We start from the raw sequence: 753,658 nt of genomic DNA on the forward strand, positions 1-753,658 counted from the left end.
TGAGGGTATGGGTGAATTTGAAACCATCCACCTCTTCTATGAGCAGTTCTTCGGCTACGTGGCAAAGAATGACCCTCTATATATTAATAAGGTGATACACACGGCCGACCTCAAAGGAGAATATCTGTGGATGCTCGATGAAGGGCATTGCTTCAGAGATCAATTGGTGAAATTCTGCCAATTGAAAGAGGCTAAGCAAAGTCAGAAAGCCTATTCCTTAGGCAGTATAGAGACATTCATGCGCATTGTGGAAAACGGGAAAGGCATCACTTTCATTCCAGAATTGGCCATTTTTCAGTTGGCCGACAGTCAGAAAGAACTCGTCCGCCCCTTTGCCATCCCTATTCCTACACGTGATATCGTCATCATCAACAACAAGAATTTCGTGCGCCACACCATCCGCCAGCTGCTTATCGACTCCATCCAGAAAGCTGTTCCGGCCGACATGTTGAAACTGAAACAAATTCAACAACGCGTATAGCAGATTGCAAACTCTAAGTTTACAAAATAAGATAGCTGTCAGTATTTTTGCCGACAGCTATTATTTTATCCTAATAAATGAGGATAATTTTCAGAATTGTTTACATGATATGCAGACATATTTGTTAAATTTGCATCATAAATAAACCGACAATCTATGAAGCGACTGACCTATACCAATCTGAAAACCGGATGGAAATCGTTTGTCAACAGACTATCCTATAGACAGAAGATCATCATAACGACTTTATGCGGCATCACGTTCGGCTTGGTGGTTTTATTCATGTATCTTCTTCGCATGCACACCTACATTGTGGGGGATGACCCTGCAGCCTGCATCAACTGCCATATCATGTCGCCCTATTATGCCACATGGTCGCACTCTTCACATGGCCGTGATGTCACCTGCAACGACTGCCATGTGCCCAACAACAACATCGCTTCACACTATTTTTTCAAGGGTATGGACGGCATGAAGCACGTGGCCTACTTCGTCACTCACAGCGAACGTCAGGCTATTGAGGCCGAAGACGCTTCAGCAGAAGTCATCATGGACAATTGCATCCGCTGCCACAAACAACTCAATCAGGAATTCGTGAAGACTGGACGCATTGACTACATGATGGCCAAGCGCGGGGAGGGAAAGGCCTGCTGGGACTGTCACCGCAACGTGCCTCACATGGGAATGAACTCGCTTTCATCCACTCCGGGAGCTGAATTTGTTGAGCCTATGCCACCCGATCCCGTACCCGCTTGGCTGCAAAGAGCCTTGGGCCACAAGCCTTATGAGGGGCCGAAGCAAGGAAAATAAACATTCCTCAAACCGCATTATCCACAAGATTATCCGAATAAACTATAAAACCAAATAACTATGGCAAAACAACTTAAGAAATGGCAAGGTTGGCTGCTCTTCGGAGGAGCAATGGTTGTTGTTTTCGTCTTGGGCCTTCTCTGCTCTTCGCTTTTGGAAAGAAGAGCTGAAGTTGCCAGCATCTTCAACAATCGCCGTACGCCGATGACCGACTCTATCGTAGCACAGAATGAGAAATTTGCAGAGGACTTTCCACGTGAATACCAGTCATGGGCGATGACCGAAGATACCACTTTCGAGAGCAAATACAATGGGTCACAGGAGAAAAGCATTCTGGAGAAATGTCCTGAAATCGTTGTCATATGGGACGGTTACGCCTTCTCAAGAGACTACAATACCCCACGTGGGCACCGCCATTGCATTGAAGACCTGCGCAAAATCCTGCGCACGGGTTCTCCGGGCGTTGATGGTCAGAAGGATCTTCAACCCGGAACATGCTGGACTTGCAAGGGGCCTGACGTGCCACGGCTGATGCGTGAGAAGGGAACGAACGCATTCTATGCTGCAAAATGGAGCGACTGGGGAGGCGAAGTGATGAACACCGTGGGCTGCTCTGACTGCCATGATGCCCGGACAATGGATCTCAAACCTGCACGTCCGGCCCTCTATGAGGCTTGGGCACGCGTAGGAAAGGATGTCAAGAAAGCCAGTCACCAGGAAATGAGAAGCTTAGTCTGTGCACAATGTCACACCGAGTACTACTTCGAAAAGGAGAACGGCAACTATCTGCACTTCCCACAAGAGAAGGGACTTACCTGTGAAGCAGCCGAAGAATACTATGACAGTATCGGCTTCTATGACTATATTCACCCACTCTCTCATGCTAAAATTCTGAAAGCACAGCACCCGGGTTACGAAATGTTCAAGCAGGGCATCCACGGTCAACGCAATGTTTCCTGTGCTGATTGCCACATGCCTTACATTTCAGAAGGCGGTGTGAAATACACCGACCACCACATCATGAGTCCGCTTGCACACATCGACCGCACCTGCCAGACCTGTCACAGACAGGATGCAGAAACCCTCCGTCAGAATGTCTATGAGCGTCAGCAGAAGGTATATGACTTTGCCCTTAAGGTCAACAAAGAATTGGCCAACGCGCACATCTATGCCAAGTTTGCCTGGGACAAGGGTGCTACAGAGGCCGAAATGAAACAATGCTTGAGTGACATCCGCAAGAGTCAGTGGCGTTGGGACTATTCTTTGGCCAGCCACGGTGCAGCTTTCCACGCTCCACAAGAGGTGATGCGCCTCCTCGCCAATTCGATGATGTATGCCAAGGATGCCCAATTGCAGGCTACACGTGTGGCAGCAAAGCATGGCTTCACGGGCCAGATACCTCTCCCCGACATCTCAACGCGCGAGAAAGCAGCTAAATATGTAGGTCTTGACATGAAGACCCTGCATGCACAGAAGCAGGATTTCCTCAATACTGTCGTTCCAAAATGGATTGAAACGGCACGCAAGAACAAGCGCTTCATAACCAAACCCATGTAATGACAGACAATCAATAACACTTGAAAGGAGCATCGGAGAAACCACTTTCGATGCCCCTTTCTTCATGAACAACTATGTGGAATAAACCTTGGAACATGAAAGAAGGAACGGCTATCGTTGCAGGATTGCTGTTGGTCGGATTGCTTCTTCAATTCTCGATGGGGCCGTTAGACTGGGCCTTATTCCTCTGGCCGGCCAACGGAATAACGCTCATCGTACTTATCATTGCCCTTCTTATCTTTTATCTTCTCCGCCGACGCGTCTACTTCTTCAGCTTCATGACCACGATGCAGGCAGCAATTCCCGCTATTGCTGCGGCTGCATTGCTGACACTCGTCATGGGAGTGGCCCGACAGGTTCCTGCCGACAAACCTGCAGCCGACCTCATAGGATTGAGCAAGATGCTGAATTTCTGGCCGTTCATCCTTGTTTATTTCTGGATGACAATGCTCGTCGGAGAAATCACAATCAAACAGACTGCCCGCTTTTCATGGCGCAGACTGCCCGTCATCACAAGCCATTTAGGTCTTTTCATCGCTCTTACGTGTGCCACGTTAGGCAGTGCAGACATGCAGAGACTCAAGATGTATTGTGAAAAAGGACAACCCGAATGGCGTGGATTAGATGCCTACAACAACGTGCATGAGTTGCCGATAGCCATTCAGCTCAACCGTTTCACAATCGATGAATACCCACCCAAGCTGATGGTTATTGACAAAATGGGACGCCCCATACCCTACAAGAAACCGGAAGTGCTGCTCATCGACGATCACTTCAAGCAGGGTTCCATAGCCGGTTGGCACATTCAGGTGGACAAGAAGATTGAAGACGCTGTGCCCGCACTGTTGGCCGGCATGATCAAGAACATGCCCAAGCAGATGCAAGGCATGCTGCACATGGACTCACTCGGCATGGCCATGAAGAAAGGAGGCTACATCAAGAGCAGCATGGCAGGTTCGGCCTGTGCCATTTCCATTACGGCAACAAAAGGCAACGCAATGAAAAAAGGCTGGGTAACCTGCGGAAGCTATCAGTTTCCATTGGAGACCTTGAAGCTCGACAATGGCAAAGCACTCGTCATGGCAAGCCGTGAACCGAAGCGCTATGCCTCGGATGTGAACATCTATACCCAAGACGGAAAGAACATAATGACCGAAATCGAAGTCAACAAGCCCTATAGCATTAATGGCTGGAAAATCTATCAGCTCAGCTACAACGAGCAGATGGGCAAATGGAGCAATGTCAGTGTGTTTGAACTTGTGCGCGACCCGTGGCTCCATGCCGTCTATGTGGGTATCTATCTGTTAATCATCGGTGCAGTGGGAATGTTTCTCACAGCCGGCAAGAAAAAGGAGAAATAAACCATGACTTGGAGTTATTTTATCATTTTCGCTATCATCTCGGTCATCTGCTGGGCTGTCGGAGCCGTGGCATCATGGAAAGGAAAGAAGACCATGGCCTATACACTGACAGGTATCGGATTAGCCGTTTTCTTCACCTATATATTATGTATGTGGATAAATCTGGAGCGTCCGCCACTCCGCACCATGGGAGAGACACGGCTGTGGTATAGCTTTTTCCTGCCATTGGCAGGCCTCATCGTCTACAGCCGCTGGCATTATAAATGGATACTCCCATTCAGCTGCCTGTTGGCTACGGTGTTTGTAGGCATCAATATCCTCAAACCGGAAATCCATTCCAAGACCTTGATGCCCGCATTGCAGAGTCCTTGGTTCGCCCCTCACGTCATTGTCTACATGATGTCCTATGCCTTGCTCGGGGCAGCCATGGTAATGGCCGTTTATCTGCTGTTCGTCAAGAAGAGCGATGCCACCGAAGAAGAACTCGACATCACTGACAACCTCGTCTATGTAGGCCTGTCGTTCGTCACACTCGGTATGCTCATGGGGGCACTCTGGGCCAAGGATGCCTGGGGACACTACTGGGCCTGGGACCCGAAAGAGACCTGGGCAGCCATTACTTGGTTAGCTTATTTAGTCTATATCCACTATCGTCAGTACCGACCTTCACGCCCGAAGCCGGCCCTCATCATGCTCATCGTGTGCTTCTTCCTGCTGCAAATGTGCTGGTGGGGCATCAACTACTTGCCTTCAGCGCAGGGAGTCAGCGTGCATACCTATAACATGGATTGAGAAAACCGCCTTTTCCCCACGCAGACAAAGGCTTTTACTTTCACAGTACTGTAAAAGAATTGCTATGCCATCAGACCTTGCTGATATTTTGACAATATCCGCAAGGTCTGATGATTTTATAGGAACCAACAGAAGAATACCTTTTCCACTGCCAGCATCTACCCCACAACAGGTTTTCAATCCGCGTCAGATTACACCACAATCTGCATCAAATGGCAGGCTCATTTGCATCAGATTACACGCTGAAATGATACAAAACAGAACCCCGACAGACTGAAAAAATAACCTTTTCTCATAACATCCTGAACCACAGTTCATTTCCACCGGCAATGCTTCTCAAACAAGAATGATTTTGAATTTTCCTTTCAAAATACTTGCAAATGGGGGTCGAAATTTTGTATCTTTGTAGGTGGATAACAAATTAATAATCTTTTTCTCATGGAAAATCAACGTATGCAAAAGGGCAACATGGCTGCCCGTAACAACCGTGCCATGCAGAGTTCAGAAGTCTTTATACGTCTTGACATTTCGATGCTCAACTCTTACGACATGATGCTCGTAAGAGAAAAATATGGCATCGAGGGTTGGGGAGTTGTGGTGTTCATCATGAAATATCTCATCGAACGCCGCACAGACTGTCGTGCCCCACTCTATGCTGTGAACGAAATCGCCCGCATCTGTCACAAAAGAAAAAACAGTGTGCTGCAGCTTATCATGGAGTTTCCTTCACTCTTTGAAATTGAAGCCAACGGAAAGATATTTTTTAGTCCGTATTTACTGCAGTTTTTCGGCAATTCTTCTGCAAATGAAAAGCAAATAAATCACAGTTTAGATAAATTAACAAATGAGACACTTGATAATCAAGAAGTTAGCTTTCCTAAGAACAAGAACAAAGAACAAGAACAAATAACGACGAAAGAGAAAAAGAGAGAAAAGACCTCCCCCAGCCCCTCCCAAGGAGGGGAGTGCGACGCCGACGGGAGGAAGTTGAGGAGAGAGGAAAGTATAACGGCCATGCATTCGGCAATATCTTGTGTCACGAAACAACGGAAGACACAGAAAACGGAAGTGCGGCATCGGACCGAACAAACGGCAGCTGCCCCACCCACGCAGGCTGAAATGGGCGTGACACGCGAGCTGTTGAGCCAACTTTATCAGGACAACGAATACATGACAAGTCTCGAACGCATTGCCAATCTTGCCGTGCGGACGAACTTTGCCGTGCGCCGTAACCTGCTCTTCTGGTTCCAATACTACTGCCAATCACATGCCAAGCGAGTGAAAGACATTGCTGATGCCAAGGACTACTTAGCCAATCTGATGCGACTGGGAAGCAATACGCGTGCTCATTTCATGGCGTATCAGAACCGCATCTATGAGAGAAACTACCAAATGAAAATGCAATCACAGCGAAACGAGCAACAAAATGCAGGCAGGATAAATGCAGGCTGCTGTCAATCATAAAAAGAAAATGAAAGCAGCCTAATGTTGTTTTGGGCATATTCACTGTGAAGAAAAAAAGAAACAAAACGCTTGTAACTTGGTCAAATATATTCTATCTTTGCAAAACGACAATGATTTTCTTAACTGCACTAAGCCACATGAAACATCAAGGGAAATGCTCTGACGCGTTATCGCAGAAAGTAATGAGAAAAAACACAACGCGGGATATGGCCGCTTTACTGTTGGCACTGCTTGTTATTCTATTGGCGAGCGGATGCAACACATCGGGGGCTAAAAAGCAACAAGAAGCATCAAAAGACACGACAGCTACAGCAAAGAAAGATCTCTTGCGGTTGTATGACAAGCAAATCAGAGCCTATTATCTTAACTTGACAGAAATATCAGACGGCGGTATCCTATCCATGTCGAACAAAGCACAAGTGGAATATACCGACATTGCAGTTGAACTGATTGATGAAGCCATACGAAGGAAGGGCTATAAACCCGTGGATAACGAGACTGCCCGAAAAGCCATCATGAAATATTTCGGTGTGGATGTAACGCAAAGCAATGACATTCAAGTGACGAGAGACTTCAGAACGTATATCTTCAAGAACGGTAACGCAGCAGAACGTGCCAAACAAGAGAAAGCAATGAACAAGCATAGCTTCGAAGAACAAGGCTATTTCTGGAACAGACTCATCTATGTGCCAAATTATAACTACATTGCAACTTCCCCCACTATAGACATGGCGGTAAACATCAAGGGACTGCCTGATGAAACCATAGATGAAAGTGACAGAAAGACGATAAGGCATGGGAAACTCTATTTCAACTTCAATGACAGCATATTCTTCAACGAAAACAATTTTATCTTTCATGACAGCAAAGCAGCTTTTTCTTGGCTGAAGAAGAATGATACAGAGTTTCTTATCTATCTGTTGCGTGACTACGGATATGACAAGAACGAAGAAATCAACAAGTTGGTGATGGCCGACATGCTGAAAGGATATACGCCTGTAGGTGAGCCTTGGATGCTCGACAACACTGTTGCCTGCAAGAAAAAGACGAAGCATCCGAAAGTGGAAATCAGAGAAGGACTGCTGAAAAGCATTCTGAAACAGCCTGCAACAGAAGAAAACAAGGTGTGGGAAATTCTCTTCAATGACTATATCGACTATCTGCTGAATGAAGAAGAGCAGAAACTCCCCATGTGGATGACTGAATTCACAAAGAAAGAACGCTATAAAGTTGCAGCCTATTTGTGCTATTATCTCTATAAAATCAGCAAGAAAAATGGCTACGCAGACACCTCTCTTCTCGGGCATGCACTCTATTACAATAATGCATTCTACAAGTATATTGTTGACCAGCATTATTTTAATCTTCCTGGTTTTGAAGCACTATGCTACAAAGTATATGATGATTATGACATTGATGTAAAAATAAGAACACACCAAGACGAATGAAAAAAAGAAGCATTATCAAATACGTTTTACTTGCATTGCTATCCTTAAGTTCTGCAAGTGGCTGTAACAAGCAACATAAAAAGACAGATGGGGCGAAAGCCAACGATACCAAAGTTCATACAGAAAAGGATTTGTTGAAAGTATATGAGAAGCAAATCAGAGCCTATTATGAAGAACTTTCAGACGTGGGTATGGATGGTATTGAGGTCATGCCATGCAAAAGTCAAGTTGAATATACAGACATCGCCATTGAACTCATCTATGAAGTACTGAAGAGAACGGGCTTCAGAACGGTTGACAACGAGACAGCCCGAAAAGCAATCCTGAAATACTACGGTGTAGACATTTCTCAAAACAACACAACCTTAGCAGAACAAGGTTTTCTTACTTATATCTTTAAGAATGGAAAACCTACCGAACGAAAAAGGCAAAACATTGCAATGAATTCTGCTTTCTATGAGAAACCAAGCTATTTCTGGAATAAAATCATTTATGTTCCAAATTATAACTACATTTTTCCCCACCCTACTATTAATGAAGTTGTAGATATTAAAGGACTACCCGATATCTTCGAAGAAGACTATGATGTGAGATTGTTTAAGACGGGAAAGCTCTATTATGACCTAAGTCGCAAAGAATCATATTATGAAAATGAATTTATTTTTCATGATAACAAGAAAGCATTTGCATGGCTGAAAAACCATGAATGGGGATTTCTTACTAACCTATTACAAAAATATGGCTATGACAAAAATGAGGAGATTAATAGGTTGCTGCTTAACTGGATGATAATGGAATACGCCACTGTGGCGAAATCACACATCCTTAATGAGACCTTCGCTATCAAGAAAAAGACAAAATGGCCACATGTAGAAATCAGAGAAGGACTGCTGAAAAGCATTCTGAAGCTACCTGCAAAAACAGAAAACATCAAAATAAGTTCACTCATGAATACCTATATCAAGTATATGTTGCATGAGGACGGAGAAGATATACCTGATTGGGCAAAAGAATTTAATAGGGAAGAACGCTATAAAGTTGCAGCATACTTGTGTTATTATCAATATAGATTTTGCAAAAAGTTTGGCGTAGAAGAGACAGAACTTCTTGGACAAGCTCTCTATAATGACACAGCATTCAGAGACTATATAGCTGATGAAAACTATTTCAATCTGCAAGGATTTCAAGAACTCTGCAATAAAGTTTATGAAGAAGTTGATACCAGTGAGAAACTCAAAAAAGCTTATCATGAATAAAAAGACATCACTCTTACTTGCCTTTCTGTTCTTAATATTAGCATTAGGACACAGCCAAACAGCAGTGAAGAGTCAGGATCATTATAGTTTGGCGATAGCAGCGATAAAAACAAACAAGCTTTCGGAACTTGACGCACAGCTCAAACACATCAGCAATCTCGACTCTCTGATAGAGAGGGGTGAGGATATATCGTACACCTTGCTTGGCTATGCATGTCTTTACAATAACAAAGCGGCCATACAAAAGCTCATTGCACGAAAGGCCAGTATCAACGATGCCTATTCTGATGAGATTTATATCTACGATGCACTCAACATGGCTATCGACAAAGGGGATTATGCCTTGGCAAAATATTTCATCTCTTTGGGTGCAAAAGTAAACCAGCCCTACAACGAAGAGGGACTGTGCCCACTGGCCTTAAGCTGCATGAAGAATAATTATCCCATAGCCAACCTGCTGCTGAACCACGGGGCTAAAGCTGACGGAGTTGGTGATCTTGGTGGAGCCTATATCACCTACCCACTCATCATTGCCGTGGAAAAACGAAACAAAGCCATTGTACAACTGCTGTTGAAACATGGGGCAAAAAAGAATGTGAAAGATTCGGAAGGTTTCACACCACTTTCATTGGCACGAAAATTAGGATATACAGAAATCATAAGACTCCTGGAGAACAAAAACAAATAAAAGGCAGAAATCGTCCAAAACAAAAGAACATAAGGTGCAAAAACAGTATTTTCCATTCGCATTTTGAACGAGAGAAGAATAAAAAGGAATTTATTTCAACATTTATTAAAATTTTAACACTGAATTCAAACAACATTGGTAAAATTTAACTAAATTTGCATCATCTAAAGTATTAACTGGGTTTATCCCCTCAAATTATTCATTAAATTTCAGTTAACAGTCATGCAAAAAAAATTGCATTTATTATTGGCGCTGATGTTGTTCTTTGCAACATCCCTCATGGCGCAAGTAACAACATCAGGCATTAACGGTAAGGTTGTCGCTGCCGGAGAAACAATTATCGGAGCTACAGTGACAGCTGTTCACGTTCCTTCAGGAACAACCTACAATGCTGTTACCAACACCAATGGTCGTTACACCATTCAAGGTATGCGTGTAGGAGGCCCTTACACCATTACGATCTCCTACATCGGATTTAAAGATGAGGTAAAGAAAAACATCAGCCTCACCCTCGGTGAAAGCTCTGTTATCAATGCAGATCTGAAAGAAGACGAGCATACACTTGGCGAAGTCATTGTTTCGGGTGTGGCAGGAAAGGGCGGCATGGGTGCTGCTTCAAACTTCAATCAAAGACAGATTGACAATGCACCCTCCATTGACCGTAACATCTATGATGTTGCAAAGCTGTCTCCGTTGGTGAATACTTCCAAAATCGGCGGTATTTCTATTGCGGGATCAAACAACCGTTTCAACTCTTTCCAGATTGACGGTATGGTCAGCAACGATGTGTTTGGTTTGGCAAGCTCGGGCACAAACGGTGGTCAGACGGGCACCAACCCTATCTCCATGGATGCCATTGAGCAGATACAGATTGTTGCTTCACCTTTTGATGTGAGACAGGGCGGCTTTACCGGTGGTGGTATTAACGCCATTACAAAGTCCGGTACAAATAAATTCCACGCGTCAGCCTATACCTATTATACCGATGAAAACCTTTATGGTCGTTGGAACCAGAAGTTGGATAAGAGCGAAAAATTAGGCAAACAGTCTACCAAGACCATTGGTGGTTCTGTGTCAGGTGCATTTGTAAAAGATAAGTTGTTCTTCTTCACAAACGTTGAATACAAGAAGAATTCCTATCCAAGTTCTATCTATCCGGGCTATGCCTCTGATTATATCACTGAAGCAGAAGCAAAGCAGATTGCTGACGCTTACTACAAATACACCGGCGTGAGAGAGACATACGGCAGAAGGGACCTGAATTCCCGTTCTGTTTCTGCTTTGACCCGTTTGGACTGGAACATTGATGATTACAACAAATTCACCTTCCGTTATCAGTTAAACGACTCTTACAAGGAAGTCTTCGGCGTGAATTCCAAGACCTATATGTTCAACAAGAGTGGTTACACCATGAATAACCGCACGAACTCTTTCGTTGCAGAATTGAACTCACGCATTGGCGATGCTCTTTACAATGAGGCACGTATCGGTGCATCTTTCGTACGTGATAACCGCGGTATAGACTATTCTGCACCTAACGTAACCATTGACGGTCTTGGTCATAAGGGTGGTATGAGAGCCTACATCGGAACAGAATACTCTTCAGGTGCAAACTACCTCAATCAAGACATCTACACTATTGAAGACAACCTGAGTTGGACTTTGGGCAACCATAATATCACTTTCGGTACACACAATGAGTTCTATCACTTGCAGAACCTGTTTATTCAGGCCAACACCGGTGCATATTACTATAATTCTTTGGCCGACTTCTTAAACGATAAAGCATGGAAATTCGCCTATAACTATTCTGATGTAGCGCTGACGGGCACCACCAAGTGGTCTGGAGTCGTAGAAGCTGCACAGTGGGCATTCTATGTTCAGGACAAATGGGACATCAACAACAACCTGAACCTTACCTATGGTCTGCGTCTGGACATTCCAATGAGTATGAACCATCCTACAAGTAACCCCGACTTCAACAGCAGTGCTTACGCTACCAACAATAATGTAGCCGTGGGCGATGTGCCATCTACCAAGATCATGTGGTCGCCACGTGTAGGTTTCCGTTGGTATACCAACGACAGTCACAGCATATTGTTCCGTGGAGGTGTAGGTCTGTTTACAGGTCGTGTGCCTTTTGTTTGGTTGTCTAACGCATGGAACAACACCGGTGTAGAGATGAAGGGAACAACCATTCAGACTGCAGGAAGCGTTCCTTCGTTGCAGCATTATGGCACAGATGCATACGCTGCAGCAATGTCTGCACCCGGAGGTGCATCCAAACCAACTATCAACACCATCAGCAAGAGCTTCAAGTATCCGCAGGTGTTCCGTGCAAACTTGGCTATGGAGACTATGCTTCCCGGCGATATCAAGATGACTCTTGAAGGTCTTTACTCAAAAACGCTGAACAATGTATGGTTTGATAACCTTGCATTGAAATCTGATGGAACAACCTATGCCGTTGATCCAACAGTACCTTCTTCTGCAACTCCTCACTTTAAGGCTAATGCCGGAGACTATTATGCTATTATCAATCTGAGAAATACCAATAAGGGTTACAGCTACAGTGCAAGCGCTACACTTGAAAAGAACTTTGCATGGGGTCTCGACTTGATGGCAAGCTACACCTTCGGTCACTCTTATTCTGTAAACGATGGCACGTCTTCTGTTGCATATTCTAACTGGAAATACAACTATTGTGTTGACCCAACCAACAGAAATGAGATTGCAAAATCAATGTTTGATATTCCTCATCGCGTGCTGGCAGTAGCTTCTTACACTACTCCGAAGTATGGAAACGGCCACTTTGCAACTAATATTTCTCTTACTTACAATGGCAATTCCGGGCAGCACTACAGCTTGACAATGAAAGAGGAAGCCGACTTCAACGGAGATTCTCAAAAAGGTAACACCCTACTCTATGTTCCTACAGAAGATGAACTTGCTAAGATGAACTTCAAAACTCCTGCTGACAGAGAAGCATTCGGCAATTGGATCAACAGCCATGACTTTGCCAAGAAGAACAGAGGAAAGTATTCTAAGCGCAATGCAGCAACTGCTCCATGGGAGAACCGCTTCAACCTACACTTTGCAGAAAGCTTCTTCTATCTGAAAGAACGTGGAAGCAAGGTCGAGCTGACTTTCGACATAGAGAACTTCGCCAATCTGCTGAACCACAATTGGGGTACAAGTTACGAATCAGCTTACAGTGAAACAATTCTCAAAGTGGAGAAACTGACCAAGTCGGGCAATGATTATGTTCCAACTTATTCATTCCTTGGCTATGGCCCAAGCAAGAGCGACATCTTCAGCCGCTGGCATATGCAGCTTGGTCTTCGCGTGACATTCTAAATCATCTTCTACAGACTGATTTACATATAAAAACAAGGTAATCTCTTCGGGGATTACCTTTTTTTTATTAACTTTGCCCAAATCAAACAACACATAGAACATGATTATTGATTTCAAAGATATAGCTGAAGTGAGGATTAACGGCTTCAAGGGCGGACAAGGCGAACTCGACACGCGCAACTTTGCCGACGAAAAGGTAAAAATAATGAAGAGTATTCTCAAGCCTGGAGCCAGCAGTGGCCTCCACACCCATGAGGGGAACTGCGAAGTGATGTATATCCTCAAGGGCGAACTCACGTATCATTACGACGGTAAGACAGAGGTGGCGCACGCAGGACAGGTGCATTATTGTCCGATGAACCACAATCATTATTTTGAAAATCTCACCACTGAAGATGCAGAATACTTGGCCATTGTCCCTGAACATCATTAATTCCTGACCACATGAGCATTGTTATTGGTATAGATGTAGGCATCAGTACAACGAAAATCGTAGGTGTCAACGAGCAAGGAGTGGTGACAAATCCCTTCCGCATCAAGGCCACCGACCCCATCACCTCACTTTATGGAGCCTTTGGGAAGTATCTTCACGACAATAAAATCAAACTCGAAGAGGTCGAGCAGATTATGCTTACAGGCGTTGGTTCGGCCTATATCGATGAAGACATCTACGGACGTCCAACGGGCAAGGCACAGGAGTTTATTGCCGATGGATTAGGTGCACGCTATGAAAGCAAACTCAAACGCATGATTGTTGTCAGCATGGGAACAGGCACAAGTCTTGTCAAATGCGATGGCAACGACATACGCCATATCGGTGGTATAGGCATTGGAGGAGGGACACTTCAAGGCCTTAGCCGTATCATGCTCAAGACGGATGACATCAGACAGGTGGCGAGTTTGGCCATGAATGGCGACATTTCGAAAATCAATCTGCTCATCGGTGACATCAGTGCCAAACCGCTTCCGGGACTTCCCATGAATGCCACGGCAAGTCTTTTCAGCAATGCCAAGACCAATGCCACACGCGAAGATATCGCTATCGGACTCATCCATATGGTGCTTCAAGCCGTAGGTTCAAGTACAATTCTCAGCAGCTTGGAAAGCGGCATCAAGGACTTTGTGCTCATTGGCAACCTCACTCTGCTGCCTCAATGCAAGGATGTTTTCCCCGCAATGGAGAAACTTTACGGCGTCCATTTCCGCATTCCGAAATACAGCGAGTTCTGTACAGCTATCGGGGCTGCCCTATCCTACATCCAAGAACGATAGCACATGCTCTGCAATCCTATCTACCTGACATGAGAATGAATAAGAAACTTCTTTTTTCCCTGCTTTTTCTTTGTACGCTCTTACACGCTCTCCAGGCCCAGCCCAAACGCGAAGTGAGGGCCGTCTGGCTGACAACTATCGGCGGACTTGACTGGCCACACAACTATTCCCAGCACAAGTTGTCAATGGAAAAGCAAAAACAGGAACTTCGAAATATCCTCAACAAACTCCAGAAGGCAGGCATCAACACCGTGCTTTTGCAGACACGCATCCGTGGAACGGTCATCTATCCGTCTGACTATGAGCCTTGGGACGGTTGCTTGAGTGGCTTTCCCGGTACCTCACCGGGCTACGATGCACTTCAGTTTGCCATTGAGGAATGCCACAAACGAGGCATGGAACTCCATGCCTGGGTAGTCACTATTCCCGTAGGAAAGTGGAATACTTTGGGCTGCAAACGCCTGCGACAACGCTTTCCCAACCTTATCGTGAAGATTGGAGAAGACGGATATATGAACCCCGAAAAGTCACAAACAGGTGACTATCTCTCACAGATTTGCCGGGAAATCACCGAACGCTACGACATCGACGGTATCCACTTAGACTATATCCGCTATCCTGAAACATGGAAAATCAAGGTCAGCGGTGACCAAGGACGAGCCTATATCACGGGCATTGTGACAAAGATTCATGATGCCGTGAAGTCTGTAAAGCCGTGGGTGAAGATGAGTTGTTCACCCATTGGAAAAGCTGATGATCTGGCAAGATACTGGAGTCATGGCTGGAATGCACGCACCAAAGTGTTGCAGGATGCCCAGAACTGGCTGCGCGACGGACTGATGGATGAACTCTTCCCCATGATGTATTTCAAGGACAACAACTTCTACCCGTTTGCCATAGACTGGCAGGAACAGTCGCAAGGAAAAATCATTGTGCCCGGTCTCGGCATCTATTTCATGTCGCCACGTGAAAAGAATTGGAGCCTCATGGATATCACCCGCGAAATGCATGTCACGCGCTCTTTAGGCATGGGACACGCCTTTTTCCGAAGCAAGTTCTTCACCGATAACCTCAAAGGTATCTATGATGCTGTCCTCAACGACATTGACAGGCAACCCGCACTCGTGCCTGCAATGACATGGGCCAACGCCACAAAACCACAGAAGCCGACCCTTCTTGCTGTGAAGAACGACCGCATTGAATGGCGGAAATGCAACGGACTCACCTATAATATATACAGCAGCCACACGTGGCCTGTTGACATTTCAAAGGCCGAAAACCTGATGCTTGGCCGCCAGGAAATTGGTTGTCTCACCATTCCCGATGATCCTTCGCATTATTATGCCATTACTGCCATGGACAGATATGGTAACGAAAGCGAAGAAGTGCAATGCCAGAACCGAACCAAAGAGAGCCACAACAAACTCATTCCCAATGACGGCAAGCGCGCCATTCTGCCCGAGTGGACCCGTGAAAACGATGGTCTCATCATGCTCAGCGACCTGCATGGCAACCTCATCCGACGCTTGCCACACCGTGAAAACACGGTGAACATCGAGCAGGTGGCCAATGGTTTCTACCAATTGCGAAGCCTCAACGAAAAAGGCATAAGCCACAGGTTGGGATATATCATGGTGAAAAGATTTTAGCCAAAACATTTGGTCGGTCAGCAAAAACAGATTAACTTTGCAATAGTGGAATAACGCTTTATCGCATTATCAATAAGAAAACATATTGGGGGTTGTGTCGGTTTGATCGGGATACTCATCAAATAAATTCGAAAACCGAGGAAGCTTCTCTTGTTAATGGCGGGCCACATAAACTTCAACGAAGCTAAGCCTTCAGGCCGGTGGATTACAAAGACGGAGAGCTCTCAACTATTGAAATGCTCGGAGTTTCATCACATCATCGAGCAACCCCTTTTTCTTCTTTTCATTAAAAGTATAAAATTCAAACCTATGTTCAGTGGTATCGTTGAAGAAATGGCTACACTTGTAGCGATGACGAAAGATAAAGAAAACATTGACTTCACGCTGAAATGCTCGTTCACAGACGAACTGAAGATTGACCAGAGCATCGCTCACAACGGTGTCTGCCTCACAGTGGTAAGCATGGAGAACGACACCTACACGGTGACGGCGATGAAAGAGACCCTCGACCGCTCCAATCTCGGCCTGCTTCAAATAGGCGATAAGATCAACATCGAACGTTCAATGCTCATGAACGGACGCCTCGACGGACACATCGTGCAAGGCCATGTAGACCGGACTGCCAAATGCATTGGCATGCGTGATGCCGACGGAAGCACCTATTTCACCTTTGAATATCCACTTGATAAGGCCATGGCCAAGAAGGGATACTTCACGGTTGACAAGGGTTCGGTTACGGTAAACGGAGTTTCTCTCACGGTCTGTGAGCCTACAGAAAACACATTTACGGTGGCCATTATCCCCTATACGCGTGCCAACACCAATTTCCATGACATTCAGGTAGGCAGTGTTGTCAACATAGAGTTCGACATTCTCGGAAAGTATATCGCACGGTTGCAGACCCTGTAAGTAGGCCCAAGGAGTGCTCCTCCTATCCTGTCTATTCATCCGATAAGCTCCATCAGGTTTCATCTTCTTTCTGAAAGCGAAACCTGCCGGCAAAGAAAGCATTCTGATTTGCGTCAGTTTACCGTGTAAGATGACGCAGATTACCACGTATTCTGACGCAGATTGCAGTGTCACTTGAGGCAGATTGCAGTATCACTTGACGCAAATGGCATGATGAAATGCCTTGAATGGTGAACACAGAGGCCGCCTCTAAGGGTGCAACGGGCAATGGGAAACTAAATAATGTTAATAATATAGCCTGTCCGTAAACTTTTTATCCGCAAATAAGTCTATACGTATATGAATTTTTGTAATCAGAAATAAAATTGAGACTGAATATGGATATGAATTTGAGACATCTTGTCATCGCAGCTGCATGCGTGGCACTCCCTGTACAACTCTCAGCAAAAAGCTGGACATTGAAAGCCTGTATTGACTATGCAATGCAGAATAACATCACGCTTCAGAAAAACCGTTTGACGAAAGTGTCAGCCACAGAAGATATCAAGGAGAGCCAGGCTGCCCTCCTGCCCTCGCTTTCTTTCTCCACTTCGCAGAATGTTTCCTACAATCCCTGGCCTCAATCCAACAGCTCTATTGTTGCAGGAAACCGCGTGCAGAGCAGTGTCGACAAAGCATATTACAATGGCAGTTATTCGCTCAGCACAAACTGGACGGTGTGGAACGGTAACCGCAACCACAATCAAGTGAAGCTGAACAAATATGCCGAACAGCAGGCCGACCTCACCGTTGCAACCTATGCCAACTCACTGACCGAACAGATTTCACAGCTCTTCGTACAGATTTTATACTCTGATGAGGCTATCAAGGTGAACCGGGAAAGCCTTGCCACAAGCACGAAAAACGAGGAACGGGGCAAGGAAATGTTCAATGTCGGCAAGATGAGCAAGGCTGATTTGGCACAACTTACCGCACAACGGGCACAAGACGAGTATGCCGTTGTGCAGGCAGAAAGCAATCTGAAAGAATACAAACGCCAACTGAAACAGCTGCTTCAACTGACAAATGGTGAGGACTTTGATGTCACTGTGCCCGAGACCACCGATGAAATGGCCTTGGAACAGATACCTACACTCAACAGCGTTTACGACCAGGCAGTGGCTATGCGCCCTGAAATCAAGAATGCAGAATTAGGTGTTGAAAGCAGCGAACTCAACATCAAGATAGCCAAGGCACTGCGCTTGCCCACCGTGGGCGTGTCTGCAGGCGTGAGCACCAATACCACCTCAATGAACAAGAGCGGTTGGGACAGGCAGATGAAAAACAACTTCACATTAGGCGGAGGCATTAATATCAGTGTGCCACTCTTTGACAACCGACAGGCTAAGACAGCCGTCACCAAAGCCCAGATACAGCGACAGAACTATCTGCTCGACTTGAAAGACAAACAGACGGCACTCTACTCCGCCATTGAGAACTATTGGTTGCAGGCCAACAACAATCAAAGCATGTTCAAAAGTGCAAGGATAAGCACTGAAAGTGCTAAGGAAAGCTATAATCTGCTGAGTGAACAGTTCAGACTTGGACTGAAGAATATCGTCGAATTAATGAACGGAAAGGATCAATTACTGAAAGCAGAGCAGAACGAACTGCAAAGCAAATATCTGGCAATCCTCAACATCAACATGCTCAAGTTTTATGAAAAAGGAAGCATAAAATAGGAAAAAGCCATCGCATAAAGCCCCTTGTTTCATCAAATATCCAATATTTCAGACGGCTTCTCTACAAAGGTAGCAGCACCATGCGCAATGAGAAACTGTCTGCTTCGGAAGCCCCACAACACACTGATACAGGGCATTCCACTGTTCTTGGCAGTCATAATATCGACATCACTGTCACCGATATAGACAGCTGTTTCGCGGTCTGCACCTAACTGTCTCAAGGCTTCATTCACCGTGTCGGGAGCCGGTTTCTTGCGGATATTCTCGCGTTCGCCGATGGCTACACTAATCTTTTTGCCAAAGAAATGAGCCACAAGCTCCTGCGTTGCCGCATAGAATTTGTTGCTGACCACGGCAACATGCTTCCCTGAAGCAATCAACTTCTGAAGCATTTCCTCAACACCTGCATAGGGATGCGTATGATCAAGGTTGTGAATCATATAATGTTGGCGGAAATCCTGATAGGTTTTATCAAATAAAGGATTAGCAAGACCATTGGGAACTGCGCGTTCCATAAGCTTTTTCACACCGTTACCGACAAACATCCTCACTTCTTCGAGCGTACGTTCGGGCATACCATTCGCACGAAGTGCATAGTTACAGCTCAGTTCAAGATCGGTAAGTGAATCCAAAAGTGTACCGTCTAAATCGAAAATATATGTCTGATATGTCATAATCCCAAATAAAATCACAATTCTCTAACATGTGCAAAAACATTGCAAACGAGCGCAAGGAAAAGTTCTTTTCAAATTGCCGAGTGCAGCTATGTTTTATGCAAAAACATTGCAAACGAGCGCAAGGAAAAGTTCTTTTCGAATTGCCGAGTGCAGCTATGTTTTATGCAAAGGTAAGAAAAAAAAGCCATTCCTCTACCTTAGATAAAAAAAATGGTGTAACTTTGTGCACGATTTTTCAATATAAGATGATGAATAAAAATTTCAAGAAAAAGTACTTCATTCCCGCCCTTGGCTGTATTGTAGTCATTGTGGGAGTGGTTTATTATTATTTCTTCTCTGCTTTCTCAACGAAGCACGAGACTGAATATGTCTACATTGATAATGACGACAACATTGACTCTGTATATAGCAAATTGGAGCCTTTTGCATCAAAACACGGCATGTGTACCTTCAAAACATTGGCCCGCCACTTTGATTACGAGAAGAAAATCAAGACAGGTCGCTATGCTATCAACAGCAGTGACGGTGCATTAAAAGTCTTCAGACACATGAGAAACGGTCTCCAGACACCGGTGAACCTGACTATTCCAAGTGTCAGAACCATGAGTAAGCTGGCTGACGAGGTATCTAAGCGGCTCATGATTGACAGCACAGAACTCTACAAGGCACTCACTGACGAGGCAACTTGCCGTAAGTATGGCTATGACACAGCCACTATTGCCTGCATGTTCATACCGAACACCTACGACATCTATTGGAACATATCAATTAATAAGTTCTTGGAACGTATGCAGAAAGAGAGCAAGAAGTTCTGGAATATCGAGCGTATGCAGAAGGCCAAGCAGTTAAATCTCACCCCCAACCAGGTCATCACGTTAGCCAGCATCATTGATGAAGAGACGGCTAACAACGCTGAAAAGCCCATGATTGCCGGCATGTATTACAACCGACTCATGCTCCGCAATGCTGAATATCCACAGGGAATGCCACTGCAAGCCGACCCAACCATTAAGTTTGCATGGAAGCGTTTCGAACTCAAGCGCATTTACAATAATCTGCTACATATCCAAAGTCCCTACAACACTTACAAGCATCCGGGACTTCCTCCAGGGCCTATTCGCATTCCATCGGTTGCAGGTATTGATGCCGTTCTCAATCGCGTGCATCATGACTATCTGTACATGTGTGCCAAAGAAGACTTCAGTGGCACACACAACTTCGCCCGCACGTATGACGAACACATGAAGAATGCTGAAAAATATTCAAAGGCTTTAAACAAAAAAGGTATCAAATAACTTAACAATTAAAGGACAAAAAACATAAAACAAAATGCCGCTTTCTTCACAGAGAGCGGCATTATTCTCAATAGGTATTAGCTTTTTTAAGGTAAAAAGATTGTATTCAGGATAACGTTTACAAAGGTAAGACGTTTTTACTTTACATGCAAATGTTTTTTTATGTTTATAAACATGTTTTCAGTTATTCCTGATATGATTTGGTAAATGGAAAAGAATCATGAAAGTACACCATATCTGATACAACCCAACAGTCACAAGAAAAAATACGTTTTTCCTTTGCTTTTCCAGCCGTTTCCATTACCTTTGCAATATAAAATAAATAATGTATATACATGATGACAATTAAAGAAGAAAACAACGAAGAGAAGAAAAGCATTAGCTTCGTAGAGCAACTGGTTGAGGAAGACCTTGCAAAAGGCAAGAACGGAGGTCGAATTCAGACCCGTTTTCCGCCAGAACCTAACGGCTATCTTCACATCGGACATGCAAAGGCGATATGCATGGACTTCGGTGTTGCAGAGAAATACAATGGTATCTGCAACCTTCGCTTTGACGATACAAACCCAAGCAAAGAAAACAATGAGTATGTTGAGAACATTCTCAACGATATCAAATGGCTTGGTTTCAAATGGGGTGAACTCTACTATGCCTCTGATTATTTTGAAAAACTGTGGGATTTTGCCATTTGGATGATTAAGAAAGGACACGCATATGTGGACCAACAGACGAGTGAAGAAATCGCTTCACAGAAAGGAACGCCTACAACCCCCGGCACACCAAGCCCATATCGTGATCGCCCAATTGAGGAAAGTCTCGCTCTGTTCAATCAGATGAACACGGCAGAGGCCGTTGAAGGCAGTATGGTTTTGCGTGCAAAGCTCGATATGGCCAATCCGAACATGCACTTCCGTGACCCTATCATGTATCGAATTATACATACTCCACACCATCGTACGGGTACAAAATGGCACTGTTATCCAATGTATGACTTCGCACATGGCCAGAGTGACTACTTCGAAGGCGTCACACATTCTATCTGTACCTTAGAGTTTGTGCCTCATCGTCCGCTATATGACAAGTTCATCGACTTTTTGAAAGAAATGGATGGAACTGCAGATAACCTGCAAGACAACCGTCCCCGCCAGATAGAGTTCAACCGCCTGAACCTCACCTACACCGTGATGAGCAAGCGTAAACTGCATTCTTTGGTCGACGAACACCTTGTAAATGGTTGGGATGACCCACGTATGCCGACACTCTGCGGTATGCGTCGCCGTGGCTACAGCCCTGAAAGTGTACGTATGTTCATTGACTCTATCGGATATACCAAGTTTGATGCCCTCAACGATATGGCTCTCTTGGAGGCCAGTGTGCGTGAAGACTTGAACAAAAAGGCCACACGTGTCAGTGCAGTTCTCGACCCTGTGAAACTCGTTATCACCAATTATCCCGATGGAAAGACCGAGGAAATGGATGCTATCAACAATCCAGAAGACGAACAAAGTGGAAGCCACAAGATTACGTTCTCTAAGAACCTATGGATTGAGCGGGCTGACTTTATGGAGGATGCACCAAAGAAATTCTTCCGTATGACACCGGGAAAGGAAGTCCGTTTGAAGAATGCCTACATCATCATGTGCACCGGTTGTACGAAAGATGCAGCAGGAAATATCACTGAAATTCAAGCTGAATACGACCCCAACAGCAAGACAGGCATGGAGGGAGCTAACCGTAAAGTGAAGGGCACTCTGCACTGGGTATCGGTTGACCATTGCCATAAGGCAGAAGTTCGCGAGTATGATCGTCTTTTCAACGTAGAGAATCCATCGGCCGACGAGCGTGATTTCCGTGAGCTGCTCAACCCGAAAAGCTTGAAAACATATACCAACTGCTACGTTGAAGACTATGCCGCAAGCCGACAACCGGGCGAATATCTGCAGTTCCAGCGTACCGGTTACTTCATGGCCGACCTTGATTCTACTGCAGAACACCTCATATTCAACAAGACCGTTGGACTGAAAGATACCTGGGCAAAGCAGAATAATAAGAATTAAGCAGGCTGAACAGAATATACAAGAACATTGAATAATCAAGATCATTTAGACAGCAAGGCTTTCCAAAAGGCTTTACTGCAATATGAAGAAGCACGCAGGTCAGGAGAAGAAATCTATCTTGACTCGGATGTACTTACGAGTATTGCAGAATACTATGACCGCAATCAACGGACTGCCGAGGCTATCGAAACGATTGATTATGCCATCCGTCTGTTTCCCGGTTCAGTGTTGCCACTCGTTTTCAGAGCACGAATGGCCTGGATGATTGAAGACAACATCGAGAGTGCCAAGCAGTATCTTGCATGCGTTACAGACAAAGATTGTTTAGAATATTACTACACTACAGCTGAAATCAAGATTACGGAAGGACTGTCAGATGAAGCCAATCAGTATCTGTATGACCATATTTCAGATGTGGAAGACGATGAACTCGACAGTTATTTCATTGAAGTGGCCATTCTGTTTGCCGATTATGATGAATTTGAATTAGCCAACCAATGGATTGAACGATGTGAAGACGACACAGACCCTGACTATTGGGAAACTATGGGACGGATAGAAATGGGACTTGGACACTTGGAAGAAAGTGAGCGTATCTTTACAGATTTGATTGATAAAGACCCTTTCTGTGAAGCCCACTGGAACCATCTGGCCGCCACACAACTGTTGGAAAATAAGTTCATTGAGAGCATTTCGAGTAGCGGATACTCCTTAGCTATCAATCCAAACGATGCTGAAGCCCTGCTCAACAAGGGTAATGGACTCTTTGCCTTGGGACAGAATGAAGAGGCACTGAAATGCTTTGAGAAGTTCGCTGCACTCTGTCCGAAAGAGGTCAACGGCGAAATGATGAAAGGAATGGTATTGGCCGAGATGAAGAAAAACGACGAAGCTCTTTTCCACCTCTACAAAGCCGAGTCACTTTGTCAGAAGAATGACCATTTCCGTCTGCAGATTTATGAACAGATAGCCTATATCCTTTCCAAGCAAGATAAGCTTGATGAAGCTTTGGCCTATGTTGACAAATGCGAAGGCCTACCGCTAAACGAGCCGTTTGAACTGTCACTTCTTCGTGGACATCTGTATCTCGAACATCAAGAAACGGGCAAGGCTGCTAAGATTTTCCACGAGGCTTTGGTCAAAAGTAAAAACACTCCAGAGATGTATTTGAAGATAGCAGTGTCGTTTCTGGATAATGGTTATGCCGACTCTGCCTACGAAATTCTCAAGAATATGTCGGGAGTGACAACGCGAACACAACTGCCCGTCTATCCCTATCTTGCCGTCTGCTGCCTCGAATTAGGTTATCAACAGGAATATGAAGAAGCCGTAAAGAAAGCAGTATGCTACACTCCGGCAGAGGCAAAATTGGTTTTGGGACCTTATTTCCCTGATGAAATGGAGCCTGAAGACTACTATCATTATCTTATCAACAACAAAAACAATTTCTCATGAATTGGTTATCAACACTATTAGGAAACCTCAACTATGGTACGATTTTCCTACTAATGTTACTTGAAAGTACAGTTATCCCAGTCCCTTCTGAATTCGTTGTTTCGCCAGCAGCCTATCATGCAGCAGGCGGAAACTTAGATATCTGGCTCGTTATCCTGTTTTCTACACTTGGAGCAGACTGCGGAGCAACCATCAACTACCTTGCCGGCCACTTCTTAGGTCGCCCGATTATCTATCGCTTTGCCAATAGTAAATGGGGCAAGATGTGTCTGCTCAATCAGCATAAAGTCGAGAAAAGCGAGAAATATTTCTATGACCATGGTATGGTAGCGACCATTACCGGCCGCCTGATTCCTGGCATACGCCACCTTATTTCCATTCCTGCAGGATTAGCAAAAATGAAATATTGGCAATTCCTTCTCTACACAACAATCGGTGCCGGAGCATGGAACTGCATCCTTGCAGCTCTCGGTTGGTATCTGCATTCTGCTGTACCGGAAGATCAACTCAACGATAAAATCATGGAATATGGCGATTATATCAAGTTCTTCATCATGGTTGCAGTCGCCATTGCCTTCGTCTATTTCCTCTTTAAATGGTATTTCAATCGCAGAAGACAGCAGGGGTTGGATGAAGAAAAGTAAAAAGATAAAAGAATAAGAAAGTGAAAACAGACAGAAAGCCATTCCTTTTTACTTTCTTATCTCTTTACTTTCATCCTTTCTCTTTCGGTATAAACTAAAAAAGACAACCTCAAATTGAGATTGTCTTCACGTCGGGGCGACAGGATTCGAACCTGCGGCCGCCTGGTCCCAAACCAGGAGCGCTACCGGGCTGCGCTACACCCCGCTGCATCAAGAATAAGAAATTAAAAGTCGGGGCGACAGGATTCGAACCTGCGGCCGCCTGGTCCCAAACCAGGAGCGCTACCGGGCTGCGCTACACCCCGCTTTATAAGCTTCTCTCTTTTGCGAGTGCAAAGGTAGCAGTTTTATTTCACGTAGCCAAATAAAATATATACTTTTTCAAATTTCCTTCATCAAAAAAGGGTTGCAACAGCATGCAACCCTTCTATATTCTATTGTAAAAAACAAGGTTTTACTTGATGATTCCCTGTTCAACAAAGATTTTCTTCAATGCCTGAACACCACGCTCCACCTCTTCCTTCGTATGACTTGCCATTAAAGCAAAGCGCACTAAAGTGTCTTGCGGAGCACATGCAGGAGGAATAACAGGGTTGATGAAGACACCGGCATCAAAGGCCAACTTCGTTACAAGGAATGTCTTTTCAACATCATGCACGTACAACGGAATGATAGGACTTTCGGTTTCGCCAATCTCAAAGCCTTCTTCACGGAAGCGATTCAAAGCATACTTGGTCACTTCCCACAGGTGCTCAATGCGCTCGGGCTCCTCCTGGATGATATGAAGTGCCTCCATAGCTGCTGCTGTTGCTGCCGGAGTGTTTGACGCACTGAATATATAGGTACGGCAAGTGTGGCGCAGGAAGTTGATGGTATCCTTGTCGCTGGCAATAAAACCACCGATAGAAGCCAGACTCTTTGAGAAAGTTCCCATAATCAAATCAATCTCGTCAGTCAGTCCGAAATGGTCACAAACACCACGCCCCTGCTTTCCAAAGACACCTAAACCATGGGCTTCGTCTACCATGACAGAGCAATTGTACTTATGTTTCAGTTCTACTATTTCCGGCAACTTAGCCAAATCACCCTCCATAGAGAACACACCGTCAACGACAATCAGCTTGATTGCCTCGTGGGGAAGACCTTTCAGCACACGCTCCAAATCTTCCATATCGTTGTGCTTATAGTGAAGCTGGCGGGCAAAAGAAAGGCGACGACCGTCAACAATACTTGCATGGTCACGATCATCGCAGATAATATAGTCACCCTTACCTACCACCTGGGCCAATACTCCCTGATTAACAGAGAAACCAGTAGAGAAACAAAGCGTGTCATCCTTGTGCATGAATTCGGCAAGTTCTTTCTCTAACTGCACGTGAATATCAAGAGTACCATTCAGGAAACGACTTCCTGCGCAACCCGAACCATACTTGTCAAGGGCTTTCTTGGCTGCTTCTATCACACGCTTGTCACCAGTAAGGCCGGTATAGGCGTTTGAACCAAACATCAATACCTTATGACCAGCCATATCAACTTCTGTACCCTGCTTACTGGTTATAGCGCGGAAATATGGGTACACACCAGCCTTCATGTACTTCTGAGGCTCACGATAATTCTTGTATCTTTCTTGTAATTGTCCCATTCTATTGGTGTAGAAAAACTGTTTTAAAACTAATTGGCTGCAAAGATACAAAAAAACACCAACATATTATACACTTTTTAAAAGAAATATGCTATTTATGTAAATTATGAGCTTCGGCAGATTGTTCTATAAGACAAATTATTATCTTTGCATAAGATATAGCTGCACTCGGTTTTATCAAAGCACTGCATTCTGCTATTTGAAAGTTTTTTTCATGCTATGCGAATGCTTTTCTCAGTTAAAGAAAAACAGCAGATGGAGAAAAAAAAGATTATTTTCATTATGAACCCCATTTCGGGAACGGCCAGCAAAGCCGGAATTCCCAAACTGATTGAACGCTATCTTGACCACGAAGCTTTCGACTATGAAATCAAACTCACTGAATATGCGGGACATGCCAGCGTGATTGCCACTGAAGCTAAGGACAACCATGTCGACATTGTCGTTGCTGTGGGCGGTGACGGAACGGTCAACGAGGTGGCACGCGCTATCGTTCATTCACAGACTGCCTTGGGCATTATCCCCTGTGGTTCGGGGAATGGGCTTGCCCGTCATTTGCTGTTACCCCTCAACATGGCTAAGGCAATCAAGATTATCAACGCCTGCGAAATTCATCAACTCGATTACGGCATCATTAATGAGCACCCGTTTTTCTGCACCTGTGGCATGGGCTTTGACGCTTTCGTCAGTCATAAGTTTGCCGAAGCAGGCAAGCGCGGCCCTATCACCTACGTAGAAAACGTATTGAAAGAGGGCCTGAAATACAAGCCTGAAACCTATGAAATCCGTGATGAAAGCGGCACCACACGACTCAAAGCCTTTCTCATTTCGTGTGCCAATGCCTCACAATATGGCAACAATGCCTATATTGCACCGCAGGCTTCCATGAGCGACGGACTCATGGATATCATCGTCATGCAGCCTTTTGATGCCTTTGAAGCACCGCAGATCAGTATCGACATGTTCAACAAGACACTCGACAAGAACTCTAAAATCAAGACTTTCCGCTGCAAACACCTACACATCCACCGCAATAAACCGGGCTATATCCACTACGATGGCGACCCCGTAATGACCGGTGAAGACATTGAAGTGGAATTGAAAGAGAAGGGCATCAACATCATCGTGAACCCCCATGGCGACAAACGACTGCGTAGACCAAACGCAATTCAGAATGCTGCAGCCGACCTTTTCAATGAATTCAACAGCCTTCGCAAAGATATCAACCGCCAGAGCAGGCACATATTGGCAATCAACAAGAAAATACAAAGGAGATTGAATCTCTAAGAAAACGCAATAAAATCAACCATTCTTCCCTGACTTTCCTATGCGAAAAACATGATATCATGGGCAAATTATAAGTTTCAACAAGGCTTTCTGAATGACGAAACAGAACTAACGGGACTCTTATTTGTAAATTATTATAACCAAAAAAGACACCTTTCAAAACTCCACAAATAGAAAATGAAAGAGTGCTTTTCAGGATGCAACAAAGCGTTTTGACCGATATCAGTCCTCCGCTTCAATCTCCCGATGCTGTAACTTGACGCAAAAGACCTTGCAATCTGATGCAGATTACCGTGCTTAATGACGCAAAACACAGTGTAAAACAAGGCAAATCAGAGGGTAAAATGACATGAAACAGCACCGTTTTCTGTGCCTTTTTCTGAACTGAAATCATTCGAGAAGTACAACACCTTGTATGTCAGAGCGTTACAAACCCGTTCAAAACTCGCGTATTTGAAACGAGAAAACTTTTCGTCGGGAATATTGAAATCTAAGACGATGTTTTGTTAAATAAATTACAATATCATTTTCAAGAGGCTACAAATAAAAATCTTCTGTCAGACATTGATACCATTCCGAACGCTCCCCTTGCTGCATCAGACAGACGGTTTCCTCTTCGCGCTCAGCACAATATGCCTGCTGAAACTCCAAGAGATAACGCTTCACAGGCTTCCGCTCCACCGTTTTCACCCCACAGACACGCGACAGAGAAAAGCCCGTGAGCGTAGCTTCAGCCACAAACTGCGACTGACAGTCGGCAGGAATAATGGCCGAAAAGCATCCCAAAGGAGTCAGCAACCGCTTCACTCCGGCAAAAAGCATGCGATAAGACAACGTGGCAGTATGGCGTGCCATGCTGCGAGCGGCATCGGGATTTGGCAGAGAATTAACGAAAAAAGGAGGATTGCTGACAATGCAGTCAAACCGTTCGGCACTTTCAAACTCCTGCAATGAGGTCTGTTCCACCTGCACCTGATGTGCAAACAGACTGGCTGAAACGTTTTCTTTGGCCTGTCGGCAGGCTTCTTCTGCTATGTCGATAGCCGTTATCTTGGCTTCGGGAAAGCGCTGGGCCAGCATCAATGCAATCACCCCCGTACCTGTTCCGATGTCAAGAACACGGTTTCCACCACGCGCCCACGCCCCCAACAGCACGCCATCGGTGCCTACTTTCATGCCACACTGGTCTTGATTGACGGCAAACTTCTTGAATTTGAAGACACTGTTACTCATATTCCTACCCTCTTTAACGTAGAAATTGACCGTTTATTTTATACATTTTACGGATTTACACATTATTAAAAGCATTTTATGCTGACGTTTGCCAAGTTTCTGATTAAAAAAGCGTATCTTTGCACACCATTAGTTTTCAAGTAGCAAAATGAACAACAAAAATACATCAATACAAATGATTGCCGACTACGAAGGCGACATTTCGAATCTCCTCAACACGAATGTTTTGGGCGAGGTTCCTATTCTTACCACTCGCAATCTGGTGGTTTTCCCCGGCGTTGTCTCCCCTATTCTTGTGGGCAGAGAAGCCAGCGTGAAACTCATCAAGCATCTTGACAAGCATCCGGATACCATATTCTGCATCTTCTGTCAGCGCGACTCCAATGTTGATAATCCCGTTTTCAACGACCTCTACACTACCGGTGTATATGCCAAAGTGGTCAAAGTGATTGAGATGCCCGGGCCGGGAAACAACCTCACGGCTATCGTTCAGGGACTCGGCCGCTGCATGTTGGAGAGTCTTACGAAGATGAAACCCTTCTTTGCCGGTATCGTTTCACCAAATCCCGAGCAGCTCCCGAGCGAAAAAGAAAAGGAGTTTATCACTGTTTGCGAAACGGTGAAGAAGAGCGCCAAAGAGTATATCGGACTCAATGAAGACATGCCCGACGAGGCACAGTTTGCTTTGTCGAGCATTCAAAATAAAGTGGTCACAATCAACTATGTGTGCAGCACGCTGCCGTTCAGCATCAAAGACAAGATGAAACTGCTTGAAATTGATGATACAGAAAAACGGGCTTACAGTCTGCTTAAAATACTTGACCGCGAAACTCAACTGCTGAAACTCAAGCAGGAGATACGTCAGAAGACACGAATGGACCTTGATGAGCAGCAGCGCGAATACTTCCTGCAACAGCAAATCAAGAATATCAAGGAAGAACTCGGCCATGGTGACGGTTCACCTGAACATCGTGAGCTTTTGGAGAAGGCCAAGGATAAGAAATGGAATGAAGAAGTTGCGACGGCATTCTACAAGGAACTCGACAAGTTGGAGCTTTACAATCCGCAGAGTCCTGAATACAGTGTGCAGCTCAACTACCTGCAGAACATGGTCAACCTGCCTTGGGGGGTCTATACGAAAGACGATCTCAACCTGAAGAAAGCAGAGCGAGTGCTCAACCATGACCACTACGGTATGGAGAAAGTAAAGGAGAGAATTCTCGAATATATCTCTGTACTGAAACTGCGTGGCGACTTGAAATCACCCATTCTTTGCCTCTACGGGCCTCCCGGTGTGGGCAAGACTTCATTGGGAAAGAGCATTGCCGAGGCCATGAACCGCAAATATGTGCGCATGTCATTGGGCGGACTTCACGACGAATCTGAAATCCGCGGACACCGCAGAACCTATATCGGTGCAATGCCGGGACGCATCATCAAGAACATTCAAAAGGCCGGTTCGAGCAATCCGGTCTTCATTCTTGACGAAATAGATAAAGTCACTCAGAACACTATCAACGGTGACCCTTCATCGGCATTATTAGAGGTGCTCGACCCCGAACAGAACAATGCGTTCCACGACAACTATCTTGATGTTGACTATGACTTGTCGAAAGTGCTCTTCATTGCTACGGCCAATGACCTCAACACCATTCCCCGCCCACTGCTCGACCGCATGGAAGTCATCGAAGTGAGCGGTTATATCACGGAGGAGAAGATTGAGATTGCCAAGCGGCATCTTGTCCCTCGTGAGCTTGAGAACAACGGACTTGCGAACAACGAACCGAAGATAAAGTTCAACAAGGCCGCACTTGAAAAGATTATCGAACAGTACACACGCGAAAGCGGCGTGCGCCAATTGGAGAAACAAATCAATAAAGCCCTGCGCAAATTAGCCTATCAGAAAGCGGTCAAGGGCGAGATTGAAAATTCAGACATCACAGCAGACAAGATAGAAAGCCTGCTTGGAAAGGCTCCTTTCTATCGCGATATCTATCAAGGAAACGGCTATGCCGGTGTGGTTACAGGGTTGGCATGGACCAGTGTAGGCGGAGAAATCCTCTTTATTGAGACCTCCCTCAACCAAGGTAAGGGCAACAAGCTCACATTGACAGGCAACTTAGGCGACGTAATGAAAGAGTCGGCCATGATTGCACTGCAATATGTCAAGGCACATGTAGACAAATTGGGCATTGACTATCGCGTTTTCGACAATTGGAACATCCATATCCACGTGCCCGAAGGAGCCACTCCGAAAGACGGCCCGTCGGCCGGTATCACGATTGCAACATCGATAGCCTCAGCACTTACGCAGCGCAAAGTGCGCAAGAACACGGCCATGACGGGCGAGATTACCCTGCGTGGCAAGGTGCTTCCTGTCGGCGGTATCAAGGAAAAGATATTGGCAGCCAAGCGTGCCGGCATTACAGACATCGTGATGTGTAAGGAAAACATGAAGGACATTGAGGAAATTCCAGAGAAATACCGCACGAATGTGGAGTTCCACTATGTAGAGAACATTCAGCAGGTGTGGGATTTCGCCCTTACAGACAAGTTGGTTGACAACGCTGTTACACTCACAATACCTGAAGAAAAAGAGGAAAAGAAATGACATTTGAAGTTCAGCATACCGACAACGCCAGTGATGCAAGGACGGGCATCATCACGACAGACCACGGACAAATCAAGACTCCAATCTTCATGCCCGTGGGAACGGCAGGAACAGTAAAGGGAGTTCATTTCAGCGAACTACGCGAACAGGTGAATGCCCAGATTATTCTTGGCAACACATATCATTTGTATTTGCGTCCCGGACTTGACATATTGCGCCAAGCCGGAGGTCTTCATGGCTTCAATGGATGGGAACGTCCCATCCTGACGGATAGCGGAGGATTTCAGGTTTTCTCACTGACGGGCATTCGAAAGCTTACAGAAGAGGGCTGCACTTTCCAGTCACATATCGACGGAAGCAAGCATATCTTCACTCCGGAAAACGTGATGGACACGGAAAGGATTATCGGTGCGGACATCATGATGGCTTTCGATGAGTGTCCACCCGGCAAGAGTGACTATCAATATGCCAAGAAAAGTCTCAGTATGACACAGCGTTGGCTCGACCGATGCATCAAGCGTTTCAATGAGACCAAGCCTCTCTATGGCTACAACCAGAGTCTTTTCCCTATCGTGCAAGGCTGCACTTACAAGGATCTACGACAGGAAGCAGCCAAGTTTGTCGCAGACAAAGGGGCGGATGGAAACGCTATCGGCGGTCTAGCTGTAGGCGAACCGACAGAAGTGATGTATGAGATGATTGAGGTTGTCAATGAAATTCTGCCGAAAGACAGGCCTCGTTACCTCATGGGGGTAGGCACTCCGCAGAACATTCTCGAAGCTATCGAACGCGGTGTAGATATGTTTGACTGTGTGATGCCTACGCGAAACGGACGCAATGCATTGCTCTTTACCTATAATGGTACGATGAACATGCGCAACAAGAAATGGGAAAACGACTTTACACCGATTGCTCCGGAGGGCTGTGATGTTGACAGAGTCTACACCAAAGCTTATCTTCACCACCTCTTCAAGGCCAAGGAACTGTTGGCCATGCAGATTGGAAGCATTCACAACTTGGCTTTCTACCTGCGCTTAGTGACTGATGCACGGCAGCATATTGAGCAGGGCGACTTCGTCACATGGAAGAAGTCGGTCATAGATCAGCTCGGGCAACGTTTATAAAATCAAGATGACTGAATTCAGTAAGATAAGGAAACACACCAAATGGTATCGCGTGTTGCGCTGGATGAGCAAACATCCGGCCTGGCTGCACCGTTTGTTTCTCTGGCTTGAGGCCCATACTCTTTGGCTGCAACGCATGGCGAAACGGATTGGCAGGAACTTGTCGTGGCTCCGTTTCATCAATCCTTTCCGCTACATCAAACGCTTGGATTGGTATATTATCAAGAAGTTCATAGGAACTTATATCTATTCCATTGCACTGATTATCAGCATATCAATTGTTGTTGACATCAATGAGAACTTGGCAAAATTCAGCGAATACCATGCGCCATTGAAAGCCATTGTGTTCGACTACTACATGAACTTCATCCCTTATTTTGCCAATCTGTTCAGTCCGCTTTTCGTGTTCATCGCCGTGATTTTCTTCACCTCGAAGTTAGCCGGGAACAGTGAGATTATAGCAATGTTGGCCGCAGGTGTCTCATTCAAACGGCTGATGCGCCCCTATATGATTACATGTATTCTGATTTCAGCCGTGTCATTCTATCTCAGCGGTTACGTGATTCCGCACAGCAATGTCATACGCCAAGACTTCGAATCTCTGTATAAGAACAACAAGAAAAACACGGCAGCCGACAATGTCATGCTGCAGGTTGGGAGTGGTGTTATCGCCTATATCCAGCAGTATGACAATAACACCAAACGAGGTTATGGCTTCTCTTTGGACAAGTTTCAAGACAAGAAACTCGTAAGCCACATGACTGCAACGGAGATACAATACGACACGATCAGTGACTCCAAGTATCATTGGACAGCATTGAACTACAAGATCAGGAAGTTCAACGGCTATCGGGAACAGATTGAAAACGGGGAGAAAAAGGACACAACCATCATGATGGAACCAACCGACCTCGTGTATTCCAAAGGCCAACAGGAGACTTTCACAAACCCCGAACTGAGTGATTATATCTCCAAACAAATCGACAGAGGATCAAGCAATGTGGTACAGTATCAGGTGGAATACCACAAGCGAATAGCAGCCAGTTTCGCATCCTTTATCCTGACCATCATCGGTCTTTCGCTCTCCGCCAAAAAGAGAAAAGGCGGCATGGGCTTGTATCTGGGCATCGGTCTGGCCCTGAGTTTCGGGTATATTATGTTGCAGACCGTATCATCAACGTTTGCTATCAATGCCAATCTTCCACCTGTTATTGCCGCATGGATACCAAACTTCATCTTCGCCGTTGTAGCTTATTTCTGCTACAGACAGGCGCCAAATTAAATGATTATGTATTTTGACGAATTAGAATTAAACGACAATGTCCTTGATGCACTCTATGATATGCGCTTCGAAAAGTGCACACCGGTGCAGGAAAACTGTATTCCCGAAATCCTCAAAGGCAATGATGTCCTGGGGGTAGCACAGACAGGAACCGGCAAAACGGCAGCCTATCTGCTCCCTATTCTGAGCAAACTTGACGACGGAGGGTATCCCGACAACGCCATTAACTGCCTCATCATGAGCCCTACACGAGAGTTAGCCCAGCAGATAGACCAGGCCATGCAAGGCTTCGGCTACTATCTCAATGGCGTGAGCAGTGTAGCCGTTTATGGTGGAAATGACGGCAACCGATATGATCAAGAGCTGAAAAGTCTGCAATTAGGAGCCGATGTTGTCATCGCTACTCCAGGCCGTCTTATCTCACATATCAGCTTGGGCAACGTGGATTTGAGCAAGGTTTCGTTCTTCATTCTCGATGAAGCCGACCGTATGCTCGACATGGGTTTCTCTGATGACATCATTAAGATTGCCAAGAAACTTCCACAGACTTGCCAGACCATTATGTTCTCTGCAACGATGCCCGATAAGATTGAAGACCTTGCAAAGACATTGCTCAAGAACCCGAAAGTCATTAAACTCGCTGTCAGTAAACCCGCAGAAAAGATTAAGCAAAGTGCCTATGTATGCTATGAAACGCAGAAGATGGGCATCATTAAAGACATCTTCAAGAATGGCGATCTCGAGCGTGTCATCATCTTCTGTGGCAGTAAGCTGAAAGTGAAACAGGTTGCAGGGGCTCTTCAACGCAAGCATATCAACTGCGGTGAAATGCACTCCGACCTTGACCAAGCTACCCGCGACGACGTCATGTTCAAGTTCAAGAGCGGTCAATTCGACGTGCTTGTAGCTACAGACATCGTGGCCAGAGGAATTGATATCGACGATATCGCCATGGTCATCAACTATGATGTGCCCCACGATGCCGAAGATTATGTGCATCGCATCGGCCGTACTGCACGTGCAGCGCGCGAAGGATCAGCCATCACTTTCGTCTCCGAAGACGACATTTATTACTTCCAACAGATTGAAAAATTCCTTGAAAAAGAAGTTGAGAAGACGCCACTGCCGGTTGGATTGGGCGACGGGCCAGAGTATAAGTCAGCAGGAAAGCCGAAGCGTGGCAGTTCTGCCAAGAGCCGACGCCGCGACAACCGAGACCGCACTTCGCATAAGGACAAGAAGCAGCAGAACCGCCGTCAGCGCAACAATAATGCTGAAATGCAGTCCAACGGCACTGAAACAAACAAGGAACAGCGCAACAGCAAAGAGCGCAATCCACAAAACAACAGGAACCAGCGGGGCAACAGAAATGCCGATACCCGTGGTGACAAGCGCAACAACGAGCCACGCAACGGTAGGCCTAACGAGTCGAGAAATACAGCAAAACCGCGTAATGGTGAACAGCAACAACGCAAAAAGCGTCGCGGAAATGTGGAAGGTAACTACAAGAAACGCAACAATCCACAGACTGAAAAGCGCCAGAACCGCTCACAAAGCAACCCAACTGTCACACAGAAAGCAAAGCCGGAAAGCGGCATCAAGAAGTTCTTGAAGAAGATTTTCAGAATGAAATAAGTTGCGCCAGGCAACATACTATGCAAGAGGGAAACCGTACAGGCTTCCCTCTTTTTTATTTAATACAAACCATATCAACCCTATAGTAGCGCTGCCACCTCATCTTTCTTGTCATCAACTAACTATTTCACACTATTCACAACAAAAAACTTTCTTTTTGTTTGCATTTCAAATAGAATTCTATAACTTTGCAATCACAAAATAGAGAAAGTTATTCGAGCAAACTATAAAAAGGAAAAAGATTATGAAAGCAACAGAAGTTGTAGAAAAACTGAAGGTCAGATTTCCTAACGAACCTGAATATATTCAGGCTGTCAGTCAGGTACTTGGCACGATTGAAGGAGAGTACAACAAGCATCCCGAATTTGAAAAAGCGAACCTTATCGAGCGAATTTGCATTCCCGACCGCCTCATTGAGTTCCGCGTTACATGGGTAGACGACAAAGGAAATGTGCAGACCAACATGGGATATCGCATCCAACACAACAACGCTATCGGCCCATACAAAGGCGGATTGCGCTTTCATCGCTCTGTAAACCTCTCTATTTTGAAGTTCCTTGCCTTTGAACAAACGTTCAAAAATTCATTGACAACCCTGCCGATGGGCGGTGCAAAAGGTGGTTCCGACTTCTCTCCTCGTGGCAAAAGTAATGCTGAAGTCATGCGCTTCTGCCAAGCTTTCATGAACGAACTCTATCGCCATATCGGGCCGAACGAGGATGTTCCGGCCGGTGATATCGGTGTAGGTGGCCGCGAGGTAGGCTATCTCTTTGGCCAATATAAAAAGCTAACCCACCAATTCTCAGGCATTCTTACCGGCAAAGGACAGGAGTTTGGCGGTTCGTTGATACGTCCTGAAGCAACAGGATATGGCAACGTTTATTTCTTGGAGAATATGCTCAAGACCCGCAATATCGACCTGAAAGGCAAGACAGTCCTCGTGTCGGGAGCCGGCAATGTAGCACAATATACCATTGAAAAGCTGCTGCAATTGGGTGCAAAACCCGTCACCTGCTCCGATTCCGACGGCTATATCTATGATCCGGATGGCATTGATGAGGAGAAACTTGCCTATATCATGGAACTTAAAAATGTTGAAAGAGGACGTATCAGGGAATATGCCGAGAAATACGGAGTCAAATATTCTGAGGGGAAACCTTGGTTCGAAAAGGCCGACATTGCAACGCCATGTGCCACACAGAACGAAATCAACGAGGAGGCTGCCAAGGCGCTTGTTGCCAATGGAGTGATAGCCATCAGCGAAGGTGCAAACATGCCAACCACCCCCGAAGCTACCAAAGTGTTCCAAGACGCGAAGATACTTTATTGTCCGGGAAAGGCTTCCAACGCAGGCGGTGTAGCTGTTTCAGGCCTTGAGATGAGCCAGAATTCAGAACGGTTGAAGTGGTCACGTGAGGAAGTTGATGCCAAGCTCCACGCCATTATGGACGATATTCACGCCAATTGTGTGAAATATGGCACCGAAGCTGACGGCTATATCAACTACGTCAAAGGTGCAAACATCGCCGGTTTCCTAAAGGTTGCCAAGGCAATGATGGCGCAAGGAATCGTCTGAACGCAACATCTTGCTGCAAAACAAAATAAAAAAGGGGAAGAAACCATCACGGCTTCTCCCCTTTTCTGTTTGTCTATTATACAGAAAGAAAGCACTAAGGCCTTCCGTTTTTCAGTCTTTTAATGATTTCGCAACAGCCTCTTCAACCTCCTTCATATCAGCAGTAGGCTCAAAACGTGCTATCACTTTACCTTTTCTATTGATAAGGAATTTCGTGAAATTCCACTTGATATCCGGCTTCGAAGCATACATAGGATCGCTCTTCTTGAGCATTTTATCCATGAATTCTGCTTTCTTTCCAAAGCCGAAACCCACGAAACCCGCCTCTCGCTTCAAATAAGAATAGAGCGGACTTTCATGGGGACCATTCACCTCAATCTTGGCAAACTGAGGAAAATGAACATCAAAATTCGCCGTACAGAACTGATGTATCTCTGCCGCACTGCCAGGTGCCTGCTGTCCAAATTGATTGCAAGGGAAATCCAAAATGCAGAAACCCTCTGCCTCATATTTCTGATACAGAGCCTCAAGTTCCTTATACTGGGGCGTGAAACCGCATTTCGTTGCCGTGTTGACAATCAACAATACCTTACCTTTCCACTGCTCCAAAGCCATCTCTTTACCATTTTCATCGGCCACCTTAAAGCCGTAAACATCGCTCTGTGCTGATGCTGTCAAGGCAACAAAAGCCAAGAATACTACGAGAAATCTTTTCATCTTTTTACCTATTTTTTAGTTTTAGAAGTTGTAAAATCATCTTTTGTATGGTCTTTCAACCTGTTGATTACCTCATCAAGAAGTGGCACCAATCGGAACACTTCTTCTTTCTTCAGTCCGCAATCAGCGAAATGTTCAAGCATACAGGCAGGCACTTTAGCAGCCTCTTTCTCCATGGCTTTCCCTTCTTTGGTCAACGAAACGATGCGCTGTCGCGTATCAACGATGCCTTTTGTACGGATGACCAATCCCATTTTCTCCATGCGCTGAATGAGCGGCGTCACCGTGTTGGTCTCCAAAAGCAGCTTATGTGCAATGTCATTAACCGGCTGATTGTCGGCCTCCCAAAGCACCATCAGCACCAAATACTGCGGATATGTAATCCCCAGTTTGTCGAGAAACGGCTTATACGTCTGCGTTACGAGCCTGCTTGCCGAATAGAGTCGAAAGCAAATCTGACTACTTAATTTCAATTGTTCAAATGCCATAATACGCTATTCTGAATGATTATATTTTATTCCTTGTTCACATTTAATACACCGAAAAGTATCACATCAACAGCCACATATCGCCTGTTGTCTCTGAATTTCTTACGTGTCAGCCTGTTACATATATCGTCTTCGATGCGAAGATACGTAAAAAAGTCAAGCAAACAAATAAAAGCAATCACATTTAAGCCTTATTAACTCTCATCGTAAGCGATAGAACAACATTTAATTTTAAGTAAGACAACCCCGTAAAAAATGTTGAAACAGAGGATAAAAACAACACAGAAACATGCTTGAATAACGAAAAACATTGTAACTTTGCAGCCTTAGCAGCATTTAATTCCATAGGATATGAAAAAGACCACATGGCATAAACATCATAAATGGCTGGGCATTCTGCTCAGCTTCTTCCTGCTCATGTTTTGTCTTTCAGGGCTTGTGCTCAACCATCCTGCCCTATTCAGCGACATCAACATCAGCAGATCGTATCTTCCCGAAAGCTATCAATACAGCCAATGGAACCGTGGACTTCTTCGCGGCACCGTGAAATGGCACGACAAAGTGCTCCTTTATGGAAACGCAGGAATATGGCAAACCGACAGCACAGCCAAGTCATTCAATGTTTTCAATCAAGGAATGCCGAGCGGAGCCGACTTCAGAAACGTGCGTGGAATGGCCTTTATACCTTCTGGAAGACTCTTTGCTGCAGGACAATACGGACTATACGAACTTATAGGAAACCGCTGGGAAAGCATCAATCTGCCCATCGGCAATCACGAAAAACTAAGTGATATCACAACAAGAGGCGACTCTTTGCTCATCACCGGGCGTTCTTTCGTCTATCTCAGCACCCCACCTTACCGCCAGTTTCAACGCATCATGCTCCGCCCTGCAAGCAACAATGACGGCAAAGTGTCGCTTTTCCGCACCGTATGGCTACTGCATAGTGGCGAACTGTTTGGCATCTTCGGTGTGCTTTTTGTAGACTTCATAGCCCTCATTCTCATTTTTCTTGTTCTCACAGGCATTATCTATTGGGTGCATCCCAAGTGGGGGAAGAAGATTCATCTGTATCAGAAAGCAGGCTCATGGCACAATCACATCGGACGGATAAGCATTGTTTTCACCGTGTTTCTCTGTGTCACAGGGTGGCTTTTGCGCCCTCCTGCATTGCTTGCCATCGCTTCGGGAAGGGTGCCGGCCCTGCCATTTTCGGTGATGGACAGCAACAACAGCTGGAACGACCAACTGCGTTCGCTGCGGTATGATGCAGCACAAGGCGACTGGCTTCTTTACAGTTCCAACGGTTTCTTCACGCTTAAAGACCTGCAGGCCACGCCCCACCCCATTACACATCAACCTCCTGTGAGCGTCATGGGCATCAATGTTGAGACACAAGATGAAAATGGTTACTGGCTGATTGGCTCGTTCAGTGGCATGTATATATGGGACCGCACTACGGATATCATTGCAGATTACTTCACACATGGCCCTGCCCAAGCCCCCAAAGGCATACCTGTCAGCGACCATGCCATTGCGGGTTACAGCAATGATTTCGGCAAATATGAGTATGTAGTCGACTATAACACAGGCTGCAAGAGCATTAAAATGCCCGTAACCATGCAGAAGCTGCCCATGTCGTTGCGCAACCTTAGCCTTGAAATCCACACAGGACGCATCTATACCTTCCTCGGAATAGGCAATGTTCTCTATATTTTCATCATCGGACTTGCCATACTATGGTGCCTCTGGAGCGGTTGGAAAATACGCTGTCAGCGTCGGGAAAAGAAAAAAGAAACAGCATGACAAAGAGTTGTTTTGTAAGAATTAATTGCAGAAAAAAGTGCCTCTGATTTCTGTGCAAATAGAAATCAAGAAACGATTATCCAGCGATTATTGTCACAAATAGCAGAGACGGAAACCTTTTTTCGGCCTACTTCGAAGACAAAATCAGGCAAATCAGCTTGGAATATGCACCAAATTGCATGCTGTTTTGACTCAGATTAAAGGGTGATTTGAGTCACTTCACACGCTAATCTGACGCAAGTCACCATCTGTTTTGCAGCAGAACAGCGTTCAAAATAAGGCTAACAGCTCCAACACTCTGTATATCAAGCGATTGCTTCAAAGGCTCAAAACTCGCGTATTTCCAACGAAATGATTTTCTTTTCCAAATACGTTAATCTCTGAAAGGCTTTTGTAAAGAATAATCATCAAACGGAGATGCCGTGAAAAGTAAAGCACCACGAAGGAGCATCAGTGTCTTCTACAAACAAAAGAACCGCTGCAAAGACTCGGTCCTGCAGCGGTTATATTTCTTCAAATCAAGCGGAAGATGAGGGATTCAAACCCCCGATACGCGGAAAGCGTATACCGGATTTCGAGTCCAGCGCATTCGGTCACTCTGCCAATCTTCCTGAATTGCAATGCAAAAGTAATGAAAAAAGATGAAAGAAACTCATGAAGAAAAGACTGAAAACACGGATTTAACAGACATTATACATTCATCATTCAAATGAAAGCTTGTTGAGTCGGCTCCTCAATTGCTCGGCCTCACGCTTACGGATGCGCAAGGTGATGCTGCAAGTGTTATCAAACTGCTGGTCAACCACCTGCGGCTGCATTTCTTTCACAATGCGCATGACATCATTCATCATAGGATATGTGAAGTCATATTTAATGGTTTCTTCCACTTGTCTCACTTCGATTGTGGCATTGGCAATGGCATCTACAGCAGCCGTTCGATAAGCAACAATCAGTCCGCCTGTGCCTAAATTCACGCCTCCGTAATAGCGGACAACCACAATAAGAATATCAGTCAGCCCCGCACTGTTGATTTGTCCGAGGATAGGTTTACCCGCAGTAGAACTCGGTTCGCCATCATCATTGGCACGAAATGCCTTTTGTTCCAGGCCAAGCATGTAAGCATAGCAGCAATGTCGGGCGTCATAATACTGCTTGCGATAGGCAGAAACAATGCTTTTCACCTCTTCTACCGTTTCAACATGATGCGCAAAAGCGAGGAACTTACTCCGCTTCTCGGTGTAATATCCCTCGCCTACGCTGTTTTCTGAAATTGTGTGATATTGGTCTTCCACTCTTTATTCCAATTTGTTGATTACTAATCCACTGCGCAACTTAGGCTCAAACCAAGTTGCCTTGGGTGGCATAATCTTACCACTGTCGGCAATATCCATAATCTGCTGCATGCTGACAGGATACAAGGCCAAAGCCATTTGCATCTCACCGCTGTCCACTCGGCGACGCAATTCCTGCAAACCACGCAATCCTCCAACGAAATCTATGCGCTTGTCTGACCGTAAATCCTTGATGCCAAGCAGTTCATCGAGGATTAATCTGCTGGAGATGTCTACATCTAAAACGCCGATAGGATCATTATTATTGTATGTCCCGGCCTTTGCCTTCAAACTATACCACTGCTTGTCAAGGTAAAGTGAGAACTCGTGTAGCTCTTGAGGACGATAGTCTTCATGGCCTTTCAAGGTGACGATGAAGTTCTTTTCGAGTGCATGCAGAAAGGCTTCGGCCGACATTCCATTGAGATCTTTCACCACACGGTTATAGTCTAATACCGTCAACTGACTGGTCTGAAAGCATACCGCCATAAAGTAATTATAAGCTTCACAGCCTGTATGGTTCGGATTTTGCTGTGCTTTCTCTGCTCCGACAAGTGCAGCAGCAGCAGAACGATGGTGTCCGTCGGCGATATAAAGATTGGGCATACGGTTAAATTCAGCTGTAATGGTGGCGATATCAGCATCATCACTGACCACCCAGAACTGATGATGAAAGCCGTCAATGGGTGCTATGAAGTCGTATTCGGGCTTGGTCTGCGCGTAACGGCAAAGCAGTTTGTCGAGCACTTCATTGTCCGGATAGGCCAGAAAGACCGGTTCCATGTTGGCATTGCAGGCACGGACATGCTTCATTCTGTCTTCTTCTTTCTCGCGACGAGTCAGTTCATGCTTCTTGATTACACCCGACATATAGTCTGAAACGCTTGCCCCGACAACCAACCCATATTGAGTTTTACCGTTCATAGACTGTGCATAGATGTAATATTGCTCCTTTTCGTCCTGCATAAGCCAGCCTTTCTGCTGGAATTCTGCAAATTGTTCGGCAGCACTTCCATAGACCCGAGGGTCGTGTTCGTCAGTACCTACAGGGAAATTGATTTCAGGTCGGGTGATATGATAAAGGCTTTTCTCATTGGTTCCGGCTTCCTTGCGTGCTTCTTCAGAACTTAAGACATCGTAAGGACGACTTTCTACGAACTCAACGAGCGCCTGAGGAGGACGCAATCCCTTGAAAGGTTTGATTTTTACCATAGTAAACAGATATTGGAAATAGGGTTAAACAAAATGTCCCAAGCCTTTTGTCATACAACAAAAGACCTGGGAAGATATGGTCAATTCTTTGCTTTATTTGTTCACTTGATACTTTGTGCAACCGTCAGCAAAGTAGGCATTGATCTGCTTTGCAGCTGCTATACCGGCATTAATGTTAGCTTCGGCAGTCTGTGCACCCATTTTCTTGGGCGTAGAGAAATAGCGACCTTCAAGCTTCTTGAATGCAGCATCGGCGTCAGGCATGATATCCGTGACGTATTTCAGGTCGGTTCTGTCGGCCAACAACTTTAACAATTCGTCTTCATTAATCACTTCCTTGCGGGCTGTATTGATGAGAACACCGCCTTTCGGCAACTTATTGACCAACTGATAGCCAATGCTTTTAAGTGTCTCGGGCGTTGCAGGAATATGCAAACTCACGATATCGCAGCTCTCAAAGAGTTCATCCTGACTCTTACAAGCATGCACACCGGCAGCCTCAATGACATCAGCCGGACAGAAAGCATCATAGGCATAGACCTCCATTCCGAAGCCTTTGGCCACGCGAGCAACATTGCGTCCCACATTACCGAAAGCCAGAATGCCAAGGCGCTTGCCTTTCAATTCCGTGCCAGACTTGCCATTATAGAAGTTGCGTACAGCCATTACGAGCATTCCAAACACCAATTCGGCAACAGCATTAGAGTTCTGGCCGGGTGTGTTCTCTGCCACTACATGATGCGAAGTGGCTGCTTTCAAGTCGATATTATCGTAACCTGCACCCGCACGGACAACAATCTGCAACTTCTCTGCAGCGTCAAGAACCTCTGCGTCAACCTTATCTGAACGGATAATCATGGCATCTGCGTCTTTCACGGCATGGAGAAGCTGAGCTTTCTCCGTATATTTTTCGAGCAGAACCAACTCATGTCCTGCACTTTCCACTTCTTTCTTAATGCCTTCAACAGCTGCAGCTGCAAAAGGTTTTTCGGTTGCAACCAATACTTTCATAGTCATTTGATTTAGTATGTCATAGGGCGGAAACGACATCCGCCCTACAAGTAAGATTTCAATTAATGCTGTGCTTCAAAGTCTCTCATTGTCTGTATGAGTGCATTTACACCCTCCATGGTCTGCGCATTATAGCAACTTGCACGGAAACCACCCACAGAACGATGTCCCTTGATGCCTACCATGCCACGCTCTGTAGCGAAGTCAAGGAATGGTTTTTCAAGCGCTTCATAGCCTTCGTTCATGACAAAACAAATGTTCATCACAGAGCGTGAAGCCTCTTCAACCGTGCCCTTGAAGAGCTTGTTGCGGTCAATTTCGGTATAAAGTGCTTCAGCACGCTCATGAGCACGCTTGTCGGCAGCCTCTACTCCACCATGTTTCTTCAGCCAACGCAGGTTCTCAAGCATTGAATAGACAGGTACAACGGGAGGAGTATTAAACATAGATCCCTTTTCAACATGTGTGCGGTAATCTATCATTGTGGGGAGTTCACGCGGGGCTTTTCCCAAGGCCTCGTCTTTCAAGATGATGACGGTCACACCGGCCATGGCTATGTTTTTCTGTGCACCTGCATAGATAGCGTTATACTTGGAAACGTCAACCGGACGACTCATTATATCCGAACTCATGTCGGCAATCAAAGGAACTTTGACATCAAAGTCCTTGCGATACTCGGTACCATAAATCGTATTGTTCGAGCAAATGTGCAGATAGTCAACGTCAGACGGTACATTTGACTCGAAATTCTTAGGATAGAACGTGTAATTGGAAGCGGCAGAAGAAGCCACCTCTACAACCTCTCCGAAGAGTTTCGCCTCTTTCATGGCTTTCTTTGCCCATACACCAGAATTCACATAAGCAGCCTTCTTGATGAGGAAGTTAGCCGGTATCTGCATGAACTGCAACGATGCTCCACCCCCTAAGAAGATGACAGAATATCCGTCAGGAATGCTCAACAAGTCCTTGAAAAGGGCTACACATTCATCTACAACAGGCTGAAAATCCTTTGCACGGTGACTGATTTCCATCAGTGAAAGACCGCTTCCGTTGAAATCAAGGAGTTGTTTTGCGGTGTTTTCTACTACTTCGCGGGGAAGCATTGAGGGGCCTGCATTAAAGTTATACTTCTTCATCTGATTAAAATTTTAAGTTCTGTTAATGCGTGATATCATTAGTTTTACAAATGCGAATGTACGCCTTTATTTTCAAAAAAGCAAATTATTTCTCATTATTTTACAGCTACTCTGCCGAATTCAACTATTTTATTAAGAAGTAATTACCTTTTGCTAAAATAACCATTGCGCAGACCTCATCTTCCATAGCACATCACTTCAAGCTGCAAGATGAGTCATCTTACACTGTAAAGTGACGCAACTCAGGCGCTGAAACAAGGCACTTTACACGGCAAAATGCGTCATTTCAGAAGTACACATGCAACAAGTTGGCTATCAACGACTTTCAAGTCATCCTACAACAGCATTTCACAATATCAGCGAACCTCCTCAACCACGGTTCTGATACCTTTGATCTTCTCGCCTTTCGTAAGCCGTAACACCTGTTTAGCCTTATCTCTTGCAACGGCAGCATAGGCGTAACGGTCGTTCACATCAATACGGCCTATCTCATCAGCACGCAGGCCTCCCTTCTTACAGAGAAAGCCGACGATATCTGCCTTGCTCACTTTGTCTTTCTTTCCCTTACCGATATAAAGTGTAATATTCCTTGGAAGTGCCGGGCAAAGCGGGGCATCCGAGACGGCATAATCTTCAACTTCGGCATCCACATAGGCTGGTATCTGCTCCTGACTATTCAGGATGAAGAAAGCCCTTCCCTGCTTGTCCCAACGCGCAGTGCGCCCAACACGGTGGATATAGCCGTCTTCACTCTCCGGAATATGATAGTGGACGATATTGTCTATATCGGGAATATCAAGGCCACGCGATGCGAGATCTGTGCTGACCAAGATATTGGCACTGCCGTTCGAGAAGCAATAAAGAGCGGCTTCACGCTGTTTCTGCTCCATGCCTCCATGGAAGAAACTCACACTGAAACCTGCTTCTATCAGGAAATTTGCCGTCCGTTCGACGGAATCACGATAGTTCAAGAAGACGATTGTGCTCTGTCCGCCAAATGAAAGCAACAGTTGTTGCAGCGTTTCGAGTTTGTCTTTCGTCGGACTTTCCACCTTATATATATGCACACGGTCAGGCACCTGCTCTGCCTCGGGTAGGAAATTGAGCACCTTGAAACAGCTGTTGACTATCTTCTGGTCGCCAAGTTCCTCTGCAGGAGTGGCCGAAAGAAGTATGCTTCTGACCTCTTTAGGCACCTTACTCATCAGTGCCTGCATCTCATCATGAAAGCCCATTTCAAGACATTTGTCGAATTCGTCGAGGATAAGAAAGCGGATATCCGATGCAAGGAGATTGCCCTTGTCAAGATGATCGTTGAGTCGGCCGGGCGTTGCAAATACAATCTGTGGCTTCACTTCACGCAAACGGCGATGCTCATCCATTGCAGCACGGCCACCATAGCATGCCATTCCACGCAGACCGGAACCCATATCCTTCAGCACTGTGGCCGACTGTAGGGCCAATTCACGACCTGGAACCACGACAACAGCCTGCACTTCATCGGATTGGGCATCGAGCAACTGTGTCAGAGGCAATAGATAAGACAGGGTCTTTCCAGAGCCGGTAGGCGACAAGACAATCATATTGTCCTTTCCATTCAACATGGCTTCCATGGCCGCCTGCTGCATTTCATTGAGCAGAATGCCTAACTTATGGATTATATTTTCTATCTTCATATCAACTTATCTATTTCATCAAACTGCTTGCCCATATTTAAATTCAGATATATTGTATATAGAGGCAATGCCCATTTATCCTTCTGGTCAGGTGCCATGGCACGATATTTCTCTAAATAAGGCATGGCTTTTCTATACAGTTCAAGTATCTGATTATACTTTTTTGAGCCAGACTGTGTCTTCTTATCCAATTCGACAGCCTGATCAAACAAAGCCAAGCCAGCATTCAGATAGGCATCAGCAAGCGTATCATTCTCGGCTATCAGCGCCTTACTGATAGCAAAACTCTGCTTATAACGCCCCATTGTCAACAGCAAAGAGCTTTTGGCATAACGGAAAAGTGTATTGACCGAGTCTGTCTGCAGTGCCTCATCACACGACTTCATAGCCTCATCGTAAGCACCGATATGGCTGTAATAATCTATCAGTCGCGGGAAAAAGAAGGGGAATTTGGGGTATTTAGAGAAGCCGTCCTTTAGCGTCTGCACATAACGTGCCGTGTCTTTCTCCAATTTATAAGTCTCGGAGAGATACTGTAACATGTAAGGCAGATGCACAGAGTCCTTTAATGCCTGGTAAGTATGACGCAAAGTGAGCTGCGGTTTCTCCAATTTATAGCCACAATAGCTGGCCCAATAAGCGGCTTCGGGCAATCGCTTGTCACGCTCTGCATATTGATAGCGGGCAAACATTGGCTTTACAGCACTGTTGATATAAGTATCGAAGAAATCATAGGCACGTGAGAAATCGTGCTTTTTCATAAAGAACACGCCACCATTGAACAAGTTGGGGCGGTATATGTTCAGCAGTTCTGCACTACGGTCACGATATTTCAGCTTCACCTTTCCACGTGCATCAGGAAGCCTGTCGAGCGAATCAAGGCCTTCGAGCGTATCAAACATGCGCTTTCCCACAAGGAAAAGAGCCGTTGTGTCATATTTTTCTTTCAGATAAAGCTTTTCATTTCCTTGATCATATTGTTTGCGCTGAGACTCGAAAAGCAACAGCCATACCTTTTCATTACCGCGAGATGACGAGTCATTGAGCAAGTCGGTCATCAGATTTTCGGCCTTATCGAGATTCTTTCCGCTCTTGATATAGTCTTTGACTTGGGTCATCGTCTTCTTCTGTCCCCATGCTATGAGCGGTAAACAGATGAACACACAAATAAGAATTTTCTTCATTTCGTTTGTAATCCTAAAACTTTATCTACCTCATCGAGTATTTTTTTCCATTCTACAATCTGCTGTTTTTCATCGAGCACTGACGCTTGAAGCAGCCAAGTCCGTGCTGTTTGATAGAGTTCCTTTATCCGGTTTACGTCTTTTTTAGCTAATCTTCTCCGCTCACTCTCAAGACTGTCACGCAATTCTTCGGCTTTGGAAACATAGCAAATTCCAACATCATAGACCGCCTGTACATAGGTACTGTCTAATGTCACGGCCCGCTTGAAACTCATAATCGCATCATCCCATTTCCGTTCCTGTATCTCAATCTCACCTTTCAAGGCCCATGCACGCTTGTTGTCACGATGCTTCAATATCTCATCTGCAGCAAATTCAGACAATTGCTGCTGCCTATCTTTCAAACCGGCATAGTAATCTATCAGCATCTTGAAATACACATCATTGGATGGCGCCATGTCGTGAAGTGCTGTCAGTGCAGTGATATATTTGGCAGAATCCACATCCGTATAGAGATGAGTCTTCATGCAATTGATCTTGATTTCGGCAGCATCTTTAGCGTAATTGGCATCTTTCAAAGCCACATCAGCATAGCGCTCAGCTTCTGCGAAATTCTCTTTTCCATAAGAAAGCAGGCTTACATAATAAGCAACAAAGCCTCTGTTATTGTCTTTATCATGGAAAAGAGGACTGTCTACGCAATCAAGATAGAGCTTGAATATCTGCATTGCCTCGTCATTCTTGCGCAACCCATACTGATACATGCCTGCATCAACCAACACAGGGAGGTAAGCTGACAGCCGCTTGTGATTGGAATTGCGGTAACGGGGATTGCTTCTGCCTTTCTTATCTGCCGCTGCATCAAAGTGATCGCATATCACCGCATCTTTCATCAACTGTACAATTGCCTTGTAATAGGCTACCGTATCAGACTGAACAGAGGGCAGATTACCTAATTGCCTGTCTATACCTGCATTCAATTTCTTTGCTGTGTTTCGGGCATCCTGCCCTATACATGGCAACGAAACAACCATGCTGAAAACGAGATAAGATAAGATAAGATAACGCTTCATAAAGGAGAAGAAAGAAAAAAGGATAGTGTCATGGTCTAAACCACACACTATCCCCCTTATTAAAGAATATTATTTATTCAGACCTTCCATCTCTTTGGTACGGCTGTCTGCAGCACCATAGAGGCTATAGTAAACGGCATAGAGCGGATAACTCCAGTTAGCCTTTTCTCTGTTAGGGTCGAGGCTGCGTGCCTGCTCAAGGTAGCCTTCGCTCTCTTTGTAGAGTTTTTGTTGGTCAGCCTTGCTTACTCCGTCTTTAGCAGCCTGCGCATTAAGACAGAAACCAAGGTAAGTGAGAACGATAACATTCTTTCCATCCTTTGCAACTGACTTCTTGAAGCAGTCTACTGCCTCTTCTGGCTTGTTGGAATTCATATAGATCTGTCCTTTAAGTGCCCATGCCAAAGCATTCGTCGGGTCAGCAGCCAACTTGTCACTCAACACTTTATCCTGTTCAGCGGTCATCTTCAGACCACCGTACATGGTTACCAAATTAGAGAAAATCTGCTCGTTATTGGTATCCTTTGCATAGAGATCTTTCAACTTGTTGACATACTGAACAGAATCTTCCTTGGTCTTCAAGCCCTGCTGCATAATGTAAAGCTTCAAGTTCAAAGCATCTTTATAAGCAGCAGTATCCTTCATTGCCACGTCAACATACTTGTTGGCGAGGTCCATATTCTTTGCCTGGAAAGCGTAAACACCGGCTACACGAGCCACTTCACCTAAGTAAGTATCGGGATTTTTACTCTTATCAATGCTGTTAAACAAAGGATTAACGGCACTCTCCACATACATACCGAAGAACTTCAAGGCTTCAGCCTGATTGTTCTGCTGGCCTGCAGCTTGACCGGCATTAATCAGATTGGGACGTAAACCATAAAGACGATTGGCATTATTGCTCTCAAACTTAGGCTTTACCTTTCCCTTTTCGTTTGGCTTCTGATCGTACTCGTTGCAAAGCATGGCGTCATTAATGGCATCATAGACAGCTTTGTTGAAACCCAAGGTATCATAAGCTGCTTCCTTTCCCTGTCCAAACTGCTTAGCCATCTGATTGGAAGTAATGGTAGCCTGCTCCTTAGAAACCTTCTCCATAGAAAGGTCTACAAGCTTATTATAAGCCTTAGCCTTCTCTGCATCATTGGCAAGTTGGTTCAGATTAGCCTTCATCAATTCCTGTGCTTCAGCATAGGTCTTTGCCTTGAGTATGGCTTTCAAAGGCTCACTGTCACCGGCAAAAGCTGCTGATGTGGTTAGCAACATCACAGCTGCAATCATTAATTTTTTCATATTCTATTCATTATTAAAAGGTTTATTATTCTTCCTTGTTGTCGTCTTCAAAGTCAACGAGCGGTGCATCTTCCGCACTTTCGCTTGCTTCAGCCTGGGTATCTTTCTTGATTTCTTCTGACTTGTTGGCCCATTGTGCACGACTTTCTTCTTCAACTGTGGCCTCAAGTTCTGAACTCATCACCTTACAGACACTGGCAATGACATCATTCTTCTTGGCCAGATTAATGAGACGGACTCCCTGTGTGGCGCGTCCCATGACGCGAACATCAGCAACAGCAAGGCGAATTACAATGCCACTCTTGTTGATAATCATCAAGTCGTTTTCATCGGTAACGTTCTTAATGCTGACAAGTCGACCTGTCTTCTCGGTTATCGCCAGTGTCTTGACACCCTTACCGCCACGGTTTGTGACACGATAGTCTTCAACCTGGCTACGCTTTCCATAGCCCTGCTCACTCACTACCATTACTGTTTCGGTCTCAGCTTCATTGACTGTCACCATGCCTACAACCTCATCGTCGCCACCATCAAGGCGCATACCACGTACACCAGTTGCTGTTCGGCCCATCGTACGAATGGTATTTTCATTGAATCTCACTGCACGACCATTGCGGTTTGCCATGATCAGCTCATTCCGTCCATTGGTCAAACGAACATCAACAACTTCGTCTCCGTCAGCTATATTAATAGCAATGACACCGTTAGCACGCGGACGACTATAGGCTTCAAGACTTGTTTTCTTCACGGTTCCGTTCTTGGTAGCGAAGATAACATAGTGGCTATTATTGAATGTTTCATCAGTCAATGTTGTCAAACGAAGGATAGCATTGATGGCATCATCGCTTTCAATATTGAGCATATTCTGTATAGCACGACCCTTACTGTTGCGGTCTCCCTCAGGAATTTCAAAGCACTTCAACCAGTAGCAGCGTCCCTTCTTCGTGAAGAAGAGCATCGTCTGATGCATGGTTGCAGGATAAATGAACTCTGTAAAGTCCTGTTCGCGATGACGGGCACCCTTTGCTCCCACTCCACCGCGAGCCTGTTCGTGGAACTCACTCAGCGGAGTGCGCTTAATATATCCCATGTGGCTCACGGTAATCACTACCGGATCGTTTGGATAGAAGTCTTCCGGATTGAACTCTTCGCTTGAGTATTTGATTTCCGTACGACGCTCGTCGCCATATTTATCCTTTACTTCATTCAGTTCATCCTTCATCACCTTCTTACACAATTCGGGGTCATCAAGTATCTGTTGGAAGTAAGCTATCTGGCGTTCAAGCTCTTCATACTCTGCATGCAACTGGTCCATGCGCAGACCTGTCAACTGACTCAAGCGCATATCAACAATGGCCTTGCTCTGCAATTCGTCAAGATTAAAACGTTCTTCCAGATTACGCTGTGCGTCAGCCGGAGTCTTGCTGGCACGGATAATGTGCACAACTTCATCGATATTATCGCAGGCTATAATCAGTCCTTCAAGGATATGAGCACGCTCCTGAGCCTTCTTCAAATCATATTTCGTACGACGAATAGTCACATCATGACGATGCTCCACGAAATACTTCACGCATTCTTTCAGACTCAACAGGCGTGGGCGACCCTTTACAAGGGCAATACAGTTCACAGAGAATGAGCTCTGCAAAGCGGTCATCTTGAAGAGTTTGTTCAGAATAACATTGGCATTGGCATCGCGTTTCACATCAATCACGATGCGCATTCCCTGTCGACCCGACTCATCATTAGCATTGCTGATACCGTCAATCCTACCCTCTTTCACGAGATCGGCTATGTTTTCAATCAGCAACTGCTTATTAACGCCATAAGGAATCTCGGTCACAACAATCTTATCATGGCTTTCATCACTTTCGATTTCGGCTTTGGCACGCATCACAATACGGCCACGTCCGGTCTCATAAGCCTGGCGAACACCCTGTATACCATATATATATGCACCGGTCGGGAAGTCAGGTGCCTTGATATACTGCATCAATCCATCAAGTTCAATATCGGGATTATCAATGTAAGCACAGCAACCATCAATCACCTCTCTAAGGTTGTGAGTCGGTATATTGGTAGCCATACCCACGGCAATACCGTTTCCACCATTGACCAGAAGATTAGGAATCTTCGTCGGCATGACACTCGGTTCAATGAGCGTATCATCGAAGTTGTTGGCCATGTCTACGGTATCCTTCTCCAAGTCGTCCATAACGTGCTCACCCATCTTGCTGAGTCGGCACTCCGTGTAACGCATGGCAGCAGGCGAGTCACCGTCAATAGAGCCGAAGTTACCCTGTCCGTCGACCAGCGTATAGCGCATATTCCAGTCTTGTCCCATGCGAACAAGGGCACCATAGACCGAAGAGTCACCATGCGGGTGATACTTACCGAGCACCTCACCTACTACGCGGGCACACTTCTTATAAGGTTTGTCACTGGTATTGCCGATACCCAGCATACCGTAAAGAATACGACGATGAACAGGTTTGAAACCGTCTCTGACATCCGGAAGCGCACGAGCTACAATCACCGACATAGAATAGTCGATGTAAGAAGACTTCATTTCTTCCTCAATGTTGATTTTCAAAATTCTGTCATTGTCAATTGTCTGATTTTCGTCCATTGATACTATTGATTGTTATTATTTTGCAATTAACTATAAACTACAAAGAAGAGAAAAAACGTCCTAAAGGCCGTTTATTTTCGTTCTAAGCGATTTTCTGGTCTTTTTCAAGGGTGCTAATTTACTACTTTTTTTTGATATAAAAGCCGTCATAGGCCTTAAAATCGCCAAATTTACGATTTATTTACCAACAAAGAGCCACATGTTGGCCCTCCATTCAAGGATACTCCCAGCATTCTCATCTGTCTCTTGCATCATAACCGATGTCCCGAATGCTCCCATTTCGTAATGTTCATACCCAGGGAAAAGTGCCTCACGGAAAGCCGGAAAACAGAAGAAAGGACTTTGCTAAAATGAAATCTACGAACAAAATCAAGGAGATTGGCCGACAAGATAAGTCAAAACACATTGCAATATGACGCATTTCAGCGTATGAAATGACGCAGATGACAACGTCAAATGACGCAAATGGCAACGCAAAATGGACCAGATTGCAGCGTAAGATAAGGCAGATTGCATAACTGAACAGAAGAGACCCGCCGCGCAGAAAGCACAAAACATTCCCTTTTGAACGCCAAGCTGCCCACTTGAAAGAAGGAAAATACAAGAGAACAACCTGTCGTTTGAAACGAAAGATGACGTGTTAGTAAAAAATAAAGAGTCGGGCGTTTGTACAGAACACCCGACTCTTTGTAACAGATATCATAAGGATATAAAATCCTTTATGGGCAAGGAACTTCCTTTATCCATTCTATTTTGCCTTCTCCGCCTTTTACAGCTGTATGCCCATGTCCCGTATAGTCTTTACAATTATCCGACATGTCATCCAGCTTCCAATAACCTTCCAACCCTTTACTGTCTACTTCAACAAAGCAGCGATGCAAGGGATTGCGTAGTTCTGCCGCAGTTAATGCCCTTGTCCAAAGACGTGCTTCGCTGACGGAACCTTTCAGGAAGAAACCGTCTTGCACGCCTGGTGCAGCACCAATATAGAAGTTTTCAGTGAATGAAACTTTCTTTTTATACTCGGCTTCTGCAAACAAGATACCATCAATATAGAGCAGCAGTTTGTTGTTGGAGAATACTCCTGCGACATGATACCACTCGTTCTTTGCCAACGTGAAGCCCAACTTACCGGCATAAACACTCCATTGTTTAACACCGAACATAAATACCGGAACATTACCGGCTCCGCCCACACGGTCTGGAGTACCGTCAACAAAGAGCCAAGCACTTTTCTCTATATTCTCACTTTCAGGGAAGCCGATGATGCCCATGAGGTTTCCACCATAGTATTTCGGGAATTCCCACATGCTCACACGTGCCTCAATGGTAAACGCATCAAGGTTTTGGAATTTGCTGACATCATTGTCTTTGAAATTCACTTTGAAATAGTTCTCACCGTTGAACTTAGGCACATTCATCAATAGTGTCCTGTTGATAACAACGTAAAGCACATCACTTCCCGGCAGGACAGGATATCTCTTGGCATTGCTCACCAAGCGAATGGGCACAAGATAGTTTACTCCTTTTTTCAAAGCTTCAATGTCTTTTACGACTAACTTAACCGCTTCTGAACGATAATTACCATTTACAATCTTGACATGAGTGTCGGAAAGCTCACAAACTCCATTAGGCAATGATTGGTAATCTTCACCATGAGCACTGTTATAACTTGCCACCAAAGCATTTTCAACGAGCAACTCTCCCTCTATATCAGACTTAGCTATCAATGCACTTGAAATCGTAATACCCAGTGCATCACCTGTCTTTTTAGCTGAAAAGTTCGTTGTCGGCGTATTCTCTGCCGCTGTTATATAAATGGAGTCTACAGAAACATCTTCGTTACAAGCCGAGAACATTCCTATACTCAGAACCATTAACAGTATTATTGGATTAAATATGGTTTTCATTTCTATCAAAGTAAAATATTAATAAGTCTTCATTTCTTTCCACTTCCGGCAGGATTCATGATCTGAATTGCCTGTCGTGCATAGAAGTAATTATTAGGTGGAACAGGTTTATTCAAATGATTTCCTTCGGCATAAGCAAATTGCAAAACATATGCCCCACAGCCAGCAGTTCCTTTATCTACGGCAAAATGTGCCATTCCCCATAAGCTGGGAATTTCTTCACCCTTATATTGATAGCTCACACCACCATGCCCAAAAGCGTTACCAACCTGACTGGTCCATTCACAGAATATCCTCTTTTCATTAGGAAAACCCTTGCCGTAGTCCTGTGATTTACCCTCCAATCTATAATTCAAGGAATACTCACTACCGGCATTATAAGCCTGACCGATAAAATAATCGAAGCGATCGGCATAATCTTTGTCAAGCCATTGACCGTCTACTACTAATAATTTATGTTTGCCATTGACCTGATATTCTTTATCACATTTAGGCCCCATGTACTTACTCATTACATCAATAAATGTACGCATCATCTCTGTAGTGTAGGCATCTCCTCCAAACCAAGGTTCATAATCCAAGTCGAAGCCATCCAATCCCCAAGTAAAAATGGAATCAACTAAATTCTTAGCATACACTTTCATTGAATCCAGATTGTTCGTTCCCTCACCGGAAGTACTGAAATAGTGTTCAGGCCACATCGTAAGCAACACTTTTGTTCCCCGATGTTCCTGCAAGAACTTCACGTCGCTTCTGTTCTGTTCGTTGTTAACGTATCCCGTAAAGAAGGAAACAATGTCAAGACTATCGGGAATACCTCTCAATCGCGTTTGCATTGATGACGTTGCCGGACTGTAATTCATCCATGCAAAGAATATCTTATGGTCTGAATTCTTATATTTTATCAAATCTGCTTCCTGCTGGGGTGTTAAGGAATGAAATTGGGTTTGAGGCAATGAAACAGGATCGGCCTCAGTCCAACTGCTGCAACCAACAACTATAACAGTGATTAATAAGCAGAGTGCTGTTATAAAACAATTTCTTTTCATCTCCGTATCTTTTATTGTATTAATATTCATAAGGTTTATTCGTTCTCTTATCCCACCAGAGTTTTGTTCCTCCATTATCTGCTCCATTCAACTGTTGAAGTGCTTCTGGATACAGCTTGGGGTAATCTGATTTGATGTTGGTGGGATAAGGAAGTCTTGCAATTTGTTTTTGTGTATTGATATGACCTCCACTATAATTGATACTATTGGGAATTACTTGCGGACAGCCTGTCCGACGGAACTCACTCCATGCCTCTTGTCCGTCAGGATATAAAGCCAACCACTTTTGAGTGATAATCTTTTCAAGTAAAGCTTCTTCATCATCAGCAGCGTCTTCCCAACTGACAGATACCTGCCCTGCAGCATCATAGCTATATTCAGCATTCTTCACATCAACATAGGGTTCTGGCATTGATGTTCCTTGAATATACTCAGTAGCATCACCGGCTTTAGCATTATTGGCTCCAATGGGTTGTGCAAACGCAGTGCGTATTCCATCCTCATAGAATGATTGAGCACTCTTTCCTCCTACATCCCATTTGCGAAGAGCAGCTTCGGCACATAAGAAGTAAACTTCAGCTGCAGTCATCAGCTGAATGGGAGTACTTGCCGATACATTCAATAAAGAAAACACCTTGTATTCATTACCCTCAAAAGCTATACCGTTTCTCACACCATTGTAATCGGTTCCTCCGGAAACTTCTGATGTCAAGAACCACAGTTTCATTCTGGGGTCTTTATAACCTTTCAAGTAAGATTCCATCGTAGCACCCAATCGTGTATCATTATAGGTATGACTAATCATATAGAGCGGATTTACAGTAGAAGACCCATCCACTTGAATCAATGCATTATCTTCATTAGATGTAAAAACACCAGCCTTGATAGCCTCTTCGCCCTTTGACTTCGCTTTTTCGGGATTGGCATAAACTATACGAATAGCAAGACGTAACTTTAATGAATTAGCAAACTTAATCCATTTATTAAAGTCACCTGCATATACTTTATCATAAGCAGCCAATGGCTTTGCCCCTGGATTTGCTTTTATATAATCATTCAAAATTGCAGTAGCTTCATCAAGTTCATTGAAAAAAATATCATAAATTTCATCCTGTGGTGTAAAGGGAACATCAGAAGCTGGTACAAAATTCTTATAAGGGATAGGCCCATACATATCTGTTATTCGATGCATTCCATAAACCTTCAATATCTGCCCGACAGCAAAAGATGCCGGACTTATATCTTTTTTCTTAAACAGATTATACCAAGGGTTCATGTAGTTTTGGTACGCCACTGTATAAGCAGTCTTACACCAATCAGGGGTCATGTTGTAAGTAGTGTTGTTACGTCCATTGTTTTCAAACATGTTTGAAGCACCTTGATGCCCTGAATAAATATCTCCCGCAAGGCTATACATCTTTTGGTAATTGTTTACATCCACGTTCTGATCCTTGACAATACAAGGAAACATCTGATACTGCATTTGTGTAATCAACGAACCAAGTCCCAGATTATCATATCCTAATTCTTCTTGTGTAGCAGCATTGGGATCCGTATTTGTGTCAAAAAAGCTATCTGTACAAGAAGTAATCAACAAGAGAGCAAGCAACAAAAGAATGCCCTTCATCTTGAAACAATTATTTTTAATTGAACTTTTCATCATATAATTTTTAAAAGGTTATAATGAAAATCTTACATTAAATCCAAAGCTTCTGAGACTTGGCATCAAGAAATAATCAATACCTTGATAATAAGTTCCAACAGAAGATGTCAGCTGTGGATCGAAAGGAGCTTTGTTATAAATCATCCACAAATTACGTGCTGTTATTGATAATGTAAAATCCTTAATGATATTATAGAACAGAGGTTTATCAAATTTATAGGATAAAGAGGCTTCTCTTAAACGAATATTCGTGGCACTATAAACATAGTTTGAAAGAACGCCGGAGCCACCTCCTACCTGCTTATAATAGGTTTCAGCATCCATTAACACTCCGTTTACATCTACTCCCCCGCGGTCTCTTGCTTTTGCACTCTGTTTAGATGCGCCAAAAGAATCAAGGATTGCCTGTGTTGAAGAAACAACCTTACCTCCTATTCGAGCATCGAAAAGAAATGAAAGCGTAAAGCGTTTATACTTTAATGTATTATTAAAACCCATACAGAAATCAGGATTGGTATTTCCTGCATGAATTAAATTCTCATTGTCCGTCAACATCTGTTGTGTATTAGGATTAACATAAGTATAACCATTTCCATCTTTCATGAACGAATTTACATAAATGTCTCCTATAGAACCGCCCTCATTGATATAATTACGGAAAGAAGAAAGACCACCCATATCAAAATGATTGATGTTCATAAGCTTTCCTGTAAGTGGGTTAGGGATATTACGTACCAGTTCAACAATTTTGTTCTTATTGTAAGTAAAAGTAAGCATCGGAGAATAATTGAATTCACCAAAGGAGAGATCAGCATCCAAAGAGGCCTCTATTCCATAATTGTTTACTTTTCCTGCATTCACGTAAAAATATCTATATCCACTATTCTCGGGTGCTCTGAATTTAAAGAGTTGATCGTAAGTATTGGCATTATAATAAGTAATGTCAAAGCCTATCTTATTGTTGAGGAAACGTGAATTCAATCCTATTTCAAACGATTTTGTTTTTTCAAACTTTAAGTTGTTAATAGGTAAATCAGGATTAATATTTACTCCCCCACCCGGACTAATTGGATAAGAAGGTATTGTGATACCCGCTAAATACAAAGGAACATTACCAACAGTAGCATATGAGAGACGAAGCTTAGAGAAAGTAAGAATACTCTTAGGAACTTTCACGAATTCTGTGATAATGAATGAGAGTCCTACAGAAGGATAAAAGAAACTTTTACTTTGGGTGTTTGCTAAAAGAGAAGTCCACTCATTACGTCCCGTAAAATCCAAAAAGATCTTCCTACGCCAATCCACAGAAACACTGGTAAACAGAGCCTGGGACTTCATCGCTTTTCCCTCCTGGTATTGAGGTTCGGGTGTCAAGTTGTTAAGACTAAACTTATTGGGGACTGTAGCCAGAGGTGCACCGAATTCTAATTTATTGGAATTTGCCGTATAGTTGAAACTCATATTCTTAAAACTTCCACCGGCATTCACGACAAAGCCCCAGTCTGAAACATTCTTTTGAAAACTTGCAATGATATCACCATAATCTTGCACGCTTTTGTCTGTTGCCAAAAGATAAGAGCCTTTAGTTGAACCCGAAGTCAACAAAGGTAAAGTAGAAGCATAGTTTTTGATTTCATTTATTTTTGTATTCCGGTCTGTTCTGAAACGGGCAGTAATATTCAACCATTTAGTGAAAGTATATTTCAGGCTTCCTCCCAGAATAATCCGTTCATCATGGTTGACATTAAAGTTTCTATTGGTAATCCAATAGGGGTTTTGCAAGCTTCTCTTCTGATCGCCATAAGGCCAGAACTGAGTAGCAAATCCTCTATTGGGATTATAGCGTTCATATGATTTATACTTATTAAAATTATCACCACGTGGAAATAGATAAAGAGGAACTATAGGGTTATAATATTCTCCTTGTGACAACATATTCTGAGCCTTTTTGTCTACATACATAAACATTGCACCCAAAGTAAGTTTGTCTGTAATATTATATTGTCCGTTATATGAGACATTATAACGATCCATTTTATTATTATGAATAATACCACGAGCGTTATAAGCTGCCAAAGAAATATAACTCTTGTTCTTCTGATTACCAAATTGTAGTCCTAAACTATTAGAATAACTCGTTCCCGTATTGAAGAAATCTGATACATTATATTTTGCCGGATCTTTCAATTTAGGCCCCCAACTGGCAAACTCTCCTGTACGACTACCATATGTATTTTGTAATTCAGGCAAAACAAAAGGATGATAGAAATCAGAATAATGAGAGAAGGAGATACGGGGCTTTCCATCTTTCATGCCTCCCTGTTTAGAAGTCAGCATAACAACTCCATTGGCTGCCTGACCTCCATATAATGCTGCAGCGGAAGGGCCGGTCAATACTGTAACCTCAGCAATATCTTCCATATTGATACTCGAAATACCATCACCTTCATCAACACCACCATATCGTCCATTCGAGCTTGATGCACGTTTCGGGAACAAATCGGGCAGAGGAATACCATCAAGTACATACAAGGCATTATTGTTTCCATCTGGATTAACAGACTTATCACCACGCATCACAACCTTGGTAGAGCCTCCTATGCCTGAAGCTCCTTGACTAACAGTAACACCGGCAATCTTTCCAGACAGCGCATTGGGAACACTCGCCTCTTTCACTGCAAGCAATTGACTGGCTTTCAACTTCTGCACATTATAGCTCAAAGCCTTATCCGAACGCTTGATACCTAAAGCTGTGACAACCACTTCATTCAGATTTCTGCCTTTCTCTCTCATTTTCACATCAATGGTGCTATGATTATTTGCCGTAACCGTATGATTGGAATAGCCGACATACGTGAATTCCAAAACTGATTTCTCACTGACTCCGGCAATTGAATAACATCCATTAATATCTGTAATTACGGCATTCCCCGTAGCTTTATCACGAATACTGACACCAATAAGAGGCTCACCTTGCTCATCAATGACCTTTCCCGATATCGTACGTGGCCCTTTCTGTGGATGCTCCTCTTTCACTTTTTCCTGTTTCACCTTATTATAAGTAAGATAAATCACATTACCAGAGATACGATAACTCAATCCTGTATCTCTGAAAAGCTTGTCGAGCAGCGTATTGATAGAGACGTCTTTCACATTGGCTGCATTGACCATGACCTCTTTCAATGCGTCATTGTAAAAGAAACGATAGCTCGATTGAGAGGTTATCTTTTCTAAAACAACTTCCAATTTCGCACGACCCGAACTTAAATTCAACTGTGCATATCCCCCTTGAAAGAAGAAGCAAAGGAAACATGTAAGCAGAATTACCCTACAACAAACAGGAATTCTTTCATTCTTTTTTTTCATGTTAGATTTAGTAAAAATTAGACATTGACCCCACCCTAAGGGCAGAATGTTCTTAGTTATTATTCATATAGACAACAATTAAGGTTATAAGACTACGTATCCTTTTATAGCTTTTTCTTCAAATATAGCTGAAAAACAGAATGCAACGAAGCAAACCACCTGTCATCGTGCGTAGAGTTCCACCTTTCCTTTCTTTATTTTATAACTGAAAGGAATAGAATAAGCAAGATCTCTCAACATCGAATCTATTGTCTCCGTATGCCTGATTGCCCCCGAATAAGTGGAATTATCTTTCAGAGTAGGATGAATTTGCACTTTCGTTTGATAGAGTTGTTCTATGATTGTTGCAATCTCATGAATATGAATATTACGGAAAGGAATCAAATGACTGTGCCAAACCGTCTCCAAAGGAATAGGAGTTTCCTCTACTTCCATACTGTTCGTTGATGTATTGAACACGACTTTTTGTTTCGGTCGAAGGGTTATGCTGCCTTCATCATGATTACCCTCTACCCTCACTTTTCCCTCAATGAGAGTCACCTCTTCAGTATGGTGTTTCCTGTCATCCGTGTTGAAATTAAATACCGTTCCAAGCACTTTTGTAGTAAGATGAGTGCTTTTCACAACAAACGGGTGGACAGTATCTTTAGCAACTACAAAATAACCTTCTCCTTTCAAGACCACTTTCCGCTGATTATCACCAAATATCTTGGGGTAAGTCAAAGTCGTGTTTTCATTCAACCACACTTTACTTCCATCTGGAAGAACAACTTGTTTCACCTCTTTTGCAACCGTTCTCACCTCTATCTGCCCAACAGTTATGCGAGAAAAATAAACAGCTGTCACAGAAAGGAATATCAACAAGGCAGCTGCTGCATAATAAAGAAAGCGCTTTTGACAGAAGAAAGTACGCTTTCTCTCCTCATGAATTCTGCGAAAGACATTCATCTCTACCTTTTGCTGCACCTGCTTAGCGGTAAAGCGTGAAGCCTTTCCTGTCTTATAAGCATCAACCTGATCGAACAACCAGAGTGCATGCTCTTCACTTGAATTTATCCACTCATATAACTGTTCGATTTCTTTTTGTGAACAACGACCAAGTATATAGTTCTTTATAATTCTGTCATTTATCTCTTTCATCACGTTTTACACCTTTTATATATAATACAATTCAAACCGCAAAAAGACTTACTTGAAACAAAAGAATAACAAAAAGGAGGTCAGATAACCAAGTCGCACACGCAGGTATTTAAGAGCTTTGTAAATCTGAACTTCAACCGTGCGAACAGATATATTCATCATCTCTGCAATTTCTTTATTACTGATACCATGCACATAACCCATGATGAAAATCTGCCTTCTCTTGTCTGGCAATTCCTCAATTGCCTCTTCTATCTGGCGTCCCAGCTCCATGTTTTCAACATATTTTGCCGTCGTATTATGAGCCGGATTATAGTATTCCAATCTCTTCTTCTCAATACACAAGTATTCCTTTGAATACTTATGGATGACACTTCGATGCTTAAGCACATTCAATGCGCGTGTATAAACAGCACGAAAAAGAAAGGCATGGATATGCTTTTCCTCGGTAATCTGCTCTCGTCTGCGCCACAATTCAACAAAAACATCCTGCACTACGTCTTCAACATCATCATCATGCAGGATCTTGGCAGCATAGAGTGCCACGGCAGGATATTGTAGTCTGAAGACTATTCGGAATTCATTAAGTGTCATATCAGCATAGATTTATTCACATTATTTTGTTCATTGCCACAAAAATACAATTATTTTTTCAATTTATATGACATTTCTGAATAAGAATATCACTAAAAACAGCTGCCTGACTTGCAGGAACTCTCTACATAGCGCTCATAGAGAGAGAATGATAAACTATAAAGGAGGCAAAGCATAAATGTAAATTTTATATCACAAAAAAGTATACCTCAGAAAGTAGGCAAATAGAAAATGAAAAACAGAAAAAATGGAATTTACAGACAAAATCAAGGAGATTTTCCCACCATCTCAGTTGAATAACCGCATAACATGACCTACTTCAGCGCACAGAATGAGGCAGATGGCATGACAAAACAATAGAAACAAGCGTCTGTAAAAGCACAAAACACGCACTTACTGATGCACAAAACACGCTGCAAAAGAAAAGAAATTACACGATTTTGTTTATTAAATCATGCAACCAACTCATTGACAACAACTTACGGAACAAGCCGCAAAACTCGCGAATTTGAAGCAAACCACAAGGTCGATTGGCTACACGCGAGATATAAAGCGCCTTTTGTAAGATTAATTCAGAATTAATAAATAGAGGTAAATACCATTGCCCGGCAACAGAAAATCGCTAATTTCAAGCTGCAAAACCCCAATATTCAACACTCATCTACATAGTAACGTTGCATCAACCCCACTAAAGGACTCTTGTCAATACCATTGACCTCATAGCCGAAGTCATGGCACACCTCGGTCAGAAGTTCAGCAAATCCATAGGCAACACTGCCGACAAAGCCGATGGGAAGGCGGCTATGATAAGGCTCAATGTTACGTAAAATGAAATCAGAGAAATTGTCCTTGACCAACTTCTTCAGGCATTCTTCCTCCAAATGACGGCTGACAAACAAAGCCACGGAAGCCAAATAACGGTTGGCAAGCGGCTCACGATAAACCCGACGGATAACATCTGCATAGCTCTGCCCTGTTTCTTCTAAATATAAATCGCGCAGACTTGCAGGCAGACTCCCCTTGAAAATGCCATTCAAGAAACGTTCTCCAAGTACGGCTCCACTGCCTTCATCACCAAGAATATAGCCCAAAGGAGGCGTATTCTGCACAATGTGTTGTCCGTCGTAAAGGCAGCTGTTGGCCCCTGTTCCAAGTATGCAGGCGATGCCTTCCTCGTGACCACAGACCGCACGGGCAGCTGCCAACAGGTCGCCGGCAACCTCAATGCTGTCGGTGGACAATTGAAAACTATCGGCCAACAGAGTCGTCATCGTTGGTATAAGGTCTGCCGTGCAACCGCTTCCATAGAAAGAAAGCTGAATATCGGATAGTGACTTGCCGTCTGATAAAGGAAAAAGCTCCGTGCAAAGCACCTGCCGGATTTCTGCCGGTTGCTGATGACAAGGGTTGATACCCTGCGTTTTCCAAGAGCCGACTATCTGTCCTTTATCTGTCAAGACCCAATCAGTTTTCGTGCTTCCACTGTCTGCTATCAATCTCATGCTCTATCTCTTTTACCGCACAAAAGTAGGAATAAAAAAGCAAAAGCAGGCGTAGGAAAATGATAAATATTTCAAAATTATGGCAACAGTGACGCATTGAGTCTATTCTTTTTATTATTTTTGTAAACCAAAAAAAGTTATAAGAAGTCATGAACAAAAGGGCCATACTACTCATATTATTCACCTTATTAACGCTTTTCCAGGCGCATGCAGTGCTAAAAGAGCAGGACTTAGAGAGCACATTGTCGATTTTGCGCACCGAACTCACTAATTATCACGCAGAACTCGAACGTCAGTCGGGTTATATGAAAAGTCAACAGGCGGCCATCAGAGACAAGCTGTTCAGCATCATGGGACAAAGTAATCAGAACGCACTGATGCTTTATTCGCAGAAACCTGAATATGTGTTTGACATGGCCTATGCCTGCCATGAGGCCACAGAACAATATGATGATTTCAAGAAAAACGTGCAACCTTTTCGACTTCTCATTGAAAAGAACAAGGCAGAAATTGCCCGTTATGACTATTTAATCAACTCTTTGAGCACCATGAATGTCTCGACCTTGAGCAAGAAAGCACAAACAGATAAAAGCGTTTGTCTGACTTTTGCCGTGAACATTCGACACACACTCAACGACAACAGCAATCAGTTTAAAGACTACATCAATTACTATCAGGAAATTGAACAACAGCTGAAAGCACTCAATGACTATGCCAACAAGCGTTATAAGAATATTCAAAGTGGCATATTCAACAATGCCGGTGAGAACTATTTCAATATTCTTACCAAGTTTCGTACAAACTATCAGGAGACAAAAGAGGACATCACGACAAAATACTTTGAGGATTCCAACGCAGAATCACAGTGGGATGCAAGTTATATCATCGGTCTGTTTATCCTTATTATCTTTTATGCTGTCATTGCCGGACTCATCAACCTATTGGTTATCCGCTTCTTAATTCCGAAGCGTTTCCGCACACCAGCCTTTATCAGTCGACGCACCTGTATCACCATGACGACCTCAGTCGTATCCTTAGCTCTGCTCTTAGGAGTGATACGCATGATTTTCTTCGGTCAGAATTTCATTATCATGGCCTGTGGACTCCTTGTGGGCTACACGTGGTTGTTGGGGGTAATTCTCATCTCGTTACTGCTGCGTCTGAGTGGCGAACAGATTAAAAGCGGGTTCCGCATCTATCTTCCACTGATGGCAATGGGGTTCATTGTGATTGCATTCCGCATTGTCCTCGTTCCTAACAGCTTGATACATATCGCCCTCTGTCCTGTGCTTCTTGTTTGCACAATATGGCAGTGGATAGCGATTAGACATAACAATAAGAATGTTCCGAAAAGTGATGTCACCTATACTTACATCTCCCTGACGGTCTTTCTCATCTCATTTGTCTGCGCATGGATGGGCTACACACTGCTCAGTGTGCAGCTGTTGATATGGTGGATCATGCAGCTGACTTGTGTTCTGACCATTACCTGTCTGCGCGGATGGCTGAAAAAACTGGCTGAGAAACGCGAATACGAGAAAAAAGATATCACGCAGACATGGTTCTTCTATGCCATATATCAAGTGGTTCTACCTATACTTTCCGTTGCATCTTTCCTGCTTGCACTCTATTGGGCAGCCGATGTGTTCAATCTGAGCGATAAGATTTGGGACATTTACAGGGAGAAATATATCAACACAAAATGGTTTGCAGCAAATATTCTGTCGATAGCAGAGGTCGTTGCCCTATACTTTATTTTCGCTTATCTCAACCGTACAATAAAAGCATTCCTGAAGATTCACTTCGAGAACTCTGATCTCAGTACGGCTGCAAGCCGTAACATCATGGCCAAGAACGTTGTGCAGGTGGCTGTGTGGGGCACGTGGTTGATTATATCCTTGGCCATGTTCCATATCGACAACACATGGCTTGTTGTCGTTTCAGGTGGCTTCTCCACGGGTGTCGGATTTGCCATGAAAGACATTCTGGAGAATATCTATTATGGCATTTCTCTCATGGCAGGACGTGTGAAGATCGGCGATTACATCGTTTGTGAAGGCACACGTGGGCGCGTGAGTTCTATCAATTACACTTCTACAATCGTTGAAGCCACAGACGGTTCTATCATTGCATTTCAAAATAGTCAGCTGTTTACCAAGAGCTATAAGAACATGACTAAAAATCATGGTTACGAGCTTGATATCTTGGAAGTTGGCGTGGCTTATGGCAGCGATATCAAACAAGTGAAGCAACTTCTTTACGATGCCATAACAGCATTGAAGATTACGGCTAAGAAGCGAGAAGTAAAGATTGTTCTGAAGGAATTCGGCGATAATGCCATTACTTTGAAGATACTTGTTTGGGTTTCTGTCATGACACAATATGTTGACGACGGCCGAATCATGGAATGTGTTTATGACACTTTGAATGCCAACAACATTGAGATCCCATTCCCGCAACGCGACATTCATATCATTCATGCAACTCCCGAACAGATGGAGACAGCTGCAAATGGAGGTGCCATATAGTATGAAAAGGAATAACTTCCCTTTATAAATATAAGGGGAATGTTTGTTATTTATCCCCTTTTTACGTACCTTTGCAAGACAAGCTAAAAAGAAAACGATATGCAACCCATATTTATCGCAGGTCCCTGTGTCATAGAATCGGCAACTTTACTGAACACTGTTGCCCATGAATTAGTAAGAATAAACCGCAAATACGGTATCAATATTATCTTCAAAGCATCGTTCGACAAAGCTAACCGCACGTCAATCCACTCTTTCCGTGGCCCGGGATTGGATAAAGGTTTGCAAATGCTTGCAGACATAAAAGCCGAATATGGCCTGCAAATACTAACTGACATCCATGAAAGCTATCAGGCTGAAGCAGCAGGAGAGGTGTGCGATGTGCTTCAGATACCGGCGTTTCTGTGTCGTCAGACCGATTTATTAGTTGCAGCAGCAAAGACAGGAAAAACAATAAATATCAAGAAAGCACAGTTCTTAAGCGGTGCAGACATGCGTTATCCTGTAGAGAAAGCTATGGAAAGCGGAGCCAAAGAAGTGTGGCTTACAGAACGTGGAAACAGCTTTGGTTACAACAACTTAGTGGTTGATTTTCGCAATATTCCAGATATGAAAGAGATTGTTCCGACGGTAATCATGGACTGCACGCACAGTGTGCAACGCCCTGGTGCAGGCAATGGAAAGACCTCCGGTGACCGAAGATTTGTTCCTTCAATGGCTTTAGCAGCGAAAGCTTTCGGGGCAACCGGATATTTCTTTGAGGTTCATCCCAATCCTGACAAAGGACTTAGTGACGGCCCGAACATGCTGGAACTTGACAAACTGGAACAATTAATAGGACAATTATTGTAGGCAAATGAACAATATTGACATTGAAAACAGGCTAAAGAACGTATGTGAATGGGGGGCACAAGCACTGAAAGAAGAGGCACAAGCCATTCTGGAACTTATCCCCCAATTAGATGACAACTTCACGAAAGCCGTTGAGATGATGGCACATTGTCATGGAAAAATTATTGTCACAGGCGTAGGAAAGAGTGGAAACGTGGGTGCAAAGATTGCAGCAACGCTTGCTTCGACAGGTACTCCGGCCTTTTTTATCAACCCTTTAGACGTGTATCATGGCGATTTAGGTGTAATGACTTCAGATGATGTTGTGTTGGCATTGAGCAACTCCGGGCAGACCGATGAACTGCTTCGTTTCATTCCGATGGTGCTCCACATGAACATACCCATCATCTCCATGACCGGCAATCCCAACTCCTTGCTGGCCAAATACAGCAATGCACATATAAAAGTTTATGTCAAGAAAGAAGCCTGTCCGCTCAATCTTGCGCCTACAAGCAGCACAACCGCGGCACTCGCCATGGGCGATGCATTGGCTATTGCACTGATGCAAGTGCGTGATTTCCGCCCACAAGACTTCGCACAATTTCATCCGGGAGGAGAGTTGGGCAAGCGACTGTTGACCACAGCTGCTGATGTTATGCGCACCAACGACTTGCCTGTCATTCCGCAAGAAATGCATTTAGGTGAGGCTATCATATGCGTCAGCAAGGGTCAGTTAGGCCTCGGAGTGTCGCTTGGAGCAGACAACAAGGTCATAGGATTAATCACAGATGGCGATATCCGACGAGCTATGGAACGCTGGCAAGCTGAATTCTTTGACCACACGGTAAGCGATATCATGACGAAAACACCTAAACTGGTGTTGCCTACAACCAAGATTACGGAGATACAACGCATCATGCACAACCATAAAATACATACGGTGCTGGTCGTTGATGAAGAGAAACATCTGCTGGGTGTTGTCGATCACTACGCTTGTATGGTGTAAATTAAGATTTGAGAGAATTGAAACTACTGCTGTTTTTTATAACGATGTTCATAGGCTGCACACCTGACTGTGCCGCCCAGACCGCAGACTCTTTAATTGCTGAAGATCTTCGTGATCATGGTGTTACGTTCACGACGAACAACGCAGTGACACTACTGATGACCGGACAAGAGAAGTTCGACGACATGTTCAAAGCCATCAGGCAGGCAAGGAAGAGTGTTCATTTGGAATATTTCAATTTCCGTAATGATTCCATTGCAAACCTCCTGTTTCATATCTTAGAGCAGAAAGCACAGGAAGGAATTGAAGTCCGTGCCCTCTTTGATGCTTTCGGCAACGCTTCGAACAACCGTCCTCTGAAAGCGCATCACCTCGATGAAATCCGCAAATCGGGCGTGGAAATCTATAAATTCGACCCGATTACATTTCCTTGGATCAATCATGTCTTTTCACGAGACCACAGGAAAATCGTTGTCATAGACGGCAAGACAGCCTATACAGGAGGCATGAACGTGGCAGACTATTACATCAAAGGGACTGAGGTTGTAGGTGAATGGCACGACATGCACTGCCGTATTGAAGGCGATGCCGTTAATACCTTGCAGGCTATCTTTCTCAACATGTGGAACAAAGTGTCCGGACAGAAAGTGCATGGCGAACAATATTTCCGTGGTATTCATAATGCCAACTACATTCAAGGACTAAAGAAAGACACGTGCAAAACAGCCTGTCATAAAACGGTCGGCATCATCAACCGCGAACCGGGAACAAGCAATGCCATCATTCGGCAGTTTTATCTGTCGGCCATCAACCGCGCAAAAGACAGTATAAAGATTATCAATCCCTACTTTACGCTTAATCATAAGCTGAAGAAAGCACTGAAAAAGGCTGCTCAGAGAGGAGTCAAGGTAGAAATCATGCTCAGCACAAAGAGCGATATTCCATTGACCCCCGACTGTGGTTTCTACAATGCGCACAAACTGATGAAAGCCGGTTGCCACATTTGGATGTACACTCCGGGCTTTCACCACACCAAGATTATCATGGTTGACGGACGAGTCTGTACGGTCGGAAGCGCCAATCTCAACGCGCGAAGCCTCAGTTGGGACTACGAAGAAAACGCCGTCATCCTCGACAAATGCACAACACAGCAGTTGGACAACCTTTTTGACAGTGAGAAAAAAGACTGCTTCTATCTCACAGAAAAGACATGGAAAGCCTGGCGTACACCATGGCAGCGTGCCCGGGGGTGGTTCAGTCATCTGCTTGCCCCTTTCCTATAAATATCTGTCAAATAACAAATTTCGATATGGAAGAGAACATAAAACACAGCATACCACCGCACCCTGTGGAAAGACATAAGGCAGGCAGACCGAAATTGGCTATCATCGACAATAACATCCTGGCCATGGTCGGCTTGAAAACCATACTGCAAAACGTCATGCCAATTGCCGACATAGAAACCTTCTGCACCTTCAACGAACTTGAAGCAGCCAATCCAAACCAGTTCATGCACTATTTCGTAGCTATCAAATTCGTACTTGAAAATCGTAATTTCTTTCTCAACTATAAGCAGAAGACCATCGTACTGACGACGTCAACCAATCCAAACGCACAGCTCTCCGACTTCAAAAGCCTTTGCATCAACACCTCTGAAGAGCTTTTGGTGAAGTCATTACTGCAACTCGAGCAATACGGACATGCCGGCGGGAAAAATCTTCCCGACATGCCAAGAGCACTGAAAGCCAAGCTGCTCAGCGACAGAGAAATCGAAGTGCTGTCGCTGATTGCACAAGGATATATCAATAAGGAAATCGGCAATCAACTCAATATCGGCCTTACAACGGTAATCAGTCATCGCAAGAACATCGTGGAAAAGCTTGGCATGAAAAGCGTCAGTGCCCTCACCATCTATGCAGTCATGCATGGATATGTAGACATCAACAAGATATAAAAAACTAAACAACAACGGTTATATAATAGAAAAAGGATGCACCATGGTGCATCCTTTTTCTTTATCTCGTTTCAAAGAATTACTTTGCATAGGCAATCGAACGCGTCTCACGAATGACGGTAATCTTCACCTGGCCTGGATAAGTCATCTCATTCTGGATTTTTGTGGCAATCTCGTCACTCAGTCTGATACTCTCTTCATCGGTCATCTTGTCGGCACCGACAATCACACGAAGCTCGCGGCCAGCCTGAATAGCATAGGTTTTTGTTACTCCCGGATAACTCATTGCAATGGCTTCAAGATCGTTCAGACGCTTGATATAGGCCTCAACAATCTCGCGACGGGCACCCGGACGGGCACCGGAAATAGCATCACAGACCTGGACTATCGGTGCAAGCAAAGTCGTCATTTCCTCTTCATCGTGGTGGGCTGCTATAGCATTGCATATATCCGGTTTCTCCTTATACTTCTCTGCAATCTTTGCACCATACAGAGCGTGAGGCAATTCACTTTCTTCATCCGGCACTTTCCCTATGTCGTGAAGCAATCCTGCACGCTTTGCTTTCTTAGGGTTCAAACCAAGTTCACTGGCCATTACCGCACAAAGATTTGCGGTTTCACGAGCATGTTGCAACAAGTTCTGACCGTAACTTGAACGATATTTCATCTTACCGATGATGCGAATCAATTCGGGATGCAGGCCATGGATACCCAAATCAATAGCTGTGCGCTTACCCGTTTCAATGACTTCATTGTCGAGTTGCTTCTTCACTTTAGCCACAACTTCCTCAATACGCGCAGGATGAATACGACCGTCGGCCACAAGTTGATGCAGGGCCAAACGGCATACCTCGCGACGAATTGGATCGAATGCACTGATAACAATTGCCTCGGGAGTGTCATCAACAACAATTTCTACGCCGGTAGCTGCCTCTAAAGCACGGATATTCCGACCTTCACGACCGATAATTCTACCCTTGACTTCATCGTTATCAATATGGAAAACGCTGACCGAATTCTCAATGGCTGTCTCCGTCGCTACACGCTGAATGGTCTGGATAACGATTTTCTTTGCCTGCTGATTGGCATTCAGTTTTGCATCGTCCATAATCTCATTGACATAGCTTGCAGCATCGAGTCTGGCCTGATCTTTCAGACTTTCAATGAGTCGGTTCTTAGCTTCTTCGGCACTGAGTCCCGAGAGTTCCTCAAGCTTAGCTTGCTCCTGCTTCTGCATTTTCTCTAATTCCTGCTGCTTTACAGACAGGAGTTTTTTCTCATTATCAATACGTTGCTGACTTTGATCAACCTCCATCTTGCGGCGTCCTAATTCTTCCTGACGCTGATTTAAAGAGATTTCACGTTGCTTCAAGCGGTTTTCACTCTGCTGTATCTTTTGATTTCGCTGCTGAACTTCCTTTTCGAGTTCACTCTTCTTATTAAGGAATTTCTCCTTCACCTCCAAGAGTTTCTTTTCCTTAACAACGTCCGCTTCCTTGTTAGCGGCCTCAATCATCTCATTGTATTTTCCCTTAATGACATAACGGAAAACAGCATATCCAATTGCGCAACCGGCCAACAGAGCAACGCAGGCAATTATAATAGTCACTACATTCATTATACTTTAGATTTAAATAATATTCCCGTTCAACTATTTCAACGCTTCTTCAATTTCAGAAGTCAACTGTCCGAGAATATTCTTAAAAGGCTCCGTATCATTACGCAAGGCCTCGCGCTCATAGCGTAAAGCTATATCTATGAGAGCCATATACAGCAATTCCTTATCGCTCTTGCGGCCTTTGAACACGCCTGCGTAATTATTAACGGTTGTCGTAATAAGCTTTGCAGCATCACGATACAGCTTCTCGTCCTCACGAACAATGTTCACCGGCAACTCTGTATCATAGACATGCAGTCTTATATGCAACTTATCCTTATTCTCTTCTGCCATCGCTTCTGTTATCTTTCACTCAGTAGCGTTATACATTTATTCACGTCTCTGATCAAGCGTTGCAGTCGTTTCTGGGCGCTTTCCACGTCACCATCAGTCACTTCCAACATCTTGGCCATCTTGAGACTATTGTAATCATTCTGCGCCTGAGCAAGCTTTGCATTAAGCGTTTTGATTTGTTCTTCCCGCTCGTCTACCATGGCATAAAGTTCAGCATTCTCCTTCTTCAGTTCCTTGTACTGAAGAAGCATCTGCCTTACGCGGGTAGAAAACTGGTTGAGAGCATGCTCAGTTGCATCCATAAATTCACAATTTGGTTACAAATTTACTTGATTTAATTGATATATCCAAATTTTAACTCAACATTTTACAGCATCTATATACAACATGATTACCCCCTGATTTCCAAGTAAGAACAATGGAGTTTCCCGGGAATCACATAGATATGGAACAAGAAAACGGCCTTGACCAACATCAAGACCGCCACGAACTTCATTTCTTTTTCACGTCTGCATCTGACGGACGTGGCTCTTTTTTAGCCAACATCACGACTTGGAAGACAAAGTCAGTAATCCATTTCAGGCTGAAACCCAAACGCTTGTCATACTGTCTTACAGCCATCACAGCCTTGATAACGCCAGGATCGCTGTAGTCATTCTTCGTAAACAAGTCTGAAACAGTCTTCTCCGTCATCGTATAAAGTGCTTTCTTCATGAACGAAGGCAGGCGGAGCTTAAACTTCATGAGGTTGCCGACAAGCATCATCAAATCTTGTGAAAAGCCCTGGAACTGTATCATATAAGGCTGCACATCCTGCAACTTCCGACAGTTTTTACGTATGCTCTGATCTATTTCCTTAAAGAAATTATCGTCCATTCCGTAGATTTCTTTCATCATCTTCCGACAATGATTCTTCTCTCCAAGTCCTAATTTGTTGTTCAATGTAGGCACATGAAGTGTCGCCTTGAACGTGCGCAAATCAGGTAACATGCCTAAATTGTTGATACCAAGATTAGCTGCTAACGATGCTTCGAAATACACGCGTATCAGCGTCATGAAGTCTTCCATACCGCCAACCTTAGCTTCAGTTTCCTTCTTTCCTAAGAGTTTAGAAAAAAATCCCATACTATCTATTCTGTCAATAATTTTAATGTAAGTTATAAAATGCTTTGCAAAGATACAATATTCCAAGCAATAAACCTAATTTTTCACACAAGAATATTTCTACACTAAACGCGACATATCTCTCTACAAAACAAAGAAAGAACGCCATTATACCTGCGCACGAATTATATGTTAATTTTTATCATCAATCTTTACAATTCAGATTACTTTTCCTGTAAATTTGAAACAGAGCCCCTCCTCACTCCAAACACACCCCACTTTTTAGCAATTCACAACGCATTGACAATCAATTTATTACAAAAATCAATAAAAATCAGAATGTTAAATCACGCTAAAAAGCACTGTGTTTTACATTGAATTACCCTATAACTCACATCATATCAGCGGATATTCTGACGCAAACAGCCACGCAGTTTGAGTCAAGTGACAGTGCATGATGACCAGAGTTGCATTGCAAAAAGCCTGAAATTGGAAAACAAGCTCTATTTTCCTGATTTTCTTTTCCTCTTTGGTCGTACATCGAAGTGTTAAAAACAAGCAACAATATTTACAAAGAAGAAGAAACAACAGACAAGAACTTTCCACTTCATGAAAGGCTTGTAAAGAAACATGATAAAACGAAGACAGTGTACAGAGTTGCTGAAAAGGCACGAAACGCCAAGTCGACAGCGACAGAACAGCACAATTCATGGAGAATATGAAGCAAGTGAAACTCAATAGACATGAATTTCCATACAGAACAACCCCATTCAACAGAGAGAAGCATGCCTTATTGAATAAAAAACTGTTTCAAAGTTTCCGAATTGCATTATTTTTTGTTATCTTTGCACAATCGCATATAACAACAACAAACAAAAACGTATATTTTAATAAAATAAGTACACGATGAGCCTAAACCTTAGTAGGAACGAATTCGTGCGTCGGTTGGTTACATTCAACGATTTCATGATTATCAACATCATTCTCGTTTGTTTTATCCTGCTGCTTCCCAATGATGTCCCCGACTATTTCCATAGTGCGACAAAGATAACCGTGTTCACTGCCAATGCAGCTATGGGGGTTGCACAATACTTCTTCAATACAATCGTGCACTATCGCAAGATTGAATTCGACAGGATTATACTCAGAGTGTCGCAATTAGTGACGACACATGTAATTCTCACTTACGCCTTTCTGAGTTTTCTCTGCCCACGCGAAAACTTCTTCCACATATCGGTACTCTATGCTTTCACGAGCTTTGCACTCATCATGCTCAGTCGTTTTGCCGAACGAGGAATACTGAATTATCTGCGACAGACTGGTCACAACTCACGCAAAGTGCTGTTTGTGGGGCATGACCGCTCGCTTGCCGAGCTTTACAAGACAATGACAGGAGACCCTACCATGGGCTATTCTGTACGTGGATATTATGCCAACAAAGAGATTGAAAACTGTCCGAAATCCTTTCGATATTTAGGTTCACTCAAAGACTTCGGCACTAAAATGGAACAAGAAGACAGGGCATTTGCCGAGGAGATATTCTGCAGTCTGAGTCATGACTACAATGATTTCATTGCACAGATTATGAAATTCTGCGATGCCAATGTCATCCGCTTCTACTATCTCCCGCGTACATTTGGAACCTATCGGCTACGCTTGAAACCTGAATTCATGGGCGACACACTGCTATATACAAACCACATTGAGCCACTTGCAATCATGAGCAATCGGCTCATCAAACGGTCTTTCGACATCGTGGTATCAGCAATTGCATGCCTTTGCCTGCTCCCGCTCATCCCTATCATTACCATCATTATTAAGCTCCAAAGTCCGGGGCCGACGTTCTTTGTGCAAGAACGCACAGGGTTTGAAGGGAAATCATTCAAATGTTACAAGTTTCGAAGTATGCATGTCAACAAGAATGCCGACACAGAACAAGCTACCAAGAACGATCCACGCAAGTTTGCTTTCGGCAATTTCATGCGGAAAACCAATATTGATGAACTGCCACAATTCTGGAATGTGCTGAAAGGTGACATGAGTATTGTCGGGCCCCGACCTCACATGTTGCATCATACTGAAATCTACAGTGACTTGATAGACAAATATATGGTACGTCATTTCTGTAAGCCGGGCATCACCGGTTGGGCACAGGTTACAGGCTACCGAGGGGAAACCCGAGAGCTATGGCAGATGCAAGAGCGCGTGGAACACGATATCTGGTATATCGAACACTGGACTTTCCGGCTTGATATTTATATCATTTTCAAGACAGCCTACAGCATTATCGTACCCGACAAGCACGCTTATTGACAAAGAACAGAGTTATAAACTAAATAGAAACGAACATGAAAGGGATTGTTTTAGCCGGTGGTTCTGGCACCCGTCTCTACCCCATTACAAAGGGTATCAGCAAGCAATTGCTACCTATCTTTGACAAACCGATGATATATTATCCGGTATCCGTACTGATGCTTGCCGGCATCAAGGATATCCTGATTATCTCTACTCCATTTGATTTGCCGGGCTTTAAGCGCTTATTAGGCGACGGACACGAACTTGGCGTGCACTTTGAATATGCAGAACAGCCCTCTCCTGATGGTCTGGCACAGGCTTTTATCATTGGAGAGAAGTTCATCGGAGATGATGCTGTGTGCCTTGTTTTGGGCGATAACATCTTTTATGGAGCCGGCTTCACAGGACTACTCAAAGAGAGTGTTGCCGATGCAGAACAGAGACAGCAGGCCAGTGTCTTCGGATATTATGTCAATGATCCGCAACGTTACGGCGTCGCAGAATTTGATAAAGCAGGAAACTGCTTGAGCATTGAAGAGAAACCAGAGCATCCGAGGAGTAATTATGCCGTTGTTGGCTTGTATTTCTATCCCAACAACGTCATTGAAATCGCCAAGAACATCAAGCCGAGTGCACGCGGCGAGTTGGAAATCACTACCGTAAACCAAAAGTATCTGGAGCTGAAGAAACTCAAAGTAAAGTCTCTTCAACGTGGTTTCGCATGGCTTGACACCGGCACGCATGACAGTCTTTCTGAAGCAAGTACATTCATTGAAGTGATTGAAAAACGTCAAGGTCTGAAGATTGCATGCCTCGAAGAGATTGCATACCGACAAGGCTGGATCAGCGAAGAACAATTGATTGACAACGCAAAACCCATGTTGAAAAACGGTTATGGGCAATATCTCATGGAGATTGTAGAAAATAAAAGAGTTTAGAACTAATATTTATAAAAATCTAAATATAACTGACATCATATACAGTTAATTGTTGATTTATGGACAATAACAAAATAACAACAGCTGAAGAAAATCAGCAACAAGAGGTAAAACGCCTATTCAATTTCCGGGCAATATATACTTCACTCATATTGAATTGGACATGGTTCGTTGTCTCTATCCTTGTCTGTCTTGCAGGTGCTTATATCTATCTGAGATATTCAACTCCCGTATATCAGGCTTACGCAAAACTTCTCATTAAAGACGAACAGAGTTCACGCAGAGGCAACAGCATACAGAATTCCAATAACCTTGGAATGATTTCAAACTCCAACGGCATTGATAATGAAATGGAAATCCTGACTTCTCACAGCCTGGCACAAAGTGCTGTGAGAGACTTGAAGCTGTATGTGAGCTACAGCATAGAGGGTAAGTTTAAGAATATATTATTGTATAAAAACGAGCCTCTCAAGGTGGATTTTGATCCGATTAACTTAGAGAAAATCAATAATCCGTTTGAGATGCTGCTCACATTCGACAACGGTAAATATCATCTTACAGGTACTTATTATGTCCCAATTGACGACATTCACGCCAAAGGGCCTTACTATATTGACAAGACTTTCAGTAAGTTTCCTATTGCAATCTATACGAGAGCGGGCATCTTGACAATTACGGAGAACCTTGCACCCGATGCCATGAAAATGACACCTGGCATGAAAGTGCACATCGTTCTCAACTCTCCGAATAATGCAGCCTATCAATATCAAGGAGCACTGTCTGTCAATCAAACTTCAAGGTCAACAACTATTGCGCAGTTGACAATAACAGATATCAATCAACAGCGGGCTGTTGACTACCTGAAACAACTGTCCATTTGCTATAACCGACAGGCCAATGAAGATAAGAATCAAGTGGCAATCCGTACGGAGAAGTTTATTAACTCACGCTTGGAGAAGATCAATTCAGAGTTAGGACTGACAGAAGGGCAGCTTGAGAACTTCAAGAAGCGAAATAATATGGTCGAATTGAAGATGAATGCAAGTAGTGCTTTCGACAATCAGACACAGTTCAGCCAACGCCTGACCGATGCAAACACACAGATTGTACTGCTTGATGAAATTGCAGCCTATCAGAACAAGGTGGCCAATCGCTATGAACCCATTCCTGAAAACATAGGCCTGTCAGACCAAAGTACCAGTTCTTTGATCAATAAATACAACGAGATTTCATTGGAGAGAAAACGCCTTCTGCGCAGTGCAAGTGAGAAAAGTCCAATCATTCAGCCTCTGACCTCGCAACTTGATGACCTTAACAACAGCATACGTCGGGCTACAACACAAGCCCGAAAAGGTTTGGAAATCCAACGTAATGCCATTATGAGCCAGTTCAACAAATATAGTGGACAGGTTGGAGAAACACCTGAACAAGAGCGAATTCTCACTCAGATCGGAAGACAACAGGAGGTGAAATCAGGCCTGTATCTCATGCTGTTACAGAAGAGAGAAGAGAATTCTATTTCGCTTGCAGCTACAGCTGACAAAGGAAAACTCATTGATGAACCTGAATTCGGAGGCAAAGTCAGCCCGAATAATTCCATGATTTATCTCATTGCGCTCATTATCGGCCTCTCCATTCCTGCCCTTATCATCATCATTGCCGAGTTCTTCCACTACAAGATTGAGGGCAGAAACGATGTGGTTCAACTGACAAAGCTGCCTATTTTGGGTGACGTTCCGATTGCAAGTGACCAAGCAAAGACCAAAGCAGACATCGTTGTTCATGAGAATAAGAACAACTTAATGGAAGAAATCTTCCGTGGAATGAGAACCAACCTGCAGTTTATGCTCAAGGAAAATGAGAAGGTTATTGCATTCACTTCTACCACTTCAGGTGAAGGAAAGACGTTTACAGCCGCAAACTTAGCTGTCAGTTTTGCACTTTTAGGCAAGAAGGTTATCCTCGTTGGTCTTGATATCCGAAAACCTCGTTTGGCCGAATTGTTCGAAATTAAAGACCATCATCATGGCATAACAACATTGTTAGTACATGAGCATCCAACACGCGAGGAAATTCTTTCACAAGTATTACCCTCTGGTATCAATAACCGATTAGACCTGCTGATGGCAGGACCTATTCCTCCCAATCCTTCAGAATTGCTGGCAAGAAAGAGTCTTGACTATATCATTGATGAACTAAAAGAAACTTATGATTATATCATCATTGATACTGCACCGATTGGTCTGGTAACAGATACACTGCAACTTTCACGTGTTATAGATGCCACCGTATACCTCTGCCGTGCTGACTATACTACGAAAGATAGTTTCATGTTGATTAACAGTTTGTCTGCTGAAAAGAAACTTCCCAATATATCTATTGTCATCAATGGTCTGGATATGACGAAGAAGAAATATGGCTATTACTATGGATATGGCCGCTATGCACACTATGGACGATACGCAAAATATGGCTATGGTTCATATCATAGCGACTCATATATGGGAAAATCGTATAATTCTTATAGCAACTATGGAAGCTACAGCAAGAGAGATGGTGCATATAGAGGTAAGAACGACAAATCAATCAAACAATAATGAAAATCGCAGTCGATTTTGATGGCACTATTGTAACCCATGAATATCCAGCTATTGGCGAAGAGATTCCTTTTGCAACAGAAACTCTTCGCCAACTCACAGCAGAGGGGCATCAACTCATTCTATGGAGTGTAAGAGAGGGAGAAACATTAGATGAAGCTGTAGAATGGTGCAGGCAACGGGGTGTTGAATTCTGGGCTGTAAACAGAGACTACCCTGAAGAGACCGTTGAAAACAACAACCACTATTCCAGAAAGCTGAAAGTTGATTTATTTATCGACGACAGAAATGTCGGAGGATTACCCGACTGGGGGCAAATCTATCGAATGATTCATAATCACATAAGCCTCTATCATCTTCTCAAAGAGCAATTCGCACAAGGACTTCCACAACATTCTTACAAGAAAAAACATTGGTGGCAGTTCTGAAATAAAAATAAAAAAAGAGTTTTGTACAGCATCATTTGGATAGCTGTACAAGCTTTTCTTCTTTTTTATTCTGGCGTAAATTCATCTTGAAAGGGCTTTGCATTTGCTTTAAATCCCTTACCAGCTTCCTCTGCTTCTGAGATATCAAAAATGAGCTCTTCACTTTGCCCACTCGCATCCGCACTACTTGAATGAGGACCGGAAGCAGATAATAAAGAGGAACTAAATGCTAAACTATGGACCGAAACTACAGGCCGTAAGTATGTTTTATTCATGGATTAATAAATTGATTAAGTTAAAATCAGGCGTTTCATGGCATAATATATTTTTTTAGGAATACCATAAAATAACATGGCAAGGTTCTCCCTACGTGATAAAACAAAAAACTTTAAATAATGGCGCAACTTCACTAAGAAGGCCTCTGCATAATATCCTATCCCTGAACGAACACTGTTTTTCCTCCCGTGCATACCGAAATTACCCCGTTTGAATACAACCTCCAAAATTGCATGTTCATAAGAACGCGCGCGCTTCGTGAGCTCAAACGGATATTCAGAAACAGGCAAGCCCAAGACATCTACACACACAGCTCCGAAAGCATGAAATGCCCTATAGAAAGCGAGCTGCTTAAGCCAATAAGTCAACTGCGCTTTCCCTTCATCACTATTCAACACGTCTCGATATTGATGCAACATCAGAGCCATGTCACAAATCTGCCGCAATCCAACACCAAGTTCGATGAAATGATGATATAAATGCAAAAAAGTGAAAATGACATTCTCAACAGGAGACAAGGTCGGTACAAGCACATCGCCAACCTTTATCATATAGGGAGCGCTGTGGCTCACCATCTCGTCAAAACAACGCTGCACCCTTGGTGATATGAAACTAAGCAGACAGAAATGCAACTCGAAAAGAATTCCCTTATATTCGAACCCAATATGCTGCGCCCTATCGTCCTCGTCATCATCATGAAACGTTACGTTCCAGGCTTCACCGATAAGCTTCCGTGCTTTCTCAAAGTTCGTTTCGTCACAATAGAAATCAATGTCGCCGGCCTGTCTCATTAAAGGCTGTGGATAAAACTGAGCTAACAGTTGCCCCTTTACAACTATGAAATCTATAGAATGCGCCCGCAAGAGACAACAAAGTTCAGCCAAGACCGCATTAACCTTAAGATTCAGACTTCTGATTTTATTCTGATAAACGAATGCATTGATTGCATCTGACTTTGCAAGACGTATTTGATAACGCTCTTCTGACAACGCCTGGACGAATAAACCAACCACGGTCTGCCGCTTTGCCTCATGCATCAAATGCTGAAAACAATCCGTAGGCATCAGTCCACCCTTCAGGTCTTCCCCCCAAAGAGCGGCCCGAACCACCGTCAAAAGTGCATGTTCATTTGTCATAACAACCAAGTAAACTTATTCAATTCCAGCATCACTCATGTCTTTCCTCCACGTGAACATCAAGGGCTGAATACACAGAATTCTTTGAAACAAACTCCGGAACGATTTCCTTCATCTTGCTCACAATCTTCATTTCATCATAGGATTTTGCAAGCTCTACTAAAGCATCGATTTCCTTACTGACCTGTTCAAAGTCGTATTCCTTTACCTTTGCTATCCTGATCTTTTCATGGAAACTTGGTAAAGTGTTCTCCGTGTTGCTCAAGACTTCTTCATAAAGCTTCTCACCAGGCCTCAATCCCGTATAGACAATCTTCACATCCTTAGCTCCACTCAACTGTATCATGCGGTGTGCCAAATCTGCAATCTTAACAGGCTCACCCATGTCGAATACGAAAATCTGTCCACCTCTGCCGTGGGTTCCTGCTTCAAGCACGAGCTTGCAAGCCTCCGGAATCAGCATAAAGAAGCGAATAATCTTCGGATCTGTTACTGTTACCGGACCACCTGCCTTAATCTGTTTCTCAAACAGTGGGATAACAGAACCTGTCGACCCCAAAACATTGCCGAAACGTGTCGTGACAAACTGTGTCGGAGGAATGCCCTTACAACCATTAGCCTCGTAATCTCTGACGAGTTTTTCATTCAAAGCCTGTGTGTAAATCTCGCAGATACGCTTTGAACATCCCATTACATTCGTTGGATTTACAGCCTTATCCGTACTTATCATGACGAACTTCTTCACGCCGTATTTCACACTTAGGTCTGCGATAACCTTCGTTCCATAGACATTGTTCTGAATACTTTCACTCGGATTATCCTCCATCATGGGCACATGTTTATAAGCTGCTGCATGGAAAACATAGTCTGGACGAAACTCATCAAACAATCGTTCCATGCGTGCCTGCTTAGTGATGCTCGAGAGAACAATCTTACATTCCACGCCCTGAAACTTGTTCATCATCATCAATTTGATATCATGTTGCGGTGTCTCTGCCTGATCAATCAGCATCATTGCAGCAGGCTTGAACGAAGCTATCTGGCGCACCATCTCACTTCCAATGCTACCGGCCGACCCCGTTATAAGGATTTTCTTATCCTTCAACATGTCACCAACAGATTTCATGTTAACGTTGATTTCATTACGAGGAAGCAGATCGTTGATACTCACCGGCTGCAGATCATGCACATCTGTCTTACCGTCCCATTCCTTCGTTTCAGGCAGCATTAAAATCTTTATGCCCGCATCTATCAGCAAATCCTGCAGAAACGCATCCTTACGGAAACGCTCATTCTGCAACGGGGAAACAAGAACAGTAGATATACCTTCCTTTTCTATCACCGAACGAAGCCCCTCGCCTACTTGATAAACATGTTCCCCCATGAGCAAACGCGACTTATATCCCGGATTATGACTGATAAAACCTTTCAGCAAATAGCGTGTAGGTTTCTCGCTCCGAATGTTCTTTGCCAAGGCAACACCACCATCTCTGACACCATAAATCAGCGTTTTGGCCGCCCCCTCATTGGCAAACGAAACATCATATATTGATTTGATAACAATACGAGCAGCCCACATTGCCATTGTTGCCAACAGATACATGGCCACAAGCTGACGCCCCTGAAGACGTACAAACTCAAGATCCCAACTGTAAACCACGTAGTGCATTATCTCTGCTACTATCAAAGAAACGCCCATAGCATAGCCCACCCGCTTCAAATCAACAAAACTTGAATAGCGAATAATACCCGAATAGGTATGGAATATCTTAAAACCTATGAGGTTGAAACACATGTAGGTGAATATTGTTTTGGTCAACAAAGCAATATTGCCTAACGTGACGGCACCACGGTAATAAAGCCAGAAAACAAGAATACCTGACAGATAACAAATCAAGATATCCATTGCCAATATCGCCCAATAGGGCAATGACCTCTTGGAAAAATACCAATTCGTAATCTTATTGAAAAACTTCATATACGAAATATCAATTAGTTTAACAGCAAACAGAATCCTTTATCGTGTGGATTATTCTGGCCACATCTTCATCTGTAACCATAGGGCCACTCGGCAAACAAAGTCCGCAATGGAACAATTCTTCACTGACACCATTGAGATATGCCGGTGCATCCTGGTAGACAGGTTGCCTGTGCATGGGTTTCCATAACGGTCGACTTTCAATGCCGGCCCTATCAAGATAGAGCCTCATTGCCTCCACATTGGCGTTTGGTTCACAATCCGTATGTGCCGTTGAAGCCTGATGAACAACGCCAGCAGCACCCCCTACGGCCCCTTTTACGATTGTTTTGTAGGCGTTCTCCTGCCCTTTCACCTTCAAATCGGGGGCTATCGTTATCGTATTCAGCCAGAAATTACTGTCTGTGCGCTCATCGGGATTATCATGAAAATCTATGCCTTCAACTTCCTTGAAAGCCTCTCTGTAAAGCTGGGCAATATGCTGATGATGACGGATATGCTCGTCTATAACCGTCATCTGCCCACACCCAATGCCCGCACAGATATTACTCATGCGATAGTTATAACCGATTTCCGTATGCTGATAGTAAGGATATGACTCACGTGCCTGCGTTGCAAAATACATCACCCGATTGTAACTTTCGCCGTCAGGACATACCAATGCACCTCCACCTGAAGTCGTAATCATCTTATTCCCATTGAAACTAAGCACACCATAACGGCCAAATGTGCCGACCATCTGACGGTCATAACGCGAGCCAAATCCTTCGGCTGCATCTTCTACAACAGGGATATCATAACGTTCGGCAACGGATAAAATCTCATCAATCTTAGCCGGCATGCCATATAAATAGACAGGAACAATAGCCTTAGGTTTACGTCCCGTCTTTGCAATTCTGTCTTTGATAGCCTCTTCAAGAAGTTCAGGAGACATGTTCCAAGTATCGCTTTCAGAATCCACAAACACCGGTTTAGCCCCTAAATATGTAATGGGATGCGAGGAAGCACAGAATGTAAACGTCTGCACAATGACCTCATCCCCTGCCTTTACACCGCAGGCTATCAATGCCAAATGCACAGCTGCCGTGCCGGATGAAAGCGCCACAATGCGCTTCTGCTGCCCCATAAAACTCTCTAAATCTTTCTCAAAACCATTTACGTTTGGACCAAGTGGTACCACCCAATTGGTGTCGAAAGCTTCCTGAATGAACTTCATTTCTTGGCCACTCATATGAGCCAAACATAAAAAAATGCGTTTTTGTGTCATATATTTAACAATGTTTATCATCAAAAAAGAAACTACACATAATCTCTTTTCTTATCCAAAATCCTGCAATTCTATTTTTATCTTATTCTCTCCGCCAAGCCATGACAATGCAACCTATCTGAAACTGCCACCTATGTGCATGTTTCTAAAAGAAATAATCTCCCTTTCATTGCATCGTCATAAAGCGTTAATCCTTTCATTATGTATGATTTTACAAAGTTAAGTTTTTTTAATGTAAAAGACAAATTTACACATAAGTTTCTGATATATAGCGTCTGTTTTTGTCATAATTATAAAGGAATCTCCCCTACAAAGAACAGAAAAGCTTCTATGAAAGCTAAACAGAACGTGCTTCATTATACGCTTATGAACAAACCAACACCGCTGGAAACGACCCTCATTTTGTAAACATTATCACCCTGTTTTTAACTTTTCTACACATCGACAAATAGAAAAAAGAAAAGCAAAAAATGAACATAATATCGCAATCTCAAACTGACTGACTTGAAACTCCATGCACAATGTACTGTAACTTGACTCAAACCACACTGCTTTTTGAGTCAAATCACACGCTAATCTGATGCAAATCGCAGTGTCATTTGATGCAAATCGCAGTGTCATTTGATGCAGATTGCAATGTTTTTCAACGTAATTTCACCTCACATTTCGGCTTAAGTTCAGCAATCATCTGATTACCAAAGTATTACAACATCAAGAAAAACAGCACGTATTTGGAACGAAGGCGACTTCCATTTCAAATACGCGAGTTATGAGAAAGCAATTGTAAATATCCTTGAAATATATTAACACATTATCCGCTTACGAGGATAACACAAATTACGACAGTCCTTATCAGATAGCATTTCTGCGTCAGAGAGTTTCGTTTTCCAATCATCAAGAGATGCGAAAAGGCGCAGTCTACTACCTCACTGCGACTTTCTTTCCTCCTCTTATATAGATACCTTTCGGCAGCTTCTTTAGAGAGGAACCCACATAACGCCCCTCCAAAGTGTAAATGCGCTCTGTTCTTTGGCCCAAAAGAGATACGGAAGGCAAGCTCAAAGGAATGTTGCTCAAACGCAAAGCGCCGGCCTTGAGAGGTGCTTTGCAAGAGAGATACCACCTGAAAGCATCCAATCTTATCTTCTCTTTGCCTTTCGGCTGAAAGAGTTTCTTGTCACCAAAGAGATAATCTCCTTTGAAAAAAGATCTTTTATCAGAATGATATACCCCATGAAAAGTTACTCCGGACACCGTACGCTCTAAAGAAACATCTTTCTTAAAATAAATCTTGCAGAGTCCAAAATCATGGATATCATCTTCAACATCATCTAATTTACCACAAAGAAGATAGGGCGTATGGGCTTTAAGCGAAGCTTCAACCTTGGTAAAATGGAGCTTTCCATCGGTGAATTCCGAAGGAATGTAGGCTACAGCACCCTGCCCAAACACCTTCTTATAATCGGGCACATCGAATGGAAGGATTAATGTGTTGAAGCAATCCGACTTGAAATGGCGTTTCAAACGCACATAGGCTGTTGCATCAATGCAATACAATTGAAGCGTATCAGACAACAACAATCGGGTGTTCTCTATGTGGTAAAATTCTACCCGAGCATATTTGGCTGCATTTTTATCTAAAACATAACGCATCTTTTCCCTGTCATAACCCAATACTTTCCCTCCAATGGAGACATTCAAGACACCATTCTCTTTCGCAAAAGTCACACGATTACCCTTATTGATAAGGTAATTGGCTTTCAAAAGCTGAGGAAAATCCGAATCATAACAAAGAAAGCGATGAGATTCATCGGCATGTTCTGCTGTGAGATTTCTTATACACCATTCGCCCTCTTGTTTCTCGAAACGCAACAGATCACAATAAGGTAAGACCTCACGAAACGAAGAATGTTCCTTATTTTTTCCTTCTAAGAAAGAGGAATAAAAGAAAAATGCACCCATTTGTTGATAATGAGAGCCATAGAACTGATGCCCCACACGCCCTGCCATGACATATAATCCGCCATCGACAAGTTCACTTTCATCGGTCAGTAATGTCCCTATAGGCTCTGAAGAAGCTTGTCCCCAAGAGTAAAATGGGAAGAGGGACATCAAAAGAAATAATAAAAGATTGTGTTTCATGTTATGGTATTTTAGACAAAAACTAAAGGCCTTCGCAACACCAACGCGTCACTTTAATCATAATGGCCATGCCCGGCACCTCCTTCAACAGATAGTATTTCTTATTAGAACGTACCAATCGCCCGGTAAGTCCTTTCAACGGCCCATGCTTCACGAGTACCCTGTCGCCTTTTTTCAAATGGGCCTGTTCCTCACTGAGATACTTTCGCATCGTGAGTTCAGGATTACACATGGCCCGAAACTCAAACATCTGTACGGCAGGAATCTCATAATAGCTTTTGTTTTCACGGCTCTTTGTGACCACACTCATCTTGAATGTCGATGCCAAGACATATTTGCGGATTTCCTGTTCGTCCCTATCTTTCTTCAGAAAGATAAGATTACGCACGACAGGACGCAACACCCGCTTGACCTTATGGTTCTCATCTTCGATATCAACATACTCTTCAGGGATGAAAGTTTCAAGTCCTTTTTCATTGAAATAAGCCGCTACCGCTTTCTGCCGAACAGTGAAAAGCTTGATTGCATACCATGGAGTATGATCGCTCATAGCCGTTTCGGGCTTCATTTCTTTATTCGAAAGTTCTGTCGCTGTCACTTTTTCGTCCATCGTATGCAATCAGATTTAAGAGGATTAGAATTCACTTGTGAAGTGGAAACGAATGTTCTTGAAGTCTTGCTGGGCCATAGAAAGTACATAACCACTGTCAGCAAGGAACACATCGCGCCCCTCTGTATCCTTGGCCATATACTGATATTTACGCTTCTTGAAGTTGTCTAATTCGGTTTCATCATCGGCTTCCACCCAACAGGCCTTATGCAAATGCACAGGTTCCCAGCGACATTTGGCATTATATTCATGCTCCAAACGATACTGGATGACTTCAAACTGCAACTGACCGACAGTGCCTACAATCTTACGACCATTGAACTGATTGACAAACAACTGGGCTACGCCCTCGTCCATCAACTGTTCAAGCCCTTTCTGGAACTGCTTGCTCTTCATCGGATCATCATTTTCAATATATTTGAACAATAACGGAGAGAAGCTTGGAAGACCGCGGAAATGCAACTGTTCACCTTCAGTCAACGTGTCGCCTATCTTGAAAATCCCATTATCCGGAAGTCCGACAATATCGCCAGGATAGGCTTCATCAACCGTACTCTTACGTTGAGCCATGAACTGAGTAGGCGAAGAGAAACGGACTATCTTACCCTGACGCACATGCAGATAGGGCTGGTTGCGGACAAACTTGCCCGAACAGACCTTACAGAATGCAATACAACTGCGGTGATTGGGGTCGATATTGGCAGTAATCTTGAAAATAAAACCAGTGAATTTAGGTTCTGTAGGCTCAACCATTCGCTCTTCGGCCTTAGTTGGTTTAGGGCTTGGAGCAATATCAACGAAACAATTCAATAGTTCTTGTACACCGAAATTATTGAGTGCCGAACCAAAAAATACGGGAGCAACCTCAGCACTACGATAGGTTTCCTTATCGAATTCAGGATATACACCGTCTACCAATTCAAGGTCATCACGCAGCTGTTGTGCCTCACGTTCACCCACTTTTTCATCCAACTCGGCAGAAGCTATGTCTACAGCTGCCTTTTCTGTCACACGCTGTTTATTCGGTGTGAAGAGATTAAGCTGCTGTTCATAGATGTTATATACACCTTTGAAACGCTGTCCTTGACCTATTGGCCAGGATAACGGACGCACTTTTATCTGTAATTCTTCTTCAAGTTCATCAAGCAAATCAAACGGATCACGCCCTTCACGATCCATTTTGTTGATGAAAATAATAACAGGTGTATTGCGCATGCGACACACTTCCATCAATTTTCTGGTTTGCGCCTCTACACCTTTTGCACCATCCACGACAATGATTGCAGAGTCTACAGCTGTCAATGTGCGGTAAGTATCCTCGGCAAAATCCTGGTGTCCTGGAGTATCAAGAATGTTCACTTTGTAAGGTTCGCCTGTTTCTCCATCAGGAAGATAATCAAATTCCATGACAGAAGTAGACACAGAGATACCGCGTTGCTTCTCAATATCCATCCAGTCTGACGTGGCTGTCTTTCGGATTTTATTGTTCTTAACAGCCCCCGCCACCTGTATCTGCCCACCGAAGAGCAGGAATTTTTCTGTCAACGTAGTCTTACCGGCATCCGGATGAGAGATAATGGCGAAGGTTCGCCTTCTTTGTATTTCGTTCATATCAATTATTCTGAATTGTAGAGCAGCAGCCAGAATAGACTATAATCAATGTAATGCTGCCATGCACTTTTTCAAACTGTCGGTCCAATATGGTATTTTGATACCAAAGGTCTCCTTAATTTTCGTCTTGTCAAGTACCGAATAAGCAGGACGTGTGACTGGGCTGGGAAATTCATCACTATGACATGGCAGAATATCACAATTTGTATGACCCGCCAAACGAGTTATTTCTTTCGTAAAATCAAACCAAGAACAAACACCTTCGTTGCTGAAATGATAGATTCCCTCATTGCCATCGAACTTACGGTTTTCTATGATATCTAAAATAACATCAGCCAAGTCGCCCGCATAAGTAGGAGTTCCACACTGGTCGAAAACCACTTTTAATTGAGGTTTTACAGCTGTCAAACTTAACATGGTCTTGACAAAATTCTTTCCAAACTCAGAGTAAAGCCAGGCTGTTCTGATGATGATATGCTTCACACCTGTAGCTTGTATCTTCTGCTCGCCATGCAATTTGGTCAGCCCATAGACACCTGTCGGAGTGCCTTTCTGGTCTTCCTTGCACGGCGTATTATAGGGGTCGCCTCCAAAAACATAATCTGTACTGATATGAACTAACAAGCCGTCTACTTCTTTCATAGCCTTGGCGAGGTTCTCTGGAGCTGTTGCATTCAGTGTCTCAACAATCTCACCGGCGGTCTCTGCAGCATCTACGTTAGACCAAGCAGCACAGTTGATGATACACTTCACATCAAACTGCTTGACCATCTCTTGAATAGCATTGAGGTTTGTAATGTCTAACTTTTGATAACCTTCACAGACATCGGTGAAGATATAATGGTCGTGACTTGCTTTTGCAACCAATTGTATCTTGTTTCCCAACTGTCCGTTTGCACCCGTTACTAAAATATTCATACGCTTGACAATCTATATCATAAATTCGCAAGGCCTATTCCTCGCCGAAATCCAAGCCCTCGGTTTCGTCCTTTATATAATAATCACTCAAAAGACCGATAAAAGTTGTAATCTCCTTAATGGCATGTTCTGTGTCAGGAGAAATTTCCTTTTGCTGCATTCTCAACATCATAATGCCATAAAGTGCATCAAGACAGGTTTCTATCTCACTTATATTCTTGTCTCCCTTGTTGCGCAATTCAACGACGAAAGGCAACACCTTATAATATTCAGCATTATAAATAGGAAACTTATTGCTTTGTAAAAGGCGATTATGAAGGTCGACCATATCGCGGACAACAATAGCATTGATATTCAAATGCCCCACTTCGCGTTTACCTTCTTCATTCATCATACGAATTAAGTTGCCAAACCAATCGGCCTCTTCCTCCTTTTGTTCATCGGTATAATCCGTAAACTTACTGATATAAGCCTTTCGGATTAATGGAAGAGAACATCCCATCGCACGAATGACATCCTCCATCTGCCACATATAAAGCAGATATTCTGCAATAGATTTCTTTCTTAATTCTTTCGCTATGAACATATTGAAAAAATGCTATTTGTTGTTTTAAGAAGCCTACTTCAACGAAGCAAGTTCCGGGAGATGATACAAATTAAAGATCGTTCCGATAAGAGCTATCAATGAGAAAATAATGACTATGCTTCCTATTACCTTGTTAATAATGACTATTCCATTGTCATCAAACTTGGTTCGAATCTTGTCTACCAACCATGTCAGACCATACCACCAGAGCAATGCACCAAACAAAACACTCACATAACCTATGCACATTTCTACCTTATGGTCGGGAATTACAAAAGCAAACAGGGCAAAAAGCATCATGAAATAAGGCACTATCAGCAGATTACTAAATGTCACAGCAAAAGCAGTCAATGCATTATGCCATAAAGATCCACGGCCATTTCCACTACTCTTGTGTGCATTCTGCATGGGATTACTCCGATAACTGTAAATTCCAAACAGCAATATAAGCACACCACCGAATATCTGAAGATAGAACTTTGTATTGGGATTTTTGACAAAATCAATAACAAAGCTCATCCCTACGCCTGTTAATACAGCATATATCAAATCACTAAATGCCGCACCAACTCCAGTAACAAAGCCAAACCAACGACCTTTCTTAAGAGTACGGTTAATGCAAAGAATACCTACAGGCCCCATTGGAGCAGACGCAAGTACTCCTATTAAGATACCCTTGAATATGAGTTCCAGGATGTTTATCTGAAAAGGAAGTGCCACATTCATAACAGGGTACAAAGTTAAATAAAAAAAAGCAGATTGCAAAAGGCAATCTGCTTAAATATTAAAAAATTACAATTCCCAACCAACAGCACTGGCACCAAGCACTGCCGCACTCGATCCTTCAAGACCGCTGATAAGGAATTTCGCCTTATTCTTGAACACTGCTAAAACATGCTTATTATAGCTTTCAAGCAATGGTTTCATCAATAAATTACCGGCTTTTGTCAGTCCTCCAAAGAAAATGAAAGCTTCAGGACTTGAGAAAGCGGCAAAGTTTGCACAAGCTTCTCCAAGCATTTCGCCAGTAAACTCATACACACGATTGGCTAAAGCATCACCTTTTTCAGCAGCGATACTGACATCCAAGGAAGTAATATCATCGGCATTCATATCACGGAGCAATGAAGGCTCATCGCTTTTCGACAGGAATTCACGTGCCGTACGAGCTACACCTGTTGCTGAACAATAGGCTTCCAAGCAACCATTACGGCCACATCCACAAGAACGTCCATCTGTTGGACGCATGATTACATGCCCTAATTCACCGGCAAAACCATCACAACCGTAGACCATCTGACCATTGATAACAATTCCAGAGCCTACACCTGTACCCAAAGTGATAACGATAAAGTTCTTCATGCCACGTGCTACACCGTAAGTCATCTCACCAATTGCTGCTGCATTCGCATCATTAGTCAGCCCAACAGGAATTCCACCAAGGCGTTTACTGAACATATCTGCCAAAGGGACAATACCATTGCGTCCCCAAGAAAGATTTGGAGCAAATTCAATTGTGCCCGTATAATAATTGCCATTAGGGGCACCTATCCCCATCGCTTTAATGGTATCAATACCGCCAACCTGGTCAATAATGACTTTCAATGCCTCAACCGAAGCATCAACATAATCCTCGACATTATCATAACCTTGCGTTTTGATAGCAGTTGTAGCTTTAATTTCACCGCGTGAGTCAACAATTCCGAACACAGAATTGGTACCACCCAGGTCAAGACCTATTACATACGGTTTGATTGTTTCGTTTGCGTTCATGTTCTTCTTATTATATTGTTTATTATCTATTGTTAGCAGGTAAACTCTAAGCAAAGATATTATATTTCTTCGATTATTGCAAATTTTTCGATAAAAAACATTATTCAGAACTGAAGTCTGCCACAAGATGACGATACATGCTATACATACGAGTGCGCGACACATAGCCTTTCAAATGGCCATTCACATCTACTACCGGCAGATAATTACAATTAGCTTTCTCAAATTTATGCATCACATCAATCATCTTATCTTCCTTAACAAGAGTCGCAGGAACCGGAGTCATGATATCTTTCACCGTAAAGCGATTATACAATTCAGACCTGAACATGATGTGACGAATCTTGGTTATATCAATTTCTCCAAGTAAAATTCCGGCATTGTCAAGCACAGGAAGGAAACTCGTATGACTCTTGCTTATGGCATTTATCAACTTTCCAAGTGGCATATCCGGGGCTACAGAAGTAAACTGACGGTCGATAATACTATCTAAACTCATCAATGTAAGGATAGCTTGATCGGTATGATGTGTCAGCAACTTTCCCTCACGAGCCAATCGCATGCCATAAATACTATGCTGTTCGAAGATGTTAATGGTCAGATAAGCACTGATGCAAACTATCATCAGTGGGATAAACAGCTGATAACCTGCAGTAAGTTCCGCTATCAGGAATATCCCCGTAAGGGGTGCTTGCATCACTCCTGCCATCACTCCTGCCATACCCATGAGTGCAAAGTTCTTTTCGGGGGCATACACTCCAATCTGATAGATGTTCCATACACGGGCAAAGAAGAAACCTGAAAAACCTCCGATAAAAAGTGAAGGGGCAAAAGTTCCACCACAACCACCAGCCCCATTGGTTGCCGAAGTCGCGAAAACCTTTGTCAAGACCACTAATCCCACATACACAACCAGCAGATTACTGTGCCCATAGAACATTGAACCATTCATCACCTGCTCCCAATCGGCGATAGTTCTTCCGTTTAGAAAGACATTGACCATGCTATATCCCTCACCATAAAGCGAAGGAAAGAAGAATATCAACACACTAAGCATCAAGCCACCCACTATAAGTTTCAAATAAGGATGACGCTTCATGCCTGCAAACATATTTTCACATGCTGTCATTGTACGCATGAAATAAAGGCCGACAAACCCGCAGAAAATCCCTAATACAATATAGGGTGGAACACGCTGAATATCCCAAGCGCTATCCATATGATAGGTAAAGAGAGCTTCACTGCCTACAAAGATATAACTAAAGCATGTTGCCGTGACACTGGCAATCAATATTGGAAGCAATGATGCCATAGTCAAATCGAGCATCAATACTTCAAGTGTGAACACCAGACCCGCTATCGGAGCCTTGAAAATACCCGCAATGGCAGCAGAGGCACCACATCCAACCAACAGCATTGCAGTACGGGCATCCATTTTAAAAAGCTTAGCAAGGTTGCTTCCTATGGCAGAACCCGTGAGCACAATAGGTGCTTCAGCTCCCACCGAGCCGCCAAAACCAATGGTAATGCTGGATGCAATGACCGACGACCAACAGTTATGCGCCTTCAAGCGCGACCGTTTTGTGGCAATGGCATAAAGCACTCGTGTGATACCATGCGAGATATTGTCCTTGACAACATACTTTACAAACAGGGAGGTAAGATAGATACCTACAATAGGGAAAAGCAAGTAAAGCCAGTTAAAGGTCGTAGTATCGAAACCCGCTGTAAGCAGTTGCTGTATTTCTTTGATGATACTATGCAGCACAAAGCCCGCCACCGAAGCGAAGAAACCTATGACAAATGCAAGAATGAGCGTCATCTGTCGGTCTGACAGATGCTCCATTCTCCATTTTCTTAATTCTGAAATCTTCAAATCTACTGTATCTTTGGGGTGGAAAACTACTTCCTAATCACTGTCACCTCACCATTACGCCCCAGCTTGATGATAGAACTCGGCGTGTGAGGTTTATGTTCCTGTCGGCGACTCCAACATACATAATCAACAGCATTCAATATTTCTTCACTGATATCCTCATAGTTTGCAGCCGCCGGCTCACCACTAACGTTGGCACTTGTACTGACAATCGGTTTCTGAAAACGATAGCAAAGTTCCTTGCTGAAAGGTTCCGACGTGATGCGCATGGCTAAACTTCCGTCTTCAGCCACTAAGTTTTCAGCCACGTTCACGGCATCATCAAGAATCACAGTCGTAGGCTTTATGGCAGCGTCCAACAATTCCCAAGCCACATTGGGCACATTCCTGAAACAGCGTTGCAGGCGCGCATCCGAGTCAACAAGACAGATCAAAGCTTTCGAATCATCGCGTTTCTTAATAGCGTAAACTTTGGCCACAGCCTCCTTATTGGTAGCATCACAACCAATTCCCCACACAGTATCCGTCGGATAAAGTATCACACCACCTTTCCTCATACATTCAACTGCATTCCTGATATCTTCTTCTCTTGTCATATCCCAAGTGATTTTCTATCTGCAAAAATAATATTTCTTTTTATCTTCTCCTAAAAACAGCGACCTACTTTGTCAGCATTCGAAAGCTTTTACCACGCATACCATTCAAGAAATCGCGTGCATTCATGCGCTTCTTTCCTGCCATCTGCAACTCCAACACCTCCAACCAAGCATCGCCACACATCACATAAAGATGTCCTTTTTCAATCTTTATGCTCCCCGTTTCCCCGCTTCCTGTGGCTGAAGTCTTTGCAGTCTTGAAGATTTTAAGCACACTTTGCCGACCATTCTCTTCTAAATGCGTCCAAGTTCCTGGGTAAGGACTCAGTCCCCGCACGAAATCATAGACACGTTTTGCAGGCAAAGTCCAATCAATCTGACAAGTTTCCTTGAAGATTTTAGGAGCAATTTTCAGTTCATCCTCACTGAATTGTGAGAAATCTCCCTGCGAAATACTGTCGACATTCCCATTGTTCTTAAGCATCTTGTCGATAGTTTCAATGGCAATCTCAGCTCCCAAGTGCATCAACCCATCATAAACATATTCCACATCTGCCTCATCGGGAATGGCAAAATGCTTCTGCATGATAATCTTTCCTGTATCGATATCCTTGTCAAGAAAGAAAGTTGTAACGCCCGTCTCGGTCTCTCCATTGATAATCGCCCAGTTAATCGGTGCTGCACCACGGTATTGTGGCAACAGCGCGGCATGCACATTGAAGGTTCCAAAGCGTGGCATTGCCCACACAATCTCGGGTAAAATGCGGAAAGCCACCACCACCTGCAGGTCTGCTTCATAGCTGCGCAGCTCCTCAACAAATGCAGGATCTTTCATCTTTACAGGCTGCAACACGGGTATTCCCTGTGCCACAGCATACTGCTTCACCTGCGAAGGCTGCAATTGTTCCTGGTGTCTGCCAACCGGTTTGTCGGGTTGTGTAACCACAGCCACAACATTATATCCACCTTCTACAAGTCGCCGAAGAGATGCCACGGCAAACTCGGGGGTACCCATAAAGACTATTCTGAGCTCTTCCTTTTTCATTTCAAAAGATGTTTATACCGCAAAAGTAATAAAATTCTTCTGATAAACCATGCTATTGGGCGTTGATTTTTGGAGTTCAGAAACAAGCTTTTCAGGATATTCGAACGCAAAACTTCAACTGTAAAGACAGAAAAAGACCTTTGAACTTTATGACTATCAACCCTTTTCAAACGGGTTATATCATAAAACTCAAAGGTCTCAATCTATTCAGCTCATGAAGCGCGAACCGCTAAGTCCAAGCTTCCATGAAGTATATAAGCTTAACCAATCTCGATCTTGCGCTGCACTTTCTGCTCGTTCTTTACGACTTTCGGCAACTCTATTTCAAGCACACCATTCAGCACCTTGGCACTGATCTTCTCGCGATCTACATCTTCCGGCAGAATATAACTTTGCTGATAGTTGGAATAAGAGAACTCTCTACGAAGATAATGCTCCTTCTTATTCTCTTCCTTATGCTCCAACTTGTTCTCAATGGCAATCTCAAGATTACCGTCATCATCAATGTTCACGCGGCAGAACTCTTTCTTTATTCCCGGCACTGCAACTTCCATCACATAGGCATTCTCGGTGTCTTTGACGTTAACTGCAGGCGCAGTAGAATTCATTCTTGACAAAGCTGAATCGCTAAACAAATCATTAAATGCATTGTCCAACCAATTGTTACTTGTACGCATTACTGGAAACAACATATTAAATACCTCCTATTATATTTTAATTCTACATTTTTATCTTTGACCTCTCAGCCTTTCAGCTTTGAAATCCACTATCTAAAATGCAACTAACATGCCACGGCACAAACCATGACAGAATGGCTTAATTGTGAATTTATTTAATCGTTTTGCTGACAATATGCGCAAGATTGGCAGAATATATTAATATTTTTAAGGATTCCACTGTGTTGTCATCGCCTCACTTCGGCTATGAACCGTTTGAGAAGGTTGACGTCTTTCATGCCCGGCGCTGTTTCAAACCGCCTGTTTACCTCAATGCCAATGCACATCGGATGCTGAAACTTGCGCACCCGCTCTGCATCTTCCAACCCTATATTCCCATTCAACAAGAACGGCAGTTTGCCCGCATAGGTGTTGAGCAACGACCAATCAAACTTATTCTCTTCACTGTCATTATCCTCGCATTTGGCTGTAAAACGCAGCAAATCAGCATGCCCTTCGTAAGCCTTGCATTGCTCCAAATCAGCTGCAGAAGCCACACTTATCGTCTTGATAATCTTTATTCCCGCCCTGATATCAGGGTCGACACTCCGCCGAAGATTATCAATCATCACCGGACTTTCCGCTCCATCCAACTGCACATCGTCGAGATTATAGTTATAAATGCGTGTGATGATATTCTGTGGCATGTCATCCGAGAAGACACCCACACGCTTTATACGGTTCATATCATCGGTTTCCGTGAGCGTTCCGCATTGTTTCTGATAGCGATCTCTGCTGTAATCAGGAATAATTCCGGCCATACTCGAAATCATCTGCACATAGCGTGGCGAGTCGGTACAGAACACAAAGCCTATCATATCAATGTCTAAAGCCAGCAACTGCCTGATGTTTTCTTCATCACGCACCCCACAAACCTTTATCAGAAATCGTTTTTTATCACTCATATCGCATGGGGTTTGAGTTCATGAACAAATGCTTTCAAAGCCAATCCAGGGTCGTTCTGCCTCATCAGGCATTCACCTATCAGCACACCTTGATAGCCGACAGCATGCAACCTATCCGCAGTTTCGGCATCACAAATACCACCTCCACTCACCTTGCAAGTCTCACGTGGCAGCTTTTCAGCTAATCTGAAACTGGTTTCGACATCAGTAATCCATGTAGAAAGGTCGCGGTTACTGACACCCAAAACGTCTGGTTCAAGCGCTGCATAGTCTAAACTGCACTCATTGTGCACCGTCAACATCACTTCCAATCCCAACTGATGAGCCAATGCCAACAGGCGTCTGCACTCATCTTTCGACAGACCCTCCGCAATCAGAAGCACGGCAGAAGCTCCGCAAAAGCGTGCTTGAAGGAGCTGATAATCGTCAACAATGAAGTTACTATATAATATAGGTAGACTCACCCCGACAGCCCTTGCCTCCTGCACAAACTCATCGTAGCCTGCGAAATAGTCGATATCGGTCAATATGCTCAAGGCCGTAGCCCCATTCTTTTCATAATCCAACGGCACCGTTGAGGCCTTGGCATGCTCATTAATCCAACCTTTACCGGGCGACTTGCGCTTGAACTCAGCAACAACACCTATCTTGGAAGCTTGCAAAGCAGCCCGAAAACTATTGGGGAGCAAGCCATTCTTCTCCTCTTCATCTATCTTCTGGGCCACCAGAGCATAAAGCTGGCGCGGCGAAACAAACTGCTTGCGCTGGTCGGTCTCCATATGCTTGTGGGCGATAATTTCCTCTAATATATTCATTTTTCAATTTGTTTTATCTGAAATTCCTTGCAAAAGACACCACCTCCTGACAGCAGGAGTATCTTACAGACTGTGGCATCGTGAACCCTCGGCATTCTTTTTATCATGCCAGAGACAGCATATCACGGGGTAAACACCACCTATCAAATACGTTTACAAATATACATTGTTTTTTCATATCTGCCGACAAATTCAAGAAGAAAATAGGCATAAAATCAAAACCCGACAGAGTTCAACCGATTTTTCCCGCCATTATAAAGCAAGAGAAGTACGGATATACCGACCATTTGAGATTTCCTTGCAGCGTATCAAAAAAAAGAAAAACAAGGCATACATGAAGCTTTTACCACCCCATTGATGTCAATATATTTCATATAAGATTTGGAATCGCCTTCAAAAAACATTATCTTTGTGTCGGGGAGAGCAGCAAACAGTTCTCCCCTTTTCTGTATCTAATCCCTTCATCTCTTGGAAAATGCAGACAAACTCATATCAAATCATCTTGCAAAACCTATCGAATCACGGCCTAATCTGCGTCAGAACACCACGTAACTCAATAGAGAACACCTGACGATTTGATGCAAACAAGAAGCTGAAAGAATTGACATTGGCTTACAGTCAAAATCATATTGTAAAGTTATCTGAGTTTTTCCTTAAATAAACTTAATGGATTTCCTCATGTAAGAACAGTTCCTTTCATCCTCCCCTAAAGTCCTTTCTTGTAACAATCAGCACTGTCAGCCCATCATGGAAGACTCCACACAGCTGCAATTCTGCAAGGCAAAACAATTCAATCTGTTTTTTCAATCTCTGCACAATATAACCACATGTAAAACGTTTTTAGAGTAAAAGAACCATAATTAGAATGCCTATGAAGTATTTTACTCAAAAAGAAACCTTGCCATCTGAAAAGACCTTGCAGATTATCCGACAGATAGCCTACACCTATCGGGTGATTAAAGTGAACGGAAAAAACGAGGTATTCTGTCTGAACTAAGCTCTAAAAACACTCACAGATGAAAACATTAGTATCGCCATCACTGTTGGCAGCCGACTTTCTTCACCTGAAAGACGAAATCGAAATGATTAACAACAGCCAGGCAGATTGGCTGCATATGGACATCATGGATGGCGTATTCGTGCCCAACATCTCTTTCGGTTTTCCCGTTCTTGAGGCTGTAAGCAAGGTGTGTAAAAAGCCTTTGGATGTGCATTTCATGATTGTGCATCCCGAACAATACATTGAACAGACTGCCAAACTCGGTGCCATGATGATGAATGTGCACTATGAAACCTGTACGCATCTGCACCGAACCGTACAGCAAATCCATGCTGCCGGCATGAAAGCGGGTGTCACCTTGAACCCTTCAACGCCTGTAAGCATGCTCGAAGATATTATCTATGATGTCGACATGGTATTGCTGATGAGTGTCAATCCGGGCTTTGGCGGACAGAAATTCATCGAGAACACCATTCGCAAAGTGAAGCGTCTGCGCAAGATGATTGACGATGCAGGAACGCATACGCTTATCGAAATTGACGGTGGAGTGCAAGGCGAAACAGCGCCACGATTGGTGAAAGCCGGCGCAGATGTACTTGTCAGTGGAAGCTATGTGTTCAAAAGTGCTGACCCTCATGCGACCATTGAGGCCTTGAAAAAATTGGAATAAGCTTCTATAAGCATCTGTTTCAACAAACAAGAACCCTCATGCAGGCCTGCCACCAACAGCTAAACCATCTGCAAAGTGATTTGGTTGTCTCTCACCATCCTGCGGAGATTGAGGATAGCATAGCGCATGCGACCGAGACTTGTGTTGATACTTACATTGGTCATTTCAGCGATTTCCTTGAATGAAAGCTGCTGATAGAACCGCATATATACGACTTCACGCTGTGTTTCCGGCAGGAAATTCATCAGTTTTCTGACATCTTCCAGCACCTGTGTGTTGACATATTCACTTTCTATGTCAAGCGAAACGAAGTCTTTGGAACCGATGTTCGAAAGGTCGTTATCAGAGGATGTATCAACAATCTTCTGCACTTTCACCCCCCGATAATGGTCCATGATGACGTTATGAGCAATGCGCATGACCCAAGCTCCAAACTTTCCACTCGGTGAATACTTACCTTGTTGCAGCTTGGTAATGACTTTTACGAACGTCTCTTGAAAGAGATCATCAGCGATTTCGCGGTTATGAACGACAAATAGGATATAGGAAAACAACTTGGACTGATGGCGTAATAACAGTTCATCAAACGCCCGATTATCGCCATTGACATAGTCTACGGCCAACTTCTCATCAGTCATTACATTCAGATTCTTCATTCCTTAAAACTTTAATTCTGAGTAAAATTGTTCCTATAGGCGTCGTATTTATGATGTTTCAAAATTATTTTATCCTCATGTAGACCACGCAAATACAAACTGAGAAAAGTCAACTTTTCTCATCGTTCAATGTGGCTTACACGCTGCAAAGATAGATGAAATTTCATTTACTGCCAAATATTTCGAACAAAAAAAGAGGTTGGAGCAGGAAGCTTCCAACCTCGAGGGCGATTTAGAAAAGCTCTAAATCATCAAAAAATATGTGACAAATATAACCCTTATGAATGAGAAAAGCAAATTTTTCATAAGGAAAAATCATTTTTTTAACATCTTAAGTGCATCCCAAAAGACAGAACATCCATCACACAATGAGTTTATGCCCAACACATCAAGCCACAAAATACGCCTTAACCAGCTTATAATCAATATATTATCTCCATAATAAACCTTTCTGTCTCTCACTTTCCCGAACGATAGAAAAATACATTTCAGCCCATGACTCCTTTCAACTGATAATGCCAGACAATCCCCTTCAAAAGAGAGAAAAAAACATAATAAAACATTAAAACAAAGCCATAAAGGAACAAAATGTTTATTCCGACAAAACAAAATGCAATATTTTTTTAGGTATATTATTGCAATCTATAAAATTATTTATTAATTTTGTCAGTGCAAATTATACTAATCTAATAAAACAAAAAAAGTATGCTTATCCAATTGAAACCAATTCGCATTGCGTTTATTGGAGTCCTATTGCTATTTGTAGGAAATCTATCTGCGCAGACAATCAAGGGAAACGTGAGCGACAAGTCCGGCGAACCTGTTATCGGAGCGACGGTGATGGAGACTGGAAGTCAGGGAAATGGCGTTATCACTGACCTTGATGGAAACTTTGTTCTCAATATGAAAGGGAACATGAAGAAGATTACCGTGTCTTATGTGGGCATGAAAACTCAGACACTTGGTGTTGCAGGAAAGAACACTGTCAACGTCGTTCTCGAAGACGAAGCAACAAGTTTGAACGATGTTGTCGTTATCGGCTATGGCTCAGTAAAGCGCAAAGACATCACCGGTTCGGTGTCGACAGTCAGTAATGAGGCCCTTGCAGCCGTACCGGTTGCCTCTGCTTCCGAGGCTTTGACCGGCAAGTTAGCCGGTGTTCAGGTAACAACATCAGAGGGATCTCCTGATGCAACGGTGAAAATTCGCGTGCGCGGAGGTGGCTCTATCACGCAAAGTAACGACCCACTGTTTATTGTTGACGGCTTCCCTGTTGATGACATCAGCAACATTCCGGCTACGGATATCGAAGATATTACCGTGCTGAAAGATGCTTCTTCAACTGCAATTTATGGTAGCCGAGGTGCAAATGGTGTTATTCTTGTCACGACCAAAAACGGTAAATCAGGTAAAGTCAACGTGAGTTATAACACGTATTACAGCTGGAAGAAACTTGCCAAGAAGATGAATGTGCTCTCTCCTGCTGACTATGCAAAATGGCAATATGAGCTTGCCTTGCTCAAGAACGACAACAATCCAAACAAAATCAACTCCTATACAGACTATTTTGGAAACTACAGAGACATTGACCTATATAATAATGTGAAAGGAAATGACTGGCAAGACATGACCTATGGTCGTATCGGTCATACCTATAACCACAATCTCAGCGTTACAGGTGGCAATGAAAACATAAAGTATTCATTCAGTTATGCACACATTAACGACAAGGCAATCATGGTAGGTTCGAGCTTTAAGCGTGATAACTTCAGTCTGAAGCTCAATACAAAACCTTCTAAAACAACGACTTTTGACCTGCAAGCCCGCTTTAGTGACACTGATATTCGTGGTGGCGGTGCAAATGATTCACAGGGGAAATTCGATACTGACAAGCGCTTGAAAGATGCCGTTATCTATCCTGTTATCCCATTGCGAGGCCTTGATGAGGCCAACACTTCATTCGATGACAGCGACATGAACATCTATGATCCGCTCACTTCTGCAGCTGATAACGATAGGAAAAAACAGAATAAGAACCTGAATATGGCTGGTTCTTTCGGTTGGGAGATTATCAAGCATCTCACATTAAAGACCGAATTCGGCTATGATTATTATACATTGTACGACAAACGCTTCTTTGGTTTGACCTCTTATCAGGCTCGCAACTATGCTGATCAGGCTTTTGCCAATCATCCATTAATCAGTCTTGACAATGATGTTCGCGAAAGGTTCCGCAACACCAACACGATTAACTATGACTTCAAAAGCCTTTTCAAAACGAAAGACCACAGTCTTAACATGTTGCTTGGACATGAATATATCATCACAAAAGAACATGAAAATATCAATCAGGTTGTAGGATTTCCGAAGACTTATGACGCTGCTACAGCATGGCGTTTGTCTTCACAAGGAACAGCATCTGCAACAAGTGACTTCTATTATCCTGACGACAAGCTGCTCTCTTTCTTTACCCGTGCCAACTATAGCTATAAAGATAAGTATCTGGCCAGTGCCACATTCCGCGCTGACGCCTCCTCAAAGTTCTCGAAAGGAAACCGTTGGGGCTACTTCCCCTCAGCTGCTTTAGCATGGCGAATCACAAGTGAGAAGTTCATGAACGGTACGAGAAAGTGGCTCGATGACCTTAAATTGCGTTTCAGTTTGGGTACAGCGGGCAACAATAATATCGCTTCGGGACAGCTCATTCAGGAATATATGCCCTATGAAGCTACCGCTCCACAACGTACTTGGGTGAATGGTTTCACCAACCCATTGAGACCATCCAACTACATGGCTAACCCTGATTTGAAATGGGAGACCACAATCACTCGCAACATCGGATTGGACTGGACACTGTTCAATGGCAAGCTGAATGGAAGCTTTGAGTTCTATAAAAACACCACAAAAGACTTGCTGATAGCTTTCCCTGTGTCAGGAACCGGCTACGAATACCAGTATAGAAACCTTGGAAAGACTCAGAATGTAGGCTTTGAAACAACGTTCACCTGGCACGTCATCAATAAGAAGAACTGGGGTATTGACTTAAGTGGAAACATCAATTTCAACAAGAATAAGATTAAACAACTCGGCATTAACGACTTCTATCAAGAGACACGTTGGGCGTCAAGTGAAATTGATCCCGAGTACATTGTAGCTGTTGGAGGTCATGTCGGAGAGATTATTGGCTATCAGAATGCAGGTAGATATGAGGTTTCCGACTTCAAAGGATATGATGCTTCGACTGAAAAATGGATATTGAAAGACGGTGTTGACGATGCAAGTGCTATCGTTGGCAAACTTCGTCCGGGTTCTTTGAAGCTGAAAGACTTAGACGGTGACCATAAAATTACCCCTAACGACAAGACCAAGATCGGTGATGTGACTCCAACTTGCTTTGGCGGTTTCAACATCAACGTACGCGCCTACAACTTCGATTTGGGTGCACAGTTCAACTATTCTATCGGCAATCAAGAATACAATGCCAACAAGATTGAATACACAACGACTGGAAAATACATCTACCGCAACATGATTGACGTCATGGCTGAGGGCAAACGATGGACTAATCTCGACCCAGAAACAGGTTTGTTGTGCAATGATCCCGTGCGTTTGGCAAAGCTCAATGAGAACACAACCATGTGGTCTCCCTACATGAGTAAGATGGTGTTGACCGACTGGGCCATTGAAGATGCATCGTTCCTGCGCCTCAACACACTCACCTTGGGTTACACCTTGCCAAACCACTTGACTCGCCGTGTCGGTATAAACAGCCTCCGTCTATATTGCACAGGCTACAATCTGTTCACGATTACAGGCTATTCCGGCTTCGATCCAGAGTCTGATACGGTCAAGAAGAACGCCCTCACGCCTAATGTTGACTATTCAGCATACCCCAAGAGTCGTTCATTTGTCATCGGTATGAATCTTAATTTCTAAACGAATTCTTATGAAAAAATATATCAACTATACATTATTGTCGGCCCTCATTGCTGGCATGACACTGACTTCTTGTGATATAGATGCGCCCACGCAATCGTCACTTGACGAGTCAACTACCTTTTCAACATACTCTCTGGCAGAGGCCGAAATCATGTCGGTAAACGTTTCTTTCGGTGAAACCAATTCCTATCGTGGTCGCTTTCTGCCCTATTATGGTTTGAACAGTGATGTGGAAGTAGGCAGTGGAACCTATCCTTCAAAGACCAATGCTACCAACGAGAAGCAGGCTTTATGGAACTATGACACGCCGGCAAACAACCCACAAATGAATACCGACAATAACGCTTATGCCAAGTTCTACGAAGGAATTGAGCGTGCAAACCTTGCTATTGTCGGCATCAGAAAATATGGAAACATAGAGAAGAACCCTGATATGGCGCAACTCTTAGGCGAAGCTTTGACCCTAAGAGCAGTTATCTATACAGACTTAACGAAGGCTTGGGGCGATGTTCCGGCACGTTTTACGCCCAACAACAACGATAACATCTACCTGCCACGCACCAACCGTGACTCTATCTACAAGGTTCTTTTAAATGATTTGAAAGAGGCCGAAAGCTATTGCTACTGGCCAAATCAAAGTTCAATTACCAAGACGACAGAGCGCGTCAGCAAGAGTTTTGTAAAGGCTTTGCGTGCCCGTATAGCGCTTTATGCAGGTGGCTATGGACTGCGTGGTGACGGTTTCAGACTTTCAAAAGACCCGGAACTTGCTCCCGAAAAGATGTATGAAATTGCACGACAGGAATGTGAAGACATCATCAATGCCAAGAAAAACGAACTTGGTTCATTCAAAGAGAACTTCACAAAACTCTGTCAAGACAACGTAACGGCAGGCGGAGAGAGTCTTTGGGAGATACCTTTCTCCTCGGGACGAGGCCGTGTTCTCTACACTTTGGGCGTCAAACACAATACCAAAGACCAATATACAGGCCAGGCACAAGGTGGCGTAAACGGGCCTACTCCTACCCTTTACTACGACTATGACACTGAAGACGTGCGCCGAGACATCACTTGCGTACCCTACGAATGGAGCAAAGAGCTTGACAGTAAGGGGAACGCAGCCGTGCAGTTGAGGGCTATCAACAAATGGTGTTTCGGCAAGTTGCGCTATGAATGGATGAGCCGTATTGTCACATCTACCAATGACGATGGCGTCAACTGGCAATACATGCGCCTTGCCGACGTCTATCTGATGGCAGCAGAAGCCGAGAACGCACTTGGTAATACCGCGAAGGCATGGACCTATATGGAGCCAATCTTGACGCGTGCCTTGCCTGCAGCTAAGGTTGCTGCCCTCAAAACAAAGTACACTGCAAGTAAAGAAGCCTTCTTTGAAGGCATCGTGGAGCAGCGTGCTTTGGAGTTTGCAGGAGAGTCATTGCGCAAGGCTGACCTCATCAGATGGGGTATCATCGACAGCAAGATGGCTGAAGAAGTAGGAAAACTCAATGCCCTTGCCAACCGCACCGGACGTTATGCAGGCCTGCCCGACAAGGTATATATCAATGCCACTACCGATGCCAAGAACATCAAAATCTATGGACTCAACAAGGGAGAAGACGACAACACCAAGATACAGGAACTGAAAAATGCCGGTTGGACATCGAAGAACTGGTTCACAGACAACAAGACCGGGCTCAACATCCTTACTGAAGACTACATTCAGGGCCTTTATGTTGTCAAGCCAAGTACCCACTGTCTGTGGCCTATCTGGGAGACATTCATCAACAAGAGCAATGGAGTGCTCAACAATAATGGTATCTACGGACAATTGTCTGACTAATAAAACGCAATAAAATGAAAACAAATCATATTATCACCACATGTTTGTTGGGCCTTTCCTTAGGCCTGACATCCTGTGACAGTCCTATGGAGGAAATCAAGGATATCATTTTCGACAGAGTTTTCTCTCCTATCGGACTCGAAGCAAAAAACATCGGAGAAAGTAATGCAACGCTGAATTGGACAGCCTCATCAGGCGTGAAAAGCTATCAGGTTGAAGTCTATGCTGACGACAGTCTCACGTTTACAGGCAGCCCCATACTCACAATAAAGGTAAACAATCCGACGCTCGAACTGAAGAACCTTGTGTATGATACGAAATATTCTGCACGCGTAATGGCGCTCGACACCGCTGATGTTTCGCGCAATTCCAAATGGAGCGAGGTTTATTTCCGCACCAATGCGCAGCAGCTTCTTACAGCCTTTTCGCTCGAAGACATTGGCGACAAGGACATCGTTGCACATTGGCCTGCAGGCGAAGATGCTGACAATATCATCGTCTTCAAAAAGACCACGGGAGAGAAAGTCACAGCATACGCGCTGACAGAAAATGATAAAACCAACGGCCGTGCACATGTCACAGGACTGCAACCTGAAACAGAATACACGCTCAAACTGTATCGCAACGGCAAGGAACGCGGTTCAAAGAGCTTTAAAACTATCGTTGATCTCTCGGGCGCAACTATCGTTCGCTCTTCTGACAACTTCAGTGAAATGCTGGAAAATGCCACAGCCCATCAGATTTTTGCACTCTACAACGGCACCTACAAGATTAGTGCAGGAGCAGGAGAAGACGGTGCCGGCGCTGCGGTTATCAACAAAGACATCACTATCAAGGGCATCTATCCAACCTCAAAGCCCAAAATACAGGGGCGTTTTCAAATGGAAGACGGTGCCGGACTGACGCTGACTAACGTGATTGTTGACGGAACAAAGAACGCCACCAACGACCAATTCTTCAACTATAAGACAGCAACAACCTACAAAGCACTCGACATTAACAACTGCGAATTCTATGGCGCTGTGAGCGGAGGAACGGTCATGAAGGGTTTCTACTATGTCAACGTAGCTGCTACAATCGAGGCTGTCAACATTCGAAATTCATATATTCACGACATCACCTGCGATGGAGGAGATATGTTCGACTGTCGAAAAGGCTACATCAAGACCTTGAATATCAACAACAACATCATCTACAACTGTGCCAAGGAGCGCGACTTCGTGCGCTATGATGATGCTGCAAAGAGTTTCAACAATCCCGTTCCGGAGATTAATATCACCAATAACACGATTGATAACTGCATGAATGGTGCGAACGGCAAACGCATTCTCTACGTGAGATTTAACGGTAAGAAAGCAGGCCAGCACATCAAAATGGCCAACAACCTCATCACAAACACGCAGGCAGTGTACACCAATCAGGCCACGACTTCCACGCCCGAGTATAGCAACAACTACTATTTCAACTGCACGAATGCCAATATCTTTGCGCCAAGCGACAGTGGAAACAGTCTCTACTGGAATGGAGATACGAGTGGCAGGAACGGCAGTGACCCGAAGTATAAAGCCCCTTCAAAAGGCGATTTCACTATCGGCAACGAGGAAGTAAGTAAGCTGAAAGTAGGTGCTACACGCTGATTTATTTCATAACGATATACATGTCAATCCGAAAAGGTGGCTCATTGAAGAGTCACCTTTTTTCATATCAACAAACCAAAGATTGCAAAGCAGATTTCAACACACGGCAAACAAGCTTCTAACTTGCGTCAGATGAGCGCATGATTTGACGCAGATTACAGTGTATTTTGACGCAAAACACACGCTCATCTGACGCAAATCAGAAAGCAACTCTTATCCGATTGATTTCCAACTTCTTACAGCATAGAATTTCAGTATGCAGGACTCACCTTATAAAACTGTATAGGTCATACGGCTATCCCAAAGAAACCGTCAGCAAAAATCAAACTGAATAATGCGGAGGTTATCTGCACAGACAGGCCGATTAACTTTGAAAAACGCCATGAAGACATTGGACTAAGGCCCAATAAAGACGTCAGCACATAGATAACAGATATTGGTGTCCGACAATATAAAAAAGGGATAAGCCTTTCAGCCTATCCCTTTTTCGTATCATGATAATAGAGGAAGCGATTTACTACTTATCTTCTTTCGCCTCTTCTGCCTTTTTTCCACTCTTCTGAACAGGCTTTTTCGCAACAGAAGTCTTCTTGACAGCAGGTTTCTTTGCCGTTGTCTTAGCCTTGCTCTCCTTCTTATTGGCATTCTCAATCTTTTCGATTTTAGCTAACAGACGAACGATTTCCTTATCCTTCATGGCTAATTCATCGCCTTGATTCTTGATGGTTGTCAGCAGACTTTCAAGCTCATCATTGTCGATTTCCGTAGGATAAAGGTTGTTTACACGGGTGATGAAGTCGCCCAGAATATTCATATAGTTGGTGAAAGCATCGAAAGGACTGCTGTAAATACCACGGTCAACGCCCACGTGTGAAGGCTTCGTAGTCATGAACCTGAAGTTGTTGCTGGCCTGAAGATAGTCCCAATCCTGATTAATCCGTGCATCGTTGGCTATACGAACACGGTCGGCAACGCTATAAAGCTTATTGAAAGCCTCGCGCTGCATAGGATTTCCAAGCCACGTACTGACGTCGCGTTCCTCATCTACCCAACTCAAAGTATCGGGCACATTCAAGCGGTCAACGGGCTTAAACTTATCGCATATCTCGGTCGGAGTAGAGAAAGTGATGTCCTTTTTCTTTGCACAGGCCGGTAAAGCCTTGATAAATTCAAGGATATTACTTGATAGTGGCTGTGCAATTCCCAATGCAGAGAGTTCCATAAAGATATTAATGACCTTCTCTTGCTCGGGGAATGAAGCAATTTCGTCAATATAGTTGTCTGCAAAGAGCGGATAACCAGACCAACTGCTGTTGTTGAAACGCAGTGAAATATCATCGCTCAAACGGATGTCGCGCAGTAATAATTTCAGGTTAGGAGCCAATGCACAACTATAAACATAATGCGGAGACTTCCAGCCTAAGACATGCTTTGCCCCTTCTGTGAGCATTCCTTTGAAGCCCATCTGAGCCACTTGAAGGCCGATGTCATCGCTATAGATGAGTGAAGAGTTGCGGAGTACCTTCGGAGATTGACCGAAATATTCCTTTATCTTGGCACACTGGCGCTTCACTTCGGCTGCAAAACACTCCTCATTGACAAGTGATGAAAGGCCGTGTGAATAGGGTTCAGCCAAGAACTCCACACATCCTGTTTCATTAAGTTCCTGCAATTTCTCAAGCACTTGGGGTGCATGCACCTCCAATTGCTCCATACCGACACCACTAAGTGAAAAGGCAACCTTGAAATAATCGCCGTTATCCTTGATCATTTCAAGCAGAGTGTTGAGTGCCGGCATGTAAGAACGTTCGGCAATATCCGTGATACTGTTCTCGTTCTCATAGTCATCATAATAGTAATGATCAGTTCCGATATCGAAGAAACGATAGCGTCTCAGATGAATAATATGATGTATTTCGAAATATAGGCAAATTGTTTTCATATTCTTTTTCTTTGATGATTATTTGGTCAAATGTTTATTATCAAGGATTATTTCCAACCAAGTGTACGCTCGTAAAGTTCGCGGATCCATACTCCTACCTTATCCCACGTAATCTGGTCAACCTCTTTTTTACCCTCAACAGAGAGATAATCGAAGAGACTTTCATTACGGCAGATGCTGTAGATAGCGTCGGCAAGTGCATGAATATCCCAATAATCCACCTTTATGCAATTGGTCAATATCTCGGCACAACCACTCTGTTTAGAGATTATCGAAGGCGTGCCGCACTGCATGGCCTCAAGTGGCGAAATGCCGAAAGGCTCACTCACCGAAGGCATCACATAGACATCGGAGTCCTTCAGGCATTCATATACCTCCTTTCCACGCATGAAACCGGGGAAATGGAAACGGTCGGCAATGCCACGTTCAGCCGCAAGATATATCATCTGATCCATCATATCACCCGATCCTGCCATGCAGAAACGAACATTACGTGTGCGGTGTAATACCATGTTGGCAGCCTCGACAAAATACTCCGGGCCTTTCTGCATCGTCAGACGACCAAGGAAGGTTACGACTTTCTCTTTGCCCTTATGGTCCGGGCGAGGGATATCTTGCCATTCTTTCTGTAACGGATAGACAGCATTATGCACCGTAAAGACCTTGCGAGGATCTTGATGATACTGATTGATAACTGTCTGACGAGTGAGTTCACTGACGCACATAATGCAGTCAGCATAATCCATTCCGTTCTTCTCTATACCGTAAACCGTAGGATTTACCTTGCCTCGACTGCGGTCGAAATCAGTGGCATGCACATGAATGCACAATGGTTTTCCACTCACTTGCTTGGCATGTATGCCCGCAGGATAAGTCAACCAATCATGTGCATGGATAATATCGAAATCGAGAGTTCGAGCTACAACGCCTGCAATTACAGAATAGTTGTTAATCTCCTCATGCAGATTTGAAGGATAACCACCGGCAAACTCCATGCAACCGAGGTCGTTCACATGCATGTAATTGAAATCCCCATAGATGTGATCACGCAGTTGATAATAGAGTTCGGGAGACATAATATTTCCCACTCTGCCTTTCACATAGTCATAATTCACATCACGCCAAGCTATTGGCACACAGTTCATGGCAAGGATATTTGCAGCCGTACGGTCTTCATCTCCAAAGGGTTTAGGCAGGCAAAGCGTAATATCCATATCACCTTGTGCATGCAATCCCTCTGTAATTCCATAGTTGGCTGTAGCCAAACCACCATAAACATGAGGAGGATACTCCCATCCAAACATCAAAACTTTCATTTCTTTCCCTCCTCTGAATTAAAGTTATAACGTTCCAAAAGTTCGAGTGTACGTAGTATTTCCGCTACATTCATGGCGAAAGAGATTGCTCCGCGCCCATTGAACGGTGGATTTCCATCAAAGAGTTCGGGGATTGTTCCAATGCAATGCTGGAACATCTGATCTTCATAACCTACCATCTGACGTTCAACAAAGCTTTGCCGTGTACGCTTATAAAGCTTCAGACAGGCCTCCATGTAAAAGCCTCCGAGCCATGGCCAAGCCGTTCCTTGGTGGTAAGCATAGTCGCGCTGAGCCTGTGGACCGGTATACATTGGATTGTAACCTCCGCTTTTTGGAGAGAGCGAACGCAAGCCTTTCGGCGTCAGAAGCTCACGTGTACAGACATCAAGTACGCTCTTCTTCTGCGCTTGAGTCAGTGGAGAATAGTCAAGAGCCACGGCAAAAATCATGTTAGGACGCACGCTCCAGTCTTGTGGTCCGCCATTGACATAATCAAACAGATAGCCGTATTCGTTGAAGAACACCTTGCTAAACGACTCTTCACACTTCGCTGCAAGCTGTTCGAGATGAGCTGCATAAGTCTTATTACCGGCTGATAAAGCCATCGAAGAACAGAACTTCAAAGCGTTATACCACAGCGCATTAAACTCTACAATATATCCCGTACGGGCAATAATAGGCTTTCCGTTAGCACAGGAATTCATCCAAGTGACAGCCTTTCCCCGTCCGTCGGTATAGAGAAGTCCATTCTCTTTCACTTCCAAATTAGGGTGCTGGCCAGTTTCTATGAACTGAAGAATGGTCTTTGTCAGCTTTCTATAGCGCTTCAAGCACGCCTCAAGACCAACATCCTTGGCATATTGCTGCAGACACCAAATAACCCAAAGCAATACATCGGGTTGTTCTATTTCTGCAATTTTCACAGTCAGTGGCTTACCTTCCATGAATTCCATGAGTCCCCGTTCAGCCGTTTTGAGGACGAGTTCAAAGTATTCCCGCTCTTCAATGGATAACGTCAAGCCAGGCAAGGCTATGAACATGTCGCGCGCACGGCATTTGAACCATGGATAACCGGCAAGGATATAACGGTCGTCATTCTTCTCATGAATATGGAATTGATGGGCTGCATTGACCAAACAATGAAAGAAGTTGTCGCGTGGGGTGCGTTCTTCTGCTTCTTTTTCAAACAGTTTTTTCAATGTTGAAGACTTGATTTCTGACGTTGATGCAGCGAAAACAATACTCTCCCCTTTCTTGATATTCATTTCAAAATAGCCGGGAACATAGAGGTCTTCGTTTGAAGCATAGCCGCGTTCCTGCTCTTTCGGATATTCAATTCCACGATACCAATCTGGCTGGAAGATAAATTCATTACGCTTGCTCAACTGCATATAAAGCTCGGGATAACTCGAATACATGCATGTTTTAATTCCATTGTCTACCAATTGATAGTCACGATTGGCAATAGAATTCTCATGAGTAAACTCTCTCACGCTACGAAAAGCCAAGAAAGGACGCAGCCGTAATGTCGTAGCAGAATGCGCATCAACGAGCGTATAGCGGATAAGAATGCGGTCTTCATAGTGCTGAAACACTACTTCCCGCTTCAGAACAACGCCTCCAACACGGTAGACGGTTGTCGGAACCTTGATACAATCAAACTCACGGATATACTTATGACCGTTGGGACTGTAGTTATTACCTTGGTATTTGTGCAGACCAAGGTTGAATTCTGCACCATGCTGAACAACTGTAACATCCAAAGAAGACAGCAAAACATGGTTTTCATCGTCAAGTTCCGGTACGGGAACCACCAACAAACCATGATACTTCCGGGTGTTACAATCTACAATTGTAGAACAAGAGTAGGCACCGGAACGATTCGTTCGAAGCAACTCGCGTTGCAACGACTCTTCTAAATTCGTCATTAATGCCTTTTCAAATTTTAGATAGCTCATAGTTATGTACTAAGGTTTATAATTATTCTATGTGTTTTGGTAAGTGGTAAGACTCAATGTCTTTACTTGTCTTCAAAGTTAATTAAATTCATCAAGAACACCAATAAAATAATAGTCTTTTTTAAAGGAAAATGTTTCTGTTTCTGCAAATAGCATATTTTTGTCAAGAAAAGACAATGAATTCAAAAGAATTTTATTAAATTTGTAGCGCTAATAATTAAGATTGTACTTTACAGAAGGACGATGATGCTAAATCAAGATAACACCAAGAACGAGGTTGTCAAGGCTCTTATATATCTATGGGGACCACTTCCTGTAAACCAACAGAAGACATTTCTGGACAACATGCATATCAGAAAGTTTGCAAAAGGCCAGATAATCTATAGAGATATTGACGAACCCAACCGCATGAAACTGCTTATCTATGGCAAAGTGAAAGTGTTCAAAATGGGCATTGGGGGGCGCAATCAGATTATACGTGTAGTCAAACCGATGCAATTTTTCGGTTTCAGAGCCTACTTTGCAGAAGAGCCTTATATGACCTCGGCTATGGCTTTGGAGGATTCCACCATTGCTTATGTAGATATGGAGGTCATTGTCAGACTGATGAAAGACAATTTCAACATCAATCTTTTCTTTCTCAAAAACTTATCAAAAGAATTGGGACATATCGCCGATCGTATCGTTAACCTTACACAGAAGCACATCCGAGCACGATTAGCTGAAGCATTAATACTACTGAAAGATAACTATGGATTAGAAGAAGATGGTTACACGCTGAGCATATATCTTAGCCGAGAGGACTTGGCAAGCCTTTCAAATATGACGACAAGCAATGCAATCCGCACCCTTTCTGCCTTTGCCAACGAAAAACTCATCGCCATTGACGGACGTAAAATCAAACTCCTTAACAGCGAAGAACTCAAGAAAATCAATAAAATGGGATGAGAATAAGTCCGTGGAATAACCATCTAAGAGAAGTTAAACAAGACATAGGAAACAGCATTTAGACTATGCTCTTCAAAAGATTTCAACCTATCAACGCCAACACTTCCTTGATTTTCTCCTCCATGGGCAACAAAGCATCAACCCAATGGATTACAGAACCACGGCGTTCCATACCTCTAAACCAAGTCATCTGGCGCTTGGCAAACTGATGAATAGCTATCTCAAGACCACGAAACATGTCTTCATAACTTGTCTTCCCCATGAGATATTCTGTGACAAATTTATATTCCAAGCCATAGTAGATGAGATTTTCTGCGGGAATACCCCTGTCAAGCAATCCTTTAACTTCAGCTACCATACCATTTTCAAGACGCATCTTCAGCCGTTCACTAATCTTGGCACGCCTTGCATCGCGGTCAATATCCACCCCTATAATCACAGAATCAATCGAAGGGAACACACGATTTTCCATGGGATGTTCAAGGTTGTAACTTTCTATTTCAATAGCACGGACGGCACGTTGGCAAGAGTCAACATCTGTCTTATTATGCATCTTGCTCCCACTCTGTGACTTCAATTCTGCCAATATTTCTGTCAGTTCACCAAGTGATTTGCCTGCAAGTTTATCACGTAAAGCTTGATTTTGAGGCACCGGTGAAAGATGATATCCCTTGAGAACCGACTCAATATAGAGTCCGGTTCCACCACAGAGAATCGGCTGTTTGCCACGCGCTACAATATCAGTATACGCGCTAAAGAAATCCTCCTGATAGCGAAAAAGATTATATTTGGTGCCTGGTTCACAGATATCTATCAGATGATAAGGTATTTCCCGCCCATGAACCATATAATCATCTAAGTCTTTTCCTGTGCCAATAGTCATGCCGCGATACACCTGTCGGCTGTCGGCACTGATGATTTCTGCATCAAGTTGATAGGCCAAATGAGCTGCAAGGTCAGTTTTCCCGGAAGCCGTCGGGCCAAGAATTGTAATCAATGGCCGAACCCGTTCACATGTATTGTCATGACATTCATTCTTCATGCGGACAAAGTTAATAAAAAAAATCCCTGCCAGCAAACTGATAGGGATTATATTTTATCCGTCTGTTACCCTCCTCTCCGGAAAGAACAGCAGATGAATTTCAAGCGAGTATTACTTCAATTCAGCGAAGTACTTGATTGTACGAACCATCTGAGAAGTATAAGAGTTCTCGTTGTCATACCAAGAAACAACCTGTACCTGATAGGTATCATCGTCAATCTTGCTTACCATTGTCTGTGTAGCATCGAACAAAGAGCCGAAACGCATACCGATGATATCAGAAGAAACAATCTGATCCTCATTGTAACCGAAGCTCTCTGTAGCTGCAGACTTCATTGCTGCATTGATACCTTCAACCGTAACATCCTTGCCCTTAACAACAGCAACGAGGATTGTTGTAGAACCGGTTGGAGTTGGAACACGCTGTGCAGAACCGATCAACTTACCGTTCAACTCAGGAATTACAAGACCGATAGCTTTAGCTGCACCTGTTGAGTTAGGAACAATATTGCATGCACCTGCACGAGAACGACGAAGATCACCCTTACGCTGAGGACCATCAAGAATCATCTGATCACCTGTGTAAGCGTGAATGGTTGACATGATACCACTCTGGATAGGAGCATATGCATTCAAAGCTGCAGCCATAGGAGCCAAGCAGTTGGTGGTGCATGATGCTGCAGAGATAACAGTATCAGCTGCAGTCAGAGTCTTGTGGTTTGTATTGAATACGATTGTAGGCAGATCGTTACCGGCCGGAGCAGAGATAACAACTTTCTTTGCGCCTGCTTTCAAGTGAGCAGAAGCCTTTTCCTTAGATGTATAGAAACCTGTGCACTCGAGAACAACGTCTACTTTATTAGCAGCCCATGGGCAGTTAGCAGCGTCTTTCTCAGCAGAGATTTTGATTTCCTTACCATCAACAATGATAGAATCTTCTGTTGCCTCTACAGTGTGCTTGCCCTCACCGAACTTGCCGGCGAAGCCACCCTGAGCGGTATCATACTTCAACAGATGAGCAAGCATCTTAGGACTTGTCAAGTCGTTGATAGCAACAACCTCATAACCTTCTGCCTCAAACATCTGACGGAATGCGAGACGACCAATACGGCCAAAGCCGTTAATAGCTACATTTACCATTTTAATTTAATTTTTTTATAAAGGTTTATAAAACAATATTTTTTATCTTTTATTTCGTAACATTTCGTCTGTTACGATTGCAAAGATACAATATTTTTTTTATTTTTGCAGGCGCAAGTTATATTAAATATATTAAAAATATGGACTACTTTTAGCATATGGCAACGTGATTGGAGATTACAGCAATTATTGTAAACCCGATATGACAAAAGCACACCATACGTTTTACGAAGTAAGGCATACATTATTAATATTATAAATATGGGTAAATTTATTCAAGAATTCAAAGAGTTTGCCGTCAAAGGCAATGCAGTCGATATGGCTGTCGGTGTTATCATCGGCGGTGCTTTCGGCAAAATCGTTTCCTCTATCGTTGATGATATCATCATGCCACCGATAGGTTGGCTCATCGGCGGTGTGAAATTCAGTGATCTGAAAATAGAACTTCCGGCTGTAAAGCTCCCTGGTATTGAAGAAATGCAAAGCGTTTCCATCAACTATGGCAACTTCCTGCAGACCGTTTTAGACTTCCTCATCATTGCTTTCTGCGTGTTCTTGCTCGTGAAAGGCATTAACAAACTTGCAAAGAAGAAAGCCGAAGAGCCTGCAGCTCCTGCCCCAGAACCAGAGCCGACAGCCGAAGAGAAGTTGCTTACTGAAATCCGCGACCTGCTGAAAAACAAGTAGACATATACTGATTTCACTAAACATAAGAAAGTCTGGAGCCGTCAGAAGCTTCAGACTTTTATTTCATTGCACCCCCCTTCTATTACAGAACAGATGGCATCAGAACCGTAATCTTTCTACTCTTCAGCCTTGTTCGCCCGCTTTTGCTCGGCAAAAGAGTTGCGTTCCCAAAACACACCATCGGCATATCCCTGAATAGTTTTATCCATATCTGCCTGCAGAAGACGCTTAGCCGCCCACAAACAATATTCCTCATTGATTTCAACACCACAGAATTTCCGGTTAAGTTTTCTTGCCACGACAGCCAATGTGCCACTGCCCAGAAATGGATCAAAAACCCTGTCTCCGCTTTTTGACGAAGCAAGCAACAGCTTGGCATAGAGTTTTTCTGGCTTTTGAGTGGGATGTTCTGTATTCTCCGGCATCGACCAAAACGGCACACTGATATCATCCCAGAAATTCGACGGACAGGTAAACCGATACTTTCCATCCTCCGACTGCTCCCAATCTTTAGGCTGTCCCTCTATCCGATAAGGCGCTCTTACCCTGCGCTTAACCTTCACTGCATCAATATTGAAATAATAATCTTTGGGATTTTTCACGGCAAACCAAATGTCTTCCATGCCGTTTTTCCAATTCATCCGTGCTCCTCTCCCCTTTTCCCGCTGCCATGTAATACGATTTATAACCGTCAACCGCTCTTCAATGACACGCTGCATCGAAGCACTGCACTTCCAATCGCCACACATATAAAGTGACCCATCAGATCGCAGTTTATCGCAAACCTGCCCAAACCAACTACGCAGATAGTCCTCATAACCAGCCGACTTCATAGCAGAGAAACGGTTACCATTGAAATCTTTATCCAGATTATATGGCGGATCAATCACGATAAGATTGAAATATTCATCCGGAATAAGCCCCAGACAATCCAGCAAGTCGCCATGAACTATCACATCATCAAAAAGTCCCGACTTCAGATCTTCAATGCTGTTCACCTTTGATTGCAGCAACATGCGTTCACCGCCCGATATCGTCAGCGTCTTATTCCTACCTGCCTTACTCTTTTTTATTACTGTCATTCCAACGTTACTAAAGCCATTTGAAACTTCCACATGCAACATCTTCATCCATGACACACGTGCATTTCATGTAGCAAAAATAAGAATTTATCTCGAATTATGCAAATGAAGAGAGGGACATATTGTAAATTTATAATACTGTTTTTTACCCCTTTCAGAGCAGACCAAATAGAAATGAAAAACGCATTAAAAAGAGAAAAACAGGCATCATCTTGCAAAAAGAAGAGCTATTTCAGCCAGACAATTTGCTGAAATAAGTCAAATCAGCCCCTCACTACTGTCATTTCATCGTGCAATCTGCATCATCTTGTTGCTTAATATAAGTCAAAATGCAGTGTAATTCTATATGAGATGACTTGATTTTTCATTATTTCTTGCAGCGCAATCTTTATCATTTCACGTAACCAACTGATAGCCAGCATCTTGCTTAAAGCGCTCAAAACGGGCGTATTCACAGCCAAGAGATTTTGTTTTTCAAATACGCGAGCTATGCAAAGGCAATTGTAAAAGATTTTAAAGGTAAAGAAGTTAAAAGGAAAAAGCATAAAAAAGAAAGAAAAAGAAAGCAGGAAGAGAGAAGTAACATGCAGGTACACACATTGCATCACACACCCTCTTCTTGCTTCTTAACCTTTTTATCTTTTTAGTTTTCCTTTATTCCCACTCGATTGTCGAAGGTGGTTTTGAGGATATATCATAGCAGACGCGGTTGACACCCTTTACCTTTCGAATGATTTCATTAGACACTTCGGCCATGAAATCATAAGGAAGATGTGCCCAGTCTGCCGTCATTGCATCCATCGAAGTCACTGCACGGAGGGCAACAGGATGCTCATATGTACGCTCATCTCCCATCACTCCAACCGAGCGAATGGTTGAAAGCAACACTGTTCCTGCCTGCCATACATGGTCATAGAGCGGGCTTCCGTCAGGCATCTTGTAGTTGTGCATCTTCTCAATATAGATGTCATCAGCATCTTGAAGAATACGAACCTTCTCGCGAGTGATGTCGCCAAGAATGCGAACTGCCAAGCCCGGGCCGGGGAACGGATGACGTTTGATGAGACGTTCAGGCATACCCAATTCATAACCCACACGACGAACTTCGTCCTTGAAAAGCCACTGCAGCGGTTCACAAAGCTTTAACTTCATCTCTTTGGGCAGTCCACCTACATTGTGATGACTCTTGATCACCATGCCCGTAATACTCAAACTCTCAATACGGTCAGGGTAGATTGTGCCTTGAGCCAACCATTTTGCATCGGTAATCTTCTTGGCTTCAGCATTGAACACCTCTACAAAATCACGGCCGATAATCTTGCGTTTCTGTTCAGGATCAGTCACTCCGTCAAGGTCTTTGAAGAACTTTTCACTGGCATCAACGCCTACAACGTTGAGTCCTAAACCCTGATAAGCCTCCATGACCTTGGTAAATTCGTTCTTGCGAAGCATGCCATGGTCGACGAAAATACAGGTAAGATTATTTCCTATGGCTTTATTGAGCAGGGTTGCACACACAGAAGAGTCGACACCTCCCGACAAACCGAGGATTACGCGGTCGTTACCCAACTGCTTTTTCAGGTCTGCAACGGTGCTTTCCACGAATGAAGCCGGGCTCCATTCCTGCTTGCTTCCACAGATGTCCACCACGAAATTGCGCAACAACTGCATGCCTTGCAGGGAATGATATACCTCCGGATGGAACTGAACACACCACACACGCTCTGCTTCATTGGCAAAAGCGGCATACTTTACATCGGAGGTTGAGCCTGTAACCTTAAAGCCTTCAGGGATTGCAGTGATAGTATCGCCATGGCTCATCCATACCTGTGAGCCTTTTTCAAAACCTTTGAAGACAGCGCAATCGGTATCAATGGTCTCAAGATTTGTACGACCATATTCGCGCGTTCCCGTCTGTTCGACCTTTCCCCCGTTAGCATAAGAAATAAACTGAGCACCATAGCAGATACCCAGAACAGGGTATTTACCAATGAACTGGCCAAGATCTACCTTGAAAGCTTCCTTGTCATGAACCGAATAAGGGCTGCCACTCAAGATGACACCAATGATATTTGGGTCGTCTTTGGGAAACTTGTTATAAGGCAGAATTTCGCAGAAGGTGTCCAATTCACGCACACGACGGCCGATAAGCTGTGTGGTCTGTGAACCGAAGTCAAGAATAATTATCTTCTGTTGCATAGTAAATTGATATAATTAGTATTACTTTTTGTCATTGTTTCAGACGCTCGGCGAAGGCTTCCGCCTGTTCAAGCGTGTCGAGTTTACCTACATCCATTAATTCAAGATCACTCTTCACATAGCCTTTAATGGCCACCTTGTCGCAGTTCTGTAAATAGAAATCCATGATTGGGAAACGGTCAGGATAAGCATCCATCAAAGGAAAAAGCTGCGGAGAAAACGAGTGAATGCCTGAAAAAGCATACATATGGAATTGCTTTTGCAGGTCATCTACCGATGCCTCCTGCACCTCTTGATAAGGGCTTTTCACCTCACCTGTTTCGATATTTACCCATCCCACAAGTCGCATTTCATGATTAAAAAGCAGATAACGCTTGGTCTTTCGCCAACTGACGAGCAACACCGCACCTGCCTCTTCCTGAGGAATGCCACATGAAGCGCACATCAACTTACGGTCTGATTTGTAGAATTTCCGAAGGTCAACATTACTCAATATGTCGACATTATGGATTAAGATAGGCTCATTAAGCTTAAAAAGAGAACGGGCAAACTTAATGCCTCCACCCGTCTCAAGCAGTCCGGCAGTTTCATCACTGATGCAAATATCAAGCTGAAAGTTATTGTTTTCTTTCAAATAATCCGTTATCTGATTGGCAAAGTGATGCACATTGATGACTATTCTCTTAAAACCTGCATCCTTCAGTCTAAGGATAACGCGCTTCAACAGAGGCTCTCCTCCCACTCTTACCAAAGCCTTTGGTATGCTGTCAGTAAGCGGTTTCAGGCGTGTCCCCATGCCTGCGGCGAAAATCATTGCTTGCATCATTCAGAATTTTAATGCCTACAAATTTAATTGTTTTCTATGAATTGGCAAAATTAATCTATGCTGTTAACGTCTCATTTCCGTGCTTCAAGCACCTGTTCTATGCCCTGTTCACGATGCCGGATGCGCACTTCAATGCCAAACTTGTCATGAATATGCTCTGCAAGATGCTGTGCACTGTAAACCGAACGATGCTGTCCGCCCGTACAACCAAAAGAAAACATCAGATTGGTAAAGCCACGTTGCATGTAACGGGCAACGTGATGATCGGCCAGTTTGTAGACACTTTCAAGGAAAGTGAGTATCTCTCCGTCGTCTTCGAGAAAGCGAATAACGGGTTCATCCAAGCCCGTTAACTTCTTGTAAGGTTCATATCGCCCAGGATTATATGTACTGCGGCAGTCGAAAACATAGCCACCACCATTGCCCGATGGGTCTTCTGGAATGCCCTTACGATAGGAAAAGCTATTCACCCTGACTACCAAAGGGCCGCTACCATCATATTTTGAGAACGTAGCAGGGCCGTCTTGAGGATGCGCTTCATATACTTTACTGTCGCTGGTTTTATAGCCATCAGAACGTGACACGGCCGATTTCTCAATCTGTGCAAACTGAGGAAGCTCAGTCAAACGGCGCAACATATTCATCATATAGGGGTAAGGAAAGAGTTCAGAATTCATCTTTAAGAGTTCCCGCAGATTATCCATTGCGGGCGGAATTGAGTCGAGGAAATGCCTCTTACGCTCAAAATAACCGCGAAACCCATATGCTCCAAGCACCTGAAGCAAGCGAAACAGCACGAAAAGACTAAGTCGACTCACAAAATGACGCACACTTGGAACCTCGGTATATTGCTTCAAAGCATCGTAGTATTCATAGACCAACTTGCGGCGAAGCTTAAAGGAATACTTGGCAGAAGCCTGCCAAAGGAACGATGCAAGGTCATAGTAGAAAGGTCCTTTACGGCCACCTTGGAAATCAATGAAGTAGGGGTTGCCCTCATTATCAAGCATAATGTTGCGGGCTTGGAAGTCACGATAGAGAAAACTATCCCCCACTTCAGCTGCCAAGTCCTTGGCAAACATATGGAAATTGGCTTCAAGTTTCAGCTCATGGAAATCGAGTCCGGTGGCTTTCAAGAAGCAATATTTGAAATAATTAAGGTCGAACAGCACACTTTCCTCATTAAACTCGGGCTGCGGATAGCAGTTATTCCAATCAAGACCACGGGCACCCCGTATCTGGAAATTAGGCAAAGCACGGATTGTTCTTATGAGCAGCTGCTGTTCATTTTGATTGTAACGTCCACCTGCTTCACGTCCTCCCTGAATGGCATCAAACAGAGATGTATGTCCCAAATCAGTCTGCAGATAACGTAACTCGTCTTCACTCACGGCCAGAACATGAGGAACCGGAAGCTGACGCAGCATGAAATGGCGGTCAAGATAAATGAAAGCATGATTTTCATCTCGGCTCGTTCCCACCACTCCAATAACGCTTTCGCCATCATTTCCAATGAAACGATAGTATTGTCTGTTGCTTCCTGCACCCGGCATCTTCTCTATAGTAGCAGGCTTCTCACCTTTATACTGCACGTAAAGTGCGGTTAGTTTTTCCATGATTATTTGAATCTGTCCTTGTTCTTACGGTTATCTTCCCATTGTGCAAGCAATGCATCGATGAGCAGAAGTATCATCATGATGCCTAATGACATAAAGAATGACTTCGTGATATAAAGCAACAAAATGGCTACAAAGGCCAACAATGCCACGCGTTTCCAATCAATTTTCACTTTCATATTGCAAAGATAGGAATAAAGAAATAAACCTCAAAGCGAATAAACAAAAAATCGGATGTCATCACGACAACCGATTTTCAAAAACAAACTACTTAAAAACTAATCTACTAAAACAAATCAAAAAATATCTTTCTCGGATTTAACATCCAATACTTTTATATCTCTGTTTGATGCAAAGATAGGCAAAATCCGAATAGGTTCAAAGATATAAATCGTTTTTTTTATTTTTATTAACCCTGTAATCTATATTCAGTGACATTTTACCTACGAACGGAATAAAAAACCGGTTCACTCTATCATAGAGTGAACCGGTTATATTTTGGGGATTGTTCTCTAACAAACAACCATGCGGTTGAATGTTCAGAACAATCAGATATCATTTACATCATACCGCCCATACCAGGCTGTGGTGCCGGCATTGCTGCTGACTGAGGCTCCGGTTTTTCTGTAATCAAGCACTCTGTTGTCAGGAACAAGCCTGCAATAGAGGCTGCATTCTCAAGTGCAACACGTGCAACTTTCGCCGGATCAATGATACCTGCTTTGCGCAGATCCTCATACTCATCAGTGCGAGCATCGTATCCGAAGTCACCTTCACCCTCAAGAACCTTGTTAACAACTACAGAACCTTCACCGCCTGCATTGGCAACAATCTGACGAAGTGGCTCTTCAATGGCACGCTCTACAATCTTGATACCAGTCTGCTCATCGGCATTTTCTCCCTTAAGATCTTTCAAGGCTTCGAGTGCACGGACATAAGTTGTACCGCCACCTGCTACAACACCTTCTTCCATGGCTGCACGAGTAGCACACAAAGCATCGTCAACACGATCTTTCTTTTCTTTCATCTCAACTTCAGAGTTGGCACCAACATAGAGCACTGCAACGCCACCGGCCAACTTAGCCAGACGTTCCTGCAACTTCTCTTTGTCGTAAGAACTCTTCGTATTAGCAATCTCGTTCTTGATCTGAGCCACGCGATCTTTGATGCTTTCCTTGGCACCTGCACCGTCAACAATCGTTGTGTTATCCTTTGAAACCGTAACTTTCTTGGCAGAACCACACATTTCAAGCGTAGCCTGTTCAAGCTTCAAGCCCTTATCTTCACTGATAACAACACCACCTGTCAACACGGCAATGTCTTCCAACATGGCTTTACGACGGTCGCCAAAGCCAGGAGCCTTGACAGCACAGATCTTCAAACCACCACGCAAACGGTTTACAACCAATGTCGTAAGTGCTTCAGAATCCACGTCTTCTGCTATCACCAACAATGGGCGACCGCTTTCAGCTGCGGGCTGAAGTATAGGCAAGAAGTCTTTAAGATTACTGATTTTCTTATCATAGATAAGGATATATGGATTATCCATCACACACTCCATCTTGTCGGCATCAGTTACGAAATAACCACTCAGATAACCGCGGTCAAACTGCATACCCTCAACAACACCGATATTGGTATCACGGGTTTTGCTTTCTTCGATAGTGATAACACCGTCCTTTGAAACCTTACGCATAGCATCAGCAAGCAGCTTTCCTATTTCAGGATCATTGTTGGCAGAAACCGTTGCAACCTGTTCTATCTTGTCATAGTTGTCACCAACCAGCTCTGCATGCTCCTTTATATAGTCTACAACAGCCTTAACAGCCTTGTCAATACCGCGTTTCAAATCCATAGGATTAGCTCCTGCAGTCACATTCTTCAATCCTTCCGTAGCGATTGCCTGCGTAAGTATCGTTGCAGTTGTCGTTCCATCACCGGCATCATCGCCTGTCTTGCTGGCTACACTCTTTACAAGTTGTGCGCCAGTGTTCTCGAAATGATCCTCAAGTTCCACTTCCTTGGCTACGGTAACACCGTCTTTGGTAATCTGAGGAGCACCGAATTTCTTTTCAATAACAACGTTACGGCCTTTAGGACCAAGTGTAACTTTCACTGCATTTGCCAACTGATCAACGCCTCTCTTCAAGAGTTCGCGTGCATCTACATCATATTTTATCTCTTTTGCCATAATGAATTATTTCTTAAAAAATTATTTTTTGACTTTTGAACTTCATGATTTGAGGACTTAACCCACTACTGCCAGCACATCACTCTGGCGCATAATCAGATATTTCTCACCCTCATATTCGAGTTCTGTTCCTGCATACTTGCCATAGAGAACAACGTCGTTCTCTTTCAGAACCATAGCCTCATCTTTCGTACCCTGGCCTACGGCAATGACTTTTCCACGTTGAGGTTTCTCCTTTGCTGTGTCAGGAATAATGATACCACCTACTTTTTCTTCTGCTTGTGCAGGTAAAACCAGCACTCTGTCTGCTAATGGTTTAATGTTCATAATGATTATATATTTAATGTTTCACTTTCTTTTTGACACCTGCCTATATGCCAAAAATGTGCCAACATGATATATATGACAATTTTGGCAGTGCTATATGCCATATCTGGCAGCAAGAGAAAATGAGCTGATGAAAGCTCAATCACCCTGATCGGACTTTAGTTTTGCAGAGATAAACTCTGCCATTTTCGCTGCTCCTTCAGCCGTGGGATGAATGCCATCGGCCTGCATCAAGTCACCATATGGGGCAAAGGCTGTGTGCAAGTCAATGACCTTGCAATGCCGTTTGCGTGCAACGCTGCGGATAACAGGCACAATGGCATTCACAATCACAGAGTCGTTGATATTCCAAGTGGGTTTGAATGCAGGGATTGGCGTTGCCAAATACACCGCAGGACGAGCCGGGAGAGCTTGCAAAGTATCTACCATTGCCAACAAATCAGCCTCGAAGTCCGCACCAAAGCGCCAATTTTCGGGCTTAGAATCATTGGTTCCAAGCTTCAACACGACAATATCGGGATTGAAAGCCTGCGCATCCCGCCATGCCAACTCGTTGACATAAGGCCAATCTCCACGGCGAAGCATCGTGCGAGAACTGACACCAAAGTTTCTCACAGTATAGCGCTTGCCAAGCAGTTTCTGCAACACTGCCGGATAACCATTGGCATCTGCCATGTAAATGCCATACCCATCAGTGATGCTGTTGCCTATACAAGCCACACGAACAGATTGCGGAGTGGCCGAAGCCTGATGAAGATTGAGCCATGAACTCAAATCACCCAACAATTGCAGACGACAGGGAGAAGCCGATGAACTCCCGAAATCGTGCCCACCTTTGGGATAGACAAAGAGTGCACAGGCATTGCCGTTACGATGCATGGCTGCATAGTAGGCTATACCATTCAACAAAGGATTGACCGCTTTGTCATCATTGGTAAGGAACAGAACTGCTTCAGAAGTGAGATGAGGCCTCACATATCGGTCGGCAGAGAAATGCTCATTTGTTTCCTTTCCAACCACCTTTGCCGCATTTCCTCCATGGGATGGCTGAATTGCTGCATTCATGGCATTGGGAGAAATGACAGGATTGAGCAGCAAAGTAAAGTCAGGGCGCACGGCAAATGCCGATTGTGTGGAAACGACAGAAGCGGCATATCCACCCATGCCCCAACCCATTATACCCACATCATAGGGGTTAATGTGCCAGACAGCAGCACTGTCACGCACCATTTTCACGGCCTTTTCTGCATCAACAACAAGTTGAGAACGTGCAGCGTCAGGCAGACTGTACTTCACGACAAAGAATGAAATGCCACGCTGAACAAAAAAACTTGCCCAATCTTTAGCCTTGATTTCCTGCACATTCTGTGTGTCAACATCGTCCCACAAAGCCACAACAGCACGTCCCGAAGGCTGTTCAGGGAAGAAAGCCACGAGTGTTGAAGACGAACTTTCGGGAAGAGTTATCTCCTTCTTACATACATCATGTTGTGCATGCAGCGGTATAACGAACCACAACAACATTAAATTCAGCAGGTGTTTTACGATGATTTTCATTGTTCAATGCGATTAGAATATCCCTCACAAAGGTAATTGTTTTTATCCGAATAAAATGAAACTGCAGCATAAAAAGCCAACGACTTATTGGAAAAAGGTATTCCTTTCATAGACGAACAGCGCTAAACCACCTTACCGACATACATGGCACAAAGACTCAACAAAAGTCTCCGCAACTGTAAACTTCTTTCAACTCAGATTTGCATTCGCCTCGAAAATTCATTATCTTTGCATCGGGGAACGCAGAAAGGTGCGTTCCCCTTTTTTGTGCTTACCGCCAAACGGCATTGCAACATGGCTTGAATTGGAGTTTAATCTGCCTCATATCACGTTGTAACTTGCATCAAATCACCGCATAAGATGCCACAGATTACAAGTTGTTTTGACGCAAATCACATCGCTTCCCAGACGATATGAACAAGTAAGGAGATTGCCCATAGCAGACGACTCCGCCTGTCTTGTAAAATGATTTGATTATTTTGTTAAATAATCATAACGCACCTTTCTGTCTTTCTCCATTTGACAAGTAAGAGCAAGTGCCTGCCTCTGTGGAGTCATGAAAAGGCCGAAAGCACGTAAAAAATGTCAGTGTAATTCAATAAATATAAATTAATTTTCCTATCTTTGCATCTACATATATAATAATGTGTCGCTACGAGCAGGCTGAAACCATTCTTGAAGCAAGCCAATGCGATGCAGATAAACTTCATTTTACAACTATTCATCTGATTAAGGTAGACGTATGAAAGACTTTTTCAAGAATGTATTCGCCACCATGTTGGGGCTTTTTCTCTTCGGTATCGTCATGAGTTTCATGGGGTTCATGTGTCTTATAGGCATCATTGCATCCTCTTCATCAACCACAAAGATTGAAGACAACTCGGTATTGGTGCTGAAACTCGATGGCAGCATGACCGAACAGGAAGAAGAAAACATGATGAACAGCCTGCAAGGGATATCATCATTGAGTTTCGAAGGCACGATGAAAGCCATTAAGAAAGCGAAAGACGATGACAAAGTGGCAGGTATCTATCTTGAAGCCGGACAGTTTGGGGCTGATCTTGCACAAGCAGAAGAAATAGAGAAAGCATTGCTTGACTTCCGAAAATCGGGCAAATGGATTATTGCCTACGGTGAGAACTACAGCACACTGGGCTATTATTTAGCCTCGACTGCCAACAAAATATACCTGAATAAAGACGGTATGATTGAATGGTCGGGTATTGGAGGCGAGAAAGTATATTATAAGAATTTGCTCGCAAAAGTAGGTATAAAGTTCGTCACTACAAAGGTGGGGAAATACAAGAGTGCTGTAGAACAGCTGACAGCCGACAACATCAGTGATGCCGACCGCGAGCAGACTCAACGCTATCTTGACGGCTGGTGGAACACCATTCTCGCGACTGTAGCCAAGAACAGAAGCCTCAACAAAGACAGTCTCAACGCTTATGCTGACCGCGTTATCACGCTGGAGGCTCCTGAAAACATGCAGAAATATAAGTTGGTTGATGGACTTATCTACAACGACCAGATAGCAGACATCGTCAGAAAACAATTAGGAATAGACAAGGAAGATGATATCAATAAACTCACAGTTGACGACATCAACGCCGACGATACACCTGTAACGGGAGAGCATATTGCCGTCTACTATGCCTACGGAGACATTGTCGACAAGGCGTCTCCACAAAGTCTTTTCCAGGACGATCGCCAGATTGTAGGCAACGACATGTGCAGAGATCTGGAGGATTTGGCTAAAGATGACGACGTGAAAGCCGTGGTTATCAGAGTTAACTCGGGGGGTGGTTCAGCCTATGCATCCGAACAAATCTGGCATCAAATCAGCGAATTGAAGAAAGTAAAGCCCGTAGTTGTGTCAATGAGTGGTGCAGCTGCCTCCGGCGGATACTATCTCAGCAGCAATGCCAACTGGATAGTTGCAGACCCAACGACCATTACCGGCAGCATCGGTATCTTTGGATTGTTCCTTGACAGAAGTGAACTCTACACGAAGAAATTAGGCATTAACTATGCAGAAGTGAAGACTAACCGCAATTCTGTGTTTGGAGCTTCGGGCCATCCTTTCACTCCGGAGCAGCTTTCATTGCTTCAGAATAATGTGAACCGAGGCTACATGCTTTTCAAAAAGCGCGTGGCAGAAGGCCGTAAGATGACTATGGAGCAGGTGGAAAACATCGCACAAGGTCGCGTTTGGTTAGGGCAAGACGCTATCAAACTGAAGCTTGTCGACCAGCTTGGCGGGTTGGATGATGCCATTGTGAAAGCGGCCAAATTAGCTAAGATGAATGACTATGAAACCGCTTCCTACCCATCTCCGTTGAGCACATGGGAGCAGTTGTTAGGCAGTTATGTAGGCGGTGATGACTTGCTCAACGGTAAGATGCAGGCTTACTTGGGCGAGTTCTATGAGCCATTCAAAATCATCAACGATGCCAAACACATGGATAAAGTGCAGGCACGCATGCCTTATATCATCAAAATAAAATAGGGATGAGGACAGAAGGAGACTTCATACACATCAACGAATGGCTGCTGCCACTGAGCTGGTTTTATGGACTTGGCGTAGGAATTCGCAATCAGTTGTTCAACATCGGATTGCTGAAACAACACGACTATGACATTCCTATCATCTCCGTGGGGAACATCACAGTAGGCGGTTCGGGTAAGACTCCGCATGTGGAATACTTGATTCGCTTGCTGAAAGATAAGGTTAAAGTGGCTGTTCTGTCACGGGGCTACAAGCGAAAGAGCCATGGCTATGTGCTGGCCGACAACGAGTCGACAGTGCAGGACATAGGAGATGAGCCTTATCAGATGAAGAAAAAATTTGCCGATGTGCACATTGCAGTTGACAAGAAGCGTGTAAATGGCATTGAACGCCTCACGGGTGATGCCCAAACAAACGACACCGACGTTATTCTTCTGGATGATGCTTTCCAGCACCGCTATGTGAAACCGGGCATCAACATCCTGCTTGTAGACTATCACCGACTGATTATCTATGATAAACTTCTGCCTGCCGGCAGACTCCGTGAACAGCAGTCGGGTAAGAACCGCGCAGATATTGTCATCGTTACAAAATGCCCTAAAGACCTTAAACCGATGGAGTTTCGCGTCCTTACCAAGGCCATGAACCTCTATCCCTATCAGAGTTTATTCTTTACAACGATAGAATACGACAAACTCAAGCCCCTCTTTGCAAAAGAAAAGCCTCTGCTTGACAAGTGCGAACTGGCCGACAAACACATTATGTTGCTTACAGGTATCGCCTCACCCAAGCAGATGATTGTTGACATGAAACCTCATGTGAAAGAGATTACGCCACTGACATTCGCCGATCATCACCGGTTTAAGAATAAAGATATAGTGAACATCAACGATACTTTTCATGCCATTGAGGGTGAAAAGATTATCGTGACAACAGAGAAAGATGCTACTCGACTCGAACAAATCGAGGGACTGAGTGAGGATGTAAGGCAAAATCTCTATGTGCTTCCTATCAAGGTGAAGTTCATGCTTAATCAAGAAGAAGAATTTAACAATAAAATCATAGACTATGTACGAAAGAATTCAAGAAACAGCATCCTGGTTAAAGGAAAGGATGACCACAAGTCCAAAGACAGCCATTATCCTGGGAACGGGCCTCGGACAATTAGCTTCAGAGATAACAGATAGCTACGAATTCCCTTATAGTGAGATACCTAATTTCCCGGTATCGACGGTTGAAGGACATGCCGGAAAACTGATTTTCGGAAAACTTGGAGGCAAGGATATCATGGCCATGGAAGGTCGTTTCCATTTCTATGAAGGCTATAACATGAAGGAAGTGACTTTCCCAGAGCGCGTAATGTATGAATTGGGAATTGAGACTTTGTTTGTCAGCAATGCTTCAGGTGGTATGAACCCCGACTTCAAAATCGGTGATCTGATGATTATCACTGACCACATCAACCTCTTCCCGGAACATCCTTTGCGTGGCAAGAACTTTCCTACAGGGCCACGTTTTCCCGACATGCATGAGGCCTACAACCATGAACTGATTGAGCTGGCTGACGAGATTGGCAAAGAAAAAGGAATTCGATTGATGCACGGTGTCTATATGGGTGTGCAGGGACCGACATTCGAAACGCCGGCAGAATATCGCATGTATCACCACATGGGAGCAGATGCAGTCGGCATGAGCACTGTTCCAGAGGTGATTGTAGCTTGTCACTGCGGTATTAAGGTGTTTGGCATCAGCATTATTACTGACCTCGGTGGCTTCGACGTTCCTGTTGAAGTGAGCCATGAGGAAGTACAGAAAGCTGCCAATGAAGCCCAGCCTAAGATGACAGAAATCATGCGTGAGATGATTCGTCGCTCGTAAAACAAAACATAAGAGAATGACAGAAATCTCAAAACTTGGTGAGTTTGGCCTCATTGACCGACTCACCAAAGATATTCAGATTAAAAATACAAGCACCCAATATGGTGTGGGCGATGACTGTGCTGTGCTCAGCTATCCCAATTCCGAAGTACTTATCACTTCGGACATGCTGATGGAAGGTATTCATTTCGACCTCACCTACACCGACATGCACACGCTGGGGTATAAGGCTGCAATGGTCAACATCAGCGACATATTCGCCATGAATGGAACGCCACGCCAATTAATTGTCAGCATTGCTTTGGGCAAACGGTTTACGGTAGAAGACCTTGATGCTTTCTATATGGGAATGCGTGAAGCCTGCAGCAAATGGGACATTGACATCGTTGGTGGCGATACCACATCTTCCAGAACGGGCTTAGCTATCAGTATAACCTGTGTAGGTGAGGCTCCGAAAGAATTGATTACCTATCGTAATGGTGCGAAGGAAACAGATCTTATTTGTGTCAGTGGTGACCTTGGTGCAGCATATATGGGATTGCAAATTCTTGAACGAGAGAAAGCTGTCTACTATTCACAAATTGACGACTATAATAAAAAGGTACGCGAGGCACAGGCTCATAAAGATGAAGCTAAACTTAAAGCGTTGCGTGAACAGCGTCAAACTGTGGAGGAATTCCAGCCTGACTTTGCCGGGAAAGAATACTTGCTTGACCGTCAGTTAAAACCCGAAGCAAGGGGAGATATCATCGAAAAGCTGCGCGAAGCCAATATCAAACCTACTGCCATGATGGATATTTCAGATGGATTGAGCAGTGAACTGATGCACATCTGCAAACAAAGCCAATGTGGTTGCCGTGTCTATGAGAAAGAAATCCCTATTGACTATCAGACGGCTGTCACTGCAGAACAATTCAACATGAACCTCACTACCTGCGCACTCAACGGAGGAGAAGACTACGAACTGCTTTTCACGGTTCCTATCGGAGACCATGAGAAGATTAAGAACATAGGAGGTATTCGGCAGATAGGCTATATTACAAAGGAAAATCTCGGTTGCATGCTCGTCACACGTGACAACAACGAGTTTGAACTTCAGGCACAAGGTTGGAATCCACTGCGCGATGAAAAGTAAATAACAACGGCTTGGATATAAAGAAAATACAATGATTTTATGGGTAATGATCCCTCATGTAGTTATGTTAATAAATATAAACTGCAAGTATTTTCTTTATATCCACTGCTTGTTTTCGATAAATATTTCCTACCTTTGCACGCGCAAATAAGCGACATGGTGCCATAGCTCAGTTGGTAGAGCAAAGGACTGAAAATCCTTGTGTCCCCGGTTCGATTCCTGGTGGTACCACATATTAAGCAGTCAGAAATGACTGCTTTCATTGTTTTTACACCCCTTATATAACATAACAGGAGAGCAAAGAACAACTATCCTTACTCTCCTATCCCCGAAGATAACCATGGTTCATTAGCCAACAGCTTATCTTTTATTCACTATATTGAGCTTCAAATTTGTTCTCCGGCATACTCCATTCGTTTCCCTAAGACCGTACAGACAATCATCTGAATATCTTTTATGAATGAATAATGATGAAGATAATAGCGGTTAAGCCGAACTTTATCGGGATAAATCACATTGTCATTATATTCTTGCACTGTTGTAATACCAATTGGAAGTCCGCTTCTCCCTTTTTGTAATGCTTCATCAACAGCTTCCAAAATATCCTCTTCATTGCGATATTTCAAACTGGCAGGGCCTGTAATACCTGGGCGTAAGAGCAGAACCTCACGGTCTTCACCCTGCAATTGGTCTGCATAGCCCGGCACATCTGGCCGTGGACCAACAAAACTCATATCGCCCTTCAACACATTCCACAATTCAGGTAACTCATCAAGTTTATATCTCCGGAGTTTTTCTCCTAATGGTGTAATTCGACTTTGCTCTTGAGAAGCAATAGAAGTTGCTTCAGAATTGCGACTTGCAACAGATGCTTCAGCTTTCACAGTCATTGTCCTGAACTTATAAACCGTGAAAATCCTACCATAACGGCCAACGCGTTGCTGACAGAATAATATAGGCCCAGGCATCTTCCATTTGATAAGTAAGGCCACTATCAATAGAACTGGACTAAGAATGATTAGCCCGACAAGAGATACAACCTTATCAAAAACAATTTTAAGCATCATGATTTCGGTAGATATTCCACTAAATAATCGCCGTTACGTAGTACTTTTATTATTCTAATATCATTAACAGCTTGGGCAGATTTCATGCTGGCAACATTATTTGGAGCAATAGAACCAAACATACGCAGATGTAGATGTCGAGCCATCTTCGTGGCCTCTATTCCCATTAAGCGATTAATTCCCTGCCAACGATGTGCATAATCGGTCATATATCCACGATAACATTTCCCCCAAAAGAAACAACGCAGAAAGAAATATCCTATGATTTCCCCATTATCATCAATGACAAGATATGCTAAAAAGGCCTTATTCCTTACCAAGGAATGCAAAGTTTTCACATCAAAGGCATGAGGACGAAAATAAATAAATGCATCTTCGGGCTGTCGTTTGAAGAATTGAGCCAATGCTTCTATGCGCTCTACAGTCAATGGTACAATGTTTCCCGCTATCACTACTGGTAATTTATGAGCATATCGCAGCACGAAAAGCCATGCATTGACAAGCTCAAATATTGTCCATATCCATGAACAATGTGCACGCAAAAAATGGGCAAGATTATATAACATGATGAGAGAGGAATATATTCAAATATTAAATGACAGTATCTTGTTCTACTTTATTAGCATCATTAAACTTCTTTTCTGCTTTTAATTTCTCATCTTATTTCAACTCTTGATACATCTTTATCAGTTCTTTCCATACATCTTTCTGCTCATATTTTGCTTGCACAATCTCTCTTGCATTACATCCCATTCTCAGACCTTCTTCCTTATGCTCCAGCATCCACTTCATCGTCATATACAAGGCATCTGCATCATGTGGCTGGATAATCTTTCCATTCAAACCATCTTTGATAATTTCATTGCAACCATTGATATTGGTTACGATACTTGGTAATTCCATACAACCGGCCTGCAAGGGCACATTCGGAAATCCCTCCCTATAGCTGGGGAAAACCAGACAGTCTGCTTGTAACATATAGGGACGCACATCATTCTGCCAGCCCACAAAAGTCACTTGAGAAGAGTTCATCAGATAATCTTTATCCGAAACGGCAATAGGGTCTCCTTCCTCAAAAGAGCCGACAAGCAATAAGCGAGCCTCGGGAAGCCGCTTCATAGCCGACACAAGTTCTGCTATTCCCTTATCCCGTACGATGCGGCCAACAAATATAAAAGTATAACTCTCATGTGGTATGCTTTCCTCCTTCTTGAAAAACTCGGTGTCAACTCCATTTATATTTCCATTGTATATCACCCGTAATGGCTTATGAGTAATACCATCAGCCTGCAAACAATGAAGTACGCCATGCCCTTCGGGAATTACGTTTGTTGCACATAAACATGTAACTCGTTCCATCATCTTAAGAACAGAGCGCAATACCCCGGATGCACCTTGATAGCGTAACCCTGTAACCGTGTAGATGCGATGAGGGACTCGTGCAAAGTATGCAGCAATCATAGACAGCAAACTACCTTTGGGAGTATTGGCATGCACGCACCAAGGTTTTTCTTTACGGAACAACCTGTATAGAAACCACAAAGCTCTTATATCTTTTATTAAGCTTATCGGCCTTTCTAAAGGAGCATCAATAACCCGTATTCCCTCACGCTTCCCGACTTCCTCTAATACGCCTGTATCTTTTGTAACTCCAACAACTTCAAAATATTGATTTAAGTATTTCAGCTGACCTTTCAGCAGACCATCTAAAGAGATATCTGCTGTTGTTACTCTAAATAACTTTTTTCTACAGGTATTTTCCAATGTTCTTGTATGTTATAAAAATCATAATATACCGACAACACGCTTATACATTCTTTCGTAAGCCATTATCATCTTGTCAATATCAAATTGTTCTGCCCTCTCATAACAGGCATCTGCTACTTGCTGATAATATTGGCTATCCATACTTAAATGTTCAATCTCGGCAGCTAACCCATGAGCATCCCCGTGTTCAAAAAGAATACCATAGTCTTCTGTCACTTCTCTTAAACCATTCACCTTACTTGCGATGAAAGGCTTATGTGCACTCATACCTTCAATATTCGACAATGATAATCCTTCCCAATGGCTCGACATCACAATCATATCCGCAGTTCTGAGCACATTCGGTATGTCCGTACGCAGGCCCAGAAATCTCACTCTGTCACTAACACCAAGTGTATCAGCCAAATGCTTTACAATATTTTGGCGTACGCCAATACCTGCAAACCATACTTCAAACTCATTCCTATCCAATAAACTCAAAGCCTTAACGACAGTATCTTGATCCTTTGCCTCTCTAAACCCTGCAACCATCAAAATCGCCTTTCTATGCTCTTTCAAAGACAACAATTCTGCATCGGGAGTTGCCTCACTGATACTCTTTACATCTATACCATTATTAATCGTAGAGATACGATGATATCGATCGGAAGATTTATCTAACCATCTCCCCCCGATATATTCCCGTAACTTCTTTTCTGCAACTTTACTGATACAGGCCACATGAGCATATTGTCCATACATCCAACTTTCTATAGGAGCATACCACTTCCAATCGCGTTTGCGATTGGAAGTGGTATGCTCGGTGGAGACAAGCTCCACCGAGCATAACACTTTAGCAACAGCAGCGAAAAGCTGTGGGGAAGAATTATGTGTATGAACGATATCATATCTTCGCATTATCTTTATCAAATTCAAGATATATAAAGGATTATAAACTCCACGCCCCAATGCATATATCTTTGTCTGTGGACTCTCTCGCCTTAACCTTTGCATCAATGGAGTTTCCACACCATTAAAGACACATAAATCCACGATATGCCCTAAGGACTGCAATCTTGGAATCATATTAACGATCAACACCTCTGCTCCTCCCGTTTCTAAAGACGTAACGACTTGCAGTATTCTCATCATGAACAGTTTCTATAAATTACGCGAATTCGGTTTAAGTATCTATCTTTCTACTTCCAAGGGGTTGGAAAGCTGTTTTTTCAGTTTTTCACTCATCCGAGGCCTCGGACGGTCATTTTTTCACCTCCGTCGCCCCATCGAAACTTAACAAACTTTCGAACCGAATCCACGTATAAATCAGACAAAGCCTAAATCCAATAGTCTGCACTATTGTTTAGAAATGAAACGTTGATAAAGCCGTCTCCACCTAAATCTCATAAAATTTCGGAGTCGGAAATAGAAACCAATACTCCGTTTCAACCAGAAAATATTGGTTCGTAACAAAACAACATAAACCCAAGGCAACCGGAAACCAGCCTGCTCAGCATCATCGCATATCCGTTTCACAAATGGATGTTTCATTGTTAATGAGTAAGTGTCGGACACGGCAACTTCGTTAAGACCATTGAGACGTGACAGAAGAATATCATTCATGTATTCAGACAGAAAAGGTTTAGGAATGGAGGCTATCCGATACTTGTCAAAAAGCGCCTCATAATCCAGACTGGCCGAAGACGTGTGGGTAATGCTGTCCTGCCTGAGACGATAAGTGTACACATCAGCATTGACAAAATGGGGCAAGCGATTAATCCGAAAAGCCACTTTAATATTCAGCAACATATCTTCCCCTTTATAACATTCGCGAGGCACATCAAACACAGCATCTTCAAACAAACTCTTACGGTATAATTTACCCCAAACTGATATAGGCCAATTACCTCCCGTGATACTCTGTTGTCTGAAGGCATGCAATGAGTTCACTGGGGCGGCACATACCCCCCCACCGCAAGCACCAATAACCATGTCGGTGTACTCCGCAGCTGCATGAAGCGTTTTCAAGGAGTCCTTTGGCAGCATATCATCAGAGTCCAGAAACATCATCCATTCACCGGCAGCATGTTTCCAACCTTCCCGACGGGCAGCAATCAGTCCTTGATTTTCTTGGTGGAACACTTTAATCTGGGCATACTTCTTTGCCCATTCATCACAAATTTGGGCAGACTCGTCGGTACTCCCATCGTCAATGACTATAACCTCAAAATCTTGGTATAACTGGTTTATGACACTGTTAAAACAATCTGCCAAGTAAGAAGCTGTATTATAAACTGGAATTAATATAGAAATCATAACTTTATTTTTATAAAAAATACTTCCTCTTCCAAAACCGATAAAGTAGATAGCCCGGAATGATATTCAAGAGAACGAGTACATGATATCTGCAACAAAGTATTTCCCTCATAGTCTGCTTTCCAAATAAAGAATAGACTATATATAGCAGAGCCTCTTTCACACGTATCTTAACAGAAAACTCCCTTGACATTGTCATCAATGAACCATAAGCCATCAGATGAGGACACTTAAATCGCAAAATCCTCCCCACATCAGACAGTCCTCCAACAAGATACTCTGTGATGTAGATGATCTTATTAACAAAGAACATATCGTATTGCTTTGCCAACCAAATCCATGCAACCGACTCGGAGATAAACTTTTCCCCCTCTACTTCCGGATATTGGAAGCCACGCAATTTCTCTGTGACCCACACTTCGGCCTTATCTCCATCCACTCCCTTATTATAACGCTCGGTGATGAAATTACTTAAAAACCGATCAGCAGAATAGGCATCTCCTATTCGGGAATATTCCGAATAACCACGGAGATAGCCTATACCACAAAGTTTATCACGATTGATAAGCCGACTCCAATCCATACTGATCGTCTCTATGGCATCGTCTGTCAATACATCATCGGAATCGACAATGAAGAGTAGTTCGGTATCAACCTCCCTAAAGGCAATATTCAAGGCAGAATGCTTACCGCCATTCTCTTTCTTTATGTATCGGATCTGAATACCATTCGCTATGTCTCGTTGCTCACGAATAAGATTCACTATAAGTTGCTCTGTGCCGTCCGTACTTCCATCGTCAATGCAAAGCCACTTGAAATCTTTGGATGTTTGACCGCACAAGCTCTGAAATAATCTATGCAGCTTGTCAGCCCGATTATAAGTAGGAGTAACAACTGTGATTGTCTTATTTTCCATCTTTCAAGTTCATTCTTAATCTTGGCAATACACTTTTGGAAATAATCCCATTAAATACCCAACAAGCCAATTTATAGAAAACAAAATACTTGATAGTCAGATTCATGAGTATACTCATGACCTTTCCTTTCAGTCCATGACCAACCGGCATTATCGGATAAAACCTGTATTGTCGAGCTCTTTTTGAAACTTCACAAAACATATGATAGTCATATTGGGCTGACAACATCCTACTGTAACCAAACATTTTTTTCCCATTCAAAGCCTTATAAACTGATGTCCGAACTTTGTTATCAACCGTCAGCTCTTCTGCAAGCATACAGATATCATGATAAGAAAGCAGATAATCATCGACGCATCTTCTGGTATGAAAAATATCACGCTTTGTCGTGGCACTGTCGTCATGAACGACATAGCGATAGAGATCCGTAGAGACTGCGGCTATTCTCGGGTTATGCAGGAACACATTCGCAACAAACAACTGATCTTCGCCGACAATATAATGATCATGAAATCGAATACCGTTCGTTCGTAGGAATTCTCTCCTGTAGAAACACAACCAACAGAATGATACAAACCCATACTTCAAAATATACTCATGCCCACTTCCGTTAAACACAAGTTCTGAAGACAATTTCTTTTTAGGCCAGAAGTCATAACTACTACCATATTGTATAACATCAAATGAATCAGGAGAACAGACCGCTTCAAAAGCAGCCTTTAATCCATTATCCAACAGATAATCATCGGCATCCACTAAAACAATCCATTCGCCAGTGGCATGCACAATACCATTATTCCTTGCAGCACATACCCCTTGATTGTCTTGATAAAGTAATTTAATATTCGAATAGTTATCTACATACTCCTGACAGATTTCTGATGAAGAGTCTGTGCTGCCATCATTCACTAACAAAATTTCAACATTATCTATTTCTTGTCGAAGTAGAGATTCTATACACTTACGGAGATACTTTTCTACATTGTATACAGGAACAATTATACTGAATTTCGGTATTTCTATTTTCATTTATAAGGATTGAAAATAAGTTTTCATTCATCAGTTGAAAGAACAAACTTGGGTAAACTGAGATATTTTTTGCTCTTAACAAAATTACGCGCAGCGATATTTCCTTTTATATGGGCCACCAAAAACCGTGGTGAAAATCGCAAGACAGAATAAAGAGACCGTACCCCACAACTCAATACAAACCGATAGCCATAAGCCCATTTGTCTTTTATCCTATCCATTCCCGTATTCCTTGGCAAATCATAGACACAACGATACCACGTCAGATATTGTGCCATAGCCCGATAATAAATCTTGTCATAAGTCTTCTGACTTGCCTTGTTGCTATTCGCATCTAAATGAAGCACCCCAGAGTCATACCACATCAAGAGTTTATAACCATTCTCTATTATCTTTTGATACATCAGCTGATCTTCACCAAAGGTACCGGCAGGGAACTGATCAATCCATGCCTCTTGCTCATAATGAATAGCTTTCCACACCGATGTTTTCATAAACACAGCAGTTCCGGCAGCACTCTCGGTTGGATAAATAGCCCCCTTTTCAGGTTTACCATTGAAAGAGAACGCTCCGGAGCGCTGTATACGGATTGCCCAACCATCATTCTTTCGCTCTCTAACAGTATTTGAGACATAAGCGCCTATTTTAGAGACCAAACTCAAATCCTGCGAGGGGAAAGTATCTGGAGCAATTCCGTCGGCATTGTGTTCCACTAACGCTTGATACATCTTTTCTACAGCATCCTTTGGGAAATATACATCATCATCAATAATCAATACGTACTCCTCTTCAACCATATTGGCTGCGGCTCGTTGATGTACCAATCCTTTAGGAGTATCAATATATTCCTCTATACCGACTTGCTCCTTAGGACGCTCAAATCCATGAGCAAGATGCACATAGATATGGCTCGGCTTTATGGTTTGTGTATGAAGCGATTCTAACTCTTGAATAAACTTGTCGCCTGCTTTCCCAACGGTGCGAATAGCAACACTATAATAGAATGTATCTTTTTCCATAATTAACGTGGAATATAGATATCAAAAGGTTTACGATAAAACTTATCTTCATCATAATGATCGTCATACTCAAAAATTTCATATATAATATCTCCCTGCCGATGTCCATTTGTAAGGAACGTTTTATATGGAGAGATTAAAATGCCCCAATTAAACACAAAACGCAAATAAAGTATCGTTGCTACAATATAAACAGTCTTAACATATTGATCAAAACCATCACTTTTCGTAGACAAGAAAGAAAGAAGATAGATAATCCCCATGATATAATACCAACTTTGCCGCCCAGCATTGGATGATTGAATAAACGCAAACAAAATAAAACAGAACATCAGAGAAGCATTTAGATATACGATATTTTCCCTGTCCTCTGGTATCTTATCATATCTATTAAAAATGAGATACATCATTGTTACAACCTCAAAAACATAATCATAACGGAAACCGGGGTGGTCATCTGCATAACTCATGGAACGTGAACTATCCGCAGCATTGCCATAAAGATTATACAAAGACATAGGTAGACCAGTTGCACCTATGACCAATAATACAGCAAGCACTATTACAATAGTCGTCTTACTCCATTTTCTCTGTGGCATAAAATAGAATATAAGAAAGATAACGGCAGAGTTATGAAACTCATAGGCAATGAACCAAACAATCAAAAACTTCAGTAAGTCACGCTTTATAACATAACGATAGCCCAGCCAAGTGCAGCTGGCAGCCATTGCCTGACGTAAATATGTGAATGTAAAGAAGAACCATAATCCCATAAACAGTAAAACAGAAATAGGATACTCCATGAACATTCTGCGAAAAGAGAAAAATAAGAGAATATAGATAAAAAGCGTAGTAAGAAGAATAAATATATACCGATTAGGTGTTATATAAGCAACAAGAGAATTCCATATTACATAAGACATCTCACTTTGATACCCCATAATAGGGCTTTCTAAATTTATAAAAGGCCCACCATTACGAATCAAATCGGCATTTCTATCAAACAATTCTCCATAAATGTATCGATCATAGCCCCCCAACATATCGCCTAAACCAACAATTAGAGCTAAAACCGTTAGGATAGATATCAGTTCTATACGATTTATTTGTTTATGATTAGCATACGAACGAAAACAAATAACAGATACTATTATATATAAGAAAATGAATAACATTTTTATTATTTTATATCTAATGGTTAATATTGATTACCAAACAAAAGGAAGTCTAAAGGTTTGCTTCTTTTTAATATTTGTATAAGTACATAACATAAAAACACAGAGATAAAGCCTACAAACGGTACTATAATGAAATCAAGCTCCCAATCCATAAAAAAAATATTATTGATATGAATTCTTCCTGTAAGCAACTTTTCCAAAACAATTACTTGCAATCCATAAATTCCCAAGGTATATGTACCTATTTCGGCTAAGTTATTGATAAGCCAAGTCTGTTCTTTCAACCACTTACACACATAATAAGTACAACCAATCAGCGACAAAGAACCGGACAAGCCCGTGATATATTGCCGTGGAAGCTGCAAAGGATGATGAAAGAGCACTTCATAAGTAAGCACTTGTGGAACTATATGATCGCATAATAAAACAAATATAAGCAAAGAACTTATTGTCACTATCAAGCGATATCTTTCATAGGCTTTGGAATATGACCTGAGGAAAAATCCTGTCCAAAAGAATATCAACATCCAGTTAAACTGCAGGAAATATCCATGAGGAAACAATAATGCAAAAACTATTGAACCGATTGCGGTTACCAAATCATTCTTTCCTATACGCTTTGCAATATAAGTAAAGACAAAACAGCAAAACAATGTTTTCAGAAACCACATCCCACCGATCAATTCCGACTTTACTATTATCGAAAGATTAGGAACCTTCATAAAATAACAGACAAATATAGTCAATAAAGTGATAGAAGCGGCAGGAACTAATAGTTGAATGGTCTTTTGTTTCAGAAAGACCAAGAATGTTTTCTGAAACGAATTCAAAGAGAAATACCCACACAGCAACATAAACAACGGCATGTGAAAAGAATATATCCAACGATTTAGAATTGAGGGAGAATCCATAGTTGCCAATCTATAAGAATGCCCAATGCATACCATCCAAATAGCAAGAAACTTAACCGTATCGAGATAAACAACTCGTTTGGATTTTCCTTTAACCATTCTTAAAGCTTTATTTCCTCGTAAGGAGCATTGTTCAACATGGCAGCCCGACGTGGGAAACCACTTCTGAACAACCGTTTATCTGTCATTTGATGCACCTTCTTCGCATAACTCAACATAAAATAGTCTATAAAAGATTTCATATAAGCATCTTGACTCGCGTCAAAGGTGAAGCCCATGTGGACAACCATACCGGGAATAACATAGACATAATCAAGCACAGAAAGTCGGTCTAAGAACGTCTTACTGTCACTGGTCACCAAGACATGCTCATCAGGATATTTCGAATGCAGCTTCTTAACGCCTTTTATACATTTAAGAATATAAGCCTCTCTCTCCCGCTCCGGCAAGATTTCTCCGCCTTCCTTAAAATCTCCCAGCAACTGTCTGAACCGAAAAGTCAATGAGATATATTGCTTTTTCCCTCCCAACTGGCCAAGATGATAATCAATATGCCTTTGCAGTTGTTCAGAAGGTTGAAAGAGTTCGTTGAATAAAACACTGAATTTCTTATCCGCAATTGCCATGTTTGAGTAGATATGGATTTGCTGATAAGGCTTTCTCAAATAGTAACGAAGAATGGTTCTTTGTGCAAATAGTTGCAAACAATTACGAAGATTATGATGATAAGTCAGAAGCGTGCAAGGATAAACCTCCTCCGTATTCCAACAGATATCTTTCTCATCAATCTGCCAATCATACAGATTAGGCACTAAATAATCCTGCAAATGCAATGGTTCAAAGACTATCTTAAAAGGCAGATTCCGGCGTTTACATTCTGCATAAACAGAGGTAATACCTCTGAGACGATCAGACAATCCACCGGAGAATGTCGTTTCCGGCTGCACCATGTAAATGATAGTTTTTCTGTCTTTGGCTTTTCTTTTTCCCGTTTTCTTACGATGATACAAAGGCAGAAGCAATTGACGCCTGCACATATAATTATGACGTAATATTGGGGTAAAATATAAAAGAGGCAGAAAAAAATTGAATATCTTCTCTAACATTAATCTTACTGTTTAACAAAATCTATCAAATCCATCCATATAATTACATATAGTAAATTATATATGATAAGTTCTTAAAAATATTTACAATCTCTTTCACAAAACTCGCACATTTCAAATAAGACGCTACCTCGCCCTAAATAAGTGCTGTTTTCCACGAGTTCGCAACTCATTGATTATTAAAACATTAGAAAAATCACATGAAAACATGGCATAAAATCACGTAAAAAAGCACTGCAATCTGCATTGAGTTACGAGGCAATCTCTATGATTTTATCACACATTCTGACTCAATTGGCCCTGTCATCAACATCAAGTTACGGCATATAATGCCTCAAAATCTGTGGATGTCACAGCCAAATCGTAAAATCATTCCTCATTTTTCATCTTTTATATTCTATAAGGCTGCATTCTAAAATGTTAAAATTCGGATAATAATACTTACAAAACCGACACGTTAAAGCAATCTTAAAGGTCGTTTTGTATCTTGAAAATGAAGCTGTTCTATGGTTTAGATGCGACTTATAATCATCTGTAAACCTCAGAGAGACAAACCAAAGTCTCTACTTAAATATTCGATATAGCTTGACCAACAGAAGATAAATCTTCTCATGATTGGCAAACATCAAGAACAAATCAGCTTTCCTACGCCCTGTTTTCCCAACCGGATAAACCCCTTTCTCTCTGAATATCTTGATGTCGTTTTTTATCTCCTCCATGGCATAATCAATCGGGAAGAGACTATAGAGATAGCCGGCTGCAGAGAAATTCATCCATTGTTCATAGGCTCTGCTATAGGATTGGTCACGATGACTATCTATAAACCTCTTGAAATTACAAATGGTTTCTCGGGAGTCGGCCACATTCCTTCTTGTATGTTCTGCATGCGCTTCTCGCATCACGGAATTTTCATTGTCATCGCAATAGACATATGCCTGCAGCGTAATCTGCTTGATATTTCCCAATAATGGATAGACCTGCATCAGGAAAAACCAGTCTTCTTGAGAATATCTTTGGGGGTCAAAACGGATATGAGCGTCTTCAATGACACTCCGTCTTATTATCTTCGTCCAAAGATAACCATTGATATATCCTTTTTGTATATATTCGGTGGCACTCCCTTCAAAAGGCGTAAACACACCGCCATTATATGAAACGCTCAACAAATCTATCGTGCTGTTCAGCTCCGAAAAAATGTGCCGAAGAGCGCCTTCGGCAATATAATCATCCGAATCGACAAACCAGATGAACTCTCCGCAAGCCTTATCTAAAAGATAATTCCGGGCTGCCCCCACACCTTCGTTATGCTTAGAAAACACCCTGATGTCATTCCACTTCTCAGCAAATTCATTGGCACATTGCAATGTAGTGTCTGTGGAACCATCATCTACAATGACGATTTCAATATCATCCTCTACTTGACTTAATATTGAATTCAGACATCGGGGAAGCCAACGTTCTACGTTGTAAGCAGGGATTAATATCGAAAGTTTTTTCATGCAACTACAGACTTTATTACACTTATCATCAATAAAGATTTTAATTCTTCCTTGAATTCCTTACGAACTTACCAATTGATTATAAAGTTCAATCCACTCAGTAGCAATATTTTCAAGCTTAAACCTTTGGGATAACTCTAATGAACGTCGTCCCATTTCCTGTCGTAAAGACTTATCAGCCATTAACTGCATGACACGATTAGCCATGGCATCAATATTACCAACTGGGCTGACTAAAAATCCATTTCCTCCATGCTCAACAATCTCACTCGGTCCACTGGGACAATCAAATGAAACGATTGGCAAGCCACATGCGCTTGCTTCTATGAGAACCAAGGGGAAGCCCTCGGAGCGAGAGCTCATCAAATAGATTGAATGTTTCTGATATTCTTTCACAATATCGTTTGTAATGCCTTTCAAGTTTATAATATTAGCTAATCCTTTTTCCTGGATTTTTGCTTGTAACTCTGACCTCAATGCTCCTTCACCAAATATGTCTAATTGCCAATCAGGGAATTTTTGATGCACTCTTTCCCATACATCTATGAGATAATCAAAGCCTTTTTGTATGTTAAGACGACCTACGGCAATGGCTCGCTTATTTTCACATGTAGTTGCTTGCTCACATGTAATTGTAGAAGGATTATAAATATATATTGTCTTGGGAAGCCATCTCCTCCATTTATTACAATCGGCTTTATTTAACACAACTACCTTATCATAATGACTTGCTACATAGATGCGCCCAAACTTCTGATACTGGATTGCAAGAAAACGTCTTATAGAATTCTTTATGCCTTTCTTCCAAATCTTAGACATATCATAAGAGAAATGGAACTCATATATTTTCTTACTGCCATCTTTAATCTTATACAGATAATGAGATTCTATACCTCCCGTAGCAACAGTAATATCATACCTGTTCGCTAACAAAATCTTTTGCAGTCCATCCTTATAAGGAATATTGTCGGATATATCAATTCTATGAATACGCTTATCCAACTTAAAATAATCAGGTCTGCCTCCCTGTCCTTTGGTAATAAAAGTTATATCGAAATAATTACAAAGAAAGTTTGCCCGTACCGTAAAGACTCTTTCCATGCCTGCGGAATTCCATAAACCATTTATAATGTATGCGATTTTCACAAGAAATATATTTTTAAAAAACTCTAAAGTATGTTATGTACACCAACTGAGCATAAAAACAGAATTCAAATTAAGAGGTTTATATGCTCTCTACACTCATCTATTAAAGTTCCTTCAATAACTACAAGTTAAATGATATTTAAGGATTAATCTCTCATGGGACTACTCATGAACCTACCAATTGATTATAAAGTTCAATCCACTCGGCTGCGATATTTTCAAGCTTAAACCTTTGGGATAACTCTAATGAACGTCGTCCCATTTCTTGCCGTAAAGACTTATCAGCCATTAACTGCATGACACGATTAGCCATGGCATCAATATTACCAACAGGACTGACTAAAAATCCATTTCCTCCATGCTCAACAATCTCACTCGGCCCACTGGGGCAATCAAATGAAACGATTGGCAAGCCACATGAACTTGCTTCTATGAGAACCAAGGGGAACCCCTCAGAGCGAGAACTCATCAAATAGATTGAATGTTTCTGATATTCTTTCACAATATCGTTTGTAACACCTTTTATGTTTATAATATTAGCTAATCCTTTTACCTGGATCTTTGCTTGTAACTCTGACCTCAATGCTCCTTCACCAAATATATCCAATTGCCAATCAGGGAATTTTTGATGCACTCTTTCCCATACATCTATAAGATAATCAAAACCTTTTTCATAGCTTAGACGTCCTACAGCGATTGCTGACTTAACTTCACATATTGAAGTTTCATGACAAATTATTGTTGACGGATTATATATATATAAGACTTTCGATATCCATTTTCTCCACTTCTTCCAATCTGTCTTCGTCAAAACAATTACTTGATCATAATGACTCGCAAAATATATACGCCTAAACTTTTGAACTTCAGCCCATATCTTTCTTTTTATAGGATTCATGATACTGCGCATCCACACATTGGATATATCATAGGAAAAGTGGAATTCAAAAATCTTCTTACTGTTATCTTTTATTTTATACAGAAAAAAAAAATCTTCACCACCAGTGGATACGGTAATATCGTATTGATTCTCTAACAAACATTTTTCCAACCCATTAAAATAGGGTATTTTATCATCTATATCAATCCTATGAATACGCTTTTCTAAAGGGAAATAATCAGGTCTATGTCCTTGTCCTCTCGTAATGAAAGTTATATCAAAATATTTACAAAGGAAATTTGCCCGTACCGTAAAAACCCGTTCCATACCTGCAGGATTCCATAGCCCATTTATAATATATGCTATCTTCACCATCTGTTATGGAATTTAATGAGAAAATCAAACCATCGATAAGAAAATAACAATTTAGCCACCCTGTCCATTTTTTTTGATCTTGTTCTTCCATGTATTGGGATTAAGCCTAATTCTTTTGTCTTTTGTGAAATCTGTATTATAGAAGAAAAAGCAATATGATTTCTCAACTTCATCAACTGTAAAAACACAGAAACTACCAATGAATTTGATAATTGACAGAAATATTCTACCAAAGCTGGAGACAAAGTATACTTATTTTTCAAATGTTTATAGCTATGTGCTATAACCAAATCCGAAAGGATTGATTTACACTTCTTATCATCATCCATCAGTCTATCTGTAGATATAGGATTCCAATAATACGTATAGGTGACTATATTAGTAAATTCTATTTCTGTGGCTATAGCAAAACTTCTTAAATTCATTTCAATATCTTCATGAATTATATTTGGTAAAAAGCTGATAGAATTCTTCTTTAAGAATTTTGCTAAATAAAATTTAGACCATACAGATGCCGGAAGATAGTTATCTAATAGTAATTTTTCTCCTATATATTTTTCTCCTATAGCATATTTATATTTTGGTTGACATATACTTTCTCCATTACAATTCATAGCAGTATTACGACTTACCAAGATCTCAGGAGAATGGCCCATTAGAATATTACAAATATCTTTCAAAACATTGGGATGAAAATAATCATCTATATCTACAAAGGTTATATACTTCCCTTTTGCTATACTCATTCCAAAGTTTCGTGCAGTACCTTGTCCACTATTAGGTTGATCTAATACAATAATATGACTATACTCCCGAGAGAGAGCATTACAAATATCTAATGATTTATCTTGTGATCCATCATTTATCAATATAATTTCATATAGTTCTTTACTTAATTCCTGTGATAGAATGGACTTAATACATCTCAAAATATATTTCTCTCCATTAAAAACAGGAATAATGATAGAGAGGAATAGGGATTCTACTTTTATTAAGCTTTCCATGAGTAACCTCTCTTTATTATTTTAGCAGGTACACCTCCTATAAGACAATGTTCCTCACTAAATTTACCTGTAACTAAAGTTCCTTGAGCAACAACACACTCAGAAGCCACTTCAGTATTCTTTGCAACAATAATATTTGTTGTTAGCCACACATGCCGCCCTATCACAATAGTTCCTTCCAGAGGGCGCTCCGCTCCACTGTCAAAAGTGTAATGTCCATCTGAAGTGTTTAACATGATGTTCCATCCCCACATATTATTATCTCCAACCTTAATCGAAGAAGTACACCTAATGAAACAATCCCCATTGCAAAAGAAATTACATCCTAACTCAACATTACCATTATCAATGATTAAACGGCTTCCTTTTGCCAAGGTTGTCAACCCTGAAATAATCAATTTTCCAGTTTCTGATATACTTAAAATCGATTGACAATTAGACTGCCCTATTGTACCATTAAATCCTATGATGAGACGTGCAGTATCATTCTTCAAGACTATTCCACCTCTATGTATCTTTTTTACCCTTACACAAGGATGTATCAAGACAGGTCTCCTTACAGCTACCAGAAAGGGGAAAATCCGAAAACAAAATATTAAAGAGTATATATTATAGAATACTAACTGAAAGATATTCATAGAAAAGAAAAAAAGCTATTCATAACTCCGACGTATCAATATTTTTCTTGCTTATCAAAACTTCACACTTAGATATTAGACAAGATAACATGCTACCATTAATGTAAACTAATAATCTTTTATATTCAGTGTTGGAAGTCTCTACATATGCAGTTTTATTTCTGCATATGTAACTTTTTCAAAATGTAATTTTTACAAACAGTCTTTGTGGTAATATCCAAAATATACTTATAAGAGACTAAGCACGTATAAATAGTACAAACCAACAGAGTAATAAATAATTTTACCCAAGCATTAACAGGACACAATGCTATTCCCCATGCTACGATCCCTGTAGATAAGCATAAAGCCATTATTGGCAGTATTGAAGAAAAAACAAACTTATAAACTTCAAATTCTTCCAAATTCTTCTTCAAAACAAAAAGATAAACTATTGTTGAAATTGGCGATAATAAAAGATTTATAGCATAGGTAAGAATATAGGAATCCGTAAATCTCAGAACCAAATAGAAAATCCCAATAAAAGCAATATACATGATTCCTAAGATAATATTAAGTTTCTTAATATGTCCTGTTGCTGAAATTCCAAAACTAAGGAAAGGATTGAACCCATTAAAAATATTGGTTAGTAGCAGGACTTGACATATTTCAACTGCTCCCTTAGGAACATTATCCAGCCACAGATTCATCAATAAATCAAGGTTAAAATAAACAGGAACAATACTTAACAGGGACACAATGACCATAAATTTAGTTCCTACCTGTATTAAATAATTAAAACGGGAATAATTCCCCACCGCATACTCTTTTATAATTTGAGGACGAAAAGCTATTGTTATATTTCCTGTAAAAGCAGATAGAATTCCTTGAACCTGACCAGCTATTCCCGCAGCTGCATTCAATAATGTTCCAAAAAAACGATTTAAAAGCACATTCAGACCTTGTTGCATAAAAGTATTAGTAACACTACCAAACATACTCCAGAAAGAAAAGGCCATCATCTGCTTGAACAACTTCTTCTTAAAAGTTAGAAGAAGAGTGCACTCTTCAAAATTTTTCTTACAGTAATACCGATAATAAAGCAAAAATGCAATAGATAATACAACATAGAGTACACTATATAAAATTAAATGATCAATAATAGTAGTTATAAGAACGACAAAGGCAATTCCTAATTTTAGGATAGCATTGAGAATTTGCAAATAGGCAAAAGTTCCCATCTTCTCATGAGAATTTATGGAAGCATCATAAGGGATCTGCGTTATACTTAATGCCGTACTTACAACTGCAGACTGAAAGACCCAATTAGCAGCCACCATGCGGTCTAAAGGAATAACAAGCTGTGTATTAACAAACCACACCCCCAAAATTTCCGCTATCAGTAGAAAAACTATAGCCAGAATAAGATGGATATAATAAGCTGTGGAGAATGCTGTCTGAAGGACAATAGGGGTATCTTTTCCTAAAGAATATGTCAAAAAACGAGAGGTTGCATTTCCTAATGACCCAGTCAGAACATTAATCATTACAATTACACCGCCAACAACGTTATAAATGCCATAATCAGATACACCTAATGCCTTTAATACTATTCGGGAACTATAAAAGCTAATTGCTAATGTAAAAAACATGCGAACATATAACATAGTCGCATTCTTAGCAATCAATTTGTTACCTGACATTTCTTGTGACATTCTTATATGCCTTATTTACTGCAAGTGAAGATACCCTTAAAAGTGTCCATACACGTATTTCCTTATAAGATTACTTTGCTTTAATAGCTTCCCTGAATATATGCATAAGAGAGAGATACCAGAGGCAAATACAACCAACATAATACTTTCGATCAATATATTCCCTGTACTCTTAAACCACAAAGCAAGTCCACGAAGGTTGATGATAAGGAAGAAAAAATAGTGCAGAACATAAACATCCAAAGAATTTTTCCCTATAAATGCCAAAACTTTCTCCATATAAGAATCATCATTTTCTCTCTTTTTGAACACATATAAAATAACAATAAGAATAAGTATTATCAGTATCTGAATGAAATGCTTGAATACACTTTCGTGAAACATAACATATACCGGGATAAATGATAATAAAGCAATCGTAAATAACCAATTATTATTCACCAACCATTCCATCCAATTATATTTCCTGGCAAAATACCCGAGTATGAAAAAAGGATAATTTGCCCGACACAATCCCAAACTTAATAAATCCACAGAATTTGAAGGCAGATGTTTAACTGCTATAGATAAAATAAAGTAGACTACAAATGGAATAATAAATTCAAACCATTTATTCTTAGCTGATTTCTGCAAAGTAAGCAAACAATAGAACATTGCAAGCACCATCAAATACCAATAACCATTCTTAAACTCATTAATAAGAGCACTTTCTATTGTCCCGTTGCTCACATAGGTATATATCCCACCAAAGAACAAGAAAGGAAGTAAGAAACTATAACACTTCTTAGCTAATTTCTTACAATTTGGGAGAGTATGGATTACAAAACCTGACAAGAACATGAACAAAGGCATGTGAAACATGCTCACAAAAGCCAAATTGATATCCTGTACAGCAATATCCCAAGTGTCATACATCGTGAAACATACGATATGTCCCAATACGACACATAGCATCGCAAAGCCTTTTAATCGGTCAATATATTCGAAATGTAATGTCATACTTCAATTATATGAATCTAAAAGAAAAATTATGTGTCTCTCTATGTTCTGCATCAGGAATAGTTTTCCAGTCACCATACATGGTTTTCAAATATTCATCTACATTATTAGGTGCTGGAAAAAATTTTCCCTCGAACTTTATCTCTGACAATGGAAATATAATTCTCCGCTTCCATTTCCAATACCAAAACATACCATTAGCATAAAAGAAAGAATCTTTTGAAGGAAATGTCATTAGCCGAGCTATTGGTAGGATAATTTTAGAAAAGACGAAAAAAGCAATTGGAACATTCCAACGAATATACTTTGTCAATCGACCTTCAAATAAGGGGGCATTAATAAGGTATGCAAAATAGTGACGACACAATCTCCATATCAGCTTATTACCCCTGTCATCTATCAGAAAAATATCAATCTGCAATCCTTTGTATTTGAAATTGTTTAATCGATTACCTCCTCCGGAGCATTCTGTCTTTAAATCACGTAATACTCCCCACGTTCCATAATAATGCTCATCGGTTTCATGACATTGCAAAACAAAATCTTCACTTAGATTATTATGTAACATTATATCTTTAAACCTGATATAATCATCCCGCAACATACAGACATCTAAATCATCATCCCAAGGGATAAAACCACCATGACGCATTGCCCCCAGCAATGTACCGCTATCTATCCAATAAGTAATACCATTATCCTTACATACACTATCAAGAAATGACAGCATCTCCAACATCCGACATTGTGCCCTACGTAAAATAGAGCCCTGAGGATTATATTGTGCCCGCAATTGTGATTGAATCTCGTTAGAAACCATTATCTTTAATTATATTTTATTCATGTTCATAGCATATGGTGTCTAACAAATAGTACTTAAAATCATCTAAATTATAATCTTTACGAGAATAAAAGGCTTGAATAAAATATCATTTATCCTCTGCCGGATTTTCAAATTTCAAATCAAAAAATCAGGCTCCTATCAAGGTATAGGAACGATAGACTTTTTCATATTCTTAATCATTGAAATTTATTCTTATCTACTATTTCTTCTACACTTGGAATATCTTCATCACACACTCCACAATCGGAGCCATGTCATAATATTTATATTCAGCAAGACGTCCACCGAAGATAACTTTCTCCTCTTTTGAGGCCAATGCACGATACTGTTGCGCAAGGCGGTTATTTTTGTCGTCATTCACAGGATAATAAGGTTCCATACCATCTTGCCACTCTGTTGAATATTCACGAGAAATCACTGTCTTTGGATTGTCATAGACAGCTTGGCCAAATAATGCAAAATGTTTATGTTCGATAATGCGCGTATATGGGACAGCAGCTTCTGTGAAATTTACAACCGCATTTCCCTGATAATTCGGCATATCAAGTATTTCTTGCTCGAAACGCACTGTGCGATAATCCAACTTTCCAAGTTGATAACCGAAGTATTCATCAATCTTACCTGTAAAAACAAGCTGTCTGCATTGAACATCAAAGTTTGAATTTCTAACCTTATGAAATCCCGAAACATGATTGTAGCTATGCTCACAATCAAAGAAATCAACGTCAGTCATCGTATCAACGCCACAGAGCAAAGCTTCAATCAATCTATTGTATCCGCCAATAGGGATGCCTTGATACTTATCATTGAAATAATTATTATCAAAGACAAATCTAACAGGCAACCGATTAATGATAAATGCAGGAAGCTCGGTACATTTCCGGCCCCATTGTTTCTCAGTATAACCTTTGATCAATCGCTCATAGATATCTTTTCCTATCAGTGTAAGCGCTTGTTCTTCAAGATTACGCGGTTCGCCAACACCTTCAGCTTTCATCTTCGCAATCGCTTCAGCACGCTGTTCTTCTAATTTGGTTCGAGCCGCAGCCGGTGTAGTCACCCCCCACATCTGATAAAAAGTATTCATGTTAAAAGGAAGATTATAAAGCTTCCCTTGGTAATCAGCAACGGGAGAATTTGTGTAACGATTAAATTCTACAAATGAATTTACGAAATTCCACACTTGTTTCGAATTCGTATGGAATATATGCGCACCATATTTGTGCACATCTATTCCCTCAACAGTCTCACAATATAGATTTCCCCCAAGGTGATTTCGTTTATCAATGACCAAACATCGCTTGCCCTGCTGACGGGCAAAGTGGGCAAATGTTGAACCGAAAAGTCCGGCTCCTACAATAAGATAATCGTAAACAGACTCCATTACTAATCCAAATAAACCTGCACTGAAATCATACAACTTTTCCTCCTCCTTCAACAAAAATATCAAGGAGAAAATACGATACTCATGCAGTTATCCGCATCTGACTGATAATTTAATACCAAAAGTCCGCAGTAGCTACTATAGTGAATACAAACACCATAAGCATGAATCGTAAGTTGACAGATTATGCGTAATTTAGTCTACAAAGATAAACTTTTATTATGAATACGACAAATTTATCCATAAGAAAACGAAATATTGACGAAAACAGACAATACAAACAAAGTTTAACAAGCTATTAAAAAGCAAACGCACACAATACTGTTTCATTCTCAAACGACCTCATACACCAAAGACACAAGCTTCTGTAAGCTCCAACTGTCGTTTCATAAAGCAGCACCCATATATTCAAAGAAATCGTTCAAATCAAGTGGGAAATATTTGTATATGTCAGGAAAAAATGCGAATATTGCAACTGAAAACGGACAACGGACACTCGTCCGCTCTCCAACAGCATTATCAACAGAAAGAAATATCTTTGGGAAATGGAACAGACAGAATTTCATCATAAACTGCAAATTCAATTGAGATTTACCGATGCCGATCAGTTCGGACACATCAACAACACGGCCTATTTCCAATATTATGATACGGCAAAGATTGACTATGTGCGCAAAGTGTGCAACATTCCCAAAGGCAATCATGCCATTTTTGCAGTTCATGTAGAAGCCGACTTCCTTGCCCAGGTGCACAGTACCGACCGAGTTGAGGTGCAAACCGCCATTACCGAGATTGGGACAAAGAGTTTCACGCTTATCCAACGCCTTGTAGACATCGACACACAAGAAGTGAAATGCATCGGTCGCACTGTCATGGTAGCCTTTGATCTTGAGCGGAACGAGTCTATTCCCATGCTGCCCGAATGGATTGATGCCATTTGCAAGTTCGAGGGGCGCGATGTTAGGAGAAAGCCTTGAATGGGGCAAGCTATCCGGAAATTAAGATATTTTACAGATTTTCCACGCATCATTTGTGAGAGCCGCAAATAATGCTTAACTTTGCGAAATCATTCATTATCTGAATGAATATGCCGGAGGCAAAGACTTATACAAGGTATGACCGTCGGGCAAGAAAACAGAATACAAATGCTCTGTAAACGAACAAAAAAGCAGCATGGGCAGATAGTGGAGACATGCACATGCTTGTATAACAATAGTCTCCAACAACATTAAACACATGGACAACGAACAACTCAACGAGCAAAATTTCACACCGCAACAGGAAGCTCAAATCGAAAATGAAGTAAAAACCGCATGCCAGGAAACCACACCTCCCATGCCTAAACCCAACAACAACCTTGCACTTGCCATCTTCACAACCGTGTGTTGCTGCCTTCCTTTTGGCATTGTTGCCATTATCAAGGCCAGCAAAGTCGACAGCCTCTATGCAACAGGACATTATCAGGAAGCAATCGCTGAAGCTGAAACTGCCAAGAAATACAGCACTTACGGTATTGTCTTTGGCTTTATTATTGGGGCCATTTATACTATTCTGCAATTCTTCTTGGCTTACTCTAAAATGCACTGATTGTGAGTAAGATAAAAATTGGGGCAGTCATCTCTGCGGTGGCTGTCGCAATCTTCGCTCTATACTTCGCCAATCCTTCATCTTATCAGCTTTGGCCCAAATGCCCTTTCAAACTTCTTACCGGGCTTGATTGCCCTTCATGTGGCATACAACGCTTTTTCCATGCCTTTCTGCATGGAGACTTTTTGCATGCCATCGCCTACAATTATTATCTGATTTACGCCCTGCCCTATGCACTTTCGTTCCTCGTAGCGATGGCCCTACCGCAAGGAAAATATAAAAACAGTCTGAAAAAAATCATTGAAAGCAAACCTGCCGTATGGCTTTATGTCATTACGTTCTTTGCATGGCTGATTGTCAGAAACCTCTATCACATTTGAAACATGGAACAAAATCAAGCAGAACAACTCATTTGCATCTACGCTAATCGCCTGCCCCTGATGTCACTTGATAGCATCAAAAACCAACTGACACAAATGGACTACAGCCATGCCAGCTTGTTTATGTCACAGCTGAAAGACCCAACCATCAGTATCATTCTTTCGATTCTCACAGGTCATTTAGGTATAGACCGCCTCTACGTTGGTGATATTGGCTTGGGCATTCTGAAGCTCTTCACCTGCGGAGGATTGGGCGTTTGGTGGCTGATTGACATTTTCATCATCATGGACAGAACTAAAGCGGTCAATCTCCAAACCTTTTTAAACCACAAATAAAAGGGATGAAAAGCTCCTGTCACTCCTAAAAGAGAAAGAAAAGGCAAACCGCTTTATCGAGATTTCTCTGCCTTTTCTTTTCTGAAGTGAGGCTTACAAGCCACATGCTTAAAGCCCACCGACAACGAAATATCCTTTTATCATTTTTCCGTTACAGGATAGCTTTCTATTCCACCTTTTAGATTAACCACCTTAAATCCCATTCCCACAAGAATATTTGCCGCCGTCATACTGCGTCTTCCAGAACGACAATAAACATATGCCGGCTTTGAATTATCCAGCATTTTCCCTGCTTTTTCCTTGAAATCGGGTTGCAGGACATCGATATTCACCGCATAAAGAATATGCCGGGTAGCATATTCGCCGGCCGTACGCACATCAACAAGCTGCACACTGTCTTTCGTAATTGCCGATTGAAAGGCCTTTGCGTCCACACTTGTGATATTCTCATTCTGGGCACATGCAGTCAATGCCGAACCCAACAAAGCGCCTAAAAACATTTTAATCTTATTCATTTCTATATTCAATTATTCATAAATTAATCCCTTTACTCTACCGCCAGCCCCTCAAGTTTCAATGCCATTGGAAACACAACTTCGTTTTCAAGTGCAATATGTTCGTCAAGTCCTTGGCGAAACTGCTTCAGAAGTTGCATCGCTTCAACGTAATCTTCATCTGCACCTTCGGGAGCTTTATAATTATCGGTCAATTCAGCGATACGATTATGCCGGTCGAGTTCATCACTGTGATCAGCCATCATCACGCCTATCGGCCCTTGAATTGTGCCGCAATGGAATGGTGTAACCGTTTGTCCGATACTGTGTGCACTGAACATCTCAAGGATATAAGGATAGAGCACACGCTCTTCTTTCATGCAATGTGTATCCAAATCGTAAAGCGAATTGCGAAAATGATCCGTCACTTTCAACAGATTTGGATTGTCTTCCCGGTGTGCCTCAGCCACTTCTATCAGCTTATTGAGGATAACAGGCCCTTGTTCGCGCGTCCCCCGATGATGCACTTTCAACACATAGTCAACCAGTAAATCAAGTGGCCACTGCTCAAATGGATAAATAGAATTCATTGTTTTGTACCTTTATTTATTATGGATGCAAAGGTAAATAAATCCCCAACAAAATGAAGTAACAATTGTGTCCGAAAACCGGTTAATAATGGTTAAGGTATGTTTTATAACATATATATGTCACATTTCAAAGTAATTCATTCTTTCATCAAATTAAAAATCGTTACCTTTGGCAAAAACAATGGAGGACACTAATATGAAAAAGATAACCGCAGAGAATTTTGATGAGCTTTATGTCGACAAGATTGAGTTGGCAGAAATCGACAAATTTGTATGCAACGAGATGAGCCGACAGATTCATCGCTATATTAAAGGCATGTCAGGTTCAAAGACTATCATGCTTAAATTCGAGGAATCACTGTCGAAATTAAGTATTCCGGAGAAAGAAAAAGCTATTGCCCGCTATATTGATTTGAACCGAAAAGCCATCAGCGGACTTGATTGGAAGATGGTCATCACGCGTGCAGCTGCCAACTATTGCGACACCTACAGCTACTGGCATCGAATGATTAACAATCCCCGAAAGATTGTAGCTTACCTGCAACGCATCAAGAAGAAATACATCAAATTCCATGAAGTGTTTGAGGAAAACGGGAAGTTTGGCATCAAAGACCATGAAGGAAACATCCTCGTTCACCCGCTTTACGATTTTCTCCGCACGCCCTACGTCTATGTCGATGACCTCTGCATGATGCCTGTCATCGCAGAGAAGAATGGGAAAATGGGGCTTATTCTGCCCGATGGAAAAGACACCATAATTGCCGAATTCATTTATGATGACATGCAATTGCGCAGTGAACCGCCTTACTTCGAGGCCATTCAAGGGAAAAAACATACGCTGATTGACAGATATGGAAAGAAAAGATAAAAGCCAACAAGCCTTCTGCGCCCTCTCCATTTGGAGCGGGCGCAATTGTTTTTCTCAGCTTCATATGCCATAAAAAGCCTTTGCCTGCTCCTCTATTTTGTAAGAATAAACTACAAATAAAACAGTACTGATTTTCGGAGCAAATAGAAATGAAAAGTAAAAATATAAGACATTTTTCTATCATTTCACACATATAAAATCACCATATCCCTCACTTGAACTTGCAACATGAGTCATTTCAGACTGCCAAATGATGCATTTCACCCCCTAAAAGTACATATAAAATCTGAAAAACGGAAAAATGAAGCGATAGCGTTATTAATCAAAGACTTAAAAGGGCTTTGGAAAGCAGCGTAAAGCCAACCGTGTACGGTCTTTATGCCAAACAGTGACAGCGTTCCGTCTCCTATTCGTAACCCCTGCAAGGGGGATGATAGACAGGTGGAAAATCAAGGAAATTCGCTCTGAAATAGGCTGTTAGGCTGAAAATTTCCATCCGTCGGTTTCTTATTCCTCGTTCCCCTCGATTTGCTTAGTGGACAACCGCTCCACAGTAAATAATTTTGCAAACGAAAGGAATAAAAGCAATGAGAAGTACATTTTCAGTCATCTTCTATTTGAAGAAAGACAAGGTAAAGAAAGACGGTACGTCACCCATCATGGGGCGCATCACCGTGGACGGTACGCAAGCGCAGTTCAGCTGCAAGCTCTCCATCAAGCCGAATCTCTGGGGCATCAAGGGTGGTCGTGCGGTTGGCAAGAGTGTAACGGCACGGGAAACCAACCGGATGCTCGACAAACTCCGTGTAGGTATCACAAGGCATTATCAGGAAATCATGGAGCGCGACAGCTTTGTCACGGCTGAGAAAGTCAGGAATGCTTTCCTTGGTTTGGAATATCGCTGCCAGACACTCATAAAGATTTATGGCCACTTCATAGAAGATTATGCCAAGAAAGTCGACTGCGGCATGAAGGCAAAAAGCACGTTGACGAAATACCATGCCGTATACAGTCACTTAAAGGACTTCCTGCAATTACGCTATCATGTGAGTGACATCGCCCTAAAAGAAATTCAACCAACATTCATCACCGATTTTGAGACTTACCTGCTTGCAGAAAAACACCTGCATTGCAATTCTGTCTGGGTATATTCCTGTCCCGTCCGCATGCTGCTGCACAGGGCGGTAGAAAACGGCTGGCTGATGCGTTATCCATTCCCTGACTGCAGTGTGCCGAAAGAGGAAACAGAAAAAGGATTCCTTACCAAAGAAGAACTCGGACTGCTTATCAACGCCCCGAAGATGAACTTCAAGCGGACATTCATCCGCGATCTGTTCCTTTTCTGCGCTTTCACGGGATTGGCTTACATAGACCTGAAGAACCTTCGGGAGGAAAATATCGTGTCCAACCCGCTCGACGGCAGTGTATGGATACACACCCATCGACAAAAGACCGGTGTGGAAACAAACGTCCGCCTGCTTGACATTCCCCTTCAAATCATGAAGAAATACAAAGGCCTGTGCGAAGACGGGCGTGTCTTTCCCGTTCCGTCCTATAATTCCTGCAAAATGATACTACGTACCGTCATGAAGAAATGCTGCATCCGCAAACACATTACTTGGCACATGGCGCGCCATACGATGGCAACGGTAGTATGCCTTTCCAACGGCATGCCTATCGAGTCTGTCAGCAGCGTATTGGGGCACAAATGTATCTCCAGCACACAGATATACGCCAAGATTACCAATGAGAAATTGAACAAGGAAATGAATGTGCTCTCGGAGAAACTTGCCGACATCGGTGAATTCGTCACCTCGGAGACTTTTGCGTAATGGTACGAAAAATAAAAATGCCTTTATTATGACAACATCCAAACAATATATACCCGTTGGCGGAATTAAAATGTAGCTATAATGATATATAAAAAGTTGCACATATCGTTGATTTTTAGTAACTTAGTGAAGTAAAACCATTAAGTACAAATCCTCGTATGTGCAACTTATACACAAAATTCGTCAAAATCCTTGAGATATGCAAGCAATTCTCTCACAACCTTGTCAATGAGCAGGGAAATATACCCCGTCGTGGTCCCATGCCAAAATTTTCAGATTTGGAGGTCGTTGCCTTGTCCTTGACAGCGGAATCAGAGAGCATTGATAGTGAAAAATGGCTTTTTGATTATAAGCTTCAGGAGTACAAAGACAAAATACCTAACCTCATATCTCGCAGGCAATTCAACGACCGTAGAAAGAATACCGCAGGATTATGCGAAGACATACGAAAGAGAATCGCTGCCCAAATGGACGGTGGGGAAACTCAATTCTTCGTAGATTCCAAGCCGATAGCCGTATGCAGGGTTGCCAGAGGGAAGCGTTGCAAGATGGGGCGAATGGGAGATTTCTCACAAGCACCGGATTTCGGCTTCTGTGCATCTCAAAATATGTATTACTTTGGCTATAAACTCAATGCACTCTGTGGGTTAAGTGGGGTGATACCTATGACTTGTCAAAGGCCAGCGTGCATGACCTCAATTATATGAAAGATGTCAAGCTGGTCTATCATGACTGTAACATCTATGGCGACAAGGGATATATAGGGGCTGATGTTCAACTCGATCTTTTCCAAACGGCTCACATTAGATTGGAATGTCCATATAGGCTGAACCAAAAGAATTGGAAACCAAAATTAATCCCTTTTGCCAAAGCCAGAAAAAGGATTGAAACTCTCTTCTCACAACTCACAGATCAATTTTTGGTTATCAGGAATTATGCGAAAATAACAAATGGTCTGTTTGCCCGAATAATCGGGAAAATTAGTGCGCTGACCATATTACAATATGTCAACTTTATTAATAACAAACCCATCGGAAGAATTAAATACGCACTAAATTAATTCCGCCAACGGGTAAGTAATTAATAACTTAAAAACTATCCTTGAATAATCGGAGACTATTTTCGCTTTTGTGCGATAGTCTCCGATTGACTTTTAATTCATACTCCTGTCTGAGAAGGCAGCCTATATCATTATTTCAAGAAACCAGACCAAGCATAGACTAAATACATCTCAAAAGCAGCAAAACGCGGGTACTTCAATGACAATTCCTCACTCTTTGATTTAAGCACTACAAAAAATGACAGAGTTGATTGGCTATACAAAAAAATACTGCATCTTTGATTCCGATAAAGAATGGGGGCTACGCCTGATAGCCAAATACATATACCATTTCACTAACAACTAATACCTATTTAATATTTATATATAGCATCAAGAAATTATTAACTACATAAAACAAAAATAGAATCATCATGAAAGATAATCAAATTCTCCAAGCCTATGAGATTGCAAAAGAACGCTATGCTGCCATTGGTATAGATACCGACAAAGCAATCAGCTTATTAGAACGTATTCCTATCTCGCTCCATTGTTGGCAAGCAGACGACGTGATGGGCTTCGAACGCAATACGGCGCTCACCGGCGGAATCCAAACAACCGGGAATTATCCCGGCAGAGCAAGGAATATAGATGAGGTACGCCAAGACATAGCTTATGTTCAAACTCTTTTGGCTGGTAACCATCGCTTGAATTTACATGAAACATATGGAGATTTTGGCGGAACGTTTGTTGATCGCGACCAAGTAGAGGCAAAGCACTTCCAAAGTTGGATAGACTGGGCAAAGGAGCATAAGCTGAAATTGGATTTCAACTCAACAAGTTTCTCTCATCCGAAGAGTGGAAACCTGACACTATCTAATCCAGATAAGGAGACTAGAGACTTTTGGATAGAACATACAAAACGTTGTCGCCATATAGCAGACTACATGGGGAAAGAGCAAAACAGCCCTTGTATAATGAATATCTGGGTACACGACGGTAGCAAAGACCTAACCGTCAACCGTAAGTATTATCGCGATATCCTAGCTCAATCGCTCGATGACATCTTGGAGGAAATGCTTCCAAACATGAAGACTTGTGTCGAAGCAAAATTGTTTGGTATAGGACTGGAGAGCTATACGGTTGGTTCGCATGATTTTTATGCGGGCTACTGCGCTAGTCGCAAGGTAATCTACACATTGGATACAGGTCATTACGAACAAACAGAAAATGTATCAGATATGGTTGCATCCTTGCTACTCTATGTTCCCGAACTCATGCTCCATGTGAGTAGACCGGTACGCTGGGACAGCGATCACGTTACGATTATGAATGACCAGACCTTAGACCTTTTCAAAGAAATCGTAAGAGCGGATGCACTAAACAGAGCATACGTGGGACTAGACTATTTTGATGCAAGTATCAATCGTATCGGAGCCTACATCATAGGCACTCGCGCTACTCAGAAGTGTATTCTCCAAGCCTTGCTCGAACCGATTGCCAAATTACGCGACTATGAAAGCAAGGAACAATATTTCCAACGTCTGGCATTACTGGAAGAGGCTAAAAGTCTTCCTTTTGGTGCTGTCTACGACTATTTCAATTATAAGAACAATGTCCCTGTAGGCGAAGATTTCATTCCGCAAATTGAAGAATACGAAAGGAAAGTTCTTTCTCAGCGTTAATACATGAGAAATAAACTTTGAAGCGAACCTTTTATCGTCACACTACTTATGGATATAAATATAATTATAGGACTATTCATTATAGCAATTGGCTCTTTTTGCCAATCAAGCTGTTATGTCCCCATCAATAAGATAAAAGAATGGTCATGGGAAAGCTATTGGCTGGTTCAAGGTTTTTTTGCATGGTTGGTCTTCCCATTTTTAGGAACAATTGCCGCAATCCCCGAAGGAAACAGCATTTCCGAGCTCCTATTGCAAACCGACACATTCCATCTCTTGATGACAATCCTTTTCGGAGTATTGTGGGGAGTGGGCGGATTAACATTCGGTCTATCTATGCGCTATTTAGGAGTGGCTCTCGGACAGAGTATCTCGCTAGGTACCTGTGCTGCTTTAGGAACCATCATGGGACCTGTCATTCTCAACACCTTTTATCCAGAATTGAATCCGATGAAACAGCTTACCGGGGCAGTCATGATTGGAGTTCTTGTCACGCTCATCGGCATAGCCATTATTGGTATTGCAGGAGCTATGCGAGCAGCAACCCTCGCTCCAGAGACATCGAAGGCCAACAAAAAGGGAAACAGTTTCTACAAAGGTATCATCATTGCTTTGCTATGCGGCTTTATGAGTGGTTGTTTTAATGTAGGACTAACTTTTGGTCAAAATATTCACTTTACTGCAACGCCGGCGCTATTCCACACATTACCCGCCACCTTTCTGGTAACTTTGGGCGGATTCTTCACCAACGCAGTCTATTGTCTGTACCAAAACAATAAAAACCATACGTGGGGAGACTATGCCAAAGGCAACACATGGGGTAATAACCTTGTATTTTACATCTTGGCCGGTGGGCTGTGGTATAGCCAGTTTTTCGGGCTCTCGCTAGGCAAGAACTTTCTTCTGTCCTCGCCGGCACTTCTCACCCTTTCTTTCTGTATTCTGATGGCACAGAATGTCGTCTTTTCGAATATATGGGGAATCATCTTACAAGAGTGGAAGGGATGCTCGAAGAAAGTTATTGCAATCCTCATACTCGGCGTTATTATACTAATGATAAGTCCTTTTATTCCACAACTAATATGAAAAAAATCTTAATTGACTTTAGTCCGTAGAAGCACTATAAAGGCTACTATAATGGAAAATTAAATACAGAAACATTAAGAATAAGCAGAATTTATAGGCCATAAATCAAAAAGAACATGTTTGCTTATTATGATTTAGCCTATTTTTGTAGTACGAACATTAATATTTTTAGCTAAACCATCAAGGGAAGACAATCATTTAAAAATTAGTTTTTTAACTTTTGACCGTGAATTTACTTTAAAAATAGCATGAAAGATGAAAACCAAAATTCATTATTTTACTGGTGGACTTTCTGATTCTTATTGGAGCCGACCATCCTTTAGACTCTCAGGACTCATTTTATTATTGGGTTCGAGTTTGTTGGTGCCTATAACAGCAGGTGCTACAAAGAGCAGTATGCCAATGGCAGTAGAACAACAGACGAAGAAGATTACAGGTACCGTTACCGACAACAGCGGAGAGCCAATCATTGGTGCCACTGTTGCAGTCAAAGGTACCAAGAATGCCGCTGTAACTGACGTTGATGGACATTTTACTCTTTCCGGAGTAACTAACAATGCAGTACTTCGTATTTCCTATATCGGATATAGCGACCAAGAGATTGGCATCGGCAAACAAAGTACTATAAGCATTGTGCTATCGCAAGACACCAAGGCACTGGACGAAGTAGTGGTAGTAGCTTATGGTGCACAAAAGAAGACGACGCTTACAGGTGCTGTTGCCGCTATCGGAACACGAGAATTGAAGCAGAGCCCCGCTGCCAATCTAGCCGTGACGCTAACCGGTCGTCTTCCGGGTTTGATTGCCATCCAACGTAGCGGTGAGCCCGGTCGCGATGTAACCAATCTTTACATGCGTGGTCGCGGAACCATCAATGGGCAAAACCCTCTGATTTTGGTCGATGGTGTGGAGCGTGATATTACCTCGCTCGACCCCAATGAAGTAGACAATGTATCTATCTTGAAAGATGCTTCTTCTACAGCTCTCTTCGGTGTGCGTGGTGCTAACGGCGTTATCCTCGTCACCACCAAACGCGGTACGAGCGAAATTCCCGACATTAGTCTTACCGCAGAAACAGGTTGGCAGACGTTCACCCGTTGGCCGTCGCAAATAGACTCTTACGACTGGGCACTTCTGAAGAATCAGGCTTGGCACAATGACCATCCTAATCCCGGAGTGACCGACGCACCTCCCTATTCCGCCTATGCATTGGAACGTTATCGTCTTGGTGACCAGCCGAACATTTATAGTAATCATCACTGGGTAGACGAATTAACTAACAAGTGGGTGCCTCAGACACGCTACAATCTCACGCTGAATGGTAAAGGGGCTAATGTCAATTACTTTGTAAACGTGGGATACCTGCATCAGGGTGGTCAATTTAAACTTGACAAATCAGAGAAGCCCAGCTATGATGCTAAAAAGTTTATGGACCGATACAACTTCCGTGCAAATATCGACGTAGCTCTCAATGCCCGCAAGACATTGAAAGCATTCCTGAATGCAGCTGGTACGTTTGAAACGGTCAACGGTCCTAACGAGGAAACACTGACTCTTTTGACAAACCTGTTGGGTAAGTGGCCTAACATTCAAGCAGGACCTACCACGCCCGATGGCGAGGTGCTTCTCGGAGGTAGCTCTTATCAGTACAGTCCATGGGCACAAATTAACCGTTCCGGTTACAGAAAAGAGACACGCAGTTCTGTAAATGCTACTTTCGGTATGTCTTACGACCTTGGTTTCCTCTTGAAAGGACTATCTACCAAGCTTACAGCTTCGTACGACACCCAGTCTATCAATTATCTCGTTGGTAAGAAAGGATACCAGTACTGGGAGTCTGTGGTTGATCCGAACCGAAAAAATCCTGACGGTAGCGATTACATAGAATATCACCGTATTCGTACCGACTTCGACAACACCCCTCTTTCTACCAGCAAGTCGGCTACATTTGCTTCTTTCTATGACTTACAATGGCAGATTAACTTCAATCGAACTTTCAACGAGAAGCATACTGTAACAGCTTTGTTACTGGCTCAGAAACAGTCACAAATTAAGGCTTCGGATGTATTACCATTCAATGTGCAAGGTTTGGCAACACGTTTAACCTATGCTTACGACGACAAGTATATAGCAGAGTTCAATGCCGGCTACAATGGTTCGGAACAGTTTGCGCCGAAAAACAGATATGGCTTCTTTCCATCTGCTTCTGCTGCATGGAACATTTCGCGTGAGAAGTTCTTCGAAAAGTGGACTAATGTGGTTGACAAGATGAAGCTACGCGTATCTTATGGTCTTGTTGGTAATGACAAAATTGGCAATACGCGATTCCTCTATCTCGACAATGTAACAAGAAGTTATGGTGGCTATTCACCCTCTTTGTCAAACAACAATACTATTCAAGAGCTGTTCTTTGGTAACCCGAACCTAAAATGGGAGACCGCAAAAAAACTGAACGTAGGTTTCGAACTGGGTCTCTGGAAGTACTTCAACCTCTCGTTCGATATATTCTCAGAGCGTCGTGACAATATTCTGATTACAAAGAACTCCACTCCATCAATTATTGGTGTGGCACAGTCTACAATTGCTCCTTTCAACCTCGGGCGCGTAAAGAATCGTGGCTATGAATTGGAAATGTCATTTAATAAACCCATCACCAAAGATTTGCTCATAATGGCCAAAGCAAACCTCAACTACAACGACAACGAGGTGGTATATATGGATGAGCTGAAATTTGATGAAACTTATGCATATCCTTACCATCAGACAGGTTATAGCATTGGCCAACAATGGGGTATGATAGCAGAAGGCTTCTTCAAAGACCAAGACGAGATCAACGCTTACGCAAAGTACGAAGGCCAACAACCACGCCCCGGCGACTTGAAGTATAAGGATGTCAATGGTGATAATATTATCAACCAAAAAGACTTGTCTCCTATCGGATATTCGGATGTACCTAAATACACTGCAGGTCTAGCACTTAGCATAACCTATAAGAACTTTGATATTTCGGCACTGTTCCAAGGTGCATTTAATGTATCGGGTGCAGTGGGGTCACCCGGCCCTTACGAATGGTACGACTTCCGTGAATTCCACAAGAAAGCATGGACTGCAGAGCGCGCAGCTGCAGGCGAGGAGATTCTTTTCCCAGCCTTGGCTTTGGCACAGTCGCCCAGTGAAATATACAACAGCACCTTCTTTAATATGGATCGTTCGTACATCCGTCTGAAAAACCTAGAAATAGGATATACCTTGCCTAAGAATTGGTCAAGAGCCATTAATGCCAAGGTGGTTCGCTTATATGTCAATGGCTACAACCTAGCGACATGGGACAAGATGAAATTTAAGGATTGGGATCCTGAGGTTATGGACAATAGTACTTACCCTCTACTTAAAGTATGGAATATCGGTGTAAACGTAACCTTCTAAAACTTATAATTATGAAATACAAGTCATTTAAAATATCTTTGGCCCTTGCAAGTGGCCTACTGCTTCTGAGCGGTTGTGGAGATGCATTAGATATTACGCCGGATGGACGTATGACCCAAACCGATGTATTCAACAATATAGATTACACCGAGTCGTACGTGAACTCAATGTATGAAGGCATCCGTAAATATGGCGTCAATTACCATTATTTTACATTCCTTGCAGCCTACGAGGATGACGGTACAGACAGTCAGGTACCTACCGATTCATGGCAACAGTTGCAATATTGGAACCAAGGTAGCTGTACCTCTTCCACCAATCGTCCTTTTAGTCAGGGGAAAACTGGATTGCGTTATACCGATAGGGACTTCTGGGAAACAGCCTATGGGGGTATTCGAAAAACTAACATCTTTTTGGCAAATGCCAATGAGAAAAACATACCTGAAGTTGCTAAGCTAGGACGGTATCGCGCAGAGGCAAAAGTGTTGCGTGCACACTACTACTTCGACTTGATGAAGAATTACGGCGGTGTGCCACTCTTCGATACCGATATTACACTAAAACAAGACTTCACAGACGTGAAGCGTGCAACTTATCAGCAATGTACCGACTTTGTAGTAAAAGATTGCGATGATGCTATCGCTGAGCCCAACCTGCCATTCCGTACGACAGAAGAAGGCGAACGTGGCCGTATGACAAAAGCTATAGCCCACTTCATCAAAGCTTCAGTATTGCTCTTCAATGCCAGCCCCTTATGGAATCCGGAAGGCGATCAGGCCAAATGGACTAGAGCGGCAAAAGCTTGCAAAGAGGCTGTAGACGCCCTAGAGGCAAATGGCTACGAACTATTTCCCGACTACGAGACCTACTTTATTACCCGCCCAGACAAGGCACAGATGCCGGCTGATAAGGAGACGATTTTGGAGGCTATCGATTCTTGGGGGTATGGTAACCAAACCTATAGAGCATTCGGTGTCATTATGTTTTTGATGAACGAGATTCCGACTTTCCCATCAGAAAAGTGCGGATTGTGCCCATCGCAGGAATTGGTAGATACATACGAGATGGCAAATGGGGAAGTTCCTATTGAAGGCTATAAAGACGAACGTCATACGCAGCCTATCATCAATCCAGCAGCAGGCTATGACGACCAAAATCCGTACGTGAACCGCGACCCGCGCTTCTATGCATCCATTTGGTACAATGGTGCACACTTCGGCGAAGTGAAAGGTGAAGACGTATATATAGAGTCATATGTAGGCGGTGCACACGGTATGGCCGGTATTAAACAACGTAGTCCGACAGGTTACTACCTGCGCAAATATGTCGATAAAACGATGCGTGTGGCAGGTGCCAGTAAGACGCTATACCGTATCTATCGTTTTGGCGAACTTTATCTCTCATTAGCAGAGGCAGAGAATGAAGCGAATGGACCAACAGCAATAGCATACGCTGCAGTCAACAAGGTACGCCATCGCGCAGGCATGCCTGACCTACCAACAGGTTTGAGCAAAGGGGAGTTTCGTGAGCGCATCAGACGTGAACGCCGTGTAGAACTAGCTCTAGAAGAAAATCGATTCTACGATATACGTCGTTGGAAAATTCTTCCCGAAGTATCTAAATTTAAAACAGGTATGCGCTGGGTGAAAGATGACGCCGGCAACCTCAAGCAAACACGCGTAGTGGCTGTAGATTGTCAACCCACAGCAGATGAGAAGTATTATCTGCTTCCTATCCCTCTGAGCGAAATTCTTCGTATGCCGAATGTGGAACAAAATCCTAAGTGGTAAATATAATAATTTCAACAAGTGTCTGTAGAGCCCTAAGCTCTATGGACACCGTTGTTTAAAAATTAATGTATTATGAGAAAATTAACATTTATTTTAGGACTGGTACTATCAGTACTTACTGCATGTGGTAGTAGTGATCCGGAAGCCCCGAAACCTAAGCCTGATACTCCAAAGGAAGAGCCTAAAGGAGAGGAGGAATTACCACCTACCGTACGTGGCTTTATGGTAGGGTCACTGCAATACACTGACAAAAATACTATTGAAGCAGCAAAGTCATGGGGAGCCAACGTGATACGTCTACAACTTAACCCTGTAAATTATGCTGCAAAACAAGGGTCTACATACGACTTGCAGCTTAGCAGTTACATCAGCATGCTTAAGCAACGGCTCAGCGAAGCGAAAGCAGTCGGTATGAAAGTCATCCTAGACTTACATGAAGCCCCCTGCTATATTAAAGGTAAAGTACCAACAGGCGATGATGCTGCCAAAATCGACTTTTGGAAAGACCCAGCGACAAGGACTGCTTTTGTCTCATTTTGGGATCGCGTGGCTAAAGAGCTGAAGGATTCTTACTATGACGATATCGTATGGGGATACGACCTTTTTAATGAACCCAGTATAGGCTGGACACGTATTCCGCCGGAATGGAAGAGTATCGCCACAGAATGTGTCAATGCTATCCGCAAATACGATAAGGACGTTTGGATTGTCTATGAACCCGTTATAGAAATCAATGAATTCCCCAAAGTTACTCCATTGGATGATAAGCGTGTGGTTTACAGTATTCATTTCTACAGGCCTGGTGGATTCACCCATCAAGGTGTGCTTGATGGAATTCATGGTTCTAAGGATATGACGCGAGAAGAAGCTTTAGCAAAGCTCAATATCAAATATCCCGGCTATGCTCCCGATATTTATGCTGTTCCCATCAAATACAATTATTGCGATTTAGACAGTGTGAAAAGAGCCATGAAACCGTTTGACGATTTCATAGAAAAATATAAGGTTCCGGCTCTTATCGGTGAGTTTAGTGTTATCTGTTGGGCACCTGTCGAAAGTGCTGTAGCATGGCTACAAGACGTGATCAATATCTTTGAGCAGAAACACTACTCATGGTGCTATCATGCTTTCCGTGAATGGCAAGGCTGGAGTCTTGAACAACCGGAGGGTTTAGAGGCATTTTGGTTTTCTCGCGACCCAATACCGCCAGCATCTCCAATAGAGACGAAGCGTGCTCGTGTCATAAAGAATGCTTTACTGAAAAACAAGCAATAACTCATTAGTTGTCAAGTTAGAATATATATTCGTTTTTGAACTTATATAGATGTTAGGTAAAGGTTAGATTAGATTGAGAGAATGTTTGTAACTCTTTTGTTCAAGACATTAGTTTTGCAAACATTCTTCTTTTATCTTGGCAATTCAACTCCGCTTAAACAGTCTATCCACAGAAATCCATCATAAAATACTATGAAAAACTATTACTCATTCAAAACAAAAAATATGAAAACAGTCTATACAACCATTATATCGCTCCTATTCCTGCCTGCTTCGATACTAGCTCAGCAGGCACCTAAACTCAATACAAACAATATTGATGAAGTGTTGAAAGCGATGACACTTAGAGAGAAGGCTATGCTGCTCGTAGGCAATGCAAATAATTTTGAGAGTTCTTCGGCAGTTGTCGGAGGCTCAGCAACATTAGTACCCGGAGCTGCAGGCAATACTACTGCCATACCACGACTCGGCATTCCCGAAACGATTCTGACCGATGGACCTGCCGGTGTCCGCATTGATGTAAACCGCCAAGGTTCACAAAAGAAATACTATGCTACAGGTTTTCCCGTAGGCTCCTGTCTCGCATCGACATGGAATACAGCACTGGTTAAACAAGTGGGGCAAGCCATCGGAGAAGAGACACGCGATTATCGCTGTGACGTCATTCTGGGTCCAGGTATGAATCTGCATCGCAACCCACTATGCGGGCGAAACTTTGAATATTTCAGCGAGGACCCTTTACTCACAGGAAAGATTGCCGCTGCGTATGTTCAAGGTGTTCAAGGCGTAGGAACAGGAGTCAGTATCAAACATTTTGCAGCCAATTCTCAGGAGACTAATCGTAGCAGAGTAGATGAGCGTGTGAGCCAGCGTGCATTACGCGAGCTTTATCTTCGTGGGTTTGAGATTGCCATACGCGAAAGTAATCCATGGACAGTGATGAGTGCTTACAATCGTATCAATGGTACATTTGCACAAGGTAATTATGACCTTTTAACCAAGATACTCGGACAAGATTGGGGCTTTAACGGTATCGTCATGACCGACTGGATAGGTCGCCGTGAGGGATTGTCTGTGGCATCGCAAGTACATGCCGGCAATGACCTGTTCGAACCCGGTGAGGTAGAACAAGTGATTGATATTGAAGCTGCTGTAAAAGCCGGAAAGCTGGATATTAAAGATGTAGACAGAAATGTACGCCGCATGCTCGAATATATCGTCAAGACTTCAAGCTTCCGCCGCTATGCAGCCACTAACGAACCAGATCTTGTAGCTCATGCTGCAATTACACGTCAAACAGCATCAGAAGGAATGGTCCTACTCAAGAATACAGCTTCTACACTACCCTTCCACAACGTAAAGACGGTAGCACTATATGGCGTAGGCTCTTACCATTTCTTATCGGGCGGTGTAGGTTCGGGATGTGTGCATACACCTTATATTATAGACTTGGTAACAGGGCTAAAAAATGCAGGCATTAGCAGTACAGCCAACCTAACAAGAATGTATCAGAAGTACATAGACTTTGCTAAGATTAAGCGAGAGGCAGATCGTGACCCTGCATGCTGGTTTGAGAAGCCAGAGATGGGCGATCAGAAACTGCCAGAGTTAGCAATATCCCAACGCCAAATAGAGGCAGAAGCAGATTCTTCAGATATTGCTATCATTACACTTACACGCCAAGCAGGAGAAGGAATAGATCGCAGTATTGAAAAAGAATTCAATATATCTCCCATTGAAAAAGATATGATAGAGCAGGTATGCGCAGCCTACCATCGTATTGGCAAACGTGTGATAGTGGTCATCAATTCTGGTAGTGTCATTGAGACTGCAAGCTGGAATGCCCTTCCCGATGCTATTCTTGTGGCATGGCAACCCGGAGAGGAAGGAGGCAACTCAATAGCAGATATTCTCACTGGCAAAGTATGCCCATCGGGAAAACTTACAATGACGTGGCCTATTTTTGCCACAGACCATCCATCAACAGCCAATTTCCCACAGGATGATAATATGACTGTTTACCACTATGTCACCTTTAAAGATTGGACTAGCAAGGGAGGAGGAATGTCCACTCGAGACTATACGAACCATGCAGAAGATATATGGGTAGGATATCGCTATTTCGATAGTTTCAAACGCCAAGTGGCCTATCCATTCGGATATGGTCTGTCTTACACAAGTTTTGAATACGGACAGCCTCGTGTACGCCGTCAAGGCGACAAGATAGAAGTAACTCTGTCTGTTAAGAACACAGGAAAAAATAGCGGCAAGGAAATTGTACAACTCTATGTTGCAGCCCCCAAAGGTACGATGGCAAAACCGGAAAAAGAGTTGAAAGCATTTGCCAAGACCCGATTACTACAAGCCGGCGAAAGCGAGAATATTACCATGAGTATGCAGGTACGAGATCTGGCTAGTTTTGATGAAGCCGGCAGTCAGTGGCTTGTTGATGCAGGTACATACCGATTAATGGTAGGTTCTAACATCAACGACATTCGTGGTACAGCAACGCTATCACTACCTCGCTATACCGAAACGGTTTCACAGGCTCTCGCTCCTCAGCATCCTATTCATAAGATTGTGAAGTAGAGCATTTCTCAACGGGATTGGAAACTGTATACCAACAGCCCTTTTTACCATATTATAAAGTTGTTATATCAAAAATTTACGTTGAGAATGGAAAATACCATTTATCTTTGTACCACAAACCTAGATAATTTTTCCTAATATCAAATAACTAAAAATAAACAAACAGATATGAGAAAGAACCTATTAACCGCATGCCTATTGATGTTGAGTATGACGACCTTTGCTCAGAAATTCACCATTCCAGTCTTCCCCGACTCACAGAGCGAAATAGATTCTAATATGGGTATGTTTAATAGCCAGTTGGACTGGATTATCCAAAATCAAAAGAAAGAGAATATCCCTATGGTATTACACGTGGGAGATGTCGTTAATTTCGATAATCTCACCCACTGGGATAAGGCTAGCCAAGGATTTGCTCGTCTGGATAGTGCTCATATTGATTACGCCATTACATTAGGTAACCATGATAATGAGGCTGTACAAGAATATAATGGGTCTGCCGCACCCGGCGACACGCATACAAATGTACGTAAGACATCTAAGTTTAACTCTTATTTCCCAACCTATAGATTCCGTGCACAGCGAGGTACATATGAACCCGGCAAGAGCGATAACGCTTATTATACATTCCGTACTGGCAACACCTATTGGTTGGTAGTGACATTGGAGTTTTGTCCTCGTCCGGAAATGGTAGAGTGGGCAAACAAGATTGTCAAAAAGTATCACGAGCATAATGTTATTATTCTTACACACTATTACCTCAATGGGAAGGGTGAGATCGTGAAAAACAATGCAGGTTATGGCGATTCAAGTCCACAGTATATCTTCGATAACTTGGTTAAATTACATCCTAATATCAAATTTGTTATTAGCGGACACGTAGGTTTCTCGTCATTCAAGGTAGATGAGGGTGTGAATCACAACAAAATATACCAGATGTTGCAGAATTACCAAAATGTAGAATATGGTGGTGGCTATCTGCGCCTGATGCGTTTCGACCTTGACAAAGGTACTGTAGATTGCGAATTGTACTCTCCCTACTTCAAGAAGTCTAAACCGGAGAATACCCATTATAAGATAGAAGGTTTCACCACAATTAAACCAAAACTCTAAGTATGAACGGTATGAGAACTATCAACAAGAGTATGAAAGCAGGACTTCTGTTCTGCTTTTTTTTTCCATATGCAGCCACAGCAGGTAATTATGAGAAAATAAAACTGGCAATACAAGACAAGCAACAGCCTATAGAGCATGTAACTTTCATGGGGTATATAGGCAATAGGTTTAGACAATCATACGAAAACCGCGTCTTGGCACAAAGTGTAGATAAATTAGTCGAACCATTCTGTCATCACAACGAGACACACCTATGGCAAAGCGAGTTTTGGGGTAAATGGATGAATTCTGCCGTGTTGGCCTACCAATACCGCCCATCCAACGCTATGATTTCGCGTATACAAGAGGCTGTAGACAAGCTTATTAAGACCCAAGACAGCCGTGGTTACATAGGTAACTACACCGACGAGACACACTTGCAGGAATGGGATATCTGGGGACGCAAGTATTGTATTCTGGGCTTACTTGATGCCTATGGGGTAACTCATGACAAGAAGGCTCTTAATGCCGCGTGCCGTGAAGCCGACTATCTCATAAACGAATTGCATCATAGCAAATCTACCATCGTTGAGTTAGGAAATCAACATGGCATGGCAGCTTCATCTGTACTCAAACCCATTTGCTATCTTTATCGCTATACAGGTAATAAGCGTTACTTCGATTTTGCTAAAGAGATTATAAGCCTTTGGGAGAGCGCCACAGGACCAAAGCTTATTTCCAAAGCCGGTATTGATGTAGCTAGTCGATTCCCGAAGCCCACTGCAGCGAAATGGTATAGCTGGGAACAAGGTGCCAAAGCCTATGAAATGATGTCATGCTACGAGGGACTGCTTGAAATGTATCGACTTACGGGCAATACGGAATATCTATCTGCTGTAGAACAAGTGTGGCAGAATATCTACGATACAGAGATTAATATTACCGGTTCTGGCGCATCGATGGAGTCATGGTTTGGTGGTAAGCACTTACAGTATATGCCTATTCGCCACTTCCAAGAGACTTGTGTCACGGCAACATGGATTAAGTTAAGCCGTCAGCTCCTGCTTCTCACTGGTAACACAAAATATGCAGACGCAGTTGAAATATCATTCTATAATGCATTACTTGGGGCAATGCGTACCGATGCCAGTGATTGGGCTAAATACACTCCGCTTTCAGGTCAACGTTTACCCGGTTCTGAGCAATGCGGCATGGGCTTGAATTGTTGTAATGCAAGTGGTCCACGCGGTCTCTTTGTAATACCCCAAACCGCAGTTCTTACTTCTGCCAAAGGAGTTGATGTCAATCTCTATATTGCAGGAGACTATAAACTGACGACTCCCCGACATCAGCAAATGGTTTTAAAACTAGAAGGAGAATATCCTAAAAATAATAAGATGTCTTTCCTACTTTCACTCAAAAAGGCTGAGAACATAACGATAAGGCTTCGTATTCCTGAATGGAGTACAGCCACAAAAGTAATTGTTAATGATGTTGCAGTAGAGCATGTACAAGCAGGGAAGTATCTGGAACTCTCTCGTACATGGCATCATGGCGACAGAATAAGTATTGAGTTTGATATGCCCGGTATTGTACATCGTTTAGGTCAACACCCGGAATATGTGGCAATTACCCGCGGCCCCATCGTCTTGGCTCGCGACCAACGGCTTACCGGTCCCGGCCTAGAGGCTTTCTTAACACCAGTCGTAGATGACAAACAGCAGATATTGCTCGAAGCCACAAATACACAGAATACCGATATTTGGATGTCGTTTATGGCAAAATTCCAACCAGAAGCATATACAGAAGATGGTGCTCCGGCTATCCTTGTAGGACTCTGTGACTATGCCTCAGCCGGTAATTCTTCACAAAAAGATGATTACCCATTTTTTAAAGTTTGGATGCCACAGTTATTTAACCCTGCAATTTTACAATAAGGAATATAAGACGAGATTTCCCTCTTCTTTTTCCAACATATCAATAGAGAATAAGGGGGAAAGGAATCTGTATTAATCTCGCAACTATCTTTGTAACAATATGAAATGAAATATAAAAAAAAGATATATATACTACTTTGCTTATGGTTCTCTTCTGTACCAACAATAGCACAGGTTACAGCACAACAGAAACTTGAAGTCGTCCGAAATATTATTAGAAGGTTTTCTCATCGTGATGACATAAATCTAAGGCTTATTCCCCGCAAGCAAGGGCAGTTAGAGACTTTCAACCAGCAGGTCTCAAATGGAAAGTTAACCATATCTGCCAATAGTCCTATTGCACTTTGTCACGGATATTACGATTGGATTAGACAAAATGAGTATGGCATCATGAGCTGGACTGGAAATCGGTGTAATATTCCAACAAAGATTGACGGTAGTAAGACTCGCTCTGTTACATCTCCTTTTCAGTATCACTATTATTTCAATGCTGTGACTTTTGGTTATACGATGCCGTATTGGGATTGGAACCGATGGGAACAAGAAATAGACTGGATGGCCTTTCATGGCATTGACATACCTTTGGCGCTTACTGCCAATGAAGCCATTCTTGCAAGAGTGTTTAAGAAAATAGGGCTTTCAGACGAAGTAATTGGTCGTTTCTTTACAGGCCCGGCTCATCTTCCTTGGCTTCGTATGGGGAATATTTATGGTATTGACGGACCACTATCAAATCAATGGCATCAAGACCAAATAGCCCTACAGCACAAAATACTGGATAGAATGCGTAAATTAGATATGCATCCTATATGCCCCGGCTTTGCCGGTTTTGTTCCAGAGGCTTTAAAAGAACTTTACCCAACTGCAGACATTCAATATACTACATGGGAAAAGGCTTTCCATAATTATATCCTCTCACCTGCAGACCCTTTATTTCATAAAATTGGTGTAATGTTCATTCAGGAATGGGAAAAAGAATTTGGAAGATGCGACTTCTATTTAATTGATAGTTTCAACGAGATGGACATTCCATTTCCTCCAAAGGATGATCCCAAACGTTACGAGTTTATGGCTGATTTTGGGAAAAAAGTCTATCAATGCATCAAGGAAGCCAATCCTTCCGCTACTTGGGTTATGCAAGGTTGGATGTTTGGTTACCAGCCGGAAATCTGGGATTACAAGACGCTGAATGCCTTGGTATCTCAAGTACCAGATAATAAGATGATTATGCTAGACTTGGCTGTCGATTATAATAAGTTTTTATGGAAAACGCCTTTCAACTGGGACTTCTACAAAGGCTTCTGCGGCAAACAATGGATCTATAGCGTCATACCTAACATGGGGGGGAAGTCGGCTCTTACAGGTGCGCTTGACTTCTATGCCAAAGGTCATTTAGAGGCTTTGAATTCTCAAAACCGCGGTAAACTTATTGGTTTCGGATTTGCACCGGAAGGTATTGAGAACAATGAAGTAGTATATGAGCTTCTCTGTGATGCCGGGTGGGCGAAACAAGGAGTTGAGCTTCGGCCTTGGCTGCGCAATTATACATACAGTCGTTATGGTTGTTACCCTATAGGCATGGAGCAATATTGGAACGAAATGCTTCAGTCGGTATATGGCTCTTTCAAGAGTCATCCCCGCTTCAACTGGCAATTCCGCCCCGGAAAAGAAAAATATGGAAGTGTAGACTTAGACAACCACTTCTATCATGCCGTAGAAATAATGGCTGGGATGCTGTCTCAGATGAAAGGGAATAAACTCTTTGAAGCAGATTTTAAAGAGATGGCAGCTAACTATTTAGGTGGTAAAGTCGAGATTCTTGTGCGGCAGATTGATAAAGCATACGAAAGCCAAGACACTATCAATGCGAATCAGTTGGAAACAAGATTCTATAGGTTGATGACCGGTATGGATCTCGTTTTACAAGGGCATCCCACGAAGGACATGCAGAAATGGATAGACTATGCGCGTGCTCGCGGTGTAAGCTACAATAAGGCAGATTGCTATGAGAGTAATGCGCGTCGCATTGTGACTGTATGGGGACCTCCCATCGATGATTACTCTGCTCGTATTTGGGCCGGACTCATTCGCGACTACTATTTACCTCGTTGGAAGCACTATTTCAATCAAAAGCGTAGTGGCAAACCATTCGACTTTTCCACTTGGGAATTAGATTTTGTCGAGAATCAAAAAGGATTAAGTCAGCCTGCACTTACCAAAGACAAAATAAGTCTAGCTGTTCAGCTTATTCAAGATGCTAAAAATATTGTAGAATAATAACAAAAAAGAAATATGAGAAATAAAGCACTCTTGCTTACTATAGCATTGCTGTTGGGAAACTATGCCATAGCTCAAGTTCATACTTATTTGGATCGTACGAAGAATATAGAAGAGCGTGTAGAGGATGCACTTAGTCGTATGACTTTGACCGAAAAACTTAAAGTCATCCATGCGCAATCCAAGTTTAGTTCGGCAGGCGTTCCACGCCTAGGGTTTCCAGACTTTTGGACATCTGACGGTCCTCATGGCATTCGTACCAATACACTATGGGATGAGTGGACCGACGCCAACCAGACAAACGATTCCTGTGTGGCCTTCCCTGCACTTACCTGTTTGGCCGCAACATGGAATCCGGAAGTGGCCTATCTTTTTGGCAAGAGCCTTGGAGAGGAAGCACGTTATCGAGGAAAGGATATGGTCTTAGGCCCCGGCGTTAACATTTATCGCACTCCCCTCAATGGCCGTAATTTCGAATACATGGGCGAGGACCCTTATTTAGCTGGACAGATGGCAGTTCCGTATATTCAGGGTATACAAAGCAATGGAGTGGCTGCCTGTGTGAAACATTATCCACTCAATCAGGACGAAAATAACCGTATTGAAGAAAACATCATTGTTGACGACCGTGCCTTGCACGAAATCTATCTTGCCCCCTTCAAAGAAGCAGTGATAAAGGGACACGTCTGGGGTATCATGGGGGCATATCCGAGCTACAAAGACCAATCGTGTACTTACAACGCATATCTCACCAATAAGGTATTAAAAGGCGACTGGGGGTATGACGGCGTGGTGTTGAGCGATTGGGGAGCTACACATGAAACAGAGGGAGCCGTAAGGCATGGTCTTGACATAGAGTTCGGTACATGGACTGATGGAAAGAAATACGGCGATAGCAAACATTATAACCGTTATTATCTTGCTGATGCCTACCGCAAAGGCTTGGAAGAGGGACGCTATACGATGGAAAGCCTTGATAATAAGGTACGCCGGGTGCTCCGACTATTCTATCGCACCACCATGACCTATCGCGAACCCGGTTCATTGACCAGCGATGAGCATTTTGCTGTAGCACGCCGTATAGGCGAAGAGGGAGTAGTGCTCCTTAAAAACGAGCGCCAAATACTCCCTTTGCAATTAAAACCGGGCAAACGCATTCTCGTCATCGGTGAGAACGCCATTAAGATGATGACGGCGGGTGGCGGTTCGTCGTCAATACGTACCAAGCACGAAATTGTGCCACTTGATGCACTGCGTAGATATACTGACAAGGCGAGGGTGCAGCTCGACTTTGCCCGTGGCTATGTGGGCGATACCGTCACCATGTTTAACGGAGCCAGCGTGGGGCAGGATATTCGAGACAGCCGAACGCCACAGCAACTTATGGACGAGGCTGTGACCAAGGCACATGGAGCTGATTATATACTAATTTTCGGCGGTCTCAATAAGAGTGAATATCAAGATTGCGAGGGTTACGACCGTAAGAATTATAGTATGCCTTATCAGCAAGACCAACTCGTAGAAGCCTTGGCCAAGGTTAACAAGAACATTGTGTTTGTTAATATCTCTGGCAATACGGTGGCTATGCCATGGGTAGAGCGTGTATCCGGTATCATACAAGCTTGGTATCAAGGCAGTGAAGCCGGTAATGTGATAGCCTCCATCCTTGTCGGCGAAACCAATCCTTCGGGCAAGTTGCCTTATACGTGGACTGTCAGACTTAACGATGTCCCAGCCCATGCGCTTGGAACCTATCCGGGTACATGGCGTGCCGACCACAAAGTTATTGACGTGGAATACAAGGAGGGCATCTTTGTGGGATACCGCTGGGCTGACAAGCACCATGTACGTCCGCTTTTCGCCTTTGGGCACGGCTTAAGCTATACGGCATTCAAACTATCAGAAGCAAAAGCAGATAAATCTGCAATGACGCCAAGCGATAGCATTACCTTTACCATCACGGTGCAAAATATCGGTCAACGTGCCGGTTCCGAGGTTGTGCAACTATATATAAAAGATAAAGAGGCCAGCCTGCTCCGACCGGTGAAAGAACTGAAAGGTTTCCGGAAAGTTTTCCTACAACCGGGGGCAAGCAGAAACGTGAGTATCACCATTGGCAAAGATGCACTAAGTTTTTACGATGACCGTCAACAGCAGTGGGTGGCAGAGCCCGGACATTTTGAGGCGCTGATAGGAACGGCATCCGACAAAATTGCATCTCATGTAAAATTCACATTGCTAAAATAAAACAAATACGGCATGAAATACTTTCTCAAACGTTATTCAATCCTTAGTTCCATTCTTCTGTTCTCGACTTTGAGCATGGTGGCCATGCAGAGTCCGAAGTGGCTGGAACGCGCTGTGTTTTATCAGATCTACCCATCATCCTATATGGACAGCGATGGCAACGGTATTGGCGATTTGCAGGGTATCATCTCAAAACTCGACTATATACAGTCTGTAGGGTTCAATGCCATCTGGCTTAATCCGGTATTCGAATCGGGATGGTTTGACGGTGGCTACGACATCATCGACTTTTATAAGATAGACCCGCGGTTCGGAACCAATACCGATATGGTGATGCTCATCAAGGAAGCCCACCGGCGTGGCATCAAGATCTGTCTAGACTTGGTAGCCGGGCACACCAGCAATAAGTGTAAATGGTTTCAGGAGTCGGCAGCAGGTGATGCCAACTCTCGCTACAGCGACTATTACATCTGGACTGACTCTGTGAGCGATGCCGAGAAGCGGGACATCGAGCTGCGCAAGAAAGAGGGAGAGAATCTCTTTGGGGCACGCGGCAACTTCGTGGAGGCGAATGCGCCGCGAGGCAAGTATTATCAGAAGAATTTCTTCGAATGCCAGCCGGCCCTCAACTACGGATTCGCCCATCCAGACGCCTCTCATCCGTGGGAGCAAACGCCGGATGCCCCGGGACCGCAGGCTGTCAAGCGCGAACTGCTCAACATCATGGCCTTCTGGCTGGGCAAGGGTGTAGATGGATTCCGGGTAGACATGGCGGCATCGCTCATCAAAAACGACCCCGACGGTTCGGCGGTGCGCAAGCTGTGGAAAGAAATCAATCATTGGAAAGACAGCAACTACCCCAACTCGGTGCTCATTTCAGAGTGGTCGGATCCGATGCAGGCCATCCCTGCCGGATTCAACATCGACTTCATGATACACTTCGGCGTGAAGGCCTACATCCCCATGTTCTTTGCTAAAGGCACCCCGTGGGGCGATTGGGATACGCACGAGTGCTGCTATTTCGATAGGCAAGGCAAGGGCACGCTGTTCCCTTTCATCAAAAACTACACCGAGGCCTACGAGGCGACCAAACATCAGGGCTACATCGCCCTGCCATCGGCCAATCACGATTTCCAACGCCCCAACATCGGTACGCGCAACACGCCCGATCAACTGAAAGTGCTGATAACCTTCCTGCTCACCATGCCGGGCGTTCCATTCATCTATTATGGCGATGAAATCGCCATGAAATACCAGCTCTATCTACCCAGCAAGGAAGGCAGTGGGATACGTTCGGGGAGTCGCACGCCGATGCAATGGACCAAAGGTAAGAACGCAGGATTCTCCGACTGCGATTCCCGACAACTCTATCTCCCCGTCGATACCGAGGAGGGAAAACTTACAGTGGAAGCTCAAGAGGCCGACACGACATCGTTGCTCCACTATGTGCGACGGCTCATCCGACTCCGCCAGTCGGCAGACGCCATCGGCAATACCGGCGACTGGCTGCTGGTAAGCGATGCCAAACAGCCCTACCCTATGGTCTACAAACGCTCCAAGGGAGGCTCTGTCTACTATGTAGCCATCAATCCATCCAGTCGGTCGGTCACCGCCGCCATTCCGTTGTCGAAGTCCGGCAGAGTAACTCAGGTATTGCAGACTGGTCACATCCGATGCCACACCTCAGCTGCCACGCTGCAACTGAAAATGAAAGGCATCAGCGCTGTGGTGTTGAGCGAACAATAATTGCCTACCGTCGAACACTTCGATGGTGACGAACAACATCACGATTTATCTAAACAATTACCATCTTATGGCAAAAAAATATCGTTTCATACTCCTTTTACTCATTCTTACCCTTGTACAGGCACGTGCAACGGCATCCGCGACTGCTAAACCAGCCTATTGGATTGCCGTACCACAAACGTCGGCTCACGACTATGGCGTCTACTATTTCCGAAAGAACTTGAACCTGACGCAGCTACCGGCAGCCATGCGCGTAGAGGTAAGCGGCGACAATCGCTACGAGCTATACGTCAACGGGCAGCTGGCTTCGGCCGGCCCAGCCAAAGGTGATTTACATCACTGGCACTACGAAACAGTAGATTTAAAACCCTATCTGAAGCCGGGTAACAATGTTGTGGCAGCCATGATCATCAACGAAGGTGAAAAACGAGCACTCTCGCTATATACCCATCGTACAGCCTTCTATTTACATGCGCTTGACGCCATAGGAGCAGAGCTCAACACCGATCCATCATGGCTGTGCATACAAGACCGTGGCTATCAACCACTCAATACCAAAGTAGCCGCCTTTATGGCTGTAGGTCCCTGCGACATTCTCAATATGCATCAGCATATAGCTCATTGGTGCGATACCACATGCGACCTGTCGAAATGGCGTCCCGCACAAGTACTCGCCCTCCCCGCCTATGCCGACCGCTCTTATATCTATGGTTATCCATCTGTCTGGCAATTGATGCCCTCCACCATTCTACAGATGGAGCGGCGTATGGAGCGCATGGCAAAAGTACGACAATCTACCTTGAAACTACCCAAAACATTCCTCAACGCTCCAACATCCATTACTATTCCTGCCCACACCAAAGCTACCATCCTCATAGACAACAAGCAAGAAACCAATGCCTACGTACATCTCGCATTCGGATACGGTCGAGACGCAGAAATGTCGCTTACCTACAGCGAATGCCTGTGGGACGATACGAAGGGAACCAAGTCTAACCGCAATGTGGTAAACGGCAAGCTGATGCGCGGTGTCAAAGATAGTATCATTAGCAACGGTAAAGAACGGCAAATCTATCGTACACTCTCGTGGCGTACATATCGCTACGTGCAACTGACCATTAACACGCACGATGCCCCTCTCACTCTGTACGACCTTTATGGTATCTTCACCGGCTACCCCCTACAATTGGCATCTACATTCGAATGCCAAGACAAAGAACTCGAACGCATTCTTCAAACAGGATGGCATACGGCACGCCTATGTGCTTGGGAAACCTACATGGACTGCCCCTACTATGAACAACTGCAATATCTTGGCGACTCACGTATCCAAGCTCTTATCACCCTGTTCAACTCGCGCGACGACCGACTGGTCAAAAGCTTCCTAGACATGGCCGACTGGTCGCGCCGTCCAGAAGGTTTCACCATGAGCCAATACCCCTCTACCATGGAGCAAAATATCCCCACCTACTCGCTCATCTATATCCTCTCGTTGCACGATTATATGCGCTACGGGAGCGATCTCGACTTTGTCCGTGGTAAACTTTCGGGTGTAAGACAGATTCTGGATTATTTTAAGACATGGCAGTTGCCCGACGGTCGGCTCAAAGAAACACCTGGATGGAACTTCATAGACTGGGTAGCCGCGTGGGGAGACCCGGGCGAAGGGCCAAAAGGTTCGGAAGGTGCTACAGCCACAGCCGACCTATTCCTACTCTTGGCCTATCAAGCCGCTGCCGACTTGGAAAGCCAACTCGGCATGCCCGCCATGGCCAAGCTGTACGAGACTGCGGCACAACGTCTTGCTATCTCCATCCGTTCAAGCTATTGGAATACAACGCGAGGGCTGTTTGCAGACGACTCTAACCATCGCCATTTCTCGCAACATACCAACGCACTGGCCATTCTCGCCAAAATAACAAAAACCGACGAAATCACGGCCATCGCACATCAGCTATTAGAGGATAAGAGTTTGGCTCCATGCTCTGTCTACTTCAGCTTCTATCTCAACTCAGCTCTCCACGCAGCGAATCTTGGGGACAATTATCTCCAATGGCTCGATATTTACCGCGAAAACATCAAACAGGGACTCACCACATGGGCCGAAACTTCCGACCTCGCCCATACACGCTCCGACTGCCATGCATGGGGTGCCGCCCCCAATATTGAGGTATATCGCATCATGCTCGGTATTGAAAGCACTTCGCCGGGTTTTGCCAGCGTGCGAATAGCTCCCCATCCGGGCAACTGCAAACAATTGTCGGGCAGTATTCCGCATCCTCAAGGCAATATTCGTGTAAACTATCGACTTTCCGGCCAAACACTGAAAGCCGTGATAGAACTTCCTGAGCACGTAAGTGGCGAATTCGTATGGCGCGGCAAAATCTATCCGCTACATGGCGGCCGAAACGAAAACAACTATGAATAATATTACCTTTTAATACACCAACGGTCTTTTGAACTCCTCATCAGCGTTCAAAAGACCGTTTTCTTTTACACAAATCGCAGATTAATTTCGTTTTTTCTTGTATTATAAAAATATTTAGCTAAATTCGTATCATCATTAGAAACCTAAACAGAACGAAATGCAAGAAAGTAAATATCTGATAGCCAACTTTCGTGATACACAGTGGGGACTGACGGTTTCTACGGTTGGCTACGAACATATCATTCCGGGAGAGGATTATCCTACTCACGGGCATGCAGACGGCTATTACTTCAAAGTAGAACGAGGACGCATTCTCAACGAATATCAGTTATTATACATCACAGCCGGCGAGGGCGTGTTCAAGTCTTCGTCGGTAGAGGAGCGAAGAATTAAGGCCGGCGACTTCTTCTTGCTGTTCCCCGGAGAATGGCATACATACCATCCCTCCAAAAACATCGGATGGCAAAGCTACTGGATAGGATTCAAAGGCGAGAATATGGATGCACGCGTAAAAAACGGCTTCCTCTCCCCTACCAAGCCCGTCTATCACGTGGGCTACATGGACCGTCTGGAAGATTTGTATCACTATGCGCTCGACACGGCTCAAGAAGAAGCCGTTCACACGCAAAGGACACTGGCCGGCGTGGTCAATTTGCTCATCGGCATGATGTATAGCTTGGAGCGCAACATAGAACTCGGCAAGAACCAAGAGCATGTCAACATGGTCAACCGAGCCCGCAAGCGCATCAGAGAAGCGCTGGAAGAAAATCTCACCATACAGCAGATAGCGACAGACATGGGCGTGAGCTATAGTAATTTCCGTAAACTGTTCAAAGAGTTTACAGGCGTCTCCCCCGCCCTCTACCAGCAAGAACTGCGCCTGCAACGAGCCAAGGAACTACTTTCTACGACAAATTTGAGCGTCAAACAGATTGCCTACAAACTATGTTTTGACTCTCCGGATTACTTCTCTGCAAAATTTAAAGCAAAAATAAATCTGAGACCTAGTGAGTTTAGAGAGCAGACGAAATAACCAAAGTTCTGTACGTTGTCAAACAAAAGTGCACAACTGGGATCTCAATTAAGTTTGGGGTTTTAGTTATAATTATTAATAAAAAAACCGTTGGCGGAATTAAAATGTAGCTATAATGATATATAAAAAGTTGCACATATCGTTGATTTTTAGTAACTTAGTGAAGTAAAAACCATTAAGTACAAATCCTCGTATGTGCAACTTATACACAAAATTCGTCAAAATCCTTGAGATATGCAAGCAATTCTCTCACAACCTTGTCAATGAGCAGGGAAATATACCCCGTCGTGGTCCCATGCCAAAATTTTCAGATTTGGAGGTCGTTGCCTTGTCCTTGACAGCGGAATCAGAGAGCATTGATAGTGAAAAATGGCTTTTTGATTATAAGCTTCAGGAGTACAAAGACAAAATACCTAACCTCATATCTCGCAGGCAATTCAACGACCGTAGAAAGAATACCGCAGGATTATGCGAAGACATACGAAAGAGAATCGCTGCCCAAATGGACGGTGGGGAAACTCAATTCTTCGTAGATTCCAAGCCGATAGCCGTATGCAGGGTTGCCAGAGGGAAGCGTTGCAAGATGGGGCGAATGGGAGATTTCTCACAAGCACCGGATTTCGGCTTCTGTGCATCTCAAAATATGTATTACTTTGGCTATAAACTCAATGCACTCTGTGGGTTAAGTGGGGTGATACCTATGACTTGTCAAAGGCCAGCGTGCATGACCTCAATTATATGAAAGATGTCAAGCTGGTCTATCATGACTGTAACATCTATGGCGACAAGGGATATATAGGGGCTGATGTTCAACTCGATCTTTTCCAAACGGCTCACATTAGATTGGAATGTCCATATAGGCTGAACCAAAAGAATTGGAAACCAAAATTAATCCCTTTTGCCAAAGCCAGAAAAAGGATTGAAACTCTCTCCTCACAACTCACAGATCAATTTTTGGTTATCAGGAATTATACGAAAATAACAAATGGTCTGTTTGCCCGAATAATCGGGAAAATTAGTGTGCTGACCATATTACAATATGTCAACTTTATTAATAACAAACCCATCGGAAGAATTAAATACGCACTAAATTAATTCCGCCAACGGGTTATAACTTTATTTATCTATGATTAAAACAATTGCACTTACAGCAATGCTTGCCGGCTACATCGGACTGCAAGCACAAAACCAAAAACCGGTTTATCTGAACCCGAAAGCGCCCATTGAAGAACGGGTGAAAGATGCGTTGAGCCGAATGACGCTCCGCGAAAAAATTGCCGTTATTCATGCACAGGGTAAGTTTTCGTCGCCCGGTGTTCCCCGCTTGGGCATTCGACAGCTGAACATGGACGACGGACCGCACGGCGTACGCGCCGAAAACGATTGGAACAGATGGGGCGAAGCGGGCTGGACCAACGACTCTATCGTAGCCTTTCCGTCGCTCACTTGTCTCACAGCAACTTGGAATACCGACCTCAGCGCGCTCTATGGCAATGCCGTAAGCGAAGAGTTTGCCTTTCGCGATAAGCATATCATGCTAGGTCCTGGTACCACAATAGCCCGTACACCACTGAACGGGCGCAGCTTTGAATATATGGGAGAAGACCCTTATCTGGCCGGAGAGATGGTGGTTCCTTATATCCGCAGCGCCCAACAAAACGGTGTGGCCTGCTGTCTGAAACACTTCTTTCTGAACAACCAGGAAACTGACCGCTTTAAAGTGAATGTTAATGTGAGCAAGCGCGCCGTGAATGAAATCTATCTTCCGGCCTTTAAAAAGGCGGTTCAGCGCGGTGGAGTATGGACGATGATGGCCTCGTACAACAAGTGGCTCGGTGTACACTGCTGTCAGCACGACTCGTTGCTCAACGGTATTTTGAAACGACAATGGGTCTTTGACGGAGTTGTTATCAGCGACTGGGGGGGCGTAAACGACACGTGGCAGGCGGCAACAGGCGGACTTGACATTGAGATGGGTTCGTTTACCGACGGTAAGTTGAAAGAGTCGGAGTTTACATACAACGACTATTATTTGGCGCGCCCGTTCGAACAGTTGCTCAAAGCCGGAAAAATTCCCATGAGCGTGCTCGACGATAAGGTATCGCGCGTGCTACGCACGATATTCCGCACAGCTATGAACCCCAACCGCATCATCGGCAACCAATGTTCTGAAGCCCACTACGACGCCTGTCGGCAAATAGCCGAAGAGGGCATCGTGTTGCTCAAAAATACCCGAAACCTGCTACCGCTCGACACAAAGAAATACGGCAAAATTCTTGTTGTGGGTGAAAATGCCACTCGCTCGCTCACCAAAGGCGGCGGTTCGTCTGAGCTCAAAACTCTTTACGACATCTCGCCACTCGAAGGTTTGAAGGCGCTTTATGGCGATAAAATTGATTATGCGCAGGGATACGAGTCGGGTGGAGCACATTACGACAAGATAGACACCATCCCTGTTGCCGTGCAAACACAACTGAGAAAAGAGGCCTTGGAGAAAGCACGCAAAGCCGACATCATCTTGTATATCGGCGGATTGAACAAGAATCACTTGCAAGATTGTGAAAACGGAGACCGCGAAGACTACAACCTATCGTTCGGACAGAACGAGTTGATTGCCGGATTGGCCGCGCTCAAGAAACCGGTTGTGGTGATAACCTTTGGCGGAAACCCTTACGCCACACCTTGGATTGATAACGTCGGCGCATTGGTTCACTGCTGGTATCTCGGTTCCGAGTCGGGAACAGCCTTAGCCAATGTACTCTCGGGCAAAGTCAATCCCAGCGGAAAACTTCCCATAACATTCGCCGTTAAACAAAACGACTATCCCTGCTTTGCTTACGGAGCGGAAGGATTTCCCGGCGTTAACTACGAGGAATATTACCGCGAGGGCATCTTTGTAGGCTATCGCCACTTTGACACGCGCGGTATCAAAGCTCGCTTTCCTTTTGGTTACGGACAAAGTTATACCACCTTTAAATACGGACGGCCTACCCTTTCATCGCGCACCATCGCACCCAACGGACACCTCACACTCACTGTTGCTGTAACCAACACAGGAAAAAGAGCAGGCAAAGAGATTGTGCAGCTGTACATCGGCGACGACAAAGCCAGCGTAGAACGCCCGCGAAAAGAACTGAAAGGCTTTAGAAAAATTGCACTGATGCCGGGCGAAACCCGCACGGTAACATTCGATATTACCACCGAAGACCTGCAATTCTTTTCAGAGAAAGAGCACCGTTGGGTAGCCGAACCCGGCACTTTCAAAGCCTATGTATGCGCTTCGTCTGAGGATGTACGCGGTACGGCTGCTTTCGAACTGCGCTAAACCTTATCGAATAACAAAATAATCATCAAACAATGAATCAAACAACCTACATCCGCTTCATCAAGAAGCAACTTTTTACACTTCTGTTTTGCCTGCTGGCCGCTACGACGGCGCAAGCACAAAACACCGTACGCAAAATACAAGTTCCGCTCGGCAACGAGGGCGCACAGCTTTTTGGCTACCTGCCCGAGAAGCCTACGGGACGCGCAGTTATCTGTTGTCCGGGCGGAGCCTACGAAAGTTTGGCCATCGACCACGAAGGTCATCAATGGTCGGCCTTCTTCAACCCACGCGGCATTGCCTTCTTTGTGCTTAAATACCGCATGCCGCGCACCAATCATATCATTCCGCTGACCGATGCCGAAGCTGCCATGCGTCTTGTGAGAGATAGTGCCGCAGCATGGCACATCAATCCCGCCGATGTCGGCATCATGGGCTTTTCGGCCGGCGGACACGTGGCCAGCACCCTCTCAACCCATGCATCGGCTGCCACACGACCCAACTTCGCCATTTTGTTCTACCCCGTTATCACGATGAAACAACCCGGAACTCATCTCGGTTCGCGCCATCACCTTCTGGGCGATAAGCCCGACCGTAAGTTGATAGAACGTTATTGCAACGAGCTGCAGGTACGCAGCGGCGAAACACCGACAACCATTCTTTTTCTTACCGCCGACGACGATGTGGTGCCACCCATAGAAAACGGTGTGGCTTACTATTGCGCCATGCAACGCGCCGGTAATGCCTGCACGCTACACATTTACCCCATCGGCGGGCACGGCTTCGGCTATCTGTCCTCGTGGCGTTATCACAACAACGCTCTTTACGAACTTAACGACTGGCTTACCCGTCTACCTGCTCCCACGCGTTGAAGAATATTACAGCCCGCGCACGAGTTGGTAAGATAATAAAAGATGTGAGTTCTGCTGCTTGTTGAACTCACATCTTTTGCGTATAAGGATAAAAAGATAATTGTAGCAAACGGCTGATAAAACGACAGAGCCGTCCGGTCACCATTTTAGGCATTCCAACACTCCGAACGTGCAATCTGGTCACCATTTTAGATATCCCGACACTTGCAATGCTCAAAATAATTTATTACAAGTGTTTCGATTAAAAATGTCGCCACATCCCAAAAGGATGCGGCGACATTTCTGTATGCCCCTCCACCCGGCAAAAAGATTGGTGGAAATGGGAAAAAAGCGCAACCCGCTAATGCTCAATCGATAGCTCTACAGGACCCAGTAAGCCCGATGGCAATAGGGGCGAATCGGCCTTATAAAAGGGGAAACCCGTGTAGGTGTAACGCTTGGGATTATTGGGCTGGCAATCACCGATAAGCCGATTGGCCCAAAGGTTTATCACCTCTACCTCAATGCGGTTATCACCCTTCTGCAGCGCGTCGGTAATGTCGACGGTGTAAGGGGTCTTCCACAGTATGCGCTGCCGCCTGTCATTAACGATAACCTGCGCCATGCAGCCTACCTTACCCAGATTTAAAACATAGCGAGCTGCTTTGAGGGGGGAGGACGGAAGTAGGAAACGATTGCGATAAACGGCGCGGCCCGAATAGTATTTGATATCGGGGTCAGACTGTTCGGTGTACGATTGCAGGCGAGGCATAACAAGGGTTTTCTCGGTCGGCATATTATCGCGGAAAGTTACCTGCCAATTGGTTTCGATTTGACACACGGGTGTTATACGACGAGCGGGCAACTGCTGTTCGGCCGGTTGCGCCTTTCCCTGAAATACCACGAAAACGGCATCGTTGGGCACCATATCAAGATAAATAGTGGTTGCATCGCGACCCACACGGTAAGAAAGCTCTTCGGTCTGCCCCGTTTCGGGATGCCAGAGAAGGGGTTTCATACCTGCCGTGCGACAGGTAACGGTAAGCGAGCGCGACCGGTCGGTGCGGTTGTTGAGCCAGTAAACCTCGGCGTTGTCGGTGGTGCGATGCACATATCGCCAATGCGCAGCGGCTCCTTCGGCTCCATTGCCTTCGCTCACCACAACATCGGGAAGTATTCCGTTAGCCTTCAATACAGTGGCGGCCGAGGCATAGTTGTAAACGTTGGGGCGACCCGAATAAAACACCTCGCGCACCAGTCGGGCAAACTCAAGGCTATCTCCCGTTAACGAGGGCATCAGCTCGGGCACCTGTCCACAGATAAGAGCTCCTTCACGGGCCAATCGGGCAAAAGTTCGCAATACGGGAAGCGACATCTTGCGGGCATTCTTATCCAGCACCAGCAGACGATACTGCATTCCGCTGGGAGCGGTGAGGCGACCATTGCGAAAGGTGATAATCCGGGTGAGGGCGTCGGCATTGATGTAATCGAAATTGTAACCTACGGGTATATCGGGATGAACGTGAGCAAAGAGACCGGTGATATTGTTGTCTTCACCGTAATAATACAAGATGTCGGCCACGCTACGTCCCTGTTGCATCATATAACTGCTGCGCGCCAGATAGTCGGTCCACGGCTTAGCCCATTCGGCCCACGTGTCGTGGCGGTTAAACCAAGGTCCGTACATCATCAGTCCCAATCCGGGTCGCTTGTCGTCTACCGGTTGATGAGCGCATTCCTGAATAAAGAAACGATTCACGCCGTTAGCTATTTCGAGGTCGGCAACCGGTTTCAGATTGCCCGGATAAAATACGTAAGCACCGGAGTAGAGCCCATTGGCGGTCATCGATTCGGCAGCAACAATGGGTTTTCCGTAAAGATGAGCCACAGACGCCGACTCACGAATGTCGCTTTCAGACATTGACGTAGTAGCGGCATCGGTGGGCTGATACCACATGGCAGCCATCGGAATGTCTCCTTTGCTCTTGGCTTCCATACCGTCGGCAAGGTAAAGCCGCCCGTTCTCGTGCGTTTCATAATAGGTACTCATCCCCCAAGCAGCCAATATGCTGTCTACTTGAGCATACAGGTTTTCGGTAATCAGTTCGCCAATAGTCTTCCGCCAATCCCAAAGAAAGCGTTCACTGCGGTCTGCACTATCAATAAGTTGTCCGGTAAGAACGGGCAACCACTTTACCAAACTATATCCACGCCGACGCTCAAACTCTTGTTCCATCTTCGGCGTCCACGTTTCCCAGCCCGATTCGTAGCTGTCAATAAGCATCGATCGCAAACCATTCTTTCCCAACATCTGTTTTGAAGCATCGTCGTAGGTCGAGAGATAATAATTGAGATAATCGTGCACAGCCTGCGCATCCAGCTTGTCTACCTCCAATCCCGTAGCCTCGGGCGATGCAGGATGATTTTTCTTACCTGTCAGCGAATACCCGAACCGATAGATACGCCAATTTCCTTTGGGCACTTTCCATACCAGTCGCCCGGTCGAGTCTACTTTATCGGTGAGCACAACCACCTCATTGAACGCAGTAGCAGACGCATCGGCAGGCGTGGGATAAAGCTCCAAATCGGGTGGTGTTGCAAAACCTGCCTTTTCTTCAGCATGGTTCACACGGTCAATGGTGTAAAGCTGAAGCTCCGCTACCTCTGTAACTTTCTTTTGGGGAACATTGTCAAAACGAATGCGAAAATACTTCGCCCGCGTGGGCGGAATGGTTATTGTTTGTTGCGAAGCACCTCCGCTGGGGATATCACACACCTTACGGAAAACGATACCGTCATCGCCAGCCTCTAAATGCTTGTTAACATCGGCAGGCGCAGAGGCCCATTCGTTACGAAACCGACCGTCTACAACACTTATTGCCCGAATGGTTTGTGGCTTACTAAAGGCATACTGTATCCACGTATAACCATTTTTTTCGTCGCGCGGAAGCTGCACGGCAGTAGTTAGGTCGCCATCGGTAAGCGTGCGTAACGAAACTTCTCCGCCCAGCGTTGTTGCAGTAGCTCCAAGTGAAACCATAGAGCGGTCTATCGGCAAACATTTCACAGCCACAACGGCAATATCTTTATAATAGGTCACCTCGTTACCACTGACAAAAGGTGCATGTACCGATGAGTTGAAATTCTGAAAATAACCCGTTGCTGTATAAGGTGGTGGCAGCATTCCACGATAGGTTATTCCCCCTTTCACATCCAGCTCTCGCCACACCAATTTCTTCATCGCCTGTTCAGGCGTAACCCACGGGCCACCGGTAGAACTCCAACCGGGCGAACTGGCCACAGCCATCTCCATTCCCAATGAGTCGGCCAAATGAACGGCATAAGAAAAGGCGTCTTTCCATTCGGGAGACATATATTCAAGTCGTTTTTCAACAATCTGCGGCGTTTCCAATCCAGCATCGAAATGATGAAATCCACCGATGCCGATACGGTGCATCCACATCAAATCCTTATAGATGCCGTCTTTGGTAATATTTCCATTCATCCAATGCCACCAAAGATGCGGCCGTGCCACTGCCGGCGGATTGACAAACGATCGATAGAGTGACGTTTCCTGTGCCTGCGCATTCTGTGTGGCGAAGAATAGGCACACCGTTAAAAACATTTTAAGTAAATAGTTCCTAAGAAATTTTTTTGACATTTTTATAGATTTATGAGCGTAGCAAATAATGCGTATGAGTTATTGAATTAAAGAAGAACCGACGACACGTGCCGACATTCAAGACACCTTATATATATAAGAAGTATCCATACGCCGGAGGTCCGACGCATGGATATGCTTCATTGTTATTCCCATCCGGGATTTTGTTTCACTAAGGGCATACGTATGATTTCTTTCAACTGAATGGGTAATAAGTAACTAAAGTTTCCCACCCTAATAAATAGATAGGAAAATAACAGTTTGTCGAATTTTCTTTGTAAATTAGTAATCGCTAAAGAACTGATTTTAAAGACAAGACAACAAAACTGTTATGGAAGCAAAAATAGAGAAAATAAGCGAGTTATCCAAACTTTTGAGTGTTAAAAACCGAATGAGTGATGATTTGTTTCATCTTTTTGGCAAGTTTGGCATCGGTCACCTGTTATCTCGTCTGTCATTGGAGAAACAGGACGGAGTTTCCGCTTCGGAGCTGATCCTTTCTCTTTGCCTCTTCCGCATTGTTGGTAAGAGCATCCACAGTATATGCAAGCATAAGATATATGAGCTTTCAAATCATGGCAAGAACTGTTTCTATCGCATGATGATTCGCCCGCAGATGGATTGGAGACGCTTGATGAACCACTTTGCCCTGCGTTATATGTGCCTATTGCGTAAGTATGGCGAAGCTCCTCTATCCGACACCACGACATGTTTCATCATAGATGACACTGTGCTTGAGAAGAGTGGCGTGAGAATGGAGGGTATCAGTCGTGTTTTCGATCATGCAAAAGGCAGATGCGTATTGGGCTACAAACTGCTACTTTGTGCCTTCTTTGACGGCAAGACAACCTTACCCTTTGACTTTTCACTGCATCAAGAAAAGGGGAAGCAAGGCGACTGCGGGCTGACAAGACAGCAACGCAGAAAGGCATATCATACCAAGAGGAATGATGGTTGCCCTGATTTTAAGCGCTTTCAAGAGTGTAAGATGTCCAAGATGGAAGTCGCCATGGACATGCTTCGCCGTGGATGGAAGATGGGGTTGCATGCGAAGTATGTGATTACCGATAGCTGGTTCACTTGCGAGCAACTTATGGCGTGTGTCAGAAGCATAGGTAAAGGTGCAATGCACTTTGTCGGACTTGCAAAAATGGGAAAGACGAAATACGCTGTATCAGGCAGGAAGAAAAATGCTGCAGAACTCATTGCCGCCTATGAACGCGAACGAGGAAGGAGCTGTCGTAAGTATAAATGTCGATATATTCAGCTCAACGGCAACTTAGGAGATATACCAGTTAGAATCTTCCTCATCAAGTATGGTAGAAACTCCGCATGGAACGTCCTGCTCACCACGGATACTACGATGTCTTTCGTAAAAGCCTTTGAAGTGTATCAGATACGATGGAACATAGAGGTGATGAACAAGGAGACTAAGCAGTATCTCGGATTAGGAGGTTATCAAGGTTGCGACTTCAATGGTCAGATAGCCGATGCAACGCTGTGTTACCTTACATATACCGTCATGGCCTTGGAAAAGAGGTTCACAGAATATCAAACCATGGGGGAACTCTTTTCGGATATGGAGAGCGATCTCATGGCACTCACGTTATGGAAGCGAGTGCTTGCCTGTATCGAACGCATTCTTCGTGTTTTAGGAGAAACACTTGGGTTTGTACGTTGTCAAATAAAAGTGCACAACTGCAAATATAGTTATTTACTCTGATATTTCATTGTTTTTGGATAGAAAATTCTTTTGTTGATTGAATTTTGCTTTATTATTTCTCTTATCTTTTTGATTTTCTCCCCTTGCCCTAAATATACGTCTCTAGGTGTAAGATTATCCAACGATTCATGAAATCTGCTCTCATTATAGTATTTCACCCACCCATCGATAGCATTTTCCAATTCAGAGGGGCAGAAATAATGATTTAGCTTAATTACATTTTTCATTGATCTGTGATATCGTTCTATCTTTCCTTGCGTCTGCGGATGCAAGGGCTTGCCATGAATATGCTTGATATTATATACCTTACCGAGATACTCCTTGAGCGAGGAAGCAATATAGCATGGCCCATTGTCCGATAGTAAGCAAGGAGGATTCTGAAGTGTAACCCCAGCCTTTTCAACTACCTTGTCTATTGTTCTGGATACATCTTCAGAGGTCATATTCGAGCATAGCTCCCAATGGATGATATACCTGCTGTAGTCATCGATTACCCTAGAGAGATAATACCAGCCCCAACCCTTGACTTTGAAATAGGTAAAATCGGTCTGCCACATCTCATTGGGGAATTTAGTCTTATGATGGAACTCATCGGCCGCAAGGACGAAATCATGCTCCATACGTTCCAATAGACCTCTTTCATGCAGAATACGATAAAAGCTTGATTCTGAAACGAATATCTGACTTTCTTCCAATAAAAGGACGGACAATTCCCTGGGGGTGAGCTCAGGATGCTCTAAAGAAAGTTCGACCACTATTTGTCGAATTTTGTCGGGGATTCGGTTCCATGTCGTCTGCCTCCTATAAGGCGTTTCTCTAAGAGCATTCACTCCCCCTGTGGCATATTTCTGATACCAGTTATAAAAAGTACGCCTTGGAATACCTAAGCGTTTGAGGGCCTGAACAATACTTAACTCTGAACGCTTTACTGACAGAACTATAGTCTCTTTCTCTTCCGCACTATAACGTATATACAATTCATGCATAGGGCTTATTCGATGAGTTTCAAGCTTTTTTTACAACGTCATATCTCACTACCAAATCGGCAAGGGCTTCCTTTAAGCGAATATTTTCCTGACGAAGTTCCTTCACCTCATCACTTGTTGCTTCACGGACGATGTCACCATCAAGGCGAGCTTTACCAGCCTCAATGAATTCCTTATTCCATTTGTAATAAGTACTATCGGATATGCCATACTTACGGCAGAGCTCTGCGATGCTCTGTTCGCCACGGATTCCTTCCATCACAATCAATACCTTTTGTTCTGAAGTGAAAATTCGTTTCGTGTTACGACGAATATCCTTTAACAAGGATTCTGATGTTCTCTGCTGAGAACCTGCTGAAAGATTCTTTTTTGTTGTCATTGTGCAAATATACTTTTTTATTAATATAATTCATACTAAAACCCCAAACTTAATTGAGGTCCCAGTTGTGCACTTTTATTTGACAACGTACAATCATAGACATACATCGAATACCCCTTTTCTATTTGCTGCTTGATGAACGAGTTGACCACGGCATAGGACTTTCCACTGCCCGGTGTACCCAGCACGATGGTGGCACGGAACGGGTTCACCACATTGATCCACCCATTGTTCCATTTCTTCTTGTAGTAGAAGCGGGTGGGCAGATTGACGGAATATTCATTCTCCATATACCGCGTTTCCTGCATAAAACTCTCGTTCTCGGTGTTGAATACATCGTCCATCAGGTTGTGCTTCAACAGCCGGCTCATCCACAATCCTGCCATCAGCAGACAGGCATACCCCGCAGAAATCGTAACGACATAAAGCCCCACATTGATGGTAAAAGGCAACGGCAGATGGAGCAGCCATCCATTGAGAAAGAACAGCACACCGCCCATGCCGAGTGCGACATATATCTTCCTCCATGTTATCTTCTCACCCTTCACGCCTTTCGTACCTAAACACGAAAGCCCCAAGAGCACCACGGCAAAGAGTTTTGTATAAAGCATGGAGGAGAAGAGCCCTGCCGTTCGCTGGAAGTTCATCAGGATGCGGTCTACCACGCCGATGCCGATCCCCCACGTGCGGATGGCTCCGTAACCATACCAATACACGTGGATAACCACCAAGATAATACTCACGGCACGCAGAAAATCCATGATTTTCGCCAGTGCCCTTAAATCGTCTTCCTGTTGCATAGTTATTTTCTTTGTTGATTGTTTTTTATTGTGTTGCTGCTTACATCGTTCGTCCCTTACCCTTACGCTTCTTGCGGCGTTTCATCTTTCGGATAAAATCTTCCTCTTCGACGTTTACAGCCTGCCCGGAAGGATTGAAAAGTCCGAGACCGAAGGAAGGATTTTCATTGTCATCTTGCGTGACGAACTCTTTCTGTACCGTCTCTTCGGAATGAAGAACAAACGGTATCGGCTTTTCTTCGGCGTAGGGCAGCGTGAAGTGTTCTTGCAGGGCATTGGCGGAGAGGTCCTTACCCATACGCGAGCCATTGAGCACACAACCCGTGCGATGGTCAATGAAGGTGACTCCGTAGATACGCCCCTCGTCGGTAAGGCGCAGCACCGTGTCGATACCCTTGCCTTTGAGCAGACTAACAAATTTGTCCTTGTGATAAGTCTCTCCGAGTGCTTGGAACACTGCCCGCTTGGTGGGTTCGGTGAATTTCTTTTCGGCTATCTGTTTCTTCGATAAAGAAAAACGTTTCTCGATGGCGGCATAGCCTGCGGACTTGCCGAAGAGCGATGCCTTTGAAAGGATTGCCCACCTTGTTGCCTTTATCGTCCGTTGCCGAATAGACCAACCCGTGATACTCCCGTTCTCCGACTTTTCCCCATGTCTCTTCCACGTGGATGTTGTAGAATGAAAGTAGGGCGCGGTATTCACCCATCGTCTGAAAACGGTAACGGGTAGCGACGGAAAGAAGTACGCTTGCGATTTGTTTCTTAACATCACCTTTACCAATGTCAACCTTGTGTGCAGCCTCATGTATCTTGTCCCGTTTACGTTCGGCAGGAAGTAATTGGTATTTCTCTTCGAGCATCCGGGTGATACGCTTACTGCGATGAAAGTTGAAAGCGTTATCGAGACACTTACCATCGGTATCTACACGCATGGAAACGATGTGCAGGTGATGGCGGTCGATGTCCTCGTGTTTGACTACCATGTAAGGCTGACTGCCGTAACCCATCTCTTCCATATATTCACGGGCGATATTTTCCATCTCGGTGTCCGTGAGTCGGTCTTCGGGATGCGGATTGAGCGAAACGTGTAATACGGGCTTTTCTGTCCGGATTCCTTTGGGCAAGAGTCTGTCGAAATCCTTAAAAGTTCGTGCAAGGTCGATCTTTCCCGTGCAGGCATCGAACACTCCGTTCACGGCAAGGAGTTTTCCTTCACCCGCATTTACCTTCTGCGCGTTGTAGGCAAGTACGCCGTAGAGCGAGCTGCCGATGTTTATCTTTGCGACCATTGCTGCTCGAAGGTTTGGGTGAGACGGATGATTTGCTGCGTGATGAGCACCAATTCCTGCGTGCATTTCTCCAATTTATAGAGCAATGCCATTGCCTTTTTCTCGGAAAAGTGTACGCGCAGTTCCTTGACGACTTGGTTGTAGTTGTTGCCCACGGCGCGGTATTGCGCGTGAAAAGACGAAAGCTTGGTGTAATAATCGAACAACGTCTTGTCTGTTTTTATCACACGGAAAGGCTGTGAGAAGAACTGCTGTTTGATAAAAACGGAACGCGCAGCTGCACCGGACTCATCGAACATTGCAAGGAAACGTATATGTTCCTCCGCATTAAAACGGACGGTGTAGCGGTACACTGCCGGATCATTCTTGGGATTTCTCCCCGTTTTCTTTTTGTTTTCTGTCATTTTAATATGGATTTAGTGATGATGCGACTTAGACTGCCGTCGTATGTTCTTTACCGTCAGGTATTCTTCTTGGGCTTCCGACTTCGGAGGTAAAGCCCGCCCCCTGCCAAGGGCAAGGCTTTTCAGGGATGCTCGAATCGTTTCGAGCGGCTGAAAAGATACCTTGCTGTGTCTTTGAGGACACAAACATCCGCCTTCGGACGGATGAGGGAGTTACCTTCAGAAGCCGTCAGGGAGAACACCGACCGACAGAGCTCGTCGCTCGGGTGCAAAATTAGGCAGAATATCCACCCGAAAACCCGCAGGAACGACGCCACAAGCTGCCACAACGACGCCACAAGCTGCCACGTGGCTGAAAAACGATACAAGTACCGACATTTTGTTGTTTATTTGCACCGACAAACCAAAAGACGTCAGTCAATCTGCCGGTTGGTTGAGAGAGACTCATGCCCCAATGGCCATTGGTTGGTTGCAACCGAAACTTGGTTGTCCGTTTCTCCGGCAGTATCTCTGCAAGGAGAATAGGCGGTCACAACCGACGGACGGCGAGAATGTGGTTGGAACGTCAAGCGGAAGAAACCGACAAACCGACAAACAAATGTATCAATATATGTATCACCCATAAAACCAAGAAGACAATGGACAAACAAAAAGACAAACCACTGTATGTTGCTTTCTCCACCCAGAAAGGCGGAGCAGGCAAGACGACGCTCACGGTGCTCATGGCGAGCTACCTGCATTACGTAAAGGGATATGACGTCGCCGTCATCGACTGCGACTTACCCCAGTACAGTATCCATGACATGCGCAAACGCGACATGGACACCATCATGAAGGACGACTATTACAAGGTACAGGCGTATGACCTGCTCAGACAGCTGGGCAAAAAATACTATCCCGTCGTCTGCAGCCGCGCCGAGGACGCCATCACCTCCGCAGAAAGCCTTTGCAGAGGCGGGAAGATGCCGGACGTCATCTTCTTCGACCTGCCCGGCACCATCAACAATGCCGAGATCGTCAATACCGTATCTCGGATGAACTATATCTTCACGCCCATCATCGCCGACCGCGTGGTGATGGAAAGCTCCATCAAGTTCGCCACCGTCATCAACGAGCAGATGGTCGTAACGGGCAAATCCGCCATCAAGGGGATTTACCTGATATGGAACATGGTGGACGGGCGCGAAAAGACGGAGCTCTACGGAGCTTATGAAAAGGTGTGCGCGGAGTTCGCCCTGCCCATCCTTTCCACCCGCCTTCCCGACAGCAAGCGGTTCCGCAAGGAGATGGCATCCGAGCGTAAGGCGGTGTTCCGCTCCACGACATTCCCCACGGACAAGAGCCTGCTGCGGGGAAGCAATGTGGACAGGCTCGCAGACGAAATACTTGACATTATAAACCTCAAAAGATAAAGACAATGGCAAAGAAAACAAGAGTGGAAGACATCGACAGCAATTTCATCATCAACTCGTTCCGTCGGGACGACATGAGTATCCCACCCGAAGCGAGGACGAACGGAGTGGAATGTGAAAAATCGGAAGAGTCGGAAGATGAGGCGCCTATGGAAAAAGAAGCAGGCAAGGAAGAAGAACAGAAGACGGAGGAAATGCCGGCACGCCGCAGACGGTCGAAAGACAGGGAGCAGGAATACCTTGCCGCCTTTCACAAGGAAGTGGACATCCCTGCCCGTATCGGCAAGACCGTGTACATCCGCAAGGAGTACCACGAACGGATACAACGTATCCTGCGCATCATCGCCAAGGACGAGGTGTCACTGTTCAGCTATATAGACAATGTGCTGACCTACCACTTCGAGCATTTCGGCGAAGAAATCAAAAAGTTATATGAAAACAACAGTTCAATATTCTAAAAACAAAAGACAATGGAAAAGAAAGACAACCTCTCCCTTTACAGGGAAACATTCTTGAAGAAGACGCATTACACAGCAAGAGACGGCAAACAGGTGTACATTCCGGTCGTCTATCATGAGAAGATGCTCAAAATCGTACAGCTTATATGCAGCAACAGGGTTAACATCTCGGATTTGCTGTGCAACATGCTCGAAGAACATTTCAGAACGCACGGAGAAGAACTCAAAGCCCTCTATGAGGAAGCCCTGCTTAAGAACATGGAGCTATGACGACCTTTCTCATCATTGCCCTACTGGCATACAATGCTTGGCTGGCCTATCACCTTTTGAGTCGGCCGTCTGCCTCCAAAGGGCAAACGGCTTCACAGGAAGAAACCAAAAAGAAGCGCGAAGCGCAGGACGAGGCTGCCGATATCGTGGGTAAGAGCCGTTTCAAAATGGAGGCCTCCGTACCCGCACAACAGGAAAGGACGACGCCACTCGCTGCCACTACGGCGCCACAAGCTGCCACGCAGGAAAAAACGGAGGCGGTAGACATCGAAGACACTATCTTTGCCGACGAAACGGATGAGAAGCCTTCCCTGCAAATTCCCGCCGACCGCCTCGACGAAGCCTTTACCGACATCAGGATAAATGACGTTGCAGACGGAAACGAAGACGCAGAGGACCCAACACACCTGCGGCAAGGGGCACGAGCTTCGAGGACATCGGCAGGGCGGTGAAGTCCGTGAGAAAGCCCGAAGCGGACGAAGCAGAAAAGCTCCACGCCGGCAAGACTTTCAAGGACATCGCCGAGACGGAACTCTTTCAAAAACTCACCGATAGCTTCGCCGGCCTCTCCGACAGGGTCAACGAGGTCATCGACCTCTATACCGCCCATGTCGCACAGGCAAAACCGCTCGTCCTGCCCACGCGCATCGAAGACTTCGATATCCGCGATTTTGTATAACCCGTTAACAAGAAACGACAATAAAAGAAAAGGACTACGGATAGGGCACACCTGCTGCCACTATATCCACAAGAAAGTTAAGTAAGACAATTTCAATTCAACCCCGACGGGCGGTGTATGACCGTTTTTCATGTACGCCCGTCACCAAACAACGCTTTATGAACAACAAGCAAAAACTATTTCTCTCGCATTCTGTGTTGGGACTGACCATTTCAAAGCAGAATGCGACAAACTCTTTTCTTGCTTCTCTGCGCAACTCCTTGTACAATGTTTTCAGTTGCGAATGATTGCCGTTGATGTAGGTTTCATACATATACTCGAAGATGTCGTCCACTTTGTAGTATCGGCATTGCTGGCTGGGCGTCTTACTGTGTCTTATTTTCATCTTGATTTATGTTTATAGGGTGAATATCCAAAGAATAAGGGCGAGAATACTTACGAGGGTGAGCACGTAGAGGACTATTGCCCAAAGGGTGCGGAGAATGCCTGCGACGATTTCCGCAAGTGAACCGACAACCACACCGACCGCCCAAAAGACGATGCTTAGAATGCTTGTGAGCAGCAGGCGAAGAATTGTGCGCAAGGCTTGGCGAATGTTGATTGACTTTTCCATTTTTCTAAGGGTTTTAATGTTTAATGCGGATCCAAGAGCTTGAGGGAGTTGAGTTTCACTGCTTATCTGTCTCTCGTTTATCCGATATTTTTTAATGCATCTTCCTGTCGCATCGGTCGTTTTCGTTTCAGGTGCCCCACAAAGGTAGGGATGAGCAAATGCAAGGTTTTTGAGGGAAAATACTACCCGGAGCAAAACGTAGTGGAGCGCAGGCGTGGAGATTTTCTCCAAAACCGAAGGTACCGACCTTGCTGCAGCGTAGCATCCCGGAATTACCTTTGCGCCTGAACGGGGACGACCAACGGATGCGATACGGTGAAGACCGCATCGAAATGGAGGTAAACGGAAAAGAGACAGATTCGGATAAAAAAGTAAAAAATCTGATTGCATGCCATACAATCAGATAGTAAAAAGCGTAATGAAGCGGGCATGTAAAAGCCACCTATAGAAGACAAAGACGGAAGAGGAAAGGTATGAAGTCTGCCTTTCGGGCTTGCTGCGATGGGCAGGCGTGTACTTTTCCTACGGCTTTGTCAGACAAGTCGGAGGTGTCGGAGATAGACGGGTGAGGAATTTGTCACCACCTGAATAGCTCCGACTTCTCCGACGACAAACAATGCGGCTTTTACAACTACTTCCAAGAAAAGAAAAATACCGAAAGGGAACAGCTCTGAAAAATTGTCTTGCTGAAATCCATACCTTAGAAAGTATGGCCGATACACAGAAATGTGGCAGAAAGCAGATTTGCCGAAGCTCTTTCGACAGACTGCTCCCTGCCTCTTTTCGTCGGCCATACCAAAGGTAGGAATAGGTTATGCCGATAGCGAAGTTTGCGAAGAAAGAGGTCATAACTTGTTTCTGCCGAAGATGATGAGAATTTCAGCAAGACAATTAAACCATCAAAATGACAACAGAAAAGTCTGTCCGGACAAGAAAAAACAAATGTTTTCTTTGGGTGTACAGCATATTTTATTTATCTTTGCACCAATAACAAGAGCTGTTTGAAACGACAGCAAATCAAGGAAGTTCAGGGAATTTGAGTAGTAACCAAATCGCGACCCTTTTCCTTTTTTCAATTTTATAAGTACTTATAATCAAAGAGTTATAAAGAACCGACTCTTTTACAGCCCAAAACAATGCAAATCACGAGGTAATCTCACGTTATTTTGCAGCATTTCTCCATATCAAATGATGACAACACTCGCCTAAGAATACATAATAACCTGATTGTCAAGGCTTTGATTAAACCACTCAAAAATCGCGTATTTGAAGCCAGGGAGGTTTTTATTCAGAATGAAGGCACTCCTGAAAGGCCTTTTGTCAAATAAAGCGTCTGAATTTCATCACAGTTCAAGAAGCCTTAAACAACATCCATGCAAGCCTTTTTCTAACTCTTCTTGTCCTGCCTTTCGTGCATTCTGAACATTGAATTTTCCATGCCATTGATACCAATATGGCAAATCATAAAGCAACAGACCATGGGGAGCTCACCGCATAAACCGAAAACAGACCTTGCGAATATCTCTGCGATATGCACAAGGTCTGCTTCTGTTTTATTTCTCTTAGTTTCATGAGAAAAATCAAAAGATGAGACATTCTCTTTGCCTTCATCCTTGAGCCTCTTGTCGGATTCGAACCAACGACCCCGAGATTACAAATCACGTGCTCTGGCCAACTGAGCTAAAGAGGCGGGGTGGGCAAGCTATCCTTATCGCGTCGCTACAACCAAGTACCCTTGCTACGTTCCCATCCTGGGGGATTCCGAGGGAGCTGACCGTAAGGGACTTGCCCATGTTTGCCTTTGAAAGCGGGTGCAAAAGTAGTTATTTAATTTGTAAAAGCAAAAAGAAAGATTGGTTATCTCTATTCTTTTAACGTCTGTTTACAAATCAACCACCGTTATTCCGGCACCTCCAAACTGCACATGTTCATCTGCATAATGCTCTACATTGGGCACAGTGGCAAGATATTGCCGAATGAGATTGCGCAGAATTCCATTGCCTTTTCCATGCAGAATGCGCACACGACTCATGCCAACCAGAATGGCATCATCAATGAAATACTGCACTGCATTCAAGGCTTCATCGCCTCTCATGCCACGAACATCAAGATCTTGATGGAAATTCTTCTTATGGTCATCAATCGTATCGCGTGTTGCACGGCTTACTTGATAGGCTGTTTCGTTGCTCCGTGAAGGTTCTTCGTTGCTTGGTGTCACCGACTCCAAACGATGAAGCCGCATCTTCGAACGCATATCTCCAAAGACAACCGTACACATCTGGCCATCAATCGACTCAATGACACCCGTGGACTTCAATCCCCTGATGCGCACAGTATCACCCACAGCCAAGGTCTTTTCCGCCTTATCGACAGAGAGTTTTGCTGTAAACTCCGTCTGCTTTTGAGGCTGCAAGGCCTTTTCAGCCTTCTCCTGTTTGCGCTTTTCCCTGCGCTCCTTGCGTTGACGAAGCTGCTCAACTTTCTTTTCAAAGTCATCATCCGACAGCAATCCATGGGCTTTCTTGCCTCCGAACGGCTGCTCATCTTTTACTACCTGTTCAAATTGATGAAGCTCTTCACGTATCTTCTTCGTAGCTTCTTTTTCGGCTTGGCGCTCACGAATTTCACGAATGGCATTCTCTATGCGGCGGTTACTCTCACGAAGCAGCTCCGAAGCATCGGCTTTTGCTTTCGCAACTATCTCGCGACGCTGTTGTTGAAGCTCCTTGATTTCCTGCTCATAGCGGGCAATCGTCTTCTCCATATCCTTTTCACGCTGATGAATAGTCTGGCGTTTTCCCTCCCAATAGCGCTTATCACGCACAATGTCCTGAAGATACTTGTCGCTCTGAATGTAGTCACTGCCCACGATTTCCGAAGCTTCAGCAATGACGTCTTCGGGCAATCCTATTTTCCTCGCAATCTCAATGGCAAACGAACTTCCCGGTCTTCCTATGGCCAATTGAAAGAGAGCACGCATCTCATGGCGGTCGTAGAGCATGGCACCATTGGCTACTCCAGGATGCGTATCGGCGAAATGCTTCAGGTTTTGATAGTGGGTCGTGATGACTCCCCACGCACCTTTACTGCAGAATTTATCCAAGACACTCTCTGCAATGGCACCTCCAATCTGAGGTTCCGTACCTGTTCCAAACTCATCTATCAGTATTAAAGTGCGGTCATTAGCCTGCTTCATCATGTTTTTCATGTTGAGCAGATGCGAAGAATAAGTTGAGAGGTCGTTCTCCAAGCTTTGTTCGTCGCCGATATCAATCATCACATCGTTGAATATTCCACAGGTGGAACGCTCACTGACAGGCACAGGGACACCGCATTGCAACATATATTGCAACAGTCCGACTGTCTTCAGACACACTGATTTACCTCCTGCATTAGGGCCGGAAATCATCAGGATATGCTTCTCTGGCGTCAATGTGATACCTAAAGGAACAATCTTTCCACCACGAGAAGCCAATTGTTTTTCAAGCAAAGGGTGGCGAGCTTCTATCCAATCTATGTGGGGAGTGGCTTTCAGCTGAGGAGATATAGCACGTAAGTTTTTACCCAACTGCACCTTAGCCTGCAGGAAATCCATGACACCTAAGAAGTGGAAAGAGTCGAGAATCTCACGGACATTCGGACGAACATGCTGTGTAAGCGCCGTTAAAATGCGGATCATCTCCTGCCGTTCCTCGCTTTCAAGCTCACGGATATGATTGTTGGCCTCCACAACTTCTGTCGGTTCGACAAACACAGTGCGCCCCGTTGCACTCTCATCATGCACAATTCCATTGATACGACGCTTCAATCCTGGTGCTACAGGGATAACCAAACGACCATCACGCACGGCAGGCGTGACATCTTTATCAACAATTCCTTCAGCCTGGGCAGCCCGAAGAATACCATGGAGTGTACGTGAGACCGAGCCCTCGGCACGCACTAATTCGCGCCGAATGCGTTGTAACTCCGGCGAAGCAGTATCACGCATATGACCAAACTTATCAATTATCTGGTCAATACGCTGCACAAGATGGGGGAAAGTGGCTATACCATCAGCCAAAAGAAAGAGTGCCTGCCCTACTCTTTGCTCTGGATTGTCGGGATGAAGTATCTGTACAATCCGATGAATTGTGTCAAGAGAGCGACGAAGATCAAAGAACTCATCCTCCTCCAAATGTGTATTGGCTATGCGTGCACGGCTGACACTCTCGCGCACATCATAAATGTTACTCAATGGAAAATCTGGATTTGCTTCAAGAAGCAGGCGCAGTTCGTCGGTCTGTGCATGCCACTCGTTCACGGTCTCTGCATCAGATGAAAAGGTCATCTCATCAACCTGGCTCTTTCCCAAGGACGAAAGGCAACGTTCACGTAACATGGAACGGACTTCTGTAAATCCAATCTTCAGCTCAAAATTTTCAGGATATATCATAACGCTTTTTATCAGTTGCAAAGGTAATAAAAAACTAAAAATAAGACAAAAAGTAAAGATGATATGTATATATATGGTAGAAAAACCTTATCTTTGCATTGTTTATAAACGTAATTTCAGTTGATGATTGATTTTAATGCCATTACTCAGACAAAGGCATTTGCTCGACAGGACGGCGTGTTCTTGAGTATGTTATGGATTGTAACCTTTGCATTGGTGATTTATGCGCCTCAGACAGACCTCGGCGGATTGCTTGTTTTCTCCACCCCTCTCTTTGTAGCGTGGCGAATGATTAAGTTCCGCAACTATGCGCTTGACGGCGTTATGAGTTATCGTAAGGCCCTTGTCTACTGCATTTACACATTCTTTTACGCCTCTCTCCTATTTGGAGCAGCTATCTTTATCTATTTCAGGTTCTTCGATAACGGCCGCTTTCTTGGTATAATGAATACTGCCGTGCTTCAGATGATGCCTCTTTACAAAGAGAATGGTATCAGTACACAAGGGCTGACCGATGGCTTGACGCTTCTTGAAGCCCTTACTCCCATGGAGTTATCATTTCTGATTATCGTCTATGGAACACTGATAGGTTGGTTCAGTTCTATCTTTATTGCGTTCTTTGCCAAACTCAAACGTTGAATTATTTATTTAGAACAAATGGATATAACAGTTGTTATCCCTCTCTATAATGAGGAAGAATCGTTGCCCGAACTCCATGCGTGGATTAAGCGTGTGATGGAAAGTTATCAGTTCAGTTACGAGATTATTTTCATCAATGATGGCAGTACAGACCATTCATGGAACGTAATTGAGGACTTAGCCGGCAAAAATCCGAATGTAAAAGGCATCAAATTCCGTCGCAACTACGGTAAGAGTCCGGCCCTCTATTGTGGATTTGCCGAAGCTGAAGGTGACGTTGTCATCACGATGGATGCTGATCTTCAAGACTCACCGGATGAAATTCCAGAACTCTATCGCATGATCATGGAAGAAGACTACGATCTTGTTTCGGGCTATAAGCAGAAGCGATACGACCCATTGTCAAAGACATTGCCCACTAAACTCTTCAATGCCACGGCACGAAAGATCAGTGGTATTCATAATCTTCACGACTTTAATTGTGGACTGAAAGCCTATAAAAAGGCCGTCGTAAAGAACATTGAAGTCTATGGAGAGATGCATCGTTACATTCCATACCTTGCAAAAAATGCTGGCTTCGACCGTATCACAGAGAAAGTAGTGCAACATCAAGCACGCAAATACGGTAAGAGTAAGTTTGGTTTGAACCGCTTCTTCAACGGCTATTTGGATTTGATTACACTATGGTTTCTGAGTAACTTCGGCAAGAAACCGATGCATGTATTCGGCTTCTTAGGCAGTGTGATGTTCTTTATTGGTTTCATTGCGATTATCTGCATCGGTGCAGATAAGGCTTATGCGTTGTTCTATCACATTCCACAACGGCTCATCACCGACTCTCCTTATTTCTTTATTGCGCTGACAATGATGCTTTTAGGCAGTCAGTTTTTCTTGGCCGGCTTCATCGGAGACCTTATCAGCCGACAGAGTCCAAGCAGAAATGATTACCAGATTGAAAAGAAAATCTAACATAACAACTTTGAAGTAATGGAAAAGAACAAATATAGCCAAAAGAAAAGTCTCATGCTCTTAGTGGCCGGAGCACTTCTTATTGCCGGTTGTTCTACGATAGACTGTCCGCTCAACAATCGCGTATACAGTAAATATAAGTTGGCCGGTGATGTGAAAACGCTTAATAGTAAGATGACAATCACAGCCAACCTACACAATGGGAACGACTCCGTCATTATCAACCAAGCAGAGAAAACCGATAGTTTTGAACTGCCCATGAGCTACAGTATGCCCATAGATACTTTCTATCTTGATATTAAAGGGAGTGCACAAAGCTACAGAGATACGATTGCTGTAACGAAGACCGACATGCCACATTTCGAGTCTGTAGACTGCAGTCCGGCTATATTCCACAAAGTAACGGCAATCAATTACACACAACATACTATCGACTCGATTGTCATTAACCAACCAAACGTAACCAACAATGTTACAAAGAGCACTTTCCTTATCTATTTCAAGAGCGCTGATTTTTAGTCTGTTGCTCATGCTCCCAGTATCCGTTGGTGCACAGCAGAAAAAGAAAATCATTGCGGTTGAACAAGACACAATAGCCTTGTTCCGTGGCATTGCAGTGTCTACCGACTTGGTTGGCCCCGCGCAATTGGCTTTTGGCAGTTACGGACAGTATCAGGCTGCAGTACGACTGAACTTGAAAGATAAGTGGTTTCCTATTTTTGAATTCGGTTATGGCAAGGCCGATGCCAAAGATATCACGACGAAGTTGGCTTTCAAAACGAATGCACCATATGGTCGTGTCGGTATGGATTGGAACTTAAATAAGAACAAGCACGACATCTATCGCATTTATGGCGGACTGCGATACGCCTATACTTCATTCAAATATGATGTAGACGGCCGTGGTATTACTGACCCCGTTTGGCGTAACCAGATAGATATTAACGCACATAATCAGCAAGCAAGCTACCATTGGTTAGAGTTCGCATTCTCTATTGACGCAAAAATATGGGGACCATTGCGAATGGGTTGGAGCGTACGCTACAAGCGAAGACTCTATCACACCCATGCAGATATAGGCGAGCCATGGTATGTTCCCGGATTTGGTCGCAGCGGAAACAGTCGCTTAGGCGGTGAGTTCAACATCATTATGGAATTATGAGAAAGGGAAAGAAAATATATATTCAAGCAGCATTCCTGTTATTTTTGGTCGTTGGTACTATCCTAATTATTCGCCAACAGCAGGATATGCCTTACCAACACAATGAAGGCTTTATCTTCGGTACGGTGTATCACGCTACTTACCAGTATGACAAAGATCTCAACAAAGAGATTGTTACCGAGCTAAATAAGGTAGACGAAGAGTTCTCCATGTTCAACAAGCGGTCTATGGTGACTGCTTTCAATCAAGGTCGACAGATAGAAGCCAGCAAGATGTTCATGGAAGTATTGACTCTTTCACAAGCAATCAATAAAGAGACTGACGGTGCTTTTGATATCACTGTAGCTCCTTTGGTGAATGCCTGGGGCTTTGGCTTCAAACATCAGCAGCTTCCCAATCGGCAACAGGTTGATAGTTTGCGTGCTTTAATGGGCATGCAATATATCAAGGTGGAGCATACAGGGGAAAAGAATATCGTTAAAACCGATCACAGAGGCTTGATGCTCGACTTCAGTGCCATTGCAAAAGGCTATGGAAGTGATGCGGTTGCTGCCGTGATGAGACGTCATGACATCAAGAACTACATGATAGAAATTGGTGGAGAAATTGTAACCAGTGGTATAAGTGAGAAGCGCTTGCCATGGAAAATAGGCGTTACCAAACCAAGTGATGACAGTCTTAGCACCAATCAAAACCTACAAACGGTACTGAATGTTACCGACAGAGCAATGGCTACAAGTGGGAATTACCGAAATTTCTATTATAAGAATGGCAAGAAACTTGCCCACACCATTGATCCACGTACAGGCTATCCCGTACAGCACAGCCTGTTATCAGCAACCGTTCTTGCCCACAGTTGCGCCGAAGCCGATGGCTATGCCACTGCTTTCATGGTACTTGGCATAGAGAAATCCAAGGCTGTTTTGGATAAACATCCCGAGCTGTTGGCCTACTTTATCTATGCTGATAAAGACGGGAGAACAAAAGTTTGGTATTCGCCTTCTTTGGAGAAAACGCTTGTAAAATAACAAACAATGGAGAACGACCTGCAATTATACAGTCAATTATTAAGTCTGCCACTGTTCCAAGGACTTGGCAAAGCAGACTTAGAAGAGGTCGTGACCCACACAAAATTAGGCTTTCACAAATTTGAAACCGGCCAGATTATAGTCTGTGAGAATGACATCTGCAACCAGCTTCATTTTCTTTTGAACGGTCAAATAGAAGTAACAACAGTGTCTGCCGGGCACAGTTATCAGATTACAGAGTCCATTATGGCTCCTGAACTATTACAACCCGAGCGTCTGTTTGGTCTGACACAACATTTCTCCAAGACGTTTAAAGCTTTGTCTACCTGCAACATTCTGACTGTTGAGAAAGATGAAGTCATACGGTTAAGTGACAAGTTTCTGATTTTCAGGATTAATCTTCTGAACATCCTTTCCACCTATGCTCAAAAGAATGAACGTATGTTGCTTCGACAACATTCCAACTCTCTTGAAAGTCGCATTATCCGCTTTTTTGCCGACCGTTGTTTACGGCCTGCAGGACGAAAGACCATAAAAATAAAGATGACACAGTTGGCATTAGAACTCAATGACAGTCGACGTGATGTATCGAAAGCATTGAATCATCTGAAACTAAAAGGCATTTTAACACTCAGACGCAATTTTATTGTCATTGAAAAAATTGAAGATGCCTTACAACAAACCCGATTATAAAACAAAAGTTAGTATGAATGAAATAAAAGAGAAAGAAAGAAAGAATCCATTCTTTATAGATTATGGTATGCCACACTACACCGTACCTTTCGATAAAATACAGACTTCCGACTATGAAGAAGCTTTCATGGAAGGTATACGTCGCGACGATGAAGAAATTGACAAGATTGTCAACGACCCAGAAGAGCCGACGTTTGAGAACACAATAGCCCGTGTTGATTTAGAAAACGGCGAGCATTATTATGACCTACTCGACCGCGTTTCAAACGTATTCTCGTGCATGCTGAGTGCCGAAACCAATGATGCACTTGACGCTTTGGCCCAGAAAATGAGTCCTATTCTCACTAAACACGCCAATGATGTCAGCCTCAACAAGAAACTTTTTGAACGCATCAAACAGGTATATGACCATCCCAATCGCGAGTTAACCCCCGAAGAGCAGATGTTGCTCAACAAGAGTTACGATGGCTTTGTCAGGAGTGGAGCACTTTTGAACGAAGCCGGTAAGGAGCAACTCCGCAAGATTACCGAGGAAACAAGCATATTGGCATTGCAATTCTCACAAAACTTACTGAAGGAAACCAAGGCCTATGAACTGCATATTACCGATGAGAAGCTACTTAAAGGACTTCCCGATACAGCCAAGGAAGCAGCCGCACAGACTGCAAAAGAGAAAGAAAAAGAGGGTTGGATATTCACTCTTGACTTCCCAAGCTATACTCCTTTCATGACATACGCTACGCAACGCGAGCTGCGCAAGCAGATGTACATGGCTAAAAACACAGAATGTACACACGACAACAACGAGAATAACCTCGAAATATGCAAGCGACTGATTAATCTCCGCCGTGAGATGGCACAGCTGTTAGGCTTCGAAAACTATGCCGACTACGTTTTGAAACATCGCATGGCAAGCGATACAGCCCACGTGTATCAGCTGCTTAACGACCTCATTGATGCCTATAAACCGACGGCTCTCAATGAAGTGAAAGACATTGAGAACTTGGCTCACAAGTTAGAAGGCGATGATTTTGAAGTAATGCCATGGGACTTCGGTTACTATTCGCATAAACTCCAAATGGAGAAATATAATCTTGATGCCGAAATGCTACGTCCCTACTTTGAGCTTTCAAATGTTATCAAAGGTGTTTTTGGCCTTGCCACCCGTCTCTATGGCATCACTTTCAAACCCAACGACAATATTCCTGTCTATCACCCTGACGTAAAAGCGTATGAGGTTTTCGACAAAGACGGCAGTTTTCTTGCTGTTCTCTATGCTGATTTCCACCCTCGCAAAGGTAAGCAAGACGGTGCGTGGATGACTGAATTCAAAGGGCAATGGATTGATCATAAAGGCAACAACAGTCGTCCTCATGTCAGTTTGGTGATGAATTTCACTAAACCTACAGCCGAAAAGCCTGCACTTTTAACTCTCGGGGAGGTTGAAACGTTCCTTCATGAGTTTGGTCATTCCCTCCATGGAATGTTTGCCAACACCCGTTTCGAAAGTCTCAGCGGTACCAATGTATGGTGGGATTTCGTAGAACTTCCGTCACAATTCATGGAAAACTATTCGGTAGAGAAGGACTTCCTCCGCACCTTTGCTTTCCATTATCAAACGGGAGAGCCTATCCCCGACGACCTCATCGAGCGCATAGTCAAAAGCCGTAACTTCATGACCGCTTATGCCTGCTTGCGCCAAGTGAGTTTCGGACTCCTCGATATGGCCTACTATACCCAAAAGAAACCCTTCAACGAAGACATTATTTCCTTTGAAAAGAAGGCATGGGAAAAGGCTATGCTCAACAAGCAATTACCTGATACATGCATGACCGTACAATTCAGTCACATCATGGCAGGAGGCTACGCTGCCGGTTATTACAGCTATAAATGGGCTGAAGTACTTGATGCTGATGCATTCAGTGTATTCAAGAAAAATGGTATTTTCGACCGAAATACAGCCCAAAGTTTCAGGGATAACATCCTCTCAAAAGGCGGCACAGAGCATCCCATGACACTCTATAAACGCTTTCGCGGGCAGGAACCGACAATTAAAGCCCTGTTAGAAAGAAATGGAATCAAATAAAACACATCACAATATGACCGCTGAAGAAAAACAGCAACAATTAGACAACCGCTATCTTCGTATGGCACGGATCTGGGCAGAGAACTCTTATTGCCTGCGTCGGCAGGTGGGAGCCTTGGTCGTGAAAGACAAAATGATTATCAGCGACGGCTACAATGGAACTCCGAGTGGCTTTGACAATGTCTGCGAGGATGCCAACCAAGCAACTTTTCCCTATGTTCTGCACGCCGAAGCCAATGCAATCACGAAGTTGGCTCGCAGCAGTAACAACAGTGACGGCAGTACGCTTTACGTGACAGCTTCACCATGTATCGAATGTGCAAAGCTCATCATACAGGCTGGTATCAGGCGTGTTGTATATGCAGAGAAATACCGTTTGGAGGACGGTATTCATCTTTTACGCAAAGCAGGAATAGAAGTGATTTACATGGAACAAAAGAATAACTATGGAACAGAAGAAAAATAATCGGTGGATGCCACTCATTATGGCCCTCTGTGTCATTGTGGGTATCTTCATTGGAACCTTTTATGCCAACCATTTCTCGGGCAACCGACTCAACATTATCAATTCTGGCAGCAACCGACTCAATAATCTCTTGCACATCATTGATGATCAGTATGTCGACAAAGTGAATATTGATTCGCTCGTAGACAATGCCATTCCGCAGATACTAAGCGAGCTTGACCCTCACTCTGTCTATATCAATGCCAAGGATGTACAGGCAGCCAACGACGACTTGAAAGGCTCTTTCTCGGGTGTGGGCATTGAATTCACCATCCGACAAGATACCATCCACGTGCAGAATGTCATCAAGAATGGGCCTGCCGACCGTGCCGGCATCTTGGCTGGTGACAAGATTGTGAGTGTTGACGGCAAGCCATTCGTGGGCAAAACCGTTACCAATGAAGAGGCCATGCGCCGCTTGAAAGGGCCTAAAGACACGAAAGTGAAGATTGGAGTAAAGCGTTATGGGCAGAAAGCCATTAAATATTTCACGGTAACACGTGGTGAAATACCGACGAAGAGTATTTCGGCAACCTATATGCTTGACGATAAAACAGGCTATATCCGCATCAAGAACTTCGGCGAAACAACCTATCCCGAACTGCTCATTGCATTGGCCAAACTCTCTCAAGAGCGTTTCAGCAACTTAGTCATAGACCTTCGCGACAACACAGGTGGCTACTTGAACAGTGCCGTGCAGATAGCCAATGAGTTTCTTTCGAAGCATAAACTCATCGTCTACACCCAAGGGAGAAAGAGTCCCCGACAGGATTATTTATCAGACGGACGCGGCAGTTATCAGAACATTCCACTCGTTGTGCTCATCAATGAGGGTTCTGCTTCGGCGGCAGAGATATTTGCCGGTGCCATGCAAGACAACGACCGAGCCACGATTATCGGTCGACGTTCGTTTGGAAAAGGCTTGGTACAGCAGCAGATTGGTTTCCCCGACGGCAGTATGATCCGTCTGACGGTAGCCCGATACTACACTCCTTCCGGGCGTTGTATACAGAAACCATACACTAAGGGAGAGGATCCTCAGTATCAACAAGACCTCATGTCACGCTATCAGCACGGTGAGTTCTTCTCGTCAGACAGTATCAAACACACCGGCCCTGCATATCATACGGGCATCGGACGCGTCGTCTATGGCGGTGGCGGTATCACCCCCGACATCTTCGTTCCAGAAGACACTTTGAATATCACCTCTTATTATAAGCAGGCTGCCATGAGCGGACTGATACTCCAGTTTGCCTACACCTACACCGATGACAACCGCATCAAGCTCAACAACTTCAAGGAAATGATGCAGCTTAGTGACTATCTTGCCAAACAGAACATGGTAGATAAGTTTGCCACCTATGCCGACCGTCATGGTCTGAAGCGTCGCAATCTGATGTTACAAAAGAGTCATAAACTCCTCAACCGCTACATCAACAGCCGTATTATCTACAACATGCTTGACGAAGAGGCCTGGAATGAATACATCAACCAAGACGACCCTGTCATCTCAACAGCGCTACGCGTGTTCAGAAACAATGCGGCTTTTCCTAAAAAACCAGAGAAAAAAAGCGCCAAAGGAAAGGTAGCCATAGTGCAAGGCTACAATCATTTCAGCCTGCAACGCCATTTCATCGCCCATGCTTAAAAGCGAACTGCGACAGCAAATGAAAGTCCTCAAGCGACAGTTCACCAGTAACCAACTGCGTGAACAGTCGCTTGCACTCGTCAACAAAGTGCTCAATCACCCACGTGTCAACGCTGCAAAGACCATTCTTCTTTACTATTCAATGGCCGACGAGGTTGATACACACAACTTGGTTGACCTGCTTCGCGAGCAAGGAAAAACGGTTTTGCTGCCCGTAACATTAGCGCACGAACTTGAAATCCGACGCTATGAAGGGCCAAAGAGTCTGCAAGAAGGCAAGGCTTTCCATATCATGGAACCCACAGGAGCTGTTTTCACACAACTTCACACCATTGACCTCGTGATTGTTCCCGGTATGGGTTTCGACTCACAAGGCAACCGATTGGGGCGTGGGAAAGGCTATTATGATCGTTTTCTGAGGCTCGTTCCCCAGGCTTATAAGCTTGGTCTGTGTTTCGATTTCCAAAAAGTAGCGTCTGTTCCAACCGAAGATACAGACGTAAGAATGGACGAAATCATTTGAAATCTTACTTGGTAAAATTCATATCCCTATGAAGAAAAACATCATCATCATCTTTCTCTTAGCCTGCTTATCAACAGCAATGAGTGCACAAGAAGAAAAGGGAAACTTTTACATTCAACCCAAAGTAGGCTTCAACATGGCTAAGTTCGTCGGCAGCGGACTTGTCTACAAGCCCAAATGGAAAGTGGGTTACGAGGTAGGAGCCGAGGCCGAATGGTTTGTTTCCAACCACAATTCACTCTCTTTCGGATTGGAATATCGCCAGATTGGTTGCACCTTCGATTACAAAGAGACTGCCAGTGACTACAATTTCGAGAGGACAAGCGAATTGGAACGCCTCAACATGAACTACATTGCACTGCCCATCATGTATAACTTCTATATAAAACCCCACCTTGCTCTCAAGATAGGAGTAGAAGTCAGCGGTCTGCTTTCGGCCAAACTGCATGAACATGATTATGGGAGAATGGCTGATCCGCTCCCCGGGCACAATGGATACAGTCCAGATGATGATGTGTCTAAGTACGTTTGGCACGACTATAACGTTCATCAGACCATTGAGAAGAAAAACGATTTCAAGCGGGCTTGCCTTGCCATACCTATCGGTATCAGCTACGACTACAAGCAGTTTGTGATGACAGGCATCGTGCATATCGACCTCAACCGCCTCTATACGTATGACAAAATATACATTCCCGGCGGTGGAATGTCTGACAAACATGGCCTGCGCAACTTATACATTGGCATCACGGCAGGCTATAAATTCAAGCTCTGAAGCAAACAGAAAAGTCTGAATATCGGCTGATATGGGGTATCAACTGCGACATATAGGGATTGTTCGCCAAGCATTTAGGGATTTCCCCTCGCCCTTAAAGCCTAACAATTCCTATTTTTGTAGAAAATATAACTGCACTCGACAAATTATGAATTCATTCACTTTGCACTCGTTTGCAATATCTTTGTAAAACATAAAATCATTAGACTATGAAACGAAAACTACAGATTTTAGCATTGATGTTCACACTCTTACTGACGGCTTTCAGCATGGAGGCTACGGCAAAAGACAAGCGAACCGTTGAACGAGGAATGACAAAACAGGAAGTGATGAGCATTCTCGGCACCCCGAAAGCCTCAAGTTTTAACCAGACAGGAACACGTTGGGAATACATCAAAAGCAAGTTGTTGGATCCCTACGATGTATATGTGCGCATCGAATTTGACAACCGCGACCGCGTTGTCAACTATCAGGAGACCATTATCCCAAGGCAAATGGACAATCAAAACAACACGATCATCGGCAACCCTACTGATGAATTCCGCCGTCCCTACCCCGGTTTCTACGATGATTGTCTAAGTGAAAACGAGTTTACTATACTCTACGACCGAATGAACAAAGCAAACTTCGACGACAACAGAATGGCACTCCTTGAAGTGGCCTGCTTGAGAAGTCTTTTCACTTGCCGTCAAAGTGCGCAATTATTGAAGTTGTTTTCATTCAGCGATGGCAAGTTGAAAGCTCTCCGTTTCATGGCCCGACAGATTGTAGATCCACAGAATGCCTACGTCATCTATCAGAGTTTCACTTTCGACAGCGATAAAGATAAGGCGGCAAGAATTATGCATGAGATGCAGATGCGATAAAGAATGATGCATGATGAAAGCCTGATGAATTTTCAAGTCCCCAGAAACAATTTCAAAACTCAAAATCAACTGGCAATCAACTACTTACAAATAGCATTCTGATTTGCGTCAAGTTAGCGTGTAATCTGCATCAAATCATCATGCCATCTGCGTCAAGTTACGCGCTGACTTGACGCAAATCAGAAACTAAAGTAATGCACATTGAAAAACGATATCATTCACACTGCTTTTTCATCTCAAAAACACAGCCTTGCTTTTCCCAACAAAACGCAAATGAAAACCATATGAAATGTCTGACAGAAACGTAGGGAAAGAAAGGCGAGACACAAGCTCATCGCCTGTTGGTCAATAGAACTTGATGTCGCTGATGATGAAGCTTCCCACCTGACTGTTAAGCCGTTGCACCAACTTTTGACGCATCATGCTGAGATCCTGGCGTAAAGCGGGATTGAGTATCTTTATAAACAGCGTCTGATTCTTAATGAACTTATCACCTGTATAACGGGCTACCGTGGGACCAACCACCGCATCCCATGACTCAATCAACCGCTTCTGCAGGAGCGGAGTCTCAAATCCTTCCTTGCGAAGTACGGTCTGAAGGATATCAGCCAATGATTTTACGTCGCGCTTGAACATCAGTCTTTCAATTCAATTTCACCCTTGTTGACCGAGAAAAGCCTGTAATCGAAGTCGCCATTAGCAAGAATTCGGTCAAGATGATCACGGTTGGTGTCGGTAATAAAGATTTGTCCGAACCCCTCTCCCCCCACAAGTTGCACAATCTGTTCAACGCGGTCGGCATCAAGTTTGTCGAAGATATCGTCGAGAAGCAGCAGCGGAGTACTGTTCGAAGTATGGCGAAGGAAATCGAATTGTGCCAGTTTCAAGGCCAAAGCATAAGTCTTGTGCTGTCCCTGACTGCCCTCTCTCTTCATCTGATAACCATCAAGAAGCATCTCAAGATCATCACGATGCACGCCATGAAGTGAGTAGCCCACTGCCCTGTCTTTATAGCGGTCGCGCTGTATGATATCGAGCAGTGAGCCGCGCTGTCCATGCGAAACATAATTCAAGGAAACCGTTTCATGGTCACCGGAAATATGACTGTAGATGTTCTGAAACACCGGAACAAGTCGCTTAACGAAAGTATCACGCTTCTGATAGATAACTTCTCCGTTCGTCGCCATTTGCTCTTCCCATATCTCAAGCAGTGCTTTGTCGGGCTCATCCTCCATTTTCAACAACGCATTACGCTGCTGCAAAGCCTTGTTATAGGCTGAAAGAGCCTCAATATAAGCATGGTCATACTGGGAAATCACAAGGTCGAGAAGGCGTCTGCGCTCCTCACTTCCTCCCTCAATCAAAACAGAATCCGAGGGCGAAGCAAACACAAGCGGTATCAAACCGATGTGCTGTGACAGTCGGCGATACTCCTTTTTGTTGCGCTTGAAGTGTTTCTTTGTGCCACGCTTCATACCGCAATAGATCTGCTCTTCCTCTCCTTCATCCGTTGTATAGTTGCCTTCAAGCACCAGGAAATCCTGATTATGCATGATTACTTGCGAGTCAATGGGATTGAAAGCACTGCGACAAAACGAGAGATAATGCACTGCATCAAGCACGTTTGTCTTGCCAACTCCATTGCTTCCTATAAAGCAGTTGAGTTTCGGAGACAATGAAATTGTTGCCTCACGGATATTCTTATAATTGAGGATTGAAAGTCTATTGAGTATCATAATCTTGCTTGCAAAGTTACCGTTTAATAGCTGAAAAACGAAAAAAAGAATGAATAAATTTCAATATGTGAGAATATTTACGTAATTTTGCGACGGTCTATGCCTCCCTATAAAAGGGAAGAAACACCGCAATTTGAGAAATAAATAAAAACAACAAATAACAATGGCAAACAAAAATGAACAGGGAGTGCTCGACAATGAGACTCTCATCAAGTCGGAAGCTTTCTTTGATAAGAATAAGAAAGCTATCATCATTGCTGTCTTAGCAATTATCATTATTGTAGTAGGTGGCTTCCTTTACAAGGCTTATGTGGCTGAACCACGCGAAGAAAAGGCCAGCACTGAACTTGCAAAAGGCCAGGAATACTTCAATGCTGAACAGTTTGACAAGGCTCTTAACGGTGATGGTGCAGGCTTTACCGGCTTATTAAACATCATCAACAACTATGGAAGTACTGATGCTGCCAATTTAGCGAACCTCTATACCGGCCTCTGTTATGCCAACTTAAATAAATGGAACGAAGCTGTGAAGTATCTTGATGAATACTCTCCTGCTGATGATGCCATGGTAAGTCCGGCTGCCGTAGCAGCTCTCGGCAATGCCTATGCACATGTTAATCAGTTGGACAAGGCTGTCGACAACCTCAAGAAAGCAGCTGACATGGCTGACAGTGAGGGCAGAGACGGCGTCAACAACTCGCTTTCTCCTACTTTCCGCCTCCAAGCTGCAATCCTTTTGGAGAGCCAAGGAAAGAAAGATGATGCACTGAAAATATATCAGGACATCAAGAAGAAGTACGTAAACTCTGCGCTTGTTCAGAGCCAGGAGATTGACAAGTACATTGAAAGAGCATCAAGATAACATGGCAACTGAATTACATCATCTGTCTGATTACGATGTCAACACGGTGCCTGATGCAAGCAACATGTGTTTCGGTATCGTGGTGGCCGAATGGAATCCGGAGATTACTGATGCCTTGCTTGACGGTGCAATGACAACACTGAAGAAGCACGGGACACTCCCGGAGAACATCCATGTGAAGACAGTTCCGGGAAGTTTTGAACTTATCTACGGTGCACATCAAATGGTGTTGCATGGTGGTTATGATGCAGTCATTATCTTAGGAAGTGTTATTCGTGGTGAAACTCCACATTTCGACTATATCTGTCAAGGTGTAACCGAAGGCATTGCACGCCTGAATGCCACGCAGGAAATCCCTGTTATCTATGGTCTTCTGACCACCAACGACCTGCAACAAGCACAGGATCGCAGTGGCGGAAGACTGGGAAACAAAGGCGATGAATGTGCTGTTGTCGCAATAAAAATGGCTAAGTTCTAAGCAATAAGATGAAACTGCACCAATTGTTACAAGCTTATGAGTTCGATGAACTCATGCCGGTAATCAACGAAATGTTTCCCGGTACGGCCAAATATCGTGCACCTTTGAAGGTCGCTTACGACATCATGGTCGGTATGCGCCCTGTTTCTTCGAGCAAAAGTATTCGCTATAAGCTCATCAAAGGCAAGGGAGAAGAACAGTATATGGGGGCCGAAGATGCCAATTTTAATGGCACTTGGGAAGTTATTCTCGGCAAAGAAGTTTCTCGCGAGAAAGGAGTTGACCTCAGTGATGTAGAGATTTTAGCCAACTGTTTAGTCAACATGTGTTTCATCAGCAAGTATCCTCGCCCGTTTGAGGAAGCACACAAGGCGCTCTTGAAAGAATAAAACGAACATTATCTACATAGAAAAAGAGATGAAAGTCGATGCTTTCATCTCTTTTTTTGCTGTTATACCCCACTCAACGGACTATAAAACATCAGAACAAATCTAAAACCTTATAGCTTAAGAAACAGAAAGACAGCATCCGCTCTTGGGCAAAATGCTGTCTTTCAACTATCTTTCGGGCATCCAAAAAGCCCGACTGTTCATTGCTTAGTCCTGGCGACGGCCATACTGTTCATCAAGATTGAACAGAGAACTATCACCCATTCGCTTAATACGGTCTACGATTCCGCTTGCTGTAGCCTCTTCATCTACCTGCTCACGAACAAACTGCCAGAGGAAATCCTGTGTTGCATTATCTCCCTCTTTCTGTGCTTGAGCGAGCAAGTTATTAATGCTTTCACTGATCTTACACTCGTGGGCATAAGCATCTTCGAATGCATTGAGGGGACTTTCCCATGTTTTCTTCACGGCTTCAATAGTGTTCACCTCAGCCGTTCCACCACGTTTAATGATGAAACTTGCCATTTGATAGGCGTGATCCATTTCCTCTGCACTCTGCTTTTTCATCCAAGTAGAGAAGCCATTATAGCCTTCTTTCTCGAAATAGAAAGACATTGAAAGATACAAGTTGGCTGAATAAATCTCGCAGACAATCTGATTGTTGAGTGCTTTCTCAAGTGAATTTGAAATCATAATCTATATTTTTAAATGTTATCTGATGAGACAAAGATACATAAAAAACAGGTATCTTATGCTCAACAAACCATTTCTTAGCTTTTTTTATCTATTCACTACGCTCTTTATTCCTACATTCCTTCTTTCTCTGCAAGGTCGACTTCCGAAGCCTCATCACTTCCTGTGTCAAGCTGAGTGTCCTTGGATATGGTTATTCTACCCTGACGTGACACCTTCATCAGCAATGGGATATACTCATCACTCATTTTATCCGGAGAGCCAACACTTGCTGCAAACAAGAGATTATTGCCCTCGGCACGGTCAAGAACAATGCCTACGAGAGCACCGTTTGCATAGGTTTTCCCTACGTAGGAACTGAAATCAGACTTCGTAAACGTACGGTTGAAGAACTCGCTACCGTCAGCGCGCAGAATACGTACAGTAATCCGGTTGTCATAATACTTAGTATCGCCATCGGCTATAACCGGTAATGAAGGGTCAGCCACACGCTTTGTCTCAACCGTGTAGACTGTTCCTAACCATTCAACCTTACGGCTTTGTGCATAATCACCGGTCTTCATAATCTGGCGATGCGCTGCAGCTACGGGCTTTTTAGTAATGATAATGCCCGTATTCTTCTTCTCCTTGCAACTCGTCAAGATAAGCACGGCAACGCAAAACAACAATAAACTATAATATTTTTTCATCTCTTTCATTTTTCATTATGATGCAAAGATAGTGTAATTCTGCCAAATAACAAAGGGAAATAAATGTTTTACAAACTTATCACTACAAATAAATAAACCATGAAAAAATGCTGGAAAAATGAATATGGTGCATTTTTTTATTATCTTTGCAGTATCTAAACTCCAACTGATTAATGAAAAATAAACAGTTCATCTATACTCTCCTGCTACTCCTATTCATGCTTTCAGGCTGCAAAAAAGGTAAGCAGGAACAGACGCAAAAGGCCATTGATACCATTCCAATGCTTATCAATGAAGTGCAAAAGTGCTCCAAACTGTACACTGTAGAATACAGACTTCACAAGATTATCACCCATAATGACCAGAAAACTATTGAAGGGAAGCTCTTCAATCAGGATATCAATATCGACATTCCTATGACAAAACGCAGGGTAGCCATACCGATGGATGCCACTGTGAAAAGCTATATTGACTTCTCAACCTTTAGTGAAAAGAACGTCAGACGCAACGGAAAGAAGATTGAAATCACGCTTCCTGACCCGCGTGTCACGTTGACAAGCACGAAGATTGACCATGAACAAGTGAGGAAGTTCGTCAACTTCACACGCTCCGACTTTACAGATGCTGAACTTTCTGACTTCGAACGCCAGGGACGTGAACAGATATTGAAAGCTGTTCCACAAACAGATATCCTTGAAAATGCCCGCATCAGTGCCACAAGGATCCTCGTTCCATTACTTCAACAGTTGGGATTTGCCGAGCAAGATATTACCATTCATTTCAGAAACGACCTGCACAGCAGTGATATCCCGACACTGATTGACAAAACATTTGAGCATGGAAAATAAGAAACAAAATACATTTTGGCACATCATCTTCAGTCGGCTGTCTGCCAAAGCCATTCTAATGATAACGCTTATCGTGGTTCTGCTGATAACGATAACCATTGCCATACGCTGGATAACAAACGGAACAAGTCTGCATATCAAGCAAAACAAACAGATAGACCTTACTCCGACACTGATCAAAAGCATTGAAGAAATCGGCGAATGGGAGTTTCTACAGCTGACCGATGAGGAACTCATAGACACCGTGAAGCATGGTTTCTTCGGCGACAGTGAGCTTGCACGCATCTATTATGGCACCTTGAGATTAGGCATCAACCTGCATCAAGCGCCTCCTGGCTGGATAGTTCAAGACAAAGATACACTCAGATTGTCACTTCCTCCCATTCAACTGCTCGACCAGGACTTCATTGATGAAGCACGCACTAAAGCTTTCTTTGAGAGTGGAAAGTGGACAGAAGCCGACCGCAAACAGCTTTATGAACGTGCATACAGCCGCATGAAACAACGCAGCTTAACGCCTGCAAACATAGCAATCGCACAGGCTAATGCCCGACAACAGATAGAAAACATGATGAAAAGCATGGGCTTCAAGAATGTAAAGACTGGCTTTGAAACAGACAACAAATAACAAACAAAAGGCCCGATAACATCACGCTATCGGGCCTTCTCTCACTAAATCAACAAAATTAACTGTCTCATTTACGGGCAATTTGTAATCAAATAATTAATCTACCCAAACACAAAAAAACTTCAAAATTACCAAAACACTTAAAACCTAAATATATATGTAACCTATTGAAAACCATGTTTAATTGCTCTTGCCGATATCACTACCGACTTGAAAAGCCGTCATTCATGAAACGACAGCACGTCTGAACGACAATACAAAGATAAAACTAATCTCGCCTGTTCATTCTATATTCCTGCTTTTCTTTGACAAATCAGTGAGCAAACGTTTGCACAAAACAGCATGAGAAGACTGAAACAAAGAAATTACAATCGATGAACAACACCATATTTTGTAAATAATATCACCCTGTTTTTAACACTTCCGAGTGAGGCCTTCTATGAAAAAGCAGGGGAAGAAAACAGCAGTTATTCCGCAATCTTGGGAGAGTAAGCACATAATTCGAGGCACTAAGCGTTGTGATTTGACGCAAAACACGCTGCTATTTGCATCAAATGACGCACTCAGATGAGGCAGATAACGAGGTAATTCGACTGGAATTGCATCATTTTTTCACATGATTTTGCTTCCTTTTCTGGCTTAAAATCCGTAACCATTTGATAGACAACAGCTTACAAATCAGCTAAAAACAGATGTTATTCGGAGCGAGGAAAGCTTTCATTTCAAATACGCGAGTATAGCGAAGGCATTTGTAAATATACTTGAAAAGAATTAACATATAATCCGTTTCCCAAGCAACGGCCCTGTACGCCAATGCCACCAATACTATCTTCTCTATGATACAGTCTTCTTAAATGCCATACCTGCACGGCTGTCTACACCGGAAAAGTAAAACACAAACAGCTTGATAAGCTACTATCTACAGCTTACAGACCGCAAAAGGGGAAAGCCTTTTCTGACTTTCCCCATATAAAAATCATAAATCTTCAAAGCAAACAGAGTGCTGCTCCGAACGAGATGAAGAGATGAAAAAACGGCTTTCTGCATGAAAGGAACATGAAAGTATCTCCTCAAATCGTTCTGCAAACAAACTATTTCTTACTTTCCAACAAGACCGTATCTGATTTCAAATCAATGCCACGCGCCTTGAGTTGCACCTTGCCTTCATGCGCATTCATCTTCACAACAACCATACATCGGCCAAAGAATGCCTTTCGTTTCGTATCCTTGAAACGCTCCATAGAGGTCTGACAGCCATTATCTACGCCGACAATCTCACCATTTCCTTCTGTTTCGAAATAGAGCTGATGCTCTGCCCAAGGGCAACGCCGACCGTCCTTATCAACAACTTCTGCCTCAACAAAAGCCAAACCGCCGGGTTTACAGATGCTATGTTCAACTGTCAAACGAATGCGATCGGGTGCTCCTGCCGTATGGATTTCTTCCTCACGCACGGCTTTTCCATGCTCATAAGCAACGACTTTCACACTCCCCAGCTCATAGTTTACGCGCCATTTCACATGAAATTCATTTGGTTTCTTTTGTTTCAGGCCCTGACTTTTGCCATTAACGAACAATTCAACAGCATCGGCATGATTGAAATAACACCACATATCAATCTGCTGTCCGGGTAACCAGTTCCAATGAGGAAACAGATGTAGCACCGGTTTCTGCGTCCACTCGCTCTGATACATGTAGTAGATATCCTTCGGAAATCCAGCAAGATCAATGATACCAAAATAGCTGCTGCGGGCCGGGAAGCCATAAGGTGTAGGCTCACCAAGGTAATCCCATCCCGTCCATACAAACTGTCCGCTCACGAAATGATTGTTCTTAACCACATTCCAAGTGCTTTCGTGCGTGCTACTCCATGAAGCGTGCATGTTATCATAGGCACTACACATGAAAGTTGGATTGGAGTAAGGAAGCCACCACTCCTCCGGTGCTTTATAGACAGAGTCACTTGGCATCATATAAAAACCTCTTGTCTGGAGTGCAGAAACAGATTCTGTCATGATAAAAGGCTTGCCGGGAAAGTTCTTGGGCACATCTTTTATATTCTTTATATGGTAGTTATAGCCTATCAGGTCTAAGGCATTGCTCTTGAAGAGAAGGTTTTCGGGCGACGGTTCATTGCAACCTGCCGTCACAGGACGTGTCGGATCAAGTTGCTTGATGATGTCAACCAAGCGTTTTGTCAGTTGCGAATTGACATTCATCTTGCCATCATCAGTGCTGTTTGGAGTAATGGCATGTCCTGCATTGAGAATGAGATTAGCCTCTTCGGGCGACAATTGATCAGCGTCGGCAGAGTCCCATTGCTCCAACACTTCATTGCCAATGCTCCATATCATGATACTCGGGTGATTGCGGTCACGCTTCACCAAGTCGGAAAGGTCGCGCTCAAACCACTGGTCAAAATAGCGGGAATAATCGTATTTTGTTTTCTTTCGATGCCACATGTCAAAGCTTTCATCCATCACAATGAAGCCCATGGAGTCGCAAAGTTCAAGAAGTTCGGGAGCAGGAGGGTTATGTGAGCAGCGAATGGCATTGCACCCCATGTCTTTCAACAGTCTTAATTGGCGATAGATAGCGTCACGATGCACAGCAGCTCCTAAGCAACCAAGGTCATGGTGATTGCAAACGCCATTTATTTTCAGGTTCTTTCCATTCAGCCAGAAGCCTGTTTGAGCATCGAAATGAAACGAACGAAAACCAAACGGCGTATCATAGCGATCGAGAACTCTACCACCTTGCACGATTTCCGTACGCAAAACGTAACGATAAGGACGTTCTATTGACCATAGTTCCGGCTTATCTACCTGCATATTCTCCTCGAAAACAGCAGGCTTATTGGGGTTAACCGTCAGCTTACGTAGCACTGTTGACACGACCTTCTGTGCTGAATTGAGCACGGTATTGCACACAGTTACAGTTTCAGAACGGCTGCCTTGATTGTCAATTTTAATCTCGGCACAGACCTTTCCGTCTGTTGTTGCCCTGACAAACGTACCCCAATGTGCCACATGCAGCGCATTGGCCGTCACTAAATAAACGTGACGATAGATGCCACTTCCACTATACCAACGGCAATTCGGCTGCTCACTGTTGTCCACTCTGACTGCCATCACATTGTCTTTTGCCTTGAGATACGGTGTAAGTTCATAGCGATAACTGATGAAACCATAGGGACGTGTGCCCAATAAATGCCCGTTCAAATAGACAGAAGCATTCATATACACGCCGTCGAAATCAATAAAATAATGTTTATTCCGGTCATATGAAGGCACATCGAAATGCTTTCGATACCACGCAATGCCTCCGGGCAATGCGCCACCTGTGGCTCCTGACGGATTAGTTGCTTGGAAATCGCCCTCAATAGACCAGTCATGAGGAAGCGACAAGCGTCTCCAAGCGTTGTCATTAAAGTTAGGCGACGACATCGTTACCGAGTCCTGTAACGCAAAAAGCCAGTGATTGTCAAACAGTTTACGGTCAGCAGCAGAGGCTGTGACCGTAAAAGACAATGCAACAAATAAGAAAATAGATTTCAGTTTCATTTATTTCAATTTAATTTTCAGTTTCTTTCCCGTGTAGTTTACAATTCGGCCATCTGCTTCATCAATATTCAATGCATCCACTTTCAAGTCAGGATGGCGATAGACTACCTTGAAACGACGCACTTCCAACATGCCTTCAAAGCTGCCACTCCGCTCTCCTATCGTGAGTGTCTGCGTTTTGTCGTCATATAAGAAAGGAATGGTTGCATACTTTCCCTGTTCATAATTATAGTTTGTTCCTTCATCTTCATAGAGTGTAAAACGTCCATTGTGACCACGATATACATATAATGTTATAAGTTCGGCCGACTTTTCATCACTCCATTCCATTGCCGGGCCAAATGGAATAATAGCACCTTCGGGTACAAAAACAGGAATTTTATCATATGGTGCAGCAGCAATAATGGTCTGTCCCCCTGCATAATGCCGGTTGGTATACAAGTCATACCATCCTCTCTGCTTCGGTAAATAAACCTCACGTGTGCGTGCTTGATATGTTCCTACAGGGCAAGCCATGAATGAAGAGCCAAACATCCACTGGTCTTTAATATCATAAACGCGCATATCTCCGTTAAAGTCCATTACCAAGGGGCGCAACATCGTGTAGTCATTGAAATGGACAGCCCCTGCCATACTGTAGAGATAAGGCATCATGCGATAGCGTAATCGGTCGTAGGCAATAATGGTTTGATAGGCAGGATGCTGCTCGGGAGCAATGTTCCAGACTTCTCTCAATGGCCATTGTCCATGTGCGCGATAGATAGGAATAAAGCAACCAAACTGGTTCCAGCGTGTTTGCAACTCACGCCATTCCTTTAGATCTGCATTCTCTTCACCCGTTTTATCAAAAATCTGCTGTGCAGTTACATAACGATTCTCCACACAAAAGCCTCCTTGATCCATACCCCAGAACGGTAATCCACTGATACTGTAGTTCATGCCGGCAGTCATCTGTGCCCGCATGTCCTCCCATCTTGTGGCTATATCTCCACTCCACGTTGCTGTACTGTAACGCTGTTCGCCGGCAAAACCACTGCGAGTCAGCAAGAAGACTCGCTGATTGGGGTTCACACTTCGCTGTCCGTTATAGATTGCATCGGCATTAACAATGGAATAAGCATTAAAGAATTCAGTACTGGTTCCTAATGCTGTTGGGCCACAAAGTGCCTTCCGATACCACATAGGAGTACAGTCGCGGACATTCGGTTCGCTTGCATCCATCCACCAAGCATCTATTCCAAACTTATATTTACTATAGAGATTATCATTCATCTGACGCCAAAACATCTTACGCGCTCCGTCACTATAAGCATCATAGAACGAGCCCATATAATTCAACCAATCATAGATAGAGTCCTTTACTGCCTGATGATAAATCCATCCATGACGATCCAATTCCTTATAATTCTTAACAGAACAGTAGAACTTCGGCCACACAGAAATCATAAACCTGCCGTGAAGTGCGTGCACACTGTCAAGCATTTGCTGTGGGTTGGGGTATCGGGTTGCATCAAAAGTATGGTCACCCCACGAGTCTATCTTCCAGTAGTTCCAGTCTTGAACGATGTTGTCAATCGGTATATGTCGCTTGCGAAACTCACTCAATGTGGCTTCTATTTCCCCACTGTTCCTATAGCGTTCACGACTCTGCCAAAAGCCTAAAGCCCACTTGGGATATACTTGTGCCTTTCCTGTCAATGTGCGATAGCCTGATATAACCTCATCAATTGTGTTGCCTGCAATGAAATAATAGTCCATATCGCGAGCCATCTCACTCCATATGCTGAGTTTTCCCTGCTCCTTTTCACTGCGAGGTGAGGCCGCACGGAGACCACAATAACTCACATCCCCATCGGGATACCAATCGATAAGCAGTTTCACTTTACGACCTTTTTTCATAGGGAAAGCAAACTTATAACTATTGGGATTCCACGCTGTTCGCCACCGTTCGGGTACAACTTCCTTTCCATCAAGATACACTTTCATGTAACCGGCATAATAAAGAATAAAGCGATAGAGATTATCTACAGGCGATTCAAGATATCCTTCATAGGTAACATGAGCGCCATTAAGCTTAAAACCAGACGGGAGATTGGCTACTCCAAGGTCAGTTCCAGCCATCGGACGGGCCAATTCAGGCAAAGCGAACTCATAATATATACTGTCTTCCTTACGAACAAGACGCTTCCCGTCTTTTTCCACATAGGTTCCTGTGAGCGAACCTCTGTTTCCTTCTTTATCATATAAAGTGAAAGCACGATTAAGTTGCAGGTAACCTGCTGGGTTACCAAAGCGACAATAGCTGTAACTATCCCACAAAACACCATAGTTCCTATTGCTGACAACGAACGGAATACTTACCTTTGTGTTATATTGGAAAAGGTCTTCGTTCTTGCCTTTCATATTGAGTTCCTCCGCCTGATGCTGTCCCAAACCGTAGAAAGCCTCATCATCAGGACTGTCAAACAAAGCATGCCAACTGACACCTTGAAGCTGTTCAGCTGTCAAATGGCTGTCTGCCCCAATCTCACGAGAGGGAACTGTATAAGGACCAAAGGTCTTTCCACCTTCTTTACTTTCTGACAATAACAGCTTTCCTTCAGGAGAATAAAATGCCACATGCCCAGTCTTGGCATCTACAACGGCTTTCAAAAGGCGTGTCGACACGACAACATTACCAGCCTGTGCCGTCACTTTAAAAGTCGGCACGGCTGTTTGTGGAACGATGATCAGGCTTTGTTTAGGTACAAAAGCAGTGCCATTGGTAGCCTGCACACGGATAATTTTGTCACCAACCACCTGTAGACGCAGCATCTTTGCACCCTGCAAAGAAGGATTTTTCACAGGAATCGTGATGTAATTTCCATTACGCATAAAGTCGGCAGCGGTCATTACACTGCTGCACAAAGCAAGAAATGCAATCAGAAAGGTCTTTACGGATTTCATGTCATTATTCATTATGTTTCTTATGCAAAGATAAAATAAATAACGAGTAGACTGCTATTCTGTTTGTTTTCATCGTATGTGCATAACCCATATGCCATATGCCATTATGTTTCCAAAAGCCGTATAGAATGTTATCTATTTGCCGTAACGCTGCTTATACTGTGAAGGAGTGACACCATACATATCTGCAAAGTACCGAGAGAAATAGCGAGGATTATTAAATCCTACTTGATAAGCGATTTCACTTACACTCCGCTGACTCTGACGAAGCAACACTTCTGCATGCCGCAAACGTATGTTTCGGATAAATTCTGACGGAGTCAATCCCGTCACTGACAGCAGACGCTTATAGAGTTGCACGCGAGACATACCCAAAGAAGCACTCAATGTCTCCACACTAATATCGGTATTGTCCAGATTATCCTCTACATAAGTCGTTGCATTCCTTACCATTTCCTCATCCATGGAAGTGATTTCCACCTGCTTAATCTTTGGTTCGATGAGATTATTCTTAGGCCCATGATGCCATTTTATCAAGTTACTGATACGCAAATCCAAAAGATCCATACTGAAAGGTTTCGTGATATAGTCATCAGCTCCAAGCTCCAAGCTCTCCATTCGATGTGCTTCTGCCACACGAGCTGTCAGCATAATAAATGGTATATCACAAGTATTTCTATTCTCCTTCAATGCTCTACAAAGCGCATTCCCATCCATTTCAGGCATCATGACATCGCTCAGAATAACGTCAGGTCTATGCTCTTCCACACGCATTAAGGCCTCTTTGCCATCATGTGCCACACGAACATGGAATTTATGAGATAACACTTCAGCCATGAACTCCAGAAAATCTTCAGAATCATCTACGATGAGAAGCTCGTATTTCTGCCCGTTTTCAGCTTTACAAGAGGCTGACACAGGAGTGTTTTCTGCAGCAGGCTGCATGTCAACAACCGACGATGCCGCTTGCCGTTCTACCTGTTGCATGGTGTCAGGGCAATGTTTCAACAATGGTACTTCCACATGATTACAAATCGGGATAAGGCATATGAAGACCGTTCCACCACCAGGATTGTCAGAAACAGATATCGTTCCACCGTGCATTTCAACAAACTTCTTCACAAGACTCAGCCCAATACCGCTTCCGCTCGCTGCGATTTCATCCGTATGAGGAGCCTGGTAGAAACGTTCAAAAACATGTTTCTTCGCCTCATCATCTATGCCGCTTCCCGTATCGCTGACTTTAATCTCAAGCTGTCTTTCCCCATCTTGTCCATTTCCATGCTGCGAAACAACGCGCAAGGAAACATCAATGCGTCCGCCATTAGGGGTGAACTTATAGGCATTCGAAAGCAGATTGTCCATTATCTTACGGAGTTTATCATCGTCAAAAGACATCATCAACGAGTTTATCGAAGCATAGAAAGTCAAGGATATGCGTGGTCCCATCAACTGTTGGAACGTATTACAGATTTCATGAATAAACGCAACGATATCTCCTGTCACCAATTTCATTTGCTGACAATCCTCATCTATCTTTCTGAAATCAAGCAGTTGATTCACCAACCCCAACAGACGCGTGGCATTACGGGAAATCAATTGCAACTTCGTTCGCTTCGTCTCATCTTTCTCCTGACTTATCAAAACAGACAAAGGAGACAGTATCAAAGACAAAGGTGTACGCAGTTCATGACTGATGTTTGCAAAGAAATCAAGCTTCATCTTATCAAGATGCCGCGCCTGTTCAGCTTCACGCGTCACTTGTGCCAACCTTAATTTATCATTGGAACGCTTGATAAGTGCCCGGTTTACATAGTAGAACAACACCACAAGCAGCACGACATAGCATATCATTGCCCATGCTGACAGATAGAAAGGTGGGCGGACATAGATTTTCAAACGACTTACTTCACGACTCTGTGTACCGTCGGCATTGACCACTTTCACCTCAAGTGTGTAGCTGCCTGACGACAGATTGGTAAACGTTACGGCCGATTGACCGTCGGCGGTCTGTAGCCATTTATCATCAAAACCCTTCAAACGATAAAGAAATCGGCTTCTGTTTGGAATGCTTACTATATTGGAAGACAGCTGAATGGTAAATGCATTCTCATCATGGTTCAACCTTAACTCTCCCCCATCATGCAACTCTTCTTTCAGGATAACATGTCCGTTGTAGTCATCACCCACCCTGACCGGTTGGTTAAAGACAAGGAGTCCGGAGAACAGTGCCTTTGAAGATAAAACAAGCTTCAAATCAGGTTGCGGAGTGAGAATATTGATGCCGTCTTGTCCCCCGACAACAATCGCTCCATTCCTGCACAACAGAATAGCGCGACTGTTGAACTGCCTGCGCTGCAAACCATCAACATCTGAATAGTCGGTTATAAAGAAATTCCACCGTCCATCATCCTTTCTGACAGTCAGATGTGACACTCCTTGATCGGTCGTCACCCACATAGCATGCGACAAATCCTCAACAACAGCATAGGCAGCTCCTGCCTTTCTGTCACCAAACAAAGGTACATTTACGATGCTGTCGGTCTGTGGATTATAGACCGAAAGACCCGAAGAACCTGCATTCCACACCAAACCCCGCGAGTCAACAAACACCTGATTGACCGATGAAACCGATAACAACTTACCTGAATGCGGCCTGACAAACTTCTTCACCTTATGCGTACGCACATCCAAGAGCGAATATTCCTGTGCATGACCCATGATGATATTCCCCGCCAAGTCAAAGGATAACGAAGATATAAAGTCTGAAAGTATCTGTGAATTATGAATGTTATAAGTCGTGAAATGCCCTGTCTGTGGGTTCAACAACTGCAATCCACCACCCAAAGTCGCAATGACTATATTGCCGTTTTCCTCGGTTTTCAAGGCCCAGACGTTGTCATTGGCCAGTCCCTCCTTCCGTTCTGAAGCCCTGTAAGCCTTGAATTGGCCTCCTTTATAGAATGTCAATCCTCCGTTGAAAGCACCAAACCACAGTGAGCCATCCTTTCCAATCGTGCTGCTCACGACTACATCGCTCCCCAAACCTGTTTGGTTTGAACGAAAAGAATGAGTTATTCCTGTAGCAGGATTGTAGACAATGATACCTTTATCATTCGTGCCACACCAAAGATTTCCACGTTGATCTTCAACGACAGAACAAATATCTCCCAGTGCAATCAGCCTGAAACGGGAATTGTTCGGTGAGCAATATGCTGCACCATTCTTGTATGATCCGAGCCAAAGTCCACCCAAGTTATCAAAGCAGATGCTCATGATTGTATTGTCAGGGAGGCTTTCCGGCTGATTACTGTCATATTGGTAGACCGTCAGATGATGGTCTGTTGGATCAAGATTGAGTAGGCCATCATGGTCTGTTGCAAGCCATAAACGCCCATATTTATCGTTCTTCAGACATTTGACAATAATGTTTTTCACTCGCAATTGATAGCCTTGAGAAGTCAGAAAAACATCGACAGAGTCATACCAATGATGTTCAGCAGCACTCCATACAGTCGTTTTTCCCGCATAAGTCAGCCACAGATTACAAGCGTTGTCTATAAAGATTGAATAGTCGAGAAACTTACTTTTGTTCTTCTTCTTCAAGTCTTTATTCACCCAGCAGACCCGATGTTTCCTACCATCGGCCTTGACAAGCGTTCCATTATCAAAGACAAGAACTGCGCAACCATTGTCTTCGGCAACATCAGTAACGACAGTTTCCCTTATCACATTCCGCCCTTTACCCTGTTGAGAGAAAAGAAACGCCGTGCCTTTACGCACATCGTAGTAGTAGATGCCTTGTTTCCTGACTGCCAGCCACATGTTTTTCTGTCGGTCAATCTTTACGAAATAAGGCACTCCTTTCATTCCTCTTGCACGCATCCATGAACTGAGTTGCGTATCAAAATCACCCTTATCACGGTTAAATCTGCAATATCCTGCTGACGTTTTTAACCAAAGATTAGTTTCAATATCCTCTTGAATGTCATTGACAACATCGTTAAGCAATGCGCTTTTATCCCCGGTCTTAGAGAAGAAATTGCTGAAACGGAAACCATCAAAGCGGTCAAGTCCCGATTGAGTTCCCAACCATATATAGCCTTTGGAGTCCTTAAAAACACTATTTACCTGATTATTTGAAAGGCCATCATGAATGCCCAAGCGGTAAAATGTCAATGAACTGTGCGCAGGTAAGGCCTGGCACAACGACAGTTTCAATAACAGGAAAATAAACAGCAACAGTCGTTTCATGTAATGAAGAATAGATTAAGACAGATACAAAATTAACATTTTATCATTTCATCAACAAACTTTCAGCCGTCTTTTTCTATGAGAAAGCCTATAAATCCGTATTCAAAAAACAGACAACAAAGCAGAAACAAACCGTAAAGTCAAATCATCTCATCAGCGAGAAGCCATTTCTTTATAATGTCATTTCTGTAAACATTACTGACAATTTTTAACATCTCAAGACGCTGCCAAATAGAAAATAAAAGATACAAAAATAGTAAGTTTTTGCTGATTTCAAAGCCCTTAGCGCGTAACTCCATTCATCATACAGTGTAACTTGACGCAGATTACCGCGCTATTCAAGTCAGAATGTACGATGAAATGAGGCAAGTTACATGGCTTCTTGACGCAAATCGCATCGATTTTCCATGTGATTTGGCTCTGCAATTTGGCTTGATTTACATAACATCCTGGCTGTCAGCATATTACAAGTCGCTAAAAAACAGCACCTATTTGGAGCGAAGCTGCTGTTCTGTTCCAATGCGTAAATCTGACAACGACTATTGTAAAGTTACTTGAAGAAAATTAACATACAATTCGCTTCTTTATGTCTTACGCCATCGAGGGATGAGAAACAGCTGCAGAAATAAGTCTGCAAAGTGCTCTATCTCTATGTTTTGAGCATTGCGGACAACCGTTTCCAATTATCAGAATATCATGAAAAATCTTCCAATCAGTGTCACGTTATAGACAGACGTGACACCGCTTGGAAGACCAACTCACAGGAATGCTTTCACTGTTACAGCATGGCTGTCTTCCCAAACATGACGGAAGACCGCACTTTTCCTTATATCCTACGGCCTATCTTGCAGCAGCAACACCCTCGGCTATCCCCTCCATAGCGGGCTTGTTCCATACCGTTTGACGGGCTCTGTCGATGATCGACATGTTAGGATGACTGCAGACATTGATATCCCAGGCAAAAGGAACGATCCCACGTTGGCCTGCATATTGGAAAACTGTCTTATACCATGATTTCAAAGTGGCATTGAAAACCGTTTCATTCTTCTGCCAGTTAGCCCCACATTCACCTATAATGACAGGAATATTACGGTCGACAAAGGTTGTCTTCAGTTTGTCGAACTCCACCTTCACACTGTTCGTATCAGTCCAATTCTCAACAGAACCACTTGTAAAGTCCCAAGGATCATAGTAATGAACCTCAACCATCAGGCGGTCACTCTTCGTATCATTGGGCATATGAAGATAGCTGCAAGTAGAATTAATGTTTGTAGCCGGCCCCTGAACTACCAATACTCGCGAGGCATTATTGCCTCCCGTGGCGCGGACAGCATCTACAAATGCCTGATTATAACGCTGTAGAATGGGCGTAAGTTCTTGGTGATGACCATTGAACAGCTTGTAGTTTTGGAACGGTTCATTAAGTCCTGCGAAGAGCACATGCTCGTCGTAATCCTTAAAGGCGAGGGAGATGTTGGTCCAAAGTGCCTTCAACTGCTTCATCTTTGCAGTGACCGTAGCTTCGTCTACCACTTGAAAATGGTCACGGGAACTGCTGAAACCGTCGACTTCAAGCCAACCGCCGTCCCAATGGTCATTGATAATCACATAGAGACCATCGGCAATACAATAGTTGACTACTTCTTTTACGCGCGCCATCCAAGCCTCGTCAATGGTCATTTTGACTTGATCTGTGAGATGACCCATTACCCATGCAATCGGAAGACGCACGCTCTTGAAACCTTGTTTCTTGACTTCGTCAATGACTTTCTGTGATGTCTTTGTGCTTTGCCAAGCCATTTCACTCGCCAGTCCACCCTTATTCGTGAAGTTATTCGCAGCATCACCGGCCTCAAGAGTATTGCCCAAATTCCATCCCGGATACATCAATGCAGCCAATTCTGTGGCAGATTTCGACATATCACCAAGCTGGGTACCGGCAGATTGCTTCACGGTTACCGCTTCGGTCAGGCTCACATCACCCTTTGAAAGCGTGAAACAGATGGTCGTCGTGCGCGCTGTTCCGAAGTTCTTACCCACAATGAAGCGATGCTTATAATCCTTCATATTGGCCCGCGTGCCTTCAATTGCGCTTATCCATTCGGCTGCAATCGCCACAGTATAAGGATAGTTGGCTTGCAAGGCCACTTCTATCTCACCGCCATTTGCCCCGATATCCAACGTCTTTGCCGACTTGATGACCAATCCTTCGGTTGACATCTGGGTCACATCGACATGCTTTGACTCGCCACCTACACTGACTGAGATTGCAGCCTTACGGTCATTGAAGGCTGTGTTAGGCTCAATGGCAACCTGAAATTTATAGACTGTCTTCGAAGTTGACGCCAATGGCGTAATCTTCAGCCATGTTTCAGACGATGAAAGCACAGGTTTTTCGGCACCACGCACATAGAGCACGGCCTCACCTCCAGACTTTGCAAACTGCAATTCGGTCTTCGACACAGTAAAAGTTGTATTCACAGAAGGGGTATTCTCTTCTTTCGTGCAAGATGCCAAAGCCAACATGGTGAAAGTCAGCAACAGCAATAACAACAGATTTATTCTTTTCATAATCTTCATTTTTATACTATCGGCTCCCTTCTTCAGGGATTTTTGCTCATCATTATCATTACAGATATGCTTCTGATGAACCTCTTTCAATGGTCTTAGTCTATTTAATTCTTGTCAAATTCAATACTGATAATGTTGACTTTCAGTTTAGAAACATCAATAAGGTCTTTGCCCAAGTCTTTGATATCGACACAAAACACCTTGGCACCTTCAGCAGCCGTGGCAGTCTCCATCCACACCTTATAGGTTCCATCGCCTATAACTTTGGCATCATATTTATCTCCCGACAGACTGCTCCAATGGTTTACACTCCACGAACCATCGGCATATTCTATGCCGGCAATATGACTTGCTGCGGCCGAAGGCTTCAGGTTACCGCTAATTCCTGTAAGTTTGAGGGTCACGACCATATTCTTTGAGAACTTGATTTGATTAGGATTTACGGCCGGAGCATTCTTAGTTGCACCATATTCATTATAGATTTCTATCCTTATACGACCGTTTCCTTCGAGGTCACCGACAACAAGTTTGTCGGAAAGTGGCGTTAAAGATGTGCTCTTGCGTACTGAACGAATGGCCAACCCAAGGCTGCGCTTGGAGAGACCACTGGCAGATGAACCAGCAGAAAGCTTCAAAGTATGACTGTAGTCTTTGACAATTGAATAGTTATTTCCTGTCCAATAAAGACCTTCCACGCCTGCCCCGTTCACCACGGCACCCTTACGATAACCTGTATAAGGTAAGAATATGCTGTTTCCATTAGCCGCCTGGAAGCGAACTCCTTTCACTCCACCCACTGTTTCTTCTTTCTGAGTGGTCTTACTGATAAGTTCTGCCACCTGTTCCTGTGTCGGCATGAATGAAGCTACAGGCGAATTGCCATCAATATCAGCCGACATTACAATGTCTTCTGCCGTTCCTGAGATATCTTTTATCACCGAATAATCAAGAAGATATTCGCTTTGCATAAGTCCGGTAAGGTCTCCATAGGCTGTAAGAACACCTGTTTCCTGCTCCTTTTCAGCTCCGATGTTGCACTTTGCCCACAATACTGACAAGCCCAAATCCACATATTCCATTACTTGCTTGGCTGTTGTGAAACTCTTGGTCTCACCATATACAAAGCCGTCGCCTAAGCGGAAATAGGGTATATAATAATAGGTCTTGCCGGGAATAAGGCCAGATAAATGTACGGAAACACTTTGACGGGCAGACAAGACCGGACAATCAACGCCACTCTGCACACCTTCTTGGGTAGCAGAAAGTTTGAAACCACAATGCATTTCGGTCTGTCCTTCAATCAAGATACCGTCAAGTCCCTGCATTGCAGCTGTGAGCGTAGCCTGCGTCGGGGTGATATCTGTTGCCTTACCTGTCGTCATCTTGGCATCTGTTGCAACAAAGCTTTTCACATCACCATAGGTAGTAAGCTTCCCGGCTAAAGTCACATAAGTAGCATAATAGTAGGTTTTTCCCTTGGTAAGTCCTTGCAGATTAGTCGTTACAACCCCAAGAGAATCCACGCTTCCTGCCACTTTACTGCCTGCTGTTGTAGGGTCAGGAGTCGTTCCATAAACAGTCCCCACACTATAAAATGCTGCATTCATTCGGGAAAGGTCAGACACATGTCCTGTCGTTACGGCAGAAATGGCGGTCACTGTTGCACTTCCCGTCTCGACTTTCTCAATCACATCACCTGTTGCTACGGTATAATCGTCATCGTTACTGCATGAAGGAAAGACGAACAACGAAGCCAACAGCATGAAGCTTACAATATATCTTATTTTCATAATTCTTATGTTTTATTTGTCAAAATCAATTGTCTTAGGTCATTAAGGCTCCATAACATTGGCCCCACTATCATAAGTTACATGGACTTTTACGGTCACTGAAGTTGAGAATTTATAGTGTACGCGGTCGTTCTTTGTGCTTCCCCAAGGATTGACAAGATAGCGGCGGACCGTAGAATGGTCATTATCTGCCGTGCCTCGGTCAATAGTTGCATCATCAAAAGGAATGGCATGGCCATCAACCTTGACACTGATAATCTTCACATCACAGTTATGATGGTCTTTATATAGTTTCGGGATATCCAGATAAACGCCATAGGTATCCGCTTGTGAACCATTCAATGTAAATGTATAATCACCGTCTGCCGTGATAAATACGGGGTTACTTGCCATAGCATTATAGCCGGAATCGAAGATATAAAGCGTGCCTGTATAACGCTTTATAGCTGCCGCGCCAGCCGTTTGTGCCACCCAATGATAGCCTTGATATTGGAAAAGCTGGCCTTGATCATCAATACAAGCCTTGCCTAACCACAGATCTTTCAATGTACCTGAATAGTTATCAGCAGATACAGAAAGGACTCTCAGGGTGTTGTCTGCATTTGTTGACATATTGAAATCTGCTGCTAAAGGTGTATTCCCCAAGCCATTAGAGAATGTAATGACACCCTCGTCAGTCAGCGAATAGGTTCCTTTCACCTGTGAACCATCAGGTGCTGTATATATATAGGTACGCGTATCAGCACTCTTCCCATAGTAAATAACAAGCTTTGCATCCTCTATTCCACGGGCAGGAGAAAGCTTTAAACCTTTCTTTGTGCCGTCAAGATTGCAATAATCAAATGCAACTCCCTCGTCACTCTTTGCCAATTTATAGGTAATCTCCCTATTGGTTGAATTCTCTATTAAGCTTCTCCAGCCCTCCATCAATGTGGGCTTCACACTTGTTTTGGTTGTATTGGTGTTGGGTTTCCAATGATCCCAATAGTCCTGAGAAACGAAATTATAACATAATTTACAAGGCCCTTCGCTGGAATTGTCACGTAAAGCAGCTATCTGCAAACGGTCATTATCCAACCCAAAAAGCGAAAGATTGGCACTCCAGTTGGTTACAACGCCATCGTGTTCTGAATTGTGTAACAATTTAGCATCACTGAAAGTTATCGTATGATTTTCAGTATCAAGCATATAAGTTCCTTTCATTGTCTTCCCCGACTCTGCATCATATACAGTGACATGAGCACCATCTTTCAGGTCGAATTCCATGTAGCCATGATCCATAGCCTTCATAACCCAGCCGTTTCCTGCTATATCTGGTGTCCAATTCCAGCTGTCTCCACCAATCTTCTGGCCCAACATTACGCTGTTCCAATTATCAGCTACGCCCCAGAAACCTAAGGGACCAGCCCATAAGTCGGTATGTTTGGTGACAGTATTGGCATCAATATCGAGTTTCCAACGCTTGGATTGACCTACTCCTCCGCTGATTTTCTCCCACAAAGGATCATTGACAAAGCCCGCAAAGAAATCGTTTACAGTGAACTCTGAATAGGGACCCCACACGAAACCTCCACGTGTTTCAGCACCCATTCTCACTTTATAGGTACCACTGAAAGGTATTTTCAACGTTACCTCATTACTCTGATAACGACCTTGAGGCGTATCCATTGTAACGGAGTAACTGCTGGGCAACAGACTCTTAACAATGATGATATTCGGATTAGACACATCATGTTTTACCTCATAAGCAATGCCTTCCACAAGGTCATCAGGTGATAACTCCTTTTCACCCAAGCTGAATGAATCCGGCGAACAGCCTGACACGAAAAGCATCATGACCAAGATTACCAGTAAATATATAGATTGTTTTGTTTTCATAATCTTCTTTCTATAATGTTTAATCTATGGAATGCTTATCAAATTACCACCCCGTATTTTGCTTTAACACACCATTACTCAACGTTATCTGTGTCAGAGGTATCTGGCAGAAGCCTCGTTTCTTGATAATACTTTGTGCATCTATATTGACTTTCTCTTTTACACCGCCACTCAACAACACGGTATTCTGCTCTGAAATCTGACTTGCTGCAGCTTGTAGTCCCTGACGAAGTTCATCCCAATATCTGACACCTTCGAAGGCAAACTCTTTCTGGCGCTCTTTCCATATGTTTTCTTTTGTGGCTGAAAGAACGACATAATTACCGCTAAGTGAGCTATCCGGCTGTGTATATGCACGCTTACGAACTTGATTAAAATACTGTTGTGCATTACTACTTCCCAATTCTGCTGCCATCAAAAGCACGTCAGCATACCGCAAAAGCACCCAGTCTTGATACTGAGAAATCATAAAATCACCGGCCATATCGCCTTGCAGATAAGATACCAACGATGTAGAGCCATCGCTATTCGTCATGTTTTTACTCAGTGGAGAATACTTTTTAATGGCATATCCGGTGTATTCACGCTGGTCTGCAATGTATTTTTTCTCGTAATTCTCCAACTGCTGACAGTCTATAATGGAAGCCTGACGGCGCGAATCTCCAACACCATAGATTGCTACTTGCTTGGGATTGACAGTCAAAGCGCCCCATCCTTGCCCATAACGATTGTAAACATTGGCTCCCGTTCGCATGCCAAGCATCGCTATGAAGCGGTTCCCATCATCATTACCATTATAATCTGCCGTGTAATTGAACTTCATTGAAAGGATTGTTTCCTTGTTTCCTACACCAGCATACGATGACTTATCCACCCAATGATCAAGGTAGTTACCGGTCTTATCATCAGAAGATGCGGGCCAAAGGTCTTTGAACTGTGCAACTAAACCATACTCTCCACTCTGTATAACCTCTTCACAATAGGCCAGAGCCTTTGCCTTTGTCAATCCTCCAGGCATGGTCTTACCCTCATTATTGTTATAAAAACCATCGTAAAACAGATAGACCCGAGCCAACATTCCCATTGCTGCATAGCGTGTGATGTGTCCATCATTCTTGGCAGCTTCAGCCTTTGGATAGGCATCTGCAGGGATATTCTCTGCTGCAAAGGTAAGATCTTTCACAATAAGTGAATAGACTGAGTCCGGATCAGCTTGTGGAATATTATCTTTGGAAGCATGTTTGAAAAGAGGAATACGCTCCCATAAACGCACCATATCAAAATAACAGAGTCCACGGATAGCATGTGTTTCTCCAAGATATGCAGCACGTGCCCGGTCGTCATCCCATGAAATACCTTCTGCCTTGTCTATAAACTCATTGCAACGGAATACAGCTGCATAATAAAGAGTCCACAGAGTATTATGCATATCCGTATAGGAAGGAGCCTGATTCATATCAAAACGATCTATCACCTGAGTGTTACGACCGTCTGTATTGCCTGTACCACCAAAGCACTCATCACTCATTGTCTCGGTAAGTTGATAGAGTGTAAAGTCCGGGCCGCTTGAAACTGTTCGCTGCCAACCATCATAACAACCGTAGAGAGAACGTAATCCATCCTCTTGACTCTTATAGAAATTAGACGAATTACTCTCTGTCTTTGATGTCACATCCAACCAACTGTCACCGCATGAAGATAGACTTCCCATGCCGAGCAGGGTCAAAATAACCATCATGATATTATTTGTTTTCATACATTATATTCTTTATTGATTAGAACTTAAGGTTTACTCCCACTAAAACTGTGCGCGGACGAGGATAATACCCAAGGTCTACACCTGAAGCCCAACTATTGACTCCGTATCCAATCTCTGGGTCCATACCATTATATTTGGTGAAAGTAAGAGCATTCTGAACTTGGAAATATAGACGAGCTTGAGAGAGAAACTTAGCCTTGAGCAGCTTAACGAAATCATAACCTAGGGTAATATTACTGATACGCAGGAAGCTTCCATCATGAATAAACAAATCAGAGAACTGCCAGTTGATATTGGTTTCCGTCACACGAGGATATCTGTTACTTGTTCCTTCGCCTGTCCAACGATCCAAAACTTCCGTGGTATAGTTCGCTGTCTTTGCCCCTACATTGCGATAAGTCTGTACAATATCATTGCCAACCATACCATTTGCCGTCACATTGAAATCGAAACTCTTATAATCAAAGCCCAAAGAGAAGCCATAAGTAAAGTCAGGCATTCCGTTACCAAGGTTCACTTTATCAGCATCATTGATGACTCCGTTGTGGTCAATATCGTAATATTTCACATCACCGGGCTGCACATCACTCTGCAAAACGCCATTACCTGCGGCTATCCAATCGTTGATATCCTGCTGACTTTGAAAGACTCCAGCCGTCTTATAACCCCAGAAATACCCTATGGGATGTCCATTGCTGGCACGATAGAATTCGGTTGAATTGTCATAAAGTTGTCCGTTACCATCTGTTCCATGGATAATTCCATCCTCAGTAGGAATATTTCCCACTTCATTATGGTTATAGGCACCATTCAAGTTAACATAATAGTGGAAGTCCTTTCCTATGTGATCTGTCCATGAAAGTCCCAATTCCACACCGGTATTCTTGACGTCTCCACCATTAATATAAGGTGCCCCAGTCCCTGCAGTAGCCAAGATTGGCGCTACAACCAGCCAGTCTTTCGTCGTTTTATAATACCAATCAAAGTTTATATTCAAGCGTCCGTTGACAGCACGAGTGTCAAAACCAAAGTCAATCTGTTCTGAAGTCTCCCACCTCACCTTTTCATTTGCCAGCCTACTCTCATAAGCTCCATAGAAAGGTGCCTGCGCTGCAGCCCCATACTGATTGCCAAACAAGTAATAAACTCCATTAGTTTTGATGGGCGATACAAACATCAAATCACCTATATTCTGATTACCTACCTGTCCCCAGCTAGCACGAAGCTTGAAATAATCCAACAGATGAGAGACCGGTTTCCAGAACTTTTCATTAGAAACTAACCAACCTGCACTCACAGAAGGGAAGTAACCCCAACGGTTTCCCTTTGCAAATTTACTGGAAGCATCGGCACGAAGCGTTGCATTGAACATGTAAGTTTCTTTCCTGTTCCAACCAATACGACCGAAATATGAGAACATACGCTGCTTCAAAGAGGGCGCACCACCAGCTCCAAGCCCTTCTTCGGGGGTTGAAGCTGTTCCATTACTGACATAAGCATGACTCCAATCATGAAATCCCCCCTTTAATTTGCCTTGACTTGCAGACAGTCCTACACCGAAGAACTGATAGGCTTCAGTTCCCAAAAGGGCATTAAAGGAATGTTCTTTTAGTTTCCAATTATAGCTCAACGTGTTCGTCCAAGTCAGTTGTTGATTATGACCGGCATTCTGACTGACACGTGTCTGATTGATATTCCGCGAGTAATCGCTGAATTCATAGAGTGGAGTGAAACTGCGATAGTCTGAACTATAGTATTCATATCCCAGCACTGTGCGAAACCGTAAATCCTTAATCAACTCGGCATCAGCATAAACATTGGCACTGAAACGAGCTGCATTGTTCTCATTATTGGTGTTGGTCATCATCAGACCATAGGGATTTCCCATTCCCTGAACATCTTGCCAATCCATAAACTTAGTGTTCAAGTAAGGACTCTTATAATTGTTCTTACCATACACCGGGACTAAAGGTGACATGCCAAAAGCACCTCTCAAGGTGTTGTTATAGGCACTGCCGACAGACACTCCGCGTCTCTTCGTATAGATAAAGCTCACCTGTTCACCGACTTTCAGCCAAGGTTTAACCGACCAATCCGAATTGACACGAAAGTTATAGCGCTCGTAATTGCTGACCTCTCTGCCTCCGACGATACCCTCTTGGTTCATATATCCCAAGGTCATCGCATAGTTCCCCGACTTGCTTCCGCCTGTCACACCTATATTATATGAGCCTGTCTGCGCATTCTTCTTAAACATCTGACCCACCCAGTCAGTGTCAACAAAGCTGCCATCCTCATTGTAAATACTCTTAAAAGCAGTCCAGTCATAGGGCAGTTTGCCCGAATTCACAGCCTGTTCGTCAAGAATTGTCATATATTCTTTGGCATTCAGCATCTTTATGGAACGCGGTTTGTTCTGCCAACCGACATAACCATCGAAGCTAACTACAGTTCTTCCCTCCTTACCGCTCTTCGTTGTGATGAACACAACGCCATTAGCTGACTGCGAACCATAGATTGCAGCCGAAGCAGCATCTTTCAAAACATCTATGCTTTCAATATCAGCGGGGTTCAATGAAGCTACATCTCCACGGATACCATCAATGATATAGAGAGGGTCACTGCCATTGATTGTACCCATACCTCGTATATTTACCTTCAATCCCGAACCTGGTTGACCACTCTGGGAAATGATAGTCATACCCGGAGTCTGACCCTGCAAGGCCTGCAACGGATTGGAAGTATTCAGTTTGGCAATGTCATCTCCTTTCACATTGATATTGGCTCCGGTGACAAGTTTCTTTTTCTGAACACCATAACCGATAACAACAACATCATTCAGGGAATTGGATTCTTCATCCAACTTAATGACCATCGAATTACCATCAACTTTAACATGCTTCGTAACAAAACCAATATAACTGACGATAAGCATCTGTCCTTCATTGGCTTCGATAGAGAAAACACCATCAAGGTCGGTCACGGTGCCACCCTGTTTCCCTTGCACTACAACGGTTGCCCCCATTAAAGGCTCATTGTCTGAAGCCGACAACACCTTTCCCGTGACCGTCTTAGCACAGAGACTTGTTGCTGACAGCAGCATGACTACTGCCACAACAACCTTGCAAAAGAAATTTTTGCTCCATATAAGAGACGATTTCCTCATAACTATTTTGTTTTTAGGTTAAATATTATTAGATTATACTTACAACATCTATTGGTATTAAGATTTATCTTTTGCAAAGATAATTAAAACATAACGGAACGTTAATTCCTTATGTTTTCAACATGAACACCAATAGTTATAGGGTGTGTATAAAATGTTTCTGTAAATGGTATGATTTGTTTCTAAGCAGTTGAGGGAAGCCGTTATTTCTCAGAACTTTCCCTGATTTTCAGTATCATAGGGATGATTTCCCTATAGATGTGCTGGTCGCCACCTATATGTCGCAACAGCAGTTCACAGCTTTTGAAGCCTTGTTCGTGTGCCTGATCCATAATCGCACTAAGCTTTGGGGTGACAAAAGCTGCCGAGTCACCATCGGTGAAGCCTATGATTGCAACATCATCGGGTATGCGCAAACCACACGCTTTGATTGCATCGAAGGCGGCATAGGTGATGATATCATTGAAAGCAAGAATGGCATCAGGACGTTTCTCGCTTTGAAGCAACTGCAAAGTAGCCTGCCGTGCCTCGTCAAAATCAATTTTCCCACACAACACCAAATCACGGTCTATGGGCAAACGATGGTCGCGCAAGGCCTCAAGATAACCGTGCTTGCGCCGCTTCACCATGTCAAGGTGGTTTGGCCCACCAATGAAGGCAATGCGTCGGGCACCTCTTGCAATGAGATGAGATGTAGCTTCCTGGGCTGCCTCATCACCGTTGGCAACCACCTGAGAGAACTTTTCGGGCAGACAGGTACGGGCGAAAAACACGACAGGGATGCCCATTTCGTGGAGTTGGAGATAGTGCTGATAGTCCACCGTGTCTTGCGCCAGACAAGCTATGATGCCCTCCACATGCATAGAAATGAAGCTTTCAATGGCTTTTTCTTCACGCAGATGACTTTCGTGACTGTTGGCACTGATGACCGAATAACCATTTCGCGAGGCATAATCCTCTATGCCGTCAAGCACCGAAGCATAGTAATGGGTGACGAGATTAGGCACAATCACACCTATCACACGTGGTGCTTCCCTGCGCAAGCTCTGTGCAAAAGGATTGGGACGATAGTTCATCTGCTTGGCCAAAGCCTGCACCTTGGCTTTCATTTCATCCCCAACCTCATGACTGCCCCGCAAGGCTCGCGACACCGTGGCCATGCTTACACCCAACACTTCGGCCAGATCTTTCAAGGATGTCCTACGCTGTTTCATGCTAAAAACTTATGCTTCTTTGTTTAACTTCATAGCTATTCAGTGACTACAAAGATACAAATAAAAGTAAAACAGCAGAAAGAGATGAGTGAAAAAAAGACAAAAAGCAAGATAAACCCTTTCCCGTTGACTTCTCAATATGTAAAGAAAGATTGCTAAAAAAACAGGTCTTGAAAATCGAGCAAATAGAAATGAAAGCGTTGAATGAAAGCCATTTTAAGACATGAAGAATGGAAAAACGAGCCGAAATTCATCACATTGTCTCACGATTTGCGTCATATTACCACGCTATATAGGTCAGAACACAGTGCCGTTTGAGGCAAAACAAGAGGTGTTTCAAGTCATTTCAGCACCTGATATGACGCAAAATGCAACTAAAATTCACGTTATTTCATCTCGCTTTTTCTATGATTTCATCTATCCGTTTGATAGTCAAAGCATTAGCAAACAGGCTCAAAACTCGCGTATTTCCAAACAGAAAACTCCGCGTTCAGAATAACTCAAGCATTTGAAAGCTTTTGTAAAATAAAATCAGAAGACGCCAATCACAGATACATATGCAGAGAAAGACTCCGGAAAATCAAATGTAATACTCTGCAGAATCGACCAAACCGGCTCGCAAGGCATATTTTGTGGCTTCATGAATAGTGTTGACACCAAGCTTACGAAAGATGTTCTTGCGATGTGTATTCACCGTATGGAAGCTCGAAAACCGCTTTTCTGCAATCTCACGCGTAGTCATTCCAAGGGCTATATCCTTCAGTATTTCGTTTTCTGTAGGTGTAAGTTTGGCGCGATCTGACGCAGTTTCCATCGGCACAAGCAACATTTCGGCCATTCGTTGACAGATAAAACGGCGCCCACGAACGGCATAATCAAGCGCTTCGCGTATCTCCTGAAGGCTGCATTCCTTTAGCAAGATACTGAAACGCGGTGAAGTTGCTATGAGCACCCGCACGAAATCAACGCTCAAATCCTCGCAGAAGAGCAGCCATCTTGCTTCAGCGAAGCGCTCACTCAGTATGGAAAGCTCGGCAGCATCATTGATATCAAACAGTGTATAGTCGAGAACTATCACCCGATTGCCGTCATTCTGCAATGCCAGAAGCAGTTCGCTCTTGTCTTCGACATACTTCGTGGTCACGCCATTGAAATCACTAAGAACATACATCAAGCCTGCCCGAGTGATGTCTTGCTTATCAGCTAAAAGAATTTCCATACCTTATTGATTTTCATACAAAGTTAAATAAAACGGCAGAATGCAAGAAACATGAAGCTAAGAAGCTGATAACCGACAGTCCTTTTCATGTGGGAACCAACATTTTCAGCAGTTCAGAACGTCACGCGAAGCATGAACCTGACACCATTTTTCTTGGCTGTCGGGAGAGTATTATAATTACAACGGTGCACATACTCCACGTGAAGAATCTTGAAAATGTTATGAAGTCCGGCCACAACTTCCACATAAGGGCGCTTCGGATCCATTACATAACTGCCTTCGGGGAAGCTCCATAACACAGGATCGCCTGCATTTGCCAGCAACGTTGGATTGTTCTTGTCGGTCAGTTTGCCCAAAAGTGTCTTCACTCCGATATACTCACGCCATTTAAGTTTCTTCAACAGAGGTATCCTGTTGAGGAGTTTTCCATTCAAATCCCAGCTCACATCAAGGCTCGCATAGCGGTCGTTAAGGAATTCCATGTTGTTAATCATGTTGAAAGTCTCCTCTTGTACGATGTAACTCAAGTTAGCTGCGGGCATAATCAGCAGTGGGAAAGGTACCTTGTTCCATTGAGCGCCAGCCTTTACATGGGCATCTATCTTGCCCCATGAGTTCATCCAGAAGCGCTTATAGATAGCAGCCTCGGTGAAATTATACTTATAATCGCCACCAAGGAACTTGACTCCCATCGAATGTCCGAAGGTAAACACGGGCGCATCAAGGTTGACCGGAATACGACGTTGCTTCGTGTTGATATATGTTCTGCCCGGAGCGAGTTGGAAATTCACGCTCAGTTCGGTTGTTCGCAAAGTCTTCACAGGGAACAGGAGTGCCCCCATTGGCTCGTCTTCCTCGGTCTTCACGCCAATGACTGAACGCAATCCCCACTCCGACTCCCATTCAAACTGAAGCTGCTGACGGTTATAGAGCATCATCTTATCAACCTTCGACCACTTGAAAGCAGTGAAAACATTGTCCTTATCTGTACGCATAAACTTGTCGGAAGGCGACATGATATCATAGGTTGAGGTGAAAGTCAGCGTGCGTTTCGGGAACTCTCGCGGCAGATAGTCTTTCTTGTTGAAAGAGTAAGTCACCTCACCTTTATAATAATTGCGATGACTCTTCCAGCCATGAGCATAGTAACCGGAGAAGAACCAATGCTTGTTGAGGTTGGCAGTTGTCTGTGCACTGACGCGTGTTCGCAGCCCATCGATGAAGTTAGAGGTAAGCATGGTGTTGATTGGGCCTATATCTACCTTGCTGGGATGGTTCAGATCGCCCGTTTCAACAAAGTTTTCTATCAGTGCTTTTGCCCCGAATATGATGTATTTGAAGCCTTTCAACTGCTCTATTCTGTGAATGAAAGCCTGCATTTCTCCCTCACTCTTAGTGAGTTCCACCGTGCGATATTGGTTCCAGAAGGCTTCATCGCGCATCATTGCATTGGCTTCCCGCCGTGTAGAAGCCTTGCCTTTGAAGAGTTGTTTGGGCAGTTCGTCAAAGGCATAATCGCTTAATCGCGTCGTACGTACAATGAGTGCTTTCGACATGAAGTCAGTAACTTTCAGCTCTGCCACCATGTCATCAACACTCAAAGCCCATTCGCCATTCGGCAATTTGGTGTATTCCTGCGTCAGTTTCAGGTTTTCAACAAAGTTAACATCACTTCGCTGAGGTATTGAGAAGTCGCATCTTTTCAAATGAAGTGTGGAGTCTGCCAGAATATATAGTTCTCCTCGGAAGCCAAAGTCCTGCTGGTTGTTGGGCAAGAACTGCAGATGATAGCAGAGATCATGGTCTACATAGACCGTATCTTCAATGTAGAAACGATAGAACGAAATGGCATCCTTGCCGATAGGACTGGTAAACGGGTACTGAAGCAGACGCACCTGATCATCGTAAAGGTCGACATCTGTGAAGACATCTTTCATGACCGTATTGAGAATATCACCCGTTTCAAACAACTGGTTGATGCCGTTGGTCTGTTGTCCCAATATGATATCCTTCTCGGTTTTGGGGTTCTTGCGATACAGATGCTGGGTAACGGTTTCATCAACCGACAGGGGGAGTATCAGTTTATGATTGTAAGGACTGGTTTCTATCTGGTCGATGAGCCATTGTTTATTGGCAAAAAAGCCGCTATCTATATCGACAGGCTGAATGTCATTGACTGCCATTGTAATCTTCTGATACTTGTTATACTGATAAAAAGCATGATTGTTCAAGTCTGTTTTCTTCTTAGCTGCAATCACACGTCTCATCAATTCGACCGCAGGATTATCCTTTCTGCTATATCTGTTGCGCTTACTCTTTACAACAACTCCTTTCAATGTGCGCGTGTCAGACTTCAACTTAACGTTCAAGAAGGCTGTCGAGCCTGGCTTTATGGTGTATTCCTTGCTCTGATAACCTACTGCACTGATGGTCAATATCCACCCCTCATGACGGTCAATCGTAAACTTTCCACTTGCATCTCCACTCACTGCAATGTGGTGTCCCTTGTAGGTTGCACTCGGATATGATATGGTATCACCGGTCTGGGCATCAATTACGATACCTTGTATCTGTGCTGTTGCCGACAAAGATGCCGTCAAAAGCAACAAAAGACCTAATATATATTTCCTGAAAATCATATATCTCTCTACCTAAATTATAATGTTATACCTATAAAAGTTGGGCGATATCCGTGATAATCCTATTGGGTATCTGCTCGTCATACTGCTGTTCTGTCCAACCTTCTCCCCTGAACCACACCGTTTGGCAACCAATCTCATGGGCCGGTTCGATATCTTTATGGAAACTATCTCCAACGACAACGACTTCCTCTGGACGTAATCCGAGCCGCTCTACACCTAATCTATAAATTCTTGGATCAGGCTTTCTGATACCGACAACAGCACTTTCGACAATGTCACTGAACAGATGAGCAAGTCTGAATTCTTTCAAAACGACGCCTACATTGCCGTAGAAATTGCTCACAAGCACCATAGGATAATGCTCATGTAAACGTTCTAACACATCGCGACTGTGTGTGGTTGTTGCAACCACTCGGGCATAAACATCTTGCAAAACCGCCTGTTGAAGACGACAGGATGTTGTCTCATCAACATCCAATCCTGCTTGCCGGCTGAGATATTCAAACTCCAAACGCAGCTTCACTTCAAGCGTTTTGTGAAACGTATCATCGGGCTTTATGAGCGAAGTTCTGCCCAAAGTGCGTTCTCCATAGACATAGGCTTCACGGAAATGAGCTTCATTTACGGGCACTTGCTGACGCTCATAAGCATGCCAAAGCACTTTTCCCCAATGCTGACCGGCAGTGTCAAGCGTTGCACCATAATCGAAGATATATCCTTTTATCATTGCTTTTAATTGTCTTGAAGAGTAATTTCTACGTGTAAAACCTATGCTATTTCCTTGCCAAGTGACTCACAAAGCTGCTCATGTGTGCGGTGCATGTGAACATACATGGCACTCATGACGATGATTTCAAATAGCGGATAGAGCCAAGCATGGTCACTTAAGCAGGCAATATAACAGACAATGGCCCGCAAGTTGAATGTCAAGAGGTTGGTATATTTCATCAATGGGCGCGAACCTGCAAGGAAATGCTGACGCAATTCCTCGTCTTTTGCACTTTCATTCCATTTTTTGAAGAACTTCTGGAAAGCCGGAGTACGCTTCTCCTGACTGTGACAATACTTTGCATAATTGGAGTAAAAGAGTCGGTCCCAGAATGCACCTTGCTCAGGAAGTGCCTTCAATGTTTCGATTTGCTTTTGATAACTGTCAAGTTCACTGCCCTCTTTTCCCTTTAAAAAGAACAGATGTATCTGCCTATAATAATCCGCCAAAGAACTTTGGGGAGAATGACAAAGGAAGCCTGCAACGCTGCAAAGTATCCAACTTCCTATGCCCCAATTGACATCTGTGTAAGGAATTTGCTGATGATAAAGGCGCATTGCAATGGCACAGTAAATGAAAACAAACCATACATCACCTGAAAACTCATCGAGCATTCGGCCTATCAGCGTTTTCTTTCCAGCGAGACGAGCCATCTGTCCATCAGTAGAATCACAGAAATTGGCCAGCATCAACAATATCACTCCTATGAGATTATGCGTCAAATCGGTGTAGTAAAACATGCAACCTGCCGCCGCTCCTAAGATAATTGATAATATAGTAATGACATTGGGATGTATATTCAGCTTGTTCCATAACAGTGCAAACACCAGTCCTATGGGGCGAGTGAAGTGCACATCCAACCATTCTTCCGTATCATCCGACTTGAAAGAAGCTCGTAACAACTCTTTGAAACTACTCATAAATGTTTGTTTATTTTGTTCTTAATACGTTTAACAATGGCCTCAGATGCCTCATCCCGACAGCGGGAAAAGCTCGGCCAGTCGTTGAAATCAATGATATAGAAAGCTCCCGAGGCCGTAATGATTGCATCACCACCATAAACTTCCACTCCCGTGAGCATCGCAATGGCCTCTGCCGTAGCCTGCAATACTGCAACATCAAAGCCATAATGCTGTGCCTTACCATTCATATCTTCGTCTCCGAACTTGGATATTCCGTCGTCATTAGGATAGAAATAGCGAAAGAAACCACCCTGAACAGCATAGAACTTCACTAAATCACCCGGCACATGTGCCTGAACAATCCAGTTGGTTATGCCCCGAAGAACAAATGAAGCCTGCTGTTCGGCCAGTTCTGCACGGTCTTTACAATAGACCACATCACCTTTATGCTGCGCTGACATGTCACCTCTTTTGAGCCAATAGCCGTCACTTCCTTCTGAATTGGGCACTGGAATACCCTGCTCCCGCAAAGCAACATCAAGCAAACTACGTTCGCATCGTTCAACCCCGTAGGCCGAATTGATAACCAACGCGCCATTATCTTCCTTTGCTTTCAGCAGTTCAAGCGTTCGCTTATGCCGCGCCATTGACACATATACATCGGCATCTTCTGCTGCAGAAAACCGTGTTTCATCAATCATTCTGACCGATGTGCCAAGACCGTCCATGACTTGTTGCAGTATAATTCGGTCTTTTTCTATCGAGTTCGGCGAGAAGATTGCATCACGCCTTATTGCTAACAACTTCATTTCAAGAATGCTTCTGCCTTCAATATATCGTCAGCATGATCCACATCCATTATCTTAGAGAAGCGGTAAGCCTTAAGTTTTCGGCCATCACGAATAAGTCCACGTTGGAAGTTTCGCATGCGACTCTCACCTCGTTTCATACAATTATCGAGCGTTTCAAAGGCAGAAGGCATCAAACCATAAATGCCCCCGGAGATAAATTTGCATTTTCTTTCGCGGTCATCATCCAAGAACCCCGTGATATTCATGGCCTCATCAGTATCTACATAGAGTGGTTTTTCATCATCAATGAAGTCAGTAACCCCCATCAAACCCTCGCATCCACAGGCCAACTGCTGTCTGAATGCACGCACATAGGCTGCAAATTCATCCTCCTTGAATATCGTATCCACCGTCGTCATCACGAAAGGAGCCGGCTTCATGACCTTACTTAACTCGTAGAAACTATGCATTGAGCTTGGTGTTGTCTTCACTATGAAGTTCAAAGGGACTGGTCTTCCAACAAGACCATCCTCTTCCAAATCAAGCAAATGACGACTTACTTCCGTGGTCAAAGCATTACATATCACTGAAATCTGCTCTGCTTCATTGTCCATGAAAATACGTATCAGACGGTCTATCAACCGTTCATCTCTGACTTTCACTAACGGTTTAGGGGGCTTTATGCCCTCTTGTGCCAGACGAGAACCCTCTCCTGCCGCTATAATTGCATAATTCATTCAAATCAATTTGTTGTACTAATATGCCACAAAATTACGCAATATATATGAAAAGTAGAAAACTTTTAATTACTATTTTGTTTTATAAACAGATGAAGAGTCTATGAAAACCAACGAAAACAAGCAGGATTTCATCAAGCTTTACAATAAGGGAACGAAGCATGGCTTTGTCAAATCATTCCGCTTGAAGATATACATGAGCAAAGTTTCCAGACCATTTGAGATTGCAATCCCTTTCTTTTCATCTTGCAATCACAATTTAGCAAACAGCTATTGTGAGACTCATGAAAAAGTCTTACCTTTGCAACGAAAATCCAATAAAAAACATATTAAATCATTAAATATCACACTTATGGACACAAGTATGCTCATTTATCCTCTTTTAGTGTTTGTCATCGGATTTGCAGCCATGATATACATGAAGACAAAGGGACGCAACACAAAAGGTAATTATGTAGTGGCCGGACGCCAATACATAAAGAAGTTCTACCCAAATCTCGATGTTCAGCAATATGAAATCGTAGAAGGCAAGATTACTTACAGTATTACAGCTGTGCACATCCCCGTGCTCATCGCCTATAACCCAAGTGAGCTTTATTTGTTTCCCGTAGTCCGTAACATGACAGGTACGAAGCTCAACACCCCCGAAGGCTTAGAAGAACACAACGAACATATACCCGTCTTAAGTATTCAACAAATTGGAATAACAGAAAAGGGAGATAAAATGGCTTTCGTTGTCAGGGGAAAAGAAACCGTAATTAATTTCAGTAAGCGCAACTCTTTCAATGAAGATCAGAGTGAAGAAGTCAGTAACTTCTTGACAACGATGGCTCAAGCAGCCGACAACTAATAGGTCTTTGAATTTCAAAGATTGAGGTTTGAATTTTAAGATAGCCTTTCATCTACAAGCCATATCCTAAAGTTCAAACCCCAATCTTCAAAGTTTAATGTTTAATGTGCTTGCGAACAAGCTCTGAAACAGTCTTTCCATCCGCAGCATTCCATTTGGCTTTCACTTCTTTTATCACGTTCCCCATCTGCTTCTGCTCTATACCATCAGGATAGGAAGCAACGATGAAAGCCTCTATTTCTTCGTCTTTCGGAGCTGCAGGAAGCAGCGCTTCAAGTATCAAGTATTCGTTTCTTTCATTCTCGGCAAGGTCATTCCGGCCCGCATCAGCATACACTTTTTCAGACTCTTTGCGCTCTTTCACCATCTTACGGATAATCTGAATCTCGGCTGCATCATCTAAAGTCTTGGCGTCTTTTGCAGTATTGAATTTCAGAAACTCACTTTTCAAAAGGCGATAGACAGCAGCCTTTTCTTTCTCACCCGACTTCATCGAAGTCATAATCATCTTGTTGATTTCCTCGTTATACATGGTCGTTTATATTTAATTTGAAACTTCAGTTCATTTCCAACACCTGCAAAGATAGAAAATAATCAGCGAAAATGACCTCTAACGACTGCTAAGATAGTTAAAAAGACATTTTATCTGATGTTGACATTATACTGTTCTTTCGGCCTGTCATCATTGTTATCGTCATATTTAATCCAATGTCTGCACGTGCCTTTCAGCACAACATTGCCTGTTCCGTCAACGGATGTAGTGACCGTTCCGCAGTCCTTCACCCTCGCACGGATATCACCTGTGCCATCAATCGACAACTTCACGTCGGGCACTTTGACCATCGACAGCTTGATATCGCCCGTGCCATCGAGTGACGCATTGACCGACATTGCCTCGAGATAACCAATGCGAAGGTCGCCCGTTCCGTCTACAAAGCCCTTGAAATGATCGCAGACCAAAGTGTCAATCTGTATATCCCCAACGCCGTCGATTGTGGCCGATAAGTAGTCAGTATCAATCTTCTTGGCCTTGAAATCAGATACACCTTCCACCTTAAGTTCTGTCAAATCAGGGCCACTTACATAGACATCCACACCACTCCGCTTGTTTCCAAACAGGCTGAAATCATCTTTTTCCTCCATTTCGATAATGAGTTTGTCGCCCTTAAAGCTTACCCGCATGTGTTCAACCTCGGCTTTTGGACCCACAAGACGAATGCTCATCGAGTCTGATTGCGTATAGATAATATCACCAACCAAGTCGGCATCAATCTTCGAAAAATATTGAGCCTTGAGCACACGTGTTACTCGTGGCCCGTTAGGTTTACCCATCATGGCACGCATATCACCCGAACTTACATGACAAGAAGACAAAAACAAAAGCCCAATGGCCCAGAACAAAAACAAAGAGATACGTTTCATAAGCATTTTTCTAATTATTATTCCTGCCATTTAGACGCAGCACATGCGTGAAAAGTTGCAGGAGAAAACAAAATAAGATAAAATTACTTCAAACATCAGAAAATACAAAGAAAAAGCCGTAACTTTGTTTCCCAACAGACAATAAGCAACATGAAAGCCATTACTACAATGATTACGGCAGCGCTCAATGAGCGCTCTTCAGCAGAGAAACGTGAGATTTTCCCCCGCTTTTTCAAAACCGGGAAGGGTGAATATGGCGAGGGTGACAAGTTCATGGGCGTCACTGTGCCCAATGTGAGAGCCGTTGCGAAGTTGCATAAAGACATCACACACGATGAAATCAAAACCTTGCTGACGAGCGAATGGCATGAGGTGAGACTCTGTGCACTCCTCATCATGGTGGAGAAATGCCGGAAAGCAGATGACAACGAGCAGCAGAAACTCTTCAATCTCTACCTCTCACAAACCCGGCATATCAACAACTGGGACCTTGTAGACCTATCCGCCTGGCGCATTGTAGGGGTATATTTGCTTGACAAATCACGCGAAATCCTCTATAAGCTCGCACAAAGCAGCCTGTTATGGGACAACCGCATCGCTATCGTCTCTACCTTCGCATTCATCCGTGAAGGTCAACTTGAAGACACCTATGCCCTCTGCGACATCATGATGCAACATCCCCACGACCTCATGCACAAGGCATGTGGCTGGATGCTTCGCGAAGCGGGAAAGCGCAATCCGCAACGCCTTTACGACTATGTAGCCCAGCATCGCCACGAAATGCCGCGCATCATGCTCCGCTATGCCATAGAGAAGTTCTCACCCGAAGAGCGTAAAGCCCTGATGAAACCATAGAAAGAGCGAGGTAAAAGCAGTTAATGTTTTTTAAGAAAAAACTCAAAAATACTGACAACTTCAATCTGAATGTTTTTCAACAAAATTCAGTTGACCATCCAACTCGCGTCATTACAGCACACAATCTCTGTCGAAACACCTTGCCATCTGCGTCAGATCATCACGCAATTTGACGCATATTGCAAGGCCGTTTCATGTGATTTTACAGGCTTTCTAAAGCTTTTCACGGCATCGCATCATACATATAACGAAAAAAGGGAAAGCCCATGAAGACTTTCCCCGACACAAAGATAATCAATTTCAGATGCGAATGCAAATCTAATACGAAAGTAATTTACAAACAGAGCAATCCAACTCACAATGCTTCCACAAGGAAACAGATGTTGATTTGATTATATCTCACGGAGCATTGGAAAGCTGTTTGAACCATACGGACAGAACCGTTGCCCGATAACTGCCACACGAACAGTCGGCCTTCATCGGGAAAAACACCTCCCAACTGCATTTGATTGTTTTTTAAGAATATCACTTAAAAACTTCAACTTTACTTTTGTCTTCTTCAGTTTTTTACTATCTTTGCACATAATATATATTGAGACAAAGAATGAGATGAGTAATTTGGAACTGACTCATGTTCTGACACAGACCGTAAGCGAGCTTTCGAAGCCCGACTCTTTCAAGGGTTTGTGCCATCATCATCGTGACGGTTATCCGTTACCTTCGGGCAAGGCGCTCGAAGAAATCATCGATTTGTCGCGCGCTATCATCTTTCCTGGCTATTATGGAAAGTCGAATATCAACACACAGACCATTAAGTATCACATCGGAGTCAATGCCGAACGCTTGCAAAAGCTGCTTTTCGAACAGATTTTGGCAGGCCTCTGCTTCGTTGACATGTGTGAAGAGCCCGACTATGATAAGTTCATGGAGCGTAGAAAACAGGCCGAGACAATTTCTATTCAGCTTATTTCAAGACTGCCGGTCATACGCAAACTGCTCGCCACAGACGTAGAAGCAGCCTACAACGGAGACCCCGCAGCCGACAGTTTTGCCGAGATCATTTCGTGTTATCCCGTCATCAAAGCCATGACCAACTATCGCATTGCCCATGAACTTCATGAGATGCAGGTGCCGCTGATACCGCGAATGATGACAGAAATGGCCCATTCTGAGACAGGTATTGATATTCACCCGGGTGCACAGATTGGTGAATATTTCACGATAGATCATGGTACAGGTGTCGTCATTGGCGCCACCTGCATCATCGGCAAGCATGTAAAGCTCTATCAAGGTGTCACGTTGGGAGCCAAGAGTTTCCCACTCGACAAAGACGGAAAGCCTATAAAAGGCATTCCACGTCACCCCATATTGGAGGATAATGTGGTGGTCTATTCCAACGCAACCGTGCTGGGTCGCATCACGATAGGCAAGAGTTGTGTCATCGGAGCGAATACATGGGTGATGGAAGACATGCGTCCCAAGACCAAGAAATACAAGAAAATCAAGAAAGATATAATAGATATTCAATACAACAATGGAACAGGAATTTGAACTCATAGCCAAGACTTTCATGGGACTTGAACCCGTTTTGGCTCAGGAGCTCACCCAGTTGGGTGCCAACAATGTACAGACAGGCCGTCGAATGGTGTCGTTTACAGGTGATAAGGAGATGCTGTATCGGGCCAATTTCCAATTGCATACGGCCATCAGAATCCTCAAACCGATAGCTCACTTCAAGGCTCGCTCGGCAGAAGATATGTACGATGAGGTCAAAAAAATAGACTGGAGCCAATATATAGAGAAAGGAAAAACCTTCAGTGTAGACTCTGTTGTCTACTCCGAAGAGTTTCGCAACTCACGCTTTGTCACCTATAAAGTGAAGGATGCCATTGTTGACCAATTTCGCGAAAAGACCGGAACAAGGCCGAATATCAGTGTCAGCAATCCCGACATTCGCCTCAACATACACATTGCCGAGGACGATGCTACGCTGAGTCTTGACTCAAGCGGTGAGAGTCTTCACCGTCGCGGATACCGTCAGGAAAGTGTAGAAGCCCCGCTGAACGAGGTTCTTGCAGCCGGAATGATACTCATGAGTGGCTGGAAAGGCAATACAGATTTCATCGATCCTATGTGTGGTTCGGGGACGCTTCTCATTGAGGCAGCCCTCATTGCCCGTAATATCAGCCCGGGAGTATTCAGGAAAGAGTTTGCATTTGAAAAGTGGCCGGACTTTGATCAGGAGCTTTTTGACAGCATATATAATGATGATTCCCAGGAGAAAGAGTTCACACACCGTATCTACGGCTATGATGTTGACATGAAAGCTGTCAATACTGCACGTCTGAATGTCAAGGCAGCAGGACTCTCACAGATAGTAACTATGGAACAACAAGACTTCAAGGATTTCAAGAAACCTGCCGAAAAGAGCATTATCATCACAAATCCTCCCTATGGAGAACGCATCTCTACGTCCAACCTTTTAGGCACTTATAAGATGATTGGTGAACGCTTAAAGCATGAATTCGGAGGCAATGAGGCTTGGATTTTGAGCTATCGTGAAGAATGTTTCGACCAGATAGGTCTGAAGCCAAGCATCAAGATACCACTCTATAATGGCAGTTTGGAATGTGAATTCCGCAAGTATTCGCTTTTTGAAGGCAAGATGAAAGAGTTTCGTGCAGAGGGAGGTATCGTGAAGACTGCTGCTGAAAAGAAGGAAATGGCACAGAAACACCGCTTCAAGAAGAACCGAGAATTCACCAAACGACTCGATGAAGAGAGCAGCAATGAAGAGGGAGATATCCGCAGTTTCACTTTCCATAAGCATGAGATTGAAGGCTTTGACAACTGCAAAAAGCGTGGTGTGAGAGAGCGTGATAATGGTCGTGACAACGACAAAAAGCGTGAGAAACGCAACAATCGCTTTGGTGGACGCGATGAAAGAAAGGGTGGAAAGCGCTTTGATAAAGGCGGGAAACGCAGCGGTTTCAGTAAGGGAAGATCCCATTTTGACGAAGAGGATTAAACAATGAGAAAGTTTTTCATACTGATATTGACGATGGTTGCGGCATTAACAGTTCATGCACAGGGGTTAAAGCCTTTGACTTTAGAGGATTTGAACTTTGGAGGCACGAACTATCACAACATGATACCCAAGTCACGTTACACCACTTGGTGGGGCGATGAGCTTGTGCATCTTGACGTAGAAGCGTGCTATCTTGTCAACAAGGCAACGGGAAAAGAAAGCAAACTGTTTTCGCTTGCAGAACTTAACAAGTGGAGTGGCATGATGCTTCGTCATCTCTACAACATCAAATTCCCTGAAACAAGGAAATCACTTGTTTGGCTCAATGACGGCAAACAGCGCATATTGTTCGATTGGAAGAGCAGGAAAGCACTGTGGAAAGGTAATATCAGTATGGCAAAAGGTGCGCAGGCACAAGATTTCAACAGTGTTTCCAAGGCTTTGGCTTATGTGAAAGACAATCAACTTCACGTGGTCGATGCGCATGGAAACGACCATCAGCTGACCACGGACGGTAGCCGTGAAATCGTTTATGGACAGAGTGTGCATCGCAACGAGTTTGGAATTACGGGCGGACTCTTCTGGAACAACGACGGAACTCAGCTGGCATTCTATCGCATGGACCAAAGTATGGTGAGTGATTATCCGCAGGTTAACATTCCCGAACTCGATTGGAAACCGGCCGAAGGCCAAAGCCGTATCGCGACACTTGAGCCAGATAAATATCCCATGGCAGGCGAAAAGAGCCATAAAGTGACCGTCGGCATCTACAATCTTGCCACAGAAAAGGTTACTTATCTTGCTGTAGGAGACCCTACCGACCGTTATTTTACGAATATCAGCTGGGCACCTGACAACAAAACGCTTTACATGTTTGAACTCAACCGCGACCAGAATGACTGCCGATTGATGAGCTATGACACCACAACCGGCAATCCGATTGCAGAGATTTATCATGAAACTGACGCAAAATATGTAGAACCTCAACATCCTATTACATTCCTTCCATGGGACAACAACAAGTTTATTCTCTGGAGTCAAAAGGACGGGTACATGCATCTCTACTTATATAATAAGGAGGGAAAAGAGGTTTCTCAGCTCACAAAAGGAAAGTGGGTTGTGATGGAACTCTTAGGTTTTGACACTAAAAACAAACGGATTTTCATTGAAGGAAATGCGTGCAGTCCCATTCAGAAGAATATATTTGCAATTGATTTAGCAACGGGTAAGCAGGCTTTAATTGATATAAATGGTAAAGGTTGGCATTCAGGAAGCTTGAGTGTAAGTGGTAAATACATCGTTGATAACTATCAGACGCCCGATATTCCCCGCGACATTACTATCGTGAATACCACAAATGGAAAGTCAACAAGCTATTTCAAAGCGGCCAATCCATGGCAAGGATACACGGTTCCTACCTATGAATGTGGCTCAATTAAGGCAGCTGACGGCACAACTAACCTTTACTACCGAATGGTTAAGCCTGTAAATTTCAATCCAAATAAGAAATATCCCACCATTGTTTATGTCTATGGAGGCCCTCATGCCCATAATGTTGATGCACGTTGGCATTATTGCAGTCGCGGTTGGGAAACCTACATGGCCGAGAAAGGCTATCTGCTTTTCATTCTTGACAACCGTGGAAGCGAGAACAGAGGCAAGGAATTTGAACAAGCAACCTATCGACATTTGGGCGAAGAGGAAATGAAAGACCAGATGGAAGGCGTTAAATTTCTCAAGACTTTGCCTTATGTGGATGCACAACGCTTAGGAATACACGGTTGGAGTTTCGGCGGTTTCATGACCATTAACCTAATGACTACCTACCCGGATGTATTCAAAGTGGGTGTAGCGGGTGGCCCGGTAATCGATTGGAAATGGTATGAAGTGATGTATGGAGAGCGCTATATGGACACACCGCAAGCCAATCCGGAGGGTTATGCGGCTTGTAGTCTGCTGCCAAAAGCCAAGAACTTGAAAGGGAAATTAGAGATTATCATCGGTCTCAACGACCCTGTTGTTGTTCCACAGCATGCATTCTCTTTCTTGAAAGCCTGCATTGCAGCCGGTACCCAGCCTGATTTCTTCGTCTATCCCGGTGAGCCTCACAACATGAGAGGACATCAGAGCGTGCATCTGCACGAACGTATCAGTCAGTATTTCTTTGATTATTTAAAATAAATTCCTATCATGAAACTGTTGTTGTTAGGTGGAGGCGGCCGCGAACACGCCTTGGCATGGAAGATTGCACAGAGCAAAAAGTGTGACAAGTTGTTTATTGCGCCAGGCAATGCCGGCACAACTGACTGCGGTGAAAACGTCAATATCAAGGCTGATGACTTTGAAAAATTAAAAGAATTTGCTGTAGAGAAAGCTATCGACATGGTGGTTGTCGGTCCCGAAGATCCATTGGTAAAAGGAATCTACGACAGCTTTAAACATGATAAACGGACTCAACACATCCCCGTGATTGGCCCATCCAAGGCCGGCGCCATACTTGAAGGAAGCAAAGACTTCGCTAAAGGTTTCATGCAACGCCACCATATTCCAACTGCAAAGTATCAGACTTTTGATGGTACAACGCTTGCAGAAGGGCTTCAATTCCTTGAGACCTTACAGCCCCCTTACGTGTTGAAAGCTGATGGGCTCTGTGCAGGAAAGGGCGTATTGATACTTCCAACACTCGAAGAAGCAAAGAAAGAGCTACGTGAAATGCTTGCAGGCATGTTTGGGAATGCCAGTGCACAGGTGGTCATTGAAGAGTTCTTGAGCGGTATTGAATGCAGTGTTTTCGTGCTTACCGACGGTAAAAACTATAAGATTTTGCCTGAAGCTAAGGATTACAAACGCATTGGAGAGCACGACACGGGCCTCAATACGGGCGGTATGGGCAGCGTTTCACCCGTTCCATTTGCCACAAAAGAGTGGATGAAGAAAGTGGAAGACCGCATCATTCGCCCAACTGTTGAAGGTCTTGCTGACGAGGGAATAGATTATAAAGGCTTCATCTTCTTCGGGCTTATCAACGTTGCCGGCGAACCCATGGTTATCGAATACAACTGCCGTATGGGTGATCCAGAGACAGAAAGCGTAATGCTTCGCTTGAAGAGTGATATCGTAGACCTGTTTGAAGGCATTGCTCATGGCGATCTTGACAAGCGGGAAATAGAGTTCGATGAACGTGCAGCAGTCTGTGTGATGCTTGTCAGTGGTGGCTATCCCGAGGCATACAAGAAAGGCTATCCTATCACTGGGCTTGACAAGGTGGACGGAAGTATCGTCTTCCACAGTGGAACAGCCTGCAAAGATGGCCGCATCGTGACCAACGGCGGACGCGTTATTGCCGTTTCATCCTATGGAAAAGACAAGGAAGAAGCCCTGCAAAAGAGTTTCAAGGAAGCACAGAAAATTCAGTTTACTGATAAATATTTCAGAAAAGATATAGGCAAAGACCTCTAAATGACAAGGAAAAGAAGACAGGAAAGAATAGCAACAAGCAGGCTGACACTGCCTTTGACAGCCCTTTATGGCGCTGTTGTTGCATTGCTTGCAGGCGCCGTTCAGCAAGGATTATGGGTGCAGGCGGCCTGTCTTTTCATTGCCACAGAAACGATAGCCATGCTCAACAACCACTATTCGCTTACCAGAGTGTATAGTCGGATGCTGTCATGTACCTACTTGATGCTGTCATCTGCGGTTTGTTTCCGTGGCACAAATACGAACGAAAGCATTGTAACCCTATGCTTCATTGCTTTCTATTTCATCATTTTCCAAGCCTATCAAAACCGCAGGGGAGCAGGCCCTGTGTTCTATGCCTTTGCTATGATTGGTATTGCCAGCATCTTCTTCGTCAAAATTCTCTATTTTGTTCCTTTCCTTTGGATTGCTCTTGCTGCCTACATTTTGGCTTTCAGTCTCCGCACCTTCACAGCATCCATTCTCGGATTGCTGTTCCCCTACTGGTTCGTGGCAGGCTACTATGTCTACACCCACAATCTTCCAAGCCTGCTTTCCCACTTCACAGAACTTGCAGTCTTCGGTGACATCAGCAACTACCAGCATGTCACCGAGCATCAAGCCGTTACCTTTTTCTTCGTTGCTTTCCTTGGACTGACAGGGATTATTCATTTCCTACGCAACAGCTATAAGGACAAAATAAAAGTCCGTATGTTCTATGAGACGTTCATTACCCTGCATGTTGCCACGATGCTTTTCATCATCTTGCAGCCTCAGCACTATGATTTTCTCATTCACATCATGATCATTACCACTGCAGTATTATTTGGACACTTCCTTGCTTTGACCCGAACATGGCTCACAAACATAGCTTTTCATCTGGTCATCGTGCTCATATTGCTGCTCACAGCTTATAATTTATGGATGCCATCATTGCTTTTTTAATAGACTGGGGCTATTGGGGCATGCTCCTTTCTGCCTTTCTTGCCGGCAGTTTCTTCCCTTTCAGCAGCGAGGCTGTCATGTTGGGTTTGCTCGCAGCAGGACTGAAACCATGGCCTCTCATCCTTTATGCGACCGTAGGAAATGTAATGGGTGGGCTATTCAACTATGGCATCGGACACATGGGACGCATGGACTGGATTGAGAAATATCTGCATGTAAAGCCCGAAAGTCTCAACAAAGCACAGCGCTTCATGGCCGGCCACGGCGCATGGATGGGCTTCTTTGCTTTCCTGCCTATCATTGGGAGTGCCATTACAATCGTATTAGGACTGATGCGTTCCAACCTGTTTATCTCGACGATCAGCATCACAGCAGGAAAATTCGCACGCTATCTTGTCCTTGCTTTCTCGGCAGCAACCCTGACCGCTTGCAGTTTTTCATCACCCAAAGTCAGCCGGGAAATTACCGTAAGCATAGAGCCGTTGCGCTATTTCACCCAACAGATTGCCGGCAATCGCTTTACGGTTGTAACGATGGTTCCAGGCGGAATGAGTCCTGAGACCTATGAGCCCACAGCCCGACAAATGGCCAATCTCAACGAAAGTGCACTCTACATGAAAGTCGGACAGATAGGTTTTGAACGCACATGGATGGCAAAACTCAAATCGAATGCACCTCATACACGATTTATAGACACTTCAGAAGGCATCACTCCTGCACAGACTATCAATGGCATTACAGACCCCCACACCTGGATGAGTTGCCGAAATGCCAGAGTGATTGCCCGCAACATATACCTTGCCTTGAAACAGACGGATGCCAAAGACAGTGCATATTACAAGAAAAATCTACAGAAACTGCTTACCGTCATTGAGCAGACCGACAGAGAAGTAAAGTCTGCATTGGCCGGAAAATCAAAGGCTTTCCTCATCTATCACCCCATACTTACGTATTTTGCACGCGACTATCAACTCACTCAAATCCCTATCGAAGAGGAAGGACGCGAGCCAAGTGCCAACCAATTACAGGCCATCATCCGCTTGTCGCGCCAGCAGAAAGTGAAGACACTCTTTATTCAAAAACAGTTCGCCAACCGCAATACAACTATCGTTTCACAAGATACGGGGATTCCATCTACCGAGATTAATCCGCTCGATTATCATTGGAATCTGCAAATGATAAACATCGCACGAACCATAAAATGAGTCAACCCATTATACAACTCCATGACATCACTGCTGCATACCCAGAGAAAACAGCGCTCAAGAATGTCAATCTGACGGTCTACGATGACGATTATCTCGGCATCATCGGCCCTAACGGAGGTGGCAAAACCACCCTCATCAAGATTATCCTCGGCCTGCTGAAGCCCAAGGAAGGCACGATTAAATTTTTCAAGAACGGCCAGGAAGCTGACCATATCCGCATGGGTTATCTGCCACAATACACAGACATTGACCGCCGATTTCCTATCAGCGTTGAAGACGTTGTGCTCTCGGGATTGAAGAAAAGGCTTTTCCATGGCTATACAGATGCCCAACGTGAACAAGCCAAGGAAACCATCAACCGCATGGAACTCGATGATCTACAACGGCAACCTATAGGGACATTGAGCGGCGGACAGCTGCAACGCGTGCTTCTGGCGCGTGCCATCGTACAACAACCCGATGTGCTTATCCTCGACGAACCTAACACCTATATCGACAAACGCTTTCAAGAACAGATGTATGAAATGCTGAATGATCTCAATCAGCAATGTGCCATTGTCATGGTGAGCCACGATATTGCGGAGATACTACACAATGTCAAACACATTGCCTGCGTCAATGAGAGTCTGCATTATCATGAAACAACCGACCTCCCACAGGAGAAGTTAGAGGAGCATTTCCTTAAAATATAACGTCGAATTACCTTATTTATATTTCATTCTCTATCACTTCGCAAGCTTAAAAGAAGCTTTTTATAACTCTCCATGCGTTACTATCTTCCCTTTTATGGGTGAAACCATGCGCTGCTTTTTATGAAACCATGTGCTATATCAACCCGAAAGAATAAAGAAGAGATTAGTACTTCATCCTCATATTTGTAAAGATTATTAGTCAAAAAAACACCCTTTTAAATTCCGTGATTTAGAGAATAGAAGGCAAGAAAAAAGCACTTATCTTCTCAAAAACAGCGACATACCACGCCTTTTGTGTCATTTCAACTTGCAATCTGCATCAAAACACGCTGCTGTTTGATGCAAAAGACGAGATCATCTGACGCATTTCAGCACCCAACATGACGCAAAACACAAGACTTTTTGCCGTTATTTTTTCTCCTTTTCTCCTTGATTTTTTCTATCTTTCTGATTGCCAACACATTAATAAGTGGGCTTAAAACTCGCGTATTTTCAAACGAAAAAGTTCCTGTTCTGAATATCGTAAGCATTTGAGACCTTTTGTAAAATAAAATCATGAACATGGAGTTGGCTTCACAGAAAATTCCTGTTACCGCAAGTTACAAGTTCAAAGTCCCAACTTATTGCATTCAGGCGTCCTCTTAAGCAATTCTAAATCAAAGACAAAATGGCTCGTACGGCGACAGAAACACACATAAACAACGCCGCATATGGGTTCACCCATCTGACATTTCACTGACAAACCACTTAAAAAAGTGAAATATAAGCAGTTTATGTTCAACAAGACAAGCGAGTTTTCATGAAATGTATTATCTTTGCATCACTATTTCGAAATAATACATTATTTTAATAAATGAAACAGTACAAGTTAGTAGACAATGTGCTGGGGTGGCTTGCTTTTCTGATTGCCGCCTTTGTCTATTGCTCTACAATCGAACCGACAGCCAGCTTTTGGGACTGCCCAGAGTTTATCACTACAGGTTACAAACTTGAAATCGGACACCCACCCGGGGCACCGTTCTTCATGTTAACGGCCAATCTCTTTTCGCAGTTTGTCAGCAATCCGTCTGATGTTGCACGCATGGTCAACACGATGAGTGCGCTATTGAGTGCGACAACCATTCTGTTCCTCTTTTGGACGGTGACCCATCTGACACGGAAACTGATACTGAAAGACTGGAGTGAACTCACTACAGCAAAGATGATTATCATCGAAGGAGCCGGTCTTGTGGGCGCACTCATCTATGCTTTCAGCGATACCTTCTGGTTTTCAGCCGTTGAAGGCGAAGTTTATGCCTATTCATCTGCCTTCACTGCAATCGTGTTCTGGCTCATTCTGAAATGGGAAGACCATGCCGACGAACCTCACAGTGACCGCTGGCTCGTGCTCATCACCTATATGACAGGCCTCAGCATCGGTGTGCATTTGCTCAACCTGCTGTGTATCCCGGCTATCGTTCTCGTGTTCTGCTATCGCAAATTCCCGAACATCGAACTGAAAGGCTCGCTCATTGCACTCTTCATTTCATTCGTTCTTGTGGCTGCAGTGCTCTATGGCGTAGTGCCAGGTATTATCACCGTGGGCGGTTGGTTTGAGTTGTTGTTTGTCAATGTGCTTGGATGTCCGTTCAATACAGGTGAGATTATCTACATTCTTCTGCTTGTTGCAACTGTGCTTTGGGCCATTTATGAAAGCTATACCGACAAGAGTGAGAAGCGAACCAACATCTCGTTTGTTGCTTCTGTGGCCATGCTGGGCATTCCATTCTATGGTTTCGGTTGGTCGGCTGTGGTCATTGGTGTCGTTATTCTGGCGCTCATTTGGTTTGCACTGAACTACAAACACACTGTTGACAAGAAGAAAGTGAGCTATGTAACTGCACGCATCAAGAACACAACCCTGCTCTGCATGCTGATGCTGATGATTGGTTATTCAAGCTATGCACTCATCGTTATCCGCTCTACGGCCAATCCTCCGATGGACCAGAACTCACCGGAAGACATCTTCACCTTGGGTAGTTATCTGAGTCGCGACCAGTATGGTGACCGTCCATTAGTCTATGGTCAGGCTTACACTTCACAGGTGGCACTGCAAGTAGACGGCAATATGTGCAAGCCAAAGATGACAGAAGGTGCCCCCATCTATGCCCGCAAAGAGAAAGCCAACGCTGATGAGAAAGACTCATACTTCGTTGTAAGTCACAAGAATAAATACCAATATGCGCAGAACATGCTCTTCCCACGCATGTATGATCAGGCACATGCACAGGCTTATGAGCAATGGATGGGCGGTGTTGATGGCTATGATGTCGCTTATGACCGCTGTGGAGAGCCTATAACTGTAAAGATACCGACTCAAGTTGAGAATATCCGTTTCTTCCTTTCTTACCAGTGTAACTTCATGTATTGGCGCTACTTCATGTGGAACTTCGCCGGACGTCAGAATGACATACAAGGTAATGGTGAACTTGAACACGGCAACTGGATTACCGGTATTCCGTTTATTGACAATGCTCGGTTAGGCGATCAAAGCAAACTTCCAGCCGATCTGCAAAACAACAAAGGGCATAACGTGTTCTATTGTCTTCCACTTCTTCTGGGAATCATAGGACTTTTCTGGCAAGCATGGCGTGGAAAGCGTGGCATCCGACAGTTCTGGGTAGTGTTCTTCCTATTCTTTATGACGGGTTTGGCTATTGTTATCTATCTCAACCAGACTCCAATGCAGCCACGTGAGCGTGATTATGCCTACGCAGGTTCATTCTATGCGTTTGCCATCTGGTGTGGTATTGGTGTGGCTGCAATCTATGATTTGCTCAAGAAGTACACACATATCAACGAGAAAGTGCTGGCTACTGCCGTTTCAATCTTAGCGTTGTTGGTTCCTATCCAAATGGTGAGCCAGACATGGGATGACCACGATCGCAGTGGCAGATATACCTGCCGAGACTTTGGGCAGAACTATCTGATGACCTTGCAGGATAAGGGTAATCCCATTATCTTCACCAATGGCGACAACGATACGTTCCCACTTTGGTACAATCAAGAAGTAGAAGGTGTCAGAACCGATGCCCGGGTGTGCAACCTGAGCTATTTAGCTACCGATTGGTACATTGACCAAATGAAGCGACCTGCCTATAATTCGCCGGCTGTTCCTATCAGTTGGCCACGCATAGACTTCTGTTCGGGTACGAATGACTATATCACTGTGCAGCCGGACGCTAAGAAACAGATACTCCAGTTCTACAAGGAAAACCCCGCACAAGCTAAGGCGCAGTTTGGTGATGAACCGTTCGAACTGAAGAATATCATGAAATATTGGGTGCGTTCCAAGGATGCCGATATGCACTTTATCCCTACAGATACCGTGTATGTAACAATAGATAAAAAAGCCGTAAGGCGCAGTGGAATGCTCATGCCGTCTGATTCTATCCCTGAAAAGATGGTGATTTCGCTTGCAGGTAAGAACGCATTATACAAGAACGACTTGATGATGCTCGAGATGATTGCCCAATGTAATTGGACACGTCCTATCTATGTGGCCCTCACTGTGGGTGAAGAAAACTACATGAACTTAGGTAACAACTTCATTCAGGAAGGTTTGGCAAACCGCATTACGCCGTTCACGACCAACGTTGATGGCAAGGTTGTCAAGGGAATGACCAACTTTGATACGGCTAAAACCTATCGAAATCTGATGACTCGGTATAAGTTTGGCGGTCTGAAGACTAAGGGGCTCTATATTGATGAAACCGTAATGCATATGTGTTATACCCACCGCCGTATCTTCGCTCAGCTGGCTAAACAGCTCATCATGGAGCATAAAGACAAGCAGGCATTGGCAGTTTTGAACAAATGCGTGGCAGAGATACCTTCTTACAACGTGCCCAACAACTACGTAAGTGGCAGTCTTGACCTTGCAGAATGCTATGCTATTCTGGGCCAGAAAGCTAAAGCTAAAGAGTTGTTCAATGATGTATGGAAGAACTCCACACAATATATGAACTGGTATCTGAGTCTTGACGGTAACAATTTTGCCCAATCCATGAGCGACTGTCTACGCGAAATGTCGATTATGCAGAAGTGTAATAAAGTGGCAGTCCTCATTGATGCGAAGCTTGCACAGCGCACGGGACAACAGTTCCAGAGCCTGTTTAACATGTATCGTGGCAAGGGAGGCATACTTCCAAGCCACAACAACTGAAGCATAGAGGAATAAACAAGCGATGATTATAGAGCAACCCGCAAAATGGTTGCGCTGGATTTATCCCGGTGCGACTTGGAGAATGGACAAGAACGAACATTCAGTCTATCTGACGTTCGATGATGGTCCAATCCCCGAGTCGACACCGTTTATTCTTGAAACTCTACGAAAATACAACGTCAAGGCAACATTCTTCATGGTTGGAGAGAATGTGCTGAGGTATCATGATTTGTATAATCAGATCCTCGAAGAAGGTCATCGGGTAGGTAACCACACATTCAATCACATCGGATCTTTCAAACATTGGACCATCACTTATGCTATCAATACGCACAAAGCCGATGAACTGATACACTCAAATCTATTCCGACCGCCTCACGGGTGGATGAGAATGTCGGTTTATTGGTGGATGAAGAAGAAGTATCGCATTATCATGTGGGATCTTGTTACACGCGATTACTCCAAATGGTTGACTGCTAAAGACGTGGTTCGAAATGTAAAACGCTATGCAAGAAATGGCTCTATCATCACTTTTCACGACTCACTGAAGAGCATTGACAAGCTAAAAACAGCCCTTCCAGAGTCAATTGAATGGTTAAAAGCGCAAGGATATGAATTCAAGACCTTTGAATAAACAAGACCTTACGAATGAAATAAAAGCCGAAGCACTGCGCCTCGGCTTTTTTACTTGTGGCATAGCAAAGGCTGACAGCGTAGAGAAAGCGACAGCAGACCATGTGAAACGTTGGTTAAAAGAAGGAAAGCAAGCTAACATGGACTATATGGCCAACTATATGGAAAAGCGACTTGACCCGCGATTATTAATGGAAGGTGCCCGCAGTATCATCTGTGTTGCCTTGAATTATGCCCCTCATAACTACTGTTCTGACAGCGAATATCAACTTGCAGCATATGCTCTCGGACAAGATTATCATGATATCATGAAAGCCAAACTGCGCCGGTTGGCAGCAAAATTTGGCTATGAAGATGCTTTGATAAGCCAAAATCCAGAGGCACATAAATGCCGCATTTTTGTTGATACTGGCCCTATACTCGAACGCTATTGGGCTGAAAAGGCAGGGTTGGGCTGGACAGGAAAGAACCATCAACTCATTATTCCACATGCCGGGAGTATGTTTTTCTTGGGTGAAATCCTTGTTGATGAAGAATTGATCTACGATCAACCGGTTAAAAATCGATGCGGAAACTGCCGTAAATGTATTGAAGCTTGCCCAACAAAAGCTATCATTGAGAACTGCGAAATAGATGCTGAGAAATGTCTGTCCTACCAGACTATAGAGAATAGAAGCGAGCTTTCGAGCGAAGCAACTGCCAGAATCGGCAACACCATCTATGGCTGCGATGCCTGTCTGAAAGCCTGCCCGTGGAACAGATTTGCAACTCCCAATGATACGCCTGAGCTGCAACCGAAAGCTGAACTTCTGCAGATGACACGCCAACAATGGGAATATCTCAGTGAAGAAGAATATAGAAAACTCTTCAAAGGGAGCGCTGTAAAAAGGGCGAAATATAAGGGATTGATGAGAAATATTGAAGCGGCGGCTTGCTTTTCTCGCGAAAAACAATTACCTTTATCAAACAAATCTAAAGATTATGAGCAAGAAAATAAATAGTTACAAGGCCATGTCTGTTCTTACGAGAGGCTTTTTCGAGGCTTTTGCCAATGGCATCATAGACTGCCAGATCATAGGAAATGACTTTAAGAAGAAGCATAATCCACAAAATATCAAGCAGGCAATGCTCGAACATTATGAGGAAATCAGTGCGCATTTCCTCGACATCATGTTTCCTGCTCTGGCGCGACTCAACTATCCTGATGAAAAGAAAATGCAGGAGAAACTGAAGAAAGAGTTTACTGACAAGCAAGCAGATATGGCTCAATATCTGCGTTTTGCCTGCAAAACCGATAAGCTTTATGAGGCTATGGTGAATGAATACAAGCGCAATTTCAACAGGCTTCTGCAAGGTCAGTTTACCTCTATCGAAGAACATATTGAAGTCTATCCACGTGGTTTACAGCTGTCAGTAGTAGATGAGCAGATGGCAATTGTCATCTTGGTGCGCGTGCTTTTGAAGGCCTATGCAGCCGGTATCAAAGCATCAAAAACAGCAAAACGCTCGTTCAATCAAGTCAGCATCTATCGCATGCTGCTTCTGAACACACAGCTCTTGATGAATGACAGTTCGTTCAAATCTGAAGAAGAAGACCTCATGGCTTTATTCAAAGAAGCATGTGGAAACGAAGAAAACCTCAACGTTCTCTTCAATTCGTTAGACGAAACCTATAAGGAGTTGGTCAAAGAAGACGGAATTATAGCAGGTGATGAGCAATCAAATTAGAAAAGAAATGCTACGCAGCAGCGACCTTTACCGCCGCATGCACCGTGTAACGAAGTTCGCCGATGACTATTATCTCGATGCTGTCATCGGCTTAATCCCTGGTGGTATCGGTGATATTATCGGTGGACTGTTTTCCTTGATGCATGTTTATTTCGGGTTGATAAAGTTGCGTTCAATCCCATTGACCTTGGCTTTACTCAACAACATGCTGTGCGATATCCTCTTAGGACTGCTTCCTTTCTATGTAGGAGACGTCATCGATTTCCTGCATAAAGCCAACAAAAAGAACATGGCACTGATAGATGGTTTTGTGAACGACGACAAAGAAATCATCCGGCGAGTCAACCAAAAGGCTATTCAGGCAGCAGTCGTTTTCATTTTTCTGATTTTCTGTATCTGCATTGTCATCTGGCTGTTGACTTACATCGTAAAGGAAATAGGCTCACACCTGTTCACATAAAACAAAAGACAACATGAAGAACATTGCCATTATAGTTTTTTTATGCCTCATAGCAACGGCATGCACAAAGAAAATACATGCAGAAGATATTGGTTTCCACAATGATACGGTCTATTATGAAGGGCAACCTTTTACCGGAGAGATATGGACATCAGATAACACTACAGGTTGTATTGTCACAGAAAAAGGCATCATGAAATCGCTTACATTCTATCATTCAAAAGGTAAGCATGCAATAGTCATGACACTAAATGGCCGAGGGATGCCTAAAAGTCAATGCTACGATGAATATGGGAACGCTATTGATATCATCTCGTTTGAGAGACGCTATACGAAGCTCTGGATCAAGATACTAAGAATGGGAGGAGAATTCATCAAAGCATATCAAAGAAATCAAAACTCAAGACAACAGGAAACAATACAGATCCACTGACAAAAGGCGGCATAAATAAACAGACCTTGCAAATACATTACACATACTTACAAGGTCTGTTTTATTTATTCAAAAACATTCTTCTTTTCTATAAAAGAAGAAAGAAGAATGCCTACATGATTAATTCTTACTGCATATCATAGACTACCTGCATAAGTTTCTTGCCCAAGGCATCAGCTTCTTCCATCGTTGAAGCCTCACTATAGACACGAATAATAGGCTCTGTGTTGCTCTTACGCAGGTGAACCCACTTGTCAGGGAAGTCAAGTTTCACGCCATCGATGTCAGTAACCTTCACGTCTGCCTGCTTGCCATATTGCTCTTTCACCTTTTCCAAGATAGCATCGACATCTGTCGAAGCTGTCAGATCAATACGGTTCTTGGCTATAAAGTATTCAGGGAAGGTAGCACGAAGTTCACTTACCTTGCAACCTTTCTGCGCAAGACTCGACAAGAAGAGGGCAATACCGACCAAGGCATCACGTCCATAGTGGCTTTCGGGATAGATAACACCACCGTTTCCTTCGCCACCAATAACAGCATTCACCTCTTTCATCTTCGTTGTTACATTCACTTCGCCTACAGCAGAAGCCGTATAGACACCGCCATGTTTCTCGGTTACATCACGCAGTGCACGTGTAGAACTGAGGTTGGAAACCGTATTTCCCGGCGTATGACTCAACACATAGTCGGCCACCGAAACGAGTGTATATTCCTCGCCGAACATCTTTCCGTCTTCACAAATAAATGCCAAGCGATCCACATCCGGGTCAACAACAATGCCTAAATCATAGCCCCCCTTACCTATTTCGCTCATGATACCACCAAGGTTCTGCGCTAACGGTTCGGGATTATGTGCGAAATCGCCATTGGCCTCACCGTTGATCATCGTATATTCCACGCCCAAAGCTTTCAGCAATTCGGGAAGGATGATACCACCTACAGAGTTGATTGCGTCTACAGCTACTTTGAAATGCGCATTCCGTATGGCTTCTCTGTCAACCAATTTCAATGCAAGAACACTCTCAATATGACGTTGATTGAAGGTGCTGTCCTCCGTGTATTTGCCTAAATGGTCAACATCCGCAAATTCGAAATTCTCCTTTTCAGCTATCTCAAGCACCTCGTTCCCATTGTCTTTTGTGAGGAATTCTCCTTCCTGGTTCAACAGTTTCAGCGCATTCCAATGACGTGGATTGTGGCTGGCCGTAATGATGATACCACCTGCTGCCTTACTCATACGCACAGCCAATTCGGTAGTAGGTGTCGTGGCAAGTCCGATGTTAAGCACGTCATAGCCCATGCCCATCAATGTTCCACAAACAATGTTCTTCACCATTTCGCCCGAGATACGGGCATCACGTCCCACTACAATTGTATTGCTTTCAGACTGCTTACTATGACGGATAAAAGTCGCATAAGCTGCTGTAAACTTCACAATGTCAAGCGGGTTCAATGTGTCTCCGGCCTGTCCGCCAATGGTTCCACGGATGCCGGAAATAGATTTAATCAAAGTCATAAATATCTATATTATCTTCCTCTTTGGTAAGTTAGTTCATAAAGACAAGGATAAACAGCACCTGAAGCAATTGCTGTTCCCTGGGCTGAAGGCACAATCAGCCGCACCTTGGCTACACCTTCTTTGCTCAATTTGCCTAACTTGATATAAGAAAGTGGCGCCAACAGACCGGCTGGAACCTTTGCTGTTTTATACACAGTCTTGAGAATTCCCGATTCAAACTGCGCATACGGTGAACCTGAAATCATCCTGACGTTCATCACATCAGGAATAGAAGAATAGGCCATAACGTTGTTTGAAGAGATAATGGAGTCTGTGATCAGATTGGTTTCTGTGTATTTCAACAACACCGTGGCCGCCTCGTTACGCCCCAACACCTTACCTGTGCCACGACGAACAATCTGCATATAGACACCGGAACTGCTGAAAAGCACAAACTGATTCTTTGCCAAGTCTGTCGTCGTGTCTTGCGAAAGAAACTTCTCTTCGCTGATAACATTCACCTTTTTGTCAATAAGATACCGATTGATTGCCGCACGCTCCCGCTTCTTCTTGTCGGCGTAAGTCTCAGAATCCCTACATGAAGCAAAAGCAACAAGCCCAACAAGGATAAGTAACAAATATGTAATCTTCTTCATTCTCAATGTTTATTTTTCACAATGATAGTGGCACAAAGATACGAAATTCCTTACATAAAGCCGGACTTTCGTTATAGTTTTTATCTATATTTCCCAATTTTTAAGCTTTCAAACGATTGCTGAATTTCAAGATAGCACGCTGTGTCACCGCTTCGGCTTCCTTCAGACTGCAATGCAATTTGCCGCCACTGGCATTCAGATGTCCGCCACCATTGAAAAATTCGGCAGCCACTTCATTGCATGGGAAATCATCAACAGAGCGCAGGCTGACGAGCACTAAGTTGTCATGTCGGTCGTCTTCACGCAATGAAACCGAGAATTTCAATCCCTTGATACGCAGAGGTTCGTTGACCAATCCCTCCAAATCGCCTTTCACAAAATGAAACCTTTTCATGTCATGACGGCTCACCGTGAAATAGGCTGCATGGTATTCATCGGACACCGTGAGGCATTCACTCATCAGATAGCCACGAAACCGAATGGCCCATTGGCTGTAGTTGTTGAACACATTGCGATAAATCTTATCCTTGTCGATACCGGTTGTGAGCAGCATTCCAATGATAGTGTAAATCTCCGACCGTGTGGAATTATACGTAAAGCCACCGGTGTCGGTCATCATACCGCAATAAATCGGAGCCGCTATCTTCTGATTGAGGTGATCAAAATCACCCAACTGACAAATCACACGGAACACCAACTCACACGTACTGCTTGCCTCCGGATGCGAAACAGTTACTACCCCCTCAATAGCGGGATTAAGGTGATGATCTATCAACACGCGTTTCGCCGGTGAAGCTTCAACGATTTCCTGCAGCTCTTCAAGGCGAGTCATCTCGTTGAAGTCTAAGCAAAACAGCAAATCTGCCTGTTGACAAAGAGCCTTCACTTCCTCGGGATGCTTGTCATAACGCATCACTTGTTCACTCCCCGGAAGCCATTTCAGGAAATCGGGAAAGGCATCCGGCACGATGATTTGTGCCGACTTCCCCCACTGCCTCAGGTATTCTGTCCATGCAAGACAAGCTCCCAAGGCATCGCCGTCAGGACTCTTGTGCCCCACAACGATTATATTTTCGGCATCACGAATGGTGGCTTTCAAGGTTTCCACCTCGTGTTCTGTGATAATATCTAATTGCATAATGGTTACAAAGGTAATAAAAAAGAACGAGAGAAAACATGAAATGCGATTAGTTTATAAATTCCTTTGATTTTACTTTACAATTACTCTCAAATGCTTAAGATATTCAGAACAAAAGATTTTTAATTTGGAAATACGCGAGTTTTAAGCCCACTTATTAATGTATTGACAATCAAGGAGATAGAGAAAAGTAATGAGAAAAGGAGAGAAAATGACAGGAAAAAGCCTTGTATTTTGCGTCATATTAGGTGCTGAAATAAGTCAGATTACCTCGTCTTCTGCATCAAACAGCAACGCATTTTGACGCAGATTACAGGTTGAAGAGGCACAAACAGATAGCATAATCAGTGCCTAATAGAAAGCAAAAATGGCAGGTAAATCCTGCCATTTTTACTTGAATGAGCGGAGTGATTTCTATTTACAATTATTTTTGAAATGTAATCTCTACTCTTGGTTATACTGACTTTCCCAATTGGCTTCTTCAGGTTCTTCTCCCTTGCGTCCTTCCAACTGAATGACAAAGCTCTTTGCAGGGAAGTAGGGAGTAAGGTGAATGTCAAGCAACACCCTGTCCTTTTGGTTGGGGTCTTGCTCTATTCTGATAACCTTAAATTTCTCAATCAGTCGTGACGGCCCTTTGATACTGTCCAGGAACTTAACGATTTGACTTCGCAAGTCGGCTTCTGTACGGGTCGTCCAATTCTCAAAAGCGCGACGGTTGAGAAAATCGAACAGTACCTTGGAGATGTAGTCGAACACGCGCACAACAGAGTAAGTTTGCAAACCGAGGTTATCTCCATTGAAAAGGGTTTTGGCAGAGAATGCCATTACCTTGCTGTATTCGTTTACCATCGGTACTAAACCCATACGTTCAAGTTCGGAAATCTCACTTTTCTTCAAATCAAAGCGTACGCTTTCCACCTCATTGAGACTACCGAACTTCTTGCCGGCAACCACCTGAGACATTAACGTGCTATAAATCTTTCCTGCAAGAGCACCCGAACCAGGAACATAGAGGTTTTCTTCTTCGCCGACTTCTGCAACCTTTGGTCTACCCAAAAGGTAGTTGCAGGTCATGATGACATTCGACTTATAAACATCTCCGCCCGTATGATCAGCATTGAAGAAGATATCGACGACATCATCCGGTGTTTCCAAGTCTTGGAAATCCGTTACGAGCATCACCTTGTTATCATGTGCCATCTTAGCCCATTTGTCAAGCACGGCGTTGGAACCCAAATAGCCCGGTATGATAAGAATTGAGTAGTTTCTACGCAAATCCAACCTATCGAAATTCTGACTGAGTTCGTTACCGATATAATCAATGAAAAGCGTATTATCCAAATCCTTCAATTGCGCCATGTCCGCATTGACGATGGTTACATTCTTCACCTTGCTACTCTCCGTATTCTTATAGAAGAGGGCTACTGAGCGATAGGCTGTTTCCAAACCGTGGACGCGGTTTAGCGCCGTATGTAGGTTCTTGTTAAGCAGTTCTTCAACACTTTGGGCTTTAGACTTGGCCTTATCTCTCATTTTCTCAGCAGACTCGCCAGATTTGAGTAGTTCCAGCCATACATTGAGACGATTGGCAAGCACCTTACGTTCACCCGCCCATTGTTCGTCCGTTAGGAAGATGTTGCGACGTGCCTTGCGTGTAGGATTCAGATTGGAGAAACCGTCAATGATGTTTTCAAGGAATGCAAAACCACCATATTCTTTCAATTTGTCTAAGGCAGAAGTTGCCGATGGCACTTCTTTTCTTACAGCAGACTTTCCTGTTACTACTGCCTGCTGTTGTTCCTTTGCTTTTATTTCGTTTTCCATTATTTCTTATTTGTGGGGGTTATTTGTCATCCATACTTTTTATTTCTTCAAGAGAAGCTTCCAACAAATCGATGATGGCCTGTTTCTTTTCGGGATTTTCAAGTGCTTTCAGCAAAGCCTTATTGGAGGAGAGCTGGCGGGCAATCTTTGTGTTCTGTTCTTTTTCCACATTGAGTTTACTGAGAAACTCGCTGTGTTCCATCATGCTCTTGGCATCAAAGTCACCAAGGTTCTTGAAAGTCATCGTTTCGGTTATATCTTCACCGCTTTCGTTCTGCATTTCCAACTCGACCGACGGCGCAAAGTGTTCAAACACATCTTCTACCGTTTGAAGTCCATAAACTGCTTCTGGACTGACAGGAGCATCATCTGTAAGTTTCTGTACCAATAATGTTCGGTTGGAAGGGATGTCTGCTATCGACTCATTGGCATCGACTTTTACCTCGTTGCCTCCAACTCCATAATCATAAATTGCCATAGTCTTATATTTTAATATTACATCTAATTAAATCTTATACCCTTCTTTTGCTCATAAATGAGGGTTTTGCTTACAAAGATATAAAAAAAAATGGAGACACGTATATAATATCCTCAAAAAGATATAACCGTTATCTCTATGAAATTGATTCTGAAACTCATGCCCAAACCCTATTTGTAGTATTTTTGTTCAATCAGCTAATTTTGAGGTTCTCTTATATATCTCGATCTCTATTAAATATAGGTGTATGTGACAAAAGGTCTCTTCTTTTCTAAATAAGCTCTTTGATAGCACCGAAACTCCAGCTATTTTTATTTGTCAAGAAATAAAAAGCGTCCTGTATACTTAGTCATTACATTCTCAAATTATGGAGATACATATCTAACCACTGCAAAAAGAGCCCAGCTTAATATATTGCCTAACCTATCGAACGTGTACAGGCAAGTTTATGTGGTCAATACGATATTTGTTAAAACTACTTTCATACCAAAATGACATAGTAATGCTATCATGTTGAAGAAATTTGCCGACAAAGTTCATATCTTCTTTTTTCAAATCATGGATACTCTTCATTTGTATGAAACCTGCACCCTTCTTCCTTAATTGCTTAAATTTTGTAAGCCTCTTGGGTTAAATTTGTATAGCGTACATAAAAACAAACTCGCGTTTATCCTTACTTAGCTTTCTCAATTCATCGTTCAAAGTAGGGCGAATTAATTTTCCTTTAGCGTTAACAAATATGTTCCCGTTGAATAACCAGCCCTTGAGTAACTTTGAATACTTAGCATTGTAAAAATAGCCATCACCTGATAATTTTACCACCTTGTCTATAGTCTTCTCTATTTGGAAAACTAAAGGAAATTCAATATACTGGATGGTTTCATTATTGACTTTCAATAAAACAGGGAAATGAGAGTCTGCCTGTTCTATGGAAATAACGTTGTCGATTTTATCATCACAAGATAAAAAGAAACTTAAAACTAAAAGAATAAAAAGGATTTTTATAGTTACCTTATCTCTACAGGCATGTATATATCATCTATCATATAGTTATTACTAAAGTCCCTATGGCTGAAAGTAAAGAAAATACTGTCGTTCTGAAGGAAGGAGGAAATGAGTTTCTTATCCTTTTTCCGTAGTTGTTGAATACTACCAATTTTCACTTCGCCGTTATCAGGACTGGTTCTTATTTGTTTTCTCAAAAGTTTTTGTGCTTCTTTAGATAATTGCTGGTATCGGATAAACACAACATATTCACGCTGCTTGCGATCTATTTGCCACCAATTTTCACCCTCTGGAGAATATCCTACTTTCCCATTTACATTAAATAATATGATTCCATTGAAATCCCATCCTTTATTTCCTGAAGAAAGGCTACTACTGCATTTATAAGCGTGACCTAATAAGGTGACAGTTTTAGGGGATAATCGATGTATTTGGAAAGCTAATGGAAAATCAATATATGTGATAGAATCATGTACTATGCCAACAGTAATGGGATGATGTGAATCTATCTGTCGGATAGAAACATAATCATTTCCATTAGTACAGGAGAAGAAAACTAATAAACAAAGAAAAAGCAGTTGTTTCATAAAGAGATACTATACTTTAATAGATTTTGTCAATAAAGAAACTTACCTATGCATAGCTAATCACTGTAAAAAGAGTCATGCATGAAACATTGCCTAACCTATCGAACGTGTATAGGCAAGTTTATATGGTCAGTACGCGGTTTGTTAAAACTACTTTCATGCCAAAATGACATAGTAATACTATCATGTTGAAGAAATTTGCCGACAAAGTTTATATCTTCTTTTTTCAAATCATGAATACTTTTCATTTATATGATATCTGCATCCTTCTTCTTTAATTGCTTAAATTTCGTAAAATAGGATATAGCCTCTTGGGTTAAATTTGTATATCGTACATAAAAAAACAAACTCGCATTTATCCTTACTTAGCTTTCTCAATTCATCGTTCAAAGTAGGACGAATTAATTTTCCCTTAGCGTTAACAAATATGTTCCCGTTGAATAACCAACCCTTAGGTAACTTTGAATACTTGGCATTGTAGAAATATCCATCGCCAGACAATTTTATTTCCTTGTCTATGGTCTTCTTTATTTTAAAAACCGGAAAATCAATATACTGAATGGTATCATCATCAACTTTCATTAAAACAGGGAAATGAGAGTCTGCCTGTTCAATGGAAATAACATTGTCGATTTTATCATCACAAGATAAAAAGAAACTTAAAACTAAAAGAATAAAAAGATTTTTCATAGCTACCTTACCTCTACAGGCATATATATAGTGTTTACTATATATTTTTTCATGAAATTTATATGACTGAATGTAAAAGAAATGCTGTCTTTCTTGAGAAAACCAAAAACTATTTGTTTGTTTTTTTTCCGTAGTTGTTGAATATTACCAATTTTTACTTCACCGCTATCTGGAAAAGATTTTATTTGTGTTTTCAAAAGTGTTTTTGCTTCTTGAGTTAATTGCTGGTATCGGATAAATACTATATATTCGCGCTGTTTACAACTAAGTTTTCTCCAATCTTCTCCTTCTGGAGAATATCCGACTTTCCCATTTACGTTATATAGGATTATTCCATTGAGATACCATTCTTTATCCCCCAGTGTGTAACTGCTTCCAGACTTATAGGTATGCCCCAATAAAGTCACTGGATTATTAGTTTCTCTATTCATCAAAAAACTTATTGGAAAATCAACGTACGAAATTGTGTCGTGTGTTATACCAATAGTAATCGGATACTTTGAATCTATCTGTTGGATAGAAACGTAATTATTTCCACTTGTACATGATAAGAGAACTAACAAACAAATGAAAAGCAACTGTTTCATAAAGATTTTATTTTTTATTAAAGAAAATAGTTTCTATTATATATATATTCATATTATCTCGTTTAGAATCACTTTGCAATCTTAATAACAAAGAGCATTCTGCATCCATTTTATACTGAAGATTTCTATGGTATATGATATGTCCTGTAGTAATATCTGAAAGTTGATTAAGTGATATTGGGTATACTTGGTAAGAAAGCCCTATACTATTTGCGTAATCTATAAATGATTTCAATGCCACTAAGCCTCTAACTGCTGTCAATCCTTTCTTTTTTGCTTCGTTTAACTGCCTTTGGATGTTGCGATATATGGCTTGATCTACTTCTGCCTGCAATCTATCGACATCTTGCATCATCAACTCTACTATACCTCCAATCATCGGAATGGGAATCGGTTTTGAATGATCGTTGGCTGCTGCCCACGTAAATAAATCAACAAAGTCTGAGAATTGACCATATAAGTTCCATATCTTACAGACATTCTTCAACACACCCAACACTTTTCCTTCTACACCAATTCGCTCAACTCCTTTAATCTGGTCTATTCCTTTTGTTACAGACAAAGTTCTTCCGGAAGTCACCTCAACGGCTTCTCCACTATTTGTATATATGATATGACGATATACTTTCCTTTTCGTACCTCTTGTCGTGATGGGCGTATAGAGTTTTCCATTATTACCTCTTAAATAGCCTTCTTTTAGTTTTGTCAGTGCGTAAGCACGAACTTTATTCTCGCTGTAATTTGTAATCACACCCTTGATTGTTTCTTTTATATCTCCTTTAATCTCTCCTTTAAACAGGCTAACTGCCTTGTCTTCATCATAGCCATAAACGGGAATAACAGAAATATTATTGCCTTCAGTATCATACATTTCAGGGAGTTGGGCTCTTATGCCACTCCATTTACTTCTCAGGGAAGGTTCAACATATAAATCTCGTTTGGAAACAAATATTTTGAGAAGCCGGTCTTTCAACTTTCTGTCACAGAACAGCATATCGCATCCTAACTCTGTAACAATCTGGATATACAAGGAGCGATAATGACAAGGATTATCGTCTAAAATACTTTGTGTCCATTCTATGGGGAGAGGCAGTTTGGTTACGCCGTGGTTATCTATTATTCTGATTTTTCCTTTTCCAGAGTCAGTTTTCTTCATTTTAGGATAATCCATCTCATCATCAAAGAAAAGGTCTTTATCCCATAACTGTAGAGCCAGAAGTTTATTGCTGACTCCCTTTGTCTTGATATGAAAGTATACAGTTTCTTCCAACCAGGCTGTTGTTATGCGTTTGCCATTGATTTTTGGAGAGTATGACCACCAGTAGTCTACAATTTCGGGAGTTATATTAGATGCAACCGTAGCGGTCTGTCCGCTATGTACGATTTTGATTTTATGATTACTTACTGTGCATGGGATAGTAGATTTTACTAATAAGGCATCTCTCACTCCGATAACGGTTTGTGAGGCATTCTCCCATTTTGTAAGATTTATAACACTATTACAAGGAGGTTTGTGACTTCCCCAACGTGGGTGATTACAGACGCCTTTGAACTGAAGATTCTTAGCATTATTTTTGTCTCCGACGGTAGCCCATGGTTTATCCTGCAACTTAATGGATGTTGATGTAGCCTTAAGTGTGCCAACAAGTGCAGAATTGAAAGGACAAGTTACCTTTGCACCGTCACATACAAACTTGACTTTCTCATTTGCATCATGCCATACGCGCTGTCGTTTCATACTTTTTCTCTGCGCGAGGCTATGCTCCCTTGTCTGTTTCTTTTCTTTATTACTTTCAATGAGCTGTTGCGTATCCCAACAAGCGTTATCGGCAGCGGCCACTTCTATAGGGGTCGATGCAGCATTTCTTGCTTCATCCATTGCCTTATATAAATCCTTGCTGGATTTGCTCAGAGCTTCCTTGAGCGTATAGTCTTTACTCATAATAAATTTTATTTGACAGATCTTAAGTTGAAATTCCACTTTTCCTGAATACTCTCATTGTTGATAAGAATAATCCTTGCTGTGGCATTGTTTACTTTACTGGTGACAGCATCTAAACAGAACTGTGTCTGGAATTCCTGCAGACTTGTATTTTCATTGTCTATGATTGTACCCTCCAATTGGTATATGATGTTCCCACTTTGAGGGTCTTGTTTTTGAAGAAGAAGCCTTTCTTTAAATATGTAAGGCGCATCTTCTGAAAGCTTTATAAGTCTTTCCTTTTCACCTTTCAAAAGTGTTGGCTCTGGGAAAAGCAGTGCAAAATAACGATATTGCATTATGGGGCTATCTGGAGAATGGTCGTCAGTATAATCCCATACACTGTGATTGATCTCTTGTGGATAGTCCCCTCTGATAATATGGTTCATTCCTTCCATTTGTTTTCTAAGCTCATCTTTGTTGAGGATAGATACATCCTGCTTGTCTTGCGAGTAAATAATCTCAATCCAGTCATATCTGAAAGCCAACCTATGTGCGAGGTCTTCACATAAAGGAACCTGTCCATCAAGTATGACGTCTTCTATTTCTATACGATATAGATGATTTCTTGAAGTTGTATCAATGTTATCTTGCGCATATTGGTTTTCCCCATTGCAAGAAGTTACGGCAAGCGATATCTCTCTATTGTAAAGTTCATTGCCGCCTTGTAGATAAGATTCCAGCAGCAGATATTTATCCGATATGTCTTGTACTGCTTCCATAAGCTAAAATTATCACCCTAAGCCTCTTTCATTATAAGATTATAGAGTTTATCTAAGTCATGTGTATCGACTGATACAGTCATATTTTTCCCAGAGGTAATATATATTCAGATCCTTTTTTCAAATCAACTAATCATACGTTTTATAACTTCCCATACGCAATATTATCTTCAATGATATCCCCATTGCGTGCATCAATGGTAACAAGATGAAAATAAGCTTCAGTCTTATCTTTCCAGGTTATATACCAACAGGGAATGTTGGATTCATCTATATACCGTTCTATTGATGTCTGGTCATCATGAAAATCTATGTTACGTTTCTTTGCAAAGAGCAAGATGTTCTGCCAAGAGTACTTCTTATAAGGTTTATCCATATCAGTTTCTTTAAGCAAGTTACCCTCCTCATCATATTCTCTCCATATCCCACAATGAAAATCGTTGAAATAATATTCACCGGATTCTTTGAGATTTCCATTTAGGAAATAATAGCGATACTCTCCAAATAAACTTTCTTTTCTCCGTTTCGTTTTAAGGTATCCGTCATCATTTTTACCTATATAAACTACATACCCCATAGAATCCGTATATTCACAATAACTGGCCGAATCCATAAATTGCTCATCAGGATTTTCAGCTTCTTCTTTTTTCCTATATTCAAGGATTCTTTTGTTGGCATCTGCCGTATCAAGCTTTTCTAAATAAACCATTTGATTACTTTTTTTAGATGCGTTCTTTTTAGGTGTAGGTGCAACGCACGCTGTTAAGAACATTGACATTGTTAATATAATAAACTTTATCATTTTCCTGCATGTAAAATCCAAATCAGCTGATTATACGTTTTATTTCTCCATGCATGATATAGTCTCATTAATGATACGTCCATTGCGTGCGTCTATGACCACATTACGACCGAAACCTTCTCCTTTTTTATGCCAACTGATATCCCAGCACGGTATATTTGACTCATCAATATAACGTCCTACGTACGTCCTTTCATCATTAAGGTCAATGTCCTTCTTCTTAGTAAATAATAGAACCTTCTGCCAAGAGAATTGTTTATAAGGCTCATCTTTATTAACCTCTTTAAGAAGATGACCTTCGATATCATACTCTTTCCAAATTCCACATTCAAAATCTCTACTATAATATTCGCCCAATTGTTGGAGATTGCCATTGAGGAAATAATAGCGAAGTTCACCAAACAATGCTCCATTGATTTGCCTTCGCTTAAGATATCCATCATCATATTTTGCCAAATACACTTCATATCCCATAGAATCGATGTATTCGCAATACATAGAATTTCCCATAAAATCTACATTAGGAAATTCCTGTTCATGCTTCCGCTTGTATTCAAGAAGCTTTCTGTTGGCATCTGCCGTATCAAGCCTTTCTAAATAATTCATACCCTTTTTCTGTTTGATCTCTTTCGGTGTATGTGCAACACACGCTGTTAAAGATACTGCCATTATAAAAAATATATATTTTATCATTTTCCTGCCAGAAAGTTTTTAACCCTATCATGAATCTCTTCCCACTGATACTCCCACGTGGCAATAGTGGGCACATCCGAATAATCCATTATGTTATCTGTCATCTTTTCTTTGAAGGCGAAGCCCCATTGATCTATATTCAAAGAAGAAAAACTATGTGGTAATCCAATACAATGTAATAGTTCGTGTGAGGCGGTGTTATCTTGCAATCCATGGCGAAAAATAATAGCTTTGGATGAGCCGAGAGCATAAGCCTTTCCACACAAGGCCACTTTCGTGTCATTATTGACATAACAGTATCGGTCTATATAATATATCTTAAAGAAGTTATCTAATTGAGGATAAAATTTTAAAATTGTTGCATCAAGCAAACGATATAACTCGCCATTAGATGTATACGTGTAATTTATCCAGTTTTTGGGAGTAAAGAACGTTTTTGATTTCTCTGAGTACAAGTATATAAAGAAATACTTAATATTTACATTTACATAGGCCTGGCCCAATATTTGCTTTAAACTCACTATACTGCTTGATATATTAGGAAAACGTTCGGTTTTTTTAAATATAACACGTACAATTGCCAAATTAATTGTGGTCTGGTGCTTCTTATCATTCGCTTTTACGATGAGCTTTCCTGCAAGATGCTTTGTATTGTTTGCATCATAGGCGTAGACATTTATTTCCTGATCTTTAGAAAACTCTTTTAAACAAGTAATCACAAGCTGATCAGGAAGGGTATGCTTGCCTTTGCGCAATTTTGGAATAGAAGTCTTGTTTAGCTTAAATATCCCTGGCGTCTGGCATTGGTACACCATTCTCGCTGCAGGTTCTTTGACTTCTACTTTCAGGGTTAATTTTGCACTGGCCCCCTTTCGCAAGGTCATTACAGGAGCTATATATTTGAAAGCTTGCTTCCCATACGTTTTCCAAGGAATTAAGAAACGTTTGGTCTTAAACCAGTATGAGGCATACCTGTCATACACTTTTTTGGTTTTATCTACAATCAAATTTCCCTTGACAAACTTGTTCCCCATGATATTGGCATACCAAGTGTCTCCCAAGCGTCCAGAATCACCCATACGGATCCAGTCAAAGCCATATTCCCCCCGATAGCTGCCCGAGGTTCGGAATTCCACGATGACTTTTGCTCCTGTTTTCCTCAGCGGGATTTTTGCAGAGCGGTCATATACAAAACTATTAAATGCAGTTTCACTCATAATATGTCTTTCATTTATCCTTTACAGATTCGGGCATCATCTTTACCTTGGAGTAAGGCCTTTCCCTCTGCCATAAATACAGAATCTCCTGAAGTTGCCGATTGTACAATCTCTCCTGCTTCTTGAGTCAAGAGTCCACCAATTTTGACATTCGAATCTTTACTGATATACTCTTCTTTCTCGCTTGCTTCTAAAGAAACTTTATTTCCAATCGTTGATATTCTGTCTCCTCCTACACTTTCTATAGTATTTTCCTCGATATTGAGTGCCATGTTTTTTGCATTCACCGTAAATGTTTCACCTGCATTGAAGGTGATGTCCTTTTCTGCATTGACGACAATACTGTCTTCGTAGGAATTGATATGGATGTAATTTCCTTTCCTGTCTTTAATGGTTATGCCCAGCGACGATAGCGAATCGTTCAGTTCTATGGCATGCCCACTACGTGTTCGTATGCTTTTCAAATGGTTCTCTGCAAATCCTCCCGCGCCCGTAGTTCCGTTGAACAGGCTTCCCATGACATAGGGTCTGTTGGGGTCACCGTGTCGGAATCCCACCAGCACCTGGTCACCCACCTCGGGAATGAACACGAAGCCACGGTTGCTTTTCACCTGGTCGCTGCTTCCACCGTCTGGCGCCATGACGCGCAGCCAGTCCGTAGACATCTTCTCCGTCTGCCAGTTCATCTGAACCTGCACACGTCCGTGACCGAAGTTGTCGTCATTCCTGGTGACCCTGGCCATCTGCGGTTCGGCAACAGGCATCTCCACTTCAGGCTCGGGCAGCGTGTCCACAACGGCTGGAATGGCCTTGAACGTATTGCTGTAATAGGAGTCCTCGCCAACGGTATGCGTTATCTCGGTGATGAAGAACTCGCCCAGTGACTCGCTCGTCAGGCTGCCCGCCCGCTCGAGGAAGGAACTCTTCAAGTCCACCACGCTTCCCGTGACGAGGGTTGCCGTCTCACTCTGCCCCAGTACATAGTGCGACTCGGCCGTGGCTGCCTCCTGCTTCTTCCTGACATACCTCGTCATCTCTGAGGTGTAGTGGATGCGGGGCAGGGCATACTGCCTTGCAGGATTCCTGTACATCTCGAGCGAAGCCTGGAAGGCCTCATAGCCCAGCTGGTCCTTGTCGGTGGGCTTGTTCGGGGTTTCTGCAGCAATGGTCTGGTCGTTGAGCGAATGATAGGAGAACACCTTTGCCGGCTTTGCCAGCGCCTTGACTCCGATGTCAAGTGACGAGAGGCTTGTCCCGAACTCGAGCTTCACAGCATCCGGCAGATGTACGGGTCGGCCGAAGACCAGGTCGATTCCGTCATAGTAGAGCCATTCGTTGTATTGCAGGGCAAGACGCTTGATGAACGTGAAGTCCGACTCGTTGTACTGGCAAACGTAGTCGAGCTTCTCGGTGTATTCGGGATTTATCCTTGCACTCACCCCCGCCTTGGAAGTCATCTCCTTGATGATGTCAGCCAGGGTGCATCCTGTCCATGAGTTGAAGTTCAGGTCGGTCTCGAGGCGGTAGGTCTCAGAGTATCCCGACACCAGAATATGTCCGAAATCACTGTTCTTCCTGTGCAGGCTCACGCCCGTAACGACCCCCATGAAGGTGGTTTCCGATTTCTCCCCTGCATACACGGCGAAGGACTTTCCAATCCATTTGGCACTGTCCTTGAGGTTGTGGGCATATCTGTTTCCCCCAGCCTCAAGGTCAAGAAGCAGCTCGAAACGGTGGTGATTGTTGATGGACTGATGTAGCTTTAGCGACTTGAAGGAAAATAACTGCTTTCCGTCTATGCCTACGGAAATCTTGTGGTTGAGTATTGACATGTTTTTTTGTTGCTATTCCTTAAAAGAAAATCAGGCCTTCCTCCTCCGGCTTCTTGTCCGAGGCAGGAAGGCCTGTTACCGACTTACTTGCAGTCGTGGTTATACTTTTGGCCAGCGGTTATCCAGCTCGGCATTGCCCACGGTAATGGTCTCAGCCGAGAAGGTCATGGCGATAGTCATCGGTACCTCGTTGGTTGCATCAAGGGTTTCCTTGTAATGCACGATGTAGGCGTTCTTGAACTCGATTTCCTTCATCTTGGCATCCTCTTCGGTCTTCTTGTAGATGATTTTTCCGTCAACGGCCTTGAACTGGCTGTTGAGCATGGCCTCAATGGCAGTGGTATCCTCTGTAGATTCTACCGTAACAGATACTCTTCCGCCGGAAATGCTTGACGACGGCTTGCCTTTAGAGTCAGTATTGCGGCTGAACTCGTAGTTTGAATACAGGACGTCATATTCCTTGCCGCCCAATTCCAATGTTGCTCTGAATGAACCCATAATTAAAACTTTTTAAATTGTTAATAATAATAACCGGAGGTCTTTCTGGATTCTGTCGTCAAGTCGGCGTGAGAACAAAAAAGAGAAAACCTCAAACAACTTCTTGAAGTCTCCTCTGTCGGCTGAAAGACAGTCTTGCTCTGGAAAGAAGAGGAAGAATTGCAATCTGTTGTCTTCGATAGCAAAAATAGAAAATTGAAATCTAACGGCAAAGGAAAATGCAGAAAAAGACTTCTGTGTTAGAAATATTTAACGATTATGACACAAAAGAAAGCAATGGCATCTTGCCGTATAAAGCTGAATGCCATTGCTATTAAAAACTAAATATCCAATGAGAAATTAAAGCATTTTCTGCTTTGGAATGAAATAATAGGTTGTGCCTGCAATTTTTACCGTTCTCAATTTGTCGGACTTAAAAAGACTCTCCAACCGTACCAGCCGCTCATACATTTGCGGATAACAGGTATTCCAATGGTTTGTCTCGCATTTCTTCCATGTCAAATCTTTTATTCTCACGGTCTTACTTAATTCTTCAATTGCAGGAATACTTGTCTTGTAGTAGAATAAATCTGAAATGGACGACTGATTGGAGAGCACTTTTCTACGGTATGTACCGTTGATGTTGGCACGTTGCCGATGGTAGAGTTTTCGCAGCGTCTTGATTTCTTTCTTTCCTATAGCGGAGGAAAAATAAGGCATAAGGTCTCGCCAGCCATCGAATAATGCCTTGATTTCATTCCCATCCAAAAGATAACCACTGACAGTTCCGGACAGCGTCGAGTCATTAAGCACCGTATCTGCATAAATCGTTTCACTGACACTGCTTCTGTCGAGGTCAGCAACTGATAAGGAAGCAGACTTGCATAAATTAGTTACATACGCAGTCGGTACAGCCCGCTGTACACCTAACTTGTTTCTGCACTCAGTGAGCGAGGTGAGAAGTTCTCTGTCTTTGGTTGCAATCTGTACGAATAGTGTATCCAAAATGTTTGAGAAACCGGGATTGGAGAGTCTTCCATTGATTTTCGGAAAAACCAATCCGCCGGTAGCAATACTGTTTTGTGGCACATCCAACAGATAGACATTTTCTTCGTCAGTGCTCAAATCCTTGAACAAACTGGGCTTATCCCATTTCGGATCGGCAATATACCTTGTAATGAAGCCCATATACCCGGCAATGTTGTCATCAAGCAATTCCTTGGATTGGAGGATAAAGTTTTGATGGGCAGTATTATCCTTGTTGTACATTTGTACAAACAGTAGACAGGCAGAGCGTGCTGCTAATTTAGCTTTGATAGCCGGTGTAAAAGCAGGAACTTCATCCGTGCCCAAGACAATGAAAACATCATTCTCGAATTTCACATACGGTGTTTCATTGAAAATTGTATTGACGGCGGCTTGGAAGCCTGCCGGTGAGGTGGTAGTTCCTGCATGACCGGAGGTCGTTTTCTCTAAAAAAGAAAGCCATTGTCCATAGTTTGATGTACATTTAAGATGTCGATTGCCATTATCGGAAATGGAAGTCATTGAGAATACTGTCCGGAATGTTTGCGGGATTTTCATAGCAATGCTTTGTAGTGTGCTTGCCAATGCCTTAACCTCCACCTTGTCTTTCTCGAAGAACAGTAGGTGGATATTGAGATTCTTGCTGCCATTATACATTCGTCTGATTTCGGATACAGGAAAATCTCCTCCCTTGATGTTGATAATGCGACTACGGTCGGTATCCCAAACCGCCAATGGTAGATTGACCCTGTTTTCCTGACTAATCTTATTTTCGTTGAACAAGAAAAGAACATCGGATTGCAGGGGTTGTCCGTTTATCTGTTCTTCATTCAGTATGTAGGCATCATTCTGTCCGACTTCAGCAATCATATCACTCGGAACCCACCCCAAAACCTTTCGTGCAGGATCATTGAGCATGGGTTTGTCGGAAATGAGAACAGCCTGCTTACTCTCATCATATTTGTACGCATAGACAATTTGTCCCCAACTGATACGCTGTGTAGTTTTCTCACCAAAGAACGGATCCTTGAATACCAACACGCTGTCAGCCTTACAATAGGGATGCAGACTGAAAAGTCTGCCGGCAGAAGCTGCGCCCACACGGTACTTAACCGGCGCATGATTAGAAGGAGAGACAAAAGCATGTCCGAAAGCCAGTAAGCGGTCTTTGGGTATCCATCCGACAAACGGGGCACTTGCCGCATCTTTGAGGTGGTGCTTGCTACCATAGAAAACGCTCAGCAGTCCTTTGGGCTTCCCCACGATAGATTGTGAGGCTGTTATCACCTTACAAAACCCATTCTTTTCATCCGTTACATAGTATGGACTACCGATCTTCTGTTCGCTCAGCACTCTCTGTGCAAAATGATTGGCGTATGCCTTATTGCCATCTCTGTCGGAATAGACTACAAGCAAATCCTTATTTTTCCGGACTGTAGGAAATTTCCGTGCATTGGGGACAAAATTAAAAGCTCGGTGAGCAATACAATTTAGTCGCTCATATTTCGTCACTTGCCCATAACTATTATTTAAAGGCAGAAGGAAAAGAAGGGCTGAGATCAGTCCTTTCATCTGATTACAAAATATAGACTGTTTCATTTTCCGATATATTTTTGGGTTACTTGTATTTTAGTGATGCGATCCTTGTCATCAATTTTGACATCTTCTATAAAAATCCTCTTATTACGATTACTCTCCAAAAAATGCAGGCTCTGGCAATAGTCGGGAAAGACATTGAAACGATTGCCGTTGACTTCCACCATCACCTGATCGGCATCATTGTGGAAATAAGTATTCTTGATATAATTCATGTGAATGTAATAGGCTGATCTATCTGAAACCTTTGCATTGGCAATTGCCTGCAAATGCCGTTTGATATCATTTTGAATAAGTGCGAGTGTATCTACCTGCGCCTGCTCCATGATGTCTTCCACCTTAGGTAAAATAGTGATTTCATGTTCTACAGGCTTGCTCGTTGTATTCGTTTTCAGCCTGATAATGTATTTTCCAGGTTTGTCGTACTTATACACTACCTGACGGTCGAAAGCGTCGACTGTTCCACTTTCCCCAAACTCCCAGTACCAGGTATCCACTCCATGTCCTTCAGCTGAAAAGACAAGGTCCTCACCCTCGTAGCCTTGGGAGACACCATTGATTTTAGGGACAGAATCCACTTCTATCTTTTCCTTCACTGCAATGACCAATATAGATTTCTCTATAATGCGTTTACCATCTATTTGAAGGGTTACAAGATATTTTCCTGCTTTGGGGTATCTGTACTGAATATTGGGATGACCAACGATACTGTCACCGTTGCCCATCTTCCATAATACAACTTTTTCTCCCAAGCTACTGGAATCATTGACGCTGAATTTAATAATCTCATTGACTTCTAATTGATTATTCCCATCAGAATCGTGAATGTAGAAATCAACACTCTTAGAGTCGGTTCTTGATGGAAGAAACAAGAGAACCAACAGGCTGACAATGGCTAAAAAAGAAATGATTGCCAGCAGAATTTTCTGTCTTTCATTCATAACGGTTAATTATATATTTGCTTTTATTTTTTCCAAATCCTGTTCTATGAGTTTGTTGTCACTGATTGTATAACCAAGGTTCTCACGGATATCGAAATATTCCTGTAAGAACTTATATGCCTGCACACCATATAAATATCTCGGACTACTGTCATGCTTTTTATAGACATCCTGCAGCTGTGAAATCCTCGTTTTAATTTCATCTGTATGTTGTTCCTGCTGGATTTCAAAGTTCAACGAGTCAATGTCTGCCTTAATCATGTCAAATTGCAGAGCCATCTTATGCTGATCAGACAGTATTGCTTCGGACTCATTTATATCCTTGACAAGGGTTTCTGTTTGAGTTTCAGGAACATGAATGATGTATTTGCAAAGAATAACACCTATCAATGTCACTGAAAAAGACAGCAAGAGAACAAATTTTATTCCTACCCATACTTTCTCGTCTTTTGTCATATTCCTACACTTTCTGTTTAATGAATATTATTATATACTATCTTAACTTTCTCCGTCCTTTTTGCAACTGCCCGAGATTATACGCGCGCCTGCGTGCCTCCCTGTCGTAACGATCTATAGCATCCTGTGTTGTAGAGATTTGTTCCAGAATGGACTTATAAAGTGCATAATTAATACTATCTGCATCAGTCCCATTTATTTCATCAAGCATTTTGTCACGTTCTTGAGTGATAATCAACTGTAATTGCCTATGCTCATTACCACTTCTCTCCTTGGTGGACAGACTGTTCATATTCCTAAACATATCATCCATACGGAAATTATAATCTGCTTGCTTTCTAAAAATATCATCATACAAAGCCTTCTTCTCTTCAAGTGTACTGATACCTTTACGGGCTGTTATCAACGTACAGATACCAAAGAGAAGAAATAACAACAAGACATATGAGAACTGTATTATAAATGCTATCTTAGCTGCCTTACGCTCTTTTCTATTCTTTTCGTTCATTGTTAAGAGTTTGTATTATTCCCAAACTTTCCATGATTTTTTATCATTTTCGGAAGTGTTCCCATCGCTGTCTTCACTAAGAATAATATTCTCTCTCATCAGTCCGACATACTCTAACTCACTCATCTTCTTGAATACTCTTTCCAACTGTTTCATAAGACTACTGATAGACTTCAATGATGAGAAAATATCTGTATGCTTATACGTGATATTTCCTACTTCCCCTACCGTCTGTAGAAAATCAGCAGGGCTGATATTCGTCCATTCGTTGAAGTATTGAAGTAGATATTCAGATTCTTTTTCTGGCATGATGCGTAGGGTTGTTAACAACTTATTAGCAAGTCTGTTTGCCAAGTGTACCAAATATATGGGCGGCTGCTCTGAGGATAGGTGCTCTAAATCAAAAATACTCATATTATAAAAGTCTTGAACTACATTACAAAGTGCAAATGTATTTTCTACCAACCTGTCTCTACGCGCATCCGTTACATTCTTCCGATAGATGGATAGGGCATAATCGTAAATGACCTTGACATGCCTCTGAAAAATATCAAGAAAAGACAACAAACGTTCATCATGACATATTCTTTGTACTGGTGGAATATATTGTTTGTCTATATCAAACAACCCTCCTTCTACAATACATTTCCCTGCTATGATGCAATTATACTCCATAAAGTTCTGGTTCACCTGTACTTCCGTTAGCAACTGTAGGTTTACTTCAGGCAGTGCATATGGATGGTGTAGGGGAGTAACTTCTGGATCAGGCATGCCTACAGGAAGCAGTTTGTATGGATTGACGGAAAGGACAATATAGAAAACCTGATCTTTTTTTAAGTCTGCATCGACATCCTTAATATTTACAGCCGGGATATAATCGCCATAAAGAGATTGGTCATAGATAATCGACAATCCGCTACGAGTAACGGCATTACAAGATTTCAAGCAGATAGAGAAAGTTTCTAAGGAATCGCCTTTTATCTCCCATTCGATGGGATTTTTTGTGTCCGTTAAATTCTCTCCAAATCCGTAACTATGGGATGTCAGACATTCTTCACGATTTTGTCTAACGGTATCCACCATGTTATAATAAGTCTCAAAAAAATGTCCATTGTTCAGTTTGAGTCCATTGACCCAATTGACGGGCAGGTGTTCAATCTTCTTCATGCTGTATATGATTTATGCTTATTACACGTTTTATATAAATAATTTGGTCTTTCTTAATATAATTCTCTACTGCAGACAAACGCGGATCGAGCATACGGATGAAAAGCGGATATTTGAACCACTTGCTCGTATAGAAAATCCAGCCGCTCTCGGGATTGTCCAAATGTTTATCTATCTTGGCTTGTGGGAAGCGTTTGTTCTGGTCTTCTACTAACCAGTCAAACCAGTCGCCCAAAGGGATTTCATCCGAAAGGCGGACCGTCAGCATCGCATAGCCAGTATCTCCTTTCCTTCTTTTAATCTTCACCTTGACAGTTTTTGATCTGAAATTGTCGAATGTGTCCCAATAGTTGCGGTTAAACCCACTCTCATTGCTTTTCCATAAGGCATAGACGGGTGGTTGAATATTGCGGAACTTATCAAAACTTTGATAAACAAAATAGGGTATCATGAACCACAATACAGTAGTTATAGCCCATGCTGTATATGGTAGTCCTCCACTGACCCAATCGAAGATAAGATAATAAATCCACATGCCGACAACAGAAGATGTCAGGATAAGTAGAATACTGATTGTCCTGCTGGGTTCTGTATTTCCCTCTTTCATTATAGTTCTCAATGCAATCAAGAAAAATACACCAAGCAAAAGATAAGATATAACTGTCAGAGCCAAGCCACCCCATACGAATTCGTTTTTCAACAAACCGAAAAGGGAAGGTAACCCCAAGAAAAGGCCGGCAAGCAATGAAAATATGATAACTTTTTTCATGCTGAGTTTTTGCCTGACTGATTTCAAAGCACTCATGATGAAAAGTAACAACATTGCAAGCAAAGGTGCTAACAGATATTTTAGGAAGAACAGAATTAATGGTTTCATTATACTGATATCTTTTTACAAGTTTGTGTCATAACCTAAGAAGTTTGTCCCTAATACAAACTCTGTATTTGATTTGACGGTATAAATGATGTCAATGTGTCTGGCAGACACAATGAAGAACGATAAAATGAATCTTACGGCATCCATCTTTTCCTTGAGAACTTTTTCGCTTTCTATATTCTTTTTAAAGCAAAGTTTAGCTTCCACATCATCCAGTTCAGAGGCAAAGGAACCGGAAAGTCCAGAGTTTAAGCCCAATCGGCAAGTTCCCAATGTCCCATATGGAGGCTCTTTGATATTGTGAGATTTATATTTCAAGGATACTTGCATACACAATACCGTATAGAGAACATTCTCTAATGCAGACAAGTTCTCCTTCAAATCTTCTGCCTGGCAAAGGAATAAAAAGAGTCGGTATTTCTCGCCTTGTGTCAAAGGTGTTGCCTTTGAATAGAAAAGCGAAGAGACATTCTGCAAGATACGATTGGCGTAAGGACTGTTAAAAAGGTCCAAGCTTCGTTTGAAAATACTGACGCCATCCTTGAAAAATGCTGTGTCAAAAGGTTGAAAGAATTTGATAGTCTTTTCCTCTTTCTTTCGGTTAGCACGCATGGCTGCCACAATTTCATTGTTGGTCATGCCAGGTGAACTCAGCGAAATAGGATGAAAAAGAAACTCTGGAAGTTGATGGTAAATGCCATTACGAGCAAGGTGAAGGACGATTTGTACCTTGGATGTTCCTGGCAAATCTTCTGTTTGAGTATCAAGAACATCCTGTGATAGAACACGACGGTTCATTCCATGGTTATGGACGATGAGTTTATCCAAGAGAGTCTCTCCGGAGATAAACTGAAGTTCTCTGAAAAAGACTTCGGCAAGGAGTTTGCCCGCCTCACTTTTCGAGAATTCATTGACAGCTACTCTTTTGTTGATATTCATATCCGTTCCCATTGCAAATTCCCTTCCTTATAGGCAACAAGCACTCGGTCACCCTGTTTGATCATTTCGGAAACAATCAGTTTCGAAATAGTCTTTTTCAGGTAGGTTCTGATAACGCCGGCTATGGGGCGTGCACCATACTGTGGTGAAAAGCCTTTTTCTGTCAGGTAAGAAATGGTTTCGGGCGCCAAGTCTACCTGAATATTCTTTTGGTCAAGCAACTGTTTTTGGAGACGTGAGAACTGAAGCATAAATATTTCTTGTGCCACAGACTCTGTGATTGGTGAGAAAGGAACTATTTCTGTCAGACGACCAAGAAATTCTGGACGAAAGTATTTCGACATAACTTCTATGAGTTCATTGGACTTGGGTTGATGTCCTTCTTGTATCTGTTGGGCTATCCATTGGCTGCCAATGTTTGAAGTGAATATAATGATTGAATTTGAGAAATCGCCCTCGCGTCCCAGTTTATCGTGTATTTTTCCTTCATCCATCATTTGGAGGAACACATCATATACACTGCTGTGTGCTTTCTCAATCTCATCGAACAACACCACAGAGTATGGTTTCTGTCGGATTTTCGTAACCAGCAATCCACCCTCCTCATAGCCTACATAACCAGGAGGAGCTCCGTAAAGCAGTGCTGCAGAATGCTCTTCTTTAAACTCCGACATATCAAAACGAATCATGGCAGAATCGTCATCAAAGAGAAGTTCGGCAAGCGATTTGGTAAGTTCTGTCTTCCCCGTTCCTGTCGGACCGAGAAAGAAGAAAGAACCGATAGGCTTCTTCGGGTCGCTTAATCCACTACGTGATTCGATAATGGCATCGGCAAGAGTGGTTATCGCTTTGTTTTGTCCTTTGACGCGTTCGCACAGTTTCGTTTCAATTCCCAGCAGGCGATCTTTCTCCTGTGCTTGTATCTTTCCTATGGGTATTCCTGTATCGCCGGCAACGACTGCTTCCACCTCAAGTGGAGAAATAGCTTGTATGCCTTTGGCTGAAACTTCTGCAAGTTCTTTCAATATCAGCCCTATTTTCTCTAATTTCTGTTGAGTAGTATCTTCATCGGTAAGGATGAAATTGTCTACTATCTTGGAGATAAGTACAACACTGATTTTGCTGAAGATAGTGTGATAAAGCAAATGCAAATCACGATCTTTCACTTCTTCTATTGGCTGCTTGCAATACTTTTGGTAGGTCTCAGTCAATTGCGTTATGGTTTCTTGAGCATTCTTGTTGCTCAATCGTACAGAAGCTGCCGTACTGTCAAGCAAGTCTAATGTAGATGCAGGTTGACTTTTCTCCTTATAATATCTATTTGCCAGACTACAAGCACTATCAATGGCTTCCTCTGTGACCGCCAAACTGTAATGCGCCTGCAACTGTGTTTTATGTTCTAAGAGCGCACTTTTAAGGATATTGGGCTCTAATTGTTCTACATTAATAACATTCAACCGATTAACTATCGGATGCTTCTCAATGTGTTTCCTGTATGCGTCTGTTGATAAGAGCATCACCAGAGTTACTGTTCCTTCGCTAATCTGTGCATCAAGAATATTGATAAGCGAAGTGGCATTGGAAGTATTGCCGTTTTCTAAAAGCATCTGTAAATCATCAATAACCAATACAGCCTTCGTCTTAGACGGGTTGAGTTTCTGTAATAAGGCGGTTATCTTTTGTCCCACTTCGGCTTCGGAAGAAGTCTGTGCTAAGATTTTTGGTGTATTCAAATTAACGAGGGCTGTTTGATTTATCAACTCGTCTTTATTAGAAGCCACCTCATGCGCCAATGCTTTCACGATAGCAGTTTTTCCGATACCAGGCGCACCCACGAGCAGAACAGCCTTGTTTTCAGCCCGTTCTAAATTTTCGAGGATGAGTCTCACTTCTTTGCTGCGCCCGATAATCGTCTTTCCTTCTTCCAATATTTCCGGTCTTTTTAAGTCGGAAGCATATTGGATAGACGAGGGCATTTCTTGTTCTTCACCTATGGAAAAGGGAGATGCTCCCGCATTGAAATAATCCAGGATGTCTTCTTCTGAAACTCCGAGTCCTTCTATTTGCTGATGCGAATATACGACACCGTCTCTTACAATGGCAGTAAACACACACAAGGCGTCTACGTAATCTGTTCCCAATTTTATTTTGGAACGTTCGGCTTCGTCCAACACAAGCTTTACTTCTCCATCAGCAATGATGTCCGATGCCTCATTGCCAGACGAGATGTACATTTCCTTATGGGTATCGAACCAATCCATAATGTATGCCACATCTTTCTGCATGGATGTCAATATCTCTCGCAGGCCTGTTTGTTCTGTCATCATTGCCGTAGCAAGATGGGCAACACCATAAGAATGGTGCTTGTCTTGCCGTGCCATAGCCTTTGCTAATTTGATGGCAGCTAAAAGACTTGTACTATAATTCTGTTCGTTCATTCGAATGACACTTTATAAGGTATTTTACTAATGGAGCGTTTTGCCAGTTCTTTTTCAAGGAAACGTGCGGTTGCAACGAAATCATCCGGCTCATTTTCCTTTCTTTGCTTCATTTTTATCTTTATCTCCGTGGTTCGTACAATTCCCTTTCGCACGTCAGGAGAAATAGCAACACCATCGCGTATGTCAATATCTTTAATCGAGCCGCCTAACTTGTGGAAGATGTAACTACGCACATCCTCTTGTGTTACGATGCGGTTTCTGCTTAGCATCCCATAACGCAGGCTGTTAATTAAATCCTGTTCATCTTTATGGTTGGTGCCCTGTTTGGTTGTGGTCTGGAAATGGAGCCCGGCATTTAAAAATTTACCTTGAGAATCTTGAATCAGAAGCGCTCTTGCGTCCAAGCCATTGGCCACATTTCCAACTGTAGTCCAATACCTCACCTCTGCACCTTCTACATCCTTAGGAGGATAAACCAACACAAATGCTTTATGTTTATCTCCTTGCTGAACCATATCATGGACAGTCTTATCCATTTCTTCTATCTTTTGATAGACTTCACTGAGTTGAGAACTAATCCGTTTCGTAGATACCCCTTTGAAGGCATTCTCATCTTCCCTTAGCAATTGCATCAGCCTAACAATAAGACTACGGGCATTGTCAGAATGGAATTTTTCGAGGTTACCGAAATACATGCTGAAAGCTTCAATGGGATTTTCTTCAGAATGATTTCTTATGTCTGTGTAGTATCTTCCTCTGCTGTCTTGTAGATTTTCTATATGCAGGAAATGGGTATCATCGTTGCATGGAAGAGCAACGATAGAACCGTCTTTTAAGAAATCGTGTTTTTGAGTAACCAGTTGTCTGTTAACAACAGGGAAAGTATTCGTCAGAAATCTTATTTTCTCAAAATTCACATTGAACAGTGTGCTGGGGAATTGGAGTCTGAACCAGCAGAGGCTTTCTTGATTTTTATCTGTTTCGTCGGCTCTCCATGCCCTCGGTATGATAGTACAGCACAAACTCTCTCTCTTAGAATGGTTTGCGATATCTATTGTTATATAGTTATCAGCATAGTAATCGTTGATATCATCAAAATAATGATACTTCTCCTTTTCCGGCAAAGAGAACTGTGGTGAGTATGTGTGTATGGAGTTGTTGTCAGTATCATAGACTTGTATATCCTTGATAAAGGGCGACAACCGTTCGTCTTCTGGTAAGATGCACAGCGTCAGCGTGTCTATGCTTGACAAGGTTTCTTCAAAAATCTTTATTCCTACCCAAACAGAATTATCGTCCTCTTCGTCTTTTTCTTTAGGAAAAATTGAGCCTATCTTTCGGCCGTCATCAAAGTAAGTATACAGCTTGTCGCCGAAAGCTAAGCTTTTAACCTGTGCCTGCACCAATGGATAAGCCGCCAGAGGTGTGAAAGTAATGGGAATCAAGCCCTTGCTGAAAATCATTCTGTTTGTTTGAAAACGATCTTCTATAGAAAGCGCGTGTATCTCAGTTGAAGCTGGGTTAACGGTCATCAAAGCATGGGCAGGGAAAGGCAAAGACCATTTATGAGGAACAAGTAGCCGAGCTAACCGATGCAATATTGCAGCATCAGACAATTCCAGGTCTTGGTATAATCGGTTACTGTTATAGGCAAACACGTCCAACAGAAGATCTATGACAGGATCCATCTGAGTCGGATCGGAAATGCCCCACATGTCCATTGCATAGCGAGAAATGCGCTCTTTGATTTCTTGTTGTCGTTTATCTATCATCGCTGAGTATTTATTATTGAGAAAGAGGACTGATGTAGAGGTATGTATTGAAATAGAAAGGATTGTCATTTAAAATCAGTAATCCTCTCACGCCAATCCTCACACGGCGGCGTGCATTAGGATATTTATTCCTAATTTCCTCCTCGACCTCTGTCAACTCTACGTTCACTTCGATATTTTTCAATCGATGTTCGTACTTGACTATGGTCTTTTCCAATGATTTCTTTACATTCTCTTCCCAATCCTGGTTAAAAACAGTTTGGTTGTATTCCAAATTCCAAATCACAGAGCCATAATCATCTTTGCTCTCTGCCTCTCCATATTTCGAAACAATCATCATCATGATGTTTTGAGCAATGGACTCTTCATAAGAACATCGCTCCAATTGTCCTCCCAAAGCGGCAGATAAGTCTAACGGTAATTTAAGATATTCCATGCTTAATTGAAATAATGACACAAATATACATCTTTTTGGTTAAATAACGGCATCTTTTCTCGTTTTTTATTCTCCTATTCCTATATTTTTCTAACTATTAGAAAAATGTTCTTTAATCTAGCAACAACTTAATTCTTAATATATTCATACATAAAAGAAGGTAAGTATTCAACTTTTCTTCTATTTTACAAATTTTAAAGAGTCCTGGGTCTAAAGAACTTCTTTTAAAAGGCACTTTGATAATATACCTACTTTGTTCACTCGAAATGATAAAGTTCGATTTTATAAATGAGAAAACATATTACTACGAAAATAAAGAGGAGGAGGAAACGAAAAAAGGAAGGGAATGATCTAAAACAGCAATATGAAACAAAGAAAACGCGCACTTTTCAGTACAAGAGTGCGCGCTTACTTCGTATAAAAATATTCCTATTCTCTTTAATTCGTGGCTTCCTTTCCTTTGAACTGAAAGTCGCTGTTCTGGAGTCTTACAAAATCAGGAAAGCAAAAAGGAAACTCAGGAAAAGAGACTGTTTGCCTTAAAACAGCTTATTCGGATAAACACCTTCATCAACCAGGCGCTGAATTCTGTCTACTACACCCTGACGATCGGCAGCATAAGTCACGCCAAACCACTTGCTGGTAGTGTCGAGAACCTTCACTGTTGCTGTGCCTTCACCGATGAGTTTGTTGACCATCAGTGGAATAAAGAACTCTGCTTTGAGATTGGTCATGTTCTTTGGGTTGGCAAGAAACTCCTTAAAGTATTCCTCGCTGTATTCAAAGTAATCTGGCGTGAAGCCCCATACATTCATGGAAACAGGTGTATTATCGGATACACTCACCCATTCGCCCTGCTCATCTTTATACTGAACCTTACCGTCACGACGCTCAATTTCTGTGCGTTCAACAACGGTTGTCAGGTTGTCTTCAGCATCCTTTGAGCAGATACCACGAGCCACAGTGCCATTTTCACTCAGTGTGTTTCCTATGCGAAAGCCCACCATAGCATAACGATTTTTGCTGTCTTCCGGCAATTCGCTGAGGAACTTCCCGATAGCCATGAAGCAGTCACGATTATAGAAATCATCACAGTTGATGACGCAGAAAGGCTCCTTGATAACCTCTTTTGCCATCAGCACTGCATGGTTTGTGCCCCATGGTTTCTCACGACCCTCGGGAACTTTGAAGCCCTCCGGAAGGTTATCTATACTCTGGAATACAAGTTCTGCAGGGATATGTCCCTCATATTTTGACAGGATTTTCTCACGGAATTCAGCTTCGAAATCCTTGCGGATAACAAAGACTATCTTGCCGAAACCGGCCTGAATAGCATCATAGATAGAATAATCCATGATGGTTTCTCCGTTAGGGCCTAAGCCATCAAGCTGTTTAAGTCCACCGTAACGACTACCCATTCCGGCAGCCAAAAGTAACAATGTAGGTTTCATTTTGTTATGATTTTAATGAGTTATTTGATGTTTTAAGATAGCAATCTGTCTGCTCATGATGAGCGTGGTCATGCAGACCATACTTTTGCAGACGTTTACAAAAGTACGAATTAATCGTGAAACAAGCCAACAAAATGGTAATTTTATTCTGTCAACGCACCAATCAGAAGGGCATTCCAATGGCAAAATGCAGACTATGACTATCTCCGAAATTGGGCAGATTGTAGAAACCAGATTTGTAAGGAAGATGCAAACCAACTCCCCAATCCACACGGATGACAAAGAAATCAAGGTCGTAGCGCAGACCTACTCCTGTGCCGACAGCCATCTGCTGCAGCATATTCTTCAATTTCAACTGACCGTTTGGGTGGTCTGACCGATTGTGAAGTGTCCACACATTTCCGGCATCAAGGAAAACTGCACCATAGAGATTACCAAACAACCGAGGCCTATATTCGAGGTTGGCAAGGAACTTCATATCACCCGTTTGGTCGAGATATGATGTTGTTGCAGCGGTTGGATAATAGGCGCCAGGCCCCACACTGCGTATTGTAAAAGCACGAATACTGTTGGCACCTCCCACGTAGAACTGCTCACTCCAGGGTGCAACCGTAGAGTTTCCATAAGCCCAAATAGCACCAATCCCAATGTGACCAACAAGCTGCGACTTACGTCCCACCTCCCAGGTCTTGCGAAATTCAGTCTCAATCTTGAAATACTGAGCATATGGGTTCTTGAACATTTTCTTGTCGTTCTCGCTCCATTTCTGACCAGCAACGACGTAACCGATCGACAGGATATTAGCAGCCTCGCTCACAGTGGTCTGCCACCAAATGGGATTACGATAGTTTTTAGGACTTGTATAGATATAGCTGTAGCGCATCTTAGGAATGAACTGGTCTCTCATTGACACCTGCAGATAAGGTGTGCTGGCTAAAAGCGCATCGAATTTTGCTGAATGTGACGACATGTATTCATACTCCAACGTGAGTGGAGCAAACTGATGCATGGACGTTTCTGATGTCTGGAATGTATAAGAAAGCTCTCCCGAAACGATGTGACGTTTAAAGTATCCGGCGCGATTGATAACGCTTGTAGAGGCTTTGAGCAATGTTGTCGGTGTGGAATGGAAATGCCGATGCTTCAAGAAAGGCATCAACAAGACAGGAAACTCCAAAGAGGCATCCCCTCCGTATTCGTAAGAATGAATGTTATCGGCCTTACCACTTGCCGTGTGTCCGGTCTGCCATTCATAGGAACCTTTCAGGTTGATATCGAGTTTCTCGCCACCTTTGAAGGCATTACGCTTGGTGAAACCCACGACAAGTCCAGGCCCCATGCGTCCGCTGGTGCGCCCAGTGTAGTTGGTTTCAACGTAAAAATCGTAGGGTTTATCAAACAGACAGTTCAGTTTAAGATCAAGCGTATCACAGGTTTCAGACGAGTCACGCGGCGTAAACTGAAAGTCAACCATGCTGAAAAGACCGTTTCCTGAAATCTTATTTGCCGACTCAATATACTTGTCATAACTGAAAAGCTCATTAGGTCTGAGTTTCAAATCACGCAGGATTACACCTGGTCGTACCGGAGAACGCCTGCCATTGAAATGTACCGTGAGCCGATGCAGTTGGATAGAGTTCTCCAATGAGTCGAAGAACTGCTTGCGCAACTGCATGTCTATATTACCAATATACCACTTACGGAGGGCACGTGAGGGAACAGAGTCAGCCAACTGAAATTTCAGTTGCACCTTTTCGGGCACGAGAAGTGTATCGGCAAGATAAGAAGCATAGTCCGGTTGATAATAATAATAGCCATTGTTACGAAAGAGATTACCCACGCGTTTGCGCTCCGCATCCAGCATAGAGACATCGAAAGCATCACCACGTTTGACTTTGGCTTCGTTCATATGGGCCTGCAACAAGCTATCAGCTGCAGGGGAAAAATTCACATAAGAGATGCTGTCGAGGGTGAACAGTGGTCCCATATCAACGGTGTATCCAATCTTTGCTTTCTTGGGATTGCGTTGCGTAATGACTTCAAAACTAACGTTACCACGGAAATATCCATGCGTTTTCAATACCGATTGGGCCACTGATGCACGTAACTCCGGATTTACCCAACTCATCAAAACAGGAGCTTTTCCAAATGATTTAGCAATCCATTTTCCTATCGGCCCTGTAGATTCTGAAAAGGCATTCCACACCCAAAGACCATAAGGAAACGGTGTACGATAGTAAGAACTGCCAAACAAGGCCCCGTTAGGTGCGCAGGCCAAGGCTGCCTCCATTTCATCACGAGTGGTATAGAAATGGTCATTACGGTCATAATTCTGATAGTTAATCTTCGTCAGACCGACATATAACTGATCACCATCGGGCACCTTCTTCGTGGTAGAACAGGCTGCAAGCAACATTGCAACCACGACAAAGAATATATAAAATCGGCTATTTCTTTTCATCACTTCCATTCTTGTTTGTAGGGGTTGCTGACTCTTTCTGAGGCATTGCAGGCATTTCATTCTTGGCTTCCTTAAACTTGAATAGGTCGCGGAAATGCTGCAACTTACGCCGCCAGATAAAACCAGCACCATATTGTCCCATGTCACCTTCAAGCCAGTCATAGCTGTCGCGGTCATAGAAAAGGCGCAGATATTTCGTAGAAGCCTCGTTCAGACGATACTCAAAGGAGATGTTACTGAAGAAAGATTCATTCTGAGTAGCTACATCTTGGCCGGTAGAAAGCTTGCCACCAATGATTACCCGCAAGCGATTGTTCCAGAAACGCTTAGCAAACTTAAACGAATAGTCTGTGCGTTGGTTGCCGTTTCCATCCGTTGTGTTGTCTACTCCAAAGCTTAAGTCGAGCGTACGGAGGGCATTTCCCGCTATTCCATTAATCTGACTCTGCAGGAAAGCACTTAGAGCCGAGTTCATAGAAAAGGCACTTGTGTTGCCATCGGCAAGATACATGCCCGTTGTCAACATTGTAACGGCGACCTTTCCACGTGCTTCCTTGCCCATCGTACTAAGCTGGTTCTGAACTTCTACATCTTCAGGAGCATCGATGATAAACTCAAGTCCCATATCGTTGAGTGTCTTACTGATTTTCACACCGCAATCAAACTCTACGCTTCGGCCTGTTCCACCATTGGCAGAAACAGTGGCTTTGTTCTTCTCGGTAGCAGTAATACTGAGCCTTGGGTTCATCGGATCGCCGTTGAACTCTATGTAACTACCATCTTGAATGGTAAACGTCTTCAGTGGAATTACCGGCAATGAATATTTCATTTCGCCGTTGTTGAGCGTATAACGACCTGTCAAACGCAGATTATCCACCGTGTTATATTGCATACGCAAATCGCCTCCACCCATGAGATCGACATAGTTGGATTTATCACTATTCAATGCACAAAGGATATGGGCACTGTTGCTGATGCTCAAAGCGAGATCCATATTGAAACCGCTCAAAGGTGGACGTACAACCACCTGCGTCTTTTCATCCTTGAAATCCGTGAATTTCACGAGTTCATCCAACTGATTATCTGTCGTAAGAGGTGAGTCGCGAAGAATATAGGTCATATCGGTAGAGCCCAAAACATCAAGCTTTCCACGCATCGAAAGATTGTCAACAGGCCCGTTCATCAGCCCAAAGAAGTTAACATAAGCCTGACCGAAAGCTTCGGAACGCGCACTCTCCTTGGCATCAATAATCATGAAGTTACGAGCCTGCATACGCACATTCATGCGCATTCTGTCAAGGTTTGAGAAGTCAAATGAGCCCGACATAATCAGTGGACTGTTGTTGTGAGCATACATCTGGAAGTTCTCGAAAAGCAACTTACTGTCTGTTATTGTCACGGGGTCATTGTCGAAACGCATCTCAACCCCATAGGGCACACTGACTAAATAGGCCGAATCGAGATAAACCTCACCATTGACATTAGGTTTGTTCAGAGCGCCTTTCACCGACAAACTGCCATCTGCGGTTCCCTTGAAGCCGACAATCTGTCGTGGAATAAAACCATTGACAATATCCAACGGCAACCGTTCAAGTTTCAACTCTGCATCAAGATAACCATGACCTCCCGGCCGATAGCTACCATTGACAAGGGCTATCTCACGTCCGTTCTGCGTCAATATGCCATCAACAACGTGTGACCCGTCACGCTTCGGCATATAGACAAATTCTGTTCCGATATTTCCCATCGGGCATTTCTCATAGACGAGGTTACTCATGGTCATATCAGAAGATACCGAAAGATTGTCTTTTGTCTGTATCAAATGGTAGTCGCCATCCAATATTCCCGATACATCAGGCATATAAGGAACCACAGAGAGAATGTCATGAAGCTGGAACTGATGGAGCGAAACTGTTACATCCTGCAAGGCTGCAAGGTTTTCATCGTTGGTATAAACCTTCAATCCCATGCCATCAGCAGACTTCAATTCAAGATTGGCAGACACTCTTCGGTCGTCACCCAAGAACACATAGTTGCTGTCATTGACGGCAAACGACTTGTAACCCAAAACAGGATGCGAGTCGGCCACACTGAAACGAATGCCCCGATGCTCCATTGCTGCAAGCAAGGCAAGGTCTACTCCAAGTTTATTGTCAGCATCATAGAGCTTTGCCCGCAAATAGGAACCATGCTCATTCAACCGCCCGTCAGCAACAGCATGGAACACATACTGCGGATTTTTCTTGTTATTGACAACCTGAGTCTGATAGACAAACTCGTCATGATCAGAGCGAATATGGAACCTGACGGTATCCAACAGCACACTGTCTACAACGAGTGAATCAATCTGGATATCGCCATTCAGTCCTGTCATGCGTGAAGACAGCATGTTGATGTTGGCCCGAGCCAACTGATAGCCATAGTAATTGAGCGCATGAACAAAGAAGTTATCTTTGCCGCTACGCAGGAAAAGGCGGGCATTGGGCAAGCGCTTGCGCAGCATCACCTGATTGATTGTGCGGTTCTTCAGCTGACTCTGCAATTCCTTTACAAAGCCTTGACTCTCTGCAAGCAGGCGCTCATAGCCACCATGTCCGTCAAGTTTGAGCTGGAAATCACCACAGTTGACCACCGCATGTGTGGAATCTGTGCGTGTAAGAACGTCAAACGTCATATCACCGGGATGATACAACCTGCTCGCATCACGGATAGCAATGTCACCAATATGCCCCTGCACTTTATGAAACTTCTTGAAATCAGACTCAACATCAAGGTATGCGCAAAGTGAAGTCGCTAAAGTTGTATCTGCAAAGTGCAGTTTATGAAGGTCAGCATGGGTCAGATTGCAGACCACAGTACCTTTCAAGTTACGACGATTCAACAAAGCACCCAACTGAATATCACCTTTCAGCAAAGGGTTCCCGCTATGGATAACGGCATTAGCCACTCCACGCGACACCGTAGCTTCGGCCGTAATATGGTCAAGTGGATACTGAGCATATCGGAATTTCTGTATGTGGGCCTTGGCTACAAGATGAGTGCGGGGTGACTTAAAATCTGTTCCTGCCCCACGAACATCAATGCTTCCCGTGAAAGGATGCAAGCCCATGCGAGGCAGGAAATGCTGAAAGGAGAAACGGTTGGCCTGGAGTTTCGCCTGATAAGCCATGCGATCAGCATCAAAACTACCTTCTGCCTTGACACTCCCCTGCCCTTGCCGAGCCACCAAATGCCCTTCATAGCGCTGCGAAGAGAACTTCACACGACCATCAATACTGATATTATCTGGAATATGAAGTGTCTGTTGCAAGCTTCTGTCGAGCATGGTAGTGACCATATTCAACCGCCCTGTGCGTGCATGGAGAGTCATCTCACCTCGCAAACGCTTGGGGTCTGTAAGATGAGAAAGCGTTCCATTCCCCCGTAACTGCAAAACAGTGGGCAACGAAATGGACAAATCCGTGAAGCGAAGCTGCTGCAGATTACCGTGCAACACGCCGCTGACTGCCAACCTTCGATTGGGCCATTGCCTGCGCAAGTTACTTGGCAAATCGGTCATGAACGGCATTAAATCGGCCTTTCCAAAAGCTCCATTCATGCGAATGTGAAACTTTCCGGGAGGCTCATCAAAGGCATTGAGGTCAAGATTTACCTGTGCATGCAACTCAGAATGAGGTGTTTGGAAATAGAGATTGGGCAGTTTGAGCCGCACAGAATCCAAAGAAAGCGGGCCTTGCAAAGCGCTTACAGCGAGTCCGCTCTGCTCCTTGAAAGCACACTTTCGCAGATTGAGCGAAAGCTCCGGAGCCAAATAGCGCAACGAGTCTATACCGATCGCCATATCAGTCAGCGCAATATGGTTATAGTCAAGCCCCTTTACGCGCGCCTTAAAATTGTTGTCATAGCAGAGACGACCACCTGTCCAATCGAACTTCTCTACTTGATAAAGTCCTTTGAACAAGTCGAAAAAGCCACGTTCTGCTATGGTTTCGCCTAAGTAGGCCTGTACCTTCAGCGTGTCACCAGGCATGTGAACCGTCACATCCGTATGGCTCACATGCAGTTTATCCACATGAATTTTCCAGAAGTTTTCAGTCTTTGCAGTATCCTTGGGCACGGTGTCACTGAGGGCAACATCAACCATGGCATCCTTCAAATTGGCAGCATCTACTTTTAAAGTTTCAGCTCCTAAGTCAATACCATGCGCTTTCAGTTCGAGCATCCCCACACAACCTTTAACCCGCGCTTCATGTATGAAATTGGCCGTATTGACTTTCATGTCGTGAACAGCCAGCTCATCTATCTCCACCTGCTTATGCAGAAGAGGCCACAAACGCACATCGGCAACAATCTTACGGACATCAGCAATCGTGTCTTTCACCTGCGGAAGAGAGTCGTTGGGCTGTATGGCTTTCACGCCTTCAATGCCTAAATCCAAAGGAAATTCAAGCTTCACATGTGCCACAGAAATCTCCATTCCCATCTTGTCTGAGGCATAAGCCGCCACTTGTCTTACTGCCCAATTCTGAAATGGAGGGAAGTAAAACAATAAAGCCAAAAGGCCAAAGAGTATGAATGGAAAGGCCACAACAGCTATGGCCCACTTGATTTTCTTCGTCATATACGCAGTTCCTCGCGCATTTTCTGTGGAATGAACATGACGCGAAAATAAAACAAAAAAACGAATTATGCAAATATAGAAGATAAAAAGTCAAGATATAGGCATGAACCCCTGCACAAATCAGTGGCAATCTGCATCAAATCACTATGTAATCTGCGTCACATTGCGTTGCAATTCAAGTCAGATTAGTGTGTAATTCAAGTCAGATTGCAGCACAACTCAAGTCAAATTACAACGCATGATGACTGACATTACAAGCCGTGCACCAAGGAATGCAGAAACAAGCCCAATATATTCATCTTCTGCGCTCTATCCCCACACCTGCCACAACTTGTCTTCGGGCAGGGGCGAATCAAGCGAAATGAGTTGCTTAGACACAGGATGCACAAACTCAACATGATGAGCCAGCAAGCAAATACTGCCGTCGGGATTGCTGCGCTGAGCGCCATATTTCAGGTCACCCTTTATCGGACAGCCCATATGGGCAAGCTGACAGCGTATCTGGTGGTGGCGTCCGGTCATGAGATTTACTTCCAACAGACAGTAATGATCAGATTGACCGATGAGCCGGTACTTCAATATGGCTTTCTTGGAATGGGGCACTTCGTGGTCGTAAGCATAGCTCTTGTTCTGCTTTTCATTTCTTACAAGCCAGTCGGTCAATGTACCTTCGGGCTGTGGCGGGAGGTTCTTTGTGATTGCCCAATAGGTCTTATGCACTTCGCCATCACGAAACATTTTGTTCAATCTTGTCAGTGCTTTCGAGGTTTTGGCAAACACAACAAGTCCTGTCACGGGTCGGTCAAGCCGATGAACCACACCGAGAAACACATTTCCCGGCTTCTGATACTTCTCCTTGAGATAGCATTTGACATCTTCAGACAGTGGCACATCGCCGGTTTTGTCGCCCTGCACAATCTCACCACTATGCTTATAGACAATGATTAAATGATTATCTTCGTAAACGATTTCCATAAGAACGAAAAAAAAGCCCCTCCTTTCGGAGGGGTTATAAAAACCTGTAATTACATGTTCATACCACCATCAACCTGGACAACCTGACCGGAAACATAGCTTGAAAGGTCGGAAGCCAAGTAAAGAGCTGTATTGGCAATATCATCAACCGTACCGCCACGACGAAGTGGTATCTTGCTGATCCACTCCTTGCGGATATTCTCCGGCAAGGCCTGGGTCATGGCTGTATCAATGAAACCAGGGGCAATGGCGTTGGCACGAATACCCTTTGGACCCATTTCCTGACCGATGCTCTTGGCAAGAGCAATCATACCAGCCTTAGAAGCAGCATAGTTGGCCTGACCAGCATTGCCATGAACACCAACGACAGAAGCCATATTGATGATAGAACCACCGCGCTGACGCATCATCACGGGCACACAGGCATGGATGAAGTTGAATGCACTCTTCAAGTTAACGGCAATGACTGCATCCCACTGCTGCTCGGTCATGCGAAGTATCAGACCATCCTTTGTGATACCGGCATTGTTGACAAGGATATCCACTGAACCAAACTCTTCCTTTACTTGCTTTACAACTTCTTCTGATTGTGCAAAGTCAGCAGCATTGCTGGCATATCCCTTAGCCTTCACTCCAAGAGCAGCAATCTCTCGTTCGGTAGCCAAACCACCGTGCTCCTCATCAATGAAAAGGTCTGTAAAAGCGATGTTTGCCCCTTCAGCAGCAAACTTCAATGCGATAGCCTTACCGATACCGCGTGCAGCACCTGTGACAAGGGCTGTCTTACCTGTTAATAATCCCATTTTCTTACTATTTAGAATGTATATATGATTAAATGTTTTCTATTTACCAATTGACTTTCCCAAAGCACCATAAACAACCTTTGCAACAAGCGGCTTGCTGGTTTCTTCGGTCAATCCGTGCCCGAGTCGGCCATAAATGAACGGCACCTCAAGGCCTTTGATGCAATAGTGGGTGATGTCGGCCACAAGATCTACATCGTCAATATCAAACTCTCCATCGGCTTTCCCCTCGGCATACACCTTGCGGAACAGTTCGATTTCGTCTTCATCAAAGTTCTTTCTCACCTTCTCTACCATCCATATATTGCGGAAGAACTCGGCTCTTAGATTGCCATTTCTAACCACTGTCTCGCGTATCATGCTGAGATGAGTATAAATAAGCTCGATGATTTTGTCTTGTGGACGCATCTTCATGCAAGCCACCTCATCCAACCGATCCGACAAACGCTCTAACTCTGACTCGATAACTGCAGAATAGACGTCTTCTTTCCTGTTGAAATAGGTGTATAATGTGCGACGTCCTTTGCCCGAAGCGATTGCAATATCGTTCATCGTTGTGTTTGCAATGCCATTCTTGGCAAATAGCTGTCGCGCAACATCTACTAATTTTTGTCTGGTCTTGGATATTGACATGCTAAATCTTTTCAGGTTTTTATATTGCACATTAAGATAACATGCGCAAAAGTAAAATATTAATTTCAGATATCCAAACACGTAACATAAAAAAACAATTAAAAAGAAAAATAATCGTGGAAAGATTTGGCAGTTACAAGATTTAGTATTACCTTTGCACTCGCAATCAAGGAAAGGATAACAAAAAATCATCCCTATAACTTGATATTTTAATGGTTAATATCGCGGAGTGGAGCAGTTGGTAGCTCGCCAGGCTCATAACCTGGAGGTCGCATGTTCGAGTCCTGCCTCCGCAACTAAGTAACGTCTGAAGTAGTTTATAAAGCTTTTCAGACGTTTTTTTATTTTCAATAGACAAGGGATAACAAAGATAACAGCATTTAATATCAAAGTTACATAAAGAGAGCTTTAGTTCTTATTCAATACCTTTTTAATTCTAAAAGCCCACAACTTATAGCCCAAGGAGGTAAGGTGGAGACCGTCAGACGTGAGCGGACGACGCATTTCATTGGTGCCATGATAAATGAAATCCTTGAACAGATTGATATACGCGATATGGTTACGCTCGCAATAATGTCGCAGCTTAACATTCAGAACAGGCACAATATCGGTTTTTCCTTCTAATGTTTTCCAACGTCCGAACGATTCGTTGATAGGCAAGACGCTTTGCACATAGAGTTTGGTGTCGGCAGCTTGTGCCCAAATTCTATCAATCAGTCGCTGATATTTCTCAAATATCTGCTCTGCAGTCTGGTCTTGGCTGATGTCATTTATACCTATCATCAACAAGATAGCTTTCGGCTTCTTGGAAAGAATGGCGTCTAAACGGTTCAATACACCATCAACATTATCACCGGCAATACCACGATTGCGCACATGCTTGAAGCCAAGTCGCTTGCTCCAGTCACCTCCAAACTCTGTCAAGCTATTGCCTAACATAACAATGTCAGTAGCGTCAATGCTACGCATTTTTGCAAACTCAGCCATGCGCTCACGATAATGTTCGGTATTCCAGACAGCAGTCTGCTGCCCAAAACTCGACAGAGAGCAACTCATCATAATAGCAAGAGTCATCAATTTAATCATCGAAAATCTCATATATCAGAATTGTTCAAGAATGGCAATGCGCTTTTCGGTATCCGGATGTGTACTGAAAAGTGAATCCATAAAACTCATCAGTCCCTGCTTCATCTCATCAGGCTGAATGATAAACAGCTGTGCAACATCGGCACGTTTCACGTTATCAAGACCTGGATTATGAGAAATCTTGCGTAAAGCAGATGCCAAAGCAAGTGGATTTCCGCAAAGTTCTGCACCGCCTGCATCTGCCATGTATTCACGTTTACGCGAAATAGCAAAGCGTGTAAGCAATGTAAAAATATAGGCAACAGCACAGCAAACAACACCTATCAGGAGAATAACCAACAGAGACAGCCCGCCACCTTCTTTGCTGTTACTGCGTCTGCGACCACCTCCATACCACAATGTTTCATACATCATGCGCACAACAACAGACATAATCGTGGAAATTATGCCCACGAAGATAATGCTTGTAATAAGAAGTTTGGTGTCGTGATTACGGATATGCGTCAGCTCATGCCCCAGAACGCCCGCAAGTTCATCATCGTCAAGGAGCTCCATTAAACCGGTTGTAACCGTAACCGTATAGCTCTTGGCATTGATACCACTTGCAAAAGCATTGAGCTGAGGATCATCGACGACATTAATTTTCGGCATATCCATGTTGCAGGTCATGCAGAGATTTTCTACAATATTATATAGGCGAGGATTTTCCTTGCGTGTCACCGGCCGTGCTCCCGTAGCCTGCTGCACCATGGCCACATTACCAAAATAGGCTATAACAAACCATATGAGAACACCGGCAACAACCCATGGAATGGCTGTAACAAAATAGTAGTTGACCGTAGAGATATCAAGTTGATAAACCATCTCACCATACTCATCGGTATAGCCGTTACCAAAATAATTCAAAGCTGCAAGGAAACCCCATACCATCCCCAGGATTATGGTTGGAAACATCAGCAGCAACAGGATACTAAGTGTGTTGTTGCGCCGGATTTGGGTTTGCATTCCTACATACCTCATCTGTCTCAGAACTTCACTTCGGGTGCTTTATTAAACTCTGTACGCTGCTCGGTTGGAATTTCAAACATGGCCTCTTTCTTGAAGCCAAACATGCCGGCAAAGAGATTGGAAGGGAATGTTTGAACGGCATTATTCAACTCGCGCGTCGTAGAATTAAAGAAACGACGTACGGCAGCCAGTTTGTTTTCGATGTCAGAAAGTTCATTCTGCAACTGAAGGAAATTCTGATTGGCTTTCAACTCGGGATAAGCCTCCAGAGAAACTTTAAGTCCAGACAAAGCACTTGTCAAGGCATTCTCGGCACTAATCTTATCGTCAATGCTTGATGCACTCATCGCAGCTGAACGAGCTTCCGTCACACGCATGAACACTTCCTTCTCATGATCGGCATACCCCTTAACAGTTGCAACCAATTGAGGAACCAGATCATGGCGCTGTTTCAATTGAACATCAATATTTGCAAACGCATTTTCACGATTGTTTCTTAACTTCACAAGATTGTTATAGATAGATACGCCCCAAATAACAAGTAGCACAACGACTACCAAGATAATAATTCCAGTCATACTCAAAAATGATTTAATTCTGTTTTGACTACAAAAATAAATGAAAAGATGCGGATAAAAAACTATATTAAGATTAATTAGCAAGAAAGCAATAAAAGGAAAAGCCTGATTGACATATTGCAATCAGGCTCTATAGAAATAAAACTTATTTCAAGATGTTCATAACCTTTTCGAAATATCGTTGCGTTCTCTTCACACTGAAATGAATACCACCATTCCACGAGCGAATTGCCGTTTCAATATCATTAAGAGGGTTGTGATGTGATTGGATAAGCAAAAACATTTCCTTCGACTTGGCAATGCTAAAACGATCAGACAACTTAAATCTCTTCGTACTTTTTCTTTTCTTAAGAATCTGATTACATTCTGCTACCAAAACCGGAGTAATCTGCATTGCACCTACAGAAGAGCCGCTCTTAGCCCGACTATTTCCTTTACTTTCAACTTGTATGATTGCCTCCATCACTGGATTCCAATCAATTTCATTCGCATTTTCCTTTTGTTCCGCTCCACAGCAGTACATGGGAATAAACATCAATACACTAAATATTAACAATACAATCTTGCTTTCTCTATTCATACTTATTATTTTATGGAACCTGAGTAAAAGAAAAAGAGAAATACTCGCGATTATAGTTTATATGAGAAAGAATTAAACCAATAATCTCAACTCCGTTAGATACTAAGTATAGCACAATAAAAGATGTACTATCCTATTTATTTATCGCTGCAAAGGTACAACATTTTAGGCAAATGAGCAAACAAAAGCAGGCTTAAAACGTTAAAATAGCCAAAACACAAAAAGTTAATTCATTGATAATCATGATTTTACTTTCTAATTATTTTTCCCTATATGAGGTTAACAGCATCTACTAACTAACAAAAAGCTTCTCGCTTCCTATAGATGAGAAGATAACAAAATAATGTATGTTCTCTTCTTTGCTAACCTAATACAAATCCCAACTATTATCATGTTATCATTTTAAAAAATAATATAACAACAAATAGGAAAATTATTCATATCTTTGTAATGTCTAATTTGAAAGAGAATGAAACTTTGGTTAAGAACAATTCTATGGATAGTGCTTTCGTTTATCTTTGTTCAAACAGTTTACTCCAAGCGGAACGAAAAGGTACAACCATATTCATCAAAACAAAACAGAACAATGAAGAAAATCTTTTTATGCTCATCTTTTGCTGATGTAGCTTCAATTTTATCAGAAACAGTTTCCTCTTCATTAAAAGGAAAAACCGTAGCATTTATCCCTACAGCGAGTATTCATGAAGAATATACCCAATATGTAGAAGACGGGAAGAGTGAACTCCGCACACTCGGTCTCACCATAAAGGAAGTAGAAATTACCCAATTCGATAAAAATCAAATTACAAGAATATTGAATGATTGTGACTGTATATACGTCTCAGGCGGAAACACATTCTTCCTTATGCAAGAATTAAGAAAAACAGGAACAGATAAGTTGATTAAAGAACAAGTGGAAATGGGCAAACTTTACATTGGAGAATCCGCTGGTACAATAATTCTCGCACCTAACATAGAATATGCAAAGAAAATGGATGATTATCTTACACTAACACCCAACTTCAATGATTTCGCAGGACTTGGCATCATAGATTTCTATCCAGTTGTGCATTTCAACTGTTTTCCTTTTGAGGAAGCAACACGAAACATCATCAACGAATATGGCCACTTACCATTAAAACCGATTACAAATCAACAGGCCATTGTCATCACTGGAGATGCTGTTTTAATATTGGGCAAGACAAGTAAAACTGAATAACTTATAATGTACAAACCCGCACAAAGGTTACCCTATTCTAATAACATACATGGTATTTCATACAGAGGGGTAACCTAATAATTGATTTCACACGCTAAGATATTTATTAAAGTGTATCTAATTGAAAATAAAGAAGTTACCTTATTGATGCAACTAAACTGGTAACGATTTAGAAACGAGCGAGCTACTTGGCTCCGCTGTTTTCTGCCTAACAAAGAACGCTTGTTATTCTGTTTGCAAAGATAATACTTTGCTGGCGAATAACAAGCGTTTTTAATGAGATATTCTTCTTTCTGCATTTTTGTAATGCTGATTTTGTCGCTGTAATGGGATTATAATCCTCTTCCTCGCTTCTTCTTCTTTCTGTTGGCTTGGTTTCTGAGTTTGCGCTGCCATGCAGTTTCGGCATAGTCATCGCCCTGTACAGTTGGTGTAATCAAATCGCCCAACCCTTCCACCACATCATCGGCTGCACTAACGATGGTGTCTGCCACTGCACCAATGGAGTTCTGTGCTCGTGGAGTGTCATTGTCTCGTGAAATTGAGGAACGGCTTGGAGGTACGAGTTGATAACCAGTATCAGGTTGTTCTTTCCTTTCTGTCGGCTCTTGTACTGTTTGATGTGGTTTCCTTGATTCTTCCTTGTTGGTTACTTCAAAGTTCTTCTGCAGGGAACGGTAGCCGAACTCCCTGCCTATCTCGGAAGCCTTGAACGTATGTTCCCCGTATGAGAACTTTAAGCCATAAACCTTGCCCTGTTTATTTTTCATGCGTTCTATGGATACCCCTTGAATTTTCAATTCGTAGAGGAACATAGAATGTCCTGTGATACCTGTTCCTTTGTACTTGTCAAGCTGTGAATAACAGATTTGTTGCACCTCTTTCTTGGTTTGCTCTCTCGTTGGGTTAGATTTTTCCTTTTGGTATTTCCTTTCCGCCTTGACATCCTTTGCGATAGTCAAGTTTTTCTCTCTGCTTATTTCCTCCGCCACTTTTGCTGCCCTATTGCTTGCAAAAGTGGTATCATAGACCTCTCCGTAAAGGCTGATACGGTTGGCAATGATGTGAATGTGTCTATTATCGGTGTCCTTGTGCGTTACCGCTACCCATTGGTGGTTGTCAAGTCCCATTCGCTTGGCAAACAGATGGGCTATTCCCATAAGCTCGGATATAGGTAGTCTTTTCTCGTCCTTCGGTGCGATACCGATTTCAATGCGGAGGAACTTATTTCTGCACAGTGTGTTGTAATCGCTGACCATCTTCATTTCTTCGTAGATAGCCTTCGGTCCCCTGCTGCAAAGATTATGGAAAGCAAGCCGACTACCGAGTTTGCCTTCCCTAAATATATAGTCCAAAGCCGTGCTACCATGCGCTATTGCCTTGCATTTACCTATCATCTCTCTTCATATTTAAGACCTTATATATCTCATCGTTCACACGAAAATGGGGGTCGTAAAACCGCTTAAATGCCTCTTTGGCACATAGGGAAAGGTTCTTTGTGATATGTAGCCAATCCTCGTCCTTGACCTTGATGAGGTTGGAAACCTGCCCATAGAATCTTCCTGTATGCTGAAGTACACAAATGGCTTCCCTCTCATTTTCGGTCATCTTAGGAACGGCTGTTACTTCTCCATTAAGTAATATCTCACGGCAGTAGTCGGAGAACTTACGCCCCACACTTTCCGCCCTTGATTTGATACGCTGCTTTTCTTCTGAGGTGCATCTTACCTTGATGAACTCTGTCTTGTTCATCTTCTGCTCTTCTTTATTCTGTTGCTGCCATTGGGCAGTCTTTCTATTATATCTGTTCATATAAGCTTCTTTGAAAGTTAATCATTATAGATGATTCATTGTCTCTTAATTCTTGAATGCTGACCGATGAGAACGGAGTGATTACGGTCTTATCTCCCCGATAGTCTGACGAGGGAGCAAGCGCAGTTTGTGGGTACAAACTGACGTCTTGCAATGCTACCGAACAAATTATATACGCTTAAAACGTTTTATAGCCTAAAAACGAATGCCGTGCATTCTATGACTAACTGCATTCGTGGTATTCTCACAGAGAACTAAACCGAAGAAGAAAAGGTAGACCCTTTTAGCAAAAAAGGTAGACCTATTTGCTCGAAAAGGTAGACCTTTTTCCAGAAAACCGTCTACCTTTTCTTACGGCTTACAGTCTTCTCCATTTCTCTATGTCTTCACCATATTCCTCCAGATGCTGACGAACGATGTTCTCAACGAAGCTTGAAAGGTTGCTGCCCCTGTCGCCTAATCTACGCACAATAAAGTCGGCACGCTCCTGTGTCTCCCTACTCAGATAGACTGCCTTACGGTTGTTTAACTTGGCCGGCACAAGATAGGCTTGCTTGTAGGCTTCGAGAGTTTTCTTTCTCATCTTGGCACTGATGCGTTTCTGGACGGTTACGTTCTCAGCATTCCGTGCAGGCTCGGAGTGCATGGTATTCTCTGTGTCCTGCTTGTTTGTTGGTCTTTCTCTTTCAGGAACCGCAGTCGCTTCTTGTGAAGTAGATTCGTCCTCTGCTAATAGGGAGAAAACCATCGTTTATTATTCTCCCTTTTTGCTTAACATACCCCATATCTTGAAGGTCGAAAACCAGTATGGCGTAGTCTGGGTGTTCGCTTATCCATCGCTTTAAACGCTGGTATTGAAAGAAAATAGGCAAATGCCAGAGATAGAACAACTAATATGTAGATGAAATCGCCCTTCTGAGAGAAGATAACTCTGGGCTTTGAATCATCGGAAGAAGGACTGTTAGAGTTCCGAATTTCGGTATTGTTAGAAGACACTTCCCACTCAATAGTTTTGTAACAGAACACACAGATACTGATAAAAAGAAGGGTACCGCTAAGTGTTACAAATTTAACGCTCCGTCCTAATAGGTTGTTCCATCGATCGAGAATGGGGGCGGTCCATTTAAAATATAGCAAAATAGCCACCAAAAAGGATAGTAACCACAAACTTAAAATCCCAAAAAAATCAATGATCATAACCTATTTTTTTAACTTGTTTCTTTACTTTCGTTATCTCTATCGGTAACTGACGAAGTATCATGAATGTTAAACTTGTCTTCCATAGCATCTTCTTCTACAATGTATTGATGCCCTGCCAACAAATCAAGGTCCATTTCTTGGTCGAACAAACGCCAATAACTGCCTTTTCCATGAAGTTCTCCCAACCAGAATTGGTACTTATGTTTGCCTGGCAACACCAAGTATTTATAATAAGACAAGATGTATCTTCCGCCACAAGATTCCTTATTATCTATGCTGAGTATAAATATTTGGCGAGGCGGCATCTCGGGTATCACCTTGAAAATAAGTATTGAATAGTGTGGGTGTCTACTTATCCACCATATTAAACGTAGGTGTCGGATAAGCGGAATTATAGAAATAACAACTATTAAAACTAACATTAAGAAGTAATCTGCCTCGAAAATGGGCTTCGACTGTGGGTTGGTAAGACAGGAAAAAAAGTGGGATATTGATTTGAATTCTATGTTATTCTTCGCTTGATATTTCTCTATATATACGTAAGAATGTGCTATAAAGCTTAAAAAAGATACTGCAAGAGCCGAAAGAACTACAAAACGACTTTGCTTTATAGGGTTGTTCCAACGCACATGAGACGGGTTTACCAGGTAAGAAACAGCTAAATAGCTAATTACCCACCACAAAAATAAACAGAAATAGAGTGTACTTGTGTCCATATTTATAAGGTAATATTACTTTATTCTTAACGATATTATTTTGCCAAAACAACGAGTAGAACACCCCGAATGGTAACATTCAAACTCTCTGTTTATGGTTTTCATTCTCCATTTTACGCATATTAGGAGCAAAACAGCTTAAAGATATGTTCAAAGAAGGCAACGAAGGGTGTTCTTGTACGACGTATAAACCACCCGATTTTAGTTCTATCTCTACATCATAGTCGAACATTTTCTGCGAGCTATACCCTCGAGGCACTGATGTTCGCTCCCAAACCACAAAGTTAATTTTATGCTTTCCTGGTGGCACCAAGCATTTACCCGAAACAGAAAATATATTCATTTGCTTTCCAACCAATAATATCATATCATCGAACAGCTGCGGACGTTCTACACAAGACTTAAATGCTACTTTATAACTAATTTTTAGCGTAGCCGTGTCTGTTTGCCCACAAATAGAGCTTAGTTTAAACACGGCAGCTAAAAATATGAGTATTATTTTGTATCTATATTTCATAGGTGTTTTATTGCATAACGTAATTGTGCACTATATGACTGCAAAAATACATAATTTATTCCAACCCCCACAAATTCCAGATTAAAATAATATGTTTAAAGGACAACTATATTGTAGCCTGTAGTTCTATGGTAGTAATAGTAAGGACTTCCAACTAACTACAATATAAACCTTTCTTTTTCAATACATTATCCCTTATTGTAGTTATGTAGTAAGATATAATCAGTGAAAGAAAAAGGAAAGATAAGAAATAATCATTAGTTACTCGTGTTACCGAGCAGAAATATCGGTGTTATCACGGATGCAGGTTGCTTCAATCTCTGACAGACATACTTTCTGAACAAATGCGCTTCCGTACTATCCAACAGAAAGGACAGAGCGATGATGATTGGAAGCGGATAGAGCGGTGCATAACCTTTTAGTTGTCCGTTGATGATGATTTCCTCCTCACCTACACTCCTTTCATCGGGGTGCAGGTTAGGGGATTTCATTACCGTTTGCAGTCTGTGGTTGAGTTTACTCCACGTTACGCCGAAGAACCTTGCAAGTTCTCCTTCCGTCATAGCGATTTCGCCATTCCCCTTGCGAACGACCTGTATTTCATCAGTCCAATCGAAATAACTACGCTGATTGTTTACGCTTATTTTTCTTTTGGGATTATTGATAGCCTTCATGCTGTTTCCTCCATTTTACAAGTTGTAATACCCGAAGGTTCATAAGCCCTCTCTCCGTATTTGTTCCCTTTATTATTGACTGTTTGGTAATGAGCCTGTCCATATCCTCAGAAATCTTCTTGTCTGTTACCTGTGCATAAATCTGCGTGCTTGATATGGAAGCGTGCCCCATCATCTTGGCTATGCTCTCAATAGGTATGCCTGCACTTAGGCTCATCGTACCGAAAGTGTGGCGAGCAACATGGTACGACAATCTCTGTCTGATACCGCAAGCCTTGCCTACAATGCACAGGTTCTTGCCCATCACGCTACGGCTGCAATGCGGTTGGAAGACAAGGCTATCTAATGGCTCGTCATATCGACCCATCATAATGAAAACCGCTTCTCATTTGAAGCTGAGAACAACGAGAACTCACCCTTACAAACGCCCAATCAGGCGCTGAATGCCCTCCAAATCAGTTGCAACTTGGATATAATCCGACTACTTTCTGCGAATCATTCCACGCTGTTGTAGGTCGTCAAGCAGGCCAATAAGCGAGTCGAAAAAGCCGTTCATGTTGTAGAGAATCACTGTTTTTGCGTGATAACCTATCGTGCGGCTGGCTGCCACAGTGAACACTTCATCGAGTGTACCGATGCCACCTGGTAATGTAATCAGCACGTCGCTCTGGGCCAATATCAGGTCTTTGCGGTCGCTCAGGTTGTCACATGCAATGTTCACATCAACCGAATTGCTGACGCGTCCGCCCTTTTCAACCACGCGGGGGAATGACACCTATGGTCTTTCTCCCACCCTTCCACAAATTTATTAAAAAAATCTGTGAAATCAATGCCCTCTCCCCAATATTTTATTACTTTAGCACTATGAAAAGGCGGGAGCAACAGCCCTGTTTGGGCAAAACAGAGTTGCAAAACAGTTTATTTATACTCGCTCGGCGACACTCCGAACTGCTTTTTGAAGCTTGTTGAAAAATGACTCGGCGTATTAAACCCCGTCAAATAAGCTATCTCTCCCATCGTATATCGGCCTTCTCGAATGAGTTCTGCAGCCCGATTCAACTTGTAAGTCTTGAAGAATATGCTTGGATTTGTGCCCGTCAACCCTTTCATCTTATAATATAATTTGGTGCGCGACACGTGTAATCGTTCCGTCAAGTGCCTCACATCAAGTTCCGAATCGGCCAATTCTGCTTCCATAATCTTATAGAGCTCGTCCATGAAATGCTTGTCTTGGGGCGACAACACCTTTTCATCAATGGCATCGGTCTGCGTGGAACTAACAAGCAACTGCCTGACTTTCTCTCTGTTGGCCAGCTGTGAATGAATCATAGCCAGCAGCAATTTGGGGTCAAAAGGCTTTGTGATGTAAGCATCAGCACCCGTGTTGAGTCCTTCAACTTGGCTCTCTACCGTTGCTTTTGCGGTGACAAGAATCACTGGAATGTGGCATAATTGCAGATTATCCTTGATGTCCCGGCACAGTTCATAGCCTGTCTTGCCGGGCATGACGACATCGCTTAAGATCAAGTTTGGCTCATCTTCGCCGATAGCTTTATAAGCACTCTCGGCATCAAAGCGATAAATCACATTGTAATAAGGCATCAACAACGTCTGAAGATAATTCACAACTTCGGTGTCATCATCGACAACCAAGATCGTAGGACGGCCCTCTGTATCGTGTATTTCGGCTGCGGTTGTATTGCGAAGAGGGGCGATGGGGAACATTTCTTCCTGATTTTCTTCGGGCAAAGCACGCTCGCCTTCGGTATAACAGCAGTCATCAACAGGAAGAGAAAGGGTGAACACGGCTCCCGGTTCGCCCTCTTTATTGCCGGCAACCAATGTTCCATGATGCAGTTCGGCCAGCTTTCGGGCATAATAAAGGCCGATACCTGTGCCCCAATTCAGCTTTCCTTTCGTCTGATTGTCAAGCTGGTAATACCGTTGAAAAATGTCTTCAAGCTCACTATCAGGGATTCCTTTTCCGCTATCCTGCACCATAATGGTCGCCATTCCGGCAGTAACATCGAGACTAACAACGATGGTTCCGCCTTTAGGAGTGAACTTCATGGCATTTGAAAGCAGATTGTTCATAATCTTTTCTAACTTATCTCGGTCAAGAAACATCAGAAATGAGTCCTCTAAACCGACCGATTTGAATGTTATTCCCTTTTCTTCAGCATTTACTTTGAATATATCGCAGATCGTAAACAGCTCAGCGATGATGTCCATGCGGCGCACTTTCAAGCGTAATGTATCGTTTTCGAGCTTGTTGAAGTCCATCAATTGGTTCACAAGACGCAGCATACGAGACACACTACGCCTGACTATCATCAACAAACGCCTGTTGAATTCAGAGATAGTTTGGTCGTCGCAAAGCATGGAAACAGGCCCCGAAATCATCGTAAGCGGCGTTCGGAACTCATGTGAAATATTCGCAAAGAAACTCATGTTCATACGGTTTATACGCTGTTCCTGCTGTTTTTCCTCCATTGCCCGATGCATTTCGGCCTTCTCTTTAATCGATCGTAGGCGCAAACGGCGCAGCAAGAGCAGGACAATCACAAACATAAAGGCATACAAAGTCCACGCCCACCACGTGTTCCAAGGCGCAGGACTGACAACGATCTCAAGTTCGTTCTTGGCCGTGAACTCATTGTTTCCCTTGCTTTTCGCCCTCACCTTGAGCGTATAACGGCCTGCCGGGAGATTCGAATAAAACGCTTCATGGCTATTACCTGCATCTATCCAATCTTCGTCAAAGCCCTCCATTCGATACGAATAGCAGGCCCGTTCGTAATCACCATAGGCCAAAGCGGCAAACGAAATGCTGAAACTATTCTGCTTATAATTAAGATAAACCGTCGGAAGGTCTTCCAGATTGCGATCGATACAATCGCTCCTATCAGGCGAAACAACCTCATTATGTACTTTCAACATCTCGAAAACCAGCGGAATATTCTGCCTCGTATAATGGTTACCCGGGTTGAATATGGTCAATCCATGGGTTCCTCCAAACACCATTTCGCCGCTTTTCAAACAGCAAGAAGCGCGGTCATTGAACTGATTTCCGCCGATCCCATCGGTCGAATAATAAGAAGTTATCGCGCCATTAAGCCCATCTATCTTATTAAGACCGTTCATTGTGCTCACCCAAATATTGCCATTTTGATCGGGTTCTATCGCTGAAATGTCTTTACATGAAAGCCCTTCAACGCGATGAACCCGCACATGATCGGGGGCAATACACACCAAACCGTTTGTCACAGTGCCCACAAAAATGTTCCCATGCGGGTCTTCATAGAGGTCTGTAGGAATGAAAACCGATCGCGGAAGGCTCTTTTTCCAATCATTATTGTCTACATTCCACTTCGTTGCCTCAAACGTTTGAGGATTTATCTCAACCAGATCCTGTAAGAAAGCAGCTGTGAGTAGTCCGCCGGAACGCAGCGGCAACGCCACAGGAACGAAGACAAAGGTTGCCGGATAGAGCGTGTTTGGCTTCATTTCTCCGTCAGGCATGAATGCAAAAACCCTATTTGAGGCTGACGTTGCCCACACGATTCCCTCCTTACTCTCCGTCAATGACATGGTGTAGAAGACCGGATAGCGTTTCTCCGGCACCAATGTTTCACCATTATAGCGTGCTTTGACGACTTCTGAACCGTTGGCCATCCACAAGTATCCACGGCTATCAACAAGCAAACTCCCTATTTCATTCTTGTAATCGCTCACTTTAAGACCTTCCAAAGAAAGCGATTTCAGCGTGTTGTCACGCCTGTTATACACCAGCAGGCCACGCATCTTGGTTGATATAAACAGGTTGTCTGCCTTGTCTTCTGCCACGGCTAACACCGATTGGTGGCCCACTACTTTGACCAAAAAGTTGTTGGTATTGAAAATTTTATTGTACTGATAGACGACACTATAACCTTGATCGGAAGATCCCATCCACAAGTTATTCTTGGAATCTGTGTACATTTGTGTAACTTTGAAATAGGGTTCGTCGAACGGGAAGCCCGGTTTTTGGGGAGAAAGTAGCGTCTCTGATGCCTTATCATAATAGAAAATGCCATTTTTAGAAGTGCTGATAAGCAGTCCACCTTTATTATATGGGTGGATACAATATATCTGATCATGGCTGAAAACAGGGCTCCCGGCAATCGCATCTGGCGCATTTTCAAAAGCACGCGCGGCCGGATTGTAAACAAGAACACGGTTGTCACCACACAACCAGATGCGCCCGTCGTCCTCCATGTAAGCGTATGTAGGATAGAAACCCTTTGGCATAGCGATGGAATCTGCCAACGATAATCGCTTTCCCTCATAGCGACGAAGACAGTTTAAGTTCTGAATCCACACGCTATTGTGCCTGTCTATGATGACACGCCCCATGAAATTATGTTGCGGATCGAGGTTCCCAAGTCGCTTGACAAAGCGGTTTTTGCGGGCATCATACTCCAATAAGGAACCTATTGTGTATATTATTATGCGGTTGTTCGGCGTGATGAGCAATTGAACAACGTTGAGGTTCTTGTCGTCCATGGCTATACGTTCAAAGGTATTTTTGTCAGTATACCGGCAAACACCGTTCACAGTAGAAACCCATATCCGCTTGTTTCTGTCGCAAAACACCCCCGTAACGTTGTTATCCGGCAAACCGGTCGAGTCATCTGTGCAGAAATACTGATAGAATTTGTTGCCATCAAACTTGTTAAGTCCCCTGAATGTTGCCATCCAAAGGTGCCCATGGGCATCTTCCGCAAACCCTTTTATGTTGTGATTCGATATTTCATCCGCCACAACCATGGCGTGTTCTTCGTCTGTTAAGGCTGGTTTTTCCTTAGTTTTCGCGCACGAAACAAAGCCGAAGACAACACTGATGAAAAGCAAAGAAAGAAAAGATTGTAATTGGAAACGCTTCATGTAAATGTGCTTAATAATAATACAAATGTACGAATAAAACCCTTATTACCAAAGCATTCTGAACAAATAAGAAAATGTTTGAACGCACCTGAAAGAACTTTTGAACGAAAATAAAAAATAAAAGAACGGCTGAAAAAAGCTTTGTTTGGAATACATCATACCTTTGTCTCGCAACAATTTAATACTACAAAAATGAAGAAAACAGTATCGATCAGGTCATTTACCCTGTTTCTTTTAATGATTATGTGCCAGACATCATGGGGGCAAGAGCTCATAAATGTCTCAGGTAGTGTCGTTGACAACCTGAAAGAGCCGATGATTGGCGTGAGTGTTGTTGAAAAAGGAACATCAAATGGGGTCGTTACAGACCTCAACGGAGCATTTAAACTCAAAGCCCATAGGGGCGCAACGCTCGTTATCTCCTACATTGGTTTTGCCACACAAGAAGCTAAAGCAGCGCAAAACATGGAGATTATACTGCAAGAAGACTCTAAAATCCTTGAGGATGTCGTCGTCGTTGGCTACGGTATTCAGAAGAAAAGTTCGGTCACCGGCGCTATTTCTCAAGTGAAATCGGAAGACTTGGAGCACCGAACAATCACCGATGCCAAGCAAGCCTTACAGGGAAAGACGGCCGGTGTGCAGATCGTTTCGGCCTCGGCTGCGCCGGGAGCAAGTCCCACTGTGCGCATTCGCGGCTTCTCTTCGAATGTCAGTTCGGAGCCACTTTATGTAGTAGACGGTGTCCGTTTGAGCAATATCAGCGGCATCGACCCTAACGATATCGCCTCCATGGAAATCCTAAAAGATGCGGCTAGCGCCGCTATCTATGGTGCAGAAGCCGGAAACGGCGTCGTATTGATTACTACAAAGAAAGGAACTGCCGGCGAAGGGCGCATCAGTTACAGCTTTCAATACGCTGGTCAATCGCTTGCTCGGGTGCCCGAGATGCTCAATGCAACCGAGTATATCCAATATATGACCGAAGGAAGCACCTTTACCCGGGACTATCTGATCGCTAATTGGGACGGAAAAACCGACACGAAATGGACAGATGTGGCTTTTGAGAATAGCAAAATGCGGAAGCACAACCTCGCCTTTACCGGCGGAAGTGACCGTGGTAACTATTATCTTTCACTCACTTATCTGAACAACGACGGCATCGTAACCGGCAATTCCGATACTTATCAACGCCTTACCGCGACCATTAATTCGGAATACATGATTAAGAAATGGCTCAAAGTTGGCACTACCAATCAGATTGAGAAATACAATGTGCGACAAGTTTCAAGCAACAATGAATATGGGTCCCTGCTCACTTCGGTGATGATGCTCGACCCATTGACTCCCGAAACCTACGTTGGAACACCGCTCCCTTTCCATGTTCAGCATGCTTTAGACACCAAAAAGCATCTTCTTACAGATGCCAATGGAAACTATTATGGCATATCCAATTTCTATGCGGGCGAACAATACAACCCCTTAATCATGCGCGATAACAACCTTTCAAGGAACAGTGGCTTCGCTATCAACGGCTCTTTCTATGCCGATTTCACCCCGATTAAAGGCTTAACTTTCACGTCTCGTTTCGGTTATCGGCTTGGTGGAACACGCAGTAGCACCACAAATCTACCCTTTTATGGCAACGGTGTGCAAAGTAGAGACTACGTTGGGCTGAGCAGTCAAAGTTCAACTTCAATCTATTATCAGTGGGAAAACTTTGCAAACTACATGAAACAATTTGGCAAACACAATGTGAATGCCATGCTTGGTATGTCATATCAGGAATCTACCTATGACTATGTTCAAGGCGAACTTGCCCCTAATGGCGAACATGCCTTGCTCAAAAACGACCCTCTTTTCTACTATCTTCATTACGGATCTGCCTCGGCTACCAAGAGTGTCGACGGCGAAAAGACACGCACAGCAAAGCTTTCTTACTTCGGACGTCTAGGATATAATTATGCTGGAAGGTATTATGCGCAATTCTCTTTGCGCGCCGATGCGGCCGACCTTGCCCTGCTTCCTAAGAATACCCGGTGGGGTTACTTCCCCGCAGCCTCCTTGGGTTGGACACTATCCGAGGAGAATTTCTTCGCTCCCTTGCGGAAAACGGTCAACAGTTTGAAGCTCCGTGCAAGCTGGGGACAGAACGGTAGTCTCTCCGCCTTAAGCGGATATGCCTACAGTACGGACATGGTTCAGTCGGGATTCTATCCATTTACCTCTGGAATCAACTATGTTCGAGGGGTCAGTCCGTCCACACTGGGCAACGAAGACCTTAAGTGGGAGACCTCTGAACAGACTAATATCGGCCTCGATACCTACCTTTTCAACAGTCGATTGAGCCTCAGTGTCGACTATTTCAACAAGAAAACAAAAGACCTTCTCATTTGGAATACCACCCCATCTCTTGAGATTGGCGGCAAAACCTCGCCCATAAATGCAGGCAATGTGAGCAATAAAGGCGTTGAATTTGAAGTGGGTTGGCGCGACCATATCAAGGACTTCACTTACGGAATACGTGCAAACTTGGCCACTATCAGCAATAAAGTCACCTATATTGACCCCTCCATCACTCGCTTGGCAGGCTCAACTTTCCATACTTATACCGTGACTTACTTTGAACAAGGCTATCCCGTGTATTACTTCCGAGGCTATAAATTCGCGGGAATCGACCCAAACACGGGCAATCCCACGTTTGAAGACCTCGACAACAGCGGCGATATCGGTGATGGAGACCTCACTTATATCGGTGATGCCATACCCGATTTCACCTATGGCCTGACGCTTACAGCGGCCTATAAAGGCTTCGATCTCACCGTATTCGGCAGCGGTTCGCAGGGCAACGACATCTTCAATTGCATCAATCGACCCGACTATGCCGCTGCAAACAAGCAGAAAGCGCTCTTCTATACCGACCGTTGGACATCTCAAAATACCCATGCTACCCAGCCACGGGCTGGCGCTTCGGACATGGATAAGTATGCTTGCTCGAGCGCTATGGTCTTCAATGGCTCCTATTTCAAGATAAAACAGATACAATTGGGCTACACCCTGCCAAAGAAACTGACCGCCAAAGTCGCCGTAAGCAACGCCCGTATCTACCTTTCTCTCGATGACTTCTTCACCTTTACCAAGTATAAAGGCTTCGACCCAGAGGCATCTTCCAATGCAACCTCGGGCATGGGCATAGACAAGGGAGCCTATCCCATGTCGAAGAAGGTTGTCTTAGGCTTCAATATTGACTTTTAATAACCTGTAATTTAGACGAACACTTATGAAAAAATCATATCTTTCACTCATGCTGACGGCCTGTCTTGCACTCGGAATAACGAGCTGTGAAGACCGTCTCGACATTCCCAAGCACGGCAATATGGGCAGTAAAGAGACCTTTTATCAGACAGATGAAGAGGCTGAACAAGCGCTGGCTGCTCTCCATATCAGCTTCCGTGCCAACCATTACAATTGGTTCTTCGTCAAAAACCTGCTTGCTGACGACGTTTGGTGTGGCGGAGGATCGCGCGGAGACAACGCACAAATGGAGAAACTCAACGAATATACCTTCGGAACCGACCACAACTTGGTGCAGAGTGTATACGTCAATCTCTACAATATCATCTATAATGCCAACCTGATTATCGAGCATGTGAAGCCAAACACGCCCAATATGCGACGCGATATAGCCGAGGCTCGCTTCTTCCGCGCGTGGGCTAACTTCGAACTGGTGACGCTTTGGGGAACCGCACCCATAGTGGATCATTTGCTCAAGCCCGGGGAATATCGCCCCGGAAACGCCACAACAGAAGCACTTTGGGCCTTTGTTGAGAGCGACTTGAAGGCTGCTATCGAAACAGGGGAGCTGCCATCGAAGCATGATGTCAACGATGCTGAAACGGGAATCCGCATCACAAAGGAAACAGCTCAGGCCTATTTGGGGAAGACTTTCCTCTTCCAAGGCAAGTACGCAGAGGCTGCACAGATGCTTGACAACGTCATTCTCTCGGGCAAATACGCGCTCTTCACCGGCGAATACGACCTTCTCCTCCATGCAGTCAACAATAATTGTTGCGAGGATTTGCTCGAAGTACAGCTGCGAAACGACCCAGAACAAGCTTGGAATCAGGTGACTATGCTCTATTTAATGCAGGGGTGGCGCACCGACAAGCTGCTTTATAGCGGACAAGCTGCTACCGAAATCGCCACGGGAACCTACGGTTTTTTGAATCCGCGCAAGGCTCTTTACGACGCTTTCGTGGCCGAAGAGGGAACAAACGGCTACCGCCTCAACAGCACGCTCCGCACCTATGAGCAGATGAAAGCTTATGGAATCAACATTCAACCGGGTGCCTTCGTCTATGGAAATGAGGGATATTTCATGTGGAAGACGCGCCCGTTGAAGGCCGATTGCATCATTGATGCCCCCTATTTTCAGGGACTTCAGTACACTAACCCGCGCGTCATGCGCTATGCCGAGGTGCTGCTTATGGCGGCAGAAGCCCACCTTCAGGCCGGAAACCCAGGCAAGGCACTCGATTATGTCAACCAAATTCGCAAGCGAGCCAAGCTCTCTCCGCTCACAACGCTCACCCTTGAGGACATTAAAAAGGAAAAACGACTTGAACTTTGCATGGAAAGTGTTCGCTATCAAGACCTTGTTCGCTGGGGAGATGCCAAAGAAGTGCTAGGCAAACAAGGCGCACAGATACCGTCACTCACGGCAAATGGCATGCAATGGGGCTTTAAGAACAGCACTTACGGCTTCCGTGACCGCAACAAACTGCTGCCGATTCCATTGAAAGAAACCGAGCTCAATCCGAATATCTCGCAGAATGAAGGCTGGAAATGAGGCGAAGTAAAAAAGCAATCTGCTTCCCCTTGTTTGCAATATGGGCCGTTTAACTGTATTAAACAGCCTGTTTAAGCAGATTAAATAGGCCATATTGCCACACTAAACAAGCTATATTGCAAGGTTAAACAGGCTATATTGCACACTTAAACAGCCCATTTAACCGCACGAAATAGCCTATATTGCAGAACCGACTGACTGTCAATAACTTGCAATCCGGCAAAAAAACAAACAACAACAACCAAATGATAAAAAAAACGATTAGATAAAATGAAAAAACAATTCGCAACCCTATGCTTGGCAACGCTGACAACATGCTGTTTTGCCCAGCAAAACCTATTTGGAGAGCAGCCTCCACTTTCTCCGGAGGTGCATTCTGACCACTCGGTCACCTTCCGTCTCATGGCTCCCAAGGCCGAATCGGTGCAGATAACAGGCGACTTTCTGCCCACACAAAAAGTGAATACGCCCTATGGGGAATATGATGCTCCGGGCATAGCCGACCTGAATAAAGACGCAAACGGCCTTTGGACGTTCACCACAAAAGGCAGTCTGAAGCCTGAACTCTACCTATATAACATGATTATCGACGGCGTAAAGGTGACCGATCCGGCCAATGTATATGCCATTCGCGACATCGCCAACACCACAAGCATCTTCCTTATTGGGGGCGACCGCGCCGACCTTTATAAGGTAAACAAGGTTCCTCACGGCACTGTTTCAAAGGTTTGGTATGACAGTCCGACGGCCGGAATGACACGACGCTGTACCGTTTACACGCCTGCGGGCTACGAAACGAGCCGCAAGAAATATCCTGTTCTCTACCTACTCCACGGCATTGGTGGCGATGAACAGGCCTGGACGGAGCTCGGACGCGCCGCCCAAATCCTTGATAACCTCATCGCTAAGGGCAAAGCCGAGCCTATGATTGTTGTTATGACCAATGGGAATATCTCGCAAGAAGCATGCCCCGGCGAGACTTCCGAGGGCTTCAAGGTGCCCACAATGGCGCTCCCAAAGACGATGGATGGCTACTTTGAGCAGGCTTTCCCTGACGTTATCAAGTTTGTCGAGGCCACTTATCGCGTGCAAAAGGACAAGGGCCACCGTGCTATCGCAGGCCTTTCGATGGGCGGTTTCCACTCCTTTTACATCTCAATCAACAATCCTGACGTCTTCGACTATGTGGGATTGTTCTCCGCAGCCATAGACCGACAGCAACAAGGTGGGCTTGATACAATCTATGCCGACCGCGAACAAAAGATCGATAAGCTGTTTTCAATGCACCCAAAGTTACTATGGATCGGCATTGGGAAGACCGATTTCCTGTATAAGAACAATGCCGACCTACGCCATTATCTCGACTCTAAAGGGTTTAAATATGACTATATGGAGACCGAAGGCGGTCACATCTGGCGCAACTGGCGTATCTATTTAACTGAGTTCCTACCTAAATTGTTCAAATAATGAGACGACATCACATCTTTATCATGGCCATTGTAGCCTGCTTTCATAGTCTCACCGTATCTTCACAGCCCCGTTTACAGGCCGAAAACATCGATGATGTAATCGCAGCTATGACGCTTGAGGAGAAGTGTCACCTCGTATTAGGCTGCGGAATGAGCTATGGAGACGACGCAAAGTTTCCGGGAACGGCAGGAAGCACCTATGCCATTCCGCGCTTAGGCATACCGAAAACCTATTGTGCCGACAGCAATCAAGGACTAAGAATGAGTGCCCGACGTGACTTTGACAGCCGCAATTACTTCTGTACCGACTACATGACGAGCATCTCACTGGCTTCTACTTGGGACAAAGATGCCGCCTATCGCATCGGAAAAGGCATCGGAAACGAAACCAAAGAATACGGTCTTGACTGGATTCTTGCACCAAGTATGAACCTTATGCGCAATGTACTTTGTGGACGAAACCACGAATATTATTCCGAAGACCCTTATCTCTCGGGCACCATAGCAGCCCATTATGTGATGGGAATCCAAAGCGAAGGAACCGCAGCTTGCGTCAAACACTTTGCAGCCAACAGCCAAGAAACCAATCGAAATGCGAATGATAGCCGCGTCAGTCAGCGCGCTTTGCGTGAACTTTACTTGCGAACTTTCGAGTTAGCCGTGCGGATTGGCAACCCTTGGACGGTCATGACTGCCTATAATAGCATTAATGGTAAGCCCACATGTGAGGACATTTCACTCACCGAAACAGTGCTCCGAGGCGAGTGGAACTACAAAGGTTTAGTCGTTTCCGACTGGAATGCGGGAAGCAATGCGACCGCTTCAATGGTGGCAGGTAACGACATGTTGCAGCCAGGACGGGACAAACAGTATCACGAACTGCTTGCCAATGCGAAGAATGGAAGTCTGCCTATGGCTGTTCTTGACCGCAATGTGAAACGCATTTTGCAGTTTATTGTCAAGTGTCATAACTTCAACAACTATACTTACTCCAACGAACCAGATCTGAAACAGCATGCCGCTGACGACCGAAAGATCGGGGCTGAGGGCATGGTGCTGCTGAAAAACGAAAACGTTTTGCCTTTACTTGCAGGCCAAAACGTAGCGCTCTATGGCTGTACAAGCTATGACATCATTCCCGGAGGAACCGGTTTTGGCGGCACAACAGTGGGCCGTTACACAGTTTCTCTTGTTGAAGGGCTCCGCAATGCAGGCTTCTCTGTCTACAAACCACTCATCAATCAATACAAAAAACATATCGCTTCTGAGCAGAAAAGGCTCTATCCTAATGGGCTTCCTCCCTTCTCTTTGCAGCCACTCCACCGCGCCGAAGAGATTGAAATGACCAAACAACAGTTGCAAGAGCATGCTGCTGCTAACGATATTGCGGTCATTACAATTGGTAGAAAGAGCGGCGAAGCGGCCGACCGCACGCAAGATGAATTCAATCTGTACGCTAAAGAGCGGAAGATGATCAGCCAAATAAGCGAGGTATATCATAAGGATGGCAAGAAAGTCGTGGTGCTTCTCAACATCTGTAGCCCCGTGGAAACGGCCTCATGGAAGCATCTTGTCGACGGAATTCTTTGTACTTGGCAGAGTGGAGAGCAGGTAGGAAACAGCATAGCTGACGTGATTTCCGGTACAATAACCCCCTCCGGGCGACTTCCGGTAACCTTTCAAATTGCCTATGGTGACGCTCCTTCCGACAAAAACTTCCCTTCCGACGTGAAAGAAGTGAAAGACTTAGCTACGATGTATATGTGGGGCAATGATAAAAAAGACGCCAAACGGGAGGTCAAAGCCAATATCGATTACACCGATTATGACGAAGATATCTATGTAGGCTACCGCTATTTTGACAGCTTTGGCAAGGAGGTTAGCTTCCCATTCGGCTTCGGTTTGTCTTATACGACCTTTGCTTACGACCAAATGAAAGTCAATAAGCAGGGCGATACCTACACCGTTAGCGTAGAAGTGAAGAATATTGGTAACCTACCCGGGCGGAATGTGGTCGAACTTTTCGTGGCGGCACCACACAATAAGCAACTCAATAAACCCGAAAAAGAACTACGTGACTATGCAAAGACAAGCTTGTTGCAGCCAGGACAGCGCGAAACGGTGACCATGAAGGTGAGGACAGCCGACTTAGCTTCGTTTGATGAGAAGGCTTCGGCATGGAAAACGGATGCCGGAACCTACCGATTTATGATTTGTGCTTCGGCAAATAAAATCGAAACAGAATGTCCGGTGGCCGTCAATTCCTACAGGAAAAAGGTAAATAATGTTATGAAACCGCAGGTAAAACTCAATCGCTTGCATCGTTAAACAATCAAATCATACCACCCATGAAGATGAAACAACTGTTTTCAACCGCCCTCGTAGCATCGCTTTTCGCAGCATGTTCGCCGCAAGGAAAGACCATCGACAAACAAGAAATCATTCATAAACTGTCGTTGGAAGACAAGACTCACTTCGTCATTGGCACGGGAATGGAGCATGTGGACGGCAATAATGCCGTAATAGGAGCGACAAAATCAATCGTTCCCGGCGCTGCTGGAACCACCTATCCGCTTGACTCTCTCGGCATTCCCGCCATCGTTTTAGCCGATGGGCCGGCCGGATTGCGCATCAATGCCCACCGGAAAGGCGACTCGGCAACCTACTATTGCACGCATTTCCCTATTGGAACGCTGCTGGCTTCGACATGGAATCAAGAGCTTGTAGAGGAAGTTGGCAAGGCTATGGGGAACGAAGTGAAAGAGTACGGCGTTGATGTTTTGCTAGCACCTGCGGTGAATATCCATCGAAACCCGCTCAACGGACGCAACTTCGAATACTATAGTGAGGACCCATTAGTGGCTGGTAAGACCGCAGCAGCCTACATTCGGGGCGTTCAAAGCAATGGTGTTGGCACGAGTATCAAGCACTTTGCGTTCAATAACCAGGAGACTAACCGCATGAATACAGACGCCCGTATCTCGCAACGTGCCATTCGTGAGCTCTATCTGAAGCCTTTCGAAATAGCCATAAAAGACGCCGAACCGTGGACTGTCATGTCTGCTTACAACAAAATCAACGGCATATATACTTCTGAAAGCAAGGAACTTCTGACCACAATCCTGCGCGAAGAATGGGGCTACAAAGGCGCAGTAATGACCGATTGGTTTGGAGGTAAGGACGGAGCCAAGCAGGTATGGGCGGGCAATGACATGCTCCAACCGGGCAAAGAGGAGCAGTTCAGTGCGATAGTCGATGGCATAAAGAGCGGCAAACTGAAAGAGGCTGACCTCGACAGAAACGTTTCTCGCATCCTTAATCTCATCGAAAAGACACCTCGTTTTCAGGGTTATCGCTACAGTAACAAGCCTGATTTGAAGGCTCATGCAGCCGTAACACGACAAAGTGCTGCCGAAGGAATGGTGTTATTGAAGAACAATAATGCACTTCCCTTGTGCACTAAACCCGCTAAAACGCAGATTGCTCTCTATGGATATTCAAGCTATGACTTCATTGCCGGGGGCACCGGGTCGGGCAATGTGAACCATGCTTACGTGGTATCTCTGCCGGATGGCCTGAAGAATGCAGGCTACAAGATAGACAAAAGCCTTCAAAATGCATACATAAAGTATGTTGCCAAGTGCCAAGCCGACGAGGAAATGCGTCTCGAAGCAGCCAAAAAGAAAGACCCGAAAGTCGCTATGTTGGCAGCATTCCTGCCTACTCCGCGACCGACGGAGATGGAGATTGATACCCAACAGCTGGCTGTTCAGGCGCAAGAATCGGATGTAGCACTCATCACTTTGGGCCGTATCAGCGGTGAATTCCTCGACCGTAAGCAGGAAGATTTCTATCTTACGCAAGCCGAAAGCAAGCTCATTAGCAGCGTTTGTCAGGCTTATCACAAAGAAGGAAAGAAGGTTATTGTGCTCTTAAACGTCGGAGGAGTGATCGAAACAGCATCATGGAAGCACCTGCCCGACGCCATTCTTTGCACATGGCAGGCCGGTCAAGAGGGCGGAAACTCGGTGGCTGACGTCGTTACGGGCGCGGTTTCGCCTTCCGGAAAGCTCACTATGACTTGGCCTATCGCCTTCTCTGACGCCTATTCTTCAAGGAATTTCCCTATCGATATCATACCCGATTTCGATTTGAAGGGCCAAGGTAAGAAAGGAACCGGCCGGAAAAACGTGGACTATACCAACTATGAAGAAGACATATATGTGGGCTATCGCTATTTTGACAGCTTCGGAAAGCAAGTCTCTTTCCCGTTCGGTTTTGGGCTGAGCTATGCGCAATTCCGGTATTCTGATGCCAAAATAGACAATAAAGGCGATGAGATTTCTGTTAGTGTAGATGTAAAGAACATCGGAAAAGCAGCAGGAAAAGAGGTCGTAGAGCTTTATGTTGCTGCACCCAACAGCCTTGAACGCAACAAACCCACGCACGAATTGAAGGCTTATGTCAAGACAAGAACGCTGAAACCCAACGAGAAGCAAACGGTCACTTTGACCGTAAAAGCAACCGACCTCGCATCATTTAACGAGACAAAATCGGCTTGGATAGTCGACGAAGGGGCCTATCATTTCCTCCTCGGAGCCTCTTCCCGCGACATTAGGGCAACGCTTTCTACCGACATAAAAGCACGGGAAACAAAGGTAAACAACGTGCTTGCACCGAAAGAGAAACTTGAATTGCTGCGTCGATAGGGCGATTTTCGTGTAAATGTCTACAAAATAACAATCATAAAAACCATAGATGATGAACAAGAAACTGATATTTTGCGCCGTATTTGCCTTACTCACCGGGGCAAGCGGCATGGCACAAGAGAAGCTTTTCAATGGGAGCAGCGTACAATCGCCCGTGAAGAACGCCGACGGAACAGTCACTTTCAACCTCTATGCCCCGCAGGCAAGGCAGGTAAGTGTAAGCGGAGACTTCCTGCCGACAGTGAAAATGAAAACCCCAAAAGGTGAAATTGATGCACCAGGAAGCGCACAACTCACGAAAAACGCACAGGGCATGTGGAGCTATACGACCGCCGTGCTCTCGCCGGAACTCTATTCTTACGCGTTCAACGTAGACGGATTGAACGTCAACGACCCTGCAAACATCTACATGAACCGCGACATCAGCACCTACAGCAACATTTTTATAATCACCAAAACAAAGGGAGATAAGGGCTATCTTTACAGCGTCAACGAGGTTCCCCACGGCAATTTGGCCAAGGTTTGGTATGAAAGTCCAACGCTAAAAATGCAACGTCGCATGACAATTTACACGCCGGCGGGCTACGATAAGGGCAAGGCTTACCCCGTACTCTACCTCCTTCACGGTGCAGGAGGCGACGAAAACGCGTGGAGCGAGCTTGGACGTGCGTCCCAAATCATGGACAATCTGATTGCAACAGGCAAAGCCAAGCCGATGATCGTGGTGATGCCGAACGGCAATCCCGACAGTCAAGCGGCCCCGGGAGAGTGGTCGAAGGGCATGTATAAGCCTACTTTCATGGCCAGTATCAGTCCGAAAACGCCCAAAGCGACCATAGAAGAGAGCTTTATGGACATTGTTAACTACGTAGACAGCCACTATAAGACCGTCAAAAGCCGTGAAGGACGCGCCGTTTGCGGCCTTTCTATGGGCGGAGGTCACACATTTGGCATCGCTCGGTTATATCCTTTGACCTTCGATTATTACGGACTTTTCTCTGCAGGATTGCATCTTTCAAAACCCATAAACCTGAAAGATCCGTCGCTATATGACGAGATGAAGGCCGACAAAGCGTTCCAACAACAGATGAAAACGCTCTTCAACAGCAACCCAAAGCTGTATTGGATTGCCATTGGAAACACCGATTTCCTTTACAAAGCCAATGCGGATCTGCGCCGATTCCTTGACGATAACCACTATAAATACGAGTATGTGGAGACCGACGGCGGCCATATCTGGCGCAACTGGCGCATCTATCTGACGGCGTTTGTGCAGAAGCTGTTCAAAGCCTCGCGCATCACGGGCAGTCCCACAGGCATAAAGGCCACTATATAGATAAGGAGAACGAGGTAAGGATTAATGAACCGGAACGTCTCAACATTGTCAAGAAGCAGTCCTATCACTAAGAATACTGCCGAAATGACGATAAGTTTCCAGCTCATTTCGCCTCCGCCATGTTCATGGCTATGTGCTTCGTGTGCCATATTTCTTTATTTTGATTTCTAAAGGCAAAGGTATAAGTTTTTTTTCGCAACCGAGTTGCAAAGGAAAACGGGCCACTTTGCAATCGAAAGAAAAGGAATAAGCATCATGTTCCAAAGATGGAAACGCGCAAAATGGTTGAGAGGAACATGTAGAGATGCACGGCTCGTGCGTCCGTTCTGCGCGGAACTATCAACTCGCCAATTTGTTTACTCGTCCACTGTCAACTATATTGCATTTCAATCTCAGCCATTTTGCACGCTAATATGGGTCATTTTACCGCGCAATCTCAGCCATTTTACCACGCGATATGGCTGAGATTGAAACATAAGGTGTAAGCTGTTGATTATCAGCCTGAATGTATGTAGGGACGAACGGTTCGTGCGTCCGCTCCATTAACCATACATATTTGTCTGCCATTCAAAGCAAATCGGTATATGATGGCAGGGAAGCAAGTAGCACACAAACGACAAACCGCATTGCGGTTTCGTTGTTTAGAGGGCAGCGTTGGCATGCAATGCCAACGCTGTCATAAGGTGAGTGATGCGAAAGCAACGCCATCGGTGTTGCGTTTAAGCCTCACCCAGCCCCTCAAAAGGAGGGGAGTCCAATCTGTTTGCAGGCACATTCACCCTCTCTTTGGGAGAGAAGAGGTAGACTTCACACCTTTTAGCGTTGCTTTCTCGCACATTTCATAGACAAGGTAGCCTCACTACGTTCGGTAACCCTGCCTTACAAACAACGAAACCGCCATACGATTTGTTGCTGCTGACGTTACAATACAACGTTACCCCGGTACGGTTTATCCCTTACCTCCTTCTTGTTTGTCCCCATCATTTATCAAGTGGGGCAACATCAAACGTCAATTACTCCTCATGAATTCTTGAATGGGCCATCAATATAGGCCAAACAGCGGGGTAAAACGAAAAGCGTCGGATGATTGAAGTGTCTATAAATTTGGTGATTAGCGAAATTTGTTATAATTTTAAGGTATTGGAATTCAAATAATTATAAACAAAAATCGCTATGATCACCGAGGACAAGGTTACTGAAATATTTTGTATGGCAGATGACTTCTGCAAGTTTTTTGATGCAATGACAGCAAAATATACGCTAAAACCTACAGGAAAAAGGGAATATCATCGAAATTCTACAATGTCAAAGGCAGAAGTTATGCTGATAATAATCCTTTTCCACGATTCTGGTTATCGTTGTTTCAAACATTTCTATCTTGAAAAAGTATGCAAGCAGCTTCGCTATCTATTTCCAAAAGTTGTTTCTTATACCCGTATAGTAGAATTGGAAAGGGAGGTAGCCGTACCCTTAACCTTGTTTATCAAGAAGGTCTTGTTAGGCAAATGCACGGGCATAAGCTTCGTTGACAGCACACCACTGCGTGTCTGCAAAAACCAAAGAATACATATTCACAAAGTTTTCAAAGGCATAGCTCAAAGAGGAAAATGCTCTATGGGTTGGTTCTTCGGCTTCAAGTTGCATTTGATTTGCAATGAGAAAGGAGAGATTCTCAACTTTATGATAACGCCGGGAGATATTGATGACCGTAAGCCTTTGGAGTACAAAGCATTCATAGATTTTATATATAGTAAGCTATTCGGTGACAAAGGCTACATCGGCAAGAACCTCTTTCAAAGGCTTTTCGTTGACAGAATACAACTTATTACTAAGCTGAAAAGCAATATGAAAGGAGCTTTGATGAGCGTTTCTGACAAACTATTACTCAGAAAAAGAGCTATTGTAGAAACAGTGAAAGATGAGCTTAAGAATATTGCGCAGGTGGAGCACTCCAGGCATAGATGTTTTGACAACTTCATCGTCAACCTACTAGGTGCCATTGCTGCCTATTGCCTGTTTCCCAAAAAGCCGTGTATCAATGTACAAAGGAACTTTGACACACAACTTGCTTTGTTCTGAATTCGTCGAACTCACGTTAAATAAAGTACGGGAATATTGCGATTGATATTCCCGTACAAAATTATCGCCAGATAGATTCCCTATTCCAATGGTCTGGAAAACCAATCTTATAAATAGGGATGTCAGGATTTTCCTCTATCAGTGAGATTGTATTTCTCTTATATGTATCCCCTGCATTGATAGCATTGCACAAGTATAACATGGAAGTAATGATTAGAAATGGCTTCTTTTTAGAGAATTCCGAAAGAGGATATTGCAGCCAAATGCCTCTTGGATTACTAATATCCATTGGGCGTTTTACCATATTTCGACTCCACTCTTGAATGATGGGCTACAATATTTCTCAAATAGGAGATGGCTTCAAGCCAGCTTGAGAGTTCTGTATGCATATTAAGTCCGAATTCATTGGCAATTCTTGCCTTTTCAGGTAACTGATGATTAAGATTCTTATATATCTTTGAAAGTGTTCCAAAAGTCGCAACTTCAAAAATAATCCATGCGTCAGGCTGTTGGGTAAGAGATATACATTTTCTGTCCTCCCACACTCCATATTTGCATTTGTAGTCTTTTATGAAAATCTTACCGCTACGCATAAACTCGCCCATCAGATCATGTATATGTTGCTGTCGGAGCTCTTCATTGTTAAAAAGTCCCTTATCCATATAGTACAGTCCACCGTATGATTGTGAAAGATGATAAATCATCTTCGTCCGCAACGCTATCTCTATGGCTTCTATAGCATCGAACAAGATAAGACGCAACTCCTTATGAAAGAAATATCGTGCAATAACGTCCTTAAAATTGGCGTCATTCTTGAATATATGCTGTTCTTTGTCAGTTTGCATATCCCACCAATACCCCTTCAAACGGTAGTAGCTGATATGACTTAAATGAAGATGGACAAACTCCTCATCTTCTATAATCATGCCTCTATGCTTCAGTAAATCGATCTGTTCCTGAATGGAACGTGATTCTTTATTCGCCATAGTATCTATAAAAAAATGACTCGCCAGCAGATCTTACGGTATGCCAAGCGAGTACTGTTATCTTTGAGTGTGGAAAACCACAACTAACTTTCTGTTTGCAACAGGTAAGTATTATTTTTGTTTCAGCAAAATAATTGCAGATATTTTTTAAGTGACAAAAATGCTACACTACCGATGTGTCAAAATTGATAGGACATTTAATTACAACGAGTTAGCAGAGTTTGGTTCATAAACCTCTCTCTCCATAGTTTCTTTCTCTTTTGCCGATTGTTTGGCAATGAGCCTGTCCATATCCTCCGAAATCTTGTTGTCCGTTACCTGCGCATAAATCTGCGTGCTTGATATGGATGCGTGTCCTATCATCTTGGCTATGCTCTCAATGGGTATTCCTGCGCTTAGGCTCATCGTACCGAAAGTGTGGCAAGCAACATGGTACGACAATCTCTGTCTGATACCGCAAGCCTTGCCCACAATGCACAGGTTCTTGCCCATCACGCTACGGCTGCAATGAGGTTGGAAGACAAGGCTGTCGCCTTTTTCTTTCACCGTCTGCTGTTCTTTGTTTCTTGCCTGCGCATTCCTGCTATGGCTGATGATGGCTTCCGCTATGGGATGCAGTGGCACGATGAACTCGACCTTTGTCTTCTGACGCTCCTTGCGGATATACTTCCGCCCATCCGCTGCCGTTTGGATATGGCTGTATTCTAAACTTTCCATATCAGCGATAGCCATGCCTGTGAAGCATGAAAAGACAAACATCAGCCGTGCCAATTCTGCTTCCCTGTCATTTATCCTCATTGCCATAAGTTTCATTACATCGCTTTTCTGCAGAAAGCGTATTTTCTTTTTCTCCTTCTCATACTTGGTGTTCTCAAACGGATTGCAGCGGATAATCCTCCTACTGACCGCACGGAACATCAGTCGGCTCAACCAACAAAGGTATCGGTTGATGGTCGATGCGGCATATTATCGCTTCTTCAAGAAGAAACGGTACTCCTCGAACATCTCCTTTGTGATAGCTGTAATGGATATATCCTCGTTTCCTCTGTCCTTGACAAACTCCGTGAGCATCTTGTCCGAGTAGTACAGGTTCTGATAAGTTCCCTCCGTCTTTGACTTTCCCACGCACTCTTTGACGGATTGCAGTTCTGCCCTGCTCATGGCAAGCAGCGTTGTCGGATGGGTAGCAATACCTTGCAAACGCTTCTTGATAAGTTCCACGCTGACCACTCCGTCCCTTGTCAGTAAGTCCCGATAAATCTTTCTACAAGTTCTCTGAACTCTGCAAGCTTTTTGTTTATTCTTTTGCCAGTAGTCAATCCTTGTTTGGCATTCCATTCGGAGGGTTTACATTCTTCGCCCGTGGTAATGGCTGCACTCTGTCCGTCTATGGTGACACGGCAGAGAATGCCTGTCTTTCCGTCTGCCTTTGTTTTCTGTTTGTTAATATAGAACAGTATCTTGAATGTACTTCTCATTGTCTTGTTATTTTGCAATTTTAAATGAATAGATAAGAAATCAAATGATTTGATAAGGATTAGATAACCAGTTGCAAATCTTCGGTGAAAGCAAGGAATCGGTCGAACTCCTCAAAGAGTTTCTGTGGCGTTACCTTCGCATAGTGTTCGGTCATGCTTATGTTGGAATGTCCCAGCATCTTGCTCACCGTTTCGATTGGAACGCCCTGTTCCAAGGTGATAAGCGTGGCAAAGGTGTGTCTTGCTGTATGCGTGGTAAAGGGAAACGGGATACTTGCGCGAAGCCATAGGGCTTTCAGACAAGTCTGATAGTTCTTGTACTTGACATAGGAAAGCAGTGTTTCCCTTTCATCGTTGTGAAACCTCTCTATCAGACTAATGGCTTCGGGCAGCAATTTGATACGGCATAGTACACCTGTCTTCTGCCGATTGAACTTCAGCCACAAATTTCTCTCGTCATCACGGACAAGATGAGATTTGCTTAGTTCCATCAAATCGCAATACGCAGCACCTGTATAACAGGCAAAGAGAAAAATATCCCTTGCCGTTTCCATTTCCTCCTCCAAATCATCAAAGCGGAGTGCCTTTAACTTCTCCAATGCTTCTTTGTCAAGAGCTTTAGGTGCTTTCTTGTCTCCTCGTTCTATATGTACTTTATCAAACAGAAGCGTATCTGCCAGCCCCTCACGATAAGCCAGCCTACAGACGGTCTTCAAATCTGCTGCAACTCTGAAGAATGTGCTTTGCTGATGACCAAGCTCACCAAGACAGAATGCTTGCAATTCGTAGATGAAGCTTTCTGGCAATTGCGAGAAAGCCAAATCCGAAACATGATACTTCTTCTGTATAAACTCCTGTAATCGTTTTCGAGTGGAATAATAGGCGGACATAGATCCTTCCTTGATGTCTATACCGATATGGCTTTCTTTTTCCCTGATGAGCATATCCAACCTTTCGATGAGCATACAGCGAGCCTGCACGCTACCTTGAAACAGCTCCTTTACATCGGTTGCATCAAATGGCTGTCCTTTGGCAATTAGCGACTGATAGGTAGATTGAATGGAAAGTAACAGGTTCTCCAACCTTCCGTTAATCTCCACCGCCTCACGGCTCTTGCCGTCCATCCTGCTCTCACGTGAATTCCACAAGTCGGGGTTGCAGGAAAGTTTACAACTGAACTGCGCAATACTCCTTCCAAGTGTTATCCGCCCCATAATCGGGGCTTTACCTGATTTGCCTATACCGCTCTTTTTAAGGTAGAGCAACACCTTCATCTTCTCTGTTTTCATACGCTTTAATATTTGTGGGCAAAGTTACCCGAATTAAAGCGTTCCTCACTTACGCAGAAAACTCCCGACCGAAGCAACAGCCACACGAACGATAATAATTCAGTTACCTATTTTTTCTTCATCGTTACCAACATCAAAACAAGGTAACGCTCTGGTAACTGAACTTCTGCCTAAATCTGCATATTTCTACCCTTTACAAATAGAGCAGTATTATGCTAATTCGTGTATTTCCTCCTCATTATCAGTTAGTTTACATCAGCTTCGATATTTCTTCATTTTCAGTGATTAGTTACATTACAATCTACATCAAGTTACATTACAATCTACATCAAGTTACATTACAATCTGCGTCAAGTTAGAATGCAATCCGTGTCAAGTAGCGTGGCTTTCAGCATCAGAATGCGAGAGGGATAGGATGCAAGTTACAGGGAAGGCAACATGGCAGGGATGTCTTTTCTTTGTGAATGGATGAAAAGGGAATGATAACTCCCAATAAGAGTTGACAGAAATACGGTTTCCTGCAGGGCACAGGAAGGAAACTTACGGGGAGGAAACTTACATAGAGGAGACTGGGAAAAAGGGCAGGCACAAAAAAAGGAGCCCCGAGAATATTGTGTCCTCGGGGCTCCGGCTTAAAGGAGGCGGCTACCTACTCTCCCGCATTGCATTGCAGTACCATCGGCGCAAGTGGGCTTAACTTCTCTGTTCGGAATGGGAAGAGGTGGGACCCCACCGCAATAACCACCTGATGTCTCGTTTTCAGTTCACAAGTCTGTTTCAGTTGACGTGTTGACAGGTTGACAAGTTATCTGTCTTGCTTATTATCCATTGCTTCTATATTTTATCAAGCAACTTGTTTACTCATCTACCGTCTACTTGTTAACTATTAACTATCAACCCGTTTACTCGTCCACTGTCTACTTGTTAACTGACTAACAATATCTCCACAAGCAAAGCTGTAAAGGACTATGTTCTCAGTCCATTGCCTTGAACGGCTCAAAGCGTGAGCCTGAAAGAAGAAAGTCTCGGGCAATTAGTAGTGCTCGGCTTTGACGTCGCCGTCTTTACACCTGCACCCTATCAACGTCGTCGTCTGCAACGACCCTCAACGGAGTTCTAATCTTGCGGCTGGCTTCGCACTTAGATGCTTTCAGCGCTTATCCAGTCCAGACGCAGATACCCGGCGGTGCACCTGGCGGCACAACCGGTAAACCGGAGGTCTGTCCGTCACGGTCCTCTCGTACTAGTGACGGCACCACGCAAAACTCCTGCGCCCACGATAGATAGAGACCGAACTGTCTCACGACGTTCTGAACCCAGCTCGCGTGCCACTTTAATGGGCGAACAGCCCAACCCTTGGGACCTTCTCCAGCCCCAGGATGTGACGAGCCGACATCGAGGTGCCAAACCACCCCGTCGATATGAGCTCTTGGGGGGGATCAGCCTGTTATCCCCGGAGTACCTTTTATCCTTTGAGCGACGGAGTTTCCATACACGTCCGCCGGATCACTATGCCCCAGTTTCCTGCCTGCTCGGGATGTCTCCCTCCCAGTCAAGCGCCCTTATGCCATTGCACTCTGTAAGGCCGGTTACCAATCGGCCCGAGGGCACCTTTGGAAGCCTCCGTTACGCTTTTGGAGGCGACCACCCCAGTCAAACTACCCACCAAGCAGTGTCCCCGCAATCGCGCGGGTTAGACCTCAGACAGCCAAAGGGCCGTATTTCAAGGATGGCTCCACACAGGCTGGCGCCCGCGCTTCAAAGCCTCCGGCCTATCCTACACATCGGATGACCGAGATCAATGCTAAGCTGTAGTAAAGGTTCACGGGGTCTTTTCGTCCCATCGCGGGTAATCGGCATCTTCACCGATACTACAATTTCACTGAGATCATGGTTGAGACAGCGTCCGGATCATTACACCATTCGTGCAGGTCGGAACTTACCCGACAAGGAATTTCGCTACCTTAGGACCGTTATAGTTACGGCCGCCGTTTACCGGGGCTTCAATTCAAACCTTCACCTTAAAGGATGAGCTCTCCTCTTAACCTTCCGGCACCGGGCAGGTGTCAGGCTGTATACGTCATCTTTCGAGTTTGCACAGCCCTGTGTTTTTGTTAAACAGTTGCCTGGACCTATTCTCTGCGCCTCATATTGCTATGAGGACCCCTTATCCCGAAGTTACGGGGTCAGTTTGCCTAGTTCCTTAACCATGAATCTCTCAACGCCTCAGTATGTTCTACCCGTCTACCTGTGTCGGATTGCGGTACGGGTACCTACAGGATAAAGCTTAGCGGATTTTCTCGGGAGTATGGTTACCTGCGCTGTCAGCTTCCCCCGAGGGGGAGGCCGTACTGTCAAGGTCGGCTCTCGGAGTGGATTTGCCTGCTCCGATCAACGCCTACGCTCTTCAACGGGGACTTCCGTCGCCCCGCGGCAGTGTCACTGCTCCGTCTCCACGTCGCTCCTGAAGGTAGTAACGGAATGTTGACCGTTTCTGCCATCGCCTTCGCCATTCGGCTGAGACTTAGGACCCGACTTACCCCGGGATGATTGGCATTGCCCGGGAAACCTTAGACTTACGGCGGAGGGGAATCTTACCCCTCTTGTCGTTACTTATACCTACATTTGCTTTACCATGCGCTCCAGGATCTGTCATCATCACCATTCTGCGCACATGGTATGCTCCCCTACCGATACTTTCAATATACATTGCTATCCCGCGCCTTCGGCATCTGACTTATACCCGATTATTATCCATGCCCGGACCCTCGACTAGTGAGCTGTTACGCACTCTTTGAATGAATGGCTGCTTCCAAGCCAACATCCTAGCTGTCATGGGGACCGGACTTCGTTAGACTAACTCAGACAGAATTTCGGGGCCTTAGACGGCGGTCTGGATTCTTCTCCTCTCGGGGACGGACCTTAGCACCCGCCCCCTTACTGCATGGCTGCAGTCCGTGAGCATTCGGAGTTCGTCAGGTCTCGATAGGCGGTGAAGCCCTCTTGACCTATCGGTCGCTCTACCTCTCACGGAGATCGCCACACGCGGCACCTAAATGCCTTTCGGGGAGTACGAGCTATCTCCAAGTTTGATTGGCCTTTCACTCCTACACTCAACTCATCCGGAAGCTTTTCAACGCTTATCGGTGCGGTCCTCCATTCCGTGTTACCGGAACTTCAACCTGGTCAAGTGTAGATCACTTGGTTTCGCGTCTACCCCCTCTGACTTAAACGCCCTATTCAGGCTCGCTTTCACTGCGGCTGGGAGCATCATTACTCTTAACCTTGCCAGAGATGGTAACTCGTAGGTTCATTATGCAAAAGGCACGCCGTCACCGGATATACCGGCTCCGACCGCTTGTAGGCGTATGGTTTCAGGAACTGTTTCACTCTTCTTGTCGAAGTGCTTTTCACCTTTCCCTCACGGTACTGGTTCACTATCGGTCTCACAGGAGTATTTAGCCTTACCGGATGGTCCCGGCGGATTCGCGCAGAATTACTCGTGTTCCGCGTTACTCAGGATACCGCTATGCCGAATCTTGCTTCAAATACAGGACTTTCACCCTCTGTGGTTCTTCTTTCCAGAAGATTCTTTTCACTCGATCCATACAATGTCGCGGTCCTACTACCCCGCAGCTGCGTTGCCACAGTCACGGTTTGGGCTCTTCCCCGTTCGCTCGCCACTACTGGGGGAATCATTGTTTATTTTCTTTTCCTGCAGGTACTAAGATGTTTCAGTTCCCTGCGTTAGCTCCCACGCTCAGCGTGAGTGACCGTCCTTCAGACGGCCGGGTTGTCCCATTCGGAAATCCCCGGATCAGAGATTATTTGCATCTACCCGGGGCTTATCGCAGCTTATCACGTCCTTCGTCGCCTCTGTGAGCCTAGGCATCCGCCATACGCCCTTTCTTACTTTCTTCTTATGAAGGATAAAGCGGGGATACAAGAAGCAACATACATTGCTCTGCCTTCCTCCGGCTTCACCTTCTGAAGCTCATACTTTCAGCTGTCAAGTGAAATCGCATCTTGCGATTTGATTTCTAAGACTGAACTTAGTTTACTTTACAGTTTTTGCTTGTGTCAATATGTCAAAGATCGTATGGAAACCTCAGAATGCACGCTTCAGCATGCACGGTGATGTCCATCTGTGGAGAATAACGGATTCGAACCGTTGACCCCCTGCTTGCAAAGCAGGTGCTCTAGCCAGCTGAGCTAATCCCCCAAGGTAGTAATTCATAATGATTAATGCATGATGCATAATTATGATTACCATTTGATTGGAGTGTTCATCATTCAAGGTTCCATTAATAAGCAAAACTCAAATTTTAGTTTGGATTATGCATTATTAATTATGAATTATGAATTAAAGAAGTAGTCCCAGGCAGACTTGAACTGCCGACCTCCACATTATCAGTGTGGCGCTCTGACCAACTGAGCTATAGGACTGTGGTCTGTTCATGATGCACAATGCATAATTATCATTTCCATGCTCATGCTCATGAATCCCGGTTGGCTGCTGTCCAAGACCTGGGCTTGGATAGCCCGGCTTCCTTTTTCTCTATATCAAAAAACAGGTGCGGCAGTACAAGAAGAACGGCAGAATTCCTTGCCTATCTCTCTTTTATTTATCCCTATTGTCATTACTATTGACTTGTCGACTTGTCAACTTGTAAACCCGTTAACTCGTCAACTTGTTTACTGTCAACTCGTCAACCAGCAGGAAATCCGTCTCCAGAAAGGAGGTGTTCCAGCCGCACCTTCCGGTACGGCTACCTTGTTACGACTTAGCCCCAATCACCGGTTTTGCCCTAGGCCGTTCCTTGCGGTCACAGACTTCAGGCACCCCCGGCTTTCATGGCTTGACGGGCGGTGTGTACAAGGCCCGGGAACGTATTCACCGCGCCATGGCTGATGCGCGATTACTAGCGAATCCAGCTTCGTGGGGTCGGGTTGCAGACCCCAGTCCGAACTGGGACCGGATTTAAGGATTAGATCGTGTTTGCACAAAATCAACTCTCTGTACCGGCCATTGTAACACGTGTGTAGCCCCGGACGTAAGGGCCGTGCTGATTTGACGTCATCCCCACCTTCCTCACACCTTGCGGTGGCAGTGTCTCCAGAGTGCCCAGCATCACCTGATGGCAACTGAAGAAAGGGGTTGCGCTCGTTATGGCACTTAAGCCGACACCTCACGGCACGAGCTGACGACAACCATGCAGCACCTTCACAGACGCCCCGAAGGGCCTCATCATCTCTGAATCGTTCGTCTGCAATTCAAGCCCGGGTAAGGTTCCTCGCGTATCATCGAATTAAACCACATGTTCCTCCGCTTGTGCGGGCCCCCGTCAATTCCTTTGAGTTTCACCGTTGCCGGCGTACTCCCCAGGTGGGATGCTTAATGCTTTCGCTTGGTCACCAGGCTGAAACAGCCTGACAACGGGCATCCATCGTTTACCGTGCGGACTACCAGGGTATCTAATCCTGTTCGATACCCGCACTTTCGAGCTTCAGCGTCAGTTGTGCTCCCGCAAGCTGCCTTCGCAATCGGAGTTCTTCGTCATATCTAAGCATTTCACCGCTACACGACGAATTCCGCCTGCGTTGCGCACACTCAAGTGGACCAGTTCGCGCTGCAGTGCAGACGTTGAGCACCTGCATTTCACAACACGCTTAATCCACGGCCTACGCTCCCTTTAAACCCAATAAATCCGGATAACGCCCGGACCTTCCGTATTACCGCGGCTGCTGGCACGGAATTAGCCGGTCCTTATTCATGCGGTACCTGCAATGAAGGACACGTCCCTCACTTTATCCCCGCATAAAAGCAGTTTACAACCCATAGGGCCGTCTTCCTGCACGCTACTTGGCTGGTTCAGGCTTCCGCCCATTGACCAATATTCCTCACTGCTGCCTCCCGTAGGAGTTTGGACCGTGTCTCAGTTCCAATGTGGGGGACCTTCCTCTCAGAACCCCTACTGATCGTCGCCTTGGTGGGCCGTTACCCCGCCAACAAGCTAATCAGACGCATCCCCATCCCTGACCGATGAAATCTTTAATCGTCGTTGGATGCCCGCAGACGATGCCATGAGGTATTAGGCCGACTTTCGACGGGTTATCCCTCAGTCAGAGGCAGGTTGGATACGCGTTACTCACCCGTGCGCCGGTCGACGCCCGGGGAAGCAAGCTTCCCCGTCGTTTCCCCTCGACTTGCATGTGTTAAGCCTGTAGCCAGCGTTCATCCTGAGCCAGGATCAAACTCTCCATTGTAAAGTAAGCTTGACAGGTAAAAAGCAAAAAGAAAAGACAGCAGAACTGTCTCGGCTTCAAGCTCATACCCTAAATAATCTGTTCAGAACGAATCTCCCTGATTTAATAGTAAAAAAACAAATTGAAAGCAAGAAAGCAACGGACTAAGAAAGCAATCACTCGCTATCCCGTTCCCCATCACTTCACTGCTCGAATTGATCGGTTCGTTTATTCTACCCAAGACACATATTGCTACATGCCTTGCTTCTTGTACTACTTCTCTGTTTATGTAAATCCTTTCAAAGAACGCTTCTTCTAAGTGGCCAAAGCCTTTTGCAAGACCCCTGCCTTGCTCCTGGAATGCATAATCAATGTTCAAGTGATTTCTTCCTGAAAGCGTTTGCAAAGGTAATACAAAAACACGCCACTTCCAAATGTTTTTAAAGAAAAGTTTGAAAATAACTGAAAATTTTCATAAATCATGACAGAAAGACAGGATTTACGAGGTCAGGAAACAGAACATACCGACAAACGGCTGACCGCAGAGAGGCTGACCGCAAGCTTGAGGACGGCGACGCAACTGTAAAGAAAACTACACAAAGAACACATCGGCGTCGGCGGCTCCCTTTCTTCTGTTTCTTTCCGTCGTTCTTATTCTTGTTCTTTGTTCTTGTTCTTAGGGAAAGAAAAGCCATTGATTATCAGATAGTTGAAATGTTAATTAATCTAAACTTCAGAGCAAGTGAAGAAAAGTTGAGCAGAAGTGGAGAGACTTCCAATAAAATTAAGACGCGAAACAATGCTGTATTTTATAACGTTTTACAACCATTTATGTAGATTATTTTTCACTTGAAACATCACATTCCCTTACTAAATTATTCCTGCCAATAATCACATTATATAATAAATGTACGCGTGAGAAAATTCTTTTTCCATTCTTCAAAGCTATAAAAAAACAGCTCTTGAAAGAACAAAAAGAATACAGTTCTGAACCAGAAGCCCGTTTGGAAGACTATCACAGCACATCTTCAGCGCATCTTTCTCAGCAAATACAGAATAGGGAAAGGCCCTCTATATCTGAAAATTCGGCAAAACCGCCTATTTTTGCAGATGAGGAATTGGTGAAACGTACCGAAGAATCATTTGAAGTCAAAATTAAAGGACCCATTATCATAGAATTATATGCCAAATTCACACCACCAAGAGACCCATACTCCCACTTGTTACCACACGAGGATAGTTGAGGACTTTTTAGGAGTACATAATTTCACTCCTACAATTATTACGGAGTGTACGTTATTCAAAAAAGGGAAACACCGTGTAGAAGTTCCCCATTTGAAAATGCTATCCAAAAATAAAGTTATGGACTTACTCGTTGATGCGGAAATGCCATTTAGTGAGTTTGAAGCCTACTACAAGCATTTGCAAACAATGAAAGAGTTTGATGACTTGGTAAAAATCTCAGGACGTACATTGAAAAAGTAATTTACTTTTTCTTTTACTGCTTGAAGTAAGCAGGATTATATCTAACACCGCAGCGCATATCCAACCAACTGGACCGAAAAACAAAAGGACGATAAACAATATCGCAGCGAGACACCCTTTCATAATTTTACTGTATGATAGTTAATTATTGCGGTAGAGTAATATGGGGTTTCTCTTATATCCATAATCTGACAGCCAAATGTTCTTAGTTTCAGATTAACTTGGTATATCTCCCCGAATCGGTCTTTCTTAGGGGCGAACATTCCACGAAGTTGAGCCTCTTTTTCTGTCTTTGGGTAGCCGTTTAATCGAGTAAAGCCTATCCAATAAGCGAGGTAGTACCTTGTGCCGAATTTTACGGAGATAAGTTTACCGTCAGACTCACGGTAAAAACACCTTATAGCCGTTATTTCGTTGTCATAGGTGTTTTCCACTTCATACACGATAAAGCCTTCTTCCTCGCCAACTGGACTACCAACGGATTGTTCAAATTGTTCTTGGTTTACTTTACCGACTAACTTAATCATATTGTCAGGTGTAAGATCAAACTTGTTCTGCCCCAATGACATCAATGAGATAAATAGAAAAATTGTTCCTAAAATAAGTTTTCTTGTTTCCATTCTATATTTTATTTAGTTAAACAATAATCTGTAAAACGGCAACGGTAGAACGAAAACGTAGAACCACTGCCCAACGTCATCTTGGCCTACCACAGCCAACTTACCCATAGGAGCGGTTCTACGTCTATGACGCAAGACACACTTCACCCATTGGGGTAAGTTGATTTATCAGCCTTTATAGTCTTGTTGTGGTAGTTCGATGACGATTAGGCTGTATGTCCGAAAAGAGTGCAAGCACTCAAATTCGGTTGCAAATATAGTTATTTTTTAGCGAGATAACTATTATGTTGATTTGGAAAGTTCAAATGAATTTTTATATTTGGTGTAAATAGTATATAATTACGTAAAGATTATTATAAAACAAATTAAAACTGCTCATGCTTACAAAATGCAAATACAGCCTATAAGAGCACAGTACGGGCGATTACAACAACGCACAAATACAACAGCAAAAGTCATGGCCAACACTAAAAAGACTTTCTCGATGATTTTTTCTCTGCTCACAAGAGATTTCTCAAAATAAATGCTAACTTTGTAAATGTTATTACTCATCTAAAAAATAAAGCTCATGATTAAGATTATTTTATGGATAGCAGTAGCAGTCATCTGCCTCTATATCCTATGGAAAAGCTTTTCAGCAAACAACAAATGCCCTAAAGAAGAATTGCAGACCGATGGGAATACCGAAGAAGAATATATAAACGAGGTCATCAAGCAATATGGCGAACCAGTTGAAGTACTCAGTATTTCTGCGCTCACCAATACCCGACAGGAGTTGCCTTTGATGCTTTATGCAGACTTTCTCATCATCAACAAGCAACGCATCAATCAAGAAGATATCAGCGACATCACTTTCAACAACAGCGCCAATCCCTACATTGCCAATGACTATCAGGTAATCATCACGCTTCAAGATGAAAGCAAAAAGAGTTTTTCTGTAGGCAATGACATTGACCAGGCACGCTATATCATGCAACGCCTGACAGAACTTTACAGGTAGATCCACCCCATCATCTATAGCCACTCGCAACAAAAGACCTCCGAGAGAACGATAACAAACGATCTTAGCGGGACTTAGGAGCGGGTGAAAGATTAGTCAAAAGGCATCATCAAAGTATTTAGCTTGGAGGGTATGCGGCTGCAATACAGTCAGTAACATATATCGCGAATAACAGAAATTAAATCCAACAAGTCGACTATTCGCTATCGAGATAAGATGCAGCACAATGAATATGATGTTCTAACATGAGTCATCTCAGGTTCTAACTTGTGGCATATTGGCATGCAATATGCGTCAAAAGGCAATGCAAGATAATATCTAAAATACAACTTATTGGAAATAAAAAAGTTAGCTTGTTTGTCAAACTGAATAGGTAACGATTTGGAAACGAGCGAACTACTTGGTGTCGCTGTTTTCTGCCTAACAAAGAACGCTTGTTATTCTGTTTGCAAAGATAATACTTTGTTACCGAATAACAAGCGTTTTCAAAGAAATATTCACATATCTGCATTTTGGATTGTTGCTGTTGGAGTTGCTATAATCCTCTCCCTCGCTTCTTCTTTCTGTTAGCTTGGTTTCTGAGCTTGCGCTGCCATGCGGTCTCGGCATAGTCATCGCCATGTGTAGTTGGCGTAATCATTCCGCCTACTCCCTCCACCAAATCATCGGCTGTGCTGATGGCTGCATCTGCCATATCTCTTATAGTTTGTGCGATTTTTGGCGTTTCCTTAGTTGGTGGTGGACTGTATGAACGGCTTGGGGGTACGAGTTGATAGCCAGCATCCTTAGTATCTGTATGCTTTGACGATTTGCGTATTACTTGGTCAGATATATTCGTATCGGCTTTCTTACCTGCCTCGAAGTTCTTTTGCAAAGAACGGTAGCCAAACTCTCTGCCTACTTCCGATGCCTTGAAAGATTGTCCTCTGTATGAGAACTTCAAGCCATATACCTTGCCCTGCTTGTTTTTCATGCGTTCTATGGTTACTCCTTGCTTGTTCAACTCATAGAGGAACATGGAATGTCCCGTGATGCCTGTACCTTTGTATTTATCAAGCAGGCTATAGCATATCCCTTGCAGTTCTTTCTTTGCTTCCTCCCTTGTGGGATTGACTTTTGCCTTTTGGTGTTTTCTCTCCGCCTTGACCTCCTTTGCGATGGTCAAGCCTTTCTCCCTGCTAATGTCCTCCGCCACCCTTGCTGCCCTGTTGCTCACAAAAGTGGTATCATATACCTCACCGTACAGACTGATGCGGTTGGCGATGATGTGGATATGCCTGTTGTCTGTATCCTTGTGCGTTACTGCCACCCACTGATGGTTGTCAAGTCCCATTTTCTTGGCAAACAGATGGGCTATTTGGGCAAGTTCAGAAACTGATAGTTTCTTCTCGTCCTGTGGTGCGATGCCGATTTCAATGCGCAGGAACTTGTTCCTGCATCGGGTATTGTAGTCGCCGACTACCTTCATTTCCTCGTAAATAGCCTTTGATTCTCTGCTACAAAGGTTATGGAAGGCAAGCCGATTACCCAGCTTGCCCTCTCTGAAGATATAGTCCAATGCAGTACTTCCGTGTGCTATCGCCTTACACTTTCCTATCATATCTCGGCAGATTTAAGACCTTATATATATCGTCACCAATGCGGAAGTGAGGGTCGAAAAAACGCTTAAATGCTTCTTTGGCACATATCGAAAGGTTCTTGGTTATCGGCACCCATGACTCGTCCTTTATCCTGATGAGGTTGGAAACCTGTGCGTAGTACATTCCCGTTCGGTGGAGTACGGCAATGGCTTCCTTTTCATTGTCGGTCATCTTGGGAACGGCTACCACTTCACCATTCAAAAGAATCTCACGGCAGTACTCGGAGAACTTCCGCCCTGTGCTTTCTGCCTTTGCCTTGATGCGCTGCTTCTCCTCCAAAGTACACCTAACCTTGATGAACTCCGTCTTGTTCATCTGCTTTTCTTCATTGTCCTTCTGCTGCCATTGGGTAGCTTTTCTTCTGTATTTATTCATATAAATTTCTCCGAAAGTTAATCATTATAGATGATTCATTGCTGCTTAATTTCTGAATGATGACCGATGAGAACGGAGTGATTACGGTCTAATCTCCCCGGCTGTTTATCGAGGGGAGCAAGCGCAGTTTGTGGGTACAAACTGACGTCTTGCAATGCTACCCTAACAGACCGTTTACGCATAAGGCGTTTTGTTGCCAAAAAGTGAATGCACGGCATTCCGTGTCTGACTGCGTTCGTGGCATTCCCACCGTTCAGTATGCTTGACAAATGTCCGTTTTCATACTCCCGAAAAAGGGTTGAGGGAGAAGTGAAAATGAAAGAGATGTTCCTCCTCTTATCCCCCTCGTCCCTTTCTGTCGGTTTACAATCTTCTCCATTTCTCTATATCCTCACCATATTCCTCCAGATGAAGGCGCACGATGTTCTCCACAAAACTTGAAAGGTTGCTGCCCCTGTCGCCCAATCTGCGCACGATGAAGTCCGCCCGCTCCTGTGTCTCCCTGCTCAGATAGACCGCCTTTCGGCCTATCAATTTGGTTGGAACAAGATAGGCTTGCTTGTAGGCTTCAAGCGTTTCCTTTCTCATCTTGGCGCTGATGCGTCTTTGAACGGCTGTGTTCTCTGTGTGCTGTGATGGCACTGCATCCTGTGATGATACAACATGCTGCTCATGTTCCGAGTTCTCCGATGGAATACCCGACTGGTTTATAGGTGCTCTTTTTTCCTGCTTCCTGACCTCTTCCCATTTAGGGATAAGTATGTCTTTTTGTTCAGTTGTCTTTGAAGAAGTATCTTCTTCGTTACCACCCAGGTAATATAAGAGGTCATGCTCCTCGTCTGTTGTTTTCTTCTTTTCCATTGTCTTTATCTCATTTTATATTTAACTTGTTTTGTCTTGATAGAATTGGTTTGCGGTTGTAATGTATTCAGTGATTGTCTTTTCTGCTGTCCACGCACCCTGTGGATATGGTACTCGTTGAGGTCTTTGAACCGTCCGTAATGCACGGACATATCCTCCACCTTGAAACCTGCCCTGATGAAATCATTGGTTGCTTTCCGTCCAGCATCGTCATTGTCAAGGAAGGCACGGATATGGGTTAGGTGTCTGTCGTTCAGATAGCGGATAGCCCTTGCAACGTTGCTTACGGAGTTCAGCACAAGACAGGCACTCGTTACTTCTTCTTTCATTGAAAGGAAAGAAAGGAAGTCCATGAAGCCCTCGAACACACAGACCGGTTGTATTTTGTCAGTCACCTTATTTCTCGACCTATCCATGAATATAGGGGTAATGTCCTTCGGGGCAATCGTTCCCTTGAACGAGCCGCTGTCCCGAAGCTCATAGCCACCCGACTGATTGGCGAAGCCGATGGCTTGATAATGCTGCCCCCTTACCTCATAGCTGATACATTTGAGGAATGGCTTTGCCTTTGCCAAATCAATGTAGCGTTCTTTCATGAGGTAGTCCTGCAAATGTGGCGGCAAGGTGTCTGATATGCCTGTCAGTCTCCTTGTCCCGTTTGCCGATGTAGCCTGTCCAATACTTTCCTGATTGGAAGTGCCATGTACACATACCATACGAGGACTGCACGTTGTATCGGGAGCGTTCCGCCCCAAAAGGCGGATGGCTTCCGACAGGCTGCATCGCTCCATGCGCATACAGAGGTCGATGATGCTTCCGCCACGTCCCTCGGCATAATCTATCCAGAGGTTCTTCTCCGTGTCCACCTTGAAGCTCGGATGCGTTTCCTCCCTAAGCGGTGAGCGATAAAGGGCATAGGCTGGTGTCCTGCGTACAGGCTTGATGCCTTTCCTTTCAAGATACTCCACGATGGGGTATCGCTTGATGAGTGATAAATCTTCTTTCATTATTGCGATATTTATTGGTTGAACATTTCTTTCTTATCTCAAAATATTCTGTTCGACAGGACTCTACTTCCTTGATTATCTTTTCCAAAGTTTTTCCCTTCCAAACTTTTTTATCTTTCTTCTTACTACATACTAATATGTTGTAAGTTATTGATAATCAGTGATAATTTGTAGTGCACAGCAATACTACACGCCCTACTACATCAGGCTACTACAACTACCAAGCAGGGGACAGGGTAGTATCTTCCTTACTTTGTACACATAGATGGGACTGCCACCGTCACGCCTCCTGCTCACTTTCTCAAAGCCTGTCCTTTTCAAGGCTTCGCCCATGTGTTTTAAGGACAATGGATGATGTGTATAGGTACCTAAGTAGGTAAGTATCTCCGTTGTGGTCATATAGGAGCAGTGGGGACTATCCTCCGCAGGCTTCTCAAAGCAACGTAGCAGGAGTTCCATTTCTGCGGTCTGCACCTGAAATTCCTCGCTCTCTTTGTATAACTCCACTATCTCATCATCGTCAAACCAATATCGGAAGCCTGAGTTTAGCAGGACTTTGGCTTCGGTATAGACGGCATCCATAGAAATAGCCTTTGCTCGTTCTATATCAATGGATAGCACCTCAAAGGGCAGGAATCGTCGGCTGCCCGTGGGATCAGTCAGGAAATCGTTGCCGTTCACCGAAGCCACGAAGCTCGCCAGGTGTGGATGTTCCTCCACATACTTGTCGTAGGGCATACGGTATTTGACCATCGGGCAGGTGATAAGGTTCTTCAGTTCATTCTCGTCCCGCTTGTTGAGGGCTTTGAGCTGGTCGTCAATGTTTACGATGAGGTTCTGCCCGATATAGGTGAGCGTGTCCTTCTCCTGAGGATATATCTTACCCGTGTAACTGTAACCGTGAAGGGCAGAAGGACAGAGCAGGTCAAGGAACGTTGTCTTGAACTTTCCCTGTTCTCCTGTCAGTACAAGGCAGGTGTGGTTACGACACTCTCGGTCGTCCATGGTGTTGGCAACCACTGCCACGAGCCACTTGGTGAGGTACGGCAGCCATTTTTCAGCGTTGCGGACGGTAACACACGAAGCGAGATTGGCGATTGCGCCTTGACCTATCTCTATCTTGCGCAGTACTTCCGAAGCATCAACCGTTGGCAAAGCCTTGAAGTATTCCTGTATGGGATTGATGCGTGGTGAAAAGCTGCTTTCAATGATGGAATAGAGGTTGTCGGACGATGTAACGATACCCACGTCGAAGTCAAGTTTCCTACGGAGAGAGTTGATTTCATAGCGACCTACTTTTGTGAAACGACTGCCTGCATCTTTATAGCTACGGTATTCTGTTCTGCCCAGCACGGTGTTGTACCTGAACGCATAGTGCGTCCGGAGATAGGTTTCTATCTCGCTGTTCTTGGAGGTGTTTCCCCTGCGTTCGGTAGAATTGCCAGTTGTTTTCATTCTGCTTTTATCTGCTTCATTTTTCATTGTTTATCCGTTTTGGTTTCCTAGAATGAAGTTACGGCGAGAATGTCAATGTTCCAAGCATTCGGAGAGTGCTTGCATAATGTTGCGCTCATTGGCAATAGATTTCTTACGGAATTCTTTCAGGAAACAGCAGGAAAATAAGGATTTAAGCCAAGAACAAGCGCACAAGTGTAGAAAAGTAATAGGAAATGTCTGTACCTGTTTGCTTCAATCAGCACTGTATTGCTTTGACTAAAACAAACGTAGAAAAAAGGAAGATAAGGACCGGAAGAAGAGTAAGAAAGATAACCTCATTTCCTTCTGTTTCCCTATTCTTCCCTGCTGTTCCTTGCCGCTTTGTGGAATGGAAAGAAGCGCATACTTTTGCACGCAGAAACATGCGATGGAAAGCAAATCGCAAAAGGAAAATATAAACAAAACAATATAACGCTATGGGATATTTTATCATTACCGACAAGCAATGGGCAATGCTGAGGGACGAAATTGTCGTTCTTGCCCAGACCTGCCACAAGGCATTTGGAGAATCGAGTAAGCACACTGATTGGCTGCACAACGGAGATGTGTGTCGGTTACTCAACATCAGCAAGCGCACCTTGCAGCATTACCGTGATACGGGCATGCTTCCGTTTACACAAATCGGACACAAGTACTATTACAAGCGTGAAGACGTGGAACGGTTGTTACAGATAAAGTCAGAGAAAACCAAGAACAACAAATAAACAATGAAAAGATGGAAACAGTTAGAGATTTAAGCATGGATGCGGACGAGATGCAGGTGGTGCTGTCCGCTATCCACAGTGTGAACAGGAGAATTAAGGAAGTGGCACAGACGCACAAGCCTCTATTTGGCGGTGAGCATTTCCTAACGGGAAAGGAGGTGTGCGAGCGGCTGTATATAAGCCCTCGCACCTTGCAAGACTATCGAGACAGAAAGATTATTCCCTACACGCAGTTTGCAGGAAAGATTCTCTACAAGGCTTCGGACTTGGAGAGATTACTGGAGGATTGTTATAGGACCTCAATTCCGCAGCATTATTCCTTGTGAGGTACTTTTATATATTGAAGTGACATTTTTGGGATTTATCCATTGATATGGGGATTTTCTGGGGTTCATGGTTCTTGCATAGTCATGAAATCCCCCACCCAAACCAATGGGGAAGTATGAAAAGCCACAAAGAAATGATGTAAATTCCACCGAAAGAAGTGATATTCTCGTTTTTAATTGCTACCTTTGTCATGTCAGTTTTTTGCTTACTTGTTATGTTTGCAGCACCAAGATAGGTGAAATTTCTGACTATATCCAAGTGTTTTGAGAACTTTGTTTCTCAGAAACTTAGAGTTCTTACAAGAATTTATGCTGCGGAATTAAGGTTATAAATCACACAAAATATAATTATAAATAAAAAATTTATAATAACAAATTTATTTTTTATTATTATAAATTTTCTCTTGCTTATTTCAACCCAAACTGAGGGGGGAACAGGATATAACATTTGATTGTAAATTTATCCAGAATTACGTTTAAGATAGGGGTGTTTATCATTCTTTATTTCTCGCATCCCCTAAGTTTTCTATCTTTACAATCTTTTGAGTAACAACTTTATTAAATCTTTTCGTAAATGGTTCTTTCTTTTGGTGTTATGTCTATACTGTTGCTAAACTGTAGTCCTTTTAAACCTGCTTCGAACAACGCTTTCTTTATCTTTTCATTTACAACAATGCTTCTGTGCATCTCTTCGCAACGTACAATGTCTGCATTATCATCGTTAAAGATATTTTCTCTAAGTTTCATGTAATAAAACATATATTCTGGGTTGTTTCGATCGAAATTCATCAGACGAAATTCACTATTTTCCAAATCAACACATTTCATGCGGTGTGGCAAATTCATAGCGTAAAATCCTTCGACCTTTTCTTTGCCACAGAATAAGTCCACATCAAAAAACTGTATGTCTTTCCGAAGATATCTGTCTGTTGCCTGCCATCTTTGTCTTTCAAAGCCCAACTTTGAGAAAACGTCCATAATATGATAAATTCCACCGAAAGAAGTGATATTCTCGTTTTTAATTGCTACCTTTGTCATGTCAGTTTTTTGCTTACTTGTTATGTTTGCAGCACCAAGATAGGTGAAAATTCTGACATATCCAAGTGTTTTAAGAACTTTGTTTCTCAGACACTTGGAGTTCTCACAAGAATTTATGCTGCGGAATTAAGGTGATAGTAAGAAAATGGAATACTAACTAAACATGGCACGGTTTTTGTAGATGTATAAGCAACACAGAAGTCTCTGAACTTTTGTTTCAAATTTGGCTCATCTACTAAGCCAACAAGTCCGTGAGAGAGGATATGTAGACAGGCTTTTATAGACTTCTTCCCCTGTAACCTGAAGATAAGAGATATTTTTCTTTATAGCAAACAAAAAGAGCAATTATGACATCCTTAGATTTAAGAAACATTGCTTCTGCTGGTGGAAACCTTGTTGTCAATGCGGATAAGTTCACTTCGTTGGATTTAAGAAACATTGCTTCAAGTGGAGTTGGCACTAATTGCAAACTCACCATTAAAAAAGCAGGAAAACTTACTGGATTAGACTGTAGAAATATTGCATCTGCTAATCCGGGAAATGTGACATTTGATTTTAGCGAATAAATCCCAAACCTATTGGGAGTAGGAATGGGATTTATTCAAGTGTATAACAGCAACCTGAAACATGTTGCCACTAAAGACAGAAAGGAGGTATTTACGAGTCCTTATGCTAATTTGAGAGGTAACTCTCCAGTCGTTGGCTATGAGATTGAGGCTACACGTATAACCGTGTGGTTTAAAGGTGGCAAACCATATTCTTATAGCTACAACAAAGCAGGCAGAGAAAACGTGGAAGAAATGAAACGTCTTGCCAAGAACGGTGCAGGGTTAAGTGCATATATTACGCGTAACGTCCGTTTTCTTTACGATTAAACTAACTGCTTTTTAGGATATGACGTCCTGACAGAGTTACCACTTTGTCAGGACTAATTTTATGTCATAATGTCCTTTCTGTAAAACAGCACAAATATAATAACTCCTATAATATATCCTCAATTCCGCAGCATTATTCCTTGTGAGGTACTTTTATATATTGAAGTGACATTTTGGGGATTTATCCATTGATATGGGGATTTTCTGGGGTTCTTGGTTCTTGCATAGTCATGAAATCCCCCACCCAAACCAATGGAGAAGTATGAAAAACCACAAAAAATACTTCCATAACAGAATGCTTTGCCGCTACTTCCACGTTTACCAAATACAGATTCGGTAAGTTTTTTCAAAGCCCAACTTTGAGAAAACGTCCATAATATGAAAAACTCCATCGAAAGAAATGATATTCTCGTTTTTAATTGCTACCTTTGTCATGTCAGTTTTTTGCTTACTTGTTATGTTTGCAGCACCAAGATAGGTGAAATTTCTGACATATCCAAGTGTTTTGAGAACTTTGTTTCTCAGACACTTGGAGTTCTCACAAGAATTTATACTGCGGAATTAAGGATGAAAGTGTTTTTACTTCTTTTATTATTATATTTTCCTCTTAACAGTAAAGTAGCGGAAGATCATCAGGTGGATGTTACCTTATCGTATGAATCTGGGTATATTTCCAAGAGTCTATATATAAATGGAAAGAAAGAAGCTGTCTATAAAAGCAAGAAAAAGAAACCTATAAGGCTCTCAAAAGTCGAGAAAGATATGCAAAATATCTTTTTCGAACAATTAAAATACTTGGAATCGTGGGGGGTGATTATAAAATATCCAGAGGTTATTTTCGAAGACCTTTGTATTATCTCTGATATATTATCCAATTATGATAAGTCGGAAATTCAATCTTTTATTCAAACAAAAGGCGATTGTAAAACAATTAATATATTAAAAATCAACAAATATTACACATATATTAATGCAAGAGTCGATTATGTTTTAACGCTCACAATAGTTATAGAAAAAGGTTTACTTAAAGAGTTCCGATATGAATACATGCCAGATTTTTCTGACGAGACCGTTATTTACAGATGTCAGTACAAATATGATAATTATGGTAGAATTATATATATAACAACTTTGGGGAAAGAAAAAAATGAGATTAGAATAACATATGCGAGTTTAAGATAATCCTTAATTCCGCAGCATTTTTTCTTGTGAGAAAATTTTATATGTTGAGATGTCTTTTTGGGGCTCTATATGTTGATATGAGGTGCTTCGGTGTTTCTTGGGTCTTTTCTAAGCATAAAAGACCCAAACCAATGGGGAAGTATGAAAAACCACAAAAAATACTTCCATAACAGAATGCTTTGCCGCTACTTCCACGTTTACCCAATACAGATTCGGTAAGTTTTTCAAAGCTCAACTTTGAGAAAACATCCATAATATGATAAATTCCACCGAAAGAAGTGATATTCTCGTTTTTAGTTGCTACCTTTGTCATGTCAGATTTTTGCTTACTTGTTATGTTTGCAGCACCAAGATAGGTGAAATCTCTGACATATCCAAGTATTTTGAGAACTTTGTTTCTCAGGCACTTGGAGTTCTCACAAGAATTTATGCTGCGGAATTAAGGTTATAAATAAATATAGAAGTGAATACACCTCCCCTAATCGCTTATTATTCATACTCCGGAATAACAAAGGCACTGGCAGAAGACATTGCCTTGATTACCGATGGAGAGCTATTGGAGCTTATTCCACAGAAGCCATATTCTTTTTCCTACAATACTGCGGTGAAAGAAATCAGACAGGAGATAGAACGAGAATATTGCCCTCCTTTATCTAACTGTTTCGATAGCGTTGCAGTCTACGATACCATCTTCATCGGTTCACCTAACTGGCTAAAAACCTTTGCGCCGCCTATACGCTCTTTCTTGAGAAGTGTAGATCTGACCGGAAAAACAATAATCCCTTTCTGTACACATGGAGGAGGAGGATTCGGACATATGGTAGAAGACCTTCAACACGAGTGTAGCAACTGCCTGCTAAAAGAAGGTATTGCCCTAAAAGGCAACTATGATTTTGAAGAAGTGCAGAAATGGATTATAAGTCTTTAAACAAAACTCGGCATATGCTTCCTCAATTCCGCAGCATTATTCCTTGTGAGGTACTTTTATATATTGAAGTGACATTTTTGGGATTTATCCATTGATATGGGGATTTTCTGGGGTTCTTGGTTCTTGCATAATCATGAAATCCCCCACCCAAACCAATGGGGAAGTATGAAAAGCCACAAAGAAATGATGTAAATTCCACCGAAAGAAGTGATATTCTCGTTTTTAATTGCTACCTTTGTCATGTCAGATTTTTGCTTACTTGTTATGTTTGCAGCACCAAGATAGGTGAAATTTCTGACATATCCAAGTGTTTTGAGGACTTTGTTTCTCAGGCACTTGGAGTTCTCACAAAAATTTATGCTGCGGAATTAAGGAATACCAAGATGAAAAAAATATTGCTTTTAGAATTAATGATGGCTGCCTGCACGGGCTTAAATGCCCAAATCATGTTCAAAACCGAATATTTCGGAGAATCGGATTATCGAATGACAGAAGGCGATACGGACAGGAAAGTGGGAAACAGCAAAGGTTCGGCGGTTGTTTATCAGGGCGGTGTCAATATTCCGCTGTCGATGAAACTCGATGAAAACAAACGCCCTACCATGTGGGCACTCAGTGTGGGAGGAGCATATGTAAGGCTCGATAACAAAGGTTTCACGGAGCCTTTGGTCATCGACGAGATAATGAACCTCGGCCTGAGCCTGAATCATTTAAGGCCTTTGAATGACAGATGGTCGATGCTCGCCACCGTCGGAGGCGGCATTTATATGCCGAGCACTAAGCTTTCCAAAATCAGGTTCAAGAACGTTTTGGGCAGTGTGGGAGTGGTTTTCATCTATCATCTGAAACCGAATCTTGAATTGGGCGGGGGGATTGTTTTGAATAACTCCTTCGGCTATCCGATGCTGTTCCCCGCCTTTTACCTGAACTGGGCGACGGCTGGAAAATATACCGTAAAAATCTCGATGATGGACGGTGTGGAAATGTCGGCGGGATATAATGCGAACAGGCATTTAAGTCTGAACATCGTGGCGGAAATGAAGGGACAAATGGCGCTGATGGTGCAGGACGGAAAAGACAAAATCTTCTCCCACCAATACATTATCGCTGGCTTCCGCCCCGAAATAAAACTCGGCAAACGCATCTCTATTCCCCTCACGGCCGGCATTCATGTCATACGCCCTGCGGAAATCACTGACAGGAGCTTAAAGAGTATGTTTCGGGACAGGTCATGCTATTTCCAAGTATCTCCTTATGCTTCTGCCGGTTTGAATATCGAATTTTAGCCGATGATAAGAAGTTGCCTTTCTATGCAATTATATCTGTGTGCTAGCGATTGAAGCGTGTCCCATCATCTTGGCGATACTCTCAATAGGAATTCCCGCACTCACGCCGCTTTCTATGTAGGCTGGCCTAAGGCATGGGCGGTGTTCAACATGGCCAAGGAGGTGTGGACTTCAGACATACAGACCAAAGAAGAATTTCAGGCAAGCACACCCTATCCCATTGGCGAGCCTAACACGGGCTATGCCAAATACTTCATAGGGCTGAGTTATCTCGCTCCGATGGAGGCTGACAAGGGGGGCGTGGTAAATGTAACGTTTGAACCCCGTTGCCGCAACAACTGGCACATTCATCACAAAGCCGTTCAGGTGCTCATCTGCGTTGCCGGCCGTGGCTGGTACCAAGAGTGGGGCAAGACACCTGTAGAGCTTTGCCCCGGTGTTGTCATTGCCATCCCTGCCGAAACCAAACACTGGCACGGAGCCGCCAGAGACAGTTGGATGCAGCACCTGACTTACAATACTCACGTTGAGGATAGCTCATCGAACGAATGGTTGGAACCTGTCACTGATGACATCTACGACAAACTCAAATAAGGCATTGCTTTCCCTATAGAAAGTTCATTTCGCGAGTTATTAGCCTACAATCATGCATTTTGAACTGACTAATGTAGAATGTCGTCAAGAAGTAGTGATTTCTATCCGCCGCCTCTGACTACATCCTAATCCTTTCTCTTTCACCGTATTACCCCTTATTGTAGTAATGTAGTAGGATAATATCGGTGAAAGAAAAAGATAGGAATAAATCAATGGTGTGTACCTCCAGACAGGAATATCGGTGTTATGGAAGTTGCGGGTTGCTGTACCTTATGGCAGACATACTTTCTGAACAAATGAGCTTCCATGCTGTCCAGCAGAAAGGCGAGGGCGATGATTGCCGGGAGCGGATAAAGCGGTGCATAACCTGTCAATTCATTATCTCTGACCATTGCCTTCTCACCTGCACACATTTCATCAAGGTGCAGGTTGGAAGATTTCTGTATCACTTGTAGCTTGCCGTTAAGTTTCTTCCATGTCACACCGAAAAACCTCGCAAGTTCTCCCTCCGTCATGGCTATCTCGCTGCCTCCCTTGCGGATTACCTGCATATTGCCGCTCCAATCAAGGCGACTACGCTCCATGCCAGTCTTTGGTCTGTTTGTTGTATTCATGCCGTTTCCTCCTTCTTATATGCTAATATGTTCAAGGGTTCATTTCCCACCAGCTCTTTGTTTTTCTTTTCCTTTGAGGAAAGTTTGGCGATGAGCCTGTCCATGTCTTCCGAAATCTTGCAGTCCGTCACCTGTGCATAAATCTGCGTGCTTGATATGGAAGCATGCCCCATCATCTTGGCTATGCTTTCGATGGGTATTCCTGCACTAAGGCTCATCGTGCCGAAAGTGTGTCGTGCCATGTGGAAGGAAAGCCTTTGGCTGATACCGCAAGCCTTGCCCACAATGCATAGTTTGGCACTCATCACACTACGGGTGCAGTCAGGGTGAAAGACAAAGTCCCCGTCTTTTTCTTTCATCGTCTGCTCGTCCTGTCCTGTTGTTAAGTCGTTGTGATTTGCTTTCCTGCAATGGCTGATGATAGTTTCCGCTATTGGGTGCAGCGGTACGACAAACTCCACCTTGGTCTTCTGTCGCTCCTTGCGGATATACTTCTGTCCGTCCGCTGCGGTTTGGATATGCTTGTATTGCAGGGTTTCCATATCCGCAATAGCCAGTCCCGTGAAACAGGAGAAAATGAACATCAGCCTTGCCTGTTCCGCCTCGCTGTCATTCATCCTCATAGCCATGAGCCTTGCCACGTCGTATTTTTGTAAGTATCGTATATTCTTATCCTCTTTCTCATACTTGGCATTCTCAAAGGGATTACAGCGTATGATGTTCTGACTGACCGCACGGTACATCAGCCGACTCAGCCAGCAGAGATAGTTGTTGATGGTCGTTCCTTTCAGTCCACGCTTTTTGAGGTAGAAACGGTATTCCTCAAACAAGTCCTCCGTGATTGCCCCAATAAGGATGTCCTGCACTCCTTTGTCTTTGACAAACTCATGGAGATTCCTGTCTGCATGAGATAGGTTCAGGTACGTTCCCTCTGTCCTTGACCTGCCTACGCTCTCCCTGACCATTTGCAGTTCCGCCCTGCTCATGGCAAGGAGGGTTGTCGGATGGGTGGCTATGTCCTGCAAGCGGTTCTTGATGAGTTCCACGCTTACCACTCCGTCCCTTACGAGAATATCCCGATAGGTCTTTTCCACAAGTTCCCTGAACTCATGGAGCCTTTGGTTGGTCTTTCTATCGGTTGTCAAGCCCTGCCTGGCATTCCACTCGGAGGGATTGCATTCCTCGCCTGTGGTAATGGCGGTACTCTTCCCGTCTATGGTGATACGGCAGAGGATGACTGTCCGTCCGTCTGCCTTTGTCTTCTGTCTGTTGATATAGAACAGTATCTTGAATGTACTTCTCATTGTCTTGATGTTTTGAAAGAAAGGATAATAAATAAAATAATTGTGATAAGGATTAGATAGCCAGCTGCATGTCTTCGGTGAAAGAAAGGAAACGTTCAAATTCCTCAAAGAGTTTCTGGGGTGTTACCTTTGCGTAGCGTTCCGTCATGCTTATGTTGGAATGTCCCAGCATCTTGCTCACCGTCTCTATGGGTACTCCCTGTTCAAGCGTGATGAGCGTGGCAAAGGTGTGTCTTGCGGTATGCGTGGTAAAGGGAAAGGATATGCCTGCACGCAGCCTAAGGGCTTTCAGGCAACTCTGATAGTTCTTGTACTTGATGAAAGGAAGCAGCGTTTCCCTTTCATCGCTGTGAAACCTCTCTATCAGCCGTATGGCTTCGGGCAGTAGCTTGACGCGACAGAGAACTCCTGTCTTCTGACGGTTGAACTTCAGCCAGAGGCTGCCCTCGTCATCACGGACAAGATGGGACTTGCTCAGTTCCATCAGGTCGCAATAGGCTGCACCGACATAACAGGCAAAAAGGAAAATGTCCCTTGCCGTTTCCATTTCCTCCTCCAAGTCCTCGAAGCGGAGGACCTTCAACTTGTCCAAAGCTTCCCTGTCAAGAGCTTTTGGCAGTTTGTTGTCTCCCTTTGATATTTTCGCCTTGTCAAAAAGGAGCGTGTCTGCCAACCCCTCACGGTATGCCAGCCTGCATACCGTTTTCAAGAAGGTGGCGGCATTATAGAACGTACATTCCTGAAAGCCACACTCACCCACAAAGTACTGTCTGAAATCGTAGATAAACTGCTCCGTGAGTTGTGAGAAAGCCAAGTCCGATACCTTGTACTTCCTTTGTATAAATCTCTGCAAATGGATTCGGGTGGAATGGTAGCCGTGTATGGCTCCTTCCTTGATGTCTATGCCAACATGACTTTTCTTCTCCTTGATGAGCATGTCCAGCCTTTCAGTGAGCATGCAGCGTGCCTGTACGCTGCCTTGAAACAGCCCCTTCACATCGGTTGCGTCAAATGGGCAACCTTTGGATAGCAGAGACTGATAGGCAACCTGAATGGAAACAAGCAAGTTCTCCAGCCTGCCGTTCACCTCCACCGCCTCATGGCTCTTGCCGTCCATTCTACTTTCACGGGGATTCCACAAATCGGGGTTACAGGACAGCTTGCAGCTGAACTGCGCAATGGAACGACCGATAGTAATGCGCCCCATAATCGGAGCCTTACCCGACTTGTCCAGACCGCTCTTTTTGAGGTAGAGCAGCACCTTCATTTTCTCTGTTTTCATACGCCTTAATTTTTATGGGCAAAGTTACCCGAATTAAAGCGTTCTTCACTTATGCAGAAAACTGCCGACCGAAGCAACAGCCACACGGGGCGAAAATAATTCAGTTACCTGACATTGTCCCGTCGTTACCTATGGCAAAATAGGGTAACGGTTTAGTAACTGAACTTTTGCCTGAATCTGCATATTGCTGCCCTTTGCGAACAGGGCAATTTTATGCAAATCGTTCCGTTTCGTGCTCATTGTCAGTCAGTTTGCACCAACTTCGATTTTTCTTCATTTTCAAGGATTAGTTGCATTCCGAAATGACATAGATTATCCTGTAATGTGACGCAGATTGCAAACTAATTCCCATCAGAATGCATTTTCAAATTTTGGTGGATACAGGAAACTTTGAAATGAAAATACTAACAAAGAAAGATTGTTACCGTGGAGTATATGAGACTTGAAACAGGTTGACACTTTACCTTTGGCTACCAATTCATTGACAACTTCTTTGAGTTTATCCATCGGCAGTCCACGCTTCTTGCATCGTTTGAGGTCTTTTTCAAACTGATGTGTGGTCAAGAGTTTATATGGCATCAGATACCCAACTTAGCAAACATATCATCTGCATTGACATACTCATTGATACGTCCATGCTCCTTATCATCAAGCGCCTGCTCATAAGCAGTTTTCTCAACTGTCGTTTTATGTATCGTCCACCCCATACGCTTTACAAGCGATTTCAATAAAGATATATCAGCCTTGGGTATCTCTAAGGAAAAAGTGTCCATTGTAGTGCTATTCGTATTCATTACCTATTCTCCTGTATATTGGTTCATATTGCAAATATAACCTTTTGCTTTGAGATTTGCAAGGGAACGAAAGAAAAATCACCAAATGACGCTTTATCTATCCTTTCCCCACAAAGAAAACTGCAGACCACTATTCACAGTGGCCTGCAGTCAGAGTTAAAACAAAGGTCGGAGTTATAAAAATTCTTTAATATGCTTCGTCATTTTCAATTTCTGCACGGTTGATTTTCTTTCCATCAATGGCACGCCATGCATAGAAGATATAGGCAAACACAAACGGTATCAACAATGAAACCACCGACATTGTAGTAAGCGTGAACTCGCTGCTACAGCTGTTCATGATGGTCAGGCTGCTCTGCAGATCAGCATTCGACGGATAGTAAGCCGTGTTGTTCCAGCCTGCAAAAAGCAGTAATCCTATGACAACAAGGATAACTCCGACACCTGCAGGCCAGATGCCACGCGTGTAGGCAGCCTTCAACACCGTACGTCCCACAGCAAAAAGCAGCAGCACAACACCTGCAAGGAATACGAGGGTGACATACCACATGTCTATGAGATTATGGAGATATTTCATCGGTTCCATGAAGATGACGCCTGTTTCGGGATGATAAGCAAAGCCATCTTTCAACAGCGTGCGCACTAAGAATGAAAGGAAGAGCACGAGGAATGGCACCACATTATAAATCAAATGACGGCGTGACCGCTCATTGACTGCTTTGTCATCCACATTGTTAATAATATAGAACAACCCGAGAACGCGTGCCAGAAACATAACAGCCAGGCCGAAGATAAGGTTCCATGGATCGAGCAAAGCATCAAGACCATTGCTTGCATTGGCCCAACGACTGATGACAGGTTGCATGGAGTCTGTGATGTTCATCTTGTCGATAAGAAAGTTACTTCCATTGAAGAAAGTTGCAACAGCACCGCCCACGAGCAGCGGGCCTACAATGCCATTGATGACAAGAAACCACTGGAAGGTGCGTGTTCCGAGCAAATTCCCGAGTTTATTCTGAAACTCATAGCTCACGGCCTGCAACACGAAAGTGAACAGAATAACCATCCAGAGCCAATAAGCACCACCGAAACTGGTACTGTAGAAAAGTGGAAACGAGGCGAAAAAAGCACCGCCAAAGGTAACAAGCGTGGTGAAGGTAAACTCCCATTTACGCCCAGTGGAGTTGACAACAAGGCGACGTTCTTCCGGTGTATGCCCCAAACTGAATATCAAAGAGTTGGCTCCCTGCACGAACATCAGAAACACTAAGAGTCCGCCTAAAACAGAAACCAGCAACCACCAATAGTGCTGTAAGAATGTATATGTCATACTGCCGGGGCCTCCATCCCCTTCTTGATTTGTTTGAAAAGAATATTGATTTCAACCGCAAGCATGGTTGTAAAGAGCGCAAGGAACAGGAAGAAAGTAATCATGACACTGCCTGCATTGAGGTCGCTAACAGCAACCCAGGTAGGCAACATATCCTGGATAGTCCATGGCTGACGGCCCATTTCTGCAACAACCCAGCCTGCTTCACTGGCAACATAAGCCAAAGGAACGAGCACGATAGCTGAGATATGAAGCCAACGCCAACGCTTTTCAGAGATATCTTTGCGCCAACTGACATGGCCGGATATCAGGAAGAAGAGAATAAAGAGGATGCCTAACCCCACCATAACACGGAATGACCAGAAGTTAAGTGGTATATTCGGCACAATCTGGTCAGCAGACTTTACATAACCATAACCGAAGTATTTGATATTGTCTGTCAAGGTTTTGCGTGTTGCCTCATCCTTTTTACCTGCGCGATACTGCTGCAGAGCCGTAATAGCCATGCGTCCGCGCTGCATCTTTTCAGCCACAGAAGGCTCCTTGGTACCGTCTTCCTTCACGTAACCATCAATGAGATTGTTGATGCCCGGCACATAACCATCGAAGTCGTGTGTAGCCAAAACAGAGAGTGCCTTGGGCATACCTATTTTATAAGGTGGCTCGTCAACATTGCGGTAATCAGGCTGACCACCAAACGGGACACCGGCTACAAGCGACAGACTCTGTGTCTTTCCACCATTATAGAGCGCTTCCATTGCAGCGAGTTTCATAGGCTGAACCTGTGCCACTTGATATGCAGAATTATCGCCGGTCAACGCTGCCAAGAGTGATGCACAAAGACCTACGATCGTACCAATCTTCATACTCTTGACTGCCAATTGCTTCTCGCGGCCTTTCAGCAGGTACCAACTGCTGACGCCAACCACAAAGATGGCACCGATAATCCATGAAGAAGTAACGGTGTGGAAAAACTTATCTACAGCAAAAGGTGACAGTGCGACATCAAAGAAAGAATTCATTTCAAAACGCATGGTATCGGGATTAAAGGTCTGACCGACAGGGTACTGCATCCACGCATTGGCTACCAATATCCACCAAGCTGATATGGTTGCACCGAGTCCGGTGAGCCATGTTGAAGCCAAATGAAAGCCGGCCGAGACCTTCTTCCAACCGAAAAACATCACTGCGACGAATGTACTTTCCATGAAGAAAGCAAGGATACCCTCAACGGCAAGAGGTGCTCCGAAGATGTCTCCGACGAACCATGAGTAGTTACTCCAGTTGGTTCCAAACTCGAATTCAAGAATAATACCTGTCGCCACACCCATGGCAAAGTTGATTCCGAAAAGCTTCTGCCAGAACATGGAAGCTTCTTTCCAGAACTGTTTCCGTGTGCGATAATAACAGGTTTCAACGATTCCCATAATCAATGCGAGGCCAAGTGTCAACGGTACAAACAGCCAATGATAAATGGCTGTAAGTGCAAATTGCGCCCGTGACCAATCAATTGTAGCCGCACTGACATCTAAAAGTTGATGCATCATAATGTTGTTTTTTTGATTATTATTAAAACTTAGTTGAAATACGAAGGTTAAAATTAAGGTGTTATTCAAGGCAAACGACGCTCTAACTGCGAATTGACAAACCCTGCCTTATCGCCGTTTTTTACTCTTGTCCCAATGAAATCAGGAAAGAAAAACAACTTCAGAACGGCAAAAATAACAAACAACTTGACAAGGATAATCAGCCACAGCGTCTTACCCAGTGTCATCTGTTTGAAGCCGTCATAATAAAGATAAAACGCTTTCTTGACAAACTTCATTATACTCATTTAGTCCTCTTACATTAGAAAATCGGTTGTAAAATTAAGAAAATATTTTGAATATTGTCCGTTTTCTCGGTAAAAATGCAAAAAAACACAACGGAATTCTCTTGATCAATCAAAATATTTTGATAATTAAGATAAATTCGGTAAATTTGCGAGGATAATTAACAGAAGATGCAATATAATATATGAATAAGAAGACTTTGATTTCTGTAATTGTTGTAGGCCTGCTGCTTGTAGGAGGAATAATCTATCTCTCAATCACGCTCAGCAATCAGAAGAAAGAGAATAAAGCCATGCAGGAACTGGCCGAGCTTGACAAGAAGGAAATGGAAAACGAATATCAGCAGTTCGCCAATCAATATAGTGAGATGAAAACTCAAATCACCAATGATTCTATTGTGGCGCAACTGACTGCGGAACAGGAGCGCACACAGCGACTGTTGGATGAGTTGCGCCATGTCAAGAGCACTGATGCAGCGGAGATTGCCCGCTTGAAAAAAGAGTTGGCTACGGTCAGGAAAGTACTGCGAAGCTATGTTATAGAGATAGATTCACTCAATCGATTAAATCAGAACCTGACAGCTGAAAACACTCAGATCAAGGGACAATATGCAGAAGCCACACGCCAGATAGAAGGCTTGAACAGCGAAAAAGCATCCTTGTCAGAGAAAGTTGCCATTGCTGCCCAGCTTGATGCAACTGATATTTCACTGCAAGGAAAGAACAAACATGGCAAGACAACGACTAAAATTTCAAAATGTACGGCGTTGCAACTTAACTTCACTATAAGCAAAAACGTGACGGCAGGAAACGGCACAAAGACCATTTATGTGCGCATCACCTCACCTTCAGGTACTTTGCTTAGTGGTGGAGGTTCATTCCAATATGAGAACAAGACGTTGGCAAGTACCATGCAGAAGACCATTGAATATGGTGGACAGGAGACACCGGTCACACTGTTCTGGACTGTGAACCAAGCACTGTTGGAAGGCACCTACAATGTCAGTATCTTTACCGATGGCAACATGATCGGCTCGCGAAGCTTCTCTTTCAAATAAAAACTCTATAGTCATAAGAGATGAAGAAAATACTTTCCATATTCATGCTTTGTGGCGTTATGCTGCCCATCGAGGCTCAGAATGTGTTGAGTCTTGACAGTTGTCGTGCACTTGCTTTGCGCAACAACAAGCAGATAAACGTTTCCAAGCTGAAACAGGAGGTGGCACTGAACATCCGCAAGGCTGCCAGAACGAAGTATCTGCCCAAGGTAGATGCAGCGGGAGGCTACCAGTATTTCAGTGAAACTATCTCCTTGTTGAGCAAAGATCAGAAGAGTGCGCTCAACAATTTAGGCACCAATTTCACTACTGCGGCAGGCGGAAGTCTCAGCGGAATGATTACCGGATTAGTGCAACAAGGGGTGATAACGCCCGCAGTTGCCCAACGGATCAATAGCATGGTGAGTCAGATCAGCACACCGATTGCCAAGACCGGAAACGAAATAGGCAGCTCTATCACCAAGTCATTAGAGACCAACACCCATCACATTTGGGGTGGAGCTGTCATGCTTCGTCAGCCTATCTACATGGGTGGAGCTATCACTGCACTCAACAACATTGCACAAATCAACGAACAGTTGACAGCCAATGACACTGATGCAAAGACACAGGCAACCCTCTACAGCATAGACCAGGCCTACTGGTTAGTGGTTTCTCTGAAGCAGAAAAAGGCCTTGGCCGACAGTTATCTCGGGCTGGTGAAGAAGCTTGACAGTGATGTTCACAAAATGATTAAGCAGGGAATTGCCACGCGTGCAGCCGGTCTGAAGGTAGATGTGAAAGTGAATGAGGCCGAAATGCAAGTGACCCAGGTTGAAGACGGACTTGCATTGGCCAAGATGTTGCTGTGCCAGCTTTGCGGACTCCCCATGGATCAAGATATCACTTTGGCCGATGAAGACCGCAAACAGCTGAATGTCAACCTTAATGAACAATCAGCTACCGTTGCAGATAAGGCCTCGGCCAATACCAATCGCCCGGAACTGCGCATGCTTCAGAATGCGGTCGACATCAGCGAACAAGCCACGAAACTTGTCCGTGCGACCTATCTTCCACATGTTCTGTTGACGGGTGGCTACCTTGTCAGCAATCCCAACCTCTTCAACAGCTTTGAACGCAAGCTGGCAGGCACATGGAACGTTGGCGTCATCGTACAGGTTCCTGTGTGGAATTGGTTTGAAGGTGCCTACAAAGTGCGTGCTTCAAAAGCAGCCACAAGCATGGCCCAGATGGAACTTGCCGATGCTCAAGAGAAGATTGGCTTACAGATAACACAGAGCCAGTTCAAAGTGAAGGAAGCTCACAAACGACTCTTGATGGCTCGTAAAAACATCAAGAGCGCCGAAGAAAACCTGCGTTGTGCCAATGTCGGTTTCAAGGAAGGTGTCATGGAAACAACTGATGTCATGGCGGCACAAACGGCATGGCAACAGGCACAGAGCCAGCAGATTGATGCCGAAGTAGAAGTAAAATTAGCTCAGGTAAACCTACAAAAGGCCCTCGGTGTATTGAATTATTAATATTGAAAATAAAGAAATATCATGTCAGCAAAATCACAACATAACAACATTCTACTTGCAATCATCGGCTTTGTCCTCGTTGTTGTCATTGTAGGTCTTATCGGTTTCCTCACACTTGGCAGGGAAGACGACACCATTCAAGGCGAAGTTGAAGTTTCTGAATACCGCATCTCATGCAAACTTCCGGGCCGAGTTGTCGACCTTCGGGTCAAAGAAGGCGACTACGTTCATGTAGGAGACACATTGGCAATCCTTGAAATTCCTGAGATTGATGCACAGAAGAAGGTAGCTCAGGCAGCTGGTGCAGCCACCCAAGCACTGCAGGATCTCACCGATGCCGGTGCCAGAAAGGAACAAATCCAGGGAGCATTTGAACTCGTTCAGCAGGCAAAAGCTGCTGCTGAAATTACGAAGAAAACCTATAACCGCATGCAGAACCTCTATAATGAAGGTGTCATCAGCGGTCAGAAACGCGATGAAGCTTTCGCGGCGTTCAAGGCATCTGAAGCACAGGTAAAAGCTGCTCAAAGTCAGTATGAAATGGCAAAGAATGGCGCAAGGTCACAGGAAAAGCGCATTGCAGCAAGTAATGCACAAGCAGCAAAGAGCGCTGTTGACGTGGTGAGTTCACTGTTGAAAGAAACTGTTCAGGTATCCCAGGTTGAAGGAGAAGTGAGCGATGTCTACCCCAAAGTAGGCGAACTCGTGGGACTTGGCTCACCAATCATGAGCATTTCCATTTTGAGCGACCAGTGGGGTGCATTCAACATCCGCGAAGACCAGCTTAAAGGGATGAAGATTGGCGACACGTTCAATGTTTTTGTTCCGGCCTTCAACAAAACCATCCGCATGAAAGTCTACTATATCAAAGACCAGGGAAGCTATGCTGTCTGGAAAGCAACAAAGACCACGGGGCAATATGATCTCAAGACATTTGAGGTGAAAGCACGCCCCATTGACAAGTTGGAAGGCCTGCGCCCAGGTATGAGTTTGATTAAGAAATAAATGCACACACTCCGACAGATATATCAGATTGCCCTCCGCGAATGTGGCATCATCATCAAGAACCCTATCTACTGGTTCTGCATGGTGGTGTTTCCCATTGCTGTCATCTACTTTTTCACCTCACTGATGCAAAGCGGTGTGCCAACCGATATGCCTGTAGGCGTGGTAGACTTAGACAATACTGCAACTACACGGGCTATGGTTCGGCGGCTTGATGCTTTCCAAACCACGAAGGTTGTAGCTTCTTATGACAATGTGAACGAAGCACGGCGGGCCATTCAGGAAAATCAGATTTATGCCTTTCTTTATATTCCACGCGGTACAACAAGCGGCCTGATGACTTCCAATCAGCCCAAGGTTTCATTCTATTACAGCAATGTAACTCTCGTAGCTGGTTCCATGCTCTATCGTGATTTGAAAACCATTTGTACGCTTGGTTCAGCTGCTGTGGGACAACAGAAGCTTAGTGCATACGGAAAGACAGACCGTGAAATCCGCACATTCCTACAGCCCATAGCCATTGATCTGCACATGATTGGCAACCCATGGGCCAACTATAACGTTTATCTTACCACGGCCATGGTGCCCGGACTGCTCATGTTGTTTGTATTCCTCCTTACACCTTATTCTATAGGAACAGAGTTGAAGTTCAAGCGTTCAAAGGAATGGATGGCCTTGGCCGGCAACAAAACATGGATTGCCCTGACCGGAAAGATGCTGCCTCAGCTGATGATTTTCCTTGCAATCTTCTATGCCTTTGAGTTCTATATCTATTATGTCTTAGGCTTTCCACACCCCGGAGGCATTCTCACTATGCTTCTTTTGGGCTTTCTTGCCATTGCCTCTGCACAGGGATTCGGCATCTTTACGTTCGGACTGATGCCCAGTCTGCGCATGTCGATGAGTGTCTGTTCGCTTTGGTCAGTAGTGAGCTTCTCTACCAGTGGCGCCACCTACCCAGCTTTTGCAATGAACCCATTCATTGAAGGCGTTGCCCAACTCTTTCCATTGCGCCATTATTACATGATTTATCAAATCAACATCTTCAACGGTTATCCGCTCATGGATGCGTGGTTCAATATTGCGGCACTTGTGCTCTTCAGCCTGTTGCCCATCTTCACCATGTGGAACATCAAGCGTTCCATGCTCTTATATGTTTATATACCCTAATGGAAGACGGATTATTTTCAAAGATACGCAATGGCATCAAGGATATGTGCTATATCTGGGCCAAGGAGATGCGCTCCACCATCACTGATGAAGGCGTGCTGATATTCTTCATCCTTGTCCCTCTCCTCTATCCTTTGCTCTATTCATGGATATACAACAATGAGGTTGTCCGCGATGTTCCTGTGGCGATTGTAGACCAGAGTCACAGCCAAATAAGTCGTGAATTCATCCGTAGTTTCGATGCCGGTTCTGATGTGAAAGCAGCCTACTACTGCAACAGTATAGAGGAAGCGAAAGACCTTATTGGCAAGCAAGTGGTTCACGGACTACTCTATTTCCCGGATGATTTCGCCCATAAACTTTACCGAGGTGAGCAAGCCCATGTGGGCGTCTACTGCGATATGAGCCTCATGCTCACTTATAAGGCTATCTATCAAACTGCATTGGCCGTAGCCTCTGACATCAATGCCAACATTCAGGTGAGCCAGTCGAGAAACTTTACAACCCGAGATGAAGAGATAACCACCAAGCCACTTGACTTCGAGGAAGTGCCCATATTCAATGCAACAGGTGGCTACGGCAATGCCATACTCCCCGGAGTGCTCATTCTTATCCTGCAACAAACCCTGCTGCTCGGCATCGGACTGTCGGCCGGGACAGCCCGTGAGAACAACCGATATCAAGAACTTATCCCAATCAGTAAACATTACGTGGGCATCTTTCGCATCGTGCTTGGAAAGTCAATGTGCTATTTCATGATCTATGCAGTCATGGCAGCCTATCTCACACTTTGCGTGCCCCGCTTCTTCCATTTCACGGCATTAGCAAGTGCAACCGATCTCATCGGGCTGATGATACCGTTCCTCTTGGCCGTTATTTTCTTTGGAATGGCACTTTCTTGTATTGTCAGATACCGTGAGAATGTGATGCTCCTTGTGGTCTTCACCTCTATTCCTTTATTATTCATGACAGGTATTTCGTGGCCACAACCGAACATGCCGGGAATTTGGCAGTCCATAGCTCAGATATTCCCTTCCACTTTCGGTGTGCGTGGCTTCTTGCGCATCAGCAGCATGGGAGGTACGCTTGATGACATCGAACCCGAGTTCATTGCACTATGGCTTCAAGCCGTTATCTATTTCTTTATCACCTGTGCTGTCTATCGCTATCAGATTAATCGCACGCGCAGACAAGCCTATGAGCGCATGGCTATGCTGAAAGCTAAGGCTGCAACAGCCAAGGAAAACAGAATGCTTAAAGCTGCCAAGAAAACTACTCCGACCGCAACCGAAGGAAAAGAAATGAGCCCTACGGACGAATAACAACAGAAATCACATCTGCGAACGCATTAAAAATAAAAATAAGATGACAGCGTTCGCTTAGTGATTAAAGAATAATTATAGCCATAAGTGTACTGTTTCTATGTCTGTTTTGTTCCAAGTGAAAAAGTTTATCATACGCCCTTGCAACATAGGATATACCATGCTGATTATCAACATGTTCCATATGGTTTCCCAACTTGCGTCAAATCAGCACGTAAAGTGACTCAAGTTACACGCTGATATGATGCAGATTACAGCCTCATATGACGCAAATCAGAAACACATCTGATATGCCTTGTTGCATCACAGGACAGTACATCAACTTTCTTCTGCCCTGATACACATTATTCTATAATACGACAGAGCCAAAGCCAAGACTGACATACTGATAAGGAAGAGGGCAACAGGCAGAGAGAATTCATACCTGCCATCATACCACCACACAGCTCTCGGCAACAAAACATACAGAATGAAATAGACAAGGCACAGGAGTCCACAGCCTATCAAAAACGTGAAGCGTGAGAAATAGGTAGACACAAGGAAGAAAAAAGACGTAAAAAAGAAGAAAAGTGGCAATACATAGCCGCCCGGAATATAGTCAAAATCCACTTGCCAAGGCATGGGTTGAGCTCCAGGAGTAGCGATAACAGCGTCTATGACATAGGCACATATCAAGAAAAACAAGAATGGGAAAACCACGAAGAAAGCCCAGCGAATGGTCCATTCGCGGGGAATATTCACATGACATTCGTTTAACTGCTCCGAAGTACTCATCCCCCAAGAGGCAAAGATGCAACAGACAAGAAATACAAGTGGATAGATTACCTCTATCACACTGCACATAGGGACATGTCCCGTCGGTGAACCCATACCACGAAATGCTGCCAAGAAACCATCAAACAGCACCATCAAGATTAAGAAAATGACTGTTGTGTAAAGTGCTTTCTTTTTAAATGATGCCCATAAAGCACTCATATAAGCGGATGTATTTGGGCTGAAAACAGGATGTTCTTCCATATTATTTCTTTTTATTCATAAGTTTTACCATGGGAATAGAGTCTGTTCCATAGGTAATATCACCATATTTCTTTTCCTTGACTTCTATGGTTCTATAAGCTTCTTCATTGAAAATAGAGAGGTTTCCCTTACCCGTAACTAATAAATGTCCTACCTTACAATTATCATCCATATATGTAAAGTCATAACCTAATTCTATCTTCATGTTCTTGATATGAGCCTCTCCCATGTTCAATCTGTCCGAAATCCAGGCACACCAAAAGTCATCTATCTGCGTTTTTCCCAAGAAAGAAAAACATCCTCTTTCCTGGTTTGTATAATATAACGACGGGAGATTGACATGGTACAAATAGAAGTAACAATCCGGACTGTCGTTACGAATAGCCTCAAAATTACTCATCACCGTCATATAAATGAATATATCCCGATTGTTATATTCACGATTTCTCTTCTCCTTTTCTGTGATTTCTGCTTTATCGTCATATGGATCAGCCAACACACGGACGTCAAAATCGGAATATTTATGAACGAGACGATGTTTCATCCAACTATCAATGGTCTTCCCTTTCGGCGTTGCCGCACACCGCAAAACGGTAGCCGTGCGCACCATTCGGATAAGGTCTTTAGGATAAGTGACACGGCATTTTCGAGGGTCGTTTGTCGTTCGTATGATGATATTTATATTTGCATCAGGCATGTCGTAGAGCCAGAAGCCCTCTACTCCACGTATGCCACGAGTTTCGAAACTGTCCACACTGACCTCCTCCTTCTGGGCTTCCAAGTAGCTATAAGGAGGCTCTCCCTGCGGCGCATGAAACCCAATCACAAGCAGGCCTGCCGTGAACAGAATAAAAAGGGCTATGCCCAAAATGTATGAAATCCTTTTCATCGTATTTATTTTTCAGTTCATGCAATCTTGAAAGTGAGTCATAAAAGCAAAAGGGCATAAGCTGCTTGAAAGCAGACTGTGCCCTTATTACTGTATCTCTATTCGTTTTTCACATCGACAATCTGTGTCGGAGCCTGTTCTTTGTTACGCCGGTTGACCACGGTAACGACCGCTTGTGCCAAACCAAGAAAGGCTTGTCCCATAACAGTATCCACCTTTGTAGCAGCCGGTTCGCCATTATCGCTACTCTCACAGATGCTTTGCACAATTGGTATCTGTGCCAACAGAGGTATGTTTTTCTCCTTGGCGAGATTGCGTGCACCGTCTTTTCCAAAGATATAATACTTGTTTTCCGGCAGTTCTGCAGGTGTGAAATAGGCCATATTCTCAACCAAACCGAGAATGGGAACATTCACTTTGTCGTTCTCATACATGTCAATCCCTTTCTTAGCATCAGCCAAAGCAACCTTCTGAGGCGTGCTGACAATGACCGCTCCTGTAATGGCAAGCGTTTGAAGCAGCGTCAGATGAATATCACTTGTACCGGGAGGTGTGTCGAGAATAAAATAGTCGAGCTCTCCCCAATCCGCATCAGCAATGAGTTGTTTCAAGGCAGAAGTTGCCATGCCTCCACGCCAAAGTGTCGCGGTATCAGGATTGACAAAGAAACCGATACTCAACAGTTTGACCCCATACTTCTCTACAGGAGCGATGAGTTGACGGCCTTCTTTATCCACAGCATAAGGCCTGACGTCCTCAACTCCAAACATCTTGGGCATTGACGGGCCGAAGATATCCGTGTCAAGCAAGCCTACCTTATAGCCCAATCGGGCCAAGGCAATCGCTAAGTTGGCTGAAACCGTGCTCTTTCCAACGCCACCCTTGCCCGAACTTACAGCGATAATATTCTTCACTTGGGGCAATAACTTCCCCACTTCCGGCCGTGGAGCCGATTTAAATTCAGTTTCAATCGTCACCTCAATATCCTTACTGACATGATAATGAATAGCAGCTTCGGCTGCTTTTACAGTCGACTTGAGGAACGGATCAGTCTCACGAGGGAATATAAGCGTTACTTTCACGCTCATACCACTAATATGTATGTCGTCCATGACAACCATCTCACTCTCCACAAGGTTCTTTTTCGTACCGGGATAGATAACAGTTGCCAATGCATCGGTAATCAATTTCGGATATAATGTCATTTCCTGTTTATTTAAATTAAAATCTTCTTGTGTTTGCTACAATTACTAACTACAAAAGTAATAATATTTTTTTATTTCAAAGAATGAAACCCCATAAAAAGCGAAAACGCATGGTCATCCGACTATGCGTTCTCTATTTACTCAACTTTTAAGATTTAGTATACCTAAACTCTCACGAGCTATAGTATACACGACTAATTAAACAAAACTTTCTCCCAACGGAGATAAGCATATCTTCAGTAGGCCTTTCGGCCCTTACTTCCTTGGTATTAAGCCGTCACCTGATGCAGATGAGACATTAGATTACAAAAGTAAAACAAATATTTGAATACTACAAATAATTTAGTTTTTTTTATTTACTGACTTTTAAGCTACTCCGTTTCGGGCGATGATAGCTGCGATAATCATCCAAAGGGATATCAACTTCGGGCTCAACAAGTTCACCCTGCTGTGGAAGAAGGAATTTCATATAACGGATATTGAGTCCTCTCTCAATCCACATGCTTTCATAATAGGTCTGAATAGACAATATCTTATGTGTTTCTTCATCTAACCCTTCCGTGTGATAAAGGTCTTCTGTCGAGAAAACCACAGGCAACTTATTCTCCTTCACCATGCAAGTGGTATAGGTAAAGAGGAAGTTTGAGTCGGTTTTCAGATGCACAATACCACCGTCAACAAGGAACTTACGATAGCGATTGAGGAAGAATGTGCTCGTCAGACGCTTGTGAGCATTCTTCATCTGAGGGTCACTGAAAGTAAGCCATATCTCTTGAACCTCACTTTCTGCAAAGAAACGGTCGATAATTTCGATATTCGTGCGCAGGAAAGCCACATTCTTCAATCCCGCTTCTAAGGCCTGTTTTGCTCCTGTCCACATACGAGCACCCTTGATATCAACGCCGATAAAGTTCATTTCTGGATAGAGACGCGCCAGCTCTACCGTATATTCTCCTTTGCCACAACCCAATTCCAACACGACAGGATGATTGTTTTTGAAATATTGCTCACGCCAATGTCCTTTCATTTCAAACGGGACATTGTCGACAACTGAAAACGGATACTGGAAGACATTGCTGAATGTCTCCATCTCGGCAAACTTGGCTAACTTTCCTTTTCCCATAGAATGAATTTATTGCAAAGGTACAAGGAAAGTATGATATACACAACTTTCAGAGACATTATCCAAAGGAATACAACCAAATCAAATTGAAAACATGAAACCAAAGGCCAAAGAAAATGGGCACCAAACCCTGAAATCCTTTCATAAACGAAAGGTTTCAACGTTTGATACCCACAAAAAGAATATCTTCGTTTAAGCCTCTTTCACTTCTACTGAAGCCTTCTTCAAGTCCTCATAGAAGTTAACATGAGCCATGCTCATATAGGGAGCAAGCCACAAAAAGCCTATACCGCAAGTCAACAATGAAAGTATTGCCCAACCGATGAAACTCAAATCAAGCATGAAAAGCTCAAGTTTGTGGCCATTCATTATGCGCATACTCTCCTCAATAGCAGCGTTGTTCTTCATCTCTGGATTATCTTTCAAGATGTAAGGTGTCATTGCATACGAATAAGACTTAATGAAACCAGGAATAATTAACAGCAAACACCAGAGGAAAATATAAACATAATACAACAAGGTTGTAGTCAACACTCTTGGGAACAACTCTTTGTTGTAGCCCTCAAACAAGTCTTTTGCTGTTGCCTCTCCACCTCTTACAGCACCAAGGTAAAGTGTCTGATAGCCCCAATATAAAGGAAGTGCCAAGATAGATAGCACTACACCAATGAGATGCAGGATAGCAGGACTGTCCTTATCTCCTAAAAAAGCTTGGGTAATACCAATGATAAGTCCATAAGCTAAGGTAATAAGAACAAAGTTTCCCCATTTGTTTTCCAAGGCACTTAGTGCTCGGTTTTTGTAATTTGTAATACTGTCCATAGTATAAAATAAATTAATTGATGAGTAAATAATTTACATTCGACGGCACAAAGCCATCGAATACGTATTTAGATTTAATTGTTTATCCGATCACAACCGTGGTCCAACCATGTTTATCCTCTATCGTTCCATACTGTATTCCACGCAGGGTTTCATAGAGTTTCGTAGACCATGGTCCCGGCTTTTCACCGAAGCTATACACCTTACCCGTATCCATATCGTCGAGATGAGATATTGGAGAAATGACAGCAGCCGTTCCACAAGCGCCTGCCTCCTCAAAAGTTTCAAGCTCATCCTCGGGGATTGGCCGGCGTTCAACTTTCATTCCAAGGTCTTCGGCAATCTGCATCAAGCTCTTGTTGGTTATTGAAGGCAGGATTGAAGTACTCTTTGGAGTAACATAAGTATTGTTTTTGATACCGAAGAAGTTGGCTGCACCGCACTCATCTACATACTTCTTTTCCCTTGCATCCAAATAGAATTCACTGGCATATCCCTTTTCATGCGCAATAGAATTGGCCTTCAAGCTGGCTGCATAGTTGCCCCCCACCTTGTATTTACCTGTACCCAAAGGTGCCGAACGGTCGTAATCACGAATAATGACATAGGGGTTCGCAGAGAAACCACCTTTGAAATACGGGCCAACCGGCGTCACAAAAATCAGGAACATGTATTCCTTTGCCGGGTGAACACCAACTTGTGCGCCCGTTCCTAAAAGCAAAGGACGCACATAAAGCGTGGCCCCACTCTCATAAGTAGGGATATATTCCTGATTAAGACGCACGACTTTCTTCACCATCTCAACGAAAAGGTCGGTTGGAACCTCGGGCATCAGAATGCCACGGCAGGTACTTTGCAAACGCGCTGCATTCTCTTCAACACGAAAAACACGCACTTTCCCATCGGGACAACGGTAAGCTTTCAATCCTTCAAAGGCTTCCTGACCATAGTGAAGGCATGTAGCTGCCATGTGTAATTTAATGTATTCATCAGAGCAAACCTCTATTTCGCCCCACTTTCCGTTGCGATAACAGCAGCGAACATTGTAGTCGGTTGGCATATAACCAAAGGACAAATTAGACCAATCCAAGTCTTTCATAACATCATTCATTAAATGTTCTACGTTTTAATCAAATGCAAAATTACGAATAAAAACGCGCATGAGCAACTATTTCCCCTTTGAACTTTACGCTTCCGCGGTCTATGCTTATCGCACAAAGCACCGTTAAACCCCGAATAAAAACATTCATCATTACATGGAGAACCACAATGAACCTCATCATCTCCATTTCGTAAACCTTGAATTTCAAAGTCATCAACGGCTCATCAGCAATAACTGCCTGCCTCAAAAGACAAAAGTCACTTGTAAACTTATTTCAAACAAGATTTGCATTCGCCTCTCAAATTGATTATCTTTGCTGTAGGGAAAGTGTGCAGATGCTTTCCCTTTTTTCATGCCTAAACGCAACCAAGAACATAAAAAGCCTGAAAGTGCCGGCTAAGTCATATGAAATCAGCATTCAACATGCGTCAGATCAGCCTGTGAAATGCGTCAGATTGCAAGCTTATATAACTTGAATGGCACGGCAACATGACGCTAATCAGCAGACTAAAAGCTGCAAAACAAAAAGCGAACAAAATGATTTTGTCCGCTTTTCTGAGTTTTTTCTTAAAATTTATTAATGAGAACAAGCCCCTGACAACATGCTGAAAGACACCGCCATTACGTCCTTTAGAGCACATCTCCACACTTATATTGCCAAACTTAGCCATGCTCCACGTATTGCAGTTTACATGTCAAGAACATGCATTATCCCTCTTTTCCCAAGATCTTCTTGATTTCGTTATCAGTTTTCGTGAGTTTATCTTTGCAGAGTTTTATCAGCTTTTGTGCCCTCTTCAACTGTTCTCCCATGACGTCAATATCAAGTTCATCGTTCTCCATCTGCTCCACGATATGCTCCAACTGCCGAAGAGCTTCCTCATACTTAAATTCATCCTTTGCCATACGCTTTATTTAATGATTGAAGTTACTGTTCCTTTTTCAAGTCTCGTCACGATTTCATCGCCCGGTTTCAACTGCGATTTATCCTTCACAACATGCCCATTCAACGTTGTCATGCTATAGCCACGTCGCAACAACAAGGCTGGATCGAGCGCCTTGGCACGCTGTGAAAGCAGGTCAAGCCGATAGTGCTCACGCATCAGCCTGCGCTCCATGCTCGGCTTTATACGTTGTGCAAGGCCGTCAAGCAGGCGATTCTCCTGCGCCAAACGCGTTTGAATGGCCGTCGAAATACTGATAAAAATGCGGTCAAGCCGTGCCTCCTGCCGCCCTTTATACAATGAAAAGAGCATAGGAATCTTCTCTCCGAGATGCTGCAGACGTGCTTTTTCCATTTCCATTCGATGCTGAATGGTGGATAAAAGTTCGTTTTGTGCATCAAGAACTCGCTCATAAACACGCTCCAAATGGTCTACCAAGAAAGCAGCAGCAGCCGTAGGAGTCTTCACTCGTGTGTGAGAAACCATGTCAAGTACCGACTCATCGCGGTCGTGTCCAATGCCTGTGATAATGGGAAGTGGGAAGTTTGCCACGTTCTCGGCTAACGAAAGGGTGTCAAATCCGCTCATATCGCTCGTGGCTCCACCGCCCCGAATGATGACAACCACATCGAAATCATCGACATTACTATTAATTTCATTCAGCGCTGCAATCACACTTTGTTCCACGCCTTCACCCTGCATGACTGCTGAAAACAGGCGAGTATGGAACTGCAGACCATAGGAATTGTCGGCCAACTGATTGCAGAAATCACCATAACCGGCTGCATTGGCACTCGAAATCACGGCTATGCGTTGCGCAAAAAGTGGCATTTTGAGTTCTTTCTGCAAATCGAAAACACCCTCAGCTTTCAGTTGATTGACGATCTCCAAACGCTTGCGAGCCATGTCACCCATTGTGAATTCAGGATTGATATCGGTCACAATCCATGAAAACCCATAGGCTTCGTGGAAGTCGGGATATACTTTCAGCAACACTTTCAGCCCCGAACGAAGAGATTGTCCGGTAACTTTTTCAAACTTAGGAGAAAGCAATTGCCACTTGTTCTTCCAGCATTTGGCCGATGCCTTGGCTATCGGCGTGTTGCTGAACAGGTCTTTCTGTATCAGTTCCATGTAGCAATGGCCACGCACTTCGCGCAGTTCTGAGAGTTCAGTCTCAACCCAATACTCGTCATGCAACGTAGTTGAGATGACTTCTCGCACGAGATTGTTCAGTTCATAGAGTGACAATGCTTTCATTTCCGACCAATATTATAGGCTTTCCAAAAGTCTGGAATGCCGTAACCATAGATATTATTTGGCGTCGTTACATTGTTTCCGCTCGATATAACAAGGTCGATAATCTCACGGGCAGTCTTGTTTGGCAGCGCCTGCCATAGACAAGCTACCATACCGGCAACAAGTGGTGCGGAGAAGGATGTGCCCATTTCGTCAACAATAGTACCCCGACCGGAGATGACAGATGTAGGACTTCCATAGGCCATCACATCTGGTTTGATACGTCCATCCTGCGTAGGGCCGACTCCACAGAAGGCTGCATTGATGCCCAACGGCGTAACAGCACCCACCGTGATGATGTCTTTTGCATCGGCAGGAAAGTTGATTTTCTTCCAGGTTCCCATGCCGTCATTGCCTGCACTGTTGACTAAGACAATGCCTTTCGAGGCCAACATGGAAGCCGTTCGCGAGATAAGCGTCGACAATCCGTCCATTTCGGCATAACGATGATTGGTCGATGCGTCGTCAAAATCATGATAGCCAAGCGACGAATTGATGATATCAACGCCCACAGAGTCGGCATATTCCACAGCTTCTGCCCAGTAATCTTCTTCTGCAACGCTTTCTGTTTGCCTGTCTTCACAGCGTATCAACAGGTAAGAAGCATCGGGAGCAGTGCCTACAAAGACACCGGGAAGGTCGGTTGCCATCGTGGAAAAGACCATAGTTCCATGCTCTACTTCCGAGAAAATGCTCTTCGAACGAGGCACGACAAAGTCATTCTGTCCCACAATTCTGCACTTCTGCAAGCATGGAATGCGGTCAACATTCATGAAACCTGCATCAAGCACGGCTATCATCTTGCTCTTTCCACGATATCCGGCAGCGTGCATCTTGATGCCATTCAACGACTGTATCTGTTCCTTGGTGACTCCATAACGGTTGCTTTCTGCAATGGTATCCCAACTATTGAATTCCTTTTTGAAATTCACTCTGACTGAACTTCCAATGGAATCGGGCGAAGAAAACGTGCGAAGAACACTCTTCACAAAAGGCAATTTCAATAATCCGTACACCTTACCAGGATTGCTGCAACGCACAAGTACGGTGTTATTCCATTTGCTTTTGCCTACGATGCAGAGATCTTTCGAGGCAGCAATGGCATTCAGATAAACGTCATTAACAGGCAGATCGGTGGAGTCGATAGCGATATGCTGCCGTTTTCGCCGTTCAATGGCACGTGGCGAAAGGTATTCAGACGGGGCACTAAGCGAATATCGCGAATGGGCTTTATCTTTCAATGTCACCCGAAACATGTAGCATTTTCCCCCGGGATAAGATATCATCTCGGTGCTGTTCACTCCTGCAATGGCGGAAACCATGCAGCAGAGAAACATAAACATGGACAGAATTAGCGTTTTGCGCATCAACACTTCACTTCTTTTTCAGGCTTACAAAAGTAATATTTTATCTTGAAAACGCGAAGAAAAACGACTTAAAACGACCTTTATTGAAAAATAGTTACACATGAAAGTACAATGGAAAAAGATTTTAACTATCTTTGCAATTGAAATGCCTTTCAATAGCATTCGATTTATTTTTATACATAACTCAACATGAATTGCCATACAACACAAATGCGCTTATGGGCCGGAACCATTCTTCTGACCTTGTTTCCTACCTTCTCTCATGCCCAGAAATGGGACGATAAGGTTATCATTTCACAATGCAATGAGCAATATCTCATGACATTTGACCATGAAAAGCCTATTGTCAAGAACACAAAGAAAATCATCTACGAGTCTAATTCGGCCATAACGGTGACCCCGGAAACCGCAGTCTTCTACGGCGAATACATCACTTTAGACGATGTTTCGGGTCGAGGAGCGAAGCTATACAAGAACATTACGCCCGAAAATGTATTCTATGACGACACCAAAGCGTGTATCATCAGGGGATATATCGACAAAAAAGGCGAAACCTGTAAAGCCTCCTTTGAACGTACTTTCAAGGATCCGAAGTACTTCTGTCGCGTATATCTGCTTGAAAACTACTTCGTTCGAAACAAGACACTGACGATAACCATTCCCAAACAACTGTCAAATTATCGCATCAAAGAAATGAATTTCAAGGGCTTCGGCATTGAGTCGAGCCACAAAACAACTTCAGAAGGCGAAGTATATAGCTATACTTTGCACAATACTGACCGCATGAAAGAAGACAAGATGATGCCTCCTGCATCGAATGTCTACCCTTATCTGCTCATCATAGGTTCGTTCCCGGATGTCAATGCACTTTATTCCTGGTCGAAAGAAATGGCAGATGTGGACTGCACGATACCCGATTTAAAGGCTTTGTTGCAGGAAATCAATGCACAGAGCAAAACAGATGAAGACCGCATCAGCAACACTTACCACTGGATTCAAGACCATATTCGCTACGTTGCCTTTGAAGCTGGCATCGCAGGACACCGTCCGGATACACCCAAAGAGGTGCTCCGCAAACGCTATGGTGACTGTAAAGGCATGGCCTTATTGCTGAAGACACTGCTCAAAGCACAAGGTTTCGATGCCCGACTCACCGATATCGGAACCAACGAAATACCTTTCAAGATGAGCGAAGTGCCTACACTTGGCAGTGCCAACCACGTTATCTGCACCCTTTTCCATAAAGGAAAAACATTCTATATTGATGCCACCTGCAATCACATTCCCTATACCTATACACCGCAACACATACAGGGTTCGGAGGCAATGATAGAGAATGGAGACAAACCTTTGCTGCAGATTGTGCCCCAACAGAAGGCTGATGCCTCAATAGACAGCCTCGCCTACCAATACCACTTGCAGGGTGATGCACTCGCAGGGAAAGCTACCTACCAGCTTCGGGGCGACATGAAAGAGTGGTTCATGAGCATTATTGATGACGCAGGCAATAAGAACAGCGATGACATTCTGGCCAACAACCTCAATGCCGACACGCATAACATGACCGTCAGTGACGTGAAATGGACAGATCAGGATGCCCGACATGAATGGGCACGCTTTACGGGAAACGTTGTCAACAAGCCTGCCGTGCAACAGATGGACGGTGAAATCTACATCGAACTCAACCCACACAACAACCTTTTCGACAATAGGATAGATACTACCGGACGTAGTAACGACTATTATTTCCCCGTGCGTTGCAACATTGTCCGCCAGGCTTCACTGCTTATTCCCACGGGTTATAAGGTGGATTATCTGCCCCCTTCGGCCAAATTCTCTACGCCCGAAGGTATCCTCACGTGTCATTTCAGCCGAAAAGGAAACACTATTATCTTCCACCAAAAGATGCAAATCAACCATCGGCGCATTCCTCTTGCCAACATTCCGAAATGGAATGAAGCCGTAAGTAAATGGAAAGACGCCTGCAACGAACAAGTGGTGCTGAAGAAATAGCATAGAGAATGCAGAACAAGAAAATACTAACAAATAAACAAACCTACACTTATGAAGAAACTATTTACACTGCTGCTGTTGGCCGTCATAGCACTGCCGGCATTGGCTTTTGACGACAACGATTATCAAAAATTCGTCAAAGAAGTAAAACAAGACGTATGGGGAAGAAATCTTCCGCAGTTCAACAACCGCACAATCCCTGCCCAATACAAGAATGAATCGGCCGTAATTCTGGCACGCTATGAGGAATTAACCGTCGACTTAAGCAAGAAGTTCAACGTCTTCGCCCTTGGAAATCTGAAGCAGAACACGGCTGTTTATCTCAAACGTTACCTCATTAAAATCAATGACAAGGCTGCTCTTGACAAGTTTTCCACGTTTGATTTCCGCACATATGACCGCTCATTCAACGAATTTATGCTGCGCGAAGACCACCGAACCGTGCTCGGTGTGCGCGTCATCAAAGCCAATGGAACCGTCAAAGAAGTGAGCAGTGACGAATATCAAGATGATAACGAAGGCAAGAAAGGACAGGAAAAGCGTGCCAAATTAGCCGTACCCGACCTGCAGGTTGGCGACCTGATAGACTACTTCACCTATGACTTTGACGTGATTAAAGAGGATAATCTTGATCCAACGCTATTCATTTTCCGTGCCGACTACCCGATACTTGACTATCAAATTCATTGTGCCATCGACAAGAAACTCTGTACACAATACCGCACCATGAACGGTGCACCGGACTTCAAGTCGGGTCAGAATGGAGACAACATCACCTTGGATGCACATGTGAAAAACATAGACAAGACATTGCCGGATTATGCCTTTAATCCTATTGCACAGGCCCCTTTCACCTTATTATATGTGACGAACACCAACGTCGGACTGTACTATACACCCGAGAGTGCAAAGCAGAAAGGACTGCAGGCCAACCCTGATGCCAAGGTCATTCAAAAGGATGCATGGCAGCCCTGGTCTGACTATAAACTGAAATGGACGCTTTACAAAAAGCTGAACAAAGTGGTAAAAGATGCCAAGAAGCTTAAAACTGACGAGGAAAAAGCCGACTATGTATATAATTATATGGTGATGCAGACGCTGCTTTTCAAGCGTCCTTACGAAAATGCCTATAACTTTTCAACGCTCTTTCCAAGCATTCTTGACCGTCTGAAAGTGGAATATGGACGCGGCATCACAACCAGTTTGTACAATGAACCGCTTGATCAGCTCATCAATTACAGCGATGCAACGCGTTTCATCATACTCAAGAACGGCAAGTGTTACTTCCCTTTGAAGCAGTCTGTGGGTGCAAATATCATTCCGTCAATCTATCAGAACCGAGATGCCTTGCGTACCGATAAGCCTAAAAAGTTTGCAAAAGGCCCATTCACATCATTCAAAATTGCCGGCAGCGATGCTTCAGACAACATAGAAACAGTAGACATAGACGCGGCAATCGACGGTGGAATGATGAATATCCGACGCCAGAATACAATGTCGGGTTGCGAGAAAGAAGATATCATTCCAATATATACTACGGCCGACGAACTCGTCAAGGCGTGGGGTAAGCCCTATGAATTTACAACCTTTTCCGATGCTTACAGCTATAAGGAAAGCGAAGCAAAAGCACGGGCTGCAGAGCGTGCAGAGCAGGATAAAAAAGACATTCCGGAGAACTTCGCCAAGGAGATTAAGGCTTATCATGACAAGGCTCCCGTGAAAATCAACGGCACGAAAGTGCTTAACTTCGGTGAAAACAACTTGCCATTCTCCTATACTGTGGACTATCAAATGGACGGATTGGTGAAGAAAGCGGGTCGAAACATCGTGGTTTCCGTAGGACAATTGTTCGGACAACAGACCCACATAGAGGGCAAAGCACGTAAACGTGACATGGATTTGATTTACGATTATCCTCGCTCCTACAGTGTTACGCTCAATCTCAACATTCCTTCGGGCTACTCAGTTGCACAGGAAAGCCTTCAAAAACTCAACAACCACATCGACAACGAGGCTGTAAGATTGACGACGAAAGCCGAGATAAGCGACGGGAAACTCGTCATCATCTTCCAGAAAGTGTATAAGCAGCAGCGTGTTCCTGTCGCAAAATGGGAGCAAGTTCTTAGCATGCTCGACCGTGCCTACGAGTTTACGAGCCAGCAAATCATCCTGAAAAAGAAGTAAAGAAAAGTCTTTCCAACCTTTGCTTTGCCCTGTCTTTTGCATTCATCTGTTGAGAATGAACGCGTCAAGGCAAAGCAAAGGCAAGGAAAAGACCTTTATATTTATTTAACAAAATACTCAAAATATCTGACAAAACAAATTCTCTTGTCGTATCATTTCTAAGATATGGCTTTCTTTTTTGCATCATATCATCGGGCAACTCAAGCCATATCACCTTGCAATCTGACGCATTTCACGCGCTGATTTGATGCAGATGAGATGCTGATTTCATATGACTTTATCCGCATTTTCAGTCTTTTCACATCTCTTGTTGTGCTTAGGCATGAAAAAAGGGAAAGCTTCTGCACGCCTTCCCTACGGCAAAGATAATCAATTTCAGAGGCGAATGCAAATCTGCAATGAATTTAGTTTACAATTCTCACAGTGCACAACACCTTCTAATATCTTATCTCACTTCTCGGCATTCACGTCATCATAGCTGCTGTGACGGGCAAACTGAACAGCCACATACGGACAAATGGCGCGGATTTTCTTCTTTTCATGTCGGGCAAAAGCCACGGACGCATCAAGCAGTGCACGTGCAATGCCACGCCCTTCAAAGGCTTTCTCGACCACGGTATGCGTGATACCAAAACACTGTTTGTCATCCCATTCATAATCAAGATGACCGATTTCAACTCCGTTTTCAACCGCAACGAAACGGCCACCTGCTGTTTGTTCTTCTTGTTTTATCTGCATCATTGTTTGCTTTGAGTGACACTTAACCTATTCATCTCCATGAGAGCAAAATGCTTGCCAACTTCTTCTGCATGACGGTCTGACAGAAGTCATCGCGCAGATAACGGCTGATGAAAGACTTAGTCCTGTCTCATGTACGCCTTTTTCCTTGTTTTTCCTCTTATTAAATAAGGTGGAAATCAAAATAATTTCGTATTTTTGCATCATGGATAATAAAGAAGCTACACTGAAATTAGGTACGGAACCCGTTGGAAAACTATTGCTGCAATATGCTATGCCGGCGATAGTTGCCATGTCAGCAGCGTCGCTTTACAATATTGTTGACAGCATTTTCATCGGTCAGGGCGTTGGTCCGTTGGCCATTTCAGGCCTTGCCATCACGTTCCCTTTCATGAACCTGTCAAGTGCTTTCGGTGCAGCTGTAGGCGTAGGAGCGTCAACACTCATCTCCGTGAAACTCGGACAAAAGGACTACAAGACTGCCGAAAACATCTTGGGGAACACGGTTACGCTGAACCTGATCATTGGAATAGCCTTCTCCGTAGTGTCACTTTTATTCCTTGACCCTATCTTGAAGTTCTTCGGAGCAAGTGAAGCCACACTGCCTTATGCCCGCGACTACATGCTGATTATATTGATCGGAAATGTCTTTTCGCATATGTATTTCGGCATGAATGCCGTGCTTCGTGCTGCCAGCAAACCGAAACAAGCCATGTATGCCACGATTTTCACGGTCGTAATGAACACGCTTCTCGATTATATCTTCATCATGCAGTTTGGTTGGGGCATACAAGGGGCAGCCTATGCCACGGTGCTTGCCCAAGTGATGGCACTCATGTGGCAACTCCATCTCTTTAACAACAAGAAAGAACTGCTGCATTTTGAGCGCGGAACTTTCGGGCTTCGGAAGGATTTAGTGAAGAATATCATCAGCATTGGCATATCGCCTTTCGCCATGAACGCATGTGCCTGCATGATTGTTATCTTTATCAATCAGCAGCTCGTTCGCTATGGCAGCGACCTTGATGTGGGTGCCTATGGCATTGCAAACAAGGTTTCTTTCGTCTTCTTGATGTTCGTCTTAGGCATCAATCAGGGCATGCAACCAATTGTAGGTTATAACTATGGCTCGCAACAATTAGACAGAATGATTCGTGTTGTGAAGCTTTCTATCATGTCAGCAACATTGGTTGTGATCATAGGTTGGCTCATCGGAATGTTTGCCCCCTATTATTGTGCACGGGCATTCACCAAAGATGCCACGCTCATTCAATTGGGCATGAAAGCCATTCGGTTAAGCATGATGCTCTATCCCGTGATTGGAAGTCAGATGGTTACTGCGTTTTTCTTCCAGAGTATCGGTAAAGTGAAGGTCAGTATCTTCCTTTCTTTGTCGCGACAACTCATCTTCTTACTGCCGGGTCTGATTATATTTCCACTCTTTGCAGGCGTAGATGGCGTATGGTATGCCATGCCGTTCTCTGACGGGTTCGCAGCAATTATCGCGGCACTGATGTTGATAAGCTATATGAAAAAATTCAAGAAACAACATAAAGAAATACGACATGGAAAACAAGAAAATGATTATTAACATAGGAAGACAGATAGGTAGCGGTGGAAGAATAATCGCCAAGCAACTTGCAAAAGACCTGAATTGCACGTTCTATGACCGAGAACTGCTCAACTTGGCAGCCAAAGAAAGCGGCTTCAGCGAGAAGTTCTTCGAACAGAATGACGAGCGAAAGGGATTTCTTCATTCGTTGTTGCATGTCAATGTGCCGCTGATGGGCGAGAATAACTTCTATAAGAACGACTTCTCTCAAGAGGGACTGTATCAGTTTCAGAGTGATGCCATCACCAAAGCTGCCCGTGAAGGCAACTGTGTTTTCGTGGGAAGAACGGCCGATTACGTGCTGCGTGACTTTCCAAATACGGTGAACATCTTTATCACGGCATCGTTTGAAGAACGCATCAAGCGCGTTTGTGAGCGTCAGCAACTTACGGCTGATGAAGCCATGAAATACATCAATGCGCGCGAAGAAGCCCGTTCTACCTATTATAATTACTATACAGGCAAGCGTTGGGGAGCTGCCGAGAGCTATGATCTCTGCGTAAGCAGCAGCATCTTAGGCCTTGATGAAACCGCAACTTTCATCACTTCATTCATTAAAAAGCGTTTTGAGAAATGACAAAAGTAGGCATCATCAGTGACACACACGCCTATTGGGACGACAAATATGAACTGTATCTCGGTGAATGCGACGAGATATGGCATGCCGGTGACATTGGATCTGTAGAACTGGCCGACCGCTTTGAAGCCATGAAACCTGTCTTTCGGGCAGTCTACGGCAATTGCGATGGCTATGATCTTCGGGCACGTTATCGCGAAATTCTGCGCTTCAAATGTGAAGATATCGATGTAATGATGAAACATATCGGGGGCTATCCCGGACATTACGACCGTTCGATTGCACCGAAACTCTTGGCTTCTCCGCCCGATCTATTTATCTCGGGGCATTCCCATATCCTTAAGATTATGCCCGATAAAAGCCTCAACCTGCTCCACATTAACCCCGGAGCAGCCGGTATGCAGGGTTGGCATAAGGAGCGGACATTAGTTCGTTTAACCATAGAAAGCAATAAATTCACGGATTGCGAAGTTATAACATTAGGACAGAAACAAACAAAATTATAAACAATATGAAGACATATCTCGTGACTGGTGCCGCTGGTTTCATCGGCGCAAACTACATTAAGTATCTCCTTCACCGTAAGTATAAGGAGCAAGACATAAGGGTTATCATTCTTGATGCACTCACTTATGCAGGCAATCTCGGTACTATCAAGGACGACATTGACGGTAAACGCTGCATATTCGTTAAGGGAGACATCCGCGACCGCAAGCTTGTTGACCGCCTGTTTGCTGAAAACGACATCGATTATCTCGTCAATTTTGCAGCTGAAAGCCATGTAGACCGCAGCATAGAAGACCCTCAATTGTTCTTAAGTGTAAACATCTTGGGCACTCAGAACCTACTCGATGCAGCCCGCAGAGCATGGGTTACGGGCAAAGATGCCCAAGGTTATCCCACATGGAAACCAGGGAAACGCTATCATCAGGTGTCAACCGATGAGGTTTATGGCAGTCTTGGCGCTGAAGGTTACTTCACTGAAAAGACTCCTTTGTGTCCACATAGCCCCTATAGTGCCAGCAAAACAAGTGCAGATATGTTTGTTATGGCCTATCATGACACCTATCATATGCCGACAACTATCACCCGTTGTTCCAACAACTACGGCCCTTATCACTTCCCGGAAAAGCTGATTCCACTCATCATCAATAATATTCTGGAAGGCAAGAAGCTTCCTGTGTATGGCGAAGGACTCAATGTTCGCGACTGGCTTTACGTGGAAGACCATTGTAAGGCGATAGACTTAGTGGTGCGTGAAGGTCGTGAAGGGGAGGTTTACAACGTCGGCGGACACAACGAAATGACCAACATTGACATCGTAAAGCTTACGATTAAGACCATACATGACATGATGGAAGCCGACAAGAGCCTACGTTCCGTGCTCAAGAAGAAAGTAGAAGACGCACAAGGAGACCTTGATATCAGCTGGATTAACAACGACTTAATCACTCATGTGACTGACCGTCTCGGCCATGATAAGCGATATGCCATCGATCCTACAAAGATAAAGGAAGAGCTTGGCTGGTATCCTGAGACTAAATTTGCCGATGGTATCGTGAAAACTATCAAGTGGAACCTCGACAACCAGCAATGGATTGAAGAGGTGACCAGCGGAGATTACCAGAAATACTACGCCGAAATGTACGGTAACAGATAACCATTTAATTGATAATATCCCCCAACCATGACAAAGAAAATCATGCTTTTGGGCTCCGGAGAGCTTGGAAAAGAGTTTACGATTGCAGCAAAACGCGCAGGACTTCATGTCATTGCATGTGACCGTTACAATGATGCGCCGGCCATGCAAGTGGCAGATGAGCGCGAAGTTTTCAGCATGTTAGACGGTGATGCCCTTGCCGCTGCGGTCGAAAAGCACCGTCCCGACATCATCGTTCCAGAGATAGAAGCTATCAGAACAGAGCGACTTTTCGACTTTGAAAAGCAAGGTATCCAAGTCGTTCCCTCTGCCCGGGCAGTCAACTTCACGATGAACAGGCGCGCCATTCGTGACCTTGCATCGCGCGAATTAGGGCTTCGGACGGCCAAATACTTCTATGCCAAGACCTTTGAAGATTTCAAACGGGCTGCCGATGAAATAGGTTTTCCATGCGTGGTGAAACCATTAATGAGTTCAAGTGGACACGGACAAAGCTACGTTCACAATGATGATGAACTGCAGGCTGCCTTTCATGAGGCCATGGAAGAGGGGCGAGGAGACGTTAAAGAGGTTATCATTGAAGAGTTTATCGACTTCGATTCCGAATTCACCTTGCTCACTGTAACCCAAAAGAACACACCAACCATCTTCTGTCCTCCTATCGGTCACGTGCAAAAAGGAGGTGACTATCGTGAGAGTTGGCAGCCTTATTGCATCACAGAAGAGGCCTTGAAGCAGGCGCAACACATGGCAGATGAAGTCACAAAATCACTGTCAGGATATGGCCTTTGGGGTGTAGAATTCTTCATGACCAAGCAGGGGGAAGTCATCTTTTCAGAACTAAGTCCACGGCCACATGACACGGGCATGGTCACCTTGGGACACACTATAAACCTCAATGAGTTTGAACTTCACCTGCGTGCCATTATGGGTTGGCCCATTCCTGCTATCCACTTAGAGCACAACGGCTGTTCAGCTGTCGTTCTCGCCAAAGAGAATGCAGACCATGAACCTACATTTGACCTCATGGAAGCACTGAAAGAAGACCGTACCCGCGTTCGAATATTCGGCAAACCAGACCAGCATAAGGGTCGCAGAATGGGCGTTGTGCTGTGCTATGGCAGTCTTGATGCCGACATGAATGCCCTCCGTGAGAAGGCAAAACGCTTGGCAGCAACCATTATCAAATAAGGGAAACGTGGAAAAGGAAAATCATATTGACACCATTACCAAGTTTCTTGAAGACCTCAGGAAACTTGGTGAACAGCTTTCATACATTCAAGAAGAGCAGAAAAACCTACTTGCCCGCATGCTGAATCTCAAGCAACAAGAAGGCACCGAGACGCAGGAATATGCTCAACTTGCAGGCAGAAGCAAAGATCTTCAAGCACAGATTGACAAATATCGTCCTATCTATGAAGAGCGCATGGCATGGATTAAAGATATCAAGAAGAAAAGAAAGAAAAGATAGATGCAATCATTAGGAAAGCTTATTGACCTGCCGAAGATTATCGATCCGCGTGGAAATCTGACGGTTGCACAGCAATATGCGCAAGTGCCTTTCGGCATACAACGCGTTTATTGGACTTACGATGTGCCCTCAGGTGAAAGCCGTGGCGGTCATGCTCACCGCCATTGCCGTGAGTTTGTCATTGCCGTCAGCGGCAGTTTCGATGTAAGCCTCGACAACGGACAAGCCAAAAAGACCTATCATCTCAATCATCCTTATCAGGGACTACTCATCGAAACTGACATCTGGCGCACGCTTGAAGACTTCTCTTCGGGTGCAGTATGCTTGGTATTAGCCGAAGATGAATTCGACGAAACAGACTATATATACGACTATCACCAATTTCTTGACCACTTGAAATGTTTGAAATAAAGCCTTATCTCCCTGAATTGAAGTCCGAATGGGACGCTTTTATTTCTGCGTCAAAGAACGGATTGTTTCTCTTTTACAGGGATTATATGGACTATCATCACGACCGTTTCCCCGACCATTCGCTGCTCATTTACAGACGAAACAAACTCTATGCACTCCTGCCGGCTAATCAAAAAGGAAACATTCTCTACTCACATCAAGGGCTTACTTTCGGCGGATTGATTGTCAATCAGCATTTCACGACAGCCGAAGCTGTCACGGTTTTGCAGCTCATGAATGCCTATCTGCACAACGAAGGCCTACAGAAAGTTGTCTACAAAGCCATTCCCTGGCTCTATCATCAGCAACCTTCAGAAGAAGATCTCTATGCGATTTACCGCACAACCAAAGCCCGATTGGTTGCCCGCGACATAGCAACCGTTGTCAAGATTGATGCACCATTGCCCTGCTACCAAATAAGAAAAAGTGGGATAAAAAAAGCAAATCAAAATGGTATTACGGTTGAAGAGAGCAACCGTTGGACTGATTTCTGGCACATATTGACCACAAATCTACAAACCAAATATCATGTCCGGCCCGTGCACACGCTAACTGAAATCGAAATGCTTAAAGCCAGATTTCCAAACAACATCCGTCTTTTCACAGCACAACTGAACGGCAAAATGCTGGGCGGAACCGTTGTTTATGAATATGGAAATGTGGCACATACGCAGTATATTTCGGCCTCTCTGGAAGGAAAGAAGCTACATGCACTCGACCTGCTTTTCGACAAATTAATCCATGAAACCTATCGCAACAAGGCATGGTTTGATTTTGGAAAATCCACCGAACAGCAGGGAACAATCCTCAACGAAAGCCTGATTTATCAGAAAGAAAGCTTTGGCGGACGCGCCGTCTGCTATGATTGGTACGAATGGGACGTATGAAAATAGACTATCTCAACCTACAACGCATCACGCAACAACACGCTTCTGAAATTCATGAAGCCGTGGAGAAAGTCGTCAACAGTGGCTGGTATCTGCAAGGAGAGGCCACAAACGACTTTGAAACCTCCTATGCGAAATATATTGGGACGCAGCATTGCATCGGCTGTGGCAACGGACTCGATGCGCTGACACTCATCTTCAGAGCCTACAAAGTACTTGGAAAACTACACGAAGGTGACGAGGTTATCGTACCGGCCAACACCTATATAGCCTCCATTCTCTCACTCACTGAAAACCGTCTGAAGCCTATTTTAGTGGAGCCTGATGTCTTTCTGCAACTCGATGCTACGCGCATTGAAACTGCCATCACACCGAAGACGCGCGCTGTTCTGCTTGTACATCTCTACGGAACATGCGCTATGAACGACCTCATCAACGACATCTGCCACCGCCACTCGTTGCTGCTTATCGAGGATAATGCCCAAGGTCATGGCCTGATATGGCATGGAAAGCGAACCGGAAGTATAGGAGATGCCGCTGCCCACAGCTTTTATCCGGGCAAAAATCTCGGTGCTTTGGGCGATGCAGGTGCCGTGACTACCGACGACGAAACACTTGCTATGACCATTCGTTCTCTCGGCAATTATGGCAGCAGTCGCAAATATGTATTCCCCTATCAAGGCCTCAACAGCCGCTTGGATGAAGTGCAGGCAGCCGTCTTGAAAGTAAAACTGAAATATCTTGATGACGACAACCAACGCCGCCAAACCATTGCCGAGCGCTATGATGAAGGACTGAACCAGGGGAGCATAAAGCTTGTTCGACCCGATAACTCCGTGTATCACATCTATCCTATTCTTTGCGAAAGACGCGATGAACTGCAGGAATATCTCACTTCGAAAGGCATAGGAACGATGATCCACTACCCTATCCCACCTCATCAGCAAGCTTGCTATCCTGAATGGAACAGCCTACATCTGCCCCTCACCGAACACATTGCGCAGACCGAACTGAGCCTGCCGTGCCACCCTGCCATGACCGATGAAGAGGTGGAAACGGTCATACAGACGATTAATCATTGGTCGGAAACATATTAAGAACATAAAACAAAAAGCCATGAAGTATTCATCTTACAAAACAATCTTTGTCCCATTGCTGTTGCTTTTCCTGCTTTTTGCACCAAAGACATGGGCACAGGAAAACCAGAAACAAGTGCCGGGACTCCTCATCAACCACCATTTCTTCGCAAAAGAGATGCCTATGCAGGAGATATTCAGCGTTCAGAAAGGCTTCCAACGCCTTGATGATGGCGAGCAACACTCCGTTCTCCGCGTACTCGTTCCTGCCGATTTCGTCATTCCCAAGGCATGGAAGAAATATGAAATCGCACGGAAAAACGTTGTCAATGCCGACAAGTTTGAAGCCGGTGCACGCCTTTTCGATGAAATGGCAGCGGCAACTCACAGCGGAGATAAACAGCTGACAGCACCCAAGATAGGCCAGAAACTGCCAGGAACATTCACACTTCACGACATCAATGGTGGCACATGGACACAGGATTCACTGCAAGGCCACGTGACGGTCATCAATGTTTGGTATTCAGGATGTGGCCCCTGCCGCAAAGAAATGCCTGAACTCTCTACATGGAAAGAACGCTTTCCACAGGTAACTTTCCTTTCGGCAGACTTTGAAAAGCCTGAAAAAGTCAGGCAGATTACGGAAAAATGCAATTTCAACTGGACGCACTTGGCCAACGACAACTACTTCACGAAATGGGTAGGTGGCCGAGGTTATCCGATGACACTTGTCTTGACAACCGACGGAACCCTGCAATATATGGTCAACGGCACCAATGAAGACATCCGCAAAGAGATTATCAAAGCCATAGAGAAGCAAGTGGATGCGAGCAAGAAATAACTGTCAAAAAACTTGACAAAAGCCTTCTGAAAACGGGCCTATTTTCAAACGAGCAAGCCGCTCAACGGAAATACGCCCGTTTTTCGGCTCTTTAAGTAAGTTAATGATTATCAGATGATTAAACCATCTGTTTGAGTTTACAGCACAAAATCACAGGAGTTTGATTTGCAATTTGCGTCAAATCACCTTGCAATCTGCATCAAAACACACCACAAAGTGGCCCATCTTACAGGGCAAAACAAGTCAAACAGCAGGCTGACATGACGCTGATTGACAAATATGAGCACCGAGAAACCATGGTCAGAGGAAGCAAAATGTAAGAAAAAGAGCTTCAGAATGCAATTTCTTTTCCTATTTCATCAAACTCAAAGAGGGGCTTTTTTCAAGAATAACCTTTACAAAACAGCTTTCAGGAAAAGGGAGAAAAGAAGAAAGATTGCTGCTCATGCGCGGATATTTCAAGCAGAAACAGCAGCCGAAATAAAACCACAACACGCATGAGAAGCAATGAGGGAAAACGGAATTCAACCCACAAGGATGACCGTAACGGAACGAGCAGCCTGCGCACCCATGACAAGTGCCTGCTCAATGTCGGCCGTCTTGCTGGGCCCACTGATGAAAGTGCCAAAGCCATAATCAGTCATCTGTATCTTCTGATAGGCCTGGTGCATGTTGTCAACCACTTGTTTTCGGTCGAGAATGATTACAAGATGCTCTGAAATAAAGCACACAGCCTTCTCTCTCATCACTTGAGGCACCCATACACATGCGTTTTCTGCCACGCCAATTTCACCCTTGACGACTCCTACATCGGTGCCGTTGAGTTCGCTTGCTTCGGCGACTGTGTCGGGATTTCGTTGGGCATTGATGCCCGGAAGATTGCTTGCAATGACCCTTGCATCGGGATAAGCCTTGTTGATCAGTGTGTTCAAATCATCTGTCGGCTTTGCTTCGACAACGCTTCCACCCACAGATTGAGTCATTTCTATAAACTGTTTGACCGTGTCGGGATAGGTAATGCCATTGATATTCATGTCAGGCATATCGTATTGCTCACGCGTATTGGCACGCAATCTATCGAGAAATTCTTTCTTTTCCATACTTGCAAATTACATGGTTTCACTTCACCTCACCCTCTTTCCACAGCTGATGGAATGACTTTTCGGCAAATTCGGGCTTCGCATGACCTATTCCCCATGGATTAATTCGGCTGAAATGCGTCAATCGTTCGGGGATAAGATTGGCCAAAGGAGCAAACTTCAAGGTCGTCTGATAAAGCGTCGGAGCCTCAAAGAGCGCCTCCATGCCCTTCGACATTGTCTTCTTCAGCGGGTCAGCCTTGCCTATACTGTCGAGCATCTGACGCCAAACATAAATCTGACTGCCCGGTGCTACCTCGGCTGGACACACGTTATCGCAACTCAAACAGAGCGAACAGGCACTCACATTACCCGCATGTTTTCGGGCATCATGCAGCATACCGAGGTTCACCCCGATAGGTCCCGGGATGAAATAACTGTAGCTGTAGCCGCCACTTCGACGGTAAACGGGGCACGTGTTCATGCAGGCTCCACAGCGGATACACTTCAATGTTTCCCAATGTTCAGGGTTTCCGAGTATCTTACTGCGTCCGTTGTCAACCAAAACCACGTGCATTTCGCCTCCCGGACGGGCCTGACGAAAATGCGAAGTATAGGTAGTTGTGGGCTGACCTGTACCGCAACGGCAGAGCAAACGCTGGAAGACAGCCAATGAAGCATAGTCGGGAACGAGCTTTTCAATGCCCATTGAGACAATATGCAGCTTCGGGATAGAGGTTGTCATGTCGGCATTTCCCTCATTGGTACACACCACAATATCACCCGTCTTGGCTACACCGAAGTTGCAACCCGTCATACCTGCGTCGGCTTCTACAAACTCCTCACGCAGATGATGACGTGCACATCGGGTGAGATATGTAGGGTCATAGTTTCCTTTCTCTTGCGAAATGCCCTTTTCTTCAAACATTCTTCCCACTTCTTCACGCGTCAGATGAATGGCCGGCATCACGATATGACTCGGCTTCTGACCAAGAAGTTGGATGATACGCTCACCTAAATCGGTCTCAACAACATCTATTCCACGGTCGATGAGATAGGGATTCATCTGGCATTCTTCAGTGAGCATCGACTTTGATTTCACCATTTTCTTCACGCCATGCGACTTGAGTATATCATACACTATGGCGTTGAATTCATCGGCATCATTGGCCCAATGCACGATGACTCCACGACTCTCGAGGTTGGAAGTAAAGGCTTCAAGATAGTCGGCAAGGTGGGTTATGGTGTGCCGTTTGATGTCACTTGCATGTTGACGCAGGTCTTCCCATTCAGGCAATTGGTGGGCTACGGCATCATGTTTCATGCGAACTGACCAGAAAGTCTGGTCATGCCATGTCGTTTTCTCGCGGTTCTTATTGAATATGGCTGCCTTCTTTGCATGTTCTGTGCTCATAGATTTCCTTTCCTTTTATGCTACATTAAAGTCCGGCAGCCAGTATTTGGGCCACATGAACGAATTTTATGGGTTTCTTTTCACGCTTGGCAATGCCCGCCATATGCATCAGACAACTGCTGTCGGGGCCTGTAACAAACTCGGCACCTGTGGCAATATGGCGGTCAATCTTATCTTCTCCCATGCGTATAGAGACTGCAGTTTCCTCCACAGAGAACATACCTCCGAAGCCACAACACTCGTCTTTACGCTCCGGTTCTTTTACAGTGATGTCCTTTAAAAGCTTCAACAAGTCGATAATCTTATTGTAAGGAGGAATGTTTCGCTCGGAAGGAGCAGACAAACCAAGTTCTCTTACGCCGTGACAACTGTTATGTACGCTCACCACATGGGGGAAACTACCCGGCAAAGAGGTGATTTTGAGCACGTCATGCAGGAACTCTACGATGTCCATTATCTTCTTTGAAGACAGGCATTCGTGCTCTCCTTTCAGCAAACGAGGGTAATATATCTTCACATATGCAGCGCATGAAGCCGATGGTGCAACGATATAATCGAAGTCACGGAACAGCTCATCAAACTTTCTGGCCAATGGTTTTGACATGCCTTCAAAGCCTGCATTCCCCATAGGTTGACCGCAACAAGTCTGCTTCTCCGGATAACTGACGTCGATTCCAAAGTGCTTTAACAGCTTGTATGTAGCAATCCCAGCCTCCGGGTACAGTGCATCCACATAACAAGGAACAAACAATCCAACTTTCATAATGGTTTTGTAAATATATAATGTGCGCTATTTTCTCATGTTTTCATCAACAAACGCAAAGGGCAGAAGGTCTTTTACACTTTTCAAAATATATACACCTGATGTGCCATAAAGCAACACACGGACATTCTGTTTGTAGCGATCTTCCATTTCAAGCATCACTTGTCGGCATGCTCCACAGGGCGTAATAGGATCTGACAGAAACCCTTTTTCGTTGTGGGCAACGATAGCTAAGGCATCAATAGCCTGCTCGGGATAATGCGACTGGGCGGCAAATATGGCTGAACGCTCGGCACATAAGCCCGAAGGAAAGGCCGCATTCTCCTGGTTTGCACCGATAACAACGCGCCCATCATGCAGCCTCAAAGCCGCACCAACATGGAAATGACTATAGTTGGCATAGCTGTTCTTCACAGCAGCCTTGGCACTTTCAATGAGATTTAGGTCCTGTTCGCTCAATTCATCAAGTTGACAGAAATCATAACCTATTTCTATCTTCAATTTCTTCATGATGCTTTTATCTTGTTTTATTCTATTTACAAAGATACAAATTAATCCGAAGTAACCACGTATTCATGCCATTTTTTTTATCAATTCAAAAGGCTTAGAAGTGCTTTTTCATTTCATTTTCAACAATAATTCGTATCTTTGCATTCCTAAACTTATAAAGAATGATTGTCTGTATTGCCGAGAAACCAAGTGTAGCAAAGGATATAGCACGCATCTTAGGAGCCACAACTGCCAAGGATGGATACATGGAAGGGAACGGATATCAGGTCACATGGACCTTCGGCCACCTATGCGAACTGAAGGAACCCAATGATTATAGCGAGAACTGGAAGCATTGGAGTCTGGCTGCCTTGCCTATGATTCCACTGCGCTTCGGCATTAAACTCATTCCCGATGACGGCATTAAGAAACAGTTTTCCACCATAGAAAAGCTTTATGCTGGGGCAGATGAGATTATCAACTGCGGTGATGCAGGACAGGAAGGAGAGCTAATTCAGCGCTGGGTAATGCAAAAAGCCAATGTGAAATGCCCTGTGAAGCGGCTTTGGATATCGTCAATGACCGACGAAGCCATACAACAAGGCTTTCAAAATCTTAAGGATCAGCAGCAATATCAACCGCTTTATATGGCTGGTTTGAGCCGAGCTATCGGCGATTGGCTGTTGGGAATGAACGCAACCCGACTCTACACACTGAAATACGGACAGAATAAACAGGTGCTTAGTATAGGTCGTGTGCAGACACCTACATTGGCTTTGATAGTCAATCGGCAAAAGGAAATCGACCATTTTAAGCCAGAACCCTATTGGGTTTTGGCCACTATCTATCGCGATACGCAGTTCACGGCCACCTCTGGTAAGTTTACAAGCAAGGAAGAAGGCGAGAAAGCATTTGCCACTATCGACGGAAAACCGTTCACAATCAAGAGTGTTCAGAAGAAGAAAGGCACTGAAGCGCCTCCTCACCTCTATGACCTTACGTCGCTTCAAGTGGACTGTAACCGCAAATTCAGCTATTCGGCAGAGACTACTTTGAACCTTATTCAAAGCTTATACGAAAAGAAATTCACGACATATCCACGTGTCGACACGCAATATCTGAGCGATGATATCTATCCGAAATGCCCACAGATACTCAATGGTTTGAGTCAATGTAAGATTGATAGTCAGCCAAAATACATGCCATGGATAAAGAACTTGGCGGCCATGAGCAAGAAGTTACCCAAGAGTAAGAAGGTTTTCGACACGAGTAAGGTAACAGATCACCACGCCATCATACCGACCGGAGTTCCCGTGAAAAGCCTTACTGTCATGGAACAAAACGTGTTTGACCTCATTGCAACACGCTTTATCAGTGCTTTCTACCCTGACTGTAAGTTCTCAACGACCACAGTTCTCGGTGAAGTTGACGGCATAGAGTTCAAAGTTACGGGTAAAGAAATATTGGAACCTGGGTGGAGAAGTCTCACGGAAAGCATCTCCTCAAAGAACGAAAAGAGTGATACGCTTTCAAATAACATGGCTTCTCAAGAAGAAGAACAACCCACTTCCCCCGCTCTTCGAGATGAAATTGGGGGTGAAACTGCCGCTCTTCCCACTTTCACTAAAGGCGAAAGCGGGCCTCACACGCCTACACTCACGGAGAAACAGACCACGCCTCCGAAGTTCTATACAGAGGCTTCGCTGCTCCGTGCCATGGAAACGGCGGGCAAATTCGTTGAAGATGATGAGCTGCGTGCAGCCTTGAAAGAGAATGGCATAGGCCGTCCTTCGAGCCGAGCAGGTATCATTGAGACCCTTTTCAAACGTAAATATATCCGTCGTGAACGCAAGAATCTCGTGGCCACTCCTACGGGAATAGAACTCATCGACATGATACATGAGAAGCTGCTCACGAGTTGTGAACTCACGGGTATATGGGAAAAGAAGCTCCGCGACATAGAACATCGGAAGTATGATGCCTCACAATTCATCGAAGAATTAAAGACACAGATCTCCAATATCGTTAATGATGTGCTGCGTGACAATAGTAATCGTCGCGTGACTATACTCTCCGATGAGGACTTAAAGAAGAAAACGAAGAAGAAAGCAGCACCAAAATCCACGGAGAAAAAGGTCTCTAAAAAGGACAAGCCCCTAAAACCAAGTGATGAACTCATCGGGAAACCCTGCCCACTATGTGGCAAAGGACACATCATCAAGGGGAAAACTGCCTACGGATGCAGCTGCTGGAAGGATGGCTGTAAATTTGTTTTGCCTTTTAATGACAAAGTATAGACGACATTCATCAAGGTTAATGACCATTAGATGAATGTCTGATTTCACGCTTAATTCTGCTTTTTCAAGAAACTTTCTATGGCTTTCCGGCTCCTCAACGAATCGGTTTCACTTCCATAATAGCCTCTGTAAATTCTCTTTCGAAGGCCTAACCACCGCTTATATACTGATATATAATCACTATTTGTGACAAAGGAGGCATAGTCAACTACAACTTCATAGTCCTTGTCTTGATAGAGGACTTCATATGTTCTGCCTGGCATCGAGTAACTATAAAACAGTAAGTGCAATACCAAAACAGGCAAACTTAGCCATGATATCGCGTATAATGTTTTGGTCACAGCATTCGGATTACGCAGGCTTTGCACATAAAACCATCGAATAATCAAGACACAACACGATGCCGGACCAAGTAACCAAAGGGTATCATTCAATGCAGCTGGCCACGCAATCTTCAAGAGAAGCGGTGGCATTTCCAATGCAAGACACGTCCAAAACACGCCTATCAGAAGTCTGACAAAATACTTTTTTATCTTCATATTGACCTTATCTGCGGGGCAAAGATATAAAAATCTATCAGAAATACAGGGCAAAACCCACTGAAAACTATAATATAACCCCATGCAAAACGTTATTTATACATGCAGAAAATCCACCTTATCATATACATTACAACCCTCTTTGCCCTCGCTTCCTGCGGCACTGAACGCGCCATGAAGAAAGCCGAGCAGCATCAAGCCATAGGAGAATATTACGATGCTGCACAGCAATACCGCAAAGCCTACCAACAAACCCCGGCCAAAGAACGCACAGAACGTGGTCAAAGAGCCGTGAAAATGGCACGCTGTTATGCTAAAATCAACCAGACACAACGTGCTATATCAGCTTTCCGAAACGCCATACGTTACCAACAAGCCACATTGAACGACCAACTCATCTATGCGCGATTGCTCTTGAAAGACGGACAATATAAGGCAGCAGAAAAGGAGTTCTTGACCCTGAAAGACTCTCTTCCAAACGACACTTTGGTGTTGAATGGCCTCGCTTCTGCACACCAATCACCACTCTGGAAGAAGCAAGGAAGCAGCTATACCGTCAGGAAAATGGCGGCTTTCAACTCCTATAAAGCAGACTATTCGCCCATGCTCTATGGCGACGAAAGCAACATTCTCTACTTTACTTCCACGCGAAAAGAGGCCGAAGGTGACGAGCAAAGCGGTATTACGGGAATGAAGAACGGTGACATCTTCTTTACCGAGAAGAACGATAAAGGCAAATGGAGCAAGCCCGAACCCGTTGGCGGAGCCCTCAACACGGCCTTCGACGAGGGTGCATGTGCCTTTTCTCCCGACGGCAGAACGATGTACCTGACACAGTGTTCAACTGATCCCACCTATCCACGCTATGCCCGTATCATGACTTCCGAACGTAGCGATGCCACATGGGGCAAGCCTTCCGAACTGCCAATCTCCCGCGACACACTCTCTCTTTTCGCCCACCCTGCCGTCTCTCCCGATGGCCATTGGCTCTATTTCACCTCTGACATGCCGGGAGGAATGGGTGGACTTGACCTCTGGCGCATACGAATTACAGCCGCAGGATTAGGCGGAGCAGAGAACCTCGGGGTACCTATCAACACACCAGGCAACGAGGAATTCCCCACTTTCCGACCCAATGGAGACCTCTACTTCTCGAGCGATGGCCATCCCGGATTAGGCGGTTTAGACCTTTTTATGGCCCATTTCGATGCACAAGGGCACCCGACAATCACCCATTTGGGCTATCCGATGAACAGCAACGGCGACGACTTCGGCATGACTTTCGAAGGCCCTCACAACCGCGGATACTTCGCTTCAAACCGCAACGACAGTCGAGGCTACGACCATATCTATAGCTTTGAGAATCCCGAAATCGTGCAGACGGTCAAAGGTTGGGTATATGAGAAAGACGGATATGAGCTTCCTCATGCACAGGTTTACATGGTGGGAAACGACGGAACGAATGTAAAACTGAGCGTAAGAGGCGACGGTTCGTTCACACAGACCCTCAAACCGGGAGTCAACTACATTTTCCTTGCCACCTGTGACGGCTTTCTCAATCACCACGCAAGCCTCAACATACGCCCCACAAAGGCTTCAGAAGAGCACGTACTGCAATTTCCTTTGGCCTCAATCACGGCTCCTGTGCTCATCGACAACATCTTCTACGACTTCAACAAGGCCACACTTCGCCCCGAATCAACCGCTGCACTCGATGAACTTGTCACGTTGTTGAACGAAAATCCGCATGTAACCATTGAACTTGCAGCCCACTGTGACTACCGCGGTTCGGCCGAGTACAACCTCCGTCTGTCGCAGCAAAGGGCCGAGAACGTAGTGCGTTATCTCATCAGCAAAGGCATTGCTGCCGACCGTCTGACGGCTGTCGGCTACGGAAAACAACGTCCGAAAACCATTCGAAAGAAGCTCACCGAGAAGTACACATGGCTGAAAGAAGGCGACCAACTCACTCCCGCTTTCATCGAAAAGCTTGATAAAGAGCAGCAGGAAACATGCAATCAACTGAACCGACGCACGGAATTCAGCGTGCTCCGAACAACATACGGCATGTTCGACAAGGACGGGAAACTGAAGAATGAACCTGAAAAGAAACAGCAGAAAAAGGGAAAAGAAGAGGCCGAAATATACTTCTGAACCAAAGAAATGATGTAGACAAGCCATGGATTTGGCCCTTTTGCGTTGTCAAATAAATTCACATCAGATTTGCATTCGCCTCTGAAATTGATTATCTTTGCCGTAGGGAAGGTGTACAGATGCTTTCCCTTTTTTCATACCTAAGTACAACAAGAAGTATAAAAAGGCTGAAACCACTCGCAAAGTCATATGAAATCAGCATCTCATCTGCATCAAATCAGCGTGTGAAGTGACGCAGATTACAAGACGACATGACTTTAGTCAGCTTGCAAAATGACCGATTTCAGAACGCAACTACCAACAAACAAAAAAGCGAACAAAATGATTTTGTCCGCTTTTTTGAGTATTTTGTTAAATAAATATAAAGGCTATCGCTCCATATAAAAGCCTCCCTAAATATACCTTTGCACATTTTTCAAGACATGATACACCCCAAAAATCATCACCGCAACAAGTCCGACATAAGTCAACAGTGCTGTGGTCATGTTCAAATCGGGCATGACGACAGCCTCTGAAAGACTGCTCCACAGATGGGTTAAAGCCACAAGAAGCACTTTCGTTCCCTGCTGCATGATGAAATAAACGACCACAGCCACCATGCAAAGGAGCGTCCATACCGTGTTCAACCGACGCATACGCGACTCCGGGAGCCGTCGCATCACTCTGCGTGAGAAGCCTCGGTCTTCGATTTCTCCTATCTGATGAGCCTCAAAGAAGCTTGCAATCAGTTTCTCATCAATATGATTATCTGTCATATCCATTCTGTTTAAGATAAACGGTCAGTTTCTGTTTTCCACGCGAGAGATGGCTTTTCACCGTTCCTTCTGCCATGCCCGTGATTTCTGATATCTTATCAATGCTCTGCCCTTCTATCAGCTGAAGCGTGATGCAAGAACGCTCACAGGCCGACAAAATGTGCAGAGCCTGCTGCAAATCCATCTTCAATCCGCTGTCCACTCCTGCCGACTTACGTCCCGACATGCCCGGAGCATCAATGTCATCCGTAGGTTTGTTACGCCTCACATAATCGTAAAAGGTGTTGTAGGCAATGCGATAGAGCCAGGTTGAAAAGCTCGACAGGCCACGGAAATGCGTAATATTGGTGTATGCTTTGATGAAAGTATCCTGTGCAAGGTCGTCACTGAGCTGGACATCTCCCCCCGTTTGGGCTAGAAAGAAACGTCGTATAGGCGACTGATATTTCACAACCAATCGGTCGAAAGCCTTTCGGTTGTGAAACACAGCCACCTGTGTTACGAGAGAGATATCGTTCAGTTCCTTCACGTTTCGTTACGCTTGTGGTTGATTATCCGTGTTCTGAGTCTTGTTTTCCGTAGACTCTTCTTCATAAGAATCCTGCTTTTCGTCTTCAAACTCCTCATAAATAGGCGACTCATTCCTACGGCTTGTGCGCCCGATAAGCATCTGTCCAGCCCCCATGCAGAGTATCAAGACGCCCACTCCAACGAGTTGTTCTGCACCAATAAACCAGAACAAAGCCATGAGTCCGAGGCCTATTGAAGCCGTCTTGATGCCCCGTTGCCACTGATCTTCATTGGAATAAGTGCGATGTTTCGCAATTTTTGCACCCGAAGGAACAGCTTGTCCGCTTTCCATTGCCTTCTCTGCAAGTCGCACATTGTCATTATGCCGACGAATGAGATAGCGCAAAACAAGGATGATAATGATGAAAGGCGACACGAGAAACAGGAAGACAAGCACAACAATCAGCAATGCAAAGATAACTGCTCCGACGCCTAATGCCCCCGTGATAGCTTTTACAAACCAGGGAGATTCGTTGAAATCGTCTTCCTGGACATGATAACCTGAAGTGTAAGTGGTGTCGACTACAGCCGTGTCAACAGTATCATCAGCAGAAGAAGTAGTGTCAGAAAAGGCCTCAATACCTCCATTCTTTGCCTTTTCAGCAGCTGCTTTATGAGATCTGTCAGAGGCTTTTGCCTTGCGAGACACGGTTTCTGTGCGCGGCGTGTGCCTGTGCCGCTGTGCCTGTGCCACATGGATTGTTCCTAATGTCAACACTAACAAGAGTGTGATAAAAGTCTGTTTCATATCTATTGCTTTATTTATTATTTCTGTTGTTTAGACGAAACGCCGGCTCGTTTAGTTGCAAAGGAACGAAAAAATTCCTAATTTTGCATTATATATCAAGACAAATGACCATGAATCTGCCAAAAGATTTCATAGAATATACACGCCGGTTGATGGGTGAAGAACTGTATGCTGCGTTTGAAAAAGGCATGCAGGAAGAGGCACCTGTCAGCATTCGGCTCAACCCTTTCAAGCTCAATACTGCGCAAGTCTGCGTGAAAGACAAGGAAACTGATGTTCCTTGGTGCCGCAATGCCATGTTTCTGAAGTCGCGTCCGAACTTCACTTTCGACCCCATGCTACATGCCGGACTCTACTATGTGCAGGAAGCGGCATCTATGTTTGTAGACCATGTGCTGCGCGAAGTGGTCAAAAAGCCCGTCCGTATGCTTGACCTTTGTGCGTCACCCGGTGGGAAATCCACTTGCGCCTATGCTGCTTTGCCCGCCGGAAGTCTGCTTTTCAGCAATGAGCCTATACGTCAACGGGCGAATATTCTGAATGAGAATGTCTTGAAATTTGGCGTTCCAGACATCATTGTGACCAACAACTATGCCCGCGACTATCAGCAAAGCAAGTTGCAGTTTGACGTTATTCTGACCGACGTTCCCTGCTCGGGGGAGGGCATGTTTCGTAAAGATGCGGGGGCGATTGACGATTGGAGCATGAAGAAAGTAGAGGAATGTGCCCGCCTGCAGCGTGAGATTGTCAGCGATATATGGTCATGTCTCAAGCCTGGAGGACTGCTGATATATTCCACTTGCACTTTCAATGCACATGAAGATGAGGAGAATGTGGCATGGATAGCCAAGGAATTGGGAGCCGACTTCATTGAAATTCCTACAGAAAAAGCATGGAATATCATGGGAAGTCTTATCGACAAGAACCCTGTCTACCGCTTCGTTCCCGGTAAAACGCGTGGAGAAGGCCTCTTCATGGCTGTGCTTCGGAAGTATGGAGAGCCTGCCGATGTGAACGAAGAAAGGCGCTTGAAAGAGATAAAAGCTATTCATGAAAAGGCACTGAAGAAGCTACATGTGCTGTCACATGGCCCATTGCCCGACATGATGAAAGGCAGACAAGCCCTTCCCGACCATTCGAAAGCACTCTCTGTAACGGCAGATTTGCACGCCTATCCACACGTAGAAGTGGATTATCAGCAGGCCATTGCCTACCTTCGCACGGAAGCTGTCACGCTGAAAGCAGATGCTCCGCGCGGTATAGTGCTATTGACTTACCGTGATTTTCCTATCGGTTTTGCCAAGAACTTAGGCAACCGAGCTAACAATCTCTATCCGCAGGCGTGGAAAATCAAAAGTTCACACATCCCCGAAGACAACAACATTGTGATTGAATGATACTCTCTCTCATTGCAGCAGTGGCCCGAAACCGTGCCATTGGCTATCAGAACAGATTACTATTCCACATCAAAGCCGACCTTGAACATTTCAAACGGCTGACCATGGGGCATGTGGTTATCATGGGACGTCATACGTTCGAATCGCTGCCCAACGGCGCCTTGCCTCATCGGAAGAATATTGTCATCAGTAAATCTGTTGCTTCTTTTCATGGTTGTACGCGTGTTTCATCATTCAAAGAGGCTTTAGACATGTGCCAAACAGAAGAAGAAGTGTTCGTTATCGGCGGAGAACAGGTGTATAAAGAAGCCATTACGCAGGCCGATAGGCTTTATCTGACAGAGATAGATGCCCCGGCAGAGCAGGCCGATGCTTATTTCCCTGCCTATAACTCCTGGCATTTGGTGGCTCACGAAGCCCATAAAAAAAGCGAAGACAACCCTTTTGTCTTCGCATTTACTGTTTATCAGAGACGTTGAGTAGGTGAGTTAACGAGTTGACGGTGGACAGGTTAACGGTCATCTCCTATGCTCATTCGTCTTCATCCTCATCATTATTCTCTTCAACCTGAATGTCGGTAATCGGCAATTGTCGGTCAATGAGCATGCTGAATGAAATGATAGTCTCACTGCGTGATAGCCCTAAAGGTTGCAGTTTATCATGAATAATCTGCATCATGTGGCGATTATTGTGGGCATAAAGCTTGATAAAGAGATCCATACCGCCTGTAGTTGTATGGCATTCTACCACTTCGGGAATCTTCTTCAAAGCATCAACAACGATGTCATGCTTCTCTGGATTCTTCAGATAAAGAGCGATATAAGCACATGTTTCATAACCAACCTTCTCGGGATCAATAATGAATTGTGAGCCCTTTAATACGCCTAAAGCCGTTAACTTCTGTATACGTTGATGAATTGCAGCACCACTTACATTGCAAGCTCGCGCCACTTCAAGGAATGGAATGCGTGCATCCTCTGAAATAAGCTTAAGGATTTTCCTATCCAGTAAATCTAAATTATGATGTGACATATTATATATTAATTTGCTTGCAAAGTTAGTATATTAGTTTGAATGTTGCAACTAAAATTATAATATTATGACAGATTGTTATCTAATTTTATAGGAATTATTTCTTTATCTCTGTTGCAGAGTAGTTTATCTTCAACGCTTTTGCCTGGCGCAATGCCTGTTTCACCTCATTGACAACACTCATTTTAGTTGCTTTGTCGGCTTTTATAGAGACGGTCATCAATTGCTGATCTTCGGGAGAAAGCCTGCTTTTCTCTGCCGAAATATAATCAATGATTTCGCTCGGAGTGACATATTTGTCATTCAACTGAATGCACGAACCGTCGAAAACTAAAGCCGAGACGGGATAACGACTACTTATCGGCCGACCGATATGCACATAACTGACAGCCGACTTCTTAGTCAAGCGCGTCAGTTCTGTACCTTGTGGCACGCGATATTCTACCTTCAGCGTCTCCTTACGCATGTGAGTAACAATCATGAAGAAGAACAAAACGGAGAATATCAAGTCAGGAAGTGAAGCGGTATTCAAGCCTGGCATTTCATGAATATGACGCCGAAAGAGACTCATTGTGTGCCTCCTTTCTCTGCCATATTATAGGTTTCAGCCACGCGTTGCGGGCAAAGTGTGCGCAATTCTTCGCGTTGTTGAGGAGACAGTTGATTGTAAACATGGCCATATTTCTGTTGTGCTGTGCGGTCACGCCATTCGCGATAGGCTGCAACAAGGGCATTCTGAACATGAAAATAGGCATCATAACTCGACTCAGGATGAGCATCCAAAGAGATAAGATGGCTTTTCCCACGTGCCATTACGAAGCGTAAGATATGATTTGAAAGCTGTTTCTGCGACATAGGTTTACCGTCAACAAGCAGCTGATTCTGTGCAGTTATCTTGATTTCTAACAGGCGTTGCCTATCAACTTCAGTCTCATTCTGCTGCTGTTTGTGCTCCGCAGGCGGCAATTGTCGTGGGAGTCCTTTGTCAACATCCATAGAAGAAGCCACTAAAAAGAATATCAACAGCATGAAAGATATATCTGCTGTAGACGTCGTATTCAGTCCAGGAACCCTATGTTTTCTATGCCTAAACATGCTCACTTCTTTGCTCCCCGATAATATTTCGTAGCGCCATAGATAGCAGCGGCAATGGTTACAAGCAACAGAATGACCGATGTATAGATGAACATATCCGATACTTTCAACCAAAACCAATCTCCATAAGGCCGTCCATTGACAAGCATTTCACGACCGGAAGCCACAAGAAAAGAAAAGACTACTATGCCTATCGTACCCAAAATGACACTTCGAGAGATGCGCGCAGCAGGCACATTGTTTTCAATTCCATTACCCGAGCCACGCAATTTGCGTACACTTCGCACAACAGCCCATATCGACAAACCACCTGCAAGCAGTATTAACACGAGCATCAATGACAGTAACAAGTCGGTAAACAATGGCGCATTGAAGCTTGGATTGTCGGCGAAAGGACGGTCATAACCTATGCCATAGAACAAAACAAACACCACTGCAGCCAACGTTATCAGCAGATAAAGCACCCGTTGTGATATCCGTTCCGTAGGCCAATGCCTTATATTGCTCAGTCTTAACATTCTTTTTTCAACTTATATTTCATCACAACATCTAACAAAGTGATAGCACTTTCTTCCATTTGTGACGTGATATGCTCTATCTTTGAAAGGATATAGTTATAGAACACCTGTAAGATCAGGGCCACGATGATACCGAAAATCGTTGTCAGTAAAGCCACTTTCATTCCTGAAGCCACGATGGTCGGACTGATATCTCCTGCTGTCTGAATCTGATCAAAGGCCATAACCATGCCGATAACTGTACCTAAAAAGCCCAAAGAAGGAGCCATGGCAATGAACAAAGTAATCCATGAACAACCCTTTTCAAGGTTTGCAGCCTGCACGGAACCATAGGAGACAACAGACCGTTCTATGTTATCAATGCTTTCATGTACACGCTCTAAACCTTGATAACAGATAGAGGCTACAGGACCACGGGTATCTCGGCACAACTTCTTTGCACCCTCAATATCTCCTTTCATGATGCGTTCGTCAAGGTCGGTCATAAACTTTTTCGCATTGATTTCAGACAAACTGAGATAGATGATGCGTTCAATGCAGAAGGCAAGACCAATGACCAAGGCCAAAGCTACCAATGACATGAAGCCTGCATCGCCCTCTATGAACTTGGTTTTCAAGGCTTGATGAAAGCCTTCGCTCGTCACGCCATCTCCCAACAACGCACTACTGTCGGCCACAGCTTCATCAAGCTGGGCTGCAAGAGCATCATCATTAGAAGTCGTATCGACTTTCGCCGTATCTGTTTTTGCCTGACCTGCACTCTTGTTCTGCGCCATTGCCGGACTGAAAAGCAAGCCTGTCAGCAGCAACAGCATGGCAAAACGTGCCATAAAATGTTTCATCTTTATTCTTGTTTTTTATATTTTCGTGAATATACGTCTTACGTTTTCTTCTGTCACTTGCGCCACCTTGTCGGCTGAAACACCATAAACCTCAGCCAATTTCTCCAATACCAAATGTACGAAAGCACTCTCATTACGTTCTCCCCGATGTGGAACAGGGGCCATATATGGGCTGTCTGTCTCTAAAACAATACGCTCCAAAGGAACTGAAGCGGGCAGGTCTTCACGCAAATGACTGCTCTTAAACGTCAAAACACCACCTATTCCAAGTGCAAATCTCTTGAATTGCAGCAGCTGTTCTGCCTCTTTCTGATTGCCCGTGAAACAGTGGAAGACACCTCCCGAGAGCCGACTTTCATACTTTTTCAGGATATGTACTAACTCATTTTGGGCCTTACGACAATGTATCATCAGTGGTAATTGCACCTCAACAGCCCACTCCACCTGCGCTTCAAAAGCCAACAACTGCTCCCGTTCAAATGTCCTGTCCCAATAAAAGTCAAGTCCAACCTCACCAATAGCAATGAAAGGAGCCTCATTGAAACGCGATTTCATTGCATCAAGCTGCATCTCCCAGTCGGCTTTTATTTCCTCGGGATGCAGACCAATCATTGGAAAAGCATAGCCGGGAAACTGCCGACACACATCAAGGACGGTGTCAACAGACTTCAAGTCAATGGCAGGAATGAACACACGGCCCACACCTTGCTCCTTAGCCCTGCTGATTACATCGGGCAAATCGGCTTTGAATTCCTCGCCATCTAAATGTGTATGTGTATCTGTAAATGTCATTTTCAATAAATATGTTCCTCATTTCGGCGATAATAATAAATCACCCCATACTTCCGGCACTGTTCAAATTTCACCTCGGGTGGTTCATTCTGAAAGTGCGCCTCTATCTGATTCCACAGATTAAGAATGATTTCATCGACCTTAGGACGCAGCATCTGCACCTTATCAAGCGCTGTTTGAGTCTGCAACATCAGTTTCCGCTGCTGTTCATAAGCTTCACGAAAGATGTCGAAATGGGTTGACACCATGCTGATAGTAGGGTTATAGATAGCCCTTCCACCCTGCTTTAGTCGCGCTTTCTCACCTTCAATGATCTTCGGCCCCCATGCAAGCAACCCTTCAGCCGACTTCAGATTAGCCGGCATTGCCTTTGCTTTTTCATCCAAACCATATAGCTTCAGCTGTGCTTTCCGTATTTCTCCACGCTCTACAGCCATGAGCAGAACCTGAATGAAATGCCCCACATACATTGCTGCATTGCGTTGAGGCTTCTCTACATACGGCGCTCTTCGCGTCTGTACTTTCAACTGAAGGGTATATTGGTCGACAGCAGTTTTCAGTTCGTTATAAGCCGGTTGTGCCGCATTGATAGTCTCCCAATCTACAAACCGACCTCTCACCGTGTAGAGACTGTCGTTTCCAAGCAATGTCTTCAAGGCCTTGAGCCTGCTTGCATCCGTTTTAGGTAATCTTCTATAAGGCATTATCTGCTTCCCGGGATTGGTTCACTTAATTCTTCCGATGCATCATTTTCTGTGCATAAAGCCGAAGTTCGGCCTTACGTTCATCGCTCACTTGCACTGCATCAAGATACTTCTTACTCTCTTCAAAATAATAAGCAATCTTCTCAATTGCCAGTTTATCCACGCCCACCTTATTATATATAGCAGTCACAGCAGCCACTTTCTCATCGCTGTTGAACGTCTCTGCTTCCATCCAATGCTGCAGTTCACGCCGCTGTTCGGCATCAGCTCGGTTGTAAGCATTGATGAGCATGTAGGTTTTCTTATTGCAGATGATGTCTCCTCCGACTTTCTTTCCAAAGACTTTCGGGTCACCATAAACATCAAGATAATCGTCCTGAAGCTGAAAAGCCAATCCAATCTGCTCGCCAAATTTATAGAGATTGTCCTGATCCTGCTTCGAGGCACCGGCCAAGATAGCCCCAATCTTCTGTGCACAAGCCAGCAGAACACTCGTCTTGAGGCGTATCATCTCAATGTATTCGTCTTCAGTGACATCATTGCGCGTTTCGAATTCCATGTCATATTGCTGCCCCTCACCTATCTCCAAGGCCGTTTCCGTGAACGTATGAAGCACATCTGACAGATAAACAGGATTACACTTTGCCATGCGTTCATAGGCAAGAACCAGCATCGAATCACCGCTCAAGATAGCTGTGTTGGCATCCCATTTGCGATGAACTGTTTCATGTCCGCGCCTCATATCAGCGTTGTCCATCAGGTCATCGTGCAACAATGTATAGTTATGATAGGTCTCTAAGGCGCAGGCCGGCATGAGAACAGACTCCACATCGTCCTTAAACAGACCGTAAGACAACAGCATCAGCACGGGCCGAATACGCTTTCCACCCATCGAAAGCACGTATTTCACGGGGTCATACAGGCCACTTGGCTTGCGATCATACTTCAGATTGTCTAAAAAGTCATTGACCTTTACTAATAATTCTTCAGCTTTCATTTTATAACTTAAAGTTTATCGGGATGGCAAACATCGTCCGACAAGGTTTGTTCTTCTCTATTCCCGGCTTCCATTTCGGCATCATCTTGACCACACGTAAGGCCTCTTGGTCAAGCAAAGGATCGATGCCTTTCTCTATTTTCTCATTCGTAACAGAACCGTCCTTATTGATGATAAACGACACAACTACTTTGCCTTCAAGTCTCTGACGCTGTGCCAAAGCGGGGTAATGCAGGTTGCGTGTGAGCCATTTCATCAGCTCAACCATGCCTCCCGGGAACTCCGGCAGCTTCTCTACAATGCGGAAATGCAGCGGATTATCATTCTCGTCAACAGCCACTTGCGATTGAGAAGCGGTAGAATTAGCATCATCCTGCGTGTTCGTGCGCACGTTCTCACCGCCTACACCCTGTGTCATATCACCATTGTCAGGACTGAGTTTCTCAGCCATTTGGGGCGTCTTATCCACGGCTTTGAGTTTTTCGGTGACGGCATGTGTGGCTCCACTCGGTGCAACCGCTATCATATCCCTGACATCCATGGCCGGCATCAGCTCGATATCCTGGCTCATATCATCGGTCATGCCATTGTTGTGACTGTCATCAGCAGGCCCCGAGGTATATTCAAAGCCCACATAAAGCATGGCGAGCACTAACACTAAGCCCAACAGGAAATTAGTTGTTCGCTTGTGTTCTATGTCTGCACGATATGACTTTTTTATTTCCATGCTATATGAAACACATTCACTCTCCACGCATCATGCAACATCTGAAAACTCTTTCTATAACTCATTGACTACCAAGTGATTTCAGAATACCTTGCAATCTGCGTCATTTTACCGTGCAACTTGCGTCAGATTACACGCTCATCTGCGTCAGTTTGCACGGTAAAATGACGCAGATTGGAAACCCATTTCATGCTATATGAAAAACAGTCTCTTTGGACTTATTCATTAACATGCTGTCAACGGTCTCACATTGTAAGGCAAAATTAATGCTTATATTTGAAAAAAAACGTATCTTTGTCGAATAATTAGGAAAATTAAATGAAAATAACTACATTCGCACTTCTATTTAGTCTATGTGCAACTCCAGTCGTTGCGCAGGAAAGTCTGACGGGATATAACTTCCTCAGACTGCCCAACAGTGCCCATGGAGCAGCCCTCGGTGGCGACAACATCACACTGATTGAGGACGACGAATCGCTTATTTTCAACAATCCGGCCCTGCTTTCAAGTGTTTCAGATAAGACCATAAGCCTCAACTATATGAACTATATGCGTGGCGCAAACATGGCAAGTGCAGCTTTCAACCGCAATGTCGGCGAGCATGCTTCGTGGGCTGTTTCAGCGCAATATCTCAACTATGGCAAGATAAAAGAGGTGGATGAGAACAATGTGCAGACAGGAGAATTCTCGGCAAAAGACATCTCGTTGGCCGGCTATTTCTCGTATATGCTTACCGAACGGCTTGCAGGTGGCATTGCCGCGAAGTTGATAACATCATATATCAGCTCGTATAATTCCATTGCCATGGGCGTTGACTTGGGACTTAATTACTATGACAGTGACCATGAATGGAGCGTTTCGTTAGTGGCTAAAAACCTTGGAGGACAACTCAAAGCTTACGATGATCAGTTTGAGAAAATGCCTTTAGATGTTCAGCTTGGAGTAAGCAAAAAACTCACAAACACCCCCATTGGGCTGTCTGCAACCCTTGTAGACATGAATCACTGGAACTACAAATTTATCGACCATTTGGTAGCAGGCATCGATGCACATCTGTCAGAAAGCATCTGGGTTGGCCTTGGATACAACTTCCGTAGGGCGCATGAGATGCGCATTACCGATACGTCCGGCGAAGAAAGTAGCCACGGGGCAGGCTTCAGTATGGGTGCAGGTTTGAACTTGGAGCGGTTCAAAATCAACCTCGCCTATGGCAAATATCACGTCAGCAACAATTCAATCATCATTAATATTGCTTATTCATTATGAAGAAAATAACCATTGCCATTGACGGATTTTCGTCATGTGGCAAGAGCACTATGGCCAAAGACTTGGCCAAGAAGTTAGGATATGTCTATGTAGATACCGGTGCCATGTATCGTGCTGTGACGCTTTATGCCATGAGAAATGGGCTTTTCAATGCCGATGGTAGCGTCAAGACGGCTGACCTTGAACGGCAGATGAACAAGATTAACATAACATTCAAACTTAACAAGACGGCCGAAAGACCCGATACTTACCTGAATAATGAACTTGTAGAAAACGACATCCGGACGCTTGAAGTGAGCAATCATGTCAGCCAGATTGCAGCAGTTCCTTTCATACGTGAAGCCATGGTAGCCCAGCAACAGCGTATGGGGAAAGACAAAGGTGTCGTGATGGACGGGCGAGATATCGGCACAACAGTCTTCCCCGAGGCTGAACTGAAAGTGTTTGTCACGGCTTCTGCCGAGGTAAGAGCACAGCGTCGATATGACGAACTCAAAGAAAAAGGCATACCTGCTGACTTCAACGACATTCTGAAAAACGTGCAGGAGCGCGACTATATCGACAGTCATCGCGAGGTAAGTCCGCTTCGAAAGGCTCCCGATGCTATCGAACTCGACAACAGCCACATGACAATTGCCGAGCAAAGTGCATGGCTCATGGAGCAGGTTGAACAGAAAATTGAGGCGTAAAAGGCTTATTTTACAGTGTAGCTTCTATTTAGTTCCTATCATATTAAGGACATAAATATTTGGAAGATGACAGAAAATAATCTATATTTGCAAAGACAACAAGAGCAGAACTGCAATGACACAATTGGTAATTACGATTAAAGACGACAAGATAATCCCCTACCTCAAGAAAGTTCTTGAGGCTATAAGCGGGGTCGTTAATGTCAAGACATGCAGTGAAAAAACTGAAACCATTGTTGACCCTGATACTGGTTGGGCACTGAATGACGACATTGTAAGTGACGTTGTGGCCTACCGTTCAGGCAAAGACAAAGGATATTTGGCTAAAGATGCAGATGATTTATTTGCCCAATTGGATGCATGAGTTACATTATTCGCTACTCTTCAAACTTCAAGAAAGCATATAAACGTTGTAAGAAGAGAGGACTTGACATGTTATTACTAAAGGAAGTAATTCGAATTCTCTCTGAAGAAGGAAAACTTCCTCCTACATATCATGCCCATACTCTACAAGGAAAGTATAAAGATCTATGGGAATGTCATATATAACCAGACCGGCTTCTTGTTTGGGAACAAAACGATAAGGAGTTTATTCTATACTTTCTCAGTACAGGAACACATAGTGATTTATTCAAGAAATAAGTTAAAATCTATGCAAACACACACACTAATAAATCACATTTTGGCTTTTGAATGGTAACTGTTCACTATAGTATTAGTACAAAACAAACATATCTTCACAAATCATTAATACTCATATAGAGGCTCTCAACATAGAACTTTCACTATTCACAAACAGACTTCTCCCTGTCTTCAGAAACCTTTGATTTCCTTTCAGGAACTTACTTAACGGCTAAAAACTAAAGACAGGGAGAAGCGTTTCTTGCATTTACTCGTTCACAATGACGCCACCACGCGGCTGAACCGTCACTTTCAGCTGTCCGTTGCTACCAACTTTCTGACGTTTCATGCCTGGTGTGAGCCACAAAGAGCCTGCCTTTTTCGGGCCGTCTGCATACACATTGACTTCTTTTCCGGCAAACATCGGGAGATGAAGTGTCAAGGTAATAGGCTTCTCTTCAGCGCTGATAGCAGCAGCATACCACTTACCTTCCGTGGTTTGTCGAGCCACAGCAAAGTGCTTTCCGGGGTAACCGGCAAGGAAACGGAGGTCTTTCCACGTTGTAGGAAGCTGCTTCAGCCAGTCTGTTTCGAAAGCAGGCAGACTTTCAAGTGCGTTCGGTGTGAGTGCCACACAGTTCACACTACACTGATTGGTGATAGCCGTTGCCATTTCAAAGATATCACCTGTGAACCGTTGATGACGACTCTTATTGTCCTTGCTCATATAGCGGTTCATCAGCACCCCACCCCAATCGAATGCTGCAACGGCATTTCTTGTAAACGGATACATGGTCAGTTCGAATGCTTCCTGCTTGGCATGATGTTCTGTGAAGTACACATTCTCACTCGCTAAAGCGGCTTCATTAGCCACAAAGTTAGGATACATACGCTCCCAGCCACGTGGCAATGTGCAGCCATGGAAGATGACTTGAAGTCCATAGTCATTGGCATCGCTGAGGATATCCTGGTAGAGTTGAAGCGTCTGTTGCTTGTCGCCACCGAAGAAATCAACCTTTATCGCCTTCACACCTATCTTCTTCATCCACGCCATGTCACGCTTACGGGCAATCGAATTGCTCATAACATTGCGCGGTCCCTGCGGTGCATCGTTCGCTGTTCCATTACTGTTATACCACAACATGAGGCTCACACCCTTGCTTTGTGCATAGCGTGAGAGCTCTTCCATACGCTTTCGGCCAATCTGTTTGTCCCAAAGTGCATCCACAAGGATATATTCATAGCCCATCTTGGAAGCCACATCAATAAACTTTACCTGGTCATCATAGTTGCAACTTTCATCCATCCAAAGTATCCAACTCCATGTATAGCGCCCCGGTTTACAGTCATATTTCGCCTTATAAAGCGGTTCAACGACATCATAAGGGATGGTGGTTTCAACAATAGGTTGCAGCGAACGGCCCACTGTTATCGTGCGCCATGGCGTGCTTCCCGGTACAGGAATAGACGCAAACTCACTGCCAACACCGTTGTTTTCTCCTGCTTGCGGATAGGCAACATGATATCCCTTGCCAGGCTCATATTCGGAGAGTCGGCATCCGGGATAACTCGTTGTACCTGTTTCAGAGACAAGAACCCACGTGTTTTCTCTGCCGTTTGGAATGCGATAAAGACAGGGGAAAGTATATCCAACGCCATAGGTTGACTTGTCGGTCAAGCGTGCATCGGCGCGATATTCTTCCTCATAACTCGGCTTTGTGCGTTCCCAACCCGACATAGGCTGTATCTGTGGCGTGAGGAAAGTATGCGTTTCATCGGGAAAATTGAAACTGCTGGCCTCGCTATATACAACGCCACACCGTGGATTTTCACCCTTGGAAGGCAGCAAGGTGTAGCGATAAGCCACATCATGATTGCCTACAGAGAACGTCATCTGCAATGGGAAACCTTTTTCATTGACTAATTTCAACGTCAATTGAGTTGCTTCATAGTCCACATGTGCACGTTTTGTACGCGTCATATCGTATGCCTTATTCATCGCCTTTTCCGTGGCCTTAACGATTCTCATGCCTTGTGTGAAGTCGCCATAATCGGCTTTCAGTCCAAGCGCTGAAGGCTTCAGGACTTCTGTTCCGTCATAGAAAATCGCATAAGTAAGCTTTCCTCCTTCATCGTTGACCGAGAGTTTGAGCTTTTTGTCAGGTGAATAAACAGTGTGAACGTCGGCAAAGACCATTGCAGTGAGGCTCAATGCCCATGCCAATAAAAAGGTTTTCTTCATGTTATTACGTAAAAGTTGTTTTGCATTCACAAAGATAAGACAAAAGCAACAAACCACAAAAGCCAAGCGAAGAAAATCATCCGAATGACGAAACTAAGCGACAAAACAGAGAAGAAAAGACCTTACGGATGATGATTTTTCGTTGAATTCCTTGCTCGTTTTTAACACTTCAGAAGACCACCAAACAGAGAAAAACAGACGAAAAAACAGGAGTTAGTTTGCTTTTTCAAAGTTCTTTGTGTGCAATTTCATTCATGATGCGCTGTGATTTGACGCAAGTCATGCTGCTGTTTGCGTCAGATTACACCATGAAATGATGCAAGATATAAGCTGATTTGACGCAAATTGCAGTGTTTCTCAGCGTGATTATTCCCCATAATTTGACTTGGATTTTATAACCATCTGACTGTCAATATGTTGTAAAACCATAAAAAACAGCACCTATTTGGAACGAAAAAGCCTCCTGTTTTGAATTCACTGATTTAACAAGCACAACTGTAAACATTAATGATAAGATTTAACATATCATCCGCCTTGTGCTATTTCATCATGACTTTCAACGCATCGGAGGGTATGTTTCCTATCATTTTTCCTTGAAACAGAGCATAGACTATATGGCAAAGAAAAAGCCCCGACTCAACGTCGAGGCCTATTTCTTTTTGAAATGTTTCAGTAGTTTGTTCTTAAGAAGTCATGAGTTTATTGAAAATCTGTATTGTTTCCATTATCAATCTGGGGCAAAGATAGGCAAAAGTTTCAATGAGTTAGCATGAAACGAAACAAATCATGCAAATAATTACGTAAACGTTTGCGGCAAAAAGTCTATCTGCATGAAGTGTCACCTCATAGCTTTTCGCACACGGAAAGAATTGAACTCCTGCATAACTTTCTTACAGCCATTCGATGAATTATCGTGCTAATTTATTAAATTTGCACCATATTGTATATATAAACAAAGCTGATGAAAGAATTTGTAATCTCTGAAGTCAAGGCCGAAACAGCCATTTTGGTGGGTTTAATCACCAATAACCAGTCGGAAGCCAAGACAAAAGAATACTTAGATGAACTCGAATTCCTTGCTGACACGGCAGGGGCTGTGACCGTGAAGCGCTTCACTCAGAAGGCAAACGGCCCCAGTGCGGTGACTTATGTGGGTAAAGGCAAGTTGGAAGAAATCAAGAATTACATCGAAACTTGCGAAGAAAACGAAGAGCCTATAGGTATGGTTATCTTCGATGATGAGCTTTCTGCCAAGCAAATCCGCAACATAGAAAACGAGTTGAAGGTAAAGATACTCGACCGAACCTCATTGATTCTCGACATATTTGCAATGCGGGCACAGACTGCCAACGCTAAAACGCAAGTGGAATTAGCCCAATATCGTTACATGCTTCCACGCTTGCAACGACTTTGGACGCACTTGGAAAGACAGGGAGGTGGCTCTGGTTCGGGTGGAGGTAAAGGTTCTGTGGGACTTCGTGGCCCTGGAGAAACACAGCTTGAAATGGACCGTCGTATCATTCTTCAGCGCATCACGCTGCTCAAACAGCGCCTCGTGGAGATTGATAAGCAAAAGGTTACCCAGCGAAAGAACCGTGGACGAATGATCCGTGTGGCGCTCGTGGGCTACACGAATGTGGGTAAAAGCACCATCATGAACCTGTTGGCAAAGAGTGAAGTGTTTGCCGAAAACAAACTGTTTGCCACGCTTGACACCACCGTTCGCAAGGTTGTTGTCGACAATCTGCCTTTCCTGCTGGCTGACACGGTAGGTTTCATTCGCAAACTCCCCACAGATCTCGTTGATTCCTTCAAGAGTACACTCGACGAAGTGCGCGAGGCTGACGTGCTGTTGCATGTGGTTGACATCTCACATCCCGACTTTGAAGAGCAGATACAGGTAGTGGAAAAGACACTTGCCGACTTGGGTTGCAGTGACAAACCCTCGATGATTATCTTCAACAAGATTGACAACTATCATTGGGTAGAGAAAGATGAGGACGACCTTACGCCCGAAACGCGCGAGAATATCACATTAGAGGAACTGAAAAAGACATGGATGGCACGCCTCAATGATAACTGCCTGTTCATCAGTGCCAAGGAGAAAATGAACATAGATGAGTTCCGAAGCACCCTATATAAAAAGGTGAGAGAGCTTCATGTGCAGAAATATCCCTACAATGACTTCCTATATCCGGAGGTGGAATAAACCACTTTACTCCGGTAATCGTAATTAAGGATAATGAACAATGAATTATGAATGAACATCATGCGACAACTTACAGATGAAGAAATAAGAGTTCTTGAAGACCGAAACTGCTGGGCTGAGGACTGGACAAACGTGCATGTATCAGATGATTTCAAGCCGAATTACATGCATCGGGTAATGCTTTACGGTGAGATTTCTATCGGCGACTTCGACAAGAACATTGAAGTGAGCCGTGGTTTCCTCAAGCATTCGGGCATCAACAACGCCACGTTGCGCAACGTAAGCATTGGTGATAACTGCCTGATTGAGAACATTGGCAGCTTCATCAATAACTACACGATTGGTGACGACTGCTATATCAGCAACGTAAGTGCTATGGAAACCACCGACGGGGCTACCTATGGCGAGGGCAATCTCATCTCTGTGCTCAATGAAGTTGGCGATGGAAACGTGATACTTTTCAGCGACTTGAACAGTCAGTTTGCTGCTTTCATGGCAAAACACTTCGGCGACAAGCCCCTCAAAGATGCCATTCGGCGCCTCATCAACGAAGAGATTGCCCGCAAACGCCACGATCAAGCCTATATAGGAAACCATGTAAAGATTGTCAACACCAAGGAAATTACGAACACGGTTGTCTATGATGACTGCGAAATCAATGGCGCTGCACGCCTCAGCGACTGTACTATTCTGAGTTCACCTGCTTCAAGCGTGTATATCGGTACAGGCGTTATCTGCGAGAATTCGATTATCAGTGAAGGTTCAAGCATTATCAACAGCGTTAAAATTCAAGACTGCTTTGTGGGCGAAGCCTGTCAGATCAGCAACGGATTTACGGCATCTTCAAGTGTGTTCTTTGCTAATTCTTACATGAGTAATGGGGAAGCTTGCGCCGCATTCTGTGGCCCTTTTACGGCCAGTCACCATAAAAGCAGCTTGCTTATTGGCGGTCAGTTCTCTTTCTATAACGCTGGAAGTGCAACGAATTTCAGCAATCATGCCTACAAAATGGGGCCTATGCACTACGGCATTTTGGAGCGAGGAACGAAGACAGCCAGCGGTGCTTATGTGCTCATGCCGGCCTATATCGGAACTTTCTCCGTGTGCTTTGGCAAGCTGATGTATCATCCCGACACGCGCAATCTGCCGTTCTCTTACCTCATCGCTTACGGCGATACAATGTATCTTTCGCCTGGAAGGAACATCACAACCGTAGGACTTTACCGCGACATTCGCAAGTGGCCGAAGCGCGATGTGCGTCCTGTGGGCAGCCAAAAAAGCATCGTCAACTTCGATTGGCTATCCCCTTTCTCTGTCGGAGAGATATTAGAAGGCAAACGAATCCTTGAGAAACTGCTCGATGCAAGTGGTGAAAACGTAACCACTTACACCTATCATAACTATGTGATCAATGCAAGTTCGCTCAACAAGGGCATCAAATACTACGATATTGCCCTGCGTATCTATATGGGGGCCGTGCTGAAACGAGTCATCAAGAAATGTGGAACAGTCGAGCCTCCGACGACAACTGTCGGGCTTGGAAAATGGAATGACCTCAGCGGACTGCTGCTTCCGGAGAGTGAAGAGATGCGACTGATTAACGATATCAAGAGCGGAGAGATTGAAACCATACAGGAAGTGACTGACCGTTTCAAGGAAATCAACTGCAATTACCGTGAATATCAGTGGGCTTGGACTTATCAGATGATACTTGACTACTATCATCTTTCAGAGATTACTGACGCAGATATTGAGCGAATTCGCGAGGACTATGTGCGTGCCCGACGTGCATGGATTGCCGAAATACGTAAAGATGCCGAGAAAGAATACGCCATGGGAGATGTTGAAAAACATGTACTTGATGACTTTATCGACAATCTTGACCACGAAATTGATTTTGAAAACTAAAAGAATATGAGACTAAAAACGATTTTATTCACATTGGCTTTGACCGCAATCTCATCAGTTTCGGCCAAAGACTACCACTTCACGACCGTCAAAGGTGACGTGATGCAAACTCGCATCTACACTCTTGACAACGGCTTAAAAGTCTACATGAGTGTCAACAAAGAGCAGCCAAGACTGCAAGCAAACATTGTAGTCCGCACGGGATCGCGCAATGATCCGGCCGAAACTACAGGCTTGGCACACTACTTGGAGCATCTGATGTTCAAGGGAACACAGCAGTTTGGCACCACAGACTACGCCAAGGAAAAACCTTATCTCGACGAAATTGAGCGACGTTATGAATACTATCGCACGCTCACTGACCCTACACAACGCAAGAACGCCTATCATGAGATCGACTCAGTGTCGCAACTTGCCGCCCGATATAACATCCCGAATGAATATGACAAGCTCATGGCAAGCATCGGATCTGAAGGAAGTAATGCCTACACAAGCAACGATGTGACCTGCTATGTGGAGAATATTCCATCGAATGAAATCGCAAATTGGGCACGCATTCAGGCCGACCGCTTCCAGAATATGATTATCCGTGGCTTCCATACTGAGCTTGAAGCCGTCTACGAAGAGAAGAATATATCCATGGGAAGCGACGGAAGTAAGGAGTATGCAGCCCTTTGGAAGCTCCTCGCTCCTACGCATCCATACGGCACTCAGACCACAATCGGCGAGCAAGAGCATTTGAAGAATCCTTCAATCGTCAACATCAAGAACTATTTCCACCGCTATTATGTACCCAATAATGTGGCTATCGTCCTTGCAGGCGACTTCAATCCAGATGCCGTTATCGCAATCATCGACCGATACTTCGGCAGCTGGAAGCCCAGCAAACAGCTTTCCCGCCCCGAGTTCGAGGCCCAAAAGACCATCACGAGTCCACGCGATACCACCGTCATCGGACTTGATGCAGAAAACATAATGATGGGTTGGCGCTTCAAAGGTGCCAATCAGTTGCAGAATGACACGCTTGATATCGTGAACCGTATGCTTTCGAACGGCAAGGCCGGACTGCTTGACATCAATATCAACCAGCCTATGAAAGCCATGGAAACAGGCACATATCTCGACGAACTTCACGACTATTCGATGCTCCTTATCGAGGGAGTGCCCCTGCAAAATCAAAAGCTTGACGACCTGAAAGCCCTCATCTTAGCCGAAACAACAAAGTTAGGACGCGGTGAATTCAGCGATGATCTGCTGCCGGCTGTGCTTGCCAACAAGAAACTTCAATACTACAAGTCGCTTGACAGCAATCAAAAGCGCGTCAGCATGATGGTAGATGCTTTCGTCAACGACAAGCCATGGGCTGATGTCACACAGCAGATAGAGCGTCAGGAAAAGCTTACCAAGCAGGACATCATAGACTTTGCACGCCGTCATCTGCGCACAGATAACTACGCATGTGTCTATAAACAGATGGGCACCGACACCACCTTGAAGAAGATTGAGAAACCTATCATCACTCCAATTCCTGCAAACCGCGAGTTTGAAAGCAAGTTCCTCAACGAAATCCGCACGGCAAAAACAGAGCCGATACAGCCTGTGTTCGTGGATTTCAAGAAAGAACTTACATTCTCAAACACAAAGTCTCGCCTGCCTCTGATTTACAAGAAGAATACTGACGACGGCATTTTCGACCTCGTTTTCCGCTATGATTTCGGCTACACTGCCAACAAACTCTACAACACAGTCTTTGACTATCTCGACTATATCGGCACCAACGACATGACCGTTTCACAAATCAAACAGGCTTTCTACAAGCTTGCCTGTAAATATTATGCCGTCATGGATCAGCGCACACTAAGCATCTATCTCACCGGTCTCAATGAAAACATGCCGCAAGCACTGCAACTTTTAGAAAAGATCATGCATCAGGCAAAGGCTGACAAGGCCTCTTGGAGCCGCTATTGTGACATGGTTGAGAAGGCACGCAACGATGCAAAGACCGATCAGAAGGCTAATTTCAATGCACTTTGGGACTATGCAATCTATGGGAAATACAATCCGACGCGCGACAAAACCCCTGTAAAAGATCTGCGGACCATGGACCCACAGCAGCTCGTTGACATGCTTGCACAACTTGGAAAGATGCAACACACCGTGTTATACTACGGCGCATCCGACCTCAAGCAGCTCGACAAACTGCTCACCAAGGAGCATCCTACACCTGCGAAATGGGCACCCATGCCTGTCAACAAGCCTTACAAGCCACAGCTGACGGCACAAAACGAAGTGCTCATTGCCCCATACGACGCCAAGAACATCTATCTCAGACAATATAACAACGAAGGGAAGACATGGTCGCTTGCCAAAGCTCCCGTTGAAACCCTATTCAATCAGTACTTCGGCGGAGGCATGAACACAGTAGTTTTCCAGGAACTTCGCGAGACACGTGCATTGGCTTACAACGCTTATGCCATGTATAAACGTCCTGAATATAAGGACGATTCGGAAAGCTTCTTCACGCATATCATCTCACAGAACGACAAGATGGGCGACTGCATCAAGGTCTTCAACGAGATTGTCGACAGTATGCCGCAGAACGAAGCAGCGTTTGATTTGGCCAAACAAAGCCTCACGAAATCCATTCAAAGCGAACGAACAACGAAGTTCAACATCTTCCAACGCTATCTGTTCCTCAAGCAATTGGGCCTTGACCACGACTACATGCAGGACATATATGCCGCATTACCGAAGCTTACCTTGCAGGACATTGTCAGCTTCGCCCGTCAGAACATTGCCCATAAGCCTTATCGTTATGCCGTTCTTGGCAATGAAAAGAACCTCGACATGAAAGTACTTGAAAAGATAGCCCCCGTGAAACGCCTCACGACGGAAAACATCTTCGGAGAGTAAAAGGCTGAGAAAACAGAAAGGTAAAAGAATGGAAAAGCAATCTTTTGCCGAAAAATAAGATACAACTTCTGTTAAAGGGATATGCTTCATCCATTGAAACATATCCCTTTTTCCTGCTTTCAATGTGGCATCATGTTTCAATCCAGTGACAGCAGACCTTGAGAATAACAAGGAATTAATCAAGAAGCGAATGATATGTTAAATCTTATCATTAATATTTACAATAGTACTTGTTAAATCAAAGAATTCAAAACCAAAGTCTTTTTCGTTCCAAATAAGTGCTGTTTTTTACGGTTTTGCAACATATTGACAGTCATATTGTTATGAAATTCAAGTCAGATTATGGGGAATAATCACGCTGAAAAACACTGTAATTTGCGTCAAATCAGCTTGTATCTTGCATCACTTCATGGTGTAATCTGACGCAAACAGCAGCATGACTTGCGTCAAATCACAGCACATCATGAATAGAATAGCACATCAAGGACATTGAACGCGGGAGATAACGTCCATTTTTCCGCTTTTTATTTTCTATTTGGTGATGCTCTGAAATGTTAAAAACGAGACATTAAGTTTACATTATCAAGCCATGCAAATGGCTCGTATATTCCACTTTAAGCATTCTCCTCATCATGACAGGAGCTGTATATTGCATGGTTTCCTTTCACAAAATCCGGAAAAAGATGCGTACGAAAAACGTGAAATTCGCAGCGAATTACACATATTTTTTATACCTTTGCAACAATCAAGCAATGAGAAATTCGAAACAATATCATAAACAAAAAACATTATGGCAAATAAAGTTGAATTCAAGTATGCACCGATGTTTCAGGTTGGAAAGGACGACACGGAATATCGTCTTCTGACAAAAGAGGGTGTAACAACAAGCGAATTTGAAGGCAAGCAGATTGTGAAAGTCTCAAAAGAAGCCTTGACTCTTCTTGCACAGCAGGCTTTTCACGATGTTGAGTTCATGCTGCGTCGCGCACACAACGAGCAGGTTGCCGCCATACTTAGCGACCCGGAAGCCTCTGAAAACGATAAGTATGTAGCACTGCAGTTCCTCCGTAACGCCGAAACTGCAGTCAAAGGCATACTTCCTTTCTGTCAAGACACGGGTACGGCCATTATCCATGGCGAGAAAGGTCAGCAGATCTGGACCGGTTTTGAAGATGAGGAAGCACTCTCACTCGGCGTCTACAACACCTTCACTGAAGACAACTTGCGCTATTCTCAGAATGCTCCGCTCAACATGTATGATGAGATTAACACCAAATGTAACCTGCCTGCGCAGATTGATATCGAAGCAACAGAGGGTGCAGAGTATCGTTTTGTCATGGTAGCTAAAGGTGGTGGCTCGGCCAACAAAACCTACTTCTATCCTATGACAAAGGCAACTATCCAGAATGAAAGCACACTTCTGCCCTTCTTGGTGGAGAAAATGAAGAGCTTGGGAACCGCAGCCTGCCCTCCATATCATATTTGTTTCGTCGTTGGTGGAACCTCCGCAGAAAAGAACTTGCTCACCGTTAAGCTCGGATCTATCAAGTATTACGATAATCTTCCTACCACCGGAGACGAAACCGGGCGTGCTTTTCGCGACATAGATCTTGAAAACAAGCTGCTCAAAGAGGCGCACAAGATTGGTCTCGGTGCACAGTTTGGCGGCAAAGCGCTGGCACATGACATCCGCGTTATCCGTCTTCCACGCCATGGTGCAAGCTGTCCTATCGGCATGGGAGTAAGTTGTTCGGCCGACAGAAACATCAAAGCAAAGATCAATGCGGACGGAATCTGGCTCGAAAAGATGGATACTAACCCTTCAGAACTTATCCCCGAAGCATACAGAAAGCCTGGAGAAGGCGCTAAGGGCATAGAGATTGACTTAGATAAAGGCATGGATGCCGTGCGCGCAGAGCTTACAAAGTATCCTGTTTCAACACGTGTCAGCCTTAAAGGAACTATCATTGTGGCACGTGATATAGCCCATGCAAAACTTAAAGCGCGTCTTGATGCAGGCGAAGATCTGCCACAATACATGAAAGACTACCCTGTTCTATATGCTGGTCCGGCCAAGACTCCGAAGGGATATGCCTGCGGTTCGATGGGGCCGACTACTGCCAACCGCATGGATCCCTATGTAGATGAGTTCCAAGAACACGGCGGTTCTCTCGTCATGATAGCCAAAGGCAACCGCACTCAAGTTGTAACAGATGCCTGCAAGAAGCATGGTGGCTTCTATTTAGGTACGATTGGCGGTGTTGCTGCAGTGCTTTCACAGAGCAGTATCAAGAGTATTGAATGCGTAGAATACCCGGAATTGGGCATGGAAGCCGTATGGAAGATACGCGTTGATGACTTCCCTGCTTTCATTCTTGTTGATGATAAAGGCCACGATTTCTTTAAGGAACTGAAGCCGTGGACGCCTTGTGACTGCAAGAAATAAAGCAAACTTGAAATCTCCCTCATTCTGTTTTCAAAATCATGAAGCACGAGGAGAAGAGTGATTGCGGGCAGAAGTTCTATCATTCAAGCGTACATCGAAATCGGAGAATTGAAAAGAGACGGCAACATTGTACTCCACAGACCAGACAAGGAGTCAGTGAACGCAAGTTCCATCGAAGAGCTGTCTGAACTTATGATACAGACTGTAGGATTAAAATAAATATACTGATGAAAAGAATTACATCTATCCTGTTTATCCTTATGCTTTCGATGGGAAGCGTATGTGCCGTCACTTCTGCCGACTCCATACGCCGGGAAATGAAACACCTCAAGGGAAAAGAACTCTTGCGGGCACACAGTAACCTCTGCCGGTTAGCAGCCGCCCAAGATGATATGGCATATGAGTTGCGTTGCATCCGCGATTTTCTTGCGGAAGCTTTGAAACAAAAGGATGCAGATGCCGAGGGAAGGGCACGTGTCAGACAGTTGTATTGCTACTACAACTATGACAAACCAGACAGCATCCTCTTCTATCTGCCAGAGACACTCAAATCTCTGAAGAAAAACAGAATGTGGGAGTATTACTACAATGCGTGGAGCGTTTTAGTAGAGAGGTATATGTACGAGGAAAAACTGCAGACAGCCTTGGTCGAAGCACGGAAGATGTATGCCGATGCACACGCAGTGAACAGCAACTACGGACTGGGGGTTTCCTCATACGATATTGGTAGCATCTACCAAACTATGGGCCGCTTTCGTGAAGCGGAAAAATCCTTAACGGAGAGTATTGCCGCTCTGTCTAAGGAAGAAGATATCTCACAACTGCTCTCTGCCTACAATGCCTTAAGCGAGACTCTCGACGGATTGGGTGAGTACGGCAGACTGCGGGCAACAACCGAAAAATGGAAAAACGTCCTTGACAAATATCGGGAAGAGGCACAGCGCAAGGGCTATACCCAGCCACTAAACGGACGTTACCTTTACTGTACACTGGCAGCTGCCGTTGCTGAAATAGAGACGGCAAATTATTCAAAGGCTTACAAACTGCTGAAACAAGCAGAGATATACGCAGAGGGGCGCAAGGCTGTCGCGCAATACAAGCTCTTACAAGTAGAGGCACGTTACTATGCGGCGACGAAACAATATGCAAAAGCGATAGCCTGCAACCGCAAGAACATGGAAATCATTACTGCCTCGGTCGACTCCGTGAGTCTGCTCACCGTGCAGACACAGCAGGCAGATTTTCTCCTGAAAGCGGGACGGTATAAGGAGGCTGCCGAACTCTACAACGAGATACTTCCTCACAAGGACAGGCTGCGCACCACGGAACTTGCCAACCAACTCGACGAACTGCATACCATTTTTGAAGTGGATAAGCTCACGCTACGCAACGAAATCATCACCACACGCTTCTATCTCTCTCTTATTATCGGACTATTGCTGTTGCTTACCCTCATCCTATACATTATATATATGCGCAGGATGCACCGTAAGAACAGAGCCTTGTACGACTCCATTCTGCAATACCGACGTGTGCAGGACGAAGTAGAGAGTTCGGAAAAAGCCATTCCTGAAGAACAACTCGACCGCGAAGGCAGGCTCTACCGTCAACTGTGCGAACTGATGCAGACCAAGGAAGTTTACAAAGATACGGCACTGAACCGAGATATTCTGGCCGAACAACTCGGCACGAACTCCGTTTATCTTGCCGATGCCGTGCGCAAATATGCCGACGGTGCCACTGTCAATGAGTTTATCAACAGCTACCGTCTGCGTCGTGCAGCCTCCCTGCTGACCGGTAATCCTGACTTGAATATCAATGAAGTGGAATTCCTGTCGGGCTTCAATTCCCGTTCCACTTTCAACCGTTGCTTTCGAACCAGCTATGGCATGTCGCCCTCGGAATACAAGGTCATCTCCAAAGAGAAGAAGAAGAGAAAATAACAATTGCCAGGTCGATAGATACCGAAAGAGAGTATGTAAAATGTGAACTGCCCCCCGAAAGTTGTTTTGTCAAACTTTCGGGGTTTTTCGTTTTTCTGAGGAGTAGGAAATGGAGCCAACGGCGTTTTTTGATTTTCCCTCGCGGGGGAAAGCCGTTTTTCGCTGATTTCTGATTTTCCCCCGTGGAGGAAAGCCGATTTTTGCTGATTTCTGATTTTCCCCCATGAGGGAAAGCTGATTTTCGCAGATTTTTGATTTTCCCTCGCGAGGGAAAGCCGTTTTTCGCTGAGTTCTGATTTTCCCCCGTGGAAGATAGCTGATTTTCGCTGATTTTTGTACGTCGTACCCCTACGAAGCGTGATTTTTCATATTTTCCGCTCATCGTAGGGGTACGAAGCCTTGTTTTATGCGTTTTTCATCAATCGTACCCCTACGAAAGCTTCATTTTTCTGTTTTTCGTTGATTGTATCCCGTATCTGAACAAATTTTCCCGAAAATTGATAATCTACCCCCGTATCTGAGTTATTTTTCTTGAAAATCGATGATTGTACCCCGTATCTGAACAAATTTTCCCGAAAATTGATAATCTACCCCCGTATCTGAGTTGTTTTTTCTTGAAAATCGATGATTGTATCCCCTCATCTGAACAAATTTTCCCGAAAATTGATAATCTACCCCCGTATCTGAGTTGTTTTTTCTTGAAAATCGATGATTGTATCCCCTCATCTGGGCAGATTCTCTTGAAAATAACAGACCATTTCTTTGCTTAAAACAAGCTTTGATTATCGCTTTATCTTTCTGTTTTGATATTCCTTTTCCTATAAGATAAGGAAAGAAAGAATAGAAACTTTTTCATCCGTATTTGTCTGTCTTACGGCGAATTCCGAATATGACACTCTTTTTTTCGGATATGAGACACCTCAGGAAAACATAGTTTCTAACTTTGTGCCAGCATCAACAAAAAAAGAATTAAGAGGATGTATTGGGTATATATAACAGAGGAGAGCGAGGCAGGAATGACCATTGGGTTTTCTGCTGAAATGGATAAAATGCTCCTTATTCTTTCCACATGTGGGAAACGCCTTTTCTATCTCCGGTCCTTTCCTGTTCCTTTCGATGCGCTGGCATACAAACATCTGCTCGAGGATCTCTCGCTAAAAACAATCAGGAGATTCATACGAGCTCATCAGACAGAGACAAAGCAATATCGCGACAGACTTTTAGCTAATTATGATGAGAAGCAAACCATTTAAATTAAAACAAAATATGAATTATAAAAGAGTTATGTTGACAATGCTGCTTGGAGGAGCAATTCTCCAACTCCATGCACAGGAGGTTTCGAAAGAACTATCCACGAGCCGAGGATGGTATGTCGGGCTTCGTGGCGGACTGTCGGGGGGTACGTCTACATTCGTTTCGGCTGCTGCCGATAAATATCGGCCGGGGTGGAATGCAGGATTTTCCGGAGGTTACCGATTTAACTCCGTATTTTCTATCGAAGGTATATTGAAATGGGGAGAAGTCACTCTCGGTGTCCGCAAAGGCGATGTCGGTGCGAACTATTGGTTGGGCAGCGATCTCGTGCGTTACCATGCTCCCGTCATAGGCCTCGAGGGTTGGGATTACAACGACCTCAAAAGCCGCGTCTGCATCCGGAGCTTCAGCTTGCAGGGCAATATCGACTTGCTTAAATTCTTCCGCTCCGTCAATCGTCGCTGGCGTATGGAGATTTCACCCCTTGTATCGGTAGTGCGTACGAAAGCCGATTTCATGGATATTTCAGACAATAAGACCGTTATGGGACTCGGATCTCAATGGCACTTTGGGTGGGGTAGTGAGATGCAAATCAGCTACCGGATGTCCGGGCATTGGGCTATCGGCGCCTACGGTGGTTTCACACAGCTTGTCGGCAAACGCCTTGATTACATTCCAGAACAAGGCTACAAAACAAATCTGCTCCGCGAAGCTGGCCTGAAACTCACTTATTCTGTAGGCAAGAAAGTGAAAAGAACAGAGGCATTGCAGCCTTCAGAACCTAATATGCCCGAAGTTGATGATCTTCACGTACAACCGGAACAGAAAGAGGGCAACGAACCGGAAATGACAAAAGTGACAAAACAGGTTGAGCAGTCAAAGACAACTGAACGCCCCGTTTCTGAAGTAAGTGTGGCAGCTGCCGAAAGTGTGGCAATAGTCGACTTCCCCACAGTGTACTTTGCTTTCAACAGTGCAAGGATCTCGAGCAAGGAGGAAACAAAAATGCAGCAGATACTCCACCTACTACAAGACAATCCGAAGCTGAATATCATCGTGACAGGCTGGTGCGACACTGTGGGTAGCGATGCTGTCAACCTGCGCCTGTCAGTGCGACGTGCCAAAGCCCTCAAAACATGGCTGACCACCCGGGGTATCAATGCTGTCCGCATCAAGACCGCTGGCAAAGGCCGAGACTTTAACGAAAAGAACGCTGCCAAAGCGCGCCGTTCGGAAACAGTAAAGGAGGATTAAATTATGAAACAGATATCATTTTATTACACCGTCGTGTGCCGCTTAGTGCTCTCTGACACGTCACCTTTGTTATCACTTTTATTTTTCGTGGCGTTCTTGTTTACATCATGCAACTCCAACGACACAAGCAATGAGGCTTACGGCATTTCTGCTACCCTTTCTTGGGCAGATCCCGCCGATGCCGGTCGCGAAATCAAGAATGTCAAGGTGTGGATATTCCAAGCTGACGGCAAGCTCGTATCCGAGCGCGAATACAGTTCCAAGTTTCTGACCGCTCTCGACATCCATCCGCTTCCCGTAGGGGAATACGACGTGGTGGCTGCGGTCAATCTCATCAAACCTTTCCGAGCAGACGGCAACGAGACTTTTTCCACATTGTCACTGAAACTTCAAGAAGCTTCAGCCTTAGCCGAGCACGCCCACTATGCCGTAGCGCACATCAGTCTGCCGAAGGACAGGAACATCCGTGCCAATCTCAAACTGCATCGCATTCTCTCGGAGCTTACGATAGAAGTGGAAGGCGTTCCACAGGGTGCGAAACTTGAGACTGTAGTGATCAATGCCGCCGAAGCCCTTGTTCCCTCACAAAAGGAGGCCGACGGCACTTGGGGTAGAGCCTCTGAAAACAAGCAGCGAGCCAAAGGCAAAATCGCCGTCGAACAGAACAATATCATCAAGACTGAAACCCTTCGTCCGATGCCTACGGTGAGCAATGCCACGCATGCCTATCTCCACTTTACGTTCCACCTTGCTGACAAAAGCCTGCGCAAGTGCGATGCAGAAGCCCCTCTCATGAAGCCGGCTGGCAAGTATACATTGAAAATGAAATACGCCGAACTTAAGCCTTTCATGCATATCGATGCCACGCGGATCAGCGATTGGGAAGAGGGGTGGACAATCAGCGGGGAAATACTTAATCCCATTACCCAATGAGAGAACTGATGAAACAACTTTAATTATTATTCAACCTATAAAATTAACAAACATGAAGAAAAAGTTTCTTTTCGCTGTCACACTGGCAGCCGTTGCACTGGCAAGCTGCAATAACGACAACGGACAAGTGCTGTCGCAGACCAAGCCAGAGTACATCACCGTGAGTACTTCCATTGACAACCTGACCCGCGTCTCCACCACGGGCAACGCCTCCAAGTTCGATGAAGGCGACAAAATCAGTGTCTATGCCTGGACCGGCACTGCCGATGAGGTGGCGCTCGCCAACCTTGCAGTGAACAACTCCATCAACGAACTGAAAGATGGCAAGTGGCAGGCGACTCCTCTCATGAAATGGAAGGACATGTCAACGCCTCACTTCTTCCTCTCCGTCTATCCTGCCCGCACCGTAACCAACTTCAAGGCCGACCCCGTGAAGGTAGACACGCAGAAGCAGTTGGAGAGCGACCTGCTCGTAGCCGTCAATACAGGTAAAAGCAAAGCGGGACTGCAAGCCACTGATAATCCGGTATCGCTCCATTTCGACCACATGATGTCCAAGCTTGTTCTGGAACTGACCTACCGCAACGAGTTCAGCGGCACGCCCACTGTTGGTTCGACAAGCATAGAGGCCAAGAATGAAGGCACCATTGATTACCTCAAAGGTATGATTACTCCTAACGGGACTGTTGCTCCGTTCCACTTGCAAACAGTGAAGGCCAACGAGGTGTATGCTTCCGTCATCATACCGCAGGCAGTGCAGAAGTTCACGATAACTATCAACGGCAAGAACTACGTCTACACTCATCCCACACAGCTGATGCTCGTCAAGGGCAAAAAGCAGACGGTGAAACTCATCGTGGGACGTAACCGCATTGAGCTTGACCAAGTGGTCATCAACGACTGGGGAGCTGCTGCAGACATCACGGGCGGAGAAGCAGTGGATTAAATCGGATAATCTCTGATAAAACCCGTTTTTATTTTCCAATAATAATCATCATAAAAAATAATCAAGATAATGAAGACAATCAAAAATCTGGCAATGCTTGCCGTTGCCGCACTTGCCACAGCTGCGTGCAACAATGACGAGAACCTCGTCACTCCGACTGATCATTTTCCCGCCGACGGCATCATTCGCGTGGCTGCCGATGTAACTGACCCACAAACCCGTGCGGGAATGGAAACAAACAATCTTAAGATGTTCCAGCTTCGTGTACAGAACCCCGTCAATGACACCTATTCCTACAACGCTCAGATGAAGAAAGATGGCGACCAATGGGTGAGTTACAAGAACGACGGTTCTGAGAAAATGATGATGCTCTGGCAAAACAAGACGCAAAAGGTGAACGTAGCCGCCGTATGTATCCCTGACGTCACACTGACCGATGATAATTGGAAAGCCACCGGCGCCACACCCGTAAACATCACGGTAGAAGCCGACCAGAGTAAGGCCGACAAGCTGAACAAAAGCGACATTCTCGCGATGAAGAACCACGAGTTCAACCCTGCCACCGAACTGACCACAGGAGGCAAAATGAAAGTAGAACTCAAGCACCGCCTTGCCAAGCTCAACCTCACCGTGAAGCTCGGTACTGATTTCAATCTGAACGGCATCGGCACCACCAACAATCCCATTACCGAGGTGAACGTAAATGGCACCAACACCAAGGCTGCATGGACACTCATTACCGATGAATTCAGCGGGCTGAGCGAAAAGAAATCTGTCAAACCTCTTCAGACTTCATACACCGCCGGTAATGCCGATAAGCAGAACGCCGTGGCGAAGTACGAATGCATCCTCCTGCCACAGACCATCAATGCCAACGGCTTCGCGGTGAAGATTGTCATAGGAGGCAAAGTGTACACATGGAAGTCTGGGGATAAAGTTACCCTCACATCCAACACGCAGTACAACCTCACCCTCACGGTGGGCAAGGACATCGTTGTCATCGGCAGCTTCACCGCTACTCCATGGATTGACGGCGACACGCAAAACATCGAGACAAAATAAAAACTTTTTAATGCAATAAAAACATTTAATACAATGAAACTTCAGATAGTAAAAATGCTTGCAGTGGCTGCCCTCTTCGGAGGACTGACCGCCTGTAACAACGAACTTACCGAGCCGCAGGCAGACCAAGTTCCCGAAAATGCCGTGCGGATTACGGCGAGTATAAACAACCCGTTTGCCACCACCCGTTCCATGCCTTTGGGCACGGTGGAGGATCAAGCCAAGTTCAAGGAGGGAGACGAAATCTTGGTGACAAGCTACAGCGGCCAGCATGCCATCTATCGTTTCGATGGCTCTGCCTGGACGCCCACAGACGGCAAGTACCTCCTTTGGAAAGACGACAACCAGACGGAGACTTTCGCAGCCTTTTATCCCGCCGAATGGGGCTTGGCAAGGTTTGGTATAGCATCATATGCTTTTCCAACAGACCAGAGCAGTAAAGACAAAATCGCTAAAGCAGACCTGATGCAAACGAATCTTAACCAAACAAAAACGAAAGACGCATTGCACTTTACGATGGGGCGCTTCACGGCACGCCTCATTGTCAAGATAGCCGGCTTCAAGTCCGAATTTCCTGCCAATGCCAAGGTGGAGAACGTCAAGTTTCATAACCAGACATACGGCACCCCTGCAACATACACACCCTATGCCGATGGCCGGGGCGAGGCGGGCAGCACCTACACGGTGCTTGTTCGCGATGCTTCTGCGGACCATACGGTTTCCCTTACCGTAGGTGGCAAGGCGATGACTGCCAAGCTGCAGGACTATTCGTATGATGTCGGCAAGAGCTACACCTACAACCTCACGGTGGGCAAGGAGAAACTCGAGGTGGGCGAAGTGACGGTGGCCGACTGGACTGGCCGTGAAGTCATTCCGGGTGGAGAAGCCAACCTATCCAAATGGGACGGGGTGACGACATCGGCCGTAACTCCCGAAGCCGACGGCAGAACCTATAACATCAAGGATGCAGAAGAATGGGTATGGCTTTGTGAACAGGTAGGCAACAATACGATTCCTACGAACGGACTGATCGTCAATCTGATTGCAGACCTGAACTTCGGCGGGCACGAAATGTATCCCTTGGGATATACGAAAGACAATGCAAGCGGTAAGGCCGTTGGTTTCTGGGGCACGCTCAACGGAAACCATCACACAATAAAAGAATTGAAGATGACGAAAGGCACCTATCGGCATCTTGGTTTCATTGCTCAATTATATCCGAACTCCACGGTTAAAGACCTCACCGTAGAGTGCGACATCAAAGGAAATTGTGACGACACCGGTTCAGAAGCTGTGACTATTGGAGGAATAGCAGGCAACTGCATGGGAGGTACCATGCAAAACTGTACGGTCAAAGGAACCGTATCCTCCGATAAGATAGCAGTCTATATGGGAGGTCTCATCGGCTATTTCTACGGAGGAACCATGATGCAATGCTCAAACTATGCCAATGTCGTCTCCCTTTCCGACGACAGCAGGATTATAGGGGGCGTGGCCGGATGTGTAGCCGATCTTTTACTGTCAGGGTACGATATGCCCTCTTTCATGATAGCCTGCGTCAACTACGGTACTATCTCTGTGCGTGGAGACGGACGGGCCGGAGGCATAACGGGAGAGGCCGAGGAAAATCAGAACAAACCGAATGATGTCCGAAACACTTTTGTGGCCTGCTATAACGTCGGAGATATAAAGGTAGTGGAAGGCAAAACTTATGTAGGTGAGCAAGCCTCGGGATTGTGTACAGCAACATCTGAAAAGAGTACTGCACTTTACGGCTGTTTCAGCGCGGGCACTCTTCCACAAAACGGAAAGCCCGGCGTAAGCGTGTGTAAACCGTATGGCAATGGAGTCTTTGCCCTTTCTGACGCTTCAGATGATTTGCCGGAGTCTGTAGGAATAGCCGATACGGGGAAAAACTGCGGGAAGAAAACACGTGCCGACCTGAACTCTCCGGCGACCATAAAGGCTATGAACGATGCTATCGAGGCCTTCAATGCAAAAGAACCGACTCATGCTTGTACCTACCGTTTCAAAGCGGGACCAACTTATCCCGTTCTGAAATAGTGCCGAGACAAATGATAGTAACCTGAATTCAATATCGATAGATTTCGAGTAAAAACACATATATATAATAAGGTGGCCCTTGCAATGATACCAAGCATCGGTTGCAAGGCTCGCTTTATATATCCTTGATAAATACAGATGCGCTCTCTTGAAGAATGGCTACAAGAGATTTACAAACAAAAAAAGACCCGTCATCCCGACGAGTCTTTCTCTCTTATAGCTACCACTATAATTTCATCTTAAGTGATACTTAATTATCATTTGGACTTATATGAGTATAATCGTTTAATTAGTCGCGCACCTACATGAGTTGAATTTTATTGTTGCAAAAGTACACATATTTCCTTATATAGGCCTTGTCAAAAAGGTATGTAAATTTTCCTTTTATGTATGAAATCACTGAAATAGAGATAAAAAAGGGCATTTTAGCTACCTTTTTGGGATAAAATACTGTTTTTCCACTTACGAAAAATGTTAAAATATAACAAAGTAAGCCTGATATGTTCCTTATTATTCGTACCTTTACGACTACAATATCAAGCATCAATTATGGAAAGCAACAAGAACAAAATGCCCACGATTGCATCACTGAAAGAACTGACCGAATTGCTACAATCTACGGAATACAAAACTTTGGGAGACCATGTTGTCACCTCAGACTATATGGCTTTCACCGATTGCAGTCCTTTCTTTCAAGCAATAATAGCGGCCAATGCGCCCATTCGCATGGAATGTATGCGTGTTGCTATCGTCAAACAAGGTTCTTGTTGCCCTGTAGTAAACTCGCGTCCCTATGCTTGCGAGCCTGGAGATATGATTTTCATCAACTGGGGAAGTGTGCTCGACGACGACAGCTTTGCACCCGACACACGGTTTGAAGGCTTTGCTCTAACCGAGGAATACCTGCGTCAACTCTTCGGATTGGATATTCCCACAATGCTCAAAAACCCGGGACTTTGTTTCAAAGTCCACCTAAGTGAGGAAGAAAGTAAGGTTTACAAGTGCTATCTCGATACGATCATGAGCCTCTCAAAACTACCTACCGGCGACAAAAACAAAGCACTCAATGCCCTGTTTGTCGCTGCACTCAACTTCGCCGAAATGCTTTATGACCAAGACTTTGTAGCTCCACAGAAGAATTGGTCGTTGGGTAAACAGCAGACCGAGGCTTTCATTCAATTGGTTAATCAAAAGGCACACACCGAACATGAGCTTTCGTTTTATGCTTCTACGCTCTGCATGTCTAACCACCACCTCAGTATGGTCGTGAAACGTGAAACGGGAGAAACGGCCAAAACATGGATTGACCGAGCCACCATTTCAGCTATCCAGGCGGAGTTACGCTATTCCAACAAAACACTCACCCAACTCGCCAACGAATTCAATTTCCCTTCACTCAGCAGCTTCTGCAAGTTTTTCAAACGCCACATAGGACTTTCACCACGACAATACAGAGCGGAAATTTAAGGACAAGGCGCAAGCTGTTGTTTCGGATAAAACAACAAAATCCATAAAAAGATTTGCATAATTAAATGCTATTCACTACCTTTGCAGGCGTCTTCAACATTGCGTTGACGACACAACACACGGGGTGCTACCGCGTTTGCGGATGCTGAGAACAGACCCATGGAACCTGAAACGGATAATGCCGACGCAGGGAAAAGATTATTCCACGAGTTCATTTTTAAGACCATCTGATGCATAAAAGCAATGCAGAAACCTCGATGTTGTTGGGAAAGAAATCGAGATTATTCATTAATAAAGCTTCAAAATGAACAGAAAACCAAAAATGCTGATGGCCGCTTTGATAGCAGTGAGCCAGAGTTATGCAGCAAAGGAGTCCATCGACACACTCAAGACCTATGAGTTACAGAATGTACAAGTCACATCAACTCGTGCAGGAAAGCATACTCCCATGGCCTTTTCAACGCTCAATAAAGACCAAATCAAGAAGATTAATCATGGTCAGGATATTCCTTTTCTGCTTTCTCTCACGCCGAGTGTAACCACAACAAGCGATGCAGGAAACGGCATTGGCTACACTTCCTTGAAAGTACGTGGCACCGACCCGAGCCGTATCAACTTCACCGCTAACGGCATTCCTGTGAATGATGCAGAGAGTTCGCAAGTGTTTTTCGTTAACATGAGCGACTTCATGTCAAGCGTAAAAGACCTTCAGATACAGCGAGGTGTGGGCACATCTACCAATGGAAGCGCTGCATTTGGTGCCACTGTGAACATGCAGACAGATGCTCCTTCGCTCTATCCTTACTTGAATTTCAATGCTTCTGCAGGCAGTTACGCCACGCATAAAGAGAATTTGCGCTTCGGTTCGGGCCTTTTGGGAAACCATTGGAGCTTTGACGGCCGCCTCTCCAATATCGCCAGCAACGGTTATATAGAGCGTGCTGCGAGCCAACTGAACTCCTATTTCCTGCAAGGTGCCTATACCGGAGACAACACACTCGTGAAACTGCTCACTTTCAACGGTATAGAAAAGACATACCATGCCTGGGATTACGCCACAAAAGAGCAGATGGAGAAGTATGGAAGACGCTATAATCCATGCGGAGAATACAAGGATGCAGACGGCAATACACGCTACTATGACAACCAGACTGACAACTATCACCAGCAAAACTACCAGCTTATCTGGAACCAGTTGCTTGGTGATAGGTTCAATTTCAACGTAGCCCTGCACTATACGGCAGGCTTCGGCTACTATGAACAGTATATGGTGGGGCAGAAACTTGCCAAGTATGGACTTACAACCACAAACTTGAAATCAGATCTTATCCGTCGAAAGAACTTGCGAAATGACTTCTTTGGTGGCGTATATGCCTTGAATTACAAGCACAACCGACTTGAAGCGTCGCTCGGTGGAGCCATAAACCATTATAACGGACGCCATTTCGGAACCATTGTCAGCGTGATTAATCCCACTGTTGCCAACTATCCCGATAACGAATACTATCGAAACAAGGCCGAAAAAAACGAAAATAGCATCTACGGAAAGCTGAACTATGAACTCGTCAAGGGCCTCAACGCCTATGCAGACCTGCAATATCGCTACATCAGATACCGCATAGAGAATCCCGAAGACAAATACACGACCGTGCATTCTGCGGATTGGCGTTATGACGAACGCTACAAATTCCTCAATCCCAAGGCTGGGCTTTTCTGGCAAATCAACCCTAATCACGCGGTATATGGCTCGTGGGCACTCTCTCATCGCGAGCCAGTGCGCAACGATTTCGAGGGAAATCCCGCCCCAAAGCCACGTGCTGAGCGCATGAACGACTGGGAATTGGGCTACAAGTACCAAGGAGTGAAGTTCAGTGCAGGCCTTAATCTCTACTACATGGCCTACAAAGACCAGTTTGTTCTCACCGGAGAGCGAAACGCTATCGGTGAGATGATCCACCGAAATGTAGGGAGTTCCTATCGCGAAGGCGTTGAATTGCAGGCTGCCTGGAAGCCCATGAGCTGGTTTCGCTGGGACATGAACACCACATTGAGCCGTAACCGCGCGAAAGACTGGACGGTAAAGAGCGATAACAATAAGTCACTCAGCTTTGGAACTACCCACCTCAGCTTCTCGCCCGACCTCATTTTCAACAACATTTTCACCTTTGACTATCGCGGTTTCGAAGCATCTGTGCAAAGCCAATACGTCGGAGAGCAGTATATGACCAATGACAACAACCGCAATCTCATGCTTGATGCTTACTTCATCACTAATCTTGACCTGAGTTACAGCTTTAAGATGAAGTCGGTGAAAGCCATTACAGTAGGCGCAACGATATACAACCTGTTCTCCGAAAAGTATTTCACGAACGGCTATGCCAGCGCAAGTTATGATGACAACGGAAAGGAAACTAAGACAGAATCAGCCTATTCTCCACAGGCACCCACTTACTTTCTGGCGCATTTAAGCATCACCTTCTGATATGACAGCATACTTATCACTCCACTGGCTCGATATTCTGACTACGCTCTTAGGTCTCACCTACATCGTATTGGAGTATCGGGCGAGTATCTTTCTATGGCTCGTGGGCATCGTGATGCCCCTGCTTGACATCTGGCTTTACTTCAGTCACGGTCTCTATGGCGATGCAGCTATGGCCGTTTACTATACGGGAGCCGCCCTCTATGGCTATGCCGTGTGGCGCTTCGGTCGTAAACACGGACAGCAACAAGGGCAGGCTCTGCCCATCACCCGCATGCGCCGACGCCTCTATCTGCCTGCAACAGTGTTCTTTTTCGTGGCCTGGGGCGTCACCTACTGGGTGTTGCGAAGCTTCACCAACTCTACAGTGCCACTGCTTGATGCCTTTACCAACGCGCTGAGTTTCGTTGGTTTGTGGGCTTTGGCACGCAAATATATCGAGCAATGGGCTTTCTGGCTCGTGGTAGATGTCATCAGTTGCTATCTCTACATCGTCAAAGGAATTCCTTTCAAAGCCGGACTTTATGGCTTATATGTGGCGATTGCCGTGGCCGGATACTACAAATGGAAACAAATGATGCAACAACAACATGAACAACTATCCGCTCATCAACAGTGAAACTCACTTCGACATGCTCATCGTGGCCAATGGTTCCTACCCCGAAAACGAGGTAGGCCAAACCATAATTCGCCATGCCCGACACCTCATCGCATGTGATGGCGCAGCCTTATCACTCATTGACCACGGCATTCGTTCCGGGCAAATGACGGTGGTTGGTGACGGAGACAGTCTGTTGGCAGAACTGAAAACACGTTTGAATTTCCTCCACATGGCCGAGCAAGATGATAACGACTTGACCAAAGCCACACGCTATGCAACCACGCTTCCGCACATCCAAGAGGGCAGCCGGATTGCTTATTTAGGAACCACAGGCAAGCGCGAAGACCACTCATTAACCAACATCGCGCTCATGATGCGCTATTATTCAGAGTTTCATCTGCAGCCCGTCATGATTACAGACCACGGATATTTCATCCCCACCCAAGGCAACAGCACTTTCAAAACGTTTGCCCGGCAACAGGTAAGTATCTTCAATTTCGGGTGCAAGCAACTGAAAAGCAAAGGCCTTGTATGGGATTCTTTCGCCTATGATGCGCTATGGCAGGGCACACTTAACGAGGCACAAGGAGATGAAATCAGTTTCCAGGCTGACGGGCCTTATCTTGTTTACCTTACATTTGAGGGCAAACGAAAATGCCAAAGCAATAGACAAGGAAAATAATCTGCGTCAGACTGAAAGTTTCTGCAAAGTGAAAATTACACCTGTTTTTGTAAAGATTATCACCTGTTTTTTAACATCTCAAGACACCACCAAATAGAAATGAAAATCTACTTTCAGCACGGATGTGAGGCCATTTCTGTCTATCAGCTCTCTTGTTTTTATCTTCTTTTGTTGTCATTTCAGTCAGTTCACCGCATAAACTCATAGACTTTACTTCGTATGATGATGCAAATGGCAAGATAATCTGACGCAGATGACGATATGTTTTGACGAAAATTGCACCGTTTTTCAACATGATTTCATGTTGCTTTTTGCATTGAAAACCATAATTATCTGATATTCAACGCATTACAAAATCATAAAATACAGCGCATATTCAGCGTGGGGAAGGACTTCATTTCAAATACGCGAGTATAGCGAGAGCAATTGTAAATATCCTTGAAATGAATTAACACATCATCCGCTTCATGGGATTATAGCTCATGGAATGCAACACATACAATCCTCATTAACGAAAAAAGTCCCTGATACTGACTATCAGAGACGCTTTCACTTTATATAAATAAATACTTTGAAAACTATTCTTCTTACCTTTTTCCTACGACATACAACGACAGGAAATGACAGGAATTCAAGACTTTAACTTAAACGAAACCTCGATAGAATTCACTTCTTCCTTGAACGAACTGTCTACTTTCAAGCGGTTTTCTACCTGTGCACAACTATGAATTACTGTGGAATGATCACGGTTTCCGACAAGACGGCCGATGCGAGATGCAGGCATCTTGGTATATTTCTGGGCGAGATACATCGTCACTTGGCGGGCAATCACGAGATCATGCTTGCGACTCTTGCTGTTGACAGCACTCAAAGTAACGCTGAAATGATTGCATACCGTGTCGAGAATTTCGTCAACTGTGAGCGGATTGTCATCCACTTTCACCGCCCGCTTGATGACTCTTTCGGCCAAACGCATGTCAACATTGCTGTTGTAAACTACGCTGTAAGCCAGCAATGAATTGACAACGCCTTCAAGATCACGCACACTTCCATTGGCTGTTGAGGCTATAAAACGGATGACTTCATCGGGAATATGCAGGCCATCGCGACGGATTTTAGCCTTCAGAATGTCGGTACATAATTCCACATTCGGCTTCTCCAACTCTGCAATAAGCCCACAGGAGAAACGTGTGAGCAGTCGTTCGTTCATGCCTTTCAGGTCGACCGGCGGACGATCGCTTACTAAAAGTATGCGTTTTCCATTGCGGAAGAGATGGTTGAAGATATGAAAGAAAGTGTCTTGTGTCTTGGTTGCATTGACCCATTCTTGGATATCATCGACAATCAACATGTCAATCGTCTGATAAAAGCGAATGAAGTCGTTGATAGAACTGTGGAGATTGGCGTCTACAAACTGCGATTGGAAGAGGCGTGCACTAATGTAAAGCACGCGCTTTTCAGGATAAAGCTGCTTGCAACGGAGGCCGATAGCATTGATAAGATGAGTTTTTCCACAACCGGAAGGGCCATAGATGAACATCGGGTTGAACTGCGGTTGAGACGGATGTTCAGCGATAGAAAGCCCCAAACTGCGTGCTAATTTGTTGCTGGTTCCCTCAACATAATTCTTGAAATTAAGGTGGGGATCAAGCTGAGTGTCTATATCGGCAGCCTTGTCTACGTCCATAGGCGAAGGCGACTGATTGGCCCCGCTGCGCTCTTTGCGTGGTTCAGCATCTGTTGGATCGGCTTCTAAGTCTTGAGTCAGCTTGTGTTCCTTGTCTGTAACAACGCGATAAGTGAGCTGTGCACCCTCACCAAACGAGCGATAGAGCACGGTTTTGAGTAGGTTCAAGAAGTTCTCTTCCAAGTACTCATACACAAACAAGCTGGGTACTTGAACTAAGATAGTCTTCGTTGCTTCGTTGTAATGCTCAAAGACAATAGGTTTGAACCAGGTTTCAAATTGCTGTTGCGTCACGTTCTGCCTGATGAGCGCAAGCGATTTGCCCCAACGGTTATCAGGACTCACTTTCATTTATCATTTAAGATGTATAATAATGTATGTCTTTCGACTCTTTTTTACGTCGTGATTGCAAAGATAGTAAAAGATAATCAAAATGACAAATCTATCTGATGAATGTTTTCTGATAAAATGAGTTAAATCACTCATACATGTGAACTTACGCATATTATCAATTTATTTGCCTCTTTACAGACTTGCAGATATATAAGGTCTTGATTTCAAATGGATTATCTTAGGTTCTGAATAAAGTCATATGATTTGGTGAAACATTTGAGAATATGTCTGTATGAAGCATATAAAAACGGCTTTCGGGTATGCCCAAAAGCCGTGAAACATTTATCTTTACAATTTAGACCATTTTTAATTTAATTGCAATCTCTTATTTTTCTTTTCTTCCAAAGACAGAGAAATGCACATAACGCTTGGGATGTTGCCGCACATTTATCAACAAAGAGTCGGCACTGCGCATGGTCTTGTTCATATTGTTATACAGTGTCGGATCGTGCATCAGCAGGCCCAAAGAGCCTTCCCTGCTATTGAGTTGATGGGTGAAATCCTTGAGATTTGCTATTGTCTGGTCTACTTGTGACATCGTTCCTGCTACATCCACACGCGCCAAATTGCCTGTAAACTTATCGGCATTCGTCAGCACACCGTTGGCCTTATGCAGCAACCCGGGTACGTTCTTGTTGAGATCTGCCATCAGAACATTCAGCTGTTTGGAAGTCGTCTTGAGGTTACCGGTGATACCTTCAATGTTTTGAAGCGACTGGGCAAGTGCCGGATTAGCCAACAACGCATTGAGGTTTGTGAGGATACTGTCTATCTTCGGCAACATCACTTCTACTGTAGGCACTAAGCTTGCAACCTTTCCCATAAGTCCGTTTTTCGTCGAACCAATCATCGTTTCGCCGGGATTGACGCGCTCACGAGGATTATTAGCCAAGAGTAAATTCATTTTAATGTTACCCATGATGTCGCTTTCTATCTCGGCAGAACTGCCTTTCGGGATGCGAAGGTCTTGGTCTACATTAATCTGAACAAGGATATCTCCACCCTTATCGTAGTCATATTGAATGCGTTTCACAACGCCCACCTTGTATCCATCGGCATAGATCGGATTGGAAGAAGACAATCCGCTGATATCCTTGAACGACACATAATAAGTGTTGTCATTGGAAAACAGCGTCATTCCCTTAAGGAAGTTGAGTCCGAAAAAGAGCACAAGAATACCCACTATGGCTACTATTGCAATTTTGATTTCCTTTGTTAACTTCATATTCTTATCTTAACTTTCTGTCTGTTTGACTTATATAAAACTATCTTTTCAATTTGAATTCCTGAATAGCAGCGTTGATATCCATCTTGTTTCCATTCTTGAAAGCAACTATAAAAGCGTCAGGGAACCTGTCAAGTATCTGCTTACGCAGCCGATATATCTCGTTGTAATTGGTCGATGCCCCATAAGTGTACTTATACAGTCCCTCTTTATACGACTCAATATTGGTCAATCCTTTGAAGCGGTTGTCATCAGATTTCAGCACATTGGAACTGACAAGGAGCTGCACTTTGAATACAGGTTTGTCGTTCTCTACCCTATTCGGTACCTGAACATCACCTTCCTTATGTGGTGGTTCCACTTTTGCAAGGTTGTTATCTGCCTCAGCCGACTTGCGTTCGACACGTCGCTTTGACTTGCGTGGAGCTGGATTATCAGCAGCTGGTTTTCGGTAATCAGAGGGCACAACCTGCGGTATTGTAGGCTCTTCCTTAATGGGTTTATAAGGCACACTGATGTCGTTGCCATAACGTTGACGATATTTCATGAAGGCATTATAAACACCTTTCACATACAAAGCTACTGAAGCATCATCATTCAAGAAGTCTTCTTCATCAGGAGTCGATATGAACCCCAACTCCAAAAGACAGCTTGGCATTGACGTTAGGCGCAGAACTGCGAGGTTATTCTGGTGAGATCCTCCATTGACACGACCCGTTGAAGCGCATACATACTGTTGTAATAGGCGTGAAAGTTCAACACTTTTCTCACGATTCTTATCTGCAATGAACTCATACATGATATCACTTTCCGAAGAATTCGTGTCAAAACCCTTATAAACTGTCTTGTAGTCTTTCTCTAAGAACATGACAGAATTCTCGCGTTTTGCTACGTCGAGGTTGGCTTTAATGCCTCGATCGCCTGAATGTTCACCGCGACCTAACGTCCAACTTTGAAAGCCGTGGGCCGATTTCGAACCTGTAACCGCATTGATATGGAACGATAAGAAAAGGTCGGCATTGCACTTATTGGCAATATCAGCACGCCCTGCCAAAGTTACGAAAACATCGGTCTTACGCGTATAGACCACACGAACATCGGGACTATTATCCTCAACATAGCGCCCAAAAGCAAGCGCATATTTCAGTGTAAGGTCTTTTTCTTTAGAGTAACTACCAGGTGCTCCGTGGTCAGTTCCACCGTGTCCGGCATCAATAACGAGTGTAAACTTGCGGTTTGCCGCCATGACAGCAACAGCAAACAGCAACATTGTTATCAGGAAGAAGACTCTCTTTCTACGCATAAAACCAATATATCGGGTGACAAAGTTAATGAAAAAATGTCATAAAACCTTATGTCCTCATTCAGTTTTATCATTTATTAAATGAAGTTCAACGCCTGCACCTTCACCGTCAGCACCCATTGGTGGATTGCATTTGAGTACTTTTATGTCGAGTTCCCTGATAGAAGAAAACTTTCGAAACAGGCGATCAGCAATCCTATAAGCCACGCGTTCAACGAGATTACCGGGCACTTTCATCTCCTGCGAAACAAGCTCATAGACCGCCGCATAATTCAAGGTATCAGCTACATCATCGGAAATAACGGCTTCATCCAACGGGTAACTAATTCTCAAATCCACCCGATAATCATTACCAGTCAAACGCTCCTGCGGCATCACACCATGGAATGCATGAAACCGCAGGCCGTTAAGAAAGATATAACTATTTCTGATTTTCATTTCAATTCATATCACTTGAGGCGCTATCAACCACACCGACTGGCGCCACAGTTAGTGCAAATGAGGCATCCTTCCTGATAGACGAGCGTCTCATGACCGCATACCGGGCACTTCTGTCCATTGGCTTTAGTGCCATCAACGATATATTTCTTCAGCGCACGCTCTACTCCATTCTTCCAAGTATTAATGCTTTCATCCTTCAATTGCAATGAACTCACAAGCTTCATCACATGATCAATCGGCATACGATAGCGCAAAACGCCGGATATCAACTTTGCATAGTTCCAATATTCCGGGTTGAACTTCTCGCTCAGTCCCTCCACTGTAGTTTTGTATCCCCGCTTGTTTTCAAACTGAAAATCATAACGATGCGAGCCATCCTCAATGGTAGACTTGATGATCTTGCCTTTAGTGACATTCTTTGGCAACACAATTCCTTCTTCATCATCCTGCAAACCAGTGAAGATTTCATAAGGATAACCATTGAGCAAGCCCACAAAAGCCACCCATTTCTCCTTGTTGTTCTGGAAACGAACAACATCACATTCGAGTTCTTTCGGCCGTACTTCTGTCACTTCCGGACGAACACACTCGTGCTGTTTCGGTGTATCTTCCCGAACATCTGCGCCTTCTGTATGACTGCCTTTCTTCTTGTCTTTCTTCGAAACAGATATCATTACCCCCGCACGGCTACCATCCCGATAGATAGTACAACCCTTGCAACCGCTCTTCCAGGCTTCAACATAAAGACGATTCACAAGACTTTCATCGACATCATGAGGCAGATTGACTGTCACGGAGATGCTATGATCCACCCATTTCTGTATAGCGCCCTGCATCTTCACCTTCATCAGCCAGTCAACATCATTGGCGGTAGCCTTATAATAAGGTGATTTTGCAACGAGATGATCTATCTCTTCCTGCGTATATCGCTTCTCTGTATCGTATCCGTTGACCTGCATCCACTGCAAAAACTTACGATGATAAACGATATACTCCTCGAAACTGTCGCCCACTTCGTCTACAAAATCCACATGAACATCAGCATCATTGGGGTTAACCTTACGCCGACGCTTATATACAGGCATGAAAACCGGCTCTATTCCGCTGGTAGTCTGTGTCATCAGTGAAGTTGTTCCGGTCGGTGCAATAGTCAGACAGGCAATGTTGCGTCGGCCATATTGCTGCATATCTGCAAAGAGTTCAGGATCAGCCTCCTTTATTCTTTGAACGAAAGGATTATTGACTTCACGCTTAGCATCATAGATTTCGAAAGCCCCACGCTCCTTTGCCATGGTCACAGATGAGCGATAAGCATTCAAAGCTAAAGTCTTATGAACAGACACCGAAAAGTCTGTTGCCTCCTGAGTACCATAGCGTAATCCCAAAGCTGCAAGCATGTCACCCTCTGCAGTGATGCCGACACCGGTACGACGTCCCATTCCACTCTTGCGCTTTATCTTCTCCCAAAGATGATATTCAGCCTCTTTTACCTCATTGTTCTCAGGATCTTCCTTGATCTTATGAATGATAAGGTCTATCTTTTCCATTTCAAGATCAACGATATCATCCATGATACGCTGTGCAATCTGAACGTGCTTCTTGAACTTGTCGAAATTGAATGAAGCCTCTGTTGTAAAAGGTTTCTCCACATAACTATAGAGATTGATGCTCAACAGACGGCAGGAATCATAAGGACACAACGGGATTTCACCGCATGGGTTGGTGCTCACGGTGGTGAAACCGAAGTCAGCATAGCAGTCGGGAATACTCTCGCGGAGGATTGTATCCCAGAACAAGACGCCGGGTTCTGCACTCTTCCACGCATTATGCACTATCTTTTCCCACAGCTTGCGGGCTGAAATCTCCTTCGTCATCTTAGGTTCTTTCGCATCAATAGGCCACTGCTGCATGTAATTTCTGTCATCAACAGCAGCCTGCATGAACTCATCATCGAGCTTCACTGACACGTTTGCACCCGTCACCTTGCCTTCTTCCATCTTGGCATCAATGAAAGCTTCGCTGTCGGGATGCTTGATACTGACCGACAGCATCAGTGCACCGCGACGGCCATCCTGCGCCACTTCGCGCGTAGAATTACTGTAACGCTCCATGAAAGGCACAAGACCTGTTGACGTAAGTGCCGAATTATTCACCGGACTTCCTTTCGGACGGATATGGCTCAAGTCGTGACCAACACCGCCACGACGCTTCATCAGCTGCACTTGTTCCTCGTCAATGCGCATGATAGCACCGTAACTGTCGGCCTTTCCTTCAAGACCTATCACGAAGCAATTGCTCAAACTGGCCACTTGGTGGCTGTTTCCGATGCCGGTCATTGGGCTTCCTGCCGGCACAATATACTTGAAATGATCGAGCATTTCGAATATTTCCTGCGCGTTCATCGGGTTCTTATACTTCGCTTCTATACGTGCCACTTCATTGGCAATACGCCGATGCATGTCTTCAGGACTGCACTCAAAGATATGCCCGAAGCTATCTTTCATTGCATACTTATTTACCCAAACGCGGGCAGCAAGCTCGTCGCCATCAAAGTATTTCAAAGAAGTTTGGTATGCTTCTTCAAAAGAATAGATCTTATTGCTTTCCATTTTCTTGTGTAAAAGTAAATTTATAGTTGCAAAATTAGCCTTTAAATTCGACAAAAGGAAAACTTACTTGCTTTATTTTCTACTAAAGATTTTCTTTTTTGAAAACTTATTATATGATTTAAAATAAAAGTTTATCTAAATCAACAACTCGAAAATGAACACTTCAACAGAAACATTTTCTCAGACAACAGCCCTGATATGAAAAGGCAACGACATATTCTCCAAACTGCAATATGAAGCGAATAGCCAGAGAATAGCATTCATCTATGCTTCCACTTCGTGTAATAATTATTGCTCATTTTTAACATTTCGAGATGTCCCCTTTTAGGAAAAAGAAAATTAAAAACCAGACGTTATTTCGTAATTTCAAAGAAGTCGGTATTTAATTTCATTCATCCTACACTGCAACTTGATGCAAAATGCACGGCTATTTGAGTCAAGTGATGCGATAATCTGATGCAGATTGCGGGATGATTTGATGCTAATTACAATGTTTTTCAGCGTGATTATGCTTCACATTTTGCCTTTAGTTTCGTAACAACCTAATAATCAGCGCATTATAAAATGCCCAAAATCAGTCCATATTTGACCCGAGGGAGTCTTTCTTTTCGAATGGACAAGCATGATGAGAACAATTGTAAACATACTTGAAAGAAATTAACATATAATCCGTTTACATGACAGAAGTGCTGCGTCATGCAATAAATGAAACGACCAACTGACTGCACTTTGCCCAAATGGAATATTTTATGTAACTTTGCTACCATAATAAATCCCAAGCAAAATGACGATGAATACATTCCAAAACAGAAAGACTATCAGGAAATATGCATGCAAAGAGGTCAGCAAGCAGTTGCTAAATCGCCTGTTGGAAACGGCAGAACGTACCCCAACGATGGGCAATCTGCAACTCTATAGCGTTGTCGTGACCCGCAGTAAAGAAAGGAAAGAACAGCTGTCTCCGGCGCATTTCAATCAGCCCATGGTAGTGGAAGCGCCTGTGGTACTGACGATTTGCGCTGATTTCCGACGCACAACAGCATGGGCCGAGCAGCGAAAAGCAACACCGGGATATGATAATTTCCTCTCATTCATGAATGCTTCAACAGATGCTTTGCTTTATACGCAGACCTTTTGTAACCTTGCTGAGGCTGAAGGATTGGGCACCTGCTTTCTCGGAACCACGCTCTATATGCCACAAATGATTATTGATATCCTGAAACTTCCACGCTTGGTGTTTCCTGTGGCAACGATAACTTTGGGCTGGCCTGACGAAAATCCCGCTCTCACCGACCGCCTTCCATTGCGTGCTATCATGCATCAGGAGACTTTTAACGACTACACTTCCAACTGTATCAACGACATCTATCACGAAAAAGAGACTTTACCCGAGAACAAACATTTCATGGAAATCAATCATAAGGAGACGCTTGCACAGGTGTTTACTGACCTTAGATATACGAAGAAAGATAACGAGGAAATGAGTAAAGGCTTTTTAGAAGCACTGAAAAAGCAAGGGTTTTTGTAAGTAAACGAGTAAACAAGTAAACGGGTAAACAAGTTGTTTGCTAACCAACAGCCAACTTGTCAACTCGTCTACAGACAACTTGTTTACTCATCAATCATTATTAAGGACAGTCGTAAACGCATGTATTTTTATGGGTAAACGAGTAGACTAGTTATTGTTAAAGGTTCAAATAACATGTCTACCCGTTTACAGTCAACTCGTCTACAGCTAACTTGTTTACTCGTCAACTCCTCCACTTGTCAACTCCTCCCCCTACTCCACAACGATAGGTTTGTATTTAGGCACAAGCAATTTCATGATACACCAGCCTACAAGATAAGCCACTGCACAGATGCAGAAGACTATCATATAGCCGGCAGGTTTGCCTTCAAAGCCCATGAAAGAGAACGCAGAACCCTGCGCCTCAGCGTATGTGAAGAGCTTTCCCGAACCTTTATTGATCATAAACGAACTTATTCCGCCTGCCATAGCACCAATACCTGTGATTGTAGCTATCGTTGATTTGGGGAACATATCGCCGATAGTGGAATAGAGATTTGCCGACCATGCCTGATGCCCGGCACCCAAAAGACCAATGATAATGGCTGGCCACCAAGGACTATATGCCCCCATTGGCTGTGCAAACAAACCCAACACAGGGAAGCAAGCAAAGATTAACATTGCCCGCATACGGCCGATATAGGGGTTCATTCCTTTCTTATCCACAAAGTAAGTGGGCAGATAACCACCGCCGATACTTAGGAATGTGCAGATGGCATACAGCGTAAAGACAAGCATGATGCCCATCGTTGAATCGCTTTTATAGCCATATTGGTCGGAGAAATAGGCCGGAGCCCAGAACAGGAAGAACCACCACACACCGTCGGTCATGAACTTTCCCATGATAAACGACCATGTCTGTCGATACGAGAAGCACTTCATGAAACTGATAGTCTTCTCTTCTTTCTCTTCCTCCTCAACCTTTTCAACTGCTGAAAGGTCGCTGTCTTGCTCAATATAACATAGCTCTGCCTTGTTGACATGCTTGTTTCGAGTTGGCTTTTCATACAGCCACAGCCAGAAACCCATCCATACATAGCCCAGAACACCAATGATAATGAAAGCCATTTCCCAGCCCCATGCACGGGCAAGCAATGGGATTGTGGCCGGCGCAGCTAATGCTCCAACCGATGCCCCGCTATTAAAAATAGAAGTAGAAAAGGCACGATCCTTCTTAGGAAAGTACTCGGCAGTCACCTTAATGGCTGCAGGGAAGTTGCCTGCCTCGCCTACTGCAAGTATCAAACGACACGAAAGGAAGAGCCAGACGCTGATAGTTGCAATGGCAACAGCGGCATCACTGCCCGCCTGTACCATGCGCAAGGCCTCTATACTGCCGTAACCTTCAACCTGCATGGCTACCCATCCACACCCCGCATGCATCACCGCACCGGTTGACCAGACGAGAATTGCAATGAAATAGCCCTTCTTTGTGCCCATCCAGTCAATGAACTTACCCGCAAAGAGATTGGCTACAGCATAGAAGATTGAGAATAAACCCGTAATCGTTCCATAGTCATCATCACTCCAGTGGAATTCAGGAGCGATGAAATCTTTCCAAGTTAACGACAGAACCTGACGGTCCATGTAGTTGATTGTGGTTGCCAAGAAAAGCAAAGCACATATCACCCAACGGAAGTTGGACATCTTTGCAGTTTGTATCTTTTCCACTTTCAGTTGGTTTTATCAGTTATTTTAAAGTCGGTATCTTTACGACTTGCATATCAGTATAAACCAAGTTCTCGCCTGCCATGCCCCAAATGAAGGTGTAATTACTTGTACCTGCTGCACAATGGATACTCCATTGCGGTGAAATTACAGCCTGTTCGTTGTTCAACCAGATTGGTCTTGTCTCTTGAGGCTCGCCCATTACGTGGAGAATCTTTTGTCCTTGGGGCACATTATAATAGAAGTAAGCTTCCATTCTGCGCATATGTGTATGGGCAGGCATGGTGTTCCACACCGAACCTTCTTTCAGTTCAGTGATTCCCATCTGTAATTGACAGGTGCGAACTCCGGCAACTCCGTCGATAATCATTTGGTGAATAACGCGGTCATTGCTTTCTTTGAGTGAACCGGCCTTAATGTTATTGGCCTCTTTCAGAGTCACTTTCTTCGTTGGGTAAGACTTATGTGCGCAGGCACTATTCATATAAAACTTGGCAGGATGAGCCGCATCAACACTTGAAAGCACTATATCCTTATTGTTCTTATCATCTGCACGGCCCACATAAAGTGCTTCCTGGAAATCCAATTCATAGGTTTTCCCGTCGACAGTCACCGTTCCCTTACCACCAACATTGATGATACCCAGCTCTCGATTATCGAGCAGTCGCTTCTTATCCTGTGGCTTATCCGTGTGCAAAGGCTCAATCGTTGTCAGATGGATTGGTGCACCTACAGGTTCAGCTCCACCGATAAGGAAGCGGTCATACATGCTGTAGACCCAGTTAACTTCGCCTGGAGCAAACACTTTCTCTATTGCAAAGTCTTTGCGAAGACGTTGTGTGTCGTAGTGTTTTACATCTTCCGGATGGTTAGCCCATCTCACTTCATAATTCGTTTGTGCCATGCTGATGGTTGCAGTAAGGCCAAAGGCCAAGGTTAATAATGTTTTCTTCATTTCGTATTTGTTATTTTTTCACTTGCTATAATCTGTCGACGGTTGAACAATAAAAGTACAATGGTGAACACGCTCAACAGTCCCATGCCCACATATTCCAATGAGGCAGTGCACTTATAGATAACCCAACCGAATAAACTTGATGCAAAATCGAGTGCACCACCCGAGAAACCATCGGGGATATGGGCTGCTTTATCACCGGTTTCTGCATAGACAGAGGCTGCAGCCTGCGTGAAAGCAGGAGCCATGTCGGTGACAAAATAAAGTCCGAAAATCAAGGCCACGAGACCGATAACGAATGTTCTCACCACATTACCCTTAGTGAAAGGCAACACCATGGGGAACAAATAGAACATTCCGGCCAATGAAGCTAAGGGCAGAAACTGGTTACCTGGCAGGAAAACTGCTAATGCAAGAATGGTTGGAATAAGGAAAAGAGAGACCACAAGTGTCGTGGGATGACCGATAACAAGGGCCGGACTCATACCGATATAGATTTTCTTGCCGTCGAATTTACGCGCTACAAGGTCTTTCGTTTTCTCTGAAATAGGCATCAATCCGTCGATAAACAACTTCGTGATACGCGGTATCAACTCCATCACAGCACCCATAATCACGCCTAAAGCCAACACATTTTTCACGATGCTCATTGTTGCATCAGTGGCTGTAGTGCTTGGTTCAGCCTGCTGAAGTTCTTTCAGATAGCCACTGAAATCAGTGATATGACCGGCTTCCCCAAATAAAGCAATCAGACTTCCCACGATAACTCCAAGCACTAAAGGGTCGCCCAACTCACCAAACTTGCGTTTCAATCCTTCGGCATCAATGTCGAGTTTGTTGAAGCCCGGTATCTTTTTCAATCCCTTATTGATAAGTACTGCAAAAGGAACGAAGCTCTGACAGAACGGCTGGGGAATGGAAATACCCTCCAAATCATAATACTTCTGGAAGCGTTCTGCCGTCAAGTCTGCAAAAACAAGCGTAATCATGTAGCACACAATGGCTGCGAAATAGCCCCAAAGCAGGCTCTCTCCCATAACGAAATAAGCCACAGCGCCAATGAAAGCAAAGTGCCAATAGTTCCAAAGGTCTATGTTCACCGTCCGCGTTGTCTTCGTGATGAGCATCAGAAAGTTAATGCCTAAGCAGACAGGAATAATCAAAGCACCCACTGCAGTGTTATAAGCTACGGCTGCAGCTGCAGGCCATCCCATGTCGAAGACATTGAGTTGAAGATGATAAAAATCGGAGATTGAACTCAAAGGAGTATTGAAATTCGTGGTAAGCAGGGCGGTTACGACACCCAAGCCAACGAAACCGACACCCACATAGAGGCCTGATTTCAAAGCTTTGCCAAAGCCCATACCAATAGAGAGTCCAATAATGGTGAAGAGAATCGGCATCATCACGCTGGCTCCAAAGCTGATGATGTAGCTAAAGATCTGTTCCATTTCTTATTTAAACGATTTATATTTGTAGATTGTTTCTGTCATTCCGCCGTTTTTCACGCGTTGGATGCAAAGTTAAGAAAAGTTTTCATATTCTAAAGGATTTCATATGTTAGTTTTCCTTAAACATGAGATGAGAAACCCACAAAAAGCAACTATAAACAGCTGTTCAAGAGGAATATGTCACCACTGACCCAAAGCTACACCTTCATCTCCTCATACAAATATTCTTTACAAAACCTCTTTCAGGTTTCGTTCGGTTTTCATCAGAGAACCACTCGGCTGCAAATACGCGAGTTTTGGGCCCGTTTCGTAATTCATTCAGCATCAAATTATTACGCAATTGCCTAAACATTATCTCCCAAAGAAACCGAGAAAAAACAAGCTTTTAAGTTGAAAAAGCATGCAAAGTGGGGCATTTCAGCGGCTCATTTGGTGCAAATCAGAACATAAAATGACTGAAAACGCGGTGCAAGATGACGCTGATTGCAAGACAACACCATTCAAAACGCTTTCCAAATCAACCAAAATCACCACAAGAAACGCCCTGAAACAGCCTTTCATTTTCTATTTGTTCATTTTGAAAAGGGCTGTTTTTTGGTTAAGTTTCCTTACAAAACACAAGACTATCAGACACATCTTTCCCCGTCTTTCATCTTATTCCAACTGCGTTATTGACTTTCCTTTTTGTCAATTCAGCTCATTAATAACGGGCAATACGAACCACATTGCAGGAAGAACAAAGCCAACAGAAAGACTCATCCACTATCCGCAAGCAGCGTTCCAACGTCGTTTAGCATGCCAATTTTACAGCGTAGATTGCGCTTGATGGTTTTGGAACCAAGCTAATATAAATCTTAATCCTGGAAATAGACACGCTTCACACGGTTGCTGATGCCTGTAAGTACCTCGTAAGGAATAGTATCAATGGCATCACTCAGCACTGTAACAGGCAGATGATCGCCGAAGATTTCAACGCTGTCTCCCTCTTTACAGTCGATATCTGTAACGTCAATCATCGCTACATCCATACAGATATTACCCACATATTCGGCTTTCTGCCCATTGACAAGACAGTAACCACGGCGGTTGCTGAGCCGTCTGTCAAGACCATCTGCATAACCTATAGGGATAGCGGCTATCAAACTGTCACGCTCAAGATAGGTCTTTCGGCTGTAACCGATGCTTTCACCTGCCGGAAGTTGATGTATCTGGAGGATTGTAGTCTTTAAGGTGCTGACGTTATTGATAATCTTATTGTTGCGCGAATTAATGCCATAAAGCCCCAATCCCAAGCGACACATGTCCATCTGACGGTCGGGGAAGTGCTCAATACCGGCACTGTTGTCCATGTGGAAGAGTATCTTGTGGTCGAAAGCGGTTTGAAGTTTATCTGCCCCAAGCTTGAAAAGTTCAAACTGTTGGGCGCTGAATGTGTCGAAATCATCACTGTCTGCACCCACGAAATGGCTGAACACAGAACGTGGAATGATGGCATTCTGACGTTTCAGACGCCTGATAAGCTCGTCCATATCCTTGTGCGGATCAAAGCCAAGACGATGCATACCGGTATCGAGTTTGATATGAACGGGGAAACCGGTAATGCCTTCTTTCTCCGCTTCTTTCACCAAAGCATCAAGCAATCTGAAAGAGTAAACCTCGGGTTCGAGGTCATAATCGAACATCGTCTTAAAGGCGGTCATCTCCGGATTCATAATCATGATGTTGCTGGTGATGCCGTTCTTGCGCAGCGTTACACCCTCATCAGCCACTGCAACAGCAAGATAATCCACGCGATGATCCTGTAGTGTCTTGGCAATCTCAACGCTCCCGGCCCCGTAAGCATCTGCTTTGATCATGCAGACCAACTTGGTATGTGGCTTCATGAACGAGCGATAGTGGTTCAGGTTCTTTACAACGGCATTGAGATTTACCTCTAATGTGGTCTCATGTACTTTCTGGACAAGCAGTTCTGTCAGTTGATCGAAACCGAAACGGCGTGCTCCTTTGATGAGAATTACTTCGTCGTGAAGTTGCTTAAAAACGTCACTGTCTATCAGTTCTTCTACGCTTTCAAAGAAATATTTCGCTTTCACGCCAATGCAATAGGCATGAGATTGAAGGTCTTTTCCTACACCGATGAACTTCTCTACACCACGCTGTTGACAGAGCATTCCTACCTCTTGATAGAGTTCATCGGTGGTCATTCCGCTCTGATAGATGTCACTGAGGATGAGCGTATGACGGCGTCCTTGATGGTCGGGACGGCGGTTCATGAAGTCAAGTGCGATGTCAAGCGAGTTGATATCCGAGTTATAGCTGTCGTTAATGAGCGTACAACCATGCTGTCCCTGCTTTACTTCAAGGCGCATGGCTATCGGTTCAAGCTGCTGCATGCGTTCATCGAGCACGTCACCCCCGACACCTAAGGTCAGCGCTACAGCTGCACAAGCAAAGGAATTGGTAACAGAGGCATCATCGATAAACGGCAATGAATACCAACTTTCATTACCTTTATATATATAGGTGACTGTAGTCGCGGTCTCTTTCTTTTCAACTGACTTGATAAAGAAAGGTGCACGCTTGTCTTTCAGCGACCAGAACAGACGCTCACCCTTAAAGTCTTCAAGCTCATTTACACAGCCATTGACGATTGGATCGTCACCATTGTAGACCACAGTCTTGGCATCATGAAACAGAATAAGCTTTTCCTTACACTTCATTTCCTTACTGATGAAGTTCTCTTGATGGGCATCTCCGAGGTTCGTCAGCACGGCAATCGTCGGCTGAATGATATCACGCAGCGCCAACATCTCACCAGGTTGACTGATGCCTGCTTCGAAAATACCCACTTGGGTGTGCTCATTCAGCAGCCAAACACTTAGCGGAACGCCCACCTGTGAATTGTAACTGCGAGGCGAACGCGTGATAAACATATCATCACAGAGCAACTGATTAAGCCACTCTTTGACCATTGTTTTACCGTTACTTCCCGTGATTCCAACAATCGGAATATTGAATTCATCACGATGACGCTCGGCTAAACGCTGCAAAGCTTCAAGGGAGTCAACCACTTTCAAGAAGTTAGCTTCAGCGTATTCTGTGGCATAATCGGCCGGAACTTCAGTCACAACAAAGTTTCTGACCCCACGACGATAAAGCTCGGGAATATAGTAATGGCCATCATTACGGCCAGACTTGAGAGCAAAAAACAATGTCTCTTCGGGGAAACAAAGCGAGCGACTGTCTGTTAAAACAAAACCAATCTTGGCATCACTCGCACCAAAACGACGCGCACCTATCAGTGTGGTAACCTTTTCAATAGTATATGTCATCGTGTATGATATGTTATATTTGACTACAAATTTACAGCAAACCACTGACATATCAAAATAAAAAGCAGTGAAATCAAGTACATCTTGAAAAATCATACAGCATGAAAAACATACTCATCTAAGCATGAAAGCCAACCACCTGCCATGCATCCATTCTTCCATAAGACTGGAGCAAACAAACAAGAACAGCGTTGAATCACTCCAACGCTGTTCTTATTATTAAATAATTTCATATTATTTCTAATAAAATGAGCGACGCTTTCGCTCGTGTTATCCCTCAAAGTTCTTTTTACCTAAAAACTAATCCTATGAAAATCTAACTAATCTTTAAACCTAAACAACTAAACCTAAATCTATATGTTAAACCTAAACAATCTATTACCTAACGTCCTATTGACGATACAAAAGTAGTAATTGTGCACGAACACACCAAATAATTTCATCCTTTTTTGCACTAATTTGCTGACGTTTTGATTTATATCAACAAACAACAGGAAAGAAGTGACTTTCCTTTACGTTTGTTTACAAATCACGGTTCAATATCAATCCTGTTTGATGAAGACCGGACATGGAAGCCAACTCATACTTTATTGTCCTTTCACTGCCCACTCGATTACTGCCACTTCCCGGGATATTATAGATCAAAGGCATACAAAGGATTGTTTGTTCCGGATTGTTTCAACACATCACATACAAGTTCAGAAGCAGAAACAAATATCAAAACTACTGACAACACCTGTTTTCTGATAATACATTATATCATAAGGACAACCCTTTGAAAATGGCAGAAACACGACAATATGTTATGAGAAATACACTTTTCTATAGCTTTTTTAACTTAAATCTTTTGGAAATCAAATTGAAACTTATTTACCTTTGCACTCGTAAAAGAGTTATAAACAAACAAAAAGAGAGTAATTATGAAAAAGTTTTTGATGACTTTAGTAGCAGCATTTGCTGTTGCAATGAGCGCTAATGCACAGGTTTATGTAGGTGGTGGCTTTAGCATTAACGGTGTAGACAATGGTAACACCACTGTAACAACCTACAAATTCATCCCTGAAGTAGGTTACAACTTCAACGAAAATTGGGCTGCCGGTGTTGCATTTGGCTGGGAAGGCGCAAGCAAGGGCGGTACAAAGACACTTGAAGTCAACCCATATGCACGCTTCACTTTCGTTCATACAAAGTATGTTAACCTATTCGTTGATGGCGGTTTTGGCTACAAGCACACTTACAACCAGGGCTATGATGCCGATCTTTGGGCTGTAGGTGCACGTCCAGGTGTTGCAGTAAATCTCACAAAGAAACTTTCGTTTGTTTCTCATGTAGGTTTCCTTGGCTGGTCACAGAGCAAGGACAACAACAGCAATTTGAAGACAAGCAGATACGGTCTTGACCTCGATGGCAACGACATCACGTTCAGCCTGTACTACAACTTCTAAGTTGAAAGGGGCTATAACCCACGAAACAAAACAGCCGATTCCCTCATGGAGTCGGCTATTTTCTTTTTACACCACGTGCTTGCTGATATTGAAGATCACAACACACACAATAGAAAAGTTAAGCTTTCAAGGCTTTATCTCTCGCAAGAGAATAAGAGTGAGGCCACGTTATGCCTCACATGATTTATCTTTACAAATGCTTTCGCAAGAAGACCCCTGTTCTAAAATAAAACATCGGCGGTCAGAAATACGCGAGTTTTGAGCCACTTTAACAACCAACTGATTATCAAACGCTTATAGAAAACACAACACTTTATTCCACATTTCAACGTAAACAAAAGTTGTGATTTGCGTCAAATCACATGGTCATCTGCGTCAAATGAGCATGCCAAGTGACTTGAAATACACGACAAGATGATGCAGATTACAGGCTGATTTGACGCAAAACAGGAACTCAAGGAAAGGAAAAAGAGAAATCAAAGCCGTCAAGAAGAAGGAAAACTTGCTGTTTCTCATCTTCTTTTTCCTTAGATTGCAACTTTTAAAGTGCATGTTTTTACACCAATTTTCTTTACATATCAGCTGTAATCTACTATCTCATTCCCCCTAAAGAAAAACGTCCGTATAAGCATATGAAGCATACTTACACGGACGATTGGCGATATAAAGAGTTATGTGTTGGTGCTACTTGCGGGGCGACGGAGCTGGAGCCACACCGGTTTTTCCACGGAAAATAAAGCCCACATTACCTTTAAGCTTGTTTTCTGACATGGCATCTACCTGCAAAGAGAGTGCTATAATCTGCATAGCTACAACCGACTTGACCTTTGAAAAGCCAAAGGAATAATTGCTGTTCCCAGCAAAAGCGATACTGATTTTATGGCTTCCTTTATTATAATTGAGTTCAAATACGGCCGTTTTGGGGTTCAACAGAAAGCCTACCGGACTGAGATTATAATAGCCTGTGAAGCATGTGATGTCCTGATTTGGGGCTGATTTCAACGCTTCTTTCAGTGCATTGTCGTTCACATAATCGGCAAAAAGGCTCATCGGGAAGTTCTTTATGGTCAGCGTACTGTCGGTCAATATCTCCCATTTCACGTCAGACGAATCACTCACATACTTCTTGTCAGTGGCACTCCAACGCTGATAATAGGTCTTACCTGCATAAGATCCCCTCACTTGTTGATAGGCCTGCTGTTGCTGTTCACGGGTAAGACTGTTGTCATTGCCACCACCTGGTTCACAAGCAGTAAAGGTTAAACCGAGCACTGTCAGGCATCCTAACAGCCATAGATACATTTTGTTTGTTTTCTGTTCCATTTTATATAAGGTTTATTTTGGTTTATCTACCCCCTAAATGTCAATGAAGAAGAAAACTTGCCTGATATGACATTAAATAATTGTTAAAATCAAGAAATATAGGCAAGACTGTCTTAACTTTGTGTTTAACAAATAAAATGAGGAGAGTAAATGGTATAAGAAAAAACGCAGAATGACGTTTTTTAAACCATAAGAGGATATCCAAGCGCGGCATGAAACTATTCACCACAGACAAGGAACTGACCATAGTTCACAAGTTAAGCAGGGGCGAAGCCACTGCCATTGACTTGTTATATGCCGAGTATGCGCCTTTTCTTACGGCGGTTTGTGCGCGTTATATCCCGCAGAACGATGACATGAAAGATGTCTTGCAAGAGGCTTTCATCAAGATGTTCAACAAGGGAGACACGTTCACCTATCGTGGAAAAGGATCGCTGAAAGCCTGGGCAACGCGCATTGTTATCAACGAGGCATTGCTTTTTCTGCGTCAACAGGCAAAGGAAGATGTGCTGACAACCGACAGGGATTTGCCTGAAACAGTCGATGAGGAGCCAGAAGTAAACACGCTTTCTACCGATGAAATAACAGCTATGATAAGGCAGTTGCCCACGGGATATCGCACAGTATTCAACCTATATGTCATCGAAGGAATGAGTCATCAGCAAATAGCTGAACTGCTGAATATCAAGCCTGACACCTCAGCCTCACAGCTTCACAAGGCCAAGGTGATGTTGGCTCATATGATAAAATCACACCAACGACAAGAAGAAAAGACGGTATGGAGAATTGGATAAACGACATTAGGAAACGCTTTGAGAGGCATCAGCAGGAGCCTCCAAAGGGCTTGCTCGGCGATATCAAGGCCGAGATGCTGCGCCGTGGCCTTGCTTCGACCACCTCTTCTGCCCCTCGCCCAACTGCAACGCTTCGCAAATGGTGGATTGCAGCAGCCTGTATTGGTGGCCTGATTGCAGGAACTGCTGTGTGGTGGTTACGCAATTCAGCGCCCGAAATGACTGCTGTCATCGCTCATCAACAGGCGAACCACGTAGGAAAACAGGTTGCATACAAGAATAAAACAGTGGAAAAACAACGGCAGATAGTGCAACAAAAGCTTGCATCATGGGCTGTCGGGCTCTCCGGAACAAGGCAATCGGACCGTCAAAAGCAGGAGGTTACGGTAGCGTCTGCCACAGTACAGACTCCTACACAAGTGCAACCGTCTGCAACAAACACTGATACAACAGAGACAAAACCAAGAAAACGTCCCATAATATCAAGTCAACAGAATGATAAAGTCATAGCCGCACTTGAAGGAAACCTTGTACCTTTCGCTCCTCAACGCCTTTCATTAGACGTTTATATGGGTGGCAAAGGCTTGTCGAACGGAGTTTCAAACAATGGATTTCATAGTGTATCATTTAGGCAAGCAATGCTGAATGAAGATGAAAAAGGCAAGCAGATATACAGTGCTCCGGGCTATTTGCCACAGCAATATCACCATCGATTGCCCGTCAAGATAGGTCTTTCTGTGGGATATCAGATAAGTCGAAACTGGACTATCCATACCGGATTGACCTACAGTTACCTGTCGGCAAGCATCTCAAACGCTAACTTATCGGATGGCAAAGACGGTCTGCAACGCCTGCATTATGTCGGTATTCCATTGGCTGCAAGCTATCGGTTGTGGCAATATAAGCGGCTCCATGTCTACGCAACAGCAGGTGGTGAGGTCGAGAAACTCGTCAGCGGACAACTTCGTGAGCCACAGACTACAATGCAGGAAACCCCAAAGAGCGAGACCCTTCGTATCAAGGAATCGCGCTTACAGTGGTCAGTCAATGGCGCTGTCGGCTTGCAATATCAGCTTACTAATCGGATTGGACTCTATGCAGAACCTGGAGTGAGCCATTATTTCAATAACGGCAGCGATGTTGAAAATAGCTACAAGCATCGTCCAACAGGCTTCCAATTGCAATTAGGAATAAGGATTAAATAATCAAAATAAAGAAAATTATGAAGAAAATTATGATGTTATTGTGTGCCGTCTGTCTGTTGATAGGCTGCACAAGCAGTCAGAAAGCGGTGAAATATCAAGTGGCTAAGAACTACTTCTTCGTTAATAATTCACCATATTCCGGGTTATTAAAGATAACAACAGAACAGGAATTCGGTAAGTATTTCGGTATGGCAGCCACCATGGGAAAGGACGGACAACCGACTGAAATAGACTTCAAGAAGCAGTTTCTCATTGCAAAAATACTGCCGGAAACAGACACTTTGACCCACATTGACCCTGTTTCAGTGACAGAAGAAGACAACACACTTCACGTGAAATACAATATTCAGCGTGGCGAGAAGCAGTCTTATACGATGCAACCTTTCTCCCTTCTCATCGTTGACAGACAGTATATGGACAAAGAACTCAAAGAGTAAAGTCATTCAAATAGGTGTGAAAGCAAGACTTTCACACCTATTATTATTAATATGATGCCCCCTAAAAGCTCCGGTTTCAAGCGTCGTTCAATCGGTTTTCCAAACTTGACACCAAGCAACATGCCGACAGTGGCAAGCAGAAATGACACAAGGCCGATGATGACAAGAGGAGACATGAGCATTGATATATGGCGGAAGCCCATGCAGGCAAACGATATTCCAATGGCCAAGGCATCAATACTTGTGGCCAAAGCCAACAGCAGTTGGGTCTTCAGTTTACAGGGATTCAGCGAGTGGTTTTCGGCAGGAAGAAACGCATCGCGTATCATTCGCCCTCCCAAGAAAGTTAAAAGACCAAAGGCTATCCAATGGTCAACCTCTTCAAGATAATGGGAAAAGGTGCTTATCCCGAGCCATCCAAGCAGTGGCATAGCGGCTTGAAAGAGTCCGAAAAGCAAGGCCATGCGCAACGTTATGGGCCAAACCATGCGCTTGATGATAATGCCACCGGCAATTGAAACCGTAAAACAATCCATGGCTAAAGCCACTGCAAGGAACCAAATATCAAGCTGATTCATCTGTATATATACAAAAAAACTCCCCTCGCTTGACACGAAGGGGAGTATTATTTGATTTATTTTCTTACCTAACCTGAACTACAAGATACTTGCTTGTGCTCCAGAATATCTGCGGATTTGTTATCGTAAGCACATATTCCTTATTGGCATCACGCGTCAATGTGTAGCTGCTTGCAGGGTGAAGTGTCAGCAGACGAGCCGACTTAGAATAAAGTTTGATCACCTTATCCACGCGGATATCAATCTTGGTAAAATAGTTCTTATTGAAGTTTCCCTGCAGAACTTTACCCTCATCGATAATGCGTTGATCCTTCAGTTCTTTCTTTGTGCCAAACACATACCATGCAGTGTTGAGCTGTTTGTCCTGTACATTAATCGTTTCTGTCTTCTGTGCACTCTCCGTTGTGAGGTGACTCACATTGGTATTCAGGTTGTTAATCGTTTCATCAAGCTCCCCGATGTGAATGTCTTTGGCATCAAGTTCGGCACGTAACTGGCGCAATTGTTGGTCTTTCTCATCCAACTGCTTCACCAAGTTGTCAATAGTTGACTTGAGTTGACTGCCTTTCAGCGAGCTACTTGCTAACTGTTGACGCAGCTTAGCAATGAGTTCACGGTTCTTCTGCATACGCTCGGCGATGAACTTAACGTTATCTCTGAGCACCTGTTTCTTGTTAGCTCCCTCGCCATCTTTAGCGATAGTAACACGGTTCTCGGCCTCATTAATCTGACGAAAACCCTCTTGAACCTCGTTCATCAGGCCCATCATGTCGTTGATTTCAGTATCTTTCTGCGCAAGAATCTGCTGCAGAGAGTCATTCTGTTCGGTGCCTGCGACGTTGTCTTTCGACTTGTTCTGATTACAACTTGTAACAGCCAGCAATAACATTCCGACTGAAACGAAAAGCAATTTCTTCATAGTTTTTCACTCCTCTAATTTTAGTTTCTTATCTTTACCTTTCTTTATACTATGTCCTGCGAGTATGATTACAATCTCTCCTCGCGGATCTTTCTCTGTAAAATGGGCGATAACCTCCTGCAATGTGCCACGAACGTGCTCCTCATACAACTTGGAAATCTCTCGCGCTACACTCACTTGGCGGTCTTCTCCAAACACATCGGCAAACTGTTGCAGTGTTTTCAGCAACCGATAGGGCGACTCATAGAACACCATTGTGCGCGTTTCGTCCTGCAAGGAGAGCAGATGTGTCTGCCGACCTTTCTTCTGTGGCAGGAAACCTTCAAAGCAGAAGCGGTCGCAGGGAAGTCCCGAAGACACCAAAGCCGGCACGAATGCCGTTGCACCGGGCAGTGTCTGAACCGTTATTCCGGCATGAGCTGCCTCACGCGCAAGGTAGAAACCGGGGTCGCTTATACCCGGAGTGCCTGCGTCACTGACAAGAGCTATGGTCTGTCCTGCCTTCAAACGCTCCACGATTCCGGTAGCAGTGCCATGCTCATTGAATTTATGATGGGCCATCAAATGGTTCTTGATGTCGAAGTATTTGAACAGAATACCCGACGTTCGCGTGTCTTCAGCCAACACCAAATCGGCCTCTTTCAACACCCGAATGGCGCGTAACGTCATGTCCTCCATATTGCCCACAGGAGTCGGCACAATGTATAATGTTCCCATATTCAAGTCACAAATATAAACAATTATTCATGATATGCAAAATATCATGTAGTTTCTTTGCAATTTTTAAAACCTGAAATAACAAGTGATAACATATGTTTCTTTTCATACGTCCTAACTAATAGCAGTTCCTCTGCACCATAATTCCATCCCTTTCAGGGCGATTTGGCATCACCCTTAAATACAAAGTATTCTGCATAATGGCAGCAAACGAAAAATAGGTTAATATTTTTCAAGGATGTTTACAATAGTCCTCGCATAGTCAGCGTATTCTGAATGAGAAGCTTCCTCGCTTCAAATATGCGCTGTTTTTAAGCACTTCACAACACGCTGACTATCAAATTGTTATGAAATCAAAGGCAGAATATAAGATAAAATCACACTGAAAAACCATGCAATTTGCGTCAAATCAGCCTGCAAACTGCCTCAAATTATCGCGCATTTTGAGTCAAACAGCGTTGTGATATGCGTCAAATTACAACGCATCATGAATGAAATTGCACACAAAGAACTTTGAAAAAGCAAAATAACTCCTGTTTTCTCGTCTGTTTTTCTCTGTTTGGTAGTCTTCTGAAATGTTAAAAACCATATAACAATCTTTACAGAAAGCAAACCGTTTTACAAGCATGACACCTTGAAACATATACATATCACTGAAGATATTAAAATCAGATGATGCAGAGATATCCAACATCATTATCTCACTTTGAAATGCTGAAAAACCGCGTCAAATCATCCCTGTCATCTTGTATGTAGAATGAGCATGACCTCATACTTGCCACCGATGACCTCCTAAATCAATAGTTACAGCAAACTAAAAGACAATGAGAAACTTTTTAAAAAGAAGCAACTGCACGTAAAATTTGCTTCATCTTTTTCCTTCTTTTCCAAGTAACTATTCCCGTTTTTTTTCTTAACTTTGTAGCCATCATGGTAGAAAATCTAATTGTTGAGGCACATCGCCCGGGCAGAATCGAGGTGATATGCGGTTCAATGTTCTCTGGAAAGACCGAAGAACTGATACGAAGAATGAAGCGAGCTAAGTTTGCCAAGCAGAAAGTTGAAATCTTCAAGCCGGCAATCGACACGCGCTATTCGGAAGAAGATGTCGTGAGTCACGACCAGAACTCAATCCATTCAACGCCGATAGACGCTTCGGGCGCGATACTGTTGCTGGCATCCGACATTGACGTTGTAGGCATTGACGAGGCTCAATTCCTTGATGACAATCTCGTTGATGTGTGCAATGAGCTGGCAAACCGTGGCATCCGCGTCATCATTGCAGGGCTTGACATGGACTTCAAAGGTGTTCCTTTCGGGCCAATTCCAGCCCTCTGTGCCATTGCCGACGAGGTAACCAAGGTGCATGCCATATGTGTAAAGTGCGGCGCATTGGCCTATGTGAGTCATCGTTTGGTGGCAGATGAGCATCGGGTGATGTTGGGTGAGCAGTCAGAATATGAACCGCTGTGCCGTGCCTGCTATCAGAAAGCATTGAAAGAGGAAAAGAAATAGGAATTATGAGAAAAGAGATTACCTTCGATCAGCTTATCCGTTGGGTAGGAACCGGCCTGTTAATCATTGCGATTTTGTTGCTGGTCAACTATCTGAGCAACGTACTTCTGCCGTTCTTCATTGCATGGTTTATGGCCTATTTGCTTTATCCGGTAGTACAGTTCATAGAAAACAAGCTGCATATCCGTGTGCGCGCAATCAGCATTCTGCTTACAATGCTGCTGGTTATAGCTGTCATCGGAGGTGTATTCTACCTCATCATACCCCCCATGATAGAGCAGTTCGACAAGCTTCAAACCGTTCTTATGCGCTGGGTTCATCACACTACGCATACTAACAACCTGACGAATTACATCTCAGAATGGATACAGGCAAACCAAGAACACATAGAACGTTTCTTCAAAAGTAAGGACTTTGGCGACACCATCAAGAGCGCAATGCCTAAGCTTTTCTCGTTTGTAAGCCAGACGGCCAGCGTCATCCTGAGCATTATCGCCTCTGCCATCACCTTATTATATATGTTCTTTATCCTGCTGGATTATGAGTACTTAACGACCAACTGGATACGTATTTTCCCTAAAAAGAACCGTCCTTTCTGGCAAGAACTCCTGCAAGATGTGAAGCGTGAGCTTAATAATTACGTGCGAGGTCAAGGACTTGTGGCGCTCTGTATGGGCATTATGTTCTGTATCGGCTTTACAATCATTGGCTTCCCCATGGCTATCGGTCTGGGTATTCTCATCGGAATACTTGATTTGGTGCCCTATCTTCACACCTTTGCACTCATTCCAACAGCCTTTCTTGCGATGCTGAAAGCAGCGGATACCGGGCAGAATTTCTGGATTGTTTTTGGCTTGGCATTGCTTGTTTTCATCGTAGTTCAGGCAATTACCGACTTCATTGTAACACCCAAGATCATGGGAAAAGCAATGGGACTCAACCCTGCTATCCTGCTGTTGTCGCTCTCAATATGGGGCGCACTGCTCGGTTTCATCGGCTTGATCATAGCACTTCCACTTACAACCTTACTCATTGCTTACTGGCAGCGCTATATAACGAAAGAGGAACAAGGGCAAAACAAACCCCATTTAGAGGTCGAAATCAAAGAATAAAAGGCTTCGGTAAAAGCCCAAGACCTATTGACATGCGACACCTTTCGAGGTCAAGCGTCTCACTTTATAATGCTCCTTGATTTGTTAAATATATTAAATTAAAGTATATAATCCCCACAAGTCTTTCCCTGTTTCAATTAAAATAAGTACCTTTGCACTCGCTTTCGAACAGGAAGTTGACTGACTCGCTAGCTCAGTTGGTAGAGCACAACACTTTTAATGTTGGGGTCATGGGTTCGAGCCCCATGCGAGTCACAAGATAAAAAAGAGGAGTTCAAAATTGAACTCCTCTTTTTTCATTTCATAACATGCAGGGAACAGCATTTCATCATTGTGCATTCAACCGTTCCATTTCAAGCGAAGCCCAGATAAACGGGCCAATACTTTTGGCGTCGTTATCGCGGATCAGTTCGCTCATATAATAGTCGAAGCTGCCGTCACGCTTATAGTTTTCCTTGCCTGCAGGCACGAACGGTCCCTTGCCTGGACCGAGTCCGCTCACACTGCAGCAATCCGTCAGCGAGATTGTACGGTCTTCATTCACACGAATAAAACGCTTCAGAATGCCTTCATAGGCTCGCTTTCCAGCCTCATTGAAGTCAGTATCAAGCCAGCCCATACGCGAACCTTTCAGTAAAACATAGGCAAACATGCACGAAGCTGTGCTTTCCAAATAGTTCTTCGGACTCTCAACGTCCAACACATCATACCAAACTCCACTCTTTTTATCCTGATATTGCACGACAGCTTTCATCACTTTCTGCAACAATGCCACTACTTCTGCCTTGCGGGGGTAGTCATCCGGCATGATATCAAGGCACTCGGTCATCGCCATAACATACCAACCGAGCGCACGAGCCCACGTGTGACGACTCTGTCCAGTAAGTGGATTTGCCCAGAATTGTCTATGAGTTTCATCCCACGCATGCTTCCAAAGACCGGTTTTCTCATCGTAAGTTCGTCTGTCAGTCTGCATCATCTGATTGACTGCATCATCAAGAATTCGGCAAGCTTTCCGTGGAGAACAGTTCTTCACAGCATAGTCACAATAGAACGGTAAGCCCATAAATATGCCGTCAAGCCACACCTGATTGGCATATATCGCCTTATGCCAGAACACGCCTTCTCTTGTTCTTGGCTGGTTCAGAAGCTGCTTCATAAAGGTTTTCAAAGCAATCTTCTCCCCTTTCCTTGCCCCATACTGTTGCATGCGAAGAATGAACTTAGCAGGTCTTACATTATCAAGATTGAATGCATTATAGTCATATCCCACTACATCTCCACGCTCATCAATCATCTTTTGCCTATATGTATGCAGATAATTCAAGATAGAATCATCTCCATGAACACGGTAGGTATCAAGCAATCCCTCGAGTTCTATGCCCACAGCATAGTTCCAACGAGGCTTCGAAGCGAAGTCAAGCAGATAGGATTTCGGTGTACGTTTCATCTCCGAATAAGTCATCCATTGCGCCATACTCTTATAAGGACGGTCTTCGGATGCCAATACCAATGAGCCGTTCATCATGACATTGTCAAACTTCACGTTACGAGTTTTGCCCGTTATCCTTACGTTTTCTCTGCCAATACCATTGAAAACACAGTCTTTCAAGCGTATATCCGACACATTTTCCACACTGTCACGCCCCACAATCAGTACGCCGTAAGCACTCTTCCGACACGTAACATCCTCTATATTCACGTCTCTTACCTCTGGTTCGAAGCCACGATAACAGGGCTCTTCGGGTTCATAATCAAGGTTAATCTTAACGACTGCTTCCTTACATTGCCCCACTTTAACGCGTCGCATGTTGACATTTTCAATGCGACCACCGCGACAATTGTTCGTCTTGATACGCAGAACACGGTCCAGATGCGGCGAATCCATGGTGCAGTCTTCGGCATATACATTCTTACATCCACCTGAAATCTCACTCCCAATGACGATACCTCCGTGCCCATCTTCCATCACACAGTTACGGATAATGATGTTTCTCGAAGGCTTATTCCACATCCGTCCATCGTTATTCCGACCGCTTTTAATCGCTATACAGTCATCTCCCGTGTGGAAATGAGTGTTCTGAATCAATACGTTCTCACATCCTTCAGGGTCACAACCATCACCATTGGGCCCTTCATTCCATATCTTTACACCGTCAACGATTACGTTCTTACAGAGCAAAGGATGAATAACCCAGAAGGGAGAATGCAGTAATGTGACTCCCGAAACACGCACTCTGTTTCCCTTTACGAAGTTAATGAGCTGCGGACGGAGGCCTTGTCCCAAGCCAAAACGACGCTCATCCCATGGCACATCATCTTCTGCAAACTGCTGAAGTCGCCTGCGTGAGCCCGACACCTGCGCCTCCTTGGTCACTCCTTTGACATAACCGAAGACCTGTTTCCCGCACATTGGCCACCAAGTTTCATTCGAACCGCCTCCGTCAATCGTGCCTTCTCCCGACACAACCACGTCATCTGCGCCGTAAGAATAAATGCAGGGACTGTAGTTCCAGCACATCATTCCCTCCCAAGATGTCTTCACCAAGGGATAAAGTGAACAGTCGAAAACAAACTGAAGCAAGGCATCCTTACTCACAACAAGCTCTATTCCAGATGCTAAACGCAAGGCACCTGTCTGCCACTTTCCAGCAGGAACAACCACCTTTCCGCCTCCCTGCTTCGCTAAATAAGCAATAGCGCGATGGATTGCCTGCTGATTTTGTGCTGCAGAAGCCGTTGTCTTGGCTCCGAATTTCGTGATAACGACAGTGCGCTTCGCTATCTTTGGCTGCTCAATCGAACGCTCAATCGCCCGATACTCGACTTCGTTCCAACCGTCGGCCAAGGCAATCAACGGGAAGAACACCATTAAAATCAATACTGAAAACTTGTTCATAGAGATTCTTAGTAGGTTTTGTTTTTAACGTATTTGTTTGTCTTTTAAATATATAATGGGTATATATCTCCGCTTACAAAGATAAAGAAAAAGCACGAATGCATGAGTATACTATTGTTAAAAAAAGTCACATGGATGCTTTTCACTTCGTGAATTATTTGCTATATTTGCCCCAGAAACAACATCACAAGCATGATGAACACAAGACATTTCCTCACATTTACCGCCTCATTGCTTTCTACATGGCTTGTCATCATGCTGCAATCAGCATGCAAAGAAACCAGAGTGTTGGCACAACCAAGCACGATATTTACGCCGAAACAATCGTTCAAAGCACAGAAAACAAGTAAAACCTACAAGAATCTCACGCTCGATGCCGATACCACCTGTGCGGGGTGGCGTGTCATCCTGCAATCAGCTGACGCACCATATAAGGTGAAGCATGAAGACTTCTATGACAAAATCGTGCTCATCACGCTTTATAAAGATGGCAAACTACTTGTTGACAAGCAGGAATTCACCACCAAAAACCTGCATCGAAAGCCTCAACCTTATCTGCAACTCTACCCTGCATATGTAAAACTCATCACGCGAACGACAGCCTATATCGGTATTTCCAACTGCTTTCCTGAAAGCGATGCATGCTGGATTTACACGCTCTTCTACGGACAAGACGGCAGGATGAAAAGAACACTTATAAGCATAGCAATGGACGAATCGGACGAAGCAGCTGAGTTTTTCAGGTCATGGATACACGAATGTCAACAGAAACCAGTTGACCAAACCTCACTGCAAATGATTGCAGATGCCTTCTGTACGCCTGCTTATGCCAAGCAGACAGACTGCAAGAACTGGCAGAAGATACTGCCGAAAAAGGTAGTTGACAGACTCAACAAAGACATGGAAGTAGATGCAGAGACCACTTTTATCTCGGAAGATGAAATGCTCCAGCGTGGAACAGTGCGTTTCCTTTCCCGAAATTCAACCCATGTCATTGACTCTGTCCATTATGAATTGAAGTTGAAAAAGCAAGAAGACGGCTTTTCAACCTATGACGGTATCAGCAGGATATGGCAGGAAAAATAAGGTGACAGACAGGGAAACAGGAAATGATTTTGTTCAGTTTCTTTCCCTGTTTTTAACATCTCTACGGATCACCAAATAGAAAAAGAAAGACCACTTTTTGTGACAAGCGCAACCATTTCTTAGCTTCGATGCCCTCGTTTTTATCTTCAAGTATTGCAATCTCTGTCACTTTAGCTCGCTATCTGCATCATTTCACCCTGCCAAGTGCCTGAAAACACCACGCATTTTGACGCAGATGACAAGCTGAAGTGACGCAGAAGGCGAGTATTTTCAATGTTGCCAAACACTTTAAAAAGCATCAAATTGGATAACATCTTGACTGTCAATACCTTACGAAGAGGCCTCAAAACTCGCGTATTCTGAGCGAGGAAAGGTTGTGTTTCGAATATGCCGGCTATGCGAAAGCAATTGTAAACATACTTGAAAAGAATTAACATATAATCCGCTTAAAAGCACAATACATGCTTACTTCTTTTGAACGGGCGAAACATTCCTATTTCCTCTCCCTCAAGAATGCTGGGGAATAGCACCTTTAATCTTTCTTGATGAGCATATATCCGATATCACTGATGCCGGGAAGTATCTCACGTTTCATGTTATGTCGAACGCTGACGATGATGCTGTCGCCTTTCATCACGGTGATATCCTTTAGATTAAAGTTGTATTGGTAATAGCTTATGCCACCTATTCCCTTACTGTTGCCACTCTGATCAATGAGTTTGCAGTTAATGGTGTCGCTCTCAACAGCATGCGAAGGCAGCGTAAGCTTGTCGATAATCAGCGTCAATCCCGTGAAAGGATAATAGCCGTTGATGCGCAATCCGAGGTTAGCAGTATAGCAACCTGCATCTTTGAAACGTGCAATATCATCAAATTTGAGTGTATCATTGCGTTCCCAACCGACAACAGGTGTGTGTTGATACCGGTCGTAGACTCTGTTTTCAGTGCACGAACTCAGTATCAACGCAGTCATGACAGCTATGAAAACACTTTTAATCTTCATGCCTTTTCTTCCGTATTTGGCTTCTGTTGTGGAGCTGTCTGGCGGGATTGACGCTCACTTTCAGCACGACGTTCGCCGTCTTGCCGGCGCTGTTCGTCTCTGCCTCCGCGGTTATTGCGTCGGTTTCCGTTGTTATTGCGGGGCTGTTGACCGTTGCGTGGTTCCCCATTGCCATTGGATTGGCGTGGCTGACGCTGGTTTTCGATGCCCTCTGCAGCAGTTCTTTGCGATCCATTTTCTTTGTTGTCGCGTGAAGGCATACGTTTTTTCTTCTTGCGTTTAGCCTTGTCGAAGCGGTTGATATCATCTTCAAGAAGGTCTTTCGGCTTATTGGGAGCCTTGCTCTTATTATCTTCAAGCAGAGAAAGAGGCTTCTCTCCACGACGGTTCATCATGATGATTTCGTATGCACGCTGGGCTGAAACGACCTCTAAGTTGGCAGCAAGATGCTTGTCGGTTGAATAGGTAATGAGACCTGCAAGGATATCCGTTTTGAACAGATAATAGTCACTATCCTGTGTCTGTAGCACGACATCACGGGCCGGCATGCATTTACCGGCCTCAACATAGTCGTCGACTTCATAGTTCAGACAACATTTAAGTTTGGCACACATCCCGGCAAGTTTCTGCGGATTGAGCGATATATCCTGAAATCGGGCAGCATTAGTGCTGACGCTTACAAAGTTCTTCATCCACGTAGCACAGCAGAGTTCGCGTCCGCAAGGGCCTGTTCCACCGATGCGTCCGGCCTCTTGTCGCGCACCTATCTGCTTCATTTCGATGCGGATATGGAAAGCACTTGCAAGGTCTTTGATAAGCTGTCGGAAGTCAACTCGCTCGTCAGCGATGTAGTAGAAGATAGCTTTATTGCCATCACCTTGGTACTCCACATCGCCGATTTTCATCTGCAAACCAAGCCGTTTTGCTATCTGTCGGCTCTCAATCATCGTGGTATGTTCGCGTGCTTTCGCCTCATTATATTTCTCAATATCCACCGGTTTGGCTATTCGATAGATGCGTTTGATGTCGTCAGCCGACTTGAGATTGGCTTTCTTCAACTGTAACTTTACGAGTCGACCTGTGAGTGTAACCACTCCAATGTCGTGCCCGGGATTGGCTTCAACGGCTACAACATCGCCTTTTTTCAGGTCAAGATTGTTCACATTGTGATAATATCCTTTGCGCGTATTCTTGAATTGAACCTCCACAAGGTCAGTGCTTTCAGCATTTCCCGGCACGTCAGCCAACCAGTCATACGTGTTGAGTTGTCGGTTTTGTCGACCGCATCCTTTGTGGCAAAGGCCACGATCACAGCCACTTGCCAACTTGAATTTCATATTCTTGAAGTCCATTTAGATCTTTACTTTCTGATTAATAAAACTATCATTTGCAGCGCCAAGTCAAAGAAAACAACCTTTGCATTGGCATTCTGCCCTATATCTCGCCGTGCTTTCTGCAACAGATTGCTGATATCTATCACATTGGCTTCGTTGATAAATCTTGCGAACTTGCGGGAGAAGTTCTCTTCTTCCTGCGTCATATAACATAGCTCTGGCTGCTGAAAATTATACATGAAGTTCTCTCTCACCATATTCATGGTATAACTAAGCAGGCGCCGTTGCTTCTCACGTCCATATGTTGCAACGACCTCACTCCATTTTTTAAGTTCCTTGATATTGCGCTGATAAGCCAATCGCATGAGCATAATGAACATGTCAAGAAACTGCCGATTCTCATTACCTGCATCCAGATTTTCAAGCGCCCGCAGCCAGTTTCCGCCTGCAATGCGTGCAATACGATGGGCATTTTCAGCATCAATGGCACGCCGTTCGATAAGTGCCTGCTCCAAAGAAGCGTCATCAATGCGCTTGATGTCTATGCGCTGCGTGCGGCTCTTGATAGTATCAAGCAGCAATTCAGGCTCTTCACAAACCATGATGAACACCGTTTGATGAGGCGGTTCCTCAAGAAGTTTGAGCAGCTTATTGGCACATTCCACATTCATTCGCTCTGGTAACCAGATGATACTCACTTTATAACCGCCCTGACTTGACTTGATGCTGAGCTTTCTTGTCAGTTCATCGCTCTCGCCTGCACCTATTAAAGCCTGCTGATTTGCAGCGTCCATAGCGGTCAACCAGGTATCTATGCTGAAATAAGGTGACTTTAAAAGCAGTTCATGCCACTGTTGAGAGAAGTCGTCACTTGTCATCTTATGGTCTGCCGAAGTGCCTGTAGGTTTGATGACAGGATACGTAAAATGCAAGTCTGGATGTTCCCATTTGGCCAGCATAGCCTCTGCGTTTGCAATGGCACGAGGGTCAGAAAGCAACGATTCCTCATCGTTGCGTTCACCTAACAGATAGGAGGCAAAGGCAAGAGCAAGCGCCAGTTTGCCGCTTCCGACAGGCCCACAGAGCATCATTGTGTTAGGAATACGATGTTCTTTCACTAACTCTCGCAGTCGGTTCTTAGCCTCTTTCTGTCCGATTACATCACTGAATTTCATGCTTACAATAGTTCTTTTGCATATTACCGAGCGTCGCTATATCTTCTGCAAAGATAATAAAAAAAATGCAACCAACACAAAATTGAAAGTAAAAGGCAAAGCATATATCACGAATAATGCCATTGACAAGATGATTTTTCTTAGCTAAACACTTGATGAAACAGAATAAATATCGTATTTTTGTAACCCATATTCGTTGACAATGGCAGTACATAATGAACTTGGAAAGATAGGAGAAGACTTCGCAGCTACATATCTTGAGCATGCAGGTTACGGCATTATAGAGCGCGATTGGCGGCAAGGACATCGCGATCTTGACATCATTGCCCGCTCACCTGACGGCACAACGGTGGTCTTTGTGGAAGTGAAAACGCGAGGTTCTGATGTGATTATGCACCCTGACGAGGCTGTAGATGCGCGGAAAATACGCAATCTCGGCCATGCCGCCAATGCCTATGTGAAGGAAAGAGCGATATGGGATGACTTGCGTTTCGATTTGATCAGCATCGTTGGAACGGCTCCCGAAAACTTCAAACTCGAACATATTGTGGATGCTTTCAACCCGCTTTTGGTATAATAAACTTGCATATTAAGACAAATGAAAATAAGAGATTGGCTCTTCAGTAAGAAGAAACAGCGGGAAAAACCAGAGGTAATCTGGCTCGAAGAAACCACATCAACCAACGATGAAATACGCAAACTGATGCCTTCGAACAGCCAGAGAATGAGCGTTGTCGTGGCAGATTATCAGCGTTCGGGACGCGGACAGGCTGCAAACCGATGGGAAAGTGAAGCAGGAAAGAACCTGCTTTTCAGTATCATGACACACCCTTTGATGGTTCCGGTGCGTAATCAGTTCCTGCTTTCTATGGCAGGCGGTCTGGCTTTGAAAGAGGTTTTGGATGGCTACACGACTGAAATCACGCTGAAATGGCCCAATGATGTCTATTGGCGTGACCGCAAAATCAGTGGCACTCTGATTGAAACGACGCTCTCTGCAGGCCATATCAAGGACTGCATCTTTGGCATCGGACTCAACGTAAACCAACAAGTTTTCAAGAGTGATGCCCCAAATCCCGTCTCGTTGGCACAGATATCAGGTCATGAAATCGACCGAAAGAAACTGCTTAATGAATTGCTTTCAGCTTTCGATAAGTATTATTCGTGGATTGAAAACGGACAATATGGTGACATTTCTGCACTTTATCATGAGGCACTTTATCATCGTCATGGGTTCTATCCCTATCGTGATGTGGCTTCAGGTGAGGTGTTTGATGCCGCAATCATAGAGGTTGAAGACGATGGGACATTAGTCGTCAGAAATCGGGAAGGCGTCATCCGCGAGTATAGGTTCAAGGAGTTGGAGAGCTTGAAAAGCTCTCCCCAGCCCTCCTGAAAGAGGGAAACATATCTTCAAGGCATTCGAAATGAAATAAAATATCAATCTAACAAATGACAACGGCACAATAAACAGATGACCATTCTCTTTCAAAAAGCGGTCTAAAAATCGCTTCCACCTCTTACAGAGAGGGGCAGGAGAGGTTGTTCTGGTGCTTTTATTTTATACTAATATGAGGTTCAAACGTATTTTACTTAAGTTGAGTGGTGAGAGTTTGATGGGCGAACAAGGACATGGTATCGACCCCGAGCGTCTGTCAGATTATGCACAACAGATTAAGGAAGCCCATGAAATGGGCGTTCAGATTGGCATTGTGATCGGTGGTGGCAACATCTTCCGAGGCCTTAGTGGAAGTCAGAAAGGCTTCGATCGGGTAAAGGGTGACCAGATGGGAATGTGCGCAACGGTCATCAACTCGTTAGCACTGAGCAGCGCATTGGGTGCGATTGGTGTTAAAACAAAAGTGCTCACAGCTATTCGCATGGAGCCAATCGGAGAGTTTTATAGCAAGTGGAAGGCCATAGAAGCCATGGAATCAGGCTATGTCTGCATCTTCTCTGCAGGCACAGGAAGCCCATATTTCACGACAGACACAGGCAGTTCGCTGCGTGGTATAGAGATTGAAGCCGACGTAATGCTCAAGGGAACACGCGTCGACGGCATTTATACTGCCGACCCGGAAAAGGATAGTAAGGCCACAAAATTCACCGAGATTACCTACGATGAAATCTATATGCGCGGATTGAAAGTCATGGATCTCACGGCCACGACAATGTGTAAGGAAAACCATCTGCCTATCTATGTGTTCAACATGGATGTTTATGGCAACTTGAAACGGGTGTTGAACGGAGAAGAAATAGGTACGTTGGTGCATAATTAGAAACCATCCAGTGCTCCCTTCTCAATGGAGTGAGAGCCAAAGTTTCAGATGATTTTGATGCAATGAGGCTGAATATGGCCTATAGGTCGGGGTGTTTTGCAGCGCAGAAGAGGCAGAATGCTTTGCTGCAAGCAGTTCCAACCCAATTGCATCAATCTTTCAATGGCATTAATTCTATTACAGGGGAAGTGTAAAAGTGCTTCCCCTTTTTCGGTTTCAACCACCGATATAAGTCTTTTTGACAGGCTTCCTAAGAGACAATTGAGAATAATACAGCCCTGAGTTTCATCTCTCTATCAATGTCGAACGCTGCAGATGGCAGGTTAAACCATATCATTTTCCTTCCCTTTCATATGCAAACGAAACGCTATAGGCAGTATTTTCACTTTGTATTATCAAAGCATTCAGAAACTGTTTTCCTTTTCTATATTTTCTTACAGAACTTTTGTTGAATTGCCTCCAATGCTCTCAAAAGCGCTGAAATCTATAAATATTATTTACCGTTTTTAACACTTCGGGGGCACACCAAATAGGAATGAAGTTCTGCTTTCTGCATATGTTTCAAATCATCTGCGAGCTTCAATCATCCTGTTTTTATCTACTTAGGCTGCAATTCCAATCATCATGTGTTGCAATATGACGCAAAACACACTGCAAAATGACGCAAATAGTGTGGCAACTTGACTCAAATTACACGCTAACTTGACTCAAATTACACGGTAACTTGACGCTAATTACACTGTAACTTGAGTCACTTTATATCGTAAAATGACTTTAGTTGTGCGGTTATTCAATACAAATTGCAACGCCATGTAAATGGGACCTTATCTTATATTATCCAGAATTGAGGTATCAGATGAATGGAGTTACATGTCAAGGGGATAGAAAAGAAGGCGTCAAGGCCATAAAATGGCTTTGCATTTGCACTAAAAACGGTTTTTCATTTCTATTTGGTGATGCTCGGAAATGTTAAAAAATGCCTTTTTTGTTTACAGAAATCATAGAACTTTCTGTGTTGAATGTCATTTGTTTTCCTGTATAGTGGTGGGCTTGTTAATTGACGGATTTCCTGAAATATAAGGCAGATTTCCAACAGACATCTTGTAAAAAACTTCAGAAAGTGAATGCTTTTATCAGATTTTATGATTACCTTTGTCGGCCGTCAGAAAAGCTTATTTCATGTCTTGTGCAGCACTAAGATAAGTAATCTTACGCATGCAGCTTGCCCTGTGAGGCAGGGTTGCCAAAGGATTGTATTCATCTGTAAATGATAAGTCTGATTATTTAAGGTAAAGAAAAATAGTAATGGATCAGCCGGTAAGGACTTTTACTTTGGTAGGATTGGTGGTCTTTTTCCTTCTGCTCATGCATCAGTTGCCCACTGTCAGCATCGGTGGAACAGAACTTCGGCATGTAAACCTGCTTAGCCAGATACAGCCTGACGTTCATGAGAGTGTGGTTGATGTGATACCTGTGCCCAAAGCGCCGAAGTCAGTCATTGCCGTTGCAGCGAAAGGAAAGGTTGTTGAGTTCAAGGAAAAATGGCCCAAAGGCGTTGAACCGATATCCGATTTTTCGGAAGGAAAGGCAGGTGGCATGGATTTCTTCTATGCTCAGTTAGCCCGTTTGAAGCAACTTGACCGACCGGTGCGTATTGCTTATTTCGGAGATTCGTTCATTGAGGGTGACATTCTGACAGGTGATTTGCGTGCACTCTTTCAAGATCGCTTTGGCGGTTCAGGCGTGGGATGGGTTGATTGCAGTATGCCTGCGGCGGTTGTCCGTCGTACTGTCAACCTGAAATCTAATGGAATTGTAGGATTTGCCACAGTGAAGAAGCCATTTGATAAGGGTCGGCAAGGCTTTTCGCAACGCTATTTTGTGCCTTCAGAGGGGGCATCGGTTACGGCTCGTGGCTCAAAATCTCAGCCTCATGTGGGCAGTTGGCAGCATGCTAATCTGTTTTTCCGTACACCACAAGCTATAGAAATCAATGTCGAGGCAGGCAATATGCCCGCTTATAGATATCAGACTCGTGCATCTGATGGCGTGCAGATGTTGACTACAAAGGGCGAAATGGGCGCTGTGAGCTATCGTTTCACACAGGTATCTCCCCAAACAACGCTCTTTGGAATAGCTTTGGAATCAGGAAAAGGAGTTATTCTTGACAACTTGTCTATGCGTGGTTCGTCGGGTGTTCAGTTGGGAAGTATCCCCCATAAAACATTGTCTGACTTTGCATATTTGCGCCCCTACGACCTCATCATCGTGCATTTTGGACTCAATGAAGCTATTAAGGGCAATACGGTTCCATTGTTGAAGATGTATATAAAGCGTATGAAAAAGGCGATTGAAAATATCCGTGCGGCCAATCCGGAGGCGAGTCTGTTGGTTGTGAGTGTGCCCGATCGTGACCAACGTTCGGCAGATGGCATCACGACACTTAAGGAGGTGAAAGACCTTGTAGGTCTGCAGGCGCAACTGGCTGCCGACAGTCATGTGGCTTTCTACAATTTGTATGAGGCCATGGGCGGTGAAAGCAGTATGAAAAAGCTTGTAGATCGCAATCTCGCTAATAAGGATTACACACATTTGAGCTTTGGAGGTGGCAGACAGATAGCCCGAAAAGTGTTCCCCTCTTTTATTGCAGGATTTGAAAATTATAAGCGCCGTAAGGCTTTGGAACAACAATGATACAGCGACTCATCAGTCTTCTGACCTATAATCCCAAGGAACCTCTCATCTTTTCGAGTGGGTTGTTCCTTATTCTCTTTTTGGGATTTTCATTTGTATATATGCTGCTTCGTCATCAATTGCGGCCTCGGCTGCTCTTTGTGACGCTTTTTTCTTATTACTTTTATTACAAGAGCAGCGGGCTGTATTTCTTCTTGTTGGCAGTTGTAACGGTGAGTGATTTCTTCATAGCTCGCCGTATTCATAGGCTTGATGAACAGGTGTCGACTGCCGAAATGAGGAAAGGTATTGACCGACAGCGCAAGTGGTTGGTGGCTTTGAGCCTGTTGATAGACTTGGGTTTGTTGGGTTATTTCAAATATACCAACTTCTTTGCCGGTATGATTAGTCAGATGATAGGGCACAACTTCCAGCCTTGGGACATCTTTTTACCTGTGGGAATCAGTTTCTTTACTTTCCAGAGCATGAGTTACACCATTGATGTCTATCGCAGAAAGCTGAAACCTTTGCCCCATCTTCTTGATTATGCATTCTATGTTTCATTCTTTCCTCAGTTGGTGGCAGGCCCTATCGTGCGTGCTTCTGACTTTGCCCCACAGATCAGCAAGCCTGTCATTATCACGAAAGATATGTTTGCACGAGGGGTATATTTCATCATTATAGGTCTGTTCAAGAAAGCAGTGATCAGCGATTATATCAGTCTTAACTTCGTTGATCGCATTTTTGACAATGCTATGCTCTATAGTGGCTTGGAGAATTTGCTTGGAGTTTATGGCTACGCTATGCAGATATACTGTGATTTCAGCGGTTACAGTGACATGGCTATCGGCATTGCTTTGCTGCTGGGTTTTCATTTCCCACTCAACTTCAACGCTCCTTATCGGGCAACAAGTATCACGGATTTCTGGCGGCGTTGGCACATCTCACTGTCGAGTTGGATACGCGATTACATCTATATTTCCTTGGGTGGCAACCGAAAGGGTAAGTTTAGGCAATATGTCAATCTTATAGTGACGATGCTGTTGGGTGGACTTTGGCATGGTGCCAGTCTTAATTTCATCGCCTGGGGCGGTATGCATGGCTTGGCTTTAGCGGCTCATAAGTTCTTCAGTCAGGATATTCTGCACCATGAACGCGGTTATCAGTCGCATGGATTAAGGAAGTTTGTAGCCGTTGTGCTGACGTTTCATTTCGTGTGTTTCACCTGGATATTCTTCCGTCACAGTTCATTTGAGGCGGGTTGGGCAATGATTTCCCGGATATTCACAAATTTCCATGCTGAACTTTGGATGCAGATTGTGAGCGGATATAAGTATGTGTTGGCTTTCATGGCCTTTGGTTTTCTCACGCATTTCTTGCCTGATAGCTGGCAGGAAACTATGATTGGCGGTCTGCGTCGTTGTAATGTCGTGGTTTATGCGCTACTGATAACGGCCGTTATCTATATCGTTATTCAGGTGAAAAGCTCAACGATACAGCCATTCATTTATTTCCAGTTCTAAGGTCTTTCGTTACCTTTTGAGGCTCATTCTCTTTCTTTTGACGAAGAGAACAAGATGTTTTATTGATGAAACTTGCGTGTTAATTAATATTGGAATAACGTAAATATTTGTAATTTTATGAATTAAAACTTGTTTTGTATTATAATAATGTGTACCTTTGCAGGCCTTTTGTATGTTGGCGAAAGTGTGTGAAGTTGATTATCAGGAAGTTAGAAAAGAATTAGGTAAAAAGGATGAGACAACTAAAAATTCAGAAGAGTATTACGAACCGTTCAAGCGAAGCCTTGGACAAGTACCTTGTAGAGATTGGTCGTGCTCCGTTGATTTCCATTGACGAAGAAATCGAATTAGCACAGAAAATCAAGAAAGGTGGTCGTGATGGTGAGCGTGCAAAGGAGAAATTAGTCACTGCCAATCTTCGTTTTGTGGTATCTGTTGCCAAGCAGTATCAGCATCAGGGACTCTCCTTGACCGATCTTATTGATGAAGGAAACATTGGTCTTGTGAAGGCTGCAGAGAAGTTTGATGAGACCCGTGGCTTCAAATTCATTTCTTATGCAGTATGGTGGATACGTCAAAGTATTCTTCAAGCCATTGCCGAACAAAGCCGCATTGTGCGTCTTCCGCTTAATCAGGTGGGTTCACTCAATAAGATTAATCGTGAAATTAACAAGTTTGAGCAGGAGTTCCAGCGTAAGCCTTCATTGGCAGAGTTGTCAAGTGCTACCAAAATTGAGGAAGAAAAGATAGATCAGAGCTTAATGGCCGATAGTCATCATGTGAGTATTGACGCTCCTTTTCAAGAGGGTGAAGACAACAGTATGGTTGATGTCATGGCAGGAGGCGAAGACAGTCGTACCGATAAGCAGGTGGATCATGAGTCAATGGCACTCGAATTGGAGTCTGTTTTGCGTAAGGTTTTGAAGGATCGAGAGATTACTATCATCCGTGAATGCTTTGGAATTGGTTGCCACGAGAAGGGACTTGAGGAGATTGGAGACCAACTTGGTCTGACTCGTGAGCGTGTTAGACAAATTCGAGAGAAAAGTATTGCAAAGCTGCGAGATAGTGGTTATGCAAAGATTCTGATGAAATATCTGGGATAAGTCATTAATTTAAAGAGATAAGATAAAGAGAGAAGTTTCGGCTTCTCTCTTTTTGTTGATGGATAAGAATTGTTTGAATGTATTGAAAGGGATACTGGTGATGTGTATTTTTTGATTGGGTTGTATCTTAAGTTCATTTTGTATGCAGTTTAGTTTGCTTTATATTTAATTAATGTTAATATCTTTTCTGTAAACTATTCTTTTGCTCTTATTCTATAATTAAATGCTTATTTTTGTAAACTCAAGATTACAAAACGAACATGTTAGCGAATAGAAAAGATAATATGAGTGTAGAAGAAATTAATTCATTTCAAGCTGTTGATGAAGGCTTTAGCATGCGAGAGGCCATCGCTGAGGCGAAGAAATGCTTGCAATGTAAGATACCCCAGTGTAGGAAAGGCTGTCCGATAGAGAACGAAATACCGAGTTTTATTCATGCATTGAGCATGGGTAATATGGGCGATGCCATGCACATTATCAATGAAAAAAGTAATCTTCCGGCTATTTGTGGGCGTGTTTGTCCACATGAAAAGCAGTGCCAGGGTCATTGTGTGATGAATAAGAAGGGATCACCGATACAGATTGGAAAGTTGGAACAGTTCATCGCGGACTTTGATACGAAGATGAACTTGACGCGTGAAAGGCTTCCACAGAAGGATAGAGGCAAGATTGCAGTCATTGGATCGGGGCCTGCGGGATTGACTGTAGCTGGTGATTTAGCGCGTAAAGGCTTCAGTGTGACTATTTATGAAGGGCAAAGTGAACCGGGGGGCGTACTGATGTACGGTATTCCTGAATATCGATTGCCCAAGAAAGTGGTGCGTGCCGAGATACAGAAGATTGAGGCTTTGGGGGTAAACTTTGTGTGTAATGTACTCGTTGGTAAAGATGGTTTGACGGTTGATAGCTTATTTCGCCAAGGATTTGATGCTATTTTCATGGGTACAGGAACAGCAATTCCGCAGGATATGAACAGTACACCGGGAGCGCAGTTGCGGGGGGTTAGTCAGAGTACTTACTTCCTTCATAATGTGAATAGTTATAATGAAGGAGCTGTGGGACGTGATATGGTGCCATTGAAAGATGGTGAAAAGGTAGGGGTTATTGGTGGAGGCAACGTTGCGATGGACGCTGCTCGCACTGCTATTCGCTTTGGAGCTGATGTCACAGTGCTGTATCGTCGTACTCAAGAAGAGATGCCTGCTATCAAGGCGGAATATGACCAAGCGGTGAATGAAGGTGTCAACTTTCGATGGAACACCTCGGTTGCAGAGTTTATTGCAGGTGATAACGGGCGCTTGGCAGCGTGTCGTTTAAATACGCCTGAAGGTGAAGTTGTTGAGCATTTTGACCGTATTTATCTGGCTATTGGCAGTCGTCCGGCCAATCGAATTGTAAGTACAACCGAGGGTATTGATGTTGATGAGAAAGGGTATGTAAAAGTAGTTGAACGTCCTTATGGTATGACTACGCGTCGTGGAGTGTTTGCAGGAGGCGATGTCGTTCATCGTCCACAGACTGTTGTTTTGGCAATGAAGGCTGCGAAAGATGTAGCACAAGGCATGGCACAATATGTAGATGCTATTAAATTACTTGAAGCTGCTAAAAAAGTTGAAGAACAACATTCGGTGGATAAATAAAATACAATTTTTTGTTGTTTTAGTGGATACTGTCATCAGTTTTTAGTAACTTTGCTCCCAAATATATCATATATTTCAAAATTATAATGGCTGAAACAAAAAAAATCAAGACAGCTCTTATTTCGGTCTTCCATAAAGATGGTTTAGAGGAGTTGCTTGCTAAACTGCATGAAGAGGGTGTAAAGTTCTTGTCTACAGGTGGTACTCAGAAGTTCATAGAGTCTTTAGGCTACGAATGTCAGACAGTAGAAAGCGTTACAACTTATCCCTCAATTCTCGGTGGTCGTGTGAAAACGCTCCATCCGAAAGTGTTCGGTGGTATCTTGGCTCGCCGTGACAAAGAGAGCGATTTAGCTCAAATGGCCGAATATGAGATACCTTCTATTGATTTAGTGATAGTGGATCTCTATCCTTTTGAGCAGACAGTTGCAAGCGGAGCTGCTGAAGCAGACATTATAGAAAAAATTGATATTGGTGGTATTTCATTAATCCGTGCCGGTGCAAAGAACTTTAGGGATGTTGTCATTGTTCCAAGTAAGGCGGAGTATGGAGCGCTGCTTGAGTTGCTTAAACACAATGGTGCACAGACAGAAATAGAAGACCGTAAGATGTTTGCAGAACGTGCTTTCGGTGTAAGTAGCCATTATGATACGGCGATACACAATTGGTTTGTAAAATAATAAATACAATATGGGATTTTTTTCTTTTATTCAAGAAATAGCGATGGATCTTGGTACAGCCAATACAATCATTATCAGTGATGATAAGATTGTGGTTGATGAACCGTCCGTTGTTGCCCTTGACCGTCGCACCGACAAGATGATTGCCGTGGGGGGAAAGGCAAAAATGATGTATGAAAAGACGCACGATAACATCAGAACCATTCGTCCTTTGCGCGATGGTGTTATTGCAGACTTCACAGCCTGTGAGCAAATGATGCGTGGCTTGATTAAAATGGTGCATTCAGGTAGACGGCTTTGGTCACCTTCATTGCGCATGGTGATTGGTGTTCCCTCTGGTTCGACAGAGGTTGAGCTACGTGCTGTGCGCGACAGTGCAGAGCATGCAGACGGTCGTGATGTGTATTTGATCTTCGAGCCTATGGCTGCTGCTATCGGTATTGGTATTGATGTAGAGGCACCAGAAGGTAATATGATTGTTGATATTGGTGGTGGTAGTACCGAAATTGCTGTTATTTCGTTGGGTGGTATCGTTAGTAATAACTCCATTCGTACGGCAGGTGACGATCTTACTGCTGACATTCAAGAGTATATGAGCCGTCAGCATAACGTCAAAGTGAGTGAACGTATGGCAGAAAGGATTAAGATACATGTTGGTTCTGCATTGTCTGATCTTGGTGATGAGGCCCCGGAGGATTTCATTGTTCATGGGCCTAACCGTATTACAGCACTCCCAATGGAAGTTCCTGTGTGCTATCAAGAGATTGCACATTGTCTTGATAAGACTGTGGCAAAAATTGAAAATGCGGTTCTTTCAGCACTCGAGAATACGCCACCCGAGCTTTATGCGGATATCGTGAGGAACGGTATTTATCTCAGTGGCGGTGGAGCTTTACTGCGTGGTCTTGATAAACGTCTGACCGATAAGATTAATATCCCGTTCCATATTGCTGAAGACCCGTTGCATAGTGTGGCAAAGGGAGCAGGTATTGCCCTCAAGAACATTGACCGATTCTCGTTCTTGATGAGATAAATAAAATGTTAGGTGTTGGCAGAATGAATTTTCATTGTCAACACCTAATATTTCATGATAAATTTAGTTTATGCGTAATCTTTTAGATTTTCTCGTAAAATACAGCTATTGGTTCCTGTTTTTTGTCTTGGAGGCGGTGAGTTTTGTTCTGCTTTTCCAATTCAACAGCTATCAAGGAAGTGTATGGTTTTCATCGGCCAACGCCGTAGCGGGAAAACTCTATGAGACAACTTCAGCGGTAGAATCCTATTTTCAACTGTCCAAAATCAATATAGAACTTACCCAACGCAATTTATATTTAGAGCAAAGACTCTGTAAATTGGAGAAAGAGAAGAGTGATTCTGTTGCAGATTCAACAATGGAAAACAGTCTGTTGCTCAAGAGTTTGCAGCCTTATCGATTGATTTCGGCCCAGGTTGTGAATATGAAATGGGGAAGAAAAGACAATCTTCTGACTATTGATAAAGGCGAGGCTGACGGTATTAAAAAAGACATGGGAGTAGTTTGTGGCACAGGTATTGTCGGCATAGTCTATCTTACGTCCGCCCATTATTCCATAGTTATTCCTGTCCTTAACTCTCAGTCTAACATCAGCTGTGTCATTCAGGGACGTGGTTATTTTGGTTATCTGCACTGGACAGGTGGTGATATTTCAGAGGCTTATGTTGACGATGTGCCACGCCATGCACATTTCAAACTCTATGAAAATGTCGTAACCAGTGGTTATTCCTCAGTTTTTCCAGCTGGTATTATGGTTGGAAAGATATTGCATGTGTATAATTCTGCCGATCAAATGTCTTATCGTTTACGCGTGAAACTATCTACAGATTTCGGTAGGTTACGTGATGTCTGTGTCGTAGACAACACGGCTTTGTCGGAGCAAATAGAGGTTATGCGTGCTGCAGAAGACTCTATCCGAATGAAAGAAGCGGGGAAAGCAAACTAAATTAAAAGGTAGGAGACAAAGAACATGAATATACAGATATTAAGAGGAGCATTGCTCTTTGCGGTTCTTTTGCTTGTTCAGGTGTTGGTGTTTAACCATATCCATCTGTTCAACTGCGCCACACCTTTGCTTTATATCTATGTAGCGCTGCTCTTCCCACGTGACATTCCACGCTGGGCAGCTTTGGTTTCATGCTTTATCATGGGCTTTTTGGTTGACATGTTCTCCAACACTCCAGGGGTTTCCATGGCGTCACTCACGTTTCTCGGACTTATCCAGCCGTTCGTTTTGAATTTGTTCATGCAGCACGATAGCGCGGATGATTTGCAGCCATCAATGCGTTCTTTAGGTTTTGGTAGGTTCTTTTACTACACCGTTGTCATGGTACTTGTTTATTGCATACTGTTCTTTACACTTGAAACTTTCAATTTTTTCAATTGGATACAGTGGCTCGAAAGCATTGCGGGAAGCATGATAATCACTGTCATTCTTATTTTGACACTTGATAATTTCCGTTCAAGATAGGTGTAGAGAGTTAGAGATTGTCTGCTGGTTTATAACAAAAAACGATTATTATAGGTGAAATCTTATAATCTTGAAAATAGACGTTTTGTAATTGGTGGTGTAGCTTTAGCCATTGTGCTGGTCTATATCATCCGGCTTTTCACAATTCAATTACTTAGCGATGACTTCAAGAAGAATGCCGATAGTAATGCTTTTCTCAAGAAAATCGATTATCCTTCGCGTGGCGCTATTTACGATCGAAATGGCAAACTGATGGTTTATAACCAGCCTTCTTATGATATTATGGTTGTCATGAACGAGGCAAAAGGCCATATTGATACGCTCGAACTCTGCAATGCACTTGGTATCAGCAAGGTGTATTTCGTCAAACGGATGGATGATATCAAGGACCGTAGCAAGAATCCTGGCTACAGCAGATTTACCGAACAGCTTTTCATGACGCAGCTTTCCGACAGGGAGTTCAGCGTATTTCGAGAGAAAATGTTTCGTTTCCCAGGCTTTTATGTGCAGAAAAGAAGTATTCGGCAATACACCTATCCCTATGCAGCTCATGTTCTGGGCGACATCGGTGAGGTTTCCGTTTCCGACATAGAAGAAGACAATTATTATCAACCGGGTGACTATATAGGCAAACTCGGTGTTGAAAAATATTATGAAAAGGAACTTCGGGGCGAGAAAGGTGTGCAGATTATGCTGCGTGATGCCCATGGAAGAATACAAGGAAGCTATCATAATGGGAAGTTCGATCGACGGCCTGTTGCCGGGCGCGACCTCACATTGAGTATTGATGTGAAGCTTCAGGCATTGGGCGAGCGTATGCTGCAAGGCAAGATTGGAAGCATTGTTGCTATCGAACCAGCAACGGGTGAGGTATTGGCAATGGTCTCATCGCCGACATACGACCCTCGTAATCTTGTCGGCCGACAGCGCAGCAAGGCACATGCAGCTCTCTCGCGCAATGTGTGGAAACCGCTCCTCAACCGTTCTATCATGGGACAATATCCGCCGGGATCAACCTTCAAGACAACGCAAGCGCTGACCTATCAGACAGAGGGTATCATCACACCCAACACGATGTTTCCTTGTCATCATGGCTTTTCATACCGTGGTTTGCATGTAGGTTGCCACGGACATGCGTCACCTCTGAACCTCATTGAGGCCATCAGCACGTCTTGCAACGGTTATTTCTGCTGGGGACTCTATTATATGCTGGGCAATCGACGTAAATATGGCAACGTACAGAAAGCCATGGATCGCTGGCGTGATTATATGGTGAGCATGGGATTTGGCTATAAATTGGGTATTGATTTGCCTGGTGAGAAGCGTGGCTTGATACCGAATGCCTCGTTTTATGACCGAGCTTACCATAAATCATGGAATGGATTGACGGTTATCAGCATTGCTATCGGACAGGGAGAAGTTAATCTTACACCGCTTCAAATAGCAAATCTTGGAGCCACCATTGCCAACCGAGGTTATTTTTACACGCCTCATGTGGTGCGAAAGGTGCAGGGATTGCCACTCGATACAGCCTTCACGCACCGTCATCGCACGATGGCCAGTGTACGTTCTTACTCAGCTGTGGTTGCAGGTATGCGCTCCTCAGCTTTGAAGGGAACCTGTAAGGCGCTCGGACATCTGCCGTTCACGGTCTGCGGAAAAACCGGAACGGCACAGAACCGCGGTCAAGACCACTCGGTTTTCATGGGATTTGCACCAATGGATAATCCTAAGATAGCCATTGCGGTCTATGTAGAGAATGGTGGATTTGGTGCTGATTTTGCTGTACCAATAGCCGGAGTGCTCTTCGAACAATATATGACAGGTAAACTTTCACCGTCGGCTGAGCGCATGGCCACGGCCTTACAGAATCGCAGAATAGCTTATGGTTCGAACAACAGATAAACAACCCAGTGTGCTTCGTTCGCTTGATTGGTGGACGGTAGGCATCTATATAGCCCTCCTTGTCTTTGGTTGGGTGAGTGTTTGCGGTGCAAGTTACACCTACGGTGACACTGATATTTTCAGCCTTTCCACTCGTTCAGGCATGCAGATAGTCTGGATTGGCACATCATTGTTCTTGGGCTTGGTGCTGCTTTTGCTTGACGACCGCTTCTATGATACGTTTTCCTATGTCATCTATGCAATATTATTGTTACTGCTTTTCCTTACGATCTTCAATCCACATGAGATAAAAGGTTCGCGTTCCTGGCTTGTCTTAGGTCCACTCCGACTGCAACCGGCAGAGTTTGCAAAGTTTGCAACCGCCCTCGCTGTAGCCAAATTGATGGGTTCTTACGGCTTTAACATCCACCATTGGAAAGATTTCGTTGCGGCATGTGGCGTTGTCTTGTTGCCCATGCTTTTCATTGTGGCCCAGAAAGAGACGGGGTCGGCGTTGGTTTATCTGTCGTTCTTCCTGATGTTCTATCGTGAGGGAATGCCTGGAAGCATTCTGTTTACGGGTGTGGCCATGGTAGTTTATTTCGTTGTGGGCATTAAGTTTGAAGGCGTTTCTTTGTTGCAAACACCAACCTCCTTAGGCGTTTTTGTCGTCATTTTGCTTATTCAGACGTTTACATCTGTAATGGTCAACGTCTATTGTCGCAATAAGAAACTGATGTGGTACATGCTCGGTGGCAGCTTTGGAGCAACGTTGTTAGCGCTGCTTTTCTCGCTTTATGTGATACCGTTCAACATTATTTGGGTACAGTTGCTTGTCACTGTTATCATTGTGGGCTATCTCTTGGTGGAGTGGCTACGCACGCGTTTGTCTAATTATTTCTTTATTTTGGCCTTTGCAATAGGGTCGATAGCTTTCTTCTATTCGGCCGATTATGTGCTCAACAATGTGCTCGAACCTCATCAGCGCGTGCGTATCAATGTCTTGTTGGGCCTTGATGACGACCTCAGTGGTGCGGGGTATAACGTTCATCAGAGTGAGATTGCCATTGGATCGGGTGGTTTGCGAGGCAAAGGTTTCCTTAATGGAACGCAGACGAAGTTGAAGTTTGTCCCCGAACAAGATACCGATTTCATCTTCTGTACGGTTGGAGAAGAAGAGGGATTCTTCGGTTCGGCAGGCGTACTCATTCTCTTTCTGCTGCTTATCCTGCGTCTTATTCATCTTGCCGAACGACAACCTTTCGCCTTTGGGCGCATCTATGGCTATTGCGTATTAAGCATATTCCTCTTCCATGTGTTTATCAATGTGGGCATGGTACTTGGACTTACACCTGTGATTGGCATTCCATTGCCATTCTTCAGCTATGGAGGTTCTTCGCTATGGGGCTTTACTTTCTTGCTGTTTATCTTCCTTCGCATAGATGCAGGAAGAAATCTTGTGCGCATAGAATAGGGGAATTGTCTTGCAATTTGGCTGTTGTATAGCGTGGGATAATTCTTTGTCAGGTTTCTGTGAAGCTTTAGTTTGATGATATTTCACGACACAAGAGCTCTTGATTTTGTAAAGATTGTTAGCAGGTTTTTAACACTTCCGGGGCAGACCAAATAGAAATGAAAACCTGTCTTTACTGTCAGTATAAAGCCATTTTATGACCTTGACGTCCCTGTTTCTATCCCTTTGGCATGTAGCTCCATTCATCTGATACCTCAATTATGGATAATATAAAATAAGGTTCCATTTACATGGCGTTGCAATTTGTATTGAATAACCTCACAACTAAAGTCATTTTACACCGCTATTTGAGTCAGATTACATCGCAACTTGATGCATATTACGGGATAATTTGACGTAAATCGCATGGCTTTTCAGCGTGATTTCATCTTACATTTTGCATGGAATTCTGCAGCATTCTGATAGTCAGCATTTTACAAAACGGCCTTAAAACTCGCAAATTTTGAATGGCAGTAAATCTTGTTTTGAATTTACCAGTGATGTAAGAGCAATTGTAAATATCCTTGATTAAATTTAACATATAATCTGCCTCATAGGATTATGGCGAGAAAAACCATACATCAAGTCATTGCAGGAACAGATATTTACATAATCGAATGACACGATATGTCGGACATTCAAGCCCTCATCTTCCTTGAAACAGCAGCTACAGGCAAATCAACAGCTATCTAAAAACATCTTCATGAGCATGAAAAAAGCCTGTCAGACTGGTTAATCTGACAGGCTTTTCCCTTTTTGACAGCCTACAATGGGCATGCACCCATCGGCATGATTACAGCAAAGCCTTGAACTTTTCGTCGAGAATTGCCTTGCTTGCAGCACCTACAAACTTGTCAACAAGCTTGCCATTCTTGAAGAAGAGAATAGTAGGAATGTTGCGAATACCATAGTCTGCAGCTACATCATCATTCTCTTCGACATCGCATTTGCCGACAACAATCTTGCCGTCATACTCTTCTGCAAGCTCTGAAATGATAGGCCCTACCATGCGACAAGGCCCACACCAGGTTGCCCAAAGGTCTACTACCAATGGCAATTCGCCGTTCTTATAACTCTCAATGTTTTGGGTTGTGATTTTAACTTCCATCTTATTTGTTTCTTTTATTAGTAATCTTATATACTTTTGCAAAAGTAATCATTCAGTTTCATAAAAGCAAATGCCATGCCAAAAAGTCTGTTAAAACAGTCGTAAAGACTCATCAGTTGATGTGATAGGACATGGCAGAGTTGCTGTCAACATAGTTCAGGAGTTCTTTGGTGACGTCAACGGTGTGGCTCCGTGAGCGCAACATCACGCTGACATTATGCTCGCGGTCTATAACCTGCACATAGAGTTGCGCCTTCCCCGGCGTCTTTTCAACTAACGTGCTTAGGTCGTTGACGACGGCTTCTGTAAGTACTGTACTGTCAACAGATATGGTAATCTTCTCCAAACGCGTATCTTTGACGGTCTGCATGTACTGAATATCCTGCACACGGAGGTCGTAGAAGTTACTGTCGCGATAGCGTTGTTGGCACTTGGCTGTAATATATACGATGCAACCTTCAGTCAACATACCACGCCAACGCCCCCACTCTTCACCGAAGAAAGCCAATTCTCCGCTGCCTTCGAAATCCTCCAAAGTGACAAAACCGCATGGTTTCCCATTCTTGGTAAACTTGGATTTCACCCCTGTTACAATGCCACCAATAGAGATTTCCTCTTTCTTGGCAAGCTCTTCTTTCTTATCTATCTCCACACAATGCGTGTTACACATCGACTTCAAGATAACCCCATACTCGTCTAAAGGGTGCGCACTGAGGTAAATTCCTACCAAATCACGCTCGCGGTTGAGCCTTTCAATCGTGCTCCAATCCTCTGCATTGCCGGGAACCGGACGTGAAATCTCGACTGCACTCTCGCCTCCGAAGAGCGAGTTCTTGGCTTCTCGCTGCTCTTGCTGATAGAGCTGACCATAGCGAACAAGCGTATCAAGGAACACATCTCCTTTCATTCCTGCTGCGAAATATTGCTCACGGCGGAATTCAAAGCCATCGAAACCGCCGCTCAAAGCCAGAGATTCGAATGCTTTTCGATTGACACAACCATAATCAACACGTTCAGCGAAGTCATAGATATCCTTATATGGGCCATTAGTTTCGCGCTCTTTAACGATTGACAAGGCTGCAGTTTCACCCATTCCCTTAATGGCAGAGAGGCCAAAACGTATTTCGCCTTTCTTGTTTACACCGAATTCTGAGTAGCTTTCATTGACATCCGGGCCGAGCGTTGCTATCTTCATGCTCTGGCATTCCTCCATGAGTTTGGTGATTTCGGTTATCTGACTGAAGCGCCGAGTCATAAGCGCTGCCATGTATTCTGCAGGATAATGCGCCTTCATATAGGCTGTCTGATAGGCTACCCACGAATAACATGTGGCATGAGACTTGTTGAATGCATAGGAAGCGAACTTCTCCCAATCACCCCAAATCTTTTCCAACACCTTCGGATCATGCCCATTTTCCTGTCCCTGCTTAATGAATTTAGGCTTCATCGCATCAACAATGGCCTTCTTTTTCTTACCCATCGCCTTACGAAGGGCATCACTCTCACCTCGTGTGAAGTTAGCCAATTGACGTGAAAGCAACATCACCTGCTCCTGATACACAGTGATACCGTAAGTGTCCTTGAGGTATTTCTCCATGCAAGGAATATCATATGTCACTAAAGTTGGGTCGTTCTTACGCTTGATAAAATCAGGAATATAGTCCATTGGACCAGGCCGATAGAGGGCATTCATGGCGATAAGATCCTCGAAAACCGTAGGATGCAGTTCACGAAGATACTTCTGCATGCCCGGTGACTCAAACTGGAATGTACCGATAGTACGGCCCTGTTGATAGAGCTGATAGGTCAGTTCGTCATCTATGGGGATATTATCAAGGTCGATATCATCACCAACAGTCTTCTTAACAACCTTGCAGGCTTCCTTTAACTCCGACAGAGTCTTGAGTCCAAGGAAGTCCATTTTGATGAGTCCGGTAGACTCAATGACATGCCCATCGTATTGTGTTACGGCAGTTTTCAAGCCTGGAAAATCAGGATCATCAGCCGTTGAGACTGGTACCCAGTTGCTGATCGGGTCACGACAGATAATGAAACCACAGGCATGAATACCCGTTCCGCGCACCGTTCCCTCAAGCATTTTAGCATATTTGATTGTGTTTCGCTCGCGTGGATCCTGTGAAACTTCGGCCTCACGGAGTTCTGGTGTGCACTTAATGGCATTCGTAAGATTCATCTTCAAGCCGTCGGGCAGACGGTCAGGGATAGCTTTACAGAGGAAATTCGATTTATCCAAAGGTAGTCTTTCCACACGCGCGACATCCTTGATAGAGTTCTTTGTGGCCATACTTGCATAAGTAATGATATGCGCGCAGTTCTCATGCCCGTACTTATCCATTACCCATCGCAACACCTTTCCACGTCCGTCATCATCAAAGTCGGTATCAATATCGGGGAGATTCACACGATCTGGATTGAGAAAACGCTCAAACAGAAGGTCGTATTTCAAGGGATCTATCTTCGTAATTCCCAAGCAATAAGCTACCACGGAGCCTGCTGCAGAGCCACGCCCAGGGCCAACCATGACACCCAAATCAGTGCGGGCAGCATTGATAAAGTCTTGAACTATGAGGAAATATCCCGGGAAACCCATAGTCTTCATCACGTGAAGTTCGAAGTTAATATGCTCGCGGACATTATCCGGAACAGGGTCTCCATAAAGCCTCTTTGCACCATCATAGGCTAATTTTGCAAGGTAGTCGGCCTCAAACTTGATGCGATAAATCTTATCATATCCACCAAGACGCTCGATGACTTTCTGCCCTTCTTCCTGCGAAAGTGGGTTTTCTCCATTTTCATCAGATGTGAATTCCCTGTAAAGATCAGCCTCCGTAAATTTCTTCCTCCACCCTTCTTCTGTACCGAAAGACTCCGGAATTGGGAAGAAAGGCATGATAGGGCCATGCTCTATGCTGTAGAGTTCGACCTTATCAAAGATTTCAAGCGTGTTCGATAAAGCCTCGGGAACATCTGAAAAGATATCGTTCATCTCCTCACGAGTCTTGAACCATTCCTGTTTGCTATAGCGCATACGGCTTGGATCATCGAGATCTTTACCCGTAGAAAGACATAATAAATGGTCGTGTGCTTCGGCAGTTTCCTTGTCTTCGAAATGCACATCATTCGTACAGATGACCTTAATGCCATACTCCTTAGCAAATTCCAACAACACTTTATTGGCTTTCTGCTGCAGCGGGAAGGCTTCACGATTGGCCAGAATTGTAGGATCTTTCACCTCATGACGCTGCAATTCGAGGTAATAGTCATCACCGAAAACACGATGATACCATTCACAAGCCTCGCGTGCTCCTTCCAAATCGTCCTTGATTATCTTTGAAGGCACCTCGCCGGCAATACAAGCTGAACACACAATCAGGTCTTCGTGATACTTCTCAAGCTCTACTCTATCCGTACGCGGACGGTAATAATACCCCTCCATCCACGACTTGCTGACTAACTTTATAAGGTTCTTATAGCCGTTATAGTTCTTGGCCAATACGATAAGATGATAGCCGGAGTTATCTCCATGCTCTTTAACTTTATCCTGAAGTCTATGCCGTGCCACGTACATTTCACAGCCAAGGATAGGCTTGAAAGGTTCAAGTCCATCGGCTTTCCGCTTTTTATTGACGCCGGCACAATAGTCGGCAAACTCCTTGATGCCGAACATTACACCGTGATCCGTAATCGCCATACCCTTCATTCCATTTTCGACAGCCTTATTTACAAGGTTAGATATCTTGGACTGGCCGTCAAGAACCGAATAATAAGTATGGACATGTAGGTGAATAAAGTCTTGCATAAGATAATAATTTGGGTTGCTAAGGTACTGCAAAAAAAGAGGAATACAAAATAAAACAAGGTTTTTTATTTTAGATATTTGCTCATAAAACAAAAAATAATTACCTTTGCGATGAATTAGTATCTATTCTAATAGACTATGATTAAGAAGATAAAGAAATTTAAGAAAATACGTATTCACCGCGAAGGGACCGATACCCTTCTCTACAGTTTCATAGCCTACGCAGCGCTTGCACTACTATTGTTTCGGTTAGACAACAAGCTCTTTTTCTGGTCATTCCTAATTATTTTCGGTTCAGTTTATGCCATTGTGCTCAACTTCTACCGTTGTCCTGTGCGCTGTTTCTCTGAAACTGACGAGACAGAAAAGGTTGTTGTTGCCCCTGCCGACGGCAAGATTGTCGTTATAGAAGAAGTAGATGAGAACGAATATTTCCATGATCGCCGCCTGATGATCAGCATATTCATGAGCCTTTTCAATGTTCATGCCAACTGGTTTCCTGTTGATGGCAAGGTGAAATTCGTGCGCCACCAAGACGGGAACTATCACAAAGCCTGGCTTCCCAAGGCAAGTGAGGAGAATGAACGCGCTGACACAATGATCACTACTCCCGAAGGAGAGGACATTCTGTGTCGTCAGATAGCCGGAGCCATGGCACGTCGCATCGTTACCTATGCCAAAGAAGGTGAAGACTGCTATATTGACGAGCACCTTGGATTTATCAAATTAGGAAGCCGTGTCGATGTGTTTCTGCCCATTGGAACCGAAGTTTGCGTGAAAATGGGACAGACTACGATAGGTGACCAAACGATTATTGCCAAACTGAAATAATGGGTATTAAGAAACATATTCCAAATAGTATCACCTGCTGCAACCTCATTTCGGGATGCATAGCCACGACGTTTGCTTTCGCCGGAGACGCTAAGATGGCCCTTCTCTGGATTATCATCGGTGCAGTATTTGACTTCTTCGATGGCATGTCAGCACGTCTGTTGCACGTGTCATCTCCCATAGGCAAGGAACTTGACTCGTTAGCCGACGATGTTACATTCGGCGTTGCTCCTGCCACAATTCTATTCTCCGAGTTGTCTGTTCTGGAGTATCCCGGAGTTCTTTTCGGCATAAAAGACTACATCCCTTACATTGCTTTTCTCATGGCAGCATTCTCTGCTTTGCGCCTTGCAAAGTTCAATCTCGATGAAAGACAAACCACTTCATTCATCGGTTTGCCCACACCAGCCAACGCATTGTTCTGGAGTTCACTCATTGTCAGCAATCCTTCATGGCTCGAAAGCTCGTCTTATTCCATATTCATCCTCTTGATCATGCTTGCCGTCAGCTGCTATCTGCTCGTGTCAGAACTGCCGATGTTTGCCTTGAAGTTCAAGCAGTGGGGGTGGAAAGGAAATGAAGTGAAATACTGTTTTGCAGTACTTTCCATTGTCTGCCTTGCTGTTTTCGGACTTCTCGAAGCCTGGTGGATTATCATTACCCTTTATCTTGCCGGCTCAGTTTTGCTTTGGTTGAAGGATAAAGCATGACAACCAACTTCACTTTTCAACACACCTATATAATTAAGGAGGGATAGACGATGTTCTTATTCAAGTTTATATTTCTGCTTTTCATAGTACTCTTCATATTCATCTTGCTGACAGCTTTTCGCTTCATCAATACGTTCCGAAACAATATCAACAGATACAATCAACGTGCACAAGACTTCGGTCAGCGACAACAGAATGCACAACGACGCCGCACCTACGGTGACAGGGAACAAGTATTCGACACACGTGAACCCGAGGAAGCCAACAAGAAGATATTCAAAGAAGATGAAGGTGAATACGTAGATTACGAAGAAGAGAAGTAAATCCTCATCAACTCTGTAAGCTTTCTATGCCCGAAAGAATGCTAAGCAGGCAGAAAGATTAATGAGCGTAAACAGAGAAGGAGGCACAAGTACCCAACGACGAAACCCTTTCCTATAGAAGCTGCAAGCCCAGAATGCACCGATATAAATCAAGAAAGTATAAGCGTTGGCCAATATAAACAAAGCCACAGCCTTCCAAGAAACGCCTGGTGCATCAAAGAAAAAGATGGTTACAAACACCACTAACGGTGATATTAATTGCGGACTCAATGCAAACAACTTCAACCAAACTGGCACATCAGAGTTCCGCTTCAAAAAGAAATAAATGCAAATTGCATGTAATGCGAGGATAATTGTCATTCTGCCTTCTTCTGTTAGGTCTGTAATAATACTGCAAATTTAGTAAAAAAACACAGAAACAAATGCCTTTTTGACAGGAAAGATAAAAAGAACAGTCCGCCATCATCAGTTGGGTTTTCTTGCTGTTCCTCCTTACTTCCGACATATCCTTACCTGTTTTGGCAGTGAATTCAAGCAGGTAAATATCATCAGGACGATTGGACTGTATTTGTACTGAACTGAAACTATCTCCAAAAATCAAACGGGAAACAACCGAATACCATTGGTGTACAAAGAACTTTACAGTGCAAACGGATTATAAGTTAAATCTTATCAAGGAACTTTACAAATGTTCTCGCATAGCTCGCATATTTGAAATGAAAGACTATCCCGCTCCAAATACGGGCTGTATTTTGGCAATCCATAACGCATTGGTTATCAGAATTTTGCAAAAATCAACACAAAATAAAGACTAAAATAACATTGAAATTCCATGCAATCTACGTCAAATCGTCTCACCATCAGACTTAAATCACAGCACTTTTTGAGGTAAATAGCAGCATCAAACACCTTAGTTCAGGATAAGCAATTGAAACTATTCAAAAGCAAAGATTTATCCCCAATTCGTGTAATCCATATCTGTTTGCATAATCATTTGACATTGATTATTCTGCTTTTTGACTCAAATCACCATGCAACTTGCGTCACTTTACGCCGTAAAATGACTCAAATAAGCATGCGTTCTATACCCTGTCGTGTAGTAATCTCCACCCTATTGTTTCATCATAATGACCATGTGGCAAGATAAGAGGCGAGAGGTGGGAGGGCAACTCTGTACGAGTTGTGCTTTTGAAAGCCTCACGTCGGCGAGCGAAGTGAGCCTACGTGGGGATAAAATGGACGTATGAAATGAACCCGGAACGGGTTCAGCTTTTTCGTATCCGCCACGTAATTGGAAGAAGCAAAACCCGTACCGGGTTTGAAAACCACGCGTTATCATTCCCACGAGGTAGGCTCGTTCCTCGCCAACCACGGGCTTTCAAAAGCATAACTGCTACGCAGTTACTACATGAGAAATGTCTCATCGCATAACACAATATCCGTTGTCACTCATAGGAACGAAAGTCGGGATAGCCCAGCATGGCACTCATCGCACGACACAATATCCATTGTCATCATATAATAACAGGTAGTTTATAGAACAATATATACCCAATCATGTGACAATCTCTATTAAATCGTGTGGCAACTTGACGCTAATTACGCTGTAACTTGACGCTAATTAGCGTGTAACTTGAGTCACTTTATATCGTAAAATGACTTTAGTTGTGAGGTAACTAATCACTGAAAATGAAGAAATGTTGAGGTTGATGTAAACTAACTGATAATGAGGAGGAAATACACGAATTAGCATAATACTGCTCTATTTGTAAAGGGCAGAAATATGCAGATTTAGGCAGAAGTTCAGTTACCAGAGTGTTACCTTGTTTTGATGTTGGTAACGATGGAGAAGAAATAGGTAACTGAATTATTATCGTTCGTGTGGCTGTTGCTTCGGTCGGCAGTTTTCTGCGTAAGTGAGGAACGCTTTAATTCGGGTAATTTTGCCCACAAATATTAAAGCGTATGAAAACAGAGAAAATGAAGGTGTTGCTCTACCTTAAAAAGAGCGGTTTGGACAAGTCGGGCAAGGCCCCGATTATGGGACGTATTACCATTGGGCGTTCCATTGCCCAGTTTAGTTGTAAACTCTCCTGCAATCCCGGCTTATGGAATTCACGTGAGAGCAGGATGGACGGCAAAAGCCGTGAGGCGGTGGAGATTAACGGAAGGTTGGAGAACTTGTTGCTTTCCATTCAATCTACCTATCAGTCGCTAATTGCCAAAGGACAGTCATTTGATGCAACTGATGTAAAGGAACAGTTTCAAGGCAGTGTGCAGGCACGATGCAGGCTCATCGAAAGGCTGGGGATATACTCATCAAGGAGAAAGAAAGCCATATCGGTATAGACATCAAGGAAGGATCTATGTCCGCCTATTATTCCACTCGAAAACGATTACAGGAGTTTATACAGAAGAAGTATCATGTTTCGGATTTGGCTTTCTCGCAATTGCCAGAAAGCTTCATCTACGAATTGCAAGCATTCTGTCTTGGTGAGCTTGGTCATCAGCAAAGCACATTCTTCAGAGTTGCAGCAGATTTGAAGACCGTCTGTAGGCTGGCTTATCGTGAGGGGCTGGCAGATACGCTTCTGTTTGATAAAGTACATATAGAACGAGGAGACAAGAAAGCACCCAAAGCTCTCGACAAGGAAGCATTGGACAAACTCAAAGCACTCCGCTTTGATGAATTGGAAAAAGAAATGGAAACTGCTCGTGATGTGTTTCTCTTCGCCTGTTATACCGGTGCAGCCTATTGTGATTTGATGGAACTAAGCAAGAAGCATCTTGTCCATGATGATGCAGGTAGTTTTTGGTTGAAGTTCAACCGACAGAAGACGGGTGTGCTTTGTCGTATCAAACTGTTACCGGCGGAGGCTATTCGATTAATAGAGAAAATGCACAGCGATGAAAGGGAAACACTGCTCCCTTTCATGGGGTATAAAAACTATCAGAGTTGCCTCAAAGCTTTACGACTTCGTGCAGATATATCCTTTCCCTTTACCTCGCACACGGCAAGACACACCTTTGCCACGCTTATCACCTTGGAACAGGGCGTTCCAATCGAAACGGTGAGTAAGATGCTCGGACATACGAACGTAAGTATGACCGAACGTTATGCAAAGGTTACACCGCAGAAACTCTTTGAGGAGTTTAACCGTTTCCTTTCTTTCACAGAAGATTTACGTTTAACCATTTAACCAAGATTTTTTATGAGAAGTACATTCAAGATATTGTTTTACATCAACAGACAGAAAACAAAGGCAGACGGCAAGACTGCTATTCTCTGCCGTATCACCATAGATGGTAAGAGCACTGCTATCACCACAGGCGAGCAGTGCAAGTCCTCCGAGTGGAACAGCAGGAAAGGACTGACAACCGACAAGAAAACCAATCAAAGAATCGGCGAGTTTAAGGAACTTGTAGAGAAGACCTATCAGGATATTCTGATAAAGGACGGAGTGGTAAGTGTGGAACTGCTCAAGAACCGTTTGCAGGGAATAGCCACCATGCCGACAACACTTCTTGCCATGAGCAAAGCAGAACTGCAAGCAGTTAAAGAGTGCGTGGGCAAATCAAGGGCAGAGGGGACTTATCAGAACCTATTCTATTCAGATAAGTTGCTTACGGAGTTTGTAAAAAATAAGGGAGTGATAGATATAACCATAGCCACTATAACGGAAGACTTGTTTGAAGAATACCGTTTCTATCTGAAAAAACGAGGCTTGGCAACAGCAACCCTAAATCGTTACCTTTGTTGGCTGAGTAGGCTGATGTATCGTGCGGTCAGTCAAAGGCTCATTCGCTGTAATCCTTTTGAGAATGCCAAGTATGAGAAAGCGGAACAGAAGATACGCTTTTTGCAAAAGAGCGAAGTATCTAAACTTATGGCACTGAGAGTACTTGATAAGGAAGCAGAACAAGCAAGACGGATGTTTATCTTCTCATGCTTTACGGGCTTGGCTATTGCTGATATGTAACATTTGCAATTGGGACACATTCAAACGGCAGCCGACGGACAGAAATATATCCGTAAAGAAAGGCAGAAGACAAAGGTGGAGTTTATTGTGCCCCTGCACCCGATAGCGGAGACCGTCATCAATCAATGCAAGAAAGAACAACTGAGCATGAAAGAAATGCAGACAGTGAAAGAAAAAGGCGACGACTTTATCTTTCACTGTGCTTGTAGCCGTAGCGTGAAGAGTGTAAAGCTGCGCATCGTAGGCAAAGCTTGCGGTATCAGGGAACGGTTGTCCTACCACATGGCGAGGCACACGTTTGGCACGATGAGTTTAAGTGCAGGAATACCCATCGAAAGCATTGCCAAGATGATGGGGCACGCCTCTATATCCAGTACTCAAATCTACGCACAGGTGACGGACAATAAGATTTCGGAGGACATGGACAGGTTGATAAGGAAACATCAGACAAAAGAAACGAAGGAGGAAACCGTATGAATGTCAATCACCATCAAACAAAAAGAGAGCGAAGCTATTTCGAATGGGGCGATAATATGCAAATCACTCGCAAAGGCAAAGGCGAGATAGCTATGACAGAGAGTGAACTCGTAGATTTCTTTAATGTAACATGGAGGAAGCTCAATTATCAATTGCAACTACTCCTCAAAACATTTTCCCTACATCCCGAGGAAAGGAATGTAGGGGAGGTGGAAGTGTTCGTAAATGGACAGTTAAAAGGTTATGCTTCGCTTTATCCGCTTTCAATCATCATCGCTTTGTCTTATCAATTGGACAGCGCGGAAGCACACCTGTTTAGAAAACACATCTGTCGAGAACTGCACCGCTCTGCACCTGTGATGGAGCAGATATATCTACACTGCAATGGCAGTATCAATTGATATGCTTTTCTCTTTCATCGATATCAACCTACGACATAACTACAAAAGATGTATTAAAATGGAGTCAGAAACTGTACTTTATCTTCACCCACGCTTCGGAGTTCTTACCATACATGGCAAACTTGCCTTTGTTGGCATGGAAATAGTCGTAGCCGGCGGTTAGTTCTATATCGTCGTTGAGAAAATAGGAGGCGGAAAGGCGGTTGAAGATGCCGCCGTTTGCCACGTCGATGTAGGCAAAAGTGGAGAGTTTCAGCGTGTTGTGCAGCAATTCCTTCGAGAGTCTTGCTGTGGCAAGCCCGGCATTGCGATAGACGGAGAGTGCTGCGAGATTGCCCGATGTGTATTTATGATAATACTGCACGCTGATGTTCCAGTCGTTACCCGGATACCAGTCTACCCCTGCAAGGGCGTTGAGCGTGTTGCGTCGCACGGCATTCTGCCCCAAGCCGCTTCCTTGTGCCTCGCCTATGTACTCGGCGACTTCGGCGCGGAGGACAAACTGACCGACGGGCAATGAGCAGTCGGCACCCAACATCGTCATACGGCGGTACTGTCCGTTGATGTGGAGCGTCCTTCCATCGCCCGACAGGGCAGGGCAAAGGGCGGGCAGCTTGTTCCACGTCCGCAAGGCACTCACGGAGAAGTCTATTCCGCTGAGATTGACGCTTGCCCGGCCGCCAAACTCCATATTCTTGATTTTCTTCTCCGGCTTGCCGCTTTCCAAGTCGGTGGTATAGGGTAGTGTAGCAGATGGCAGGCGTATTGCCCACGGATTGCGCTCGTCTGTCGGCAACACGAAGAAGTCTGCTACAGGATTGCACACGGCTTCAAGGGTGACCGAACCTGTCGTATACTTTGCACGCAATCCGTTGACGGGCATGCGAATGTCGTCGTAGTCTTGTGCGAGAAACTCAGTATAATCGAACGGCGACACACAATCGGTAACGCGCAGTGCATCCGCCACGCCCCATACGACAATCTGCCGCCCGACGCGCAGGTCGAAGTTGCCCTTTGCATAAGAGAGATAAGCCTCGCGCAACTCCAGTCCTGTGCGTTCTTTCAATATTCCGTTGTAGGTGGCGTTCAGGGATAGGAAGAGCGAAGCCGCCCCTTTCTCGAGTTTGAGTTCTCCCCGCGCCCGAGTCCGCGAAGCCATCCAGTCGGCACGTCCCTCCGTCCTTACGGCATGGTAGGTATCAAGAAAACCTTTCACCTGCACCTGCAAGGCGTTATCGTCCGATGCTTCGACCGTTTCCTGCGGAGTGCATTCCGAACCGATGGTATCGCTATCGGCCGGCAATGTATTTTCGATTTGGGCCGCTGCCTGCACCGAGAGTATCAGCACAAGCAAGAGCATAAATAGTTTCATATCAGAGTCCTTTCTCCAGTTGGGAAACAGTGAAAAAGTTAGGCGACAGCTTTATGTTAAACTTCTGATTGTCCATACGGATAATGGTTTTGTGTCCCGTCTGTACATTCTCCATCTGCATAAGGTGCATCGTCCAGAAGCCCTGCATTTTATTTATGTTGGAAATCGTGAGCCTACGGTGCAGCTTGTTCAGCTTATCGTAGTATTCCGCCTTTACCGCCATCAGGCAGTCCTGCCGAACCCAGGTGACGCGGCGTGTGTAAATCTCATCCTTGTCGTTGGGTACCGACTCTACCACCCAACATTTTTGACCGCCCAACATTTCTTCGCGCAGAAGCGTATGCTTCTCTTCGTCCACGCTGCGGGCGCTCATATCGTTGTAGGTAAAGTCGCTGCCCATGAAGTAATCGGTTTTTGATGACTTCCCGCTGATGCGCCTCGTCTTTTTCATTGCCGGAAGATAGAGCCACTTATCGTCCACCTTGGCGGTATTGTCGTAGTCCCAAGTGAGAAATCCCGTACCCTTCACGTCGCCGGGATAGGTGAAGAACATGATTTTCTTCATATCATTGCCTATGTCCATTGCCCACGATTCGAGTTTCCTCACACGCTTATGACCGCTCTTCTGAATGAGCGTCATTTCGATGGTGGCAGAACGTGTGTCGCCGTCTGCACGGTTTCTTACTTTCTGCATGATGTCTCTGCCTGACTGCCCTGCTGCTTGTGCACTACAAACCGCTAGTATGGCGATGAACAGCAATGTAAAATGTCTTGTTTTCATATCGTTATATTTTGTTTCTTATGATGTTTTTTGTTACTCATGAAGTCTTTTTCCATTCCCAAATACTCGGAGATATTTAAAGGAAATGGGCGTGAGAAAGAGGTCTGCCAGCAGTGCCGACGTCATACCAGCAACAGCCAGAATGCCCCAATTGCGCATCTGTGTGCCATCGGAGAAGACGAAACCTGTAAACGTAGCTGAGATGACGACCGTGGACATCACGATGGCAAGTCCTTCTGTGCGGAAGGTTCGGTTGATGGATTCTGCATAATCGTCGCATCTGTCGTATGCTACATGGCTGTGGTTGATGAAATGAATGGTGTCGTCGACGGCAATACCCAAGACCATCGGAATGAGCGAGGCAGTCATCATATCGAGCGGATAGCCCAACCAACCCATCATACCGCCCACAATGATGGCAGGGGCAATGTTCGGTATCATACCCACAAGCCCTACTTTCCAGTTGCCGAAGACAAGCACGAGGATAATACCGATGACCAATACCGACAACAGCATAGACCACATCTGCCCACGTTCCACATACTGCTGCATCACGGTGAACTGCGGTATGCTACCTACCACAGAAATGTGTGCATTGGGAAAGAGCTTGCGTGCCTCCATCTGCAAGTCGTTCATTTCCTTTTCTGCCTCGTTGGAGTTGTAGTTTTTCATTTCTAACTGCAATCGTAAACGCTTGTAGTCGTAGTCCATCCAGTATTCCGACTCCGTACCACCTGCATTCTCATAGAGCAACAGTAACTGCGCCACCATATCGGCATTGTCGGGAATACGGTAGAACTGCTGATTGTTGCCGTTGAGCGTGCAGTTCATGTCCTTTACGATGTCGGTGATGGAATTGTGGCGTTTCGTTAGTTTGTAGCCACCCGCAATCTCCGCCAGTCGGTCGAGTTTCTGCAAATTCTCTGGCTTTTTGGCGTCGTTGTCGTTTGGCAAGGTAATCATAAGGTCGTAGGCATATATCGAACCGAGCTCGGTTTCGCAGAGATCAAGGAATTTCTTGACATAAGGAATCTTTCGCCCCATCGTTTTTTCGATGTCGAATGCTGGTTCGATGAAGAAGAGTCCGATACCGCAGAAGATGGTCAGTAAAACCGACGATGCAACAATGAAACGATGGTTGCGCATCACGAAACTGCCGAACAGTTCGAATCGTTTGCCGATATATCCTTCAAAACTTTTCGACATATCGGTGACAGGCTTGCGATCCTTGCCAAACGACAACAGAATGGGGGTAAGCAGCAGGCAAGTGAGCAGCACGGCAAGCAGACAGAGCGAGGTGTTGATGCCGATGGCTTGCATCGGTACTATCTTCATTGACAAGAATGTCATCATAGCAGCCACGGTGGTAAGTCCCGACAGCAACACACCCCAACCTGTTTCGCTTACAGCTTCCTTGATAGATTCCCTGCGTTTGCCTGTTTCTACAAACTGCGTCTTGAAGAAATTGTACAGGTGGATATTATAGGCGATGGAGCAGGCAAAAGTTAGTATCACAGCTATCATTGTTGTAGTCATATCAATGTAGATGCCTGTCCAGCCGATGATGCCGAAACTGATAAGCAATCCGAACAAGGACGTGAGCAGTGGTGCAATAACGCCACGCAGCGAACGGGTTACGATGAGCATCACAACGATGGAGATAATGAAGGCAAAAAGAAACAGTCTGCCCAATTCGCCTTTGAGATAATTGAATTTCTCATAGCCCAGATAGGGCATTCCTGTGGCATTGGGTGACAGCTCGGCATATTTTGCCTTGCCAATAATGTGTCCAGCTTCTTTGCCCGTAATCATGTCGGGTGCAATATCGCTTGTCTTCTTCCACACGCTATCTTCGGGGAACGGCCGCAATTTCACCATAATCCATGTCATCGTGCCATCGTGCGACAACATCTTCTTTGCCAAATACGGTTTGCTGTACGCTTTCTGCCGGATAACATTCAGCGAATCGGTATCTGACGGAATTTCGTCGGGAACAATCTGTTCTATGGTCATACCCTCCTCTGTACCTGCGGTAAACTCAATATCGGTGAGCGACGTTACTTTGTCGGCATATGACAGGCTGTCTTTCAGTTCGTTGCTCAGCTCGCGAATGAGCGTTAGGCTGCGTTGAGAGAAGATATCTTTGTTTTTCACCAGCACCGCCACATAGTAGTCGTTGCCGAAGATAGACTTGAACTCGTTGGTCTTGAGCAGCATCGGGTCGTCGCTCACGAAATAGTCGTCGAACGAGGTTTTCATCACGATGCGCTTCGCCCCCACAAACGAGAAAGCGATGATGATTGCGAACAACGCACCGACCACAAGACGGTGGCTGAGTATCCAGTCTGCCAACCGCTTGAATTTACTATTGATTTTTACGATTTTCATTGTTGTTTTATTTTTATTCTTAGTATTATCTCTAATCAGTCGTTGGGAACCTTTAATACTTACAGAATTGGATACACATATCCAACTAAGTGGATGAATTTGTCCACGTCATTAGACTCGTCTGTCCAATTTGCACGAAAGGCATATACCCGTAAGTCATATATTGTTGCTGTTTGCCATAATCCTTTGCGAGCAATTGATGTAGAGGGGTATCATTACTGTTTTTCCTGTTGCAGACGAATCATGCGGGCGAACTCGCCGTTACGAGCCAACAGTTCGTCTGGAGTGCCCTGTTCGCTCACCGTTCCGCCACTAAGCACCACGATGTGGTCAGCATTGCGGACGGTGCGCATACGGTGTGCTATGATGATAACGGTTTTGTTGCGCACCAGTTCGGAGATACCCGCTTGTATTTTCGTTTCATTCTCGGCGTCAAGGCTTGCGGTAGCTTCGTCGAGAAGTATGATAGGGGCATTCTTCAGCAGGGCTCGGGCAATGGAAATGCGCTGCCGTTCGCCACCCGAAAGGGTTTCTCCGTTTTCGCCGATAACGGTATCGTAGCCTTGCGGCATTCGGCTGATGAAGTCGTCGCACTGCGCGAGTCGGGCAGCGTGGTGCACTTCTTCGTCGGTTGCGTTGCGTTTGCCGATGCGTATATTATCGGCTATAGAGGCATTGAACAGCAATACGTCCTGAAAAACAATGGAATAGTGTTTCAGCAACGTTTCGGGGTCAATCTTTGAGATGTCGTTTCCACCCACAAGAATTTGTCCGTCGTTGATGTCCCAAAAGCGTGCGGCAAGCTTGGCAGTAGTACTTTTGCCCCCACCCGACGGTCCTACGAGGGCGGTAACAGAGCCTTGGCGTGCCGTGAAGGAAACATTGTGCAGCACTTGCTTCGCGGTTTCGTAGGCAAAACTTACGTTGCGGAACTCGATGTCGTAGTTGTCGAGTTGTACAGCTGCACTTCCCTCCTGCGTGGGCATGCTTTCTATTTCCTTCATACGGTTGATGCGCACGTCGAGGAAGGAGAGAAGGGCAAGGTAGTTGCATACTTCGATAATGGGATTGTAGACCATTGCCGATGCCAAGAGGTAAGCCAAGTAGGTGAATACCGACACTTTGTCCTGCTGTAACAGCCACGCTCCCACCAATATAACGGTGGGCATACCGAGCTTGAGCAACATTCCGGCGAGGTTGAGGAAGACCCCTGCCACGAGTTCGCCGCGCACAAGCTCGCGTTCGTAGCCCTTCAGCAGCTTGTCGAAGCTGTGGCAGTATGCCTGTTCGCCACTGTATGACCTTATTTCCTGCATACATTCCAAGCCTTCCTGTATCTGTTCGGTTACACCGCGCTTCACTTTATAGTGCTGAACGAAGGCTTTGTGGAGCTGACGGCGCGACAGCAGCAGTGTGGCTACGGCAAGCGGAACGACCCAAAAGAGGGCTAAAGCCAACTGCCAGTTGTAGGAGAACATACCAATGGCGATGATGACGACGCTCAGAGCTGATGCAAACAGCTGGGGAACAGCGTGCGAGAAGGTTTGCTCGAGCATCGTGCAGTCTTCCATCACGGTAGAGGTGAGGTCGGAAAGGTTGCGTTCGCCGAAGAAAGAGAGGGGCAGGTGGCGAAGCTTTTCTGCCACTCCGATGCGGCGTTGCGCACTCTCGTTGTAAACGGTGGTGTAGGTGCTGTCGTACTGTCGGAGGGCTATGAAGAACATAAGCACAGCCAAGAGCAAAGCCACAGCCACATAGAACCACAGCGTGTGAGGCTCGGCGGGAGTTTCGGAGTCGATGTACTCCATGAGGAAGAAGAACAAATAGGTGGGTGGCAGCATCAATGCGAGGTTCATCAGTGTAGAGAAGGCGATGCCTTTCCGCAAGTCTTTCGCTCCTTTTTCGGTGAGGGCGAACCGTTGTTGAAGATATTTTATCATTGTCTTGAGTCCTTTCTGTTTAGGTTTATAGTTTCCATGCCACCGACTTTTGGTATTCGTTCCACATCCTATAATATAATGTGGCTTGCTCCATGAGCTGTTGGTGGGTGCCCTGTTCGGCTATTCTGCCCTTGTCCACCACGACAATGTTGTCGGCATCTTGCACGGTGGTCAGTCGGTGGGCTATCATGAGCACAGTCTTTCCGCAAGTAAGGTGGGCAAAGGCTTTCCTGATAAGGTGCTCGTTTTCAGGGTCGGCAAAGGCAGTAGCCTCGTCGAGCACCACGATGGGAGCATCTTTCAGAATAGCACGAGCAAGCACTATGCGCTGCTGTTCGCCACCGGAGAGGTATGTTCCCTCTGCTCCTATCACAGTGTTCAGTCCCTGTGGCTGCCGCTCGATGATTTCCCGACTCTGCGAGAGGTCTATGGCGTGGTTCACCTGCTCGATGGTTGCATCGGGATTGCCGTAGCGTATGTTCTCTAAGATGGAGGTCTTGAACAGTCGGGTGTTCTGAAATACGAACGACACATTGCGCATCAACGTTGCCTTATCCATGTGTCGAACGTCCATACCTCCTATTTTCAAAATGCCTTCGCGCACATCCCAGAAGCGTGGAATGAGCCTTGCGATGGTTGTCTTGCCGCTTCCAGATGCTCCCACCAGCGCAACGATCTTGCCTTGTGGTATGTCAAGGTCGATGTGGCTTACGGCATCGTGCTCCGCCGCTTCGTATCGGAACGACACATTGTGCAGGCTGACATCGAAGGTTCCCACTTTATTGGGCTCGGAACTTTCAGGAAGCGGCGGTGTGGCGGTGAGTTTCTCCAATCGATCTACTGCTTCGTTTGCCAGAAAAAGGTTCTGACTGAGGTGCATGGCTTTCATCACGTTGGCTGCAATGATGGGTGCGATGAGCACATACAGTACCATATCGGAAACTATGATGGTAGTTTCGCCGCCGTGCCCTATCAGTATGATGCCCATTGGTACAAGCAGAAAAGCGAAAGCATTGATAACTATGGTGTAGGTAGACATGGGGGTACGCCACAGAAGGGTGTACCTGATGACAAGGTCGCGGTAGTTGATGATGCTATCGTGAAAGCGTTTGAATGAGAATACCGTCTGTTGGAAAACCTTCACGACGGGTATTCCGCGCACGTATTCTACGGCTTCAGCACTCATTTTCTCTTGTGCGTCGAGGTACATACGCTGGAAATCGTTGTTCTTTGGGTTCATCATGTAGCCCATGATGCCGAAGGCGCACACTATCGGTACCATTGCGGCAATGCCCAACTGCCAGTCTACGGCAAGCAGAAGAACTATAATGCCTATCGGAGCCACCACGCTACCTGCCACATCGGGCAGTATGTGTGCTACGAAAGTGTGGGTCTGACTCGAATCTTCATCTATTATCTTGCGCATGCACCCCGTGTTCTGCGTGTCGAAAAAGCCCAACGGAATACGCATCAGCCGTTCCATTGCAGTGCGCCGCATATTGGTTTCGATGCGGAAAGCGGAAAGATGTGAGAGCATGAGGGCGGAAAAATAGAGCAAAATATTCGCCACTGACACTGCGAACGCCGCAATGGCATAGTCCCATACGGGCGTATTGGCAAGGTTTCCATCGGCAGTGAGCAGCGTGCGCACTACCAACCATAGGAAAATAAAGGGTACGAGCGACAGCAGTCCGTTCACTGCCGACAGCACAACCGAGCAGGGCAGCAATGGCTTGCGCCCTCCCATGTAACGTCCTAAGCGTTTCAGTATTTTTATCATCTTCTTCTATATATGTTAAAAGGTTATTGTTCCTACGGTTTCATCAGCTCTCTCCACCCTGCCATACTGTAAGCGGCATACTGCTCGAGTGCACGGTTCACCTCGCTTTCGTCGTAGTCCTCGTGCTCCACAAGTTCGCAGAAGATGTTCACCCACATAGAACTCGCAATGTGCAGGAAGAAGGGCGAGATGTCAATGTTGATGTGCGGATAGCGCGCTTTCATCAGTCGCAGGTATTCCGAACCAACTTTCATTTGGTGCTTAACTATCCTTTCCTTGTACCCAGTAAGCGATGTGCCCTCGGCATTGAACAGCAACAGCCGAAGCTCGGGGCGGTAAAGCCTCACCATTCGTTTCATTGCGCCGATGTATTCGTTCTGGAAATCGAGTGCGTCGAACACCTCGATGCTTAGGTGCCGCTCTTCGTTGTGCGACAGAATGTAGCGGTTCAGCTCGTTGAGCAGCGGCCGCAGCACCTCACAGAACAGCTCGTCCTTGCTGCGGAAGTAGTTGTATACGTTGCCAGCAGCAATGCCCGCACGCCGCGCCACTGTGCGGATAGACGTGCTGCGTGCGCCGTGAGCGATGAACTCCTCTCGCGCCACGGCAACGATACGCAGCCGAATGTCGTCTTTCAGTTTCTGCATACCCCCATGAAAACTTTAAATAATGAACAAAGTTCTGTTTTGTTCATAAAAAAATCGCACCGTTTCGTAATCGAACGGTGCGATAGATTGAACGAACCCATTTGCGCTCTTACTATATAAATATTGTGTATTCGCATAGTTGCAATGTTTATTTTGCAAAAGTAGTAAAGATATAAAAACACTGCAATACCCCAAAATAAGTATTTTGCAATAAATACTTATGTGTGTTGAATATCTAAATTTATTTTATAAGTCAAACAACATATTGTGGAATAGAATATGAAGAGTTTCAGTTATACAAAATCAATCCCCTCACTTGTAATTCTCCTCCAACATTCTCTCCAAGTCCGAAGCCTTGTAGAGTATCTTTCCTGCAAACTGCGTGTAGGGGATAATCTTCCTGTCTCGGTAGTCCTGCAAGGTACGGGGACTGATATACAGCCGCTCGCACACTTCCTTACCCGTGAGGAAAAGTTCGCCAGCAAAGAGTGGTTTGTGCGTCTGTGCTACTTCCACAATCCGTTTCCCCACACCTCTCAATGCCGAGACGACCAGCTGCATCTCGTCCGTCTCCATGTTCAAGTCTCTTGCTGTTTCCATCATATCTGTCTGTTTTTAGATTTGTTCGACTTCGTAAGAAGAAGTGCTTCCACATCCTCGCGCTTGTAATAGCACTTGTGTCCGATTTGCGTAAACGGCAGCACACCCGTATCACGATAATGCTGCAAGGTGCGTTTGCTGATATTCAGCAGCTGGCACACATCGCCGTTGTGCAGTCAGTCCGTGTGCTTGCTTTTCTCTCCGAATGCCTTGTGGCAGCATTCCGCAAGGCTCAAGATTTCATCCCGAAGCTTTGCCCAATTGGTTTCCGTAATGATGTAATAGTTCATAATCATATTTTGTTATTGTTTATTGTTTGTTGTTTGTTGTTTGTTGTTTCAGGTCCTTCCTGTTTCCATCGGCAAAGGTAATGGCGTACGTACGCCTCTCAAAGCCGTGGGGAACAGCAGGGAATTATCGGGAAGAATAAGAAAAAGAGCAATCCGTTCCGTCGGTTCGCATTTGCGTTTTCCTGCCCCGTCTTTTTTCTTTCATTGCAAAATTAATATTGGGCATTTCTTATTCCATCCCTTTTCATTCAAGTGGCAGCTTGTGGAGTCGTAATGGAATAGGTTGGCACAGTAATCCGATATAAATATGCTCCAGTCAATAGTTTGTAGATAGTTGGAGCAAAAGACTGCATCTGAAAGCAAACAACGACATCCACATTTCCTGCTTACTCTTCGTTCGTACTATCCGTTTTTTTCTTAATGAGACGATAAATGCTCTTCTTGACTACCTATCTCCCTAAGAAATTTAAAGCGGACGAGTGCAACATTATGCAAGAAGGCTCTGAATACTTGGAAGTTACGCATTCCCACTCTAACTTCACTCTTGGAAATCAATTCAAGGGAATAATGAAAAAGAAAGCAGATGCAGGCAATATAGACAGCAGGAGAAATCTTCATCGAAAGAGGAGTCCCTCCAAGAACGCAGAGATAGAAAACTATCTCTCCACACACTACGAGTTCAGATACAATACAGTATTGGGTAGAACCGAATATTGCAGTAAGGGTAATAATCGTTTTGTAAAAATCGGTCGCTATGAAATCAATACGTTTCGCAGGGAACTTGATTGCGATGAAAGCATAGCGACTTCTGCCGAGAACCTTTATTCCATCATCGAGAGCAGTTTCTCTCCCCGTATCAATCCCGTGCAGGAGTATTTCAAAGAGTTGCCACTGATAGATATAGGCGATGGTAGTAGTAATGGTAGTAGTTACAGTGGTAGTAGTGTTCCTATTTCCTTTTCACCAAAAGCAATTCCCAATTTGGCAAGTTGCGTGGTCGTCCGTAATTCTAACAAGTGGTTGCCGTATCTTACCAAGTGGCTTGTGGCGGTGGTCGCCAACGCAATTGACGACCGCGAGTGCCGTAACCATACCTGTCTTGTACTGACAGGTGAGCAGGGTAAGTTCAAGACAACGTTTCTCGATTTACTTTGTCCACCCAAACTGCACGGTTACAGCTATACGGGCAAGATATATCCACAAGAGAAGGACATACTCACTTATATCGGTCAGAACCTTATCGTAAATATAGATGACCAACTCAAAGCCCTCAATAAGCGGAATGAGAACGAGCTGAAAAACCTCATCACCTGTCCGATGGTCAAGTACCGTATGCCGTATGACAAGTACGTGGAGGAGTATCCCCACTTGGCAAGCTTCGTGGCATCAGTGAACGGCAATGACTTTCTTACAGACCCGACAGGCAGCAGAAGGTTTCTGCCCTTTGAAGTTCTATCCATAGACGTAGAGAAAGCCAAGCGTATGGGCGAAGCCTTGAAGAAAGCAGGATACATAAAGGTGAGCAAACGAAGAAACGGTGGTAGCCCCATCTATGTCTACAAGATTAGGAAAATCCTACCCTGCCCGCTCCTTCAAACTTGTAGTAACCAAATGTAGTAGAATGTGTAGTATTGTCTTATACTACAAAGTAATACTGATTATCAATCACTTATCACAAAATAATATGTAGTAAGAAGAAAGATGAAAAAGTTTGGAGGGGAAAACTTTGGAAACGGTAAAACCATAAAACAGACAAGCATAAATAATTATCATTCAACTCATTAAAGTATCAAAACAATGAAAGAAAAAGATTTATCAGCTATCAAGCAATATTCCATCGTGGAATATCTCGAAAAGAAAGGCATCAAGCCTGCCCGCAAAACACCAACCTATGCTGTGTATCGCTCACCATTGAGGGAAGAAGTGCATCCGAGTTTCAAGGTGGACAGGGAAAAGAACCTTTGGATAGACTATGCCGAAGGCAGGGGTGGAAGTATCATCGACCTTTGTATGCGCTTGGAAGGCTGCACGCTCTTGGAAGCCATCTGCCGTTTGGGGCAGAACGCTTCAGAGTATATAGTGCCCAGCTCCAGCTCTCCAAAGAGAGAAACATCCATCAGCCCAAAGCAAACAGAAAATACAATGGCAAGCGGTACAAGGAGACTGATAAGCATATCAGAGACCTTGCCACCACATTTACAGGAATATCTTATCAAGGAATGTTGCATCAATTTGGAAAAGGCAATACCCTTTCTCAAATGTATCAGCTATGAGGTAAGGGGAAGAAGACATGAAACCATCGGCTTTGCCAATTCTTCGGGTAGTTATGAACTTCGGGACAACAAAATATTCAAAGGAACGATTGTCCCCAAAGACATCACTCCGATATTTGAGGACAGGGCAAACCCGTCTGTCTGTTTGAAGGCTTTATGGACTTTCTCTCTTTTCTTTCAATGAAAGGGGAAGTAACCAACCAATGTCTCGTGATGAATTCTGTGAGTAATGTAGCAAGAAGTATTCACTACCTGAACAAAAGAAATATAACCTCTGTTCGTGCTTTTCTTGATAATGACGATACAGGGCGAAAAGCAGTACAGGAATTTGTAAACGCAGGTTTTAAGGTAGAAGATATGGCTGTGTATTATAAAGACTTCAAAGACCTCAACGAGTATCATGTCAGCCGTGTCCGTGAGCAACAGAAAGAGTTAGAGAAAACTCCCAATACAAGCAACAAAAGAAAACAAGTCAGACTTAAAATAAGATAGAGGTATGGAAAAGAAAGCAGTCAGCAAAGAGGAAATGGAAAATACCATCAGGAAATCTTTCAGTATGAGCCAAGCTGAAAGTTCAAGTGAACAAACCGTAGCTGAATTTCGAGCAAAGGGAATGAAAAATATTCAAGAGCAAAAACAACAAGAAACAGAACATGCCATAAAATATGTTACGCCAGCCGAGCCTGCACAGCATACAGAGAACACAACCGTTCAAAGACGCATCAGTGCCAAGATGAGAAAAGAGACACTCGACGCATACAAGTAGGCGTTCCTTGTTCCAACAAAGCTATATGAGAGAAAGGCGGTTTACCTGAGCAGGGAGACACAGGAATATGCAGACTTCATCGTACGCTGGTTGGGTGACAAGAGTTCCAACCTCTCAAGCTTTGTGGAAAATATCATCCGCACACATTTGGATGAATATGGTGAGGACATAGAGAAATGGAGAAAACTGTGAACCGTAATAAAAAGGTCGAGGGTTTAGGGAAAAAGGAACGCCTCTTCACTCAAAAACCTTCGACACTTTTCAGAGAGTAAGACAACGAACTTTTGCTAAAAATACTGAATGGTGGAACGCCACGAACGCTGTTAGATACTGAATGCATAACATCCGCTTTTCTACTACAAAACGCTTTATGCGTAAACGGTCTGTTAGGTAGCATTGCAAGACGTCAGTTTGTACCCACAAACAGCGTTTGCTCCCCTTGCTAAGTTATCGGGGAGATTAGACCGTAATCACTCTGTTCTCATCGGTCAGTGTCCAGAAATTAAGCAATAATAAATCATCTGCAATGATTAACTTTCAAAGAAACTTATATGGACAGATATAACAGAAAGACTGCCAAGTGACAGCAACGAGGTAAGGAAGAAGTGAGGATGAATAAGACGGAGTTCATCAAGATAAGGTGTACCTTAGAAGAAAAGCAGCTTATCAAGTCGAAGTCGGAAAGTACAGGGCGGAAGTTCTCAGACTACTGCCGTGAGATACTCCTGAATGATGAGGTAATTGCCGTCCCTAAGATGACCGACAATGAAAGGGAAGCCATCGAACTACTCAGACGAACGACCTACTTCTTACATATTTCCAATCTTATCAAGGTAAAGGATGATGCATGGGTACTGATTACCCAAAGTCTTTCTTATCTGGCAAGGGAGGCATTTAAGCGTTTCTTCAATCCCAAATACCACATTGAGGAAAGGGTAATTAAACTCTTAAATCTAATGGAGAATGATAGGAAAATGTAGAGCAATTGCGCATGGCAGCAATGCGCTGGAATATATTTTCAGAGAGGGCAAGCTTAGTAGTCGACTTGCCTTACATAATCTTTGCAGCAGAGAACCGAAGGCTATCTACGAGGAAATGAAGATGGTCAGCGGTTATAACAGTCGTTGCAGGAATAAGTTCCTGCGTATCGAAATCGGTATTGCACCTCAAGATGAGAAAAAGCTGCCTGTGTCAGAACTCATGCGGATAGCTCATCTGTTTGCCAAACAAATGGGACTTGACAACCACCAATGGGTGGCAGTAACACACAAGGACACCGATAACAGGCATATCCATATCATTGCCAACCGCATCAGCCTTTACGGAGAGGTCTATGATACCACCTTTGTGAACAATAGGGCAGCAAGAGTGGCAGAGGAACTCAGTCGTAAGTATGGCATGACCATCACAAAGGAGGTCAAGGCGAAAAAGAAACATCAGAATGCAAATGCCAATCCAACAAGAGAGCAAACCAAACAAAAAGTACAGCAAATTTGTTATACCCTACTCAACCAATACAAAGGCACAGGCATCGCTGGGCATTCTATATTTCTCTATGAATTGAGCAGGAATAGCATTGGTATTGAGCGTATGAAGAACAAATAGGACAAGGTCTATGGCTTGAAGTTCTCATACGAAGGAATGACTTTCAAGGCTTCCGAAATCGGTAGGGAGTTTGGCTATCATTCCTTGCAGAAAAACTTTGAATCAACTAGCAAAGAAAAAGCAAAGAAACCTAACCAAATAATACAGAAGGCAACAGAAAAGAGCGAACAACCTGATACAGGTTATCAACTTGTTCCCAAGAGCCGTTCTTCTATCTCACGAGACAGTGATACCTTACAAGCGAAGAATCTAATCAGTGAAGTGGCTGACACTACCATAAGCGCAGCTGACGAATTAGTGGAAGGATTAGGCGATTTGATTACACCATCTGCGCATAGCGATGACTATATCGAAGTTGCATGGCAACGCAAGCTGAGAAACCAAGCAAACAGAAAGAAGCGAGGATGAGGTATGTAATTCCATTCCAACTACGAATAGCATTAGAAAAGTGCAGAAAGAAGAATATCTCATTAAAAACGCTTGTTATTCGGTAACAAAGTATTATCTTTGCAGACAGAATAACAAGCGTTCTTTGTTAGGCAGAAAACAGCGAAGCCAAGTAGCTTGCTCGTTTCCAAATCGTTACCAGTTTAGTTATACCAATAAGGTAACTTCTTTATTTTCAAATAGATACATTGTAATAATTATCTTAGCGTGTAATTTGAGTCAAGTTACAGCCTAATTTGAGTCAAGTTGCCACACGATTTAATAGAGATTGTCACATGATTGGGTATATATTGTTCTATAAAACTACCTGTTATTATATGATGACAATGGATATTGTGTCGTGCGATGAGTGCCATGCTGGGCTATCCCGACTTTCGTTCCTATGAGTGACAACGGATATTGTGTTATGCGATGAGACATTTCTCATGTAGTAACTGCGTAGCAGTTATGCTTTTGAAAGCCCGTGGTTGGCGAGGAACGAGCCTACCTCGTGGAAGTGATAACGCGTGGTTTTCAAACCCGGTACGGGTTTTGCTTCTTCCAATTACGTGGCGGATACGAAAAAGCTGAACCCGTTCCGGGTTCATTTCATACGTCCATTTTATCCCCACGTAGGCTCACTTCGCTCGCCGACGTGGGGCTTTCAAAAGCACAACTCGTACCGAGTTGCCCTCCCACCTCTCGCCTGTTATCTTGCCACATGGTCATTACGATGAAACAATAGGGTGGAGATTACCACACGACAGGGTATAGAACGCATGCTTATTTGAGTCATTTTACGACGTAAAGTGACGCAAGTTGCATGGTGATTTGAGTCAAAAAGCAGAGTAATCTATGTCAAATGATTATGCAAACAGATATGGATTACACGAATTGGGGATAAATCTTTGCTTTTGAATAGTTTCAATTGCTTATCCCGAACAAAGGTGTTTGATGCTGCTATTTGCCTCAAAAAGCGCAGTGATTTAAGTCTGACGGTGAGATGATTTGACGTAGATTGCATGGAATTTCAGTGTTATTTTAGTCTTTATTTTGTATTGATTTTTGCAATATCCTGATAGCCAATGCGTTATGAACTGCCAAAATACAGCCCGTATTTGGAGCGAGATAGTCTTTCATTTCAAATACGCGAGCTATGTAAAGACCGTTGTAAACATTGCTGACAAATATTAACACATTATTCGTTTATAGGGATTTCAGCTTATCACATGCAATATAGGCTACGCTGACAATATTCAAAATCGTCCCTTTTAATGATTATTATACACATTATGAGCAAGCTAAAAACATTTTTTTCTACCTTTGCAACATTGAATGTTCGGCTGTTTCCATAGAGAAACCCATGGGATAACGAGAGACGCCTCTCATCAAAACGTTTTGCTTATGAATTTCAGACGTGTAGTTTTATTCATCATCATATTATTGCAAATCACCTTTCTCACAGAGGGATATGGCATTTTAGGCCCTGTCGACACGACCGAATTCAACGACTCTCTGCATGCGACACTGCTTCCGCAGCATGCAATAAAGACCATTCCTCCCGGCAACTACAGTGGCATTACCTGTTTGGGAAATGATGATTATGCCGTTGTAACCGACAAAGGTCAGCATGCAGGCTTCTATACTTTTCATATCACTTTGACAGCGAATGGCGACATCCAACAAGTAGAAAACAAGGGGTTCACAATGCTTGCAGGTGCAAACAACGACGAGGAAGCCATTGCCTATAATCCTCTGACGAAGCATCTCTACATCGGCAATGAGGCTTCTTCAGAAATTATCGACTATGACATGAAAAGCCAAAAGACTGTCAACAGGGCGGTTATCAGCGACTATCAGCGACGATGTCACGTGAACCGCAGTATAGAAAGCCTCACTTTCGACCGCCGTCGCAATCGACTTTTCACAATGAATGAGTCACCACTCATCGGAGATAATGGCTTGTTAGTACGCTTAAAACAGCTGACAACCGACTTGAAAGAAGAAAAAGAGTATTCTTATCTTATTGATGAACCGCTCGAATCGTCCAACAAAGCTGACAACCGACATGCTTATGGCGTAGCCGACTTGCTGGCTTTAGACGATGGAACCATACTCGTGCTCGAACGAGAGCTATACATCAGGGCGCTGAAACTCAACAGTTGGGTGATGAATAAGATGTTTCGCATTAAGCCTGGTAACCCTCGTAAACAGTTTGTTGCAGGCTGGCGAACATGGCTTCGCCTTGTAGACAGCGACTTTGCCAACTATGAAGGTATGTGCGAAGGCCCTCGGTTGAGCGACGGGAGGCATGTAATCGTATTCTGTGCTGACAGTCAAGATCGTTACAAAGGCGTCTTGAAAGACTATTTCCGCACGATTGTCTTTTGACAAAGGGACTGAAACAATCTTTCGTTTTCATCTTTTCTGCTTGAAAAACTCCTGCATCAGCTGGCGGCATTCGGCTTCAAGCACACCACAAGTCACCGTGGCTTTAGGATGAAAAGCACGTGGTGCATAAAGCTGATAGCCCCGTTTTTCATCGCTTGCTCCATAGACAATGCGACCAATCTGTGCCCAGCCTATGGCTCCGGCACACATCACACAAGGTTCCACGGTCACATAGAGTGTGCAGTCAGAGAGATACTTCCCACCTAACAAATCGGCTGCCGACGTGATGGCTTGCATCTCGGCATGCGCCGTGACATCATGCAGTTTCTCGGTCAGGTTGTGTGCCCTGCTGATGATTCTATCCTTGCAGACGATGACAGCTCCAATGGGTATTTCTCCCTCTTCGGCTGCCCTTTCTGCCTCATAGAGGGCTTTTCGCATGTATTGTTCGTCCTTGTTGTCAGTTTCTTTCATGTTTATTTCAGTGAACATTTCCTCGATACATTGGTAAAATTGATGCTGACCATGGTCTGTCCATACTGCTCTACATTGATATGCTTATAGCAGGAATAGTCGAGGTTCATATCCGTGTTGGTTCTCAACAACAGATTTTCAATCGCAGTTCCTTTGCCTTCACTGATTGTTGTCGACCTACTGTTGATGGTATCTTCGGTTGCAAAGAATGTAAATTGACCGATATGTGTATCTGTTAAGCCCAGTCCATGCGTCCCGATATCAATGGTTGCCCGTTGAAAATTGCAGCCGTCTAACAACAATTCAACCTTTCTACGGAAATCAAAGGTGTCAGCTTTGAGATTTGCTATATTCAAGGAGCCACCTTTCAAGTTAAGACTTTTAGGGTTGGCAAGCAGCTGAAGCAACGTAGCCTTAGGCATATTGACAATGATGACCGCAGTTTGTGAGCTGTAATCAGTGTCGTAATCTTCTTCAGAGGTTTGCTCTTCCTCTTTCTTTTCCACAATTTCAAACGTCCTTCCTTCAGCCTTTGTTTTTCCCACTTCGCTACTGGTAATAATATCAAGCATCGTGCCTTTCATCTTCACTTCTACGAGTTCAGAAGGATAATCAACCGTGATTTCACGGGCATTATCGTCAGAAACCAACTCTATGATGTAGTTCTGACTCTCTTCATCATAGGGATCTAAGGCCACAAAAGCTTGAATGGCCGTGAGCTTCTGCGTCTTTAACGTTCCTCTTATGCAGGTTTGGAATATTCTGGCCGGCTGCTCCAACGACATGGTTGAAGTCATCACAAGCATCAGGTAGCTTGCAGCAATGAGTCCAAGGATTATCTTTGTTGTTGTTTTCATTATTGCTCCTCCTTCTTTTACATACGGTCAATCACTTCCAATTCACACAATCGGCGATAGGAAAGCCACAGATTTACAAGTCCGAGCAAGCCCACCCACGCAGTCAAAATATAGAAAGAAGCGTTGTTGTCGGCATTGAAGAACAACAGAGTAAGGCCTCCGATGAGCAACAACACAAAGGCGCTGATGGTGGTTCCTAACAGTGGTTTGCGCGGAAAAACAAAACTGCCGAGCATAAAGAACGAAACGGCAAAGACATACCATGCCGTGGCATACAGGATATTCAGCAGGCCATTACTGCCAAAACCCAACCACATGACAGGGTGAGCAATCCTGATATCTACATTTGGAAACGCCGAGGAAAGGAGTAAATAACGCATGATTTCGAGCGCATAGAATATCACATGGAACACCACAAAATAGCCCACGACAAACAACAGCGTACGAGCGAGCCAGTTTTCAAACATGCTCACGGGTATGGTCAGCACGTGAATGCGCCCTGCTTTCTGCTGTCCGTCGGTGAAAATCCGTGTGGCCGAGATGCAAGCTCCTGTATAAAGCAACAGTGTTCCCCATACAATGAGCGCTGTTTTCCCTGCATCATAAGCCTTTGTCCCGTCTTCAGGCTCATAGATAGAAGCATAGGAAATCAGGCAAGTCCACATCTCTATGATGAAAAGGATACCCAACAGAATGGCTGCCGAAAAGAGAATTGTGCGTCGCTGTTCGGTCCACAGTTTGCCTAAATAACACAAGAAACGCTTAAAATCAAAGAAATTATTAGTCATGGTGTACCTCCTTTCCGTGCATAGCTTCCTCAAAATAGGCTTCAAGATCAATGTTTGCCTGAAGCTCTTCGTTACGAATAACCTCACTTCTATCAATCAGCAACACATGATTAAGTACGCTTTCAATATCTTTCACCTGGTGTGTTGAAATCATAAATATACGGTCTGGGCCGATACCCTTCGTGATGAAAGTACGAAACTGGCGCTTCCCTGGAATATCGAGACCGTTGGTAGGCTCATCCATCAGCAGTATCTTCGTGTGTGTGGCCATGGCAAAACTCATGAAAATCTTCTTGCGCTGACCGAGTGAAAGATCGCCTAAATACACGTTGGCAGTCATTCCGAAGGTTTGCAGATAGAGATTCATGTCGTCCTGAGAAAAGTGAGGATAGAATACGCTGTTTGTCTTGATATACTGCCGGAGCGTGACATTAGGCAGTTCAAACTCGTCAGGAACGAGGAAGATTTCACGCATCGTGACAGGCTTGCGCTTACGAACATCAACGCCACCAAGAGTCACGCTGCCCTTATCTGGAGTCAGCAAACCGGCCATCATATATAATAAGGTGGACTTTCCTGCACCGTTCGGCCCCAAAAGTCCATAGATCCTGCCTGGCTGTAGTTGCAGACTGAAGTTGCTGAACACAGGCGAATGATGCTTAGGATAACAGAAACAGAGATTGTTTATTTTCATAGATATCACTTGAAATTTTATCGAAAAGTAGGAAACTGTCTGATAACTGCAAAGTTATAAAATTATCGGGAAGCTACAATTCCTATTATATATTTTTTTCATTTGAATGCAATATGACAAGTGAATTTATTTCTTCGCATACTCATATCTTACAAGCTCTGAGCCAAACTGAATTTACACAACAAAAAAGCGAGCAGGAAACAAATTCCAACTCGCTTAACTATATTAAATATAACGCTGTTTGTTACTGCTTTGGAGCCTCTTCCTGAGCATCAAGACCAAGGGCTGCACGTGCGTTCTTATCTTCAGGATCGAGTTTGACAAGCTGCTCATAGTATGGTTTTGCAGCTTCAAGATCGTTCTTGGTGACCCAGTAATAGTAGCCAAGGTTAGCAAGAGCAGATTTCAAAGTAGAAGTTTCATCCTCCTGACGGTCAGCTTTATTGGCCAACAAATCAACTGCCTTTTGGAAGAATTCCGCACCTTTCTCGTCCTGACCTGCCTTAGATGCCTGCATACCGGCCATATTATTAACCCACGCTGCAATAGTAGGCCACTTCTCTGCCATCTGATTATAGATACCATAAGCCTTATCGAGGTTAGCTTGCTTGGTAGGTCCTGCCTTCTCTGCCTTTTGAACATAGATGTTAGCTAACTTTGCAAAGTCAGACGGAGTAGCATTCTGGTTGTGTGCCATATAAATCTCATTGCACTCCAATGCCTTGTCTTCCTGCCCCATCTCTGCATAGGTATCAGCCATATACTGATATGGTTTGTAATCGTCCTTCGTCAGATCAAAGGCTTTCTGATACTGGGCAATTGCTTCATCATACTGCTTATTACCCTTAAGGGCAAGACCATAATAAATATAGTCGCGGGCACTCTTTTCAACAGAATCGGTGTTGATGATAACCTTTGCAAAATTAATTGCCTCGTCATTCTTCTGCAAATCTACAGCACTCCAAAGAGCTACACGATCAAAAGTAATGTCCTTGGCGAACTTCTGAATACCAAATTTTGAGATATCAAGACTTTCGTCCTTCTTGTTGGCCATATAAGCAGAAACGGCATAACCTACAAGATAATACTCTTCGAGCTTATCCTTATTAGTCTTAGAAAAGTATTCATAAGCCTTAGCATAGTTTCCGGCAAGGTAGAAGTTATTACCTGCTTCAGCCTCAATAGGGAAATCCGGGCAGTTCTGTTTCAACAGATTAAGTGCTCGCTCACTCTCTTCCGGACTACGTTTTCTATAGACATTTGAATAGCGCATATAGCCCTGAGGGTTCTTTGGATCCATAGACATACTCTGCTCATACCACATAGCGGCATTACCACCATCATCTTTCATGGCAGCAATATCACCTAAAAGGATATAAGCATCACCACAATCCTTATACTTTGCAACTACGGCATTCGCAATATTGGTTGCTTCATCATACTGCTTGTTCATCAATAAAGCCTCACCCAATGCCACAAGTGCCTTAGGTTCTTTCTTGAATTCCTTCTGATAGTCCTTAATGAGATTCTTTAAAGTCTTGGCATCCATATTAGGAGTAGCCTTAAGAGACTGCTCAATAGGCTTTAACATCGCATTATAGTTGGCATTCTGTGCCATGGCTGGAACTGACAATCCCATCATCAGTAATCCTGCTACTACATATTTAATCTTTTTCATACTCTTCCTTTTTTTAATTAAAACCTAACTGTGTCTTATGACGAACAACAGAGAGGAAAGTTTAACTCTCTAATTGACTATCTCTTAATATTAACAGTTTTTATGGTGATGTCACCCCTATAAGGTAGCAACCCCGTCTTAAATAGTATCAACTGGCCTTTGGGACCCGTAATATAGTTGGCAAAACTCCAAGGTAGAGCCTGATAAGGATCAACTACAATGGCATATAAAGTACGGGCAAACGGATAACGACCATCAAGCAAATAAGCCTGATAGGGTTTCCAACTATTCATAGGGGTCGCCTTATCCTTTACGGATACAGACATGACATGAACATTCTTCTTGAAAGTGGTATTGGTTGAATCGCGCTTATCATTAAGCCAATTCGAGCCGATAATACCAATTGCATTTTCGTTATTGTCGACATAATCAATGACAGCCTTACTGTTCTTGGCAGCAACAATGTTGCCGGCAGTAAGGTTCTTACCGTCCATGATAGAGTCAATCACATAATGCAATGTTGCAGAAGCAGGATTATCAAAAACCACTTCAATGCTTCCACGCTTTGATCCTGGATAGATTTCACTCCAGTATTTTACCTTACCTCCCAACACCTTTTTGATGTCATTAACTGTAATACAAGTATCATTATTGTTTTTATTAACAATGAAAGCTAAGCCATCATAGCCAATGGGAAAAGTCTTTGGAATAAGATTTTTGGATTTGAAATAAGCAACTTCGCTTGGTTTCAAATCACGAGATGTAAAGAAAAGACACGTCTTCAAATCTTGGAGCCTTTTGAACCCCGTAATATCATCAGCATAAAGTGCTTTCAGATGTGCCTTGGGATATTCAAATTCAAACTGCTGCCTTTCTTCTTCTATAAAGGGACTGAAACTCTCGTCAGAGACGAACTCAATCGTCCCTGACGTAGGAGTATCGGTTCTACTGCCTTTGGTTTTCTTCCCACAAGATGAGAAGCCAACCAAAGTCAGGAATAATCCAATAAATATATAAGATAAATTCTTATTCATTTATTTCAATTACTGTAACTTAAATTGCACAGGAACATTGAACTTCACACGTACGGCAGAACCATTCTGCTTACCTGGATTCCAACGTGGCATGCTACTTACGACACGAGCAGCCTCACGATCAAGTGAAGGATCGACAGACTTTGCAACGCGTACATCAGTGATAGAACCATCACGCTCAACAACGAACGAAATCGTTACACGGCCCTGGATACCATTTTCCTGAGCAACAACCGGATATTTCACATGTGAGCTAAGATACTGCAACAATGCACTTGGACCACCTGGAAATGACGGCATCACCTCAACGACATCAAAAACCTTCTGTGTAACTTCTTCCTTTGGAGCTGGTGGAGGAGTAGCCACTGCAATATCATTACGCACAGCCTCAACAGTACGATCCTTCGTACCTTCATGAGTTTCTGTACCGACAGCGACTTTATCATCTAACTGATCCATCTGCTTCAGCGTATTAGACTCTTTTACAAGTTCATCTTTCTTGATGACAGGAGCAACGAACTTCTGAGTCTCACGTGCTACAGGAATTTCCTTCTTGGGTTGAACCTTTGGCTGAACAACTTCCTTCTTCTCGTTTTTCTTAGCCTCTTGCTGGAGTTTTGCAAGTTGCATAGCTTCCATATAAGCCTGCTGCGCTTCAGCATTCCTCTGTGAAATGACCTTCCATGCGAGGAAACCACCAACGAGTGCAGCAGCAATGATCAAGATAAGGAGTGCCTTGATGTTACGTCCGGAAGTTCCCTTACGAAGTCTATAGGCTCCATAAGCTTGGTTCTTGTCGGCGAACACCATATCGACCCATTTAGGATCGTACAAATCTATTTTTGCCATTTGTTTCTATATTTTAATTGTTTCGTTACTTCATCAATTAGAGTTTCACTCCTCTGAGCTTCAACAAATGAAGATCATCAGGATTAAGCTTATCGATGACGTAAGTACCAATACTTAGAATCTGCATTTCGTCGAGTGCATCGACCATATTCTTATAAGAGGCATTATCTGAAGGCTTGATGATAACGGTCAAGGTAGGAATTTTCCCATCCTTGAGTTCACCAGCCTTGAGCTTACTAAGTTTCTTTTGATATATGCTATCTGGATACATCTTAGGATCCTTAGCCTTCTCAGCATTCAACTCCTTCACTGCAAGTTCTATACGGGTTACAGGTTTGGTACCATTTGCAGTAGCATGATTTCTCAATGCTTTGCGAATTCCATCATTACCCCATGTTGTTTCTTTAATCCATGTAGGATTATTATATTGGGGCTCACCTTCACCATAATAGATCTTATTATCGGCAGTCACATAAATTGTAATTGCTTCAGAAGCTTTGGCTTCGCTCTTCTGATCGTTTGTAACGTTGTCATTACTTGGCATCGTCAACTCCATGGTCTGCGGCTTACTAAGTGATGTACACAACATGAAGAACGTGATCAGCAACATGAGCATGTCCACCATAGGCGTAAAGTCTACGCGAACCGTCATCTTCTTTTGTTTGCTTTCTTTCTTTGCCATTGATTAGTCCCCCTGTTTTTTAAGCTGTGTAATCATATAGTAATGGCTCTCATCCATATCCTGGAGTTCACTCATTACCTTTTTGACAGTCTTATAAGGTGTCGAAGCATCAGCCTTGAGTGCAATCTTGATATTGTCATTGACAGTACGTGCTGCATCAACCCACTGCTGAAACTCGCTCATACCACCCTTAATGCTATCCATAGGAATACCCTTCGTAGGAAGAGTTTTATGACGCATTACCGTAGAAGAAGCCAGATAACCGCTAAGTTCATTCATTGGAACACCGAATGTAGACTCTGTCTTGAAAACCTTGCTCTGTGCAGCACTCAATTTTACGCCAAACTTATTGGCCATATTATCAAGAACCTGCCCCAGCTGATCTGTATTATCCAAACTCAAAAACACCTGACCTTCGCCTGTTGGCCTACCGGCTGCATCCTTTTCAGGATTGACCAGAATAGTCAGGACGCCGTTCTCAGGCACCTTTATTTCAGACACTGAACCTGGAGTGTTCACCTTTACCGGCTCATTCTTGACGAATGTTGACGTCAGCATAAAGAAGGTGAGCAACAAGGTCATAACGTCTGACATAGGCGTCATATCGATCCAAACGTCACTTTTCTTAATTTTTACTTTACCCATAGCGATAAATTTTTAAAGGGTTAGCAAAAATTAAGCTTCTTCTGTGTGGTTAGCTTCGTATGTCTGAGCAATTGAGTAACCTACCTCGTCGAGTGCGTATGTCAGCTTGTCAACCTTATTAGTGAAGTAGTTGTAAGATACAACAGCACACCATGATGTCAAAATACCGAATGCAGTATTGATCAAAGCCTCAGAAATACCAGCTGAAAGTGCAGCAGAGTCAGCACCACCACCAGCAGACAGAGCAGAGAATGACTTAATCATACCAGTTACAGTACCAAGAAGACCGGTCAAAGTACCCAATGTTACGATGGTCGCAATGATAGGAAGGTTCATTGTCAATGTAGGCATTTCAAGCTGTGTTGCTTCTTCATGAGCCTGCTGAATCTTAGCAATTTTCTGTGCCTTCTTCAATGAAGCATTAGCACCTGTCTCCATATCTTTGTAAGCATTCAACGATGCATAAACAACATTAGCGACAGAACCTCTCTGCTTATCGCAAAGCTGCTGAGCCTGTGCAAAGTCGTTTGCATTCAACGCAGCCTTAATATTTACAACAAACTTAGGCAGTGAGCCTTTACCAAAAGCTGTCTTCATAGCGAGAACACGCTCGATAGACATTGCCAATACTGTAAGCAACAATGTGTGGATAACAGGCACAATCATACCACCCTTAAAGATAGTTCCCCATACATCTGCAGGTGCACCATTAGAATCACCACCTTGGAAGTGACTTGCATCACCAAACCATGTGTAGAACAAAATGAAAGCGATTGCAGCGCAAACGACGATAATCCAGAATGCACCTCTTACTCCCTGAAAGCCCTGAGATTTCTTAGGGCTGGCTGTTTTTTGTGTAGTTGCCATAATTTAAACTTTTATTTTTTAGTTATTATAAATTGATATATTATCTGATATAAATGTTATTTGCAAAAGGTTCGCACATAAATTGCTTTCTTTTTGTTTGGCAAAGATAGCAATTTATGAATAACTAAGCATCGAATTAAGAAGTTTTAACGATAGATTCTCATTAAAAGAGCAACATCACTTCACGTAACTTCCCTTATCAACGCATTGTTATTTCAATTTTGTTAAAACCTCCTTTATTCTCTTCATTGCTTCCTTAATATTGTCATCACTGGTTGCATAGCTCATTCTAAAACATTCGGGATCACCAAAAGCATCCCCACCAACGGTTGCAACATGTGCTTTTTCCAACAAGTAGAGTGCAAAATCTGTCGCATTATTAATAGTTATCTGACCATCGGTCTTTCCAAAGAAACTGCTACATTTCGGGAAAAGATAAAAAGCACCTTCGGGAGTATTAACCTCCAACCCAGGAATATCCTTTGCCAGTTTGACTATTAAATTACGACGACGTTCAAAAGCCAAGCGCATCTGTTCAACACAACCTTGATCCAAGGTATAGGCCGCCTCCGCAGCTTTCTGGCTGACAGAACAAGGGCCACTCGTATATTGTCCTTGCAGTTTATTACAACCTTTGACTATCCATTCCGGCGCAGCAATATATCCGATACGCCATCCCGTCATGGCATACGCTTTGGAAACACCATTCACTATAATAGAGCGCTCTTTCATTCCTGCCACCTTAGCAATACTTGCATGCTTACCCACATAGTTAATATGCTCATAAATCTCATCAGCTAAGACATAGAGATCTTCATGTTTCTTGATGACAGCAGCTAACGCATCAAGTTCCTCCTGGGTATAAACGCTACCTGTAGGGTTACTTGGTGAGCAAAGAATTAGAAGCTTTGTTTTTGGTGTAATGGCAGCTTCAAGCTGCTGAGGTGTCATTTTGAAATTCTGATCAAACCCTGCATTGACAATTACAGGGTTACCACCTGCCAGCTTTACCATCTGCGGATAGCTCACCCAATAAGGAGCAGGGATAATTACCTCGTCGCCATCATTAATCAAAGCCATCACAGTATTGCAGACGCTTTGCTTTGCACCATTACTGACGAGCACCTCACTCACCGAATAGTCCAAACCATTCTCATGCTTCAGTTTTGCAACAATGGCTTTCCGTAAATCAGCATAGCCTGGGACAGGAGAATACTTGGAATAGTTTTCATCAATCGCTTTCTTGGCTGCCTCCTTGATATTCTCTGGCGTATTAAAGTCTGGTTCACCAACACTCATATTGATTACATCAATACCTTGTGCTTTCATTTCACTACTCTTTTGCGACATAGCAAGTGTTGCTGATGGTGCAAGTCGAATTAAACGATTTGACAATTGTCCCATAACGCTAAACTTTTGGTTAATAAATCTACTACAAATATAAACAATTTATCCGTTACAGTGAATATAATTCAATGTTTTTTTTGTTAAATCTTCTCCAATCATATGAGTCATAACCTACAAACAAACCACATTCTATTTCAAATGTAGCGTATGTCCCATGCGGTCACGCTTTGTTTCAAGATATTTCTTGTCGTATTCGTTTGGTTTGATTTCTATCGGAACATTCTCCACAATCTCCAGACCATAAGCCTCTAAACCAACACGCTTGGTTGGATTATTTGTCATGAGTCTCATCTTATGAATACCGAGATGACGCAACATCTGCGCCCCGCATCCGTAGTCACGCTCATCTGGTTTGAAACCCAAATGTACATTGGCATCTACCGTGTCATAGCCCTGCTCCTGCAACTTATATGCGACCATCTTGTTCATCAAACCGATGCCACGCCCCTCTTGCTGCATATAGATGACGGCTCCTTTGCCTTCCTTCTCTATCATTTCCATTGATCGGTGCAACTGTTCCCCACAATCACAACGGAGACTTCCGAGAATATCTCCCGTAGCACATGATGAATGAACACGCACTAAAACAGACTCACCTTCATCCCAATGTCCTTTGATTATTGCCATATGTTCCTGTCCATTACTCGTCTGACGGAATGGAATCAGCCTAAAATGTCCGTAGATTGTAGGCAAATCTACCTCAACTCCGACCTCTATCGTCGTCTCCTTCTTCAAACGATAAGCTATCAAGTCCTTGATAGTAATTATCTTCATCCCCCACTCCTGCGCACGTTCCATCAGCTGAGGCATACGAGCCATCGTACCATCTTCATTCATGATTTCCATTAATGCACCGACAGGATAGAGTCCCGAAAGCTTACAAAGATCAACCGCAGCCTCGGTATGTCCACTTCTACGGAGCACGCCGTTGTCTTGAGCATACAAAGGATTGATATGTCCCGGACGGCCAAAAGTCTGTGGAACCGACTTTGGATCAGCCAAAGCCTTAATGGTTTCTGCACGATCATGAGCCGATACTCCTGTCGTACAACCATCGAGTTTGTCAACTGTTATCGTGAAAGGCGTGCCAAGCATAGATGTATTATCAGCCACTTGGTGTGGCAAATCCAATTCTTTTGCACGCGACAATGTAATCGGAGCACACAGCACACCGCGGGCATGCTTGAGCATGAAGTTCACAGCTTCAGCAGTAATTTTCTCTGCTGCAATAATCAAATCGCCTTCATTTTCACGGTCCTCATCGTCCACAACGATAACAAACTTTCCCTCCTTAAAATCCTTGAGGGCGTCTTCAATACTACTTAATCTGAATTCTCCCATATGTTTTCTTATTCTGATTTCTGGTTTTTCTACTTTTATAGTTACTATATATAATAAGGTGACAAAGGCATATTACTTCACCTCTACCCTTTCTATTCTGTTGATAATATTGCAGTTCGTCTGCCGGACTATTTTCAAATCGCGCAGCAGACGCATGCGGAAACGCCACATCCTACAATAGAAGAATATTCCTAACGGTACGATAACCGCTGAAAGAATATTGAGCCACTTTCGTTCAAAGGGGCGTGTATGAGCTTTCACTGAAAGCACAGGATACTTGTTCAGCTCGTTTAATATATAGGCATCACGCGTATTCGAAAGGTCTGCTATAATCAACTCCAACTCATCATTGATGCGTTCTATCTCATGGTCAGCCCGATATTTGAAGAACACCTTTATCGGATTAGGCATCTGTTTCAAATTATGCAGTGCTGAATAGTCCACGATATCCTTGTTGATAACACCCAACTTAGCCGCATCATTCACGTACTTCGGTTCATCAATAATGACCTCCTTACCGAAAATATGGCGTTTAATCCTCAGCCCTAACACCCTGCGCAACATCTCACGATACAGATCTATGTTGAACACAGCAGAGTCGTTAGAAGCCTTATACGTAACGAATATAGCCAAAGGTGTCAATATGGCCGGCGCAAGTCCTTTGCCAAACCACACTGTCCAAATACCACTTCGCGACATTCGATAACCTGAATTATCAAGAATATAATAGACGATAAAGACCAACACCGATATGATGACAGGTATTCCCAAGCCTCCTTTTCGGATAATAGCGCCCAAAGGCGCACCGATAAAGAAGAAAATCAAGCACGAAAGAGCTACCGTAAACTTGCTGATAGCCTCAATCTCATGCTGACGAATAATGCGGTCGCCGTCACTGGTAAACAAGCTTTTGAAATCCAAATCGCTGACAGCATTCTGCACTTTGCTCATTGCTTCGCTGACCACCTGCTGCTTCTGCTGCATAGACAATCGGTTGAAGACCGTGTCGATATTTATCCGTTGTCCGGCCTTTACTGCCAAGAGAGAGTCTCTTCGATTGATATGAGGCATATAATAGAGCCCTTGTCTAACATCTTCATAATAGCGCCTACCCACACTGTCATAACTCACCGTCAGCGAATCCATATCTCTGTATATCTGCGCAAGACTCTTGCCACGTGCATTGTTCGATAACGCTGAAGCATCGGTCATATTGAAGTCACCATTGAAATCAAGCACAATACGCTTCGACGTGAACGTTTCCCGTCTATAAGGAATAGCTGCACTGTTACCGAAAGCATCGGTCTGCATATTCTCAAACCATTCCCCGCTCCACAGACTCAACATCAAATGCTTCTTCTCTGCCGTTGACTGCAGCATGCCGGAGTCCGCAAGTATGATGGCCTGATCCTCATAACTACCCGTCATTCTGTAAATCATGATGCCATAAAGTTTACCAGTTTTGAGGTCCTTATGCTGCACATACAGGTTGCTGTTGGGTATACCATCATAGAAGATGCCCTCTGGTATCTCTAACTCCGGACTCTTCTGTTTCATCGACATCAGCAATTGAGCAATCTTGTTATTGGCTTCCGGCCCGATATTATTCTGAAAAACAAACGACACTCCACTGACAAACAACGTAATGACTATCAAAGAGCGAAAGGCCTGCATCAATGAAATTCCAGCCGCCTTGATAGCCGTAAGCTCGCTGCTTTCACCTAAGTTACCGAACGCAATCAGTGAAGAAAGCAATATGGCAAGCGGCAAAGCCTGGGGCACAAGCATCAATCCCATGTACCAAAAGAACTTTGCCATAATCTCCATTGAGAGTCCTTTGCCTATCAAGTCATCAATATATCGCCACAGGAATTGCATCATCAGCACAAACTGGCAGATGAAGAATGTACCCACGAAGAGCATGCCAAACTGTTTAGCAATGAATATATCTAATTTCTTGATCCTTATCATTTGATATCTTTTCATGCGTTTTCATACACACAATATATCTTTGCAAAAGTAGCATAAAATTATCAGATTACCTTTCTTTTTTTTATTTTTTATCAACTTTCAGCCTTATAAGGGAGCATTCACACCTATCCCGACAATTCACCAAGCAGACGGCTTCATATTGTCACTCTCCTAAAGAGAACACATTCTTCATATCCCATTCCGGCGCAACCTCACTGCTCACATTACAATTTATACGGCATTTTTTACCCGAAAATTTTGCAGTTTAAAAACTTTATACTACCTTTGCACCCGCATTCAACAAACAAAATGAATGTGATGGCGGGATAGCTCAGCTGGTTAGAGCGTCGGATTCATAATCCGGAGGTCGTGGGTTCGGGTCCCACCCCCGCTACAATTTCCACTCTGCAAACCATGGATTTGCAGAGTTTTTCATTTTTATAGGGAGCTGATAAGAAGCAAAAAGCAAATGAAAAACACGGTGCTTAGTTCCACATATCAAAGATTAATAAATTCTTTACATTTCCTTTCATGAGATTTGCAGAGTTTTCTAAAAAGCATAAATTAGGTTGAAAATACGCATTTTTGAGATATTTCATAAAACACTTATAATCAATCCATTACACAAAAGGATTGATTTCAGAAACTTTTTCTACATGGAAATGCGATGCCATTTGCGTCATTTTAGCAGCTTATTCAACTTGTTTTACGCGTCAATCTGATGCAAGTAGCAAAGCTTTATGACGCAAATCACAATGTAACAAGCTGCTCATCAGCACATCTAAAGCATAAAAGCGACTCACAAAACCATAAAACAAGGCTTCTTTTCTCCTATTTGGTGATGAAGAAAGGGGCGTGTTTTCTGCGAAGTTTCCTTACATTACAGCCCCTAAATACATAGAAAACCGCATGCAGAAAACCTGCACACGGTGATGTTGTTCTGCTTTAAATGCCTACCAAATGCCTACTGCAAGGGAACAACCTCAAGTTTTCGGGCATTTCCGGTGACAGGATCAAGCACGATTTTCGTAGTCATTTTCTTGCCGAAAAGCTCGCCACTGAGTGCTTCCGTGTGGCCAAACTGCGCGGCATAGAGTTCATTCTTGGCGAAAAGTCGTGTGCCGTCAAACAGTGAAAGCCTTATCTTTCCAGGCAAATTCACATAGATTCCGCTCACATCCTTACTCTTCTTTCCCTCATCGGGCAGGCTCAATGTGGGCAGACTGTGCAGGTCTTCCACGCTGATATAGAACGGACGTCCGCCCAAATCATCTACATCTACCAAGCCTAACTTCTTCGAAAAACGAAACAACAGCTGGCGGTTCACCTCCTTTTCGGGTATGAAAGTCAAGACCGTCTCGGTCGTATCCTTCTCTGTCGTGCCGATAAACGTCTGCATCAAAGCACGCTCCTGCTTATCCAAATTGGCCATCATGATACGCAGTTGCTCGCCGTCTTTCGGCATATTATCAGCCTCGCCACGTGTCAACTGGTTACGGCTGTCGCGGATTTCATAGATTTCAGAAGCTATGAGTTCAGCCATTTTAGGTTTTGAACCGGCAGCAAGAATGTCGGCATTCATGTAATCGTGTGCATTGAGGGGGGCAGGTTTAGGGGCAGAGACAAAGGGCTGTGCCGGTTGGGGCTTGCTTCCTTCGGTGTTAACTGCAAGAAGAACGCCGTTATCATCACGGTTCAAGCTGATGATACTGTGCTTTTTGTCAATCACAGCAACATGCCGTTGCGTTGTGTCGGGAATACCCACGGAGGTTACCTGCATGTTAATGATGCGATAAGAGGTAGAGGGTTCAGTCTCCACATCGTGCATTTTCAGATATTTTCCACTGTAGATAGCAAGCTCACCCGGTTTATAAACCGTTTTTTCAACGAGTATATGGAACTGTACTACCGTTTTTGGCAGATAGTAAGTGCTGCCTTCTACGAGTTGCTGTGCATGTGCAACAAACATCATACTCCCCAGCAAAAGGGTTGCGATTTTCCTCATATTTCTGATTGTTTTTTATTCTTTGATACGCGCAAATGCCTTGGGAAGATATTCGATAAGGTCGCTGGCAATGAGACTCTCCTGCCCTAAATCACGGACAGCCAAGTCGCCTGCCAACCCATGGAGATACATACCGATGAGCGAAGCATCTTCCTGACTGTAGCCTTGTGCCAACAGTCCGGCAATAATTCCCGTCAGCACATCACCACTTCCCGCCGTAGCCATGCCTGCATTCCCCGTCGGATTGAAATACACTTTACCGTCAGGTGTGCACAAAGCAGAATAGTGACCTTTGAGCAATATATAGCCATGCAGCCCTTCTGCCAATGCAATTGCCTTTGACAAACGGTCGTAACAACCATTCGACATAGTGCCTTCAAGACGGTCGAACTCGGCTACATGAGGGGTCATGACAATGCCTTCGGGCAATTGTTGCATCCATGCGCGGTGCACACCCAATATGTTTAGCGCATCAGCATCAAGCACCATAGGGCATTGTGTGCGCCTAATCTGTGCAATCAATGCTATCGCAGAAGTTTCATTCTGCCCCAGGCCAGGCCCCATGGCCACAGCCTCATAGTCCTCAGTATTCACTGGTTCCGAGAAAATTGTTTCTTCCTTGTCTATCTGCAACACTGCTTCGGGCACACTGGTTTGCAGGATATTGCAGTTGCGTTTAGGCGTATGAACGATGACTTTGCCCACTCCTGCACGCAGACAAGCTTTGGTTGCCAACACAGCAGCACCCGCCATGCCATATGAACCGGCTATCAGCAGTGCCGTTCCCATATTTCCTTTATGGGCAAAGGCATTGCGTTCGCGTAGCCTACTGCGTATATCGCTTTCTTCAAGAATGCTGTATGGCGTGTCTGTTGCAGCGATAAAATCGGGAGAAAGCCGTATGTCGAGCACACGAACTTCACCTAAATACTGCTGACAATCAGCCATCAACATACTCAATTTCAACTGTTGTATGGTCAAGGTGAGGTCGGCCCGCACGATATTCTGGCGGATATTGTAGGTATTATCCTCGGTCATAAGTCCCGAAGGCAGGTCTATACTGACCACTTTACACTTACATTGATTGATATATCTGACCAAAGAAGCGAACCCACCCGCTATAGGTTTGTTGAGACCGCTACCGAAAAGGCCGTCAACAACCACTGTATCAGCATCCAAACGAGGCGGTTCGAAATCGACGATAACCTCATTAAAGGCCTTGATTCGCTTGCTGTCGAGCAGTCGCTGCTTGTTTTTTGCACAATCATCCGACAGATGATTGTGAATATTGAAAAGGAAAACGCTGACTACATAGCCTTCCTCGGCCAACAATCGAGCCACAGCCAGAGCATCACCTCCATTGTTTCCCGGGCCGACGAAAACCACAAAAGGTGCTTCTTTGGGCCATCTCTGCATGATTGTAAGCGCAATAGCCTTGGCTGCACGCTCCATTAAATCAAGCGAAGTAATGGGTTCGTGCTCTACAGTGTATCTGTCAAGCTCATGAATTTGAGTGCTATTGAATATCTTCATGTATCTATGTATAGTGATGCAAAAATACAAAATTAATGCTAATCGGTAGAGGATGTTTCCCATATTTTTAGTAATTTTGCTACAAATTATTTTAATTCGCACTTATGAGTATTGTTAAAATCAAGGATTTAACGTTCAAGACGTTTATTCCGGAGAGTGAAATCCAGCAGCGTGTAAAGGCTGTTGCCGAGAAAATCAACAAGGACTTAGACGGCAAGAACCCTCTTCTGCTGGCCGTATTGAATGGTTCTTTTGTCTTTGCGGCCGACTTAATCCGCAACATTACCATTCCATGTGAAATCTCATTTGTGAAGCTTGCATCTTATCAAGGCACCACATCGACAGGCAAGATCAAGGAAGTCATCGGACTTAATGAAGATCTTACAGGCCGTACCGTCGTCATTGTAGAAGACATTGTCGATACAGGTTTCACCATGAAACGCATGATAGAGACTCTCGGCACACGTCATCCGGAGTCTATTCACATTTGCTCTTTGCTCGTTAAGCCTGATAAACTTCAAGTGCCATTAGATATAGAATACGCTGCAATAGAAATTCCCAATGATTTCATTGTGGGTTATGGACTCGACTATGACCAGCAAGGTCGTCAGCTCAGAGATATCTACACTATTGTAGACAAATAAGTAAAGATTGAACAATTTATCGTTATATACATCAAGAAAGAATGAAGAATATTGTAATTTTCGGTGCTCCTGGTGCAGGAAAAGGCACTCAAAGCGACAAGATGATAGGGAAGTATGGCTTCGGACATATCTCTACTGGCGACGTATTACGTAATGAAATCAAGAATGGAACAGCGCTTGGCAAGACCGCCAAAAGCTATATTGACAATGGTCAGTTGATACCCGATGCACTGATGGTTGATATTCTTGCAAGTGTCTATGACAGCTTCGGTAAAGAGCATAAAGGTGTTATCTTCGACGGTTTTCCACGCACTACACCACAAGCAGAAGCGCTGAAGAAGATGCTCAATGAGCGTGGCCACAAGATTGCAGCAATGATTGAACTGTCTGTTCCAGAGGAAGAACTCATGGCACGCCTTATCAATCGTGGCAAAGAGAGTGGCAGAAGCGATGACAACGAAGATACTATCAAGAAACGTCTCAATGTCTATCACACACAAACTGCACCGCTTATTGATTGGTATAAAAAAGAGGGTGTTCACCATCATGTAGAAGGTTTAGGCACCGTTGACGACATATTCGCCCGCATCAGCAATGTCATTGACGAGCTGTAACCTTTGAACATTGAAGTTTGAGGTTTGAACTTTATGATTGGTTTCCTATCTAAAGGGCAAGCTTCAAACTTTTCTCTTGAGAGTTCAGGCTTCAAAACCAGGCCCCAAAGATTAGTAATTGTTTTACATTAGCACATTAACGGCTTTCATTTATGTTAGAAAGGAAAACGGTTGAAAACGACATTTATCTGTTAACAAAACTATCTTTCAAGAAGCATCGAAGTTCAAACATCAACATTTAGAGCACGCAAAGGCAAATCTTTTCGGTGCAAAGAGCATGCTAAAAGATTGCAATTCATAAAGTTCAAAGTTCAATTTTCAAACATCAAAGATAAGAGATGGACTCCAATTTCGTTGACTACGTAAAGATTTATTGCCGCTCGGGAAAGGGCGGAAGAGGCTCCATGCACCTGCGTCATGTAAAGTATCAACCCAACGGAGGCCCCGATGGAGGCGACGGAGGAAATGGAGGAAGCATTTATCTCAGGGGAAATCACAACTTCTGGACACTGCTTCACTTGAAATATCAGCGTCATATCTATGCAGAACATGGCGGTAACGGTGGGCGTGACAAATGTCACGGCACCAACGGAAAAGACACATATATCGACGTGCCTTGTGGCACTGTGGTCTATAATGCAGAGACAGGTAAGTATGTATGTGACGTCACTTATGACGGCCAGGAAGTGCTCTTGCTGAAAGGAGGACGCGGAGGTTTGGGCAATTTTCAATTTCGTTCGGCCACCAATCAGGCTCCCCGCTATGCTCAACCCGGTGAGCCTATGGAGGAAATGACCATTATCATGGAGTTGAAACTCCTTGCCGATGTCGGACTTGTGGGCTTTCCAAACGCAGGGAAATCAACGTTGTTGTCGGCTCTTTCGAGTGCCCGACCAAAGATTGCCAACTATCCTTTCACCACGCTTGAACCTTCGTTGGGCATTGTGGGCTATCGCGACAGCAAGTCATTCGTCATGGCCGACATTCCAGGTATCATCGAAGGAGCCAGTGAAGGCAAGGGACTTGGTCTGCGTTTCCTGCGACATATCGAACGCAACTCCTTGTTATTGTTCATGGTTCCAGGCGACACAGACGACATCAAGAAAGAATATGAGGTGCTGCTCAACGAACTTCGCCAGTTCAACCCCGAGATGTTAGACAAGCATCGCGTGCTGGCCGTGACTAAAAGTGACTTGCTCGATGACGAATTAATCGACATGTTGAAAGACACTTTGCCACAAGATTTACCCGTCGTTTTCATTTCCTCGGTTACGGGCTTGGGCCTCAACGAACTCAAAGATGTGCTTTGGAAAGAGCTTAACAGCGAGAGCAACAAGCTTCAGGAGATTATGGCTGAGGATACACTCGTACACCGTGACAAGGACATGAGCATCTTTGCAGACGAAATCAAGGCTGAAGGTGCCGATGAAGATGACATCGAATTCATTGATGAGGACGATGTAGAAGACTTGGAAGACTTTGAATACGACGACGAAACTGAATAATGATCAGGCCCAAATTAAACGAATATAGTATCGCAAAAGGTGTCCGTGCTTTCAGCTCTACCCGTCAGGGAGGCGTCAGCAAGGGTGTCTTTGGCGCATTCAATATCAACGAATTCTGTGGCGACAACCCTGATGATATTGCGCGTAACCGCCTGCTTTTAGCCACGGAATTGGGCATTACACCTGATCATATCATTATGCCTCACCAAGTGCATGAGGCAAAAGGCATAGTCATCGACAACACATGGCGGCATCTTACCGCAGAAGAACGCCGACAAAAAACAGAAGGCTACGATGCCATCATGACCCAAGAGCGCAGTCTCTGCATCGGAGTGTCAACGGCAGACTGCATTCCTGTGCTCCTCTACGATGCCAAACACGATGCCATTGCTGCGGTTCATGCCGGTTGGCGAGGCACGGTAAAACGCATCGTTGAGCACACCATCCAACACATGCAACAGGTTTTTGCCACACAACCTGCCGACCTTCATGCCGTCATCGGTCCCGGCATATCATGCAATGCCTTTGAAGTGGGCGATGAAGTCTATGAGACTTTCCGTGCTGCAGGCTTCGACATGAGTGCCATTTCCTGTTATAAAGACAAGTGGCATATTGATTTAAAGGCTTGTAACCGCCTGCAACTGCTGCATGCCGGACTGCAAGACGAGAACATTCAGACAACAAATGTGTGCACTTATACACGTTTTGAAGACTATTTTTCTGCCCGCCGACTCGGACTCAACTCTGGCAGAATATTTACAGGTATCATGCTGCAGGCATAACATGTCGACCGCAAGTGCAGCGAAATTAAATTGAAAGATATTACTAACCCATAACATATAATGATGAAAACAAGACTGACAAATATTGCTTCGACAATTCTTTTGGCCCTTGTCACATCGGCCTATACACCGGCGAAAGATACATTTACGCCTGCCGAACAGCAGCAAATCAGCATTCCTACGCCAGGACTCTTCACCCATTCTAACACAATCAGCATTGATCTCAGCACCTTGAAAGCCGACGATTACGCTTTTCCTCTGCCCGTTGGAAAGTCTGAAGTCATCGACAATCGACAGGCTTTGGAAATCAAGACTAAGGAAGGTGATGCCGTAAAAGCCATGTTTGCCGGCACTGTTCGCCTCTCGCGTAATATCAACGGCTATGGAAATGTCATCGTCATACGCCACAACAATGGCCTCGAAACCGTCTATGGAAACAACGCCCAGAACCTCGTGAAGGTGGGACAAAAGGTCAATGCCGGGCAATCTATAGCCATTGTGGGCAGTGAAGGAGGGAAAACCTACTGTAAATTTGCCATTATGGTGAATGGCGGACGCATCACTCCGGAGATCATTATCAAACTGCAAAGCCACAAACTCCGCAAGAAAACTTTGCTGTGTACAAAGAACGGACGCTTTGTCGACGTAGCCGTGAAGGGCGCCAATGATGCCAACGGGAGCAAGAAGAAAGGCAAAAACGAAGATATAGACCCTGAAAATCCATTTGAAGATGCTAACACTTTCAAACTCAATCTCTCCAATATTGAGAAGGAACGCTGGGCATATCCGCTGCCGGGAAGTCATGTCATCAGCCCCTTTGGAGGCCCACGTCGTCACTCGGGTGTAGACATTAAGACCAAGCCCAACGACCGAATAGTCGCAGCATTTGACGGCGTTGTCGTCAAAAGTTGCCCCTTTGCAGGCTATGGGAACTGCATACGCATCAAGCATCGCTATGGCTTTGAGACTCTCTACAGCCACCAATCGAAGAACTTTGTCAAGGTGGGTGATAAGGTGAAAGCAGGGCAAGTGATTGGCTTGACAGGCCGAACGGGACGCGCAACTACCGAGCATCTGCACTTCGAAGTATTCTTCCAAGGACGCCAACTCAATCCCGCCGTGCTCTTTGACCACACCAACAAGTCACTTCAACAAGTGACTTTGACACTCGCGAAGAATGGCGCTGTCAAGTCAGAACGCAACTATTACGCCAACAAATAAGCTATTTAACGATATCGTCTATAAGGACTTTCGCGAACAAAAGCATCATACCTATTTATATAATAAGAGGCTCTGCAAGACAGAGCCTTTTTCTTTTCTCTCTTCTTGAAGATGAAAACACATGAAATCAGAGTAGATTTATACCTCCATTGAGAAGCAGACACAACCTCATAAATACTTTCTGACAAAACGAAACCTTTGTTTTCATCAACCGAATTCAGCAGTGATATCACGTATTTTCCTTTTCCATAAACCATGAAGCCTGTCAGATTTCACGCCATTTAGCCAACAAGCGAATGATGTGTTAAATCTCATCAAGGAAGTTTACAAATCACTTTGCAAGGATAGTGAATTTGAAATGAAAGTCTTCCTCTTTCCAAATATACGCTGTTTTCTGGCACTTTATAATATATTGACTATCAAGATGTTATAAAACTACAGCCAAATCATGAAACAAAATTACGCTGAGAAACCCTGTAATTTGCATTGAATCACACCACAACTTGCATCAGATGATCATGCATTCTGACTCAAACAGCCATGCAATCTGCGTCAAATTACACCGCTGCATAAATGGAATTGCATCCGGAAAACCTTGAAATTAAAAAATAATGTCCGTTTTCTTGCTTTTCTTTTTCTATTTGGTGATGCTCCGAAGTGTTAAAAACGGATAGAAATCTTTACAGAAAAAGCAGACGCTTCTGTGCATGAAAACCCCACAGAAAGACTTGTCTTATCTCTTCTGCGACTTTCTGTTGGCGCGCTGTTCCCGATACTTTGCCTTCTGACGGGCACTTCCCGAACCATGCGCTCCCGTCACATACTTTTTCTTTTTGGCTTTGGTTTTCACCTTATCATCCGTTTTCTTAGGGCCCGAAGAGCCTTTGAAACTGATGCCATTCTCTAATATACTCTGAAAATCATCCGTCATCTTAATGCTTTGAATATTGAAGTTTGAAGATTAATGACTTTGAAGTTTGAACATTGAAACTTGAACTTCATGATATGTTTTGGATATGCAGAAGCTATCATAAAGTTCAATGTTCAAACTCCAAAGCTTAAAATAAACAATTAATGGTGGAATAATCTCACCCCCGTAAAGGCCATTGTAATGCCGTATTTGTCGCAGGTTTCAATGACATTATCGTCACGAATGGAGCCACCGGCTTGTGCAATATACTGCACACCGCTCTTATGTGCACGCTCAATGTTGTCGCCAAAGGGGAAGAAAGCATCGCTTCCAAGCGCTACATTCGTGTTTTTGGCAATCCATTCTTTCTTTTCTTCCATCGTCAGTACTGCTGGTTTCTCTGCAAAGAACTGCTGCCAGACACCGTCACGCAACACGTCATCATGGTCTTCACTGATATAAACATCAATCGTATTATCACGGTCGGCACGATGTATTCCAGGCTTGAAAGGCAGGTTCATCACCTTCGGACACTGCCTCAACCACCATGTATCAGCCTTGTTCCCGGCTAAACGCGTGCAGTGAATACGGCTCTGTTGGCCTGCACCTATACCGATTGCTTGTCCGTCTTTGACGTAACAAACAGAGTTGCTCTGGGTATATTTCAACGTGATGAGGGCGATAATCAGGTCGCGTTTAGCCTCATCGGTGAATGTTTTACTTTGTGTTGGAATGTTCTCAAACAGCGAAGGGTCATCAAGTTTCACCTCATTGCGTCCCTGTTCGAAAGTCACACCAAACACCTGTTTGCGTTCAATCGGCGCAGGAATATAGTCGGGATCAATCTTAATGACATTGTAGGTACCCTTTCGTTTGTCTTTCAAAATCTCGATAGCTTCGGGTGTAAAGCCCGGCGCAATAACTCCATCGCTGACCTCTCTCTTTAATAATGTGGCTGTTGCAGCATCACAAACGTCACTCAAAGCAACGAAATCACCATACGAACACATGCGATCGGCACCGCGGGCACGGGCATATGCGCATGCAAGTGGAGAAAGAGGAAGCTTCACATCATCGACAAAATAGATTTTCTTCAGCGTGTCACTGAGTGGCAATCCGATAGCAGCACCGGCCGGAGAAACATGTTTGAAACTTGCTGCAGCAGGCATCCCGGTAGCGGCTTTCAGTTCTTTCACGAGTTGCCAGCTGTTGAGTGCATCAAGAAGATTGATGTAACCGGGGCGTCCGTTGACTACTTCGATGGGTAAATTGCCGTCTTCCATGTAAATTCTGGAAGGCTTCTGGTTGGGGTTGCAACCATACTTTAAAGCTAATTCTTTCATTTTGAGAGTAAATTAAACTAATTGCAAAGATAATAAAAAAATAATGATTACCTTTGCAGCACAAGTATTTTATTTCCAGGTATGTTATGAAACGGAAAATGATTTCTTTGCAGAAAGAGGCTGGCTCAAAGCTTATTGAGAAAGCAAGGACAGGAAATGACTTTGAAAAAATATCCAAATTCTTTTCTCACTACCACGTCAATCTTGCCCCATCCTCGTTGAGAAAGCTTTGGAACTACCTCTTGGAAGTCGAAAAACCATCAAGACAAACGCTCGACCGACTGTCTCTTTTCGCCGGATTTCAAGATTGGGAAAGTCTGAAAGCAACGTTTATGGATGAGGGGAAAAAGGAAGATGAAAAGCTTTGAACATTGAAGTTTGAACATTGATTTTTATGAATGGACAATTCACTCAACAGTTCATAGTAACTCATAAAATTCATGTTATGATATAAATGCTTCTAAAGCGTACTAAAGAAAAAGAGGTTATGCACCGTAAGGAGCATAACCTCTTTTATTTCTTTGCGAAGAAACAGCAGATTACTGAGCTGTTGTCGTGTTGGTTCTCTTCTCTGCAATACGGGCTTTCTTACCTGTAAGACCACGGAGATAGTACAACTTAGCACGACGAACCTTACCACGCTTGTTCACTTCGATAGAGTTGATGTTCGGTGATTCGATAGGGAAGATACGCTCTACACCTATAGTACCTGACATCTTGCGAACCGTAAAGCGTTTCTTGTCACCATGACCAGAGATCTTGATTACTACACCACGATAGAGCTGAACACGCTCTTTGGTACCCTCGACAATCTTGTAACCCACTGTAATAGTGTCGCCGGGACCGAATGAAGGGAACTGCTTACCGGTTGCAAATGCTTCTTCAGCAACTTTAATTAAATCCATTTTTTGTTTGAAATTAAATTTTGTTTGCGCCCAACGCAACATGGCAAAGCAACTCTTCTGCTGCCAGCGGTTACGCCGAAAAGCGGTGCAAAGTTACAAAAAAAACAGTAATTGCAACACTTGCAGCATCGGTTTTCTCTTGTTTTTAACACTATTTCTTCTTTTTTCCACTCAAAATAACTACCTTTGTAACAACTAATTACAAATGTATGTACAAGAAATCAGTCGTTTTATTAATGGCTCCGGCTTTATTTGCATTGGCTTCTTGCAAGCCACATTATGAGCTTACAGCCGTCAGTTACAGTCGTATTCTTATCAATAATAAGTACGATGCTCATCCAAACCATGATGCACAAGCGTTCCTTGCGCCTTATAAACACCAGGTAGACAGCATCATGAGTCCCGTAGTTGGTGAGGTTACAGAGTATATGGCAGCCCGAAAACCCGAGAGTAAACTGTCTAATCTGCTTGCCGATATCCTGCAATGGGGTGGCAAAAGCTATCATGAGAAGGTGGATTTTGCCGTTTATAACATGGGCGGAATACGTGCTGCATTTGCCAAAGGTAAGGTTACTTACGGTGATGTTGTAGATGTTGCACCATTCGAAAATAAGATTTGTTTCCTCACACTGACAGGCGAAAAGGTTCGTGAACTCTTTGCACAGATTGCTGCAACAGGCGGTGAAGCCGTCAGTCATGGCGTCAATTTAGTGATCAGCAAAGACCATAAACTCATGGATTGCAAGCTCAACGGCATGCCCATTGACGACAACAAATCCTATCGTGTGGCTACACTTGACTATTTAGCACAAGGCAATGACAAGCTCGAGGCATTCAAGTCGGGCACCGATGTAGTGTCTCCACAGACGCAGGAAAACAATGTTCGCTTCATCATTATGAACTATTTCCGCGAACAGAAGGCTCAGAATAAGCCCGTAAGTCGCGAGATAGAAGGTCGCATCGTAGTGAAATAACCATTTATCAAAACACAGACTATGAAAAGATTTCAATATACAAAAAGGCTGAGAACGCTCAAATTAGCCGTTTGTTGCCTGCTGCTTGCGTGCGCATCTACAACAGCCTATGCCCAGAAACAACTCACAATACTCCACACCAGCGATACCCATAGCTGCATACTTCCATTGAATGAGAACCTTGCCGACACGCTCTTTGCCGGTCGTGCAGGCTTCATTCGCCGCATATCTATGCTTGAAGAGGAGCGCAAAAAGGAGCCGGAGCTGTTGCTTTTCGATAGCGGTGACTTCTCACAAGGCTCACCTTATTATACATTATTTAAGGGGGACGTCGAAATCGGACTGATGAATAGGATGCATTATGATGCAGGAACCATTGGAAACCACGAGTTCGACTACGGTCTCGACAATATGGTTCGCCTCTTCAAGAAGGCAAACTTCCCTATCATCTGTTCCAACTACGACTTCCGAGGCACTGCACTTGAAGGACTTGTCAAGCCATATATCGTGCTGAAACGCAAGGGAATAAAAATCGGAGTCTTTGCCCTTGACCCGCAATTGGAAGGCCTTGTGGCTACCAAGAACTATGGAACTATCAAATACCTCAATCCCGTGAGCGTGGCTAACGACATGGTTAAACTGCTTCGTGGTAAGGAGAAGTGCGATCTTGTCATTTGCATTTCTCACCTTGGATGGGAAGAAAAGGGCATGGGTGACCAGATGGTAATTGCCAATTCAAGAGGAATTGACATCGTTCTCGGTGGTCATTCACACACTTTCTTCAAGGAATTACACTATGTGAAAGACTTAGACGGACACGAAGTTCCCGTAGATCACGAGGGCAAGAATGCCATTTACGTGGGTAAACTCAAACTCGATCTTACTCGAAGTAGAAAGTAAGAACAATCATTTTAGAATGCGTTTCACTCACAGAACGGGCGTATGGAAGCATAGCTTTATCTTCCATACGCTCGATATGCTTTGTATCAAGACTGTTTAGAAGGCTATACATAAACTTCAACTCTGGTCTTATCTTGAAAAACGGCAGGTAGAAATCACAACCAAGTCCTACTTCTGCAAACGCATCATAACGTTTCAGTTTCACAAAATCATTGCTTTTTCCACTAAGATTAATGGCTGGAGTCAGTCCCGCCATGATGTAAGGACGGTGGTTGTTGAAGCGAGGTGCTGCAAAAATCAAATCAATTGGTGTCGCAATATATACCGACTTCAAGTTCTGCCGCTGCTCCATCAGACTGCCATTTGGCCCCACCACACTATGGTTCAGCAACACAATATGGCGTGAACCGAAATACATGGTCGGTGCAACACGCAGTTGAAAATGCTCCGAAAGACGCATCTCACCGAGCACCCCCACGTTGAACCCCATGTCCCAACGGTCTTGGTCAGTGGTTATGGTCTGCTTGCTTGATGTGCCGTCTTCGGCCACAACCGTCTGCTCTCCCCGATTAACAAACTCCAGATCCTGGGCATGTGTGCCCACAGAAATACCGAAATGAAAGGGCCGTAAGTCTGTATACGGGCGGTTCTGCACCGTCCGTTGCTGTGCTGTGGCAGCCAAGTTAAAGGCCAACATCACGAGGAATATACTCCGTCTTTTTATCTTCATGCTATTCGATAAACGCTCCATGAGGCACTATATTGCATGACATTGAACAAGAAAAAGCATAAAAGAACGAAAAAAATCATACCTAAAAGTAGGTATTCTCAAATATAATATATATCTTTGCAACGTGAAAACTGAGTTCATTTGCTTAGTCGAGTTTACAAAAACATTATGAAATTATAATTTAAAGTATTATGGCTTACGTAATTGGTAACGACTGCATCGCATGCGGTACATGTATTGATGAGTGTCCGGCAGGCGCAATTTCAGAAGGTGATATCTACTCAATCAACCCTGAAGCTTGCACAGAATGTGGCACATGTGCTGATGTTTGCCCTAATGAGGCAATCAGTCTTCCCGAATAAGGAGAGAGAAATAAAGCATAAAGAAACGGCATACTGCAACCTTGCAGCATGTCGTTTTTTTTCATGTTTTCTGTCAGAAAAGCATTCAACCTCCCTGCAAGCGAATAATATGTTAATCTTTTTCAAGGATGTTTACAATTGCTTTCGCAGGGCCAGCGTATTTGAAATAAAACGCAACCTCGTTCCAAATACGCGAGTTTTGAGCGCTTTTAATAATCTGCTGACTATCAAACAGTTGTGTGATTTGATACTTTTCAAATCATTTATTGATGTCAAAAATGCGCGTGATTTGCGTCAAATTACGTTGCAATCTGCATCAAGTTACAGCGTCATCTGACTTTAGAAGCAGTGTGTTCTGCATCAAATCACGGCATAAGATGACCGGAATTGCAGACTAAGTGGATGAAAATGGAGTCATAAAACTTACTAAATGGCTTTGCAAACACAATGAAACCGTCTTTCTTTTTCTATTTGGTGGAGCCATCATGTGTTAAAAATCGGATAACAAACTTTACAAAAACAGCGTGTAACACTAATTACATTCTGCTGCATTATCGATGATGCAGGAATGCCAAACGCAATCACAGGAAACTGAATTCGCAAACGTTTACGTAGAAAAAGGCATAGATTGACACCGCTTTTCCTCGCTGATATGCTGATAAAGATGTATATTTGCAGCAACAATCTACCAAACTATACCTTATAAAATGATGAAAATCAAAAACTGTTTGAGTGTGATGATGCTCTGCATGTTCAGTGCTTTCGGCCTGCAAGCAGCATGGGCACAGGCTCCCGCTTTCCCCGGAGCAGAAGGCCACGGACGTTATGTTACGGGCGGCCGAGGCGGAGAAATCATCCATGTTACTAATCTCAACAATGCCGGAACGGGTTCACTTCGTGCCGCAGTAAGCGGAAACAAGAAGAAAACCATAGTCTTTGATGTGGGCGGAGTCATTCCTTTGGCCTCCGATCTCAACATCGGTCAGAACACAACTATCCTCGGACAGACAGCCCCCTACCCTGGAATTACAATCCGATATTATACAGTTCGCCCGGGTTCAAACAACATCATACGCTTCATTCGCTTTCGCCGTGGACAGGAACGAGACGTGAACGACGGTGCCGATGCCATTTGGAACAACCACCTCACAGGTGTCATCATCGACCATTGCTCGATGAGTTGGAGCATTGACGAACTCGCTTCGTTCTACGACAACAATAACTTCACGATGCAATGGTGCATGCTCGGCGAGGCTTTGACCAATGCCGGACATGACAAGGGAGCGCATGGTTACGGCGGCATCTGGGGCGGAAAGTTGGCCAGTTTCCACCATAATTATATAGGAAGTGTAGACAACCGGGCACCTCGTTTCAATGGAGCACGCTACCGTTGGAACGGATATACGGATAATCTTCAATACGCTTCACACCGCTGGAGCAATACAGTGATGGCTGAAAATGTAGACTTTCGCAACTGCGTTCTCTATAACTGGGGAAGCGGAAATGGCTGTTATGGTGGGCCAGGTGGCGGTCAAATCAACATCATCAACAACTATTATAAGGCCGGCCCTGCTACAAAAAACACGAAAAGAGTAACCGAAATCAGCGTCGGTTCTAATGGAAATTCAACCGAAGGCGACATGATTGGCATGACAAGCCGTTACTTCATTCAGGGAAACTACGTTGAAGCAGCAGGCCCACAAGCACAGAATTACGACTGGAAAGGCGTTGCTTTCGACAATGGGGTGCAGACGATTGACGCGCAACCCTACACGCTCGATGCCGGCAACTATTATCAAGACGCTGCCCACAAAACCTATAATGGGAAACCATATGTTGCCATCATGCTGACAACACCTATTACGACAGGCGCTGTCACCACGCACAAAGCCACGAAAGCCTATGAGAAAGTGCTGGCCTTTGCAGGCGCTTCGCTCTTTCGCGACACGGTAGACGTGCGGTATAATCAGGAGGCTAACCATGGAACGGCTACTTATACAGGCAGTAAAACAGGCAGACCCGGCATTATAGATGTCGTGAAAGATGTTGACGGTTACACGGAGAAAAACTTCCCAACAGGTAAGCGATCGGCCGACTTCGACCGTGACAATGACGGGCTGCCCGATGCTTGGGAGCAGGCAAACGGACTCAATCCGAACGATGCTACCGATGCCCTTACAAGCTCGCTTGACCCGAAAGGCTATTACACTAACCTTGAAGTCTATGCCAACAGCTTGGTAGAAGACCTTGTGAAAAAGAAGAACCAAGATGCCGAAACGAGCGTCGATGAATATTATCCTGCCTGCAACAAGGCTGCGGGACTTGACTACTACAATGGTAGAACGGTGAAACTTGTCGACCCAAAAGACCCTTCCGGGCCGATTGTCGGCGTTGAAAAGACACTCTATTCAACTGATTTTTCTGACTGGACGAGTGCTAAAGCCTCTGCAACGGCAAGCACAGTAAGCCTCCAGACACGTTATAGTCATGAGGAATTAAACTTCACTCTCATTGATACAGAGGTCAGTTCGACCAACAAGAACACTGCTAAATTCCCGAAATGGACAGGTGGTTATCTCATGGCTTCAAAGACTCCGACGCCTATGGTGACCACTTCTGCATTGAAAAACATCACGAAAGTGCATTTCAAACACGGTGCAACGGGAAGCAAACGTGGCTGGAAACTCGAAGCAAAAGGTAGCGGAGACAAGGATTGGGTCACGCTGAGCAGTAGTGAAGCCAACCCTTCATCAGGTGCCGATGTAGATGTAGAGGTGAACAAAATCAATTGTTGTTTGCGCTTCACCAACCTCACGACAAATCAGAATGCCTATCTCTTTGAACTCGCTATCTATGGCAAAGTAGATCAGAGTTCAACGCCAGTTCTGGCATCGTTCAAAGCCAACGGCAAGGTATATCAGGCTGCTACACTGTTCAAAGAGCAAGCCGACGGCAGCCAAAGAGCCACGATTGAACTCTCGAAAACGCAGTCCATGATTGGCGAAAGCAATCCGCTGACCGATGTTATTGCCGAGAACGGCACGATAGAACATATTGCCTATGCAACAACAGACAAGGGATGTCGCGTCACAATAAAGGTCAGCGCGGAGGGTAAGAACATGAACTATGTGGTTGATTTTATCTGGAAATCAAACATCACGCTTACTTATTACAACACCGACGGCAGTGTTATTGGGAAACAACAGATAGAGAAAGATGCCCCTATCACAGCCTTTTCATATCATGCTTCAAATGTAACCGTGGGCAAAGGAAAGGTGTTTCGTGGCTGGTTTGCTGCTGCATCAGGCGCTCACAACCGTAAGATGAGCATAAATGACAAGGTTAGTTCAAACACTGCTCTCTATGCTGTTGCCACGGAAAAAGAAGTTCAAAGCACCAGCAAACGATACATCTTTGACCTCACCGATAGCTATTTCTACGATGAAGATCACGAAGCTTTCAACAGCAAAGGCCCTGCAAAGCATCATGACGGGCAGCATGGTTGGGCCTTTGGAGCATCAGATGATGTTGAATTATTAGTGGGTGGAGACGCTTACATCTTTCTGAAAGGCTGCATTTATTCATCGGGTAATCTCATCATTAAAGACAGTAAAGGAAAGCAATTGGCATCACTGCCGGCAAAAGCTGCCACAGACGGTGCTGTCATCAGCTATGAATATCAAGGCAATGCAGATGTACTTCATCTGTGTTTTGACAATAACGTCTACCTCCATGCTATCACTATTGCAAACACCAAGACTAATCCTGTCGTACAGAATGAGGCGGGATATTATGTCGTTAAGGCCGGAGATGCAGCAAGTTTGCTGAATACTTTACTCATTGCCAATGCCAAAGCAGGCAGTCACCGCACTAAGATTTTCATTCCAAATGGGGTTTATGACCTCGGCGAAACGGTGCTTACACCTATCAACGGCAATAACATTTCGCTCATAGGTGCCAGTGCTGAAAAGACGATCATCCGTAACAAACCATGCGTCGCCAATGAAGGCATTGCCACAACTGCCACATTTCTCATCACGGGAAACAACACTTACTTTCAGGATCTGACCATAGAGAATGCACTTGACTACTATAGCAGCGGTGCAGCCGGACGTGCTGTCACCATTCAAGACAAGGGAAACCGCACCATTTGCAAACATGTAAATCTGCGCTCATATCAGGATACTTATTACAGCAATGGCAACGGACAGTATTACTTCGAGGGTGGAGAGATTCACGGAACTGTGGATTATGTCTGCGGAAGTGGCGATGTTTTCTTCAATAAAGTGAACTTCATGAACGAACCACGCAGCCTGAACAATGGCGGAACCGACGTCATTGCAGCCCCCTACCCTGCTGAAAACAACCATTTTGGCTACGTGATGCGCGACTGCAAAATCACCAATCTGAACAGAGAAGGCTACTCACTTGGCCGCAGCTGGGGAGGCAAATCGAAACTTGCCTGGATAGGAACAACGATGAATGAACAGCCCCTCAATGAAGGCAACAGCATCAAACGCTTCACGCTCAACGGTATGAACATTGCCGCTTATCAGTTCAAGGAGTACGCCTCTAAAGACGAACAAGGTAACATTCTGACACCACAGAAGAATGTTGTAACCTTCACTCACAGCACAGGGAACTACACTTACAACACTACAATGAGTGCAGATTCAGCGGCATTGTTCACACTTGACAAGGTGTTTCCCGACTGGCAACCGGCCGACCTGACTGCACAGGCGACCTCACCTGATGTGAAACTGAATGGGAAAACACTGTCGTGGACAGCTTCTTCAACGGTAGCACCCAACCCATGGTATGCTGTTTTCAAAGACAATGAACTCCTCACAATCACCCAATCACTGCAATATACGCTCAAAGATGTAGCGAACGGGGCAATCTATTCTGTGCGGACAGCCAACGCCATGGGTGGTTTCAGTGAACCAACTTCATCATCTGGCACCACCAATCTGCGCAACCTGTCAGTCAATGACAAAGAAGTCGTCCGCACCAACTACTTTCGTCCCGATGGAACGGCATGCAATGCGCAGACTCAAGGCATGGTAGTCGTTGTGCAAGCCTTTGCCGATGGGAGCGTGAAAGCCTGCAAAAGGATTGTAAGATAAACATCAAAGAGAAGATAACACCGATAAAACAAATCATCAGAAAGGCCTTGCGCATTCCTTGCAGCAAGGCCTTTTGTGAAGAAATCAGCATGGACAAACGCCTCTTCGATAACGCTTTTTAACCTACATATCTTCCTAAGAACTAAAGAAAATGCCTATATTTGCAGCGTAAGACCTTATGGATAACGGCGTATAACGCATAGACAAAAACAAAGGAAACGTAAAAGAGAGTTATAAAAAAGCACCGGTCCGCATTCAAACAACAAAGCGGAAAGTGCATCATCAATAATAAATTACATAACAGAAAGCAACATGAAGAAACTATTATTCACGTTGACGCTCATGCTAATAAGCGTTGGAGCGTTTGCCCAAGCCAAGACTATTGAGCTGGGTGCAAGGTTGAATTACGCCACCGAACAGCCTCACTTGGGCTTCGGAGCAATTGCACGATACAACATCGACAATCATTTCAGACCGGAGTTCACTGCTAATTTCTATCCGAAGAGCGACAACAAAGTCAGTGCATGGGATGTAAACATGAACTTACATTACCTCTTTCACATCACCAATCGGTTCAAAGTATATCCTCTCGGCGGTATGACTATCGTCGGAGCTGACTATGACGGCCCCGGCGCGAGCGTCAGTTCAACCAAAGCCGGCCTTAATCTTGGAGGCGGTGTACAGTTAAATATCGCCCCCAACCTGCATTTCAATGCTGAAACCTACTATCAGTTTGTTTCTGATATTGACCGTGGTGTGATGGATGTCAGCTTGGTTTACGTGTTCTAAACAACCACTGAAACGATACAGTTACAGGCAACCTATTTGCAAATTAAACGCAAACCGAATCTGCCTTAACCTTTAGAAGACATTGAACTTAACATAGGGAAGACGCTCTTGAAAGTCTTCCCTATGTTATATCTCCCCGCAGAAAGTCTGGCAAGAAACACTGAATGTTTGGAAAAACAATGTCAGGAAACTTCGCAATAAAACCGTTCTTTTTTCCTTTCCAAATAGATACAGAAATGCTTTCTTCCACGATGATGCAGCCCCTTTTCATGGTTTTAGCGTGCTCATTTGCAGCCCATTACATTGTAACTTGCGTCATTAAGCATCGCTATTTGCATCAAATCAGCACGTAAAATGACTTGAATGAGCCACTGAAATGGTGCAAATCACTTCGTTTTTTCATGTAAAGAGAAGCATTAAAACGACTTTATCTCCATAATCACCTGACTTACAACACTTTACAAAACAGCCTGAAAACTCGCATTTTCAGAGCGAGATTGACTTTCAAGAAAACTGTGCAAATCTCATGAAGCAATTTGTAAATAATTGTGTCTTGTTTTCTCTTGCATGGAGAATACATTGTTGATATGATTCAATGTGGCTTTGCAAAGCACCCATATTAATATAATAAGGTGAACAATTCCATTGTCAACAGCGCACAACTTAAAACAAAGGGCCATTTAGTTAAATAGTATTTATTTTCCAATGGAAATTTGTTTGTTCGGAAATTAATCTCTATATTTGCAATGTTTTCCAATGGAAACAAAAGTAAAACAAGTATTCACCCCTAATGAGGAAATATGAAAAGAAAGATAATCTTCATGGCCTTGGCTGCTACAATCGGCCTGAGTGCATGCTCACAAAACAAGAGTGGCAAGACGCCTACAGAGACAAAGCAAAATAATCAAAAACAAGTAAAGGAGAAAAAGATGAAAGTAACAGAGCTGACAGCAGATGTATTTAAGAAGCAAGTGATGGACTATGAGAAGCATCCTAACGAGTGGGTGTTCGAAGGTGAACGTCCTGCGGTGATTGATTTCTATGCCACCTGGTGTGGTCCCTGCAAGGCAACGGCCCCGGTGATAGACGAACTTGCAGGCGTATATGACGGCAAAGTAGATTTCTATAAGGTTGATGTTGACAAACAGGAAGAACTTGCAGCCCTCTTCGGTGTACGTAGTATTCCAACGCTTCTCTTTGTGCCAAAGACCGGGAAACCCAACATGCAGGTGGGTGCAATGAACCGCCAACAGTTGGAAGATGCAATTAAAAGCACATTGCTCAAATAAAAAATGAATGCTGATGGACAGGGAATGTATTTGTAAAATCAGAGACATTTACCGTAATATAGCTGCTTTTGAAGCTCAACTTCAAAGGCAGCTACACTTGAATATGAATGATGCCATGCTGCTATGTATCGTTGCAGAGCATGAGAACATCAGTTCGGGAGAGCTTGCCGACGAGCTGCAACTCACGCCGTCAAACGCATCAAAGGTGATTGCCTCTTTGGAAAACCGAAATCTTATCAAGCGAAAGACATGTAAAGAAGACAAGCGTTGCATGCGCTTTGCTATCACCAAGGATGGAAAAGAGCTGTTGGAACACTTCACATGCGACTCACTTCAACTGCCCGAACAGCTGCAAAGTCTGACAATATAAACTATATTACATAAATCAATGAACATGAAGAAAGAAAAGAATATCAGGGAAACAACGTTGTCATCAGAGTGTACAACCATCATTGTCGGCGACCAGATGAGCACTGACGGCTCACGTTATCTGTGCCGTTCGAGCGATTTTGATGCGATGATGGCTATCAACTATGAGTTTCATGAAAACACAACTGACGGGCCAACTGAGTTTGTAGCCAAGGACAGTGGCTTCAGATGCCCACTTCCCAAGACTGCTCTGGGCTATACAGCTCTGCCGGATTACCAGTTCCCGGGCGAATGGGGAAGTGCCGGTTTCAATACAGTTGGCGTGGGAATGAGTTCGACAGAGACTATCTTCAGCAGCCAAAAGGCACTTGAATACGACCCTTATGTGAAAGATGGACTGGCAGAAAACTGCACGTATAACATCGTCTTGCCTTACATTCACACAGCACGTGAAGGTGTGGAACGCCTTGGGAAACTGATTGAAGAATATGGTTCGGCCGAAGGTTTCGGTATCGGTTTCATTGATGATAACGAGATTTGGTATCTTGAAAACGCATGCGGTCATCACTGGCTTGCTTGCAAAATGCCTCGCGACCAATATTTCGTTACAGGCAATCAAAGCCGTTTCCGCGACTTTGATCCCAACGACAAAGAAAACTATTTGGCTTCAGATGACTTGATTTCCTTTGCTGAAAAGAACGGACTTTACGACCCGAAGCAAGGCAAGTTCGATTTCCATGAAGCCTATTCACACGACTGTAAGGATGCCGATCGTGATGATTTCACGTATAACTACCCCCGTGTGTGGGGCATTCAGAAGCTGCTTTCGCCCTCTGTCAAGAACGATGTGAGCCGCAATACGTTCCCCGTTTTCGCCAAAGCTGACGAGAAAATAAGTCTTCAAACATTGCGTAAAGCTTTCCGCTTTCACTATGATGGCACCGCACACGACCCCTACTTGCACAACAACGGCAAGGAACCTTATCGTCCGGTTTCTATCTTCCGCACGACACAGACACACATCATTCAAGTGCGTCCAAACCTTCCACAGAGCATCGGACACATCACTTATGTGGCTCTCGGCATGGCAGATTTAGGCGTATTTCTACCGCTCTATCAAGGCGTAAAGCGTGTTCCTGAAGCCTATACCCGCGGTAGAGGGAAAGCAGATCATGAGTCGGCATACTGGAAGTTCCGTAAGGTGATGACCTTAGGAATGGTCAATTACAATGCTTATGCACCAATCATCAAAGACCGTTATGCACAGTTGGAGATTGAAAATGACCGTTTGCAACATGATTTCGAAGCCCAGTATCTCGTTGTTTACAAAGACAATCCACAGCGAGCTAACACGATGTTGCAGCAATTCTCAGACCGATTGCTTCATCGCGCGCTTGATGTGGCCGACCATCTGCTCAATGAACTATTCACTCAAATGACTTTCGACACACAGAATGAATACCTGTTTCACGGAGCATAGAAAGGGAAAAAGTCAAGAAAGTAAAAGAGGGAAAAGATTTGTTTTCCGGCATTTTGCATGAAAAAAGTACATATAAAATATGAAAAGCGGAAAAATGCAGCGATAACGTTATCAATCAAAGACTTAAAAGGACTTTTGGAAGCAGCATAATGCCAACCGTGTACGGTCTTTATGCCAAACTATGACAGCGTTCCGTCTCCTATTCGTAACCCCTGCAAGGGTAATGATGAACAGGTGGAAAATCAAGGAAATTCGCTCTGGAAGAGTTAGTTAGGCTGAAAATTCCTACCCGTCGGTTTCTTATTCCGCGTTCCCCTCGATTTGCTTAGTGGACAACCGCTCCACAGTAAATAATTTTGCAAACGAAAGGAACAAAAGCAATGAGAAGTACATTTTCAGTCATCTTCTATTTGAAGAAAGACAAGGTAAGGAAAGACGGCACGTCACCCATCATGGGACGTATCACCGTGGACGGCACGCAGGCTCAGTTCAGCTGCAAGCTCTCCATCGAGCCGAACCTCTGGGGTGTCAAGGGTGGTCGTGCGGTTGGTAAAAGTGTAACGGCACGGGAGACCAACCGCACGCTCGACAAGCTCCGTGCAGCCATCACAAGGCATTATCAGGAAATCATGGAGCGCGACAGTTTTGTCACAGCCGAGAAAGTCAGGAATACATTTCTTGGTTTGGAATACCGCCGACAGACACTTATAAAGGCTTATGACCTCTTCTTGGAAGACTATGCCAAGAAAGTCGATTGTTGCATGAAAGCAAAGAGCACGCTGTACAAATACAATGCCGTGTATGACCACCTGAAAGATTTTCTGCAATCGCATTATCATGTAAGCGACATCGCTCTGAAAGAAATCCTACCTACATTCATTACGGATTTCGAGGCTTATCTGCGTGCAGACTGCCGGCTGAGACCCAACACCGTATGGCTCTATACTTTCCCTGTCCGCATGCTGCTGCATAAAGCTGTGGAGAACGGCTGGCTGATGCGCTATCCTTTTGCAGGTTATGAGATACACAAGGAGGAAACAGAAAAGGGATTCCTTACCAAGGAGGAACTCGGACAACTTATCAACGCCCCGAAGATGAACTTCAAGCGGACATTCATCCGCGATCTGTTCCTCTTCTGTGCTTTCACGGGATTGGCTTACATAGATCTGAAGAATCTTCGTGAGGAGAACATCGTGTCCAACCCGCTTGACAGCAGCATATGGATACACACCTATCGGCAGAAGACCGGTGTGGAAACGAATGTACGTCTACTCGACATTCCCCTTCAAATCATGAAGAAGTACAAAGGCCTGTGCGATGACGGGCGCGTCTTTCCCGTCCCGGCCTATAATTCCTGCAAAGAAATACTGCGCACCGTCATAAAGATATGCGGTATCAGTAAACACGTGACTTGGCACATGGCACGATATACGATGGCAACGGTGGTATGCCTTTCAAACGGCATGCCTATCGAGTCCGTCAGTAGCGTATTGGGGCATAAGTGTATCTTCCAGCACACAGATATACGCCAAGATTACCAACGAGAAACTGAACAAGGAAATGAATGTGCTGTCGGAAAAGTTGGCCGACATCGGTGAATTTATCACCTCAGAGACTTTTGCATCAACTACAACACAAAGTGGGATAATATAAAAAGGAGGAACGATGAAACGACGAGATATCATCTATTTAAATGAGAACAATTTTTGTATCACCGGTTCCGACACTTGGATGAGCAAGTGGGAACTGGTGGAACTCTTCTACGCAACAAGAGGTGAGATACGTGCAGCCTCCTTACTGCTCTATATTAACAACAGATTAGAATGCTGAATCGATAAGAATAGCGACACACTACAGCACAGCGGCAACTATCCCTTTTTCCGCTTAGGCGGGAAAATCCTTTACAGGGAAAGCGACCTGCAAAAACTGCTTGGGGAACGTTGCCACATCCGATCTGACAATTCTGGTATAAGTTCACCAAAATTATGAATATGGAAGTAATCACAATGGAAAGCATCGTCTATCAGCAGCTGATAGACCGCATCGAAAGTATTGCCTCTCATATTGAAAGACAGGAGGCAACCCGAACCATGTAAGGAATTCCCGACACCCTACTCAATACCCGTGAGGCGGCGGAAGTTCTGCATATCAGTACCCGAACCCAGCAACACCTGCGCTGCGAGAAGCGTATCGACTTCGTCATCCTGCGCGGCAAGTATCTCTATTCCGCCCATGAAGTCGGACATATGATCGATGAGGGATATCTCAAGGGGTATCCCGTCACTATCGAGGGACTACGACAACACTTCAATCTACGTACAGGTAAGAACTCACCTAAATGACCGTATATGATGAACAGAGACAATGACATGAGGCTTTTGGAAATAATGTAAAGTCTTTCAGAATGCCTCGACAGGAATAAGATGCAATAAACAATAGTTTTGGAAAGGCATACGCACGGATAAACCAATTGCGGTATATCCTGAAGCGCATGCCTTTCTCTGTCTCCTGAAAACATCCTATTTCCCAAACAATGCTTTACGCATGAATCTTGACGTCTCTACGGCGTCGTCCTTTCGGATAAGATTTTCTATTTCGGTAAAATTGCTTTCTACGATTTCCTCAAAACGACGTACCCACAGCACACTTTCAGCAATGGCATCGGTGGCATGCTCGCGGTAAGGATACTGGTCCATCGATAGCCAGCCTTGATAGCCCGTCTTCTTCAAATGGAACAATAAGTCAATATAAATCGTACTATGAACCGAAGCTACAATCATGTCATCATCCCAGCTACCATGGTTATCGTTGAAATGCATATGGAAAAGTTTGTTGCCTGCACGTTTCGCGAGCACGACAGCCTCAGCTGTGTTCTCGCCGGCATAGAAACTATGCCCGGTGTCAATGCAGATACCGACGTTGTCGCACCCCGTCTCTTGGGCTGCAAGAAGAGAATCTGCCATGCGGGCGTGGAAAGAGAAGTTACGAGGTTCCTTGGGTTTATACTCCAAAGCGAACTTCAATGTCGGGAATTCCTTTGCCAACGCAGCCGTTCCCTCGCAGAGCCAGTCACGTTTCTGGTCATAATCGGTAGAAAGCAAATAGTCGTAGCCGTCTTGTGCCATCCACATGTTCACCAATTTGCAATCCATTTCAAGGGCAATTTCACCAATTTTGCGCAGGTAGTCAAGGGCTTTGCGACGAATGGCTGGGTCGTTGTTCGTAATGGTTCCCTTGCTATAAATCTTGTCAGTGAATACATCAGGAATAATAGAAACACATGTCTTCCCGTAATCCTGCATACGTTGCTTCATGTCTTTCACGTTATCAGGCCTGATGTCCCATGTTCCCACCAACTCGATACCTTCTACATAAGGAATCTTCACTGCTTCGGCAAGCATCTCTTCCGTGCTGGGATTGTCTTTATATCCCTTGCAGAAACGATCACACGTGTTGCCTAAATTACCTAAAATTACAGAATACTTGTACATAAATTATGATTTTAAAGTTAAACAATATATTGATTTATTGATAAATCTCAGGAATATCCGTAAGTGTCTGCTCAAACATTCTGCGGCCACCTTTCTCATTAGGGTGATGATATATCTGCCAGCCATAACTGCCGGTATAGTCTTCCCAGAACATCAACGACTTGTCGACTTCCTTACCATCACCAGCTAACGATGTTGGCAAATCAAATCTACAACCTTTAATCCCTTCCTTGCTGCGTACTCTCTCAATGATGACATTATTACTTACCTGTGTCCCACTTTCGTTACAAGGAATATTGTTGAGTATGGGGATTGCTCCCTGACTTCGGATATAGTCTACCAATGCGGTCAGGTTCTCTTCCGTATTCCCTCCATTGGTTCCGATTGTCACCATCACGTACTTTGCTTTGATGTGAGGAAGCTCATTCCTAATATACTCTGACAGCATTGAGATGTTGCCTCCACCACGTCCACTCGACATAGCATTTCCATTCAATCTCGCTATGACCAATTGTGTCCATGAGTCAGAAAAGGTCTTTGTGGGGAAATAGCCTTCGGGCTGCGTGATGGAATCCCCATAGAGCAACACCTTTACCCTACTCTTCAACGCACAAACGGTGATACGTTTCACCAAGAACGATGTCCCACTTACCAAACCGAAACAATAATGGTCCCATTGCATTCCGACAGAGAATCCTTTTTGCAATGTTCCTGCGCCACAGCCACCCGTTCCGTCATTGACAGCACTTAGCTCTGCACGCTTTTTTGTCTTCAAATCGGTGATACACACCTTTGCCTGCTGGTAGATATGGTAAATCTCTATCAGATATTCTCTGTTCCCTTGCAAGAAAGGGACCTGCATCTCTGTGGCAGGATTTGTTGCAATAGAGACCCGCTGATGTGGAACATCCACATAGACACCGAAATCACTGAGGCTGCTTCTGAAGAGTGCCGTAGCATCAGCCGAGAATGAGACGCGATACCTTACCACGCGCTCTGCCAAGGCATAAAATAGGTTCAGCTTCACGATGCTATCTTTTTGCACGATATCAAGCCCATCTTTTCGATAGGCACCGGCATTGTTGAGCAATAACTCCGGGATTGCCTTCCTATCGTTAAGCTTCCGATCATACAGGATGCTCTCTTTTGCTGTGCTATTGGTACCGGCTCGCATTTCTGCGTATCCCGCAACATCTATGAATGGGAGAAGTTGCAGAATAAACAAAAAGATGACAACTTTACATTTACTATTTTTCATTTTCTTCTTATCATTTACTGTTCGATTATTCTGCCTGTTTCAAGCCCGGAAAGCATGTGAAGTTACCACCTTGTAACGAGAAATAAGGCGTAAACCTATAGTCGGGCATTCCCTCTATCGTAAACTCACAAGGCTTGTCTGTCGGCTTGATGCGCTTCATGAACGCATCGGGCGAGATATCAAACTTGACAGAAGGCTCATTAGGTGCTTGCTGTACGTCTTTCATCATCGGGCCTCGCAGTGCCATCAGCATCGGACCATAGAAGAAAGCGTAACGTGTTGCACCGGCAATGCGTGTTGCACCGATATACTTTTCGTATCTCCATGTCATCGGAAGTTTCCATGTGATTTCATCATTGTTCTTCCATGTACGGTCCAATTCCACATAACTACCCGGCATTCCGCTCTTCACCTTTCGCCCATTTACATAGAACACAATGCCATCCTTTGCCCATTCGGGAACACGAAGACGGACATTCATCGTCACAGGCTTTTCAACCGATACATTCAGAGCAACCAAATCACTATATGGGAACTGTGTCTTCATCATCAGCTTTACGGGTTGTTCCTTAACCTTAAAGTTGATATCGGAAGCCGAGAACAGATTGACAAACACGCCATCCGTCGCAAGTGAATAGACATACTGCGGCAACATACCGTATAAGGCTGTGGCCTGAATTTCGCAACAAGTATTATAGCGCATGGCAGGATACTTCGCATCGTTCACCTGATTGAAGTAACGAATGCAACCATTCTCTCCCTGTGCCGCGAAGACAACGTTATACAACGACTTCTCTATTTCCGAAGCATAGCGTTCCCTTGTCGGCCAAAGCTGAAGGAACCGATGATTCAGGTCTATCCAAAACACACTTCCACAGGTTTCATATATGTTGTTGGGAAGGTTTGTCAACACATGTGACTTCGGGCGACATTCAAAGTGTTCGCAAAGACTGATGCCTCCACCGGGAATTTGGAAATAGCCCGAATAGATGCTCCATGCACCCAAGGCAGCATCCAAGTAGCGCTTGCTGCCCGTCGCCTTATAGATGTCGAACAAAGCACACACGCTCGTCAGCAGATAATTGTGAGGACGATTGAGCGTGAAGCGCCATGCGGCTTCAGGCAGTCCCTGTGCCAAGTCGTTCAGCCACCAATCCATGTCGTAGTACTTCATGTTGGTCTGAATATCTTCGGGCTTTCCCACCGGAGAATGATAAACCATCGGCCCGGCCACGCTACCCTGTATACCCATGCTGCCCAGCAACATCAGCGGGAGATACTCCTTTGCATTGTTGAACCAATCATAAAACGGTCTCACCAGCCGATAGGCTCTTTCATGCCCACCAAGACCGGCAGCAAGCAAGCCTTTCGTAAGCATTGCTCGGTCGTAGTTCTTCTGTTCGTCGCGCATGATGCCCGGCCATGTATCCGTGGAAATCCTGTAGTTCAGGCTCTGATAAGGCATCAGATAGCCATTACCGTTGGCAAACTGCCTGCGGTCTATCTGCTCCAGAATGTCTTCTACGGCCTTATTGAACGCGGGAACGTCACGAAAGCGCAACGTGTGCCCCATGCCCCCCAGCATTCTCCCTTCATTGGAGGCCATGAGTATGTCGATCCAAATGCGGTCTTGGTCCTTTGCATCCACCCAATTGGGCTTGTGAATACAATCATCCAAATACTGTATGTTTCTGTCGAAGATGGTCTTGAACATGCCGTCTTCCAATTTCACATCACGCACCGGAGCCGTAGCTTCAAACTTCACAGGCTTCCACCCGGCAGGATCTGAAGCCGTCTTCTCATGCCTGCTCATTCGGGCAAGTTCCTCGTCCGTCTGCCTATTCATCTCCACCATCAGACACGTGGGGTCGTCGGTAACAAAGCCTTCAAGTGCAACCCGCTTCCCCTTTGAAACGACAACACCCTTAATGCGATTGAATCGATCCGCCGCAAGGCGGTCTATCGTAAAGAGCAACCGGTGCTTTCGGGCAACCTTTGAACAACAACTCACCACCTTGTACGGCTTATCATTCACATACAACTGCATCACGCCGCCGTCGGGCCCCGTCTCACCATAACATCTCACCATGCTGCCCTTGGCATAGAACTCCCACTCTTCGCCCGACAAGGTTGCTTCGGCCAAGCTTTGACTGCGTTCCAAAGATGCCGGAACGAGGTTGAAGCCTGCCGTATATTGCACGAACGAGCGATTTCCAGCGTCTATCTTCACCGGTGCCGTCAGCTTTCCTTTGCACAGCAGCCAATCTATCTCCACAGCCCCCGACTTTGCCACGATAACCAATGTATGATTTCCCTTTGTCAGCTGTCCCGAATCATACAGCAGGCCGTCGGCGGCGGGCTTGGAGCAATCCACCGTCTTCACCAACCGCCCGTCGATATAGACCGCAGCCGTAGCCCCTGCGGCAACAGGCTTTGCATACCACCGAACGCCCTCGCAATCCGTGAGGAAACAACTTGCCGCTGCCCCTTCTTGCTGTGCATAGCTGCGCGTGTTGCAGAAATAGCCGCCGTTGCGGGGCAGCAAGCGATTGAATTCCCACTTACCCGAATAAGTCAGTTCCGTGTCGTTGATGATTCGCTCGTCGGCATTCGTCAGACCACTCGTCACCGACCAGCCGTTCTCGCCCACCTGCTCCATCTTGATGCCGGCATACGAAACCTCTTTGTCCTGCTGTCCGTTCTTCACGGTATCGTCATTCTGCCCGTAAGCCGCTCCTGCGCCCTGAATAAGCAGGGCAAGCACGGCATACAGCAACTTCTTCTTTCTTTTCATTTCTATAGTCATTGTTTTTCTATTCATACATTAAACGTTTCTCCCCTTATGCTGCCGTCGTCTTCATACCGTCGGTACAGCCGTCTGTATATAAGCATTCCACTCCGACGAGTAGTTATCCTATCAAATTATCTTCACGAGGATAAATATTTATCATCACGATGATAATTCGCAATGGGTAGTATCTCTCGCCCCTTACTCCCTATACACACCGAGGCGGATGAGTATAAGGAGCGGCGGGACATGTAGCCCGTGAGTCGCGGGAGAGAGACGGGGTCATTCGACATACACCCGAATTTGCGTGCTGACGCCCTGACGGTTGGCTGTGATGACGCCATAGCGCTGCGTGCCCGAAGCCTTGAAAGTTTGTCCTTCGGAGGCGCCCAATGCGGGCGAGACCGTGAGCTGCACGTCTTTCAGGTCGTTGTCCACGATAAGGCCGTGAGCATTGATGCCGTAGAAGCGGAGCGTGGCCGACTCGCCTTTCTTCACCCGCACCGTGTAGTCCTTCGGTGCAATCTTTGCTATCTTGCCGTCTTCCGGAACGTCGGCTATGGCAAAGAAAGCGTTCGCCACCTTGCGGGTATAGGTTCCGCCATTGGGACGGTTCATCAGGCCCGTGCCGTCGTCGCCTGCGTTGCAGGCATACATGGTGCTCGAACCGCCGCCGTCGAGATTAAAGGCCGTGGCTGCCCCGGCACGCTTCATCAGCAGGGCCAGCTGGGTAGTGGTGACGCCTACCGAAACGTTCGCCCATCGTCCGTCAACCACGCACATGTAGAGCGTGTTTCTGTCGGCCGACAAGCCCAACGAGGTTCTTGGATGACGCTCGTTCCAGACGTAGGATGTCGGCTCGCCGTTCTTTAATATCAGCGGCTTCACGCCCAGTATATGCACAGGGGCGGAAAGGTTGTAGCCGGCAGCTGCGATGGTGAGGTTGAACGTGGCCTTGTCGCCGACATGCAGGCCGCTCAGCACAGCCTGCTTCGCGCCCGTAGCCGACAGCACGGCATAGCCTTCGGGAATGGGCGTGTTGCCTGTGGCAGAGGCTATCGCCGTCACCTCGAATTCGACGTTGGCATTGAGTGCCCACGCTCCCTCGGTAGGTTTCACGACGACCTCCGTGCCCGTGTTGTCGGTTTTGGTCGTTGCGCCATAGAAGCGGTTGTAAAGTACGAGCTGGTTATCTCCCCGCGTGTTGTTGATGTTGTCAAGCTGGGTGACGGTTCCGCCAATCGTGATTTGCGGTTTTGAATAGGAAAGCTCATCGATAAAGACCGCCCCGTCTTTCTGCACAATCATGTTGCCGACACCTGTCTCGGTGGGCAATGCCACGACATTGCCGTTGAGTGTCATGCCGTCGAGCACGCGGTTGTCGCCACCCATGTTGAAGAAGTCTCCGTTCACGCCTGCGAAATAGCGTCCGTTCCCTTGCGCCGTCTTGCGCGGTCCCATGTTGACGACGCGTTCTACGTTGCCCAATTGGTCTTCGGCAAGCACGGGGCTGAATTTAAGATTTGCTGCTCGCACATCCATTGTCAGGAAATGCACTTTCAACGGGAATTCTTCATGTGCCAGATTGATTTCCGTGTAGTAAGCCCTCGGTCCCACTTGATAATGTGCTGTCGTATCGACCTTGTATTTAAGGTCTTCAAGCGTGCATATCGCATTGGGGAACTGCATCTCGTAGGCCTTCTCGCGATATTGGGTGGGTGAGTACACGCGCACGGTGACTTTCTCTGTCAGGGCATCGCTGCCATTCGCTATCTCCGGAAGCACAACCTTGATGGCATCTCCGCTTTTCGACAGAATGGTGCCTTCGGTCTGATTGAACAGCACCTTGACGGCATCGTCAAAACCTATGCCCTCAATGGTGACCGTGTCTTTGGCCATCAGCCGGGCAGGGACAATCGAATGAATCGTAAACGGCTTCTCGTTGTTGACGAGACCTTCCCAGTCCTTGCAACCATAGGTGCATAAGACTACAGCAGACGCGAGTAACGCTTGTACACTTCGCAGAAAGGTCGCACGATATGTTTTATGATCTTTATTCATAATGGTTGTTATTTTAATTATCTGTTTATATTTCTACCGGCTTATTGTGCTGCGAGCGTAAAGCCGCGAATGGTCATAAAGGTCCATGGCGTTCCGTTTACGGCATACATGTCACGCAGGTTGAAAACCGTTCCGACAGAGACCTTCGATGCTGTATTGACCGTGAACGGAATCGTTCTCGTCACACCCAAATGGTCGGATATCTTTTCCTGTCCCAACGTCTGGGTGGCAGTGGTCACTACGTTGTAATCAGGCAACGTGGTACCTGTGGCTATGACACCATACATTTCGGCACAATTGTCACTGCTTACCCGTCCGACATCTACTTTCAGAACGTATTTTCCGGGGAGCAGGTCAAGTGTCTGATACATCTTTCCATTATTGATGGCTGCTGCCCCCCAAACGGGTGCACACCATGGACTGAATAGATTTTCCGTATTGTCCAAACTGATTCTTACATTGCTGCTATGTGTCCAGTCGGCAACCTTTTGCATTCTGCCCGCACCTACATTCGGGAAGAGGTCGGAACCGTCACCCTTGAACGGTGCACGGGCATTCTTCAAAGCAGGCATGTCGGCTCCATTTGTACCACTGGTCTTTAGGTCGTTGAACAAGTCTATCTCTGCAATTTGCACAGAAGCAGTACTTGTCTCATACGCATTGAGTATTGTTATTTTGTAATAACGAGCAGTTACAGGCTTGTCCAAAGAGAACGTCTGTTTATAGCTATAGGCCTTCAACCGCCCCTCTTTGACAGTCTCCCAATTGGTGTTGTCATTACTTACTTCAAACCTGAAGTCCTTGCAGAAATTCATATCCTTCGGCGCTTGTGATTGAACGATAGTGAAGCCGCTGAAGATTTTCTCCAACTGCATATCGACAGTAATCCAATGGGGCATTCCGGCAGGCTTTGACTGCCAATCCGTGAGCACATTGTTATCGAAGAGCCTCGCACCTTCCTTACCCGTCATTTCATCTGATATACCGGCTATGCCCCAATCATCTTTTGCAAATATCTTCATCGAAGCCTCTTTGGCATCAATCTTCGTTGTTGTAAACTCGTCTATGCAAGTGGGAGTTGGTTTGTATATCGTACAGAAATAATAAGGTTTAGCTAAATCAATGTCATTCACCGTAACAGAGTTCAAGCTGCGCTCTATAAAGACGCTGTCATTACTGCCGGATTTGTTCACAAAGTAAACTCTTACACCCTGTTCATCTTCCCGCTTGTTCTCATCGAAATCTATCCGGATGGATGATGCAGACACTCGTTTAAGTGTCAACAAGGTTCGATTCGCCAAATTAGAAGAATAGTTTGCTCCATAAACCGTTACTTTCACTCCCTTTGGGTCAGAGTTATTCCCAGAGGAGTTATAAGTAACCACACGGATAATCTGTTCTCCCTCGGCTATTTGTTCCAGCAATACCTTCTGACGCTCTGCAGATTTATCGATTGCGAAATCCTTAAACTTGCCTGCACCGTAGAAGACTCTCCCTGAAACGGCCCCTTCGGGTGTTGCAAACTCAATGAGCGTACGATTGTGACCGGGGAGGGCATTCAAAGAACTGACCATAGCAGGAGCATTGTTCTTGTCGTCTCGGCAACCAACGTTTATGACAACTAAGACGGCTGACAGGACAAAATATATTATACGTTTCATAGCTTGATTGTATTATGTTTCTTTATTCTTTTTGTTCACACTCACTGCCATGCTGCAGGTTGCGTCATAGAAGCCATCTTCTTGGCGTCTTCCAAAGGAATGGGCATCACCAAATACTTGTCCGTGTTTGATTGATAGTCACGAATCTTCTTTCTCTGATAATGGAACTTATTATCCTCATCTTTCGTTATTCGCATACCGGTAACGAAATTGTTCGTCTTGTCCAAGATTTTCCAGCGACGCTGGTCATGAAAGCGCCAGCCCTCCATGCAAAGCTCCACACGCCTTTCATTACGAATGCGCCCCATGATAAAATCATAGTTCTTTTGGAATCCTTCCACGTCTTGAAGCTTGGGTTGCAATGCACGCTCACGAATGACATTAAGTGCTGCCAATGCACCGTCCAAATCTCCTAGTTCGCACAAAGCTTCAGCTTTATTGAGATAGAACTCAGCTAATCGGAAAAAGACCCAGTGAGTAGGCTCATTCCCTCTGCTTCCACCGGGACCAAAATACTTGATTTGCGTGTCCTTACAGTTGTAATAACCGGTACAAGAGTTTGTTGCAGGGTCTGTAACCAAGTCGTTATATCCATTTTTCGCTCCAACGTAGGTCTCAACAATAAATGGTTCTGTACAGTTATAAGGTACTCCATAGTTTGCCATATTATAGAGTATGTCAACATAGAATCTGGCATCTCTGTTTGAATACGGGTCTCCCCCCGGAGCCTCACTATACCCAAGTGCAGCCGCACCCGGTGTCACCGTTACATTCGTGCGGGTGTTATCATTATAGGTTACAGGCAGAGAACCATTCTTCATCTCGAAACAATCGACAAGCTCCTGAGTGGGGCTATCGCCACATCTCCACAAATGATTTAGCTTTATTCTGTTATCAGAACAAGTGTAAGTTCCTACATCTACACCATTGGTATCATTGATATGTGAATTATCTAACCATGATCTCCAAATGATTTCAGATACAGGAGTTGTAAATGCTCCGACAAACAGCTTCTTATAATCACTCATCGGAACAAGACTATATTCGGACATATTCAAGACATCCTGTGCAGCATCTGCAGCGCGTTTCCATTTTTCATTATCATGCGTAGGATTATTTAATAAACTCGCATTATTCAAAAGCACCCTTGCACGAATCGCATAAGCCACACCGTTATCTACATGTCGTCCCTCACTTGGTGTCTGCCTGTTAGGGAGTATTCCCGAATGAATAACAGCCATCAATTCATCGGATATTTTTGTAGCTACTTCATCATATGTGGGACGTTTCAAATCATTCCAGCCATTATAATCATCTTGCAAAGGCTCTTCTATCCAAGGCATCGGCCCGTAGAATTCCAGCAAGTTCATATAATACCAGCAACGTAGCACACGAGCTTCTGCCACCCATGTATCTCTTTCTTTTTCGGTTATTGCAGTAGACATAGGCAGATATTTAATTGCATTGTTTGACAACCTGATACCTCGCCAAAAATCAGCCCACAATTGATCACGCGGGGAGTTCGTCTGCCAATCGATAACAGGATTACTTAATGACAAAGAACCATTATGCCACTCGTACGCATTGTAGGTACCGGCCCAATAGGTATTATCTGTCAAAGACTCAATTGTGTTATGTATAAAACAAATATAGTCTCTTCCAAGATAAATTTCACCATAAGCCACATCAAGTAATCCTCTACTACGGCCATAGTTACTCAACACTTTATCTAATGTGATTTGTCCATCCGGAGTCTTTTCCAAGACGCTCTCACAACTACATAAGAAGATTAGTGCAGTAAGCAATATAAATGATATTCTTTTCATAATCGTGATTTTTGAAATAAGTTAAAAAGATATGTTTAATCCTACATTATAGGTTTTGAAAACCGGATAAAGTAGTTCGCTGCTTTGCTCAGGGTCTTGATACTTTACGGGGTATCGATCAAAAGTCAGCAGATTTAGTCCATTGATATAAAAGCGTATAGAAGAAGCACGAATACTATTTGACCACTTCTTAGGAAGCGTATAGCCAACTTCCATGTTTTTTAGACGAATATAATTTCCATTGACATACCAAAAGCTTGAGGGGAGATGGTTGATAGAACTACCCGGATCTAATCGGGGATAAGTTATTCTTTCTCCTGCATCATAACGTTCCTGACTCCAAGCCTCTTTATGCCAATTATTGAAGTTATAGGTTTCGGTTATATTCTGACCTGTCATATAATAACTTCTATTAGCAGAACCTTGCCACATCATACTAAAGTCCAAATTCTTATATTGGATATTTAGCCCTGCACCAAAAGTCCATTCAGGAATCTCTGGATAACCTATAGGTACCATATCTTTATCGTTTACGATACCATCTCCATTTTTATCTTTATATTTCAAATCGCCTAATTTAGGTTTAGGTCCTAATGCTGTTTGGTCATACCAATCAAGGATTTCCTGCTCTGTATTAAAATATCCTGCTACTTCATAACCAAACGGTTCACCTAAACGATAACCCGTACGCCGTAACCTGCAAGCATAATCTTCAGGAAGCAAGACTTCGCTCATATAAATAATTTTATTTCGGTTAAAAGCTGCATTTGCCCTACAGTCTACACGAAAATCTTTATTGAGATTCTTTTGGAAACTCGCTGTAATTTCCATTCCCTTATTGTCTATAACTCCTGCATTGATCTTAGGAATAATTCCTGATGCACCTACACCACCTGTACCAAAGACGCCTGTTGGAATAAGACCTGTCGCAGGGATAAGAATGTTGTTTCTTCTTTCATAAAATAAATCAACATCTAATCCAAAATCCTTAAACAAGCGGGTTTCTATACCAATATTATACTTATTGGCCTTCTCCCATTCCAAATTTTTATTACCAATTTGCGATTCATAACTACCGCTCCACAAAGTCAAGAAAGCGAAACGCGTACCATTCATGTTGTCATTTCCAACTTGTCCATACGATGCACGTATCTTCATATAAGATAAATAGTCTTTCACCTTATCCATAAAAGGCTCCTCCGTTAAGACCCAACCTATAGAAAAAGAAGGAAAGAAGCCCATCTTATGACCGGGAGCGAACTGTTCTGAACCATTATATCCAAAATTTACTTCTGCCAAATACTTATGGGCATAGCCATAGGTGGCTCTCCCCACTAATCCAATATAATTATAAGGTAGCTGAATATTGATAACACGCTGATATCTATTGAACAAAATAAGTCCGGTAATATCGTGTTTACCAAAAGTGCGGTTATAGTTCAAGGAAGCATCTATATCGAACAGATTGCTAAAACTTTGATATTGCGCATCTGACAAAGTACTGTTTATTGAAGAACCTGTCGGCTCATAGGTTGCACTTTCCGGATTCATCGGATCACCTGTTACCTGATATGATTGATAAGTTCTTTGCCGTACTTGTTGATTGCTGGAATAGGCATCATAAGAAGCTACAACTTTTGCAGACAATCCTTTAGTAATAAAGTCTAACTTTTGCTCTACACCCAGTGTTGCCGAAACTTGATTGGTCTGAGTATTCCTAAATCCAGTTCTGTTCAACATTCCATAAGGAACATTCGCTCTCTGATAACTTGTCATAACTTCTCCATCGGGAGTGAGATCGTTATGTGAATTATTCGGAGTAGACAGCAAATTACTTAACATAACGGAATAACCTTGGACATCATTCAGATAGCTTGCATTATTTGGAACAATGACAGGGTCATTCTTTTTCTGCATATAACCACTGATATTAAGGAACATTTTCAAGTTCTTATGTAAACTCACATCAAAATTAGATCTAAAATTGACACGATTTGCCTTTGATTCCGGATCGTAGTCGTACTCTTTGTATTTTTCCGTCTTAAATATACCTTCTTGATAAAGATAACCAACAGTTGCAAAATAGCGCATTCTCTCTGTTCCACCGCTGACATTTACATTTACTCGCTGCATAGGGGAAAATTCTTTCATAAATTCTTTTATATAATTTCTCACAGGAAAGAATGTATGATTATCCCCTAACCGATAACGTTCCAAAGCGTAGTCACTATAAGTCGGTTGTCTGCCATTCTGTAGATCCACCTGATTAGTTAATCTGGCATAATCGTAGGCAGAGGTCATCTCTGGTAGACGCGTTGCTTGCTGCCATGCCTGCTCTACCGTCACGTCAATCATCGGTTTTTCAATTTTACCTCGTCGTGTTGTTACAATAATAACACCATTTGCACCTCGTACCCCATACACAGCTGTTGCAGAGGCATCTTTCAAAACCGTTATGGTTTCTACTTCATGTGGATCAAGCGCAGTAAAACTACGCTCTACGCCATCAACAATTGTAAGTGGTTGTTGTCCATTAATTGTGCTACGTCCGCGAATATAAAAGTCTAAGTTTTCTCCACCGGGAACACCCGAACGTTGTAATACTGTTAGACCGGGCAATCGGCCTGCTAAAGCCACTCCAAGGTTTGAAGCCGGAGTTTGTTTCAGTCCCGTAGCAGAAATTGTAGACAGAGCTGCTACAACACTTTCCTTTTTTTGTTGTCCATAGCCCACAATTACAACATCATTTAATTGGGTAATAGTTTCCTGTAGTATCACATCAACTGTTGATCGGCCGTTAATACTGACTTCCTGTGTTTGGAAACCAATAAAAGAGAATACAAGGACAGCCTTCCTATTGGGAACCTTAATTCGATACTTCCCATCCACATCAGTTATAACTCCCTGACTGCCGCCTTTAATATTAACTGTCACTCCGGGCAAGGGCTCATTTTGCTTATCAACAACAGAACCCGAAGTCCATAACAATTCATTTTGTCCCATTACGTGAATACACAAAGATTGTAATGCGACCATCATAAATAGTGTGATTAGTCTTGCTTTCATACTTTTATAACGTTAAAAAATTATTTCATTACATAGAGATAACTCAGCCGTCCCATAGGCATTGCACATCCCGTTGTATAGTAGTTCATGATGTCGGAAGGCTTTGAGACTCCCATTGCTACTTTGAAGTAAAACTGCTTTTCTCTGACAAGGCCAAGAATAGATCGTGGCAGTGAAATCTGAATAGTATCTGCTTCTTGTATAAATCTACCCTTTCCCTTTTCACAAGTGCTAAAATCCTTTGTGAGCAACTCAATGGAAACACTGTTTCTATTGATATTCCTGCCTATTATATAATTATAGCTTTCCCATCCTTGAGATTTAGGCGAACCTGTTCCAATTAAAAGGTTCAGCCAATTTTCCTTTCCGGCATTGCAACTAAACTTATATTTTCCTTTCAGTAAGAAGTAAATATTTTCCTTATCGTAGGAAACCTTTACTTCTACAAGTTTATCTTTCGGGGCCGCCTGTACGTAACGAACTGTAGGGGCTCCCCCATAAGCATCTCTGTCCATAAATCTATGATCTGTATTACGCACGGTATATCTGACACTCTTCCATTGCGTATCTATCATACTTTGGTTTATAGCCTGTGGTAGGTAAACCATAGGTTCACCCGTAATGCCTTTATAACGATGGATATTTGCAATAAGTTGAAGATAGAATGCATCTTCATACCCCCCAACCATAGGTTCTATATCCCTCGAATATTCTTTGTTTACAGCATCACATAACATATACTCGCCATCGTAAAGCTGTTTGTAGGCTATCCACTCATTCCAACCGCCCACAGATACTATCGAAGGTGCAGAAGCGATCGCATGGTCCCATTGTGCTTGGAAGAAAGTACCTTTGTCCACATTCTCTGCTTCATTCGTTTTCGTTTGAGGATTCCACCCTCTTCCCCAATTTATCCAATTCTTGCGCGTCAATGAAAATGACATCGGGACCATTGGATGACTGGCTACCGTGACATTCATTACTTTCGAACGATTGTGATAGGGCTGAGGGAACTTCCACTCTACCCATGGGAAACCATCTGAGAAAAAGGAATCGGAAGGCCATTGAGGCTTGACAAAATGGAAAAAAGAAAGAATTTCAGGAGATAAGACACCGGGGGTATATTCGGTATCTTTCCTTGAAGCAGCCTCTTTTAAATCATCCTCCTGATTTGTATATGCTATAATCATCGGTTTGCCATCTACATAATACCATGTTGCTGGATAATGATTTGGACGATAAATATTATCATATAAATCTCTTACCGTCTGGAAAGAATGAGAATGGGTGTAAAATACAACTTTTGGAGCCTCCCAGCCAGCTTTCTGCATCTCGTCAAGGACTGCACAGACCTTCAGTGCCACATTCGAATAGATCAAGGCATTTGTTGTATCGAAAAAAATAAAGTCAACACCGGCAATGGTCAACATTTGCATCTGTTTACGTATGACCCATTCATCATCCGAGTTATAATAACCCCATATTGGTTCTCCCCAATAGTGCATTTGCCCATTTGGGCTAATTAGAGAGTCACTATTCGCTGTCAAGACTTTAAGTCCATTAGGTTTTGATAATATTTTAGTGGCATCATATATGCCGGTTGCCAATGGTTGTCCTATCCAAGGCCAATAAAATACACCAACCTGTCTATCTTTCCTATATCCAGAAATCGTACTGAAACTTCGTCCGAATTGATCAACACCGACAATACTGAAGCTATTGTTCTTCACTTCTTGTACAAGGGGTGTTCTCTCCATACCTTGCGTGATTGGGACGTTATAACTATCACATGAGTATAAAGATATACTTGTATTTAAGAAAAACGCCACCAATAAAATAGTTCGTATAAGAAAATGTTTCATTATTGTTTACATTTAAAATGGTAATTCCCAGATGGTACCAATAGTACGACATCATCTCCTATTTTTGGCAGCCATGTTATTTCTTTTACGAGAGAGATATTCCGATTTCCTTCTGTTATTGTTTTTTTATCTTTAGTAGGAATATATACTTTGGCTTTCGTGTTTTCCGGAATTGTTATATCCATTGTTAATATATTCTCCTCTTTCTTCCACGAAACCTTGATCGTTCCTTTTACTGTCTCCAAACTTCCTTTGGCAAAAGTTAACTCCCGCGGAATATAAGGTTTAATAACAAATTCTTCGAATCCCGGATGCGCAGATTCAGGAACAATACCCAACAAATACTTATAAAACCAAGAACCTATGGAACCCATCATCGGATGATTATGTGAGTTCATAGCATCACCGGTCAAAAACTCCCAACGCTCCCATAAGGTAGTAGCACCATTTTTCAGCATAAATCCCCAGCTTGGATAGGTACTTTGTGCTGCAATTTTATATGCCACATCCACGTGTCCATGTTCTGTCAGCATTTCCAATAAGTATTTTGTGCAAAGGTTTCCAGTTGTTAGGTGATAATCATGCTTTTTCACATCGTTTACAAGATTGTTTACTACCCGTGGAATACGAGTTGTGTCTACAATTCCCAAATACAAAGCAAATGAATTAGAAGCCTGATTGTTGGAAGCATAGCCACCTATTTCTTCATTCCAATAGTGATGATTGATAGCTTTTGCCGTTTCATCAGCTATATGAGCATACCGAACTGCAATATCCTGCTTATTCAAGATTTTAGCCATGTCTGACAATAACTTAGAACATAGATACAGATATCCGGTTGAAATCATCCTGCCCGGTGTATCTTTTGAGACGCCGGAGCCATTAGGGTCGGCAAGGAACTCACGTGGAGGACACCAGTCTCCATAATAACTATAATCCACTATGCCGTCCTTTGTTCGCGAGTACAAATAATCCACCCACGCTTTCATTCCATCAAAATGCTCTGAAATGATTCGTCTGTCACCATAAAACTCATAACACTTTTGAGCTAACAGCAAATAACTGGCTGAAACAGGATCGGCAGGACGCATGCCAAAACGGAATGGAGCCACACATGTAATTGTTCCCTTTTCGTCTTGAGTATCTTGTATATCATCTATAAATTTAGGATAGAATCTGGATAAATTAAAATTATAGATGGCTTGCTCAATTCTTACAGTCAAATCATTTAACCAGCCCATACGTTCGTCACGCTGCGGGCAATCGGTCGGGACACTATGAAGGTTACTTGCTTCCGTATTGACTACCATTTTCTGAATACTGTTCAATAAAGGATTACTGCATTCGAAAGTTCCTGTTTTAGCAACATCTGTGCGTACAACCTTCACGGTAATATCCCCTGTTCGAGGTTTATCGGATAATCCTTCTATTTGGAAATACCTGAAGCCATGGTAAGTAAAAGCAGGTTCCCAACGCTCCATGCCGTCACCTTTTAATATATAAGTATCTGTAGATTTTGCATTTCTCAGATTTTCCTGATTTACGGTCCCATCCTTATAAAGTGTTTCAGCATAACGGATTGAAACCTTTGTCCCCTTTTGTCCATTAACCTTCAAGGCAACCCAACCTGCAAGGTTGCGCCCTGCATCAAATACATATATACCCGGACGTGGTTCCTGCTTTAGTATAGGTGTTATCTCTTCCACTACCCTAATAGGCTCTATTTTCTGTGCAACCATCTTCCCCGTAGGATCATCAGTGTTATGAGCCCATGCCCACTCTTCATTCATTAATCCTTGAGGTATTCCCGGAGCATATAATTTATCCGTATCCAAACGAGCATCATAATTTTCTCCGTCAAAAATAGTAGAAGAGATTATTGGACCACCTATCACGGAACGGAAACGATCGGAATTCAAAATCTCTGTCGTATTATCCTGATATGTCACTTCTATCTGCATTCGTAGTCGAGGTGTACCCAACCATCCCGGGGCAACGGGGACAACTATGCTGTTTGCAGTTTGATTAAAATAGCGACTCACATCATAAGTAACATAATAAACCCGTTTACTATATGTGCTTTGAGCCGGGTCTAAAACATGATCTCCTACCTTTTTATGATTGATGTAAAGTTCATAAAAACCAAGTCCTGACACATAAGCACGTGCTTGCTTGATAGCCATTCGCGGAGTAAACGTCCCCTTAAAATACAAAACTCTACCCGGCATTCCCGGAACATAGCCTATCCAACCTGATTTCCAATCATCTGAGGACAATAATCCCATCTCAAAATAAGCCGGAGCAGACCAATCTGAAACCTCGCGAGAATTTTTCCATACCCGAACTTTCCAGTAATAGCGTTGTCGGCTTTGCATCACCTTATTATATATAGCTATGCCAACAGATTGTGACGAAACAACTCTTCCGCTATTCCAAACATCAGCGTTCTCTACATTCAGCTTGTTTAATGACGAAGCCACAATTACCTGATAAGCCTCTTGAGAAAATCCCCTATGATTAGACTGCACTCGCCAACTCAATCGTGGAGACACATCTATTCCAATAGGATTGACTTGATATTCCGATCGTAAATCAAAGACACGGAATATTGCCGCTTTTTCTCTCCCTGCCATAGGGGAAAAGGCAATGCTGGTCACCAGCAATAAAAAAAAGAACTTTATTCCTTTTTGTAAGTTCATGATATTTTATTTTTAGTATTAAATCATTGCAAAGATACAAATATGTAAAGTTTGTTTTTTGTAAAATCTATTCTAATTTTTGCCATATCTAATCTTATTCGCCTATTTTTGCACTTTTTAGTTAGAAAGAAACTATCAAGTCAAGAAATATATTTAATTTAGTAGCATAAAATTTGCTAATACCTGTAAGGATATATGAAAATACATTATCAAACAATTATATTTGTTGTTTCGTTTGTTTTATGGTCATGTACCACACAAGAGAATCATTCGAACGATAGGTCGACCGGCTATGAGCCAAGTATTTCACAGGATATATCTTTTCTTGATATCAATGGGTTTGCAGAAGATTCTTTAGGATACATGTGGATTGCTACATTAGGAGGATTAGACCGATATAACGGGTATGATTTTCTGCATTTTTCACATCAAGCCTCAGACAGCACTTCACTATTAAATGATTTTGTATTCTCCCTATTAATTGACTCTTCACACAATCTTTGGATAGGAACTTCTTCCGGACTCAACAGATACAACTATGAAAAGCAATGTTTTGAAAACTTCTCCGGCAAATACACAGTCCCCATTTATTCCATGTTCGAAGCTCCGGACGGTAAGATATGGCTTGCAACATCTTCCGGTGCAGGATATATAAACAAAGAGAAACATCATATTGTTTTTCCTAATAGAATAGAAAACGTAAATCTGCTTTGGAAAGATAAGTCCCAACGCCTTTGGATGGGATTGAACGAAGAAAGAGGAATGGCTGTCAGAAAAACCGATCGGGAATGGAAGTATTTCACTTTACCGAGAAGTAGAAAGGTTACATGTATTTACGTTGACCCACAGGACAAGTGGTGGCTTGGAACAGATCATGGTATCGTTATTTTTAATCCTGTTACTCAAACTTTTGAAGCATCGGTTATCCCACATTCCGAAAATGAGCAATTAGATAAAATGCAGATTACATTTATAAAAGAAATAGAACCTTTAAAACTTTTAATTGGAACAACCACAGACGGTTTTTTCTATTATGACATCCTATCTCATACTTTACAACACAATTCCCCTTTGCGCTTCAACCCGCAGCTTTCGCCCCAATTGCATACATGTTTTAACGACAGACAGGGGAATGTATGGATTGGTTCTTACGATAAGGGGTTTGTTGTAAGCAAAAAGAATGGAAGTAACTTCAATACGAATCAAGTGCTTAGTAATTACTTCAAAGGAATGTTCGTTACTCGTATCCTTGAAGACCGGGATAAAAATTTATGGATCGCAACTCGATACAAAGGCCTATATCTGTATAACTCACAAGAAGGTATCAAAAGAGAGATCCAAATACCGGAAAAGGGATTTCTTGAGGATATTTATATTGACTCCCGAAAAAGGATATGGATAGCCTTTGAGCACAAACTATTACGGGGAAACATTACTCAAGCCGGAATGGTCCAAATCGACAGACTATTCAATATCGAGAATGTAAGGGTTGTAAAAGAAGACAGGCTGGGGAACATCTGGATTGGCTCGTGGAACGGTCTGTACAAACTGACAAATGACAATATCGGTTCGAAAGCTCCTCAAAAAATATACACCGCAAACAATCCCGACATCAATGTACTGCATAACGGAGACATTCTTTTTTCGGCTTTCGGAAAAGGTATTTTCCGAATAAAAGCAAAGACCACTACAGCCATCCCCGTACAATTTCCAAAACGATTTAATCAGATAGCCAATAACTGCGTGACCATTTTTGAAGACATGCAGCATAGGATATGGCTCGGAACATACGGGAACGGTGCACTCTGCAATAAAGGGAAGTCTTTTATTCCTTTCTCTGTTTCGACAGGACTGCCCAACAATAATACCCTGTGCATTAAGGAAGACCGCAACGGAAACATATGGCTGAGCACCTCACACGGAATATCCATGATATCATTCATTAACCGTCAACCAAAAATTAAAAACTATTTCAAAACCGATGGAACTTTGGGAGATCAATATCATGAGAAAGCCGGATGTAAAGGATATGACGGAAAAATATTCTTTGCAGGCAACCATGGCATCACATTCTTCAATCCTGAAGACATCAAACCTAATACAGACGCTCCTGCCATCAATATTGAAGATTTGAAGATATTCAATAAGAGTGCTCGACCCGGTCAAAAGGACTCCCCGTTGCAAAAGGATATTCTATTTACCAAACAAGTTACACTTAATCACCGGCAAACCACGATATCCATCGACTATGCAGGTATTGATTTTCTCTCGCCCGAAAAGCTCACCTACAAATACAAGTTAGAGGGATTTGAAAAGCAATGGAACAATGTCGGAACTTTCCGCCGGGCAGCCTACTCCAACCTCCCTGCAGGTAAATACACCTTCTATGTCAGTGCCATCAATGGCGACGGAATTGAGAGCGTTCACTCGGCAAGCCTTGAAATCATCGTTAAGCCGGCACCTTGGTTTACATGGCAGGCTTGGCTGGTATACATCCTTGGCAGTATCGGACTCGGTATCTTCATGATGCGATTTTTCATTAAGCTGAGACTTAATAAACAGCTTGCAGAGATAGAACACAATGAAAGAGAAAGGGAGCGAGAGATGGCACAAATGAAAATGACTTTCTTTACCAACATTTCCCACGAACTCCGCACACCGCTCACGCTTATTTCTGCACCTTTGGAGAAAATCCTATCGACCCAAAGTGACGCAAGGAGCATACACCTCCTCAACACCATATCAAGGAACACCAAACGGCTATGGCAGCTGGCCAATCAAATCATGGATTTCAGCAAAGTGGAGAATGGCACGCTACGCCTACACGTGCAGCATACAGAAATTATCGCACAACTACGGACTATTTTCGAAGGGTTTATCTACGTTGCAGAACGCAAAGGCATCGAAATCAGTTTCCGGCCTCATGCAACCGAAATGTGGATATGGGCCGACCAAGACAAGATAGAGAAGATTCTCTACAATCTGCTCTCAAATGCCATCAAGCACACGCCTCACGGAGAATCCATCTGCCTATCCACTCAGATCATCGATGCCGAACAGGTTGCAACGGCATACACGCTTCCCGATAAGAACAGCTTACAAAGCTATCTTGAAATCAGCGTGACCGACCACGGAGAAAGTATTCCCGAGAATAAAATGAAAAGCCTCTTCGTGCGCTATCAGCAAATAGAAACCTCGTCAGGATACAAGCCCGATTATAGCGGCAACGGCATCGGGCTACATTATACGAAAGCCTTGGTCGAGGCGCATAGAGGATACATCAAGGCCTCGATTATGCCCGAAGGCGGCATGTGCTTCTCTTTTGCGCTGTCTGTCGATGACATCTATGCCGACAAAGAAAAACAAGAAACAAGTGAAGCGCTCTTCGTCACATCGCCCCTACGAGAAGCCGTAACCGAAAAGCCGCAAAATGCGACACCCAAACCGCATACCTATACCCTTCTGATAGCCGAAGACAACATTGAACTGCTGGACTTCATCGCCGATCTCTTGTCGCAAGAATATTCGGTCATCAAAGCCCCGGACGGCAAAAAGGCATGGGAAGCCGTGAAAAGGCATACGCCCGACCTCGTGCTCACCGATGTCATTATGCCCGGTATGTCAGGGTACGAGCTCTGCACTGCCATCAAAGACAATATCGACTACTGTCAGATACCCGTCGTGATGCTTACGGCTAAAATCGTAACAGCCGACCGCATAGAAGGGCTCGACCACGGAGCCGATGCCTATATCTGCAAACCCTTCGATGCCAACGAGCTACAACTCATCATCAAAAACCTCTTGAAACATAAAGACCGTCTGCGCCGCTACTTCTCGACACCGGGAATGCAGGAACAGACTCCCTCCGACCAGCCTTTCCTGTCGGCCGACTATATCTTCTTGAACAAACTCAATACGCTCTTGGAAAGTGAACTAAGCAATCCCAATCTCGACATCGACGACATCGCTACCCGATTGGGCTATTCGCGGTCGGTGTTTTACCGCAGGATAAAGGCGCTCACCAACATTGCACCCAACGACTTCCTACGCACCTATCGCCTCAAGCGCGCGGCAGAAATGCTGACTTCTTCCTCGGCATCACTCAGTGAAGTGTCCGACCGCACCGGCTTTAGCTCCTATTCCTATTTTTCCAAGGTGTTCAAGAAACAATTCGGCCTATCTCCGAAAGATTATCGGGCCAAAGATTTAAATATTGAACATTGACATTTGAACTTTGTGATTACTTTGCCGCATTGCCAATCGGTCATATCATAAAGTTCAAGCTTGAAAGTCCAATATTCAATGCGAAAAGCAATATAAAAAGATTATGATTTTTTTGACAAAAAATCGAAGCGTCGTGAAGTTCGGTCAGTACCTCATAAAAATTTTCTACGCACGCCGTTAAAATTTTCTGCGTATTCTTTTAAAATTCCCTGCGCACCAAATTTAAATTCCCTGCGCAGAGAATCTAAATTTGGTGCGCAGGGAATTTTCACTCTCATATATTACTGATTATCAGCAAGTTACAGAGGCCTATTTTCCACCCTTTCAGACAACAAAATTCGACCGCCAAAGGGCCTGAAAAATCATAGAAAAAGGTCTTCTGACGGTCGTAAAATATTTTACAAAACATGATAGATTTCCTACTTCGGCAAGTGGAACACTCGTGAGAGTTCTTTCATTTGTTCGTTGCTCATCCCATCGGGTTCAAACCCCATGGATTTGCAGTCCAAATAGATGACGGCACTCTTCGACAGCACATCCACTTGGTCGAAAGCGTCCATAATGTCCGTGCTTTTGGCAAAGACCCCATGCTTCTCCCAAAGCACGACATCATAATCTTCAAGTTCTTTCAGCGTCCCTTCCGCCAAAGCTTTGGAACCCGGAATGGCGTAGGGGACGACGCCTAATCCCAATGGGCAAAAGGCTTTTGTTTCCGGAATCATACTCCACAATAGATTGGTCAAAACATCTTTCTGAAGGAATTTCTTGTTGTGGCTCAGGGCGACAAGCTCTATCGGGTGTGTATGCAGCGTGGCCTTATAGCCCGTATTGTTCTCTATCTGGTGGGCATGCACCATCAAATGGCTTGGCAACTCGGAAGTTGGCAGCACGGGATTGTCGGCTATGATGACATAACTGCTGCAATCATCAAGCACTCGAATGACACTTCCATTCTCCATCGGCCAACGAGCAAGGTAGCGCATTCGCTTGTTTGTTCCTTTGCAAAAGAAATACTGCCCCTTCAAAGCTGGCAGCGTCACTCCAATCTCCTTTACCTCGCTGATAGCAGGCAATGCCCTTATCGCATCGTCCACGAACTCGGTGATGTTGACGGTTATGTTCCCACCGTTACGCTCTGCCCAGCCTTTCTGCCAAAGGTATCCGGCTACTTCTGCTATTTTGTCAACCTCTTCTTTCAGCAGGGGCCGGCCATCTAAAATACTTTTCATAATCATACGTTTAATTTATTCTGTAGATAATCATAATAATTGGGGCAGGAACGAAGAAACAATCAGAACAATGATGCCCACAATAAGTGTAGCGATTGTCTTTCGCCCGCAACCTTTCCATTCTTTCAAAATAATGCCCCACACATTTGAGAAGACTACGTCGAGCGCCATCAAGATACAGAAAGAGAACGTGATAAGCACGGGTGATTCTGTGAGGAAGCCCTTGCCTAATGCCAATCCAAAGAACTGACTGTACCATAACGCACCGGCCAAAAGACAGAAAAGGATATTGTTGGTCCACACTTTTCTGTTTCCGTAATCACCCCAAGTGCGGTTCTTCTGATTTTGCCAAAGGCAATAGCCGGCGTTGGTAACAAACCCGCCAAGTGTAACAAGCAGTGTGGCGGGCAGCGTCAAGAACAAGCCCGACGTTTCGGCAAAGTGCAATCCGCTCCCAAACTCCAGTCCTACATTGAAGCAGGCACTCATAAAACCGGCTAAGAGTGCGATGGCTATGCCTTTGGGGAAGTTGAAATCCTTGACAGCCTCGCGCTTCTCTTCTTCGCTGAGCTGTGCAGACTTCATCGAACCGGCTATGCCGATAACGGCAATCCCCAGCAACGTCACAACAACTCCGATGAGCACAGAACCTGTCAGTTTCTCCAAATGATGTCCCTCAGGATAAAAGAAGTTCAACATGACCGGACCGAGTATCGTACCCAGTCCGGCACAAGTGCCCAAAGAAATGCTCTGCCCGAGTGCAACGCCAAGATAACGCATGGAAAGCCCGAAAGTGAGCCCGCCTACTCCCCAGAGTACTCCGAAGAGAATCGTCATGCAGATATTGAACATGTTACTTGCGGTAAAGAGTTCGAACAATGAGTGTCCCGATGGAACGGCAAGCAAAGCTCCCAACAGAGGGAGCACCAGCCATGCAAATACTCCCTGCACAAGCCAATAGCTCTCCCAACTCCACGCTTTAATACGATTGATGGGAACATAGCAGCTTGATTGGCAGAAAGCACCAATGGCTATGATGATAAGTCCGATAACAATGCTCATTTTATCCGCGTTTAGTCAACACATCCTTTTCATATTGTTCAATGACTGGAATAAATTCCTCGCCGACAGGCACATTGCTTGTCAAATTGAAATAATCGTAGACTGCACCGAAAGGCAGACTCTTTGCTTCCTCTAACAAGGCCAAACGCTCAAATCCCTTGTCGGCATCTTCGTAGGAACGGAGTTGCCCGATAGGTTCCAAGAAAGCCTGCAACAAACACTTCTGTGTGGCCCGCGTACCAACGACATATGCACCGATACGATTGATGGAAGCATCGAAGTAATCCAATCCGATATGTGCACGGTCAAGCGCTTCTGCACGCACCAACTCTTTGAACAAATCGAGTGTTTGATCGTTCATGATGGTTACATGATCGGAGTCCCAACGCACGGGACGGCTTACGTGGAGCATCAGTTCCGGAACAAAAAGAAGAAGTGATGCAACCATATCGCTGACATTCTCTGTTTGCTCATAATGCCCTGTATCGAGGGTGTACATCAGTTTGCGTGTAGCACAATAGCCGGCAATAAAGTCATGCGATCCGACAGTGTAACTTTCCAAACCGATACCGAAAAGTTTTGCTTCCAAACAGTTCTTCACACCGTCAAGTTTTTCAGCCAATATCTCATCTAAGCTCTCGGCCATAATCTGACGATAACGCATCCGCTCAACAGTCAAGTCCTTACTACCGTCATGTACCCAAATATTCATGATACAAGGGTCGCCCTGTGCCTTACCCATAGCATCGGCTATCTTGCGGCAACGCTTAGTATGTTCAATCCAGAAATCTCGGATACCCTTGTCGGGATTGGCCAACGATAGATTGCCACTCTTCGGATGAGAAAAACTGGTTGAGTTGAAATCAAGCTTCATATTATTCTCCTTCGCCCAATCTATCCAACTTTGGAAATGCTTGACTTCTACCTGATCGCGATCTACCAATTTGCCACCGAAGTCACCATACGTTTCATGAAGATTCAAGCGCTGATTGCCTCCCAGCAAACTTTTGACAAAAAGGATATCCTGACGCACTTCCTCCATGTTTCGGGCACGCCCCGGATAGTTACCGGTTGTTTGGATTCCCCCGGAGAGCGCTTCATTGCGCTCGAAACCAATCACATCATCAGCTTGCCAGCAATGTAGAGAGATAGGAGTTCTTTTTAGAAGTTCAATAGCTCTGTCTGTGTCTACACCCACTACTGCATAGCGTTCTTTCGCGTATGCGTAAGCTTTCTCAATACTTTCTGTTTTCATGACTTTAAGTTTTTAATCGTTTTCAGAATTTTATTTTATGGTTATTTAATCTTTACTTCCGCCTGTTATATGCAAGTACTTCTCATAAGCGGTCTCCCACAATTCAGCATCCTGCGGAATAAATCTTGTCGGCGATATACTATTTGCAATAATTTGTCGCATTTCCCATACATCTTTGACGTATCCGGCAGCCTTTGCCTGCAGCATGATGTTACCTATGGCAGTACACTCTTGAGGACCGGCAAGAACAGTTGCATTGCACGAATTGGCTGTAAATTGATTTAAATAGTTGTTTTGCGAACCTCCACCTATAACGTGGAGAACATCTATTGGGAACGGAGCAAATTCCTTTAACCAACCAAACACCTGCCGGTAGCGTAATGCAAGAGAATCATATATACAGCGACAAAACTGCCCTCTGGTTTCCGGAATAGGTTCGTTGTGTTTACGACAGTAGTCTTGGACAGCTGCTGTCATTGAGTCCGGACTGGCAAACATCTGGTCATCAGGGTTAATGATACTTCTAAACCCTTCTGCTTCCATTGCTTCTTTTATAAGTGTAGTATGACTGACGTCAATATTTGTATCTTTCTTCCATTCACGACGGCAACATTCATATAACCACATACCACAGATGTTCTTCAAAAAACGAATTGTCCCGTCTACTCCACCTTCATTGGTAAAATTACGCTCAAATGTTTGTTGGGTAACAATGGCCTGCTGTGTTTCTATTCCCATCAAACTCCATGTTCCGGAACTAAGGTAAGCAAAATGAGAATTGGATGCAGGGACGGCAGCTACAGCACTTGCTGTATCGTGTTCTGCCACAGCAACAACCGGAATTGCACTCAACCCCGTTAGTTTCTGAACCTCTTCAGTCAACTCTCCTATGACAGTACCGGATTGAACCAACTTGCCAAATTGTTCCCGGCGGAGCCCCCAACTCTCAATCAGTTCTGTATCAATATCTCTCGTATACACATTCAACATTTGAGAAGTGGAGGCGATACTATATTCACAGACCATTTTCCCGGTTAGGAGATAGTTTAAGGCATCGGGAATGAACAAGATTTTATCAGCATGTTTCAAGACCGAATCTCCTGCCTTATGCATTGCATAGAGTTGGTATAATGAATTAAGATTCATGAACTGTGTTCCTGTTTTTTTGTATACCTGTTCTTTCGGCATCACTTGTTCAAAATACGCTTCCATTTTACCTACAGTGTGCGGGTCGCGATAGGAAAACGGATTGCGCAACAGATGTCCGTCTGCACCAACGCACACAAAGTCGCATCCCCAAGTGTCAATACCGATGCTCTCTATATGGTAGTTTCTTTGAACTGCAAGGCGGAGCCCCTCGATTATTTCTTTATAGAGGGCAAATAAATCCCAATATATGTGTCCATGCATTGGTATCAGTGCATTGTCAAAACGGGTCAGTTCTTCTAACACAATGGAAGGCTTTGCTGTTGTATGGTCATCTGCACCATTGGTTGAAATCGAACCTATAATGGTTCTGCCACTTGTTGCACCCAAGTCTACTGCGAAGAATTGTTTGCCTACTTGTTTAGATTTTAGTTGTTTCATCATAAAATGTTTAATAGTTATCTTCTTACAGATTTTCGGTAAGCTGTCGGTGTAATCCCATTTTTCTTACGAAAAGTAGTTGAAAAATAATCTACCGACTCATAACCCACCTGATAGGCAATGTCTGCCAGCGAAAGATTGGTGTTTGCCAAAAGTTGTTTGCCTTTCGTTAACCGTATTTCTTGAATATACTGAAGCGGAGCATAGCCTGTGAATTTCCTAAACACCTGTCGGAATCTTGAGTATCCCATATTGATTTCTTCAGCTACCATTATCGGTGTAATGTCATCTGCCAATCGCTCCATCATGATAACTTTCGCTTTTCTCATCTGATCAATTATCTCTCTATCTGCAAATTTGTTGTGGCGGTTGAAAGCGTAAGCATAACCCTGCACCATATTGGCAGTTCCCGCTAACATCTGTTGAAAACCAACATGCTGTTCCTTGGCTATTGTTATAGCATTCCTAAACACCTGTACAAGTTCATCGTGTAGGCCAACATGGAATATGGGTTCTCGCGGAGAGAAAAATCCATTCGAAATTCGGCCGTCGATATTCTGTCCCCTAAAGCCTATCCAATATTCATTCCATCCGGTTTCTGGGTCGGGCTGATAGCTGTGCCATTCATGGGGAAACAATAGGAACATATCCCCTTCCTTGATTTCTGTCTGATCACAATGCTCTGAACGAAAGACACCTCTCCCTGCTGTAATGTAGATAAACTGATATTCATTTAGCCGTCTACCTCTGTCCGTCAGAAAAGAATATTCCTGTGGATGATTTTTGGGGGGATAGATTTCACCAGAATCTATATGCTGAAAACCAACACCATTGACCGTCAATCCCCAACAAGCATCCTGCTCGTTGTCAATAAGATATTGTAATGTTTGGCTATAACCCATAGGAGTAATTCGTATTAGTTAATAGGTTCTTGCTGCAAAAATAGTGATTTCCTACGGTATGAAAGTACGTTTTTTGACATAAAACACTTGCTATTTGACATTTCAAGAGGTTTCGGAAGAATTAGCAAAACATTTGGATAGGTTTATCAAGTCAGAAATGACGGCTTTTCCTTTTAATGAGTGTTCGACTTCGGAGAAAATCCCTCCTCTCGTTGTGTAGAGAGGGCACATCTCGGAAGTTACCCGAAAACCTTTGAGTAACTCAAAGGACATCTTGCTGTGTCTTTGAGGACACAAACATCCGCCTTCGGACGGATGAGGGAGTTACCTTCAGAAGCCGTCGGGGAGAACACCGACCGACAGAGCTCGTCGCTCGGGTGCAAAATTAGGCGGAATATCCACCCGAAAACCGGCAGGAACGACGCCACAAGCTGCCACATGGCTGAAAAACGATACAAGTACCGATATTTTGTTGTTTATTTGCACCGACAAACCAAAAGACGTCAGACAATCTGCCGGTTGGTTGAGAGAGACTCATGCCCCAATGGCCATTGGTTGGTTGCAACCGACACTTGGCAGTCCGTTTCTCCGACAGTATCTCTGCAAGGAGAATAGGCGGTCACAACCGACGGACGGCGAGAATGTGGTTGGAACGTCAAGCGGAAGAAACCGACAAACCGACAAACAAATGTATCAATATATGTATCACCCATAAAACCAAGAAGACAATGGACAAACAAAAAGACAAACCACTGTATGTTGCTTTCTCCACCCAGAAAGGCGGAGCAGGCAAGACGACGCTCACGGTGCTCATGGCGAGCTACCTGCATTACGTAAAGGGGTATGACGTCGCCGTCATCGACTGCGACTTCCCCCAGTACAGTATCCATGACATGCGCAAACGCGACATGGACACCATCATGAAGGACGACTATTACAAGGTGCAGGCGTATGACCTGCTCAGACAGCTGGGCAAGAAATACTATCCCGTCGTCTGCAGCCGCGCCGAGGACGCCATCACCTCCGCAGAGAGCCTTTGTAGGGGAGGCAATATGCCGGACGTCATCTTCTTCGACCTGCCCGGTACCATCAACAATGCCGAGATCGTCAATACCGTATCTCGGATGGACTATATCTTCACGCCCATCATCGCCGACCGTGTAGTGATGGAAAGCTCCATCAAGTTCGCCACCGTCATCAACGAGCAGATGGTCGTCACGGGCAAATCCGCCATCAAGGGGATTTACCTGATATGGAACATGGTGGACGGGCGCGAAAAGACGGAGCTTTACGGAGCCTACGAAAAGGTGTGCGCGGAGTTCGCCCTGCCCATCCTTTCCACCCGACTTCCCGACAGCAAGCGGTTCAGAAAGGAGTCGGAGACCGGTCGCAGGAGCGTGTTCCGTTCGACGATTTTCCCGCCCGACAAGGTACTTGTCAGGGGCAGCAACATTGATGCCCTGACCGATGAAATCCTTTCTCTCATCCATTCGTAAACTTCACCATCATGGCACGAAAGACAAAAGTCTCGGACATCGACAGCAATTTCATCATCAATGCCTTCAGGCGCGACGATATGACTATCCCACCGACCGCCTCGACGAAACCTTCACCGACATCAGGATAAATGATGTTGCAGGCGGAAACGAAGACGCAGAAGACGATGAGCCCGACACACCTGCGGCAAAGGGAACGAGCTTCGAGGACATCGACAGGGCGGTGAAGTCCGTGAGGAAGCCCGAGGCGGACGAAGAAGAAAAGCTCCACGCCGGCAAAACCTTCAAGGACATCGCCGAGACGGAACTCTTTCAAAAGCTCACCGAGAGCTTCGCCGGCATCTCCGACAGGGTGAACGAGGTCATCGACCTCTATACTGCCCGTGCCGAACAGGAAAAACCGCTCGTCCTGCCCGCGCGCATCGAAGACTTCGATATCCGCGATTTTGTATAACCCGTTAACAAGAAACGACAATGAAAGAAAAAGACTACGGATAAGGCGCTGCCACTATATCCACAAGAAAGTTAAGTAAGACAATTTCAATCCAACCCCGACGGGCGCGTATGACCGTTTTTCATGTACGCCCGTCACCAAACAACGCTTTATGAACAACAAGCAAAAACTATTTCTCTCGCATTCTGTGTTGGGACTGACCATTTCAAAGTAGAATGCGATAAACTCTTTTCTTGCTTCTCTGCGCAACTCCTTGTACAATGTTTTCAGTTGCGAATGATTGCCGTTGATGTAGGTTTCATACATATACTCGAAGATGTCGTCCACTTTGTAGTATCGGCATTGCTGGCTGGGCGTCTTACTGTGTCTTATTTTCATCTTGATTTATGTTTATAGGGTGAATATCCAAAGAATAAGGGCGAGAATACTTACGAGGGTGAGCACGTAGAGGACTATTGCCCAAAGGGTGCGGAGAATGCCTGCGACGATTTCCGCAAGTGAACCGACAACCACACCGACCGCCCAAAAGACGATGCTTAGAATGCTTGTGAGCAGCAGGCGAAGAATTGTGCGCAAGGCTTGGCGAATGTTGATTGACTTTTCCATTTTTCTAAGGGTTTTAATGTTTAATGCGGATCCAAGAGCTTGAGGGAGTTGAGTTTCACTGCTTATCTGTCTCTCGTTTATCCGATATTTTTTAATGCATCTTCCTGTCGCATCGGTCGTTTTCGTTTCAGGTGCCCCACAAAGGTAGGGATGAGCAAATGCAAGGTTTTTGAGGGAAAATACTACCCGGAGCAAAACGTAGTGGAGCGCAGGCGTGGAGATTTTCTCCAAAACCGAAGGTACCGACCTTGCTGCAGCGTAGCATCCCGGAATTACCTTTGCGCCTGAACGGGGACGACCAACGGATGCGATACGGTGAAGACCGCATCGAAATGGAGGTAAACGGAAAAGAGACAGATTCGGATAAAAAAGTAAAAAATCTGATTGCATGCCATACAATCAGATAGTAAAAAGCGTAATGAAGCGGGCATGTAAAAGCCACCTATAGAAGACAAAGACGGAAGAGGAAAGGTATGAAGTCTGCCTTTCGGGCTTGCTGCGATGGGCAGGCGTGTACTTTTCCTACGGCTTTGTCAGACAAGTCGGAGGTGTCGGAGATAGACGGGTGAGGAATTTGTCACCACCTGAATAGCTCCGACTTCTCCGACGACAAACAATGCGGCTTTTACAACTACTTCCAAGAAAAGAAAAATACCGAAAGGGAACAGCTCTGAAAAATTGTCTTGCTGAAATCCATACCTTAGAAAGTATGGCCGATACACAGAAATGTGGCAGAAAGCAGATTTGCCGAAGCTCTTTCGACAGACTGCTCCCTGCCTCTTTTCGTCGGCCATACCAAAGGTAGGAATAGGTTATGCCGATAGCGAAGTTTGCGAAGAAAGAGGTCATAACTTGTTTCTGCCGAAGATGATGAGAATTTCAGCAAGACAATTAAACCATCGAAATGACAACAGAAAAGTCTGTCCGACAAGAAAAAACAAATGTTTTCTTTGGCCGTACAGCACATTTTAGTTATCTTTGCATTGATAAAAGAGTTGTTTGAAACGACAGCAAATCAAGGAAGTTCAGGGAATTTGAGTAGTAACCAAATCGTAACCCTTTTCCTTTTTTCAATTTTATAAGTACTTATAATCAAAGAGTTATAAAGGATCGACTCTTTTACCTAAAAAGGAAACCGCATCGGGAAGATTACTCGATGCGGTTTTTGATGTATAGTGTATGACAAAACTTAGCCAATCATGCGTTTCATATCTTCATCTACGGTAGTGATACCTCCTAACCCGAAGTTTTCTACAAGGACTTTCAGCACACCTTCCGACACGAATGCAGGCAGTGTAGGGCCTATGTGGATATTCTTCACGCCTAAAGACAACAGTGCCAGCAATACGATAACAGCTTTCTGCTCATACCAAGCGATGTTGAAAGCAATAGGAAGTTCGTTGATATCGTTGGCTCCGAATATCTCTTTAAGCTTCAAAGCGACTACAGCCCAGGAATAAGAATCGTTACATTGGCCTGCATCAAGCACGCGGGGAATGCCGTTTATGGCGCCAAGATCGAGCTTATTATACTTGAATTTCGCGCAGCCACTCGTCAAGATAACAACGTCTTTCGGTAATCTTGCAGCGAATTCTTCGTAATAATTGCGGCTCTTCATACGTCCGTCGCAACCACTCATGACTACAAACTTACGGATTGCACCGCTCTTTACGGCCTCAACTACTTTGTCGGCAAGGGCAAAGACCTGTGCATGTGCGAAGCCACCCACTATTTCTCCGTGTTCAATTTCAGTCGGAGCCTGACACGTTTTGGCCAAGGCTATCACCTCAGAGAAGTCTTTATGTCCGTCAGCTCTGGCCTCAACATGTTTCCATCCGGGGTAACCGGCAGCATTAGTCGTAAAGACACGGTCCTTATAACTGGCTTTTGGAGAAGGAGGAACGATACAGTTGGTCGTGAAAACGATAGGGCCGTTGAACGTCTCAAACTCTTCCTTCTGCTTCCACCAGGCATTACCGTAGTTGCCTACAAGATGCTTATACTTCTTCAACTGTGGGTAGTAATGGGCCGGAAGCATTTCACCGTGGGTATAAACATCAATGCCTGTGCCCTCGGTCTGCTTCAAAAGATCTTCTATATCCTTAAGATCGTGACCGCTGATAAGTATGCCAGGGTTCTTGCCTACACCGATATTGACCTTCGTAAGCTCTGGATTTCCATAGACTTCTGTATTGGCTTTGTCGAGCAGTGCCATGACATCAACACCGTATTTGCCTGTTGTGAGCACACAATTGAGCAGTGTTTCCATGCTTGAATCAGGGTCAGTGATTGTGTAAAGTGCTTCACTCATGAAATCAATGATAGCAGAACTATGCTCCCCAAGACGTGAAGCATGCTCATAATAGGCTGCCATTCCCTTTAAACCCAACACGGTAAGTTCCTTCAGAGAACGCAGATCGGCATTCTCTGTGCGCAGAACGCCCTCGCGTTTACCCTCTGCTTCAAAGTCATCTTCATCTCCTCCCCACTTCACTTCGGGCCAATCCGGGAGTGAAACACTTTCTTCTGATGCTTTATCTGCCAATTGTTTCTTCAACACAATGCCATCGGTTATCTTGCGAAGAATGGCATTATCATCGAAATTGGCATTCGTAATCGTTGTAAAGAGGGCATCCGTAAGAAAGTCTTCTACAGCAGGCAAACTTTCTTTTCCAGCCTTCTTAAGACAATGGTCAATGGTTCCTACTCCACGAACTACGCTCAACAGCAGGTCTTGCCATTGGCTGGTTTCAGCTGTTTTGCCACAAACGCCCTGAATTGTACACCCTGTTCCCTTTGCTGTTTCCTGGCATTGGAAACAGAACATCTTGTTTTCTGTCATCATGTTTTTGTTTATCTATGTTTCAATTTGTGGTGCAAAGTTAGCTCATCCATATCCTTTGCTTTGGTAACAATTGTGACTCGAGAGGCGTTAATGATTATTAAAACGAGAGAACTGAATACATTTTCTTTTCTCTTTTCTTACGCTTTTTCTTGCTTTTTCCATTTTCTTCTTCTATATTTGACACTACATTATCTATTCACCCATGAAAGGACTTGAAGTAAAGGAACTCAAACAAGTGGTCATCCGCTTTTCAGGCGACTCGGGAGATGGCATGCAATTGGCCGGAACTATATTCTCCTTGGTATCGGCAACGTCTGGAAACAGCATTTCAACTCTACAAGATTATCCTGCCGACATACGTGCTCCGCAAGGTTCTCTGACTGGAGTCAGTGGCTATCAAGTAAAGATTGGCGATGAAGAAGTACATACTCCGGGCGACAAATGTGACGTGCTTGTAGCCATGAATGCAGCTGCTTTGAAAACACAGATACAGTATGCTTCACCTACAGCTACTATCATCATCAACATTGATTCGTTTAAGGAAGAAGACCTTCGAAAGGCAGAATTCAAGACAAACAACTATCTCAAAGAACTCGGAATCAAGGCAGACCACGTGGTAGCCTGCCCTATAACGACTATGGTCAAGGCCTGCTTGAAAGGCGAAGACATTGCCCCTAAGACGGTTCTTAAATGCAGAAACATGTTTGCCTTGGGCATAGTTTGCTGGCTTTTCAACCGTAGTCGCAAGAAAGTTGTTGACTATATCGCCCATAAGTTCAAGGACAAACCACAGATTGCCGACTGCAACATCCGTGTACTTCATGCCGGATACGACTACGGGCACAACACCCATGCGTCGGTTCCTGCCACCTATCGCATCGAATCTATTCACAAAAAGCCGGGCCGCTACATGGACATCACGGGCAACAAAGCCCTGTCCTACGGTCTCATTGCTGCAGCAGAAAGAGCCAACTTGCCGCTCTTTCTCGGCAGTTACCCCATTACTCCCGCCACAGATATCCTCATTGAGCTGTCTAAACACAAGTCACTTGGCATCGTTACCATGCAATGTGAAGACGAATTGGCAGCCTGCGCATCGGCTATCGGAGCTTCTTTTGCCGGCTCACTTGCTGTTACTTCGACCTCCGGACCAGGCATCTGTCTCAAGTCGGAGGCTATAAATCTGGCGGTTATGGACGAACTTCCACTCGTCATTATTGATGTTACACGCGGTGGTCCCTCTACAGGTTTGCCCACAAAGACCGAACAAAGCGACCTACTTCAAGTGCTCTTCGGGCGCAATGGAGACAGTCCGATGCCGGTTATTGCCCCAATATCGCCCACAGATTGCTTTCACTCGGCTTATTTAGCCTGTCAGATTGCAGTGCAACACATGACACCTGTCATCGTACTGAGCGATGCTTACATCGCCAATGGCTCGGGATCATGGCGCCTCCCCATTGTAACTGAACTGCCGGAGATACGTCCTCACAAGGTAAAAGCCAACTCAACAACCCCTTACAGTCCTTATCAACGCGCCCCGGAGAGCCTCGCCCGCTATTGGGCTACGCCCGGAATGCAGGGCTGCGAGCATGTTGTTGGCGGATTGGAAAAGGACAATGAGACCGGAAGCATATCCAACAAACCCGATAACCACGCCCTGATGACACGGTTAAGAGCCGAGAAAGTGGCCCGAATTCCAGTATCTGACATCCACGTCCTGGGGGATAAGAACGATGCAGACCTATTGATAGTCGGCTTCGGAGGCACCTTCGGACACCTTTATACAGCCATGGAAGAGCTGCGAAAGCATGGGCGTAAGGTGGCATTGGCACACTTTCGAGTCATCAATCCGCTGCCCAAGAACACGGCAGAAGTGTTCAGAAGCTACCCCAAAGTGGTGGTGGCAGAACAGAACATGGGGCAGTTTGCAGGCTATCTGCGCATGAAAATCGATGGTTTCTGCCCAAGACAATACAATGAAGTGAAAGGACAACCATTCATGGTCGATGCTCTTGTCACTACATTTCAACAGATTATCGACGAATAAAACACTGCTATGGAATACACAGTCAACGATTATAAGAAGGGAAAACCACGCTGGTGCCCAGGTTGCGGCGACCATTTCTTCTTGGCTTCTCTACAGAAAGCAATGGCCGAATCAGGCATTCCACCTCATGAAACGGCAGTCATTTCGGGCATAGGTTGCAGCGGACGCCTGTCTTACTACGTCAACACCTACGCCATGCAGACTATCCATGGGCGTGCGGCTGCTATTGCAACCGGCGTGAAAGTGGCCAATCCGCAGCTCACAGTGTGGCAGATTTCGGGCGATGGAGACGGACTTGCCATCGGCGGTAACCACTTCATACACGCCTTAAGACGCAATATCGACATCAATATCATACTGCTCAACAACCGCATCTATGGCTTGACGAAAGGCCAGTACTCTCCAACTTCACCGCGAGGCTTTGTCTCTAAGTCGAGTCCCTACGGCACAATAGAAGATCCTTTCCGTCCGGCTGAACTATGTTTCGGCGCACGTGGCCGCTTCTTTGCACGCACTGTGGCCAACGACGGCGCCCATACGGTGGCAACACTCAAGGCAACCCAACAGCATAAAGGGGCTTCGGTATGCGAAGTTTTGCAGAACTGCATGATCTTCAACAATGGGACTTATGCCTCAATCTATACACGGGAAGGACGTGCCGAGCATGCCATTTACTTGGAACATGGCCGTCCGATGCGCTTTGGAAAGCACAAAGAATATGGCTTAATGCAAGAAGGCTTCGCACTTAAAGTCGTGAAATTAGGCGAAAACGGCATCACAGAGCAAGACATTCTCGTGCATGATGCCCACTGTGAAGACAACACCTTGCAGCTGAAATTGGCCATGATGGACAATGAGCACGGTTTTCCTGTGGCCTTAGGCGTTATCCGCGACGTTGCCGCCCCTACTTATGAAGACTGCATCTACAGTCAGATTGAAGAGGTGAAAGCCCGAAAAAGGTATCACAATTTCACTGAATTGCTCGAAACAAATGATATCTGGACGGTTGAATAAAGCGCTATTCAGCGTGTGCAACTCACACAGCATGTGCTGTATGTTCAACCATTATGTTTAACAAAACATTCAAGATTGCTCCATATACTTGCAAATAAGGAAGTATAATTCAGTATTTATGAAAAGACATTACAATTGTCTTCATAAAACTTGCAAATTCAAAACGGATGTCTTCCTCGCTCCAAATAAGTGCCGTTTTTCAGTCTTTTGCAACCTACTGAATATCAAGCTGTTATGAAATTCAACACAATTTACAAGATAAAATCACGCTGAAAAGCACCGTGATTAGCGTCAAATCATCGTGCGTTTTGAGTCAAAATGCGAGGTAATCTCAGTCAAACAGCATGGTAAAGTGACAGAGATTGCAAGGCCAAGGAATAGAAATGGGAGTACCGAAGCCATAAAACGGCTTCGTGCAAGCATAGAAAGCGAGAGTTATTTTCTATTTGGGCGCGGCTAAAAGTGTTAAAAACGAGGAAGAAAGTTGACAGCAGAAGCAGTGTTACCACACTACTTTCCTGCTGCCGTCTGCATCTTCTGTTATCGTCACTTTCGTGGCATCTTCAGGCAAAATCTCCTCAATGAGCTCGGGCCATTCAAGGAAACAGAGGTTACCTCCATAGAAATAGTCTTCATATCCCATGTCGTAGACCTCTTCAAGTTTCTTGATTCGATAGAAATCGAAATGATAGATTGCGGCGCCGTTGCCTGCCGTATACTCGTTGACGAGTGCGAAAGTAGGTGATGTGATGACGTCACTGACGCCCAATTCCTCACAGATAGCCTTGATAAAAGTAGTCTTTCCGGCCCCCATTTTCCCATAGAAAGCGAAGACCTTAGCCGTTCCCATGCCAGCTAAGAAAGCCTTGGCTGCCTCATGGATGTTGTCTAATGAATTGATTTTTATTTCCATCTTTTCTTCTGTTTCTCCCTCCGTTGTCTTGCAATGACACCGTAAGGAGACTGTTATTTAGTTTATATTCACTTTGTATCTATTGATTTTCCACGCATCATTCCTATGGGAATAAGCATTTCTTCCATGGATATGCCACCATGCTGGAACGTGTCCTTGTAGTACGACACATAGTAGTTGTAGTTGTTGGGGTAGGCAAAGAAAGTGTCGCCCATTGCGAAAACATACGACGTACTCAAGTTAGGCGAGGGCAAATGTGCCTTTCGAGGGTCGCGGATTTCAAACACCTGACGCGACTCATAGCTAAGGTTCTTGCCCAATTTATAGCGGAGATTGGTGTTCGTATTGCGGTCACCGACAATCTTTATCGGGCGATTGGTGCGGATACTTCCATGATCTGTACTGACAATGACATGGCAGTCAACATGGCTGAGCACACGGAAAAGCTCGGACATCCCCGAATGTCGCAACCAACTTTGCGTGATGCTGCGGTATGCACTCTCATTGTTTGCAAGCTCACGAACCATGCGTGACTCGGTACGTGCATGTGAAAGCATATCGATAAAGTTAACCACCAACACGTTGAAATCATTGTGTTGGAGTTCATTGAAATGGGTCAACAACCGCTCCATCGACTGCGAATCATTGATTTTATGATAGCTGAAGCTCTCTCGTCTGCGATAACGTGCAAGCAAACCCGCTATCAATGCCTCCTCATGGACATTCTTGCCATTGTCTTCGTCCTCATCAACCCAGAGGTCGGGAAACATCTGTTGTATCTCCATGGGCATCAAACCACTGAATATGGCATTGCGGGCATACTGCGTTGCTGTAGGCAGAATGCTCATATAAAGCCGTTCATCGATGTCGAAACTGTCGGCAAGTTCTTCAGCAAGTACGCGCCACTGATCGTATCTGAAGTTGTCGATGACGAGCAAAAACACCTTTTCTTTCTTGTCGAGAAGGGGGAAAATCTGCTGTTTGAACATATCATTACTCATCATCGGACGGTCTTCCGAGCCACTCATCCAAGCCATATAATGGCGTTGAACATATTTTGAGAAGCCGATGTTGGCATCTTCTTTCTGCGCCTGGAGCATCTCTGTCATACGGCTGTCAGTAGTACTTAGCTCCAATTCCCAGTTCACCAAGCGGCGATACACCGTCATCCAGTCGTCCCAATCACGGCAATCGGCAATCTGAAGTGCTATCTTCTGGAAGTCCTGCTGATAGCTGTTTTGCGTTACTTCGGTAACGATTTCACGATTATGGATATTCTTTTTCAGCGTAATGAGAATTTGATTGGGGTTTACCGGCTTGATGAGATAGTCGGCAATCTTACGCCCGATAGCCTGGTTCATGATGTCTTCTTCCTCGCTTTTCGTAACCATCACTATCGGTGTTGCAGGCTGAATGTCCTTTATTCTCTGCAAAGTTTCAAGACCGGTCAAGCCAGGCATCATCTCATCGAGCAGGATAAGATCGAAAGTTTCCTCACGACAAAGCTCAACAGCATCTATGCCATTGCTCATCGTTGTTACGTTGTAGCCTTTCTTTTCAAGGAAGATGATGTGACCTTTCAACAGATCTATCTCATCATCTACCCACAATAACTTCCCATTACTCATAGTTAAAAACCATCTAAATCATAATATTCATCATCCAAATCGAGTGGTTTGACGGGCTTGACCAGCGTTGCAGGCTTCTTCACAGGCGTCGGTTTCCGGGGCTTCTGCGGTTCGGTCTGCGGTTTCTGTGACTGACTTTGCTGTGCAGGTTTCGGCTTTTCAGCAGGTTTGGAGACAGGATCGACAGGATAATAATCCTTGTCTTGCTGGCTGATACGCTCCAATTCGCGGTCTATTTCCTCGGCTGTAGCAGGCTTTCCCGTCGGCTTTATTGTCGATGGAACAGGTTCTGTCAGCAACTGTAACGTACTGATGCGAAGCGGTGCAAAATGCTTCTGATAGAACAAAGCATAATCATCATAACTGAATTGACGGCCTAAAAGCGGCATGTTTTGTTCGCTTATAATAAACGGTCGCGCCTTTTTCGTCAGCCTACCGATGGCTTCTTGCCGATGCAAATGACGCGCATACTGCAACGCTTCATCATAGTTTTGAAAACCTCTGACTATCATTCGATGCATGCCTTCTGCCTCTTCAACCTGTATTTCGAAATTTCTGACGAGATAACTCGCAAAGTTATATTTTGCCAACTCAAAGAGCAGCTGATTTTCTTTGACTGAATCAGGGTTGTAAACCAACATATAGACGAAGTTCACATCGCGTTCGGCACTCAGTTTAACAGCGTGTATAGAGTCGCTGTCGTTCAGCACATCGCTGCGCCTACTCCATACCGTTGACATGTCGAACTTGGCACCACGCAGTTGTTTTCCTGCCTTCACGCCGTTGATAATCATACCCGCCATAACGCTAAGTTGGCTTTCCGGATAGGTAGAGACAAGCGTATTGAGGTCTTGCAGACAAGCTTTTGCATCGCCGTCATTCAGCTTACTCAATGCAGCTATAAACAAAAACTTGTCGCGGTTGGCCCCATTGGGGAAACGCTTTGCCGACACATGCGCATTGCCTAAGACCTCGTTATAGCGTCCTTCGTTGAAAGCGGTGTAGGAAGCAGCATAGAGTGAATCCTCGATATGCTTGCCAAAACGTGCATTTTCGCGATAATAAGGGTCGCTGAGCAAGGCTGTCCATTTGCTGTCGGGACACTCCTTATGCAGTCGGTCAAGGTAACTTTCGGCCCGCGTCAATTCATTTCGGCGTGCATAAAGCAGGTAAAGATGATAGAAAGCCTCGTCTATCTGCGCGAAATTTGGATAGTCATGAATGAGTCTCAACAATGTTTTCTCACTCAAATCAAGGTTGTCCAACCTGTCTTTGAAGATGATTCCGCTGTGGAAAAGCCCGTCAGCAAGCAGCTTATTACTGGCTTCCAACTGTTCAGAAGTCATTGGTATCTGTTTCAAATAGTATTCTCTTCGGTGCGGATCAGCCTCCGGATTATTCGTCTTCTGCAAGGTATCTTCAACCAATTCGGCTTGTTCTGCGATACTGTCTGAAGCTAAAGCCACCACAGTTTTATTGATACGCTGCCAGTTATCAATATTCTGTCGCTTGCCCCAACGCCGTTGAAACATCTCTTTTCCACGTGCCACCGTCATGGGATTATAGAAATACCAGGTGGCTTGCTGACTGCTATTGAAAGATTGAGACGGTGCTTCGGTGTTACTTTCCATTCCACCTTGCATACCCGAATAACCGTCATTGCCCTCTACAGACTGTGCTTTTTGCTCCTTTTTCTCTTTCTGTTTGAGTGCGGTTATCACGCGGTCAATGGCTGCATTGCGGTCATGTTCGTTCATTTTTGCAAGCTGTTGCAATGAATCTTGCAGTTCAACGGCATCGGTATGAGGCACGAGTTCTTCAAGCACTTGCAGTCTTTCAGACAATTGACGATAGTCCTTTCGCTCCTTATCCAACAGTCCGATAGCCACATCATAACACCGCTTTGCATCGCCAAACTTATTTCTTTGCCAATACAAATCACCGAGTTTAAGCAGCAACACCCCCTTTTCGATACCACTACGCACCCCAAGTTCGTTGCCCTGTTCATAGGCACTAATGGCGTGAAGCGTATCTTTTTGCGACAGATATATATTGCCAATAGCGTAATAAACCTGATCTAAATACTCCTTATTATTATCAGATGAGGCCATACGTCGCAGCTTGGCAATCATCTGTTTCGGCTTTCCTGCCATTACTTCTGTCATGGCAACACGCGCATTGAAAGCCAAATCATAAGGTGGACTGAGCCTGACAACATGCTGATAGGCCTTATACGCCGCTGCTTTCTGCCCTGTTTCGGCCAGTAATTGCCCCATAAGAAACCACTCACGTGCCTTTTGTTTGCGGCGCATCTCATGGCTGATGACTTTCCGAAGATAAGGAATTGCCTTCTGATAGTCGTCGATATGAATGTAATAATCAGCGTAGGTGTAGTCCCATTCCTTTTGTGCGCTCCAGTAAATGGAGTCACGTTGCATGTTGCGGATTACGTCTTCAGCCTCATATTGCCACCCCGCTTCGATGTAACTCTTGGCCAACCATGCCTGCGCCCGCTGGTAAATAGCCGGTTGAGTGGCATAAAGTCGGCTCATATATGCAAAGGTTGAGACTGCTTCTTCAAAGTTTCCTTCATGGAATTGCGACCTTCCCATGAGCATCCAGACCTTCCATAAGAACGGATTATATTCCTTTCTGTTCAGCCATTCAATGTCTTCAGCAGTCTTACGACGGTTCTTATCCCACACGGGATGCCGCTTGATACTATGCAGTTTAATCGCTTTCTCGCACTTTTCTATAGCCCGATTGAAGTTAGTCTCACCTAAACTGCGGCTCTCTTTGTTGCCAACAGTGTAGAGAGGTATTATCTCTGTGAAGTTATCTTTGTTGCCATTCTCTTTTTCTAATGAGCCATCTATGTAGGCCATTGAACCGTTGTAATAGACATTATAGCGTGTGTTGAAGGCATGCCACCACCTCGATTTCGCCGTATTCTGCTGCATCGAACAACTCAAGAGCAACGTAACAACGAGCCCAAAAGCAATGAAATATGGTATAACATGCTTCATTTCCTCAACAACAACCTTGCAATTGCATACACAATGATACTTACAAATATGATCGAAGCACCCGAAGGGACATCCAACCAATAGCTCATGGCGAGCCCAAACAAGCAGTCTGCCCAACCAATAAGAATGGAAAGAAGCATCATCCGCTTATAGTTGAAGGTGAAAAGATTGGCTGTCATCTGCGGAATGGTAAGCAAACTGAGGGCCAACACAATGCCCACCATGCGCAAAGTTGCCACTATGGTCAAGGCTATCAGCGCCATCATACCATATTCTATCCAACGAACGGGAAGTCCTTGTGACTCGGCAAACGTGCGATCGAAAGCCACACTAAGTATCTCCCTGTAAAAGAATGTCATGCAAATAACAACAATAACGCACAGCACAGCTAACAACCAAAGATCTAAACTCCCTATCGTCAGAATACTTCCAAAGAGGAATGAAGGCAGATCGGGCATAAAACCAGGCGTCAAGAAGCAACAGATGATGCCCACACTCATGCCGAAAGTCCAGAAAACTGCAATAGCAGAATCCTCGCGAACATCGCCTTTTCGTGCCATCCACTCTACGCCGAAAGCACTCAATACAGCAAAAATCATGGCAGAAAGTATGGGGTTAATACCCATCAGAACACCCAAGCCGATACCTCCAAACGATGCATGCGTGATGCCACCGCTGATGAAAACCAAGCGGCGTGTCACGATATAAGTGCCCACAATGCCACAAACGATGCTGGCAAGCAATGCTCCCAACAACGCATTCTGAAAGAAACTATAATGCAGAATATCAATCATCAGCCAACGCGATAAAGTCATCTTTAATCTGATTGGGCATATTAATGCCACGCAATATGAGGCTTCTGCTCCAGCCTTTCACTTCTTCCGGCCGCATCGTAAGCATCACTTCAGCAAACTCTTCGGCCTCTTCATCGGTATAACTATCCGACAAACGGCCTCGAAAACGATCGAGTTCTTCGTCGTCATAATATTCAATTTCTTTCGTAGCCACCTCCAACATGCACTCCTGTTCACACTGATCATTCTCACCACTACACGTAGAACACGAGTTGTTCACAATGAGCGGAGCCTCTTCTTCGTCTTTCTTACGACCGAGAAATGAGACAAAGGCCGTTATCAGACCTAACACAAGAAGTACTAAAACAAAATATATCATAATGTAAAACCTGCTGTCTGGAGATCTTTCCAATAATCGGGATAAGATTTACTCACTACTTCTGGGTTGTTAATTTGCAATCCTGGACACTTCAATGCCACAGGAGCAAAGGCCAAAGCCATACGATGATCCTCATAAGTATCAATGGCTTCGCCCGTCGGTTCGCAACGTTCGCCGTCCCAGAACAGTTCATTGTCGCCCACGTTATGCAACACATAACCTAACTTACGCAGTTCGGTTTTCAAGGCTTCTATGCGGTCTGTCTCCTTAATCCGCAGGGTTGCGAGCCCTTTGAAATGGAATTTTATGTCCATTAATGCACAACAAACCACCAAAGTCTGTGCCAAATCGGGTGATCCGGTGAAGTCATATTCAAGCCGAGGCAACAGACATTTATGGCGACGTAGCGTCACTGTATTGGGCACACAGGGGTCGGTTGTCTCGAAACTCGTCTTTACACCCAACAGCGAAAAAATGTATTTCACCACCGAGTCGCCTTGTCTTGAGCCGTCCATCAGGCCTTCAAGCCGCACAGTTGCTTCGGAATCATCACTCAAGGCCATGATTTCATACCAATAACTGCCGGCACTCCAGTCGCTCTCTATATAATAACGACGTGATGTATAGGGCTTCGGCGCCACACTGATCGTATCGACATCCGTCCATTCAACTGCTGCTCCGAAGTCGCGCATCATGCAAAGCGTGAGATCAATATACGGCCGAGAGATAATCGTATCGGTCATCTTGAGTTCCAATCCCTTTTCAAGCATCGGCCCTATCAACAGCAACGCCGAGATAAACTGCGAGCTGATACTGCCCGAAATTTCGAGATATCCACCCTCAAGACGACGTCCTTTGATGCGCAACGGCGGGAAACCCGCCTCGCCTTCATACGCTATGTCGGCGCCAAGATAGCGCAAGGCATCTACCAACACGGCTATCGGGCGCTGCTTCATGCGGTCAGTTCCCGTGAGCACATGCTCTCCCTCGCTGACCGAGAGATAAGCCGTCATGAAGCGCATGGCCGTTCCTGAAGCCTTGATATCAATGGTTTCAGGCATCGTTTTTAATGCTTCGATGATGACTTCCGTGTCATCACAGTCGCTGAGATTATCTGGAACGACATTGTCTCCTGCTAATGCCTGAATGATAAGTGCACGGTTGCTGATACTCTTGCTGGCCGGCAGTTTCACCGTGGTGTCAATGTGTTGAGGCCCATGTATGGTATATGTCATGTTATAAAGTGTACCTTATTTCTATATATGCAAAAGTACAAACAAAAAACGGATGCCCCTACTTTTCCTGTCGCTTTATTCGATTAAATAGATAAAAAATTGTAATTTTGCAGCTAAAACAACAGAAACCGTGCATATAGCTATCGCTGGAAACATCGGAAGCGGTAAGACCACACTCACCGAACTGCTTGCCAAACACTATGGTTGGACGCCAAAATACGAGGCCGTGGACTACAATCCGTATCTCGAAGACTATTATAAAGACATCCCAAGATGGTCATTCAACATGGAAGTTTTCTTCTTGAAAGAACGCTTCAAAGACCTTTTACAACTTGATCAGAACATGAACAAGGAGACCATTGTGCAAGACCGTTCCATCTATGAAGGCGTTTATGTGTTCACAGAAAACAACTACAAGATGGGCAACATGAACGAAAGAGACTTCCAAACCTACATGGAACTCTTCGACTCAATGACGCATATCCTGCACTATCCCGACCTGATGATCTATCTCAAATCAAGTGTTCCTCACTTGGTAAAGAACATTCAGAACCGCGGACGTGAATACGAACAGAAGATGCCCCTCGCCTATCTTGAGAGTCTCAATGACCTGTATGAGGACTTCATCTACAGGAAATACAAGGGCAAGGTGCTTGTTGTTGACGTTGACGACATCGACTATCTGCACAGCAAAAGAGACTTTTCGGGCATCATAGACAAGATAGATGCCAACCTATTCGGACTTTTCTAACCCCAGAATTATAATCAAATTATGCATATCGCAATCGCAGGAAACATCGGCAGTGGCAAGACTACACTCACTAAAATGCTTGCCAAGAGATTTCATTGGACACCACGTTTTGAACCCGTCGACAACAATCCGTATCTCGACGACTTCTATGCCGACATGTCACGGTGGTCATTCAACCTCCAGGTTTACTTTCTCAACAAGCGCTTCAAGGAGGTAGTTGAGATTTCAAAAAGCAAAGAAACCATCATACAAGACCGCACTATATTCGAAGACGCGTGCATCTTTGCACCCAATCTCCATGGCATGGGCATGATGAGCGACCGTGACTTCGCCAATTATTCCGACCTTTTCGACCTGATGATTTCATTGGTCAACCTGCCTAACCTGATGATTTACATCCGCTCAAGCATACCGACTTTGGTGAACCACATCGGTAAACGTGGGCGCGAATTCGAAAAGAGTATCCGCATCGATTACCTCACAGGACTGAACAACCGCTATGAGAATTGGATTAAAGACTATAAAGGTAATCTCATCATTGTAGACGGAGACAACACTGATTTCGAGAATAATCCACAGGATTTCCAAACGATTACCGACCGGATTGATGCCGAACTCTATGGCTTGTTCCCCATAAAATAAACGCGAAACATTGCAAATCAAGATATCGTCCCTTTGCTTGCAGAAAGCAGAGGGACTTTTTTATGAGGCGAATAAAGCCTCTCCCCCAGCCCCTCTCCGAAGAGAGAGGGAAGTAAAATGTTTATGAAATGGAGCCTTTATACGGTATAATTGGAGGACATATCACTCCCCTCTCCTTGGAGAGGGGTTGGGGGAGAGGCTTTTCTTTTGTTTATTTTCTTCCTCATTTTTAACACTTTTCGCCCCCACCAAATAGAAATAAAAACGTGCTTTCCATGCTTGCATGAAGTCATTTCACCGCTTGTGCGAAGCCATTTTATGGCTTCGATATCCTCATCTGCATCTTTTCAGCCTGCAATCTCAGTCACTTTACCATGCTGTTTGACTGAAATGGCCCCGCGTTATGACTCAAAACACACCGTAACTTGACGCAAATGGCAACGCTTTTCAGCGTAATTTTACCCCGTGATTTCTTTTGAGTTTTGCAATCACTTGACAGTCAATACTTTGCAATTTACAGAAAAACAGTGCATATTTTGAACGAAGAAGACTTTCGATTTGAATTTGCAAATCTGATGAAGACAATTGTAAACATCCTTGAAAAGAATTAACATACTATTCGCTTATGCAGACTTTCTGGCAGAAAACCTTTCATTCGTTTTTACCACTTGAAGATAAACATGAGAAAAATAATCATTATTTACTTATAATAATTATGCTTTTTAGACGTTCAAATAATATAAAAACAAATATAAATCCAAATAAAATGTCGTGAAAGCAGGGTGCAACGGCATCTTGCTTTCTTTTCTATCATGAAAAAAAACAGCCTTACCAACAAGCAGTTTCTTGTGCCTTTCGTGCTCATCACATCGCTCTTTTTCCTGTGGGGCTTTGCAAGAGCCATTCTCGACGTACTCAACAAGCACTTCCAAAACGCACTCGACATCAGTATTACGCAGTCGTCTTTAATTCAGGTTACAACCTATTTGGGGTATTTCCTGACTGCTATTCCGGCGGGTTGGTTTATCAATCGCCATGGTTATCGCCTTGGTGTGGTCATCGGGTTGATGCTTTTCGGCATCGGTTCTCTGCTGTTCATTCCCTGTGCAGCACTCAACACGTTCTATGCTTTCTTAGGAGCTTTGTTCATCATTGGCTGTGGTCTCGTGTTTTTGGAGACCTCGGCAAATCCTTATGTGACCGAACTTGGCGACAAGGCAACGGCAACAAGTCGCCTCAACTTCTCGCAGTCGTTCAACGGCTTGGGCTGTCTGTTCGCAACACTTGTCGTGGGACAGTTTTTCTTCGGTGGTCATTTTGAAGATAATGATGTCGTCATTCCCTATACCATTTTAGGCATTCTGGTACTCGTTATCGCTTTAGTCTTCTCGCGGGTCAACCTGCCTGAAATCAAACATGAAGAGACTGAAGAAGACAAAATCAAGGGAACACGCATCATGAAACTGTTTCGTCACCACCCCATGTTCGTCTTCGGGCTTTTCGCTTTGTTGGCTTATGAGGTGGCAGAAATATCCATAAACAGTTATTTCATCAATTTCGTGACAGGACAAGGATGGATGAATGACAACATGGCGAGCATCATACTGACCGTTGCCTTGGGCTTTTTCATGGTGGGACGCTTTGCTGGAAGCTGGCTCATGCGCCGCATCCGGGCCGAAATGATGCTGTTTGTCTGCGCTGCCGGAAGCGTGGTCTGCATGGTTTGTGTGCTGCTGAATATCGGCAAATTCTCAATGGTTGCTATCATCGCCAATTATCTTTTTGAAGCCATTATGTTCCCAACCATCTTTTCGTTAGCACTTGATGGGCTTGGAAATCTCAAGAAAAGTGCTGCTTCCTTGCTGATGATGACACCAATCGGAGGCTGTGGTTTCCTGCTTATGGGCATCATTGCCGACAGTGCCAACCTTGTGATTCCATTCCTGATTCCACTCTTCGGCTACTTCGTTGTATTGCTTTTTGCTTCTGAATTGATGCACAAACAAAGAGAAACACATCGTTAAGACATGGCATCATTGCTACTTCCATGTTGCAATTACACAGCCCATTCTTGATTTAACGCAAAATTAAACTTTTTAACCCGTTACTGATCGAAAAAAAAGAACCAACATTTTGTGTCATCAAAAGAATATGTTAAATTTGCAATCAGAAAGAGATGAAATGATAACATTCATGAAGTAAGTTATTTATAAACATAATATTTCAAATTATGGCAGTTAGTTATAAAGAATTAGGTCTCGTCAATACACGCGAGATGTTTAAGAGAGCTGTAAACGGTGGTTATGCTATTCCAGCATTCAACTTCAACAACTTGGAGCAACTCCAGGCTATTATTACGGCATCATCTGAGTTGAAGTCTCCTGTAATCCTCCAGGTTTCTAAGGGTGCCCGCAACTATGCTAACCCTACACTACTCCGCTATATGGCTGAAGGTGCAGTAGCTTTTGCAAAAGAACTTGGCTGTGAACATCCGGAGATTGCCCTCCACTTGGATCACGGTGACAGCTTCGAACTCGTGAAAGATTGTGTAGATATGGGCTTCTCTTCTGTGATGATCGATGCTTCTTCAAAGTCTTTCGAAGAGAACATTGCATTGACAAAGAAGTGTGTTGACTATGCACATCAGTTTGATGTGACCGTAGAAGCAGAGCTTGGTGTACTCGCTGGCGTAGAAGATGAGGTTGCTTCAGAGGAGTCTCACTATACTCGGCCGGAAGAAGTGATTGAGTTCTCACAGCGTTCAGGCTGTGATAGCCTCGCTATCTCTATCGGTACATCTCACGGTGCTTATAAGTTTAAGCCGGAACAGTGTACTCGTGACCCGAAGACTGGCCGCTTGGTACCTCCTCCATTGGCTTTCGACGTACTCGCAGAGATTGAGAAGAAGCTCCCAGGTTTCCCAATTGTACTCCACGGTTCGTCTTCAGTTCCACAGAAATATGTTGATATCATCAACCAATATGGTGGCAAATTGCCAGATGCAGTAGGTATTCCAGAGGAGCAACTCCGCAGAGCTTCAAAGAGCGCTGTATGTAAGATTAACATCGACTCTGACTCTCGTTTGGCTTACACTGCCGGCGTTCGTGAGACTTTGGCAAATCATCCTGATTACTTTGATCCACGTCAATACGGCAAGGTTGCACGTGCCTACATGACTGAAATGTACAAAGAGAAGATTAAGGATGTGCTTGGTTCTGACAACAAACTCGCTCAGTTGTAAGAAGATTACGGCTTTTGAGTCGGATAAAATAATAAAGGTGAGGACAGATTTGTTCTCACCTTTTTTCATATCTTTGCGCTATGGAAAAGAGAATTACAGAGCAATCATCTCACTATGACCACTTGGAGACAATGTCTATTGCCCAACTTACGGCTGCTATCAATGAGGAAAACAAACTCGTGCCCGCTGCCATTGAGCATGCTTTACCGCAGATAAATGCCTTGATAGAAACGATTTTACAACATTTGCAGATTGGAGGAAGACTGTTTTATTGCGGTTGTGGCACAGGAGGACGACTTGCAACGCTCGATACAATAGAGGTACAGAACACGTATGGAACCGATGGAAGCCAGATACAAGCTATCTTTCCTGGTGGTATTGACGAGCTAACACAGACGCGAGAGTCGCGCGAAGATGACCTCACAGACGGCTGGAAACAACTTCAAGAGCATCATATCAATGAAAAAGACATTGTGCTTGGACTCTCAACCAGTGGCACCACACCTTTTGTAAAAGCCACCCTTGTTGCCTCTCGTGCCCATAACATCACAACAGCTTGCATCGTAAACAATCCCGACAGCCCTATTGCAACAGCGTCAGACCATGTGGTTGAAATCATCACAGGGCCCGAATTTGTCACCGGGAGCACACGGATGAAGGGCGGAACTTCACAGAAATTAATCCTTGATATGATTAGCACCACACTAATGATACGCCTTGGAAGAGTCGAAGGTAACAAGATGGTGAATATCAAGCTGATGAATGCGAAGCTCATAAATCGCGCAGCCCGCATCTTCATGGAACGTCATCCGGAAGAAACAGACTATCAGAAAGTCGTGGAAAAACTAATAAAAAGCGGCAGCATTAAAGCCGCTGAGAAAGTAGAGTAGGCTTTTACATTCTCCCAAAATGCCACACAAGGCCAACATTCCAGATGCCTTGCAGTCCGTAACCCAATTCAGAAGTGAAGCGCAGATGATTGCTTCCAATCTCTATTCCAACGGGCGAAAACTGATAAGCCACCCTCGCTTTTTCTTCTTTTATATTAGGGAAATTACTGCTGTTCGACTTCAGATGATAGTAGCTTACCCCCAGACCACCTCGAGAATAAAGGGCAAAATGACCATTATCCAACCATGTATAGCTTACAGCCGGCATGAAAGTAAAAGTCTTACTGGACAGTCTCAAGTCGTCATCAGGGAAGATTGAATAGAAAAGACCACCGAAAATGAGTTTATAAGGATTATTCCCCCACCGTTCAGCTCGTGGAATATGCGCGCCTCTTGCCTCTGCTTCAGTATAGCTGATGCCTGCACCAACGGCCCATTTTGAATTCAGATGATAGAGATATTCCATGCTCAACGAAACATTAATATTTTGAAACGCTGAGAAAAGTGAGCTGTCACTCTCAAGCTTAAACAGCCTTACATAATCATTTCTCACGTTCTTCAAATGGGGTTCATCCCCCACTCCAATGCTCCATCTCACTTGATGTCTGTAGCTTTGTGCCTCAACCTGCAAGGCAAGACATAGGACCAATAGGATAAAAAGGCTTCTTTTCATAGATGATATTCGTTTTATTATTCCGTTGCAAATATAAAAAAAGAAAGCGAAACACACAGCTCTTTTCCTCATTTTTTGTGATAATTGTGCATCTTTTCTTAGACATTAGCCCATGCTTACTATGCAGGCATTCATTATCTGGCAAGTTATTTTCTACAAAGACGGGGCATGTCAGCCTATTCATATAACGGACATAGAAAGTCAGATGCAAGTACACAAAGAACCAAAAAAGGTCCGCTTCTCACGAAGCAGACCCTCTATAAATGTTTATTGTTTAAATAGAGACTTTTGTTATTTATCTTATAACGATTTAAGAGAAGAAATTTTATGTATTACATCAATGCTTTCAATTCAGAGATTGGGCGCTTTTCCATCGTTCCATCCGCACGAGTAATCGTGAAATAATCGTGTACAGACTTGTCGCCCTTAAACTGAACAACAGCTATACCGCCTTCACGCATGTGAAGAGTGAAGTAACCTTCGCGCTTACCCTGAATGTACTTACCATGCCATTTCTCCATACCATTCTGGTAATATGTGGTAACTTCACCGTTAAGAACAGTGTTGGCATCGTTTCCCAAGTCAATAAAACTGTATTCACCTTCGGCTTTCAGTGTACCATTCATATAGAAATCCTGGAAGACATCGCGCTTGTTGAGGCCTTGATTCTGCTTCATCAATAAGCGATAATAACTTGCTTGTTCATTATTTGTTACGCTGGTTTTATCTGCAGCATAATAGATAGTGTCGGCAACAATGACTGCATTCTCAGCTACATGTTTACGTCCAAAGCTTGTAATAGTCAACATTGCCATTACTGATATCAAAAGAATACGCTTCATATTTGTATATTTTTAGGTTGTTTATTCTGTTTCTACTGCAAATATATAGAAAAGAATTGTGAAGTCGTTCCTTTTTTAACACTATTTTATACATATTTTTTCACGCCAAAATAGTCGTAACTTTACAACCTGCTTTCAATTTAAAACTTGATTAAAATCAATGATTTTGCTTACAGTTTTAAAAGTAACTTCTTTCAAACTCCACTATAACAGGGATTTAAGATAAAGGAAGATACTCTACAAGATATATTCTGTTGTGTTATCGCGCACAACAACTTACAATCCGTAACATTATTAATTGTAAACTATTTTGAATAAAATCACTTTGTAAATGTTAATACCTTGATATATATCAAGAGGGTAACTATAACGCTTAAAAAGTTACATTGTGCAACCTATTGCAACTTTACGTTTACAGGAATGAAGCAGAAACTTCTGACAGGTCTGCCTTCTTGCCTTGCCGGAGACCATTTCGGCATGCGTCTAAGCAAAGCAACAATGTTGCGATCCAATGTAGGAGAGAATGGCTTTACAATTGATATATTACTCAAAGTGCCGTCGCGTTCGATAATCAAACGTACCAATGCACGTCCTGAAAGAGCCTCCTTCTTTAAATAAGGTGGCACAACGAGATTGGTCGTAATATATTGATTAAGATTTTGATTATTCCATGAAAACGATGCCAACTCCTCCGTCTGACGATACACATACATGCTGTCGCCGACAACAGGGACATCAACATGTTCCACAACAGGCGTACCCACAACGGGTTTAGTCTTGAGGAGTTTCTTCATTTTTGACGTCAGGAAGTTCACCCAGTCAGCTGTTGAAATCATGGATTGAACAGAAGGTTGCCCTTCCGCCCCCACTTCCATAAGCAGCGTTCTGTCATTTACCGGCACAGGACCATAAAGCTTCTGTGCGTCAAGTGAAACGGCATAATTGTTCAAAAGTCCTTCTGTCAGAGCATTACTCAAGTAATAAGATGCCACGGGATCGACCAAAATGTTTTCCAACTTCATAAGCTCTTTACCCTTAAGAATACGCTGGTTGGGAATGTCATAAACAAATAAATCTAATTGATGTTCCTTTCGTAGCGATGATTTCAGCCCCGGCTGAATGTTTTTTTCCACACGCATTGAAATATATCTACCTTCTTGTAACCCCACTTCACGCACTGAATAGGTGGCATAACAGAACTTACTGTCATCGGGAATTGTATCGAGTTTTGTCGTCAGAGGCTCACCATAAAGCGATTGTATGGCTGCAATCTTCCGGTCAAGTTGCATACATGTGTCGCCAAGGAGTGTGTTGATATGCTGCAAAAGCACGGGTTGCGCCACATAACACAAACGCTCCGGCCACTCAAAATCAATGTCAACCACATTCATTTCGCCTTTGCTGTTCGTGCAGACCACATGCCGTTGCTCATACCTTATACTCGTACTGCTCGCTGTCTGCTGGGCTTTCATGCAACTGACTGACATCAAAAGCACCATTAGGAATATCATCTTTTTCATTGTATATCGTTTAATTACTTCGCAAAGATATATAAAAAAAACAAGACCTATCATCCCGACAGGTCTTATTTCATTACTTACTAAAACTAAATTAACCACTAAAAAAACTAATATCTTTCCTTTCAGCAGCAAATATACGACTTATATTTGGATATATTATTACCAATATTACTTCAAAATTTGCATTTATTACGGATATTTGCAATATCATTCGCTTGTAAGGACTCTTACTTATCAAATAGGTTTTTAAGAGGTGAAAATGCTAAGCCTTGATGTATCAGCAGGCAGGTTGTCATGGGCAGACTCCGTCAGACGGAGCTTATTTGTAGCGTAAGGTTGTCTGAAGAAATCGCCCCGATGACACGATGGTTATCGGGGCGATGACTTATATTGCTTTGCAACATTCAATTTAAAGTTCAAGGTCTACTTCTATCGGACAATGGTCGCTGCCGAATATTTCGGTGTGGATAGAAGCGTCTTTCAGTTGAGGTAGGAGCCTGTCGGAGATGAGGAAGTAGTCTATGCGCCAGCCCGCGTTCTTCTCTCTTGCACGGAAACGGTAGCTCCACCAACTGTAGGTGACCTGCTCCGGATACAGAGTTCTGAACGTATCTGTAAAGCCATGGCTGAGCAGTTGAGTCATCTTGTCGCGCTCTTCATCGGTAAATCCGGCGTTACGGCGGTTGCTCTTGGGGTTCTTGAGGTCTATTTCCTGGTGTGCAACGTTCAGATCGCCGCATACAATGACGGGCTTTTGTTCGTCAAGACGATGCAGGTAAGCCTGGAAGTCGTCTTCCCAAGTCATGCGATAGTCAAGCCGACGGAGTCCGTCTTGAGCGTTGGGCGTATACACCGTGACGAGGAAGAAGTTGTCATATTCAAGGGTTATGACGCGTCCTTCATGGTCGTGCTCGTCTATTCCGATGCCATAAGTGACGGCAATCGGTTCTTTTCGTGCATAGATAGCAGTGCCGCTGTAGCCTTTCTTGTCGGCATAATTCCAATAAGATGTATAGCCTGGGAACTGAAGATCAAGCTGTCCGGCCTGCATCTTGGTTTCTTGCAGGCAGAAGAAATCGGCATTCAGCGTTTCAAAAGATTGTGAGAAGTCTTTGCCTACACAGGCGCGAAGGCCATTTACATTCCATGAAATGAATTTCATATGGTGTTTAGTGTTTTGTTTTTGAGACGAACATCAGATAGAGACCTGATGGGGCAAGTCTTTCCTTATCAGCAGTGATGAGGGCGGGCTGAACGGCTATTTGCAGTTTCTTGTTGGCCGGATTATAGAAGCACAGCATGTTGTTGCTGAATACAACCTCATGCGGTTTGCTGTCGTAGTTGGCTGTCAACGTAGCCTTAAAGCCGTTTGTCAGATAGCGATAAATCTTCTTTGGCTTGTTTGTGAAGCCCAAAGCGCCAATCTTGCTTTCGGCAGGTTGCATGGTAAGATGCTTGGCCAAATCCTGCTTTGCCTTGTTTGTCAAGGTGTGGTTTGGATTGAGCAGGCGTGAATAAAGGCTGTCGGGAATACTGTTGATGCGTACGATGGTGTCGAGCCCGATGGTGACCTTGACATTCGGAACAGAGTCTTTTGTGCGAGAGATTGAGCCATATTGCTGATAGACTGCATAGAGGTCGCCCTCATAAGTGCCTTTGGCTGCATCGAAAATCATCTTTGCTTCGGGCTCAGTAATCGTGATATCGTTGTCGTTATCATTACTCAAACAAGAAGAAAATGCGGTCAGTACAGCGGTCAGACAGAAGGCATAGCCAAGAAATTTACGTAGTTTTTTCATATGAGATGCTTTATATTGTTGTTGGACAAGATGAGGAAGAGCAACCTTTGAGTCGCTTTTCCTGCAATAAAAGAATTAAATTCGTTTGGATTCTCCACGCAGCAGACTCATGAATTCCTGTCGGGTGTTGAGGTCATTGAACACGCCGCTGAAGTCGCTTGTCGTCGTTATGGAGTTTTGTTTCTCTACACCTCGCATCTGCATGCACATGTGTTTGGCCTCAATCACGACCATTACGCCCTGCGGTTTCAAAGTAGACTGGATGCAGTCTTTGATTTGTTGAGTCAGACGTTCCTGCACTTGGAGACGGTGACTGAATATATCTACCACGCGGGCAATCTTGCTTAAGCCCGTGATGTAACCGTCGGGAATGTAAGCCACGTGGCATTTGCCGTAGAAAGGCAGCATGTGGTGTTCGCAAAGAGAGAACACATCAATGTCTTTTACAATGACCATTTGATTGTAATCTTCCTTGAACAGTGCATCAGTCAGCACTTTGTGAGGGTCTTGAGTGTAGCCACGGGTCAGTATCTGCATGGCTTTTGCCACGCGCATCGGGGTCTTTTCCAACCCTTCCCGACTGACATCTTCACCCAAAAGCGTGAGAACGCTCCTATAATGTGTGGCGAGATCATCAAGACCTTCGCGGAATTCAGTTTCAGGATTCATATATATTGTATTGTCTTTTCCTTTGTGTAATCACTGCATTTGCAGTGCATCGCGCAACTTAATATTGCACGGTAATCTTTCCTTTGACGATACAGGCCTGGTGATAGCCGAGGGCTTTCACCTTGCGGAGCATTTCGCTGGCCTCTTCAAAGCTTCGATAGTTGCCCACACGACATATCCAATGGGGCGAATAGAAATGCACATAGACAGGTTGTCCTGGGTATTTCATCTTGATAGCTGTGCTTGCTTGTTCAGCTTTCTGGCGGTCGAGACGTGAGTTCCCGCCTGAAAAAGCCTGTACACGATAGCCAACAATCTTGTGACTTCCACGCATTACTTTCTTTCGCATGTCGACAGTTGGAATGTTGATTTCATTCTCATCCTGCGGCTTGTTGACAGGTTCTGTCTTCTTTTGCGTTGTATTTTCGTGCCGTTCGATAGGCTTTTCAACGGACTCCGTCTTGCTTTCTGCATGCTTGGCAGAGTCACCGGTGATGACATGTTGAGGCTTTTTAGTCTCTTTTTGAGCTGCTTCAGTCTTATTGGTTGTTGCGTTATTCTTTATAATCTCTTTCTTGGAGTTGTTCGTAACCTGCGGCTTTGTCTGTTTGCTGCCATTGACGAGTTCGTCGATTTCCTTGCTTTGCGTGACAGTTACAGTGCCTTTTCCGGGTTCGTTCTTTTTCAGATGATCAAGGAAAGTCTGTGCATGAGTTGGAATAACCATGCAAATCATGACACCTAAGAGCCAAGCGAACTTTTTCATTTCCTATTGGATTAATTAAAATATTGGAAAGAAAGGAACCGAAGTCCGGCCTCGTTCCCTGACTTTCCAATGTTAGTTTCGTTTCATTACTTCTTCCAAGCGTCGATGATTCCCTTGAAATCAGCAGCTTTCAAAGAAGCACCGCCGATCAAGCCGCCGTCGATATTCGGTTTGGAGAACAGCTCGGGAGCATTTGAAGCCTTGCAGCTTCCACCGTAAAGGATAGAGGTTTCTTCTGCAACTTCCTTGCCATACTTCTCTGCTACGATAGAACGGATGTAGCAAAGCATCTCTTCTGCCTGGTCAGAAGTAGCGGTCTTGCCGGTACCAATGGCCCAGATGGGTTCGTAAGCCAATACGATGTTCTTCCACTCTTCAGCAGTAAGATTGAACACACTGCCGTCAAGTTCGGCCTTAACAACAGCGTTCTGGCGGTTTGACTCGCGCTCTTCGAGGGTCTCACCACAGCAGAAAATCACCTTCAAGCCGTGCTTCAAAGCCAACTGTACCTTTTCTTTCAGGATCTCTGCAGTTTCACCATAGTACTGACGACGCTCTGAATGACCGAGGATTACGTACTGTGCACCGGTGCTTTTTACCATTTCTGCAGACACTTCTCCAGTGAAAGCACCCTTCTCTTTGTCTGCACAGTTCTCTGCACCAAGGCCAACCAAGTCGGCATTCAGCACCTGGGCAACACTTGCCAAGTGGATGAATGGGGTGCAGATTACTACGTCACAGTTAGGCTTTTCAGCTGTCATTGCCTCGTTGATCTCCTTTGCGAGAGCAATACCTTCTTGCAGGTTGAGGTTCATTTTCCAGTTACCTGCTACGATTTTCTTTCTCATTTTACTTTTCTTTTTATTAAAGAGTTGATATAATCTTTGTTTATCTTTCTTTTCTTTCAGCCTCACCCACTTGCTCCATGCCCACAGACGGTCGGCTAAAGTGAGTAGGGTCAGTGGCAATATGAACCACAGAATAATCTCTAATATCTTGCCAGGAACGCTGTCTTGCGGCATCTTCCCCAACGCAGATTGCGTGATGGGCAGCGATAGTTTGGCCCCGTTGGGCAGTTGATTATGGCTCCATTTGTTGATAATCGTGCCGTCTTTAAGCAACAACAGACCGGGATTACTGCGCACTATTGTCTTCAATGTAGTTTCGTCTGTGATGCAGAATGGATACTCTGCTCCCGTGATGTCTCTCCATCGTTGAATGGCTTTCGCAGTGCTTGCCGTCAGACAATAGAATGGAATATTATAGGTCTGGGCGTACTCATAGAGTTGATCAATGTCGCCGAAATTGCTGTCATCGGCCCTTTCTAAATACGGAGCAATCAGCAGAAACGTATATCCTTTGTGACGAAGCACACTGTCTGTGAGGTCTTTTCCTGTTTTCCTGTCTGCAACAGAGAAGTCATGAATGGGCGGAATGTAGCCTTCTTTGACTTGCACTGTCTTGCTGTCAATGAACTTCCAGGTGGAATCTGGATAGTCATTAAGTGTGAATTCCTTACGCTGTCCGCCTTTCTCCATGATGAAAGTGGTTTCAAACAGTGGTTGTTCTGCATCTTTTGGTATCTCCATTCCATGTGGAATATTCGTGCCGATGCGGTAAGGACGAAAGTCAAACAGTGGCAGATAGTAGAGGCTCAGACCGCTGCTGACAAAGATAAACACAATCGTATAGTTGATGACTATCCACTGGTTGCTTTCTGAAATGAAGCGGAACATCGCCAAAGGTCTTCGCATGATGACGATTGAACAGCCCAGAAGGATGATGTTCTTCACGAGTGTTTCTGTGTTTGTTAAATGCAAAGCATCCCCAAAACAGCCACAGTCTTTCACCGGATTTGCCACGACCAACCACACGGTTATCAGCGTCATGATGCTCATGAAGACTACTATCAACTTGGAAATGAGCCTCCGTTGGATGGCAAAAAGCAGGAAAATGCCCATACAGAACTCAACAGCTGCAAGCAAAACTGCCATAATCAACAGCATCCAATCGGGTAGAAAGCCCGGTATTCCAATTGCTCCGAGGTAGTCTTGTAACTTATATTGCAGTCCAATAGGGTCTATAGCCTTCACGAAACCCGAGAAGATGAACGTCAGTGCCACGATGATGCGGCAGAGATTTACTGTCATTTTCAGTAGTCGTTGGCTCACTGTTGTGTTGCTTTTTATTCCTTTTCAGTCAGTTTGATGACTCCGAATACAGCATAGTTGATGATGTCCATATAGTTTGCATCAATGCCTTCGGATACCAAAGTCTGGCCATTAATGTCTTCAATTTCCTTTATCCGTACCAACTTCGTGAGGATAAAATCCGTGTAACTACTTACACGCATGGCTCTCCAAACCTCGTCGTAATCGTGGTTTTTCTTCAACATCAGCTCCAAAGCTGCCTTGGCATATTTGTCATAAAGACTCAAGGCTTCCTCTGTGGTCATATCAACGGCATCGACAAACCCATGTTCAAGCTGGATAAGTCCAATGATTCCGTAGTTGATTAACCCGATAAATTCGGGACGAATGCCTTCGCCTACGAGTGATTTCTTCTTGATTTCAAGTGACCGGATACGCTTTGCCTTGATGAGAAGTTGGTCAGTTAAGGACTCAGGACGCAGCAAACGCCACGATGCCCCATAGTCATGTAGCTTCTTGTTGAAAAGCTCACGACATTCTTTCATGACGTTCTTAAACTGTTCCTCTGTGTTAGAATGTTTCATAAGTTCAAAAACTTTGCAATTGCAAAGTTACTTATTTATAATGAAACAGCCAAATTTTTGGTTGCTGCTTTGGTTCTTATGGATGTTGCTGGCGATAGCGGATCATCTTTACCACACCACACATGGCTTCGTATCTTGCCTTGAGAGAGTCGCATTTTACATGTAGCATGTTGCGCTCAAACAAAGGGCGTTTGCCCTCAAGTGCATGAAGAGTGACCTGCAAAGAAGAGTCTGTTTTCGCTATATCTGCCTGTGCCATCTTCAGTGAAGCGTCCTGCCATATCTTCAAAGCAGCCTTTCGTGACTCTACAGCTTCAGGGTAATCCTTGCGCAAGGCCATGATAGAATCGAGCGTTTGAGTGTAGTTTCCCGCTTCATACAGCGCCTCTATCTGCGCCATGAGCGGTGCAGCTTTCTCGTCTTGTGTCTCTGCACAGCCGCAAAGAGAGGCACTGACAGCAAGTAACCAAAAATAATTCTTCATGGTTGCAAAATTATAAAAAACTATGTGAAACGGCATATTCTGCACTAATTTTTAGTAACTTTGTACGCAATTTATAGCAAGTTAAGAGAAATTAAGCAACAATGAGAAATCTAACTGACGCTGATTTGGCGCGTCTACTCAATAAAGATATCTTCCACCTGATTTCAGAAGCGGCCGACAAACTGGCACTTGAGTGCTATGTTGTGGGCGGATATGTGCGTGATTTGTTCCTTGAACGCCCGTCAAACGATATAGATGTCGTCGTCGTTGGCAGTGGAATACAGGTTGCAAGCGAACTGAAGAACCGCTTGGGCAGGCGTGCTCATCTCTCAGTGTTCCGTAATTTCGGCACAGCACAGGTGAAATATGGTGGCATGGAGATTGAATTCGTGGGGGCACGAAAGGAGAGTTACAGCCACGATTCGCGCAAACCGCATGTTGAAGACGGTACACTTGAAGACGATCAGAACCGCCGTGACTTCACCATCAATGCCTTGGCAGTATGCCTGAACAAGGAGCGTTTCGGCCAACTTGTTGATCCTTTCGATGGCGTTTACGACATGGAAGACGGTATTATCCGTACACCGCTCGACCCAGATATAACATTTTCCGATGATCCTCTGCGCATGATGCGTTGTATTCGCTTTGCAACACAGTTGAATTTCTTTATCGAAGACGAGACGTTTGAAGCCTTGCAGCGTAATGCCGAGCGTATAAAAATCATCAGTGGAGAGCGTATTGACGACGAACTTAACAAGATAATGCTGACCCAAACGCCAAGCAAAGGCTTCATAGATCTTTACCGTTGTGGGCTGCTTCAGCTGATTATCCCCGAGTTGGTGGCGCTTGATGTGGTTGAAACCCGCAATGGTCGTGCCCACAAGAATAACTTTTATCATACTTTAGAGGTGCTTGATAACCTCTGCAAAGCGCAAACTAACAATGGCAAGTTAGGCGAAATGGCCCTCTGGTTGCGCTGGTCGGCACTGTTTCATGACATAGGAAAGCCTCGTTGTAAGCGTTGGGACAACGTTGTCGGCTGGTCTTTCCACAACCATAACTACGTGGGTGCAAAGATGATACCGGGCATATTCCGTCGCATGAAGCTGCCTATGGACAGCAAGATGAAGTATGTTCAGAAGATGGTCGACCTGCACATGCGTCCTATTGTCATTGCCGATGAAGAAGTAACCGACAGTGCTGTGCGCCGTTTAATGAATGATGCGGGCGATGATATTGACGATTTAATGATGCTCTGTGAAGCTGATATCACGAGCAAGAACCAAGTGCGAAAACAGCGTTTCTTAGATAACTTCCGCATTGTTCGCGAGAAAATAGCCGACTTGAAGGTGCGCGATTACAAGCGACTCCTGCAACCTTGCATCGACGGTAACGAGATTATGGAGATGTTCCACCTTGGCCCTTGCCGTGAAGTAGGCCAATTAAAGCAGACTTTGAAAGACGCAGTGCTCGACAACAAGGTTGAAAATGAGCGCGAACCCCTCATGCAATTGTTGATGAAGAAAGCTAAAAGCATGGGATTGGTAGAGTAGAAAAGAGAAGTGTCTAAGCGTGATATAGCAGATTGTCTGTTAATCTGTTCTCTTAAAGAAAAGCCTTTTAAATGTGAGCACTACGCAGACAATGAAGCAAATAAGTGCGAAAGGTAGACTGCATAAAGCGGCTTTCCAAAAAGAGAAATGATAAAAATAAAGGAATAAACTTGTGGGTATATAGATGCAAAGAAAGCCTGCACAGACACAATACATGAAGGGAACGGGTTCCCGAACGAGCATGATTTTATGGCTACAATGGTTACATCTTGTCGGGTAGTTTGTGCCTCGATAGATATACAAGAAGCAGCGTTTTAGGGAGATTTCTTTGTGACAATATGGGCATTCTCTGTTTCTCATTCTCTGTTTCTCTGTGAATATAGGCAACGAATAGGTGTTCTCAAGTTGAGAGGTCTATGTTTTGTTTCGCACTTCTTTGACGTTTTTATTTTTTAAAATCTTCATCCGCAAGCATCATTGTTATTATTCTTTTATTCATTAATTTGTTTGGTTTTAGATGTTTAACTCTATGTTACAAATATACAGATTGTAAGGAGAATAATAATCATCAATGTGGCTAAGAGATGTTAAATCCCTGAAAAACTTCATTCTTTGTCGTCTATCAGTTTTGTTTTTATAGATTTATTGCAGGCATTGTTGTTGCAAAATTAGAATAAATCTTTGGCTATTATGGTTTTGTCTCCTATACAAAACGGCACCTTTTAGTTTGCCGTTCCATTTTATCCCGCTACATATTTTCTCTTCGTTTTGTAAACTTTGTTGACCAAAAAACATGTAGTTTCATTTCTGCAAAATAGAAATTGAAAATCAAGAAAAAGGTTCTTTCTCATCATTTTCTGATGAGTTGCTTTTCAATTTCAGTTGTCTTACGTTGCATTTTGACTCATGTTGCATGGTAATTAGCGTCAGATAGCATTGCCGAATGACTGATATTGCATGCTGAAGTGACTGATTTTATACGTTGATTTCATTCATTTTGCATGCTTTTATCATGTTTTTTTGTGTTGAATTTTGTTGCAGATTGCCTAATTGTTTGATAGATAAGAAGTTGTAAAACAGGCTCAAAACTCGCGTATTTCGAGTCTAAGTCTTTTTCATTTCAAATACGCGAGTTTTACAACGATAATTATAAATATTCTTTACTGCATTCTTTTTGCATTCCTACTTGTTTTTTCACAGTGTTTAAATGCTTGTTCAAAGAAGACTGTCTATATGTTCCTTTTCATTTTGTCTTTAGCCTATTTCCCAACAAGATTAAGCAGAAAGATATTCAATCATTTGCAAATATCGCTTTAATTTCCTATATTTGCCTTGTGATAAACAATAAAACTGAAACGTTATGCCAGAGATAAGCCGATTTTATGGAATTGTAATTTATATGTATATAGCAGATCATAATCCGCCACATTTCCATATTTGGTATGATGATTATAAAGCAACAATGACCATAACTGACGGAATAGTCACAGGCTCTTTACCTCGCAGAGCTATTAAAATGGTATATGAATGGCTTGATTTGCATAAGGAAGAGTTAATGGAAAACTGGGAACGGCTTTCTAATCGTGAGTCAGCTAACAAGATAGAACCCTTAAAATAAACGATGATGAAACAGAAAGATAGTGCTCAGATATTAACGGTTACAGCAGCGGTGTATGTAAATGATAACACGCTTCGTATCACTTTCAGCAATGGAGAGGAACGGTTGCTCGACTTCACTCCGTTGATGCAGGAAGGTATTTGCCGAAAATTGCAGGATAAGGACTATTTCAAATCGTTTACATTAGACCCGTTTACGATTGATTGGAACAACGAAGTAGGTTTTGCACCCGAGTTTCTTTATGCACAAAGTGTGCGCTTATAGAGTATATTATAGTAGTTTTGTCCTTTTATTTTGTTTCATTGTATTCTGCTTCATTGTTGAGATTGCAGAATTTGGTGATTGATTTCTTTGAGGAGATTCAAAGGTGTGGGGTTAGCAATGACTATTATAAATACAATCTCTTGCTGTTTTCTTGCATTCCTACTCATTTGTAGGTAGCTTGCATTTCATGTGGTTTAGGTATTGTTATGATTGTAGAAAAGGCATATTTTTGTAAAGTCTTAACAGATTAATTCATATCTAAAACCACAATTAAAGATGAAAAAGAATTTTTTATTAAGTGTCGTGTTGCTGTGCATGGCAGGTCTTATGGCTATGGCAGGAAGTCCTGTCGGTAAGGCTAAAATGGTGAAGAAGCCAACTCAAAGGCAGGCGAAAGTGGAGGGAACTTATGTTGCGTTTTTCTCTGATAACGGTGCAAATGCGTCGAAATGGGACTCGCTCTGGCTTGCTGAAGCAGCGAAGTATGTGGGCAAGGAAAAGGCTTCCGAGGCTGTGGCTAAGATGAAAAATAAGTGCAACGGCACCTGTATCGGGAGTGAAGCTGTAAGGAAATTCGGAGCTTTTGCCAATGACAATAAGGATTACAGTGGCACTTTTCAGTTTGATTGTCGCTTCAAACACGGTGTAGATCAATTGACTTTCAAAGGCAGAAGGATTACAGGGGTCGATGCAAGTGGCTCACGTGTGTTCTCGCATACCTATTCTTTGGTTGGGAAAGACAAGGCCTTCGGTGCCGAATTCTATAAGAGTGATGATGGCAATCGGGACGAATTCACTTACTTTATGTTGCTTCCCGACACGCCGGCTGACACTTATCACATCGAACTTCGATACGGTTCGAACATCGAAGCATTGAAAAATATGCGCATGGGTAAGTATGCTTACTGGATGATAGGGGCTGTACGTGCGGGCAATGATGCCGATTGTGCAGCTGCAATCAAGCTGTATGTGGAAGAAAATCTGCGTGCAGAGAAACATTAAGGCAGGTTTATGTTATCCGTTTGCTGAGTGTAGTCAGCCGGAAAGAAAAGGCTTGGACGTCTGTTGAATGACAGCCCTTTGTACGCATGTAACATGCATATGAAGGGCTGTCTTTGCTTTTCCAGCTTTTGTTTTAGGGGTGTCTTATGTGCTTCTTGCTGTAATCTTTGTTAAAAAGTAAAGTCAATTCATGACACTTTCTGATTTTAATTTGTAACTTTGCAGTACCAAAACTCTTTTGTTGTTTTGGGTTTTCTTATGATGATTTGATGCAACATGAAATCCGATAGCGAGCATCAGTTGCAGAAAGAAAATAGGAATAGGATAAGTTCTAAATATATAAATAGGTATGAAAATTATTAAGTTTTTGTTTGTTGCGGCAGTAACCGCTTCGCTTACTGCTTGTGGCGGTGGCGGCTCAATGCCTAAATTCGGCAACAACGAGTTCCCTGTTGAGACGGTTGGTGCCAACAGCGCATCGCTTCAGTCCACATATCCGGCAACGATAAAAGGCATTCAAGATGTTGAGGTTCGCCCTAAAGTGTCGGGCTTCATCACGAGAGTTTATGTGCATGAAGGACAGGTTGTGAAAGCCGGTCAGCCGCTTTTTTCAATTGATAGTGAAACTTATCAGGCTGCAGTTCGCCAGGCACAGGCCAGTGTCAACACGGCCCGTGCACAGCTGAATACGGCTCGTTTGACTTATGAAAACAACAAGAAGCTGTTTGATAAGAAGGTAATCGGACAATATGAACTGTCTACTGCGCAGAACACTTATGCCACAGCACAGGCTTCTTTGGCGCAGGCCATGGCTGCATTGGCCTCTGCAAAGGAGACTTTAAGCTGGTGTATGGTGAAGAGTCCTGCCGCTGGTGTGATTGGCAGTTTGCCTTATAAAGCGGGCGCATTAGTCAGTGCTTCGTCGGTTGATCCGTTGACTACGGTTTCTGATGTCAGTACGGTTGAGGTGTTCTTCTCCATGTCGGAGAATGATATTCTGGGGCTGACGAAGACCGCAGGAAGCGTTACTGCTGCTCTGAAAGACCTTCCGGCGGTGAAGTTGCAGCTTGTTGATGGTTCGCTATACAACCATCCCGGAAAGGTCGTTAAGATGAGTGGAGTGATTAACTCCTCTACAGGTGCCTATTCACTCATTGCTCATTTTGCCAATCCTGAACGCCTGTTGAAGAGCGGGGGAGCCGGACAGATCATCATTCCACGCACAGACAATCATGCGATTGTTATTCCCCAAGAGGCTACAGTGTCTGTTCAAGACAAGCTGTTTGTGTATAAAGTGGGTAAAAATAATAAGGTGTATTACACTGAAATCAAGGTGAACCCACAGAATGACGGCAACACTTATATCGTGACAAGCGGTCTTTCGGTAGGCGACCGCATTGTTGTTAAAGGCTTGACGAAGCTTTCCGATAAGATGGAAATCAAGCCGGTGACGCTTGCTGCCTATCAAAAGAGCATTGATGATGCCGCTAAACTCGGTGCCAAGCAAGGCTCGGCAAGTGGCTTTGTTGATGTGATGAAAGGAAAATAAGATAAGAATGTTTTCGATAAACCAAATGAGTAAGGTCAAGTTTTCTTGAACTTTATCATGGCAAGAAAGCGCACTTATGGTGAAATGAAATAAGAACGTATGACATTTACAAACTTTATTAAGCGCCCGGTACTGTCGACGGTGATTTCAATCTTCTTCGTCTTGCTGGGTGCAATCGGTCTGGTTTCACTGCCTATTGAGCAGTATCCAGACATCGCACCGCCTACAATATCGGTCATGACCTCGTATACGGGAGCCGATGCACAGACAGTTTTGAACTCCGTTATTACGCCTTTGGAAGAGAGTATCAATGGTGTAGAGAACATGACCTATATGTCTTCGACCGCAACTAACTCGGGAATGGCGATGATAACGGTATATTTCAAGCAGGGATCGAATGCAGATATGGCGGCCGTCAACGTGCAGAACCGTGTCCAGCAGGCTCAGGCTTTGCTGCCGGCTGAGGTTACTCGTGCCGGTGTGACAGTCTCTAAGCGTCAGTCTTCCAATGTAATCATGTATTCATTGACCACAGAAGACGGTCGTTATGACGGTCAGTTCCTGACAAACTACAATAACATCAACATCGTTCCACAGTTGAAACGTATCAAAGGTGTAGGTGATGTGCAGACGCCGGGAACGGAGACTTATTCCATGAGAATATGGCTTCAACCCGACAAGATGAAGCAGTATGGCTTGGTTCCTTCTGATATAACCGGTGTATTGGCAGAGCAGAACATCGAAGCTGCGCCTGGTTCTTTGGGCGAAAGTGGGTCTGTTGCCTATGAATATGCACTGAGATATAAAGGTCGCCTGAAGTCGGTTCCGGAGTTTGAAAACATCATGTTGAAAAGCTCAATGACGGGAGAGACCCTGCGATTGAAGGATGTTGCCAAGGTGGAATTAGGCGCATTGATGTATAATGTGAAGCTCATCAACAACGGACAGCCTGCAGTTATGGGTATGGTTAACCAGATTGCAGGGTCTAATGCCACGGATATTGCCAAGGCTGTAAAGGCTGCTTTGAAAGAAGCCAGCAAGAGTTTCCCTCCCGGAATGGAATATACGATAGAGCAGGATACAACAGAATTCCTCTTTGCTTCCATAGAAGAAGTAGTTATAACGCTGTTCATTACGTTAGCATTGGTATTCTTTGTGGTCTATATTTTCCTGCAGGATATACGCTCAACGCTTATTCCTTTGATTGCCGTTCCTGTGGCATTGATAGGTACTTTCTTCTTCCTTTGGGTCTTTGGCTTCTCAATCAACCTGCTCGTTCTGTCCGCTTTGCTGCTTGCCATCGCCATTGTTGTGGACGATGCCATAGTAGTTGTTGAGGCCGTTCATGCCAAGTTAGACCAAGGTTACAAGAGTGCTTTGACGGCATCTATTGATGCAATGAACGAAATTTCAGGCGCTATCATCTCCATTACGCTTGTAATGGCGGCAGTGTTCGTGCCTGTTTCCTTCCTCGGAGGCACCTCGGGAACGTTCTATAGAGAGTTCGGTGTGACGATGGCACTGTCAATTGTCATCTCCGCTCTTAACGCTTTGACACTTTCTCCGGCTCTTTGTGCGATACTGTTGAAGCCACATGACGAGGAAAAAGACGAGACAAACAAGAACTTTGTGAGTCGTTTCCACAGTAATTTCAACCGTATCTTCGATAAGACTACTAATAAATATAAGAAAGGTGTCACCCGTATTATCAACCATAAGGTGTGGGCTGGCATTGCCGTTGCTGTTGGAATAGCAGCTTTGGTGATTACAATGAAGTTCACAAAGACGGGACTTGTGCCTGATGAAGATACCGGAACGCTGTTCGTGATGATATCAGCCAATCCGGGAACGAGCCAGGAACGGACTCACGAAATCGTTGAGGAAGTAGACAAGATGCTGGCAAGTAATCCTGCCATTCAGCGTCGCGAAGGCATTGCCGGCTATAACTTCATTGCCGGACAAGGTTCGGATCAGGCTACGTTCATCATCAAGTTGAAGCCTTTCGAAGAGCGTTCAGGCGGCTTCTTCACACGTATCAAGAATGCAATCTCGCAGGGAGACCCGATGGCTTTGCTTGTAAATCCGTTGGAATCGAACTCTGTTTTAGGCATGATCTATAAGCAGACGGCTTCTATCAAGGATGCCCAGATCTTGGCATTCGGCCCTCCAATGGTGCCGGGTTTCTCTGTTCAGAATGGTATTACGATGACACTTCAGGACAAAACCGGTGGAGATTTGAACAAGTTCTTCAACGTTGCGCAGGACTTCCTCAAGGAGTTGAACAAGCGACCAGAGGTGAAGCAGGCCATGACAACATATAATCCTAACTATCCACAGTACATGGTTGACGTCGATGTTGCCAAGACAAAGCAGGCCGGTATCTCTCCAACTGTGGTGCTTTCTACGCTGCAAGGCTACCTCGGGGGTATGTATGCATCCAATTTCAACGCTTATGGTAAGCTCTATCGTGTGATGATTCAGGCTGCACCAAACGACCGTTTACGTCCTGAACAGCTGTCGAATATCTACGTTCGCACGGCAAGTGGTCAGATGTCTCCGGTCTCGGAGTTCTGTACTTTGAAGCGTGTTTACGGCCCATCCAATATTGCCCGCTTCAATTTGTATACCGCAATAAACGTCAGTGTGACGCCAAACACGGGCTATTCTTCAGGTCAAGCCATGCAAGCTATAGCCGAAGTGTCGAAGAATACGATGCCTCAGGGCTATGGATATGAGTATTCCGGACTGACAAGATCAGAGGCGGAGAGCAGCAATGCAACGGCTATTGTGCTCGTTCTCTGTGTGATTTTTGTCTATTTAATCCTCAGTGCACAGTACGAGAGCTATGTTCTTCCGTTGTCGGTAATCCTTTCCATTCCGTTCGGATTGGCCGGAGCATTCCTCTTTACGATGCTCTTCGGACACTCGAATGACATCTATATGCAGATATCGCTCATCATGTTGATCGGTCTGTTGGCTAAGAATGCCATCTTGATTGTACAGTTTGCGCTCGAAAGACGACACACTGGTATGGCTATCAAGTATAGTGCTATCCTCGGTGCAGCTGCTCGTCTGCGTCCAATTCTGATGACTTCACTCGCTATGGTCATAGGTCTTCTGCCGTTGATGTTTGCAAGTGGTGTTGGCAAGAACGGCAACCAGACCCTTGGTGCGGCTGCCGTGGGCGGTATGTTGATTGGTACTTTGTGTCAGCTTTTCATTGTTCCGGCTCTCTTTGTGGCTTTCCAATGGTTGCAAGAGAAGATATCTCCGTTGAAGTTTGAAGAGGAACTGAACGAGGAGGTGACCTCCGAACTTGAGCAATATGCCCACAAGAATGGTGTCGTAACCCTTAACAACAATAAGAATTAAGATGATGAAGAATATAAATAAGACGATATTTCTCATGGCAATTGCAGCCGTCATGCTGACGGGATGCAAGAGTCTTTATGGCAAATATGAACGTCCGGAGGTCAACACGAGCGGTGTGTTCCGCGATGTTGTCTCCGACAAAGACACACTTGTCGCCACAGATACGGCTACATTTGCCAACATCCCATGGCGCAGTGTGTTTACCGATACACAGCTGCAGAGGCTTATTGAGCAGGGATTGGCCCACAACCCAAACCTTCTCAATGCTGCATTGAACGTGCAAATGGCCGAGGCTCAGCTCAAGGCGGCTAAGCTTTCATTTCTTCCTTCGTTTGCTTTTACGCCACAAGGCACTATCTCTTCATGGGATGGAAACAAGGCAAACAAGGTTTACAGCTTGCCGGTTACAGCCAGTTGGAACGTAGATCTCTTTGGAACGCTGCTCTCTTCGAAGCGTGCCGCACAGGTAGCTTTGCTGCAAAGTAAGGATTATCAGGTGTCTGTTCAGACCAAGTTGATTGCCAACATCGCCAATATGTACTACACACTCCTTATGCTTGACAAGCAAATGGAATTGGTAACAGACATGGAAAAGCTGACGAAAGACACCTGGGATATCATGGTCTTGCAGAAAGATGCCATAGTAGGTGTGCGCTCTACTGCCGTTCAAAGAGCCGAAGCCAACTACTATTCAGTGCTCACCCAAAAGGTAGATATCAAGCGACAGATACGTGAAACCGAGAACGCTCTTTCGCTTTTAATCGGTCAGCAGGCACAAAGCATCAGCCGAGGTAAGCTTGAAGACCAGATGCTGCCGGTCAATTTCTCTACCGGAGTGGGGCTGCAATTACTGCAAAATCGTGCTGATGTCCATGCAGCTGAAATGGCATTGGCGCAGTGTTTCTATAATGTGGAGACCGCACGCAGCCGTTTCTATCCTGTGCTTAACATCAATGCGAGCGGTGCTTTCACCAATAGTGGGGGCATGGGGATAGTTAATCCCGGCAAGTGGTTACTCACTGCAGTCGGTTCCTTGACGCAACCTATCTTCCAGAATGGTAAACTTGTGGCCGGACTTAAAGTGGCGAAAGCTCAATACGAGCAGGCTTTCAACACCTGGCAGAACGCTGTTCTCACTGCAGGAAGCGAGGTCAGCAACGCTCTGGTGCAATATAACAGCGCCGAAGAGAAGTCGAAAGTTGAGGCCAAGCAGATTGAAGTGCTCAAGAAGAACGTTGACGACACGAAGGAATTAATGGCAAGTGCAGGCAGCACCTATCTTGAAGTGATCACCGCACAGAGCAGTCTTCTCAATGCAGAACTCTCCAAAGTGGCCGACGATTTCAGCAAGATGCAGGCCGTAGTCAACCTCTATAGTGCATTAGGAGGAGGGAGTAGATGATGTGAAATGAGAAATATGGGGTGTGGAATGATGCTGATGAGGAGTGTGGAATGAGGAATGTGGAATGATATGTCACGCTACATTCCACATTAAAACAATTCCATATCCAACACTCCTCACTTCACATTAAAACACAATTCCACATTTCTCACTCCTCATTCCACATGAAAATAACTTCACATTCAACATTACTCATTCAACATTTACAACTATGTCAAGTGATATAAGTCCAAGAGCAGAGGTGTCACCGAAAGCTAAAATCGGCGACAACTGCAAGATATTTCCGTTCGTGTATATTGAAGACGACGTAGTGATCGGCGACAACTGTGTGCTTTTTCCATTCACGAGTGTCCTCAACGGCACGAAGATGGGCAGCAACAACAAGGTGCATCAGTGTGCAGTCTTGGGTGCATTGCCGCAGGATTTCAATTTCTGCGGCGAACAAAGTGAGCTCATCATCGGCGACAATAACATCATTCGTGAGAACGTAGTCATTAACCGTGCCACGCATGAAGGCTGCAAAACCGTCATCGGTAACGGCAACTTCCTCATGGAAGGCGTTCATATTTCGCATGATACTGTCGTGGGGAATCACTGCGTTTTCGGTTATGGCACGAAGATAGCAGGCGATTGTTGCATCGGCGATAATGTCATTTTCAGTTCCAGTGTCATAGAGAATGCAAAGACGCGTGTCGGCAGTTTGGCCATGATTCAGGCTGGAACGACATTCTCAAAAGACGTGCCACCGTATACCATTGTTGGTGGAAAACCGGCCTCATATACCGGGCCTAACAACGTGATGATGGGCAGTAACGGCATTGATGAAAAGGTTCAGAAGCATGTTGCAAACGCCTATCGACTCGTGTTCCACGGTCAGACGAGTCTCTTTGATGCCGTGCATCAGATTAAAGATCAGGTGCCTGACAGTGCTGAAATCCGTAGTATTTTGGAATTCCTCAATGCTACTGAATTGGGCATCATAGGTAAAATGTAGGCATACCTATACATTTTACACTACGTGCAGAGGAGGTTTCCGAGAGGTAACCTCCTCTTTTCGGTTAGCTCTCTCACCCGAAACTGCAACAGGATAAAACACGGATGAAAATAGTAAAAAACTGTAACAAAAAAGATTGTTCTGTGGAAATGCAGATTGTTCTGTTTTTCCTTAACTTCAGAAATGACGTGTTTTCAGCTTGCAATCTCGGTCTGATTGTCGTGTCATCTGCCTCAAATCACCTTGTATTTTGACGCAGATTGTATCGCGATTTGACGCAAATGAGAAGTCAGAATGGGGCTTGTTGTGGGCTGTCTCCGTGTTTATCGGGCTTTCATGAAAATCAAGACACGAAAAAAGGAGAGCCGTAACAGACCCTCCGCTGATGCAAAGATAATGAATTTTTGAGGCAAATGCAAATCGGTTTTGAATTATATTGACAATTAATGAGCCAGGGGAGGCTTCCCTCTTTCTCCTTAATAGGATGCCGTGCAAGGTATTCCTTCCGCGATAACACGGTCGCGAATGGCATCAAGTTCCTCGTGGGTAGCCTTCAAGAGCGCATGATCCGGGGTCTCACGGTCAATGGTATAAATCATCACTTCTTGCGGTCTGATGCTCTTGACAGCCTGCAACCATGGGTCGACAAACTGCTCCTGCGTGTTGTCTACATCGATTCCGTCTTCGGTTTTGCCTTTCATAAACATGGATTGAATAATGACATGCCCCTTAAAAAGCTTCAAGCCTTCAATGATTTTGTGGATATCATACGAGGATTGCAATGGGCGATCCACCGTCCGGATATAGTCCATGTCGACCGTGTCCACTTTCAGTATGTTGTTGTCTACCTTCATCAACGCCTCACGGACACTGTCGTTAAAAATGAAAGTGCTGTTGCTGAGCACGCTGATTTTGGCCTTGGGACAGTATTGGTTGCGCAGTTTGATGGTGTCTTCGATGATTGCCTTGAAATCAGGATGACCTGTAGGTTCGCCGTTCCCCGCAAAAGTCAGTACGTCGGGAAACTCCTCATGTGCGTGCATTTCGCGCAGTTTGGTCTCTAACTGCGTGGCCACTTCCTCGCGTGTAGGTCGCTTTTGAGTAGGCACATGCTGCTTGTTGAAGCCGCATTCGCAATAGATGCAGTCGAAAGTACACACCTTACCGTCGGCCGGCATAAGGTTGATGCCTAATGAAATCCCCAATCTGCGACTGTGAACAGGGCCGAAAATGGGAGAGGGATAAATGATTGTGCTCATATTTGTGACAAAGATAGCGAAATATATCAGGATTACAGGTGTTGCTACTAAATTAGAATGATTTAATAGTTAATGGAGGTTAAACTATTGTATGACGGCGAATTAAGCATTATCTTTGCAAGATATTTGGTGTATTATACGCTGTTGTGGAATGAGAAAGAAACGTAAAGCTGCTCGCAATCGTCATGGATTGCAGGTTGTTACTTTGTGTATCAGCACGGCTATGGTGTTGATTTTGTTGGGAATTGTCGTCTTTTCTGTGCTTACAGCCAGGAATATGTCAACCTATGTAAAGGAGAATCTTGTTGTGACGATGATGCTTCAGGATGATATGACCAATCCCGAAGCACAGCAACTTTGCAGTCGTTTGCATCAGTATTCCTATATCAACAAAGTGGATTTCATCAGTAAGGAGCAGGCTTTGAAGGAGCAGACACAGGCTTTGGGAACAGATCCTTCGGAGTTTATCGGCATCAATCCGTTTCAGGCTTCCATAGAGATTAAGCTCAAAGGTGACTATGCCAACAACGATTCTTTGAAATGGATTACCAAGGAATTGAAGCGTTATCCTAAGGTGGGTAATATCACCTATCAGAAAGGTTTGATGGAAAGTGTCAACACGTTCTTGCAGAAAATCAGTTTTGTTCTGTTGATATTGGCGGGCTTGCTGACGTTTGTGTCGTTCTCACTCATCAGCAACACCGTGCGCTTGAGTATCTATGCACGTCGTTTCTCCATTCATACGATGAAGTTGGTCGGTGCCTCATGGGGGTTCATTCGCCGTCCGTTTGTGTGGCGGTCAGTGGCAGTCGGCATCGTTGCAGCTTTGTTGGCAGTGATCGTTTTGGGCTGTTTTGTCTATGCACTCTACACGTATGAACCCGAAATCTTGACGGTGGTTACCCCCGAAGTGATGGTGATAACGGCCTTGGCTGTGTTCCTTTTTGGCATCATCATCACGGCAATCTGTGCGAGTCTTTCAGTCAACAAGTTCCTGAAGATGAAAGCCGGCGAACTGTATAAAATTTGATTTCAATGCTTGTGATGGGTTATTTGTGCGTGTGGCAAGGCTCAAAGCAGGAAAACATATAACAGAAAACAATTTATGGACAAAAAGAATTTAGCATTCGATAAGGTCAACTTCATCCTGTTGGCCATAGGAATGGCAGTTGTTATTTTGGGCTTTATCCTCATGAGTGGGAGTGGTTCTACAGAGCAAGCCTTTAATCCGGAGGTGTTCAGTACGATGAGAATAAAGGTTGCTCCGGTAGTTTGTTTCGTCGGTTTTGTGTCGATTATCTACGCAATCATCCGTAAACCAAAAGACATCAACACCGAGGAAGACTAATGGATTTCATTCAAACGCTCATCATTGCGATTGTTGAAGGACTGACAGAGTTCCTTCCTGTGTCGTCAACAGGACACATGATTATCACGCAGAACCTGCTCGGTGTGCCACAGGGTGACCCTTTTGTTCATGCGTTTACATTCATTATTCAGTTTGGAGCCATTCTTTCGGTGGTGTGCCTTTATTGGAAACGTTTCTTCCAGATGCGCACCAAAGAAGAGTTCTTCAGTAAGATGAAGTTCTATGGACTGCTGATAGTAGGCGTCATACCTGCGGTTATCGTAGGTTTGTTGGCCAAGAAGAGTGGTCTGCTTGATAGATTGCTCGACAGTGTTGAAGTTGTTGCGGTAACCTTAGTGCTGGGAGGTGTGTTCATGTTGTTCTGTGATCGCCTCTTCAATAAGGGCACTGAAGAGAATAAGGTGGATTGGAAACGCGCATTGAAGATAGGTTGTTTCCAGTGTCTTTCGGTCATTCCGGGCATGAGTCGCAGTATGTCGACGATTGTAGGTGGTATGCAACAGAAGCTGACTCGCCGGCGGGCAGCCGAGTTTTCATTCTTTCTTGCAGTGCCTACTATGGCGGGTGCCACGTTGCTTGACCTGTTGGATATGTTCAAAGAAGGTACAGATTGGGCCACAACGCATAATATAGAGATGCTCGTCTTAGGCTGTGTGGTAGCCTTTATCGTAGCAATCTTCGCCATGAAATGGTTTGTAAGCTTCCTCACGAGATATGGTTTCAAGGCCTTTGGATGGTATCGTATCATCATCGGTACAGTGATTTTGCTACTTTTGGCCACGGGTCATTCACTCGTAATGGTTGACTAAATGGATTTCAAGGCAGGAGAGATTTTTGCGATAGACAAGCCTTATCGCATTTCAAGTTTCGGCGCATTGGCTCACGTGCGCTATGTGCTTTCACGCACATTGGGCTATAAAGTGAAGATTGGTCATGCCGGAACACTCGACCCTTTGGCTACGGGGGTGCTCATTCTCTGTACGGGAAAGGCCACCAAACGCATTGAAGAATTCCAGGGACAGACGAAGGAATACACAGCAACACTGCAGTTGGGAGCCACTACAGTAAGCTATGATATGGAGCATGAAGTCAATGCAACCTTTCCTACAGCACATATTACGCGGGCTTTGATAGATGAAAAATTGCAGCAGTTCATTGGAGATATAGCGCAGGTTCCCCCTACTTTCAGTGCTGTAAAGGTGAATGGTGACCGCGCTTATGAATTGCGTCGTGCCGGCGAAGAGGTGAAATTGAGTCCCAAGCAGATACATATCGACGAAATTGAAGTGACTGATTTCGATGCAGGAAAGATGCTGTTGAGCATTCGTGTGGTGTGTGGCAAGGGTACATATATCCGTGCTTTAGCCCGTGATTTAGGTCGAGCACTTGACAGCGGAGCCTATCTGACCGCACTTCGACGTACCCGTGTGGGAGAATTCACGATTGAAAAATGTCTCGATTACGAGCATATCAGAGAATGGATAGAATAAAGTTAAAACATTAGTAAAATAATATATGAAGTTATCACAGTTCAAATTTAATCTGGCTGAGGAGCAAGTTGCACTCTATCCTCATAGTTTCACCCGAGTGTTTGAAAATGAAGATGGAACTAAGGACAGTTTCCAGGTAACGCGTCGTGACGAATGTCGACTGATGGTTTTGCACAAACGGTCTGGACAGATAGAGATGTTCAAGAAGGATTCTAAAGGTAATCCCATTGAAGGAGAGTATCTCGACTTCCGCAATATCCTTGATTATTTCGGCGAAGGTGATACTTTTATTTTCAATGATACAAAGGTTTTCCCTGCACGTCTCTATGGAACGAAAGAAAAAACGGATGCAAAAATCGAAGTGTTTCTGCTTAGAGAACTGAACCCGGAGATGCGTTTGTGGGACGTTCTCGTTGAACCTGCGCGTAAAATACGCATTGGTAACAAGCTGTTCTTTGATGAAACAGGTACGATGGTGGCTGAAGTTATCGACAATACCACCAGTCGTGGCCGTACACTTCGCTTTCTCTATGATTGTGATCACGAGGAATTCAAGCGCGAACTCTTCGCTTTGGGAGAGGCTCCCCTGCCTCGTTATATCATTGACAATCGCGAAGAACCGCATGCAACTCCTGAAGATCTGGAAGACTTCCAGACGGTGTTTGCAAAGAATGAAGGTGCTGTGACGGCTCCTGCAACAGGCTTACATTTCAGTCGTGAACTGATGAAACGCATGGAAATCCGTGGCATTCATGATGCTTATATCACACTACATTGTGGATTGGGAAACTTCAATTCAATTGAAGTGGAAGACCTCACAAAGCATAAAATGGACTCAGAACAGATGATTGTTTCGGCTGAAGCATGTCAGCGTGTGAACCAGACGAAGCGCGAAAGGCATCATGTTTTAGCAGTTGGTGTAAGCGTTGTGAAGGCTACAGAGACTGCCGTCGGCACTGATGGCATGCTGAAAGAATATGACGGTTGGACCAACAAGTTTATCTTCCCGCCTTATGACTTCGACTTGGCAGACTCAATGGTGGCTAATTTCTATCATCCTTATTCTACGCTTCTGATGACAACAGCGGCCTTTGGTGGCTATGAGGCAGTGATGGAATGTTATAATTTGGCAGCTGAAAATGGCTATATGTTTGGCTGTTACGGTGATGCCTTGTTGATCGTTGATGATTGATAAAGGGCTGAAAGTGGCTTTGCATACGGTTTATTTGAGTTTAGGATCGAATATCGGAAACCGAAAGCGTAACATGCGCGATGCTGTCCGATATCTTGAGGCAAATGTCGGTACGGTGCTTAGACAGTCTGATTTGCTCGAAACTGAACCTTGGGGATTTGATTCTCCAAATCTTTTTATCAATATGTGTGTGTGCATTGAGACGCCTTTATTGCCTCAACAGTTGCTTGAGGTAACACAGGCGATAGAGCGGAAAATGGGGAGAACGGAGAAATCTGTAGGTGAACAGTATGCCGATCGTATCATAGACATTGATATTCTGCTCTATGATAGCCTGCAAATTGATGAGCCTGACCTGCAAATTCCTCATCCTTTTATGCATGAACGCGATTTTGTAATGATCCCATTACGGCAGATATTGAAATAATACTATAAGAAAACGAGACCTTTTTTAGGTCTCGTTTTCTTATAGCCAGATTTTTATATTCATTTCATTTGATGAGATAAAATAGGGCTGCATGAGGTATATGATCTCACTTAGTATGACGTAATCATGTCTTCGGGCACACAGATATAATAATCGGCAATGCCTTTGTAGTCGTCTTCCAAATGCGAAATATCCTCTTGACGCACTGCCCTTACCACTGCATAAGTAATGCCTGGCTTATATTGTAACAGGTAAGGAATGATTCCATCACGGCTATCGGTGTGAAAGTTACCATTGAAATGAATGAACTTTCCCTGCAGATGCTGTGCTATCCGCCAAGCCATTGTAGCATCCTTGATAGCCTGCGCCTCGGCAATCTGCTGCGCATTGGCCTTCTTGTTCTTGCCCATCAGCTCCATAAGTGCAAAACCTTGTGCCACGTTTTCATTCTGCTGAAAACGGATAGGCAATGGAGCCATATAGGATTTTGCCTCTAGCGAAAGCGAATCAAGATAGGTAAGGCCATGCTCTTTCACGGCAGTGGCATAACGACGTGGCACATTTGTCGCCACAACAGGCATGTGGTGCTCACGTGCAAAGTCTATCAATGGGGCATAATCCGTGCTGTAATTCGGCCAAAGTCGGGCTTCATCTTCAAAGCGTTCGCCTGTAATCTGACGTTGAAGATACTCATCCAAGATGAGTTGGTTATCGCTTTCAAACATCTCTAAGCCCATTTTCAACTGCTTTCCATGCACTTTGTAGAGACTTTCCAACAGCTTCAGCTCCAGCCAATGCGTGATAACGCAGTTATGGATCTCACCAACAAAGACCACATCTACCTTGGAAAGCGCTTTCACCAACTGGTCATAAGTGATTGCTTTACCTTTATTGTCGTACAAACGATAGGCTTCGGGCTGTTTCTCGGCCCTCATATTAGCTGCCATGAACAAGATGATGACACAGCAAAACAAACGTAAATTCTTGATTATTCTCATTATTTCTGCGATTTAAATACAACCATTCGGTGGTTCCAATCCAACATTTCACTTATCATTCTCTGCACCATTGCAGGCGTTATGCCATTCAGACAGGCGGCATAGTCATTGAAATCGTGCAACGACTCGCCATTCTTCACCAACGACATCAATGCTGTTTTCCATTCAGAAGGAGCCTTGTCGGTCAGCACTTTGTCTTTCGTCACGAGAAAAGAACGCTTCAACTTGTCGAGTTCTGCCGTGCTGACAGGTTTTTCTTTCAAGTCTTTAAGAATGCTTTGCAAGAGGATTTCAGCTCTCTGGCGGTTCTCATCTTTCAGCGAAAGGTTAATGACGAAATGATATTTCTGCTGTGGAACACCATTATAATAGAGGTTTACATAAGGTGAATAGACAATATTCTCGTTCTCACGTAATACTTTCAGTACACGGTCTTGCAACACATCGCGTATCAGTTTCATGCTCAATGTGGCTTGAAGCGATGGTGTATAGTTGCCTGCAAAGACGTAGTTGGCCACCGTTTGATGATCGTTTCCGCCCTCAAAGCCTTTGAAAAACGTCTGTTTCTTAGCTGCAAACGGTGAGTTGTTCAACGGTAATGGCGACTGCGGTGCCTGCATTTGGGCAAACGTTGCAATGGCTTTGGGCACCACATGTGCAGCATCGAAGTTGCCCGTTAAGATGATTGTGAGTCCCGAAGGATTGCCAAACAAGCGCTTGTAATAATTGGTAATCGTGTCGATATTCAATGCCTGCAGCGTTGCTTTTGTAACTAATCGCTCAGTTCCTGCTGCCACATTGCCCACCAACGAGTCGATAGTGTTGGTCATTAAGCGGTCGGAATCGTGGGCCAAGAGCCTGTCTAAAAGAGTTTCCTTGCCTACGTTTTCCAGTTCAGAAGCCACAGTTTCGGCAAAATCTTCACGGTTAATACCAGGAAAACACAGCTTTTCGTAAGCCAAATTAAACAATGCTGTAGCCTTTTTTGCAGGTGCAGAGGCCAGCAACTGATGCCAATAGGCATCTTCACCAACCGTCATCGACAACTGTTGTTGCGTCATCACGGTCAACAAAGTGTCGCACGACACCTTGGCTAATCCGCCCATATCGACATAACTTACAGCATCATGCACCTTCAATTGCATTTGAGGTGAGAGGTCGGCCGTGCCACCTCGTCCCACTGCAGCTAAGTAAATCGTAGAGTCTTCGTCTAAGGTTGGGCGTACAAGCAGCTTGATGCCGTTTGTCAACTGTATTTCCTCAATTCCAAGTTCAGGCCATTTCTTCCGATTTTCAATGCTTGCATTTGTGAATGTTGGCGTTTGTTTCAAGCATGAAGGCAGTTTAATAGTCTCTTCTTTCGGCTGTGCTTTCTGTCGATAAACATAAGATTCAAGGGGGCGTTTCCAGCCTTGTTTCCAAGCCAAGTCAGCCTGTTTTGCATTGAGAAGAGGTGCATTTGCGTTGTCTGCAACATAGGTATAGGCATACAACCGACTGCGTTTCATGGCTTTAAGAATGCTTTTCAGATATTCCTGCAACTGCAAACTCGTTGTCATCTTCACCTGACTGCGCACCCATTCCACATCATCGGGATGCCAAAGTGGGCGGTCTTCTGCCGTGATATAATCGATAAAATCATCGCACAAATCAGCGGAAAGCTGCTGTGTGGTATCAGGTAACAAATGCACAAGACGCGTATGAATGAGTTGTTGCAGTTCATCTTGCCCCACTCCACGCTGCAACAGCCGTCGACATTCATAGGAAGCTGCAGCCAACTGCTGCGCTAACAGAGCCGAAGAAGCACCGCGAAACGACAGCACAAAATGATCTTTGTCGGCTAGATACCAATCATTTGATACATTACACCTTATACTATCAGCTGCAAATCGCTCTGAAAGGCATTGCGCCAACATGCGCATGCGTTGCTTGTTGACGGCATCCTGCAATGTTTTTTCAACGATTGTAGGATGTGGAATGATGAGTTCCAGTTTGCTTTCGCGCTGCATGCTGTCGGACAACTGCATCCAAGCGGCTCCTTTTGCATAGGTCATCGGTAGCTGTTTGAAAGGCTTTTTATCCGCTTTTGCTGGGATAGTACCCACCGTTTTGCGCAATTTTTCAACGATTTCTGCCACATTCACCTGTCCAATTACAAGCACAGTGGCATGTGAAGGTGTGTACCAACGCTTATAGAAAGCTTTCAGTCGGTCGCTGTCTATGCTGTTAATATCGCGTTCTGTGCCTAAAGGTATATGGTCAGCATAGCGATTTTGTCCCATTTTCAGGCTGTAGAAATCGTCATTTTGCTGATAACCGCGCAACTCTTCTACAATGACTCCGCGCTCTTTCTTCACGCGTTCATCATCAAAAGTGAGGTCACACAGCCAATCACGAAGGGCCAAGAAGGTGGTGTCCAATACTGCCTTGTCTTGCGAATGATAAGGCAAAGAGAGCCAATAGATAGTGCGATCAAAGCCCGTAAAGGCGTTAATGTCTCGTCCAAACTTCATACCTTGGCGCTCAAAATAGTCAATCAATGCCCGCTTTGGAAAGTGTTTAGTTCCGATAAAGGCACTATGTTCGAGGAAATGTGCACCACCTCGTTGGTCGTTTTCTTCTTGCAACGAGCCTATATTCATGACCATTCTCACCTCGATATTATGTCTCGGCAACTCATTGGGCAGGATAATATAACGCAGTCCGTTATCCAATCGTCCTTCAACAGTGCCTTTAGGCAGAGTAATATATTTATTAACACGCAAGCAAGGCAGAGCAAAAGCCCTACCTACAAATAGAAGTCCGAGCACAATCGCCCAGAAAAGAGTATGTCTGATAAGTTTTTTCTCCATATAATACTTGCTGTTTAGCGGTGCAATGTGTAAACAACTCGCACCTGTTCATAGCCATTCCCATCGGCATAATCCCATGGGAAAGTGAACGAGAGCGTTCCTTTCGCGAGGTCCAGCAATGCAGAAGGGGCTACCCAATCACTCGGATTGTTTCCAAAAGTATCGCTACTGATGTTGCTAACGCCTAAGAATCGGTTGGGATCTAAAGAGCCTCCCATGGTTAAGAAGTCGTCATTGATGGTGTAACCCACTAACTTTCCATCTTCTTCTATTTCCACAACAGTGCCTTTTTCCTTTTCTTTGAGTAGGCGATTCCAAGCAGAGTAGTCGTAGGTGAAAGGAATTCCCATAATCATATCACCGTAAGCGTTTTCTTTTTCGCCTGTAAACGTAATGCTGTTGCTGGCAGTATTAATACCGATATTACTCAAAGCAACCGAGAATGTCTCTTTACTTTCTTGATAGTTAATAGCTTTCACGGCCGCTTTTCCATAGGGGGTCCGCATGAAAAACTCGTTATCGTTCACTGTTTTACGCTTCAAGACATCGTAGAGGAACGTAGTCAGTCCCATAGGATTAGTCAACATCTTGAGCGTTGGGTGGTCAACAGTGGCGTCATCCCCAAGGGTTATCACGCTATATCCTTTGTAAACGCGTTGTGATTGACCTTGGAAGAAGTTCTCTTTGTCATCTTTGTTGAAGACAATAGTAGTCTCTACAGGTAGCTTTCCCAACAAGCGAGCAAGATCTATGCCGTATTTTTTCTTCACACCAGCAATCAATTGCAACTGTGTTTCTGTTAGAATAGGAATGTCTGCATCGGGATTTACCGTGATTTGAACGCCTTTACCAAAGCCTTTTATCTGCGGATGAGATGCAGATGCCACTTGCAAAGTGACCGTCTTACTGATAGAAAGCGAATGTCTTCGATTGGATTTCACGCGAAAGACAACCTCTTTCTGACCAGGCTCAAACACGATTTCATCGCTTTCCACCTGCAACACAGCATCTTCATTGCCTGTAAAAGCCAACTTGACCGATGTTCGTTCTGAAGGCGCAAAAGCCATCATAACATGCACAAACACGCTACTTGTGTCGTCTTCTGCCAGGATTGCATTGCCTGGAATGGTGAGTTCCACTCCATTGGTCATGCTTTCTCGAGGTGCATCTTGCGCCTGACAACCTACTAATGTAAGCACAACGGCTACAAGAATGCTATTGAATAAATGTTTCATTCGTTTATCGTTAAGTTTAATTGGATGGCCAACCGGCATTTTGTTCTACCTTGTTGAAGCGATGTTCAGACACCGGAATAGGGAAATTCCATCGGTAATCAGTGGTCGCTATTGTACTGTTTGAGCTTGCCCCCCATTGAGAATATCTCGTTAAAGCTGCGAGATGCGTGCGCTTGAGGTCAAAGAAATTAATCCCTTCACCTGCAAATTCACGCTGCTTATCTGTGAGAATAAGTTCCAAAAGCGCCTGATTAGCAGTGTTGGCAGGTGCTTCTGGCACCCCAATACAGTTCCAATAATGATTGATGAGCACACGTGCTGACTCGGTTTCTCCCTTTCGACAATAGGCTTCGGCTACGATATAATAGGCTCCGGCATAACGCATGGTGTTAATATAGGCAGTAGCCTGGTTGAGTTTATTACTTCGGTTATACTTCCCAAGCAGTGTCCTGCTCGTGCCATTTATCACAAAAGGATAGGTGAACGAGGCTCTTCGAAGGTCTGAAATAGCGAAACTCAGTTTTGGATTGACACAGAAATAGTCGCCTTCTTTGGCATCATATTGGATGTCAGCATAGTAAGTTGAGTTTGTATTGAACGCGAAAATACGACCTGCATAACTGTCTTTTTCCCATAAACTATTCATGCCTTCGGCCGTGAAATAGGCATCATTACTCTTCGCAATCACGGCATTTCCCGACTTAATGGCTGCCTCATAATCACCCGAATAGAGCGCCAAATCAGCTTGAAGATACTGTATCGCCGTTTGTGAAAGCCAGCCATTACGCTTCGAAGTGTTATCAACTTGCACGGCATCATCAAGCAAAGCACGTATTGTTGCCACGCAATCACGAATCGAAGAACGTTGTTTGTCCTCTATTCCAAACCTGTTTTTCAAGATAACTCCTGCCGCATCAGGATTTAAGTCATAGGCAGGAGCAAAGGTTTTAAGCAATTGGAAATAGCATAAGGCCTTTAATGTTTTGGCTTCAGCAGCAATCGCTTGTTTTTCGTTCTGCTCTTCAGCAGAGCTTGTCTGCACGTTATCCATGCGTTCAAGCAGGGCATCACATTGCGCAATTACATTATAATAGTCTTGCCAAAGGCTTGGAGCAATCTTGTTTATCTCTTGATCTTTCCAATTATATAAGTTCAAAGACGTAATATCCTTAAAGGAAAGAGATGTCGGAACGAAATCATTTCCCAATAAAGAGAACTCATATTCCATGTGGGGATAGGAAGAATAAGCCGATGCCAGGAATGATCTTGCATTGGAAACATTCGTGATTGCATCAGGATCGGAGAACTGATCAAGCGGTGGAATGTTAAGGCTGCATGAGGCAAAAACCATTGAAACCAACCCCACTGCAACGCTCTTGAAAGTCAATTTATTCTGTTTCATATACTATTATCAGAATGTTAGATTGAGATGAAAGGTGAAAACAGGCTGCATGGTGCCTGCTAAGGTACCACTTTCTGGGTCAGACTCCTTATAACTTGTCCATGTAAAGAGGTTTGATCCCTGTAGACCTACGTTGGCATATTGTAGGAATGGAGCTACTTTATGTAGCCAGTTCGATGGAATACGATAGCGCATAGAGAAACTCGAAAGTTTTAAGTAGTCGCTATTTCCAACAGTTCGTGAGTTAGGATATTGCGCAAGGTTATCTTGTGCAATGCTTTGTGTGTAGAAAGGTGTCCAATATTCTTTATATTCATCACCTCGTTTAAACCACATTCTGGCAGTCTGTCCAGCCACAGCATTATAGTTTGCCTTATCTTTGTCACGCACATACTGGTAGTTAAAGCGCTGTTTTCCACCAAAAACATAATAGAATGAAATGTCAAAATCAAACTGCTTATAGGAGAAATTGGCATAGAAGCTACCCGAATAAGGTGGCGTCAGATGACCAAGTGCAACGAAGTCATCACGCGTAAGCTGCTCCGTACCTTGCTTTTCTTTTCCATCCGGCATGAGAAAAACTGGGTAACCGGTGAGTGGGTTGATGCCCAATGAGTGCAAACCATAAATCATATCATAGGATTTTCCTACCTCGTAGTTGGGTACAATGGACTGTTCGTCTAAATAAAGTTTATCAGTCCAGTAAAGACTTACCACCTTATTATTATTATAAGCGATGTTGCCTCCTACAGCCAAACGGCAGTCATAAGCATCCAATATCTTTGCATTGAGTCCGAGTTCTACACCTCGGTTCTGCAAAACTCCAATGTTACGCTTCAGCGAAGAAAATCCTGAACTGGTGGCGATTGGCACATCCAAGAGTGCTTGCTCCGTGCGGCGGTTATACCAATTCACATCTAAAGTGATGCGTTTCAACAGCTCTACCGTCATACCTAAATCAGTTGATTTGTTTTGCTCGGCTTTTAAATCTTTATTATAGAGGGATAACAACGATAAAACTCGGCTACTTTCATAGGCTTGTTCACCGAACATAAAAGTTCCAACGGTGCTGGAAACTGTCACACCATTAAGGTTTGCTGTTACACCATAAGAGGCCTTGAAGTTTAATTTCGATAGAATCTTATTGCCTTTCAACCAAGAATAGTTCGTCGGAGTCCATCCCAATCCGGCTGCCCAGGCTGCATTCCAACGCTTATCTGACGGCAATATCGACGAAGCATCGGCCTTATAAGTGAAATAAGCATCATAAATCGTATTGTATGTGTAGCCTGCAACCATACCAATTCCAAGCTGAGCATTCTTGTCACGAGGGTTCCTTACAGAGGGTTGTCGCAGTCCTTGCAGGGAATTATTAATGGCAGAAGGAGCATCCACATTGCCAACTCCATAGCCTGTAATGCCCACTGCATCATAATTATATAGGTAATAATCGAAGTTTGCGCCCAAAGTGACATCATGAACATCCGCAAAAACATGGTTGTAAGTGGCTCGGAAGTTGCTTGAAAGATTGGTCGTTGTGCCTTTGGTACGGCTGTAAATGCCTCGTGCATTCATCAGAATACCCGATTTTTGCTCTGAATATGCAGATGCAGGTGTGAAGCGATGATCATCGTCTTGAAGGAAATCAAGACCTGCAACATAAGCCAACGTAAGGTCTTTCCATGGTGAAAGCGTGAGATTTACATCTACTCCGGCATTCTTATCGGTAGCATCGCTTTTGTATTGATGCATTAAATCATAATAGGTTCGATTGGGATAAGAATAGAGTTCGCCTGTCTTTTGCTCGTAAGGATTAAGATTATACACCAGCGAAGAAGGGTCGAAGGTCGTTCCATTGGGTGAATTACTCTTGGAATAACCGCCAGAAACGCCAATCATCAGATAGCCTATGTTGCCCAATTGCTGATCTAAACCCATGCGAACATTGAAGCGTTGTTTGTTATTTCCCTCGAGACGACCGCCTTGATAGGCATAGTTGCCCGAAAGATAATAGGTTGTAGAGCCACTGCCCCCTTTGACATTGAGGTTATGCTTCTGATAGAAATTATTATGAATCAGTTCTTTAAACCAATCCGTATGAATGTTTCTCAATGCAGCCAAGCGTTGTTCGCCTTCGGCAATAAGCTGCTCTTTGTTGGGATCAGAAGCGTACTCACGTTCAATATAATCACGACTGTAACGATACCCTGGTGCTGCCGGGTTCTGCAACAGACGCTCTAACTCGAGTTTCTCATCGGTATCCATGAGCCGAACGCCGCGTCTTCCACGCATGGTCAAACCCAAATCCATGCTGTAAGTGAACGTCATCTTGCCTTTATAGCCATGCTGTGAACTGATTTCCAACACGCCGTTGGCAGCCTTGATACCATACAATGCGCATGCTGCAGCATCTTTCAGCACCTTGATATTGGCGATATCCTGTGGATTCAGATTATAGAATGTCTCGGCAGAGATAATCTTTCCGTCCAACACATACAATGGTTCGTTGCTTGTGTTACCACGACGAAACGATGAATTTCCACGTATTCTGATTTTCGGAGCACTTCCCAAGTCGCCTGTATTCATGACATTCAAGCCTGGAACTAAGCCTTGAAGAGCCAGTCCCATGTCAATCATTGGCTTCTCGGTGAGCCGTTTCATGTCCACATTCTCAACGATGCCTGCCTTCGAACGCAGGTCAATGGCGTTGATATTGCTTTTGGCTTTCACGACCACTTCACCGATACCATTGGCCACTTCCACCATCTTTACATCCATGCGGTCGCGCCCATCATCCTTAAACTGTTGTTTGGCATAGCCGATATAGGTGAAAGAAATGAGTGTACCTTTAGCCCAATGACCACTCAGTTGATAGCGACCTTTGACATCGGTCACCGTTGCAATCTGCGTTCCTTCCACGCGAATGCTCACACCGACCAGAGGCTCATTGCCGGCATCGGTTACGTAACCATAGAGCTTTCGCTCCTGAGCCACGCTCTCTTGTGGAACAAGAAAGAGGCTCAGCAGTGCGAAAAGACTCAATATTGTAAGGTTTTTCATGCCGTGTCTGATTTATCGTTTGCTTTCAACCCATTGTTTTGTCTGGGCTACAATCCAATCAACAACGCGAGAAGTAGAGGCAGGCAGGATGCCGTCGGAACTGTAGACAATTTCCACCCCGGTTTTCTTCACCAAGTCATTCTGTACATCTTGCATCTTATGTCGGTCGGCCATGCGTTTCACATCAGAGGTAAGATAGATGCCTTGCACTATGATTCGCTTCTTCTTTTGGGCTGCTTTGGTAAGCAAAGGCATGAGTTCCTTACCGAAGTCATGTCCCATTTCAATGAGTGCATGGTCTACATAAGTGATTTTTGCATGCTCTTTAGTGTATTTCTCCACACTGTTGAACATCTCTTTCCAGAAACCAATGCGCTCATCATCGCCGTGGGCGAGATAGATTACAGCTTCGTTGGCAGCATCTTTCGAAAGACTTTGAATGCGATCGAGCATGCACTTCTCCAACACATAGCTGTAATAGAAAGTCGGACCGAGGATGATTGGTGTCTTCGTATGCACCATTTCAGTCTTCTCTTCGCCTAATTCTTCACGCACGTATGGGTTGTATTTGTGGCTAAGAATATTGGGAAGGTCTTCTTCTGTATGCCCCGATGGTGCAATGAAGACAGGCAGTGCGAAGATTGTATCGGCGCCTTCGGCCTCGCAAGCTTTCACCATTGAAGCTACAGATGGTTCTGTATATTCCATGAGGGCTACCTTCACAAGGTCTATTCCCATGAGTTTTCCCTCGGCAACTTGCTGCTTTACGAGTGGTTCTAAGTCTAAAACAGGTTTTCTCCACGATTCCATCGGTGAGCCATGTGCTACTATCATGAGTGCCGTTTTAGCCTGTAGAGTTGATAAAGTGGTTAGCATCAAGGCTAACAATAACATGATTTTTCTATTCATTTTAATTCGTATATTTTTGTTTATTTTAATTTGTTATCTTTATTCGAATACTTGATTAAACGCTTGGAATACGGCAAAAGTATGATATTTTCCCTGATTGAACAATACCTAATAATAATGAAAAAGATGTTAAAACAATGGGCTTTTCCCATGCCTCGAACTGCCTGACTTCTTTTCCAAAGCCTTATGAAAGTCTGAAATAAATATATATCAATAGGTATAAGATATATCCCCTCTTTTATTTAGCGTTCTCTTGAACTATCAAAAGATGCAGCATGTGAACTGTAATCTCATGAAGCGGAAAATAGGTTAATTCTTATCAAGGATATTTACAATTGCTCTTGAATGCTTCGCGAATTTGAAATTGTTCTTCTCCTCGCTCCAAATACGCGCTGTTTTTCGGTGGTTTGCAATGCGTTGATAGTCAAACTATTATGTGTTCTGAAACAAAATATAGGTCAAAATCATGCAAGAAATCACTGCGATTAACGTCAAATTACCGCCTGATTTGCCTGAGATTACCACGCTTTTTGACACAAATACCCGCGCAATTAGCGTCAAATCACGCTGTATCATAAATGAAATCACAAGTTAAGGTGCTTGAAATGGTGAAATTATTCCCGTTTTCCCGCTTTCCATTTTCTATTTGGTGTGGTCATGAAGTGTTAAAATCAAGGGGATAATCTTTACAAAAAGATGAGGACTTTAGAGGCTGTTGTTCTGGTTGAATAAGCTTTTTCAAGGAGCACAACCATTGAAAGTGGAATCTGAGTAATGTTTTTTCTCTTGCTTTTTTATGCTTCCATGACCTACAACTATTTGCTGATGGACTTCCATAAACGTGCTGATGGTCTTAAAAAATGCCACGAGAAGTTTCACTTCAAGACACAAAAAAAGGAGTACCGCTGTACTCCGACCTTGTTAACCTTAAATCTAATACTATGAAAAACACGTTGCAAAGTTAGACAGAATGAATGGAATTTCCAAACATTCTGCCTTATATGGTGTAGTATTTACAATTTATTAAACCTCTAATAGGTGTTTTTTAACAATTTAAGAAATAAGACATAAAAAAAGGAGTACCGCCGTACTCCAACCTTTGTTAACCTTAAATCTAATACCATGAAAAACACATTGCAAAATTAATCACTATCTGTGTGCGGTGCAAACAAATCACATTATAAATCAATCTGTTAGCCGTTTTATTGACTTATGTCAATCAATCCTTCCTGTTTCTGACCGTCAATCATAATCCGTAGCGGTTTTTTGAAATGCACATGCCGCACATATGGTGTTTCTTCTACGGCCGGCATAGCATCTAAAACCTCCTTGCGGACGAAGCCACCCGATGCAGAACAGCTATCAATCGTGAAGTAACCGACCCCGAAAGAAGTGAGATTTTGAAAGAAATGCGTGCCTTGTGAAGGGTCAACGTGGTAGTTGTGGAGTGCCACTTCGACAATAATACGCGCGGCAGAAATATGTGGCCATTTCACCGGCACACCGAGATAATGGTCGCTGCTGCCCCATCTGCCGGGGCCAATGAGCACATAATGGCGATTGTCGGCAAGGAACTTACGATTGATTCTCTCGATATCATCGGCCACATAATAATTGTTCATGGCCGAGAAACTGTCATCATATTTCACGTAAACTACATCGTAGACATCGTCCATGATGCCATGTCCCAAGGCATTATGTGACCTTAGCAGGCAGTCCTCATCAGCCACTTTTGCGAGGTCTTCATGGAGTATTTGCTTGGCATCTGCAATCGGACGTATCTGCAACAGATAGAGTTCACCGCTCTTGTCCTCATTGAGATTGCATGCAAACTCTATCTCCACAGGGCGTTTCATGGCTTCTGCACCATGCTTCATCGCCATTTGCAACAATTCCGGGAGAGGGAAAACATCCTGTTGAAGCACGCCTGCAAATGAGATAATCTTGCGTCCGCCGTCGTAGAGTCCGTCGTAAATCACTTGGTCATAGGGGTCGAATGTCGAACAGATATAGCGTATCGCACCGTCTTTCTCGGCTTCTTTCACCTTCATTTTCCTGATGTTGAAGCCGTCATCTACTTTGAATTGCCTGCCCACGGGAGCCATATCAAGAGCGTAAAACTGTGTCTGCGTCTCGCGAAGTGCCGTTTCCCATTCGCTCATTTGCAGCACTTGGTGAGGATGATAGGGCGAAACGCGCAGTGTTTGGCCGCCGTCTACGATGTATTTTCCTAAGCCTAAAGCTAACGAAACAATGCCTTCTTCGGCGGTTTCATCGCCAATCGGATAGTAATTCAGCGAGCGAAGAACTCCGCTGAAGGTAGGATAGAAGTGGTCATCATACTGCTTTCCGACCACTTCCTGCAAGATGACAGCCATCTTTTCCTGGTCTATGACATTGCTTGTAGCAGTCATATAGGCCTTTGAATCACGGTAATAGACCGAGGCATACACACTCTTGATAGCACTTGCCAACATCTCCAGCATCGCTTTCCGGTTGTCTAAACAGGGTATCATATAGGTACTGTAGATGCCGGCAAAGGGTTGATAATGACTGTCTTCAAGCAAACTTGACGACCGAATGGCGATAGGTGCCTTCACAGCTTCAAAGAATGTGAGGAAATCTTCAGTCAAACTGTCGGGCAACTGCGCTTTCAAGAAGTGCTGAAGGATGTCTTCATCGCTTGCATCGCTTAGGGCAATAGGGTAGAGATTGTTGCTTTCCATGAACTGATCAAACACATCCGTGCACAGCACGAGCGTCTTTGGAATCTGCACTTTGACCCCTTCGAGCTGGTTGAATGCAGGATGAAGCTTGATGATATTGTCCAAAAAGGCCAATCCTCTGCCTTTTCCTCCGAGCGAACCTTCGCCAATCCGTGCGAAATGGGCATAGCGGTCGAACTTCATTCTGTCGAAAACGGCCACCACTCCGATGTTCTTCATGTGGCGATATTGCACGATAGCATCAAACGTTATCTGTCGATGTGCATCGACATCCTGCAGTTTATGCCACGTAATTCCACGTAAGAATTGCGACACAGGGAATATGGCTCGTGCGCTCAACCAACGGCTCATGTGGTTTCGCGAGATATGATAAAGCATGGAATCATTGGGGATTTTGAAGATGTTATCCTGCAAATCCTTGAGCGACTTGATGCGAACAATCTCCTCATGTGTCTTGGGATTGCGGAAGATAAAGTCGCCGAAGCCCATGTGTTCCTCCATAATCAGGCGCAGATCAAGGCTCATCTGCTTTGAATTCTTATCCACAAAGCGGAACCCTTCGGCTTCAGCTTTCTCACGATTTGCACTTTCTGAACTCTCCATGATCAAAGGCACGTATTCGTCTTTGGCTCGAATGGCTCGCAAAAGCTTCAGTCCAGCCTCTGGATCTTTATAGACATCAGTGTCCCGGAGCGGTGAAGGCAACAGTTCATTCTCATCGGGCGACACTTCTTTCATCGGGAAACGGGCATCACAGATAACGCCAAGACAATTGTCAGAAAACTGATTATAAATCGTCATTGCCTCTTCATAAGTGCGTGCAAGCACGACCTTTGGCCTGCCACGCATACGCAAAGTAGCCTGATGTTTGTTTAATGCTTCGGTGGCAAACCGCTTGCTTTGTGCAAGAATATAGCTGTAGAGATTGGGCAATATGGATGAATAGAAACGAATACTGTCCTCAACAAGCAGAATCATTTGCACCCCACTCTCCTGGATATCGTGTGCAATGTTCATCCTGTCCTCGATGAGTTTGATAATGGAAAGAATGAGATTAGTGTTTCCCAACCAGCAGAAAACATAGTCGAAGATACGCAAATCCTCGTTCTGCATACGTTTGGTTATGCCGTGAGAAAAGGGCGTAAGCACCACACATGGAATGTTTTTAAAGGCTTGTTTGATAGACCTTGCCACGCTGAAAGCATCATTATCGGCCGTTCCCGGCATACAAATCACGAGGTCGATATTGGTGGTATGCATGACGTGCATCGCCTCTTCAGTCGTTGAAACGCGTGTAAACATCGGCGGATAACGCAGTCCAAGTTCCATATATTCATTGTAGATCTTCTCCTCTATGCGTCCGTCATCCTCCAACATAAAGGCATCATAGGGGTTGGCAACAATCAAAACGTTGTAGATTCTCCGCATCATCAGGTTGGCAAACGTGACATCATGCAGATAAAACTGATTGAATTCGCGCGGTATTTTCTCTTCCATGGTCGGTCGCTTTCGTTTCTTTGACACAAAAATAACACTTTATTTCTGAAATCAGAGCAATCAGTTCAATTAATCACCGAAACCGAATGGTTCATAGAGAGAATATCGCTAACTTTGCAATAAGCAACAAATGACAGCGTATGGAATTCAGAACAAAAGTGGAAATTGCCGCGTCTTCATGGCAAATCAAACCTGCACAGCACCTTTTATTCATTGGTTCTTGCTTTGCAGAAAGCATTGGAAACAAGTTCAAGGATGAGCAGTTTCCTACCGTAATCAATCCTTTTGGCGTGATGTATAACCCTGCAAGCATCCTCCATTCTGTTGAACAACACTGCAAAACGCATGATTTCGTACCCGATGTAACCGTTCTCACGCTCGGAACCAACCATGTTTATGTGCTGAAAGAGACCAAAGAGATTGTTGATAACTGCCGGAAAAGACCACAATCGCTGTTTGATGAATGCGAATTGAGCGTTGCCCAATGTGTTGATTACCTGCAAAAGGCCACGCAATGTCTGTTATCCTGCAACCCAAACATGCACATCATCATCACCGTCAGCCCCATTCGGTACCGCAAATACGGCTTCCATGGGAGTCAACTCGGCAAGGCTACGTTGCTGCTGGCAGCCGAACAACTGTCTCACGAAAGCCAAGTGGATTACTTTCCTGCCTATGAAATCATGAATGATGAGCTTCGCGACTACCGCTTCTACAAAGAAGACATGTTGCATCCAAGCCCTCAAGCCGTGGAATATATATGGGAACAATTTGCCGAAACCTACTTCCATGCCGACGTGTTCACGATGATGCGCGAATGGAAACCTATCAAAGAAGCACTTCATCACAGACCTTTCAATCCAGAAAGTGAAGACTATCAGGCATTCATGGCACTCACAAAAGAGCGGTTAACCATATTTATGAAAAAGTACAGCCTCTCCCCCTGGCCCCTCCCCGAAGAGGGAGGGGAGTAGAATGCCTTAGAACTTGCATTGCAAAATGCACTATAGAGAAGTATGTTGTTCATCTTTCTCTTTTGGGAAAGGCCGTGAGAGAGGGGATGTTTCCTTGGAGTAGGAAGTAGTATATACTGGAACTCACATTGCAAAATATGCTATAAGAAAGCATATTACTCCCCTCCCTCTTCGGGGAGGGGCTGGGGGTGAGGCTGCTTTCTCTTGAAATAGACACCCAGAAGCACTACCAACAGCAGCACACCATAAGAGAGATAAGCCACGGTTTCGGTTTGCTTTACACTCTTTGGATCAAAGGTAAGCACCACCGTATGATGCCCCTTGTCAACATTCAGCGCGCGAAGTACATAGTTTACACGGCCTAACTCCACGGCTTTCCCGTCGACTGTAGCCGTCCATTCGGGATAGAATATCTCGGAAAAGACCACAATTCCCCCCGTAGCACTACGCACATCATACGTGAGTTGATTGGGTTCGTAGGCTGTTATCTTTACGATTGACGTGCTGTCTTGGGCTTTTGACTCGCCCAACTGACTCCGGAAGCGTGCGTCGGCAATGGCTTCATGGCGCAAGTCAAGTTTTCCAAGTCCGTCAAGTTCTTCATTTGCATTCTTCACATAAGTGATTTTATCCACAAACCAAGCATTGCCATAGACGTAAGGGTTCTGTATTGCCACCGTCTGATTGCTCTGGAGAGGCACAATGAAGTATTTGGCATTGAGCATGTTCAGCACAGGGAAGATGCTGTTTCCATTGACCTTGGTCATGTCTCCGCCTGCCTGTGCGATGGCGGGCATGGTCTTTTGCATCTCAGGACTGATGTAAGCATCAATCAATTCCTGGTATCTGCGTAGCTTGGCAGCATGATATCCGCCGATACTCTTATGATAGAAACTGGTTTCATTCTCGTTGAACGTATTGCTTGCAAAGTTCAGAACACGATAGTCCAAGGCCTTGTCTTGCAGTATCTGACGGTCGGTCTGCGTCATCGGCTGTGCCTGTTCGCGCACGCTCTTCTCTACAAACATGCCGTCATTGAGGTAGCGTTTGTTCACTTGCCACATGTCGGCAAGACACAAAACAGTAATTGCAATCATCATAAACTCTACCCGCAGCTTCTTCATCTTGTAGAGGAAGAGACACAATGTGCCGATAACGATAATCCAGAACGACCGCCAACAGTCGGCCGTGAATATGCTTTCGCGGATGCTTCTCAGGTTGGACAGCAGTGGCGTAAGATATTCGGCAGGGATTGATTTCAGGGCTTGCATCTCTGAACTTGAAATGAAATCAGAGAAGAAAAGCGTCGGCATGAGGGCAAAGAGCAGGGCAATGCCGGCCGTCAGACCAAAGCTGATATAGACATATTTGATTTTCTTTGTCAGAATATCCGGCTCGTCTACAATCTTCTTCAGCGTCATCATAGCCAGCAACGGTATGGTAAACTCGGCAATAACAAGTATAGATGCCACCGTTCGGAACTTGCTGTACATCGGTATGTAGTCAAGGAAGAAGTTGGTAAACGGCATGAAATTACGCCCCCACGAAAGCAAAACGCTCAACACCGTGGCTGCCAATAACGCCCATTTCGTGGGACCTTTCACGATAAACAGGCCCAAGACGAAAAGCATCAGCACGAAAGCGCCCACATAGACTGGCCCACTTGTGCCCGGCTGTTCGCCCCAATACTGCCCCAACTGCTGATAAATTTGCATGAAATTCGGGTCGGCAATCTTCATGGCCTCAGTGTTGGCAGCCAGCGGAACCGATGCTCCGCCCTTGGTATTAGGCACGAGCAGCGTCCAAGTTTCATCCACACCATAGCTCCACTGCGTAATATAATCGCGGTCAAGTCCGCTGTTAGTCTGATTGGCTGCATTCTTTTTGACGAGTTCACTCTTGCCTCTCATGCTCTCTTGAGCATACTGCCAGGTGTGATAAAGGTTGGAAATATTCATCAACACACCAATCAATGCACCCGCAGCACATACAGCTGTGGCCTTCATAAACTGCTTCATGGTCTTCTTTCTGACAGCATCGACCAAATAAGCAATAATCATAAAGAGGATGATGAACAGATAATAATAGGTCATCTGCACATGATTGGCATCAACTTCAAAGGCTGCAAAGATTGCCGTGACAATGAACCCCCATAGATATTTGCCCCGATAAGAGAGCACGATGCCTGCTATCAGCGGTGGAAGATAGGCCAAAGCCATCACCTTCCAGATGTGTCCGGCAGCGATGATAATAAAGAAATACGATGAGAAAGCCCATATGATAGAACCTAAAACGGCTAAAGCCCGTCGGAAATCATAGGCTCGAAGCAGGATATAGAAGCCCAGAAGATAGGCAAAGACATACCAAACGTTCTCTGGAAGCCACAGATGATAGGCCTTCACTGCTTGATTAAGCACACTTACACTCTTGTAAGATGGCGCCGTCTGATAAGTCGGCATACCACTGAAAGTGGCGTTAGTCCAACGCGAAACCTTACCGGTACGCTCGTGATATTCAGCCGTTTCCTGTCCTGCTCCACGTCCCGCCGATGCGTCATGTCGGTAGAGTATGCGTCCGTCTACATCCGCAGGAAAGAAGTAGGCAAATGATATTACCGCGAAAATAATGACTACCAGCAGGTCTGGTAGATATTCCTTCAAAGCTTTCATGATGTTGTTTATAAACGTTTATTTCGTGCAAAGATAGATATTTTAAATGATAAAACGTGAAAAAAGGAATAATATCATGAGCCGACAGGCAATTTATGAAATATTATTCTGCCCTGTTTTCCATGATGAAAGGCAATGAATATCGCTGTGAAATGTAAAGTTTTATTGTCTGAAAAGAGGGGGTTGAAAATCCACGAAATAGAAAAACGAAAGCAGTTTTCAAGCTGATTTCGAGCCATTTTCTTTCACCTTATCTTGCAATATACATCATCTTAGCTCGTGTTTTGCGTCAGATGACACTCCTATCTGCATCAAAACACAATGCAAAATGAAGCAGATGAGCATGCAATTTGCATCAAACGAGAGGACTTCTCCACCTTATTTTTCTTCATATTTTGCCTTGTTCTTTATAATAACTTGATTGTCAACGCATTGCAAACTCGCTCAAAACTCGCGTATTTTCGACCGCAATGCTTTTGTTTCTCAGCACGGCCTGTCTCGCAAAGGCTTTTGTAAAAGAATTTAATAGATACCCACCCCCGACCCCTCCCCAAGGGAGGGGAGTGCTAACTTGCATAACCTCCCCCAACCCCTCCCAAGGAGGGGAGTGCTAACTTGCGGAGCCTCCCCCTGCCCCTCCCAAGGAGGGGAGTTCAAACTTGCAAGGAAATTACCACTGTTCTGTGGCTTGGAAAGCCACAGCTACAATCATCTTATGCTACTATTTATTGAATTATACATAATATAACGCTTTTCTTCTGCTTTTTTATTACCTTTGTAAGCAAACAGAAAGCAAGCATGAAGATAGGTATTATCGTTGCGATGGACAAGGAATTCACGCAACTTGAAAAGGTATTTCATGGGAACAAGGACATCATTTTGCAGAAGTGTGGCATCGGAAAAGTCAACTCTGCCGTTGGAACTACACAGATGATAGCCGAGCATCACCCTGATTTGATTATCTCAACAGGCTGTGCCGGTGGTGCCGACACACGTCTGAATGTGGGCGATGTTGTCGTGGCAAGCGCGTGTGTTTACCATGATGCTTACTGCGGAGACAACTGCGAATACGGACAAATTCTCGGCATGCCGGCCCGCTATTTGGCGCCGACAGACCTTGTTGAAAAGGCAAGTCGTCTGCAAGTGGAGGGCATAACCATTCACAGGGGCCTTACCGTGAGCGGCGAATGGTTTGTAGATACGCGTGAGAAGATGCAGGATATCATGAGCCATTTCCCCGAAGCTATGGCCGTTGACATGGAGAGTTGCAGCATTGCTCAAGTGTGCCACATCTTCAACACGCCTTTCATCAGCTTTAGAATTATCAGTGATGTGCCGCTGAAAGACCACAAGGCACAGATGTATTTCGACTTCTGGGACCGGTTAGCCGAGGGGAGTTTCGAAGTGACTCGTCATTTTATAGAGGAAATCAACAAGTAAAAAGCAAATGAAAATGAATAAAATCCCAAGCTTTACAATCAATCATGAGCAACTGCTTCGTGGCATTTACGTGAGCAGGAAGGATGAAGTGGGCGGCGAAATCGTCACTACTTTTGACATCAGAATGAAAGAACCTAATCGTGAACCGGTGCTCCATAATGGTGCCATTCATACCATTGAGCACCTTGCTGCAACCTTTCTTCGTAACGATGAAGAATGGAAAGACCGCATTGTTTATTGGGGTCCCATGGGATGCTTGACGGGTAATTATCTCATTCTGCGTGGCGATTTGGAAAGCAAGGACATTGTGGAACTCATGAAACGTACCTTTCGTTTCGTTGCAGAATATCATGGAGAAATTCCCGGAGCAGCCCCAATGGACTGTGGAAACTACCTGCTCCACGACCTCCCCATGGCACGTTATGAGTCGGCAAAATACTTGAATGAAGTGCTGGAATGTATCACTGAGAAGAACTTAGTGTATCCTGAGAAGAAGTAGGAAATACCCACCCCAGCCCTCCCAAAAGTAAAAAGAATAGCTCATTAGTACCCACCCCGGCCCTCCCGAAGGGAGGGAGAAATTGCTTGCAGCTTCTTATTGAGGATGAAATAGTGTGGGGTGAAAGCTCATCATGATTATAATTATAAATCAAATAAGGTGGAAAGAGATAAGCTCTCTTTCCACCTTATTATATATAGGACACGGTGTAGCCGTTCATTACCAGTCTTCTGTCTCGAAAGAAGTGGCCCAAGAGTCATCTGCTTTGACCTTAATGCCACGTGCTGTTGTCCCTCCATTCGGTTTGAAACTAAGGTTGGGGATATGGTTAACGCCGTTTCTTACAATCCTCAGAGCCTTGAATGTTTCTTCAGCAAGGGTCTTTTCATTGGCATCCAAGGCCTTCATGATGACTTTTATCTTACCTTCTTGCGCCTTTGGAAAGGTGTAAATGGCATAAGAAGAAGCCGCATGATGTGCCTCTGCCGGTATGCTTCTCACTTCGGTTTGCCGTGAATCCACACATCCAAAGCCACTCATTGCGTCTAAAGTACTGCTTCCTCCTGTGTAGGAAAAGCGCAGATGAGTGACATTTTCGGGTATAGGATCAACGAAATGAAACTCTACCTTGGCCACACAACGCGTCAACGTGATAGATTGTTGCATATCACCCGTGACCTTGATAGTGCCGTTATAAAGGAAAGTCTCTGTCACCTTGCCGTCAAACTTAACCTTATCAGCATGCGCCATAGACGCATTCTTGCTGCCGTTATGCCCGATGACAACAAGTGAATACTGTCCTTCGGGCAGCTCAAGACTAAGATTTCCAAAGCTCTTATCGCTCTTGTTCTGATTGATGGAGGCCTTCTTCTCTCCGTCTTGATATACCGCTGCGTTCAGACATGAGCACACTTCATCTATATCAACCAATGCTCTTGCCTTGGCTCCTGCATAGGATTGTGCAACATCTTCTATGTGGAGACTCACCCGATAGCCTTTTCTCTTGGGCTGTTCAGTGCCTAAATTAGGCTTTTCGCAGGCTGAAAGTACAGCCATGAGGACAAGAAAACATGTCCAATTCAGTGCTTTTTTCATGGTTATATAAGGTTTTTATTTAAGGAGATTGAGCCTATATCCAACGTTGAATGTAAACCAACGGTTCTTTGAATTTATTTGTTTTTCTACTTTAGAAAGGCTTAAATGATAGCGCGCTTCCATGATTACATTGGAATATTCATAGGAGATACCGATGGGAACAGACACGTCTGTCGAGCGGAAATTCCCTTTGATATCACTACTGACATGGCGAGTTGGTTCGTAAACAGCCCCTCCGTCAGCGGCAACAACAAAGTCGGTGATATCATATTTGGCTCTTGCGCCTAACAGAAATGAGGGCTGAATGCCGGCTTTCACAGCCAACCCCTTGGACAAATAGACATTGACCAACAACGGAATTTGAAAATAATGGAGGCCAATGGCCATGTTGGAATAGCCCGAATAAGAACCTGCCTGCCCACGCACTTCGTTGCTGAAGTCCTTATAACGGCAACCTTGAAGCGCATAAAGTGCACCAAGGGAAAGGCTGCATTGTGACAGAAATTGATACTCGAATTCAGCGCCACCGGTGAAACCTGCCCTATATTTTGCATCGACACTTGCTTTATCTGTCGTTAAATCATACGAGATATTACTGTTTGAAATGTTGGCAAGACAAAGACCCACTTTAGGCATGACAGAGAGTGTTCCAACCTTGCTTTGGGCAGAAACTGCCATGAAAGCAGCCGCGAAAAGATATAAAAAGAAAAAGCGTTTCATAATTATTGAGTTTAATTATGTAACGCTTTTGAATGGATTTTATTGTATGATATTCTGAAGAATGAAGCCTTTTATTTTGCAAGGCCCTTTATTCCTTAAATCGCATCGTAGCCTTTGGTACTGTTATGTGCCAGCAAGTCTTTTAGATCTTGCTCTTTGAAATCACGCTCTTTCTGCTCATTATAGAGCAATTCTGCCTCTTCACGCTCCTCTTCTGAATGTTCAAAAGTGATGGAACGGCTCTTTAATTCGGCAACAGCCCAACCCAGAAGGGCAATTGCAATCAATGCAATGAAAATATATAATCCTGTCATAATGGTTATGATTTAATGGTTTATTCCTTGTTTGCACGCTTACGTTCGAGATGATCGAGCAATATCTTGCGCATTCGCATGCTCTTAGGTGTCACCTCAACATACTCATCTTCCTTGATATATTCAAGGCATTCTTCAAGACTCATGACCGTCTTTGGAATTACACGAGCCTTTTCATCAGAGCCACTGGCACGCACATTGGTCAGCTGTTTGGCTTTGGTGACATTGATTACCAAGTCATTATCGTGAACATGTTCGCCCACAACCTGACCTGCATAAACTTCTTCTCCCGGATCAATGAAGAACTTTCCGCGGTCTTGAAGCTTGTCGATAGAGTATGCAAAGGCCGTACCTGTCTCCATAACTATCATGGATCCATTGGTACGTCGCGTGATTTCGCCCTTAAAAGGCTGGTATTCTTTATAGCGATGTGCCATGATAGCCTCACCTTGTGAAGCCGTCAGAACATTCGTTCTCAAGCCAATGATACCACGAGAAGGGATTTCAAACGTGATGTTCACACGGTCTCCTTCAGTGTCCATGCCTGTCAATTCACCCTTACGACGCGTTACCATGTCGACCATCTTGCTGGAATAATCCTGTGGAACATTGATAGTCAATTCCTCAATAGGTTCACATTTCACGCCATCTATCTCTTTGTAAATCACCTGGGGCTGTCCAACTTGAAGCTCATAGCCCTCACGACGCATGGTTTCCACAAGCACGGAGAGGTGTAAAACGCCACGACCACTGACAATCCACTTATCAGTTGAGCCTTCAAAAGGACGTACACGAAGTGCTAAATTCTTTTCAAGTTCCTTGTTCAGACGGTCGTTGATATGACGTGAAGTGCAGAACTTGCCCTCGCGACCAAAGAAGGGTGAGTCGTTAATAGTAAACAACATGCTCATCGTCGGCTCATCAACCGCAATGGCAGGAAGGGCTTCCGGGTTCTCAAAGTCAGCGATAGTATCGCCGATTTCAAATCTTTCGAGGCCGACAACTGCACAGATGTCGCCACTCTCTACCGTCTCGGCAGGTTTGCTTCCCATGCCTTCGAAAGTGCGAAGTTCCTTGATTTTGGTCTTTTCCTGGCTTCCGTCACGATGACAGATTGTGATATTCTGATCGTTCTTCAGTATGCCACGGTGCACGCGTCCTACTGCAATACGTCCCGTATAGCTTGAATAATCGAGTGAAGTGATCAGCATCTGTGGCGTACCTTCGCGGTGCTTAGGTGCCGGGATAACTTCAATGATCTTGTCAAGTAAGTAGTCTATGTTGTCAGTTGGTTTCTGCCAATCAGCTGACATCCAGCCATTCTTGGCCGAACCATACACGACTTGAAAGTCTAACTGCTCTTCAGTTGCGTTTAAATCACACATCAAATCGAACACCATCTCATACACTTCCTCCGGTCGGCAATTGGGTTTGTCCACCTTGTTGACAACAACCATTGGCTTCAAACCAAGCTGAAGCGCCTTCTGAAGCACGAAACGAGTCTGCGGCATAGGCCCTTCAAAAGCATCAACGAGCAGCAGACAGCCGTCAGCCATATTGAGAACACGTTCTACTTCGCCGCCAAAGTCAGAGTGACCTGGGGTATCCAATATATTAATCTTAGTTCCTTTCCAGTTGATAGAAACGTTCTTCGAGAGAATCGTAATACCGCGTTCGCGCTCCAAATCATTGGAGTCGAGCACCTCGCCACTGTTATCCTGCCCGTCACGGAACAGCTTCCCGGCCAACATCATCTTGTCAACCAGCGTCGTTTTCCCGTGGTCTACGTGTGCAATTACTGCAATGTTTCTAATGTCTTGCATTTGTTTTACCTTAAATATCCTTATTTCTAATTCACTGCAAAATTACAAAAAATAACTGAGGTACACTTCTATCTTGATTATGAATAGGTTAGGTTGCGTGTTAAAAAACGTTACCTTACAGAAAAGTTCAAGCCTACATCTTCGTTATCTTGACTTTTATTGCTACCTTTGCACCGCATTTTCAGAAAGTCTGATGCATTCGAAAGTGTAGCTGTTGTGATTAAGGCAGCCCGACATTTGAAGGATGTAATGATGCAACTTCATTTAATCAATTATTTCAAGCTATGTATTTAGACAAAGCAAAGAAGGAAGAAATCTTCGGCCAGTATGGTAAGTCAGCAACTGACACAGGTTCAGCAGAGAGCCAGATTGCCCTGTTCACTTACCGTATTAAGCACTTGACAGAGCATGTTAAGGCTAATCACAAGGACAATGTCACTACTCGTGCGCTGACACAACTCGTTGGTAAGCGTCGTGCATTGCTCAAATACCTTTACGATCGTGACGTCAATCGCTATCGCGCTATCATCAAGGCACTTGGTCTCCGCAAGTAAATTGGCCGATAAGAAGAAAGAATAAGAAGTCCCGTTGTTCGCAAGAACTGCGGGACTTCTTGTGTTATGATGACGTCACTAAACCTTGTCAAGCAAATGAAAAGCGTGTCTTTCTTAACTGTTTCCGTTAAATCTCTTATCCTAAATTTAACACTTCATGACCACACCAAATAGAAAATGAAAAGCGGGAAAACGGGAATAATTTCACCATTTCAAGCATCTTAGTTTTGTGATTCCATTCATCATGCATTGCAATCTGACTTGAATGACCGTGCCATTTGACTCAAAACACGTGGTCATTTGAGGCTGTTTGTGGGTTGATTTGACGCAGATTGCATGGTTTTCCAGCATGATTATACGCTGTGATTTGCTTTATTTTGTGTAATGTTTTGATTGTCAATGCTTTATAAATGGCCAAAAACTGGCCGTTTTTCTGGGTTGAGATGCTTTCGTTTTCAAATACGCGAGCTATGAGAAAGCAATTGTAATGATAATTCAAAAGACGAGACTTCGTTTCTCATCCTTTCTTTTTTCTTCTCTTTTTTGATGCTTTAATTGAAAAAACAACTATCTTTGTGAGAAAAAGAAAGGGATAGATAAGCATGGAAACCATCAGACTTTTTGTTGAAGAACTCATCATTCGCTGTGGCCTTCACGGTTCGGTCGTGCCGGTTGTACGCCATATTTTACTCGTTATCGTCGTTGTTTTACTGGCGATGTTGAGTTATTCTGTTGGGCGACGTGTCATTCTTCTGCTCACGAAAGTGGTGGCTCGCAAAGGTATGCAGTGGAATAAGGCGTTGTTGGTGTCGGTATGTCGCATCATTCCTGCTATCGTAGTGTGGGAACTTCTGCCGCTCGTGTTCTATCAATATCATGTGGTGCGGGTGTTGCTGACACGCTTCACGGCCATTTATATCATTGTGATGGTGACGCGGGCTGCCATAGCCTTGCTTGATAGTTTTGATGGTTTGAGAGGCAATGAGAGATCGGCCAAGCAACAATATCTCAAGTCGTTGCGTGGTGTATTGAAAATAGTAGCTGTCTTTTTAGCCTGTATTTTAGTTGTTGCTACAGCCATTGGACGCAGTCCGATGACTCTTTTTGCCGGGTTGGGTGCCACTTCTGCTATCTTGATGTTGGTTTTCAAGGATACAATATCGGGGCTTGTGGCCGGCATTCAACTGACGAGTAATGACATGGTTCATAAAGGGGACTGGATTACTGTGCCTTCAGCCAACTTGAATGGTGTTGTGGAAGATATCTCTCTGACGACGGTGAAAGTGAGGAATTTTGATAATACAATAGTCACCGTTACGCCCCAGACGCTTGTTGAAGACTCGTTTCAAAACTGGATAGGAATGCAGCAGAGTGAGGGTAGAAGAGTAAAGCGCGTGGTCTATTATGACTTCAGAAGCGTGTGTATGATAGATGAAACTCTGCGCAAGCAGTTAGTGGAGAAGGGATATTTCAAGCCTGAAGAGGTGGAAGGAAGCATCGTGAACATGGCACTTTATCGTCGTTTCATCGAACGTTTTCTCAGTCGAAACGCTTATGTGAACCAGCAGCTGACTTTCCTCGTGTGCCAGAAAGAGGGCACGAATGCAGGACTTCCACTTGAATTCTATTTCTTTTTGAAAGATAAAGAGTGGATTAATTACGAGCATCAATTGGCCGAAATCATGGAATATATCTATGCAGTGACGCCTGATTTTGGGCTTAAGATTTACCAACAGACCCCCATGCAGTGATTTAATGACTTTGTTTTCATTCGATATCTAATATTGTATATTTATGTCATATTATAAGCAATATATAGTATATTTAAAGTTATTTATATTTAAAAAAGGCCGTTTGCTTGCATCTGCTCTTGACAGATATTGGAATTTCTTTTATATTTGTAGTTGTAAATCAAATGTTATTCAACTTTAATTAGACGCATGTATGGACACCAAAAAAACAGCTCTTCCGCAGATTCTGCAGGATTTTCGCAGAGAAGACGACAATGAAACTACCGAGGTACATATCATAGAATCTGATGTATGGTACACTTAAAGCTTGTAAAACAGCTCTTATTTGCTGATGTAATAAAATCTAAGATAGGATGACTGACCTTGAGGGGGTCGGTCATTTTTTATGTAACTGCGTTGATGTCAGACGCTGATAGGTTGGTTGTTTTTATGCAGTTTGATATCCGGCAGATAACAGATTACAACGGCATTTACTCACTTCTTTATCGTAGCGGGCAGTTCGTTGTTGTGTAATCTTTTATCATGCGGAGGATGTTGCGTTTCACTCGGGAGGACATTATGTTATGGAAAAAGATGCGAAGTCAAAGTGTCTGCACATTCGATGGTCGTCTTTTCATAAACAGAAAGAATGAAAAAACGGTTGAACGCTATTGCATCCAACCGCCATTATATTTGATTTTGAAAAACTTTCTCTTTCAAAGAGAACACCAAGTTTAGCGTCCCATAGAGATTTTGTCGTTCACATTCACTGCGAGTGAAACTGTTACTACGACCACTGCTAATACAATCATTAATGTTATCATAATCTTTTTACCTTTCTTTTAGTTTTAGGGAACCTCGTCAGGCTCCTGTCATTATTATCCTTTTATCTTTGAATTGCACTGCAAAGTTAGTGCCGCGTTAGGATATGAACAAAGAAATCGTGGTAAATCATGGCCGTAGTTGGAATTAATTATCCTATATCAAGAAAGCCCGAGAAAACCGCTAATTCCGTTTTTTCGGGCTTTCATGTGTTAGAGTTGCATTTGTTTAATCGTTATCTGGCTTATTGTAAGCATCGCGTATCTTCTTGGTTTTCAGCAACAGATTGTTGTAGTGAAGTGCATTGATGCTGTTGGCATCAGTGGTTTTCAGCTGTTGACGGCAGAAGTTGTCAATCTTGTCAAGATGCTTCAACGCATAGAGTGTGACATCAGAGCGCGTGAACTTAATGTTTTCTTTGGGTGTCTTGGAGGTATAAATGGCTTGTCCGATGTGTTCAACGTAGTTCTGTTCCAATCTGCGGCGGAAGTTATTGCCACGTAAGTCGGTTTTACTCATGGGCTTCCATGCAGCCTGAAAGACATCATTCAGATAGTCGTTGACAGGATAAGGCTGGCTTGCGGTGAAGCTGTTGTTGATGCAATTGTAGAGAATATAGGCCGAAAGGAGGTAGGAAAGCACAGCATTGGCGCGCATGGTAACCTCGTTGTCGGCATCAACTCCAAGCTTGTTGACGATGCTGTCAGGGTAGAGCCATGTGGGAATTGTAAATAGATGACGGCCAAACCAAGCGATAGCTTGTTTCTGGAGGACTGCCGGCACGATATCGTTCTTGCGGGCAGAGGGCCAGTTATCACTGTAAACACCGGCAATGTGGCGTTGAGCGTGGTTGCTGTAGCGTTGGAACTGTCCGCGAACACTACTGTACATGTTGCTTAAATCGTCAGTCTGATCATCGGGTTGTGCCGTCCATTTTACAATATTCTGCATCACACGCTTGAGGTTCTTGACACCATATTCGGCAGCAGTAATGTCGTTATCGCCGAGATCTTCAGTCTGGGAACGTGGGTCTCTCCCACGACCTTCATCGCCTTTATAGCGAAGTCGCTTGTTATTGGTAAGCATTTTGGTGACTTCACTGCGTAGTGTTTTCTTCTCATCGAACTCGTCTTTGAACTCCGGACGATACTGATAACCCCACTTGATAGCCCAGTTGTCGTAGTCGTTGATGCGGGGGAAGAGGCCGGCTTCACCGATGTTGTCCTCCGGTTGCGCAACATAATTGAAGCGTGCATAGTCCATAATGCTCGCTGTGTGGCCATGTTTTTCAACCCAAGCTTTATCACGTAGCTTCTCCACGGGAGTAGCATTGCTGGCTATCATGTTGTGTCGAAGTCCTAATGTATGACCCACTTCATGGCTTGAAACAAAGCGGATGAGCTTGCCCATAAGGTCTTTATCAAACTTCATTGTCTGTGCACGCTTGTCCAACGGCCCGCATTGTGTCATGTACCATTTGGTTAATAGGTTCATCACATTATGGTACCAACAGATATGACTCTCGATAATTTCACCGCTTCGTGGGTCAACAATGCGTGGCCCGTAAGCGTTCTCTTGCTCTGAAGGCAGGTAACGCAGGAAAGAATAACGGGCATCATCGGGACTGATGTCGCTGTCTTCAGGCACTTCTTTGCCTACGATGGCATTCTTGAAACCGGCAGCTTCGAAGGCTTTATTCCAGTCGTTGATGCCTTGAATGAGGTAAGGTACCCACTCTTTTGGCGTAGCTGGGTCGATGTAATAAACGATTTGCTTCTCAGGCTCAACGAGTTTACCCTTTGCATAAGCCTTTTTGTCTTTGGGAACCAAGCGATAACGTGAGATAATGGCATCGTGTTTACTGGTTTCCCTGTCGCTGAATGTGACAAGACGGTTGTCGAAATAGCCCACACGTTCATCGGCCAAACGAGGTCGCATCGGTTCTTCGGGAAGCTGAACAATGCTTGTATTGAGGCTCAATGTCATGAAACCTTGACGTGAGGCCATGGATTTTCCGGGATTTGCAGCATAGGTTCGAAGTGTGGAAACCTCAATATTGATAGGATAAGTCTTGATAGTGTCGATGAAAGTACGGTCATCTTGCAGTGTCCCTAATTTCACTTGGGTCCGGTCGTTGGCTGTAAAACCGGCGATTTTATTGTCTCCTTTGAACAGTTTTGTTACGTTGACAAGCATCTTCCCAGTCTTCTTGTCCTTGCCGATAATATCAAACTTATAGACAATGGGGTCTATAGTAGCTTTTCTGACGAGTTCGGAGATGTTGCTTTTCGGGTCGGCAGTCTGTGAATGTGCCCATGAACGCAAGAACATGGTCTTGTCATCATAACGCTCGAAATAAACCGTGTTGTAGTTCACTTCCTCACCACTGAGCATGCCGAAGTCCTGTGGAACCGACACAAAACGGGTCACGGCAAGAAACAATCTGCCTAAAGCTGCCTCCGGAATCTCAAAATACCAGTCTTTCTCTATATGCCTGACATCGAATAACCCCTGTTGAAAAGAACCGCCTTTCTTCATGAGTTTCTCGTAATCATCTTCTTTCTTTTCAGGCTTTTTCTTATTTGTTTCGTTGTCTTTCTTTACTTCTGTAGAGTCTTTTGCCCATGTGTTCAAGCTGTGTGGAACTGCCCATGTAGTCGTTGTTGTGAGTATTGACAGGGCAAATGTGGCTATTAAATGTTTCATTTCGTTTGATAAACTGTATTTATTACTCGTTATTATATTTCGTTGTTTGTTAATAATCTCGCTCGCAAATCTATGGAGGCAAGGTGCCGAAAGGTTTACAAATATACGCAAAAGAATGCAGAAAAACGTCTTTCTCTCCAAATTTTAACATCGTTATCCGCATTAGTCAAGGGCTGATATGGGCCAAGACGGAGAAAAAAGACAATCTTTTCAGATATATTTCATCAATATATCCCACACTGCAATGATATGACAGATACTGCCGGCAAGTACAAAGAAGTGGAAAACAGTATGCATATATTTCCGCTTGTTGATGCTGTAGAACACTGCACCTGTAATGTAACAGACGCCTTCTGCAATAATCCATATGAAAGCAGATGTGGTGAGTGCGTCGATAAGTGGCTTGAAAGCAACGAGCACACTGAGTCCCATTCCAACGAAAGCAATGGTTTCCAAGTTACTGTGGTCTTTGAGATTGACAAAGCTAATGACGGTTCCTGCAATCGCACAAGCCCATATAAAGCAGAACAAGGTGAGGCCCCAGTAGCCTTGATCACGCAGTGCAATGAGCGTTATCGGGGAGTAACTGCCCGCAATGTGCCAGTAAATGGCGGCATGATCCCATTTGCGCAGTCGCTCTTTCCATTTGCTCCAAGCCGACAGGGAGTGGTAAACCGTAGAGGCTATATACGAGCAAAGCATGCCGAAGAGATAGAGAATAATCCCTGCTGTGGCCCATCCGTTGTGTTCACGAAAGCACCAAATGAGGAAGATTATGCCCACAACGATGCCCATGATGATGCCTCCGGCATGACTCCAAGCGTTCCAAAGCTCCTCGCGATGATTGAAATGAATTTTCAGTTTCATAATAGTCAACTTCTTCAGCAAAGTTAGTTGTTTGTCGGCTATCGTCAAATTTTCGTGCCGTTTATTTTTAGTTTTCAGCCAATTTTCAAGGAAATGCTCCTCAACGACAAGCGGATAATCATATTCCTACATAGCCTCGACCTCAACACACAGCCCGGATTGTTATGCGAAAACGCGCTATCTTCCAGCTTATGCTTAGGATGAAAGCGCGCTTCTTGCTTTTGATTACAGCCTATTCTGCTACCGTAAAGTCGAGTTGTTTCTTCTCTAAATCAGCTCTTGCCACTTGAATTCGGATGGCATCTCCAAGCTGATACTTGTGATGATGACGCCGACCAACGAGACAGAAGTTGCGTTCGTTGAAGTCATAATAGTCATCTCCGAGGTCACGCATAGGGATCATACCCTCGCAGTGGTTCTCATCTATCTCGGCATATATGCCATAACTCGTGATACCACTAATGTGGGCATCATATGTTTCGCCTACTTTGTCGGCCATAAACTCTACCATCTTGTACTTAATAGAGTCGCGTTCAGCATTCTGGGCCACGAGTTCCATCTCGGAACAATGCTCACAAAGTTCCTCATAATGCTTCTCATTGGCACTCCTCCCACCGTTAGCGTAACGCGTCAAAAGGCGATGAACCATCGTGTCGGGATAGCGACGGATAGGGCTTGTGAAGTGAGTATAGTAGTCGAATGCCAGTCCAAAGTGTCCAATGTTATGCACACTGTATTTCGCTTTCATCATAGCGCGGAGCGCAACCGACTGAATCATCTTTGCTTCGGGCTTGTCGTTACAGTCGTCCATGAGTTTGTTGAGGCTGCGAGCCATGGCACTTTTCGTGCCATCGGTCTTCACTTTATAGCCGAACTTGACGATAAACTGCCGCAAAGTCTCCATCTTCTGCGGGTCAGGATTGTCATGTATGCGATAGGGGAGCGTCTTCTTCTTTTGTCCTTTCTTTACTTTCCCGATGCTTTCTGCCACAGTTCGGTTGGCCAAAAGCATGAACTCCTCAATAAGTTTGTTAGCATCGCGCGAGCGTTTGAAGTAACATCGCGTCGGTTTTCCTTGTGCATCAATGTCGAAATGCAGTTCTTCGCGGTCGAATTTCACAGCTCCACCCTTGAAACGGCGGGCACGTAACTGTTTTGCCAGACGGTCTAAGGTGATCAACTGGTCGGCATTCTCACCCTGATATCCGCCTTTCGGTGCTTTCGGTGCAGGCTCTCCGGTGCCGTCTTTCACGCCGTTGGCCTCCAATATCTCCTGCACTTCCTCATAGGCATAGCGTCGATTACTGCGGATAATCGTATGAACGATGCGGTAAGCCTTGACATTTGCCTCATCATCTAAGTTGAAAATAACGCTGTAGGCCAGTTTATCTTCATCGGGACGAAGCGAACAAATGAAGTTACACAGACGCTCGGGAAGCATTGGTATCGTGCGATCGACGAGATAAACACTCGTGGCCCGCTTCATGGCTTCCTTGTCAATGATGCTGCCCTCCGTGACATAATGGCTCACATCGGCAATGTGAACGCCCACCTGCCAAAGGCCTTTGTCGAGCCGTTTGACAGAGAGTGCATCGTCAAAGTCCTTGGCATCATGCGGGTCAATGGTGCAGGTGAAGACATCACGGAAGTCTTCACGCTCCGCCTCGTCCTGCTTTGTAATCTCTGCCGAGATTTTCTCTGCGGCCTCTTCCACGGCTTTCGGATAGACATAAGGCAAGCCGTATTGGGCTAAGATGGTGTTCATTTCAACATCGTTGTTGCCTGTCTGCCCAAGCACATCCACGACTTCGCCCAACAGGTTCTTGTGTTCTGCATCGGGCCATTGTGTGATTTTGACGATAGCTTTGTCGTTAGTCTTGCCCCCTTTAAGCTTCTTTTTCGGGATGATGATATCGTGGACGAAAGTGTTTTCGGGCGTGATGAGATAGGCAAAGTCGCGATCTACGCGCAAGCGGCCTACGAAACGGTCTTTGTTGCGCTGTATGATTTCAATGACTTGTGCTTCTTTAATGTGCTTCTGTCGGCGTGCCATGAAGCTCACTTTCACGCGATCGCCATTGGTTGCCCACATGGAATTGCGCTCTGAAACGAAGATAGGCGAACCGCCATCATCGGGAAGAAACGAGTTCTTTCCATTCGCCTTGCGCACAAAAGTGCCTTCCTGCACCTGGCCTTTCGTGTTGAGTTTGTAGGAACTGTCGGTCACGCGCGTGAGAAAGTCGTCCCAAGCCATCTCCTCCATAATGTCGATAGCCATCATCTTCAGTGGGTGGGTGTCTAATTTGAGCGCCCGGAATATCTCCTTGAAGCTAAGCTTCTTGCCGGGTTGCGACGTGAAAAAGTTTTGCAACCGCTCACAGAGTTGCTTCTTACTCATGCGTTTTCCACCTTTTTTCCCTTTTCCCATCTTTTTCTTTTTTTGTTTGTTTAGGTTACAAAGTAACGAAAAAGAAATGACAATTACAATTTTTATGTTGTCTTTTTATTGGCGGATTGCATGGAATTCCATATGCCTGCGAGAGAATGCGGATAAGTGCATGCAGGCTGAAAACCGTATAGTATTGCCGTTTGTCGTGATGACAGAGGCGTTGACCTGCATGTTATCAGTTTGCTTTTTGTTTTGTCTTATCTTGTGGAAAGCGTGTGGGTTGCACTTATCGGTGTAAAGTTTGGTCTGTTTTTGTCTGCTTATAAAGCATTGACAATCAAAATATTACAAAAAACAAAGCAAATCACAGCGTATAATCATTCTGAAAAACCACACAATCTGCGTCAAATCAGTCCACAAACTGCCTCAAATGACCACGTGTTTTGAGTCAAATGGCACGGTCATTCAAGTCTGATTGCAACGCATAATGAATGGAATCACAAACCAAGAAGCTTGAAACTGCAAAACAACTCCCGTTTTCCCGCCTGTTTTTTTCTATTTGGTGTGGTCATGAGATGCAGTTTAAATTAGTAAATGCGACAGTCTTCGGTGACAAATAGTTTACAAAGAACTATGAAAAACACCGAGGGGGTGCCCAGCGGCGGGGGCTCGCAGCCCCCGAGAGCGAAACAGAAGATTATGATTAAACATATATTAAACAAAGGGGAGACCACGGTCTCCCCAAGATTAATTAATTTTGTATTATGAAGTTCCATCAATTAACCTCGGAGCAAAGATACACAATTTCTGTCTTACTCCAAAAAGAAATGTCCAAGAAAGCAATTGCAGAAGCAATAGGCGTTCACAGAAGTACAGTATACCGTGAGATAGAGCGTAACTCCTCTGAATATACGGGTAAATACACCTATACGGTTGCCGTCAGAAGAGCAAGAAGGCGCAAGCGACGCTATCAGAGACCTCGCAAGATGACTCCTGAGATGTGGCGGAACATCAGTAAATATCTGAGGATGGGCTGGTCTGCACAGCAGATATGCGGGCGCATGAAGGCACTTGGAAGGAAGTGTGTGTCTCATACGACCATATACAAGTACATCTGGCGGGACCGTAATGCCGGTGGAGACATCTATAAGTACTGTCGTTTCCTGTTCAAATACAGAAACCACTGGCTTAAAAGAGACCAAAAGTCACTCTCGGGGAATCGGAAAAGCATAGACGAACGTCCTGCCTGTGCTGACGGAAAGCGGTTCGGAGACTAGGAGATGGATCTGATCATCGGCCCAGGAAACTCATCGGCATTAACCATGGTGGAGAGAAGTTCCAATCTTGGAATTATCAGAAAGTTAGCAAAATACAAGACGGCCCGGGAGGTTTCCAAGGCCGTAACAGAGGCTTTGAAACCCATAAAGGATGCCGTACATACCATAACTACAGACAACGGACCGGAGGTTATGCAGTATGAGGACATTGAAAAATCTTTAGGATGCAGCGTATATTATGCACATCCACACTGCCCCTGGCAGAAGGGAGCTGTAGAAAATCGGAACATGTTAATCAGGCAGTATATCGATAAAAGATGTAATACAAACAAACTCTCAACGCAGTATATTGCCGCAATGGAAGCCAAATTAAATGACAGACCCAGGAAGAAACTTAACTTTAGAACACCGAAATTTGTTTTTTACAAAAAACTTAAGTAAATTCGCATTTGGTAGTTGAAACTACAAGATGTTAAAAACAGGGAAAGAAAATCAACAATATTCATGGAGAGCATATTGCAAACAATCGTATTGGTAAAACTTAAAATCCATACAACATGAGACTCTCCATAATGAAATATAAAGCAATTTTCTACTCATAAAAGGAGTTTATTTCCAATTTTTCCTTATCTTTGTCACAAACAGAACCTAAAGAATATGGGATTATTCAGCAATAAAAACAAGAAAACCGACTTTACCATTGAGCGCCAGTTTGTGACAACTTTACCAAGTATTAAAGGCTATGAGATTGTTGAGCAACGTGGTCTTTGCTATCAATACAGCATTACATATGACTTAGATTCATGCCTTGACAAATTATTGAAAAAGGCATATAAAGCCGGTTGTAATGCCTTTGTAAACCTGAAAATAGAGAAAGGCCCGAATTATACGGTCATATATGGCGATGGCGTAATCATCAACCGACAATGAAAAAAGCAATTGTTATGGGTGCCAGCAGCGGCATCGGACATGAGGTGGCAAGGCTCATGATTGAGCGAGGGTGGACAGTTGGCGTGGCTGCACGACGTGTAGACAGGTTGGAAGAACTGCGCGCTTGTGCGCCCGAACGTGTTTTCACGGCACGGATTGACGTAACCGATGCTCATGCAGAAGAGGCACTCCGTAAGCTCATAGACCGCATGGGAGGGCTCGACCTCTATTTCCATGCAGCGGGAATAGGCTGGAAAAATCCCATGCTGCAGGCCGACAAAGAACTGATGACCATGCAGACCAATGCCATGGGATTTACGAGAATGGTGGGTGCTGCCTATCGGTATTTCGCAGGAAATGGCGGAGGACACATTGCTTGTATCACGTCGATAGCCGGCACTAAGGGGCTTGGGCCTGCGCCAGCTTACAGTGCAACAAAGGCCATGCAGAACACTTATCTACAAGCTTTGGAGCAGTTGGCAACCAATAAGAAGCTGAATATCAGCTTTACAGACATCCGTCCGGGGTTCGTTGATACGCCCTTGCTGACTGGTTCCAGCCATTTTCCAATGCTGATGAATGCAGAAAAGGTAGCTAAAAGCATCATGAAAGCCATTGATAAAAGGCGCCACATCTATATTATAGACTGGCGTTGGCACATTTTAACCACGCTTTGGCAGCATATTCCCAATTGGGTTTGGAGAAAAATGAAGTTGGTTAAAGACGAATAATAGCAAGAATAGCCTTGCAACAAGCTGCATCTTGCACGGCAAAGAGGCATAAAGGAATATTGAAAAACATCTCTTTAGTTATATTTCCAATATTCGTTTATCTCATATATTCACCGTTTTTCGCGGATATCTGCCTGCCATTAAAGAGGTGAGATATAGGCTGGCAGGTAGCATAAATTTGGAGGATAAGTTATTTTTTTATATATTTGTAGCGCCTACCTGTTTATGGCAATCGATTGATTACGTGGGTATTGGACTTAAAAAGGCATCTGATTTACCAAGATGACATGACTGATTACTAACCAAAAGAACCGATTTGTGGATCACAAAAGAATTTTATTATCAATCCTAATAATCCTACTGGCACTGCCTTTAATTGCGCAGCAGCAGAAAGGAAAGGCTTCTTATTACTCGAAAAAGGCCACCGGAGCAAGAACAGCCAGCGGTGAACGATTACATCATGACAGTATGACTTGTGCACATCGCACCTATCCTTTCGGCACATTATTAAAGGTAACAAATCCTAACAACGGGAATAGTGTGGTCGTAAAGGTAACTGATCGCGGCCCTTTCGGTCGCGGACGCATCATTGATCTATCGTATGGTGCAGCCAAGGAACTTGGCATATTGGCTTGCGGAGTGGCTACAGTTGTTGTGGAGAAAGTAGGAAAAGGAGTTCCTTATCTTGAGGAAGACAGCATCAGGTTGCCCCAGATTGACTTTGAAGTGGTTGCGAACCACTACAATATCATTGATGATTGGAAGAACAGAGACGGCGTTGTTGACAAGAAAATGATGCATAATGCAAAGAATATCGCTACGACACGCAAACGACAACAAGCGAAAAAGCCTAACAAACAGACTGAAGACATGCAAAAGGACAATAAGACTTCGCCTGCAAAAAAGGAGAAAGAAAACAGGTGGAACAATGTTTTTGAAAGATTGAAAGGGCTGTTCTGAAAGATAAAGAACCCACCCCAACCCTCCCGAAGGGAGGGAGTTCAAACGTGCGGGCTATCGCAGAGCAGACATTTTATAGACTTATTGATAAAGTTCAACAGATATTACAGTTCCTGTCTTTTATGAGGTCATGCATCAAAACAGTTTAGAAAGGCCTCTTCATAAAGCTTATTGTTGGGCATAACTACATTAGTTTCAATTCCAATAAGAGTGCAATCATTACCCTTCATAAAGCCTATTGCAAGGCAAAACTACATTAAATTCAATTCCAACAAGAGTGCAATCACAACCCTTCATAAAGCCTATTGCAAGGCAAAACTACATTAGTTTCAATTCCAACAAGAGTGCAATCATAACCCTTCATAAAGCCTATTGTAGGGCATAACTATATTAATTTCAATTCCAACAAGAGTGCAATCATAACTCTTCATAAAGCTTATTGCAGGGCAAAGCTCCCTCCCTTCGGGAGGGTTGGGGTGGGTATTCATTCTACTTCTTCGTTGGAATATTAAACTCTGTAACCTTTGATATGGCCTTGTTTCCTTGGAGCACAGAAACACAAATCTTAGCATTTCCATCTTTCAGGCGCCTATCCGCCTTGACAAGTGCTGTGTAGCGAATACCTTTCCCTGGTTCTATTTTCTCAATATGATGCTTGGAGAAACAAAGAGATGACGATTTCCATTTGCCACAAGCACGACAGGTTGAACATCATAGAGTGGTCGGTCACCACGGTTCATGACTTCAAAAATCACTTTGGAAAGTTCACCTCGCTCTATGATTCCATTACCATTTTCATCGAGAAAACGAGCATTACGGATTTCAATATTTGGCGTATACACTAATCCCTCGGCTATATTCTCCACACTACTTGCCGTCGGCATCTTTGTCGTTGCCGTACTTGTTGACGCATCAGTCTGGTAATCCTTACCATTAAAGTCATAGATGCGGTCATCTCCGGAGTTGGTTTCATCATAGCCACTATCTGTAGACGGTGCTTCCTGATAGCTGCTGACATCACTATTCTGCTGGCGTTCACGCATCTTACGCTCATAGTTTCGCTTTGCACGGTCATACTGATACTCCTCCATTTCGGCTGCACGGCGCTGATCAGCAGCCTGCCCTATTGCAGCGCCTATAGCCGCACCGCCTGCCATTCCGATAATTGTTCCAAAATCAGAACCACGTGGTCCGTCTGCAATTCCCCCGATAGCACTACCCAAAATGGAACCCAAGGAAGAACCCATGTAGGCACCAGAACCTGTATAAGTGTCACAACTACTGAACAATAAAGTTGCACATGCTGCATATACCACCAACTTCTTCATATCCAAATCATTATTTGTTACATTGCAAAGATAAAAATTAAAAACCTTAAACACAAGGATATTTTCCCTAAAAGAAGTGGGATTTTCCCTAAAAAACAATACACCACACACTCTTTTACAAAGCATGTTTTACCACATAAAAGAAGAAACCACAAGAATACTCCCTACATTTTCTCACGAAACAATACATTAGCGACAATATAATTGCTATCTTTGTGATAACTAACAAATAAAAAATGAGGAAAAAGACTAATAATTTTTGGCCCTTAATCATTGAATGGATAGATGATTTCCAGGCAGCAAACAAAGATTACATCGACAAGCATATCACAGACTTTCTTGGGGAAATAGATAGAAAAGAATGGGTTGAGATATCACTTGCACTCGGAGCACGCTGTCAAGAATATATTGAGAAAAAAGGATATCAAACGCTCATTTACAATGGTTTCGCCATGAAAGACAGAAGGAAACCATTTATTCCCAATAGTCTATCATTAAAGGAACTTGATAAATATACTCCGCCTTTCATCATACTTGCTAAGAACACAATAGAAATACAGCAAGCATATCTGAGGGCAGATGAACTCGGTAAGAAACTGCAAAAACGGGCTTATTACTGGCAATATAAAGATGACAATGTGTATTCTACAAATGTATATATAGCCCAACAAGAAAAAGAAGGCATATAAAAAGCGCAGTGAAATCAATCACTGCGCTTTCTTTATAGATTTGAATTTTAATCGTGAGATTACTCTGCTTTAGCTTCCTCAGTTGCAGGAGCCTCTGTGGTCGGAGTCTCAGCAGCAGCTTCAGCCTTAGTAGCTTTACGGCTACGACGAGTCTTCTTGGCAGCCTTAGGAGCTTTTGCCATATTATCATCGAAGTCAACAAGCTCGATGAAAGCAATTTCAGCAGCATCACCCTGACGGGTACCCAATTTGATTACACGAGTGTAACCACCTGGACGATCAGCCACCTTAGCAGCAACCGTGCTGAAGAGTTCCTTGATAGCCTCTTTCTTCTGAAGATAACGGAAAACTACACGACGTGAGTTTGTGGTATCTTCTTTAGACCGAGTGATCAAAGGTTCTACATACTTCTTCAAGGCTTTTGCCTTTGCAAGGGTCGTAGTGATTCTTTTGTGCATGATCAATGACACTGCCATGTTAGCAAGCATAGCGTCACGATGAGATGCAGTACGACCCAGATGGTTGAATTTTTTATTATGTCTCATTTTTTATTCTTTACGTTTAAGCGGAAAGGAGTAAGTTATTTACTCTCTATCCAATTTATACTTTGAAATGTCGGTTCCAAACGACAGATTCAGACTTTCGAGCAAATCATCAAGCTCAGAAAGCGATTTCTTACCGAAGTTGCGGAACTTCAAGAGGTCAGTCTTGTTGTACTGAACGAGATCACCAAGGGTCTCAACATCAGCAGCTTTCAGACAGTTGAGTGCACGAACACTGAGATTCATGTCAACCAACTTAGTCTTGAGCAATTGACGCATGTGGAGTACTTCCTCATCAAATTCCTGGTTGCCGTCCTGGTCTGGTGACTCAAGAGTAATCTTCTCATCAGAGAAGAGCATGAAATGATAGATGAGTATCTTTGCTGCTTCCTTCAGTGCATCCTTCGGGTGAATGGAACCATCCGTTGAAACTTCAATAACCAATTTGTCATAGTCGGTTTTCTGCTCGACACGATATGGCTCAACTGAATATTTCACATTACGGATAGGGGTGTAGATAGAATCGATTGGAATAACGTTGACATCAGTGCAGAACTCACGGTTTTCATCAGCCGGAACATAGCCACGACCTTTGTTGATAGTGAGATCTATCTGCATTGAAGCTTTGGCATCTAAATGACAAATCACCAAATCAGGGTTTAACACTTCAAATCCAGTCAGATATTTACCAATATCACCTGCTTTGAATTCTGTTGAATTCTCTACAGTGATACTAACTTTCTCGTTCTCGAATTCTTCTACTACTTGCTTGAATCTTACTTGTTTCAAATTCAAGATAATATTGGTTACATCTTCCTTTACACCAGGAACTGAAGAGAATTCATGCTCAACACCTGCAATACGGATGGTGTTGATAGCATATCCCTCCAATGATGAAAGAAGAATGCGTCGCAAAGCATTACCGATGGTAACACCAAAGCCTGGCTCAAGTGGACGGAATTCGAACTTGCCGAACTTCTCACTGGCCTCCAACATTACAACTTTATCAGGTTTTTGAAATGCTAATATCGCCATTAATTCAATGATTTATTTAGAGTACAACTCAACGATTAACTGTTCCTTAATATTCTCTGGGATGTCAGCACGCTCTGGCTTGTGCAAGAACTTACCGCACTTAGAATTGTCGTCCCATTCAATCCAAGGATACTTGCTGTGGTTGAAACCTGCAAGTGCAGCTTCTATCACCTCGAGAGACTTAGACTTCTCACGAACAGCAATCACCATACCAGGCTTAACAGCAAAAGATGGGATGTTTACTACTTTACCGTCAACAGTGATGTGCTTGTGACCTACAAGCTGACGTGCAGCAGCACGAGTAGGAGCAATACCAAGACGGAATACTACGTTGTCAAGACGACATTCGAGATTCTGAAGGAGAACCTCACCGGTAATACCATCAGCCTTTGCTGCCTTCTCAAACATATTACGGAACTGACGCTCGAGCACACCATAAGTGTACTTAGCTTTCTGCTTCTCTGCCAACATGACACCGTACTCAGACATCTTTCTACGACGGTTGTTGCCATGCTGTCCAGGAGGGAAGTTTCTCTTGGACAAAACTTTGTCAGCACCGAAGATGGGTTCTCCAAATCGGCGTGCAATTTTAGATTTCGGACCTATATATCTTGCCATAATATAAAATATGTGCTAAATTAAAATATGATTGTATAGTTGGATTAAACCTTACGACGCTTAGGAGGACGGCAACCGTTGTGTGGCAACGGAGTAACGTCAATGATTTCAGTAACCTGAATACCTGCAGCATTTACGGCACGGATTGCAGATTCACGACCGTTACCAGGCCCCTTCACGTAAGCCTTAACCTTACGCAGACCAAGCTCGAAAGCGATCTTAGCACAATCTTCACCAGCCATCTGAGCAGCATACGGTGTGTTCTTCTTAGAACCACGGAAGCCCATCTTACCAGCTGAAGACCAAGAGATAACCTGACCCTCGCTGTTAGCCAAAGATACAATGATATTATTGAATGAACTATGAACGTGAAGCTGACCAATAGCGTCTACTCTTACGTTTCTCTTCTTAGATGTTGCTTTTGTCTTTGCCATAATTAATTTCCATTAAAATTACTTAGTAGCCTTCTTCTTATTAGCAACAGTCTTCTTCTTACCCTTGCGAGTACGAGCATTGTTCTTAGTGCTCTGACCGCGAACAGGAAGACCATTACGATGTCTAACGCCACGATAGCAACCAATATCCATCAGTCGCTTAATGTTCATTTGGATCTCAGAACGAAGATCACCTTCTACCTTGAACTCAGCGCCGATAATTTCACGGATCTTGGCAGCCTGATCGTCAGTCCATTCGCTGACCTTCAGGTCACGGTTTACACCGGCCTTATCCAATATCTTTGCTGAACTACTTCGACCTATACCATAGATATAAGTCAATGCGATTTCGCCACGCTTATTCTGGGGCAAATCTACTCCAACAATTCTTATTGCCATTTTTTAATTTGAATAAAAAATTTAATAAATAAAATCTGTCTCTCGTCAAAGAACGTGCAAAGTTAAAAATAAATATTGATTTATTTCAACGTTTACGATACTTTAACATTAACCCTGACGCAATTTAAACTTAGGGTTCTTCTTGTTGATAACGAACAGACGACCTTTACGACGAACAATCTTGCAGTCTGCTGTACGCTTCTTTAATGATGCTCTTGTTTTCATATCAATGTGTATATGAGGTAATTATTTGTATCTGAAAACGATTCTGCCTTTAGTCAGATCATAGGGACTCATCTCTACCTTCACTTTATCACCAGGTAGTATCTTGATGTAATGCATACGCATTTTACCAGAAATGTGAGCAACAATCTGAACTCCATTTTCAAGTTCTACACGGAACATTGCATTTGACAGACTCTCAACAATTGTTCCATCCTGCTCGATGGCGGATTGCTTTGCCATAAACTATTTTCTTACTTAATGATTTTCTATTTCTTCAAACGTTGATAAAATCTCTGCCTTTCCTTTTCGAATTGCGATAGTATGCTCGAAATGAGCAGCAGGCTTACGGTCACGAGTAACGATGCTCCATTTATCGGATAACATCCAAATATTGCGCTCGCCCATCGTAATCATAGGTTCAATGGCTATACACATACCAGCTTTCAACATAACGCCATTGCCACGAACCCCGTAATTGGGAATCTGAGGTGCTTCATGCATCTCCTTGCCAATGCCATGACCGGTTAATTCTCTGACGACACCGTAACCAAAGCTTTCGCAATAGTCTTGAACAGCAGCACCTATATCTCCGACATGTTTCCCTGCAACAGCCTGCTCTATACCCTTATACAAGGACTCTTTTGTAACATCAAGCAATTGCCTGACCTCGGGTGAGACTTCACCTACTGCAAATGTATAACAGGAGTCTCCGTTATAACCATCGAGAAGAGTGCCACAATCAATAGAGATAATATCTCCTTCTTTCAGTACAACCTTGTCACTTGGAATTCCATGAACGACAACGTCATTAACGGAAGTACAGATTGAAGCCGGGAAAGGCCCTCCAAAAGGATTAGGGAAGTTCTTGAATGTAGGCGTTGCGCCATGATCTCTGATAAACTCCTCTGCAATTTTATCCAGTTGAAGGGTCGTCACCCCTGGCTGTATATGTTTGCCTAACTCTGCAAGTGTAGCGCCAACAAGTTGGTTCGCCTTGCGCATCAAGCTTATTTCATCTTCTGTCTTCAGAAATATCTTCATTCGATTGACTCTGATTAATAGGCTGAGACACCACCGTTACGTGTATGACCAGAGTTCAGAAGTCCATCGTAATGACGCATCATCAAATGACTCTCTATCTGCTGGAGTGTATCAATGACCACACCAACAAGAATCAACAATGATGTACCACCAAAGAACTGTGAAAAGCCCTGCTGCACATTCAGAAGTCCAGCGAGAGCAGGCATTATAGCGATAAACGCAATAAACAAAGAACCTGGGAAAGTAATTCGAGACATAATGGTGTCGATATACTCAGCCGTATCCTTACCGGGTTTTACTCCTGGAATGAAACCGTTATTGCGTTTCATGTCTTCTGCCATCTGAGTTGCATTCAGAGTGATGGCTGTATAGAAGTATGTGAATGCTATAATCAAAACGACATAAATCACATTATACAGTACACTGCGGTTGTCCATCAAAGAACGGACTACCCACGATGCATTTTCACTCTGATACTGAACGATTACCAATGGAATGAACATCAGTGCCTGGGCAAAGATGATAGGCATCACATTAGCTGCGAACAACTTCAATGGGATATACTGACGAGCACCACCGTACTGCTTGTTGCCAACTATACGCTTAGCATACTGAACAGGCACCTTACGTGTTCCCTGCACCAAAAGAATTGATGCACACACTACAGCATACAGGATGAGTATCTCAACGATGAACATCACAATACCACCACCGGAGATAGCTGTGAAACGAGAGGTTACCTCCTGAATGAATGCCTGTGGCAGACGTGCAATGATACCAATCATAATAATCAGAGAGATACCATTTCCAACACCTTTGTCCGTAATACGCTCACCGAGCCACAGAATAAACATACTGCCCGCTGCGAGGATAATTGTTGCAGGAATAATGAAGACTGTCCAAGAGACACCGCTGGCCAAAGCCTGACCAGCCTGTGTCTTCAGATTCATGAGGTAAGCCGGTGCCTGGAAAACCAAGATAGCAATCGTAAGCAGACGGGTGTACCAGTTTATCTTCTTTCTTCCGCTTTCACCCTCACGCTGCATCTTTTGGAAATAAGGCACAGCAACAGCGAGGAGTTGCATAACGATAGAAGCTGAGATGTAAGGCATAATTCCAAGTGCAAAGATAGATGCATTGGAAAAAGCTCCACCAGAGAACATGTCCAGAAGCGACATCAAGCCGCCTGCGGTCTGCGACTGAAGCGTTTCCAACTTAGCCGGGTTAATACCAGGAAGTACGACAAACGATCCAAAACGGTAGATTGCCGTAAAGAGTATCGTTATCAGTAATCGCTGACGCAAGTCCTCGACCTTCCAACAGTTCTTTAGTGTCTCAATAAACTTTTTCATTTACTTAGATTATAGTTGCGTTACCACCTACTGCCTTGATAGCTTCTTCGGCAGACTTAGAGAATGCATTTGCTTCAACATCAAGTTTTGCTTTCAACTTGCCATTGCCGAGAACTTTAACAAGTTCCTTACCATTGGTAAGACCTGCATCCTTCAACTCTGCAACGCCAATCTTCGTAAGGCTCTTTGCCTCTGCAAGTTTCTGAAGTGTTGAAAGGTTAACAACGAAGTATTCCTTATGGTTGATATTCTTGAAACCAGCCTTCGGCACACGACGCTGAAGTGGCATCTGACCACCTTCAAAACCAATCTTTTTCTTATAACCAGAACGAGCCTTAGCACCCTTGTGACCACGGGTAGAAGTACCACCGAGTCCAGAACCTGGACCACGACCGATACGACGACGTGAATGGGTAGAGCCTGCAGCTGGTTTCAAATTATTTAATTTCATAATCGATTCGATATTAAAAGATTAATTATTCAACTACGTTTACCAGATGATGAACCTTACGGATCATACCACGAACGCTAGGAGTATCTTCAACTTCAACAACCTGAGAAATCTTACGAAGTCCCAAGGCAAGAAGCGTACGCTTCTGATCAACCGGATAACCGATTTTACTCTTTACCTGTTTGATTTTAATTGTTGCCATTCTTAATTCTCCTATTAACCGTTAAATACTTTGTCCATACTGATACCACGCTCACCTGCAATCGTGTAAGCATCACGCATCTGAGTAAGTGCAGAGATTGTAGCCTTCACGAGGTTATGAGGGTTGGAAGAGCCCTTAGACTTTGCAATCACGTCGGTAACACCAACACTCTCAAGAACTGCACGCATAGCACCACCGGCCTTCAGACCAGTACCGGCTGCAGCAGGCTTCAGGAGCACCTGGGCACCACCGAATGAGACTTCAACTTCATGAGGTACTGTACCTTTCAATACAGGCACCTTAACGAGGTTCTTCTTTGCAGACTCAACGCCTTTTGAGATAGCTGTTGTTACCTCACCGGCCTTACCAAGACCCCAGCCGATAACACCCTTGCCATCACCTACAACGACGATAGCAGCGAATGTGAATGTACGACCACCTTTTGTAACCTTGGTCACACGGTTGATAGCAACCAGACGATCTTTCAGTTCTACGTCACTATTTACTTTTACTTTATTCATTGCCATAATCGTTTAGAATTTAAGTCCACTTTCTCTGGCTGCATCGGCAAGCGCCTGCACACGGCCATGATAGAGATATCCGTTACGGTCGAATACGACTGCTTCGATGCCAGCGGCCTTTGCCTTTTCAGCAACAAGTGCACCGACTTTCTTTGCCTGTTCAATCTTAGCCAGTTTCTCAAGGCCAAGCGAAGAAGCTGAAGCGAGCGTCTTACCTGTCAAATCATTAATTACCTGAGCATAGATCTGCTTGTTAGAGCGGAAAACACTAAGACGTGGACGCTCAGCCGTTCCATTTACACTCTTGCGAATGCGGAACTTTATCTTAATTCGTCTTTCTACTTTCTTTGTTGTCATAATCGTAAAATCAATTAAAATTACTTAGCTGCAGCGGTCTTACCAGACTTTCTGCGAATAACCTCACCCTGGAACAGGATACCCTTTCCTTTGTAAGGTTCAGGCATACGGAAAGAACGAATTTTAGCACAGATGAGACCAAGCAACTGCTTGTCGCAAGACTCGAGCGTAAGAATTGGGTTCTGATTTCTTTCTGACTTCGACTCCACCTTGACTTCTTTTGGAAGTTCCATAAAGATAGGGTGAGTATAGCCGAGTGAGAATTCAATGAGATTACCTTGGTTAGAAACACGATAACCTACACCTACGAGTTCGAGCACCTTCTTATAGCCCTCACTTACACCGACAACCATATTGTTTACCAATGAACGATAAAGACCATGGAAAGCCTGCTTCTGCTTTACATTTACAGGACTGTTTTCATCAACGGTGAAAGTAATCTGACCATCTGCAATCTCCATCTTGATGGATGGATCAACAAACTGAGAGAGTTCACCCTTAGGGCCTTTGACTGTAACTACATTTGTCTTTTCATCGAAGTTGACATTAACTCCTGATGGAATACTAATTGGCAATTTACCTATTCTTGACATATTAAAATCCTCCAATTAATAAATGTAGCAAAGAACCTCACCACCAATCTTCAAAGCGGTGGCTTCCTTGTCTGTCATTACACCTTGGGATGTAGATAAGATTGCGATACCTAATCCGTTAATTACTCTCGGCATGTCCTTGTAACCGGTGTACTTTCGGAGACCTGGTGTAGACACACGCTTCAAACTCTTGATAGCACTCTGCTTTGTTGAAGGATTGTACTTCAGTGCGACCTTGATTGAACCCTGGGGACCATCTTCAACGAACTTGTAGTTCAGAATGTATCCCTTCTCGAAGAGGATCTTAGTAATCTCTTTCTTCAAGTTAGACGCAGGAACTTCAACTACACGGTGATGAGCCATGATTGCATTTCTGAGTCTTGTCAGATAATCTGCTATTGGATCTGTCATAAAATATAAATGTTTAATTAATCGGGACTACCCCGACAATATTAAAAAAATAATCCGTTTGAAAAACGATTGAAGTAAAGTGAGTGATATTCTCTGTCAAGACAACTGCTGTCAGATGAATTTCCAATCTGCATCAGGTTACGGTGTGATTTGCATCAGATCAGCGTGTAATATGAGTCATTTCACCACGCAAGATGCGTCAGATTGCAAAGCATTGTGCAACAGTCTGTCTGTCAACACAAAAGACATCAATCACTTTCTTGAATATCGATTTTACCAGCTTGCCTTCTTCACTCCGGGAATCAAACCTGCTGATGCCATCTCACGGAACTGGATACGAGAGAGACCGAACTGGCGGATATACCCTTTAGGACGGCCTGTAATCTTGCAACGGTTGTGGAGACGGATAGGGTTAGCATTCTTTGGAATGGCCTGGAGTTTACGAGCTGCCTCGTAAGCTTCAGCAGGATCCTCAGAAGTAGCGATGATCTTTTTCAGAGCTGCGCGCTTTTCAGCGTAACGAGCAACAAGCTTTGCACGCTTAATTTCGCGGGCTTTCATTGATTCTTTTGCCATATTCCTTAATCGTTTTTAGCGTTCTTGAATGGAAGACCGAAAGCCTTGAGCAGCGCAAGACCTTCTTCGTCAGTCGCAGCTGAAGTTACGAAGGTGATGTTCATACCCTGGATGCGGTCGATCTCATCGATATTAATCTCTGGGAAGATAATCTGCTCGGTAATACCCAAAGTGTAGTTACCGCGGCCATCGAGCTTGGTAGCGATACCCTTGAAGTCACGGATACGTGGAAGAGAAACGCGGATGAGCTTCTCAAGGAACTCATACATGCGCTCACCACGCAATGTCACCATAACACCGATTGGCATCTTCTTACGAAGCTTGAAGTTTGCAATATCCTTCTTAGAATAGGTTGCAACAGCCTTCTGACCAGTGATTGCTGTGATTTCATTAACTGCTACGTCAACAATCTTCTTGTCCTGTGTAGCATCGCCGAGACCCTGATTAATCACAATCTTCTTCAAGACAGGAACCTGCATTGCCGAAGAATAGTTGAACTGCTTCTGAAGTGCAGGAGCAATGGTCTCCTTATATACTTTCTTTAACTGTGCTGTATCCATTACTTAATTTCCTCCCCTGACTTTTTAGCGATACGAATCACGTTCTTGCCTTCATGCTTGATGGCAACACGAGTGGCTTTACCACTCTTGGGATCGATCAGACTCAGATTTGAAATATGAATAGAAGCCTCCTGCTTTACGATGCCTCCCTGGGGGTTCTTAGCTGAAGGCTTGGTGCTCTTTGAAACGAGGTTTACTCCCTCTACGATAGCACGGTTCTTGCTAACCAACACCTTGAGCACTTTACCAGTCTTGCCCTTGTCGCTTCCGGCAAGAACAACAACTTTGTCGTCTTTTCTTATATGTAACTTACTCATTACTTACTTGTTTTATGATTAATTAAAGAACCTCTGGTGCCAAAGAAACAACCTTCATATTCACAGTGCGAAGCTCACGTGCAACAGGGCCGAAGATACGGCTTCCACGAAGTTCTCCTGCATTGTTGAGCAACACACAAGCGTTGTCGTCGAAACGGATGTAAGAACCATCGGCACGACGGATTTCTTTCTTTGTGCGAACGATCAAAGCCTTTGATACTGCACCCTTTTTCAAATCACTTGATGGGATGACGTTCTGGACAGCTACCACAATAACGTCACCGACACTGGCATAACGACGGCGGGTACCACCAAGAACACGGATACATTTAGCCTCACGTGCGCCGCTGTTATCACATACTGTAAGTTTTGATTCTGCCTGTATCATAATTACTTAGCTTTTTCAACAATTTGTACTAATCTCCATCTCTTTGTCTTAGACAGAGGACGAGTTTCTATGATCTGCACTGTATCACCTACATTTGCCTCATTCTTCTCGTCATGAGCATGGTATTTCTTTGTCTTCTGAACAAACTTACCATAAATAGGGTGCTTCTCTTTGAACTTAGATGCAATAACAATGGTTTTATCCATTTTGTTGCTGATGACAACACCCTGTCTTACTTTTCTTAAATTTCTTGTTTCCATCTGGACCATTATTATTTATTAAGTTCTCTCTGACGAAGTTCTGTTTCGATGCGCGCGATATCACGACGAGCTGCCTTAATCTGTGATGGATTCTCAAGAGGTGCAATTGAATGGTTCAGCTTCAACTGGTTGAGCTGTGCCTTTGCATTCTCCAACTTCTCTGCCAATGCATTGACATCGAGTTCTTTCAATTCTTTCATCTTCATAGTTTAAGCGTTTTTATCGAAATCACGTCTAACAACAAACTTTGTCTTTACAGGAAGTTTCTGTGCTGCAAGGCGGAGAGCCTCTTTAGCAATATCAAAAGAAACTCCTTCTACTTCGAAGAGGATACGACCCGGTGTAACCGGTGCCACCCATCCAGCAGGATCACCCTTACCTTTACCCATACGTACATCGGCTGGTTTACGAGTGATTGGCTTATCAGGGAATATACGGATCCAGACCTGACCCTGACGGTTCATATAGCGGTTTACGGCTACACGAGCTGCCTCAATCTGACGGCTGTTAATCCACTTCGGCTCAAGTGTCTTGATACCAAAAGAACCAAAAGCCAGCTGTGTACCTCTGTGCGCGTTGCCTTTATTGCCGCGTCCATCCTGAGGTCTTCTATATTTTACTCTTTTTGGCTGTAACATGATAGCTTCTACTTTTAACGGTTATTGTTTCTCTTACGATTACCGCGGCCATTACGACCATTAGAACGGCCACCATTCTGCTTCTCCTGAGTAAAGTTAGGTGTAAGTTCACGCTTACCGTAAACCTCACCACGGCAAATCCATACTTTAATACCCAGAAGGCCTACCTTTGTAAGGGCCTCAGTTGCACAGTAATCGATGTCTGCACGGAATGTATGCAAAGGAGTACGCCCCTCTTTGAACATTTCCTTACGGGCCATTTCAGCACCGTTCAGACGACCTGTAATTTGAACCTTGATACCTTCAGCACCTGCACGCATCGTGTTCTGAACAGCCATCTTGATGGCACGACGGTAAGAAATCTTACCCTCCACCTGGCGAGCGATGTTGTTGGCCACGATGTTAGCGTCGAGTTCAGGCTTCTTTACTTCAAATATATTGATTTGGATGTCTTTCTTATAGAGCTTCTTCAACTCTTCCTTAAGTTTGTCAACATCCTGACCACCTTTACCAATGACGATACCCGGACGGGCAGTGCAAATAGTGATGGTGACGAGTTTCAACGTACGCTCGATGACGATACGAGAAACACTGGCCTTAGCCAGACGCTCGTTGAGATACTTACGGATTTTGCAATCCTCTACGAGATTGTCTCCGAAGTTCTTGCCACCAAACCAATTTGAATCCCAACCACGGATAATACCAAGTCGGTTGCTTATTGGATTAACTTTCTGTCCCATTCTATTCTTATTTTTCGTCGTTAGTTTTGGCATCAACAAACAAAGTCACGTGATTTGAACGCTTGCGGATTCTGTAACCACGACCCTGTGGTGCAGGTCTCATACGTTTCATTGTAACACCTTCATCAACGAAGACTTTGCTGATATACAATTCACCGTCTTCAGCTTTGCGGTCATTCTTTGTCTCCCAGTTAGCAATTGCTGAGCGAAGTAATTTCTCAACGTCTGCAGCAGCCTGCTTTTTAGAGAACTTAAGTACTCCGAGGGCACGACTAACTTCCATACCACGAATCATGTCTACAACGTAGCGCATCTTGCGTGGAGAAGAAGGAACTCCCTTGAGCTTTGCGAAGTACAGATTTTTGCGAGCTTCCTTAATTTTCTCAGCTGCGATATGTTTTCTTGCTCCCATTATTATTCTTATTTGTTAAATGGATTAACCCCGCTTACTTCTTGTTATTACCAGAGTGACCACCGAAACGGCGTGTAGGTGCAAACTCTCCGAGCTTGTGACCAACCATATTCTCAGTAATGTAGACAGGGATAAATTTGTTTCCGTTATGAACTGCAACAGTGTGTCCCACAAAATCAGGGGAAATCATTGATGCTCTGGCCCAAGTCTTCACTACACTCGACTTACCACTCTCGTTCATAGCGAGAATCTTCTTCTCGAGCGATACGTTGATATATGGACCTTTTTTTAATGAACGACTCATAATTTACTCTTTATTTTTTGTTAGCTCTTTCGATAATATACTTGTTTGAAAGCTTCTTAGGTGCACGAGTCTTAAGACCCTTAGCGTAAAGACCCTTACGAGAACGTGGATGTCCACCACTCTGACGACCTTCACCACCACCCATCGGGTGATCAACAGGGTTCATAACAACACCACGGTTGTGTGGGCGACGACCCAACCAGCGAGAGCGACCAGCCTTACCAGACTGCTCCAATGCATGATCAGAGTTACCAACACTACCTACTGTAGCTTTACAAGCACTCAAAATCTGGCGGGTTTCACCAGAAGGGAGCTTAATAACACAATAACTGCCCTCACGAGAAGTCAACTGAGCAAAGTTACCAGCCGAACGAACAAGCAAAGCACCCTGCCCCGGACGCAATTCAATGTTATGAATTACCGTACCGACAGGAATGTTTGCAAGTGGAAGAGCATTACCGATTTCAGGAGCAGCCTCTGCACCAGACATCAGTGTAGCACCTACCTGCAGTCCGTTAGGAGCAATAATGTAACGTTTTTCACCATCAGCGTAGAACAAAAGTGCAATGCGAGCAGATCTGTTAGGATCATACTCGATTGTCTTTACTACAGCTGGAACACCATCTTTCTCTCGCTTGAAGTCTATCAAACGATACTTCTGCTTATGGCCACCGCCAATGTAGCGAACGGTCATTTTACCGGTGTTGTTTCGACCACCGGTAGAACGTTTGCCGTAAACGAGAGACTTCTCTGGCACGGATGCAGTAATATCCTCGAACGTGCCAATAACCTTGTGTCTTTGTCCCGGTGTAACCGGGTTTAATTTACGTACTGCCATTTTTTATTTTAAATATTGCTGTAAAAATCAATTGTGTCGCCATCCTTTACAGTGACGATTGCCTTCTTGAACGCATTCTTCTGACCTTTAATGAGACCAGCCTTTGTATAACGGCTTGAACGCTTACCGGCATAGCGAAGTGTATTCACATCAACTACTGTAACATTATATAGGGCCTCGACTTCCTTCTTAATTTGGAGTTTATTAGCCTCTGGACGAACGATAAAGCCATACCGACTTGGGTTCTTCTCAGTAATCTTGGTTTGCTTCTCAGTAACCAATGGTTTAATGATAAATGCCATAATCTAATTCTCCTTTTTACTTGTTTAAGATTCCGTCAATAGCCTTAAGCGCACTTTCAGCAATTACAACAACATCTGCATTCAAAACTTTATACGAATTGAGCGATGTTGCTGTCATCACTTCTGCACCCTGAATATTACGAGCGGACAAATATACGTTTTTATTTACTTCTGGCAAAAGAACAAGTGTCTTCTTACCTTCGACTTTAATATTTTTTGTAAAATTTACAAATTCTTTAGTCTTAGGAGCCTCGAAATTAATGTCTTCCACTACAACAACAGCATTATCTTGAGCTTTGTAGGAGAGAGCTGATTTACGAGCAAGAACTTTTACTTTTTTATTCAATTTGAAGTCATAATTACGTGGTTTAGGACCAAATACACGAGCACCACCTACCAATACAGGGGAGTTGATATCACCTCGACGTGCACCACCGCCACCTTTTTGGCGACCAAGTTTGCGAGTAGAACCACTCAGTTCGCTTCTTTCCTTTGTTTTTGCAGTACCTTGACGCTGTGCTGCAAGATACTGTTTAACATCAAGATAAAGCACGTGATCGTTAGGCTCAATTCCGAAGATAGCCTCATTGAGGTTTACCTTTCTTCCGGTCTCCTGACCGTTGATATTTAAAACGCTAACTTCCATTACTTTTTGATTAATACGGTTGAACCATTACATCCAGCAACAGATCCCTTTACAAGAAGGAGATTATGCTCTGGAATTACCTTTAACACTTGGAGATTCTGAGTAGTAACGCGATCACCACCCATCTGACCAGCCATACGCATGCCTTTGAAGACCTTTGCTGGATAAGAACAAGCACCGATAGAACCCGGCTTACGAGCTCGGTCATCCTGACCGTGAGTACTCTGACCTACACCACCGAAACCATGGCGCTTAACAACACCCTGGAAACCTTTACCTTTAGAAGTACCTACAATATCTACAAATTTAGCGTCAGCGAAAAGTTCAACAGTAATTGTATCACCGAGGTTATGCTCCTCATCGAACTTGAACTCGGCCAAGTGCTTCTTTGGTGTTGTGCCTGCCTTCTTGAAGGTTCCCATCATTGGCTTGGAAGTACGATTTTCCTTTGCCTCCTCGAAACCCAACTGAAGTGCTTTGTAACCATCTTTTTCTTCTGTCTTTACTTGGGTTACAACACAAGGACCTGCTTCGATAACAGTGCACGGTACATTCTTACCGTCGGCACTGAAAACGGATGTCATTCCGATTTTTTTTCCAATTAATCCTGGCATTTCAATAAAAATTTAATCGATTAATAATTTACTCTCTTTGAATTAGACTTTAATCTCAACCTCTACTCCTGATGGCAACTCAAGTTTCATCAGCGCATCAACAGTCTTTGCTGTAGAACTATAGATGTCAATAAGACGCTTGAAGTCTGACAATTGGAACTGTTCACGTGCTTTCTTGTTAACGAAAGTTGAACGGTTCACGGTGTAGATACGCTTGTGCGTTGGCAATGGGATAGGGCCACTGACAATAGCACCCGTAGCTTTTACAGCCTTCACGATTTTCTCAGCTGACTTGTCAACCAGCATATGGTCGTAAGATTTCAGCTTAATTCTGATTTTCTGACTCATTGTTTGTAATTTATAAAATTATTAATAAAATGAAGCAAAGAGGTACGCAGTTTAAGAGTCATTCGCTAAACAACGCCTCTATGCTTTGTAGTTTTTCTCAATTAGAGAAGTTCTGCATGACCATGAACCTCTTCAAGCACAGCCTTAGCAATGCTGGTAGATAGTGCTGCATGGTGATCATACTCCATAGAAGAAGTTGCACGGCCAGAAGTGATAGTACGCAGAGCTGTTACATAACCGAACATTTCTGCCAATGGAACCATTGCTTTCACGATACGTGCACCGCTACGAGCTTCTTCCATACCCTGAACAAGACCGCGACGCTTATTCAAGTCTCCGATAACATCACCCATATTCTCTTCAGGAGTAACGACCTCTACTTTCATGATAGGCTCCATCAGAACAGGACCAGCCTTCGGACAAAGCACCTTGAATGCCTGATGAGCAACCAATTCAAATGACAACTGGTCAGAGTCTACCGGGTGGAAGCTACCATCCGTCAATGTCACTTTCATGCCTGTCATTGGGAAACCTCCGAGAACACCGTTGCTCAAGCAATCAGCAAAGCCCTTCTGAACAGAAGGTATGAATTCCTTAGGCACGTTACCACCTTTCACCTCATTGATGAACTGCAAGTCGCCTTCTGTGTAGTCTTCGTCCTTAGGAGCGATAGTTACATCAATACAAGCAAACTTACCACGACCACCAGACTGCTTCTTATAAGTTTCGCGGCTCTGTGCCGTACGAGTAATAGCCTCCTTATAATTAACCTGAGGTTTACCTTGATTACATTCTACCTTGAACTCACGCTTCAAACGGTCGATAATAATATCAAGGTGAAGCTCACCCATACCAGAAATAATAGTCTGTCCACTCTGCTCATCTGTACGAACAGTAAAGGTTGGATCTTCCTCTGCAAGTTTAGCAAGACCGTTATCCATCTTGGCAACGTCAGCCTGACTCTTTGGTTCAACAGCAATAGAAATCACCGTATCAGGGAATGTCATGGACTCCAATACAATCGGATGATTCTCATCACAAAGTGTATCACCAGTACGGATATCCTTGAAACCAACTCCTGCTCCAATATCACCTGCATCGATAGAATCCATAGGTATCTCCTGCTTAGAGTTCATCTGGAACAGACGACTGATGCGCTCACGCTTACCGGAGCGTGGATTGTATACATAAGAACCTGCAGCAATCTTACCCGAATAAACACGGAAGAACACCAAACGGCCCATGAATGGATCAGTAGCAATCTTGAAAGCAAGTGCAGAAGTCGGAGCATCCTCTGAAGGTTTACGATCCTCTTCCTCATCAGTATCAGGATTAGTACCTACGATATTCGGTGTATCAAGTGGTGAAGGCAGGAATGCACATACATAATCAAGAAGTGGTTGCACACCTTTATTCTTGTATGAAGAACCGAGCAACATCGGGCAGCACTCCATTGCTACGGTACCCTTACGGATAGCACGAAGCAACATTTCTTCTGAGATTTCCTTACCATCAAGGTAAAGTTCCATAACTTCATCATCAAAGTTTGCTGCACCCTCAACAAGTTTCTCACGCCATTCAGCAGCTTCATCAGCAAGGTCAGCAGGTATTTCTTCTACATCATACTCTGCGCCCATGGTCTCGTCATGCCACAAGATAGCTTTCATCTTAAGCAGGTCTACGACACCCTTGAAGTTTTCCTCTGCACCGATAGGTATCTGGATAGCAATAGGATTAGCACCCAAGATATCCTTCATCTGCTGAACCGTTTCAAAGAAGTTAGCTCCTGAACGGTCCATCTTGTTCACGTAACCGATACGTGGTACATTGTATTTATCAGCCTGGCGCCATACGGTTTCTGACTGTGGCTGAACACCATCAGCAGCAGAATAAGTAGCGACAGCACCATCAAGCACACGCAGAGAACGTTCAACTTCAGCTGTAAAGTCAACGTGTCCCGGAGTATCAATCAAGTTGATCTTATATGACTTGCCCTCGTAGTTCCAGTTACAAGTAGTAGCAGCAGAGGTAATTGTAATACCGCGCTCCTGCTCCTGAGCCATCCAGTCCATTGTAGCTGCACCATCATGAACCTCACCAATCTTGTGAGTCTTACCTGTATAGAACAGGATACGCTCTGATGTAGTAGTCTTACCAGCATCAATGTGGGCCATGATACCGATGTTACGAGTCAAATGTAAATCGCGATTTGCCATTTTCTTTTTACCTTTATTGATTAGAATCTGAAATGAGCGAATGCACGGTTAGCCTCTGCCATGCGGTGCATATCTTCCTTACGCTTGAATGCACCACCCTGATTGTTGTATGCATCCATAATCTCAGCAGCAAGCTTCTCGGCCATTGATTTTCCACCGCGCTTACGAGCGAAAGCAATCAAATTCTTCATTGAGATACTTTCCTTACGATCAGGACGGATTTCCGTAGGAACCTGGAAAGTAGCACCACCGATACGGCGACTCTTTACCTCAACCTGAGGAGTGATGTTATCCAAAGCCTGCTTCCAGATTTCGAGTGCAGGCTTTTCTTCCTTAGCCATCTTCTCTTTCACTGTATCAAGAGCCTTGTAGAAAATCTCGTATGAAATGGTCTTCTTACCATCATACATCAAATGGTTCACGAACTTTGAAACCTTTTGGTCATTGTAAACTGGATCCGGAAGGATCACACGTTTCTTTGGTTTTGCTTTTCTCATTTTGTTTTGAAAAATAAATTCTGCTTGGGGTTGTTATTCATGTTCTTCAATATCCGCACCCGGACATTTACTCAACCTGCGTTCAACAATTCTCCAGCAAAACGTTTGAATAAAAAAATCTTTGGCCTTGTAATTTACTTCTTACCTGCCTTTGGACGCTTAGCACCATACTTTGAACGACGCTGTGTACGGTTTGCAACGCCTGCGGTATCAAGTGTACCACGAACGATATGATAGCGTACACCAGGAAGGTCTTTCACACGACCACCACGAACAAGTACAATACTATGCTCCTGAAGGTTGTGACCTTCTCCAGGGATGTAAGAGTTTACTTCCTTCTGGTTTGTCAAACGAACACGAGCAACCTTACGCATTGCTGAGTTAGGCTTCTTAGGAGTCGTTGTGTAAACACGAACACAAACACCACGACGCTGTGGACAGTTGTCCAAAGCCGGAGACTTGCTCTTGTCTACGATGTCCTTTCTGCCTTTTCTTACTAACTGTGAAATTGTAGGCATAATTTTACTTTTTAATTTATATATTTTATTTTGTTTATTATCAACAGATTACGAACAGCGCTCAATAAAGCCTATTTCGGGCTGCAAAGGTACAAACAAATCTTCAAACTACCTAACTATAAAGACAACATAAAGTCTACATCTTATGCAAATTTGCAAGATATAGGCTTTATTAACATTTATTTTGAATAAATAAAAACCTCTCCCCACTCACTTCCAAGGAGGAGAGTTCCGAACTGATAAGGTTTTATTTGCCAGTAGTTCTTTATGTCCTTTATATAACAGAACACTCAAAACAAGCAGACTTCGCTTATCATTCTCACATAAAACATACAAGATATAGTATTGACATCCCATTCTAAGAAGCCCATCGCAAGTTCATTCTCCCCTCCCTTGGGAGGGGCAGGAGTAGGTGTCAGCGGCTTCCCTACGACTCTGTTTCCGGCATCTTGAATGGCGTGGCTATTCGATCTTGCTGCTCTGGAATTGTGATTTTACCAAACTGCTGCTCGTAGTTATACAGGTTTTCCTGCAAAGCCTGAAGCAAACGCTTGGCATGTTCGGGAGCCATGACGACACGAGCACTGACCTCCGGCTTTGGCATCCCAGGCAACATTGTTGCAAAATCAAGCACAAAATCAGAACTTGAATGCGTTATCAAAGCCAGATTAGCATAGACACCTTTCGCTATTTCCGGTTTCAAATCTATTTGCAGACCCTGCTGCTGATTGTTATCATTTTCCATATATAATAATGTATATAAAAGATTATTGTTTAACTTATGGCAAAGATAAGAAAAAAACTTGAAACCACAAGAAACATCTCATTTAAGAATAGATAACAAATATAGTCACATTCCATTTCCATAAAATAATGCTTTAATCATGATTCACGCTGTCAAATGAGATTTATTCTATAAACATTTTGTAAATTTGCACACAACAGTGGGATTGTTCTATGTCATGCAAATACATGAATACCATGGAAATTCTTAGGACTATATCCCGTCAACGCAATGCAGGCAATTGCAATTTCGAATTAAAATTTGTAATTTTAAGGGTATGGAAATAGCTATCATTGGTGGTGGTGCAGCTGGATTCATGGCTGCTATCACAGCGCAAAAGACTGATCCGGCAAGCAAAGTAACAATCTTTGAACGGGCACAAAAAGTGCTGGCAAAGGTAGAAATGACAGGTGGCGGACGCTGTAATGTCACTAACAGCTTTGCCACTATCACGGATATGAAGCAGGCTTATCCGCGTGGAGACAAGCTCATGAAACGACTGATGAAAACATTCAGCTATGAAGATACTTACAAATGGTTTGAGAAACATGGTGTTCCATTAGTTACACAGGAGGATGAATGCGTCTTTCCAAAAGCACAGGATGCTCATGCTGTCATCGACTGCTTAGTGCGCCAGGCTCGCGAATTAGAAATAACGGTGTGTTGTAAACATCGACTCACAGACATCTGCCAGAAAGAAGATGGAAGTTTTGAACTTATGTTTGAGAAAGCTTCTCATCGCAATTTCCACCGCGTCATCGTGACAACAGGAGGATCGCCCCATGCCCGTGCTTTGGATTATCTTGCTCGTCTTGGGCACAAAATAGAGCAACCCGTACCCTCACTCTTTACATTTAATATCACAGACCGTTCTTTCTGCAATCTGATGGGAACGGTTGCAGACCCTGTTGTGACGGCAATACCGGGCACAAAGATGCGTGCAGAAGGAGCATTGCTTGTGACCCATTGGGGCATGAGCGGTCCGGCTGTCTTGAAATTGTCGTCATATGCCGCCCGCTGGCTCGCAGAACACGACTACAAGTCTCCGCTTGCTGTCAGCTGGACTGGCAGACGGACACAGCAGGAAGTAGAAGAAGAACTCTTGCAATTGCAGACTATTAATCCGCGCAAGCAACTCGGTACACTGCATCCCTTTGGACTTCCTTCACGCTTATGGCTCTATATTTTGAACAAACTTGGTTTGAACACAGCAAAACCATGGGGAGAAATCGGCCGTAAGACACTGAACCGTTTGGTAGAGACGTTAGTCAACGATCAGTACACCATTGCGGGCAAAGGTTCTTTCCGTGAGGAGTTCGTGACTTGTGGCGGTGTAAGTCTTCAATCGGTCAATGTAAAAACGCTCGAAAGCAAAGTTTGTCCGGGTCTGTTCTTTGCAGGAGAAGTTTTGGATATCGATGCCATTACAGGAGGGTTCAACCTGCAAGCAGCATGGACAACAGGAGTCGTGGCAGGGCTATCGGCTGCCAGTCATTGATAAAACAGACTCTCTTTGCAGGATATTAATAAACCATGAATAAAAGTAATACAAGTCATTTGATTTCCGTAGTTATACGCGCTGGCTTCTATAAAAGCTGAGTGTTTGAGTAACAACAAGAAAGAAACAAAGACCAATCAATAAAGAATAAACACCTAATGCAAATCAGCAGCTTAAACACTTCTATTTAATTACCTCGCAATTTGCATCAAATCACCACGCATTTTGAGTCAAATCAGAGTGTGAGTTAAGTCAGATTACAGCGCAATCTGCATCAAATTACACAGAGCTTCTTGTGGAATATCAAAACAAGCTGCTATCAGGCTACTTTCATTAAGGCTACCAACGAATGATACACAAGACATACAAACTTCAACAAACTACGGTAAATCCTTAAAAGCAGAAAGCCCACTCGGACAGTAGAAACTACCAGAGTGAGCTTTCAATCATCTCAAAAAGATAGATTTCTCCATTGGAGAAAAGTTCCTATTTTACTTGAAATTATACATCACACCAATATTGATGTTATTTGTAAAGGTTCCATTCTTCGTGAATGGCAAGCTATGCGGATAGCGAGCTTTCGGCATACGGTAAACCGTGTGGCTATAGAACAAAGAGAGGTTACGATTGAGATTATAGCCAACCTGCCCTCCGGCATTCAACGCTCCATTAAAGCCTCCCGTTCCCATTAACATACTCGGACCGGCATAGAAATAGACATTCCAACGCCGTGCTGGGTCGAAACCAGAGATTGCATTAATAGCATTCAACTGATAATCAAACGAGACAAGAACATTGTTGAAGTGTTCTCTGTATAAATCAGCATCATTTGGGAAGAGCATCTTTTCTGCCATGTATTCGCCCTGCACACGGACAGCGTGGAGAGTTGAGAAGTTATAACCCGCAAATACCATCGCATTCTTGAGAAGGTTGCCCTTCTGATCAGAAAATTTCCATCTCCAGACGGTTGTATTCCAACCCAAGCCACCGCCTGCAAAGAAACCTTGCAACGGTAGATTATGACGCTTTTCTTCTGGGAGATCATCATCATAATTGCGGAATTTCCTGCTACGCATCAACATAGCTACCCCTACATTGAGGCTGAATTGGTTGTGACGATTATCATCTGCAGTAGACAGTTTAAGTGCTGTGAAAGTAGGCTCAAGGGTCACACGCAGGTCATTAGTCAACTTTGTCCAGAGCTGACCACCTAATCGGAACGAATGATAATTTCCTTCAAAAGTATTGACAAAGCCCTTGTTTGTCTTCTTAGCGTGTCCAAGTTCAAAACCACCGAAAAGATTAAATCCAAAACGCGAATCCCAATTATACTGTGAAGAAAAGCCTAACGGGTTGACAAGCAAGTCAAACAATGCACCACGCGTACCAATCAGATAGGTAACAGGCTTATTATTGTAATGTCCATCATTCCAGTTCGCATTAGTTACATGAGCACCACTACGCACTCCAATTGCAGAGTTTGCCCACCAACCTACGAGGAACTTAGAGTCGAAACCTGTCGTCTTGAAACCACTGATAGGCGTCTTACTCATAAATGTAGGACCGAAACTGTATTCCAAGAAGAGTGGGCGTCGTGTTGGTTCATCATTATTGCCACGTGCAATTAAATCATGGAACGCATCAAACGAGTACATCACACCAATATTCAAGTTGTTGGTAAAGATACCATCACGCGTGTAAACCATATGATGTGGATAGCGGTTTTTTGGCATACGATAGACCGTGTGACTGTAGAAGAGTGAGAGATTACGCGACAGATTATAGGTAACCATACCACCAATATTGGCAGCAAAGTCTGCACCACCGTCGCCAAAAAGGAATGTCGGGCCGGCATACATGTAGACATTCCAACGGCGCAAGGGATCGTAACCAGCCATAGCATTGAACAGGTTAATCTGGTAGTCTGCAGAGAAAAGACCGTTATTATAGGTAAATTTACCGATATCATTACCTATACCTTTGAAGAACGCCTGTGCTTCCTTCATCCATTCTATCTGTAAACGAACACTATGCAGAGCACTGAAACGATATCCACCAAAGAGAAGAGCATTTTTGAAAGCATCATGCTGATAGTTTGTAAAACGCCAATCCCATACCGTATTGTTCCAACCGAAACCTAAACCTACGAAGAAACCTCTACGCGGTGTATTAAGAGCAACATCCGGCTCTACTTCACGATAGTTACGGGCACCCTTATCACGAGCCAACAAAGAGAGTCCTAATTTAACGGCATACTCATCATAACGTTCGCGGTCAAGATTGCCATTGTAATGCTCGGTCTGCATATAAGTAGGTTCTAAGGTAAGTCGAAGATCATTGGTAAGCTTCATCCAAAGTTGAGCACCAAAGCGGAAAGCGGTGTAGTTGCCTTCATAAGAACCATTGAAACTTGCTGCGGTCTTTTTCATACCACCGAATTCGTAGCCCGTGAAGACATTCATTCCAAATGGTGCATCCCAATTATAATGACGCGTAAAGCCAAATGGATTGAACAGAAAGTCAATGTTTACACCACGCGTACCTATAAGATTTTTTGCAGGATTACCACCTACCGTACCACTCTTCCAGTCGCCATTCGTCACGTGAACACCAGCACGTACTCCTGCAGCCGGAGCTAACCACCAACCTACAGCAGCTAAAGCATCAAAGCCACGAGTATTACGTAAAGACAGCCCTGCAGACCTACCGACATACATCGGACCGAAACTATAGTCGAAGAATACAGGAAAACGAAGATGATGCAACTGTCCATTATCGGACAGGTAACGCTTATCCTTGTCGAAACGCTTCCAGAAACTGCCTGTATTTACCATATCTGAAAGCTGCTTGGTAAAATTCCACTGATAAGCAAGGTTTATGCCATAACTGAAGTCGGGATCGCTATAGCCAGGATTATCCAACAGGTTGAGTTTGGTTGTACCTACTTTAAAATATGGTTCTAAGGCTATGGAAGCATACGGACTAGCAAAAAACTTGAATTGAACTCCCACATGACCATCAACAGATACACCTGAAGTACTGGCTCCAACAGAAGTCATATCTGCATTCTTCCACGAATTTAATTCTGCGGTCTGAACTCCCAAACCTAAAATTCCTGACACACTGAAAGGACGTTCTGGTCGATACCCCAAAAGATAATTACTGAAATTATAAAGGAAATCGACATAACCACCATAAGAGTTATATTGATTGGTGTTGAAAACCGTTGCTGATGCGTGTGAATAAGCCCAAGTCTTCTCTAACCCTAAACGAAAGGAAACCATTGGGCTGACAACCTTTCCGGCAGCCAGTCTGAGACTGAGTGTTGGTGTAAAAGAAGCTGCATTTGTATTATGATAGAAACCACCTACACCTCCACCGAAATTAATGAAGGTATTATTCCAGAAGTTACCACACATATAACGGTCACCCCTGAAGCGGTGTCTGCTGTCAAGCACATAGTTTAGAGCATTGAAATTCTTCTGCCGAGGAGCACCATAATAAGTAGTATCCTGTTGCTGAGCCAACATAGATTCAGACATTGCATTTTCCAAGTCACTCAAGTCGCGTGCCACTGTATCAGGTTCTTGTATGCCAAACTGACGTACAGAGAAAGGCGGCATCACCTCTGTAGCAGGATTTATTGTAGCCCTACTACTCACAATATACGTTGATACAGATAACAGTAACAAAAATATTCTTTTCATCTTTCTTTCTGTTTTGTCTATTTATTCGGCCTCCTCAGCCTGTTTTTCATCATCATTTATAGATTTCGTAATATACTTGAAGCGTTTTCTGTAGACAGGAATATCTGCCTCTTTATATGGATAACGCTTTCGCAAATCATCATTTACATTTGCCTCCGTTGCATAATATTTCTTGTATGAAGCATTCATGTCAAAGCTATGCTGGAAGTAAGCCAAAAAGTCCGGACAATCTATTGCCTGAAGTTTCAAGGCAACATCTGCACCATATTTATTGACAAGGTCTGCCAAAGTAGCATTCTCCATATCAGGATCGTTTGCTGCAATGATGCCTTTGAGATACCACTTCTTAGCTAAATTGTCGGGCAAAGAGTCTACCAACGGTTCAACTTGTTTATAGGTATAACCAAGTTCCGGTGCGAGTTCAGTGCTCAGGACTGCACGATTAACGGGATTCGTCTGCATGACATATTGAAGAGCCTTTTTTGCACGCATTTCCTCATCTGCAGTTTTATTCTGTTTGAAGAACAAAGTCTGCAAGTCAATCATCATTTTCAGTTCATGGAACTTACCTGTATCAGGCAGTTTGTTTGCGAGGAAAGCAGCCTCTCCCAACTTACGCTTATACAGATACATCAATGCTTGATTAGCAACAATTTCTTTGTAATTGACTGTATATGTATAAGAATTATCGAAAGCAATTGGACGTGAGACCTCAACACCAGCTTGCATATCTATAAACGGAGCCAATATGCTAAGATCTATAGAGTCTTGATCAAGCATATAACAAGCGACACGGTTAGCAATGTAAGCAGCAAACGGACTATACTTTGCCGTCTTACGAACCATATTCTGACGATAAGCCCTGAATACGAGTTTCCTTACTTCTGCAGAATCCTTAATTTGTTTCAGCAAATTGTAATAGTCTCCATTGGAGAATACCTCTGGCCCGTTTTCTGCATAACGCGGGTCATTATAATAAGTCCAAACCGTCTCAACCGGATCAAGGATCTTATTCCTACGAATGGTATATGTACTTCTAATCTTACGCTGGTTCTCCATGATACGCACCACAAGTGGATTACTATCCATCATACGCCTCAGAGCTGCTTTATTGCCAGTCTTCCCATACCCTCTCAGTTCCTCTGCTTCACTTCTTTGACCATGTGCTATCAATGAATCTGCCACATCATCCCAAGTAAATACACGAGGATCCTTAATAACTAAATTCGCACTATTAATCTGGGAGCCAACAATATTCAAAATCTTGCGAGCACGCCTTGCAGCCAGACTTTTATTGAACTGGTAGCCACCTTCTGGAGAAGCACCACCCTGAATGGTAAAACTGACAAGCGAACGCCCATAAGAACGAAGCTCACGCACCAGCATATCAAGTGTTTGCTGATTGGTTGTATCAGGAGTAAGCTCGTCTTTGGCCACAATAAAGTACAATTGCAACTCTCTTGGAACTTCCAAAAGACGTGCCCTTACCTGTTCGAAGAAACGTGGTCCAAGATCCATATCAACCTTGGCTGTAGAAAGATCGAGCATCTTCCAAGGCTTACGACTATTCGCTGTACCCTCTTTGAAGTCCCGGTAATAAACATGTGTGTAATCTTCAAGGCTCAATGTCCCAAACCACTTATATGCCTTGTCAGGATCAGGCTTCGGGTAAGTAACTTCCCAATTCGCCTTCACAGGATGTGAACTCAAAGCTGGGGCAACCTTATAATAAGGGTGAAGGGAGTCATTCCTATTGTAATCATAACTCTTACGACGAATTTGATTGGAATGATATTGGAAGCCTTCCAAAACTATTGGTTCCAAATGTTGCACGGTATCCTTAGTTTCAACATCCAAGGCAACAGGTTGAAAAATAAGACGTGAATGCTTTGTTGCATAATCTTCAGGTAAGCCTATGGTCACTTTCCAATGCAAGTTAGGTCCATCATCCAATGGAGGTTGCTCCACAAAATCCACACCTTTGCGTTTGGCATAGACACTTGTACCTTGCAACAGAATAGCATCATCGGCGCCAGCAGCAAAAACAATATCGTAATTCAGCTGTGTTCCTTTAATTTCAATCAATTTCACTTGATTTCCATTTATCACCAGTAATGCGCCTGTTGCAGACACATCCGCTTCAAAATGACCATCATAATCAGGCGTAACAACATCGCTACTCTTGATTTTAACAACACTTCCTAACTCACTTCCTTTCGTACGAAAAAGATTAGCCTGAGTACGTGCATCCTTTTTATTGTCGAAAACATAAACCGGAACAGACAAAGCTTCCTTACCTTTTCCCTTACCTTCTAAAGTGCGCACCGTCTTCGAGACATCGCCTGTGATATGTATTACCTGTGCATGCACCTCAGCAGCAAACAGGGAAACAAACAACAGTAGATATATGTATTTGATATACTCTTTCATCTTTTTTCAAATAATTATATTTTTACCATATCGTATAAGAAAGGGTAACTCCTATCTTTGTAGGCAAGATATGCAACGACTTAAAACCATCTTTTGTAAGACCTGAACCATCATTGAGCTCAATTAACTGTCCATCAGTACGCGTCTTGGCATGACTTGTCCCAACAAGTCCCACACCAGCGTGGGCATCAATTGCCAACTTATCTGACAAAGCAAAGACATAACCGAAAGTAATCCCTGCACCTAAGGCATAACCATCATAGCATACACCCTTATGTGTTACTTTGTAATCAGCAATCAAAAGCCCGGCTCCAACAAAGTGATGATAAAGTGGACGGCCCCCAAAATAATATCTATACTCAGGTTGTACACCTACCACTTTCATATTATCGTGGATATAAGGATTGTGATTACCAAAGACAGTCAGACCTAATGTAGAGCGGTTGCCAATTGTCATCTCGGCACCAAGATTATAGGTTTGTGTTGCCAACATCATTAAGTCTGTGTTGACACTCAGTTTCTGTGCATGGGAAACTACTGTTCCCAAAGCCATGATAAAAATCAAAAATATCTTTTTCATTTCTAATATAGCCTTAGTTATGCATATTTAGTTCCTTTTCCATATCGCTGTTGTTTTGGCAATAACAAATCACTAAAAGTTACTAATGTAACTCCTTTATACAGACTGTTTTCCTGTAATCGTAACATAGCCATCTGTTTTCTCCTGTTTATCATTGGTTCTTTCACCAACTTAAGCATATTTACGCTAACTATAGAATCAGCCGTCTTCACCGTCTTTTGTTCAGGTTTACTATCCACTTTCAGTGTTTGTCCTCCTTGTTCTCCAGCTGTACGGACAGCTTTCAAAGAGTCTTCCATATAGCGTTTCTCGTTTTCCATACGCTGCTGCTCAAAACGTTTTTCATAGTTAACCTTCTCCAATGAGTCACGACGCATCTTGTCAGCAACCTTATTGGCCTCATTGATACTGTCACCTCGAAGTTTAGCTGTAGCCAATGCTATACGATAGTCATTGTCAACCAGAATACGTTTCTTGTATTTGTTAGCCACTTTCGGCCCGAAATGATAAATCAGTGATGCCCGCAGAACATCTGTCGAAGCTGCATAAACTAACGGAGAGAATGTAAGTTTATAACCATCCTCAGGTTTTGTCGTTGTATATTCATAACGGTTACCGTTGCGTACACGTTCATACTCCTTATATTTTGCAAATACGAGTCCGGCATTCACACCCAAATCAAGATCCAGACAACTGCCATTCATATAAGCATAGAGCTGACGAACATAACCAAAGGAGAGTCCGCCAAAAAACGAACTACCCCTACGCCCCGTCGCTTTCAACTTAATATCGAAAGCATTTGCACCAACATAGACACCCCAATAAAATACATCTTTAGGTTTCTTCCCATGCCAGTATTTCCTCAACTGCAACCTGCCATCATACAGGTCATAAACATGATAAGGAGTCTCTTTCGACTGCTCCTTCCAATTAAGACGGCCCTGCAAGCCAATTGTCCATTTACTCCAGTTCTTGTTGCCTAACGTAAATTCTGCTCCTACATTAGGAGTCATGGCAAGCCAATCCACGGTATTGGTTCTAATGTTGAACCTCTGTCCAAGCGTCAGGGTGTCTACCTTGTTGTAGTACAGCTGCTGTGCATCTGTAGGTGCAACAAAAAACAACTGCACGAACAGCAGACAGAAAGCCCATCTACATACTTTAGAATGATTCATAACTATTTATAAAATCGTTTTCACTTTACTTTTTCGTACTCAACATCTCAAGCAACTGCTTCGCATAGCTGTCATCAGGCTCAAGCTTTATAATCTTTTCTGCATAGCTGACAGCCTGTGGCATTACTTTCTTTGTATAATAATAATAGGACAGTTGCTTATAGCATTCTATCATATAATCCTTGTCACCACCATCACGTTCAAGAAGTTCAGCTGCCTGCAAATAATAAGGTTTCGCAAGTCCACGCTCATTCTTCGGATCCATCAATGCATTGGCTTTTGCTCTCCAATAAAAACCCACATAGCTATCTGGGCGTAACATAGAGATTTCAGCAAACACTTTCTCTGCTTGTTTAAGTGCTTCCATACTCTTTTCACTCATCTGGCCGTTCGTCTGATTACTTGTAGCTTTACGCCAATAGAGCAATCCCAACTGGAATAAATCACGTGAGCGGTCGTAAGTGGAGTCCGTTATTTTTGCCAAGTTCTCGCGTGTGTATTTAATTGCATTATCATAGTCACCTATTTTTGAATAGGCATTGGCAATATCCTTATTTATTCCAGGCACATCCTTTGCTAACGCACGAGCTTGCTCAAACTTCTGAATCGCTTCTGACGTACGGTCTAATCCATTGAGCACATAGCCATAATAAAGGTAATCGGTATAACGTATCTTGGCCGAATCTTTATTCATATCCACCAATTCCTTGGCATTCTCCAATGCTGCATTGAAATGTTCCAAATCAGTGTTACAATAGAGCATCACTCTTAATAAATCTGTATTATGAGGATAGATACTATTACCTTTCGTCGCAATACTCAAGGCTTTTTTGTTATTCCCAGAAAGAAGAATAGACTGTGCATAGTGCACAAGTTCATTCTCGGTCATCTTTGCCAATCCCTGCTTTTCGTATGAAGCAATTGCTGCATCATATTTCTGGGCACCATAATACAACTCTGCGACCCGCCCATCTATAGAAATATCAGGACGCAACTCCTTTATAAGATTCAACCGGCGCATGGCCTCAGGCATGTCTGTGAATTTCACTAAGTCGGCATACTTAAAATATGCTTCTGGGTCATGACGGTCGAAATATATCGCACGATTATAATAATATTTCGCAGAATCCACCCAACCTTTCGCTCTTGCAATATCGCCTCCCAAATTGATAGCCTTGGGAGTAATCTTGTAACATCGCTGAGCTTTGTTGAAATACATTTCTGCTTCATCAATTTTTCCTGCCTGCAAATAGGCTGAACCGATAGCTGCAATCATGTCTGTATTTCCCTTATCCAATTTGATTGCACTTTCTGCATACGATTGAGCCAAGTCTGTATTCGTCTTAATCAGTTTTACCATTTCTTCAATATTTCCTTTTTGCATTGGATTTTGAGCGAAAGAAGACGAAATTGCTACCCAAAGAATAAAACCTAATAATTTAAATTTACACATAATATAATATTGACGGTGTTACGCAACACGATAAAATAAGTCCTATATCTCTAATCTTTATAAATCTGCGCAAAGTTAACATTTTTTCTTGCAAGAAAATGAATACACATAAAGAAGCTTTATTAATTTATCATTTATTAACATTATATTTAATCACATCTCCTTTTTCAGAATAGAGTGCTTATTCCATTTTCACATTTTCTAAAAATGCAAATCCATCCATAATTTACGTCTTATCCTGGTATAAAAGTATACAAATAAGGCGTAATGGTTGTATATTCTTATTGATTAATTATAAGCAAAATAAACTACTTAGCTTATTCTAACACCTATCTCTAATTGGGATATTTTAAAAATATAAGAGGTATTTATAGAAAGTAAAAACGTATATATTCGTAGTAAGGTCTTTCTGTTAATCACGCCTTTGTGATTGCCTGATTTTAGTTGACCTTTTATAGTTTTATCCCTAATAAGAGTTGACTCATGTTATTCTTTATTCCTAATACAAATTTACTATATTTACCTTATGCCTGATATAGATAGACCATAGCATTCAGAAGCAGAAAGAGAATGCAGCGCCAAGAATGGGTTGGGAGACGCTTTTCTTTTGTGAGGCAACGTAAGGGGCAATATAGTCACTGATGTTATTGATTGTTTGTCCGTTGAGAGTTATAGAGCGGCCGGCATCTTTAAGGAAAAGAGTGGGAGCATAGGTTGACCTGTAGGTGCGACGCACAAAATTGTAATCAAGAAAGACTTTCCATGCCATTCTCGATTTACAAGCAAAGGTGGCAGAAAGTCCTGTTCCTATAATCGTTGCATTATCTCCACCCACTTGAAAGAAATTCCACTTGCTGTAGTAGGGCTTCCCGTTATCTTTTCCGTTCCCTTTTATTTCGAGTGTCGGCACGGTCTTACCATGTTGCGGATCATATTCAAATGCAATGTCTCGCTGATGTCCTTTAACTTCAGCAGTGACAGCAATGCCGTCTAAATAGCTTCTGCCCACAAGGAGTTTTGAACCTAATGCAAACCTTTTGCTGATAGGGAAATTGAAGTACACTCCACCGCTCCAGTTGAACTCTGCCATGTGGTTAGATTCAACGGTCAGTGTGTAGCTGTCAAGAAATCCGGCATTTACAGAAGCGAGCTGGTTCAGAATTCCAATAGGATGCAGTGCATCCTTATCATATCCTTTGACATTACGTGATGTAATCATCAGACGTCCACCCAAGCCAATATACCGATTTAGGAAATAGGCACTCTCGACGCCAACGGCAATGCCACGTGAAAGTTTAATCTTTCGTTTCTTTTGCCCATGATAATATTCGTTCAGTCCGGGAAGATGCTCCATGAAATCAAGATGACGCTCACTTAGGCCGATACCCATTTGCACATTGAAGAAACTTGGATACTTATAAAGGTCAAGTTCGTCATCCCTGTCATGGCGTAACAAACCTTTGTTCTTGAAAAGTAAATCCCCCAAAGTATAGCCCATTTCTGTAGACAGAATACCAATACCCGCACCGGCAAACGTGTCGCTTGCCCAATGTCTGTTGTTAAGTACGCGCATACAGCCTGTTGCCGTAGCAAGCATATAGCCTGCAATGCTGTACCATGGGCTTCGAGTCATGCCATATTCTTTATGGAGTATTGTGGCAGCACTAAAGGCTGTGGCCGTATGACCGGAGGGGAAGGAGTTGTTTGTCGAACCATCCGGACGAAGTTCTCTGACAGAATATTTCATGGTTTCTACTAAAGTAGCCATGATAATCAATGAAGCTGCACTGCTGACAGCATAGCGTTTGAGACTGCTTCGCCCCTCCACTCCCGCAACTTTCAGTCCTGTGGTCAGCAATAGTGGAGCATATTGTATATAGTTATCTGCAGATTGGTGGAAATTCAGTTGGAATTTATTGCGTACTTCCCTGATATTTCTTTTCTCACTTCTTAGTGCAATTCCTGCCACAATCCATGGCAGCCCTGCCAACGACATAGAAGCGTTGACCCTGTATCTGTATTCCTGCGTGTTATGATGAACTGCATTTCCCATGCTGTCAGTAAGGCTTGTTTCCTCAGTGATACGGCCTAAAGAGTCTGTCAGAGATGTGGTTGCCAAGCAATTTGCAGCTGTGAAAAGAAACATGAAACTTACTAACGCGCGGCAGTTCTTGTGTTTTATGATTGAATTAGCGTGATGCATTTACAGTTGTCGGACTTTATTTCTGTGGCAAAGATATATAAAACGATTGAAAAGTGAAAGCTATATGGCCGAAAGTTTATCCTAATCTATCTTCAAGAAAGGACAGTTGATAAAGATGTTGCTGATATTAACAGAAATATCATGCCCTGCTTTACTTTGCAATCTGCGTCATATTGCGTTGTAAAGTGACTGGAATGACCGTGCAATCTGCGTCATATTGCGTGGTAAAATGATAGAGATTACAGCGTAAAGTGACGCAAGTTGCAGTGTGGTTTTCTGTAAACGGGGAATTCAAGTCTTGTTTGTGGGAAAACAGGATGTTGCGAGCCAACTTTCAATGCGTGTTCTCCTGATAATCTTCAACCTGTTTTTTGCATGAAGCTTGAAGTGAGTTGACCGCACGTCAGCAATGTTTTGAGCCTCCTTTTCCCCCTGCATTTTGTCGGAATTCCCATTATTTTATTTATCTTTGCAACTGCATGAAATATGTAGAGGTCGTTCTTCCATTGCCTTTAGACGGGCTTTTCACCTACGCAGTTGCCGATAATCAAGCGGCAAAAGCGCAGGTAGGATGTCGCGTGCTCGTGCCGTTGGGCAAGTCGAAGAAGTATATCGGCATCGTGATGCACGTCGTCGACGAGAAGCCGGAGTTTGAAGTGAAGCCTATCATCGAAGTCATTGACCGACAACCGATATTACTTCATCAGCAAATAAGACTCTGGCAATGGATTTCCGACTACTATCTTTCACCGCTTGGCGATATCTATAAGGCAGCTTTGCCTTCCGGTTTGAAGGCCGAAGAGGGCTACCGACCGAAGAAAGAGACTTATATTACGCTCTCAGAAGCCTTTCGCAGTGAACAAACTCTGCATGTGGCCATGAACATGTTGACACGTGCCACCAAACAACTCAAGGCTTTTGTGGGCTTTCTTTCGCTGTCGCATTGGGACACGCTGAATGGAACGACACCGCAGGAAACGCTGACCGAAATTACACGTGAAGAGCTGATGAACGCTACCAACACCTCGCTTGCTACCGTCAAAGCCTTGGTTGACCGCAACATTCTTACCCTTTATCAGAAAGAAGTGGGCCGACTGAACACCTCTGAAACGGCACATCCGGAGTGCATGAAGCCTCTGAGCACGGCCCAGTTCACAGCTTTTGAGGCTGTTAATGAGCTGTTTGCCACGAAGAAAGTTGTGCTCTTGCAGGGTGTAACGTCAAGCGGGAAGACCGAAATCTATATCCATCTCATCCAACAGGCACTCGATCGGGGCGATCAGGTGCTTTATCTCTTGCCCGAAATCGCCTTGACCGTACAGATTACAAGCCGCCTGAAAAAAGTGTTTGGCAATCGATTGGGCATTTATCATTCCAAATATAGCGATTCCGAGCGTGTGGAAATGTGGAACAAGCAGCTTTCCAATGCTCCCTATGAGGTTATTCTTGGCGCGCGCAGTGCCGTCTTTCTGCCCTTTCAGAAGCTTGGACTTGTCATCGTTGATGAGGAACATGAAACGAGTTTCAAGCAGCAAGACCCTGCTCCCCGCTATCATGCAAGGAGCGCTGCTATCGTGCTGGCATCCATGTATCAGGCCAAGACGCTGTTGGGAACTGCCACACCTTCACTTGAAAGTTACTATAATGCACAGCAAGGAAAATATGGACTTGTGACGCTTACTACACGTTTCAAAGGAATTCAGTTGCCGCAGATTGAAGTTGTAGATACCAAGGATTTGCAGCGCAGAAAGATGATGACAGGCCCTTTCTCTCCGCGACTGTTAGAGGCTGTCAGGCAGGCGTTGCATGATGACAGGCAGGTGATTCTGTTTCAGAACCGCCGTGGTTTCGCTCCGAGAATAGAGTGCAAGGAGTGTGGTTGGGTGCCGAAATGTGCAAATTGCGACGTCACACTGACTTATCATAAGAACCTCAACCAACTCTCATGTCATTATTGTGGCTTTACGTACAGCGTGCCCGTGAAGTGCCCGCAGTGTGGAAGTGAGAAGCTCGTCAGCCGCGGATATGGCACGGAAAAGGTGGAAGACCAAGTGCGCGAACTGTTTCCCGAAGCACGGGTAGCCCGCATGGATCTCGACACTACGCACACCCGGAATGCTTACGAGCGCATTATTGACGACTTTTCTGCCGGTCGTACCAACATTCTTATCGGCACACAGATGATCAGTAAGGGCCTCGATTTCGACAAAGTCAGCGTTGTTGGCATCCTCGATGCCGATGCCATGCTCAACTATCCCGACTTTCGTGCCTATGAACATGCCTTCATGATGATGAGCCAGGTGAGTGGACGTGCGGGGCGAAAGGGCAGGCAAGGGCTTGTCATTCTTCAGACAAAGAGTGCCGATCTGCCGGTTATAGGGCAGGTTGTACGCCATGATTTCAAGTCTTTTTGTACAGATCTGCTGGATGAACGCTCGCTCTTTCACTATCCACCTTTCTATCATTTGGTCTATGTCTACCTGAAACATACCAAGAATGAAGTGGTAGAAACAGCCGCATTGGAAATGGGGAGTCGTCTTCGCCAGTATTTTTCTGACCGCATTCTTGGGCCAGACAAGCCTGCCATAGCACGCGTGAAGACCATGCATATCCGAAAGATTGTCATCAAACTTGAGCATGGTATCGACCTGAAACGCGTGCGTGAGGTGCTGCGCTACGTACAGAAACAAATGATGCAGGACAAACGTTATGCTGCCCTGCACATTTATTATGATGTTGATCCGATGTAGAAGACAGGCTGTTTTGCCGTCGAAGAAATGATAATACATAAAAAGTGGTGTCGCTCATGACGTAAAATATAGTATGAGCGACACCTTTTTTATTTATAGTATAGATTTATTTCTTCGTGTCTTATAAGGCAAAGATTTGGAGCGCCTCTTAGAAGTTGATGTCTACACCTGCACCGAACACGCTGTTGTTACGGGTGAAACGAGCTTTATAAGGCAGTTCGTTTCCGCCCACATTCTCGGTCTTGTCACCGTTGAAAGTAGAGTAGAAGGTGTGGAAGTAGGCCACGTTGAGATCGATTTTCTTGCTCAGATGTATGCAGGCACCTATACCCACAGAGTTTGAATTGGCCACGAACGACTTGTCATCCATGTATTCCTTGGTCAGACCATAGCTTGTGTTCTGCCATCCTGCACTTAGAGTAAACTTCTTGGTAGCATCAAATTCCACGCCTGCATTCCATTCGATTGTACCTCGTTTCAGTTTATCTTCGCGGTGTTGATAGGTTGTTGCCTGCTTATCGAAGAAGTAGTGGAACCCCACATTGATGCGCAAAGGATCAATTGGATTATAACCTGCACCTATAGCAAGATAGGCAGGGATGTCGTTGGCAACAGTCTTGCCGTCGGCATATTCACCAGTTGCCTCTCCAATCTTCTTGTCGAACTCATCCTTAATGGCTTTCATGGCATCTGTAACTGCTTTATTCGTGAGCACCGCTTTAGCCTGTTCAGGTGTCATGCCGGCTTTAACAAACTTGACAGCCAAGGTTTGTGGCAGATTACCGATACTTGGGAGCTGGTTTACCGACTCGTTCTTCAGGCGCATACGCGTCTTGAATTCATACTTCGCAGCAAAGTTCCAACGTCCTGTTTTGAAGTCAATACCAAGAATAGGTGTAAAGCCCACGCCCGTCTGGTCACAGTTCAATTCGATGTCTGAAGAGTTTGGTTTGGTTGCATCAAGCATTGTATAGAGAGGTACATTGCCCACTTTGATGTTGCGGACATAGCCATAATAATTACTCATGGCATATACACCGCGCACACCGGCATAGGCACTAAGCTGAGAAGTTACACGATAAGCTGCACCCAAAGATAGGCTATAATAATATTGACGGCCACGCATATAGCTCTCGTAACTGTAGGTGCCTTGCTTGCCAAACTGTTGGTCACTGCTTAGTCCCAAGCGGTTTCCCGTTACCTTATCTAATGTCTGTGCCAGCTTGTTTACACCTGCAGCCGTCTCGCCGACAATCTTTTCAAACGAGCCAAGTCCATTGTCGAAAGTACATTTACCACCGCCACCGGTCACGCCAAACATCGCTTGGAAAGAGAACTTCTTCCAGTTGTAGGCTGCCTGAATGGAGGGAAGTACAGGCGCAAAAGCCGTACCACGGAATTTGCGTTCGGTTGAATTGTTGTTCTGATTGAGCTTAAAAAGCGGGAATTCGTTGTTGATAATGCGGCTCTGGAACACGAGTTGCCAGTTCAAGGAGAGGTGCAGACCATCGCTCATGAAAGCCACACCTGCAGGGTTTGAATAGACACCATCAATGCCAATAGAAGCCTCGCGGCTCAGCATTCTGTTGAAGGCTACATTCTGGTTGGTGTTCGTCAGTAGGCCACCTGCCCACATTGTCTGTGACGCTGAGATTGCAATTGCAATGAAAGCAAATTTTAATTTATTCATCTTTAAAAATCTTAATGAAATTCGTCGCAAAGGTATTTAGATTGTTCTAAAAGTCTACAAAAACGCTAAAGTTTTTAATTTGTGTTAACATTAAAAGGCGAGTTTTATGCACACTTTTTGCTTTTTGTGCATAAAAACTGCGCATTTTGAAGTGATTTGTGCAGTTTGTAGAGACATTGTTGGGCTGTTTCTGTGTGGAAATATGAATGGATCGGGGGATAGAATTGCGCTTTTAAGGCAGCTGAAAGAATTGATATGGGAAAAGGGGTTGCCTCATTCTGTTTTCTCATTAGCTTTTCATGGTTCTGCAACCTGCGTCATATCATCGTGCAATCTGCGTCAAGTTAGCGTGCAATCTGCGTCAAGTTAGCGTGCAATCTGCGTCAAGTTGCACGATAATCTGCGTCAAGTTACAAGCTCATTTGATGCAAGTTACAAAGCGTTTGGATAGAGAACGAGTTTTAAGGCATTTGCCGATATGATTTCATATCATTTTAATGAGTGGCGGATAAACTGCAAAACCACAACTCTGTTTACGGGTAAAGCCTGCTTGTTAGTTTCCCTATGATGTATGAACTCCCTTGCATTATTTTTTGAATGAACTCAAAAAAAACTTCGATGGCGAGGCAAGATTAATCGTTTTTTACATTATATTTGTGAACAAAATGATAGAATAACATGAAGAAAACAAAAAGATTTATAGTGTGGAGCCTTGTGCTCCTGTTGGCAGGAACAAGTCTGACGGCCTGTTCAAATGATGATGATGAGAACGCTTCCATTACATATATAGAGCCTCCTATCTATCAAGTGAATGATGCTCTCTGGCAGAAACTCATCGTAGGTCATGGCTGGAAACATGTTGTCAGCTATGCTGTGGAGAACGGGAAAATCACAAATCGCAATTTTTATAAAGATATGATAGGCATCAGTCCCCATGACCTTTACTTCACGGCTGACTCTGTTACGACCTATTTCTATAGCGACGCATTGGGTGGAAGCCCCCGAAAAGTGACGAAAGCCTATACAACCCGACTGTCGGCTGACGGCAAAAGGTTTGAAGTTTACAGAGAGGGAGAAATGCAACCGCTGCTCTCTTGTGATTGGTTGAACAGCCGGCAACTCTGTTATTACGAGTCACCTTTCGTGCAGTCTGATGGTTCTCTCAGAACACTTTTCACTTATATGTGCCGCATGACGGATAAAGAACTGAAGAAATGGCAGGCAGAAGCCAATTCATTGCCAAGCAAGTAGAGGGCTGCTTGCTGCGTATTCTGTGGCTGTAACCCTATAGATTTCATTTCGTGCGTCTGTATTTTGCCGACTTATTTAGGGTAAGATGCAGACGCATGTGTATTTTCGTTTACCTTTATTTTCATGTAAACATAAGGACGAAGACTGTCTTTTGGGGTTGATTGGCGTTGCTGTTTCTCCGCTTTATTATATCGGTAGCACATCAGATAGAGCGTATTATCGGCGCCCCAGAAGATGAAACGTCGCAACGCTTCAATGCTTTTTGCTTCCCAGGCATGAGGAAAACAGAGTGTTGAATCCTTGACAGTACAAATGGTTTTCAGTTTGCCTGTCTCGTGTTTCCGTACAAGTATATTCAACGGAGGCTCTCCGGCATCTTCCCACCAGTCTTCTCCTGCCCATAGACCCGCTTTGGAATAGGCGTGATATTCCATGGGAAGACGATTGTAAGAGGCACTGTCAACGGGGATAAGTTGCACGCTTTTGTCGAAGAGATTGATGAAAAACTCACCGGTTACACCCACGACAATCGCCATATACTCCTTTGTTTCATGGATTTTCCCCACTTGAAAGATATTGATATGCTCCTTCCATTTGCCATAAAGTTGCTTGATTTCATGCGTCATTCGGACACGTGTTGCGCTGTCAACAGCGTTGGTGTCAGCGATGAGATTATAGGTTTGATACTGCTTGAAGGCCTTATCAAACTCCTGTTTGCTGATTTCTTGGGGTTGAATATCAGTGGAACTGCATGCCAAAGTGCAAAGACTGAGGGTGAAAACAAGGATGCAAAAACTGCTTTTAAGGTTCATCGGCTATGTTTTATAGGAGGTGATAGAGTCACCATGGATGCCCTTCTGTGTCTTAAAGTGACACGTTTTCCATGACCTTTGCCGTTGCTCCGGCTCTGCTTTTCACGAAAGCTCCTGCATTTTCTCCCGCATTCTGCAGGAAAGAGGCATCGGTTTCAAAGCGCATCATGAGGTCACGGAAACTCTGATAATCGTTGATTTCAAAGCCTCCCTGAACCAACATCAGGCCTTGAGCCTCTTGGAAATGCTTGTTGTTTGGCCCGAAAACGACAGGAATATCCCATACGGCAGCCTCCAACACATTATGAATGCCGACACCGAAGCCGCCACCCACATAGGAAACTGTACCGTAATGATAGATTGAAGAGAGCAGTCCGAAGCAGTCGATAATCAGTACTTCAGCATCTTTCACATTATCTTCTGTGGCCTCAGTGTAGCGAACGACACGCCTCCCTTTCAATAATTCGAAGATTTGTGAAAGGTGTTCATCGCTGATAACGTGTGGGGCAATGATGAGTTTCCAATCCTTATGAATGTCAAAGTATTTAATGAAAATCTCTTCATCGGGTAACCATGACGAACCTGCCACAAAGACTTTCTGTGCATGGGCTGTGAACTGTTCTACTATCGGCAGCTGTTTGCTGGCCTCCTTGATTTGAAGAACGCGGTCGAAACGCGTGTCTCCGACAACATCAACATCGGTAATTCCCAACTTAGCCAACAGTGCTTTGCTCTCCATGTTCTGCACAAAGAAATGTGTGAAGCATTTCAATACGCGTCCATACTGCCTGCCATACCATTGGAAAAATATCTGATCGGGACGGAAAATGCTGCTTACGCTGTAGGTGGGAACACCACGATGCTGCAGAATATGGAGGTAGTTGTACCAGAATTCATATTTGATGAAGAAAGCCATCACGGGTTTTACCGCGCGAAGGAAACGGCGTGCATTGCGTATAGTGTCTAAAGGAAGATAACAAATGATGTCAGCTCCCTCGTAGTTTTTACGCACCTCATAGCCCGAAGGCGAAAAGAAAGTGAGCAGTATCTTATACTCCGGATGTGTTTCCCGCAAGTGTTCAATCAGCGGACGACCTTGTTCAAACTCACCTAAAGAGGCGGCATGAAACCAGATATAGCGGGCTTCAGGGTCTACTTTCTCTTTCAAGACCTTGACAGCCTGCCGTTCTCCGGCCCACATCTTCTTGACTTTCTTGTTGAAGAGGCTTGCAATGGCCACTCCAATCAAGTATAGATAGATTACGATATTGTACACGATGTTCTGTAGGTTTTGTCTGTCGTTGCTGTAACGCGCTTATTTCAACACTTCAATGGCTTTGCGCATGCGCTTCAAAGTCTCTTCCTTGCCTAAGAAAGCAGAGATGTCAAACATGCCCGGTCCTTTGCCTATGCCCACCAAAGTCAATCGGAATGCGTTCATTACATCACCGAGTTTATAGCCTTTCTGTTCTACCCAGTTCATCACTACATGCTCTTGACCTTCTACAGTGAAGTCTTCGATGCCTTCAAGCACGTCTGCCAATTCAGTCATCTGCTGTGCAGAATATTCCTTCCAGCGTTTCTTCACAGTCTTTTCGTCATATTCTGACGGTGCAATGAAGAAGAAAGCGCAAAGTTCCCAGAGTTCTTTCACGAAGTTGACGCGGTCTTTCATCATATGAACTACCTGCGTGATACGCTCCATGGGCTCGTCAACGCCGTTGTTGGCCACGATAGGTGCGAAGAGCGCTGCAATCTCGTCATCGCTCTTCTTGAGGATATATTCGTGGTTGAACCATATTCCTTTCTGAAAGTCGAACTTCGCTCCGTGAAGTGAACACTTGCTGATGTCGAAGGCTTTCACGAGTTCTTCGAGGGTGAAAAGTTCTTGGTCAGTGCCTGGGTTCCAGCCCAATAGGGCCAAGAAATTGACTACTGCCTCGGGGAAATAACCGCTTTCACGGTATCCCGACGATATTTCTCCGGTCTTTGGATCATGCCATTCCAATGGGAAAACAGGGAAACCGAGTCGGTCTCCGTCGCGTTTGCTCAGCTTTCCTTTGCCTTCCGGTTTGAGCAACAGGGGCAGATGGGCAAACTTTGGCATAGTATCCGTCCAGCCGAATGCCTGATACAGCAACACATGAAGGGGTGCACTGGGCAGCCATTCCTCGCCTCTGATGACGTGAGTGATTTCCATGAGGTGGTCATCTACGATGTTTGCCAAGTGATAGGTAGGCAATTCATCGGCACTCTTGTAGAGAACTTTGTCGTCGAGAATGTCACTCTTGACGATAACCTCACCGCGAATCATGTCGTTGACATGCACTTCTACGCCCGGTTCAATCTTGAAACGCACGGTATATTGTGTGCCGTCAGCAATCAACTGATCCACTTCTGCCTTGGAAAGGGTCAGTGAATTACGCATTTGAAGACGCGTATGAGCATCATATTGGAAGTTCTTGATTTCGTTACGCTTGGCTTCCAATTCCTCGGGAGTATCGAAAGCAATGTAAGCTTTGCCTGCATCAAGAAGCTGTCCTACATACTTTTTGTAGATTTCACGACGTTCACTCTGACGGTAAGGGCCATGACTTCCACCGAAACTGACACCTTCATCAAACTTTATTCCAAGCCAACGGAATGACTCTATGATATATTCTTCGGCACCGGGAACAAAGCGATGAGAGTCGGTATCTTCTATTCTGAATACCAATTCGCCTCCATGCTGGCGTGCAAAAAGGTAATTATACAGGGCAGTTCGTACACCGCCGATATGCAAGGGACCTGTAGGACTGGGTGCAAAGCGCACTCTTACTTTTCTTTCTGACATATCTTGAGACAATATTTTCGTGCAAAATTAATATATTTTTTTCAGTTTTGAATATTTTTTTAGTATTTTCGCGTAGTAAACAATAAATCAAACAGTATGGCATTCTTTGAGAGATACAAAAGTATCTACTGGCGTAACGTGGCTATACGCTTTACATTAATCTTGGTCACGGTGGCTCTTATCGTGTTTTTCATGCCGCGAAACAGGGGTGTGCAGCTACGTTATGACATTGGAAAACCATGGATGTATGGCTCGTTTATTGCTAAGTTTGACTTCCCTGTCTATAAGACGGATGAAGCTGTGAAGGCTGAACAAGACTCGGCACTCAAGTCGTTTCAGCCTTATTATAACTATGATGCCAAGCTCGAAAAGAGCGAAATCAAGCAGTTTTATCATGATTTCAGTGTCGGCATTGAAGGCATGCCGTCGGGCAGTGTGCACCGGATTGCCGAGCGTTTGCATCAGCTTTATCGCACGGGTATCATGTCTACGCCCGAATATAACGATTTGATGGCCGACTCAAGCAATATGATTCGCGTGGTGAGTGGCAAGGAAGCAAAGAGCACGAAAGTCAACATGCTCTATTCAACGATGTCGGCCTATGAGACAATTCTCCTTGATCCGGCACTCGTCCCCTATCGTTCCATTCTGCAACGCTGCAATCTGACAGACTATATTGCACCTAACCTCAGCTACGACAAGAAGCGTTGTGATGCCGAAAAATCCGATCTCTTAGGAAGTATCCCGCTTGCCAGTGGCATGGTGATGAGCGGTCAGAAGGTGATTGACCGTGGCGAAATCGTCAATGATTATACTTATCGTGTGCTGAGTTCCTTTGAGCGTGAGATGCAAAGACGTAATGCAACAGAGGCTGAAATCACGAATACACTCATCGGACAGATACTCTTTGTAACCATTCTCGTGACGCTGTTCACGATTTATCTGGCACTTTTCCGCGATGACTATTTCCTCAAACCGCGCAGCATCCTGATGCTCTATGCCATGGTGTTCATCTTCCCAATATTGGTTTCTCTCATGATGAGCCACAGCATTTTCAGTGTCTATGTGCTCCCGTTCACGCTGGTTCCTATCTTCGTGCGTGTGTTTATGGATTCCCGCACGGCCTTTATCACCCATGCAGTGATGATACTTATCTGTGCTGCAACAGTCAGATATCAGTATGAATTCATCATCATTCAGCTCGTTTCCGGCTTGATTGCTATCTACTCTCTGCGCGAACTCTCCAGTCGTGCACAGGTATTCAAGACGAGTCTGTTGGTCACTGTGGGCAGCATTCTTGTCTATATCTCGCTCCAACTGCTTCAAAGCAATGACCTTCTGAAATTGGATCGCGACATGTATGTGTACTTCCTGGTCAATGGTGTGTTGCTGTTGTTGTCTTATCCGCTGATGTATCTCATCGAAAAGGCCTTTGGTTTCGTCTCCAATGTGACGCTCATCGAACTGTCAAATACCAACAGAGGTCTGCTGCGCGACTTGAGTGAGATTGCTCCGGGCACCTTCCAACACTCTATCACCGTTGGAAACTTAGCTTCAGAGATAGCCAACCGCATCGGTGCCAACAGCTTGTTGGTGCGTACGGGCGCCCTTTATCACGACATAGGTAAGATGACCAACCCTGTATTCTTCACCGAAAATCAAGCCGGAGTGAACCCTCATGACCACATGAGTTATGAGGATAGTGCGAAGATTATCATCAGTCATGTGACTGAAGGCGTGAAAATGGCAGAGAAATACAACCTGCCAACCATCATCAAGGACTTCATTCTGACGCATCACGGGCGTGGAGTCACCAAATATTTCTATATCAAATATAAGAACGAACACCCCGATGAGGATATTGACATGGAGAAGTTCACCTATCCCGGGCCTAATCCTTTCACGCGCGAACAGGCCATTCTGATGATGGCCGACACGGTTGAAGCGGCCTCTCGCTCACTGAATGAATATACCGAGGAGAGCATCAGCCAGCTTGTCAATAAGCTCATCGACGGGCAGGTGGCCGATGGTTTCTTCACCGAATGTCCTATCACGTTCCGCGATATCTCTTTGGCCAAGCAGCTTATCATTGCCCGCCTGATGGCCATTTATCACACACGAATTCAATATCCCGAGCTGAAAGGTGCTTCAAAGTCTTGAAGAAAAACCTCTGGTCACCATATCCGCCAACATAGAAGCACTGCAGAAAAGAGGAACAGCAACATGCAGATGATGTCTATATGGCGGTTATGTTGCTGATAATAGGTGTGGGGAGACATCAGCCTCACCGTGTCGTTCCAGGGCTTTATCATGGGCTTTGCGGCATAGTAGACTAATTTTTGCGTCTTCATGTCTATCAGAAAGTAACCTTTCTTGCTATGTCCGAGCACGTAGTTGCCTGCCACCTGCACGGAGTCTACCTCTGAAGGCATTTCCTCAAAGGCTTTATTGTCTTGAATACTATAATGACTGCCCTGCGGATCTGTCGTCCACAGGGTGTATTGTGAGTTCAGTTTGATGCCATAATAAGTGCCTATCCAGTCCTCGCCTTTCCATATATTGCTGAGCGCAAAGTAAAAAACGAGGAGTACAAACGTACCCAATACGCATTTGAGAAGTCTCATCATCAGTTTTTTCATACGCTCTTTTCCGTTGTGTCCAAAGGTCCATTCGTTCATTTCGCAGCCCTGCAGACTTTGCAACTCCAATGAGGTTTGACGACTGCGGACAATGTGTCTTTTCTTCATTCAAGCGGCATCAAATCATGCCTCTGAATGACTTCATTATCAATCCCTATTAAAGCGCTTTGCAATCAGCGTCAAATGAGCCTGTGACTTGACGCAGATTGCGATGTAATCTGACGCAGATTGCACGATGACTTGATGCAGATTGCGCGGTGATCTGACGCAAATGAGAAACTGACGGGCACAAGATTGTCTTTTGCTTTGTCTGTCCCTGTGTTGCATGCAGTATTCAGTCATGCTGCTTTTCCTGTTTCGACGATCCGTCTAAGCACTGGTCTTCACATGCACAATGCTTCTTTAGCTTATACTTTTCACGTCCTCATGATGCATTATGAATTACGCGTCGTGCTTTATTTAATCACGCGATAATAGTCTTTCTTCCTTGCTTTCACGGTTTTCGGACATGAAGCAGGATAGCCTACAGACAGTGCACCGATGCCCATCAGCCCCTCGGGGAGTCCCCATTCGTGCATGAGTTGCCTGCCTTCAGCGGTTGCAAACATCTGTTCCTCACGGTTAATCCAGCAGCTGCCAAGGCCAATGGCATGGGCTGCAAGCATCATGTTGCCGAGCACTAAGCTGCCGTCGCGCGTGTTGTTGAACCAATCCTGTGAGGCAAAGACAAAGATAAGGGTGGGCGCACCATAGTAGGGGTCGGACGTTACGCCCATTATTGCTGCATTCATTTCGCGCAGTTGCCGGCATTGATGCTCGTTCTGCACGGCTACAATCCATGGATCTTGCAGCCCTTTTCCTGTTGCTGCCCACGTTCCTGCTTCGAGAATGGTCTGCAGTTCTTCGTCGGTAATCTGTTCATTTGTGAAGCGGCGGATGCTTCTGCGCTCGCGAATAGCTTTGATAACTTCGTTTTCTATCATGTTGTTGATTTTATGTTGTTGTATTGTTTGTGAGATTTCATTCCGTAATCAGCCCGAAGGCATGCTCCTTGTCTTAAAGTTTGCTGGTTGTAAAGTGTTGCTGAAACTGAGCAATGGCCTGTGAAAGACGATTGAAATCGGGTTGTTGTTCCATGTTGAAAAAGGTGCATATGGGTGAGATAGTCCTTTTGTTTTCAAGTTTCCAATTGCCGATGGCTCTGCCGTTTTCAAGGATGAGGGGAAAGAATATGCCATTTTTGGTAAAGGCTTTTGGCGCATCTTCGGGTAGAATCACATCGTTGCGGTTGTTATAGGCAATGATATATTCATCGTAAGAAGGCAGCAGAAGCAGCTGCTTATTGGTGACTTTCCTATCGGTTTCATGCGCTGTCATATAGAATTCGTCGTTGGGTAGCGTTTGTCTTTGCAGTTCATTGCCTGCAAGGTGGATAGCCTTTCGTGCCTCTGTTATCGTCAATCCCGACCACCACAAGAAGTCATTGAAGCGTGCCGGACCATGACTTTGAAAGTATTTTCGAGCCAACAGTACTAGTGCTTCTTCATGAGAAGGCAACGCCTGTTGGGGTACCCAGTCGTCCATTAGCGTGTAGGTGTGCTGCCCGTTCTGCTGTTTCCCGCTGCAGACAATCCCTTCAATCTCGGCTTCTTGCAGGAGGGTTGTTATGAAATGCGGGTGGAGATTGTCCAACTCCTGCTTGAAATAATCCGTGATTTGCGGTCGTGTCAGGTGTTGACCGTACAGCAGTTGGGCAAGCTTGTCGAGGTGTTTTGTCCATGTTTGTCCTTCAGATATCAGTCTGGATGCCTTTTCCAATGTGCGGTATGCCTGTTTAAGTTTGCGGTAGGAAAGCTGGAGCATCCACCTGATGTCATGTGCGCTGACGATATGCCATGTGGGTCGAAGCACATGAGTGCGCACGATTTTACCTTGGTCTATGGCTTTGTTTACTTGGTCGAGTGTGCCGTTCTTCGTGCGTAGGGCAATGGCCAGTTTAGCCATTTCAAGCTGTTGTGCCTGAACAGCTCCCAGCCATTCCACAACGTTTTCGGGCTTTTGAAAGCGTTGGTCCACCAGTTGTTGGTTGCGAAGTCGGATTTGATGTATTTGCATTCTTATCTGTGAATGTCGTCTTTCTTAAATTCCACTACGACCTTTCCATAGCGTTCGAGGGCCTTTCGGTCGATAGCTTTGAGGTTGCCGATGACGAAATAGGAGCGGGGAGCATGCTGGATATGCTGCTGATAGTAGGCTATGACCTGCTCATTGGTCGTTTGGCTGATGGCTGCTGCGCGTGCCTTGTTGGGATCTTCGGTGTAGCCTTTGAGCACGGCTTCTGCCATATAGCCCGGTTGACTGCGGAAAGTGGGCCGCGAATTGTTGATGTTGTTCATAGCCGATTGCCGTGCATTCTGCAGATCGTGTGCGTCAATGGGCATGTCGGTCAGCAGGCTGTCGATGAGCGAGAGGGTGGTCAAAGCCTTGTCGGTCTGTGTTCCTGCCGTGGTGAAGTAACCGATGGGACGGTTCTTCTTGGCTTTGAACCACTGTTGATAAGTCCTGCCTCCGCAGGTGTAGACCAAGGAACGGAGATCGCGCAACTCACGGAAAAGCACGCTGTTGAGGCTGCCGTTGCTGAAATAGTTTCGCCAGATGGTGAACAGAGCATCCTTTTCTTCGGTGTCGAGAGGGGGCAGAACGGTGTAAGTGCCCACGATAGCCTGCCGTGCATCTGCCTTGTCATAAAGGTAGATAGTGGGCTTTTCAGGGCGTTTTACTTCGTAGTCATAGCCCTTGTAGTCCTGTCGGTTTTCGCCTTCGGTGACAGGTTTCAGCAGGTTGGCAAGGCTGTCGGCAGCGATGTTCCCGCTGTAGCTGACGGTCAGCTTCCCTGTCTGTGCAGCCTTGAAGAGGCCTTCGATGTCGGCCACTTGCAGTCTTTTCAGTTCGCTTGTCGGCATGTTCTGCAGTTCAAAAGCCTTGTCGCCCATAGCTATTTTGTCCAACACGGCCTCGTGAATAGCCTCCATATCCTTGCCGAAGAACTTGTCGCCAAGGCGTGCATCCTTCTTCATGGTAGCGATAAACTTCTTGTCAGTCTTCGGATGTTGAAGCAGATCGGTGAGCAAACGGATTGAAGGTGCGAGGTTGTTATCGAAACCTGAGAGTTGAATGCTCATGCCTCCGAGCGCATAATTGCCATTGAGCGTGGTGCCAAGTGCCTGCAGCTGTTTGGCAAAAGCCTGCTTGCTGAGGGTTGATGTGCCTAAATAATCAAACAAATCCGACATGGTGTGGATAGGCTTCTTCGCCTGTATCTGGTGCCAGCTAAGCGTCAATCGGAAGATGTCATTCTGTGGATTGGCGGTCGTATATAGGTCGGCTTGTGGTCCGAGATGCCGTGTCGTGACCTCCTTGCCGAGCGCGATAAACTGCGGAGTAAGGGTGGGCGTAGCTGTCTTGGCCAATTGAACGGCATAATCAGACTGGCGGTTCTGGTTGTCCGTCTGCACCGGAGCATAGGGTGGTTTGCTGATTTTATCCTTTTTATATTTGCCGAATTTCTTGTGAAAAAGCAGGTAGTGGTTGCCGAAATAGTGCTGACAGGCTGCCATGATGTCGGCTTTCTGCAGCTGCGGAAGCGTTGAAATCTGTCGGATGTAGTCGTTCCAGTCTATGCCCCTTGCATAGCAGCCGGCCATCAGTGAGATGCGGCTGTTGATGTTTTCCAGCTTTAGTTTCTCTTGTTTAAGATATTCGGTCTTGGCCGCTTCAAGGCTTTCTGCAGAGAATTCTCCGCTCTTGAGTTTATTGATCTGTTGCCACAAAAGGTGTTCTGCCTTGCGTTTCGAACCGAAGGGGAGGTTGGGAACGGCAGCCACTCCTAACAGACCTACCTCGCGTGTCATGAACATGTCGGCACCTGCAGCCATGCTGTACATCACATGATGATGACTTGAAAGCGAGTCAATGAGTCCGCTGTTATTGCTGTTCGACAACAGATGCATGGCAATCTGCATGGCGGTGTAGTCACGGTCACGTGGGGTTGGCCCGCGGAACACGAGGGCTGAAGCCTTGATCAGAGGAAAAGGTATCTTGATTTTCAGTGTCCGATTGGGGTTGAAATCAGTCAAGTTGATAGGTTCGCGCATAGGAGTTTCTCCGCTTCGGATGCGCCCGAAGGTTTTTTCCAATAGGGGAATGATGTCTTTTTCCTTGAAGTTTCCACAGAGAATCAGGGCCATGTTGTTGGCCACATAATATTTCTGATAAAATGCCTCCATGTCAGAAAGCCGTGGATTTTTCAGGTTTTCAGTGCTTCCAATCACTGGATATTCATAGTTGCTGCCCTTGAACACCATTTCTTGGAGATGCTCCATGAGTTGCATGCCGAAGTTGTCTTCAGCGCGGTTTTTCTCTTCATAGACGGTTTCGAGTTCGCCCTGAAAGAGGCGGAAGACAGGGTTGATGAAGCGGTCGCTGTTCAGTTGGCACCATTGTGCAATGTATTGTGGAGCACACTCACTGTGATACACGGTTTCATCGAGGTCGGTGTAGGCATTGATGCCTGTGCCGCCATAGCGGGTCAGCAGTTTTGAAAACTCGTTGGGAATGGCATAGCGGGCAGCCTGTTGGTTGAGCTTGTTGATTTGCAGCTGTATGGTTGTGCGCTGTTTGGGGTCAGTGGTCTGCGAGAGAAGATTGTACTGCCTACTGATTTCATCGAGCAATGGCTTTTCATGGGCATAGTCTGTGGTGCCGATTTGCTGGGTCCCCTTGAACATGATGTGTTCGAAATAGTGGGCAATTCCAGTGTTTGGGCAGTCGCGTGCCCCTGCTTTCACGACCACATACCCGATGAATTTCGACTCCGTGGAGTCAGGATTGAGCCACACGGTCATGCCATTGCGGAGCTGATGAATGGCAACGCGCTGGGCAGATGCAGGCAAAAGTGCCAGTAAAAAAAGTAAAGTGACGATGCTCCTTGTCATTCCCGAAAAGAATATAAAATAGGGTTTCATAGGGTTGTTTCTATGCTTTTGTCTGATTTCCATGTGCAGATGATTTTGATTTTCCATGACAAAGATACAATGTTTTGCCATGAAGTGCAACATGTCTGAGGGTTAAAAAAGCGAAAGAACGTTTGGGGAAGAAAAAGAAAATCAAGGTAAATTCGTTGGTAGGGGAGGATATCTGAGCGAGTGTGTTATTTATAGTACTTTGTTTATAAATAGAAAACAGCAACGCTGTTTCAATGTTTATAGGGCAGAGTTACCAAACGAAAGGAGGCTCCCCTGCCCTATAAAGAAATAGTTTTTATTACAAGCCACCATATATGTAATGGCTTAGTATGATGTAACTTCTACATCGGGCACCCTTGTGCCTCGTCAACCATATACGGACTAAGTTCTCTTCCGATGCGCTTCAAGCCCTCCATGAGCGTGGCACGTGGGCATGCAAGGTTGATGCGGAGATAGCAGAAACCGTCTTTCTGACCATACATGGTGCCACTGTTGACCAATACTCTCGCATGCTCCAAGAGGTCATGGGCCGCTTCGTCGGCAGTAAGTTCGATGCGTGACAGGTCGACCCATGCAAGATAAGTGCCTTCAAGACGGCATACTTCGAGTTTGGGAAGATATTCTGCAAAGAATTCCTTGAGCGCCACATAGTTCTCATAGAGATACTGTTTGAGTTCGTCAAGCCATTCACCACCATTGTTGTAAGCCTCTTGCAGGGCTATTATTCCAAATGCATTGACATCACACACTTCGTTAATGTTGAGTGCTCTGTTGATGCGTTGACGTCTTTCAGGTTGGTGACAAACGATGTTTGCGATTTGCAGACCGGCAATATTGAAGGCTTTAGAGGGAGAGTTGAGCACCACACTGTTGTCCCTACATGCGTCGCTGACAGCTGCAAAGGGCTGATAGGTATAGCCTGGCATAGTGAGTTCGCAATGAATTTCATCGGAAATAACTTTCACACCGTGCTTCAAGCAAATGTCGTTCATGCGTTCAAGTTCTTCTTTTGTCCACACGCGTCCTGACGGATTGTGAGGATTGCAGAGCAGAAAAACGGTGGTTTTCTCATCGGCACACTTGCATTCGAAATCCTCAAAATCAATCACATAACTGTCACCTTGTCTGCGAAGCGGGTTCTCTAAAACCTCGCATCCGTTGTTTTTGATAGATGAGAAGAAACAGTTGTAGACGGGAGTTTGTATCAACACCTTGTCGCCCGGCATCGTCATAGCCTTCAATGAGCACGAAATGGCAGGCACAACCCCCGAAGTATAGAGGATATCTTCACGTTGAATTTTCCATTGATGACGGCGGTCAAACCAATTGATGACAGCATCATAGTAGCTGTCGGACACGAAATTATAGCCAAAAGCACCATGTTCTACACGCTTTTTCAGTGCTTCAATGATGCAGGGAGCAGTCTTGAAGTCCATGTCGGCCACCCACATGGGGATGATATCCTCCTTTTTTGGCAGATCCCATTTGTAGGAGTTGGTGCCCCGGCGTTCTACAATCTCGTCAAAATTATATTTTCCCATTGTTGTTTATTTTGTTGTTTCGATTACACAGTCCTTGCCTTTCGCAAATTCATCATAGGTGATTTTACCGATTTCATCGGCCACAATCCTGCCGCTGATAGGGTTCTTGATTTCAGAAATTGCTCCCTTTATAGTGGCATTGATGTTGCGACTGTCTTCAAATGCGCGGTCGCAGGCAGCATCAAATGTGCAGTCTTCCAGAGTAATACCATCAAGATAGCAGAGCGGTTGCTCACCACTGATATGGCAGCGCACGAGTTTCACGTTCTTGGAATGCCAAGCTAAGTATTCACCATCAAGCTCGGAGTCGTACACAGTGACGTTTTCGCACTCCCAAAAGCTGTCTTTTGTGGTGATTTTGGCATGATGCACTTCCACGTTCCTGCAATATTGGAACACATATTTTGAATCACTTGTGAGGCCGTCTACATAGATATTTTGAGAAAACATAAAAGGATAAGTGCCGTCATGCAATTCGACATTCGTCAGTTTCAGACCGTCAACTTTCCAGAAAGTCTCGTCAGCATCAGTGATTTTCACGTTCTCCAATTCCAGATTTTCCATTTCCCGAAAGAACTTCGGCCCGTCAATCACCGAGTCTTTCATCGTCATATTGCTGCTGTACCAGATAGCCGAGCGACTCTCCGGAGCAAAATAACAGTTGGTGATGAGGCTCTTGTCGACATGCCACCAAGGGTATTTGCCATAGAATTTTGAACCTTCACATTCTATATTCTGACAGCATTTGATGCCCGATTCGCCATCGGTGATTGTGATATTCTCCAAGCGCACGTCCTTCATTCCAAAGAGAGGACGCTCGCCTCCAAACTTTTTATCCTTAATGATTTCCATTTCTTTCTAACCTATTTTGATTTGATTTTTGATGTGGTAAAATAACTCTTTCACGATATAAATGCAAAAACTATACCAATTTTTCATTCTTCTTGAACTGTCAGTTTTGTCATATGGTGAATGCTATAGCAGGTAGTTACCATTTCAGATAGCCATATTTGTCTTTATACCACAGCTGAACTGCGTTGATGATGTTCTGCCAAATCACGTAGACACAGGGTGCAATGGCTGCATAGGGATTGAGAAACGAGAGTGTGAGCCATATTCCAACCACCGTGTTTTTCTGTCCCAAGGCCTGTCCAGCGCCAATGCTGTCACCATAACGGTAACCTACAAGTTTGCCCATAGAGAACTGAAAGGTGGCCAACAGAAGCGGAATGATACACAAAGTTACGAGCACCCAGCCCGAAACGGGGGCATTCATGATGTTCTGCATGGCAAGTCCCATGATGATAGAAAGGTTGAAACTCCAGAGGTAGAAAGCGATGTTGCGCTTTGTTTTCAGCCACGCAACGAAATTGGGGAGGAACTTTCGCGAGCATAAAGCCAAGCCTAATGGAATTACAAGCACCGTCAACACACGCTTGAGCACCATCCATGCGGCCATGGCAAAAGTGATGTCGGCCCCTTTCTCCATGAGTGGAAAGAACAAAGGGATGATGATTGATGTGAAGCCATTGGCTATGAGAAGATACACTGTCAGTGATGCAATGCTGCCTCCAAGCTTGTCTACAATCACAGGAGCGGCCGCGGCAGTGGGGCAGATGACACAGATAAATACGCCTTCCCAGATGAGTTTGTAGGTTGGATCAGTGCAGAGGTTGGCCGCAACGACACTCAATGCAGCCAAAAGTGTACGTATGCCTTGCAGGATAAAATGCCATTTGCGGGGTGTGAGGTCGTTCATCTGTATCTTGCAAAACGTGATATAAAGCATCAAGAAGATATTGACAGGCAACAACGTCACAAGCTTTGGCCCTATGTAGTCGCCAAAGGGAGTAAGCACAGCAATATGGGTGAAAACCAAATAGACAATGCTTCCGAAGACGATGGCACACAACAGCGTCCACTGCTTGATAAATTTAATAATGCCCATAGATAGTGCCGTTACCGATATATTTTATGCAAAGGTATATAAAAAAGTGGCAGATAGCATACAAAACCATTTGAAAAGTAGTTTCCATTCTTTGTATTCGTTGCTTTTATTGAATGGTTTCTCGGTTGAAAAGGCTATTCTGTTTTACACATAAAAAAGTTAGTGTCAGTATACTGTAAATCGTTTATCCTACAGACTCAATTTCCTTTAAATATTTGTTAAATGGAAAGTAAATAATCGGTGTTTAAATATAATTAACAAATGAGATGCCTGATAATCAGCAAGTTAGCTTCCCTAAGAACAAGAACTAGAACAAGAATAAAGAAAAAGACGAAGAAAAAGAAGTAGAAAAAAGCGCCGTCGCCGATATTTTTGCTGTGAAACTGTTTTTGCCTATCGGCATGAATATGTCGCGGGCAGTTATCAATGAAAGGCAATGTTGTTATGGTTTTCGTTCATACCGAAATGAGTGGCTTTCTGATTAAAGTCAGAATGCGTTGTGATTTGAGTCAGATTGATGAGCAAAGTGATGCAGATTGTAGGATGAAGTGCCTCAAGTTGTAGAAGAAGTTATATGCTTTGAAGTATGTATTTTGACAAAAGGAGAGCGTCTCGGAATGTAGGAGGCTATATTTCTGGTTTCCAAAGAAAAACGGGAAAATATTTGGAAGTTCAGGAAATAAGATGTAATTTTGCATCCGCTTATAGTGGATTGTTGGCTCTCGATGGGTCGTAACCACTTGAAGATGAGTTTCATATAAACAATTTAATAAAAACAAAAAACATGATTATTGTACCAGTAAAAGATGGTGAGAACATCGAAAGAGCTCTCAAGAAATTCAAGAGAAAATTCGAAAAGACAGGTGTTGTTAAGGAGCTTCGTGCTCGTCAGCAGTACAACAAGCCTTCTGTTTTGAAGAGACTCAAGATGGAGCACGCTATCTACGTACAGAAGCTGCGCACAAACGAGGAATAAAAACTCGTTAAAAATTTGGTAGTTTGAATTTAATTCCGTAAATTCGTTGCCATAAACATGTAGATGTTAACAGCGCGTTTATGATGATTGACAAGTTTCTCGACTATCTTAGGTTTGAGCGTAACCGCTCCGAACTGACGGTGAAGAACTACGGGGATGACCTTCGGTCTTTTAAGAAGTTCTTTAGAGACTTGAAAAATCAGATATCTTGGGAGTCGTTAGACTCGGATGTTGTTCGCAACTGGATGGAGCGCATGATGGATGAAGGAAACAATGCTGCATCAATCAATAGGCGATTGAGTGCGTTGCGTTCCTTTTATCGTTTTGCATTGTCAAGAAAACTTGTGGATAAGGATCCGGTTCACGGCATCACGGGACCGAAAAAGGGCAAGCCTCTGCCTCAATTCCTGAAAGAAAAGGAGATGGACAGGCTGCTTGAGCGGGAATACTGGACAAGAAGTTTTGAAGACGTACGTGACCGTGCGATTATCATGACTTTCTATGAAACCGGCATTCGGCTTTCGGAACTGACGGGACTTGATGACAAAATGGTTGACTTTGCGGAATACCAGTTGAAAGTAACGGGCAAGAGAAATAAACAGCGCATTATTCCCTTTGGTGAAGAGCTTTGCACCACGCTTCGTGATTACATGGAGTGCAGAGGTCGCGAGGTTGGTCGGTTGTCAGAAGCTTTGTTTGTTACCGATGAGGGACAGCGAATGTCTGCAAGTTTAGTGAGAGAACGGGTGAAGCGAAGTCTCTCGAAGGTGTGTACGCTGAAGAAACGCTCACCACATGTGTTGCGTCATACGTTTGCAACAGCGATGCTCAATCATAAGGCAGGAATTGAAAGTGTAAAGAAGTTGCTCGGGCATGAAAGTCTGTCGACGACAGAAATCTACACCCACACAACATTTGAGCAGCTTAAACGTGAATATTCTATTGCCCATCCAAGGGCTTAACCTTTAAAACGGAGTTAACTATGGAACTGAAAATTCAGTCGATTCATTTCGACGCTACCGAGAAGTTACAGGCGTTTATCGAAAAGAAAATCGCCAAGTTGGAGAAAACTTACGAAGATATACAGAAAGTAGAGGTGCAACTAAAGGTAGTCAAACCTGCCACCGCCCTTAATAAAGAAACTTGTGTTACGGTTTCTGTGCCAGGCCAGAAACTCTTTGTAGAGAAAACTTGCGACACGTTTGAGGAGGGAATTGATGAAGCTGTTGATTCAATGAAGGTGCAGTTGACTAAGTTCAAGGAAAAAATCCGCAATCATTGAAAAAACTGATTAAAAGTTTTGGAGATTAGAAAAATAAACAGTATCTTTGCAGCCGTTTTACAACACGTCCTATTATAGTCGTAGTCGGCTGCAAGGATTTGCCTCTTTAGCTCAGTTGGCCAGAGCACGTGATTTGTAATCTCGGGGTCGTTGGTTCGAATCCGACAAGAGGCTCAACGGATGGTCTGAAAAGGCTTCTGTTTATGACAAGTACAACATGGGTGGTTACCAGAGTGGCCAAATGGGGCAGACTGTAAATCTGCTGGCGATGCCTTCGGTGGTTCGAATCCATCACCACCCACATCCGAAAGGAGTTTTTGCGGAAATAGCTCAGTTGATAGAGCACTAGCCTTCCAAGCTGGGGGTCGCGGGTTTGAGCCCCGTTTTCCGCTCTCAATCCGACGCTGTAATAGCTCAGTGGTAGAGCACTTCCTTGGTAAGGAAGAGGTCCTGAGTTCAACTCTCAGTTACAGCTCTTTTCGGTTTCTATTTTTTATAGATATTGAAAAAACAAAATATTGATTATACATTTATATAAATAAAACAAAGAAAAGCTATGGCTAAAGAAGAATTCGTACGTACCAAACCCCATGTAAACATTGGTACAATCGGTCACGTTGACCACGGTAAGACAACTCTTACTGCAGCAATTTCAAAGGTTCTTCATGAGAAGGGCTTCGGTTCAGAGGATGTTAAGTCTTTCGATCAGATTGACAATGCTCCCGAAGAGAAAGAGCGTGGTATTACCATTAACTCTGCTCACATTGAATATGAAACAGCTAAGCGTCACTACGCACACGTAGACTGCCCGGGTCACGCTGACTATGTGAAGAACATGGTAACAGGTGCTGCTCAGATGGACGGTGCTATCTTGGTAGTTGCTGCAACTGATGGTCCTATGCCACAGACACGTGAGCACGTGCTTTTGGCTCGTCAGGTAAACGTACCTCGCTTGGTTGTATTCTTGAACAAGTGTGATATGGTTGATGACGAGGAAATGCTTGATCTTGTTGAAATGGAAGTTCGCGAAATCCTCGAGCAGTATGGTTACGAAGAGGATACTCCTATCATCCGTGGTTCTGCACTTGGTGCTTTGAACGGCGTTGAAAAGTGGGTTGACTCAGTAATGAAGTTGATGGATACTGTTGATGAGTGGATCCAGGAACCAGTACGTGAGGTTGATAAGCCATTCTTGATGCCAGTTGAGGATGTATTCTCAATCACAGGTCGTGGTACTGTTGCTACAGGTCGTATCGAAACCGGTGTCTGCAAGGTAGGTGATGAAGTTCAGCTCCTCGGTCTTGGTGAAGATAAGAAGTCTGTTATCACAGGTGTAGAGATGTTCCGCAAGAACCTTGCTGAAGGTCAGGCTGGTGACAACGTAGGTTTGTTGCTCCGTGGTATCGATAAGGCTGAAGTTAAGCGTGGTATGGTAGTTGTGCACCCGGGTGCTATTACTCCTCACGATCACTTCAAGGCTTCTATCTATGTATTGAAGAAAGAAGAAGGTGGCCGTCATACTCCATTCGGTAACAAGTATCGTCCTCAGTTCTATCTCCGTACAATGGACTGTACCGGTGAAATCAAGTTGCCAGAAGGCGTTGAAATGGTTATGCCTGGTGATAACGTTGAGATTGAGGTTGAATTGATCTACAAGGTTGCTCTGAACGAAGGTCTCCGTTTCGCTATCCGTGAGGGTGGTCGTACGGTAGGTTCTGGTCAGATTACCGCAATCCTTGATGACGTTAAGTAATTAAGACTGAAGTCATTATGAAATAAGAGTTTCCGTTACTTGTTGTAGCGGAAACTCACTTACGGGAATAGCTCAGTTGGTAGAGCATCGGTCTCCAAAACCGAGGGTCGTGGGTTCGAGTCCTGCTTCCCGTGCTAAATAGAAGATAATATGTTTGAAAAGATAGTAAATTATTGCAAAGCTTGCTATGATGAGCTTGCGCATAAGACTACTTGGCCAACACGTGCCGAACTGACCCACAGTGCAATGGTTGTATTATCTGCTTCCCTTGTCATTGCACTGGTAGTGTTCGCGATGGACAGTCTGTTCAGGTTCGTGATGAGTACAATTTATCCAAATTAATTTTCGGGAAATGGCTGAAACAGGAAACAAATGGTATGTACTGCGCGCCGTTAGCGGAAAAGAGGCTAAGCTGAAAGAATATATCGAAGCCGAATTGAAGCATAATGAGTTGCTGAGTACGCATGTCTCTCAGGTTCTGATACCGGTGGAGAAACATGCTTCCTTGCGTAATGGCAAAAGAGTGGTGAAGGAAAAGATTTCTCTTCCAGGCTACATCTTTGTTGAGGCTAACCTGGTTGGTGATGTTGCGCACACTTTGCGCTTCATGCCTAACTGTTTAGGTTTCCTTGGAGGTTTGGATGAGCCCTCACCTGTCCCACAGTCTGAAATTAACAGAATGTTGGGAACTGCCGAAGTTACAGAAATTGAGGATACAGTTGATATCCCATATGTTGTAGATGAGACGGTGAAGGTGACAGACGGCCCATTCAGTGGCTTCAGCGGTGTAATCGAAGAGGTTAATGCCGAGAAGCACAAACTGAAAGTGATGGTCAAGATCTTCGGACGTAAGACTCCGTTAGAGTTAAGTTTTATGCAAGTAGAAAAGGAAAGTTAAGCTTCGTTACGGAAGAGACTGACCTTTTATAAAAATCAATTTTTAATATTAACAAAGAAAATGGCTAAAGAAGTTGCTGGTTTAATCAAATTACAGATTAAGGGTGGCGCTGCGAATCCTTCACCTCCAGTAGGCCCTGCATTGGGTTCTAAGGGTATCAATATTATGGGATTCTGCAAAGAGTTCAACGCCCGTACCCAGGATAAGGCAGGTAAAATCCTACCTGTTGTTATCACATACTATACAGATAAGTCATTTAGCTTCATTATCAAGACTCCTCCTGCAGCTGTTCAGCTGAAAGAGGCTGCCAAGATTAAGACTGCTTCTGCACAGCCTAACCGTCAGAAGGTTGCCAGTGTAACCTGGGAACAAATTAAGGCTATTGCTGAGGATAAGATGAATGACCTCAACTGCTTTACAATTGAGTCGGCCATGAAGCTGATTGCCGGTACTGCTCGTAGTATGGGTATTACTGTAAAAGGGGACTTCCCTGGTAAATAATTTAAAACTTCAATTAAGAAAATGAGTAAACTGACAAAAAATCAAAAATCAGTAGCTGATAAGGTTGAAGCAGGGAAGGCATACACATTGAAAGAGGCTGCAGAGCTTGTTAAGGAAATTACCACAACAAAGTTTGATGCGTCTCTGGATATTGATGTACGTCTGGGCGTTGACCCACGTAAGGCTAACCAGATGGTTCGCGGTGTCGTTTCACTGCCTAACGGAACTGGTAAGACTGTTCGTGTGCTTGCACTCTGTACTCCTGATCAGGAAGCTGCCGCAAAGGAAGCTGGTGCTGATTATGCTGGTCTTGATGAATATGTTGAGAAAATCAAAGGTGGTTGGACCGATATTGACGTCATCATCACTATGCCGTCTTGCATGGGTAAGATTGGACCTTTAGGCCGTGTACTCGGTCCTCGTGGTTTGATGCCAAACCCCAAGAGTGGTACTGTAACAATGGATGTTGCCAAGGCAGTAAAGGAAGTTAAACAGGGTAAGATTGACTTTAAGGTTGATAAGGCTGGTATTATCCATACCTCAATCGGTAAGGTATCAATGACCCCTGAGCAGATTTTCGGTAACGCGAAGGAATTTATCCAGACGGTTATCAAATTGAAGCCTGCTGCTGCTAAAGGTACATATATCAAGAGTATCTTTATTTCAAGCACTATGAGTAAGGGTATCAAAATTGATCCTAAATCAGTTGAATAACTCTAAAAGTTTTGTACAATGAAGAAAGAAGTAAAAGATACTATTATCGTTGAACTTGGCGAGAAGCTGAAAGAGTATCCTCATTTCTATCTGGTAGACCTTACCGGACTGAATGCAGAGGCTACGAGTACACTTCGCCGCAAGTGCTTCAAGAGCGAAATCAAGATGGTCGTTGTGAAGAACAAACTTCTGCACAAGGCTTTCGAGGCTTCGGATATTGATTTTGAACCTTTATATGGCACACTGAAAGGTACTACAGCTGTTATGTTTACGACAACAGCTAATGTTCCTGCCAAGTTGTTGAAGGAATACGAAAAGGAAGGAATTCCTGCACTCAAGGCTGCATATGCAGAGGAAAGCATCTATGTTGGTGCTGATAAGCTTGCAGAACTTGCAGCCCTCAAGAGCAAGAACGAAGTTATCGCAGAGATCGTTTCTCTGTTGCAGTCTCCTGCAAAGAACGTTGTTTCTGCTCTTCAGTCAGGCGCAAACACCATCCATGGTGTGCTCAAGACTTTAGGCGAGCGTCCTGAATAATAGTTGAACAGCATTCAATTATAGAGTCAAAAACATAATTTTAACAAGAACAATTAAATTTTAGAATAAAATGGCAGACATTAAAGCTATTGCAGAAGAATTAGTAAATCTTACTGTTAAGGAAGTAAATGAGTTGGCAACAGTCCTGAAGGACGAGTATGGTATTGAGCCTGCCGCTGCAGCTGTTGCTGTAGCTGCTGGTCCTGCTGCTGGTGGTGCAGCTGCAGCAGAGGAGAAGTCTTCATTCGACGTAGTCCTCGCTGAAGTTGGTGCTACAAAGCTTCAGGTTGTGAAGGCTGTTAAGGAAGCTTGCGGTCTTGGTCTGAAAGAAGCTAAGGATCTCGTAGATGGTGCTCCTTCAACAATTAAGGAAGGCGTTGCTAAGGACGAGGCTGAGAACCTGAAGAAGGTTATCGAAGAGGCTGGTGCCAAGGTAGAGCTGAAGTAATTCAGAATTACAGTTTTTCTTTAAATACGGTTAGGATCTTCCAAGTAGGTTGGTCCTAACCTTTTTGTGTCTTTTATACATAATTAGCCTGATTAGGCTGATGAAGCTTATTAGCCCGGTTGGGCCAATTAAATATTAATATATGACAAAAGTTGTTGATAACAGAGTAAATTTTGCCAGCGTGCATAATCCGTTGCCATATCCGGATTTTCTCGATGTGCAGCTGAAGTCTTTCCGTGACTTCTTACAGTTGGATACTCCGCCTGAGGAACGCAAGAACGACGGTCTTTATAAGGTGTTCGCAGAGAACTTCCCTATCACCGATACGCGTAATAATTTCGTTCTTGAGTTCTTGGATTACTATATTGACCCGCCTCGTTACTCTATTGATGAGTGTCTTGAGCGCGGTTTGACCTATAGCGTACCTTTGAAGGCTAAGATGAAACTGTATTGCACCGATCCAGATCATGAGGATTTCGGTACATTCATTCAGGATGTCTTCCTGGGAACAATTCCTTATATGACCTCTAACGGTACATTTGTCATCAATGGTGCCGAGCGTGTTGTTGTTTCACAGTTACACCGTTCACCAGGTGTGTTCTTCGGACAAGGCATCCATGCCAATGGAACTGTTCTTTATAGTGCACGTATTATCCCTTTCAAGGGGTCATGGATTGAATTTGCTACAGACATCAATAATGTCATGTATGCCTATATCGACCGCAAGAAGAAGCTGCCGGTAACAACCCTTCTTCGTGCAATGGGCTATGAGCAGGATAAAGATATCTTGCAGATTTTTGACCTTGCTGAAGAGTTGAAGGTCAACAAGAAGAACATGAAGGCTGCTATCGGTCGTAAGTTGGCAGCGCGCGTGTTGAAGAGTTGGAATGAGGACTTCGTAGATGAGGATACGGGTGAAGTTGTATCTATTGAGCGTAACGAAGTCATCATGGAGCGCGAAACCGAGTTGACCGAAGATAATATCGACGAGATTCTCGAAAGTGGTGCTTCAACAATCCTGCTTCATAAAGACGCGGAGGCAGCCAATAAGTACACCATTATTTTCAATACACTGTCAAAGGATCCCAGCAACTCTGAGAAAGAAGCCGTCAACTACATCTATCGCCAGTTGCGCAATGCTGATCCTGCAGATGATGCCAGTGCACGTGAAGTCTTCCAGAACCTGTTCTTCTCGGATAAGCGTTATGACCTCGGTGAGGTAGGACGTTACCGTATCAATAAGAAGTTGGGGCTCGACACAGACATGGATACCCGTGTGTTGACTAAAGACGATGTTATTGAAATCATAAAATATCTCATCCAGTTGGTTAATTCCAATGCCACTGTTGATGATATCGACCACTTGAGTAACCGCCGTGTGCGCACAGTAGGAGAACAGCTTGCCAATCAATTTGCCATTGGTCTGGCACGCATGAGCCGCACTATTCGTGAGCGTATGAACGTTCGTGACAATGAAGTGTTCACTCCGACTGATCTTATTAATGCAAAGACTATCTCAAGCGTTATCAACTCGTTCTTTGGAACCAATCCGTTGAGCCAGTTCATGGACCAGACAAACCCACTTGCTGAGGTTACTCACAAGCGTCGTCTGTCTGCTCTTGGCCCTGGTGGTCTGTCACGTGAGCGTGCAAGTTTCGAGGTTCGCGACGTACACTATACTCACTATGGTCGTCTCTGTCCAATTGAGAGTCCTGAAGGGCCAAATATCGGTTTGATATCTTCCCTCTGTATCTATGCAAAGATCAATGATCTTGGTTTCATCGTTACCCCTTATCGTAAGGTTAACAATGCAAAAGTAGACATGGATAACAAGGATGTCGTTTATCTGACAGCAGAAGAAGAAGAAGACAAGATTATTGGTCAAGGAAACGCACCTCTTTCTGTAGATGGTGCCTTCCAGAGAGATACGGTAAAGTGTCGTCAGGATGCAGACTACCCGGTAGTAACTCCTGACCAGGTTGATTTGGTAGACGTTTCACCACAGCAGATTGCATCTGTTTCAGCTTCTTTGATACCATTCTTGGAGCATGATGACGGTCACCGTGCACTGATGGGATGTAATATGATGCGTCAGGCTGTGCCATTGATTCACAATGATGCACCTATTGTAGGTACCGGACTTGAGAAGCAGGTATGTGAGGATTCACGTACAATGATTACTGCAAAAGGTGACGGTGTTATTGAATATGTTGATGCAACGACAATCCGCATTCTTTATGACCGCACAGAAGAAGACGAGTTTGTCAGCTTCGAACCTGCATTGAAGGAGTATCGTATTCCTAAGTTCCGTCGTACCAATCAGAATATGACCATCGACCTTCGTCCTATCTGTGACAAGGGTCAGCGTGTCAAGGCAGGAGATATCCTGACAGAAGGTTATGCTACCGAGAATGGTGAATTGGCACTTGGTCGCAACTTGCTTGTTGCCTATATCCCTTGGAAGGGTTACAACTACGAGGATGCTGTCGTTATTTCAGAGCGTATGGTGCGCGAGGATGTGCTTACCTCTGTTCACGTAGACGAATATTCTCTTGATGTTCGTGAGACCAAGCGTGGTGTTGAGGAATTCACATCAGATATTCCAAACGTCAGTGAGGAAGCAACCAAAGATCTCGATGATAATGGTGTAATCCGTGTTGGTGCACGTGTAGAGCCAGGTGACATCCTCATTGGTAAGATTTCTCCAAAGGGTGAGAGCGATCCTTCTCCTGAAGAGAAGTTGCTTCGTGCAATCTTCGGTGATAAGGCTGGCGATGTGAAAGACTCTTCATTGAAGGCCAATCCTTCTTTGAGCGGTGTCGTCATTGACAAGAAACTGTTCTCTCGTGCTGTCAAGACCCGCGATTCCAAGAAACAGGATAAGATACTCCTTGCAAAGATAGATGAAGAGTATGAGGCAAAGAACAATGACTTGAAGGATATTCTTGTAGACAAACTGATGACGCTTACTGAAGGTAAGATTTCTCAAGGTGTGAAAGATTACACTGGTGCTGAGATTATTACCAAGGGTAGCAAGTTCACTGTTCCTACATTGAAGAACCTTGAATTTGATGGAATTCAGAGTAACAACTGGACAGATGATGATCACACGAATGCACTCATTCAGAAACTCATCATGAACTATATCCGCAAGTATAAGCTGCTTGATGCTGAAATGAAGCGCAAGAAGTTTGCTATTTCAATCGGCGACGAACTTCCTTCTGGTATTCTGCAGATGGCTAAGGTCTATGTTGCCAAGAAGCGTAAGATACAGGTTGGTGACAAGCTTGCCGGTCGTCATGGTAACAAGGGTATTGTTTCAAAGGTTGTCCGTACAGAGGATATGCCGTTCCTTGAAGACGGTCGTCCTGTAGACTTGGTACTTAATCCAATGGGTGTGCCTTCCCGTATGAACTTGGGACAGATTTTCGAAGCTATCCTTGGTGCTGCCGGTCAGAAGTTGGGATGTAAGTTTGCAACACCAATCTTCGATGGTGCTAAGTTGGAGGACTTGAAGGAATGGACCGACAAGGCTGGCCTGCCTAACCTTTGTTCTACCTATATCTATGACGGTGAAACTGGTGAGAAGTTCGACCAGCCAGCAACTGTAGGTATCACCTACTTCTTGAAGTTAGGCCACATGGTTGAGGATAAGATGCATGCCCGTTCAATCGGCCCATACTCACTTATTACACAACAGCCACTTGGTGGTAAGGCACAGTTTGGTGGTCAGCGTTTCGGAGAAATGGAAGTCTGGGCTATCGAAGCCTTTGGTGCAAGCCACGTATTGCAAGAGATCCTGACTATCAAGTCAGATGATACTGTTGGACGTAGCAAGGCTTATGAGGCTATCGTGAAAGGTGACCCAATGCCGACACCTGGTATTCCAGAGTCACTCAACGTATTACTGCATGAACTTCGTGGTCTTGGTCTGAGCATCAAACTCGATTAATGTGAACACCCTAATTGAAAGATAAATATGGCTTTTAAGAAAGATTCAAAAGTAAAGAATAATTTCACGAAAATTACCCTTGGACTTGCCTCTCCGGAGGAAATCCTGGAAAATTCGTATGGTGAGGTTACCAAACCTGAAACCATAAATTATCGAACATACAAGCCTGAACGCGACGGTCTTTTCTGTGAACGCATCTTTGGTCCTACACGCGACTATGAGTGCGCCTGTGGAAAGTATAAGCGTATTCGCTATAAAGGCATTGTCTGTGACCGATGCGGTGTAGAAGTGACTGAGAAGAAAGTACGTCGTGAGCGTTCTGGTCATATAGAACTCGTTGTGCCGGTTGCACATATCTGGTATTTCCGTTCATTGCCCAACAAGATTGGTTATCTGCTTGGTCTGCCAACCAAGAAGCTTGATGCTGTCATTTACTACGAAAAGTATATCGTCATCAAACCAGGTGCTATGGAAGGCAAGAAGGATGCTGACGGTGTAGAACTGAATGGTTCTCACAAGATGGATCTTCTGTCAGAAGATGAATACTTCGATATTCTTGATAATCAGGTAGATCCTAACAACGACTATCTTGATGACAGCGATCCTAATAAGTTTGTTGCCAAGATGGGTGCCGAGGCTATCTATGATTTGTTGATGGATATCGACCTTGATGGTCTTAGCTATGAATTGCGCGACCGTGCAAACAATGACGGCAGCCAGCAGCGCAAGACCGAGGCATTGAAGCGCCTTCAGGTTGTAGAGGCTTTCCGTGCATCGAAGGGAGTCAACAAGCCTGAGTGGATGATCATGAAGATTGTTCCTGTTATTCCACCAGAGCTTCGTCCGCTCGTTCCGTTGGATGGTGGCCGTTTTGCAACCTCTGACTTGAACGATCTCTATCGTCGTGTCATCATTCGTAACAATCGTTTGAAACGACTGATGGAAATCAAGGCTCCTGAAGTAATCCTCCGTAATGAGAAGCGTATGCTCCAGGAAGCTGTCGACTCTTTGTTCGACAACTCTCGCAAAGCTTCAGCAGTGAAGAGCGAAAGCAACCGCCCGTTGAAGTCTCTCTCTGACTCTTTGAAGGGTAAGCAGGGACGTTTCCGTCAGAATCTCCTTGGTAAACGTGTTGACTATTCAGCGCGTTCAGTTATCGTTGTAGGTCCTGAATTGAAGATGGGCGAGTGTGGTTTGCCTAAACTCATGGCTGCCGAACTGTATAAACCATTCATTATCCGTAAGCTTATTGAGCGCGGTATCGTGAAAACTGTTAAGAGTGCCAAGAAGATTGTAGACCGCCGTGAGCCGGTTATCTGGGATATTCTTGAGAACGTGATGAAGGGTCATCCTGTCATGTTGAACCGTGCACCGACACTTCACCGTTTAGGTATTCAGGCTTTCCAGCCAAAACTTATTGAAGGTAAGGCTATTCAGCTTCATCCATTGGCTTGTACGGCGTTCAATGCCGACTTCGATGGTGACCAAATGGCAGTTCACCTTCCATTGAGCAATGAGGCTGTCCTTGAAGCACAGATACTGATGCTTCAGAGCCACAACATTCTGAACCCAGCCAATGGTGCTCCTATCACGGTTCCTTCTCAGGATATGGTGCTTGGTCTTTACTATATCACCAAGATGCGTCCTGGTGCACAGGGCGAAGGTCTGACATTCTATGGCCCGGAAGAGGCTATCATTGCTCATAATGAAGGTCGCTGCGATCTGCATGCCAAGATTAAGTGTATTGTTGAAGATTTGGTTGATGACAAACCTGTTCGCCATATGGTTGAAACCTCTGTTGGTCGTGTCATTGTCAATCAGATTATTCCCGATGAAGTAGGCTTCTTCAATGATGTCATTTCAAAGAAAACCTTGCGTGGCATTATCTCTGATGTAATCAAGGCGGTCGGTATGGCTCGTGCCTGCTCATTCCTTGACGGTATCAAGAACTTGGGTTATCGTATGGCTTACGTTGCAGGTCTTTCTTTCAACCTCGATGATATTATTATCCCGGAGGAGAAAGCTAAGATTGTTGGCAAGGGCCAGGCCGAAGTTGATCAGATTAAGGCCAACTACGAAATGGGTTTCATCACAGATACCGAGCGCTACAATCAGGTAATTGATGCATGGACCCATGTCAACAATGACCTTGGTAACATTCTGATGAAGCAGATGACCGAGGCCGATCAGGGTTTCAACGCTGTATATATGATGCTCGACTCCGGTGCCCGTGGTTCTAAGGACCAGATTAAGCAGCTTTCCGGTATGCGTGGTCTGATGGCTAAGCCACAGAAGGCAGGTGCCGAAGGTCAGCAGATTATCGAGAACCCTATCCTTTCTAACTTCAAGGAAGGTATGTCTGTGCTCGAATACTTTATTTCTTCTCACGGTGCCCGTAAGGGTTTGGCCGATACCGCTATGAAGACAGCCGATGCAGGTTATCTGACCCGTCGTCTTGTCGACGTATCCCATGATGTGATTATCACTGAGGAAGACTGTGGTACACTGCGTGGTCTTGAATGCCGTGCGTTGAAGAATGGCGATGAGATTATCTCTTCACTCTATGAACGCATTCTTGGCCGTGTATCTGTTCACGATGTTATCCACCCAACAACGGGCGAAATCATCGTTCGTGCTGGCGAGGAAATCAATGAGGATAAGGCTAAGATTATCGATGAATCTCCTATCGAAATGGTTGAGATCCGTTCGGTGCTCACCTGTGAAAGCAAGCATGGCGTATGTATGAAATGCTATGGCCGCAATCTTGCTACTGCCCGTATGGTACAGCTTGGTGAGGCTGCCGGTGTCATTGCTGCACAGGCTATTGGTGAGCCGGGTACACAGTTGACCCTCCGTACGTTCCACGCCGGTGGTGTCGCTGGTAACGCTGCAGCCAATGCAAGCATTGTTGCCAAGAACGAAGCTAAGGTTGAGTTCGATGAACTTCGTACGGTTCCGTTCAAGGATGATGACGACAAAGACTGCCAGATGGTTGTGAGCCGGTTGGCCGAAATACGCTTCGTTGATCCTAACACCGAGATTGTATTGAGTACGCTCAACGTACCTTATGGTTCTTCACTCTACTTCAAGCAGGGCAACCGCGTAAAACCGGGCGACCTTATTGCTAAGTGGGACC

The 753,658-nt window shown here is 44.1% G+C and carries 599 protein-coding genes, 15 tRNA genes, 3 rRNA genes and 25 pseudogenes (2 of these 642 only partly in view); 274 read left to right on the forward strand and 368 right to left on the reverse strand.

Annotation, left to right across the window (positions count from 1 at the left end; translation table 11 throughout):
- The 15 genes from EL210_RS08900 to EL210_RS08970 all read left to right on the forward strand — a co-directional run.
- A protein-coding gene (locus EL210_RS08900; RefSeq protein ID WP_018919207.1) for a hydrogen peroxide-inducible genes activator crosses the window boundary here: on the forward strand, positions 1–481 show its 3' portion. It extends 446 nt beyond the left edge of the window; only the last 481 of its 927 coding nucleotides appear in the window; its start codon lies beyond the left edge, outside the window; its stop codon occupies positions 479–481.
- Between the two features lie 156 nt (positions 482–637).
- Positions 638–1,291: a cytochrome c nitrite reductase small subunit gene (gene nrfH, locus EL210_RS08905; protein ID WP_004372592.1), complete on the forward strand. Its 654-nt coding sequence runs from the start codon at positions 638–640 to the stop codon at positions 1,289–1,291.
- Between the two features lie 60 nt (positions 1,292–1,351).
- Positions 1,352–2,848 carry an ammonia-forming cytochrome c nitrite reductase gene (gene nrfA / locus EL210_RS08910; RefSeq protein WP_018919208.1) on the forward strand — a complete coding sequence of 499 codons (1,497 nt, stop codon included), beginning with the start codon at positions 1,352–1,354 and terminating at the stop codon, positions 2,846–2,848.
- A gap of 74 nt (positions 2,849–2,922) precedes the next feature.
- Positions 2,923–4,209 (forward strand): cytochrome c biogenesis protein ResB, encoded by a 1,287-nt coding sequence (locus EL210_RS08915; protein ID WP_018919209.1) that lies wholly within the window; start codon positions 2,923–2,925, stop codon positions 4,207–4,209.
- A gap of 3 nt (positions 4,210–4,212) precedes the next feature.
- Positions 4,213–5,001 carry a cytochrome c biogenesis protein CcsA gene (gene ccsA / locus EL210_RS08920; protein WP_018919210.1) on the forward strand — a complete coding sequence of 263 codons (789 nt, stop codon included), beginning with the start codon at positions 4,213–4,215 and terminating at the stop codon, positions 4,999–5,001.
- 438 nt (positions 5,002–5,439) lie between these two features.
- Positions 5,440–6,465 (forward strand): DUF7833 domain-containing protein, encoded by a 1,026-nt coding sequence (locus EL210_RS08925; protein ID WP_018919211.1) that lies wholly within the window; start codon positions 5,440–5,442, stop codon positions 6,463–6,465.
- A gap of 182 nt (positions 6,466–6,647) precedes the next feature.
- A complete protein-coding gene (locus EL210_RS08930) occupies positions 6,648–7,913 on the forward strand; it encodes a hypothetical protein (RefSeq protein WP_018919212.1) in 1,266 nt (421 codons plus the stop codon).
- Positions 7,910–9,169 carry a hypothetical protein gene (locus tag EL210_RS08935; protein WP_018919213.1) on the forward strand — a complete coding sequence of 420 codons (1,260 nt, stop codon included), beginning with the start codon at positions 7,910–7,912 and terminating at the stop codon, positions 9,167–9,169. The genes EL210_RS08930 and EL210_RS08935 overlap by 4 nt, the downstream gene beginning before the upstream one ends.
- Entirely contained in the window at positions 9,162–9,857 is a 696-nt protein-coding gene (locus tag EL210_RS08940) for an ankyrin repeat domain-containing protein (protein ID WP_232000308.1), read from the forward strand. Before EL210_RS08935 ends, EL210_RS08940 begins: the two co-directional genes overlap by 8 nt.
- A gap of 222 nt (positions 9,858–10,079) precedes the next feature.
- The gene (locus tag EL210_RS08945; RefSeq protein WP_026285854.1) at positions 10,080–13,214 is read left to right on the forward strand and encodes a TonB-dependent receptor; all 3,135 of its coding nucleotides are present in this window, start codon (positions 10,080–10,082) and stop codon (positions 13,212–13,214) included.
- Between the two features lie 100 nt (positions 13,215–13,314).
- Positions 13,315–13,647, forward strand: a complete 333-nt coding sequence (locus EL210_RS08950; RefSeq protein ID WP_004372582.1) for a cupin domain-containing protein — start codon at positions 13,315–13,317, stop codon at positions 13,645–13,647.
- A gap of 11 nt (positions 13,648–13,658) precedes the next feature.
- Positions 13,659–14,486, forward strand: coding sequence for a type II pantothenate kinase (coaW, locus tag EL210_RS08955; protein WP_004376619.1), 828 nt, complete (start codon positions 13,659–13,661; stop codon positions 14,484–14,486).
- Between the two features lie 35 nt (positions 14,487–14,521).
- The gene (locus tag EL210_RS08960; protein WP_018919216.1) at positions 14,522–16,135 is read left to right on the forward strand and encodes a glycoside hydrolase family 10 protein; all 1,614 of its coding nucleotides are present in this window, start codon (positions 14,522–14,524) and stop codon (positions 16,133–16,135) included.
- A gap of 309 nt (positions 16,136–16,444) precedes the next feature.
- Positions 16,445–17,044 (forward strand): riboflavin synthase, encoded by a 600-nt coding sequence (locus EL210_RS08965; protein WP_018919217.1) that lies wholly within the window; start codon positions 16,445–16,447, stop codon positions 17,042–17,044.
- A gap of 377 nt (positions 17,045–17,421) precedes the next feature.
- Positions 17,422–18,765, forward strand: a complete 1,344-nt coding sequence (locus tag EL210_RS08970; RefSeq protein WP_018919218.1) for a TolC family protein — start codon at positions 17,422–17,424, stop codon at positions 18,763–18,765.
- Positions 18,766–18,797: 32 nt separating this feature from the next.
- Here the strand turns inward: EL210_RS08970 and EL210_RS08975 are convergent, their stop codons facing one another.
- The gene (locus EL210_RS08975) at positions 18,798–19,439 is read right to left on the reverse strand and encodes an HAD family hydrolase (RefSeq protein ID WP_018919219.1); all 642 of its coding nucleotides are present in this window, start codon (positions 19,437–19,439) and stop codon (positions 18,798–18,800) included.
- A gap of 251 nt (positions 19,440–19,690) precedes the next feature.
- Between EL210_RS08975 and mltG the strand changes: the two genes are divergently transcribed.
- From mltG to EL210_RS08995, 4 genes are all read left to right on the forward strand, one after another.
- Positions 19,691–20,737: an endolytic transglycosylase MltG gene (gene mltG, locus EL210_RS08980; RefSeq protein ID WP_025879477.1), complete on the forward strand. Its 1,047-nt coding sequence runs from the start codon at positions 19,691–19,693 to the stop codon at positions 20,735–20,737.
- Between the two features lie 338 nt (positions 20,738–21,075).
- A complete protein-coding gene (locus EL210_RS08985) occupies positions 21,076–22,794 on the forward strand; it encodes a glutamine--tRNA ligase/YqeY domain fusion protein (protein ID WP_406675593.1) in 1,719 nt (572 codons plus the stop codon).
- A 27-nt stretch (positions 22,795–22,821) separates the two neighbouring features.
- Entirely contained in the window at positions 22,822–24,249 is a 1,428-nt protein-coding gene (locus tag EL210_RS08990; RefSeq protein WP_018919223.1) for a tetratricopeptide repeat protein, read from the forward strand.
- Positions 24,246–24,893 (forward strand): DedA family protein, encoded by a 648-nt coding sequence (locus tag EL210_RS08995; protein WP_026285855.1) that lies wholly within the window; start codon positions 24,246–24,248, stop codon positions 24,891–24,893. Before EL210_RS08990 ends, EL210_RS08995 begins: the two co-directional genes overlap by 4 nt.
- A 131-nt stretch (positions 24,894–25,024) precedes the next feature.
- On the opposite strand, the gene EL210_RS09000 is transcribed toward EL210_RS08995, so the two are convergent.
- The 3 genes from EL210_RS09000 to spt all read right to left on the reverse strand — a co-directional run bounded on the left by EL210_RS09000 (position 25,025) and on the right by spt (position 26,535).
- A tRNA-Pro gene (locus EL210_RS09000) sits at positions 25,025–25,098 on the reverse strand.
- A 26-nt stretch (positions 25,099–25,124) separates the two neighbouring features.
- Positions 25,125–25,198 (reverse strand) — tRNA-Pro (locus EL210_RS09005).
- 149 nt (positions 25,199–25,347) lie between these two features.
- Positions 25,348–26,535, reverse strand: coding sequence for a serine palmitoyltransferase (spt, locus tag EL210_RS09010; protein WP_004372571.1), 1,188 nt, complete (start codon positions 26,533–26,535; stop codon positions 25,348–25,350).
- A 255-nt stretch (positions 26,536–26,790) separates the two neighbouring features.
- On the opposite strand from spt, the gene EL210_RS09015 reads away from it, so the two are divergent.
- Positions 26,791–27,822: a diacylglycerol/lipid kinase family protein gene (locus EL210_RS09015; protein ID WP_004376638.1), complete on the forward strand. Its 1,032-nt coding sequence runs from the start codon at positions 26,791–26,793 to the stop codon at positions 27,820–27,822.
- A gap of 537 nt (positions 27,823–28,359) precedes the next feature.
- On the opposite strand, the gene EL210_RS09020 is transcribed toward EL210_RS09015, so the two are convergent.
- Positions 28,360–29,055 (reverse strand): tRNA1(Val) (adenine(37)-N6)-methyltransferase, encoded by a 696-nt coding sequence (locus EL210_RS09020; RefSeq protein ID WP_018919226.1) that lies wholly within the window; start codon positions 29,053–29,055, stop codon positions 28,360–28,362.
- Positions 29,056–29,203: 148 nt separating this feature from the next.
- Between EL210_RS09020 and lon the strand changes: the two genes are divergently transcribed.
- The 5 genes from lon (at position 29,204) to EL210_RS09045 (ending at position 37,283) form a co-directional block, all read left to right on the forward strand.
- Positions 29,204–31,666 carry an endopeptidase La gene (lon, locus tag EL210_RS09025; RefSeq protein ID WP_004376641.1) on the forward strand — a complete coding sequence of 821 codons (2,463 nt, stop codon included), beginning with the start codon at positions 29,204–29,206 and terminating at the stop codon, positions 31,664–31,666.
- Positions 31,663–32,790, forward strand: coding sequence for a tRNA guanosine(34) transglycosylase Tgt (tgt, locus tag EL210_RS09030; protein WP_018919227.1), 1,128 nt, complete (start codon positions 31,663–31,665; stop codon positions 32,788–32,790). The genes lon and tgt overlap by 4 nt, the downstream gene beginning before the upstream one ends.
- Positions 32,791–32,797: 7 nt before the next feature.
- On the forward strand, positions 32,798–34,072 hold the full coding sequence (locus EL210_RS09035; RefSeq protein WP_018919228.1) for an LptF/LptG family permease: 1,275 nt from the start codon (positions 32,798–32,800) through the stop codon (positions 34,070–34,072).
- Between the two features lie 6 nt (positions 34,073–34,078).
- Complete coding sequence (locus EL210_RS09040) at positions 34,079–35,707, forward strand: DEAD/DEAH box helicase (protein ID WP_026285856.1); 1,629 nt, start codon at positions 34,079–34,081, stop codon at positions 35,705–35,707.
- Between the two features lie 244 nt (positions 35,708–35,951).
- Positions 35,952–37,283, forward strand: coding sequence for an NADP-specific glutamate dehydrogenase (locus EL210_RS09045; RefSeq protein ID WP_018919230.1), 1,332 nt, complete (start codon positions 35,952–35,954; stop codon positions 37,281–37,283).
- 111 nt (positions 37,284–37,394) lie between these two features.
- Here EL210_RS09045 and EL210_RS09050 read toward each other — a convergent pair whose 3' ends face one another.
- Both EL210_RS09050 and EL210_RS09055 read right to left on the reverse strand, forming a co-directional pair.
- The gene (locus EL210_RS09050; protein ID WP_018919231.1) at positions 37,395–38,000 is read right to left on the reverse strand and encodes a glutathione peroxidase; all 606 of its coding nucleotides are present in this window, start codon (positions 37,998–38,000) and stop codon (positions 37,395–37,397) included.
- 8 nt (positions 38,001–38,008) lie between these two features.
- Positions 38,009–38,488 (reverse strand): MarR family winged helix-turn-helix transcriptional regulator, encoded by a 480-nt coding sequence (locus EL210_RS09055; protein WP_018919232.1) that lies wholly within the window; start codon positions 38,486–38,488, stop codon positions 38,009–38,011.
- A 351-nt stretch (positions 38,489–38,839) separates the two neighbouring features.
- On the opposite strand from EL210_RS09055, the gene EL210_RS09060 reads away from it, so the two are divergent.
- Positions 38,840–40,294, forward strand: coding sequence for a PepSY-associated TM helix domain-containing protein (locus tag EL210_RS09060; RefSeq protein WP_018919233.1), 1,455 nt, complete (start codon positions 38,840–38,842; stop codon positions 40,292–40,294).
- A 523-nt stretch (positions 40,295–40,817) separates the two neighbouring features.
- On the opposite strand, the gene EL210_RS09065 is transcribed toward EL210_RS09060, so the two are convergent.
- From EL210_RS09065 to EL210_RS09145, 17 genes are all read right to left on the reverse strand, one after another.
- Positions 40,818–40,905 (reverse strand) — tRNA-Ser (locus EL210_RS09065).
- Positions 40,906–40,995: 90 nt separating this feature from the next.
- On the reverse strand, positions 40,996–41,586 hold the full coding sequence (locus EL210_RS09070; protein ID WP_018919234.1) for an IMPACT family protein: 591 nt from the start codon (positions 41,584–41,586) through the stop codon (positions 40,996–40,998).
- 3 nt (positions 41,587–41,589) lie between these two features.
- Positions 41,590–42,837 carry a DUF1015 domain-containing protein gene (locus tag EL210_RS09075; protein ID WP_004372552.1) on the reverse strand — a complete coding sequence of 416 codons (1,248 nt, stop codon included), beginning with the start codon at positions 42,835–42,837 and terminating at the stop codon, positions 41,590–41,592.
- Positions 42,838–42,930: 93 nt separating this feature from the next.
- Positions 42,931–43,848: an NAD(P)-dependent oxidoreductase gene (locus EL210_RS09080; RefSeq protein ID WP_004376659.1), complete on the reverse strand. Its 918-nt coding sequence runs from the start codon at positions 43,846–43,848 to the stop codon at positions 42,931–42,933.
- 62 nt (positions 43,849–43,910) lie between these two features.
- Positions 43,911–44,984, reverse strand: a complete 1,074-nt coding sequence (gene serC, locus EL210_RS09085) for a 3-phosphoserine/phosphohydroxythreonine transaminase (RefSeq protein ID WP_018919235.1) — start codon at positions 44,982–44,984, stop codon at positions 43,911–43,913.
- 356 nt (positions 44,985–45,340) lie between these two features.
- On the reverse strand, positions 45,341–46,660 hold the full coding sequence (locus tag EL210_RS09090) for a DEAD/DEAH box helicase (protein WP_018919236.1): 1,320 nt from the start codon (positions 46,658–46,660) through the stop codon (positions 45,341–45,343).
- Positions 46,657–47,844 carry a tetratricopeptide repeat protein gene (locus EL210_RS09095; RefSeq protein ID WP_018919237.1) on the reverse strand — a complete coding sequence of 396 codons (1,188 nt, stop codon included), beginning with the start codon at positions 47,842–47,844 and terminating at the stop codon, positions 46,657–46,659. Before EL210_RS09095 ends, EL210_RS09090 begins: the two co-directional genes overlap by 4 nt.
- Positions 47,841–48,917, reverse strand: coding sequence for a tetratricopeptide repeat protein (locus EL210_RS09100; protein ID WP_018919238.1), 1,077 nt, complete (start codon positions 48,915–48,917; stop codon positions 47,841–47,843). Before EL210_RS09100 ends, EL210_RS09095 begins: the two co-directional genes overlap by 4 nt.
- Positions 48,918–48,986: 69 nt before the next feature.
- Positions 48,987–50,210: a tetratricopeptide repeat protein gene (locus EL210_RS09105; protein WP_036890014.1), complete on the reverse strand. Its 1,224-nt coding sequence runs from the start codon at positions 50,208–50,210 to the stop codon at positions 48,987–48,989.
- A gap of 25 nt (positions 50,211–50,235) precedes the next feature.
- The gene (gyrA, locus tag EL210_RS09110) at positions 50,236–52,839 is read right to left on the reverse strand and encodes a DNA gyrase subunit A (protein ID WP_018919240.1); all 2,604 of its coding nucleotides are present in this window, start codon (positions 52,837–52,839) and stop codon (positions 50,236–50,238) included.
- A gap of 722 nt (positions 52,840–53,561) precedes the next feature.
- Positions 53,562–54,752 (reverse strand): DUF1735 and LamG domain-containing protein, encoded by a 1,191-nt coding sequence (locus tag EL210_RS09115; RefSeq protein ID WP_018919242.1) that lies wholly within the window; start codon positions 54,750–54,752, stop codon positions 53,562–53,564.
- Between the two features lie 29 nt (positions 54,753–54,781).
- Entirely contained in the window at positions 54,782–55,801 is a 1,020-nt protein-coding gene (locus EL210_RS09120; protein ID WP_126370228.1) for a glycoside hydrolase family 18, read from the reverse strand.
- Positions 55,802–55,820: 19 nt separating this feature from the next.
- The gene (locus EL210_RS09125) at positions 55,821–57,428 is read right to left on the reverse strand and encodes a SusD/RagB family nutrient-binding outer membrane lipoprotein (protein WP_232000309.1); all 1,608 of its coding nucleotides are present in this window, start codon (positions 57,426–57,428) and stop codon (positions 55,821–55,823) included.
- A gap of 51 nt (positions 57,429–57,479) precedes the next feature.
- Positions 57,480–60,830, reverse strand: coding sequence for a SusC/RagA family TonB-linked outer membrane protein (locus EL210_RS09130; RefSeq protein WP_025879475.1), 3,351 nt, complete (start codon positions 60,828–60,830; stop codon positions 57,480–57,482).
- 162 nt (positions 60,831–60,992) lie between these two features.
- Positions 60,993–61,970, reverse strand: coding sequence for a FecR family protein (locus EL210_RS09135; protein WP_018919246.1), 978 nt, complete (start codon positions 61,968–61,970; stop codon positions 60,993–60,995).
- Between the two features lie 48 nt (positions 61,971–62,018).
- The gene (locus EL210_RS09140) at positions 62,019–62,564 is read right to left on the reverse strand and encodes an RNA polymerase sigma-70 factor (protein ID WP_004372537.1); all 546 of its coding nucleotides are present in this window, start codon (positions 62,562–62,564) and stop codon (positions 62,019–62,021) included.
- Between the two features lie 650 nt (positions 62,565–63,214).
- Positions 63,215–64,066 (reverse strand): ATPase, encoded by an 852-nt coding sequence (locus tag EL210_RS09145; protein WP_018919247.1) that lies wholly within the window; start codon positions 64,064–64,066, stop codon positions 63,215–63,217.
- A gap of 149 nt (positions 64,067–64,215) precedes the next feature.
- Between EL210_RS09145 and EL210_RS09150 the strand changes: the two genes are divergently transcribed.
- The 5 genes from EL210_RS09150 (at position 64,216) to EL210_RS09170 (ending at position 70,385) form a co-directional block, all read left to right on the forward strand.
- Entirely contained in the window at positions 64,216–66,594 is a 2,379-nt protein-coding gene (locus EL210_RS09150; RefSeq protein ID WP_018919248.1) for a mechanosensitive ion channel family protein, read from the forward strand.
- A gap of 99 nt (positions 66,595–66,693) precedes the next feature.
- Complete coding sequence (gene kdsA, locus EL210_RS09155; RefSeq protein WP_018919249.1) at positions 66,694–67,446, forward strand: 3-deoxy-8-phosphooctulonate synthase; 753 nt, start codon at positions 66,694–66,696, stop codon at positions 67,444–67,446.
- A 4-nt stretch (positions 67,447–67,450) separates the two neighbouring features.
- The gene (locus EL210_RS09160; RefSeq protein ID WP_018919250.1) at positions 67,451–68,431 is read left to right on the forward strand and encodes a KpsF/GutQ family sugar-phosphate isomerase; all 981 of its coding nucleotides are present in this window, start codon (positions 67,451–67,453) and stop codon (positions 68,429–68,431) included.
- Positions 68,432–68,475: 44 nt separating this feature from the next.
- Positions 68,476–69,714 (forward strand): cardiolipin synthase, encoded by a 1,239-nt coding sequence (cls, locus tag EL210_RS09165; RefSeq protein WP_018919251.1) that lies wholly within the window; start codon positions 68,476–68,478, stop codon positions 69,712–69,714.
- Positions 69,715–69,740: 26 nt separating this feature from the next.
- Positions 69,741–70,385 (forward strand): response regulator transcription factor, encoded by a 645-nt coding sequence (locus tag EL210_RS09170; protein ID WP_018919252.1) that lies wholly within the window; start codon positions 69,741–69,743, stop codon positions 70,383–70,385.
- Positions 70,386–70,464: 79 nt separating this feature from the next.
- Here the strand turns inward: EL210_RS09170 and rny are convergent, their stop codons facing one another.
- From rny to EL210_RS09190, 4 genes are all read right to left on the reverse strand, one after another.
- Complete coding sequence (rny, locus tag EL210_RS09175) at positions 70,465–72,003, reverse strand: ribonuclease Y (RefSeq protein ID WP_018919253.1); 1,539 nt, start codon at positions 72,001–72,003, stop codon at positions 70,465–70,467.
- A gap of 33 nt (positions 72,004–72,036) precedes the next feature.
- The gene (locus EL210_RS09180; protein WP_004372529.1) at positions 72,037–72,336 is read right to left on the reverse strand and encodes a cell division protein ZapA; all 300 of its coding nucleotides are present in this window, start codon (positions 72,334–72,336) and stop codon (positions 72,037–72,039) included.
- A gap of 8 nt (positions 72,337–72,344) precedes the next feature.
- Positions 72,345–72,638: a coiled-coil domain-containing protein gene (locus tag EL210_RS09185; RefSeq protein WP_004372528.1), complete on the reverse strand. Its 294-nt coding sequence runs from the start codon at positions 72,636–72,638 to the stop codon at positions 72,345–72,347.
- A 190-nt stretch (positions 72,639–72,828) separates the two neighbouring features.
- Positions 72,829–73,461: a hypothetical protein gene (locus EL210_RS09190; protein ID WP_004376694.1), complete on the reverse strand. Its 633-nt coding sequence runs from the start codon at positions 73,459–73,461 to the stop codon at positions 72,829–72,831.
- An 885-nt stretch (positions 73,462–74,346) separates the two neighbouring features.
- On the opposite strand from EL210_RS09190, the gene EL210_RS09195 reads away from it, so the two are divergent.
- From EL210_RS09195 to EL210_RS09210, 4 genes are read left to right on the forward strand one after another with little or no spacing between them, the layout of a single operon-like run.
- Positions 74,347–75,753, forward strand: coding sequence for an undecaprenyl-phosphate glucose phosphotransferase (locus EL210_RS09195; RefSeq protein WP_025879474.1), 1,407 nt, complete (start codon positions 74,347–74,349; stop codon positions 75,751–75,753).
- Positions 75,754–75,788: 35 nt separating this feature from the next.
- A complete protein-coding gene (gene rfbA, locus EL210_RS09200; RefSeq protein WP_004372523.1) occupies positions 75,789–76,673 on the forward strand; it encodes a glucose-1-phosphate thymidylyltransferase RfbA in 885 nt (294 codons plus the stop codon).
- Positions 76,674–76,732: 59 nt separating this feature from the next.
- Positions 76,733–79,270: a GumC family protein gene (locus EL210_RS09205; protein WP_018919256.1), complete on the forward strand. Its 2,538-nt coding sequence runs from the start codon at positions 76,733–76,735 to the stop codon at positions 79,268–79,270.
- Positions 79,270–79,698 carry a BT0820 family HAD-type phosphatase gene (locus EL210_RS09210; RefSeq protein ID WP_018919257.1) on the forward strand — a complete coding sequence of 143 codons (429 nt, stop codon included), beginning with the start codon at positions 79,270–79,272 and terminating at the stop codon, positions 79,696–79,698. The genes EL210_RS09205 and EL210_RS09210 overlap by 1 nt, the downstream gene beginning before the upstream one ends.
- A gap of 65 nt (positions 79,699–79,763) precedes the next feature.
- Here EL210_RS09210 and EL210_RS13600 read toward each other — a convergent pair whose 3' ends face one another.
- The 17 genes from EL210_RS13600 to EL210_RS09290 all read right to left on the reverse strand — a co-directional run bounded on the left by EL210_RS13600 (position 79,764) and on the right by EL210_RS09290 (position 97,948).
- Entirely contained in the window at positions 79,764–79,973 is a 210-nt protein-coding gene (locus tag EL210_RS13600; protein WP_004376698.1) for a hypothetical protein, read from the reverse strand.
- Positions 79,974–79,988: 15 nt separating this feature from the next.
- Positions 79,989–81,110: a nucleotidyltransferase domain-containing protein gene (locus tag EL210_RS09215; protein WP_018919259.1), complete on the reverse strand. Its 1,122-nt coding sequence runs from the start codon at positions 81,108–81,110 to the stop codon at positions 79,989–79,991.
- A 31-nt stretch (positions 81,111–81,141) separates the two neighbouring features.
- Positions 81,142–83,088: a polysaccharide biosynthesis protein gene (locus EL210_RS09220; protein ID WP_026285859.1), complete on the reverse strand. Its 1,947-nt coding sequence runs from the start codon at positions 83,086–83,088 to the stop codon at positions 81,142–81,144.
- A 19-nt stretch (positions 83,089–83,107) separates the two neighbouring features.
- Complete coding sequence (locus EL210_RS09225) at positions 83,108–84,376, reverse strand: DegT/DnrJ/EryC1/StrS family aminotransferase (protein WP_018919261.1); 1,269 nt, start codon at positions 84,374–84,376, stop codon at positions 83,108–83,110.
- Between the two features lie 900 nt (positions 84,377–85,276).
- Entirely contained in the window at positions 85,277–86,497 is a 1,221-nt protein-coding gene (locus EL210_RS09230) for a hypothetical protein (RefSeq protein WP_026285860.1), read from the reverse strand.
- A 22-nt stretch (positions 86,498–86,519) separates the two neighbouring features.
- Positions 86,520–87,107 carry a UpxY family transcription antiterminator gene (locus tag EL210_RS09235; RefSeq protein WP_018919264.1) on the reverse strand — a complete coding sequence of 196 codons (588 nt, stop codon included), beginning with the start codon at positions 87,105–87,107 and terminating at the stop codon, positions 86,520–86,522.
- Between the two features lie 24 nt (positions 87,108–87,131).
- Positions 87,132–88,718, reverse strand: coding sequence for a peptide chain release factor 3 (locus EL210_RS09240; RefSeq protein ID WP_018919265.1), 1,587 nt, complete (start codon positions 88,716–88,718; stop codon positions 87,132–87,134).
- Between the two features lie 45 nt (positions 88,719–88,763).
- Entirely contained in the window at positions 88,764–89,636 is an 873-nt protein-coding gene (rfbD, locus tag EL210_RS09245) for a dTDP-4-dehydrorhamnose reductase (RefSeq protein ID WP_018919266.1), read from the reverse strand.
- A gap of 34 nt (positions 89,637–89,670) precedes the next feature.
- Positions 89,671–90,222, reverse strand: a complete 552-nt coding sequence (locus tag EL210_RS09250; protein ID WP_018919267.1) for a DUF4924 family protein — start codon at positions 90,220–90,222, stop codon at positions 89,671–89,673.
- 33 nt (positions 90,223–90,255) lie between these two features.
- A complete protein-coding gene (locus EL210_RS09255) occupies positions 90,256–90,948 on the reverse strand; it encodes a LysE family translocator (RefSeq protein ID WP_004372510.1) in 693 nt (230 codons plus the stop codon).
- Between the two features lie 66 nt (positions 90,949–91,014).
- Positions 91,015–91,995 carry an ROK family protein gene (locus EL210_RS09260; RefSeq protein WP_026285861.1) on the reverse strand — a complete coding sequence of 327 codons (981 nt, stop codon included), beginning with the start codon at positions 91,993–91,995 and terminating at the stop codon, positions 91,015–91,017.
- A gap of 100 nt (positions 91,996–92,095) precedes the next feature.
- Positions 92,096–93,841: a chloride channel protein gene (locus tag EL210_RS09265; protein ID WP_018919269.1), complete on the reverse strand. Its 1,746-nt coding sequence runs from the start codon at positions 93,839–93,841 to the stop codon at positions 92,096–92,098.
- A 56-nt stretch (positions 93,842–93,897) separates the two neighbouring features.
- Positions 93,898–94,467 carry an L-threonylcarbamoyladenylate synthase gene (locus EL210_RS09270; protein WP_018919270.1) on the reverse strand — a complete coding sequence of 190 codons (570 nt, stop codon included), beginning with the start codon at positions 94,465–94,467 and terminating at the stop codon, positions 93,898–93,900.
- Positions 94,468–94,531: 64 nt separating this feature from the next.
- Positions 94,532–95,512, reverse strand: coding sequence for a methionyl-tRNA formyltransferase (fmt, locus tag EL210_RS09275; RefSeq protein WP_018919271.1), 981 nt, complete (start codon positions 95,510–95,512; stop codon positions 94,532–94,534).
- A gap of 260 nt (positions 95,513–95,772) precedes the next feature.
- Positions 95,773–96,204, reverse strand: a complete 432-nt coding sequence (locus EL210_RS09280) for an Hsp20/alpha crystallin family protein (RefSeq protein ID WP_025879471.1) — start codon at positions 96,202–96,204, stop codon at positions 95,773–95,775.
- Positions 96,205–96,416: 212 nt separating this feature from the next.
- Positions 96,417–97,133: a phosphoribosylanthranilate isomerase gene (locus tag EL210_RS09285; protein ID WP_018919273.1), complete on the reverse strand. Its 717-nt coding sequence runs from the start codon at positions 97,131–97,133 to the stop codon at positions 96,417–96,419.
- On the reverse strand, positions 97,130–97,948 hold the full coding sequence (locus EL210_RS09290) for an indole-3-glycerol phosphate synthase TrpC (protein ID WP_018919274.1): 819 nt from the start codon (positions 97,946–97,948) through the stop codon (positions 97,130–97,132). The genes EL210_RS09285 and EL210_RS09290 overlap by 4 nt, the downstream gene beginning before the upstream one ends.
- Before the next feature lie 871 nt (positions 97,949–98,819).
- Between EL210_RS09290 and EL210_RS13905 the strand changes: the two genes are divergently transcribed.
- On the forward strand, positions 98,820–98,945 hold the full coding sequence (locus EL210_RS13905; protein ID WP_004372496.1) for a hypothetical protein: 126 nt from the start codon (positions 98,820–98,822) through the stop codon (positions 98,943–98,945).
- A gap of 19 nt (positions 98,946–98,964) precedes the next feature.
- On the forward strand, positions 98,965–99,618 hold the full coding sequence (gene rpe, locus EL210_RS09295) for a ribulose-phosphate 3-epimerase (protein ID WP_018919276.1): 654 nt from the start codon (positions 98,965–98,967) through the stop codon (positions 99,616–99,618).
- 59 nt (positions 99,619–99,677) lie between these two features.
- Here the strand turns inward: rpe and EL210_RS09300 are convergent, their stop codons facing one another.
- Positions 99,678–100,274, reverse strand: a complete 597-nt coding sequence (locus EL210_RS09300) for an RNA polymerase sigma factor (RefSeq protein WP_018919277.1) — start codon at positions 100,272–100,274, stop codon at positions 99,678–99,680.
- Between the two features lie 705 nt (positions 100,275–100,979).
- Between EL210_RS09300 and EL210_RS09305 the strand changes: the two genes are divergently transcribed.
- The 3 genes from EL210_RS09305 to EL210_RS09315 all read left to right on the forward strand — a co-directional run bounded on the left by EL210_RS09305 (position 100,980) and on the right by EL210_RS09315 (position 107,693).
- Complete coding sequence (locus EL210_RS09305; protein ID WP_026285862.1) at positions 100,980–104,210, forward strand: SusC/RagA family TonB-linked outer membrane protein; 3,231 nt, start codon at positions 100,980–100,982, stop codon at positions 104,208–104,210.
- Positions 104,211–104,220: 10 nt separating this feature from the next.
- Positions 104,221–106,056: a RagB/SusD family nutrient uptake outer membrane protein gene (locus tag EL210_RS09310; RefSeq protein ID WP_018919279.1), complete on the forward strand. Its 1,836-nt coding sequence runs from the start codon at positions 104,221–104,223 to the stop codon at positions 106,054–106,056.
- 86 nt (positions 106,057–106,142) lie between these two features.
- A complete protein-coding gene (locus EL210_RS09315; protein WP_018919280.1) occupies positions 106,143–107,693 on the forward strand; it encodes a DUF4957 domain-containing protein in 1,551 nt (516 codons plus the stop codon).
- A 517-nt stretch (positions 107,694–108,210) separates the two neighbouring features.
- On the opposite strand, the gene EL210_RS09320 is transcribed toward EL210_RS09315, so the two are convergent.
- From EL210_RS09320 to EL210_RS09330, 3 genes are read right to left on the reverse strand one after another with little or no spacing between them, the layout of a single operon-like run.
- Positions 108,211–109,635, reverse strand: a complete 1,425-nt coding sequence (locus tag EL210_RS09320) for a glycoside hydrolase family 57 protein (protein WP_018919281.1) — start codon at positions 109,633–109,635, stop codon at positions 108,211–108,213.
- A 47-nt stretch (positions 109,636–109,682) separates the two neighbouring features.
- A complete protein-coding gene (locus EL210_RS09325; RefSeq protein ID WP_018919282.1) occupies positions 109,683–110,951 on the reverse strand; it encodes a glycosyltransferase family 4 protein in 1,269 nt (422 codons plus the stop codon).
- Positions 110,948–112,912: a glycogen debranching enzyme N-terminal domain-containing protein gene (locus tag EL210_RS09330; protein WP_025879470.1), complete on the reverse strand. Its 1,965-nt coding sequence runs from the start codon at positions 112,910–112,912 to the stop codon at positions 110,948–110,950. The genes EL210_RS09325 and EL210_RS09330 overlap by 4 nt, the downstream gene beginning before the upstream one ends.
- Positions 112,913–113,155: 243 nt before the next feature.
- Here EL210_RS09330 and EL210_RS09335 point away from each other — a divergent pair, with 243 nt between their 5' ends.
- On the forward strand, positions 113,156–113,860 hold the full coding sequence (locus EL210_RS09335; protein WP_018919284.1) for a Crp/Fnr family transcriptional regulator: 705 nt from the start codon (positions 113,156–113,158) through the stop codon (positions 113,858–113,860).
- Between the two features lie 82 nt (positions 113,861–113,942).
- On the opposite strand, the gene miaA is transcribed toward EL210_RS09335, so the two are convergent.
- Together miaA and gap are read right to left on the reverse strand one after the other, a co-directional pair.
- The gene (gene miaA / locus EL210_RS09340; RefSeq protein WP_018919285.1) at positions 113,943–114,902 is read right to left on the reverse strand and encodes a tRNA (adenosine(37)-N6)-dimethylallyltransferase MiaA; all 960 of its coding nucleotides are present in this window, start codon (positions 114,900–114,902) and stop codon (positions 113,943–113,945) included.
- A gap of 111 nt (positions 114,903–115,013) precedes the next feature.
- Complete coding sequence (gene gap / locus EL210_RS09345; RefSeq protein WP_004372473.1) at positions 115,014–116,042, reverse strand: type I glyceraldehyde-3-phosphate dehydrogenase; 1,029 nt, start codon at positions 116,040–116,042, stop codon at positions 115,014–115,016.
- Between the two features lie 261 nt (positions 116,043–116,303).
- On the opposite strand from gap, the gene mscL reads away from it, so the two are divergent.
- Positions 116,304–116,729 (forward strand): large-conductance mechanosensitive channel protein MscL, encoded by a 426-nt coding sequence (mscL, locus tag EL210_RS09350; protein WP_004376747.1) that lies wholly within the window; start codon positions 116,304–116,306, stop codon positions 116,727–116,729.
- A gap of 116 nt (positions 116,730–116,845) precedes the next feature.
- Here mscL and EL210_RS09355 read toward each other — a convergent pair whose 3' ends face one another.
- The 8 genes from EL210_RS09355 to EL210_RS09390 all read right to left on the reverse strand — a co-directional run bounded on the left by EL210_RS09355 (position 116,846) and on the right by EL210_RS09390 (position 126,527).
- Positions 116,846–117,859, reverse strand: a complete 1,014-nt coding sequence (locus EL210_RS09355; RefSeq protein ID WP_018919286.1) for a DNA-methyltransferase — start codon at positions 117,857–117,859, stop codon at positions 116,846–116,848.
- A 606-nt stretch (positions 117,860–118,465) separates the two neighbouring features.
- Positions 118,466–120,010: a glutamine-hydrolyzing GMP synthase gene (gene guaA / locus EL210_RS09365; RefSeq protein ID WP_018919288.1), complete on the reverse strand. Its 1,545-nt coding sequence runs from the start codon at positions 120,008–120,010 to the stop codon at positions 118,466–118,468.
- Between the two features lie 31 nt (positions 120,011–120,041).
- Positions 120,042–120,836, reverse strand: coding sequence for a sugar phosphate nucleotidyltransferase (locus tag EL210_RS09370; RefSeq protein ID WP_018919289.1), 795 nt, complete (start codon positions 120,834–120,836; stop codon positions 120,042–120,044).
- Between the two features lie 71 nt (positions 120,837–120,907).
- Positions 120,908–122,452, reverse strand: a complete 1,545-nt coding sequence (locus EL210_RS09375) for a RapZ C-terminal domain-containing protein (RefSeq protein ID WP_025879468.1) — start codon at positions 122,450–122,452, stop codon at positions 120,908–120,910.
- A 2-nt stretch (positions 122,453–122,454) separates the two neighbouring features.
- Entirely contained in the window at positions 122,455–122,631 is a 177-nt protein-coding gene (locus tag EL210_RS13605) for a hypothetical protein (RefSeq protein WP_004372466.1), read from the reverse strand.
- A gap of 380 nt (positions 122,632–123,011) precedes the next feature.
- Positions 123,012–124,643 (reverse strand): chaperonin GroEL, encoded by a 1,632-nt coding sequence (gene groL, locus EL210_RS09380; RefSeq protein ID WP_018919291.1) that lies wholly within the window; start codon positions 124,641–124,643, stop codon positions 123,012–123,014.
- Between the two features lie 57 nt (positions 124,644–124,700).
- Positions 124,701–124,970, reverse strand: coding sequence for a co-chaperone GroES (locus tag EL210_RS09385; RefSeq protein ID WP_004372462.1), 270 nt, complete (start codon positions 124,968–124,970; stop codon positions 124,701–124,703).
- Positions 124,971–125,108: 138 nt separating this feature from the next.
- Positions 125,109–126,527 carry a GDSL-type esterase/lipase family protein gene (locus tag EL210_RS09390; RefSeq protein WP_018919292.1) on the reverse strand — a complete coding sequence of 473 codons (1,419 nt, stop codon included), beginning with the start codon at positions 126,525–126,527 and terminating at the stop codon, positions 125,109–125,111.
- A 742-nt stretch (positions 126,528–127,269) separates the two neighbouring features.
- Between EL210_RS09390 and sppA the strand changes: the two genes are divergently transcribed.
- The 5 genes from sppA to EL210_RS09415 all read left to right on the forward strand — a co-directional run bounded on the left by sppA (position 127,270) and on the right by EL210_RS09415 (position 132,280).
- A complete protein-coding gene (gene sppA / locus EL210_RS09395; protein ID WP_018919294.1) occupies positions 127,270–129,036 on the forward strand; it encodes a signal peptide peptidase SppA in 1,767 nt (588 codons plus the stop codon).
- A gap of 2 nt (positions 129,037–129,038) precedes the next feature.
- The gene (gene lpxK, locus EL210_RS09400; RefSeq protein ID WP_018919295.1) at positions 129,039–130,223 is read left to right on the forward strand and encodes a tetraacyldisaccharide 4'-kinase; all 1,185 of its coding nucleotides are present in this window, start codon (positions 129,039–129,041) and stop codon (positions 130,221–130,223) included.
- Positions 130,105–130,914, forward strand: coding sequence for a purine-nucleoside phosphorylase (locus EL210_RS09405; RefSeq protein ID WP_081620274.1), 810 nt, complete (start codon positions 130,105–130,107; stop codon positions 130,912–130,914). Before lpxK ends, EL210_RS09405 begins: the two co-directional genes overlap by 119 nt.
- 16 nt (positions 130,915–130,930) lie before the next feature.
- Complete coding sequence (gene thiL, locus EL210_RS09410; protein ID WP_018919297.1) at positions 130,931–132,049, forward strand: thiamine-phosphate kinase; 1,119 nt, start codon at positions 130,931–130,933, stop codon at positions 132,047–132,049.
- 158 nt (positions 132,050–132,207) lie between these two features.
- Positions 132,208–132,280 (forward strand) — tRNA-Phe (locus EL210_RS09415).
- A 155-nt stretch (positions 132,281–132,435) separates the two neighbouring features.
- Here the strand turns inward: EL210_RS09415 and EL210_RS09420 are convergent.
- From EL210_RS09420 to glf, 20 genes are all read right to left on the reverse strand, one after another.
- The gene (locus EL210_RS09420; protein ID WP_025879466.1) at positions 132,436–133,116 is read right to left on the reverse strand and encodes a sugar transferase; all 681 of its coding nucleotides are present in this window, start codon (positions 133,114–133,116) and stop codon (positions 132,436–132,438) included.
- Positions 133,113–133,682 (reverse strand): GNAT family N-acetyltransferase, encoded by a 570-nt coding sequence (locus tag EL210_RS09425; RefSeq protein WP_018919299.1) that lies wholly within the window; start codon positions 133,680–133,682, stop codon positions 133,113–133,115. The genes EL210_RS09420 and EL210_RS09425 overlap by 4 nt, the downstream gene beginning before the upstream one ends.
- A 94-nt stretch (positions 133,683–133,776) precedes the next feature.
- Positions 133,777–134,880 carry a glycosyltransferase family 4 protein gene (locus EL210_RS09430; protein WP_025879465.1) on the reverse strand — a complete coding sequence of 368 codons (1,104 nt, stop codon included), beginning with the start codon at positions 134,878–134,880 and terminating at the stop codon, positions 133,777–133,779.
- 21 nt (positions 134,881–134,901) lie between these two features.
- Positions 134,902–136,011: a glycosyltransferase gene (locus EL210_RS09435; protein WP_026285864.1), complete on the reverse strand. Its 1,110-nt coding sequence runs from the start codon at positions 136,009–136,011 to the stop codon at positions 134,902–134,904.
- 207 nt (positions 136,012–136,218) lie between these two features.
- Positions 136,219–137,178 (reverse strand): glycosyltransferase family 2 protein, encoded by a 960-nt coding sequence (locus EL210_RS09440; protein ID WP_018919302.1) that lies wholly within the window; start codon positions 137,176–137,178, stop codon positions 136,219–136,221.
- A 10-nt stretch (positions 137,179–137,188) separates the two neighbouring features.
- Positions 137,189–138,094: a glycosyltransferase family A protein gene (locus tag EL210_RS09445; RefSeq protein ID WP_018919303.1), complete on the reverse strand. Its 906-nt coding sequence runs from the start codon at positions 138,092–138,094 to the stop codon at positions 137,189–137,191.
- Positions 138,084–139,124: a glycosyltransferase gene (locus EL210_RS09450; RefSeq protein ID WP_018919304.1), complete on the reverse strand. Its 1,041-nt coding sequence runs from the start codon at positions 139,122–139,124 to the stop codon at positions 138,084–138,086. Before EL210_RS09450 ends, EL210_RS09445 begins: the two co-directional genes overlap by 11 nt.
- Before the next feature lie 23 nt (positions 139,125–139,147).
- Entirely contained in the window at positions 139,148–140,143 is a 996-nt protein-coding gene (locus EL210_RS09455; RefSeq protein ID WP_018919305.1) for a glycosyltransferase family A protein, read from the reverse strand.
- A gap of 2 nt (positions 140,144–140,145) precedes the next feature.
- Entirely contained in the window at positions 140,146–141,318 is a 1,173-nt protein-coding gene (locus tag EL210_RS09460; protein WP_025879464.1) for an EpsG family protein, read from the reverse strand.
- 23 nt (positions 141,319–141,341) lie between these two features.
- Positions 141,342–142,331: an acyltransferase family protein gene (locus EL210_RS09465; protein WP_018919307.1), complete on the reverse strand. Its 990-nt coding sequence runs from the start codon at positions 142,329–142,331 to the stop codon at positions 141,342–141,344.
- 2 nt (positions 142,332–142,333) lie between these two features.
- Complete coding sequence (locus EL210_RS09470; RefSeq protein ID WP_018919308.1) at positions 142,334–143,269, reverse strand: hypothetical protein; 936 nt, start codon at positions 143,267–143,269, stop codon at positions 142,334–142,336.
- 632 nt (positions 143,270–143,901) lie between these two features.
- Positions 143,902–144,837, reverse strand: a complete 936-nt coding sequence (locus tag EL210_RS09475) for a glycosyltransferase family 2 protein (RefSeq protein WP_018919309.1) — start codon at positions 144,835–144,837, stop codon at positions 143,902–143,904.
- A 60-nt stretch (positions 144,838–144,897) separates the two neighbouring features.
- A complete protein-coding gene (locus EL210_RS09480) occupies positions 144,898–145,983 on the reverse strand; it encodes a glycosyltransferase family 4 protein (protein WP_025879463.1) in 1,086 nt (361 codons plus the stop codon).
- 166 nt (positions 145,984–146,149) lie between these two features.
- A complete protein-coding gene (locus tag EL210_RS09485; protein WP_018919312.1) occupies positions 146,150–147,238 on the reverse strand; it encodes a glycosyltransferase family 4 protein in 1,089 nt (362 codons plus the stop codon).
- Positions 147,232–148,242, reverse strand: coding sequence for a glycosyltransferase (locus tag EL210_RS09490; protein ID WP_018919313.1), 1,011 nt, complete (start codon positions 148,240–148,242; stop codon positions 147,232–147,234). The genes EL210_RS09485 and EL210_RS09490 overlap by 7 nt, the downstream gene beginning before the upstream one ends.
- Positions 148,230–148,736 (reverse strand): acyltransferase, encoded by a 507-nt coding sequence (locus EL210_RS09495; RefSeq protein WP_232000313.1) that lies wholly within the window; start codon positions 148,734–148,736, stop codon positions 148,230–148,232. Before EL210_RS09495 ends, EL210_RS09490 begins: the two co-directional genes overlap by 13 nt.
- Before the next feature lie 299 nt (positions 148,737–149,035).
- Positions 149,036–150,574, reverse strand: a complete 1,539-nt coding sequence (locus EL210_RS09500; RefSeq protein ID WP_018919315.1) for an MATE family efflux transporter — start codon at positions 150,572–150,574, stop codon at positions 149,036–149,038.
- 36 nt (positions 150,575–150,610) lie between these two features.
- The gene (locus tag EL210_RS09505) at positions 150,611–151,573 is read right to left on the reverse strand and encodes an acyltransferase family protein (RefSeq protein WP_018919316.1); all 963 of its coding nucleotides are present in this window, start codon (positions 151,571–151,573) and stop codon (positions 150,611–150,613) included.
- A 7-nt stretch (positions 151,574–151,580) separates the two neighbouring features.
- The gene (locus tag EL210_RS09510) at positions 151,581–152,393 is read right to left on the reverse strand and encodes a LicD family protein (protein WP_025879461.1); all 813 of its coding nucleotides are present in this window, start codon (positions 152,391–152,393) and stop codon (positions 151,581–151,583) included.
- Positions 152,394–152,625: 232 nt separating this feature from the next.
- Positions 152,626–153,801, reverse strand: a complete 1,176-nt coding sequence (glf, locus tag EL210_RS09515) for a UDP-galactopyranose mutase (RefSeq protein ID WP_025879460.1) — start codon at positions 153,799–153,801, stop codon at positions 152,626–152,628.
- 545 nt (positions 153,802–154,346) lie between these two features.
- On the opposite strand from glf, the gene EL210_RS09520 reads away from it, so the two are divergent.
- The 4 genes from EL210_RS09520 to EL210_RS09535 all read left to right on the forward strand — a co-directional run bounded on the left by EL210_RS09520 (position 154,347) and on the right by EL210_RS09535 (position 156,104).
- Positions 154,347–154,778: an acyl-CoA thioesterase gene (locus tag EL210_RS09520; RefSeq protein WP_004372405.1), complete on the forward strand. Its 432-nt coding sequence runs from the start codon at positions 154,347–154,349 to the stop codon at positions 154,776–154,778.
- 259 nt (positions 154,779–155,037) lie between these two features.
- The gene (locus tag EL210_RS09525; protein WP_004376794.1) at positions 155,038–155,388 is read left to right on the forward strand and encodes a CD225/dispanin family protein; all 351 of its coding nucleotides are present in this window, start codon (positions 155,038–155,040) and stop codon (positions 155,386–155,388) included.
- A 2-nt stretch (positions 155,389–155,390) separates the two neighbouring features.
- Complete coding sequence (locus EL210_RS09530) at positions 155,391–155,768, forward strand: DUF2752 domain-containing protein (protein ID WP_018919319.1); 378 nt, start codon at positions 155,391–155,393, stop codon at positions 155,766–155,768.
- 3 nt (positions 155,769–155,771) lie between these two features.
- The gene (locus tag EL210_RS09535; protein WP_004372399.1) at positions 155,772–156,104 is read left to right on the forward strand and encodes a TM2 domain-containing protein; all 333 of its coding nucleotides are present in this window, start codon (positions 155,772–155,774) and stop codon (positions 156,102–156,104) included.
- Positions 156,105–156,244: 140 nt separating this feature from the next.
- Here the strand turns inward: EL210_RS09535 and EL210_RS09540 are convergent, their stop codons facing one another.
- Positions 156,245–156,619: a rhodanese-like domain-containing protein gene (locus EL210_RS09540; RefSeq protein ID WP_004372397.1), complete on the reverse strand. Its 375-nt coding sequence runs from the start codon at positions 156,617–156,619 to the stop codon at positions 156,245–156,247.
- A gap of 32 nt (positions 156,620–156,651) precedes the next feature.
- Positions 156,652–157,188 carry a hemerythrin domain-containing protein gene (locus tag EL210_RS09545; RefSeq protein ID WP_018919320.1) on the reverse strand — a complete coding sequence of 179 codons (537 nt, stop codon included), beginning with the start codon at positions 157,186–157,188 and terminating at the stop codon, positions 156,652–156,654.
- Between the two features lie 196 nt (positions 157,189–157,384).
- On the opposite strand from EL210_RS09545, the gene EL210_RS09550 reads away from it, so the two are divergent.
- The 19 genes and pseudogenes from EL210_RS09550 (at position 157,385) to EL210_RS09640 (ending at position 189,738) form a co-directional block, all read left to right on the forward strand.
- The gene (locus EL210_RS09550) at positions 157,385–158,056 is read left to right on the forward strand and encodes a hypothetical protein (protein WP_231291711.1); all 672 of its coding nucleotides are present in this window, start codon (positions 157,385–157,387) and stop codon (positions 158,054–158,056) included.
- 587 nt (positions 158,057–158,643) lie between these two features.
- Positions 158,644–159,888, forward strand: a complete 1,245-nt coding sequence (locus EL210_RS09555) for a site-specific integrase (protein WP_018919321.1) — start codon at positions 158,644–158,646, stop codon at positions 159,886–159,888.
- A gap of 84 nt (positions 159,889–159,972) precedes the next feature.
- Positions 159,973–160,948 (forward strand): annotated as a pseudogene (locus EL210_RS09560) (IS982 family transposase).
- Positions 160,949–161,361: 413 nt separating this feature from the next.
- Positions 161,362–162,612, forward strand: coding sequence for an L-rhamnose isomerase (locus tag EL210_RS09565; protein WP_004372383.1), 1,251 nt, complete (start codon positions 161,362–161,364; stop codon positions 162,610–162,612).
- A 48-nt stretch (positions 162,613–162,660) separates the two neighbouring features.
- Entirely contained in the window at positions 162,661–163,698 is a 1,038-nt protein-coding gene (locus EL210_RS09570; RefSeq protein ID WP_018921183.1) for an L-rhamnose/proton symporter RhaT, read from the forward strand.
- A 255-nt stretch (positions 163,699–163,953) separates the two neighbouring features.
- Positions 163,954–167,124 (forward strand): SusC/RagA family TonB-linked outer membrane protein, encoded by a 3,171-nt coding sequence (locus EL210_RS09575; protein ID WP_018921182.1) that lies wholly within the window; start codon positions 163,954–163,956, stop codon positions 167,122–167,124.
- 11 nt (positions 167,125–167,135) lie between these two features.
- Entirely contained in the window at positions 167,136–168,914 is a 1,779-nt protein-coding gene (locus EL210_RS09580) for a RagB/SusD family nutrient uptake outer membrane protein (protein WP_026286010.1), read from the forward strand.
- 72 nt (positions 168,915–168,986) lie between these two features.
- Complete coding sequence (locus EL210_RS09585) at positions 168,987–170,189, forward strand: glycoside hydrolase family 5 protein (protein ID WP_004372375.1); 1,203 nt, start codon at positions 168,987–168,989, stop codon at positions 170,187–170,189.
- 225 nt (positions 170,190–170,414) lie between these two features.
- Positions 170,415–172,778, forward strand: coding sequence for a glycoside hydrolase family 3 C-terminal domain-containing protein (locus EL210_RS09590; RefSeq protein WP_026286009.1), 2,364 nt, complete (start codon positions 170,415–170,417; stop codon positions 172,776–172,778).
- 168 nt (positions 172,779–172,946) lie between these two features.
- The gene (locus EL210_RS09595) at positions 172,947–173,891 is read left to right on the forward strand and encodes a metallophosphoesterase (RefSeq protein ID WP_025879838.1); all 945 of its coding nucleotides are present in this window, start codon (positions 172,947–172,949) and stop codon (positions 173,889–173,891) included.
- Between the two features lie 2 nt (positions 173,892–173,893).
- Positions 173,894–175,810: a beta-L-arabinofuranosidase domain-containing protein gene (locus tag EL210_RS09600; RefSeq protein ID WP_018921178.1), complete on the forward strand. Its 1,917-nt coding sequence runs from the start codon at positions 173,894–173,896 to the stop codon at positions 175,808–175,810.
- A 105-nt stretch (positions 175,811–175,915) separates the two neighbouring features.
- The gene (locus EL210_RS09605; protein ID WP_018921177.1) at positions 175,916–178,087 is read left to right on the forward strand and encodes an alpha-N-acetylglucosaminidase; all 2,172 of its coding nucleotides are present in this window, start codon (positions 175,916–175,918) and stop codon (positions 178,085–178,087) included.
- Between the two features lie 15 nt (positions 178,088–178,102).
- Positions 178,103–180,334, forward strand: coding sequence for a glycoside hydrolase family 3 C-terminal domain-containing protein (locus EL210_RS09610; protein WP_004372355.1), 2,232 nt, complete (start codon positions 178,103–178,105; stop codon positions 180,332–180,334).
- A 75-nt stretch (positions 180,335–180,409) separates the two neighbouring features.
- Entirely contained in the window at positions 180,410–182,080 is a 1,671-nt protein-coding gene (locus EL210_RS09615) for an alpha-amylase family glycosyl hydrolase (RefSeq protein ID WP_004372353.1), read from the forward strand.
- A gap of 67 nt (positions 182,081–182,147) precedes the next feature.
- Entirely contained in the window at positions 182,148–184,508 is a 2,361-nt protein-coding gene (locus EL210_RS09620) for an alpha-L-rhamnosidase-related protein (protein WP_231291709.1), read from the forward strand.
- A 157-nt stretch (positions 184,509–184,665) separates the two neighbouring features.
- Positions 184,666–185,541 (forward strand): AraC family transcriptional regulator, encoded by an 876-nt coding sequence (locus EL210_RS09625; protein WP_004372349.1) that lies wholly within the window; start codon positions 184,666–184,668, stop codon positions 185,539–185,541.
- 118 nt (positions 185,542–185,659) lie between these two features.
- Positions 185,660–186,636 (forward strand): annotated as a pseudogene (locus EL210_RS09630) (IS982 family transposase).
- Positions 186,637–186,667: 31 nt separating this feature from the next.
- On the forward strand, positions 186,668–188,866 hold the full coding sequence (locus EL210_RS09635) for a glycoside hydrolase family 3 C-terminal domain-containing protein (protein ID WP_018921195.1): 2,199 nt from the start codon (positions 186,668–186,670) through the stop codon (positions 188,864–188,866).
- A 32-nt stretch (positions 188,867–188,898) separates the two neighbouring features.
- The gene (locus tag EL210_RS09640) at positions 188,899–189,738 is read left to right on the forward strand and encodes an alpha/beta hydrolase (protein ID WP_018921194.1); all 840 of its coding nucleotides are present in this window, start codon (positions 188,899–188,901) and stop codon (positions 189,736–189,738) included.
- 340 nt (positions 189,739–190,078) lie between these two features.
- Here the strand turns inward: EL210_RS09640 and EL210_RS09645 are convergent, their stop codons facing one another.
- The gene (locus EL210_RS09645) at positions 190,079–193,342 is read right to left on the reverse strand and encodes a glycosyl hydrolase (protein ID WP_018921193.1); all 3,264 of its coding nucleotides are present in this window, start codon (positions 193,340–193,342) and stop codon (positions 190,079–190,081) included.
- A 427-nt stretch (positions 193,343–193,769) separates the two neighbouring features.
- On the opposite strand from EL210_RS09645, the gene EL210_RS09655 reads away from it, so the two are divergent.
- On the forward strand, positions 193,770–195,101 hold the full coding sequence (locus EL210_RS09655) for an IS4 family transposase (protein ID WP_458693816.1): 1,332 nt from the start codon (positions 193,770–193,772) through the stop codon (positions 195,099–195,101).
- On the opposite strand, the gene EL210_RS09660 is transcribed toward EL210_RS09655, so the two are convergent.
- The 6 genes and pseudogenes from EL210_RS09660 to EL210_RS13615 all read right to left on the reverse strand — a co-directional run bounded on the left by EL210_RS09660 (position 195,089) and on the right by EL210_RS13615 (position 199,582).
- Positions 195,089–196,466, reverse strand: a protein-coding gene (locus tag EL210_RS09660) for an IS3 family transposase (protein ID WP_406675596.1) whose coding sequence is annotated in 2 segments (ribosomal slippage) — positions 195,089–196,108 and positions 196,110–196,466 — 1,377 coding nt in all. Because the reading frame shifts where the segments join, the coding sequence is not laid out codon by codon here. The two genes, EL210_RS09655 and EL210_RS09660, sit on opposite strands and share 13 nt — an antisense overlap.
- A 71-nt stretch (positions 196,467–196,537) precedes the next feature.
- Positions 196,538–197,266, reverse strand: a pseudogene (locus EL210_RS09665) (YWFCY domain-containing protein); the annotation flags it as partial.
- A 40-nt stretch (positions 197,267–197,306) separates the two neighbouring features.
- Positions 197,307–198,555: pseudogene (mobB, locus tag EL210_RS09670) on the reverse strand (conjugal transfer protein MobB).
- Complete coding sequence (gene mobA / locus EL210_RS09675; protein WP_018921188.1) at positions 198,540–198,959, reverse strand: conjugal transfer protein MobA; 420 nt, start codon at positions 198,957–198,959, stop codon at positions 198,540–198,542. The pseudogene mobB and the gene mobA overlap by 16 nt, the downstream one beginning before the upstream one ends.
- 219 nt (positions 198,960–199,178) lie before the next feature.
- The gene (locus EL210_RS13610) at positions 199,179–199,337 is read right to left on the reverse strand and encodes a hypothetical protein (RefSeq protein WP_154649978.1); all 159 of its coding nucleotides are present in this window, start codon (positions 199,335–199,337) and stop codon (positions 199,179–199,181) included.
- Between the two features lie 35 nt (positions 199,338–199,372).
- A complete protein-coding gene (locus EL210_RS13615) occupies positions 199,373–199,582 on the reverse strand; it encodes a hypothetical protein (protein WP_026286012.1) in 210 nt (69 codons plus the stop codon).
- Between the two features lie 15 nt (positions 199,583–199,597).
- On the opposite strand from EL210_RS13615, the gene EL210_RS09685 reads away from it, so the two are divergent.
- Genes EL210_RS09685 through EL210_RS13835 form a run of 5 tightly spaced genes read left to right on the forward strand, consistent with a single transcriptional unit; the run spans position 199,598 to position 201,778 of the window.
- Positions 199,598–200,371: a ParA family protein gene (locus tag EL210_RS09685; protein ID WP_026286011.1), complete on the forward strand. Its 774-nt coding sequence runs from the start codon at positions 199,598–199,600 to the stop codon at positions 200,369–200,371.
- Between the two features lie 5 nt (positions 200,372–200,376).
- Positions 200,377–200,829, forward strand: coding sequence for a DUF3408 domain-containing protein (locus EL210_RS09690; RefSeq protein ID WP_018921186.1), 453 nt, complete (start codon positions 200,377–200,379; stop codon positions 200,827–200,829).
- A 12-nt stretch (positions 200,830–200,841) separates the two neighbouring features.
- Complete coding sequence (locus EL210_RS09695) at positions 200,842–201,099, forward strand: DUF3408 domain-containing protein (protein WP_004351993.1); 258 nt, start codon at positions 200,842–200,844, stop codon at positions 201,097–201,099.
- A 56-nt stretch (positions 201,100–201,155) separates the two neighbouring features.
- On the forward strand, positions 201,156–201,551 hold the full coding sequence (locus EL210_RS13830; RefSeq protein ID WP_232000323.1) for a hypothetical protein: 396 nt from the start codon (positions 201,156–201,158) through the stop codon (positions 201,549–201,551).
- 5 nt (positions 201,552–201,556) lie between these two features.
- Positions 201,557–201,778, forward strand: a complete 222-nt coding sequence (locus EL210_RS13835) for a hypothetical protein (protein WP_232000325.1) — start codon at positions 201,557–201,559, stop codon at positions 201,776–201,778.
- Positions 201,779–201,962: 184 nt separating this feature from the next.
- Here the strand turns inward: EL210_RS13835 and EL210_RS09705 are convergent.
- The 5 genes and pseudogenes from EL210_RS09705 to EL210_RS09735 all read right to left on the reverse strand — a co-directional run.
- A pseudogene (locus EL210_RS09705) lies at positions 201,963–202,163 on the reverse strand (hypothetical protein); the annotation flags it as partial.
- A 12-nt stretch (positions 202,164–202,175) separates the two neighbouring features.
- Positions 202,176–202,391 carry a hypothetical protein gene (locus tag EL210_RS09710; RefSeq protein ID WP_025879912.1) on the reverse strand — a complete coding sequence of 72 codons (216 nt, stop codon included), beginning with the start codon at positions 202,389–202,391 and terminating at the stop codon, positions 202,176–202,178.
- 533 nt (positions 202,392–202,924) lie between these two features.
- Positions 202,925–203,185 (reverse strand): hypothetical protein, encoded by a 261-nt coding sequence (locus EL210_RS09725; RefSeq protein WP_018920441.1) that lies wholly within the window; start codon positions 203,183–203,185, stop codon positions 202,925–202,927.
- A gap of 822 nt (positions 203,186–204,007) precedes the next feature.
- Positions 204,008–204,081 (reverse strand) — tRNA-Thr (locus EL210_RS09730).
- 192 nt (positions 204,082–204,273) lie between these two features.
- Positions 204,274–206,823 carry an endonuclease MutS2 gene (locus EL210_RS09735; protein WP_018920928.1) on the reverse strand — a complete coding sequence of 850 codons (2,550 nt, stop codon included), beginning with the start codon at positions 206,821–206,823 and terminating at the stop codon, positions 204,274–204,276.
- A 123-nt stretch (positions 206,824–206,946) separates the two neighbouring features.
- Between EL210_RS09735 and EL210_RS09740 the strand changes: the two genes are divergently transcribed.
- The 12 genes from EL210_RS09740 to EL210_RS09795 all read left to right on the forward strand — a co-directional run bounded on the left by EL210_RS09740 (position 206,947) and on the right by EL210_RS09795 (position 217,717).
- Complete coding sequence (locus tag EL210_RS09740; RefSeq protein ID WP_018920927.1) at positions 206,947–207,462, forward strand: DUF4199 domain-containing protein; 516 nt, start codon at positions 206,947–206,949, stop codon at positions 207,460–207,462.
- Between the two features lie 18 nt (positions 207,463–207,480).
- Entirely contained in the window at positions 207,481–208,431 is a 951-nt protein-coding gene (locus EL210_RS09745) for a glycosyltransferase family 2 protein (protein ID WP_018920926.1), read from the forward strand.
- Positions 208,432–208,449: 18 nt separating this feature from the next.
- Complete coding sequence (locus EL210_RS09750; protein ID WP_018920925.1) at positions 208,450–208,950, forward strand: DUF6452 family protein; 501 nt, start codon at positions 208,450–208,452, stop codon at positions 208,948–208,950.
- Positions 208,901–209,593 (forward strand): DUF6048 family protein, encoded by a 693-nt coding sequence (locus EL210_RS09755; protein ID WP_026285988.1) that lies wholly within the window; start codon positions 208,901–208,903, stop codon positions 209,591–209,593. The genes EL210_RS09750 and EL210_RS09755 overlap by 50 nt, the downstream gene beginning before the upstream one ends.
- Entirely contained in the window at positions 209,590–210,621 is a 1,032-nt protein-coding gene (locus EL210_RS09760; RefSeq protein WP_018920923.1) for an FAD:protein FMN transferase, read from the forward strand. Before EL210_RS09755 ends, EL210_RS09760 begins: the two co-directional genes overlap by 4 nt.
- Before the next feature lie 6 nt (positions 210,622–210,627).
- Positions 210,628–211,314, forward strand: a complete 687-nt coding sequence (locus EL210_RS09765; RefSeq protein WP_018920922.1) for a Crp/Fnr family transcriptional regulator — start codon at positions 210,628–210,630, stop codon at positions 211,312–211,314.
- Positions 211,315–211,327: 13 nt separating this feature from the next.
- Complete coding sequence (locus EL210_RS09770; RefSeq protein WP_026285987.1) at positions 211,328–213,400, forward strand: M3 family metallopeptidase; 2,073 nt, start codon at positions 211,328–211,330, stop codon at positions 213,398–213,400.
- A gap of 13 nt (positions 213,401–213,413) precedes the next feature.
- Complete coding sequence (locus EL210_RS09775) at positions 213,414–213,866, forward strand: deoxycytidylate deaminase (RefSeq protein ID WP_004376813.1); 453 nt, start codon at positions 213,414–213,416, stop codon at positions 213,864–213,866.
- Entirely contained in the window at positions 213,847–215,553 is a 1,707-nt protein-coding gene (locus EL210_RS09780; protein WP_018920919.1) for a S41 family peptidase, read from the forward strand. Before EL210_RS09775 ends, EL210_RS09780 begins: the two co-directional genes overlap by 20 nt.
- Positions 215,546–216,076, forward strand: a complete 531-nt coding sequence (locus EL210_RS09785) for a 5-formyltetrahydrofolate cyclo-ligase (protein WP_018920918.1) — start codon at positions 215,546–215,548, stop codon at positions 216,074–216,076. The genes EL210_RS09780 and EL210_RS09785 overlap by 8 nt, the downstream gene beginning before the upstream one ends.
- Before the next feature lie 28 nt (positions 216,077–216,104).
- Positions 216,105–216,851: an outer membrane beta-barrel protein gene (locus EL210_RS09790; RefSeq protein WP_018920917.1), complete on the forward strand. Its 747-nt coding sequence runs from the start codon at positions 216,105–216,107 to the stop codon at positions 216,849–216,851.
- Positions 216,852–217,060: 209 nt separating this feature from the next.
- Complete coding sequence (locus tag EL210_RS09795) at positions 217,061–217,717, forward strand: DUF4476 domain-containing protein (protein WP_018920916.1); 657 nt, start codon at positions 217,061–217,063, stop codon at positions 217,715–217,717.
- A 345-nt stretch (positions 217,718–218,062) separates the two neighbouring features.
- On the opposite strand, the gene EL210_RS09800 is transcribed toward EL210_RS09795, so the two are convergent.
- Both EL210_RS09800 and recF read right to left on the reverse strand, forming a co-directional pair.
- Positions 218,063–218,353, reverse strand: coding sequence for a DciA family protein (locus EL210_RS09800; protein WP_018920915.1), 291 nt, complete (start codon positions 218,351–218,353; stop codon positions 218,063–218,065).
- Complete coding sequence (gene recF, locus EL210_RS09805) at positions 218,353–219,453, reverse strand: DNA replication/repair protein RecF (protein ID WP_018920914.1); 1,101 nt, start codon at positions 219,451–219,453, stop codon at positions 218,353–218,355. The genes EL210_RS09800 and recF overlap by 1 nt, the downstream gene beginning before the upstream one ends.
- Positions 219,454–219,616: 163 nt before the next feature.
- On the opposite strand from recF, the gene EL210_RS09810 reads away from it, so the two are divergent.
- The 3 genes from EL210_RS09810 to EL210_RS09820 are packed head-to-tail and all read left to right on the forward strand — an operon-like array spanning position 219,617 to position 221,182.
- Positions 219,617–220,315 carry a tetratricopeptide repeat protein gene (locus EL210_RS09810; protein ID WP_004372298.1) on the forward strand — a complete coding sequence of 233 codons (699 nt, stop codon included), beginning with the start codon at positions 219,617–219,619 and terminating at the stop codon, positions 220,313–220,315.
- Between the two features lies 1 nt (position 220,316).
- Positions 220,317–220,793, forward strand: a complete 477-nt coding sequence (ribH, locus tag EL210_RS09815; RefSeq protein ID WP_004372296.1) for a 6,7-dimethyl-8-ribityllumazine synthase — start codon at positions 220,317–220,319, stop codon at positions 220,791–220,793.
- An 8-nt stretch (positions 220,794–220,801) separates the two neighbouring features.
- On the forward strand, positions 220,802–221,182 hold the full coding sequence (locus EL210_RS09820; RefSeq protein ID WP_018920912.1) for a hypothetical protein: 381 nt from the start codon (positions 220,802–220,804) through the stop codon (positions 221,180–221,182).
- Positions 221,183–221,389: 207 nt separating this feature from the next.
- Here the strand turns inward: EL210_RS09820 and EL210_RS09825 are convergent, their stop codons facing one another.
- Entirely contained in the window at positions 221,390–221,875 is a 486-nt protein-coding gene (locus EL210_RS09825) for a ferritin (protein ID WP_004372288.1), read from the reverse strand.
- Between the two features lie 113 nt (positions 221,876–221,988).
- Entirely contained in the window at positions 221,989–222,573 is a 585-nt protein-coding gene (locus EL210_RS09830) for a DUF4738 domain-containing protein (protein ID WP_018920911.1), read from the reverse strand.
- A 164-nt stretch (positions 222,574–222,737) separates the two neighbouring features.
- On the opposite strand from EL210_RS09830, the gene EL210_RS09835 reads away from it, so the two are divergent.
- Both EL210_RS09835 and EL210_RS09840 read left to right on the forward strand, forming a co-directional pair.
- Positions 222,738–223,412: a DUF4230 domain-containing protein gene (locus EL210_RS09835; protein ID WP_018920910.1), complete on the forward strand. Its 675-nt coding sequence runs from the start codon at positions 222,738–222,740 to the stop codon at positions 223,410–223,412.
- Complete coding sequence (locus EL210_RS09840; RefSeq protein WP_004376829.1) at positions 223,402–224,040, forward strand: DUF4230 domain-containing protein; 639 nt, start codon at positions 223,402–223,404, stop codon at positions 224,038–224,040. The genes EL210_RS09835 and EL210_RS09840 overlap by 11 nt, the downstream gene beginning before the upstream one ends.
- A gap of 1,091 nt (positions 224,041–225,131) precedes the next feature.
- Here the strand turns inward: EL210_RS09840 and EL210_RS09845 are convergent.
- The 10 genes and pseudogenes from EL210_RS09845 to EL210_RS09885 form a co-directional block, all read right to left on the reverse strand.
- Positions 225,132–227,603 (reverse strand): glycoside hydrolase family 2 TIM barrel-domain containing protein, encoded by a 2,472-nt coding sequence (locus tag EL210_RS09845; RefSeq protein ID WP_018920909.1) that lies wholly within the window; start codon positions 227,601–227,603, stop codon positions 225,132–225,134.
- Positions 227,604–230,549 (reverse strand): TIM-barrel domain-containing protein, encoded by a 2,946-nt coding sequence (locus tag EL210_RS09850; RefSeq protein ID WP_026285986.1) that lies wholly within the window; start codon positions 230,547–230,549, stop codon positions 227,604–227,606.
- Between the two features lie 135 nt (positions 230,550–230,684).
- The gene (locus EL210_RS09855) at positions 230,685–234,803 is read right to left on the reverse strand and encodes a hybrid sensor histidine kinase/response regulator transcription factor (RefSeq protein WP_018920907.1); all 4,119 of its coding nucleotides are present in this window, start codon (positions 234,801–234,803) and stop codon (positions 230,685–230,687) included.
- Positions 234,804–235,643: 840 nt separating this feature from the next.
- Positions 235,644–237,374, reverse strand: coding sequence for a cellulase family glycosylhydrolase (locus EL210_RS09860; protein ID WP_232000326.1), 1,731 nt, complete (start codon positions 237,372–237,374; stop codon positions 235,644–235,646).
- A 104-nt stretch (positions 237,375–237,478) separates the two neighbouring features.
- Positions 237,479–239,164, reverse strand: coding sequence for a hypothetical protein (locus tag EL210_RS09865; RefSeq protein WP_018920904.1), 1,686 nt, complete (start codon positions 239,162–239,164; stop codon positions 237,479–237,481).
- A gap of 42 nt (positions 239,165–239,206) precedes the next feature.
- Positions 239,207–241,042, reverse strand: coding sequence for a hypothetical protein (locus EL210_RS09870; protein ID WP_036890249.1), 1,836 nt, complete (start codon positions 241,040–241,042; stop codon positions 239,207–239,209).
- Positions 241,043–241,085: 43 nt separating this feature from the next.
- The gene (locus tag EL210_RS14055) at positions 241,086–242,126 is read right to left on the reverse strand and encodes a RagB/SusD family nutrient uptake outer membrane protein (RefSeq protein WP_406675736.1); all 1,041 of its coding nucleotides are present in this window, start codon (positions 242,124–242,126) and stop codon (positions 241,086–241,088) included.
- Positions 242,112–242,798, reverse strand: a pseudogene (locus EL210_RS14060) (RagB/SusD family nutrient uptake outer membrane protein); the annotation flags it as partial. The gene EL210_RS14055 and the pseudogene EL210_RS14060, both read right to left, overlap by 15 nt.
- Positions 242,799–242,817: 19 nt before the next feature.
- Positions 242,818–245,967 carry a SusC/RagA family TonB-linked outer membrane protein gene (locus EL210_RS09880; RefSeq protein WP_026285984.1) on the reverse strand — a complete coding sequence of 1,050 codons (3,150 nt, stop codon included), beginning with the start codon at positions 245,965–245,967 and terminating at the stop codon, positions 242,818–242,820.
- Between the two features lie 203 nt (positions 245,968–246,170).
- Complete coding sequence (locus tag EL210_RS09885) at positions 246,171–247,181, reverse strand: LacI family DNA-binding transcriptional regulator (protein ID WP_018920900.1); 1,011 nt, start codon at positions 247,179–247,181, stop codon at positions 246,171–246,173.
- A 223-nt stretch (positions 247,182–247,404) separates the two neighbouring features.
- Between EL210_RS09885 and EL210_RS09890 the strand changes: the two genes are divergently transcribed.
- Positions 247,405–247,680, forward strand: a complete 276-nt coding sequence (locus EL210_RS09890; protein ID WP_018920899.1) for a hypothetical protein — start codon at positions 247,405–247,407, stop codon at positions 247,678–247,680.
- Positions 247,681–247,761: 81 nt separating this feature from the next.
- On the opposite strand, the gene EL210_RS09895 is transcribed toward EL210_RS09890, so the two are convergent.
- The 6 genes from EL210_RS09895 to EL210_RS09920 all read right to left on the reverse strand — a co-directional run bounded on the left by EL210_RS09895 (position 247,762) and on the right by EL210_RS09920 (position 254,241).
- Positions 247,762–248,400: a helix-turn-helix transcriptional regulator gene (locus tag EL210_RS09895; RefSeq protein WP_018920898.1), complete on the reverse strand. Its 639-nt coding sequence runs from the start codon at positions 248,398–248,400 to the stop codon at positions 247,762–247,764.
- Between the two features lie 113 nt (positions 248,401–248,513).
- Positions 248,514–251,039 carry a DUF5686 family protein gene (locus tag EL210_RS09900; RefSeq protein WP_018920897.1) on the reverse strand — a complete coding sequence of 842 codons (2,526 nt, stop codon included), beginning with the start codon at positions 251,037–251,039 and terminating at the stop codon, positions 248,514–248,516.
- Positions 251,040–251,070: 31 nt separating this feature from the next.
- Positions 251,071–251,769 carry an HAD family hydrolase gene (locus EL210_RS09905; protein WP_018920896.1) on the reverse strand — a complete coding sequence of 233 codons (699 nt, stop codon included), beginning with the start codon at positions 251,767–251,769 and terminating at the stop codon, positions 251,071–251,073.
- Positions 251,770–251,810: 41 nt separating this feature from the next.
- The gene (locus EL210_RS09910; protein ID WP_018920895.1) at positions 251,811–252,731 is read right to left on the reverse strand and encodes a CDP-alcohol phosphatidyltransferase family protein; all 921 of its coding nucleotides are present in this window, start codon (positions 252,729–252,731) and stop codon (positions 251,811–251,813) included.
- On the reverse strand, positions 252,728–253,522 hold the full coding sequence (locus EL210_RS09915; RefSeq protein ID WP_018920894.1) for an ATP-grasp domain-containing protein: 795 nt from the start codon (positions 253,520–253,522) through the stop codon (positions 252,728–252,730). Before EL210_RS09915 ends, EL210_RS09910 begins: the two co-directional genes overlap by 4 nt.
- Positions 253,519–254,241, reverse strand: coding sequence for a sugar phosphate nucleotidyltransferase (locus tag EL210_RS09920; protein ID WP_018920893.1), 723 nt, complete (start codon positions 254,239–254,241; stop codon positions 253,519–253,521). The genes EL210_RS09915 and EL210_RS09920 overlap by 4 nt, the downstream gene beginning before the upstream one ends.
- Positions 254,242–254,593: 352 nt before the next feature.
- On the opposite strand from EL210_RS09920, the gene EL210_RS09925 reads away from it, so the two are divergent.
- Positions 254,594–255,091: a hypothetical protein gene (locus EL210_RS09925; RefSeq protein ID WP_004372246.1), complete on the forward strand. Its 498-nt coding sequence runs from the start codon at positions 254,594–254,596 to the stop codon at positions 255,089–255,091.
- Between the two features lie 94 nt (positions 255,092–255,185).
- On the opposite strand, the gene EL210_RS09930 is transcribed toward EL210_RS09925, so the two are convergent.
- The gene (locus EL210_RS09930) at positions 255,186–255,623 is read right to left on the reverse strand and encodes a GatB/YqeY domain-containing protein (RefSeq protein ID WP_004372244.1); all 438 of its coding nucleotides are present in this window, start codon (positions 255,621–255,623) and stop codon (positions 255,186–255,188) included.
- 110 nt (positions 255,624–255,733) lie between these two features.
- Positions 255,734–256,513, reverse strand: coding sequence for a GIN domain-containing protein (locus EL210_RS09935; RefSeq protein WP_232000328.1), 780 nt, complete (start codon positions 256,511–256,513; stop codon positions 255,734–255,736).
- Positions 256,514–256,663: 150 nt separating this feature from the next.
- On the opposite strand from EL210_RS09935, the gene EL210_RS09940 reads away from it, so the two are divergent.
- Positions 256,664–257,368 carry a DNA alkylation repair protein gene (locus tag EL210_RS09940; RefSeq protein ID WP_018920890.1) on the forward strand — a complete coding sequence of 235 codons (705 nt, stop codon included), beginning with the start codon at positions 256,664–256,666 and terminating at the stop codon, positions 257,366–257,368.
- Between the two features lie 355 nt (positions 257,369–257,723).
- On the opposite strand, the gene EL210_RS13620 is transcribed toward EL210_RS09940, so the two are convergent.
- Entirely contained in the window at positions 257,724–257,897 is a 174-nt protein-coding gene (locus EL210_RS13620) for a hypothetical protein (RefSeq protein WP_154649977.1), read from the reverse strand.
- Between the two features lie 80 nt (positions 257,898–257,977).
- On the opposite strand from EL210_RS13620, the gene EL210_RS09945 reads away from it, so the two are divergent.
- From EL210_RS09945 to EL210_RS10005, 13 genes are all read left to right on the forward strand, one after another.
- A complete protein-coding gene (locus EL210_RS09945) occupies positions 257,978–258,919 on the forward strand; it encodes a serine O-acetyltransferase (RefSeq protein WP_004372232.1) in 942 nt (313 codons plus the stop codon).
- On the forward strand, positions 258,903–260,396 hold the full coding sequence (locus EL210_RS09950; RefSeq protein ID WP_018920888.1) for a THUMP domain-containing class I SAM-dependent RNA methyltransferase: 1,494 nt from the start codon (positions 258,903–258,905) through the stop codon (positions 260,394–260,396). The genes EL210_RS09945 and EL210_RS09950 overlap by 17 nt, the downstream gene beginning before the upstream one ends.
- Positions 260,397–260,399: 3 nt before the next feature.
- Positions 260,400–262,577 carry a S9 family peptidase gene (locus tag EL210_RS09955; RefSeq protein WP_025879680.1) on the forward strand — a complete coding sequence of 726 codons (2,178 nt, stop codon included), beginning with the start codon at positions 260,400–260,402 and terminating at the stop codon, positions 262,575–262,577.
- A 9-nt stretch (positions 262,578–262,586) separates the two neighbouring features.
- The gene (purD, locus tag EL210_RS09960) at positions 262,587–263,855 is read left to right on the forward strand and encodes a phosphoribosylamine--glycine ligase (RefSeq protein WP_018920886.1); all 1,269 of its coding nucleotides are present in this window, start codon (positions 262,587–262,589) and stop codon (positions 263,853–263,855) included.
- Entirely contained in the window at positions 263,856–264,797 is a 942-nt protein-coding gene (locus tag EL210_RS09965) for a hypothetical protein (RefSeq protein WP_004376868.1), read from the forward strand.
- Positions 264,773–266,002 carry a metal ABC transporter solute-binding protein, Zn/Mn family gene (locus EL210_RS09970; RefSeq protein ID WP_018920885.1) on the forward strand — a complete coding sequence of 410 codons (1,230 nt, stop codon included), beginning with the start codon at positions 264,773–264,775 and terminating at the stop codon, positions 266,000–266,002. Before EL210_RS09965 ends, EL210_RS09970 begins: the two co-directional genes overlap by 25 nt.
- Positions 265,999–266,697 (forward strand): metal ABC transporter ATP-binding protein, encoded by a 699-nt coding sequence (locus EL210_RS09975; RefSeq protein ID WP_018920884.1) that lies wholly within the window; start codon positions 265,999–266,001, stop codon positions 266,695–266,697. Before EL210_RS09970 ends, EL210_RS09975 begins: the two co-directional genes overlap by 4 nt.
- Before the next feature lie 853 nt (positions 266,698–267,550).
- The gene (locus EL210_RS09980; RefSeq protein WP_018920883.1) at positions 267,551–270,901 is read left to right on the forward strand and encodes a protein O-mannosyl-transferase family; all 3,351 of its coding nucleotides are present in this window, start codon (positions 267,551–267,553) and stop codon (positions 270,899–270,901) included.
- A gap of 22 nt (positions 270,902–270,923) precedes the next feature.
- Positions 270,924–271,535 carry a polysaccharide deacetylase family protein gene (locus EL210_RS09985; protein ID WP_025879679.1) on the forward strand — a complete coding sequence of 204 codons (612 nt, stop codon included), beginning with the start codon at positions 270,924–270,926 and terminating at the stop codon, positions 271,533–271,535.
- Positions 271,513–272,535 carry a tRNA epoxyqueuosine(34) reductase QueG gene (queG, locus tag EL210_RS09990; protein WP_018920881.1) on the forward strand — a complete coding sequence of 341 codons (1,023 nt, stop codon included), beginning with the start codon at positions 271,513–271,515 and terminating at the stop codon, positions 272,533–272,535. Before EL210_RS09985 ends, queG begins: the two co-directional genes overlap by 23 nt.
- Positions 272,516–273,262 carry a hypothetical protein gene (locus EL210_RS09995; protein WP_018920880.1) on the forward strand — a complete coding sequence of 249 codons (747 nt, stop codon included), beginning with the start codon at positions 272,516–272,518 and terminating at the stop codon, positions 273,260–273,262. The genes queG and EL210_RS09995 overlap by 20 nt, the downstream gene beginning before the upstream one ends.
- Complete coding sequence (locus EL210_RS10000; RefSeq protein ID WP_018920879.1) at positions 273,246–273,722, forward strand: DUF4112 domain-containing protein; 477 nt, start codon at positions 273,246–273,248, stop codon at positions 273,720–273,722. The genes EL210_RS09995 and EL210_RS10000 overlap by 17 nt, the downstream gene beginning before the upstream one ends.
- Before the next feature lie 13 nt (positions 273,723–273,735).
- A complete protein-coding gene (locus EL210_RS10005) occupies positions 273,736–274,155 on the forward strand; it encodes a hypothetical protein (RefSeq protein ID WP_018920878.1) in 420 nt (139 codons plus the stop codon).
- A 127-nt stretch (positions 274,156–274,282) separates the two neighbouring features.
- Here EL210_RS10005 and glmM read toward each other — a convergent pair whose 3' ends face one another.
- From glmM to EL210_RS10165, 31 genes are all read right to left on the reverse strand, one after another.
- Positions 274,283–275,674 carry a phosphoglucosamine mutase gene (gene glmM / locus EL210_RS10010; protein ID WP_018920877.1) on the reverse strand — a complete coding sequence of 464 codons (1,392 nt, stop codon included), beginning with the start codon at positions 275,672–275,674 and terminating at the stop codon, positions 274,283–274,285.
- An 11-nt stretch (positions 275,675–275,685) separates the two neighbouring features.
- Positions 275,686–276,312: a DUF4827 domain-containing protein gene (locus EL210_RS10015; protein WP_004372206.1), complete on the reverse strand. Its 627-nt coding sequence runs from the start codon at positions 276,310–276,312 to the stop codon at positions 275,686–275,688.
- Positions 276,313–276,412: 100 nt separating this feature from the next.
- Entirely contained in the window at positions 276,413–277,450 is a 1,038-nt protein-coding gene (locus EL210_RS10020; protein WP_018920876.1) for a DHH family phosphoesterase, read from the reverse strand.
- 444 nt (positions 277,451–277,894) lie between these two features.
- On the reverse strand, positions 277,895–279,277 hold the full coding sequence (locus EL210_RS10025; RefSeq protein WP_018920875.1) for a DUF5458 family protein: 1,383 nt from the start codon (positions 279,275–279,277) through the stop codon (positions 277,895–277,897).
- Between the two features lie 19 nt (positions 279,278–279,296).
- On the reverse strand, positions 279,297–279,755 hold the full coding sequence (locus EL210_RS10030) for a type VI secretion system contractile sheath small subunit (protein WP_018920874.1): 459 nt from the start codon (positions 279,753–279,755) through the stop codon (positions 279,297–279,299).
- 1,007 nt (positions 279,756–280,762) lie between these two features.
- Entirely contained in the window at positions 280,763–281,347 is a 585-nt protein-coding gene (locus tag EL210_RS10040) for a hypothetical protein (protein WP_018920872.1), read from the reverse strand.
- 282 nt (positions 281,348–281,629) lie between these two features.
- Positions 281,630–282,037: a hypothetical protein gene (locus tag EL210_RS10045; protein ID WP_232000329.1), complete on the reverse strand. Its 408-nt coding sequence runs from the start codon at positions 282,035–282,037 to the stop codon at positions 281,630–281,632.
- Between the two features lie 2 nt (positions 282,038–282,039).
- A complete protein-coding gene (locus tag EL210_RS10050; RefSeq protein ID WP_232000331.1) occupies positions 282,040–282,468 on the reverse strand; it encodes an O-glcnacase NagJ in 429 nt (142 codons plus the stop codon).
- Between the two features lie 163 nt (positions 282,469–282,631).
- Positions 282,632–284,566: a DUF4280 domain-containing protein gene (locus tag EL210_RS10055; protein WP_018920870.1), complete on the reverse strand. Its 1,935-nt coding sequence runs from the start codon at positions 284,564–284,566 to the stop codon at positions 282,632–282,634.
- Between the two features lie 8 nt (positions 284,567–284,574).
- A complete protein-coding gene (locus EL210_RS10060) occupies positions 284,575–285,327 on the reverse strand; it encodes a hypothetical protein (RefSeq protein ID WP_018920869.1) in 753 nt (250 codons plus the stop codon).
- A gap of 142 nt (positions 285,328–285,469) precedes the next feature.
- The gene (locus tag EL210_RS10065) at positions 285,470–286,129 is read right to left on the reverse strand and encodes a toxin-antitoxin system YwqK family antitoxin (protein WP_018920868.1); all 660 of its coding nucleotides are present in this window, start codon (positions 286,127–286,129) and stop codon (positions 285,470–285,472) included.
- A gap of 39 nt (positions 286,130–286,168) precedes the next feature.
- Positions 286,169–286,822, reverse strand: coding sequence for a toxin-antitoxin system YwqK family antitoxin (locus EL210_RS10070; protein ID WP_025879677.1), 654 nt, complete (start codon positions 286,820–286,822; stop codon positions 286,169–286,171).
- On the reverse strand, positions 286,819–288,039 hold the full coding sequence (locus tag EL210_RS10075; RefSeq protein ID WP_004378916.1) for a zinc metalloprotease: 1,221 nt from the start codon (positions 288,037–288,039) through the stop codon (positions 286,819–286,821). The genes EL210_RS10070 and EL210_RS10075 overlap by 4 nt, the downstream gene beginning before the upstream one ends.
- A 14-nt stretch (positions 288,040–288,053) precedes the next feature.
- Complete coding sequence (locus EL210_RS10080) at positions 288,054–289,871, reverse strand: type VI secretion system Vgr family protein (protein ID WP_232000333.1); 1,818 nt, start codon at positions 289,869–289,871, stop codon at positions 288,054–288,056.
- A 99-nt stretch (positions 289,872–289,970) separates the two neighbouring features.
- The gene (gene tssD, locus EL210_RS10085; RefSeq protein WP_004371075.1) at positions 289,971–290,369 is read right to left on the reverse strand and encodes a type VI secretion system tube protein TssD; all 399 of its coding nucleotides are present in this window, start codon (positions 290,367–290,369) and stop codon (positions 289,971–289,973) included.
- A gap of 339 nt (positions 290,370–290,708) precedes the next feature.
- Complete coding sequence (gene tssR / locus EL210_RS10090; protein ID WP_036890271.1) at positions 290,709–292,973, reverse strand: type VI secretion system protein TssR domain-containing protein; 2,265 nt, start codon at positions 292,971–292,973, stop codon at positions 290,709–290,711.
- Positions 292,970–293,911 carry a hypothetical protein gene (locus EL210_RS10095; protein ID WP_018921089.1) on the reverse strand — a complete coding sequence of 314 codons (942 nt, stop codon included), beginning with the start codon at positions 293,909–293,911 and terminating at the stop codon, positions 292,970–292,972. Before EL210_RS10095 ends, tssR begins: the two co-directional genes overlap by 4 nt.
- Before the next feature lie 9 nt (positions 293,912–293,920).
- Positions 293,921–294,367, reverse strand: a complete 447-nt coding sequence (gene tssO / locus EL210_RS10100) for a type VI secretion system TssO (RefSeq protein ID WP_004375721.1) — start codon at positions 294,365–294,367, stop codon at positions 293,921–293,923.
- A 37-nt stretch (positions 294,368–294,404) separates the two neighbouring features.
- Complete coding sequence (locus EL210_RS10105) at positions 294,405–294,875, reverse strand: hypothetical protein (RefSeq protein ID WP_004375720.1); 471 nt, start codon at positions 294,873–294,875, stop codon at positions 294,405–294,407.
- Positions 294,876–294,890: 15 nt separating this feature from the next.
- Positions 294,891–296,042 (reverse strand): hypothetical protein, encoded by a 1,152-nt coding sequence (locus EL210_RS10110; protein WP_018921090.1) that lies wholly within the window; start codon positions 296,040–296,042, stop codon positions 294,891–294,893.
- Positions 296,029–296,919, reverse strand: a complete 891-nt coding sequence (locus EL210_RS10115) for a TssN family type VI secretion system protein (protein WP_025879766.1) — start codon at positions 296,917–296,919, stop codon at positions 296,029–296,031. The genes EL210_RS10110 and EL210_RS10115 overlap by 14 nt, the downstream gene beginning before the upstream one ends.
- A gap of 15 nt (positions 296,920–296,934) precedes the next feature.
- On the reverse strand, positions 296,935–297,870 hold the full coding sequence (locus tag EL210_RS10120) for a hypothetical protein (protein ID WP_018921092.1): 936 nt from the start codon (positions 297,868–297,870) through the stop codon (positions 296,935–296,937).
- Positions 297,855–300,296 carry an AAA family ATPase gene (locus EL210_RS10125; RefSeq protein WP_018921093.1) on the reverse strand — a complete coding sequence of 814 codons (2,442 nt, stop codon included), beginning with the start codon at positions 300,294–300,296 and terminating at the stop codon, positions 297,855–297,857. Before EL210_RS10125 ends, EL210_RS10120 begins: the two co-directional genes overlap by 16 nt.
- Positions 300,293–302,071 (reverse strand): type VI secretion system baseplate subunit TssF, encoded by a 1,779-nt coding sequence (locus EL210_RS10130; RefSeq protein WP_018921094.1) that lies wholly within the window; start codon positions 302,069–302,071, stop codon positions 300,293–300,295. Before EL210_RS10130 ends, EL210_RS10125 begins: the two co-directional genes overlap by 4 nt.
- A gap of 13 nt (positions 302,072–302,084) precedes the next feature.
- Positions 302,085–302,507, reverse strand: a complete 423-nt coding sequence (locus EL210_RS10135; protein ID WP_004378724.1) for a GPW/gp25 family protein — start codon at positions 302,505–302,507, stop codon at positions 302,085–302,087.
- Positions 302,508–303,046: 539 nt separating this feature from the next.
- Complete coding sequence (locus EL210_RS10140; protein WP_004375713.1) at positions 303,047–303,958, reverse strand: sugar phosphate nucleotidyltransferase; 912 nt, start codon at positions 303,956–303,958, stop codon at positions 303,047–303,049.
- Positions 303,959–304,121: 163 nt separating this feature from the next.
- Positions 304,122–306,419: a translocation and assembly module lipoprotein TamL gene (gene tamL, locus EL210_RS10145; RefSeq protein ID WP_458693808.1), complete on the reverse strand. Its 2,298-nt coding sequence runs from the start codon at positions 306,417–306,419 to the stop codon at positions 304,122–304,124.
- Positions 306,406–311,040: a translocation/assembly module TamB domain-containing protein gene (locus tag EL210_RS10150; protein ID WP_018921098.1), complete on the reverse strand. Its 4,635-nt coding sequence runs from the start codon at positions 311,038–311,040 to the stop codon at positions 306,406–306,408. Before EL210_RS10150 ends, tamL begins: the two co-directional genes overlap by 14 nt.
- A gap of 309 nt (positions 311,041–311,349) precedes the next feature.
- Positions 311,350–312,015, reverse strand: coding sequence for an RluA family pseudouridine synthase (locus EL210_RS10155; RefSeq protein ID WP_018921099.1), 666 nt, complete (start codon positions 312,013–312,015; stop codon positions 311,350–311,352).
- Positions 312,016–312,065: 50 nt separating this feature from the next.
- A complete protein-coding gene (fabG, locus tag EL210_RS10160) occupies positions 312,066–312,818 on the reverse strand; it encodes a 3-oxoacyl-[acyl-carrier-protein] reductase (RefSeq protein ID WP_004375707.1) in 753 nt (250 codons plus the stop codon).
- Between the two features lie 39 nt (positions 312,819–312,857).
- The gene (locus EL210_RS10165; RefSeq protein WP_004375706.1) at positions 312,858–313,451 is read right to left on the reverse strand and encodes a TetR/AcrR family transcriptional regulator; all 594 of its coding nucleotides are present in this window, start codon (positions 313,449–313,451) and stop codon (positions 312,858–312,860) included.
- A gap of 223 nt (positions 313,452–313,674) precedes the next feature.
- Here EL210_RS10165 and EL210_RS10170 point away from each other — a divergent pair.
- Positions 313,675–313,747: transfer RNA gene (locus EL210_RS10170), tRNA-Met, on the forward strand.
- A gap of 112 nt (positions 313,748–313,859) precedes the next feature.
- On the opposite strand, the gene EL210_RS10175 is transcribed toward EL210_RS10170, so the two are convergent.
- From EL210_RS10175 to EL210_RS10190, 4 genes are all read right to left on the reverse strand, one after another.
- Positions 313,860–314,537 (reverse strand): GDSL-type esterase/lipase family protein, encoded by a 678-nt coding sequence (locus EL210_RS10175; protein ID WP_018921101.1) that lies wholly within the window; start codon positions 314,535–314,537, stop codon positions 313,860–313,862.
- A gap of 15 nt (positions 314,538–314,552) precedes the next feature.
- On the reverse strand, positions 314,553–315,557 hold the full coding sequence (locus EL210_RS10180; protein WP_025879767.1) for a M48 family metallopeptidase: 1,005 nt from the start codon (positions 315,555–315,557) through the stop codon (positions 314,553–314,555).
- Between the two features lie 5 nt (positions 315,558–315,562).
- The gene (locus tag EL210_RS10185; protein ID WP_018921103.1) at positions 315,563–316,123 is read right to left on the reverse strand and encodes a LemA family protein; all 561 of its coding nucleotides are present in this window, start codon (positions 316,121–316,123) and stop codon (positions 315,563–315,565) included.
- 145 nt (positions 316,124–316,268) lie between these two features.
- The gene (locus EL210_RS10190) at positions 316,269–316,703 is read right to left on the reverse strand and encodes a transglycosylase SLT domain-containing protein (protein ID WP_018921104.1); all 435 of its coding nucleotides are present in this window, start codon (positions 316,701–316,703) and stop codon (positions 316,269–316,271) included.
- A 586-nt stretch (positions 316,704–317,289) separates the two neighbouring features.
- Here EL210_RS10190 and EL210_RS10195 point away from each other — a divergent pair.
- Positions 317,290–317,922, forward strand: a complete 633-nt coding sequence (locus tag EL210_RS10195) for a Type 1 glutamine amidotransferase-like domain-containing protein (protein ID WP_126370229.1) — start codon at positions 317,290–317,292, stop codon at positions 317,920–317,922.
- A gap of 332 nt (positions 317,923–318,254) precedes the next feature.
- Here EL210_RS10195 and EL210_RS10205 read toward each other — a convergent pair whose 3' ends face one another.
- The 9 genes and pseudogenes from EL210_RS10205 to EL210_RS10250 form a co-directional block, all read right to left on the reverse strand.
- Positions 318,255–319,319 carry a relaxase/mobilization nuclease domain-containing protein gene (locus EL210_RS10205; protein WP_025879768.1) on the reverse strand — a complete coding sequence of 355 codons (1,065 nt, stop codon included), beginning with the start codon at positions 319,317–319,319 and terminating at the stop codon, positions 318,255–318,257.
- Entirely contained in the window at positions 319,309–319,734 is a 426-nt protein-coding gene (locus EL210_RS10210; protein ID WP_018921107.1) for a plasmid mobilization protein, read from the reverse strand. The genes EL210_RS10205 and EL210_RS10210 overlap by 11 nt, the downstream gene beginning before the upstream one ends.
- Positions 319,735–320,092: 358 nt before the next feature.
- The gene (locus EL210_RS10215) at positions 320,093–320,482 is read right to left on the reverse strand and encodes a DUF3408 domain-containing protein (RefSeq protein WP_018921108.1); all 390 of its coding nucleotides are present in this window, start codon (positions 320,480–320,482) and stop codon (positions 320,093–320,095) included.
- 460 nt (positions 320,483–320,942) lie between these two features.
- Complete coding sequence (locus EL210_RS13840; protein WP_232000338.1) at positions 320,943–321,149, reverse strand: hypothetical protein; 207 nt, start codon at positions 321,147–321,149, stop codon at positions 320,943–320,945.
- 580 nt (positions 321,150–321,729) lie between these two features.
- Positions 321,730–322,167 carry a hypothetical protein gene (locus EL210_RS13845; protein WP_018921110.1) on the reverse strand — a complete coding sequence of 146 codons (438 nt, stop codon included), beginning with the start codon at positions 322,165–322,167 and terminating at the stop codon, positions 321,730–321,732.
- 257 nt (positions 322,168–322,424) lie between these two features.
- Complete coding sequence (locus tag EL210_RS10235) at positions 322,425–322,841, reverse strand: hypothetical protein (RefSeq protein WP_018921111.1); 417 nt, start codon at positions 322,839–322,841, stop codon at positions 322,425–322,427.
- A pseudogene (locus tag EL210_RS10240) lies at positions 322,838–323,184 on the reverse strand (tyrosine-type recombinase/integrase); the annotation flags it as partial. The gene EL210_RS10235 and the pseudogene EL210_RS10240, both read right to left, overlap by 4 nt.
- A gap of 75 nt (positions 323,185–323,259) precedes the next feature.
- A pseudogene (locus tag EL210_RS10245) lies at positions 323,260–323,638 on the reverse strand (LOG family protein); the annotation flags it as partial.
- A gap of 121 nt (positions 323,639–323,759) precedes the next feature.
- Positions 323,760–327,578: a two-component regulator propeller domain-containing protein gene (locus tag EL210_RS10250; RefSeq protein WP_232000339.1), complete on the reverse strand. Its 3,819-nt coding sequence runs from the start codon at positions 327,576–327,578 to the stop codon at positions 323,760–323,762.
- A gap of 381 nt (positions 327,579–327,959) precedes the next feature.
- On the opposite strand from EL210_RS10250, the gene EL210_RS10255 reads away from it, so the two are divergent.
- From EL210_RS10255 to EL210_RS10280, 6 genes are all read left to right on the forward strand, one after another.
- Positions 327,960–331,022 (forward strand): SusC/RagA family TonB-linked outer membrane protein, encoded by a 3,063-nt coding sequence (locus tag EL210_RS10255; protein ID WP_026286002.1) that lies wholly within the window; start codon positions 327,960–327,962, stop codon positions 331,020–331,022.
- Positions 331,023–331,047: 25 nt separating this feature from the next.
- A complete protein-coding gene (locus EL210_RS10260; protein WP_018921115.1) occupies positions 331,048–332,616 on the forward strand; it encodes a RagB/SusD family nutrient uptake outer membrane protein in 1,569 nt (522 codons plus the stop codon).
- A gap of 270 nt (positions 332,617–332,886) precedes the next feature.
- Positions 332,887–334,083, forward strand: coding sequence for an esterase (locus EL210_RS10265; protein ID WP_025879770.1), 1,197 nt, complete (start codon positions 332,887–332,889; stop codon positions 334,081–334,083).
- A complete protein-coding gene (locus EL210_RS10270; RefSeq protein WP_018921117.1) occupies positions 334,083–336,413 on the forward strand; it encodes a beta-glucosidase in 2,331 nt (776 codons plus the stop codon). Before EL210_RS10265 ends, EL210_RS10270 begins: the two co-directional genes overlap by 1 nt.
- A gap of 20 nt (positions 336,414–336,433) precedes the next feature.
- The gene (locus EL210_RS10275) at positions 336,434–338,794 is read left to right on the forward strand and encodes a beta-glucosidase family protein (protein ID WP_018921118.1); all 2,361 of its coding nucleotides are present in this window, start codon (positions 336,434–336,436) and stop codon (positions 338,792–338,794) included.
- 52 nt (positions 338,795–338,846) lie between these two features.
- Positions 338,847–340,130, forward strand: coding sequence for an esterase (locus tag EL210_RS10280; RefSeq protein WP_025879771.1), 1,284 nt, complete (start codon positions 338,847–338,849; stop codon positions 340,128–340,130).
- Here EL210_RS10280 and EL210_RS10285 read toward each other — a convergent pair.
- Both EL210_RS10285 and EL210_RS13625 read right to left on the reverse strand, forming a co-directional pair.
- The gene (locus EL210_RS10285; protein WP_232000341.1) at positions 340,049–340,279 is read right to left on the reverse strand and encodes a hypothetical protein; all 231 of its coding nucleotides are present in this window, start codon (positions 340,277–340,279) and stop codon (positions 340,049–340,051) included. The two genes, EL210_RS10280 and EL210_RS10285, sit on opposite strands and share 82 nt — an antisense overlap.
- A gap of 274 nt (positions 340,280–340,553) precedes the next feature.
- Entirely contained in the window at positions 340,554–340,697 is a 144-nt protein-coding gene (locus EL210_RS13625) for a hypothetical protein (protein WP_018921121.1), read from the reverse strand.
- Between the two features lie 606 nt (positions 340,698–341,303).
- Here EL210_RS13625 and EL210_RS10290 point away from each other — a divergent pair.
- Entirely contained in the window at positions 341,304–342,209 is a 906-nt protein-coding gene (locus tag EL210_RS10290; protein WP_081620299.1) for an IS982 family transposase, read from the forward strand.
- Positions 342,210–342,270: 61 nt separating this feature from the next.
- Here the strand turns inward: EL210_RS10290 and EL210_RS10295 are convergent.
- The 8 genes and pseudogenes from EL210_RS10295 to EL210_RS10330 all read right to left on the reverse strand — a co-directional run bounded on the left by EL210_RS10295 (position 342,271) and on the right by EL210_RS10330 (position 352,229).
- A pseudogene (locus EL210_RS10295) lies at positions 342,271–343,195 on the reverse strand (Abi family protein).
- A 201-nt stretch (positions 343,196–343,396) separates the two neighbouring features.
- Positions 343,397–344,673, reverse strand: a pseudogene (locus EL210_RS10300) (tyrosine-type recombinase/integrase).
- Between the two features lie 59 nt (positions 344,674–344,732).
- Positions 344,733–345,962, reverse strand: a complete 1,230-nt coding sequence (locus tag EL210_RS10305; protein WP_018921124.1) for a site-specific integrase — start codon at positions 345,960–345,962, stop codon at positions 344,733–344,735.
- A 636-nt stretch (positions 345,963–346,598) separates the two neighbouring features.
- Positions 346,599–346,711, reverse strand: a 5S ribosomal RNA gene (rrf, locus tag EL210_RS10310).
- A gap of 265 nt (positions 346,712–346,976) precedes the next feature.
- Positions 346,977–349,881, reverse strand: a 23S ribosomal RNA gene (locus EL210_RS10315).
- Between the two features lie 229 nt (positions 349,882–350,110).
- Positions 350,111–350,184: transfer RNA gene (locus EL210_RS10320), tRNA-Ala, on the reverse strand.
- Between the two features lie 150 nt (positions 350,185–350,334).
- A tRNA-Ile gene (locus tag EL210_RS10325) sits at positions 350,335–350,408 on the reverse strand.
- 289 nt (positions 350,409–350,697) lie between these two features.
- A 16S ribosomal RNA gene (locus EL210_RS10330) occupies positions 350,698–352,229 on the reverse strand.
- The 16S, 23S and 5S rRNA genes sit together here with 2 tRNA genes alongside, the layout of an rRNA operon.
- A 941-nt stretch (positions 352,230–353,170) precedes the next feature.
- On the opposite strand from EL210_RS10330, the gene EL210_RS10345 reads away from it, so the two are divergent.
- Together EL210_RS10345 and EL210_RS13910 are read left to right on the forward strand one after the other, a co-directional pair.
- Entirely contained in the window at positions 353,171–353,452 is a 282-nt protein-coding gene (locus EL210_RS10345) for a hypothetical protein (RefSeq protein WP_018921215.1), read from the forward strand.
- 118 nt (positions 353,453–353,570) lie between these two features.
- Positions 353,571–353,693: a hypothetical protein gene (locus tag EL210_RS13910; RefSeq protein ID WP_258577616.1), complete on the forward strand. Its 123-nt coding sequence runs from the start codon at positions 353,571–353,573 to the stop codon at positions 353,691–353,693.
- 119 nt (positions 353,694–353,812) lie between these two features.
- Here EL210_RS13910 and EL210_RS10350 read toward each other — a convergent pair whose 3' ends face one another.
- Positions 353,813–354,313 carry a hypothetical protein gene (locus EL210_RS10350; protein ID WP_018921217.1) on the reverse strand — a complete coding sequence of 167 codons (501 nt, stop codon included), beginning with the start codon at positions 354,311–354,313 and terminating at the stop codon, positions 353,813–353,815.
- Between the two features lie 568 nt (positions 354,314–354,881).
- On the opposite strand from EL210_RS10350, the gene EL210_RS10355 reads away from it, so the two are divergent.
- Positions 354,882–355,313, forward strand: coding sequence for a hypothetical protein (locus tag EL210_RS10355; protein WP_018921218.1), 432 nt, complete (start codon positions 354,882–354,884; stop codon positions 355,311–355,313).
- 535 nt (positions 355,314–355,848) lie between these two features.
- Here EL210_RS10355 and EL210_RS10365 read toward each other — a convergent pair.
- The 5 genes from EL210_RS10365 to EL210_RS10385 form a co-directional block, all read right to left on the reverse strand.
- Entirely contained in the window at positions 355,849–356,913 is a 1,065-nt protein-coding gene (locus EL210_RS10365; RefSeq protein WP_004345446.1) for a relaxase/mobilization nuclease domain-containing protein, read from the reverse strand.
- A complete protein-coding gene (locus EL210_RS10370) occupies positions 356,897–357,328 on the reverse strand; it encodes a plasmid mobilization protein (RefSeq protein ID WP_004345447.1) in 432 nt (143 codons plus the stop codon). Before EL210_RS10370 ends, EL210_RS10365 begins: the two co-directional genes overlap by 17 nt.
- A gap of 363 nt (positions 357,329–357,691) precedes the next feature.
- Positions 357,692–358,189: a DUF3408 domain-containing protein gene (locus tag EL210_RS10375; protein WP_004345448.1), complete on the reverse strand. Its 498-nt coding sequence runs from the start codon at positions 358,187–358,189 to the stop codon at positions 357,692–357,694.
- A gap of 5 nt (positions 358,190–358,194) precedes the next feature.
- Positions 358,195–359,196 (reverse strand): toprim domain-containing protein, encoded by a 1,002-nt coding sequence (locus tag EL210_RS10380; RefSeq protein WP_004345449.1) that lies wholly within the window; start codon positions 359,194–359,196, stop codon positions 358,195–358,197.
- Between the two features lie 198 nt (positions 359,197–359,394).
- Entirely contained in the window at positions 359,395–360,678 is a 1,284-nt protein-coding gene (locus EL210_RS10385; protein ID WP_004345450.1) for a virulence-associated E family protein, read from the reverse strand.
- Between the two features lie 431 nt (positions 360,679–361,109).
- Between EL210_RS10385 and EL210_RS10390 the strand changes: the two genes are divergently transcribed.
- Together EL210_RS10390 and EL210_RS10395 are read left to right on the forward strand one after the other, a co-directional pair.
- Positions 361,110–361,397, forward strand: a complete 288-nt coding sequence (locus EL210_RS10390; RefSeq protein ID WP_018921220.1) for a helix-turn-helix domain-containing protein — start codon at positions 361,110–361,112, stop codon at positions 361,395–361,397.
- Positions 361,398–361,408: 11 nt separating this feature from the next.
- Positions 361,409–361,723 carry a helix-turn-helix domain-containing protein gene (locus EL210_RS10395; protein ID WP_004345453.1) on the forward strand — a complete coding sequence of 105 codons (315 nt, stop codon included), beginning with the start codon at positions 361,409–361,411 and terminating at the stop codon, positions 361,721–361,723.
- A gap of 558 nt (positions 361,724–362,281) precedes the next feature.
- On the opposite strand, the gene EL210_RS10410 is transcribed toward EL210_RS10395, so the two are convergent.
- On the reverse strand, positions 362,282–362,683 hold the full coding sequence (locus EL210_RS10410) for an imm11 family protein (RefSeq protein ID WP_232000470.1): 402 nt from the start codon (positions 362,681–362,683) through the stop codon (positions 362,282–362,284).
- A 425-nt stretch (positions 362,684–363,108) separates the two neighbouring features.
- Between EL210_RS10410 and EL210_RS10420 the strand changes: the two genes are divergently transcribed.
- Together EL210_RS10420 and EL210_RS10425 are read left to right on the forward strand one after the other, a co-directional pair.
- Complete coding sequence (locus EL210_RS10420; RefSeq protein WP_018921249.1) at positions 363,109–363,327, forward strand: hypothetical protein; 219 nt, start codon at positions 363,109–363,111, stop codon at positions 363,325–363,327.
- A 24-nt stretch (positions 363,328–363,351) separates the two neighbouring features.
- On the forward strand, positions 363,352–363,636 hold the full coding sequence (locus EL210_RS10425) for a hypothetical protein (RefSeq protein WP_018921248.1): 285 nt from the start codon (positions 363,352–363,354) through the stop codon (positions 363,634–363,636).
- 239 nt (positions 363,637–363,875) lie between these two features.
- Here EL210_RS10425 and EL210_RS14090 read toward each other — a convergent pair.
- Positions 363,876–364,071: pseudogene (locus EL210_RS14090) on the reverse strand (hypothetical protein); the annotation flags it as partial.
- Here EL210_RS14090 and EL210_RS10435 point away from each other — a divergent pair.
- The gene (locus EL210_RS10435) at positions 364,015–364,818 is read left to right on the forward strand and encodes a hypothetical protein (protein ID WP_018921247.1); all 804 of its coding nucleotides are present in this window, start codon (positions 364,015–364,017) and stop codon (positions 364,816–364,818) included. The pseudogene EL210_RS14090 and the gene EL210_RS10435 sit on opposite strands and share 57 nt — an antisense overlap.
- A 106-nt stretch (positions 364,819–364,924) precedes the next feature.
- On the opposite strand, the pseudogene EL210_RS10440 reads toward EL210_RS10435, so the two are convergent.
- Positions 364,925–365,131, reverse strand: a pseudogene (locus tag EL210_RS10440) (hypothetical protein); the annotation flags it as partial.
- A 150-nt stretch (positions 365,132–365,281) separates the two neighbouring features.
- On the opposite strand from EL210_RS10440, the gene EL210_RS10450 reads away from it, so the two are divergent.
- The 3 genes and pseudogenes from EL210_RS10450 to EL210_RS10470 form a co-directional block, all read left to right on the forward strand.
- Positions 365,282–365,746 carry a flavodoxin gene (locus EL210_RS10450; protein ID WP_004345462.1) on the forward strand — a complete coding sequence of 155 codons (465 nt, stop codon included), beginning with the start codon at positions 365,282–365,284 and terminating at the stop codon, positions 365,744–365,746.
- Positions 365,747–366,129: 383 nt separating this feature from the next.
- The gene (locus EL210_RS10460) at positions 366,130–367,032 is read left to right on the forward strand and encodes a DUF6268 family outer membrane beta-barrel protein (protein ID WP_044126300.1); all 903 of its coding nucleotides are present in this window, start codon (positions 366,130–366,132) and stop codon (positions 367,030–367,032) included.
- Positions 367,033–367,131: 99 nt separating this feature from the next.
- Positions 367,132–367,626 (forward strand): annotated as a pseudogene (locus EL210_RS10470) (cupin domain-containing protein); the annotation flags it as partial.
- 209 nt (positions 367,627–367,835) lie between these two features.
- Here the strand turns inward: EL210_RS10470 and EL210_RS10475 are convergent.
- The 8 genes from EL210_RS10475 to EL210_RS10510 form a co-directional block, all read right to left on the reverse strand.
- Positions 367,836–368,240, reverse strand: a complete 405-nt coding sequence (locus EL210_RS10475) for a hypothetical protein (protein WP_004345466.1) — start codon at positions 368,238–368,240, stop codon at positions 367,836–367,838.
- On the reverse strand, positions 368,237–369,544 hold the full coding sequence (locus EL210_RS10480) for a site-specific integrase (RefSeq protein WP_004345467.1): 1,308 nt from the start codon (positions 369,542–369,544) through the stop codon (positions 368,237–368,239). Before EL210_RS10480 ends, EL210_RS10475 begins: the two co-directional genes overlap by 4 nt.
- A 52-nt stretch (positions 369,545–369,596) precedes the next feature.
- Positions 369,597–370,826 carry a site-specific integrase gene (locus EL210_RS10485; RefSeq protein WP_004345468.1) on the reverse strand — a complete coding sequence of 410 codons (1,230 nt, stop codon included), beginning with the start codon at positions 370,824–370,826 and terminating at the stop codon, positions 369,597–369,599.
- Between the two features lie 351 nt (positions 370,827–371,177).
- On the reverse strand, positions 371,178–371,405 hold the full coding sequence (locus EL210_RS10490; protein WP_018919523.1) for a type II toxin-antitoxin system YafQ family toxin: 228 nt from the start codon (positions 371,403–371,405) through the stop codon (positions 371,178–371,180).
- Complete coding sequence (locus EL210_RS10495; RefSeq protein WP_018919524.1) at positions 371,405–371,620, reverse strand: hypothetical protein; 216 nt, start codon at positions 371,618–371,620, stop codon at positions 371,405–371,407. Before EL210_RS10495 ends, EL210_RS10490 begins: the two co-directional genes overlap by 1 nt.
- A gap of 187 nt (positions 371,621–371,807) precedes the next feature.
- On the reverse strand, positions 371,808–372,950 hold the full coding sequence (locus tag EL210_RS10500; protein WP_018919525.1) for a cytochrome d ubiquinol oxidase subunit II: 1,143 nt from the start codon (positions 372,948–372,950) through the stop codon (positions 371,808–371,810).
- On the reverse strand, positions 372,947–374,497 hold the full coding sequence (locus tag EL210_RS10505) for a cytochrome ubiquinol oxidase subunit I (protein ID WP_018919526.1): 1,551 nt from the start codon (positions 374,495–374,497) through the stop codon (positions 372,947–372,949). Before EL210_RS10505 ends, EL210_RS10500 begins: the two co-directional genes overlap by 4 nt.
- A gap of 65 nt (positions 374,498–374,562) precedes the next feature.
- Entirely contained in the window at positions 374,563–374,784 is a 222-nt protein-coding gene (locus tag EL210_RS10510; protein ID WP_004371389.1) for a DUF4492 domain-containing protein, read from the reverse strand.
- A gap of 182 nt (positions 374,785–374,966) precedes the next feature.
- Between EL210_RS10510 and EL210_RS10515 the strand changes: the two genes are divergently transcribed.
- Genes EL210_RS10515 through EL210_RS10535 form a run of 5 tightly spaced genes read left to right on the forward strand, consistent with a single transcriptional unit; the run spans position 374,967 to position 380,856 of the window.
- The gene (locus EL210_RS10515; protein ID WP_018919528.1) at positions 374,967–375,839 is read left to right on the forward strand and encodes a coiled-coil domain-containing protein; all 873 of its coding nucleotides are present in this window, start codon (positions 374,967–374,969) and stop codon (positions 375,837–375,839) included.
- A 20-nt stretch (positions 375,840–375,859) separates the two neighbouring features.
- Positions 375,860–377,359, forward strand: a complete 1,500-nt coding sequence (locus EL210_RS10520) for a TolC family protein (RefSeq protein ID WP_026285877.1) — start codon at positions 375,860–375,862, stop codon at positions 377,357–377,359.
- Between the two features lie 21 nt (positions 377,360–377,380).
- Positions 377,381–378,364 carry an HlyD family secretion protein gene (locus EL210_RS10525; protein ID WP_018919530.1) on the forward strand — a complete coding sequence of 328 codons (984 nt, stop codon included), beginning with the start codon at positions 377,381–377,383 and terminating at the stop codon, positions 378,362–378,364.
- Positions 378,365–379,534, forward strand: coding sequence for an ABC transporter permease (locus EL210_RS10530; protein WP_004371400.1), 1,170 nt, complete (start codon positions 378,365–378,367; stop codon positions 379,532–379,534).
- Positions 379,534–380,856 (forward strand): ABC transporter permease, encoded by a 1,323-nt coding sequence (locus EL210_RS10535; protein ID WP_004371403.1) that lies wholly within the window; start codon positions 379,534–379,536, stop codon positions 380,854–380,856. Before EL210_RS10530 ends, EL210_RS10535 begins: the two co-directional genes overlap by 1 nt.
- A 318-nt stretch (positions 380,857–381,174) precedes the next feature.
- On the opposite strand, the gene EL210_RS10540 is transcribed toward EL210_RS10535, so the two are convergent.
- The 9 genes from EL210_RS10540 to EL210_RS10590 all read right to left on the reverse strand — a co-directional run bounded on the left by EL210_RS10540 (position 381,175) and on the right by EL210_RS10590 (position 390,624).
- Complete coding sequence (locus EL210_RS10540; RefSeq protein ID WP_018919531.1) at positions 381,175–381,873, reverse strand: hypothetical protein; 699 nt, start codon at positions 381,871–381,873, stop codon at positions 381,175–381,177.
- A 1-nt stretch (position 381,874) separates the two neighbouring features.
- Positions 381,875–382,762 carry a hypothetical protein gene (locus EL210_RS10545; protein ID WP_018919532.1) on the reverse strand — a complete coding sequence of 296 codons (888 nt, stop codon included), beginning with the start codon at positions 382,760–382,762 and terminating at the stop codon, positions 381,875–381,877.
- 98 nt (positions 382,763–382,860) lie between these two features.
- Positions 382,861–383,967, reverse strand: a complete 1,107-nt coding sequence (locus EL210_RS10550; RefSeq protein WP_018919533.1) for an Mrp/NBP35 family ATP-binding protein — start codon at positions 383,965–383,967, stop codon at positions 382,861–382,863.
- 352 nt (positions 383,968–384,319) lie between these two features.
- Entirely contained in the window at positions 384,320–385,090 is a 771-nt protein-coding gene (gene trmB, locus EL210_RS10555) for a tRNA (guanosine(46)-N7)-methyltransferase TrmB (protein ID WP_018919534.1), read from the reverse strand.
- A gap of 192 nt (positions 385,091–385,282) precedes the next feature.
- Entirely contained in the window at positions 385,283–385,912 is a 630-nt protein-coding gene (locus EL210_RS10560; protein WP_018919535.1) for a DUF975 family protein, read from the reverse strand.
- Positions 385,913–385,994: 82 nt separating this feature from the next.
- Positions 385,995–387,011, reverse strand: a complete 1,017-nt coding sequence (locus EL210_RS10565) for a branched-chain amino acid aminotransferase (RefSeq protein ID WP_025879715.1) — start codon at positions 387,009–387,011, stop codon at positions 385,995–385,997.
- Between the two features lie 711 nt (positions 387,012–387,722).
- Positions 387,723–387,920, reverse strand: a complete 198-nt coding sequence (gene xseB / locus EL210_RS10580) for an exodeoxyribonuclease VII small subunit (RefSeq protein WP_004371420.1) — start codon at positions 387,918–387,920, stop codon at positions 387,723–387,725.
- Positions 387,921–387,925: 5 nt separating this feature from the next.
- Positions 387,926–389,218, reverse strand: a complete 1,293-nt coding sequence (xseA, locus tag EL210_RS10585; protein WP_018919540.1) for an exodeoxyribonuclease VII large subunit — start codon at positions 389,216–389,218, stop codon at positions 387,926–387,928.
- Positions 389,215–390,624 carry a S8 family serine peptidase gene (locus EL210_RS10590; RefSeq protein WP_025879714.1) on the reverse strand — a complete coding sequence of 470 codons (1,410 nt, stop codon included), beginning with the start codon at positions 390,622–390,624 and terminating at the stop codon, positions 389,215–389,217. The genes xseA and EL210_RS10590 overlap by 4 nt, the downstream gene beginning before the upstream one ends.
- 210 nt (positions 390,625–390,834) lie before the next feature.
- On the opposite strand from EL210_RS10590, the gene EL210_RS10595 reads away from it, so the two are divergent.
- Together EL210_RS10595 and EL210_RS10600 are read left to right on the forward strand one after the other, a co-directional pair.
- Positions 390,835–392,637, forward strand: coding sequence for a transglutaminase domain-containing protein (locus tag EL210_RS10595; protein WP_018919542.1), 1,803 nt, complete (start codon positions 390,835–390,837; stop codon positions 392,635–392,637).
- A 51-nt stretch (positions 392,638–392,688) separates the two neighbouring features.
- Positions 392,689–394,821: a DUF3857 domain-containing protein gene (locus EL210_RS10600; protein ID WP_018919543.1), complete on the forward strand. Its 2,133-nt coding sequence runs from the start codon at positions 392,689–392,691 to the stop codon at positions 394,819–394,821.
- A 450-nt stretch (positions 394,822–395,271) separates the two neighbouring features.
- Here the strand turns inward: EL210_RS10600 and EL210_RS10605 are convergent, their stop codons facing one another.
- Entirely contained in the window at positions 395,272–395,562 is a 291-nt protein-coding gene (locus EL210_RS10605) for a GNAT family N-acetyltransferase (RefSeq protein ID WP_018919544.1), read from the reverse strand.
- 202 nt (positions 395,563–395,764) lie between these two features.
- Here EL210_RS10605 and EL210_RS10610 point away from each other — a divergent pair, with 202 nt between their 5' ends.
- Genes EL210_RS10610 through EL210_RS10655 form a run of 10 tightly spaced genes read left to right on the forward strand, consistent with a single transcriptional unit; the run spans position 395,765 to position 404,133 of the window.
- The gene (locus tag EL210_RS10610) at positions 395,765–397,150 is read left to right on the forward strand and encodes an MATE family efflux transporter (protein WP_018919545.1); all 1,386 of its coding nucleotides are present in this window, start codon (positions 395,765–395,767) and stop codon (positions 397,148–397,150) included.
- Complete coding sequence (locus tag EL210_RS10615) at positions 397,125–397,748, forward strand: cytidylate kinase-like family protein (protein WP_004371432.1); 624 nt, start codon at positions 397,125–397,127, stop codon at positions 397,746–397,748. The genes EL210_RS10610 and EL210_RS10615 overlap by 26 nt, the downstream gene beginning before the upstream one ends.
- Entirely contained in the window at positions 397,745–398,254 is a 510-nt protein-coding gene (locus EL210_RS10620) for a metallophosphoesterase family protein (protein WP_004377290.1), read from the forward strand. Before EL210_RS10615 ends, EL210_RS10620 begins: the two co-directional genes overlap by 4 nt.
- A 5-nt stretch (positions 398,255–398,259) precedes the next feature.
- Positions 398,260–399,408: a dTDP-glucose 4,6-dehydratase gene (gene rfbB / locus EL210_RS10625; protein WP_004377288.1), complete on the forward strand. Its 1,149-nt coding sequence runs from the start codon at positions 398,260–398,262 to the stop codon at positions 399,406–399,408.
- A gap of 27 nt (positions 399,409–399,435) precedes the next feature.
- Positions 399,436–400,599 carry a formate-dependent phosphoribosylglycinamide formyltransferase gene (gene purT / locus EL210_RS10630; protein WP_018919546.1) on the forward strand — a complete coding sequence of 388 codons (1,164 nt, stop codon included), beginning with the start codon at positions 399,436–399,438 and terminating at the stop codon, positions 400,597–400,599.
- A 7-nt stretch (positions 400,600–400,606) separates the two neighbouring features.
- On the forward strand, positions 400,607–400,879 hold the full coding sequence (locus tag EL210_RS10635) for a hypothetical protein (RefSeq protein ID WP_018919547.1): 273 nt from the start codon (positions 400,607–400,609) through the stop codon (positions 400,877–400,879).
- Positions 400,880–401,290 carry a sugar 3,4-ketoisomerase gene (locus EL210_RS10640; RefSeq protein WP_018919548.1) on the forward strand — a complete coding sequence of 137 codons (411 nt, stop codon included), beginning with the start codon at positions 400,880–400,882 and terminating at the stop codon, positions 401,288–401,290.
- The gene (locus EL210_RS10645; RefSeq protein WP_018919549.1) at positions 401,278–402,216 is read left to right on the forward strand and encodes a GNAT family N-acetyltransferase; all 939 of its coding nucleotides are present in this window, start codon (positions 401,278–401,280) and stop codon (positions 402,214–402,216) included. Before EL210_RS10640 ends, EL210_RS10645 begins: the two co-directional genes overlap by 13 nt.
- Positions 402,213–403,313 (forward strand): DegT/DnrJ/EryC1/StrS family aminotransferase, encoded by a 1,101-nt coding sequence (locus EL210_RS10650; protein WP_025879712.1) that lies wholly within the window; start codon positions 402,213–402,215, stop codon positions 403,311–403,313. Before EL210_RS10645 ends, EL210_RS10650 begins: the two co-directional genes overlap by 4 nt.
- 19 nt (positions 403,314–403,332) lie before the next feature.
- Positions 403,333–404,133, forward strand: coding sequence for a TlpA family protein disulfide reductase (locus tag EL210_RS10655; protein ID WP_025879711.1), 801 nt, complete (start codon positions 403,333–403,335; stop codon positions 404,131–404,133).
- A 524-nt stretch (positions 404,134–404,657) separates the two neighbouring features.
- Here EL210_RS10655 and EL210_RS10660 read toward each other — a convergent pair.
- The 4 genes from EL210_RS10660 to cdd are packed head-to-tail and all read right to left on the reverse strand — an operon-like array spanning position 404,658 to position 407,899.
- Positions 404,658–405,233 (reverse strand): LutC/YkgG family protein, encoded by a 576-nt coding sequence (locus EL210_RS10660; protein ID WP_018919553.1) that lies wholly within the window; start codon positions 405,231–405,233, stop codon positions 404,658–404,660.
- 19 nt (positions 405,234–405,252) lie between these two features.
- Positions 405,253–406,626 carry a lactate utilization protein B gene (locus EL210_RS10665; protein ID WP_018919554.1) on the reverse strand — a complete coding sequence of 458 codons (1,374 nt, stop codon included), beginning with the start codon at positions 406,624–406,626 and terminating at the stop codon, positions 405,253–405,255.
- A gap of 25 nt (positions 406,627–406,651) precedes the next feature.
- Positions 406,652–407,389 carry a (Fe-S)-binding protein gene (locus EL210_RS10670; RefSeq protein WP_004371444.1) on the reverse strand — a complete coding sequence of 246 codons (738 nt, stop codon included), beginning with the start codon at positions 407,387–407,389 and terminating at the stop codon, positions 406,652–406,654.
- 27 nt (positions 407,390–407,416) lie between these two features.
- The gene (gene cdd / locus EL210_RS10675; RefSeq protein WP_018919555.1) at positions 407,417–407,899 is read right to left on the reverse strand and encodes a cytidine deaminase; all 483 of its coding nucleotides are present in this window, start codon (positions 407,897–407,899) and stop codon (positions 407,417–407,419) included.
- 161 nt (positions 407,900–408,060) lie between these two features.
- Here cdd and EL210_RS10680 point away from each other — a divergent pair, with 161 nt between their 5' ends.
- On the forward strand, positions 408,061–410,175 hold the full coding sequence (locus EL210_RS10680; RefSeq protein WP_018919556.1) for a DNA topoisomerase 3: 2,115 nt from the start codon (positions 408,061–408,063) through the stop codon (positions 410,173–410,175).
- Between the two features lie 50 nt (positions 410,176–410,225).
- Here EL210_RS10680 and EL210_RS10685 read toward each other — a convergent pair whose 3' ends face one another.
- The gene (locus EL210_RS10685) at positions 410,226–410,714 is read right to left on the reverse strand and encodes a hypothetical protein (RefSeq protein ID WP_018919557.1); all 489 of its coding nucleotides are present in this window, start codon (positions 410,712–410,714) and stop codon (positions 410,226–410,228) included.
- 102 nt (positions 410,715–410,816) lie between these two features.
- Here EL210_RS10685 and porE point away from each other — a divergent pair, with 102 nt between their 5' ends.
- Entirely contained in the window at positions 410,817–412,868 is a 2,052-nt protein-coding gene (gene porE, locus EL210_RS10690) for a PorE family type IX secretion system protein (RefSeq protein WP_025879710.1), read from the forward strand.
- Positions 412,869–413,260: 392 nt separating this feature from the next.
- Here the strand turns inward: porE and EL210_RS10695 are convergent, their stop codons facing one another.
- From EL210_RS10695 to EL210_RS10705, 3 genes are read right to left on the reverse strand one after another with little or no spacing between them, the layout of a single operon-like run.
- A complete protein-coding gene (locus tag EL210_RS10695) occupies positions 413,261–413,623 on the reverse strand; it encodes a DUF5056 domain-containing protein (RefSeq protein WP_232000343.1) in 363 nt (120 codons plus the stop codon).
- Positions 413,613–414,152: an RNA polymerase sigma factor gene (locus tag EL210_RS10700; RefSeq protein ID WP_004371452.1), complete on the reverse strand. Its 540-nt coding sequence runs from the start codon at positions 414,150–414,152 to the stop codon at positions 413,613–413,615. Before EL210_RS10700 ends, EL210_RS10695 begins: the two co-directional genes overlap by 11 nt.
- Before the next feature lie 6 nt (positions 414,153–414,158).
- Complete coding sequence (locus EL210_RS10705) at positions 414,159–414,941, reverse strand: DUF6249 domain-containing protein (protein ID WP_018919559.1); 783 nt, start codon at positions 414,939–414,941, stop codon at positions 414,159–414,161.
- Positions 414,942–415,051: 110 nt separating this feature from the next.
- On the opposite strand from EL210_RS10705, the gene EL210_RS10710 reads away from it, so the two are divergent.
- Both EL210_RS10710 and EL210_RS10715 read left to right on the forward strand, forming a co-directional pair.
- The gene (locus tag EL210_RS10710; RefSeq protein ID WP_025879709.1) at positions 415,052–416,338 is read left to right on the forward strand and encodes a methyltransferase RsmF C-terminal domain-like protein; all 1,287 of its coding nucleotides are present in this window, start codon (positions 415,052–415,054) and stop codon (positions 416,336–416,338) included.
- Positions 416,335–416,817 (forward strand): dihydrofolate reductase, encoded by a 483-nt coding sequence (locus EL210_RS10715; RefSeq protein WP_018919561.1) that lies wholly within the window; start codon positions 416,335–416,337, stop codon positions 416,815–416,817. Before EL210_RS10710 ends, EL210_RS10715 begins: the two co-directional genes overlap by 4 nt.
- Positions 416,818–416,869: 52 nt before the next feature.
- Here EL210_RS10715 and EL210_RS10720 read toward each other — a convergent pair whose 3' ends face one another.
- From EL210_RS10720 to EL210_RS10760, 9 genes are all read right to left on the reverse strand, one after another.
- A complete protein-coding gene (locus tag EL210_RS10720) occupies positions 416,870–417,370 on the reverse strand; it encodes an Lrp/AsnC family transcriptional regulator (protein WP_004371456.1) in 501 nt (166 codons plus the stop codon).
- Between the two features lie 97 nt (positions 417,371–417,467).
- The gene (locus tag EL210_RS10725) at positions 417,468–417,941 is read right to left on the reverse strand and encodes an ExbD/TolR family protein (RefSeq protein ID WP_004371457.1); all 474 of its coding nucleotides are present in this window, start codon (positions 417,939–417,941) and stop codon (positions 417,468–417,470) included.
- Positions 417,938–418,465, reverse strand: a complete 528-nt coding sequence (locus tag EL210_RS10730; protein WP_025879708.1) for an ExbD/TolR family protein — start codon at positions 418,463–418,465, stop codon at positions 417,938–417,940. The genes EL210_RS10725 and EL210_RS10730 overlap by 4 nt, the downstream gene beginning before the upstream one ends.
- Positions 418,466–418,467: 2 nt before the next feature.
- Positions 418,468–418,983, reverse strand: a complete 516-nt coding sequence (locus tag EL210_RS10735; RefSeq protein ID WP_018919563.1) for a hypothetical protein — start codon at positions 418,981–418,983, stop codon at positions 418,468–418,470.
- Positions 418,977–419,825 carry a MotA/TolQ/ExbB proton channel family protein gene (locus EL210_RS10740; protein ID WP_004371460.1) on the reverse strand — a complete coding sequence of 283 codons (849 nt, stop codon included), beginning with the start codon at positions 419,823–419,825 and terminating at the stop codon, positions 418,977–418,979. The genes EL210_RS10735 and EL210_RS10740 overlap by 7 nt, the downstream gene beginning before the upstream one ends.
- 15 nt (positions 419,826–419,840) lie before the next feature.
- On the reverse strand, positions 419,841–420,617 hold the full coding sequence (locus EL210_RS10745; RefSeq protein WP_018919564.1) for a TatD family hydrolase: 777 nt from the start codon (positions 420,615–420,617) through the stop codon (positions 419,841–419,843).
- 2 nt (positions 420,618–420,619) lie between these two features.
- On the reverse strand, positions 420,620–421,321 hold the full coding sequence (locus tag EL210_RS10750; RefSeq protein WP_018919565.1) for a hypothetical protein: 702 nt from the start codon (positions 421,319–421,321) through the stop codon (positions 420,620–420,622).
- A 25-nt stretch (positions 421,322–421,346) separates the two neighbouring features.
- Positions 421,347–422,318: a polyprenyl synthetase family protein gene (locus tag EL210_RS10755; RefSeq protein WP_004371463.1), complete on the reverse strand. Its 972-nt coding sequence runs from the start codon at positions 422,316–422,318 to the stop codon at positions 421,347–421,349.
- A gap of 1 nt (position 422,319) precedes the next feature.
- Positions 422,320–423,045: an energy transducer TonB gene (locus EL210_RS10760; RefSeq protein WP_018919566.1), complete on the reverse strand. Its 726-nt coding sequence runs from the start codon at positions 423,043–423,045 to the stop codon at positions 422,320–422,322.
- A 318-nt stretch (positions 423,046–423,363) separates the two neighbouring features.
- On the opposite strand from EL210_RS10760, the gene porQ reads away from it, so the two are divergent.
- From porQ to EL210_RS10780, 4 genes are all read left to right on the forward strand, one after another.
- Positions 423,364–424,311 carry a type IX secretion system protein PorQ gene (gene porQ, locus EL210_RS10765; protein WP_018919567.1) on the forward strand — a complete coding sequence of 316 codons (948 nt, stop codon included), beginning with the start codon at positions 423,364–423,366 and terminating at the stop codon, positions 424,309–424,311.
- Positions 424,308–425,000: a (d)CMP kinase gene (cmk, locus tag EL210_RS10770; RefSeq protein WP_018919568.1), complete on the forward strand. Its 693-nt coding sequence runs from the start codon at positions 424,308–424,310 to the stop codon at positions 424,998–425,000. The genes porQ and cmk overlap by 4 nt, the downstream gene beginning before the upstream one ends.
- A 115-nt stretch (positions 425,001–425,115) precedes the next feature.
- On the forward strand, positions 425,116–425,364 hold the full coding sequence (locus EL210_RS10775; RefSeq protein WP_018919569.1) for a hypothetical protein: 249 nt from the start codon (positions 425,116–425,118) through the stop codon (positions 425,362–425,364).
- Complete coding sequence (locus EL210_RS10780) at positions 425,361–425,549, forward strand: type II toxin-antitoxin system RelE/ParE family toxin (RefSeq protein WP_018919570.1); 189 nt, start codon at positions 425,361–425,363, stop codon at positions 425,547–425,549. The genes EL210_RS10775 and EL210_RS10780 overlap by 4 nt, the downstream gene beginning before the upstream one ends.
- Before the next feature lie 340 nt (positions 425,550–425,889).
- Here the strand turns inward: EL210_RS10780 and EL210_RS10785 are convergent, their stop codons facing one another.
- On the reverse strand, positions 425,890–427,863 hold the full coding sequence (locus EL210_RS10785) for a glycoside hydrolase family 97 protein (protein ID WP_018919571.1): 1,974 nt from the start codon (positions 427,861–427,863) through the stop codon (positions 425,890–425,892).
- Between the two features lie 961 nt (positions 427,864–428,824).
- Between EL210_RS10785 and hflX the strand changes: the two genes are divergently transcribed.
- The 5 genes from hflX to EL210_RS10810 all read left to right on the forward strand — a co-directional run bounded on the left by hflX (position 428,825) and on the right by EL210_RS10810 (position 439,282).
- Complete coding sequence (gene hflX / locus EL210_RS10790; protein ID WP_004377251.1) at positions 428,825–430,072, forward strand: GTPase HflX; 1,248 nt, start codon at positions 428,825–428,827, stop codon at positions 430,070–430,072.
- A 60-nt stretch (positions 430,073–430,132) separates the two neighbouring features.
- Complete coding sequence (locus EL210_RS10795; protein WP_036890074.1) at positions 430,133–431,980, forward strand: DUF4954 family protein; 1,848 nt, start codon at positions 430,133–430,135, stop codon at positions 431,978–431,980.
- Between the two features lie 6 nt (positions 431,981–431,986).
- Complete coding sequence (locus tag EL210_RS10800) at positions 431,987–434,893, forward strand: M16 family metallopeptidase (RefSeq protein WP_018919573.1); 2,907 nt, start codon at positions 431,987–431,989, stop codon at positions 434,891–434,893.
- Positions 434,894–435,683: 790 nt separating this feature from the next.
- The gene (locus EL210_RS10805) at positions 435,684–437,339 is read left to right on the forward strand and encodes a fumarate hydratase (RefSeq protein ID WP_018919574.1); all 1,656 of its coding nucleotides are present in this window, start codon (positions 435,684–435,686) and stop codon (positions 437,337–437,339) included.
- Positions 437,340–437,566: 227 nt separating this feature from the next.
- A complete protein-coding gene (locus EL210_RS10810; protein ID WP_025879707.1) occupies positions 437,567–439,282 on the forward strand; it encodes an AraC family transcriptional regulator in 1,716 nt (571 codons plus the stop codon).
- Here the strand turns inward: EL210_RS10810 and EL210_RS10815 are convergent.
- Entirely contained in the window at positions 439,251–439,664 is a 414-nt protein-coding gene (locus tag EL210_RS10815; RefSeq protein ID WP_197721028.1) for a hypothetical protein, read from the reverse strand. The two genes, EL210_RS10810 and EL210_RS10815, sit on opposite strands and share 32 nt — an antisense overlap.
- 884 nt (positions 439,665–440,548) lie before the next feature.
- On the opposite strand from EL210_RS10815, the gene EL210_RS10825 reads away from it, so the two are divergent.
- From EL210_RS10825 to EL210_RS10865, 9 genes are all read left to right on the forward strand, one after another.
- Entirely contained in the window at positions 440,549–441,790 is a 1,242-nt protein-coding gene (locus EL210_RS10825) for an OmpA family protein (protein ID WP_232000345.1), read from the forward strand.
- 3 nt (positions 441,791–441,793) lie between these two features.
- A complete protein-coding gene (locus tag EL210_RS10830; RefSeq protein WP_026285881.1) occupies positions 441,794–442,723 on the forward strand; it encodes a FimB/Mfa2 family fimbrial subunit in 930 nt (309 codons plus the stop codon).
- Between the two features lie 52 nt (positions 442,724–442,775).
- Positions 442,776–443,669, forward strand: coding sequence for a fimbrillin family protein (locus EL210_RS10835; RefSeq protein ID WP_018919579.1), 894 nt, complete (start codon positions 442,776–442,778; stop codon positions 443,667–443,669).
- Positions 443,670–443,738: 69 nt separating this feature from the next.
- A complete protein-coding gene (locus EL210_RS10840) occupies positions 443,739–444,731 on the forward strand; it encodes a fimbrillin family protein (protein ID WP_018919580.1) in 993 nt (330 codons plus the stop codon).
- A 33-nt stretch (positions 444,732–444,764) separates the two neighbouring features.
- On the forward strand, positions 444,765–446,795 hold the full coding sequence (locus EL210_RS10845; RefSeq protein WP_018919581.1) for a fimbrillin family protein: 2,031 nt from the start codon (positions 444,765–444,767) through the stop codon (positions 446,793–446,795).
- A gap of 549 nt (positions 446,796–447,344) precedes the next feature.
- The gene (locus EL210_RS10850) at positions 447,345–448,262 is read left to right on the forward strand and encodes a helix-turn-helix domain-containing protein (RefSeq protein WP_018919583.1); all 918 of its coding nucleotides are present in this window, start codon (positions 447,345–447,347) and stop codon (positions 448,260–448,262) included.
- Between the two features lie 304 nt (positions 448,263–448,566).
- Positions 448,567–450,744 (forward strand): TonB-dependent receptor, encoded by a 2,178-nt coding sequence (locus tag EL210_RS10855; protein ID WP_018919584.1) that lies wholly within the window; start codon positions 448,567–448,569, stop codon positions 450,742–450,744.
- Position 450,745: 1 nt separating this feature from the next.
- A complete protein-coding gene (gene pnuC, locus EL210_RS10860) occupies positions 450,746–451,363 on the forward strand; it encodes a nicotinamide riboside transporter PnuC (RefSeq protein ID WP_025879726.1) in 618 nt (205 codons plus the stop codon).
- On the forward strand, positions 451,335–452,027 hold the full coding sequence (locus EL210_RS10865) for a thiamine diphosphokinase (RefSeq protein WP_018919586.1): 693 nt from the start codon (positions 451,335–451,337) through the stop codon (positions 452,025–452,027). Before pnuC ends, EL210_RS10865 begins: the two co-directional genes overlap by 29 nt.
- Before the next feature lie 631 nt (positions 452,028–452,658).
- Here EL210_RS10865 and dnaA read toward each other — a convergent pair.
- From dnaA to EL210_RS10890, 5 genes are all read right to left on the reverse strand, one after another.
- The gene (dnaA, locus tag EL210_RS10870; RefSeq protein ID WP_004371497.1) at positions 452,659–454,065 is read right to left on the reverse strand and encodes a chromosomal replication initiator protein DnaA; all 1,407 of its coding nucleotides are present in this window, start codon (positions 454,063–454,065) and stop codon (positions 452,659–452,661) included.
- Positions 454,066–454,432: 367 nt separating this feature from the next.
- The gene (locus EL210_RS10875) at positions 454,433–455,332 is read right to left on the reverse strand and encodes an MlaD family protein (RefSeq protein ID WP_004377231.1); all 900 of its coding nucleotides are present in this window, start codon (positions 455,330–455,332) and stop codon (positions 454,433–454,435) included.
- A 40-nt stretch (positions 455,333–455,372) separates the two neighbouring features.
- Positions 455,373–456,635: an N-acetylmuramoyl-L-alanine amidase family protein gene (locus EL210_RS10880; RefSeq protein WP_026285882.1), complete on the reverse strand. Its 1,263-nt coding sequence runs from the start codon at positions 456,633–456,635 to the stop codon at positions 455,373–455,375.
- Between the two features lie 57 nt (positions 456,636–456,692).
- A complete protein-coding gene (gene folB, locus EL210_RS10885) occupies positions 456,693–457,073 on the reverse strand; it encodes a dihydroneopterin aldolase (RefSeq protein ID WP_004377228.1) in 381 nt (126 codons plus the stop codon).
- A 26-nt stretch (positions 457,074–457,099) separates the two neighbouring features.
- Positions 457,100–459,685 (reverse strand): adenosylcobalamin-dependent ribonucleoside-diphosphate reductase, encoded by a 2,586-nt coding sequence (locus tag EL210_RS10890; RefSeq protein WP_018919588.1) that lies wholly within the window; start codon positions 459,683–459,685, stop codon positions 457,100–457,102.
- Between the two features lie 790 nt (positions 459,686–460,475).
- Here EL210_RS10890 and EL210_RS10895 point away from each other — a divergent pair.
- Positions 460,476–461,213: a nitroreductase family protein gene (locus EL210_RS10895; protein ID WP_026285883.1), complete on the forward strand. Its 738-nt coding sequence runs from the start codon at positions 460,476–460,478 to the stop codon at positions 461,211–461,213.
- Positions 461,214–461,465: 252 nt separating this feature from the next.
- Here EL210_RS10895 and EL210_RS10900 read toward each other — a convergent pair whose 3' ends face one another.
- The 4 genes from EL210_RS10900 to EL210_RS10915 form a co-directional block, all read right to left on the reverse strand.
- Entirely contained in the window at positions 461,466–462,923 is a 1,458-nt protein-coding gene (locus tag EL210_RS10900; RefSeq protein WP_026285884.1) for an MFS transporter, read from the reverse strand.
- A gap of 19 nt (positions 462,924–462,942) precedes the next feature.
- Positions 462,943–463,875 carry a 5-dehydro-4-deoxy-D-glucuronate isomerase gene (gene kduI, locus EL210_RS10905; protein ID WP_004371506.1) on the reverse strand — a complete coding sequence of 311 codons (933 nt, stop codon included), beginning with the start codon at positions 463,873–463,875 and terminating at the stop codon, positions 462,943–462,945.
- Positions 463,872–465,326 carry a PTS galactitol transporter subunit IIC gene (locus EL210_RS10910; RefSeq protein WP_018919591.1) on the reverse strand — a complete coding sequence of 485 codons (1,455 nt, stop codon included), beginning with the start codon at positions 465,324–465,326 and terminating at the stop codon, positions 463,872–463,874. Before EL210_RS10910 ends, kduI begins: the two co-directional genes overlap by 4 nt.
- A gap of 854 nt (positions 465,327–466,180) precedes the next feature.
- Positions 466,181–468,658 (reverse strand): bifunctional UDP-N-acetylmuramoyl-tripeptide:D-alanyl-D-alanine ligase/alanine racemase, encoded by a 2,478-nt coding sequence (locus tag EL210_RS10915; protein WP_025879727.1) that lies wholly within the window; start codon positions 468,656–468,658, stop codon positions 466,181–466,183.
- Between the two features lie 920 nt (positions 468,659–469,578).
- Here EL210_RS10915 and EL210_RS10920 point away from each other — a divergent pair.
- Positions 469,579–470,103, forward strand: coding sequence for an outer membrane beta-barrel protein (locus tag EL210_RS10920; RefSeq protein WP_025879728.1), 525 nt, complete (start codon positions 469,579–469,581; stop codon positions 470,101–470,103).
- Between the two features lie 684 nt (positions 470,104–470,787).
- Here EL210_RS10920 and EL210_RS10925 read toward each other — a convergent pair.
- Positions 470,788–471,426 carry a DUF4840 domain-containing protein gene (locus EL210_RS10925; RefSeq protein WP_018919595.1) on the reverse strand — a complete coding sequence of 213 codons (639 nt, stop codon included), beginning with the start codon at positions 471,424–471,426 and terminating at the stop codon, positions 470,788–470,790.
- Positions 471,427–471,638: 212 nt separating this feature from the next.
- Here EL210_RS10925 and EL210_RS10930 point away from each other — a divergent pair, with 212 nt between their 5' ends.
- Genes EL210_RS10930 through EL210_RS10940 form a run of 3 tightly spaced genes read left to right on the forward strand, consistent with a single transcriptional unit; the run spans position 471,639 to position 473,862 of the window.
- Positions 471,639–472,220: an RNA polymerase sigma factor gene (locus tag EL210_RS10930; protein WP_018919596.1), complete on the forward strand. Its 582-nt coding sequence runs from the start codon at positions 471,639–471,641 to the stop codon at positions 472,218–472,220.
- Positions 472,205–473,425, forward strand: a complete 1,221-nt coding sequence (locus tag EL210_RS10935; RefSeq protein ID WP_018919597.1) for an outer membrane beta-barrel protein — start codon at positions 472,205–472,207, stop codon at positions 473,423–473,425. The genes EL210_RS10930 and EL210_RS10935 overlap by 16 nt, the downstream gene beginning before the upstream one ends.
- A 17-nt stretch (positions 473,426–473,442) precedes the next feature.
- Positions 473,443–473,862, forward strand: a complete 420-nt coding sequence (locus EL210_RS10940; protein ID WP_025879729.1) for a hypothetical protein — start codon at positions 473,443–473,445, stop codon at positions 473,860–473,862.
- 2 nt (positions 473,863–473,864) lie between these two features.
- Here the strand turns inward: EL210_RS10940 and EL210_RS10945 are convergent, their stop codons facing one another.
- The 3 genes from EL210_RS10945 to rsmI form a co-directional block, all read right to left on the reverse strand.
- Complete coding sequence (locus EL210_RS10945; RefSeq protein WP_018919599.1) at positions 473,865–474,440, reverse strand: manganese efflux pump MntP; 576 nt, start codon at positions 474,438–474,440, stop codon at positions 473,865–473,867.
- Between the two features lie 64 nt (positions 474,441–474,504).
- A complete protein-coding gene (locus tag EL210_RS10950; protein ID WP_004371522.1) occupies positions 474,505–475,359 on the reverse strand; it encodes a Cbp1 family collagen-binding glycoprotein adhesin in 855 nt (284 codons plus the stop codon).
- A 6-nt stretch (positions 475,360–475,365) separates the two neighbouring features.
- The gene (gene rsmI / locus EL210_RS10955; RefSeq protein ID WP_018919601.1) at positions 475,366–476,076 is read right to left on the reverse strand and encodes a 16S rRNA (cytidine(1402)-2'-O)-methyltransferase; all 711 of its coding nucleotides are present in this window, start codon (positions 476,074–476,076) and stop codon (positions 475,366–475,368) included.
- Positions 476,077–477,006: 930 nt separating this feature from the next.
- Here rsmI and EL210_RS10960 point away from each other — a divergent pair.
- From EL210_RS10960 to EL210_RS10970, 3 genes are all read left to right on the forward strand, one after another.
- Positions 477,007–477,591, forward strand: coding sequence for a thymidine kinase (locus EL210_RS10960; protein ID WP_004377200.1), 585 nt, complete (start codon positions 477,007–477,009; stop codon positions 477,589–477,591).
- Positions 477,592–477,596: 5 nt separating this feature from the next.
- Positions 477,597–478,703, forward strand: a complete 1,107-nt coding sequence (locus tag EL210_RS10965) for an AI-2E family transporter (RefSeq protein WP_004377198.1) — start codon at positions 477,597–477,599, stop codon at positions 478,701–478,703.
- Positions 478,704–478,885: 182 nt separating this feature from the next.
- Positions 478,886–478,958: transfer RNA gene (locus EL210_RS10970), tRNA-Lys, on the forward strand.
- A 73-nt stretch (positions 478,959–479,031) separates the two neighbouring features.
- On the opposite strand, the gene EL210_RS10975 is transcribed toward EL210_RS10970, so the two are convergent.
- Positions 479,032–481,602 carry a glycoside hydrolase family 88 protein gene (locus EL210_RS10975; protein ID WP_026285885.1) on the reverse strand — a complete coding sequence of 857 codons (2,571 nt, stop codon included), beginning with the start codon at positions 481,600–481,602 and terminating at the stop codon, positions 479,032–479,034.
- A gap of 192 nt (positions 481,603–481,794) precedes the next feature.
- Here EL210_RS10975 and EL210_RS10980 point away from each other — a divergent pair, with 192 nt between their 5' ends.
- Positions 481,795–482,688 carry a hypothetical protein gene (locus tag EL210_RS10980; RefSeq protein WP_018919605.1) on the forward strand — a complete coding sequence of 298 codons (894 nt, stop codon included), beginning with the start codon at positions 481,795–481,797 and terminating at the stop codon, positions 482,686–482,688.
- Between the two features lie 532 nt (positions 482,689–483,220).
- On the opposite strand, the gene EL210_RS10990 is transcribed toward EL210_RS10980, so the two are convergent.
- The 3 genes from EL210_RS10990 to EL210_RS11000 are packed head-to-tail and all read right to left on the reverse strand — an operon-like array spanning position 483,221 to position 486,200.
- Entirely contained in the window at positions 483,221–483,691 is a 471-nt protein-coding gene (locus tag EL210_RS10990; RefSeq protein ID WP_018919607.1) for a gliding motility lipoprotein GldH, read from the reverse strand.
- Entirely contained in the window at positions 483,688–485,043 is a 1,356-nt protein-coding gene (locus EL210_RS10995; protein WP_018919608.1) for a PSP1 domain-containing protein, read from the reverse strand. Before EL210_RS10995 ends, EL210_RS10990 begins: the two co-directional genes overlap by 4 nt.
- An 8-nt stretch (positions 485,044–485,051) precedes the next feature.
- Complete coding sequence (locus EL210_RS11000; RefSeq protein WP_018919609.1) at positions 485,052–486,200, reverse strand: DNA polymerase III subunit; 1,149 nt, start codon at positions 486,198–486,200, stop codon at positions 485,052–485,054.
- A gap of 202 nt (positions 486,201–486,402) precedes the next feature.
- Here EL210_RS11000 and EL210_RS11005 point away from each other — a divergent pair, with 202 nt between their 5' ends.
- From EL210_RS11005 to rodA, 13 genes are all read left to right on the forward strand, one after another.
- Positions 486,403–486,777, forward strand: coding sequence for a YraN family protein (locus EL210_RS11005; protein WP_004377129.1), 375 nt, complete (start codon positions 486,403–486,405; stop codon positions 486,775–486,777).
- A gap of 21 nt (positions 486,778–486,798) precedes the next feature.
- Positions 486,799–487,596, forward strand: coding sequence for a biotin--[acetyl-CoA-carboxylase] ligase (locus tag EL210_RS11010; protein WP_018919610.1), 798 nt, complete (start codon positions 486,799–486,801; stop codon positions 487,594–487,596).
- 175 nt (positions 487,597–487,771) lie between these two features.
- Positions 487,772–488,479, forward strand: coding sequence for a UMP kinase (pyrH, locus tag EL210_RS11015; protein WP_004371538.1), 708 nt, complete (start codon positions 487,772–487,774; stop codon positions 488,477–488,479).
- Between the two features lie 1,305 nt (positions 488,480–489,784).
- On the forward strand, positions 489,785–491,173 hold the full coding sequence (locus tag EL210_RS11020; RefSeq protein ID WP_025879731.1) for an SGNH/GDSL hydrolase family protein: 1,389 nt from the start codon (positions 489,785–489,787) through the stop codon (positions 491,171–491,173).
- A complete protein-coding gene (locus EL210_RS11025) occupies positions 491,170–492,675 on the forward strand; it encodes an MBOAT family O-acyltransferase (RefSeq protein WP_018919612.1) in 1,506 nt (501 codons plus the stop codon). The genes EL210_RS11020 and EL210_RS11025 overlap by 4 nt, the downstream gene beginning before the upstream one ends.
- Before the next feature lie 233 nt (positions 492,676–492,908).
- Positions 492,909–493,781, forward strand: a complete 873-nt coding sequence (locus EL210_RS11030) for a sigma-70 family RNA polymerase sigma factor (RefSeq protein WP_004371557.1) — start codon at positions 492,909–492,911, stop codon at positions 493,779–493,781.
- 260 nt (positions 493,782–494,041) lie between these two features.
- On the forward strand, positions 494,042–495,421 hold the full coding sequence (locus EL210_RS11035) for an NAD(P)-dependent oxidoreductase (RefSeq protein WP_018919613.1): 1,380 nt from the start codon (positions 494,042–494,044) through the stop codon (positions 495,419–495,421).
- 86 nt (positions 495,422–495,507) lie between these two features.
- Positions 495,508–496,101, forward strand: a complete 594-nt coding sequence (locus EL210_RS11040) for an IMP cyclohydrolase (RefSeq protein ID WP_018919614.1) — start codon at positions 495,508–495,510, stop codon at positions 496,099–496,101.
- Between the two features lie 10 nt (positions 496,102–496,111).
- On the forward strand, positions 496,112–497,134 hold the full coding sequence (locus tag EL210_RS11045; RefSeq protein WP_004371553.1) for a rod shape-determining protein: 1,023 nt from the start codon (positions 496,112–496,114) through the stop codon (positions 497,132–497,134).
- Between the two features lie 70 nt (positions 497,135–497,204).
- Positions 497,205–498,080: a rod shape-determining protein MreC gene (gene mreC / locus EL210_RS11050; protein WP_018919616.1), complete on the forward strand. Its 876-nt coding sequence runs from the start codon at positions 497,205–497,207 to the stop codon at positions 498,078–498,080.
- Between the two features lie 24 nt (positions 498,081–498,104).
- Positions 498,105–498,605, forward strand: coding sequence for a rod shape-determining protein MreD (gene mreD, locus EL210_RS11055; protein ID WP_025879732.1), 501 nt, complete (start codon positions 498,105–498,107; stop codon positions 498,603–498,605).
- Positions 498,606–498,659: 54 nt separating this feature from the next.
- Positions 498,660–500,510, forward strand: coding sequence for a penicillin-binding protein 2 (gene mrdA, locus EL210_RS11060; protein ID WP_018919618.1), 1,851 nt, complete (start codon positions 498,660–498,662; stop codon positions 500,508–500,510).
- A complete protein-coding gene (rodA, locus tag EL210_RS11065; RefSeq protein ID WP_004371549.1) occupies positions 500,491–501,963 on the forward strand; it encodes a rod shape-determining protein RodA in 1,473 nt (490 codons plus the stop codon). The genes mrdA and rodA overlap by 20 nt, the downstream gene beginning before the upstream one ends.
- A gap of 832 nt (positions 501,964–502,795) precedes the next feature.
- On the opposite strand, the gene trxA (EL210_RS11070) is transcribed toward rodA, so the two are convergent.
- Both trxA (EL210_RS11070) and dnaE read right to left on the reverse strand, forming a co-directional pair.
- Positions 502,796–503,110: a thioredoxin gene (trxA, locus tag EL210_RS11070; RefSeq protein ID WP_004371542.1), complete on the reverse strand. Its 315-nt coding sequence runs from the start codon at positions 503,108–503,110 to the stop codon at positions 502,796–502,798.
- Between the two features lie 112 nt (positions 503,111–503,222).
- Positions 503,223–506,930 carry a DNA polymerase III subunit alpha gene (gene dnaE / locus EL210_RS11075; protein WP_018919619.1) on the reverse strand — a complete coding sequence of 1,236 codons (3,708 nt, stop codon included), beginning with the start codon at positions 506,928–506,930 and terminating at the stop codon, positions 503,223–503,225.
- Between the two features lie 138 nt (positions 506,931–507,068).
- Between dnaE and EL210_RS11080 the strand changes: the two genes are divergently transcribed.
- The 3 genes from EL210_RS11080 to EL210_RS11090 are packed head-to-tail and all read left to right on the forward strand — an operon-like array spanning position 507,069 to position 508,794.
- On the forward strand, positions 507,069–507,761 hold the full coding sequence (locus EL210_RS11080) for a phosphatidylserine decarboxylase family protein (protein ID WP_004371544.1): 693 nt from the start codon (positions 507,069–507,071) through the stop codon (positions 507,759–507,761).
- Positions 507,761–508,471, forward strand: a complete 711-nt coding sequence (gene pssA, locus EL210_RS11085; protein ID WP_018919620.1) for a CDP-diacylglycerol--serine O-phosphatidyltransferase — start codon at positions 507,761–507,763, stop codon at positions 508,469–508,471. The genes EL210_RS11080 and pssA overlap by 1 nt, the downstream gene beginning before the upstream one ends.
- Before the next feature lie 50 nt (positions 508,472–508,521).
- A complete protein-coding gene (locus EL210_RS11090; protein ID WP_018919621.1) occupies positions 508,522–508,794 on the forward strand; it encodes a DUF4834 family protein in 273 nt (90 codons plus the stop codon).
- Positions 508,795–508,818: 24 nt separating this feature from the next.
- On the opposite strand, the gene EL210_RS11095 is transcribed toward EL210_RS11090, so the two are convergent.
- Positions 508,819–509,154: a hypothetical protein gene (locus EL210_RS11095; RefSeq protein ID WP_018919622.1), complete on the reverse strand. Its 336-nt coding sequence runs from the start codon at positions 509,152–509,154 to the stop codon at positions 508,819–508,821.
- 1,605 nt (positions 509,155–510,759) lie between these two features.
- On the opposite strand from EL210_RS11095, the pseudogene EL210_RS11100 reads away from it, so the two are divergent.
- From EL210_RS11100 to EL210_RS11110, 3 genes and pseudogenes are all read left to right on the forward strand, one after another.
- Positions 510,760–511,994, forward strand: a pseudogene (locus EL210_RS11100) (site-specific integrase).
- A 12-nt stretch (positions 511,995–512,006) separates the two neighbouring features.
- Positions 512,007–513,251, forward strand: a pseudogene (locus EL210_RS11105) (tyrosine-type recombinase/integrase).
- A complete protein-coding gene (locus EL210_RS11110) occupies positions 513,248–513,652 on the forward strand; it encodes a hypothetical protein (protein WP_018919625.1) in 405 nt (134 codons plus the stop codon). Before EL210_RS11105 ends, EL210_RS11110 begins: the two are co-directional and overlap by 4 nt.
- Before the next feature lie 64 nt (positions 513,653–513,716).
- On the opposite strand, the gene EL210_RS11115 is transcribed toward EL210_RS11110, so the two are convergent.
- The 8 genes and pseudogenes from EL210_RS11115 to EL210_RS11150 all read right to left on the reverse strand — a co-directional run bounded on the left by EL210_RS11115 (position 513,717) and on the right by EL210_RS11150 (position 523,450).
- The gene (locus EL210_RS11115; RefSeq protein ID WP_018919626.1) at positions 513,717–515,024 is read right to left on the reverse strand and encodes a DUF1302 family protein; all 1,308 of its coding nucleotides are present in this window, start codon (positions 515,022–515,024) and stop codon (positions 513,717–513,719) included.
- Position 515,025: 1 nt separating this feature from the next.
- On the reverse strand, positions 515,026–515,805 hold the full coding sequence (locus EL210_RS11120; RefSeq protein WP_026285886.1) for an outer membrane lipoprotein-sorting protein: 780 nt from the start codon (positions 515,803–515,805) through the stop codon (positions 515,026–515,028).
- A 33-nt stretch (positions 515,806–515,838) separates the two neighbouring features.
- The gene (locus EL210_RS11125) at positions 515,839–518,193 is read right to left on the reverse strand and encodes an efflux RND transporter permease subunit (RefSeq protein WP_018919628.1); all 2,355 of its coding nucleotides are present in this window, start codon (positions 518,191–518,193) and stop codon (positions 515,839–515,841) included.
- Between the two features lie 215 nt (positions 518,194–518,408).
- Complete coding sequence (locus EL210_RS11130) at positions 518,409–520,133, reverse strand: ABC transporter ATP-binding protein (protein WP_018919629.1); 1,725 nt, start codon at positions 520,131–520,133, stop codon at positions 518,409–518,411.
- A 25-nt stretch (positions 520,134–520,158) separates the two neighbouring features.
- On the reverse strand, positions 520,159–521,913 hold the full coding sequence (locus EL210_RS11135) for an ABC transporter ATP-binding protein (RefSeq protein WP_018919630.1): 1,755 nt from the start codon (positions 521,911–521,913) through the stop codon (positions 520,159–520,161).
- A gap of 32 nt (positions 521,914–521,945) precedes the next feature.
- Positions 521,946–522,560 (reverse strand): TetR/AcrR family transcriptional regulator, encoded by a 615-nt coding sequence (locus EL210_RS11140; RefSeq protein WP_018919631.1) that lies wholly within the window; start codon positions 522,558–522,560, stop codon positions 521,946–521,948.
- A 312-nt stretch (positions 522,561–522,872) separates the two neighbouring features.
- The gene (locus EL210_RS11145; RefSeq protein ID WP_018919632.1) at positions 522,873–523,163 is read right to left on the reverse strand and encodes a helix-turn-helix domain-containing protein; all 291 of its coding nucleotides are present in this window, start codon (positions 523,161–523,163) and stop codon (positions 522,873–522,875) included.
- Positions 523,160–523,450, reverse strand: a pseudogene (locus EL210_RS11150) (helix-turn-helix domain-containing protein). The gene EL210_RS11145 and the pseudogene EL210_RS11150 overlap by 4 nt, the downstream one beginning before the upstream one ends.
- Positions 523,451–523,882: 432 nt before the next feature.
- Here EL210_RS11150 and EL210_RS11155 point away from each other — a divergent pair.
- The 6 genes and pseudogenes from EL210_RS11155 to EL210_RS11185 all read left to right on the forward strand — a co-directional run bounded on the left by EL210_RS11155 (position 523,883) and on the right by EL210_RS11185 (position 530,911).
- Positions 523,883–525,067, forward strand: coding sequence for a VapE domain-containing protein (locus EL210_RS11155; RefSeq protein ID WP_018919634.1), 1,185 nt, complete (start codon positions 523,883–523,885; stop codon positions 525,065–525,067).
- Positions 525,068–525,247: 180 nt separating this feature from the next.
- Positions 525,248–526,215: pseudogene (locus EL210_RS11160) on the forward strand (toprim domain-containing protein).
- 4 nt (positions 526,216–526,219) lie between these two features.
- Positions 526,220–526,681 (forward strand): annotated as a pseudogene (locus EL210_RS11165) (DUF3408 domain-containing protein).
- Positions 526,682–527,100: 419 nt separating this feature from the next.
- A complete protein-coding gene (locus tag EL210_RS11170; protein WP_018919637.1) occupies positions 527,101–527,469 on the forward strand; it encodes a plasmid mobilization protein in 369 nt (122 codons plus the stop codon).
- A pseudogene (locus EL210_RS11175) lies at positions 527,453–528,502 on the forward strand (relaxase/mobilization nuclease domain-containing protein). The gene EL210_RS11170 and the pseudogene EL210_RS11175 overlap by 17 nt, the downstream one beginning before the upstream one ends.
- Before the next feature lie 1,422 nt (positions 528,503–529,924).
- On the forward strand, positions 529,925–530,911 hold the full coding sequence (locus EL210_RS11185; protein WP_018919640.1) for an esterase-like activity of phytase family protein: 987 nt from the start codon (positions 529,925–529,927) through the stop codon (positions 530,909–530,911).
- A 27-nt stretch (positions 530,912–530,938) separates the two neighbouring features.
- Here EL210_RS11185 and EL210_RS11190 read toward each other — a convergent pair whose 3' ends face one another.
- The 13 genes from EL210_RS11190 to EL210_RS11250 all read right to left on the reverse strand — a co-directional run bounded on the left by EL210_RS11190 (position 530,939) and on the right by EL210_RS11250 (position 544,198).
- Positions 530,939–531,385 (reverse strand): nucleoside deaminase, encoded by a 447-nt coding sequence (locus EL210_RS11190; RefSeq protein WP_026285887.1) that lies wholly within the window; start codon positions 531,383–531,385, stop codon positions 530,939–530,941.
- Between the two features lie 2 nt (positions 531,386–531,387).
- Positions 531,388–532,242, reverse strand: a complete 855-nt coding sequence (locus EL210_RS11195; RefSeq protein ID WP_018919642.1) for a hypothetical protein — start codon at positions 532,240–532,242, stop codon at positions 531,388–531,390.
- Between the two features lie 17 nt (positions 532,243–532,259).
- Complete coding sequence (locus EL210_RS11200; RefSeq protein ID WP_018919643.1) at positions 532,260–533,030, reverse strand: hypothetical protein; 771 nt, start codon at positions 533,028–533,030, stop codon at positions 532,260–532,262.
- On the reverse strand, positions 533,023–533,724 hold the full coding sequence (locus EL210_RS11205) for an ABC transporter ATP-binding protein (RefSeq protein WP_018919644.1): 702 nt from the start codon (positions 533,722–533,724) through the stop codon (positions 533,023–533,025). Before EL210_RS11205 ends, EL210_RS11200 begins: the two co-directional genes overlap by 8 nt.
- A 244-nt stretch (positions 533,725–533,968) precedes the next feature.
- Positions 533,969–535,402, reverse strand: a complete 1,434-nt coding sequence (locus tag EL210_RS11210) for a tetratricopeptide repeat protein (RefSeq protein WP_018919645.1) — start codon at positions 535,400–535,402, stop codon at positions 533,969–533,971.
- A gap of 77 nt (positions 535,403–535,479) precedes the next feature.
- Positions 535,480–536,436, reverse strand: coding sequence for a PstS family phosphate ABC transporter substrate-binding protein (locus EL210_RS11215; RefSeq protein ID WP_018919646.1), 957 nt, complete (start codon positions 536,434–536,436; stop codon positions 535,480–535,482).
- 9 nt (positions 536,437–536,445) lie between these two features.
- Positions 536,446–537,285: an energy transducer TonB gene (locus tag EL210_RS11220; protein ID WP_004371569.1), complete on the reverse strand. Its 840-nt coding sequence runs from the start codon at positions 537,283–537,285 to the stop codon at positions 536,446–536,448.
- Between the two features lie 37 nt (positions 537,286–537,322).
- Positions 537,323–537,967, reverse strand: a complete 645-nt coding sequence (locus EL210_RS11225) for an ExbD/TolR family protein (RefSeq protein WP_018919648.1) — start codon at positions 537,965–537,967, stop codon at positions 537,323–537,325.
- A gap of 3 nt (positions 537,968–537,970) precedes the next feature.
- A complete protein-coding gene (locus EL210_RS11230; protein ID WP_004371572.1) occupies positions 537,971–538,612 on the reverse strand; it encodes an ExbD/TolR family protein in 642 nt (213 codons plus the stop codon).
- 30 nt (positions 538,613–538,642) lie between these two features.
- A complete protein-coding gene (locus EL210_RS11235) occupies positions 538,643–539,479 on the reverse strand; it encodes a MotA/TolQ/ExbB proton channel family protein (RefSeq protein WP_004371574.1) in 837 nt (278 codons plus the stop codon).
- A gap of 210 nt (positions 539,480–539,689) precedes the next feature.
- On the reverse strand, positions 539,690–540,883 hold the full coding sequence (locus EL210_RS11240; protein WP_018919649.1) for a pyridoxal phosphate-dependent aminotransferase: 1,194 nt from the start codon (positions 540,881–540,883) through the stop codon (positions 539,690–539,692).
- A gap of 132 nt (positions 540,884–541,015) precedes the next feature.
- The gene (locus tag EL210_RS11245; protein ID WP_004371578.1) at positions 541,016–542,227 is read right to left on the reverse strand and encodes a bifunctional 3,4-dihydroxy-2-butanone-4-phosphate synthase/GTP cyclohydrolase II; all 1,212 of its coding nucleotides are present in this window, start codon (positions 542,225–542,227) and stop codon (positions 541,016–541,018) included.
- Between the two features lie 72 nt (positions 542,228–542,299).
- Positions 542,300–544,198, reverse strand: a complete 1,899-nt coding sequence (locus EL210_RS11250; protein WP_026285888.1) for an LptF/LptG family permease — start codon at positions 544,196–544,198, stop codon at positions 542,300–542,302.
- Positions 544,199–544,518: 320 nt separating this feature from the next.
- Here EL210_RS11250 and EL210_RS11255 point away from each other — a divergent pair.
- Positions 544,519–544,592: transfer RNA gene (locus tag EL210_RS11255), tRNA-Met, on the forward strand.
- Between the two features lie 570 nt (positions 544,593–545,162).
- Here the strand turns inward: EL210_RS11255 and EL210_RS11260 are convergent.
- Complete coding sequence (locus EL210_RS11260; RefSeq protein WP_025879742.1) at positions 545,163–546,203, reverse strand: DUF4831 family protein; 1,041 nt, start codon at positions 546,201–546,203, stop codon at positions 545,163–545,165.
- Positions 546,204–546,218: 15 nt separating this feature from the next.
- Positions 546,219–547,736 carry a bifunctional ADP-dependent NAD(P)H-hydrate dehydratase/NAD(P)H-hydrate epimerase gene (locus EL210_RS11265; RefSeq protein ID WP_018919652.1) on the reverse strand — a complete coding sequence of 506 codons (1,518 nt, stop codon included), beginning with the start codon at positions 547,734–547,736 and terminating at the stop codon, positions 546,219–546,221.
- 104 nt (positions 547,737–547,840) lie between these two features.
- Here EL210_RS11265 and hpt point away from each other — a divergent pair, with 104 nt between their 5' ends.
- From hpt to EL210_RS11290, 5 genes are all read left to right on the forward strand, one after another.
- Positions 547,841–548,380, forward strand: coding sequence for a hypoxanthine phosphoribosyltransferase (gene hpt, locus EL210_RS11270; RefSeq protein WP_004371585.1), 540 nt, complete (start codon positions 547,841–547,843; stop codon positions 548,378–548,380).
- 41 nt (positions 548,381–548,421) lie between these two features.
- Complete coding sequence (locus EL210_RS11275; protein ID WP_004371587.1) at positions 548,422–548,994, forward strand: adenylate kinase; 573 nt, start codon at positions 548,422–548,424, stop codon at positions 548,992–548,994.
- 338 nt (positions 548,995–549,332) lie between these two features.
- Positions 549,333–550,499 carry a GTPase ObgE gene (gene obgE, locus EL210_RS11280; RefSeq protein WP_004377070.1) on the forward strand — a complete coding sequence of 389 codons (1,167 nt, stop codon included), beginning with the start codon at positions 549,333–549,335 and terminating at the stop codon, positions 550,497–550,499.
- A complete protein-coding gene (gene pgeF / locus EL210_RS11285) occupies positions 550,499–551,281 on the forward strand; it encodes a peptidoglycan editing factor PgeF (protein ID WP_018919653.1) in 783 nt (260 codons plus the stop codon). The genes obgE and pgeF overlap by 1 nt, the downstream gene beginning before the upstream one ends.
- 60 nt (positions 551,282–551,341) lie before the next feature.
- Entirely contained in the window at positions 551,342–552,502 is a 1,161-nt protein-coding gene (locus tag EL210_RS11290; protein ID WP_018919654.1) for a M23 family metallopeptidase, read from the forward strand.
- Positions 552,503–553,235: 733 nt separating this feature from the next.
- On the opposite strand, the gene EL210_RS11300 is transcribed toward EL210_RS11290, so the two are convergent.
- Complete coding sequence (locus EL210_RS11300; RefSeq protein WP_004371596.1) at positions 553,236–553,433, reverse strand: hypothetical protein; 198 nt, start codon at positions 553,431–553,433, stop codon at positions 553,236–553,238.
- Between the two features lie 140 nt (positions 553,434–553,573).
- Positions 553,574–554,755 carry a phosphoribosylaminoimidazolecarboxamide formyltransferase gene (locus EL210_RS11305; RefSeq protein WP_018919656.1) on the reverse strand — a complete coding sequence of 394 codons (1,182 nt, stop codon included), beginning with the start codon at positions 554,753–554,755 and terminating at the stop codon, positions 553,574–553,576.
- An 86-nt stretch (positions 554,756–554,841) separates the two neighbouring features.
- Here EL210_RS11305 and EL210_RS11310 point away from each other — a divergent pair, with 86 nt between their 5' ends.
- Positions 554,842–555,123, forward strand: a complete 282-nt coding sequence (locus EL210_RS11310; protein WP_004371598.1) for a hypothetical protein — start codon at positions 554,842–554,844, stop codon at positions 555,121–555,123.
- A 171-nt stretch (positions 555,124–555,294) separates the two neighbouring features.
- On the opposite strand, the gene rplS is transcribed toward EL210_RS11310, so the two are convergent.
- Positions 555,295–555,660, reverse strand: coding sequence for a 50S ribosomal protein L19 (rplS, locus tag EL210_RS11315; protein WP_004377058.1), 366 nt, complete (start codon positions 555,658–555,660; stop codon positions 555,295–555,297).
- Positions 555,661–555,869: 209 nt separating this feature from the next.
- Here rplS and EL210_RS11320 point away from each other — a divergent pair, with 209 nt between their 5' ends.
- Positions 555,870–556,634 carry a 5'-nucleotidase C-terminal domain-containing protein gene (locus EL210_RS11320; RefSeq protein WP_018919657.1) on the forward strand — a complete coding sequence of 255 codons (765 nt, stop codon included), beginning with the start codon at positions 555,870–555,872 and terminating at the stop codon, positions 556,632–556,634.
- Positions 556,635–556,655: 21 nt separating this feature from the next.
- Positions 556,656–557,534 carry a bifunctional metallophosphatase/5'-nucleotidase gene (locus EL210_RS11325; RefSeq protein WP_004371602.1) on the forward strand — a complete coding sequence of 293 codons (879 nt, stop codon included), beginning with the start codon at positions 556,656–556,658 and terminating at the stop codon, positions 557,532–557,534.
- Here the strand turns inward: EL210_RS11325 and porT are convergent.
- Positions 557,515–558,264 carry a type IX secretion/gliding motility protein PorT/SprT gene (gene porT / locus EL210_RS11330; protein WP_026285889.1) on the reverse strand — a complete coding sequence of 250 codons (750 nt, stop codon included), beginning with the start codon at positions 558,262–558,264 and terminating at the stop codon, positions 557,515–557,517. The genes EL210_RS11325 and porT overlap by 20 nt on opposite strands.
- Positions 558,265–558,455: 191 nt before the next feature.
- Between porT and EL210_RS11335 the strand changes: the two genes are divergently transcribed.
- From EL210_RS11335 to EL210_RS14070, 8 genes and pseudogenes are all read left to right on the forward strand, one after another.
- Positions 558,456–558,626: a 4Fe-4S binding protein gene (locus EL210_RS11335; protein ID WP_004377051.1), complete on the forward strand. Its 171-nt coding sequence runs from the start codon at positions 558,456–558,458 to the stop codon at positions 558,624–558,626.
- Positions 558,627–559,333: 707 nt separating this feature from the next.
- Positions 559,334–563,752, forward strand: coding sequence for a pectinesterase family protein (locus EL210_RS11345; protein ID WP_018919660.1), 4,419 nt, complete (start codon positions 559,334–559,336; stop codon positions 563,750–563,752).
- A 312-nt stretch (positions 563,753–564,064) separates the two neighbouring features.
- Positions 564,065–564,541, forward strand: a complete 477-nt coding sequence (locus EL210_RS11350) for a porin family protein (protein WP_004371607.1) — start codon at positions 564,065–564,067, stop codon at positions 564,539–564,541.
- Positions 564,542–565,341: 800 nt separating this feature from the next.
- A complete protein-coding gene (gene trxA, locus EL210_RS11355; RefSeq protein ID WP_004371609.1) occupies positions 565,342–565,830 on the forward strand; it encodes a thioredoxin in 489 nt (162 codons plus the stop codon).
- Positions 565,831–565,843: 13 nt separating this feature from the next.
- Positions 565,844–566,200, forward strand: a complete 357-nt coding sequence (locus EL210_RS11360; RefSeq protein ID WP_004377045.1) for a MarR family transcriptional regulator — start codon at positions 565,844–565,846, stop codon at positions 566,198–566,200.
- Positions 566,201–566,218: 18 nt separating this feature from the next.
- Positions 566,219–567,679: a C69 family dipeptidase gene (locus tag EL210_RS11365; RefSeq protein WP_018919662.1), complete on the forward strand. Its 1,461-nt coding sequence runs from the start codon at positions 566,219–566,221 to the stop codon at positions 567,677–567,679.
- 380 nt (positions 567,680–568,059) lie between these two features.
- Positions 568,060–569,332: pseudogene (locus EL210_RS11370) on the forward strand (site-specific integrase).
- A 12-nt stretch (positions 569,333–569,344) separates the two neighbouring features.
- Positions 569,345–569,509: a hypothetical protein gene (locus EL210_RS14070; RefSeq protein ID WP_154649970.1), complete on the forward strand. Its 165-nt coding sequence runs from the start codon at positions 569,345–569,347 to the stop codon at positions 569,507–569,509.
- A gap of 281 nt (positions 569,510–569,790) precedes the next feature.
- On the opposite strand, the gene EL210_RS13915 is transcribed toward EL210_RS14070, so the two are convergent.
- From EL210_RS13915 to EL210_RS11420, 10 genes are all read right to left on the reverse strand, one after another.
- On the reverse strand, positions 569,791–569,925 hold the full coding sequence (locus EL210_RS13915; RefSeq protein ID WP_018919665.1) for a hypothetical protein: 135 nt from the start codon (positions 569,923–569,925) through the stop codon (positions 569,791–569,793).
- Between the two features lie 273 nt (positions 569,926–570,198).
- Complete coding sequence (locus tag EL210_RS11380) at positions 570,199–571,170, reverse strand: sugar phosphate isomerase/epimerase family protein (protein WP_018919666.1); 972 nt, start codon at positions 571,168–571,170, stop codon at positions 570,199–570,201.
- 34 nt (positions 571,171–571,204) lie between these two features.
- Entirely contained in the window at positions 571,205–572,428 is a 1,224-nt protein-coding gene (locus EL210_RS11385) for an SGNH/GDSL hydrolase family protein (protein ID WP_026285890.1), read from the reverse strand.
- Positions 572,429–572,453: 25 nt separating this feature from the next.
- Positions 572,454–575,222, reverse strand: a complete 2,769-nt coding sequence (locus tag EL210_RS11390) for a beta-L-arabinofuranosidase domain-containing protein (RefSeq protein ID WP_018919668.1) — start codon at positions 575,220–575,222, stop codon at positions 572,454–572,456.
- Between the two features lie 276 nt (positions 575,223–575,498).
- A complete protein-coding gene (locus EL210_RS11395) occupies positions 575,499–577,277 on the reverse strand; it encodes a phosphodiester glycosidase family protein (RefSeq protein ID WP_026285891.1) in 1,779 nt (592 codons plus the stop codon).
- 41 nt (positions 577,278–577,318) lie between these two features.
- On the reverse strand, positions 577,319–578,938 hold the full coding sequence (locus EL210_RS11400) for a DUF4998 domain-containing protein (RefSeq protein ID WP_025879737.1): 1,620 nt from the start codon (positions 578,936–578,938) through the stop codon (positions 577,319–577,321).
- Positions 578,939–578,979: 41 nt separating this feature from the next.
- Positions 578,980–580,764, reverse strand: a complete 1,785-nt coding sequence (locus tag EL210_RS11405; protein WP_025879736.1) for a RagB/SusD family nutrient uptake outer membrane protein — start codon at positions 580,762–580,764, stop codon at positions 578,980–578,982.
- 21 nt (positions 580,765–580,785) lie between these two features.
- Positions 580,786–583,830 (reverse strand): SusC/RagA family TonB-linked outer membrane protein, encoded by a 3,045-nt coding sequence (locus tag EL210_RS11410; protein WP_232000347.1) that lies wholly within the window; start codon positions 583,828–583,830, stop codon positions 580,786–580,788.
- A 20-nt stretch (positions 583,831–583,850) separates the two neighbouring features.
- Entirely contained in the window at positions 583,851–585,692 is a 1,842-nt protein-coding gene (locus EL210_RS11415; protein WP_018919673.1) for a glycoside hydrolase family 71/99 protein, read from the reverse strand.
- On the reverse strand, positions 585,692–588,391 hold the full coding sequence (locus EL210_RS11420) for an alpha-L-rhamnosidase (RefSeq protein WP_018919674.1): 2,700 nt from the start codon (positions 588,389–588,391) through the stop codon (positions 585,692–585,694). The genes EL210_RS11415 and EL210_RS11420 overlap by 1 nt, the downstream gene beginning before the upstream one ends.
- Positions 588,392–588,586: 195 nt before the next feature.
- Between EL210_RS11420 and EL210_RS11425 the strand changes: the two genes are divergently transcribed.
- Positions 588,587–592,615 carry a hybrid sensor histidine kinase/response regulator transcription factor gene (locus EL210_RS11425; protein ID WP_018919675.1) on the forward strand — a complete coding sequence of 1,343 codons (4,029 nt, stop codon included), beginning with the start codon at positions 588,587–588,589 and terminating at the stop codon, positions 592,613–592,615.
- 419 nt (positions 592,616–593,034) lie between these two features.
- Here the strand turns inward: EL210_RS11425 and rhaD are convergent, their stop codons facing one another.
- The 6 genes from rhaD to EL210_RS13635 all read right to left on the reverse strand — a co-directional run bounded on the left by rhaD (position 593,035) and on the right by EL210_RS13635 (position 599,363).
- On the reverse strand, positions 593,035–593,844 hold the full coding sequence (rhaD, locus tag EL210_RS11430; RefSeq protein ID WP_025879735.1) for a rhamnulose-1-phosphate aldolase: 810 nt from the start codon (positions 593,842–593,844) through the stop codon (positions 593,035–593,037).
- Between the two features lie 30 nt (positions 593,845–593,874).
- A complete protein-coding gene (locus EL210_RS11435) occupies positions 593,875–594,906 on the reverse strand; it encodes an L-rhamnose/proton symporter RhaT (protein WP_018919677.1) in 1,032 nt (343 codons plus the stop codon).
- Position 594,907: 1 nt separating this feature from the next.
- Positions 594,908–596,161, reverse strand: a complete 1,254-nt coding sequence (locus EL210_RS11440) for an L-rhamnose isomerase (RefSeq protein WP_018919678.1) — start codon at positions 596,159–596,161, stop codon at positions 594,908–594,910.
- A 45-nt stretch (positions 596,162–596,206) separates the two neighbouring features.
- Positions 596,207–597,751 carry a rhamnulokinase gene (locus EL210_RS11445; RefSeq protein WP_018919679.1) on the reverse strand — a complete coding sequence of 515 codons (1,545 nt, stop codon included), beginning with the start codon at positions 597,749–597,751 and terminating at the stop codon, positions 596,207–596,209.
- A 14-nt stretch (positions 597,752–597,765) separates the two neighbouring features.
- Positions 597,766–598,650: a helix-turn-helix domain-containing protein gene (locus EL210_RS11450; protein ID WP_018919680.1), complete on the reverse strand. Its 885-nt coding sequence runs from the start codon at positions 598,648–598,650 to the stop codon at positions 597,766–597,768.
- A gap of 503 nt (positions 598,651–599,153) precedes the next feature.
- Positions 599,154–599,363, reverse strand: a complete 210-nt coding sequence (locus tag EL210_RS13635; RefSeq protein ID WP_036890071.1) for a hypothetical protein — start codon at positions 599,361–599,363, stop codon at positions 599,154–599,156.
- 15 nt (positions 599,364–599,378) lie between these two features.
- Between EL210_RS13635 and EL210_RS11460 the strand changes: the two genes are divergently transcribed.
- Together EL210_RS11460 and EL210_RS11470 are read left to right on the forward strand one after the other, a co-directional pair.
- Positions 599,379–600,146, forward strand: a complete 768-nt coding sequence (locus EL210_RS11460) for a ParA family protein (RefSeq protein WP_026285893.1) — start codon at positions 599,379–599,381, stop codon at positions 600,144–600,146.
- Positions 600,118–600,600: a hypothetical protein gene (locus tag EL210_RS11470; protein ID WP_018919682.1), complete on the forward strand. Its 483-nt coding sequence runs from the start codon at positions 600,118–600,120 to the stop codon at positions 600,598–600,600. The genes EL210_RS11460 and EL210_RS11470 overlap by 29 nt, the downstream gene beginning before the upstream one ends.
- Positions 600,601–600,777: 177 nt before the next feature.
- Here EL210_RS11470 and EL210_RS11475 read toward each other — a convergent pair.
- The 4 genes and pseudogenes from EL210_RS11475 to hcp form a co-directional block, all read right to left on the reverse strand.
- A pseudogene (locus tag EL210_RS11475) lies at positions 600,778–600,978 on the reverse strand (hypothetical protein); the annotation flags it as partial.
- A gap of 12 nt (positions 600,979–600,990) precedes the next feature.
- A complete protein-coding gene (locus EL210_RS11480; RefSeq protein ID WP_025879912.1) occupies positions 600,991–601,206 on the reverse strand; it encodes a hypothetical protein in 216 nt (71 codons plus the stop codon).
- A gap of 533 nt (positions 601,207–601,739) precedes the next feature.
- On the reverse strand, positions 601,740–602,000 hold the full coding sequence (locus EL210_RS13640) for a hypothetical protein (protein WP_018920441.1): 261 nt from the start codon (positions 601,998–602,000) through the stop codon (positions 601,740–601,742).
- Between the two features lie 395 nt (positions 602,001–602,395).
- On the reverse strand, positions 602,396–604,048 hold the full coding sequence (gene hcp / locus EL210_RS11500; RefSeq protein ID WP_025879689.1) for a hydroxylamine reductase: 1,653 nt from the start codon (positions 604,046–604,048) through the stop codon (positions 602,396–602,398).
- 205 nt (positions 604,049–604,253) lie between these two features.
- On the opposite strand from hcp, the gene EL210_RS11505 reads away from it, so the two are divergent.
- Together EL210_RS11505 and EL210_RS11510 are read left to right on the forward strand one after the other, a co-directional pair.
- On the forward strand, positions 604,254–606,101 hold the full coding sequence (locus EL210_RS11505) for a 2-oxoacid:acceptor oxidoreductase subunit alpha (protein ID WP_018920443.1): 1,848 nt from the start codon (positions 604,254–604,256) through the stop codon (positions 606,099–606,101).
- A 9-nt stretch (positions 606,102–606,110) separates the two neighbouring features.
- Positions 606,111–607,115 carry a 2-oxoacid:ferredoxin oxidoreductase subunit beta gene (locus EL210_RS11510; protein ID WP_018920444.1) on the forward strand — a complete coding sequence of 335 codons (1,005 nt, stop codon included), beginning with the start codon at positions 606,111–606,113 and terminating at the stop codon, positions 607,113–607,115.
- Positions 607,116–607,617: 502 nt separating this feature from the next.
- Here EL210_RS11510 and tsaE read toward each other — a convergent pair.
- The 6 genes from tsaE to aroA all read right to left on the reverse strand — a co-directional run bounded on the left by tsaE (position 607,618) and on the right by aroA (position 615,090).
- A complete protein-coding gene (gene tsaE / locus EL210_RS11515) occupies positions 607,618–608,028 on the reverse strand; it encodes a tRNA (adenosine(37)-N6)-threonylcarbamoyltransferase complex ATPase subunit type 1 TsaE (RefSeq protein WP_018920445.1) in 411 nt (136 codons plus the stop codon).
- A 68-nt stretch (positions 608,029–608,096) separates the two neighbouring features.
- Positions 608,097–609,656: a T9SS response regulator signal transducer PorX gene (porX, locus tag EL210_RS11520; RefSeq protein ID WP_018920446.1), complete on the reverse strand. Its 1,560-nt coding sequence runs from the start codon at positions 609,654–609,656 to the stop codon at positions 608,097–608,099.
- A 2-nt stretch (positions 609,657–609,658) separates the two neighbouring features.
- Positions 609,659–612,682, reverse strand: a complete 3,024-nt coding sequence (gene porW / locus EL210_RS11525) for a type IX secretion system periplasmic lipoprotein PorW/SprE (RefSeq protein ID WP_018920447.1) — start codon at positions 612,680–612,682, stop codon at positions 609,659–609,661.
- Complete coding sequence (locus EL210_RS11530; protein WP_018920448.1) at positions 612,679–613,476, reverse strand: metal ABC transporter permease; 798 nt, start codon at positions 613,474–613,476, stop codon at positions 612,679–612,681. The genes porW and EL210_RS11530 overlap by 4 nt, the downstream gene beginning before the upstream one ends.
- On the reverse strand, positions 613,469–613,855 hold the full coding sequence (locus EL210_RS11535) for a hypothetical protein (RefSeq protein ID WP_018920449.1): 387 nt from the start codon (positions 613,853–613,855) through the stop codon (positions 613,469–613,471). The genes EL210_RS11530 and EL210_RS11535 overlap by 8 nt, the downstream gene beginning before the upstream one ends.
- Positions 613,852–615,090, reverse strand: a complete 1,239-nt coding sequence (aroA, locus tag EL210_RS11540; protein ID WP_018920450.1) for a 3-phosphoshikimate 1-carboxyvinyltransferase — start codon at positions 615,088–615,090, stop codon at positions 613,852–613,854. The genes EL210_RS11535 and aroA overlap by 4 nt, the downstream gene beginning before the upstream one ends.
- 130 nt (positions 615,091–615,220) lie before the next feature.
- On the opposite strand from aroA, the gene EL210_RS11545 reads away from it, so the two are divergent.
- The 5 genes from EL210_RS11545 (at position 615,221) to EL210_RS11565 (ending at position 620,614) form a co-directional block, all read left to right on the forward strand.
- Positions 615,221–615,841, forward strand: coding sequence for a deoxynucleoside kinase (locus tag EL210_RS11545; protein ID WP_004377029.1), 621 nt, complete (start codon positions 615,221–615,223; stop codon positions 615,839–615,841).
- Positions 615,842–615,862: 21 nt separating this feature from the next.
- Positions 615,863–616,483 (forward strand): deoxynucleoside kinase, encoded by a 621-nt coding sequence (locus EL210_RS11550; protein ID WP_004377028.1) that lies wholly within the window; start codon positions 615,863–615,865, stop codon positions 616,481–616,483.
- Positions 616,484–617,295: 812 nt separating this feature from the next.
- Complete coding sequence (locus EL210_RS11555) at positions 617,296–618,507, forward strand: sugar MFS transporter (RefSeq protein ID WP_018920452.1); 1,212 nt, start codon at positions 617,296–617,298, stop codon at positions 618,505–618,507.
- Between the two features lie 206 nt (positions 618,508–618,713).
- Positions 618,714–619,724 carry a class II fructose-bisphosphate aldolase gene (locus EL210_RS11560; RefSeq protein WP_004371628.1) on the forward strand — a complete coding sequence of 337 codons (1,011 nt, stop codon included), beginning with the start codon at positions 618,714–618,716 and terminating at the stop codon, positions 619,722–619,724.
- Between the two features lie 80 nt (positions 619,725–619,804).
- Positions 619,805–620,614, forward strand: a complete 810-nt coding sequence (locus tag EL210_RS11565) for an N-acetylmuramic acid 6-phosphate etherase (RefSeq protein ID WP_018920453.1) — start codon at positions 619,805–619,807, stop codon at positions 620,612–620,614.
- A 4-nt stretch (positions 620,615–620,618) separates the two neighbouring features.
- On the opposite strand, the gene EL210_RS11570 is transcribed toward EL210_RS11565, so the two are convergent.
- The 10 genes from EL210_RS11570 to EL210_RS11615 form a co-directional block, all read right to left on the reverse strand.
- On the reverse strand, positions 620,619–621,287 hold the full coding sequence (locus EL210_RS11570; RefSeq protein WP_018920454.1) for a membrane protein: 669 nt from the start codon (positions 621,285–621,287) through the stop codon (positions 620,619–620,621).
- 332 nt (positions 621,288–621,619) lie between these two features.
- On the reverse strand, positions 621,620–622,129 hold the full coding sequence (locus EL210_RS11575; RefSeq protein WP_004371632.1) for a toxin-antitoxin system YwqK family antitoxin: 510 nt from the start codon (positions 622,127–622,129) through the stop codon (positions 621,620–621,622).
- 395 nt (positions 622,130–622,524) lie between these two features.
- Positions 622,525–623,649, reverse strand: a complete 1,125-nt coding sequence (locus EL210_RS11580; RefSeq protein WP_018920456.1) for an energy transducer TonB — start codon at positions 623,647–623,649, stop codon at positions 622,525–622,527.
- Positions 623,650–624,058: 409 nt separating this feature from the next.
- Positions 624,059–624,811 (reverse strand): exodeoxyribonuclease III, encoded by a 753-nt coding sequence (locus tag EL210_RS11585; RefSeq protein ID WP_018920457.1) that lies wholly within the window; start codon positions 624,809–624,811, stop codon positions 624,059–624,061.
- Between the two features lie 7 nt (positions 624,812–624,818).
- Positions 624,819–625,448 (reverse strand): DUF4840 domain-containing protein, encoded by a 630-nt coding sequence (locus EL210_RS11590; RefSeq protein ID WP_018920458.1) that lies wholly within the window; start codon positions 625,446–625,448, stop codon positions 624,819–624,821.
- A 75-nt stretch (positions 625,449–625,523) separates the two neighbouring features.
- On the reverse strand, positions 625,524–626,117 hold the full coding sequence (gene folE / locus EL210_RS11595) for a GTP cyclohydrolase I FolE (RefSeq protein WP_004377019.1): 594 nt from the start codon (positions 626,115–626,117) through the stop codon (positions 625,524–625,526).
- Positions 626,118–626,175: 58 nt separating this feature from the next.
- Entirely contained in the window at positions 626,176–626,883 is a 708-nt protein-coding gene (locus EL210_RS11600; RefSeq protein WP_018920459.1) for an SPOR domain-containing protein, read from the reverse strand.
- An 86-nt stretch (positions 626,884–626,969) separates the two neighbouring features.
- Positions 626,970–629,033: a BT_3928 family protein gene (locus EL210_RS11605; protein ID WP_018920460.1), complete on the reverse strand. Its 2,064-nt coding sequence runs from the start codon at positions 629,031–629,033 to the stop codon at positions 626,970–626,972.
- Between the two features lie 35 nt (positions 629,034–629,068).
- Positions 629,069–629,617 (reverse strand): DUF1599 domain-containing protein, encoded by a 549-nt coding sequence (locus EL210_RS11610; RefSeq protein ID WP_004377016.1) that lies wholly within the window; start codon positions 629,615–629,617, stop codon positions 629,069–629,071.
- A gap of 76 nt (positions 629,618–629,693) precedes the next feature.
- Positions 629,694–630,101, reverse strand: a complete 408-nt coding sequence (locus EL210_RS11615) for a hypothetical protein (protein WP_018920461.1) — start codon at positions 630,099–630,101, stop codon at positions 629,694–629,696.
- Positions 630,102–630,202: 101 nt separating this feature from the next.
- Here EL210_RS11615 and EL210_RS11620 point away from each other — a divergent pair, with 101 nt between their 5' ends.
- The 6 genes and pseudogenes from EL210_RS11620 to EL210_RS11645 all read left to right on the forward strand — a co-directional run.
- A complete protein-coding gene (locus tag EL210_RS11620) occupies positions 630,203–631,654 on the forward strand; it encodes a CCA tRNA nucleotidyltransferase (RefSeq protein WP_018920462.1) in 1,452 nt (483 codons plus the stop codon).
- A gap of 1,360 nt (positions 631,655–633,014) precedes the next feature.
- A complete protein-coding gene (locus tag EL210_RS11625; RefSeq protein WP_004377013.1) occupies positions 633,015–633,272 on the forward strand; it encodes a DUF4160 domain-containing protein in 258 nt (85 codons plus the stop codon).
- A gap of 3 nt (positions 633,273–633,275) precedes the next feature.
- On the forward strand, positions 633,276–633,536 hold the full coding sequence (locus EL210_RS11630; RefSeq protein ID WP_018920464.1) for a DUF2442 domain-containing protein: 261 nt from the start codon (positions 633,276–633,278) through the stop codon (positions 633,534–633,536).
- Positions 633,537–633,812: 276 nt separating this feature from the next.
- Complete coding sequence (locus tag EL210_RS11635; protein WP_025879688.1) at positions 633,813–634,538, forward strand: hypothetical protein; 726 nt, start codon at positions 633,813–633,815, stop codon at positions 634,536–634,538.
- Positions 634,539–634,887: 349 nt separating this feature from the next.
- A complete protein-coding gene (locus tag EL210_RS11640) occupies positions 634,888–636,087 on the forward strand; it encodes an efflux RND transporter periplasmic adaptor subunit (protein WP_018920466.1) in 1,200 nt (399 codons plus the stop codon).
- A gap of 99 nt (positions 636,088–636,186) precedes the next feature.
- Positions 636,187–639,318 (forward strand): annotated as a pseudogene (locus EL210_RS11645) (efflux RND transporter permease subunit); the annotation flags it as partial.
- On the opposite strand, the pseudogene EL210_RS14075 reads toward EL210_RS11645, so the two are convergent.
- A pseudogene (locus EL210_RS14075) lies at positions 639,253–639,513 on the reverse strand (PH domain-containing protein); the annotation flags it as partial. The pseudogenes EL210_RS11645 and EL210_RS14075 sit on opposite strands and share 66 nt — an antisense overlap.
- Here EL210_RS14075 and EL210_RS11650 point away from each other — a divergent pair.
- Both EL210_RS11650 and lpxA read left to right on the forward strand, forming a co-directional pair.
- On the forward strand, positions 639,461–640,861 hold the full coding sequence (locus EL210_RS11650; protein ID WP_018920468.1) for a TolC family protein: 1,401 nt from the start codon (positions 639,461–639,463) through the stop codon (positions 640,859–640,861). The pseudogene EL210_RS14075 and the gene EL210_RS11650 sit on opposite strands and share 53 nt — an antisense overlap.
- A 211-nt stretch (positions 640,862–641,072) precedes the next feature.
- Positions 641,073–641,855, forward strand: coding sequence for an acyl-ACP--UDP-N-acetylglucosamine O-acyltransferase (gene lpxA, locus EL210_RS11655; protein ID WP_018920469.1), 783 nt, complete (start codon positions 641,073–641,075; stop codon positions 641,853–641,855).
- Positions 641,856–642,331: 476 nt separating this feature from the next.
- Here the strand turns inward: lpxA and EL210_RS11660 are convergent, their stop codons facing one another.
- The gene (locus EL210_RS11660) at positions 642,332–643,114 is read right to left on the reverse strand and encodes a radical SAM protein (RefSeq protein ID WP_018920470.1); all 783 of its coding nucleotides are present in this window, start codon (positions 643,112–643,114) and stop codon (positions 642,332–642,334) included.
- 151 nt (positions 643,115–643,265) lie between these two features.
- Between EL210_RS11660 and EL210_RS11665 the strand changes: the two genes are divergently transcribed.
- The 6 genes from EL210_RS11665 (at position 643,266) to folK (ending at position 647,592) form a co-directional block, all read left to right on the forward strand.
- Positions 643,266–644,144: a cell division protein FtsX gene (locus EL210_RS11665; RefSeq protein ID WP_018920471.1), complete on the forward strand. Its 879-nt coding sequence runs from the start codon at positions 643,266–643,268 to the stop codon at positions 644,142–644,144.
- Between the two features lie 75 nt (positions 644,145–644,219).
- The gene (locus EL210_RS11670; RefSeq protein ID WP_004371659.1) at positions 644,220–644,462 is read left to right on the forward strand and encodes a DUF3098 domain-containing protein; all 243 of its coding nucleotides are present in this window, start codon (positions 644,220–644,222) and stop codon (positions 644,460–644,462) included.
- Positions 644,462–645,292, forward strand: coding sequence for an undecaprenyl-diphosphate phosphatase (locus EL210_RS11675; protein WP_018920472.1), 831 nt, complete (start codon positions 644,462–644,464; stop codon positions 645,290–645,292). The genes EL210_RS11670 and EL210_RS11675 overlap by 1 nt, the downstream gene beginning before the upstream one ends.
- Positions 645,293–645,973, forward strand: coding sequence for a tRNA pseudouridine(55) synthase TruB (gene truB, locus EL210_RS11680; protein ID WP_018920473.1), 681 nt, complete (start codon positions 645,293–645,295; stop codon positions 645,971–645,973).
- A gap of 25 nt (positions 645,974–645,998) precedes the next feature.
- The gene (gene queA, locus EL210_RS11685; RefSeq protein ID WP_004371662.1) at positions 645,999–647,165 is read left to right on the forward strand and encodes a tRNA preQ1(34) S-adenosylmethionine ribosyltransferase-isomerase QueA; all 1,167 of its coding nucleotides are present in this window, start codon (positions 645,999–646,001) and stop codon (positions 647,163–647,165) included.
- Entirely contained in the window at positions 647,158–647,592 is a 435-nt protein-coding gene (folK, locus tag EL210_RS11690; RefSeq protein ID WP_018920474.1) for a 2-amino-4-hydroxy-6-hydroxymethyldihydropteridine diphosphokinase, read from the forward strand. The genes queA and folK overlap by 8 nt, the downstream gene beginning before the upstream one ends.
- A 110-nt stretch (positions 647,593–647,702) precedes the next feature.
- Here the strand turns inward: folK and EL210_RS11695 are convergent, their stop codons facing one another.
- The 7 genes from EL210_RS11695 to EL210_RS11725 all read right to left on the reverse strand — a co-directional run bounded on the left by EL210_RS11695 (position 647,703) and on the right by EL210_RS11725 (position 662,271).
- Positions 647,703–648,590 (reverse strand): ChaN family lipoprotein, encoded by an 888-nt coding sequence (locus tag EL210_RS11695; protein WP_026285956.1) that lies wholly within the window; start codon positions 648,588–648,590, stop codon positions 647,703–647,705.
- Positions 648,590–651,442 carry a M16 family metallopeptidase gene (locus EL210_RS11700; protein ID WP_018920476.1) on the reverse strand — a complete coding sequence of 951 codons (2,853 nt, stop codon included), beginning with the start codon at positions 651,440–651,442 and terminating at the stop codon, positions 648,590–648,592. The genes EL210_RS11695 and EL210_RS11700 overlap by 1 nt, the downstream gene beginning before the upstream one ends.
- Positions 651,443–651,456: 14 nt before the next feature.
- Positions 651,457–652,677, reverse strand: a complete 1,221-nt coding sequence (locus EL210_RS11705; RefSeq protein ID WP_025879687.1) for a DUF4929 family protein — start codon at positions 652,675–652,677, stop codon at positions 651,457–651,459.
- A 16-nt stretch (positions 652,678–652,693) separates the two neighbouring features.
- On the reverse strand, positions 652,694–654,079 hold the full coding sequence (locus tag EL210_RS11710) for a RagB/SusD family nutrient uptake outer membrane protein (RefSeq protein WP_018920478.1): 1,386 nt from the start codon (positions 654,077–654,079) through the stop codon (positions 652,694–652,696).
- Positions 654,080–654,088: 9 nt separating this feature from the next.
- On the reverse strand, positions 654,089–657,139 hold the full coding sequence (locus EL210_RS11715) for a SusC/RagA family TonB-linked outer membrane protein (protein ID WP_018920479.1): 3,051 nt from the start codon (positions 657,137–657,139) through the stop codon (positions 654,089–654,091).
- 12 nt (positions 657,140–657,151) lie between these two features.
- The gene (locus EL210_RS11720) at positions 657,152–658,048 is read right to left on the reverse strand and encodes a sirohydrochlorin chelatase (RefSeq protein ID WP_025879686.1); all 897 of its coding nucleotides are present in this window, start codon (positions 658,046–658,048) and stop codon (positions 657,152–657,154) included.
- A 1,202-nt stretch (positions 658,049–659,250) separates the two neighbouring features.
- On the reverse strand, positions 659,251–662,271 hold the full coding sequence (locus tag EL210_RS11725; RefSeq protein WP_018920481.1) for a PEP/pyruvate-binding domain-containing protein: 3,021 nt from the start codon (positions 662,269–662,271) through the stop codon (positions 659,251–659,253).
- Between the two features lie 140 nt (positions 662,272–662,411).
- On the opposite strand from EL210_RS11725, the gene EL210_RS11730 reads away from it, so the two are divergent.
- On the forward strand, positions 662,412–663,245 hold the full coding sequence (locus EL210_RS11730) for a GSCFA domain-containing protein (protein ID WP_018920482.1): 834 nt from the start codon (positions 662,412–662,414) through the stop codon (positions 663,243–663,245).
- Between the two features lie 155 nt (positions 663,246–663,400).
- Here the strand turns inward: EL210_RS11730 and EL210_RS11735 are convergent, their stop codons facing one another.
- Positions 663,401–665,914, reverse strand: a complete 2,514-nt coding sequence (locus EL210_RS11735; RefSeq protein ID WP_018920483.1) for a YfhO family protein — start codon at positions 665,912–665,914, stop codon at positions 663,401–663,403.
- 798 nt (positions 665,915–666,712) lie between these two features.
- Between EL210_RS11735 and mtnN the strand changes: the two genes are divergently transcribed.
- A complete protein-coding gene (gene mtnN, locus EL210_RS11740) occupies positions 666,713–667,354 on the forward strand; it encodes a 5'-methylthioadenosine/S-adenosylhomocysteine nucleosidase (protein ID WP_018920484.1) in 642 nt (213 codons plus the stop codon).
- A 13-nt stretch (positions 667,355–667,367) separates the two neighbouring features.
- Positions 667,368–667,853, forward strand: coding sequence for an S-ribosylhomocysteine lyase (locus EL210_RS11745; protein ID WP_004376990.1), 486 nt, complete (start codon positions 667,368–667,370; stop codon positions 667,851–667,853).
- A 219-nt stretch (positions 667,854–668,072) separates the two neighbouring features.
- Here EL210_RS11745 and EL210_RS11750 read toward each other — a convergent pair whose 3' ends face one another.
- The 4 genes from EL210_RS11750 to typA all read right to left on the reverse strand — a co-directional run bounded on the left by EL210_RS11750 (position 668,073) and on the right by typA (position 671,805).
- Entirely contained in the window at positions 668,073–668,948 is an 876-nt protein-coding gene (locus EL210_RS11750) for a FimB/Mfa2 family fimbrial subunit (RefSeq protein ID WP_026285957.1), read from the reverse strand.
- A gap of 15 nt (positions 668,949–668,963) precedes the next feature.
- Positions 668,964–669,668: a porin family protein gene (locus EL210_RS11755; protein ID WP_026285958.1), complete on the reverse strand. Its 705-nt coding sequence runs from the start codon at positions 669,666–669,668 to the stop codon at positions 668,964–668,966.
- Positions 669,669–669,763: 95 nt separating this feature from the next.
- Positions 669,764–669,982: a hypothetical protein gene (locus EL210_RS11760; RefSeq protein ID WP_004371682.1), complete on the reverse strand. Its 219-nt coding sequence runs from the start codon at positions 669,980–669,982 to the stop codon at positions 669,764–669,766.
- A gap of 20 nt (positions 669,983–670,002) precedes the next feature.
- Positions 670,003–671,805 (reverse strand): translational GTPase TypA, encoded by a 1,803-nt coding sequence (gene typA, locus EL210_RS11765; protein WP_018920488.1) that lies wholly within the window; start codon positions 671,803–671,805, stop codon positions 670,003–670,005.
- Positions 671,806–672,089: 284 nt separating this feature from the next.
- On the opposite strand from typA, the gene rpsO reads away from it, so the two are divergent.
- Together rpsO and EL210_RS11775 are read left to right on the forward strand one after the other, a co-directional pair.
- A complete protein-coding gene (gene rpsO / locus EL210_RS11770) occupies positions 672,090–672,359 on the forward strand; it encodes a 30S ribosomal protein S15 (protein ID WP_004371685.1) in 270 nt (89 codons plus the stop codon).
- A gap of 602 nt (positions 672,360–672,961) precedes the next feature.
- Complete coding sequence (locus EL210_RS11775; protein ID WP_018920489.1) at positions 672,962–674,110, forward strand: mechanosensitive ion channel family protein; 1,149 nt, start codon at positions 672,962–672,964, stop codon at positions 674,108–674,110.
- Between the two features lie 1,029 nt (positions 674,111–675,139).
- Here the strand turns inward: EL210_RS11775 and EL210_RS11780 are convergent.
- From EL210_RS11780 to rnr, 3 genes are all read right to left on the reverse strand, one after another.
- Positions 675,140–677,617, reverse strand: coding sequence for a zinc-dependent metalloprotease (locus EL210_RS11780; protein WP_018920490.1), 2,478 nt, complete (start codon positions 677,615–677,617; stop codon positions 675,140–675,142).
- Positions 677,618–677,827: 210 nt separating this feature from the next.
- Positions 677,828–678,484 (reverse strand): PAQR family membrane homeostasis protein TrhA, encoded by a 657-nt coding sequence (gene trhA / locus EL210_RS11785; protein ID WP_018920491.1) that lies wholly within the window; start codon positions 678,482–678,484, stop codon positions 677,828–677,830.
- 232 nt (positions 678,485–678,716) lie between these two features.
- Positions 678,717–680,912, reverse strand: a complete 2,196-nt coding sequence (gene rnr, locus EL210_RS11790) for a ribonuclease R (protein ID WP_018920492.1) — start codon at positions 680,910–680,912, stop codon at positions 678,717–678,719.
- 725 nt (positions 680,913–681,637) lie between these two features.
- On the opposite strand from rnr, the pseudogene EL210_RS14095 reads away from it, so the two are divergent.
- The 4 genes and pseudogenes from EL210_RS14095 (at position 681,638) to EL210_RS11810 (ending at position 684,771) form a co-directional block, all read left to right on the forward strand.
- Positions 681,638–682,591, forward strand: a pseudogene (locus EL210_RS14095) (IS30 family transposase).
- A gap of 216 nt (positions 682,592–682,807) precedes the next feature.
- Entirely contained in the window at positions 682,808–683,080 is a 273-nt protein-coding gene (locus tag EL210_RS11800; protein ID WP_018920494.1) for a hypothetical protein, read from the forward strand.
- Positions 683,077–683,811 (forward strand): SDR family NAD(P)-dependent oxidoreductase, encoded by a 735-nt coding sequence (locus tag EL210_RS11805; RefSeq protein ID WP_018920495.1) that lies wholly within the window; start codon positions 683,077–683,079, stop codon positions 683,809–683,811. Before EL210_RS11800 ends, EL210_RS11805 begins: the two co-directional genes overlap by 4 nt.
- 318 nt (positions 683,812–684,129) lie before the next feature.
- Positions 684,130–684,771 (forward strand): septal ring lytic transglycosylase RlpA family protein, encoded by a 642-nt coding sequence (locus tag EL210_RS11810; RefSeq protein ID WP_004371760.1) that lies wholly within the window; start codon positions 684,130–684,132, stop codon positions 684,769–684,771.
- 489 nt (positions 684,772–685,260) lie between these two features.
- On the opposite strand, the pseudogene EL210_RS11815 reads toward EL210_RS11810, so the two are convergent.
- Positions 685,261–686,099, reverse strand: a pseudogene (locus EL210_RS11815) (hypothetical protein).
- 236 nt (positions 686,100–686,335) lie between these two features.
- Here EL210_RS11815 and EL210_RS11820 point away from each other — a divergent pair.
- Positions 686,336–686,788: a hypothetical protein gene (locus tag EL210_RS11820; protein ID WP_018920498.1), complete on the forward strand. Its 453-nt coding sequence runs from the start codon at positions 686,336–686,338 to the stop codon at positions 686,786–686,788.
- Between the two features lie 59 nt (positions 686,789–686,847).
- Here EL210_RS11820 and rplQ read toward each other — a convergent pair whose 3' ends face one another.
- From rplQ to EL210_RS11990, 34 genes are all read right to left on the reverse strand, one after another.
- Positions 686,848–687,333: a 50S ribosomal protein L17 gene (gene rplQ, locus EL210_RS11825; RefSeq protein ID WP_018920499.1), complete on the reverse strand. Its 486-nt coding sequence runs from the start codon at positions 687,331–687,333 to the stop codon at positions 686,848–686,850.
- A gap of 39 nt (positions 687,334–687,372) precedes the next feature.
- The gene (locus EL210_RS11830) at positions 687,373–688,365 is read right to left on the reverse strand and encodes a DNA-directed RNA polymerase subunit alpha (RefSeq protein WP_004371763.1); all 993 of its coding nucleotides are present in this window, start codon (positions 688,363–688,365) and stop codon (positions 687,373–687,375) included.
- A 12-nt stretch (positions 688,366–688,377) separates the two neighbouring features.
- Positions 688,378–688,983: a 30S ribosomal protein S4 gene (rpsD, locus tag EL210_RS11835; RefSeq protein ID WP_004371764.1), complete on the reverse strand. Its 606-nt coding sequence runs from the start codon at positions 688,981–688,983 to the stop codon at positions 688,378–688,380.
- Between the two features lie 44 nt (positions 688,984–689,027).
- Positions 689,028–689,417 carry a 30S ribosomal protein S11 gene (rpsK, locus tag EL210_RS11840; RefSeq protein ID WP_004371765.1) on the reverse strand — a complete coding sequence of 130 codons (390 nt, stop codon included), beginning with the start codon at positions 689,415–689,417 and terminating at the stop codon, positions 689,028–689,030.
- An 18-nt stretch (positions 689,418–689,435) separates the two neighbouring features.
- A complete protein-coding gene (rpsM, locus tag EL210_RS11845; protein WP_004371766.1) occupies positions 689,436–689,816 on the reverse strand; it encodes a 30S ribosomal protein S13 in 381 nt (126 codons plus the stop codon).
- A gap of 108 nt (positions 689,817–689,924) precedes the next feature.
- Complete coding sequence (rpmJ, locus tag EL210_RS11850) at positions 689,925–690,041, reverse strand: 50S ribosomal protein L36 (RefSeq protein ID WP_004335771.1); 117 nt, start codon at positions 690,039–690,041, stop codon at positions 689,925–689,927.
- Positions 690,042–690,062: 21 nt separating this feature from the next.
- On the reverse strand, positions 690,063–690,281 hold the full coding sequence (gene infA / locus EL210_RS11855) for a translation initiation factor IF-1 (protein WP_004371767.1): 219 nt from the start codon (positions 690,279–690,281) through the stop codon (positions 690,063–690,065).
- Positions 690,282–690,296: 15 nt separating this feature from the next.
- A complete protein-coding gene (gene map, locus EL210_RS11860; RefSeq protein WP_018920501.1) occupies positions 690,297–691,082 on the reverse strand; it encodes a type I methionyl aminopeptidase in 786 nt (261 codons plus the stop codon).
- Positions 691,083–691,096: 14 nt separating this feature from the next.
- Positions 691,097–692,434 (reverse strand): preprotein translocase subunit SecY, encoded by a 1,338-nt coding sequence (secY, locus tag EL210_RS11865; protein ID WP_004371769.1) that lies wholly within the window; start codon positions 692,432–692,434, stop codon positions 691,097–691,099.
- A gap of 4 nt (positions 692,435–692,438) precedes the next feature.
- Complete coding sequence (gene rplO / locus EL210_RS11870) at positions 692,439–692,885, reverse strand: 50S ribosomal protein L15 (protein ID WP_004371770.1); 447 nt, start codon at positions 692,883–692,885, stop codon at positions 692,439–692,441.
- A gap of 25 nt (positions 692,886–692,910) precedes the next feature.
- Entirely contained in the window at positions 692,911–693,087 is a 177-nt protein-coding gene (gene rpmD, locus EL210_RS11875) for a 50S ribosomal protein L30 (RefSeq protein WP_004371771.1), read from the reverse strand.
- Between the two features lie 14 nt (positions 693,088–693,101).
- Positions 693,102–693,614, reverse strand: a complete 513-nt coding sequence (rpsE, locus tag EL210_RS11880) for a 30S ribosomal protein S5 (RefSeq protein ID WP_004371772.1) — start codon at positions 693,612–693,614, stop codon at positions 693,102–693,104.
- Positions 693,615–693,620: 6 nt separating this feature from the next.
- Positions 693,621–693,965, reverse strand: a complete 345-nt coding sequence (gene rplR / locus EL210_RS11885; protein ID WP_018920502.1) for a 50S ribosomal protein L18 — start codon at positions 693,963–693,965, stop codon at positions 693,621–693,623.
- A gap of 20 nt (positions 693,966–693,985) precedes the next feature.
- Positions 693,986–694,558, reverse strand: a complete 573-nt coding sequence (gene rplF / locus EL210_RS11890) for a 50S ribosomal protein L6 (protein WP_004376953.1) — start codon at positions 694,556–694,558, stop codon at positions 693,986–693,988.
- Positions 694,559–694,573: 15 nt separating this feature from the next.
- Positions 694,574–694,969 (reverse strand): 30S ribosomal protein S8, encoded by a 396-nt coding sequence (gene rpsH, locus EL210_RS11895; protein WP_004371775.1) that lies wholly within the window; start codon positions 694,967–694,969, stop codon positions 694,574–694,576.
- Between the two features lie 273 nt (positions 694,970–695,242).
- Positions 695,243–695,545 (reverse strand): 30S ribosomal protein S14, encoded by a 303-nt coding sequence (rpsN, locus tag EL210_RS11900; RefSeq protein WP_004371776.1) that lies wholly within the window; start codon positions 695,543–695,545, stop codon positions 695,243–695,245.
- Between the two features lie 5 nt (positions 695,546–695,550).
- Positions 695,551–696,105 (reverse strand): 50S ribosomal protein L5, encoded by a 555-nt coding sequence (gene rplE, locus EL210_RS11905; RefSeq protein ID WP_004371777.1) that lies wholly within the window; start codon positions 696,103–696,105, stop codon positions 695,551–695,553.
- The gene (rplX, locus tag EL210_RS11910; protein WP_004371778.1) at positions 696,105–696,422 is read right to left on the reverse strand and encodes a 50S ribosomal protein L24; all 318 of its coding nucleotides are present in this window, start codon (positions 696,420–696,422) and stop codon (positions 696,105–696,107) included. The genes rplE and rplX overlap by 1 nt, the downstream gene beginning before the upstream one ends.
- 22 nt (positions 696,423–696,444) lie before the next feature.
- Entirely contained in the window at positions 696,445–696,810 is a 366-nt protein-coding gene (gene rplN / locus EL210_RS11915; RefSeq protein WP_004371779.1) for a 50S ribosomal protein L14, read from the reverse strand.
- Between the two features lie 2 nt (positions 696,811–696,812).
- Positions 696,813–697,079: a 30S ribosomal protein S17 gene (rpsQ, locus tag EL210_RS11920; RefSeq protein ID WP_004371780.1), complete on the reverse strand. Its 267-nt coding sequence runs from the start codon at positions 697,077–697,079 to the stop codon at positions 696,813–696,815.
- A 2-nt stretch (positions 697,080–697,081) separates the two neighbouring features.
- Positions 697,082–697,276 (reverse strand): 50S ribosomal protein L29, encoded by a 195-nt coding sequence (gene rpmC / locus EL210_RS11925; RefSeq protein ID WP_004371781.1) that lies wholly within the window; start codon positions 697,274–697,276, stop codon positions 697,082–697,084.
- Positions 697,277–697,279: 3 nt separating this feature from the next.
- Positions 697,280–697,708, reverse strand: coding sequence for a 50S ribosomal protein L16 (rplP, locus tag EL210_RS11930; RefSeq protein ID WP_004371782.1), 429 nt, complete (start codon positions 697,706–697,708; stop codon positions 697,280–697,282).
- A 14-nt stretch (positions 697,709–697,722) separates the two neighbouring features.
- Complete coding sequence (gene rpsC, locus EL210_RS11935; RefSeq protein WP_004376951.1) at positions 697,723–698,448, reverse strand: 30S ribosomal protein S3; 726 nt, start codon at positions 698,446–698,448, stop codon at positions 697,723–697,725.
- Between the two features lie 7 nt (positions 698,449–698,455).
- Positions 698,456–698,860 (reverse strand): 50S ribosomal protein L22, encoded by a 405-nt coding sequence (rplV, locus tag EL210_RS11940; protein WP_004371784.1) that lies wholly within the window; start codon positions 698,858–698,860, stop codon positions 698,456–698,458.
- Between the two features lie 34 nt (positions 698,861–698,894).
- Positions 698,895–699,164 carry a 30S ribosomal protein S19 gene (rpsS, locus tag EL210_RS11945; protein ID WP_004371785.1) on the reverse strand — a complete coding sequence of 90 codons (270 nt, stop codon included), beginning with the start codon at positions 699,162–699,164 and terminating at the stop codon, positions 698,895–698,897.
- 10 nt (positions 699,165–699,174) lie between these two features.
- Positions 699,175–700,002: a 50S ribosomal protein L2 gene (rplB, locus tag EL210_RS11950; protein WP_004371786.1), complete on the reverse strand. Its 828-nt coding sequence runs from the start codon at positions 700,000–700,002 to the stop codon at positions 699,175–699,177.
- A gap of 8 nt (positions 700,003–700,010) precedes the next feature.
- Positions 700,011–700,304, reverse strand: a complete 294-nt coding sequence (rplW, locus tag EL210_RS11955) for a 50S ribosomal protein L23 (protein ID WP_004371787.1) — start codon at positions 700,302–700,304, stop codon at positions 700,011–700,013.
- A 16-nt stretch (positions 700,305–700,320) separates the two neighbouring features.
- Positions 700,321–700,950, reverse strand: a complete 630-nt coding sequence (rplD, locus tag EL210_RS11960) for a 50S ribosomal protein L4 (RefSeq protein ID WP_004371788.1) — start codon at positions 700,948–700,950, stop codon at positions 700,321–700,323.
- Positions 700,950–701,564 carry a 50S ribosomal protein L3 gene (gene rplC / locus EL210_RS11965; RefSeq protein WP_004371789.1) on the reverse strand — a complete coding sequence of 205 codons (615 nt, stop codon included), beginning with the start codon at positions 701,562–701,564 and terminating at the stop codon, positions 700,950–700,952. The genes rplD and rplC overlap by 1 nt, the downstream gene beginning before the upstream one ends.
- Positions 701,565–701,606: 42 nt before the next feature.
- The gene (gene rpsJ / locus EL210_RS11970; RefSeq protein ID WP_004371790.1) at positions 701,607–701,912 is read right to left on the reverse strand and encodes a 30S ribosomal protein S10; all 306 of its coding nucleotides are present in this window, start codon (positions 701,910–701,912) and stop codon (positions 701,607–701,609) included.
- A gap of 101 nt (positions 701,913–702,013) precedes the next feature.
- A complete protein-coding gene (gene fusA / locus EL210_RS11975) occupies positions 702,014–704,128 on the reverse strand; it encodes an elongation factor G (protein WP_004371791.1) in 2,115 nt (704 codons plus the stop codon).
- A gap of 20 nt (positions 704,129–704,148) precedes the next feature.
- Entirely contained in the window at positions 704,149–704,625 is a 477-nt protein-coding gene (gene rpsG / locus EL210_RS11980) for a 30S ribosomal protein S7 (protein ID WP_004371792.1), read from the reverse strand.
- A gap of 134 nt (positions 704,626–704,759) precedes the next feature.
- Entirely contained in the window at positions 704,760–705,143 is a 384-nt protein-coding gene (rpsL, locus tag EL210_RS11985; RefSeq protein WP_004371793.1) for a 30S ribosomal protein S12, read from the reverse strand.
- Positions 705,144–705,570: 427 nt separating this feature from the next.
- Positions 705,571–705,888, reverse strand: coding sequence for a DUF3467 domain-containing protein (locus EL210_RS11990; RefSeq protein ID WP_018920503.1), 318 nt, complete (start codon positions 705,886–705,888; stop codon positions 705,571–705,573).
- Positions 705,889–706,204: 316 nt separating this feature from the next.
- On the opposite strand from EL210_RS11990, the gene EL210_RS11995 reads away from it, so the two are divergent.
- On the forward strand, positions 706,205–707,425 hold the full coding sequence (locus tag EL210_RS11995) for a BaiN/RdsA family NAD(P)/FAD-dependent oxidoreductase (RefSeq protein WP_018920504.1): 1,221 nt from the start codon (positions 706,205–706,207) through the stop codon (positions 707,423–707,425).
- Between the two features lie 491 nt (positions 707,426–707,916).
- On the opposite strand, the gene EL210_RS12000 is transcribed toward EL210_RS11995, so the two are convergent.
- The 6 genes from EL210_RS12000 to EL210_RS12025 form a co-directional block, all read right to left on the reverse strand.
- Positions 707,917–711,132 carry a porin family protein gene (locus tag EL210_RS12000; protein WP_025879701.1) on the reverse strand — a complete coding sequence of 1,072 codons (3,216 nt, stop codon included), beginning with the start codon at positions 711,130–711,132 and terminating at the stop codon, positions 707,917–707,919.
- Positions 711,133–711,153: 21 nt separating this feature from the next.
- On the reverse strand, positions 711,154–713,562 hold the full coding sequence (locus tag EL210_RS12005) for an OmpA family protein (RefSeq protein WP_018920506.1): 2,409 nt from the start codon (positions 713,560–713,562) through the stop codon (positions 711,154–711,156).
- 22 nt (positions 713,563–713,584) lie between these two features.
- Positions 713,585–714,142, reverse strand: coding sequence for a DUF3575 domain-containing protein (locus EL210_RS12010; protein WP_018920507.1), 558 nt, complete (start codon positions 714,140–714,142; stop codon positions 713,585–713,587).
- A gap of 17 nt (positions 714,143–714,159) precedes the next feature.
- Positions 714,160–715,317 carry a DUF3575 domain-containing protein gene (locus EL210_RS12015; protein WP_018920508.1) on the reverse strand — a complete coding sequence of 386 codons (1,158 nt, stop codon included), beginning with the start codon at positions 715,315–715,317 and terminating at the stop codon, positions 714,160–714,162.
- Between the two features lie 25 nt (positions 715,318–715,342).
- Positions 715,343–716,770, reverse strand: coding sequence for a tetratricopeptide repeat protein (locus EL210_RS12020; protein WP_025879702.1), 1,428 nt, complete (start codon positions 716,768–716,770; stop codon positions 715,343–715,345).
- A 553-nt stretch (positions 716,771–717,323) separates the two neighbouring features.
- Positions 717,324–718,823, reverse strand: a complete 1,500-nt coding sequence (locus EL210_RS12025; RefSeq protein ID WP_051078672.1) for a phosphatase PAP2 family protein — start codon at positions 718,821–718,823, stop codon at positions 717,324–717,326.
- 629 nt (positions 718,824–719,452) lie between these two features.
- On the opposite strand from EL210_RS12025, the gene priA reads away from it, so the two are divergent.
- Positions 719,453–721,723, forward strand: coding sequence for a replication restart helicase PriA (gene priA, locus EL210_RS12030; protein ID WP_018920511.1), 2,271 nt, complete (start codon positions 719,453–719,455; stop codon positions 721,721–721,723).
- A 148-nt stretch (positions 721,724–721,871) separates the two neighbouring features.
- Here priA and EL210_RS12035 read toward each other — a convergent pair whose 3' ends face one another.
- A complete protein-coding gene (locus EL210_RS12035) occupies positions 721,872–723,413 on the reverse strand; it encodes an OmpP1/FadL family transporter (protein ID WP_018920512.1) in 1,542 nt (513 codons plus the stop codon).
- Positions 723,414–724,091: 678 nt separating this feature from the next.
- Between EL210_RS12035 and EL210_RS12040 the strand changes: the two genes are divergently transcribed.
- A complete protein-coding gene (locus EL210_RS12040; protein WP_018920513.1) occupies positions 724,092–724,664 on the forward strand; it encodes a hypothetical protein in 573 nt (190 codons plus the stop codon).
- Between the two features lie 71 nt (positions 724,665–724,735).
- Here the strand turns inward: EL210_RS12040 and EL210_RS12045 are convergent, their stop codons facing one another.
- From EL210_RS12045 to gltX, 3 genes are read right to left on the reverse strand one after another with little or no spacing between them, the layout of a single operon-like run.
- The gene (locus EL210_RS12045; RefSeq protein WP_025879703.1) at positions 724,736–725,476 is read right to left on the reverse strand and encodes a hypothetical protein; all 741 of its coding nucleotides are present in this window, start codon (positions 725,474–725,476) and stop codon (positions 724,736–724,738) included.
- Positions 725,477–725,528: 52 nt separating this feature from the next.
- A complete protein-coding gene (locus EL210_RS12050; protein ID WP_025879704.1) occupies positions 725,529–726,752 on the reverse strand; it encodes a 3-deoxy-D-manno-octulosonic acid transferase in 1,224 nt (407 codons plus the stop codon).
- Between the two features lie 39 nt (positions 726,753–726,791).
- A complete protein-coding gene (gltX, locus tag EL210_RS12055) occupies positions 726,792–728,309 on the reverse strand; it encodes a glutamate--tRNA ligase (protein WP_004373989.1) in 1,518 nt (505 codons plus the stop codon).
- Between the two features lie 96 nt (positions 728,310–728,405).
- Between gltX and EL210_RS12060 the strand changes: the two genes are divergently transcribed.
- Positions 728,406–730,469 (forward strand): HD family phosphohydrolase, encoded by a 2,064-nt coding sequence (locus tag EL210_RS12060; protein ID WP_018920516.1) that lies wholly within the window; start codon positions 728,406–728,408, stop codon positions 730,467–730,469.
- Between the two features lie 14 nt (positions 730,470–730,483).
- On the opposite strand, the gene EL210_RS12065 is transcribed toward EL210_RS12060, so the two are convergent.
- From EL210_RS12065 to EL210_RS12095, 7 genes are all read right to left on the reverse strand, one after another.
- Positions 730,484–731,056 (reverse strand): hypothetical protein, encoded by a 573-nt coding sequence (locus tag EL210_RS12065; RefSeq protein ID WP_018920517.1) that lies wholly within the window; start codon positions 731,054–731,056, stop codon positions 730,484–730,486.
- 347 nt (positions 731,057–731,403) lie between these two features.
- Positions 731,404–731,931: a nitroreductase family protein gene (locus EL210_RS12070; RefSeq protein ID WP_018920518.1), complete on the reverse strand. Its 528-nt coding sequence runs from the start codon at positions 731,929–731,931 to the stop codon at positions 731,404–731,406.
- Between the two features lie 73 nt (positions 731,932–732,004).
- Positions 732,005–733,063, reverse strand: coding sequence for a winged helix DNA-binding domain-containing protein (locus tag EL210_RS12075; RefSeq protein ID WP_018920519.1), 1,059 nt, complete (start codon positions 733,061–733,063; stop codon positions 732,005–732,007).
- 2 nt (positions 733,064–733,065) lie between these two features.
- Positions 733,066–736,005, reverse strand: coding sequence for a M16 family metallopeptidase (locus EL210_RS12080; protein ID WP_232000353.1), 2,940 nt, complete (start codon positions 736,003–736,005; stop codon positions 733,066–733,068).
- 308 nt (positions 736,006–736,313) lie between these two features.
- Positions 736,314–737,513, reverse strand: a complete 1,200-nt coding sequence (locus EL210_RS12085; protein WP_018920521.1) for a MalY/PatB family protein — start codon at positions 737,511–737,513, stop codon at positions 736,314–736,316.
- Positions 737,514–737,519: 6 nt separating this feature from the next.
- Positions 737,520–738,365: a DUF3737 family protein gene (locus tag EL210_RS12090; protein ID WP_018920522.1), complete on the reverse strand. Its 846-nt coding sequence runs from the start codon at positions 738,363–738,365 to the stop codon at positions 737,520–737,522.
- Between the two features lie 136 nt (positions 738,366–738,501).
- On the reverse strand, positions 738,502–739,461 hold the full coding sequence (locus tag EL210_RS12095) for a transporter (RefSeq protein ID WP_018920523.1): 960 nt from the start codon (positions 739,459–739,461) through the stop codon (positions 738,502–738,504).
- A 784-nt stretch (positions 739,462–740,245) separates the two neighbouring features.
- On the opposite strand from EL210_RS12095, the gene rpsU reads away from it, so the two are divergent.
- The 17 genes from rpsU to rpoC all read left to right on the forward strand — a co-directional run.
- Positions 740,246–740,437: a 30S ribosomal protein S21 gene (gene rpsU / locus EL210_RS12100; RefSeq protein ID WP_004376913.1), complete on the forward strand. Its 192-nt coding sequence runs from the start codon at positions 740,246–740,248 to the stop codon at positions 740,435–740,437.
- 80 nt (positions 740,438–740,517) lie between these two features.
- Positions 740,518–741,399, forward strand: a complete 882-nt coding sequence (locus EL210_RS12105; protein ID WP_018920525.1) for a tyrosine recombinase XerC — start codon at positions 740,518–740,520, stop codon at positions 741,397–741,399.
- 20 nt (positions 741,400–741,419) lie between these two features.
- Positions 741,420–741,719 (forward strand): ribosome hibernation-promoting factor, HPF/YfiA family, encoded by a 300-nt coding sequence (gene hpf, locus EL210_RS12110; RefSeq protein ID WP_004373960.1) that lies wholly within the window; start codon positions 741,420–741,422, stop codon positions 741,717–741,719.
- A gap of 100 nt (positions 741,720–741,819) precedes the next feature.
- Positions 741,820–741,893, forward strand: a tRNA-Thr gene (locus EL210_RS12115).
- 45 nt (positions 741,894–741,938) lie between these two features.
- Positions 741,939–742,020: transfer RNA gene (locus EL210_RS12120), tRNA-Tyr, on the forward strand.
- An 18-nt stretch (positions 742,021–742,038) separates the two neighbouring features.
- Positions 742,039–742,111: transfer RNA gene (locus EL210_RS12125), tRNA-Gly, on the forward strand.
- Positions 742,112–742,122: 11 nt separating this feature from the next.
- Positions 742,123–742,194: transfer RNA gene (locus tag EL210_RS12130), tRNA-Thr, on the forward strand.
- A gap of 81 nt (positions 742,195–742,275) precedes the next feature.
- Positions 742,276–743,472: an elongation factor Tu gene (tuf, locus tag EL210_RS12135; protein ID WP_004373959.1), complete on the forward strand. Its 1,197-nt coding sequence runs from the start codon at positions 742,276–742,278 to the stop codon at positions 743,470–743,472.
- A 61-nt stretch (positions 743,473–743,533) separates the two neighbouring features.
- A tRNA-Trp gene (locus tag EL210_RS12140) sits at positions 743,534–743,606 on the forward strand.
- Positions 743,607–743,622: 16 nt separating this feature from the next.
- Positions 743,623–743,814, forward strand: a complete 192-nt coding sequence (secE, locus tag EL210_RS12145; RefSeq protein ID WP_004373958.1) for a preprotein translocase subunit SecE — start codon at positions 743,623–743,625, stop codon at positions 743,812–743,814.
- Between the two features lie 10 nt (positions 743,815–743,824).
- Entirely contained in the window at positions 743,825–744,370 is a 546-nt protein-coding gene (gene nusG, locus EL210_RS12150; RefSeq protein ID WP_004373957.1) for a transcription termination/antitermination protein NusG, read from the forward strand.
- Positions 744,371–744,430: 60 nt separating this feature from the next.
- The gene (gene rplK / locus EL210_RS12155; protein WP_004376911.1) at positions 744,431–744,871 is read left to right on the forward strand and encodes a 50S ribosomal protein L11; all 441 of its coding nucleotides are present in this window, start codon (positions 744,431–744,433) and stop codon (positions 744,869–744,871) included.
- Positions 744,872–744,892: 21 nt separating this feature from the next.
- Positions 744,893–745,585 carry a 50S ribosomal protein L1 gene (gene rplA, locus EL210_RS12160; RefSeq protein WP_004373953.1) on the forward strand — a complete coding sequence of 231 codons (693 nt, stop codon included), beginning with the start codon at positions 744,893–744,895 and terminating at the stop codon, positions 745,583–745,585.
- 18 nt (positions 745,586–745,603) lie between these two features.
- Positions 745,604–746,122, forward strand: coding sequence for a 50S ribosomal protein L10 (gene rplJ / locus EL210_RS12165; protein WP_004373950.1), 519 nt, complete (start codon positions 745,604–745,606; stop codon positions 746,120–746,122).
- A 70-nt stretch (positions 746,123–746,192) separates the two neighbouring features.
- Positions 746,193–746,570, forward strand: a complete 378-nt coding sequence (gene rplL, locus EL210_RS12170) for a 50S ribosomal protein L7/L12 (protein WP_004373941.1) — start codon at positions 746,193–746,195, stop codon at positions 746,568–746,570.
- A gap of 142 nt (positions 746,571–746,712) precedes the next feature.
- Complete coding sequence (gene rpoB, locus EL210_RS12175) at positions 746,713–750,522, forward strand: DNA-directed RNA polymerase subunit beta (RefSeq protein WP_018920526.1); 3,810 nt, start codon at positions 746,713–746,715, stop codon at positions 750,520–750,522.
- 27 nt (positions 750,523–750,549) lie between these two features.
- A protein-coding gene (rpoC, locus tag EL210_RS12180; RefSeq protein WP_004376909.1) for a DNA-directed RNA polymerase subunit beta' crosses the window boundary here: on the forward strand, positions 750,550–753,658 show its 5' portion. It continues 1,214 nt past the right edge of the window; only the first 3,109 of its 4,323 coding nucleotides appear in the window; the start codon lies at positions 750,550–750,552; its stop codon lies off the right edge, out of view.

The organism is Segatella oris, assembly GCF_900637655.1.
Taxonomy (GTDB): domain Bacteria; phylum Bacteroidota; class Bacteroidia; order Bacteroidales; family Bacteroidaceae; genus Prevotella; species Prevotella oris.

Coding starts and splice junctions, on each gene's coding strand:
- nrfH (WP_004372592.1), top strand. CDS start 638: ATGAAGCGACTGACCTATACCAATCTGAAAACCGGATGGAAATCGTTT.
- nrfA (WP_018919208.1), top strand. CDS start 1,352: ATGGCAAAACAACTTAAGAAATGGCAAGGTTGGCTGCTCTTCGGAGGA.
- EL210_RS08915 (WP_018919209.1), top strand. CDS start 2,923: ATGTGGAATAAACCTTGGAACATGAAAGAAGGAACGGCTATCGTTGCA.
- ccsA (WP_018919210.1), top strand. CDS start 4,213: ATGACTTGGAGTTATTTTATCATTTTCGCTATCATCTCGGTCATCTGC.
- EL210_RS08925 (WP_018919211.1), top strand. CDS start 5,440: ATGGAAAATCAACGTATGCAAAAGGGCAACATGGCTGCCCGTAACAAC.
- EL210_RS08930 (WP_018919212.1), top strand. CDS start 6,648: ATGAGAAAAAACACAACGCGGGATATGGCCGCTTTACTGTTGGCACTG.
- EL210_RS08935 (WP_018919213.1), top strand. CDS start 7,910: ATGAAAAAAAGAAGCATTATCAAATACGTTTTACTTGCATTGCTATCC.
- EL210_RS08940 (WP_232000308.1), top strand. CDS start 9,162: ATGAATAAAAAGACATCACTCTTACTTGCCTTTCTGTTCTTAATATTA.
- EL210_RS08945 (WP_026285854.1), top strand. CDS start 10,080: ATGCAAAAAAAATTGCATTTATTATTGGCGCTGATGTTGTTCTTTGCA.
- EL210_RS08950 (WP_004372582.1), top strand. CDS start 13,315: ATGATTATTGATTTCAAAGATATAGCTGAAGTGAGGATTAACGGCTTC.
- coaW (WP_004376619.1), top strand. CDS start 13,659: ATGAGCATTGTTATTGGTATAGATGTAGGCATCAGTACAACGAAAATC.
- EL210_RS08960 (WP_018919216.1), top strand. CDS start 14,522: ATGAATAAGAAACTTCTTTTTTCCCTGCTTTTTCTTTGTACGCTCTTA.
- EL210_RS08965 (WP_018919217.1), top strand. CDS start 16,445: ATGTTCAGTGGTATCGTTGAAGAAATGGCTACACTTGTAGCGATGACG.
- EL210_RS08970 (WP_018919218.1), top strand. CDS start 17,422: ATGGATATGAATTTGAGACATCTTGTCATCGCAGCTGCATGCGTGGCA.
- EL210_RS08975 (WP_018919219.1), bottom strand. CDS start 19,439: ATGACATATCAGACATATATTTTCGATTTAGACGGTACACTTTTGGAT.
- mltG (WP_025879477.1), top strand. CDS start 19,691: ATGAATAAAAATTTCAAGAAAAAGTACTTCATTCCCGCCCTTGGCTGT.
- EL210_RS08985 (WP_406675593.1), top strand. CDS start 21,076: ATGACAATTAAAGAAGAAAACAACGAAGAGAAGAAAAGCATTAGCTTC.
- EL210_RS08995 (WP_026285855.1), top strand. CDS start 24,246: ATGAATTGGTTATCAACACTATTAGGAAACCTCAACTATGGTACGATT.
- spt (WP_004372571.1), bottom strand. CDS start 26,535: ATGGGACAATTACAAGAAAGATACAAGAATTATCGTGAGCCTCAGAAG.
- EL210_RS09015 (WP_004376638.1), top strand. CDS start 26,791: ATGGAGAAAAAAAAGATTATTTTCATTATGAACCCCATTTCGGGAACG.
- EL210_RS09020 (WP_018919226.1), bottom strand. CDS start 29,055: ATGAGTAACAGTGTCTTCAAATTCAAGAAGTTTGCCGTCAATCAAGAC.
- lon (WP_004376641.1), top strand. CDS start 29,204: ATGAACAACAAAAATACATCAATACAAATGATTGCCGACTACGAAGGC.
- tgt (WP_018919227.1), top strand. CDS start 31,663: ATGACATTTGAAGTTCAGCATACCGACAACGCCAGTGATGCAAGGACG.
- EL210_RS09035 (WP_018919228.1), top strand. CDS start 32,798: ATGACTGAATTCAGTAAGATAAGGAAACACACCAAATGGTATCGCGTG.
- EL210_RS09040 (WP_026285856.1), top strand. CDS start 34,079: ATGTATTTTGACGAATTAGAATTAAACGACAATGTCCTTGATGCACTC.
- EL210_RS09045 (WP_018919230.1), top strand. CDS start 35,952: ATGAAAGCAACAGAAGTTGTAGAAAAACTGAAGGTCAGATTTCCTAAC.
- EL210_RS09050 (WP_018919231.1), bottom strand. CDS start 38,000: ATGAAAAGATTTCTCGTAGTATTCTTGGCTTTTGTTGCCTTGACAGCA.
- EL210_RS09055 (WP_018919232.1), bottom strand. CDS start 38,488: ATGGCATTTGAACAATTGAAATTAAGTAGTCAGATTTGCTTTCGACTC.
- EL210_RS09060 (WP_018919233.1), top strand. CDS start 38,840: ATGAAAAAGACCACATGGCATAAACATCATAAATGGCTGGGCATTCTG.
- EL210_RS09075 (WP_004372552.1), bottom strand. CDS start 42,837: ATGGTAAAAATCAAACCTTTCAAGGGATTGCGTCCTCCTCAGGCGCTC.
- EL210_RS09080 (WP_004376659.1), bottom strand. CDS start 43,848: ATGAAAGTATTGGTTGCAACCGAAAAACCTTTTGCAGCTGCAGCTGTT.
- serC (WP_018919235.1), bottom strand. CDS start 44,984: ATGAAGAAGTATAACTTTAATGCAGGCCCCTCAATGCTTCCCCGCGAA.
- EL210_RS09090 (WP_018919236.1), bottom strand. CDS start 46,660: ATGAAGATAGAAAATATAATCCATAAGTTAGGCATTCTGCTCAATGAA.
- EL210_RS09095 (WP_018919237.1), bottom strand. CDS start 47,844: ATGAAGAAAATTCTTATTTGTGTGTTCATCTGTTTACCGCTCATAGCA.
- EL210_RS09100 (WP_018919238.1), bottom strand. CDS start 48,917: ATGAAGCGTTATCTTATCTTATCTTATCTCGTTTTCAGCATGGTTGTT.
- EL210_RS09105 (WP_036890014.1), bottom strand. CDS start 50,210: ATGAAAAAATTAATGATTGCAGCTGTGATGTTGCTAACCACATCAGCA.
- gyrA (WP_018919240.1), bottom strand. CDS start 52,839: ATGGACGAAAATCAGACAATTGACAATGACAGAATTTTGAAAATCAAC.
- EL210_RS09115 (WP_018919242.1), bottom strand. CDS start 54,752: ATGAAAACCATATTTAATCCAATAATACTGTTAATGGTTCTGAGTATA.
- EL210_RS09120 (WP_126370228.1), bottom strand. CDS start 55,801: ATGAAAAGAAATTGTTTTATAACAGCACTCTGCTTATTAATCACTGTT.
- EL210_RS09125 (WP_232000309.1), bottom strand. CDS start 57,428: ATGAAGGGCATTCTTTTGTTGCTTGCTCTCTTGTTGATTACTTCTTGT.
- EL210_RS09130 (WP_025879475.1), bottom strand. CDS start 60,830: ATGAAAAAAAAGAATGAAAGAATTCCTGTTTGTTGTAGGGTAATTCTG.
- EL210_RS09135 (WP_018919246.1), bottom strand. CDS start 61,970: ATGAAAGAGATAAATGACAGAATTATAAAGAACTATATACTTGGTCGT.
- EL210_RS09140 (WP_004372537.1), bottom strand. CDS start 62,564: ATGACACTTAATGAATTCCGAATAGTCTTCAGACTACAATATCCTGCC.
- EL210_RS09145 (WP_018919247.1), bottom strand. CDS start 64,066: ATGAGATTGATAGCAGACAGTGGAAGCACGAAAACTGATTGGGTCTTG.
- EL210_RS09150 (WP_018919248.1), top strand. CDS start 64,216: ATGAACAAAAGGGCCATACTACTCATATTATTCACCTTATTAACGCTT.
- kdsA (WP_018919249.1), top strand. CDS start 66,694: ATGCAACCCATATTTATCGCAGGTCCCTGTGTCATAGAATCGGCAACT.
- EL210_RS09160 (WP_018919250.1), top strand. CDS start 67,451: ATGAACAATATTGACATTGAAAACAGGCTAAAGAACGTATGTGAATGG.
- cls (WP_018919251.1), top strand. CDS start 68,476: ATGTTCATAGGCTGCACACCTGACTGTGCCGCCCAGACCGCAGACTCT.
- EL210_RS09170 (WP_018919252.1), top strand. CDS start 69,741: ATGGAAGAGAACATAAAACACAGCATACCACCGCACCCTGTGGAAAGA.
- rny (WP_018919253.1), bottom strand. CDS start 72,003: ATGAATGTAGTGACTATTATAATTGCCTGCGTTGCTCTGTTGGCCGGT.
- EL210_RS09180 (WP_004372529.1), bottom strand. CDS start 72,336: ATGGCAGAAGAGAATAAGGATAAGTTGCATATAAGACTGCATGTCTAT.
- EL210_RS09185 (WP_004372528.1), bottom strand. CDS start 72,638: ATGGATGCAACTGAGCATGCTCTCAACCAGTTTTCTACCCGCGTAAGG.
- EL210_RS09190 (WP_004376694.1), bottom strand. CDS start 73,461: ATGGGATTTTTTTCTAAACTCTTAGGAAAGAAGGAAACTGAAGCTAAG.
- EL210_RS09195 (WP_025879474.1), top strand. CDS start 74,347: ATGAGCCTAAACCTTAGTAGGAACGAATTCGTGCGTCGGTTGGTTACA.
- rfbA (WP_004372523.1), top strand. CDS start 75,789: ATGAAAGGGATTGTTTTAGCCGGTGGTTCTGGCACCCGTCTCTACCCC.
- EL210_RS09205 (WP_018919256.1), top strand. CDS start 76,733: ATGGACAATAACAAAATAACAACAGCTGAAGAAAATCAGCAACAAGAG.
- EL210_RS09210 (WP_018919257.1), top strand. CDS start 79,270: ATGAAAATCGCAGTCGATTTTGATGGCACTATTGTAACCCATGAATAT.
- EL210_RS13600 (WP_004376698.1), bottom strand. CDS start 79,973: ATGAATAAAACATACTTACGGCCTGTAGTTTCGGTCCATAGTTTAGCA.
- EL210_RS09215 (WP_018919259.1), bottom strand. CDS start 81,110: ATGACAAATGAACATGCACTTTTGACGGTGGTTCGGGCCGCTCTTTGG.
- EL210_RS09220 (WP_026285859.1), bottom strand. CDS start 83,088: ATGAAGTTTTTCAATAAGATTACGAATTGGTATTTTTCCAAGAGGTCA.
- EL210_RS09225 (WP_018919261.1), bottom strand. CDS start 84,376: ATGATAAACATTGTTAAATATATGACACAAAAACGCATTTTTTTATGT.
- EL210_RS09230 (WP_026285860.1), bottom strand. CDS start 86,497: ATGAAACACAATCTTTTATTATTTCTTTTGATGTCCCTCTTCCCATTT.
- EL210_RS09235 (WP_018919264.1), bottom strand. CDS start 87,107: ATGGACGAAAAAGTGACAGCGACAGAACTTTCGAATAAAGAAATGAAG.
- EL210_RS09240 (WP_018919265.1), bottom strand. CDS start 88,718: ATGAACGAAATACAAAGAAGGCGAACCTTCGCCATTATCTCTCATCCG.
- rfbD (WP_018919266.1), bottom strand. CDS start 89,636: ATGAATATTTTAGTAACGGGTGCAAACGGACAGTTGGGAAACAAGATA.
- EL210_RS09250 (WP_018919267.1), bottom strand. CDS start 90,222: ATGTTCATAGCGAAAGAATTAAGAAAGAAATCTATTGCAGAATATCTG.
- EL210_RS09255 (WP_004372510.1), bottom strand. CDS start 90,948: ATGAATGTGGCACTTCCTTTTCAGATAAACATCCTGGAACTCATATTC.
- EL210_RS09260 (WP_026285861.1), bottom strand. CDS start 91,995: ATGAACGCAAACGAAACAATCAAACCGTATGTAATAGGTCTTGACCTG.
- EL210_RS09265 (WP_018919269.1), bottom strand. CDS start 93,841: ATGGAGCATCTGTCAGACCGACAGATGACGCTCATTCTTGCATTTGTC.
- EL210_RS09270 (WP_018919270.1), bottom strand. CDS start 94,467: ATGACAAGAGAAGAAGATATCAGGAATGCAGTTGAATGTATGAGGAAA.
- fmt (WP_018919271.1), bottom strand. CDS start 95,512: ATGAAAAAGGAAGAGCTCAGAATAGTCTTTATGGGTACCCCCGAGTTT.
- EL210_RS09280 (WP_025879471.1), bottom strand. CDS start 96,204: ATGTTGTTTCCAGTAATGCGTACAAGTAACAATTGGTTGGACAATGCA.
- EL210_RS09285 (WP_018919273.1), bottom strand. CDS start 97,133: ATGAGTGATAAAAAACGATTTCTGATAAAGGTTTGTGGGGTGCGTGAT.
- EL210_RS09290 (WP_018919274.1), bottom strand. CDS start 97,948: ATGAATATATTAGAGGAAATTATCGCCCACAAGCATATGGAGACCGAC.
- EL210_RS13905 (WP_004372496.1), top strand. CDS start 98,820: ATGAAGTATTTTACTCAAAAAGAAACCTTGCCATCTGAAAAGACCTTG.
- rpe (WP_018919276.1), top strand. CDS start 98,965: ATGAAAACATTAGTATCGCCATCACTGTTGGCAGCCGACTTTCTTCAC.
- EL210_RS09300 (WP_018919277.1), bottom strand. CDS start 100,274: ATGAAGAATCTGAATGTAATGACTGATGAGAAGTTGGCCGTAGACTAT.
- EL210_RS09305 (WP_026285862.1), top strand. CDS start 100,980: ATGCTTATCCAATTGAAACCAATTCGCATTGCGTTTATTGGAGTCCTA.
- EL210_RS09310 (WP_018919279.1), top strand. CDS start 104,221: ATGAAAAAATATATCAACTATACATTATTGTCGGCCCTCATTGCTGGC.
- EL210_RS09315 (WP_018919280.1), top strand. CDS start 106,143: ATGGAGGAAATCAAGGATATCATTTTCGACAGAGTTTTCTCTCCTATC.
- EL210_RS09320 (WP_018919281.1), bottom strand. CDS start 109,635: ATGAAAACAATTTGCCTATATTTCGAAATACATCATATTATTCATCTG.
- EL210_RS09325 (WP_018919282.1), bottom strand. CDS start 110,951: ATGAAAGTTTTGATGTTTGGATGGGAGTATCCTCCTCATGTTTATGGT.
- EL210_RS09330 (WP_025879470.1), bottom strand. CDS start 112,912: ATGAGCTATCTAAAATTTGAAAAGGCATTAATGACGAATTTAGAAGAG.
- EL210_RS09335 (WP_018919284.1), top strand. CDS start 113,156: ATGATGCTAAATCAAGATAACACCAAGAACGAGGTTGTCAAGGCTCTT.
- miaA (WP_018919285.1), bottom strand. CDS start 114,902: ATGAAGAATGAATGTCATGACAATACATGTGAACGGGTTCGGCCATTG.
- gap (WP_004372473.1), bottom strand. CDS start 116,042: ATGGTAAATGTAGCTATTAACGGCTTTGGCCGTATTGGTCGTCTCGCA.
- mscL (WP_004376747.1), top strand. CDS start 116,304: ATGGGTAAATTTATTCAAGAATTCAAAGAGTTTGCCGTCAAAGGCAAT.
- EL210_RS09355 (WP_018919286.1), bottom strand. CDS start 117,859: ATGAAGATGTTGCATGTGGAAGTTTCAAATGGCTTTAGTAACGTTGGA.
- guaA (WP_018919288.1), bottom strand. CDS start 120,010: ATGCAACAGAAGATAATTATTCTTGACTTCGGTTCACAGACCACACAG.
- EL210_RS09370 (WP_018919289.1), bottom strand. CDS start 120,836: ATGATGCAAGCAATGATTTTCGCCGCAGGCATGGGGACACGCCTGAAA.
- EL210_RS09375 (WP_025879468.1), bottom strand. CDS start 122,452: ATGGAAAAACTAACCGCACTTTACGTGCAGTATAAAGGTGAGAAGCCT.
- EL210_RS13605 (WP_004372466.1), bottom strand. CDS start 122,631: ATGAAAGTGAAAATTGATTGGAAACGCGTGGCATTGTTGGCCTTTGTA.
- groL (WP_018919291.1), bottom strand. CDS start 124,643: ATGGCAAAAGAGATAAAATATGATGTAGATGCACGCGAACTCTTGAAG.
- EL210_RS09385 (WP_004372462.1), bottom strand. CDS start 124,970: ATGAACATTAAACCATTAGCAGACAGAGTGCTGGTTTTACCTGCACAA.
- EL210_RS09390 (WP_018919292.1), bottom strand. CDS start 126,527: ATGAAAATCATCGTAAAACACCTGCTGAATTTAATGTTGTTGTGGTTC.
- sppA (WP_018919294.1), top strand. CDS start 127,270: ATGAAAGACTTTTTCAAGAATGTATTCGCCACCATGTTGGGGCTTTTT.
- lpxK (WP_018919295.1), top strand. CDS start 129,039: ATGAGGACAGAAGGAGACTTCATACACATCAACGAATGGCTGCTGCCA.
- EL210_RS09405 (WP_081620274.1), top strand. CDS start 130,105: ATGTACGAAAGAATTCAAGAAACAGCATCCTGGTTAAAGGAAAGGATG.
- thiL (WP_018919297.1), top strand. CDS start 130,931: ATGACAGAAATCTCAAAACTTGGTGAGTTTGGCCTCATTGACCGACTC.
- EL210_RS09420 (WP_025879466.1), bottom strand. CDS start 133,116: ATGATGCTTAAAATTGTTTTTGATAAGGTTGTATCTCTTGTCGGGCTA.
- EL210_RS09425 (WP_018919299.1), bottom strand. CDS start 133,682: ATGTTATATAATCTTGCCCATTTTTTGCGTGCACATTGTTCATGGATA.
- EL210_RS09435 (WP_026285864.1), bottom strand. CDS start 136,011: ATGAGAATACTGCAAGTCGTTACGTCTTTAGAAACGGGAGGAGCAGAG.
- EL210_RS09440 (WP_018919302.1), bottom strand. CDS start 137,178: ATGATTTCTATATTAATTCCAGTTTATAATACAGCTTCTTACTTGGCA.
- EL210_RS09445 (WP_018919303.1), bottom strand. CDS start 138,094: ATGGAAAATAAGACAATCACAGTTGTTACTCCTACTTATAATCGGGCT.
- EL210_RS09450 (WP_018919304.1), bottom strand. CDS start 139,124: ATGAAAATAGAAATACCGAAATTCAGTATAATTGTTCCTGTATACAAT.
- EL210_RS09455 (WP_018919305.1), bottom strand. CDS start 140,143: ATGGAAAAAGATACATTCTATTATAGTGTTGCTATTCGCACCGTTGGG.
- EL210_RS09460 (WP_025879464.1), bottom strand. CDS start 141,318: ATGTTATTCATTTTCTTATATATAATAGTATCTGTTATTTGTTTTCGT.
- EL210_RS09465 (WP_018919307.1), bottom strand. CDS start 142,331: ATGGTTAAAGGAAAATCCAAACGAGTTGTTTATCTCGATACGGTTAAG.
- EL210_RS09470 (WP_018919308.1), bottom strand. CDS start 143,269: ATGTGCAGGCGTCAATTGCTTCTGCCTTTGTATCATCGTAAGAAAACG.
- EL210_RS09475 (WP_018919309.1), bottom strand. CDS start 144,837: ATGAAAAAACTTTCGATATTAATCCCTGCTTACAACGTAGAACGTTGG.
- EL210_RS09485 (WP_018919312.1), bottom strand. CDS start 147,238: ATGGTGAAGATAGCATATATTATAAATGGGCTATGGAATCCTGCAGGT.
- EL210_RS09490 (WP_018919313.1), bottom strand. CDS start 148,242: ATGGAAAGCTTAATAAAAGTAGAATCCCTATTCCTCTCTATCATTATT.
- EL210_RS09500 (WP_018919315.1), bottom strand. CDS start 150,574: ATGTCACAAGAAATGTCAGGTAACAAATTGATTGCTAAGAATGCGACT.
- EL210_RS09505 (WP_018919316.1), bottom strand. CDS start 151,573: ATGACATTACATTTCGAATATATTGACCGATTAAAAGGCTTTGCGATG.
- EL210_RS09510 (WP_025879461.1), bottom strand. CDS start 152,393: ATGGTTTCTAACGAGATTCAATCACAATTGCGGGCACAATATAATCCT.
- glf (WP_025879460.1), bottom strand. CDS start 153,801: ATGGAGTCTGTTTACGATTATCTTATTGTAGGAGCCGGACTTTTCGGT.
- EL210_RS09520 (WP_004372405.1), top strand. CDS start 154,347: ATGGAACAGACAGAATTTCATCATAAACTGCAAATTCAATTGAGATTT.
- EL210_RS09525 (WP_004376794.1), top strand. CDS start 155,038: ATGGACAACGAACAACTCAACGAGCAAAATTTCACACCGCAACAGGAA.
- EL210_RS09535 (WP_004372399.1), top strand. CDS start 155,772: ATGGAACAAAATCAAGCAGAACAACTCATTTGCATCTACGCTAATCGC.
- EL210_RS09540 (WP_004372397.1), bottom strand. CDS start 156,619: ATGAATAAGATTAAAATGTTTTTAGGCGCTTTGTTGGGTTCGGCATTG.
- EL210_RS09545 (WP_018919320.1), bottom strand. CDS start 157,188: ATGAATTCTATTTATCCATTTGAGCAGTGGCCACTTGATTTACTGGTT.
- EL210_RS09550 (WP_231291711.1), top strand. CDS start 157,385: ATGAAAAAGATAACCGCAGAGAATTTTGATGAGCTTTATGTCGACAAG.
- EL210_RS09555 (WP_018919321.1), top strand. CDS start 158,644: ATGAGAAGTACATTTTCAGTCATCTTCTATTTGAAGAAAGACAAGGTA.
- EL210_RS09565 (WP_004372383.1), top strand. CDS start 161,362: ATGAAAGATAATCAAATTCTCCAAGCCTATGAGATTGCAAAAGAACGC.
- EL210_RS09570 (WP_018921183.1), top strand. CDS start 162,661: ATGGATATAAATATAATTATAGGACTATTCATTATAGCAATTGGCTCT.
- EL210_RS09575 (WP_018921182.1), top strand. CDS start 163,954: ATGAAAACCAAAATTCATTATTTTACTGGTGGACTTTCTGATTCTTAT.
- EL210_RS09580 (WP_026286010.1), top strand. CDS start 167,136: ATGAAATACAAGTCATTTAAAATATCTTTGGCCCTTGCAAGTGGCCTA.
- EL210_RS09585 (WP_004372375.1), top strand. CDS start 168,987: ATGAGAAAATTAACATTTATTTTAGGACTGGTACTATCAGTACTTACT.
- EL210_RS09590 (WP_026286009.1), top strand. CDS start 170,415: ATGAAAACAGTCTATACAACCATTATATCGCTCCTATTCCTGCCTGCT.
- EL210_RS09595 (WP_025879838.1), top strand. CDS start 172,947: ATGAGAAAGAACCTATTAACCGCATGCCTATTGATGTTGAGTATGACG.
- EL210_RS09600 (WP_018921178.1), top strand. CDS start 173,894: ATGAACGGTATGAGAACTATCAACAAGAGTATGAAAGCAGGACTTCTG.
- EL210_RS09605 (WP_018921177.1), top strand. CDS start 175,916: ATGAAATATAAAAAAAAGATATATATACTACTTTGCTTATGGTTCTCT.
- EL210_RS09610 (WP_004372355.1), top strand. CDS start 178,103: ATGAGAAATAAAGCACTCTTGCTTACTATAGCATTGCTGTTGGGAAAC.
- EL210_RS09615 (WP_004372353.1), top strand. CDS start 180,410: ATGGTGGCCATGCAGAGTCCGAAGTGGCTGGAACGCGCTGTGTTTTAT.
- EL210_RS09620 (WP_231291709.1), top strand. CDS start 182,148: ATGGCAAAAAAATATCGTTTCATACTCCTTTTACTCATTCTTACCCTT.
- EL210_RS09625 (WP_004372349.1), top strand. CDS start 184,666: ATGCAAGAAAGTAAATATCTGATAGCCAACTTTCGTGATACACAGTGG.
- EL210_RS09635 (WP_018921195.1), top strand. CDS start 186,668: ATGATTAAAACAATTGCACTTACAGCAATGCTTGCCGGCTACATCGGA.
- EL210_RS09640 (WP_018921194.1), top strand. CDS start 188,899: ATGAATCAAACAACCTACATCCGCTTCATCAAGAAGCAACTTTTTACA.
- EL210_RS09645 (WP_018921193.1), bottom strand. CDS start 193,342: ATGTTTTTAACGGTGTGCCTATTCTTCGCCACACAGAATGCGCAGGCA.
- EL210_RS09655 (WP_458693816.1), top strand. CDS start 193,770: ATGAGTGATGATTTGTTTCATCTTTTTGGCAAGTTTGGCATCGGTCAC.
- mobA (WP_018921188.1), bottom strand. CDS start 198,959: ATGACAGAAAACAAAAAGAAAACGGGGAGAAATCCCAAGAATGATCCG.
- EL210_RS13610 (WP_154649978.1), bottom strand. CDS start 199,337: ATGTCGGTACTTGTATCGTTTTTCAGCCACGTGGCAGCTTGTGGCGTC.
- EL210_RS13615 (WP_026286012.1), bottom strand. CDS start 199,582: ATGGGTGATACATATATTGATACATTTGTTTGTCGGTTTGTCGGTTTC.
- EL210_RS09685 (WP_026286011.1), top strand. CDS start 199,598: ATGGACAAACAAAAAGACAAACCACTGTATGTTGCTTTCTCCACCCAG.
- EL210_RS09690 (WP_018921186.1), top strand. CDS start 200,377: ATGGCAAAGAAAACAAGAGTGGAAGACATCGACAGCAATTTCATCATC.
- EL210_RS09695 (WP_004351993.1), top strand. CDS start 200,842: ATGGAAAAGAAAGACAACCTCTCCCTTTACAGGGAAACATTCTTGAAG.
- EL210_RS09710 (WP_025879912.1), bottom strand. CDS start 202,391: ATGGAAAAGTCAATCAACATTCGCCAAGCCTTGCGCACAATTCTTCGC.
- EL210_RS09725 (WP_018920441.1), bottom strand. CDS start 203,185: ATGGCCGACGAAAAGAGGCAGGGAGCAGTCTGTCGAAAGAGCTTCGGC.
- EL210_RS09735 (WP_018920928.1), bottom strand. CDS start 206,823: ATGATATATCCTGAAAATTTTGAGCTGAAGATTGGATTTACAGAAGTC.
- EL210_RS09740 (WP_018920927.1), top strand. CDS start 206,947: ATGATTGATTTTAATGCCATTACTCAGACAAAGGCATTTGCTCGACAG.
- EL210_RS09745 (WP_018920926.1), top strand. CDS start 207,481: ATGGATATAACAGTTGTTATCCCTCTCTATAATGAGGAAGAATCGTTG.
- EL210_RS09750 (WP_018920925.1), top strand. CDS start 208,450: ATGGAAAAGAACAAATATAGCCAAAAGAAAAGTCTCATGCTCTTAGTG.
- EL210_RS09755 (WP_026285988.1), top strand. CDS start 208,901: ATGTTACAAAGAGCACTTTCCTTATCTATTTCAAGAGCGCTGATTTTT.
- EL210_RS09760 (WP_018920923.1), top strand. CDS start 209,590: ATGAGAAAGGGAAAGAAAATATATATTCAAGCAGCATTCCTGTTATTT.
- EL210_RS09765 (WP_018920922.1), top strand. CDS start 210,628: ATGGAGAACGACCTGCAATTATACAGTCAATTATTAAGTCTGCCACTG.
- EL210_RS09770 (WP_026285987.1), top strand. CDS start 211,328: ATGAATGAAATAAAAGAGAAAGAAAGAAAGAATCCATTCTTTATAGAT.
- EL210_RS09775 (WP_004376813.1), top strand. CDS start 213,414: ATGACCGCTGAAGAAAAACAGCAACAATTAGACAACCGCTATCTTCGT.
- EL210_RS09780 (WP_018920919.1), top strand. CDS start 213,847: ATGGAACAGAAGAAAAATAATCGGTGGATGCCACTCATTATGGCCCTC.
- EL210_RS09785 (WP_018920918.1), top strand. CDS start 215,546: ATGCTTAAAAGCGAACTGCGACAGCAAATGAAAGTCCTCAAGCGACAG.
- EL210_RS09790 (WP_018920917.1), top strand. CDS start 216,105: ATGAAGAAAAACATCATCATCATCTTTCTCTTAGCCTGCTTATCAACA.
- EL210_RS09795 (WP_018920916.1), top strand. CDS start 217,061: ATGAAACGAAAACTACAGATTTTAGCATTGATGTTCACACTCTTACTG.
- EL210_RS09800 (WP_018920915.1), bottom strand. CDS start 218,353: ATGTTCAAGCGCGACGTAAAATCATTGGCTGATATCCTTCAGACCGTA.
- recF (WP_018920914.1), bottom strand. CDS start 219,453: ATGATACTCAATAGACTTTCAATCCTCAATTATAAGAATATCCGTGAG.
- EL210_RS09810 (WP_004372298.1), top strand. CDS start 219,617: ATGGCAAACAAAAATGAACAGGGAGTGCTCGACAATGAGACTCTCATC.
- ribH (WP_004372296.1), top strand. CDS start 220,317: ATGGCAACTGAATTACATCATCTGTCTGATTACGATGTCAACACGGTG.
- EL210_RS09820 (WP_018920912.1), top strand. CDS start 220,802: ATGAAACTGCACCAATTGTTACAAGCTTATGAGTTCGATGAACTCATG.
- EL210_RS09825 (WP_004372288.1), bottom strand. CDS start 221,875: ATGATTTCAAATTCACTTGAGAAAGCACTCAACAATCAGATTGTCTGC.
- EL210_RS09830 (WP_018920911.1), bottom strand. CDS start 222,573: ATGAAAGAGATGAAAAAATATTATAGTTTATTGTTGTTTTGCGTTGCC.
- EL210_RS09835 (WP_018920910.1), top strand. CDS start 222,738: ATGAAAAATAAACAGTTCATCTATACTCTCCTGCTACTCCTATTCATG.
- EL210_RS09840 (WP_004376829.1), top strand. CDS start 223,402: ATGGAAAATAAGAAACAAAATACATTTTGGCACATCATCTTCAGTCGG.
- EL210_RS09845 (WP_018920909.1), bottom strand. CDS start 227,603: ATGAAACTGAAATCTATTTTCTTATTTGTTGCATTGTCTTTTACGGTC.
- EL210_RS09850 (WP_026285986.1), bottom strand. CDS start 230,549: ATGAAATCCGTAAAGACCTTTCTGATTGCATTTCTTGCTTTGTGCAGC.
- EL210_RS09855 (WP_018920907.1), bottom strand. CDS start 234,803: ATGAAACGACTGTTGCTGTTTATTTTCCTGTTATTGAAACTGTCGTTG.
- EL210_RS09860 (WP_232000326.1), bottom strand. CDS start 237,374: ATGAAAAGAATAAATCTGTTGTTATTGCTGTTGCTGACTTTCACCATG.
- EL210_RS09865 (WP_018920904.1), bottom strand. CDS start 239,164: ATGAAAATAAGATATATTGTAAGCTTCATGCTGTTGGCTTCGTTGTTC.
- EL210_RS09870 (WP_036890249.1), bottom strand. CDS start 241,042: ATGAAAACAAAACAATCTATATATTTACTGGTAATCTTGGTCATGATG.
- EL210_RS14055 (WP_406675736.1), bottom strand. CDS start 242,126: ATGGGAATGTTGGCTCGGGTCTATCTGTTTTACGATGGTTTTTATAAC.
- EL210_RS09880 (WP_026285984.1), bottom strand. CDS start 245,967: ATGAGGAAATCGTCTCTTATATGGAGCAAAAATTTCTTTTGCAAGGTT.
- EL210_RS09885 (WP_018920900.1), bottom strand. CDS start 247,181: ATGAAACAGCGTAGGACATCCTTGAAAGATCTGGCCGAAGTGTTGGGT.
- EL210_RS09890 (WP_018920899.1), top strand. CDS start 247,405: ATGAAGAATGGAAAAACGAGCCGAAATTCATCACATTGTCTCACGATT.
- EL210_RS09895 (WP_018920898.1), bottom strand. CDS start 248,400: ATGGAAATTCTTTTAGCTGATAAGCAAGACATCACTCGGGCAGGCTTG.
- EL210_RS09900 (WP_018920897.1), bottom strand. CDS start 251,039: ATGATTTTCAGGAAATATATATTAGGTCTTTTGTTGCTTTTGACGGCA.
- EL210_RS09905 (WP_018920896.1), bottom strand. CDS start 251,769: ATGATAAAAGGATATATCTTCGATTATGGTGCAACGCTTGACACTGCC.
- EL210_RS09910 (WP_018920895.1), bottom strand. CDS start 252,731: ATGAGTAGTTTCAAAGAGTTGTTACGAGCTTCTTTCAAGTCGGATGAT.
- EL210_RS09915 (WP_018920894.1), bottom strand. CDS start 253,522: ATGAAGTTGTTAGCAATAAGGCGTGATGCAATCTTCTCGCCGAACTCG.
- EL210_RS09920 (WP_018920893.1), bottom strand. CDS start 254,241: ATGAATTATGCAATTATAGCGGCAGGAGAGGGTTCTCGTCTGGCACAA.
- EL210_RS09925 (WP_004372246.1), top strand. CDS start 254,594: ATGGACACAAGTATGCTCATTTATCCTCTTTTAGTGTTTGTCATCGGA.
- EL210_RS09930 (WP_004372244.1), bottom strand. CDS start 255,623: ATGTATAACGAGGAAATCAACAAGATGATTATGACTTCGATGAAGTCG.
- EL210_RS09935 (WP_232000328.1), bottom strand. CDS start 256,513: ATGAAACGTATCTCTTTGTTTTTGTTCTGGGCCATTGGGCTTTTGTTT.
- EL210_RS09940 (WP_018920890.1), top strand. CDS start 256,664: ATGAAAGCCATTACTACAATGATTACGGCAGCGCTCAATGAGCGCTCT.
- EL210_RS09945 (WP_004372232.1), top strand. CDS start 257,978: ATGAGTAATTTGGAACTGACTCATGTTCTGACACAGACCGTAAGCGAG.
- EL210_RS09950 (WP_018920888.1), top strand. CDS start 258,903: ATGGAACAGGAATTTGAACTCATAGCCAAGACTTTCATGGGACTTGAA.
- EL210_RS09955 (WP_025879680.1), top strand. CDS start 260,400: ATGAGAAAGTTTTTCATACTGATATTGACGATGGTTGCGGCATTAACA.
- purD (WP_018920886.1), top strand. CDS start 262,587: ATGAAACTGTTGTTGTTAGGTGGAGGCGGCCGCGAACACGCCTTGGCA.
- EL210_RS09965 (WP_004376868.1), top strand. CDS start 263,856: ATGACAAGGAAAAGAAGACAGGAAAGAATAGCAACAAGCAGGCTGACA.
- EL210_RS09970 (WP_018920885.1), top strand. CDS start 264,773: ATGGATGCCATCATTGCTTTTTTAATAGACTGGGGCTATTGGGGCATG.
- EL210_RS09975 (WP_018920884.1), top strand. CDS start 265,999: ATGAGTCAACCCATTATACAACTCCATGACATCACTGCTGCATACCCA.
- EL210_RS09980 (WP_018920883.1), top strand. CDS start 267,551: ATGAAACAGTACAAGTTAGTAGACAATGTGCTGGGGTGGCTTGCTTTT.
- EL210_RS09985 (WP_025879679.1), top strand. CDS start 270,924: ATGATTATAGAGCAACCCGCAAAATGGTTGCGCTGGATTTATCCCGGT.
- queG (WP_018920881.1), top strand. CDS start 271,513: ATGAATTCAAGACCTTTGAATAAACAAGACCTTACGAATGAAATAAAA.
- EL210_RS09995 (WP_018920880.1), top strand. CDS start 272,516: ATGAGCAAGAAAATAAATAGTTACAAGGCCATGTCTGTTCTTACGAGA.
- EL210_RS10000 (WP_018920879.1), top strand. CDS start 273,246: ATGAGCAATCAAATTAGAAAAGAAATGCTACGCAGCAGCGACCTTTAC.
- EL210_RS10005 (WP_018920878.1), top strand. CDS start 273,736: ATGAAGAACATTGCCATTATAGTTTTTTTATGCCTCATAGCAACGGCA.
- glmM (WP_018920877.1), bottom strand. CDS start 275,674: ATGACTTTGATTAAATCTATTTCCGGCATCCGTGGAACCATTGGCGGA.
- EL210_RS10015 (WP_004372206.1), bottom strand. CDS start 276,312: ATGAAGAAGATTACATATTTGTTACTTATCCTTGTTGGGCTTGTTGCT.
- EL210_RS10020 (WP_018920876.1), bottom strand. CDS start 277,450: ATGCAATTAGATATTATCACAGAACACGAGGTGGAAACCTTGAAAGCC.
- EL210_RS10025 (WP_018920875.1), bottom strand. CDS start 279,277: ATGGAAAACGAAATAAAAGCAAAGGAACAACAGCAGGCAGTAGTAACA.
- EL210_RS10030 (WP_018920874.1), bottom strand. CDS start 279,755: ATGGCAATTTATGATTATGGAGTTGGAGGCAACGAGGTAAAAGTCGAT.
- EL210_RS10040 (WP_018920872.1), bottom strand. CDS start 281,347: ATGAAACAACTGCTTTTTCTTTGTTTATTAGTTTTCTTCTCCTGTACT.
- EL210_RS10045 (WP_232000329.1), bottom strand. CDS start 282,037: ATGAAAAATCTTTTTATTCTTTTAGTTTTAAGTTTCTTTTTATCTTGT.
- EL210_RS10050 (WP_232000331.1), bottom strand. CDS start 282,468: ATGAATAGAGAAACTAATAATCCAGTGACTTTATTGGGGCATACCTAT.
- EL210_RS10055 (WP_018920870.1), bottom strand. CDS start 284,566: ATGAGTAAAGACTATACGCTCAAGGAAGCTCTGAGCAAATCCAGCAAG.
- EL210_RS10060 (WP_018920869.1), bottom strand. CDS start 285,327: ATGGAAGCAGTACAAGACATATCGGATAAATATCTGCTGCTGGAATCT.
- EL210_RS10065 (WP_018920868.1), bottom strand. CDS start 286,129: ATGATAAAGTTTATTATATTAACAATGTCAATGTTCTTAACAGCGTGC.
- EL210_RS10070 (WP_025879677.1), bottom strand. CDS start 286,822: ATGATAAAATATATATTTTTTATAATGGCAGTATCTTTAACAGCGTGT.
- EL210_RS10075 (WP_004378916.1), bottom strand. CDS start 288,039: ATGAGTGAAACTGCATTTAATAGTTTTGTATATGACCGCTCTGCAAAA.
- EL210_RS10080 (WP_232000333.1), bottom strand. CDS start 289,871: ATGTCAATACTCAACCACAAGATTTCCGTAGGCATAGACGGAAAGCAG.
- tssD (WP_004371075.1), bottom strand. CDS start 290,369: ATGGGTTCATTCAGAGCAACATTGGAATTGGGCGGCAAGGAATATGAC.
- tssR (WP_036890271.1), bottom strand. CDS start 292,973: ATGAAACAGTCTATATTTTGTAATCAGATGAAAGGACTGATCTCAGCC.
- EL210_RS10095 (WP_018921089.1), bottom strand. CDS start 293,911: ATGAATGAAAGACAGAAAATTCTGCTGGCAATCATTTCTTTTTTAGCC.
- tssO (WP_004375721.1), bottom strand. CDS start 294,367: ATGACAAAAGACGAGAAAGTATGGGTAGGAATAAAATTTGTTCTCTTG.
- EL210_RS10105 (WP_004375720.1), bottom strand. CDS start 294,875: ATGAACGAAAAGAATAGAAAAGAGCGTAAGGCAGCTAAGATAGCATTT.
- EL210_RS10110 (WP_018921090.1), bottom strand. CDS start 296,042: ATGAAGAAGATTGAACACCTGCCCGTCAATTGGGTCAATGGACTCAAA.
- EL210_RS10115 (WP_025879766.1), bottom strand. CDS start 296,919: ATGAAACCATTAATTCTGTTCTTCCTAAAATATCTGTTAGCACCTTTG.
- EL210_RS10120 (WP_018921092.1), bottom strand. CDS start 297,870: ATGGGAACGGATATGAATATCAACAAAAGAGTAGCTGTCAATGAATTC.
- EL210_RS10125 (WP_018921093.1), bottom strand. CDS start 300,296: ATGAACGAACAGAATTATAGTACAAGTCTTTTAGCTGCCATCAAATTA.
- EL210_RS10130 (WP_018921094.1), bottom strand. CDS start 302,071: ATGATAGATAAACGACAACAAGAAATCAAAGAGCGCATTTCTCGCTAT.
- EL210_RS10135 (WP_004378724.1), bottom strand. CDS start 302,507: ATGGAATATCTTAAATTACCGTTAGACTTATCTGCCGCTTTGGGAGGA.
- EL210_RS10140 (WP_004375713.1), bottom strand. CDS start 303,958: ATGAAACCTACATTGTTACTTTTGGCTGCCGGAATGGGTAGTCGTTAC.
- tamL (WP_458693808.1), bottom strand. CDS start 306,419: ATGAAAAGAAATAGCCGATTTTATATATTCTTTGTCGTGGTTGCAATG.
- EL210_RS10150 (WP_018921098.1), bottom strand. CDS start 311,040: ATGACGAAGAAAATCAAGTGGGCCATAGCTGTTGTGGCCTTTCCATTC.
- EL210_RS10155 (WP_018921099.1), bottom strand. CDS start 312,015: ATGGAAATCGTTTACGAAGATAATCATTTAATCATTGTCTATAAGCAT.
- fabG (WP_004375707.1), bottom strand. CDS start 312,818: ATGGGATTATTAACAGGTAAGACAGCCCTTGTCACAGGTGCTGCACGC.
- EL210_RS10165 (WP_004375706.1), bottom strand. CDS start 313,451: ATGTCAATATCCAAGACCAGACAAAAATTAGTAGATGTTGCGCGACAG.
- EL210_RS10175 (WP_018921101.1), bottom strand. CDS start 314,537: ATGATTAAATTGATGACTCTTGCTATTATGATGAGTTGCTCTCTGTCG.
- EL210_RS10180 (WP_025879767.1), bottom strand. CDS start 315,557: ATGAGGTATGTAGGAATGCAAACCCAAATCCGGCGCAACAACACACTT.
- EL210_RS10185 (WP_018921103.1), bottom strand. CDS start 316,123: ATGACTGGAATTATTATCTTGGTAGTCGTTGTGCTACTTGTTATTTGG.
- EL210_RS10190 (WP_018921104.1), bottom strand. CDS start 316,703: ATGAATAGAGAAAGCAAGATTGTATTGTTAATATTTAGTGTATTGATG.
- EL210_RS10195 (WP_126370229.1), top strand. CDS start 317,290: ATGAAGAAAATCTTTTTATGCTCATCTTTTGCTGATGTAGCTTCAATT.
- EL210_RS10205 (WP_025879768.1), bottom strand. CDS start 319,319: ATGATAGGTAAATGCAAGGCAATAGCGCATGGTAGCACGGCTTTGGAC.
- EL210_RS10210 (WP_018921107.1), bottom strand. CDS start 319,734: ATGAACAGATATAATAGAAAGACTGCCCAATGGCAGCAACAGAATAAA.
- EL210_RS10215 (WP_018921108.1), bottom strand. CDS start 320,482: ATGGTTTTCTCCCTATTAGCAGAGGACGAATCTACTTCACAAGAAGCG.
- EL210_RS13845 (WP_018921110.1), bottom strand. CDS start 322,167: ATGAAATATAGATACAAAATAATACTCATATTTTTAGCTGCCGTGTTT.
- EL210_RS10235 (WP_018921111.1), bottom strand. CDS start 322,841: ATGAAGGCTATCAATAATCCCAAAAGAAAAATAAGCGTAAACAATCAG.
- EL210_RS10250 (WP_232000339.1), bottom strand. CDS start 327,578: ATGGCAACATTCAGGGGACTTAACAAGTTTGATGGCAACAAATTCTAT.
- EL210_RS10255 (WP_026286002.1), top strand. CDS start 327,960: ATGAAGAAAACAGTATCGATCAGGTCATTTACCCTGTTTCTTTTAATG.
- EL210_RS10260 (WP_018921115.1), top strand. CDS start 331,048: ATGAAAAAATCATATCTTTCACTCATGCTGACGGCCTGTCTTGCACTC.
- EL210_RS10265 (WP_025879770.1), top strand. CDS start 332,887: ATGAAAAAACAATTCGCAACCCTATGCTTGGCAACGCTGACAACATGC.
- EL210_RS10270 (WP_018921117.1), top strand. CDS start 334,083: ATGAGACGACATCACATCTTTATCATGGCCATTGTAGCCTGCTTTCAT.
- EL210_RS10275 (WP_018921118.1), top strand. CDS start 336,434: ATGAAGATGAAACAACTGTTTTCAACCGCCCTCGTAGCATCGCTTTTC.
- EL210_RS10280 (WP_025879771.1), top strand. CDS start 338,847: ATGAACAAGAAACTGATATTTTGCGCCGTATTTGCCTTACTCACCGGG.
- EL210_RS10285 (WP_232000341.1), bottom strand. CDS start 340,279: ATGGCACACGAAGCACATAGCCATGAACATGGCGGAGGCGAAATGAGC.
- EL210_RS13625 (WP_018921121.1), bottom strand. CDS start 340,697: ATGGCAGACAAATATGTATGGTTAATGGAGCGGACGCACGAACCGTTC.
- EL210_RS10290 (WP_081620299.1), top strand. CDS start 341,304: ATGATCACCGAGGACAAGGTTACTGAAATATTTTGTATGGCAGATGAC.
- EL210_RS10305 (WP_018921124.1), bottom strand. CDS start 345,962: ATGAAAACAGAGAAGATGAAGGTGTTGCTCTACCTTAAAAAGAGCGGT.
- EL210_RS13910 (WP_258577616.1), top strand. CDS start 353,571: ATGGACTTACTCGTTGATGCGGAAATGCCATTTAGTGAGTTTGAAGCC.
- EL210_RS10350 (WP_018921217.1), bottom strand. CDS start 354,313: ATGGAAACAAGAAAACTTATTTTAGGAACAATTTTTCTATTTATCTCA.
- EL210_RS10355 (WP_018921218.1), top strand. CDS start 354,882: ATGATTAAGATTATTTTATGGATAGCAGTAGCAGTCATCTGCCTCTAT.
- EL210_RS10365 (WP_004345446.1), bottom strand. CDS start 356,913: ATGATAGGAAAGTGTAAGGCGATAGCACACGGAAGTACTGCATTGGAC.
- EL210_RS10370 (WP_004345447.1), bottom strand. CDS start 357,328: ATGAATAAATACAGAAGAAAAGCTACCCAATGGCAGCAGAAGGACAAT.
- EL210_RS10375 (WP_004345448.1), bottom strand. CDS start 358,189: ATGGAAAAGAAGAAAACAACAGACGAGGAGCATGACCTCTTATATTAC.
- EL210_RS10380 (WP_004345449.1), bottom strand. CDS start 359,196: ATGAAAGAAGATTTATCACTCATCAAGCGATACCCCATCGTGGAGTAT.
- EL210_RS10385 (WP_004345450.1), bottom strand. CDS start 360,678: ATGAAAAATGAAGCAGATAAAAGCAGAATGAAAACAACTGGCAATTCT.
- EL210_RS10390 (WP_018921220.1), top strand. CDS start 361,110: ATGGGATATTTTATCATTACCGACAAGCAATGGGCAATGCTGAGGGAC.
- EL210_RS10395 (WP_004345453.1), top strand. CDS start 361,409: ATGGAAACAGTTAGAGATTTAAGCATGGATGCGGACGAGATGCAGGTG.
- EL210_RS10420 (WP_018921249.1), top strand. CDS start 363,109: ATGACATCCTTAGATTTAAGAAACATTGCTTCTGCTGGTGGAAACCTT.
- EL210_RS10425 (WP_018921248.1), top strand. CDS start 363,352: ATGGGATTTATTCAAGTGTATAACAGCAACCTGAAACATGTTGCCACT.
- EL210_RS10435 (WP_018921247.1), top strand. CDS start 364,015: ATGAAAAACTCCATCGAAAGAAATGATATTCTCGTTTTTAATTGCTAC.
- EL210_RS10460 (WP_044126300.1), top strand. CDS start 366,130: ATGAAAAAAATATTGCTTTTAGAATTAATGATGGCTGCCTGCACGGGC.
- EL210_RS10475 (WP_004345466.1), bottom strand. CDS start 368,240: ATGAATACAACAAACAGACCAAAGACTGGCATGGAGCGTAGTCGCCTT.
- EL210_RS10480 (WP_004345467.1), bottom strand. CDS start 369,544: ATGAGAAGTACATTCAAGATACTGTTCTATATCAACAGACAGAAGACA.
- EL210_RS10485 (WP_004345468.1), bottom strand. CDS start 370,826: ATGAAAACAGAGAAAATGAAGGTGCTGCTCTACCTCAAAAAGAGCGGT.
- EL210_RS10490 (WP_018919523.1), bottom strand. CDS start 371,405: ATGCCATATAAACTCTTGACCACACATCAGTTTGAAAAAGACCTCAAA.
- EL210_RS10495 (WP_018919524.1), bottom strand. CDS start 371,620: ATGAATACGAATAGCACTACAATGGACACTTTTTCCTTAGAGATACCC.
- EL210_RS10500 (WP_018919525.1), bottom strand. CDS start 372,950: ATGACATATACATTCTTACAGCACTATTGGTGGTTGCTGGTTTCTGTT.
- EL210_RS10505 (WP_018919526.1), bottom strand. CDS start 374,497: ATGATGCATCAACTTTTAGATGTCAGTGCGGCTACAATTGATTGGTCA.
- EL210_RS10510 (WP_004371389.1), bottom strand. CDS start 374,784: ATGAGTATAATGAAGTTTGTCAAGAAAGCGTTTTATCTTTATTATGAC.
- EL210_RS10515 (WP_018919528.1), top strand. CDS start 374,967: ATGAATAAGAAGACTTTGATTTCTGTAATTGTTGTAGGCCTGCTGCTT.
- EL210_RS10520 (WP_026285877.1), top strand. CDS start 375,860: ATGAAGAAAATACTTTCCATATTCATGCTTTGTGGCGTTATGCTGCCC.
- EL210_RS10525 (WP_018919530.1), top strand. CDS start 377,381: ATGTCAGCAAAATCACAACATAACAACATTCTACTTGCAATCATCGGC.
- EL210_RS10530 (WP_004371400.1), top strand. CDS start 378,365: ATGCACACACTCCGACAGATATATCAGATTGCCCTCCGCGAATGTGGC.
- EL210_RS10535 (WP_004371403.1), top strand. CDS start 379,534: ATGGAAGACGGATTATTTTCAAAGATACGCAATGGCATCAAGGATATG.
- EL210_RS10540 (WP_018919531.1), bottom strand. CDS start 381,873: ATGGAAGAACATCCTGTTTTCAGCCCAAATACATCCGCTTATATGAGT.
- EL210_RS10545 (WP_018919532.1), bottom strand. CDS start 382,762: ATGAAAAGGATTTCATACATTTTGGGCATAGCCCTTTTTATTCTGTTC.
- EL210_RS10550 (WP_018919533.1), bottom strand. CDS start 383,967: ATGACATTATATCCGAAATTGATTACCGATGCATTGGCAACTGTTATC.
- trmB (WP_018919534.1), bottom strand. CDS start 385,090: ATGGGAAAAGGAAAGTTAGCCAAGTTTGCCGAGATGGAGACATTCAGC.
- EL210_RS10560 (WP_018919535.1), bottom strand. CDS start 385,912: ATGGACAGTATTACAAATTACAAAAACCGAGCACTAAGTGCCTTGGAA.
- EL210_RS10565 (WP_025879715.1), bottom strand. CDS start 387,011: ATGAAAGACTTGGATTGGTCTAATTTGTCCTTTGGTTATATGCCAACC.
- xseB (WP_004371420.1), bottom strand. CDS start 387,920: ATGGCAAAGGATGAATTTAAGTATGAGGAAGCTCTTCGGCAGTTGGAG.
- xseA (WP_018919540.1), bottom strand. CDS start 389,218: ATGAAAGCATTGTCACTCTATGAACTGAACAATCTCGTGCGAGAAGTC.
- EL210_RS10590 (WP_025879714.1), bottom strand. CDS start 390,624: ATGCGCAAAACGCTAATTCTGTCCATGTTTATGTTTCTCTGCTGCATG.
- EL210_RS10595 (WP_018919542.1), top strand. CDS start 390,835: ATGCGCTTATGGGCCGGAACCATTCTTCTGACCTTGTTTCCTACCTTC.
- EL210_RS10600 (WP_018919543.1), top strand. CDS start 392,689: ATGAAGAAACTATTTACACTGCTGCTGTTGGCCGTCATAGCACTGCCG.
- EL210_RS10605 (WP_018919544.1), bottom strand. CDS start 395,562: ATGATGCAGATAAAACAAGAAGAACAAACAGCAGGTGGCCGTTTCGTT.
- EL210_RS10610 (WP_018919545.1), top strand. CDS start 395,765: ATGGATAATAAAGAAGCTACACTGAAATTAGGTACGGAACCCGTTGGA.
- EL210_RS10615 (WP_004371432.1), top strand. CDS start 397,125: ATGGAAAACAAGAAAATGATTATTAACATAGGAAGACAGATAGGTAGC.
- EL210_RS10620 (WP_004377290.1), top strand. CDS start 397,745: ATGACAAAAGTAGGCATCATCAGTGACACACACGCCTATTGGGACGAC.
- rfbB (WP_004377288.1), top strand. CDS start 398,260: ATGAAGACATATCTCGTGACTGGTGCCGCTGGTTTCATCGGCGCAAAC.
- purT (WP_018919546.1), top strand. CDS start 399,436: ATGACAAAGAAAATCATGCTTTTGGGCTCCGGAGAGCTTGGAAAAGAG.
- EL210_RS10640 (WP_018919548.1), top strand. CDS start 400,880: ATGCAATCATTAGGAAAGCTTATTGACCTGCCGAAGATTATCGATCCG.
- EL210_RS10645 (WP_018919549.1), top strand. CDS start 401,278: ATGTTTGAAATAAAGCCTTATCTCCCTGAATTGAAGTCCGAATGGGAC.
- EL210_RS10650 (WP_025879712.1), top strand. CDS start 402,213: ATGAAAATAGACTATCTCAACCTACAACGCATCACGCAACAACACGCT.
- EL210_RS10655 (WP_025879711.1), top strand. CDS start 403,333: ATGAAGTATTCATCTTACAAAACAATCTTTGTCCCATTGCTGTTGCTT.
- EL210_RS10660 (WP_018919553.1), bottom strand. CDS start 405,233: ATGGAAAAGAAAGAATTTCTCGATAGATTGCGTGCCAATACGCGTGAG.
- EL210_RS10665 (WP_018919554.1), bottom strand. CDS start 406,626: ATGAGCACAGAACATGCAAAGAAGGCAGCCATATTCAATAAGAACCGC.
- EL210_RS10670 (WP_004371444.1), bottom strand. CDS start 407,389: ATGAAAGTTGGATTGTTTGTTCCTTGTTATGTGGATGCACTGTACCCG.
- cdd (WP_018919555.1), bottom strand. CDS start 407,899: ATGAAGAAATTGAAGATAGAAATAGGTTATGATTTCTGTCAACTTGAT.
- EL210_RS10680 (WP_018919556.1), top strand. CDS start 408,061: ATGATTGTCTGTATTGCCGAGAAACCAAGTGTAGCAAAGGATATAGCA.
- EL210_RS10685 (WP_018919557.1), bottom strand. CDS start 410,714: ATGAAGATAAAAAAGTATTTTGTCAGACTTCTGATAGGCGTGTTTTGG.
- porE (WP_025879710.1), top strand. CDS start 410,817: ATGCAGAAAATCCACCTTATCATATACATTACAACCCTCTTTGCCCTC.
- EL210_RS10695 (WP_232000343.1), bottom strand. CDS start 413,623: ATGACAGATAATCATATTGATGAGAAACTGATTGCAAGCTTCTTTGAG.
- EL210_RS10705 (WP_018919559.1), bottom strand. CDS start 414,941: ATGAAACAGACTTTTATCACACTCTTGTTAGTGTTGACATTAGGAACA.
- EL210_RS10710 (WP_025879709.1), top strand. CDS start 415,052: ATGAATCTGCCAAAAGATTTCATAGAATATACACGCCGGTTGATGGGT.
- EL210_RS10715 (WP_018919561.1), top strand. CDS start 416,335: ATGATACTCTCTCTCATTGCAGCAGTGGCCCGAAACCGTGCCATTGGC.
- EL210_RS10720 (WP_004371456.1), bottom strand. CDS start 417,370: ATGTCACATCATAATTTAGATTTACTGGATAGGAAAATCCTTAAGCTT.
- EL210_RS10725 (WP_004371457.1), bottom strand. CDS start 417,941: ATGAGTCTCTTTCGGCGTCATATTCATGAAATGCCAGGCTTGAATACC.
- EL210_RS10730 (WP_025879708.1), bottom strand. CDS start 418,465: ATGTTTAGGCATAGAAAACATAGGGTTCCTGGACTGAATACGACGTCT.
- EL210_RS10735 (WP_018919563.1), bottom strand. CDS start 418,983: ATGTTAAGACTGAGCAATATAAGGCATTGGCCTACGGAACGGATATCA.
- EL210_RS10740 (WP_004371460.1), bottom strand. CDS start 419,825: ATGAAACATTTTATGGCACGTTTTGCCATGCTGTTGCTGCTGACAGGC.
- EL210_RS10745 (WP_018919564.1), bottom strand. CDS start 420,617: ATGACATTTACAGATACACATACACATTTAGATGGCGAGGAATTCAAA.
- EL210_RS10750 (WP_018919565.1), bottom strand. CDS start 421,321: ATGCCTTATAGAAGATTACCTAAAACGGATGCAAGCAGGCTCAAGGCC.
- EL210_RS10755 (WP_004371463.1), bottom strand. CDS start 422,318: ATGAAAGCTGAAGAATTATTAGTAAAGGTCAATGACTTTTTAGACAAT.
- EL210_RS10760 (WP_018919566.1), bottom strand. CDS start 423,045: ATGGAAATAAAAAAGTCATATCGTGCAGACATAGAACACAAGCGAACA.
- porQ (WP_018919567.1), top strand. CDS start 423,364: ATGAAAATAACTACATTCGCACTTCTATTTAGTCTATGTGCAACTCCA.
- cmk (WP_018919568.1), top strand. CDS start 424,308: ATGAAGAAAATAACCATTGCCATTGACGGATTTTCGTCATGTGGCAAG.
- EL210_RS10775 (WP_018919569.1), top strand. CDS start 425,116: ATGACACAATTGGTAATTACGATTAAAGACGACAAGATAATCCCCTAC.
- EL210_RS10780 (WP_018919570.1), top strand. CDS start 425,361: ATGAGTTACATTATTCGCTACTCTTCAAACTTCAAGAAAGCATATAAA.
- EL210_RS10785 (WP_018919571.1), bottom strand. CDS start 427,863: ATGAAGAAAACCTTTTTATTGGCATGGGCATTGAGCCTCACTGCAATG.
- hflX (WP_004377251.1), top strand. CDS start 428,825: ATGAAAGAATTTGTAATCTCTGAAGTCAAGGCCGAAACAGCCATTTTG.
- EL210_RS10795 (WP_036890074.1), top strand. CDS start 430,133: ATGCGACAACTTACAGATGAAGAAATAAGAGTTCTTGAAGACCGAAAC.
- EL210_RS10800 (WP_018919573.1), top strand. CDS start 431,987: ATGAGACTAAAAACGATTTTATTCACATTGGCTTTGACCGCAATCTCA.
- EL210_RS10805 (WP_018919574.1), top strand. CDS start 435,684: ATGGCAAATAAAGTTGAATTCAAGTATGCACCGATGTTTCAGGTTGGA.
- EL210_RS10810 (WP_025879707.1), top strand. CDS start 437,567: ATGAAAAGAATTACATCTATCCTGTTTATCCTTATGCTTTCGATGGGA.
- EL210_RS10815 (WP_197721028.1), bottom strand. CDS start 439,664: ATGAGCGGAAAATATGAAAAATCACGCTTCGTAGGGGTACGACGTACA.
- EL210_RS10825 (WP_232000345.1), top strand. CDS start 440,549: ATGAATTATAAAAGAGTTATGTTGACAATGCTGCTTGGAGGAGCAATT.
- EL210_RS10830 (WP_026285881.1), top strand. CDS start 441,794: ATGAAACAGATATCATTTTATTACACCGTCGTGTGCCGCTTAGTGCTC.
- EL210_RS10835 (WP_018919579.1), top strand. CDS start 442,776: ATGAAGAAAAAGTTTCTTTTCGCTGTCACACTGGCAGCCGTTGCACTG.
- EL210_RS10840 (WP_018919580.1), top strand. CDS start 443,739: ATGAAGACAATCAAAAATCTGGCAATGCTTGCCGTTGCCGCACTTGCC.
- EL210_RS10845 (WP_018919581.1), top strand. CDS start 444,765: ATGAAACTTCAGATAGTAAAAATGCTTGCAGTGGCTGCCCTCTTCGGA.
- EL210_RS10850 (WP_018919583.1), top strand. CDS start 447,345: ATGGAAAGCAACAAGAACAAAATGCCCACGATTGCATCACTGAAAGAA.
- EL210_RS10855 (WP_018919584.1), top strand. CDS start 448,567: ATGAACAGAAAACCAAAAATGCTGATGGCCGCTTTGATAGCAGTGAGC.
- pnuC (WP_025879726.1), top strand. CDS start 450,746: ATGACAGCATACTTATCACTCCACTGGCTCGATATTCTGACTACGCTC.
- EL210_RS10865 (WP_018919586.1), top strand. CDS start 451,335: ATGAACAACTATCCGCTCATCAACAGTGAAACTCACTTCGACATGCTC.
- dnaA (WP_004371497.1), bottom strand. CDS start 454,065: ATGAAAGTGAGTCCTGATAACCGTTGGGGCAAATCGCTTGCGCTCATC.
- EL210_RS10875 (WP_004377231.1), bottom strand. CDS start 455,332: ATGAAGTTAACAAAGGAAATCAAAATTGCAATAGTAGCCATAGTGGGT.
- EL210_RS10880 (WP_026285882.1), bottom strand. CDS start 456,635: ATGCGTAGAAAGAGAGTCTTCTTCCTGATAACAATGTTGCTGTTTGCT.
- folB (WP_004377228.1), bottom strand. CDS start 457,073: ATGAAAATCAGAAATAGTTATATCTTTCTTAACGGCCTGCGGTTTCAT.
- EL210_RS10890 (WP_018919588.1), bottom strand. CDS start 459,685: ATGGAAAGCAATAAGATCTATTCTTTTGAAGAAGCATACCAAACTTCT.
- EL210_RS10895 (WP_026285883.1), top strand. CDS start 460,476: ATGAATACATTCCAAAACAGAAAGACTATCAGGAAATATGCATGCAAA.
- kduI (WP_004371506.1), bottom strand. CDS start 463,875: ATGAAGAAAACATTATTAACCTTGGCCTTTGGCCTTACTGCAACCATC.
- EL210_RS10910 (WP_018919591.1), bottom strand. CDS start 465,326: ATGGAACAGATCTTTAGCTACATCATCAGCTTTGGAGCCAGCGTGATG.
- EL210_RS10915 (WP_025879727.1), bottom strand. CDS start 468,658: ATGACATATACTATTGAAAAGGTTACCACACTGATAGGTGCGCGTCGT.
- EL210_RS10920 (WP_025879728.1), top strand. CDS start 469,579: ATGAAAAAGTTTTTGATGACTTTAGTAGCAGCATTTGCTGTTGCAATG.
- EL210_RS10925 (WP_018919595.1), bottom strand. CDS start 471,426: ATGGAACAGAAAACAAACAAAATGTATCTATGGCTGTTAGGATGCCTG.
- EL210_RS10930 (WP_018919596.1), top strand. CDS start 471,639: ATGAAACTATTCACCACAGACAAGGAACTGACCATAGTTCACAAGTTA.
- EL210_RS10935 (WP_018919597.1), top strand. CDS start 472,205: ATGGAGAATTGGATAAACGACATTAGGAAACGCTTTGAGAGGCATCAG.
- EL210_RS10940 (WP_025879729.1), top strand. CDS start 473,443: ATGAAGAAAATTATGATGTTATTGTGTGCCGTCTGTCTGTTGATAGGC.
- EL210_RS10945 (WP_018919599.1), bottom strand. CDS start 474,440: ATGAATCAGCTTGATATTTGGTTCCTTGCAGTGGCTTTAGCCATGGAT.
- EL210_RS10950 (WP_004371522.1), bottom strand. CDS start 475,359: ATGAAGAAATTGCTTTTCGTTTCAGTCGGAATGTTATTGCTGGCTGTT.
- rsmI (WP_018919601.1), bottom strand. CDS start 476,076: ATGGGAACATTATACATTGTGCCGACTCCTGTGGGCAATATGGAGGAC.
- EL210_RS10960 (WP_004377200.1), top strand. CDS start 477,007: ATGGTAGAAAATCTAATTGTTGAGGCACATCGCCCGGGCAGAATCGAG.
- EL210_RS10965 (WP_004377198.1), top strand. CDS start 477,597: ATGAGAAAAGAGATTACCTTCGATCAGCTTATCCGTTGGGTAGGAACC.
- EL210_RS10975 (WP_026285885.1), bottom strand. CDS start 481,602: ATGAACAAGTTTTCAGTATTGATTTTAATGGTGTTCTTCCCGTTGATT.
- EL210_RS10980 (WP_018919605.1), top strand. CDS start 481,795: ATGATGAACACAAGACATTTCCTCACATTTACCGCCTCATTGCTTTCT.
- EL210_RS10990 (WP_018919607.1), bottom strand. CDS start 483,691: ATGAAGATTAAAAGTGTTTTCATAGCTGTCATGACTGCGTTGATACTG.
- EL210_RS10995 (WP_018919608.1), bottom strand. CDS start 485,043: ATGGACTTCAAGAATATGAAATTCAAGTTGGCAAGTGGCTGTGATCGT.
- EL210_RS11000 (WP_018919609.1), bottom strand. CDS start 486,200: ATGAAATTCAGTGATGTAATCGGACAGAAAGAGGCTAAGAACCGACTG.
- EL210_RS11005 (WP_004377129.1), top strand. CDS start 486,403: ATGGCAGTACATAATGAACTTGGAAAGATAGGAGAAGACTTCGCAGCT.
- EL210_RS11010 (WP_018919610.1), top strand. CDS start 486,799: ATGAAAATAAGAGATTGGCTCTTCAGTAAGAAGAAACAGCGGGAAAAA.
- pyrH (WP_004371538.1), top strand. CDS start 487,772: ATGAGGTTCAAACGTATTTTACTTAAGTTGAGTGGTGAGAGTTTGATG.
- EL210_RS11020 (WP_025879731.1), top strand. CDS start 489,785: ATGGATCAGCCGGTAAGGACTTTTACTTTGGTAGGATTGGTGGTCTTT.
- EL210_RS11025 (WP_018919612.1), top strand. CDS start 491,170: ATGATACAGCGACTCATCAGTCTTCTGACCTATAATCCCAAGGAACCT.
- EL210_RS11030 (WP_004371557.1), top strand. CDS start 492,909: ATGAGACAACTAAAAATTCAGAAGAGTATTACGAACCGTTCAAGCGAA.
- EL210_RS11035 (WP_018919613.1), top strand. CDS start 494,042: ATGTTAGCGAATAGAAAAGATAATATGAGTGTAGAAGAAATTAATTCA.
- EL210_RS11040 (WP_018919614.1), top strand. CDS start 495,508: ATGGCTGAAACAAAAAAAATCAAGACAGCTCTTATTTCGGTCTTCCAT.
- EL210_RS11045 (WP_004371553.1), top strand. CDS start 496,112: ATGGGATTTTTTTCTTTTATTCAAGAAATAGCGATGGATCTTGGTACA.
- mreC (WP_018919616.1), top strand. CDS start 497,205: ATGCGTAATCTTTTAGATTTTCTCGTAAAATACAGCTATTGGTTCCTG.
- mreD (WP_025879732.1), top strand. CDS start 498,105: ATGAATATACAGATATTAAGAGGAGCATTGCTCTTTGCGGTTCTTTTG.
- rodA (WP_004371549.1), top strand. CDS start 500,491: ATGGTTCGAACAACAGATAAACAACCCAGTGTGCTTCGTTCGCTTGAT.
- trxA (WP_004371542.1), bottom strand. CDS start 503,110: ATGGAAGTTAAAATCACAACCCAAAACATTGAGAGTTATAAGAACGGC.
- dnaE (WP_018919619.1), bottom strand. CDS start 506,930: ATGCAAGACTTTATTCACCTACATGTCCATACTTATTATTCGGTTCTT.
- EL210_RS11080 (WP_004371544.1), top strand. CDS start 507,069: ATGATTAAGAAGATAAAGAAATTTAAGAAAATACGTATTCACCGCGAA.
- pssA (WP_018919620.1), top strand. CDS start 507,761: ATGGGTATTAAGAAACATATTCCAAATAGTATCACCTGCTGCAACCTC.
- EL210_RS11090 (WP_018919621.1), top strand. CDS start 508,522: ATGTTCTTATTCAAGTTTATATTTCTGCTTTTCATAGTACTCTTCATA.
- EL210_RS11095 (WP_018919622.1), bottom strand. CDS start 509,154: ATGACAATTATCCTCGCATTACATGCAATTTGCATTTATTTCTTTTTG.
- EL210_RS11110 (WP_018919625.1), top strand. CDS start 513,248: ATGAATGTCAATCACCATCAAACAAAAAGAGAGCGAAGCTATTTCGAA.
- EL210_RS11115 (WP_018919626.1), bottom strand. CDS start 515,024: ATGAAACTATTTATGCTCTTGCTTGTGCTGATACTCTCGGTGCAGGCA.
- EL210_RS11120 (WP_026285886.1), bottom strand. CDS start 515,805: ATGAAAACAAGACATTTTACATTGCTGTTCATCGCCATACTAGCGGTT.
- EL210_RS11125 (WP_018919628.1), bottom strand. CDS start 518,193: ATGAAAATCGTAAAAATCAATAGTAAATTCAAGCGGTTGGCAGACTGG.
- EL210_RS11130 (WP_018919629.1), bottom strand. CDS start 520,133: ATGATAAAATATCTTCAACAACGGTTCGCCCTCACCGAAAAAGGAGCG.
- EL210_RS11135 (WP_018919630.1), bottom strand. CDS start 521,913: ATGATAAAAATACTGAAACGCTTAGGACGTTACATGGGAGGGCGCAAG.
- EL210_RS11140 (WP_018919631.1), bottom strand. CDS start 522,560: ATGCAGAAACTGAAAGACGACATTCGGCTGCGTATCGTTGCCGTGGCG.
- EL210_RS11145 (WP_018919632.1), bottom strand. CDS start 523,163: ATGATGGAAACAGCAAGAGACTTGAACATGGAGACGGACGAGATGCAG.
- EL210_RS11155 (WP_018919634.1), top strand. CDS start 523,883: ATGCTCTTCTTGACTACCTATCTCCCTAAGAAATTTAAAGCGGACGAG.
- EL210_RS11170 (WP_018919637.1), top strand. CDS start 527,101: ATGAATAAGACGGAGTTCATCAAGATAAGGTGTACCTTAGAAGAAAAG.
- EL210_RS11185 (WP_018919640.1), top strand. CDS start 529,925: ATGAATTTCAGACGTGTAGTTTTATTCATCATCATATTATTGCAAATC.
- EL210_RS11190 (WP_026285887.1), bottom strand. CDS start 531,385: ATGAAAGAAACTGACAACAAGGACGAACAATACATGCGAAAAGCCCTC.
- EL210_RS11195 (WP_018919642.1), bottom strand. CDS start 532,242: ATGAAAACAACAACAAAGATAATCCTTGGACTCATTGCTGCAAGCTAC.
- EL210_RS11200 (WP_018919643.1), bottom strand. CDS start 533,030: ATGACTAATAATTTCTTTGATTTTAAGCGTTTCTTGTGTTATTTAGGC.
- EL210_RS11205 (WP_018919644.1), bottom strand. CDS start 533,724: ATGAAAATAAACAATCTCTGTTTCTGTTATCCTAAGCATCATTCGCCT.
- EL210_RS11210 (WP_018919645.1), bottom strand. CDS start 535,402: ATGAAAAAGATTAAATATGTAGTAGCAGGATTACTGATGATGGGATTG.
- EL210_RS11215 (WP_018919646.1), bottom strand. CDS start 536,436: ATGAATAAGAATTTATCTTATATATTTATTGGATTATTCCTGACTTTG.
- EL210_RS11220 (WP_004371569.1), bottom strand. CDS start 537,285: ATGGCAAAAATAGATTTGTACGATCCTAAATGGGTCGATATGGTGTTC.
- EL210_RS11225 (WP_018919648.1), bottom strand. CDS start 537,967: ATGGCAAAGAAAGAAAGCAAACAAAAGAAGATGACGGTTCGCGTAGAC.
- EL210_RS11230 (WP_004371572.1), bottom strand. CDS start 538,612: ATGGGTAAAGTAAAAATTAAGAAAAGTGACGTTTGGATCGATATGACG.
- EL210_RS11235 (WP_004371574.1), bottom strand. CDS start 539,479: ATGGCAACTACACAAAAAACAGCCAGCCCTAAGAAATCTCAGGGCTTT.
- EL210_RS11240 (WP_018919649.1), bottom strand. CDS start 540,883: ATGGGACAATTGTCAAATCGTTTAATTCGACTTGCACCATCAGCAACA.
- EL210_RS11245 (WP_004371578.1), bottom strand. CDS start 542,227: ATGGGAGAATTCAGATTAAGTAGTATTGAAGACGCCCTCAAGGATTTT.
- EL210_RS11250 (WP_026285888.1), bottom strand. CDS start 544,198: ATGATAAGGATCAAGAAATTAGATATATTCATTGCTAAACAGTTTGGC.
- EL210_RS11260 (WP_025879742.1), bottom strand. CDS start 546,203: ATGAGGAAAATCGCAACCCTTTTGCTGGGGAGTATGATGTTTGTTGCA.
- EL210_RS11265 (WP_018919652.1), bottom strand. CDS start 547,736: ATGAAGATATTCAATAGCACTCAAATTCATGAGCTTGACAGATACACT.
- hpt (WP_004371585.1), top strand. CDS start 547,841: ATGAGTATTGTTAAAATCAAGGATTTAACGTTCAAGACGTTTATTCCG.
- EL210_RS11275 (WP_004371587.1), top strand. CDS start 548,422: ATGAAGAATATTGTAATTTTCGGTGCTCCTGGTGCAGGAAAAGGCACT.
- obgE (WP_004377070.1), top strand. CDS start 549,333: ATGGACTCCAATTTCGTTGACTACGTAAAGATTTATTGCCGCTCGGGA.
- pgeF (WP_018919653.1), top strand. CDS start 550,499: ATGATCAGGCCCAAATTAAACGAATATAGTATCGCAAAAGGTGTCCGT.
- EL210_RS11290 (WP_018919654.1), top strand. CDS start 551,342: ATGATGAAAACAAGACTGACAAATATTGCTTCGACAATTCTTTTGGCC.
- EL210_RS11300 (WP_004371596.1), bottom strand. CDS start 553,433: ATGACGGATGATTTTCAGAGTATATTAGAGAATGGCATCAGTTTCAAA.
- EL210_RS11305 (WP_018919656.1), bottom strand. CDS start 554,755: ATGAAAGAATTAGCTTTAAAGTATGGTTGCAACCCCAACCAGAAGCCT.
- EL210_RS11310 (WP_004371598.1), top strand. CDS start 554,842: ATGAAACGGAAAATGATTTCTTTGCAGAAAGAGGCTGGCTCAAAGCTT.
- rplS (WP_004377058.1), bottom strand. CDS start 555,660: ATGGATTTAATTAAAGTTGCTGAAGAAGCATTTGCAACCGGTAAGCAG.
- EL210_RS11320 (WP_018919657.1), top strand. CDS start 555,870: ATGTACAAGAAATCAGTCGTTTTATTAATGGCTCCGGCTTTATTTGCA.
- EL210_RS11325 (WP_004371602.1), top strand. CDS start 556,656: ATGAAAAGATTTCAATATACAAAAAGGCTGAGAACGCTCAAATTAGCC.
- porT (WP_026285889.1), bottom strand. CDS start 558,264: ATGAAGATAAAAAGACGGAGTATATTCCTCGTGATGTTGGCCTTTAAC.
- EL210_RS11335 (WP_004377051.1), top strand. CDS start 558,456: ATGGCTTACGTAATTGGTAACGACTGCATCGCATGCGGTACATGTATT.
- EL210_RS11345 (WP_018919660.1), top strand. CDS start 559,334: ATGATGAAAATCAAAAACTGTTTGAGTGTGATGATGCTCTGCATGTTC.
- EL210_RS11350 (WP_004371607.1), top strand. CDS start 564,065: ATGAAGAAACTATTATTCACGTTGACGCTCATGCTAATAAGCGTTGGA.
- trxA (WP_004371609.1), top strand. CDS start 565,342: ATGAAAAGAAAGATAATCTTCATGGCCTTGGCTGCTACAATCGGCCTG.
- EL210_RS11360 (WP_004377045.1), top strand. CDS start 565,844: ATGGACAGGGAATGTATTTGTAAAATCAGAGACATTTACCGTAATATA.
- EL210_RS11365 (WP_018919662.1), top strand. CDS start 566,219: ATGAACATGAAGAAAGAAAAGAATATCAGGGAAACAACGTTGTCATCA.
- EL210_RS14070 (WP_154649970.1), top strand. CDS start 569,345: ATGAAACGACGAGATATCATCTATTTAAATGAGAACAATTTTTGTATC.
- EL210_RS13915 (WP_018919665.1), bottom strand. CDS start 569,925: ATGTCCGACTTCATGGGCGGAATAGAGATACTTGCCGCGCAGGATGAC.
- EL210_RS11380 (WP_018919666.1), bottom strand. CDS start 571,170: ATGTACAAGTATTCTGTAATTTTAGGTAATTTAGGCAACACGTGTGAT.
- EL210_RS11385 (WP_026285890.1), bottom strand. CDS start 572,428: ATGAAAAATAGTAAATGTAAAGTTGTCATCTTTTTGTTTATTCTGCAA.
- EL210_RS11390 (WP_018919668.1), bottom strand. CDS start 575,222: ATGAAAAGAAAGAAGAAGTTGCTGTATGCCGTGCTTGCCCTGCTTATT.
- EL210_RS11395 (WP_026285891.1), bottom strand. CDS start 577,277: ATGAATAAAGATCATAAAACATATCGTGCGACCTTTCTGCGAAGTGTA.
- EL210_RS11400 (WP_025879737.1), bottom strand. CDS start 578,938: ATGAAACGTATAATATATTTTGTCCTGTCAGCCGTCTTAGTTGTCATA.
- EL210_RS11405 (WP_025879736.1), bottom strand. CDS start 580,764: ATGAAAAGAATATCATTTATATTGCTTACTGCACTAATCTTCTTATGT.
- EL210_RS11410 (WP_232000347.1), bottom strand. CDS start 583,830: ATGAAAGCAAGACTAATCACACTATTTATGATGGTCGCATTACAATCT.
- EL210_RS11415 (WP_018919673.1), bottom strand. CDS start 585,692: ATGAAACATTTTCTTATACGAACTATTTTATTGGTGGCGTTTTTCTTA.
- EL210_RS11420 (WP_018919674.1), bottom strand. CDS start 588,391: ATGAACTTACAAAAAGGAATAAAGTTCTTTTTTTTATTGCTGGTGACC.
- EL210_RS11425 (WP_018919675.1), top strand. CDS start 588,587: ATGAAAATACATTATCAAACAATTATATTTGTTGTTTCGTTTGTTTTA.
- rhaD (WP_025879735.1), bottom strand. CDS start 593,844: ATGAAAAGTATTTTAGATGGCCGGCCCCTGCTGAAAGAAGAGGTTGAC.
- EL210_RS11435 (WP_018919677.1), bottom strand. CDS start 594,906: ATGAGCATTGTTATCGGACTTATCATCATAGCCATTGGTGCTTTCTGC.
- EL210_RS11440 (WP_018919678.1), bottom strand. CDS start 596,161: ATGAAAACAGAAAGTATTGAGAAAGCTTACGCATACGCGAAAGAACGC.
- EL210_RS11445 (WP_018919679.1), bottom strand. CDS start 597,751: ATGATGAAACAACTAAAATCTAAACAAGTAGGCAAACAATTCTTCGCA.
- EL210_RS11450 (WP_018919680.1), bottom strand. CDS start 598,650: ATGGGTTATAGCCAAACATTACAATATCTTATTGACAACGAGCAGGAT.
- EL210_RS13635 (WP_036890071.1), bottom strand. CDS start 599,363: ATGGGTGATACATATATTGATACATTTGTTTGTCGGTTTGTCGGTTTC.
- EL210_RS11460 (WP_026285893.1), top strand. CDS start 599,379: ATGGACAAACAAAAAGACAAACCACTGTATGTTGCTTTCTCCACCCAG.
- EL210_RS11470 (WP_018919682.1), top strand. CDS start 600,118: ATGAAATCCTTTCTCTCATCCATTCGTAAACTTCACCATCATGGCACG.
- EL210_RS11480 (WP_025879912.1), bottom strand. CDS start 601,206: ATGGAAAAGTCAATCAACATTCGCCAAGCCTTGCGCACAATTCTTCGC.
- EL210_RS13640 (WP_018920441.1), bottom strand. CDS start 602,000: ATGGCCGACGAAAAGAGGCAGGGAGCAGTCTGTCGAAAGAGCTTCGGC.
- hcp (WP_025879689.1), bottom strand. CDS start 604,048: ATGACAGAAAACAAGATGTTCTGTTTCCAATGCCAGGAAACAGCAAAG.
- EL210_RS11505 (WP_018920443.1), top strand. CDS start 604,254: ATGAAAGGACTTGAAGTAAAGGAACTCAAACAAGTGGTCATCCGCTTT.
- EL210_RS11510 (WP_018920444.1), top strand. CDS start 606,111: ATGGAATACACAGTCAACGATTATAAGAAGGGAAAACCACGCTGGTGC.
- tsaE (WP_018920445.1), bottom strand. CDS start 608,028: ATGGAAATAAAAATCAATTCATTAGACAACATCCATGAGGCAGCCAAG.
- porX (WP_018920446.1), bottom strand. CDS start 609,656: ATGAGTAATGGGAAGTTATTGTGGGTAGATGATGAGATAGATCTGTTG.
- porW (WP_018920447.1), bottom strand. CDS start 612,682: ATGAAGCATGTTATACCATATTTCATTGCTTTTGGGCTCGTTGTTACG.
- EL210_RS11530 (WP_018920448.1), bottom strand. CDS start 613,476: ATGATTGATATTCTGCATTATAGTTTCTTTCAGAATGCGTTGTTGGGA.
- EL210_RS11535 (WP_018920449.1), bottom strand. CDS start 613,855: ATGATATATTTTGTTTTAGTACTTCTTGTGTTAGGTCTGATAACGGCC.
- aroA (WP_018920450.1), bottom strand. CDS start 615,090: ATGACATATACCATACATGGGCCTCAACACATTGACACCACGGTGAAA.
- EL210_RS11550 (WP_004377028.1), top strand. CDS start 615,863: ATGCATATCGCAATCGCAGGAAACATCGGCAGTGGCAAGACTACACTC.
- EL210_RS11555 (WP_018920452.1), top strand. CDS start 617,296: ATGAAAAAAAACAGCCTTACCAACAAGCAGTTTCTTGTGCCTTTCGTG.
- EL210_RS11560 (WP_004371628.1), top strand. CDS start 618,714: ATGGCAGTTAGTTATAAAGAATTAGGTCTCGTCAATACACGCGAGATG.
- EL210_RS11565 (WP_018920453.1), top strand. CDS start 619,805: ATGGAAAAGAGAATTACAGAGCAATCATCTCACTATGACCACTTGGAG.
- EL210_RS11570 (WP_018920454.1), bottom strand. CDS start 621,287: ATGAAAAGAAGCCTTTTTATCCTATTGGTCCTATGTCTTGCCTTGCAG.
- EL210_RS11575 (WP_004371632.1), bottom strand. CDS start 622,129: ATGAAGCGTATTCTTTTGATATCAGTAATGGCAATGTTGACTATTACA.
- EL210_RS11580 (WP_018920456.1), bottom strand. CDS start 623,649: ATGAAAAAGATGATATTCCTAATGGTGCTTTTGATGTCAGTCAGTTGC.
- EL210_RS11585 (WP_018920457.1), bottom strand. CDS start 624,811: ATGAAATTCATTTCATGGAATGTAAATGGCCTTCGCGCCTGTGTAGGC.
- EL210_RS11590 (WP_018920458.1), bottom strand. CDS start 625,448: ATGAAAAAACTACGTAAATTTCTTGGCTATGCCTTCTGTCTGACCGCT.
- folE (WP_004377019.1), bottom strand. CDS start 626,117: ATGAATCCTGAAACTGAATTCCGCGAAGGTCTTGATGATCTCGCCACA.
- EL210_RS11600 (WP_018920459.1), bottom strand. CDS start 626,883: ATGAAAAAGTTCGCTTGGCTCTTAGGTGTCATGATTTGCATGGTTATT.
- EL210_RS11605 (WP_018920460.1), bottom strand. CDS start 629,033: ATGACAGTAAATCTCTGCCGCATCATCGTGGCACTGACGTTCATCTTC.
- EL210_RS11610 (WP_004377016.1), bottom strand. CDS start 629,617: ATGAAACATTCTAACACAGAGGAACAGTTTAAGAACGTCATGAAAGAA.
- EL210_RS11615 (WP_018920461.1), bottom strand. CDS start 630,101: ATGAAGAATTATTTTTGGTTACTTGCTGTCAGTGCCTCTCTTTGCGGC.
- EL210_RS11620 (WP_018920462.1), top strand. CDS start 630,203: ATGAGAAATCTAACTGACGCTGATTTGGCGCGTCTACTCAATAAAGAT.
- EL210_RS11625 (WP_004377013.1), top strand. CDS start 633,015: ATGCCAGAGATAAGCCGATTTTATGGAATTGTAATTTATATGTATATA.
- EL210_RS11630 (WP_018920464.1), top strand. CDS start 633,276: ATGATGAAACAGAAAGATAGTGCTCAGATATTAACGGTTACAGCAGCG.
- EL210_RS11635 (WP_025879688.1), top strand. CDS start 633,813: ATGAAAAAGAATTTTTTATTAAGTGTCGTGTTGCTGTGCATGGCAGGT.
- EL210_RS11640 (WP_018920466.1), top strand. CDS start 634,888: ATGAAAATTATTAAGTTTTTGTTTGTTGCGGCAGTAACCGCTTCGCTT.
- EL210_RS11650 (WP_018920468.1), top strand. CDS start 639,461: ATGATGAAGAATATAAATAAGACGATATTTCTCATGGCAATTGCAGCC.
- lpxA (WP_018920469.1), top strand. CDS start 641,073: ATGTCAAGTGATATAAGTCCAAGAGCAGAGGTGTCACCGAAAGCTAAA.
- EL210_RS11660 (WP_018920470.1), bottom strand. CDS start 643,114: ATGAGCACAATCATTTATCCCTCTCCCATTTTCGGCCCTGTTCACAGT.
- EL210_RS11665 (WP_018920471.1), top strand. CDS start 643,266: ATGAGAAAGAAACGTAAAGCTGCTCGCAATCGTCATGGATTGCAGGTT.
- EL210_RS11670 (WP_004371659.1), top strand. CDS start 644,220: ATGGACAAAAAGAATTTAGCATTCGATAAGGTCAACTTCATCCTGTTG.
- EL210_RS11675 (WP_018920472.1), top strand. CDS start 644,462: ATGGATTTCATTCAAACGCTCATCATTGCGATTGTTGAAGGACTGACA.
- truB (WP_018920473.1), top strand. CDS start 645,293: ATGGATTTCAAGGCAGGAGAGATTTTTGCGATAGACAAGCCTTATCGC.
- queA (WP_004371662.1), top strand. CDS start 645,999: ATGAAGTTATCACAGTTCAAATTTAATCTGGCTGAGGAGCAAGTTGCA.
- folK (WP_018920474.1), top strand. CDS start 647,158: ATGATTGATAAAGGGCTGAAAGTGGCTTTGCATACGGTTTATTTGAGT.
- EL210_RS11695 (WP_026285956.1), bottom strand. CDS start 648,590: ATGAGAATAATCAAGAATTTACGTTTGTTTTGCTGTGTCATCATCTTG.
- EL210_RS11700 (WP_018920476.1), bottom strand. CDS start 651,442: ATGGAGAAAAAACTTATCAGACATACTCTTTTCTGGGCGATTGTGCTC.
- EL210_RS11705 (WP_025879687.1), bottom strand. CDS start 652,677: ATGAAACATTTATTCAATAGCATTCTTGTAGCCGTTGTGCTTACATTA.
- EL210_RS11710 (WP_018920478.1), bottom strand. CDS start 654,079: ATGAAACAGAATAAATTGACTTTCAAGAGCGTTGCAGTGGGGTTGGTT.
- EL210_RS11715 (WP_018920479.1), bottom strand. CDS start 657,139: ATGAAAAACCTTACAATATTGAGTCTTTTCGCACTGCTGAGCCTCTTT.
- EL210_RS11720 (WP_025879686.1), bottom strand. CDS start 658,048: ATGAATAGAAAAATCATGTTATTGTTAGCCTTGATGCTAACCACTTTA.
- EL210_RS11725 (WP_018920481.1), bottom strand. CDS start 662,271: ATGGAAGAGAAAATACCGCGCGAATTCAATCAGTTTTATCTGCATGAT.
- EL210_RS11730 (WP_018920482.1), top strand. CDS start 662,412: ATGGAATTCAGAACAAAAGTGGAAATTGCCGCGTCTTCATGGCAAATC.
- EL210_RS11735 (WP_018920483.1), bottom strand. CDS start 665,914: ATGAAAGCTTTGAAGGAATATCTACCAGACCTGCTGGTAGTCATTATT.
- mtnN (WP_018920484.1), top strand. CDS start 666,713: ATGAAGATAGGTATTATCGTTGCGATGGACAAGGAATTCACGCAACTT.
- EL210_RS11745 (WP_004376990.1), top strand. CDS start 667,368: ATGAATAAAATCCCAAGCTTTACAATCAATCATGAGCAACTGCTTCGT.
- EL210_RS11750 (WP_026285957.1), bottom strand. CDS start 668,948: ATGAAAAAAGCACTGAATTGGACATGTTTTCTTGTCCTCATGGCTGTA.
- EL210_RS11755 (WP_026285958.1), bottom strand. CDS start 669,668: ATGAAACGCTTTTTCTTTTTATATCTTTTCGCGGCTGCTTTCATGGCA.
- EL210_RS11760 (WP_004371682.1), bottom strand. CDS start 669,982: ATGACAGGATTATATATTTTCATTGCATTGATTGCAATTGCCCTTCTG.
- typA (WP_018920488.1), bottom strand. CDS start 671,805: ATGCAAGACATTAGAAACATTGCAGTAATTGCACACGTAGACCACGGG.
- rpsO (WP_004371685.1), top strand. CDS start 672,090: ATGTATTTAGACAAAGCAAAGAAGGAAGAAATCTTCGGCCAGTATGGT.
- EL210_RS11775 (WP_018920489.1), top strand. CDS start 672,962: ATGGAAACCATCAGACTTTTTGTTGAAGAACTCATCATTCGCTGTGGC.
- EL210_RS11780 (WP_018920490.1), bottom strand. CDS start 677,617: ATGAAACATTTAATAGCCACATTTGCCCTGTCAATACTCACAACAACG.
- trhA (WP_018920491.1), bottom strand. CDS start 678,484: ATGAAACTGAAAATTCATTTCAATCATCGCGAGGAGCTTTGGAACGCT.
- rnr (WP_018920492.1), bottom strand. CDS start 680,912: ATGGGAAAAGGGAAAAAAGGTGGAAAACGCATGAGTAAGAAGCAACTC.
- EL210_RS11800 (WP_018920494.1), top strand. CDS start 682,808: ATGGGATTATTCAGCAATAAAAACAAGAAAACCGACTTTACCATTGAG.
- EL210_RS11805 (WP_018920495.1), top strand. CDS start 683,077: ATGAAAAAAGCAATTGTTATGGGTGCCAGCAGCGGCATCGGACATGAG.
- EL210_RS11820 (WP_018920498.1), top strand. CDS start 686,336: ATGAGGAAAAAGACTAATAATTTTTGGCCCTTAATCATTGAATGGATA.
- rplQ (WP_018920499.1), bottom strand. CDS start 687,333: ATGAGACATAATAAAAAATTCAACCATCTGGGTCGTACTGCATCTCAT.
- EL210_RS11830 (WP_004371763.1), bottom strand. CDS start 688,365: ATGGCGATATTAGCATTTCAAAAACCTGATAAAGTTGTAATGTTGGAG.
- rpsD (WP_004371764.1), bottom strand. CDS start 688,983: ATGGCAAGATATATAGGTCCGAAATCTAAAATTGCACGCCGATTTGGA.
- rpsK (WP_004371765.1), bottom strand. CDS start 689,417: ATGGCAAAGACAAAAGCAACATCTAAGAAGAGAAACGTAAGAGTAGAC.
- rpsM (WP_004371766.1), bottom strand. CDS start 689,816: ATGGCAATAAGAATTGTTGGAGTAGATTTGCCCCAGAATAAGCGTGGC.
- rpmJ (WP_004335771.1), bottom strand. CDS start 690,041: ATGAAAACAAGAGCATCATTAAAGAAGCGTACAGCAGACTGCAAGATT.
- infA (WP_004371767.1), bottom strand. CDS start 690,281: ATGGCAAAGCAATCCGCCATCGAGCAGGATGGAACAATTGTTGAGAGT.
- map (WP_018920501.1), bottom strand. CDS start 691,082: ATGAAGATATTTCTGAAGACAGAAGATGAAATAAGCTTGATGCGCAAG.
- secY (WP_004371769.1), bottom strand. CDS start 692,434: ATGAAAAAGTTTATTGAGACACTAAAGAACTGTTGGAAGGTCGAGGAC.
- rplO (WP_004371770.1), bottom strand. CDS start 692,885: ATGAAATTAAATAATTTGAAACCAGCTGCAGGCTCTACCCATTCACGT.
- rpmD (WP_004371771.1), bottom strand. CDS start 693,087: ATGGCAACAATTAAAATCAAACAGGTAAAGAGTAAAATCGGTTATCCG.
- rpsE (WP_004371772.1), bottom strand. CDS start 693,614: ATGGCAATGAATAAAGTAAAAGTAAATAGTGACGTAGAACTGAAAGAT.
- rplR (WP_018920502.1), bottom strand. CDS start 693,965: ATGACAACAAAGAAAGTAGAAAGACGAATTAAGATAAAGTTCCGCATT.
- rplF (WP_004376953.1), bottom strand. CDS start 694,558: ATGTCAAGAATAGGTAAATTGCCAATTAGTATTCCATCAGGAGTTAAT.
- rpsH (WP_004371775.1), bottom strand. CDS start 694,969: ATGACAGATCCAATAGCAGATTATCTGACAAGACTCAGAAATGCAATC.
- rpsN (WP_004371776.1), bottom strand. CDS start 695,545: ATGGCAAAAGAATCAATGAAAGCCCGCGAAATTAAGCGTGCAAAGCTT.
- rplE (WP_004371777.1), bottom strand. CDS start 696,105: ATGGATACAGCACAGTTAAAGAAAGTATATAAGGAGACCATTGCTCCT.
- rplX (WP_004371778.1), bottom strand. CDS start 696,422: ATGAGTAAGTTACATATAAGAAAAGACGACAAAGTTGTTGTTCTTGCC.
- rplN (WP_004371779.1), bottom strand. CDS start 696,810: ATGATACAGGCAGAATCAAAACTTACAGTATGTGATAACAGCGGCGCA.
- rpsQ (WP_004371780.1), bottom strand. CDS start 697,079: ATGGTCCAGATGGAAACAAGAAATTTAAGAAAAGTAAGACAGGGTGTT.
- rpmC (WP_004371781.1), bottom strand. CDS start 697,276: ATGAAGATGAAAGAATTGAAAGAACTCGATGTCAATGCATTGGCAGAG.
- rplP (WP_004371782.1), bottom strand. CDS start 697,708: ATGTTACAGCCAAAAAGAGTAAAATATAGAAGACCTCAGGATGGACGC.
- rpsC (WP_004376951.1), bottom strand. CDS start 698,448: ATGGGACAGAAAGTTAATCCAATAAGCAACCGACTTGGTATTATCCGT.
- rplV (WP_004371784.1), bottom strand. CDS start 698,860: ATGGGAGCAAGAAAACATATCGCAGCTGAGAAAATTAAGGAAGCTCGC.
- rpsS (WP_004371785.1), bottom strand. CDS start 699,164: ATGAGTCGTTCATTAAAAAAAGGTCCATATATCAACGTATCGCTCGAG.
- rplB (WP_004371786.1), bottom strand. CDS start 700,002: ATGGCAGTACGTAAATTAAACCCGGTTACACCGGGACAAAGACACAAG.
- rplW (WP_004371787.1), bottom strand. CDS start 700,304: ATGGCATTTATCATTAAACCATTGGTTACTGAGAAGCAAACCAAGATT.
- rplD (WP_004371788.1), bottom strand. CDS start 700,950: ATGGAAGTTAGCGTTTTAAATATCAACGGTCAGGAGACCGGAAGAAAG.
- rplC (WP_004371789.1), bottom strand. CDS start 701,564: ATGCCAGGATTAATTGGAAAAAAAATCGGAATGACATCCGTTTTCAGT.
- rpsJ (WP_004371790.1), bottom strand. CDS start 701,912: ATGAGTCAGAAAATCAGAATTAAGCTGAAATCTTACGACCATATGCTG.
- fusA (WP_004371791.1), bottom strand. CDS start 704,128: ATGGCAAATCGCGATTTACATTTGACTCGTAACATCGGTATCATGGCC.
- rpsG (WP_004371792.1), bottom strand. CDS start 704,625: ATGAGAAAAGCAAAACCAAAGAAACGTGTGATCCTTCCGGATCCAGTT.
- rpsL (WP_004371793.1), bottom strand. CDS start 705,143: ATGCCTACAATTTCACAGTTAGTAAGAAAAGGCAGAAAGGACATCGTA.
- EL210_RS11990 (WP_018920503.1), bottom strand. CDS start 705,888: ATGGAAAATGATAACAATCAGCAGCAGGGTCTGCAAATAGATTTGAAA.
- EL210_RS11995 (WP_018920504.1), top strand. CDS start 706,205: ATGGAAATAGCTATCATTGGTGGTGGTGCAGCTGGATTCATGGCTGCT.
- EL210_RS12000 (WP_025879701.1), bottom strand. CDS start 711,132: ATGAAAAGAATATTTTTGTTACTGTTATCTGTATCAACGTATATTGTG.
- EL210_RS12005 (WP_018920506.1), bottom strand. CDS start 713,562: ATGAAAGAGTATATCAAATACATATATCTACTGTTGTTTGTTTCCCTG.
- EL210_RS12010 (WP_018920507.1), bottom strand. CDS start 714,142: ATGAAAAAGATATTTTTGATTTTTATCATGGCTTTGGGAACAGTAGTT.
- EL210_RS12015 (WP_018920508.1), bottom strand. CDS start 715,317: ATGAATCATTCTAAAGTATGTAGATGGGCTTTCTGTCTGCTGTTCGTG.
- EL210_RS12020 (WP_025879702.1), bottom strand. CDS start 716,770: ATGTGTAAATTTAAATTATTAGGTTTTATTCTTTGGGTAGCAATTTCG.
- EL210_RS12025 (WP_051078672.1), bottom strand. CDS start 718,823: ATGGGAAATGCAGTTCATCATAACACGCAGGAATACAGATACAGGGTC.
- priA (WP_018920511.1), top strand. CDS start 719,453: ATGAAATATGTAGAGGTCGTTCTTCCATTGCCTTTAGACGGGCTTTTC.
- EL210_RS12035 (WP_018920512.1), bottom strand. CDS start 723,413: ATGAATAAATTAAAATTTGCTTTCATTGCAATTGCAATCTCAGCGTCA.
- EL210_RS12040 (WP_018920513.1), top strand. CDS start 724,092: ATGAAGAAAACAAAAAGATTTATAGTGTGGAGCCTTGTGCTCCTGTTG.
- EL210_RS12045 (WP_025879703.1), bottom strand. CDS start 725,476: ATGAACCTTAAAAGCAGTTTTTGCATCCTTGTTTTCACCCTCAGTCTT.
- gltX (WP_004373989.1), bottom strand. CDS start 728,309: ATGTCAGAAAGAAAAGTAAGAGTGCGCTTTGCACCCAGTCCTACAGGT.
- EL210_RS12060 (WP_018920516.1), top strand. CDS start 728,406: ATGGCATTCTTTGAGAGATACAAAAGTATCTACTGGCGTAACGTGGCT.
- EL210_RS12065 (WP_018920517.1), bottom strand. CDS start 731,056: ATGAAGAAAAGACACATTGTCCGCAGTCGTCAAACCTCATTGGAGTTG.
- EL210_RS12070 (WP_018920518.1), bottom strand. CDS start 731,931: ATGATAGAAAACGAAGTTATCAAAGCTATTCGCGAGCGCAGAAGCATC.
- EL210_RS12075 (WP_018920519.1), bottom strand. CDS start 733,063: ATGCAAATACATCAAATCCGACTTCGCAACCAACAACTGGTGGACCAA.
- EL210_RS12080 (WP_232000353.1), bottom strand. CDS start 736,005: ATGGAAATCAGACAAAAGCATAGAAACAACCCTATGAAACCCTATTTT.
- EL210_RS12085 (WP_018920521.1), bottom strand. CDS start 737,513: ATGGGAAAATATAATTTTGACGAGATTGTAGAACGCCGGGGCACCAAC.
- EL210_RS12090 (WP_018920522.1), bottom strand. CDS start 738,365: ATGGAAATCATTAAGGATAAAAAGTTTGGAGGCGAGCGTCCTCTCTTT.
- EL210_RS12095 (WP_018920523.1), bottom strand. CDS start 739,461: ATGGGCATTATTAAATTTATCAAGCAGTGGACGCTGTTGTGTGCCATC.
- rpsU (WP_004376913.1), top strand. CDS start 740,246: ATGATTATTGTACCAGTAAAAGATGGTGAGAACATCGAAAGAGCTCTC.
- EL210_RS12105 (WP_018920525.1), top strand. CDS start 740,518: ATGATGATTGACAAGTTTCTCGACTATCTTAGGTTTGAGCGTAACCGC.
- hpf (WP_004373960.1), top strand. CDS start 741,420: ATGGAACTGAAAATTCAGTCGATTCATTTCGACGCTACCGAGAAGTTA.
- tuf (WP_004373959.1), top strand. CDS start 742,276: ATGGCTAAAGAAGAATTCGTACGTACCAAACCCCATGTAAACATTGGT.
- secE (WP_004373958.1), top strand. CDS start 743,623: ATGTTTGAAAAGATAGTAAATTATTGCAAAGCTTGCTATGATGAGCTT.
- nusG (WP_004373957.1), top strand. CDS start 743,825: ATGGCTGAAACAGGAAACAAATGGTATGTACTGCGCGCCGTTAGCGGA.
- rplK (WP_004376911.1), top strand. CDS start 744,431: ATGGCTAAAGAAGTTGCTGGTTTAATCAAATTACAGATTAAGGGTGGC.
- rplA (WP_004373953.1), top strand. CDS start 744,893: ATGAGTAAACTGACAAAAAATCAAAAATCAGTAGCTGATAAGGTTGAA.
- rplJ (WP_004373950.1), top strand. CDS start 745,604: ATGAAGAAAGAAGTAAAAGATACTATTATCGTTGAACTTGGCGAGAAG.
- rplL (WP_004373941.1), top strand. CDS start 746,193: ATGGCAGACATTAAAGCTATTGCAGAAGAATTAGTAAATCTTACTGTT.
- rpoB (WP_018920526.1), top strand. CDS start 746,713: ATGACAAAAGTTGTTGATAACAGAGTAAATTTTGCCAGCGTGCATAAT.